This window comes from Hyphomicrobium sp. NDB2Meth4 (assembly GCF_900117445.1).
Classification (GTDB): Bacteria; Pseudomonadota; Alphaproteobacteria; order Rhizobiales; family Hyphomicrobiaceae; genus Hyphomicrobium_A.
This window is the reverse complement of the sequence record NZ_FPEJ01000013.1, coordinates 1-898750: the sequence shown is the minus strand read 5'-3', so window position 1 is coordinate 898750 and position 898750 is coordinate 1. Positions and strand designations below refer to the sequence as shown.

Below are 898750 nucleotides of genomic sequence, written 5' to 3'. Positions count from 1 at the left end.
ATGATCCAACCAATCGGCAGGAGGCCGAAGGCTGCGCCATAGGCTGCGGCCCGCCCTGCCATATCCACCGGCATACCAAAGCCGACGATGGCGACGAGCAGCGCCGCCGCAAGGCCGAGAAGCGCCGCTATGTGCGCTTTTATCTCGAATATCGCGATCGAACCGAGCAGGACGACGACAGGAATGGCCGCTGCGACGGCCGAGAGAAGCATGTTCCCGAAGGGATCATATGTTTGAGACCACACGACATTTCCACCCCGTAATGCGACGGGCTCAGCACTGAAGCACCTGCCCGTTCTGTTGGTAAGATGACTAGACCACGATTTATCTATGGCGCAATAGTTTGTTTCTATTGACAGGCCTGGGTCACCGCATACACCATTGCGACAATTGGTGTCGGCTACCTCTCCAAAGGTCAATACGGATTGCGAAATGACTGAACGAATTCGCCCGCAGAAGATCGCCGAGGCGATCGCCGACCATCTCGAGAAGCTGATCTTGCAGGGCGTTCTGAGGCCCGGCGAGCGCCTTACTCCGGAGCGCGAGCTGGCTGAAAAGCTCGACGTCTCGCGCCCTTCGCTGCGCGAGGCGATCGACATGCTCGCGGAGCGTGGCCTGTTGCGCACGACGCGCGGGGGAACGTTCGTGGCGCAGTTTCTGTCGCCGCTACTGAAGCCGTTGGCGTCGCTTCTTGAGGACAATCCGCAGGCAACCGCCGACTATTTCGAGTTCCGGCAGTCGATGGATGCGCAGGCGGCGAGGTATGCTGCCGAGCGCGCATCGGAAGTCGATCGCGATGCGATCCGCACGGCAATTAACCAAATAAAGGCGGCGCACGAGCTCGAGGATCCGACGCAGGAATCCCAAGCGGACGTCGATTTTCACCTTTCCATCTATGAAGCCGCTCATAATGCCGTTTTGCTGCATATTATGAGAGCGCTTGTGGAATTGTTGCGCAGCAACATCTTCTACAGCCGGCAGCAGCTCTACCAACGTCCGAGTGTACGCGAGAAGCTTCTGGCTCAGCACTTGGCGATTGCGGATGCGATCTTCGCAGGGAAGCCGAAGGCGGCAGAGTCCGCCGCGGCTAACCATGTCGCGTTCACGTTCGAGACTGTCGAAGAGATACGCCGCGACAGCAAGCGGCTCGAAGCATCGCTCTTGCGTGTAGGCAGGAGTGACTACTTGGCGAGATGAGAAAACTCACCGCCGATAACAAAAAAAACCAAATGCGGCTCGTCGGGAGGGACGAGATGAATGGGATGCAGCATGGAATGCCCGAGCAAGTAGGGTCTCGCGAATACGTTCACACGAAAAAGATACTCGAGGAGGTCGCGCGTGGAAGCGATCTAGCCGAAAAGGCGGACAATCTCGTTGTCTCTTCGTGGAAACGGTGCGTAACGCAGTACAAACTGGATCCGAACCGCCATAGCGGACCGGCCATCCTCACGCAGCCTGAGTTGCGAACTGCCAGCGACGCGCTCGATATGCTTACGCATGTCGCGAAACCCGACATCGTGCGGCTGATGAAGCGTCTGGCGCCGGCCAATTACGTGCTGATGCTGTCGGATGCTGATGGTGTTGCACTCGATGTTCTGAGCTCGACGCCCGCCGATCGCGCGCTGCGCCGGGTTGGTGTGTGCGCTGGCGCGGCCTGGGGCGAGGAGAACGCCGGGACGAACGGCATCGGCACGTCGATCGCTTCGGGGTGTGGCGTCACCGTCCACAGGTCACAACATTTTTTCCCGACCTATCTCGGTTTGACCTGCACGGCCGCACCCATTTTTGATGCTGCCGGCAACGTGATTGCTGCACTCGATGCGTCCGCTGTCGCCGACCTTCCAGAGGAAATGCAGTCTTTCGTGCTTGACCTCGTGCTCGAGACGACGCGGCGGATCGAGCGCAACTATTTTCTCAAGCGGAACCAGAACCGGCACATCCTGCGTATCGAGTGGGGTCTCGATGCTGCGATGGAGGGCGACGGCGCCTTGATCGCACTCGACGATAACGCCGCTCCGGTTGAAATTCTTGGCGGCGCAAAGAGTGACCGGCTTCCCGAGCGCACGTCGCTGATCGGTAAGCCGCTGTCCGGCTTCCTCGATATCAACTGGCAGGACGGCAGCCCGCAGAAAGATTTGGATCGTGTCGAGCGCATTGGCATCGCCCGCGTAAAGGGGAGCGACCGGCCGTGCTTCACGAGCCTCATCGGACCGGCTGGACGAACATCGCCCCTGCGTACCTCAAGGCCCGCCGCGCCGGCACAAGCGGCGCGGACGGCTGCGGCAGCAAATGGAAATTGGCTCGGCCTCGAGACGCTGACGGGCAGTGATCCGGTGATGCAGGAGCATCTGCGCACGATCAGGCAGCTCGTCGACAAGCGTCTCCCCATCCTTCTGCACGGCGAGACCGGCACGGGCAAGGAAGAGTTCGCGCGCGGCATCCATCTCGCGGGTGCCCGGGCGAGCGGCCCGTTCATTGCCATCGACTGCTCGTCGATTCCTGAGAGCCTGATTGAGAGCGAGCTGTTCGGTTACGAGACCGGCACGTTCACCGGTGCCCGCCGCGACGGTCGCAAGGGTCGCATCGCGGAGGCTAACGGTGGAACGCTCTTCCTCGACGAAATCGGCGATATGCCGCTGCAGCTGCAAACGCGTCTGTTGCGGGTGCTGGCGCAAAGCGAAGTCGTGCCGCTGGGCTCGACGAAGCCGACCAAGGTCGATTTCAACGTCATCTGCGCAAGCCACCAGGATTTGCCGAAGCTGATCGCAGAAGGGCGCTTCCGACAGGATCTTTATTATCGGATCGCCGGCATCAGGCTAGAGCTTCCGCCGTTGCGTGCACGGGCGGACAAAGCGGACGTCATTCTTGGCGCGCTCGCCATCGAGGCGGCGCAGATGGGGCACGATAATCCGCCGCGGCTGTCGGCAAAGGCTCTCGACATTCTCGTCGCGCAACCCTGGCCGGGTAACATGCGCGAGCTTCGGCTCGCGGTTCGCTATGCACTCGCGTGCGCCGATCGGGACGAGATCGAGCATACGCGGTTGCCGACGTGGCTGGATCTCAATGCGTCGGAAGCAGCAAGCCAAGCGGGCGCCGAAGAAGTGATCGCGCCCGATGTCGCCGACGTTCTCGAACGCAACGGTTGGTGCATCTCGGATGCGGCGAACGAGTTGAGCGTCAGTCGCCAGACGCTTTACCGCTGGATCAAGAAACTCGACATCAACCGCCCGACCTAGCGGCTGCAAAGGTTGGGTCGCATGGCGAGTTTCGGGGGTGTCGAAGGCGTGAACATCGAAGTTCCGGCGCCGAGCCGCACTGCAAGCCTGTTGGCGCATGACAGTGTGCTGCCGATCATGTGGAAATGGCGCTGCGAGGGTGCGCGTACGGCTCTCGTCACGCTTGTCGGCATCGACGGCACCTCGCCCAGGCCGCTGGGTGCGCAGATGGTGGTCGCGGAGGACGGCAGGCATTTCGGCTATCTTTCGGGCGGATGCCTGGAACGCGCAATCGTCATCGAGGCGCAGGACGTCATTCGATCCGGGGCAAACCGGATCGTGCGATATGGACGCGGCTCTAAGTACATCGATGTGCGACTGCCCTGCGATAGCGGGCTGGAGTTTCAGTTCGACTGCACGCTTGGCCCGGACGTGCTGGGCACAAGCGTTCTCCATCTCAGTGCACGGCAACGATTTGCCATGGACGCGGACCTCGAAAGTGGCGCGTGCAAGATTACGATGCTCCGCGGCGATGAGGTGCCCGAGTGTACGCGTGAGGGCAATCGCTTCAGACGCGTCTACCTCCCGCAACCACGTCTTTTGCTTCTCGGCAGCGGACCAGTGCTTTCCGGGTTGGCGGCGCTGGCGCAGGCGACCGGATTGGAGACCGACGTCTGGGCTCCGGACGAGAGCACTCGCAGCCAGGTGCGCGCCGCAGGCATAGAGACGATATCAGGGGCGGACTTGCCCGAGCGTGCCGTCGAGAGGCTCGATTCCGCGTCTGCCGCGGTGCTCGTTTTCCACGAGCATGACGCCGAGCCGACGCTGCTAGCGCGACTGTTGCAGCGCGACTGTTTCTATATCGGCGCGCTGGGCAGCCGGTCGGCGCATAAGGCGAGGCTGCGCGCACTGTTCGACCTGGGCTGGAGCGAATTGGACACCGCCCGCATCCGCGCTCCCGTCGGCGCCATACAGGGAGCCAAGAGCAAGGCAACGCTTGCAGTCGGCATCTTGGCGGAGTTGCTGGCGGCGGCGAAGGAGCGGCGCCTGGTCAGCTAGGTCTTGCGAGGGCGTGCGGGAGCTGAGGCCCCGCGCTATTGCTGTTCGATATTCGTCAATCCGCGACGATCGGTTTGGGCGGGCTGTGCTGATAGGCGTGATTTGCTCATCCAAGGTGGAAGTATGAAGCGCTCAGTATTGTAGGGCTCGGGGGCGATCATCGACAACGGCGCCCGGAAGTCCTGGATCTGGTAGAAGATGTGCGGCATTCCGAGCGAGGGATCGCGTGTCACGACGGGGTAGGGGACGACGGCCTGCCAATCGGGGTGATAGCGGATCGTGCCGTGGACGGTGCGGTAGATCATGCCCCGCAACGCAAAGGCAACTTTGCGGTTCTGCTCGAAGTCACCTGGCGGACCGGATCCGCCCGCCATAGCTGCCGCGACGGCATAGTGATGCATGTTGCTGTAGGACTGGCAGCCGATGGTTGCTGTGGAGCCAACACCAAAGCGATCGCGGTAGCGGGCCTCGAAGCGCTTACCCATTTCATCGCGGAGCAGACCGACGATCGACGATACGATGACGCCGACGCTGGCTTCCTGGGCAATGTCGATGAAGCTGCGGTGCACTGCGCCGTACTGCAGATAGACGAGACAATCCATCGGATCTTCGCCGAACTGGCGTTGGAAGTGCGCGAGGTCTCCGGCGTAGAAGTGCGTGTTGGCGAGAACAGCCGGGTTGGTGGCGCGGACCTCTTCGATGACATCGCGCCATTGGCTGGTCGGGGTCTGTACGATCTTGGGACCGAAACAGACTTTCCATCCGAAGCTCGCGGCGGCGTTAGCCATCGCGTTGGCAATCACGATGCTGTAGGGCGTTGATCCGGAAATGATGGCGATGCGATCGGAGTTGGGTACCCATTGTCCCGTATCGCGGAGCCATGAGAGGAACTTGATGAAGCCGGGGCCGTACCAATACTCGGCGGGGTCGGCCATGAAGCAGCCGAAGTAGCGCTCGGGGTCGCTCATCACCGTGTCGTGGTGCTGCAGCAGCGTGTTGGCGTGCACGTAGATAATGCCGGCGTCGGCGATGGGCTCGTACTCGGAGTTCTGCGGTCCGATATTGTAGCCGTTGATGATGGCGTGGACTTTATGCTTCTCGATGAGCCAGCGGGCCGCGGATACGACTTCCTGGGCGGTCTGGCGGCAGGTGTCGGCGAAGATAGGCCGGATGGGGCGGCCGAGCAGGCCGCCACGCGCGTTCAACTCCTCGCACGCGAGGATCATGCCATTGCGGAATTCCGCGCCGTCAGCGGCAGACGGTCCGGTGAGGGGAACCATGCTGCCGATCGGTATCGCTTGGTTGTGATCGTCCACGTGCGCTCAGTCCTTGACTGGAATTTGGCCTTCACTGAGAGGTTGGCGACGCGTCGGGTGTCTGCCTCAGGAGTTCGGGCTCGAACAGGAGGTTATGCATCATCACGCGCAGGCGCGGCGGGCTAACCGGCTTGATGAGTACTGGAATGCCGGCGGCGCGGATGCTGGCCACGACCTTGGGTTCGGCATCGGCGGTGACAACAATGGCAGGCGTATCGGCGCCGATGGCTGCGCGGATCGCCGTAATGACGTCGAGGCCGGTGCGGCTTTCCAGATTGTAGTCGGCGATGATGAGACGAGGTGAGACGGCTTCATTGGTGACGAGTTCGATGGCTTCGGTCTCGTTGGCCGCAGCGCGGACGTCTATGCCCCAGCGTAGCAGTAGCTGGGTCATGGATTCGCGCAGGAAGTCGTCATCTTCGACGAGCAGCATTGGCGTACCAGCGAACTCGCCGGCGACCGCCTCGGTGATGTTGGCCTCGGCGCTGATGTCGCTGTGCCAAATGTTTCCGAAGGGGACCCAGACTGAAAAGATCGAGCCCCTGCCGACTTCCGAACGGACGTCGATTTGCAATTCGAGCAGGTCGGCGAGACGTTTGGCGATGTTGAGCCCGAGGCCAAGACCTTTCTTCTGCGGCTGCCTGTCGTCGGTACCTCGATAAAACTCGTCGAAGATACGCACGCGATCTTCTTCCTTTACACCGCGACCGGTGTCGACAACTTCAATGCGCAGGCCGCGGCCTTCCTTGCGGCAACCGACTACGACGCCGCCGACCTCGGTGAAACGGATCGCATTGGCAACGAAGTTGCTGAGTATGCGCTCGAGCAAGGCGCGGTCGGTTGAAACTGTTTTCGCCGGAATGACGAACTTGAGCCTCAGGCCTTTCTCCTGTGCCTGGTGTGCAAACTGGATGCGCAGGCGATCAAAGAGTTCCGATAGCTGGAACGATGTAATGCGCGGCTGGACGCGCCCGGCATCGAGCTGGCCGATCTGGAGAAGGGCGCCGAGCAAATCTTCCATGATTGAGGTCGCAACGCCCATGGCGTGCAGCATCTCGGCACGCTTTTCCTCATCCTCCTCGCGCGCGCAGCTGTAGATGAGGATCTTGAGAGAGGCGAGCGGTTGTCGCAGGTCGTGATTGGCTGCGCGCAGGAAGCGCGACTTGGCTTCATCAGTGGCTTCGGCGGTCTCCTTCGCTTCGCGCAATTGGCGTTCATTGTGCTTGACGGCCGTGATGTCGGTGAAGGTGATCGCCATGCCGCCGTCGCGCGAGGGGCGTTGCGCGACGTGCATGAAATTGCCGATGGCGGACTGGTAGTCGGACTCTTTGGCGATGCCGAAGTCGTTGACGGTGCGCTGTTCCCATTCGTCAGGGTCGGGGATGATCCACTCACGGGAGTGAGCGACAGCGGCGACGTAGTCCGTGTAGTGCATGCCGAGCTTAACTGGGATATCGCAGCTGCGGCGGAAGCCGTCGTTGATATAGACGAGGACGCGATCATGGGACCAGATCAGAAGGCCGGTGTCGATGGCATCAAAGCCATTCCACGTCGCCCGCATCTGCTGGTCGGCACCCCCGTCCCGGTCTACTAAATCATCCATTGGCTGCACTGGTTGCGCGACCAAAATGTGTGACGGCGTAGTGCACGGCACTGGTCCGGTCGCGCAGATTCAGCTTTTTCATGGCATTGCCGAGGTGAATGCGTACGGTCTGGCTGCTCAGTCCCAACTCCTCGGCGATGTTCTTTACCGATGAGCCGCCTCCGAGAAGCTCCAGCACGGCGCGTTCACGCTCCGTCAGTGCATCAATGTCACGTTCAGGGTCGCGCGCGGCAACTTCGATTGCCTTGGCCGGCTTTGCGGGTGCATGCGAGCGCTCGATGATGCGGCGAGGAAATGAGACTTCGCCGGCCAAGACGCGCTCCAGCGCGCGCTCTATTTCCAGGCCGTCGGCCGATTTGGGGATGTAGCCGATCACACCCTGCTCGACGGAGCGAATGACGTGTTCGACGTCCTCGTGCACGGACACGATCACAATGGGGATGTCGGGAAATCTCGCGCGCAAGCTGCGGAGTCCGTTCAGTCCCTCAAATCCGGGCATGACCAAATCGAGCAGGATGAGGCTCGTATCGGGGTGCTCGGCAAGCAAAGCCGTCAGCTCGCCGAATGTTTCGGCCTCGTAGGTGTGGAGGGTGTGATTCAGCCTACGCATAATTTGCTTTAGAGACTGTCTGACCACCCAGTGGTCGTCGGCAATTATGACTTTCATTTCAACGACGCCAGCTCCCTTAGCGCTAGATCATTAACGTCTAGATATGACGCGTCTAGCGGTATGTTGCCGTAAACCCTTTGAACCGTGCAACTGTGCCCATATTCGCTCGATAATCCAAGCGGAGGCGTTGCCTGAGTTGGGGCTAGCGCACGCTTATTTCGTCTATGTGTTGCGCGAGGTGCAGGGCAACCACCGCCAGGCATCTAGACTGCATCATCCCGCAGCGATTGCCTAGATAAAATGCTAAGATCGCCCTCAGATTGGGCATAATTCCTCCTGTTTTGTCTAGACGCAACGTCTAGCTCTTCGTATTCATATATCGTACTGCATGTCACGGGGACATGCCTTGTTCCGCCGCCATACCGAGGGGAACCCGGACACATGGAATTTAGTCGCCGCAAGCTTCTGAAGACGTCGTTGGCTGCCTCCGCAGCCATTGGAATGCCTCACCTTTGGATCCCGGGATCGAGCGAAGCCTGGGGTGCGACGCTCAAGAAGGGGGAGCCACTGAAAGTTGGCGTCCTGTTCTCCCTCACGGGTGCTCTCGCCGTGCCGGAGGAGGACTCGACCCTCGTTCTGCAATACGCGTTCGATGAGATCAACAAGGCCGGCGGTGTCGGCGGCGTTCCCGTCGAGCCGATCATCGTGGATGCGAAATCGGATTTCAGCGTCTATTCGGAGAAGACGAAAGAGCTGATGCTGCGCGAGAAGGTGATCGCTCTGTTCGCCTGCTACACGTCGGCGAGCCGCAAAGCGATCCTGCCGACAGTGATGCAGCGCGACCATCTGCTCTACTACCCCACATGCTACGAGGGCGCCGAGTGCACGCAGAACGCCATCTGCACCGGTCCGCTCGCGAACCAGCATTCGAAGGACTTGATCCCATACATGGTCGAGAACTTCGGCAAGAAGGTTTTCTTCGTCGGCTCGAATTACGTGTGGCCGAAAGAGTCCAACAAGAACGCCAAGATCTGGCTCGAGAAAGCCGGGGGCGAACTGCTCGGCGAGGAGTACATCCCGCTGGGCAGCTCCGAATTCGGTCCGGTGCTGAACAAGATCCGCGACGCGAAGCCGAACTTCATCTTCTCGACCGTCGTCGGTGCATCGGACATCGCCTTCCACAAGCAGTTCAAGCAGGAAGGCTTCAAGGTCGACCAGATGCCGATCGCCTCGCTCACCACCGGTGAGATCGAGACGCGCGCCATGGGTCCGGAGTTCGGTGCGGGCCACTTCCTGTCGGCTCCTTACTTCCAGAGCCTCGATAACCCGACGAACCAGAAGTTCGTCGAGGGCTTCTTGAAGAGCAAGTACGGCAAGAACGGCGTCACGCACTACAACATGGAGGAGACCTATCTCTCCGCCTACGTGTTCAAGGCCGGTTTCGAGAAGGCAGCTGCGGCCGTCGGCTTCGAGAACGTTACGCCGCGCGCGATCCGAGATCACTCGGCTGGTGTTCGTATCGGGGACGATATCTCGCCCGAAGGCGAGGTGTGGATCGACGAGAACAACTTCAACACTTGGCTGAAGCCGAAGATCGGTCAATGCCAGGGTGACGGCACCTTCAAGGTGGTGAAGTCGGCGGATGCGCAGGTCGCACCCGATCCGTTCTCGATCTACCCGGACCTCGGCGTGTGCACCAAGGACGGCCTCAAGGCTCCAGACGGCAAGATCCGCAAGAGCGTCATCTGAGTGGAAGCCGCTCCGCGGTCTTCGCGGTCCTGCGGAGCGGCCGTTCCACCAGGATGTAAGCGCAGCACTCGGGATGCTGCGTCCGGGCGGGGCATTAGCCGGACGTGGGCGAGAGGGGAACAGCTATGGAATTCGGGTCGGTTCTCAACGCACTGATACTTGGGCTCAGTATCGCGAGTATCTGGCTGATCGCCGCGCTTGGGTTGACGATCATTTACGGTGCGGCGGGCGTGATCAACATGGCGCACGGCGCGTTGATCATGCTTGGTGCCTACAGCGCGTACATGCTGCAGCACTATGTGGGCGTTCCGTACCTTCTTTGCATTCCCGCATCGTTCGTCATCGTCGCCGTGGTCGGACTGATCCTCGAGCGCGGGCTGATACAATATCTCTATAACCGGCCGCTCGACACACTGCTTGCGACCTATGGCGTTGCGCTGGTGCTGGTGCAGGGTGTGCGGCTTATCTTCGGCTCGGATCCGAAGTACCTGGCGGTGCCGGAGATCTTCTCTTCCTCATTCATGATCGGCTCGGTGTCGATCTCGACCTTCCGCGTCATCGTGCTTGCCGTCACGGCGCTGCTCGTGTTCGGCATCTGGGTCCTGTTCTACAAGACGCGCTTTGGCGTGCAGGTGCGCGCGGTGATGCAGAACAAGGAGATGGCGGCTTCGTTTGGGATCAATGCGAGCCGCGTCTATATGCTCACGTTCGCGCTTGGTGCCGGGCTTGCCGGCGTCGCTGGGTCGCTTTTCGGCGTGCTCAATATCGTGCTTCCGACGATGGGCGACAGCTATGTCGTGCAGGCGTTCCTGATGGTCGTCGTGGGCGGCGGCTCGCTGGCAGGAACCATTATCGCGAGCTTTGCTTCGGGCGAGCTGCAATCGATGTTCGCGTTCTTTACGAACGACACGTTCGCTCGCTTCCTGATCTTCGTGCTGATCGTTGTCTTCCTGAGGTTCAAACCGCAGGGCCTGTTCGCAAAAGCGGGCGTGCGGCGATGAGGCAGGAGTCAATCACGGGTATGCAGCAGGGCGGGTGCTGAGACATGGGGAACCTCTACTACAACAAGACGGCGCAGTGGATTGCGTACGCGGCTTTCTTCGCCGCGCTGGCAATCATCCCGATGAGGATCGACGATGATTTCCTCCTCAATCAGCTCGCCACGTACGGCGTCTACGGGTTGCTCGCTCTGTCGATCAGCTTGTGTTGGGGCTTCGGCGGCATTCTCAACCTCGGGCAGGGAATTGCGTTCGGTCTAGGTGCCTATGGCATGGCAATGACTATGCAGATGCAGTCGCAGACCGTGGAGAACCCGATCCCGCCGATTATGCTGAACAACGGGCTCGACTATCTGCCGTATCTCTGGTGGCCGTTCCAGAACACGGCGTCGGGTTTGATTTTCGCACTGGGTATCCCGACGCTGTTCTGCGCCGTGTTCGGACGCATCATGTTCAAGGCGCGTGTGTCGGGAGCGTTCTTCGCCATCATGACACTGGCGATGCTGTCGGCGTTTTACACGATCATTCTCGACCAGCAGGCTTACACCGGGGGCGTCAATGGAATTACGCCGCCATCGCCACTGCGACTTGGTAGCTTCGAGATCGATCCCTACAGCTCGGTGGGCTACTGGGTCGTCTTCTTCGCGCTGCTGATCGCGACGGTGGTAGCCAAGTTGATCACGCAGAGTTCCTTCGGACTGGTGACGCAGGCGATCCGCGATGACGCCGAGCGCGTGCGGTTCCTGGGCTACAGCGTCTCAGGCTATGAGACGGTGATCTACAGCATCTCTGGGTTCATTGCGGCGATCGCTGGGTGCCTCTGGGTGATGTTGGTGCAGTACGTATCACCGGCGCAGCTCGATGTCGGCTTCAGTATTTCGATGGTGATCTGGGCGGCGATCGGGGGACGCATGTCGCTGATCGGATCGATCATAGGGGCCTTCGTTATTCAAGGCGGCCAGAGCTATTTGGGCGATGCCTTCCTTTCGACGTGGCTGCTGTTTCTCGGCGGGTTCTTCATCCTGGTCGTACGCTTCCTTCCAAATGGGCTCGCAAGCCTGGTCGAAGCAGGGCTCGGCCTTATCGCCACCAAGTCGAAGACAGCGACATCGCACGAGCCGAACGGCGCCAAGCCGTTCCCAGCGGAGTGATCGATATGGCCGGACTTCTGGAAATCCACCACCTCTGCAAGAGTTTCGACACGATCAAGGTGATCGACGACTTCAGTCTGGAGGTGGTCGAGGGAACGCTGTGCTGCCTTGTCGGGCCGAATGGCGCGGGCAAGACGACGACCATGGACCTCATCACGGGGCGCATCAAGCCGACTTCGGGCAAGCTGGTGTTTGCGGGTGAAGACATCACCGGGCAGGACGAGCACGTCATCGCGCGAGCGGGGATAGGCCGCAAGTTTCAGGTTCCCGCGGTCCTGCGCGACCTGACGGTGCGGCAGAATCTAACGGTTGCTTTTAGCCGGCAGACCAACCCGTTCTTTAATTTGCTGCGCTTCAATGTGCCCGGCCTGAAGGACAAGCTCGACGAGATTGCGACGCTTGCCGGCCTGACGCATCGCCTCGATGAGCGCGCCGGCATCCTCTCTCATGGTGAGACGCAGTGGCTCGAGATCGGCATGGTGCTGATGCAGTCGCCGCGGCTGATGCTCATGGATGAGCCCATCGCCGGCATGACCGAGGGCGAAATCGAGAAGACGGCTCGCATATTCAAGGAGCTGCGCAAGTCGACGACGCTGATCGTGGTCGAGCATGACATGGGTTTCGTTCGCGAGATCGCTGATGTCGTCACGGTGATGCACATGGGGTCGTTGCTGGCGCAGGGCACCATTCAGCAAATCGAGTCCGATCCGCGGGTGCGCGATGTGTACCTCGGCGAGCAGGAGGCTGCATGACTACGCTGCTCAGCTTCGACAACGTTTCATCCTACTACGGCGCGACGCAGATTCTGCGGGATTTCTCCTTCGACTTGGAGAAGGGGCAGTGTGTGTGCGTTCTGGGGCGCAATGGCGTCGGCAAGACGACGTTGATGCGCACGATCATGGGGCTGACGGATCGCTCCACGGGTGCGATCCGAATTAACGGCGAGGCGATCGAGAACAAACCTCCCTATCAGCGGGCGGGCTATGGCATCGGCTACGTGCCGCAGGGCCGCGGCATCCTTTCCGACTTTACGGTACGCGAGAACATTCTGCTTGGGACGTTCGCGCGCAAGGACAACGCGCCTGACATTCCGGAAATCTGCCTGCGCATCTTTCCTTATTTGCGTGAGAATCTCGAACGGCGGGCGGGCCTGCTTTCGGGTGGCCAGAAGCAACAGCTCGCGATCGCGCGTGCGCTAGCGGTTGGTCCGCAAGTGTTGTTGCTGGATGAGCCGACCGAAGGCATTCAGCCCAACATCGTGCACGAGATCGGCGAGATCCTGCGCATGCTGAACAAAGAATTGGGCATCAGCCTGATCCTCACCGAGCAGCACATCAAAGTCGCACGCAAGCTCGGCGATGTCTTCATGATGGTCGACAACGGCCGCGTCGTGGCTCGCGGTCCGATCTCAGAGATGACCGACGAGCTGGTGGAGCGGCACATGACGATCTGAGGTGTTCCCCCGCAACGCTTCGCCTTCCTCCCGCGATGCCCCCAACCACAACGGCCGACAGCAAGGCCAACGAACGCAAGCGCCAACCTATGGAGAGAATATGATCTCAATTCCGAAGAAAGGTACCCCAGAGCGGGAGGAGCTGATCCGTCTGCACAAAGAGTGCGTTGAATCGATGAAGGGCGTCGCCGGCTTTTCGGTACTCAAGTGCGGAGCACCCGGCGACACCACCGTGGTGTCCGGCGGGGTGCACGAGCATCCGGTGCTGCGCCGCGTGCTGCTGCGCATGCGTGGCGAATCTCCAAAGGGGAAGCTCATCGTCATCTGCACCAAGATCGACAAAGAATGGCGCATCGGTCGTCTGTCGGGCATCCGCGGCGTGCCGCCGGTGTTCGTAAACGACAAAGTCTACACGGACGAACAGGAGATCCAGCACGACATCTTCGTGATGCGCTTGGACGAGCTGCCTGAGACTGCCGGTATGCCGGAGCATTTCACGGAAGGCTGGAAGCATCGCGATGACAACTGGCCGGTAACGTAACGCGACACTGCACGCTGAGGCTTCGGCCTCGGGGATAATCATCAAAAAGCAAATTCCTGCCGCGCCCTCGCAAGGGGCGTGAACGGCGGAGCCATGCGGGAAGTCCTGACAGACTGGAGAAGACCATGTGTGCGATGAGGCTAACCGGATACGCGGACAAATTCGGAGTCCATCCGGGCGATACCATCAAGTTCTACGTCAACTGCGACGGCCCCTCGGAGTTTAAGGCCGAGGTGGTACAGATGATTCACGGCGACACCAATCCGCGCGGTCCCGGCTTCATCGAGCGCCCGATCGATACGAAGGTGACCGGTACCTACAAGGGCCGGAAGCAGATCATCCATGGCGGGTCTTACGGCTACGTCGAGAATGCGCCGCAGTTCCACGTCGATAGCTTCACGCTGCAGTGCTGGATCTGGCCAACGACGCCGAAGACCCATCCGCGTTACTGGAAGCACGGTGCGCAGGGTCTCGTGACGAAGTGGATGAACGGCCAGGGTTACGGCAAGGGCTATGGTCTGTTCATCAATGAGCAGGGCTGTCTGGAGCTGCGCATCAACGAGCACAAAGTCACGACCAATGTGCCGATCCGCGATCATGCGTGGCACTTCGTGGCGGCGAGCTACAACGCGGCGACTGGCGAAGTGGTGCTGTATCACGAGCCGCAGGTCGTCTACGCGCTAGACCCGGTGATCGAGCCAGTTAAGGCGACGATCAAAACGAAGATCATTCACACGCCGGCGCCGGTTGCGCTCGGTGCCTATATCGATCGCATGGATGATGATCCGCTGGCGAAGTCTGCGCTGCCATCGGGCGTGTGGTTCGCGGGCAAGTACAACGGCAAGATCGACAGCCCGCGCATCTGCAACAAAGCGCTGAGCCGGTTCGAAATCGAGCAGATGAAGGCTGGCGCGCAGCCGGGCCTTACCGAGCGGCGTAACTCGGGCCCGACGGGTGCCTTGTCTGAGGTGATCGTCGCTGCCTGGGATTTCTGGGACGGGATCGATACCATCGTTGCGAAGGACAACGGCCCTTATCGCTTCGATGCGAAGCTGGTGAACTGCCCCACGCGCGCGCTGACGGGTTACAACTGGTCGGGCCAGAACTTCGATTGGAAGTACGCCAAGAAGGAATACGGCGCGATCCACTTCCATGATGACGACGTCGACAATGCCCGCTGGGAAGTGGACGTCGAGTGGGACGTGCCGGCGGAAGGCGTCAAGAGCCGTTTCTATGCGCTGAAGCTCACCACCGCAGATGGCGACGAGGATTACATCCCATTCTGGGTGGTGCCGAAGATCGGCAAGGAGCAGTCGAAGATCGCGGTGATGGTGCCGACGATCAGCTACATGGCGTATGCGAACGAGCATGTGGCTTGCAACGCGGGCGGCGCGGAGCTTTTCGTTTATCGCGTGCCGATCATGCAGCACCAAAACATGTTCCTGGCCGAGCATCGCGAATACGGCGGATCAATTTACGACACGCACACCGATGGTTCGGGCATCTGCCTGTCGTCGCGGTTGCGTCCGATCCTGAGCATCCGGCCGAAGTACGATCACTTCCTGGCGCAGGCGCCTTGGCAGTATCCTGCCGATCTCCATCTGATCTACTGGCTGGAGACGATGGGTTATGAGTACGACGTCATCACCGATGAAGACGTGACCTATGACGGCGTAGCCCGTCTGGAGAACTACAACGTCGTCATCACGGGCTCGCATCCCGAGCACAACTCGGGCACGCAGCTCGACGCGCTGCATAACTACACGCAGCGTGGCGGCAGGCTGATGTATATGGGCGCCGACGCTTGGTACTGGGTGCACTCGTTCCACCCGGCTTACGATAAGCACGGTCGGGGCGTGGTCACGGAGATGCGGCGCTGCGAGTCGGGGATCCGTACTTGGCGCGCCGAGCCGGGTGAGTATTACCACCAAGGTACCGGCGAGCTTGGTGGCATGTGGCGCTTCCGCGGGCGTTCGCTTTACTCGGTTGCCGGCGTCGGCATGACGAACGAAGGCTTCGACGTCTCGACGTACTACAGCCGCACACCGGACAGCCTCGATCCGCGCGTTGCGTGGGCGTTCGAGGGCATTACCTATGATGAGCCGATCGGCAACTTCGGTCTCGTCGGTGGTGGTTGTGCGGGCCTCGAGCTCGACATCGTCGACGTCACGCTGGGCTCGCCGCCGCATACGCTGGCGGTTGCAACGTCGGCTGGCCGCCACACCGAAGCTTACCTGCTCGTCATGGAAGACTTCGGCTTCAACCAGCAGGGCCTCGATGGGACGACGCATCCGCGCGTGCGCGGCGACATCGCCTTCCACGAGACTCCGAACGGCGGCGCCTGCTTCGCGTTCTCGTCGATTGCCTTCTGCGGCTCGCTGCCATGGAACAACGGCAAGAACAACGTCTCGACGCTGGTCGGCAATGTGCTCAACCGCTTCATGATGGATGGCCCGCTGCCGCCTCCGCCGGCCGATGCCATCAAGCATCGCGGTCGTGCGGACTACGAGAGCCCTGCCGTTTCCTCTGCAACGTAAGGGTGGGTCGGCCCGGTGCCCACGCCCCGTCCGTGGGCACCGGTTTGCCTTCGATGGAATTCACAACGCAATTGGCAAGCCAGGGGATTGATCATGCTTCATCGCCCCGATCTCGGTTTTCATGACGAAGGGCAGGACTTGGCGGGCGCGGCGTTCTATGCCGACGCTCTACTACCTGTCGGCAAGGCGCGCGTGTTGCCTCCCTTGGCCTATCGTTCAATCCGATTTTCCCTGCTCGAGGATGAGACGATCTGGACGCGGGATTGGGTCTGCGTCGGTTGCTCGGACGAGATCGCTAATGAAGGCGATGTGCTTCCCTACACCGTCGGCAATCACGGCATCCACGTGCAGCGGGTGGATGGCGCCCTGAAGGGGCGGTTCAACAAGGCGCAGCATGGTGGCTGCAGGGCCATCCCACTGCAATGCCAGACGGGCAAGAAAACGAAGTGCTCGTTCACGTCGTGCGGCTACAGCCGGGATCGCGGTGTCATTCCTGCCAGCGAGATGGGGCAGGCGACACCGGAGATGGAGCAGTATCTGGGGCTTAGACCGGAGCGGCTGCTGCCCGTGCATGTGATGTCGTTCGGTCCGCTGATGTTCGTCAACCTCGATGTGGAGCCGCCGCCCATCAATGGCGCGCTCGATGCTGTCGTAGATGCGGGACAGTTCTTTCGGGATGTGACGCATCGGGCGGATGTCGGCTGGCTGGAGTTCAACGCCAATTGGAAACTGCTTGGGCAGCACCTGGCCGCGGGCGAGCCGATTGGGAAGCCGGACAGTGGGGATTGGCTCCTTTCCAGCAATTCCATCGCGGGTGAACCAGCGGTGGTGGCATGGTTGTTTCCAAATCTCGTGCTGATGCGGGCGCGTGGCGAGACCTGCGTGGTCGTCATGCAGCCGACGGCGCTGGGACAGACGCTGTGCCGCGGCGCCGTGTATGGCGCGCTGCGCGATGACGCAGCGGAGTTCTGGCGCGCGGAGATCGAATGGCGTGCGGCCAAAGCGGTCGATGAGCATCTTGCGACAGTGCGGTGGGGGACGGGGCTGCGTCCCGAAACGGTGGGAGCGGCGTTGCCGCTCCAGCTCGACGCGCAAGGTTACTGGATGCAGCGCATGGTTGCGGGTCGAGCGGCGCGCGCGATGGAGCAGCCTTCCCCGAAACCGATTTATCAGCACTTGAGAGGTTGACCAGAATGCTCTCCCTTTCGCTTCAGATAGACGAAGCTTCAGCGCTGTCCGCTGCTGTTGGCGCGTATGAGCGTGGCGACTTTCGGCAAGCATTCAGCTTGTTCGAGGAACTTGCTGGGCAGGGCGATGTCGAGGCCAAGGCGTGGCTCGCAGCGCTTTACGCCAACGGTGAAGGTGTCGACGCTTCGCTCGCATCTGCGGTTGCGCTTTACCGCGAGGCTGCTGAGGCCGGCAATGTGCAGGCGCAGACCAATCTCGGTGCGATGCTGGCTATGGGGCAAGGCGTTGCGCGCGATGAAGCGGAAGGCGTGCTGTGGCTGACCAAGGCGTCAGAGCAGGGCGATCTGTTCGCGCAATACAATTTGGCAACGCTCTACTCGAAGGGTGAGGGCATTCCAGCCGATCACGCGCTTGCCGCCAAATGGTACCGGGCGGCGGCCGAGGCGGGGCACTATCCCTCGCAAGCGCGTCTCGGGTTCTTCTATGCCAACGGGCTGGGTGTCGGGAAGGACAGGGTTGAAGCCTATCTTTGGCTGGCGCTCGCCGCACAACACGGCGTGGGTACGGCACTCAATGCGCTGGAGCAGATCGTCGAGCAAATGTCGTCGGACGAAAAGCGTCGCGGCGTAGCACTCGTCGAAGCCTGGCGTACGCGAACCTCAGAGGTTTCCCGTCATGCGCGTCTGCATCTGGCGCCGTGATGAACAACATCGTGTTCAGCCCGCAGCAGATCAAATTCGAGTTCCTGAGCTACATCAAGGAATTCGGAGGACGGCCTGAAGAGTGGCACGTCGGCTGCGCGGGCGATGCGAAAGACGCCCTGTTCGTGCAGGAGGGGGTCGACCGGGAGCAGGACATCTGGCTCTGGAAACCGGCCCTTTCTCCGGCGGCCGCACGCATCGTCTACCGCTACCTGACAGATCAATTGCACGTGCAGAGCGCGCCCGCGAATTCCACCTCGGGCGCGCACGTCTTTCTGTATAAGCGCATAGTAAATACGCTTAGCTCTACTGGCGCTTGATTAGGCATTGCGGCCCTTTATTGCATCGTAAGCATGCAGTGCGTTCGCGGGGCAACAATACTAATCACATATGACTGTTTTCTCCGTTTTTATCTAGGAATCCTGCTTAGACTCCATCTAGATGATAAATGTCAGTCGTGAACTACGGGGAAATAAAATATGTCGTCAGTAAAGCTGTCGCTCGCAGTTGGAGGTGTCCTCCTGAGCCTCGCGTCTCCTGCTTTCGCGGGTGATACGTCCCAGCCGTTGCCGTTCGATATCTTGTTCGGGACGAAGATCGCGAACGAATACAACCTGCGCAGCGTCTCGCAGACGCAGGGCGACCCTGCCGCGCAGGGCTACATCGAGGTCGACTTCAAGAACGGCCTTTATGCGGGCTTCTTCTCGTCGAACGTCAATTTCGACGGTACCAATCCCTATGCCGAGTTCGATTACTACGGCGGTATCCGTCATACGTGGGATCCGCTCAGTCTCGACGTCGGTTACGTTTACATCGACTATCAGGGCGAGGATCAGGGTCACCAGCTCGACTTCTGGAAGATCTACGGCGTCGGCAAGTATGCCTTGACGCCCGATCTCACCGTTGGTGCCAACATTTACTGGTCGAACTCGTTCGTCGGATATAACGGCATCGCGGGCTCGCACTCCTCATTCTTCGCCAAGCGCACGCTGCCGGAGCTACGGTTGCCGCACGACATCGGTTCGTATGTGTCGGGCGAGATCGGGCATCAGTGGGTCAGCGATGATTTTGCGCCTGGCTACACGTTCTGGAATGTCGGTGGTGGCTTCACCTACAAGGCTGCCACGCTCGACCTGCGCTACACGGGCTCCGATCTGTCCGACAGCGAGTGCGTTCTGTTCATCGGTCAAGCCGACTCGTGCGGCAACCGATTCTTCATGAGCCTGTCATTCGACACTTCGCTCAATCAGCTGAAATAGCGCGCGGCTGGCGCACACCGGCCGCTGTGTTGTTCGTCAACCGGGTCACGGCGTGATGCTGTGGCCCGGTTTGCGTATTGGCCCCCAGTTCCGCATTTGCACGCCCGATTCCAGCTACGGCCAAGGCGTCACGTAGCAGGTCAGCCTTTGCCAGCGCCTGTGTGAATGATGGTTCCCACATGTTCGCCGCGCAGGGCGGCGGTAAGCTTGCCGGGCACGAGGCCGTTGATGATCTGCACGTGCTCGATGTTGCGCGCATTGACCATCACATCGACCAACATGCGGTCGAACGGCAGCGTGCCAGGGTGCTTGATGAGCTTGCTGGCGTTGATCTCGCTGATGAACTGCGGCTTCTTCTTATCCGATGTCTTTGGGTCGTCGGTGTAGAGGCCGTCGACATCCTCGACGATGGTCAGCCCGGCAGCACCCAGTGCATCGGCCAGCAGGAAGGCGCCGGTGTCGGCGCGGTGCGGCGGGATCCGTGAGGTGGGGAACTCGTGATGATGGTAGGGCGGGAACGCACTGCCTACGACGGCGCGCGCGGCGGAAAGATGGATGGCGAGCTGGTTGGCCAACGTGTGGTGCTCGACGTAGGAAACGCCGTCGGGCGCGAGCATGGAAGCGAGGATATGACCGTTCTGACCGGCTTCGGTGGCTGCTAGCGAAGAAAGCGAGCCGACCGGCAAGCCGAGGTCGAGCCCCACAGTGTAAAGGTGGCGTGCGCGGATGCCGGCGCCAGTCAATAGCAACAGGCGATGCTCAGGCAGCAGCTTGCGTATTTCCTCGACGATGGGGACGATGGCGGCGCGACCTCGATCCATGATGGAGCGGCCGCCGATCTTGACCACCTGCAGCCATGGCAGAATGCGGATGGGGCGGTGCCCGGCAACCGGCGCGGTGAGCGAACCGTCGAGTAGCGTCTGGCGCGCGAGCGCGGAGTCGACGTGCTTGATGTCGTTGGACCTGTCGGACATGGGGCGCTCTTCAGCTCGCGGTGATGATGGTGCCGACATGCTCGCCGGCGAGGGCGCGGGTCAGGTTACCCGGCACGAGGCCGTTGATGACCTGCACCTCGTGAATGTGGCGTGCGGCTTTCAATAGGTCGAGCACGGGGAACTCGAGGATGGAGTCGTGCAGGCCGCGCGCTTTCATCTCGTCGACCGAAATTTTCGGGATGAAGGTGGCGTCCTTGGAGGTCTTGGGGTTCGCGGTGTAGAGGCCGTTCTCGTCCTTTACGTAGATCATCGACTTGCAGCCGAACTGCTCGGAGACGAGGAAGCAGCCGGCGTCGGTGCGATAGGGCGGAATGACACCTTCGCGCGAGGGACGCATCCAAAGCGAGTAGGGTGGCATGCCGCTGAAGACGACCGCATTCACCTCCGCCAGGAAGAGGGGAACGGACGAGAGACCAGCGGCGCTGACGGCTGAAATGCCGTGCTTGGCGAGAAGCTGACCGAGCATCGCCGCATTCTGGTCAGCGACCGCGTCGCCGAGCTGCGAGAGAATGCCGGCGGGCAGGTTGAGTTCGGAGGCAATCGAATAGAGGTGGCGAGCCCTTGTGCCGGCACCGGTTCCGATCAGCAACTTGTGCTGCTTGCGGGCTTCGACAATCTCGTCGACGAGCGGATAGACGGCGGCGCGACCGCGATCCATGACGCTTTGCCCGCCGATCTTGATGACGTTGGCGTCGGGCAGAATGCGATAGTCGGCGGCCTTCTCAGCCGCGGCCTGGAGCTGCTCATCGTTCAGCGAGCGCTGCGATAGGAGCAGGTCGAGCTGGGTCATCGTCTCAACCATGGTGGTCCTTGTCGTATCAATTCGGCGAGCATCCAACGGGGCGCTAGAGCCAGCGTCGGGTCTAAAGAGTGGGTGCTAGCGTTTGCCGGGAAGCATAAAGAGATCGCCGAAGTGGGTCGATGATTTTGCAGCTTATAGCACTTGAGTTTCGTGCCGCATGCAGCGGCTGGGTGCACAGAATCCGCGCACCGACGCCACCGCCTCAAGCCGGCGCAATAAGATTCCAAAGCAGAATGATCTCGATCAGGTAGCCTGCGACGAGTGCTGCCGGCATCGCCCACTTCCACCAGCGTGGGTAGCCTTCCGGATAGAGCCACCCGCGAAAGGCGAGGATTGCCAGCGGCATCAGCGGCCAGGTGGTGAGGCCGACGCTGATGGCGTTGCCGATGAATGTGCGGAGCGCCGGATTGAGGTGTTCGAGGTGCGGGCTCAAAAACCGCATCTCCAGCATGACAACCGGAAAGAGCGTGAGCAGTACGAGACAGGCTGTCTTCCACATGCTGGGCGGCGATCCCGTTGCCGGGTCGTTCGGGACCCAGCCCGGAAATGACGTGTCGACGCGAGAGACGTGAAAATCGCCGACGAAATCTGCGCTCTCGTTGATCATCGACGTGCGCTCGTCCGACTTGAGCCAGCGCTCCAGGTTTGCAGCAGTGTCAAAGCGGAGGACCGTGGTCCAGTCCATCTCGCCCTTGAGTGGTGGCTGAACGAATGAGCCGAGGAAGCCTGGGAACGTCGCCTGCAGCTTCTGCATGCGATTGGCCCACACGCGGTAGGCGCCTTCGCGGCCGGGCTTCAGACGCGTGGTGACGACCATGCTGACGCCGTTGACGACGGCGTATTCGGCCGCCGCTCGGCCGACGAGCTGCATGACGACGCCTGCTTCTACAAGAGGGACTACCTCGTCGACTAGCTTACGGTTGGTGTCGCCGTGACGCCATTGGCGCAGCGCGTCGAGCGAGTTGAAGCGCGCGAGGGCTACGGCTTCGAGCTGATCGGGCGGCGACGGAGGCCAGAGCTCGGCGCTTACAGCGTCTGAAGCCGTCAGCAACGCACTTTGCCAGCGTGCCTGCCACAGCGCGAAATCGGATTCGCGGCCGGGGAGGATGTGCGCACAAACGAGGAGCGTCGAAGGCGTGGGATTCACGTTCGGTCTGGCTCCCTTCGGTGAATACGCTCGTTCACGTGCAGTTCGCGGAAGGCTCGGCGAATCGCGAGGCCGTGTCGAACGTGACGCGCGGTTTGCTAGCAGGCAAGCGGCGCGAGGGAGCGCGGGAGAGGCTTGTCAGTCGTTCGACTGGGGCGGCGGGCTGCGAGGTGCCGGCAGGGGGCGTGACAGGACATAGATGCCGGAGGCAATCATGACGCTGGCGACTGTGGCAAGCAGGAGCGGGCCGGGGTGGGTGCCGATATAAAAGAGCAAGAGCCCGACAGTCATGCCCACGCAGGCCAGGAATTTTGCGCGGCGGGGTATGGCTCCTTCCTCGCGCCAGCTCCGGAGAGTGTGGCCAAAGCGCGGATGCTCGAGAAGCCAGCGTTCCCAGGCGGGTGAGGACCGCGCGAAGCAGCCAGCGGCGAGGATGAGAAATATCGTCGTGGGCATCACCGGCAGCATGGCGCCAATAATTCCCAAAGCCACAAACAAACATCCGAGACTGAAGTAGAGGTAGCGCCCCATCTGTCTCACGTTGCTCCTTTGCGACGGTCCCCTCAGGTGGCGATCTCTGGCTGCGAGGCCGGGGCTGTTGGTCCGGGGAGCGGCATCATCAACTCGACGAGGGCATGTACGCGCTCGAACGCGTTGCGGGCGGCGGCAAAGAGGCGTTCCTCGTCGGCTTTGGTCAGTGTCATCGCATCGAGCGCGGCTGTAAACTTGCGCCAGCTGATGCCACGCCCTTCTGGCGCCGCTGCGAGGTGACGCGCGCCGAAGTCCTCGCTGAGGCCCAGGCGGCTGGCGGCCTTGAGCAGAAACGCTGCACCCAGGTTGGAGCCCTCGGCGACGTAGAGCCAGCCGGCCGCGGTGGGGGCGTCGAACTTGGGCATCTCGTGCGCGGTATCGCTTTCGGCTGGGATGGGGAATCCGAGATCGGCGAGATCCTGGGCGACGGCCGTAAGGCGTGCCCGGACTGGAAGGTCATCGAATGCGCTCTGCAACTCAGGCAGATGATAGAGGTTGTTGATGTCGCGATGAAAGGCGTGCTGCACCTTGAGAAAGAGGCCATAGCGCTCGCGAGAGGCGAAAGGTGCCGCGGCCATGATGCGGGTGTCGATGCGCTGGTGCGCCGCTGCGGTCGCCTCTTTGAGGCGCTTCCAGCGCCCGGTGGGAGCGTCGGCCATAGCTTCTGCAGTCATATGACGTCCTCGTCAGATCAGCCTTGAACCTTATCGCGTTCTGCGCTCGAACGTGAATACTATACGATCTGAGTATCCTTTGTCTGGGGCGTCAATATCGCCTTTGGAGGCTCGATCAGCTTCACGGCCGCAGGGTTCGGGCAAGCCTTTGCCACCACTCTTTAATGGTTACAGTGGATGCTGGGATTTGAGACAAGGTGTGTCGCGTGTTGCTCGACGTAGCACTCGGCCTTCTTTCCCCGGGTGAGCATTGCTCCCCAACGAACGGGTGAGCAGGCAGAGATGACATAGGCATGCCTTTTGTGGGGAGAAACCACGGCAGTGCCAACCGGGTTCTCGCCACTTTCTCATTTCATTAAGGGTGCCATAGGGGGCACCTGGGAGAAGTGATGTTGCGGTGGGTCACGGTTGCGGGATTGTTGTGCAGCGTCGGCGTTGCGTCGGCTGAGCCGGTTCGCATGTCGAGCGCGGATATCAAGCACGTGATGCAGCCGGGCGCGCTGCTCGAGATCGATACCCCGCTGCGTATCTCCATTCCGGTCAAGGTCGAGTCCAACGGCATCGTTTCCGGTGAAGCTGGTGCGCTGGGTCTTACGCTTGGCGCCATGAAGGATCGTGGCCGCTGGTGGACCGAGTCCGACCAGCTTTGCGTGAAATGGTTCCGCTGGTTCGATGCCAAGGCGCGCTGCATTTCGCTGCAGCGTGACGGCAGCAAGGTCTACTGGCAAGAGAACAGCGGCGAGAGCGGCACAGCCACCATCACCGAGTCTCCGACCGCGATTGTCGCAAAGGCGAGCCCTGCAGTGGAGAAGCCGAAGAAAGTGCAGACGGCTTCTGCTGATCGGGTTGAAAAGATGCGCGTTGGTGCGGGGGATGTGGCAGACGTTTCCTTCGAGGAGCGGGCTCCTGCAGCTCAGCCCGTGGCGCCGGTCCGCACGAGGGTGGAGCCGACGAGAGAGGCCGTGGCGATTGCGCCGCCGCCTCCGAAGCTCAAGGAGGCGCCGCGGACCGTGCGCGTTGCGAAAGTTCCCAGCACGCGGAAGAAGCCTGCAACGAACATAGTCAAGCCGAGCAAATCCACTCCCGACGATTTGGCGGAAGCGTCGGCTGTGTCGACGTCGTCGATCTCGCCGGGGACGTTCCGGGTGTCGAGGGTCGTGGACGGCGACATGCTGAACGTTCGCAGTGGTCCATCAGAATATCATCAGGCAGTGGGCGCGATCCCTGCCCGCGGGCGGGGCGTGATGATCGTCGGGGCTTGCCGCGATCTATGGTGCCCAATTCGGCATGGGCGGCTCAAGGGTTGGGTCAACCGCTACTATCTCGCCGAAGATATCAGCCAGGCGGGCCCATCGCGGCATTAGCCTCTATGGCCGCGCCCACGCGCGTGCGATCAGCTTAATCGCTTGGTAAGCATGCGCGCCAAAATGGTTGGCCGCGGCTAATCCTACCCGGTCGCTTTCAGGGGCGCTCCGTGCGCTGAAAATGCCCGTAGAATATGACGTTGCGCATATATCCCGTCGTTGGGATGGGCCCAAGCGTCGTTAATTTGCGTACTCAAATTATCAAGACTTGGCGAACCACCTTTGTCTAAGTGGCGCAGTGTGCCTGGCCGTAAGGTGGTCCGGGTTATGCAGTTGCTGAGAATCGGGTGCCGAACGGCTCGTGCGTGCATGGAGACTGGGACAGGCGGCGCCCCAGTTTGAGACGTGTGCTCGCATGCGTGTGTTTAGCGCCAATTTCGGTCGGTTGTAGGCAGAGTATCAGTTCATGAGTGAGGTCATTCGCGCTGTCCGACGCGGGGATGTTCCGGCCGTGACCGAAATGTTCGCGCGTGTCTTCATGAAGGGGCGCGCGCCCTCCAAGTCTCTGCTCTCCTCCTATTTCGAGGACATCCTGTTCGATAGCGCCCGTGACGGCACGGAGCCGCGTTCGCGCGTGTTCGTCGACCGGGAGGGCGTTGTGCGCGGGTTCATCGGCGTGTGGCCGCGCCGCATGCTGCTGGGTGGCCGGATTATCGAGGCAGCGGCTGCCGGCTCGATGATGGTCGATCGGCCGGAGGATCACCCGACGGCCGGGGCGCGGCTATTGCGGGCTTATCTGGCAGGGCCGCAGGACCTTTCTTTCAGCGAAACGGCGAACGGCATTTCGCAGCGTATGTGGGAGCGCGTCGGAGGCGAACGTATTCCTGCGGCCAGTCTTGATTGGCTGAAGGTGCTGCGTCCTGCGGGTTTCTGTGTCGCGGCGGCGGGTGCTTCGTTTCGGCCTTTGCGAGCACTGCGCCCGCTGGGTTCTGTGATCGATCGTTTTGCTTCGTCTGCTGGCTTTGTCGCCCTGGAGGAGACAGAGACGCGAGGGTCGCGCGATGTTGCGGCGACGACCGGCGAAGTGCTCGACGCGATCCAGCTGCTGAGCGGCAGCTATCAATTGCGCCCGGATTGGGAGTTGCCGGCTTTGCCGCGTTTGCTCGCCCATGCCGAGAGCAAGGAGCGTTACGGCGAGCTGCATCGGCGCGTTGTTTACGGGCGCGGCGACAAGCCGGTTGCCTGCTACCTCTTTCATGCGCGGCGCGGCGACATCGCGCGCGTGCTGCAGGTCTTGGCCGAACCTAACGCCGCGGGGCTGGCGATCGACAGTCTCTTGCGTACGGCCGCCGATCTTGGCTGCGTCGGCGTGCGCGGACGCGCAGATCCTGGCCTGTTCGACGCGCTCGTGTCGCGCCGGTGTCTTCTCTATCACGGTGCCGCGACAGTCATTCATGCTCGCGACAAGTCGCTGCTCAGCGAGGTGCAGGGTGCACGTTCGCTGATGACGGGGCTTGCAGGCGAGTCATGGCTTCGTCTCATCGGTGGAAGTTTTGCGTAACGGCCGCGTGGCGCTGGAGCTCTCGGATGTGTGGAATTGCTGGATACTTCGGACTGCCGGTGGCGCCGGAGGAAGCGCGCGCGCTGCTGATGCGGATGATCGAGACGTTGCAGCATCGCGGGCCTGATGGAAACGGCACATACGTCGATGGAGATGCCGGGCTGGCACATGCGCGCCTCAGCATCATCGACGTTGGCGGCGGGCGCCAGCCGATGTGCAACGAGGACGGCTCTGTCTGGCTCTCGTTCAATGGCGAAGTATTCAATTACGTAGAGCTGCGTGAGGAACTGATTGCGCGCGGGCACGTCTTCAAGACGCGCTCCGACACCGAAGTGATCGTGCACCTTTACGAGGAGCGCGGTGCGGATTGCGTCGAAGCACTCAATGGTGATTTCGCATTCGCGATCTGGGATCAAAGACAGCAGCGCATGATGCTGGCGCGGGATCGTGTCGGTGTTAGGCCGCTCTATTATGCTCGGCTCGATCGCGGGATCGCGTTTGCGTCAGAGGTGAAGGCGCTGCTCGAGGTGCCGGGCATCGATGCCTCCCTCGACCCCATCGCGCTCGACCAGATGTTTACTTTCTGGTTCCCGCTGGCGCCGCGCACACCCTTCAAGGGGATCAGCGAGCTGCCGCCGGGACACGTAATGATCGCAACGCGCGATGGCGTTACGACGCGCCGCTACTGGCAGTTCTCCTATCCCGACGCCGCAGAGGATCGTCCGGTTTCGGAACGGGAAGAGGCGCGGTGGAGCGAAGAAGTGCGGGAGATGCTGCTCGACGCCGTGCGTATTCGCCTGCGTGCCGATGTCCCCGTTGGCGCTTATCTCAGTGGCGGGCTCGATTCATCCATTACCACCGCGGCAATTGGAAAGTTCGTGCCCGACCAGCTGCGCTCGTTCTCGGTGGCATTCGAGACGCCGGAATATGACGAGAGCGTATTCCAGGAGGAGATGGTCGCCGCGCTGGGCCTCAGGCATTCGGTGACGTACTGCCGGGACGACGATATCGCGGGAACGCTGCCTGAGCTGATCCGCCATACCGAGCGGCCGATCATGCGCACGGCGCCTGCGCCGATGCTGCTGCTGTCGCGGCTGGTGTGCGAAAACGGCGTCAAGGTTGTGATGACGGGTGAGGGCGCCGACGAAGTCTTTGCCGGGTATGACGTCTTCAAAGAGGCCAAGGTTCGGCGGTTCTGCGCGGCGCAACCGGGATCGCGCCTGCGACCGCTGCTGTTGCGCAAGCTCTATCCGTACATGCCCCGGCTGCAGGGGCAATCGCAGCGCTATCTGGAAGCGTTCTTTGGCAGCCAGGACGCGCTCAATGATCCGCTCTATTCCCATCTGCCGCGCTTCCGCACCAGCGCTGCGGCGAAGGGCTTCTTCTCGGCAGATCTACGGGCCAGCATCGGCGACTATGATGCGCTTGCCGATTTGCGTGACCAACTGCCCGCCGAATTTGGACGCTGGCATCCGCTGTCGCAGGCTCAATATCTGGAGAGTGCTTTCCTGCTTCCTGGCTACATCCTATCGTCTCAGGGCGACCGCGTGGCGATGGCGAATGGGGTCGAAGGCCGGTTTCCATTCCTTGACCATCGACTGATCGAGCTCGCCTCGCGCATCCCGCCGCGGTTGAAGCTGAAGGGCCTGACTGAGAAGCATATCCTCCGGCGCAGCGTCGCGGACATGCTGCCGGAAGGGATCGCCAAGCGCACCAAGCAGCCGTACCGCGCGCCGGAGAGCCGCGCATTTTTGCGCTCGCGCGTGTCGGCCACGGTGCTCGATCACTTGTCGCCCGCGAACCTAGATGCCGCCGGCTATTTCGACAGCAAACTGGTCGGCCGTCTCGTTGCCAAATGCGAGAAGCTGCCTTCGACGGGGTTCAGGGACAACCTGGCGTTCGTTGGCATCCTGTCGACCCAGGTCTGGCACGAGACGTTTACGAAGCCCGCGCAGGGAAGACGTGGCATGAGCGTTGCTACGTCAGCTGCTGAAGCCTTTCGGGGCGGCGCTTCAGTCGCCCAGGGCAATGCGTAATCAGTGAGTGGGCTAGGCATGAGCAACCATCTTAAGCAGGCAGTGCGCGAGTTCGTCGAAACGAGCTTTCTTTTTCGTGAAGGTCGCGATGGGCTCGGAGATGATGAATCGCTGTTGGGAGCCGGACTGATCGATTCCACCGGTATTCTGGAACTGGTGTCGTATCTCGAGAGCGAGTTCGGCATCGTCGTTAACGACGAAGAGATCGTGCCGGAGAACCTCGATTCCATCGGCCTGATCACTGCGTATGTGGCGCGCAAGCAATCGGCGCAGCCGTCGGCGCAGGTCGCGTAAAGACGACCGGGGAAACAGGGATAGGGAGTGGGCGATGCGCTTTGAGGAATTCCTGCGCGAGAGCGCAACGCGGTTCCCAGACAAGACGGCGCTGGTCGCACAGGGGCGCAGGGTCACCTACAGCCAGCTCGACGATTTGTCCGATGAGCTGGCGCAGGGCTTGGTGAATCGCGGCGTGGCTCGGGGCGACCGGGTTGTCCTCTTCCTGGACAACTGCGCCGAAGCGGTTGTCTCGATTTTTGCGGTGCTGAAGGCGGGCGCTGTGTTCTGCCCGGTTAATCCTTCGACCAAGGTCGACAAGCTCACGTTCATCCTCAACAACTGCCGCGCCAAGGCGCTGATCACGCAGCAGAGGGGCGTACAAGTAGCCGCGGACGCGGTGGTGGGAGCGCCTTCAGTCTCAGTGACGGTTGTTGCGGATGGCGATGCAGCGCCGTCGCACGCAAACTTCGTGCATTGGGGCGATACGCTGGCCGCTCCGTCGCTGGAGCTGTTGAAGGCAGCGCCCGGCATCGACATCGATTTGGCGATGCTGATCTACACGTCGGGGTCGACCGGGTTCCCCAAGGGCGTGATGATGACCCATCAGAACGTCGTGGCGGCGGCAACGTCGATCACGACGTATCTGGAGAACACCAGCGACGACATCATCCTCAACGTGCTGCCGATAGCGTTCGACTACGGCCTCTATCAGGTGCTGATGGCGGTGAAGATCGGTGCGACGCTGGTGCTGGAGAAGTCGTTCGCGTTCCCGCAGGTGATCCTGCAGCGCGTGGCCGAAGAGAAGGTGACGGGTCTGCCGCTGGTGCCGACGATGGCGGCGATCCTTATCGCTCAGCGCAACCTCGAAGCCGGCGCGCTGCCGCATCTGCGCTACATCACCAATACGGCGGCGGCGCTTCCGCCGTCGCACATCGAGCGGCTGCAGGCGCTGTTCCCGCACGTGGCGCTCTATTCGATGTACGGGCTGACGGAGTGCAAGCGCTGCACGTGGCTGCCGCCGTCCGAGCTGAAGAACCGCATCACTTCGGTCGGGATCGCCATCCCTGGGACGGAAGCCTATGTGGTGGATGACAAAGGCGAGCGCGTTGGGCCGGGCGTTGTGGGCGAACTCGTGATCCGCGGCGCACACGTGATGAAGGGCTACTGGGAGAATCCGGAGGCGACGGCGCAGGCGCTGCGCCCTGGTCCGCATGACTGGGAGCGCGTGCTGCATACGGGCGATCTGTTCCGCGCGGACAAGGAAGGCTTCCTCTATTTCGTCGGGCGCAAGGACGACATCATCAAGTCGCGCGGGGAAAAGGTAGCGCCGAAGGAAGTCGAAAACATCATCTACGCGCTAGAAGGCGTTGCCGAGGTGGCGGTGATCGGGGTGCCCGATCCGATCCTCGGCAGCGCGATCAAGGCGGTGGTGGCACCTGAGCCCGGTGCGCAGCTTGCCGAAGTCGACATCGTGCGCCACTGCGCCCGCTTCTTGGAAGATTTCATGGTGCCGAAGTTCGTCGAGTTCCGTCCCGCTCTGCCGAAGACGGAGTCGGGGAAGATCAGCCGTCGCCTTGTTGCCGAAGCTCAAGCTGGGAACGCCTAGATGCCGTTGTTCGATCCGACCAAAGCGCGCGAGTTCTCTGCCGAGGCGCTGACGCTCGATGCCGATGTCGCCATCGCGCGTATCGCGGAGGGCATTCGCGAGCAGGTGCAGCGGCGCCTGCGCCGGCGCGGGGCGATCGTTGGACTTTCGGGCGGCATCGATTCCAGCGTGACGGCAGCGTTATGCGTGGCGGCACTGGGCGCCGACAACGTGCTGGCGGTGCTGATGCCGGAAAGGGATTCCGATCCCGAGAGTTTGCGGTTGGGGCGGCTCGTTGCGGAAGCCTACGGCATTCGTCATGTGGTCGAAGACATTGCGCCGACCCTGGCAGCATCGGGTTGCTACGAGCGCCGAGATGCGGCGATCCGCGAGATCGTGCCGGAGTACGCCGCGGACTGGAGCTGCAAGGTCGTGCTGTCGAACGCGCTGCACGGAAACAGCTACAGTCTGACGAAGCTCGTGGTGCAGTCGCCATCGGGTGAGCGCCGCGAGATGCGCATGCCGCTGTCGGTGTATCAGGGCATTGTTGCGGCCACGAACATGAAGCAGCGCACACGCAAGCAGCTCGAGTACTATCACGCCGACCGGCTGAACTATGCCGTGTCGGGCACGCCGAACCGGCTGGAGTACGACCAGGGCTTTTTCGTAAAAAACGGTGATGGCGCTGCCGACTTCAAGCCGATTGCGCATCTCTACAAGACGCAAGTTTATCAGCTTGCCGAGGCACTCGGCGTGCCCGCCGAAATCTGCAGCCGCCCGCCGACAACGGACACGTGGTCGCTGGCGCAGACGCAGGAAGAGTTCTACTTCGCGCTGCCCTATCAGCAGATGGACCTTTGCCTCTTCGGCTTGGATAACGGTGTGCCCGTAGTAGATGTTGCGCGCGCAGCCTCGCTAACGGAAGCCCAGGTGTTGCTGGTATGGAAGGACATCGAGGCCAAGCGGCGTGCGACGCGCTATCTGCACGAACCGCCGTTGCTGATCGAAACGCCGGACGAAGCGCGCGCGCTCAGCGCCTAGGTGTGGCGCGCTCAATCGTCGTTGAGTAGGCTGGCAGCTCCGACGAGCGCCGCGTGCGGGCGGGTAATGACATATGTGGGGATCGCCGCGAGATAGTCGCGAAAGCGTCCCTTATCCTCGAAGCGCTCGCGGAACTGCGAGCGCGCAAAAGTGCCGCCGAGCTTCGGCACAATGCCGCCAGCGATGAATACGCCACCTCGCGCGCCCAGAGTGATGGCGAGATTGCCGGCAACGGTGCCGAGCATGGCGCAAAACATATCGACGGCGGAGCCGGCATAGTCGCAGGCGCCCAACGCCCCTGCCTTGGTGATGTCTTCGGCCGTAAGGTCGTCGGGAACTTTTGCGTCGATCTCGCAGAGAGCGCGATAGAGATTGACGAGACCGGGGCCAGAGAGAACGCGCTCGGCTGAGACGTGCCCGAAGCGTTTGCGCAGAGCGCTGAGCACAGCGCTCTCGCGATCGTCTGCGGGAGCCATGGTGACATGACCGCCCTCGCCGGGAACGGCTTTGTAGCGCCCGGCCGCGTAGACGGCCGTGCTCACGCCGAGGCCGGAACCAGGGCCGAGCACGCCCATGGGCGCGTGTTGAATGGGCTCGCCGCCACCGACTTTCAGAACATCCGCGTCCGCAAGATGGGGGAGCGCGAGTGCGTTAGCGTGAAAGTCGTTGATGACTTGCAGATCGCCGATGCCGAGGTGCGTCGCAAGTTCGGTGATCGAGAATTGCCAGGGGTTGTTGGTGAACGACACGCGGTCATCGCGCGGAGTCGTGGCAACGGCGAGAACTGCGCGCTGCGGGGCTGCGCCGTTAACTGCCGAGAGATAGCTCGTGATGGCGTCCGCCATTGTCGGATGATCACGGCAGAGCAGATCGGCGGCGCGGATCAGGCTGCCTTTGGCATCGACCAATGCAAAGCGGGCATTGGTGGCGCCGATGTCTCCGACAAGATAAACGGTCATGAACTCAAATTCGTCACCCGGATGGAGCGCCACGCTAACCTGCAGCGACGAAGGGTCAAGTAGCAAGGGCCACCGTCACGCGATGGATAACTCTTAGACGCGGAGTGGTGTTGCGACGAGGACTAGATTGCTGTGGGCGGCCATTTTGCGATGCAGCGAAAGGCCATTGTCTACGCTGGCGTGCCGCAGAAATACCTATTCAGCACGGAGATGAATTGGGGATGGCCGCCCGCGTGAGCCGTTCCGGACGGACAGATGCAATCGCCACTCGATGTCTGATCAGCTGGCGCACTAACCTTGCAGATCGGTGTTGACGCCTTGGTGGCGAGCTTCGGGAACACGGGGAGATAGTTCTCCGGATCGTCGCGGCGGTTGCGGTCGATGAGCGACTTGTTGGGATCGTCGCTGAAGTAGACCTTGAGGCCACCGGTGATGGCGTTGTAGTCGCCATCGCCATAATAGCCGCGCGCGAACAGCGAGACGGGAACCTCAAATCTACGGACGAGATATTCAGCGCTCGCAGCGCCGAAGCTCGACTCGTTCAGGTAGCGATAGCCAGCTGAGAGCTTGATGTCGTCGGTGACGTAGTAGCTGGCGTCGAATTGACCGAAGAAGTGCTTGTCGTCGGTCGTCAGCACCTCGAAGCCGTCGGAAAGGGTCGGAACGTCTACGTTCTCATAGCCCGCAAGAGCGGAGAGCGTGAAGCGGCCGAAGTACAGTTCGGCCTCGCCGGCGAGGCGCCAGATGTCGATCGAATCCCACGTATGATAACTGCCGTAGACGCCGAGCAAATAGCTCGACGGATCGCGCGTGAAGAGGTGCAGACCGCCACCGCCCAAGGTTTCGCCGTCGATGGTGCCGATGGCGCCGTCTGCCTGGAGGCCGAGGTAATGTCCGAGTGGCACGCCGAGCGTGCCGAGCGCGATGCCAGCGCCGCTGTCATCGAAGGCGCCGCCTTCAGCACTGATCTTGCCATTGATGCTGGAGACCGCAGGCAGCTCGCCCGCGAGCGCTGTGAGACTGCCGACAGCAGAGACAATTACGGCAACCAGTGTCCGGCTCGTGATCCGCATCGATGTGCCCCAGTCGGTCAGGGGACGCGAAACTCTCACCCGGGAAAAAGCCGTTAGTAATTCGTTAATAGTGTGCGAGTCGGCGGGCGCGCAACCGCAACATGAGGTTGAACCACTCGCGGCGACAAAGAAGGGCGCCGCGGCAGCACCGCGACGCCCCTTGTGTGAGTGTCGGTGGCGGACGTCAGTTGACGCGCGTCACCTCGACGAGATTGTCCGAGTAGGTCGGGGCGCGTCCGATGTTCGACCAAGCGTCGGACGAGATCGAGTTGACCGAACCGTCCGAGCGATTGAGCTGGCGCCAGTAGCCGAGCGTCGCGACGACGATGCCCGGGTTCACGTCGTCAGTGACACGGGCAACGCCTTCAAACGAGCCGCGGTCGTTTGCAACGCGCACCGGATCACCCTCGCGGATCGAGCGCGTGGCAGCGTCCGTTGGCGAGATCATTACGAACTGCTCGCCCTGGATGCGGATCTTGTGCGGCTCGTTGGCGTAGCACGAATTGAGGAACGCGTGGCTCTTGGGAGAGATGATGTTGAGCGGGAAGCGCTTGGCGAGTTCCGGATTGGTTTGCGGAGATTCGCGGACCGGCTGATAGCCGGGGAGCGGATCGAGCAGCGTTCCGTCCTGCTCGCCCTCGTACATGGCGCGGAACGGCGGGGCGACGAAGTTGCGGGCATCGTGCAGCAGCAGTTCGATCTTGCCGGACGGCGTCGGGAACTTGCCCTCCGCGTGCGGTGTGCGGGTGTCGCAAGAGCCGACGTCGATCTTGTAGTAGCCGTGCTGCTTGAAATACTCCATGTCGATGCCGCCCATCTTCGGGTCGGCCCAGTTGATGTAGGCTTCGCACAGCTCAGAGTCGGTCATTTTGAAAACGGGATCGTCGAAGCCCATCTCCGCTGCGAGCAGGCGCCACATATCGCTGGTCGGTTTGCACTCGCCGGGCGGTTCGACAGCCTTTTCGTTGTACGTGAAGTAGAAGTGCCCCCAAGACCACATCATGTCCTCGGCTTCGCCCGCCATCGCGGCGGGGAGGATGATGTCGGCATATTTTGCCGTGTCATTGATGAAGTGCTCAGCGACGACGGTGAAGAGATCCTCGCGTTTCAGCCCCTCGACGATCTTGTTCGTCTCGGGGGATTGGCTGACGGGATTGGTGCAGAAGACGAACAGGCTCTTGATGGGCGGGTCGAGTTTCATCTCGCCGGTGAGCGCTTGGCCGAGACGCAGGTTATTGACGACGCGCGTACCCGGCTTGATGAAATCGGGGCGTGCCGCCTTCACCCAATCGACGGGGAAGTCCCACAGCGGGAGCTGCAGCATGCCACCACCAACGTGACGCCAAGAACCGGCGAGCGCGGGGATGGCGTAGACAGCGCGGGCTGCCTGTGCGCCGCCGGCCGAGCGCTCGATGGCGACGCCGATGCGGATGGCGGAGGGCTGGCTGGTGACGAATTCGCGCGCGAATTTGGCGATGTCCGCAGCTTTGACGCCGGTGACCTCCTCGACGTATTCGGGCGTGAAGTCCGCGGCGCGTTCTTTCAGCTCGGGGAAGCCGTGCACGTAGCTGTCGACGTACTCCTGGTCGACGAGCCCTTGCTGGATCATCGAATTGATGATGCCCATGGCGAGGGCGCCGTCGGTGCCGGGACGCGGGCAGATGTGCCAGTCGGCCGCCTTGGCGGTGCGTGATTTATAGGCGTCGACGACGACGACCTTTGCGCCGCGCTTTTGCGCTTCGAGCACGAACGGCCAGTGGTGCAGGTTGGTCGAAATCGAGTTGCACGCCCAGATGACGATGTAGTTGCAGTGGACGAAGCTCTCGGGATCGACGCCACCTGTCGGCCCGTAAGTGAGAAGCCATGCGGAGGACGAGCCGGACGTGCAGTATGTCTTCTCGTTCACCGTCGAGCCGAGGCGATTGAAGAATGGGTCGCCCGAGTTGATGCCCTGAACGAGACCCATGTTGCCGAGATAGCTTTGCGGCATGATCGCCTGAGCGCCGTACTCGGCGATGATATCGCGCCAGCGGCGGCCGATCTCGGAAATCGCTTCGTCCCAGGTGATGCGTTCGAAGGTGTTGCCGCCGTTGGGACCGGAACCCTTCGGGCCGACGCGGCGCAGCGGATAGAGCACGCGGTCGGGGTTATGGTGGTGGTCGTGAAAGTCCTTCAGCTTCACGCACAGTGTGCCGCGGGTGATGGGGTGGTCCTTGTTGCCCTTGACGTTGACGAGCTTTCCTTCGTCAACTTCGTAGATCATGGCGCAGGTGTCGGGACAGTCGTGCGGGCAGGCGCCGAAAAAGCTTTCCCGCTTCGTCTGCTCGTTCATTCAGGCTTCCTCCCAAGGGTTCCTTTGGCGCCCCGTCTTTCCGCGGGCTATGCCGCGCGGTGACAGTGGTCAACTTTATTGCGACACTTTGGCATCGAAGGGCGCAGAGGGGCAAGGGCATGTTGCCCGGCGTCAAGGGGATGGGGATGAGCGCAGACCTATTTCGTGAGCGGCGGGTGCTTTGGATGCCGCTGGAGGTGCCGTGGCAGCCGCCCACCGCAGCGCTTCGGGTCTGCTGTGAGACGATGGGGGCGGCACTGAGGTTTAGCTGCGATCAGCACGCCGATCCGTTCGAATGCGCCGACGCCCTTATCGTCTACAACGAGATATTCGACGAATACGGGATCCCGGTGCACGACGGCGGGGCGACGTACGTGCTTATAGCGCACTGTCCGTGGTGTGCAGCGAAGCTGCCGGAGAGCCAGCGCGATCGCTGGTTCGATGAGGTCGATGCCGTGGCCGGTGACGATGACCCGACGCCTAAGAGATTTCTCAGCGCGGCGTGGCGCACCGGCGATCAAACGGGCGGGGCGCAATCGGAATAGCGGTGCTCGCCTCCGGTGCGGTCGGTGACGACGAACTCGGTGCTGTCATCTGTCTCGATGTATTGCGGGCCGATTGGGACTTTTCCGTGCGCGCCGGGAATATCGAGGACGTAGGTCGGCAGCGCCAGTCCAGACAGGCGGCCGCGCAGTTGACGCATCAGGTTCTGGCCGTGAGCGATCGTCGTGCGCAGGTGGGCGGTGCCGGGGGCCAAATCTCCGTGGTGGAGATAATAGGGCTTGATGCGCATCTCGACGAATGTGCGCATCAGGGTTTCCAGGGTGTCCACGTCGTCGTTGACGCCTTTGATGAGCACGCTCTGGCTGACGAGGGCGATGCCGCCGTCGATGAGCCGCGCGCATGCTTCGCGCGCGGCAGCTGTCAGTTCACGCGGGTGGTTGGCGTGGAGCGCAATGAAGACCGCCTTCGATGATGCGCGGAGCGCTTCGACGAGTTGCGGGGTGACGCGTTCGGGTGCCACGGCGGGAACGCGCGAGTGCCAGCGCAGAACCTTCACGTGGGAGATTTCGCCGAGCGCTGCAGTGATCTCGGCGACGCGGCGCGGCGATAAAATGAGCGGATCACCCCCGGTGAGGATCACCTCCCAGATCTCAGGGTGCGCGCGGATATAGTCGAGCGCAGATGCGATATCTGCGTCGGAAAGCGCGGTGCTTTTTCCGGGCCCCACCATCTCGCGGCGGAAGCAGAAGCGGCAATAGACCGGGCAGACGCTAACGAGCTTCAGTAGCACGCGATCAGTGTAGCGATGGACGATGCCGCGTACGGGGCTTTTCAGGTCGTCGCCGATGGGATCGTCGTTTTCGGCCGAAAGGCGATCCAGCTCCCGCGCGTCGGGGATGAACTGGCGGGCGATGGGATCGGCTGCATCGGCCGGATCGATGAGTTGCGCCATAGCGGGCGTGATGGCGACTGCGTATTGCTCGCCGACATCGGCAAGGGCTGCTGCGCGGTCCTGCGGGATCAATCCTGCGTCCGCGAGATCGTCGATGGTCGTCAAAGTTCGGCGGAATGCGGTCATGACATCTCCCCGATGTGACGTTTCGGCGTGGGCCGGATCATAGCGTGCCGAGCGGGCAACAGTGGTGGAAGTTCGTTCTGACCGCTGTTGATAGCGGGGACACACGGGGATAACGCGGCGACCGCTTCCACGTTTTCGCGTACCGATGGCGCCATCTGGTGCATGCGTTTCTTCAGTCGGTTGATTACGAGGAGGCGTTTATGCGTCGTCATCTGCTGTCAGTATTCGTTGCGTGCGTTTCTTTGGCCGGCGCTGCCGAACGGGCGCTGAGCGACGGCGCACCTTACGACTATGTTCCCACCTATAGCCCCGCGGCGATGAGCTGGACCGGCTTCTATATCGGTGCGCATTTGGGCGGTACCTGGGGCAGTTCCACCGCCACCGGCAACACCGGTGTCACGCTCGATGATTCCTGGAGCTACTCGCCCAGCGGCCTCGTCGTGGGCGGCACGCTTGGCTACAACTGGCAGCTCGGTCCGGTGATCTACGGCATTGAGGGCGACCTCGGCAATCTCGGCCTTGCCGGGACCGGCGGATATTACGTTCCGTTCGGCTATGACGCGTCGACGACGACGGACGCCGACTTCTACATGACCATCCGCGGGCGTCTCGGCGTGTTGATGAACGGCTGGATGCTCTATTTCACCGGCGGCTATCTGGGTGCCGACACGACGGTTTCGGTGCTGGAGGCGTGCGACGTCTTCTGCGCGACGCCGACGGTGAGTGCATCAAACTCTTCGTTCCGCAATGGCTGGACGATCGGAGGCGGTTTGGAGATTGCCATCGACGGCGCTTCGGCGTGGACCGCGAAAGTCGAATATCTCTACTACGACCTCGGGTCGATCTCGCTGACGACGCCGTCCGGCGGCAGCATCGGCTCCAATAGCTGGAGCGTCGACACGGACGGGAGCCTCGTGCGTGCGGGTATCAACTACCGCTTCGGCGGGGTGAAGTTCGGACAATAGATTTCGCCCTCGGCTTGTTCTTGTGAGGGCAGGCGAGCCGATCGGGAGTGTAGCAGGTGGTCCGCCATTGTGCCGGCCACCTGCTCTTCGTTGCTCAGCGATAGCCGCCGGCTGCCGCAAGGCGCTCGCCGGTCACCCAACGCGCGGCGTCGGAGGCAAGGAATACAGCGGCCTGGGCGATGTCGTCGGGCTTGCCAACGCGGTTGAGCGGCGTGCGGTCGACGATCTGCTTTTCGAAGTCGCCACCAATGGTGCCGAGCACGTGGGTGCCTTCTGTTTCGATCAGCCCGGGGCTCAGTGAGTTGACGCGGATATTGCGGCGGCCGAGCTCGACGGAAAGAACCTGGGTCAGCGTGTCGAGGGCGCCTTTGGTGGCGGAATAAACGGATGCAGTGGCGACCGGGTTAAAGGCGGCGACGGAGCTGACGTTGATGACTGATCCGCCCTCGGCCGGGAAATGCTTGAGGGCTTCGCGCGTCGTCAAGATCGGGCCGAGGACGTTGATGTTGAAGTGCCGGTGGAACGAGTCTTCGGTGACGTCCTCCAACGGTGCAAAGGCATAGACGCCGGCGTTGTTGACGAGCACGTCGATCTTGCCGAACGCCTGCTTTGCGGCATCGAACAGCGCCTTGACGTCTGCTGCCTTGGAGACGTCCCCGCCGACGGCGACTGCCTTTCCGCCATTGGCAGTGATTTCGGATACGACCTTGTCGGCGCCTTCGCGGCTGGAAGCGTAGTTGACGACTACTGATGCGCCCTCAGCGGCAAACGCTTTGGCGATGGCCGCGCCAATGCCTTTCGACGCTCCCGTTACAACCGCGACCTTGTTCTGCAGCTTGCCCATATGACATCTCCCGTTTTCCGATAGTTAGATAATCGTCTAATTTCGACGATCATCTAAGTATGGGTCCGGAGATATCAAGGGCGGGGATACCAAATCCTTCTGGCGCGCCGCTTGGGGCCGTTCAGATGCTGGACAGACGGCTGAGATAGGCACGCAGGACGGGACGGTTGACGGTCATGCTCATGCACTTGCCGGTGCGGGTGACGTCGATGAGGCCCGCGGTCTCCAGTTCCTTCAGGTGGTGGGAAAGGGTCGCGGCGGTGACGTCGTGCTTGGCATGGAGTGCCACGCACGGAAGTCCGTCCTGCGCGCCGATCTGCTCCAGGATCTGGAAGCGGCGTGGTTCGGCGAGGGCGCGGGCAATGAGCGCAAACTGTTTGTCGCTGAGGGTGATGTCGCGCGGATTGGACATGCGGCAAATATGGCGGTTCGATTGGCAATGTCCAGGAGGGCGGCCGGATCAAGGATCGCGCGGCAGCGGCGTCCAGACCACTTGGTCGATGTTGGTCGCTCCGCTGGCCAGCATAACCAGGCGCTCGAAACCGAGTGCGCATCCGGAGGCGGAGGGCATGTGCGCGAGGGCGGCGATGAAATCGTCGTCGATGGGATAGCGCTCCCCGTAGCGCTGCTGCTTGCGATCCATCTCGTCAGTGAGGCGCTGGCGCTGCAACTCAGGATCGGTCAATTCGCCGAAACCGTTGGCCAGTTCGACGCCGCAGCAATAGAGCTCGAAGCGCTCGGCAAGGCGAGGATCGGTCGACATCGGCCGGGCCAGTGCGGCTTCACTTGCGGGGTAGGCCATGAGCAAGGTTGGCCGTCCGATACCGAGTTTTGGCTCGATGAGAGCAGTCAGCACCTTGGCGAACATGTCGGCCCAGGTGTCGTCTTCGTGCGGACGAACGCCGGCCGCCTCGGCGGCGCTGGCGAGGGCATTGCGATCATTCTCGTTGGGGCAGAGCGTTGCGATGAGGTCGATGCCGGCATGACGCGAAAACGCTTCGGCGACACTCAGGCGCTCGGGTTCGGCGTGGGGATCGCAGGTAATGCCGCGCCAGGAGATGAGTCGGCTTCCGGTCACCTTGGCGGCCGTGCGCAGCAGGGCGATGGCGTCGTCCGTGACTGCGGCTAAGGGAGATCCCGCACGATACCACTCGAGCATCGTGAACTCGGGGGCATGCAGGGCGCCGCGCTCGCCATTACGAAAGACCGGCGCGAAGGCGAAGATGCGTTCCTCGCCGGCTGCGAGAAGCTTCTTGCAGGCGAACTCGGGCGAGGTGTGAAGGTAGAGGGTGCGCTGGGAGAGATCGGGCGCAAGCAACTCGGTGCGGAAGGCACGCAGATGCAGCTCGTTGCCGGGAGACACCTGTAGGCAGCCGGGCTCGATCTCGATGAAGGCCTGCCCTGCAAACCAGTCGCGGACGGCGGCCTTGATGTGGCCTCGGGCTAGGAGGAAGGGGCGGCGGTCGGCGTGGACGCTTCTGGTCCACCATGGCTGGTCGGTGCTCATTGGCCCTTTCTAGAGCAAGTCGCAGGGGTGCCATAGCCGTGGGGGTTGCGGCGGGGCAGCCTCAGGGCCTGCTTGGCCTTTCGCCCCGGAAAGGGTATGAGAGCGCCGAGCTTTCCCCTTTTCGGCCGTTCGCGAGCGCGCCAAAGCGCCGGCGCCGGTCCCCTTTCAATGGAGAAGTCAGTGGCCAAGGTCATCGCCTCATCGGTGCGCAAGGGCAATGTGCTGGATCTGGACGGCAAGCTCGCCGTCGTGATCCACGCCGAGAACATTCATCCCGGCAAGGGCACGCCCGTTACGCATCTTGAGATGCGCCGCATCGGCGACGGCGTAAAGGTGACCGAGCGTTATCGCACGACTGACCAAGTCGAGCGCGCCTACCTCGACGAGAAGGAATACAATTACCTGTTCGAGGACGATACCGGCTACACCTTCATGCATCCTGAGACCTACGATCAGATCACGGTGTCGAAGGACGTCGTCGGTGATCAGGCGCAGTGGCTTCAAGAAGGCATGACGTGCACGCTGTCGCTGCATGAGGGCGTTCCGATCGCGATCGAACTGCCGCAGCGGGTGACGCTGGAGATCGTCGAGGCTGATCCGGTTGTCAAAGGGCAGACTGCATCGTCGTCCTATAAGCCGGCGAAGCTCGCGAACGGCGCACGCATTATGGTGCCGCCGCACATCGGCACCGGCACGCGCGTCGTCATCATGACGGCCGACGGCTCGTACGTCGAACGCGCCAAAGACTAATCGAGGAGCTGGCCTTCTCCGTGTCCATCACTCTCCTTGCGCCATACGGCGCCAGGAGCGGATGAGCAGCGCGCGATCGCCGGTGTGATCGAGTTCGCAGCGCGCGCCTATGATTCCGACAATCGTGCCACCCTCATAGAAGTAGTAAGGCACGCGGCAATCGGCATCGCGCGACGTGAGCCAGATGCGCTGGGCCTTGCGGATGTCTTCCACTGCTTCGGGCTTCATCAGCTTGAGCAGGGCTGCATACTCTTCGTTCAACAACGCATCCCAAGCCTTAGTTTCCTGCTGTGCGCAGGCGACCTCTCCTTGCGTCGACTGACCATCGGGCGTGTTGGTGCAAGCGTCGGCGATGCGCCCGATGCACCCGTGGGCGTCGCGATTGGCACCGTTCTCGGTCTCCACGCAGGCGACGACCTCTTTGAGATCATCGGCGCTGGCAGCAGGGGCTGCGGCGAAGAGGCCAAGCAATACTGCTGCGGCCGAGAAGAATTTTGACGCCACGTTGCGGTCCTCGAGCGATTGACTGGTTGTCTCCAGTCTTAGCGGGCGGAGACTTCCAAATTGTTGAGCGTCGTTCATCGAATCAACTAGCGTCAGCGGCGAGCTAGCAAGATCCATAAAATTGGCGGGGTGAGCATGCCGCGTAGAGACGTCTTGAGGGCGTTGGTTGCGGTGTCGCTGCTGATTCCAGCGACGTGGGCGCAGGCCGACGGTGATCCCGCAGGTTCGGCTGCCGTGGCAGCGCCGTTCTCCTGGACCGGCTTTTATGTCGGTGCGCAACTCGGCGGCCTCGGCGCCTTCAGTGATGTCGATGACCCGCGTGGCTCGTCGATCTTCGGCAATCCCAACGTGGCGACGGGCGCGTTCGCGGGCGGGCAGGTCGGATACAACTATCAGTCGGGAATGGTGGTCTATGGCGTCGAAGCCGACGTTGCCTTTCCGCAGGTAGAAGGCACGAGCACGTGCTCGTCGCTGTCTGGCCAGTTCATCAATTCCAACTGCAAGGTTGGTATCAACGCCTTCGGCAGTCTGACTGGACGCATCGGCTTGGCGCTAGGTCCCGACGGCCAAAGCCTCATTTATGGCAAGGGCGGCGCTGCCTGGTCGTCGGGCGGTGTCAGCATGATCACCAACGACTCCGCGCGAGGTCAGTTCGGCAACCCATTCACCCGCGGGCACTCTGATCTCAACCAATGGGGCTGGACGCTCGGCGCTGGCGCGGAGCAGGCGCTGAGCGGAGGATGGTCGGTCAAGGCCGAGTACGACTATGCGAACTTCGGGAAGCAGACGATCTCGCTGCTGCCGAGCGAGTACATGAGCGGGACGGGTGCCGCCATCGAGGGGGTGCCGGCGCGTGAAGGGCATTTGTCCCAGGACATGCACCTGTTCAAGCTGGGGTTGAACTACCGATTTGGAGGGAATGCGCGGGCACCCGTGGAGCCAGAGTTCGGCTCGCTCAAGGATCAGCCCGTTGCTGCGACGACCCCCTATGGGTTCGAAGTCGGCGGCCGGTACTGGTACAGCTGGGGACGGCACAAGTACGACCTCGGCCAGTATAGGAACGAGCCGGTGCCGAGTTACACGCTGGTGTCGAGGCTCACGTATGACGATTTGACTGCCAACACGGGTGAGGTGACGGGGCGTCTTACAGCTCCATGGAACCTCTTCGCCAAGGGCTTTCTCGGCGGCGGGTCGGTGACCGGCGGTCACATGAACGACGAGGACTTCAACATAGAGGGTGACCGCGACGTATCTCCCGGCGTCAAAGAGCGCATCCCCTACACGAACACGCTGAGCCAGGTTGATGGCAGCATTCCTTGGTACGGCACCGTGGACGTCGGCTACGACTGGTGGCGGACGTCGCGGTACCGCTTCGGTACCTACGCGGGATACAACTATTACGCCGAAAGCTATGACGCTTACGGCGTGCAACAGCTCGCCAACCAGGCCGGGCCGTTCGGAGCCGATGTTGGCGGCTCCCTGCCTGCGACCGGATATCCCGTCATTACGCAGCGCGCGAAGTGGCAATCCGTGCGGCTTGGTGCGACGGCGGAGTTCTATCTCGCTCCCGGCTTGAAGCTCATTGGAGACGCGGCTTACCTGCCGTACGTCTCAGTCAACGCCGTCGATCATCACTACGCCGGTAACTCGGGCATGCTCGCCAGCACCAATCCGCTGGAGGGGCACGGTGTCGGCACGCAACTCGAGGTGATGCTGGCTTATGACGTGACCGACAGGTGGAGCGTCGGTGTCGGCGGCCGTTACTGGGCGATGTGGACGACTGACGCGCAGTCGACGCGGGTGTTCGATTCTTCGAATTCGTTCAAGACGCCGACCAATCCGGCCAACTTGAAGATGGAGACCGAGCGTCTCGGTGTCCTCGGCGAGGTCACTTACAAGTTCGACTAGTGGGATGTTCCTGGCGGGTGTGTCAGGCGCCGAGGGACTTTCGCACCTCGAAGACTTCCATGATGCGCGCGCCGCGATGGGGGCCGTCACACACGAAGGTCCAGCGGCCTTCTGTGTAGGTGTCACACATCTTGACCCCCTTCACGAGGATCCAGTGGCCTTCCTTGCCTTTGTGCACGGCGAGGATGTAGTGGGTCCAGACGTTGCGCGGCTTCTGCATCCACGTCCACAGCGTCGGCCGCTCCTTGCGCGGCTTGGCCATGAACGTCTCCTTGAGCGTCATGTCGTAGCCGAACTGGGCGAGCGCGGCGCCGACTTCATCGGCAGCGGTGCCTTTGACGACGCTTTTGCGTGGCGCGTTGCGCTCAAAGCGGATGGCGTCCTCGATCTTGGAGATCGGATAGCCGGTGATGGCGGATAAGACGTACGGACCGCAGAAGGCCGTACGGCCGGTATCGTTTCGGGCCTCCGAGAGGCTCGATGTCATGCGGTCGCAGCCAGAAAAACTGTCCATAAGCAGCCCCATGCGATGGTTAATGAAATGTCAGCGCAAGAGGTTTACGAAGGGTTAACGAGCGTCATAGGGGAATGCAAATGCTGGTGGTCGTCGTCTTCCTGGAGGCCGAGCCCGGACGCAAGGAGGAGCTGCGCGACGCCTTGCTCCGGCATGCAAGGATCTGCCGCGAGAGCGAGGAGAGCTGCCACCGGTATGACATCTCGGCGGACCCGATAGAGGGCGCAGCGTTCCTGCTGTACCAGATCTATGCCGACGAAGCGGCGTATCTGGCTCACCGCGAGCTGCCGCACTATGCCGATTTCCGCATCATCACGGACCCCTGGGTAAAATCGCGGCGCGTGCTCACCTATGAGGCTGTAAGTCTTTCCGATGACATGTGAGCGGAAAGCGCGATCCGTGCGTTAGGTGTGTGCGCACGTGTTGCAGTCTCGTTGGTTGTAATATCGGGCTATCGTCAGCTTTTCAGTCCGAGGCAGAAGGACCAGACTCTTGAACGTTTCGTTTCTCCAAGAGCTGCTGAGCTCGGTTGCCGAGCAAGGCCGATCGCTGCTGCCGAAGGCGCTGTTTGGGAACGCGGGCAGCGAAAACATCGAGGAGTTGTCGACAGCGCTGCTATCGGGGCGCGGCGAAGCATCAGGCGTTGCCATCGCGCGCGCGGTGCTGGACCGCTACGCCCAGCTCGATGCTGAGCAGCGATTGGCATTCTTCCGGTTTCTTGCGCGCGACATGCAGCCGGATCCGGCGTTGGTGGCGGAAGCTGCGCGCGAGCACCTGGAATCGTGTTCCGACGCGAGTATGGCCAAGCTGCAGAAGGCGTTGGAAAGCCCACGCATGGAGTTCTTTCGGCGGTTGCATCTGACGCCCGGCGCGACGCCCGAGATCGTCGGCATGCGGCGCGACCTTCTGCGGCTGCTGCGCGATGAACCATCGCTGGTCCCAGTCGACGCGGACTTGAGGCGCCTGTTCTATGTCTGGTTCAACCGGGGCTTTCTGGTTCTGAGGCGGATCGACTGGAACACGCCGGCGGCGATCTTGGAAAAGATCATCCACTATGAGGCGGTGCACGAGATCCAGGGCTGGGACGACCTGCGGCGCCGTCTCGATCCGACTGACCGGCGCTGCTTCGCGTTCTTCCATCCTTCACTGATCGATGAGCCCCTGGTGTTCGTCGAGGTGGCCCTGCTGCGCGACATCCCCGATGCGATCGGTGTCGTGCTAGAGGAGCCGCACGCGGAAGGGCCAGGCAAGCCGCCGACGACGGCGGTGTTCTATTCGATCTCGAATTGCCAGGAGGGGCTCAAGGGCATCTCGTTCGGCAACTTCCTGCTGAAGCAGGTGGTCGAGGAACTGATGCGGGAAACGCCAAGCCTGAAGAATTTCGTGACGCTCTCTCCGGTGCCGCAGTTCGCAGCCTGGCTCGAGAAGGCGGCCAAGCAGGAGAACCACCCGATCGCAGATGAGGCGCAGGGGCTGCTGGAAGCAATCCAGCGGTCGGACTGGCCGAACGGGACGGATGAAGCCGAGCAGACGGCGATCGAGACCTCGATGATGGCGCTGGCGGCGCATTATTTTCTTGCGGCCAAGGGCTTCGATGGACGGCCGGTCGATCCGGTGGCGCGGTTCCACCTCGGCAACGGGGCGCGGCTCGAGCGCATCAACTTCCTGGGCGATCCGTCCGAGAAGGGCCTGCGCGAAGCCTGGGGCCTGATGGTGAATTATCGCTACGATCCCAAGGAGATCGAGAGCAACCATGAGGATTACGCCAATTCCGGCTTGGTGGCGGCTTCGCGCGCGGTGCGAGCCATGTTGAAGCTCAAGCCGAAGATGCGTGCGCTCGCTGGCGATGCAGCCACGCAGGCCGCGCTGCCCCCACCCCAGCCCGAGAGAGCTGAAGGCTAGGCTCTGGCGTATTCCAGTCCCGTTCCACGACCGCCACTTGTCACTCGTCGTGCGGACCGGGCACAATGCGTATCGCGAGCGGTCTGACGGCGGCTGCCCGTAAGTTACGCAAGAACCGTTGAGACACCCGGAGATGCGCCATGCGCTATGGTGATGAGGACCGCGAAAGCAACAACGTCGAGGACCGGCGCGGGCAGCGCGGGCCTTCGTTTCGCTTTCCGGGCGGTTTTCCGGGTGGCGGGAATGGCACGCGCATCCAGATTCCGATTGGTGGCGGAGGCGGGATCAGCCTCGGGACGCTGGTGATCATCGGTGTGATCTTGCTGTTCCTTGGGATCAATCCGCTGGATCTGCTGAGAGAAGGGCAGTTCCCGGATGTTCCGCAGATGCCGCAGACTGAGGTGCCGAAGTCGCCTGGCCGGCAGGCAAGCCGCGGGCCTGACATTCCCGGCCTGCCGGGTGGCACTCAGGTCAGCACTCCTGATGACATGAAGCGGTTCGTGTCGCAGGTGCTGGCCGACACGGAAGACGTGTGGGGCAAGGTCTTCAACAGCTTCGGGCGTCGCTATAGCGAGCCGCAGATGGTGCTGTTCAGCGGCGCGACGCGCACCGCTTGTGGCACGGGCGTATCGCAGATGGGCCCGTTCTACTGTCCGCTGGATCGCAAGATCTACATCGACCTGTCCTTCTACGACATGATGAAGCGGAAGTTCGACGCGCCTGGTGATTTTGCTCAGGCATACGTAATCGCCCACGAGGTGGGCCATCACGTACAAAAGCTGCTCGGCATCGCGGACAAGGTGCAGGAGCTGAAGACGCAGTCGGGCGAGCGTGATTCAAACGCGCTGCAGGTGCGCATGGAGTTGCAGGCGGATTGCCTTGCGGGCGTCTGGGCGAACCTCAACGACCAAGTGAAGAACCGGTTGCAGCCGGGTGATGTCGAAGAGGGGCTCAACGCGGCGAGCCAGATCGGCGACGATATGATTCAGCGCCGTACTCAGGGGCAGGTTGTGCCCGATGCTTTCACGCACGGCAGCTCGGAGCAGCGGGTGCGGTGGTTCAAGAAAGGTCTCGAAGGGGGCGATATCGCTCGTTGCGATACCTTCAATACGAACGATCTTTGATGTTCGGTCGAAGAAAGTTGTCCGGCTGAATAGGGGGATCGGCAACCGTTGGGCATATATTGGAGTTACGCTGCTTAAAAGGGCTCGCTCCATGAAGCAACCGAAGCGGATAATCGCACCGTTTGCGGCCGTGCTGGCTGGGGTCAGCGGGTTGAGCATTGCCGCTCGCTCTGCTGAGGGACCGCCGCCGGGCTCGATGGAAGTCACCATCACCGACAATGCGCCTGACACCGGCGCGCCGCTCCCTGAACTCAAGCTGCGGGCGGTTGTGACCCGCGCGCTCGTCGATTCCGTCGCGACTTGGAGCCGTCTTTTGGAGGGGCGCGGGCCGGAGGTCGCGTCGGTGAACGTGCGCTTCGTTTCCCGGCTGGCCCCGAATAACTGCTACGGCCTCTATACCGGAGACGGTCCGGCCTACTGCAGCGGCAATCATACAATCTTCGTTGGCACCGCTGCCGCGCAAGGCCTGATGAGCAAGTTTGGAAAGCAGGGCGAGGCCGGGATCACGTTCCTGATCGGCCATGAAATCGGCCATCACATTCAGAATCTGGATGGGCGGTTTTTCGCATTGAGCCGCGCGATCAGGGCGGATCCGGAACAGGCGACCGAGTACGTGCGCCGGTTCGAGCTGCAGGCTGACTGCTACGCCGGCGTTTGGGTGCACGACAGTCCGGCATGGGCGGGATCGGATCAATTCCGCGCGGACCTGCTGGCGGTGCTGTTCGATATTGGTGACGACCAGCTGCTGGCCGGCCGTCCGGCTGATGCCATCCGCGAGGTGGGCCTGCACGGGACGACGGAGCAGCGGACGCGATGGTTTCTGCGTGGCGCACAGACGGGCGATATTGCGGCTTGCGATACGTTTGCAATCGCTCAGCCTTAAGCGCGCGCGACGCGGGCGAGACCGGTTCTGCACCCCTTTAAAAACGAATGACGCTCCGGACCTTTCAGATCCGGAGCGTCATGTTGTGTTTAGCCGCGGTGCGGGACGGGATCAGAAGGAGTTGCCCCGGAACTGGCTGACTTCGCACGCCATACCGCGGTCGCTCATGACTTTGCAGACGGCCTTGGCGTCGGCGATGGTCGGAAGCGGACCAGCGACGAGACCGTAGGTGCGCTCGTTGTCCTTGCCGGATACGACATAGCGCGGGTGCAGTGAGCGAACCGTGTCGGAAGCGCGGTCGTTGAGGATCGACCAGCTCAGGCGCAGGGCGTCGAGCGAGGGGCCGGTGGCGAGAAGCACTCCGACCTCCGGTGGCTTCGCGGCTGCTGCGGGCTTTTTCGTTTCAATGCTGCCGGTCTCGATGGTGGTGGCGGCGGCGGGCTTCTTGGCAGGCGCGGTAGCCGTCTTGGCAGGCTTTGCTGCGGCGGCAGCCTTTTCAGCGGCCAGACGTTCGAGCGTCTCCAGCTTTTCCATGAGGATGCGGTCGCGCTCGGCGGCTTCATCGAGGCCCGCCTTGAAGCTGGCGAGATCGGCTTTGACTTCGCCAACACCCTGCTTCAGCGGATCGATGTCGGCGAGCGCGCGCTCGACGGTTCGCTGGGTTTCGACCAGTGCCGTCTGAGTTTGGTCCGGTTTGGACTTCCACATAGCGATGAGGTCCGGGCGGACGCCCAGGAAGACAAGATAGGCACCCGCCAGCGTTGCTGCGAGCAGGTACAGCAGAACGTAGGGGGTGAATGTGCGGCGCCGCGCCGGGCCGATGGAGTCCACAGACATTCTTTCAGCTTCCACTGTTTTGAACGCGGCACAGGGCCTGAACTGGGGCCGGCCTGGCGTTGAACCGATGCGATTCTGACGCGGCCTCGCCGGGAATGACGACCGGAGAGTCGGTGAGTCGCGGGCGGGGAGCAACGCAGGGGGTTAGCAGCAGGCGGTGCTGCCTGTGGACGGAATCGATGCCCGGCACAAGCTATTGAAATTAAACCGTCTAGGAGCGGGTCTGTGCCAGCTTGGCCACAGCTCATGCACCGGGGACAGCAACACCGATGGACACATTTGCGCCGTCTTGTTGGGCGGAGCCTGCCGCTGGTATACAAGGCTGGTGATGCCTTCCCGTGCGAGTGGCGCCTTGTTGCGTAGCTGAGCCGATCCATTCCCATCATCAACAAAGTCGAGAATTCGATGAGCCCTCGCCCCTTGCTCGTTGTCGTCCTCGCGGCCGGTCAGGGCACGCGCATGAAATCGGCGCTGCCGAAGGTGCTGCACAAGATCGGCGGGCGGTCGATGCTGGGTCACGTCATAGCCGCCGCGCAGTCCTTAGAGGCCGATGCCTTGTCGGTGGTGGTCGGGCCGGGAATGGACAAGGTGCGGGCGGAGGCCGTGGCGCAAGAGCCTGCCGCCCGGGTGTTCGTGCAGGAGAAGCAGCAGGGAACTGCCGATGCCGTGCTGGCGGCGCGCGAGGCGCTGGCGGCGCATAAGGGTGACGTGCTCGTTCTTTATGCCGACACGCCGCTGCTGCCGCCTGAGACGCTTCGCGCATTGCGCGCACGCCTCGATGCCGGCGCCGGCATAGCGGTGCTGGGTTTCGAGGCGAAGGATCCGGCCGGTTACGGCCGCCTCCTGACCGATGGCGATGGCTGGCTGACAGCGATCCGCGAAGAGAAGGATGCGAGCGAAGCTGAGCGGGCTGTGCGCCTGTGCAATTCGGGCGTGATGGCATTCCGGCTCGACGATGTGCTGGGTGTGCTCACCCGTATCGGCAACAACAACGCCAAGGGCGAATACTATCTCACCGATGCCGTCGAGATCGCGCGCGCGTTCGGGGCGAAAGCCGCTGTGGTCACATGCGCAGAAGAGGATGTGCTGGGCGTCAACTCGCGCGACCAGCTCGCAGTGGCCGAAGGGATCTTCCAGAAGCGCGCGCGGCTTGCGGCCATGCGCGAGGGTGTGACGATGATTGCGCCCGAAACGGTCTGGCTGTCGTATGACACCAAACTGGGTCGAGACGTGGTGATCCAGCCGAACGTGTTTTTCGGTCCGGGTGTCAGCGTCGACGACGATGCGGAGATTCTCGCCAATTGCCATTTTGAACGCGCGCACATCGGCAAGGGTGCACGCGTGGGACCGTTCTCGCGTCTGCGCCCGGGGGCCGATATCGGGCCTGATGCGCACGTCGGCAACTTCGTGGAGTTGAAGAACGCGCAACTTGGGAAGGGCGCGAAGGCGAACCACCTGTCGTACCTGGGAGACGGCAGCATCGGTGCGGGGGCGAACATCGGGGCCGGGACTATCTTCTGCAACTACGATGGCTTCTTCAAACACCGCACCGAGATCGGCGAAGGGGCGTTCGTCGGGTCGAATACGTCGCTGGTCGCCCCTTTGAAAGTTGGGGCCGGCGCCTATATCGGCTCAGGCAGCGTCATCACGAAGGACGTGGCAGCAGATGCCCTTGCGCTAGAGCGCTCGCCGCAGGACGAGCGGCCCGGGTGGGCGGCCAAGTTCCGGGCGATGATGGCGAAGCGGAAGGCAAAGACTTGATTAAGGATAGTGCAGCGCCCGGGCGGCTGGAGTGACCGAAAATCGCAGAAACACTCTGTGATTTGAGGGGCATATTAATCAAACGCTAGCACTATTGGTGCGCGCAAGCTGAAGGATTCGGATCGCATGTGCGGCATCGTCGGAATTATCGGAAACAAAGCGGTTGCTACGGACCTCGTCGACGCCCTGCGCCGGCTCGAGTACCGGGGCTATGACTCGGCGGGCATTGCGACGGTCGAGAACGGCCACCTGGAGCGCCGCCGTGCCGAGGGTAAGCTGCGCAACCTGGAAGGCCGGCTGCTACAGGAGCCGCTGCAAGGGCATACGGGTATCGGGCACACGCGCTGGGCTACGCACGGGCGGCCGACGGAGCGCAATGCTCATCCGCACATGAATGCCAAGGTCTCTGTGGTGCACAACGGCATCATCGAGAACTATCGCGAGCTGAAGGAAGAGCTCGCGGCCAAGGGATATCAATTCGAGAGCGACACCGACACCGAGGTGATCGTCCATGTCGTCACCGACGAGCTGGCCAAGGGTGCGAGCCCTGAAGAGGCAGTGCGTCAGGCGCTGGGGCGACTGCAGGGTGCGTTTGCGCTCGCCATCATCTTTGCCGGTCACGACGACCTGATGATTGCGGCGCGGCAGGGCTCGCCGCTCGCCATCGGTCACGGCACGGGCGAGATGTATCTCGGGTCGGACGCCATCGCGCTCGCGCCGTTTACAGACGCCATCACCTATCTCGAGGAGGGTGATTGGGCGGTGCTGCGGCACTCGGGCGTCGAGATCTATGACCGCGCGGGACAGCGCGTCGATCGTCCGCTGATCAAGTCGGTTGCTTCGTCGTTGCTGGTCGACAAGGGCAATCATCGCCACTTCATGGCGAAAGAGATTCACGAGCAGCCAGAGGTCATCAGCCACACGCTGGCGAACTACATCGACATGGCCGAAGGCACGGTTCGCATTCCCGAGCTGGGTGTCGATCCGGCAGTGCTGCCGCGTGCTACTGTCTCTGCTTGCGGCACGGCGTATTACGCGGGCCTCGTCGGCAAGTACTGGATCGAGCGCTACGCGCGCCTGCCGGTCGAGATCGATGTCGCATCGGAGATGCGCTATCGCGAACCGCCGATGACGAAGGATGGCCTGGCGCTGTTCGTGTCGCAGTCGGGTGAGACGGCGGACACGCTGGCGGTGCTGCGGCACGCGAAGGCGGAGAGCCAGCGCATCGCGGCGGTGGTCAACGTACGCACGTCATCAATTGCGCGCGAGTCGGACATCGTGCTGCCGACGCTGGCCGGCCCCGAGATCGGCGTTGCCTCGACGAAGGCGTTCACCTGCCAGCTGTCGGTACTGGCGTGCCTGGCGCTGGGTTTGGCGAGAGCGCGCGGGACGATCGACCGCGAGAAGGAGCGCCAGTTGGTACAGGCGCTGATCGAGGTGCCGCGGCACATCTCGAACATCCTGCGCAACGAGGAGCAGTACGTCGCCATCGCGCAGATGCTGTCAAAGGCGCGCGACGTGCTCTATCTCGGCCGCGGGACGAGCTATCCGCTGGCGCTGGAAGGCGCGCTGAAGCTGAAAGAGATTTCCTACATTCACGCCGAGGGTTATGCCGCGGGTGAGCTGAAGCATGGCCCGATCGCGCTGATCGACGAGAACGTTCCGGTGATCGTGGTGGCGCCGAAGGACGATCTGTTCGAGAAGACGGTCTCGAACATGCAGGAAGTCGCGACGCGCGGAGGACAGATCATCCTCATTTCTGATGCTGATCCTGAAGAGGTTGGCTGCAAGATCGCGGCGCACATCGCTATGCCGAAGGCGTCTGAGTTCACCAACCCGCTGATTTATGCGGTGCCGGTGCAACTTCTGGCCTATCACACGGCTGTTCTCATGGGGACCGATGTCGATCAGCCACGCAACCTCGCAAAATCGGTCACGGTCGAATAGGGGAAAAGGCTGCCGGCCTTACGGCCCTGGATTTGCCTCGAATTTGAGCTTGGCTTAGGGTCGCCGTTGAGACGGGGCGGATCGAGCAAGCATCAAGGTTCGGATATGGGGGAAAAGTTGCGCACTCTGGCTCTCGTCGCGGGGCTGTTGGCGGTTGCGCTGCCCGCGGCCGTATTTGCTGCTCCCGCGGGTGACGGCGAGGGTGCCGACAAGACCAAGTCTGCGCAGCTCGTTCAGCAGATTTTTGATGGTGGCATCAAGGCTTACGGCGTTGGCAAGTATGAGGAGGCGATGCGCGCTTTCGAAGCTGCCATCCGCACCGGCATGCCGAGCCACCAGATGCCGAGGGTTCTCTATTACCGCGGCCTCACGTTCCGCAAGCTGGGCAAGCCCGGCTTTGCCGTTTCTGACCTCACCAGCGCGCTGTGGCTCAAGGGCGGCCTGTCCGAGGCGGAGCGCGCGGATGCGATGAAGAACCGCGCGCTCGCCTATCAAGAGTCCGGAGTGAGCGAAGTCCCGCCCCTGCCGAAATCGGCCTATGCCGAAGCGCCGGCAATGCCCGGGCAGAGCAACGGTGGCGCCCAGGTCGCCGCGTCGAGCCAGGCGGCGGCACCCGCCGCACCGTCCTCGTCGTCGGGTTCGGGCGGCGGCATCGGCGGTTTCTTCTCGAATCTCTTCGGCGGTGGCTCGTCCAGCGAAAGTGCCGAGCCTGCTCCTGCGAGCACGGCATCGATTGCCAGCACGCCGGCTAGCAGCGGCTGGGGCGCGTCGACGGAAGTCATTCCGAGCGGCGCGGCGGCAAGTGCTGGGCCTTCGGTGGGCTCCGCGTTTGTCACTCAAGTGGCGGCGGTCGAAGAGCCATCAGGGGCTTCCCGTCAGTCGTCGGTTGGGGGATCAGGCGGGATTACGCTGCAGGTGGCCTCGGTGCGGTCGCGTTCGGAGGCCGAATCTCTCGCCGGTCTGCTGGTCGGGCGGCATGGCAGCGAGCTTGGTGGTCGCAAGCCCGCCATCGACGAATCGGTGGTCGGCAGCATGGGCACGTTCTACCGGGTCAGGCTCGGGCCGTTTTCCAATAGCCAGGAGTCCGGTCGGCTGTGCAACTCGCTGCGTTCCGACGGCTTCGATTGCCTAGTCGTCACGGAATAGCGTTGTTAGAGCGCTATATAGCCCGCCATTGCCGAAGCATTAGGCGCTGATCGCTTAGGCTGTGCCCCTTACGCTGGCGGCAAATCCATGGGAAAGTCCCGGAGCCTCAGCCGGCAATACCGCTCCCAACGGATTGGGACGGATGGTGTGGCGTGGGGCGTGTGGGAATATCGATGAGTTCTGCCGATCCACCCAAGGGACCGCAGGAGACCTCGGCCGAGTTGCGCGCGGGCTTGCGCAAGCTGGTACGGGACGATTCCTCCAGCGGATGGCACTTCGGCGCGCGGCTGCGCAACTACTTCCTGACAGGTCTTGTCATCGTCGGCCCAGTGACGATCACGCTTTATTTTGCGTGGTGGTTCATCAATGTCACCGACGCATGGATCAAGCCGTTCGTTCCGGCGGCGTATCTGCCGGACACCTATCTGCCGTTTCCGATTCCGGGGTTTGGTCTGGCGGTCGGCCTCGTTGCGCTGACGCTGATCGGCGCGCTGGCTGCGAACCTCCTCGGGCGCACGCTGATTTCGTTCGGCGAGCAGATGCTGGGCGGTATGCCGATCGTGCGCAACGTCTACAGCGCGCTGAAGCAGATTTTCGAATCCGTGGTGAGCGCTACGGGGCCCGGGCAGACATTCCAGAAGGTCGGCCTCATCGAGTTTCCCAGCAAGGGGCTTTGGTCGATCGTATTCGTCACTGGAGAGACGACGGGTGAGATCGGGCGCGTGATGCCGGGCGGCGATGGCGATCTGCTGACGGTGTTCATGCCGACGGGGATCGTGCCGCCGACGGGCTTCGTGTGCTTCCTGCCGCGCAAGGACGTGGTGTTCCTCGACATGACGATCGAAGACGCGGCGAAGGTGATCATCTCGGCGGGCATGGTGACACCAGAGAGCCAGGCGAAGCTGCGCGAACTTGCCGAGCAGTCGCGGCGCGGGAAGAAAAACAAGAACAAGCCCGCTCCAGTCGCTTAGTGTCATCCGGCTAAGCAACGCGTCCCGCTCGAAAGCCTGCATCGCCCGGGATGACAGAATGAGGTGCTAGGCAGCGCGGAAGAGGCGAACGGCTTCGTCGCACTCGAAGATGTACAGCAGAGTGCGCAAGGCGTTGCCGCGCGGGCTCGACAACATCGGGTCGGAGGAGAGCACGAGGCGGGCGTCATCGCGTGCCGCTTCCAAGAGTTGCTCGAAGCCGGGAACTTCCGCGACGCGGAAGCCGGGTGTTCCGCTCTGGCGTGCTCCAAGAACCTCGCCGCCGCCGCGCAACTGCAGATCCTTCTCGGCGATGAGGAAGCCGTCCTCGGTCTCTTCCATCATTTCGAGGCGCTGGCGCGCGGTCTCTCCAAGCGGGGCCTTGTGCAGCAGCATGCAGAAGCTCTCGCGCGTGCCGCGGCCGACGCGTCCGCGCAACTGGTGAAGCTGGGCGAGGCCGAAGCGCTCGGCGTGCTCGATCACCATGATGTTGGCGTTGGGCACGTTCACCCCGACCTCGATGACCGTGGTGGCGACGAGGATTTTCAGCTGACCTGATGCGAACGCCTCCATGGTGGCGTCCTTGGCCTTGTCCTGCATCGCTCCGTGAAGAAGGCCGACGTTCTCCTTGCCGAATAGCTGCGTCAGGTGAGCATGGCGTTCCTCCGCTGCGGCAAGGTCGGACACGTCCGAGCTTTCGATCAGCGGACAGACCCAGTAGACCTGCGCCCCCTCGGCGAGCTGTGTGCGCAGGCGATCGATGAGCTTTTCCATCGAGTCGGTGGGGAGCTTCTTGGTGACGATCGGTTTGCGGCCGGGGGGTTTCTCATTGAGGCGCGAGACGTCGAGATCGCCATAGTGCGTCATGACGAGGGTGCGCGGGATCGGGGTTGCGGTCATGACCAGAACGCCGGTGCCGGCGCTGCCGCCTTTGGACTGCAGCGACAGGCGCTGATGCACGCCGAAGCGGTGCTGCTCGTCGATGACGGCGAAGGCGAGATCGCGGAAGACCACGTCCGGCTGGAACAGCGCGTGCGTGCCGATGATGATGTCGACGTCACCGGCGGCGAGGCGGGCAAGCAGCTCCTTGCGCGGGCGGCCCTTTTCGCGGCCGGTCAGAAGACCGATGGTGAGACCCGCTTTTTCTGCCAGAGGCGCGATGGTCTCCGCGTGCTGGCGCGCGAGGACTTCGGTCGGTGCCATGAGCGCGGCCTGCGCGCCAGACTCCACCGCGATGGCCATGGCGAGAAGGGCGACGACCGTCTTGCCGGAGCCGACGTCGCCTTGAAGCAGGCGCAGCATGCGGCGCGGCGCGCCCATGTCGGCTTCGATCTCGCGCATGGCTTCGCGTTGCGCGTTGGTGAGTGAGAAGGGGAGCGCGTCAGCAAGCCGGGCGCGCACGCTGCCGTCGCCTCTGACGATGCGGCCGGGGCGCGTCTTATAATTCTGGCGCACCAGGGCGAGCGCGAGCTGACCGGCGAGAAGCTCGTCATAGGCGAGGCGCTGCCATGGGGCCGAGCCGGTCGAAACATCCATAGCGTCGGTGGGTTTGTGCAGGCGCTGCAATGCCTCGCTGAAAGTCGGCCATGCGCGGGCCTGCAACCAGGCCGACTCCTGCCATTCGGGCACCTCGTGCAGGCGCTCCAATGCCTGGCGCGTTGCCTTCTGCACGATCTTGCCAGAGAGGCCGGCGGTGAGCGGATAGACCGGCTCGAGCATCGGCAGGGTGTCGCGCGCTTCCGGCGGTACAATGTAATCGGGATGCGACATCTGCAGTTTCTCGCCGTAGCGCTCGACGCGGCCGGAGACGTAGCGCTCCTCTCCGACGGGAAGCTGGCGTTCGATGAAGGTGCGCTCGGCGTGGAAGAAGACGAGGTCGAGCCTGCCGGTGTCGTCCTCGACGCGCACTTTGTAGGGGGCGCGGTTGTTGCCGCGCGGCGGGGCGAAGTGTTTGAGGATGCGCACCTTAAGGGTGGCGATGGCGCCGGGCACTGCGTCGACGATGGTTGGTTCGGCGCGGCGATCGATGACGCCGGTCGGCATGTGCCAGAGCAGGTCGAGCACGCGCGGCTCGGTGATGCCGGCGGGCAGGTTGACGCACTTGCGCATCAGCACGATCAGTCGCGGCCCGATCCCGGACAGCGACTGCAGGGAAGCGAAGAGCGGCGTCAGCTCGTTGGGCCGCATGGTAGTCAGGGCCTCGGCAAAGCAGCATAAGGGGCGGATAGCGGCCGAAGGATGCCAATCCGTTCAGCCCTTTGCGCAATCGGAAACGGGCGTTATATCAACGTCCCTATCCAGCCGGAGGGTGGCGGCGAGGCCGCGCGCCGTCAAGCCTTGGCGCAGGGTTATCCAAGAGACGGTGGCCTATTCAACAAGCGGCCGCCCATCCTAGAGACGGATACGCATGCAAGACGATCTCCAGATTCGGCGCCGCCGCGCCATCTATCGCGCGTCGCATCGCGGCACCAAGGAGATGGACATCATCCTCGGGCGCTACGCCGAGGCGCGCGTTGCCGAGATGCCCGAGGCCGAGTTGGAGGTGTTCGAGCGGTTCCTTGCGCTGCCCGATCCGATGCTGACGACGTGGTTCTCCCAAGGGGCGGCGTCAGAGGAGGGGGCGGAGTTCGCGCCGCTCGTCGAGGCGCTGCGGGATCACTTCGGGTTGCTGCCTGCAGCTGGCGATAAAGTCGTGGATCGGCAATGACGGCAGAAAAGAAGAACGTGCCGGCGCTGACGATTGCCGGCGTTCCGGAAGGCCTCGATGCGCTGGTGCTGGCGCAGCTCGTCGGCGAGGCGGCAGCAGAGAAGGCACCGGGGACGGTGCTGCACATCGCGCGCGACGATCGGCGCATCGAGGCGCTGGAGCAGGGGCTGTCATTTTTCGCGCCGCAGGTGAAGGTGATCACGTTCCCGGCGTGGGACACGGTGCCTTACGATCGCGTCGGGCCGATGGCGGACATCGTCGCCAAGCGCATGGCGACGCTCGCAAAGCTGGCGCTCGCCTCGCGCAAGCATCCGACCATAGTGCTGACGACGGTCAACGCCGTTCTGCAGCGCGTGCCGCCGCGCGCGTTTATCAAGCAGACAACGAAGGCGATGGCCGCAGGTCAGCGGGTCGACATGGCGCGGCTGACGCAGCGGCTTGCGCGCATGGGCTACACGCGTGCCAGCACGGTGATGGAAGCGGGCGAGTATGCCGTACGCGGCGGCATCCTCGATCTTTTTCCGCCGGGACGTTCCAGCCCGGTGCGGCTCGATTTCTTCGGCGACACGCTGGAGAGCATCAAGGCGTTCGACGTCACGACGCAGCGCACGACCAAGGGTGTGCAGAAGCTGGCGCTGATGCCGGTGAGCGAAGTGGCGTTCGGTGAAGAGGCCGAAAAGCTGTTCCGCACGCGCTACGTCGAGCTGTTCGGCGGTGCGACGGGCGATGATCCGCTGTATGAGGCGGTCAGCTCGGGGCATCGCTATCCAGGTCAGGAGCATTGGCTGCCGCTGTTCCATGAGCACATGGAGACGTTGCTCGACTATCTGCCGGACGTATCGATCAGCTTCGATCATCGCTTCGATGAATCGGCGACAAGCCGGTTCGAGCAGATCGACGAGCACTACGCGGCGCGCCTCGAAGCGCTGGAAGAGCAGCGGTTCGGAGGTCCGCCATACAAGCCTGTGCCGCCTGAGCGGATGTTTCTCGACAGGCATGGCTTTGCCGCATTGATCGCTTCGCGGCGGTCCTATCGGCTGACGCCGTTCGAAGAGGCGGAGGGGCCGCAGGTGCGCTCGTGGCGCGGCCGCGGCGGGCGTACGTTCGCGGCGGAACGCCAGCAGGGCGACGTCAACGTGTTCGATGCGGTGGTCGGGCACATCCGGCGCATTCAGGGTGAGCAGCGGCGCGTGATCGTGACGTCATGGACGCCTGGTGCGCGCGAGCGGCTGGTAACGCTGCTGTCGGATCACGGATTGAAGGACGTGCAGCGCGTAGAATCCTACGCCGAAGCGCTGGCGCTGCCGGGGCACATGACGGGTGTCGGCGTGCTGGGCATGGAACAAGGCTTCGAGACGCCGGAGCTGGCGATTGTCGGCGAGCAGGACATACTCGGCGACCGGCTGGTGCGGCCGCGGCGCAAGCAGCGCTCGGCGGTGGATGTTCTGACGGAAGCGACGAGCCTTTCGGTCGGCGATCTCGTGGTCCATGCCGATCATGGCATCGGGCGGTTTGCGGGACTGAAGACGATCACGGTGCTGAACGCGCCGCACGACTGTCTTGAACTGCACTACGCGGGCGGCGACAAGCTGTTCTTGCCGGTCGAGAACATTGAGCTTTTGTCGCGCTACGGTGCGGATGAATCCGACGCACAACTCGACAAGCTGGGCGGCGTCGCCTGGCAGTCGCGCAAGGCCAAGCTGAAGAAGCGGCTGCGCGAGATCGCTTCGGAGCTGATCAAGATCGCGGCGCTGCGTCAGTTGAAGGAAGCGCCCGCCGTTTCGCCGCCGGAAGGCGCCTACGACGAGTTCGTCGCGCGGTTCCCGTACGAGGAGACGGAGGACCAGGAGACGAGTATCGAGGCGGTGCTCAGCGACCTTGCGACCGGACGTCCGATGGATCGGCTCGTGTGCGGCGACGTTGGCTTCGGCAAGACGGAGGTGGCGCTGCGCGCAGCGTTCGTCGGTGCGATGAACGGTATGCAGGTTGCCGTGGTGGTGCCGACCACGCTGCTGTCGCGGCAGCACTTCAAGACCTTCACCGATCGTTTCAAGGGGTTGCCCATTCGCGTCGCGCAGGCCTCGCGCTTGGTCGGCACCAAGGAACTCGCCGACGTGAAGGAGGGGCTGAAGAACGGCACCATCGACATCGTCGTCGGCACGCACGCGCTACTCGGCAAGTCGATCGAGTTCAAGCGGCTCGGCATGCTGATCATCGACGAGGAACAGCACTTCGGCGTCGGGCATAAGGAGAGGCTGAAGAAGCTGCGTGAGGACGTGCACGTGCTGACGCTGTCGGCCACGCCGATCCCGCGCACGCTGCAGCTGGCCCTTACTGGCGTCAGGGAGCTGTCGCTGATCACGACGCCGCCGGTCGATCGTCTGGCGGTGCGCACGTATATCTCGCCGTTCGATCCGGTGATCATTCGCGACGCGCTGCGTCGTGAGCGGTATCGCGGCGGGCAGAGCTTTTATGTTGCTCCGCGCATCTCCGATCTCGACGAGATCGCCGATTTCCTGCGCGAGGCCGTGCCGGAGCTGACGTTTGCACGCGCCACGGGACAGCTTACGCCGGGCGAACTGGAAGACGTGATGACGGCGTTCTACGACGGCAAGTACGATATCCTGTTGTCGACGGCGATCGTTGAATCCGGTCTCGACCTTCCGAATGCGAACACGCTGATCGTGCACCGCGCGGACATCTTCGGCCTGGCGCAGCTCTATCAGTTGCGCGGCCGTGTCGGCCGCTCGAAGGCGCGTGCTTACGCTTACTTCACGACGCCCGTGGGCAAGGCGCTGACGGAAGCGGCGGATAAGCGACTGAAGGTGCTGCAATCGCTCGATACGCTGGGGGCCGGGTTCTCGCTCGCTTCGCACGATCTCGATATCCGCGGTGCGGGCAACCTGCTGGGCGAGGAACAGTCAGGACACATCCGCGAGGTCGGGTTCGAGCTCTATCAGTCGATGCTGGAGGAAGCCGTCGCTTCGATGAAGGGTGGCGATCTGGAAGTTGCCGACGATCAATGGAGCCCGACCATCTCGCTCGGCACATCCGTGCTCATTCCGGAGACGTACGTCGCGGATCTGCAGCTTCGACTGGGGCTTTATCGCCGGCTGTCGACGCTGGAAACGCGCGAGGAGATCGACAACTTCGCGTCCGAGCTGATCGATCGGTTCGGGCCTCTCCCTGAAGAGGTCGAGCATCTTCTCGACGTGATGGAGATCAAGGCGCTGTGCCGTCAGGCGGGCGTGGCGCAGGTCGATGCGGGTCCGCGCGGTGCAGTCGTCGGGTTCCACCGCGGGCAGTTCGCCAATCCGGAGGGGTTGGTGCAGTTCGTCACCGCGTCTCGTGGTTTGATCAAGGTGCAGCCGGACCAGAAGCTGGTGTTCCGCGCCGAGTGGGATCTGCCCAGCGACCGCCTCAAAGGCGTGCGTGGCTTCGTTGGTCAGCTGGCTGCGGTTGCCGCCAAAGCAAAGCAGGCCGCTTAGCTCGATCCGATTTACGCCGACTCGCGGTATGAGCAGTGCACTGAAGCTCATATCGGTCGGGGAGCAGCGGTGAAGGCTACTTTTCAAGTCTTGGCAACCGCATTGGTTGCCAGCGCTGCGCTTAGTGCTGCTCGCGCAGACGGGTACGAGCCAACGGTTGTCCGCACGGCAGGCGAGGCAGCTTTTTCGGGGCCGTATATTGGTCTCAATGCTGGCGCGGCCTGGGGATCCTCCAGCTACGCGACGAACCCTGGATGCCCGTTCTCCACTTTTGCTGTCTTTTGCGATTCGGGAGAGCCTTCGCGCGCGAACGGTCCCGCCGTAGCGCAGTCGGGCAGCGGCGATCTATCAAGCAGCGGTTTCACCGGCATTCAAGGCGGCTACAACTGGCAGGTCGGGCGGATCGTGTTCGGCGGTGAGGGCGATTTTGGCGCTTTCAACCTCGGCAAGTCGGTGAGCCGGAGCGGTACCTTCCCAGTTTCATTCCTCGGCAACGCCTACACGCTCGATGAGAGCATGTCGACGGACTGGCTGATTACGTTGCGCGGCCGGTTGGGTTTCACCGTTACGCCATCGTTGATGCTGTATGGCACGGTCGGCGTGGCGCTGACGGATTTCAAGTTTTCGAGCAGCTACAGCGACAACGCTATCGACAGCACTTTTCCGGGCGGTACCGGATCATTGAGTGTTTCGAATGTGCTGACGGGTTGGACGATCGGCGGCGGCGGCGAATGGCTGCTGAACGACCGGTGGTCGATCAAGGGCGAATATCTCTACGTCGATTTCGGCTCGACCAATATGCCTGTGGCTTTGAGCAACACAGAAGACTACAGGCAAACGATGTGGGTCGATGCCGATCTGTCCGCGCAAGTTGCCCGAGTGGGCATCAACTATCGTCCGTAGTTCAGGTTGCGGGCGACACCTGCGGCAGGTGCAGCGCGGAGCGCTTGATCTTGCCGTTGGCGGTCCGTGGCAGCGCGTCGACGAATACGATGGCGCGCGGACGCTTGTAGCCGGCGAGCCGTTCGGCGGCGAAGCTTTCTATTTGTGCGCTGTCCTGCGGCGCACCGGGGTGCAGCACGACGAACGCGGCAATAACGCTGACATCTGCACGGACCCGGGCTTCGGCACAGGCGACTTCGGCGATGGCCGGGTGCTGAGCCAGCACGGCTTCGACCTCGAGCGGCGAAACGCGATATCCGAGAGCCTTCATCAGGTCGTTGGCGCGGCCTTGGTGGAATACGTAGCCGTCAGCATCGATCGTTGCGAGGTCTCCGCCGATGAACCATTCGCCGCGATAGACTTGGGCTTCCTCCTCGGGGCGCTTCCAATAGCCAAGCATCAGCCCGGGATCGGAGCGGTGCACGGCGAGCATGCCTTCCTCGCCGGGGCGCAGCGGGGTGTCTCCACCTTCAATGGGCAGGATGGCGATACGTCGTCCGGGCTGGGCGCGGCCAACGGCGCCGTCTCGCCGTGGCGTCTCGGGCCCACTGGAAACGTAGGTGGAAATTTCGCTCATGCCGAGCGCTTCATAGAGGGGGCGGCCGGTGCGCTGCTCCCATTCGTCGAAGAGGCGTGACGGCGGGCTTTCGCCGGCCATCAGGCCGTGCCGCAGGGCGCCGAGATCGGACGGCGACGGGTTGGCGTATTTCAGCATCTGGCGGTAGACGCCGGGTACCCCGGCAAACAGCGTTGCGCCGGTCTCGGCGATGAGGCGCGGCCAGAGCGCGGGATCCTTCTCGCCGGTGTAGATGATCGAGGTCGCGCCATTGGCCCAAGGGTCTGTGAGGCCGGTGCCGAGCGTGAAGGTCCAATTGAAGGCGCCCGCATGCAGCATGCGGTCATCCGCTCCAATGCCGTACCAGCCGCGATACATCGGGCGGCGGCCGAAGGCGGCGCGTTGCGAGTGCAGCACGCCTTTGGGAGAGGCCGTCGTGCCGGACGTGTAGATGAGGAAGGCTGGATCATCGGCGGCAGTGTCGGCGTAGTCGGCGCGCGGCGATTCCCGCAGCATGCGAGCGATTTCATCGGCGGTGAAGACGCGCAGTCCACCGGGGAGATCGTGCAGCGGCAAGTCATCGGCAAGCGCGATGGCTTCGGCGCCGCTGTCCTGCAGCAGAAAGCGCACCTCGGGATCTGTGAGCTGCGTCGAGGTTGGAAGCGGCACGAAACCGCCTGCGATGGCACCAAAGAAGAGCAAGGCGTAGGCGCTGGTGTTGTCGAGGCGAATGAGTATGCGCGCGCCGGGGCGCAGGCCTGCCTGGCGCAGTCCACCTGCAATGCGAAGAACGGCATCTTCGATAGCGGCGAAGGTCCACAGCTCGGCCGGCTGTGCGGCGCTCACATCGTCGATGACGATCAACGCGGGCGCAGTGGCGCGTCTGCTGGCAGCGCGGCCGATGGCGTACGCGGCCATGTTGAAACGGGGTGGCAGAAGGTCGGGAGTGGTCGTCATTTCTTATCCGTCGCCCACCAGCTGTCGACGTTGTAGCCGAAGAGCGGTGTCTTCTCTGGATGGTGCAGCCGCGTCCAGAACGCAACCCATTGCTTGGGGATGTAGAACAGCGGGATAACGTAGTCGCCCGACAGAAGCGTGCGATCCAGCGCTCGGACCGCGGATACGAAATCCTGCTCACTCTTGGCGGCGAGCATGGCTTCGATCATGGCATCGACGGCCGCACTTTCGACGCCCGCAAAATTGTACGTCCCCGGAACCTTGGTAGACTGGGCCGACCAGCGGAACAGTTGCTCGTTGCCCGGTGAGAGTGACGACGACCACGTGTTCTGGATCATGTCGTAGTCGTAGTTGGTGAGGCGCTGCTGATACTGCGAGCTGTCGACGACGCGGACATCGACGGAGATGCCCAGGCGTTCGACGTCGCGCCCGAAGGAGAGCAGCAGCGCGGATTGTGCGGTCGAGACGGCGAGGATCTCAAATTCGAGCGGGCGCCCGGTGTCTTTCTGAACAAGTCTGCCGCGCTTCAGCTCGTAGCCTGCTTCCTGCAAGAGCTTGAATGCGTGCTCCTGGTTCTCACGGCTGCGGCCGGAGCCGTCGGTAGTGGGGAAGCGGTACGTTCCTTCCATGATCGCAGGCTTTACAGCGTCCGGGAATGGCGCAAGCAGCTGACGCTCGCGTGCATCGGCAGGATGTCCGGGCGAGGCCAGGATCGAACGCTCGAAGTAACTCTCGGTGCGGCGATAGAGGCCGGCAAAGAGCGTGCGGTTGATCCATTCGAAGTCGAACAAGTAGATAAGCGCCTCGCGCACTCGGGGATCGGCGAAGACGGGGCGGCGTGTATTGAAGACGAGCGCCGTCATGCCGGCTGGAATGCCGATGTCGAATTCCCGCTTTACGGCGCGGCCATCGCGGATCGCCGGGAAGTCGTAACCGTTGGCCCAGCGGCGGGGATCTTCCTCGGGCCACAGATCGATCTGCCCCGTTTTGAAGGCGTCGAACATGGCCGAGCCCTCGCGGTAGTAGTCGAAGCGGATCTCATCGAAGTTGAAGCGTCCGCGGTTCACGGGCAGGTCACGTCCCCAATAATTCGGGTCGCGCACATAGGTGAGGGAGCGGCCAGCGTCGATCTTGCCGATGCGGTATGGGCCTGATCCTACAGGTGCCGTCAGCGACGTCTCCTCGAACGAATAAGGGTTCGTGGCGTGCTTCGGGAGCACGGGCATCAGTCCGATAATGAGTGGGATTTCGCGGTCGCCGGCGGCATCGAGCGTGAAGCGGACATCGTGATCGGAGAGGCGCTCGGACTTTGCCACCTTCGAGAAGTAGGTGCGGTGGTTGGGGCGGCCCTTATCGCGGAGTAGCTCCAGTGAGAAGATTACGTCGTCCGCGGTGATCGGGTGACCGTCGGAGAATTGCGCTTTCGGATTGAGGTGGAACGTGACGGACGAGCCATCCGAGGCGACGTCGATGGTCTCGGCGATCAAGCCATAGAGGGTGAAGGGCTCGTCGAGGCCGCGGGCCATGAGGCTTTCGATGGTGAAGTCGCGAACTCCGGTGACGGGTGTTCCTTTGATGATGAGCGGGTTGACGCTATCGAACGACCCATAGGCGCCGAGCGTCAGCCGCCCGCCCTTCGGCGCTTGAGGATCGACGTAGGAGAAGTGGGTAAAGCCTGGCGCCTCCTTGGGCGTGCCGTGCAGCGCTATCGCGGTGACGGGGTCGGCGCTGACGGCGCTCAGCTGAGCGAAAAGTGCGATGAGGTAAAGCGTCAACCTGTATAGCATTCGGTCTCCGGGCCGCCGCGGTTGCCGCGTGGTGAGGCAATTCTTGGCCTAATATCACAGCTTATTCCTCAAGCTAGCGTGCATGGGGGGCGAAGCTGCGGCCACACCGCGCGTTGCGTGTATGCCACGTCGGCCACAATGCGTGGCCCGAATGCCCGATAGCCTTTTGCAGCGTCACGGGATTGCCGCAATCCGGTTCTTACTGCGGCATCAATGACAGCCGTCGGGGCGTCATAGGGCGCTCTACTGGTGGTCGCCTGCGGAGGGAGGAGCTGGGTGGGCCAGCTCTCTAAAAGAGGTTTGTATTCCATGACAAATAAGGTTGCGCACCTCGTGGACAAGGGGCGGGGCGCCCGCGGGCTGGCAGCAGTGTGCGCCGCGCTGGGTCTCGTTGCCATGGTCGCGAGCTCGCCCGCATCTGCTCAGACGCCTGCTGCCAAGCCGGCCGCGAAGGCCGCTGCTCCGGCAGCCAAGGGTGCAGCCGCTGCTGGGGCCGACAAGAAGAGCGCATGGGTGAAGCTGTGCGAGAAGGCCCCGTTCAATCACAAGGACAAGGACGGCAAGGACGTCAAGGAAGAGAAGAACATCTGCCTGACGCACCACGAGCGTCTCGATGGTTCGACGGGCATGGTGATGGTGTCCGCCGCGATCCGAGAGATCGAAGGCGCGGACAAGAAGAGCCTGATGGTCATGGTGCCGCTCGGCATGGCTCTGCCGCCGGGACTGCGCGCCGCGGTCTACACGAAGGACCAGTGGGCTAAGGCTGCCAAGAACGAGAAGATCGACGAGAAGACCCTGAAGCCGGTGGCGCTTCGCTTTTCGCTTTGCCACGCTGCGGGCTGCACCGCCGAAGTCGAGGCAACCAGCGAAATCGTCGAGCAGATGAAGACTGGTGGCGGCATCATGGTCATCGCCATGAATGCTGGTGCGCAGCCGATCGGCTTCCCGGTTCCGCTCGATGGATTTGCCGAGGCCTATGCTGGTAAGCCGGTCGACAACAAGGAATACGCGAAGGCGCGCGGTCAGCTGATGGCTCAGATCCGCGAGCGTCAGCAGGCTGCACTCGAGAAGTACAAGGCTGAGCAGATGAAGAATCTGCCGACGCCTCCGGCCGGTGCTGCCGCTGCTCCCGCCGCGAAGAAGTAAGCTTCGCCTGACAGCGAGCTGGCTGAATTGAAGAGCCGCCCGGTTGGATGACCGGGCGGCTTTTTCTACTGCGAGGCGTCGCGGCGTACGACAGGCGATTAGTGGGCCTGGAGAAACGTGGCGCGATATCCGCCGTTCTCATCCTCGGTGAACATCTCGGTCAGCTGGGGATGGCGCAACGGCTGACCGCTCTCGTCGGGCAGCAGGTTCTGTTCCGACACGTAGGCGATGTACTCGGTGTCCGCGTTCTCGGCGAGGAGATGGTAGAACGGCTGGTCCTTGTGGGGGCGGATCTTCTCGGGGATCGCAAGCCACCACTCTTCGGTGTTGTCGAACTCCGGATCGATGTCGAAGACGACGCCCCGGAAGGGGTAGAAGCGGTGGCGCACAACCTGCCCCACCGCGAATTTTGCCTGCTTTAGCGTGCCCATCTTTGCGTGCCCGTCCAATCTAATGCCATTCGACGGGAGCGCGGGGGCGATGTCAATCAGAGCGCGCAAAGTCAGTTGACCGGTGCCCGCTCCGAATCGGTGCTTAGAGGCCGTAGGCCGCGGCCTTTTCAGGGTCCTTGGCGGCAACGAGACGGGCCAGGTCGACGATGACTTTGGCCTGTTTCCAGGTGGCGTCGTCCTGCATCTTGCCGTCGATCATTACCGCGCCGGTTCCGTCGGGCATGGCTTCGAGGATGCGCTTGGCGAAGGCGACTTCCTTTTCGTCGGGCGAGAAGACGCGCTTGGCGATGTCGATCTGCGTCGGGTGCAGCGACCAGGCCCCCAGGCAACCCTGGAGGAAAGCGTTGCGGAACTGGGCCTCACAGGCAGCACCATCGGAAAAGTCGCCGAACGGGCCGTAGAACGGTTTCAGGCCATAGGCGAGACAGGCGTCGACCATCTTGCCGACGGTGTAGTGCCAGAGATCCTGCTGATAGAAGGCCCGCGCTGCGCCAGCATCGGAACCGGCGTCGGCAAGGACGCCATAGTCAGGGTGGCCGCCGCCGACGCGGGTCGTCTTCATGCCGCGGGAGGCGGCGAGATCGGCCGGGCCTAGGCTCATGCCATGCATGCGCGGTGAGGCGGCAGCGATGGCTTCGACGTTGTTGACGCCTTCGGCTGTTTCCAGAATGGCGTGGATCAGGATCGGCTTCTTCACGCCATGCCGGGCTTCGAGCTGGGCCAGCAGCTGGTCGAGATAGTGGATGTCCCACGGGCCTTCGACCTTGGGGAGCATGATGACATCGAGCTTGTCGCCGACGGCGGCGACGATCTCTGTGACGTCGTCGAGCATCCAGGGGCTGTTGAGGCAGTTGATACGCGTCCAGAGGCCGGTGGAGCCGAAGTCGTTGTCGCGCGCCATGGCAATGAAGCCGGCGCGGGCGGCCTGCTTCTGGTCGGCAGGGATCGCGTCCTCGAGATTGCCGAGAACGACGTCGACCTGCCCCGCTATGTCTTTGATCTTCGCCCGGATTTTGTCGTTGTGCGGCGGCACGAAGTGAATCATGCGCTCGAGGCGCACGGGGAGTGCGCGATATGGCTCGGGAGCGCCGATTGCTAGCGGCGAATAAAATTTGGCAGGCGTACGGCTGGAGGCCATCGCAAGAATTACTCCGAATGTTGCAGCGCGGCGCACTGTATTTGGCCGCGGGCACGAGTCAACGCCGTCCGCGGAGCGTGCTCAGCTGGGCGCGTGGGAGTTTAGCGATGGCGCGATCAACCCTCGGCGGGTTCGAAGGCAGAGACGATGGTGCGCAGGTTGGCCAGGAACGCCTTTGCCCGGGTGGCGGGGAGGGCTTCAATGAGGGCCGCCTCGATCTGCTGGACAATCGGCTGGGAGGTATCGAGAAGGCGACGGCCGGCGTCAGTTAGAGAGATGGCATAAGCTCGGGCGTCGTGACGGGTGCGACGGCGCTTCAGGAGGCCTTTGCGGGTGAGCAACTGGACCACCTGCGACACTGTGGACCGATCGATGCCGGTGGCGTTGATGATGTCCTGCTGGCTCAGGCCGTCGTTCAATGCGGCCGCGCGGAGCACGGTATATTGGGTGGTTGTGACGTCGAGTCCGGCCATGTGCTCCTGAAAGAGATCGCTGGCGCATTGCTGGACACGGTGGAGCAGATGAAGGGTGGAGGAGTTCACGGATATGCAACCATGGCGGGTGTTGTGGGCCTGACGGCTCAGAATGGGTTGTTGTAGGAGGAACCCAAAGGTCGGTAGACTGATTAAACTCCAATTCGTCGGGCCGTGCTTGACCGAGGCGGCACAATCGATTGACCAGCTGGGCACTCGCCGGCACGGATAGCATAATGGATATCGAATTCACGACGGAAAATCTGGACGACCGGGACAGAATTCCGTTTTGGGTCGACGTAGCGTCTCAAGCTTTCTACAGCCACGAATTCGAGACCTCAGGCAGTAGCTTCGAAGGGCGGCTGACATCAGGGGTGGTCGATAACATCGCGTTGACGCGGTGCGACTGCGGTCCTTGCGTAGTTACGCGCACGCGGTCGGACACATTGCGCGACGACCTCGACAACTACATCTTCTCTATCCGTCTGCAGGGGCGCTCGGCGCTGAGGCAGGACGACCGGACGATCATGTTGGAGCCGGGATCGGTGATCCTGCACAACGTGTGCAAGCCGCTCAAGATCGAGTTTTTGGAGCAGACAAGCTCGCTCCACGTGAGCGTCGGGCGTGAACTCATCCGTTCGCGCGTCGGTGACCTCGACGCAATGCAAGTGCTTTCACGCGGCGCCCCAACGACGGGGCTGGCTGTCGACTTCATCCTTTCGTTGGCCGAGCGGGTGGCAGGGGTGGACGAGACGCTGCATCCGCGGATCGCAAATCACGTCATCGATCTGATTTCGATGGCGGTTGGGGCTGACGGCTACAAGAGGGAGATCAGCGCACCGCGGGAGCTTGCGCTACGACGCCTCAAGTCCGAGATAGAGAAGTGCCTCGCCGATCCCAACCTGAAGCCGGCGCGAGCTGCTGGCCTCGCCGGCATGAGCGTGCGCTATGCCAATATGCTGCTGGCCGAAGAGGGGCTGTCGCTCGAGCGGTTCATCGTACAGCGCCGGCTTGAGCGGTGCCGGCAAGCCCTCGCCGACCCGCATCAGTCGCGGCGGATGATCGGCGACATCGCCTTTGCCTGGGGCTTTTCGGATCACTCGCACTTCACGCGGCGATTCCGGGCGGCCTTTGGGATGACGCCGGCGGAGTACAGGGCGCAGCACGGCCTCGCCAAAGCGCGGGCGTGAGGCTGTGATCCTTGAAAAGCTTACGTTTCGGTAATGTAATAGAAAGCTCGTCGCAATGCCTGCAGCTTACAGTGCCTGCAGCGCGGGATGATCTACATGCGAATTCTTGTCGTCGAAGACGATAACGACACCTCGAACTACATCTCCCAAGGTTTTTGCGAGGAGGGTCATGTCGTCGAGACCCTTACGGATGGGCGCGACGGGCTCACTCAGGCGATGGGTGAGGCTTACGATGTGCTTGTTGTCGATCGCATGCTTCCGGGTCTCGACGGGCTTTCCTTGGTGCGCGCGCTGCGCGCCGTTGGCAACAAGGTGCCGGTCATCTTTCTGACTTCGCTGGGAGGTGTCGACGACCGGGTGGACGGTCTGAACGTCGGCGGCGACGACTATCTGGTGAAGCCGTTTGCCTTCTCTGAGCTGCTCGCGCGGGTCAATGCGCTCGCTCGGCGCCCGCACCTCAAAGATACCGATACCGTGCTGCGCGTCGGCGATCTCGAAATGGACCTGATCGCGCGCAGCGTGACGCGGGCCGGCGATACGATCGAGCTGCAGCCGCGCGAATTCCGGCTGCTGGAAGTGTTGATGCGCAACAAGGGCCGCGTGCTGACGCGGACCATGCTTCTGGAACGCGTGTGGAGCTTCCATTTCGAGCCGCGCACCAGCGTCGTCGAAACGCACATTTCACGCCTGCGCACGAAGATCGACCGGCCTTATGGCAGCGAGTTGATTCACACGGTGCGCGGCTCCGGCTACACGATGCATGATCAGCCATGACGTTCTGAAGCGTACGCCGGTACGTCTGGCGGCGGCGTTTGCGAGCTTGTTTGCGCTCACAGTCGTGGCGCTGGTGGGCGTGCTCTACATCACGCTGGTTTCCGAACTCGATAACTCGATCCGCCAGCATGTCGAAGAGATCACCGACACCTTGACGGCCATCGACCGCCAGCAAGGGTTCAAGGATCTTACAGCGGTTGTGGCAGAAGAAGCGGAGTCGGTGCGTGACTTCGACAGCATCTTCCTGTTGCGAGCGGACGATGGCAGCTTCGAAGCCGGCAACGTGCGCAACGTTGCGCTTTTCGAGGGCTGGGGTGAGCTCGATCGCGCGTGGCTGCCTATGGTGGCCAGCAAAGGTAATCCCGACGACCGCTTTTTCGCCAAGTGGACACGGGTCTCGAAGGGGCATCTGTTGGTCGGCGGAAGCGACCGGGAAATTCGCGAGGTGCGGCGAATTTTGTTACACGGCCTGGGGTGGGGGCTGCTGACGACGATGCTGCTGGCTATCGGCTCGGCCGTCTATCTGGCGCGGCGTGCGCAACAAAAGATCGCCGTGTTTGCTACGACGCTATCCAAGGTGAGCAAGGGACAGATTTCCGAGCGGGTGCCGGTCACCGAGTCGCACGACGATCTCGATCATGTCGCGACGCAGATCAACGCGACGCTGGCACACCTGCAGAAGCTGATCGAGAACGTCAATCAGGCGTCTTCCGATATCGCGCATGACTTGAAGAAGCCGATTGGTCGCTTGCGCCGGAGGCTTGAGCTGGCGCTTCGCAGCGAGGATACGAAAGCGTTCAGAGGTCAGGTGGAGGAATCTCTCGGGGAGCTGGATTCCATCGTCGAGACATTCGAGGCGCTGTTGCGCATCACGCAGCTCGAGGCGGGCGCGCGGCGATCTCGCTTCGGCCCGATCGATCTTGGGAATGTGCTGGCCGACGTGGCCGACATTTACGAGCCGGTGGTCGAGGAGGCAGGTGGGCGTCTCGTCAATCACGTAGGGCTGGAGCAGAATTGCAGCGTTACGGGAGATCGGGAGCTGCTGACGCAGTTGTTCGTGAACCTCATCGAGAATGCGGTCCGACATTCTCCGCCCGGAACGCAGATCGACGTGTCGATGAAGGAGCAGGGCGAAAAGCTGATTGCTGTTGTCGCCGACAATGGGCCGGGTATCCCCGCCCATGAGCGAGATAACGTCTTCCGGCGGCTTTATCGCCTAGAGCGCGAGCGCACGACGTCCGGCAGCGGGCTCGGTCTTAGTCTTGTGGCGGCAATTGCCGAGTTGCACGGAGCCGCCGTGACGTTGAGCGACAATCATCCCGGACTGCGCGTAGAAGTGTCGTTTCCGCGCTCGTAGATGCCTGCTTAAAAAGGGGTGCAGTGCACGAGGCACTGCACCAGGCGGAGCGTCGGAGGAGCTTAGACCGATGCTTTGATTACCAACGGCAGTACCGGCGGTGGTGGTGCCACCAGCAGCGGCGATGATGATGCCATCGCCAAGCGGCCTTGGTGACGACTGACTGATGAGCCTCGGCCGGAACGGCCGCATGCAGGCCGACAACGGAAGCCTGACTGGAAACGGGAGCAAGCGTAAGCAACATGGCGCTGGCGATGATCGACAGCGGAATGGAATATCTCATCTGCGATGGTCTCCTGGGCGTAGCAACCGGCAATTGGCGGCGAGAAGAATAGGCGCGACGAGCGTGGGGTCTCGCCGCGCCTGATGCATCACTTCTTCACGCACTTGCTGGTGGCGTCGTCCCATTTCATCGTCGACACCTTCTCACAGTCGGCTTTGTTCTTCGGGGCGCTCTTGGCCATGGCAATGGTCGGAGCAACTGCGCCAACGGCGATGGCGGAAAGAATGGCGGCCGTCATCAGCTTCTTGGACATTTCAAACTCTCCATATCTTTGCTTGGGGGTGCTTCATGATCACCCGTGCGGGAAGCTGCTCCGCGATCCTTGCCGGCGTCTGGCCCGGCAAATAACTTTTTGTAAGGAGGCGATGGGCTGCTTTCGCGTGCATTTGACGCCAATTCGCCGCAATGGCGCGCAGCGAGAGAGTTCGCTTATCGAACAGCAATCAACGCAAGTGCGGAGAGTTGGCGCTATCAACCGTCTAGGAGGTCAGCTCCAGCGGCGATTGCTCCACATCCATTGCTCTGGTGCGTCGCGAATCCAGTCTTCGAACTGCTGCTGCATGTGGACCATGGCCCAGCGTATGTCTTCGGCCTGATTGTTGGTGCGCGGAACGCGTAGTTCTTTGAGCTCGATCTGAAAGCGGCTCTCTTTGCCGATGCGCTTACAGCGCGACAACCAGATGCGTGCGCCAACCCTGCGGGCGATCATCGCGCCGATGGCTTGCGTCTTTGCATCCCGGCCGAAGAAGGGCACGGGCATGCCGGTGCGATCGTAGAGATCGCACACGAGGCCGAGACGTCCGCCACGGCGGACGAAGTCCATGATCGCGCGTGCGGTGCGCTGATCATCACCATGGTCGCCGACGTTTCCGCGTCCGAACAGGCCAGCGGGATAGAGATCCTTGCGCTGCGTGCGAATGTAGTTGTCGACGTAAGGATTGGTGACGGAGCGGTAGACGGCAGCGGGGTTCGCGCCAGCCCAAGTGAAGGGAAGGATGGCCAGTTCCCAATTGCCCATGTGCAAACTGATTCCGACAGCGGGGCCGAGCTTGTCCTTGTAGCGCGTGAAGATGTTCTGACTGACGATGTCGATGCGCTCGGGCTCCTTGAGGAAGCGATCGATGCGCATCGTTTCCACCATGACGCGGCCGAGGTTTTCCCAATGCGCCAGCGCGATCTCGCGGCGTTCCTCTTCGCTCTTCTCCGGGAAGGCGATGGCGAGGTTGGCGAGGGCGCGATTGTGACGCTTGGGATTGATGATGGGCGCGAGGCGACGCCAGAACCAAGCAGACACGCCGGTTGCCAGTCCGAGGGGCAGCGCACGGAAGATGCCGGCGACGAAGCGCAGGACGGCGTACTCCAGGCGGTATCTCAGATCGCGGATGCGGTCTTCGGTGATCATCGTAGCTGGGAATTCCCGAGTTCTAGCGCCGGTATTGGCTCTTGCCGGGGCCGGTGGGGTTCGTCAAGGCGCCAGCGGGGCGTCTGCGGCGGCAGGCTGCATTAGCCGCGGGGCGACAAACGAAGGGCTGAGACCCTCGCGTATGGCCAAGCGCCGCAATGGGCCAACCGATCTGAGCGTATGCAACCCGAGACCACGCAGCGCCTGAATAGGGGCTGCCTGGGCGAGGAGCGTGCGGTTCAGCAGGTCGATGGACCAAACACGCGAGGCGATATCGGGTCGGCGCATGCGATCGTAGGCGGCAAGGACCGTTGGCGCGCCGATATCGTTGCCGACGGCCAAAGCGTCGGCGACGCAGTCCGCGAGGCAGGCGGCGTCACGCAGGCCTAGGTTGAGGCCCTGGGCCCCGATGGGCGGGATGACGTGGACCGCTTCTCCGACCAGGGCAATCCGGTGCTGGGCGGAGGGGGAGGCGGACAATCCGGTCAGTGGGAAGGTGGCGCGGGGCCCGATGTCGCCAACTGATCCCAGCAGGCCCTGGAGGCCGGCTTCGAGGGCAGACCGGAACGCGGCTTCGTCGAGCGCAGCGAGGCGGGCGGCTTCATCAGGGCGTTCAACCCAGACGAGACTGGATGTCGACCCGGGCGATGGCACAACCGTGAACGGGCCAGCCGGGCGATGAAACTCCGTAGAGATCCCGTTGTGCGGGCGCTGGTGGGAGAACGTGCAGGCGATGGCGCTTTGCTCGTAGCTCCAGGTACGAGCCTGGATGCCGGCCGCCTGACGGCATAGGGAGTTGCGGCCATCGGCGCCGACGATGAGCGTTGCCGCGATGGTCTGGCCGTCAGCGAGACGAACCTCAACGCCATTCTCGGACGGGATGACGCCAGTGACACTGGCGTCGACGATATCGAGTGTGGGGATGGCTTTGGCGGCTTCCCGCAGCGCGTCGGTCAGGGCGCTGTTGGCAATATTGTAGCCGAAGCGCGTGCGTCCGACTTCTGCGGCGGTGAACGTCACCTCGGGGGCGCGCAGCCACGATCCCATGGCATCGATGATGCGGATGCCCACGATCGGCTCGCCCAAACTGCAGCACGTCTCCCCGAGACCGAGGTTTTCCAGCAGCGTGACGGAGCCTGCAAAAAGCGCCGCCGTGCGCGTATCGCGCCGTGCGGACGGGGCGCCGATCGCGGTAACGGGGAGCCCAAGGCGCGCCAAGGCGCAGGCCGCAGCCAGTCCGGCAGGTCCGGTTCCGATGACCGCAATGGCGTTGGACGCGGCGAGTTTCATGACAACCCCTTGCTGCATTCTTGGGCACCCTGACCGGAAATCACTAGCATCTTCAAGGCTTGCGTGGCGATGACGTGACTCGCGTTTGTCACAAACTGTCACATGTGTATTTGCGATTTACGGGCGTGGAATCACTCGCGTATTCGTTGCACCAGCGAGGCCCAGCCGGCGAGTAAGCGGCGGCGACGGCTAAGCGGCGTGGTCGCGTGAATGCGTTTGAGTTGAGTGCAGTTGCGTCGATCGAAGGCCGAGTTGAGGCGTACCTTCGTGGGAGTTGCGTATATGTTCGGGGGAGTAACTAAGGCGGGGTGGGCAACCATCCTCGCGACGGGCGGCTTGATGCTGGGATCCAGCATTTCCGCTCAGGCAGCTGATCTGGGCGGCGATTGCTGCGCTGATCTGGAAGAGCGCGTTGCCGAGCTCGAGGCGACGACGGCCCGCAAGGGCAACCGGAAGGTTTCGCTCAGCGTCTACGGCAAGATCAATCAGGCCGTGATGTTCTGGGATGACGGCCAGGAGCAGAATGCTTACGTCGTGACCAACGATGCGTCGCGTTCGCGCTTCGGCTTCAAGGGCGGCGCCAAGATCAACGGCGATCTGTCGGCCAGCTTCAAGCTCGAAATCGGCGTTCGCTCGGCGAACTCCAAGCGTAACAACCAGTTCGACGCCATCAACGAGGATGAGTCGGGCTTCGATATCCGCCACGCCTGGTGGAACATCAAGAGCAAGAAGTACGGCACGATCCAGGTCGGCCACACCCCGACGGCTTCGCAGGAGATCACCGAGATCAACCTCGCGGGTACGAGTGATGTCGGCAAGTACTCGGACGTTGAAGACAGCGGCGGCGGCTTCTTCCTGCGTGCCGAGGGTGCCTCGACGTTTGCCAGCGGCCTGCAGTGGCGCCGCCTGATCGCTCGCACGGGCGCAGCTCCCGGTGAAGGCGATCGCCGTGAAGCAGTTCTTTATGAAAGCCCGGAATTTGCTGGCTTCAGCGCCTCGGCTGCTTGGGGTGGCGACGACTTCTGGGACGTCGGCCTGCGGTATGAGGGCGAGTTCGGTTCGATCAAGGTCGAGGCGGGCGTCGCTTACACCGAAATCACGGATCGCGTGGACGACAGTGCTACGCACGGCTGCCCTGCGCGTGACGCAGCATATTCCGACGCAACTTGCAGCATGTTCGGTGGCTCTATCTCGATCCTCGACACCAAGTCGGGTCTCTACGGCAACTTCGGTGCTGGCGAGATGAAGGACGACCTTGCAAACGTCGTGATGCCTGGCGTCGACAACTCCTACAAGTTCTGGGCGGTCGAGGCCGGCATCCAGCGCAAGTGGAACGAGCTCGGCAAGACCACCGTGTTCGGCCAGTACTACTCGTACAACGGCGGCGGCATCACCCAGAGCGTGAGCGGTTCGGATCCGATCAACAGCTTCGGCGGTTCCGCCAAGATTGCCAGCAGCGATGTCGATATGTGGGGCGTCGGTGTGATGCAGAAGATCGATGCGGCGGACATGAAGCTCTATGCCCTCTACCGCCACTACGAGTTCGGTCTCGACCTCTATGAGACCGGCACCGGCAACATCCAGGCATCGAACCCGCTCGACGACTACCAGGTCCTGATGACGGGCGCCGTGATCAACTTCTAAGTAACACTACGACTGACCTACGCAACTCGAGAGAGCCGCTCTGCCGGGCGGCTCTCTTTGCGTTTCGTGCCGGATTTTCGGGCGAATCTGGGGTTTGCTGGGGGCGAAAAGTGGGTAAACGCAGCTCACGGTGGATCAGTCTATTGTTGGTGCGGTTCTGCCACATGGCGCCAGGAACACACTCACTGGGACAATTGTTTACTGCGGCTTAACTCGGGGCAAAACATCCTTGTCATGGTGGGGCCGACGAAGCATTTTCCAACCGAGGCACTTTTTCACGTTGTGGGGTTTGCGATGAGCAACCGGGTCGTAGTAGCGCTGGCGTTGGTCGCGGCACTTGTTGCCGGCCACGGCGCGTTCGCGTTCCAGGAGCAGAAAGGCGCTACCCCAGTTCCAGCTGAGGCCGCTCCTGCTCCGGCAGATGCTGCGCCGGCTGACAGCAAGGCGGGCCTGAGCGATGAGGTGACGCCTAAGGCCGAGACGGGGACGGAGATCCGTATCCCTGGCTTGGGTCGTTTGGGCGTCCTGCCGAAGATGGACTTCGGGCTGGAGCTGCTCTATGGCGCGGCTGATGGTGCCGCGAGCCGCCAGCAGGAAGCGCCCAATCCGGAAGATGATTTGACTGTGCGCGGATCCGTCAAACACCGGTTCTGATGCCATCCTGGGGGGACGACGGGCGTGCTTCCCCTGCGCTTTAGCGACTTTGCGGCTGCGGCCGTTCATCTGTTTACGGCGTTGGGCGCGGTTTGCGCACTGATGGCTACCTTGGCGCTGATCGATGGTGCCTGGGAGCGAATGTTCATCTGGCTCGGGGTGGCGCTGGTCATCGACGCGGTGGACGGGACGTTCGCGCGGATGGTGAGGGTTGATCAGCGACTGCCGCGATTCTCCGGCGAGCGGCTCGATCTCGTTATCGACTATGTCACCTACGTCTTTGTGCCGGCGCTGGCGATGATCCGCGGCGGGTTTCTCGTTGGCACCAGCGGCTTGGTGATCGCCTCGCTGATCCTCGTCTCATCGCTGTACCACTTCTCGGATCTGGCGAGCAAAGGCGAGGACTATACGTTCATCGGTTTCCCGGCGATCTGGAACGTCGTGGCGCTGTACCTGTTCGCGCTCGCCCCGCCGCTGTGGTTCAACTACGCGGCTCTGCTCGTGTGCATCTTCTTCACCTTCATCCCGATCCGCTGGGTGCATCCGGTGCGCGTCGCCAAGCTTCGTGTCGTAACGCTGGTCGTGACCACGCTGTGGTCGATTGCGGCCATTGCGGCAGTCGCCTTTGGCTTTCCCTCGCCATTCTGGGTACAGGCGGTTCTGGTCGCTGCGGCGCTGTACTTCGTTGCCATGACCGTAGAGCTGTCGGTGCGCGCGCACTTCTAAGCAGGCGCACCGCGTGCGCGGCTCTAGAAGCCGTCCCAGCTTGGGGCCTCGCCGAAGCGGGTGGTGAGAAAATCAATGAAAAGGCGGGTCTTCGCGGCCAGATAACGGTTTGGCGCGTAGAGCGCGAAAATGCCGAGGCTCGGCGGCGGGTAATCAGGCAGAACAAGTTGCAGGCGTCCCGAGGCGATGTCGGGGCCAACCAGGAATGTCGGCAGGTTGGCAATGCCGTTGCCGGCGCGCGCGGCGGCGCGAAGGACTTCGCCGTTGTTCGAGCAAAGGGCGGAGATGTAGTTCACCGATATCACGGTAGCGCCATGGGTGAGCTGCCAGCGGCTATTGGCGGCCATGTGTCCGTAGGCGAGACAGCGGTGGTTTGCCAAGTCCTTCGGCTCAGCCGGAGCGCCGTGCTCCTCGATGTATTCGGGTGATGCAACCAGAGCCAGGCGTGCAGGCGCGAGGCGGCGCGCGATCAGGCTGGAATCGCTCAGCGTGCCGATGCGCACAGTGACGTCGACGCCCTCCTCCAACGGGTCGATGAAGCGATCATTGAGCAGCAGCTCGATGCGCAGCTCCGGATAGCGGCGCATGAATTCGGCGACGGCTTCTCCGAGATACAGGATGCCAAAGGACATGGGCGCGTTGATCTTGAGGATACCGCGCGGCTCGTCGTGCAATCGTGAGATCTGCAGCTCGGTTTCTTCAACGTCGGCGAGGATCGCGGTGGTGCGCTCGTAGTAGGCGAGCCCGGCTTCGGTCGGCGTGACGCGACGGGTGGTGCGGTCGAGTAATCGGGCCCCGAGAAGCTGCTCCAGTTCCATGACGGCCTTGCTCACGGCGGAACGCGTCAGTCCGAGGCGGCGGGCGGCCTCGGCATAGCTGCCGGCGGCAACCACCTTGGCGAAGGCATTCATGGCTTCGAGCTTGTCCATTGTTGCCATAATGGAACCAGACAGGTTCAAACTCAATGAATTGTGGTTTCGTTGGGGACGGTCAATATCAGGGCCAACGGACCGGTTGGGTCCCATCATGAAAACGGAGGTCCACCATGTTGACCCTACGCAGAGCAGAGGAGCGCGGACGCGCCAACTTCGGCTGGCTCGACAGCCGCCATAGCTTCTCCTTCGGGCACTACTTCGATCCCAAGCACATGGGCTTCGGGCCGCTGCGCGTGATCAACGATGATCGCGTCACCGGCGGTGGCGGTTTCCCGGCCCATCCGCACGCGGACATGGAGATCATCTCGTATGTCCTCGAAGGGGGCCTGGAGCACAAGGACAGCCTCGGCACGGGTTCGGTGGTGCGGCCCGGCGACGTGCAGCGCATGAGCGCGGGCACGGGCGTGCGCCATAGCGAGTTCAACGCCTCGAAGTCGGAGCCGGTGCACTTCCTGCAGATCTGGATTCTGCCGGAGCGCAAAGGTCTGGAGCCGAGCTATGAGCAGAAGACGTTCTCAGATGCCGACAAGCGCGGCAAGCTTCGGCTCATCGGCTCTCGCAATGGCCGCGATGGCTCGGTGACGATCCATCAGGACGTTGATCTCTATGCGACCGTGCTCGGTGACGGGGACAAGGTGGAGCACGAGCTGAAGCAGGGACGCGTCGGCTGGGTGCAGGTGGCACGCGGCACGGCAACTCTCAACGGCGAGCAGCTTTATCCGGGTGATGGCGTTGCCGTGGAAGATGCGGGCAAGCTGGAAATCGTTGGCAGCTCGGAAGCTGAGGTTCTCGTGTTCGATATGACGCCTTAACGCGCCGCAAGGCCGGCCGGCTTGATGCTGGCCGGCCGTTTTTTTGTCGTGAAGATCAACCCGGAGACGAGCAGATGACGAAGGTTCTTGTTCTCTACTATTCGAGCTACGGCCATATCGAGAAGATGGCTGCAGCAGTTGCTGATGGCGCGCGTGAAGCGGGGGCTGAAGCCGTCGTCAAGCGCGTCCCGGAACTGGTGCCTGAAGAGGTCGCCAAGAGTTCTGGATTCAAGCTCGACCAGGCTGCGCCGATTGCCGATGTCGCTGAACTCGCTGATTACGATGCAATCATCATCGGCACGCCGACGCGGTTCGGAAACATGGCCGCGCAAATGAAGAATTTCCTCGATCAGACCGGAGGTCTCTGGGCACAGGGCAAGCTGATCGGGAAGGTGGGCGGTGTATTCACATCGTCCGCGACCCAGCATGGCGGCCAGGAGAGCACGATCCTGACGACGCAGGTCGTGCTGCTGCATCAGGGCATGGTTGTCGTCGGGCTACCGTACTCGTTCCAGGGACAGATGGGCGTCAATGAGGTCACTGGTGGCTCGCCCTATGGCGCTTCAACGATTGCCGGCGGAGACGGCTCGCGTCAGCCGAGCGACAACGAGCTCGCTGGCGCGCGGTTCCAGGGCCGGCATATCGCTGAGATTGCTGCGAAGCTGTCACGCTAAGCTAAGCAGGTGGGCGGAGGCTTTAATGACGCAAGCGGTGTTGGAGGCGCGGCCGGCCGGCCGCGCCATCCTTTCGACCTCGGCGCTCGCATTCGTGGCGGGCTTCGTCGATGTGGTGGGGTTCGTTGCGCTGTTCGGGTTGTTCACCGCCCACGTGACGGGCAACTTCGTCGTCCTGGGATCGGAGATCGTTCATGCGCAGGCGGGCCTGTTCGCCAAGGTGCTGGCGTTGCCGATGTTTGCGCTCGTCGTTGGGGTGGTGCGTCTGGTCGTTCTCTATCATGAGCAGCGCTCCTGGCGGCCGGCCCGTACGCTGCTCATCGCGGAAACGGTGATCCTGATCGGCTTCATGCTGGGCGGCGCCGCGATTGTTCCAGTTAACGATCCCGACGCATGGAGCCCAGTGCTGGTCGGCATGACGGGCGTAGCGGCAATGGCGGTGCAGAACGCTGCCGGGCGGCTGGTATTCTCGGCACATGCTCCGACGACGATCATGACGGGCAACACCACTCAGGTGGTTATCGACCTCATCGACATGAACCGTGGCCCGGCGGACCTGCGAGCGAAAGCACGCCAGCGCATTTCGATGATGCTGCCGAGCATTCTTGCGTTCGCTGTGGGAGCGGTGGCAGGTGCCTACGGCTACATGTACTTCTCATTCTGGTGCCTGCTGGCGCCGGTGGCCGGGCTCGTGGCCGCGACTGTTCTCAGCGAGTAGCGGTTGGTGATAACGACTGCACTTCTTCTTGGTTTGGGTGATGTCCTGAGCTGCCTAGTGTCGGGCACATGCAGCAGAACATTATTCAGGCCGCGACCCCATCCGAACCTCGTGCCTGGCACCGCAGCTTCTTCACGGATCGCGCAGGACAAGTCTACCGCGTGTCGTTCCGCATCGGCGAGCAGGCTACCTGGGACCATCGGATGCATGGGCTCGACGGTCGCGAGCTAGCGGTGGCCGAGCTTTCACTGTCCTCGTTCCATCACTGGTTTATCCAAGTCTCATGTGATGCTGCGGTGGGCGCAAAGCGCATCTCGTTCGGTGCACCCGCCGAAGTGCATCAGGACATGGATATGGCGTGCTGAATTAAGCCTTGGCCGCAAGCAAAAACCCCGCGCCAAAGCTTGGCGCGGGGTTTTTTGTCGTTCAGGGGAGCGACGGAGTGCCGAAGCACTCCGCCTCCTGATCAAGCATACTCGAGTTCAGGGCGGCGCGCTTTGCGCGTGGCGCCGGAGCGTTGACCTGCGTGGTCGAGAGCTGCGCGGTGAGCTGCTTGTGCCGTAGCGAACTTCTTGCCGTCGAGCGCACGGTAGTCGCTGAGGGCGGAGTGAAACTGGAATGCAGCTTCGCCGGATTCGCGCACGACGATGCCGACGGCGTCACTTCCAATTTCGATGATGTAGGCCTGTGAAGTCATGAGTTCACTTTGCGCCGGGTAGGTTCCGGCACTCCCTTAGGGTGCTTTGATGACGATTTTGTGGGGTGAGGTGGCTATGCCACCGTCAGCATCAGCAACACATGCAACAGCAGCAGCGCGCACAGGAGCGGGCCGGTGTCGAAGGGGCGAGGTTTGAAAGCACAAAGCTTACCATGGTTCTTCTCCTTGGAGCCGAAGCTGTGCGTAGAAACACAGCACCTTAGCGTTTGGTTTCGCGGCGCAATCCTGCTCTGCAAATCACCGCGGTCGTTGGCGACGGCACATACATGGGGTCGGTGAGCGGCCGGGTCAAATAAGAAGAAGCGGATTTCTTATTAGGGGCGGCTGAGTGGGGGCGCGAGATGCGCCGAGAGGGCTCTCGACAGCAACTGGCTTAGAACCGTTCTCAAGAAAGCGGCCCGTAAACCCTGGAAGAGTCGCAGGAATACAACGTCGGCCCACGGATGAGCGAATCTGGATGGGGAGCGTCAAGTTTGTTTGTTGACTAGCTTGGTATGGTATTAATAATTGCCTCAAGAGGCAGGCCCGCGCCAGCGAGGCGAAAGCGTTAGTCCCAGAGCGGCCGCTCTCCAGTCAGTTACTGAATTGCCTATCCGCGTAAGTGTATTGCGTCCTTTGGGGGGCTTAGAGTCGTGTCAAAGAGTAGAGTGCCCGCCGGCGTTTCGCCGGTAGGGAAGGCGTCCGATCGCCTTAATGTATCGCGCATCTCAGTTGGTCTCGCCTCAGTGGTGGCTGCCAGCACCGCAGGTTTCAGCGCCCGCGCTCAAGAGCAGGCGCCGAACCCGGCCCAGACGGAACTGCCTCCGCTGGAAGTGACCACGCAGAAGGCAGAACCGAAAAAGGCAAAGGCCAAGAAGAAGGCGGCATCCAGCACCGCCGTCTCGCCGGCGCCGCAGGGCCCGGCAGCGGAAGCGGCGGCCGCGCCGCAGACGCCGAGCGAGCAGCTCGGCCTCACACCGCCCAGCGGAAATACGAACCAGTCGGGTACGGGTCTTGGCCGCCTTCCCGGGACGCTGCAGGACATGCCGCAGACGGTCAATGTCGTGCCGCAGAAGATCATCCAAGAGCAGAAGATATCGACGATTGATCAGGCGCTGCGTGCGGTGCCTGGCGTCACGGTCGCGATCGGTGAGGGCGGCGGTGGTCTCAACGGCGACCAGTTCCGCATCCGCGGTCTGCAGGCAAAAGGCGACATCTACGTCGATGGCTTGCGCGATTTCGGCGTCTATGTACGCGATGCGTTCGCAACCGAGCAGGTCGAAGTGTTCAAGGGGCCGTCTTCGGAAAGCTTCGGCCAGGGTACCGGCGGTGGCGTTATCAACCTCAGCCAGAAGACCGCGCATCTTGGTGATGCCGGCTCCGTCGAAGTTACTGTCGGAAACGGGCCATACGCGCGCACCGTGATCGACATCAACAAGCAGATCAATGCCACGACGGCCGCGCGCGCCGTTGCGATGTACCACGATCAGGATCTCGTAGACCGCGATCACAACTTCTCCAACCGGTGGGGCTTCCTCGGCTCGGTTGCGTTTGGCCTTGGCACCGACACGTCGCTCTCGGTGAATTACCTGCACCAGGAGGGTGATCGGACGCCGGACTACGGCGTGCCCATCCTGGCGCGCTCGGGAACTGCGACAAAGGCAAACCCCGGCACGCCTGTTACTGAATGGCTTGTCCCGAAATCGACGTACTACGGAAAGTCAGTCGATCACGATGAGACGCAGACAGACATTCTCACGGCGCGGTTCAAGTCGAAGCTGAACCAGGAAGTGTCGGTGTTCAGCGATACGCGGCTTGCGTTCTACAGCCGCGATTTTGCGAGCGGTCCGGCGGAATGCGGTACCACTGTCGTTGCCGGCTACGCGTGCGCAACGCAGTTTGCGAGCGGTGACTACGAGCATGCCACGATCAACTACGGCGGCGGCAATCCCGGCTATGAGCAGGATACGTGGGGCGCTCAGAACATCACCGGCGTGAACGCCAACTTCAATGCAGGCGGCTTCAAGCATGAAGCGGTTGCCGGCGTCGACGTCTACTATCAGTCGAACGAGCGCAGAACGTGGTTCGTCAACGGCACGAAGCAGCCGGGCACGTTCGGTTCGGACGTCGCGACAATCGTCAATCCGGTCTATGAGAACGTGACCGGATATACTCTCTATCACGACGACAGCCTGAACAACGGCCGACGCGAATCCGATGCGACCAGCTTCGCAGTGTTTGCATCCGACCGGCTATGGCTCACGAAGGAAGTGTCGTTGCTTGGCGGCATTCGCTGGGACCATTACGAAGCAGACTTCGGCTATCAGTGCGTGACTGGCGGCACGACAACGTGTACCGGCGGCGACGGCTGGAAGGAGCTGTCGAGCACGACCGAGTTCTGGAGCCCCAAGCTCAGCGTTATCTGGGAGCCGACGGCGAACCAGAACTACTACGTGTCTTGGGCACGTGCGTTCTCACCGACCGGCGGGTTCATCTCCAACGAAGTGAATTCGATCGGCACCGCCGCGGGACAGAGCGCGCTCGATCCGGAAGTGAGCGAAACGTGGGAAGCGGGCGTGAAGTACACGCTGCTTGGCGGACGTCTTGGTCTGACGGCGGCGGCGTTCCACATCATGAAGGACAATGCCAGGTACACGGACTCGGGTGGCGACTCGATTCCGAGCAGCGAAATTCAGCGCGTACAGGGTATCGAACTCGGCATCAGCGGCCAGTTGACCAAGGCGTGGTCGATGCAGGCTGCGTACGCCTACCTCGACAGCGAGATCCTTTCCAACGGCCCGCCCAACCGGAATGGTGTGGTGACACAGACGGTGGGCAACCGGGTGCAGCAAACGCCTGAGAACACTTTCTCGCTGTGGACCACTTACGATCTGTCGACTGCGTTCTATACCGGGCCGGGCAAACTGCTCGTCGGCGGCGGTGTGACCTATGCCGATGGCTACTTCACAAACAGTGCGAACACTTACTGGATCCCGCATCAGCTGACGTTCGACGGGCTGGTCTCGTACGAGATCGACTCGTGGAGGCTGGCGCTGAACGGTCTCAATCTGACGGATGAGCTGTACTACGTGGAGAGCCAGAACAATCGCGCGACGGTCGCACCGGGACGCACGGTGCTGTTCACCGTGGCGAAGACTTTTTGAGCGGCGCAACTTCCGTTCGCCGTAGTACTGCGACGACCTCGGCAGGAGGGCAAATGCCCTCCTGCCCCTTTTGCTTGAGTAGCGATAAAGAGAGCTGCAATGCTGGTTGCCATTCCTGATCTGTTGACGGTCGAAGAGGTGCGAGAAGTACGTCGCATTCTCGAAGCGTCGGCATGGGTGGACGGCAAGGCGACTGCCGGCGAGCAGGCGGCTGTGGCAAAGAAGAACTTGCAGATCGCCGAAGGCTCACCGGCAGCGATGCAGGCGGGCGACATCATCTTGCGTGCGCTCGGCCGCAATCCGATTTTTCATTCGGCGGCTCTGCCGCTACGCGTGCTGCCGCCGATGTTCAATCGCTATGACGTGGGCATGACCTTCGGTGCGCATGTGGATGGCTCGATCCGCACCATTCCCGGCGCAAACATGCGTATGCGTGCCGACGTTTCGTCTACGTTGTTTCTGAGCGCACCGGAGGAATACGACGGAGGCGAGTTGGTTATTTCCGACACCTACGGCGAGCAGCGGGTGAAGTTGCCCGCCGGGCACCTCGTTGTCTATCCGTCGACGAGCCTGCATGCGGTCACTCCAATCACGCGCGGAAGCAGGTGGTGCTCATTCTTCTGGACCCAGTCCATGGTGCGGGACGACGGTCAGCGGGCGATGCTTTATGACCTCGATGTCGCTATCCGGGAGATCCGGGCGGAATTGCCGGACGACAAGCGCGCGGTCGTGGCGATCACGAGCCATTATCACAACCTTTTGCGGCGTTGGGCAGAGCTGTGAATCGATGAGCGCGCGAAACATCTACTTCCCCATCCTGATGCAGCAGACGCCGGAAGAGTTCGGCGAGCGCTTGGCGAGCAACCCGGAGTACGCTAGCCGCTGGGCGCGTGAAGCGGCAGTGAATGGCAATCCGGAAGGGCAGCTCGCTTGGGGGCAGATGCTTTTGAACGGCTATGGCACGACGCGCGATATGGAGGCGGCGTTCCGTTGGTTTTCGCAGGCCGCCCGCGCGGGGCTTGCCAATGCGTTCAATATGGTCGGGCGATGCCATGAGCGGGGGTGGGGCGTGCCGATTGACGCCGCGGCGGCCGTTGCCTGGTATCGACGGGCTGCCGACAAGGGCCACGCCTGGGCGCAATACAACCTTGGTTGCCAGTATTTGCATGGCAGCGGGGTCGCGCAGGATTATGCGCAGGCTCTCTCTTTGTTCGTGCGTTCGGCGCGTCAGGGCAACGAAAAGGCGATGAACAAGCTCGGCCGCTTCCGCGAGGAAGGCTGGCATTGTCGCGCGAAACTTGCCGCTGCGAAGCGTTGGTATGCGCGAGCGGCAGCGCGCGGATGCTTCCGCGGGCAGTTCCATACCGGTCGCCTGATGATGAACGAAGGGAATGTCGAGGGCGCCGTGCAGTTCCTTTCCGCATCGTGCAACAACGCGCCGCTGCCGTTTTGTCGTGAAGTCGGGACGATGCTGAGCCAGCATCCCAATCAGCGGCTCGCGAGCATTGGACGCGAGGCACTGGCGCGGGCCGATCAGCTCGTGCCGGCAACCGTCGCGGCCATGGCCGCCACTGCACTCATTACTCGTGCCGACTGATGTCTGATCTTGGAACACGCGCGTTCTGGCTAAGGCACCTCCACCGCTGGCATTGGATCAGCGCGGCGGTGAGCCTCGTCGGTATGGTGCTGTTTGCGGCGACCGGCATCACGCTCAATCATGCCGGCAGCATCGAAGCCAAGCCGCAGGTGACGACGCGCACGGGGCAGCTGCCATCGGCGATGCTTGCTGAGCTTGCGGGCGGACAGAAAGATGCCCCGGTGCCGAATGAGGTGCGTGATTGGGTGGCGTCCAATATCGGCGTGTCGATCGATGGTCAGAAGGTCGAATGGCAAAAGGACGAGGTTTATATCTCGCTGCCGCGGCCGGGCGGGGATGCTTGGCTGACGATTGATCGTGCGAGCGGTGACGTCGAGTATGAGCTTACCGATCGCGGCTGGATCTCGTATCTGAACGACCTGCACAAGGGGCGCAATGCAGGCTTGTTGTGGAGCCTTTTCATCGATGCGTTCGCCGGGGTGTGTCTGATTTTCTGCATCACCGGATTTTTCTTGCTGCAGTTCCATTCGGCGCGACGGCCCGCGACGTGGCCGACCGTTGGGCTGGGTGTCGTCATCCCCGTCGTGCTCATTCTCCTGTTCGTGCACTAATAGAGGTCAACTGATGCGCAAGCTCCTAACCCTGGGCATTTCCGGCATAATTGCGGGGCCGGCTTTGTCTGGGCCGTCGCTCGCGGCGGAAATGAAAGTCAGCATCGAGGTCCCCAAGCTCGATGTCGCCGAGTACCACCGCCCGTACGTCGCAGCGTGGATCGAGAAGCCCGATGGTTCCGTCGCGGCAAATCTGAGCGTCTGGTACGACGTCAAGGCCGAGAACAAGAAGGGCAACAAGTGGCTGAAGGACCTGCGCCAGTGGTGGCGCCGGGCTGGCCGCGAATTGGACATGCCCGTCGACGGACTGTCGAGTGCAACGCGTCCGGTGGGCAAGCATCCGATCGATCTATCCTCGTCCGCGCCTGCGCTCGCCGAGTTGCAGGCCGGTGACTACGAGCTGGTGGTGGAAGCCGCGCGCGAGGTTGGCGGGCGTGAACTGCTGCGTATCCCATTCAAATGGCCGGCTGCCGCTGCCTTCTCGGGCTCCGCCCAGGGGAAGGAAGAGCTCGGTGAAGTCGCCCTCGAAATCAAACCTTAGCCGAACAGGAATGCCGCCATGAAGACGTCTCTCAAATGGATGGTGCTGCCGTTCTGCGTATGCCTTGCGGTGCCTGCGTCCGCGCACCGGGCGTGGCTGCTGCCATCGACCACCATTCTGTCCGACACCGGTTCGTGGATCACGGTCGATGCGGCCGTGTCGGATACTCTCTTCTATTTCGATCACAACGCCATGCGCCTCGAGGGCGTCGGCAGCGATGGCCCGCGCGGGGAACGTGGCGAACGTGGTCCGCGTGGCGCGGATGGTCCGCCTCCAGGAGGTCCTGGCGGTCCGCCAGGTCCGCGGGCTGAAGGGCCCGGCGGTCCTCCTGGCCAAGGTCCTGGACCCGGCGGTCCGCGCCGGCAGATGCCACGCCAGGAGATAGCCATCATCGCGCCGGATGGGTCGAGCGTGAAACCTGAGAATGGCTCCGTCGGCCGGTTTCGCAGCACCTTCGATATTCCCATCGACAAAGCGGGCACATACAAGCTCGCCGTCGTGGGCGATGGTCTCAGTGCAAGCTACATGCTCAAGGGAGAGCGCAAGCGCTGGCGTGGAACCGCCGAGAGCTACAAGAGCGAAATTCCGGCTGACGCGACCGACGTGAAGGTGACGCAGCAGCAGCGGCGGCTGGAAACGTTCGTCACTGCGGGCAAGCCGTCGAAGGAAGTCTTCAAACCGACGGGCAAAGGATTGGAGCTCGATCCCGTAACGCATCCCAATGATCTGTTCGCGGGTGAAGCGGCAAAGTTCCGTCTGCTCATCGACGGAAAGCCGGCTGCAGGTGCGCGGGTGACTGTCGTTCCCGGTGGCATCCGCTATCGCGACTCGATCAACGAGATCAAAGCGACGAGCGGCGATGACGGCATCGTCTCCATCACTTGGCCGGAGCCGGGCATGTACTGGATGGAAGCTGTGGTCGAGGACGACAAGGCCGAAGTGCCGAACGCCAAGCGGCGGGCGAGCTATTCGGCGACGCTCGAGGTGATGAAGCCTTGATGCAGGACGGGGCTCCAGCGCGACGCGTTGCGGTGCCGCTGCGGATTTCGCAGCGCGCGGCGACAGCTCGCGCCGGGGCCTCGGTCAAGACGCTCTGTGGCGAGACCATGGGGACGCGGTGGAGCGTTCGGTTGGTCGTGGCCGAGAGCCAGGACCTTGCGTCTCTAGATGCGGAGATCGCGTCGGCACTCGATGGCGTCATCGCAGAGATGAGCACGTGGGAGCCGGGGTCCGCGATCAGCCGGTTCAACGATGCGCCCGGTGGTACGTGGCACGTGCTGCCGGCGAATTTCTATCGCGTGCTGGAATATGCGCTAGCGGTTGCGCGCGACACTGAAGGCGCTTTCGATCCGACGGTGGGCCGGCTGGTTGCGCTGTGGGGCTTCGGCGTGGGCGCCCGGGGGCAGGGCGTGCCGACGCCCGATGATCTTTCAGCGGCACGCGCCGATTGCGGATGGTCGCGCATAGAGCTGGACAAAGGGCGGCGGGCTGCACTGCAACCGGGTGGCGTGCGCCTGGATCTTTCATCCGTGGCGAAGGGCTTTGCCGTCGATCGGGTGGCTGCCGTCGTGCGCGAGTCGGGGGTCGAGAGCTTCCTCGTCGAGATCGGCGGTGAGTTGCGCGGCGAAGGCGTGAAGCCGGATGGGATGCCGTGGTGGGTGGCGCTCGAGCGGCCGCGCGGATCGGTTTCAGGCCCGGCGCCGATCGCCGACATCGTGGTTGTGCTGAACGGGCTGTCGGTCGCGACGTCGGGCAGTGCCGAGCACTTCTACACGATCGACGGCAGGACGTTCTCGCACACGATCGATCCGCGCACAGGGATGCCGGTTGCGCACGATCTCGTTTCGGTGAGCGTACTGCATCGCGAGTGCATGCACGCGGACGCGCTGGCAACAGCGCTCAGCGTCCTGGGGCCCGACGAGGGCATGGCGCATGCGTTGCGGCTCGGCCTTGCAGCACGGTTTGTGAGCACAGCGTCCGGCGGTTACCGCGAGCGTCTGACGCCGCAGCTTGCTGCGATGCTGGCGTGAGGACTGGCGTGCGCAGACTTCTGGCCGCTGTAGCCTTTTTCGCGACATGGTCGTCTGGGGCGCACGCGTGGACAGTGGATGGCATCACGGCCGATCCTCAGCGTCTGGTCGCTGCTATCGGCGTGGTTCTGTTTTACGTTGCGGCCTCGGTGCTGCTGTCGATGCGCCACGCTGCAAGGAAGCGCGTCGCGGAGGGGCTTTCCGCGACCGACGGTGCCGCAGGCTCTGTGCTCGTCGCCTATGCAAGTCAGACCGGATATGCCGAGCAGATCGCCAACAGCACGCTGCGTGCTTTATCGGTGGCCAACGTGCCTTCGCGGATGGTCTCGTTTGCAGATCTCGACGACGATGTTTTGCGCAAGGCGGAAATCGCGCTGTTCGTCGTGTCGACGACAGGTGAAGGGGACCCGCCCGATCCTGCGGTGCGTTTCGTGCGTTCGGTGATGCGTTCGCCGGTGGTGGCGCCAGGCTTGCGGTATGGGGTGCTGGCGCTGGGCGATCGCAGCTTCACGCGCTTCTGCGCGTTCGGGGACGCAGTCGATAGGTGGCTGGCAGAACGGAATGCGACGCGGATGTTCGATGCCATTCGCGTCAACAACGGTGATCCTGACACGCTGGCGCTGTGGTGGCAGCGCGTCGGTGAGCTTACCGGGTCGAAAGTCGATGCCGAGCCGGCGGCAGCGACGAGCGCGTGGACGCTGGCCGCACGCACGGTGGCGAACCCGAACAATCCCGAGCACGCGGCATGCCACGTAACGTTGCGGCCGCAGGGTGCTGCGCAGGTTTGGGAGGCGGGTGACGTTGCCGTCATCGAAGTACGCAACGATCCTGCGGAGGTTGCTTCGCTGCTGGAGAAGCTTGGGTTCGAAGGGACGCTGCAACTTGAATCGGGTGGTCGCGTGCTCGCGTTATCCGAGCACCTGATGATGCGCGAGCTTCCGCAATCCGATGCGGAGATAGTTGCGCTAGCGCGGATGTCTCCCGCGCTCCTGCTGAAGTCGCTGAAGCTGCTGCGGCCGCGCGAATACTCGATTGCGTCGCTGCCGGAAGACGGTGGGATCGAGTTGCTCGTCCGCCAGGCGCGGCGTCCGAATGGGCGGCTGGGCGTCGGCTCGGGATGGCTGACGCAGTATGCGGGCGTCGGCGATACCGTCGCGCTCAGCATCCGGGCGAATTCCGCGTTCCATGCGCCGCCAGCCGACAGGCCGCTGATTCTGATTGGCAATGGGACGGGCATCGCAGGCTTGCGCGCGCATATCAAGGCGCGAGCGGAGGCTGGCGCCACCCGCAACTGGCTGTTCTTCGGGGAGCGCACCGCTGCCGGTGATTTTTTCTATCGCGACGACATTGCCAAGTGGCGCGTGGCGCGGGTTCTGGAGCGTTGCGATTTCGCGTTTTCGCGCGATGGCGAGCAGCGCAGTTACGTTCAGGACTGTGTGCGGCGACGGGCCTATGATGTGCGGGCTTGGATTGCCGATGGCGCTGCCATCTATGTGTGCGGGAGCCTGCAAGGAATGTCGGGTGCCGTAAACGATGTGCTCGGCGAGATCGTCGGCGCGCAAGTCTTGCAAGAGCTGGTCGAGACAGGCCGCTACCGGCGCGACGTCTATTAGACGAGCTTCCGGTTGCGATCAGCGCTTGATGCGGAACTGGATCGGCAGCGAGAAGCTGAACGACAGTTCAGCCATGTCGGACGGGGGGCGCGGGAAGGGGCTAGCGCGGCTCAGCACTTCGATCGCCTCTTGATCGAGTAGCGACGATCCGGAGCTCTTCTCCAGGTGCGTGGCGATGACTTTCCCGGAGCGGTCGATCGAGAACGACACGCTGGCAACGCCTTCCTCGCCGTTTTTGCGGGCGTCGTGCGGATATTTCTTGTGCTTGTTGAGATGCAGGGCGACCGACTTTTGCCAGCTCAGAGTGGCTTCGGACGGCTTGCTGGAGATGCCTTGCTTGGGCGCGACCGGCTTTTCGGCGGGCGGTGCTTCGACGGGCGGCGGAGCGCTCGTCTCCTGCGAGGCAACGGAGGCGACGGGGATTGCCTTCTGTTCGGGGCGCGGGTCCTCCTCGGCCTTCTCCTCCTCGACTTCCTCGACTGGCTTGGCCTTGTCGATCACGACCTCCGGGTTGGGCGCCAGTGGGGCCTCCTTGACCTCGGGCATCTCGATTTCGGACTTTTCCTTCACCTCCTCGGTCGGCGCGACTGCGGCCGCGGCCTCCTCGGCGCGCATGCCGATGGCGAGGTTGAGCTTCTCGGCCGGTGGCGCCATGGCGATGGGTGCGAGTTCGAGCAGGAACGCGCCTTCGGTCTCGTCGGTCGTTTCTTCCTCGGGCCAACTCACGAGGGCGAGCGCGCCAGCGGCGGCGTGCATCGAGAGCATCAGCGCGCCGGCGATGATCCAGCGACGCATGCGTGGGCCCGATCCCTCTAGGAGTTCGAGGTGTGCGCTCATGGCGTTGCGGTGTTGCCTGACGATGCTGGCGGTGGAGACGGAACTGCCGCGGGTGCGGCGGGCGCGCCGGCAGGAGCGGGCGGGCCCTCGAGGCCGACGAGCGCAACCTTCAGATAGCCGGCTGCGCGCAGGGTATCCATCAGCCGCATCAGTTCGGCGTAGGGCACAGTTTTGTCAGCGCGTAAGAACAGCCGCTTGTTGCGGTCGGAGCTCGTCTTAGCGTCGAGCGCAGGGCCGAGGTTGGTCCACAAAACCATGTCGTTGCCGACGGCAAGTGACAGGTCGGATTTCAGCGTGACGAACAGGGGTTTATCGGGCTTGGCGCTGGGCTTGGCGGCCGACACGGGAAGCTCGACGGGCACGTCGACCGTCGAGAGCGGCGCGACCACCATGAAGATGATGAGGAGCACGAGCATCACGTCGATGAACGGGGTGACGTTGATCTCGTGCGACTCCGAGAGATCGTCGCCGTCCTGGAGCTTGCCGGCCATGGGCTACTCCGCGGCTCGAAGTTCGGCCCGCACCCCACGGTCGAAGTCACGCGAGACGAGGCCGAGGACGGCAACCGATGCGTCGCCCGCAAGTGCCTTATAACCGCTGATGGCGCGCGCGAAGTGGTTGTAGACGATGACTGCAGGAATAGCGGCGACGAGGCCGAACGCGGTTGCGAGCAGCGCCTCGGCGATACCCGGAGCGACGATGGCGAGGTTGGTCGTTTGCGCTTCGGAGATGCCGATGAAGCTGTTCATGATGCCCCAGACGGTGCCGAAGAGACCGACGAACGGAGCGGTGGATCCAATAGTGGCGAGCACGCCAGTGCCGCGGTTAATGTCACGGCCAGCGGCCAACTCGACGCGGTCAAGGCGCGCTTCGATACGTTCCTTGATGGCGTATTTGTCGGCAACGTCCCAGGACGCACGCGTTTCGGCAACCGCGGCGCTGATCATGGACGGGACGACGCCACGCTTGGAATCGACCAATTGTGCAGCTTCTGCCAGCGAGTTGGCGGCGGCAAGCTTGCGAAGATGCGAGCGCAGACGGCGCTTGGCGAAGAAGAGCTCAATGGTCTTGGCGAGCCACACGGTCCAGGTCACGACGGAAGCCAGCAGCAATCCAATCATCACCGCTTTCACGATGATGTCGGCCTGCATGAACATCCCCCAGGGCGATAGATCGCGCGGGAGCTTCTCGGCATTGACGTGGCCGACGGTGGCAGGGCCGGCCTCGGTCGAAGGCGCCGCGCCGGGTGTCGCGGGTGCGTTCATCATGGCCGCGCCGCCAGCAGGATCGGCGGTTTGGGAGAGATCGTGCGTAGCGGCGGTCGTGGGATCGGATGTCGCCTCTCCGTGGGCGGACGGCGCTGCGTCCAATGCCGGCGCTGCAGGGACTTCCGGCGATGCTGACATTTGGGAAGGTGCGGACGGTTGCTGCGCGGTGGTGCTGTCGGCGGGCGGGCTCGCCATCTGCGGAGCGGAAGTAGCAGGCGCGGTTGTCTCGGAGGCGACTGGCGTCGCGGTGATGGGTTCGGGTGTCACGTTCGGCGCGGTTACCGCCGCGGCAGGCGGTGAAGTTGGCGGAGCCGCTTCCTGCGCTTGCGACGCGATTTGGGAGCAAATCAGAAGTATTCCGATTGCACCAATGAGTTTAGAGGAATTCCAAACTTTTGAGCGTCCGCTATTCATGATGCCGAATTCTGATTTGTCCGATGAAGACCGCATGCATCCATTGGCGATACCATACTTTGCATGTCAAGTTTGAATTGAATTATTTGCATAGGCGATGGCCCAATTGCGTTGGATACAACACAGGTGGGCGGGACGTCGCCGCGTTTAATTCCGACGAAATCAGAACTAGTTGGCGCAACTCGGGCAGGGGCTGGTTGCCAAGTCGCCGCAGCACTTGGCCGCGGCTATAGCTGTGCTACATATTCGCCATGACCGACAAACCGATGCCGAAGGACGAAGCTGGCTGGCGCGAGATACTGACGCCGGAGCAGTATCGTGTGCTGCGCGAGAAGGGCACGGAAGCTCCCTTCACGGGGAAACTTCTGAATGCCGAGGGTGATGGCACTTTCACCTGCTCGGCTTGCGGCAATCCCTTGTTTGCGTCCGATACGAAGTTCGATTCAGGAACAGGCTGGCCTTCGTTCGATGAGGCGCTGCCCGGTGCCGTCGAATACCATCGCGACGCCTCGCACGGCATGGTGCGGACGGAGATCACGTGTGCGCGGTGCGGCTCGCACCTCGGCCATGTGTTCGACGATGGGCCGACCGACAGCGGCAAGCGGTATTGCATCAACTCGGTGTGCCTGAATCTCGACGCCGAGCCGAAGGACTGACTTGCTGTCTTAGGTCAGATTCCGGCGTACCAGGCGTAGCCGCGGTCTTCCCAGAATCCGCCTCCACCACCCTCGATCATGGCAAAGCTCGACACCGCCTCGATGCGCTGGATGTACTTGGCGTGCTTGTAGCCAAGCTGGCGCTCTACGCGCAGGCGCAGCGGGGCGCCGTGCGGGACAGTGAGCGGGGCGTTGTTCATGTCGTAGGCAAGGATCGTCTGGGGATGGAATGCATCGATCAGGTCGATGCTCTCATAGTAGTTGCTAGTGGATCCCAGCTTGTCAGCGCAGTGGAAGACGAGGTAGCGCGCTTCGGGCTTCAGACCGATGCTTTGCAGCAGCGGCGTCATTTGTGTGCCGGTCCATTTGCCGATGGCACTCCAGCCTTCGACGCAGTCATGCCGGGTGATCTGCGTGCGCGATGGTAGCGCGCGCAGGTCAGCCAGGCTGAGTGATGCCGGACGATCTACGAGGCCGTCTATGGTCAGACGCCAATCGGAGAAGCCGTTCTGCGCCAGTGCCTGATAGCCGGGATCGGCCACGTTGGTCGATCCGTTGGCCTTGAAGTGCGTCGAGAGGTCCGCCTCGGTGTATTCGCGTGCGAGATCGCGCTCCGTGAGGATCAGGCGCTGCACGTTCTTGGTGAGCCACTCGGCCTTCGAGAGCAGATCGCGGAACGATGGCGACTGCGAAAGCTGATCGCAGCCACCGAGGAAGGCTGCGCCGCCGAGTGCTGCGCCACGGGCAAGGAAGCTGCGGCGCGAGATTTTCGACGTGCGCTTCATGCGGCTTCTCCACGTGAGGGCTGATCGTCGGGCGTGATGGCGTAGCGGCCGGTGATCATCGAGCGAATGTTGTTGAATGCGCCCGATGCGAACACCATCACGATGTGCACAATGAAGAACAGCGTCAGGCCCAGGGCGCAAAGGAAGTGGATCGTGCGCGCGGATTGCCTGCCGCCGAAAATATCGAGCAGCGCAGGGAAGGCTGCATCCATGCCTGGCGACATCGTCAATCCCGTCAGGAAGACAAGGGGGAGCAGACCGAAGATCACCGCCAGGTAGGCCAGCTTCTGGAGCACGTTATAGCGCTTGGCTTCTTCGCCTTTGGGGAAGTGAAAGCGGGCGTGTTCCGAAATCGAATGGCCGATGGTGCGGAACTCGCTTTTCGTGGGTGCGAGGTCGCGGCGCACGTGCCCGCTGAAGAATGCGTAGATTAGATACGCCAGCCCGTTGAAAACGAGCAGCCAGGCAAAGAAGAAATGCCAGCGACGACCGGTGGCGAGGTCGCGGTATGACGGGATGGTGATCCAATCGGGGAAGCCGCGCGCTTCAAGGCGGCCGCTCGGTCCGGTCGAAAGGCCGAAGACGCCGGTCGTATCGAAAGAATGCGAGCCGATCGTGGTGACGCCGGCGTAGCTGCCGTTGTCTCGTTGAACAGCATCCATGCTCAGGATCGCGGCGGAAGGTTCGGATTTGCTACCGAGGTAGAGCGTCGGATGCGCGTTGAATATCTGCAGGCCGCTCAGCAGCAGGATCAGCAGACAGAGAGCGTTGACCCAATGGGTGAGCCGCACCAGCAACGCGTGGCGATAGATAAGCTCCGTTCGCGGTATGTCGGTGGTGGCGGCGACCATTTGGTGTCCAATCATGCCGATGGTGAGCGTATCGCGTTAAGCAGGAGCTAAACTTCAAAAGCGTGTCGTTATCTCAGTAAGCCAGGCGGGAGATGCATCAATCAGCGCGGCTTCGAGCGGCTTGTCGAGACCGCCGATAATAAACCCGCCAACGAGTATGAGCAGGGTTCCAAGCACGATCTTGCCACCCTTGCCCGCATCCAGCAGCCGCCCACGCCACCGCTGCATCGTCTCGCGCGACAGAAGCCCGAGCAATAGCAGGGGAAGTGCTGCACCAAGTCCGAATGCGAGCATTGTGAGGAAAACCTGCGTGAGGTCTTCTCCTTTGGCGGCAAGAAGAGATGCCGCGCCGAGAGTCGGGCCAACGCAGGGGCTCCAGACCGCGCCGAGAAGAAGACCCAAGAAGAACTGGCCACCGAGGCCCGACGCCTCGAAGCCGCCGAAAGTGTCGTCGGTCCATGAGGCCAGTGGAGCGGCCGCGGTTGCCAACTGGGTTTGCAGGTAGGGGACGAGAAGGACGATACCGGCAAGCACCAGGAGAGACGCCGCGACGGGGCGGAAGAAGTCGGCGTCGAATCCGAGGCCATATCCGATGGTCGCGATGAACATGCCGATAGCGACGAAAGATACGGCGAGACCCGATGCCAGTGCGAAGGGGCCGAGTTTGTGCTCGCCGACTGCTGTCGCGAGGACGAGCGGCAGCAATGGCAGGACGCATGGCGAAAGCGTCGAGAGCGTACCTGCCAGGAATGCCAGAGATGTGCTGCCGGCGAGCATGGCGGCGCCTCTACTTCAGAGTCGTCGCAAGGAGCGCTTCGATGGAGGAGGCACTCGTATCACCCACCGAGCGGCCTGTTTCCTTGTCGCCCTTGAACGCGATGAGCGTGCTCTGCTTCTGCACGCCGAAAGTCTTGAGCGCGTCCTTCTGATTGTCGTAGTCGAGTTTGAAGACGGTCAACGCGTCGTATTTGGCGTCACCCTTGAGCGTGCCAAAGACCTTCTGCTGTGCGCGGCACGTCGGGCACCACGGCGCAAAGGCATCGACGAGTATAGGCTTACCGCTGGCTTGTGCGGCCTTGAAGGCGGCGTTGGTGAATGGTTGTTCGTTGAACGCGGCGGCGGCTCCCGCAGTCAGCGCCCCAATCATCAGCGTCGTGGCTATGGTCGTCAGTGTGCGTGCGCGCAGCATGGTGAACTCCGGTGTGTCGTTGCGTTCACCCAGAGTACGGTGACGATGATGCAAACGTTACAAGCGTCAGGCGGAGTTGCGCGCTGGCAGGCGGGCAAGCGGAATGCGAAGGGTGATATGGCAACCGTTCTCGGGGGAGAGGATGCTGAGGGTTGCGCCCCAGGCTTCGGCAATGTCACCGACAATGGCCAGGCCCAGGCCGGCGGAGCCTGATGAGTCAAGGCGCCCTCCCCGCTTCAGCGCCTCGGCCGCGCGCGCCGGGGGGATGCCCGGTCCGTCGTCGATGACGGAAAGGATCGCATAACCTTCCGAGACTTCTGCGCTGACGGTGACACCCGTGGTGGCATGGCGTGCAGCGTTCTCGACGAGATTGCCGAGCGCTTCAGTGAGGTCCTCGGCATCGATGCGGGCGACCAGCCCGGATGGCACATCTACGATCCACCCAAGATGACGGCCTTGTGGCGTTCGCTCCATGACGCGAACGACGCGGTTGGCTACTGCGGACACATTGGCGGAGGCGTTTGCGACGTTGAAGCCGCTGCGGGCGCGCGCCAGTTCACGGTCGACGTGGCGGCGCATTGTGCCGGCGATGCTCTCGATGTCCGCGGCCAGGTCGGCTTCACCTTTGGCGGCTAGGCGCTCGGCGTCGTCACTCAACAGCTGAAGCGGTGTCTTCAAGCCGTGGGCAAGATCGGCGGCACGCGTGCGCGCTTTTTCTATCTGGCGGTCGCGTGCGTCCAGCAGACGATCGATCTCGTGCGCGAGAGGCAAGACTTCATCGGGGAATTTTCCGCCGAGGCGAGGCGTGTCACCGGTGGCAATGTCGGCAAGCTTGCGGCGAATGGCGGTCAGTGGCTTGAGCCCGATAGCGACTTGCGCCCACGCGGCGGCCGTCAGCAGCAAAGCGAGAACTGCGAGCAGCGGCAGGATGGCATTGGCGAAGCCGCGCGATGCCGCGTTGATGGTGGCATCGTCGATCGCTACAGCGATGCGCGCTGTCGCGCGACCCAGTCTGCCAGGCAGCTCGATGCGCCGTTGCACGAGATGCAGGAATTGTTTGTCGGGTCCGGCGAGCTCGTACTCGTGCAGCTCATCTCCAACCGCGGCTTCGGGGGGGAGGGCGATTTCGAAGTCCCAGAGAGAACGCGAGCGCAGCACCGGACCATCGGGCTCGATGTTGACCTGCCAATAGAGTCCCGAGAGTGGTCGCTGGAAGCGTGGATCGCTGGGCGGGTGGAGTACCGTGAAAGCGCCATCTGGTGCTCGGTCGATACCGGCGATGACCTGGTCGATGTACGATGCGAGTTCAGCATTGATCCAGCGCTCTACGTGGCGCTCGAAGAGATACGTAAGGGCCGCTGCAGAAATCGCGAGAGCGGCGAGTACGAAGATCGCTGCACCTAAAAGGAGCCGCAGGCGTAGCGAGCCGAGGCTCATGCGGGCGCGTCCGGTATGATGTATCCGAAGCCGCGGCGTGTTTCGATGATGTCGGGCCCGAGCTTCTTGCGCAGCCGCATGATGAGGGCTTCGAGCGCGTTCGCATTGCGGGCGTCATCGTCGCCGTAAAGGTGCTCGATGAGCTCGTGCGGTGGCACGACGCGGCCTTTGTGGTGCATCAAATAGGCGATGAGGCGATATTCGAGCGGCGAAGCCTGAATGGCTTCGCCGTTGATGAGAATGCGCATCTGGCGCGTGTCGAGGACGAGGCTTCCCGCCTCGAGCACAGCGCTGGCCTGTCCGACGGAGCGGCGGATGAGTGCCCGTACGCGGGCGAGAAGCTCCTCGGTGCGGAAAGGCTTGGTGAGGTAGTCGTCGGCGCCGGCGTCGATGCCCTCGACGCGCTCCGGCCAGGCGCCGCGTGCGGTCAGGACGAGAACAGGCATCGTTCGCCCGGCGCTGCGCCAGCGCTTCAAGACGGCAAGACCATCCATGCTGGGTAGCCCAAGATCGAGCACCACGAGGTCGTAGGCTTCGGTGTCGCCGCGGAACCAAGCGTCTTCGCCGTCGCCGGAGACATCGCACGCGTAGCCCGCGGCGCTAAGGGCCGCCTGGATACTCTCACTGATGCGCGGGTCGTCCTCCACGATCAGGATGCGCATCAATCGTCGTCCTCTACCTTGAGCACCTTGCCGGTCTTGGCGTCGGTTTCAACCTCGACCACGCGGCCGTCGGCTCCGAGGATCTTTACGTCATAGACGTAGATGCCGTCCTCGATCTCCAACTCTACCTCCAGCAGTTCGCCGGGTACTTTCGCTTTGACGGAGGTGAGAATTTCCTCGAGCGGGCGAATAAGCCCTTCGCTGAGCAGGCGCTTGGCCGCGTCGGGACCGATGTCGGCGGCATGGACCGCCAGTGTCGCGCCCAGGACGAGAAGGCTGGCGGCTAGAATGCGGAAACTGGTGGAAGCGCTTTTCATGATGGGAGCTTGGGGCGGATTGGCTGACAACTCCCTGACGGCCCGGGTCAGAGCGGTGTCAGGGGGGGTGGTCCAGGTTGGATCGCAGCCGGCCTGGGAGCCGGCGAAGCGAAGCAAGGAGATACAACCATGTCATTCAAGCTGGGGGCTGCGGCTCTTACCCTCTCTATCCTCGCCGGCTCCGCCGCTTATGCCGACAATCACCAGCGGCTGAACGTGCCGCGCGATCAATGGCTGAGCCCGTCGCAGATTTCCGAGAAGCTGTCGGCCCAGGGTTACAAGGTGAGCGAGATTGAGACCGACGATGGAACGTACGAGGTCGATCTCGTCGACAAGAACGGGACGCGCATCGAGGCGCACGTGCATCCGGCAACGGGCGAGCTGCTCGTCGGCTACGACGACTGAACGGCGATAAACTCTAGGTAAGCAGGGCGGCCGGGGTTTCCCGGCCGTTCTTGCATTCAGCGGGACGCAGTCAGCGCCAGAGTCCGAGGTCTTCCCACTTCGATTCGGGAATTTCATCACCGACCTCGTAGTTGAAGGACAGCGCCTTCATTTGATCGGGGGACACGTCGCAGGTGAACTTCAATCGGTACCAATGGGACTTCGCCCGCACCGCCCCGCCGCTGGTTGAGACCTGCGTGCCGGTGAATTTGGCGCGGCCCATGATGCTGGTTTTGATGCGATCGACCTTCGCTAGCTTGCGGTCGCGCCGCATGGTGTCGACGCCCTTGATCACGCAGACTTGGTGCGCGCGCTCTTCGGGATCCAATTTCAGAAGCTGGTCGTAAATGCTAGCCGCGGTGGCCGTGACAGGGACTGCCAGCACGAGCGCCAGCGCAGCAATCGTCAATTTCATGTTTCCCCCCGAAAACAGGGCAATGAACCCTGGTCCTTATGACCGAGAAAATCGGGCAGCCATAAGGCCTTGGGTGCGGGGGAGTGCCACAGGACCGCTGCCAGCGTCGCAATCTTGCTCCGCGGTGCGCGCCTGCGATGGATGAGCTGGCGCGGATTACCGGTTCAGGGCAACGACGAGGGCACGCGGGTTGCCGCCGTTATCGCTGATGAAGCTCTGGAACAGGTTGTCGAGGAACGAGGTCATCCAGAAGCCGATCACCTGGGCGTCGCGGACTTTGAAGGTGTCGCCGCGACGGACAACGAGCCACCGGACGTCGTAGGCATCGCCGCTGGCCAGCGTGATGCGGCTGTCGACGTAGGTGCCGCGCGGGTCTTCCTTCGATTGTGCGTAGACGACGAACTTCGCGACCGGATACTTCGGGGCTTCCTTCGCCGCATAACGGGCAATGAAGTTGATCATGCCGTTGTAGTAGATCTGGCGGTCCGTTTTGGGCAGCACGCGGGCGTAATCGCCAAGCGCGCTGAGGCCGATGGAGGGAATATCGGCGTTGGAATTCAACACCATCGCCATCTGTGAGACCGAGCCGGAGCGCGAGGCGGTGAGGAGGTCGTTGCCAACGCGCTTCATGTAGCCGGCGGGAGACTCGCGGCGGGCAGGCTTTGCCAGCTCAGGCGTTGCGGTTTTGTCGATCGATGCGGTGCCGGCCGGGGGCGCGACTTGCTGGGCGGCGGCGTTGGTGGCGATGGGTAGCAGTACTAGGGCTGCCAGGGCGAGAATGCGCGAGAGGGTGCGCAGTGGCGTGGCAGACGTCATACGATTGAACTCCCTCCTAGGGGCATACTTGCGGTACGCGGCGGCCGCGCTGATGGCGCTAGCCGCCTTTGCCGTCGGCTTTATTAGCCATGTGCGGCAACTTTCAGTCAAAGGGTGGCTGAGGATAACGTCGATTTTTTGGACAGCATTGGCGTCAGGCATGTGAGGCCTCCGGCAGAGGTTGCGTCACCATTCGCGGCCATAGGCCCTTGAAGCGATAGAGTTCGCTCGGCGGCACTTGGCGTTGTCCCAAAAGGCTGGCTACGCGGTCCACTTCGCCTTGAGTTGTCTTGGGGGCAACACACAAGAGGATGGATTTCTCACGCTCGGGGTGGACGAGGATGAGCTCGTGGCGGGACGCGGAGAGAGAGGCCCGCACGTGGTGGGCTACCCCAAGGTATGAGGCGAGCGGGGCAGACCAGGTCCAGCGGTTGAAACAAGTGGCATCCGTGACCGTCACATGACCATCGGCGATGTCGACGGTGCGCGTGGCCGTCAGCCGCGCCAGGAGGCGGCGGGCCGGCACGGTGAGGAGAAAGAGAAGGAATCCTGCGGCGACAAAGATCTCGAAGGCGAGGGCAGGGCGCTGCTGCAGCAGGGCGCGAGCGCCGGGCAGCGTCAAAGCCTGGGCCAGAACGCTCGCTGCCGCGGTGATGACGATCGCCGCCGCAGGCACCACCAGGAACAAATAGAACGCGGTCGAGCGCTGTGCGCAGTCCTGATCGAGGCGGATGGGAAGGGTGGTGGGCATTGGAGGCTCGACCCGGTCGAAGATTGCGACGCGCATGAAATGCAGAATTCCGCTATGCGAAAATGGATGCCTGGAAAGGTAAATGCGTGTGCTTACCGGGTCGTTAATCGGTGTGTCGAAAATACGCGGGTGTTTGCGTGCTTGACACATAAACATATCTTTATATGATCCCCGCAAATTGGAGGCGGGATGACTGGGTCGTTTGCCAGTGGCGATATCGTGGCGGCGCTCAAGGCGGCTGCTGAGCCGACGCGCCTGCGCATCTTGCTACTTTTGGCTGGCGGCGAACTGAGCGTCAAAGATCTGACAGTGATCCTTGGGCAGAGCCAGCCGCGGATCAGCCGCCACCTCAAACTCTTGACCGAGGCCGGGCTGATCGAGCGCTTCCGGGAGGGGAGCTGGGCTTATTTTCATGTTTCGGACCGCTCGGCAGGCGGTCGGCTGGCTCTCGATATCCTTGCGCTGGTCGATCAGGACGACAGGGTTGTGGCGCGGGACCGCGAGCGCGCCGATGCACTTAAGAGTGAGCGTGAGGCTGCCGCACAGGCTTACTTTCAAGCCCATGCCGCCGACTGGGACCGCATTCGCGCCCTGCACATCGCTGAGCGTGACGTCGAGCAGGCAATTTGCGATGCGCTAGGGGCGGGACCGTTCGACCTTCTGGTCGATCTGGGGACGGGCACGGGCCGCATTCTCGAACTACTGGCGGATAGGTATGATCGGGGTCTTGGCTTCGATCTCAGCAACGCGATGCTCGCTTATGCGCGCAGCAAGCTTTCGACGTCGAAGCTAGGGCAGGCGCAGGTCCGGCACGGCGACATCTATGACCTCAGTCTGCAAGACGAAGTTGCCGATGTCGTGATTATGCACCAGGTGCTGCACTTCCTGTCGGAGCCGGCGCTGGCGATCCGCGAAGCGGCGCGCGTGCTAGCGCCGGGCGGGCGGCTGCTGATCGTCGATTTCGCGCCGCACGATCTGGAATTTCTGCGCGAAAAGCACGCGCATGACCGGCTCGGCTTTGCGCCGGCGCAGGTCGAGAATTGGATGAAAGACGCAGGGCTGGTGCCTAAGCTTCAGAGGGATCTTGCTCCCTCGCCCGGCTCCGCGCCCGAAGCATTGACCGTTTCGCTGTGGCTGGGCGAGCAGCCGCGCGAAGCCAACAATCGTGACCGATCGGCGCGGTCGCGCACTCTGCAGGAGGCCCCTTGATGGCGATGGCAAACGAGCGCAAGAGCCGCCTGCTTGGCGCAGGCGAAATCGACGTATCGTTCGAATTCTTTCCGCCGAAGACGGAGAAGATGGAGCAGGCGCTCTGGTCGTGCATCGAGCGCCTGGCGCCGTTGCATCCCGAGTTCGTGTCGGTGACGTATGGTGCCGGCGGTTCGACGCGCGAGCGTACGCACAATACTGTTGCGCGCATCGTGCGTGAGACGGATCTCAAGCCGGCGGCGCATCTCACGTGCGTGGCGGCGACGAAGGAAGAAGTCGACGCGGTGGCGCGCGCCTATTGGGATGCCGGAGTGCGCCACGTGGTGGCGTTGCGCGGCGATCCTGCTGGTGGTCCGGGAACCAAGTATGAGCCGCATCCTGGCGGATACGTAAACGCCGCAGATCTCGTTGCGGGTTTGAAGCGCATTGCGCCGTTCGAAGTTTCGGTTGCGGGCTACCCGGAGCGACATCCGGAAAGCGGTTCGCTCGAAGCGGACATGGAGAACCTGAAAGCGAAGGTCGACGCCGGCGCCGATCGCATCATCACGCAGTTCGGGTTCGACAATGCGTTTTACCTGCGCTTTTTGGAGCGGGCGCGTGCGGCGGGCATCTGGGTGCCGATCACCCCGGGTGTCGTGCCCATTCACAACTTCAAGCAAGTAGCCGGGTTTGCGGCTAAAGCGGGCGCCACTGTGCCGTCATGGCTGGCACATCGCTTCCAGGGCCTGGAGGACGATCCGACGACGAGCCATCTGGTGGCAGCGGCGGTCGCCACCGAGCAAGTGATGGACCTGGTTGATGAAGGCGTGAAGAAGTTCCACTTCTACACGCTCAACCGCGCCGATCTCGTCTACGCAATCTGCCATTTGCTGGGCCTCAGAGCACGTGCCTCGACGGTCACGCCGCGCGCTGAGACGCGGGCCGTCGGATAAGGAGTATTGTTGATGCAGAGAAGACCATCGTTCGCGGCGCTCGAAGCGGCCGCCGCCAAGCGCATCCTGATCATCGACGGCGCGATGGGCACCATGATCCAGCGCTACAAGCTGGACGAGGACGGCTATCGCGGCGTGCGCTTCAAGGATTGGACGCGCGACATCAAGGGCAACAACGACGTCCTGGTGCTGACGCAGCCGCAGATCATCGGCAAAATCCACGAGGAGTATCTGGAAGCGGGCGCCGACATTCTCGAGACCAACACGTTCAACGCGCAGCGCATCTCACTGGCCGACTACGGCATGGAGGAGCTCGCCTACGAGATCAACGTCGCGGCGACCAAGATTGCGCGTGCCGCTGCCGACAAATGGACGAAGAAGACCCCGGACAAGCCGCGTTTCGTTGCCGGTGCGGTGGGGCCGACCAATCGCACAGCGTCGATCTCGCCGGATGTCAACAATCCGGGGTATCGTAACGTCTCGTTCGATGAGCTGCGCGATGCCTATAAGGAGCAGGTGCGGGGTCTGATCGACGGTGGTGCCGACATCATTTTGATCGAGACGATCTTCGACACGCTCAACGCCAAGGCTGCGGGCGTCGCCACGCTGGAAGTGTTCGAGGAGAAAGACCTCGAGCTGCCGATCATGATTTCGGGCACGATCACCGATCGTTCGGGGCGCACGCTGTCGGGGCAGACGGCAGAGGCGTTCTGGTATTCGATGCGGCATCTGCGGCCGTTCTCGATCGGTCTCAACTGCGCGCTTGGCGCCAATCTGATGCGCCCGTACCTGGGCGAGCTGTCGGCGATCGCTGATGCGCGTATTTCCGCCTACCCGAACGCAGGCCTGCCGAACGCGATGGGCGAATACGACGAGACCCCGCACGACATGGCTTGCGATATGGAGCCGTGGGCGAAGGACGGCATCGTCAATATCGTCGGAGGTTGCTGCGGCTCGACGCCCGATCACATCCAGCACATCGCCGAGCATGTGAAGGCCTACAAGCCGCGCGCGCTTCCGCACATCGATCCGAAGATGCGCTTGTCGGGTCTCGAACCGTTCATCCATGGGTGAGGCGATGAGCGCGATGAAGTTTGAGGATCAGGATCTCAGCCGGATCAACGAGTATGTGTCCCTTGCGGAGCGCTACATTCCGGGCCGGCTGGCGATCTTCGCGATCGTCGAATCTGCTTTCCACGAATTGCTGACGGCGGAGGCGGCTAAGATTCTAGTGCTGGGCGCCGGCGGAGGCGAGGAGATTATTCGCCTCGGCGCGGATAACCCGTCCTGGTCATTCGTTGGCGTCGATACGTTCGAGCCGATGGTCGAAATGGCGAAGTCGCGGCTTGCTTCGAGTCCGGTGGGCAAGCGGTCCGTGGTGCACACTACGGCTGTGGAGCAGCTGGATGATTCCGAGTTCGACGCGGCGACTTGCATCCTGACGGCGCACTTCGTGCCCGATGATGGCTCCAAGCTCGCCTTCTTCGAAGCGATCCGCGCGCGCATGAAGCCCGGGGCGCCGCTCGCTATCATCGATGGCGTCGGTGTGGCGGGGGAGCGCGACACGGAGCTGCTGCGGCGTATTTGGGTGCGTCACGCGATGCGCAACGGCGTCCCCGAGGCCGAGGCGGCTAAGAATTCGCAGAACTTCAGCAAAATATCCGTGGTGTCGGCGGAGCGTGAAGAGGAGCTGCTGCAAGCGGCCGGCTTCAAAAATCTCGTGCCGATTTTCCAGGGGCTCGCAATTAAGGGGTGGCTCGCGTTCGCGTGAGCCCGCCGCAATCCAGAACGGAAGTCGATCGAATGACAACGGGTAACGCGGCGCAAGCCTTCATCAACGTCGGTGAGCGCACCAACGTCACAGGCTCGGCGAAGTTTCGCAAGCTGATCGAGGCGAACGACTATCCCGCTGCGCTCGCGGTCGCGCGCCAGCAGGTTGAGAGCGGCGCGCAGATCATCGACATCAACATGGATGAGGGGTTGCTCGATTCCGAGAAGGCGATGGAGACGTTCCTCAACCTCATCGCTTCAGAGCCGGACATTGCCCGCGTTCCGGTGATGATCGACTCGTCGAAATGGACCGTCATCGAGACCGGCCTCAAGTGCGTGCAGGGCAAGGCAATCGTCAACTCGATCAGCCTCAAGGAGGGCGAGGACGTGTTCCTCGACCACGCCAAGAAGGTGCTGCGCTACGGCGCGGCCGTGGTGGTGATGGCGTTCGACGAGCAAGGCCAGGCCGACACGGCGGATCGCAAGGTAGAGATCTGCGAGCGGGCCTATAAGCTGCTAACCGAGAAGGTTGGCTTTCCGCCCGAGGACATCGTTTTCGATCCCAACATTTTCGCGGTGGCGACGGGCATCGAAGAGCACAACAACTACGGGCGCGACTTCATCGAGGCGACGCGGCGCATCAAGGAGAAGATGCCGCTGGTGCACATCTCCGGCGGTGTCTCGAACCTGTCGTTCGCATTCCGCGGCAATGAGCCAGTGCGCGCGGCGATGCATTCGGTCTTCCTCTACCACGCGATCCGCGCGGGGATGGACATGGGCATCGTCAACGCCGGGCAGCTTTCTCCCTACGACGATATTCCCGCTGAGCTGCGCGACTTGTGCGAGGACGTTGTTCTCAATCGGCGCGCGGATGCGACGGACCGCCTGCTCGAGGCTGCACCGCGCTTCAAGGGTGACGGCACGACCGGTAAGCCGAAAGAGAAGGATCTTTCCTGGCGCGAGGCCCCCGTGCAGGAGCGGCTCACACACGCGCTGGTGCACGGCATCACCGATTTTATCGAAGAGGATACCGAGGAAGCGCGCCAGCAGGCCGACAAGCCGCTGCATGTGATCGAGGGCCCGCTGATGGCGGGCATGAACGTCGTCGGCGATCTGTTCGGCGCGGGCAAGATGTTCCTGCCGCAGGTGGTGAAAAGCGCGCGCGTGATGAAGCAAGCCGTCGCCTATCTGCAACCTTTCCTCGAGGAGGAGAAGCGGAAGTCGGGTCTCGACCAGAAGCCGGCGGCCGGCAAGGTCGTGATGGCGACGGTGAAGGGCGATGTGCACGACATCGGCAAGAACATCGTTGGCGTCGTGCTCCAGTGCAACAACTACGAGGTGATCGACCTCGGCGTGATGGTGTCGTCGGCGAAGATTCTGGAGACGGCGAAGAAGGAAAAAGCGGACATCATCGGTTTGTCGGGCCTCATCACGCCGTCGCTGGATGAGATGTGCTTTGTGGCCGCCGAGATGGAGCGCGAGGGGTTTGATTGTCCGCTGCTGATCGGTGGCGCAACCACGTCGCGCGTGCATACGGCGGTGAAGATCAGCCCGAATTACGAGAAGGGCCAGGCGATCTACGTGCTCGATGCTTCGCGCGCAGTAGGGGTTGTGTCCAAGCTGCTGTCTGAGACGGACCGGGGCGGCTACGTCAAAGAAATCCGCGAGGAGTACGTGAAGGTGCGTGAGAACCACGTGCGCAACGAGGCGGCCAAGCGGCGGATCTCGCTGGCGACAGCGCGGTCGAACAAGTTCGCCATCGACTGGGCGTCCTACACGCCGCCGAAGCCGAGCTTCCTGGGCGCGAAGGCGTTCAACGATTATCCGCTTGCCGAGCTGGTGCCCTACATCGACTGGACGCCCTTCTTCCAGACTTGGGAGCTGACCGGCCGCTACCCGATGATCCTCAAGGACAACAAAGTCGGAGCGGAAGCGCAGAAGCTATTCAACGATGCGCAGGACATGCTGAAGCGCATGGTGGCAGAGAAGTGGGTGCGTGCGGCGGGCGTTGTGGGGTTCTGGCCGGCCAACAGCGTTGGCGATGACATCACCCTTTTCACCGACGACACGCGCAAGCATGAGCTCGCTACGCTCTACACGCTGCGCCAGCAGATTGCGCGCGATCCGAGCCGTGACAGGGCGCACACCGCATTGGCCGATTTCATCGCGCCGAAGGAGACGGGGCTCGCCGACTACGTCGGAGGGTTCGCAGTGACCACGGGGCTCGGAGAGGAAGAGGCGATCGCTCGGCACATCAAGGTGACGGACGACTACAGCCGCATCCTGGTGAAGGCGCTGTGCGACCGGTTGGCTGAGGCATTCGCCGAGCGTATGCACGCGCGCGTGCGGCGCGAGCTGTGGGGTTATGCGGCGGGGGAGACGCTTTCGAACGACGAGTTGATCCTCGAGAAGTATCGCGGCATCCGCCCAGCGCCCGGCTATCCCGCGCAGCCCGATCATACGGAGAAGGCGACGCTGTGGCGGCTGATGGACGTGCAGAATGCAGCCGGGATCGAGCTTACCGAGAGCTATGCGATGTGGCCGGGGGCGGCGGTTTCGGGTTTCTACTTTGCCCATCCCGAGAGCCACTACTTCGGTGTCGGCAAGGTGGAGCGCGATCAGGTGGAGGACTATGCCGGGCGCAAAGGCTGGACCATTGCGGAGACCGAGCGCTGGCTGGCGCCTGTGCTGAATTACGATCCGCGAACTGTGCGCGAAGAGGCGGCCTAGAACGGCTAGAGGGCGCGAAATCCGCGCCCTCTCAATACCATGTCGGTGCGCAACGTAACGCGCGCAAGCCTTGCTAGACGACGCCAAATACGATTGCCGCAATCAAACCGAACGAGAAGAGCGCGGCGAGGAGGTTCAGTCGAGCCAGTCGTTCCATCGTCTCCTCCGTGTTGTTGATTGTTGTTTCTAGGGCCCGATTTCAGACGAGATTGAAAACTTAAGAGGCAGACAGGTTCCCTGCCAAGCGAAATTTTTTGCGCGAACACAGGAACCAATCGAGTTTGCGTAGAATGCCATTGCTCGGGCGTATGCGTCAGCGCCACACCGAATGTGTCGGTATGTGTCCGCGCCTTGATCCTCCGACATTTTTCTGGGGCTTTGGTGCATCAGTGGAGACGTCTTCCTCGGCGCGCTTGAATTGTTGCGCTGCGAGACTAGGTTGCTCGCAATTTTCGGGAGATGCGAATGAGTGGCTACAACGCGTTGCTTTTGTCGAGGAGCGAGGGCGGAGTGGGCGCAAAGTGGCAGCGTCTCGACGATGATCAGCTCGGCGATGGTGACGTCACCGTGCGCGTGACGCACTCGACGATCAACTACAAGGACGGGCTGGTGCTGACGGGGCGCTTGCCCGGGATGCGCCTGCCGATCGTTCCGGGGATCGATTTTGCGGGCAGTGTCGCGGCTTCCGCTTGTGCCGATGTCGCGGTGGGCGAGGACGTCATCCTCAACGGCTGGGGCTGTGGCGAGCGCCGGCCAGGCGGCTACGCCGAGCTGGCGCGGGTGCCGGGCGAATGGCTGATCAAGCGGCCGGCCGCGTTCTCGAATGCCGAGACGATGGCGATCGGGACGGCCGGCTATACGGCGATGCTTGCGGTGCTCGCGCTGGAGGATCACGGCGTGGCGCCAGACAAGGGCCCGGTGCTTGTGACGGGCGCTGCGGGCGGCGTCGGCAGCGTTGCGGTCGCGCTATTGTCGAAACTGGGCTTTGACGTCATGGCTTCGACGGGCCGGGCGCACGAAGCGGATTACCTCCGCGGGCTCGGCGCCAGCGAGGTGATTGCGCGCGATGAGCTGTCGGCGCCTGGGCGTCCGCTGGGCAAGGAGCGTTGGGCGGGTGCGATCGATGTTGCGGGCTCGCATACGCTGGTGAACGTGCTGGCGATGACGCAGTACGGCGGGTGCGGGGCGACCACAGGACTTGCCCAAGGTCTCGATCTACCCGGTTCAGTGGCCCCGTTCATTCTGCGCGGTGTGACGCTCGCGGGTATCGACAGCGTGATGGCGCCAAAGGAGAAGCGGGTGCGCGCGTGGGATCGGCTGGCGCGCGACCTCGACGGCGAGAAGCTGGCGGAGATGACGGTTCACCGCCCGTTGCTGGATGTGGTGGGTCTTGCGCCGGAAATACTCGCTGGAAATGTTCGCGGCCGGGTGGTGCTTGACGTCAGCTGAGCCGTTTGCGCAGAAGAAATTCGGTGCGACCGTCATAGGCGAGATCGGGGAGTTCGGCGACGCGCGTGAAGCCGTGACGCTCGTAGAAGCGCGTGGCGCCGGTGTTTATCTCGGAGACGGCGACCCAGAGGTTACGCTCGCCTGCGCCACGTGCCTCGCGCTCCATCCATTGCAGGAATGTCTGGCCCAGCGCGCGGCCCTGCGCTTCAGGCAGCAGCGCGAGGAACTGCAGGTAGGGACCGCGCAGCCAACTGGTATGAATGATCGCGGCGCCGACGACAGCGCCTTCAAGATTGAATGCAAATCTCGGTGCACCCTCGGGATGCGACGTCAGCATTCGCGTCAGTGCACTAGCGGGGTAACCGTATGCGCGCCAGGGATCCATGGCGCCGATTGCTTCTCCAAGACGCGCCGCATCGTCCGCGGCAAGCGGCCCTAACTTCAGCGCTGTGCCATCCGGCAGGCTGAGGGCATAGCTTGGTGCGCCAAAGAGGCCAGGACCCGTCATCACGGCTGCTTTTTGGCGGGTATCATCTTAGGCGTGCGGGCCAATGCGGCGCGCGCTGATGGCTTCAGCAGCACCAGATGATCGTAACGGTTGGTATCGCCGGGTCGATTGTCATAGCACTCGGATGAGACAACGGGCTCGCCAGCAGCCAGCAGCTCTGAAACGGTGACGAACTCGAAGCCCTTCTTGCGCAAGGCGGCGATGGCGAAGGGGAGGGCTGCGGCCGTGTGCCAGCCGCGCCCGTTGGCATGATTGACGATGATCGCGCCCGGCTTTGCCTGAAGCATCGCGCGGATGATGGTGGCGGAGGATTCCCGCGGGTCGGGATCGCCCGTCGCAAGGTTCCATTGGATGGCGCGCAGCCCCTGCGTTTGCAGCTCCTTCAATGCCGCGGGATTGCAGGCGCCGTATGGGAAGCGAAACAGCGACAGGCGCGGAGCGATGGTTTGCATTGTGGTGCTGCCGGCGGCCGCCGTGCACTGCTTCTCGGCGAGACGGGCGCGAATTGCTGCGTAGGCACTCTGCGGGCCGGCCACCTCGTCGTGGAGCTTCTGTCCGGAGAGAAGCCGCAGGTTGCGGTGGGCTTCGGAGTGGTTGCCAAGCTCAAACAGCGGATCCGACATGAGCTGCTGGGTGCGATCCTCGTGCGAGCGCATCCACTTTCCGCCGGCGAAGAACGTGGCCCTTATGTTTTCGCGGCGCAGGAAGTCGATGATGGCGCCGTCATAGCCGGCGATCTCTCCCGGCTGCTCGCACAGATCGAACGTCAGAGCGATGAGTTTGCGTCCGGCCGGAAGCTTGACGCTGCGGATGGCGCCGTAAGGCGTATCGGCGTCGTGAGCTTCAGGCGTGCCGAGGTCCGCGGGGGGCTTATCGAAGCTGTGATCGTGCTTGCGGGCGATGTTCTCTCCGGGCTTGCCGGCGAGAGCATCGGGCGACCAGCAGGAATTCAGCAGTGCGGTGTCGCCAGCAGGCGCAGGCTGCGACATGCAACACATGAGCGCTGCGGCGGCAAGCACGTGACGCAGGGATACGCGCGTCGACATAGAAAGTGCTCCTAGCGGCCTTTGAACTGCGGCTTGCGCTTTTCTTTGAACGCGAGCCGGCCTTCCGCGTAGTCCTCGCTGTCGAAGCAGGCCGCCACTGCCGCATCCATTGCGGCGATGTCCGGTGTCTGCGGATTGCGCGTCAGCTCATCGATGGTGCGCTTGGCGGCGCGCACAGTGAGCGGCGCGTTAGCTGCGATCTCGCCGGCGAGGGCCCGGGTCTTTTCCTCTAGCTCCCCAGTCGTCACCACGGTGTTGACGAGCCCCATGTGGAGTGCCTCTGCAACCTGGAATCGCCGTCCGGTAAACATCAGCTCCTTGGCATGGGCTGGGCGAACCGCGGCGAGCAACGGGCGGACCCAGCGGGCATTGTAGCCCAAGCCCAGCTTGGCGGCGGGAATAGCGAACTGAGCGGCCTCGTCGGCGATGCGGATGTCGGCACACAGGGCGATTGCCAGTCCACCGCCGAGGCAAAAGCCGTGGATCATCGCGAGCAGCGGCTTGCTGCACCCGCTGAGGGCGCGGAAAGCGGCGTCGTTCAGCTCGTCATAGGCGTGCGTGGCGCCGCCGGTGCGGGCGCTATCGAACTCGGAGATGTCGGCGCCGGCTGAGAAGGCCCGGGTGCCTTCGCCCCGCAACACGATGACGCGGATGGCCTCGTCGGCTTCGGCGGCGGCGATCAGACGCGGTACGGCTTCCCACATCGACGCGGTGAAGGCGTTCATGCGGGCGGGATTGCTGGCAATAATGAAGCCGATATCGCCGTCGCGCTCGAGGCGCAGCCCAGGCTGGTCGGCAGCCGCTTCTGACATCAAAATTCCCCCTTTGGGCTCGCGTCTTATACAGCAGGGAACGGCCTTCAGCTGCAAGCGGGCAGGTCGTCTCAAGTTGTCCCGGTTCGCAGTATCGAGGGGCAACTTTCGAAAAGCATGTGCCGCTCTAGGGCGTTGACGCCGCGGCGGCATGTTTGTACGCCCATCAGGAGCCGGGCGTGCGGTACCGGCGGAGTTGGCATGCGCCGAGTGCGCAAGGAGTGCGACATGGCAGCCAAGACGCGTTCGGCGGCCGACGGCAAGGTGCAGTCCTACGATCCGATCTGGTCGGAGATCCGCCGCGAGGCCGCGAGCGCGATGACTGCTGAACCCGCGCTCGGCAGTTTCATCTATGCGACTTTGTTGAGCCACGACCGGCTGGAGGAGGCGATCTGCCACCGGCTTGCACAACGCCTGGATCACTCCGAGGTCGAGGCCGTTCTCATCAACCAGACATTTCAATCACTGCTGCAAGCGCGCCCCGATCTGGGCGGAATCTTCCGTGCCGATCTGGCGGCGGTGTTCGACCGCGATCCGGCGTGCCACCGCTACATCGAGCCGCTGCTCTACTTCAAAGGATTCCACGCTCTCGCCACGCATCGGTTCGCGCATGAGCTGTGGGAAGCGGGACGGCGTGACTTCGCCCTGTTTCTTCAAAGCCAGTCATCGCGCACGTTCGGGGTCGACATCCACCCGGCGGCGCGGTTCGGCCAGGGGATCATGATCGATCACGCCACAGGTATCGTGGTCGGTGAGACGGCCGAGGTAGGCAACAACTGCTCGTTCCTGCATGGCGTGACCCTCGGCGGCAGCGGCAAGGAAATGGGCGACCGGCATCCGAAGATTGGCGAAGGTGTGCTGATCGGCGCAGGGGCGAAGGTGCTCGGCAATATCACCGTGGGCGATGGATCGCGCGTCGCCGCGGGTAGCGTCGTGCTGCATGACGTGCCCCCGCATGTGACGGTGGCCGGTGTGCCTGCCAAGGTCGTCGGCTCGTCGGGATGCGCTGAACCGGCGCTCGAGATGGAGCAGACCTGGGTTGATGATTTCGGCGGCCTGTGAATTCGCTACGATTTTAAACAGCGGTGCCCTGATGGTGCCCGAGGAGAAGCACGTGGATCCAAAAGAAATCGCTCGCCTGCAGGCCTATCTGCGCAAGACGTTCGGCACGCCTTCGCTGGAGGTCCGGGCGCGTCCGAAGAAGAAGGACTCTGCGGAGGTCTTCGTCGATGGCGAGTTCATAGCGGTCCTGTTCCGCGAAGAGGAAGAGGGTGAGGTCTCGTATCAGTTCCAGATGGCAATTCTCGACGTAGACCTGGAAGGGGTCTGATCGGGCATGGCGCTCTATGAGCTCGATGGCGTGCGCGTAGAGACGCCAGGTGAAGGACGCTACTGGGTTGCGCCGACAGCAGTCGCGATCGGCCGGGTTATTCTGGAGGAGGACGCCAGCGTCTGGTTCGGCAGCGTGCTGCGGGGCGACAATGAGCCGATCCGCATTGGCGCGCGTTCGAACGTGCAAGAGGGCTGCGTCCTGCACACCGATCCGGGCTATCCGCTGACGATCGGGGCTGACTGCACCATTGGCCATATGGTCATGCTGCACGGGTGCACGATCGGACGCGGTAGCCTGATCGGCATCGGCTCCATCATTCTCAATGGGACGAAAATCGGCGAGGAATGTCTGATCGGCGCGAATACGCTGATCCCCGAGGGTAAGGAGATTCCGCCGCGCTCGATGGTGCTGGGCTCTCCCGGCAAGATCATTCGCCAGCTCAGCGATGAAGATGTCGCGCGGTTTGGCGCGGCGGCCGGGCGCTACGTGAGCAACTGGAAGCGGTTTGCAGCTGGGATGAAGCCGCAGGTGTAAAGCGAAAGCCGCAGACATTGGATGCCTGCGGCTTCGTAGTTCATTCGATGATCGGCTGTTCTATTCGCGGCTGCGGTTCTCAGAGCTGGAAAGCGCCGTTGCCAGCGGGCCCTGGCGGGTGTCGAGGGCAACCCACACCTTAGGATTGAGGTACGACTGGCGCATCACGTACTGGTAGGGCGTCTTGCTCCAGAGGCGGATCTCTTCGATCTTGTTGTCGAGAACGAAATCGCCCTGAACGGTGCGGGCCGTGAGCACAGCGTGGCCTTCGCCCTTTTCATCGCGCACGACCGTCATCAGCAGTGCGCTGACGGGCCAGCCCTTGGCGATGAGGTTGTGGCGCTTAAGCAGAGCGTAATCCTCGCAGTCGCCGCGGGTGCGGGGCATGGTCCAGTACTCATTGACACCGTACACTTCGAGGTCGGTTGCAGGTGCGATCTCGTGGTTCACCGAGCGGTTGACCTCGTCGAGCTCCTTCAGGTGCTCGGCCGTGGCGTTGAAGCGACTTTCCTGACCGTGGTCGGGTGCGCACTCATCGGGGTTCGCCTCGCAGAAGCGGACGAAGCCGTGCGGCGGCTGGGCAGGACCAAAGATGCGCATGAACTGAACTGCGCGGTTCGAAGCGCCGGCCTCTTGATCAGGCTTTTGAATGTTCGATACGCCCTGTGCACATACGGCCGTGGTGGCGAGCATGCTCCCGATGAGGACAATGGCGCTGACGTGAACCCGCTGCATGACAGAAAACCCCGTTACTCTTCCTCTCCAAGCTACGCGACAGAACTCGAATTACGCTGAAGCCACGGCCGTGGATTTGAGATGAAAAACTCGTGCTTCGTTTACGTGGATGACTGGTGTCTTAAGGCAGTGCTGAACGCGACGGGGACGGCGTCGCCCTCGTTTACAAAATCAACCGCGATGCCGCGTTCATGGTGGCGCACGACGACTGCGCGGCGTTTGTCCACCATGATTTGCGAACCCAGAGGGGGGCGTGCCGGCGTGACAATGGCTGCGCCCGATAGCGAGATGTCGTGCAGGGGACACACCATGGTGTTGCCGTCCGGCAAGATGATCAAAGCGGCCTCATCGGCGGAGACGCGCGGATAAAGCCGTGCTTCGTCTTCGGGTGTTTCGGCTTGGGCGGCGAGGCGCGGTATCTGCATCGCGAGCTTGTCCAGCTTGCGTTGCGTGCCGCTGATCGTCATGGCGAAGCTGCCGGGAAAGAGCCGGACGACCGAGCCTTCGAGGCCCCCAAGATGGGTCAGATAGACGATGAGCTTTTCACCGACGCGCAACGGCACCGGCGTTGTCATCGCGGCGCTTTCGACCGAGATATCAATGAGGCGGCAGGGGTAGTCGAGCTTGTCCTGGCGCATGAACCGGCCCGGCAGGCTCAGGGCGTAGCGCGGATGGCGACGCTGGTCTTGCCCTGTGAACTGGGCATCGACCCCATTCATTGGCCGATATTGGTCCGCACTCGTAGACATGGCCGTTCCTGTGAGTGGATCGCTGCGCGAACCGAGTTCACTTGAGCCTGTCAAAAACGCGTACGGGGGAGGCTCGTTCCTGGCGACTATGCAGGCGAGCGGTTTAACGAACGGCTAATCGCCGCGTCATTTCTGTATGGACTAGGGTAAGTGACTGTTTGAACAGTTGGAAATTTCGGGGGTAGGGTCTTACACTTTATCGCCGTCACCGCGGCTGAGGCCGCCTTCGAAAACGCGGAACTGGCGGTGGTCGGAGCGCACGACACGTGCGTGGGTGCCGGGAAGCATCACGGGGACCGGTGTGTCGGTGGCGGGATGCTTCTGGGCGGCGTTGTCGATGCCCGCGGGCCAGGTGAGTTCCTGGGAAATAATGCGCTTTGACGTCAAAGGCAGTTCGCCGAGCCACTGCGGGGGATCGAGCGGAGCCAGCGCACCCAGTACGCGGTCGATGGTGTCGCCGGTATGGCGCAGCGGGAGGAGGATGGCTTCGAATGACGTCGAAGCGCGCGCAACGGGAGCGGCTTCCAGGTGAATGGTCTCGATCGCACCCTGTTTGCTGAGGGCTGCGAGGTGACGCACGAGGGACGTACGATCCGAGTGAGACCAGCCGGAGAGAAAGTTTGTGCCTCGCAACTCCGAGCCAAACATATCGCAGACGTGGGTGCCGGCGAGACGGAAGCGATAGGTCTCCGGGTCAAGGCGCTCCAAGATGAATGTCGATGGGAGGATGCCCGCGATCTTGCCCGGGTCGATCTCGAAGCGACGCGGAGTGGCCCGGTTTCCGCGGACCTTGTCCCAGTAGGTAAAAAGCGTCTGACTAGTCTTGTGCTTCAACTGCATACGCGAACCAGTTCTTGCTCTGTACCCCCGCAAGGGCCGGTTAACAGCCGTGCCAGATTGGGACAGTCGGTTCCAATCCTCACGTTCCCCTGGCTTCAGGAGCAGCAACCGTGCCAGCGCTTTGGGCGGGGCAAGTGCGCTGCGCTGCCCGGTTGCCCGGCATCTGCGCTACCGTTAACTCTGCGTGGGCCCGGTCCGGGCGTACCAAATTGAGAAGGAAGCCCCCGTGGAACGACACGAGCCGATGTTCAATATCCACGGGGCTGTGCTCGGGTTGCTCGGCGCAATGATTGCCGTGCATGTCGTGCGCTTGGCGCTGCCGGAGAACTGGGATGCGTGGCTGACGTGGGCACTGGCATTCGTGCCTGCGCGCTATGCGGGATATGCGGCGGAGCTGCCGGGCGGCGATGTCACTGCCGTCACTTCATTCCTGACGCACACGCTGGTGCACGGTGACTGGGTGCACCTGGGACTTAACGCAGCGTGGCTCGTCGCGTTTGGCGGTGCGGTTGCCAATCGCGTCGGTGCAGTGCGCTTTCTGGCATTGTTCGCATTCTGCTCTGTGATTGGTGCAGTTACTTTCCTCATATTCAATCCAGGGCTACTCAGTCCGATGGTTGGTGCATCGGGCGGAATTTCCGGACTGATGGGCGCGACCATGCGCTTTCTTTTTCCGGCAATCGATGGACGCGGTCTTGCCGCACTGCGGGAAGACCCGGGATCGGTGCGGGCAATGCCGCTGCTCGTGACGCTTAGCGACAAGCGCGTTGTTGCGGTGACGGCCGTGTTTCTCGCCGCAAACATCCTTGCAGTGCTTGGCATCGGCAGCGTCGGGCTCAGTGGAATTGCCTGGGAGGCCCACATCGGCGGATACTTTGCCGGACTTTTATTCTTCGGCTTCTTTGATGCACCGCAAACTGACGATTCATCGGAACAGGATATTCTGCATTGAAGTTCTTGCATCAATGACGTGATTAAAGCACCATGATCCAATACCGCGTTAGCGGTGCTAAAAAGCAGACGACACAATGCGTCGCCTGCCGGATCGAGGTGCCGGATCAGCATCCGCGAAATTTCGCGTTCCGGACTTCGGCTGTCAGAGCGCAGTGGGAGGAGATGCAATGAATATTGGGCAGATACTGAAGGCGAAGGGCCGAGCAGTGGCGACTGCACGGCCGGACGTTACGCTTCTAGAAATCGCGAACAAACTGGCTCAGAAGAAAATCGGCGCCATCGTCATCGTCGGCGATCGGGGCGACGTGGTGGGCATCGTTTCGGAGCGCGACGTGATCCGCAAGCTCGGCGAGCGTGGGCCGGAGGTGTTGAACGAGCCGGTATCGCAGACCATGACCTCGGCGGTCATCTCGTGCCAGGAATCGAGCACGCTCGACGAACTCATGGAGATCATGACGCAAGGGCGCTTCCGCCACGTGCCGGTCATCGAGGACGGTGCGCTCGTCGGCATCGTGTCGATCGGCGACATCGTGAAGAACCATATCGCCGAAGTGGAAATGGAAGTGACCGCGATGCGCGGCTACTTCGTCACCGGCTGATTATTTGGCGAGCCTGCGTTGAGCGGGCTCGCCGATTACCGCGACAATCCAAAAAATCATGCGTTGGTGTAGATGCCTGAATGGGCGCCTGGTGCGTGCTCGCGGGCATCGATCTCGCGGTGCATTTCCGCGAGGTGGCGCTTTGCTGCTTCCTCGCCGCGGCGAATGAGCTCGTCGGCTCTGTGGAAGTCGAACAGCCCGACGTCAGACAAGCGCAGGTTGATCATTGCATCAGGTGGATCGCCGGCGAGCCGCGAGCGAGCGATCCGGTCCTGCACGATGTTGAACGCTTCCACCATCACCTTGGAAATGCCCGGTGTTGCTTCGCTCTTGCCGAGCACCTGACGCTTGAGCAAGCCACGCACGGTCTTCCCATTAGTGCCGTTCGCGGTGGGTGGATCCATTTCGGCGACGAGATCGGGCTCCAAATGTGGGACGACGGTTCCGCGGCCGCAAATGTCGAAGTTGAGATTGACGGCGATGACGTAGCGCGCGCCGTGGGCACGGGCGACCGACACCGGGATCGGATTGACGAGCGCGCCGTCGAACAGCCAGCGGCCGTTGATTTTGACCGGGCGGAAGATTCCGGGGAGCGCGTAGGAAGCACGAACGGCGTCGGCGAGACGGCCGCGCGAGAGCCAGATCTCATGGCCCGTGCCGATCTCGGTTGCGACCGCAGTGAAGTGCGGCTCCAGATCTTCGATGTGCAGATTGCCGAGCTGCCGCTCAAGGCGGTCGCACAGACGCTGGCCATTGATCAGCGCGGTGCCGGCAAAATTGAAGTCGAGATAGCCGAAGATGCGGCGGCGCGTTAGCTCGCGAGCGAATTCCTCTAGCGCATCGAGATGTCCGGCGGCGTGGCATGCGCCGACGACTGCGCCAATAGAGGTGCCGACGATGATGTCAGGCTTTATTCCGGCTTCCACGAGTGCTTTGAGAACACCTATATGCGCCCAGCCGCGTGCAGCACCACCACCGAGTGCTAGACCGATCTTCGCCTTGGCCATATGTCCACCTGCTCTCGCGTTTGTGCCCGCCGTGCCCCGGTGTGATGTGCCCCTTGATCAAAGCGAGAGGCTTGTCGCCCCAAGTACGACTCAAAGAGCCGCACCTGAAATTCAGCATACGCTTTAGATATAGGGGGCCAAGATTAACCTTGCACTATGAGGCGAACCCGTCTCGCAGTGCGGCGGAGCAAACGCAGTTGCAGCAATGTTTTCCAGATCGGAAACTTACGTGTCAGCGTCGGGCGCAAAAGCCAGATGCGCCGCGGCTGGGGCATCGGCGGGCAATGGAAGCACGCGATAAAAGCAGCTTCGCCGGCCGGTGTGGCAGGTTTTGCCGTCCCCTTTGACGTCAACGCGGAGCCAGACGACGTCCTGATCGCAGTCGGTGCGCATTTCGACGACGTTAAGCATGTTTCCGCTTTCCTCGCCCTTCTTCCAGAGCTTGCCGCGCGAGCGGCTCCAGAAATGGGCAACGCCGGTCTCGATGGTGAGGGCGAGTGCGTGCGCGTTCATGAAGGCGAACATCAAAACTTCGCCCGAGTGCGCGTCGGTGACGATGGCTGGGATGAGACCATCGGCATCGAACTTCGGGGTGAAGTCGAGACCGGATTCGATTTGCGCCTTGGCGCCCCGGGGGGCGAACGCATCGGGCTTGGTCGAGGACATGCGAGACCTTGTCGGTGTGCGGGGCTTAAGCGGGCGTGGCCGAGCCAATGGCATCGAGGAAGCGGCGGCGCCAGCGATCCTCGTCGCGGAAGACGCCGGTGAAGTGCGATGTCTCCATGACGGCTCCGGGTTGGTTGACCTCCGATAGCGTCATGCATTGGTGCGTGGCGCGGATCAGCACGGCAACGCCCAGCGGCTCGAGGCCGCTCTGGATGGTTTCACCAATCTGAGCGGTGAGAGATTCCTGGACCTGCAGTCGCCGGGCAAAGATGTCGACGATGCGCGCGAGCTTCGACAGGCCTACAACGCGGCGGTTCGGCAGATATGCGACGTGCGCAACGCCGGTGAAGGGCGCGATGTGGTGCTCGCAATAACTTTCGAGCCGGATGTCGCGGAGCAAGACCATGTCGGCGTAGCCGGAGACGTCCTCGTAGGTGCGGGCGAGCTCCGCTGCCGGGTCCTCGTGGTAGCCGCGGAAGCGTTCCTCGAAGGAGGCGGCGACGCGCTTGGGGGTATTGGCGAGCCCTGGCCGGGAGGGGTCGTCGCCGAGCCAGGCCAGCAGCGTGCGCACAGCCTGTTCGGCCTCGTCGCGCGAGGGCCGGACGGGGTTGGCGCTGTGCAGCTTTGGGCCGGACGCGTTGGTCAAGGTCGTCTCCTAGAATGGCCGGTACCGGGCTGGCGAAGTGGCAGGATAGTACCGCGACGGCCTTACCGGGTGTGCTGAGGCGGCGGGCGCCTTATATTATCGGAGGTCCGCCGCCTGGATGGAAGCTGGCGGGCACTGGAAAACTGCAGGGGCGCATAGCTTAGATGGCTGACCTTGACGCGATCTACAACTCGAAGCTCCTGGAGCTGGCCGCGCACATACCCCACTGCGAGCGGCTTTCCAATCCGGATGCAACGGTGACGGCCCATTCCAAGCTGTGCGGGTCGACGGTGACGATCGACCTCAATCTGGAAAACGGTGTCGTGACCGGCTTCGGGCAGTCGGTGAAGGCGTGCCTGCTGGGGCAGGCGACGTGTTCTGTGGTCGGCAGCCATATCGTCGGGGCCCGCGTGGAGGAGGTGCGCCAAGCGGGTGGCCAGATGCGGCGCATGCTGAAGGAAAATGGCGCCACGCCGACTGGGCGGTTTGCAGATCTGGCTGTGCTCGAACCCGTTCGGCACTATAAGGCGCGGCATGGCTCGGTGCTGCTGATCTTCGACGCGCTGGAGCGCGCCATCGCGGAGATCGAAAGCAAGCAGCCGGGCGAGCGGGCGAGCGCTGAGAGCGCTTAAAGAATGCAGGTCGCAAATGGCGGTGATCCGCGATCCGATGAATCTGCCGGGCCGGCGGAGCACGATCTATCCGGCGGAATTTGCCGCGGGCTTCGATAAGCGCATCAAGCGCGCGCTCGGCGATGCTGGCGGCCTGACCCAGTTCGGCGTCAACCTAACCACGCTGGAGCCGGGCGGAGTGTCCTCGTTGCGCCATTGGCATGCAAAGGAGGACGAGTTCATCTTCATCCTGGAAGGCGAAGCGGTGCTCGTCACTGAGGCCGGCGAGGAATTGCTGGGCGCCGGTATGGCGGCGACGTTTCCTGCCGGGGTGCCGGATGCACACCAGCTCGTCAATCGTTCGAATGCGCCCGTGAGTTATCTGGAAATCGGCACGCGTGCTGAGGATGACGAGGCGAACTATCCCGATATCGATTTGCGGTTCCTCAAACGCGAGGGGCAGCGCAGTTTCGTGCGAAAGTCGGGCGAGCCCTACGAATGAGTCTCGCCGGCGCGATCTTGAAGGTTCCCATCCATGTGTACCGCTGGACTCTGAAGCCCTATGTCGGGTGGAGCTGCCGGCACGTGCCATCGTGCTCGGAGTATGCGCTGGAAGCGATTGACAAGAACGGGGCCTGGCGCGGCTTTTGGCTGACGGTGTCGCGCTTGTCGCGGTGCCATCCGTGCGGTACGCGGGGGCATGATCCGGTGCCCGATCTGAGCCACGAGCATCATGCTTTCGCTCCGTGGCGTTATGGGCGCTGGTCCTGGAAAGAGCCGAGGAAAAGCTAAGTGCAGTGGTCCGATGAGGGCATCATCCTGTCGGTGAAGGCGCACGGGGAGACGGCGGCGATCGCCGAAGTCTTCACGCGAGCGCATGGCCGCCATCTTGGGATGGTGCACGGGGGACGTTCGCGCAAACTGCGGCCCGTTCTGCAAATGGGCAATCACGTCGATGCGACGTGGAAGGCGCGGCTGGCCGAGCAGCTCGGGCATGTGGCTGTCGATCTGCGCAAAGGCTATGCGGCGCAGTCAATGGACGATCCGCTGGCACTGGCAGGTTTATCGTCGCTATGCGCGTTGGCGCGACTGCTGCCGGAGCGCGACCCGCATCCGTCACTGTTCGAGATCGCGCTATTCGTGCTGGGATATCTCGACGAGCCCGAGGTGTGGCCGGCGTTGATGGTGCGCTGGGAGCTCGCGCTGCTGGACGAGTTGGGTTTCGGCCTGGATCTATCCTCGTGCGCGGCGACAGGCAGTAACGACAACCTGATCTATGTTTCGCCGAAGTCTGGTCGCGCGGTGTCGGAGAGCGCTGGCGAGGACTACAAGGATCGTTTGTTGGCGCTGCCGCAGTTCCTCAGCAAAGCCAGACAGGGAACGACGCCGACGCTGGCCGATGTCATTGCCGGGCTGGAACTCACCGGGCATTTCCTCGAGACGCGCGTTCTGCTGCCGCGCAGTGAGGCAATGCCGTCAGCGCGCGTACGCTTCAAGGATTTGATGGGCAGGCGGGCGGCGCAGGCGGCTTAGTCGCGACCAGAGCTCTGGCCGCCGACTTCGACCGTTACGCCGGCGGATGTCGGCTTCAGAGAATAGACTTGCCCAGCGCGCGTTTCATAGCGCGCTTTGACGTTCGGGGCGGCGGCAGTCTCAAAAGCAATGGTTCCGGGCAGGCAGGAGGTGTGCGTGATGATCTGGCGCGGGGAAACGGTGTTGGCCGTTTCGTTGAAGCGATAAGCGATCGGGCGCGGCGCCTCGTTGCGGATCTTGAAGCTGTATTTTGCCGTTTCGGGCCGTGCGAACAGCTGGACGGCGATGTATTTGGGCTCGGTTGGCGAGGCGCGTACCACACCGACGCCTGTCTCGGTAACGTGGGGCAGCAGCATATTCTTCCGATGCCCGGGCGAGTTCTCCCAGCCAGTGACGGCTCGGCGGGCATATTCATCGGCGGTGAAGCCGCGCGTCGCGAGGATCGAGGCGAGGTTTTCGCCGACCTGGCAATACGTGTAGCCGGAGCTTGCGACGCGCTGCGCTGGGGTCGTTCCGTCTGCGGTGTGCGACAGTTCTTGATAGGCGGTGAGCTTTTTCGCGTAGGCGCGGGCCGCGGCAGCAAGTTTCGGGTTCTGGCGAACGGGGGCGAGCTTCTGCGTGGCGCGGAAGGCGTTCGTCATCTCGATGATCGCGCTTTCAGCAGCAGGCGGATCGGGCAACACGGGCATCAGCTGTCCTCGCGAGAGGTCTCGACGTGGAACTTGTGCAGGACGCGATGGAAAATCGGCGCGAGCACGAAGCCGGTGGCGATGACGACGATCAAGCCCGAATAGAGCGCGTAGAAGCCGGCGAAGATTTTGCCCGCCTGAGAGTGAAGCTGCGAGGCCGGGCCCATGCTCGATAATATCATCGAGGCATTGAGAAACGCATCGGTCAGCGTCATGCCTTCGAAGTACATATAGCCGGCAATCCCGATCACAAGGCTCGGGACGATCAGAACCATGGCAAGGCCGATGGCGCGGGCCATGCGCTCGGCAAAGGCGATGCGCGTCGCCACCTTCTGATGGCGCTTCTCAAACTTGGTGAGGCTCAATTCGATGGCCGGTCCTCCTGTCGGATCGCGCGGAATCTAAGCCCTTTCCAGGATGGCAACAATGTGCGCATCGCCATTATGCGCCTGTTGTTCGTGCGGCTATACTGTCTGGTTCGTGCCGCGCTTTGGCGGCCGGCAGAATTCGAGAGCTGAGAGACTGAAATGAGCCGCGCGTTTGTCAAGGAACAGGATAGCGTCGACGAGCTGCCTGACCGCTTGATTTCCGAGCATCCCAACCTTGTGACCAAGGAGGGCTTGGCGCAGATCGAGGGCGAGGTGCAGAAGCTCGATGCGGCGCACGCTGCGGCTCAAGCTGAAGGCGATCGCGAGGCAATGGCGACCACTGCGCGCGACCTGCGCTATTGGAGTTCGCGACTGGCAACTGCTGAGCTGGTGCCGCTCCCCGCGGACAACGATCAGGTGCAGTTCGGCTCGACCGTAGAGATCGCGCGTGACGACGGGCGCCGGCAGACGTACCGCATCGTGGGTGAAGACGAGGCCGATCCGGCCAAGGGCTCGATCTCGTATGTCTCGCCGCTTTCACGCCAGCTGGCGGGAAAATCCGTCGGGGACATCGTCAAGGTCGCGGGTGCGGAAGCGGAGATCGTGGCGATCAGCTAGCCGGCGGCGCGAACTTTAGCTGCCTTGGCCGATGGGGAAAACGTGGCTCCAGCTGGCGCCGTCGCTATCGCGCGCGTCGATACGCAGGGCCGTCGCGCCGTTGGTGCGATAGTCGAAGTCGATGACAGGGTCCTGGGCCAACGTCATCGAACCCTGCATGGAAAACACGCGCTCGTCGCCCTGGCGTACTTCGACATCGGTCAGGATGCGCAGCGGCACATACAGTAGCGTGAGCTGATCGAGCACCATGCCGGTATGGTTGGGGTGCATGATCTTGAGGCGTGCGCGCGGTTCGATTTGCGTGGCGGCGCCTTGCTTGGACAGCGGCTCGAGCGTCATGTTGCCCATTGTCGCCGCGATCTGCTCGGGGCTGCCGGAGGGCGGTGCCGAGCATGCTGCCTGGCCTCCGGCGAAACGCACGAAGCGCTCGGCCATATAGAGCTGGCCGTCGGAGGCCTCGACGATGGCGCGAACGTCGGTGGCGGCGTTGAGGCGCAGCTTGGTTGAGAGATGCACGTGCTCGCGGGTGCCGCCGAACTCAAAGCGCGCGGCAACTGGCGATGGGTTCTCGTCGACGATCAGCGTGACCGCGCGGATGCTGCGGCCATCGGCGAATTTCGCCTCGACGTCGATTGGGGTCGCGCGCTGATCCAGCGGGCGGAAGGGGGCTTCGAGGTGCACAAGATCGCCGGCGGGGGTGATGGTACGCTCGGCGAAGAGGCTGCTGCGGATCTCGTCCCAGGCATTGCCGGCATTTGCAGGGAGCGCCGAGCCGAGGACCAAGCTCACGGCGGCGGTGCAGGCGAGCAGCAGTCGGGCGCGGCGCATCTGGCGATTCTCTCGTTCTTCTTTGGCGAAGTGAGTATGCCCATTGCCATTCGTTCCCACAATGGCCGACGTTAATGGCTGGTCTTGGCGAGGGCGATCGTTCCTGGTATTGAGCCGCCGTCGGTGATCGGCAGCTTCGCGCTGCCAACGGCCGTAAGCGTTCACGTGAGGCAACGCATCCAACCCGGCTCTGATGCTGGAGGGATGCGATTTGACATTGCCCACCACGTCCGCGAGCCGCACCGAAAGTCTTCAAATATGTCTATCGTTCAACGCTCAACGCGCCGGCGTCTGCCCGCGCAGTACGCCTCGGTGATCATGCCGTTGGTGCTGTCACTGCTTATGACGTTCGTCGTCTCGGCCATTTCGACCTGGAAGAGCCCCGGCTTCGGGCCGTCGTTCCTTTCGACTTGGCCCGTGGCTTGGGGATTGTCCTGGCTGGTGGCTTTTCCGACCTTACTGATCGTGCTGCCGATCGTTCGGCGCATCGTCGGACTGGTCGTCGAGCCGCCTTTGGCGGGCCGGTGATCGCGACGTATAGGGCTGGAGGCGGCTTTCGGGTCGCCTCCGTCCCCTTGAGGTAATGGCGTTAGGTCGTCTTTGGCCTTGTTGCGCCCGCTCGGGCAGTCGTTCGGGAGCTGAGCCAACTAAGCCGCTCACGCGCGGCGATGCCGACGTTGACCACAAGGCATCGCAGCCAATCCTTGAGACCAAGGGTGCGGACATTCCAAAGGAATGATCGAAAGCCAATATACACGGCGGCACACATCATGGCTGAAATATACAACGATTATATCCGTTTAATGGTAATCGACAACTACTGGTTGCGACATAATCGGTTTGGATAGTTACCGGCAAGCTGGCTTGCGATGCCGAGGCAGCGGCGAAAGCCGGTCAGGTCCGACAGGGCGGAAGTGGGAGACACTTCCTGGGTTACGAATTCGCCACCGGCGTCGAGAATGGCGATCGCAATCATAAGGTTCTCGGCTAGTCCAAAATCTTCGATGTCGGCCGCGCTGCTTTGCGGGTCCCATACGTGTCCCACGGCCGCGGCCGTCGCGCGAACGCGGGTGGCGTAGTCTGCGGTGGTGTTGGAGTAGCCGAGCACCGGCTTACCGAGCGCCTGCATAAAGCCGATCTCGAATGCCGTGCCAGCGTCGATGGAAATTGATCGGAACGGCGTGCAGTTGGCGATGACGAGGTCGCACGAGCGCATCAGGCTTTCATTGCCGTGACTGATACGGCGGGCGAGTTCCTGTGGCGGCAGGTGCGCTGCGCCTTCGATGGCGTTGTCGAGCGGGTAGACACCTTCGAAGCCATACTCGGCACAGATGCGCTTTTTAGCTTCGCCCTGCTGAACAGCATCGGGGAAGAAGACCTCCGGCCCAGCGAGGTAGATGCGTAGCGGCGTATCAGGCATTTGCGGCTTGGAGTGCCTTGATCTCATGTTCGTCCTGATCGGGGTGCGGTGAAGCGACGATGCGCTCGGCCGGCTTCTTGATCAGAGCGACAAGCGTATAGCTGATGATCAGCAACAGGAACCAGGAACCGAACTTTCCTGCACTGACCATCGACCAGGCGGCGTGCTGGTTCGGATAGAGCCAGGTCTTGGTGAAGGTGCCGACATTTTCGGCCATCCAGATGAACGAGGTGACGAGCGCTAGTCCCAGCAGCAGCGGCATCCAGCGGTACTCGCGCCAGTTGACGAAATAGACGCGCGTACGGGCGAAGAGAACGGCTGCAGCCAGAAACAGTGCCCAGCGCATGTCCGGCATATAGTGGTGCGTGAAGAAGTTGACGTAGATCGCAACGCTGAGTACGACGAGCCAGCCAGTCGAAGGGTGCGCTTTGAACTCGAAGTGGAACAGCGTCCAGGCGCGGCAGATGTAACTGCCGATGCACGAGTACATGAAGCCGGAAAAAAGCGGCACGCCGGCGATGCGAAAGAAGCAGTCCTCGGGGTAGATCCATGAGCCCACCGAGGTCTTGAAGATTTCCATGATCGTGCCGACCAAGTGATAGGCAGCGATGACCTTGGCCTCTTCCATCGTCTCCAAGCGGAAGATGAGCAGCATGGCCTGCAGCGAGAGCGCGGCAAGGAAGAGAAAGTCGTAGCGCGCCAGTGCGGCGTGGGGCGGATAAAACAGGTAAGTCGCAATCAGCAACGATACCATCAGGCCGCCAAACAGGCAGGCCCAGGCTTGCTTCATGCCAAAGCGAAGGAACTCGTAGAGCGCCGCCGTTGCCCGGCGACGTCCCATGCGGGCGGCGATGAGCGCTTCGACGTCGATGAACTGGCGGAGCACTGGCCATGCCGCGGCGCCGCTGCGGCTCGTCATCTCGTCATCGCGCACGTTGGAACTCGCTGGGAAGGATGCAGACCGACCGAGTGTGGCGGCGCAGTGCGCCCAAATTTCGGCTGCGGTTCGGCCTCCGCTAGATGAGTTCGGCGGCGGCGCGGGCGACTGCGGCCAGGGCCTTCTCGCGGGCTTCCGGTGAAGCTCCAGGTGCCGTCAGGTAGGCGGCAATGATGAGCGGGGGATGGTTTGGTGGCCAGACGATGGCGACGTCGCTGGTCGTGCCTTTGCAGGTGCCCGTTTTGTCGCCGACGCGCCAGTCAGACGGCAGGCCGGCGCGGAGGCGTGCGTCGCCGGTCTTGTTGGCGATGAGCCAGTCGAGCAGCTGCTTCTCGTTTGTTTTGGACAGGACATTGCCGAGCAGGATGCGCTGCACGGTGTAGGCCATGGCGCGGGGCGTGGTGCCGTCGCGGAAATCACCCTCGGGCACGTCATTGAGGGCAGGTTCAGCGCGGTCGAGACGCGTTGCCTTATCGCCGAGTGTGCGCAGCCAGTTCGTGAGGGCTTCAGGTCCACCGAGGGTCTTGAGAAGCACGTTGGCTGCGGTGTTGTCGCTGCGGCTGATGGCGGCCTCGCAAAGTGCCGCGATGGTCATGCCTTCGCCGCCGACCTGCTTTTCCGTGACGGGCGAGTAGGGGACGATTTCGTCCTTCGCAATCACGATGTGGCGGTCGAGCTTTTCCTCGCCGTTATCGACGCGGACGAGAACCAGGGCAACGGCAAGGAGCTTGAAGGTGCTGCACAGCGGGAAGCGCTCAAACTGGTTGCGGGCGTACAACTCGCCGGTCTTGGTGTCGATGATGGCGACGCCCAGCTTGCCCTTGATGCCAGCTTCGATCTCGGCGAGCGTGGCGTCGATGTCCGACGCCGCGGCGTTGGCGGGGCTCATCGCTACATGAGCGGCGGCAATGGCAAGGGCGGCCGCGAGGGCCTCGCGGCGGCTGATCGCAGGCATATCTGTCTCCCGAACGTTTCTTGTGCAGCGGCGACGTCTGCCGCTCACCGCATCGACGGCGTTGGCCGAAGTTCAGTTATGGGAGATCGGTGCCCAGCACCAGGAAACTATTGGCCGCGCTGCTTGCCGTTTCTTCCGGTGTCGCCGCGCGCGGCACGCGACGACGAGTACTTTCTGCGTGGCGAGGCGCAGATAATCAGTTGCGAGCCGTGAGGCCGAGCCAGCCGAGCGTCGTGGCGATGATGCCGGCGACCCAGCTTACCCAAACCGGGATGGCCGTCGATGCAACTTCAACATTCCAGCCGCCGACAGCGCGGGTCAGCTGAACGAGGGCGATAGCCAAGAAGATGGCGCCGGCGATGTATGAGAATGTTCTGGCAGTCATGTCGCTTCCTCCGCAGCTAAGCGGGAAGCATGGCGCAATCGTTCTACTAGCGCGTGGACAAAGCCGATAAAATTGAAGCCCCCGAAGGATATTCTCCCGCGGGGGCTCGATGTTCGGCTGATGTCGATCAGTCTCAGTTGTCGAGGAAGGAGCGCAGCTTGCGCGAACGGCTCGGGTGCTTGAGCTTGCGCAGGGCCTTGGCCTCGATCTGACGGATGCGTTCGCGGGTGACCGAGAACTGCTGGCCGACTTCTTCCAGCGTGTGGTCGGTGTTCATGCCGATGCCGAAGCGCATACGCAACACGCGCTCTTCACGCGGGGTGAGCGACGCCAGCACGCGGGTGGTGGTCTCGCGCAGGTTAGACTGAATGGCGGCGTCGATCGGGAGCACCGCGTTGCGGTCCTCGATGAAGTCGCCCAGGTGTGAATCTTCCTCGTCGCCGATCGGCGTTTCGAGCGAGATCGGCTCCTTGGCGATCTTCAGAACCTTACGCACCTTCTCCAGCGGCATCGCCAGCTTTTCGGCCAGCTCTTCTGGGGTCGGCTCGCGGCCAATTTCGTGCAGCATCTGGCGCGAGGTGCGCACGATCTTGTTGATGGTCTCGATCATGTGCACGGGGATACGGATGGTGCGTGCCTGGTCGGCGATCGAGCGGGTGATGGCCTGACGGATCCACCACGTGGCGTAGGTCGAGAACTTGTAGCCGCGGCGGTATTCGAACTTATCGACCGCCTTCATCAGGCCGATGTTGCCTTCCTGGATGAGGTCGAGGAACTGCAGGCCGCGGTTGGTGTATTTCTTGGCGATGGAGATGACGAGGCGGAGGTTCGCTTCGACCATTTCCTTTTTGGCTTGGCGGGCTTCACGCTCGCCCTTCTGCACCGCTTTGACGATGCGGCGGAACTCGGTGATTTCGAGACCGGTTTCGGAGGCGAGCGTGTGGATGTCGCCGCGCTGCTTCTCGATGCGGGCCTTCTCGTTCTTGACGAACGTCTGCCACTTGCGACCAAGGCCGCTGACACGATCGAGCCAAGTCTGATCGAGCTCGTTGCCGAAGTACTCGTCGATGAATGCCTGGCGCGGCACGCCGCACGACTCTGCAAGGCGCATCAGCTGGCCTTCGAGACCAACGAGCTTCTTGTTGATGCCGTAGAGCTGCTCGACGAGGCTTTCGATACGGTTGTTGTTGAGCGACAGGCTCTTCACGTCCGCGATGATTTCCTCGCGGTGCTTGTCATAGGCCTTCTGCTCCTTCTTGGAGCCCTGCTCACCGGCGACCTGCTGCTCGAGCTTCTTGTCCTGCTGCTTGCGCAGCTTCTTGTAGGTGGAGGCGATGCGGTCGAACGTCTCGAGGACCTTTGGCTTCAGCTCGGCTTCCATGGCGGCGAGCGAAAGCGCGTTCTCGTAGTCGTCCTCGTCATCCATCTCGCCTTCGGCTGGCGTCTCGGATGAGCCTTCCTCGGCTTCGGCTTCTTCGCCTTCGCCCAGCGCAGGAGGCGGCTGCTTGGCCTCGGGGCCTTCGTAGGTGGCTTCGAGATCGATGATGTCGCGGAGCAGAATCTTGCCTTCGTTCAGCTCGTCGCGCCAGATGATGATGGCCTGGAAGGTCAGCGGGCTTTCGCACAGGCCAGCGATCATCGCCTCGCGGCCGGCTTCGATGCGCTTGGCGATGGCGATTTCGCCCTCGCGCGACAGAAGCTCAACGGAGCCCATCTCGCGCAGGTACATGCGCACTGGATCGTCGGTGCGCTCGGTCGGCTCGGAGCGGGTGCTGGTGGTGGCGAGGGCGGACTGAGGCGCGAGGGCACGGCCACCGCTTTCCTCATCGTCGGTGTCGTCGGCGCCGGCTGCTTCCTGGCCTTCTTCGCCTTCCTCAGTGTCGACAACGTTGATGCCCATATCGGACAGCATCGCCATCGTGTCCTCGATCTGCTCGGAGGACACTTCTTCGGAGGGGAGAACGGAATTCAGCTCGTCATAGGTGACATAACCGCGGGCCTTCGCGGTCTTCAGCAGCTTCTTGACGGCCTGATCGGAAAGGTCGAGGAGCGGGCTGTCGCGCTCGGGGGCGTCACCCTGCTTGTCCTGGTCCTCATTCTTCGGTGCCGGCGCCACTTTGGTGCGTCCGGTCGAGGCTTTCGTCTTAACGGCCTGTGCTTTCAAGGGCTCGCATCCCGCTTTGTCAGCGCCTGACGGCGTGCGACGTTACGTCGCAATGGCTTTCAGTTCCGGTGAAACACCAGGGCGTGCGCATGCCGAAGGTGTCCACCCCTTTGATCCCTGCACTACCCGCGCCGCACGCGCGGGTCACATAGCGCTCGTCTCACCCCTCGCACGCAAAGAGCACGCCAGAACAACTGGTTAATCTGCTGAGACGGGTTCGCTTGCCCTTGCAAGCAGGCCCTGGATCTCGCAGATGCGCGCAAGCGCGTCCTCGGAGCCGTCCCGGTGATAAGCCTGGACAGCGGCTTCGAGCGACTTCTGCAAGCCGACCTGCCTCTCATGCAGCGCGAGGGCGTGGCGCCAGCCAGCTTCCACCTCGGCCCGCGGGGCATCAGGCTCTGCGAAACGATCGCTTCTATGCGTAACGGAACGCTCCACAAGGTCTACGACCTTGCCGAGGCCCGCATCGCTCAATTGGGAGCGTAAGCGTGCGCTGTCAAGCTCATTTTCCACAGCTTGGCTCGCCAGGATCATATCTCGCAGCCGTGCCATGGGCTGGGAGGCCAGGGTGGCAGCGGCAATCTCTTCGGCATGCTCGTCAATCAACCAGGGGTGATTGAGCAGCGTTTTCAGTAGTAAGGCTTCGCGCGGCGGGGCCAGTTCGGCACGCGATGACAACTCGGGGCTGGCGGCAGCACGGCGTGGTGCGACGATGGGAAACGTCGCGGAGCCGAGGCGGGCACGCTCGCGCAGACGCCAATCGGGGGTGGCATTGTTGCGCCGGGCAGGGCCGTTGGCCGACTTGCGCGGCCCCTGGCCGCGAGCGATCTCGCGCACCACGGTGCGGTTAAGGGCGTAAAGCGTCTCGCGCAGCTCACGCTCGTACTGGGCACGCACGCTGCCATCGCCGATCTTGCCAACCATGGCAGCGAGTCGGCTTTCGAATGCGGCGCGCTGCTCGGGGGTGGAAAGGTCCTGGCCTTGAGCCTCGCGCTCCCACAGCACGTCAAAGAGCGCGCGCGTTTTTGCAAGTTCGTCGGCGAAGGCTTGCGGTCCGCTCTGGCGCACGAGGTCGTCCGGGTCAAGCCCGCCGGGCAGGAATGAAAAGCGGACGCTGTGGCCGGGTGTCAGCAGCGGCAGCACCGTCTCGACGGCACGGAAAGCGGCCTTACGGCCAGCCGCGTCGCCGTCGAAGCACAGGGTCGGCTCGTCGACCATGCGCCAAAGCAGCTTCACCTGATCTTCGGTGAGGGCAGTGCCGAGCGGGGCGACCGTCTCTGGGAAACCCGCTTCGCTCAGCGAGATGACGTCCATGTAGCCCTCGACGACGACGATGCGCGATTTGTCGTGTGCGGGACCGCGAGCGCGCTGAGCGTTGAAGAGGATGTGCCCCTTATGAAAGAGGGGCGTTTCCGGCGAGTTGAGGTATTTGGCCGGTGCGTCGGGGGCGAGCGCGCGACCGCCAAAGGCAATTGCGCGTCCGCGCAGGTCGGTGATGGGAAACATGACGCGATGGCGGAAGCGGTCATAGGCGACGGGGATGTCCTCGCCGCCGATGAGCATGCCAGAGGCGATCATTTCCTCGACCTTGAAGCCGGCAGCCGCCAAGTGCTGGCGCAACGCCGACTTATCGTTGGGCGCATAGCCGATCTTGAAGGCGGCGATGGTCTCGCGCTTCAGGCCGCGTTTTTCCAGGTAGCGGCGGGCTTCAGTGCCAGCGCCGGACTTCAGCGCTTCTTCAAAGAAGGCCTGAGATATCTCGATGATCCGGTAAAGGCGGTCGCGCTCGTCTTCGCGCGCTTCATCGTGTGCCGACACCTTGGGCATCGGCACACCGGCCTCGGCGGCGAGGCGCTCGATGGCCTCGGGGAACGAGAGCCCTTCCGTTTTCATCAGGAAGGTGAAGATGTCGCCGTGCTCACCAGAGGCGAAGCAGTGGTAGAAGCCCTTCTGGTCATTGACCGTGAAGGAGGGGGTTTTCTCCATTTTGAAGGGGGAGAGGCCCTTGTATTCACGCCCAGCGCGCTTCAACGCCACTTTGCGGCCGACGACCGAGCTGACGCTGATGCGCGCGCGGATCTCTTCCAGAAAGTTTGGCGGATAGCGCATTCGAATCCATTGCCAAGTGTCGGACGAGCAATAAACAACGCGGGGCGCGCTCGTTACGCGCAACGTATCGCCTGATTCGCTTGTGTCCCGGCGTGGCACAAGTGCGCTGTCACCGATGTGCACAGGCACCCATTCCGCCAAGTGCCGGTGGGGACGCACTCCAGACGACAGCCGCCCGTGACCGCAGGGTGCTACTTCAGCAGGTCTTTGGTGAGGGCCGAGGCTTTGCCGAAGTCCATCTGGCCCGCGTATTTGGCTTTGAGCGCGGCCATGACCTTGCCCATGTCCTTCGGGCCAGCGGCGCCAACTTCCTTGATAATGGCGGCGATGGCCGTCTTGGCCTCGTCTTCGCTCATCTGCTTGGGCAGGTAGGCCTCGATGACGTTGATCTCGGCCTGCTCCTTGTCGACGAGGTCCTGGCGGCCACCGGCCGTGTACTGGTCGATGGAATCGCGCCGCTGCTTCACCATCTTGGCGAGCACCGAAAGGATGTCGGTGTCGGAGATCTTGTCCTTGCCCGAGGGGCGGGCCTCGATGTCGGCTGCCTTGATCGCCGCATTGATGAGACGGAGCGTGCCGACGCGATCCTTCTCGCCGGCCTTCATCGCCGTCTTCAGGTCGTCGTTGATCTTGTCGCGCATCTTAAGCCTCCATTGCTCGTCGGCGTGTTTAGGCACGTCGCCCGCCGGGCGCAAGCGATCGTCCTGTTGGCGGCGCGTCAGGTCGCAAGGCCACGCTGTTGACCGGGCGTTGCCCTTACCATAGGTTCCGGCCGCATTCCGCCCTTTCGCCCAGCGTGTGGCCGGTGCACGGCAGCGCCCGTTGTGCCGCATCAGACGCGACTGCCGGAGCCGCCATTGACGACCCCGCAATCAGATACGCCGCTGCCCTGGGCCGATGCGCCCTTGACCGCCCGCCTCGTGCTGGCTGATGGCACCGTGATTTCCGGAACGGGACTTGGAGCCACAGGCTCGGCCGTCGGCGAGGTTTGTTTCAACACGGCGATGACGGGGTATCAGGAGATTCTGACGGATCCCTCGTACGCAGGGCAGATCATCACGTTCACGTTCCCGCACATCGGCAACGTCGGTGCCAATAACGATGACACCGAGACGTCGAACCTCGCGGCGCGCTCCGGCGTGCGGGGGGCTGTGCTTCGGGCCGACATCACCACTCCATCGAACTACCGCTCGGCGGAGCACCTCGATCGCTGGCTGAAGGCGCGCGGCATCATCGCGATCGCCGGCGTCGATACGCGAGCGCTGACGGTACTCATTCGCGAGAGGGGGATGCCGAACGGCGTCATCGCGCATGACCCTTCGGGCAACTTCGATATCGACAAGCTGAAAGCGGAAGCAGCCGCTTGGCCGGGCCTCGATGGCATGGACCTCGTGCCGGATGTCACGAGCGGTCAGAGCTACTCGTGGGACGAGACGCGCTGGGTGTGGGGCACCGGGTATGGCCGCAACGAAGATGCGCCGTTCCATGTTGTCGCCGTCGACTATGGCCTGAAGCGCAACATCCTGCGCTGCCTCGCCAGTGCTGGCTGCAAGGTGACGGTCGTGCCGGCAACGACGAGCGCCGCGGACATCCTGGAGCGCAAGCCTGACGGCGTGTTCCTGTCGAATGGCCCGGGGGATCCGGCGGCCACCGGCAAATACGCGGTTCCGGAAATTCAGAAGATCGTATCATCGGGCTTGCCGGTGTTCGGCATTTGCCTCGGACACCAGATGCTGGCGCTGGCGTTGGGCGCGAAGACGCACAAGATGGCCCAGGGCCATCACGGCGCGAACCATCCGGTGAAGGACTTCTCCACGCAGAAGGTGGAGATCACCTCGATGAACCATGGCTTTACCGTGGACCGGTCGACATTGCCCACCGACGTCGAGGAAACGCACGTGTCGCTGTTCGACGGGACCAACTGCGGTTTGCAGGTGAAGGACAAGCCTATCTTCTCGGTCCAGTACCATCCGGAGGCCTCGCCAGGGCCGCAGGACAGCCACTACCTGTTCGACCGTTTCGTCGAATTGATGCGCCGCCGCAAGGCCGGCTGAGCCGAGGCAACCCTACAAAACATTAATGCTGACGGCTCTCGCGGGCCGTTCAGGCGACGTTATAGTGTACCCTCTTCGGGAATATTGTGTCTCCTGCGTGGAAAAAGTTCCCGAGGCACAGTAATCAAGCGGCGCCGACGGCAATAAGCCCAACGGCGGACCAGGGAGGAATTCATGCAGCGGTGCGCCATTTTCTGCGCCATCACGGCCTTGCTTACGGCCTCGGCGATGGCCGATGACAAATGCCGCGGCGAGGTGGCCGATGCCTTCAACAAACAGCGTTCGTCGCGGGCGTTCACCATGGCCTCGGAGATGAAGAGCCCATCCGGCCAGGTGAAGATCAACGTCGAATACCAGCCGCCGGACCGCATGCACCAGACGATCATTGCGCCGAGCCAGGATCCGCTCGAAACGGTCCTTTACGGGACGCGCGCCTACAGCCGCCAGGGCGGCGCCTGGGAAGAGCTGATGCCGGCCGTTGCCCAGACGATCATCGCGCAGGTGCGGGCCGCAGTGATCGATCCACCCAAGGAGGTCGGCGATTTCGACTGCCTCGGCCTGGTTCAACTCGACGGCAAGGATTATCTCGCCTATCGGAGCGTCGAGAAACGCTCGGACTCAGGCGCCGGGGCTGGCGCTCCGACGCTCCACCGCACGGTTTATGTCGATCCGAAAACCGGGTTGCCGATGGTGAATATCGTCTCCGCCGAGGCGCCATCGACCGAGGTGGTGTTCAAGGGCGTCTACGACTATCCCGAACACCTCGAGATCGAAGACCATCCGAATGCACCACTGGTGAAAATGAGATAAGCGCAATAATCGCGCGCGTACCTGGTTGAGGAAACGAACGATGAAGAAGCAGATGATGTGCCGCTTGCTGACGGCCGTAACCGTGTTGATCGCCGCTGGCAGCGCCGCTCATGCAGACTGCAAGGACGAGGTGGCCGCCGCTCTGGACCGCCAGCGCAAGACCAGCGGATTCCGCATGAAGACCAAGATGCTGTCGGAGCAGGGTCTCGTGAACATGACGGTCGATTACGTGCTACCCGACCGGATGCGCCAAGTGATCACCTCGACGCTGGAGCCCAAGCCGGTGGAGACGGTCGTGATCGGACGCGACGGCTGGAGCCGAATGGAAGGCGAGGACTGGCACCCGCTGCATCCGCAGGTCGCCGATGCCATGGCGGCGCAGATGCAGGAGACGCTGGGCGAGAATCAGGAAGGCTCGCTCGGTGAGTTCGACTGCCTCGGTAAGCAGCCTGTAGACGGCCAGAGCTATCTCGCCTACCGCGGTGAGAACCAGGAGCCGGGCCCGCAGAACCTGAGCCCGGGCGCGACAGAAAAGCCCAAGCTGCCGGATCGTCCGGTGCGCGTGATCTTCGTCGATCCGACTACCGGTCTGCCGGCCCGCAGCATCTTCGGGCGGGCCGACAAGCTGGAGAAGCCGGTGTTCGAGGCGATCTACAGCTATCCTATCGATATCAAGGTCGACGCGCCAAAATTCCCTGGAGCCCCTATCGACAAGCCGGCGGAGGCCAAGCCGGAAGAGAAGAAATAAGCTTCGCGCCTCTCTGACTGACCGCTCTTCCTGCATGCACTGGTGCCGCGCCGGTGCATGCACAGTTGCGCTCGCGTGAATTGGGCTATAGCCAAAGCCGCCGACCATGACTTAAAAGGCCGCCTCATGCCCAAACGCACGGATATCAAGTCCATCCTCATCATCGGGGCGGGACCGATCGTTATCGGCCAGGCCTGCGAGTTCGACTATTCCGGCACGCAGGCGTGCAAGGCGTTGAAGGAGGAGGGTTACCGGATCATCCTCGTCAACTCCAACCCAGCGACGATCATGACTGATCCGGAGCTGGCGGACGCGACGTATATCGAGCCGATCACGCCAGAAGTCGTCGCCAAGATCATCGCGAAGGAGCGCCCGGACGCTCTGCTGCCGACGATGGGCGGCCAGACGGCGCTGAACACGGCGCTGGCGCTGGAGCAGCAGGGCGTGCTCGCCAAGTTCGGCGTTGAGATGATCGGTGCGCGCGCGGAGGCCATCGACAAGGCCGAGGACCGCAAGCTGTTCCGCGAGGCGATGGACAGGATCGGCCTGGAGAGCCCGCGCGCTGCGATCGCGTCGTCTCCGGCAATCAAGGACGCCGAGGGGCACATCGTCGGCTACGACACGGCGGCTGGCTTTGCCGAGGCGATGCGGGTGGTCGATTCGATCGGCCTGCCGGCGATCATCCGCCCGGCGTTCACGCTCGGCGGTACGGGCGGCGGTGTTGCCTACAACCGTGAGGAGTTCGAGACCATCGTTAGGTCGGGCCTCGATGCCTCGCCGGTCGGACAGATCCTGATCGACGAAAGCCTGCTCGGCTGGAAGGAGTATGAGATGGAGGTCGTCCGCGACAAGGCGGACAACTGCATCATCATCTGCTCGATCGAGAACATCGATCCGATGGGTGTGCACACGGGCGATTCCATCACCGTGGCCCCAGCGCTGACGCTGACCGACAAAGAATACCAGATCATGCGCAACGCCTCGATCGCGGTGTTGCGAGAGATCGGCGTGGAGACGGGCGGCTCGAACGTGCAGTTCGCCGTCAATCCTGCTGACGGGCGCCTTGTCGTCATCGAGATGAATCCGCGCGTGTCGCGCTCGTCGGCGCTGGCGTCGAAAGCAACCGGCTTCCCAATCGCCAAAGTGGCCGCGAAGCTGGCGGTGGGCTACACGCTGGACGAACTCGCCAACGACATCACCGAAGGGGCGACACCTGCCTCGTTCGAGCCGACGATCGATTATGTCGTCACCAAGATCCCGCGCTTCGCGTTCGAGAAGTTCGCTGGTTCCGATACGACGCTGACGACTGCCATGAAGTCGGTCGGCGAGGTGATGGCGATCGGGCGCACGTTTGCTGAAAGCGTGCAAAAGGCGCTGCGCTCGATGGAAACGGGGCTTTCCGGCTTCGATGACATCGAACTGGAAGGGCTTGGCCAGGGCGACGACAAGAACGTCATTCGCGCGGCCGTTTCAAAGCCGACGCCCGACCGCATCTTAAAGGTGGCGCAGGCGCTGCGGCTCGGCTTCGATGTCGATCAGGTCCACAACTCGTGCCGCATCGATCCGTGGTTCCTCAGTCAGATCAAGGCGATCGTCGATGAGGAAGCGCGCGTAAAGGCGCACGGGTTGCCGAAGACAGCTTCGCAGTTGCGTCGCCTCAAGGCGATGGGCTTCTCGGATGCACGCCTCGCCAAGCTCGCGGGACTTCCCGAGAAGGACGTGCGTGCGCAACGCGTGGCGCTGGGCGTGCACCCGGTGTTCAAGCGCATCGACACGTGCGCGGCCGAGTTCGCTGCGCCCACGGCGTACATGTATTCGACCTACGAGACGGGGTTGACGGGAGAGCCCGCGGACGAAGCTTATCCGTCCGACAAGCAGAAGGTGATCATCCTCGGCGGCGGTCCGAACCGCATCGGCCAGGGCATCGAGTTCGACTACTGCTGCTGTCATGCCTGCTTTGCGCTTACGGCGGCAGGCTTCGAAACGATCATGATCAACTGCAACCCGGAGACCGTGTCGACCGACTACGACACCTCAGACCGGCTCTATTTCGAGCCGCTCACCGCCGAGGACGTGCTCGAGATCGTCGAGAAGGAGAAGACGAAGGGGACGCTGAAAGGCGTCATCGTGCAGTTCGGCGGACAGACGCCGCTGAAGCTGGCGGCGGCGCTGGAAGAAGCGGGCGTGCCCATCCTCGGCACCTCACCTGATGCCATCGACCTTGCGGAAGACCGGGATCGCTTCAAGGAGCTGATCGACAAACTCGGGCTGCAGCAGCCACAGAGCGGCATTGCCCGCTCGCCGGGCGAGGCGCGCTCGGTTGCCGATAAGATCGGCTATCCGGTCGTGATCCGCCCGTCCTACGTTCTGGGCGGCCGCGCGATGGAGATCGTGCACGACGGCTTGGAGGTCGATCGCTACGTGACGCGCCTTTCGGCGACGCTGGATCGTCCGTCAGAGCTCGTCGTCTCTGACAAGCGGCCGCTGCTGATCGACCGGTATCTCACCGACGCGGTGGAAGTCGACGTCGACTGCCTCGCCGACGGCAAGGATACGTTCGTTGCCGGCATCATGGAGCACATCGAGGAAGCGGGTATTCACTCGGGGGATAGCGCTTGTTCGCTGCCACCCTATTCGCTTGGCTCGGGGATGCTGGCCGAACTCGACCGGCAGGCGCGCGAGTTGGCGCTGGCGCTGAAGGTCGTCGGCCTGATGAACGTGCAGTTCGCGATCAAGGACGGCATCGTCTACGTGCTCGAAGTCAATCCGCGCGCTTCGCGCACGGTGCCGTTCGTTGCCAAGGTTATCGGCAAGCCGATCGCGGCCATCGCTTCGGAGGTGATGGCGGGCAAGCCGCTGGCCGACTTCAAGCTCACCCAGCCGGAACTGAAGCATGTCGCGGTGAAAGAGGCGGTGTTCCCGTTTGCGCGCTTCCCGGGCGTCGATCCGATCCTCGGACCAGAGATGCGCTCGACCGGCGAGGTGATGGGCATCGATAGAGACTTCGCCATGGCGTTCCTCAAGAGCCAGCTCGGCTCCGGCCAGGTTCTGCCGATGCGCGGTACGGTGTTCATTTCCGTTAAGGACACCGACAAGGACCGGGTGGTGGCCCCAGTGCGGGAACTGGAGGGGATGGGATTCAAGATCATCGCCACCGGCGGGACCAAGCGTCACCTCGAAGCCAATGGCATCGCCTGCGAAGCTATCAACAAGGTATTGGAAGGGCGTCCGCACATCGTCGATGCGATGAAGAACGGCGACGTGCAGCTTGTTTTCAATACGACGGCAGGCGCTAAGGCATTGTCCGACAGCAAGGATATCCGCCGGACGGCCTTGCTTCACCATATACCCTATTATACAACTATTGCTGGTGCGATGGCGGTCACCCGGGCCATTAGGGCCTTAAAAGCGGGCACATTGAGCGTAGCCCCTTTGCAAAGCTTCGTGACGCGCCCATCCTAATCATCCGGGCCGCCTCAGGGCGGCCCATTTCACACGTTGGCAGCAACGAGTGTTGGTGGTCCTGGCCTGTCCGCCAGGCCGTAGGGAGATGTTAGGAATGTCGATGGAACGGGTCCCGATGACTGTCGAGGGCTTTCGCTCGCTTGAAGCGGAGCTGCATCGTCTCAAATCGGAGGAACGCCCCCGTATCATTCAGGCCATCGCCGAGGCGCGCTCGCATGGCGATCTCTCCGAGAATGCAGAGTATCACGCTGCCAAGGAACAGCAGGGCCTGAACGAGGCGCGCGTGGCCGATCTCGAGGATCGGCTGGGCCGCGCCGACGTCATCGATACGACGAAGCTGTCGGGCAATACGGTCAAGTTCGGCGCCACGGTGACGCTGGTCGACGAGGACACCGACGAGAAGGTCAAATACAAGATCGTCGGCGACTTCGAGGCGAGCGTGAAGGACGGCAAGATCTCGATCTCCTCGCCGATCGCGCGTGCGCTCATCGGCAAGTCGAAGGGTGACACCGCCGAGGTGACGACGCCCAAGGGACCGCGTTCCTACGAGGTCCTGAAGATCGAGTGGAAATAACCCTTCCGACCCGGAGACGATGCAGACCCTTGGCACGCGGGAGCCGCTGGTTTTCCGCGTGCGGGTGCATATCTAACTCCAATGTTGCCGGTTGAACGAACCGGGCCGCGCGGGTGTTCGCCCGGGCGATTGGAGTGTGAAACCATGCAGTCGATCTTGTCGCAGCGTTCCCTGCTGGCCTTGATCCTTATGGGAGCGGGTGGTTTGGCCGTGATGCCAGGCAATGCTACCGCCGGCGGACTAGTCGAAGCAGGAGAGTTGGAGCATGCGCGGGCCAACGCGCGTGCGGGCGGTCCTGTTAGCGAGCGGGATACGGAGCTGCTGGAGCGCTACGGCTGCCTCAGCGGTACCAACAGTCCGGTGTGCCACCAGGGCTACCGGGGCCAGCGGTACTATTACGCCGACCGGCGACATAAGCACCGCACTCACAAGCATCGCCGCCGGCACCGCTGAGCCGGCGAGTTCACTTCTCGGGTACGGATATAGGCACGCCGGGCTCGCGCTTGGCGCGGCGGATGGTGAGGAAGGTCTTCACGCTGGCGACGTTGGGAGCTGCCGTCAGATCGCCGAGAATGAAGTCCTGGAAGGCGGGCAGATCCTTGGCGACGCACTTGAGCATGTAGTCGCTTTCGCCTGAGAGCATGTAGGCCTCGCGCACGATGGGCCAAGCGAGGACGCGGTTCTCGAAGGCGCGCAGCTCTGCCTCGGCCTGATTATGCAACCCGACCATGGCGAAGGCAGTGAGCTCGAAGCCCAGCGCGGCTTCATCCAGCAGGACGGTATAGCCAGCGATCAGGCCAGCCTGCTCGAGGGCCCTGACGCGCCGGAGGCACGGCGGGGCCGACAGGCCGACGCGGGAGGCAAGCGCAACGTTGGTGAGGCTGCCGTCGGCCTGCAGCTCCTTGAGGATGCGCCAATCGACGAGGTCCAGGCGCACGGCCATCGCGGTCAAGTCTCCACGGATTTGCCGTCGGCGCTGGTCTCGCCCGAAATTGCAGCCGACATGGCGAGGGACGTTGCACCAAGCGGCCCAATTTGGCTAGCGCCGGAGCGGCTGACCTTGGCCTTTTACATTGCGGCTCTATTGGGGGTGGACAGCCTGCGGTCTGATGGTGCCATCCTATCCATATGATGCATGCACCGGTTGACCATTTCCGCCCTCTCGCCGGCCGCAGCGCCTGGCTGCTCACCACCGGTGCCGCGGGCATGGACGTGCAGACGCGCGGGCTGGCGGATGCGCTCGGGCTCTCCTACACGTTGAAGCCGATCGCGCCGAAGGGCATCTACAAGTTGTTGTCTCCGTGGGGACCGGTGGCCGCGAGCGAGCGGTTCGGTGAGGCGGGGGCCGAGTTCGCTCCACCGTGGCCGCAGGTTGCCATCGCCTTAGGGCGCACAAGCGTTCCCTATTTGCGCGCGCTGCGGCGGCACTCGCCGGCGACATTCACCATCCTGATGCTCGATACGCGGGCTGGCACAGGCGCGGCGGATGCAATCTGGGTACCCCAGCACGATCGTCTGCGCGGGGAGAACGTGATTGTCACGCTGACGTCGCCGCACAGTTTCACGCCCGCGCGCATCGAAGCGTTGCGGCGTACGATGCCGGACGAGATTGCAGCACTGCCGGGGCCGCGGGTGGCCGTGGTACTCGGCGGCCGCAACGGGAGCTACAAGTTTACAGCGAGCGACGATGCGCGTCTTGCTGCTTCCCTGTCCTCGTTGGGCGCGCTGGGCGTCAGCTTCATGATCACGCCGTCGCGCCGTACGCATCATCGGCTGTTCAATGTGACGGAAGCGGCGACGCGGGGGTTCCCGCGCATTCTCTGGGATGGCGACGGGCCCAATCCCTATCCGGATTTTCTCGCGCACGCGGACATGTTCGTCGTCACCGGCGACAGCGTGAACATGACCGGCGAGGCAGCGGCAACAGGGCGGCCGGTGTTGGTGTTCCATCCTTCCGGCGGGTCGGCGAAGTTCCGGCGATTCCATCGCGCGCTCGAAGCCTACGGGGCAACACGTGAGCTTCCGGAGCGGGTCGATCGCTTGCCGCCGTGGTCGTACGAGCCGCTGCACGCGGCCGAGACCATTGCGCGCGAAGTCGAGCGACGTTGGCTGGCACGCGGCTGCGTGCATCCATGAACCAAAAGGGGGCCGGGGGGCTCAACGAGGCGATGCTGTGCGCGGGCGGAACTCTTTCGCTGCCCGATCTGACGATCGGAGCGCGTTCCTGGCGCATCATCGAGATGGCGCTGCTCTACGTTGCGGCACCGTTCGCGGTCGATGCCGCCGTGCATGACGGAGGCATTCCGGTTTTCATCGCGCTCATTCCCGTTCTGGCGATCATCCTGATCGTGCTGCTGATCGACCGGACGTTCTCGCTACGGCGTGAACTGACGCGTGGGTTTTCGCTGGCTCAACTCGGGTCGATCCTTCTGGTGTTTGCGATCGGCGGGGGGATCGTCGCGACGTACGTTGCGGAATATCTGCCGTCGTTGTTTCTCGAGTTTCCGCGCAATCGCCCGGAAACCTATCAGCGCATCATGCTGCTCTATCCGCTCATGTCGGTGATCGCGCAGGAACTGGTTTACAGGACGTTCTTCTTTCATCGGTACGGGCTTCTGTTCGGGCGCGCGTGGTGGCTGGCGATTTTGCTCAACGGCGCATTGTTCGGGCTGGGGCACATCGTGATCGGCACGCCGCTCGCCATCTATGGCAGCGCGGCGATCGGCGTGCTGTTCGCTTGGCGCTATGCCATCGCGCGGTCATTCTGGGCCGTCTTCATCGAGCACACGCTGTGGGGCTGGCTGGTGTTCACAATCGGCATCGGGCGCTTCTTCTTTACAGGCGTCGGCATCCTTTCCTGGCGTTGAGCGGGATGTGCATTGACGGGCGCGCGTTCTTGGCCGCGCGGTGCGGACGCCGTAAGGAGTGTCTTCGCGGAAGGCGGAGTTATTTCGATGACGAGCCCGGTCAATCCTCTGAAAGGCCGCAGTTGCTGGATCATCAGCGACGGCAAGGCGGGCAACGATGTGCAGACGCAGGGCATCGCGAATGCGCTCGGTCTTGCCGTCACAGTGAAGCGGATAAACCCCTCGGGCATTCACAAACTGCTGTCGCCATGGATCGGCGTGCCGCGGAGTGTGCGCTTCGGCGAGCCGGGAAGCGATTTCGCACCACCGTGGCCGGATGTGGCGATGTCGATCGGGCGACTGACGACGCCGTATATTCGCGAACTGAAGCGACGCGCGGGAGCGGCTACGTTCACGGTTATTCTGCAGAACCCGAAGGTTTCACTGAAGACGGCTGATCTGTTCTGGGTTCCAGAGCACGACAAGCTGCGCGGCGACAATGTGATTACGTCGCTGACGGCTCCACACGGGTTCACTGAAGAGCGGCTGGCTAAGTTGCGCGAGACAGTTCCTCAGTTTCTCGAAGCGCTTCCCTATCCGCGTGTGGCGGTGATGCTGGGTGGCTCGAATGGCGACTACACGTATTCACCAGCCGCGTTGGATAGGCTCGAGCGCGCCATCGTTGCGTTGGGCGAAGCTGGCGCCAGCCTGCTGATCACGCCATCGCGCCGGAGCGAAGCCGCAGTGGTGGAGTGCGCGCGACGCGCAAGTTCGCGCTTCCCTGGAATGTTCTGGGACATGACCGGCGACAATCCTTATCCGCATTTTCTCGCATGCGCCGATGCATTCCTTGCGCCGGCCGACAGCATCAACATGACCGGCGAGCCGTGCGCGACGGGCAAACCCGTCTACGTGTTTCATCCTGACGGTGGCTCGGCAAAGTTTACGCGCTTTCATCAGGCGCTCGAACGGCACGGCGCTACGCGACCGTTCCCTGAACAGCTTTCCAATCTTGCAGAATGGAAATACACGCCGCTGAACTCTGGAGTGGCGATCGCGCGCCAAATTGTGGCGCATTACAAAACTATTCAAAAGTAACTACCGCAAGCTTTGAGAAGGCCGTGCATAACTGAGCTTTTCAACTGTGAACTGCGTGCATAACCGGAAATACCAATTGGTAAGGTGACGAAGCGCGGCGTAACTGGCAGCAGCATTGCGAGGTGAACTGCAGCGAACCAGGAGCGCAACTCTCATGTCCGCATCCGCTAAAGAAGTCGCCGCGTCGTTACTCAGAAGCTTCCACACGGCCACGGAAGGGCGCAGTCCTTACCGCCATTGGTTCCTCAGAGACTGTCTGCCGCAATCGACGGTCGACGAGATCTTGTCGCTTCCGATATCCGCAGCTGATCTCGGCGGTGTGTCGGGCAAGCGCGAGCTGCACAACGCCTCGCGCCATTATTTTGATGTCGCCAATCGCGCCGAGCATGCGTGCGCCGAATCGGTTTCGTCGGCTTTGCAGGATCCGCGCGTCGCAGCAGAAATCGAACGCATCTTTGGTGTGAAGCTCGGTGGCACATATCTGCGCATCGAGTTCGCGCAGGATGTCGACGGCTTCTGGCTGGAACCGCATACCGACATCGGCGTGAAGGCGTTCACGTTCCTGCTTTACCTGTCGACGGATCCGACGCATGCCGATCTCGGTACGGACATCTACGACAACGACAAGAAGTGGGTCGGCCGTTCGCCGTTCGCTTCCAACTCGGCAATGATCTTCGTTCCATCGAACATTAGCTATCATGGGTTCGAGCCGCGCAAGATCAACGGCGTGCGCAAGTCGCTGGTGATCAATTACGTGACGAACGAATGGCGGGCACGCGAGCAGCTCGCGTATCCCGAGCAACCGGTTACGGTTGCCGAGCCGGCGTTCGCCTGACGCACAGTCAGGGCCGACTTTGGAAGGGCGCATGCGGCGACGCGTGCGCCTTTTCCTTTTGAAAACAAAACCCTATGTACGGGGAGGCTGCCTGCCTGAGCTGTCGCACCCGGCGCCGGGCAGGGGAGCTGAGCATCGGCCGCGTTGAGAGGCGCGGCCTGATCGGCTAGAAGGCCGCAAAGACCAATCCCGACACCCGCGATTCAAGGAGGCCGCCCCCGTGGCGAACCCGCAGTACGTCTATCACATGCACAAGCTCTCCAAGGCCTATCCGGGGGGCAAACAGGTTCTGAAGGACATCTCGCTGTCGTTCCTGCCGGGCGCCAAGATCGGCGTCGTCGGTCTCAACGGCGCGGGCAAGTCGACGCTGCTGAAGATCATGGCTGGGCGGGTCGACGACTTCCTCGGCGAAGCCAAGGCCGCAGACGGCATCAAGGTCGGCTACCTGCCGCAGGAGCCGGAACTCGATCCGGACAAGGATGTTCTCGGAAACGCGATGGAAGGGGTGGCGGAGAAGAAGGCAATCCTCGACCGCTACAACGAGATCGCCGCCAATTACTCTGACGAGACCGCCGACGAGATGACGGCGCTGCAGGATCAGATCGACGCTCAGAATCTTTGGGATCTCGACACGCAGGTGGAGCAGGCGCTCGATGCGCTGCGCTGTCCGCCAGGCGATGCCGACGTGACCAAGCTGTCGGGCGGTGAGAAGCGCCGCGTGGCGCTGACGAAGCTTCTGCTATCGAAGCCGGACATTCTGCTGCTCGACGAGCCGACGAACCATCTCGACGCGGAAAGCGTCGCCTGGCTCGAGCGCTACCTGAAGGAGTATGCCGGCTGCGTCATTCTCGTGACGCATGATCGCTACTTCCTCGACAACATCACGGAGTGGACGCTGGAGCTCGATCGCGGGCAGGGCGTGCCGTGGAAAGGCAATTATTCGAGCTGGCTGGAGCAGAAGGCAAAGCGCGCGGAGAGCGAGAAGGCCGTCGAGGAAGGCCGCCAGAAGCAGATCTCGCGCGAGTTGGAGTGGATCCGTTCCTCGCCGAAGGCACGTCAGGCGAAGTCGAAGGCTCGTATCTCCGCTTACGACAAGCTGGTCGAAGAGGCCGGGCGCGAAGAGGTGGGCAAGGCGTCGTTCTCCATCGCCGCTGGTCCGCGTCTGGGCGACATGGTTGTCGAAGTGTCCGGCCTCAAGAAGGCTTTCGGCGACCGGCTGCTGATCGATGGTCTGGAGTTCAAGCTGCCGCCGGGCGGCATTGTCGGCGTGATCGGTCCCAACGGCGCGGGTAAGACGACGCTGTTCAAGATGATCACGGGGAAGGAAAAGCCGGACGGGGGCGAGATCAAACTCGGGCCGACGGTCAAGCTTGCTTATGTCGATCAGAGCCGTGACCACCTCGATGACAAGAAGACTGTTTGGGAGGAGATCTCCGGCGGCCTCGACATCATGAAGTTCGGCGACAAGCGTGAGATGTCTTCGCGCGCCTATTGCGGCTGGTTCAACTTCAAGGGTGCGGACCAGCAGAAGAAGGTGGGGCTTCTGTCGGGCGGTGAGCGCAACCGCGTGCATCTGGCGAAGATGCTGAAGGAGGGCGGCAACCTGTTGCTGCTCGACGAGCCGACGAACGACCTCGACACCGAAACGCTGGGTGCACTGGAAGCGGCACTGGAAGATTTCCCCGGCTGCGCCGTGGTCATCAGCCATGATCGCTTCTTCCTCGACCGTTTGGCGACACACATCCTCGCATTCGAAGGCGACAGCCACGTCGAATGGTTCGAGGGCAACTTCGCCGACTACGAAGAAGACAAGAAGCGTCGCCTGGGCGACGCCGCCACCGAGCCGCATCGCATCAAGTACAAGCGCTTCGAGCGGGCATAGGCGCGCGTGCTTGGACGGGCAATGACCACTGGGCACGTGTTCATCGCGGTCAGTCTCGACGGGTACATTGCCCGACCGGACGGCGCAATCGATTGGCTCGAAGGCTGGCCCGACGTCGGCCACGATTACGGATTTGCTGCGTTCATGGAGAGCGTCGACGGGCTCGTGATGGGCCGGTCGACGTTCGAGCAGGCGCTGCGATTCTCTGACTGGCCGTACACGAAGCCGGTTATTGTGCTGAGCCGGACGATGACCGATGCGGACGTGCCCAGCGCGCTCGCAGGCCGCGTGCGCGTGAGCGACAAAGCTCCGCGCGAGGTAATGAACGAGTTGAGCCATGACGGCTGGCAGCGGGCCTACATCGACGGCGGCCGTGTCATTCAATCATTCTTGCGTGAGGGATTGATCGACGACCTCGTCATCACACGGCTGCCAGTCGTGATCGGATCGGGGCTGCCGCTGTTCGGCGAAGTGACTGGGGACGTGCGCCTAGCGCATATATCGACGTCCGCGTTTGCTTCAGGATTTGTGCAGTCGTGCTACCGCGCATCAGCGGCGTGAGCCTTGATGCGCGGCTATAGCCCGGCGCGTCACATCCGAGCCCAAATCCCCTGCCAACTGGCCGCCAATCAGGCTGTTTAGGAGTTTCGGGGGAATTATGGGCAGGTTTTCTGACCGCGTGCGGGGTGCGGGCTCAGCGGAAAATGCCGCGCATGGCATGTCGCCTCTGGAGGGCGGCAAATTTGCTGCCGTGCTCTCGGCGATCGCGCTCGCCATCTCCGGCTACAGCCTTTGGGAGACTTCGCTCAAGCAGGCGGACGTGAGGATCTTCGTTCCGCCCGTCGTCCAATACTCGGCGCCGTATCAGAACTCGAACTTCGAAATGATCGCGGTGCCGGTGACGATGACCAACGAGGGCGCGCGCACGGCGACGATCCTGTCGATGCAACTTGCCGTCACCGATCCCCGGACTCAGGTGACGAAGCACTTCTATGCCGCCGATTTCGGGCGCTGGACCATGGAGCGTACGCGGACGGGTGCCTACGAGCCGTTCGCGCCTGTGTCTCTTGCCGGCAGGTCGAGCCGCACGGAGTCGGTGCTGTTCTATACGCGCGGCGATGGAGAGAAGCCGGCGCAGTTGATCGAGGCGCTCGGGCCATACAACTTCGAGCTTACCTTCGACGTGGCGGAGACGAAGGATAAGCCGACCGTCAAATTTGATCGCTCACTGCTCTACTACGATGCGCGTGCGTTCAACGAGCGCACCTTGCCGATGTATAGCGCAGACTGGCAATCATCGAGCAACGCCAAGGCCGACTGAGCCCGCTTAGATCGCGCTACGTGTGCTGGCGAGCTTTTGAGCTTTCTTCAAGTCGCGAACGAACTCGGCATAGGCTTCGCGTTTGGCCGAGGCGTCAGGGATGCGCAACAGGTACGAGGGGTGGACGGTGATTTAGCCTGCGCGTCCGTCGAGTTCATGCGGGCCGCGCACGCCTGTGACCGGTAATGACCTGCCAGTGAGTGCCAGGACGGCGGTGCCGCCAAGGGCGACGATCACCTTGCGACGATCAATGCCGGCATCGCGCATGGCGCGATCGAGGGGTGGGCCGGCGGGGATGCGACGATGCGCGCTTTAAAGTCGCGCAACGTTCTCGGGCCTGGCCCTTCAGCGGCAGGGCTTGGTTTCTGGGAGACGGCCACACAAAGCCAACGAGCCGGCAAGAGACTATTTGGGTTGGCGCGCGATCAATGGAATGCCGCACTGGCCGAATGAGGGCGGCTCGGGTAAGAGGCGCCGTATGGAACAGAACCTAATTCAAGAAGCGCCGAGCAAGGCGACACGCAGGGACTGGATCGGTCTGGCGGTGATCGCGATCCCGTGTCTCATCTATTCGATGGACTTGACCGTGCTGCATCTGGCGGTGCCGCAGATCAGTGCCGAGTTCAAGCCAAGCGCGGCGCAGCTTCTTTGGATCGTCGACATCTACGGCTTCATGGTCGCTGGCGCGCTGGTGACGATGGGCACGTTGGGTGACCGCATCGGGCGGCGCAAGGTACTGCTCTATGGTGCGGCGGCATTCGGCGCAGCGTCGGCACTCGCCGCTGCGGCACCGAGCGCTGAGATGCTGATCTTGGCGCGCGCTCTGCAGGGCTTGGCTGCAGCTTCTCTTGCGCCCTCTACGCTCTCGCTCATCCGCAACATGTTTCTCGATGATCGCGAGCGCACGTTTGCCATTGGTGTCTGGGTGGCGAGCTTCTCTGCCGGCGCGGTGATTGGTCCGCTTTTCGGTGGCGTCCTGCTCACGCACTTCAACTGGCATTCGGTGTTCCTGATCAACGTGCCGATTATGGCCTTGCTGCTGATCATCGGTCCGACGCTGTTGCCCGAGTTTCGCGATCCCAACGCCGGGCGCATGGACGTCGCGAGCGCGGCGCAATCGCTCGTGGCGGTGCTGTCGATCGTCTATGGGATGAAGCGGATCGCGGCTGACGGCGTCGATGTGCTCGCGGCAGGTGCGATACTCGTGGGGCTGTGCATCGGCTGGATGTTCTTCCGTCGCCAGCGGCGTCTCGCTGATCCGCTGATCGATGTACGGCTGTTCGCGGTGCCGGCGTTCAGTGCGGCGCTGATCATGAATATCCTAGGGCTGTTCATGATCATGGGGATGTTCCTGTTCATCGCCCAGTACCTGCAACTCGTTGTCGGCATGAGCCCGCTGACCGCTGGCCTCTTCACTGCGCCGGCGGGCGTCGTGTTCGCGTGCGGGTCGATGATGGCACCAGTGCTTTTGCGCTACTTCGCACCCAGAAGCGTGGTGGCGTGCGTGCTGCTGATCTCGGCGATCGGCTTTGCGCTGCTGACGCAGATTTCCGCGGCAAGCAACCCGCAGTCGCTGCTGTTCATCGGCATGCTGGTGTTCTGCACGGGCATGGCGCCCGTCGGTGCGATCACGACAGATCTCGTGATGGCCGCCGCACCCCCCGAACGTGCGGGCGCGGCTTCAGCGATATCGGAGACTAGCTTTGAGTTTGGTGGAGCGCTCGGAATAGCTGTTCTCGGCAGCATTCTGACGGTCGTCTATCGCACAAGCATGGAGGCGGCACTGTTACCGGGTGTTCCGACTGCCATGCATGAAGCGGCATCGGAAACCATCGGCGGGGCAATTGCAGCAGCGCAGTCGTTGTCAGCACCGGCGGGTCGCGAGCTGCTCGTGGTTGCGCATGCTGCGTACACGTATGCATTCGAGGTCACGGCGGCCGTTTCGACCGCTTGCGCGCTGCTGGCGGCGATCGTCGCTGGCTTAATGCTTCCTCATTTCCGGCTCGAACACATGGCCAAATAGTCGAAGCACTTGATTCGACTGCAGCAATGAGGGGGCCATTATGGGGAAGCTACAACAGCAACTCGAGGAAATGCACATCCGAATTGCGGAGATGGCAAGCCACGAGGAGACACTCGTCAAAGCCCTGAGCGATGCGCTGACGCGTCTCGACGAGCAACTGCTCGCAGACGTGCAGGCCATCGCCAGCGATCACGAGGCGCGGCGCATTTCGATCCTTGGAGAGTTGCAGGGATTGGCGTCGAGCATCGGCATGTTCCAGGTGCCGCGTGCGCCCGCAGCGCCGCAAATCGACCATGAGGCGGAAGTGGCCGCCTACATTCCAAGTGCCGGCGATTGGCGGCAAGCGACGAGCAACATCCGCGATGACCACGTGGAGGCCAATCATGCCGCGCACGTTGCGCACGCGGCTGGGGCTGCACGTCCGTTGTTCCCGCACGAGAAGCGCGGTGTGGGCGTGAGCGCGCCGCTGAGCCTGGTCGAGCGGCGCCGGCGGGCAGCTGGGGGGTAATCGGTAAGAGAAGTGTTTGTCGACCCCGGCCGCGTTGACTGACGGAGATCAACGCGGCCGCCGGAATGCCGCGTCTGTGGGGGTCGATTATATCTTGACGTTCTGAGTAATGTTTCTTAAGTGAAAAGACGGCCTTCGAGAGCTTAGGCCGGGGGGATTTTGAGCTCTCGATAAGCCAGCCAACGGCAGTTGCTTCGCGCATCAGCCGCAGCCAGCCGACTTCCAAGTAGCGTTGCGTATGAGTGGGGGCACGATGGTTGCGTGTGCGTTCGCGCGCGGTTGCGCGCGTGTGTTGGTTTGCGCGTTTGTGATGGGAGCGGCGAGTGCCGCTGCGCAAGAGACGGCGGAGCCCGACGCGGCAGCCGCGTCTGAAACATCCGGAGCTTCGGGGGCGGCCGATGCCGCCGACGGCGACAATAAGACGAAGAATTCGGCGGCACTGCCGGGGCTCGTTGTCGAGACATCACCCAAGCCTGCGGAGAAGAAGGCAGCCAAGAAGAACAAGGGCACGACCACCGCCGCGGCTCCGGCGGCGGCGGGAGAGGATACGCAGCCTGAGGTTCCCGGCATCGTCTACGGCCAGGCGCTGAGCGACACTGGTACGACGACATTCGATTCCAACAGCGTCAATCTGCGGACGGACGGTGGCGGAGATGCGAACACGTTCCTGCGCAATCTGCCGAACGTGCAGTATCAGGATCAAACTGATGATGAGCCTGGCGCAACCGCAGGCAAATCGATCGATACCAAGCCACTTCTGCTCTCGATCAGTGGCGGCCGTACATACGAAAACAATTTCATTCTCAATGGCGTTTCTATCAGCAACATCACTGGTCCGGTTGATTGGAGTGACAATCTTCCGGCCGATGATGCCTCAACACCTGTAGCAAACAACATCTACGGCCTTCATCCGCAGACCGTCTATGTACCGACGGAATTCATAGGCCAAGCCACAATCATCGACAGCAATGCCTCAGCCGAATACGGACAATTTCAGGGCGGTGTTGTCGTATATGATCGGCACCTCCGACAGACCGCTATCATGCAAGCGTCAGTGCGAGCCGTCACACCAGCGAGATGGTCAACTACATTCTAGCCACTGAGGATGGCCTCAATTCCAACCATCGCCAAGCTCCGACGTTCGAGAAGAATAATTTGGCTGTCTCGGTGGGGGCTCCGATCACGTCGGATTTTGCATTCATAGCGCAAGCGAGTCGTAAGCAGGCCGAAACAAGCAAGCAAAAGGTCTATTACATCAGCGACGACTGGGTGCACGAGAACTCAGACAACATTTTTCTGCGGTTTGCAGCAACGGCCCGTACCGACCTCGGCAAATTGACGCTCGATGTGTCGCGCACTGACTACTTCCAGCATTGGGAGAACCCACACGGGCGTGACCTCTATATCGATACGCAAACGGATAGCACGACCTCGCAGCTTAAGCTGGAGCGTGACTTAGCAGGCGTGCGCGTGGATTCTGTGGGGCTGGGCCGGGCGAAACTCGAGGCTCGCGCATTCTACAACACCAGTGAAACGCTCAACACATCTGGCGGGAACACGACCTACAATTGGCTGAACCAGCGTCGCAAAACATACAATGCTGCAACGGGGACCTGGAGCACCTGGTACGATACGACCCTCCACGACGATTGGTGTCGAGGCATGGATCTTACACAGGCCGATCAGAGCAGCGTCCAGTTCAGTTGCAGAGAGGGCGGTTACGGCAACAAGCTTCAGGGCCAGACGGATTACGGCGCGCAGGCGAAAGTCGACGGTGATCTTTTGTTAGGTAGCTTCAAGTTGGGTGCGGAGCTCAAACAGTATGAGGGGCGTCGTGCGCGTCTTGAAGACTACTATTTCGTAGGCTCGATGGCAGTTGCAAGCTACCCGTCTTCTTATCAGACGACGGGGGGCACCTCACCTGTCGTGTCGGCGATCAATTGCGATCCATCTGATACAATGTGCGATGCAGAGCAGTATGCTGGTCGCTATACGCTGTACGAAAAGTACGACGTGACCGCAAAGGTTGCCGCGGCGCACACATTTGCTGAGATCGACCAGACTTGGAGATGGTTTAATGTAAGAGCTGGTCTTCGCGTGGACTACGACGACTATTTTGAGAACATCAATCTGGCTCCGCGTCTAGCGGGAACTGTCACGCCGTTTGAGGGGCTCAGCTTTACGGGCGGCTATAACCGGTACTACCTCGGCGAAACTCTTTACTACGCTATTCGCGACAAGCAGTCGCGCGGATACACCGTGGTGCGGAAGCACGACGCGAACGGTGTGCCGTATATCTATCAAAGCTATGCGAACGAGCTAATCCGTTATCAGGCCGCGGGCCTCAATACGCCGTATGACGACGAGTACACAGGTGCAGTACGCATCAAAGATCCACTTTTGGGCGGACAGTTGCGCCTCAAATATCTGGAGCGATACTCGCGCGACCAGTTCGAAAGTGACGACTGCGAATTGGCTGGGGTCAGTCAGTGCTATCGTTTGACGAACAACGCGTGGCGGAACTACAGGTCGGCGAGCGCCGAGTATACGAAGGAGTGGCACCGGTTGAAGACGCCATTCTATCTAGATGCGGCGGCGATTACCGGCCAGGTGACGTGGTCTGAGCAGACGGCTTCGCGCGGCGCATACCTCGATGACGAGGACGATCCAACCATCAAGCCTATTTGGTACAACGATGCGAGCTATTCGCGCGCCGGCTTTCAAGCCGTCACAGGGAACCTCGACATACCCGTGCGCATAGGCTCGACGCTATCGACGGTCTGGTTCAACAACACCCTGGTGTTGAATCTTAGCGCCGGAGTGAACCTCGGCTACGAGGGTGTTTATGACACCACAAAGCAGCATGTTGACGAGTACGGGATCGACCATGATGTCTATGACGACAGGAAGTTCGGCGCGACGCTGCTACTCGATGCGTCTGGACAGATCAACGTGACCGAGCAGGCCGCCATTGAGTTCCACGTCAACAACATCACTAACAGCAAAGGCAATGCGGTCGCTTCAGATGACTTCCCGTGGGTGATCGGGCGCAGCTACTACATCGGTTCGGCACTCAGGTTTTGATGGCGTTTCGGACCATGTTCGATGGGTCGGCGGGGAGGGCGGTGGCTCTCGCCGCCGTTGCGGCTTTGGCGGTGGCCGTAGTTGGTTCGCTGATGCGTGCGGATCGGCGGCAGCTTTCCGATGTGCCGACGCCGGGCGAGCTGAAGGAGCTGCGCAAGCTCTACGCCGGTACGCCGGCGACATGGCCACGCCCGCTGCTCCTGCCCGGTGCGAACTTCACCGAGATGGCGCCGCTGCGGCTTCTCCCGCGTCCCGAGGGCAAGGAGCAGAAGCTCGTCCAACTTGGCGCCGAGCTGTTCAACGACCCGCGTCTTTCCGCGTCGGGGCACTTTGCCTGCCAGAGCTGTCACAACCGGCGGCTCGGCTGGGGCGATGGTTTGCCGACGTCGTTTGGCCATGGGCGCGCTGAAGGTCGCAGAAACGCTCCGTCGCTGTTCACGGTCGGCTACAAGGATGCGCTGTTCTGGGATGGTCGCGCGGCGACGTTGGAAGAGCAGGCGCTAGGTCCACTCGGCGATGGGCGCGAGATGGCCAACGCGGAGTTAGCGGGCGTCGCCCAGCGCGTCGCGGGTGTTACAACTTATCGCGCGCGCTTCTCGGCTATCACCGGGCGCGACGACGTCCAGCTTTCAGATGTGGTCAACGCGCTTGCAGCGTTCCAGCGAACGCTCGAGCGCCAGACGCGCTTCGATCGCTTTGCTGCTGGCGATCAGAAGGCCCTGTCCGACGAGGAAGTCTTTGGGCTGCACCTCTTCCGCACCAAGGCGGGCTGCGCCAACTGCCATAACGGGCCGCTGTTGAGCGACGGCAAGGTGCACAACATCGGCCTCAGCTTCTTTGGACGGAAAATGGAGGATCTAGGGCGCTACGGTGTGACGGGCAATCCAATCGACGCGGGGGACTTCCGCACGCCGACGCTTAGGCACGTATCTGTCACCGCACCTTACATGCACAATGGCATCATTCCCAACCTCAGAGGTGTGGTCGGATTTTACGAAGGCGGTGGTGGGCGCGTAAGAGAAGAGCGCCGTGAGGAAGGCGACAGGGCGCCTTTGTTCGAGGCGGCGCGTCAGAACTCACCTCAGCTGCGGCCGTTCAAATTGACGGCACCCGAACGAGCGGCACTGGTCGCGTTCCTCAACACGCTCTAGGCGAGAACCAAACCTCGTCGCGCTGCTCGACCCGCGACGCAGGACACAACCTCAACCCCTTTGGCCCACTCGTCGGCAAGCCGAGCATATCCTCACGATGGAACGGCTGCGGCTTGGGCGTGATGCGGTGCTTCTCCTGCGGCGCCTTCACGATTAGGCCCGGCGGCGCAGGAGTGTCCTGAGTAAAGTCATGCGGGGGCTGCTGGGCCCGCGTCTGGTTGCCCACCGCGATGAGCGCGGCAAGCGAACACGCAGCAATGGTCATCATACGCATCATGCCAACACAACGCGGCAGACGCCGTTTGCGTTGCATCAGGCGGAGAGGCGTTATTCCTTGGGCTCGACTAGGCCGCGCACGGCTGTGCCACTAGGCCCGATCTCGCGGAGCGCCTGCTGGCAACTCCAGCGTTGGGAAATCATGCAATCGACAGGCGCATTGGCGTGCTGGCAGCTCAGTGACTCCTGCCACGCCTTGAGGATCTTTCCGGCCTGGGCATCGAATTCTTCAAGGTCGGCGCCCTGGTAGCGCCCGCGCAACTCAGCGACGCGCGGAGTAATGCGCAGGCTTTGGCAAACGAGGACTGCGCCCGCCGCCTCGCCGTAGCGAATGCCGGCATCCTTGGCAGAGAGCGCTTGTGCGTTTGTGGATATGAGGCGAAGTGGTTTTGCTTCCGTCGCGCTCATCATCGCGATGGAAAGAGCAAACGCCGCGCATAGGGCCGTCGAGGTCGAGTGCATGTGCTTCCTCGCTTCTTGTTGGCGAGGACATTAGAGACCGGCTTCTCAGCCGCACGCAATCGGCATTTAGTGTCGCTCCCCGATGCGGCATTGCGCGCTGGTCAGCGGCGGGCCCATGCCAAGGCCTGCTCCAGCCGGTCGTCGCCCCAGAACAGCTCGCCGTCGCTGGTTATGAAGCTCGGTGCGCCGAAAATGCCGCGCTGCATTGCGACCTCGGTCTGGAGGCGTAGCGCCTGCTTGTTGGCATTGGAGCACGCGGCTGCCGTCGCCTCCGCGGGGTCCACGCCGAGGCCGTCGAGGATGGCGACGAGAACTTCAGGCCGGGAGATGTCCTCTCCGCGCTGGAACTGGGCTGCGAACACGGATCGGGTAAAAGCTGGGCACCATCCGGCCGCCACGCCCAAAAGCGCAAGGCGCGCGGCGTTGAGGCCGTTCACCGGAAAGGTCGGCGGCATGCGGAATGGCTGTCCGCGAGCATTGGCGATGCGCTCGATATCGCGGACCATGTAGCGGCCCTTGGCGGGGAACAGATTGAATGGCGATGTGTCCCAGCCTTGCGATTTGAAAATCGGGCCGAGAAGGAAAGGGCGCCATTCGATCTCTACGCCCGCGGCTTCCGCCTGCTCTTCGATGCGCATGACCGTGAGGTAGGAGTACGTCGAGGCGAACTCGTACCAGAATTCCAGCTTCGCCATTCCCGATTTCTCCCCTGCTGAGTGCTCGCCCGCGGGCATTTTGCTCCGCGCCGCAGCGGCCCGAACCTTGCCGCCAGACCCCATGTAAGCAATCGAGTTTTTCTCATCGCAACGATGACAAAACTCAACTGGCCAAATCTGCGCACTCGCCCCTCCTAATAGCGGCCGTCGAAGAAGCGGACGACAAAAGGGAGGATTTGATGAATCGCAGGGAAGTGGTGACGACGCTGGCGGCTCTGGTCGCTGCGGCTCCGCTGATCGAAGTGGCGAGCGGTGATGCCAGCGCGACGGAAGCGCCGACGGCAGGCGGCTGGAGTCTCTCGGGCAGCTATTTCGAGGCGTGCAGCTGCGAGACCGTTTGCCCATGCATCTTCGAAAGTGCACCCAGTCACGGCGACTGCGACGTGCTCTATGCCTGGCGCATCGACAAAGGATCGGACGGAGCAGTCAGCCTCGACGGGCTAAATGTGGCGATCGCCCCGCATGCTGGCGGACACATGCAGAAGGTGAAGTGGCTGGCCGCGCTGTATATCGACGACCGCGCGACGGCCGAGCAGCATTCCGCGCTGGAGCGCATCTACACCGGCAAGGCGGGTGGGCATCCGGCGGCGCTGGCGAGTTTCTTCGAACGCTTTCTCGGTGTGAAGTCCGTGCCGATCGACTACCAGTACGAGGGGCGCAAGCGCAGCGTCTTCATTCCGGGTGTGATGCGGGCCGCATTCGAAGCCATCAAAGGCCAGGGCGGCGCGGAGACGACCGTTACGGCGCAACCGCTGGCATTGGCACCAGGCAACCCGCTGGTTGTCGCGCGCTCCGGCGAGGTGCTGCTGACGGACTACGACTGGAACTGGAAGTTTTCGGGGCGCGCTGGCGGCTATTCGCCGTTCCAGTATCGGAGCGCTTGATGCACGCGCGCGTCGACGACGCTGCGAGGCTGGCGCCCATCATCGCCGGCCTCGTGGCTCTTTCGATCTTCGCCTGGGCGGCGATGTTTTCCCTGCACCAAGCGGATGCCTCGCGCATGGACGTCATGCTGATCTGGGTGGCGATGACTGTCGGCATGATGACGCCGTCGGCGCTGCCGATGATCGGTGCATACGACCGCATCATCGAGAGCCTGGATCAGAGCGTGCGGCCGAGCGCAGCGGTGCTGGCGTTCATCGCGGGTTATCTCGCCGTTTGGCTGTTGTTCGCGGTCGTCGCCGCAGAGACCCAGATCGTATTGCGCGATCATGCGCTGATCGGTGCGCACATGGTGCTGAGCGGATCGCGCATCAGCGGCATGTTTCTCATCGCGGCCGGGCTGTATCAGCTCACGCCGATGAAGCATGTGTGCATTTCGAAGTGTCGCTCACCACTTGGTTTCCTCTTGGCTAATTTTGCTCCGGGCTATCGCGGCGCGCTCCTTTTGGGCGTGCGGCATGGAGCGTTCTGCGTTGGCTGCTGCTGGCTGTTGATGCTGCTGGTGTGGATCGGAGGAATGTCAAATTTGATCTGGATGGCAGCGATCAGCCTGATTGTCATCGCCGAGAAGGTCGCTCCGCATGGGGACGTGTTGGCCAAAGGTACCGGCGTCGCGCTCGTCGCCTTCGGCATAGTGTGCTTAGCGGTCCCAGGCAGTGAGGTGTGGTTGTCGGATGAAGCGCTCGCCAGTATTTGTCGCGGCTCAATTTGAGCGAGATGCAACTAGAGCAACAGAACGCCCAGCATGATCCTCGACACCGCACAGCTTCGCAGTCTGGTCGCCATTGCCGAGACCGGCAGCTTCACGCGGGCGGCGGGTCATCTCAACCTTACCCAGTCGGCTATTAGCTTGCAGATCAAGCGGCTGGAGGAGCAGGTGGGTCGCAAGCTGATCGACCGCGATCCACGCAAGCTGGCGCTGACGCAGGACGGAGAACTGCTGCTCGGCTACGCGCGCCGGATTTTAGCGCTGCACAAGGAGGCCGAAGGATTGCTCGGCCAGGCGGAAATGACCGGTCAGGTGCGGTTTGGTGCGCCCGAGTATTTCGACGCGGCGGACCTGTCGATGCTGCTGGCGCACTTCCGCCGGCAGCATCCCAATGTGCAACTCGAAATCAACATCGGATTGGGGCCGGACATGCGACGCGAGTTCGAGGCGGGCCGCCTCGACGTGGCAGTCGTCAACACGGAGCTCAACGGCGCGTCGGGGACGTTGCTGGGCCGAGACGGACGCGTGTGGGTGGCGAGTGTCGAGTTTCAGCGGCAGGCAGACGAAGCGTTGCCGCTCGTGCTTTTCTCTCCCGGCTGCGACTGGCGGCGCATTGCGATCGAGGCCCTCGATCGGGCCGGCATTTCGTGGACCGCTGCATTGACGAGCAGCGGCGTGACGGGGCTCAATGCGGCGATCGTGGCGGGATTGGGCGTGTCGGTCGCACCGGCAGGCGGCGTTGGCCCCGGCATGAGGGAGGTGGGGCGTGAGCTGGGTCTGCCAGAACTGCCACCTTTCGAATATCGACTCGTGGAAAGCCGCGGTGCGCCGCCTCCAGCACGACGCCTTGCGCAGACGATCCGCGAGGTGTTCGGGCGAGAGGAAGTCGATATCTCGTTCGGCGACCACTGAATGTGGGCGCTGCCGGCAACACGCTCACAGAAGAAATCGATCAGCTGCCGGTGGACCGGCCCGCCAATCTTGTCTTCGGGCTCGACTTGGGAGCAGATAACGCCGAGTCGCAAAGGCAACTTTGGGGGATGGCGTGCGGTTCTTTTTGCTCGGCCTATCGCTGCTGATGATCACCGCCGGTCCGCTTTCGGCGCGGGAATGCAAGTACCGCGAACTGCAGGACAAGGCCGGCGAGAAGATGACTATCACGGCCAAGATCGATGCGATCGAGCCGGAGGAGGACGATCCGAAAGCCGTGTGGGTGACGCTGGACAATTCGGCGGCCGACCACTGCCTCACCTTCCTCACCGGAGTGCCCAAGCCGGCCATCGGCAAGTGCCATGCGGGTCAACAGATCACGGCCACGGGCAAGGTCTATGAGCGGATGGACGCTTGGTGGGGACTAGAAAAAGTGACTGGAATCTCTTGCAAATAGCGCTTTAGAGCGAAGTCGATGCTGCACCGCACTTGCATACGGGCTGCGAGCATGCCATATGGCTGCTATCGCCCGGGCAAATCCGGACGACCATCGGCGCTCCAGCCGCGTGAACGGACAGCTCGTCTAGGCCCACGGCCATTTGCTGATCCTCCTGTTGAGCGCCTCTGATCTTCCTTTCCATTGATAGCCCAGGCCACGCGGGGCTCTCTCGAGCACACCGCGTTGGCGCGTTACGTCCGCACTACGTGCGGTGCGTTCGCGCTCGGCAGAACCTATGAAAGATATTCTTTTGACTGACACCACTTCGACGACTTTCTCCGACCTCGGCCTCGATGCGGCGCTTCTCAAGGCGCTGACCTCAGAGGGCTACACAACTCCAACTCCTATTCAGGCGCAGGCCATTCCTGGCGTCATGGCTGGGCGCGACCTCATGGGTATCGCGCAAACCGGCACGGGCAAAACGGCCGCGTTCGCGCTGCCGATCCTGCATCGTCTGGCAAGTGATCGCCGCAAGCCGCTGCGTGCGGGAACGCGCGCGCTCATCCTGTCACCGACGCGCGAGCTTGCCTCGCAGATCGCCGATAGCTTCCGCACCTATGGCAAGCACACCGGGCTGACCGTTGCGGTGATGTTTGGCGGCATGCCTATTCGTCCGCAGATCAATGCGGTGAAGAACGGCGTCGATATTCTCGTCGCTACCCCGGGCCGCCTGCTCGATCATATCGAGCAGCGCACGGTGAACCTTTCGGGCACTGAGGTGATCGTTCTCGACGAGGCTGACCAGATGCTCGACATGGGCTTCATCCAGCCGATCAGGAAAATTCTCGGCCAGCTTTCTCAGCGCCGCCAGAGCCTCTTCTTCTCGGCAACGATGCCGCGTGAGATCGGTGCGCTCGCGTCCGAGATGCTGCGTGATCCGCTTCGCGTGCAGGTGACACCCGTTGCCAAGACGGCCGATCGCGTGCGCCAGAGCGTGATCCACGTCGAACAGCAGAAGAAGGCGTCATTGCTGGTCGAGCTTTTCTCCGATCCCGCACTGACGCGGACGCTCGTCTTCACGCGCACCAAGCGCGGCGCGGACAAGGTCGTCCGTCATCTGGAGGCCGCAGGCATCCTGGTCGCGGCGATCCATGGCAACAAGAGCCAGAGCCAGCGCGAGCGGGCTTTGCATCAGTTCCGCAATGGCCGCATCCGCGGTCTCATTGCCACTGACATCGCCGCACGCGGCATCGATATCGATGAGGTCTCGCACGTCATCAATTTCGAGCTGCCGAACATTCCGGAAAGCTACGTGCACCGCATCGGCCGCACGGCGCGCGCCGGAGCTGAAGGCATAGCCATCTCGCTGTGCGCGGGTGATGAGCGCGCGTACCTGCGCGACATCGAGCGGATTACGCGACAGTCGATTCCTGCGTCCGACCGCACGGGCGATACCTCGCTCGTTGCAGCGGCCGGGATCGGCGGCGGTGGCGAGCGCCCGCAGCAGCATCGGCGCAGCAGTCGTCCGCAGTCGGCCAGCGCGAACGGCGGGGGGCATGCTCAGTCCAATGGACAGGGCCGCGGCCATCACGTCGGTCGTCCGGCTCAGCACGCGAAGGGCGAGCGCAACGGCGACGGACACAGCCGTCCGCAAGGTCATGGCGCGGGGCGTCCCCAGCGCAATGGCGAGCAGCATGCCGCAAAAAGGGGCAACTCTGGTGGCAAGCGTCAGCGCTTCGGCGGTGGCGGTGCCCGGGCCGCACGCTAACACACGCTAGGCCTGCACAATATCGGGGCTCACGTTGCGCAAGCGACGTGAGCCTTTCGCTTTTGTTTTGCGCTCGGCGCTAACCACGGCCACACTCCTCGGCAGCAACAAGGGGAGAGTGATGGCCGGCCAGCAACCGACGACCACCGAAGCGCAACCGTCGCTGCACCGGGTCATGGGCCCGTGGCTGCTGCTGCTATTCATTGTCGGCGACATCCTGGGTACCGGGATCTATGCGCTAACGGGAAAGGTGGCGCAGCATGTCGGCGGTGCGGTTTGGGTGCCGTTTCTCGTCGCGTTCGTGGTCGCCGCTCTGACAGCATTCAGCTATCTCGAGCTGGTCACCAAGTACCCCAAGGCGGCAGGCGCAGCGCTCTATACGCATCGCGCGTTCGGCATCCACTTCGTCACGTTTCTCGTCGCGTTCGCGGTGATGTGCTCGGGCATTACGTCGGCGTCGACGGCATCGCGCGCGTTTGCGGCGAACTTCTCGGATTCGCTGGGGCTCGGCTATAAAGAGTGGGGCGTGACGCTCGTCGGCCTTGCGTTCATGGCAGGGGTGGCGGCGATCAACCTGCGCGGCGTCGGCGAGAGCGTGAAGCTCAACGTCGTGCTGACGATGGTGGAGCTGACCGGTCTTCTGATCATCATCTTTATAGGGTTCTGGGCCATCGGCTCGGGGACGGGTGACTTGTCACGTGCGCTCGAATTCAACAGCAGCGCGGACGGAAATGCGTTCTGGGCCGTCATCGCAGGCACCACGCTCGCCTTCTTCGCGATGGTGGGGTTTGAGGACTCGGTCAACATGGCCGAGGAAACGAAAGATCCGAGCCGCATCTTTCCCAAGGTGCTGCTGACGGGTCTAACCATCACCGGCGTCGTCTATGTGCTGGTGTCGATCTCGGCCATCGCGCTGGTGCCGCCAGCCGAGCTAGGGGAGGGTGAGACACCGCTGTTGCAGGTGGTGCAGGCTGGCGCACCCGGGTTCCCGCTCGGCGTGTTCGGCTTCATCACCATGTTCGCGGTGGCCAACAGTGCGCTGATCAACATGCTGATGGCGAGTCGTCTCATCTACGGTATGAGCCGCGAGCACGTGCTGCCGGCAGTGTTTGGCAAAGTGCATGCAACCCGGCGCACACCGTATATCGCCATCGGCTTTACAACGGTGCTGGCGTTCGCGCTGATCCTATTCGTAGGCCAGGTGCCGGCGCTGGGCGGGACGACGGCTCTACTGCTGCTCGCCGTCTTCACCATCGTCAACGTGGCGGTGCTGATCCTGCGCAAGGACACAGTCGAGCATCAGCACTTTCGCACACCGACGATCGTGCCGGTGTTGGGCGCGATTACGTGTGCGTTCCTCGTTGGCCCATGGACCGGACGCGATACGCAGCAATACGTTATTGCCGCCGCGCTGCTCGGATTGGGAGTGTTGCTGTGGGCTGTGACGATGGCGATCAACCGCGCCACCGGCGTCAAGGTCGAGGCGCCGCGCTCGGAAGACTTCCATCCAGAAGAGAACTGAACCTTAAACGCGTCGTCCTGCGGATCATCCGGAGCAGCGAAACGCTGCTCCGGTGAAGTTGCTTAGTTAGCAGGCGTGGTAGCGCATGCAGCGGCGATACTTCCAGCCGAAGCCCCAGCGATCGCGGCAGATCGCGTTCCAGCGCCAGCAGCGGCCGGGGGCCGTCTTGACGACGACGGACTGAGCGATCGGATCGGTGCTGCCGATGTTGCCGACAGGATTCGCCGAAGCCGGCGCCATGAGTGCAGCGGCCGACAACGCGCAGGCCGCACCAGCAAGCAAGAGGGCTCGATACATGTGGGGATGCTCCCGTTTGACAATTGAGACGTGCGCCGCTTCGTTGGTGCCGCGCACACACGATTAGAAAGCGCCGTGTAGCTGAACGCCGGATGAATTCAAACACGCATCACGCCATTGCAACATATTGATACAGAACGCTGACCCGCTGCGGCTGGTCGGTTCTGTGCTGGCCCTGGCGTTGACTTTGTCGGCGCTAGCTTTTCTCTTTTGCTTTGGCTTCATCCCACAGAGCATCCATCTCTTGGAGGTTCGATTGCGCCGGAGATGAGCCACGCTGTTCGAGCTGCTGCTCGATGTAGGCGAAGCGGCGGGTGAACTTGTCGTTGGCGGCGCGCAATGCCGTTTCCGGATCGATCTTCAGGTGCCGCGCAACGTTGGCGACGACAAACAGCAGATCGCCAAATTCCTCGACGACGGCCGGGTCGTCTGTTGCGGGGCGTCCTTCCGATTTTGCGATCTCGGCGCGCAATTCGCCGATTTCCTCCTCGAGCTTGGCGAAGACCGGTTCCAACGACGGCCAATCGAAGCCTACCTTGGCGGCTTTGTTCTGCAACTTGATGGCGCGCGTCAGGGCCGGGAGTCCGACGGGAACGTCAGCGAGAATGCTGCGGGTCGCATCGTTGCCCTTCTCGGCGGCTTTGACCTTGTCCCAGAAGCCAGGCGCTGCCCCGGCCGCGCGCTCTTCGGGCGTGCCGAAGACGTGCGGATGGCGCCGGATCATCTTCGATGTCACCGCTTCGACGACGTCACCGAACGCGAAGGCGTCGTGTTCCTCGGCCATGCGCGAATGGTAGACGACCTGCAGCAACAGATCGCCGAGCTCGTCCTTGAGGTGCGGAAGATCTCCGCGCTGGATGGCGTCGGCCACCTCGTAGGCTTCCTCAATGGTGTATGGCGCGATGGACGCGAAGTCCTGCTTCTGGTCCCACGGGCAGCCGGTGTCGGGATCGCGCAGCGCGGCCATGATCTCGATCAGGCGGGAGATGTCTTTGGATGGCTTCATGCGCGGCACCCTAATGGATGCCGCAGGCAACTTCGAGTGCCAGCGGTGCGGCGATTGTCAGCGGCGCGCGGGGGCCCAGGGTGTCGGTAGTAGCGTCACTACGGCAAGCGGGACGAGCCAGCCAAGCCAGGCGGCGCAGCCGTAAACCGGATCAAAGGGAAGATCGTAGCCGGTGGCCAGAGTCGTCGTCAGCCTCACCCAGAGAGCGCCGGATGCGACGGCTGCCATCATCAGCATGAGGCGCGCGTGATCCCCGTAACGGCGCCGGCGTATAGCAGCGATGCCCAGCGCAATGAGGACGAGCCAGACGATGCCCTGGGCCAGGAACCCCAAGCGCGCGGCGAGGACGGAGTGGCTGTAATAGGCGACGGGCAGCGAGGTCACGGCGCCGAGCAGCACCAGAGTCTCAGCTGTGTATCCGAGCGGGCGATGCCAGACGCTGGTTCGGCGTAGAGCGATGACGGCAGGAATAAGCACCAGAGCTGCCCCTGATGCCAGCATGTGCAGCTTGAAGATGCCGGGCAATCGCTCGTCGACGACGAACAGATTGTAGGGCAGCGGGACGGCGCCGATCCCCTGGGACATGGCGACGAGGCCTGTCGGCAGTGAGAGCAGCAACACGCCGCAAATGACGGCAAGACCGGGAGCGCGCGCGGCAAGGAGACGTAATCCCGACTTAATGCCGCCGGGCAGAAGTGCTGTTGTGACGTCGTTGAACATTGCGGACGTTGCGAGGCTTCAGATGTTGAAAGTGATATTGAGCGGTCTTTGTGTTCTGGCAGCGGCGGCACCGCTCGCGGCAGCGGTCAGTCCGGCAAACATCGCCGGGCGCTGGCAGGGCAAGAGCTGGGCGCAGCAGGAGCATGAAGCGTCGCTGACGCTCGATATCGTCCGTTGCGGAGAGGGATGGTGCGGGATCAAAGTCGCCAGCGACAACACTTGCGGCGCGACGGCACTCAAGATCGGTGCCGGCAAGGTGGAGCCGGATAGCGACTACATCGCGTTCGAGGGCTCGCTGCAGCTGGCGCCGAAGACGGAGCCATACGTCGTGCAGGTGTCGATCTTCGAGCCTGACGCCGACGAGGGGCCAGGCAAGCCGCTGAAACTGCAGATCACCGGCGATACCGGCGGCCAGTTCCGTGCCTATCGGCGATCGTTCCCATACGAGGCGCAACTGGTGCGCTCCGGCGATGCCGTCTGTCACGCCCCGCAAACGGTGTCGTCACTGCGATAGTCCGTGACGCCAGTGTTGTTTCGGCCCGCGGCTCCGGACTACGATGGCGCGGGCACGAGACGAAGTCGGTCGGCCGGTGCCGGCGACGTGGGGCGACATGGTCATTTTCCGCATTCTGGCGAACGCCATCATCATGGCTGCCGAGCTGGCAGCCGTGATCGCGGTGGCCGCGCTTGCGTTCTATCACCCCTTCATCTTTGCCGCCGTGACTGCGGCGCTGGCTTTCCTATTCGGGCTCAAGCTGGAGGTGGCGCGGCTGCGCTATGAGCTGCCGTTCTATTTCGGGGGGCTGGCGCGAACGGCTGGGCTGTTCACCGGCATTGTCGGCTTCGTCGAAGCGGCGTTCAAAGGAATCGTCGCTGGGTTTGCAGCGCTGTTCACGTTCTCGGGGACCAATACCGACAGGCTGTTCCTCGTCACCGTGGTGTTCGGCATTTGCGTTTATGCGGGCGCGGCGTTGCTCCGCTACCTGTCGATCAAGTCGGAGGCGCTGCCGATGCGCTGGGGCTACTTCCGGCTGGCGCCGCTATTGGGGCTGCTGTTCTCGATCGGGATGACGCTGCTCGCCGTGACGGGGCTGATGCCGCAGTCGTCGGTGAGCGACATCGGCTGGAAGATCATCTTCGAGTTGCCCGAGCGTCCGTCGATCGAGCAGGTGAGCGAGATCCTGTTCCAGGTGAAGCAGGCGTTCGACCAGTTCGTGGTGACGATGCTGAGCCAGGTGGTCGACGAAGGCGCCGCGCGTGCCATTGCGGTCGTGCTGAGCGTCAACGTTCTGTCCGGCTTCGTCAGCGCGGTCTATGCGGCGATGATCTCGCAGGGCGTGCGGCGCGCGGAGGAGACGCTGCTCTAGCGGCTGGCGCCTGCAAGCGGCGGCCCATCCTGCATTCGCATAATATATATTATGGAAAATGCATGGTAGAGACCGGCGGCTTATCAGAATGTTAAGCCGCCGGCCTGTCAGACCATCAAGGACCTACTTGTCGGCCTTCTCGTAGTTGTCGGCGATGAACCGATCGAGCAAGCGGACACCCCAGCCAGCCCCCCAGCTCGGGCTGATCTCGGACTTCGGCGCATCCATGGCGGTGCCGGCGAGGTCGATATGGGCCCAGGGGGTGTCCTTGACGAAGTACTTGATGAAGGACGCGGCGGTGCACGAGCCGGCGTATCGGCCGCCGATGTTCTTGATGTCGGCGTTCTTGGACTCGAGCATCTTGTCGTAGGCCTTGTCGAGCGGCATGCGCCAGAGCTTCTCCCCTGTCGCGGCCGAGGCGTCGAGAAGGTCGGTGGCGAGGCGGTCGTCGTTCGCGAAAAGGCCCGCGTATTCCTTGCCGAGGGCGACCATGATGGCGCCGGTGAGCGTCGCCAGGTCGATGATGAGGCGCGGCTTGAAGCGCTCCTGCACGTAGGAGATGAGGTCGGCGAGGACCAGGCGGCCTTCAGCGTCAGTGTTGAGCACCTCGACCGTCTGTCCGGAGTGGGCGCGGACGATGTCACCGGGGCGGGTCGCGGTGCCGGACGGCATGTTCTCGACGAGGCCGATGATGCCGATGACGTTGGCGTTGGCCTTGCGCTCGGCGAGGGCCTGCATGGTGCCAACCACGGCGGCGGCTCCACCCATGTCGCCCTTCATGTCCTCCATGCCGGCGGAGGGCTTGATCGAGATGCCGCCCGTGTCGAAGACGACGCCCTTTCCGACGAGGACGACAGGCTTGCCGCGCTTCGACTTGGCGCCGTTCCACTGCATGATCGCGACGCGTGCGGGACGTACGCTGCCTTGAGCGACAGCCAGCAGCGCGCCCATCTTCAGGTCGGCGAGTTGCATCTCATCCAGGATCTCGACCTCGAGGCCGATTTCCTCCAGCGCCTTGACCCGATCGGCGAATTCAACGGGACCTAGGGCATTGGCGGGCTCGTTGACGAGATCGCGGGCGGTGACGATCCCGTCAGCGAGCGCGGCGTAGCGCGCATAGGCGGTGCGGGCCTTGTCGGGATCGGCGCAATGGATGACGAGCTTCTTGAGGCCATCCGGCTCGGTCGTCTCGTCGTCGGATTGGGCGGGCTTGGTGAGGTACTTACGGAATTCGTAGTGGCGCAGCGCGGCGCCGAAAGCGATCAGGGCGGCGAGCTGGGCAGGCTTGATGCCGCCTGTTTCGGGGGCCTCGGCGATGATGCTCGCCGTCTTAGTCTTGCGGGCGCTGATAGCCCCCGAGGCCGAGCCGCCGAGGAGCACCCAGTCATTTTCCTTGAAATCGCTTCCCTTGCCGGTGCCCAGGAGAATAACGCGGTTGGCGTTGCCCAGGCGCGGGGGCGCCAGCACCTCGATGGTGGACTTCTTGCGGCCCTTGTAATGGGCTGCTTCCGCTGCCTTGGTGAGTGCGCCGCCCGACTTCTGATCGAGCTCGCGTGCGCGAGACGCTAGGGCGACGTCGTCACCAGCGAGGAGTACGACGGTCGGCTCGAGGTCTGCGGAAAGCGGCTCAAACACGATTTCAGGGCGGCTGGTCATGATGGGAAGGCTCCAAAGAAGCTTGTTGGACAGGGTGGCTTTCCGCCACGCGCGCAATCAGAGGAACGAGGCCCTGCCGCTGAATGCAGAAGGCCTCAGCCGGTGCGGCGAAGCGGGAAAAATCCGGACGTTGGAGTTTGGTGCTAAATCGTGGGACCCGCGCTGGCAAGCCGGGGGCCTCTAAAGGGGCATCACGCTCCCGTGTGAGGCTGACGTTCCCTTTGTGTTCGTGCGCTGCCGCCGGGGGTGAGGGCGAGCATGGAACACTTCAGGAAGATTGCCCGGCTCAGGTCGTCAAGCCACTGGGGAAAAGCCGAATTTCCGCCACTCTGGGATGGAACGAAGCGCTATTGGGACGGGCACGGGGGCGTCGGGGTGGCAGCCCCCCTTCCAGCACAACTTGGTCTGGCATGGGAATTTTCGAAAGGTACGTCTTTCGGCAGGCCGGTTCCGCGCTGCTCATCATCCTGTTGTCGCTGTCGAGCATCGTGTGGGTGGCGCTTGCCCTGCGTCAGCTCAACGTCGTGACCAGCCAGGGTCAGGACGTGTGGATGCTCATCAAGATGACGACCCTGGCGCTGCCCAACCTGATGGCGATCATCGCGCCCTTCTCGCTGCTGATTGCTGCGATTCATACGCTGAGCCGGCTGAATGGCGACAGCGAGCTGATCGTGCTCACAGCATCCGGTGCTACCGTCTGGAAAGCCGCGAGGCCCTTGCTGCTATTGGCTTTTCTCGTGGCGCTGGGTGTGGCATTCGTCAATCACCTGGCGATGCCGTGGAGCTTGAAAATGCTGCGCGAGTACATCGTTCAGGTACGCGCCAACATTCTCACCCAGGTCATCCAGCCCGGGGCGTTCTCCAGCCCGGAGGAAGGTCTGACCTTTCATATCCGCGAGCGGTCACAGAACGGCGAATTGCTGGGCCTCATCGTCCACGACACCCGCAACAAGGATCTCAACCAGTCCTACCTCGCAGAGCGCAGCGTCATCGTTCAGCGTGACGCGTCGAATTTCATTGTGATGAGCAACGGGCACATCATCCGCCGAACGCCCAAGGACGAACCCGCGCAGATCATCGCCTTCCAGCAGTACGCGGTCGACCTCGATCAGTTCGAGAAGAAGATGGACGACGACGACACGGAGGATCTGAAACCGCGGGAGCGCTACCTGAGCGAACTTCTCTATCCCGAGGCGACCAGCGCGAGCTTCCGCAAGGCTCCCGGCAAGTTCCGCGGCGAGTTGCATGAGCGCTTCTCCAACCCTCTCTATCCGCTGGCCTTTGCTCTCATTGCTCTGGCGGCGGTTGGACAGGCCCATTCGACGCGCCAGAACCGCGGGCAGCAGGTCGCCGTGGCGTTCATCCTGGCTGCTTCCTTGCGCCTCGGGGGTCTGGCCCTAAACAATGTCGTCGTGCTGAACGCCGCTGCAACGCCTCTTCTCTATGCGCTTCCGCTGGGGGCCATGCTGGGGGCGCTGCTCGTGATGGAGCGGGCGCGGCGGAAGCTCACCACCCCGCGGTTCCCGGGCATCATCTTCGATCCGATTGTCGAGGCCGCGGGCAAGCTGCTGAGTTTGATACCTGGACGGCGAGCGGCCGCTGGCGCTGCGGCGGGGCGGAGGTAAGCCGCCATGCTGTTCGGTCCGCGCACTTTAGGCTTCTACATCGGCAAGCGCTTCTTGCTGGCGATCTTTGCCGTCTTCCTCCTGTGCTCGGTCTTGATCTTCCTGATCGATTTCGTCGAGTTGCTGCGTCAATCCGGTAAGTACGGCGAGGTCTCGGTGGTGACGCTGGCGTTCATCGCGCTGCTACGTCTGCCGGCCTATGCGGAATTTCTCATCGCGTTTGCGGTGCTTGTCGGGTCGATCGCGGCCCTGCTGCAGCTCAGCCGCAAGAGCGAACTGACCGTCATGCGGGCGGGCGGCATGTCGGTCTGGCAGTTCCTGCGGCCGGGGATCATCGTGGGGTTCATGGTCGGGCTGCTGACGGCCATGGTGTTCAACCCATTGGCGGCCGCTGGCCGGGCGGCGGCCGAGAGTGTCTATGCCGAAGCGTTCGGCAAAGAGACCAACCTTCTTCGCTCGAAGTCGGGCGCCTCATGGCTCCGGCAGAATGGCACCGACGGCCAATCGGTGATCAACGCCGCCATTGCCACCAACCGGGGCCTCACCCTGCATGGCGTCTCGGTGTTCATCTTCGACAACGAAGGGCGGTTCGTGGAGCGCGTCGATGGCAAGCGCGCGGACCTGCACGAGGGCTATTGGGAGGTCAAGGAAGCGTGGGTCGTACGCATCGGCCGAGAGCCTGAAAAATTCGATACCTACCTCGTATCCACATACCTTACACCGGATCGCGTGTCCGACGCGCTGGGAACGGTGTTTTCTGTTTCGTTCTGGGAACTGCCGGGCCTGATCGAAGTGGCTGAAAAGGCCAAGCTTTCCGCAAGCCGCCTGCGCATCCAGTATGAAACTTTGGTGTCAAGGCCTCTTCTGTGCGCAGCAATGGTCCTTTTGGCGGCCACTGTGTCGTTGCGGTCATTCCGCGGCGGAGGCATCCAGACTATGGTCATCACAGGACTGGTGGGGGGGTTTGGCTTCTTTCTACTTTCAGAAGTCTCCCGACAAGTCGGCGTGGCTGGGTTGACGTCCCCATGGGCGGCGATCTGGTTGCCCGTGGTCCTCGTGATGATGGTCTCGGCTACGGTACTGTTACACCAGGAGGATGGCTGAGTGATGCGTTTAACGCGGGCACCGCATGAGGGTTGCGGATCGTCACGCGTCACCTGCCGGCACCGGAAGGCTGCTGGCTGGGTGCGTATGGCCGTGCTCGCGGTGGCGCTCAGTGCCTCGCTAGCGCCGGTCTCTGACGCGTACGCTCAAGACCCCTCAACGCTGGCCCCGAGTGTCCAGCGACAAAGCTCGTTTCCGAAGCAGAGCCTTGTCGGGCCCTCTCGGAACATCGACAAGTCGCAGCCGCTGTACCTGCAGGGCGACGAGCTCGTGTACGACACCGGCGGCAACAAGGTGATCGCGCGCGGCAACGTCGAAATCTATTACAACAACTACATCCTCACTGCTGACCAAGTGGTTTACGACCAGTCGGCCAACACGCTGACGGCTGTCGGCAACGTGGTGCTGAAGGAGCCGAACGGAAACATCGTTCGCGCGGATCGCTACACGCTCACCGACGACTTCCGAGACGGCTTCGTCTCGCAGCTTTCCGTGGTCGCCAGTGACGACACGCGCATTGCTGCGGAATCCGCGGAGCGCCGCGCCGGCAACACCACGGTGTTCAAGAACGGTCGCTTCACGCCTTGTAAAACGAGCGATGGCATGCCGCCGCTGTGGTGCTTGAGCGCCGCAACGGTGATCCACGATCAGCAGGCCGCGACGATCACCTATCAGGATGCGCGCTTCGAGCTGTTCGGCGTGCCGATCCTCTATACGCCCTATTTCGAGCACGCCGACCCGTCGGTGAAGCGCAAGTCGGGCTTCCTGATGCCGCAGCCGTCAATCTCGGACAACCTCGGCTATGCGACGACCATTCCCTACTATTTCGCGCTGGCGCCGAACTACGACTTCACCTTCTACCCGATGGTGAGCTCGCGACAGGGCATGCTGTGGCAGGGCGAGTGGCGCCACCGTACCGAGAACGGCCAGTATTACATCAAGGGCTCAGGCATAGATCAGGACTACGCCACCCTGCCCTCGTCGATCGAAAACCGCGAGCAGTATGACGGTTGGCGCGGCAGCCTCGATACCAAGGGCCTGTTCAACCTCGGGAGCTGGTGGAAGTTCGGCTGGGATGTAACGACGGAAACGGATGACGAATTCCGTCGTTTCTACAAGCTCGACAACATCCTGCTCACCGATCGCGTGAACAAGATCTTCTTCAACGGCTTGTCGGACCGCAACTTCTTCCAGCTCGCGGCGTACGAGTTCACCGATCTGGGTTACACCACAGCGGGAACGAGCGAGACCAAGCAGTACGCCTATCCCATCCTGGACTATAATTATGTGTTTGCTGACCCGGTCCTAGGTGGCGAGCTGTCTTGGACGACCAATGCGATGGCCCTCTCCAGCAATCAGGATGCCACGAGTTTTGCGCCGTTTGCTGACACGAACCAGCAGATGAACCGCGTGGTGACCGAGCTGAATTGGCGTCGTCGCCTGACGGATCCGATCGGCATTACCTACACGCCGTTCGCGCAGTTGCGCGGCGACGTCTATCAGATCAGCAACTATGTTGATCCGTACGACATCTCTGCGCCGCTCGACAGCACCTCACTTGCACGCGGCCTTGCGGCTGGCGGCGTCACGGTTGCTTATCCGTGGGTAGCCAATACCTCCGGCGGATCGCACGTGATCGAACCGATCGGCCAGATCATCGCTCGCCAGGCGTCGATCGATCAGAACGGTTTGCCGAACGAGGATGCGCAGAGCCTCGTGTTCGACGACACAAACCTGTTCGAAATGACGAAGTTCTCCGGCTATGACCGGATCGAGGTGGGCACACGGGCCAACGTCGGTCTGCAGTATACCTTCCAGTCCAACACTGGTGGTTATGCGCGCATCCTGGCCGGCGAAAGCTATCATCTTGCGGGTACGAACCCCTACGCCGACCCTGGTCTCGACGTAAACGGCAACCCGGTGTTCACGCCCTACAGCGGTCTGCAGAACGATCGCTCGGACTACGTGCTCGGCGCCTATTTCGCCCCGTGGAGCTTCATCAATCTGATCGCCCAGTCGCGCTTCGACCAGTCGAATTTTGCCCTCGCGCGCCTCGATACGGGTGGGCAGGTCAACTTCGGGCCCCTGTCGGCGAATGCTGTCTACGCTTACCTGAACACCGATCCGACGAACGGTATCGATACGGCCCAGGAAGACATCTATGCCAGCTTGGGCCTGCGCCTCACCGATCGCTGGAGCGTCGCGGCTGCGATGCGCTATGACATCGACGCGGACGAGCTGGCTTCAGACATGTTCCAGCTTCGCTACGCCGACGAGTGCTTCGTGCTCACCGCCACGTATACCGACAACTACTATGTCAACCCGAACCTGACCGACGGCCAGACGCTCATGCTTCGTTTCGAGCTGAAGCACCTTGGAGAGTTCGGCTATTCAACCAGCGCGCTGGACTTCAACTTCAGCGAACAGCAGTCGGGTGCCACGTCCAACTAACGGCGCCCGCTTGATCCCGCGTGCGGGCGGTGGCTGCGGCTTAACGTTGATGAGGCGACCCGACGGCGCATTGCCCGGTCGTCACGTGAGCGCCAAGGTTTGCGTCAATAAGAGGTCACATTGCCGGGCGCACGCTCATCAGGCTGCTGCGGCCGGGGCCCCAAGGATGCGAAAGACCGCAATATAAGATGTCCTGCACGATCAGACTGAAACGGCACTCGTACTCCCATTCGGACGCACCCCGTGCGCGGCCGCTGCGGACGGCTGGCGCGCTCGCCCTTGCTGCGCTCCTGGCTGTGCCCTTTACCGCGGCCTCCAGCGCAGCACAGAACAAGCGTGTGGCCGTTGCGAAGGCCGACACCACGGCTGACCGGCCGATCCAGTCGATTGTCGCTCTCGTCAACGACGAGCCGATCACCGGGTATGAGGTGGAGCAGCGCGTAGCCCTCGCCATGCTCGGCGCTCCCGAGATGCAGCAGAAGCTGCAGGCCCGCCTCAAGTCTCCGAAGATGAACGACGAGTTCAAGGCCTTCGCCATCAAGCGGCTGCAGGCCAATCCTCCCAAGTCGGAGGCAGAGCAGCAGTCCCGCGTGAAGCAGCTGCAGGGCGAGTTCGTTGCCAACATCAGGCGGCAGATCGAAAAGGACTTCGTGCCGACCGCGCGCAAGCAAGCCCTCGATGAGTTGATCGACGAGCGCTTGAAGCTTCAGGAGGCCAAGAAGCTGAGCGTCGTTGCGGCTGACGACGAAGTCGAGCGCATCCTGGCGGGCATGGCCGAGCGCAACAAAATGAACACGGCGCAGTTCGCAGAGCATCTGTCGAAGATGGGCGCGAACATTACTGTGATGCGCGAGCGCATCCGCGCCTCGCTGTCATGGACGGACGTGATCCGCCGCAAGTTCGGTCATCAGATCTCTGTTGCCAACCGCGACGTCGACAAGATGGTGGCCTCGGTGCAGGGGCAGGACGACGTTGAGTTGCGCATCCATCGCGTGCTCCTCAATCTGCCGCCCACGCCGGATCAGAAGCGCCTCGCCCAGCGCCTTAGCGATGCCGAGAACCTGCGGGGCCGCTTTACCGGCTGCAAAGGCATGGAGCAGATGGCGCGCGGCGTTCCCGGTGCCCGCTTCGACAACCTCGGCGACCGCCGGCCGAGCAGTCTGCCCGAGCCAACCCGCAGCCTGCTGCTTGCTGCCCACGACGATGAGCTGCTGCCGGCGACGATCGGCGAGAACGGCGTGGAGCTGTGGGCCGTATGTGGCCGCAAGGTCGTCAAGGCTGCGGATGCGCAGCGCGAAACAGCGCAGAATGAACTCCGGCAGAAGGAGTTCGAGATCATGTCGAAGAAGTATCTGAAGGACCTGCGTACGGACGCTCATATCGAGTACCGCTGAGATGAGCGCAGCGAGCCACGCGCGAACCCGTCGCCCCCTCGCAGTCAGCATGGGTGATCCCGCGGGCATCGGTCCAGAGATTACTCTTCGCGCCTGGCTGCAGCGGCAGGATCACGGCATCGCGCCATTCGTGCTGTTCGGCGACAAAGAGACTTTGGCTGAGCGCGCTCGGCGGTTCAGCCTGAATGTTCCCATCCGGGCGGTCTCTTCGCCCGCCGAGGCGATCGACTCGTTCGGCTCGGCGCTGCCTGTGTTGCATACACCGCTTCCTGTGCCGTCGCGTGCCGGCGTTGGCGATGTGGCCAATCGGGAGGCGATCATTGGCGCTATCGATGCGGCGACGGCGGCGGTGGTGCAGGGAGAGGCCGCTGCAATCGTCACGAACCCGATCGCCAAGCACGTGGTCCTCTCTGAAGATTTCCCATTCCCTGGTCACACCGAGTTTCTCGCCGCGCTCGCCGAGCGCCACTACGGACGAAGCTACCGCTCGGTGATGATGCTTGCGGGCGGCGGACTGCGGGTGGTGCCGCTCACCGTGCACTGTGCTCTGGCGAGCGTGCCAAAGGCCATCACGCGCTCGCTGATCTTCGAGACGGTGCGCATCACCTATGCTGCGCTGAAACGGGATTTCGGTATTGCCGCGCCGCGCATCGCCGTCACCGGGCTCAATCCACACGCGGGCGAGGAAGGCACCATGGGCCGGGAGGAAATCGAAACCATTGCTCCCGCTATCGCCGATCTGCGCGCGGAAGGGCTATCGGTCACCGGGCCACATCCGGCCGACACGCTGTTCCATGCCGCGGCGCGTCGCGGCTATGACGCCGTTGTTGCGATGTACCACGACCAGGCGCTCATTCCGCTGAAGACACTCGCGTTCGACGAAGGCGTCAACGTCACGCTGGGGCTGCCGTTCGTGCGGACGTCGCCCGACCATGGCACGGCGTTCGACATCGCCGCCGAGGGGCGTGCTTCGCCAGCCAGCCTGATTGCAGCCCTGAAGCTTGCCGCAGAGATTGCAGCGGCGCGCGCGGCCTCGCCATGACATCGGGCGAGCGTGAGATCTCGGGCGCCAGCCCAGATGGGTTACCGCCGCTGCGCGAGGTGATCCGCGCATTCGGGCTCGAGGCGAAAAAGAGCCTCGGGCAGAATTTCATTCTCGACCTCAATCTGACGCGGCGCATAGCGAGAGCGGCTGGCTCGCTCGCCGGGCGCACGGTCGTCGAGGTGGGACCGGGCCCGGGCGGGCTGACACGAGCGTTGCTGCTCGAGGGAGCCGAGCGCGTGATTGCCGTCGAGCGCGATGAGCGCGCGCGCGGCCCGCTCGATATGATTGCCCAGCGCTATCCCGGACAGCTCGATGTGCATTTCGGGGATGCGCTCGAGGCCGACTGGCCGAAGCTGGTCGGCGCTGCGCGCGGTAAGGCAGTCATCGTCGCCAACCTCCCCTATGGCGTGGCGACCCTGCTGCTGACGGGCTGGCTCGACAGCGAGCCATGGCCGCCGTGGTTCGATCGTATGGTGCTCATGTTTCAAAAAGAGGTGGCCGAGCGCATCGTTGCTGCTCCGAATAGCAAGGCCTACGGGCGGCTGTCGGTGCTGTCGCAATGGCGCAGCGCGCCGCGCATCGTGCTCAATGTCCCGCGGGAAGCCTTCACGCCGGCGCCCAAGGTTGAATCGGCCGTGGTGGAGTTCATCCCCCACAAGGAGCCGAACCCGCCATGCACGCCGCGCGTCCTGGCTCAGGTGACGGCCGCCGCGTTCGGGCAAAGACGCAAGATGCTGCGGGCGAGCCTGAAGCAGCTCACTCCGGAGGCAGAACAACTGCTCGAAGCTGCAGGTATCGCGGGCAATCTGCGCGCCGAGGACCTCACAGTGAAGGACTTCGCCCGGATGGCGCTCATCTTCGAGCGCTCAGGCCTGGGGCGTCGGTGAGGGCGGTGGCGTTGGCACGGGGACGTGTGCTCCCATCGGGCTTGCCTCGGTGCCGCTGTCGTCGTCGGTGTTGGGCTCGTTGGCAAACAGCCGCAGCGCTGCAGCCAGCATGAGTATCGATGCGGGCTTCACCAATATCTCCCAGCTCATGGCATTTCCGCGTTCGGCCCAGTCGGTTGCGAAATCGACAACGAGGTAGACGAGGATGGCGCTGATCAGCGTCGTCTTCAATTCGTGCATGCCGGTGGGGCGCATCCAGGCGCGCAGCTTCTTGCGGTCATGGCGCGCGAGCTTGAAGACGAAGCCAAAGACGATCGCGTAGGTGAAGATGACGAGCACGATGCCGAACAGGAAGATGTCTGTGGCACCCATGACTGCAGCAGTGATGAGCTTGTGATCGGCGTGCCGGTAGAGGCCTTCGGCCGCTTCAAACGTCAGCGCCAACCCCTGCCAGAACATGATGAGGGCGCCGACGAACGTCCCGAAGGCTGCTGAGAGCAACACGAGGCGTAGAGACAACGCGGTACGCAGCATGGTCGAGTCCGGCGCAGTTTCGGGACTGCACCCCTAGCACGCGAGGCGTTACGGAATTGTCCTCAACCGGCTCACTTGTTCGCACAGTCGTTGGGTGCTGGCCTTCCCTTGAAGCGATCGGTCAGCCAGAGGACAGCAGCGTATGCACTCTTCTCGGCGGCGTAGCTGTGTGACGCGTTCTTCATCAGGCGCAGCGTGACGGGCGTGCCGCTCGCGCACAGGGCCTTGGCGAATTTTTGCGTGATCTCGGGCTTCACGGTCGTGTCGCCGGTGCCCTGGGCGATAAAGACCGGCACCTTGATCGGCAACGCGCCGGGCGAATTCTGCTGCATGAGCTCGCGCCAAGCCGGCTGTTGCACCGGATCCGTTTTGAGGAACGCCTTCTTCAGCGGCTGCGCCAGCTTCAACAGTTTGAGCATCTGCGAGATGGATTGGATGCAGCTCTCGGCGACCTTTTCGAAGCGCGCCTCGGCCCCCTCGTCGAGCACGCTGTCGAGCGGCAAGTTGTATGTCCTCGACCAGGAGAGTAGGGCCATGGCGGTGAGACTGTCGCCCGCGATCGATCCCTTCTGCGCTTTGAACAGCTCAACAAGGTCGGTGGCCGGGGCGGCCGTCGCCAGTGCCACGAGCTTCAGCTCGGGCGCGTAGGATGCGGCGATCTCGCCGGTGAACAGCGCGGCGTGACCGCCTTGCGAGTGTCCCCAGACGGCGAACCGGTTGGTGGCGTGGGTGCCGTTGAGATTGCGTGCGGCCCGCACGGAATCGATGACCGAGCGGGCCTCACTGACACCGACGAGGTAGGCGTGCACACCAGGCGCGCCGAGCCCTTCGTAGTCGGTCGCGACCACGACGTAGCCGCGGGACAGCATGTCCTCTAACCCGGCTATCGTACCAGAGAGATTGGGCAGCAGAGTCGGAGCACAACGGCCGGCTACGCCTGTGGTGTAGTGCGCCCACGCAATGACGTTGCGTCCTTCCTTGGGCGCTGGGCCCGCTGGGTAGATGACCGTGCCAGACACCGCAATCGGCTCGCCCTTCAAGTTGGTCGAGCGGTAGATGATGCGGAATGCCTTTGCGTTGGCGGGTGCGCCACCGATCTGCGGATGAATGTGGAACACATACCCGGGCTTTGCCTTGCGCAGCTCAGCCTGAGAGATGTCCAGCTTGGTGAATTCAGGCGCCGCGCTGGCTGGCTTCAGCCCCAATGGCGAGAACCAAGCAAAGGCGAGTGCCAACGCTACCGCGAGCAGGGGATCGAGGTGGACGCAAATGCCAAACTGCACCGGATTACCCCTGATTGTAGAAGGGACACTACAGCTCGCCGCGTATGCTGCCTATTTTCAGGCTCAGCGCCGGGCAAACTGCCAGAACGGTAAATGACAGAAGCACTTCGCGCATGACAGCACGGTGAACGCCGGGTCAGCGCTTACAGAGCGACGGTGCAGGCAGCCCCCTGAACCGATCCGCCATCCAGGAGATGGCGTCGTTCGCTCCGTCGTACCCCGCATAAGAGTGGCCGACGCCGACGAGGTATTTCACGAATACGGGCGTGCCATTACGGCAGAGGTGGTCGGCGAACCGGCGCGTAATCGGGGGATGCACGGTTTCATCCTCAGTGCCCTGGGCAATGAAGACGGGAGCCCCGGCAGGCTTCCGTCCCGGAGAGTTCGCAAGCATGATCGCGCGCCAGGGCTCGCTCTTGGTTGGGTCGATCTTGAGGAAACGACGCTGCAGGGTGCGCGCGGACTGTTCCAGCTTCAGCATCTCGTCGATGGTCTGGATGCAACTCGATGCGGCGGCCTCGTAAGCGCGCTTGGCACCCGAGGCAAGCGCTGTCTGCGCCGGAACTTTGTAGATCGTCGACCAAGACAACAGTGCCATGGCGGTGAGGCTGTTGCCCGAGATGGAACCGCGGTCAGCCTTGAATAGTTCGACAAGGTAGGTCGCTGGCGCCGCTGCGGCGACGCCGACAAGCTTCAGCTCCGGCGCGTAAGCAGCGGCCTCCTCGCCGGTGAACAGCGCAGCGTGGCCACCCTGGGAGTGTCCCCACACCGCGAAGCGGTTGCTGGCGTTTGCATCCGGCAGCAGGCGCGCGGCGCGGACGGAATCGAGCACGCTCCGGGCTTCGCTGGCGCCGACGAGATAGGGGTGCATTCCCTCCGTGCCGAGGCCCTCGTAGTCGGTCGCAACGACGATGTATCCCCGGCGCAGCATTTCCTCCAGCCCAGCGATGGTGCCAGCAAGGTCCGGCAGCAGGGTGGGCGCACAGCGATCGACGACGCCGGTCGTCGGGTGCGCCCAGGCGATGATGTCGCGCTTGCCGTGCGGCGGCGGCGCCAGCGGAATGAAGACCGCGCCGGAGACGGCGATGGGTTCACCGTTGACGCCGGTCGAGCGGTAGAGAATGCGATAGGCCTTTGCGTTGCCGGTCGAGCCACCGAGTTGCGGCCACACGCGCAGAATTGTACCCAGGCTCGCGTTGGCGATCTCGCGCTGGCTGACGTTCCCCAGCCCCGGATCCTCCCGTGACCAAGCGCGGCCGGCAGGGAGAAGCGCCATCACTGCAGCGCACAGAAGGGCTGCGAAGGTACGCGTCATAGGTGGCTCTGCATTTCCCTGACGAAAGCAGTTAGCCCGTTGAGACGATCGCGGCGAAGGCGCTCGGCCGCAAGAATGGCCGTCAGCCCTTCCATGGAAGTCGGCAAGTCGCTGTTGACGATGACGTAGTCGTACTCCGGCCAATGACTGAGCTCATCGGCGGCCGCGTCCATGCGGCGGCGAACGACGTCGTCGGGATCTTGTGCGCGCGCGCGTAGCCGCTGCTCGAGGGAGTCAGCGGACGGAGGCAAAATAAATACACGCACGACGTCATGCTTCATTTTCTCCGAGAGCTGCTGAGCGCCCTGCCAATCGATGTCGAAGAGGATATCTTGCCCACGCTCGACGGCAGCTTCGACCGGGGCGCGTGGCGTGCCGTAGAAGTTGTCGAACACCTGCGCCCACTCGATGAGCTGGTTTGCGTCTGCCATGCGCTTGAACGCGTCGGCGTCGATGAACGTGTAGTCTCTTCCGTCCACCTCGCCGGGGCGTGGCTTGCGTGTCGTGACGGATACCGACATCGAAATATCGGGGTCGGCGTCAATGAGACGGCGGGCGATGGTCGTCTTGCCCGCTCCCGAAGGAGAGGACAGCACGAGCAGCAGCCCGCGGCGCTTTATGGTCGGCGTGTCTCCCATCAGTATTCTCGTCGCGCCGAGCGCGCCGGCCCCTTTGTTGGTTATTCGATGTTCTGGACTTGCTCACGAAGCTGGTCGATCACCTGCTTCAATGCCAAGCCAGCACGCGTAATGTCGATATCGCTCGCTTTTGAGCATAGCGTATTGGCTTCGCGGTTGAACTCCTGAGCAAGGAAATCGAGCTTGCGGCCGACGGCGCCGTCATCGGCGAGCAACTCGCGCGCGGCGCCAATGTGGGAATCGAGACGCTGCAGCTCTTCGGCGACATCGGCGCGCGTTGCCAGCAGCACAGCTTCCTGATGCAAACGGCCGGGATCGAAGCTGCCGGCGCCAGCGTCGAGGATGCGGCGAACCTGCTCCTTGAGACGCTCCTCAATGGCTTGCGGCGTGCGCGCGGGCGATGTGCGGACGACCTCTACGAGGCGCTCGATCTCGGCAAGCTGACCGGCCAGTACCGATGCTAGCCTGTTGCCTTCCGCAGTGCGCGCGGTGACGAGCGCCGCAAGGCCGCTTTCAAGCGAGACCAGCATCGCATCGGCGCGGGCAGCCTGTTGCTCGGGGTCGTCCTGCGGCTCGATGATGTCGAGAACGCCCTTGATTGCGATGAGCCCATCGACACGCGGGGGAGCTGCGTCGGTCAGGTTGCGGATACGTTCAGCCGCCTGCATCACCTGCGCGAGCGCGGTCTCGTTGAGGCGGATCTCAGCGCCGGCCCCTGCCCGGTCGACAACGAGCGTGATGTTGACGCTGCCACGCGTTACGTGACGGGCGACGGCTTCGCGTACGCGAGGCTCCACGTATTCGAGGCCGGACGGAAAGCGCAGGCGCACATCGAGGCCGCGCCCATTGACGCTGCGAATCTCCCAGTGCCAGCTCGCGCTATCCAGCGAGCCCTCGGCGCGGGCAAAGCCCGTCATGCTTCTTATCGTCATTGCGGCTCCGTTGGGCTCTGGGCGCCGGGAAGCCCAACGCGTTCCGAAATCTAGCCGCAGCCGGCGCGGGCAACAAGGCGCGGGCCGGCAGGTGAGACGCGCAATCGCGTGTTCAGGATCAGTGTTTCGGCTTGCGGACTGGTAAAGGTACAGGGGACGCAGCGGGCGTCGCCTTTACGGCTGGAGCGGCAGCGGCGCCAGCGTTGATGACCGGAATCTCGTCAGCAGACGGCGGGCCGCCAGCCTGTGTTTCCTTCTTGCGCTCGCGCTCGACCTTGCGCCAGGTCGAGACGGCGGCGTTGTGCTCCTTCAGCGTGTCGGAGAACGTGTGTCCGCCAGTGCCGTCGGCGACGAAGTAGAGGTCCTTGGTGGCAGGCGGATTGAGGGTTGCCTCGATCGCCGAGCGGCCCGGGTTGCAGATCGGCGTCGGGGGCAAGCCGGGGATCTGATAGGTATTGTGCGAGGTCTTGGTGTCGAGGTCGGTGCGGGTGATGGAGCGACCGAGCGGGCCTTGGCCGCCGGCGATGCCGTAGATCACGGTCGGATCTGACTGCAGGCGCATACCCTTGCGCAGCCTGTTCATGAACACCGCGGCGACACGTCCGCGCTCGTCGGCGCGCCCAGTCTCCTTCTCGACGATGGAGGCGAAGATGATGGCCTCCTCTGGAGTTGCAATCGGCAGGCTCGGCTGGCGGCGTTCCCAGGCCGCGGCGAGGAAGCGCTGCATTTCGCCCTGCATACGGTCGAGCAGCTCGCGCCGATCCATTCCCTTGGAGAAGCGATAGGTGTCGGGCAGCAGTGTTCCTTCGGCGGGAATATCCGTGATCTCTCCGGCGAGCTCATCCTCCTGGCGCAAGCGCTCGACGATCTGCATGCTCGTCAGGCCTTCGGGGATGGTGATCTTGGAGAGCACGCCGCGCCCTTGCGTGAGCATGTCCATGATCTCGGCCATGCTGGCGTTCTTCTTGATCTCGTAGTCGCCGGCCTTCAGCTCCATCTGCTTGCCAGCCAACTTGGCGCGCAAAAGGTAGTTGGTGATGAAAGTCCAGCTGCTTGAGATCGCACCTTCCTTCTCGAGGCGATTGGCAATCGCAAGCCGGCCCTCGCCTTTCGGCACGACGACAACGCGTGTCACCGCGAGGGGGCCGGGTTGCTCATACTGGTGATACATCAGCGCCAGCACCGCGGCGGCGCCGAGCATGGCGAACAGCGCGAGCGTGAAAAGCCCGGACAGAAAACGCATGAACCCGGCGCCACGCTTGGGCGCGTTGGGTGGGGGTGCTCCGCGCGGCGGACCTGCGGGGCGCGAGGGCTCGAGCATTTCGGCAGGCGAGCGCGGGCGGATACTTCCCCGACGAAGCGGCGGTTCGTAGCGCGAAGGGGGAATGGTGCTCAATCTGCGCTCCCGTCGAAGCCGTTCCCAACCGGCATCGGAGGTAACTCCGCCCCGATCCTCGTGTGATGATCGAGAAATCCGCCAACTTTGTGGGGCGCGTCCCGAGCGAGATTCCAGCAATCCCAATCACGCAAACGGATCAGCGATTCCAGCGCCCCGCGTATTCGAAGCCGGCTTTGCGCTCTTTGCAAGCTAAAGCAAGCTTCGAGTAGGGACACTAGAGCCAATTATGGCAAAAGCGCGAACCCTATTCCGTGACAGGAATACGGGACCGGCGCCGCGTGGCGCCAGCGCCTCAGGCAACGCGCCGCAGAATCAGCGAGGCGTTGGTGCCACCGAAGCCGAACGAGTTCGACAGCACGGTGTTGACCTCACGCTTCTTGGCGGTATGCGGCACGAGATCGATCACCGTCTCGACCTCGGGATTATCGAGGTTGAGAGTCGGCGGGACGATGTTGTCGCGAATGGCAAGGATCGAGAAGATGGCCTCGATCGCCCCTGCGGCACCAAGCAGGTGACCCGTCGCCGACTTGGTGGACGACATGGACAGTTTGCCCGACGCGTTGCCGAACAGGCGTTCGACGGCACCCAGCTCGATCGTGTCGGCCATGGTCGAGGTGCCGTGCGCGTTGACGTAGTCGATGTCGCTGACATCGATATCGGCGCGCTTCAGTGCAGCGCGCATGCAGCGATACGCGCCATCACCGTCCTCGCTGGGCGCAGTGATGTGATAGGCGTCGCCCGACATGCCGTAGCCGATGACCTCGGCATAGATCTTCGCGCCGCGGGCTTTTGCATGCTCGAATTCTTCGAGCACGACGATGCCGGAGCCCTCGCCCATGACGAAGCCATCCCGGTCCTTGTCATAGGGACGTGAGGCTACCTGCGGGCGATCATTGAACGCCGTCGCAAGTGCACGGCAAGCTGCGAAGCCGGCCATGGCGATGCGGCAGATCGGAGATTCAGTGCCGCCAGCCACCATGATATCGGCGTCGCCCAGCGCCACGATGCGGCTGGCATCGCCGATGGCATGCGCGCCGGTGGAGCAGGCCGTTACGACTGCATGGTTCGGCCCCTTCAGCTTGTGCCGGATCGACACGTAACCAGAGGCGAGATTGATGAGACGGCCGGGAATGAAGAATGGGGAAACGCGACGCGGTCCCTTTTCCTTCAACAGGATCGACGTTTCGGCGATGCCTGGGAGGCCACCGATACCCGATCCGATGAGAACGCCCGCGCGCTCCTGCTGTTCAGAAGTGCTCAGGTCGATACCGCTATCGGCAATCGCCTGATCGGCGGCTGCCATCGCGTAGACAATGAAATCGTCGACCTTGCGCTGCTCCTTGGGCTCCATCCAATCGTCAGGATTGAACTTCCCCTCGGACTTGGAGCCGCGCGGAATGAAGCAGGCGATCTGGCAGGAAATGTCGTCGACTTCGAATTCCTCGATGCGGCGTGCGCCATTGGCTCCGGCAAGCAATGCCTGCCAAGAAGCCTCGACGCCGCAACCGACGGGCGAGACGATTCCAAGACCTGTAATAACGACTCGGCGCATCCTGATCCTTCGAAGCAAGGCAAACTAACGGCGCCCCTCAGCTTGCGGACCCATTGAGCATCGAAGGCAAGCTTCGATGTCCGGTGTGCGCAAGCTTTGGGGAAGGCGCCGCTAAAAAGACCAGGCGACGGTTAGGCGGCGCTGGCGTTCTTCTCAAGAAACTTGACCGCGTCCCCAACGGTCAGAATGTGCTCGGCGGCATCGTCGGGGATTTCGCAACCGAATTCCTCCTCAAAGGCCATCACGAGCTCAACTGTGTCCAGGCTGTCGGCGCCCAGGTCGTCGATGAAGCTGGCATTCTCGGTGACCTTGTCGGCCTCCACGCCCAGATGCTCCACGACGATCTTCTTCACGCGCTCAGCGACATCGCTCATAGTCTTCCCTCGCGTCCGTTTGCTTTTGGCAGTTCGTAAATTCGGTTGTTCTGGATTAGCCCGTGCCCGGGTCGTGACCACTTGCTTCTATAAAGAAGCGCACGGCTGACCGGTATCGAAACGACGCGCTATTCCACTTTTTCGCACTCCGTGCGGCGGCCGAACATTGGCCCTTCGTTTACTCGCGCAGGAGAGGCGAGGGTCGAAAAACCGTTCGGCTCGTTAACACACTTCATTGGGCTTGGCCAGCGGTCGCAACGGCCTTTGGCTGAGGCATTTGATTTCTGATTTCGCCAGCGGGTCCAAGCAGTAGGCTCAACTGATGCACGTTTACCATGCGCCTTAGACCATGGCCATTCCGCCGTTGATGTGGAGGGTCTGCCCGGTGATGTATCCGGCCTCGTTGCTGGCGAGATAGACGACGCCCGCCGCGACCTCTTCGGGCATGCCGAAGCGCTGGGCAGGGATCATCTTGGCGATTTCCTCGGTCTGCTTCTCGTTCAGTGCGGCGGTCATCGGCGTGGTGATGAAGCCCGGCGCGATGCAGTTGGCGGTGATTCCGCGCGGAGCGACCTCGCGGGCGAGCGATTTGGTCATGCCGATCATACCGGCCTTGGAGGCAGCATAATTCCCCTGGCCGGGGTTTCCGAACACGCCCGACACCGAGGAAATGTTGATGATGCGCCCGAAATTCGGCTTGGCGCGGAGCATGGCGCGGGCGGCGGCGCGGCAAAGCATGAAGGTGGAGGTGAGGTTTACAGCGATCACCTCGTCCCACTGCTCGTCCTTCATCACCATGAAGAGATTGTCGCGCGTGAGGCCGGCGTTGTTGACCAGAATGTCGAGGCGGCCGAGCTTGCCCACCGCCTGCTCGATCAGCTTGGACACTTCATCGCGCTTGCCCAGATCGCAGGGGATAACGTGGCCACGGTCACCGAACTCCTTAGCCAGCTCCTCGAGCTTGTCCGGCTGGCGGGCCGACACCGCAACGGTGGCACCCTGCGCGTAAAGGGCGCGGGCGATGGCGCCTCCGATGCCACCGGTCGCGCCGGTGACGAGGGCGGTCTTGCCAGTCAGGTCGAACATCGTCTGGTCCTTCAGGAGTTGAGACGCGCGAGCGCGGCGTCGATGTCGGCGGGAGTGCCGACGCTCATGGCGTTGAGCGCAGAATCTATGCGCTTGGCGAGGCCGGCCAGGACCTTGCCCGAGCCGATCTCGTAGACGTCGGTGATGCCGTTGGCGGTCATGTAGGTAACACACTCGCGCCAGCGCACCGAACCGGTCACCTGTTCGACAAGGCGCTTCTTGATTTCCTCGGGATCGCTAATCGCGGACGCCACCACGTTGGCGACGACGGGAACACTCGGGGCGTTGACCGTTACCTTCGCGAGGGCCTCCCGCATAGCGTCGGCAGCAGGTTGCATCAGCGCGCAATGGAACGGTGCGGATACGGGCAGCGGGACGGCCCGGCGCACGCCCAGGCCCTTGCCGATCTCGGGCACGCGGTCGATGGCGATCTTATCGCCCGACAGCACGACCTGGGTCGGCTCGTTGTCGTTGGCGACCTGGCAGACGTCACCTTGTGCGGCAGCCTCGGCGACCTGGCGGGCAACGTCGATGCCGACGCCGAGGAGAGCGGTCATGGCACCCTTGCCCACCGGGACGGCGGCCTGCATGGCCTGCCCGCGTAGCTTAAGGAGGCGGGCGGCATCGGCGAGCGAGAATGCGCCGGCGGCGGCGAGCGCGGAGTATTCGCCCAGCGAATGGCCGGCCACGAACTTCACCTTCTCCTGCAGCTTGAAGCCGTGCTCGCGCTCCAGCACCCGCATGACTGCCATCGAGACGGCCATAAGCGCGGGCTGGGCGTTCTCGGTCAGGGTCAGCGTCTCTTTCGGGCCGTCCCACATGATCTGGGAGAGCTTTTGGCCGAGAGCGTCATCAACCTCATCGAAGACTTCGCGCGCCGAGGCGTAAGTCTGAGCGAGATCGCGGCCCATGCCGACGTCCTGGCTGCCTTGTCCGGGAAAAACGAATGCGATGGCCATGAAAGATGAGGCTTCTATGACGGTTGATGGCCGCAGAAACACGCCCCGCGTTGCGCTGTCAAGCGGGCCTATTGCGCACGGGCTGTTGCCCCTCGGACCGCCCTCATCCCCTGTAAGTGGCTGAAGCGCAGAAGAAATCCCCTGTCATGAAGTTGTGAGGCTGGCGTGGTTCCTCCGCCGACAAATGGTCAGGAGGTTTCAAATGCAGAGTTCGGCCTTCGATTCCGAGACCCTTTCGATCATGGGGCGTGCGCTCGAAGAAGCGTGGTCCGAGATCGAGAGCCGCAGCTTCGTGCGCGCCGATCCGGAAAAGGCCGGGATCCGTCGCGCCCTCGCCTTGCGAATTCTCGCCGCGGTGCGCGTCGGCCAGCGCGATCCTGAACGGCTGCGGATGGTGGCGCTGCACGTGGTGGAAGGGTGCCGCATCATCCGCGCCGATGGACATCCGTTAGCCTAGCGAAATGAGCTTGCGCGTCCCCGCCCTGCCGGTGCGCTAAGATCAGCCCGGTTTCCGGAGGATGCGATGTTGAGAAAAGCTATTGCAGTAGTCGCCCTGTCGATTTTTGGCGCACCTACACTCGGCCAGGCTTGTGAGGGCGCTACTCGATTGACATTGGACAGCCCCGCTACCCTTGAAGGCGTGCTGAAGCACGGTCAGGGGACGCACGAAGCACAAGGCGCGTTCAGCTACGTCTATCTCGCCCTGGACAAGCCTGTCTGCGTCGACGCTCCTGTAGCGGGGGCGAGCGATGAAGACCCCCAGGAGAACCTCGAAGCGCCAGTGGATCGCGTGCAGCTCGCAGGTGAAGCAGTGAATGGCGAACTGCCCATTGGCAAGCACGTATCGGTCTCGGGAACGCTCTTCGCGGCACACACAATGTGGCACGTCGAGGATGTTCTCGTCGACGCCGGCGAAGTGAGCCCGCGCTGATCAGCTACCTGCCGCTGGCCTTGCGGCGGCGATTGCCCGCACGTCTCGCGGCCGCGGCCATGGGCTTGTTAGCGCTGGCGACGCCAGCCCAGAACGCAGCATGCTGGTCGATGAGGACGTGAGCCGGCGACCAGGCCATCGCTAGACTGACGAGTGCCGCGTGACGATCCATCACCGAGCGGCGTAGCGGCTCCAATGCCTGGAGCGGGTTGGCGAGCGCCGCTCCGGGTGCCGGCCCGCGGCGCACCGTGTCGGTGATCGACAATGGCTGCGTCTTCGGCCGGCGCCGCCTTTGCGGCTTAGCCGCTTTGCCGCCGGATTGATTACGGGTTGCCGCCGACCTCTTTGCAGCAGTGGCCACTGGGCGCTTCTTCGCGGGCATGCGGGACCTTCCTCTGATGGCTGTAAGCTCAAACTGGGTGAGCAATGGCAAGCATTACAAAGGTCTAATGCTTCTCCAAGGAACGCGCGGCAGGAAGGTGGCGTTGCAACTGTCTTTAGCGGGAAAGGCCATGGCCAACGACAAGCAATGCCGGGCACTGTTAGCGATTGGTAAGCGTTTGCGCTCCGAACTCGACCAGGCACCGAAAAAGCCGGCGCCCGATATAGAGCGGGCGCTGCGGCGGTTGCTGGAGAGGGATATTGCCGAGCGATCCCGCCCCGGACGGCCTTGGTCGGGGCAGCAAAAATAATCACGATGGCTCAGTTACCGGCCCGACTAGAACCGGTATCGAAGTCCAGCGCCGCCATGTATGCGCGTGTCGACACCTTCTTGGCCGGAAACGCCGTTAACGAACACGTCGAGCGTCGTGGCGGTGGTCAGCGCGTAGCCAACGCGCGCGCCGTATTCGGCCCAGACGATATCGTCGTCGATGATGGGGGTCAGCATTCCAACGCCGGCCACTGCCACCTCGAGTTCGCTTTGCCTGTCGAACCCGTAGACACCGGCGCCCCACACCGTCGCATCAAAGCCGTAACCGAGTGACGCGGACCACTGCACGCGAGCCTTCGCCAAACTCGTGGTATCGGTCCCCGCGGAGACGGAGGCGTCAAAGGGATTGGAACTGGACGTGCCTTCGGCGTAGCCGCGAACGTCGAGACGCTCGCGGCCGACCTCGGCCGACAGCGCAAGCTGCCCGCCTTGGCCCAGCGCATAAAGTGCGCCGGCGCGCGCAAAGAGATACGAGACATCCCCTTGTGTGCTGCCGACGCCGACCGCTGTGCCGGCGCCGTTCATGTAGGTGCGCTGAAATTCGAGATCGGCATCGGGTGCAATCCAGCCGCCGGCCTCGACAAACGGCCGGAAGCTGCCGGTGCCGGGGACGATGTAGCGTAATGCGAGCGCGCCCATGAGCGCGTTATCGATGGATGCGCTGTCGTAGTTCTCGTAGCCGTAAGAGACACCGGCGAGGATTGCAAAGCCCATACGGTTGGCGATGCGTGCGTAGCCGCCGCCTTGCCCAGAACCCGCCTGGCCAAAGATGCCGATCTCGCTGCCCTCCTCTATCGGCTTGTCGTCGCCGAGTAGAGGCATCGCCATTGCGTGCTGCTGTGCCATCGCACCTGCGCGGGCGGCACCCAGGTCATTGACCGATTGCTGCACCGACTCAACGGTCGTGAGGCCACCGGTGCCGTCATTGTAGCGAACGATGTAGGCGCGGGTCTGGCCCGCGTAAGTGGCAGAACCTGCGATGAACTCGCCGCTGAGCGAGACACCTTGCGCGCCGAAGAGGTTGATCCCCGTCATGTCCACGCCGGCGGCGACGAGCAAGACGTTGAGGTCCTGCATTCCAGTCGCCGCAGTCCATCGGAAGGCCTGGCTCGAGCCACCGGCATTCGTGGACACGCCAACGACAATGGAGCCGTCGTGGTTGAGCGCATTGGCTTGTGAAATGCTGCCGCCAAGCGTGCCGAGATCTTGCATCGCGCCGGCTTCCCAGCGGTACGCATGGTACGTGCTGTCCCCTGTAGTGTACGAGTAGCCGATGACGACGCTGCCATCGCTGTCGACGGCGGCCGCGTAGGACTGCGTGCCTCCGAGCGTGCCGAGATCCTCGAGCACGTCGTTCTGCCAGCGAAACGCGTGGTACTCGAGGTTCCCCGTCGTCTGCGACTCGCCGATGACCGTCGAGCCGTCGCGGCTGACGGCGGTCGCATCGGATTGTCCGCCGCCCAGCGTGCCGAGATCTTGCATTGTGCCGCCTTCCCAGCGGTAGGCGTGGCGGGCGGCGTCCCCTGTGGTCCAAGACTCGCCGACGACGACACTTCCGTCGCCACTCATGTCGGTGGCGATCGACAGGCTACCGCCGAGCGTGCCGAGGTCCTGCGTCGTCCCGCCTTCCCAGCGGAAGGCGTGATAGACGCCGGAAGAGACGTCGGCGGTGCCGGCCACGACCGATCCGTCGATGCTGACGGCCGTCGCATCGGAAGTGGGGCCGCCGAGAGTACCCAGGTCCTGCATCCCGCCAGCCGCGTCCCAGCGAAACGCCCGGATGGTACCGTCGGAAAGGTTCGACCAGCCGACAACCACCGAGCCATTGCCGCTAATAGCGGTGGCGAAGGACTCGGCGCCGCCCAGGGTGCCTAAGTCCAGGATCGCGCCGCCATCCCAACGAAATGCGTGACGGGTATTTCCGATGACATAGGAGATGCCGGCGATCGCCGAGCCATCGTCGCTGACGCCACCTCGGGCGTTGCTCACCGTCCCGCCGAGCGTGCCGAGGATCGTCGGCGTCGTGGCGCACGGACTAGCCGTGGTGCAGGTTGCATAGGCCGACCCCGCCGAGGCGCAGAGAGCAACAACAAACAGAGACGCAAATCCGAGACGGGGCAGCACCGCGCCGTCCGACGTTGAATACACCACAAAATGACCCGTAGAACGCAACCGCAACTGTCATTAACGGCTACCAACGGCACGGGCCCTGTTCAAACCAATATGCTCTGGGCGCACCGAAGCGAAAATCGCGTGTCGCGGTCGCAACGAATGCGCGAATTTGCCCACCGTAGCGGCGGTTGGCGCCATAACTGGCACTCCGCATACTGATGGTCGGCGGCATGGCGCTGTTCACCATGTGGCTTGCCGGATGGGAAAATTCGGCTATAAGGCACGCCTTGCTCGCTTCGGCTGGAGGCTGAACGGGGAGCCGCGCCAGAGGGAAACCTTGAAGCGGTGAGGCCTTAAGGGGCCTGGTTCCCGGTGTCTTCGCTCTCATGGGTGACCTGCTTGGGCCTTTTCCGGGTCCATAAGGGGCTTTGCGCCGGAGCGGCCAAACATAAGGAAAGGTCATAGCATGCCGCTTTATGAGCATGTCTTCCTGGCGCGCCAGGACGTCTCGAACACGCAGGTCGAGACGCTTACCAAGGAATACACCGACGTTATCGAGCAGGGTGGCGGCAAGGTCACCAAGAACGAGTACTGGGGCGTGAAGTCGCTCGCGTACAAGATCAAGAAGAGCCGCAAGGCGCACTTCCAGCTGCTCAACATCGACGCCCCGCCGGCCGCTGTGGCCGAGATGGAGCGCCGCATGAGCCTGTCTCCCGAAATTCTGCGCTTCCTCACCGTGAAGGTCGAGGAGCATGAGACCGAGCCGTCCGTGATGATGCGCAAGGGCGACCGCGACGAGCGCGGCGATCGTGGTGATCGCGGTGGCTTTGGCGGCCGTGGTGGCTTCGGTGGTCGCGGCGGCGGCGGTGGTGGTTTCCGCGGCGATCGCGACGGCGACCGTCGTCCTGGTGGTGGCGGCGGTGGTTTCCGCGGCGATCGCGAGGGTGGCTCGACGTTCCGTGCCCGTCCGCCGCGCGATGGCGATCGTCCCCCGCGCCCACCGCGCGAAGGCAATGCCCCCACTACCGGCTCGGAGGAATAATCAATGGCTGAGATCGCATCCTCTGGCGCCGCTCCGCGCCGTCCCTTCCATCGTCGCCGCAAGACCTGCCCGTTCTCGGGTCAGCATGCGCCGAAGATCGACTACAAGGACGTCCGTCTGCTCGGCCGCTACGTGTCCGAGCGCGGCAAGATCGTTCCTTCGCGCATTACGGCCGTTTCGGCCAAGAAGCAGCGTGAGCTGTCTCGCGCCATCAAGCGCGCGCGCTTCCTCGGTCTGCTGCCGTACGTGCTGAAGTAAGACTTCGGGCGGGGCCAGCACGGCCCCGCTCTCACGACAAGTAAGCGCGGGCCAATGGTGGCCGGCGCGAGGTTGGGACGAGGCGGGCGACCGTTCTCGTCTCTAACCGCGACGATCGCGGGACAGCTGCTCTGATGCAATATCGCCTGCTCATAGCCTTTGGCGCCGGACTCATCTCGGCTGTCGTGTTCGCCTCGGCGACCACGGGGCCGCTGCTGATGCGCATGGTGCTGTTCCTGCTGACCCCGCTGCCGCTGTTCCTAGCCGGCTTGGGTCTGGGCCCACTCGCCGCCATCGTTGCCGGCATCGCAGGCGCAACTCTCGTCGTCATCGCCGGAACGCCAATCGGCGGGCTCGTATTCGCGGCCAGCCAGGCCGTGCCTGTGATCATTCTCACCTATCTTGCATCGCTCAACCGCGAGGCTCCGGACGGCTCGGTCGAATGGTACCCGGTCGGGCGGCTGGTGTTCGTTGCGGCGCTTCTTGCCGGCGGGTTTTCGGCGCTGACGCTTCTGCTGCTCGGAGCGGACGCGGAGGCGCTGCGGACGGCGTTGCGCGAGATGCTGCAAGCATTCGTCGACAACGAGCTGCCGAAGATGCAGGACGCTCCGACGTTCGGGCCGGCCGATATCGATGAATTGACGTCGCTTGCGCTGGCCCTTTTGCCGGCTGCGTCTGCCATCTCCTCGATGAGCAGCCTGCTGTTCAATCTCTGGCTGGCCGGCCGCATCACCATGGCGTCGGGTCGTCTTCCGCGACCGTGGCCCGACATTCCGGCCATGGTCTATCCCCCGATGACGCCGCTGCTGCTGGCCGGCGCGACGGCAGCCGGTTTTCTTGGCGGTCTGCCGGGCATGTTCGCGGCAGGCTTCGCCGGTCCGCTGTTCTTCGCCTACGTGCTGCTCGGCCTAGCGGTCGTCCACTACATCACGCGGGGGCGGCCGTGGCGCGTGTTCGCGCTATGGGCGCTCTATGGCGGTCTCTTCGTCATGAACTCGGTCGCCTCGCTGGCGATCGCACTGCTCGGTCTCGCCGAGGCCATCTGGCCGATGCGCAAACCGCCACCTCCACCTGGCGGCCAATCACCCCCCGATTAGCCGCCTTCCCAACTCTCATGCATCAGACACACGAATAGAAAGAAGAAGGAGTATTTGAAATGCAGGTCATTCTGCTTCAGCGCATTGGCCGTCTTGGACAGATGGGCGACGTCGTCAACGTGAAAGACGGCTATGCTCGCAATTTCCTTTTGCCGCAGAAGAAGGCTCTGCGCGCGACTGAAGAGAACCGCAAGCACTTCGAATCGCAGCGCGCCCAGCTCGAAGCCAACAACCTCGAGCTCAAGAAGGAAGCCGAGGCGGTTGCGGAGAAGCTTGAAGGCAAGATCTTCGTTGCCATCCGCTCGGCCGGCGACACCGGTCAGCTCTATGGCTCGGTCGCGACGCGCGATATCGCCGAGGCCGTCACGGCCGGCGGCTTCACCATTGACCGCCGCCAGGTGATTCTCGAGCGTCCGATCAAGACGCTGGGCGTGCATCCGGTCCGCGTGGCCCTGCATCCCGAAGTCATCGTGACCGTGTCGCTGAACGTTGCCCGCTCCGAGGACGAGGCCGAGCGCCAGGCGCGCGGTGAGGACGTCACGGTCGTCAAGGAAGAGAAGATGGAGCTCGAGACCTTCAATCCCGACGAAATGTTCGAGGAAGGCACTGCGCCTGCCGAAGGCGAATCGGCCAGCGAATAACGCGCGAAGCGATTCGTTCCATTGCAATCGAAATCCCGTCCCCATGTGCATAGTGGGGACGGGGTATTCGGGCCGCTCGACGATGAGCCGATTGAATCGGATACCGTCGAGCCATGGCAAACAACGCTCTCCAAATTTCCGACCGGCTCGCTTCACTCAGCAACGCCGGCGAATCCCTCCCCTTCCGTCAGGCCCCGCATAACCTCGAGGCGGAGCAAGCGCTGCTCGGCGCCATCCTGGTGAACAACGAGTCGATGGACCGTGTGTCGTCGTTCCTCGACCCGCAGCACTTCTACGATCCGCTGCACCAGCAGATCTTCGAGGTGGCGGCTAAGCTGATCCACGCGGGCAAGCAGGCGACTCCGATCACGCTGCGCACGTTCTTCGAGAACGCGGAGCCGATCTCGCCGACGCTGACGGTGCCGCAGTATCTGGGCACGCTCGCGGGCTCCGCAACCAGCATCATCAACGCGGAAGATTACGGCCGCACGATTTATGATCTCGCCACACGCCGCGCGCTGATCATCATCGGCGAGGACCTCGTCAACAACGCGTACGACAGCCCGGTCGACCTTTCGCCGCGCCAGCAGATCGAAGAAGCCGAAGGGCGCCTCTACGGTCTTGCCGAGCAGCGCAAGTATGGTTCGGGGTTCCTCGGCTTCGGCGACGCTCTGACGACGGCCATCGAGATGGCCGCTGCGGCCTACGAGCGCGACGGGCATCTGTCGGGCCTCTCAACGGGCCTTGCCGACCTCGATTCCAAAATGGGCGGTTTGCAGTCGTCGGACCTCATCATCCTCGCCGGCCGTCCGTCGATGGGTAAGACGGCGCTGGCCACCAACCTCGCTTACAACATCGCCAAGGCGTACAAGGCCGAGCAGCAGCCGGACGGCTCGATGAAGACCGTCGACGGCGCAGTCGTCGGTTTCTTCTCGCTGGAAATGTCGGCCGAGCAGCTGGCAACGCGTATCCTGTCGGAGCAATCGGAGATCGGCTCGGAGAAGATCCGCCGCGGCATGATCACCGAGCCCGAGTTCCGCAAGCTCGTTGAAGTCTCGCAAGAGATGAGCCGCATTCCGCTCTACATCGACCAGACCGGCGGCATCTCCATCGCGCAGCTTGCCGCGCGTGCACGTAAGCTGAAGCGACAGAAGGGACTGGGGCTGCTGGTCGTCGACTACTTGCAGCTGCTCACCGGCTCTTCGAAGCGCGGCGACAACCGCGTGCAGGAAATCACCGAGATCACCACCGGCCTCAAGGCGCTGGCAAAGGAACTGGCGGTGCCGATCATTGCGCTGTCGCAGCTCTCGCGTCAGGTGGAACAGCGCGAGGACAAGCGTCCGCAGCTTTCAGACCTGCGCGAATCTGGCTCGATCGAGCAGGACGCCGACGTCGTCATGTTCGTGTTCCGCGAGGAATACTACGTGGAACGTCTGAAGCCTTCAGAGGGCACGCCAGAGTTCGCCGAGTGGATGACCAAGATGCAGCAGGTGTCGGGCAAGGCAGAAGTCATCATCGGCAAGCAGCGCCACGGTCCCGTCGGCACTGTCGAACTGTCGTTCGAGAGCCATCTCACCCGCTTCGGCAATCTCGCCCGCGACTATCAGGCGCTGCCGCACGGCGGTCACTAGGCCGGCCGCGGCTCCTTGCGTCGGGCGCGGAGCCTGGATTCTGGCTGGCCTCGGGTTGTAAGCGCCTCGTTTGCGGCCCGATTCGGGGCTACAAAGAGGGCTGGAACTTGGCTTTGCGAAGGAGGCGCCCGTGACCGAGTTGGCAGCCCGCACGCACGACGTCGACGGCAGCGCGCACCAAACGGTGCGGCAGGTCGTCGAATGGGCTGCGGGCGCGGACATCCCTGCCGGGGCCACAGGCGTCGTGGCTGTCGATGTTGGGCAGATCCGCGCCAACTGGCGTGCGCTCGCCAAGAGGGTTGCGCCGGCGGGGTGCGCCGCCGTCGTGAAGGCAGACGCCTATGGGCTCGGTGCAGCGCGGATCATCCCCGCGCTCTATCAGGCGGGCTGTCGCAGCTTCTTCGTGGCTACGCTGGGCGAAGCAGTTGCCGCGCGAGCGTCGGCGCCGGGCGCCACGATTTATGTGCTCGACGGCATCCTTCCCGGTTCGGTTTCCGACCTTGCAGCGATCGGCGCGCGTCCGGTGATGACAAGCCTCGAAGAGGCGCGGGCGTGGTCAACTCTGGCGCGGGATGATGCTCCTGCTCCGCCTGCCGCGCTGCACGTGGACACCGGCCTCAATCGGCTCGGCATGAGCGAAGCGCGCCTTGACGCGCTGCTCGCCGATGGGGACCTGCTGGACCGTCTCGACATTGCGCTGGTGATGAGCCACCTCGCCTGCGCCGACGATGCCAAGCATCCTATGAACGCCGAGCAACTCGCCACGTTCAGGACGCGTTGCGCCAGGCTGCCGAAGGCGCGCGCCAGTTTGGCCGCGTCCGATGGCTTGATGCTGGGCAAGGACTACCATTTCGACTTGGTTCGTCCCGGGTATGCGCTCTATGGCGGCCAAGCGACGCCACAGCGCATTTGCCCGGTTGGGCCGGTCGTGCGTGTTTCAGCGCGCATCCTCCAGGTGGAGGACGTGCAGGCAGGCGCACGTATTGGCTATTCGGCGACGTATCGGGCACAGGCGCCGCGCCGCATCGCGACGATTGCCGCCGGTTACGCCGACGGGATCTTCCGTCACGCGAGCGCATCGGACGGTGAACAGAACGGCATGGTTTCCATCCGCGGCCGGCTGGCGCCGGTCGTCGGGCGGGTGTCGATGGACCTCATCACCGTAGACATCAGCGATCTTGGTGATCCAGCGCCCCAGCGCGGTGACTTCGTCGATCTGATCGGTCCCGATTTGCCGCTGGAAGCCGTGGGGCTCAACGCGCGCACCATCGGTTATGAAGTGTTGACGCGCATCGGCGCGCGCTTTCATCGCCACTACATCGACAGCGGCAACTGACAAACCATGGCGAAGCCCAGCAAGACCGTGTTTGTCTGCCAGAATTGCGGAGCAACCTCGCCGCGCTGGCAGGGCAAGTGCTCCTCGTGCGGGGAATGGAACACCCTGATCGAGGAGACGGAGGCTGCGGCCCCGCCTGGTACCGGGCTTTCGCGCAAGACGAGCGGTCGCGTGATCGTGCTGGAAGGCCTCAAGGGCACGACGCAGGAAGCACCGCGTTTTTCGACCGGCATCGCCGAACTCGATCGTGTTACCGGCGGCGGTGTCGTTCCGGGGTCGGCTCTGCTGATCGGCGGCGAGCCGGGCATCGGCAAGTCGACATTGTTGCTTCAACTTGCTGCGAGCCTGGCACGCGCTGGGCGCCGGGCGGTGTACTTCTCAGGCGAGGAAGCGGCAGCGCAGGTGCGCTTGCGCGCGGCGCGGCTGGGCCTCAGCGATGCGCCGGTAGCACTCGCGTGCGAGACCTCGCTGGCGCACATCCTGGCGACATTGGAAGCGGGTCCGCCGCCTGATCTGATCGTCGTCGATTCCATTCAGACGCTGTGGGCAGAGTCGATCGAGGCTGCGCCCGGAACGGTCAGCCAGGTGCGCGCCGCAGCGCAGGCGCTGATCCGCCACGCCAAGCACGTCGGTAGCGCGCTGCTGCTGGTGGGGCACGTCACCAAGGATGGCCAGATCGCCGGCCCCAAGGTGATCGAGCACATGGTCGATACCGTGTTGTACTTCGAAGGCGATCGCGGCCACACATTCCGCATCCTGCGAACGGTCAAAAACCGCTTCGGCGCCACGGACGAGATCGGGGTGTTCGAGATGGCGAGCGAGGGCCTGCGCGAAGTGCGCAACCCGTCCGAGCTGTTTCTGGGCGACCGAGAGTCTTCAAGCCCCGGGGCGGCGGTATTTGCCGGTATCGAGGGGACACGCCCGATCCTGGTCGAGATCCAGGCGCTCGTGGCCCCCTCCTCCCTTGGCACGCCGCGCCGGGCCGTGGTCGGGTGGGACAGCAGCCGACTTTCGATGCTGCTGGCTGTGCTTGAAGCGCGCGCGGGATTCTCGTTTGCCGGGCAGGACGTCTACCTCAACGTGGCCGGCGGCTTGAGGATCAACGAGCCGGCGGCAGACCTGGCTGCAGCGGCGGCACTGGTGTCTTCCCTGTCCGGTGTGGCCATTCCGCGACATCGCGTCCACTTCGGGGAAGTCTCGCTGTCGGGGGCAATCAATGCCACGCCGCTGATGGGGCCACGACTTAAAGAGGCGCAGAAGCTTGGGTTTCGCGACGCGGTTGTCCCGGCGCAGGGGGAACTGGAGACGGGCGGCCTGACGCTGAAGCCGAAACGCCTTTCGCATTTGAGGGAGCTTGCCGATGGCTTGGCTCCGTGCGACTGACATGCAGCCGACGGCGGGTTTGCGACCGCCGCGCAACGGAGTTCATTAGACCATGCTGGGGCCGATCACCTATCTCGATGCTGCGCTGCTCGCCGTGTGCTTCATCTCCGGCCTGCTCGCCATGTACCGCGGGTTCGCGCGCGAGATGCTCTCGATCATCTCCTGGGCGGTGGCGGCAGCGGCAGTCCTGTACTTCGTGATCTTCCACAAGCCGTTCGCGCAGGACATGGCGCAACAGATGGGCACCAAGGTGCCGGTGGCGCAGATCGTGGTCGGCGCGGTCATCTTCCTGATTGTGCTCATTGTCGTGCACCTCATCACCGCGCGCCTTTCCGATGCGATCCTCGACAGCCGCGTGGGCATGATTGACCGGGTGCTGGGCTTCCTGTTCGGCGTCGTGCGCGGGTTCATCCTCGTCGTCATCCCCTTCATGTTCTACGAGGCGTTCTTCCCCGACCCCAACACGCAGGTGCCGTGGGTGAAGGAATCGAAGACGCTGCCGTACATCAAGGGGGTGGGTGACTCGATCCGTTATGTCCTCGAGGCCTATATGCCATCGTCCCTAACGGCACCTCCGGGCGAGCAGCCTCCGGAAGAGCAGCCGGCCCAGCCGCAACAACAAGGCGCACTGGAAAAGCGCTGGGGCGACGAATTAGCGCTTGAAGCGCCGGGGAGATATCATATTTCTGTCACGTGGCTGGTGGCTGCGAGCTGATCCCGCGGTCACCGACAGCGTTAATGTGCGTTCACCAATTCGGGCAGCGGCACGACACCAGCGGGAGGTGGCGATGACTCAACGGCTCGACGAGGTCGCAGAGCTTCAAGGCGAGAAGCTCCGCGGGCCGGGTTATCTTCGGTACGGCGACGACAGGCTCCGCGAGGAATGCGGGGTCTTCGGTATTTTTGGGCATCGGGATGCCGCGGCCATCACCGCGCTGGGCCTGCACGCACTTCAGCATCGCGGCCAGGAAGCCTGCGGCATCGTCTCGTATGACGGCCAGCAGTTCCATTCAGAGCGCCGCATGGGGCTCGTCGGCGACAACTTCTCGCGCGCTTCGGTCATCGACCGGCTCAAAGGCCATATGGCCATCGGCCACAACCGCTACTCGACCTGCGGCGATGCCGTGCTCCGCAACGTGCAGCCGCTGTTCGCCGACATCGATACTGGCGGCTTTGCCGTCGCCCACAACGGCAACCTGACCAATGCGCTGACGCTGCGCCAGGAACTGATCTCCACCGGCGCCATCTGTCAGTCGACCTCCGACACCGAGGTCATTCTTCATCTCCTTTCCCGCTCCACCAAACGCCGCATCGTCGAGCGCTTCGTCGAAGCCATCCGCCAGATCGAAGGCGCTTACGCGCTGGTCGGCCTCACCAACGATATGATGATCGGCGCGCGCGATCCGATCGGCATCCGCCCGCTGGTGCTGGGCAAACTCGGCTCCGCTTACGTGCTCGCCTCGGAGACTTGTGCGCTGGACATGGTCGGCGCCGAGTTCATCCGTGAGGTCGAGAACGGCGAGGTCGTCGTCATCACGGAGAGCGGCGTCGAGAGCCATCGCCCGTTCCCGATGCGCCCTGCCCGCCCCTGCATCTTCGAGTACATCTATTTCGCCCGGCCAGACTCCGTCATTGCCGGGCGCACTGTTTATGACATCCGCAAGCAGATGGGCGTGCAGCTTGCGCACGAGGCCCCGGCGGATGTGGACGTCATCGTGCCGATCCCCGACTCGGGCGTGCCGGCGGCCATCGGGTTCGCGCAGGAGGCCGGCGTTCCCTTCGAACTCGGCATCATCCGCAATCACTATGTCGGTCGCACGTTCATCGCGCCGGAGCAGCAGATCCGCACCTTGGGCGTGAAGCTGAAGCATTCGGCAAATGCCAGCGTCATTCGCGGCAAGCGCATCGTGCTGGTCGACGACAGCGTCGTGCGCGGCACCACGTCGAAGAAGATCGTGCAGTTGATGTATGAGGCGGGCGCGCGCGAGGTTCACATGCGCATTGCCTCGCCGCCGATCACGCACCCGGACTACTACGGCATCGACACGCCCGATAAGGTCGATTTGCTCGCGGCCAACAAGGACCTCGAAGGTATGCGCCATTTCCTCGGCGCGGACAGCCTCGCATTCCTGTCGGTGGATGGCATCTATCGCGCCGTTGGCCTCGATGGCCGCGATGCGCGCGCGCCGCAGTTCACCGACCATTGCTTCACCGGCGAATATCCGACGCCGCTGACAGACCAGAGCGGACACGCCGTTCCGCGGCAGCTTTCGCTGCTTGCCGAGGTCGGGTAAGGCCTCGTTATGACCGTCCCCCGGTAGGGGTTGCAACGCCCGCCCGCGGCCTATAGCTGTCGGCGGGCGTTGTCGTATGATGCCGAGCTGTGATGGCCATGAAGAACAAAAAGCCCCTGAAAGATCGCCTCGCTCTCGTGACAGGCGCTTCGCGCGGGATTGGACGCGCGGTTGCCCTCGGCCTCGCCAAGGCGGGTGCGCATGTCGTCGTCGTTGCACGGACGGTGGGGGCGCTCGAAGAGCTGGACGATGAGATCCGTGCTGCCGGGGGTTCGGCGACACTGCTGCAGCTCGACATATCCAAGGGCGACAAGGTCGATCAGATCGGACCGACGCTGTTTCAGCGTTGGGGCAAGCTCGACATCCTGGTCGCCAACGCGGGCATCTTAGGTCCGCTGTCGCCGCTGCCGCATGTCACCGAAGATGCGTGGAAGCAGGTGATCGACATCAACCTATCGGCCAATTGGCGGCTGATCCGCACGCTTGACCCACTGCTGAAGCGGTCGGATGCGGGGCGCGCGGTGTTCGTCACGTCGGGCGCGGCCTCGGGTAAGTATGCTTACTGGGGACCTTACGCGGTGTCGAAGGCGGGGCTCGAATGTCTCGTCAAAACTTATGCGCACGAACTGGAGACGACCAACGTGCGCGTCAATCTTCTGAACCCCGGCCCGGTGCGCACGGGCATGCGTGCCAAGGCGTTCCCCGGTGAAGACCCCAACAAGCTGCCTTCGCCGGAAGAGCTGGTGCCGCTGTTCCTGGAGCTGGTCTCGCCTGCGTGTGATTTTTCGGGACAGGTCGTGAACTTCGCGGACTGGAAGAAGCATCACGCTGACGCGTGAGCAGAGTCAGTCGAAGTTGATGACCATGCCGTCGTAGGCAGGCTCGACACCTGCGGGCAGCTCGCGCCGCAGTGCTTCGTAATCGAGGTCGGTCGTCATGTGGGTGAGGATGGTGCGCTTCGGCTTCAGCCGCTCGACCCAGGCCAGCGCCTGCTTGACGCTGAAGTGGCTCGGATGCGCGGTGAAGCGCAACGCATCTACGATCCACACATCCAGACCTTCGAGCATCGGCACCGAGCTCTCAGGGATCTCGCTCACGTCGGGCGAATAAGCGAAGTTGCGGATGCGGAAAGCGAGCGAGCCGATGTCGCCGTGCACCTGCTGGATCGGCAGCGCTTCGATTACACCTGAAGGACCCTCAACGGCGATCGGCACTGCAGGCGCGATCGGGTGCGCGTTGAGGATCGGAGGATAGCTCGATCCTGGGGGCTTCTCGAAGCAATAGCCGAAGCGATCGACGAGGCTCTTCCGCGTGACATCGTCCGCCCAGACGTCGATGCGCCGCTTCATGGCATAGGACACCATGCGCAGATCGTCGATGCCGTGCGTGTGGTCGGCATGGTCATGCGTATAGAGCACGCCGTCGAGGGCTTCGCAGCGCACGCTCAGGAGCTGTTCGCGCACGTCGGGAGAGGAGTCGATCAACACGGTGGTGTGGCGCTGCTTACCAATGCGCTCGATCAGCGTGCTGCAGCGCCAGCGCCGGTTCTTGGGGTTGGATGGATCGCACGCGCCCCAGTTGGCACCGATGCGCGGCACGCCGCCCGATGAGCCACAGCCGAGAATGGTTGCGCGGTAGCTCATGCGGCAGAAGTCGGGCCCGATGCTGGTCGCTTGGCTTTGCGGAAGAGGCGGAAGAAATTGTCGGTTGTCGCCTGCGCGAACGCTTCCGGGGTGATGCCCTTGACCTTAGCAAGCGCGGCAGCCGTGTGCGCCACGAAAGCGGGCTCATTCGTCTTGCCGCGATAGGGCTCGGGCGCGAGAAAAGGCGCGTCTGTCTCGACCAGCATCTGATCCAGTGGCACAGCGCGGGCGATGTCGCGCAGGGCGTCATTCTTCTTGAACGTCACGACGCCAGTGAACGAAACGAAGAGGCCCAGTTCCGCAGCCCGGCGCGCCAGCTCGGGCCCGCCCGTGTAACAGTGCAGGATCGCCGGGAACGCGCCTTTTGCGTACTCGTCCTCGATGATCGCCAGCGTGTCCTGGTCGGCATCGCGCGCGTGAATTTCGAGCGGCAGGCCGGTGCGGCGCGCGGCCTCGATGTGGGCGCGGAAACCTTCCTCCTGGGCTTGCGGGGAAGCCTTCTTGTGGAAGTAGTCGAGGCCGGCCTCGCCAATGGCTACCACCTTCGGGTGCTCGGAGAGGCGCACGATCTCGTCGGCAGTGATGCCGCGCTCGCCCTCCTCGCCGGCGTTGTCGGGATGCGTGCCGACCGAGCAATAGATGCTGTCGTGCGCCTCGCAGATTTCGAGCAGCGAAGGAAGCTGGCGAATGCGGGTCGAGATCGTCACCATTGCTCCGACGCCCGCCGCCTTCGCGCGCGCCAGCAGCCCGTCACGATCGGCGGCGAGCTGGGGAAAATCCAGATGGCAGTGGTGATCGACGAGCATCAGGCCTGGCCCTTCGGCTCCTTCTGCTTCTTGGGTTGTTTGTCCTTCTTCGGCTTAAGCTCGGGCTTGTCGCCGGCTTCGGCCTCTGGCGGAACGTAACGCGGGAACACACCGGACGGCTCGAGCAGCTCCGTGCCCGGCTTCAGGCGGCCCGCTTCGCCCAGCGCCTTGAATGTGTGTGCTTCCATCGGCTGGCCCAAGTACTGGAGCAGCTTGGTCGCAGCATGGGGCGTCACCGGCAGTGCCAGGATGGCAACCTGCCGCACGACCTCGGCCGTCACATAGAGGATCGTCTCCATGCGCTTGAAGTCGGTCTTCTTCTTGGCCCAGGGCTCCTCGGCCGCGAAGTAGCGGTTGGCATCGCCGACCACGGCCCATACGGCGTCGAGATATTTCGTCACCGCTTGCCGGTCCATCGCCTCACGCGTCTTGGTGTAGAGCGCATCGGCGGCGGCGAGGATCGTCTTGTCGGCTTCCGTGAAATCACCCGGCTCGGGGACCTTCGCCTCGCAGTTCTTGTAGATCATCGACAGCGAGCGCTGGGCGAGGTTGCCGATGTCATTGGCGAGGTCGGCGTTGATGCGGTTGGCGATCGCCTCGGGGCTGTAGTTCCCGTCCTGGCCGAAGTTGACCTCGCGCAGGAAGAAGTAACGCACCTGCTCGACGCCGTAGGCGCGCACGAGGTCGAACGGATCGACGACGTTGCCGACCGACTTCGACATCTTCTCGCCCTTCGACAGCACGAAGCCGTGGCTGAAGACGCGCTTGGGCAGCTCGACGCCGGCCGACATCAGAAACGCCGGCCAATAGACAGCGTGGAAGCGCAGGATGTCCTTGCCGATGACGTGCACATCGGCGGGCCAGTAGTGCCAGAGCGGGTCTTTCTCGTCGGGGAAACCGACACCGGTGACGTAGTTTGTGAGCGCGTCCACCCACACGTACATCACGTGGCGCGCGCCGCTTCCGCCGTTGTCGCGGCCGTCGTCTGAATGCGGCACGGGGATGCCCCAATCGAGCGTCGTGCGCGAAATCGACAGATCCTCGAGCCCACCGCGGACGAAGCTCGTCACCTCGTTGCGGCGCTCGGGCGGCAGGATGAAATCGGGGTTGGCGTCGTAGTGGGCGAGCAGCTTGTCCTGGTAGGCCGAGAGGCGAAAGAAGTAGGTTTCTTCCTCAGTCCATTCGACGGGCGTGCCCTGCGGTCCGCGGCGCACACCATCCTCGCCGACAGTCGTTTCGCTTTCGTTGTAGAACGCCTCGTCGCGCACGGAGTACCAGCCGGCGTACGTCTTCAGGAAGATGTCGCCGTTCTTTTCCATGCGCCGCCAGATCTCCTCGACCGAGCGATAGTGGCGAGGCTCCGTGGTGCGGATGAAATCGTCATTCGACAGTTCGAGCGCGCCGGCCATCTCGCGGAAGCGCTTGGCGTTGCGGTCGGCAAGCTCGCGCGGCGTCAGGCCTTCCTTGGCGGCCGTCTGCTTCATCTTCAAGCCGTGCTCGTCGGTGCCGGTGAGGAAGAAGACGTCCTTGCCGTCGAGACGCTCGAAGCGTGCGATCGCGTCCGTGGCGATCGCCTCGTAGGCGTGGCCGATGTGCGGCTGGCCATTGGGATAGGAAATGGCCGTGGTGATGTAGAATTTCTGGCGCCCGCTCATGGACTTTTTGGTCCCTTGTCTCGAGATGCAGTTGTGAATGGTAACGGTGACCGGCTGTGCCGGTGCATCCGCTTCACATTCGGGCGGGACACGGAAGGTGGGTGCTGGTCCGGCGCTGCGGGTGCATCTCTCAGTCGGGCTTTCGATCCTGGGCGGCGGCGCTCAATGCCGCGACGGTTTGAATGATAAGGCTTTTGCGGTCGAGGTTGAGCGCAAGCGTATCGGCCTTTTCGCGGGCTACTCTTTCCCACAGGGCGGCGAATGAGGCAAGTCGGCCCGTGCCGATCAGCTTGGCGGCCAGGCTCTGATCCTCGGGGCTTCCCTCCCCCGTCGCGGCGAGCCTTATCAGGTGGGCCAGGGTGCCCATAAGCAGCTCAAAGTACAGCTCGAATTTGGGTTGGGCGGCGACGGGTTGTAGCTCGTCGGACAGAGCATGGACGGCTTTCCAGTCGACACGCGGAAGCAGACCCAAGAGACGGTCGATCTGGGCCTGCAGCGCGAGGCCGCCGGTGCCGAACAAGCCCAGGAGACGGGCGACGCTTCCCCCCGATAGCCGCTCGAGGGGCGCCCAGTCTGCGTCCGCCGGCGGGGGCATGTCTGCGGCAGCCAAGGCAGCGGTTGCCGCCGCCCGCAGGTCACTATCTGACAGCGGCGACAGCGACAGCATACGGCAGCGCGAGCGGATCGTCGGCACGAGATCGCCAGGGGCCGGCGACACGAGCAGGAACACCGTGCGCTCCGGCGGCTCTTCGAGCGATTTCAGCAGCGCGTTGGCGGCGTTGACGTTCAGCTCATTGGCTTCATCGACGATGACGACGCGCCATCCGTCGCCTGCGGCTCGGTGGCCGAGAAACGTGCGCAGGCGGCGCACTTCATCGACGGGGATGCTGGAGGCGAAGCGCTTGCCCTTGGTGTCGTACGGCCGGCGAACGACAAGCAGCCCCGGATGCGACAGCGCCCGCACCTGACGCGCAGCGATGGTTGCGTCATCGACGTCGAGGCTATGCCCGGTAGGGTCGCGTTCTTGTGGCTGCGCAAGCGCGGCGCGCGCAAATCGATAAGCCAGCGTCGCCTTGCCGATGCCTTTCGGGCCGGCCAAAAGCCATGCGTGATGCATGCGTCCGCTCGCCAGCGCTTCCGCGAGCGCGCGTTCGGCGTCCCCCTGACCGAAGAGGGCTCGCGTGTGACGCGGATGGGGAAAATCACCTAGCCGGTCGGCTTCGGGCAGCTCCTCGATCTCGGTGATGGCCGGTGCGCGCGCCATCAGCGGTCCGTGGATAGCAAGCGCGCTTCGACAGCACGCCAAACCTCAGCGAATACCGCCTCCGGCTCCTGCGTTGCGTCGATGAGCACGCAACGCTCCGGCTCCTGCGCGGCGATCTCGCGGAAGGCTTCGCGGAGCTTCCAATGGAATGCGAGGTCGCGCTTTTCGTAAGCGTCGGCCTCGGTGTCGGGATTGATCTTGTCGACTCTGCGGCTGTGCGCGCGACCAAGGCCCAGCTCGGCTGGGATGTCGAGTACGAACGTGAGGTCCGGGAAGGTCGGGCTGACAACCATGTGGTTCAGCACGTCGATAATCTCGCCAGGTAGACCGCCGGCCTCGCCCTGATAGACGCGCGTTGAATCGATGAAGCGGTCGCAGATGACCCACTGCCCAGCGTTAAGCGCCGGGCGCACAGTGTTGTCGAGGTGATCCGCGCGAGCCGAATAGAACAGCAGTGCTTCCGACAGCGCGGAGTGCTGCGGCATGTTTGGATCGAGGATGACGGCGCGCAGGGCTTCGGCAAATGGTGAGCCGCCCGGTTCGCGGGTGATCTCGGTGCTGATGCCGATGCGCGAGAGCTCGGCCGCGAGCAACCGCGCCTGGGTCGACTTGCCCGACCCCTCCCCGCCTTCGAACGTAATGAACCTGCCGAGCACTCTATGAAATCCCTAGCGGCTGAGCCGTTGGGCGTCGGTAACATGCCAACGGCGAGCGCGCTACAGCGGGACCCAGCTCAGTGCCAAGTGCGCCAGGGAATCGAGACCGCGGCGTACCAGGCCACCCGGCTCGACGTCCTGTGCAGCATAGAGCGGCACTTCGTTGACCTGATTGGTTTGGCTGGTCACCCTCAGCGTGGCGACGCGGTCGCCTTTTTTTACCGGTGGCTTCAGCGGTCCGTCGTAGATGATCTCCGCCTTGAGGCGGGGATTTTCCGGAACGCGCGGCAAAATCACCGAAATGGGTCCATCGCCCGTCAGCGGGACGTAGAACTGCTCGCCGCCCCACACACGCGCGCTGCCAACAGTCTCGCCGGCGTTGAACAGCTTGAAGGGAGCAAAGCTGCGATAGCCCCAGTCGAGCAGCTTCTTGGCTTCGGAGGTGCGGTCGGATTCGGTCGGCAGGCCCATGACCACGACGATCAGGCGCTTACCGTTCTGCACCGCGGAGCCAACGAGATTGTAACCCGACTCCTTGATGTAGCCGGTCTTGAGGCCATCTGCGCCAATGTCGAGTGGCAGCAACGGATTGCGGTTGTAGAACTTGTGCTTGCGATACTCGAACAGGCGCTGGGAGAAGATCGGGTAGTACTCGGGGTATTCCTTGATCAGGTGATGCGCCAACAGCGCGATCTCGCGCGCAGTCATCTGTTGTCCGGGATCGTATAGACCGCTGGGGTTGGCGAATGTCGATTTCGTCAGGCCGAGACGGCGCGCCTCAGCCGTCATGCGCTCGGCGAACTTCGCCTCCGAGCCGCTGAGCCCTTCTGCCAGGCAGATCGCGGCGTCGTTGCCCGACTGGATGAGCAGGCCCTTCAACAAATCATCGATCGTCGCCGGCGTGTTGATCGGCACGAACATCGAAGAGGTACGCGAGGGCGCGCCACCCGTGCGCCATGCGTGCTCGCTCATCGTGAATTCGTCGGTGAGCTTGAGCTTGCCCTCTTTGAGCGCCCGGAAGACGACCTCAGCGGTCATCAGCTTCGACACAGACGCGGGCGCGAGAAGCTCGTCGGCATTGTTCTGATAGAGAATGGCGCCAGTGTCGGCATCCAGAAGCACTGCCGCCTTCGCTCGCGTGTTGAAGCCGCCGCTCTGGGCCGAGGCCAATTGCGGCATAAGCGCGATGGCGAGCGCGACGAGCAGTGCGGCTGCCGCGGAGAGCGAACCGAGAGTGCTTCGATGTACGGAGAAGAGCATTGCGCCTTGGCACCTTGGGATGAAGCCGGACACCAGCAGGTTAGATCGGACTATCAATTCAGTGCGCAGCCGATGTCAACGCTTGGAAGTCCCTCTTTCGTCAAGCGATTCAGAGCTTGCGTCCGGTTCGAAGCCAGCAGCGGCGATTCGTGACATGGCGGATGCGGCGCCGGCATCGTCATAGGGACCGAGGCGCAGGCGGAAACCATCGGCCTCCGACGTGCCCACAGGCTCGACGGCTGCCGGATCTGGTCCGGCAAGCATCCAGCGAAGCCGCTCGACCTCAGTCCGGGATCGAAACGTGCCGACGCGCAGATAGGTCGCTGCTGGAGGAGATCCGAGCGCCGACGGCGCGCTGACCGTATCCGTCAACCCGCGGCGATACTGGGCGACCGACCACGTGGGCTGCTGGCCGGGAGTGCGCAGCGACCCTGTCGATATGGCTGATGTTCCGGTTTGCACCGCAGCATAGCTGTTGCCGGATTGAGATTGCGCAAGGAAGCGACGCTCGGCACTGTCATCGCCATTGAGCGGGGCGCGGCCGGCGTAGCGCACGCGTACGCGCGCCAGACCGTGCTGATGGAAACCGAGCGTGCGAGCCGACTGATACGACAGGTCGATCAGCCGATCCTTGGCGTAGGGACCGCGGTCGTTGACGCGCACCAGGATGGTGCGGCCGTTCTGCAGGTTCGTCACATAGGCATAGGACGGCAGTGGCAGCGTCGGGTGGCCGGCCGTCAGCGCGTACATGTCGTAGACCTCGCCGTTAGCGGTGCGGCGTCCGTGAAAGCCGGTGCCGTACCAGGAGGCAACGCCCGTGCGGTCGTAGTTGGGGTCCTCGTGCGGATGGTACCAGCGGCCGCCCACGCGATATGGGCGCCCAACCTTGTAGACACCACCGCCCTTCGGGATGCGCCCGCTGCTGGCAACCCGGGGGCTGGAGGTGACGCCGAGGCTGCTGTCGAAGCCGCTTCCGCCCGAGCAGGCCGCGAGCGCCAAGGGCAAAATTGACAACAGTCCCAAGGCCAGGGCGCTGGAGCAGCGGCGCGCGTGGAGGTGGCCAGAGGTGCTGCGAATGGCCGCCGGTGGCCACTGCGAACCGGGATTTGCTTTTTGAACCAACATACGCAACTGATCCGCCGATCAGGCCCGCGCAGCCTGACGCCCCTAAGCGATGCACGCCGCGACTGGCGCCCGCATGGCGCGAGGATGGCAAAACACGTTTGAGTTTGGGTAAAAGCGAGGCTCAGCTTGAGCCGTGCAGCGGAGAGCTATAGGTTCCGCGCCTCGCCGGGAGCGAAGATTGGAAGGGTGGCCGAGTGGTTTAAGGCAGCGGTCTTGAAAACCGCCGTGGGTGCAAGCCCACCGTGGGTTCGAATCCCACCCCTTCCGCCAATTCCACATCTGCCGACGTAGGCCCATGACGCTGGGCGTCGGAAAAAGCCCTGAATAACCTGAGCATTTACTGCCATCGCCATTTGTTGGTGTCTGCCCATGTCGGCTAGCATCGGGCGTCGATACATGGGCATAAACATGGGCAGGGGTGAATGTCGCGCTCGCTTCACAGGCTCTCGGCCGTCAGTGTGACGGGGCGGAAAAAGCCCGGGTACTATGCCGACGGCGGGGGGCTCTATCTGCGCGTAGCGCCGGGCGGGAGCAAGGGATGGGTCTTTCGCTTCGCTCGAGCCGGCAAGACGCGCGAAGCCGGACTCGGTGGATGTGCCAGCGTCACCTTGGCCGCAGCGCGCGAAGCGGCACAAAAGTGCCGGCAGTTAGTGGCCAGCGGCCTCGATCCCATAGATGTGCGCCGCGCCGAGGACGAGGCGCAACGGCTCGCCGCCAGTAGGGCCACGACGTTCGAGGCCTTTGCCAACTCCTACATGACTGCGCATGAGCCCGCATGGCGCAACGCCAAGCACGCCGCTCAGTGGCGGTCGACGATGAAAGCCTATGTCTATCCGGTGATGGGCGCCGTCGCCGTCGGCGATGTCACAACAGAGCACGTTTTGAAGGTGCTGAGCCCGATATGGGCGGTGAAGCCTGAGACGGCTTCTCGCGTGCGGGGAAGGATCGAGTCAATCCTAGACGCGGCCCGCGCGAGCGGCCTCCGCGGGGGCGAGAACCCAGCGCGCTGGCGAGGTCACTTGGACCACCTCCTGCCGGCGAAGAGCAAGGTTCGACGGGTCAAGCACCACCCGGCCCTCGCCTTCGCCGAGATCCCTCAGTTCATGACCAACCTGCGTCAGCTGACAGGCGTCAGCGCACGCGCACTGGAGTTTCTGATTCTCACAGCGACGCGGACGAATGAGGCGCTGGGCGCGTCGTTCGTTGAGATTGAGGCTGACTGCAGTTTATGGACGATACCAGCGGAGCGAATGAAGGGGGGGCGGGCTCATCGTGTTCCACTTTCCGAGCGTGCGGTAGCCATCGTCAGAGAGATGGCTGAGGTGAAGCAAAACGAACTGTTGTTTCCCGGGGCGAAGCCTGGCCGGCCGCTGTCGCAAATGGCGATGCTGATGCTGCTGCGACGCATGGGATGCGCTCACGTCACCGTGCACGGCTTTCGCTCGACGTTTCGCGATTGGGCAGCCGAGCACACACAGTTTCCCAACGAAGTGTGCGAGATGGCGCTTGCGCACGTCGTCGACGACGAGACCGAGGCCGCCTACCGGCGCGGCGACCTGTTCGAAAGGCGCCGAAAGCTGATGGCCGCATGGGAGAGATATTGCAGCAGCGAGATAGCGGGTTCTGCCGGCAATGGTGGTCATCAATTCCGCCAAGACCGTCAACGCCGCCAAGATTCTGCGCTGGGCGGGGTGGCGGACTTCAAGGGCAAGCCCCTGGTAGTGGGGCAACCACGATGATGTCGGCTGAGATTGATACCAGCACCCTATCGGATCGGGACAAGGCCGCCATCGAGTTGGCTAAGGGATTTCTAGCCAACCTAGCCGGGCCAAGTGACGACGAACGTCCATATGAAAATGGGTCAGAGGCTTGGCGGATGGCAGCAAGGTTCAATGCCATCTGCTTAGGATCGGAGCCATTGATCCGGCAGGCCCGGGACGGGGACGTCGACGCAGATCAAGTCGTGCGGATGATCTTGCGCGACCGGGTTGAATTGGGCGAACCGACATTGAGCAGTGCCGAGAAGGATTACCTGATCGACATCATCGAGGGGATGGCGCCGCTTGCATACGGCAAATTTGGTAACCGCCGAAGGCTCCATGATCGCGATCTTCTCATCGCAATGGCTGTCGCCCGCATCATGGAGCTTGGATACAAGGCCACCCGCAATCCAGATCGCCGCGGGACCAATGACGGCCATTCCGCGTGCTCGATAGTACACATGGCGCTCGAAGAACGCCGCCTCAAGTCGTCGGAAAGTAGCGTCAACGGGATCTGGACCAAGATGCACAAGGCGCATGGTGATCGCCTGCTATCAGGCGAGCCAATTCACTTGCCGGCGTCACGTGATGGTTGATCGTTACGAACATATGCCATGCATACGCTCGGTTTTCCGATCCAACATGACTCGCCTAACCGGATGTCATCGACAGACGCCGTCAGAGGTTGGGTATGATCGACGATAATCGACTTGCATATTCCGTTGCAGAGGCCGCGGAGCACGCCGGGGTTTGCCGCGACACGATCTATGGTGCCATCACATCGGGAGCGCTCACTGCCCGAAAGCTCGGCCGCCGCACGCTGATCTTGAAAGCAGAACTCGACGGCTACCTCAGGTCGCTGCCGTTAGTCGCCGGCAACCATCCCAACAGAGGAAACGAAAAAGCCGACCGGCGGTGACGCGCCGATCGGCTTTTGTACGTGTAGCGTCCGCGTGAACGGCGCCCTGGCAGGCGCACAATCCGTCACGCGTGGCCAGACTGCTCTCGACGGCAGCGACTATGACACAGGCTGAATCCTGCGCATAGGGCCACCCGCCAATTGGGCTCCCCATGTTGCGCACAGAAGTTGATGCCGGTGATAGCGCCGGTTCTGCCCCGCCCCCAGTCGCTCGAACTCGACGACCACGAGTTCTCAACGGTGATCGGCTCGCCGACGAATTGGCAATGTCCCGCGGCAGACCACTCAACGAGCTGCGAGCACGACTCCGAGAAGCGGGATTTGCATATGGAAGCGCTATCGCGCGGTCGCTTCCCATCACTGCTGATGAAGCGATCGGCAGCCTAAAGGCGGCAGCCTGCCGATGTGGCCTGTCCGACGAGCTCGGCGCCGACGCGGTCCAAGAGGTCATCGTCGCTAGCCTGCAAGCCGGTGAGCGTAAAGCTCGCGATGAACGCGCTGGGGACAACGACCCGTCGGCGGCAAGAGCGATCGTACGTTGCGCCGCTGAAATCGAGCCGGAGCATATCTCATGGCTGTGGCCGTTGCGCATTGCGTTGGGAAAGATCGCGCTGCTGGCCGGCCTCCCTGGCGTTGGTAAGAGCCAGTTGATGAGTTGGATGGCAGCGACGATCACAACCGGCGAACGATGGCCGGAGGGTGGGCAAGCACCCGAGGGTAGCGTGATCATGATCGGCTGCGAGGATGACGCGAGCGATACGATGGTGCCGCGATTGCAGGCCGTCGGTGCGGATCTACAACGAGTTCACATTCTGGATTGGGCTGTCGATCCAAAGAGCGGGCAGCGGCGCCATTTCGATGTGCACGGCCACATTGAGCAGCTGGCGGCACTGGTGCGACGCATCGGGGACGTCCGCCTAATCGTCATCGATCCAATCACGGCCTACATGGGGCGTGCCGACACTCACGTCACCGCTGACGTGCGCGGAGCACTGGCCCCGCTGCAAAGCATGGCGAGCGACCTGGGAGTGGCGGTGCTTCTGATAAGCCACCTCAACAAGACCGGCGACGGCAGCGCTATGGCACGCGTGACTGGCAGTGGGGCGTTTGTGGCCCTATCACGTTCGGCTTGGCTCGCTGGCTACGATCCGGACGACGAAGCCAGGCAACGCCGGATCTTTGCACCGATCCGCTGCAGTCTTGCGGCAAATCCCCCATCGTTGGCCTACATCGTCGAGCCAGTAGTCCTGCCAAGTGGCATCGTTACGTCGAGAATTGTCATCGACCCCGGCCCCGTGGCGATTACTGCCGATGAATTGGTACGGGCAGCGAGTATGCCTGCCTCGGCGCGTTCTGAGCTTGATGAAGCGAAGGGCTTCATTACGGCCGAACTAGAGGACGGGCCGAAGGAGACAAAAGCGATCGAGCGCGCGGCCAAGCAGGCCGGCATATCCAAGCGCACGCTGGAACGTGCCCGCGAAGCGCTGGGTGTCGTAGCTCGGAAGGACGGAGCAGGTGGCAGTTGGCGGCTGCGTTTGCCGACGACGGGTTGAGCGGCCATGGCAACCGAAGGATGCCAAGAACCTAATGCCCGGCTGCTCAGGTTGCCATTGACGGAGCGGCAGTCGGCCTTTTGTGAGGAGTACGCTCGCGATCTGAATGGTGGCAGAGCTTATGCAGAGGTCTATTCCCCTGACCGGCGATTAAGCTCCAACGTTTGCAGCGAGCGGGCACGACGCTTGTTGCGCACGCCGCACATACTTCGTCGCATTGCTGATATTCGACAGGAGCCGCAGGAGGCCTGGCTCAGTCGCGCCACGGTTGCACCACCGCCGTCGGCGATCCGGGATCTCGCGTCAGAGGAGCAGACGCAGTCCATCGAGGAATTGGAACGGCTTGCCCTTGTGGCCTTCGACGAAAACAAGAGTGATTTTGTTCGGCTGGCGGCGCTTCGCTGCCTAAGCGCCGGCTTGATCGCGTTGGCGCGCGCGCAGTCTAACTCGGCAAGCTCTCCGGCGATACGAATTTCGATCCATGTGGAGCACCGGCCTAGCGGCGAGGATGGCTTTGCTGCATCCACCGAGCGCTTCTTGGCGATGTTTCCCAGCGCTGATCGTGCTCCCCGCAACGGTCAGCATGTGCCAGCGCACGCTTCAAGTAAGGAACCTGAGACGAATGCGACGCCGTGATGCAACCGCCGCCCTCGATTCATCGCGGCCGGGCAGCTCGCGGGTCCCTTCCAGGCCCCCCACCCGACGTGCGGCGCAGCAGCGGCCCGGCGTCCGCCAAATTTTATGGCCGGAAAATCTTCACTTCCGCTTCCGTTCTGAGGGTGACCAATGCCTACATCACTTAAAAAGCGCGCCGTAGAAAAGGAACTGACGCTGTCGTCATCACAACTTGCATCGATCCTGGCCGATCCGCCTCTCTCCCGGACAGTCATGCGCGCGCTCGCAACCGATGGTTATCTGGTTGAGGTGAGGCATGGCACATTCGACCTAGCGGCCTCAGTGCAGGGCTATCAGCGCTTCCTGGACGGCAAACAGGCGGCACGTCTGGACGACGACACCGTTTCTGCCGTGCGCCTTGCATCGATCCTGGGCATCGGCGATCGCTGGATGCGCATCCTTGCAGATCAGGGCTTCCTGACGAAATCCGGCCGAGCGGCGTACAACCTCGCCGCATCGGTGCAAGGCTACATCCGTTTCGTCCGCGAAGCGGAGCGTCAGCGCGCCAGGCCCGGTCCCAAGCCTAGACGTGATTGACAATTTCCACGGCCAGTTTCTCCGCCGTTTGGCTGGCCTTAGCCGGGCAGAACAGTGAGAGCCTCGGTGGCCCTTCGAGGACAGTCGCGGCGATCTTGTATCGTAGGTTAGGAGCCGGTCAGTCGTTATTGAAGAGCTTGCCCAGCCGTCTCGCCAACGCTAGTCGCGGCTTTTCCGGGCCTTCGCGCAAGAAGGTGTTTACGTCAATCTCGACCGTGCCAACATTGGACGGTTGCTCTAGCTTCGAAAGCTGCACGCGGTCCCAACTATGCTCGACAAAAAAGCGGAGCTCGTCGGAATCGAACACCAGGTCCCACCAATCCTCGGATTCACCCATTGCGCCTTTAGTGTTGTACCCGAGCCGTTGTCTCTGCACCGCCACAAGTGTCTCCATCTCAGTTATCCGCGCCGAAGATGGACTGGCACCGTTGCGGAAGGGTAACCTGTGTGGCAGCCGCCCGCTCTTTAGTCCGCTTTCTTCCTCGGCTTCTTAGGCTTCGGCGCAGCTAGCTGGGCAAAGGCGGTGTTCAAGTCATCGAGGGCGAGACGCTTGCGCTCGTCGCGACGTGCTAAGTCGAAGATTTTATATTGCTCCTTGACATGCTTTTCAGCGGCGTTGTGGGATGGCTTCCCGAGCCCAGGCATCATCAGTCGCCGGTTGACGGTGAAGATCTCTTGCAGCTTTGCCTCGGCGTCTGCCATCGACACGAGAAATCCTCGCTTCACCTGATCTTCGAAGAAGTCCAATACCATTCCCACGAGGCGGTTTAGGTCCTCAAGCTCGAGGTCGCCCAGGTAGTTCTTGGCCGTCAAGACATCGGTCTGCAACGGCTCGTTACCCTTCCACGCTTTTAGACCCATGTTGGGCTGCCTCGCGTCCGCACGCGAAGTGAGGATGCCCGCTGCTGAGTGGCCGGTAATGGCGAAGAGCAGCCGATTCTGGAACAGTGCGAAGAAGTTCCTGCTCTCCTTAGAACCGGGGTCGTAATCGTTGCACATCGAGACGATGCGACGAAGCTCGGCGTAGAGGTTCGCCTCGCTGGCTCGAATATCCTGGATGAGTCGCCGGAGATCGGCGAAGTGATCCGGCTCGTTCTTAAGCTTGCGAGCGTTAATCACGAAGCCTTTGGTGGCCAGCTGTACGAGCATCGTCGTAGCCCAGCGGCGAAACAGCTTGCCTTGGCCGGAGTTGACCCGGTAACCAACGTAAAAAGCTACGTCCAATCCATAGTGCGAGATCGGGCGAGTTACACGTCGACCGCCTTCCTCGCGAACTATCCGGAAATCCCGGATAGTTGAATTATCGAGTTCGCCCTCGGCCACAAATTTTTGAATGTGCTCGTTAACCGTGCGGACGTCGACGCCGAAGATGTTCGCCAACTGTGCCTGCGTGAACCAGGGCTCCTCGTTTTCGAATCGAACGTCAAGTTCGACGCCTGCCGTCGTGGTGTAGATGACAAACTGGTCCCCGGTGTCCTCGTCTTCGACAATATGCAATTGCTTTTCGGGTTCCGACATTTTGCTCAACCCCACCAGAATTCCGAAGACGCTAGTCGCCATCGACAGTTGCAGTCAAACACCCAGCGCAACTGATTGTGGAAAGCGCAGGCGCCACCGTATGGCTGGGCCGGAGAATCGGCGACCAATCTTCATTTGTCACGAGGGAGGCGGTCATGTCCGCAGTTGACGAAGCATTTGAAGTTCAGGTCGCGACGTACGGCTCGGGCTGGAAAGGGATATCGGTCGGCGTAGCCAATGGGGTCAGACCAGCGAGTCTAGCTGACAAGCCGGGCGTCTTCTGCCTGACGTATGAGGCGATTGCACCTGACGAGTTCGAGCGGGGCATTGATGAACTGATCTCGCAACTTCAGAGGCTCAAGGCCAAGGGTCGTAAGACGTTGGAGAGGATTGCGCGAGCAGAGGCAGCTTCGCGCCTCTGAGCGGAACGCGTCGCCGCTATGCCGGCGAGCTGCCACTTCGGCAGGGGGCCTAGTCCCGATAATGAGACTTTACGGGACTAGCCGGGATCCGCGACCCGCTTAACGGGCGCCGATCTCACAGGAAGTGGCAAGCCTCAGCACCGAACAGTGCCACGACGCCCTTGTCCTTGGCGTTTGAGCGGGGCGCCAGATCGATGACGGCGAGGTTGCGCTTCGCTCGCGAGCAGCAAACGTAGAAGATATTGCGGCTGCGTCCCCAGCGTTTCTCATTCGTCGATCATTGTCATCGTCCTCCGTCCGAATACGCGCCTCTCATAGCGCTTCCCACTTGGTGGCCAGCGGCGCGGGCGGCCGCAGCAGCGGCCGAGGCACCTTCAGCTAGCCCGTTCGCGTACGTTTGCATTGCCCGTCGCCCCTCGGCCGTCAGATCAACGCCGGCGAGGATGGTGCGGACCTGCGCCATTGCACCGGCGACCGCGGCTGGAATGGCCTGCGCCTGGGTCTGAATTTCCGAGAGCCCGGCATCCTTGCCGCTCGCGACGGCGCGGCCACCAGCGACAGCGGTCTGCGCTGCGTTCGGCTCGGCGCCTTCATCGCCACTCGAATAGAACCCGAACGTGAGCGGATTGAGGATCGCGCCTTTCCACCCATCCTTCTGGTAGCCCTCATAGGCATCATAGCCGGCAAGCGCCAACGCGAGCGGCCAACCAAGAATGCGAGCGAGCGCTTTGAGGCCGAAACGCTTGGCCACTGCGGCGCCACCGACTGCGACACCAGCCGTTCCGGCGCCGGCCGCGGCGCCACCGGCCGCAGCTTCCCCTGCACCTATCGCGGCTTTGCCTACGGTGAACAGCTTGCGCAGCTTCGCAAGGAGCAGCAACGGCGCAACAATAGCCGCGGCGGCGCTCCCAATTGTGGTCATCCAGAAAAACATGCGGGACCATACGGGGTCGAGGCTTTGCAACCATTCCACTGCTCGTGCGACACCGTTCATGATCGTGGCGATGTCGGACCCGACGCCCGTGTCGGCCATCTTCTTCCAAAGATTGTCCCATGCGTTGGTGAGCCTATTGACCGCGTTCGAGTAGGAATCGGCCTTGTCGAAGAATTCCTTCCACTTGCGATCGATGGCGCCCGGCATGTCGTGAATGATCTTCTCGAGGCGATCGCGGAAGTGGCCCGCCTGGCGAAGCAGATCGAGGAACTGGGGCAGACGGTTCACACCGAACAGTGAGTCGAGCAAAGGCACATTGTTCACTTGCTTCGATAGGTCATCGAGAAACTGCGCAACGTTGAAACCCTTCATCGCGTCGCGATAGGCTTGGACGTGCTGGGCGACGGCGGCTGCAATATCCTTGGTTGTCTGGCCGTCGAGGACCTTCTTTCCTTTCCGGGTCGAGTGCCCGTAAGCGTCAGTGAGGATCGCCGTCAGTTTATCCTGCAGCGGCCCAGCGCCCTCTGAAAGGTCTGCCGTCTCAAACGCTTCATTGATCTCCCGCGCTAGTTCTGGGGAGACACGACGCCCCATGCCGCGCAGTCGCTCCGCGAAATCCAGTCCGCCCTCACGCTGCAGCTTGTCGATGTCGAAATTGAACCACTTGGTGTAGTCGATGCCGGCCGCGCGCAGCTGCGGAAGGGCTCCCGATCGTGGCCGAAGCAGTCGCACGAAGCCGGTCTTCAGCGCGTTGCCGATCTCACCTGCCTCGAACTGGCCGCCCAACGTTTGCACCAGGGCTGCGGCCTCTTCGACTGTCATTCCCGTGGCCTTGGCAACCGGCGCGAACGTCTTCATCGCCTCCTCGAAGGCGTGCGCACCGCCCACCATCCCCTTCGACGCGACGAGATAGAGTTCCTCGAAGTGGCTAACATCCTCGATGTTGTTCGGGTCCTTGCCGTAGGCGCGCAAAATTGAGTTGACGCCCGTCATCTGTTGCGCGGGAGAGACGCCGGTGATGCGCGACGTCTTCGCGGCGATCGCCGCGATCTTCTCAAACGTGTCGAGGCTATTGCCCAGCTCGAGCCAGGCCTTTGCCGCCGCCATGAGGTCCTGCGGCGGCGTCCTCGACTCCGTCGACACACGTCGGATGGCGTCTTTGAGACGCATCATTCCGTCGGCGCCGGTCTCGGATATGGCAGCGATCTGCTGAGCCAGCTGATCCCACTGGTAATAGGTTTCGTCGAGGTTGTCGGTTCCGACGTCCTTCAATGGGTTGAGCAGGTTCTTGGTGCCGAGGTTCAGCTTCGAGGAGACCCTCGCGATCGATTCCGCCGCCCTCTGAATGTTCAGGAGCGATTTCGATACGCCGCCGGCGGGGCCAGACACTTGGTCCCGCAGGCTGATCACGAGGCTCGACGTAAGGTTGGCCATTGCTTCAAGCTTCCGGTTCGTTAATGCGCCGCAGGGACCCCATCCACTCGGCAGCTTCCGTCAGCGGAAGCTTGCGGATCTGGTCCAATCCCGTGCTCAGCTCGCTTGCGAGAACTGCGGCGACGTCACGCCATCCGCGGAGCTTGGATTTGCCGACATCCCCTCCCCCGTCTCGGGCGAGAAGGCGCCAGCGAACGAGAAAAAATTGAGCCACGCATCGATGCGGCGTACGTCGCGCATCGCCATCCGGGTGATCACGGGGATAACCTGATCTGAAAGCGCCGCGATCATCGCCGCTTGCTGCTCAGCGGCTCCCTTGAACTTGTCGACCATGATGCCGCAGTCGAGGTCCGGCTCCCGAACTGTCAGCGACGTTATAGGCGCGCCGTTCGTCTGCAGTGGGACGAGTAGTTTGAACGTGCGCTGGGGCACAGCCTCCAGGGGATCATCATCGGCCACGGTGTGCTGGAGCGAGTTGAGCCACCTTTCAATGGGACGCAAATCCCTGAACTTGAGTTTGCGGACCGCGGTCTCCGGCAAATTAGAGAGCAGCGACAGCATATCTGCTGTGAACGCATTCCCTAGCGCAGTCACCTTACGCTCGACGGCAATCATGTCGGCAAGTGTCGGCTCGCGAAGAGTGATCTTCGTCCAAGCGCTGCCCACCTCGTCCGTAATCGGCACCTGCAGGTGGAAGTCCTTCGTCAGGCCATTCATTGCTGGCTTTGTCGTCATCGCTACCCTCCGTTGTCGCTGAGGGTTAAGCCTGCCGATTCGATTCGCACGGAGAAGCGCTATCCAAGTCGCCTCCGAACAATGCCGCCGCCCCCCGCCTTCTGAGCAACACACCGCCTTGGCGGTATTGGCGGCCTTGGCGTACATGGGTCATCCAACGGCGCAGACCGCCAAATGGCGCCGCGCGGATTCTTGGCGATGTTGGCGGCGTTGGCGGTGTTGGGCACAGCGCCTAATGGCCGCTCGCTACATCGGCGTCGTTGCTAGTTGTGCCAACGATGCCGAAGTGGAGGGCGTGGTGCCCTTGGTATCCCGCGGTGACGCTAGAGTCGCACCAGCATCAGCCCAAACGATGCCTACGATCACCGGCTCGCCGCTGGCCTCGCCGTAGCGAAGGCCCGCTCGGGAAATGAGCGCGGCTAGCGCCGCGCCGATTTCGTCGACTGCTAGGGGGTCTAGGCCACGGCTTGCACACCAGTTGTGATACGCGGGAAGGATGTCGCGCAGCCGAACGCGTCCACTATCGTCAGGACGAAGCACATCGCAGGCGAACCGGGCCGCCTCGTCGGCAGATCGCCTATGCCGCGCCGGCGCGATCTCCGCTGGCGCTCCATGATCGGACGTGTCGGCCGACGATGACCCGCTTTCGAGCAGTGCAACCGGCTCAGCATAAGTCGGCAGGTGTGCATGAGGTTCTGGGCGTCGGCTATGGGACGCAAATGCGATGAGGATCGCAGCAAGCCCGTTGGCTGCAATGGACGCGAGGGCCGCCGCAAGCAAGTCAATCCGCCACGCCTCAACGCCAAGGCGGTCGGCGAGCGGTGTCGCGCTGGGCGGTGCAGGATTGGCGTCGAGCTCGGCTTGCGCCGCACGCCTTTCAGCATCGATCGCCGCCGCCTCTTTCGCTTCGTGCGCGGCGATCTCGGCTCGCGCGGAGCGGACCTCAAGAGCAGCGGCGTCAACCGCCTGCTGCAGGAGAAGCCGGCAGTTCTCGCGGCATCCCGGCTTGCTCGCCTCGGAGCGCACCGCCTCCTCAGCGGCCCGTCTAGAGGCCTCTGCTGCGAGAAGACGGGGCGATGGTACCGTCGACTGGGATGCGCTGTCCCGCGCTCGATTCACGCGCGCCAAGGCTGCCTCATGCTTTGCCGCCGCCTCACGTAGCGGCGCCTGCTGACTTTCGCGATGTGCGAGCGTGCGCTCGGCCGTCATCAGCAGCGCATATGCCTCGCCCGCACCCAGCGCGAAGACCAGCAGAATGGCGAGCGTGCGACGCTGTTGCCCCCACGCGATACCTGTTACGGCAGCGCCGGTGGCGAGGCCGCAAGCGAGTGCGATGAGGAGCGGCGCAGTGGGCATTGAATATCCGCCCGTCGCAACGATCGCGGCATGCGTAACGCAGGCGAGTATGCCGATGCCGACTGCAGCAGCGGCGGGGTGAGCGAGCCGATTCATGCGGTGCGAGTCCCTTTGTAGTCGTGGCGCCGCTTCAGCAGCACCAGGGCCTCTTCAAGCACGTCAGCAACGCTGACTGGATGTCCGCGCTGCTCGGCGAGATAGCCCTTAATGTGGTGCGCGTCGGCGAAGAACTCCGGAGAACATCTGAAGTTGATTTGCGAGGTGCGCTTCGCCTGCTGCCGCTGGCGCTGGGCAGCAGTCAACTGCGAACGTCGCTCGGCCTTGGCGCGCTGCTTCCTCAAAGCGCTGCGCTCAGCCGGTAGCGTGGCGAACATCTCCATGAAGCGGTCGACGCTGTTCGACTCATCGCTCATGCTATGGCCCTCGCCTTCGCCGCCTTCCGAGCCGCCGCCTCAATTTCACGCCAAAGAGCGCCGATTTCCTCGGCCGCCTTGCGGTCCTTCTCGGGGCCAGTTTTGCCGCTCGTTACCGCATTGATGTACTGAATGCGGTGCGCGACTACTGTCTCGGCGACCGGCACACGCCACGAGGCGAGCACCTCGCGCGCCTGCTCCACGAGCTTACCGTCATGTTGCGTCTTGCCGTTGATGACCGCGACACAGGGCGTTCCGGCTTCCTGACAAAGCGAAATGCAGTCCTGGGATGCCATCAGGTCGAGTCCGCTCGCACGCACGGGGATCACGACCAGCGTCGACGACCGCACCGCGTCCTCGGTCACTATGAGCGACCCGGGCGGACCATCGAGAAACACATACTCATATGGGCTCGTGAGCCCCAGCGCTTCGACAGCCTCGCTGGCGCGGTCCTCGCCTACCAAAAGCGCTGGGTTGTCGGGCGAACCACGCCGCGTATACCAGTCCGAGTAGCTGCCTTGACTGTCGAGGTCGACAACGCACACTGAGTTGGACGCTGCCGCCTGCACGGCGCACGCGGCCGTGAGCGTCGTTTTCCCGACACCTCCCTTCGAATTCAGAATTCCAATGACGATCATTGGTTCACCTCTCCGGCTTTATGGGCCCGACTCGCTGCCCCGCCTAGTCACCGTCAGACGCCTAGGCATATGCAGGATGCCTAGGCGTGCAGTATGGGCACAGGCATAGACATCGACTGCATAGGCTTGACATGCTTAGTATGCTAGCTTACTTAGCAAGGATCGTCAACTTGTAGTGCTAGCAGAGGAGGCCTAGAACCATGTCCGTGCTGGAATTGAGCGGCGTGGAGTACGACGATATGGGGCCGAAGCCAGGTTACAAGGCGCCGAGCCGTGAGGGCAAAGTGTCGATTCTCGTGCATCTTGATGAGGACGTTCGCACTGCCTTCAAGGTTGCCACCATTGAGAACGGCACGACGATGCAAGAGGCGATCGTCGCTTTCATCACGGAATATGCGGGGCCGGTGCTCAAGCGGATGAAGCGCAAAGGCGAGCGCGAACCGAAGGAGTAAAGTGCATGTCACAGCTGCTTGTGGCCAACACTTCAGCCGTCCTCGTCCAAGCCGTGCCGACCGTTCAAGAGCGCATTGCCTATTGGCTCGCGCATGCCCGGCCGAACACCGGGGCCGCCTATGCAGGGGACCTGGGCCGGTTTGCGTCCTGGTTGGGGGAGAAGAGCCTAGGCAGCGCGTTGACGCTGCTTCTCACCATGTCCCGCTCGGTCGCCTTGCACACGCTGGAGCGCTACCAGACGCACCTTAAGGAACAAGGGCGGGCACCCGCGACGATCAACCGAGCTATTTCGGCTATCAACGCCGCGTTGAAGGAAGCTGCGAAGGCCGAGGTCGGCCCAGGTGTTCTACCGGTGAAGTCGCTGAAAGTGCGGGCCTACCGCGACACGAAAGGTCCAGGTCTGGCGAAGACTTCAAGACTGCTCCACGCGATCGAAATCAGCCGGGGGCCGACAGCCCAGCGCGACCGCGCGATTGTGCTGCTCTTAGCTCAACGTGGCCTGCGCCGAGCTGAGGTCGCCCGCCTATCTATCGGCGACATTGATCTGGCCGGCGCACGCATTCGTGTCCACAGAAAGGGCGCAGACGAAGCCGATTGGCTTGCCATCTGCTCATCTACTGTCGTTGCGCTGAGCGCCTGGCTATCCGTACGCCAAGAGTTGGCGGCACCCGGCGTCTGCGCATTATTCGTCGTTGCCACCAACCGCAAGCGTGGCGCCGCTATGACCGGGGACTCTGTGTACCGTATGCTGGCCGCACGTGGCCGCCAGATCGGCGCTCATATTCGTCCGCATGGTCTGCGGCATGGCGCCATCACCGAACTCATCCAGCGCAGCAATGGCAATGTCGCGATGGCGCAGGCCTTCGCCGGGCACGCCAACCCGAGCACGACGACGCGTTACATCGACAATCTGAACGACCTCGCAGGTCAGGGGGTGCGCCTGCTGAGCAACGTTTTCTGACCGGCACTGCTCGTAGAGCACGCGCTGGGCCGCTTCAACGTGCCGTGATCGCTGGCGCATGGCACGCAAACGTACTGCCAGCCCTTTGTATCCGAGTGGGAGTAGCGACATGAGCACAATTCAGTTGATTGCAAACCACCTCAGGCACTTGTGGAGTGCCTACGTTCGCGAGGACCGGGGCACTCTGTCCGCCCTAGAGGCGGATTTCTACACGTCGGGCGGTCACTTGGGCGCCGCCGACGGACTGATCGCTCGCATACGCGCTCTGGAGTGCGTGATGATGCACTTCCGGCCCACCAGCCCTGTCGACTATGCCATCGTTGCCACGGTGCACGCTGACCACGCTCGGGTCGCAGAGTTAAATCACTTGAACCCACCCGACGACCCGGCTTCGCCGCCATCTGCCGGCGAACTTGCACGCGGGGCGATGGCGCTGAGGGATTACACACTTGCCCAACTCGGTGGCGTCGATCTCGGCCTGCTGGGCTTTGCTTCCGATCCATCGACTCGTCGCGCCGCCGACAGGGGCGACGACGACATGCTCGCATCGCTGTCCGTCATCCTCGCCCACCTTCGCGAGCAGCGCGACCTTGCCGACGATCAACATTGCGATGCGTTGGACCGGATTGGCGCTCTAACCGGCTCTGAGCGAATGGGGGCCGAAACGCGGTCTCGCCAGATCGCCGGTTTGATTTCAGATCTCGATGAGGCGATTGCGCTGCTTGATCCGCCACCCGGCGGCGGCCTCGGCGTCCTGCACCGCGCTGGCGAACCCTCGTGGCCCAGCGGTTCTAGCGCAATCTAGCTGGCTCGAGCGGCGGGCCTATTTGGCCTGCCGCCGACGAGGGCGACGGGTCGAACGCTAGTTCTCTGCTGGAGACCGGGCGTCGTGGGCAAGAACATGGGCAGGATCTCCAAGATCGAAAAATGCCACGCGTTTTCAATGGCACTTGGATGACACCCCTTCCGCCAACGTCCGCGGAGCAGGCTTCAGGTCGATCGAGCGGCGAAGGCGTCGTGCGTGGGATCAATTGCGGACCAAGGTGTGGACTTCGCGCACCGTACCGTTCGGGTCGCGATGGAAACCTAAATGTTTGGCGCGCTCAAAAAGCCGTTCCAGGCCGCGCCGCCCATAAACATCCTTATGGACCTCGAGCACGATAGCGCGCACGTGCGGTAGTGCATCAGCCTCGAGCAGATCGAGTTCGGCACCTTCGATATCCATGACCAGGACGTCGGGTCGCGCGGTGGCCAATAGGTTTGTGAAGTTGAGGACCGGAACCTCGACGGCGCGCTCGTAATCGACCGCCGGCTCCATAGAACTGGCCCAGAAGTCCTTTCGACAATAAAATGGGATGCTGGCCGGATAGTCGGCGACTTGGGCCACGCCGTTGACGACGGCCGCATTGCTGATGCCATTCAATCGATGAACGCCCTCGATGTAGGGCACGAGATCGGGATTGGCCTCGATGCACGTGATCTGGCCGGCGTCGGTGTTGAGCCGGATATAGCTGGACACAAAACCGAGCCCTGCGCCGAGTTCCAGGACGGATTCTCCCGGTTTCAGGACGCGGGCGCTCATGCGTGCCTCGCCCCATTCGTAACGGCCCTTCGCCAGGGTCCATTCCATGCCGGGCGAGATGATGCGGTTTGAGAGCGGGAGGCGGATGTTATCGACCCGTGCCTCTTTACGCCAGCGATTGAGGTGAAACTGGGCAGTCCTCTTCCATATCATCGTCGGCTCACGCAACTACTGAAAAAAAAACATTCAGTAACCGAGATACTTCGGCCCGTAAACCCGAAATGACCCTCAGCATTTGCCGATGGGTTTATCGAGCTACCCGGCCCCATGTCATCGGCGAGAATTGTCAGGGGTTGTTCCGGCTCAATGATGGGGCCATGTGGGCGTGACAAAGGTCAGCGCTGACCTTAGCAAAGCAAGCTCCAAGTCTCGCCGTGCGAAAAATCGAAGGAAACGCGATGTCGAATACCCCCCATACGCTGGCCGAAGAGTTTCCTGGCCAGGAGGATGCAATCCATAAGCTCAAGGTCAGCAGCGCGCACTTCGCGAAGCTCCTGCAGGAGTACGACGAGGTGAACGATCAGGTTCACTTGGCAGAGACGAACGTGAAGCCGATGGACCAGTTCACAGAGGAAAACCTTCGCAAGCGCCGCCTGCAGATCAAAGACGCCATCGCCGCTGCACTCGCTGCCGGCTGAAGCAAGCTCAGTTGCCACATTTGAAATAGGCCGGGACGCCCAAAGCGCCCCGGCTTTTTTCTAACGCCGCATCAGGTCAAGCCGCTTTGCTGGCGGCGCTGACGCGCTCTCCTTTGATGAAGGCGAGCAGATCTGCGTTGATGTCGTCCTTCAACGTGGTGCACAGGCCGTGCGGGGCGCCCTTGTAGACTTTCAGTTCAGCTCCCTTGATCAGCTTTGCCTGCTGCATCGCGGCGGCGGCGATCGGCACGATCTGGTCGTCGTCGCCCTGGATGATCAGCGTGGGAATATCGAACTTCGTGAGATCCTCGAACTGGTCTGTTTCGGAGAATGCCTTGATGCACTCGTACGCAGCGGGCAGACCGGCAAGCATCCCCTGCAGCCAGAACGACTGGCGCACGCCATCCGACACTTTGGCGCCCGGGCGATTGTATCCGTAGAACGCCGTGCTGAGATCTTTGAAGAACTGCGAGCGGTCGGCTTTTACGCCAGCGCGGATGTCATCGAAGACTTTGATCGGCGTGCCTTGCGGATTGGCAGCAGTCTTGAGCATCAACGGTGGGACTGCTGAAATCAGTACCGCCTTGGCGACGCGCTTCGTGCCGTGGCGCGCGATGTACCGGGCGACCTCGCCGCCGCCGGTCGAATGGCCGACGTGGACCGCGTCTTTGAGGTTCAGCTTCTCGACGAGCTCGGCAAGATCGTCGGCGTAGGTATTCATGTCGTTGCCGGTGAAGGGCTGGCCTGAGCGCCCGTGGCCGCGCCGATCATGAGCGACGCAGCGGTAGCCCTTCGATGCGAGGAACAACATCTGGTCTTCGAAGGCATCGGATGAGAGCGGCCAACCGTGGCTGAACACTACCGGCTGTCCGGTGCCCCAATCCTTGTAGTAGATGTCGGTGCCATCTCGAGTGGTGAACATCGGCATTGCGCGATCTCCTTCGCTGCGGGTCAGAAAGCGTCGTGCCGGGATGCGGCGCGGGCTCTGTCGTCAGGCAAGATACGAGCACGTGGACGTTCGATCATCGGCTGATTGCCACCAAGGCCTTTGCGCCTGCTCGAACAATCTTGCGATCCGAAAGCGGCTCGAGGTTGCGCGCAATCTCGGCGAGAGCGCAGCGTTAAGACGGCGCGCTCATTTAAGAGGCAATCGGCGACAGCGGGCGCGCCGTTTCATGGCGAGCGGCTGTTTTGCCTGGAGAAGCGGGGACAATTTTAAGCGCGTTGGTACGACTGGCGTTTGCAATTGGACATCGGCGCATCGCCGTCTCTGGAAGCTACGCGGCAAAAAATGATGCCGAGCGGCGAGACGAATGCTCGCCGCTCGGCATCAAATCCATCGCGCGGATTAGAGTCCGAGATAGATGCCGAACCCAGGGCGACGATAGTAGTGGCGGTGGTGGCGGTGGTAACGGTGACCGCGATAGTAATGGCGGTGGCGCCAATGGCGGCGGTGATGGCGGTAACCCGCCTTCTCGACATTGCTCGTCGTCACTTGCTTGGCATCGCTCACCTGCGGCAGTGCGCTCGCGCTTTGCGGCGCGGCAAACATCGCAGCGGCACCAATTCCGGCGGCAACAAGCATGGCTGTCATACGCATTGTTCTGTCCTCCTTTTATGTGGGGTTGAACGTTGCGGTGCGTAGAAAGTTCCCAATGGACTAAACTTGCAAATACTGGGTCAGCATGTCGCGCTGACCTCTAAGTGTCGCAATAACTGCCGCCTCGCCTTATCTCACGGCCGGCACTTTTCTTCTCAAACGCGGAGCCCACGCGATGTCGACGCCCAACGCTGCGAAATCTGGAACATTCAAGATCGGCGGCGACCTTGCCGTTCACCGCCTCGGATTCGGCGCCATGCGCGTCGTCGGAAAGGGCGTATGGGGAGACCCTGAAGATCGGGATGAAGCTCTGCGCACGCTGAAGCGCGTGCCCGAACTCGGGATAAACCTGATCGACACCGCGGACAGCTATGGCCCGGAGGTCAGCGAGCGGCTGATCCGAGAGGCGCTGTACCCATACGAGGGGCTCGTCATCGCAACGAAGGGCGGTTTGTTGCGCCCGGGCCCGGACAAATGGGTCCCGTGCGGCAATCCCGATTACCTGCGCCAACAGGTGTTCGTCAGCCTGCGGCGCCTCGGCGTTGAGCGCATCGATCTGTGGCAGCTCCACCGCGTCGATCCCAAGGTGCCGCGCGAAGAGCAGTTCGATGCCATCGCCACGATGCAAAAGGAAGGGCTGATCCGTCACGTGGGGCTGAGCGAAGTCGGCGTTGACGACATCACCGCGGCGCAGAAACACTTCAAGGTGGCGAGCGTGCAGAACCTCTATAATCTCACCAATCGCTCGAGCGAGCCTGTTCTCGTCCACTGCGAAGCGAACGGCATCGGTTTCATTCCCTGGTTCCCGCTCGCCTCCGGAAGCCTGGCCAAGCCGGGATCGCCTCTCGACGCAATCGCGCACCGTCATAAGGCCAGCCCGAGCCAAATTGCGCTCGCATGGCTGCTGAAGCGGAGCCCGGTGATGCTTCCCATTCCCGGCACGGGAAAGGCGAAGCACCTGGAGGAGAATGTCGCCGCGGTCGACATCGAGCTATCCGATGAGGAGTTTGCGGAGTTGAGTGCTCTCGCGTAGCTTCGAGCGCGAGGCTGCGCATGTGGTGTGGCCGGGAGGCCGGTACATGCGCCCTCGGTTTTTGTTGCGATCCGCCATCATGTTGCCGCTCGCGCTCACCGCGAGCGGTGCGGCGGCGCAATCGACGCCACCGCCCTCCTGCCGCGACGATGCGATGATCGTGTTCGATGCGTCGGGTTCGATGTCCGGCACCGACTTCAACACGCCGCCAACCCCGCGCATCGACAAGGTGCGGCAGGCACTCGGCAAGGTGCTTCCGCAGATCGCTGCGATGCGCAATCTGGGCCTGATCGATTACGGCCCCGGCCCCTCCAACCGCTGCGACAACATCGAGTTGCTGTTGCAGCCGGCGCCGCGGTCAGCCGATCGCATCATGGCGGCCCTGGGCAAGCTCAATCCGGCAGGCCGCACGCCGCTGACGGCCGCCGTACGCGAGGCTGCGCGGGTGTTGCGGTTCCCTGAGAAGCCCGGTGTCGTGGTGTTGCTGACGGACGGCGAAGAAACTTGCGGAGGCGACCCGTGCGCGATGGCCAAGGCCCTGCGCGCCGAGGGGGATAACCTCACCATTCACGTCATCGGCTACCGCATGCGCGAGCTGGCAACGACCAATGGGTACGTGCAATCGCGCTGCATGACGGACAGCACCGGCGGGCTCTATATCTCCGTGGAGACCAGCGAGCAGCTCGTCGAAGCCCTGCAAAAGACGCTCGGGTGTCCGGCGGTGTCGGATGCATCCCCGGGCCATACCGGCCGCTAACCGTAAGCCGGTTTGTGGTGGCGCTGCATCGGGCTTTCGTTCAAAACCCTGCCGATACTAGCGGCGACACACGGTGTCGATCCGCATTTTGGGCCAGTTCTATGGGAAAGCCACATGGGCAGCTTGGCGCAGCGCTTTTTGCTTGGTCTCATCGCGATTGCGATGCTGGGGGCCGCGTCTGCGCGTGCGGAGGAGCGTCCCACTGACACGGACTGGCGCACGGGCGCCGCCGTTGCACCGGGTGCCATGACCTGGATGAGCGACAACGTCGCCAACAAGAAGCAGCTCATAGAGCAAACCGCGAAGGCCCAAGGCAAAACCTGCACGGACAAGTTTGCGTTTCTAGGCTGGGGCATCGGCAACGGCGGTCCGCCCGTCATCATGGACAAAACACGGGAAGGATATGAGAAGGCCGGCTATTCCGTGCAGCAGAAGCCGGGCAGCATCGAAACCGAACGCGTGTGGATCGTGCGCGATGCCGCGCGCGAGGCGGTGATCCTTTGGGGCGCATTCGGCGGATCGACGATCTATTTGTCCTGCATTACAGCAGGAGAGCCGGCGGCTAGCCCCGGCAGGCCGCTCTATATCGGCCTGCTAGCTGCCCTGGGTCTGGCAGGTTTCCTGGTCGGCTGGTGGGTGTTCCGCCGCGTGCGTGCGCGATCGCCAGGCCGGCCGCCGTCGGCATCGTGACGGCGAGCGACCGGTCGACTACGAAACTGGCGCCTCAGCGCGCGGCGATGTGCTGCTGGAGCATGGGCGCGAACACCATGCGCTCGACGCCGATGTTTTCGGGAATAGCGGACCGGTCGGGGATCGCAATGCGCGCACCGACGGATTGTGCGCTGACCGGCAGCGTCGGCACGGCGATGGCCGAGCTGAAGCCAACGGGCGACTGACAGACGAAAATGCCGAGGACGAGCGAGGCAACGAGCGCCATCTGTCTGAAGACCCTCGTGCGGGCTTCACGTTCGATGGTCTCGATGATGTAGACCTGCAGCGGCATGGCGAGGTCAGACGCAGAGGGTCTCGAAGCGTGCGCCGGCGTAAAGGCCGACAACGCCCTGTTGCATGCGTTCACGACGCAGTCTCCTGGATGCGGTACGAAAACCAGTGCCCTCAGGCAGACACATTACGCACCAATTTGGCGGCCTCGTGACCAGATGGTTAAGGGCTGAACTTTATTCGATGAGGGAGGCGACTGGCTCGACGCCAGAAATGGACGCGCCTTCATTGTGAGCGAAGCGGCCGTGATTGCGGCGGCGGGCCACGGCGGGTAGCGCGCGGGGCAGCGACTGGTCAAATGGTGTTCGCGCTCCCACATTAAAGCGTCCCTAGAGAGGCGTGGAATGGGCGCAGCAGGCGTCGACAAGTGGCTCTACCCGACCGATCGCGGGCTTTATTGCGAGCCCGGCGGCTTCTTCATCGATCCATCGCGTGCGGTGGACCGCGCAATCATCACGCATGGGCATAGCGATCATGCCCGGTCAGGCCACGGCGCCGTGCTGGCGACGCGCGAGACGATCGAGATCATGAAAGTGCGCATGGGACCGGAGTGCGCGGGCACTCTGGAATCGCAAGCGCTGGGCGAGAAGCGCAGCCTCAACGGCGTCGGCATCAAGCTCATGCCCGCGGGGCACATTCTGGGGGCTGCGCAGGTGGTGCTCGAATGGAACGGACAGCGTGCGGTGATTTCCGGCGACTACAAGCGCGCACGCGATCCGACGTGTCCGACGTTCGAGGTGGTGCCATGCGATGTGTTCGTCACCGAAGCGACATTCGCGCTGCCGGTGTTTCGCCACGAGCCGGCGGAGCAAGAAGTTGCGCGCCTGCTCGCGTCAATGAAGCGACAGCCGGAGCGTGCGCACCTCGTCGGCGCGTATGGCCTCGGCAAGACGCAGCGCGTGATCAAGCTTGCACGTGAGGCGGGTTACGATGCGCCGATTTACCTGCATGGCGCCCTGGTGGAGTTGTGTGCGCTCTATCAGCGGCTCGGGGTCAACCTCGGAGAGCTTCGCCCGGCGACGACGGAGAAGAGCGGTGATTTCGAGGGCGCCCTTGTTTTGTGTCCGCCGTCGGCGGTCGATGACCGCTGGTCGCGCCGTTTTCCCGATCCGGTGACCGCCTTCGCGTCTGGCTGGATGCGCATCAAGGGGCGCATTCGCCAATCGGGTGTCGAGTTGCCGCTCGTCATTTCGGATCATGCCGACTGGCCGGAACTGCTCGATACGATCGTCGAGACGGGCGCTGAGGATGTGTGGGTGACGCACGGGCGCGACGACGCACTCGTCTATCAGCTCGGCCTTATGGGCCGCAAAGCGCGCGCGCTGTCGCTGGTCGGCTTCGAGGACGAGGACGAATAGCCGTGCAGCGGTTCGCCAACCTTCTCGATTGCCTGACGACGACGCCCTCGCGTAACGGCAAGCTGGCGCTGCTGGTCGAGTATTTTCGCAGCGCGCCCGATCCCGACAGAGGATACGCACTGGCGGCATTGACGGACGGGCTATTTCCGCGTCTGCCGTTGCGGCGTGCGATTTCCGAGCTGATGACGGGCCGCATCGATCCGGTGCTGTATCAGATGTCGCGCGACTACGTCGGCGATACGGCTGAAACGGTGTCGCTGCTCTGGCCGGACAAGCGCGCGACGCGGCCCTCCCCTACCCTCGCCGAAGTGGTCGCTGCGTTGGAGATGGTTCCGGGCAATGCCGTTGCGCCGGTTCTGGGCGACTTTCTCGACCGGCTCGATGTGCGTGGGCGCTGGGCGCTGCTGAAACTGATTGGCGGGGCGCCGCGCGTCGGCGTTTCGGCGCGGCTGGCGCGCACTGCGCTGGCGCAGATGAGTGGACATGATCTTTCCGAGATCGAAGAGATATGGCATGCGCTGAAGCCCCCATATGCGGAGCTGTTCGCGTGGCTCGAGCATCGCGCGCTGCGGCCCGACGTTTCCGGAAAGCCGATTTTCCGTCCGCTCATGCTTGCCCATCCGATCGAGGAAGGCGACTGGGCGAACCTGTCTCCGAGCGACATCGTCGCCGAGTGGAAGTGGGACGGCGTTCGCGTGCAGATCGCGGCGGGCGGCGGGGACGTGCGCATCTTCTCGCGCTCGGGCGATGACATCTCCGGCAGCTTCCCCGAGGTGGTGGCGGCCTTTCAGCCCTACGACACCGTCGTCGACGGCGAGCTGCTGGTGGCGCGCGATGGCATCGTCGCGCCGTTCAACGACTTGCAGCAGCGTCTCAATCGCAAGACCGTGACGGCGAAAATGCTGCGCGAGTATCCCGCGTTCGTGCGCCTCTATGATATTCTCATCGATGATGGTGAGGACGTGCGTGCGCTTTCATTCGATGCCAGGCGCGAACGTCTCGAAGCGTGGCACGCGCGGCATCATCCGCGCGCCAGCGATGTCAGTGCGATCGTGCGGTTCGAGAGCTTCGCTGAGCTCGATGCCTTGTGGAACGGGGCGCGCGAGGCGGGCATCGAAGGCTTGATGCTGAAACGGCGCGAGAGCCCGTACCTTTCAGGCCGCCCGAAAGGGCATTGGTGGAAGTGGAAGCGTGCCGCGCTCACAATCGATTGCGTGCTGATGTACGCGCAGCGCGGCTCGGGCAAGCGTTCGTCGTACTACTCCGACTATACGTTCGGTGTCTGGCGCGAGACGGCCGGCGATGACGGGCAGATCGTGCGCGAACTCGTGCCGGTGGGCAAAGCCTATTCCGGCTTCACGGACGAAGAGCTGCTGCGGCTCGATCGCTTTATCCGCACGCACACGACCGAACAGTTCGGCCCGGTGCGCGCGGTGGAGCAAACCATGGTGCTGGAGATCGCCTTCGACGCCGTGTTTCCGTCGACGCGGCACAAGTCCGGCCTCGCCATGCGCTTTCCGCGCGTGCATCGTATCCGCTGGGACAAACCCGCCGATGAAGCCGACACGCTGGAGACAGTGCAGAAGCTGGTGGTGGCGCCAACGGATAGTGCGGGCGATGCGGCCGGCGTTGCTGCCGCATCGCGTTAACCGGCGCCGGCGCTAGTAGCGAGCGCCATCGGGGACCGTGCGGAATTCCGCCCAAACCTTCTGCGCTTCGGGCTGCATGATCTGCTGCATCACGACCTGCCGCTGACCGTAAGGGAGCAGGAGATCTCCGGCAATATTGGCGTCATCGAAGAGGTCGGCGTAGTCAGGATACCCGGCTGCATAGAAGATCTTGGAGACGCGCGCCCAATAGGCGGTTGCGTAGCACATCGGGCACGGCTCGCAGCTCGAATACATGACGGCCCCGTCGATGTGCGGGTTGCCGATCTTGCGGCAGGCTTCGCGGATCGCGTTGACCTCGGCATGCGCGGTGGGATCGCTGTCGCTCATGACGCTGTTGCCGGCGACGGCGAGGACCTTGCCATCGAGCACAATGACGGCGCCAAACGGGCCTCCGGACTTCGTCACGACGCCCGCCTCGCGCATGTGCTGCAGAGCGAGGCGCATGAAATCCTGATCCTGCGGCGTCATCGGATCCTTGGGTGTGATGAGGTTGCGATCACTTCCAGACATTGGTGCCTCCCGCGGCGGTTACAGACCGCACGGTAAGCAGTTGGGATCAATGTCCCCTAGCAAGCGGGCGCTTTTGTGCCGCCTATGGCTTCCCTCCGGTTTCGCGCAGCGTCACATTGGGATTGGGGGCTAGCCTGGGGATCAGGTGGAAGCTTCGATGATGGCGCCAGCCTGGCGCGCCTGGGCCAGCAGACGCTCCTTCTTCTCAGCCGCGACCCTAACCCGGGCGCGCGTCTCGCCACTGTCGAGCGGCTCGCGCTCGATGACGTCGGCTTCCTCGTAGAGCCAGTTGACGAGGCGGCCGCCGTGCGCGGGGATCAGCATCTCGACGACGCTGTCGCTGCGCCCGAGACGCTTGTCGATCTCGTCGAGCAGCCGGTCGATGCCCTCGCCAGACACAGCGGATACGAGCACGGGACGGCGCTCGGCAAAGCGGGCGGCGCTAATCGCCTCTTCGCGGGTTATGGCGGAGAGAAGGTCGACCTTGTTCCACACTTCGAGGATCGGCGCGTCGGCTGCCAGCGTGTCGATGCCGAGGTCCGCGAGGACTTGCTCGACGTCGTGCGCCTGGCTGTCGGTCTCCTCGTGGGAGATATCGCGCACGTGCAGGATGAGGTCGGCCTCGATCACCTCTTCGAGCGTTGCGCGGAAGGCGGCCACCAGCATCGTAGGAAGATCGGAGATGAAACCGACGGTGTCGGACAGGATGATGCGGCGGCCGCTCTTGAGGCGAACCTCGCGCATCGTAGGGTCGAGCGTGGCGAACAGCTGGTGCTTGGCGAAAACGTCGGCGCCGGTGATGCGGTTGAACAGAGTCGACTTGCCGGCGTTGGTGTATCCGACGATGGCGACGACTGGATAAGGCACGCGGCGGCGTCCCTGCCGATGCAGCTCGCGCGTGCGCACTACGACCTCGAGCTCCTTGCGGATGGCCATGATGCGTTCGTCGATCATGCGGCGGTCGAGCTCGATCTGTGCTTCGCCCGGGCCGCCCAGGAAGCCGTAGCCGCCGCGCTGGCGCTCCAAGTGAGTCCAAGTGCGGACCAGGCGGCTCTTCTGGTAGGAGAGGTGCGCAAGCTCGACCTGCAGGCGTCCTTCCCTGGTGCGCGCACGGCGGCCGAAGATTTCGAGGATGAGCCCGGTGCGGTCGAGCACCTTGGTGTTCCAGGCGCGTTCCAGGTTGCGCTGCTGAATCGGCGAGACCGGATGGTCGATGATGACCAGCGCGATCTCATGCGCGGCGATCATCGCCTTGAGGCTTTCCACCTTGCCGGTGCCGAACAGCGTAGCGGGCCGCGGCGTCGCCACCGGTACGAGCATGCTGTCGCGGACGTCGAGGTCGATCGCCTCGGAAAGCCCGATGGCTTCCTGAAGCCGGTCATGGGGGGAATGCAGCGGTGCGGTGCGGCTCGGCGCACCTGCTTCAACGCGCGGGGGGCGGGTGGCGCGTTTGAAATCCGGCACAAGCACGAGAGTGCGCGCACCTATCGCGCGCGCCTCGCCTTCGATCTGCTCTGCAATGTCTACGCGTTCGTCGATTGCCGTCGTCCGAGATTTTAGGCCTCGGTCGTTTCGGTCTCCATGAGGTGGACCGGTTGGCCGGGCATGATGGTCGATATCGCATGCTTATACACGAGCTGCGAGTGACCGTCCCGTCGCAGAAGCACGCAGAAATTGTCGAACCAGCTCACGATCCCTTGGAGCTTGACGCCATTGATGAGAAAAATCGTCAGAGGCGTCTTGTTCTTGCGCACGTGGTTCAGGAACGTGTCCTGAAGATTCTGAACTCGATCTGCGCCCATTTTTGTTGTCCGCCTGTTCTTAGGTCTGCTGGGGTAGTGAGGCCGCTCCGGTGAGCGGCGCGCAGTGGCTGTGATATAATAACATTATGCCGCACTGCACACTAAAAGGTATACCAAGTTCGTCATCAAAGAGAAGCTGTCTCAAGCGCTCGAAATGGCGGCAAAATGGTGAAATTTCTGGCGTAGTTTCGCCGCCACCGGCCCGGGTCTGCCGTCGCCCACAGGACGCCCATCGATGCGAACGACCGGCATCACCGTCTGGGTCGCAGAGGTGATGAAGGCCTCGCGGGCGGCGTAGGCTTCCGAGAGCAGGAACGGTCGCTCGATGAGTTGCATCTTCTCCTCGGCAAGGACATCAAGCAAGGTCGCGCGAGTGACGCCGGGGAGGATATCAAGCCCCAATTGCCGTGTGATGACGGCCCCGCCCTGGTCGATGATCCAGGCGTTGCTGGAGGCCCCCTCGGTGACGAAGCCCTCGGCGTCCACGAACCAGGCCTCGCGGGCCCCGTCTTTGCGGGCGGCTTCCTTGGCGAGGCAGGCAGGCAGCAGCATCACCGTCTTGATGTCGCGCCGCTGCCAACGGATATCGGGCATCGATTTGACGGCTATTCCCGACAGGGCCTTCAGATCGCGGTGAGCGGCCGAAATCGATTGTGCCAGGCAGACGACGGTCGGAGGGACGTCGGGACCAGGGAAGGAGAAGTCTCTGGGGGCGGCACCACGGCTAACCTGGAGGTAGACGAGGCCATCGCGCACGCGGTTGCGGCGGATGACCTGGCGCATGACGTGGCCCAGCGCCGCGGCGGTCATGGGGCGGCGGATCTGCAGCTCGGCCAGCGATCTCTCGAGGCGGGCCATGTGGCGCGCTTCGTCGATGAGGCTCCCGTCCCTCACCTCGCAAACCTCGTAGATGGCGTCGGCGAATTGGAAGCCGCGGTCTTCCACGTGAACGGCGGCGTCGGCATACGGCACGTAACGGCCGTTCACGTAGACAATGCGGGTCATTGGATGTCCGTCAGTGCGTGAAATCGTGAAGTTGCAAGCTCGTCGATCGTTCGGGTCGCCATCGTCCGGCTTTGCAGGCTTACGACTTCACCCACGTCAGGCCATCAGGCCTGACGTACTTCCATGCCGCGGTGCTCGGATGAGACACCGAGCGCCCTCAACTTGCGATGCAGGGCCGATCGCTCCATGCCGACGAATTCGGCCGTGCGCGAGATGTTGCCGCCGAAGCGGTTGATCTGGGCGAGCAGGTATTCGCGCTCGAAGATCTCGCGGGCCTCGCGCAGCGGCAGGCTCATCAGGTGCTCGGCGCCGCCGTTCACGGGCAGCGGCACATTGGAGCCGATCTCCTCGGGCAGCATCTCGGCGGTGATGACGGTCGAAGGATCGCCGCCGGCAAGGATCATCAGACGCTCGATGTTGTTGCGCAGCTCGCGCACGTTGCCGGGCCAGTCGTGGGCTTGCAGCACGGCGATTGCGTCTTCGCCGATGCGGCGCGGGGCGAGGCCGGAAGCGCTCGACAGCTGGCCGACGAAGAACTGGATCAGGTCGGGGATGTCCTCGCGGCGCTCAGCGAGGCTCGGCACGCGCAGCGGCACCACGTTGAGACGGTGATAGAGGTCCTCGCGGAAGCGGCCCTCGGCAATCTCGCGCTCCAGGTCACGGCTGGTGGAGGAGATGATGCGGACATCAACCGCCACCTTCTGGCTGCCGCCGATGCGCAGGAACTTCTGCTCGACGAGCACGCGCAGGATCTTGCCCTGGGTCTCGAGCGGCATGTCGGCGACCTCGTCGATGTAGAGAGTGCCGCCGTGCGCCTCTTCCAGCGCGCCGACCTTGCGCGGGCCGCCGCCGGTGCGATCCTCGGTGCCGAACAGCTCCTCCTCGACGCGATCAGGCGCCATGGCGGCGGCGTTCAGAACGACGAACGGAGCCTCGGCGCGCGCGGACTTCATATGAATAACGCGCGCGGCCAGTTCCTTGCCCGCGCCGGACGCCCCGCGAATGAGAATGCGGCTGTTGGTCGGGGCGACGCGATCGAGAGCGTTCCGCAGCTGGTTGATTGCGGGAGACTTGCCGACCATGTCGGCGCTGAACGTCGAGCGCTCGCGCAGTTCCTTGACCTCGCGCTTCAACTGCGAGGCTTCGAGTGCGCGCAGCGTGACGAGGATGAGCCGATCGGCCTTGAACGGCTTTTCGATGTAGTCATAGGCGCCGCGCTTGATGGCGGTGACAGCGGTCTCGATGTTGCCGTGACCGGAGATGATGACCACGGGCAGGTCAGGATAGGTGCGCTTGATGTAGGAGAGCACCTCCAATCCATCGAGACGGCTGCCCTGCAGCCAGATGTCGAGAATGACGAGATGGGGGCGCCGCTCCTCGATGGCTTTCAGGGCTTCGTCGCTGTCGCGCGCGAGGCGTGCGCTGTGCCCCTCGTCCTCGAGAATGCCGGCAACGAGATCGCGGATGTCGGCCTCGTCGTCGACGATCAGGATATCTGCAGCCATCTTTCAAAACTCCTTCGGTCGATGTCGCGGGCCTAGTGGGCCGCAGCTTGTTCTGTTGAGGATGGGGGAGTGGCGGGGCGCGCTGGTCCATGTCCAAAGACCAGCGGCAGCGTGATGCGGACGAGTGCGCCGTGCGGGCGGCCGGGAACCACGGGGGCGTCTTCAAGCGCGAGTGTGCCGCCGTGCTGCTCGGTGATCTTCTGCACCATGGCAAGGCCAAGCCCGGTGCCCTTGTGGCCTTTGGTGGTGACATAAGGCTCAAGCAGGCGAGCGCGGTTCTGCTTGGGCAAGCCGATGCCGTTGTCGATGACTTCGATGGTAACGCGGTCGGACTGCGGCGTGATGATGGTTTCGATCCAGCCCTTCCACTCCGGGTCTTCCTGCTGGGCGGTTTCGCGCGCGGCTTCCACGGCCTCGCTGGCGTTCTTGACGAGGTTCGTGATGGCGCGGGTGATGAGGCGCCGATCGATCGACATCAGCAGCGGCTTTTCGGGTATGCGCAGGTCGTAGCTGATTTCGGGATGGCCTTCGCGGAACAGGACGACGGGCTCCTGCACGGCATGGCGCAGGTCGCTCGACGCCATCTCTGGCTTGGGCATGCGCGCGAACTCGGCGAACTCGTCGACCATGGTCTTGAGGTCGGTCACCTGACGTTCGATCGTCATAGTGAGGCGGTCGAAGGTTTCGCGATCGTGCGTGATGCTCTTGGCGTACTTGCGACGCAGACGCTCGGCTGAAAGCTGGATCGGCGTCAGCGGGTTCTTGATCTCATGGGCGATGCGACGGGCAACGTCCGCCCAGGCCGCCGTGCGCTGGGCCGAAACAAGATCGGTCACGTCGTCGAAGGTGACGACCGAGCCGACATCGCCGCCACTGGCGCGCTCGCGCGTGACCATCACAGCGAACGTGCGCTCCTCGCCGCCGACATCGAGCGTGATCTCTTCCTGCGAGCGCTGCTTTAGCGTGTGCTCGCCAGCATGGTCGAGGACGCCGCTGAAGGCGGGGATTGCCTCGCGCAACTTCTTGCCCACGAGGTCGGCATCCTCGATGCCGAGCAGCTTGGTGGCGGCGCGGCTGACGAGCGTGATGCGATCCTGGCTGTCGAGACCGATGACACCGGCCGACACGCCCGACAGCACGGCCTCCATGAAGTGGCGGCGCTCCATTAGCTGCTCGTTGGCAGTGACGAGCGCGTCGTGCTGGTTCTTCAACTCCCGCGTCATGGTGTTGAAGGTCTGCGACAGGCGCCGCAGATCGCCCTCGCCGCGCTTCTCGGGCAGCTCGATATCGAGATTGCCTGTCGAGACCTCCTGAGCCGCACCGATGAGGCGACGGATCGGAGCAACGAAGCGTCCGGCGAACCATAGACCGACCCAGATGGCGGCGAGCACGGCCGTCATCGAGATCATCAAGTACATGAGCCCGTGCGCCACCTTGAGCCCGCCGCGCGCTTTGCGCAGGCGGTTGAACTCGTCGACGTTCTGGGCGGTAAGGCGGAGATGCTCCGTCACCTGCGGGCTGACACCACGGGCGACGTAGAGATACATGCCGGGGTAACGCTCCAGCTTGGTGACGGCGCCGACGCGGTAATTGTGCGCGTTGGGCATCATCAGGGCCACTTGCCCGGAAGCGGCCTGCTCCAAAGCACTTCGCGTTGGGCTGATGTAGGGCAGGCGATCGTCGGCACTGGTTTCGACGACTGGCTGGCCCTCGCTATTGACGATGTAGGCCGCGGGCAGATCGCGCAGACCTGCCTGGACCATCACCAAGCGCTGAAGCCGCATGGGGTCGCCAGCTATGGAGCCGGCGGCCATGTCGAGGTCACGCGCCATGTTGACGATGTCGGTGCGGATCACCTGACCGTGCTCGTCGAGGTAGGCGTTGGCGACATCGCGCGATGACAGCACGATGGCGCGCGTAGACGTGGCGAACCAGCCGTCCAGCGAGCGGGCGAAGGTGACCGTGGCGCCGACCGCGAGCAGGATGGTCGGCAGCGCAGCAATGATCGAGAACAGACCGACGATGCGGATGTGCAGCCGGGCGCCCGGCGTGCGTTTGCGCCATGCCCTGGCGAGCCCCAGCACCTGCCAGGTGAGGAGCGCGATCATCGTGACGATGAGGACGATGTTCAGGGCGAGCACGCCCAGCACCACCTCGTTTCGCGGCGGGATCGGCGTCAGACCGGTCAGGATGAGATAGGTCGCGAACGCCGAGACGAGCGACAGCAGGACCAGCACCAGTCCGATCCAAAAGGCGCGGTCGCTCGGATTGAGGGCGGAGGCCCCTTCTTCCAAGTTATGGCCTCGCTGCGGTGCGATGAGCACTGCCGGCATCGGGTCGCTTTCAGTCTTGGGCCCGGGGGAGGCCGGTTACGGAACTGCCGCCAGTTGCGGCGGCCGGGATCACAGCAACAGACTGTGACATTTTCGCGACGTGGCGAATTGGTAACGCCGGGCCGGACCGCGCGCAAGGGCGTGCGGGTAATGCTTTGGAATTTCAAGGGGACAATGGGCCGCGACTAAGCCTGAGGCGTGCGGAAAACCCGGATATCCAGCGCCCTTATTCTCGAACGCAGTGTGTTGCGGTTCAATCCCAACAACTCGGCCGCGCGGATCTGATTGCCACGCGTTGCCGCAAGGGCAGCCGTGAGCAGAGGCAGCTCAACCTGGCGGATGATGCGGTCATAGAGGCCGGGAGGCGGCAGCTCTTTGCCGAAGCCTGAGAAGTAGCCGGCGAGATAGCGTTCCACCTGCTCGCTGAGGTCCTTCGAATCAGAGGAGCCGATGTCGGTCGACTTCTCCGGCATCGCTTCGGCCAGCTCTTGCTCGATGATCTGCGCAGTGAGCGTGTCCTGGGTATAGAGCGCGGCAAGGCGACGAACGAAGTTTTCCAACTCACGCACGTTGCCGGGCCAAGGGTGCGTCTTGAGGCGGTCGATGGCAGCGGCTTCAATCGATTTTTGACCGAGGCCTTCACGCGCGGCCTGACGCAAGAAGTGGCGCACGAGATCGCCGACATCCTCCAGGCGCTCGCGCAGTGGCGGAATGCGGATCGGCACGACATTGAGTCGATAGTAGAGGTCCTCGCGGAAGAGGCCCTGCGCGATCTGCGATTTCAGATCACGGTGAGTGGCGGCGATGATGCGCACGTTGGTCTTGATCGGCGTGCGGCCGCCAACAGTGGTGTACTCCCCTTCCTGCAGAACGCGCAGAAGACGCGTTTGGGCGTCGAGCGGCATATCGCCGATCTCGTCGAGGAACAGCGTGCCGCCTTCGGCCTGCTCGAAGCGGCCTTGCGTGCGCGTCTGCGCGCCGGTGAAGGCGCCCTTCTCGTGGCCGAACAATTCGCTCTCGACCAGTTCGCGCGGGATGGCGGCCATGTTGATGGCAACGAATGGACCTTGGCGGCGGCGGCCGTAGTCGTGCAGCACGCGGGCGACCAGCTCCTTGCCGGTGCCGCTCTCGCCGTTGATCATCACGGTGAGATCGGTCTGCGTGAGGCGCGCAAGCACGCGATAGATTTCCTGCATCGCCGGCGATCGGCCGATGAGCGGAAGCTCCTCGCTTTCCATCTCCTGCGTGGGGCGCTGCAAGCGGCGGCCGGGCTGCGTCAAGGCGCGCCCGACGACGGCGACAACCTCGTTCAGATCGAAAGGCTTGGGCAGATATTCGTAGGCGCCCTTCTCGGCTGCGGTGAGCGCTGTCATCAGCGTATTTTGCGCGCTCATGACGATGATCGGCAGATCGGGCCGGATCTTCTTGATGCGCGGAATGAGATCGAACGCGTTCTCGTCGGGCATGACGACGTCAGTGAGGACGACATCGCCCTCGCCCTGACTGACCCAGCGCCAGAGTGTCGTGGCGTTGCCGGTGGCGCGCGGAGCGTATCCAGCTCGCGCAAGCGCCTGGTTCAACACCGTGCGGATTGCGGTGTCGTCGTCGGCAATAAGAACGGTACCACGGGCCATGGCCTACCTCGGGCTCGAGCGGGAGTTCGGAGTGGAAGGTTCCTGCATCGGGAGCAGGACCCGGAAGACGGTGCGCTTGGGCTCGCTATCGAGCTCGATGATCCCCCCGTGGTCGTTGATTATCTTGGCGACGAGCGCGAGCCCGAGGCCAGTGCCGTACGGCTTGGTTGTGACGAACGGATCGAACAAGTGCTCTTTAAGGTGCTCAGGGACGCCCGAGCCATTGTCCTCGATCTGGATCATCAGCGGCAGGCTGATGCGGGAATCGGATCCCTGCACCGAGAGGCGCACGCCGGGACGAAACGAGGTCTGAATGACGATGCGCCCCTGCGCCTTGTTATCGCCGATGGCCTCGACTGCGTTCTTGACGAGGTTGAGGATCGCCTGAACCAGCTTGTCGCGGTTGCCGGCGACGGGCGGCAGCGAGGGATCGTAGTCCTCGATGAAGCGGATGCCGCGGCCGAAGCCGGACTCGCACAGGCGGCGGACGTGGTCGAGCACGTCATGGATGTTGACGGGCTCTTTCTGCAGCGGGCGCTCGTCGCCGAACACTTCCATGCGGTCGACAAGATTGCGGATGCGATCTGTCTCGGAGCAGATGAGCTGCGTCAGCGCGCGGTCGGCATCGGAGAGGTTCTGCTCGAGCAGCTGGGCCGCACCGCGGATACCCGACAACGGATTTTTGATCTCGTGAGCCAGAACAGACGCCAGTCCGGAGACTGACCGGGCGGCTGCACGATGGGTGAGTTGGCGTTCGATCATCTGCGCCATGTTCCGCTGTTGCAGCATCAGGACGACGTCGGTCGGATGCTCGGGCATCGGGCCGCCGTAGACATCGACGAGCTTGGGGCTCTGAAATTTCGGGCCGGAAACCTCGACCCCGTATTCGTTGACCGTGGCGCCGGAGAGCCGCACCTGATCGACGAGCGCGAGCAGCGGGCAGCCGAACGCCACGACCTCGTCGAGCTTGATGCGCTTCAGGAGCGCGATGCCGCTGGACAGGAAGGCTTCGGCCGCCGAGTTGGCGTAGACGATGCGATTATCATCGCCGAGAACGATGATCGGATGCGGCACGGCAGCAAGGAGCAGATCGTGCTCCACTGGCTTGCGGTTCGGCAGTTGCGGACGGGTAGCGGCGGCACTTCTCGTCACGCGGCAGCCTCCAGCGGTTCGTCGGCGTAGAAGGCGGCGAGGCCGCGCATGACACGCGAAGGATCGCGTTCGGTGCACAGCACGCGGCGCCACGACTTCACGATGTCGATGGCGCGGCCGCTCTTCTCCAGATACCAGCCGATGTGCTTACGGGCGATGCGCAGCCCGTGCTCGGCGCCATAGTGGGAGAGCATGTCCTCGATGTGCGAACGGGCGATATCCGCCTGCTCGGGCAAGGACGGAGCGGAAACGGGCGCGCCGGAAAGGTGTGCAGCGACACGGCCGGGCAGCCAGGGCGCACCATAGGCGCCTCTGCCGATCATGACGCCGGCGGCGCCTGAGGCTTGCAGAGCTGCGTCGGCATCCTCCGCGGAGGCGATGTCACCGTTGACGATGACGGGGATCGAAACCGCGCTGGTGACGCTGCGTACGGCGCTCCAATCGGCGCTGCCCTTGAAGAACTGGCAGCGGGTGCGTCCGTGCACAGTTAGCATCTTGATGCCGGCAGCCTCGGCGCGGCGGGCCAGCTCGGGCGCGTTGCGGCTCTTGTCGTCCCAGCCGAGGCGCATCTTCAGCGTGACAGGTACCCGGACAGCGGCGACCACGGCTTCGATCAGCGCCAGGGCGTGGTCGAGATCGCGCATCAGGGCGCTGCCGGACAGCTTGCCCGTCACTTCGCGCGCAGGGCAGCCCATGTTAATGTCAATGATATCGGCACCGAGGTCCTCGGCGATGCGGGCGCCCTCCGCCATCCAGCTGGCCTCGCGTCCCACGAGTTGGATAGCAAACGGGGCGAGCTCGCGGCCTTCGGCACGGCGCAGAACATCGGCGCGACCACGCACAAATTCTTCGCTGGCGACCATCTCGGAGACGACCAGGCCAGCGCCTAGAGAATGAGCGAGGCGCCGGAACGGCAGGTCCGTGACGCCCGTCATTGGGGCGAGGAGGACCCGGTTCGGCACGGTGTGGCGACCAATTTCGAGGCCGCCGCTGATCGACGTCATGCCGGATGCTCAGGATTTAGGCAGTGGTGATGTGTGCCCTTCATTTGTGCACAATAGGGTCTGAGTTTCTATTTCGCAAGCGCGAACAAGCCCATCCACAATTGCCCTGAAGTCCCGTTCTGGCTAAGCAGGCCGGGGCATTTATGGCAGGTGCGACAATGGCGACAGCGGCGGCAGTGATCGTGGCGGCAGGCCGCGGGACGCGTGCGCGCGGTGTGGGGGAGTCACCCAAGCAATATCTCCCGTTGGCTAGGCTCCCGGTGCTGACGCACTCCCTGCGCCTATTTGAGGGGCACCCCGAAGTGGCTCGCAGCGTGGTCGTCTACAATCCGGAAGATGCTCAACTTTATGATAAAGCGGCGGCATCCTTTAAGTCTGCGTTGCTTCCTCCGGTGGCTGGCGGGGCAACGCGGCAGCAGTCGGTGCTTGCCGGACTGGAAGCCTTCGCGGATGCGCCGCCCGACTATGTCCTGATCCATGACGCGGCGCGGCCATTCCTAACCGGCGATCTTGTCAGCCGGCTGCTTGCCGCTCTATCCGAGCACCCCGCCGCGATTGCCGCCGAACCGGTCAGCGACACACTGAAGCAGGCGGGCGCCGACGCGGTGATCACCCGCACGGTGGATCGCGCGGGGCTGTGGCGGGCCCAGACCCCTCAGGCATTCCGCTTCGAAGCGATCTTAGAGGCGCACCGGCGCGCAGCAGCCGAGGGCCGCCACGATTTCACCGACGATGCGGGGCTTGCCGAATGGGCGGGGCTGCCCGTGAAGCTCATCGCCAGCGGAGCACTCAATATGAAGCTTACAACCGCGGCCGACATTGCGCTGGCAGAACGACTGATGGCGCCACCGAATTCCTTCGAGCCGCGCAACGGCACCGGCTTCGACGTTCACCGCTTTGCGCCCGGTGACCACGTGTGGCTGTGCGGCGTCAAGATCCCACATACGCAGAAGCTCGAGGGACATTCCGACGCCGACGTCGGGTTGCATGCACTTACCGACGCGCTGCTCGGGGCTATCGGCGATGGCGACATCGGCCAGCACTTTCCGCCGAGCGATGAGCGCTGGCGCGGCGCGGCCTCGCATATTTTCCTCACCGACGCCGCCGAGCGCGTGCGCAAACTCGGCGGTCGGGTCAGCAACGTCGACGTGACGTTCCTTTGCGAGGCACCGAAGATCGGGCCGCATCGCGATGCCATGCGTGCAGCGGTGGCCGGTATCCTCGGCATCGACGTATCGCGCATAGGTATCAAAGCGACCACGATGGAGAAGTTGGGCTTTATCGGCCGCGGCGAAGGCATTGCGGCGATGGCGAGCGCAACGGTGCTGCTGCCACTCGGCCTCGCCTAGCGCCTGCGCGGCGTAAGTACATTTGACCCCTGCGACAGAATCGCGGCATCAAGATTCAAGGTGGTTGTATGACCACGAGCCTTCGGGGGGCCGACATGAACCTGATGACCAACACGCTGGAGCGCAAGCCGGTCGAAACGGCTAGCATTTCTGATATCGCCGAAACCACCGCCAGCGCATGCCTTGCAACGCGAGTGCGTCAGCTTTCGCGCATCATTACGCGCGTTTACGACGACGCCATGCGCCCGCTTGGCATTACCGCAAGCCAGTACACGCTATTGGCACAGCTCGCGCAGCGCGATGCGATCACTGCGGTCGAGATCGGCCACGAACTCGACATCGAGAAGTCGACGCTGTCGCGCAACCTGAAGCGTCTGCTGGCGCTCGGGCACATCAACATGGATCCGCCGGCCGGCCGTCGTGGCCGCGGACTGCATCTGACGCCGAAGGGTCAGGCCATCCTCAAGGATGCGTTCCCGATCTGGCAGGATGCGCAGAAGCGGGCATTTACGGTCATGGGTGCTGAGAGCCTCAGCACGCTGGATCACCTGCTGCATCAAGCCGAGAAGCTTGCGCCGGCCTGAAGCGCCTTTCGAGGCGTTTGACCTTGCGGGCGCTCAAGGGACTATACTGAAGGGGGTGCTTATGCGCCCCCTTTCGCTTGTCCGTTGATATCCCCGTGCGAGGCGCATGAGCACGCTGTTCCCGCAGGACCTATACGATGCCGCTAAGGCGCTGCTCGCCGAGTTGCAGCGCCATTCGCTGTTGGTTGTCACGGCTGAGAGCTGCACTGGCGGGCTCGTCTCGGGACTACTTACGGAGGTGCCCGGTTCATCGGGCATGGTGGAGCGCGGGTTCGTCACCTACTCCAACGCCGCCAAGAGCGATCTGCTCGGCGTCCCCCCCGAAATGATCGAGCGCCACGGCGCGGTCAGTGAGGAGGTGGCGCGCGCAATGGCTGATGGCGCGCTCGCTCGCTCGCCCGCACACATTGCCCTATCGGTCACCGGGATTGCCGGTCCCGACGGCGGCACTGCGGCGAAGCCAGTGGGGCTGGTTTATCTCGGTGTTGCCGCACGTGGCGCGCCCACGCGGGTGATAGAGTGCCGCTTCGGAGATATCGGGCGGCGGGAGATTCGCCTCTCCAGCGTCCGCGAAGGCATCGCGTTGATGGCAGGCGCGATCACACCGGGCATGCCGCATGACTAGTCCGCTTGCAAAGGTGTCGGCGATCGCCACCTGCCTGGTGCTGGCGATCACGGCTGCATCGGCAGGCGACATCAGCGTGCGCGACCTCACGAGCCAGCTTTACAACGCCGACCGCAGCCGGCCACCGCAGCTTGCCGGGCATGACCTGCGCGAGATGGATTTGAGCGGCCTTGATTTCAAAGCGGCCAACTTGAGCAGCAGCAATCTGTTCGGTGCGGACCTCACCGGCGCAGATTTGTCGAACGCACAACTGAAGGGCTCGCGGCTCGATCGCGTGACGATCATCGGGTCGCGGTTCGATGGCGCCGATCTCTCGGATGCGAGCTTTCTGCGTCCGTCGACGTTTTCTACTCTGGCGGCACCGAGCAACGAGGCGGCGAGCTTCGTCGGCACCAAGCTCACTCGTGCGCGCCTTTTTGGGCGATTCAATCGTGCAAGCTTCCGGGGAGCCGATCTTTCCGGTGCAACGCTGGCGCCATTCAATCGCACCGGCTTCATCGAACACATCTGGCGCACGGAGCTGTCGGGTGCGGACCTGTCTGGCGCCAATCTCAGCCGGGCCAACCTCACGTACGCGCTCTTGTCGTTCGCCAATCTGCGCGGCGCCAACCTTTCGGGTGCGGTACTGCGCAAGACGGACTTGTCGCGTGCCGACCTAACGGGTGCGGATCTGACGGGCGTCGACCTTGCTGAGGCGGACCTCGACGGTGCGGTGCTAACGGGTGCGCGCGGGCTTGAAACGGCGCTGGGCCTCGACAGCGCACGGAACGTCGACAAAGCAATCCGCTAAACGCGAATTGACGGATGTCTATTCAGCTTGCCGGTGTGCTGGTCTGTGTGTTGCCGTAGATCGAACGCGCGCGGGCTTCGAAGGCGTCTGTGTATTTGCGCACGGCCTTGTCGAACACGGCCCCCATCAGCATCGAGAGCATTCGGGATGCGAACGCATAGTCGATGTGGAATTGCACTTCGCACCCGCCGGGCACGTCGCGGAAGCGCCAGCGGTTGGTGAGGCGCGCGAACGGACCGTCGATTTTCTCGACGTCGATCTCGTGACGCTGGGGGCGCAAGGTAACGCGGCTGGTGAATTTTTCGCGGATGGCGTGGTAGCCGACACTCATGGTCGCGATGAGTACCTGGTGCGTCGAACCATCCTCGCGTGACTTGACGGAAAGCGCCTCGCAAAGGGGCACGAATTCCGGATAGCGCTCGACGTCGGCAACCACGGCGAACATTTGGTCGGCGGTGAATGGCACGCGGCGCGACGTCTCGAAGGTGGGCAAGTGCGTGCTCCGTCCTGCCTCAAGCGTTGCGCGCGCGGCGCTGGGCCTGGAGCTTCGCGAAGTCCTCTCCTGCGTGGTAGGACGAGCGCGTGAAGGGGCTCGAGGCGACGAGCGCGAACCCTTTGGCGACAGCGATCTGGCGCAACTGTTCGAACTCTGCCGGCGGCATGAAGCGCTTGACGGGTGCGTGCTTCGGGCTCGGCTGCAGGTATTGGCCGATGGTGAGGAAGTCGACCCCGGCGGAGCGCATGTCGTCCATCACCTGCATGATCTCGGCGCGCTCTTCGCCCAGTCCGACCATGATGCCCGACTTGGTGAAGACGTTGGGGTCGATCTCCTTGGCGCGTTGGAGCAGGCGCAGCGAATGGAAGTAGCGCGCCCCGGGTCGGATCGACAGATAGAGGCGCGGGACAGTTTCAAGGTTGTGATTGAAGACGTCGGGCCGCGCGGCCAGCACAGTCGGGAGCGCGTCGGGACGGCGCATGAAGTCCGGCGTCAGGACTTCGACGGTCGTCCCGGGAGACTGCTCGCGGAGCGCGTAGATCACGCGCGCGAAATGGTCGGCGCCACCGTCGGCCAGGTCATCACGGTCGACCGAGGTGACGACGATGTGCGTGAGGCCCAGCTCGCTAGCAGCCTTGGCGACGCGGGCGGGCTCCGTCGGATCGAGCGGGCGCGGCATGCCGGTGCGCACGTTGCAGAAGGCGCAGGCGCGCGTGCAGGTGTCGCCCATGATCATGAAAGTGGCGTGGTGCTTCGACCAGCATTCGCCGATGTTGGGGCAGCCGGCCTCCTCACAGACCGTGTGAACGCCACTCTTGCGGACGACGCGCACCGTCTCGGCGAGACCGGGACCGCTCGGCGCCCGCACTCTGATCCACGACGGCTTGGCCGGGCGCAAGGCAGCGTCAGGCTGGTGTGGGGTCAGTTCGGTGGGCGGCGAGGTATCCAAGGGTACAATCCTGCGTGAGGTAGGGCGGTGCATTCTAGAACACCGCTAGCCCCATGCAAATCCGAGCGCTCAGCGGGCCTAGCGGCCGACAATGCGGCCGATAACGATGATGATCAATGCGCCGATGGTCGATACGGCGATGAGGTGCAACCAGGGCCAGTCATAAAGGAAGGGGAGCTTCAATAGTCCGGCCTGGACAAGAGCGCCGCCGACGAAGGCGCCGATGATGCCGATGAAGATGTCGCGAATAAACCCGCCACGCCCGCCCAGCACCATGGAGGCAATCCAGCCGGCTACCAAGCCGTTCACCGCCATGACAATCCACGGCAAGTAGGTCGAGTAGTTTTCCATTGACTGTTTCCCCCTGAGAAATCCCTTGGGCGCTTATGCGATGATACGCGCCAATATGACGACAATGACGGCACCGACAGTTGCCGTCACTACTTCGGATAGAAACTTGTTGCCGATGCCGAGATCGATCTTCAGGGCTTCGAACAGATAGCCGCCAACAAATGCACCGACGATGCCGGTGATGAGGTAGCGCAGGATTCCGCCACCGCCGCCGATGAGGATAGAGGCAAGGAAGCCGGCGAGAATGCCGATGACCGCAAAGACGACGAGAGCACGGGTTTCCACGTTCATAAGCGATCTCCTCTGCGGCCTATCAGCCGCTGGCCTTCCCGGCTGGCGGAATGTGAATGGCAAGGCCCCAAGCTGACAAGGCGCTCTCTCCCATCATCTCCGAAAGGGTCGGATGTGGGAAGACGGTGCGCATCAGGTCCTCCTCGGTCGCCTCGAGCTGCATGGCGATGACAAAGCCCTGAATCAGTTCCGTGACCTCGGCGCCGATCATGTGCGCGCCGATCAACTCGCCGGTCTTTGCGTCGAAGATTGTTTTAACAAGACCGTCGCGCTCGCCGAGGGCCAGCGCTTTGCCATTGGCGCGAAAGGGAAACCGCCCGACGCGGATCTCGCGGCCGGCTTCTTTTGCACGCTGCTCGGTGAGGCCCACCGATGCGATCTGCGGGCGCGAATAGGTGCAGCCGGGGATGCGAAGCTTGTCGAGGGCGTGAACGTCGAGGCCCTTGATGGCCTCGACACAGGCAACGCCCTCGTGCTCGGCCTTGTGGGCCAGCATCGGCGCGCCGGCCACGTCGCCAATGGCGTAAATGCCCGCGACCGAAGTGCGACCTAGCCCGTCGGTGACGATGAGACCTCGGTCGAGTTTGACACCCAGCGCATCGAGGCCGAGCCCATCGGTATTGCCGACGACACCAACAGCCGAAATCATGCGCTCGGCCGCGATCTTCTCGCTCTTGCCATCCGAGGTGACGACGTCAGCCGTGATGGAATCCTTGCCGCGCTCAACGCTTGCAACCTTGGCGCCGGTGATGATGCGGATGTCTTCCTTCTCGAAGGCCTTGCGGGCGAGAGCGGCGATCTCTGCGTCCTCGACGGGCAGGATCTGCTCCAGCAGTTCGACGACGGTCACCTCGCAGCCGAGCGCGCGATAGAAGGATGCGAACTCGATGCCGATGGCGCCCGAACCCGCGATCAGCAGCGAACGCGGCAGGGACGGCGGCAACATGGCTTCGAAGTAGGTCCAGATGCGTTCGCCGTCGGGCTCAAGTCCCGGCAGTGCACGCGGACGCGCGCCCGTCGCGATGATGATGTGCGAAGCGGTGTAGCGCCCCGGGCCGCGGGCGTCTTTGGGTGGCTCGGGATTGGGGCGGCCGGTGTCGCGCGGGGCGGCGACGTCGATCTCACCGCGGCCGCGCAGCTTTGCCTCGCCCCAGATCACGTCGACGCCGTTCTTCTTCAGCAGGAACCCGACGCCGGCGTTCAGTTCGCGCGACACGGCGCGCGAACGGGCCACCATTGCGGCGACGTCGATCTCAGGCTTGCCCGCGCGCACGCCGAAGCTTTCGCCCTCGCCTACGAGATGCACGATTTCGGCGGAGCGCAGTAGCGCTTTGGTCGGGATGCATCCCCAGTTGAGGCAGATGCCCCCGAGATGCGCGCGCTCGACCACGGCGGTGCGGAAGCCGAGCTGGGCGGCGCGAATGGCGGCCACGTAACCGCCAGGTCCAGCACCGATGACGATGACATCGTAGTCGCTGGCGCCCATCTTCTGCTCTCCCGTGCGAAGAGGCCCCGGTGTCACCCGACGCCGAGGCCTCTGCTAGCAAGTTCGATTACCGGTGCGACGCCCGCCACTACACGTGGCAGCGCGCACCCAGGTACTTATCGAGCAATTGGTTGTAGAGGTCGGCTTTGGCCTTTTGAGCTGCAGGCAGCTTTTGGCCAGAGTTCTGCCGTTCGACGAGAGAGGGCACACCCTCTTTGTCGAGCTTGTTGAGGTTGCTACGGATGCCCTGGCAGGTCTCACCGGCGCTCAGCGCCTGAGGACCGGGATCGCCGCTACCGTTGCCGGTGTTACCGGCACAGCCTGCCAGCATCACCGCCAGAGTGATCGCCAATGCTCCGCCCGAAACGCGTGCGCCCCGACCGCTACCTGTCACCGTGCCCTCCACTCGCATTGGAAGCCAGGGCGTTTTTCACCACACGCTTTGCCCTGGCGCAACCCTTCTTGCGGGGATGTGCAGAAATCACTCAGGCGCCGCCGCATCTGGATGACACAGCGACGCCTGAAAGATGAGCGGACGCAAACCCGCTTATGGGTTCGGGATGGCCGGCGTGGTTGTCGCACTCGCCGTCGTCTCCTGCGGCGCCATGGCAGCGGCGACCGGCTTTTGAGTCGGGACGGGCGGCTTAGCCTTGCTGGCCGTCTTCGTGGTGCCTGTTGCGGCAACCGAGCCCGTCGTCACGGGATCGACGGGAGCGGTGGCGGCGATGCGCGGCGGATAGCTCGAGCACTTGCTCTGGAATTCGGTGTTCGCCTTGTTGAGCTCGTCCGCCTTGGCGAGGTCGCCGGACTTCAGCTTGTATTTCTTCGCGGCAGCCTTGGCCACCTTATCGGAGACGCCTTCGTTGTTCAGCGCTTCGATCTGTGACACCAGCGTGGCGCAAAGCGCCTGCTTGGACTTCTCAGCCTGCTCGGCTGCGGCCTGCTTCTGCGGGTCGATGGAGCCCGTATTGAATGTGGAACCGAGGCTGCCTTCCGCGCAGCCTGCAAGCAGCAGACAACCAAAAGCGGCTGTTGCGATTATGGCGTTTGAGCGCGCCGTCATTGGGATTCACTCCAAGAGCTAGAGAGATCAGGTACGCCCACGCATGTGTCCCGCTTCTAGTCTCGCCCTGGGCCAACGGCAAGCAAGTGCCCTATTCTTATGCGTTCCAGCGCCGTTTGGGAGGTGCTTAGTTGGGGAAAGGTCGCAATGCGTGCCCGCTGCGCCACAGCGCAACGGCTTGGTAAACGCGTTTTTGGCCAAAGCCGATTCGCTATAGTTTTGGCGACGTTCTGGTCAGACGAGCATACGCACGGGGTCTTCAATGAAGGCCCTGAATGCACCGAGCAGCGCAGCTCCGGTTGCCCCGTCGACCACACGGTGATCGCAAGAAAGTGTCACACTCATCACGGTGGCCGCTTCCAGCGTCTCGCCCACGACCACCGGCCGCTTCTCGGCCGCGCCCACGGCGAGGATCGTCGCGTGCGGTGGATTGATCACGGCGTCGAACGATTTGATTCCGTACATGCCGAGGTTGGAGATCGATGTCGTGCCGCCTTGATACTCGTGCGGGGCGAGGCGGCGCTTGCGGGCCCGGTCGGCGAGATCGCGCATCTCGTTGGAGATTTCCGACAGCGATTTCATCTCGGCGTGGTGGATGACCGGCGTGAACAAGCCACCGTCAATAGCGACGGCCACACCGACGTCCGAATACTTGTGCTGCAGCATGCCGGCCTCGGTCCAAGTTGCATTGGCCGCCGGCACCTCCTGCAGGGCGAGCGCCATCGCCTTGATGATGAAGTCATTGACGGAGAGCTTGTAGGCGCGCGGCCCTTCTGCGGGCGAGGCCGCGTTCATGCGCCCGCGGGCGCGCAGCAACTCGTCGATACGGCAGTCCATCGACAGGTAGTAGTGGGGGATCGTCTGCTTGGCGACGGTGAGGCGCTCGGCGATGATGCGGCGCATCTTGTCGTGCGGGACGAGCTCGTAGCTGCCCTTGTCGTAGAGGGCGAGGATCTTGTCGTCGGAAAGCGCGGCGGCGGGCGGCGGTGGCGCGGTTGCGACCTCACGGTGCGAAGCCTGAGGTGCCGCGGCGCGATTGGCACCGCCATTTGCGATGGCAGCTTCGATGTCACGCTTGATGATGCGTCCGTGCGGTCCTGTGCCGGAAAGTGCTTCGAGCGCCAAACCCGCTTCGTGCGCGAGGCGTCGCGCGAGGGGCGAGATGCGAATGCGCTCGGCTGCTGCCACGTTGGCGCTCATGCTGTACCTCCCGAAGCGTGCTGCGTGGCAGCTTCCTTCGACCAGTCGTGCAGGAATGTCAGGTAGGCGAGTGCGCAATAGACACCGATGCCGATGATCCAGCCAGTCACTACCCCCAGTTCCTGCTGTGATAGGGGCAGGCCGCTCGATACCGGCATTGGATTGCGCAGGCTATCGACGGCAACAACTGGCTGCGGCAGGCGCCCCCATGCTTGCAACAACCCCTCCTGCATCGATTGGACGACGGCAGCCGTCCCGCCGAGGAAGCTCAAACCGATGGTGAGCAGGCCGAAGGCCAGGAGCCGCAGGAACAGACCGGCGCGGCCCAGAAAAAAGAACAGCGCTGCGATGTAGCCGGACACGATGGCGAAGAACAGCGACACGATGGTGAGAATGGCCTGCAGCGAGCCGAAAAGGCCGTTTAGCAGCTCCGCTTGCGTCATCGATACGTCGGTCATCTGATCCCGTTCGATTAAGACACGTACATGACCTGCTTCACCGCCGCGACGACCTGATCGACGGAAGGGAGCGCGAGTTTTTCGAGATTGGCCGCGTAGGGCATGGGGACATCGGCGCCCGATACTTTCACGGGCGGAGCGTCGAGGTCGTCGAAAGCCTGCATGGCGACTTGGGCGCAGATTTCCGAGCCTATGGAGCACACCGGCCAGGCTTCCTCGACCGTAACGAGGCGGTTCGTTTTCTTGACCGAGGCGAGCACGGTCGGCATGTCGAGCGGGCGCAATGTGCGCAAGTCGATGACCTCGACGTCGATGCCTTCCTTGGCCAGGCGCTCGGCGGCTTCGAGCGCATAGACCATCCCGCGTGCGAATGAGACGACAGTTGCATCCTTGCCAGCACGGGCGATGCGCGCCTTGCCAATGGGGATGAGGAAGTCGTCGCTCTTGGGCACGTCGCCGTGCGCGCCGTAGAGAATTTCGTTCTCAAGAACCACGACCGGGTTGGGGTCGCGGATCGCCGACTTCAAAAGGCCCTTGGCATCCGCCGGCGTCGATGGCGCGATCACCTTCAGGCCCGGGACGTGCGCATACCAGGACGAATAGCACTGGCTGTGCTGAGCGGCGACGCGGGCAGCCGCGCCGTTGGGGCCACGGAAAACGATCGGCACATGCACAGTGCCACCCGACATGTAGTGCGTCTTGCCGGCCGAGTTGACGATCTGGTCGATGGCCTGCATCGCGAAATTCCAGGTCATGAACTCGACGATTGGCTTCAAGCCCGCGAATGCGGCGCCGACGCCAACGCCGGTGAAGCCCTGTTCAGTGATGGGGGTGTCGATGACGCGCTTGTCGCCAAACTCTTCCAGCAGCCCCTGACTGACCTTGTAGGCGCCCTGGTACTGCGCGACCTCCTCGCCCATCAGGAACACGTCGGGATCGCGGCGCATCTCCTCGGCCATGGCATCGCGCAGCGCTTCGCGCATGGTCTGGTTGACCATCTCGGTGCCGGGAGCGATCTCCGGCTCGGCGGATGGCGGTTCGTAGCCGATTGAAGTTTCGGGAGTGGCGGCGGCTGCAGGGACTGTCGGCGCAGCAGATGCATGCTGGGGAGGCGCCGCTGATGTTGCGGGCTCCGGCGCCTTCTGGGCGCTCGGCGCGGGGACGCTTTCCCCCTCGCCCGCAATGATTGCGATTGGCGTGTTGACCTTGACGTTCTCGGTGCCGGCGGGGATGAGGATTTTTGACAGCGTTCCTTCGTCGACGGCCTCGACTTCCATCGTTGCCTTGTCGGTCTCGATCTCGGCGATGACGTCGCCCGATTTGACCTCCTGGCCCTCTTTGACGAGCCATTTCGACAGTGTGCCCTCTTCCATCGTGGGCGACAGCGCAGGCATGAGGACTTCAGGCATGTGGCCTCGTAACATCTTGGCTCCCGGCCAAGCGCCGGGATGAGGATTGAATTCTAGACCATTACATCGGTGGTGAGCTCGGACGGGGCGGGCTCGGGATCTGAAAGTGCAAATTCGGCAGCGGCGTTCACCTCATCGCGCACCTGCTTGTCGATGGCCTTCAGCTCGTCCTCGGTGACGCCATCGCTGATCAGCAGCTTGCGCACGTGCTCGATGGCATCATGCGTTTCGCGCACCTGCTGCACTTCCTCGCGCGTGCGATATTTGGCGGGGTCGGACATCGAGTGGCCGCGGTACCGGTAGGTCATCATCTCGAGGATCATGGGGCCTTTGCCGGAACGCGCGAATGCTATGGCGCGCTCGCCCGCGGCGCGGACGGCTTCGACGTCCATGCCGTCGACGTGCTCGCCGGGTATGTTGAACGACAAGCCGCGCTGCGAAAGGTTCGTCGTCGATGACGCTCGCTCGATCGAGGTGCCCATCGCGTACTTGTTGTTCTCGATGATGAAGATCACCGGGAGCTTCCAAAGCTCCGCCATGTTGAACGCTTCGTAGACCTGCCCCTGATTGGCAGCGCCGTCGCCGAAGTATGTGAGGCAGACGCGATCGTCGCCGCGATACTTGTTGGCGAAAGCGAGACCGGCACCGAGCGGCACCGTTGCGCCGACGATGCCGTGCCCGCCGTAAAAGCCTTTGTCTGGCGCGAACATGTGCATCGAGCCGCCCTTACCTTTGGAGCAGCCATCGCGCCGGCCCGTCAGCTCGGCCATGACGCTCTTGGCGTCCATACCGGTAGCCAGCGTGTGTCCGTGATCACGATAGGCAGTGATGACCTGATCGCCAGGCTGCAGCGCCATCTGCATCCCGACGACAACCGCCTCCTGGCCAATGTAGAGATGGCAGAAACCGCCGATGTGGCCCATGCCGTAAAGCTGGCCGGCCTTTTCCTCGAAGCGGCGGATCAGCAGCATGCGCGTATAGGCGTCGAGACGCTCGGCGCGCGTCATGCCGGCAGTGGGCTGCTTGTGACCATTGCCAGTGGCGCGCTTGGCAGTCGATGCGGCGCGAGACGGTTTTTCAGATGCCATCGGGGAGCCCTGCTGCGCGGGGTGTGATGCGTCGGCCCGCAGACTACTAGAGCCTGCTCACGAAGGCCAGAAGCGCGAGCTTCGTCCTCATCATTCCAAGCATGCAGATTTTGCATCTGCGCATGCGTGCCGCAAATGACTGACGGCAACTGGAGAGGTCACCTGAGCTAAGGCTGTGTGACAACCTGATCGTCGGGGCGCACGAAGCCAAGCACCTCGCGGGCAATTTCTTCGACGAGATCGGGATCTGGCTTTGGGGAAGAGAGAAGAGCGACGTCGCGCTCAAGCTTGGCGCGCACGGCCTCGAGGCTTTTGATCTCGAACTCTAACAGAGCTGATCTCTCGATCAGCTTGGATCGCGCCTCGAAGCCGTGCCTGCCATTGATTGCATGATGAACGAAGTAGGCCGTCAAACCCAGGCAGAGAAGCAACACCGTCGCCTGCCTTGGCCTCGAACGTCGATCATGTGTTTTTGGCTGACGCAGCACTTTGTGGGTTACGCTGCACAAATCTGTTGGACCACGTTGTTATCCCACGTGGTGCTTAACGGCGGGTAAAGCGGTGTGCGCCGGCGGCGCAAATGAAAACATCCCGGAGCGAGGCTCCGGGATGTTTGCGTCGTGCAGCAAACAGGGCGCGTGACGTCAGCTGACAGCTGCGCCGCGAATGACGCTCTTGCCGGCGTAGCGCGCGATGTCGCCCAACTCGCCCTCGATGCGGATGAGCTGATTGTATTTCGCGAGTCGATCCGAGCGGCACAGCGAGCCGGTCTTGATCTGGCCGGCGTTGGTGGCGACTGCGAGGTCGGCAATGGTTGAGTCCTCGGTCTCGCCGGAGCGATGCGAAATGACGGCGGTGTAAGCCGCACGCTGGGCCATCGACACGGCGTCGAGCGTCTCGGACAGCGAGCCGATCTGGTTGACCTTGACGAGGATCGAGTTGCCGATGCCGCGCTTGATGCCCTCGGCGAGGCGCTCGGTGTTGGTGACGAAAAGATCGTCGCCGACGAGCTGGCAGCGCTTGCCAATGGCTTCGGTGAGCGCCTTCCAGCCCTCCCAATCGTCTTCGGCCATACCATCCTCGATGGAGATGATCGGGAAGCGGTTGATGAGGTCTTCGAGGTATTTCACCATCGCGGCGGAATCGAGCGTCTTGCCCTCGCCTTCGAGGATGTACTTGCCGTCTTTGAAGTACTCGGTGGATGCGCAATCGAGCGCGAGCATGACGTCATCGCCCGGCTTGTAGCCCGCCTTCTCGATTGCCTTGATGATGTAGCCCAGCGCTTCGTCGGCAGACTTGAGGTTCGGCGCAAAGCCGCCCTCGTCGCCGACCGAGGTGGAGAGGCCAGCATCCTTCAGCGACTTCTTGAGGACGTGGAAGATTTCCGCGCCCATGCGCACGGCGTCGGCGATCGACTCGGCCGAGACGGGCATGATCATGAATTCCTGGATGTCGATCGGGTTGTCGGCATGCGCGCCGCCGTTGACGATATTCATCATCGGAACAGGGAGCACGTGAGCCGCCGCACCACCCAGATAGCGATAGAGCGGCAGGCCCGAAGAGATCGCCGCGGCCTTCGCCGTCGCCAGCGAGACGCCGAGGATGGCGTTGGCGCCGAGGCGAGACTTGTTGCGCGTACCGTCGAGCTGGATCATGGCTGCGTCGATGCCGCGCTGATCCTCGGCGTCCATGCCGGCGATGGCGTCGAAGATTTCGGTGTTGACCGCGTCGACCGCCTTTTCGACGCCCTTGCCCAGATAGCGGCCGTTGTCGCCGTCGCGCAGCTCCACCGCCTCGTGGGCGCCGGTCGAGGCGCCGGACGGCACAGCCGCGCGGCCGAGGGAGCCATCCTCCAGAACCACATCGACCTCCACCGTCGGGTTGCCGCGGCTGTCGAGGATCTCGCGGCCGATGATGTCGATGATGGCGGTCATGTCGATACCTTATGAGTTGCGAGCCGCGAACCGGCGTGGGAGGGTCCGGCGCCTTTTAGCCGCTCTTTAAGGATGCGCAAAGGGCCGAAAATCAGCCCGCCCGGAAGGGGAAACTGCCCCACCCCAAAGCACGAGGACACGAGCATGAGCGAGAGTGCGACATATACGGGCGGATGCCACTGTGGCGCTGTGCGCTACGAGGTCGAGATGAGCCTTGATGGCGTGATCTCGTGTAACTGCTCGATCTGCCGCAAGCGGGGGGCACTGCTCGCCTTCGCACCTGCGGAAAAGTTTACCCTGAGAAGCGGTGAGGATCGTCTCACAGACTATCTCTTCAATCACAAGGTGATCCACCACCTGTTCTGCGCGACATGCGGCGTCGGGTCGTTTGCGCGCGGGCGCCAGCCCGACGGTGCGGAGATGGTGGCGGTCAACGTGCGGTGCCTCGACGGGGTCGACCTTGATACGCTCAACGTTCGCAAGTTCGATGGGGCCAGCCTGTGAGGGACGCGAAGATGGAGGATGCAGCGGCGCTGATTCTGTTCTCGGGTGGGCAGGATTCGACGGTGTGCCTCGCCTGGGCACTCGACCGGTATGCGCGCGTCGAGACCGTCGGCTTCAACTATGGGCAGCGACATTCGGCCGAACTTGCACAGCGTGACAAGCTACGCGCCAGTTTGCGTGAGCTGAGGCCCGCATGGGACGAACGGCTTGGACCGGACCACATGCTCGAGCTTCCGGAGCTGGGGCGCCTCAGCGATACGGCGCTGACGCGCGATGCTGAAATTGAGATCAGCGAAGCGGGGCTCCCCTCCACGTTCGTTCCGGGGCGCAACCTGCTGTTCTTCGTTTATGCCGCTGCGCTCGCGTACCGGCGTGGGATACGCACGCTGGTGGGCGGCATGTGCGAGACTGACTTCTCGGGCTATCCCGATTGCCGCAACGATACGTTGCAGACACTAGCCAAAGCGATTTCGCTCGGAACCGACGCGAGCTTCATCATCGAGACGCCGTTGATGTGGATCGACAAGGCGGCAACTTGGGCGCTGGCCGACAGGCTCGGAGGCGACAGGCTGGTCGACCTCATCGTCGAGGAAAGCCACACCTGCTATTTGGGCATCCGCTCACGCCGGCATGATTGGGGCTATGGCTGCGGACATTGTCCGGCTTGTGACCTCAGACGTAAGGGTTGGGAAATCTGGAAGCGCGAAACTGGCCTCGCCTGACGAGGCAGCATTTTCAGTCACCTTTTATTGATCGGTCCCAACCCATGAATCACATCTGCCGCGCAGCCATCGGCCTGGCGCTTGCCGCCCTCGCTATTCCAGCCTTCGCTGAGGAGCATTCTCATGCTCATTGGGCCTACGAGGGGCCTGATGGTCCGGCGAACTGGGGCTCGCTCAACAGCGACTTTGCGGTCTGCAGCAAGGGAATACAGCAGTCGCCGGTGAACCTTACCGACGCGCATTCGGGCCAAAACGAAGCCCTGGCTCTGGAGTGGAAGCCGTTTGCGCCGGTGGTGATGAACAACGGGCATACGATCCAGGCAGCTGCTGCGAAGGGGAATGTCACGTCGTTCGACGGCAAGCCCTATGCCTTTCAGCAGGTGCACTTCCATCATCCAAGCGAGCACACCATCGACGGCAAGCACGCACCGATGGAGGCCCACTTCGTTCATAAGGGTGCCGACGGCAAGTTGCTGGTGCTCGGCGTGATGATCGAGGAAGGCCAAGCCAACGCGGAAATTGCCAAACTGTGGGAGGTTGCGCCGCAGCAGCCGGGTGAGAAGCCGTCTAAGGCGGACGTCGATTTCGCGAAGCTGGTGCCCAGCACGTCGAAATTCTATCGCTACGCCGGATCGCTTACGACGCCGCCGTGCAGCGAGATCGTCCAGTGGGTGGTGTTCGCAGAGCCGATCACGGTCTCCAAGGAACAGCTCGAGGCGTTCGCCAAGCTCTATCCGGACAACAGCCGACCTGTTCAGGCGCTGAATAAGCGCACAATCGTGTTCGGCCGCTGACGTAAAACAGTCCTGGTGGCTGCTTCGCTGCAGCCACCACAGTTGCTGCGGACAGGGACTGGCCAGCCGATAGTTTCAAGTATCTGAAAAGTTCTTTTGGCAAATGCGCGTTAAACGCCGCATCAACCTGTCATTAGTGGGGGTCGCAACCTTGTGTATGCGTTCGCATATGTAGGGGCGCATATACTCTCGTCATACGACGACCGAGGAGAACCCCTGATGAGCACCATGACCAAAGCAGCGGAGCGTCGCAAGGCGCCGCTGCAGACCCCAAGCATCTATGACAGCAATGCAATTCGCGATTTGTCGGGCGCGCTCAACGCCCTGCTGGCCGACACGTTTGCGTTGTACCTGAAGACAAAGAACTTCCACTGGCACATGAGCGGACCACACTTCCGCGATTACCACCTGCTGCTCGACGAGCACGCAGACCAGATTTTCGCCATGACTGATCCACTGGCTGAGCGCGTACGCAAGATCGGCGGGACGACGCTGCATTCCATTGGAGAGATTTCGCGCCTGCAGCGCGTCGAGGACAACGATGCTCCGTTCGTCACGCCGCAGGACATGCTTGCCGAACTGCGCGACGACAATAAAGACCTCGTCGGGCGGATGAAGGAAACGCACGATTTGTGCGACGAGAAGGGCGACGTCGCGACCGCCAGCCTTTTGGAAGTCTGGATGGACGAGGCGGAACGCCGCGTATGGTTCCTCTATGAATCAACGCGTGAGAAGCACGCGCTCTGATGCATTGAAAAGGGTTGAGAGAGGCGGCGGAAATTTCTGCCGCCTCGACGCATTTATGGATGGTCTCACGGCTTAAACCGCAACCGGGAGCTGGGCGATGAGCGAAGTGAAAAAATCCGATCTTCCCAAGCGTCGCCTCGGGCGCACCGATATGTCGATCACGCCGGTCGGGCTGGGGGCGTGGGCTATCGGTGGCGGCGACTGGGCGGTCGGCTGGGGTGATCAGGACGACAGCAAATCAATCGCGGCCATTCGCCATGCGGTCGAACGCGGGATCAACTGGATCGACACCGCAGCGATCTATGGCCTCGGCCATTCCGAAGAGGTGGTGCGCGCGGCGCTGAAGGACATACCGCACAGCGAGAGGCCGCTGATCTTCACGAAGTGTGGCTTGCGCTGGGACGAGAACAACCACATGGCGCCGCCGCAAAATGTCGGCAAGCCCGAGAGCATCCGCGCCGAATGCGAAGCTTCGCTAAAGCGGCTCGGCGTCGATCGCATCGACCTTTATCAGATGCACTGGCCCGCGAAGGACGGTACGCCGATTGCGGACTATTGGGGCGCGCTGCTCGACCTAAAAAGGCAAGGCAAGGTGCGCGCGGTCGGTCTTTCCAATCACAATGTCGGGCAGCTCGAAGCGGCGGAGAAGATCGGCCACGTCGATACGCTGCAACCGCCGTTCTCAGCGATCCGGCGTGAGTTTGCCGCCAATGAGCTGCCATGGTGCGTCGCGCATGACACCGGTGTCATCGTCTACAGCCCGATGCAATCGGGGCTGCTGACGGGTGCCTTCACCGAAGAGCGGGCGAAGAAGCTTCCGGCCAACGACTGGCGCTCGCGAAATGCCGAGTTCACGGGCGACAAGCTGAAGGCGAACCTCGCCCTTGCCGCCACCATGAAGGCTGTGGGCGAGAGGCATGGGAGCGACGCAGCGTCTGCGGCGATTGCCTGGACGCTCGCCTGGCCAGGCGTGAGCGGAGCGATCGTGGGCGCCCGCTCACCGGAGCAGGTCGATGGCTGGATCGATGCTGCCCGGCTCGATCTGACCCAGGCTGACCTCAAGGAAATCGCGGCGACCATCGAGAAGACCGGCGCCGGGTCGGGGCCCACCCTGCCCTCCTGACCGGTTGGCTGGCCACTGTGCCCCCGCTTGAATGGGCGGGCGGGGGCGATTACGGATGCCCGCATGTATGCGGTCAAAGAGATGTTCTACACGCTGCAAGGGGAAGGCGCCCACGCCGGGCGCCCGGCCGTATTCTGCCGCTTTGCCGGCTGTAATCTGTGGTCGGGCCGTGAGGTGGACCGCGCCAAGGCCACCTGTCAGTTCTGCGATACCGATTTTGTCGGCGTGGATGGCGAAGGGGGCGGGCGCTTTGCCACCGGGGCCGATCTTGCGGCCGCCTGTGTTGTAGCGGCCGATGGCTCGGGCTGCGACTTCGTGGTGCTGACAGGCGGCGAGCCGATGCTGCAGGTCGACGATGACCTCATCGATGCCCTGCACGAGAAGGGCTTTACCATCGCCATAGAGACCAACGGCACCCTGCCGGTGCCACGTTCGATCGACTGGATCTGCGTCAGTCCCAAGGCCGGGGCTGACCTCAAACAATGCTCAGGCGACGAATTGAAGCTCGTCTTTCCGCAGGCAGGGCTCGATCCGGACGACTTCTCGGGTCTAGCCTTCACGCACCGCTTCCTCCAGCCGATGGACGGGCCGGACGTGGTGGTAAACACGAAGGCAGCCATAAGCTATTGCCGCGCCCATCCAGCCTGGCGTTTGTCGCTACAGACGCACAAGCTGCTGGGCATTCCTTAAGGCCTCTGGAATTGCAGCGGAAAATCCCTTAGAGAGCCCGCATGCGCATATACAAAGAGTTTCTATTCGAGGCCGCCCACTACTTGCCGAGTGCCCCTCCTGGGCATCCGAACTCGCGCATGCATGGTCATTCGTTCCGTGCGCGCGTTTTCATCGACGGCGTGCCGGGCGACGACACTGGCTATGTGTTCCACTTCGACCAGCTGGCCGAGATGATGGCCGATGCCCAGGACGCGCTCGATCATCGGCTGCTGAACGAGATCGAGGGGCTTGAAGCACCGACGCTGGAGCGCATCGCCATTTGGCTGTGGAACCGGCTGCAGAACCGCGTCCCCGGCTTGGCGCAGATCGAGATTTCACGCGATAGCTGCCGTGAAGGGGCCATCTATTTCGGCCCGGCGCCATCCCGGCTGGCGGCGGAGTAATCGAATGGGCCAGAAAGACACCAGCGTCACCATTCTCGGTCAGGCCACGAAGCTGCCGCAGAGCCCGGAAGAGGCGGTGCTGGAGCGTGTGCCGAATCCGCATCCGGACGCACAGTATCTCGCCCGCTTCACCGCTCCCGAGTTCACCTCGCTGTGCCCGGTGACGGGGCAGCCGGACTTTGCACAGCTCGTGATCGACTATGTGCCGCGGGAGTGGCTGGTGGAGTCGAAGTCGCTGAAGCTGTACCTCGGCTCGTTCCGCAATCATGGCGCCTTCCACGAGGACTGCACCATCGCCATCGCCAAGCGACTGGTCAGCCTGCTCGATCCGCATTGGCTGCGCATCGGTGGCTACTGGTATCCGCGCGGCGGCATGCCGATCGACGTGTTCTGGCAGACGGGCCCCGTTCCGGCCGGGCTTTGGGTTCCCGATCAGGGCGTGCCTCCTTATCGCGGGCGCGGCTAAGCAGGCAGCGTCGGGCATTGTTTGGTCGCACTTCTTATCGGAAAACCGGTTCCCACTTTTCCGGAAGCGCTAGTGCGTGCACGCGCTGGTAAAGCTCCGCGATCAGGGCGCGCCGATCGCTGCGATGTTCCAGCTCATCGAATGGCACGACATCGCCGACGTGGGCGGTAAGGCGCGTGCCGACGGCGCGGCGAAACTCCCGTATCAGCAGCGATAGCCGCAGCGTCATCGAGATGCGCGATGCGAGGTGGAATAGCGGACTGCACTGCCCCTCGAAGTAAACCGGAAGCACCGCGGCGCGGGCGCCTTGCACCAGGCGCGCGGTGAAGAGCTTCCATGGCAACTCCTCGGCCCGTCCGAAGGGGCGCGCTGCGGTCGCAACGCCGCCGGCCGGGAATACGACGATCGTGGTCCCCTCCCCCAGCAGCCGGATAGCCTCGCGGCGCGTTGCGAGGTTCCGGGCGATCGCTTCCTCGGTCTCGCGGAAGTCGATGGGGAGCGAATAGGGCTCGAGCTCGGGCACCTTCAGCAGCTCGCGGTTGATCAGCACCTTGAACGGGCGGCGAAGGTCTTCCGCCAGCGCCAGGGCCGCCAACCCATCGACGATGCCGAACGGGTGATTGGCGACGATCACCAAGGGGTGGGTCGGGTCGACTTCGATGGGCCATTGCCGCGCGATGATCCGGAGATCGATGCCCAGCATATCCAGCATCGGGCGGATCACCTGGCTGCCGGTCTGGGAGAGTGTTTCGGTGCGCCAGCGCTGATAGATCGGAGCGAAGTAGTCGCGGCCGGCGACTCGCTCAAGAGTGCGGATCAGGCCCCGCTTCAGAGGGGGATCGTCGGGATTGGCGTAGGAAAGCTCGGGAAATTGCAAGGCACATAGTCCGTGAGGGGCCGGGGCCCAGATTGACGGGGCTTTCGGACAACTGTGTGAAAAGAAAATGCCCTTGGAAAGGGCCGGCCCGCGCCCTAATCGGCGCCATGCCGTACGCTGGCCAGAAAGGCGTGTCTCGGTTAGCGTGCCGGCCTTCGGAGGGGGAATGATTCGCTCAACGATATTGACGCTTGCCGCGGTCCTGTCGCTCCTCAGCGCCCGGGCTGCCGACGCCGCCGCACCGCCGGTCGCCAGTCCACCTATGGCCAGCGATCCAGCCCTCGCGCCGCCATTGGCGGCCCCGGTCGACACCAATCCGGTTGCGAGCGCGGTTCGCACGAAGCTGAACAGCCTGCCAGCCGAGGGCTCGGCACAAGAGATCAAAGAGCGCGCGGTGCTCTCCGATTTCTACGCCGCGCGGCGCGATGCGCCGATCTGGCTGAGCGAGGGTGGCCTTACTGAACGCGGCGCGGCGCTTGGCGCAGAGATTCTAAATGCTGCCGATTGGGGGCTCGATCCGAAGGACTTCGATCTGCCGATCATCCCGCCTGCCGCGCAGCTCTCCAGTGAGAAGATCGGCAAAGCCGATGTCGAGATCTCGCTCGCGCTTCTGAAGTATGCGCGCTATGCGCGCGGCGGGCGCATTACCGATCCGGCGATCCTGCTCAACTCCAACCTCGACCGCAAGCCGCAGTTGCGCGACCCCGAGGTGGTGTTCCGCGAGGCTGTCGGTTCATCCGATCCTGCCGGTTACCTGCGATCGCTGCATCCGCAGCAGCCGCAATTCGAGAAACTGCGTCAGGTGTACCTGGCCAACAAAGACAAACCGCTCGGCAAGAAGATCCAGGCCAACATGGAAGAATGGCGCTGGATGCCCGACGATATGGGGCAGGTCCACATCCTCGCCAACGTGCCGGAATATCTCGTCTACCTCTACAAAGATGGCGTGCCGATCCACTCGGAGCGCATCGTCGTGGGCGAGACCGGCAAGCAGACCACGATCTTCACGCGCAATCTGAAGACCGTCGTGTTCAAGCCGATGTGGCGCGTGCCGGATTCGATCAAGGCGCACGAGCTGGGCCCGAACCTGCGCCGCGGCGGAAGCATGTTCCGGCAATACGATCTGGAATTGCAGACGAAGGACGGACAGCCGCTCGATTACCGCAGCATCGATTGGAACCGGGCGAACATCCTGGATTACGAAGTGGTGCAGCCGCCGGGGCGCAAGAACGTGATGGGAGTCGTCAAGTTCACGTTCCCGAGCCAGCACACGATCTTCATGCACGACACGATCGACAAGTGGATGTTCGGGCAGAAGGTGCGCACTCTGAGCCACGGCTGCCTGCGCTTGCGCAATCCGATGAAGATGGCCGAACTGGTCCTGCAGGAAGACAGGGGCTGGGATGCAGCCAAGGTCGACGCGACCATGGAGACGGGGCCGCGCAACAACGAGATCGTGCTCGAGAAGAAGATCCCGATGCACCTCGTCTACTTCACGGCTTGGGTCGACGAGAAGGGCAAGCTGCAGACGTTCAACGACATCTACGGGCACGAGAAGCGGATCACGCAGGCGCTTGCCGGTGAGTGGGACAAGATCGACATCGGGCGCAATCATCTGGCGCCTGTCGCCGGCTCGGGCGCGGACGATCCGAGCAACTTCAACCCGGCTCCGGTTGCGCGTCAGCAGAAGCGTCCGAAGCAGCCATCGACGATCATCGATATGGTCGGCAACGCGCTGGGCGGCGGGTTCTGAGTGTGAGGATGATCGATGTCATTGCCATCGGGTGTTGCGCGGCTTGATCCTGCGCTCGTCTGGCGGTTCTTGAAGCAGACACTTGTCTGGACCCTGGCGCTCGCGACCGTGCTGTTCGTGTCAGCAGGTACCGTCGACTGGCCACAGGCCTGGGCGTTTTTGGCCTTGAGCGGCGTGCTTGGCGTCGCGTCCGGCCTCATCATCGCGCGCGATAACCCGAGCCTCCTGCGCGAGCGCATGCGCGGCCCGATCCAGAAAGAGCAGAAGCCCTGGGACAAGGTGCTGCTCGTGGCCATCATCGTCGTATGCACGGCATTGCCGATCGCGGCCGGTATCGATGCCAAGCGCATAGGCTTTTCGCAAATGCCGGTCTGGCTGGAGGCGCTCGGCGCATTGGGCGTCGCTTTCGGCCTCTACATGTTCCACGTCGTCATGGCGACGAATGCCTACGCGTCAACGGTGGTACGTATTCAGGGCGAGCGCGGCCACAAAGTTATTTCGACGGGGCCATACGCCTACGTGCGTCACCCGATGTATTCCGGCGTCGCCTTCTACTTCTTCGGCATCGCATTTCTGCTCGGCTCCTGGTGGGCCGTAGGCATCGCGGCGGTGATCGTTTTGATCTTTGCAGTGCGGGCCGTTTGGGAGGAAGAGACTCTGAAGGAAGAGCTGGAGGGATATTCCGATTACACCGAGCGGGTCCGTTTCCGGCTAGTCCCCTGGATCTGGTAGCGAGGTCGCAGTGCAATCTGGTGACGACCGGTTCGATCTTCAGCGCTTTTTGGCGGCGCAGGATCCGGTTTTTGATCGCGTCGTGGGCGAATTGCGCGCCGGGCGGAAGCAAAGCCATTGGATGTGGTTCATCTTTCCGCAGATATCCGGCTTGGGCTCCAGCGCGATGGCGCAGCGCTATTCGATCGGTTCGATCGACGAGGCGCACGTCTATCTCATGCATCCCGTTCTTGGTACGCGGCTGCGCGAATGCACGCGCATCGTGAACGCCGTCGAGGGGCGCCGGATCGAGGATATTTTTGGCGCGCCGGACGACATGAAGTTTCATTCGTCGATGACGCTGTTCTCCATCGTCGCGCCCGAGGCGGCAGAGTTCTCCGAAGCCTTGGCGAAATACTTCGGCTATCCGGACGCGGGAACGTTCGATCGCTTGCAGGAGATCGCTGCGCGTGGGCAATAACTTTGCGCGGACGCGTATCGGGTGCGCAGTCGCCGTCGCCCTGCTCTGCGCCTCGTTGTTATGGGCCGCGGCCGAAGAAGCGATTGCCGAGCTGGGCGATGCGCGCGTCACTTATGACGGAACGCGCTGGCACGCGGTGACGCGACCTCAGCGGATCGAGTTCGAACCCATCGGCGATGCAATGCGGCACGCAGACCCTGTTGCAATGCGGGTTCTAGACGATGGCGAGAGCTGCCACGCGCTGGCGCTGGCAGCGTTTTCGCTCGGCGTATACGAGACCGACAACATCTCGCGCGCGCCTGTGACCGTTGGCGGCGTCGCGGGTGAACGGTTCGAAGCTCATACTGGCTGCCGCAATGCCACGCCTATTGGTGTGGTGACCTGCGTTAAGTACGGCGGGTCCGCCTATCTGGTGCAGTCCCTGAACGCTGGCTGTGACGGAAGGAACTTGTTCTCTGCGTCGCATCCGCTCGACGAGATCGCCGCCGGCATCAGCTTTGCTGCTGCAGCGCGTTAGCCTCGGGGCTAACCGCGGGCCCTCGGCGTTCCCATATGACGATGAAGCCGGGATCGTCTCGGCTCGACCGGGTCGGCAATCTCGACCCTATGCCGATCCGCGCCTGATGGTTGGGCCTTTTGAAAGGAGCCCAAGTCATGGCTGCCCACTATGATGAAGCGCACCATCTCGTCATCTCCGCGGACGACGTGCGCAGCGGCGTCACCGGCCACAACGTCCGCTACGTGCTGGCGCTGAGCATGACTGGCGTGATCGCGGCATTTGCAGCGATTGCGATCTATTCCGGCTTCGACACGTTGAGTGCGCGGTTGTCGGCAGCTTTTGCCAGACATCCTCTGGATATCCTGCAAAGACTCGCGCCCTATGCGGCGATCCTGCTCGGCGGCACTATCATCGGCGGCCTGGCGCTCGGCGTCTGGAATGTCGTCGCCGGACACACCGAGGATGACAGCGAACGCTTCATGCGGGCGCGCGTCGCCACACAGTTCGCGCTGATCTGCATGATCATGGCGATGCTGTATCTGTCGACGAATTAATGCTGCGCTTTAGAGCGCTGCGGAGCCAGCGATTGCGTGAATGTATCCCGGGGACGAGCCCCGGGATGACAGTCAGGCTGCCTTCACCCCAGCCTCCAGCAAACGCTGCTGGTCCGGCGGGGTGGCTTCGGCGCGCAGTGCCGCGATGGCCTCAGTGAGCGGCATGACCTTCTGGTCCTGCGAGCCGAGGCGTCGCATCGACACCTTGCCCTCTTCCGCTTCACGCTTGCCTACGACGAGCATCACCGGAACCTTGGCCAGCGAGTGCTCGCGCACCTTGTAGTTGATCTTCTCGTTGCGAAGATCGACGTCGACCTTGATGCCCGCGGCGCGAAGCTGCTCGGCGACCTGTAGCGCGTAATCATCCGCGTCCGAAACGATGGTCGCGACGACGACCTGCAGCGGCGACAGCCACAGCGGGAAGTGCCCGGCAAAGTTTTCGATCAGGATGCCGGTGAAGCGTTCGAGCGAGCCGAACATGGCGCGGTGGATCATTACCGGCACTTTCTTCTCGGAGTTCTCGTCGATGTAGAACGCGCCGAGACGGCCGGCCAGGTTGAAGTCCACCTGCGTCGTGCCGCACTGCCACTCGCGCCCGATAGCATCCTTCAGCACGTACTCCAGCTTCGGCCCGTAGAACGCGCCCTCGCCCGGCTGCAGCGCCGTCTTCACGCGGCCGTTGGAGCGCTTCGTCACCTCGTCGAGCACATCCTGCAACGCCTTCTCGGCCTTGTCCCACAGCTCATCGGCGCCGACGCGCTTTTCGGGGCGCGTCGAGAGCTTGATGAAGATGTCCTCGAAGCCGAAGTCCTTGTAGATCGACAGCATCAGATCGTTGATCTTGAGGCATTCCTCCATGATCTGATCTTCGGTGATGAAGATGTGCGCGTCGTCCTGCGTGAAGTGGCGCACGCGCAGCATGCCGTGCAGCGCGCCGGATGGCTCGTAGCGGTGCACCTTGCCGAACTCAGCGATCTTCAGCGGCAGATCGCGATAGCTCTTGAGGCCATGCTTGAAGATCTGCACGTGCCCCGGGCAGTTCATCGGCTTGCAGCAGAACACGCGCTCGTCGGGGAGCGTCGTCGTAAACATGTTCTCGCCGTAGTTCTCCCAGTGGCCGGACAACTCCCAGAAGTGCTTCTCCATCATGTCGGGAGAGTTCACTTCCTGATAACCGGCAGCGTCGAGACGGCGGCGCATGTAGGCGATGAGCGTCTGGAACAGCGTCCAGCCCTTCGGGTGCCAGAAGACGGAGCCCGGCGCTTCCTCCTGGAAGTGGAACAGGTCCATCTCGCGGCCGAGCTTGCGGTGGTCGCGCTTCTCGGCTTCTTCCAGGCGCGTCAGGTACGCCTTCAGCTCGTCCTCGGTGGCCCAGGCCGTGCCGTAGATACGCTGAAGCATCGGACGGTTGGCGTCACCGCGCCAGTAGGCGCCGGCGATCTTCTGCAGCTTGAACGCTTTGCCGACCTGCCCCGTGGAGGCCATGTGCGGGCCGCGGCAGAGGTCGAGCCATTCGCCCTGCTTGTAGATCTTGACGTCCTGATCCTCGGGGATGGCGTCGACCAGCTCGACCTTGAAGTTCTCGCCCTTGTCGCGGAAGAACGCCTTGGCCTTGTCGCGGCTCCACACTTCCTTCGTGAAGGGCGCGTTCTTGGCGATGATCTCGCCCATCTTCTTTTCGATCTTGGCGAGATCGTCGGGGTGGAACGGCTCCTGCTTGGCGAAGTCGTAATAGAAGCCGTTCTCGATCACCGGGCCGATCGTGACCTGCGTGCCTGGCCACAACGCCTGCACGGCTTCGGCCATCACGTGCGCGGAATCGTGCCGGATCAGCTCCAGGGCTTCGGGGTCGGTGCGCGAGACGAACTTGATCGTCGCGTCTTCGGTGATGGGGTCGGCGAGGTCGGCCAGCGTGCCGTTGAGGCTCACGGCGACAGTGCGTTTCGCAAGCGAAGGCGAAATCGCCTTGGCGACGCTCATGCCGGACGTGCCGCGCTCAACCTTGCGCGTTGCACCGTCTGGGAATGTCAGGGTGATCTGGGGCGCCGCAGATGAATTGGGCGCAGAATCGTGTGCCGTGTCGGCCATGACCTCTCTCCTCTCAATCGCTGCATACCAAGCAGGTAAGATGCGGAGGCTATGTGCGGCGCGGCAGCACCGATGTCAAGCGGAGAGGTTAACCCGGCGATCCTCGCCAATCTGTCATCCCTGAAGCGGGAGCACCGCGAGCCGCTATCCGGGATCGGGCGCAAAGCGCGTCGAAGACACCATGTTAGAGCGTGAGCCGATGGCCGGTCATTATGCTGGGTCCCGGGTCTCGCTTGCTTCGCGCGCTTCGCCCGGGATGACAGCCTGCGCGCTATTTCTTCGGGAGTTCGAGGCCCATTTCGCGGTAGCGCTCGGGGTCGTCCTGCCAATTTTGGCGCACCTTGACGAACAGGAACAGGTGCACCGGGCGCTCGAGTATCTCGGTCAGCTCGCGGCGGCTATCCATCGACACCTGCTTGATGGTGGCGCCGCCCTTGCCGAGCATGATCGCCTTCTGGCCTTCGCGGGCGACGAAGATGGTCTGCTCGATGCGCACTGAGCCGTCCTTGCGCTCCGTCCACATCGTCGTCTCGACGGTGGACGAGTACGGCACCTCATCGTGCAGGCGATGGAAGATCTTCTCGCGCGTGATTTCGGAGGCGAGCAGACGCATCGGAGCGTCGGTCAGATCATCGGCGGGGTAGTGCCAAGGACCGTGCGGGACGCGGGCGGCGAGATCCTGCTTCAGCGCATCGAGACCATCGCCCTCGGTGGCCGACACCATGAAGATGCTTTCGAAATCAACGCGCGCCTGCAGATCGCCGACGAGCGCCAGAAGCTTGGCCTTGTCGTCGAGCTTGTCGACCTTGTTCAGCACGGCGATGCGCGGCAGCTTGATGTCTTTCAGCTTGTCGAGGATGCGGCCGACTTCCTCGTCGATGCCGCGCACGGCGTCGATGACGAGCAGGACGATATCGGCATCACGCGCGCCGCCCCATGCGGCTTCGACCATCGCCGTGTCGAGACGCTTCTTGGGCGCGAAGAGGCCGGGCGTATCGATGAAGACGAGCTGGCTGTCACCGACGTTGAGAATGCCGCGCACGGGCACGCGCGTCGTCTGCACCTTGTGCGAGACGATGGAGACCTTGGCGCCGACGAGCGCGTTGACGAGGGTCGACTTGCCCGCATTCGGCGCGCCGATCACGGCGATGAAGCCGCAGCGCTGGCGCTCGGGGTCGCTCAGGGCACTCTCCTGGTGAGGATCATTCATGGACTTCGGCTCCGGCAACGCCTTCGCGTTCAAGCAGGGTACGGGCGGCGGCCTGCTCGGCGGCGCGCTTGGACGATCCCTCGCCGCGGGCCGGGGCGCAACCGCTGATGCGCACCTCCGAGGTGAAACGCGGTGCATGATCGGGGCCCTTGCGGCTGACCTCGACATATTCGGGCAGAGCGAGCCCGTTACCCTGGGCCCATTCCTGCAGCGCCGACTTGGCATCGGGGCCGGCGCTGGTCGAATGCTGATCGTCGTACTGGCTGGTCCAGAGATTGCGCACAACTGCGCGGGCGGCTTCGAATCCGCCATCGAGGAAGACGGCGCCGAGGATCGCCTCCATGGCGTCGGCGAGGATCGTGCCCTTGGCCCGGCCGCCGCTGCCGGCTTCGCTTTCCGACAAGATCAGGTGGGAGCCAATGCCTAGGGCGCGGGCGACCCGGGCGCAGGCCTCGCCGCGGACGAGACGATTGAAACGGCGGGCCAGTTCGCCCTCGTTTGCCGAGGGGAAGCGCTCGATCAGCACCTGGGCGATGACCAGCCCCAGTACGCGGTCGCCGATGAACTCCAGGCGCTCGTTGTCGGCGCGCTCGGTCTTGCCACCGCGCATGCTGGCGTGAGTCAGCGCGACCTCGATGAGCTGCTGGTCCTTGAAACGGTGACCCAGCGCCTTCTCAAGCTCTTTGTATTTTCGCGGTCGCAGGATCACGAGCTGATTTTCAAATGCGGTTGCAGACGCCGAACGGTGTTGGCGTCTGCGTTGACGGGTTGGCCAAAACTAGCGGACCAGCTTGAAGAAACGGTTCCAGCGGATGTCAAAAGGCCAGGTCCAGGGAGCCCACCAGCGGAACGCGTCTGGCTCATCGACGGCGGCGGAGAAGAAAATAATCTCGGCGCGACCGATGAAGTTATCGAAGGGTACGTAGCCGACGCCCCAGGAGGCACGGCTGTCGGTGGAATTGTCGCGGTTATCGCCCATCATGAAGTAATGGCCGGCGGGCACCTTATAGGGGCCGACGTTGTCGAAAGGACCGTTCTGCTCGGCATCAAGCACAGTGTACTTAACGCCGTTAGGAAGCGTCTCCTCGTAGGCAGGGATGGGGCGCGGCGGGCCGCCGTCCTCCTGCGTGACGAAGTCACCGATGCGCTTACGCGGCACTTCCTTGCCGTTGATGAACACAACGCCGCCGCGGACGTCGATCTGGTCGCCGGGAAGGCCGATCACGCGCTTGATGTAGTCGGTGGAATTATCGCGCGGAAGCTTGAAGACGGCGACGTCACCGCGCTTGGGCTCGGCGCCGAAGATGCGGCCTTCGAACGGGACGATATTGTAGAAGGAGTAGCGGCTGTAGCCGTAGGAGAGCTTCGAGACGAAAAGGTAATCGCCGATCAGAAGCGTCTCCTTCATCGAGCCGGAAGGAATGTTGAAGGGCTGATAGAGGAATGTGCGCACGACCATGGCAATGGCGAGCGCCTCAATGACGATGAGGAATGTCTCACCCCAGCCGCCCTTTTTTGTATTTGCCGATACGGCCATGCGTCACTCCCGTTGCGTCAGCCCTCGCTGTACGCCCGGGCCGCTATAGCCATTTTGCCGTCTGGGCGCAATTCGCGCCGTTGTATCAGCGCCGTTGCGCTGCAGTGCGCAAATGCCGCCGCCCGTCAGCGCCTGTCACCTTTTTCGGGCAGCCCGGAGATAATGACGATTGCCGCGGCCAGCGGGAAATCGTCGGTCAAAGTCAGGTCGATGCGGGCTTCAAAACCCTCGGGGGTGAGCTCGGCGAGAACCCTCGCCGCCCCACCCGTTAGCCGCAAGGTTGGGCGACCAGAAGGCAGGTTGACGACGCCCATGTCACGCCAGAAGACGCCATGCCGCAGGCCTGTACCCAGCGCCTTGGCGCAGGCTTCCTTGGCGGCGAAGCGCTTGGCATAGGAGGCGGCACGCTGGGCGCGGGCGTCAGATTTGCGACGTTCAACGTCGGTGAACACTCGGGCAATGAAGCGCTCGCCGAAGCGCTCGAGCGTCTTCTCGATGCGGCGGATATCGATCAGGTCGTTGCCGACTCCGAGGATCACGCCGACCTCGCCTGCCGCGGCTCGGTGGCTGCCTCGCGACGCGCTTCGTCCATCAGCGCGCGCATGCGTTCGATGGCGCGAGCGAGGCCGCCGAAGATCGCTTCGCCGATAAGGAAATGCCCGATGTTGAGCTCGACGACCTGGGGCAGGCGTGCAACCGCGCCGACGGTGTTGAAGGTCAGGCCGTGGCCGGCGTGAACCTCGAGCCCGGCGGCGTCGGCGAGACTGGCGGCGACAGTAATGCGCTCCAGCTCGCGCGCGATGCCCGCTGCGTTGCCTTCAAGCGCGCGCTCGCAATAGGCGCCCGTGTGCAGTTCGACGATGTCGGCGCCGACGCGATGCGATGCTTCGATGACCGCGGGATCGGGCTCGACAAACAGCGATACGCGTATGCCCGCGTCCTTGAGGCTGCCAACGATGCGTTGCAGCCGCTCACCCCCGCCGACGACGTTGAGTCCACCTTCGGTGGTGCGCTCTTCGCGGCGCTCGGGGACGAGGCAGCAGGCATTGGGTACATGGCGCAGCGCGATGGTGAGCATCTCGTCGGTTGCGGCCATTTCGAGATTGAGGGGGCGCGTCAGCTCGCTCTTGAGGCGCGCAATGTCGTCATCGGATATGTGGCGGCGATCTTCGCGCAGGTGGGCGGTAATCCCGTCCGCGCCTGCTTCCACAGCGATGTGAGCTGCGCGCAAGGGGTCGGGGTGGCGTCCACCGCGCGCGTTGCGGATGGTGGCAACGTGGTCAATGTTGACGCCCAGACGTAGGTAGGCAGGGTTCTGCATCGCGGTAGCCAAATGAACTCAAGCGAGGGGCGGGTTATTCCGCTGCCGTCGGCGTCCGGTCCATAACCCGCGAGCGCCAGCCGCGAACGAGATTCCTAGAAATATAGTAGACGATCGCCGCCGTGAGCAGTCCGATCGGGATGCTGCCGGCGAGCATGGGCCATAGCAGCGGCCAGAACAGCGACACGGTGGCGTCGAGGAGCTGGGGCGAAGGGCTGAGCAGCGCCGACCATAGCAGGTTGATGTTGCGCTCGACGGCCGCTGGGTCGAACGAGCCTTCGAGGCCGACCATCTGCAGGCCCATGAAGTAGGTCGATACCCAGATGAACGGCCAGCTTATCGGGTTGCCGACAAAGGTGCCGACGATGGCCGCAGGGACGCTGGCGCGGAGCATCAGAGCCAGGATGATGGCTAGGAGCGTCTGTACCCCAAGCAGCGGGGTGATCGAGACGAAGGCGCCGAGGGCGCAGCCAAGGGCAATGTCGTGAGGGGTTGCGCGCAGGTCAACCAGGCGGCGGCCAGCAGCACGCAGCCCCGGCATCCACCCGGCAAGGCGTGGCGCCAGCTTCTTCGCCGAGCTACTCCCGACAACTGAGCTGCACTGGGACTGCCTACGAGGGTCGAGCAACATACCCTAGAGAACTCCAAATTCCCACCGTGCCTGTTCGCTCCCCCGCGTGACAGATTCTCCTATCAATCGAATACTCGCTCAACCTTATTGACCACTGCTTTCTCGCGAAGGCCCGCGATGATGTGGTTCAAATGCACCAGGTCGAGCACCTCCAATTCGATGCGCATTTCGGTAAAATCGGAGGCCCGCCGCACCATGCGGACGTTGTCGATGTTACCGCCACTCTCTCCTATCACTTTGGCGATCTGCGCCAAAGTTCCAGGCTCGTTCAGGGCGGTGACGCTGATACGGGCCGGAAAACGCTGAGGATTATCCGGATCGACGTCCCAGGTGACGTCGATCCAGCCTTCGTGCTCGTATTCGCGCAGGCGCGGTGAGTGTATCTGGAAGATGCGGATGCCCTCGCCCGGGATCATCACGCCGACAATGCGATCGCCCGGGACCGCTCCACCCGGCTCGAAGCTGACCGGCAGGTCACTGTTGATGCCGCGGATCGGCAGCCCGGCGGCCTTGACCCCCTCGGCCTCTGCACCGCGGAACTTGATGCTCATCACCCGGTCAAGGTTGAACCAGCCGTCCTGGCCCCGGGCGCGGCCAAACCCGCGTGTGCGCCGGTAAGCCGGCTGCTTCGGCGCCTGGTCGAGCGCTTCGGGAATGGTGGCCTTGAGCACATTCTCGATCGACAGCTCGTTGCGGCCGACGGCGGCGAGAGCGTCCTCCAGAGATTTATAGCCGACACGCGGCAGGGCCTTCTTCAGCTTCTCGTCGTCGAGCTCCTCGCCGAAGCGCTCGAAGTAGGACGCGATGATGCGCCGGCCCAAGGTGGTGTACTGACGGCGCACGGCGTCGCGAGCGGCGCGGCGGATGGCCGAGCGCGCGCGACCGGTGACGACGAGATTCTCCCAGGCGGCGGGCGGGGTATGATTTTTCGCCGTCTCGATCTCTACCTCGTCGCCGTTGCGCAGCTTGGTGTCGATGGGGACATGACGGCCGTTGACGAAAGCGCCGACCGCTGCGTTGCCGATATCGGTGTGCACGGCATATGCGAAATCGAGCGGTGTTGCGCCGTGCGGGAGCGCGATCAGGCGTCCTTTGGGCGTGAAGCAGAATACCTGATCCTGGAACAGCTCGAGTTTCGTGTGCTCGAGGAACTCTTCCGAGTTCGAGCCTTCCAGGAGCGTTTCGACGAGGCGACGCAGCCAAACGTAGGGCCCGCTTTCCTTCTCGTAGGTATCGGGCGAGTTGGTCGAGGCGTGGCCGTTGAGGTTGCTTTCCTTGTAGAGCGCATGGGCGGCGACGCCGTATTCGGCGACGTCGTGCATGATGCGGGTTCTGATCTGCAGCTCGACGCGCTGGTGGCGCGGACCGACAATGGTAGTGTGGATCGATTGATAATTGTTCTGCTTCGGCGTCGAGATGTAGTCCTTGAAGCGCCCCGGCACAGTGCGCCACGTGGTATGCGCGACGCCAAGCACGCGATAGCAATCATCAATCGACTTGGTGACGACGCGGAAAGCGTAGATGTCCGACAGTTGCTCGAGGCTGATCTGCTTGTTGGCCATCTTACGCCAGATCGCGTAGGGTTTTTTCTCGCGCCCCTGCACCTCGGCATCGATGCCGACCTCGGCCAGCTTTGCGGCGAGCGCAGCGCGAATTTCCTCGACTAGGCCTTCGTTGGACTTGCGCAGCTCGGCGAGCTTGGCGGTCACCGCCTTGTAGGCTTCGGGATGCAGCCAGTGGAAGGCGTGATCCTCGAGCTCCTCGCGCAGCTTCTCCATGCCCATGCGCGCTGCGAGCGGAGCATAGATGTCGAGCGTTTCCTCGGAAATGCGCTTACGTGACTCGGGCTTCATATGCTCGAGCGTGCGCATGTTGTGCAGCCGGTCCGCGAGCTTCACCAGAAGAACGCGGATGTCACTAGAGATAGCGACCAGCAGCTTGCGGAAATTCTCGGCCTGCTCGGCCTTCTTCGACACGAGGTCGAGGCGGCGGATCTTGGTGAGGCCGTCGACGAGCTTGCCGATCTCGGGGCCGAAGAGCTGGTCGATCTCGGCGCGCGTGACGGGGGTGTCCTCGATCACATCGTGCAGCAACGCCGTGACGATCGTGGCGTCATCGAGCTTGAGGTCGGTGAGGATGGCAGCGACTTCGAGCGGGTGGGAAAAGTAAGGATCACCCGAGGCGCGCTTCTGGTTGCCGTGCGCCTTCATGGCGTAGACGTAGGCGCGGTTGAGCAGCGCCTCGTCCGCTTTGGGATCGTAGCGTAGAACCCGTTCAACGAGCTCGTATTGCCGCATCATGGCCCGCCGCTCCTAGGCCGGCCGCTTCCTGGGAAGTCTGCCGAAGACGCCGCCGTCCGGCGGCGCCTCGAGCTCAACGGCCGCGGTCGCGGTCACGCTCGCGGGGACCACCATTGGGACCGCCGTTGGCGGACGGCTCGGTCGGCGTCATGCTCTCGAGGCCGCGCAGAAGCTGCTCCTCGGTCATCACGTCGACCACGCTGTCGCTCGACTGGTCGTCGCGGCCAAGAACAGGGGCGCGGCGCTCGGGCGGAAGGAGCGGAGCTGCGACAGCTTCCGGCTCGTCGACCTCGACGTTCTTCTGAATGGAGTGGATCAGCGACTCGCGCATGTCCTCCGGCGGAATGGTCCGCTCGGCGATCTCGCGCAGGGCAATGACCGGATTCTTATCGGCATTCACCGGCACAGTGACAGAGCTGCCATCGGCGATGGAGCGGGCGCGGTGCGCCGCAAGGAGAACCAGCTCGAAGCGGTTCGGGACCTTGTCTACGCAATCTTCGACAGTCACGCGTGCCATGAGAGCGACACCCCTTTGGGAAAGGACGGATCAATTCGGGAATCAGGCTAGGGCCGTGACAATGCGGCCGACGGCACCGGCTGTCTCTAGTTACATGAAAACCCGCGGGAAGCAAGCGGAGCACTCAATTGTTCGCGTGCCAATCGCCCTCGGATGTGCCTTAATCAGCCTGCTGATAGCCGACAATGCTTGCGCTCCAGGCGGCCCATCTGCTGCCATCCGAACTTGAGCGCAAGTTGCTGCGTTGTGTTAATTGAGGGTAACGGGACCGCGGCTATACTTTGGTGTGCTTCACATTGTCGCTAAAAATTGAGCAGATCTAATGGTTTGCATGGCAGTGAAATTGGATAGAGTCACATCGAACAGCCGGACGCTATCGCGCGGCGTGCCCCTCCAATCTTGAATACTGTGGCGGCCTATTTTTGCCGACACGCGTGGCCCTAGGGTGAACGAATGCATTTCTATCAGAACGAACGTATAGCCCTTTTCATCGATGGCGCTAATCTCTACGCCACGGCGAAATCACTAGGCTTCGACATCGATTACAAGCGGCTACTGGCCCTGTTCCGGCAAAAGGGACAGCTTGTCCGGGCGCTCTACTACACGGCTCTTGCCGAGGATCAGGAGTATTCCTCGATCCGTCCGCTCATCGACTGGCTCGACTACAACGGCTTCACTATGGTCACGAAGCCGACGAAGGAGTTCACGGACGCTTCGGGTCGCCGGAAGATCAAAGGCAACATGGATATCGAGCTTACGGTCGATGCCATGCGTCTTGCCGCAAACCTCGATCACATCGTGCTGTTCTCTGGCGACGGCGATTTCCGCAGCCTAGTCGCTGCACTTCAGCAGACAGGAAAGCGCGTCTCGGTCGTCTCGACGCTACAGACCCAACCGCCCATGGTCGCCGATGAGTTGCGTCGCCAAGCAGACCAGTTCATCGACCTTGCCGATCTCGAGCAGCTGATCTGCCGTGACCCTGCCACGCGCACCGGGCGCGAAGGCGGCCGTTCGTTCGGCAGCAGCGGCGCCCGAGGCGGCGCGGGATACTCCCCGCGGGAGGCGGCGCCCTTCCAGGATAACGACGACCTCTCCGAAGAGGTCTGACGGGTATCCGGCCGATGGCCGTTACGGGGGCAAAGTACCGGCCGGAGGCGCCGAAGCTGTGTGGGCTGTGCCCACGGCTGGTGGGGTTCCGCGAACTGAACCAGCAAAAGGCGCCTGACTGGTTCAACGGCGCGGTGCCTTCTTTCGGAGATGAGCGCGGGCGCCTGCTGATCGTCGGGTTGGCGCCCGGACTGAATGGCGCCAACCGCACCGGGCGCCCTTTCACCGGCGACTATGCCGGCGACCTGCTCTACGCGACGCTGCTGAAGTTTGGCTTCGCCAAGGGGCACTACGATGCGCGTCCAGACGACGGGCTGCAGCTCATCGATTGCATCATCTCCAATTCGGTGCGGTGCGTGCCGCCGCAGAACAAGCCGACACCGGGCGAAATCGCGACGTGCGGCGGCTACCTGCGCGCACGCGTGGAAGCTCTGCCAAACGTCTCGGTGATGATCGCGTTGGGCCGGATCGCGCACGATGCGGCGCTCACGGCGCTAGGAGAGCGTAAGTCGAAGTTCCCGTTTGCCCACGGGGCTCATCATATGCTGAGCAACGACCTCAGCCTCTTCGACAGCTTCCACTGCTCACGCTACAACACCAATACACGCCGCCTCACGCCAGAAATGTTTCATGCGGTATTCGCGAAGGCCCGGGCGGCGTTAGAGCAATAAATCACGGCACGCGCGGACGGGCTTCCGCCGTATCGGCGGCGATGTTATCTGAGCTGTCGCTGGTTATTGGCCGCCCGCAGCAGGAGAATAGAAATGGCGCTCGACATCGCTCCCGAAAAGGTGGCGCACGTCATTATCAAAGCCCGCGAATACGACGCGAAGGTCGGTGCGTGGGACGATTCTCCTGAGGATGGCGACGCCGAGGAAGATCCCAGCGCGATCCTGGAAGACTATGCCAACGATCCGACGCGTGCGGAGCTTGCCGGGTTCATCGAGCGTCTGAACTACGACGAGCAGGCGAACCTCGTGGCGCTGATGTGGGTCGGGCGCGGGACATACGAGAAGGAAGAGTTCGACGAAGCGGTCGACACGGCTCGGTCAGAGCGCATCAACGCAACCGCGAACTACCTTCTCGGGATTCCGCTTCTGGCAGACTACCTCGAAGAGGGCCTGGAGAAGCTGGGATACTCAGTCGACGACGTCGAAAGCGATGTTCTCTGATTTGTTGGTGACGCGAGCTGAAGCAAGCGTTGTCTGCGGATAGGTTTCACCAGCCGATAGCCGCGCCTTGGGCGCGGGACCCTTTGGGTCCTTGCCGGCTGCGGCGGCGATCTTTCTGTTGTGACGCGAGCTGAAGCAGGCTTGGTGTGGCGATGGCTGCGCCCGCTTAGGGCGATGAGGCAGCGGCGCGGCGCTTGTCGTCGAGCCAATTGAGAACCTCGCGCGCATGCGCCGCTGGCGTCGAGACCGGGTAGAACGTGTGGCTGATGCGGCCGTCGCGGATCAACATAGTGAGCCGCTTGAGATAGAGCGCCCCACCAGCTTCGAACGCGGGCAGATTGAGCGCTTCTTTCAGCTCGAATTTTTCATCGCTGAGCAAAGGGAACGGCACAGCGAGGCGCGTCGCCAGCTCGCGGTGATGGTCGGAGGACTGCGTGGAGATACCGAACACCTCGATCCGCTGAGCGCGGAACTTCAGGTAATGGTCGCGGAAGCCTTCCGTCTCTGGCGTAGAGCCATGGGCGCCGGGGATGTTATCCCAGCCGACCGGGTCATTGAATCCGGGGCGCCCTGTCCATGGATAGACGTAGACAACCGCCACGCCGCGCCTGGCGCTGAGATTGACGGTGCCACCCCGGTTCGACGGGAGCGAGATGTCGGGCAGCACAGCGCCGGGTACCAGATGGCCCGCGGCGCCATCGTCTGGCAGCGCTGCCTCCTTGGTGTCGATGGTCGTCATCCCCTCTGCGCTCTCAACCAGCTCAAAACGTCTGCCGCGTTCCGGTCGGGCGGAAACACCGGATAGAACACACGCGCAATTATGCCGGCCTCGACGATCAGCGTCATGCGTTTCAGCAGTGTCCTGCCTTCAATCAGCATGACAGGAAGACGTAACGCGGTCGTGAGGCGCAGCGCCGCATCTGAAAGAAGCGGGAACGGCAGGTGAAGCCGGGACGCCGCCTCCTGCTGGTAGGCGGTGTCCTGGACCGAGAGTCCGAAGACGGCGGAGGATCCGGCGGCCAAGAGGTCGGCATGGAGGTCGCGGAAAGCACAACTTTGGGGCGTGCAGCCGCGTGCGCCAGGGATCTCGTCCCAACCCGCAGGAAGCGGGACGTCCGGGCGGCCGGTCATCGGATAAGCGAAAACCACGACGGGGCGCGAGGGCTCAACTCGCGAGAGACGGGCCAGCGAGACCTCTGTACCGTCGGTGGCCGGCAACGGGATATCGGGAAGTGGGCAACCTGAAAGGTGGCTGGCCGCGCCGTCGTCCTCGGGTACCGGCAGGCTCGACCAGTCAACGTCGGTCAGCGTCCTCTGCCCGCTTGCCATCAGCCCTTCTCGCGCATCAGACGCGCTTTTTCGCGGTTCCAGTCGCGCTTCTTGGCGGTCTCGCGCTTGTCGTGCAGTTTCTTGCCCTGGGCCAAAGCGAGCTTCAGCTTGGCGATCCCGCGCTCGTTGAAATAGAGTTCGATCGGCACGATGGTCATGCCCTGGCGATCGATGGCGATGGCGAGCTTGTGGATCTCCTTGGCGTGCAGCAACAGGCGGCGCTTGCGGCGCGGCTCATGCTGAAAGAAGCGCCCGGCGCCCTGGTATTCGGGGATGTAAGCGTTGATCAGCCAAAGGCCGCCTTCCTCGACGGAGGCATAGCTCTCACCGATGTTCGACTGGCCACGGCGCAGCGACTTCACCTCCGTGCCCGTCAACTGGAGGCCGGCTTCGTAGGTTTCGGTGAGGAAGAATTCGTGACGGGCCTGCCGATTTTCAGCGACGATGCGGCGGCCGCCCTCATTTTTGGCCGCCATGGCCTTTCAACTCCGGATCAGCGCGCAACTACTCGGCAGCGCGCGCTTGGGTGAGGCCGACGCGCGCCATGGCGGCGTCGACGATACGTTGAGAAGCCTGGCTGATCGGAACCAACGGCAAGCGCATCTCGGCTTCGCACAGCCCCAGGAGGGAAGCTGCGTATTTCACGGGGCCAGGGTTCGCTTCGCAGAACATGGCATCGTGCAACGGCATCAGGCGATCCTGCAGCGCGAGTGCCGTCTTATAGTCGCCGGCGAGGCAGGCATTCTGAAAATCCGCGCACAGGCGCGGGGCGATGTTGGAAACCACCGAGATGCAGCCATGGCCGCCGTGAGCCATGAAGCCCAGCGCGGTCGCGTCCTCACCCGAGAGAAGCTTGAACTCGGGCCCCATGGCGAGACGCTGCTGGGAGGCGCGCGCGAGGTTGGCGGTCGCGTCCTTGACGCCGATGACATTCTTCAACTCGTAGCAGCGCGCCATGGTGTCGACATTCATGTCGACCACGGAGCGGCCCGGAATGTTGTAGATAATGATGGGAATATCAACGGCGTCATTGATCGCCTTGTAGTGCTGATAAAGCCCTTCCTGGGTCGGCTTATTGTAATAGGGGGTCACGACCAGCACAGCGTCGGCGCCGACGTTGGCGGCGTACTCGGTCAACTCGATGGCCTCGGCGGTGGAGTTGGAGCCGGTGCCGGCCATAACCGGGACGCGGCCCTTTGCGGCCTCTACCGTCAGCTCGATGACACGCTTGTGCTCGTCATAGTCCAGCGTCGGGCTTTCGCCCGTCGTTCCGGCTGGAACCAATCCGTGCGTGCCCTCACTGATTTGCCACTCGATGAAGCGACGGAATGCTTCCTCGTCCAGCTTTCCGTTCTTGAACGGAGTGATCAGTGCGGTGAGCGATCCCTTGAACATGTGCCCATTACCCTTGAGCGTTCAGCTCTTCCTAACTTTGCCCGTGCGAGGGGTTTGAACGGGAAAAGTACCCTGGCGCCTTGCTGTCGCCGCATCGGGCGGCATGCTTCAGCGCCTTGTCCCTTACGGGGCTGCTTGATAGGTATATTCCGCGCTGTGATGGTGGAGTCGCGGCGCCCTGTCGAGCGGGACATTAGGACCTTGCTTTGCGCCCCGCAACCCGCCCGGGTCCGTGGCGCCCGTGGAAGGACGGATCTTTGCCCGAGACGCAGCGCAGGCTAGCCCGGTCACTCTCCAACGGGCCGCTTCTCGCCCTTGGCGCAAGGAAGCCGGCTCGCACTGCCGCCCGCGTACCCCTGTACTCTATGAAAGTAGCGCTGCTCGCGGCTGCCGCCGCCTGCTCCAGCGCGGCTTGGGCAGAGGGCGGCCGAGACGACGCGGGGATCAAACTCGCTCAAGCACAGCTCGCGCAGGCCGGCACAGCCATCAAGAAGCCCGCGACCCGCGAGAGCGAGGCTGCGTACATGGCGCGGATGGACAAGGTCGTCGCGCCGCTGCTGAAGTATCAGCTGTCCGATGCCGATGCCGCGAAGTTCAAGGACGTCATCAAGGCGTTGCCGAAGAGCGACACGGCCAGCGTCAAAGCGATCGAGGTTACGATCAGCGATCCGCTGGCCCGCAAGCTCGTCGAATGGCTCCGCCTTCGTCGCGGACAAGGTCAGGCCGCCGACTACCTGAAATTCCTTGCGGAGAACCCGCAGTGGCCGAGCCGCGAAATCCTGCAGCGGCGGATGGAAGAGACACTCTTCGAGGAAGGCGGCGACACTGATCTCATCGCCACCTATTTCAAGGACGGCGCTGCGCGCAGCCCAGCGGGCATGGCCGTTCTCGCCTCGGTGCATCTGGCGCACGACGAGAAGGACAAAGCGAAACAACTCGCCGTCCAAATCTGGCGCGACGAGGATCTGCCGGAAACTCTGGAGAAGGGCTTTCTCCTGCGCTTTGGCCCGATGCTGAGCGAAGCTGATCACAAGTGGCGGCTCGACCGCCTACTGGTCGACGATGTGCGTTACAAAGCCAACCGCGCCGAGAGAGCCGCCCAGGCGAAGCGTGTGATCGCACTTCTGTCGCCCGCCGAGCGCAAAACGGCGCAAGCACGTCTAGCCGTCTTCCTGCGCAAGGGTGAAGACAACACCCTGACCGCATCGTCGAAGGGCGGGACGAATTGGGGCACTGTCTTCCATAAGATCCAGAAGCACCGCCGCGCCGAGCGACTGGAAGAGGCGGCCAAACTGCTGCGCACAGCGCCGCGCGATCCCGCCGTCGTCGCCAATCTCGATGCATGGTGGAAAGAGCGGCGCGGGCTCGCCTATATCGCGCTCAAGTCGAACAAGGCGAAGCTCGCTTATGAGCTGGTCGAGGATGCAGGTCCCATTACCGTCAACGAGCTCAACGAACAGAGCTTCATGGCGGGCTGGATCGCGCTGCGCTACCTGAAGGACGCCAAGAAGGCGGAAAAGCACTTCTCTACGCTGGTTTCCAACGCTGACGGACCGCTGACCCGGGCGCGGGCGAACTACTGGATGGGTCGCGCCGCAGAGGCGCTCGGCGACCAGATTCACGCGCGCCTGAGCTACGAGCAGGCAGCGCAATTCAAAGACACCTTCCACGGCTTGCTGGCGATCCAGAAGCTCTCCCCGGGGACGCGGGATTTGAGTTTCGAAGCGCCTGCTACGCCTACTCCTGCGCAAGCGAAGCGGTTTCAGGACAACGATGCGATCAAGGCTTTTGCGCTGGCGCAGCAAGTAGATCTCGGCCGGCACATCACGCGCGTTTTTCTGCTGAATGGCGCCAAGATCGAGAATGACGAGGCCTGGGCGGCCATGGCCGCGCATCTGGCGCGAGCGAGCGGCGATACTCAGACGAGCGTGCGCATCGGCAAATCGGCCATCGCAGCGGGCCATGCGCTCTACTACTACAGCTATCCCGTGCACGCGTTGCCGAAGTATTCGCCGCTGCGCAAGCCGCCGGAGACGGCCTATCTCCTCGGACTGGCGCGGCAGGAGACCGAATTCAACAGTGACACGGTATCGGGTGCGGGCGCCCGCGGCATCCTTCAGGTGATGAAGATCACGGCCAATCACGTGTGCCGCGATTACAAGATCAAATGCTCGCACAGCCGACTGCTGAGCGATGCTTCGTACAATACGATGATCGCGTCTGCCTATGTTGCGGACCGCCTCGACGAGTGGTCGGGCTCCTATGTTCTAGGCTTGCCCAGCTACAATGCTGGTCCCGGCCGCACCCGGCAGTGGGTCAAAGAGTTCGGCGATCCGCGAGAAGCCAACGTCGATCCGATCGATTGGATCGAGCGCATTCCGTTCGAGGAAACGCGCAGCTACGTCGCGAAGGTGCTGTCCAACATTCAGGTCTATCGGGCACGGCTTGGGGAAAAATCGCCGTTGCGGCTCGATAAGGATCTCAACCGGGCGAGCACGGCGGCCGGCGGGGCATCGAGCGGCGCGGTCAAGACAAACACAGCAGACTCACGCGATTGATAGCCGGCCATGTAGTCGTGGCGGCGGTATTGGGCTGGACGATGGGCCAGTTGAAGCGATGACGGCGGGCGAACCCTTCGAAGACATCTACTTCACAGCGCGAGACGGCTTGCGGCTGCATGGCCGCTGCTATCACTCGAAAAGTGCCTCCGGGGCGCGCCCCGTCCTGTGCCTTGCCGGTCTGACCCGCAACGGGCGCGACTTTCACGATCTGGCGGTGGCGCTCAGTCAGCGGCCAAGCGGTTCGCGGACCGTCTATACGCTGGACTATCGCGGGCGCGGCCTGTCCGACTTCGATCCCAACTGGCAGAACTATTCGCTCAGCGTCGAGATGCTCGATGTGCTCGATTTCATCACCCTTACGGGGCTGCACGATGCGGCGCTGATCGGCACCTCGCGGGGCGGACTGATCACAATGCTGCTCGCAGCGGCGCGGCCCACCGCCATCGGCGCGGCGGTGCTCAACGATATTGGCCCGGTCATCGAGCACGACGGACTAGCGCGTATCAGCGGATACGTCGGGCGCGTACCGCTGCCCTACTCCTGGCCCGACGCGGCGCGCATGACGCGCGAGCTCAACCGGCGGCAGTTTCCGGAGATCTCTGACCGCGTGTGGGAGGAGGTTGCCCGCCAGTGGTACAACGACAAGAATGACAAGCCCGCGCCCGGCTATGACTCAAACCTCGGCAAGGCGCTTTCGGTGCTTGATGGTCCCCTGCCCGCGCTGTGGCCGCAGTTCGAAGCGCTGAAGCGGGTGCCGTTGCTCATCCTGCGCGGCGAGAACTCCGATATCCTCACTGCGGCGACTGTGAACGAGATGCGACGGCGCCATCCTGCCTCGGTGGCTGTGACCGTGTCAGCTCAAGGGCATGCGCCGCTGCTGAAGGATGCAGCGACGATCGAGGCGATCCGCCACTTCCTCACGGCCGCGGACGCGGGACGCCAACGTACGGCAGCCGCCTCCGCTGCTGGTTAAGCCGGCCCTCTCCAATCAACCTCATGGCTTGGGCAGGATCGATTTCGATTGGCCCGTGAGCCAGCTGACGAAGAGGCCTGCCCATTCGCGCACCGCGGTGTCGAGGCGGCGCAGTCCTTCGGACGGTGAGTAGAAGGGCACGAAGATGTCGCCGCTACCGGCCGTGCGATAATCGACGGGCCAGGCTTCTACGGGAAAGCCAGCCTTGCGGAAGAGCCCGATCGCGCGCGGCATATGCCAGGCGGAGGTCACCAGCAGCCAGCGTTCGCCGGGTTTGGGGTTGGCCAGCTGTTTGGCGTAGAGCGCATTCTCGTAGGTATTGCGGGCCTGCCGGTCGACCTGCAGGCGGTCCGGCTCAAGGCCAAGATCGTGCAAGAGGCTAGCGGCGGCGTCAGCCTCCACGGCCGGGCCGAGCACGATGTTCGTCGAGCCTCCAGTGAAGATGACCTTCGCGTTGGGGAAGCGCCGCGCCAGAGCCATCGTCTCCGTCATGCGCTCGGCGGCCATGTTGAGGGCATGGACGTGGCGCCCGTTGGCGACGCGCGCCTCCTCCGCCCCGCCGAGCACGACGATGCCGTCAATCGGCCCCCCCGATAGGTCAGCACGCGGAAATCGATCCTCCAGCGGCAGGATCAGCCAGGTACTGAGGGGAAGAATGCCGCCGACCACCACCAGCGAGGCAGCCCCGATGAGGGCAGCTCGCGCCAGGCGCTGAAAGCGAGTCGCCAGCAGGATGACGCCGCCCAACAGCAGAACGATGACGAGCATGGATGGCTGGGCCAGCAGCCAGCCCAGTTTTGAGATGTAGAACAAAGCCTGTCGCCCCTCCTCGTTGCATCACCCACATTTGCGCTTCCGAAACCCTAACCTCCCACTCTGGCGGTAATGGAGCGTTGCGGGAGATAGGCCGTGTTTTCGGGGACCAACGGGCAGGCGATGCGCGATATGGCGATGTGGACCAGCGAAGTGCTGGATATCACCGCCTTTGCCGTGATCCTTATTGCCGTCGCCGTTTCGACCGCCGTGTTCCTGGTGCGGGTATCTCAATCTGGGTTTCTCGCCAATTACCGCGATTATCGCGCGAACCTTGGGCGAGGCATCTTGCTGGGTCTGGAAATCCTCATCGCGGCGGACATCCTGAAGTCGGTAGTTGTCGATCCGACCATCGATGGCATCGCTGTGCTCGGCGGCATCGTCATCATCCGCACGTTCCTGTCGATTTCGCTCGACGTCGAGATCAACGGCCACTGGCCATGGGAGACGACGCGGCTCGCCCGGGAGGCTGCGGCCGAACAAGAGGCTGGGCCCGCGTGACACACCCCGCCCACGACGAGCCTCGCTGAACGGCCTTGCCGGCTGGAAGGCACCTCGGACATGATTGGCGCGTGATCGCGCTGCCGGGGGGCTGCCATGATACTGCTGGGAATGATCGGCTACGTGCTGGCCCAATTCGCGGTCGGCATCTGGGTTTCGCGAAGGGTCAAGAGCGAGTCCGATTACATTCTGGCCGGACGAAGGCTCGGGCCCGTGCTGGTCGCCTTCTCAGTGTTCGCAACCTGGTTCGGTGCCGAGGCCATCGTCGCGACATCTGCCGAGGTGTTCGACAAGGGCATCTCCGGCGCCTTGGTCGACCCCCTCGCTTATGGCCTGGCTGTGATTGCCGCGGGCTTTCTCTATGCAGCGATGCTGTGGCGCCAAGGGGTGACGACCTTTGCCGACGTATTTCGCGCCCGCTTCTCCCCGTTCGTCGAAAAGCTCGTCGTCGTCGTGCTGCTGCCGGGGTCAGTGTTCTGGGCGGCGGCGCAGATCCGTGCCTTTGGGCAGGTGCTGAGTTCCACTTCCCACATGTCGCTGAGCGATGCGATCACGCTGGCGGCCGTGCTGGTTGCTTCCTATTCGGTGATTGGCGGATTGCTGGCTGATGCCGTCACCGACTTCTTCCAAGGCGCGGCGGTCATCATCGGCCTCGTCGTGCTGACGATCGTCGTTTCGGTCGCGGCCGGCGGCGTCGGCGCGGCTGTCGATGGGGTCCCGGCAGAGCACCTCGCCTTCTCCACAGAGGTGCACGGTACGCCGCTCGAGGCATTCGAGGCAGTTGCGGTCGCTTTCTTCGGGTCGTTCGTGGCGATCGAGCTGATCTCGCGCTTTCTCGGTGCACGGTCGGCGGTGGTGGCCCGCGGGGGCACGATGGCCGGCGGCATCATGTACATCGCCATCGGCATCCTGCCGATCTTTCTCGGCCTCGCCGCTGCGGGCCTGGTGCAATCGGATCCCGCGCTGAAGGCCAAGCTCGTCGATTCCGAGCAGGTGGTCGCGGTTTTGTCCGAGCATTACCTGCCTCGGTGGCACTACGTCGTTTTCGGCGGCGCGCTGATCTCAGCGATCCTGTCGGTGGTGCATTCGGCCCTGCATGCGTCCGGCGCGCAGGTCTCGCACAACATCGTGGTGCACGTCATTCCCGGCCTCGGTACACGCGGCAAGCTGCTCGCGGCGCGTCTCAGCGTCGTGGCGCTGACCGGGGCGGCGTTTCTTCTGGCTCTCACCTCGGACCGCATCAAGGAACTGGTCGAGATCGCATCGGCATTCGGGAGTGCCGGCGTTTTCATCTCGGCGGCGTTCGGGCTGTTCACACGGTTCGGCGGTCCGCTCAGCGCGACCGTTTCGATCCTGCTTGGAACGGCGATCTGGGCCGTCGGCCGATTCGGCCTCGAATGGGAGGCACCCTACATCGTTGCGCTTGCAGGCTCGGGCGCCGCCTATGTGATCATCGGTCTGTACGAACGAAAGCGCGCGGCCGTGGCCGTTTCAGCGGCAGCCGGCTAGCGAGCTGGCGCTCCGTCGCATCGTAAATGCCGATGGTGAAACGGGGTGCGAGCAGGCGAGAGGCGCCCGGAAAAGCAAACGGCCCCCAGATGGGGGCCGGCTGTTTCGTTCGTCCTGGTGCGGTCGAGAAGACTCGAACTTCCACGGGTTGCCCCGCTACCACCTCAAGGTAGTGCGTCTACCAATTCCGCCACGACCGCATGCCGGGAGAACGAGGACGCTCATATAGCCAAGTTGTGCCGCGGGAACAAGCGGGCCGCGGCCCTTAAAATTCGGGTCCTGCGGATAGGCGTGGCGGCATATCGCCCCGCAGCCGGCACGGGCTGCCCCATAGGCGCAAGCAGCCGGGCGTCTTAGACTGATCGCTATGGATTCTGGCGCTTTAAAAGCTGGGCCGCTCCACGCTGCAAGCCCCGTCGAGTGGGCCAAAAGCGGGACGCTGGTCGACTATTCCGAGGCCGTCCAGGCGATGCAGGAACGGGCGCGCGCGATTGCGGCCGGGAATGCGCCTGAGTTGGTATGGCTGCTGCAGCATCCGCCCATCTACACGGCCGGTACCAGCGCCAGTGCGGACGAGCTGCTCGAGCCGGAGCGATTCCCCGTGATCGCGACGGGGCGTGGCGGACGGTACACCTATCACGGGCCGGGGCAGCGGATCGTGTACGTCATGCTCGACTTGAAGCGGCGCGGCGGGGATGTGCGCGCGTTCGTCTCCAGTCTCGAAGAGTGGCTGATCGGCGCGCTGGCAGAGCTTGGTGCGATTGGCGAGGTCCGGCCGGGCCGCGTGGGCGTCTGGGTGCAGCGCCCCGACAAAGGCGATGGCGTGGAGGACAAGATTGCCGCCATCGGATTGCGGGTCTCCAAATGGGTGAGCCTGCACGGGCTGAGCCTGAACGTGGCGCCCGACCTTTCGCACTATGCCGGCATCGTGCCGTGCGGGATCACGCAACATGGCGTCACGAGCCTCGCCGATCTCGGGCTGACGGATAATATCGAAGTTGTGGATAACGTGCTGCGGGCACAGTTCGAACGTCGCTTCGGGGTCACGCAGGACGGCGCGGCACCTTTGACCGCCTCTTGCGATGCTGGCTCGATGGGCTGAAACGCGAAAGCCCGGCCCTTAAGTTGGGCCGGGCTTCCACAGCGTGGCGTCGGTTGTCCGCCTCTACTTCGGGCTGGGCTCTCGAGGCTGGTCCGCATCACCAGCCTGCGGCACCGCGGATGCGGGTGGCCCAGCGTAGTAGAGGTAGCCGCCTTCAATCGACACGACTTCCGAGCCCTTGAGCTCGTACTCGTCTTTTTGATTGCCGTTGAGGCGGATCACGCAGCCCTTGTTGCAGACCTCCTTGAGCGTCGCCGACGGCCGTAAAATATGGTCCGTTGCCGCATTTCCCTCGATAATGGTGACCTTCTGGTCAGTGTCATCTCGGTTCGTAATGGCAGAGGCGAACGCGTTTGGAGCAGTCAGGAGGGCTACGCAAAGAGATGCCGCAAGTGCCTTTAGGGTCGTCACGGCAGCCCCCGTGATCTCCTGGGGGAGATCGTTACTTCTTCTTCTTCTTGGCGGCGGCCGGCTTCTTTGCAGGAGCGGCCTTCTTCGCAGCGGGTTTCTTCGCTTTAGCAGCAGCCATGGTAGTGGTCCTTCCTCTGTGAACCCGGATGCGCGGAGTCGAATCGGATTCGATCCGGCCGGGACGAAGATCAATTTGGTGAGAATCAACCCCTTTCACAAACGGAATTTTCCGGTGATCACTATCGAAAATTTCGATAGATAGCTTTTGTCAGTGTTCAGTGCTTCGATGAGCCAATGGACGTCACGCTAGCGCGCACATTCCTGATGGTCGCCGAGATGGGCAGCTTCATCGATGCTGCCCGCAAGATGAACATCACGCAGTCCACCGTCTCGGCTCGCATCAAGGGCCTCGAGGAGATGCTCGGCAGGCCGCTGTTTGCGCGCTCCAAGTCTGGCGCCGAGCTTACGACCGCGGGGGAGCAGTTCCAGAAGCATGCCCTGGCCCTGGTGCGCGTGTGGCAGCGTGCCCAACTCGAAGTCGGCACCTCCGATCAACACAGCGACCATCTCGCCGTCGGTGCACCCGGTGTTTTCTGGGATGGATTCTTGCTGCGATGGGTGTCGTGGCTGCGGTCAAGCATTCCCGGGATCGCCGTCTCAGCAACCAGCGGCCTATCGGTTCTGCTGACGCAGCGGCTGATTGAGGGCTCTCTCGATCTGGCGGTGATGTACCGGCCCATGCAGCCGCCTGGACTGATCATCGAGCACCTGTTCGATGAGGAGTTCATCCTGGTAACGAGCGCTCCGGCCACGCAACGGCGGACGTCGGCGGACTATGTATTCGTCGATTGGGGCCCGGATTTTCAGCAAGATCATGCTGCGGCCTACCCTGAGTTTACCAATCCGGGGCTCAGCCTCGACCTCGGGCCGGTGGCGCTCGACTTCCTGTTGGCCAACGAGTGCTCCGGCTATTTTCCCTCGCGACTCGTCCGATCGCACATCGCGCGCGGACGCCTGCGGCAGCCGAAACGGGCGCGCAAGTTCGTCTATCCTGTGTACGTGGTCTATCCGGAGGCGCGCAACGAAGAGGCCTACGAGCCAATTCTCAAGGGACTGCGGCAGCACGCGACCAAGTACGCTCGCCCTGCCTGAGGCGGTGAAGTCCTAGACGGTGGGCCGGACCTCGAAGCCCGCAAAGGCGCCAACGCCCTCGCCCAGGATCTCGACGCGATCGACACGCGCGGCGGGCGGTCCGCTTCGGCAAAGTGCGAGTATCTCCTCGACCGCCGCATCTGGTCCTTGGAGCACCGCCTCGACGGAGCCATCGAGCCGGTTGCGCACCCATCCACGAAGAGCGAGGCTCACCGCGGTCCGCTCGACGAAGGCGCGGTAGCCGACGCCCTGCACCCGGCCTTCGACGCGGACGTGGACGGTGCGCGTGGCCGGGTCTGGCATTTGAGGCGCCTCCGCGAGGCGAGGATCAGTCCGCCTTGCGGGCGGTGACCTCGATCTCGATCAGCATCTTCTCGTCGACAAGGCCGGTCACCATGACGGTGCAGGCCGGGCGGACGTCGCCGAAGTACTTCTGCAGCACCGGCCAGATGGGCTCGAAATCCTCGCGCCGCGTCAGCAGGTAGTGCACCCGCACGACGTCGGAGAGCGACGACCCAGCCTTTTCGAGGGCGGCGGCGATGTTTTTGAAGCACTGGTCGGTCTGGGCAACGATGTCATCGGAGATGGTCATCGTCGCGTAATCGAAGCCGGTGGTCCCGGAAACGAACACCCACTTGCCGTCGACGACGGCGCGCGAGTAGCCGATCTTCTTCTCGAACTCGGAGCCCGAGGAAATGAGGTGGCGTTTGGACATCAGGCGAACTCGAGAATAACGGCGTCGACAGCGAGGCTGTCACCGGCCTTGGCGTTGATCTTGGTAACCTTCCCGTCGCGCTCGGCGCGAAGGATGTTCTCCATCTTCATGGCTTCGACGACGGCCAGTGCGTCGCCGGCCTGGACTTCCTGGCCTTCGGCAACATGGATCGCCTTGACGAGGCCCGGCATGGGGCAGAGCAAGAACTTCGAGGTGTCGGCCGGCACCTTTTCGGGCATCTCGGCGACGAGAGCGGCCTCTCGCTCGGTGTAGACGTACACCGGCACCTGAATGCCGCGGTAGGAGAGCTTCACACCGTTGAGGATGGCGCGCACCTGAACGGCGACCTCGTCGTCACCGACCATGCCTTTCCAGACCGGGTCTCCGGGACGCCAGTCGGACTTGAGCACCAGCTTGCCGCCGGATTCCGGGAAGTCGACGCTGTAGCTGCCCTCGGCCTCATCGACCTCAACGGCGATGTTGGTCTTGCCGACGTTTGCGATGCGACGGCGCGCGAACTGCACCGGGCGGCCGGTCATCTGCTGAGTGATTTCGCGGCGTCGGACGTTGTTCTGATAGTCGATTACAGCCGCCACGGCGGCGACGACGCGAAGCTCATCGCCGGCGGCTTCACGCGGGATGAAGCCGTCGGGGAACTCTTCCTTGATAAAGCCCGTCGACAGCGCGCCCTTGCGCCAGCGCGGATGCTGCATGAGGGCGGTCAGGAACGGAATGTTGTGCTGGATGCCGTCGATATAGAAGCTGTCGAGTGCCTCAGCCTGGGAATCGATGGCCTCGAGGCGCGTCGGGGCGTGCGTCACCAGCTTGGCGATCATCGGGTCGTAGAACATCGAAATTTCGCCGCCCTCGAACACACCGGTGTCGTTGCGGACCGTGACGCCGTCCTTGGTGCCTTCCTCGGGCGGACGGTACTTCACCAGACGACCGATGGAGGGCAGGAAGTTGCGGAATGGATCTTCGGCGTAGACACGGCTCTCGACCGCCCATCCGTTCAGCTTCACATCCGACTGCTTGAAGGGCAGCTTCTCGCCGGCGGCGGAGCGGATCATCAGCTCGACGAGATCGACGCCGGTGATGAGCTCGGTGACCGGGTGCTCAACCTGGAGGCGGGTGTTCATCTCCAGGAAGTAGAAGCTCTTGTCCTGACCGGCGACGAACTCGACGGTGCCGGCGCTGTCGTAGCCGACGGCCTTGGCGAGGGCGACGGCTTGTTCGCCCATGGCGCGGCGGGTCTTCTCGTCAAGGAGTGGTGACGGGGCTTCCTCGATGACCTTCTGGTTGCGGCGCTGGATCGAGCACTCACGCTCGGCGAGGTAGATCACGTTGCCGTGCTTATCGCCGATGAGCTGAATTTCGATGTGGCGCGGGTCGACGATGAACTTCTCGATGAACATGCGATCATCGCCGAAGGAGGCCTTAGCCTCGGACTTCGCCAGCGGGAAGCCTTCTTCGACCTCCTTGCTGTTGTAGGCGATACGCATGCCTTTGCCACCGCCACCGGCAGAGGCCTTCATCATCACGGGATAGCCGATCTCCTCGGCGATCTTTACCGCGTGCTTCTCGTCGGAGATCTCGCCCATGTAGCCGGGGACGGTCGAGACCTTGGCCGCTGCGGCGGCCTTCTTGCTCTCGATCTTGTCGCCCATTGCGGCGATGGCATGGGGATTGGGGCCGATGAAGACGATGCCCGCCTTCTCAAGCGCGATGGGGAATGCCTCGCGCTCGGACAGGAAGCCGTAACCGGGATGCACAGCTTCGGCGCCTGTCTGCTTGCAGGCTTCGACGATCTTGTCGATCAGCAGGTAGGATTGGGCTGCGGGGGGCGGTCCGAGATGGACGGCCTCGTCGGCCATTTCCACATGGAGCGCATCACGGTCGGCATCGGAATAGACGGCGACGGTCTTGATGCCCATCCTGCGCGCCGTCTTGATGACGCGGCAGGCGATCTCGCCACGGTTGGCGATCAGAATTTTCTTGAACATAACCCCTATTGGTCCACTGAGTGGGCCTGCCCGCAAGACGGGGCCGCAGCCGATTGCAGCTCTCGTTCTAGACGGCCATTTTAGTGTCGTAAACTGGCCAGCCCCGGCAAAAGCGCGCACTGAGTGGTCGCAAACCGCGTTTACGATCCGCAACCACCGATTGCCCCGTCAATTGGGCTCAGGCGGCGTGTGCGAGGCGGGCAACGGTCGCCTGCAGGGCCGGGTGAATGTGCGGGGTTTCCCGCTCCAGATAAGCCACCAGCGCGGCTTCGTTGGGGCTGAGACGCCCGTCGCGGCCGATTCGCTCGGAGAGCCAGCCAGCCTCGAGGGGTTCGATTTCCTCGTTGGTGATGATCTCCACGCGCTGCTGCTCGAGGCGCGCCAGAGCCCGTTCTTCGGAGGACTGCTCGCGGTAGGTGGGCCGGACTGCTTCCAGGCTCGAAGATACCATGGCGGAGAGCAGCGCCAGCGGAGACAGCTCACCCTTTGCTTCCATAAGCCAAGCGTCGCGGCGGAGGGCTTCCTCGCGCGTTGGGGCGGCGTGGCCTGAGACCGCCATAACGACGTTGGTCACGGCTTTAACGTAGAGATCGGTCCAGGCGGCATTGGCCTCGGGATCGGCAATCGCCTCGTTAATATCGAAAAGCTCGTCGGCTTCGGCGCGCGTGATGGCGATCGGGCGGTCACCGCCATGGGCGTAAAGAATGCGGCGGATCTGCTCGACATCGCTTTCGCGGATGGTACCGGGCTCTTGGGTTGCACCAACACGAAGCGGCCCCTTGCCTTCGGTGATCGCGAGCTTGACCTGCTGCAGGGCGAGGCGCGTGAGACTGACCGGTGACCAGCGCGCCTTGTCGATGACGCGCACCAGGAGATCGAAGTCGGTCCGGCGCGCAATGATGCCCTGGGGGGCGATGCGGTCGGTCAGGCGCTTGGCTTTCTCGACAGTGAGGTAGCCTTCGGGCTCCAACTGCGCGACGAAATAGTCGGCGAGCGTATCGACGTAGAAGCTCGGCCAGCTGCGGTGCTGCTGCTGACAGGTCTCATTGAGAGTGATCAGCGATTCTGCTTCGTCGGCGCAGATCACGTAGTCGGCGTGCAAAGCGCTCTTAAGGCGCAGCACATCGACGTCCTCGATCGCTCCCCGCTGCAACATTTCGGTAATCGATAGCGACTGCAACGCGCTCATCTCTCTCCGCCCCGCCAACATGAACTCGATGGCGGCAGAGTAGGTAAGCGGACTTACCAATTGGCTAACGGCTGCTTCGCTACGGCGCATTCATTTGTCCCTCGGCCGGGCAAAAAAGGGGGCCGCTGTGGTGTGCGGCCCCGAGGTGAAGACGGAGGGGTAGTGCCTTGCGCGTTGATCCGCCGCCTTACTTGCCCACGCGTGGCAGAAACCAAGCGCGCTCGCGGCTGTTGTACTTCTTCTCGGCGATGCTGGCGGAGGCCTCGTTCTGCATGCTGCGGAGTTCGCGGCGCTCGGACTTCGTCAGGTAGCCCTTGTCGCGGTAGGCATCTTCGGTGCGTGCGATACGCTTTTGCTCGGCGCGCAACTTCAGGCCTTCGGTCCAAGTGATGGAGCCGGTCTGACGGCCCTGCTCGATGCGGTCGGCCTGCTGGGCCTGGCGGCGGGCGATGGTGTCAGCGGAAGCCACGGCGGTCGTGGCAACGAGAGCCGTAGCAGCGGCGAGAATGATCTTCTTCATGGTGTCCACCTCTTCGGTTAGAGCCGCCCCCCTTTCGGTGCGGCGTGTTCGATGGGGTGGAGAATGGATTCTTCGCTTTGAACTCGTTCTGAATGGCGATTACAGGTGCCGTTCATGTTGCCAGCGGCCGATCTGGCGCTCGACGAAGCGCGGAACGGGCGGGCACGGCCGTGACACACGACGGAACGGGAGCGCGCGGGGAGAACGGGCGCTCATAACGCTGCCCACAGCGTTCGCGTTCACGCCGAACATGATTCTTATTCGAATTGCCCCGCAGCCCCGTCGAACGGGAACACATTCCCGGCTCTCCCGTTGCCGCTGCACCAACGCGCAACGAGCGCAATTCGAACGTCAATTGGAGAGCTTACATGAGAACGATCGCGAGTTTGCTCGCAGTGCTTTTGCTCGGCACAGCGAGTATGGCCATCGCGCAGGATGGACCGAAGGCCCGTGGCAACGATGCGGGAGGCCCAGGAGGCGGTCCAGCCGCTGAGCGCGGCGGCGGTCCCGACATGAACGTTGAGCGCGGCGCCAAAGGTGACGGCGGCGGTGCGGGGCGCGCCATGGAGCGTTCCAACGAGCAGAGCGCAGACAGTCCGCGGCAGCGTGAGCGGTCGCAAGCCAAGAGCGATGAGCCCTCCGAAAAGCGAACTTCAAAACACGAAGGACGCAACGCCGACAAGGAGCGCAGCGTAAGCAAGACAGACAAAGCTCGCCCTTCCGACGACAACGGCGACAAGTCAAAGTCGCAAGAAAAGGCGGCTGCCGCTGATAAAGCCGAGGGCAAAGAGGACAGGCAAAACGCCAAGACGGAAGACAGCGCAGCTGGTAGCAAGCAGTCCGAAGCGAAAGGCCAAGATAGCGCGGATGAGCGCGCTGAGAGCAAAGCGTCCGGCGATAGGCCAGCCAAACGCATCAACCTTACTGAGGCAAAGCGCGACGGGTTGCGCAGCGCGTTCAGCAAAGAAAAGAACCTCAAGCCGCGTGCTCATGTCGACGTCAATATCTCGGTGGGGCGTCGGTTGCCTCGCGATTGGCACTATCGGCCCGTTCCGATCGCTGTGATCGAGATCGTGCCGGAGTACCGCGATTACGTTTTCGTCTATGCCGACGACGAGTATGTCATCTGTGATCCCGAAACCTACGAGGTCGTTGCGGTGGTCCCGGCAGGCGGGGCCCGATATGCGAACAATCGGTCTGGCGGGTCGGATCGTTGCTCCGCGCGCCTCAGTCTCAGCCGGGACGAACGGGAGATGATCCTCGACGAGGTGCGCATGAATGACGAGGTCGACGTGCGTGACCTGAAGGTAGGTTGGAGCGTACCCTCGAATGTCGAGCTGAAGCGGTTTTCGGATGAAGTCACCGTGCATTCCGACGAACTGAGCGCCTGCCGCTACTTCGTTGCCAGGGACCAGCTGGCCATCGTCGATCCAGTCGAGGAGAAGGTGATCCTGGTCATCGATAAGGGTTGACCAGTGGATCGGCGGGGGCTTCCCCGCCGATCATTTCTCCCGGTCAGCAGCCGCGGCGTTTTTCGATCGATTGGATGATGCGGATATTGGCGCGCTCGTAGTCATTGAGCGGGACCTCGTTTTGATCCCCGTAGCGGCAGTTCTCGTTGCCGAACTCCTCGATGCCGCGCTTGGTAGAGAAGCAATAGCCGCGCGAGGCAAAGATGCCGTTGCGGACCGTCCAGAGCTGATCGCAGCCAAGCTTTTCTGCGTCGAGCGCACTGATGTTGCGGTCCTGGACGCAGCCAACGACCTCGTAGCAAAGGTCCCCAGCCAAGGCTGGGCTCGAAACGAGTGAGACGGCAGCGAGCACGAAAAGGCGTTTCATCGACAGCCTCCAATACGACTGCAAAGCCGCAGGCAGTCTAACCAGCTGCCGGGCTTCCACTAAGCCCAAAAAGTTCAAACCCCCGGCGTCCGGAGACGGCCGAGGGTTTGCTTGCGGGGGATGGGAGGCGCCTATTACGCAAAACTCAATCGGCGACTTTGATCGAGCTGCTACGCAACACAACTACAAGACTTGCAGCTGGCGACGTAGCGCGCTCCCCGCGCCCGAGTTCCCCGGCTCAAACATTTTTATTCGAGGAAGCTGCCAGACTATTGCGCCGCGAGATATTCCTGCCAGGTGATCAGGCCATCGCCATTGCTGTCGACTTTTGAGAAGGCGCGGCTGTAGGCGTCGTTGGCCTTGATCTTGGCCGCACGGCCAATCTGCGCGGCAGCGTTCAGATCAATGAACGTCTTGAACTCGGCGGCGCTGAGGGAGCCGTTGCCGCTGGTGTTGGCGGTCTTGAAGTTCTGCTCGGCCTGCTGCAGCGCGGCGGGTGCCAGCTCAGCATGGGCGCCGGCACTGAAGGCGGTGAGAAGGGCGACGACGGCGAGGGGGAATTTCGGCATGGTGTGGTCCTCTGAGAGAGAGCAATGCCGAAGCTGTAGCTCCCTCCTCCAAGGCGCATAACTGTAGCTTTTCACTCGGATCGCCGGGCGCCGTCCTGTCCGTCACCCGTGGGCCACAGAGACGGTCAGAGGATGGACCTGACGACACCGCCATCGACACGGAGTGCTGCGCCGCTGGTGGCCGATGCTTCCTTGGAGGCGACATAGACGACCATGTTGGCGACCTCATCGACGGTGGCGAAGCGGCCGATGATTGAGGACGGCCGGTGCTGTTTGACGAACTCTGCTGCCATCTCATCGACGGTGCGTCCGTCCTGCTTGGCCATGGATGCAAGGAAGTCCTCAACGCCTTCGGAGCGCGTCGGGCCGGGCAGCACGGCGTTGACGGTGACGCCGGTTCCGGCGGCGAGTTCGGCAAGACCGCGCGAGACGGCTAGCTGGGCGGTCTTCGTGGTTCCGTAGTGCACCATCTCGGGCGGGATCTGCACGGCCGATTCCGATGAGATGAAAACAACGCGGCCCCAGCCGCGGTCGATCATGGCCGGCATCAGCGCGCGCGAAAGGCGGATGCCCGACATGACGTTGACCTCGAAGAAGCGGGTCCATTCGGCATCGGGGATATCGAAAAAGGGCTTCGGTTCAAAGATGCCCGCGTTGTTGATGAGGATGTCGACGGTGCCGACCGCCGTGACGAGGGCGTCGCAGCCGGCAGCGGTGCCGACATCGGCAGCGATGCCGCTGATCTTGGCGGCGGGCAGTTCTGCGGCGAGCTTGATGACCGCGCCGTCGACCTTCTCCTGCTTGCGGCCATTGATGATCACCTCGGCACCTGATGCGGCGAGGCCCTTGGCGATGGCGCGACCGATACCTTCGGTCGAGCCTGTGACGAGTGCCGTCTTGCCTGAAAGGTCGATGTTCATGGGGGAGCCACCAGGGGATTGGGATGCTGCGTTCAGGTTGGCACCCACCCTCCCGATGTCAACGCCCCACCCTGCGATCGTGCGCCTGCGCCACCAACCCCACCTCCGTCATGGCCACGAAGGTGGCAAGGCGCCAAGGGCACCCGGCGCGAGCACCGATCACCGCGGGCGGAACGCGAGAAGCAAAACCATGCTTCTCGCAGATCGTGTCAGCCCCCTGATCAGAGCGGGATGTTGTCGTGCTTCTTCCAGGGGTTCTCGAGCGTCTTGTTGCGCAGCATGTTGAGAGCCCGACAAACCCGGCGGCGCGTGCCGTGCGGCAGGATCACCTCGTCGATGTAACCGCGCTCGGCGGCGACGAACGGGTTGGCGAAGCGCTTCTGGTACTCGTCGATGCGCGCCTTGATCTTGTCGGGGTCCGACAGCTCGGAGCGATAGAGAACCTCGACCGCACCCTTGGCCCCCATGACGGCGATCTCGGCGGTCGGCCAGGCATAGTTGATGTCGCCGCGAATGTGCTTGGAGCTCATCACGTCATAGGCGCCGCCGTAGGCCTTGCGCGTGATCACGGTGATCTTCGGAACAGTAGCCTCGGCGTAAGCGAACAGCAGCTTGGCGCCGTGCTTGATGAGGCCGCCATACTCCTGCGCGGTACCGGGAAGGAAGCCCGGGACGTCGACGAATGTGAGGATCGGAATCTCGAAGCAGTCGAGGAACCGCACGAAGCGGGCCGCCTTGCGCGAGGCATCTGAATCGAGCACGCCGGCCAGCACCATCGGCTGATTGGCGACGATGCCCACCGTACGGCCTTCCATGCGCGCAAAACCGGTGATGATGTTCTTGGCGTAGTTCTCCTGCACCTCGAAGAAATCCGCCTCGTCCACGACTTTGAGGATCAGCTCCTTCATGTCGTAGGGCTTGTTCGGATTGTCGGGGATCAGCGTATCGAGCGAATGGTCGAAGCGGTCGGGGCTGTCGGCGGTCGGCAGCGCCGGTACGCCCGACTTGTTGTTCGACGGCAGGAAGTCCATCAGGCGACGCATCTGCAGCAGCGCCTCGACGTCGTTCTCGTAGGCACCGTCGGCGACCGACGACTTCGACGTGTGCACCTTGGCACCGCCGAGTTCCTCGGCGGTGACGGTTTCGTTGGTGACGGTCTTCACGACGTCAGGGCCGGTGACGAACATGTAGCTCGTGTCCTTCACCATGAAGATGAAGTCGGTCATGGCCGGCGAGTAGACGTCGCCGCCAGCGCATGGGCCCATGATGACGGAGATCTGAGGGATGACGCCCGAGGCCATGACGTTGCGGGTGAACACCTCGCCATAGCCGCCCAGCGCGTCGACGCCTTCCTGAATGCGGGCGCCGCCGGCGTCGAACAGACCGATGATCGGCGCACGGTTCTTCAGCGCCATATCCTGGATCTTGGTCATCTTGCGAGCGTGGCTCTCCGAAAGCGAGCCGCCCAGGACGGTGAAGTCCTTGGCGAAGACGTAAACCACGCGACCGTTGATGGTGCCCCAGCCGGTGACGACGCCGTCGCCCGGGGTCTTGTTCTTCTCCATGCCGAATTCGGTGCAGCGGTGCTCAACGAAGGTATCGAACTCCTCGAAGGAGTTCTCGTCCATCAGGAGCTCGATGCGTTCGCGAGCGGTCAGCTTGCCGCGCTTGTGCTGCGCGTCGATGCGGGCCTGACCGCCGCCGAGACGTGCGTTTGAACGGCGCTTCTCGAGCTCTTCGATGATGTCCTTCATGAATGGTCCCTCGTGCACACGCGTCGCCTTCGGACACGCCAACAGCGCTCATAGCATGCTGTTTCGGCGGTGCAAACGCGGGCGCGAGGGACCCTAGATGCGACGTTTCGGGCAGCGGCCGACCTCCATGGGGGTCCGGCCGCGAAGGGAGCGGCGGGGTCAGCCCGAGAAGCGAGCCCGCAGGCACTGGCGCAGGAATTGGGCGCCAAACCAAATCTCGGCCACGGCGGCTACCAGGAACGGGATGCCGATGGCCAGGACGGCCCAATCGACGAAGGCCGCAGAAGCGAGGCCATAGTGACCGGCGAGCTGGACCATCGACCAGAGGCTGAGCATCGCGATGATAACCATCGAGGTGCGCATGAAATTGGTGTGGTCGCGCCAGAGAAATGCGTTGAGCGGGCTATTGCGCACTGAGGGGCGCAGGTTGGCGAGGATGATCAGAGGCATCCCGATGGCAACGAAAAAGTTGAGGTAGAGATCATAGGTTCCGAGGGGTTGCATAGGCTTATCCTTCCGGGGTCTGGCGGTATTGCTATGGCAAGAGGCAAAGGCGTTACGGTCGTCGGCCGGCCCAAAGCAGGAAGGGCACTGCGGCGATGACGATCGCTAGGATGATGAGGTCGAAAAGGCTGAGCATAGGCCGCTCCATCGGTTCTGGCTCTGTTTGGCCATAACCCTAGGCGGCATCGGGGGGCGGGGATGTTCCGCACGGAACAGCCCGGCAAATCTCTTTAAGACTTCAATCGGCTGCGAGAAGATCGAGGAATTGGCTGGCGGCCAGCATCTCGCGGCGACGGCGCTCGCGGCGCTCGGTGGCCTCGACGTCGACGCCCCAGCGCGCGATCTGCCAGTCCTCATCGATGTGGGCGGCGTCCCAAGCTTCCTCGGCGGACAGGCGATCCTTGGCGACGGCGAGCGCAAGGAATGCCGAGCCTGTGAGCGTGGTCATGACATGAAGGGCCGCGAGCTGCATGGCGTCGTAGGGGGCGACAAGGTCCTCGATACGCTCAAGCGCGAAGCGGTTCTGCGTCACCGGCATGACGCCTTCAGCCAGGAGGAAGCGAGCCCCCGATTCACCCTCGATCCAGCTCAACAGTGGATCCCATATGCGGGCCTGCTGTTCGGCGAGGGTGGCGGGCGCCTCGGCGCGGTAGCACAGTAGATCGCTGCCGGCATAGCGGACGATGTCGGAGGCGACTTCGCGCAAGCTGCCGCTGACGCCATCGATGGAAGTGATGGCGAGCTTGGACAACGGCATCCTGGATGGGTCGATGTGCGCGTCCTGGGCTGCCCATTCGGCAGCGATCGCCTCGGCCAGGGCGCGGGTCGGGACGATGAGAAGCTGCTTCTTCGGTGTGCGCACGGCCCTGCCATCAAGCAGGATCTGGAAGCCGCCGCCCGGTGCGTCGCCCACGGTCACGTCGGTATAGAAGCGCTTGGGCAGTGGCGGCGTCAGTTGGTCCTTGGGAATGTTGGGTACGTCGCGCTTTTTTTCCTCGCTCATGCTGCGTTCTCCCGCTGTGCGAAGAATGCATCGATTTCGTCAGCCAGGGAGTGGCTGAGTTCGATCACGGAATGGGCGCCTGCGCGGTGCAGGTCGGGAATTGAATGATAGCCCCAGCCGACGCCCAGTGCTCCAGTGCCGGCGGCGCGCGCCATGGCCATGTCAAAAGTTGTGTCACCCACCATCACGGTGCGTTCCGGATCGACGCCCGTTTCGGCCATGGCGGCGTGCAGCATCGATGGATGCGGCTTGGACGGGTGATCGTCGGATGTCTGCACCGTAACGAAGCGCCCTCCCCAGCCCTCGCGTTCAAAGAGGCGGTCAACGCCCTTGCGCGACTTGCCGGTGGCGATGCCGAGCATGATGTCGTCACGGCGGCCGAAGGCTTCGATGGCGGCAGCGATGCCTTCGAACAGCGGCTCATGCAGTTCGGGCTCGCGGCGGATTTCAAAGAATGCCGATTTGTAGCGCGCGACCATTTTGGCGCGCAGTTCCTCGTCGGCGTCGGGGGCCAGGGCCAGGATTGCTTCGGGCAAAGAAAGCCCGACAATGGAAAGCGTCGCTGCGCGTGCGGGCGGCGTCAGACCGAAGCCGGTGAAGGCGTAGTTCATCGCCTCGCAGATGCCATTCTGGCTATCCACCAGCGTTCCATCGCAATCGAGGACGATCAGCTTCATCACTTGTCCTCGTCGTAGCGATCGGCGTCGAGGCCAAGTATCTCCCACGTTTTCAGCATGTGCTCGGGCAGCGGCGCGGTTACATCGATCTTGCCGCCAGTGAAGGGGTGCGGCAGCACCAGACGGCGCGCATGCAGGTGCAGCTTGTTGTCCATCTGCTCGGCGGGCAGGTTTTCATCGCCGCCGTATTTGTTGTCGCCGCAGATCGGGTGGCCGATGAGTGCCATGTGGGCGCGCAACTGATGCTGGCGGCCTGTCACCGGCTTCAGCGATACCCAGGCGGCCTTGTGCGCGAGGCGATCGATGACGGAGTAGTGCGTGGTCGCGTGCATCGCTTCCTTCTGTTCGCCGGGGAGCGCTTTGCGCACGCGGTCGCCATCGGGGCCGGCGGCCTTCACCAACGCGGCTTCGACCTTGCCCTGCGGAGGCTTCGGAACACCCTTCACCAAGGCCCAATAGGTCTTAGCGGCAGAGCGGGTCTGGAACACGCGGCCGAGCTTGGCCGCGGCGTCGCGGTGCTTGGCGACGAGTAGCACGCCGGTCGTGTCGCGATCGAGGCGATGGACGAGGCGGGGGCGTTCGCCGCCGAAGCGGTCGGCCATGCCTTCCAACATGCCGTCGATGTGCTTCTTGGTGCCGGTGCCGCCCTGCACTGCGAGGCCGAACGGCTTGTTGAGCACAAGCACGTGGTCGTCCTCGAACAGGATCATCTTCTCGATGCGGTCGCGGTCGGCCTTTGAAACGCCCATTGCCGGCTTCACGCCGGTGGCAGTTGCAGCCTTGGGCGCGGCGCGCACTACGGCCGGAACACGGATCTGGGCGCCGGCTTCCAGGCGCGCGTTCGCTTCGGCGCGGCGGCTGTTCACGCGCACCTGGCCGGTACGCAGCAACTTCTGCAAGTAGGAGTAACCCACCTCGGGGAAGTGCACACGGAACCATCGATCGAGGCGCATGTCGGCCTCGCTCGCCTTTACTTCGATGGTTTCAACGCGATCGCTCATCAATGATCCTGTCCGGGCTGCCAGCCGCTTTTGTGCGATGGCCTAGGCGTACCGGGCTCTGATGTCCAGCCTCACCCAGGCCGAACCTAACCCGCGCTCGGCCCAGTGGACCAGTCTGGAGACCGTCCGCGCCGCGCGGCGAGCATGCCCCAGCGATGGTTGACAGGATTTGACCAAGGCCCGATGCGGCGCTGTTGCGCCGGTGAAAACCCGCCGCTGAGCCGGTAACGGGTTCTCGCCGCTGGTAACGTGCGGCCGCTAAGCCGCCGGCTTACTGGACCGGCCGGCACCGCCAACGATCCAACCGAGAAGCCAGCCGACAAAAAGGCCCGTGACGATGGTCCCGATGAACGAGAGCATGTGCAGGTTCTCGGCATCGTCGGAGCTGTCGAACGAGCGATGCGCAACGACCCAATCGGCCACGGACGAGCCGAGGAACACGGCGGCCAATCCGGCGCCGACGATCGCAAATAAAATGGCAACGATGTAGCGCATGCTTGTGCCCCCTCAGCGCGGCGCGCTCACTTCACTTCCCAGAACCAGATCTCGCCGGCGTTGGCGTAGTTGGAGTAGTAGCCGAGCCAGGAGAACCACTCGAGCAGCCACTTCGCCGACGAGCGGTAGCCGTTCCATACGTCGATGTGATCGCCAGTGGGGCGTCCGCTGTCGCTGCTGCGCTTCCAGTAGTCCTGGAAGTAGATGATGCCGGTGCGGCCGAAGAGCTTTGGATAATAGTGCGCGGTTTCGGTGCCGGTAATCTTCTCGACGCGGCCGATGCCGGGAATGTTGGCGTGCGCCAGCGCGTTGGCGAGCTGGTTGGCATTGATGAAGTGCATGTCGGAGCGCGGATGCACGGCGCATGAGGCGCAGCCGCCGATCTGGCTGTCGGTCACGCCGGCGCGGCGCAGCGCGACGCCCAGGCGGATCGCGCATTGATTATGGAATACGGGAAAGCCCATTGCGACGTGCTGGCCTTCCATATTGGTGAGGTCGTGCGGCGCGATACACGGCGTCGTCACGGACTCGTTGATCGGGTGTCCGCGCCAGAGATCGATGAACCGGACCGTCATTGCATCCCCCGTCTACTCTTCGATCAGTATAGGTATGAACCGTGACGGGGTGAACTCAGGAATTCGCGTGGCAGCGCCGAAGCTTAGACTGGGCGATGCCACGCTCTCGCCGCCTTATGCCTTGCCAGGTTTGCGCTTGGCGCGGAGGTCGGCCCAATAGGTGAGGCGCTTTTTGATGTCCCGTTCGAAGCCACGCTCTGGTGGATCGTAGTACTGCGGGCGCGTGCCGAACTCGTCGGGGAAATAGTTCTGACCCGAGAAGGCATTCTCGGTGTCGTGGTCGTATTCGTAGCCGCCGCCGTAGCCCTCCTCCTCCATCAGCTTGGTGGGAGCGTTGAGGATGTGCTTGGGCGGAGCGAGAGAGCCGTGCTCCTTAGCGGCACGCATGGCCGCCTTATAGGCGACGTAGACGGCATTCGATTTGGGTGCGGTGGCGAGATAGATGGTGGCCTGCGCCAGGGCCAGTTCGCCTTCCGGGCTACCGAGGAAGTCGAACGTGTCCTTGGCGGCGAGCGCCTGCACGACGGCCTGCGGATCGGCGAGGCCGATGTCCTCGACGGCCATACGCACGAGGCGGCGGGCGAGGAATAGTCTGTCCTCTCCGCCATCAAGCATGCGGGCGAGATAGTAGAGCGCTGCGTCGGGATCGGAGCCGCGCACGGACTTATGCAGCGCGCTGATCAGGTTGTAGTGCCCCTCGCGCGATTTATCGTAGAGCGGCGCGCGCCGCTGCACCAACTCGCTGAGGGCGTTGCGGTCGAGCGGCGCCTGGCCCGGCGCTACGGCAGCGAACACCTCGTCCGCGAGATTGATAGAAGCGCGGCCGTCGCCATCGGACATCGCGATGAGCGCCTCGCGCGCATCATCGTCGAGCGGCAGCTTGCGCTTTTCTTCCCTCTCGGCGCGCTGCAGCAAGTCCTCGATGGCTTCCGGTCCTAGGCGGTTGAACACCAGCACGGCGGCACGGCTGAGCACGGCGCTGTTGAGCTCGAACGACGGGTTCTCGGTGGTGGCGCCGACGAGCGTGATAGTGCCGTCCTCCATGTATGGGAGGAAGCTGTCCTGCTGGGCGCGGTTGAAGCGGTGAATCTCGTCGATGAAGAGCAGCGTGCCCTTGCCAAGTTCGCGACGCGACTTCGCACGGTCGAAGGCTTTGCGCAGATCCTGCACGCCCGAGAAAATTGCCGAGAGCTGTTCGAACTCCAGCTGCGTTTCGTGCGCAAGCAGACGGGCGACGGTCGTCTTGCCGGAGCCTGGCGGTCCCCACAGGATGAGGCTGGGCAGGCGCCCGCTTTTCAGCATGCGCGTCAGTGTGCCGGTCGGGCCGACGAGGTGATCCTGGCCGACGACCTCGGATAGTTTGGTCGGGCGCAGACGATCGGGGAGCGGCCGAGGCGCTCCCTTCTCCAATCCGGCAGCTTCGAACAGCGTTGCCACGCGTTTTAGCCTGAAATCTGCAGCTTCATGGTGCGTCCACCGCGCTTGATGGTGACGCTCCACAGACGCTGTGGTTTGCGGGTGATCTCGTCGAGCATGATCACATCGGTGATCTTGTCGGGACCGACCTGAAGGATCACGTCGCCGGGCTGGAAGTCGAGGCGCGAGGCGACACCGCCTGAGCGCACAGCCACGATGACGACGCCGTCGGTCTCGTCGAGACTGAACTCGTCGGCGACGCTCGGAAGGATATTCGACACGCGCGCTCCGTCGAAGGGATGGTTGCCCGACAAATTGCGCACATCATCCTTACCGGGCTTGGGGGCCGGCAGCAGGGGCAGGTCGACCTTGACGACGCGGCCGTTGCGGATGACTTCGAGACGGCTGGTGTTGCCGATGCCGCGCGTCGTCAGGCGGTAGTGCACGGAGTGCGCGTCGGCGACGTCGAAGCTGTCGACGGTGATGATGACGTCGCCGAGCAGGAGCCCAGCGCGCGCGGCGGGACTGTTGTTGGTGAGGCGCATCACGACCGCGCCCGAAACGCGGTCGAGCTTCAGCAACTGCGCTTTCTCGCGATCGACGGTTTCGAGCTGGGCGCCGAGCCAGGGCCGCTCGATCTTGCGTCCGGCTATGGCGTTGTCGGCGACGAGGCGCACGAGGTTCGAGGGAATGGCGAAGCCGATGCCGACCGAGCCGCCCGACTGGGAAAAGATCATCGTGTTGATGCCGACGAGTTTTCCGTTCATGTCAATGAGAGCGCCGCCGGAGTTGCCGGGGTTGATGGCCGCGTCGGTCTGCAGGAACACCTGCGTATCCGACTGCGCCATCTCGGTGCGTGCGAGCGCGGAGATGATGCCGCTGGTCACCGTCTGGCCGACGCCGAACGGGTTGCCGATGGCGAGCACGACATCACCGACCTCGAGCTTGTCGCTGTTGGCGAACTGGAGATAGGGGAAGTCGTTGCCGCCCTTCTCGATCTTGAGCACGGCGAGGTCGGTGCGTTCGTCCTGGGCGATGATGCGTGCGTCGTACTCACGCTTGTCGAACAGCGCCACGCGGATCTGCGTATCGGAGCCGCCTTTGATGACGTGGGTATTGGTGACGATGACGCCATCGGGGCTGATGATCACGCCCGAGCCGAGCGACTGCTGGATGCGCTCTTGCGGGAGGCCGAAGCCGCCACGACCACCGAAGAAGCGCTGGAAGAAGGGATCGTTAGCGAAGGGCGAGAGCGAGGTGCGCACGCGAGAGCGCACATAGACGTTCACCACTGCCGGGGTCGCCCGTTTGACGATCGGCGCGTAAGAGAACTGCAGCGCCTCACGCGAGGGCGGGACTTGGCGATCTTGCGCCTCGACTGCCGGGGCCGCGAACGGGCCGACAACGGCGCCGAGACCGAGGAGGATGGCGAGAGCGGAAAATTGGAAGCGTTTCGGCATAGTCATCCCTGGTCTTGGTCCTTTGCACGGTTTGACGGTGCGGGTCCTCTTTTGTTCCAGAAGCTGAGGCCGCGGATGACATAGCATAGCGCGGCGCTTCGTGGCGCTGACGTGACGACGCTGCCCGCGAAAGTCCATAGACCCGAAAATCGGTCAGATAACCTTCAGGGCCCGAAGGCTGGTGGCGGCGGCGGTAACCGCCTCCTGGGGGGAGCGGAACGTCTGGCCCAGGATTTCGCGTGCCTTGGCGTTGGAAACCGGCCGGGGGAAGCCCAGGTCCGGCAGCACAGCCCTCAGGCGATTATCGAATACCGCCAGAAGCCGCACCAGGAAATCCGGCATTTCCCCGCGCGGGACCTTTTTCGATATATCGGGCAGCGCCTTCGCAACCATCGCGGCCACGTCGATCAGGCGGACAAAACCGTTTGCGGTGATGAAGCGCTGGCCGGCCGCGCCCGGCGTGATCATGGCGAGGGCGTGGGTTGCCGCCACGTCGCGCACGTCGCTGACGGGGAAGGCAATCTTGGGTGCCAATGGATAGGCCCCGGTGCCGATGAGGCGGATCACTTCGACCGAGGTCGAAAGGTCGGTGTCGGGAGCGGGGCCTAGGACAAAGGCTGGATTGATCGTCACCAGCTCGGGCGCCCCTGGCGTCGATGCCACGTAGTCCCATGCGGCACGCTCGGCGAGCGTCTTCGAAATGGTATAGGGCGAGATATCCGGGCGCTCTGGATTGGTCCAATCGGTTTCGTCGAACACATGCCCGCGCTCGGCTTCCGGCCAGGGCGTGGTTATGGCAACGATGGAGGACGTCTGCACGACGCGCTTGACGCCGGCCTTGGTCGCGGCCTTCAGCACCCGCAGCGTTCCCTCACGCGCGGGCTGCACAAGCTCGTCGACGTGCTTCACGGGGCGGATCGGAAAGGGCGAGGCGACGTGCACGACGAAGGTGCAGCCGTCGATGGCATCGTCCCAATTGTCGTCGCTGATAAGATCAGCGGGGACGAGCTTGACGTTTTCGACGGGGGCACCGGCGCTGGCGATGCCGCGCAACACCTCTTGCTCGCGCGCGAAATTGCGTATCGTGCCGCGCACTTCGTATCCCTGGCGGGCGAGTTCGGCGATGACGTGCTTGGCAATGAAGCCGGAGGCGCCGGTGACCAGAACCTTCTGCGAAGCCATGTGCAATTCCTAGCTGAAGCCAACGTCGTCCGCGCCGCCCCTTATCCGGCTGGCGCCCGCCACCAATAATGGCCCCTTAAGGCCGCCGGAACTGTAATTGTGGGAACAGCGCTAATCCGTACGGGATGGGTTGCCATTATGGCGACATGGATCAGGTGAGCGACTGCCGGTAGGCACTCGGTGGCATGCCGGTCCATCGGCGGAACGCGCGGGTGAAGTGCGCTGCGTCGGAGTAGCCGAGTTCCAGGGCAATCTCAGTGATGGCGGCGCCATGATCGCCAAGGCGCACAATCGCCCTACGGCACAGCGACTGCTCGACGATTTGCCCGAACGAGGTGCCGTTGCGCTCGAGCAGCCTTTGCAGCGACCGGCGGCTCAGACCCATCTTGGCGGAGACCCAGTCGACGCGCGGGTAATCCTCGTGCAGGGCGAGATCGACGACAGCGCCGATGGTGGCGAGCGCATCTCGCTCGCGAGGTAGCTCTGCCTCGGGTGCGCCCTCGCCTTCAATATGGCCGGCAGGACTGCGCGGGCAATCCAACAAACCGGCGCTAAAGCTCACGGCGGTGACTGCGTGGCCGTGCGAGACATTGCAACGGAAAACATCTTCCAGCGGGGCGCGTCTTTCGGCTTTCGCCAGAGCTGTGAAAACGGTGTTCGGATGCCAGCTGGCACCGGCGTAAGACCGGATGACATCAATCATGTAGCTGATGCCCAAGAGCTCGTTGTGATGCCGGCCCTCACATTCGGGCTCGACGAACTCGATGGACCACAGGGCTGATTCATCCGTTTGCGTGAAGCGCAGCACAGTTGCGGTCTGAAGCATGACGCCGATGCCGGCGTGAGCGCGCCTGATGGCCTCACGCAAGGTCGGGCCGGCACACGCCCAGGCGCCGAAGCGGCTCAACTCGCGCGAGCGCACGACCTGACCCAGGCGGGCGCCGAAGAAGTCGTCGCCGGTTTCGCGGGCGGCGCGCTCAAGCAGGCGGAACTGCTCTCGCAGCGGAACGACCAGATCGCGGTGCTCAAGTAGCGCAAAAGGCAGATCAACGTCATTGAGGACGCGCGTGATCGAGCCGCCCTGCCTATCCATGAACTCGGCGATCGGTCCCAGTGCGCTGGCGCGGGTAACGCCGGATATACGGGGTGCCATGCGATAGACCCACAGCGGCCGCGATGAACGTGGCACAAAATGGCAAGCGGAAGGTCCGGCAACAATTCACGTTGGCGTCAGCGGGAGAGCAGCCCTGAGGCCACTTGGGAGGCCCCGTGGGGCGGATGCGCCGGCAAGCCAACGCAGAAAGGCACCGAAATGACGATCACCCTTCCCTTCGATACGCGCAATGTGAGATGGCATACCCTCGAAGGGTTCCCGCACATCGCCTATCACATTTGCGCCGTGGACGAGACGAAACGCATCGTCGACATCCTGTTCAAGTTCGACGCGCACGCGAAGATCACGACGCACCGGCACAAATGCGACTACGTCACGGTCATCCTGCAAGGCGAGCTGCGCATCTATCGTGCGAACGGCGAATTGAAAGAGGTGCGGCCGGTGGGGAGCTATGTTTCGACGCCGGGCGACGGCGAGCCGCATACCGAAGGGGGCGGCGATCAAGACGTCATCGCGTTCTTCAGCAACCGGAACGTCGACAACCTCGTCTACGAGATCCTCGACGACAATCTCAATGTCATCGCCACACTGGGCATGGCCGAGTTCAAGGCATTGCTCGAAGCGCAGGATGCACAGGCTTCGGCCGCGTGAGACCTGCGCCGGCCAGGAGCAGCGTCGCCCAAGCAAAGAAAAAGCCGGCGCGATTGGCGCCGGCTTTGATCGTGTGATGATCGCAGTTCTCGCATCCCAGCAGGATGCGGCGTTGCGAGATCAGCCTTCAGACTGGGCAGCGGCCAGAGCAGCCTCGTGGCGCTCCTTGTCTTCCTTGCCCTTGATCGTGGTGTCGCGGTCAACCAGCTCAATGACGGCGCGCGGGGCGCTGTCACCGTAGCGGAAGCCAGCCTTCAGAACGCGCGTGTAGCCGCCGGCGCGATTCTTGTAACGCGGGGCCAGCACGTCGAAGAGCTTCTTGACCATCTCCTCGTCGCGCATGCGCGAAGCGGCCAGACGGCGCGAGTTGAGGTCGCCGCGCTTGGCAAGCGTGATGTACTTCTCAACGACGCGCTTCAGGTCTTTCGCCTTCGGCAGCGTGGTGACGATCTGCTCGTGCTTGATGAGAGCGGCCGCCATGTTGGAGAACATGGCCTGGCGGTGGCCAACGTCGCGGCTGAAACGCCGCCCGAGCTTTTTGTGGCGCATCGTGTCTTTCCCTTACGTTGTGCAATGGGGGGTTCTTCGGCCCCTCCTTGATTGCCTTGGTCGTCAATAATGAGCGTGGCGGCAGTTGATCTCGTCCGAGATTCTGCCGCCTACGCCCGGCTTAGTACTGATCCTCGAAGCGCTTGGCCAGCTCTTCGATGTTGTCCGGCGGCCAGTTCGGCACTTCCATGCCGAGGTGCAGCCCCATGGAGGCGAGAACCTCCTTGATCTCGTTGAGCGACTTGCGGCCGAAGTTCGGCGTGCGCAGCATCTCGGCCTCGGTCTTCTGAATGAGGTCGCCGATGTAGACGATGTTGTCGTTCTTCAAGCAGTTGGCTGAGCGGACGGAAAGCTCGAGCTCGTCGACCTTCTTGAGCAGCGCGGCGTTGAACGCCAGCTCGGGATGACGCGTCTCCTCGACGGCCTTCTTCGGCTCTTCGAAGTTGATGAAGACGGCGAGCTGGTCCTGCAGGATGCGGGCGGCAAGCGCGATCGCGTCCTCCGGCTTCACCGAGCCATCCGTCTCAACGGTCATGGTCAGCTTGTCATAGTCGAGGATCTGGCCCTCGCGGGTGTTCTCGACCTTGTAAGAGACCTTCTTGACCGGCGTGTAGAGGCTGTCGACCGGGATGAGGCCGATGGGGGCGTCTTCCGGGCGGTTGCGATCGGCAGGCACGTAGCCCTTGCCCATGTCGGCCGTGAACTCCATGCGGATGGAGGCGCCCTGGTCGAGGGTGCAGATCACGTGCTCGGGGTTGAGGATCTCGACGTCGGGGCCGGCCTCGATGTCCTTGGCGCGGACGGGACCGCCGCCTTCCTTCTTGAGGACCATGCGCTTCACGCCTTCGGAGTGAATGCGCAGCGCGATTTCCTTGATGTTGAGGACGATGTTGGTGACATCCTCACGCACGGATGGGATCGAGGAGAACTCGTGCAGCACGCCGTCGATCTGGACGGTCTTGATGGCGGCGCCCTGAAGCGACGACAGCAGCACGCGGCGGAGCGCGTTACCGAGCGTCATGCCGAAGCCACGTTCTAGCGGCTCGGCGACGACCGTCGCGACACGATTGCGATCACGGCCCGACGCAACATCGAGCTTGTTCGGCTTGATAAGGTCCTGCCAGTTCTTCTGTAGAACGTTCACCACGGGGTGCCTCGCTACCTGGGTGCCTGCGCCGGGGGTGGCAGGCAAATTGAATTCAGCTTGCGGCAGCGCACGCTTCAGAGCGGCGCACGGCGGGACGGAATCCTCGTCCCGCCGGAATAGTGTTAGACGCGACGACGCTTGCGCGGGCGGCAACCGTTGTGCGGAATCGGCGTCACGTCGCGGATCGAGGTGATCTGGAAGCCAACCGACTGGAGGGCGCGAAGCGCCGACTCACGGCCGGAGCCAGGACCGCAAACCTCGACCTCGAGAATCTTCATGCCGTGCTCCTGAGCCTTGCGGCCGGCATCTTCGGCGGCGACCTGGGCAGCATACGGCGTCGACTTGCGCGAGCCCTTGAAGCCCTTGGTGCCCGACGAAGACCAGGCAATCGTGTTGCCCTGAGCGTCGGTGATGGTGATCATGGTGTTGTTGAACGACGCGTTGACGTGCGCGACGCCCGACGTGATGTTCTTCTTTTCGCGGCGACGCACCTTGGCGCGTCCTCCAGCAGCGGTTGTATCTTTGGCCATCCGTCGTCTCTCCAGAGGCCGCCGCGCGGCCCGTCATGCGAATTTCGTCAAAACCGAATAGGGACAGCCGAGGAGGCCGCCCCTGATGAACCGATTAGGCTTTCTTCTTGCCAGCGATCGGCTTGGCCGGACCCTTGCGGGTGCGCGCGTTGGTGTGCGTGCGCTGGCCGTGAACGGGCAGACCCTTACGATGACGCAGGCCGCGGTAGCAGCCGAGGTCCATAAGGCGCTTGATATTGGTGATGACTTCGCGGCGCAGGTCGCCTTCGACGAGATAATCGCGATCGATCGTCTCGCGAATCTGCAGCACTTCGGCGTCCGTCAGTTCGTTGACACGCCGCTCGGCAGGAATGCCGACCTTGGTGCAGATGTCGGTGGCGAACTTCGGACCAATGCCATGAATATACTGCAGCGCGATCACTACGCGCTTCTGCGTCGGAATGTTGACGCCTGCGATACGGGCCACACGTTTCTCCTGAGGTATCGATTGCCGCCGGCTTGAGGCTCGCCGCCCCCGACGCGGCAATCCCGCTGCTTTTAGTGGTTAGAGTTCATGCGCCAAAAACGCACCTCTCCAGCCCGACTGTTTCCAGTTCGGGCGGCTGCGAGCGTGCGTTAAGAACGCGGTGTTGTACCGAAGCACTACGTCTCCGTCAATTGGCCGATAATGGTTTTTTTAGGGTGCGACGACGCTGTTCAGAACGTCGTCCAGTTGAGCTGCGACTTCCGGGATCGGAGCCATGCCATCGACACAGCTCAGTTTTCCCTTGGCGAAATAGTAACCAATCAGCGGCGCGGTCTCGCGATAGTACGCCATCAGCCGCTTCTTCAGGGCTTCGGCGTTATCATCGCTGCGCGGCACGCCGCCGGCGGCAATCGTCTCACGCGCCCGATTCTCGATCCGGGCGGCGAGTGCGTTGTCATCGACCTTCAGCTCGACGACGGCATCGAGCTTCTTGCCTTGGAAGCCAAGCAGCTCGTCGAGCGCGGCGGCCTGCTTCAGTGTGCGCGGGAAGCCGTCGAGAATGAAGCCGTTAACGCAGTCGGGCTCCTTGATCCGCTCGGCGATGATCTTGATCACCACTTCGTCGGGCACAAGGCCGCCAGCCTCCATGATGGCGCTGGCTTCAAGGCCCACGGGCGTACCGGCTTTGACCGCCGCCCGGAGCATATCGCCCGTTGAGAGCTGAACCAGCCCCCGCCGCTTCGCTAGATTCTCGGCTTGCGTTCCTTTGCCGGCTCCTGGTGGACCCAGCAGGATCAAGTTCATCTCCGCCCTCGCCCCGTCGCGCCTCTTAGCTTGGCCTTCTTGATAAGGCCTTCGTACTGGTGCGCGAGCAGATGGCTCTGCACCTGTGCCACGGTATCCATCGTCACGCTCACCGCGATGAGCAGCGAGGTACCGCCAAAGTAGAACGGCACACCCGCATAGGAAATGAGTATTTCGGGCAATACGCAGACCGCGGCGAGGTAGAGGGCGCCAACGACGGTAATGCGCGTCAAGACGTAGTCGATGTATTCGGCCGTCTTCTCACCAGGGCGGATGCCAGGCAGGAAGCCGCCGTACTTGCGCAGGTTGTCTGCGGTCTCCTTAGGATTGAAGACGACGGCGGTGTAGAAGAAGGCGAAGAAGATGATCAGCGCCACATAGAGAAGAATGTGGAGCGGCTGACCGGTGCCGAGCGCGGCCGTAAGCTCGTTCAGCCAGCTCGGGCCCTGGCCCGCGGTGAACTGGGCCGCAGTGATCGGCAACAACAGCAGCGAGGAAGCGAAGATCGGCGGAATGACGCCAGCGGAGTTCAGCTTCAGCGGAAGATGCGAGGAATCGCCTTGGAACATGCGATTTCCGACCTGTCGCTTGGGATACTGGATCAGAAGCCGGCGCTGAGCGCGCTCCATGTAGACGATGGCGGCGACGACGGCCAGCATCAGCGCAAGGAGACCGAGCAGCAGTCCGACCGACAGCGACCCGGTGCGGGCCAGCTCGAAGAGACCGACGAGTGCCGTCGGCAATCCGGCGACGATGCCGGCGAAGATGATCAGCGAGATGCCGTTGCCAACGCCGCGCTGCGTGATCTGCTCGCCGAGCCACATCAGGAACAACGTACCGCCCACCAGCGTGATGACGGTGGTGATGCGGAAGAACCAGCCGGGCTCGATAACGACGGGGCCCGCGGCGCTGCTCGATCCCTCGAGACCGATGGCGATGCCGTAGGCCTGGAAGGCGGCCAGCACCACGGTGAGATAGCGCGTATACTGGTTGATCTGCTTGCGACCCTGCTCGCCTTCCTTTTTCAAGGCTTCGAGCTTGGGCGACATCGAGCTCATGAGCTGCATGATGATCGATGCCGAGATGTACGGCATGATGTTGAGGGCGAAGATCGCCATACGCTCGACGGCGCCACCCGCGAACATGTTGAACATGCCGAGAATGCCGCCGGCGTTCGCGTGGAAGGTCTGCGCGAATGCCGTCGGATTGATGCCGGGCAGCGGAATGAATGTTCCGAAGCGGTAGACGATGAGCGCGCCGAGCGTGAAATAGATGCGGCGCTTAAGATCCTCGGCCTTGGCGAAAGCGCCAAAGTTGAGATTGGCGGCTAGCTGCTCGGCAGCGGATACCATTGTTCGTTCTCCCGACCTTCGCGCCCCTGGCAGTGGGCCGCCCTGTGGTTTTCCCCTCGCCTAAGATGGGAGCACGCCCCAGGTGCGACAACGCCGCCTGATATACTAGCGTCGGCGGCGAGCGCTGCCGACGCCTATCTGCGCCAAGGTTTATTCCTCGCCGGCTCCGGCAGGCTTCTTGGCGCTCGAAGCGCTCTTCTTGGCCGCCGTCTTTTTGCGCTTCGCCTCGTCCGCGGGAAGCACCTTCTTTTCGATCAGCGTGATCGTGCCGCCGGCCTTCTCGATCGCCGCGCGGGCGGTCGCCGAGACATGATCGACGGTCAGAGCGACCTTCGCCGTGATCTCGCCGTCGCCGAGCAGGCGCAGGCCATCCTTGGCGCGGCGAAGAATGCCAGCCTCGATCAGGGCCTCGAGGTTCACCGGCTTGCCTGCGTCAAGACGCTTGTCAGCGATCGCCTGCTGCAGCGTGCCGACGTTGATCTCGTTGTAGTCCTTGCGGCGCCACTTGTTGAAGCCACGCTTCGGCAAGCGACGATGCAAAGGCATCTGGCCGCCTTCGAAGCCTCCGATGGCAACGCCGGTGCGAGCCGTCTGGCCCTTGCCACCCCGGCCACCCGTCTTGCCGACGCCGGAACCAATGCCGCGGCCGACGCGCAGGCGTTCCTTGCGCGAGCCGTGCTTGTCCTTGATCTCATTGAGCCGCATCGGACCCTAGCTCCTTCAGGATTTCTTGCCCGCCGGCGCATCTTCGATGATGCGCACGAGATGCGGAACCTTGTTGATCATGCCGCGGATTGCCGGAGTGTCCTCCAGCTCGCGCCGACGATGCAGCTTGTCGAGGCCGAGGCCGCGCAGCGTCTGCGTCTGGATTTCCGGGCGACGGTTGGCGCTAGCGATCTGCTCGACGGTGATGGTCTTCTTAGCCATGGCTCTCGTTCCTTGCGTATGCCGCGCGTGAAGCTTTACGCCTCGGCGGCGGCCTCGCCAGCAGCCGATCCGTCACGGCGGCGCGAGACGATCTCGCTCACCTTCTTGTTGCGACGGGCGGCAACGGCACGCGGGTTCTCCTGATGCTTCAGGGCATCAAAAGTTGCACGCACCACGTTGTAGGGGTTGGTCGAGCCGAGCGACTTGGCGACGACGTCGTGCACGCCAAGCATCTCGAACACAGCGCGCATAGCGCCACCGGCGATGATACCGGTACCAGCCGGGGCCGAGCGAACCACGACCTTACCAGAGCCGTGACGGCCCTCGCTGTCGTGATGCAGCGTGCGAGCATCGCGCAGCGGCACGCGCAGCAGCGAACGCTTGGCGGCCTCGGTGGCCTTGCGGATGGCTTCCGGCACCTCGCGGGCCTTGCCATGACCGAAGCCGACGCGACCCTTGAGGTCGCCCACGACCACAAGCGCGGCGAAGCCGAAACGCTTACCGCCCTTCACGACCTTGGCGACGCGGTTGATGTGAACGAGCTTCTCGGTGAACTCGCTATCGCGCTCTTCGCGATCGCGACCGCCGCGGTCTCTTCCTGGGGCACGTGCCACGATGCAATCCTCTTCGCTTAGAAGTTCAGGCCGCCTTCACGTGCGGCGTCGGCCAGCGCTTTCACGCGGCCATGATAGATGAAGCCGCCGCGATCAAAGACGACGTCCTTGACGCCGGCCTTGATGGCGCGCTCGGCAATGAGCTTACCAACGGCAGCCGCAGCCGCCTTGTCGGCGCCGGTCTTCAGCGACGACTTGAGATCCTTCTCAAGCGTCGATGCGGCGGCGAGCGTCTTGCCCTGGGCATCGTCGATGACCTGGACATAGATGTTCTTCGAGGAACGATGCACCGACAAGCGCGGGCGTCCCGTCGAGTTCGCCTTGAGCGTGCGACGGACGCGGGACTTGCGCCGATCAAAGAGTTTCGTGAGCGCGTTCATAGCCTGGCGTCCTTATTTCTTCTTGCCTTCCTTGCGGAAGATATATTCGCCCTGGTAGCGAATACCCTTGCCCTGGTAGGGCTCGGGCGGGCGAGAAGCGCGGATGTTGGCTGCCACCTGGCCGACGAGCTGGCGGTCGATGCCGGTCACCGTGATGATTTCCTGCTTGGCGCCGGAAACCTTCACTTCCACGCCTGAGGGGATCTGGTGGACGACATCGTGGCTGAAGCCGATGTTGAGCTGCAGCTGATCCTTGCCCTTCATCGCGGCGCGGAAACCGACGCCCTGGATTTCCAGGGTGCGCGAGTAACCGTTGGTGACGCCACCGATCAGATTGGAGATCATCGTGCGCGACATGCCCCACATGGAGCGTGCGAGCTTCGTCTCGTCGGTCGGGGTTACCTCGATGCCGGCGTCCGTCTTTTCGACCTTGATCTGGTCAGGAACCGTGAAGGCGAGCTCGCCCTTGGGTCCTTTGACCTTGACCTCTCGACCATTGACAGTCGCCGTCACATTGGACGGGACCGGGACTGGTTTTTTGCCGATACGTGACATTGTCGTTCCAAAGCCTTGAAGCGCGCCCGCTCACAGCGGGCCGCGGATTAGAAGATGCTGCAGAGAACCTCGCCACCGACGTTCTCTTCGCGCGCTTTCGAGTCCGACATCACGCCCTTGGGCGTGGAGAGGATCGCAACGCCGAGGCCGTTGGCGACAGTCGGGATGTCACGCACCGGCGAATAAACGCGGCGACCCGGCGTCGACACGCGCTGGATTTCGCGGATTGCGGGTTGGCCGTTGTAGTACTTCAGCTCGATCTCGAAGACCGGCAGAGCACCCTTCTGCTCAACGCGCGAGTAGCCGCGGATATAGCCTTCCTCTTCGAGCACGTCGAGGACGCGCGCGCGGATGTTGGAAGCCGGGGTCACGACTTTCGGGCGGCGACGCATCTGCGCATTGCGGATGCGTGTGAGCATATCGCCCAGAGGATCGTTGATCGACATTGTGCAGTCCTCCCGCTTACCAGCTCGACTTGACCATGCCGGGGATCAGACCCTGGCTCGCCAGGTCGCGCAGCTGGTTGCGGCACATCCTGAGCTTGCGGTAGTAGCCGCGCGCACGGCCGGTGAGCTCGCACCGGTTGCGGATGCGCGTGGGCGATGAGTTGCGCGGCATCTCGGCGAGCTTGATGCGCGCAGCGAAGCGCTCCTCAGCGGGACGCTTGAGGTCGTTCGCAATCGCCTTGAGGCGCTTGCGCTTCTCGGCCTTCTGGGCCGACAGGCGGCGGCGCCTGTTGTTCTTTTCTACCGAGCTCGTCTTAGCCATTTAATTCCTCCAAAGGCCTTTCGGGTCAGCCCGAGGTCCTCTAGCTGCGAAACGGGAAGTTGAAGCCGCGAAGGAGCTCGCGAGCCTCGTCGTCGGTGGTGGCCGACGTGCAAACGATGATGTCCATACCCCAGATCTGGTCAACCTTGTCGTAGTCGATCTCGGGGAACACGATGTGCTCTTTCAGACCGCAGGCATAGTTGCCACGGCCATCGAAGCTCTTCGGGTTCAGACCGCGGAAGTCCTTCACGCGCGGCAGCGCGATGGTGACCAAGCGATCAAGGAACTCGTACATGCGGTCGCCGCGCAGCGTCACCTTGGCGCCGATCGGCATGCCTTCGCGCAACTTGTAGGTTGCGATGGCCTTGCGCGACTTGGTCTGCACGGGACGCTGACCGGAAATCAGGGCGAGGTCGCCCGCTGCGCTCTCAACTTTCTTGCGGTCGTTGACAGCTTCGCCAACGCCCATGTTGAGAACGATCTTCTCGATCTTCGGCACCTGCATGACGTTCGCGTACTTGAACTTCTCCTGCAGGGCGTCGCGCACGACTTTCTCGTAGTGAGACTTCATGCGCGGCTTGTAGTCAGCAGGACGCGGCGCAGCAGGAGCGCGCGGCTCCTTGGAAGCTGCGGCCTTCTTGTCTGCCTTTGCGGCCTTGGCCGGCGCGCCACCCTTGGGGGCGCCTTGAGCCTTTGCCGGTTTGTCTTTCTCAGCCATGACTTAGTGTCTCTCCGGAATGACTTCGCCCGAACGCTTGGCGAAGCGAACCTTCTTGCCGTCGTCAAGGAGCTTGAAACCGACGCGGGTCGGCTTGCCGTCCTTGGGATCCTCGAGCGCCAGATTGGAAATGTGGATCGGCGCTTCCTTGGAAATGATGCCGCCTTCCTGCTGGGCAGTCTGGCGCTGGTGACGACGAACGACGTTGACGCCACGGACGACCGCGCGCTGCTCCTTGGGGAGCATCTCAACGACTTCGCCGTGCTTGCCCTTGTCGCGGCCGGCGATGACGATGACGTGATCGCCTTTTTTGATCTTCAACGAGGCCATTACAGCACCTCCGGCGCGAGCGATACGATCTTCATGTGGTTCTTGGAGCGCAGCTCGCGGGTGACCGGCCCGAAGATGCGGGTGCCGACCGGCTCGCCCTGTGCGTTGATCAGCACGGCGGCGTTACGGTCGAAGCGGATCAGCGATCCGTCCGGACGACGCACGCCCTTGGCAGTGCGCACGACGACGGCCTTCATCACCTGGCCCTTCTTAACGCGACCCTTCGGAATGGCTTCCTTGACCGAGACGACGATGATGTCGCCAACAGTCGCGTACTTGCGCTTCGAGCCGCCCAGCACTTTGATGCACTGAACGCGGCGCGCGCCCGAATTGTCAGCGACGTCGAGATTGGTCTCCATCTGGATCATCGCGGCTTCCCTTTCCAACTACCGCCCGCGGGCGGCGCTTCATCATCAAGCGGGCTCTCGCCCAAATTCATCAGCCAGCTTCGGTCAGAACGACCCAACGCTTGTTCTTCGAGATCGGCGCGCTCTCAACGATTTCGACGCGGTCGCCAACCTTGAAGGCGTTCGCTTCGTCATGAGCGTGATACTTTTTTGTGCGACGCACGGTCTTCTTGAACAGCGGGTGGGTGTAGCGGCGTTCGACCTCGACCACCACCGTCTTGTCGTTCTTGTCGGAGACGACCACGCCCTGCAGCACGCGTTTCGGCATCGTAATTACTCCTTGGCGCTCTTGGTGCCGCCGGCGCGCTTCTGGCGCGCGATGGTCAGCAAGCGGGCGATGTCACGGCGCACGGTGCGTACGCGCGAGGTGTTCTCAAGCTGGCCGGACGCCCGCTGAAAGCGCAGGTTGAACTGCTCCTTCTTGAGCTTCTGCAGCTGATCGTCGAGCTGATCGAGGGTCAAATCCCGAAACGCTTCCGCGCTCATCGCCTTAAATCCTTCGTCCTGTCTTTAGCCGATACGCGTCACGATACGCGTCTTGATCGGCAGCTTGGCAGCGCCAAGCACGAGAGCTTCACGTGCAATCTGGTCCGGCACGCCATCGAGTTCGAACATGATGCGGCCCGGCTTGACGCGCGCGCACCAGTATTCGATCGAGCCCTTGCCGGAGCCCATGCGAACTTCGGCCGGCTTCTTCGTCACCGGAACATCCGGGAAGATGCGGATCCAGACGCGGCCAGCACGCTTCATGTGACGCGTGATGGCGCGACGGGCAGCTTCGATCTGCCGGGCGGTGACGCGCTCGGGCTCAACGGCCTTGAGACCATGCGAGCCGAAGTTGAGCGCCGTGCCACCCTTGGCTTCACCGTGGATGCGACCCTTGAAGGTCTTACGGAATTTCGTCTTTTTGGGCTGCAGCATAACTGTCTGTCCTTGTCAGCGTACGAGACGCTGTCTCATGCCTTCTCTGCGCCTTCGCCACCGCTCGCGGCCTCAGCGGCCGGTGCGGAAGGAGGAGGTCCGCGACGGTCGCGGCGGTCACCACGATCTCCGCGGTCGCCACGATCTTCACGGCGCGGACGGCCACCACCGCCCGACTCCTGCAGCTCGGTGTTCTTCTTTTCCGAGGCCATGGGGTCGTGCTCCATGATCTCGCCTTTGAAGATCCAAACCTTGATACCGATGATGCCGTACGCAGTACGAGCAACGCCGTAACCGAAGTCGATGTCGGCGCGCAGCGTATGCAGTGGTACGCGGCCTTCGCGGTACCACTCGGTGCGGGCGATTTCAGCGCCACCAAGACGGCCGGCGACGTTGATACGAATGCCGAGTGCACCAAGACGCAGAGCCGACTGAACGGCGCGCTTCATGGCGCGGCGGAAGGCGACGCGGCGCTCGAGCTGCTGCGCGATCGTTTCGGCGACCAGCGTGGCATCGATTTCCGGCTTGCGGATCTCGACGATGTTGAGGTGCACTTCGCTATCGGTGAAGCGCGCAAGCTCGCTGCGCAGCTTCTCGATGTCGGCGCCCTTCTTGCCGATGAGAACGCCGGGGCGTGCGGTGTGAACGGTCACGCGGCACTTCTTGTGCGGACGCTCGATCACCACCTTGGCAATGCCGGCCTGCCGGCGCTGCTTCAGGATGTGCTCGCGCATGCGCATGTCTTCGTGCAGCAGGCGTCCGTACTCACCACGGCCAGCGAACCAACGGCTGTCCCAGGTGCGGTTGACGCCGACGCGCAAGCCGACCGGATTGACCTTCTGACCCATTATGCAGTCTCCTTGGCGGCCGAAGTCGCCTTGCCGCCCTTGGCGGACTTACCCTTAGATTTCTTCGCGCCCGCCTCGGCTTCCTCTTCCGCCTTCTGGCGAACGATGACGGTCAGCTGAGCGAACGGCTTCTCGATCGAGCTGGCGCGACCGCGGCCACGCGCTGCGAAGCGCTTCATGACCAAGTTCTTGCCGACGAAAGCCTCGGAGACGACCAGATCGTTGACGTCCAGCCCGTGATTGTTCTCAGCGTTGGCCACCGCGGACATGACGCACTTCTTGACGTCCTGCGCGATGCGCTTGCGCGAGAATTCGAGATCGGCCAGCGCAGTGTCGACCTTCTTGCCGCGGATAAGACCAGCAACCAGGTTCAGCTTGCGCGGAGAAACGCGCAAATTCCTGGCTACAGCCTGTGCCTCGGTTTCCGAGAGCCTGCGCTCGTGTTTCGGCTTGCCCATTTACGTTCGCCTCAGCTCTTATCTGCCCTTGGTGGCTTTCTTGTCGCCGCCGTGTCCGGGGAACGAACGCGTCGGGGCGAACTCGCCAAACTTGTGGCCGATCATGTCCTCGGTCACAGCGACCGGAACGTGCTTGTGTCCATTGTGAACGCCGAACGTCAGGCCGACAAAGTGCGGCAGGATCGTCGAACGGCGGCTCCAGATCTTGATGATCTCGTTGCGTCCAGACGAGCGCACCTTCTCAGCCTTCTTGAGAAGATAGCCGTCGACGAACGGGCCTTTCCAAATTGAACGTGACATAACGTGTCTCCTCGTCGCCGCCGGTTACTTCTTCTTCTTCGCCTGACGGCCGCGGATGATGTACTTGTCGGTCGCCTTGTTCTTGCGGGTCTTGTAACCCTTGGTCGGCTTGCCCCAGGGCGTGGCCCAGTGCTTACCGCCATTGGTACGACCGCCGTTCGGGTGATCGATCGGGTTCATGGTGATCGAGCGGACCGTCGGACGGCGACCCTTCCAGCGCGTGCGACCAGCCTTGCCGGTGACCTCGTTGGAGTGGTCGGGGTTCGACACGGCGCCGATCGTGGCCATGCACTCAGCGCGGACGCGACGCGTCTCGCCAGAGTTGAGCTTCAGAACGGCCCAGCCACTGTCGCGGCCGACGAGCTGGACGAAAGAACCAGCGGAACGGGCGATCTGGCCGCCGCGGCCGGGCTTCAGCTCGACGTTGTGAACGATGGTGCCGATCGGCATGGAGGCCAGCGGCATAGCGTTGCCGGGCTTCACGTCGACCTTCTCGCCGGCAACAACCTGATCGCCGACAGCGAGGCGCTGCGGGGCCAGGATGTAGGACAGCGTGCCGTCCTGATACTTGATCAGGGCGATGAAGGCCGTGCGGTTGGGATCGTACTCAATGCGCTCGACCTTGGCCGGCGTATCGAAGCGGCGGCGGCGGAAGTCGACGAGACGATAGGACTTCTTGTGTCCACCGCCGATGTGACGCGTGGTGATGCGCCCGTCGTTGTTGCGGCCACCCGACTTGGATTTGCCTTCGACCAACATCTTTACCGGCGCGCCCTTCCAGAGCTGCGAACGGTCGACCAGCACCAGATGGCGCAGGCCGGGAGAAGTTGGACGGAATGTCTTCAGTGCCATGGTCGTTTCCTCGGGTCCGTATCCTTAGAGGCCCGTTGCGATGTCGATGTGCTGGCCTTCGACAAGGGTCACGATCGCCTTTTTCGCGTCGCTCTGCAGCGCGCGGTGGCCCTTGAAAGTCTTCAGCTTGCCCTTGCGGACGAGCGTGTTGACAGCCTTCACCTTGACCTTGAACAGAGTCTCGATGGCCTCTTTGATCTCCTTCTTGGTCGCCTTGGGGGCGACGTTGAAGATCACCTGATTGGCTTCCGAGACGAGCGTCGACTTTTCGGTGATGACCGGAGAGACGATGACGTCGTAAGCGGTACGCTTCTTCATCAGTTGCTCTCCCCGGCGCCAGCGCCGTTGGTTGCGCCCGCGAAACGCTCTTCGAGCGCGGCGATGGCGGCCTTGGTCAACACCAGCTTGCGGCGGCGCAGGATGTCGTAAACGTTGATGCCCTGAACCGGAAGCACATCGATGTTCGGCAGGTTGCGGGCAGCACGCACGAATTCGGCCTGCAGCTCGGCGCCGTCGATGATGAGAACGTTGGTCCAGTCGAGCTTGGCGAACTGATCGCGAAGTGCGCTCGTCTTGCCGTCGTTCGATTCCGCCTTGTCCAGCACAACGACCTCACCGGCCTGGTGCTTCGCCGAGAGAGCGTGACGCAGCGCAAGCGCGCGCACCTTCTTCGGCAGCTCAATGGCGTGATCGCGCGGCTTGGGACCGAAGGCCTTGCCGCCACCACGCCACTGCGGGACCGACTTGTCGCCATGACGGGCGCCGCCGGTACCCTTCTGCTTGTACATCTTCTTGCCCGTGACGTTCACTTCGGAACGGTCCTGGGCGTGGTGCGTGCCGGCGCGCCGCTTGGCGAGCTGGTAGCGCACCATGCGCTGGATCAGGTCGGGCCGCGGCTTGAGGCCGAAAATGGCCTCCGAGAGCTCGACCGTGCCGGCCTTCGAAGCCGCCAGCGTGGTGACATCAGCTTTCATCACCCTCACTCCTTCGCCGCAGCGGCTTCAGCGGCAACGCCGCGAGCCTTGAAGGCGCCAGGACGCGGGGCGTCCTTGTGCGGCTGCTTCAGGACAGCGTCGCGTACCAGCACCCAGCCACCCTTGGAACCGGGGACGGCGCCGCGCACCATGACAAGACCACGATCCACGTCCGTCTTTACGACGACGAGGTTCTGCGTGGTCACGCGCTCGGAGCCCATGTGGCCGGCCATCTTCTTGCCTTTGAACACCTTGCCGGGGTCCTGGCGCTGACCGGTCGAACCGTGGCTACGATGGCTGAGCGACACGCCGTGCGTTGCGCGCAGACCGCCGAAGTTCCAGCGCTTCATAGCGCCCTGGAAGCCCTTGCCCTGGTTGGTGCCCGTCACGTCGACGAACTGGCCGGGGACGAAGTGGTCAGCGGTGATCTCCGCACCCACCTCGATCAGGTTCTCGGGGGTGACCCGGAACTCGACCAGCTTGCGCTTGGGCTCTACCTGAGCGACGGCGAAGTTCTGCCGATCGGCCTTCGTGAGGCGCGAGGGCTTACGCTTGCCGGCGCCGAGCTGGAGCGCGGTGTAGCCGTTCTTGTCGTTGGTGCGGTGAGCGATGACCTGCACGTTTTCCAGCTTCAACACAGTCACCGGGATGTGCTCGCCGGCGTCTGTGAAGATGCGGGTCATGCCCACCTTCTGTGCAATTACCCCGGAACGCATGAGAGCATTCCTTCCTTCTTAAATCTCGGAGCCCTGGCGACCGCCGCCTGCCCCATTTGACCTTAGAGCTTGATCTCGACGTCAACGCCTGCGGCGAGGTCGAGCTTCATAAGAGCATCGACCGTCTGCGGCGTCGGATCGACGATGTCCAAAAGGCGCTTGTGGGTGCGCATTTCGAACTGGTCGCGGCTCTTCTTGTCGATGTGGGGAGAGCGGTTGACGGTGAACCGCTCGAACCGCGTCGGCAACGGAATAGGTCCGCGCACCTCAGCGCCGGTGCGCTTCGCCGTGTTGACGATCTCCCGCGTCGAGGCATCGAGGATTCGATGATCGAATGCCTTGAGCCGGATGCGAATGTTCTGGCCGTTCATTTCCCGCACTCTTTCAAAAGGAAGAAGCGCCCGCCGGGCGGGCGCTTCCTCGCTTCATGCCCTTATTCAGTGATCTTGGCGACGACGCCGGCGCCGACCGTACGACCGCCTTCACGGATAGCGAAGCGGAGCTTCTCTTCCATGGCGATCGGGGTGATCAGCTCAACGTCCATCGTCACGTTGTCGCCCGGCATAACCATCTCGGTGCCTTCGGGAAGCGTGACGACACCGGTCACGTCCGTCGTGCGGAAATAGAACTGCGGGCGGTAGTTCGTGAAGAACGGCGTGTGGCGGCCACCCTCTTCCTTGGTGAGGATGTAGGCCTCGGCCTTGAACTTCTTGTGCGGCTTCACGGAGCCGGGCTTGCACAGCACCTGGCCGCGCTCGACAGCTTCCTTATCGATGCCGCGCAGGAGGCAGCCGACGTTGTCGCCAGCCTGGCCCTGATCGAGCAGCTTGCGGAACATCTCGACGCCGGTGACGGTCGACTTCTGCGTGTCCTTGATGCCGACGATCTCGACTTCCTCGCCGACCTTGACGATGCCGCGCTCGATACGGCCGGTGACGACGGTGCCGCGACCCGAGATCGAGAACACGTCTTCGATCGGCATCAGGAACGGCTGGTCAATCGGACGCTCCGGCTGCGGGATATATTCGTCGACGGCGTCCATCAGTTTCATGATGGCTTCCTTGCCGAGCTCGGGCTTCTTGTCCTCGAGCGCCATCAGCGCCGAGCCCCTGACGATCGGAATGTCGTCGCCGGGGAACTGGTAGGACGACAGCAGCTCACGGAGCTCCATCTCGACCAGGTCGATCAGCTCAGGGTCGTCGACCATGTCGACCTTGTTGAGGAACACGACGAGAGCGGGAACGCCAACCTGACGAGCGAGAAGGATGTGCTCGCGGGTCTGCGGCATCGGGCCGTCAGCAGCCGAGCACACGAGGATCGCGCCGTCCATCTGGGCAGCGCCGGTGATCATGTTCTTCACGTAGTCGGCGTGACCTGGGCAGTCGACGTGCGCATAGTGACGCTTGTCGGTCTCGTACTCGACGTGTGCGGTCGAGATCGTGATGCCGCGCTCACGCTCCTCGGGAGCCTTGTCGATCTGGTCGTAAGCGAAGAACTGCGCCTTGCCCTGCTCGGCGAGGACCTTCGTGATCGCGGCGGTCAGAGACGTCTTGCCGTGATCGACGTGGCCGATCGTGCCGATGTTGCAGTGCGGCTTGGTCCGCTCAAATTTTGCCTTGGCCATAGTGGCTCTCCACTTCAGTTATCGGCCTCCAGGGAGACCGGGTCTTGGTTTACTGAACCCACCGGGGCGGGTCCTATCCTGTTCTCGTTATCAGGCGTACTTGGCCTTCACCTCGTCCGCCACGTTACGCGGGACATCCGCGTAGTGCGCGAACTGCATGGTGTAGGAGGCACGACCCTGGCTCATCGACCGCAGCTGGCTGACGTAGCCAAACATGTTCGCGAGCGGCACGTAGGCCCGGATGACGGTGGCGTTACCACGCATCTCCTGGTTACGGATCTGACCGCGGCGGCTGTTGATGTCGCCGATGACGCTGCCGACGAAATCGCCCGGCGTCACCACCTCGACGTCCATCACCGGTTCCAGAAGCTTCACACCGGCCTTATCGAAACCTTCCTTCAGCGCCGAACGAGCGGCGATTTCGAAGGCGATGGCCGAAGAGTCGACCTCGTGGAACGCGCCGTCATACAGCGTGACCTTGGTGTCGACCACAGGGAAGCCGATGAGCACGCCCGAGTCCCAAACGGACTGGACGCCCTTCTCGACACCGGGGATGTACTCCTTCGGCACCGTGCCGCCCACGATTTCGGAGGCAAACTCGTTGCCCTTGCCGGTCTCGTTCGGCTCGATGCGGAACTTGACGCGGGCGAACTGACCGGTACCGCCCGTCTGCTTCTTGTGCGTGTAGTCGACCTCGGTCGGACGAACCAGCGTCTCGCGGTAGGCAACCTGCGGCGCGCCGACGTTGGCGTCGACACCGTAGGTGCGCCGAAGAATGTCGACCTTGATGTCGAGATGCAGCTCGCCCATGCCCTTGAGAATGGTCTCGCCCGACTCCTGATCGACGGAGACGCGGAACGAGGGATCCTCAAGCGCCATGGTGGAAAGCGCCATCGACATCTTCTCTTGATCGGCCTTGGTCTTCGGCTCGATCTTCATCTCGATGACGGGGTTCGGGAACTCCATCTTCTCGAGAAGAACCGGCTTGCTGGGATCGCAAAGCGTCTCACCGGTGCGGGTATCCTTGAGGCCCGACAGAGCGACGATGTCGCCGGCGTAGGCCTCTTTGATCTCCTCGCGGTCAGCTGCGTGCATGAGATACATGCGGCCGACGCGCTCCTTCTTGTCGCGCGTGGTGTTAGCCAGCGCCATGCCGCTCTGGATCTTGCCAGAGTAGATGCGGCAGAAGGTGATCGAGCCGACATGCTCGAAGCTCATGATCTTGAAAGCGAGGAGCGACAGGGGCTCTTCGTCCGTCGGCTTGCGCAGCATGGGCTCGCCCGTGCGCGGATCGGTACCCTTGAAGGCTTCACGATCGGCAGGCGAGGGCAAGAAGTCGACGACGGCGTCGAGCAGCGGCTGCACACCCTTGTTCTTGAAGGCCGAGCCGCACATCATCGGATAGAAGGCGGTGGTGATCGTCGCCTTGCGGATGAGCTTGCGCAGCGTCTCCTCGTCGGGCTCCTTGCCCTCGAGGTAGCCTTCCATGGCAGCATCGTCCATCTCGACGGCAGCTTCGATCATGGCGGCGCGGAACTCAGCGGCGCGATCCTTGAGGTCGTCAGGAATTTCCTTCACGACCATCTTGGCGTCTTTGCCGTCGCCTTCCCAGACGTAGGCCTTCATCGTGATGAGGTCGACAACGCCGGCGAAATCGCCTTCGGCGCCGATGGGAAGCTGGATCGGCACAGGACGGGCGCCGAGCTTCTCTTTGATGTCGTCGACGCACATGTAGAAGTCGGCGCCGGTCTTATCCATCTTGTTGGCGAAGATGATGCGCGGCACGCCGTACTTGTCGCCCTGGCGCCAGACGGTCTCGGTCTGCGGCTCGACGCCCTGGTTCGAGTCGAGGACGCAAACAGCGCCGTCGAGCACGCGCAGCGAACGCTCGACTTCAATGGTGAAGTCGACGTGGCCTGGGGTGTCGATGATGTTCAGACGGCGCATGTTGCCGTCGCGACCCTTCCAGAAGCAGGTCGTCGCAGCGGACGTGATGGTGATGCCACGCTCGGCTTCCTGGTCCATGAAATCCATGGTCGCAGCGCCGTCGTGCACTTCGCCGATCTTGTAGGACTTACCGGTGTAATAAAGAATACGCTCGGTCGTCGTCGTCTTGCCGGCATCAATGTGGGCCATGATGCCGAAGTTACGATAGTCCTTGATCTCGTAGTCGCGGGCCATTGTCTGTCAGCGCTCCGATCCAATCACCAGCGATAATGCGAGAAGGCGCGGTTCGCCTCTGCCATCTTGTGCGTGTCTTCGCGCTTCTTGACGGCTGTGCCACGGTTGTTTGCGGCATCCAGCAGCTCGCCAGAAAGACGATCAACCATCGTGTTCTCGTTGCGTGCGCGGGCAGCCGTGATCAGCCAACGGATGGCAAGAGCTTGGCGGCGCTCAGGACGAACCTCGACGGGAACCTGGTAGGTGGCGCCACCGACGCGGCGCGAGCGGACTTCGACAGCCGGCATGACGTTGTCGAGGGCGGTGCGGAACAGCTGCACCGGATCAGACTTCGCCTTCTGCTCCATGCGCTCGAACGCGCCATAGACGATGCGCTCGGCAACCGACTTCTTGCCCTGCTCCATCACGGCGTTCATGAACTTGGAGATGACGACGTCTCCGAACTTCGGGTCCGGATTGACGACGCGCTTCTCGGCACTGTGACGACGGGACATAGCTTCTCAGCCCTTCGCTGTAATTCTCTTGAACGACAAGCGGGCCGACCCTTCGGCCCACTATATCCGCCAACGGCGGACCTGATTGATTACTTCGGCCGCTTGGCGCCGTACTTGGAACGACGCTGACGGCGAGCGGCAACGCCCTGCGTATCGAGCACACCGCGAACGATGTGATAGCGGACGCCGGGAAGATCTTTGACGCGGCCACCGCGGATGAGCACGACAGAGTGCTCCTGCAGGTTATGGCCCTCGCCAGGAATGTAGCCGATCACCTCGAAGCCGTTGGTGAGACGGATCTTGGCGACCTTACGAAGCGCCGAGTTCGGCTTCTTCGGCGTAGTGGTGTAGACGCGCGTGCAGACGCCACGCTTCTGCGGGCACGCCTCCATGTGGCGCGACTTCTCGCGGTACGTCTTCTGAGTCCGGGGCTTCCGGATCAACTGTTGTATCGTCGGCATGCGCCTCTTCCGTCCACGATCATTCGGAATGGCGAATGCGCCAAACCGAACCTGCCAAGCGCACACCTATCAAAGGTGCGTGCCCGGCACGAAAAAACCAGAGGATCGTGCGTGCTCGGCGAGCGCCGCAGATCTTGGTCCGAATTTGTCCTCTGCTTTGCGACGGTAGCGTTTAGGTCAAGGCGCCCAGTACGAAGGGACGCGGAATTGTCCTACCACCTACCGTGAGAGTGCGTGACCTATATACACGCCGCTGAATCCGGTCAACACCGCACAGAGATTTTTTTACTTCTGCGCGGCGATCGCAGCTCAACCAGCTGGCCAATCAAACACGAGTAACGAAAAAGCGCGGCCACCTAGCGGTAGCCGCGCTCGTTAATGATCCGCAAAAGGCCTTATTCCACGGCCTCCTCGGCGGTACGGCGGCGGCGGCGTACCGGTCCGGCACCGGGTCCACCCAGCGCAGTCGGGTCGCCCTTGGCCTGCTCGCGAGCGATGAGCTCGTCGCGCTTCTGGGCGATCTTCCGCAGACGCCGCAAAGCTCCGCCAGTGCCGGCCGGAATCAGGCGGCCAACGATGACGTTCTCCTTGAGGCCCTCGAGGGTGTCGATCTTGCCGTTGACGGCGGCGTCGGTGAGGACGCGCGTCGTCTCCTGGAACGAGGCCGCCGAGATGAAGGAGCGAGTCTGCAGCGAGGCCTTGGTGATGCCGAGCAGCACCGGAGTGGCTGTCGCCTGCTTCTTGCCGGCTTCGGCCGCCTTGGCGTTGATCTCGTCGAGCTCGACGCGGTCAAGCTGCTCACCCTTGATCAGGCCAGTCTCACCCGGATCGCCCACCTCGACCTTCTGCAGCATCTGGCGAACGATCACCTCGATGTGCTTGTCGTTGATGGTCACACCCTGCAGGCGGTAGACGTCCTGGATCTCGTTGATGAGGTAGTTTGCAAGCTCCTCAACGCCCTTGATCGCCAGGATGTCGTGCGGCGCAGGGTGGCCGTCATAGACGAAGTCACCACGCTCGATGCGGTCGCCGTGTTGCACCGCCAAGCTCTTGCCGCGCGGGATGAGATATTCCACGGGCTCGGCGGACTCATCGTCCGGCTTGATGGTGATGCGCTGCTTGTTCTTGTAGTCCTTGCCGAACTCGATGGTGCCCGAGATCTCGGCAATGATGGCGTGGTCCTTGGGACGACGCGCTTCGAACAGCTCCGCAACGCGCGGCAGACCGCCGGTGATGTCACCGGAGCGGGCCGACGCAGTCGGGATACGTGCAAGCACGTCGCCCGCCTTAACGTCCTGCCCGGGCTCGACCGACAGAATGGCGTCGGGGGCGAGCAGGTAACGCGCATCGCCACCGCGGGCAACCTTGATCGGCTTGCCCTTGCTATCCTTGACGATGATAGCCGGCTTCAGGTCGGCCGAGCGCGGGGACGCACGCCAATCGACGATAACGCGATTGGTGGTGCCCTTCATCTCGTCCGTCTGTTCGCGCACCGAGGCGCCTTCGATGAGATCCTCGAAGTCCACCTTGCCTGTCACCTCGGTGAGGATCGGGCGGGTGTAGGCATCCCACTGGGCGAGCTTGGTGCCGCGCTTGACGGCGTCGCCTTCCTTCACGTGCACGCGGGCGCCGTACGGCACCTTGAGCGTTGCCAGCTCCTTGCCGCCCTGGTCGACGATGGCGAGCGACATGGTGCGCGTCATCGCAACTTCGCGACCCTGACTGTCCTTCACGATAGCCGGGTTCTTGATCTTCACCGTGCCGTTGAAGTTCGATTCGATGAAGGAGCTATCGACAAGGTTCGCGGTGCCGCCGATGTGGAACGTACGCATCGTGAGCTGCGTGCCCGGCTCGCCGATCGACTGAGCGGCGATGACGCCGACAGCCTCGCCGATGTTGACGGGCGTGCCGCGCGCAAGGTCGCGACCATAGCACTTGCCGCAGACGCCCGTGACGGTGTCGCAGGTCAGCACCGAGCGGATCTTGACTTCCTGCACCTGCGCCTTCTCGATCGCCTCGGCATGACGCTCCTCGATCAGCTCACCGTTCTTGACGAGAACGTTGCTCGGATCGTTGGGATCGACGATGTCCTCGGCTGCCGTGCGGCCGAGCACACGCGCTGCCAGCGAGACGATGACCTGACCGGCATCGACAACTGCCTGCACGCTGATGCCCTTCTCGGTGCCGCAATCCTCCTCGGAGATGATCGCGTCCTGGGCGACGTCAACGAGACGGCGCGTCAGGTAGCCCGAGTTGGCCGTCTTCAAGGCGGTGTCGGCGAGGCCCTTACGGGCGCCGTGGGTCGAGTTAAAGTACTCGAGAACCGACAAACCTTCCTTGAAGTTGGAGATGATCGGCGTCTCGATGATCTCGCCCGACGGCTTCGTCATGAGACCGCGCATACCGGCGAGCTGCTTCATCTGGGCCGGCGAACCGCGGGCACCAGAGTGGCTCATCATGTAGACCGAGTTGATCTGCTTCTCGCGACCGTTCTCGTCCTTCTCGACCGCCGAGATGCGTTCCATCATGTCCTTGGCGATCTGGTCTGTGCACTTCGACCAGGCGTCAACGACCTTGTTGTACTTCTCGAGCTGCGTGATGAGGCCGTCGTTGTACTGCTGCTCGAACTCACGCGCCATTTCGGTCGTCTGGGCGACGATCTTGGCCTTTGAGTCGGGGATGAGCATGTCGTCCTTGCCGAACGAGATGCCGGCCTTGAACGCGTGGCGGAAACCCAGTGCCATGATCTGGTCGCAGAAGATCACCGTCTCCTTCTGACCGCAGTTGCGGTAGACGGCGTCGATGAGACCGGAGATGGCCTTCTTGGTCAGCAGCTGGTTGACGAGGGTCGGCTTGATGCCCGGCTGCTTGGGAAGCAGCTCGGCGAGAATCATGCGGCCCGGGGTCGTGTCCATGACTTCGGTGACGGGGTTGCCTTCCTCGTCGAGCGAGGTGAAGCGGCCCTTCACCTTGGCGTGCAGGCTGAGCACGCCGGCTTCGAGCGCATGACGCGCTTCGGAGACGGAGCCCAGCAGCATGCCCTCACCCGGCTCGTGATCGCGGATGATCGACAAGTAGTAGAGGCCGAGCACGATGTCCTGCGAAGGCACGATGATCGGCGAGCCGTTGGCAGGATGCAGGATGTTGTTGGTCGACATCATCAGCACGCGTGCTTCGAGCTGAGCTTCCAGCGACAACGGCACGTGCACAGCCATCTGGTCGCCGTCGAAGTCGGCGTTGAAGGCGGCGCAGACGAGCGGATGCAGCTGAATGGCCTTACCCTCGATGAGGGTCGGCTCGAACGCCTGAATGCCGAGGCGATGCAGCGTCGGGGCGCGGTTGAGCATCACGGGATGCTCGCGGATGACCTCATCGAGGATATCCCAAACCTCACCCTTCTCCTTCTCGACCAACTTCTTCGCCTGCTTCACCGTCGCAGCCTGGCCCTGGGCCTGCAGCTTGGCGTAGATGAACGGCTTGAACAGCTCGAGTGCCATCTTCTTCGGCAGGCCGCACTGATGCAGCTTCAGCTCGGGACCGACGACGATGACCGAACGGCCGGAGTAGTCGACGCGCTTGCCGAGCAGGTTCTGACGGAAGCGGCCCTGCTTGCCCTTGAGCATGTCGGCGAGCGACTTCAGCGGACGCTTGTTGGCTCCGGTGATGACGCGGCCGCGGCGGCCGTTGTCGAACAGAGCGTCGACGGCCTCCTGCAACATGCGCTTCTCGTTGCGGATGATGATGTCCGGCGCGCGCAGCTCCATCAGCCGCTTCAAACGATTGTTGCGGTTGATGACGCGGCGATAGAGGTCGTTCAAGTCGGACGTGGCGAAGCGGCCGCCGTCGAGCGGCACCAGGGGGCGCAGCTCGGGCGGGATCACCGGGACGACGGTGAGAATCATCCACTCGGGGCGGTTGCCCGACTCGATGAATGCCTCGATGACCTTCAGGCGCTTGCCGAGCTTCTTCGGCTTGAGCTCGGTCGTCGCCTCGGCGATCTCCTGGCGCAGGTCGTCACGGATCTTCGGCAGGTCCATGGCCGAGAGCATGTCGCGAATGGCTTCGGCGCCAATGCCGGCGGTGAAGCTGTCGGGGCCATGCTCGTCGAGCGCGCGGTTATAATCCTCCTCCGAGAGAAGCTGTCTCTCCTTGAAGGCGGTGATGCCGGGTTCGATGACGATGTAGTTCTCGAAATAGAGAACGCGCTCGAGGTCCTTGAGCGGCATGTCGAGCAGGAGGCCGATGCGCGAGGGCAGCGACTTGAGGAACCAGATGTGCGCGACGGGAGCTGCAAGCTCGATGTGGCCCATGCGCTCGCGGCGCACTTTGGCGAGGGTTACCTCGACGCCGCACTTCTCGCAGATCAGGCCCTTGTACTTCATGCGCTTATACTTGCCGCACAAGCACTCGTAGTCCTTGATCGGTCCGAAGATGCGCGCGCAGAACAGACCGTCACGCTCGGGCTTGAACGTGCGGTAGTTGATGGTCTCGGGCTTCTTAATCTCGCCGAACGACCAGGACAGAATATCGTCAGGACTCGCGATGGAGATCTTGATCTGATCGAAGGTCGGAAGCGGCGCTTGCGTCTTGAACAGGCTGGTAATCTCGTTCATCCGTCTCTCCTTCAGGGCGTGGCGGCCGTCGCCCCGTGTCAAGCTGCAAGGATCAGGTGGCGGTGATCCTCACGGAAAATGGGCCCATGGCGTCTTGAGCCCTCGTCTCGTTCGCGCGGGTTTCACGCGCGATGTCCGGGGCCATTGCCGGCCCCGGACGAAGTCTCGTTCTGCTATTCAGCGGCCGGAGGAAGCTGCTGCTGTTTCTCCGGCGGCTGCTCCTCTTCCTCGGGCGGCGGCAAAGCGCTGAACTCGGAGTTTTCGAGTTCCACGTTGAGGCCGAGCGCGCGCATCTCCTTGACGAGCACGTTGAAGCTTTCGGGGACGCCCGCCTCGAAGGTATCGTCGCCGCGCACGATGGCCTCGTAGACCTTGGTGCGGCCGGCAACGTCGTCCGACTTGACGGTGAGCATCTCCTGCAGCGTGTAGGCGGCGCCGTAAGCTTCGAGTGCCCACACCTCCATTTCGCCGAAGCGCTGGCCACCGAACTGCGCCTTGCCACCGAGCGGCTGCTGGGTGACGAGCGAGTACGGGCCGATGGAACGGGCGTGGATCTTGTCGTCGACAAGGTGGTGCAGCTTCAGAACGTACTTGTAGCCGACGGTCACCTTGCGATCGAACGGCTCGCCGGTACGGCCGTCATAAAGACGGACCTGACCGGACGAATCGAAGCCCGCAAGTTTGAGCATGTCGACGATGTCGGCTTCCTTGGCGCCGTCGAAGACCGGCGTCGCGATCGGCACGCCTTTCGTCAGCTTCTCGGCAACCTCGACCAGCTCTTCGTCCTTCATCGAGGTCTTGAACTGCTCAGGGCCGTAAATCTCAGCCATGCGCTCACGCAGGACCTTGGCCTCGCCGCTCTCGTGCCACTGCTGAATGGCATCGTCGATGGCGCGACCCAGACCGCGACACGCCCACCCAAGGTGCGTTTCGAGAATCTGGCCAACGTTCATACGCGAAGGCACGCCAAGCGGATTGAGCACCACGTCGACGTGCGTGCCGTCCTCGAGGAACGGCATGTCCTCGCACGGCACGATCATCGACACGACACCCTTGTTGCCGTGACGGCCGGCCATCTTGTCGCCCGGCTGGATCTTGCGCTTCACGGCTACGAAGACTTTGACCATCTTCATCACGCCGGGAGGCAGCTCATCGCCGCGCTGCAGCTTGTCGACCTTGTCGACGAAGCGACGCTCGAGGCTCTTCTTGGCTTCCTCGTACTGCTTGTTGATGGCTTCGATTTCGGCCTGGGCCTTCTCGTCCTTGAGGCCGAACTCCCACCAATGGCTGCGCGGAACCTCGTCGAGGATTTCCTCGGTGATGGTCGTGCCCTTGGGCGCCGTCTTCGGACCCTTGGCCACTTCCTTGCCGAGCAGAGCTTCCTTCAGACGCGCATAGACGTTGCGGTCGAGAATCTGCATCTCGTCGTCGCGGTCCTTGGCGAGACGCTCGATCTCCTCACGCTCGATCGCCATCGCACGCTCGTCTTTCTCGACGCCGTGGCGATTGAACACGCGCACCTCAACGACCGTGCCGGACACGCCCGGCGGCAGACGCAGAGACGTATCGCGAACGTCGGAAGCCTTCTCGCCGAAGATGGCGCGCAGCAGCTTCTCTTCCGGCGTCATCGGGCTTTCGCCCTTCGGCGTGATCTTGCCGACGAGGATGTCGCCGGGGTTCACTTCGGCGCCGATGTAGACGATGCCGGCTTCGTCGAGGTTCTTCAGCGCTTCTTCCGAAACGTTCGGGATATCGCGCGTGATTTCCTCGGGCCCGAGCTTGGTGTCGCGGGCCATGACTTCGAACTCCTCGAGATGGATCGAGGTGAAGATGTCATCGGAGACGACGCGCTCGGAGAGGAGGATGGAGTCCTCGAAGTTGTAGCCCATCCACGGCATGAACGCGACGAGCACGTTCTTGCCGAGCGCCAGATCGCCAAGATCGGTCGAGGGACCGTCGGCGATGATGTCGCCCGCCTTGACGTGATCACCCACGTGAACCAGCGGACGCTGGTTGATGCAGGTGTTCTGGTTCGAGCGCTGGAACTTGCGCAGACGGTAGATGTCGACGCCGGGCTTCGAGGGATCGGTCTCTTCCGTCGCGCGGATAACGATACGCGTGGCGTCCACCTGGTCGATCACGCCGGTGCGGCGAGCCGCGATGGCAGCGCCGGAATCGCGCGCAACCACCTCTTCCATGCCGGTGCCGACGAGCGGCGCCTCGGCGCGGATCAGCGGCACGGCCTGACGCTGCATGTTCGAGCCCATGAGAGCGCGGTTGGCGTCATCGTTCTCAAGGAACGGAATGAGCGCGGCGGCGACCGACACGAGCTGCTTAGGCGACACGTCGATGTAGTCGACCTTCTCCTGCGGCACCAGGAGCACGTCGCCCTGGTAGCGGCAGGTGATGAGGTCGTCGGTCAGGTTGCCCTTCGCGTCGACCTCGGCGTTGGCCTGGGCGACGTGGTGGCGCATTTCTTCCATGGCCGACAGGTAGACGACCTCGTCGGTGAGCTTGCCGTTGACGACCTTGCGGTACGGGCTCTCGATGAAGCCGTACTTGTTGACGCGTGCAAACGTCGCCAGCGAGTTGATGAGGCCGATGTTCGGACCTTCCGGCGTCTCAATCGGGCAGATACGGCCGTAGTGCGTCGGATGCACGTCGCGCACCTCGAAGCCGGCGCGCTCGCGCGTCAGACCGCCCGGGCCAAGTGCCGACAGGCGGCGCTTGTGGGTGATCTCCGACAGCGGGTTGGTCTGGTCCATGAACTGGCTGAGCTGCGAAGACCCGAAGAACTCGCGCACGGCGGCAGCCGCCGGCTTGGCGTTGATCAGATCCTGCGGCATCACCGTGTCGATATCGACCGACGACATACGCTCCTTGATCGCGCGCTCCATACGCAGGAGGCCGACGCGATACTGGTTCTCCATCAGCTCGCCGACCGAGCGAACGCGGCGGTTGCCGAGATGGTCGATGTCGTCGATCTCGCCCTTGCCGTCGCGCAGGTCAACCAGCGTCTTGATGACCGCGAGGATGTCCTCACGGCGCAGCACGCGCATGGTGTCGGGCGCATCGAGCTCGAGGCGCATGTTCATCTTCACGCGGCCAACGGCCGAGAGGTCGTAGCGCTCAGGATCGAAGAAGAGCGAATGGAACAGATTGGTCGCCGCCTCAATGGTCGGCGGCTCACCGGGCCGCATGACCCGGTAGATGTCCATCAACGCCTCGTCCTGGTTGGCGTTCTTGTCGATGTTGAGCGTGTTACGGATGAACGGCCCGATGTTGACGTGGTCGATGTCGAGGATCGGGAACTCTTTGACCTTCTGATCCTTCAGCTCGGCCAGCAGTTCGGCGTCGAGCTCATCGCCCGCTTCCGCGTAGATCGCGCCGGTCTCCATGTCGACAACGTCAGCCGCAATGTAGCGGCCGGCGAGATCGTCGGAGGAAACGAGCACTTCCTTGAGGCCGCCTTCGGCAAGCTCACGCGCCTTGCGGGCGGTGATCTTTTCGCCGGCCTTGACCACGACCTCACCCGTCTTGGCATCGGCGAGATCGGCGGTCGGCGTCATGCCGCGCATCTTCTCGGGCACGAACGGCATCTTCCAGCCGCGCTTCGATTCCTTGATGGTGATGTGGTTGTAGAAGAAGCTCAGGATCTCTTCGTCATTGAGGCCGAGCGCATACAGCAGCGTCGTCACCGGCAGTTTGCGGCGACGGTCGATGCGCACGTAGACGATGTCCTTGGCGTCGAATTCGAAGTCGAGCCAGGAGCCGCGATAGGGGATGATGCGGGCTGCGAACAGCAGCTTGCCGGAGGCATGCGTGCGGCCGCGGTCGTGATCGAAGAACACGCCCGGAGAACGGTGCATCTGCGAGACGATGACGCGCTCGGTGCCGTTGATGATGAAGGTACCATTCGACGTCATGAGCGGCATGTCGCCCATGTAGACGTCCTGCTCCTTGACGTCCTTGATCGACTTGGAGCCGGTCTCCTCGTTCACATCGAACACGATCAGGCGCAGCTTGACCTTCAGCGGCGCGGAGAAGGTCATATCGCGCTGCATGCACTCGTCGACGTCGTACTTCGGCGGCTCGAACTCATAGCGCACGAACTCGAGCGTCGCGCGACCCGAGAAGTCGGAAATCGGGAAGACGGACTTGAACACCGCCTGCAGACCGTGATCGTCAGAACGGCCGCCGGGAGGCTCTTTGACCATCAGGAAGTCGTCGTAAGAGCTCTTCTGAACCTCGATGAGGTTCGGCATCTCTGCAACTTCGCGAATGGATCCGAATTTCTTCCGGATGCGCTTGCGGCCGTTGAACGTCTCAGCCATTTTCGCTCCTTGTCATCCGCGCAGGTGACGGCCCGCGCTACTGCTGCCTTCGTGGCGAGGGCCGCCAACCCTCGCTTTAGCCTTGAAACGGCTCACCGGAAGGCCCGTTTAGGGGTTGTAGAACCCCTAAAAAGACCCTCCGGAGAGACGTTTTGATGCCCGCGCCTTTTGGGAGCGGGCGAGGAAGGCGACCGGCACGGAATGCCGATCGCCCACCGCAATTACTTCACTTCGACCGTGGCGCCCTGGTCTTCCAGCTGCTTCTTCAGCTTGGCAGCCTCGTCCTTGGACACGCCTTCCTTGACGGCCTTGCCGCCGGCCTCGACGAGGTCCTTGGCTTCCTTGAGGCCAAGACCCGTGATGGCGCGGACTTCCTTAATGACGTTGATCTTCTTGTCGCCGCCGGCCTTCAGGATGACGGTGAACTCGGTCTGCTCCTCAGCCGGGGCTGCAGCAGCAGCGCCGGGAGCAGCGGCAACGGCGACGGCAGCAGCCGCCGACACGCCCCACTTCTCCTCGAGAAGCTTGGCAAGCTCAGCCGCCTCGAGGACGGTCAGGCTGGAAAGGTCGTCAACGATCTTGGACAGATCGGCCATGGTGTAAGTTCCTTCGGTTTGAACCTAATGACTGATGCAGTTTTTCGAACTGCGCGCTTTTGAAGTCGTGGCGCCTTGCGGCGCCGCCCGTGCCTTAGGCAGCCTCGCCTTGCGATGCCTTCGCCTGGATGACGCGTGCGAGCTTTGCACCCGGCTCCTTGACCGTGCGGGCGATCTTCGTCGCCGGCGCGTTGAGGAGACCGATGAGCTTTGCTCTCAGCTCGTCCAGTGATGGCAGATCGGCAAGTGCCTTGATGCCGTTCGCGTCAAGGACCGTCGAACCCATCGCGCCGCCGAGAATGACGAGCTTGTCATTCCCCTTGGCGTAAGTGACCGACGCCTTCGCAGCGGCGATCGGATCCTGCGAGTAGGCAACGCATGTCTGCCCCTTGAAGAGATCCGAAATCGGCTCGTACGAAGTGTCCTTCAGCGCGAGCTTTGCCAGCAGGTTCTTGGCCACCTTCACCTTACCGCCGGCCTCTTTGACCTTCTGGCGGTATTCGGTGAGCTGAGCGACCGTCATGCCGGCATAGTGGGCAACAACGACCAACCCCGAGTCTTTCAACGCGGTGTTGAGCGAAGCTACGAGCTCACGTTTCGCGGCTCTATCCACCTGCTCACTCCAGTTTACAGAACATCCTCATCGGACTGTTCCGCGGGTTGCACCTTGCCGCCGTGAGCGAGAAACCCCCGCCTTCGGGCGACGCCTTGTCTGTCCAACCGCGGCGCTCTCAGAGCGGCACGGTGCTGACCCAGGTTCAAACCGGCTCTCTGCTTCCCTGTGGAAAGCCAAAATCCGGGTTCGCTCCTGTCTCATGCGGGCCCTTTTTCGAGGCTTAAGCTGTCGTGGCCGAAGCCCTGACAGCACCCACAGTCTCGGACAGCTTCCGGAAGCAACAGCACGAGGCCGCGCCTCCGGTCGTGATCGCCCGCCGCCCGTCGCCGGGCAGCGTGCGAATTCCTTCCCTCGTTAGCCGAGGGCCTGACCGCCGCCGAGGCTGGCGGTGTCGACCTTGAGGCCGGGACCCATGGTCGAGCTGATCGAAACCTTCTTCACGTACGTGCCCTTGGCACCCGGCGGCTTCGCCTTCACCACGGCGTCGACAAACGCCTTGATGTTTTCGGCGAGCGCTGCGTCGGTGAAGCTGGCCTTGCCGACGCCGGCGTGAATGATGCCAGCCTTCTCGACGCGGAACTCGACCGAGCCGCCCTTGGCGCCCTGAACGGCGCTGGTGACGTCCATCGTCACCGTGCCGACGCGCGGGTTCGGCATCAGGCCGCGCGGGCCCAGCACCTTACCGAGGCGGCCGACGAGGCCCATCATGTCCGGCGTCGCAATGCAGCGATCGAAATTGATCGTGCCCTTGGACACCTGCTCGACGAGGTCCTCGGCACCGACGACGTCAGCGCCGGCGGCCTTTGCCTCTTCTGCCTTGGCGCCGCGCGCAAACACGGCGACGCGAGCCGTGCGGCCCGAGCCATTCGGCAGATTGCAGACGCCGCGAACGAGCTGGTCGGCGTGCTTGGGATCGACGCCGAGGTTCATGGCGACCTCGATCGTCTCGTCGAACTTGGTCTTGGACCGATCCTTGAGGATCTTCACCGCTTCCTCGACCGAATAGGCCTTGTCGCGATTGAGATCCTTGAGGACGCCCGCCATGCGCTTGCCGCCGGCAAGACGCGTCTCTTTGATTGCTTCTGCGCTGAGCTTTGCCATTGGTCTTACTCCGTCACCTGCAGGCCCATCGAGCGGGCCGAGCCGGCGAGCGTGCGCGTCGCCTGTTCGATATCGTCCGTGTTCATGTCCTTCAGCTTGACCTTCGCGATGTCGCGAAGCTGGTTCATGCTGACCTTGCCGACAACGTCACGGCCGGGGTTCTTGGAACCGGAGCCCGGCTTGCCGGTCGGCTTCATGCCGGCGGCCTTCTTGATGAGGAAGGTGGCCGGGGGCGTCTTCATCTCGAAGGTGAAGGAGCGGTCGGAATAGACCGTGATCTTCACCGGGATGGGCGTGCCCTGCTCCAGGTCCTTCGTCTTGGCGTTGAACGACTTGCAGAACTCCATGATGTTCACGCCGCGCTGACCCAGCGCGGGTCCGATGGGCGGCGATGGATTGGCCGCCCCCGCCGGCACCTGCAAGTTGATGTAGCCGTCAATTTTCTTTGCCATGGTCTCCCCTTAGCACTTGACGGGAAGGGGCTTTCCTTCCCAGGGTTAGCGGTCCAACGGGCCCAGCAGGCCCTCCCGCGGTTTAACCGCAGGGAGGCCTCGTGAGAGGCTGTCCTGCGGCGTGGACAGACAGGCGAGCTTGTGGCGCACCTGTCGGAAAACGGCAATGGCCCGGGGTTAGCCGGGCACTTTCTCCACTTGGCCGAACTCGAGTTCGACCGGCGTCGGGCGCCCGAAGATCGACACGGCAACCTTGAGCCGCGAACGCTCCTCGTCGACCTCTTCGACGTGGCCCTGGAAGGATGCGAACGGACCGTCGGCGACTTTTACCTGCTCGCCCACCTCGAAGGTGATCGAGGGCTTCGGCCGCTCCACGCCTTCCTTGACCTGGTGGAGGATGCGCATTGCTTCATCCTCCGAGATCGGCATCGGTTTATTTTCCGCGCCGAGAAACCCGGTGACCTTGGGCGTGTTCTTGATGAGAAGAAACGCCGGGTCAGTCATTTCCATCTTCACCAGCACGTAGCCAGGAAGAAACTTGCGTTCGGCCTGCACTTTGCGACCGCGCTTCACCTCGACCACTTCCTCGGTCGGGACGAGCACTTCCTCAAACAGACCCTCAAGGCCGGCGGCCTTGGCGCGCTCCTTGATGGCGTCCGCCACCTTGCGCTCGAAGTTCGTGTACGCGTGCACGATGTACCAGCGCTTCGCCATTGCTGCTCTTTCACCGCGCGATTGCGCAACTTGGGTGGACACTAGTGTTTCAGCTCCGGCTCAACGGCCCCCGCCCAGCACAAGGCGGACGAGATAACCGAGGGTTTGATCCGTGATGAGGAAGAACACCGAGGCAAGGCTGACCATGATGATGACCATGAGGGTGGTAATCCACACCTCTTTCCAGGTCGGCCAAGTAACCTTGGAGACCTCCTGGCGAACCTCCTGAATAAACTCGACCGGGTTGTATTTGGCCATTAATCTGACTTTCCCGGGCGCCATGCGACAACCTGACGCAGATCAAGCGCCGACTGTTGGCGCATCCGGCGCCCTCTGCACGGATGCATCCATACGAATTTGGCAGGGGCGGAGGGTCTCGAACCCCCGACCTTCGGTTTTGGAGACCGACGCTCTACCAATTGAGCTACACCCCTATCGTCGCGGAAAAGCGTGCGCCAGACCGCGGGGGCGGCATACTTAGCCGAACTTTTCCCCTTTGTCACTTGCTAGTGATGGAATTGTCGCGAGAGGCTCCCTTTTAGGGTGCCGGCTCGACGATCACCGCTGTTCCATAGGCCAAAACCTCAGTCACCGCCGCGGCGATTTCGTTGGCATCATAACGCATTGCGAGAACGGCATTGGCCCCCATGGCCTCAGCCTGCGCGATGAGGTGCTCGAACGCCTCCTGACGGGCCTGCTCGGCCAGCCTTGTATATAGTGTGATGTTGCCGCCGAACAAAATCTGGATCGACGCACCAATATTGCCGACCAGACTGCGAGACCTGACCGTCAGCCCGCGGGCGACGCCAAGATGCTTAACCACCCGGTAGCCCGGCAGGTCATTGGTCGTGACGATGAGCATTGGCCCCTCCCGCGCGAGACCGCCGCACGCAGCGGCAGCCTAGCCTAGATTTTGCCGTATCAAAGCAAGCCTTCGATATCCGGGCGCAGCATGTCTGGTGTGACGGCCGAGGCAAAGCGATCGACCACGTTGCCCTGACGATCGAGAAGGAATTTGGCGAAGTTCCACTTGATAGGGGCGGAGGGCGGCTCGCTCGGCGCCTCATCCTTCAGCCAGACGAACAGCGGGCTGGCATCGGGGCCGTTGACTTCCACCTTGGCGAACATCGGGAAGCTGACATCATAGGTGCGCTTACAGAAGTCCGCGATTTCTGCCTCGTTTACGGGCTCCTGGGCACCGAACTGGTTGCACGGGAAACCGAGCACCACGAGGCCACGGTCGTTCAGCTCGCGGTAGAGCGCCTCCAGACCTTCGTATTGGGGCGTGAAGCCGCATCGGCTGGCGGTGTTGACGATGAGGAGCACTTTGCCGCGGAAATCGGCGAGCGAAACCTCCTGCCCATCAATACCGCGGACGGTGAAATCGTAGACGGTTGTCATTGAGATGCGTGTCCCTCGCGCTCGGAAGAGGGGACATTACCCGCGCACGCCGCGCATGGGGAGGCCAAATGCAGCGCGCGGCACATGCGCTATCGGTAAGGGATTGGAGCGGGTGAAGGGAATCGAACCCTCGTATTCAGCTTGGAAGGCTGCTGCTCTACCATTGAGCTACACCCGCGCTGCCCTCTTCAATAGTGAGCGCCGCGGCGCAGTCAAGCACCTGGGGCTGCAACCGTGTTCAGTCGCCTTCGCGTGCCGAGGGCACGAGCACAGCGGCGCCGACGAGGTTACCCTTTCTAAGCGCAGCGATCGCCTCGTTGGCTTCGTCGAGCGGATAAGTCGTCACGTGCGGCCGGATGGGAACGCGCGGTGCGAGCTTCAGGAACTCGATAGCATCCTGCCGCGTCAGGTTGGCGACCGAGCGCACTATGCGCTCTTCCCACAACAGGTCGTAGGAGAAGGCCGGGATCTCAGACATGTGAATCCCGCCGAGAACGAGCGTTCCGCCTTTCTCCAGCGCCTTGAGAGCGAGCGGCACGAGAGGCCCAACGGAAGCAAAGATGATTGCCGCGTCGAGTAGCTTTGGCGGCATTTCCTCGGATGATCCGGCCCACACAGCACCGAGCGAGCGGGCGAGCTTCTGTGCTGCCACATCACCGCTGCGGGTGAAGGCGTAGACCTGCTGACCGTGGTGCTTGGCAATCTGCGCAACGATGTGCGCCGCGGCCCCAAAACCGTAGATGCCGAGCCGCTTTGCGGTACGCACCAGCTTCCAGCAGCGATAGCCGATGAGCCCAGCGCACATCAGCGGGGCGGCTTCCGCATCGGAATAGATCTTGGGGATGGGGAATGAATAGTGGGAATCGGCGGTGATGTATTCGGCGTAGCCGCCATCGAGTGTGTACCCGGTGAACCTCGGCTTGTCGCAAAGGTTCTCCCTGCCTGAGCGGCAGAAGTGGCAGCGCCCGCAGGTGAAACCGAGCCAGGGTACGCCGACGCGTTCGCCGATTTTGAAACCGCGCGCTTCCGGGCCCATCGCAACTACGCGGCCGACGACCTCGTGCCCCGGAATGACGTGGGCCTTTGGATGCTCCAAGTCACCGTCAATGACGTGCAGATCGGTCCGGCAGATGCCGCACGCGCCGACGCGAATGAGAAGATTGCGCCCGGTCGGCTTCCTTATGGGGCGCTCGGTTGGATGAAGCGGCTGATGGACGCCCGCAAACTCCATCGCATGCATGCGCTTGGGGATAGAATCCATTGCGATGTCCGACGTTGCCTGATGACGGCAAAGCTAGAGCAGCTTCGCAAACGAGACGTCAAAGAGCGCGTCACTCTTTGGGCGTACGCAAGCTCATGATGTAGGCGACGAGGTTGTCGATATCGTCGGGCGGAATGATGAAGTCGGGCATGTTGGGGTGCGAAGTGCGCAACCATACGGAGAGAGCGCGCGGGCTCATGCCCTCCGAGTTGGCTACCTCCTGAAAGCTTGGGACTTCCGAGAAGAGCATAGCCTCATCTTTTTCGATGGCATGGCATTCGGTGCAGAATTTCTGCGCGTAGTCGTGCCCTTCCGCCTTGTTGCCAAGCTCGACGGCACCGGCCGGTATCACCAGCACCAAAAAGCAGAGGGCGAAGAGTCCCGCGAGGCGCTGCATTGGTTTTTCTCCGCTCGGAATTGACGAGCATGACTAGCTGGTGTTGCCGCACCCGACGATGACTTAAGTCAAACCCGCGGGCGCTGCTTTTGCATCGCAGGGTTCAAAAGGCGCTGCAGTTGCTTCTCCAGCTCAAGCAAGAAGAACAGTATCGCGCCAGTCGCCAGTGTTGCTGCACCCTGAAGCAGCGTCAGCGGCTGCGTTTCAAAGATCTGGTTCATGGGCGGTAAATAGGTCAGAGCCAATTGGAGAAGCAGCACCGCCCCGACGCCGATGAGCACAGCGGGCGTGCCGACGACGCCATGCCAGCTGAGCGATGGCGCGTGCAGGTAGCGGACATTGAAAAGGTAGGCGATGCCCATGGCGACAACGGCGTTGACGACCATGGTTCGTGCTGTTTCGACGTCGGCGCCGCTATCGATCGCCCATTGGAAGACGCCAAAGGCGCCGGCCGCCATCAGCGCCGAGACGAGCAGGACGCGCCAAACGAGAAAGCGCGATAGCAGGGCCTCGCCCGTGGCGCGCGGTCTGCGCAACATGATGTCGGGCTCGGCCGGTTCGAACGCGAGGATGAGCCCCAAGATGCCGGCAGAGATGGTGTTCACCCAGAGGATCTGTACCGGCGTGATCGGCAGGGTGAGGCCGAACAGGATCGCCAGCATGATGACGAACATCTGTCCGCAGCTCGTCGGCAACGTCCAGCCGATCACCTTGGCGAGATTGTCGTAGACGGCGCGCCCTTCCTTCACCGCAGCGACGATGGAGGCAAAGTTGTCGTCAAGAAGCACCATCTCTGCCGCTTCCTTGGCGGCCTCGGTGCCGTTGCGCCCCATGGCGACCCCGACGTCGGCGCGCTTCAGTGCCGGTGCATCGTTGACGCCGTCGCCAGTCATGGCGACGACGTCACCGTCGCTTTGGAGTGCCTCGACGAGGCGCAGCTTGTGCTCTGGGGTGGTGCGGGCGAAGACGCTGGTTTTCTCGGCGAGCTGAGCGAGGGCGGCATCATCGAGCGCTTCGAGTTCGTCGCCGGAGACGGGTGGCTGCCTGGTGTCGATGCCGAGCTGTCCCGCGATTGCCGCCGCGGTGATGAGATGGTCGCCGGTGATCATCTTCACGGAGATGCCGGCGGTGCGGCACTCTGCAATGGCCGTCATTGCTTCCTCGCGCGGCGGGTCGATGAGCCCGAGCAGCCCTTCGAGGGAGAGCTGATCGATGTCCGCGAAGGCGATATGCTTGCGCGATGGCAGCTTCTTCGAGGCAAGGGCGATGATGCGGAAGCCCGATCGCGCCATCTCGTCGATGGCGGCAAGCCAGTAGGCGCGGTCGATTGGCGTCTGGCCGGACACTTCAAGCTGGTGCGCGCACATCTCGATGATCTGCTCGGGCGCACCCTTTACGCACACGAAGGCCGAGCCATCATGGTCGTGGTGCAGCGTCGCCATGTAGCGATATGCGGCGTCGAAGGGGATTTCATCGAGGCGCGGAAACTCGGCGCGCATGCGCTCGCGCTCCTCACCTGCCTTTGCCGCCGCCACGAGCAGTGCACCTTCGAGGGGGTCGCCATCGACGATCCACCCGTCGTTCGTGTGGCGCACACTGGCCTCATTGCATAGGGCCGCGCTGCGCATGAGTGCCTGCAACGGGTGGAAGTTGCGCGCGTCGATCTCAATGCCGCCCTGATGAAAGGTGCCTGCGGGCGCGTAGCCAACACCGGTGATGTCGAAGGTTCCGGCGGCGGTGACGGCGCGCTTCACGGTCATCTCGTTCTTGGTCAGCGTCCCGGTCTTGTCGGAGCAGATCGTCGAGACGCAGCCCAGCGCTTCGATGGCCGGCAGGCGGCGCAGGATGGCATTGCGACGTGCCATGCGCTGAACGCCAATGGCCATGGTGATGGTCGTTACGGCCGGCAGGCCCTCGGGAATCGCGGCTACGGCCATGCCGACGACGATCATAAAGGCGTCGGAGATCGGATAGCCACCGATGCGCCACGCATAAAGAAACGTCAGCGCCGATAGCCCCAATACAACGGCCGTCGCCTGTTGCGCGAAGACGTTCATCTGGCGCACCAGCGGGGTCTGTAATTCCTCCACGCCTTCGAGCAATGCAGTGATCTGGCCGAGGCGCGAGCGCGCTCCGGTGGCCGTCACCAGCGCTGTCGCCTGGCCGGCGACGACCAGCGTTCCGGAGAAGGCTTGCGAGCCCTCGCCCGGATCGCCGGCGGGAACGGCGGACTTGGTGACGGCGACTGATTCCCCGGTGAGGATGGATTCATCAATACGCAGGTTGCGCTCTTTGACGATGCGCGCGTCGGCGACGACGCGATCACCGGCTTCGAGAAGCAGGACGTCACCGGGCACGACATCGGCCGCAGGGATAGAGATGCGGCGACCGTTTCGACGGACGGTCGCTTGTGGGGCGAGCAGATTGCGGATGGCGTCGAGCGCCTTTTCGGCCCTGCCCTCCTGCACTATGCCGACCGCGGCATTGATCACAACGACGGCGAGAATAACCGCAGCGTCGACGAAGTGTCCCAGAGCGACGCTGATAGTCGCCGAGCCCAGCAGCACGTAGATCAGCGGATTGGTGATCTGCGCGATGACGCGCTTGATAATACCGTCCTTCCTGGCGCTCGGCAGGATGTTGGGTCCAAACGTCGCCAACGCAGCGCTCACCTCCGCGCTCGTCAGTCCGGCCGGCAAACCCTCGGTGACCTTGCCCGAAGCCTCGTGGTGATCGGGCATTCTTGTCGTGTCGGCAGGCACGGGACCTCGGCGCTAGTGGAAATGCTCGGGATGGGTCGCGAGGAAGTGGCGGAGGGCCGCAAACAGCTCGCTGGCGTGCTTGCGGTCGCCTCTTTGCAGCGCGGCACGCATGTCCTCAACGATCATGCGGTGGATCGTGTCGGTGCCGCGCCGCTGCTTCAGCAGATGCTCGGCAAGCGCTGCGGCAGCAATTTCGGGAACGTGCTCGTGCTCAGCGATGGCCAGAACCTCGGCCTCCGACAGGCCGCACAAGGCGATGCAGTCTTCGAGCGTGATCATGGTTCAACTCCTTGCCAAACAAGTTGCCCCCCGACCCTGGCCCATCGAGCCAGCCCTCTTCGACGCGCGCATTGAGCTGGCGCAAGGCGATGCTAGCACCAACCCGTGACCTGGACGGGAAAAACGTGGCCAGGTCGATCAGTCGGCAGGCGCGAGGGGCAGTGTGACGTGGAAAACATCGGCGCCGTCGTCCAGCTCGGCCTTGAACCCCAGTTCGCGGCAGAGCTTCAGCATCGTCGTATTGGCGGCCAGTACGTCCCCATAGAGCTCGCTCAGCCCTTCAGCGCGGGCATAGGCAACGAGATGCTGCATGAGCCGATAACCGAGACCCTTGCCTTTGATGTCCGAGCGCACGATGACGGCGAATTCGGCGCGGCGGTAGTCCGGGTCTGAAATCAAGCGGGCGACACCCAGGATGTCGTTGCCGGAAACGGCGGTGAACGCCATTTCGCGCGCGTAGTCGATCTGGGTCATGCGCGCGTAGAAGCGCAAGGTGCGCTCGGGCGCTGCCGTGAAGAAGCGCATGCGCAAGTCTTCCGGCGTGATGAAGGTGAAGAACTTTTCGTATTGGGGCTCGTCGTCAGGGCGGATCGGCCGAAGCGTAACCTCGCCGATGCCTTCGATTTTCTCGGTGCGCTCCCATTGCACCGGATACGGGCGGACCGACAGCGGCTTACGTGGCTTTTCTGCCGGGTCGGCGATGGCAACGCGGGCGTCGAGAGCGATCACACCGTTCTCGTCGGCGAGCAACGGGTTGATGTCGATCTCGCGGATTTCCTTGTGGCGTGCCACGAGATAGCTGAGGCGCACGAGGACCATGGCGATCGCCTCGATGTCGGCGGCGGGGCGATCGCGGTAGCCTTTGAGCAACTTAAAGACGCGCGTCTCGCGCATCATCTGGTAGGCGAGCTTCAGATCGAGTGGCGGCAAAGCGTGGGATGTATCAGCCGTCACCTCGACGGCGGTTCCGCCGGCGCCGAACATCATCAGCGGGCCGACGGTGGCATCCTCGCTGGCGCCGAGGATCAACTCGTGCGCGCCGTGGCGCTCGATCATTGCCTGAACGGTGAAGCCGCGGATGACGGCCTTGGGGCGCAGCTTGCCGATGTTGACGAGCATTTCCTCGGCAGCAACGCGCGCTTCGGTCGGTGTCGTCAAAGCAAGCCGTACGCCACCGACGTCGGATTTGTGGGTGATGTCGTCCGAAAGGATCTTGATGACGCACGCATGATGGAATTCGAGAATGTCGCGTGCTTTGCTTTCGACCTCGGCGGGGCTGGTTGCGATCTCAGTTGGAACGACGGGAATGCCGTAGCTGGCGAGAAGGTGCTTGGCCTCGATCTCCGACAGCGTATAGCGATGGGCGGCCAGCGCGCCGTGCAAGATCTTGTCGGCTTCCGCTGCATTGAAGTTGAGGGCCTCGGGAGCGGACGGCGGCACCTGCATCAGCTCGTCTTGTGCGCGGCGATAGCGCACAAGTTGCATAAACCCTTCTACGGCGGCTTCGGGGGTTTCGAATGTCGGGATGCCAGCATCGATGAAGAGGTGGCGGCTAGCTTCGGCTGCACCGTCGCCAAGCCAGTTGGTCAGCACGACCTTGCGGCGCTGCTTGGCCTTAAAGTCGGCAACCTCTTTGACGACGACTTTGGCTGCCGCCTCGCTGGAGGCCAGCGCAGTTGGGCAGTTCATGATGAGCAACGCGTCGGTTGCCCTGTCTTCCAGAAGGATGCGCGTGGCGTTGGCGTAGCGCTCTGGTGGGGCGTCACCGATGATGTCGACGGGATTGGCGCCGGACCACGTCTTCGGCAGCGCCACATCGAGCTTGGCGAGCGTCTCGGCCGGCAAATCGGTCAGTCGGCCACCAAGGTCGGCAAGCTCGTCTGCAGCCAGAACGCCTGCGCCGCCGCCGTTGGTGAGCATGGTGAGATGCTCGCCCGTCAGCGTCGGAGCCGCTGAGAGGATTTCTGCGGCATCGAACAACTGGCGCAATTCCTTGACGCGCAGCACGCCAGCGCGCCGGAACGCCGCATTATATGCAGCATCGGCACCGGCAAGCGCACCCGTATGCGACATGGCCGCCTTGGCGGCCGTCGCGTTGCGTCCCGGCTTCAATACGATGACTGGCTTGGCACGCGAGGCGCGCCGCGCGGCCGAGACGAACTTGGCCGCGTTGGTCATCTGCTCCATGTAGATGAGGATGGCGCGGCTCGTGACATCACCCGCGAGGTAGTCAAGTAGGTCGCCGAAGTCGACGTCGGCCATGTCGCCGAGCGATAGCACCTGCGACAAGCCGATGCCGCGCGACGCGGCCCAATCGATGACGGCCGTAATCAGTGCGCCCGACTGGGAAAGGAATGCCAGATCACCGGCGAGCGGCATTCGGTGCGAGAAGCTCGCGTTGAGGCCGATGTGCGGAAGGATGAGGCCGAGGCCATTCGGACCCTGAATGCGCAAGCAGTAGGGGCGCGCAGCATCGAGCGCCGCCTGGCGCAGCTCACGCGTTACACCCGCCGTGATGACGACGGCGGCACGAGCGCCTCGCGCGCCAGCCTCGGCGATTATCCTGGGCACCACAGTCGGCGGCGTCACGATGACGACGAGGTCCGGCGCCTCGGGCAGGTCCGCCAGCGAGGGAAAGCACTTCCTGCCATCAATCTGGGAGTGCCGCGGATTGACGAACCAGATCGGGCCGGAAAAGCCGCTGTTGGTCAGATTGCGGGCAACGATCGAGCCGACGGTGTGCGGCTCCGGGCTCGCCCCGACCAGTGCGACCGAGCGGGGGGACAGAAGCTTATCGAGGTTTCTGATGGTCACGGCACATGCGGGGTTGCGGGCTCGGGTGGCGCGCCGTGCGCCACCCTTAGTCTTGTCATGAGGGCAAACCTGCCTCCATGGCATTGAGGGGCGTCAACTGTAGACACACCCTTAATAGGCCACTGCCGCCGCCTCGTGACGAACTCAGTCGTCGTGCTTTTTCACGAGAGACAAATCCACCGGATTGTAGAAAAGCTCGAACTTCTTGCCGTCCTTGTCCTTGGCGTAGACCTCGTAGCAAGAGCCTTCGACTTTCGACCTAGTGACGGTGTAGCCGGCTGCGGTTGCCGTGGCCTCTGCCTCAGCCTGAGACTTCCACTTGTCCTTCGGCTCCTTGGTGCAATCGTCGAACCCATGGGCGAAAGCGGGGCTTGCCACCGCGAGGGTCAGGACGGCGATGGCGGCTCTGGTGGCTTTCGTTTGAATTGTCATGAGTGTCCTCTTTCATGGGGTGTTCGAATGCGAACTGACCTAGAGATGGGGACGATAGTTTGACGGTCAAATGACAGGGTGAAACTTTGTCGCCTTCGGCCGCGACTTGACGAATGGCGCCAATGCGGGTCTGCTAAGCGCGTGAACCGGATTGTGAAACAACTGCTGGTCGTCGTTCTGTTCGCCGTCGCCATGCTGGGTGGCGGAGAGCTGCCGATCCTGCACGCGCCGCAGTTTGCCGAGGCGCACGCGTTCGTGCACCAGCATTTGGACGCTGGCGACCATAAGCATTCCGACGTGGGTGCACTGATGGACGTCGGCGCGGCTCACGATCATAGCGACGGCGACCGGCAACCGGGTTCCGATCACGGGTGCACGCACGTCCATGCGCACTGCTGTTCCGCCACGGCCATCATTACCGCGGTCGCCTCTGCGCCACCCTACATGTCACCAGCCGCACGCTACCGTGAACTCAGCTACGCCATTCCCTACGGCCAGCTTGCTCGTCCCCCGCTCCGCCCGCCCCGCGGCTTAGCCTGATCCGACACGCGCCGCATTGCGGTGCGTTTGATGGATCGGCGCGATATGTGCGCGGGCGAATAGTCCCTCCCGATTTTTCGTCCTCGTAACGCCGACGGCTAGCGCTGGCGGCGCGCCGATCCCGATGCTTCTCAAGCTTCGGACGGCTCAAATGACACGCTTTCTCGTTACCTCGCTCAGCTTGCTGCTCCTCGCCAGTGCTGCGTTGGCGCATGGCGGAGACGATCACGCACACGAAGACGCACCGCCAGTTGCCGCGCAGCATCAGCCGCAGGTGGAACTGAGCGGCGACGGGCTGGAGCTCGTCGGCACCGTCAGCGATCGCAAGCTGACGATCTATCTCGACCGCCAAGCGACGAACGAACCTGTCGCCGGTGCCACGATCGAATTGAAGGCAGATGGCATCGCCGCCGGAACGGCGACGGGCATCGGCAATGGAATCTACTCGATCCCTGCACCGTGGGCCGACGAGGCAGGGCACAAGCCGCTGCGGTTCGTCATCACCTTAAGCGGCCAGAAGGCAGTGCTCGAGGGCGAGATGGACGTCGCCGCGGAGCAGGCACAGGCTACTGACGGTCGCGTTTCTCTGGCCGCCTTATTAGCATCACCGCTCATGTGGCTGGTGGCTGCTTTTGCTGCAGCAGCCGGCTTTGTGTTGGCATTTGCGTTCCGCCCCCTCAGGGTCCCTGACACATCGGCGGACGGCGCGCGCATCGATTCTCCGCGTGCGCCGGGCACAACCACGGCGCTTTTGTTCGCGCTGCTGACCACCACCATGCTGGTGACACAGACGGAGCCGACGAGAGCGCACGGTGGCGATGACCACGCCGACGAGGCACCTGTGGCGGCGGCTGGCGCACCCAATACACCGCGACGCTTGCCGGATGGCGACGTTCATCTCCCGAAGCCCAGTCAGCGGCTCTTGCACGTGAGGACGGTTGTCGCCGAGCTGAAAAAGGCGCTCCCCAGTCGCGAGTTGATCGGCACTGTGGTTCCCGATCCTTCCTCGTTTGGACAGGTGCAGGCGCCGATGGATGGGCGAATCGAGATCGCCGAACGCGGTGTCTCCCATGTGGGCCAGAAGGTCACAGCGGGCGAGGTATTGGCCTATCTTGCTCCGAGCATTCCGATCGCCGACCTCGGCACCATGCAGCAGCTGCGCGCCGACGTTGCGGGCAAACTGCGGATCGCCGAGCAGAAGCTGGCGCGGTTGACGCGGATTTCCAGCGTCGTCGCTCAGCGCGAAATCGACGACACGCGCGCCGAACTGGAAGCGCTGCGCGAGCAGCAACGCGTGCTGGCGCAGAAGGACGTCGAGCTGATCCCACTCAAGGCGCCGGTTGCCGGTGTCATTTCCGTCGCCAATGTGCGCGCTGGACAGGTGGTGACGACCCGGGAAACGCTGTTCGAGATCGTCGATCCGCACAGGCTATGGATCGAAGCCATCAGCGGCGCCGAGCACGCTGCTCCGCTCATTCACGGCGCCTACGCCAACGACCCGGACGGGCACTCGATCAGGCTCTCTTATATCGGACGCGCTCCAGCGCTCCGCCAGCAGACACAGCCGCTGCAGTTCAAGGTCGAAGAGCGGCATGACGGGCTCGTCATCGGCTCGGCGGTGAAAGTGCTGGTTCAACAAGGCGAGACGGTCGACGGCATCGTACTGCCCGATGCAGCCGTGGTGCGTGGACCGGATGGATTGCCAAGGGTGTGGGTGAAGGAGGGCCCGCAGCTGTTCCGACCGCAGCCGGTTCGCATTGCCCCCCTCGATGGCGACAACATTGTCGTGCTGAGCGGCATCGAAGCTGGAAGCCATGTCGTCGTTGACGGCGCCGAGTTGCTCAACCAAGTGCGCTGAGGGCTCATCATGTTCGATTGGATCATCCGCTCCAGCCTGAAGCACCGCCTGTTCGTTCTCGTGGGCGCCTTGGCGTTGTCATTCTATGGCCTGATGACGCTGCGCGAGCTTCCAGTGGACGTCTTCCCCGACCTCAACAGGCCGACCGTCACGCTCATGACGGAGGCGGAGGGCCTTGCTCCCGAGGAAGTCGAGCAGCTCGTCACCTACCCGATCGAGACGGCCATGAACGGCATGCCGGGCGTCTCACGCGTGCGCTCCGTCTCGGGCGTCGGTCTGTCCATCGTCTATGTCGAATTCGACTGGTCGGTGGAGATCTATCGCGCGCGCCAGCAGATCGCGGAACGTCTACAGCTCGTGCGTGAGCAACTGCCGCGCGGTGTCTCGGCGCAGATGGGACCGATCTCCTCGGTGATGGGTGAGATCATGCTCATCGCCATGTCGAGCGAGACGGTGAGCCCGATGGAGCTGCGCGAGCTGGCCGACTTCACCTTACGCCCGCAGATCCTCACCGTTCCGGGCGTGGCGCAGGTGATCCCAATCGGGGGAGAGGTGCGTCAGTATCGCGTGATCCCCGATCCGCGACGGATGACCAGCCTCGACGTCAGCTTCGAAGCGATCGAAAAGGCGCTGAAGGAATTCGGGTCCAACACGGGTGGCGGGTTCGTCGACCTCAAGGCGCGCGAATTCCTCATCCGCAATATCGCGCGCACGACGCGCATCGAAGACCTGCGTAATCTCGTCGTCGCCTATCGCGATGGCCACGTCGTGGCGCTGCATCAGGTAGCCGACGTCGATTTCGCGGCACGCACCAAACGCGGCGATGCCGGGCATAACGGCAAACCGGCGGTGATCCTGGCGGTGCAGAAGCAGCCGGGTGCGGATACTGTGCGCATCACCGAGCGCATCGAGACCATGCTGCCGGAGCTGCAGCGGGTGATGCCGGAAGGTGTGCGCGCGAGCGACATCCAGTTCAGGCAGGCGACGTTCATCGAGACGTCGATCTCGAACATGCTGCGGGTGCTGGTCGAGGCGCTGGTGTGCGTGGCCATCGTGCTGTTCCTGTTCCTGCTCAACTGGCAGACGACTTTCATCTCGCTGGTGGCCATCCCGCTATCGGTGCTGACCACGCTGATCGTGTTCCAGATCATGGGCATGTCCATCAACACCATGACGCTCGGCGGTATCGCCATTGCCATCGGTGCGCTGGTGGATGACGCCGTGGTGGACGTGGAGAACATTTTCCGGCGGCTTGGGCTGCACCGCGCGGCGGGCGGCAGCAAGGACGAGCGGACACTGATCGATGTGATCGCCTCGGCGGCCATGGAGGTGAGATCGGGCATTCTCTACGCGACTTTGGTGATCGTGCTGGTGTTCCTGCCAGTGTTCGCGCTCTCAGGCATCGAAGGGCGGCTGTTTACGCCGCTGGGTATCGCGTTCATCGTCTCAATCCTCGCCAGCCTCGTCGTATCTCTTACGGTGACGCCGGTGCTCAGCTTCTGGCTGCTGCCGCGGATGCGCTCGCTATCGGAGCATGATGGCGCCCTGGTTCGGGTGCTGAAGCGCTGGCAGGAAGCCGGTCTCAAATGGTGCTTTGCGAGGCCTGTGTTCGTGCTCGGCGTGCCGCTGGCGGCGGTGTTTGCCGCTGCCATTGCCGGGGTTGCGCTACCGCGCGCATTCCTTCCGACCTTCAACGAGGGCACCGTACTGGTCAGCGTCGTGCTGCAGCCGGGGATCAGCCTCGCTGAATCCGATCGTATCGGGCGCCTTGCCGAGAAAATCGTAGCGGAGGTTCCAGAGGTCCACTCGGTTGGCCGGCGAACGGGACGCGCAGAGCTCGATGAGCACGCCGAGGGCGTTCACAACAGTGAGCTCGACATCGATCTTGGCAAGTCGGCACGCAGCCGTGAGGAGGTGCTGGCCGATATCCGCAAGCGTCTGTCGGTGCTACCGGCAAGCATTACAGTGGGCCAACCGATTGCGCATAGGCTCGATCACATGCTTTCGGGCGTCAGGGCGCAGATTGCACTGAAGATATACGGCGATGACTACGACACTCTGCGTGGGCTCGCCTCGACGCTGGAACAGAAGCTCAAGACGATCCCGGGCGTGGTCGATCTGCAGACCGAGAAGCAGGTGCGCATTCCGCAGCTTCAGGTGCGCGTCGATTACGCGAAGGCAGCGCTCTATGGCCTCAATCCCAGCCAGGTGACAGAAGCACTCGGTGCGTTGTCGAACGGGCTGGTCGTATCGCAGATCGTCGATCAATCGAAGCGCTTCGACGTGGTGATCCGGCTGGCGGACGCCGACCGCAGCACACGCGCGCTCGGCGAAATGCTGATCGAGAGCCCGGCGGGGCGGATCCCGCTCGGCACCATAGCCGACGTGTTCGAGACGGATGGGCCGAACCAGATCCAGCGCGAGAATGGCAAGCGGCGTATCGCGGTGTTCGCCAACACTGATGGATCGGACATGGCGCGGATCGTCGACGACATTCGCAGAGCGATCGATACGGCCCCGTTTCCGCAAGGATATTTCGCTAGTCTCGAGGGGCAGTTCCAGGCGCAGGAAGAAGCTTCGACACTCATCGGCGCTCTTTCCGCGGCGTCGCTGCTGCTCATCTTCGTGGTGCTCTACTCGCGCTACACCTCGGCGCGGCTCGCGCTGATCATCATGGGCAACGTGCCCCTCGCGCTGATTGGAAGCGTGACGGCGCTATGGATTGCGGGGCAGCCGTTCTCGGTTGCAAGCGCCATCGGCTTCATCACGCTGGCTGGCATTGCGACTCGCAACGGCATTCTGAAGATCAGCCATTACATCAACCTGGTGCTGTTCGAGGGTGAGCATTTCGGCGCACAGATGGTTATCCGCGGTACACTGGAGCGGCTGCGGCCGGTGCTGATGACGGCGTTGTCGGCGGGAATCGCACTGGTGCCGCTGATGATCGGCGCCGACGAGCCGGGCAAGGAAATCCTGAACCCGGTAGCGGTGACGATCTTCGGTGGCCTCATTTCCGCGACGCTGCTCGATGCGTTCCTGACGCCGACGCTATTCCTGCTGTTCGGCCGCAAGCCGTTAGAGAGGCTGCAGAGCCAGCATGACGGTGCGCACGCCGAGGCGCGGGAGGCGTACTGACGAACGACTAATCGCGCACGTCGCGGAGGACGCCGGCGAGCGTGCTGATCAACTCGTCGATCTCGTTCTTCTGGATGATGAGCGGGGGCGCGAGCGCGATGACGTCGCCCGTCGCACGCACGAGGATGCCGCGCTTGAACGCTTCGAGGAAGCGCGCGTGTGCGCGCCTGCCCGCAGCATCAGGCAGAGGTGCGAGCTCGATGGCGCCGATGAGCCCGATGTTGCGCACGTCAATGACGTGAGGCAGGCCCTCGAGCGACTGCACGGCTTCCTGCCAATAGGGTGCGAGTTCGGCAGCGCGGGTCAGCAGGCCTTCGCGCTGGAGCAGGTCGATGGTGGCGATGGCGGCAGCGGACGCAAGCGGATGACCGGAATAGGTGTAGCCGTGCGCCAGCTCTATTGCAGCCTCCGGGCCGGTCATGAATGCGTCGTGTACATTGTCCTTGACGAGCACTGCGCCCATCGGCACCGCGCCGTTGGTGAGGCCCTTGGCGGTAGTGATGATGTCCGCGCTGATGCCGAAGTAATCCGCCGCGAAGGGCGTGCCGAGGCGGCCGAATGCGGTGATCACCTCGTCGAGGATCAGCAGGATGTCATTGCGTGCACATATCGACGCCAGGCGCTGGAGGTAGCCTTTGGGCGGGATGTAGACGCCGGCTGAGCAGGCCACCGGCTCGACGATGACGGCAGCGATGGTCGAAGCGTCGTGCAGGGCGACGAGCCGTTCCAGGTCGTCCGCCAGTTCCTCCCCGTGCTCCGGCTGCCCGCGTGCGAATGCGTTGCGGGCAGGATCATGCGTATGCCGGAGATGGTCGACACCGGCGACGATGGCGCCGAACATGCGGCGGTTGCCGGGGATGCCGCCGACTGCAGTCCCGCCGAGGTTGGAGCCGTGATAGCCGCGCTCGCGGCCGATCAGGCGGGTCTTGCCGCCGTTGCCGCGTGCGCGATGGTAGGCGATTGCGATCTTGAGTGCGGTGTCGACGGCTTCCGATCCGGAGTTGGTGAAGAACACGTGGTTGAAGCCGGCGGGCGCGATGCCGGCAAGTCGCGCTGCCGCCTCGAATGCCTTGGTGTGGCCCATCTGGAAAGTGCCGGCGAAGTCCAGTTCGCCAGCCTGACGGCGGATCGCCTCGACAATCGGTTCACGGCAATGTCCGGCGTTGACGCACCAGAGTCCCGAGGTTCCGTCGAGCACCTTGCGACCGTCGTCCGTCACGAAGCGCATGCCCTTGGCGCCAACGAAAAGGCGTGGGGCGCGCTTGAAGTCCCGGTTGGCGGTGAAGGGCATCCAAAAGGCGCCGAGGTCGTTCGGTCTCGGCTCGCCAGCGTGAGGAACTTCGAGCTTCGTTTCGGTCATTCGATCAATCTCTGAGGGGCGTGAGTTGAGACGACAGTGGAGTACGCGACACATGATCGCCACAAGAGCGGCCGCCAATCTGCCGCTTTTTAATCATACCCGATAGGTCGAGCGGGTTGTTTTTGGTAGTCCGGCAGCGTCACAATGACAGTCGTCGTCGCGTTCGTAAGCCGAAAAGGCGGGGTTGGTAAGTCAACGCTTGCCCGAGCCCTCGCAACCGTTGCCGCACGGCGCGGCCTCATTACCACCCTCGCCGATCTCGATGCCACGCACCAGACTTCGACGCGATGGCAGCATCTGCGTGAGCGCGAGGGCGCCTACCCTCCCCTCGCCGTGCAACGCTACGGGAACGTCGATTCCGCCATCACGCGGGAGGGCGACTGCGATCTTCTGATCGTCGATGCGCCGAGCAATACGCCTGAGCTGACGGGGGAAATTGCCAGCGTTGCCCATTTCACAGTGCAGCCCGCCGGCTCCTCGTTCGATGACCTGCAGCCCGCGATGGAGCTGTTCTACGAGCTGCGCGCAGGCGGCGTGCCCAAGTCACGGTTGCACATTGCGCTGTCGCGCCTGCTCGATCCCGCCGAGGAAGAGGCCGCCCGCGCTTACGTCGAAGTCGCCGATTTCAGTCTGTTGCCTGGTGCAGTGGTCGAACGGGCGCGCTACCGCGAAGCACACAATCAGGGCCTCGCCTTCATCGAGTGCGCAGGCGAGCCGCTGAACGGGTCCGCCGGCATCCTGTTGAGCGCGCTTCTGACGAAGATCATGCAGAAGCATCGGCTGCTGCACGAGGACAAGCTCGCGACGGCGCCCCCGGATCTTGCAACGGCTCAGTTTGCCCAGCGGCCCGTACGCGGGCTGTCGAGCTACAGCAAAGCCGCAAGCTGACCGGCGGGCACGCATCAAATTCAATCGTGTGAACTTTCGTGCTTTAGGCGCAGGAGGCCTTGCGGCCGTTCGATCCGCCGGATGCGTGCGCCAGCGATGTGCGCCCGTTACCAAAAAAGCCGCCCCCAGCCTGGGGTGCTGGGGGCGGTTTGCAACGTGCGCTAGCACGCGGTCAGTAACGTTTAGAACTTGTACTTGAAGCCGGTCCAGATGGTGCGGCCCAGACCGGGCTTCATGCCGTCCTCGCGGTCGGTGATGTAGAACTCGTTGGTCAGGTTGTCGCCGGCGACGTAGACGCTGGCACCCGTATCGCCGATGTCGAGGTTGAAGCGCGCCGACAGGAGCCAGACGCTCGGCACACCGCCGCCCTCGCCGGCTTCCTCGATCTCGCATTCGTACTCGCCGGGATCTTCTTCTTCACACTCCGCCTCGTAGGCACCGTATGGCGTATTGGCCGCATCGGTGAAGAAGGAGCCGCGATAGGTCCAGGTCGTGCTGGCGTTCCAGCGCCACCCCGTCTTGCCCTCGATACCCAGGGTCAGGGCCGCGACATGCCAGGGCACTTCCGGCACGCGATTGCCGCTGTAGTCCTCGCCGTCGGCGTAGGCCTTCTCCAGCACACTGCGGGCATAGGTGTAGTTGCCTTCAGCGAAGAAGTTGAGCGGACCGCCCGTGAACGGCTGCGAATTGATGCGACCGTAGAGTTCGACGCCACTGATGGTGACTTCCGCCGCGCGGCCGAACTCGCGGTCGCTGGTGACGGCGGAGAAGGATTCGCCGTACTGGAAATCCTTGAACAGCTGGTAGAAGCCTGCCACCTCGAAGTCGACGCCTTTGATCGCCGAGCTGCGGATGCCGATGTTGAAGTTGTCACCGATTTCGTCCGGGGCCGGGAAGTCCTCGTTGCGAAGAACGGTGGTGGTCAGACCGCGGTGGTAGCCGCCATAGAGCGTCGTGCGCTTGAAGCCGGTATAGGCGAAGGCGATACCCGGCAGGGCGTTGAAGCTGGAGTAGCTTTCACGCGACGGATCGGGGTTGAAATCGATGTTCTCGATCTCCAGTTCGCCGTCGTCATCTCCGCCCTCGGCTTCACCTTCCTCGGCAGCCACGACACGGTTGCGGCGACTGACATCGAACCACTCGAAGCGAACGCCCGGCACAACGTTGAAATTACGCGCCACCTCGATGTTGGACTGCATGAACGCTGAGACCGTATTGGCCTGAAGCGAGCGGTCGAAGAACGAAAGAACGCCTTTGTTGCCGTCCTCGAGCACCTCGCCTTCGCGACCAAGCACGTTCTTGTTGGTCATGTCCTGGTATTCATAGCGAATACCCGCCTGCAGGGTCTGGTTGAAGCCGAGGACATTGCGGTTCGCCCATTCGCCGCGCACTTCGCCGCCCAAGTGACGGAAGGTGCGAAGCCGGCCGAACATGGAGTTTTCGCTCAGCTCGATGGCACCATATTCGTCGTCATCGCCCGGGATACCATTGCCTTCCTCGTACTCCGGCGCGTCTCCGATCGAGCCGCCTACATCCGCGTCAGGCGAGATAAGCTGGTAGCGATCACGACGGTGATAGCCGGCGTAGACGCGGCTGGTGATGGTGGTGTCGTCGTCGAGGTAGGCATTGTGCACGACCTGACCACGCCAGATCTCGCCCGTGTAGGTGTTGAAGTGTGCATCTGGTGCGTAGCAGGACTTGCAGCTTCCAAGTGCCATGAAGGCCTTTTCGGCGCCGCCGCGATATTCCGCGGCCATCGCCTCGGCCGCCGCTTCGGCATCGGTAGCGTCGATCTCCTCCTCGAACTCCATGAGGAAGTTCTGCTCGTCGTATTTGTCCTTCTGGCGGGCGTGGATTGCCGACACGACGACGTCCGAACTGGAGCCTTTCCAGCCGATGGCGCCATAGAAGTCGTTTACGCGCAGGCGTTCGGTATCCCAGGCGCCTTGGATGTCTGAGCCCGTGTATGAGGCCACGATGCCGACGTTGCCCGAATGCTGGCGGGTATGGACGTGCCAGCGATAGGATTCCTCCGTCGAGTCACCTTTGCAGCGCTCCTGATCGTCGCCGTTCTCATCCTCATATTCGTAGCAGCCACCGCGCATGCTGGTGAAACCGATGGCCGAGCTGATGACGGTCTCGTCGGGTCCGAAGGGCGACAGGTTGCGCGAGTTGATGACGCCGAAGTTGTTGTTGGGGCCGTGGCTGATCACCGTGCCGCGGATCACCTCGATGCTCTCCATACGCTCCATCGGCGCCCAATAATGCACGGACGGGTCGAGCCAAAGCGCGAGGTTGACCGTGTGGCCGTCCTCCATCACCAGCATCTTGCGTGAGCGGCGGGGCGGCGAGCCGCGCAGGCCGATGCCACCGTGGTGTGCATCGGCATCGTCATTGATGACGACGACGCCAGGTATGCGGGTCAGCGCCTCGTTGACGTTGCGCGGCTGATTTTCTTCGATCTGCGCCGGCGTGATGTGCGAAGCCGAGCTCGAGTAGCCGTGCAGATTTGTCGGGATGAGCTGGCTCGGGTTGATGGGGGTCGTCGCGCTTTCATAAGCGCGTTCGGCCGCACCGCCAGCGGCGGGCGACCCATAAACGGAATTGGGGTTGATCGCGGCGGGATTGGCGGCTGCGGATGCGGGCGGCTGAGGCGCTGGCGATACCGACTTCTTCTTGGCGGCTGACTTCTTCTTGGCTGCAGGTGCCGGAGTCGGTTGCTTTTGGATAACCTCGACCGGTGGAAGCTGCTCTCCGGCGGGTGCCGGTGTTGGTGCATCTTGAGCGACTGCGGCCGTGGATAAAGCGGCAAAGAGGGCTGCAACGGAGACAGACCCCACGCGGTACATACGCATTACTTTTTACTCCCCCCTGCCGTCGGCGCCTTGGCAGGCGCCGCCAGCTACGCGTTACTCGGGAGAAAAAAGGCGCTGTACTTTATGGCAAAAACTGCCGCGTTCTACTTCTCCCGTATGACAATGAGTAATGGCGAGAGTGGCAGCCCGGAATTTCATAGATTGAGAAAAGCGCTTCCAAAATTAGTCACACGAGACACACGTTACACAGTTGTCTGTGTCAGGGAAGCAACAGGCACGGTATGCGGGCATCAGGCCTGGGCCAGCAGATTGGCCCGCTTTTCGTTGCCACCTGATACGGCGACCGGCACCCAGGCATCGAGTTGCACGCCGCCGGAAGCAGGGCTGGCGAGACGCATTTCACCGCCCGATGCCCAGACCCGCTCACTCATCCCGGCGATGCCATAGCTGGGCTTGGGAATTTCAGGCAGCCCTCGGCCATCATCGGCAACGGTAATGTGCACAATGGGCCGTTCCTTACCCCGCATCGCGATGGGAGATTCACTCGATGACGCGAGACGGATCGCGACATCAATACGACTGGCGTCCGCGTGGCGAAGCGCGTTGGTCAGACCCTCCTGCGCCAAGCGATAGATGGTCAGCGTGCTGGTCTCGTCACCCACGGGCAGGTCATCGTCAACGCTCAGCCTGATGGCGACATGCGGGTGGCTCTCGCGCAGCAACGCCAAAAGCGACGTCAGCTTTGCCTTGAGCCCGTACTCCTCCAGGCCCATGGGCCGCAGCTTATGGAGCACATTGCGGTTCATACGCTGGATCGTTTCAATGTGCGTGACGAGCGTGTCGCAACTCGCAAGCAGCTTTTGCTTGTCAGAAAGGCCGCGCTTGATGTCCGCGCTGAGCGTGCTCACGGCCGCGCGGGCTGCGAACAAATACGGACCAAATTCATCGTGCAGCTCGCGCGCGAGATCTTTGCGCTCCTCGTCCTGCACACGCACCAGCCGTTGCGCGAGGCGCTTGTTCTCGGAGACCGTTTCATCGAGGGTCGCGGCGAGGCGATTGAGCTTTCGGCAGATGCCTGAGATCTCTGGGGGGCCGCCCTCCGGGACCTTCACTGCGTAGTGCCCTTGCTCCAGCACCAGCAGCGCGTCGCCGACGTCCCCGATGGGCTTCAGCAGGCGTGCAATCGTGAGGCTGATCAGCAGCGCCGCGGCTATCGCCAGCGCGGCTGCGCCCAAAGTGAAGTTGATGATCGAGTCCCATATCTCGGCGGCCTCGTCGGCAAGACGCGGAGCGATGATGAGAGTTCCGAAGTCCCGACCGTCGACAATGACCGGCACCTCCATCGCGGCAACCGGCCGCCCCATGCGGGCCAGCCACTGCGGCACGCCCGGGACGCCCTGCGCATCCAGCTCCTCTGCCTGCACCGCGTCGGGCACTGGCTCGTCACTACGGTAAATGTGGACGTGGCGAAGCTCTTTCAGGCCGCCCAGGAGAACTTTCAGCCGCGAGCCCGGATCCTCGGTGCCCTGCAAGCTGGCGATCGTCGTCTCGACGAACTCCTTGGCCAGCCGCATCGTGCTTTCACTTTCGGCCCTGATGCGCGGGCCGGCGCTGAGCACGAGGCCGGCGACGAGAACCCCCAGTCCGAGGGCGGCGACGATGATGATCAACGCATTGAGCCGGAAGCGGATGGACATACGTTGATCCTCGTTCGTGCCGTCTGGGCATTATGCAACTGGACTTGGAGTTCACGACTTCAAGCAAAAGTCATACCGCATAGTTTGACGGTCCACTTTCCGGCCGCTATTCGTACGTTATACAATCACTTGGCATAAGCCGAGACGGACAACGTGAAAGTACTAATCGTCGACGATCACCCGATCGTGCTCTCCGGCTGCAGGGCCCTGCTGGCTGAGACCGATGACATGACCATGCTGGAGGCTCGGACCGCGGCCGCCGCGCATGACCTGTTCGTTGGCCACAAGCCGGATGTGTGCGTCATCGACATCAATCTGCCCGACGTATCTGGGTTCGAGCTCGCCCGCCGCCTTCTGGTGCGGGAGCCCCGCGCGCGCATCATCATGTTCTCCATGAACGATGACCCAATGTTCGCCGCGCAGGCGATCGAGGGCGGCGCGCACGGGTACATCAGCAAGAGCGACGACCCTAGCGCCTTTCTCACCGCCATTCGCGAGGTCTACGCCGGCGGGCATTGGCTGCCGCAGGACATGGCGCAGAAGATCGCTTTCTTGCGCAACGCGGGCGATCAGGTGGCGCTGAACTCGCGCGAGCGTGAGGTGCTGCGGCTGTTGGCGAGGGGCAAGAGCATGTCGGAGATCGCCGCCCTCATCAACGTGTCCTACAAGACGGTCGCCACGACCTGCTCAGCGCTGCGCTCCAAGTTCAACGCGCGCACGCCGATGCAGCTGATCCGTATCGCGGTGGAACAGAAGATCGTTGCCTCACCGCTGGGCTACCTGTTGTTCGCCGAACTCCCCATGTTTCTCTGATCGCTCTGCCGCAACGCCGCAGCATGTGCCGATTGTGCGGTAATGCATTCGCGCGCTATCCTTTTCTGAGGGATATCGATGGCGGAGGCCGTCATGTATCGGGCAGCGTGGCGGCAGACCGAATACCGGTTCGCAGACCTCAAAGAGGTGATGGCGAAGGCGACGCCGCCGCGTTCGGGCGACGTGCTGGCCGGCGTTGCTGCGCGTAGCGCGGAAGAGAATGTCGCCGCCAAGATGGTGCTGGCGGATCTGCCGCTTAAGCGGTTCTTGGAAGAGCTGCTGATCTCCTACGAAAGCGATGACGTTACGCGGCTGATCGTCGATACGCACGATGAGCGCGCGTTCAGCCCGATCGCGCACATGACGGTCGGGGAGTTGCGTGACTGGCTGTTGTCGGAGGCTGCGACGACCGAGGCGCTGGCCGCGCTGGCGCCCGGAATAACTCCGGAAATGGCAGCGGCCACCGCGAAGATCATGCGCAACCAGGATCTTATCTTAGCGGCGCGCAAGGCCGAGGTGGTAACCCGGTTTCGCGATACCATCGGCCTCAAAGGACGCATGTCGGTACGGCTGCAGCCGAACCACCCCACCGACGACAAGCGCGGCATTGCCGCCTCCATCGTGGACGGGCTGATGCTGGGGTGCGGCGATGCAGTCATCGGCATCAATCCGGCGAGCGACAACGTGGGGGTGATCCTCGATCTCATCGCCATGCTCGATGAAATCATTCAACGGTTCGACATTCCGACGCAGAGCTGCGTGCTGACGCACGTGACGACGTCCATCGAGGCGATATCGCGCGGCGCCCCGGTCGACCTCGTGTTCCAGTCGATCGGAGGGACGCAGGCGGTCAATGCCTCGTTCGGCGTCACCCTCGCCATGCTGAAGGAAGGGCGTGAGGCGGCGCTGTCGCTCAATCGTGGCACCGTCGGCGACAACGTCATGTATTTCGAGACAGGGCAAGGCTCGGCGCTGTCGGCGGATGCCCATCACGGCGTCGACCAGCAAACGCTGGAAGCGCGCGCTTACGCGGTGGCGCGGACGTTCAAGCCGCTGCTGGTCAATTCCGTCGTCGGCTTCATCGGGCCGGAATATCTCTACAACGGCAAGGAGATCATTCGCGCGGGCCTCGAAGACCATTTCTGCGGCAAGCTGATGGGTCTGCCGATGGGATGCGATGTCTGCTACACGAACCACGCCGAGGCCGATCAGGACGACATGGACGTGTTGCTGATGCTGCTGGGCGCGGCCGGCGTGACCTTCGTGATGGGCGTGCCGGGCGCCGACGACATCATGCTGAACTACCAGTCGACCTCGTTCCATGACGCACTCTATGTGCGCGAGGCGTTGGGGCTGCGGCGCGCGCCCGAGTTCGAAGCCTGGCTCGCGCGTATCGGGCTGGCGGACGCCGAGGGGCGCCTGCTGGCCGATCCCGCGCCGGTGCTGCTCGATCACATCAAGGGGATCGCCGCATGAGCAACGATGCGCCTTGGCCGGAGTTGCGCCGCTTTACGGACGCTCGCATTGGCCTTGGGCGTGCTGGATCGGCTCTGCCGATCCGTGAGGTGCTCAGCTTTGCCATGGCCCACGCGCAGGCGCGCGATGCCGTGACGACGCCGATGGACTGGGCGCCGATTGCCGCCGAGCTTTCCGCGATGGGTCTGGATACGCTCTCGGCTGCGAGCGCCGCGACCGACCGCGACGTCTACCTGCGCCGGCCAGACCTGGGCCGACGCCTCAGTCCGGCATCGCGGGAGTTGCTTGCCGAAAAGGCGACGGGACCGCATCCCGATCTTGCGATCGTCGTTGCGGATGGCCTTTCGTCGACGGGCGTTGCTGCAAACGCAGGAGCACTGATCGGCGCGCTGCTGCCGATGGTGCAGAAGAGCGGCTGGAGCGTCGGACCGGTGGTGCTGGCCAGTCAGGCCCGGGTGGCGATCGGCGATGAGGCTGGGGAAATCCTCAATGCGCGTGCGGTTCTGGTGTTGATCGGCGAACGGCCGGGCCTGTCATCGCCGGACAGCCTCGGCGCCTATCTCACCTTTGCACCGCGCGTCGGACGCAAGGACGGCGAGCGCAACTGCGTATCCAACATTCGCACTGGCGGGCTCAGCGCTATGGAAGGTGCGTTCAAGATTCACTGGCTGCTGCGCGAGGCGTTCCGGCGCGGGCTGACAGGGGTGACGCTGAAGGATGAGAGCGCGTTCCAGCTGGAAGGCGTCCAGCAGCCGGCGATCGAGCGCTAGCATCAGAAGGCGCGGCGCATGTCCCTCCTAACTCTTTACATGCGTGCGATCGGCATGCTGAAGGCCGAGCGTGGCATTGCTCTCCTGCTGGCGACGGCATCGGTCGCCATCGGCCTGGTGCAACTGGCCGAACCGGTGCTGTTCGGGCGCGTCGTGGACAGCCTGTCGAAGGGACAGGCCGCATTCACCTATATCGCGCTGTGGGCACTGCTCGGCCTGTTCGGCATCATCGCAGGAGCAGCGGTCGCCGTTTATGCCGACCGGCTGGCGCATCGCCGGCATCTGGCCGCGATGGCGGAAGCATTCGAACGGGCGATGACGTTGCCCGCCGGATATCACGCCGAGCGCGGCTCGGGCGCCGTGGTCCGATCCATTCTGCAAGGAACAGACGGACTGTTCTGGCTGTGGCTCGGGGCCATGCGCGAGCAGCTCACGGCCCTTGCCGGCATCGTGCTGCTGGTTCCCACTGCGATCAGCATGGACGCGCGCATGGCAGCGATCCTCGCCTTGCTGGCGGTCGCCTACGTTGTGATGAACGCGGTGGTGATCACCAAGACACGTACAGGGCAAGCCATTGTCGAACGATACAATTCCGCGGTGTTCGGACGTGTGGGCGATGTTATCTCGAACGTCACGGTGGTGCAGAGCTTCACGCGCTTGCAGGCGGAAGCGGACGCCATGCGCGGCGTGATGAGCGACCTTCTCGCCGCCCAATATCCGGTACTCACGTGGTGGGGCTTGCTGACGGTGCTGCAACGCTCGGCGGCGACGATCACCATGGTGGCCGTGCTGGCGACGGGCGCTGTGCTGGCCGGGCGCGGCGAGCTGACGGTCGGCGAAATCGTGGCGTTCGTCGCATTTGCCGGACTGCTCATCGGCAAGCTCGACCAGGTGACGAACTTCGTCGTCGCCATCCATCGCCGCGCGCCGGCGCTGCGTGGTTATTTCGAGTTGATCGATGCCGCGCAGGGCGTCGAGGAAAAGCCCGATGCGCAGGCCCTCCCCTCGATCAGCGGCGATGTGCGCTACGAGGATGTCACTTTCCACTTTCCGGGAACTGAGCAGGGCGTCTTCGATCTCAGCTTTGGTGCGGCACCGGGAGAAACAGTGGCTCTGGTCGGGGCGACTGGATCAGGCAAGACGACGACGCTGTCCTTGCTGCAACGTCTACGCGCGCCGGACCGCGGACGCATTCTCATCGACGGGCACGATATCGCGGATGTGACGCTGGCATCGCTGCGCGCCTCGATCGCGGTGGTGTTTCAGGAGGCGGGGCTGTTCAACCGATCCATTGCCGAGAACATCGCCGTGGGCCGGCCAGGAGCCACGCTGGCGGAGATCGAAGAGGCCGCGCGGCTTGCAGAGGCGTACGACTTCACCATGCGCAAGCCGGGCGGGTTCGACTTCGTCATCGGCGAGCGGGGGAATGCCCTCTCGGGGGGTGAGCGGCAGCGCATTGCCATCGCGCGCGCCATCCTAAAGGATGCACCCATCCTCATCCTCGACGAGGCGACGAGCGCGCTGGATGCCTCGACCGAGGCGCGCATCAAGCGGGCGCTCGACCGGCTGCGCAAGGGGCGCACGACCTTCATCATCGCACACCGGCTTTCAACGGTCGCCGATGCCGACGAAATCCTCGTTTTCGAGCAGGGGCGGATCGTGGAACGGGGAAGCTTCCATACCCTCGCCAGCGGCTCCGGGCCGTTCGCCCGGATGGTGGAGGAAGGCGGCTTCACGGTACCGCAACGGGACGACGACTGACGTCGCGTCAGCGAGCCGTCAGGAAGGCCCGCCTAGGCTCGCTGCTCGGCGGTAGACCCTTGCTATTTTTCGGTCCTCCGTCCTTAGATACGGGGCTTCACTAGAACACGAGGCTGCCCTCGACGGCGGCCCGCAATGGGCGTGGCATGAAGTTAATGCGTATGGGCCGCAGCCTGCTGCTGGTCCTGATCGGTGTCGCTTTGCTTGCCGGGCTCGCGGCGGTGGTCATCGTCGGCTACGTCGAGGGGCGCGAGGAAGCTGCGCTCGAGGCCAAGCGCGAGCAGCCGATCAAGCCGCCGTTGCGGGTGACGATGCCTGAACGCGGGCAACCGATCATCACCCTCGGCGACGAAGCGCAACAGGCCATCGGGCTGGAGCTCAAGAGACTCGAGCCGGCCAAGTACCAGGACCAGGTGCGCGCCTACGGGACCGTCCTCGATCTCACATCGCTGACGACCCTCAACACCAACTACATTTCCGCGGTCTCGCAGCTCAACACGGCGCGGGCGCGGATGGCCGCCTCCCTCCCCGCATTCGAACGGGCCAAGGCGCTGTACGCCAAGAGTATCGGCAATCTCGTCCAGGTGCAGAGCAGCGAGGCAACATTGATCGCGGATCGCGCTGCGGTTGAGGCGGCTGAATCGCAGGTGCGGACATTGCGGGCCACGGCCATGCAGGAGTGGGGCCCCGTCATTGGCAACGCCATGGTGGTCGATGGCGGCCTCATCACGCGGCTGATCGAGCGGGTGGAGTTCCTGTTGCAGATCACGCTGCCGCCTGGGGTGCAGCTGGAGGACGTGCCGCCGAAAGCTGCGATCGAGGTCGTGGGCAAAACCCATCGCTCTGAGGCGCGCTATATCTCGCCGGGAACGCGCACCGACTCGCGCATCCAGGGCGCAACGTACTTCTACGCCGCGCCGGCCAACAGTGGCGTGCTGCCGGGCATGAACGTGCGGGCATTCCTCGTCGACGGAAAGCCGGTGGATGGTGTCACCGTCCCTGCCTCGGCGGTGGTGTGGTGGGCAGGGCGCGGATGGGTCTATCGGCGCACCGGAGACGAGACGTTCTCGCGTCTCGAGATCCCGACCGATATGCCCGCTGAGAACAACGGCGGCTTTGTCGTTCCGACTGCTCTGCTCGCCGACGCCGGCGACGTGGTGACGACGGGTGCGCAGATGCTTTTATCGGAGGAATTCCGCTCGCAGATCCAGATTGAGGGCGATGACGACTGATGACGCCCGCGCCCACATCCGCTGAGCAACAGCGCGGGGTGCAAGCCGCGATCATCCGATTTGCGGTGCGTTTCCGCGGCATCGTCGTAGCACTTGCAATCGTGCTGCTGGGCTACGGGATCGTGTCGCTGACACAGGCGAAATACGACGTCTTCCCCGAGTTTGCGCCGCCGCAGGTGGGCATTCAGGCCGAGGCACCCGGACTTACCGCCGAGCAGGTCGAGGTGCTCGTCACCCAGCCGATCGAAAATGCTGTCAATGGCGTGCCGGGCATTCAATCGATGCGCTCGGTCTCCATTCAGGGCCTTTCGGTCATCACGGTGATCTTCGAGGCCAAGAGCGACATTTATCGCGACCGCCAGGTTGTATCGGAACGTCTGGCGGAGGCCGTGCGCGAGCTGCCGCAGAACATTCCGCAGCCGACGATTACGCCCCTCACCTCTTCGTCGAGCACCGTGCTGGTGCTTGGCCTTACCTCGAAGACGCGCTCGCTCATGGATCTGCGAACGCTTGCCGACTGGACGCTGCGGCAGCGGCTGCTGGCGGTTCCGGGCGTTTCCAAGGTGGCCGTGTTCGGGCGAGACGTACGCTCGCTGCAGGTGCAGATCCGGCCGGATGACCTGCTGCGTTACAATCTCTCGATCGACGATGTGCTGGACGCAGCGCGTCGGGCGACAGCCATCACTGGCGCCGGCTTCATCGAGACGTCGAACCAGCGCGTGGTGTTCCAGTCCGAAGGTCAGTCGATCGATCCGAGCGAGCTGGCGCGTACTGTTGTGACCAGCGTCAACGGCGCCAGCGTGCTGTTGAAGGACGTGGCCGAGGTCACGGAAGCGCCAGAGCCGGCGATAGGTGGCGCAACGATCATGGGCGAGCCGGGCGTGGTGCTGCTCGTGTCCGGCCAGCTCGGCGCCAACACTGTCGATGTCACCGAAGGGGTGGAGAAGGCACTTACGGCGCTGCGGCCGTCGATCGAGAAGGAAGGCGTGGAGCTGCGGGCGGATTTGTTCCGGCCGGCCGACTTCATCGCCATATCGACGCGCAACGTGATGCAATCGCTGGTGCTGGGCGGCATCCTGGTCATTGTCGTGCTTTACCTGTTTCTCTACGACCTGCGCACGGCGACGATCTCGTCAGTTGCCATTCCCCTGTCGCTGCTTGCGGCCGTTGTCGTCCTCAATGCACTGGGCGCGACGCTCAACGCCATGACGTTGGGTGGCCTCGCCATTGCCATCGGCGAAGTGGTCGACGACGCGGTGATCGACGTGGAGAATATCGCGCGGCGACTACGCGAGAACCGGCGCAGCGCCAACCCACTGCCCATCGGCGATGTCATCGTTAATGCCTCGCTGGAAGTGCGCGGATCGGTGGTCTACGCCACCTTTGCGGTCATTCTCGTGTTCCTGCCGGTGATCATGTTGCCAGGCCTCGCTGGCCGCTTCTTCGCACCGCTGGGCCTTTCCTACGTTCTGGCGATTCTCGCCTCGCTCGCCGTGGCGATGATCGTCACGCCGGCGCTGTGCATGCTGCTTTTTCGTGATCGCGCGGCTGCCGGCGACGAGCAGACCGCGCACGATCCACCGGTAACGCGCTGGCTTCGCCGGCATTACGACAGCATGCTGCGAGTTATCATCGCGCGTCCGCGGACGACGCTGGCGGCGGCGTTCATCTTCACTCTGGCGGGTTGTGCGGCGATACCGCTGTTCGGCATCGGCTTCCTGCCGGAGTTGAAGGAAGGCCATTTCACGCTGCACATGGCAGCTGTCCCCGGCACTTCGATCGCGGAGTCGGAGCGCATGGGTAAACGCGTCACCGAGGCGCTGCTGAAGCTGCCGTTCGTGCGCGTGGTCTCGCAACGCATCGGACGCGCAGAGCAGGCAGACGATACCTGGGGCACGCATTACAGCGAGTTCGAGGTCGATCTGCAGCCGGGCTTATCGGGCGAAGAGTCAGAGGAAGCACAAACCGAAATGCGGCGCGTTCTCGCCGAATTTCCGGGCGTGAACTTCGCGCTGAAGCCGTTCCTCACCGAGCGGGTGGAGGAATCGCTCTCGGGCTACACGGCGTCGGTGATCGTCAACATCTACGGCAACGACCTCAACGCGCTGGACGAGACCGCGCAACAGGTGGCGCAGGAGTTGAACGGGATCGAAGGCGCGGCAGAGGTGCAATTGCAGTCGCCGCCAGGACTGCCGCAGCTGACAATCCGCCCGCGCAAGTCCGATCTGGAACGCTGGGGGCTGGACACTGTCGATGTTCTCAACGCGGTGCGCACAGCCTACCAGGGCGACGTCGTCGGGCAGACGTACGAGGGAAGCCGCGTATTCAACGTGATCGCCATTCTCGACAAGTCGACGCGAGAGAACATCTCTCATGTCGCCGACCTGCCGCTGCGCACGCGTAACGGCAATTTCGTCCTGCTGAAGCAGATCGCCGACGTGTTCCAGCTCGCTGGCCGATACCAGGTCGATCACTTCGGCGGACAGCGGCTGCAGGCGGTGACGTCGAATGTGATCGGGCGCGATGTCGGGTCATTCGTTGACGAGGCCGAAGAGACGCTGGCGCGAAAGCTGAAGCTTCCGCCGGGCGTGCACATTGAATTTGCGGGCTCGGCGCAAGCGCAGGCGCAGGCCCAGCGCGATCTGATCATGAATGCGCTGGTTGCCGGGATCGGCATCTTGGTGCTGCTGTCGGTGGTAACGGGCAGCACGCGCAATGTGATCCTGGTGCTCGCCAACATGCCGTTCGCGATGGTGGGCGGCGTGCTCGCCGTGCTGGCGACGGGCGGCGTGCTGACGATCGGCTCGATGGTCGGCTTCGTGACGCTGTTCGGCATCACGCTGCGCAACTCGATCATGATGATCTCGCACTACGAGCAGATGGTCTCGATAGAGGGTGTCATCTGGGGGCGGGATGCGGCGATTGCCGGCGCGGCGGACCGCCTAGCGCCGATCCTGATGACATCGATCGTGACGGCGCTCGGGCTGCTACCGCTGGCAATCGGCATGAACGAGCCGGGGCGCGAGATCGAAGGACCGATGGCGCTGGTGATCGTCGGCGGCCTTGCCAGCTCGATGGCGCTGAACCTGATGGTGCTGCCGACACTGGCGTTGCAGCTCGGGCGCTTCGGGGCGCGCGACAAGGCGTTCGCGCCGAAGCCGGAACATGCCAGCGCCGGCTGAGCGGCGACCGTTTATTCGGCCGCCATGCGTACGACGTGCGGCTTCTGGAACAATCGCTGCCGCACCAGATTGATGTGCAAGCGCAAGTGATAGAACTGGTCGGAGAACGCCAGCGGGTAGCGGATTTTTCGAACACCGGAATCGATGCGCTCGATCTCGGCCTGATGGGCGGCAAGGTCACCCTCGACCGGGTCGTCGAGCTGCTTCTCGAGCGCCTTGAGCTGGCGATACCAGTAAAGAAGCCGGCGGCGCACAGTCCAGTTGTAGACGCTCGGCAGCACGCGCAGGATCGGCAGCAGGATCACCAGCGAGGGGATCAGCAGCAGCACGGTTTGCGCGCCGTGGTTGGAGATGAAGGCCGATACGGAGAACGGGAAGCCCGCCTCCTTCACGGCCGGCGCAATGGAGCGCAGCGCGACCGGCAACTCGCCCGACTTATAGACCTGGCGCGTTTCTTCGGGGACGCGATACTCGGGATCAGAGATATGCGGGAATGTTCCCGGCCGGTGGAACAGCACAGGGTCGCCGGCCTTGTCGAAGCCGGAGCGCGGGTTCTGCAGCACGGCGAAAGACAGCAAGCTGATGAGAGAAGGGTCGAGATCGGCGCGGACGACAAGCGCGGTGCTGGTGGCCAGCAGCGTCACGTCCTCGGGCGGCGACAGCGGCTCGAATTCGACGGCCCCGCGATTGAGCGTCACCTTGGTGAGCGCCGGGAAGCGATTGGCGTAGGCATCGGCTTCCAGCGCAAAATTGAGCAGACGGATGCCTTCAACGTGCAGAAGGCTCTGGATGAGCGGCGTGTCGGCCGGCTGTACGAGGAATGCCGCTTCGGCCTTGCCGGACAGAAGCTGGTTGCCGTCGGGCGCAATGTCCTCGGCGATCATCAGCGGATTGTCTTTGCTGAACTCGATGCCATTGGCACGCAGAAGCTGGGCGGCGATGCGGCGGCCACCACTTTCACGCGTGCCGGTTAGTACGGCCTTGCCCTTCAGATCGCGCAGGCTCTGGCCTGCGAAGTCGGAGCGGACGAAGACCCAGATTGGCTCATAGAAAAGACGGCCCAAGGAGCGCAGCTTGCCAAGCTCCTTCTGCTGCCACTCCTGCGCCTTGGCTCGCGCCAGCCTGCCCTGCATGCTGCCGACGAGACCGCCCTTGATGAAGGCGGCATCGAACTGCGGCGGGTCGGAGACGAGACCTTTGAGTGTCTGGAAGCCTTCGACGGCCGGACGGAGCTGCACATCGACGCCGTAGGGATCGAGCGCCTTCTCGTAGGCGGCAGCGAGCTCGCGGTAGTTTGCGACATCGCCGGTGGCGAGAACAATCTTGCCCTCGGCCCCGCGCTGACCGGTCGCCCAGTAGTAGCCAGCCGACAGCAGCGCAATTGCAGCAACGGCAATGAACGTGATTGCTTTGGGCAGGTTCATTGCGTCCTCCCTCACCCTAGGTCGCTTCGGAGCAGCTTTAGCAGCCCGTGGGAGCGAAATGAGCACCACTGAGTGTCAAACCGGTGGCGGGCGGGCTTTCGCGCAACACTGAGATCACGCGCCGCGTTCGCCAATCGCGCGGTTCGGGGGCACTTTCGTCAGCCCGTCTGCCATTCCTCCGGCTTCGATTGACGGGCAAAAAGTGTGGAAAACCATGTTCTGCATCAATGCCTTCGCCTGCCAGGCCATCGCAAATGGCCAATCCGAAGCTGCGGCAAAAGTATGGATTCGCCGAGGGGCCGGTTCGGTTACCATGCCGGAAGACATCCAAGCTTAAGGGGAGACCACCCATGCGGCAGAGATTGATCGTCCCAGCGCTCGCCAGCGCGGCGGCCGTAGTCATCGCGATCAGCGGCGGCCCGATGGCGATAAACACCGCTCTCGCCCACAGTGCGCATGAAGGTCACGGCGAACACGCGGGGCATGACGCTCACGCCAGCCACGATGCTTCGTTTGCGGCGGGGGAGCCGGGCGCCGCCCACGAAGCCGCGCGGACGGTCGAAATCGTGATGCGCGACGACGGCGGCGAGATGAGCTTCTCGCCCAACGCGCTCGAGGTGAAGAAGGGCGAACAGGTGCGCTTCGTGCTGACGAACGCGGGAGCCGTCGACCACGAATTCCTCATCGACAGCGTCGCCAACAATGCCGCCCACAAAGATGCGATGGCCGCCAACCCCGAGATGCAGCACGACGAGCCAAACGGCCGCCGGCTGAAGCCCGGCGAGAAGACGGAGCTTGTGTGGCGCTTTACGAAGCCCGGCACGTTTGAAATCGCATGCCTCATTCCCGGCCACTATGAATCCGGCATGAAGGGCGAAGTCTCGGTGAAGTAATGGACGCGTTGGCGGGACAAAAGCGCCGCTTCGCATCGACAGCCGGACGGTGAGCATCGAGCCCTCGCCGATCGTCTACTACGCGCGACTATCGCAAGGCTGGTGAAGAAGCGGCAGGGAGCAGACGCCATGCCCGCTCCCTGTCACTGTTGATGCCTCGCGCTACTTCTTGGTGCGGGGATCGTCTTCCGGATTGATGTAGATGAGGTCGAACGGTCCGACGGCGGCGACCTGGATGATCGTTTCCTTGTCGGTCGTCCAAACGTAGTGGGCGTGGTTGGCCGGCAGGGCGAGCATACCGCCGGCGTCGAGCATCTTGCCTTTGGTGAGATCGGCCTTCTTGCCCATGCCACTTCCCATGGAGCCGCTGAGCACCGTCACCGTCTCGAAGCCCGGATGCGTGTGCGGCGGGACAAGATAGTTGGGCGGAAACTTCAGCCTCAGAATGAAAAGGCCAGGTTTCGTTGGATCGCCGTGCAGGAGTGCGGTCTGCGCGCCCTTCGGGAATGCCGGGTCATCGCGGAAGACGATTTCGGCAGGTGCTAATTCCTTGGCGCCGTCTGCCTCGCTGGCGTCGTGCGCGAAGCCGGTGCCTGCTACCGCCATCATGGCCGCTGCGACGAGCATCTTTCTCATAGTTCCTCCTTGGACTGCCTGTTGATCGGGTTGCATCTCGGCCTGGACGGTATCGGCTGCTGGCGTGGTGCAGTTCGCTTCATCCTTTCGGAGGGTGGCGAGCAGTGAGGCGATCTCCTCGGCGCGCCGCTGCTGCACGCGGCTCGAAGCGTGAAGCTGATGGCCGATCGCGAGAAACGCGAGCGAGCCTGCAGTGGCGACGACCAGGGCGAGACCAAGGGCGTCCTTCCAGGCAACCGCGTTGCCGTGGGGGGCTGCGCACATCCCCTGCTTCGACCTTATGGTCTCCAACTGCTGCATCTGCTGCCTTCCTCCGCCTAGCCAGCGCAGGATCGACCGTTCTGTCCTCGGGTGCCTACGGAGATTGCCACGTCAGGTCTTGGGCAAATTTCCTGAGAAATGGCCTCACCCCTTCACAGGGTCCGCGGCTGTCCATAGCCTCTCGGAACCGGGTTCCGAGCGAGGTTGCCCCATGGATCTCAAATGGCTGCTGGTGCGCAGGATCACCCTGGTGGCGCTCCTGTGCTTCATCGCGGGTGCCGGGTTGGCGCTTTACCAGACAGCGCTCAGTGCGAAGCACCAGAACGACGCGCTTGCCGATCTGATCAGTCGGCAGCTCAATCTGCAGCTTTCACGCATTAAGCGAGCGACCGATATCCACGAGCGCTTTCCAGACTGGGACCTCGTCACGGGGCTGTCGCTGCAGCCGGGACAATGCGTCGAGCTGCGCGGGGCGTCGGCGCCTCAGCAACTGCGCCGATCGAGCTGCGCAGGGATCGATACGGGCGCACTCAAGGCGCCGCAGTGGTTCCGGTGGATTTACGGTGGGCTGACTGACGGGCGGCAGACAGCCACCCGCCCCATCTTCTTCCACGACGTACTGCATGCCACGGTGGTCGTCGAATACGACCTGCTTGCCACCGCCGAACGCGCATGGGCATCCATCTCGCCGCTGCTAGGCTTTTCGGCTGCGCTCGTCGCTGTTCTTTGCCTCGTCACGTACTTGGTGATCAGCCGAGCGCTCGCGCCAACCCGGGAAATTCTCGACGGCATGAACAACCTAGCGAAAGGCAACCTCGATCATCGTTTGCCATCCTTCAAGCTGGCCGAGCTCAATCGGATCAGCGAAGTGTTCAACGGGCTTTCAGCGGACCTCGGCAAGGCGACGGCGGAGCGGGCCGAACTCGCACGGCGGCTGGTCGATACGCAAGAGCAGGAGCGCCGCCACATCGCACGGGAGCTGCATGACGAGATTGCGCAGAAGCTCAGTGCTCTCAATGCGAACGCGGCATGTCTCAGGACGCGTGCGCAGCGCGAGGCGCCTGCATTCGTCGACGACGCATCGCAGCTCGAGAAGATGGCGACCGGCCTGATGGTGACGCTGCGGCGTACGCTCACGTATCTGCGGCCGCAGGAAATCGACGATCTCGGGCTCATTCAAAGCCTCGAGGCGCTGGTCGCCCAGCACAACGAAGGTGCGCACGGACAGACGCGGTACTCCATAGAGACAGCACGCGGGATGGAAGGCCTACAGGCGGAGACCAGCGCCCACGTCTACCGCATCGTTCAGGAAGCGCTGACGAACGCCTCGAAGCATGCCAACGCTCGCAACGTGAAGGTCATGCTGCGGCAAGGCAAAGAGAGCGACCGCAACTTGATTCACCTGTCCGTCGTTGACGACGGACAGGGGCCGCCCGCCGGCGACAGATCCACGCCGCCGGCCGGTGCTGGTCTGATCGGCATGCGAGAACGCGTCGTCGCCCTCAGCGGAAAAATTTCCGCCGGTAGCCTGCCTGGCGGCGGCTTCGGGCTCGAGGTGGAATTTCCGTATTCGCAGCGAGGCGCCTGATGGGAACGGCCATCCGCGTTCTGCTTGTCGATGATCATGCTATCGTGCGCCAGGGCTATCGCCGGCTGATAGAAATGCATGACGACATCGCCGTCGTCGCGGAGGCCGAGGACGCACGCAGCGGCTACCAGGCATACAAGGACGCGGCGCCGGACGTGGTCGTCGTCGACATCTCGATGCCCGGGCGCGGCGGGATCGATCTCGTGCGGCAGATACGCCAGCGCGATTCTGCTGCGCGCGTTTTGATTTTCACGATGCACGCCAGCGCAACCTATGCGCAGCAGGCATTCCGCGCCGGTGCACGCGGGTATGTTACCAAGAGCAGCCCGCCCGACATTCTCGTCAGCGCGATACGCAGCGTCTACGCGGGGCGTCCGGCGCTGTGCGCTGAGATCAACTACATCGTGGCGACCAGCCGGCTGTGCGATGACGCATCGCCCGTCGACGAGCTTTCGCCGCGCGAGTTCGAGATCCTGCGCATGATCCTGGAGGCGAAGTCGACGGAAGAGATTGCAAAGGCATTCAACCTCAGTCCGAAGACGGTGGCGAACTATCACTACGAGATCAAATCGAAGCTCGGCGTGCGCTCCGATATCGAGCTCGTATACCTGTGCATGCGCCAGGGCCTGGTCGCCCCCGTAGTGGCGCCGGGCCCGGTGTAGCGCGGAGGCAGCGTCGATCTTCAGCGTGACGTCTTGGCGGTTTTCTCGCGCTCCTCGGCGGCGACGCGGATGATGGTATCGCGGAGCCAGATGTGAGCGGGATCACTGTCGTAGGACGCGTGCCACAGCAGCGATGTCGTCAACTGCGGGAGTTCGATGGGTGGCGGGCTGAGACTCAAATCCATCTGCGCGGCGAAGTAGCGGGCCAGCCTTGCGTGCATCGTGGTTATGACCGCCGCACCGGCGACAAGAAAGGGCACGGCGACGAACCGCGGCGTTACGAGTGCGATCGTCCGGCTGAGGCCGAGCTTCTCAAGCGCGTCATCCACGACGCCGCGCTCGCCGCGACGCAAGCTGGTCAGTACCTGCGGCAGGCGGACGTAATCCTCCAGCGACATCGGCGTCGACACCGGCACTTTGCGGGCATTGAACATGACGAGGTAGCTGTCGGTCGCCAGCACGCGGCGCTTGTGATGCACCTGTCCGCCTGGAAATGCTCCGACACCAATGCCGAGGTCGAGGCGGTCAGCGTCGAGATCATCGAGTAGTCCCTGGCCCTCGGCGGCGTAGAAGCGGAAGCGGATACCAGGGGCGTGCTCGCACACGTACGCGAGCAGTGCGGGCCCAATGAGGACTTCGGTACTGTCGGGCAGGCCTATGCGAAACACGCGTTCGGCCGTGGCGGGATCGAATACCTGCTCACGCGAGACCAGCGTCTCGATCTGCCCCAGCGCGACACGCACAGGATCGGCCAACGCCATGGCGCGGGGAGTCGGCTGCATTCCCGCAGGTCCGCGCGTCATCAGCTCATCGCCGAACAGCTCGCGCAAGCGCGCAAGGTTGTGGCTCATGGCCGACTGGCCGATGCCGATCCGCGCCGCCGCCTTGGTGACGCTGCGCTCGCTGAGCAAGGCATCGAGGGCGACGAGCAGATTGAGGTCGACCCGGGCTAAATTGATATGATCGATGGGCATTATCAATCCAATCCATTGGACTAATAGACCCCTCCGTATCATCTTCCCTGGCAACAGACCAGCACATCGGTGCCTGGCCTTCACATCAGCAATTGGAGGCTGTCATGAGCATTCGGAAAATCGCCCTCGTCGCCGCGGGCATTGCAGCGGCATCGATCGGCTCGGCGAGCATGGGTTCCGCCTCGGCGGATGGCCCGCGCGCCCACTCGATCAACCTTGGGGCCATCAACGGGGTCGCCTACTACACCGAGGAAGCCGGCCGCTTCCGTGTTGTCGCTACGCTTTCCCAGCAGGAGGGTCTGCCCATCCGTGTGGAGACCCTGCTCTCCCCTGGGCAGTCAGTCGTCCTCTCCACCGCAAAGGGTGAGTCCGGGCTGGAGAGTGTCGAGCTGAGCCGGGACGACAACAACCTTACGGTTCGCCCCGTTGATCAACGGTAGAACCGATCCATCGCAGAGTTCATCGTCTTCAGGGTATCGAAGACGATGAACGGCTGCAGCCAATTGCCCGTCGGCCAGAATGGCCGACGGGAGCGCATCTGGTTCACGTTATAGGCGGGCTTCGAGCACCATGTTGAATGGGGTCTCGGCAGCCCGGCGAACTTTTGAGAAGCCTCCCTGCCGAATGACCTCTGAGAGGCGCTTCTCGCCCGCCTGGGCCCCGAGCGCAGCGCCTACTTCCTGGCCCAGCGAGCAAGGGACGCACACGCTGGTCGAGAATGCGTAATAGACGCGGCCTACCGGGTTCAGGTTCTCACTCAGCGTGTCGCCAGCCATGGGCTCAACGAGCATCAGAGTGCCGTCGCTTTTGAGCGAGTTGCGGGCGTGTCTTGCTGCGCCCTCTGGATCTCCCATGTCGTGAAAGGCATCAAAGATCGTAACGAGGTCAAATCCGGTGCCTGCGTAATTTTGCGCACTCGCCGTCTCGAAGCGCACGTTGGCAACGCCGTTTCCGTGACGGCGTGCATGATCTATCGAAGCGTCATGAAAGTCGTAGCCGACGAACTGCGAGTTTGGGAATGCTTGCGCCATTATCAAAGTTGAAGCGCCGTGGCCGCAGCCAACATCGGCAACCTTTGCGCCGCGCTCGAGCTTCTCAATCACGCCATCGAGTGCCGACAGCCAATCGCTGACCAAGTGCTGCTTGTAGCCGGGGCGAAAGAACCGCTCGACACCACAGAACAGGCAGTTGCATCGATCTCCCCAACCCAGCCCCTTCCCGCTCTTGAACGCTTCAGTGAGTCTCGGCTCATCAGCAAAGACCGCTGACAGCGAGTAGAACCCACCTGTCATGAGCACGGGACTCTCTTCGTCCGCGAAAACCGCAGTTTGCTCAGGGGAGAGCCAGAACGTACCCGCTGCTGCGTCGCACGAGACGTAGCCTGATGCAGCCTGCGCACTCAGCCACTCACGTACATAACGCTCATGCGTTGCAGTCTTCTGGGCAAGCTCGGCGGAATTGATGGGTCCGTCGGCGAGAGCGCGATAGAGACCCAGCTTATCGCCGGTAAGGACTAGGGCGGCGTTTGCTGCCGCGCCGATCTCATTCACCATCGTCCCGAGCAGGGGCTCGAGCTTTGCCATATCCAATTCCACCGCTTGTTCCTTTTTGTTTGTGACCATCTGCGGCTAGGCGCGGAGATGGCGAATGTGGAGGCGTGCTGGATGCCAAAGCTAGCATCCGCCTCGGTGCGTAGGCACGGGGCACGACTCCGTCAGTTACGCCAGGAACGCAGGTGGAATTACGCTACCTGGGGAAACCCGAATAGGCGGCGCCGTATCCATGGATGAACGCTCGGCAGCAGGGGAGCGGACTCACAGTCTGGGAGGCTGGAAGAAATATCGCGGACCAACGCGGACCCTACGGGCCGGACCAAAGGTCATGCGTGGTTGGTGGACCTAGACGCACAATGTTCGAACCAAATCTTGGATGAGTTGCGGGAGTGGAACAACGCTCTGGAAGCCGTAAACACGGCATTTTCCCCGGAACCATAAGCGCTTAGCTGAGCCTCCCTCCGTGGCTATACTGCCCTGAAAATCGAAGGGGGCGATCATGGGGCACAGTTTTGCGCGGCAGGAACTCTACAATCTGGTCTGGTCGGAGCCGATGCGGGACATCGCAGCCCGGTTCCAGATTTCGGACGTGGGCCTCGCCAAGGCTTGCCGGAACGCTGCCATCCCGGTTCCGCCACGCGGCTTTTGGAACAAGAAGAAGGCTGGGCACCGGGTCGCCCAGTTTCCTTTGCCGCCGCGCGAACCGGGCCACCGCGACGCGGTGACGATTGGGCAGGATCGGTACTGGCACTACCCGCCGGAGCCGATTGACGAGAACGAACCCGACCCTCCTGCGCCTACGTTTGCAGAGCCCATTGAGGCGGTACGCGCCCGCGTAGAGAAGCGCACTGATGCCGTTCGTGTGCGGAAAGATTTCAGCATTGCGCACCCGGCCATCCGCAAACTTCTGGAGAAGGACGAGAAGCTCCGGGAGCAGCAGCGCCAATACGCCTGGTACAAACCCGTCTTTGACACGCCGCTGCAAAGGCGGCGGCTGCGCATCTGGAATGCACTCTTGCTCGCGCTGTCGGCCCAGGGGTGCAGCGGCTCCATCAACGATGAGAAGGCACAGGAGATAACAGCCAGCATTGGCATTTCCCATCTTCGGCTCACCTTGGAGATTATTCCCCTGCGAGGGCACGCCGCTAAAGACGCTGACGCGTCAAAGCGCGAACGCCTTCGTTTGAGCCTTAAGTCCTACCGTCACGATGGTCCGCCGCAAACGCTTGCCGATGACGAGCCTGAGAAACCAATCGAGCAGCGCCTAAGAGCCATCATCGTTGATCTCATGGTCATCGGCGAGGAGCGATACCGCGCAGACCAGATTCAAAGCCACAAATGGACGGTGCAGCGCCGCCATGAGCGCATCGCGGAGGCACGAAAAGCGCGCGAGGAGGCCGTGCGCAAGGAGCGCGAGCGGATCGCCGCGTTGGAGAAAGCCCGGGTCGATCGATTGCTGGACGAAGCCCAGGCCCTTCAACGAGCCCGCGATATACGTGAGTATGTCGCGCAGGTTCGAACGCTGAACCCTACGCTTGATCCGCCCATGCCGGATGATGCCCTTGAGCAGTGGGCCCATTGGGCGCTGGCGCAGGCGGAGCGGATCGATCCTGTTCGGTCACGCCGGTTTCTGGACGTTGACGATCTCAAGTCCGGCGCAGGAGGCTCTTCTGCCTAGACCCCGGCAGCCTTCCGCCCGGCTGGTTGCAAAAGGCGTGGCATTCTCACGGGCATGATGCCCGAAGAGCGCCCGAAACAAACCAAAGCCCGGCGAATTCTCTCTGTTCCGCTCACCCCGGAGCAGGATGCCGAGCTTGAGCGCCGCGCGGGCAGACAATCCAAAAGTGCCTATGCGCGGGAGCGGCTGTTTCCCGCCAATGACAATGAGCCCGCTGCGAAGCGGCGGCCGCGCGGGGGCGCTCCCGTCAAAGATCATGCGGCTCTTGCGAAGGTGCTAGCCCTTCTCGGCAAATCGGATGCCGGAAGCAGCCTGAGGGAGATGGCCGGGCTGGCCCGCATGGGCGCATTGCCGGTCACGCCGGAGACGGAGGCTGCGCTTCTCAAAGCCTGCGCCGATATTTCCGACTTGAAGGCCCTCCTGATGAAGGGTCTCGGCATCCGGGAAAGGTAGGCCCGGATGATCCTGAAGGGTGCGCAACGCGGCGGCGGCAAACAGCTTGCGCTTCATCTTTTGAATAGCCGTGACAACGAGCATATTGAGGTTCATGAAATCCGGGGATTCGCCTCGGACGATATCGTCGGCGCGCTGAAAGAGGCTCATGGGATGAGCCGGGGCACGAAGTGCAGACAATTCCTCTTCTCGGTCTCGCTGAACCCGCCTCCCCAAGAGCGGGTGCCGGTGGAGACGTTTGAATCTGCCATCGAATGGGTTGAGGAGAAGAACGGCCTCAAGGGCCAGCCGCGCATCGTCGTCTTCCATGAGAAGGAGGGCCGCAGGCACGCGCACGCTGTCTGGAGCCGGATTGACGCCGACACCATGACGGCGAAGAACCTCCCCTTTTTCAAGACCAAGCTGCGGGACTTGAGCCGCGAGCTTTACATCGAGAATGGCTGGAAGATGCCGCGCGGCCTGATGAACAGCCGCGAGGCCGATCCCCGCAACTTCACGCTCGCCGAATGGCATCAGGCCAAGCGCGCGGGGCGCGATGCCCGCGATCTCAAATCCATGATGCAGGAATGCTGGGCGGTTTCAGACTCGATGGCTGCCTTCATGCAGGCGCTCAAAAGCCGGGGCTTTACGCTGGCCCGCGGCGACCGGCGCGGGCATGTCGCCCTCTCGCCGGAAGGCGAAGTGTTCTCTGTGGCGCGGGCCGTCGGCAAGAAGACGAAGGATATTGCCAAGCGTCTGGGGGAGCCGGACAAGTTGCCCGGCGTTGCCGAGGCCCGCGCGCAGCTGGCCAAGGATCTGGCGGGCACCTTCCAGCGCCACCGCGCCGAGGCAGAGCTTCAAAAGCGCCGCGATCTTGCGCCGCTCGACCATAAGCGCAAAGAGATGGTGCTCGCGCACCGGCAGGAACGCCAACGCCTCGATGCCGGACAGCAGCAGCGCCGTCAGGACGAGTCCAAAGCCCGCGCCGCGCGGTTTGATACCGGAGTCCGGGGCCTATGGGCCCGCGTAAGCGGCAAGCATGCTGCCGTGCAGAAGCAAAATGAGCGCGAAGCCTATCTGGCCCTCGCACGCGACCGGGACCAGCGTCAGGCCCTGATCGACGCACAGATGTCTGATCGCCAGCGGCTGCAGGCCGACATCAAAGACGTGCGTGACCGGCACGCCGCGTTGCTGCGCGAGCTTCGCACCGATCAGAGCCAGATCAAGCGCACGCTCGAAGCCCCGCCCGTGATGAAGGAGTTCGAGGCGCAGGCAAGGCCTGCATCGAAACGGGCAGAAGCGGCGCGCTCAAGCAGGCCGAAGGCGCAGCAAGAGCGGGAGATGCCCAAAGCGCCGGAACGCGCGAAAGATGGTTCGAGCACGCCCGCACGCGCGCCCCTGCAGCAGGAAGCCCCCGAGCAACCGCGTCAGCCTTCGATGGAGCAGCGCCTTGACCGGCTCCGTAATGGCGACCGTACCCCGCCGCCCGCGCGCAATCGTGACATTGATCGTGAGCGATAAGCTCAAGCCGCCATGCGCTCGTCACCCGCGGGGCCTGCGACGGCGATGCCGCGGAATCCTCCTGCCTCTTCCGGGATGCCGATGCTCGCGGCGAGACCAGTAAACGTCGCCTTGAACTGTGCGGCGTTGAGCGCGCCGAACTCTCGTTCGCGGCACCAGTCCCGGTACGCGGCGAATAGGTCTTCAACGCTGACGGCTCCGCTCTTGGCTGGCATCAGAGCCTCCAGACAAAAATCTTCGACCGATCCCGTTTGCGGGATGGAGGCCGGAGGCGCAGACGTCGGTTTGGCTACGCCATGTCCGCTCGCCAGAAACAGCCCCAGCGAAGCGCCGATCTCAACCAGCAGCGCGATGGCGATGGTGAGAGCGAGGCGCACAGGTTCGGATGCTTGGCCGAAGATGCGGCTCAAGAGCGATACTTGCGGATCTGTCACCTGTCCGGCCCCGGCATCGCGCAGGCGCGAGGCTTCACTTTTAAGCGCCGCGATCTTCCCAGTGAGGCTCTCGACTTCCGTGCCCGCCGCCAGTTCAGCGCGAAGCTTGAAATAGCGCGCGCAATAGGCGCGGCTCTCGGCTTCCGTCGCATCCGTGCAGTCTTTGGTGGCGCTCCAGCGGCGGTTCTGCTTGTGGCTTTCCAGGTCTTCGCGCACGACGGGGGCCGGGCGATGGGGAGGCAGCGCCGTGAGACGCGCCTCAAGCGCCGCTTGTTCAGCTTGCACACTCTTGTATGTAGCGGTCAGAGCCTCGCGGCCTTCCACAAGCGCGCCGCGATTGTCAGCCGCAAACCCGAGGGCGCTGAAGAACGAGAACGCGGCGAAGAACGCAAAGGCAAGCGATCCTGCGAGCGCCGCCACGAACCGCCTTGCCTGCCAGCTCCACGCGATAAAGAACGGCATCAAGTCTTTCAGGATATCTGCCGCCGCCGAGGCCGCGCCCAGCACCTGGCCTTCCAGCGCCGTCTTGCCGAGCGAGGAGAGGAACAGATAGTTCATCGCGCCCGAGACAACGCACATCACGAGCGCGGCGCACATGCCAAGGGTGGAGAGGATCGTTCGCAAAGGGCCGCGGTCCTGCCAAATATTCGGCTGAGGAAAGCACGACAGCGCGCAACGGCCGGGGGCTTGTCGCCTGTAATTGATCAGCTCTTTTGCATTGCAAGGCGTGTCAAAGATTCTGTATTGTTCATTGTAATGAATATTTTCAATGGGTTTATCATTCTCGCCGGAATGGCCGTTTTGTCTTCCACGCCTGCGCTGGCGGAGTTTCACGGCTATCGCTGCACCAAAGATTGCTCTGGCCACAAGGCCGGATACGCTTGGGCGGAGCGGAAAGCGGTGCAGGACGCGCGCGACTGCACAGCGCGTTCGCGGTCATTTCGTGAAGGGTGCCTTGCATGGGTGGAAGATGGCAAGGAAGAGCAGCCGGACCCCAAAAAGGACTATCCCGATCGGCGGACACTGGCGCTATCCGTGGACCGCGACTAGGAACTTAAGCCGCCCCAGTTGTCGGTGAGAAAACGGGCGATGCCTTTACCGGGACTATAGGGATAGAGCGCCTCAAAGGCGGAACGGGCCTCGGCGTAACTGGAGTTCGGCAGATGACCGAGCCGCTTGGCCATCAGCAACAGCGCGAGGGATGGCGCACGCGATTGTCCCTGGTTGCAGTGGATATGAAGCGGTCCGGCCTTGTAGGCGGTGTGCATGAAATCGAGGGCAATCTCGAAGCTCTCAAGCTTGAAGAGCGGCACCGGCGGGTCGATCAAATTCAGATATAAATCCGTCTTGGTGCGGTGCGCGAGGTAGTTCGGATGCGCGGGCGCGAGGCTTTTAGCGGTGTAGCCAACGGCGCTCCGGTGGCAAGGCTCCTTGCAGGCATGGACAACCGCCTGGTCAGGCGGATGGGCCTTGCAGGTGTCCTGACCTCCGTAGGATAGGCGTTCTGAAATAAACGTCTGAGTCATGGCGGCTCCAATGGCGTTTGCCGCGCAAGGCTGTGGCCTTGGCGGTGGGTTGGGATGTTCGGCTTGTGATTTTGCAGAGCGAGCCAGCGACGGACGCGTGCTGGCTATAAAAAAAAGCCCCGGTCGCGGGGCCATTTGGATAGATTCATTGCGTCTGCAATTACTTTATATCATGGGAAAATCTGAAAAACAAACTTTGGCGTCGTTATGTCGATCCATTGAATGCTCATACGCATCCAGCGCGGCTGATAGCAGCCTCGCCTGAGAAAGGCCATCGCGTTTGGCGAGCGCGGTGAGCCGCGCGGCATCGCGCTCAAGGATGGAGAGGTTTTTCTGCACGCGCTTGCCGGTCTCGGGCGGCGGCGATGGAGGCCGTGATGATGACCCAAGGCGCAGATGTTTGCGGATGGCATCCAGCTTGGTGAAGTGCGTCATGGCAAGGCCTTGGCGTTTGAGAGAACCGGGGCGGCGCTACCGCCCTCGGTCGAAATCCTGTTTGGCCCGTCCGCGCTGCAGGGCTCTGGCGCGCTGATCGCGAAGTCTATCATGCGCGCCGTTGAGGCGTTCGCGGAGATGATGGATGCGATCACGAAAGGCCCTGAACTGCTCGGTGTTGATCTCCTGCACCTCATAGCCCTGAGGCGTGAGATGCAGCTCAACCCGCGGCTTGGGTTGAGCTGCGATTTTCTGGTCGAGTTCCGCTTTGGTGACTACGCCCGAAGCGGCCCGGCCAAACTCCTTACTCACCGCTCATAACGGGGACCGTTGTCGCGGCTTTGGCGATCCTCCCTGCCGGAGCTGCGCTTGTCCTCGCGCGAGGATTCGCGTGAGGGTTCGCGGCGATCATCCTTGCGGTCTCCGTCACGTGCGTTGTCTTTGGCTTCCTGAATGCGCTCGGCCACATCTTTCAACGTGAAGCGCAGATTGACGTTGATGCCTCCGCCACTAGCGCGGTTGTCCCACGCGGCCCCGCGCATGTAGCTGACTTCGAGGTCAGGTTTGCGAGGGGGCTGTTTGTCGTCATTGGTCATGTCTGATCTCCTTTAAGTGTCAGGTTGGTTTGTAGCCTTCTACGTATGCCCAACTTCCCTCGCGATATTGGGCGAAAGATGCGAACTTCCCCGGCACGGGCTCCCGGATCACGCGCGCACGCCTGGTGCCCCACCGCGTTGCGATCTGCACGCTGTCCTGCGGCGGGTGATACGGGTTGGGCAGATACAGGCCCGCCATCTCGGGCCGCGAGAAATACGGAAGCTTCAATGCTGAGACAGGCGGCAGGTTCTTGCCCGAGATAAAAAGAATCTGCCGGTCCTCCGGCATCGATAAAATCTCATCTTCGGTCACGAGTTTCCGCGCCTGCTTGGTGCGGAGCTTTGCGGCCTGACCGTAATGCGCCACGTCGAGCAGCGCATTCAGCGGGTCATCACCCGCGATGAGGCGCTGCACGGCCTGCACCTTCTGGCGCTTTGCCGCTTCCTGCAGGCGCTTGTCGTCATATTCCAGCGTCTCGCTGCCCAGCATGTCCGAGATCAGCTTGGCGGTCTGATAATCCCGCACGCCGAAGAACTGCCGCATCTGGGAGGAGCCCAGAAACGTCTGCACGCCTGTAGGGCCGAAGTTATGAATGATCTGGCCGATATCCTGCCAGAACGTCCACGGGCGAATGCCGATGCCGCGCCCGTAGGTGTAGGCCATCTGCAGGCCGGGAAACGAGCCGAGTTGCGCGGCTTCGTCAATCAGCATCAGCACGCGGCCCGAGCCCGGCGCGCGCGATTTATAGAGCATGGATGCCATGAAGAACTGCCGGAGCACCGCGCTGCTCTGGTGCAAATACTCGGCGGGCATCATCAGGAAGACGACGACGGTTTTATCGCTCCGGCAAAGCTCCGCCAGTGAGAAGTCCGGGTACTCTAAAGACCTTTGGAGCGCGGGGTCATCGAGGAATGAAAGGCTGCCATAGATCTCGCCCATAATGGAGCCGAACTCGCGCGGGGAATCCTGTTGCTTGGTCAGCATCTCGCCCGCCGTGCGGCGCACGTCTTCAAAGGCGGATTGCACCATCCCCTCCAGAAATTCCGGCCAGCTGCGCGCGCCGGATTCAATGAGGTTCACGGTGCGCATCAGCGCAGGCAGGCTCGCCCCGCCCGTCACTTCTGCAAGGCGCTTCAAGAGAACGTCAGCCCAGCCGCTGCCCCGCTGCTCGAAATACTTTCCCTCCGCTTTGCTGGTAACGGTGATGAGCGAGCGGGCCGAGAGCTTGCAGTCCGCATGAAACGTGGGCGCGCGCGGATCAATCGGGTCGAGCGGGTTGCACGAATGAGAGGGCAGCCCGTGCAGCCCATAAGGATTCCAGAGATACCCTTGAATGCCCGCATGGGCGAGCGCGGGCAGGAACGTCGCGGCAATCTCCCCGCGCGGGTCCAGCACGATCATTGGGCCCCCGTGACCGAGGGCACCGAAGATATGGCCGATCACATCGCGCAGCTTCCCCGAGCCCGCACCGCCAATCGTCACCAGCGGCGCATCGCCCTCCAGCCGCAGATGGTGATGACCGGCAAACCCTATCGGCAGACCGCGCCCATTCAGCAGTCCTGCGGCGCGCAGCTCATAGTCATCCGCCCACCGCGCGCTGCCGTGCCGGTATTGCTCATTGAAGGAGGAGGAGGACATTGCTGCGAACTCCCAAGGCTGGACAGCAAACGGGGCCGCTGGCGATGCGGCCCCTTCAGGATTGTGATCAGACGAGCTTGTAGCCGCCTTCTTCGTAGGTCTTGACGTATTTGAACTTGATGCTATCGGCGATGAACGCCAGCACAAGGCCGGCGATCAGCAGAAGCAGGTAGGGACCTCCCTGTAAGAATGAGGCTACGCTGAGCAGCGCGCATCCGGCGCTGGCACAGCCGACCAGACGGTTAAGCAGCTTCCGGGGCTTGCTGATAATGACTTCCGGGGTACGTGACATGGCCAGTTCTCCTTTCGAGTTTTCAGATCAGACGGGTTGCCAATGCGAGCCCGGCTCCGACGATGGCCGTTGCGAGCGTGGCGCGGGCTCCGAAGAAGATCAAAAGCGCCGTCATGACGAACCAAGCGAAGCGGGTGAGGTCTTCAAAACCCGCTCCGTAGCGCGAGGCCGTGTACGCCACGATCCAGTTGACCGTGCGCGCGTAGACTTCCGGCGTGAGCAGGAACGCTGTCATGATGGCGAGCAGGATCGCCAGCCACTCGACCGCGCTCATGAATTCGCTCTGCTGTTTTCGTTGGTGTTCGTAGGGATCGAATTTCAATGAAGCACCAGCCTTTCGTCAGGGGAGCCGGTCCGAACCCATCGAACCGGCGCTTGCCTGAGCCTAGAAATAAGCGAGTGTTGAAGCTGATCTGGGGGAAACTTCCCCGCCCGCTCACTTTGCGATGAACCCGGCGCGCACAGGGTTTGAAATGCGAAACGCGAGATCGATCAGGCGCAGGCGCGATAAGATGCGCCGTTGCGGGTTTTGCTTCGGGTCAATCTCATCGAAATACAAAAAGCCCGAGAGCCAGCGGAACGAACCGTCATCGTTGAACGCCGCATCGATGTCCTCATCGTCCACTTCAAACGCCTTGCCGCCCGGCCAGACGATCTTGCCCCGAAAACCGTAGATCGTATCGGCGATCCAGTTCGGGATCTCGCGGCGGGATATTCCAAGCGCGCGCGTAGCGGTCGCCAGCCGCTGAAAATGTGAGCGGCGCAGCAGCTCATCATCGCTCGCCACCACCACAGTGCGCTTGTTGTCGTTGACGGGTTTAACGGTGCAGGGTTTGCAGACATCGCGTCCGCAGCGGTCACAGATACTCATTACTCAAGTCTCCTTTTCTTGTTGTTTTTGGCGGGGCCAAACCCCGCGCAAATCCTCGCACGCACCCGCATACGCGGGCGTGTAATGCCTTGAAATCCATGCAAGTTATGACAAATTAATCGAAGAGATCATTCCCCGCAAAATCGAAGGGAAGCATAGCCGCACACACTCAAGCGCAAAGTCGCTATGGGGGCGGATCGCGGGGAGATCAAAACACCAAAAATCGAACGCAGTGGCGCTCTCAAGAATCGCTACTGCCGGGGAGCCAAGCTCACCGAACATAAATTTCTGCGCATCCTGAGCGGTTATGCCGATGGGGTGCCTGTCAAAGTGCTGGAGCCCACCACGCATGTGAGCGGGAAGACCATCCGCATCACCTATTGCGCGCTGCGGATCAACCTGCCGAAGGCAGCACAGAACAAACTGGCGCACTTTGCCAGCGCGGGCCTCTTGCTGTTTGATAGTGAGGGTGTCTCAGCCACCGGCAGGACCATGCTTGCCGGGATTGAGAAGTCGCGGCGTTTCGCGCGCTATCTTAAACGCCACGCTCCCAGGCTCGCCTCCAGCAAGGATGGGCAGCTCTTCCTTATAGAGAAAGCCGTGCGCATTTTCTGCGCCCTGGATCTAAGGGGTGTGGACGTTGATGAGCATCTGCTGGCGCAGATTGCGGAAGCCTTCACCGCGCTGCACCCGCGCGATCCGCTGCAGAAGCTGGCCGACTTCATCCCCGGCGCAAAACCCCACGCGCATCCAGAGCTGCGGCTGTATGAGGATTATAGGCGATATCTGCTCAAGAACCCGCTGTGATCTAAGGGGATCAAGACACCGGCAACGCCGCGCCAGGAAAATCAATTCACCGCACCCTTCACATGCGTTGAGTCATTGCCCCCGAGCCAGGTGATGGTCTTGCCATTGACGGCAACGGCTTTGCCGCTGTTACCCCAACTTCCGCCGGAGGCTCCGTTATTGTTGTAAGCGGTCCAACCTGTAGCGCCTCCTATGCCGCCGCCGCCTGGCCCGGAAAATGTCCCATTGCCGCCATTGCCTGCACCTCCTTGAGGGCTGCCGCCGCCAAGTGATGTATGGTAGCTTTGACCACCACCACCGCCGCCGCCGTAATAGGAATTACTCATAAAATCAAACGTCCATCCACCGGAGCCGCCATCGCCGCCGCCGTAGATCAAGCCAGCGGAATTGTCGATTGTTACATTATTAGCGAGGGAAATGGCGGGGCCGCCAGCCTCACCCCCAGCGGCAGAATAGCCTCCACCCCCTCCCATGCCGAGGATATAACCGTTATTGGTAATCTTGACACCAGAGCCCGCCGGAAAAACCCCCGTCGTGATTGCGGCATTTCCTGTGTTGGTTGAATAGACATACACCCCGGATGCAATCACGAACTCCCAGCTTCCGGCGGCGACGGGGCTACCCGCCAGCGTGAACAAGTTCACGTTCCCCGTGTTGGCGCTGATATTGATGACCGTCACATCGGGCCGCGTCTGCACGCTCCAGCTATCGCTCGTGCCGCCGACCGTTACGGTCGCTGTCAGTGTGGTCAGATACGAACCGCTCGATGTCAGGCGCACGGCGAGCGTCTGCCCCGGGTTGATACTGCCGCCGCTGCCCCACGCCCCGCCGTTGATCGAAATTTCCGGACTGCCCTGCCCGCTCACGGAAACGCTGACAGGGCCGTCATATCCCGTGGGTGTGATGCTGGCCGAGGTCGTCAGCGTGCTGAGCTGCACATTCGTCTGGTCGGTGAAGTTGAAGGCATCGGGCGTCGTGTCCTGCACCTTGGTGCGCACATTCCATGTGTCGCTGACGCCCCCGATGCTGATCGTCGCGGCATAGGGCGTATCGTACGCGCTGGCCGAAGTGAGGCGCGCTTGCACCGTATAGCCGGGCAGTATCCAGCCCGATGTCACCCACGCCCCGCCATTGACCGATACCTGCGGGCTGCCTTGCCCTGTCACGCTCACAGGCCGCGGATCGGTGTAACCTGTGGGCGTCAGGGTATTGGAGGATATAAGGCTGGCAGTCGCCTGCCCCGTGAGATCGTTAACCGAAAACGCGGCGGGGTCGGCCGTGCAGTCATAGGTGCCCGTCACGCCCAGAATGTTCTGCCCGCAGCGGATACTGGAGGCCACCAAGTTGGGATCGCTGCTTGATCGCAACGCAGCCAGTGTGCACTCCCCAGTGTCGTCGTCCGCGCACTGGGGCAATCTAAAAGGGAGCCAGGACGTCGTACCTCCGTCGCAATACTGCCAGGGCGGGCTGGCTGAGGCGTTATATTTGACCGTCCCGTCAAGCGCCGGCGTGCACGCGCCGGTCACGTTCGTTCCCTTCATAGCGCCGCCCCCGTTGGCCGAGACCCACTGGCTGCCGTTGCAGATCAGCGTGATCTCCTTAGGGTCCTGCGTGGAACTGGCATTGCGCCTCGTATGTCCGGCTTCTCCGGCGCTACAGGCATCACCTGGCTTGCTGTCTGTCCCCTGAAGTGCGGCGTAGGCCGGGACTGCGAGAAACAGAAAAACCAGCAGGGAAAGAAGGCGCTTAGTCATGACCGGCCTCCTTCTTCATCTCGACTATGCGCTTATCGAAGGAGACGGCACCCGCATCGGTCAGCGTGCCGCCGTAAACGATGGCCTCGCGCACGTGCAGACCATTTTTGTCGAGCAGCGCGACGGGCTTATTGTCAATGATGAAGGTGAAGGTCTTGGTGGCCTGATTGATCTCGACGCGCGTTGGAAGCGGGTCTGCCGCCTCTTCGGCTAAGGCTGGATATCCGGTGAACGCCGCGGTCATCGCGGCTGCTAGAATAAAATGACGCATGAACTCCCCCACAAAATCATTGCTCGAAATGAAACGGCCACCAGAGCAAAGCTCTTGGTGACCGGGAGTTCGAAACCGTAACTTCATCAGAACGGCGCGGCAGTCTTTAGCCGCGAGCCTGTTCGCGCCGAAGCGCGAGGCCAGGCAGTGAGCCTGAACATGCACTGCCGCCTCCCGGTCTAACACCGAGAAGGCGGCATCTATGGCGCGCTTCGCCAGTATGTGAGGAAGACGCACCAATATCGGCTGATGCCTGCCGAATGAAGTTAGGGGTTTCGATGCCCCGGCTGGAAAAACTCCAGCTTTTACTATTCTATACTATTATCGTAAATAAATAAACAGATATTGCAGAACGAGCTGCAACAGCGCACTCCCGCAAGCCTATTCCTGCGGCTGGCGTAGATTGGGCTCAAAGCCGGGACAGGTTTCCTGGGGCGGCGATCCTTCGCCGTTCTCGATGCCCCGGCGACATTTGCGCGGCGCGTAAAGCCATCCGATATGCCCGCAATAAAGGCCGCAGCCCCTGTGCCGTTGCGCCCACCGACATGGGCTTTCATAAACCACATGCTTCAACTCCTCCCTGCGCAAGTAGGGGGCGATGACGTCGGGCCCGAATTCCGGTTTCCCGGTAAGCTCCTGGTATTTCTTTCGCATCTCCTCCGGAAACTCATACTCCCCGGTGGGACTATCGAAGGGGAGGGCAAACACCACCTTTCGTTCGTCAGGATCTGCGTCCTCCGTGTCCGTTTCGACGATCTGGTATTCGCTGTTTCCAGATCCGAGACTTACGGTCCAGGTCAGATGGTAGTGCTTCATATCGGTTCGCTCCTTTTTCCTCGTGTAGCAGACAGCGTCCAGCCCTTGCGGGAGCCGGGCGCTTTGGTAGCGAGGATTACTCCGCGATCAGCCGCGCCCGCTCGGGGTGCTTGATGCGGAAGTAGAGATCGATCAGGCGCAGGCGCTCAATGATCCGCGCTTGCGGGAGCTGCCGGGGCGGCTCCTCTGCGAAGCGGATGAAATCGGTGACCCAGCGGAAGCTGCCATCATTGCCGAAGGCATCGTCGATGTCCGGCACTTCGTAGGGCGCACCGTTGGGATGGAGGATGCTCCCTTGGAATTCGTAGAGGGTATCGGCCATCAACTGAATTAGCCCGCGCCGCGAGACTTCAAGGGCCGCGGTCGCGATGGCCAGCCGCTGGAAATGCGAACGGCGGCGAAGTTCTGTGTCACTGGCGACGCGGATGACCCGGTCGGCTGCTTTGATTTCACGAGACGTTGCGGGGACGATGAGGTGAAGGGGCGGCCGATCTTCTTTCATTGATCCTCCTAAACAGGATCACCAGAAGGGCGGTGGCGCGACGTGCCATCTGGTGCACTGAAGAGGATGGCCACGGGCTTCCGAAAAGTTCACAACTTGCGGCGGGGAGGAACGAATTTCATGCGTAACCAACGGAAATATATGGGCAAAAAAATTTGAAAAAAGTTCGAGAAGCTCGGCAAACACGCCAGATTTTGACTTCAATCATGCGTATACGGTACAATATCCATAAAAACGGGTGTGGGTGGGATTGGCATACGACGATAGCGATTTGCGGGACGTTTTCAGGCTGGCGGAGGTTGAGCTCAAGCGCCGGGAAGACGACGCTGATCTCAAGGCTGAGATGGCCGGGCTCCCCAACGGCAAGATGGCGCGGTTCCTGGGCGAGGATCACCGGGACGAGCGCCGTCATGGCCGCTCCAGCGGTGACGCCCGCAAGACCGAAAACCTCTCCCGCCTCCAGATGCTGCTGGCTTCCAACCCCGCTTATGCGCGGGCCTATACCCAAACCTTGGACGAATTAGGCGATGCGGAAGACGCAACCGATCGCGCCATCGCGAAAGCGCAGGCTGACCTCGAGGCGGCGCAAGCCCAGCTTCAACGGACTTTGGACAAGGCCGCCAAGCTGCCTGACGGTACACGGGTCTTCCGCGATGCACGGGGGGAAGTTTGGAACGAGCGCCGCGAGCGCGTCGGCGACGAGGCCGCTGCTGGAATCGAATGGCGCGGCGATGAGCCTGCTTACGAGCAGTTTTTAGAAGACAGTGAGTCTGCCAAAGACAGACTCACTCGCCTTGAAGGGCTTCAAGGCTTTCGCGTCGATACTCTCGGGCGCATCCGCGACCGGATGATGGACCGGGACAATCCCCTTACCGAGCACGAGCTTCATTCCGCCCAGACAGATATGCGAAACGGTCTGAAACGCTTCGAGATAGCGCCACCCGTTTCGATGAGAGCCGCGATTGAACCCGTCGCTACATCGTCGTTGCCCGTCCCGGATCTTGGCTAGTTACTTCCGCGCATACTCGAAGGAACCACACGCTTTCTGAAGCACGGCAAAGATCACTGCGGTCGGGTGGTAGTCGGGAAACTTCCGCATCGCCTCGACAATGGGCTGAAAGCCTGATGCTCCGTTCTTGACGGCCCAGTCATCAATACAGCGTGACTGGCTCAAGGCATTTTTCGATGCGATTGTCCCCGCCATCATGACCGACGAGCTGATGTAGCTCGTCTGCGCATCTGCCGGATAGGTGAGGAACTTCGAACTCTTGAAGGCGTCTTCCGCGCCTGCGCCCGCAGCAACGCTGCATACGATGGTACTCAGGCTTGCAACGGCCAGTGCTTTCCTGCTCAACATAAACGATCGTTATTGATCAGGAGGGAACACTAGCACGAAAATGATACGAGACGACTTGAAGAATGGCGGCACTCCGCCAAATTACCGCGCTAGCACTAGCGCGTCACACACCTCGGCAAAAAGGATCGATTTTGACGAGGTGACGTCATGACGGCCCTCTTTTTCCCAAGCATCGAGGTGACGGGCAAGCGCATCGGATATGCGCGGGTTTCCACCACGGACCAAAAGCTGCGCATGCAGCTCGATGCGCTCAAAGCCGCGCAGTGCGATGAGATCTTCAAGGATCACGGAATCTCGGGCGGCAAGGCGAGCCGCCCCGGCCTCGATAAAGCCTTGGGGACCTTGACGCGCGGCGATGCGCTGGTGGTCCTGAAGCTCGACCGGCTGGGCCGCTCCGTCCAGCACCTCTCCGATCTGCTGGTGCGGCTCGGGAACGAGGGCATCCATTTCTGCTCGCTGGCCGAAGGCATCAACACGACAACGCCCGGAGGGAAGCTCGTCTATCACCTCTTCGCCGCCTTCGCCGAATTCCAGCGGGACGTGATCCGCGAGAACACGGTGCTAGGACTAGCCGCCGCCAAAGCGCGCGGCGCAACGCTAGGAAGGCCGCGCCGTTTGGGTATCGAGGATATCCTCGAAGGCCACCGCCACGTCACGCAGGTCGGCATCACAATAGGCGAAGTGGCAGAGCGGCTGGAAGTCTCGCACGCCACGCTCACGCGCGGCTTCAAGTGGGCCGGGCTCGCGCTGCATCACTGAAGCTTGGGGGGAATTCGCAATGTCCAAAAAATCCGAAGAGGAGGCGCGTATGCGCGCGCTCCGCGTCATCGCCGACATGCTGATCGACAAGGACCCGCGCGTTGCCTCCGCGGGACGCCTCCTCACGATCATCACGCCGTGGCACGCCGAATGGATCGCGGAAGAACAAAAGCGCAAAACCGAAGCCGCCGATGCGCTCACCGCCTGCATCGAAGCCTATGTCAGGCTGATCCACAGTGTCATGCAGATGGCGTGCTCACCCGCAAATCTGGACAAAGTCGAAGCCCTGGTGCTGCACAAGATCACAGCGGCATGGAAACGAGCGGCAACCGATCTGAGACAGGGGATCGAATAACCTGCTCCGGCAACGATGACCGGAACTGAATTCGTCAGTTATGGTGTTCCGCCAGATGTGTGCTGTATGACAGCACATCTGGTCTCGGCGGGTTTCACCCGCCTCGGGAAGGGGGCCCGCTGCGCGCCCCCGTTCCATCCCCCCGGCCGAAGGCGCGGGTAGTTCGTATATCAACCTGGGAAACAAGCGGCCGACTGGCAACCGTTGCTTGCAGGTCTCACGTACTGCTCGTAGCCTACAAAACTCCGATTCTGTAGCGATGACGGTGCTCGCGCTCCGTTCGATTCCACGATGCTTCTAAAATTTTCTGCAGAGACATGACCGGAAGCAGGTGTGTTCTGCAATTATTGCCGGGAGGAATGAATGGACGCGGGGAAGTTTGCTCTCTTGCCAATCGATCAGGTCGAGCTGGACAGGACAAATCCTCGAATACGCCGCTACCTAGAGATTTACGAGGGAGAGCCAACTTACGAGCAGATCGCGCTCGCGCTCGACGTCACGTCGGGGTCGCAGGACGACCAAGAAGGCGGCACGACAGCGGAGAAGCTCAAGAATTCTATACTGGCGAATGGCGGCATCATGCAGCCCATCATCGTGCGTAAGGAGGCTGATGGGCGCTATCTCTGCATCGAAGGCAACACCCGCCTCTACCTCTACCGGTCTTTCGTAGCGGAAAAGGTGCCGGGGCACTGGACTGCGATCCCGGCCCTCGTGCACGAACAGCTATCGGCTGTCGATGTCGATGCGATTCGATTGCAAGCGCATCTCGTAGGCCCCAGGCAATGGGATGCCTACTCCAAGGCAAAGTATCTCTGGGAGCTCTGTCATAAGGAGAAGATGCCGCTAGATCGCGTCGTCGCTCTCTGCGGCGGAAGTCGCCGGGATGTCACCAAGGCAATCCAGGCTTACGCGGACATGGAGACGTACTTTCGCCCGCTGTTCGAGCCAGGCGAATACTATGATACCGAACGGTATTCAGGTTTTGTAGAGCTTCAAGCACAACCGGTCAAGGATGGCATCCTGCGGGCCGGATTCTCCCTTAAGGACTTCGGGCAATGGATGAAGGCCGGGAAGTTCAAGGGTCTAGCCTCGGTTCGTGTTCTGCCTCGCGTGCTTGCAGATAAAAAAGCGCGCGACGTCTTTATCAAAAAGGACATCAAGGCCGCCCAGGACGTTCTCGAGAAGCCGGAGCTTTCGGCGGGAATAAAAAACGCGACCATTGCACAGCTTGCCCGCGCCCTCGCGGAGAAGGTCGGCGCGCTTCCGTTCCAGGAACTTGTCCGGCTGCGCGAGAGTCCGAATGACGATACGGTCCGATACGTGACGGACGCTCACGAGGAGCTGAAGCGCCTCATCTCTGAACTCAACAAGGGTGACTGATGTCCGGCGAGTCCTTCCAGCACGTTTCGCTGGTCGAACGCCTCATCGATGTCATCGGTGCCCGGCACAAGACGGTGGGTAGTTTTCTAATGCTGGCAGATCACCATTCGTACGGCGCTGATCGACCGCCAAAGATTGGCGGCTACACTCCAGACGTGTTTGCATCGGACCTACCGGAAACTTTCCATGTGCTCGGCGAGGCGAAGACCCCAGAGGATTTGGAAAGCGATCGGTCTGCGAGGCAGATCGCGGCCTTTCTTGAGCATCTGAGCCTACGCCCTTCCTCTCAATTCTACCTTGCGGTGCCCTGGATTTGCCTGCCGCGCGCTCAAGGCATCATTCGAAGCCTTCAGTACGTGCCTCGCTACGAAATCCAATTTCATTTCATTACCGACATTCCGCGAGGCTAACATCCGTGCTTCGACCTCGCCCCGACATCCGGCTTGATGCCAAACATGCGGCCTTCGCGTATCAGGTTCAGGCCGTCGAGGCGGTTAAGTCGCTGCCCTACGCGGCGCTCTTTCACGAACAGGGCCTCGGAAAAACCAAGATCGGTATCGACCTCGGCTTGGAATGGCTCGCCACAAATCAAGTCGATACTGTGATGATCATCACCAAAAGGGGGCTGATCGACAACTGGTCCGAGGAAATCCGCGCGCACACCCATATCGTTGCGCGGGTAATGGATCAAAACCACGCGTCGAACTTTTTCGCACTGAACAGCCCGACACGCTTTTTGCTTGCCCACTATGAAGTCGTCAAAACCGAAGAGAAGCGGCTCGCACTGTTCCTCAGGACGCGGCGAGTAGGAGTCATTTTGGATGAATCCCATAAAATCAAGAATCCTGATGCGGATATCACCAAATCCTTCCACCGCCTCGCCTCTGGTTTCGCCCGCCGCGTGATCATGACAGGCACACCGGTCGCGAACCGGCCGTACGACCTATGGTCTCAAATCTACTTTCTCGATCATGGTAAGTCGCTCGGAGAAGATTTCTCTGATTTTAAGCGGCAACTCGATCTTCGTAACGACCTTTGGGAGGATGAATCCCGCCGCGCTGAGTTCGAGGGATCACTAGCCGCCGTTTTCGCCAAAATCCAACCATTTACAGTCCGCGAAACCAAGGACACGGCTGGAATTGAGCTGCCCCAAAAGAATATTGAGAACATCCCTGTCAAGCTGGAGGACAATCAACAGCAACTTTATAATAGCTATCAAGAAGAGTTGCGCGCCGAAATCGTACGCGATGGGGTGCTTATCGATGACGACGCCGAAGATATTCTCAAACGGCTCCTGCGCCTTGTCCAGATTGCCTCGAACCCAGGACTGGTTGACCATTCATACAGCTCTGCACCCGGTAAATTGCCTACTTTGGTCGAGCTCGTAAGGCGAGCCGTGGCTGAGAATACGAAAATAATCGTCTGGACTAACTTCATCGACAACGCGGAGTGGCTAGCCGATCAACTTTCAAGTTTCGGCTGCGTCTACGTTCATGGCTCGCGTCCCATCGCCGAAAGAAACGATGCCATACGCGCGTTTAAGATCGATCCTTCCGTTCGGGTATTGGTCGCGACACCCGGTGCCGCGAAGGAGGGGCTGACTCTTACGATGGCCAGTCATGCTGTCTTTTATGATCGGTCCTTCAGTCTCGACGACTATCTGCAGGCGCAGGACCGCATCCATCGCATTTCGCAGAAAAGCACTTGCTACATTTGGAATCTAATCGCGACGGGCACGGTCGACGAATGGGTAGACTCCCTCCTTATGGCAAAACGGCTCGCTGCGCAGCTCGCTCAATCAGACATCTCGCCGGATGAATATAAGGCCATTGCCAACTACGACTTTGGCCGCATCGTTCGCAACGTTCTAGGACTAGAGTGACCATCATGGCGACCATACAAGGATCGAACGTTTTCGTCGGGTCGCTTACGTTGCGCGGACAAACGTTCCCTACGCAGACGCTCGACCTCGACCACAAAAAGCTACGCTTCTACGTTGACAATCCGCGCATTTATTCACTTGTGCGCTCGGACGACCGGACACCGGATCAAGACGAAATATGCGAGAAGCTTCTAGACCACGAACATGTCAAGGAACTGATCGTCAGTATTGCTGAAAATGGCGGTCTCATCGATCCCATCATCGTCCGCGCAGGTGATTTTGTTGTCCTGGAAGGGAACAGCAGGCTAGCAGCCTATCGCCATCTGGCAACCAAAGATCCCGTTAAATGGGCGCAGATCCGTTGCACGGTTCTCCCTGATACCATCGATGAGAAACTCGTCTTCGCGTTGCTTGGCGAGTACCACATCAAGGGGAAGAAGGACTGGTTGCCCTATGAACGGGCCGGTTTTCTGTTCCGCCGACACAAGCAACATTCCATTCCGCTCTCAACCGTTGCTCAGGAGATCGGGATCAGTGACAAAGAAGCACGGCACATCGTCAATGTCTTTGAGTTTATGATCCTTCACGGCGAGACTGACCGCGACCGTTGGAGCTACTACGATGAGTATCTAAAATCGCAAAAAATCAGAAAGGCGCGAGAAGAACACTCAGGCTTCGACGCTCTTATCGTTCAACAGGTACAATCGAAGGCCATCCCGACAGCGATGGACCTTCGCGATAAGCTCCCTGCAATCTGTACCGCGCCCAAAAAGGTTCTGACCCGCTTCATCGACGGCCGGTACTCCCTTGAGGAAGCGTACGAGAGCGCCAAGAACGCCGGTGCCGAGAACGACGCTCTCAACAAACTGAAGCGATTTCGGGAGTGGCTTGCACGCGCCGATACCAAGGACGACATCCAGGATGCGGAAAAGCCGATCCGAGACCGTATGCTCTACGAGCTGAAGGATATCGAGCGACGGGCAGGCAAGTTCCGGGAACAGCTTGAGAAAATAAAGGCCAAGCTCGACTGACCACCCCCTGTGTCCCCAGTTCCTCTCCTCTCCAAAAAATCGATCGACATCGTGCTTGAGCTTGCCTAATCTGCAGCCAGCCTTCACTGCAATATGCAGTGGGCAGCTGCAGATTCGGAGCTCTAATGGCCTCCAAAATCGTCACACTTGATTGTTTTCTTGGTCAATCGGCCAACCGTCCGGTCTTGCTCGGCTACGCGCCCGCGTCCCTCCTCTGCTCACTGAGCTTTGCGGACGTGCTCAATGAGGATTCTGGCCGGGGATACCAGCGCCGATTCAACTCCCAGCATAGTCTGGATTTCCGCAGGTACATTCAACGGCCGACCAGCACCACCATCCCGCTCACCTTCAATCTGCGCCCCCGTGAGGATCAAGCGTGGACGCTGGTCTCGAAGTCCGGTCGCAACCGGCGTCTTAATTTAGCGACCACGGCAGGTCCGCTGCTCACACAGGTTGATTGCCAACATCGATTGGGGCACCTCGCTGACCTCGCGCTAGAACTTCCTTTTATGTGCTTTGTCGGGCTATCCGACCGCGAAGAGATGGAGGTTTTCAATACAATCAACAGCAAGGCAAAGGGGCTAAGTTCCAGCTTGCTTGATTTTCACGACGCGCAGCTTGCGACGGATCTTGCGGGCGACAGGCCTGAGCTTCTCATCGCATTATTCCTTCGCAACGAACCCTCTTCACCCTGGCATCAGCAGTTAGATATTGGCGGCGAACGCACCTCGGGGTTGATGCGGCGGGCCTCGCTGCGGACCCTCCAAAAGGCTATCAAGCTGTTCCTGTGTCGCGCCAATCTTGCGAAGGACCATACGGCTGAAGAACTCTGCCAAGTGACACTCGCTTATTGGCAAGCCGTCGCAGCGACACTGCCCCGCGAGTGGGCTCAGCCACGCAAACATTTTCTTACCAAGGGCATTGGCGTCTACGCGCTGATGGAACTGGCAGCAGATCTCTGCAACGAGGCTGACCGCAAAATGCTGCCAACGGCTCGGCACTTCTGCGCTGTCCTCGGCGATTTCATGACACAGTTCGATTGGTCGAGTAGCGGCCCATTGAAAGGGTTGGGAGGCGAAAGCGGTGTCACCACGGCCGTCTCGCTTATCCGCCAGAGCAGAGCGCGCGCGCACCTAAGGATGGTGGCCAATGGCTAACCGGAACATTCTACTCATAGAGCCTGGCTACAAGAACAAGTATCCGCCGCTTGGTCTTATGAAAATTGCTCAATACCACGGGCCAAACGGAAAAAAGGACCGCGTCAAGTTTATCAAGGGCGAGGACAAGTCCGTTCTCGGCGAGGCGTGGGATCGAATTTATGTCACCACGCTCTTCTCGTTCGAGTATCCCCGCATTGCTCAGTCTATCGACTTCGCCCTTAAGGTGGCGAACGGTCAGGCCGACAAGGTATTTGTTGGCGGCATTGCAGCTTCTCTAATGCCTGAGCGCTTTGCGGCTGAACGAAGATGGCACGGCATCAGGTTTATTAAGGGGCTCCTGAACCAGGCGCCTGCCGTCTCCCTGCAGTTGGATGATTTCTCCGATGAGCTATATGCTGACGATCAGTACGGCAAGCCGATCGAAGATCTCATCCCGGACTACGGGATTCTTGGGCAGATCGGATACCACTACCCCGTAAGCGATGCCTATTTCGCTTACACGTCTCGGGGCTGCATTAGAAAATGCTCTTTCTGCGGTGTGCCCAAGCTTGAAGGCACACAGCGGGACACGGAATCATTGACGGATGTTGTCCGCGGCATCGACGCACTCTACGGGCCGAAAAAAGACCTCGTGTTGATGGACAACAACGTAGTCGCGTCCCCGCGCTTTAAGGAAATTATCGCGGAGATCAGAGCTCTAGGCTTTACACCCGGCGCGAAGCTTCGCCGCTCGGGCGAACGAGTCGCCAGCCAGAGACGCGTGGATTTCAATCAAGGCGTCGACGCGCGCATCTTGTGTAAGGACAAGATGTACCTTCGGGAATTGTCCAGCATCTGTCTAAGGCCGTTACGCATCGCTTTTGACCACCTCGGCCTTCGCAAGCCCTATGAGCAAGCCGTGAGATATGCGCACGAGTTCGGCCTCACCGAGCTGTCCAACTACATGCTGTATAATTTTCATGATAATCCAGCGGACCTCTTCGAGCGCATGCGGTTGAACGTGACGCTGAACGAAGAGCTGGGCATACGCATCTGGTCCTTTCCGATGCGATACCAACCAACGAACCGGCCGGATCGTGGACACGTTGGCGAGCGTTGGACCCGCTATCAGCTGCGCTCGCTCCAAATCATCCTGCAGGCCACACATGGAGTGGTCAGCGGCGAGCCTGATTTCTTCAAGCGAGCTTTTGGCGATACGTTCGAGCAGTTCCAGAAACTGCTGCTTCTACCGCATGACTTTATTTTCAATAGAGATTGGTATGAACGGGACGGCGGAAAGGCCGAATTCGAGGAGTACACGATCAAGGCCTCGACGCTAACGCCCGACGATGAGAACGAGCTCTTGAGGCTGCTTTCATCATGCGATCCAAGGGACTTTGGCAGTCTTCCAAAAGCAACCAAGAACCGCGCCATTCTTGAGCTATTACCGTTTTACACGCCCAAACCGAAGCCGGAGCTGTTCAAAATCTGGGCTCGCGACAAGCAGGGTGAAATGAACGTCGATGACGGTCTTTCTGAAGAAGAACGCGTCGAGGATGCCGGGCTGGAAGCCGACGAGGTCCCAATTCCTTCCAGATCCGAAACCGCCAAGGTGCGGGGCACCAAGAAGCAGCGAGTGATTGCATGACACGGACCCACTCGATCTCTGCCAGCAGTCTTGATCGTTCTGACAAGTCCATCTCGGCCGTACAAGCAAACGATATTACAATAGGTCGAGATATTCTCGAGCTGCTGAGCAGCGCGATGTACGTCGATCCTATGACGATCTATCGCGAATATCTTCAGAATGCGGCCGACGCCATCGATGAAGCCAAACAAAAGGGCGTTCTCAGTGAGAGCGATGAAGGTGCCGTCGAACTATCTATCGACGGGGCCAACCGCACCGTGCGTATTCGCGACAATGGTATTGGCATTCCCAGTCGCCAGTTTACGCGGAAAATGACTGCGCTTGGCGCAAGCTCGAAGCGCGGAGCAGCCGCGCGGGGCTTTCGTGGTGTCGGCAGGCTGGCGGGACTTGGATATTGTCAGGAACTCATTTTTCGATCACGCGCGCGTGGAGAATCCAACATCTCAGAGCTGCGGTGGGATTGCCGTCGCTTGAAGTCGGCTCTCCGATCCACGGAGAGTGAAGCTGACTTGCGCGACGTGATCGTCGATGTGGTAACCCACCACAAGACCAACGGCGACGATTGGCCACCACATTTCTTCGAGGTGGAATTAAAGGGGATCATTCGACACAAGAACGACCGTCTCCTCAGTCCTGAAGCGGTAGCTGACTACATTAGCCAGGTCGCGCCGGTCCCCTTCGCGCCGACCTTCAAGTTCGGAGCAGAGATTGCTTCTGCGTTGAAGGCCAACGTCCCGCTTGGCGATCTGCGGGTCGTCATCAGTGGCCTTGAAGAACCAGTGTTCCGACCATTCCGAAATGAGCTTGATGTTGGCAGCGAGAGTGCCGACTCCTACACCGACGTCGAGTTCGTTCACTTGACAGGAATGGATGGTCAGCCCTCAGCCATCTGTTGGCTGCTCCACCACAGCTATGCGGGAGCGATTCCCCAGGGTAGCCTCGTCAAGGGACTAAGACTTCGTGTCGGAAACATCCAGGTCGGCGACCATTTGCTCCTGGAAGAGCTGTTTACCGAAAGTCGCTTCAGCGGCTGGGTAGTAGGCGAAGTGCACATCCTCGATGAGCGGATCGTCCCAAACGGACGGCGCGATCATTTTGAGCAGAACACTCACTTCAATAATCTCCTCAATCAAATTGCTCCCATTGCGCGGGACTTGTCGCGACGCTGCCGCACGAGTTCAATCAAACGGAAGTGGCTGCGCGACTTTGACATGCAGTCCGCGGTTGCCGAAGAAAAGATTGCTATCATCGCTCAAGGAACGCTGGCAGCCGCGAAGCGAACGGAATTTGCGCGCGGCGCTGAGCGAGCAATAGGCGCAATGGAAAAGATTGCGAAAATGGATGGCCTCGACTTAGGCCCAGAAGACGCCCTAGCGGCGCGGGTTCGGGCGACACAAAAAAAACTCGACAAAGTTCTTAGGGCCAAATTGGAAGAATCACCTCTGGCAGATCTTCCGACGGCAAAGCGAAGAATGTACGAGCAAATGTTCGCTCTGATCTACGAGTGCTCCACCAATAGGATCGCTGCTAAATCGTTGATCGACCGCATCCTTCAAAAAGTCACTTAAATCAACGTTGAGCTTGAGAATGCATTTTTGAGCGTCTCCCCGGCCCATTGGCCGGGGCCGGGCTGTAGCGCGCCGAGCCTGCGCGTCCCGCTTGTCTCGGCCCTTCGGGCTTCCATCCCTGACGCGAAGTGAAGTGCCTAAGGGGCTCCGCCCCTGCCGCGCGCAAGGCATCCAAACGTCTCCCCACTGATCCGTGGGGCCCCCTCGTTCGGAGCCTCCTTGCACTTGGCTCCCCGCTCTCGGCGAGGGCCAAGGGTTCATGCGAACCCCTCTTTTTAAGGGGTTTTGAAGAACCGACCAAGGAGCCGCCCCATGCGCGTCACTGCTGATTTTGATTACCCAACTTACTTTAAGCCGCGCGTGCCGGAGCGCCGCGCGGCCTTTGAGTTTTACCCGACACCGCCAAGCGCCATCCGCGCCCTGCTTTCGGCGGAGCGTTTTGAGGGCGACATCTGGGAACCCGCTTGCGGTGACGGCGCTATCAGCAAGGAATTGGTGCGGGCCGGTTATGATGTCATCGCCACCGACATTACCGATTGGGGCTACGGCCATCCCGGCTATGACTTCCTCAAACTAGAAAAGCCCTTTGCCCGCAACATCGTGACGAACCCGCCTTACGGCTGGGGCATGGCCGACAGGTTTGTAGAGAAGGCGTTAGCCTTCACCGCTGACAAAGGCGGGCGCGTGGCCATGCTCTTAAACATCGCCTCGCTCTGCCATCCCAAGCGGCATGATGATTTCGTGCGCCGCCCGCCGAGCGTGATTTATGCGCTGGATGAATGCGTGTGTTTCCCCTTGGGCGATCCGGCCCGCGCCACCGCCCACACATTGAAGCACCGCTATGCGTGGCTGATCTGGGATCACGCGCACGAGGGCGATTCCGTCATCCGCTGGCTCTCAACCGCGCCCTTCCAATAGGGCGCGGTCACTACCCAACGCTCAAACAAGAAGGAGAAAAAACCATGAGCACATCCGAAAACCGCACGCTGGCCGTGCTGATCAACGCTATAGACCAGCGCTTGTTATCAGCCGTACATTACAGCGCCGAAGCGCATGAGGCCATCAAGCACGAGCGCCGCAATGAGGCTATCGGCGCGCTGCTGATCATCGAGCAGGACTTGGAAACCGCCCTGCAACTGCACCGCGCCACCATTGCCCTGCACCGGACGATGAAAGGCGGCGGCGCATGACCACCAGCCCCCGCAAACGCTATCTCGTCAATCTGGTCGAGTGGAGCAGTTATGTCAGGTGGATCGAGGCCGAGAGCGCCGAAGAAGCCATAAAACGCGCCGAGACTGATTTTTGCGAATACGGCGATGAAGGATTCACCTGCAAGGACGGCAGCACCGAATGCGAGGTGTGGGAACAGCAAGAGATTCCCGCTGATCCCGCTTGAGCCATTCTCAAAAAAAAATCGCGCCCGGCCTCTTGAGCCGGGCACTTTCGCCCATCAGGGTTCCACCCGATCGCGGGCGGCGCAGCGCGCATAGTGTTTCCATAATCGCTAGTCCGCGCTGCTGTCCCAATCTGGCGGGCGCGCCGATGCGGGAAAGGGAGCAGGGATGCCGCGCGACATCGACAAGTACCGCCACTACTTCAAAGAGTATGACCTCAGCCCAGAGCAAGAGCGGGATATCATCGAGGCGCTGTATGCGATTGCCGAGACGTTCGCCGATCTCGCCTTCGGGCGGCACGCCTGCCAGCTCCTGCAGCCCGCGAACGATAATGATTCCATGAGCAACTTCAATGTAGTAGAATTCTTCGAGCAATCCGCCAACGATCCGGTGCTGGAAGACTACGCCGAGCACCTTGCCGTGCTGGAGGCGGAGCCAAAACCAAAAACAAAGACGACACGATCATGACCAAGACCACTGCACTCAATGCCTCGCCTGCCCAAGCCGTTATCTATTGCCGCGTCTCCAGCCAGCGGCAGATGAAGGAGGGCGATGGCCTTGCCTCGCAGGAAACGCGCTGCCGCGAATATGCGCGGCACAGGGGCTATGAGGTGGTGCAGGTCTTCCGTGATGAAGGCGTCTCAGGCGGCATGATCGACCGGCCCGCCGTGCAGCTGCTTCTGGGCTTCCTGCGCAAGCATCGCACCCATGCGCGCCACATCGTCATCATCGACGATATCAGCCGCCTTGCACGCGACGTGGTGGCACACAGACAGCTCAGGGATTCGATAGACGACGCAGGCGGCAAGCTGGAAAGCCCCTCCATCGAGTTCGGTGAGGATTCCGACAGCATTCTTGTCGAGAACCTTCTGGCCTCCGTTTCCCAGCATCAGCGCCAGAAGAACGCCGAGCAGGTTGTCAACCGCATGCGCGCCCGCGTCATGAGCGGGTACTGGGTTTTCGCCAACCCCGTCGGCTACCGCTACGAGCGAAAGCCCGGTCACGGGAAGATCCTTGTGCCGGATGAACCCACGGCATCAATCGTCCGCGAAGTTCTGGAAGGGTTTGCGACCGGCCGCTTTGCGAGCCAGATGGAGATCAAGCGGTTTTTGGAAGGCAAGCCGGGCTTCACGAGCCGGCACGGCAAGACCGTTCATCTGCAGAAAATCCGGGAGATGCTGGAGCGGCCCACCTATGCCGGATATATCGACGCCCCTCAGTGGGGCATCGCGCCTTTGCTTGGAAAGCACGAGCCCCTCATCACTTACGAAACGCACCTGCGCGTATTGGAACGTCTGAAGGGCCGCCCGGTAGGCGCGCTACGCAAGGACACGCGAGAAGACTTTCCCTTGCGCGGCATCGTCGCCTGCGCCTGCTGCGGGCACACAATGTCCGCTGGCTGGTCGAAGGGTCGCAACGGCCAGTATCCCTATTACTTCTGTCAGGCCAAGGGCTGCGAAGAGAGCCGCAAATCGATCCGCAAGGAGCGAATCGAGGGTGACTTCGAAACGTTGCTGGATGCCATCCGGCCCGATGCGCCTCTCATCGACGCCTTTCATGAGCTGGTCTCGGAAGTCTGGGCGGCAGGACGCAAGGGCCAAGCCGAACAGCACCAGACGCTGAAGGCCGAACTCACGGAGATCGAGCGCAAGAGCAGTCAGCTCATGGAACGTCTCATCGCCGCCGACAACGGCGTGCTGATCGCGGCCTATGAAGCGGAGGTGCGCAAGCTGCAGGAGCGCAGGATCGTTCTGCAGGAAAGACTCGCCTCACGCGGCGAGGAAGTAATCGACTTCAATCTGGGTTATCGAACCGCCCTGTCCTTCATCGCAAACCCCCGGAAAATGTGGGCTTCCGACCACCTGCCCTCGCGCAGATTGGTGCCCAAACTCCTGTTTGGCCGTGGTCTGCACTACAACCGAAAAGAGGGTTATCGAACCGGTGAAATCGCCTACCCCTTCAAGGCTTTGCAGGCGATTAGAACAGGGAAGTATGGATTGGTGGAGGGGGCTGGATTCGAACCAGCGTAGGCGAAGCCAACGGATTTACAGTCCGTCCCCTTTAGCCACTCGGGCACCCCTCCTCACACCATCCATTGAGGTGCCTTGGCACCTAAATGAAATCGCCCCGCGCTAGGGGCGGCGGGGCGGAGGCGTTTATCCGCAGGAGGCCCTTGGATGTCAAATGGAAAAGCGGCAGGATGCGCCTCCCTGCCACGAGCTGAATGATGAAGCCCACATCCCCCCGCCAAAAATACGGCCAGCGGCCGCGCAAAAACGGTCCGCGCGGCCCCCAGCGCCATCGATCCGCCGATCACGGGCCCAAAGGCGCCCCTGACGGTCACGTGCAGCTTTATGGCGTGCATGCGGTCGAGGCTGCCCTGCGCAATCCCGGGCGATCGATTCTGCGGCTGCTGATGACCGAGAATGCAGAGAATCGTCTGTCGGAGGCGGTGGCGGCGAGGCATGTCGCGCCGGAACGGGTCAGCCCGCGCGATCTCGACCGGCTGCTAGGTGCCGATACGGTGCATCAGGGCGTGATGCTCGAGACCGAACCGCTGGAAGAGCCTGACGTGTTCGAGCTCGTAGCTCGCGCCGATGCCGGCCCCCTCGTCGTCCTCGACCAAGTGACCGACCCGCACAACGTGGGCGCCATTCTGCGCTCGGCAGCGGTGTTTGGCGCAGCGGGCCTCATCATGACGCGGCGGCACAGCGCGCCGCTCGATGGCACGCTGGCCAAGTCGGCCTCGGGCGCGCTGGAGCTGGTGCCGGTGGCGCTGGTGCAGAACCTGGCGCGCACGATCGCGGAATTGAAAGAGCACGGCACGACAGTGCTGGGGCTCGAAGGCTCATCCGAACATGCGCTCGAAACCGAGCCACTGACCGGCCGGCTGGCGCTGGTGTTCGGTGCGGAAGGCAAGGGATTGCGAGAGCTGACGCGGGAGAGCTGCGACCGGCTGGTGCGGATTTCCACCAGCGGGCCAATCGGCAGCCTCAACGTGTCGAACGCGGCGGCGATCAGCCTGCACCACGCCGCATTCAAGCGGACGCATCACGCACAATAAGAACGGCGGCCGGGCGTAACCCGGCCACCATTCGCGATCTACTTGATGGGCCCTTCCGCGCAGCAGCCGGGAGGTGGAGCTGCCACTGGATATGCGACCGCAACCGGCGCAACGCGCGCACGGCGCGGTTGCCAGAAGCGGCGGGCATATTGGCCATAAGGACGGTAGTAGCGGTCGTAATAGCCGCGCGCCATGTAGGGATAGGCGCCCGGGTACGGAACGAGCGTCGCCCAATAATAGACGTTGGAATAGCGTGGATAGTAGATGAAGTGGCTGACGGGTGCTGGCCCGCAGGCCACTCCCCTGGGAGCCCGGCACCACTCTGCCTGGGCGGGCGCCGCTCCAGCAAAGCCGATGGTGCCGGCGATGCCGATGACGGCGAGCAATGAACCAAAACGCATGCGCTTACCCTCGACTTGATGAACTCGACGCAACTGCCGTCACCATGTCAGGATATGGATAATGAAGGCCTAATCGACGCACCGTGGCGGTGCATCTGGCGCATTGGCACTCGCGGCCGACGCGCTGTATAAGGCAGCCGCGTGCCCTCTCGGGCCGCGATGCCGGCTTAGCTCAGTTGGTAGAGCACCTGATTTGTAATCAGGGGGTCGGGGGTTCAAATCCCTCAGCCGGCACCATCCCAACCGACTACAGACACAGCGAAAAATTAAGGCGCGACTGGCAACCCTCAGGGCACAGCTCGAGGCGCCACACGCCCGCTGCGGCCCGCCCAGAGTTCAACTCGATGGTAGCCCTTCCGACTGCGCGCGACTTGCTGTTCGCGCTGAAAACATTCTCAGCGGCGATCATCGCGCTCTACTTGGCGATGTGGTTCGACCTCGCACGACCCTACTGGGCGTTGACCACTGTCTTCATCACCAGCCAAGTGCTCGCGGGCGCGACACGTTCAAAGGCCCTCTATCGCGTGCTCGGAACGCTGCTTGGGGCTGCAGTGAGTGTCGTCCTGGTGCCGAACCTCGTCAATTCGCCGGAGCTGCTGACGGTTGCGATTGCGGCATGGGTGGCGGGCTGCCTTTACCTGTCGCTGCTCGATCGCACACCGCGCAGCTATGTGCCAATGCTCGCCGGCTATACTGCGGCGATCGTCGGCTTTCCGACGGTGGACGCGCCGGGCACGATCTTCGACGTAGCCGTCTCTCGCGTCGAGGAGATCACGCTCGGCATCCTATGCGCCAGCGCGGTCTCGTCCATCGTGTTTCCGCAGTCAGTGCTGCCGATCATCTCGCAGCGTCTCGACAATTGGATCTTGGGCGCTCGCGCATGGGCGATCGAAGTTCTCGAGGGGCATCCCGCTAGCCTCGACACGCAAAGTCAGCGGCTGCGGCTCGCCTCCGATGCCGTCGCGCTGGACAGCCTTGCGACCTCTCTGCGTTATGAGTCGTCCAGACTGGCCAAGGCGGGCTCTGCACTGACCGCGCTACGCCAGCACATGCTGATGTTTCTGCCGATTGCGTCGTCGATGTCCGATCGCATCGGTGCCCTTCGCCGGGCAAACGCGTTACCAGACGCGGTGCAAAAGCTGCTGCACGATGCTGCAGAATGGCTGCACGGAGATGTGACTGATCCCGACGTAGCGAGGGCGCTTTCAGCCCGAGCCAGCGCGCTCGAACCTCCGCTCGCTCCTGGGTCGCGCTGGACAGATATGGTTCTGGCCAGCCTCTTGATGCGGCTGAGGGAGTTCATCAACCTGCGCCAGGATACGAGGCGTCTACAGGGCTTCCTGCGCAACGGGACACCGTTGAGCGAGCCGATGGCGTTCGAGTACAGCGCCAATGTTCAGTCTATCCGGCACCGCGATCATGGCATGGCACTGCTGTCGGGCGTCGGAGCTTTTCTTGCCATTGTCGCCACCTGTGCGATCTGGATCGGAACCGGCTGGCCGGACGGCTCGGCCGCGCCGATGATGGCAGCGATAGCGTGCTCGTTCTTCGCGACGTTCGACGATCCGGCTCCCTACATCATTAGTTTCGCCAACGCGGCCATCGTCGGCGCGATCTGCTCGGGAATCTACCTGTTCGGCGTGCTCCCTCATGCGACGACATTCGAGATGCTGATCCTGGCCCTCGCGCCCTGGCTCATAACCGTCGGCCTCTTCATGGCGCAGCCGCGGACAGCGGTGTTTGCGACTGGCGTCGCCGTCAACGGCACCAGCATGATCGCTATCCAGAACGGCGCGGTCGGCGAATTCACGCCGTTCGCGAACTCGGCCATCGCCGTGCTCGTGGGGATTTGGACGGCGGCCATCGTGATCCGGCTGGTGCGTTCGGTGGGGGCTGCGTGGAGCGCGCACCGCCTTCGCGACGTCAATCGGCGTGACCTCATTCTTTCGGCGTCGCATGGCGGCCGAAGCCATGGACTGGAACTCGCCGCGCTGATGCTCGATCGGGTCGGGCTGATGGCGCCGCGCCTTGCCGCGCTACCCCCGGAGGATGCCGAGTGGACGAAGGAGTTGCTGGCAGAGGTGCGCAGCGGCATCAATATCGTCGAACTGCGGCGGGTGCGCGCCTTGCTGCCCCCTCGCGCGGAAGCCGCAGTCGAATCCGTTCTGGTCGATGTCGCGCGTCACTTCCGCGCCAACCTCGAAGGCGGAGATGCTGCGCTTGTCACCACCATAGATGCGGCAATAGGCAGGGTCCTCGAAGAGCGACAGACACCTTCCGTGCATGAGGCACTTATGGGACTCGTCGGTCTGCGGCGCGGACTCTTCCCCGAAATAGACGGTTTCGAAACTCATCAGACGATGGTGCCGGCATGATCGAGGAAGTCGACTTTTTCGGTGTGTTCCTACCGAGCTTGTTCGTGTGGATGGTGCTCGCCTTTCTCGCGACCATGCTGCTGCGGCATCTTCTTTCCGCTGCTGGCGCTTATCGCTTCATCTGGCACAGACCGCTGTTTGATCTGGCTCTTTACGTAGTCACTCTTGGGACCGTCGTCTGGACGGCAAGCTATCTCGCATGATCAGTCTCTCCGTTGGCAACATCGCCTCAACGATCCTTCGTGTCGCCGTTACACTGCTAACGGTCGCGCTGGCGGTGGTGATCGGCATGGCGATCTGGGACTACTACCTGGAGGCGCCATGGACGCGCGATGGCCGAGTCAGGGCGGACGTCGTTGCTGTCGCGCCGGATGTGTCGGGGCTCGTAACGGAAGTCCTGGTGAAGGACAACCAGGACGTAAAGCGGGGTGATCCGTTGTTCCGCGTCGACCCTGAGCGGTATGAACTCACATTGCGACAAGCCGAGGCGGCCGTGGAGGGCAAGAAGGCAGCGGTTGCGCACCTCGACGCAGATGCACATCGTTACGCGAGCTTAAGCGCCGTGGCAGCTTCAGAGCAGAAGAAGGAAGAATCCCTGTCGGCCGCCCTGCAGGCACGGGCCGAGTTGGAGCGTGCAACAGCCGATCGGGATCTCGCCAAGCTCAATCTCGAACGCTCGACGATACATGCCTCGGTGAACGGGCGCGTGACCAACATGACGCTGCGCCCTGGCGCGTATGTGACTGTGGGCAAGGGCGTACTGGCGCTGATCGACTCCGACACGCTGCGGGTCGAGGGCTATTTCGAGGAGACGAAGCTGGACCGCATCCGCACGGGCGACCCGGTTACCGTGCACCTGATGGGCGGGAACGAGACGCTGCACGGCCGTGTCGAAAGCATCGCCGGCGGCATCGAGGATCGCGAACGCTCGGATGGCTCAAGCCTGATGGCCAACGTCAACCCGACGTTCTCATGGGTTCGGCTGGCGCAGCGCATCCCCGTCCGCGTCAAGCTCGATAAGGTGCCGTCCGACTTGAAGCTGATCGTCGGCCGGACAGCGACCGTTTCAGTGGATGAGGGTACGCGATAAAGGTGGGGTGGCTACTTCGCCGTCCCGAGCTTCTTGACGGCCTCGAGCGTGTTCTTGACGTGGTCGTGTGGGCTCAACGCCGTGTACTCGTAGGCAATCGTGCCATCCGGGGCGACCACATAAGACGTGCGGTTGGCGTAAGGCAGGATGCCGAACATGACCGCCTTGTATGCGGTCATAATCTCCTGGTCCTGGTCGGAAGCGACGGGAAACTTGCCGCCGCATTCGGACACGGAGAATTTGTCCAGCGTGTCCATGTCGTCGCCGCTAATGCCGATCACGGATGCGTTGTGCGCCTTGAAGTCGTCCATGGCCTCGGCGAACTCGTGCGCCTCGGCTGTGCAGCCGGACGTGAACGCCTTGGGGTAGAAGTAGACGACGACGGGCCCTTTCTTCAGTGCGTCGGCGAGGGAGAACGTGAATCGCTTTCCGGCCAAGGTCGCCTGCGCGGTGAACATCGGTGCCTGTGCCCCCGCCTGCAGGGCTGCAAGCGCGGGAATGCTCACGACGGCGGCGAGGAGAGCCGAGACGGCTGCGAGATAGCGCTTCGACATCAGACGAATACCCGAGATTGCCCAGTTCAGCTGAGGCCATCATAGCTGGAAGGCGCGCGGTGAGCACCCGGGTAATCCCCCCAGGCCGAGATTGCGTAATGCACGGCCTTGTGGCACTCGTCAGTCCAACGAGGCAGGAGAACCTGTAATGGACGCGAAAACAGTCATTATCGCCGTGCTGGCCGTTGCCGTCGCAGTACTCGGCTATCTCTACTACGAGCATTCACGCCACGGCATCGTCATCGACACACCCGCCGTGAAGATCGAAGCGAAGTAAGCTTCGGATTTAAGCTTCGGTGGAGCGCGCGGGAAGCGCTCTGCCGATAGCCGCCAATACCGCTTCCAGGGCGATGTAGACGGCAACAAGGCCGGCGGCATTGCCGAGCACGCGCGCGTAGCCGAGATCGGCGACGTCGAGGAATGGGTATGGGTACCACCCCGACGTGGCGCCATGGCCGAGCGTCCATGCCAGATAAATGAGCGGGTAGGCGAGACCGCGAAGCCCGACGCGCCAGTCGACCGAGCGGCGATCTACGAACGGCAGCCAGTCGACCACGAACAGAGGTGGCGTCACGGCGTGAAGAGCGTGCTCGATGAAGAGCGACGCACCCTGGCGATCGCTCAGCCCTACGAGCAGCAGGTAATACACGACGCCCACCATGATCATATAACCGGCGATAGCGGTGCGCACACCTGGGCGACCAAGAAGCCGGCCCAGCGCGGCGCCCGGGGCCATGACCGGGGCAAGCAGTGCCGCTGCTGCCAGCAGATTGGTGAGGATGGTGAAGAAGCTGAAGAACTGCAGTGAGCGGGTCAGTAGCGCACTGTCTGCGGCGTCAACGACCGATAGCCAGTACTGCGCGACAACCAGGGCTGCAGTGATGGCGCCAGCGCCGATGCGATAGACTGATTTCGGCGTGTGGTGTTTTCCCATTGACCCGTGTCTTGCCCCTGCGACCAAGTGCGAGCAACGCCATCGCGATGCATCCTAGCAGCACTTGTCGCCTTCGCAGCGGCTGAGCGTCAGAGGCCGTCGCGGATGCGGGCGTCGCGCTTGCGCTCGATCATGCGTGCGTCCGCTTCCTCATTGCCGCGCGTGGGGCGCGCCTTCTCCACGGCGGTAGTGCTCTCCTTACGCTTGCGCGGTGGTGCGCCCTCGCCCAGCGTCTCACGTGCGTCCGGCTGTCTCGGCTTGCGCTCAGTCATCGGTTTCTCCCTAGGACCATGGGTTGGCTTGGCATTTTGGCTGTCACAACGTATTGAGGCCCACCGCGGTTCAATTCCGGATCCCCCAATCGATGCCTCGCCACACTTCGCCTCCGCCTATCCTGGCCCATGCCGGGGACCTGCTCTCGCGCTATGACGTCATGTTCTGCGACGTGTGGGGCGTGCTGCACGATGGAAATCGGGCATTCGTCGAGGCGTGCGATGCTCTGCTGCGCTTTCGCGCCGGCGGGGGCACGGTGATCCTGGTTTCCAACGCGCCGGTGCCGGGTGAGCGCGTGGCCGTTATGCTGGATTCGCGCGCGGTGCCGCGCGACGCATACGACGGCATCGTGGCGTCCGGGGAAATCGCTCTGCGCCACATCGCGGAGAAGGGATACACGCAGCTCTACTGCATCGGGCCGCGCGAGCGTGACGCTGCCACCTTCTCGCGCATCGCTGCCTCGCCTGCGGAGATCGAGGAGGCAGATGCCATCTTGTGCACCGGTCTGAATGACGATCTCAACGAGACGGCCGACGACTACCGCCCCGTGCTGGAGCGCGCCAAGGCTCGCGGGCTGCCCTTCGTGTGTGCCAATCCGGATCTGGTGGTGGATGTCGGCGGGCGGCAGTACCTGTGTGCCGGTGCCATCGCCGACCTGTACGAGCGCATGGACGGGGAAGTGTTCTGGGCCGGCAAGCCGCACGCTAACGCATACGAGACGGCGCACGGCGCGGCGGAGGCTAAGCGCGGAGCGAACGTCGAGCGCGCACGGATCATTGCCGTCGGCGATAGTCTGCGCACGGACCTGAAGGGTGCGGAGGCTGCCGGCATAGACGCCATTTTCGTCGCTTCCGGCATTCATCGCGACGAGGCGATGGGCACCGACGAACTCGACGGAAGCAAGCTCGCCGTGCTTTTTGCCCCCCCTGCCCCCCGACCGATCGCGGTGATGGATCGCCTGCGCTGGTAGCCTGCGCGTTTTCTGCCAACCCCACACTGCACGGCGTTGCAGATCATCCGTGGCAGGAATAGTCTGACAGTCGTGACGACTGTGGGGACTGACCCGGGGGAAGATCATGCACCGCATTGCCATCGTGGCCGGCGTTCTGACGTCGCTGGCTTTCTGCTCCGGCGCTTGGGCCGACGACACGGGCTTTGCCTATACGCACACGCTGCGGAAAGAAGGCGGCCGACTGTGCATGGCGGATCACTATCACTCGGGTTCCGGAACCGGCCGCACCAAGGCGGCGGCGCAGGCTGCGGCTGCTCGCTCCTGGGCCGATTTCACCAACTTCGAATACGGTTCGGCGTGGGCGCGCTGGTCGCGCGCGGGCGGAAAGTCGGTCCGCTACACGAAGGAGTCGGCGGGCTGGAGCGCCGACGTGGACGCCCGTCCCTGCCGCGGGTGATCTGCGCACAAGTGGTTCCGACCGGAGCTAACACGCCGCCAGGACGCGGTGAATCGCGTTCGTTTACCTGCCGGTTACCTTAACGGTTCATGCTCATTCGCAGGACGACGAGCCAGTTTGGTCGTCAGCCAATCGCCCTGAGAGCACTTCGTCCAAGTAAACAAGGCCGCGAGCGGCAGCCCGTCTCGGCGGGAACAGCCGCACGCGTGCCTGTCGGGTATCCCTGAGCGCCGTGAGTTGTGCGCTCGCTAGAGGAATGTAGGCATGTTCGCAACGTCAACGGGTTTTGGTCTTCACGCGTACCGCGCTGCGTTCGTCGCCGCAGTTGCCCTTCTGGCCGCCATCGCGTCCGCTCCGCATGCGGGCGCCGTCAGCCCCGAGGTGCGCGCCGCCTGTGCCAACGACTATCTGTCCAACTGTGCCAAGTTCAAGCCGGAGAGCGCCGAGACCCGCAAGTGCATGCGCGCCGTCGGCTACCGGCTGTCGAAACGTTGCATCTCCGCCCTCGCCGCTGCCGGCGAAGTCTCCAAGGCAGAGATCGCCCGTCGCTCGGCCAGCAACCGCCGCTGATCCATCCCCTGCTCCCCTACAAAGGCCGCGGAAATCGCGGCCTTTTTTGTATTGGGCGGCACGTTAACCCCTGCCGGCTGCTTCGATCTCTAGCCATCTGTGATACTGCCCCTATGTCGCTGTACCGGCCAGTAGCAGTCGGCCCCCTAACCTGCTAAGAGCGCAGCGAACTTTCAATCACTGGAGCGACCATGAGCGACGCCGAAAGCCAAGCGCGGAGTGCAACCGCAGCTCTCATCCGCCGCTATTACGAGGCCTTCAACGCGGGCGACAGCGACGGGATGCTGGCCTGTCTCACCGATGACGTCATCCATGACGTCAATCAGGGCGAGCGCCGCATCGGCATCGACAAGTTCAAAGCGTTCAATGCGCGCATGGATCACCACTACAAAGAGAAGCTCGAGAACGTCGTGGTGATGGTGAGCAAGGACGGCGCGCGCGCTTCGGCTGAGTTCAACGTGCATGGCGTCTACAAAGCCACGGACAGCGGGCTGCCCGAAGCCAAGGGGCAGACTTATATCCTGCCTGCCGGCACGTTCTTCGCCATTCGCGACGGCAAGATCGCCCGCGTCACCACCTATTACAACCTGACCGACTGGATCGCGCAGGTTTCCGGCTGAGCCGCACTCGGAAGGCACGCGTAATGCTCGTCAAGATGTTGAGGTGCAAGCTGCACCGGGCCACCGTCACGGAATGCGACCTGCACTATCAGGGTTCGCTGAAGATCGACGCGGATCTCATCCGTGCCGCCGGCTTCCTGGCAAACGAGTACATCGAGATCTACAACATCGACAACGGCGAGCGCTTTGCGACGTACGTGATCGAAGGCCCGGCGGGCAGTGGCGTCATCGGCCTCAACGGCGCGGCCGCCCGGCGGGCGTGCATCGGTGACCGGATCATCATCTGCGCCTATGCGCAGATGGATCTCGAAGAAGCCAAGACGCACAAGCCGAAGATCGTGCTGCTCGGCCAATCGAACGTGATCCAGCAGGTCACCGACAAGCCGACCGTCGAATAAGCTCTGCGGGGGCCTGATGGCGATCGAAGTCAAATCTCTTACTGGCGAAGAGATTCATACGGTACTGCCGGCGCTGGCGCGGCTGCGCATCGTCGTGTTCCGCGACTGGCCGTATCTCTATGATGGCACGCTGGACTACGAAGAGAAGTACCTGGCCAAGCTCGCGGCGGCGCCCGGTGCGGTTTGCATCATCGCCAAGGATGGCGAGGAGATCGTCGGGGCCTCGACGGCCGCGCCGATGATTGAACACGCCGATGAGTTCGCCGAGCCGTTCGAGAAGGCTGGCTACGACATCAACAAGATCTTCTACTGCGGCGAGTCGGTGCTGCTGAAATCGCACCGCGGACATGGCCTCGGACATGCGTTCTTCGATGGACGCGAGGCGCACGCAAAGAAGCTCGGCGGCTTCACGCATTCGACTTTCTGCCGCGTAGTGCGTCCCGATGATCACCCGCTGAAGCCGAAGGACTACGTGCCGCTCGATGCCTTCTGGACGAAGAGGGGCTACGCGCCCGTCGAGGGGCTCGTCGCCACCTACGACTGGAAGGACATAGACCAGGCCGACGAGACCACGCACCAGATGCAGTTCTGGATGAAACCGCTCGAAGGCACTACATAACGCCGTCATGAGCCCTCGCCAGACCCTCAAAGTCGCTTCTGCGCAGTATCCCATCGATCAGCCGGCCACGCTCGATGCGTGGCGGGACAAGATCGCGCGTTGGGTTGCCGATGGCGCTGCCACGGGCGCGGAAGTGCTTGTGTTCCCCGAATACGCCGCGATCGAGCAGGCGGCGGCGCTTGGCGAGGCGGTCTATCGCGACCTCGCCGCGACCCTCGATGCCGTGGCGGAGCTGGAAGGCGCGCGCGTTCAGTTGCATCAGGAGCTGGCCGCCAAGCACGGCGTGCACATTCTGGTCGGCAGCGGCCCCTCGCGCAAAGGCCCTGGCCGCTACACCAACGCGGCTCAGCTGGTGACGCCCAAGGGCAATGTCGGCGTGCAAGAGAAGCTGGTGATGACGCCGTTCGAAGTCGACTGGGGCATCTCGGCGAGCCACGAGATGCGCGTGTTCGATACCAGCCTCGGGCTCATCGGCATCAACATCTGCTACGACAGCGAATTCCCGTTGCTGGCCCGGGCCATGGCCGAGGCCGGCGCCGAGTTGCTGCTCGTACCTTCATGCACGGAGCGCGTCTCGGGCTATCATCGTGTACGCACCGGCTCGCGGGCGCGGGCGCTGGAGAACCAGATCGCGGCCGTCGTAAGCCCGACGGTGGGCGATGCGTTGTGGTCACCGGCGGTCGATCACAATTCGGGTTCGGCGGGCATCTACGTGCCATCGGAGCATACCGTTTCCGATACCGGCATCCTCGCCCAGGGCGAGTTGAACGCGGCGCAATGGGTGGCCGCGGACATCGATCTCGGCCGTCTGCGCCACCTGCGCAACTCCGGCGAGATGCGCAATTACGTCGATTGGCTCAATCAGCCCGGCGCTGCAAAGCTCGCCGACAAGGTGGAGGTCGTCACGCTCGCATGAGCGTGACGATGGCCCCTATTTCAGCGCCCAGGTGATGGTGACGCTCGCTTCCAGGGTTTCGGTGCCGCGCTCGATGGGCACTGCCTCGGCTTTCATGGCGCGGGCAAACATCGGTCGCGGCGACATAAACGCCTCACCTTCGGTGATCGTCAGCACCTCGCCGACCTCGGCGCCAGCGGCCGACGCATAAAGCTCGGCGCGGCGGCGGGCATTAGCGACGGCCTGCTTGCGCGCCTCATCACGTGCTTCTTCGGCCTTGCTGACCTCGAAGCTCAGGCCCGACTGCTGATTGGCACCGGCGGTGACGAGCCGGTCGAGAATGTCGCCGAGCTTTTCCAGGTCGCGCACGAGGACGTGGACCTCGTTGGTAACGGAATAGCCGTCGATTTTCGGTGCCTGCCCCTCGGGAGGGCGGGTGTATCGCGGCTCGACGCGAAACGAGGATGTCTGGATGTCCTTGGGATCGATGCCGGCGGATTTCAGCTCGCCGATGACCTTCTGCATGGCGGACGTGTTGCCAGTGAGCGCCTCGCGGGCGGTCGATCCTTCGGCGGTGACGCCGGTACTGACACGCGCCTGGTCCGGCTCGATCGACACGGTGCCAGAGGCAGTCACGGTGATGGAGCGTTGCGGGCTTTCGGCAGCGCTGAGAGTGGTGGCGGCGCCGAGCATGGCAAGGCCGGCAATGGCTGGGCGGAAGACGGCTAGGGAGCGCATGCAATTACCTTTGCGTGTTGAACTTCGGATCACCCTATTGCGGCTTGGGGGATCTTTCGCGGCGAAAAGTGTAGCTTTTGGAGGCGCGGCCAAGTCTGCTATGAGGGGCGTCGCCGTGCCCGCGAATCTCTCGATCACGCAGGGTGGCACGGGCCCGTAGCTCAATGGTTAGAGCTGACGGCTCATAACCGTCTGGTTCCAGGTTCGAATCCTGGCGGGCCCACCACTACTTTATTGATAAGCACCAGTTTATAAGCTGCCTGCGGGTTCCAGCTGGGCGTTCGAGCGCCGAAATCCGGGCGCTCATGCAGGTCGTAGTGGTGCTCCGCATTACTGGAAAGGGCTGAAGGGCGACCCAGGGGAACAAGGCCGCCCTTCAGGCTTCCACCTAGCCGGGCGGAAGCTGGAAATAGTAGTTCGACGCGATAACCACAGCCGCGGCGAGCAGAAGCGTCAGATAGGGCAGGATGCCTGCCTTTCGCGCGCCGAGATCCTGGCTCTTGAGGTTGAGATCCTCGAGCATGTGATCGGGGAACTTGCCGCGGTCCTGCACATAATGGCGGAACAGGAACACGGGGATAATCAGCGCCGCGAAGGCGAGGCCGTACCAAAGCGCGTTCGGATTGCCCCACACCTTGGCGCCGGCACCCATCAGGACGAGGTTCACGAAGCCCAACAGAGCGTTGACGCCCACGAGCCAGTTCGGAGCCTTGTAGGGCCGCGGGATCTGCGGGCTGTCGATACGATGAATCCACGTCGCCTGCAGGTTCAGGAAGATGAAGATCATGTACCCGACGTTGGAGATCGACAGGATCAGATAGTACGCCGTGGCATCCGACGCGGCGAACGTCAGCAGACCCAGATTGAACACGAGGTCCGTCCACATCGCCCGCGTTGGAGCGCCGTGCTCGTTGACGTGGCCGAGATACTTCGGCAGCCAACCATCGACGCCGCCCTGGTAGAGCGTGCGCGACGATCCTGCCATGGCCATCATGATGGCGAGGATGAGCGCGAGGATCATCATCATTTCCAGAAGGTGGACGATGATGACATTGCCGCCGCCGACCATGTCGCCCATGGCCGCCGCAACGCCCGTTCCGTCGACAATGCCCGGTTGCGTCATGCCCTCGAGTCCGAGGTGGCCCTGGAAGGCCGTCGCGACCAGTGAGTAGAGGACGACGCAAAGCGCGCCCGCGGCGATGATTGCTTTCTTGGTATCGGTCTTCGGATTGCGGAATTCGCGCGTGTAGCATACCGCCGTCTCGAACGCGTACGTCGACCAACCGGCGATGAAGAGTGCGCCGAGGAAGAAGGTCCAGCCGAAATTATTCCACTCCCCGTTAGGCGGCACTAGGGGCGTGAAGTTCTGATAGTTCACGCCACCATTGAAGAACGGAACGATGCCGACGATCAGCATCGGCACGACAACGAGCAATCCAATCCACATCTGGATGCGGGCCGTGCCGAGAATGCCGCGATGCTGGATCGCGAACGCGACGAGCATGAGGATAGCGCCGATGAAGAACGTCGCGCCGACCTCGATCTTGGCGAGGCCGAAGAGGCTGAACTCGACAACCTTGAACGTGCGCAGCGCGGGGGTTGCTGAATCCGTGACAGCCGCGATTGCGATCTTCGCTGCCTCATCGCCTGATTTGCCGGCAATCGCAGCGGCGTTGGCCATGTCGTGCAGCCAGGCGACCACCTGCGGCGAATCCGGCGAGAACAACGGTATCGGCGCGATCGCATTGAGGATGTAGCCCGCAGCGATGGCGCAACCGAGTGAAAGCACCGGCGTCCACGCGAACCAGTTGCACCACACGGACAGCGGCGCGATCAGCTTGCTGTACCGCAGCCAGGCCGCAGCGCCGTACACCGCCGCGCCACCTGACTTGTTTGAAAAGAGCCCGGCGATTTCCGCGTAGCTGTACGCCTGCAGGAAACCCATCACGACGGAGATCGTCCACACCAGGAACGCCAGCTTGCCTGCAGTCGCGCCCATCCCACCGATCGAGATGAGCACCAGAGCGGGAACGCCGCTGGCGATCCAGAAAGCGCCTTTCCAGTCGATGGTCCGGTGCAAGCCTCCCGGCTCCGTATGCGCCGGCGCGCCTGCTACATCACGATTATCTGCCGCCAATGTCATTTGGGTCTCCCATCTCCCATGGGCACGTTGACGTGCCTCATCTACGCGCGACATAATTTCGCGGAGTTGCATTACACGCAAGTATTTTGCATCTCGCGAACCGCAAAAAAGTTGCAGGGTGCGCAAGCATTAGACTTTGGTAGGGGGCGCGATTGAGAATGTCGCTCTGCGCTTGCAACGTGTGGTCTACGCGGGTCGGGGCATTCAATTGACTGAGATGAGAGGGGGCGGCCGATGACGAAACCTGTGAGGAAGTCGATGCCTCGCCGTGCCAAGCCGTCGGCGTCTAAGCGGCGCGCGCCCGTCCCGGCCGAGCCCGACGTCAAGGGCGAACAGGCCAACCTTCCGCTTGAATCGCGCATCGGCGCCGCAATCAAGCGGCGCCGCCTCGAGGCCAACCTTACCCTTTCGGACCTCAGCACCGGTGCCGGTCTCTCAAGTGCCATGCTCAGCCGGATCGAGAACGGCATGGCATCGGCAAGCCTCGATGCCCTGGAACGCATCGCGGCTGCGGTGGGAGTCAACTTGTCCGAACTGTTCCGCGAGTCGGAGTCACGTCAGGGAAGCGCTCAGCTCGTCAAGAAGTCCGAGCAGATGGAGGTCGTGCGCGTCGGCACGAAGTACGGCCACACCTATCGCCTGCTTTCCTACGACCGCGGCCCGCACAAGCTCTTCGAGCCGTTCTTCATCGAGCTGGATAAGAAGAGCGAAACGTTCCCGCGCTTCTCGCACCCCGGCACCGAGTTCATCTATATGCTGCAGGGGCGCATGGAGTATCGTTTCGGCGAGCAGGTTTATCTGATCGAGCCAGGCGACGCTTTCACCTTCTCGGGCAACGTGGTCCATGGTCCCGAAAAGGTGCTCGACGAGCGCGTTCGCTTCCTCGCCATCATCGTGTACGCCGAGTAGCGCCGGCGGCAAGAAGGCCTGCAGTCGTTTTGCGCGCGCCATCACAAGCCGCCGCACCCATGCGAGCGCGGCGTGAGCCTCGCTCCACTATTGCATGCCATGCAAATTACTTGTACCAAGCGCAACAGAACAAGAAGCGTTCTGCAGGGAAAGCGTGATGAAGGCATCGATCAGCGCGAGCCAGCTCGCAGCCGGCGGCTTTCGCGGTGACACTGGGCTCCGGTATCAGCCGTATTGGTGGGACGAAGCCCCGCGCGCAAGCGAAGACATTCCCGTTCCGAAGAAGTGCGATGTGGCGATCGTCGGCTCCGGCTTTACGGGGCTGTCAGCGGCAAACACGCTCCTCGACAACGGTTCGGGCGCGGTCGTCTTCGATCGTGACGTTCCCGGCTTTGGGGCGTCGACGCGCAACGGCGGTCAGATAGGCAGCGGCAATCAGAAGTTTCGCGTCAAGACGCTGATCGCCATGCGCGGCGAGGCCAAGGCTGTCGCGATGATCCGCGAAGGCACCGCCATGCTCGATTACATCGACCGGCTCGTCGCCTCCGAGAACATTGATTGCGACTTCCGCCGCTGCGGTCGGTTTCGCGGCGCGATCAGGCCCGAGCACTACGACGCGATGGCACGCGACATGGATGATTTGAAGCGCATCGCGGGCGTCGAGAGCTTCATGGTGCCGCGCTCCGAGCAGGCGTCGGAGATCGCCTCGGACGCGTTCTGCGGCGGCTCCGTGCTCCCGCAGGATGCTTCGCTCCATCCCGGCCTTTACCACGCTGGATTGCTGGCACGGGTCAACGCCAAGGGTGGTCGCGTGATCGGCAATGCCGCTGTGCTCGAAATCGCTCGCGAACCTGGCGGCTTTCGCCTGCTCACCGCCCGCGGCGAGACGCGCGCCCGCAACGTCATCATTGCCACCAACGGCTATACGGACGCTCTCGTCCCCGAACTCAAGCGCCGCATCGTGCCCGTCGGCTCTGGACTGATTGCGACTGGTGAGATCCCGCAATCGACGCTCGATCGCCTGCTCCCAAAAAGTCGCGTCTACGGAAATACGAACCGGGTGTTCTATTACTTCCGCGTTGCGCCAGCTGCACGCCGCATCATCTGGGGTGGTCGCGTCGGCCGGCTCGCGGCGGCAAACTCTCCGCGCGCATACGGCCACCTCGCCGAGGACATGTTGCGCGTTTTTCCCGAGATCGGCGACGTCCCTGTTACCCACGCGTGGAGTGGCCTCATTGGCTACACCTACGACGAGATCCCGCACCTAGGTCGAACCGCGGCCGGCCTGCACTATGCCCTCGGCTATTGCGGCACCGGCGTGTCGCGCGCGACCTACTTCGGACACAAGATCGCTCTGCAGGTACTCGGCAGGAAAGACGGCCGTACCGCATTCGACGATCTGACGTTCCCTGCGTTCCCAGCTCATCCGATCGCCAAGCGCGCGGTGCCCTTCGTCGAGACTTGGTACCGCCTCCGCGATGCGACGAACCTCTAGGACCAAGGGAGAAAAACAATGTCGACTACAATAACGCGAAACAACATCTCGTCGGGCGGGGCGTATGAAGATATTTTCGGCTACTCCCGCGCGGTGCGCGTGGGTGCCGACATCCATGTTTCGGGCACGTGCGCGCCGGTCACGCACGAGACGAGCAACGCCTACGAGCAAGCCCGCGCCGCCCTCGATATCATCGAAAGGGCGCTGGTCGATGCCGGCGGAGCCATTCGTGATGTAGTTCGCACCGTCGTCTACGTGCGTGAGATCTCCGACGCCGACCTCGTCGCCCGTGCACATCGCGAGGTTTTTGGCGAGGTCCGTCCCGCCAGCACGCTGGTTCAGGTCACCTCGATGTTGCGCCCCTGGCAGAAGGTCGAGATCGAGGCCTACGCAAAGCTGACCTGAAGGCACTCGGCGGGGCTGGCTTGCGCACATCGCAATTGGCGTGCGCGCAAGCCAGCTGATTGATTGAGTCGTAGTGGTACAGCCGGCCAAGCTGGGCCGGCATTTGGCACCGCGGGACAGTGGAGTTTTTTTTGAAGCCGGACGCAGCGCCCCGAGGCGTCACGACCTTTTGGTGAAGGCGCTTGTCCGCCTCAAAGTGCTTGTCGCGCATGGAAGCACATCACCGCCCCAAATGGACGGGGCGCAGCTCAATGCTCAGAGCTGGCGGTCCCACCACAATTTCTTTTTAGACACAGCCCTTTTGCGATCCTGCTGCTCGGCGCGGAACAATTGAAACCGTGCACGCCTGCATTCGCCATCGAGCCGGCGCGGGACTTGGAGATCAAGCGCATTCGCCACCAGTCGAGTGGCTTCGTGACGGCGACGGATCGACGGTCGACCGACCGTGTCGTCGCCTTCGGGCCTGGCGCTGACCGGGGCTGCTGACGTGTATTTGCGTTGACCAGCCGCACCAGGGCAAATCTGACACACTCGCTGCTTTTTCTAATTTCTACCGTTGTTGGGGTATGGCGTACCCTAAATCAGTTTTGTTATACAAACTCGTTCCCTTGTTGCCCACTATTTAGCCATTCGGTTCCATAACCCCATGGACGCGCGACAGTCTTACGACCAGTTTCTCGGAGCCGCCGCATCGGTCGACGGCAGGATGAGGCAGCGAGAGTTCATCGGCCTCGTGGCCTGCATGATGGCGCTCACAGCTCTGTCGATCGGCATCATGCTGCCCGCATTGCCGGAGGTCGGCGCAGCGCTCGGCATCGCCGAAGCGAACGATCGGCAAAGCATCATCATCGTCTATTTGCTGGCGTTCGCGATCGGCCAGTTGGCGTTTGGCCGACTGTCAGATCTCTACGGCCGCAAGCCGGTGCTTCTCGCGGGCATGACCATCTTCGTTGTTGGGTCGATAGGGGCAGCCTTGTCGTTCGACGAGCAGTCCATGTTGGCGGCCCGTGCCGTACAGGGCATCGGTGCCGCCGCGCCGCGTGTGATTGCTATCGCACTGGTGCGAGACCGCTACGTTGGGCGAGAGATGGCCCGCATAATGTCGCTAGCGATGGCGGTGTTCTTTAGTATTCCAGTCCTCGCGCCAACTATTGGCCTTGGATTGCTGCATGCTGGAACGTGGCGCTGGATCTTTGACTTTTTGGTCATCGCAGGCATCGGTCTATCTCTATGGTGCTTGCGGCTGCCGGAGACGAAGCGAACCTTTGCAGCCAAACCGCTCACCCTCATGCTGGCGCTCCGTGGCGCACTCGGCACGCGTCAAACGACCGGCTATGCCGTAGCAGCCGGTTTGATGCTGGGATGCGTCTTGGCCTATATCGCAAGCGCCCAGCAGATATTCGTCGATGGCTTTGGCCTCGGGGAACTGTTCCCGCTGGCATTCGCCGCCACCGCGATCATGATTGCGGGCGCGTCCATCACCAATGCCATGCTCATTCGCCGCTTTGGCGTTCGGATGTTGTCTCACGCATCTCTAGCAAGCTTCGTCGCGATTGCCGCTGGGTTCGTGGTCGAGGCGGTTTTTGGACACGTGGGCCTCTGGCCGTTTGTGGTCGCGATGATGATCCTATCGTTGCTCTTCGGCTTCGTGGCGCCGAACTTCAATAGTTTGGCCATGGAGCCACAGGGCGACAACGCCGGCATGGCCGCGTCTGTGGTCGGATGCGTTACGACTGGGATCGCCGCTCTCGCGGGTGGTATTGTGGGTCACCTTTTCGACGGTACGGTGCTGCCGCTCGCGTTGGGCCAATTAGCGCTGAGCGTTCTCGCATTTCTCGTCGTTGTCTGGGTTGAAGGCCCACGGGGGATGGCCTTTGCGCGCGAGAGGCGGTCGCCGCAATCGGCTATCGCCGACAAACCCAGCATCGCGACCGACGCAACGGTTCATCCGACGAGCACACATGCATTGGCTGAATTTCTGGCGAGGCCAGCAGGTCGCATACCTCCACGGCCGCGGACGCCGCAGACCAAGGTTGCGCATGCGGGGCGGGTTCCGGGGGCCAACTTCGGCTTCCTCAATGCGCCCGTGTTCCGCGGTTCGACGGTGCTCTTCCCTACGGCGGAGAAATTCGTCAATGGCGATCAGCCGTACGTCTATGGGCGGAAATCGACGCCGACCGTGCGGGCACTCGAAGAAGCAATTGCCGAGCTCGAGGGCGGGGCCGCTTGCTCGCTGACAGGCTCCGGCTATCAGGCAGTGACCGCTGCAATCATGGCCTTCGTCAAGTCCGGCGACCACATCCTAATGGTCGACACGGTCTATCAGCCGACGCGCGAATTCTGCACCGGGATCCTCGCCAAATTCGGCGTCGGCACAACGTATTACGATCCGCTCATCGGCGATGGCATCGCACGGCTGGTGAAGCCGAACACGCGTCTCATCTTCGGCGAAAGTCCCGGCTCGCAGACGTTCGAGGTGCAGGATATCCGGGCCATATCGCGTGTCGCTGCGGAGCGAGGAATCTGGCTCTTAATCGACAACACCTGGGCTAGTCCGCTCTACTTCAAGCCGTTCGAGCACGGGGTCGATGTGTCGATCCAGGCAGCGACGAAGTATATCGGGGGCCATGCCGACGCTGTCCTCGGCTCCATCACCTGCACCGCTGCAGCGGCCAAGCACGTGGCAAAGACAAAGGACTTGCTCGGCATCTGTCCAGGCTCCGAGGAGGCGTACCTGGGCATGCGCGGTCTGCGCACACTCCCAATGCGGCTCGCACAGCACCACCTGTCGGCCGTGCGCGTGGCGGAATGGCTCGAGGGCCGGCCTGAAGTAGCGCGCGTGCTGCACCCTGCCCTACCCAGTCACCCCCAACACCATATCTGGAAGCGTGACTTTCTGGGGGCCAGCGGCTTGTTCTCGATCGTGCTCAAGCCTGCCAGCAAAGAGGCGGTATGGGCGATGATCGACGGGCTGACGCTCTTTGGCATCGGGTTCTCGTGGGGTGGCTATGAGAGCCTCATTATTCCGTTTGATCCCACAAGCTACCGCACCGCAACCACATGGAGTGCGGAAGGTCCAGCTCTGCGCCTTCACATTGGCTTGGAGGACGTCGAAGAACTGATCGCCGACCTCGAGGCGGGCTTTGAGCGCCTCGCTGCCGCCTCTGTGAAATCCCCACAATCCGAACTGATGAGCTTCCTTTGAGCCGCCGGAACATGACAAGTCAGCAGTTTGCAAGCGATAACTATGCAGGGATCTGTCCCGATGCATGGGCCGCGATGGAGCTCGCTAATCGCGGCTCCGCTGCGGCCTATGGCGAGGACGACTGGACACGAAGGGCAGCAGACGCGTTTAGGGAGTTGTTCCAGACGAACTGCGAGGTCTTCTTCGTTTTCAATGGTACAGCGGCAAATGCGCTAGCGCTTTCCACTCTCTGCCAGTCGTATCACAGCGTCATCTGCTCATCGTCGGCGCATGTAGAAACGGACGAGTGCGGCGCTCCCGAGTTCTTCTCCAACGGATCGAAGCTGCTCGTTGCGCAGACGGCGAACGGGAAGCTGACGCGACAGGCGATCCACACCTTGGCCAATAGCCGATCCGATATTCACTTTCCTAAGCCGCGCGTCGTGACGGTCACGCAGCCGACCGAGACCGGGCAGATCTATCGCATTGAAGAGCTGGAGGCTATTTCAGCGACCTGCCGAGCACTTGGTCTCAAGCTGCATATGGACGGCGCTCGCTTCGCGCATGCCTGCGCAAAAATCGATTGCTCCCCCGCCGAAATGACGTGGCGAGCCGGGGTCGATGTTCTCTGTTTCGGCGGCACGAAGAACGGCATGGCTGTGGGCGAAGCGGTCGTGTTTTTCGATCGGGAGCTTGCCAAAGAGTTCGGCTATCGGTGCAAGCAGGCTGGGCAGCTTGCGGCCAAGATGAGGTTCCTGTCAGCTCCTTGGGTTGGTCTGTTGGAAAGTGGCGCTTGGCTGCGGAACGCAAGGCACGCCAATTCCTGTGCGACGCGGTTGGCCTCAAGGATCGAAGGCATACCAGGCGTTGAGCTCATGTTTCCGGTGCAGGCGAATGCCGTGTTCATGAGCGCGCCCGCACCAGTTCTTGCAGCGCTGCGCGAGCGCGGTTGGAGCTTTTACACCTTTATCGGTGGCGGGGCGCGCTTCATGTTTGCGTGGGATTCAGACCCTGGGCGCGTCGACCAACTGGCTGACGACATTGCTGCTTGCGCCGCTAATGCGATGATGTGCCCGCAAAGGCTGACTGGCCCCATCATTCCGGGAGGCGAATAAAGCGCCGCTGGCGCGCCGGGCGCTCAAATCTTGCGGGCGCAGACGACGCGCTTGTCGCCGTCCTCATTGAGATGCCACTGCGGTTCCTCGAAGGCGCGCGCGCGCTTCAGTAGCGCGGCGACCTGACGGTCCTGGCCCAGACCAAACTCGAAGGCCAACCATCCGCCGGATTTGAGGAACGCGACGCCCTCGGTGATCAATCGCGAATGTAGGCTGATGCCGTAGGGGCCCCCGTCGAAAGCTTCGCGCGGCTCATTGATGAGCAGATGTGCGCGGTCTCCGCTGAGCAAGCGCGATGTCGAGATATACGGCGGGTTGGATACGATCAGATCGATCTTGCCTTCGAGACCGGCCAGGGGCTTGAACATGTCACCCTGCACCACCGCAACCTGGTCTTGGAACCCCAGCTGGACGACGTTGTGAAGCGCGTTCTGCACAGCGCCGGCGGTCAGGTCGCAAGCAATTACCTGAAGGTCAGGCGCGTGCCTTGCGAGCGCCAAGGCGAGATTTCCCGAACCGCAGCACATATCGATGCACATGGACGCTTCAGCGGTGTCGTCCAGAAGCCGCCGAGCGACGCGTCCGAGGAGTTCGGTTTCCTTGCGCGGCCGGAGGACGGAGCCGCGAATCTCGAGTTCGATCCCTAAGAACCGGACCTGACGTTTAAGTCCCGCGGTCTCTATCGAAGACAGCAGCATTAGGAAGTTTCCTCGCTGTAGGGGCCGACCAACCTGGCCACCCGCGTTGCCTCAGTTTGGAACAGTCACCTCCCGCCTGCGTGCGCCCATCGCCCAGTAGCGATACGGTGAGCCTTCAGACAGCGACGAGCATTCCTCGTACGCGGGACTTTGCAGTTAGCGTGCCGCGGGCGGGGGTACTTCCAAAGTTTGCAGGGCGGCTGCCGGCATACGTTGTATGGCCCCGCGCGATGGCCGTTCTGGGTGATCAAAGGCTGCGACGCGGGAGGCGGCTACTGCTTGGCGCGGTAGCCGAGGCCGCGCACCGTCTCGATGCGATCACGGCCGATCTTGGCGCGCAGATTGTGGATGTGGACTTCCACCGCGTTGCTATCGACCTCTTCCTGCCAGCCGTAGAGCACAGCCTCGAGGTCGGGCTTGGAATGAATGACACCGGGGCGCTCGACGAGCGCGAGAAGCAGCGCGAACTCACGCCGCGACAGGTTGATCGGTTCATCTCCGCTGCTAACCGTGCGGCGCTCCGGATCGAGCAGCAATCCCTGCCAAGTGATCGTCGCGGTGGCGCGGCCGACGGCGCGGCGACGCAATGCACGAAGGCGCGCGGCAAGCTCGTCGAGATCGAACGGCTTGCCCATGTAATCATCGGCGCCGTCGTCGAGGCCGCGCACGCGATCGCTCACGGCATCGCGCGCGGTCAGCAGCAGAACCGGCACCGGATCGTTGCGCCGGCGCAGTTCGCGCAGCACGTCGAAGCCGGAGCCATCGGGCAGCATTAGGTCGAGAACGACCGCGTCGAAGGTTGTGCTCGCGAGTGCGGAAAGGGCATCGGCACATGTTTCTACCGCTTCCGCTGTGAAGCCGTGGAGGCCAAGACCGACGGTGAGGCCGCTGCGCAGAACTGCGTCGTCCTCGACCACCAACAGTCGCATTTGCCGTGTTCCCTCGTTGGATGGATGCGTTTAGCCCGGACGGCCAAAGTGTCGCGCAGCGGCGGTCAGCGCGCCAGCCGTCACTTAAGCTTGCCTTAATGTAGGCCGCTAGGGTGCCCCATGCCGACTATTCGTGTGCGGCGAATATGGCGTGACATTCGTTGGGGGACGGGCTCGATGCCGAACTTGCGTGGGATTATCGCTGGATTGTCGCTTTTGGTATCCCTGTCAGGGTGCGCTTCAACTGAGTATTCGTGGCTGGGCCTGCCATTCGATGCGTCAGAATCGGAGCGCCGGGAATATGGCGCGCGGCCGAACGAGAAGTTCCCGCTGGCCGCAGTCGACGTCGGCCGTCTGGATCCGCGCTTCCGGCGGCAGGAAGTTGCCTACCGCGGCAGCGAGCCGAAGGGAACAATCATCGTCGATACGCCGAACCGCTATCTCTATCTTGTAACCGCCGAGGGTCGGGCGCTTCGCTACGGGATTGAAGTGGGCCGCGAAGGCTTTGGCTGGAGTGGCACCGCGACAGTCGCACGCAAGGCGCAATGGCCCACGTGGACGCCACCGGCTGAGATGGTGGCGCGTGATCCTCGAACCGCGCCGTTCGCCAAAGGCATGCCCGGAGGGCCTGAAAATCCACTCGGTGCGCGCGCACTCTATCTTTATCAGAACGGGCGCGACACGCTTTACCGCATTCACGGCGGCGGGCGTCCGGCCTCGCTCGGCAAGGCGACGTCGAGCGGGTGCATCCGGTTGCTCGACCATGACGTGATCGACCTCTTCGATCGCGTTCCGCCAGGTTCGCGCACCGTGGTGCTGCCCGATCCGCAGATCAGCCGCGCACCGGCTAACGGTCCCGGATCGCAGGCATGATGCAGCACGCGCCACGTCGTTCGCGCATTCTTAAGGCTGGCTTAAGCTGGCAGCCGTTCGGTTGGCTGCCTGCAGCGTTCTTCATCGAGAGGTGATTATGAAGTCGATGACAGCGCGTCTATTCGGCCTGTTGATGCTCGCCACGGGCATCGTGTGGCTGTGCGGTATGGCTTGGATCTATTCGGGCAACCGCAAAGAGCTCGAACGCGTTCTCGACGTTCGCCTCGAGGAAGCGACGCGAATGGTATCATCGTTGATGGACGATGCGGGCGTGCACGTCGTGGGTGCCGTTTCCGGCGTACGCGTTGCCAACCAGACGGTGCCGATCCCCACGCTCGATACGAACTTCCGCCTCGCGTGCCAGATCTGGTCGATCGACGGCCGGCTCGTCGGAAAGTCGAGTGAAGCGCCAACGACGCAGCTCACCAACGTCAGCAGCGGCTATTCCAACCAGGTCATCAACGGAACACGTTGGCGCGTTTTCGCCAGCGAGGATCGCGGCCGCGGCTTTCGCGTGCTGGTCGGTGACAGCATCGCGCATCGCGAGCGGCTGGTGCGCGAGCTGATGTGGGGACTTGCCGTTCCCGGATTGATTGTGCTCGGCGTCTTGGCAGGGCTGATCTGGCTGGCGCTGAGGCAGGGGCTCGAGCCTTTGCGGCGCCTGACAGCGGCGCTTGCCGAGCGCTCACCCGATGCCTTGGGCCCGCTTGCCCTTGCGCGCACCCCGAGTGAAATCCAGCCGGTCGTCGACGAACTCAACGAGCTGTTCGAGAAGGTTGTGGCTGCGCGAGAACACGAGCGCAGCGTGACTGCCTTTGCCGCGCACGAGTTACGTACACCGCTGGCGGGCCTGCGCACGCAGGTGCAGATCGCGCTTGCCGCGGCCGACCCCGCCATCCGTCATCATGCATTGCAGAACGCAATTACCGCGGCGGATCGCACCAACCGGATGGCGACGCAGCTCCTGGCCATGGCCAGCGCGGACGCAGAGCAACAACACGCCATACAGGAATGGATCGTGGTTGGTCCAAAGCTGAAGACGATCTGCGATGCGCTGCATGCAGGAGAGCGCGACGCTCCACCCATCATCGACGATGCCCTCTTCCGCTGCCGGATTCGCGTCAACCCGGACGCATTCCATATGGCGGTGCGCAACCTCACTGAGAACGCGTTGCAGCACACGCCTGGCAACGGAACTGTGCGCTGGTCGCTGTTGCCGACACCAAAGGGGACATTGCTGAAGCTGCAGGATTCCGGCCCCGGCATTCCTGAAGACGAATTGCTTGCCGTGACGCGGCGCTTTTACCGCGGGCGCAACAAGAGCCCGATTGGCAGCGGGCTGGGACTAGCCATCGCGCAGACGGCGCTCGACAAGGATGGGCTCGGTTTGCATCTGGAGAACAAGCCGCATGGGAGCGGCCTGTGCGTGCAGATCATGATTCCGGCCGAACGGATGTCGATCGACCCGAGCGATGAGCGGCCGCTGAGAATGCAGGACGTCGCCGATGCCGTGTGAGTGTCTCAAGGCCCGTCAGCGTAGCACGAGATAGACCAAGGGTTGGGGGCGGACCGTGTGGATCGTCAAATACGCATTGGGGCACCGCCACAGCATCGGTGTCCTCGCCATGCTGTTGTTGCTGCTTGGCGGCCTCAGCGCCAAGCGGATGTCGACGGACATCCTGCCCTCGGTGAACATTCCGGCGATCAACCTGATCTGGACGTATCAGGGGCTCAATCCGCAGGAGATGGCAAGCAAGCTGACTTCATTCAGCGAACTCGCCATCATGAACAACGTCGACAACCTCAAGGAGGTGCGTTCCGAGACGATCAACGGCGTCGGCATCGTCCGCGTCACCTTTCAGCCAGGCACGAACGTGACCGATGCATTCGCACAGGTCACTTCCGTCAGCCAGACGATCCTGCGGCGTATGCCGACCGGCACGAACCCGCCGTTGATCGTGCCCTATGTGCCTTCGAGCGTCCCGATCCTGCAGCTGGTGATGGCATCGGACTCGCTGACCGATGGTGCGCTTTATGATTACGCACGCCTGCAGCTGCGCGCACAGATTCAGTCGATCCGCGGCATCCGTCTCTCGCTACCCTATGGTGGCGCAGCACGACAGGTAATGATCGACCTGAAGCCAGAGGCGCTGCAGGCTTATGGAATTGCGGCGAGCGATATTGCAAAGGCAACCGCAACGCAGAACCTTACGCTGCCATCTGGTGCGCTGCGGGTGGGCACGCGTGAGATCACTATCACCACGAACGCCAGCCCGGAGACCGTAGCGAATTTCGCCGATCTTCCGCTGCGGTCGGTCGACGGGCGGGTTATTCGCGTCTCGGACGTGGCAAGCGTGCGTGATGGCCAGGCGGTGCAAAGCAACATCGCGCGCCTCGATGGGCAGAACGCGGTCATCGTGTCGATCCTGAAGCTCGGCAATGCCTCGACGCTCGACATCGTCAGCCAGATCAAGGCACGCATGCCGGAGCTGCAGGCGGCAGCACCGGAAGGCATCAGCATTGCGCCGGTGTTCGATCAATCGGTGTTCGTCGCCAGTGCCATCGATAACGTGATGACGGAGGCGATCGTCGTCGGCTGTCTCGTTGCGCTGGTCGTGCTGGTCTTCCTTGGCAGCTGGCGCTCCTCGCTGATCGTGCTGACGTCGATCCCGCTGGCCTTGCTGGCGTCGATCACGGGGCTCGCCTTGACCGGCAATACGTTCAACCTGATGACGCTCGGCGGCCTGATGCTGGCCATCGGCATTCTGGTCGATAACGCTCTGGTCGAGATCGAGAATATCAACCGCAACCTGGAATTGGGACTTGGGCTCAAGGAAGCGATCCTCAAGAGCGCCAGCGAGGTGGCGTTCCCGGAATTTGTGTCGACCGTGTCGATCTGCATCGTCTTCTCGCCGCTGTTCCTGCTGACCGGGACGGCGGCGTTCGTGTTCATCCCTCTCGCGCTGTCGGTGGTGTTCGCCATGGCAGCATCTTACGTGCTGTCGCGCACGTTGGTGCCGACGCTGGCGTCAATGATGCTGTCCGCCGGTCCGCACCATGCGCCGCAGGGCTTTTTCGGCTGGGTAACGGCGCGGGTCGACCAGCTTCTGTCGCTGCTCGAGCGCATCGTTGCCGGCATCGCCGCGCTGCTATTGCGGTGGAAGGCGATCCCACTGTTGGGCCTGTTTGTTGCGCTCAGTATCGGTGCGTGGTCTGGCATCCATCTAGGACGCGAGTTCTTTCCAGAGACTGACGCGGGCATGATCCGCATCTATCTGCGTGCACCAACTGGACTGCGGGTGGAAGAGACGGCGGCGCGGTTTGCCGATGTGCAGCGCGAGATCCGCCGCATTATCCCATCCGACGAGGTGGGCTTTATCGCCGAGAACATCGGCAGCCCGGAGCCGATAAACCTCGCCTGGGTCGACAGCGGCGTCATCGGTTCGTTCGATGGCGACATGCTGATTCAGCTCGCCGACAAGCACGCGCCCACGCCAATTTACGTGAGCGCAATCCGCGCGATGCTGAATTCGAAGTTCCCAGATCTCGTCACCTATTTCCGCCCTGCAGATGCCACCTCGCAGACGCTTGCCGGCTCGGCGCAGACCGCCATCGAGGTGCGGCTGATCGGTCGTGACGTGACGGGCAACGCGGAGACCGCACGCGAACTGATGATGCGCATGCATGATGTTCCCGGTGCGGTGGACATTGCACAGCGGCAGGTGCGCGACCTCACTTCCTACTACCTGGAGATCGATCGGGTCCGTGCGCTGCAGATCGGTGTGACACCGCAGGATGCGGCGACCGCGCTGCTGGCTGCGCTCGGGGCATCAGGCACGGTATCGCCCAGCTATTGGGCCGATCCGGCGCAAGGCGCTTCTTATACGGTGCAGGTGGTGGCGCCGCCGGTCAATCTGACGACGCTGGAGCAGCTTCTGAACACGCCAGTGCGGCCATCTACGGGAGGCGAGACCGTCCCGTTGCGCGCCTTCGCTTCCCTGCAAGTGCGCAAGATTGCCGCCAACATCGACCGGACGACGCTGCAGCCGACGACGACGCTGCTGGCCAACGTGGAAGGGCGCGACCTCGGTGGCGTGTATAGCGACATCCGCACGCTGGTGGACAGTGTGCGGCCGCGGCTGAAGCCGGGTAATCGCATCGAGATCGCCGGGCAGGCGCAGTCGATGGACCAAGCCTATGCGGAGATGCTGGGTGGCATGGCGATGGCGGCGGTGTTCGTCTACCTCGTCATGGTGGTGAACTTCCAGTCGTGGATCATGCCGGGGATTGCCATGGGCGGCCTGCCGATCGCGATCTCTGGCGCATTGTTCGCGCTGGTAATGACGGGCACGCCGTTGTCGGTGCCCGCCCTCACCGGCCTCATCATGGTGATCGGCGTCTCGACCGCCAACAGCGTGCTGGTCACGAGCTTCGCCCGCGACAGGCTGCTTGAAGGGGAAAGCCCCAAGCAGGCTGCAATAGACGCGGCGCGCACCCGCCTGCGTCCAGTGTTGATGACAGCGACTGCCATGATCATCGGCATCCTGCCGATGGCGATCGGACATGGCGAGGGCGGTGAGCAGAACGCCCCGCTCGGCCGCGCAGTTGTCGGCGGCCTCATATTCGGCACATGCGCGACCCTGACGTTCGTGCCGTTCCTGTTCTCGACCTTAGCGGGTCTTGGCCGGCGCCGGCGCGATGCGCGCGGTGAGACCGAGACCGTCCCAGAGCACGCCCCGGTGCCAGCCGAATGACCAAGGAGCCTCGTTCATGAACCGCAAGTTCATTGCCTTCGCTGCGGTGCTCGCTGCGTGCGGCGGCATCGCCGTGTGGGCGGCGCAAGCGGACGGCGCGACAGCGCTCGACCACGTGATGAAACTCGCGGGGCTGAGCGATGGTAGCGTGCCTCTACCGGAAAAGAAGCAGACGGGCGCGGTGGTGCGCAGTGTGCGAACCGTGATGCCCGAGGCCGTGCCAGGGACCGCGACGCTTACATTGTCCGGCCGCACCGCCCCGGCCGAGGAAGCGCTGCTTTCCTCGCGCGCCAGCGGAATCGTTTCGGAACGCCGCGTCGACATCGGCGATCAGGTGAAGACGGGCGACGTGCTCGTCATCATCGAGGCGCCGGAGATCGAACAGGAGCTGCGCCGAGCGCGGGCGGCGGCGGATCAGGTGCGGGCTCGCCTATTGCTGGCCGATGCGACGCTGCAGCGTGGCGAGAGCCTGGTCGACAAGGGTCACGTATCGGTGCAGACGGTAGATGAGCGGCGCGCGACCAAACGCGCGGCGGAAGCGGACCTTGCCGCGGCGCTTGCAGAGGTGAAGCGGCTGGAGGAAGTGCAAAGCTTCCAGACGGTGCGCGCGCCGTTCGATGGCACCATTGTCGCCCGTCACATCGAGCGCGGCGACAAGGTGCTCGCCGATTCCAGCCAGCCGGGTGGCTACCTGCTGCGCATCGCGCGGCTGAACGAGTTGCGCATCCTAATCGACATTCCGCAGTCCTCTGCCCTGGTCGTAAAGCCGGGGCAGCGGGCGAAGGTGATCTTCGCCGAACTGCCTGAGGCACTATCGGCGCGCATCGTCCGGGTTTCGGGGCAGATCGATCAGTTGTCGAGCACCATGCGTGCCGAGTTGCTGATGGAAAATCGCGACAATCGCATTCCGGCAGGCATGAACGGCCAAGTTGCCATCGAAGTGGATCAGGGCGGCGGCCTCGTCACCGTGCCAACGAATACGCTGACGACGCGCAATGGCCGGCAGATGGTGGCGATCGTCACTGGCGATAGCCGCGTGACGTTCCGGCCAGTGAGTGTGACGCGCGACCTCGGAGAGCGGGTGGTGATCGCGTTCGGGCTTACCGTCAAGGATCGGGTCATCGTCAGTCCCAACGCGCTGCTGCGGCCGGGTGACGTGGTCAAAGTGATGGAGACGCCGTTGCGCGCCGCGGCGAATTCGAAATAGAGGCGCCGCGCAACCCGCTGGTGGCGCGGCTGTCACAAAACTCCGTTCACGATGCAATTTTAGCAAAGTACGTCACAAGGCTGCATAGGCTGGGTAGTAATCCCGCTTCAACGTCGATGGCATACTGTGCGCGATATCTCCTTTGCATTCATCGTGTGCGTGCCCTCATGCTGCAGGCAAACCTACATCGTCGTGTCGTCGTGACCGGGATAGGCGCGGTGACGCCAATCGGTCAGAACGTTGCCGACTACTGGCAGTCGCTGTGCATGGGTAAATCGGGCATCGGGCCGGTTACCGGAATCGGCGAAGAGGTTCCGATCGGCATCGCCGCAAGCATCACCGGCTTCGATCCAACCAGCCGGTTCTCGAAGTGGCGGCGCGACAAGACCATCATGCATTCGAGCCGTTACTGCTGGCTCGCGGCCGCGGCCGCAGACGAGGCAATGGCGCAAGCGGGACTGTCGTTTCCGCTTGAGGCACCGGAGCGCGTTGCCTGCATCATCGGTTCGGCCGCGGGTGGTCATATCGCCGTGGAGATCGCGGGACGCGATCGCTTTCTCGCGGGCAAGCGCGCCGTGCATCCCATGCTGCTGCCGCGCATCGTGTCGTCATCGGCGGCGGCGCACATCGGCATCGAATTCGGCATCAAAGGGCCGACGTTCGCGCTGTGCAGCGCCGGGGCAAGCGCGGCGCATGCGATCGGTCTCGGCTTCGATCATGTGCGACGTGGCATAGCCGACGTTGCGATCGTTGGCGGCGCAGACAGCACCGTAACCTACAGCGCGCTGCTCGCCTGCGACGCGCTGCATTTCTTGTCGCCCGATGGCTGCTTCCCGTTCGCCAAACGGCATAACGGGACGGTTCTGGCGGAGGCCGCCGGCGTTCTCATCCTCGAGGCGGAGAGTCATGCGCGGGCGCGCGGTGCGCGGGCTCTGGTGGAGATGCGCGGCTTCGGTATGGCGACCGGGTCCGACGGCATGTTCGGCGTCGACAGGGAAGTTACCGAGCACGTGATGCGCGAGGCACTGGACGACGCAGGTCTCGATGCTGCGGACATCGCCTACGTCAATGCGCACGGGGACGGCATCGTCAGCGACGATGTCTCGGAAACCGAAGCGCTAAAGGCGGTATTCGGATCGCATGCGAACGCACTATCCATCTCGTCGACGAAATCGATGCACGGACATGCACTCGGCGGCGCCGCTGCGATCGAAGCAATTGCCTGCATCAAGAGCATCGAGGACGGCATCATTCCGCCGACGATCGCGCTCGATGATCCCGATCCGCGCTGTGATCTCGACTATACGGCGATGCAGCCGCGCAGACGACAAGTGAGCCATGCCATGTGCAACAACCTGGCGATCTGCGGAATGGCGACGTCGCTGATTTTCGAGACCGCCCAGGCCTGACGAACGCTTCAGCGCAGGAAGGCGCCGAATGAGCGCGGCCCATCACTGACTTCCGCTTTGGCATCGGCTTTGAGCGTGGTGGTATCCACCCGCTGCAGGAGGTTGTCGCCCCAACAGGCTACGTAGACTGCAGTGCCGTCGGCGGTCGCCTCGATGCCCTCCGGGTAATCGCCGACCGGAATCGTGGTGACAGGCTGAAGGTCCGACAGACGAAAAACGCTGAGCGAGCGTGCAGCCTGGTTGGTGACGAAGGCATTGCCGTTGGCAAAGGCGACACCATACGGACGTGCGCCGACCTTGACCGTTGCGGTCACCTTGCGCGTGCCGAGGTCGATAACGGACACGTCGTTGCTGACGACGTTGGCGGCAAAGGCGCGCTTGCCGCCGGGCTCGATGGCAACGCCGAACGGGTGCTCGCCGACTTTTACCTCGCCGGTGCGCGTGAAGCTCGCGGCATCGATAATGCTGATCGCGTCGCTTTCGCGGTCGGCGGAGAGGATGGTGGTGCCATCCTCCGTCACAGCGATGCCGGAGGGCGCGCGTCCGACCTTGACGCGATGCGTCACCTGCTGCGTCTTCGGGTCGACCGATACGATCTCATCGCCGTACCAATTGGCGACATAGACGGCACCCGAACGCGGGTTGACGGCGATGCCGAGCGGACCTTTACCCACGTTCAGACGCCACACCACCTTGCGCACGGACGTGTCGATGGCAACCAGCTCGTTGCCGTCGGGCGTCGTGACATAGGCGAAGTCTCTTTGCGGCGACATGGCAATGCCCGCCGGCTTGCCGGGCACGGCGATCTCGGCCACCTGCTTCATGGTGGCGAGATCGACGACGCCGACGCTGTCGGCAAGCTGGCTGGTGACGAAGGCTTCGCGCACCGCTTCACCCGCTACCGCCGGCGCAATCGCACCGGCGATGCAAAGCGCGACGGCCAGCGCCATGCGGCGCGCCAAGCCTTTTCTCGTCATGCTCACTTGCCGCCTTCGAGCTTGGCTTTCAGCGCTTCAAGGCCTTCCTTCTGGAACGCCGTCACTGCGGCGATGGCTGCCTTATCGCTGAGCTCGGGCGGGGGATCGTTGTTCATGTAGCCGCGGTAGAAGGCACCCTTCCACTCGACCTTCGATTTTCCGCCCTCGTCGGCGACGGAGATGGTCGATGAGTAGCCCTCGACGGGAAGCGTCTTCAGGTCTTCATCATTGGTGAGGAAGGCGATGGTTTTGTTCTCGGGCTCGTAGCGGGTCAGCGTGTCGGTGAAAATCGCGCCGTTCTTGAAGGTGAGCTTGCGCTTCGTCACTTCCTTCTTGTACTCGCCAGGATCGGCCTCGGTTTTGGCGATCTGCGGATGCCAGCCCATGTCTCGGTAGTTGCCGACGACCTCCCAGACCTTATCGGCCGGGGCGTCGATCTCGATGGTCGAGACTTCTTTCTTGCGGCTTGGTCCATGGGCGTTTGCCAGCATTGGCAGAGCTGCGGCCAAAGCAAGCGCAGCGATTACGATGCGGTTCAAGGTTTCCCCCAATGACTTGTGAGCGGTTTTTGTGTGCGCGGGCCTAGCATTGCCGCCAAACCGTGATCAATCGCGGCAATGCGCGCCGGGAAGTATTCCTGGCGCACATTCCAAACTCTCCAGGACGCGGAGAGACGATGTTCAGGCTGACCCTAGCCTTTGGTTGTCTCGATGCGCGGGTTCTGGCCACCGCGGAGAATGGTGTTGCCATCGTAGCGCGAGGTCTGGTCGACGGCGCGGTTGGCCCAATCTTCCTCCGCCATCTGGCCGCTCTGGCCGTAGACCGCGAGCGCATTGGCGTAGGTCACGCGACGGACGTCGGCCGCGGCGACGCCCTGCTCGGCGAGCAGCATGGCGGTCTTCGGCACCGATAGCGGATCGGAAATGCCCCAATCGCAGGCGGAGTCGACGATGAGCTGGCCAGCGCCATAGTCGCGCACGATGGCGCACATGCGCTCCGCCGTCATCTTGGAGTGCGGGTAGATCGAGAACGCCGCCCAAAAGCCGCGCTCCGTCACCTCGCGCACCGTCTCCTCGTTGACGTGGTCGATGACGACCCGCGAAGGCGAGAGCTTGTGTTCCATTATGATGTCCATTGAGCGGGTGACGCCACGCTTCTTGTCGCGATGAGGCGTATGGATCATCACAGGGAGCTCAAGCTCGCGCGCCAGATCGAGCTGCAGGCGGAAATACTTCTCTTCGAGCGCGGTCTGCTCGTCAAAGCCGATCTCGCCGATGGCGACGACACCCTCCTTGGTGGCGAACTCCGGAAGGATGGCCATCACATCCTCGGCCAAGGCCTCGTTGTTGGCTTCCTTGGAATTGAGACCGATGCAGCAATAGTGCTGAATGCCGAACTGGCTGGCGCGGAATCTCTCGAAGCCGAGAATGTGCGAGAGGTAATCTCTATAGCTGCCAACGTTGGTCCGCGCCTGGCCGATCCAGAACGCCGGCTCAATGACAGCCACGACACCTGCGGCGGCCATGGCCTCGTAGTCGTCGGTGGTGCGAGAGATCATATGCGCGTGCGGATCGATGTAGGTCATCGGCTCGCCGCCGTGCGGGGCTTTAGCGTTGGCGTTCATGCGAGCTTCTCCCAGGTGAGTTTTCCATTGCGGATGTCACGCCACAGATCGGGCGCGGATTCGAGGAGCACCAGTGCATCGGGCGTTGGGCACTCCGACAGCGCAAGGGCGGCTGCGCAGCGTTCGGTGTCGTTGCCGGAAGAGAACACGCGCAGCAGGTCGGCGAAATCGTCCTCCGATGTGGCGAACGGCCCGACGCAACGCCACAGCTCGGGTTTGACGACGCGCGACGCCGCCCAGCGCTCGTGGGCGTAGTCGATGAGCATGCGCGCGAGGTCTGCGTTACGGCGATCATCGAGGCCCTGGATGGGTGCGAGCGTCGATCCGATGAAGAGAGCCTTCACCACCATTTGGTTCCACATCGGCTCGCTGAAGTTCTCCGCCGGGTAAGGGCTGCGATGGGCAACCGCTTCATAGACGGGCTGCATCGCCGAGCGGATGCCCTCGCCTGCCAGAGGCAGCAGGCGTTGCGGGGCCGGATAGAGAGGCAGACCGCGAAGAAGCGCGATCTGCTCGCCGATCTCTCCCGATCGCACAATGGCGTCGAGGCGGGCCGCGAACTGCTCTTCTCCTGCGGCGGTACTAGCCAGGGCAAAAAGAATGCGGGCCGCCTGGTCGAGCGTCCAGTCGCTCGCATCAAGTCCCGGTCGTACAGCTTGCGCCTGCGCCATTTCGCTGCTGTCGAGTTGCAGCGGCCCGCGACCGACCCGGCGCGGCGCCAGCCCCAGCGCGCGCGCCAACGGGAGCCCCGCGGGCGCGTCGGCGATGCGTGCGGTCTGCTCGTCGACCCAGGCGAGCGCATCGGGTGCGAGACGGCGGGCGAGCCAGCTGCGCAACAGCTCCATGCGCGCCTTCATGGCGTCGTCGATCATCGCGGTGCGGGATTCAGCTTGCTGGGACATAGCGCTGGAAGACGAGGGTGAGGATGAAGCAGGCGAGACAGGCGATGGCTGCATAGTCCATTCCAGTCGTTGTGGCGAAGAGCGCGTCATTGATGGAGATCGCGGCGATCATCAGTCCGACCGCGCGGGACACGTCTCCCGCGTGGCGGCGCTTGAGAAGCTGGCCCACGCGCAGTGCGCAAACGGCCAAGGCGATGAATGAGACGGTGGCGATCAGGGAAAAGTCGGTCCCCACGAGCGACACGCCAGCGGGGGCGGCGAGCAATGGCAGCGGCCACAGGTTGGTCACCCTGTCGAGGTTCTCCTGGCGCGCGGTGTAGGTGAGGCCGGCGACATACAGCAGCATGGCGGCCGCCGGCAGAAGCACAGTTGGTGACAGCGTCGTCAGCGCTGCCGATGCGGCGGCGATGTAAACCAGGGCGCGGCACAGCCCCATGACGAAGGGCGCAAACGGATTGCCCTTGTGCTGCCAGTCGTAGAGCAAAATCGCGCCCGCGAGCGCGAGACCGACAAGGCCGGTGTGATCGTTTACGGTTGCAAGCCCGACGACACCGACGACAAGAAGCGAGGCACCGACAACGATCACCGCGTCGGCGCTGGCCTCACCCGATGGGATCGGACGCTCGGGACGCTCGCGCGCGTCGATATTGCGGTCGAAGGCATCGTTGAGGAACATCCCGGCGACGTACATCGCGGAAATGGCGACGGCCATCATCAGGAGCCAGTGGGTCGGCGCACCGCCCGCCAGCGCGCTGCCGGCAATGACGTTGCTCCAGATAGTCGGCAGATTAGAGACGCGTCCGAGCTTCAGCGCTGTGCGCCAACCGCTCATGCGCCGAGTTGCGAGCGAACCCATTTGAGCTCCCGAGCGATATCGCTGCTGACATCGATGCCGCGCATGTCTGCGGGCAGCACGTCCCAGGTATAGGTTTCGACTTCCAGATGCGGCGCGAGAGCGCTGCGTTTGCATGCGGCCAGCAGGTTTGCGAGCGGCTGCTGGGTCGACTGCAAGGCGCCGTAGTCCGCTTGAAAGAGCGGCACGTGACAGTGAACGCGCCATTCGCCACCCGCTCGTCCGCTGCGCAGCGCATCGAACGCTTCGGGCAGGTCGCGATAGCGGGTGACGCGATCGGCTTGCACTTCCACTGTCTGATGCAAGTAGACGCCATCATCGAAGCGGGCCAGAAGCTCTGCCGCGTTGGCGTTGACGACGGGAATGCGCAGAGCGGAGCTGAGCTGAATTTTCGGCACTTTGATGCCTACGGCTGCCAACCGGCCCAGGCATTCAACCGGATCCTCGAACTCGACGCTGGCGTGGCACACGTCGAGGCAGATGCCGAGATGACGCCGCAGGGCCTCACGCGCCTCTCGGCTCGATATGTCGGTCAGGCGGCGGAACGTCTCGACGGACTGGCGGGCGAAAAGGTGGTCGTTGAAAAAGTCGATGGCCTCGTCGATCGTTTCCAGGAAGCAGCATGGCTCCGGCTCGAGCGCGAGTGAGATGTGCTTTCCCGTCTCCTCGGCAAGCCTATAGAGATACGCCGCGTGGCGGATCAGGTGATAGACCATGCGGGCGATATCGATCGGCCCGTTGATGGCGTCCTTGTAGGCGCCGGGCACGGTGCTGATACTGCCTTCCACGCCCTCCGGCAGCAGCGCTTCCAAGATATCGGCGGCCTTGTTGGAGAATAGTACCCGGCGCTCATCGCGCCAGTCGGGCTCGTAGACGCGCTCCTTGACGCGCGTGCCGTGGAAGTTGCCATACGGGAACGCGTTGATGGTGAAGACGTAGAGATCGGACTGGGCGAGGAACGCCTTTAGAGCGGCGAGTGCCTCCGGCTTGGCCAGTTCGTCAGCCGCGGTTGCCGACAGGCGCAACCCGATGCCCATCGGCTGATCGGGCGACACCTCTGCCTTGATCGGCAGGACGTGCTTGCGTAGCGCGGCTTCGATCTCGGCCCAGCGCTCACCTGCATGGATATTCGTGCAGTAGGAGAGATGGGGCGAGCCAGGCAGGTGGAGACGCATTACACGCCGTCCTGCGGTCGCAACCAATCGATCGCCTGTTCGATCAGGGCCGAGTCCATCGTGTTGACGTCGACGCTGGTGCCGATCGCGGACAGAAGCGTCACCGTCAGCTCGCCGCCGAGATGCTCGCGGAACTCCTCGAGGCCCGCGAGCAGCTTCAGTTCGCCATTCTCGTTGCGCGCTTCGCAGGCCGGATGCCAGAGGGTGAAGCCGAGGCGGTGCAGCAGGGCGCGCACGCGCAAATCCTCGCCTGGCGGCAGAAGCCCGGCCAGGACCGAATAGCGCGTATCGAGCGCAACGCCGATGGCGACCGCTTCTCCGTGCCGAAGCTCGTAGCCCGAAAGGCCCTCCAGCTTGTGCGCCGACCAGTGCCCGAAATCGAGCGGTCGGCCACTGCCGCGCTCGAACGGATCGCCTCCGGTTGCGATCTGGCGCATATGCAAAAGCGCGCAATGGCGAATGAGATGATCGAGCGGCTCGGAGGCAAACAGCGAGAGTGCGCCAGCTTTTTCTTCCAGCCAGTCGAAGAACGCGCCATCGCGAATGAGCGCAACCTTGACGGCCTCGGCCATGCCAGCGCGCTTGTCGCGGCCGGGCAGGATATCGATGAAGGCAGAGTCATTGATGACGGCTACGGGCGGCACGAACGTGCCGAGCATGTTCTTGCAGCCGAACGCGTTGACGCCGTTCTTCACGCCGACGCCGGAATCGTTCTGCGCCAGAACCGTGGTCGGAACACGAATGTGCCGGATGCCACGATGCGTCGTCGCGGCGACGTAGCCGATCAGATCGAGCAGCGCCCCACCGCCGACACCGAGCACGTATGAATGACGGTCGAGCCCGGCATCGACGAGCGTCTGCTGAAGGTCGAGAACCAAGCCTGGGTCGTTCTTGCAGCCCTCGCCCCCAGCGATGATCTCGACCGGTCCGGCGAGTTCGATGCCATTTCCGGCCGACCCCAGGTAGGCCGCGATGCGGCGCGGCAGATCTGGCATTTCACGCACGACGCCCTCATCGACGAACACAGCCGTGCGCCGGCGCGTTCCCGGGGTGCGTGTCAATGCTTCGGCGAGAACAGAACTCGTTTCGGAAAAAATATCTCGGGCAAAATAGACAGGGAAATCATAGGAAACAGAAAACCGCTGTATGAAAGTTCGTTCTTCGCTGTACGATTCAATTTTCGACAGCGCGTCACCAAGTGCCTTGCCCACGCATTTCCCCTTACGACGTGCGTTTATTTGCCGATTTGCCATCAGCATTTGCCGGAAACGACCTGAGCTTTTGCCACTGCGGCCTTCCGGACCCCGGCGAACCAATCGTTTGTCAGTCGCGCCGTTGGGAGTGCGGATCATGCGCGTTTTGACGCGGCCAAGCAATGGTTTTGCTCATAACGCTCGCGCGAACAGAAACGTCGCTTTTTGGCAATGGATAATCCGGCAAAAATGATCGGGAATGCGTGGCAATTCTTTGTGCGTACACTTTCCTCTTTGCGTCAAATTCTGGAACTGCGCCCCCTATCCATTGTCTCGGGGAATTCCATTCACTAGCGTTCAAACGCCGCAGGGCAGGTGCTCCAGATCACCGGGACATCGAATTGATGCGGCTACCAGCGCAAACGCGCAACGCGAGAATAAGTCGCGACAATGGAAATGGGAGAACGTTCAATGGGAATGCGGTTGCTAAAGGCCGCGTCGATAGGGATGGCCGCGCTCGGCACTCTGGGAGTGACTGCGGTCGCTGCCCAGACAGTGCCGACCGAGGCCTCGCAGGTCGCGCGTCCCGGAGGAAAGCTGCCTGGCGATCCTAAAATCGCGCTCGTGAAGATCGCTGATGGGTTCAACGATCCAGTCGGCGTCGCTTCAGCATTTGATGGTTCTGGTCGAATCTTCGTGGTGGAGCGCGTTGGTCGCATCAAGGTCGTAAAGGACGGCAAGGTTCTGGAGAAGCCGTTCCTCGACCTCACAAAGAATACGCCGCTCGGCTCGGAAGTTCAGACCGGCTTCGTCGAGCAGGGCCTGTGGTCCGTCGTCTTCGATCCGAAGTTCAAAGAGAACGGCTACTTCTACGTCAGCTACTCGTCTCTGCCATTCAACGGCGCGCACATGATCACGCGCTATACAGTGGATTCGGGCAGCCCCGATGAAGTGACGGTCGATCAGGCGCAGAAATCCGCCAAGGTCATCACCATCATCCCGCAGCCCTATTACAACCACTACGGCGGCGGCATCGAGTTCGGGCCCGACGGCTATCTCTATGTCGGCAAGGGTGACGCCGGCTGGGAGGGTGACCCCCTCGACGCCGGTCAGCGCAAGGATGTGCTGTGGGGCAAGCTGCTCCGCATCGACGTCAATACGCCGGACAACGTCGGCTACAAGGTTCCTGACGACAATCCTTTTGCTCATGCCTACCAGGATCGCATGATGGCGCTCTTCGGCATCACCGAAGAAGGCTTCTCCAAGATCCACATGGGCACGCGTCCGGAGATCTGGGCTTACGGTCTGCGTAACCCCTACTCGTTCCGCTTCGACCGGAAGAACGGCGGTTTGTTCATCGCCGACGTCGGCCAGAACCATCTCGAAGAGATCGACTGGCAGCCGGCCAACAGCAAGGGTGGCGAGAACTACGGCTGGAAGTTCAACATGGGTACGAACTGCCATCCGATGACGGGACCCGACGACAAGTGCCCGCAGGTGGGCGTGCTTCCGGTCGCCGAGTATCCGCACCAGGAGCCCTATCCGGGTGCTGAGAAGCTCAAGGACGGCTGGGGCTGCTCGGTCATGGGCCTCGGCGTTGCCAACTACGCTGGCATGAACGGCGTGTTCCTCACCGGCGACTGGTGCTCGGGCCGCGTGTTCGGCACGGGTTGGGACGGCAAGAAGTGGCAGCTGCAGGAGCTGCTGCAGACTTCTCTGCAGTTCACCTCGGGCAACAACGACGAGGACGGCACCGTGCTCGCCGTCAACTGCGACTGCTTCTACACCGACGACAAGGGCCCGCTGGCGAACCCGCCGGGCGCGCTCTGGCGCGTGGTAGCGGCTGACAAAGTGCCGGCTGGCGCGGAAGTCGCCAAGACCCGGAAGTGATCGTCAAAACGATCCTGCATTGACCGCCAGGGCCTCTCGCTCCCGTCTGCGAGAGGCCCTGTTGGTGCCTCGAAATCCCATAGGAAAGTCTCGATGTCCCTCACACAGCGTGCGTCGCGCACTCTCGCAGTCCTGACCGTTGCCGCGGTCACGTTCGCCATCCCCGCCATCGCCATCGAGTTCCGCAACGCTCTTGATGACTCGCCGCTGGACCTCAGCCCCATCAAAGGAGAGACGTTCACCGATGCCGTGAAGTCGTTCCACGAAACGGGGACGAACCCATACGTTGGTAATGCCGACGCGATTGCCGAAGGGAAGAAGATCTTCAATGACAACTGCCAAGTCTGCCACAAGCCAGATGCGTCGGGTGGCATGGGTCCGAACCTGATCGACGACGTCGTGATCAACTCGCGCGCGAACACCGATGTCGGCAAGTTCGAGGTCATCCACTCGGGTGCCGCCGGCGCGATGCGTCCATTCTCCAAGCGTGGCATGACACAGGATCAGATCCTGAAGATCATCGCCTTCATCGACTCGCTGAAGAAGTAGCGGAGGGCGTTACGGCTCGGTCATGCATCCCCTCCTCGTTCTCAATGTCGTCGGGCTGACACCGGAGCTGATCGGGGAGCACACACCCAATCTCGCGGCGTTCGCCCAGCGTTCGGGCGTGCGTCCGCTGCAAACCGTGACGCCCGCCGTAACTTGCTCGGTGCAGGCGACGTTCCTCACAGGCACGCCGCCGACTGATCACGGTGCGGTCGGCAACGGCTGGCTGTTTCGGGATCTGGCGGAGATCTGGCTGTGGCGCCAGTCGAACAAGCTGCTCAGTGGAGAGCGGGTTTGGGACGCGGGCAAGCGGCGCGATAAGGCTTTCACGTGCGCAAACATGTTCTGGTGGTTCAACATGGCCTCCAGTGCAGATTACGCGGTGACGCCGCGACCGATCTACAAAGCGGACGGACGGAAGATCCCCGACTGCTATGCGCAGCCGTCGGAGCTTCGCGATGAGCTGACCGCGAAGCTGGGGACGTTTCCGCTGTTCTCGTTCTGGGGGCCTGCGACGAACATATCATCGACGCGGTGGATAGCGGACGCCACGTTGCACGTCATGGCGAGCCGCAATCCGACTCTGACCCTCGCCTACCTGCCGCACCTCGACTACGTGCTGCAGCGGCTGGGGCCGGACAATCCGGGCATCGCAGCCGACCTGCGCGAGATCGACGATGTCGTAGGCGATCTCGTCAAAGCTGCGGACGCGTCCGGACGCCATGTGATGATCGTGTCCGAGTACGGGATCGTGCCGGTGAAGCGGCCGGTGCACATCAACCGCGCGCTGCGCCAATCTGGCTTCCTCGCGGTCCGGGATGAGCTGGGCGGAGAATTGCTAGATGCGCCCCAGTCGCGCGCTTTCGCGCTCGCTGACCATCAGGTGGCGCATGTCTACATCGCCGATCCGGACGACATCCCGCGGGTCAGGGCCGTGCTGGAGCAAACTGGTGGTATCGACGAGATCTGGGGGGCTGAGGAAAAACGCGCGCATGGTCTCGACCACGAGCGATCGGGCGAACTTGTTGCGATCGCACGCCCAGACGCGTGGTTTACCTACTACTACTGGCTCGATGACGCCCGGGCGCCGGATTTTGCGAGGCTGGTCGAGATTCATCGCAAGCCGGGGTATGATCCGGTCGAGCTGTTTCTCGACCCTGAGATCAAGTGGCCCAAACTGGCAATCGGCTGGCGGCTGCTGAAGCGGGCGCTCGGATTGCGCGCCCTGATGGACGTCATTCCGCTCGACGCCGCGCTGGTGCGGGGTTCACATGGGCGGGCGGACAATTCGCCGGAGCGCAGCCCGCTTGTCATGTCGTCGGCGCCGGGCATGCTGCCGGGCGGCGTGATCAAAGCTAGCGAGATCAAGCAGATTATGCTGGATCACATTTTCGGGGTGGAGAGACAGCCGCAAAAGGCTGCGGAGATGGAGCACACGCGAGCATGATCGATGCTCTGGAGGAGGTCATCCTCGTCGACCGCGAAGATAATCCGCTCGGCACGGCGCCGAAGCTGCTGACGCATCAGCGCGGCGATCTGCATCGGGCGTTTTCAGTTCTCATTGACGATGGCGCGGGCAAGATGCTCCTGCAGAAGCGGCATCCGGGCAAGTATCACTCGGGCGGACTGTGGACCAATGCTTGCTGCGGCCACCCGCGTCCGGGAGAGGATACTGCGGCTGCCGCCGCGCGGCGGCTCGAGGAAGAGATGGGCTTTTCCTGCCCGCTCACGCCGCTGCACAGCCTTGTTTATCGCGCCGATGTCGGCAGCGGCCTCATTGAGCACGAGTACGTGCACATCTTCACCGGCTGCTGGGACGGGGACGTTCGGCCCGACGATGAAGAGGCCGAGGCGCATTGCTGGCGCCCGCTGGCCGACATTCAAGCCGATGCAGCGCGCAATCCGGACCGGTTCACGACCTGGTTTCGAATATATCTGGAACGAGACCTTCCCAATGCGGCCAATGTAGACCCCTAGCGCACGAGCCGCAGGTGGCAACGCTGCTCGGGACAGCGCTCCTCGTAGGCCGACAGCTGGGCCTGTTGCGGGGCGGGATCCGGGGTGATCCAGGCCGCCGCGACGCCGACAAGAAACCGCAAAACCATTTCCACTGGCGATCCTCCCCCTCGTGGCGGTCAATGCTCGTGACCAATCGAGGGGAGTTAAAGGCTAGCACAATCGCTGCGTTGCACAAGAAGGCGCTCTTGCGCGCAGAAGCGCGCCCTACGCCTCAAGGTTGGCGTCGACGATGGAGACGCCTTCGCCGGCATGCACACCCTTCAGCCGGCTGACGTCATCGAGTGCCATTGCCCAGATATTGCACGGGCTGGCCATTCGGATTTCTCCGCGCCGAGATAATGGGGTGGGTCCAAAGCCGATGGCGATGGCCTCGCCATCCGGCCAGAAGGCGATTTCCCCGGCGTTGACGACCTCGCGGGCACCCGGCTCAGTCTCGGAACTGACGGGAGCGCTGAAATAGACTTCATGTCCCCACAGGCTGGCCTCAGCATGGATGGGGAGCGCAGCCCAAATGCGTTCCGCGGTAGGCGTTTCGAGGAGGCGCGCGCGGATGGCCACCTTCCCTGCACGGATCACAATCTCGCGCATCATCCGCCTCCCAAGCCGGTCAGTCTCATGCTGCCGTTGGCGACAATCTGTCATTGCCACGGTTTGTCAGCAATACCCTGGCGTGCACCATCACCAGCGGCGCGGGGCGCCCGCAAGCTCTGCTGGACCTAAGCACTTCACGCTGCATGCTGAAAGGCTTTGGGAAACAAGATGAATCCGGAGCGAACTGGTGGATGCAAAAGCGCCACGCCCGATGAGGCGTGGCGCAAAAGACTGTCAGTGCGCGTTGTTGATCGGCCGCCTATCAGGCGGGCGGAGGACCAAAAACCAGCACGGCGTTGAGGCCGCCGAAGGCAAACGAGTTCGACATGGCGTACGTCACGTCGAGCTTGCGGCCGACATTGGGGATGTAATCGAGGTCGCATTCGGGATCGGGATCGTCCAGGCCGATGGTCGGCGGGACCCATCCCTCCCGCATCGCGCTGATGCAGGCCGCTGCTTCGATGCCGCCGCCCGCACCGAGGGGGTGGCCGGTCATCGACTTGGTCGAGGAGATGGCGAGGTTCTTGGCGTGGTTGCCAAAGACTGCCTTGATTGCGCGCGTCTCGTTGGCGTCGTTAATCGTCGTCGCGGTGCCGTGCGCGTTGAGATACTGGATGTCCGCCGGCGAAATCTGAGCATCGTCGAGCGCCATGCGCATGGCTTCGCGCGGCCCTTCGATGTCGGGGTTCACCATGTCCTTGGCGTCCGAGGTCATGCCGTAGCCGGCGATCTCGGCCAGGATGGTGGCGCCACGCGCCTTGGCATGCTCATAGGATTCCAGCACGAGGACACCTGCGCCCTCACCGAGCACGGTGCCGTTGCGCTTCTTGGCGAACGGGAAGCAGCCTTCCGGCGACAGCACGTGCAATGCCTGCCAGGCCTTCATGGTGCCGTAGTTGATGACCGACTCCGAGGCGCCGGCAATGGCGACGTCGACGACGCCGTTCTTGATGTAGTCGCGGGCGATGCCGATGGCATGGGTTGCCGTCGAGCAGGCGCTGCAGGTCGCGAAGGTCGGTCCCTTGATGCCGAACTCAATGCCGACGTGAGCGCTGGCCGAAGAGCCGATGATGCGCAGAAGCGTCAACGGATGAGTGGCGCGCTTACCTTCGAGGAACAGGGCCCGGTAGGACTGCTCGTAGGTCGTCAGACCGCCAGCGCCCGAACCGATGATGCAGGCCGAGCGATAAGGATCGGCGACAGGGAATGTGAGGCCCGATTGGCGCACGGCCTCGTCGGCGGCGGCAGCGGCGAACCAGGAATAGCGGTCGGCGTGCATAACCAGCTTATCGCGCTGGAAATGCTTGAGACGTACTTTAGGATCGAAGTCCTTGATCTGAGCGGCGATCAGGATCTTCAGATCGTCGACGGGAAAACCGCCAAGCTCGGTAACACCGCACTTGCCCTCGTGCATCGAGGCCCAGAGATCGGCCACATTGAGGCCGATCGGCGTCACGGCGCCCATTCCGGTCACCACGACGCGGCGCGCGCCGTTCGCGTTTGACATCTAGTTACCTGCTCGGTTGTGAGCGGCGCACTGGCGCCGCGAGAGTTATGATGCGAGCCGGCAAAAGCGCCTCGGGGGGGAGCTCGCTGAGAGATATGGCAAGGGCACACTTAAGTGCCCCGATGCCAGCGTTCGTATCTGTAGGTTAGGCCTTGGCGCCGGCAGCGGCTGGGCCTTTAGCAACCAGCTCCTTAACGCGATCGACAACCGAACCAACGGTCTTGAAATCCTCGACATCCTCGTTGGCGTTGTAAGGGATTTCAATGCCAAACGTATCTTCGATATCAAAAACGATCATCGCCAGATCGAGGGATTCAATCTTGAGATCCGTAAGCGGCGTCGACATCGAGATGTCGTCGCGCGGCTCCTTCATGTGCTTCTTCAGGATCTCGACGATCTTGGTGCCAACTTCGTCCATATCAGTCTCCCACCCCCGCTTTATTGAAGCCTGGGGCCCGTGTTCGTTCGTTTCTAACTAGTGCCAGCCCACTAGCACAACAAGCTGAGGCGTCACATATCCTTAAACGCCAGCCAAGTCTAGCAGAGGGCCAGCAGCCGGCCGGAGGGGCCGGGTTGGCAAACGCATAGAGCGGTTTCCATGCGCCAGCTGTCATTCAAGGTACAGCAAAACCTCTTCACAACCGTTGCTCTGCCGCCGATCGCCGTAACCTTCCGCTTGGTCCTTGCGGGCGAAACGTGTTCAATAACAAGGCGGCTTTCAAGCTCCTGTTATTGCATTTGCGGCTGAGCGACCGCAACTGTCCGGCAATAGGCCTGGCGCTATACTGCGACCAGTAGTCTAGCCCGGGAGACGCTCGAGGATGTCGACGATGGTCCGCACCCGGCCTCCGGCCAACGCGTCGCAGCCAGCCATGCCTTGGCTGGATCACTACCCGCGCGGCGTTGACTGGCATATGCCTCTAAAGGTCGCGCCACTCTATCAGTTGCTCGACGACGCAGTGGCGCGCTTCGGGTCCCTCACCTGTACCAATTTCCTAGGTCGGACACTGACTTACGCCGAGCTTGGGCGGCAAGTCGAGCAGGCGACGCTCGGGTTGCAGCAGCTAGGCGTCAAGAAAGGCACGAAAGTCGGCCTTCTGCTGCCGAACTCCCCGACGTTCATCGTCTACTTCTTCGCGATCCTCAAGGCCGGCGGCACCGTCGTTAATTTCAATCCACTCTATACTGTGGCGGAGCTGAGCCAGCAGGTGAAGGACAGCGACACCGAGCTGATGGTGACGCTCGACCTCAAAGTGCTTCTGGACAAGGTGGAGCAGCTCATCACGGGCGGTTGCCTGCAACGCGCTGTCGTCGCTTCGTTTCCTGCGTTGCTGCCATTGGCCAAGGCGACGCTGTTCCGGCTGTTCCGGGCACGTGAGTTGGGCAATCCCGCGGCCTCTCCCGTGCGCGAGAAGCTGCTTCTCGAAGCCGAAGTGATGGCTGCCAGCGGCCAGCCTGCCCCCGTCGCAATCGACCCCATCAACGATATCGCCGTGCTGCAGTACACGGGCGGGACCACCGGCACCCCCAAAGGGGCCATGTTGAGCCATGCCAACGTCTACGTGAACGTGCAGCAGGTGTCGGCGACGGCGCCGGAGCTGGAAGACGGCGTGGAGCGGGTGTTTGCGGTGCTCCCATTTTTCCACGTATTTGCGCTGACCGTCGTCATGAACCTTGGCATCGCGCACGCGGCGGAGATCATCATCATGCCGCGCTTCAACCTTGATGAGGCTTTGAAGCTGATCGACAAGACGCGGCCGACGGTGCTGCCGGGAGTGCCGACACTGTTCAACGCGCTGCTCAACCATCCGAAGATTGGCAGCCATGACCTGTCCTCGCTGAAGTTCTGCCTGTGCGGCGGCGCGGCGTTGCCCATCGAGGTGAAGCAGCGTTTCGAGAAGGTGACCGGGTGCAATGTCGTAGAGGGCTATGGGTTGTCCGAGGCTTCGCCCGTGGTGACCTGCAATCCGATCGCCGGTCCCGTTAAGCCTGGATCGATCGGCATGCCGCTGGCGGGAACCGTAGTGTCACTGCGCGACCTTGCCGATCCGACGCAGGAGGTGCCGCTCGGCGAAAAGGGCGAGATCTGCGTCAGCGGTCCGCAGGTGATGCGCGGATATTACAAGCGGCCGAAGGAGACGGCCGACCAGATGGTCGGCGAGTTCTTGCGGACGGGCGATGTGGCACGCATGGACGCGGACGGGTATTTCTTCATTGAGGACCGGATCAAGGACCTCATCATCTCGTCGGGCTTCAATGTCTATCCGCGGCGCGTCGAGGAAGCGATCTACGAGCACCCTGCCGTGGCCGAGGTGACAGTGATCGGCATCCGCGACAAGAAGCGCGGCGAGGCGCCGAAGGCGTTCGTGCGCCTGAAGGAAGGCATGAGCGCCACGGTCGAGGAGATGCTCGAGCACCTGGCCGCGCGCATCTCCAAGATCGAGATGCCCTCGCAGATCGAATTCCGCGACGAGCTGCCGAAGACGATGATCGGCAAGCTGTCGAAGAAGGAGCTCAAGGCCGAGGAAGACGCAAAGGCGCGTGCTCCGGCGTAAGCGGCCCCGCTCGGCGGTAGAGATCGGCGCGTGATGGGGGCACGGCGGGCGGGCGCTTGGCGTTCTTTGAAACCAACGTCTGGTAGATGCGCAGCGTGCCGCGCGAGAACGCGAGCGAGACGCCGGCCAGATATGCCACCCAGATGCGGTACTTTTCCTCGCTGACGTATTTCAGGGCTTCCTCGCGCCGTTCGGTCAGGCGCTCGCACCAGAGCTTGCAGGTGCGCGCGTAATGCAGACGCCATGCCTCGACATCCAGCACCTCGAAGGCGGCGCGCTCCATGGCGAAGATCGAGTGCCCGATGTCGTCCAGCTCGCCGCCGGGGAAGATGTACTTGGCGATCGCCTTCTGCTCAGGACGCATGCGGCGCTTGAACCAGCCCTGCTTGGGCGCGCGGCGAGAAATGGCGTGATTGAGGAACAGTCCGTCCTGCGCCAGCAATGACTGCATCTTGCCCATGTAGCCGGGGATGTTCTTGAGGCCGATGTGCTCGTACATGCCGATGGAGGCAATCTTGTCGAAGGTCCCCGTCATCATCGAATAGTCTTTCAGTTCGACGGTGACGCGGTCCTCAAGGCCAAGGCGCTTGATTTTCTCCTTGGCGAAGGCGAGCTGCTCTTCCGACAAGGTGATGCCGTGCGCAGTGACGCCGTAGTTTTTGGCCGCGTGGCAGATGAGGCCACCCCAGCCGCAACCGATGTCGAGGAAGCGATCGCCGGGCTTCAGCCGCAGCTTCCGGCAGATCATTTCCAGCTTGTCGCGCTGCGCCTGCGCGACGTCGTTGTTCCAGTCGGTGTAGTACGCGCACGAATAAACCATCTCGGGGTCGAGGAAGAGCGCGTAGAAATCATTCGACAGGTCGTAGTGGAACTGGATGAAATCCTTGTTGTCGGCGACCTTGCGGCGGCGGCCGGTGATCTCGCCTTCGAAGCCCTGATTGTCGGCAGCGTCGTCCGTGCGTGCAAACAGGAAGGGCGAAAGCTGGCCCAGCAGCTTCAGGGCATCGCGGCCCTTGAGCTTCACCGAGCGGCCGCCCTTGTTGAGTTGCGAGCCGAGGTCTATCAGCGTGCCGCCGGAAAAGTCGATGCCCTTGTCGACGTAGTGGCGGATGAAGTTGTCGAGCGTCGGCCAGCGCAGCAGCGAGCCGATCACGCCGGCGTCGGCGATGGAAAGCTCGAACGGGCCAGTGACGTTCTTGCCGAGCGGAGTCAGCGAACCGTCCCACAGCCGCAGCGAGGCGTTGAGGTCGAGCTTTTTGCCCAGATCGCGCGCCAGCGCCTTGGCCGCTGCAAGCTGTTTTTCGGCCTTGCCGCTCTTGTCCTTGCCCATGCCGGATGAGACCCCGCGTTGCTACCCGCCCGCGGTGCTCGCATACCTTCCCGCCTGTGTCGAGGGGCTAGCCGCCCGTGTCGAGGTACTAGGCGGCTTGGTGCAACTCGGCGGCATCCTTCGATTCGAGAATCGCCGCGACACCCATGCCGCCGGCAGTGCAAATCGAGATCAGGCCGCGGCCGTGATGCTGCGAGAGCATGTGCGCGAGGTTGCCGAGGATGCGCGCGCCGGTTGCCGCAAACGGATGGCCGACGGCGATCGAGGAGCCGTGCACATTGAGCTTGGCGCGGTCGATGCTGCCCATTGGCGCGGCGCGGCCGAGCACCTCCTGGCAATAGATCGGATCCTCGAATGCCTTGAGCGTGGCCAGCACCTGCGCGGCGAACGCCTCATGGATCTCGTAAAAGTCGAAATCCTGAAGTGTGAGGCCGGCGCGCTCCAACATGTGCGAGATGGCGATGGTTGGGGCCATCAGCAGGCCGTCCCCGCCGACGAAGTCGTTCGCGGCGGTCTGCGAATAGGTGATGTAGGCCTGGACGGGAAGGCCGTGCTTCGTCGCCCAATCCTCAGAGGCCAGCAGCACGGCGGCGGCGCCGTCGGTCAGGGGCGTCGAGTTGGCTGCCGTCAGCGTGCCTCGCTCGGTCTTGTCGAACGAGGTTTTGAGGGACGCGAGCTTTTCGGCTGTGGCATCGGCCCGGATGTTGTTGTCGCGGAAGACACCGGCGAAGGGCGTGACGAGATCGTCCATGTAGCCGGAGCGATAGGCTTCAGCCGCCTTGCGATGACTTTCGAGCGCGAACGCGTCCTGCTCGGCGCGCGAGATGTTCCATTCCTGGGCCATCAGCTCGGCGTGCTGGCCCATCGACAGGCCGGTGCGAGGCTCGGCGTTGGCCGGCGCGTTAGGCACCAGCTCCCTAGGCGAGAAGCCTTTGAACAGCTTCAGCTTGTCGAGGAACGTCTTCTGCTGACCAAGCTTGATCAGACGTTGCGCCAGTTTTTTCGAAACGGTGAGCGGCGCATCAGATGTCGTATCGGAGCCGACGGCTATGGCGCAATCGATGTCTCCCGTAGCGATCTTTGCGGCGCTGCCGAGCGCGCCCTGAAGGCTGGTGCCGCATGCCTGCATCATGGTGATGCCTGGCGTAGACGGCTTGAGACGCGTGCCGAGCACGGCTTCGCGCGTCAGGTTGAAGTCCTTCGAGTGCGTGATGACCGCGCCGCCGACGACCTCGTCGATGTGCTGGTTCTTTAGGTTGTAGCGATCAACGAGTGCATTGAGCGCGCCCGTCATCAGGTCGAGATTGGTCTGATCAGCGTAAAGCGTGTTCGAGCGGCAGAAGGGAATGCGGGCTCCGCCAATCACCGCGACGCGTCTCAAGAAACGTTGCATCGTGACTATCTCCCCTTGCCTACTCTGCAGCCGCCGCATGCGCGGGGGCTGGAGGGCTCTCTGATGCCTTGTAATGCAACGGTCCACCGCGGAACGGCGCAAAGCCGGTTCCGAAGATGACGGCCGCGTCGACCAGATCGGCGTTCTCCACGATGCCGGCGTCGAGGGACTTCTGCGCCTCGTCGATCAGCGGTTGGATCAGCTCGCGGCCGAGTTCTTCCATCTCTTCCGTATCGGTGCGGCGCGGATCCCTGATCGGCTTCCCGGCCTGCCAGACGTAGAAGCCCTCGCCTGTCTTCTTGCCGAGCTTGCCGGCAGCAGCGAGTTGCTCGAGCGCCGATCCGGCCGATGGATAATTGAGGATCTTGGCGACGTGGGCGCAGACGTCGAGGCCGACGGTGTCGGCCAGCTCGATCGGGCCCATCGGCATGCCAAAGGCGCGCGCGGCCTCGTCGATGCGCTCCTTGCTCTCGCCCTCCTGCAGCCGCTTCATGGCGCCGAACATGTATGGCGTCAGCACGCGGTTGACGAGGAAGCCAGGCACGCTCTTGGTGATGAGCGGGAATTTGTCGATGGCAGCGACGAAGGCGGCACCGCGCCTTACCTCGTCCTCGCGCGATTGCGTGCCGCGCACAACTTCGACGAGCGGCATCAGCGCCACGGGATTGAAGAAGTGCAGGCCAATCAAACGTCCGGGATCGGCGAGGCCGGCGGCGATGTCCTCGATCTGCAGCGAGGATGTGTTGGTCGCTAGAACCGAGCCGGGCTTCATACGCGCTTCGACGTCGGCGAGCACCTTGCGCTTGATGTCGAGCTTCTCGACAATTGCCTCGATAACGACATCGGCGCGCGGGATGCCATCGCCAGCCGGATCTGCGATCAGACGCGTCTTGGCGGCGTCGCGCTGCGCCTTGGTTTTGAACTTGCGGGCGATAAGCTTGCCTTGCGCGGCGATACCCTTGGCGATCTGCTCGGGCGAAACATCCTGCAGCGTCACTTCCATTCCCGCGGCAACACACCAGCCGGCGATATCGGCGCCCATGGTGCCGGCACCGATGACGTGCACGCGCTGCGGGCGCCAATCGAGCTTTTTGGGCGCTTGCCCTTTCAGCAGTTCTGAAAGCCAGAATACCCGACGCAGATTGCGCGACTGGTCGGACACCATCAGCGGTGCAAAGGCGCGCGATTCAGCGGCCTTCATCGCCTCGTCGTTGCCGCCGTAGGTCTCGTAAAGGTCGATGAGCCGGTAGGGCGCGGGATAGTGTGCTTCGCGTGCCTTCTTCGACAACTGATCGCGCATGCGGCGCGCGAGCAGATTGCGTACCGGCCATACATCGAGCATGCGCTTGGCAAAGCCCGCTGGTTTGGACTTGCGTTTTGACAGGATTGCTTTGCGCGCAGCCCAGGGGAGCGCACCACGGCTTTCGACGAGCTGATCGACGAGGCCCATGGCGCGCGCGGCTGATGCCGACATCATCTTGCCGGTCAGCATCACCGTCATGGCAGCCGGCGCACCGGCCTGGCGGATCGCCCGCACGGTTCCATTGAAGCCAGGGAAGATGCCGAGCTTGACCTCGGGAAAACCGAGCTTGGTACCGGAATCGCGCGTGGCTATGCGATAGTGACAGGCGAGGGCCAGCTCCAGCCCGCCGCCAAGGCAGAAACCGTTGATGGCGCACACCACGGGGATCGGCAGATTTTCGATGCGGTCGAAGAGGCCCGTCACGGGGCGCAGTTTGTCGACGACGTCGGTCTCTGTTCGCAGGTCGGCAAACTCGCGGATGTCGGCGCCGACGATGAAGCCACGCTCCTTGCCGGAGAGAATAACGAGGCCGACGACCTGCTTGTCGCGTCCACGCTTCTCGATCTCGGCGATGATCTCGCCCAGCTCTTCGAGCGGACGCTGGCCAAGCGCATTCTGGCTTTCGCCTTCGCGGTCGAACTCGGCCCAGGCGATGCCCCACTGATCAATGGAGAAGCGCCAGTCCTTCAAGTTCGGCAAAGGCCGGGAAACGGCTTTGAACATCGCTACTCCTCTCACGCAGGCTCGGACGGATGTGATCTAGCCGCCCAATGTGCGTGCTGTGTTACTCGGCGGCTTCGTTTCCGTACCCGCGTGCGTTGGTGTGCATCGCCGTGCCCGGGGTCGCGCGATAGTTGGGCTTCAACGTGGCAGCGTCGAAATGATCGACAGATATGGCGCGGGCAACGAGCGCTTCCAGCTCGCGCAGCTGCTGTCCCTCGCTCTCCGTTACGACGCCCTTGTCGATCGCCTCACCGATCCAATCGATGCCGTGATAGCAGCGGATCAGGCCGGAACGGATGGCGCGGTCGAGCTTCTTCTCGGCTTCCTCGGCGGCGATCGACTTCTTCATGGCAATTTCAAGCAAGCCAGTCGCGTCATCGGGATCTTTCGATACGTAGATGTAGCGCGTGAGCCGATCTCGGGCGGCAGGCGTCTCCATGATTGTCTTCACGGCGCGATGGCCGAGCCTGTCGGGCGCCGGACGGAAGCGTGCGCCCAAGGGGAAGACGACGAGGCGCATCGCCCAGCGCGCGGCGGGGATCGGGAAGTTGTCGATCACGCCGCGCATTGCCTCCTGGAAGCGATAGAGCGCGTTCATGGCGACGAGGTCGACGAAGACGCGGTCGCTGGAGAGGCGGCCGTCGTCCTCGTAGCGCTTCAGTACGCAGGCGAGGATGTAGAGCTCCGATAGCGCATCGGCGAGGCGGCCGGCGAGCTTCTGCTTGGTCTTGAGGCTGCCTCCGAGCGTTGCCACCGTCACGTCGGCGACGAAGGCGAAGCTGCGGGCGCAGCGTGCAAGCTGGCGATACCAGTTGGCGGTATCAAACGCCTTCTCGGGCGCGGATGCGAAGATGGCGCCGGTGAGATTGTGCGCGAGCGCGCCGCAAGCATTGGCGACCGAGAACGAGACGTGCTCGCCGAAGGCGCGGTCGAAATCGTCGAGCCCGCGCGTGCGATCTGGATCTTGCGCCGCCTTGATCTCGCGATAGAGATAGGGATGCGAGCGCAGCGTGCCCTGCGCGAACGTGATGAGCGTGCGCGTCAGGATGTTGGCACCTTCAACGGTGACACCGATGGGCACCATCTGATAGGGCGCTTGCAGATAATTCGAAGGACCGTCGCAGATGGCGCGGCCGCCGTGGATGTCGAAGGCGTCGTTGACCGCACGGCGCATGCGCTCGGTGGTCTGATACTTCATCAGTGCAGAGATGACCGACGGGCGCTCGCCGCGTGCGACCATGGCCGCGGTGACGGCGCGGGCGGCTTCCGTCGCATATGCGGTCTCGACCTGGCGCGCGAGCGCCTCCTCAACGCCTTCCATGCGCGAGATGGGAAGGCCGAACTGCTTGCGAATGCGCGCGTAGGCGCTGGAGAAACGCAGCATCGCCTTGGCGCCCGCCGTTGCCGTAGACGGAAGCGAAATCGCGCGGCCGGCAGCGAGGCATTCCATCAACATGCTCCAGCCGCGGCCGGCCATCTCCTGTCCGCCGATGATCCATTCCACCGGGATCGTGACATCGCGGCCTGTGGTCGGACCGTTGGGGAAGGCATTGCCTGCCGGCAAGTGGCGGCGACCGATCTGCACGCCGGGATGATGCGTCGGTATGAGCGCCAGCGTAATGCCGGGGTTCTCGCCTTCGCCGAGAATGTTCTCCGGATCGAACAGGCGGAATGCGAGGCCAAGAAGCGTCGCCTTGGGGGCGAGCGTGATGTAGCGCTTGTCCCACGACAGGCGAATAGCGGGGCTGCCGTCGGGGCCGCGGATAACCGTACCGATATCGCGCATCGTCGCTGCGTCGGAACCGGAGGTCGGGCCGGTCAACGCAAAGCACGGGATCTCCTCGCCGCGGGCGAGGCGCGGCAGGTAGTAGCGCTTCTGCTGGTCGGTGCCGTATTTCTCGATAAGCTCGCCAGGGCCGAGCGAGTTCGGCACCATCACGATGATAGCAACGTCAGGCGAGCGCGAGGCGATCTTGCCGATGATGAGAGACTGCGCCTGGGGAGAGAAGCCGAGGCCGCCGTGCTCCTTGGAGATCAGCATGCCCAGGAAGCCGTGCTTCTTGACGAAGTCCCAGATGTTGTCGGGGATCTCGCGCTGTGCGTGGCGGATCTGCCAATCGTTGGCGAGGCGACACAGCTCCTCGGTCGGTCCGTCGAGGAATGCCTGCTCGGCGGGGGTCAGCACGACCGGCGCGATAGCGCGCAGCTTGTTCCAGTCAGGTGTGCCGGAGAAAAGTTCCGCGTCGAAGCCAGTCGTGCCGGCGTCGAGTGCCTGCTGCTCGGTATCGGATACCTTCGGCAGCGTACCGCGCACGAATTTCAGCACGCGGGCGCTGACGAAGTCGCGGCGAATTGAAGGAATGGCGAGGGCGGCGAAGGCGAGCGCCATGATCCAGAGGATGGCGCCGAACAGCCCGGTCGAGCCATGCACGGCGGCAGATTGCCAAGTGAGCGCTGACAGCGCGAGCGCCGCAGCCCAGCCCCACAGCGGGGGCTTGTACATACCTAGAGCGAGCGTGCCAGCCAGAAGCGCCAGACAGAAGAAGAGCTCGATCATGTTTTTGTCTCCGCGGTTCGTAACTTGGGCAGGCCCGCTTCAGACGGCAACCTAACGCTCGGCACGTTGCATTGGCGTTAAGCTCAATGCCTGCTTGCAGTATGTGCCAATTTGTCGACGCGACCGCAAACCGGCCGCTCGGTGATCGCAGCGGCGGATTATAGCGCGTTTATGTTGCGTGTGAGACTTAAGTGTCAGCCGCTGGCTGCAGATCAGCCCTTATGCATCAAAGCGGTATTATCGTTGAAAGCATCGGCGATGATGGCGTGGTACCACGCCAGGCCCTCTTCGTAGTTCTTGCGGCGCATCGCGGCTGTTTCGTGCGCCTGAGAAACAAAAGGCCCGTGCGGGACGAGCAGCGGCTTGCCGTCTTTCTCGCCCGGCGTGTAGTCGGCGCCGATCTTTATGCTGTCGTCCGCGGCGAGAAGAGACCAGCACGTATTGCGGTAGCGCGCTGCAACCGGCTCGGCTCCGGCAAGCGCTGCCAGAATATCGGCCGCAACGACCCTGCCCTGGCTATTGGCCGAATATGCCGACTTCGGCATGTCGTTGGCGATCGCTGCATCGCCAATGACGTGGATGCCGTCGACCAGTGCCGAAGCAAAGTTCGCCGGTTTGATCGGGCACCAGCCATTGGCACCGGCGCATCCAGCGGCGATGGCGATGTCGCCAGCCGTCTGCGGGGGGATGACATTCACGACCGCGCCCTTGAGTTTCGTGCCCGACGCCGTCTCGACTTCGAGAGCCTTGGGGTCGACACGGACGACGCGGAAATCGTCGATCTCGTTGGTGAGATTGAGGTCGATGATGCCGGAATAATATTTGTCGAAAGCTTCCTCGAACGCGGCCTGCTTTGAGAACATGCGCTTGGCATCGAAGATGACCAGCTTCGACTTCGGCTTATGCGTTTTTAGGTAATGCGCGATCATGCATGCGCGCTCATAAGGTCCGGGCGGGCAGCGATAGGGGTTGTCCGGCACCGTCATGATGACGACGCCGCCGTCGTCCATGGACTCGAGCTGCTTCATCAGCAACAGCGTCTGCGGCCCGGCTTTCCATGCGTGCGGCATGATCTCGGCGGCCGTTGCGGAATAGCCTTCGATGGCGCCGTAATTGAAATCGATGCCGGGTGACAGAACGAGCTGATCGTAGGGAAGCCTCTCGCCGGCGGAGAGCTTGACGGTCTTCTTGGCGGGGTCGACGTCGGTCGCCGTTTCGTTCAGCACCTCGATGCCGAGCTTGCGTAAGCCGTCATAGCTGTGCTGCAGCGAGGCGAAGGTGCGAAAGCCGCCGAAGAAGTGGTTCGAGTTGAAGCATGAGGTGTAGATGTCGCGCTTTTCGACGATGGTGACGTGAAGGTTTGGCGCTTCCGTCTTGAGGATGCGGGCGACGGTGCCGCCCCCTGCCCCGCCGCCGACGATGACGATCCTGGCCGCGCCTTTGGCCAGAGCCGGCGCGCCGATCCAGGATGCGCCAGCTGCCGTCAGTGCCGCTCCCCCCAGGAGCCGTCCGAATTCCCTGCGATCGATCATTGCTTGGTGCCTTGTTGCCGGCCCGTCGTTGCCGGTATCGTAGCCCTCGCGCGGCGCGCCCGGCAACATAACCTTTGTTGAGCTTCGACGCGCTGATGAGACCCTGAGAGAGGCGCCAAGTGCTGGACCGTCGCACATTTCTGCTCGAAGGCAGCGCCGCTGTCGCTCTCATTGCGCTGCTGTGCAGCATCGACGGTGCGCGGGCGGAGCCGGCGGCGACGCCGTCCGCCGAGTTCAATGCCGCTTTCAACACACTGATCGGCAAGGGGGTGCCTCAGGAGGCCGGATTGACGCTCGACCTGCCCGATAGCGTTGAGAACGGCGATTATGTGCCGGTGGCGCTCGCGGTGGAGAGCCCGATGACGGCGGACGATCACGTCACAGCGGTACATCTACTCTCAACTGCGAACCCGCGCGCGGAGGTTGCGACGTTCCGCTTTACGCTCTTATCGGGGAAGGCTCAGGTGACGAGCCGGATGCGGCTGGCAAAGACGCAAGACGTCGTCGCCGTGGCTGAACTGTCAGGCGGGCGCATTCTCGTTGCGCGTCGAAAGGTCGACGTCAAAGTCGGCGGCTGTGGAATCTAGGAGGGCCGCGCGATGATGAAGAAGCCGCCACGCATCAAGGTGCCCGAGACGATCAACGCCGGTGAGATCATCGAGATCAAAACGCTGGCGACGCACATCATGGAGACCGGCAACCGGAAGGATGCCGCTGGCAACATCATCCCGCGCGACATCATTCACACGTTCACGGCGAGCTTCGAAGGCGAAGACGTTTTCTCGGCGACGCTCGGCTCGGGGATCGCGGCTAATCCATACATCGCATTCTTCATGCGCGTGCCGGGACCGGGCACTCTGACGCTCACCTGGCTCGACGATGGCGGCACGACGACGGTCGAGAAGGTGCCGCTCAACGTCAGCTAGCGAAGATCGGGCGGCGGCAGGTCGTGCCTTTCGGGCCGGCGCAGAGCAGAAATCCGCTGCATGACGTTGTTGCCGAAATCGCGCAGCCGCAACGTGAGGCGGTCGACCGTCGGCCGCATGCGGAACCAAAGCTCATCCAGACTCGGGCGGAGCTTAAGCCAAGCATCATGCATGGCATGTTTGGCGCGCCATTTGACGACGCGGCCGTAGCGCCACGCCCACGATGCACGGACGCGGGCAAAAAGCGCCTCCTGCCACGGCACGAAGATGCCATAGGCGCGGGCGAACCAACCGATCTGCATCAACGCCGGCTTCGTCAGCAAGAAGATGCGCGCGATGAGTGCGGTCGATGCGATCTTGGCTAGGAAGATGACGACAGCGGCGCTGATCAGATGGCCAGTCGTGAGAAAATAGACACCTAGCAGTTTGGCCGGAATGAGCACGGCGCTCGGGATAGCGAGAGCCAGCAGCGCTCCATACGGCGGCAGGCCGGCGATAAGCTGCTCGAGCTTGGCCCAGAGGGGATAGCGCGCGAGGCGGGCAAGCAGGTTCGAGAGCGGCTCCCACCCCCACTCCTCGAACAAGAGAATGAGCGCGAGGAGGATGTTGAGGGCGAAGACGACGGCCGGGCGGACGAACTCCCACAAAAGCAGGACAGCCCTGCCGAGATGCAGCGCCGCCTCGTTAACGAGACTGCCGATCTCGCGCGCGGCGATCTCCAGTTCGAGCCTGAGTTGCTTCCACATCGCGCCGTTCCCAACGGCATGTCCATCGCGCCGCACAGTCCAGGCTAGCCGGTAGAGACTGCCGTCGCACTAACGAAGCTGAAGGAGCCCTGTTTGCCGCAGATGGCAACGAGAACTCGTTGACGAAGCGCGTGACATTTCTATACTTCTTGTGTATAGAATAAGCGGAGGACGTAATGAGGGTCACTGGACTGGTCGCAATGGCGGCGCTGGTACTGGCATTTGCAGGCACTGCGTCATCGGCGGCCGAGCACGAGATCAAGATCAAGAACACCAATGGCAAGGGCAAGTTCATGGTGTTCGAGCCCGATTTTCTGAAAGTCGAACCGGGAGACACGGTGAAGTTCACGCTCGTCGACAAGAACCACAACGCCGAGGCGATCAAAGACGTCTGGCCCGAGGGCGTCGAGCTGCTCAAGGGCGAGATGAACCAGGACGCTGAATTCGTGGTTGAAAAGCCGGGCTACTACGGAATCAAATGCCTGCCGCATTTCACCATGGGCATGGTGGCGCTGATCGTGGCGGGCGAACCGACGAACAAGGCGCAGCTCGATGCCTTCAAGGCGCCGGGCGGCGCGAAGAAGAGATGGGACGAACTGCTGAAGAACGTGACCCAATGAGTTTCAATCGGAACTGACGACGATCCTCCCGATGGCATCCCGCATCGTCGTTCGTCCCGTGCCGGTCGCCCCGCCAGGCGGCCGGCTTTTTTTTATTCGGCACTCATGAGCTTGACGTCCTCGGCGTCGAGCGCACCAGCACGCTCGGCATCGTCGAGGACGTGAGCCAGGTTCTCGCGCGCCTTTTCGGCCTGACGCTGACGCGTCCACAGGCCTGCATAGAGCCCACCCTTGGCGATGAGCTGCTCGTGCGTTCCCTGCTCGACTACGCGTCCCTTCTCGAGAACGAGGATGTTGTCGGCGTGAATGATCGTCGACAGGCGATGGGCAATGACGAGCGAGGTGCGATTCTTCGCCACCTGATCGAGGGCGTCCTGGATCTCGCGTTCGGTGTGACTGTCGAGCGCGCTCGTCGCCTCGTCGAGAATGAGGATCGGCGGGCCCTTGAGGATCGTGCGCGCGATGGCGACGCGCTGCTTCTCGCCGCCCGATAGCTTCAACCCGCGCTCACCCACCATTGTTTTGTAGCCGTCCGGCAGCGAGCGGATGAACGCGTCGATCTGGGCGAGGCGGGCCGCGGCGTACACCTCCTCGTCGGTGGCATCAGGGCGGCCGTACTTGATGTTGTAGAAAATGGTGTCGTTGAAGAGGACGCTGTCTTGCGGGACGACGCCGATGGCGTGGCGCAGGCTCTTTTGCGTCACCTCACCGATGTCCTGGCCGTCGATTGTCACGCGGCCGCCGGAGATGTCGTAGAAGCGGAAGAGGATGCGCGCGATGGTCGACTTGCCAGCGCCAGACGGGCCGACGATGGCAACCATCTTCCCCGCGGGCACCTCGAACGTGACGTCATTCAGAACCTGCCGGCCGCCTTCGTCATAGGCGAAGTTGACGTGGTCGAAGCGAATTTCACCGTTGGGAACGCTGATCGGCTTAGCGCCAGGGCGGTCCTTGATTTCGGGACGCTCGCCAAGCAGCGAAAACATCGCTTCGAGGTCAACCAGCCCCTGTTTGATTTCGCGGTACACCATGCCCATGAAGTTCAGCGGCATGTAGAGCTGGATCAGCAGCGCGTTGACCATCACGAATTCGCCAACGCTGTGCGTGCCGGCAATGATACCGCGCGCAGCGAGCAGCATGCACGCCGTCATGCCGATGGTGAAGATCAGCATCTGCCCGGTGTTGAGCACTGCTAGCGAACGAAACGTCTTGATCGCGGCCTGTTCATAGCGCGCCGTTGAGCTGTCGAACCTTCGCGCCTCCAAATCTTCGTTGCCGAAGTACTTGACGGTCTCGAAGTTGAGCAGGCTGTCGATCGCCTTGGTATTGGCTTCGGTATCGCTGTCGTTCATCTCACGGCGAATGGCGATGCGCCTCTCGCTCGCGGCGAAGGTGAACCACATGTAGGCGGCGACCGTGACGTACATGATCGCCACGTAGCGCCAGTCGAAGTAGTAGAGCAGCATGCCGGATACGAGCAGAAGCTCGAGTGCCGTGGGCACGATATTGAGAATGCCCATACGGATGATCAACTCGACGCCGCGCGTTGCGCGTTCGATCACGCGAGAGAGGCCGCCGGTTCGCCGCTCCAAATGGAAGCGCAGGGACAGGCGATGCAAGTGCTCGAACGTGCGGTTGTTGAGCTGGCGCACCGCGTTCTGGCCGACTTCGGTGAAGATGACGTCGCGCATTTGCGTGAGCGCCATCATCAACACGCGCCCGGCGCCATAGGCGAGGATCAGCATGGCCACCCCGAGCAGAACACCACGGCCGGCGTCCGCGGTGCCCTTTCCGGCCGATGCCGTCAGCAGGTCGGTGGCATCCTTGTAGAAGATCGGTACGGCCACGGTGATGAGTTTGGCGATCAGCAAGACGCCGAAGGCAAGCACCACGCGCTGGCGCAGATCGGGGCGATTGGTGGGCCAGATAAGCGGCAGGAGTCCGAGCAACGCCTCCCAATGGCTCGGCCGCGCCACCGGATAAGCCTCCTCGCGTTCATCGCTCGGGGCAGCCGGGATTGCGGGGGGAAACGACATGCGACCTGCTTGGCTGAGGGTTGTCCGGACAAGGCAGCGGAATCACACCGCGGGTTTTGCCCGAAGTACGGATCAGCACCGGCCGTCCGCCTCAGTCAATATAGTGAAGGCGGTGGCGATGCGTAAGCCGGGCCCGGTGAGCCCCGTGCGACACGGCGCGATGGCGCCTCGTTACACGGTGCTTGGGTGCATGCATCAAGCGATGTGCATGGCGGTGCTTGCGCGGCTTGAGCAGGACACGGCCGCAGCGGCAGGCGCAATGGCGCCCGACGACGATCGATCCTGGCGACCAGTTGCGCTTGCCGAAATGCGCCTTCCTGTGCCTGCGCGGCGCTTTCTTGAAGGCGATGCGGCTCTTCGATTTCTTGGCATAGACATGCTTGCCTGCCCGTGACGACTTCGCCACGGTGACCTTGGACTTTTTCGACGGATTGGCGACCGGCTCGACGGCTTCATCAGTGAGCTCGTCGCGCGATTTGGCCACTACTTTGGCGGTCTTGTCGGGGGCGCCCGGCTTTTTCTCCGGGACCGCCGGCGCTATGGCAATGTCAGAGCTTTCTTGCGTGACGGCGGGCGGGAACGGTGGCACTGGGCCGGTAACCGGTCCTGTCCCAGTCTTGGCAGCGGGGACTTGCTCTGCCCGTGAAGAACCTTTCGCATCGGCGGCTGCCTGCATGCGCCGCGTCGCCTCCGCGTCGATCTCGGCTTGCCGCTTCGCCTGGGCTTCGGCCTCGGCTACGGCACGGCGCTCTGCAGCATCGGCTTCCGCGGCAGCGCGTTTGGCGTCCTCTTCTGCCTTGCGCTTTGCTTCCGCCTCTGTGTCGGCAACGCGCTTTGCCTCGGCTTGCTCCGCCGCGCGCTTGGCCTCGGCCGCGCGTTGCTCTGCGGCGGCCAGTCTCGCCTTTTCGGCTTCGGCCTCTGCGGCTTTGCGTTTGGCTTCGGACTCGGCGATCAGCCGGGCACGCGCCTCTTCCTGAGCCTTGCGCTTCTCTTCGGCTGAGGCGGCGATGCGCTTTTCTTCAGCCGCGCGCCGCTCCGCATCGGCTGCTTCCGCTTCACGGCGTTGCTTGTCGGCGGCTTCCGCCTCGCGCTTGATCGCTTCTTCTGCCTGCCGCTTTTCTGGCGGCTGCGTCGGGGCAGCGCCCGCACCAGAGGTTGAGGCTGTCATAGGAGACGGCACGTTCGGTGCCGGCGTCCCGAAAGGCATGCGCAGCGGGGTGACGATCTCGGTGCGATACGTGCTGTTGGCGCGGGCGAGCCAGTAGCGCACCAACTCCAGCAGGCCGTTCCAGCCGCGCAACTCCGGCACGACCTGCGGCGTTGTCTGTGGTGCTGGGGAAGACGACGACCCATCGCGCTCGACGATCGTCGTCCAGTCGTCCTTGGCTTTGAGCTGGGCGATGACGATCTCGTCATAGGATTGTGCCGATCGTGTCAGCCAATCCCAGACGGGCGCCATGCTGCCGGTGGCAGGCTGCGCGTTGTGCGCCGTCATTGCGTCGTGGGGCGGAGGCGCCGTGTGCTCAACATCGAGAATGTCGGTGAAGCGCTGAGAGGCGGCACCGGCCAAGTCTTCAGCGCGCTGTCGCAATTCCGGCGAAGTTCCCGGCGACCCGGTATCGGCCGCAATGGCCCCCTGCGCGCCGAACATCGCCAGCACGAAGAGGATACGCACACCCGTCATGACGCATTCCCCGACAATCCCACGCCGGATTAGGGCGGGGATATCCGTTGTTTATGGCGGTTTTCTAAGTTGCCGCCTGTCCTGTCAGTCTCATTAAGCACAAGTCCGGCGGGGCGCCAAACCGAGTTGGGAATTGGGGATAACGCGCGTAGCCCCCGCGCCGTTGCGGCGTCGCAATTAACGCTGATCCAGGGGGTAGGCTCCGCTGTCATACGGGCAATCGATCCCCATATTAGGCTTGCCCCCGAGGGGGCGATTTTTTGAGTAAGAACGGAAGTTTGAATGAGCAAGAAGCGTTTGAATGGAAAGAAGAAGACCGCGGATGATACGCGCAACGTGTGCGTCTACTGCGGCTCGGGGCTGGGTCTCAACCCGGCCTATAAGGAAGCAGCCCGGGAACTGGGCGCGTCACTTGCCAGCAACGACATCGGCCTCGTCTACGGCGGCGGCAGTCTCGGCCTCATGGGTGAGGTTGCGCGGTCGACGCTTGAGCATGGCGGGCGCGTCACCGGCATCATTCCCAACTTTCTCGTCGAGAAGGAAGCGATGCTGCGCGACGTCGACGAGATCATCGTCACGGAAAACATGCACCAGCGTAAGCAGCTGATGTTTGACCGGTCGAGCGCGTTCGTGGCGCTGCCGGGCGGCGTTGGTACGCTGGAGGAGCTGGTCGAGCAGCTCACGTGGGTGCAGCTGGGCCGACACGACAAGCCCGTGGTCGTTGCGAACATCGACGGGTTCTGGACGCCGTTCCTCAACCTGTTGACGCACATGAAGTCCGATACTTTCATCCGGCCCGGTCTCGATGTGCGGTTCACGGTCGTTGACGATGCAAAGAAGATCGTTCCCGCGGTGATGAATACCTGGGATCAGGAACCCACCCCCGCTGCGACTGAAGCGGTGCTGGCAAAGCTGTAGGCCAGCACTCATCCCTCCAGAAGCTGGTATTGGACGGGGTTTGCCGGACAAGCTGAGAAGCCGCATTCGAGCAGGACGCTGAGCGCGTTGAGCGCGACGAGCCCCATGACGAGCCAGACGGCGGCATGCTCGATCAGGCCGGTTGCAGGAGGCTTTCCCTCCCCAACCTTCAACGGGAAGAAGACCAGCATGATGCCGGCGGCGATGAGTGCGCCGGCGAAGGCGAGGAACGCCCACGAATAGAAGTGGAGCCCGAGTAACGTCGAGCCATAGCCCGGATCGCCCGGCAGGATGTGCAAAAGCACCTGGCGGCTGGAAATGACGGCGCCGAGGACGGCCGCGATGACCACCAAGCCAAGATGATGCGGGCTCGGCCCGTGGCGGATTGTCAGGATCGGACCGACGGCGAGAGCGACAAACGCCACCCGCTGGAGCAGGCACAACGGGCAAGGCAGTTCGTCGTAGGCAAGCTGCCAATAGAACGCCAGCAGCAGGACCGCTGAAATCGCATAGAGCGCCAAGGCGTTGAGGGCAACGGCTTGTCGGGGGCTCATTTCCACTGCTATCGGCCTTTCAGAACGATAAGGGAAGCGCGTCTGTTGCGTGACGCAGATAGAGTGCGAGCGAGTAGGCCAGCCCGACGAAGAACACGAGAACGGCAGGGCGTGGCCCGCCGCGCCATGCCAGCCACAGAGCGAGCCCAAAATTGATGAATGCGATGAAGAACTCCATGCAACATCTCGCCTTTTAGGTTCTGATGACCGGCATGACCATCGATCTGCAGCATATTGCGAGTCGGCCGCATTCGCGCGGCGCGCTGGTCGCCAATGTGATCCGGGCCGGCCTGCTGCTGGCGGCGTTCGGCGCGCTGCTGTTTCTTGTGCTGTGGCCGCAGCTGGGTTCCACGGCTTCGATAGTCGCGGTGCTGGCGATGGCGGGGATAGGTCTGCTGGCGTGGCGCGTGTCGCCGACGACGGCAATGCGTATCTATGGGGCGCGCCCCTATGAGGCCGGCGATCTGGCGCAGTTCGATCGCATCGCCGGAGACCTCTCGCGCCGGGCCGGTCTGCGTTCGCCGCCGCGGCTGTACCTCATGCCGAGCCTGCTCGTCACGGCGTTCTCGATCGGATCATCGAGGCGCTTTGCCATTGCATTGACCGAAGGGCTCCTGCGTCGGCTGACGATGCGCGAGGTGGTGGCGGTGCTGGCGCGCGAGATTGCGCACGCCCAGCGCGGCGATCTGTTTGTGTTCGGTGTCGCAGATATCATTTCGCGCTGCGCTCAAGGCCTCTACTACGGGGGACTGCTGCTCGCGGCGCTGAACCTTCTAAACAGTATGACCGGCGGCGACCGGGTCTCGTGGCTGAGCATCGTTCTCATGGTGCTGGCGCCAACGCTCATGAACGGACTGCAACTTGCGGTGTCGCGCAAGGAGGAGTTCGAGACCGATCGCGCGGCGGCTCTGCTGACAGGCGATCCACTTGGCGTCGCCTCGGCGATATCCCGGCTCGATAATACTGCTGGTGCGCCGCTCGATGATTTGATTCCGCCGGTGCCCGCGCGCAAGGTGGCGCTGCCGTCGATGCTGCGGTTGTCGACCGCCGTCGGGCCGCGGGTTGCGCGTATCAGTGCATTCGAAGCGCCGCCGATGCCGCCTCTCGACATCAGCGAGGGCCCCCGCATCTCGATGGTCGGCGTCGGCCCGATCGAGCTGCGGCCGCGCTATCGGTGGCCCGGGGTGTGGTTTTAGCCAGGGTTGCGGGACGAGGCACCAGGCCGCTCTTGCACCCCGATCGTCTTTCCGCGTATCTGCGGGACATGAGCCAAATGACGACAGGCGCGCGAGAGCGCATCGAGACGGAACCCCAAGCTGCGGCGCTCATCGAGCGGATGCGGGCTGGTGAGCGCCGTGCGACGGCCCTCGTCATCACCGAGCTCGAGCGCCTCTCGCCGGCGGCGCCGCTGCTGCTGCGGGCGATGCAGCCGCACCTGGGGCACGCGCTGGTCGTCGGGTTCACGGGACCGCCGGGCGCTGGCAAGTCGACGCTGGTCAATGCGGTGATCGCGGAGCTGCGGCGCCAGGACAAGACCGTCGGTGTCATTGCCGTCGATCCGTCTAGCCCAGTTTCGGGCGGTGCCATCCTAGGCGACCGCATTCGTATGACGGCCGCGCTCGACGATGACGGCGTGTTCGTGCGCTCGCTCGCCAGCCGCGGCTATCTGGGCGGCCTTTCACCTGCCGCCGTGCGCATCATCGATGCGCTCGATGCGGCGGGGCGCGATGTCATCCTGCTCGAGACTGTCGGTACCGGGCAGAACGAAATCGACGTTGCGGAAGTGGCGGACGTGCGCGTCGTGATCTCGGCGCCGGGTCTTGGCGATGACATCCAGGCGATGAAGTCGGGCCTACTGGAGATCGCCGACATCATGGTGGTCAACAAGGGCGACCGCCCCGGGGCCGATCAGACGCTGCACCAGCTGATGGGCGCTCTGTCGATCCGCGCCGTGCGGCGCGAGAAGCTCCCGGTGCTGAAGACGACGGCGACAACAAGCGAGGGCGTGCCGGAACTCGTCGAGGCGATGGCCGCCAGCGGTCGCGAACTGGATGCCGCCGGGCCGATCGCGCGGCGCCGACGCAGGGCACGTTACCTCATCGCGCGCGCGGCATCCGATCTCGTCGCCGAGCGGGTGCGCGCCGGTGGGCCTGCGGCGCTCGACACGCTGGCCGATCAAGTGCTCGGCGGCGCCATCGGCCCGGAAGAGGCTGCGCGCCGGCTGCTCGACAGGCAAGCGTGAGGGGGCGACAATAGCGTGAAAGGCGCCCAGGGGGACGCCTTTGCTACGCGAGCCTGACTATTTCGGATTGGCGTCGCTGGGCCCTAGCGTGGCCTCCGCCAAGGATGTGCGAGGCATGCGCCCTCGCCCAGCAAGATCGCAGCGCGTCGGAAGCGACGCGGATCAACCAGACTACGCCCGAATCAGCCGGCGCCAAGCAAAACTGCTTGTCGTGCTTACTAGCTTTAGAGAAAATTCCTGGGGAATAGACGCAGCGGGAGCGGCGATGGCACAAGGGCTTGGTGTTCCGACCTTCAAGGCGGGACCGTTCGCAGGCCAGCCGCAGGGGCTGTCGACGCTGTTCTTTGCCGAGCTGTGGGAGCGCTTCTCCTTCTACGGCATGCGCGCCCTGCTGACGCTTTTCATCGTCACGCCGATCGCGTCGGGCGGGCTCGGGCTGTCGAGCGTCGATGCGGCGCGCGTCTACGGGAACTACACGATGGCCGTCTACATGCTGTCGATCCCCGGCGGGTTCATCGCGGATCGATATCTCGGCGCGCGACAGGCGGTGATGGTCGGCGGGAGCATCATCGCGCTCGGCCACTTCACGCTGGCTGTGCCGACGCAGACGGCATTCTTCATCGGGCTGGCGCTGGTGGCGCTCGGCACCGGCCTCTTCAAGCCGAACATCAGCGCCATGGTGGGCGGGCTGTATGGGACGGGCGATGAGCGGCGCGATGCGGGCTTTTCCATCTTCTACATGGGCATCAACATCGGCGGGCTGCTGGCGCCGATTGTAACCGGGTATCTCGCGCAGTCTCCGGGCTTCCAGGAGATCCTGCTCGGCTGGGGCCTCGATCCGGCGATGAGCTGGCACTGGGGCTTTGCCGCGGCGGGCATCGGCATGACGATCGGCCTCATCGTGTTTGCGCGGCAGATGGGCCGGCTGGGCGACGTGGGCATCAAGCTGGCGGTGCAAACCGGATCCTGGCTGCCGACGGCGATGGTGCTTGCCGGGACCGGGGCGGTGCTGTTCCTCACCGTGCTGTCGGACGATCCTCGCTTTCAATGGCTGCGGGCGGCGTTCCTGCTGGTGCCGATCGCGGGCGTCGTGTGGTTCGCGATGCGCGGTGACCTGGAAGGAAAGCATCTTGCCGCCGCGTCCGTTCTCTTCATCGCCAACATGATATTCTGGGCGGTATTCGAGCAGGCGGGGATTACGATCGCGCTGTTCGGGCTCGACCTGACGCGCAACGAGGTGTTCGGCTGGCCGTTCCCGTCGGCGTGGTACCAGGTGCTCAACCCCCTGTTTGTCATCCTGCTGGCACCGCTGTTCGCACTCGCATGGGTGCGGCTCGGGACGCGGCAGCCATCCAGCCCGGTGAAGTTCGTGCTCGGACTGTTCTTCCTCGGGCTGTCGTTCCTGCTGATGGTGCCCGCTGCCATGCTGACGGCGGAAGGCCGCGTCAGTCCGCTATGGCTGGTCGGCCTGTTCTTCCTGCAAACGGTGGGCGAATTGTTCCTCAGTCCGGTGGGGCTCAGCACCATGACCAAGCTGGCGCCGCCGCGGATGGTGGGACTGGTGATGGGCGTCTGGTTTCTCGGCATGGCGTGGGGCAACAAGCTCGCTGGGATTCTGGGCAGCGGCTTTACGGCGAGCGACCCGGATGGGCTTGCGGTGTTCTTCCTGCAGCAGGCGGTGATGGTGGGCGTTGCCACGGTGGCGCTGGTCGCGCTGGTGCCGTGGCTGAAGCAGCTGATGACAGGCGTGAGGTAGCTGGTTCTATTCGCGAGCCTGCGGCGCGTACGATGCTGGGTCCCGGGTCTTCGCTCGGCGCCGCCTCGCTCGCCCGGGATGACAGACGAGACATGCATTGCGTTCTCGCGGGCGATTGCCCCGAGGCTTGGCAAAGAATGGGAACGCGGGCGCCGGAACGCTGCGTCTGTTGTTTAGTCGGCAGCCTTTCGGCGCCCGCGCCGGTGCGCTTGCCGTGCCGGAGGTGCGATACTCGTCGTCAGCGCGCTTCAGGTCCGGCCGTCGCGTGTCCCGTTTCCGAAGTTCGCCGGCGTATCGGCTGGGGAATCTGCGAACTTCGGAAACAGAGGGGACACGCGCCGTGCAAATGCCTGCTCGTGTGATTCAGATCGGCAAATTCGCTATGCATCCGGCCGCGAACGACGGCGAATTTGCCGATCATCACACGAGTGCTTCCAACAGCGGGGCCACATCGTCAGGACCTTCTGCTTCTGCGCCGCGCAATGACTGCTGCGGGCGCCGCTGCCGACGGGCGTCCGTGCGCGCCGTTGCCGGCTACGCACAGCTCCGATCGACGGCCCCGGCATCCGAGGAGAGCGATCCTCGCAGCAGGCGCTGCGACGGTGCAGCGCTGCCTCAACCAGGTCCACCGCCCCTGCCCCCGCTTCGGCCGCTCAGCTGATGCGTCCCTTGGTGCGGGCAGGGATGTGGGAAGTATGCGTGGTAGAACGAGGCGCGGGGATAAGAGTTGCCGGCGGGCCGCGGGCAGCCTCTCGACGTTGAGATGGCCATTGCTGAAGTTCAGAGGTCCTCACAATATGAGCGGCGGCACTGATCCGCTGACGGGGACACCCATGAAGTACATCGCGCTGATTGCAATTGGCACTCTTCTGCTTCTTGAATTGACGGGCTCCATTCCGCAGTCGAGCGTGGGCGGCCCGCTGACCATCGCGCTGGTGATCTTCGCCGCCGCACTTGCGGTGGGGATCCGCGATGCGTGGCTGAACAACCGGGGCGTGCTCGGCTGGATCGTCAGCATCATCGTTTCGTTCGTCGGCACGTTCGTGGCCGCCGAGATCGGCAACCTCATCTTCGAAGCGATACTGCCGATGATGCACCTCGAAGGGTCGCTCGCCGAATCGCAGCATCTGCTGCTTTACGTGGGGATGATCGGCATGGTGCTGCTGACAATGCTGGGCTCGTGGACGGCGCTGCGGATCGTCAACCGGCTGCGATAGGCGCGGCCGCGGAAGTCAGACAGGCGGCACACTGACGAAGCTGGTACGCTTCTGCACGATTCGCAGAAGCGGGGGCTTGCTGTGTGGCGGACAGCGATTCTTCTGGCATCATTGGCCTGGTGCTTTCCTGCCGCGGCGCAGGTTGCCGACTGGCGCGGTGCTTACATCGGCGGGTTCGCCGGTGCGGCCTGGATCGACAGCAAATCAACCGCGGAACTTGGTGGCGAGTGGAGCAACCCGCTCAATCCGCTCAACCAGATTGATCGCGACGCAGTCCTGCCGCTTGTCAACGGCGGGTCGTCCCGAACGGGGGCGTCCGGTGGCGCTGCCGTTGGCTACAACTGGCAGATGAACAGCCTGCTGCTCGGCGTCGACGCCGATGTCAGCGCGCTCGATGGCAAAGACAGCACGACGAGTTTCGTGACGGCTATCAGTCCTTACCGGGTGGACGAGTCCAGCGACATCGATTGGACAGCGACATTGCGCGGACGCCTCGGCTTCACCTTCGATCGCAGTCTGATCTACGTGACGGGAGGTCTCGCCCTTGGCGAGGTGAAGTACAGCCAAACGATCTCGCAGCTCAATTTTCCGTATGTCGAAACCGGGGCGGCCAGTGCCACCAAAGCGGGCTGGACGCTCGGCGCGGGGTTCGAGCATGCGCTCGATAAGGAATGGTCGCTGCGGCTGCAGTACCTGCACGTCGATCTGGGCTCTGAAAGCAGCAGCAGCGCTGGTGTCTGCCCGCCGCCGAATGTGGCTGTTTGTGCGGTCTACACCGGATCGCAAAAGGTCGAGTTCGCGCTCGACAGCGTGACGGCCGGGATCAGCTACCGGTTCGGCGGTCGGTGAGCGCGGGCGTGAGCCCTCACCATCCTTGGCCGTTCCCGCCGTGACCTTTTGCGGCTGGCCCTCACGCTCTCTTAGTGTGACTGCCCCTCACCCCGGCCTTCGCCGGCGCAGGCTCCACCCTCCCCCCGCTTGCGGGGAGAGGGGATGAAGTTACTTATTCCCTCTCCCCATCGGCTGCACTTCGATGGGGGAGAGGGTTAGGGTGAGGGGCAGAAAACTGATGCCCCTGCTTCACCAACTGCGGCGCGCAGGCGTCGTGGCCGCAATTGACCCATAGCGGACGGGGGGCTGTGCGGCAGCGCCTGAACTCACCTTAAGCCGCTTCGGCGTTGTCTTTCATGAGCTTGTAGTTGATGGAGTCGAGCAGGGCTTCGAAGCTGGCGTCGATGATGTTGGGCGAGACGCCGACGGTGAACCAGCGGTTGCCGGTCAGCGTGTCGTGGCTCTCGACGAGAACGCGGGTTACGGCCTCTGTGCCGCCCGTGAGGATACGCACCTTGTAGTCGACCAGTTCGACGCCATCGATGTGCTTCTGATAACGGCCGAGGTCTTTGCGCAGCGCGCGGTCGAGCGCGTTGACGGGACCGTTGCCCTCGCCCACCGACCATAGCGGCTCGTTATCGCCGTTGATGAAGACCTTGACGATGGCCTCGGACACGGTGACGAGCTTGCCGCGCGAGTTGTGGCGGCGCTCGACCATGACGCGGAAGCTGTCGACGGAGAAGTAGCGCGGCACGGTATCGAGCATGCGGCGGGCGAGCAGTTCGAACGAGGCTTCGGCGGCTTCGTAGGAATAGCCGCACGCTTCGCGGTTCTTGACCTCATCGAGCAGACGCGTGACGCGGGCGTCGTCCTTGTCGACGGGGATGCCGAGCTTCTCGATGGTGGCGAGGATGTTGGAGCGACCACCCTGCTTGGACACAAGCAGACGGCGCTGATTGCCGACGCTCTCGGGCGGCACATGCTCGTAGGTCTGCGGCTCCTTGACGATGGCGGAGGCGTGGATGCCGGCCTTGGTGGCGAAGGCGCTTTCGCCGACGTAGGGCGCGTGGCGGTCGGGGCTGCGGTTCAGCACTTCATCGAGCACGCGGCTGGCGTGTGTGAGCGTGCACAGGCGCTCGGGCGTGACCTGAGTCTGGAAGTGCTCGGCGAACTCGCTCTTCAGCAGCAGCGTGGGGATGATCGAGGTGAGGTTGGCGTTGCCGCAGCGCTCGCCGATGCCGTTGAGCGTGCCCTGGATCTGGCGGCAGCCGGCGCGCACGGCCATGAGCGAGTTGGCGACGGCGTTCTCGGTGTCGTTATGGGTGTGGATGCCGAGGTGCGTGCCGGGGACCACTTTCGTAACGTCGCCGACGATGCGCTCGACCTCGTGCGGGAGAGTGCCGCCGTTGGTGTCGCACAGGACGACCCAGCGGGCGCCGGCATCGTATGCGGTGCGCACGACGGCGAGCGCGTAGTCGCGGTTTCCCTTGAAGCCGTCGAAGAAGTGCTCGCAGTCAATCATCGCCTCGCGGCCGGCGTCGACGATGGCTTTCACCGACTGCTCGACAGCGGCAAGGTTTTCCTCGTTGGAGATGCCGAGGGCTACGCGGACGTGATAGTCCCACGACTTGGCGACGAGGCAGATGGCGTCGGTGCGCGAGGCGAGGACCGCCTGCAGCCCGGTGTCGTTGGAGACGGAGCGGCCGGCGCGCTTCACCATGCCGAAGGCCGTCATCCTGGCGCAGGAGAGCGCTGTCGCCTCGCCGAGGAACTGGGTGTCGGTGGTGTTGGCGCCGGGGAAGCCGCCTTCGACGTAGTCTACGCCGAGCTGATCGAGGATGGCGGCGATGCGCCGCTTGTCCTCGACGGAGAAGTCGACGCCGGTCGTCTGCGCGCCGTCGCGCAGCGTGGTGTCGAACAGATAGAGGCGGTCCTTACTCATGACACTTGCTCATGGAGCTCACAGATAGCCGAAGGTGCGCGCCGCCAGCCAGAAGGCCAGGACGACGATGCCGATCTTCACCAGCATGTAGAAGAGCCAGTGACGCGGCTCGGGGGTGTCCTTGCGCCAGTCGTCGCTCATCGCGCCAACTCCCATGTAGTGACGATCTCGCCAGTGGCGGGATCCTTGGTGTCCTTGAGCACGATGCCGGTGGCGGCAAGCTCATCGCGGATACGGTCGGCTTCCTTGAAGTCCTTGGACTTGCGGGCAGCGCCGCGCTGCGCGACGAGCGACTTCACGCGGTGGGCGAGATCGGGGTCGGTGACCTCGACCAGCTCGGCGCTTTGCACCGGGGAATGCCAGCGCGCGACATCGAAGCCGAGGAAGGCGGCTGATGCGAGCCAGGTCTCGGCGGCGCCGTCGGCGTTCGAGCGGCACTCCTTGGCAAGCTCATGCAGGCGCGTGATGGCGAGCGGGGTGTTGAGGTCGTCCTTCAAGGCTTCGATGACACCGATGTCCGGCAGCGCGTGCTTGGTGAGCGCGCCGCCGACGCGGTCGGAGATCTCGCCCCAGCGGTCGAGCGTCGCCTTCGATTCCTCGAGGCCCTTGCGCGTCCAGTCGATGGGCTGACGATAGTGCGTGCGCAGCATGTTGAAGCGCACGACGTCGCCCGGCCATTCCTTCAAGAGGTCGTGGATGGTGATGAAGTTGCCGAGCGATTTCGACATCTTCTCGCCTTCCACCTGCAGGAAGCCGTTGTGCAGCCAGTAACGCGCCATGACGTCGGTGCCGTGTGCGCAGCGCGACTGGGCGATCTCGTTCTCGTGGTGCGGGAAGACGAGGTCGATGCCGCCGCCGTGGATGTCGAACACGTCGCCGAGGTGCTTGCCGGCCATGGCCGAGCACTCGATGTGCCAGCCGGGGCGGCCGGGCTCGGCGATGCCACCGGGGGACGGCCAAGAGGGCTCGCCGGGCTTCGATGGCTTCCACAGCACGAAGTCCATCGGGTCTTTCTTGTAGGGGGCAACCTCGACGCGGGCGCCGGCGGCCATTTCGTCGAGCGATCGGTTCGACAGCTTGCCGTAGTCGGGCATGGAGGGAACGTCGAACAGCACGTGACCCTCGGCGACGTAGGCATGGCCGGAGGCGATCAGCTCCTCGATGAGGGCCTTCATCTCCTCGATGTGCTCGGTGGCGCGCGGCTCGATGGTAGGCGGCAGGACGCCCAGCGCCTTGATGTCCTCGTGGAACTGCTTGGCGGTGCGCTCGGTCAGCTCGCGGATGGAGATGCCTTCCTCGGCGGCCCGGGCGTTAATCTTGTCGTCGACGTCGGTGATGTTGCGGACATAGGTGACGTGCTTCTCGCCGTACATCTGGCGCAGCAGGCGGAAGAGCACGTCGAAGACGACGACCGGGCGGGCGTTGCCGATGTGGGCGTAGTCGTAGACGGTGGGCCCGCACACGTACATGCGCACGTTCTGCGCATCGAGGGGCACGAACTCCTCTTTGCGACGGGTCAACGTGTTGTAGAGCATCAAGGAATGCGCTTCGGCCATGACGGTCCCTAGTGTCGCCGGGAGCCGCTAACGGAGGCGATTTCTCTGTCTCAGGATTTGGGCAAAGAAGCGCGCCACGCGCCAGCGGTTTACAGCTAGCTCGTAATAATGATAATGCCGCACTGATTGACGGCGTGTGTGGGCAGCTTGCGCTTCATGGCGCCGTTATGCGCAAAACCCCCTCCCCTCGTCAAGGCGCATGGTCCGCCCGGAAGTAGAGCTTAATCTCAATTGATGGGATAGGCGCGACCAGCCGCCCCAATTGCTCCGCATTGACCCCCTAACCCCAGGAATTCATAGTTGAACGGCGCCTTACGACGGGCGGCGGACAGGCCTTGGCCAAGGGCAGGACAGATTTCAGAATGCGTAAAGCACGTGCCCGCCGGCATGCACTCGGCGCCGCGGTTCTCGCCGCGGTGACGCTGGCTGCCTATCCGGCGCTGGCGCAAGGCTGGTGGCCGTGGAGCAGCTCGGAACCCGAACGCCCGCCGATCCCTGACGAGCCAGTGTACCGCCAACCGCAGCAGAGCCAGCAGCCGATGCAGCAGCCGATGCCGGAGCCGGCACCGGGAGCGCAACTTCCGCCGCCGGCAGAGGCCCCCGCGGTAAACTGGTCGACGAAGAACCCGATCTGCCTGCAGCTCGAACAACGTCTGGTGCAGGACGGGCAACGCTCCAACGGGGGACGCGATCGCCTGCCTGCCATCGAAGCCGAGATGAGCCAAGTCGAGCGCGCCTACGAACAGGCGCAGTCGGACCTGGAACGCTCCGACTGCTATGAGTACTTCCTGTTCTCGAAGACGCTGCGGCGCTCGCGGCGGTGTCTCGATATCGCGCAGCAGCGCGATCAGGCGCAGCGGCGTCTGTCCGAACTCGAGGGGCAGCAACAGCAGATCGAGAATTCGAGCGTGCGCTCCTATCGCGAAGAGATCGTGCGCGAGCTGGCACGCAACAACTGCGGCGCCAACTACAGCCAAGAGGCTCGCCGCTATGACCGCGGCAGCGGCGGCTCGATCTGGCAGGACGAGGACGAAGGCGGCAGCTTCTCGAACCGCTGGACCGGCTATGGTTCATCAGGGGCCACATATCGCACGGTGTGCGTGCGCCTGTGCGACGGCTATTATTTTCCGGTGAGCTTCTCGACGCTGCCGAGCCATTTCGAACAGGACGCTCAGGCGTGCCAATCCAAGTGCGCGGCACCTGCAGAACTCTACTACTACCAGAACCCTGGCGCGGGCATGGACCAATCGGTCTCGTTCCAAAGCCAGCAGCCGTACACCGACCTCAAGACAGCATTCCGCTACCGCAAGGAGCTGGTGAAGGGCTGCTCGTGCAAGGAAGCCGAATACGCGGACCCCAATCAGAGCAAGCGTGCCGATGGGAGCATCGGCGCAGATTCCGTCACCGGATGGGAAGCTCGCTCAGAGGCCGACGCGCGACGACAACAGTGATGGGGGCGCAGGCAGGCCGCCCCAAAAAAGGAAATGACGGAAGGCTGTCCAATGCATATCTCCAGCGCTCCTGACAGCCTGCTTCAATTGCTCGAGATACGTCCGCTGGACGTCGATCATCTTTCCACAGCGCGCTACGTCGTAAGCTCGGCATTTCTGAGAGGCGCCAAGGGTTCGTACGGCGAAGCCGAGACGAGCGCGTTCACCGAGTTCGTGCGCAGTCCGCACTACAGCGATCTGCTGCTGGGCAACCGCGCGTATGGGGCGTGGGTCGGTTCGGAGATGGTGGGCATGGCCGCGTGGAGCCCAGGCGAGGAGAACAGCCCGACAGCTCGCGTACTGGCCATCTTCGTGCATCCGCTGTTCACCGGACAAGGCATCGGTTCGCGGCTTGGCGAATACCTCGTCGACGAGACAGCCGCTGCCGGCTTCCGCGCACTGGAGACGAACGCCACGCTCAACGCAGTGGGGTTCTTCGAGCGGCTCGACTTCCTACAGGTGCGCCAGAGCGTTTGGGCGATGCCGTCGGGACGGGAGCTGGCAATCGCGATCATGCGCCGTGCGCCCACTGGGCGTGCCGACATCATGCATTGAGCTGCGCGCGCGGCGCGACGTTTATGCCCCGCGCCCGAGCAATCGCGCTTCGGCTTTTGCATAACCGATCAACGGCAGCAGTGTCTTCAGCTCAGGGCCGTCTTCACGCCCAGTCAAAGCAAGCCGAAGGGGATGGAACAGCGCGCGGCCCTTGCGGCCGCTCGCTGTCTTCAGGGCCGCAATCCAAGTATCCCACGTGGTGTCGTCCCATGGCTCGGCCGGCAGAAGAGCGGCCGCCTTGCTCGTGAGATCGCCGTCCTCAATGGTGGGCGCGATGTCGCCGTCGACGATCCGCCACCAATCCTTGGCATCAGCCAGCACGTTCAGATTGCCGCGCACCGCATTCCAGAAGCCTGCACCGCCGCCGACGCCGAGAGTGCCGAGCCGTTCGGAGACCTCTTCGAACGGCGTATTATGAAGCAGGCGCGCGTTGAGGGCCTTCAACTCCGCGGGGTCGAAGCGCGCGGGGCCGGTCGAAATCTTCTCGAACGCGAAGTGGCGGGCGAGATCATCGAGGCTCGCGTACGGCTCGATGGCGTCGGACGTGCCGATGAGCGCCGTATAACTGGCGAGCGCCATAGGCTCTAGGCCATCTTCGCGCAGGCTTTCGATCGATAGCGCACCGAGACGCTTCGACAGTGCGTGTCCATCCGCGCCGATGAGCAAGCTGTGATGGCCGAATGCAGGCGGCTCCTTCCCCAGCGCATCGAATAATTCGATCTGCACGCCCGTGTTGGTGACGTGGTCCTCGCCACGGATGACGTGGGTGATGCCGAACTCGGCGTCATCGATGACGCTTGTGAACGTATAAAGGAACGAGCCGTCCGCGCGGATCACGACCGGATCAGACAGGGAGCCGACGTCGACAGTCTGGTCGCCGCGGATGAGATCGTTCCAGGAAACGATAGTCGGGAGCGGGGCCAGATCGGCTGTATCGGAATTGTTCAAGCGAAAACGCCAATGCGGCTTGCGTCCTTCGGCTTCGAGTGCCGCGCGGTCAGCGTCGGTGAGCTTCAGTCCGGTGCGATCGTAGATCGGCGGCAGTCCGCGCGCGAGCTGGCGCTTGCGCTTGCGGTCGAGCTCGTCCTCGCTCTCGTAGCAGGCGTAGAGCCGGCCGTTCTTTTTCAGTAGCTCGGCCGCGGCGACGTATCGGTCGGTGCGATCGGACTGACGCTCCTCGCGCGACCAGAACAAGCCGAGCCATTCGAGATCGCGGCGGATACCGTCGGCGAACTCCAGCGTGGAGCGCTGAATGTCGGTATCGTCGAGGCGCAGCAGAAAGGCACCATTCGACTTGCGCGCGAACAGCCAATTGAGCAGCGCGGTGCGAATGTTGCCGACATGAAGGCGCCCGGTCGGGCTCGGCGCGAAGCGGACGGTGACGGACATCGGGGCTGCTGCGGAGGAGTTGAGGATGCGGCAACCTATAGAGGCCGTTTGCGAGAACTCAAGGGCGAAGCTGCAACCGAACCCAGCCACAAGGGCATTTTACGGGCTTGTGGCCTTCGCTACTGGCCTCAGAAATTGATTTTCGAGCCGACGACGACGATCTGGAACGGATCGAGACTGGTCTTGCCGACCGGGGCGCCCTTGGCCTTTTCCGTCACCTCGTTGCCGAACACGTCGCCGCTGGAGTTCTGATAGACGAGGTAGACGAGCATATCCGCGGCGTCGATTTTCTGGACGACGCCCGCCTGCCAAGTGTCGACGTTGGCCGACACCGTCTTGCCGACGGCAGAACCGCTATCGTCGCGGCGGTATTCAGTGAAGATGTTGGTCTTGCCGAGGCTGTTCCACTGGCGCTCGATGCCGGGCTGCAGGAAGAACATGTTGCTGGTCGAGAGGAACTGGATTCCTGCGGGGAACACGTGCTCCGTCGTGGTGGTGAACTGGCCCCAGCCACCATAGAGGAACAAACCGGTGGGGTTGTGCATCACGGTCGAGCCGACACCGCCCCAACGGCAGTGGAAGTCCGGCTTCGAGGTAAGAGTGGTGCTGCCAGATATGCACGACGTACCGCCTACGACGAACGTGCCGTTCGGGCCGTCCATCATGGTGCCTGGATCGTTGCTCCAGCCATAGCCGCCGCGGACGATGACGGTGTAGTCGCCGATATCATTCTTGTACTGTGCCATCAGGTCGCCGATGTAGGTCTCGCCAATGGCGGCCGCGCCGCTGAAGCCGTGCCACTCGGGCGTGTCGTAGCGAATGACATCGCGGCGGAGTCCGTCGCCTGGAGTGGAGTTCGCTATTCCGCGCAGTGCGTCGGTCCAGCGCAGATTGCCGATATACTGACCATCGCTGCGCAAACGGAACGCGGCGAGGAATACGCCGGTGCCTTCGACGTCGTTCACGTTACGGGTGAGCGTTGGATCGGCGTCGTCGAGCAAGTGGTAGGTCGCCATCGCATCGAGACCAACGGCGAGCTTTCCGTATGTCTTGCTCTTGAAGTACCAGTTGCTCTTGCGCAGGTTGAGCGCGTACTCGCGATTGGCCTCGGAGGCGCTTTGCGAGGCGATGTTGTCCTGATCCCAACGGTTCGAGGGATGGCCCTGCACGCCGACTTCGATGATGTAGCCGGCGGTCCAGTCCTTGCTGATCTTCGCCTCGCCGATAAAGCGGAAGCGCGACTGCTCGACGTAGTTGGTGCCGATGTAAGCGTCGTGGTCGACACCGTCGTCCCAGATGAACATTGCCTCGTTCACCCAGCCCGAAACCGTGAGCGAAACTTTGCGGTTGCCCTTGCGCGCCGTCGTCTCTTCCAGCTCGGCGATGCGCGCTTCAAGGTCAGCGCAGCAAGTGTCGGAACCATCGGCCTTCGCCGTCGCGTGCCAAGCCGGGAGCGCGAAGATGAGGGCGCCGAGAAAGAGCGTGGCCAGCGGAGAGCGACGATGAGTGGGCATGTTGGCGTCCGAAGCTTGGGTTCGGATCGCATTAAGGGCTGATTCGTCCAACACTTGTGTGTCGGTAGAGTCGCGCGGGCCCGTTCGCTTGTCTGCTAAAGCGAACGACTTGCATCTACTGTCGATTCTGGTCGTAAAGCGACTTACAGCGGTTCGCGGAACTTATTGACGATGGGATAGCGCCGATCGCGACCGAAGTTGCGCGGTGAGATCTTCACGCCCGGAGGCGCCTGCCGGCGTTTGTACTCTGCAAGATAGAGCAGCCGCTCGATGTGCTTCACGGTTTCGGGGGGATGGCCGCGGGCGATGATGTCGGCTAGCGGCATCTCCTTCTCGACGAGACAGGAGAGGATATCGTCGAGCACCGCGTAGGCGGGTAGCGAATCCTGGTCGGTCTGGTTAGGGCGCAGCTCGGCGGTCGGCACTTTGGTGATGATGGACTGCGGAATCACCTCACCCGCTGGTCCCTTGCCACCCTTGGGAACGTGCGCGTTGCGCCAGCGCGCGAGGCGGTAGACCTCCATCTTGTAGAGGTCTTTGACCGGATTGTAGCCGCCGTTCATGTCGCCATAGAGCGTGGCATAGCCGACCGACATCTCGGACTTGTTGCCGGTGGTCAGCACCATGCCGCCGAACTTGTTGGATAGCGCCATGAGAATGATGCCGCGTGCGCGGGCCTGCAGGTTCTCTTCGGTGGTGTCGGCGTTGGTGCCTTTGAGCGCTGGCTCGAGCGCTTTGGTGAGCCCCGCGACGGCGTCCTCGATGGGCAATGTCTGGTAGGTGACGCCGAGCGCTTTGGCACAATCGGCGGCGTCGCGGATGCTGGCATCCGAGGTATAGCGGTAAGGCATCATCACGGCGCGGACGCGGGCAGGTCCCAGCGCATCGACGGCGATAGCTGCCACGAGCGCGCTGTCGATGCCGCCGGAAAGGCCGAGGATGACGCCAGGGAATCCGTTCTTGTCGACGTAGTCGCGCACGCCGAGCACGCAGGCCTGATAAGCCGCGGCGTCGCCCTGCTCGAGAACCGCGCGTTCGCCCGTCGCGCACACCCAGCCTTCATCGGTGCGCGTCCATTCGGTGAGCGCGAGCCCCTCCTCCCAGGCCGGCATCTGCACGGCGAGGCTACGGTCGGCGTTGACTACGAACGATGCGCCGTCGAACACCAGCTCGTCCTGGCCGCCGATCTGGTTGAGGTAGACGAGCGGCAGGCCGCTTTCGATGACGCGGGCGACGGCGATGTTCATGCGCACGTCGGGCTTGGTCCAATCGAAGGGCGAGCCGTTGGGCGAGATGATGATCTCAGCGCCGGTCTCGGCGAGGCATTCCACGACCTCGGTGCCCCAGACGTCCTCGCAGATGGGGACGCCGATGCGCACGCCGCGGCAGCTCACCGGGCCGGGAAGCGCGCCGGCGGCGAAGACGCGCTTTTCATCGAACACGCCGTAGTTGGGCAGGTCGACCTTGAAGCGGACGGCCTCGACGGCGCCGTTGTCGATCAGCACCGCTGCGTTGTAGACGCGTCCCTCCTCGGGCCAGACGGTGCCAGTGAGCACGGCGGGACCGGGGCCGAGATCGCGGGCGAGCGCTTCGACGGCTGCGCGAGCGGCGACGGTGAAAGCCGGCTTCAGCACCAGATCCTCGGGCGGATAGCCAGTGATGAACAGCTCGGGGAAGACGATGAGGTCAGCGCCCAGCGTGGCGGCGCGCGCGCGCAGCTCGCGCAGCTTGGCGATGTTGCCGTCGATGTCGCCGACGGTAGGGTTTGCTTGCGCGAGCGCGATCTTGAGAGAGGACGGCACGGCTTCCGCCTGAGGAGAGTTCATAGCCATGATTTAGGGCCGGTGGGCTCCGGGGTCCAGCGGCAAGCGGCCGCGCGGTGGAGGCGGCTCTGGACCGGCACGGCGTCAGGTCCTAAGCATGCCGTCGAAAGCCTTCCTCTTCTGCGGCTGATGCGCTCCAAGTATCGCCTTGCATGACGGGTGCCCAGGTGCTGTCGCTCATCACAATCGTTGCGCCGATCTTCGCGCTGATCCTGTGCGGCTACATCGCGAGGCGCGGGGACCATATCGGCGCTGCCGCCGTGTCGGAGCTCAACAAGTTCGTCGTCTATCTGGCGCTGCCTGCCCTGCTGTTCGACGTGATGGCGCACGCGAAGTGGCACGATTTGATGCAGCCGGGGTTCGTCGCCGCGTTCGGTCTCGCCTGCGGGGCGGTGTTCTTCGGCACCGTCGCGGTAAGCCTGGCGATGGGGCGCCCGCTTGCATCTGCGGGGATCGATGCCCTGCTCGGCTCTTACGCCAACACGGCGTACATGGGCTTTCCGCTGTTCCTGACGCTGTACGGGCAAGACGGCCTGGTGCCGGTGACGATCGCGTCGATCCTCACGGTGTGCGTGCTGTTCGCCTCGGCCATCGTGCTGGTGGAAGTCGGCAGCCACGATGAGGCACATCCGCTGAAGCTGGCGGCCAAGGTTGGCGGCGCGCTGGCGCGCAATCCGCTACTCGTCGCGCCGGTTCTGGGGGTCGTTTACAATCTCAGCGGATTGCCTCTCCCCGCCGCTGCGGAGACATTCCTGAAGCTGCTGGGCGGGGCGGCGAGCCCCGCCGCGCTGGTGGTGATCGGGCTGTTCCTCGCCGGACCGCGACCGGTCTCAGTGAAGGAAGCCTGGACGGCGGCGGGCGTCGCCGGGATCAAGCTCATCGTGCACCCAGCGCTGACGTGGGCACTCGCGGTCGCGCTTTCAGTGCCGCCGCGGCTGACGGTGATGGCGACGCTGCTCGCCGCACTGCCGACCGGCACGGGTCCGTTCATGCTGGCGGAGCTTTACCGCCGGCCAGCCGCGGTGACCTCGGCCGTCATTTTGATGTCGACGCTCGGGTCGCTGGCGACGCTGCCGCTGATCATGTGGCTGCTGGGGGTCGAGGCGCTGCCCCGACCCTGACAGTCTCAACCGACCGCGGTGATCGGCGCGGGCGAGTTCGCGGCTTCCTCGCGGTCGCGCTTCAGGCGCTCGGCGATGAGGAAAGCCAGCTCCAGCGCCTGGTCGGCGTTGAGGCGCGGGTCGCACAGCGTGTCGTAACGCTCATTGAGCTGGGCCTCGGAGATATTGGCCGCAGCGCCGCCGATGCACTCGGTGACGGGCGAGCCGGTCATCTCGACGTGGATGCCGCCGGCATAGGTGCCTTCCGCGCGGTGCACGTCGAAGAAGCTGTTCACCTCTTTGAGGATGCGGTCGAACGGACGCGTCTTGAAGCCATTGGCAGCGCTGATGGTGTTGCCGTGCATGGGATCGCACGACCACACGACCTCGCGGCCGTCGCGCTTCACGGCGCGGACGATGGCGGGCAGGTGCTTTTCCACCTTGTCGGAGCCGAAGCGGCAGATCAGCGTCAGGCGGCCGGGCTCGTCGGTCGGGTTCAGGATGTCGATCAGGCGCAGCAAGCCATCGGCATCGAGCGAGGGACCGACCTTGAGGCCGATCGGATTGCGGATGCCGCGACAGAATTCGACGTGCGCGTGGTCGGGCTGGCGCGTGCGGTCGCCGATCCAAAGCATGTGCCCGGACGTGGCGTAGGGCGCCTGCGTGCCGCCGGCCTCGTCGCGACGGACGAGCGCTTGCTCGTAGCCGAGCAGCAGCGCCTCGTGGCTGGTGAAGAACGTGGTGCGTCCCAGCGCCGGAACGGTTTCCTCGGTGATGCCGCACGAACGCATGAACTGCAGCGCCGTCTGGATCTGCTCGCCCATCTCGCGGTATTTCTTGCCGAACGGGCTCTTGTTCTCGAAGTCGAGCAGCCAGCGCAGCACGTTGTCGAGGCTGGCGTAGCCGCCCTCGGAGAACGCGCGCAGAAGGTTGAGCGTCGCCGCCGACTGGCGATAGGCCTGGAGCTGGCGGTTGGGATCGGGGATGCGCTCTTCGGATGTGAAGCCGCCGCCGTTGATGATGTCACCGCGGTAGCTCGGCAGCTCGACGCCATCGCGCGTCTCGGTGGGCGAGGAACGCGGCTTGGCGAACTGGCCAGCGACGCGGCCGACCTTCACCACCGGAAGGCCGCCGGCATAGGTGAGCACGACCGCCATCTGCAGGAAGACGCGGAACAGCTCGCGGATGTGGTTGGCGCTGTGCTCGGCAAAGCTTTCGGCGCAGTCGCCGCCCTGCAAGAGGAAGGCGTTGCCGGCCGCGACGTCGGCCAACGAACGCTTCAGCTTGTCCGCCTCGCCGGCGAACACCAGCGGCGGGAAGGAAGCGAGCTTCGCCTCAACCTCGTCCAGAGCCGCCTTGTCAGGATATTCCGGCACTTGAACGATCGGTTTCGACCGCCAGCTATCCGGGGACCAAGTCAATGCCATTTCCAAGCACTCCGCGCCGCCTTGCGTGGCGCCGGAATTGGCCCGGCGGGTAACGCAAGCGCATCGATTTAAGAGCATTATGCCATTTGTCGCAGCATATAAGCTACCTCGGCCAGCATGGCCAGCGGTCCTGGGCAGACGGCGCTAAACCGGCCTTCCCGACGCCATAGGGTTGCATAGACGCAAGGGCCACGCCGATGGGCATCAAGGAGCCGTCCTTCACCTTCGGGATCGAGGAGGAATACCACCTCGTCGACCTCGAAAGCCGGGGGTTTGCCGCAGCGCCGGCGGCCCTGATGAAGGCTTGCGAGGATGCGCTCGGCAAGCAGGTGGCGCCGGAGTTTTTCCGCTCGCAGATCGAGGTGGGGACGGGCGTCAACCGGGACTTCAAGGCGGCTCGGGAGGAGCTCGGCGGCCTGAGGCGGACGATTGCCGAAATCGCGGGCACCTATGCCATGGCGCCCATCGCTGCATCAACGCACCCGTTTGCCGACCGCTCCAGCCTCGAGACCACGCCGAAGGCCCGTTACCAGTCGCTGGCCAAGGACTTCGGCGGCATCGGGCGGCGGCTGGCCATCTGCGGCATGCACGTCCACGTTGCAATCGAGGACGAGGATCTGCGCATCGACCTGATGAACCAGGTGCGATACTTCCTGCCCCACTTGCTGATGCTGTCCACCTCTTCCCCGTTCTGGCAGGGCGAGGACACGGGGCTGAAGAGCTATCGGCTGGCGGTGTTTCACGAGCTGCCGCGCACCGGGCTGCCGCAGCGCTTCGAGAGCTTTTCGGAGTATCAGCGCACGGTCGACGTGCTGACTCGCAACGGGGTGATCGAGGACTCGACGAAGATCTGGTGGGACTTGCGCCCATCCGGCCGCTTCCCGACGCTGGAGATGCGCGTCACCGACATCTGCACGCGCATCGACGATGCCATCTCGATTGCCGCGCTCTATGCCTGCACGCTGCGCATGCTATGGCGACTGCGGCTGTCGAACCAGAAGTGGCGCTCGTATCCCGCGTTTTTGATCGAAGAGAACCGCTGGCGGGCGCAGCGCTATGGCGTGCGCGAGAACCTGTTCGATTTCGGCAAGGGCACGCTGGTGCCGTTCGCGGTTCTGATCGACGAGCTGATCGATCTCATCGCGGAAGATGCGGCGGTGCTGGGCTGCGAGCGCGAGGTGAAGCACGCGCTCGTCATCGCGACGGGCGGCACGAGCGCGGACCGACAGGTGGCGCGCTATCAGAGGCTGCTCGCGGACGGTGCGAGCGTCGATGACGCGCTGATCGGCGTCGTCGACATGCTGATCGCGGAGACCGTGGCGGGGACTTGAGCGGCCTCATTCTCGCTCCCCGCTCGCGGGGAGAGGGGGTCAGAGCGCGGCTTGCATGCCGCCGTCGATGGCGAGTTCGGCGCCGGTGATGTAGCCGCTTTCATCGGAAGCGAAGAACAGCGCGGCGTTGGCGACATCCTCCGACGTGCCGAAGCGGCGCATCGGCGTGCGGTCGAGCAGCGCCTTAGAGAAGGCTTCGATGCGCAGCACCCGCTCGGTCAACGCGGTCTCGATGAAGCCCGGCGCGAGCGCGTTCACGCGGATGCCGAAGGGCGCATATTCGACAGCGAGGCCGCGCGTTAGTGCCGACATAGCGCCCTTGGTGGCGCCGTATGCGGCGAGCGTGCGCATGCCGCGGTGGCCCATGATCGACGCGAGGTTGATAAGCGAGGCATTGCCCGCCGCCTTCATCAGCGGGAAGGCATCGCGCGCGATGCGGATCATGCCGTCGAGGTTCACCTCGCGCAGGCGGACCCAATCGGCGTCCGACATGTTGCGGAAGTCGGTGCGCACGTTGATGCCGGCGTTGTTGACGACGACATCAAGCTTCTGGTGCTGTTGCTCGATGGCGCGCATCAGCGCGGTGACGTCCTGGCCGCGTGAGACATCGACGGTCATGGCGGAGGCCTTGAGCCCCTTGGCGGTGAGTTCGGCGGCGGCTTTTTCGGCTGCGTCACCAACGACGTCGGTGATGTAGACGTGCGCGCCCTCTGCCGCGAAGAGCTGCGCGGTGGCGAGCCCGATACCGGCCGCCGAGCCGGTGACGAGCGCGATTTTGTCCTTGAGCCGATCCATGCCTGCCGCCTCCTTAGAAGGAGTGGCGACCTAGCATCCAGACCGGCTTCTTTCAACTAAGACGGGCGCGCCGGCCTTGCAGGCGCGCATTGACGGGGGCCGGTGAGAGGAGCATTGCTCGGCCCTCCCCGCGGCAACCGGACCGACGAGATGGCCGACGCGTTTGCGATGAATTCCTACCTCGGCAAGCAGATCCTCTCGCTGGTGCGCGGTGGCGACTACGCGCATGCGGGTGAGGAGGAAGCCATCGAGCTGGCGCTGGCGAGCCTGCCGAAGGATGCCTCGCGGCGGCTGCTGGATGCCGGGTGCGGTCGCGGCGGGACGGCGGCGTACATGCAGCGGCATGGCTGGGGTCGCGCGACCGGGGTCGATATCGAGCCGAAGTCGATCGACTATGCGCGCGACGCCTTTCCGGACGGCACGTTCGTGTGCTGCGATATCCATGATGTGGGCGCGCACGTGGGCGATGGATTTGATGCGGTCGTGATGTTCAACGTGCTCTACGCCATTGCCGATCAGGCCGGCGCGTTGCGGGCGCTGGCTGGGAGAGCCAAGCCCGGTGCCGATCTGATGGTGTTCGACTACGTGGAACTTGGCGGCTATGCGCAGGCGCCGGTCTTGGACGCGGGTCGTCCATTCCTGCCGCATCCACTGAAGATCGACCGGGTCGAGGGGCTGTTGCGCGACGGCGGCTGGCGGCTGCAATCCGTCGCCGACATCAGTGCCGACTATCGCCGGTGGTATGCGGCGCTTGTCGAGCGGATCGCGGCGAAGCGCGCGGCAATCGAAGCGCTGGCGGGCGCCGATGCCTACGAGCACGTGCACGGGCGGTACGCTGGTTTGCTAGCGGCGATCGAGAGCGGGCATCTTGGCGGCGCGGTGGTACGCGCGACGAAGGCCGGCGCGTAAGGCTCAGCCGGCGGCTTCGGTTGGAGCGATCCACTTCTCGCGCATCGTCACCAGCTCTTCGGCCATCGTTGGATGCAGGGCCATCGTGGCGTCGAAGTCGGCCTTGGTGGCGCCGAGGCGGATCGCGACGGTTGCCATTTGAACGATCTCTGCAGCGCCCTCGCCCAGCACGTGGCAGCCAATGACCTTGCCGCTGTCGCCATCGACGAGCAGCTTCATGAAGGCGCGCTCGTCGCGGCCGGAAAGCGTCGCGCGCATGGGTCGGAAGGAAGCCTTGTAGACGTCGAGCCGGGTGCAGCGCTCCTGCGCCTCGTGCTCGGGCAGGCCGATGCTGGCGAGTTCGGGCGTCGAGAACACGGCCGTTGGAATGAAGGTGTGCTCGATCATGCGCGGCTTGCCGCCGAACTCGGTGTCGGCGAAGGCGTGGCCCTCGCGGATGGCGACCGGGGTGAGCGCGGTGCGTCCGGTGACATCGCCGACGGCGAAGATGCTGTCGACGGAGGATTTCGAATATTCGTCGACGACGACATGACCGTTCCAGCCCAGCTCGACGCCGGCCTGCTGCAGACCGAGCCCCCTGGTGTTCGGCGTGCGGCCGATGGCAAACATGATCTTCTCGGCTTCGAGCGTTTGGCCGCTGGTGAGATGTCCGGCAAGCCCGGTGCCGGTCTTGTCGATGCGGTCGAAGATGTGGCCGGTGACGATGTTGATGCCGCGCTTGAGGTAGGCTTCGGTGAGGCGGTCGCGCAGGTCTTCGTCGAAGCCGCGCAGGATCTTGTCGCCGCGATAAACGAGCGTCGTGTCGACGCCGAGATTGGCGAAGATGCCGGCGAACTCGACCGCGATGTAGCCGCCGCCGGCAACGATGATGCTTTTGGGGAGCGCGGGGAGTTCGAGCGCCTCGTTGGAGGTGATGACGTGCTCGCGGCCGGGGATGTCGTCGCCCATCCAGGGTGTGCCGCCGGTGGCGATGAGGATCTTTCCGGCCGTGACCGTCTTGCCGGAGCCGGACAGCTTCACCGCGTTGGGGCCTTCGACGGTGGCGTGCTCGGGGATGATCTCGACGCCCGATCTGTCGAGGTTGGTGCGGTAGGCGGCTTCGAGGCGCGAGAGCTCTTTGTCCTTGGCGGCGATGAGTGCGGCCCAGTCGAAGCTGGTCTCGCCGACCGTCCAGCCGAAGCCGGGCGCGTCCTCGAAATCGTCGGCAAAGCGGCTGGCGTAGACGAGCAGCTTCTTGGGGACGCAGCCGCGGATGACGCACGTGCCGCCGACGCGGTATTCCTCGGCCACCGCGACCTTGGCGCCATATCCGGCGGCGATGCGCGCGGCGCGTACTCCGCCCGAGCCGGCGCCGATGACGAACAGGTCGTAGTCGAATTTGCTCATGACAGTGCTCGTGCGGCTGCGGCCTGTGCCGTCACTTCTCTGGAGATGCGGGCCCTTGCAGGGCCTTCTGGCTGTACTTCATGCCGATCTGGGCGCCGGCCTGCATAAGCTCCGGCGTGGCGGCAATGAACTTCTGGCCGGTGGGGGATTTGTAGAAGTCGATCACCGCCTGCAACTCATCGACGGTGAAGCGTTGCGCGTAGATGGTGGCGAACTCCTCCAGCATCTGGTCGCGGTATGACATCATCCGCTGCATGTGTTTGTCGAATTCGCTGCCGAGCGCGTTCGCGGCAGCGGAGCCGGCTCTATCTTGCGCGCCTTTGCGGAAGCCCTCGCCCATCACGGCGATCATGCCGTCCATCTGCTTGGTCATGCCGGTGACGGTCATCAGCTCCTTGGCGGCAGCGATGCGGGCCGGATCTGGAGCTGGGGCATCCTCGGCGTGGGCGAGTGGCGCGATAAGCACCAACGCCAGGCAGGCAATGATGCGAAGGGTAGAACATCCAAGCATGGGAATTCCCTTGGCCGCGTTGCTCAGAGAAGGTCGTCGTCCTCGGCGCCGATAAGCAGAACGCCGTCCGGCGCAGCGATGATGGCGAGGTCGGCGATGCCGATGAAAAGGCCGTTCTCGATGACACCGGGCACGAGCTTCAGCGCCTCGTCGAGCTCTTCGGGGTCTTCAATCTGACCGAAGTGGCAATCGAGGATGAGGTTGCCGCTGTCGGTGCGGAACGGGCTGCCGTCGGCCTGCATGCGGACCTTGATCTCACCTTCGCAGCCGACGTCGGCGGCAAGCGCGGAGATCATGTTGCGGGTGGCGGTGAGGCCGAAGGTGACGACTTCGAGGGGCAGCGGGAAGGCGCCGAGCGTATCGACCTTCTTGGAGGCGTCGGCGATGACGATCATGCGGCCGGAGGCGGTGGCAACGATCTTCTCGCGCAGCAGGGCGCCGCCGCCGCCCTTGATCAGGCGCAACTCGCCATCGAGTTCATCGGCGCCGTCGACAGTGAGGTCGAGGAAGGGCGTCTCATCGAGGGTCGACATGGGGATGCCGAGCTTCTCGGCCTGCATCTGGGTCGCTTCGGAGGTCGCGACGCAAAGGACGTCGAGGCCGGCGGCCACCTTGCGCCCCAGCGCGTCGACGAACTTCGCCGTCGTCGAGCCGGTGCCGAGGCCGAGCCGCATGCCAGGCTCGACGAAGGTCAGCGCGCGCTCTGCTGCTGCCACTTTCAGTGCGTCTTGGGTCATCGCTCTTCCCGCAACTTGCCGCCGTGATGCGCTGCGTTACGCGCACCTCGGGCCGGACGCAAGAGCGAGATAGCGGAGCGGCCCTCTAGAGGCCGCCCATGAGGGTGTATTTCATCTCGAGGAATTCCTCGATGCCGTGGTGCGAGCCCTCGCGGCCGATGCCGCTTTCCTTCCAGCCGCCGAAGGGGGCGATCTCGGTCGAGGTGATGCCCTCGTTGACGCCAACGATGCCGTATTCCAGCGCCTCGGCAACGCGCCAGCAGCGCCCGAGGTCGCGGGTGAAGAAATAGGCGGCGAGGCCGAACGGGGTGTCGTTGGCCATGCGGATGGCCTCTTCCTCGGTGTGGAAGCGGAACAGCGGCGCGACAGGCCCGAAGGTTTCCTCACGCGAGACTTTCATCCCGGTGGTGACGCCGGTGAGCACGGTCGGCTCGTAGAAGTTGCCGCCGAGCGGCGACGGCTTGCCGCCGGTCACCGCCTTGGCGCCATGCGACAGGGCATCGGCGACGTGCTCTTCGACCTTCTCGAGCGCCGCCTTGTTGATGAGCGGGCCGACAGTGACGCCCTTCTCGGTGCCAGGGCCGACCTTGAGCTGCTTCACCGCAGCGGTGAGCTTTTCGGCGAAGGCATCGTAGACGCCGTCCTGGACGAGGATGCGGTTGGCGCACACGCAGGTCTGGCCGGCGTTGCGGAACTTGGACGCGAGCGCGCCGGCCACGGCGCGGTCGAGATCGGCATCGTCGAAGACGATGAACGGCGCATTGCCGCCGAGTTCCATGCCGACACGCTTCACGGTGCGTGCCGCCTGCTCCATGAGGATCTTGCCGACCTCTGTCGAGCCGGTGAACGTGATCATGCGCACGAGCGGGCTCTCGGTCAGCGCACGGCCGACCGGCACCGGGTCCTTGGCGGTGACGACGTTGAAGACGCCCTTGGGGATGCCGGCTCGCTGTGCCAACTCGGCCAGGGCGAGTGCAGACAGCGGCGTATCCTCGGCCGGCTTCACCACGACCGTGCAGCCGGCGGCGAGCGCGGGCGACACCTTGCGGGTGATCATGGCCGACGGGAAGTTCCACGGCGTGATGGCGCCGACGACGCCGATGGGCTGGCGCATGACGATCACGCGGGCGTCCGCCTTGTGCGTCGGGATGGTCTCGCCGTAGACGCGCTTTGCTTCCTCGGCGAACAGCTCGACGAAGTTGGCGCCGTAGATGATTTCGCCGCGCGCTTCGGTGAGCGGCTTGCCCTGCTCCTTGGTAAGCAGCAGCGCCAGTTCGTCGGCGTGCTCGACGATCAGGTCATACCAACGGCGGATGATCTTGGAGCGCTCTTTGGCGAGGAGCTTCGACCAGGCGGGAAACGCGCGGTGTGCGGCCTCGATAGCGGTGTTGGTTTCGGCGGCGCCAAGCTCTGGAACGCGGGCGATTTCCTCGCCTGTCGCCTTGTCGAAGACGGGCGTGCGCGGCTCTCCGACCCAAGCTCCATCGATGTAGGCTTGCGTCCTGAGCAGCGTGTTGAGGCTTTTTTCCATGGCGATCACCGGACTAAAGGGGCGCTGGCAGCATTTGTCTAAGGTGCGCCCCCCACCGTTTCAAGGTACATAACCCCCACCGCGGCGCTGCGTCCGGCGCGGCCGCGACCACTGCAAGGTTCGATTTGGGGGCTCATGAGCGACTTAACCCTGGTGTTCGACCTCGACGGCACGCTCGTCGACACGGCGCCCGATCTCGTGGCGTCGACGAACCACGTTCTCGATCACCTCGGCCTGCCTCGGGTCGATGAGATAAGCCTGCGCCCTTATGTCGGGCATGGCGCCAAGCACATGATCGAGAAGGCGATCGGCCCGAGGGGAGAGGCTTTGTCGGAGGCGCAGCACGCCGACTTGCTGGCGCTCTATCTCGACTACTACGGGGCGCACATCGCCGATGCGAGCCGGCCGTTCGAGGGCATCGTGCCACTCTTGGAGAAGTTCAAGACGCGGGGTGTGAAGCTCGCTGTGTGCACCAACAAGATGGAAGGCATGTCGCGGCTGCTGCTCGATGCGCTCGATCTGTCGCGCTACTTCGATGCGGTTGCAGGACGCGATACGCTGAGCGCGTCAAAGCCGCACCCGGACGCGTTGCTCGGCACAATCTCCCTCGTGGGCGGTGACAAGACGCGCGCCATCATGATCGGTGACAGCGGCGTCGACGTTGCGACGGCGAAGGCTGCTGGCGTGCCGGTGATCGGCGTCAGCTTCGGCTATACCGACACGCCGGTGTCAGCTTACGAGCCAGACGTCGTCATCGACCACTACCGCGAGCTGGAGCCAGCTATCGCAAGGCTGGTACCCGCGGCGTAGGTGAGACCGGCGGTTCACGCTTCGGGCTGATCGAGCCCGAAGCGAGCATGGTCTAGGTTTCAAGCGCTTCCTTCTGGACGGCCTCGTCGGCGGATGCTTTTGCGCGGCGTGGCAACAGCCTGCGGCCAACCATCAGCACCGACGGCAGAATGACGAGCTGCCCGATCAGCGATGCGAAGAGGCACACGCCCGCCAGCTCGCCGAAGAGGCGCAGTGACGGCAGGTGAGACAACATCGTCACTCCGAGGCCCAGCGCCAGCACGATGGTGGTGAGCACCACGGGCGGGCCGATGTGGTGGGCCGCGCGCATCAGAGCAGCATAGGTGGTCTCCTGCGTGGCGCCGATCCGTTCCTCTTCCAGGCGGAAGCGATTGAGGAAGTGGATGGTGGAGTCGATGGCGAGCGAGAACGCAACCGTGATCGCCACGATGGATGCGAACTGCAGCCCCTCTCCTGTCGCCCACAGGATCGCGCCGGTGGCGAAGATCGGGAACAGCGACGGCATGATGCTGGCGACACCCACCAGCACCGAACGCAGCGCGATGCCGAGGAAGATGAAGATGATGAACATGTCACCGACGAGACCCCAGTTGAGGTCCCAGATCAGCTTGGCCGAGTTGCGGGCAGCGATCGCCGGAAGCCCGGTGACCGAGATCTCATAGCCCGGATTGGCCTTGCGGATGGGCTCCAGCTCTTTGTCGAGGTTGTCGACGACGGGCAGGATCTCGCTGGCATCGACGTCGGGGAGACGCGCGGTGACGAGCACGGCCTTGCCGTCCTCGGCAATGAAGCGCCGCACGAGATGCTCGGGCAGGATGCCGACGTAGTGCTTGACGTTCTCGATGCTGTCGTTACCGGCGGCGGCGAGCCAGCGGCGCAAGCTTTCCAGCGACCAGACGTTGCCGAGGCCCGCACGCTTCTCAAGCACGTCATGGGCCTGGGCGATGGCCTGCAGCGTTTCGGGATCGTAGAGCGACTGGTTGCCGGTCCAGCGGATCATCACGTGCATCGGATTGGCGCCGGTGAGCTTAGAATCGAGGCGCCCCGTGGCGGCGAGCGCCTGCTCCTTGTCGGGCACCTGATCGGCCAGGCGATAGTGTGGCTTCAACTGGCTGTAGGCGATGCCGCAGAGAACAGTGGCGATCAGCGCCAGAGTGAAGAAGACGGGGGCATTCGCAGCGACGGTGCGGACGATCGCATCGGTGATCTTCTGCAGCCTGCCGACGCCGCCCTGCTCCTGCACGTGGGGGTCGATGGCTGCCGCCTTCTCGCGACGGACGAGCAAGGCAGCGAGGGTCGGCACCACGACGGCGACGGCGGTATAGGAGATGCCGACCGCCATGAGTGCGGCAAAGCCGAAGGTGCGGATCAGGGCCGAGTCTGCGAAGGCGAACGAGACGATGGAGATCGCCTGGTTCATTGCCGTCAGAAGGCACGCCGGGGCCACGTCGAGAACGGCGTTGCGGGCGGCCTCGATGCGGCCCATGCCGGACAGGATATCGCGCCGGATCGACATCACGAGATGCATCGAATCCGAGAAGCCCGACACCAGGATCAACGGCGTGATGACGTTGATGAAGAGGTTCAGGCGGAAATCGAGCGCGCCGAGAACGCCGAGGGTCCAGAAGATGGCGATGGCGGGTCCGAGAACGGCAATGATGGTGAGCGATAGCCGCCTGAAGAACATATAGGCGATGCCCATGCCGACAACGAACCCAAGGCCGTTGTAGACGAGGCGGTCGCGCTCGACGGCGTTGCGGATCTCGAGCTGCATCACAGGCGCGCCGGTGAGCTTGGCGGTTAGCCCGCTGTCAGCCAGCTCGGTCTCGACAACGGCATTGATCTCGCCGATGACGGTGCGCGCGCTCTTCTCGTGCACGGTCTTTCGATCCAGCGCGATAACGATCAGCGCAAGCTCGCCATCGTCGGAGAGGAACTTGCCTTTGACGATGTCGTTCGACTTGAGCGCGGCCAGCATCGCGTCGTACGCGGGGCCGGCGGGCGGCAGTTCATCGGGGACAAGAGGCGGCGCGTAGCCGGTGGCGTCAGGCTTGTCGCGCGCGGACAGCATGGAGACGAGACCGGCGACCCCGTCGACCAGCTGCAGCTCAGTGGTCAGGCCGGCGAAGGTCTCAAGTTCCTTGTGCTTGAGAAGATCCTTTCCCTCGACGACGACGAGAACGTCGAACTCGCTCGAGGGGAAGCGGCGGTCGATCTCCTCGTAGCGACGGAACTCCTCGGTGTCGGTGCGGAAAAGCTCGGAAAGAGAATCATCGACCTGCAGGCGCGACAGGCCAATGCCGGCGAGGATCGTCAGGAGAATAATGACGCCGAGCGAAACAAGCGGCGCTTTGAGCGCGATGAGGCCGATGCGGTCCAGGCCGAACGAAAATAGGAACGATCGGCGCGGCTCGTCCTTGTCGGTTTCCATAGTTCCCCCAACGGCGCATCATTCGGCTTGGTTTACGGTGCCGGTGCTCAGTTGTCCCGGGCAAGTTGGCAACGCCGCTCAAGGAATCGGCGGATGCGGCGGGATCGTTGCATTTGCGGCGCTGACTGTGAAGAGCCGTGGGCGAGGCTTCTATGCAACGCCCTGTGCCCCAATATGGCCGTAAGAACCGGCTCCTTTCGCCGGCCTCGTCATATCCGCCTGGACACCCCTCATGCCGCTGCCGATTGCGCTGCCTTCGATGATCACAATTCTGGCGCGCCGGCCCAGGCAAGCGGGCGGGGCTGCCCTGGTTGCGGCGATCCTGTTCGCCTTTGCCATGGTGGCACCGGCCTCGGCGACCCCGCAGCAGGCGCCCAATAGCCGGGTGGTGCTCGACCTTCCCGCGGGCTACACGCCATCGCCGCTGTTCTCGGGGTTCCAGAACGACGCGACGGGCGTTTCGTACGTCATCTTGGAGGCGCCGGTCGGCGAGTACGACAAGATGGCGCAGGGATTTACGCCGGAAGAGCTGGCCAAGCGCGGCATCACCCACGTTGAAAAGGGCTCGCTCGACCGCAGCGACAAGCACATCTACATGCGTGCGCGGCAGAAGTCGGAGGCGGGGACCTATGCCAAGTACTTCGTGCTGTTCCAGACCGCCGATCAGACGGTGCTGGTGTCGGTCAACGTGCCGACGCTGTCGCTCGACGACGGCAGCGTGAAGCCGGAAGTCATCGAGCACGTGCTGGCGACGGCCAAGACCACCGAGAAGCCGGCGGTGCGCAACCTGTTTTCACTCACCTATCTCGGGCCGTTCAAGGAAGCGGGAACGCTGGTCGGCACGAGCAAGGTCTATACGCTCGACGGGCGCCTCGATCCTGATCGCACCGGCGAGACGCGATCAGCGTTCATGGTCGCGCCTTCGCTCGACAAGCGTCCTGTGGCGGACCCGGCCAAGCTGGCGACGGCGCTGCTGGCCAGCATGCCCGGCTATAAAGACTTCAAGATCGGCGAGCCGCGTTCGATCAACATCGGTGGGCTAGACGGCATCGAGCTGGAAGGCGAAGCGGCCGATGACGACCATGGCACACCACTTCATCTGTACCAGGCGATGTTGCTGGGCAAAGACGGCGGCTACTATCGCCTGATCGGCATCGCGACGCCGCGGGACAAGCCGCAAATCGCGGCCGAGTTCCCAAAGATCGCCCATTCGTTCGCGTTGCTGCCGTAAGCGGGCACCTTGACAGGGTGAAGGGGCGCTCGCATAAGGACGCCCCGGTCACATTTCATATTCCGGCACGGCGGGCGGTTAGCTCAGCGGTAGAGCACACGCTTCACACGCGTGGGGTCATAGGTTCAATCCCTATACCGCCCACCATTCTCCCTTACAGGTCAGCCTTCCGACGCGAGCGTTTGCGGCTGCGCGCAGGTTAGGCTGCGCGGGGACGCACGGGGGTGCGCGACGGCGCCCTCGCCTTTTCCACCTCGAAGGTGTCGAGCAGGCGATTGAGGTCGATGGTTTTCTGCGCCAGGGCGTGACTTGCCGCGGTCGCCTCCTCGGCCATGGCGGCATTCTGCTGGGTGACACGGTCGATCTCGCCGACGGCGCCATTCACTTCCTGCAAGGCTTCGACCTGCTGCACGGCGCCGTTGGCGATGTTGCCGACGACGGCGTTGAGATCTGCCACCTGCCCGACGATGCGCTCGAACGCCTGCCCGGTCTGCGAGACGAGGTCGACGCCCTCCTTCACCTGGGCGGTGGAAGTTCCGATGAGCGTCTTGATCTGCTTGGCGGCGTCGGCCGAACGCTGCGCGAGCGCGCGGACTTCCGAGGCGACGACGGCGAAGCCGCGGCCGGCTTCACCCGCGCGCGCGGCTTCGACACCGGCGTTGAGGGCGAGCAGGTTGGTCTGGAAGGCGATCTCGTCGATGACGCCGATGATGTCGGCGATCTGACCGGACGACTTGTCAATCGAGCCCATGGCCTCGATGGCGGCGCGGGCAACGGAGCCACCGCGCTCAGCATCGCCCTTGGCGTTGGCAACGACATCGCGCGCGTGAGCGGCGCCTTGGGCTGCGTTCTTGACGGTGGCGGTAATCTGCTCGAGCGCCGCGGCAGTCTCCTCGAGGCTGGCGGCTTGGCGCTCGGTGCGCGAGGAAAGATCGTCGGCGGCGGCGGAGATCTCCTGCGTGCCCGACTCGATCACCTGGGCGTCGAGGCGGATGGTCGACATGGCCTGCTGCAGGCGTTCGACCGTCGAATCGAAGTTCTCTTTGATGGCCGCGAACTCGGGTGCGAGGGACGCCTCAATCCGGGTGGTGAGGTCGCCGGCAGCGAGGCGGTGCAACCCCTCGGCCAAGGCTGCGAGAGCTGCTGTCTGGTTCTTCTCGGCTTCGAGGCGAGCCTGCTCGGCGATGGTGCGCTGCTCGTCGAGGGCTTCGAGGTAGGTGGAGATTGCCAGGTCCATGTCGAGCATGACGGCTTTGACGAGGGTCGCCAATGCGTCGGCCATGCCCTTGGCGTTGGACTTCGAAAGCCGCATCAACGTTGGCCATTGATCGTTTACCACGGCTGCGATGAGCTGCTCGGTGATCAGCGCGTATCCGCCGATGTACCAGCGCGGTTCGAGACCGAGCCGGGCATGTGTGCGGCCGATGGCGCGCACCTTTTCTGCGTACTCGTTACCGAATTCGGCCGACGCAATCGACCGCCAGTGCTCGATCTGGCGGTTCTTGGCAGCTGCCATGTGCGCCGTATCAGTGAAGTGCCTGCTCGTTGCGGGGACGCGTGACGCCTTATCGTAGAAGACATCCAGTGCGCTGCCGATGTGCTCGGAGATAACCGGTTGCAGATCGCGCAGCATGGCTCGCGTCCGCTTATCGAAGCCCATAAAGCCTAGTCTGTCGTCAATCCCGACTGCGCGCGTGCTCTTCACGACTATCCCCGGAAGCCATTGTTCGCTGGGCCGCTAGCAATCGAACCTACAGAGCCGCCCCTCGAGAGGATGTCATTCCATGCGCATGCTAATCCTCCGTAAATGGATTCGCGTGCGGATGACTTAGATCATTCGAAAGGCTGTGCGGCGGCGATCGGGCGCAGGCCGCGAAGCCCGCGCACCGATGGCGTTTGGGCAGATGCCTCTCAAGCCTAGTTGGGTGAGCCGCCCATGCGGCGTGGATGGCGGTAGTAGCGCGGTTCGGAACGCTTCAGCGGGCACAAGCTCATGGGATTATATCGGGAACAGCACTTCGGCTGTCCGGTTTGCGCATCGATCGCGGTCTGGCCCGGAAGGTTACACGGACCGCCTGCCTGCTCGGTGTTGTAGTCCCAATTTCCCGGATCGCCGTTGCCATAGCCGAGATATTCGGCGGACGCCGAGGTGGGGATTACGCATTGGAACATCATGCCGGCGCCGGCGCACAGGCCGATCATCATTGCCCTGTTCATAGTTGTTTCACTCCCTGGTTGGTGCCGCTCGCGACACCTGTCCCCTTGAGAGCGGGCAATGTTTGATCTGGTGCGGAGGAATGCCGCAGGCAAGCCTCGCCAACCTTACGGATTGGCGAGGTCGCTATGGCGACGTCAGCGGCGGGCGGCTGTCGATGCCTCGGCGGCTTCCTCGCCGTACATGGTGAGCATCGGCGGATCGAGGAGGATGACCTCGTCGTATTCGCCATAGCCGTTGAAGCGGCCGGCGATGGCGCGCGCATAGGCGCCCATGTTGCCGATCTCGATGTAGTCACCCTCGCGGATCGAGTCGGGCAAAAGGAACGGGCCCTTCATGTAATCGATGGAGTCGCACGTCGGCCCCCAGAACTGGAAGGGCACGAGCGGGTCCGACGCATCGACGCTGCGGGAGATGAGACGCGTGGGGAAGATGAAGCCGAGGTGCGCGGCGTCGAACAGCATCCCGTAGGAGCCGTCGTTGATGTAGAGGCTGTTGCCGCGTCGGGCGTCGACGCGCACGATCAGGCTCTCGGCCTCGGCGACAAGCGCGCGGCCGGGCTCGCACATCAGCTTGATGTTCTCCTTCACCGGCAGCGTCTCTACGCCGGCGGAGATGACATCCATGAAGTCCTGCAAGGGCGCGGGATCGGTGTCCGGGTAGCGCGAGGGAAAGCCGCCGCCGACGTCGAGCCGGTCGATCATGACGCCGGCTTTCACGATGAGGCGGTGCACCTCGCCCAGCGCGGTGACGTAAGCGTCGGGCGTCGATGTCTGCGAGCCGACGTGGAACGTGATGCCCAGCTCGGCGGCAGCCTGGCGCGTCTTGACCAGCAGACGCGCGGCGTCGGCGCCGGTGATGCCGAACTTGCGCTCAAGCGGGATGCGGCTGTTGATGGCGGGCACGGCCACGCGGACCCAGAGGATCAGGTCGCGGGCGCCATCGGTGCAGGCGATGATCTTGTTCAGCTCGTCCTCGCTGTCGAGGGAGAACGAGCGCACGCCAAGGTCATAGGCGCGGCGGATGGCGTGGCGAGACTTCACCGGATGCATGAAATGCAGGTGTGCGTCGGGGATCGTCGCCGCGTCCTCGATCTCGGGCAGGGAGGCGACGTCGAAGTGACGGATGCCCGCGCCGTAGAGCGCTCCGATGAGGAAAACCGAGCTGTTCGCCTTGTAGGCGTAGGCCACGTCGCCGGGGAATTTGTCGATGAACCATCGCGCCGCACGGCCCGCAGCACGCGGCCGAAGTCCTCGCACCGGCCGCTCGGGCCGGCACTTGTCGATCAGTGCAGTCGCAGAGGAGAGCTTCTCCATCGCATAGGACCTCCACCGCCCGTGGGCGCACACGAGCAATTGCTAGAAAGCAGAGACCGCCAAAAAACGAAGAGGGGTGCATTTAGGGGTCCCCTCCCCCCCTGTAAAGACCTTTCTTATGACAGGGGCGCGAAAGCCCAACCGCTAAGCTGCACGGGGGTTCCAAAGTTGTAAACGCAGTCCACGACAAGCGGCATGGCGGCGCGGTGATCCATGTGGGTTCGCAAAGGGCTCCCCGATCGGGCTACAATCGTAACCGAACCGGCGGTTAGGGCTGTCCTGCAGCGTCAAAGCCCGCCTAAAACAGCTCAAACTCAGCGAATGGCACGCGGCGGTGAAGCGTCTTTAATGCGTACAGGGGGCAAGATCCTAATCGACCAGCTCGTCGCTGAGGGCTGCCGCACGCTTTTCACAGTGCCGGGCGAGAGCTTCATCGTGGCCCTCGATGCGCTGTTCGACGAGAGCGCGATCCGCACAGTGGTTTGCCGCCACGAAGGCGGCGCGGCGATGATGGCCGAGGCGACGGGCAAGCTAACGGGGCGGCCGGGCGTCGCCTTCGTGACGCGGGCGCCGGGTGTCACCAATGCCGCCAGCGGGGTCTATGTCGCACACCAGGACGCGACGCCCATGGTGCTGCTGGTCGGCCTGATCGAGCGCGAGCACGAGGGACGCGGGGCGTTCCAGGAGATCGATCTTCAAGCGATGTTCGGCGGCGTCGCCAACTGGGTGGGCGTGGTGCGCGAGCCCGAGCGCATTCCCGAATATGTCGGCCGTGCGTTTCAGGCGGCGACCTCGGGCCGGCAGGGGCCCGCGGTCCTCGGACTGCCGACCGACGTGCTGTCGGCGATGGACGTGGAGGCGCCTGTCGTTGCGGAGGCTGCGAAGCATGCAGCGCCCGTTCCCTCATCCAGCGAGATAACGAAGCTCAAGGCCAGGCTGGAGACTGCCGAGCGACCAATCGTGTTGCTGGGCGGAGGCGGATGGAGCACGGCAACGGCAAGCGACATCGCCAAGTTCGCGGCGGCGTTCGACATGCCCGTGGCGACGGCGTTCCGGCGGCAGGATCACTTCGACAACCGGCACCCATGCTATGCGGGGCATGCGGGCATCGACATGGATCCCAAGCTCGCCTCGGCGATCCGCGGTGCGGACGTGCTGCTGGTGATCGGCGAAGCGCCGGGGGACATCACAACGGCGGACTACTCGCTGATCGAGACGCCGCGGCCGAGCCAGTTCCTCATCCACGCGCACCGCTCGCCGACCGAGATCGGCCGCCTCTACCGCGCCGATATGCCGATCATCGCGGCGCCGGAAGCGATGGCCAAAGCGCTGGCGCGCATGAAGCCGCCGGTGAAGCGCCGGTGGGCGAGACTGCGGCGTGATCTGCGGGCGAGCTATGAGCGGTCGCTGAAACCGCTGGCGACGGTGGGCAGCGTGCGGCTCGAACAGGTGATCACCACACTGTCGCGAGAGTTGCCGGACGAGGCGATCGTTACCAACGGTGCGGGCAACTACGCAGCGTTCGTTCACCGCTACTTCCGCTACAAGGGATGGCCGACGCAGCTGGCGCCAACGTCGGGGTCGATGGGTTACGGGCTGCCAGCGGCGATCGCCGCCAAGCTGCAGCATCCCGATCGCCCGGTGATTGCACTCGCCGGGGACGGCTGCCTGCAGATGACGGTGCAGGAGCTGGCGACGGCGGTGCAGTACGCGTTGCCGATCGTGGTTATCGTCGCCAACAACGGCATGTACGGCACGATCCGCATGCACCAGGAAAGCCGCTTTCCCGGACGGGTCGTGGCGACGACACTGGTGAACCCGGATTTCGTCGCCCTGGCGCGCAGCTATGGTGCCCAGGCCGTGCGCATTGAAAGCACGCAGGAGTTCCTGCCCGCACTGAAGCGGGCTCTCGTTTCCGAAGTTCCGGTGCTGATCGAGCTGTGCATCGATGCGGAAGCCATCAGTGTGAAGCGCACGCTGTCTCAGGTTCGCGGCAGCAATCGCCCGGAATAGCGCTCCGCCGCCGCAATAGTAAATACTTCGTTAAAACTCAAAGCCTTGCGTTAGCCAATGACGCGAGATCGAGTTAGACTAACGAGGCGTTATCGGTTACAAAAACCTCAACTCGATCGCAGACTCTCACCCCCCGAGGGCTCGAACATGGATCTTCAGACAGTCAAATCGCAGTACGGCGCGCACTGGGCGTGGGCGCGTACGGGCGCGCTGATCCTTTTCCTGGTGACTGCGCTGTTGCTGGCGATTTCGCTCACTAGTGCAAAGCAGACCGACACCGCTCAGGCATCACTGAAGACGAGCACGACGATCTCTTCGCTGCTCAAGTTTGCTCGTTCATCGCGGACGAGCTGATCGCCCACGCACACTACTCCCCACAAAAGCATGATCCCCTGGCCTCGGGTCCGATCGGACGCCGGGGCCGATTTTTTCCAAGTGCTGGCGGCCGGCAGCGATGCTAGAGCCCTTCACGTCAAACACAGCGGAGACTTGCGATGGCAAGGGTTGCCTGGATCGGGCTCGGGGTCATGGGATTTCCCATGGCCGGACACCTTCTCAAGAAGGGCGGGCATGACGTCACCGTTTACAATCGCAATCCCGCAAAAGCGCAGGCGTGGGTGGAGGCGTATGGCGGACGCAGCGCGCCGACACCGGCTTCAGCTGCGCTGTCGGCCGACTTCGTCTTCTCCTGCGTGGGCAATGACGATGATCTTCGCCAGGTGACGACAGGTCCGGATGGCGCATTCCGCGGCATGGGCGCAGGCTCCGTGTTCATCGACCACACCACGGCGTCGGCTGAGGTGGCGCGCGAGCTCTATGCGGCTGCGTCGGCTCGCGGCATCGCTTTCCTCGACGCGCCGGTCTCGGGCGGCCAGGCTGGTGCGGAGAATGGAGCGCTGACCGTGATGGTGGGCGGCGACGGCGAGCCGTTCGAGCGTGCCAAGCCGCTCATGTCGTCGTATGCGCGCGCTGTGAACCTCATTGGCCCGTCGGGCGCAGGACAGCTCACCAAGATGGTCAACCAGATCGCGATTGCCGGTCTGCTGCAGGGCCTCTCGGAAGCCATCGCGTTTGCCGAGGCGTCAGGGCTCGACCTCAACCTGGTGATGGAGACGATCTCCAAGGGTGCGGCCCAGTCATGGCAGATGGACAACCGCTGGCGCACAATGCACGAGGGAAAATTCGACTTCGGGTTTGCTGTCGACTGGATGCGCAAGGATCTGGCTATCTGCCTCGATGAAGCGCGTAGCAACGGCGCCAAGCTGCCGGTTACCCGCCTGGTCGACAGCTTCTATGCCGAGGTGCAGGGCATGGGTGGCGGCAGGTGGGATACGTCCAGCCTGATCGCGCGGCTGAAGAAGTCGCCTCCCAAAGCCGGCTAGGCGGAGCGGAAAAGTTCAGCGGCGCTTGCGCTTCTCATCACCGTCGGAGGTACCTGAGTCTTCTCCGGCGCGCGCGAACTGCAGCGGCAGCGCCGTGGTGTACTTGATCTGCTCCATGGCAAAGGCCGAGGACACCTTGGCGATCTCGATACGCGAGATGAGCTTCTTGTAGAAGACGTCGTATGAGCCGATGTCGGGAACGACGACGCGCAGCAGATAGTCGATCTCACCGGACATTCGATAAAATTCGACCACCTCGGGGAAGTCGGCGACGGCCGCATGGAACCGCTCCAGCCATCCGAGGCTGTGCTGGTCGGTCTTGATGGATACGATGACGGTAACGCCGGCGTTGACGCGTTCTGCGTCGAGCACGGCGACGCGGCGCATGATGACGCCAGCCTCTTCCAGCTTCTGAATGCGGCGCCAGCACGGGGTCGTCGAGAGCCCAACCTCCTTGCCGATCTCCGCGACCGGCCGGGTGCAATCCTCCTGGAGAATGCGCAGAATCTTGACGTCCATTTCGTCGAGCATTGGAGGCCTGAAATTAGGTTTCAAAAATCACTGCAAACAGGAATAAGCTGCCTTTTCATGTGCAGGTCAAGCGGCGTTTTCGTAATCAGGTTCTATGGGCAAGGATTGTTCGCTCATACGGACACGCGCAGCCCATCCTCGGCGAGCAGCACTCTGGGATCGCGCACCGCGGCGCGATTGGCGAGCATGTCGGGTCCCATGTGCGTGAGCATCAGGCGCTTGGCGGCCAACTGATCGAGGTGGCTCTCGATGTCGCGCCAGCACATGTGATGTCCAGTCGGTGTGAGGAAGCCAAAGCACTCGGCGATGAAGAGATCAGCGCCGTTGGCTGCAGGCAGAAGGTTCTCGACCCACTTGGTGTCCCCCGAGAACGTGATCACTTTACCCGCGCACTCGAGACGCAGCGCATAGGGCGTGGCTCCAGACGGATGCTGCACTTCGAAAGGCGTCACCGTTACGTCGCCGAAGGTTGCTGGGACCCCGGCCGCGTGCTCGAAAAACGTCATCTCGAAGCGGCGATCGACCTTTGTGGAGTTCGGGAACAGCGCCTCCGCAGCAGTGGCAAAGCGCTGCTCGATGCCAGCCGGTCCGACGATGGTGAGCGGAGCGGTCCTGCCGGTCACGTAGTGGGCATGCAGCAGCCACCAGATGAGGCCCGCGAAATGATCGCCATGCAGATGTGAGATGAAAATGGTGCCGACGCGATCGGGGTCGAGGCCAAGCTTCTGCATGCCGATAAGGGTGGTCGCGCCGCAGTCGATGAGGAAGTCTCCGGCTGCCCGCTGCACGTGATAGCTCGTCTGCAGGCGCCCCCCCGACCCGAACGCATCGCCCGAGCCAACCACTGTCAGCTGCATAGGTGCCTCTTCGGCAGCAGAAATCCATCAAGGCCGCGCATCGGCTCTCGTGTTGCAGCGGCACTTGCTGGTGAGGATCGGAATTGGCGCATCGGGAGGGAGCCTAATGCCCGCCGGGGCGGCCAGCAATGGAGCGATGTGTGACCTTCTGGGCCGTTCCGCACACAAATGCGCGCATCTCGTTGGCAAAAAATTCATTACTAAACACTTAGTTAGTAAATCCTGCCGAGATTTAGGAATAACATTCGAGACCGCTTGGTGCGGTCGACTTTTTCCCGTCCCGCGTGAGCCAGATGTCGATGAGCGCCATACCCGAGGATGTTGCGCGCCGCAAAAGCCGGCATGATGCCCGTGCGCGCGCTTACAGGGATCTTTCCGAGCGGCGTGCGCGGCTGGCAGCCGGCACGTCCATCAAGCCTGAGTTCGAATACGAACTGCTGACGATGTTCGCGCGCAACGAACTGGGCGCCGCCGTCACGATGCCGGTGCTCTATTCGCTGTTCGCGCTCGCCTGCATGTTCTGGGCGCCGACGGTGGACGCCATCGTGTGGCTCGTTACCGTGATCGTCGCCAAGGTGCTGCTGCTCGATCAGGCGCGCCGGTTTCTGCATCAGCCGCAGGCGCAGCTCAACATCCGCATGTGGCGGCGCCGGTTCGTACTCCTCGAGCTGTTCAACGGCCTTGCCCTCGCCGGCTTTGCCTTGGTTGGCGTGCGCGAGACGCTCGGTGCGCCAACGGACATGGTGTTCTCTTCGCACGTCTTTATTTTCGCGACGCTGATTGTCGTGCTGGCGATACGCACGATGTTCGCAGCGACGCTGCCGGCCATCTTTTATGCTGGCACGGTGCCGATGACGCTGGCCGTGGTCGGGCGGCTGTTGATGCTCGACAACTCGTTCTATCTGGCGCTGGCGACGATGGCGGTGGGCATCCACCTCTACTTCACGTTCCTGGCGCGCGGGCTACGTTCGACCGTGCTGTCGATGCTCGAATACCGCGCCGAGAAAGACGCGCTGATCGCCGAGCTCGAGGAGCAGAAATCCGTTTCCGACGAGGCGCGCCGACGGGCCGAGGCTGCAAACAGCGCCAAGTCGCGCTTCCTTGCCACCATGAGCCATGAGCTGCGCACACCGCTGAACGCGATCCTCGGTTTCTCCGAGGTCATGAAGGAAGAGATGTTCGGGCCGCTCAACAACCCGAAGTACCGCGAGTACACGGAGAACATCCTCGAAAGCGGCAAGCACCTTTTGCACCTGATCAACGAGATTCTCGACCTGACGCGCATCGAGTCGGGCCGGTATGAGCTGCACGAAGAGCCCCTGCGTCTGGCGGACGTGATCGACGAATGCCACCGGCTGTTGAAACTGCGCGCCGAGGGCAAAGGCATCGAAGTCGTCGAAGAGACCGAATCCGACCTGCCGATCGTGTGGGCGGATCAGCGAGCGATGCGCCAGATCTGCCTCAACCTGATGTCGAACGCGTTGAAGTTCACGCCGAAGGGCGGACGCATCACGCTGAGCGTCGGCAAGATGCCCGATGGCGGGCAGTACCTTGCCGTGCGCGACAATGGCCCCGGCATTCCTGAGGACGAGATCCCGAAGGTGCTGCAGGCTTTCGGCCAAGGCACGCTGGCACAGCAGACCGCCGAGGGTGGCGCGGGACTTGGCCTTGCCATCGTGCAGAACCTCATCGAGTTGCATGGTGGCAATCTCGATCTCAAGTCGGAGCTGCGCAAAGGCACGGAGGCGAAGGTCGTGTTGCCGGCTTACCGCGTGCTGCAGTCGATGGGGCCGCTACAGCCGCTGGGGCGCGAAACCCACCGCATCAAGGGGATGGCGCCGCGCCCTCCCCGCCCCGCTCGGGTGCGGGCCCGTGCCGAGGGCGGCGATACGGCCGCGTTCGGCTGACGGGGAAGCGTTGTACTTCCGTCTGGCCGGCGCTAAATACGCCCGGTGAGCACCATTCCAAATCGCCCCAATATCGAGACGCCTTGTATCAACGTGTGCGAGATCGACCGGCCGACCGGTCTTTGTCGCGGTTGCGGGCGCTCGGTCCCTGAAATCGCGCGCTGGTCGAAGCTGACAAGCATCGAGCGGCGCCAGATCATGAACGAGTTGCCCGCACGCAAGGCGGCGCGGCTAGGCGGTGCGCGATGAGAGCGTGGCTTGTCCTGGCGCTGCTGGTGGGCGCCGGCGCGTTCCTGCTGCTGAGGGCCGATGCCGATCTTTTGTCGGGGTTGGGCACGGGCGAGATCCTGAGCATCGTCGCCGGACTGCTGCTGGCGGGCCTCTATATCGTCAGCCTCATCAACGATGGGCAGACGCGGCTGATGCAGGCGCTGCGCTACGTGGTCGTATGGCTGGCGATCGGCTTCAGCCTCATTGCCGGCTATTCCTATCGCGAGGAGATTTCTGCCGTCGTCAGCCGTGTCGGCGGCGAGCTTATGCCATCGGGTCAGGTCGTCTCGGTCGATACGGGCGATGAAGGCGAAACGGCTGTGCGGGTGCGGCGGCGGCTCGATGGGCACTTCGCCGTTCGCGCATCCGTCAACGGCCAGTCGATGACGCTGATGGTCGATACCGGAGCGTCGTCGGTGGTGCTGAAGCCGGCGGATGCCGAACGCGCGGGCATCGATCTGAGCAAGTTGTCCTATACGGTTGCGGTCGATACGGCGAACGGAACGACTTACGCTGCGGCCGCGCGGATACGCACTCTGGCCGTCGGCCCGCTGATCGTGCGCAATGTCGATGCCCTGGTCGCCAAGCCCGGTACGGTTAAGGAAAACTTGCTTGGTATGAGTTTTTTAAGGCGTTTGCGATCCTATGAGTTCGCAAACGATTATCTGACGCTAAGGGGCTGATACGCGCTGCTGATCTGGCGCGGGTGGCGCCTTAGAGACGAGCATCGATCCCTCTGCATGACCATGACGCCGGGCACGAGACAATTGCTGCGGGAAGCCGTGAGCTGGGGCGTCGTCGCCGTTATCGGCGTCGCCGCGCTGTCGCACTTCGAATCTCTGAAATCGGGCGCCGAGCGCATGTTCGGGCTGCCGACGAGCGATGAGATTGCGGCTATGCAGGCGACTGGCACGCAAGCCAGCTCGGCTCACAGCGGCAACTCCGGCTCGGTCGTGGAGATCGATGCAGAGCGCAATGGCCATTTCAATACCGAAGCCGACATCAACGGCCGCCCCATCGAGGTGATGATCGACACCGGGGCCACCATGGTGGCGCTGTCCTACGAGGACGCTGAGGCCGCCGGTATCTATCTGAACGACGCTGACTTCACGCGCGCGGTATCTACGGCCAACGGCGTGGCGCGGGTGGCGCCTGTCACCCTCGATAGGGTATCCATCGGCGATATCACCGTGCGCAACGTGCCCGCTGCAGTGGCCGAACGCGGGCGCCTCAAGACCTCCCTGCTGGGCATGAGCTTCCTGTCACGGCTATCACGGTTTGACATGCGGTCCGGCCGTCTGGTGCTGCAGGAATAGCAGCTGCATTCTGCCACAATCCCGTGCGTCTTTGCCGCCGCCCGGCCGGGATCGACAGCGCACCTTCGTGCGTTTAAACCCACCCGAATAATCCGGCCGCCAGGAGATTTTCGATGCTGCCGCCGCCGCGCGCTGATTTGAAGCCCAACACCTACGACTTTGAACGTCTCCCCCTCGTCAAGCCGACCGGATTTCGCGAATACGACGCGCGCTGGCTGTTCCCGCAAGAAATCAATCTCTTGGGTCTCACGGCGGTGGGGCTTGGCATGGCGACCTTGTTCACCGAGCGGGGCGTGCCGAAGCGCCTCGTGACCGGACACGACTACCGCTCATACTCGGCGTCGGTGAAACAGGCGCTGATCAACGGACTGCTGGCTGGCGGTTGCGAAGTCTATGACATCGGCCTGGCGCTTTCGCCGATGGCCTACTTCGCTCAGTTCGATCTCGACGTCGAAGGCGTGGCGATGGTCACGGCCTCGCACAACGACAACGGCTGGACCGGCATCAAGATGGGCATGGCGCGCCCGCTGACCTTCGGTCCCGACGAGATGAGCCGTCTGAAGGAGATCGTTCTCTCCGGCGCGTACAAGACGGCCGACGGTGGCAAGCTGATTTTCGTGCCGGATATGGCCGAGCGCTACATCAAGGCCCTGGCCGACCGAGCGCCGCTGAAGCGCAAATTGAAAGTGGTCGCGGCGTGCGGCAACGGCACGGCGGGCGCGTTTGCTCCGAAGGTGCTGGAGGCGGTCGGCTGCGAGGTGATCCCGCTCGACACGAACCTCGATTACACGTTCCCGCGCTACAATCCCAACCCTGAAGACATGAAGATGCTGCACGCCATCGCCGAGGCGGTGGTGAAGCACGGCGCCGATGTCGGTCTCGGGTTCGACGGCGATGGCGACCGCTGCGGCGTGGTCGACAACGAGGGGCACGAGATTTTCGCCGATACGGTCGGCGTGATGCTGGCGCGGGATATCTCAGCCCGGCACAAGGACGCGGTGTTCGTCGCCGACGTCAAATCGACCGGTCTCTTCCTCACCGATCCGGTGCTGAAGGCGAACGGCGCCAAGGCGCTCTACTGGAAGACGGGCCACTCGTACATGAAGCGCTACACCTTCGAGCAGAAGGCGCTGGTGGGCTTCGAGAAGAGCGGGCACTTCTTCTTCCAGCCGCCGCTGGGGCGCGGCTATGACGACGGCATCGTTGCGGCGCTCGCGGTTTGCGACATGCTCGACCGCGCCGGCGGTAAGACCATGGCCGAGCTGAAGCGCGAGTTGCCGAAGACGTATCAGTCGCCGACGATGTCGCCGCACTGCGACGACGAGAAGAAGTACGGCGTCGTCGACCAGATGGTCGAGCACTACAAGAAGGTGGCTGCCGATGGTGGCACTGTCGCCGGGCAGAAGATTCGCGACCTCGTCACGGTCAACGGCGTGCGCGTGACGCTGGAAGACGGTACGTGGGGGCTGGTGCGCGCTTCGTCCAACAAGCCGGAGCTGGTGGTGGTCGTCGAAAGCCCGACGTCGGAGGCCAACATGAAGGCGATCTTTGCCGACATCGACCGCGAGCTGTCGCGCTTCCCGGAAGTCGGCGAATACAATCAGAAGATCGCCGTCTGACCTAGCGTGGATGAGCGCCCGGCGCGGCGTTCACCACAGCAGGTCGATCAGGAAGCGCGTGGAGATCGTCGCCAGGAACGCGGCGAACGCCAGCTCCAGCGTGCGGCGGGGAATGCGGTGGGCGAGGCGGACGCCGAGGGGCGCCGCCCACACGCTCAACGGCGCGACGATCACCGCGGCAAGCAGGTTGACGTAGCCGATCGAGAACGGCGGCAGGCCGGATGCGTCCCAGCCAGCCCACATGTATCCGATGACGCCGGGAATGGCGATCAGCGGCCCGACGCCCGCGGCGGTCGAGACCGCCTGCAGGATCGGCTTGCCGAACAGCGTCAGCAACGGCACCACGAATGTCGCGCCGCCGATGCTCATGAGGGTCGAGATGAATCCGACGAGCAGGCCGCCGATCTGCGGCCAGGGCGAAGGCGGCAGATGATCTGAAATGCGCCAGTCCTCGCGGCCGAGCGCCATCTTGATGGCGACGGTCGTCGCGGCGATCACCCATACCCATTTCAATGCTTCGCCGCTCGCAACCTTTGCCGTTATGGAGCCCAGGACGACTCCCGCAACGACATAGGGCGCCACGAGCTTCAAGAGCGGGATATCGACCGAGCCGCGCGCGCGATGGCCGGCGAATGATTTGAGCGAGGTGGGGACGATGATGGCGAGGCACGTGCCCAGCACGAGATGCATGCGGATGGCGGGATCGACATCGAGCGCGCGGAGCGCTTCGTAGAGAACGGGAACGATGATGCCGCCGCCGCCGATGCCGAGAAGGCCGGCAAGGAAACCCGCAACGAGGCCTGCAACGAGCAAGCCGGCGATGAGCGCAGCAAGGCCGCCCGCGGAAAGCCCGATCTCCATCTGACGGAAACTCCTATTCGGCGGCGAGCGGCTGCCAGGATGGATCGACGAGCGAAACGGCTTCCAGCAGCGTTGCGATCGTCGCATCGGCGCGCGGGGCGTTCTCGCTCAAGTGACGTCGGAAAAGGCGCGCGCGCGGCTCGCCGTGGAACAGACCGAGCATGTGGCGGACGACATTGTTGAGGCGGCCACCGCCGGCCAAGTGCCGTTCGATATGCGGGATGATGCCCTCGATGGCGTCGATGCGCGAGGGAACGGGCGCTGCCGGATCGAAGAAGCGGCGGTCGACATCTGCGAGCACGTACGGCGTCTGGTAGGCCGCGCGGCCCAGCATGACGCCATCGACGTGCTCAAGGTGCCGGGCTGCGGCGTCAAGGTCGGTGATGCCACCGTTGATGATGATGGTCAGCTCGGGATGTTGGGCCTTCAAACGATAGACGCGATCATAATCGAGCGGAGGGATTTCGCGGTTCTCTTTCGGCGACAGTCCTTTAAGCCAGGCCTTGCGGGCATGGACGATGAAAGTGCGGCAGCCGGTGCTGGCGACGATGGCGATGAAGCGCTGCAGATCGCTCTCGCTGTCCTGATCGTCGATGCCGATGCGGCATTTGACGGTGACGGGTACGTCGACTCGGCCCTGCATGGCGGCGACGCATTCGGCGACGAGGTCGGGCTCGGCCATCAGGCAGGCGCCGAAGCGGCCTTCCTGCACACGGTCGGACGGGCAGCCGACGTTGAGATTGATCTCGCAATAGCCATAGGGGGCGCTGATGGCGGCGGCTTCGGCGAGCGCCTTGGGGTCGGAGCCGCCAAGCTGAAGCGCGACCAGCCCCTCCTCGTCCGAGCGGCCAAGCAGGCGTGCGCGGTCGCCGAAGAGGATAGCCGGTGCTGTCACCATCTCGGTGTAGAGCAAGGCATGGCGCGTCAGCTGACGGTGGAAGGCGCGGCAGTGCCGATCCGTCCAATCCATCATGGGAGCGACAGAGAACCTATGCGCGCCGGTGGTCAAGCGGTTGCCTTGCGTTAAGCGCCGCGAGACGTGCGGCCCGTCCGCTTACCTAAGCCACCTCGCCGCATTTGGCGAGCGCAGGGCCGCCGCACCACCAGCGGTCCAATATCGCGGGGCGCCCCACTTAGTTCCTGGGTGCTGGCCAAGTTCACGGTCAGATGTCGGGCCGTTTTGGGACCATCAGGCAAGAATGGCGTGATCTAAACCGCCCTGTCGCGCGTTTTCCATTCATAGATGCCAGGCCGCGGAGGATGCATGCTGTACGCAATCGCATATGCACTGACGTTCGTGATCTTTGCGGCCTTCGACATGCTCTGGCTTACGACCATGGGGGCGAAGCTCTACAAGCAGACGCTCGGCGACATTCTGAGCGACGAAATCCGTATGCTGCCCGCCTTTGCCTTCTATCTGATGTACCCGGCAGGTCTCGTCATCTTTGCGATTGCGCCGGCCCTGAAGGGCGGGTCGCCCTGGATTGCGGTGTTTTACGGCGCGCTGTTCGGCCTCTTCGCGTACGGAACATACGAACTTACCAACTACGCCACGTTGCGTAACTGGACGCTGCAGATCACAGTGATCGATATGGCCTACGGGCTGATCGTCTCTGGCATGGTCGCAGGATTGGTGGCCGTGCTCGCCGCCATGATCGGTCAGCATTTCGGTATCCGCTAAAAGCCGCGCAAGCCGGGCGGCTTCAATCGGTAGTGGGCGACGCCCCATTCGCGCCCGTCCGCGTAGCCGAACAATCCTGATGTTGCGAGGAAGAAGAGCCGCCACCGGCGAACCCACATATCAGTCTCGGGGCCGTAAGTCGGCTGCAACACCTCTTTGACGCGCTGCCTGTTCGCATCGAGGTTACGCAGCCAATCGCGCGCGGTATGGGCGTAGTGTGTGCCCGGCCACCACCAGCTCTGCTCGACCTCGAATAGATCGGCGAACTCGTACATCAGCTTGCGGCTTGGCATCATGCCGCCAGTGAAGAAATGCTGGGCGATCCAGTCAGACGGATCGCCGTGGTCAAAGCGGTAGGGCGCGGCGCGATGCGCGAAGACGTGCACGAAAGCGCGCCCGCCGGGGTTCAACCACGTGCGCATGCGCGCAAGAAGTGTGCGCCAGTTTTCCATGTGTTCGAACATCTCGACCGAAACGATACGGTCGAATGTCCGCTCCGGCGCGAACGTGTTCACATCTTGCGTTCGCACCTCAAGATTCGTCAGTCCGAGCAGCGCCGCTTCGTTCTCGATAAATGCCCGCTGCGAAGCTGAATTGGAAATGGCCAGGATGCGAGACCGCGGATTTCGCGTCGCCATCCAAAGCGAAAGGGAGCCCCAGCCGCAGCCAAGTTCCAGAATGTCCTGTCCGTCGCGCAGATCGGCGTGCTCGGCGGTAAGCGCAAGGCTCGCGACCTCAGCGTTGGAAAGAGTATCGTTCGGATTGACGTAATAGCAGCAGGAGTACTTGCGCCTCGGTCCCAGGACAATGTCGAAGAATTGAGCCGGGACCTCGTAGTGCTGTGCGTTGGCGTCCTCGACGAACGAGGCGATGGGCTGGTCGCGCATGTCGGCGGCGAAGCGCCGGGTTGCCTGCGAACCGGCGCCATCGAGCGCCCGGCTGGTTCTGCCGACAAGCGCCTTGATACCGTACCGGGTCAAGGCATCGGGAAGAGACAAGCGGTCGGCGGCCGTCGTTGCCAAGGCGGCAAGGTTCATGTCGTTGCACCTCGCTTAACCGGAGGAAGTGGAAAGAACGGGCTCGTTCTTTGTTGGTAGGATTTGTACGCCGCCCCGCGCGTGCGCAGCATGTGCTCTTCGAGCGGCGGGATGCCGGAAACGTGGACGAGGATCCAGTACATGCACGCCGGCGCAACCAACGCGAGCCAGCCCCATGGGTAATCGCCCGACAGATTGATCGCCAGCAATGGGAGCGCCGTCCAACCCAGCCATTCGAAAAAGTAGTTCGGGTGCCGCGAGTACCGCCACAGACCCACGTCGCAGATGCCATGAGCCCCGTGCGAAACGGCGCGGAACTGGCGCAACTGCTCGTCAGCAACAGCCTCTCCGGCGATTGCGGTGATCATAACCAGAATGGCGATCGCGTCGCCGATGCGAAGCTGGGGATCTGGATTGTGCGCAGCGATGAACGCGGCCGTCGCCAGGGGAATGCTGATGAGCGCCTGCTTCTGCAGCAGCCAAAACATCTCTGACCGCGCCGATGCGCCCCAACCGTCGATCAGCGCCGCATAGCGGGGATCGTCGGTAATGCCCGCGGTGCGCCGGGCGATGTGCAGACCAAGCCGCAGTGCCCAGGTCGCCAAGAAGGCGGCAACGACGAACTGGCGCCAGGAATGCTCCATGTGTGCCACAGGAGCGAGGGCTGCCGCTGCGCCGACCATTCCCAAACCGAACGTCCATACTGTGTCCACCCAGCCGGAATTGCCCGTGCGCTGCTGAATGAGCCAGGCCAGGGTCATCACAGCCGAAAGAGCGAGAGAAATGAGGACGAACGCCTGAAGAAACGCGGTCACGGTCATAGCGATCACAAGCGTACTAATGGTTGGATGAGACGTCCCAAGAACCCGCGCAACCGGATGTTGCCTTCCATTGCGACGAGGCAGATGCACTCCTCGCCTTCCTCGACGGCGGGACGGTGCTCGACAGTGTCGTCAGCGTCGTCACAGTCACCGGCTCCGAAGCGCCCTCCTTCGTGGCGGAACGCGCCTTGCAGTATGACAGTCAGCTCGGTCCCATCGTGCGTGTGCTGAGGCAGCTGCGTGCCCGGCGCTGCTTTCAGCAGGAAGACACGCATAGGTCCTTGTTGTGAGAGCGTGACGCTGCGCCAATAGACGCCCGGTCCGATCCAACGCCAGCGGCCAAGCTGATGTGGCGCAAGGGCACGGATTTGCACGGGCAGGTCATTAGCTGCTTGCGCACGCGGCGCGGGCTGGCTGACTTCGCTTTCATCGAGGCGTGAGAGTACGCGTTCCAGCGCGTGTTCTCCCAGCGGCGCTGCTGGCAGACCGTCCAGGTAGGTCCCGCCCGCAATTTCGAGGCCAGCCAGCAGCCGCCGGCAGGACGGACACATTTCCAAGTGCGCCGCAACAACGAGGCGCATGCCTTCGTCGAGGGAGCCCGAAAAATATTCGAGCAGCTTCTCTTCCTTCGGATGGTGGGTCGGAGTCATGCGACCTCGTCGAGCAGCGCGCGCAGTCGAAGAAACGCCAGCCTGATACGCGACTTCACGGTTCCAAGCGGCAGCTTGAGGATTGCCGCTATTTCTGCGTGGGGGCGGCTTTCGAAGAACGACAGGGTGATAACTTTGAGTTGCTCTGGCGACAGCTGCGCCATTGCGGACCGGACTTTCTCTTCCAGCTGCACGGCGTCGACGACGGCCTCGGGAGCATCGACTTCTGCTGGCTCGACCGCGAACTCAGTGGCGATACGATCTGCTCTCTGCGCCCGCCGCGCGGCGTCGATGCGCAGGTTCTGCGCAATTCGAAAGACCCATCCGGAGGCGCTCGCACCTGCGGGATCGAACAGGTACGCCTTTCGCCACACGATGAGCATTGCTTCCTGCGCCAGCTCCTCGGCCAGTTCGGCTGGTGTTCCCCCCCGAAGGAGGAATGCCTTAATCCGCGGAGCAAAGTGATTGAACAGCTCAGCGAACGCGATCCGATCACGATTTTTCGCCACCGCGACGATCAGAGACGCATGATCGTGCGTGGCAATGGCGCTTTCGTCAGGCATGAGTTGGAGCCATGGAGCTCGTGCTGATGAATGGCGGTTCCGGATCACGATACATGATCCGGATAGCTTTGGAGTCACCCTGACTGTCAAGCCCATAGCGCGCATGCAGCATTAACGTCGAGCCTGCCCGCCTGGATCACTGGGCATGCCGCGCCTAGTGAGTGATCCAAGCCGCTGGGACGGTCGTTGCACCCCTACTGGCAGCTGAGGCTTATCAGGGGGCCGAATGTTCCGATCTACTAAAGGACGCTTGCGGATCGCGGTCGTAGGGACCGGGATTTCCGGACTTGCCGCGGCGTGGCTCCTGAGCAAGCGCCACGACGTTACCGTCTACGAGAAAGCCGGCCGGGCGGGCGGCCACAGCAATACGGTAGATGTACCGGGCGCAGGCGGAGATCTGCCGGTCGACACCGGGTTCATCGTCTATAACCCGCCCAACTATCCAAATCTCACCGCGCTGTTCGCCCATCTCGGCGTAACAACCCAACCTAGCGAGATGTCGTTTGCGGTGTCGCGCTGCGATGGCGGTTTGGAATATGCGGGCACCAGCCTGGCGACCTTATTCGCCCAGCGGACGAATGTGCTGAGGCCGCGGTTTTGGGCCATGTTGTCCGACCTGCGCCGGTTTTACCGTGATGCTCCCGGCGATCTTCGGCGTGACAGGCTTAACGGCCTAACGCTCGGAGAGTACCTGCGACAGAACAATTACCGCGATGCATTCCTGAGCGATCACCTTCTGCCGATGGCGGCCGCCATTTGGTCTGCCCCGGCGGTGTCGATGCTGGACTGCTCTGCAGCAGCTTTCGTTCGCTTTTTCGACAATCACGGTCTGCTGCTATTGCGAGACCGCCCTCAATGGCGCACCGTTAGTGGCGGCAGCAGGACATACGTCAACAAGCTGCTGGAAGAACTTCGAGGCGATGTGCGCAAGAATGCGCGCGTTGCATCGATAACTCGTTCCGACGCCGGAGTTGAGGTCTTGGAGGCGGACGGAGGCAAGGCCAGCTTTGATCACGTCGTGATCGCGACCCATTCCGATGAGGCGCTGGCTCTGCTGCGAGAGCCGAGCTTGGATGAGGAGCGGCTGCTGGGCGCTATTCGCTATCGCGAAAACGAGGCTGTTCTGCACCAAGACAGCGCTCTGATGCCGAAGCGGCGCAGTGTCTGGTCGAGCTGGAACTATGTGCAGACTGGCGGCCCGGAAGGGAGTGCGCACGTAACCTACTGGATGAATAGCCTGCAAGGCCTGCCGGAAGACCGCCCGCTGTTCGTGACCCTCGATCCCCAGCGCACGCCCCGCTCAGTCATCCGCACGGAATCCTACTCGCACCCCATCTTCGATGCAGCGGCACATCGGGCGCAACGCGAACTATGGACGCTGCAGGGGCGGCGCAACACCTGGTTCTGCGGAGCCTACTTCGGCGCGGGGTTCCACGAGGATGGTCTGCAGGCGGGTCTAGCGGTCGCCGAACAGCTCGGCGGCCTGCGTCGGCCGTGGAGCGTTCCCGAAGAATCCGCACGCATATGCCTCGTGCCGCGCGACCCGGTGTTCCCGTCAGAAGAGGCCGCCTGATGACCGCGTCCTGCATCTACAGCGGATGGGTCATGCATCGCAGACTACATCCTCGCCGCCATCACTTCCGGTATCGTGCGTGGTGGCTGTTGCTCGACCTCGCGGAGATCGACACACTCGACAAACGATTGATGATCTTCTCGCGCCGACGCGGCAATCTCATCTCGTTCCACGACGGCGACTATGGCCACGACGAGACGCCGCTTCGCGATCAGATCGTACGCCGGCTTCACGCCAAAGGAATAAGCTTCGACGATGGCCGGATCTGCCTGCTGTGCAGCCCGCGCGTGCTCGGATATCAGTTCAATCCGCTGAGCGTCTACTTCTGCTATCGCCAAAGCGGCGAGCTCGCGGCGACGGTGTATGAAGTGCACAATACCTACGGCGAGCGGCACAGCTACACGATGGCGGCTAATGCCGAGGAAGGCGGCACGATCCGCCAATCCAGCAAAAAGGCGTTCTACGTCTCCCCCTTCATGGGCATGGATATGAGCTACGATTTCCGCTTGGCCCCTCCCGGCGAAACTTTGACGCTGGGCATATCGGGCGCGGAGAAAGGAGTGGCGCTCATAAACACGGTGCTGCACGCCCAGCGTCAGGAGCTAACAGATCTGCGCTTGGCGGAACTGCTGTGCACGTATCCGCTGGTGACTTTGAAAGTCATTGCAGCGATCCACTTCGAGGCCGTGCGATTGTGGTGGAAGGGCCTTACGATCCATCCTCATGTGGCGGCCAGCGATTGCGAGCAGAAACGCGAGCGCAAGCATGTCTGAATTTGCCCATTTCGCACGCGACGAAGAGCAGCTGACGATGGCCGGTCGCATGGTGCGGCGACTGATCGGCCAACTGGATGCGGGCGGGCTGACGGTAACACTTCCTCGTGGCAGCAGGCTCACCCTCGAGGGCGACCGGCCCGGCACGCACGCATCCATCGATGTGAAGCGATGGCGCGCGCTTGCACGGCTGTTGGCGGGGGGCGACATCGGTTTCGCGTCGGCCTACCGCTGCGGCGACTGGGACGCCGCTGATCTCACCAAGTTGCTGACCTGGGCACTGGAGAACGAGGCCGCGCTGAACAATGCCACGCGGGGAAACGCCGTTCTCCGCACATTGTACCGCTTGCGCCATGACCGGCGTGAAAATTCCCGCTTCAATAGCCGCCGCAACATCTCCGCTCACTACGATTTAGGAAACGCGTTCTACGCCAAGTGGCTCGATGGGGGGATGAACTACTCGTCCGGGATCTACAGCTCGCCTCACGACACTCTCGAAAGCGCACAGGCGCGGAAGATCGACCGGGTATGCGAGCTGATGGACCTCAACGGCGGCGAGAAGGTTCTCGAAATAGGATGCGGCTGGGGCGCCGTCGCCGAGAGGCTCGCGGTGGCGCATCGCTGCGCCGTAACGGCGCTAACTCTCTCGCATGAGCAACGCGCCTACGCTTCAGACCGATTGCAGCGCGCAGGTCGCGCCGGTGGTGTCGACGTGCGCCTTCAGGACTATCGAGACGTCGAAGGGCGCTTCGAGCGCATCGTGAGCATCGAAATGCTCGAAGCGGTGGGCGAAAAGTATTGGCCGCAGTACTTCGCAAAGCTGCGCAATTGTCTCGCGCCGGCTGGCGTTGCTGTCGTGCAGGTCATCACGATCGCCGCCGACCGCTATGACGCATACCGAACCCGTCCGGACTTCATTCAGTTGGAGATATTTCCAGGGGGTGCCCTCCCTACGGGCGAAATCATCGAAGCTCAGGCGGCGGCAGCCGGGTTGAAGATCACTCGGCGAGAGCTGTTCGGAGCGAGCTACGCCCGTACGCTAGCTGAATGGTGCCGACGCTTCAATTCAAGCTGGAGCCAGATAGCGCCGTTGGGGTTCGATGAGCCATTCAGGCGACTTTGGAATTACTATCTGTGTTACTGCGAGGCCGGATTCAGCGCCGAAGCGTTGGACGTTGGGCTATACCGAATAGAACATGCATAGTTGCAGAGCCACGATGAGTTGATCACTCTCGCTGGCACGATGTGCGCGGCGGCGGCGTCACCTGGAGTGGCAAAAACTCATTTCGCAAGGAGCGGACATGGACAATTGGCTCAGCTTCCTGCCGTTCCTCGCCATTGTGGTGGCGGTCGGCCTCAGCGGCGCAATTTTTCAGCCCGGGGATTGGTATCGACGCCTCGACAGGCCTAGCTGGACGCCGCCTTCGTGGGTGTTCGGGCCGGCGTGGACTGCGCTCTACGTGATGATCGCCATCGCGGGGTGGATCGTCTGGCGCGTCGAAGGCTTCAGCTTTGCGTTTGCGATCTGGTCGCTGAACATCGTCCTCAACGCTGCCTGGTCGTGGCTCATGTTTGGCAAGAGGCGCATCGACCTCGCTCTTGCCGATGCAGCGGCGATGCTCGTCACCATCATAATATTCATTGCGTCGGCTCGGCAGAATACTCCTGCCGCCGCCCTTCTCTTCATTCCGTATATGCTTTGGGTTGCGTTCGCGACAGCGCTCACGTTCTCCATATGGCAGCGCAACCGCCATTTGCAGAGAACTTAGCGAGCCTTCCGTTGGACGGCGTCACCAAAAGCGAAACCGCGCGCGATGCGGGCGCTGCTCAATAGCTCCAAGCGTGTTGCGCGAGCACTGACCCCGGGCATCAGTCGGCAACGCCGCGGGGCCAGGCAAAGCCTACGCTTGCGGCGGCGGCAGGCGACGATGCGGCATCATTCCGAAAATGAAGAGAAACAGCACCGCTCCACCGGTCGCGATGGCGATCGTCGCGAGATTTATGCCCTCACTGTAGGACAGTCCTACGAGCCGGCCGAAGACGAAGCCGCCGACCAATGCGCCGATAATGCCGATCACGAGATTTGCGAGGAGGCCATCTTCCCTCCCGCTGATTTGCTCGGCAAGCCAGCCCGCGATAAGCCCCACGACGATCCAAGAAATTACACCCATGACACTTCTCCTCTTTTGAGCGGTAACTCCGGAGGCTGGCATCTGGTTCAATTGTCCGCGGGTCCAACGCCTGCCGTGAGCCGCCGTCTAAGCCAACTGAAAATCCAAGTTCCTGCATGTGCCAGGAACGCAAGAATGGACCTTGCGTTGTTGGATAGGCGCCCAGCCTGCGAAGGGCGGCGCCCGGATCTAGCAACACACATCCTTTATGGTGATGCTCATGGTTACGTTGATCGCTTCGCTCGTCGCGATACTCTACGTGAGCGAAATGATAGCCGCTTATCACGCCGCTGGCCGGAACTGGTCGCAAATGGCTGTCGACGTGCGCCTCGTCTACCTGGTGACTGCGCCAATATTCCAGGCAGGCGTTCGCGTGTTGCTTTTTCTGGACAGGTTGTTCTACCGACCAGATCGTGAGAACAACACGGCGCCTTCGGGGCAATTTGCGCCGCGTTGATACGACGCCTGCTGCTGCGGCATGACTATGGGGCGTTTTCCCCGGAGGCGCGCGTAACCCGCCAGATGATGCCACCAACGTCGTCGGCAACGAGTAAAGCACCCGTCTTGTCGAACGCGACACCGACGGGCCGTCCGCGGGCGTTGCCGGCCTCGTCAGCAAAGCCCGTGAGAACGTCAATAGGTTCGCCGGAGGGTCGTCCGTCCTTGAACGGAACGAAGATCACCTTGTAGCCGGCGCGATCCGACCGATTCCAAGATCCGTGCAGACCGATGAAGGCGCCCTTCTCGTATGGTGCGCCGAGATGAGAGCTGTCGCTGTCAAATGCCAAGCCGAGAGCTGCTACGTGTGCCCCAAGGCCGTAATCTGGAGGTATAGCTTTCGCGACGAGATCGGGCTTCTGCTCTTTTACGCGCGTGTCCAGATGCTGCCCCCAGTAGCTGAAGGGCCAGCCATAGAACCCGCCCTCGCGAACCGACGTCAGATAATCGGGAACGAGGTTATCACCGAGTTCATCGCGTTCATTGACGACGGTCCACAATACGCCGGTCGACGGCTCCCACGCCAAGCCGTTCGGATTACGAAGACCGGTCGCAAACACCCGCTTCTCACCAGTTTGGGTGTCGATCTCCCATATGGCCGCGCGCCCTTCCTCTTTATCGAGGCCGTTCTCGCCGACGTTCGAGTTCGATCCAACGGTCGCATACAAGCGCTTGCCGTCAGGACTGGCGATGATGTTCTTCGTCCAGTGGTGGTTCAGTGGCCCGGCCGGCAAGTCCGTGACCTTCTGGCTTTCCCCGGTAATGGCGCCGCCGGCGTATGGGAAGCGGAGCACGGGATCGGTATTTGCGACGTAAAAGTTCTGGCCGATAAGGGCCATTCCAAAAGGTGAGTAAAGCCCGTCGAGGAACACCTTGTCCGTGTCGGCCGCGCCATTGCCATCGGTGTCGCGCAGAAGCCGGATACGATTGGCGCTATGTGAAGAACCAGTGGCGCGACGCATGAAGAATTTCATGAACCAGCCCTTGATGCCCGATGAGTCTTCAGGCTTCGGCGGTGCATTCGTTTCAGCGACGAGTACATCCCCGGTGGGAAGCACGTAGAGCCAGCGGGGGTGGTCGAGGCCCGTCTTGTAACGTTCGACGGAGAGCCCTTGTCCGGGGATCGGACGGGCATCCGCACTCCAGCTTGTCGCTGGCGCCACGTTCACCGTCGGCAGAAGTGAACTCTGCGGCTCAGGAAGGTTAGGGTTTGGCCCTACTCCTGGCTGTTGCTGGGCTGCCGCGCCAATTGGGAGCAGCAACATCGATGAGATAAGGAATGTAACTCTGTGCATGGATCGCCCACTAAAGGCTGCGGAAAAGGTGATGCTATGAGCCGGCTCGCGTTCACGCTTCAGCAGGCCTTGGCGCTGCTTGCTCGCTTCACGTTCGACAACTGCAGCATGGCCCGGTCTCGGCGATCTCTGTCGTCCGCGACGAGATGCTCGCTCCTGTCGGCGGCTATGCGCATGAGCCTCAGAGCTTCTTGGCCCAGTTGCTCGCACGAGTAGCCGACGTAGTCGCCATAACCCAGCGACTGACGATCGGTGGACACGGCGCATCCGGACAAAGCGCATGCGGCTGCGAGAAATGTGAACGCGCGGCGCAAAATGCACGACCTCCCGCAGGTTTTCGATCGCAGTGCTGAAACGGCTGCAAATCGTATGGGTTCCGTCGGGAACCTCTAGGCCAGACAAGTATTTCCCTGGGTTGGTAGGCGGAGGTGCCAGTATGGCGATGCTCAACGTGTGAAGCTGCGTGGGATCGCGAAACGCACATGTCGAAGGAGACGTGGCGCGATACGTGCAGACGTACTCTTACCGATCCGCACATGTAGACTTTGCCCCGCGCGCTGTTATTCAGTCGCTGTGTTGTCGTCCATCAGCGGGTGAACAAGTCGCAAATCTAAATGCGCCGGGAAGGGGTCGGGTGAAACGCGTACCGATGCGTTGCTGCCGCAGCCAGAAACCGGGAAAATAAGCTGCGTCCACCATCTCCCTTGCGCCCGGTTGACACCCGGCGTCCGATAAAATGCAGCTGCGCCTCAGTGGTTCCTCGCTACTGGGCAGCGGCAGCAAATCGATTGGAGTCCCGGCCGGCAGCACGATCCGGGGCGAGCCAACGATATCAACGCGGAACAAGCTTTTCGTCCGAGAGTTTCACGCAAAAGAGTTTCGGAGGTTGCGATGACCGACACCAGCACCCCGTCGAAGGGCTCGGATCTGTCTGCTTTTCGCAAAGGTGCGGAAGAAGCGGCGTCCGCAGAACGCGCCATACAGCGCAAGGTCGACAACAGGAAAACGAAGCGGAGAGAAGCTAAAGGGGCGGTCCAGGCTGGTGCGCGCACCTATCCCGAGCCGCCGCTTCCCAGCCAGCATCTGAGTAAGCCGGGCGAGGAAGCCGAACTCGACTTGCAGCCGATGTACGATGCTCCGCACTACAAGGGCTCTGAAAAGCTCAAAGATAAAGTTGCTCTGATAACTGGCGGCGACTCCGGCATCGGCCGGTCAGTTGCCGTTCTCTTCGCCCGCGAAGGCGCCGACGTTGCGGTCGCTTACCTAACGGAGGACGAGGATGCGGAAAAGACTAAGCGCGCGGTCGAGAAAGAGGGACGCCGCTGCATTCTGCTATCGGGTGATGTCGCCGATCCGAAATTCTGCAAGGAAGCGGTGAAGCAGACTGTGGCCCAACTCGGCAAGCTCGACATTCTAGTCAACAATGCCGCCTTTCAGGAGCACATCCAGGATTTCGAAGATCTCACGGATGAGCATTTCGACCGCACCCTGAAGACGAACCTCTATGGCTATTTCTACATGGCGAAAGCGGCTGTGCCCGAAATGAAGAATGGGAGCGCCATCGTGATGACGGGATCGGTCACCGGCCTGCTCGGCAACAAGGATCTCCTCGACTATTCGATGACGAAGGGCGGCATTCATGCGTTCACGCGCTCGCTAGCCACGCATCTCATCGGGCGCGGCATACGCGTGAATGCGGTTGCGCCGGGCCCGGTATGGACGCCTCTCAACCCTGCCGACAAGTCAGCGGAGAAGGTTGCGAAGTTCGGCAGCGACACCCCGATGAAGCGCCCCGCGCAGCCCGAAGAGATAGCGCCAGCTTTCGTGTTTCTCGCCGCACCCAGCTGCTCGAGCTACATCACTGGTGAGGTGCTGCCTATCATCGGCGGCTACTCTGGCGGATAGCCATCGAGCATTCCCAGGGACTGCCGACATTCAGGGCGGCCGCCGTAGTCGCCGGAGACCCGCAAGAATCGCGTATTCACGAACGGGCGCAAGACCGTAGTCTTTCCGGGTTGATTCAACACAAGCCGCCCTCGTTCAAGTTCTGTCATGGCCGTCCCCATCGCGCAGCGGCAGCAAACCGTCGCTGGTTAGATATTTCCTAAGCCTAGGGCTGCAGAGCTTGTCTCAGTATCAATCAAGCAGATTAGTTGGCGCCTGGCGGTGTTCGTGCTGCCTAGTGCATTCCGACAATGCCCAACTCAGTTGGTGAACGCGGCGACGGAGCTAGGGCTTCACCACCTTGCGAGCGACATGCTTGAGCTTGTCCGGATCACGCTCACCGTCCGCGGCTGCGGCAACGAGCCGGATGACAACCATGAGCCGCGTCGCCTTATCGACCTCAAGCGCGTCGTCCCGAACCTCAGCGCATACTTCATCCATTACCCGCTTGAGCGTCTCTTGAGTATCAGGGTCAAATGACGTTTCAGAGAATGGCATGCGCCGCCCCAGTATTCAGTCTTCATCAGTGCCACTGGCATCGAATGTTCGACGAAGCTTCAGGAAAGAAAGGTGGAAAGTACAAAATTTGGACCCACGTTTACAGCAGGTCATTCAATCCGAGCAAGGGACGTCTCCGCAACGTCATTTCCACGGATCTGAGAAACGCGGTGAAGTCAGCAGCGTCGCATCGGTTAGCGTCTTGAGAAAGGCAATTAGATCAGCCTTTTCCTGCTGCGAGCGATCAATCTTTACGATCAAGTCGCTCTTTTGTGGACTTGCTGCCCCATCTCCCGCGAACGGACCGGTGTCTATGTTTCGGCCGCCACGCACGTAGATATCGCTTACCTGATGAGCCTCCCGATGACGCGAGACAACGCGCAACCGTCCGGGCGAAGCGGTGACCAGCCAATCGTCTTTTCTGTCGCTACTGGAGGTGGGAGCCGAGAATGCCGATGGAATATCAACATGCCTCCGAGGACTTTGACCGGTTTTTGCGCATGGTGATCGACGTTTCCGGCTTACCGACCCGAAATCAAGCGTGCACGATAGTGCAAGCGGTCCTCCGCCACCGCCTCGATGTAGGAAATGACTGTCGAAGTGAAGTCGCTTCGAGCCGACCACAATTTCTCGCCTGACACGGCGATCAAAGACGTCGCGCGAGCGCCGCAGCCGTTCGATGCTGGCTCGGCTTCGACGACCAGGTGGCACGGAAAATTGTGACACCACCTTTACGAGGATGCATCAACGGCAATTTAACCGCGACGCATCGTGGGACGATCTGCCCCTGTACGATGCCAGCTGCGCGACGCATATAGGTTGGCAGTTGCCCCAAAATCGGCAGGTGTTCGATGTCGTCCAGCAAGATCGAAGAGGCCCGGATGGAAGCCATCGGGATACTCGCGCTGGCGCCGGAAGAGGTCTCACGCGTGTTCTACGACGAGATGAAAAAGCGCAAGCTCGGCAAGCTTGTGCACCATCTCGATCAGCTGATGGCGCACGGTGGCGAGGATGCCAAGCTGGCGGGCCAGGCGCTCAAGCGACTGGGTTTCGGCGTCGTTTGAGAGCTGAAGCGCCGCGGGCGCAGCCCCCTAGGCTACCTGCTGAATCTCGCTGTCGATCTTCTGGTATTCCGGCTTGTAGACGTGGCCGCGGATGAACGAGACCATGTCCGTTCCGGGCCGGTCAACACGGGCAAGTCCGGAAGCAAAGATCAGCTCGGCTATGCGCGCCGCCGTCTGGATTTCCGTCTCGAGGATGTTGGCCTGGGGCGGGTAGAGCAGGCCCTGGTTCAGCAGTGACGCGGGGACCTGGTCCGCCACGGCGCGGGCGGCCTCAATAAACATTGCATCGGTCACGCGTGAAGCCTCAGTCGCGAACACGGCCATGCCGATGGCGGGGAAAATATAGAAATTGTTCGCCTGCCCCGGCAGGAACGTCGTGCCATCGTGGTGGACGGGCGGGAACTGAACGCCGGCGGCGTAGATCGCTTTGCCGTTCGACCAGGTGTAAGCCTGCTCGGCGGTGCATTCGGCGTGCTCGGTGGGATTGGAGAGCGCCAGAACGATCGGGCGCTCGTTGATGCGGGCCATTGCTTCGATCACGGGCTGGGTGAACGCGCCGCCAATGGTGCTGACGCCGATGATCGTGGTGGGCCGGATGCTCTCGATCGCGGCAAGGAAGTCTCGCGTCGGCGCATGGTCGTGCGCGTACGGCTTCTGGAAGTCGACGAGATCGGTTCTGGTGCTTTCCAATAGGCCGTTGACATCGAACATGTGGATGCGCGCGCGCGCTTCCTCGAGCGACAGGCCTTCCTCGACCATCGCCGAGCATAGGAGGCCCGATAGCCCAATGCCGGCAGAGCCCGCGCCCAGGAACAGGTACCGCTCGCTGCTGAGCTCGCTGCCTTTGATCCTCGCCGCATTGATCATGCCGGCGAGAACGATGCCCGCGGTGCCTTGAACGTCGTCGTTATAGACGCAGTACTTGTCGCGGTAGCGCTCTAGCAGATGGACGGCGTCGACGCCGGTCCAGTCCTCGAAATGGATGCAGCACTTCGGGAACACCTCCTGCACCGCTGCGACGAACTCGTCGACGAAGGAGAAGAGGTCTTCCGTGGCCGGGCGCGTCCGGCGCAAGCCGAGATAAAGCGGATCGTGCAGGAGCTGCTCGTTGTTGGTACCGGCGTCGAGATACATCGGTAGCAGGTATTGCGGCGGCACGCCCGCGCACGCCGTGTAAAGCTGCAGCTTGCCGATCGGGATGCCGACGCCGTTGGCGCCGAGATCGCCCAGGCCGAGAATGCGTCCGCCATCGGTGACGCAGATGAAACGGATGTCCTTCTGGGGCCAGTTGCTCAGAACGTCCCTCACCTTCCCGCGCCGTGACATCGATAGATACATGCCGCGCGGCTGGCGATAGATGTGGCCGAACTTGAGGCAGGCTTCGCCGATGGTGGGGTCGTAGACGATGGGAAGGAAGCGCGCAGGATCCGACATCACGGTGCGATAGAACAGCGTCTCGTTATGATCGAGCAGATTGATCAAGTAGATGTAGCGGTCGAGGTCGGTCGTCTTGTGCGCCAGCTGCATCATGACGCGCTTCAGTTGCAGATCCTCGCTCTCCGTCGTGTCAGAGACGAGGCCGACCAGACCGAGCGCGACCTTCTCCGCTTCGCTGAACGCAGTCGATTTGTTGAGGGAGGGATCGCGGAGAACTTCGATTCCGGTCTTGCTGGAGAGCATTGTCATTTCCCTTCCTGCGAGAGCGGCCCGGCGCTCTCTTTACTTAATAGTGCAATCGAACCCGGCTTCACTTATGAAACCGAGCGTCAAGACCGCCGATTTGAATGTGTGATCGATGGGGAGCGCGCGCCTGCAGCCTCAGCGCGGGAGAGTCCGGGCTTTAATCTATCGGTAACGACGGCTTGCGCTGCGGACATACCTCGAGGTGCTCCCCTGCCACTCGAGAGTCTTCTAGACTCCAGCAGCTTGAAAAAGCGTTCCCCTCGCGGCGTTAAACGGCATCGGCGCGACGATTGCAGGGTTTCGGAGAAGCGCTGCTCAGTCCGAGGCGCGGCTGACATAGGACGCAGCGAGCGGAGGCTGCTCCAGCTTTCCTTTTTCGACGATGGCCGCCAGGTCTTCCGTCATCCACGCGAACAGACGCAGCCCATCCTCGACGGTGGCCTGGCTCGGGTTTCCCGTCACGCCGTTGGCGCTGGTGCGGTTGACGGGGTGGGAGAAGACCAGACCTTGCGTGCGATCTGGATCATCCGACGTCGCGTTCAGGGGCGGCCGCGCGATCTGCGGCGCGATACCCATCATTAGAGATGTCTCGGTGGCATTGGCGTGCCAATCGTCCGCGTCTGCAAAGTGCGCGGCCCTCACCCGCTCGCTCATGTGCGCGGAGTTGATCACCGCGACCATCATGTCGTCGTGCTCGGCACGCAGCATTTCCAGAGCACAGCGCAGCGGCGCCGCATTCGTAACATGGGTGTTGACGATGATGAGGCGCCGCACGCCGCTGATATATGCCCAATCGCCGATTTCCTTCACGAGCGTGATCAGAGTGATGGGCTGGAGCGCGATCGTGCCTGGCCAGCGCTGGCTGTGGCCGAGCGAGCAGCCGTACGGCAGCGGCGGCAACATGGGCACGCCTGTGCGGTGCGCAACTTCACGGCAGAGCTTATCGGCAAGCACCCAGTCCATGCCGGTTGCGAGCTGAGGCCCGTGCTGCTCGGTCGCTCCCACGGGCAGGAGCGCCGTGAAACGTGCTGCCGCGAGGTCGTGCGGCAACTCGCACCATGTGCGCTCCGCCCACTGCATCGATGTTCTCCCTGCTGCTTCGAGGCGCTGTCCTCAGTAGAACTTGAGGTAGCGGCTCTTTTCCCAGTCGGAGACGTGGTTGATGTAGCTCGCCCACTCATCACGCTTGAAGTCGAGCCACGCCTGCTTCATCGCCGGTCCAAACGCGGTGGCGCTCAAGGGATCGGCGTCGAAGGCATCGATCGCTTCCAGCAGGGTCTTCGGCAGATGGGTGATGCCCATCGCGCGGAGTTCCTCCTCGCTCTTGAGGTACATGTTCTCGCCGTGCGGCTCGCCAGGATCGAGCTGTTGCTCGATGCCCTCGAGTCCCGCCATCAGCACCAGGGCTGCGCCGAGATAAGGATTGCACGCGCTGTCCGCCGCGCGCAGTTCCACACGGCCGCCGCCCATCGGAATGCGCAAGGTGTTGGTGCGGTTGTTGTTGCCGTAGCACGCCCAGACAGGCGCCCACGTGAAGCCCGACATAGATCCCTTGAGCACCAGCCGCTTGTAGCTGTTCACGGTCGGCGCGACGACGGCGCAGATGGCTGGCAGGTGCTTCAGGACACCGGCGAGGAACTGGTAGCCGAGCTTCGACAGGTTGCATCCGCGCGGATCAGCGGTGTCCGAGAACAGATTTTCGCCGGTGTTGATATTGGCGAGCGACATGTTGAAGTGCGCACCGCTGCCGGCCCGATCGACGAAAGGCTTGGGCATGAAGGTGGCGAAGCCGCCATGCTTGCGCGCGATCTCGTGCGCCATGAGGCGGAAGAACACGAAGCGGTCGGCCATGGACAGTGCGTCGAAGTAGTTGAAGTCGATCTCGAACTGGCCGATGCCGTCCTCGTGGTCGAAGCTGTAGACGTCCCAGCCGAGACTGTTCATTGCCTGTACGAGCTCGTCCATCCAGCCCATGTTGTCCAGCATGCGCGAGACGTCATAGGCCGGCTTGTCGAGGTGCTTGCGATCCGACAAAGGCGCGTAACCGCGCTCGGCATCATCGCGCAGGACGAAGAACTCGGCTTCCATACCGAGGTTCATGGCGTATCCCATGCTCGCTGCTTTACTGAGCGCGCGCTTCAGGATGTTGCGGCTGCAGGCATCGAACGGCTTTCCTTCGCACCACAGGTCGCTGGCGAACCAGGCGATGTCTTTGTTCCATGGGAGCACCGTGCAGGACGCGGGATCGGGATGGGCGGCGACTTCTTCGTCGCTCACGTCTTGCGGCACGCCGTCGAGCGCTGCGCCGGTGCACAGCTCCGAGCCGGACATCATGCGGTCGAAGTGCTCGACCGGGACCACCTTGCCCTTGGAGACACCGTGCATGTCGACGTAGCTCGCCAGCATGTACTTGACCCCGGAAGCGCGCAGGTTGCCGAGCACCGCGTCGTTATTGTTGACAGAGGCGTCCACCGTAATTCTCCTGTTTGCGGGACTTGTTCTGATTTTTGCGGGTGGCGGCCGCCCGGTTGCGAGCGGCCGCGCGCGGATCACTGCGATGAGGCGAGCTTCTGCACGAACTCGGTCGTGTAGGTGTCCTCGATCTTCGGAGCCGCTTTGATCTGGCCGCGCTGGACGAGGATGTCGGCGATGAGCTTGCCCGTCGTGAAGAACGACTTGGCGTCGTCGCGCGGGGTGAAGTAGCCGGCCATCTCGGGAACGGGCACGTTGTAAACGCCCTTGGCCTGCTCCTTCACATCATCGACCGTAGTGGAAAAATACTTCGCTACGATCGCGTAAGCCTCGTCGGGATGCTCCTTGAGGTACTTCATCCCATCGATGTAACCCCTGATGATTCCGTCTACCGTCTTCGGGTTCTTGGCGATGAAGTCGGCGGGGAAATAGAGGACGTCTGTGATCAGGCCCGGCGCCGTCGCGGAGGTGTAGATGGAATGGAAGCCGTCGCCGACCTCGAGCTTCAGAGCCTTGCTGACGTTGGGCTCGTAGGTGGCTCCCGCTGCGACGCCAGCGGCGAGCGCTGCAGGCACGTTCTCGGGCGTCGTGTCGAGGCCCTGCACGTCGGACTCGCTGAGGCCAACAGACTTCAGGGCGTAGGCGACCAGCAGGTTATCGCAAGTGGCGAATGGGTAGGCGACCTGCTTGCCCTTCAGATCGGCAAGCGACTTGATCGACTTGGAGGCAACGATAGCGTCGGCGCCGTTCGAGTAGTCGATCGGCATGACCACGCGGAAATCGTTACCATTGGCGACGAGATTGATGACCTGATCGTAGGTATACATGGCGCCTTGAATGCCGCCGCTGCTCAGCGCAGCGGGGATCAATGCTGGGTCGGCGAAGTCTTTCAGCTCGACCTTGACGCCGTATGGCTTGAACAGATCCTTTTCGACTGCAACGTAAAACGGCGCGTAGCCGATCCAGGCCACGGTCGCGAGGGTGACTTTCTCCTCCGCGTGCGCCTGGGGCACGATTGCGCCGATGGCCGCTGTCGCCGAGACCGCCAGGGCGAACGTGCCTTTTCGAAGTCCTTTTAGAAGTCCACTCAGCATAGTCGAAACTCCTTTGTTGCGATTTGTCAGCCGCCGGATGCGCTCACCCCGTGAGAGCCTGGTCAACGCCGTCGAACGAGTTGGCGACCGTGTCGCGCACTCGGTTCATGATGCGGCGCTTGAGATCGAGGAAGGTGGGCGCGATCCGGATGGACATGTCGCGGTTGCGCGAGAACGGCACGTCGTAGATGCAGTCGACGCGACCGGGGTAAGGCGCCATGAGCACGATGCGCGAGCCGAGATAGATGGCCTCTTCCACATCGTGGGTGACGAAGACGACGGTGGTGCCCTCGTTGCGCGCGACCTCGAGCACCAAGTCCTGCATGACTTCTCGCGTCTGGGCGTCGAGCGCACCGAAAGGCTCGTCCATCAACAGAACCGCGGGCTTCGACATCAACGCGCGGGCAATGGCGACGCGCTGGCGCATGCCGCCTGAAAGCTGTGTCGGATAGGCGTCCTTCACCTTGGACAGCCCGATGAGCGACAGCAGCAGCGCCGCCCGCTTTTCCTCGGCGTCGCGTTCGAGGGCGAGATTGTCGTGCGCGTTGGCGGCCAGCCGGCGGCTGAACAGCACGTTGCCCATGACACTGAGCCAGGGAAAAAGGCTGTAATCCTGAAAAACCATGGCGCGTTCGACGCCGGGTCCGGTGATTTCCTTGTCGCCGCACGCGATGACACCGCTATCGGCCATCTCTAGACCGGCCAGGATGCGCAGCAGCGTCGACTTCCCGCAGCCCGAGGCGCCGACAATGGTCACGAACTCGCCCGGCGCGATGCTGAGGCTGACGTCGTCGAGCACGAGTGTTGCCCCGAACGACTTCGAGAGGTCTTCGATCAAAATGCCTTTGCTCATGATCAGCGCCCCTTGAGATATGGAAAGAGCACTTTGTGCAGGCCGCGAAGCACCTGATCCTGAACGAGGCCAATCACCCCGATCACGATCAAACCAGCGAATATCTTGTCGGTCTGCAGGAAGCGCTGCGCTTTCAGGATCGCGTAGCCGAGGCCCGAATTAGCGGCGACCATCTCGGCGACGACGAGGTAGGTCCACGCCCAGCCGAGCGTGATGCGGCAGGTGGTCAACATCGCCGGGGCGGCAGAGGGAAAGATCACGCGGTAGACGACTTCCCGCCGGGTCGCGCCCATGGTTTGCGCCGCCTCGATCTGTTGCATCGGCACGCGGCGGACGTCATCGGCGAACATCAGAAGCATCTGGAAGAACGTGCCGACGAAGATGACGGCGACCTTCGAGGTCTCACCGACGCCGCACCACAAGAGCATCAGTGGCACAAATGCGACCGCCGGCATGTAGCGGACGAAGTCCATCGCCGGCTCCAGCAGTGCTTCGGCCGGCTTGAACGTGCCGCTCAACAGCCCGAGCGGAAGTGCCAGCGCGAGCGATGCGAGAAAGCCAAGACTGACGCGCGATACGCTGGTCCAGAAGTCCGCGCCGAAGCCTTCATTGCTGAGCCACGAGACGAAGCGCAGAGCGACGTCAGTGGGCGATGCCATGAAGATGCGCGGCACCGTGCCGAGGGCATTGACCGCGACCCAGGCGAGAAACGGCACGGCAATGCCGATGCATGCCATGATGACATAGGTGTGCGGCGCCACCTGCCCGCGGATGGACCAAAGCGGTGCTTTCCTGCGACGGCGCCGCGACAGTGGCGGACGCTCAGCGGGCGTGCTGCTGACCCGATCCGTCTTCATCGCAACTGCATCCATCGGAACCATCTGCCTTGTTCAACAACCGAAGCTCAGCGGCCGATCCTGTCGCGACCGTGGGGCAGCGGCGATTTAATTAAACGCTCAATTAATTTTTTCTCGCAAGCGAAAATGCTTGTCAGAGCGCCTGTCTTTTGAACAATCTCGTCACCAACCTGCTCATTCTGGCGCCATCGGCAGAATCGCTGCGGGCCTGCTACAAAGGGTGTGGGCGATAGGAGAGGACGCGCGAAGGCGGGCATGGCGAAAGAGGAAAGGTCGCTGCGCAAGACCAAAGACAAGCGCACTACATCCACACGCGTACGCCCCAAGCGCAGCGGAAGCGCCGGCAGGCCGAAGCTGAGTCTCGCCACGCCCGATGCCTCGCTGAATATCCGCGAAGCCGCGCTCGAGCTATTCTCCCGGCGCGGGTTCTCGTCGGTGACGACAAAGGACATTGCGGATGCGACCGGCTTCAATCCGGCGCTGATCTATTACTACTTCGGCAGCAAGGAAGAGCTGTTCCGCCAGGTGGTCACGCTGGCCGTCGAGCGCGCGTTCGAGCAGTTCCGCATCTCGCGGCAGGGCCGCGAGCATCCTCGCGATATCCTCTATGGCTGGCTCGACACGCACATCTTGCAGTTCGATACGATCAGCAAGCTCATCATGATCTCGATCGACTACGCGAAGACGGACAAGCGCAAGTCGCGGCTCGACGAGGCGATCCACCAATTCTACGACGAGGAGCGCGAGGTGCTGCAGCAGACGCTATCGGCGGGCATCGCGCGCGGCGATTTCCGCAAGGTGGACGTGGCCGAGACCGCGACCTTCATCTCGACCTATCTCGACGGCGTGTTCGTGCGCTCGATGATCCTGAAGAAGTTCGAGCCGACGCCGGCGATCCGCCAGCTGCGATCCTTCCTCGACGCGCATCTCAAGCCCTAGGCGTCCTTCCAAACCGAGAGGATTGGCGCCCGGTCGTCGGCATTCGCAAGCGATGGAGCCGCGCCTGCGCGGCGCGGCTCCCACTCGTCGATACGATGCCGATGCGGACTGGCGATCAGAACTTCCAGTTGAAGCGGCCGCGCAGACCGGTGTCGGTGAAGTCGCCGGAGTACTGGCCGATGTAGGAGATGCCGAGCGTGGCATCCTGCGCGACGAGCGCATCGATGCCCACTTCAACAAGCGCGCTGTTCTGTGCCAGCGGCACGCCGCCGATGCCCATGCCGATGCCCGTCGAGGCGAACGCCAAGGCCTGCTCCGGTGTCGTGTCGCCGAACGCGTACTGCCAGGCGAGCGAAGCGTGCGGGATCACAGTCGTTGCGCCCCACACCATCGTCGTGCCGGTGCGCGCACCCAGCGTGCCGTAGCCGAGGTTCATGTCGAGGCCGCCGCTCGTCAGGCCGGCGACAGGGCCGCTCTCGGTGAACCCGTCCGTGCCCACATGTACGTAGGCAAGACCTGCGAACGGCTCGACGACGCCACCATGCGTGAAGACCGGATAGGCGAACTCGGCAAACAGCTGGCCGACGTCACCGTCATAATTCGCCGCCTCCCCTTCGTAGAAGCCGGGGAAGATGACGCTGCGATTACTATCGATGCTGTTCCACGTCCACGTGCCGCCGGAGCGGAGTGCAAAGCCGCCGCCCAGCGCGCCGCCGGCATAACCGCCGAGCACGTAGGAGTTGATGTTTGCAGAGCTCCAGCGGTCGTCAACCGAAAGACCGGTGTACATGTAGCCGGTGACGAGACCTGCGCGCCAACCGCCCCCGAGGCCGCCGTCGACGCCGGTGATGAAGCCGCCGAGGTTGCGATCGGTTGTCGCCGCGTTGCCGTTGGTGTTGTATTCACCCCATGCACCGAATGCGCGGCTCCACCAGGCGAGGTCGCGACCAGCAGATGGAGCTGCATCGCGTGACGACGCATAACCTGCGCCCAGCGACATGCGCGAGGAGCTATCCATCTCGACCACGTCCGTCGGTGCGGCGGAAGCCATCACGATCGGCTGGCCGCCACCGGCACCGACGCCGCCGTAGTACGCCTGGATCAGACGGCCGGTGATCGCTTCGCGCACGTAGCGGCTGTCGTCGGCTAGCGCTGAGCCTACCGAAGCATGGATCTCGCCCGACAAGGCGTTGAAGGCCTGCTGGGCGTCCGAAACGCTGCCGGCGAGGATCGCACTATAAAGAGGGTTAGCCGACGGGAATTTATCCAGCGCGTTGGCAACCGCGTACTGGTTGGGGGTGCGCGCTGCAATCGTGAACGAATTTATACCGTCGACAACGAGGTAGACGTTGTTGGCGTCGTAATCGAGACTGTAGAGATAGAATGCCGACGCGCTCGACAGACCATCGAATGTGCCGGTCACTCCGCTTGCAGCGGTTAGGATCGTGTAGGTCATCAGCGCAGGCGAGCCGGATACGACCACTGTGCCGCCCGTGAGAGTTGCGGATCCGCCCGCATCGATCAGGTCGTGCTGAGTTCCGTTGACCTCTACGGCATACGTGGAGCCTGCCGCAAACGAGACGTTCCCCCCGACAGAGAGCGTGCCCGGCGAATTGCCCGGTGCCACCGTGCCGCCGCTGAGCACATCGAGGCTGGCAATGGTGCCCGAGCCGCCGACGATGCCGCTTCCTGAGACCGTTACGTCGCCGCCCGAATAGTCCGCGTTGAACACCACCTTGCCGCCGCTCACGTCAATAGCGCCCGAGTAGCTCGCCGAGTCCGTCGTGAAGGTTGTCGTGCCGGCCAGCACCGAGAGGACACCCGATCCGAGAAGTTCGGAAGCAAAGCTCAAGTTGCTCGTGTGATTGAAAACGATCTCGCCAGTGCCGGAGCCGAACGTCACTGTCGGCGTACTCAGCGTGCCAGTTGCTGCCGGAGCATCTCCGGAAGCCGCACCGAATATGAGCGTGCCGACGCTGCCAGCTTGATTGGCGATCGAAACGCCGGTTGTGCTGATCGTTCCGCCGTTGGCCAGCGTGACCGTGCCCGTGCCGGAATCGGCAATCGTCAAAGCGCCGGTCAGCGAGACATTCGAGCCCGCTCCAGTAACGCTAAGAGTACCGATCCCAGGGTTACCCGGATAGAGGATGTCTGTCCCCAGCGATATGTTTGCAGCCTCAATCGATCCGCCATTGGAGACTACGACATCGCCGCGCGCGTTGGGAAAGTCTGGGTCATCGCCATAGACGCCGATCTCGATGTCATTGGCGATCCAAGCCGATCCACGGCCGGTCACCGTCACGGTCGCTTGATCACCGCCGCCAAGATAGGTTGTGCCATCTACCTGAAAGAGCCCGCCGTTCGCCACACTAAGCGTACTGGGTCCATCACCGTCGTCGCTGCCGTAACTCAGATAGGCATCTCCGCTGACGAGGAACTGCGACCCGGTGCCGGAGATCAAGATTGTGGATGTATCGCCGGCGCCAGAGTAGGCGGTATAAAGGTCCTGACCGACTTCGACTTGCCCGCCGTCGAGCACGTTGATTGTGCTGTCACCACCATAATAACCGGCAGTCAAATCACCGGTCATGGTCCACATGGAGCCAGCTCCCGTCACGGTGACGTTGGTGGTAGCCCCCGCGTCCTCAGCCGTATAGGCAGAGCCATCGATTGCCAGCACGCCGCCATTGCTCACTACGACCGTCGCTGGGCCGTATAAGCCGAGATCGACATAGCCGTATGGGCCGCTGACCGTGAGCTGAGATCCCACGCCGGAAATGGTCAGCAGGCCTTCCGCTGCGAGGCCGTTGCCCATGCTCAAAAACGTGGTGTCGACCTGTGCTCCGCCGGCGATGTTCATCTCACCCGTACCGCCGTCATAGCCGATCGTCAGATCTCCCATGGACCATGTCGTGCCGGCGCCCGACACGTTCAGCGTGCCGGAACCTGTTTCCGCTGACGTCTGTGCACCGAGGTTGACGTCGCCCGAAACTACGGTGCTGCCGCCGCTGACGGTGACCACGCCGTCGCCGTCACCCATGCCGATATTTACGGCGCCGCCGACGGTGAGACTGGCGCCGGCAGTGACGCCGAGCGTGCCAGTTCCATCATTACCGACCGTCAAGCCCGCCGTGAGGTTCAACTGAGATCCTGAGCCGGTGACAGTTACAGCGCCGGTCGAGCCAGCCGCGTTGCCGAGCACGGCACTGCTGCCGCTCACTATGCCGCCGTCAGTTACGGATACGGTGCCCGACCCGTTATCGCCGATGATGGTCGCTCCAGCGCTCCACTGCGACCCGGCGCCCGTCACAGTCACGGTGCCGCTCGACCCGGCGTTCTGTCCCACGATACCAGTGTCGCTCGTATTCACGACACCGCCGTCGGTGATGCTAAGCGAGCCAGTCCCCGAAGCACCAACCGTCATGTCGACGTTGTTCCATTCAGAGCCTGTGCCAGTCACGGACACCATGCCAGAGGAGCCAGCTTCGACACCAATCGTGGCGATCCCATCGCCCAAGCCGATCTGGGCCGACGTCGTGACGACACCACCACTCGCAATAGTCAGCGTGCCGGTTCCGGAGACACCAACCTGCAGTGTGGTTGAGTCCAGCGTTCCGAGCGTTGTCACTGAAGCGGACCCCGAAGACCCCGCGCCAAATCCGAAATAGATGGAATATGGGGTCGACACCGAGCCCCCATTGCTAATGCTGAGGATACCGGTACCACTGTCTCCAACGGTGATCCCCTCGGCACTGAAGCTGCCCTCAACGTTTAATGTCCCGGTGCTGCCTGCCTGCTGGCCAAGTGTAGTTAGGCTCACCGTTTCTGAGCCCGCCGCAGTAACGTCGACAGTGCCGGCTCCGGTCGATCCGATGATCAGAGCGGCGTTCGGGATGTTGTATGGAGGAACGACGACCGTCTGATTGTTGATGACCGTCTGAGCCTGCGCGCCTGGCGCCGCTGCCAACATCGCTGCCGTGGTCAGAATGGCCCCAGCATATGTTCGTGAGTTGATCGGCCCGGGCATCTAGAGTCTCCGCTGCAATCGATTGGACTGGCAACTAACTCGACGAACTCAATGCTGAACGAACGCACGCCGTCTGGTTGGGCCGGCGGGCAAGCACCCGCCGGCCTTTTCCGAAGCCGGGAGAGACCTCAGAACTTCCAGTTGAAGCGGCCGCGCAGACCGGTGTCGGTGAAGTCGCCGGAGTACTGGCCGATGTAGGAGATGCCGAGCGTGGCATCCTGCGCGACGAGCGCATCGATACCCACTTCAACAAGCGCGCTGTTCTGTGCCAGCGGCACGCCGCCGATGCCCATGCCGATGCCCGTCGAGGCGAACGCCAAGGCCTGCTCCGGCGTCGTGTCGCCGAACGCGTACTGCCAGGCGAGCGAAGCGTGCGGGATCACCGTCGTTGCGCCCCACACCACCGTCGTACCGGTGCGTGCACCAAGCGTGCCGTAGCCAAGATCCATATCGAGACCGCTGCTCGTCAGACCCGCAACAGAGCCGCTCTCGGTGAACCCGTCCGTGCCGACGTGCACGTAGGCAAGACCTGCGAACGGCTCGACGACACCCCCGTGCGTGAACACAGGATAGGCAAGCTCCGCGAACAGCTGGCCGACGTCGCCATTGTAGTTCGCCGCCTCCCCTTCGTAGAACCCGGGGAACACGACGCTGCGGTTGCTATCGATGTCGTTCCACGTCCAGGTGCCGCCGGAGCGAAGCGCAAAGCCGCCGCCCAAGGCGCCGCCAGCATAACCGCCGAGCACATAAGAGTTGATGTTGGCAGAGCTCCAGCGATCGTCCGCCGAAAGACCGGTGTACATGTAGCCGGTGACGAGACCTGCGCGCCAACCGCCACCGAGGCCGCCGTCGACGCCGGTGATAAAGCCGCCGAGGTTGCGATCCGTCGTCGCCGCGTTGCCGTTGGTGTTGTACTCGCCCCAGGCACCGAAGGCGCGGCTCCAGTAGGCAAGATCATGACCGCTGGAGGGTGCTGCAGCGCGCGATGAGGCGTAGCCGGCGCCCAGCGACATGCGCGATGAGCTGTCCATCTCCACAACATCGGTCGGCGCGGCGGCTGCCATCACGATCGGCTGGCCGCCACCGGCACCGACGCCGCCGTAGTACGCCTGGATCAGACGGCCGGTGATCGCTTCGCGCACGTAGCGGCTGTCGTCGGCTAGCGCTGAGCCTACCGAAGCATGGATCTCGCCCGACAAGGCGTTGAAGGCCTGCTGGGCGTCCGAAACGCTGCCGGCGAGGATCGCACTATAAAGAGGGTTAGCCGACGGGAATTTATCCAGCGCGTTGGCAACCGCGTACTGGTTGGGGGTGCGCGCTGCAATCGTGAACGAGTTGTAGCCGTCGACGACGAGGTACGCGTTCAGCAGGTCGTAATCGAGGCTGTAGTTGATGAAGGCCGATGTGGTCTCGACGCCGTCGAAGGTACCCGTCAGCGCGGAGGAGGTGAGGATCGTGTAACGCATCAGCGAGGGCGACCCGGACACCTGCACCGTGCCACCGGTCAGCGTCGCAGTGCCACCCGCCGTGATCAGATCAGACACCGCGCCGTCAACCTCGACGACATAGGTGGAGCCAGAAGCAAACGCCACGTCGCCCGTGACAGTCAGCGTGCCTGGCGAGTTTCCGGGAGACACCGTGCCACCGCTCAGTGCATCGAGGCTGCCGATCGTCCCGGAGCCGCCGACGATGCCGCTTCCTGAGACCGTGACGTCGCCGCCCACGTCAGCATTGAACACGGCCTTGCCACCGGTGACTTCAATGGTACCGGAGTAGGCGCCCGTGCCGGTGGTGAACGTCGTCGTACCGGCCACAACCTGCACGTCTCCGAATCCCGCCGAGTCAGACACCAGCTCCGCGTCGAAGATCAGGTTGTTCGTATGATTGAAGACGATGGCGCCGCCCGTGAACGTCACGGTGGGCGTGGAAAGAGTTCCGCTTGCCGTCGCAGCCTCGCCTGCGGCAGCACCGAAGATCAGTGTGCCAGACCCGCCTATTTCGGTCCCCGTCGTCGCCGTCACGACCGCACCGTTACTGATCGTCATCGTACCCTCTGTGAAGGGTCCGACCTGCAATTCATCGGTGGTGAACTGCGCGTTGTTCGTTACAACCAGCGACGCAACGGCGCCATAACCGATATAGCTCGTGCCGCCGATCTCAACGATCGTCCCGGTACCGGACACAGTCATCTGAGCAAGGTCGTCGGTGTGGGAGCCGTAGCTGCCGAGGTAAAGATTATCTGTGACTGTCAGCAGGCCACTGTCGGTGACGTTGATGGTGGCGGCGCCATAGTCCTCGACGGCAGTGATGTCGCCGGTCACGTGCCATTCGGAGCCAGCCCCGGAAATGTTCATCGTTCCAGACATCGGGTAGCCGTAGCTGCCAAGCGTAACTTCGCCGCTGTAGATCTTGCCGCCATCAGTGACGTTGACGACACCGTGACCGTCGGTGCCGTAGCCGATGGTTATGTCGCCAGATGTCAACACCGCGTTGTCCGTCACGGTGACCGAAGCATCGGTGTAGTATCCGACGTAAAGATTGTTGCTAGCCAAGTTCCACTGCGACCCGCTTCCCGAGACGGTGGCGGACGAACCAGAACCGTAATAGCCGACGGTTGCCTCACCAGTTCCGTTGACGACGCCGCCATCGGTAATGATGAGCTGGCCCACCCCATACTCACCGACGATAACATCACCGGAATCCCACACCGATCCAGCGCCAGTGACTGTGACCGTGCTCGGTGCAGATGTGTCGGCACTAATTACCGTGTCTCCGGTCTGCAGATATCCGCCGTTGCTGACGACGACGATGGCTGGCCGTTCATCGCCAATAGAGGCGTTTCCAGCCACAGTGAGCTGAGAGCCCGCTCCGGAAATGAGCAGATCGCCGCGTGTAATATTCTCGTCGTAGGCTCCCATGAGCAGGTTGCCGGTAACCGAGACTTGAGCGCCGTCGGTGATATTCATCTCGCCGGCGCCGCCTTCGTCGCCCAGCGTCAGAGAGCCGTTGATCGTCCAGGTCGTGCCGAGACCGGAAATGTTCGCCGTGCCTTGGCCAGCGTCGCTGTAGTAACCAAAGTCCGCGCTTCCGCTGGTAACGGTGCTGCCGCCCGACACGTTGAAGACGCCTTGGCCTTCGGAGTAGCCAACGTAGATGCCGCCGGTGACGGTCAGTGTTGCACCATCGGTGACGTTGAACGTGCCATCTCCATCATATCCGACATAGAGACTGCTGCTGAGCGTGACCTCGGAGTCGCTGCCGGTAAGGAGGAACGTTCCTGTCGATCCCGTCTCGCTGCCGACGATGATATTGCTCGCAGTCAATTCGGCGCCGTCCGAAACCGTCATCGAGCCTGTGCCCAGCTCGCCAACCGTCACGTCGGTATTCGCAGTCCACGTTGACCCTGCCCCGCTGAGGAGTACGGTGCCGCTGCTGCCAGCAAAGCGGCCGAGGCTCGTGCCGGTAGTGGTTATTACCACCCCGCCGGCCGTAATGTTGAGTGTTCCCGAGCCGTAGAATCCCACGTCCACTTCGGCGGTGCTTTGCCAGGTTCCGCCCGTGACGTTGATCGTTCCGCTGCTACCCGCGAATTCGCCGATGTATGTGGCTGAGGTGCTGACACTGCCCGTCGACACAATATTGAGGACGCCCGTGCCCGTCGAGCCAACCGTCAGATTGTTGCCGGAAGGGATCGATGACGGCGGGACCGTCACCGTCTGGTCGTTGATGACGGTCTGGGCGTGCGCGATGGGCGCGCCCAAAGCGGCCGCGAGGGCGATCGTGCTGATGCGCAACAGCTGCGATGATCGTGGGCGCGAGATTGCCGACATGTGATGGTCCCCGGAATGTGCTGTTCGAACGCGACGTGACTGAATTGACGCGTGATACGCAGACCTGAGACTTGAAATGACTCTCGCCGATGCTGCCGTGGCGGGCATGAGGCTCGCCGCCCAGCAGAGATGGATGCGCGCAAAAGCCGTGCGCAATACGCGGCGCAACGGCCCGATCGATCGCAGCGGCAGTGACACACAGTCACCAGCGCGCGGCTCAACGGGCTCATTCGATGAGGCGGTGATTCCTGAATGCGCGATATCGAACTAGCGAAGCGACTATCAGGATCGCGCAATGTAATGCGGCGTGACCATTGATCGGCACAGCCGCCACGATCGCCGATCTCGCCGAAACGGCGACGCCAGCGCGGCCTTGCGAAGTGGAGCAAGCGAAGCGGACTATCGGAATCGCGAAATGAAAGCTCAGCTCAGAAGCCGCTCCGCAGCGTCTCCATCATCGGCCCAGCGACGAGGGAGCCGACTTAGGATCGGAAGCGCCTGGACAGGGCATTCCTCAGCGTGGCTGATGGGAGTTCCCCGTACTGCTGCCGGTACATGCGGGCGAATTCACCGAGATTTGCAAAGTATGCGCCCGCTATCGTCGTCAGTGTGTCACCTTGGCGAGCGGCAAGAATCTGCTTGCGGACGGCTTCGAGACGCCGCCGCGCCACCCATTGCATCGGAGTGCAGTCAAACTCGTCTCGAAAGGCATATTGCAGGCTTCTGCGTGATAGACCGGTGAGCGCTTCGAGATCGGTCAGCGTGATCGGGCCCGTCAGGTTGTCATCGATATACTCACACGTCAGCCTGATGATGGCTCGGTTGGCCCTCGCATCGCTGCCACCCGACGACAGCTCCTCAAAGTTGAAAAGCAGGGCAACCATCCTGAGGATGGTGTCATCAAGGCCTGCCCGCTCGATGAGACGGGTATCGCCGCCGAAATGGTCAAGCATCGACGCCGCGCTGATGAAGATGCTGCTGAAATCGAGCCTGTTGCCCCGCAGGTTCACAGCGCATGGCTCGGTGAAATCAAAAGAGTGCTGCCGTCTGGATGGCTTGCCGCCGAGCATGACTTGCGTGACGTGAGCGATGGCAGCCGGATCAATGTCTATTCCGATCACCGAGCGGGCGGAAAAGCGCGCCGTGCAGCCCCCAGGAGGAAGGAAAACACCCGCTTTGCCCTTACCCCAGTCGAGAGTTCGTCCTTCCTGCTTCGTCGTTCCCCCACCATGGAGCGCGACCATAAAAAAGGCGGTCGAAGCTCCATGCGCGTCCACTCGAATGGCCGACGACGCCGAGGCCACCAGGCGCACATTGCGCGTCTTGATGAGCGATGATTGGGCACGAAAAGCTCCGCCGGGCTCGACGGAACGGTAGTTCATGACGACCGAGGTGCCGCGTGCCAATTCGGCCGACATGCGCTCAGGGTCAGTGTAGTGGAGTGCGTGTCTCTGGCCAAAAGCAAGGGGCGGAATTGCGTCAAGTGACAGCGTCGTCATAATGACTGGTTCCGCCCGCTGGTGATGCGACGGGGCACCCCGTCTTGTGGATGGGTGCAACGGCTCCCGAAACGGGATTGCCGTTGCGATCAACGTGTTACTATGTCCGCTCCTGGCCGCTTCGACAGGTACGCCACCGATGCCGTGTGGCACGAGGTTCGGGTGATGAGAAGGTTGGCTGACTCTGGTGAGCGCTCAAATCCATATTGCTAATTCCGCGTATAAGTGAGGCTTATGTCCCTGTGTCCTTCCCCCTGCCAACGCCCGCTCGTGACCCAATAGAGTGCGCCGATGAACCTGCGCAATTTCGATCTCAACCTCCTGGTCATCGTCGACGTGGTGCTCGCCGAGCTGTCGATCACACGCGCAGCACAGCGCCTGAACCTGACCCAGCCGGCAGTTTCGCAGGCCATGGCGCGGGCGCGCGACGTGTTTGACGATGAATTGATCGTGCGCGAGGGATCGAGCATGCGGCTCACGCCTCTGGCGCGTCGCCTCGCGCCCGAGCTGAGGGATTTTTGCGCTGCCGCGGAGCGCCTGCTGTCGCCGCCGACGTTCGACCCGAGCTCAGCGGAGATGAACTTTTCGGTGCTCGCAAACGATTTGACGGAACTCCTTATTATACCGCAACTGGTTGCCGCGGTCGATCGGACGGCGCCGGGGTGCCGGCTCGTCGTCAGAACGCCGCAGCCGCATCTCATGGACGAAACGATCGACCTGGCGATCATCGGCGCGCCCGTCCCGAAGGGGCCCTTCCTGTCGCGCGATCTCTATGAGGAGCATTTCGTCGTCATCGCGCGCCCTGGTCATCCGGCGATGCGCGAGGGGATATCGGCGGAGGATTACGCAGGCATGCAGCATGCGCTGGTATCCCCGACGGGACAGGGCGTGACGGGGCCCGTGGACGGGACGCTGAAGCAGCTCGGGCTGACGCGCCGCATCGGTCTCTCCGTCACGCGCTTCACGACGCTACCATCAATCGTATCGTCGACCGATCTCATTGCGGCCATCCCCTCGCGCTTTGCGGAGCGCCCGGAGGTGCACTCGCTCTGCAACGTCTGGCCGCTGCCGTTCGAAAGCCCACGCTTCACCATGAAGCTGGTGTGGCACCGCTCGCACGACACGGATCCGGCGCACGTGTGGTTGCGCGGCCTGCTTTAGGCTTGCCGCTTCGAGGCGGGGCTCGTGCGAGCGGCGGTGAGGTGCGCGCCAGCGATCGAAGGTTCGGCGTCGTCACTTGGCGAAGCGGATTGGGACCTTGAGGTAGAGCGAGGGCCCGGCCACGTCGGCAGGCGGAGGCGGCACCGGGCTTGCTCGTTGTGTCAGGGCGACCGCTTCGGCGTCGAGCGCCTTGTTGCCCGAGCTGGTCACGACTTGGGCTGAGGTCACCTTGCCGCTGCGATCGATCTTGAAGGCAACGGTTGCCGTGCCGGAGCCGCCGCCGAAATCGCGCTTGTTGCCATTGAGGTGAGCCAGCACCTTGCCGCGCCAGGCAGCCAGAGACTTGGGCGCGGGGGCTGGCTTCTTTGCCGCCGGTGCCGCGGTTGTCGAGACTGCAGCGGTCGGCAGCGGTTCGATCACCGGCTCGACATTGGCCGCCGGTTGCTGAGCCGCGACAGACACGGGCACTAGCGCGGCAAGGCCGGCGACCGTGGCAAAGCCTGCCTTTCGTTGGATGCGGACTTTCATGACGCAATACTCCTGAATTTGATCAGCGTGAGAAGCGGATCGGAACCGTCAGCACGATGCTTCCGCCGGCGATGTTCGCTGGAGGCTTGGGCACGGGACTCGCCCGGCGGGCTAGCGCCACCGCTTCCTGGTCCAGTGTCTTGTTTCCCGATGAGCGGATGAGGCGCGCGGCGATGACACCTCCTGATCGATTGATCGTGAAGGCCACTGACGACGTCCCGCGCGCTCCGCCGCCCGGATAGCGCTTGTGCCGATTGAGATGAGCGACGACGGAGCCGCGCCAGCTTGAGATCGATGCTGCAGACGCTGTGCCCGACGATGGCGCAGCGTTCACCTTCGCGCGCGCGGACTTCATCGGCTTTGGCGCGGATGCTGCCTGCGCCACGGATTTGGGCTTCGGGGTCGACTTCTTCTTCTCGACCTCCTTCGGCTCTTCCTTGGCCTTGACCTCGTCCGGCTTCTCAGGCTCTTCCGGTTTCTCCGGCTCGACGGGCGCCATGGCACGCGGCGGCAGAACAGCTTCGGCCACCTCCATCTTCGGAAGCTCCGGCAGATCGGGCTCGGGCTCGACGACAGGCTCGATGGGATCCTGCACCGGCTCCGGCGGCGGCTCGGTCTTGACGGGCTCTACAGGATCCTTCGGGGTCTCGTCCGGCTCGTCCTTAGCTTCGGTCGGCGTGCTCTCCTCGGTCATTTCCTGTTGCGGCCCAACGGCGACATCCATCTCCGGCGCGTCGGGGGCCACGGGGATCGGAGCAAGCTCGATCATGACAGCGGCGGGCGGCTCGCCTGCCGGCTCGGGGGGACGAGGCCAGTTCACGACGGCGTAAACGGTGCCGACGTGAAGCGTTGCGACGCACATCGTTGCGCATCCCCAGCGCAACAGCACCTGGCGGGGTGTTTCGCCGTCACGCGACAGAGCTACCAACTGCCGGCTCATCAAGGCTGCCCGGGCGCTGGAGTGGCAGCCGGCTGCGGCGCAGCGCCCGGCTCGGCAGCCGCCGAGGGCGTCGCTGTTTCCAGGCCGACCAGTGCGATCTTGAGATAGCCGGCGGTGCGCAGCTCGTTCATCACCTGCATCAGGTCGCCAAAGTCGACCGTCTTGTCGGCGCGCACGAACACGCGCTCATCGCGGTTGCCTTGGGACTTGCCGTCGAGCGCGCTCTTGAGCGCACCGCGCGCAATCGGCTCGTTGCCGAATGCGAGCGACAGATCGGCCTTGACGGTAAGGAAGATCGGCTCGGACGGTCTCGGGGCGGGCTGTGCGTTGGAAACGGGAAGATCCACGTGCACGTCGACCGTCGACAGTGGCGCGGCCACCATGAAGATGATGAGCAGCACCAGCATCACGTCGATGAACGGCGTGACATTGATCTCGTGGTTGACCTCGAGTTCATCGGAATCATCGCGCGCGTTGAGACTTCCCGCCATGTGCTACTCCGCAGCCAGGGCGAGCTTCACGACCGGCGCCCCCGGCAAGCGCCGCAAGTCGATGTCGCGGCTGACGAGGCGTTCGATCGCGGCGGACGCATTGGCGAGTTGCAGGCGATAGCCTGCGATCGAGCGCGCGAATGCGTTGTAGATGATGACTGCGGGGATGGCCGCGACCAGACCGATGGCCGTGGCCAGCAGCGCTTCGGCGATGCCCGGGGCGACGACGGCGAGATTGGTAGTCTGCGTCTCGGAAATGCCGATGAATGCGTTCATGATGCCCCAGACCGTCCCGAACAGCCCCACGAACGGGGCGGTTGCACCGATGGTGGCGAGGACGCCGGTGCCGAGAGTCAGGCGACGACCAGCATCGGCCTCGGCGCGGGACAGGCGCGAGGTCACGCGCTCCTTGATGCCGCTGGCACTGCCGTGATCGAGCAAAGCTTCGGACGCTCGCATTTCATCGACCGCCTCGCGCACGAGGTGCGGCCCGGTTCCGCGCATCTTGCCGATCGCATCGAAGGCATCGTTCAATGTTGCGGCCGCGCGAAGACTGCGATCCGCGCGCCGCAGCCGGCGGCGTGCGAGGGCCAGCTCGAAGGCCTTCGCCAGCCAGACGGTCCAAGTTGCAAAGGAAGCAAAGGCCAAGCCGATCATCACGGCTTTGACGACGATGTCGGCTGCCTGGAACATGCCCCAAGGGGAAAGGTTGTGCGGCAGCGGCGTGCTGTCCTTCGGCGCTGGCGCAGCTGCCGAGCCTTCAGTGTCGCTCACTGGTGCAGCGTCGGTTGCCGACGGGGTGCCCAACGCCAACGGGGTGACATCGGCGGCCGGTCTCATGGGCGAAGACGATGGTGCCGCGGCCGTTGCCGCGTCGGTGCCCGGCGGGTTTGCCTCAGCCGGGGCCGCAACAGCGGGTGCAGACGATGCGGATGACTGCGCCTCCGGCATGGATAGCGGTTGCGTGTTTTCCGTCGCTTCGGCCGGCGGTGCAGCTTCCGGCTGGGCCGGAGCAACTGGCGTGACGACTTCGGCCGGCTTTGCCGGGGCGGCAGGAGCGCTGACCTGCGCCGCCGCCGGGAAGCAGACCACGCCGGCTACGAGCAGGAGAACTGCGAAGCGTGGCGCAGTGTCAGCTATGGATAGGTTGCGCATGAGCATCTCTGTTGGCGGTGACTGGCGTCGCTGGAGCGGTGTTCCTCGGAAGCGCGTCGCGTTGCATGCGACTGCAGCCGGTACAGGGAAGCCGTTGCGGCGCGCGCTCCGTGACGAGATCGTCGATGGTGAAGCGCTCCATAAGCTCGTGGAATCCTGACCAAGCCACTTCCACGATCGCTGAGAAGACGGCGCTGCTTGGATCGTCGGCTGGCTGGCTTTGCTCGGACGGGCTCATTTCAGGTTGCGTGTGGCAGAGAACATCGCCGATCGAAATCGTGTGCGCGGGACGGGCCAGCGCAATGCCGCCGTTGCGCCCGCGAGATGATTTGATCAGACCGGCGCACCGCATAAGGTACGCCACCTTGGCTGCGTGCTCTTTGCTTGCGCCCGTTCCTGCTGCCGCCTCGTAGGTGTGCACGTAGCGGCCATCGGCACGCGCGCATGTGACGAGCAGGTTGATTGCGATCCGGGATTGTCTTGTCAGCAGCATGAGCAATCATCTCCGGAGCGTTCGATGGTTGTTTTGCGCGGCGAGGGTCGCGAGACGACATAGACCGCGGACGCCAGCATCGACGCGGCGACGACGGCCGCCAGCCAGAGCGCTGGATGCGTGCCGATGAGGAACAGGCCGAAGCTGGCGGTCATGCCGAGGCAGGCCATCACTTTGGCGGGGCCCGGCACCGCCCCCGTTTCGTTCCACGCGCGCAGCGTGGAGCCGAAATGGGGATGATCGAGCAGCCAAGCCTCGAGGCGAGGTGACGAGCGGGCAAAGAACCAGCTCGCCAGGATGAGGAAGATCGTTGTCGGCATCAGCGGTACGAACGCACCGATGAGCCCCAGGGACACCATCAACCAGCCAAGACAAACGTAGGGTATGCGCGTCATGGGTGCCTCGAGTTCCCGCGGTGCTGCTTCATCTTGCTGGTGCTTCACCCCGGTGCGGCTAGCTGGCGGTCTCGGCCGACAGCGGCATCTGTTCTTCGACGAACTGGCGGACCAGGGCGAAGGCAGTCTCGGCGCTCTCTATGACGCGGCGGTTCTCGGCTTCGGTGAGCGGGATGCTGTCGAGCGCGGCCGTGAAGGTGCGCCAGTGCAAGCCGCGTCCTTCCGGGGCGCCGGCCAGATGACGCGCACCGCGCTCCTCCGAGAAGCCGAGCTGCGCTGCGGCCTTCAGCAGAAATGCAGCGCCGAGGTTGGAGCCTTCCGCCACGTAGAGCCATCCGAGCGCCGCCGGCAGATCGATCTCCGACCCGAACTCGGGCGTTGAATCGATAGCCGGAACGGGGATGCCGAGGTCGGCGAGGTCCGCTTTGATCTGGGGCAGGCGCCGGCGTCCGGCGAGGTCGGGGAGCAACCCATCCAGGACCGGATTGTCATAGAGCGCGTCAATCTCGCGATGGAAGGCATGCTGCACGAGAAGAAAGCGGCCGTAACGATCGGCGCTGGCGAACGGATTTGCGGCCATGATCCGCTTGTCGAGCCGTTCGTGGGCAGCGGCGGTGGCCGCTTTGAGGTCTTTGGCGCGGCTTGGTGTGTCGAGGAGTGTCGTCATCTTGAATAAGTTCCTTTGTCCCAGAGCAGCGGCCGCCAGATGCGCACCCTGCCCTCCCTAACTACTAAGACGTTCGAGCCACCGGATTTTTCACCCTCCCCTGGCTCAAAAGCGATAATTGAGGCCCAGCGTGATGCTATGCATGTCGAATGCATCGGACGCCGTGCGGCCGTTGACGTCATCGAAGCTGCTCGGGTGCACGATCGTCTCGTAGATGGGCACTTCCTGCTCGAAGCAGTTCACGCTTGGGACCGGCCGAGTGCAGAAGCGGTGATCGGGGGCGTACCGCGGGGGAATGATCTCAGTTCCGATCTGATTAGTTTCCGTGTAGGCCTGCGCAGCCCCCGCACGGGCATTTTCAAAGCTGAAGCTTTTCTCGCCGAACCGCGTGTAGGCATATTGCCCCCTGATCGACCAGTGATCGTCGATGGCATATTCGGCGCCGCCGCCGACCGTGAACCCGAACCTGTTCTTGGTTTCGGATTCGATGTTCGAAACTTGCGTGGTGGTGCCGAGTGGCTGGCTGGAATCGCCATTGGTCGATCGGTATTGCTGGCGCGACTGCGTTTCGCGCAGCATCGAGACGCCGCCCGTCGCGTAGATGAGCAAGCGATCATTCAGCGAATAACCGATGCGACCGCGCAGGCTTGCCGTCCAATCGACATCGTATCCAGTTTGGGCCTGTACTGCGGCAGCGTCGGCTAGAGTGCCCTCGGTGGACAGAGCCTTGTGCGTGCCCTGCATGTACGTCTTGCTCCAATCTGCCTCGAGGCCGACCACCACGCGGTTGCCAAGCTGCCAATTGTAGCCGGCCTGCACGCCGAACATGCCGCTGTCGAACTTCATATCGGCAGACTCGGTCGCCGCGATGGGATCTGGCGTCCCGTTGAGCGCTGTCGTTTTGCCCCAGGTGGCTGCTAGACCGGCGCCGCCATGCAAGCCGGCATAGAAGCCGCCCCAATCCACAGGACCAGAGTCGCCGGTCTCCTTGTGTGTGAACAGAGATGACAACTCGGGAAGCGTGTCATCTCCGCCGAACGTTTTGGTGAAGCAGGCGTAGAAGGTTCGCCCGGGACCGGGCTGCGCGACGAGACTGAGCGGATCAATGTAGTATTTGTCGAACACGTTCTCGACGCGCATGGACGCGGTGAGGCTGTCGGTGAGCTTGTATTCGGAGAATAGGTCGACCAGCACATAGGGTTCCCAGTTCACTGGTGCGATGAACTGCGATGCGCCCACTGCGGTTACGTCGCCATGGCCGATGGTGCGCGGTCCAACGTAGGATGCGCGGCCGCCGACCGTCAGCTTCTCCTCGAACAGCTTCTGCGCAACCGTCAAATCGACCGTGTATTTCGGCTGCACGTGGTTGGTCGCGTAGTCTCCGTACAGTGTGCTGGCGCCGCACGTGTCGGCAGTCCGGCAGTATTCGACATTGAGGAAATAATTCGCGGCGAGATCGGCAGTGAACCCGCCGTTCTCGTAGCGGCCCGAGAACTCCAAGCCTTCGAATTTTGCGCGGTCGATATTTTCAATGTTGAGGACGGTGGTGCCGTCGATGACCATGATGTTGCGCGCGAGATAGTTCTTCACGTCCCAATTGAAATAGCCAAGCTTGACCATCCCGCGATCATCGCCCGACAGAAGACCATCGCGGCGCAGATTGGTGCCGACCTCCCAATTGCTTGACCGCTCGGGTTCGACACCGTCATGCGCGACCACGCTGTTGAATGCCGAGACTGATTCAATGATGCTGGGTGCGCGCAGAGTGTTGGAGTAATTGACGTAGAGTTCCATCCCATCCAGCGGCTTCAGCGTCACGCCGGCAGACGGACTGAACCCGCCTTCGTCAGTTTTGTAGCCGAGCACGACGCGGTCGTTGGTGATCTGCGTCCGATCATAAGGGTCGGCGCGATCCTTGAGCCAGAAATGCGAATAGCGCAGGCCGCCATTCAGGGTGAGCCAATCGACGGGCGAGTAAGCGGCCTTAGTGAAGCCGGCCACCTCGTGGCGGATCGCGTCACGTGGTGTGAGCCAGCCTTCCAGCACGTCGCTGTGAGGGCTGCCGCGCGTGTCCTCGGCGCGGTACGACAGGCCATTCGTCAGATCGAGCTTGCCGAAATCGAACGCGAACTTCGACAGGTTGGTGAAATCGCCGCCCCACATATCGGAGTCAGATCCGGTGCGGAAATTCGGCGCTAGCCCTATGTCCTCCGGCTTTACGAGCGTGCTGCCGCTGCGGATCGGATTGCGTACCTCGAGGTGGCTCCAATAGAGGTTCGATTTGATGTCGAGGAGATCATTATCCGCCGGGTTCCAGCGATGCCGTGCCGTGAAGGTATCGAGGCTGGTGCCTGACGTCTGCTTCTGCTGCACAGCCTGCCCAGCGACGCTGCCAAGCGCGGAAGCCATTCTGTCTCCGGCCTCGCTGCGAAATCCCGTATAGCCAAGCTGCAAAGTCTGCTCTTCGGAGATCTTTGCATCGAGCTTGGTCAGCCAGCTCTCCGTGCGAAGCTGGGTGTTTAGCACTTCCTCGCCGCCGCGGTAGTTTGACAGCCCCTGGTTCTCGACATAGTCGCGATAAAGATATTCGGGGGGGCATACGCCGCTGCTGTAACAGAACGGACGCTCGCCAGTACCAACGGGATTGGCGACGGGTCCCTGAGTGCCGGCGTGGTAGTTGCCCTGCTCGCGGTAGGCATAGCCGGTGACGAGGTCGAAGTTCTCGCCTTTATAGGCACCAACGATGCTGCCCGAACCGCTTGTGGGTTCGAACGTGCCCGGCCGATCCATGCCGGTCGCCGATGGTGTCGCTGAGCCATATCCGGTGGTGGGGTCGCTCCATCCTAGAGGATTGCTGATCGCATATCCGGCTTTGTCGCCAGCGTGCGGCTGCGCAGTATTGGTCCCGAAGCCCCCCTTTGCGCGCACGCCCCACGTGTCGCCCGCCTTGACGATGTCATCGGCGTTGATCGTGCGCATTGCAACCGCACCGGCATTGCCCCAAGACGCAGCGTCCGCCCCCTTGGTGATATCAACGCCGCCGATGAAGTCCGGGTCGACAAACGTGCGATTGGAGAGGCCTTGGTAGCCCTGGTAGATGGTGACGGAGTTCTCCGCGCCGTCGATGGTGGTCGCCACGCGGCCGAAGCCCTGCATGCCGCGAATATTGACATCGATGCCGGCAGCGCCGTTGCGCGCCTCGCCCGACATGACGCCGGGCGTGCCGCGGAACATGTCGGCGGGACTGGAGCCGCGGAAGCGTTCGATATTCTCCGATGAAATGTGCGCAGTCGGCGCCGCGCTCTCATAGGGCGTGTAGACTGAGCTGCCTTCCGCCGCGACGCCGCCCGAGACGTCGATGGTGTCGAGGGCGATGGCGCCATCGATGGTGGCGCCGGTATCGCTCGCGGCTGCAGGATCGAAGATGCGCACCGTCTTGGCGCCGGAGAAGCTGTAGCTGAGCCCCGTGCCCGACAAGATCTGCTCGACCGCAGCTTGCGGCGATAGGCTTCCCGAAGCGCCACTCGTCTGCTTGCCCGCGGTCAGCTCACTCGCATAGACGAGCTTCAGCCCCGCCTGCTTACCCAGCGCGAGGAGACCGCTTTCCAGCGCTCCTGCTGGAACGGAAACGTTCACCGCGACCTGTTCCTGAGCATCTGCGGGCCTCGACATTGCGGCGCTCAACCCGTTTCCAATAGCAAGTGCTGACACCAGCGCTTCCGCACCCCTTCGCAGACGGCTCCGCCGTCCATTCGAAACGCAACTCACTGACATTTCGGCCCCCAAAACACTCAGTACATTCAACGCGGGGGTACGTACCCGTTACGCACCACTACAGACTAAGAGCGTCGGCAGAGGAGAATCCTGACGCTATCCGTCAACAATTTTTTAGGGTGTGCGCCGGCCGACTACAACAAGCAGACCGGTGAGATGCGTGACGGATACCGGAAGGCTCATCTCAAGGTCGCGCAGCGCGGCATCGGTGTCATTGAGGTCGAAGATGCCCGAGACCTTCTGCTCGCCCAGCGCGCGATCGAGCATGACGATTTGGCCGTGCCGGTAGCGTGCAAGAACTGCGAGCACCTCCTTTAGCGGGCGCCCCGAGAAGATCAGCCGCCCGTTGCGCCAAGCGGTCGCATCGGCGACATCGGCGCTTTGTACGATTACGGTCCCGCCGTCGCCGATGACTGCTGCGTAGCCTGCGCTGACGAGGACGCGCTGATCGGCGGTTTGAACCTCGACTTTTCCTTCCTCAACCTGAACATCAGGACGGAGCGATAGGGTTCCGGCGCGCACGGCGTATTGCGTTCCCACCGCGGTTGCGCTCAGCGTTGCATCGTCGACGATGAACGGGCGCTGCGGATCTTTGGCCACGTCGAAAAATGCTTCGCCGCGGAGAATGTGGATGCGGCGCTGGCTTTCGGTGAGATCGACTGCGATGGCCGTGTCGGTGTTCAGGTAGACGCGGGATCCGTCTGCAAGGTCGATGGTGCGGACTTCACCGACCGCTGTGTAGTAATCGGCGCGCAGGCGGTCCATGTAGCCCGCGTTGTAGAGCGAGCCGGAGATAAGCAGAATGAGGGCCACCGCCGTGGTGCGAATGACCGTGCGGCGGCGGCGCGCGCCGCGCAGCTTGTTGAGCCGATCGGCTGGAATCGGTAGGTCCTTCAGGTCGCCCCAAAGGTTGCAGAATTCATCGAACGCTGCGCGGTGGCGATCATCTCTTTCCAGCCACTCCTGGAACAGCTCGGCATCGGCTGGCGTCGCATCGCTCGATTGCAGTCGCGCCACCCAGCCGGCAGCTTCCTCGGCGATGCGATCGGCGTCGGGCTTTTCACGTTTCTCGGGCATGGCATCCGGCTGTCATGGCGCCGCTCTCAACGCCGGACAATGAGCGGCTGCCTAACTAGAGCCAAAGGCAGGGTCCCCTCCTGACGTCGCCATCAGAAAAAAATCTCGGCGCGCACGTTACGGCAGTGAATGAGAGCCTTGATGATGTGCTTCTCGACCATGTTGCGGGAGATGCCGAGACGGGCCGCGATTTCGCCATTGGCCATGCCGTGCAACCGGCTGAGAATGAACACCTCCTGACAGCGGTTGGGCAGCTTCTCGATGGCCCGGGCCAGCAGCAGCAGGCATTGTCGCGCATTGACGATGCGTTCCTGGCATGGCGCGTCGAGAGGCTGGTCGAAGCCAGCTTCCTCGGGCGCAAAGAGGCGCATGTCAGCGGCTGCGCGCGCGCTGGTCTTGCTCGCGACGGATTTGGCAATCTGAAACAGATAGGCCTGCGGGTTCTCGATGATGGTGTGCTGCGGGACGGCCAGGAGACGCAGGAATGTCTCTTGCGTGGCGTCTGCGGCATCGGCTGCGTTTCTGAAGCGCCGCAGGAAGTAACGCCGAAGACGCCCCTCCTCGGTCCGCTGTAGATCTTGCACCAATATCCCGATCACGCCGGGCCCCACCCGTAGCAAGAGACTCCGCGCCACGCCTCTCGGCGAAGCTTCAAGTCTCCTCTTCAAAACCCAGCCGCCGCGACCACGCAAGCCTAATGATTTAGAGCTTTTCTAGAGGCAAGCACAGAAACATGACTAGTTGGGTATAGTTTTGGCGGAATTTATTGGACTTAGCGTGCCGGGCTCATGCCCGCTTCACAATCGCGGACGAGAGCGCAATTCACCGCGAAAGTTGCGCAATGGCCACGGGCCCGGCACCTCGGCATCGTCCGCACGATGCCGAGGTGGATGGGCGCATCAGTATTTCAGCTGGACGCCAAAGGTGGCAGTGCGACCGGGAGCGAGGAAGAGGCCTCCGGCGGGCACATAGCGCTGATCGGTGACGTTGTTCACCGACAGTCGCAGGGTCGTGTTGTCGTTGGCCTGATACGTGCTGTAGAGGTCGTAGATTGAATAGGCTTCGGTTGCCTCGATCACCGCTAGGTCTCCGCCGATGGACGCCACTGTACGCGTCTGTGTCGGCTCGGTGTGCGTGTAGCGCGCACCGATGGTCAGGCGCTCGTCGAACAGGCGCACGCCGCCGTCGATCGTCAGTTTGAACACTGGGGGCACGTTGCCAGCTACGGCGAAGACATCGCCGTTCGTCGTGTCGGTGCCGTTGCTAAATAGCTCGGTCTTTGCGGGCCACTTGGTGTCGAGCCAAGTCGCTGCGGCGCCGATGTATGCCGTGCGCATGTCGTAGTTGGCTTCGAGTTCGACGCCGCGCATGGTTGTGGTACCGTCCATGTTGACGAAGCCCGTGTAGGTGCGGGTGGAAACCTCCTCGGTGTAGATCGTCCCCATGACGATGTAGTCGTCGATGTCGCGGTGGAAGGCAGCTGCCTTCACGCGCAGACTGTCGTCATCGCGGAACAGACCGTCCCGGATAATGTTGGCACCGACTTCGTAAGTCTCACCGGTTTCGCCCCGCAGACTGGCATTGGGAGCGAAGCTTACACCGACGCCGTCGCCCGGGGGGCCGCCTGCGAGGAAGGCCTCAAGCGTGGTTGGGGGGCGATAGCTCTGACTGTAGCTCGCGTAGGGACGAAACCAATCGACCGGCTTCAGCTCGATCATTGCCGACGGGAGCCACGCGCCGTCGGTGCGGTCGATGTCCATGGCGTACTCTGGATAGTCGGTAACGCTCGTCGTCGTCCCGTGGATCACCGATCCGGCATTATACCAGGTGCCGTTGATCACCTCGCCAACTGTTGCGAAAGTATTGCAGACACTGGTCCTCTGCGCATCAGTTACGGGCCTCCCGGACGTGGGATTGATGCCGGTGTCGCAAATGGTTCTGCGGAGGTTATAGAGGGTTACGCTATAGACCTGCGCCCACTCTCCCCACGTTGTCACCGCCTGCGCGGTTCTGTCGGGCGTCGTCGTTACGGTCGTGCGCCGATCATAATAGCTTGGATGCCCGCGCAGCCTCGACCAGTCATAGCGGATGCCGCCCGAGACCGTGATCCAGTCAGCCGGCTTCAACTCGCCATTGAGAAACGTGCTGGCCACGTCCCTTTGTCCCGGCGGGTTGAACGCGACGTAGCTCGTTTCCCACAAAGGGTTTGCCGCAATGGTCTCGCTGTTAGCCGAGGAACTGGCTTTATCCCGGAACGCCTCGGCGCCGTAGTTGAGCGTGAGCAGGCCGGCCCCCGTCTCAAGTCGGCTGGTATTTTCCAGCGTGCCGCCGAAGCTCTGATTGTCGAGGTCGAGATAGGTGTCTGGGGGTTGGCTAGATGTGGGAGTCGAACGACGCGACAGACGCAACTCGTCGTTCTGCGAGTTGTTGAACCAGAGGTTGGATTTGAAATCGATCAGGTTCGACGCGGGCTTCCAGTTGAATTTGGCGACGACGTTGTCATTGCGCACGTGCTCCAAGTTGCCGCCAACCCCCTCCATGGCGTAGGCGAACTCGATGTCCTGGTGCATCCAAGATAGCGACGCCGTAATCCCTTCGTGGTTGTCGAATTCCAGCTTCTGGAATGACGTCCAAGTCTCTCGACCGAGCGCATCGCTGAACGAACGCGCATCGCCGTTCTCGCCGGGTTCGTATTCGCCGAGCTTGAGCTTGCTGAAGCCCGCCGTCAGAGAAAGCGTATCAGTGATGCGGAATGCGGCTAGCGCCGATCCCTGAAAATCATACTCATTCGTGCCACGCAGAAGGTTGAGCTCGACGCCAGTCTTGGCACCCGAAGCGATGAGATCGTCCGCGCCGACTGTGCGGAAATCGACCTTGCCGCCAAGCGAGCCGGCGCTGCCCGCCTTTGCGTCCGTCGTCTTGGCGATGTCCACTTCGCGGATGAACGCGCTGTCGACGAAGGCCTGACCGGAATTCGATCCGTAGCTGCCCATGCCGGTGCCGAAGCCCATGCCGCGCTGTGCGTTCTGGCGCGCGCCATCGATGGAGACGACAACGCGACCGGAATCCTGCAAGCCGCGAATATTGGGCGAGACGGTCGGGAAACTGCCATTGCCCTCACCGGCATAAACGCCGGCGGCGTTGGCGAGCAAATCGCGTGTGTCGCGCGTGGGAACAGTCTTCGTCGCTTCTCGCGTTATCACGCTGACCGACGCCGGCGTTTCATAGACCCAGTCAGGTGTTCCCTGGTAGCCGGAGGAAGCCGCTCCAGCGGAAACATCGATGGTGTCGAGGGCGATGGCGCCGTCGATGGTGGCGCCGGCGTTGTTGCCTGGCGCGCTGATCGTGACGGTGCTGCCGTTGGTCGAGTGCGTCAGGCCGCTGTTGGCGAGCAGCGCATCGAGTGCCTGGTGCGGCTCGTAGGTCCCAGACAGCCCCGCCGTCGTGCGGCCTTGAAGCACGCCGCTGGCTGCAAGGAACTTCATGCCTGAGGCCTGCGCCCATTGTGTCAAGGCGCTGGACAGATTTCCGGCCGGAATATTGTAGGTGATCGTCTTTGACGATGCCGTCTGCGCTGATGCCAAAGGACCGGCGGCGATTTGACCTGCGAGCATCAGGCCGCCAAGCGCTGCCGCGCGCAAAACTCTTCGGGCTGCCGATCGCTCGGCAATACGCATACTCATACTGTCCCCCACGCGCCGGTATAATCCGGCCTACAAAGAGAAAGACGCCGTCAGGGGAAATGTTGACACCAACAATATTCAATCAGCGGAACGGCTGTGTCAGTTTGCGCGGGATATCACCGTGATCAACGGCAGGCGCGTGGCGCGCACCGGTAGCGCGCCTTCGAGAGCGGCATAGAAGGCATCGACTTCTGATGTGCTGAAAACACCAGTCACCGGAAGCTCTTTCAGGTGCGCGTCGGTGAACACGGCTGTGCCGCCGCCATACCTGTGCATGTCGTCGACGACTTCGCCCAGCGGCTTGTTGTCGAAGATGACCTCGCCGCGGCGCCATGCGCTGATCGCGTTGGCGTCTACGGCAGAAGGAACACCGAGGCCGCTCCTCCTTTCGTATCCGACACCCTGCCCCGCGGCGACGGTGACGCCGGGGTTGGCTCCGTACGACACACGGACGGCGTGCTCGGTGACGGCGACGCGTGCGCCATCATCGTTCATGCGCACGTTGAACTGGGTTCCCAGAGCGCGAACGCTCCCACCATTCGCCTCGACGACGAAGGGACGGCCGGGCTCGGGGGCAACGGTGGCGTAGATCTGGCCGTCGCGTAGCACGATGCGCCGCTCGGTCGGCGAGTAGCGCACATCAAAGCTCGTCACAGCATCGAGCACGATCTCCGTCGCGTCGGCGAGCTTCACCACGCGGCGCTCTCCGATTCCCGTTGCTTCATCGGCGAGCCACGCGTCAGCACGGCCGAAGGCTCCAGTGTAGGCGAGCGCGGCTCCAACAAGAATCGCCGCGGCCACGATGCCGGCTATGGGTGGCGTGCCCTTGCGGCGCAGCGCCGGGCCGAGTCGGCTCCACATGTCCTCGGCGCGCCGCGATGCGTCGCGGTTGGCGGGCGTCTCTGCCTTCCAGTCGTGATAGCGCTGCCAATCGTCCTCAGACTCTTCTCCCGAATGAAGCCGCACAAGCCAAGCGAGTGCCTCCTCGGTGAGAGGATCGAGCGATCGCGCGTTATCGTCTGGCATTCCCCGGAGCTGCCGCATTGCCTCACCTACCAGGTAAGACGCGCGTGCCGGCGGAGTTGACAGTCCTCGGGATCATCGTCCGGCTTCCATCAGGCGCATAACGCAATGCGTGAGCGCGCGCATGATGTACTTGTTGACCATACTGGGGGATACGCCGAGCCGGCGAGCGATCTCCGCGTGCGTCATCTGGTCGACCCGGTTCATCACCAGCGCGGCGCGTTGATTGGCGGAGAGTTCGCCCAGCGCGCGCACGAGGATGCGATATTCCTGCCGCGCAGCGAGCTGATGCTCCGGCGAGGGCGCGGGGTCGGCGATCTCGGCGACGGCTGCATCGTCGATGGCTGCTTGGTGACCCCTGCGGCGCTCTCTGCGTCCGAAGTCCAGGATGAGATTGCTAGCGATGCGCCACAGGAAGAAGCGCGGCGCCTCAGGAACGGCAGCAGCTTGCCGAGTATGCGCGATGTAGCGAACGAACGCGTCCTGCACGACATCGGATGCCGCTTCGCGGTCGCGCAGGCGCCCATAAGCAAACGAGCCAAGTTCGCGGTGATAGACGCGAAACAGGCTGTCGAAATCTGTTGCGGTGGGCTGCGAGTTCATGCGGTACGCGGTTTTCCGACACGGAGTGCAAGCGACGAGCGCCTGAGCTTCCTACGTAGCGCCCACGTTATTCTGCTGCAATCCCAGCGATTTATATCGACTCTAGGGTGTATCGACAGGCGCGCTCTAAAACCATACCTATAAAGTCATGTTTTTGCGTGGTTTTCGTCTGCGGTGGCCTTCGCCCCAGGGCCGCGGCGCCCTTCGCGTCAGGCGACAGATCGCGATCGAGCGTTGCCTTGCAGCCACAAACATCACTTCGCCGACGGCGCGACCTACGATCAGATTACGCTCAAGCAATAGCCAACCGTGACGAGGACCCGCGCCTTTCGGGTCCTTCATATAATGCTCCGAGACTACTCCGCGGCGGCGAGCGACTTGAGAGACGCGATCAGGTCGCCGAACCGTTCGCCTTGCACAACGATGTGCCTGCGCGCGCAGGCTGCGGCCTGCGCCTGATCGAATGCCAGAATCGCGTCGATGATGGACTGATGCTCTGCGAGGGACGCCGACACGCGATGCCGAACGCGCAACTGGAGGCGACGATACGCCTTGAGGCGGCGATGCAGCTGGCGACACTGCGTGATCAGGAAGGCGTGGTGGCTCGCTGCATAAAGCGCATCGTGGAAGGCTTCGTTGGCGTAGTAGTAGCGATCGACGTCGCCGGATTTTGCCGCGCGCTTGCACTCGGCATGCGCTGAGACGATCGCCTTCTTGTCCGCCTCGGTATGGCGACGGGCGGCCAGACCCACGGCCATGGCTTCGAGTTCGGCCATGACATCGAACATTTCGACGAGCGTATCGGCGTGCAGCTCGGTGACCGTGGCTCCGCGGCGCGGTTGAATCTCGACGAGACCAGCCGATGCAAGTTGGTGGAGAGCTTCGCGCACCGGTGTTCGTGACACGCCAAAGCGCTCGGCCAAGGACACCTCATCAAGGCGCGCGCCCGGCAATATCTGGCCAGTGACGATCTCCTCCTCGAGGGCATCGCGGAGTTTAGCGGCGCTGCTGAGCTCTTTTGTCATGTCGTTCGCCATGGCTTCTTGTATACAATATTATTGACTCTGGATACAGTTTAATGCTTCTGGAAATACAGAGCGGCGACGGGAGAGCCTAGGCTGCCGCCGGCCAGAAGACGTATGCGGTCTGGAGCCACGGTCATGGGGCGAAGCTATTTCCAGGATCTTCTGAGCTCCATCGCAGAACGGGGGCGTGAGTTGATCCGGGGCGAGTCTGCGGCTGCGCAGCAATCTGCCGGTGACCTTTTCACCATGACGCGGGCGCTACTGTCGGGGCGCGGAGAAGCTTCCGGCGTGGCGCTGGCGCAGGACGTCCTTGGTGCATATGCGGCTGCCGACAAGAGCACGCGCGGGGCCTTTTTGAAGTCGCTGGCGCTCGACTATGGGCCGGAGGAGGAGCGTCTGGAGAAGGCGGCGCTCGCCTATCTCGATGAACGCTCGAGCGAGGCCATTACCGAACTGACGGCGGCATCCGAGCCGCGCCGGCAGGAAGTCATTCGCCGTCTCAACCGCGCTCCAGGAGGCACGGCCGCACTGGTGCGCATGCGCGAGAACGTGCTCGAGCTATTGCGTGCCGACCCGATGCTATCGCCTCTCGATGCCGACTTCTCGCACTTGCTGTCGTCATGGTTCAACCGCGGCTTCCTGGTGCTGCGCCGTATCGACTGGACGACGCCGGCGAACATTCTGGCGAAGATCACCGAGTACGAGGCGGTTCACACCATCAAGAGCTGGGATGACCTTCGCAACCGCTTGGAGCCGCCCGACCGGCGCTGCTATGCGTTCTTCCACCCGCAGATCAACGATGATCCGCTGATCTTCGTCGAGGTAGCGCTGACGCGCGACATTCCTGGCGCCATCGCGCCGCTGCTGGACCTGAAGCGTGAACCGCTCTCCCCTGCTGAAGCATCAGTGGCGGTGTTCTATTCGATCTCGAACTGCCAGCGGGGACTGGCCGGCATCTCGTTCGGAAACTTCCTGATCAAGCAAGTGGTGGAAGAGCTGAAGCGCGAGATGCCTCGGCTATCGACCTTCGTAACGCTTTCGCCTGCTCCGGGGTTTGCGAAGTGGCTGGCAGCCGAGTGCGCCACCGTGCGATCTCCGTTCATTCATCGGGCTGGCCTCGAAGCATTGCAGCGGTTGCGCGATCCCAATTGGATGAATGCGCATCCAGATGAAGTGGAAGAGCCGATGAAGGAAGCGGCGGCTGCTTACTTCATCAAGGCGAAGACGGTGCAGGGACGCCCCATCGATCCGGTGGCCCGCTTTCATCTCGGCAACGGCGCGCGGCTCGAACGCATCAACTTCATGGGCGATGTCTCGCCCAAGGGTATCACTCAATCCTATGGGCTGATGGTGAACTACCTCTACGACCTCGGCGCCATCGAAAGGAACCACGAAGCCTATGCCGAGCAGGGAGAGATCGTGACGTCGCCGACCGTGCAACGCCTGTTGCGCAATGCATCTGCCGATCGCCTCGCCCTGCCCGTTCCACAACACTGAGCGCGCTCAAGGAGATTGTCATGTCTGGAAATCTGTTCTCCCTCATCCGGGCGCGAACCGAACGGGTGTCGGCGCCATTCATCGTGTCACCGACTGGCCAGGCGACGAGCTATGAAGCGGCGTTTGCAGAATCTGCAAAGCTCGCCAACCTGCTCGTATCAAAGGGCGTGAAGCCGGGCGACCGCGTTGCCGTGCAGGTGGAAAAGTCGGCTCGCGCGCTCATGTTGTATCTCGCCTGCCTGCGCGTCGGCGCCGTCTATCTGCCGCTGAACACCGGCTACACGCTTGCCGAGATGGAATACTTCATCGGGGATGCCGAGCCGCGCGTCGTCGTGTGCGACCCGGCAAAGCTCGCGGGCATTTCGGCGCTGGCGCGCGAGCTTGGTGTCGCGCACGTCGAGACGCTCGATCGCAATGGGATCGGGACGGTGAGCGAGGAGAGCGGCGACCTTGCCACGGAATTCTCTGACGTCGAACGCACTGGCGATGATCTCGCTGCGATCCTTTATACGTCGGGCACGACCGGCCGGTCGAAAGGCGCGATGCTCACGCACGCCAATCTCACATCGAATGCCAGCGTCCTGAAGGGATCGTGGCGCTTCACCGCTGACGATGTGCTGCTGCATGCGCTGCCGATATTCCACACGCACGGCCTGTTCGTCGCCACCAACGTCACGCTGATGGCGGGATCATCGATGGTGTTGCTGCCGAAATTCGATCCCGACGAGATCTTCCGGCTTTTGCCGGGGGCCACGACGATGATGGGCGTTCCGACGTTTTATACGCGGCTGCTGGATGACCCACGCCTCACGCGAGAGACAACGGCGAACATGCGCCTGTTCGTTTCCGGCTCGGCGCCGCTGCTGGCGGAGACGCATCGCGCGTGGGAACAGCGTACGGGCCACCGTATCCTCGAGCGCTACGGTATGACCGAGACCAATATGATCACGTCGAACCCGTACGAGGGCGAGCGCATCCCGGGATCTGTGGGGCCAGCATTGTCCGGGATCAGCGTCCGCGTTTGCGATCCCGAAACGGGGGCAGCCAAGCCCGCGGGCGAGGTCGGTATGATCCAGGTGAAGGGGCCGAACGTATTCAAGGGCTATTGGCGGATGCCGGAGAAGACGGCAGCGGAATTTACGCCCGATGGCTACTTCATCACGGGCGATCTCGGTAAGATCGACGACAACAACTACGTGTCGATCGTCGGGCGCGGCAAAGACCTCGTGATCTCGGGCGGCTACAATGTGTATCCGAAAGAGGTCGAGACGGAGATCGACGCCATGGACGGCGTGTTCGAGAGCGCGGTCATCGGCGTTCCGCACCACGACTTCGGCGAGGGTGTTACTGCCGTCGTCGTGCTGAACAAAGGCGCCAATCTCGACGAGAAGGGTGTGCTGTCGGTGCTCGAAAGCAAGCTTGCTAAGTACAAGCTGCCGAAGCGGGTACTGTTCGTAGACGCGTTACCGCGCAACACGATGGGCAAGGTGCTGAAGAACGAGTTGCGCCAGACCTACAAGGATCTCTATGCGCTGAAGCGCGCGGTGTGAAGCCGGACATCCGCTACGTCGTCGCCGACGAGAAAGGCCGGGGCATAACCCCGGCCTTGTTCATATTCAACGCAGCTGGTGCGGGACGTCCTATCGACTAGTGACGCTCCTCGCGCGTGTGGGGTTGTCCCAGGGCTTGCGGCATTGCGAAGGCGGCCCGCTCGCGTCCGCGCGTGCTCGCCCAGACCATCACCGCGAGCGTGGCGAGATACGGCGTCATCATCACGAAGTATTGGGGCACCTGCAGGCCGATGGCCGCGACGCGCGGAATAAGCGCCTCGATACCGCCGAAGAGAACTGCGCCAGCGAGTGCGCGCCATGGATGCCAGCGGGCGAAGATGACGAGCGCGATGGCGATCAGGCCGCGGCCGCCCGACATGCCATCCACCCAGAGCTTGGCGATGCCGATGGAGAGATAGGCGCCAGCCAGACCGACCAGCGCCGCGCCCGCCATGACGGCACCATAGCGAAAGAGGTTGACGCTTACGCCTGCCGCGTCGGCGGCATCGGGTCCATCCCCGACAGCGCGAAGCTTGAGCCCGATGACGGTGCGATTAAGGACGTAGACGACACCGACAAAGATCGGAACCAGCAGGTAGCAGACGAGATCCTGCTGGAACAGGATCGGTCCGACCACAGGAAGGTCCGACAGGCCCGGCACGTTGAGCTTTCCGAGACCAGCGATCGGCACATTGAGCCAACCCGCACGCGTGGCGATGAGACTGGTCAAGCCCTGCCCGAGAAAGATGATGGCGAGACTGGCGATCACCTGGTTGACGCGCAGCGTGACCGTCATTACGGCGAAAATGAGCGAGAAGAGGCTCGTTACGGCGGCGGCGATGAGCAGCGCAGCCATCGGGTATCCGCCGAGCAACAGGATGGCACCGACGCCAGACAGTGCGCCGACGAGCATGTAACCTTCGGCGCCGAGCGTCAGCACGCCGGACTTCTCCGACACGATCAAGCCGAGCGCTGCCAGCGCGAATGGTGCGGCGAAGCCCGGAATGTTCGCGACCCAGTTGATGAAGAAGTCTGTCATTGCGTCTACCTCGCCAGACGTAAGCGGAAGCGGTTGAAGAACTCGAAGCCGGCGACCGAGATGACGATGACGGCTTGGATCAACTGCACGATCGCGCCAGGCACCTGGTAGAACACCTGAAGGCTCTGGCTGGCGATGAAGAACGTCGCCACCAGAATTGAAACGAGGATGGCGCCGATCATGTTGTTGCGGGCGAGGAAGGCGATAAGGATGCCGGAGAAGCCGTAGCCGAGGAAGAAGCTCTGCGTCAGGCGGTATTCCACGCCGGAACTGATGGTGAAGCCGGCGATGCCCGCCAGTGCGCCCGACAGAAGCGCGGCGCCGAGCGTCACTGCGATCACCGGGAGACCCATCGCCAGCGCCATCTTCGGATTCGACTGCACAATGCGCGTGTAGAAGCCGAAGCGGCTGAGGCTGAACAGCCACCAGCAGAATAGCGTCAGCACCAACGCGAGGGGCAAAGCATACGTGAGGCTCTCCCATCCCAGCTGCGGGAGGCGCTCAGCTGCGGTGTACTGCTCGGAGTTCGGGAAGCTGCTCTTCGGGTCGCGCCAGCTTCCGTAAAGGAGATGCAGCAGGAAATTGACGGCGACGTAGTTAAGCAGCAGCGTCGAGATGATTTCGTTGACGCCGAAACGGATGCGCAGCAGCGCCGGGACGATGATCCATGCCATGCCACCGATGGCGGCGGCGGCCATCATCAGCGGCAACCGCAATGGCTCGGGTCCGATGTCATTGATGGCAACAAACGTCGCGGCGATCGAGCCGAATATCATTTGCCCTTCGATGCCGATGTTCCAGAACTGCACCCGGAAGGCGACGGCAGCGCTCAGGCCGACGATCAGCAACGGCGCGAGCTGGGTCAGAAGGGATGCGATATTCGTCGTGTTGGAGAAGATGCTCTTGAATTCGACGACCAGGCCATCGGCCGGGACCCCTGCCGCCAGCAGGATAAGGAACGAAAGCCCCAGGCCCGTTGCCATCCCACAAAGAAGCACGAGTGTTTGAAACCAAATCGGCGCGTGCTGGCGCACTTCGAGCAGCAAGCCGGGAATGCGCCAGCCCATCGAGGGCGGCGCGGGTGGCTGCTGCGGGCGAGCCATGCCAATGTTCAACTGCATCTCAGTCATGGTGCACCATCGCCTTGCCCAACAGTTGCCGGTCAGCGGGCGCTTCGAACTCTTGCACGATACGGCCGCGCGTCATGACGCCGATGCGGTCCGACATCAGCATGATCTCGTCGAGGTCCTCGCTGATAAGCAGAACCGCGGCGCCGGCATCGCGCGCCTCGAGCAAGCGTCGGCGCACCTCGCTGGTCGCGCGCGCATCGAGACCGCGGCTCGGGCTGTGAGCCACGACAATGCGCGGGGGCGAGGCGAGCTCGCGGGCAATGACGAGCTTCTGGGCGTTGCCGCCTGAGAGCAGCGACGCCTTCTGACGTGTGGAGCGAACGCCCAGAACTTCAAAGGCGCTGACTGCGTCCTTTGTGCTAGCCGCTCCCGAGCGCCAGTTCACGCGCGTCCAGGAGCCGAAGCGGCCGTTGCGGACGCCGGTGACGATATAGTTCTCACAGATCGACAGTTCGCCAGCCAGACCATACGTCGCCCTGTCGGCTGGAATGCATACGAGGCCCAGCTTGCGCCTCTCGGCGGGATTGCTGCGGCTGATGTCGCCTGCTCCGACGAACTCAAGCGTTCCGCCGGTCGGCCTGTTCACGCCCATCAGGATCTCAGCGAGTTCCGGCTGGCCGTTGCCACCGACGCCAGCGATGCCGTAGAGCTCGCCTGCGCGCAGCGTAAGATCGACGCCGTGCAGCGTACGGTGTCCGTCGGCTCGCGCGCCGGTGATGGCCTTGAGGTGGAGGACAGGCGCTCCGATGGCTTTTGCGGGATGGCGCGTTTCGCAAACGGCCTGCCCGATGATCTTGGCTGTCAGGTCCGCGAGTGAGCTACCCTTTGGATCAGCGGTGGTCACGGTGCGCCCGCCGCGCATGATCGTGACGCGATCTGCGAATGCCTTCACCTCGCCGAGCTTGTGCGTAATCAGCACGACCGCGGCGCCCTTGGCGGCCAGCGTGCGCATGACTTTGAGGAGGGCTGCCGCCTCGCTGTCGGTCAGCACAGCACTCGGTTCGTCGAGGATGATGATCTCGGCGCCGTTGACGAGAACCTTGAGGATCTCGACGCGCTGCTGCTCGGCAACGGACAACGCACCGACGGGGCGCTTCAGATCGACGGCGAAGCCCATCTCTTCGCAGTGCTCGCAGACCGATTTCTCCACCTCGGCCAAACCCGTGCGGTACTTATCGGCGCCGGCCGCAAGCAGGATGTTCTCGACAGCGTTGAAGGCCTTCACCAGCTTGTAATGCTGGTGCACCATGCCGATGCCGAGCTTCTTCGCGATCGAGGGGCCGTCGATATGGACGTCCTCTCCTTTGACGCGAATGCGTCCTTTGTCCGGCCGGTAGAGACCGGCCACAATATTCATCAGTGATGATTTGCCGGCGCCGTTCTCGCCTAGGAGAGCATGCAGCTCGCCGGGCACGAGGTCGAACGATGCATCCGCCACGGCCTGGAAGCCGTCGAAGGACTTCGATACGTCGTGGAGTTCGAGAATTGGCATGGCCCACCAAAAGCTAGCGGGAGCGCGACGGAGAACCGTCGCGCCCCTGTCGATTACTTCTGGCTGATCACGCCATCGACGAACCAATCCATCTTCCAAAGATCGCCGTCGCTGAGGACCTGACCCGCCGCGACGCGCTCTTTGCCTTCGCGATCCTTGAGCGGTCCGGCATAGACCTGACGCTTGCCGTCGATGATTTCCTGGCGCGCTGCCGTGATCTTGTCGGCAACTTCCTTCGGCACGGCATCGCCGCAACACTTGATGTCGGTGCCGCCGTCCTTCATGGCGATGAAGGCGCCGTACTCGCTCGGCGTCCAGCCGGTCGACAGCTTCTTGATTTCAGGTCCGAGGAAGCGGTCCCACACCCAGACCGACGAGCACTGCGTCGCCTTCGGCGCGAACTCGGAAAGGTCGCGGTGATGACCAGTGCCGTAGACGCCCTTTTCCTGCGCGACGATCTGCACAGCAGCAGTGTCGACGTGCTGGCCGACGACGTCGATGCCCTGCTCGATCAGAGCCTGCGCAGCGGCGCGCTCCTTGACGGGATCATTCCACGCGCCGGTGTAGACGACGGTGACGGTCGCGTTGGGATTGACCTGACGCGCGCCCATTGCGTAGGCGTTTACGGTCCAGTTCACCAGCCCGAACGGGTTGGCAGCGACAAAGCCGAGCTTGCCAGTCTTCGAGGCGCCGGCCGCAGCCATGCCGCACAGGTACTGGCTCTCGTACGTGCGCCCGTAGAAGCTTTCCAGGTTCGCGCCGTTGGTCGTGCCTGCCGGATTGAGGAAGGCGACTTTGGGATACTTCTCGGCAAGTTCCTTGAACGTGTCAGAGTAGCCGAAGGCCGATCCGATGATGACGTTGGTGCCGCGCTGAATGAGAAGCTCGACAGCCGGGCGAATGGCGGTCGCGTTCTCGGGTACGTTCTCGATGACAGGGATGGTGATCCCCATATCCTTCTCGAGTTTCTGGCGCGCTTCGTCGAGCGCCTGCGACCAGCCGCCATCGTTCTTCTGCGCCAGAAGGATCATGGCAATCTTCGGCGGATTCTCGAGCTTGAATTCAGCCCTGGCCGGCGCTGTAGATATGACGGCGGTGGTGGCTACCGCCGCAAGTAGCATCTTGAATTTCGCTTTCATCGCTCACTTCCCATCCTATTCGGCGAAGTCGCCGCTTCCCCAGGTCAACACTCAGTTCGGATAGCTCCGCCTGTCTCATGTCCCCCCCGAGGACTGACACCGACGTTTGCTCTTCTCGCCATCCCTGGTGACGACCGTCGCCGGTCATCACGATGTTTCCACCCGTCGACGCCGTTACCCGGCGTCATTTGTCTAGTTTGCCGGCGCTGCCTTCTTCAGGGCTGCGTGTATGGCGCTCGGCGTTATCGGTACGTGGTAGAAGTGCTCGTGTGTCAGCGGTCGCAGCGCATCTTCGACAGCAGAAGCAATGACGGCCGCTACAGGGATGCATCCAGCCTCCCCGACGCCTTTGACCCCGAGCGGGTTCAACGGCGTTGGCGTTTCGAGATGGAGGATCTCGATAGGCGGAATTTCGGTCGCGTAGGGGACTAGGAAGTCCACGAAGTTCGCGTTGATGAGGTTGCCTTCGGTGTCGTATTCGATGCGCTCATACATGGCGCCGCCGATGCCTTGCGCGATGCCGCCCATGACCTGGCCCTCGACGATCGTCGGGTTGATCATGTTTCCGCAGTCGTGGATGCAGACGTAGCGCTTGATCTTGATCGCGCAGATTTCGGGATCGACCTCGACGATGGCACCGTGCACGCCATAGGCCCATGTGGCACTCGGCGGGCTGTAGTAGTCGGTTGCTTCGAGGCCTGGATGCTGGCCCTCCGCTAGCGGCGGTCCATCGTGCTTGCTCGCGGGAGCAAACTGGGTGGCGGCTTTCGCGGACTCGTTGAAGGCGTAACGCAGCGGGTTCGTCGCAGTCGCGATGGCGGCGAGCGATACAGAGCGGTTGCTTCCTTTCACCCAAGCGGCGCCGTCACGCAGTTCCAGATCGTCGGCGCTCACCTCAAGCATGTTGGCGGCTGCCGCCAGAGTCTTCTTGCGGACGATCAGCGCCGACTTGTGAATGGCATTTCCGGAAACGACCGCCGCTCGGCTGGCAAACGTGGCGACGCCCCAGTCGAAGGCCTTGGTATCACCCTCGACGAGAATGACATCGGTGACGGCTACGCCAAGCTGGTCGGCGACGATTTGGGCGAAGACGGTGTCATGCCCCTGCCCTTGCGACGTCAGGCCGGTGTTGACGTAGACCTTACCGGTGATCGGATGAATTTTGATGTGGCCACCTTCGTATGGTCCGAGGCCGGTGCCTTCGACGTAGAACGAAAGCCCGAGCCCGAGATAGCGTCCCGCACCGCGCGCGGCTTTCTGCTGCACGGCGAACTCTTCCGGCGCAAGCTTCTCGGTCAATAGTTGCAGCGCCTTGTGATATTGGCCGCTGTCGAGGCTGACAGGGAGGCCGTCGGCAAACAGAAGCCCCTTGCGCAGATACGGGAACTCGTGGTCGGCAATCAGATTGCGGCGACGGACCTCGAAGCGATCAAGGCCGAGTTCCTCGGCAAGCTTGTCCATCGCCCGTTCGATCGCGAAGTTCGCTTGCGGGCGACCGCAGCCGCGATAGGGCGTGACGACGACGGTCGGCGTGTAGACCGCCTTGAACTCTACGCGAATGTTGGGGATGCGATATGGACCGGCGATCGATGTCGATGCGACCTGAGCAACGGCGATGCCGTAAGGAATGAAGGCGCCCGTATCGTGCAGGAAGCGGTCAACGAGGGCGATAACCTCGCCGTTCTTCTTGGCGTAAAGCTCGATCTCGTGGATCTGCGTGCGTTCCTGCGATGAGCCGATGAAGTTCTCCCGGCGGTCTTCGATGAACTTCACCGGGCGGCCGAGTTGCATCGCCGCAAATGGCACCAGAAGCTCATCGGGATAGAACAGGAGCACCTTCTGGCCGAAGCCTCCGCCGACATGCGGAGCGATCACGCGGACTTTGTCTTCGTCGATATTGAAGATCGATGCCAAGCCACCGCGAATGGCGATCGGGCCTTGCGTGCTGTCCCATACGGTCAGCTCACCCATGACCTTGTCGAAGGTCGCGGCGACCGCGCGACACTCCATCGGCGCGGCGGTCGAGCGATCGACCTGCACGCGGATCTTCGTGACATGCTCCGCGCCGGCGATTGCGCTATCGGGATCGCCGGAAATCTGCACCAGATCGGCGGCGATGTTGTTCGGGTGGGTCGGATGCACGAGCGGGGCGCCGTCGAGAATTGCCTTCTCGAGGTCGATTTCCACTGGGAGCGGGTCGTAGTCGACGTCGACCAGCGCGGCAGCATCCTCGGCCGTGTAGCGATCGACAGCCACGACCATCGCAACTGTCTGGCCGACGTAATAGACGTCGCCGCGCGCCAGCGGGCGTTGGGTGCGCGGGCTATCCATGCATGGATGGGGGATGAGTTGCGGCAGCTCCAGATCGAGCGCCCCGATGTTATCGCAGGTGTATACGGCTGCGACCCCCGGATGCTGCTCGGCAAATTCGGTCGAGATCGACTTGATCTTGGCTCGCGCAAACGGGCTGCGCACGAAGGCCACATGCAGCGCTCCGGCAAGAGGAATGTCGTCGACGAACGAGCCCTCTCCAATCAGCAGCTGCGGATCAATGTTCCGCTTGATGCGGGCACCGAACATTTTCGTCGACATCGGTGCCCCCTTAGCCCAGCGACATTGCCTTGGCCGCCTGACGTACGGCGGCGATGATGTTCTGATATCCGGTGCAGCGGCACAGATTTCCCGAGATGATGTCTCTGATGCCCTCGTCAGAGAGATCGAGCGGCGCGCTGGAATTGAAGCTGCTCAAGATGTTCATGATCATGCCGGGCGTGCAGTAGCCGCACTGCAGGCCATGACAATCTCGGAATGCTTCCTGCAGCGGATGCAGCGTGCCGTCTTTGTTGGCGACGGACTCGATGGTGCGCACCTCGCAGCCGGCGGCCTGTGCCGCGAAGGTGAGGCAGGAGCGGCCGGCAACTCCGTTGATGAGCACGGTGCAGGCACCGCACACGCCGTGCTCGCAGCCGACATGGGTTCCCGTGAGCCCGAGCTCGTGGCGCAGAAAGTCCGACAGCAGCATGCGGGTACTGACTTCTGCCGACACCCGCTCGCCGTTTACGGTCAGCTCGATGTCGACGGTAGGATCAGCCGACTTGGTTGGCAGTTTTGCTCTTATCTTTGCGCGGCTCATTTGTGCATTTCCCTCAACGCGACCTCGTAAGCGCCTTCTCGACAGCCCGGACGACAAGACTTGCGAGCAGATCGCGCCGGTAGTCGTTGGTCGCGTGGATATCGTCGGGCGCCGTCACGTATTCCTTCGCCGCCTCGCCGGCGGCTTTGAAGGAAGCATCGGTGAAGCCCTGAGCGGCGAAGATCTGCTCACATACGGTGAGGCGGATCGGGCGCGAGGCGACGCCACAAGCAGACAGCGACACGACGTCGGTTGCACCCGCCCGCGTGACGATCGCCGCAACGGCGGCAATCGCGTAGTCGCCGTGGCGCCGTGTGAATTCCTCGAATGCCCAACCCGCGCCCTGAGGCAGAACGGGGAAATGCGCTTCGACGACGATCTCGTCCGGCTCGCGGGACGTCGTCATGTGGAACTGGAAGAAGTCGGCGGCGGGAATCTCGCGGCGGCCGCGCGGGCTCTCAGTGACTACGGAGCCGTCCGTCACGAGCAGAATTGAGGGCATCTCGGCGGCTGCATCGGCGTGACACAAACTGCCGACGACCGTGCCGCGATTACGGATCGGAACATGAGCGACGTGCGCCATCGTCTCACGGATCAGCGGATTGGCACGGAAGACTTCGTCGTTGAGTTCGAGCTCGCGGTGACGCGTCATGGCCCGAACGATGATGTTGCCGCCTTCGATCACGACCCCCTTCAGTCCTTCGACATGCTGAATGTCGATGAGGCGGCTCGGCGCGGCGAAGCGCATGTTGAGCGCGGGGATGAGACTTTGACCACCGGCGAGAACCATCGCTGATGGATCGGCGGCAAGCAGTTCAACGGCATCTTTAAGCGAGCGGGGCGCGCAGTACTCGAAGGGCGGTGGTTTCATCCTACCTCGCAAGCCGATCGCTTTATTCGGTTGGGACCGGCTGGTGTTTTTGCTAGCCCCAACTCTGTCTCCACAAAATGCGGCGATGTCGCGCCCACCTGGCGGATATATCCACATATTGGATACAGCATCCTAAATTGAGATAAACAAAACTGTCAATCTCGTTATTCTGGGCGCTGATTACGCGGCCGCGTCGAATTAACGATGAAAACACCTAGCGCGGTGAGCGCGAGTGCAAGCCAGCTCCAGAGCGAGATCACCTCGCCGAAAAAAGCCACGGCAAACAGCACTCCAACGGCCATATTCACGTAGCTCAGTTGGCTGATGTAAACGGGTCCACCGACGCGCTGGAGGCGGAAGTAGAACGCGTAGCCGAAGCCGAGCGTGACGGATTGCAGTGCGATCAACTTCCAGTTCGCCGCAATATGCTGGAGCACAGTGCCGTTTGCGCCACTTGGAACGACGAGCTCCCAAAAGATGAGCAAACAGATCAAAGACTGTGCAGCCGCAGCGAGAGTCCACGTCGCCAATTGCAAGGCGGGCGGGTCGTACGAAGGCCAGTCGACGCTGCGATAAACGTTGCCAACGGCGAGCACCGCGGGGCCGATCATCGCCGCCAGATACCAGAGAATTGAAGGTGCCGTTTCCACGTCGCCGTGCCCGCGCGTGATCAGGATGATTGCAGCGCCGGCGATACCCAATGCCAAGCCAAACACGCGCGCAGGGCTCGGCTTCTCGAGACGCAACATATAGACGATCGCCAGCGTCGCGATGGGGATGAGCGTTTGCATGATGGCGGGCAGCGCCGAACCCAGATGCTGCATCACAGCAACGATTGCGGTGAACGGCACTGCGATGGTGAGTTGCCCGGAGATAAAGGCATACCGCATCGCTTCGCGATCAGGCCGCAGCGAATAGCCCTTCAGGTAATTGAGCACTGCAAGGACGACTGTGCCTCCCAACGACGCAACCGCAACATAGACGAGCGGCGATAGGCCATGGGATACGGCAATGTTGCCCAAGGGAAAGATGGTGCCGACGCCTGCACCGGTTGCGAGTAGCAACAGCAGAGGCTCTGCCCTGCGCCAGAAATTTGAGGCGCTCATGGCGATACTGCGGGATCGATGGGGACGCGCAAAGCGCTTTGGAGCACAGCCTCGCACCACGCTGCCGCCGACAGCAACTCCGCCTCGGCATAAGGCTTTGCAACGAGTTGCAGACCAACCGGCAATCCCGTGCTTGTGCGCCCACAAGGGATTGAGATCGCCGGGCAGCCGCACACGCTGATCGCATAGCCCAGAACCATCCAATCGAGGTATGTCGTCAGCTTCTTTCCCTCGATCTCGTCAACGTAGCGCTGCTCGACCGGGAACGGCTCGACGGGCGCCGTCGGCGTTATGAGGATGCCGTGGGTGTCGAGGAATGCGATCATGGCGCGGCGCAAACTCCCCCGCTCGGCCTCCGCCGAGGCAATGTCCGCTGCCGACAGGCGCAGGCCCTCTTCAATGTTCCAGACGACTTCCGGCTTCAGCTTCTGGCGGTGGGCTTCCAGAGCGTCGCGCCGCAAAGCCGCGAACTGAAAGGCGCGGAGCGTGCGGAACACGCTATCGCTCGAGCGCAGGTCCGGGTCGGCTGCGTCAACGTCGAGCCCGGCCCGGACGAGCTTATCGATCGCTTCCTCGACAACGGCGCGCACGCCGCGATCAACCTCAGCCAAGCCAAGCGTGAGACTGTAGGCGGCCGACTTGGGTGGCGTCGCACGGCGCGCCGCTTCGAGATAGCTTTGCTTGGCCGGGAGAGGGCGGCAGAGCGGGTCTCGCACGTCGAACCGTGCCATGCCATCGAGCGCCAGCGCTGCATCCTCGACCGTGCGGGCCAGCGGGCCCATGATCGAAAGCACCTGCATGGGTAAGCTGCTCGGCCCTTGGGGTATCAGTCCAGGGCTCGGACGCAATCCGACGACATTGCAGAAGGCCGCTGGAAATCGCAGCGAGCAGGCAAAATCTGACCCCTGTGACAGGAAAGCCATTCCAGTGGCGACGGCCACGGCGGCGCCACCCGAAGATCCGCCCGCGGAGCGCGTCACATCCCATGGATTGAGCGTGCGCCCGAAAACCTCGTTGAAGGTATTGGCGCCCGCTTCGAACTCGGGCGTGTTCGACTTTGCATAAACGGCCCCACCTGCCGCTTCGATAGCGTCAACAACGTAATCCGAATGGCCTGGAACATAATCAGCGTATGCGAGCGAGCCATATGTCGTCCGCACGCCGGCAACAGCGGCCGAATCCTTTATCGTCCAAGGGAGCCCGTAGAAGCGGCCGCGCTCGGCGGGTGGGCGTTTCTCGAGTTCCTCCAGATAGCGGAAGGCTCGGTCGAAGCATAAAGTGGGGAGGGCGTTGACTTGGCTATCTACGGCTTCGACGCGCCCGGCGATGCTTATGAGCACCTCACGCGCTGAGATATCGCCCGCTGCAATCCGCTCAACGACGTTGACTGCCGACCAGCGCCAAATAGGATCACTCATTATGGTTCCCCAATGGAATCAGCCGGTGTCCTCTTGCCGCAATGCATTGTCTGCTTGTGTGTCATGGCGTAAGAGTGGGCATCACGAATGTTTTTTGAGCAGCGATCGGATTCCGACGTGACGAAATCGCAAAGCGCAGTGGTGCGGGGCAACGGTTCCAAGAAAAGAAATGGCGCCGCGCAGACCACGAACAGTGCCCAAGAAGATGCCGCCGACGATCCGTTGCGCGGCATGGCGCGCTCGTTCGCGGTTCTCGATTACCTCGCCACGTCGCCGGGCCGTGTTGTCGACGTTACCCGCAGCCTCAATCTGCCGTGGGCCACCGTGCACCGCACGCTGATCCAGCTCGAGAAGGCGCAGTTTTTGCGCCGCGATCCGGAAAGCAACCGATACGAGATCGGTCCGCGCCTGTGGCACATCGGATCGGCTTACCTTGCCAATCATCGGGCGCTGAAGGCCGCAACGCCCTATCTCGCTCGTCTCGAGGACGAGGAAGGGATCGCAACGCAGGTGGTGGAGCGGATCGGCAATCAGTCGGTCGCGATCTATTCGCACCAGCGCGCGGAAGAAGACATCAGGAAAGCCGAGTACGGCTATCACTTCCCGCTGCACTGCGGCTCGAAGGGCCTGGTGTTGCTCGCGTATGAAGAACCAGAGTTCATTGAAGAGTATCTTGCACGCGACCTCGAGCGCTTGACGGCGGATACCGTTACGGATCCCAAGCGGCTGCGTGCAATCCTCAAGCAGGTCAAAGCCGACGGCAAATCTCTCACGGTTGGCGACGTGCAGCCGTTCACAGGCTCCATCGCTGCGCCGATCTACGACGCCAACGAGCGCGTCGTGGCGTGCCTCTCGTTCGTGTTCCGCAAGGCCGTCGCGAAAAACACCAAGCGCCTGGATGCGCTGACCGATCTTCTCCTCGAGACGACCCACTCGATCAGTCTCGATCTGGGCTGGCGGCCGGGTACGGCCTAGTTTCATTTTTTTCGTTCGCCGTATGAGGTTTGCAGCTCGGTGAATGTTTTCGTCAGCGCTGCGATGACGACGTTGATGAAGGCTTCGCCCGCTTCTGCGCTGGCAACCGAGGGATCGCCGAAGATCGCCGCGTGGCCGACTTGCGGACGCGGACGACGCGCATAGGTGCGTGTCGGATTGGTCGGCGCGACGAGGTCCCAGCCCACTGGGCCGTAATGCGCACCCTTTAGACGATCCATCTTCACGATGTCCGGGCGCGTGGCGAGCTGAAACGATGCTTCCATTTCGCAGCCATGCCCCATGCCACCCGGGACCGATTTGCGCATTGCGTGAATCTCGGCTGCGGCCGGCTCCCAATAGCTCACGGCGGAGACGATGAAGTCATAGTCTTCATCCAGCTCATCGATCAGGTGGCGCGCGACGGCGTCATTGGCTGTACCGCTCGGGCGATTTCCGTTGAGCAGGATGATGTGCTTGAAACCCTGGCGCACGAGCGCGGCACCGATCTCGAATACCAAAGTCTGATACGTCGGGATCGTGAGCGATATGGTGCCGGGAAACTTCTCGAAGGTTTTTGAAATTCCGTAAGCGACGGGCGGAGCGACAACCGCGTCGATCTTGTCTGCAAGCAAGGCGGCGATGTGGTCCACCTGGTGCGTGTCTGTGTCCAGCGGCATGTGCGGACCGTGCGCCTCGGTCGCCCCCGTTGGAACGATCACCGATCGTCCGGCCGCGATTGCGTCGGCGGCCTCCATCTGGGTCATGTATGACAAGCGACGTTCCACGAAGCAGCTCTCCCCTATTGCAGCTCTTGGTGCATCAAGCACCGTATTAGCGACTCCGGCTTCCGTTGCGCGCCGTGGTCGAGCGCGGGAGGTGGGAAGCCGGAGTCGCTATCAGCCCCCCTGGCGACTTTGCATTCCGAACAGTCGCCGGAGCGACGAGACAAAGACGAGCCAGAGAATCCTGAATGCGTTCACCTGATTGGCGGCTTGCACGGGTCTCGCAGCAGCCGATGATGCCGAGGCAGCAGCTTCGTTATCGTGGGACGTGCTGCTCTGCGGCTGACCTTCGGACAGCTTTGCTTCGACGTTGCGCGCAAACTGACCAATCAGAACGTTCGCCGTTTCGGTGACGACGCCGGTCCGGCCGAACTGGGCGATGGGACCTGCAAGCTGCACATCTGCCTCGATGTCGACCCGCGATCCGACGCCCGCCTGTACGACCTTGTAGTCCATGATGAGCTTGGAGCGACTGCCGCCCTTGCGGTCGAGACCTTGCCCCTCCACGTGGGCGCTGCGTGTGGCGGCATCGTTCACCACACGCGCTGCGCCTTCGAATGAAGCGCCGAACGGGCCAAGCTTGATATTCACCCGTCCGGCATAGTTTCCGTCGCCGCGGTCTTCCGTGAACTGCGCACCCGGCATGCACGTTGCTACCGTCGGAATATCCTGGAACAGTGCCCAGACTTCCGCTGGCGGCCGGTTGACCTTGAACGACTGATTGATCTTCATCCCTTTATCCTCGGGCTAGCTCACTGCGCTGCAGGTTTAGCGAACCATCCGGCGTCGGGATCAGACCAACCTTCGGGGCGCGAAATCTTGCCTGCCGCCTTCAGCTTATCGAAGTAGGCGCCGCGATCGAACATCGGCAGATTGCCGCGTGCTTTTGCCAACTCCGCCCGCTTCGCTTTGGTGGCGGCCTCATCGGCGGACCACTTGCGGCCGGATTTGATCAGCACGACGCCGTAGTCGGCGAGCGCGGATTCCGCTGAGATGTTTCCGCATTGCACGTCGGAAACGACCACGTCGACGGGACGCGCGAGAGGATCGCCCCAGCCGCCGCCGCCCGTGGTGACGATGGTGATCGATGCGCCCGCGGGCACGACGACGTTATCGCACATGCCGGGATGCTCGGCCTCCTCGCCCGCGACGCCGGTGACGGTAACCTTATAATTAGCGCCCGCCTTGCCGCCGTTCACCCCGTAGCAGCCGAGCATCGAGCGGTCGGCGTTGGAGATGAGCTTGCATTCGTCGAGCATCTTGATGCGCTTGTCGTAGCCGAGGCCGCCACGATGGAAGCCGGCTCCGCCCGAATCCTGCTTCAGTCCGAGGCGCTCAACCAGAATTGGATAGCGCGTCTCGGAGAATTCAGCGGGAAGGTTCTTCGAGTTCGGCACGATGTGCACGACGTCGGACCCGTCGGCCCATGGGCGACCAGGGCTGCCGCCGCCGAGAACTTCGCGGAACAGGTAGAAGTCGTCCTGCGTCTTGCCGCCGGTGACGCCCCAGATGCGGATCGTCTCGTGATCGGCGGGCATCTTGCCGTCGGTCGCCTTCGACAAGCATGCTGCGAAGACGCCGAGCGTGCGCAGCATGAGGAAGAAGCGCATGCCCGTCGGTTTGCCGAACGTCGGCGTTATCAGCGTGCCCTTCTCGGGAAAGACCACATCAACGACGTCGAGCACGCCTTCGTTGGAGTCGATCTCCGCGGCTCGCTCGGGCGAATTGGCGAGGGAGCGCAGCGTCGGCGCCAGCCACTTGCGGAAGTAGCGGCCTTCTACCTCGTCGAGCGACCAGTTGATCGGTCCCTTCGCTTCAGGGTCGGTGCCGGTGAAGTCGAGAATGATCTTCTCGGGCGTCTTCGTCATCTTGATGCGCAGCGCGTGCAGGCGCGGCTCGTCGACGCCATCGTTCTCGATGTAGTCCTCGAAGTTGTAGACGCCATCCTTGATGCGCGGCAGAATTTCGCGGCGGAATACCTCCGCGGTGTTGAGCAGGATCTGGTCGAACGCAGCTTCGAGCGTATCGACGCCGTAACGCTCTGCGAGGGCGATGACGCGGCGCGATCCGAGTTTGGCTGCGCCGATCTCGGCATCGAGATCGCCGGCGAGGTGCTCGGACAGGCGCGAGTTGCGCACGATGATCTTGAACGCAGCCTCGTTCAGCTTGCCGCGCTCATAGAGCTTGATCGGCGGGATGAGCACGCCTTCCATCCAGCTGTCGGTCGCATGCACCGGCAAGCTGCCCGGCACAGCGCCGCCGATATCGTCGTGATGGCCGAACACCTGGCTGAAGCCGATCAGGCGCTCGCCGAAGAAGATCGGCACGGTGGTGCACAGGTCGGGAACGTGGCCGATGCCGCCGCAGGAGTTGTAAGGGTCGTTCCAGAAGAAGACGTCGCCGGGGAAGATATTGTTTGCGCCGAAATACTCGAACACCGGCTCGACGATCGCCGAATAGGAACGACCGGTGAGCTTGCGCCCTTTCGCGTCGAACAGCGCAACGCGATAGTCGTGCTGGTCGCGGATCATCGGCGAGCGGGCAGTGCGTTCGACCGCAGCTTCGATCTCGAGCTCGGCAGCGCGGATCGTGCCGTGAATAACTTCCAGCTCGATCGGGCCGAGCTTTGTTGGTCTATCAAGCATGTCTGCTCTGTCCCCTAGTCCGTGTTCTTTTCTAGAATGAGGTTGCCGTACGCATCGGCGCGAACGGTCCAGCTGGCAGGAACCACCACTGTCGAGCCGTACTCTTCGATAATCGCAGGACCAATTACCCGCTGATCGATCGCGAGCTCAGTGCGCTTGTAGAGCGGGCAGTTGACCCAGCCGGAGCTGCGCCAGAACGCCTGGCGATGGCCGAAGGGTGTCGCTGCGTCCTTCACCGTCATGTCGGCGTTGATCTGCGGACGATGCTGCTCGCCGATTGCCTGTACGCGCAGGTTCACCAGCTCGACGTCCTGCTCGCCCTCGTAGTGGAAGCCGAATGTCTGATCGTGGACGCGGTGGAAGTCCTTGAACATGTGCTCGACAGCGGCGAGCCCAGCGACTCCGTCGGGCACGTCGACCTGCACCTCATGGCCTTCGCCGAGATAGCGCACATCTGCGACGCGGCGGACCTTGATCTTCTCGGGCGGAATACCTTCCGCGGAGATGTCCCTGACGCCTTCCTGCGCGAGATCCTCCCAGGCAGAGAGGATCTCCTGGTTGTCGACCGTCGACTGCTGACGCACCAGCGTGCGGATGTAGTCGCGGCGCACGTCGGATACGTGCAGGCCGAAGGCGCAGAGATTGCCTGGGCTCGGCGGCGAAACGATCGTGCGCACGTCGAGCAGATCGGCCACCTCGGTTGCGAACAATCCGCCGGCACCGCCGAATGCGACCATGGCATAGGCACCGGGATCGCGGCCGCGGGTTGTCGTCACCTGACGGATGCCGAACACCTGGTTGACCGCGGCGATCTCAAGCGCGCCCGCGGCCACTTCCTCGGCTGTCATGCCGAACTTGGCGCCGAGCTTGTCATAAGCAGCGCGCGCGGCATCGGCGTCGAGCTTGATGGCGCCACCGATGAGCGCCGAGGGCAGACGGCCGAGCGTGATCGCGGCATCCGTGACCGTCGGCTGCGTGCCGCCCCTGCCGTAGCAAATGGGTCCTGGATCAGCACCGGCGCTCTTCGGCCCAACCTTGAGCTGACCGTATGGATCGATCCAGGCAATCGAGCCGCCGCCCGATCCGACGGTAACGATGTCGAGCATTGGCGTCTTGACGGGATAGCTCTCGACCATCGAGGCCGACGTGTACATCGGCGCGTAGTCTTCGACGATGGCGACGTCCGTCGAAGTTCCGCCGACGTCAATCGTCAGAATGTCTTTATAGCCAGCAAGGCGCGCCATGTGGATAGAGCCGAGGATGCCCGCGGCCGGCCCCGACAGCAGCATCGTCACCGGCTTTTCGCCGGCGGAGGAATGCTTCACTACGCCACCGTTCGACTGCATGATGAGAAACGGGATGTCGCCTGACTGCGAGCGAAGCTTGTCGGCCGCGCTGTTGAGGTAAGTGCGGCAGTAGGGCTTGACGAGCACGTCGATCAGGGTGGTCATCGCGCGCTCGTACTCGCGATATTCCGGCAGGACGACGGACGAGAGCGACACGAACACGTCCGGGAAGTTTTCCCTGATCAGTTCGCCGATGCGGCGCTCGTGTGCGTCGTTGGCGTAAGAGTGCAGCAGGCACACGCCGATGCAGCTGACGCCATCCTCGACGAGTTCGCGAACCGCCTGCAGCGTTGCCGCCTCATCGAGTGGCTCCAGCTCCTGGCCGGAGAAGTTCATGCGACCGCCAACCTCGCGCACAAGGTGCAACGGCACGAGGCGCGGCGGCTTCACCCAGAAGAACGAGTTGCCGTAGCCGTCGGGAACGGACTGGCGGGCAACCTCGATCATATGACGGAAGCCGCGCGTTACGATCAGTCCCAGCCCTGAGAATTTGTGCTCGAGAACCGCATTGGTCGCGACGGTCGAGCCGTGCAGAAGCATGCTGAGGTCGCGGTCGGAGGCACCGACCTCATCGAGCACGCGACGGACGCCATTCAACAAGCCCACGCTTGGATCTGCCGGGGTCGATGGTGTCTTCACCACCGTTATGGCGCCGGTCGCGTCATTGATCGCCACAACGTCAGTGAAAGTGCCGCCGGTATCGATCGCAATACGTAGTCCCATCTGTCCCTCGCGTATCCGCATATTGGATATTGCATTCATATAATGCATGTTGGGTTGGGATAATCAAGTCGCTTTGACCGCCTCTCGAAGCTGCGCGCACGCGCCTTTTGCGAGGTGTCGCGTATCGGCCTCAGTCACGTCCAAGCCATTGCCTTTCAAGGTTGTTCTGCACGAGCGCGGGCAGTGCGCGGACGTCCCAAACAAAAAAAGGGCTGCACGAGTGCAGCCCTTGCAGTCGGGGGCTCAGGTCAGTCTCAGAAACGCCAGACGGCAAGCGCCTGGAATGCACTCTCGTCTACGTCGGTACCGAGCTTGTTGCGCCAGTACTGATATTCGGTACCGATGAAGAAGCGATCTTTGTCGCCACCGAGCGCATAACCGACGTCCCAGCGGAACTGCGGCTGCGCAAGGATCCAATCAAGCTGCTTGCCATAAATGTTGGCGGAGTTGCCGGTGTATTCGGCATGTCCTTCAAAGCTGAAGCGCTGGCCGCCGATCGTGAAGGGATAAGCCCAGGCGATATCTGCCTGCCATCCATCGTCCTGAGCGATGTCGCTCTGATCGATGACGCCAGCGATGTAAGTGCGCAGGAACATAAACCCGGGGACATTCCAGTCAGCGTATCCGCCGATCACCCAGGCGAGGTAGCCGGCATCCGCATCGAAGTCCATGCTGGCCATGAAGCCGACATCCTTCACCAGCCCCTTGCCGTAGTTGATGCCGAAGATCTTTGCGGAGCTGAAGTTCGCGTAGAACTCGCCGTAGGCGTCCTTGTCGTTGAAGCCGTCGACATCGGCGTCGTTGATGAAGTCGACGAAGAAGAACACGTCGCCGAACTTCCAGCCACTCGCGTGCTGAAGGGTGACGATCGGTGTCATCGAGTCACCGCCCGCGAACGGGCTCTTCAGGTTGCCGTACTGAAACTGAACTTCCGTGGTGCTCCAGTCCGCGGCTTCAGCCGGCGAACCCACACACGCTGCAACAGCCGCCATAGCAACACCGGCAGCACCACTGCGCCACTTACTCATTCCCTGCATCCTCATTCCCAGTCTCTCCCCGTACACAAGACACCCACATACGATCCCCTGTTTGTGGACTCGCTATCCACATAGCGGATATGTTCATTCAGCGGGCGTAAGTCCGTCAACTGGCCATCGACATGTTCGATAGGTCGCTGTCTCGCTTCTGCCACAGCGCAAGCTCGTGCTCGTTGGCCGGCAAGAAGCCTTCAGCCAGCGGCACGGCGAGCAGCTCGCGCGGCGCAACAGAGGGAGCTTTGAGGAATGGGCATGGGGCTGATCGAGGCGCGTTCGTCAGTGGTCGTCACAATCGATCATCAGGCGAAATTGATGCCTGCCATCCATCGTGCGGACGACGTCATCAGCGATGCGATCCTCCTCGCCGAGACTGCCAAACTTTTCGCCATTCCAGTGATCGGCACAGAACACAATCCCGAAAAGCTCGGGCAGTTGGACTGCCGAATTCGCAGGCATTGTGATGCAGTAGTATCCAAGAAGCATTTCGACGCTTGCGCAGACGGGCTGCTATCGACGATCGCGATGATCGCTCCAGCGACGCCGAGCGAACTGATAGTTTGCGGGTGTGAGACGCACGTCTGCCTGCTGCAGACAGCGCTCTCTTTGCTGGCGGCGGGATACCGTCTGCGCGTCGTCGCATCGGCCTGCGGATCACGCTCAACAGACGATTTTCATCTCGCCCTGAAGAGGCTCGATGCGTCTGGCGCGTCAATTGTCAACTTAGAAATGGTGCTATTTGAGTGGCTGCGGACGTGTGATCACCCGCACTTCAGACGCGTGCTCGCACGCATCAAGGCGCGCCCTGTCGACCGACGCAGCGGCGAAGATCGCCTTAGTTAGTTAAGCGATGATGTTGTGCAGCTTCGCTTCAGCGAGCATTTCAGTGAGAACGCCAAACGCAAATGTGGTCTTGCTCTTTGCGTTTGGGATCGAGCCCACGGGCGCGTGGATGCGCGCGAATTCCTGCGGGTTTACGCCCATTTTCCCCAGCGCATCAAGCCGCGCACGGTGGACGGCGCGATTGCCGAGCACCCCGATATAGAAGCAAGGGCGCTGCAGGAGCTGGCGGAGGATCTCCGGCTCGGCGTCGTGGTCATGAAAGACCAGCACGGTGGCGCTGGTATAATCCAGCGCCTCGATCATCGCGGGGAGTTCGCCGGGGGTCTTGCGCGCCTCGAGCCCGAGTTGGTCCAGCTGCGCTCGCGTTGCCTCTTCGCTCGACCAGACCATGGTTTCGACGCCGGTTGCCCGTGCGAGGGTGGCAATCCCGGTAAGCGCAGGGCCATTGCCGATGAGTGCTAGCCGCAAAGGAGCGGGGTATACGCGCGTGAACGCGTCGCCCGACCTGCCGCTGGCCGGCAAAGGTTCGTCGTCGAGCTCCTGCGCAATGCTCACGCCGCTGGAAAGCTCGGTCGTCACGGAAAAGGATTGGCGTCCCGCACGCATCAGGACCATGGCATCCAAGACATGGGCATCGAGGGCCTGGTCGAAGTACAAATCGAGGCCGCTGCCGCACGGGAGTCTAATGTCGAGGTAGGGTGATCCCTCCCCGTAGCGAACCAAGCGGTTCTCAGCCCGGGCGATCACATCCCTGGCCTCGAGCGCCACGGCCTGTTCAAGACAGCCACCCGAAAGATAGCCAACGTATGAACCATCCTCGGCAACGGCCATCTGCGCGCCGGGCTGGCGGGGTGCGCCTCCGACCACACCAACCAAGGTCACCAGTGCCACCCGCATCCCGCTGCTTTGCCAGAAGCGCAGCATCGGCAGGACGTCGTCCTGATCAATCAGATTGAGATGAGGCACCACTTGCTTGGGACTGATCGACATACGCATCCGCCCGGCTTTGCATTGATACTGTATCCATATATTGGATATGCGGCACTGAAAAGGCATCTCATGCCGTGCTGCGAGCCATCGATTTCCGAGTGCGCGAGGGCCTCGCGCCCGGGGCGGGACAGTGATCGTTGCGCTCGTGCAGCAATGGGCCGTCGTTGCGTTGCTGAGTTGATCCAAATCACCGCGCGGCGGCGAGGAATCAGGCGCTGCTGCACGCTGGGATTATTCTGAGGGGAACACGCAAATGGCCGTCAAACTGCCGCTCAGCACGGCTGCTGTCGCCGCCGCGCTTTGCTTTATAATCGCACCGCCTGCACTAGCCGACGAAACCGGGCTCGCAGACGTCCACACGATGCGGCGCGAGGGTGCGCAGCTCTGCTTCCTCGACCACTTCCACTACGGCAGCAGCGCCGGACAGGCGAGTGAGCGCGCGGCAAAGGCAGTGGCGGTCAGGTCGTGGTCAGGGTTCGTCGACCTGGAGTACGGCAGCGATTGGGCTCGCTATGGGCGTGCGCATTCCAAGTCGCTAAAGTGCGAGAAGTCCACGAGCGGCTGGGGCTGCTTTGTCGAGGCGCGCCCCTGCAAGTGAAGCGCTTCTAGCGTTAGCGGCGGGAAGGCGTGAGGCCATCCCGCCGATGCGGTGCCCCCCGTGCGCTGAAGCCGGGGGGCGTCCTGCTGAAGCAGGCATCACAGCACGTTGTGTGTCCCGTCGCAGAACGGGGGATCGCCGCTCTCCTTGCAGCCGCAAAGCATCACCGTCTCGGTTCGCTCAGCGACGAACATCATGGGCTCGATCCCGGTGCCTGCATGAGCGCCGTCGCAGAAGGGCTGGGTGCTGCTGCGTCCACAGCGGCACCAGCGATATGTCTGCCCAGCCTCGACCTCGACCTGATACGGACTGAGCTGAGCTGCGATCGCTTCTGTTGTCATTGGGTCCCTCCCCTCGCTTCGCGCGGCCTCACATCAACTCACGCAGACGGAACTGCAGCCCGCCTTTGGGTATGAGCGTCACGCTTGCGGCAACCGGCGGAGGCACGCTGCCGAGGTACTCGGGCTCGAAGCGGCGCAGCAGCTGCGTCAATGCGAGCATCACTTCGATCTGTGAAAGCTGGCCGCCGAGGCAGAAGCGCTTGCCGGCGCCGAAGGGGATGTAGCTGTACTTGACGCGCTTCTTGGCGTTGGCGGGATCGAAGCGCTCTGGCCGGAACTCTTCTGGATCGTCCCAGTATTTGGGATCGTGGTGTGCGACGTAAGGGCAAAGGACGATGCGGTCGCCGGCTTGGATTTTTTGTCCGGCAATTTCGTCGTCGGCAACGGCGGTGCGGATGAGTGCCCAGGCCGGCGGATAAAGACGTAGCGCCTCCAGCATCACGGAGCGCGTGTAGGTGAGGCGTTCGACATCGGCGGCGGTCGGCTCGCGGTCGCCGTACACTTCCCATCCCTCGCGCCGGATGCGGGCCGCGACATCGGGCCGGCGCGACAGGAGATAGAACGTCCAGGCGAGCGTGAGCGCAGTCGTCTCGGTGCCGGCCCAGAGGTACTGTTTGATCTCGTCCAGGACCTGCTGGTGGTCCCAGGCAGGTTTGCCCGCGTCGTCCTCGGCGTCGAGCATCATCTTCAGCAGTGTCTTTTCGCGGCCCTGCCACGGCTCCGCCGAGATGACCGCTTCCGGCAGCGTGAGCCACGCGCTGATCGCGCGCGCGGGCGCCTCGTCTTCGGCGACATCGGCAATGCCGTTCGCGACCTTTTTCATGCGGATGGAGCGGTGGTTCGACGTATCGGTGTACGCTTTCACGGCACCAAAGACGACCTGAGGGTTGAACGGCACCTCGCGATCGAACAGGGCGCGGCAGATCATGTCGGCCGCGAGACTCCACGTTTGCTCGAGCATCTCGAAGGCGGTACCCCGGCTGGCGAGCCGTGACCAGGCTTCTGCCTTGTTGCGCAGAGACACCATCAGGTACGGGATGTAATCGGCGTAGACCGTGGGATGGAAGTGCGCCTGCTGTGGCTGGCGAACCTTCTGCCAAAGCGCGCCATCGACGGTGATCATCGCCTTGCCGAAGATCGGCTTCAGGCCGTCAAAATACTTCTGGTAGTTATCGACGTTATCGACGAGTACGCGGCGGAAGTGATCCACCTCGCTCAAGATGAAGATGCGCTCCGAGCGAAACGAAACGGGTATGCATCCACCATGGCGCGCGGCGAGCCGCGTGAGAATGCCCATCGGGTCGTCGGTGTTTGTGAACGGAGAGATCTTGAACCAAATGCTCTGCTCGTCCCCCAGCGTTTGGGCATAGGCGGCTGCTTCGCTCGTCATGAGAGCCTCTTTTGAAGTTGATTTGGCTCCGCTAGGCGGAGGCCAGTCCCCTGTCGATTTCCGTCAGCTTCCGCAGCATGAAGTCTTTGGCTGGAGAGACGGCATTGGCGATGCGCAACAGTCCGTGGCGGAGCACCCGGGCCGGCGCCGTGTTGTCGGTGTAGAGCCGCACGATGGCGTTGGTGGCGAGGTAGAGCGGCAGCGTGGCGGCGCGATGCTCGCGGGCGTAGCTGTCCAGCACGGAAGCCGCGCCGATGTCGCAGCCGGCCTGCGCCGCCTGCCCTACCTTGGTGGCGAGCGTCTCTGCTCCACGCAAACCGAAGTTGAATCCGTGCGCGGTGACAGGATGCATGCCGACTGCCGCATCGCCGGCGAGCGCGAACCGCTTGCCGCTGAAGCGATCGGCGTAGACCGCGACGAGCGGATAGGCGTGGCGGCTACCATCGAGCACCATGCGCCCCCAGCACGCGCCAAGCCTGCGCTCAATTTCTCCGGCAAATTCCTCGGCAGGAAGTTCAAGCGTTTTTCTGCCGACGCTCGCCGGCTGCGTCAGCACGATCGATGACGTCCGGTCGTTGAGCGGCAGGACTGCAAGCGTCTGATCGATGTCGAACCACTCGTGAGCCGTCCCATCGTGCGGCTTCTCGTGGCTGAGACGGCAAACGATGCAAAGGTGCCCGAAGTCTCGGAGGTCAGCGCCGATCCCAGCCATGCGCCTCAACTCGGAAAAGCGGCTATCGGCGGCGACGAACAGCGGCGCGGAGAACGTTTCGCCTGACGCCAAGGACACTTCGGCTGCCGCGTCTTCCAACTGAATGCGACTTGCCGCTTCGTCCGTGCGAAGCGTGATGCGGGTACGCTGCTTTGCCGCGCGGTAAAGTTCCCGGCGCAGCACCGCATTGCTCACGAGGTAACCCAGTGAATCGCGTCCGGCTTTGCCAGCATCGAACCGCAGCCGCGCCGCCTGATTTGAGTTTCTGACCTCCGCGCACCGGATCGGGGCGATCTCCGCGGGCGTCAGTTCGGCCCAAACGCCGATGTCGGCGAGAATACGTATCGACCGATGTGTCAGCGCGATGTCGCGGCCGTCGGCGGCCGGCTCCGCGATGGCCTGCTCACTCTGGCGCTCTATGACAGTGACGTTCATGCCCCGGTCGGCAAGCAGGCACGCGAGGCTCAGGCCTGCGGGTCCACCACCTGCAATGATGACGTCGATAGCGCAGCTCACGGCGATGCTTGGCTCCGAGACGACTCTTTCGCAGGAGCTTGGATGAAGCCGTTGCGGCACTGCTTGATACATCTCAAGCTGGCGCTGCACGAATTGCCGCGCGGCGGCTCTGGATGGGCGCCGGCTCCTGGGGATTTGCGCGCAGGCGGGCCCGAGAAATCTGTGTCAGGCGGTCCCGGCGCGCCCGCTTTGTCGCAGTTATTTTTGATGAAGATCAAGTTTAGGGCTGCGACGCTCGGCAATGTCCAATGTCGTACGTCAGCGCTCTAGCCAGGAGGACCGAATGCAAACCGCCGCGAAGCGTATTGGGTCTGCGCACCCGCATATCGCTCTATGTGCTTTCCTCGCCATGTCGTGCCTAGTGTACGCCGGCGTCATCTGGAAGATCATTTCAATCGGCCAGTAACCTCCACATTCTGCACTTTGATCTAGATCAAAGGCCCAGGCGAAAGGCTCCAGCAAAGTGAACTCTGCTGCTCCCCCGGACGGCTCCCAAGCGATAGCAGAACTACGGCCTAAGACGGATATGCGAGGACGATATTACTGCGACCGTTGCGCCGTGCGGGAGGCATCGTTGTGCAGCGAAGTCTCTGAAACGGCTGCGCGTGAGCTGGCGCCAATTGCGCATCATCGGCGCATACCCGTGGGACAGGTCATCCATAGTGAGCACCAGGGCCTGGGCTCTCTCGCCATTATCGTCTCGGGTGTCGTCAAGCTCGTCAAGGCGCAAAGGGATGGACGGTTGCAGATCGTCGGGCTGCAGTATGCGGCAGACTTTGTCGGCCATCCCTATGCGGCGAAGAGTTCGCTAATCGCCGAAGCGACGACGCATCTGGAGCTGTGCTGCTTCTCGCGCTCGGCGTTCGAAACCCTGATGCGCAATCACCCCACCCTCGAGCAGGCTCTGTATCGGCGTGCGCTCAACGATCTAGAGACAGCACGCGAGTGGATGTTTCTTCTCGGCCGCAAGACTGCACGAGAGAAAGTGGCAAGCCTGCTGGTCTCGATTGCCACGCGGATCAACCGTCCGCTCGGCGGCGTGGGCGCAACTGCCGGCAAGATGGCGTTGCAATTCGATCTGCCGCTCTCACGTAACGAAATCGCCGATGCTCTCGGGCTGACGATCGAGACGGTGAGCCGCGAGATGCGGTCGTTGAAGCTGGCGGGGGTCGTATCCACCGCGGGCCGCCGTAGCGTAACGGTGTTGAACCCCGACTTGCTGCGGACAATTGCCGAGGGCGACCTCGACTGACATCGCGCGTGCAGGCTCACACGCGGTTTACGAGCCTGTGATCGCCCCGTTGATGTGGATCAAGAGCGCTTTGCGCAATCCTCTCTAATTGCTTCCAGAAAAGAAAAAACTCTGGAGGACGCTATGAGAGGTTGGCGCGATGCCGCGTCCGGCGTTGATGTTTGGGGCGCCGGATCATGAGGGTGCGTGTGCTCGGCTCGGGCGCCGGGGGCGGGTTCCCGCAATGGAATTGCAATTGCCGCAACTGCGCCTCTGTACGCCGCGGTGACTCAGGGTTCGTTTCCCGCACGCAGTCGTCTTTGGCAGTCAGCGCGAACGGCCATGACTGGGTGCTGCTCAACGCTTCGCCGGATCTGCGTCAGCAAATGGCCGATGCGCCCGGTCTTGCTCCAAGCAACAGCACATTGCGCGACAGCCCGATCAAGGCGGCGGTGCTGACGAATGGCGATGTCGACCACATTGCCGGTCTCATCAACCTGCGCGAGGCGCAACCGTTCACGATCTACGCAACGCTCCGCGTGCTGGGCGTGCTTGAGGCAAACTCGATCTTCCGCATCCTGGCGCCTGGCGTTGTCGACCGCGTCGCACTTTCGCTCGGCAAGCCCACGGCACTGACCGGCGCGGGGATGGATCTCGGACTTTCCGTTGAAGCGTTCGATGTGCCGGGCAAGATTGCCCTATATCTGGAAGACGCCAGTGCCGGCCCAGGGCTCGGCACTCAATCGGGCGACACGGTCGGTTTGAAGATCACCGATACGGCGACGGGCGAAGCGTTCTTCTACATCCCCGGTTGCGCCGACGTCGATGACGCGCTCGCCCAGCGCATTAAAGGCGCCTCTCTCATCTTCTTCGACGGCACGCTTTTCGATGACGACGAGATGATCGATCAGGGTCTGCTCGCGAAATCGGGCGAGCGTATGGGCCACATCTCGATCTCGGGGCCGCAGGGGTCGATCAGCGCGTTCAGCGGTCTCGACGTGACAAGAAAAATCTACGTTCACATCAACAACTCCAATCCGGTGCTCGATGGCAATTCTGCTGCGCGCAGAACGGTCGAGAACGCGGGCTGGGAAGTAGGATACGACGGTATGGAGGTGCGCCTATGAATGAATTTGTCAGGACGTTCGAAGCAATCGAGAAGCCTTGGACCCCCGAGGAGTTGGAAGCCAACATCCGCGCGGTTGGCGACGAGCGCTATCACGACAAGCACGAATTCCATAAGCTGCTGCACGGCGGCAAGCTCAACAAGGGCCAGGTGGCCGCCTGGGCGCTGAACCGCTACTGCTATCAGGAAGCCGTGCCGCGCAAGGACGCCGCACTGATGAGCCGCGTCTACGATCGCGAATTCCGGCGCGAGTGGATCCACCGCGTGCACGATCACGACGGCATGCTGCCCGACGAGCAGGGCGGCATCGAGCGCTGGCTGGTGCTGACCGACTGCCTCGGGCTCGATCGCGAGTATGTGACGAGCATGCGCGGCGCCCTGCCCGCGACGCGCTTCGCCGTAGAAGCCTACGTGCGCTTCGTTGTCGAGCAGCCGCTCGTGATTGCGGTTGCGTCCTCACTGACCGAGCTGTTCGCTCCATCCATCCATCGCGAGCGCATCGCGGGCATGCTGGCCAACTACGATTTCGTCAACGACGACGTGATGGCCTACTTCAAGCGCCGGCTGTCGCAAGCGCCGCGCGATGCAAGCTTTGCGCTGGAGTTCATCAAGACGAATGCGCGCACGCGCGAGATGCAGGAGGCATGTGTCGATGCGGTGCGCTTCAAGTGCAACGTGTTGTGGGCACAGCTCGACGCGCTTTATCTCGCCTACGTGCAGGGCATGGTCCCGCCCGGCGCTTACAAACCCGAGTGAGCGGCAATGACCGAGCTGAAGCCGCTTGACGCGCTCGATGCCTCTGCGCCCGCATATACGCGGGCGCCGATCGGCCTGTTGGCCGAACTCACCTATCGCTGCCCGTTGCAGTGTCCCTATTGCTCCAACCCCTTGGAAATGGAGCGCGGCAACGAGCTATCGGCAGAGGAGTGGTGCCAAGTGTTTCGTCAGGCGGCGGAACTCGGTGTGCTGCAGCTCCACTTATCCGGCGGCGAGCCTACACTCAGGTTGGATCTCGAGGAAATCCTCGAGGGTGCCGTCGCCGCCGGCCTTTACACCAATCTCATCACCTCTGGCGTGACGCTGACGCGCGAGCGGCTGGAGCGGCTGGCGAAGATCGGGCTGGATCATGTCCAGCTTTCGATACAGGACGTCGACCCGGACAACGCCCAGCGCATCTGCGGATACAAGGGTGGCTCTGAGAAAAAGCGCGCGTTCGCGGACTGGGTGCGCGAGCTTGGGCTTCCGCTGACGCTCAACGCCGTCATTCATCGCCAGAATATCGAGAACCTTCCGGCGATGATCGACTATGCGGTCCAGATCGGCGCCGGGCGCATCGAGGTTGCGCATACGCAGTATTATTCGTGGGCTTTGAAGAACCGGGCGGCGCTGATTCCGACGCGCGAGCAGTTTCTCAAATCGGTGGAGATCACCAACGCAGCCAAGGAGCGCCTCAAAGGCGTGCTCGTGTTCGACGTGGTTGCACACGATCACTACGCCGTTCGCCCGAAGCCGTGCATGGGCGGTTGGGGCCGCAGCCTGATCGACATTACCCCGACGGGCAAAGTGCTGCCGTGCCATGCGTGCCAGGACATCCCTGGTATTTCCGTCGACAGCGTGCGCGAGAAGGCGCTGGCGGACATATGGTTCCGTGGCGAGGCCTTTCAGAAGTTTCGGGGCACCGCCTGGATGAAGGAGCCGTGCGCCTCGTGCGACCGGCGCGAGATCGATTGGGGCGGCTGCCGCTGCCAGGCGCTGATGATGACAGGCGATGCCTGCAATGCCGATCCGGCGTGTGAGAAGTCGCCGTGGCACGAAGAGTTTGCGGCCATTGCCGAGCGGGAATCGCAGGCGCCGGCACCACCGTTCATCTACCGCCGCATCGGCGGCGTGATCGCCTAGTCGGGCGCTTCACGCGCGATTGAGCTTTGCAGGGCCACTGACGAACGGACTGCCGCGCACGAAGAAGCGCCAGGGCTTATCGGCATTGCGCGTGATGCCGATGCGGACCGAGCGGGCGATGCGCGGTGGCTTCGATCGGTCGTCGGCGAACCAGAGCGCATTGCCGGCACCATAAGCGTCGCCGTCCAACGCAAAGCCGATGTCGAACGCCTGGGCAAGGCAGCCGGGTCCGCGTGCGAGGCGGCGAATGTCGTCGGTGCCGCGCCGGGCACGCATAACATCGATGCCGGAGAGAGGCTCGGCCGCGCGGATCAGGACGCCGCCGCCCACGCCGTCGGCCTCGCTCGAAACGTTGAGCATCATCGCCGTACCGTAAGCGCGATAAACGTAGACGTGGCCATGCGCGAGAAACAGCGATGCGTTGCGTGCCGTACGTCCGCTGCGGTGATGCGCAGCGTCATCGCCTGGCGGATATGCTTCGGTTTCGACGATGCGGCCAGTGAGAAAGCTTGCGCCGTCCTCGCGCACCAGAACCTTGCCGATGAGAAAGCGCGCAAGCGCGATCGTGCCGCTAGGCAGGTCGGCGCGGTGGATCGGATGCAGATGCTCGGAGGTGGCAGCGTCTCTCGGCGTGGCGCGCATTCGGCGGGGTTCCGCGATCGGGGTCGCGGGCAGATTAGTGCATTCAGCGCTTGGCCGCACGCGCCGGGGCAATCTTCGCTTTCACGGCCTTCGCTGTTGCCGTCTTCCCTCTTGCCGTCTTGGGCTTTGTCGAAGTCGCTCGGCGGGTCGCGGTGCGGCGCGCCGGCTTTGGCTCTGATGGCGGTTCGTTGCCATCGGTGCTCCAAACCGCGTCAGGCTTGATTGCATGGTTCGCCGCCAGCATGAACGGCGTCGGCGCCTTGCCCTTGCCGGCCGCAATCTGCGCCATGGTGCGGCCGGAGGCGACGGACTTGTCCTTGCGCAGCGCCGCCTCGCCATCGTCCGAGGCCCACTCGTCCTTGTGCTTGATCAGCAGCCAGTTGTTGCGCTTGCCGCCGTACTTGTCACCCTTCATGCGCACGAGGACGTAGCTGCCCTTCAGCTTGTCGCCGGCAAGCACGAACTTCAATTCGCCCTTCTTCAGAGCATCGTCGATGTTCTCGTTGCCTTCGGGGAGCCAGTAGCCGCGATCCCACAGCATCACTGTGCCGCCGCCGTACTCGCCCTTGGGGATGGTGCCTTCGAAGTCGCCGTAGTCGAGGGGATGATCTTCCACCTCGACAGCGAGGCGTTTGTCCTTCGGGTTGAGCGATGGCCCCTTGGTGACAGCCCACGACTTAAAGACGCCGTCATGCTCGAGGCGAAGGTCGTAGTGGAGTCGCGTCGCATCATGCTTCTGGATGACGAAGCGCGGGTACTCGGCCTTGCGGACCTTCTTCGATCCGCTCGGCTCCTCGGTCTTTTCGAAGTCGCGCTTGGCGCGGTAGGTCGAAAGCTTGGCTGCCATTGTCGAAGGCTTCGCGTTGCGTCCCGTTCAGCCTAGACCGAGGAGCTTAATCTTTTCAGTCCTTGGACTTCGGGGGCTTGCCGACGACCTTCTCCTTTAGGTCCTGAGCCGCTTTCTTTCTGGGGTCGTCCGTCGGTGTCGGACCGACCTGCGGCTTCATCGCTTCGCGGTGACGCTCGGGGTTGAAGCCGCCAACCTCGCTCTTTTCATCGAAGTCTATGGTTTTTCCGGGCATTGGTTCCTCCACTGTGGAGCAACAACGGCTTTGTCGCCCCCGGCGTTCCGCGGCGCAGGGAGTTGCGGAAAACCACTTAGCCGCGTTTGTGAACAAAACGAGAATCGGCCATCAGTGCGAAAATGGCTGTCGCCCATCTCGAAAAGCTGAACCTGGAACAGCGCCGCGCCGTGGAGCATGGCGTTGGCGAGGGCGATGCGCGGCCGGCTGGGCCGCTGCTGGTGATCGCGGGTGCAGGCTCGGGCAAGACCAACACGCTGGCGCACCGAGTTGCACATCTCATTCTCAACGGTGCCGACCCGCGCCGCATTCTGCTGATGACGTTCTCGCGGCGCGCGTCGGTGGAGATGACGCGGCGCGTTGAGCGGATCACGCGCAACGTGCTGGGTGGCAGAGGTGGGGGCGCCAGCGACGCGCTGGCGTGGGCGGGAACATTTCACGGCATCGGTGCGCGGCTGCTGCGTGAATACGCCGAGCAGATCGGGCTCGATCCGGCGTTCACGATCCACGACCGCGAAGACAGCGCCGACCTGATGAACCTAGTGCGGCACAACCTCGGCCTGTCGAAAACCGAAAGCCGCTTCCCGACCAAGGGCACGTGCCTCTCCATATACTCGCGCTGCGTCAACGCGGAGATGCCAATCGACGATGTGCTCGGCACCTCGTTCAAGTGGTGCGTGGCGTGGTCGAAGGAGCTCAAGGAGCTGTTTGCGACGTATGTCGAAGAGAAGCAGCGCCAGAACGTGCTCGATTACGACGATCTGCTGCTCTACTGGGCGCAGATGGTGAGCGAGCCGGCGATTGCCGAAGACATCGGCGCGCGCTTCGATCATGTGCTCGTCGACGAGTATCAGGACACCAACCGGTTGCAGGCGTCGATCCTGCTGGGGCTGAAGCGTGACGGGCGCGGGTTGACGGTGGTCGGCGATGACGCGCAGGCGATCTATTCGTTCCGCGCTGCGAACGTGCGCAACATTCTCGACTTCCCCAAGCACTTCGATCCGCCGGCAGAGGTCGTCACGCTCGATCGCAACTATCGTTCGACGCGCCCCATCCTTGCTGCGGCAAATGCTGTGATCGAGCTGGCCTCGGAGCGGTTCACCAAGAACCTTTGGAGCGATCGCGAGGCTGCCGCGCGGCCGCGGCTCGTCGGTGTACGCGATGAGGCGGACCAAGCGCGCTACATCGTCGAGCGGGTGCTGGAGAACCGAGAGGCGGGTGCGCTGCTGAAGCATCAGGCGGTGCTGTTCCGCACCTCGCATCACTCAGGACCGCTGGAAGTGGAACTCGCCCAGCGCAACGTGCCGTTCGTGAAGTTCGGCGGGCTCAAGTTTCTCGATGCGTCGCACGTGAAGGATCTGCTGGCGCTGCTGCGGTTTGCCGAGAACCCGCGCGACCGGGTGGCCGGCTTCCGGCTGCTGCAGCTTCTGCCAGGCGTCGGGCCGACAACGGCGCAGCGCGTGCTCGATGCAATGGTGGAGACGTCGTCGCCCATCGAAGTGCTATCGCACATGCCGGCGCCTGCGCGTGTGCTCGGCAGCGACTGGACCGGCTTCGTCGAGGCAATCGTTTCGCTGGCCGGTGGCGGCGATGGATGGCCGGCCGACATCGCCAACGCACGCCACTGGTATCAGCCTCACCTTGAGCGCCTTCATGAGGACGCGCAGCCGCGACAGGCCGATTTGTTGCAACTCGAACAGATCGCGTCGGGCTACCCTTCGCGCGAGCGGTTCCTGACCGAATTGACGCTCGATCCGCCGGACGCCACCAGCGATGAATCCGGGCCTCCGATGCAGGACGAGGACTATCTCATCCTGTCAACGATCCACTCCGCCAAAGGGCAGGAGTGGAAGTCGGTGTTCGTGCTCAACGTGGTCGATGGCTGCATGCCGTCTGACCTCGGAACGGGATCGACTGCGGAAATCGAGGAAGAACGCCGGCTGCTCTATGTAGCAATGACGCGCGCGAAGGACGACCTGCACCTCGTCGTGCCGCAGCGGTTCTTCACGCACGGACAGGCGAGCAACGGCGACAGGCACGTTTACGCCTCGCGCACGCGGTTCATCCCAAATGGGTTACTCAAACATTTCGACACGCGAAGCTGGCCGGTCGTTGCGCCAGGTCAAAGCGCGCGGAGCCCGGATGCGGGAGTACGCATCAACGTCGGCGCCAAGATGCGCGAGATGTGGCGCTAGGTCGCTTGACTCAATATAAGCGACGACTACATTAGCGTTTATGAATATATCGGATCTCATGACCGACAGCGAACGCGCGGCGTCCTTTCTAAAGGCGCTCGCCAACGCAAACCGGCTCATGATCCTGTGCGAGCTGAAGGACGGCGAACGGTCGGTGTCGGCGCTGGAGGGCGTCGTGCCGCTGGCGCAGTCGGCGCTGTCGCAGCACCTCGCCAAGCTGCGCGCTGAAGGTTTGGTGAAGACGCGGCGCGAGGCACAGACGATCTACTATTCGCTGGCGGATGAGCGCATCGGCCGGCTGATCGATACGCTGGACGACTTGTTCTGCTCCTCGCGCAAGAAAAAGTCGCGCCGCTGAGCAATCACAGAGTTCGGGAGGTACCTATGTCCAATGACTGGATCGAAATGACTCGGAGCCTGAGCGGCGGTCTCAAGGAGATGCGCGGCGGGGCGCCTGACGTCATGAAGGCATTTTCGATGATTGCGCAGGCGGCCACAAAGGCGGGCGCGCTCGACACCAAGACGAAAGAGCTGATCGCGCTCGCCATCGGCGTTGCCGTGCGGTGCGATGACTGCATCGCCTTCCACGCGAAGGCGGCGTCGGACCGCGGCGCCTCGTCGGAGGAAATCCTCGAGACGCTCGGCATGGCGATATACATGGGCGCCGGACCTTCGGTGATGTACGCCGCCCATGCACTCGAAGCCTACAACCAGTTCGCCGAGAAGAAGACCGAAGTGGCTGCCGGCTAGCCGCGCCGAATAGCCGTGGGTGTCAGCTGAGGCCCCAGCCTGTCACGTCGATGAGCTGTCCGGTCACGCCAACCGACGATGGCGAAGCAAGAAACACGACGACATCGGCGATCTCGTCACGCTTGGCCCACTTGTCGGTGTCCTTGGGCTTCATCATGGCGACGTTGGAAGCCGTATCGACGAGACCAGGGCCAACCGCGTTGACGCGGATGTGTGCGTCCTTGCCTTCGAGCGCGAAGGTGCGCGTCAGGGCTACGACACCGGCCTTGGCGACGTTGTAGGGCAGCATGTTCGCCTGCGCGTTGCCGGCGCGCGCAAAATTGATGATCGACCCGCCACCGGTTTTGGCCATGTGGGGAAAGACCTCGCGGGTGAGAAGGAACGCGCTCAGCACGTTGTTGTTCACTTCGCGGGTCCATTCATCGAGCGTCACCTCGGCGGACGACTTGTAGACAGTCAGTCCGCCAGCGAGATTGACGACGATATCGACGCGGCCCAGAGCTGACACGGTTTCGGAGACCAGACGCTTCACGTCGGCTTCGTCGGTGAGAGAAGCGACCACTGGAATTACATTGGCGCCCTCCGCCTTCAGCTCAGCGGCGCGGGCGACGACGTTGTCCTTGCTGCGTGCGCAGATAGTGAGCGAGGCGCCTTCCTTGGCGAGCGCCTTGGCGACTGCCTGCCCGACCTGTCCGTCGTGACTAACTCCGGTTACGATGGCAACCTTGCCATGCAGACGTGCTGACATCCCGCTCTCCTTGTCATCGCTGGTCGGCCGCACGACGTATACCGCAACAGGAAGGACCGCAACACATGAGCTGGACACCGACCGAGGACCCGCAACCGGGCGATGCACATGCCTGCGATGCACTGGAGCAGGTTATCGTGCCGCGGGCGCGCGATCTTGGCGGTTTCTCGGTGCGCCGTGCGCTACCGGCGGCCGGGCGGCAGATGGTTGGACCTTTCATCTTTTTCGATCAGATGGGCCCGGCCGAGTTCCTCATAGGCACCGGCATCGACGTGCGCCCGCATCCTCACATCGGGCTGGCGACGGTGACGTATCTGTTCGATGGCGAGATCATGCATCGCGATAGCCTCGGAACCGCGATGGCTATCCGACCGGGCGCATTGAACCTGATGTCAGCGGGTGTAGGCATCGTTCACTCCGAGCGCACCTCGCCGGAGCAGAAGGCGTTGGGACCGCGGCTGTTCGGCATTCAGGCGTGGGCGGCGCTGCCAAAATCGCATGAGGAAAGCGCGCCGACATTCAAGCATGTGAGTGCCGATCAGATTCCGCGCATCACCGGAGAGGGCAAGACAGTTCGGCTGATCATGGGACAGATGTTCGGGCAAACCTCGCCGACCGAGTTCCCGCATCCGAGCTTCTATGCCGAAGCCGTGCTGGCGCCGGGTGCGGTCCTGCCACTCGATGCCGACTACGACGAGCGCGCGGTCTATATCGCATCGGGTGAGATCGATATCGCAGGCGACAGCTTCGGCGCGGGCCGCCTGCTGGTGTTCAAGCCTGGCGACCGAATATCAATCCTCGCGCTGTCCCAGGCCCGCCTGATGCTGCTGGGCGGCGAGCCCATGGATGGGCCGCGTCACATCTGGTGGAACTTCGTGTCGTCATCGAAGGACCGGATCGACGCGGCCAAAGCGGATTGGAAGGCTAAGCGCTTTCAGCCGGTCCCGGGCGACCTGGAGGAATTCATTCCTCTGCCCGACGGCCGCCCTTGAGATTGCGTTGACCTCGGGTCAGCGCATCTTTTCCTTCGCCTTGTCCTGGGCCTTCTGGAACCAGCCACCAAGCTTATCGACCAGGCCGTTGAGCGTGGAGCTGTCGGCACGCGAGAAAGCGTCCACCATGCGCTCCAGCGCTGGAGTTACCGGGGCGGCCGCGGCGCTGGCTGCGCGGGTTACCGACCGCTGAATGGTATCGGCGAAATCGTAGAGATCGGAACGGGTCACGTTGGGCGACCACTTCTCAAGCGATGGAAGTCGGTCCCATGCTGAACGCGGATGAGAGCGCCGGGGGACGACAGCGAGTGCAATGAGTGCGCCCGCTGCTGCTGCAACACCCATTGCGAGAACAGGCTGGCTGCGGATGCTGCGGCGAAGCTCGGTGGTGCCGGCATCGGCTGCATCGCCTATCTTGCCGGCAGCCGCGCGGGCACGACTCTCGGCAACTTCGGCCACTTCCTTGGCCAGAGCACTGACGCTCGCCCTCAGCTCCGCCAGCACAGTGTCATCGGCACCGGTTGCGGGATTCGGGGACGAACTCATTTCCTTCAAGGGGCTAACCATCGCGCCGTCTCCTCTACCTTAGGGTCTGCGACCGGGGGCGTTTAATGATTACGATCTGTGGGCATTTGAACGTTTCGATTGAATGATCGGTTCCCCATCCAAATAGTATACTGGATGCGCTCAAATGCGCGGAACTCGCGAGCCTCAGCCAACGTTTTACGCACGACATTGATTTCCGCCCAACGACGATGTCCAGGCCGTCCCCACAAAAGGAGGATCCCCAATGCAGTTCTCGTCAGCAAATCGCACCGGAGAGTCAAACCCAGGGGCGCGCCAGGCCGCCTCAGACGTGGGAGACAATGTTCAGGCTCTGCGCGAGGACATCGCCAGCTTGGCAGAGTCTGTGAAACGCCTTGCGTCCGAGCAACTCGGCTCGAGCGTGGAGGACCTCCAGGACAAAGCCAAAGAGAAGGTGAGTGACGTCGAAGCCGCCATTCGCCGTAACCCCAGCCAAGCAGCGCTGATCGCGGCCGGCATCGGCTTCGTATTCGGCCTCATTCTTTCGCGCTGACACCAGTAGGAGTGACACATGAGCTCGCAGTATACATCCGGCCGCAGCGGTACCACCCAAGGTTCCTTCGAGCGGCAGGCGCGCGACATCGCCAGCAGCGCGCAAGACAAAATCAGCGATACGGTCGAGCAGGCGCAGACGATGGCGCAGGAACAATACGACAAGCTTGCCGCCACCATTCGCCGTAACCCGCTACAGGCAGCGGGCATTGCGGCTGGCGTCGGCTTCGTTCTCGCCCTGCTTGCCAGACGCTAAGCCATTAGGAGTGGAACATGATCGGCGACGCCGTTCTCTACGCTGCAAGTAGAGCCACGCACAATGCCCTCGAGAATGTCTCGCGTCGGCTGACTTGGACGGCGATCGCGGTCGTGTTCCTGCTCGCCTCATTCATCCTGGCTATGATTGCTCTTTACATTGCCCTGGAGCCGCACTTCGGCGCGCTGCACTCCATCGGTATGATTGCTGGCGGGTGCGTCCTACTGGGAATCTTCTGCCTCTCAATGCCGTGGATGATCGAGCGGGCGGAGGCGCGCGCTCGCGACCATGGGTCTGCGACAGCCAACGCAGTCGCGGCGGTAGACCAGGAAGCCAAAGAAGTGGTGGATTACTTTGGTGCCCTGCAAGTGGTGGGCACCGCATTTCTGTTCGGCCTGGGAGCAGCCCGAAGACTGCGACGCTAGCCGCAACAGCCCTTTTATCGAGGTTAGACGTTCAACGCTGGTCGGCTGTCCGCTGACCGGGGAGAAAAGCGCATGCCTGCTGACCGCATCGCCCCACTGAAAATCCAGCCCTCCATCGCGCGCCCCGAGTTGCCGGCATCCGCATTCGAAATGACGGTGATCGCCTTTCTGATCGTCATCGTTCTGTATGTCGCCCAGGCGGTTCTCGTGCCGCTGGCTTTGGCCGTCATTTTGTCGTTCGTGCTTTCTCCGGCGGTGCGGATATTACGTCGAACTGGTCTTCCCAATACACCAGCGGTGCTTCTGGTTGCGGCCACCGCGTTTGCAATCATCTTCGGCGTGGGCACCCTGATCACGCAACAGGTGGGCAGCCTGGTGCAGGAGATGCCGCGCTATCAGACGACGCTCCGCGACAAGGTGAAGTCGCTCAAGGAAGTCGCCAAGGGCGGCAGCGGCGCGTTGAAGCAGGCGAGCGATGCGCTGAAGGACCTGCAGGACGAACTCGATAAACCGGCCGCGCAGCCCACCGGTCCGGGCGTCACGATTTCACCGATGCAGGGGGAAATGCGCTCAGGTGACCGCAGCCCCATTCCGGTGGTCGTGCGTACGCCGTCGCCGACACCGCTCGATCAGCTGCAGGGTATCATCGGGGTGATCGTGCAGCCTCTCGCTACGGCGGCGCTTGTGGTGCTGTTCGTGCTGTTTCTGCTGATGCAGCGTGAAGACGTGCGCGATAGGGCGATACGTCTGCTCGGCTCGAAGGATCTGGAAAAATCGACGACCGCGATGGACGACGCGGGTGAGCGGCTGGGGCGATATTTTCTGACTCTCACGGCGATCAACACCGGGTATGGGATGTTCGTCGCGCTCGGACTTTGGATGATCGGCGTGCCGAGCCCGATCCTATGGGGCGTGCTGGCAGCGCTCATGCGGTTCGTGCCGTTTATCGGCTCGTTCATTGCGGCCGTGTTTCCCCTTATTCTCGCGGCGGCCGTCGATCCCGGATGGACCATGTTCCTGATGACGGCGGCGTTCTACCTCGTCAGCGAACCCGTCATGGGCAACGTCATCGAGCCCGTGGTGCAAGGGCAGAAGACCGGACTGTCGCCGCTCGCCATTATCCTGTCAGCGGCGTTCTGGACGCTTCTGTGGGGGCCGATCGGACTGTTGATGGCGATCCCGCTGACGGTGGTTCTCGTGGTGCTCGGACATCATGTGGAGCGGCTCGAGTTCCTGAATGTCCTTCTGGGCGACACGCCCCCGCTCACCCCTCCCGAGCGATTCTACCAGCGCATGCTGGCGGGAGATCCAGCCGAGGCGGTCGAGCAGGCCGAGAAGTTCGTCAAGACGGCGCCCCTGGTCGATTATTACGACAACGTGATGATCGAGGGCCTGCGTTTGGCGCAGGCGGATACCGACCGCGGCACGCTAGACGCCGAAAGGTTGGCTGATATCCGCGATACGGCGGAGATCGTCGTCGAGACGCTTGCTGACTATGACCTCCAGCCCAAGCCAGACAAGGCCGCCGAAAAGGCAGCCGAGAAGGCGGCTGAGAAGGCAGCTGAGAAGGCGGCAACCGATCATGAAGCCAAGGTAAGCATCTCGGAAGTTGCCAACGACGACGTGGAAGAAGCGGAGGTCGACGAGCTGGCGCAATTGTGTGCCCGCAGCGCGGTTGAAGCCGACTGGCGTAACGAAAATGCCGTACTGTGCGTGGCGAGCCGTACGGCCCTCGACGAAACGGCGGCGCTCGCGTTCTCGCAACTCGTCGCGAAATGCGGCATCGGCGTCAAGGTCATCGATGTCGACCGGATGCGCCACGGGGTGTTGAGCGAGGAAGACGCAAAGGGCATCAAGCTCATCTGCGTTTCAGCTCTCGACGTGCGCGAGCGCAGTGCGCATGCCCGCTTCCTGGTGCGCCGATTGAAGCGCTCGGCGCCGAAAGCGCTGCTGCTCGGCTGCTTCTGGAAGCTCGATCCGCAGGATCGTCGAGACAAGACGATCATCAGCAGCATCCCGGTCGATGGGATCGCGCATTCAATGCGCGAGGCGGTGACGTTTACCCTGAAGGCCGCCAATGAACGGCCGGACGAGGCGGGAGATCAGTCCTTGGTCGATGATCGCGTCGCCTCGTGATCACCTCCTGAAAACGGAAGGCACAACGGATTTCGCCGCCGACTTAACTGCATTTCCGGCCTGTCCGAGGACGCGGCGCACGCTCCAGCGGGGAGCGGCATCCTCCATCAGGCGGAGAAGCTGGGCTTGGCGCGCATCGGGCACGCGGGCGGCAACGCGCATCGAAAGCTGCTCGATGTTGAACGGTGGACGCCCGGGCGCAAAGCTCACGGGCACGACATCGTTCTTCGGCACGCCGAGGCCTTCGGCGACCTCGCGCACCGTCTCGACGATGGCCGGGTCTTGCAGGTCGATCGTTTCGTTGCGACCGGGCGCGTGTTGCGTGACCTTATCGATGTGCGTCAGCGCGACAATGACGGTAGGCTCGCGGCGATGCGGGCGACTGGCAAAGTGCGTGCGGATCGCTGACAGGGCGGCGAGATCGACGCGGGCATCGTCGCGATTTGCGGAAAGCGCCCAGATCACAAGATCGCTGTCCCCTGCTCTCGTCGCAAACGCACGTTGCTCTTTCGTGGAAGCGCCGATGCGGGGACTGTCGATGACCATCGCACCGCTGAGGCCTTCCAGCTCGACCTCGTAGCCTTGGTAATCGCGCGTGCCGCCGGGCGCATCGACAACGGCGCGGACCTCCTTGGTCAGGGCGTTGACCACGCTCGACTTGCCGGAACCTGCCTGCCCAGCGACGAGAATGCGAACCGGCTCGGCAAGACCCGTCGCCTGTCCGCGGTCGCGCAGGGTCGAGGCGCTGACGTGCGTTGCCAGCTGCGCCTCCGAGACGCGCAAGCGGCCGCCATAGAGATCGATGGCCGCGCGTCCCACCTCGCGGACATACGCTCGCGCGAGCTGCCGGGCGAGCTGATCGCGGACGTTGGCATAAAGATGCTTGGTGATCTGCTCGCGCGCTTCCTGTGCCGCAGCGGTGACGGGATTGACCAGCCGCACAAGGCGCCAGAGGTCGTAGGCCTTTTCGGCCATGCCGATGGCCGAACGCCACCCGTATATTTTGAGAATTTGACCGATGGTGAGTTGATCGCCGAGCGGAATGTTCTCGACCACGAACGGCCGCAGGTCGGCACTGACACGCTCCACGAGAGCTAACGCTTCGGGCAACGTGAATTTCCACAGCGGGTTGTTGTCGCCCGGATGAATCTGGCGAGCGACCGCCTCGATCGTCCTTAGGCCCAAGTTGAGAAAGCGGTCGCGGTCGGTGAGCTCGGATGGCTTGACGTTAGACGCGATTGCTTCGACTGCGGTCCATGCCGCCTGCTCGCGCGCCGTCCAGGATGGATCGGGCGCGACCTTTTCATCGTCGGCGGCGATGGGCTCGGGTGTCTGGCGGAGTGTGCGCCGGAGAGCGATGGCTTGAGCGGTGTAGGCGATGATGCTCAAGGCAAAAGCAGAGGCGATCCAATAGAGCGCCCAGCCGCGCTCCCAGAGCCACAGCCAGCCCAGCGGCAATAGTGAGAGCATCGGCAGCAGCATCGCCAGGAAGATCATGGCGCCGCGCAAATAAAGGGAAGCTCGTCCTTTGGCTGCCAAGTGATCCTCTCATTCGATCGTGTGGGCTAGGAACGTAAGCACAAACCGCTGCAACGGGAATGGTTGCGCGACGCATTCAAGTTGCGTCTGCCTGCATTCGTCGCGGGGCAGCGGCGTTGGCGTGCTCGTCCTTCTTGCGACTTAGCGCCTTTTCGGCCCGGCCGCGGTCGGGTCGCAATCGTTCCGGCCTAATGTATTGTTATTACGTGTTTTTTCTTGGCTATGACTTTCGTCGTCCCGGCTAGTCATGACGTGCTAAGCCGTTGCACCTATAGTTGCCCCCTAACTTATCTCGCGACCCGCAAATCTACGGGCGCGGCGTTACGGTGGTGCAATGAAACTCGATACTGCCCGGCCAGTTCACCTCAAGAACTATCGTCCCCCCGCCTACCTGATCGACAAAGTCAGCCTCGATATCTCGCTCGAGCCGACGCAGACACGCGTGCGCTCCAAGTTGTCGATCCTACCGAACCCCAAGGCGGCGGGACGCCGGGAGCCGTTGCGCCTCGATGGCGAGCACCTGCAGTTGGAGGCGATCTCGCTCAACGGGCGCGCGCTCGGCAAGAAAGACTACAAGCTCACCGACAACTCCCTGACGCTGACGAAGACGCCGACGAAGGCGTTCACGCTCGAAATCACCACGATCGTCAATCCGGAGGCCAACAAGGCGCTGCAGGGCATTTACCGCTCGAACGGCGTCTATTGCAGCCAGTGCGAAGCGCAGGGCTTCCGCCGCATCACCTATTTCCTCGATCGGCCGGACGTGCTGGCGACCTACACGGTGCGCATCGATGCCGATCCCGCCGCGGCGCCTATCCTGCTGTCGAACGGCAACCCGGTCGAGCGCGGCATGCTGGATGGCGGCAAACGCCATTATGCAGTGTGGCACGATCCGCACCCCAAGCCGTCGTACCTGTTTGCGCTCGTCGGCGGCGATCTGGCGCCGATCAGCTCGACATTCCGCACCAAGTCGGGGCACAAGGTGGATCTCGCCATCTATGTCGAGCACGGCAAGGAGGCGCGCGCGGCCTGGGCGATGGATTCGCTGAAGCGGTCGATGCGTTGGGACGAGAAGCGCTTCGGGCGCGAATACGATCTCGACGTGTTCAACATCGTCGCTGTGTCGGACTTCAACATGGGCGCGATGGAGAACAAGGGCCTCAACATTTTCAACGACCGGCTCATCCTCGCGTCACCAGAAACGGCCACCGACGCGATTTTCGAGGAGATCGAGAGCGTCGTGGCGCACGAATACTTCCACAACTGGACCGGCAACCGCATCACCTGCCGCGACTGGTTCCAGCTCTGCCTGAAGGAAGGCCTTACGGTCTATCGCGACCAGGAGTTCTCGGCAGACGAGCGGTCGGCGACGGTGCAGCGCATCGTCGATGTGCGGCAGCTGAAGACGCATCAGTTTGCCGAGGATGCCGGCCCGCTGTCGCATCCGGTGCGGCCGGAGAGCTATATCGAGATCAACAACTTTTATACGGCGACCGTCTACGAGAAGGGCGCCGAGGTGGTCCGCATGATCGCCACCATCCTTGGGCGCGAAGCCTTCCGCAAGGGCATGGATCTCTACTTCGAGCGCCACGACGGCGAAGCAGCAACGGTCGAGGAGTTCGTCACGTGCTTTGCCGACGCGAGCGGGCTCGATCTATCGCAGTTCAAGCTTTGGTATTCGCAGGCCGGCACGCCCGAGATCATCGCGAACCTGCGTTATGACAAGGACAAGAAGACCGCCGATCTGGAGTTGGAGCAGATCGTGCCGGCAACGCCCGGGCAGCCGAACAAGAAGCCGATGCACATTCCCGTGCGGCTTGGCCTGCTCGGCGCCAACGGTCACGACCTCGATCTGAAGCTCGCCAGCGGCGAGGATGTCAGCGACGGCGTCGTCGCGCTGACCAAGTGCCGGCAGAGCTTCCGCTTCGTCGATGTGCCATCGCGCCCGGTGCCATCGCTGCTGCGCGGGTTCTCGGCGCCGGTGAACCTGACGATCGACCTGCCCGACGACGACGTCGAGTTGCTGATGGCAGGCGACAGCGACCTGTTCAATCGCTGGCAGGCGGCCAACGACTTCGCCGCGCGCACGCTGATGGAGGGCGTAGCGGGCCTTGCTTCCGGGAAGCGCTCGCAACGTCCGCTGCGCTATGCGCGCGCGCTCGGGGCCACTCTGTCGAACGACAGTCTCGAGCCGGCATATCGCGCCGAGTTGCTGAAGCTGCCGACGCAGGCGGACATTGCGCGCATGATCGGCAAGAATGTCGATCCGGCCCTGATCCATCGCGCGCAGCGCAATCTGATGAAGCTGATCGGGCGCACGCTGGGTCCGCAGCTGGAGCAGCTCTACAAGGAGATGGAAGATAAAGGGCCGTTTTCGCCGGATGCGGCGAGCGCCGGACGACGGGCTCTGCGCAACGCGGCGCTGACGATGCTGACAGCGCGCGGGACGCCCGAGGACATCAAGCGCCTGGCCAAGCACTACGCCAAGGCGAGCAACATGACCGATCGCGCTCACTCACTGTTCCTGCTGGCTGCACGCGGGGGACCGGAAGCGAAAGCGGCGCTAGCCAACTTCTATAAGACATGGAGCCGGGACCACGTCGTCATCGACACCTGGTTCGCGGCGCAGGCGCAGTCTCCGCTGACGGGCACGCTTACCCGGGTCAAGGCGCTCACCAAGCACGCGCTGTTCTCACTGACGGCGCCGAACAAGGTGCGCGCCCTGATCGGCACGTTCGCTTCGACCAACCCGGTGCAGTTCAACCGGCCGGACGGCGCCGGCTATGAATTCCTGGCGGACCAGGTGCTTGCGCTCGACCGCCTCAACCCGCAGATCGCGGCGCGAATGCTCGGCGCCATGCGGTCCTGGCGGACGCTCGAAAGCGGGCGGCGGGCCAAGGCGCGCAAGGCCCTGCAGCGGATCGTACGCGCACGTCCACTATCCGCTGACGTGCAAGAGATCGCGTCGCGCATTTTGGATGCATAAACAAAGGAAAAATATTAGCTCCGAAGGGCTTAAACGCTCTCGACAGCCGAATCGCGATGGTGTGAACTTAAGTGGTGATTCGGGGTCGCGGATCCGTTCGGGTCCGTAAGTCAATCAGAGACAATTCGGGGGAAAAGAATGGCGTGGACAACGTCCGCCTGCCTGCGCGCGCGGCCGTCTTTGACGGCTCTGACCTTCGCGGGGCTCAAGCCGGCGCGGCGGATGTGGCTCACCCTGCAGTATTCTTCCTCTCATCGCCGGCCAGCGTTGATGCTGGCCGTCGGCGCAATATGTCTTGGCGCCGCCGCGCCGGTTCTACCGTCGAGCCTGCTGGCCGCGGTGCTGCTGACTGGCGGTGTTGCGGTTGCCGTTGTCGGCGCCGGGGCGAACATTGCCGGGACGGTCAGATCGGCACGGACCAGCGGTGTGTCAGGCCCTATGCCCGAGAAGACGCCGCCTGCGGCCGCGCCTACGCCCCCTGCTCCTGAAGCGCCGCGCCACGCCATTGCAGTCAACCAGGCCGCGCCAGCCAAAAAGATTGCACGCTCCCAATACGCCCGTCCGGTCGCTGCGAACCACGACTGGGCCGAGCTGATGTCGCGCATCAACCACGAGCTCCGCACACCACTGAACGCAGTGATCGGGTTTTCCGAGGTGATGGCGCTGGAAATGTTCGGGCCGATGGGTAACGAGCGTTACCAGGAATATGTGCGCCACATCCGTGACAGCGCCGATGACCTGCTCAAATCGGCCGAGGACACGCTGGCGCTCACGGCGCTGATGCATCAGCGCTCGGGTGTCGCCCCGTCCGCCAATGCCCTGGAGGATGCCATCGAGGACGCATGGACGTTCCTGCAGCGCAAGGCGGCTGTGCGCGACGTCGGCCTAGAAATTGTCGTTCCCTCCGACATCGAAGTCATGAGCGAGCCGCGCGCGCTGCGTCAGGTGCTGGTCAACGTTCTGTCGGAAGCCATCGCGCGCACCGTGGAAGGGGCCAACGTCAAGCTGCTGGCGGTCGGAGATGGAGAACTGGTCGAGATCGTGGTCTCGGTGTCAGGCTTGCAGCACGAGGTCATGCCGCGGGCGGGCTCTCTCGCCATTTCCCTAGCTCGCACGCTGCTCGAGATGCAGGGCACATCACTGCTGGAGATCGAGTCGGCTGGCGGTGGCTGGAGCGCCGTGACGGTGCTGGACCGGGCAGCGCAGCCGGACTTTTTCGCAGCGCAGCCTAATGTTTCGACGCAGGCTTGGCGCCACGAAACCGTGGCAAGCGTCTAGCCACTTACGCCTCAGCGATTGGGGCGGCGCTTGTCGAGCCACTCGTGCAGTTGAATGCGCTCCTGAGGCGTCAGCTCATGCACAGTGTCAGCAAAGAGTGTCGCCTTGGCGCGGGCCTCTTTGGTGTCGGCCTCGACAATACCGTCTAGGGCGGCATCGAACTTCGCCTGATCGAAGGGCTCGGCACTCAGCGCCGCGCGAACGGCGGCACGCGCATCGCGAATGCCACGCCGCGCTGTTTCAAGGCCCGGTTGAGCATCGGCGACCTTCTGGCGGACGATGTCGGAGCGCTCACGCGGGAGGGTGCGGGCGAAGCCCAGAAGCGGAGGTGACTTAAAACCCTGCTGGTGCGGCGGCCCGTCAAAGTGGCTGATGCAGAACGTGCTGACCACCGCGCCGATAATCAGCACGTTGAGAGCGAGCGATCCGATCAGGACCCAACGCAGGGTACGCGGCGAGAACCGAGGGGGACGCGTAGTCTCGCTCATAGCAGGTCCTCATCGCCGGAGCCGAGCACTTCCTCGTTCGACGCCAGATTGGTTGCATCGGCGGTCGAGCTGAAGCCAGCGACACCCGCCACCTGACGCATCGTCGTGTCGAGCGTACCCGTCGTGCCAAGCATCACGCCAAGCACCAGAGAGGCTGCGAGCACCGCGGCTGCGGGCAAATCAGAGAAGCTCGACTTCCAGGACGGGCGGCGCAACTGGCCGAACCAGGCTTTGTTGGCCGGCTCGCGCTTGCCGCCCTCGACCGTGGAAAGCTGCGGGCGCTGCTGGCGCAGGGCAGCGGCGATGATGCGCTGTTTCAGCGCCTCAACATTGGCCTCGCTCGGTCGCGAGGCGCGATCGAGAAGACGGTCCAGCGCATCCGCCTCGGCGAGCATACGCGCGGATTGCTCGTCCACACCGACAAGGCCAGCAAACTTCAGTCGCTCGCGCGCGGGCCACCGCGTGCGATCGGCTCCATGGATCTCGAGCAGGCGCTCCAGCGCCTCCCGATCCTCTGCCAGTCTGTCTTTGCTCGTCATCGCGTTCGTCTCGTCATCAAAAAATTGCCGTATCAGTCGTGCTGTCCGTCGGACAAAAGCTCTTGCAGTTCGTCGCGCAAAGCAGCCTTGAGACCTCTGCGGGCCCGGGCAAGGAGCGACTCAACTGCCTCGTCCGATATTCCCATGATCTGCCCTATTTCGATCTGGCTCAGCCCCTCGTAATGGAAGAGAGTGAGAGCCATTCGTTGGCGGTCAGGCAGGGCCTTAAGCGCGGCGTCGACGCGCTGGCTGGTATCCTGCGCCTCCATCTCTGACTGTTGGGTTGCCGCCTCAGGCAATTCGGGCACCTCGTCGACGACGACCATGCGCTTTCCGGAGCGCATACGATCAACGCACAAGTTGGAAACAACCCGTCGCAGCCAGGGGCGCAAACCGTAAGTCGTAACGTCGAGGCCTTCGGCCGAGCGCCAGAGGCGCAGCAGGGCTTCCTGGGCTACGTCTTCGGCTTCGGCATCGTCGTGCAGCATCCGGCGGGCAACGGCGAGCACGCCCGACAGGTGGCGGTCCACCAGGGTGCGGAACGCGGCAGCGTCACCAGCCCCGGCGGCGGCCACCAGCGCGACTTCCTCGCCGAGCTCAGTTCCCATGGAACTGCCCCCGATCACACCGGGCCCTATTCGCTTCGCTGCCACTGCCTGCCTCGACATGGCCACCTGAAAATCCTTCTTCCAGTGTAGCGCCCGATGGGCCGGTTCTGTGACCCGACGGAGAGCCACGGTTGGGGGCCTTCGATGCTTTCTCAGTGATCATTAACGGCCTGCCTTGTGCAAATCCGTCGCTGGGAGCGTCGCGCGGTGGCTGGTCACGCGACGAGCTGCGGAAAGAGACTGGAAACACTAGCCAAATTCGCCCGCAGGTGCTCCTCCAGGGCGGCGAAGCTGTCCGCATCCGCTGCCCTCGTCAGCCGCCCTTTGAGGCCCGCCGGGGCGGTGCCGGGGTCGAATTTGCCCTCGATGCATAGGCGCAGGATTTGCGTCAGGTCGTGCAGGAGCCGCGTTGCTGGGATGAGCACCTCGGCGTGCTCGGCAGCCAGGAGGCCGGCGTCGCGGAGCTTGCGGTAGGCCTCGACCGTGTTCTGGTCGAGGACCTCCGGATGATCGTGGGCGTGCACGAGTTGCAGGTACTGAGCGATGAACTCGACATCGACGAGGCCGCCGCGCACCTGCTTCAGGTCCCAGATGTCGTCGGTCCCCTTCTCCTTGAAGATGCGCTCGCGCATATCGCGAACGTCGTGGGCGATCTTGGCACGGTCGCGCCGGAATACGAGCGAAGCACGGACGGCGGCTTCAACGCGCTCGCGCAGTTCCGGCGGTCCGGCGATGACGCGGGCTCGGGTCAGCGCCATGTGCTCCCAGGTCCAGGCCTCCCCGGTCTGGTACTCGGTGAATGTCCTCAGCTGGGTGGCGACCGGCCCCTGTTGGCCTGACGGGCGCAGGCGCATGTCGACCTCGTAGAGCGTACCTTCCGCGGTGGCGGCCGAAAGCGCGGAGATCAGGCGCTGCGTCAGACGGGCGTAGTACTGCATGGGCGAGAGAGGGCGGGCGCCGTCTGACTGTATGGCATCCTCGGCGAAGTCATAGATGAGGATGAGGTCGAGGTCGGATGATGCCGTCATCTCGCGGCCGCCGAGCTTGCCCATGGCGAGGATTGCCGCTGCCCCGCCCGGCACATTGCCGTTAGTGCGGGCCAGCTCGCGCTCGGTAGCTTTCGTCAACGCGTCGATGAGGCGTTCGGCGAGCAGCGCATAGGCGGCGCCGGCCTGGTGCGCCTTGATGGCCCCTGACAGCAAGCGCACGCCGATGAGGAACTGCTGCTCGCTGCCGATGACGCGTGCGCGGTCGAGCACGTATTGCATGTCGTGCTCATCGCCGCCGATCTCTGTGGCAATGAGCTGATCGAGTTCCTCGGCGGTTGGCATGGTGCCCAGCATGCGGGGATCGAGCACGCCATCAAGAAGGCGCCCGCGGCGCGCCAGAATTCGGGCAAGGCGCGGTGCCGTTCCCAGGATATCTGCGAGCAGACGCAGCAGGGCTGGATTGGCGCGCAGCAGCGAGAAGAGCTGTATGCCTGCAGGCAGCGCAGCGATGAAACGGTCGAAGTTCGCCAGCGCGAGTGCGGGATCGGCGGTATCGGCAAGCGCCTCGATCAGGAGCGGCTGCACCTCGGTGAGACGTTCGCGCGCCTGCGCGCTGCGCACGGCGGGATAGCGTCCGTGATGCCAGCCGCGGATCATCGCCAGCACTTCGGAGGGCTGGTTATAGCCAAGCTCCTTCAGCGCAGCGACCGTGCCAGGGTCATCCTTCTCGCCGGCGAACACCATGTTGGTGCCGGCGCCGGACGTCAGCACGGGCGCATCCTCGAACAGGGCTGCGTAGTGCTTCTGCACGGTCTCCAGGCGCGCGATCAACTCGCGCGAGAAAGTAGCCGTGTCGGGATAGCCGCAGAACTTGGCGAAGCCTTCGAGGCGCGCGGGATCGTCTGGAATTTCGTGTGTCTGCTCGTCAGCGACCATCTGCAGGCGATGCTCGATGCGGCGCAGGAAGAGATAAGCTTCGCTCAGCTCCTTGGCGACGCGGCGCTTGATCCAGCCACGCTCGACGAGACGCGCCATGGCATCGAGGGTGCGGCGTTCGCGCAGTTCGGGCTGGCGGCCGCCGGCTATGAGCTGCTGCGTCTGCACGAAGAACTCGATCTCGCGGATGCCGCCGCGTCCGAGCTTGATGTTGTGACCGGCGACGGCGATGGAGCCGAAGCCGCGGTGGGCGAAGATCTGCCGCTTCATCGCGTGCACGTCGGCGATCGCCGCATAGTCGAGATATTTGCGCCAGACGAACGGCGACAGCTCGCCAAGCAGATCGCGACCGGCAGCTATATCGCCCGCGCAGGGACGTGCCTTGATAAGTGCGGCGCGCTCCCAGTTCTGGCCGAAGCTTTCGTAATAGACGAGGGCCGCGTCGGTCGAGAGCGCAAGCTGCGTGGCACCGGCATCGGGGCGCAGGCGCAAGTCGGTGCGGAAGACATAGCCGTCGCCCGTGCGCTCCTCCATGAGCTGCACGAGATCGCGCGTGAGGCGCACGAAGAAGGCTTGCGGCTCGACATTGGGCGCGGTGCGAATGCGGTCGCGCTCGTAAAAAACAATCAGATCTATGTCGCTGGAATAATTCAGCTCGCCAGCGCCCAGCTTGCCCATTCCGAGCACGATGTAGCCGGTGGGTGAGATCGCGCCATCATCGCCAGGCAACCATTGTCCGCGCGCTGCGGCTTCGCGGAACAGGAAGCCGAGGGCGCCTTGCAGGGCCGTATCGGCGCACTCGCTGAGCGCCGCGGTCACCGTGAGCACGGGCCAGACGCCACCAAGGTCAGCGAGTGCGGTCAGCAGCGCGACTTCGGCCTTATAGAGACGCAGCGCACGCGCCACGTCGGGCCGGGCCGTTGCGGCGGCGATGCGGGCTGCGAGTTCATCGCGCACGGTGGTAAGGTGCGTTTCCGGCGGCGATGTGAGGATGCGCTGCAGGCGCTCTGGATCGCGCTCGATGAGGCTGGTGAGATAGGGCGAGCCACTGAAGACGCCGGTCAGCAGGTCTTTCGCGCGGCGATCATGAAGAAGCGCGCGCAGATGCGCGAGGGCTGGATCTGCGTCAACGCGTTCTTGAAGTGCGGCCAGTGCCCCGAGCTGGCGTGCATCGGCACGCGTGATCGGCGCCTCGTTGATGCGCTCGGAAAAGGGTCGCATACTTTCTTTATCGTTGGCCAAGCTGGTCGCCCTCGACTTGAGTTTAGGCTGGCGACCCTTCTTATCTGCCGAGAGCCCGCTTCGGAAGCTGCAACACCACGCGCAAGCCTGGCGCGTTGTCTTCGAGCCGCACGGCGCCGCCGTGCAGACGGGCCACGGCCTGAACGAGACTGAGGCCGAGGCCGGTTCCGGGTTCGGTGCGGCTCTTTTCCAAGCGGACGAAGCGCTTCAGGACGCGTTCGCGATCTTCGAGGGCGATTCCCGGTCCATTGTCGGCGACGACGATCTCGATGTCGTCGGGATTGTCGCGCAGGTCGATCGAGATGGAGAGTTCGCGTTTGGGATCGGGCTTGCCGGAGTACTTGATGGCGTTTTCGATGAGGTTGACCACAGCCTGCACGATGAGCTGGCGGTTTCCGGTGAACTCGGGTCCAGCGCCGATATTGACGTCGAGCAGCATGCCGCGCTCCTCGGCGACGGGTTCGTAAAGCTCGGCGACGTCGCGCACGGCGCTGCCGACATCGAAGCGTTCGGCGTTCCCTTCGAGGGCACCGGCTTCGAGGCGCGCGACCAGCAGCAGGCTGTTGAACGTCTTGATGAGTTCGTCGGCCTTCTCGATCGTGTGCTCGAGACCTTCGCGGTAGGCGACCTCGCCGGAATCGCGCAACGCCGCCTCGGCGGAGTTACGCAGGCGCGTGAGCGGCGTTTTCAGGTCGTGCGCGATGTTGTCGGAGACTTCGCGCAGACCGTTCATCAGCGCTTCGATACGGTCGAGCATGTCATTGAGGTTGGCGGCAAGCGCGTCGTATTCGTCGGCGGCGCCGCTGAGGGCGATGCGGCGCGTAAGATCGCCGGCCATGATCGAGCGCGCGGTGACATTTATCGTCTCGATGCGGCGCAGGGCAACGCGGCTGATGGCGAAGCCGGCAACGAGACCACCGAGGGTGAGGAAGCCGAGGGCGAGAAAATAGACCGTGCCCATCTCTCCGGCGAAGCGACGCTGATCTTCGACATCGCGGCCGACGATGAGCTGCAGGCCACCGCCGATGTCCACGGGGATGGCGACGGCGAGATTTTCAGTCGTGCTGATGGCATCGGGCGCGTAGCGGAACACGCCGCCGTTGGGGCTGCCTACGATCTCGGGCGGCAAGCGACTGAGGTTGCCGGCGAGTTTCGTGCCCGATGCATCGGCGAGATAGTAGAGACCGGGAGCACCGGACCGGCTGCGCGTTTCGACCGCGCGCACGATGGCGGGACCGCCGCCCGCTTGCGCTTCGGCCTTCAGCAGTTGCGCTTCGCCATTGAGCGTTGCCAGCACCTGGCTCGTCAGGACGCGATTGGTCTGCCAGAGGAGAACGCCAACGACCAGACCGGCAAACGCCAGGTATGCGGCAACGGTGATGGCCGCAACCCGGAACGATGTGGTCGAGAGGGCACGATGAATGCGTTCAGGCAGAGCCATCGCGGATCGTATATCCGGCCCCGCGCACGGTGTGCAGCAAAGGCTTTTCGAAGTTCTTGTCGATCTTGGCCCGAAGCCGCGAGACGTGGACGTCGATGACGTTGGTTTGCGGATCGAAGTGATAGTCCCACACGTGTTCGAGCAGCATGGTGCGCGTGACCACCTGGCCGGCGTGCTTCATCAGGTATTCGAGCAGGCGGTATTCACGCGGCTGCAATTGGATCGGCTCGCCATCACGCGTGACGCGGTGGGACAGACGGTCGAGCACGAGGCCGTCGACGACGTAGCGCGTCTCCTGTTCCTCCGGCGCGCCGCGGCGGGCCAGGGCTTCGACACGGGCGAGCAACTCGGAATAGGCATAGGGCTTGGTCAGGTAATCGTCGCCGCCGGCGCGCAATCCCTTGACGCGGTCGTCAACCTCTCCGAGGGCGGAGAGAATGAGCACTGGGGTGCGATTTCCCTTGGAGCGCAGTTCGCGGATCATGCTGAGACCGTCGAGGCGCGGCAGCATGCGGTCGACGATGAGCACGTCGTAGACGCCCTGCTCGGCCAGCGTCTGCCCCGTCTCGCCATCCTCGGCAAGGTCGGCAGCGTGGCCGCTCTCCTTCAGGGCCTTCTGCAGGAATTGGGCGGTTTCCCGGTCGTCCTCGACCACAAGCACGTGCATCGTCTCACCGCTCAGCGTTATCGAGGGGGATCCTCGATTCGTATTGTGCCTTGCCAGGCCCTGAACGTCGAGGCGGCCCGCACTCTGTCTTGAGGGTGCGGGCCGCCGTCATCGTTCAGTCGTGCCGCCCAACTCAGCTCTTGCCGAGCGGGATGGCGACGAGGACCGTCTGGTCGCCGTTCTTCTTGATGTGGAACATCACGGCGGGCAGACCATCGTCCTGGGCCTTCTTGACGGCCTTGGCCACGTCTTGCGGCGTGCTCACCGTCTCGTTGCCAGCCTTGAGGACGACGTCACCTTCCTTGATGCCCTTCATGGCGGCATCTGAGTTCGGGTCGACGTCGGAGATGACGACACCGCCATCCTTGCCGGCGCCAGCCTTGACGCTGAGGCCGAGCTGCTTCAGGTCGACGTTGCCGCCGAGATCCTTCTGCTCCTCGGGCTGCTCGGTGTCTTCGGCAGCCTCGGCGTTGGCGGGATAGGTGCCAAGCTTCACCTTGAGAACCTTCTCGCCCTTGTCGCGCCACACCTTGACGTCGACGGTCGACTTGGCCGGCAGGTCAGCAATGGTGCGGGCCAGATCGCGGCTGTCCTCGATGGCCTTGTTGTCGACCTGAAGGATCGCGTCCTCAACCTTGAGGCCGGCGCTGGCGGCAGGACCGTCAGACATCACCTCGCTGATGATCGCGCCCTTGGGCTCCTTGAGACCGAGGCTGCCGGCAAGATCCTTGTCGATGTTCTGGATCTTCACGCCAAGCCAACCGCGGCTCACCTTGCCGCCCTTCTCGAGCTGCTCGACGACGCGCTTTACAGTGTCGGCCGGGACAGCGAAGGCGATGCCGACGTTGCCGCCCGTGGGGCTGTAGATCGCCGTGTTGACGCCGACGACGTCGCCTTCGAGGTTGAAGGTCGGGCCGCCAGAGTTGCCGTGGTTCACGGCAGCGTCGATCTGCATGTAATCGTACGGGCCGCCGATGTTACGGGCGAGCGCGGACACGATACCCGCCGTCACTGTGCCACCGAGACCGAAGGGATTGCCGACGGCAAGAACCCAATCGCCAACGCGCGGGTTCTTATCGGCAAGCTTCACGACCGTGAGCGGCTTCTTCGGCTCGATCTTCAGAAGCGCGATGTCGGTGCGCGGATCGGTGCCGACGATCTTGGCGTCGATCTCTTCCTGATCGTCGAAGCTCACCTTCACTTTGGTGGCGCCGTCGATGACGTGGTTGTTAGTGACGATGTAGCCATCAGGCGAGACGACGAAGCCAGAGCCAGCGGCCTGACGCGGACGCTGCGGTGTCTGTCCGCCAGGGCCCTGCGGCATGTTCTTGAAGAACTCGTTGAGCGGGTGATCCTCGGGCAGGCCCGGGATGCCCTCGAACGGACGACCACCACCGCCGCGCTTGTCGGCGACCTTCACTTCGTTGGTCGTAGAAACCGAAACGACCGCCGGCTTAACGCGCTCGACGATCTCAGCGAACGACAGCGTCTCGGCCGGCGTGCCCGGTTTGAACTGGGCGACCGCGGGGGCCGAGTATTCGGCCATGCCGAGACCGACAAGACCGGCACCGACGACAGCCACAGCAGCCAGTCGCCGCAAGTCGCGGCCCATCGTTCTCGTTGGCCCACTCTTTGCTACCACCTCTGGCGAGCTGGGTTGGGTTGCCATGCGCACGAACCTCCATTTTGGCGAAGCAGGGGAACTCCTCAGCTAGAGGCCTAGCGAAACGGGGATTACGGCAGCCTTTCGATTGCCTTAACAGTTGGTAATAAAGGGGGCGTTCACCATGGCCAGACCGCTGGGGCGAGGCGTATGAGGCGCGTATCGAGTTTTTTTGCTTTGAAATTTCAACGTCTAGGGACTGCAGCGCGATTTGGCGGGCTCGCGATCCTGATGGCTGCCACCGCGCCGGCTGGCGCCTCGGTCTTCGGCCTCGACCAAAGGACACCGCTTCCTGAAGCACTGCTTCAAATTGGGACAAGGGTCGGCGTTTTTTTCGATACGCGGTCACAATCGATCTGCACAGCGTTCTGCGTCGCGCCTGATGTCGTGATGACGGCGGCGCACTGCCTTTACCGCACCAACGGCGAGAAGCCCCTGCAGTTGAACGACCTGTCGTTCAAACTGCACGGCACGAACCAGAGCGTGAGGATCGCGGGGGCTTCCGATGGCGGCTCGGAAGCGAACGTGAGTTCGGGTTCGTCGAGCCTCAGCGCGCGCCCGCCAATCGACGCAACGCGCGACTGGGCAATGGTGCGGCTGGCGAAGCCCGCATGCAGCGCTGGCGTGCTGAAGGTCAGCGCCAGGTCAGTGCAAGAGGTCATGAAGCTCGCGGATAAAGGGCGTGTATTCAACATCGCCTATCACCGCGATCTGCCGAAGTGGCAGCCGATGCTCGGCACCGGATGCGGGGTCAAACGCGATTACGCCGATGCCGACTGGGCAACGATCAAGCGGGACTTCAACAATCCCGATCAACTCCTCCTGCACACCTGCGATACGGGCGCGGCGTCGTCCGGCTCGCCGCTCTTGGTGGACGGCGCCGATGGCCCGGAAGTGGTCGGCATAAACGTCGGCACTTACGTGCAGTCGAAGGTCATCATGCTGAACGGCGAGGTGCTGCATCGATTCAAGTCGGACGATGTGGCCAATACGGGCGTCAACGCGCAGGCGTTCGCGCCGCGACTTGCCGATTTCCTCACTGCCGACACGATGACAAGCCGCAGACAGATCAAGGACCTGCAGGAGGCGCTGGCGGCCCGCACGCTCTATCAGGGGCCGCGCGATGGACGTTACTGCCCTGCCCTCAAGCTGGCGATCGAGGGCTATCAGCGCGCCGCGCACATGCCGGTAACGGGGCTGGCGACGATCAGCCTGCTGCAGTCGATCAACGGCGAGAGCCAGCTGGTGACGGGAAAGATCAGCGGTGCCAGAACAACGGCCGCAAGCGGTCCGCGCTAGGCTTCAGGCCGACGGCTTTTCGTCACCCGCCGAGAGGATCTCGCGCAGCTTCTTTTCTTCCTCTGGGGAGAGAGGCGCTGCCGGCGCGGTAGCGACAGCTTGAGACTGTCGGCGGCTCCATGCGCGTACGCTGATCCAAACTGCAAGGATCAGGGCGAACAGCGGCGCGGCCCACAGCAGCACGGTGCGCCAGGAGAGCGGCGGGCTGAGCAGCACGAATTCGCCGTAGCGATCCTCGACGAACTGGACGACCTGGGCATTGGTGTCGCCCGCCTGCAGGCGCTCGCGCACGAGCAGTCGCAGATCGCGTGCCAGGGGCGCGTTGCTGTCGTCGATCGACTGGTTCTGGCAGACGAGGCAGCGCAGCCCGGCGGATATCTCGCGGGCGCGAGCCTCCATCGCCGGATCGGGCAGGATCTCATCCGGCTCGACGGCGAGAGCGCTGGTTGCGCTCATCACTGCGAGCATCACGAAGGCGGTGATGGAAGCTCTCCGTCTCATTCGGCAGGCGCCACTGCGATGCGCCGCGCGCGCCCGGGAGCGCCGACACGCAAGCGACGATCCGATAGGGAGATGCCGCCGGCGATGAACATCACGAGCGCGCCGAGCCAGATGAAGCGCACGAACGGATTGAAGTAGATGCGGACCGCGTAACCGCCCGCGGTCTGCGCATCGCCGAGAACGACATAGAGATCGCCGCGCCAGCCCGGATGGATGCCGGATTCGGTGGTGGGCATGGGGGGCATGTCATAGGTACGGCGCGAGGGCTCCAGGCGCGCAACCGGCGCGCCGCCGCGGGTGACGTCGAATACGCCTACTTCCTCGCGATAGTTGGGGCCGCTTGCTGGCGCCACGCCCCGGAACGTCAGGTTGTAGCCGGCGACCCTGACCTCCTCGCCCGGCTTCATGACGAGGATACGCTCCTCGCGATAGGCACTGGTGGCGACGACGCCGATGACGAGCATGCCGACGCCGAAGTGTGCGAGCGCCGTTCCGATGGCGGAGCGCGGCAGGCCGACGAGGCGGCGCCATGCTTCGGCAAACGGCACACTGCCAAAGCGCGCGCGCCATGCGAGATCGGAGATCGAGCCGGCCATGACGAATACGCCCAGCGCCAATCCAAATGGCGCAAGCGCTGGTCCGCGATGGATGAACGCCCAGCCCATTGCCATCAGCACCAGCGCGAGCACCGCGGCAAATGCCAGCCTTTGCGCAGCGGCGTAGGCATCGCCTCGCTTCCAAGCGAGGAACGGGCCGAACGGCAGCACGATCAGCAGCGGCACCATGAGCGGGCCGAAGGTCCAGTCGAAGTAGGGCGGGCCGACGGAGATCTTATCGCCGGTCAGAGATTCCAGCACCAGCGGGTAGAGCGTGCCGACGAACACGGTGGCGCAGGCGACCGTCAACAGGATGTTGTTGAGGACGAGACTGCCTTCGCGGCTGATGGGCGCGAAGATGCCACCCTGGCGCAGATCGCGTGCGCGCAGCGCAAACAAGGCGAGCGCGCCGCCGGTGAACAGCGTCATAATGGCGAGCACGAAGACGCCGCGCTTGGGGTCGACGGCGAATGCGTGCACCGAAGTCAGAATGCCCGAGCGCACGAGGAAGGTGCCCATCAACGACAGCGAGAAGGTGAGGATCGCGAGCAGCACCGTCCAGACTTTCAGCGCATCGCGCTTTTCCATGACGAGCGCGGAATGCAGCAGCGCCGTGCCGGCGAGCCAGGGCATGAAGGAAGCATTCTCGACCGGGTCCCAGAACCACCAGCCGCCCCAGCCGAGTTCGTAGTAGGCCCACCAGGAGCCCATGGCGATGCCAATCGTCAGGCACATCCAAGCGGCCAACGTCCACGGGCGCACCCAGCGCGCCCAGGCGGCATCGATGCGTCCGTCAAGGAGCGCTGCGACGGCGAACGAGTAGGCGATCGAGAAACCGACGTAGCCGGCGTAGAGGAACGGCGGATGGAAGGCGAGCGCGGGGTCCTGCAGGATCGGGTTCAAGCCGTTGCCGTCGGCGGGCGCGGGATCGATGCGCAGGAACGGGTTCGACGTCAGCAGGATGAAGAGGATGAAGGCGACGGCGATCGACGACTGCACGGCGAGCACGTTCGCCTTCAGGGTCGCCGGAAGGTTGCGGCCGAAGGCGGCGACGGCGGCGCCGAACAGCGCGAGGATCAGCACCCACAGCACCATCGACCCTTCGTGGTTCCCCCACACGCCGGAAATGCGATAGAGCAGCGGCTTGGTCGAATGCGAATTGGCGGCGACGTTGGCGACGGAGAAGTCGGACGTCACGTAGGCTTGCATCAGCGCCAGAAACGACACGAGCAGCAGGCCGAACTGGCACATGGCTGCCGGCTCGGCGACGGCCATCATGCGGGGATCGCGCACGTGGGCGCCGTAGGCCGGGACGACCATCTGGAAGATGGCGACCAGCAGCGCCAGCACCAGCGCGAAATGACCGAGCTCGATGATCACTGCGTTGCCTCCCCAGGATGGACGGCGCCCTTGCCGAGCTTCACGCCTTTGGCTTCGAGGGCCTTGGCGACCTCGGGAGGCATGTAGTTCTCATCGTGCTTGGCGAGCACACTGTCGGCAATGAAGACGCCGCCGTCGTTGAACTTGCCTTCGGCGACGACGCCCTGCCCTTCCTTGAAGAGGTCGGGCAGCACGCCTTCGTATTCCACCGGAACGGTTTTCAATGTGTCGGTGACGACGAAGTCGACCTTGGTGCCCTGCCCGCGTTTCACAGATCCGTCAGCGACGAGGCCGCCGAGGCGGAAGCGCTGTCCGACGGCGATGGGCTTTTCGGCAAGATCGCTCGGCGTATGGAAGAAGACGATCGAGTCACGAAGCGCGAACAGGACGAGCCCGACCGCCAGCATGAGCACGCCAACGCCGACACCGATCAGAACGCCGCGCCGCTGCTTCCGCGTCATGCCGTCTCCTTCACTGTGCTCATGAGCCGAGCCCGAGGCTTTGGGCGAGTTCGTTGAGCTGGGCCAGAGAACTTTCGTTTCCGGCAAACTGCCCGCGCGCGCTGGTCAATGCAGCCAGCGCTTCGTCGCGGCGTCCCAGTACTACATATGAGCGAACGAGGCGCTTCCAACCATCCAGGTCGTCGCCGTTCTGCTTCAGGCGCGCCGCGAGCCCGTCGACCATCTGGCCGATGAACTTCTGCTGATCGTCGGGGCTCATGGCGCCAACTGCGGCCTTGGCGTCAGGGGACGGCTCCGACATCGGCGCTTCAGCGGCGGCAGGCGGTTGCGGTTGCGGCGGCGCCTTGCCGGAGAGCTGCGCCGTTACCGCACCGAGGCGGGCGGTGAGCAATCCCTTCCAGGGTTCCTCGGCGCCTTGGAGGAGACGCTGATACTCGGCCTCGGCCCCCTTCAGGTCGCCATCCTGCTCACGGGCGATCGCCAGCCAGACTTGCGGTTCGATAGACTGCGGCTCAAGCGTGCGCAGCTTCTCGTAAGCCTTGCGTGCCGGCTCGGTGACGACACCGTTCTGCAGCATGATGCTGGCGCGGGCGAACCCGGCGAGGCGCTTGGGCGACTCGCCGAGGAGACGGATCGCACGCTGGAAGGAATCGGCGGCCTGGGTGAAGTCGCCCATGCGCATGTAGACGGGGGCGAGCACATCCCAGCCGCGGCCATCCTCAGGGTGCTGGCGCAGATGGGCTTCGACGCGGGCGACGAGATCGGAGGCGGTCGCCTGCTCGAGCGGGGTGTCGAGGCGAGCAGCGTACGGCTGGCTTGGGATGAGCGGCGATCCGATCGCGAGGTAGACCGCGACCGCGATGACCGGCAGGCTGGCCGCGGCGTACAGCGCCAGCTTGCTAAATCTTTTCTCGGAGGCCGGGGTGCGCTGGCTCAGCTGCTGGCTCTCGGCGCGGCGGATGAGACGGCGGGCAAGCTCGATGCGCGCACCCTCGGCTTCGGCGCCGCCCAGAAGGCCATCGGCGCGCTCAGTCTCGATCTCGGCGAGCTGATCGCGATAAACGGCGATCTCGTTGTCCTCAGGCTGTTCGCCGGACACGGACGTCGGTGCCATCAATGGCCGCGTCACCGCCCACACGACCGCCGCCGCCAGAACTGCAAAAAGGAAAAACAACGCCATGCCGTTATCCGAACCCCGCTGGGGGCTGGAATAGGGCGCGGGAGGCGAACTGACAAGCCCGCAAGGCCGCGGCAAGATTTCTGCCGCAGTGCAAAATAATCGAGGAAAATCGCTGGGCTAGCGCGACTTAGCGGCCGACCTTATGGCGACGATCAGATTTGGTTGATCGTGGCGGGCTTCGCGCTCAGCCGACGACGTTCGACCAGGTGCCGTCGCGGTTGCGGCAGGCGGTGCCACGCATCGTGCGCGGGCGGCCGTCGATATAAACGGTGTGGGTGTAGTCGCGGCAGTCGAGTTCTGCGCGCTTATAGGGCCGTCCGGGAGTGATATCGCCGTAGCGGCCGTTGTCGGGGTTGCGCCAGCGGCGCGGACGGTCGGACTGGCCCTCCTCGAGCGCTGCATATTCGGCCTGCTCGGCGAGGCGGCGATCCTGCTCGTCCATGGAGCGGCCGATCTCGCTGCCGACGATGCCGCCGATCATGGCGCCAGCCACAGTGGCGAGCACGTTACCGGAGCCCTTGCCGACCTGATTGCCGATGATGCCGCCGGCGACGGCGCCGGTGAGAAGCCCGGCATCCTGGTGAGGCGTATCGCTGCTGCAGCCGGCGAAAAGAGCCGGAAAGCAAAGTATCGCCGCGAAACGTGCCCTGCGCATAAGTCGTCTCCCCAAAGGCGTCGGCCTCGCCTCGCCTTTCGTGCTTTTGCCCGCAGCTTAGCCGACTAGCCAACGAATGTGCACGGGCCGTGACAGAAAGCGGGCGCCATTGCGGCGGAAAGCTTGGGAAAAATCACCCCGCCGGGAGGCTGAGATGCACGGCGAGGCCGCCCTGCTTGGCGCGGGCTAGATCGCAGGTGCCGCCGTAGGAGTGGGCGAGCTCCATCACGATCGAGAGACCGAGGCCGGAGCCGGGCTTGGTCTCATCGAGGCGCAAACCGCGCTTGCCGATGCGCGCGCGCTGCTCGTCGGTGAGACCCGGGCCGTCGTCGGAGACGGTGATGGCGATGCGGCGATTGCGGGCGCGCGAGGTGGACGGGGGGACTTCGACCTTGAGATCGACTTCATGCTTGGCCCACTTGCAGGCGTTGTCGAGCAGGTTGCCGAGCATCTCCTCCAAGTCCTGCTTCTCGCCGGAGAAGCGGGCGTCGGGCGGGCAGTCGACGTGAATGACGACGCCCTTCTCCTGATGGATACGCTGGAGGGCGCGCACCAGAGGCTCCACCACCGGGCCGACAGGCGTGACGCGACCAATGACACCCACGCGGGCTGCCATGCGCGCGCGGTCAAGGTATCGGGTCACCGACTGCTTCATGATCTCGGCCTGCTCGATCACCTTGTCGCCGAGACCGGTCTTGTCGGTGCGGGCTTCGTTGGCGATGACGGCGAGCGGGGTCTTCAACGCATGCGCGAGATTGCCGACCTGCGTGCGCGCGCGGTCGACGATCGCCTGGTTGGAGCGGATGAGCGCATTCAGCTCCGACTGCAGCGGCTCGATCTCGGCGGGCAGATCGCCCTCGAGAATAGTTGCAGTACCATTGCGGATCTGCGTCAGGCCGGTGCCGATCTGGCGCAGCGGCAGCAGACCGAAACGGACCTGAAACAGCGTCACGGCTACGAGGCCGAGACCGGCCAGCGCGAGCGCGGTGGTCAGGCGATAGCGGAAGTTGGCGACGAGGTGGTCGAGCCAATCCTGCGGGCCGGCAACGACGATTGAATAAGTCGGCTTGCCGGGCTCGTGGCCGAGCGTGTCGATGACCTCGACCATGCGCAGCGGCTCGCCCTTCGGGCCTTTGACATTCATCCAGCGCGCGCCGGTCTCGTCCGGCTTTACCGACTTGGCGGCGGGCGATGGCAGAGACCATGTGGCGAGCGAGGGTGAAACGAGCTTGCGGCCATTGGCTGGAGAAAGCGGCGTGATCTGCCAATACCAGCCGGAATGCGTCACCTCGAACAGCGGCTCGTAGAGGTTGCTCGGCGGCAGCGGCTGGGTGTCGCCGGAGGAGCCCATCGAATCGACGGTGATGGCGTTGACGAGCTTCAGCAGCTGGCCGTCGAAGCTCGCCTGCACGTCGTCGCGGTAGAGGCCATAGATAATGAAGCCGGCAATCGGCAACACCAGCAGCGTCCAAGCCGCGGCGGTGGCGAACAGTCGGAAGGCGAGCGAGTTGAATCGCATGCGCTCTCTAGTGCCCCGATTCGAAGGCCCGCCCAATCGGGCCGCCGAAACCGGTCAGGGTCAATCCCCGGTAATCCGACTAGGCTTCAGGCGGCGTCTCGCTAAGGCGGTAGCCGAGTCCGCGCACAGTCTCAATGACATCGACGGGGATTTTCTTGCGCAGGCGGCCGATGAACACCTCAATCGTGTTCGAATCGCGGTCGAAGTCCTGCTCGTAGAGGTGCTCGACCAGCTCGGTGCGCGAAACGATGCGGCCGTTGTGGTGCATCATGTAGGCGAGCAGGCGGTATTCGTGCGAGGTCAGCTTGATCTGCTGGCCGTTGCAGGTGACGCGCGCGGTCTTGGTGTCGAGGCGCAGCGGACCGCACTCGATCTCGCTCTTGGCGTGGCCGGAGGCGCGGCGCACCTGCGCGCGGACGCGGGCCAGCAGCTCTTCCATGTGGAATGGCTTGGCGACGTAGTCGTCGGCGCCGGCGTCCATGCCGGCGACCTTGTCGCTCCAGCGGTCGCGCGCGGTGAGGATGATGACAGGCATCTTGCGGTCGGAGCGGCGCCACTGCTCGAGGATGGAGATGCCGTCCATCTTCGGCAGGCCGATGTCGAGGATGACGATGTCGTAGGGCTCGGTGTCGCCGAGGAAGTAACCCTCCTCGCCGTCGAATGCCGTGTCGACGGCGTAACCGGCGTCGTTCAACGCGGTGACGAGCTGCCGGTTTAGATCCTTATCGTCCTCAACGACCAGAACGCGCACGGTTCCCCCGCTCCCAGGCCAAGTTTGGCGCGACTATAGCGGGGTGGCTCGATTCATCCTAGCCCAGGAAGGCTTGGCTAGCCCGGGCCGGGGCAGCCCTATTTGAGGTCTACGAGGGTCTCGAAGCCACCGTAGATCATGCGCTTGAGGTCAAAGGGGGCGTCCTTGCCGCTCATCATCTCCGCCAGGCGCGGATCCTCGAGCACCTTCTTGTTGACCTTGTCGCGGGCGGCGCGATTGCGAAAAACGATGTAGGAGAAGATCACCACCTCGTCCGGTTTCAGCTTTACGCTGCGCGGGAACGAGGTGCGCTTGCCGACGTGCACGTCTTCGGCAACGCACTCCTTGAATTCGAGCGCGCCATGCTCGATCCAGACCTTCCCCGCCTTACGCGCCATCTTGCGATAGTCGTCGAGCTTTTTCCTGGGAACTGGGACCACAAAGCCGTCAACGTATGGCATCGCTTCCTCCTTCACTCCAGCTGCACGCAATCAGTTCGTTGGCAGCTTAGACGGGAAAGAAGCAATCGCGAACTCCCACTGTGGCCTTAGCGGGAAAACGGCGTTCGCGCGTCGACGATATGCGTCGAGAGACGCCCCTGCGCATCCCGCATGATGATACGGTAGGAGAATTCGCCCTGCTCCTCACACAAGGCCGTGCGAACGATGACGCTGCCCGACAACCTGTCCGATGCGATGCGCGAGAGCGCTTCGACTGTCGTCAGCTTTTCCTTGTGCACGATGGGCGCTGCGACCGACCAATCGGTGATGCAGGTCCGGTCTGCTGACGAGGCTAACGGGGAAATGCAGGCGAGGAGAAAAAACGACGCGATGATCCGAAGCATGTGCCTGATGAAAAAAAATGAGTGGCATCCATAAGCGGATGGTTAATCGCTCGCGGCTGAACCAGCCATGAATGCCACCCGGAGCGTCGCCGAATTAGAGTTTCAGCTGCACGTTGCGCTGCGCGAGCGGCGTCGTCGCGCGCATGCGGCCGTAGATCGTCATCAAGGTTCCGATCAAACCGCCGACAGCCTGCACGGTCAGCACGATGTTGTTGCCAAGCTCGCGCACTAGGTCACCGGTGATGTCGATACCGAGGGCCGGTCCGAGCGTCGGCAGCACCGTGGAGAGACCGGTGATGATAGCGCCCCAGATGGTGACCGACTGGCCCCACCACTTCGCGGTGACCTGCGGTTCGCTGCTCGTAGATTCGTCCGTCGCTTGGGTCATGTCAGGGGCTCCTTCAGCGATTTTGGTTTGCGGTATCGGCTGGGGTTCGATCGCGAGCGCGCGCGTCAGAGTCTTGTCGACGCGCGCGAGCCACCCGCGCCCGAAGCGCCAGAAGTGCGGCAGCGCGCGGTAGCGGGCGCGGCGAACGTCGGCGTAGCGGCGGATAAGCTCCGCCGCGGGAACAGCGGCGATGGCGGCGCGGGTGTTGGGGCCGATTTCACCGTCGGCGTCGGTGCCGGCTGCGCGCTGCAACAGGCGCATCGCTCCGGTGACGCCGTGGTTCACCGCCGCATCGAAGTGGAAGAACGCGAGCTGTGGAGGGAACTCATCGCAATGCGCGGGGAGCCAGTAGCGTTGCAAATAGATGTCGCGCACGGTTGAGTCTGGGATGTGCCGCAGCTCAGCTTTCAGGCTGCTGTCCGGTGCAACGCCTTTCCACGCGGCGAGCACGCGCAGCGTGATGCCCTTGTTGGTCGGTCCGCCGGGATCGTGCGGATCATCTGAAAATCCGCCCTCCATCTCCAAGACATGACGAAGCGCCTCATCGAATTGCGCTGTAGCTTGCGCCGTATCGGGCTGCTGCACCGGCGGCGTGATGGTCGCCGATTGCGGCCAGCGAATGCTGAGCAATCGCGTCTTCGGATATGCAGCGACGCTCACGGCATCACCCTGATTGCCGCCGAGCAGAACGACGTGCTGCGGCGTCTCGCCGACGAGGAAGCCAATGTGGCCTGCGCCAGGATCGCTGCCGCGCGATAGAACGACCAGCGCGCCGTAACGAGCGTGCTCGATCTTCTCGCCCCAGCGCAAATAGGATCGCGCCATTAAAGACCGCGTCGAGGCTTCGCCCGCGCGTTCGAGGCAGGCGCCGACGAACGCATCGCACCAGGCGGCGTCGAACTGCGGCCCGCGCAGGCTGTCGGGGTCCTCGGCAGAAAACATCTGCGCGATGGCGCCCGAGGCGAACGTGAGCTGGCCCTTGGACGGCTCGAAGTGCGGGCGCTCGTGCGGCGAGGCGCTGGCGAGTATGCCTGAGATGCCTTCGATCATGACGCGGCGGACATCGGCGAACGTCTCGCCGACGAGGGCGATGCGTCGTGCGGGAGCGGTGTCATCGTGCGTGCGGCCATGTGCTTTCGCGATGATCCATTCGGCGCCGGCGCGGGTCTTGCCGGCACCGCGGCCGCCGAGGATGAGCCAGACGCGCCAATCATCGCCCGAACTGTCCGCTGCCGGCGGCAACTGATCGGCTCTGGCCCACAGCGGCCAGTGCGCGAGGATGAGTTGGAGCTCGGCGGCGGTGAACTCACTCAGATCCTCGCTCAGCGTGCCGGCGTTTCTCGATGCGCTCAAAGCGCTCGATAATCTCGCGCTGAAGTCGCGCCACTTCATCGGCGGCGTCGGCGGGAGAGGATTGGACGCCATCAAGCTTGCTCACCTTGTCTTCGTCGGGGATGGTCGTGACCTTCTGCACGCCGGCGACCATCGAGGTGATCGTCTTGGCGTCGCGTTCGAGGTCGGCGGAGCTGAGCTCGCCGTTTTCCATGTCCTTCTCCATCTGATCGAGCTTCTTGTTGATCACACCGCAGAGGCGATGCGCGATGAGCGCGCGCCCCATATTGCTGAGTTGCGAATTGATGCGCGGCCGCCGGCCCATCCGCAGCGAGCGCAGCAGCCAGCCGCGCTCGTGCGCCATGCGCGATATCGACGAGGCGGTACGACCGAACTTCTTGCCGATCGCATCGAGCGTCAGGTCGCTTTCCTCGTAGTCGATCTTGATGAGCGCAACCGTCGCATCGTCCAACGCCGCCATGCGCTGCCCGCTACTTTCGCTGTTGTTGGGAATGCTGCGTCAGAGCCCGGCTCGCCGCCGTCGCAACTGTCGCGTTATTCCTGAACCATACGCCGGCAGCGTCACGCTGGGGATAACTTGGGCGCCGAGGCTAAGAAGCGTTACCGCGGGCTGACGCTGGATGCGTTTTTCGTCCCCCGGCTCGCGTCCTCAAGGCGCCGCAATCAGTGCTGTATCTGAGTAGAAGGGATCGGCTTCGGATGTGTCCACGGACAGGTGGCGAATGCGCATTGTGATTGGTGTGCTGCTCTTGCTTTGCGGCTATCTCGTCGGCGCAGTCGGCGGCTACACCTTGCTGCTGACCAGCACCAGCAACACACATGATGGCCCCGTCGAAGCCGCCATGACCGGAGCGTTCGTGGCCGGCCCGGCCGTTGCCCTTCTGGCCGTCGCCATCTGGCTGGTCGTCTCGCGCCCGAGGAGCCCGCGCTGAGCACTCGGCCGCGGTTGTAACGCTCGCGCTCGTTGGGCGATGCGGGGCGACGCTACACAATGTGATAATTCTGCACCAACTGGCGGTGTGGCAAATCCCCAGGAGCCGCCATTCCCGCCTTAACATCACCACCCCGGCGCAGTTATAAGCATTCGGGATTCTAGCTAAATTGCCTTGCCGGGCCGCCATGACGAGCCCGGACCTCACCAGCCCGGGACAGGACCGACGTGCAGGATTGGCTCTTCAGACGCGGGCGCCGTGAGCGGGTCATCGACTGGCTCGGCCTCGATTCAAAGATCGATTCCACTGTCGCGGAGACCTGGGCGAAGTTTTGCGACTTCTGGGACGCCGGGACGAGCTTCTTTGCCCGCTTCCGGCTGAGGGGCTGGCGGCGGCTGTTGAACGAGGCGGCCTCGGAAGGCCTCACCTTGGGCATGGGCGGGTTCGTGGTGATGTACGCACTCGCCATCCCCGCCTTCCACGAATTCAACGAGGGCAAGTTCCTCACCGGCCAGTACGCGGTGAAGTTCCTCGACCAGAACGGCAACGAGATTGGCAAGCGCGGCATCCTGCACAACGACGCCGTACCGCTGGACGAGATTCCGGACTCGCTGATCAAGGCAACGCTGGCGACAGAAGACCGTCGCTTCTTCGAGCACTGGGGCATCGACGTCTTCGGTACGTTGCGCGCCCTCGTGACCAACCTGCAGGCGAGCGACGTGGTGCAGGGCGGCTCCTCGATCACGCAGCAGGTGGCCAAAAACCTGTTCCTCTCGTCGGAACGCTCGCTACAGCGCAAGATCAAAGAAGCGTTCCTGGCACTGCTGCTGGAGAGCCGCTTCTCCAAGCGGGAAATCCTGAAGCTGTACTTCGACCGCGCCTACATGGGCGGCGGCGCGTTCGGCGCAGAAGCTGCCTCGCAGTTCTACTTCGGCAAGTCGGTGCGGCAGATCAATCTGGCTGAGTCGGCGATGCTGGCCGGTCTGTTCAAGGCGCCGACGAAATATGCGCCGCACGTCAACCTGCCGGCGTCGCGCGCACGCACGAACGTGGTGCTGAACAACCTCGTCGAGGCCGGGTTCTATACGGCGGGACAGGTGCATTGGGCGCGCGTGCATCCGGCGAAGATCGTCGAGAACCGCAATCCGTCGAGCCCCGACTGGTTCCTCGACTGGGCGTTCGAGGAAGTGCAGCGCATCGCCGCCGGCAAGGGACAGTATGTGCTGACGGCGCGCACCACGGTCGATCTCAACATCCAGAAGGCGACGGACGAGGCGCTGGCCTCGGCCCTGCGCAAGTATCGCGGCAATCGCGTCACCAGCGGCGCCATCGTGGTGCTGGAAACCGATGGAGCCGTGCGCGCTCTGACGGGTGGTCCGGACTACGGCGAGAGCCAGTTCAACCGAGCCACCCACGCGCGGCGGCAGCCGGGCTCCTCGTTCAAAATTTATGTGTACGCTACAGCCCTGGAGAACGGCTACACGCCGACGACAATGGTGCGCGATGCGTCGCGCGCGTGCGGGCGTTGGCACCCGCAGAACTATGGCGGCAGCCACGGCGGCGGCGGAAGGATGCCGCTATGGATGGCGCTCGCCAAATCGCTGAATACGGTCGCAGCCGAGCTGTCGTTTGCCGTTGGCCGCGACAAGGTCATCGACATGACGAAGCGCCTCGGGATCAGCGGTATCCGAAAGACCTGCTCGATGTCTCTGGGCGACTACGGCATCAGCCCGCTGGAGCACGCGGGCGGCGCTGCCACTTATGCGAACGGCGGACGACTGGCGAAGCCGTATGCCATCCTTGATCTCGTCAGCTCAAAGGGCGACCTCGTCTACAGCCGCGACCGCGACGAGCCGGAGGCACCGCAGGTGGTGTCGCGCAAGGTGGCCGAGGGCATCAACTGGATGATGAACAAGGTGGTCACCAGCGGTACCGGTGGCCCGGCGAACCTGCCGTTCACGAATGTTGCCGGCAAGACTGGCACTTCGACGGGCCCAAAAGACGTCTGGTTCATCGGCTTCACGGGCAAGTACGTGGGTGCCATTTGGCTCGGCAACGACGACAACCGGCCGATGGCGTCGGGTACGACGGGCGGCCATTTCGCGGCGCCTGTGTTCGGCTCGGTGATGTCGGTGATCCACACCGACATGAATATCCCGACGATCCCCGGCCTCGAGCCGCATCCCGTTCAGGTCGCAGAGCAGCAGCGGATCGCTGCGCTGCGCCCGGAAGGAGAGGCAGCGCCGACGGCGCAGCGCAACTCATCGAGCCTGATGTCCGACAAGACGCGTGATGCGTTGCGCAAGGTGGCGCAGGCTTTGCGCAAGGCAGGCGGCATAGCCGAGCCGACAACGCCGAGCAGCACTGGCAGCACGCCCGACGGGCCGCAGCCGAATGTGCCACCCGGCCGTCGTGCAGACAGCGTTGCTCCTCAAAACGAGCCGCGGCGGACAACGCTCGGCGTGGCGCAGCCACCGCTAGATGGAACATCTCCACGTGCTGTCCCATAGCGCCCTCACGCCGATTTATGTCGGCTTCCACCGAATGCAGAAGCGCCTGTCGATCCTGATCGGGATCATGGGCGACTGGGCTGCCTTCATCGGCGCGGTGCTGATCCTCGGGCTGGCGTCGAGCTGGTACATGATCGACGTCGGAACGCGCCTCACCACCGAGCAGCACGGGCCTTGGGTCGGCTGGTCGTCGGCAGGGCGTATAGATGCCGATCCCTACACGCGCGCACACTTTGCGCGCCTTGGCACGCTGCAGCTGACGAGCGAGATCGCGTTGAGCTTTCTCGCTTTCAAGGACAGCGAGGGCAACCGGCTGCACTCTTCCTGCGACTACGCTGTGGAAGGGCGTGACACCTCCAACACATGGTGGAGCCTTACCGTCTTCAATGACCGCGGCGACCTGATCGCGAACGCTGCACAGCGTTACACTTACACCAGCCAGTCCGTCGCCCTGCGGCCCGATGGGACATTTGCCGTTACGCTCGCGCGCGAGGCCAATCCGGGCAACTGGCTGCCGACAGGTGGCGCCGGCCGTCTGGCGCTGATGTACACGACGTTCGACGTGCGCGGATCCCTGCTCAACGAGGGCACTCCGGAGCCGAGGGAGCTGCCGGTCATCCGGCGGGTGCAGTGCCGATGAAGTACGCGAACCTCGTCAAGAACATAAACTGGCAGCTGCTTCTCGCTGTTCCTGTCGCGGCGGGCATTCTGCATATCTGCGCGACGCTGGACGCGCCCCATCTTACTGCGGCTTCTGCATATAGCCGGCTGGCACCGGCTCTGCCGACGAACCGCATGCAGGTGCTGAATGTGACGTCGCCGGGTGCGGAGCCGCTGCCGTTTCTCTCGCCAGATGCGCGCTATGCCATGTGCCTGTTCGACACGTCGGCTGGCCCGGTCAGCGTTGCTTCGACGCTGCCGCCGGATATCGGGTGGACGCTCACGGTGATGACACCGCAAGGCGACAACATCTATGGCGCCGCATCGGTCGCTGCCCGGCCGACACCGATCTCGCTCGTGCTGGTGCCGTCCGAGGAGGCCTTTCTCGGCGTGACACCCGAAGCGCGCGGCATCGCGCGCGATGCGCAGCAGCCGACGATCCTTGCAGCGACTAAGGGCATCATCGTTGTGCGCGGCCCAGACAAGGGCTTCTCATACCAGCGGCACGTCGAGGCCGTTTTGAAGGATGCGCACTGCACGGCGCGCTCCTTCTGATCTTCGCCAAATACGCTGTAAGCGAAGACTACTGATCCGCCAGCTCGATCACGTCGCGATGTGCGGCCTGGTCGTCACGGACTGCTGCAGCCTCGCGGCTCCAGTGCTCGTAACGAACTCCGGGAAAAACGATCACTTCTGCTGAGCGCTCATGGTGATGGCTGCTCGGCGGATTGCTGCGCAACTCTGGGGTACGGAAGCTGAGTATCTGTGCCATGTGCATCCCCCAAACATGGCTGCCCCTGTGATTCGCATCTGTGGTCAATAGGTGACAACAGATGTGACGAGAATCACAGTGTACAAGTTGGGAATGGCACGCGTTACCAAAACCTCAAGAACAAAGATCGGTTAGGCGACACCTGTGACCAGACTGTCATCAAGGAAGTGACGCCCGCGCCGGTCCTCGACTTCGACGATCCATAAGTCGGAATCGAAGTTGGCTTCGCGGCTCAGGAATGCGTCGGCAGCGCTGTGCTCTGCGCCAGCCGGATCGAGACACGGCATCCAGCGGCGATCGTTATCGGCGCCGTCGAGGCCCGCGGGCGCTGGCCCGAACACGAGGCAGGTGCCGTCAAGCCTATCAATCTTGATGAAGATGGAGCCGGCGTCATCGTCGCCGTGACGCACGACGACAGCCGAAGCGCCCTCGACGGCGCATCGGCGAATGTAAGCCTTGACCCAGAATTCCGTACGCAGCCGCATGGCGCGCACTCTAGTGATGGGCGCCCGCGTGGCAAGCCGCCATGCGATGAGCGCGCGTCCTCAAGGCGCGGCGGCGACCCGCCCCTCGCCAGCCAGACGGCCAAGTCGGGCAATCAGAGGACCGGAAACGCGCCCGCTCTCAGGGAGCGCCTGATCGGCCTCGAATGCTCGGATGGCTTTGGTCGTCTGGGCGGTGAGCGTGCCGTTCTGAGCTCCGGGCTTGTAACCAAGCTTGGCGAGCTGGCGTTGCACATCGCGCACGATATCGCGGGCCTCGGCCGTCTTTGGCGCGCCGCGGCGTGCTCCGGGCTTGCCTGCTTCGCCGAGAACGATGGCCTTCAACAGTGCATCACTGGGCTGGGCCGTCAGCGGCAGGCCATGGTCGTGCTCGAAGGCCATGATGGCGCCGCGCGTCATCTGTCCAACGATGCCGTCGCTCGTGCCGGTCTCGTAACCACGGATCTGCAGCTCGCGCTGAATGGCGCGCGTTACCTCGACCTTTTCGCCGGTGGCTGGTTTGGCATCGTCTAGGGCCAGCGCCGAGAGGTCCAGGCCATTGGCAGGGTGCGCACTGGCGGCGCTGTCGCCGATCGAGCCGGTATCGCCGCTGAATTCGGCCGCCTCGATGGCGGCGATGTTCCAGGAAGTTGCATCAACGCCCCGGGCGCTCATGGCGCCACGACCGGACGACTGAAGAAGGAAGACGTTCGCCCCGACCCCGACGGTCAAAAGAAAGAAGGCGAGCAGTGGAACCGTCACTCGCTTCGGCAGCATGACCCAAACCCCTCAACGCGCTGCTTACCATGATCGCCCACTATGCGAAGAAGAGTGTAAACGATCTCTTAACTTACGTTGACGGAACGTTGCCAAACGACGGGCTGCGGGGCGCCTTCGCGTGCCCGAGAATGTGTAAAAATTGCCTCCAATTGATCGCAATTTTTCCGATTGCATGAGGCAGTTTGTTGATACCGCTCTGTTATCAAGGGTGCAGTGAGTAGTTGGGAACAGGTTGGAGAAACCAACATGTCCATCTTGAAAATTGGCATCCTTGTCGCCGTTGTGGTGGCAGTTCTGCCGACTGACCGTGAGCAGCAGGCGGCCCTCTATGACCGGGCGGCCACGGCTGTGCATTGGACTGCGACATTCTGCGATCGCAACGGGGCGACGTGCGATCAGGCCGCGGTGATCTGGGACGGCTTCGTCGAGAAGGCCAAGTTCGGCGCGGCGATGGCCTACGAATTGGCGATGAAGAGCGCGGGTAAGGAGCAGAGCGGCGGCCTTTCGCTGATCGAGCCCACCGTCGATATGACGCCGCGCGGAACATTGCGCCCCGATGATCTCGAGCCCGCCTGGCGCGGCGCCCGCAGCGGCATCTAAGGCAGCGACATTCCGTCCTTTGCTATGCGGGCCGGTGCACTCAGCGCCGGCCCTTTCGCATTTGCAATAGGGGACCCTCTGTGGGTAGGCTACCGAAACACTTTATTCAGGGGCCGCGCGTGCCGACACTTTCGGAAATCACTTCGGATTTCGCCGTACTCGACGATTGGGAAGATCGCTATCGCTACCTCATCGAGCTTGGGCGCAGTCTTCCGCCGTTGCCCGAGGAGCTGCGCACGGACGCCAACAAGGTGCGCGGGTGCGCCAGTCAGGTTTGGCTCGCCACGGACAGCAAGACTGTCGACGGGAAGCGGGTGTTCACGTTCGTTGCAGACAGTGATGCGCACATCGTGCGCGGGCTGGTGGCGATCCTGCATGCCGTCTACGAAGGCCGCCCTCTAGAAGAGGCGATCACGCTGGATCCTGATCCGATCTTCGGGAAGTTCGGATTAAAGGAGCATCTGACGCCGCAGCGCTCCAACGGCCTTGCATCGATGGTCGCGCGCGTGCGTGCGGATGCCATGGCGATGAACGCGCAAAACGCCAGCGCGAGCTAGGTTCCTTCGGGCACGTCAAAAAGAGGGCGGTAGTCTTCACTACCCCAATGGCGCACGGCTGCTCCTGCCCTCGCGGGCGCGGCGGAGCGCTCCAGCCCGTAGTGGCGGGCAAGACTGGTCAGCGCCAGTTGCAGGACGATTTTTCCGGATCGCTGCGGCCAGCCGGCGGCACGTTCGGCCTCCTCCAGGCCGCGCAAGTGACAGCATACATCCATGAGAACTCCCGACAGCTCGGGGCCGACCGCGGCGAGCGCGCGGCGCACCCGCTCGGCAGCGGCTACAGCGTTGTCGGTCATCTCGGCGCCGGTGCGCTGAGCTGCGCCATATCGGCGGCCCGATTGCGACGGCGTCATCGACGACCAGTTCATGGTCGTGCGCGGCGTCATCTGCGCAAACCAGAAATCAGCGCGCAGTCGCTCGCCGGCATCGAACTGGGTTTGCGAGATCATCGGCTCGCCGCTGCGGTCCTTGCGGCGGCGCAGCCAGGCGATGGGGCTTTCATCGGCGTTAATTTGGGCGCGCGCGGGCGCATCGCCCGGCGAGGAGCGTCGGTGCTTCATGATGGTCTCGGCTAACTATTGAGGTTGCGGAGGGGGACGCTCGGCGAGCGCGGGAACCGCCCACTCGAGAAGATCGAGCACGCGGTCGAAGATCGGATCGTCGCGGCGATCCTCGATGACGCCGCAAGCGTGGGCGACCGTGGTGCGGTCTCGCTCGAACAGCTGGCCCGTCTGGGTGAGCGACAGGCCGCAGCCGACATGCGCCAAGTACATCGCCACCTGGCGCGCGAGGGCCACTTTGGCGCGGCCGCGCGTCGAGCGGCGCAAGTCGCTCCCGGCGATGCCGAACACCTGCGCGACGGCGATCTCGATCGCCTCGCGACGAAGGCTTGCTTCTGTGCGCGGACCGGCCGGGTTGTAGGGGGCGGCGTGCGCGAAGGCGGGATGCTGGTGCAGGTTCGGCGTCATCGAAAGTTCCGTCAGGAGCACGGGGCGTTTGTCGAGGCGCAGCATACGGTGGAAGCGCTACTTACCGATGAGCAAACTAGATCGCGGGTGAACGAGGGGGATAACTCGCGCGCTCTCAGAAGAAATCCACGCGTCGATGCGGGGTGCAAAGGTTGCTGGCTTCTTAGCGTCAGCCGGATGTGCCGCATGACATCGACCTTCCCCGCCTCTGCGCGCAATCAGAACAGCGACACTTATGAGAGGGCCCGGGATCTTCCGCGCCTGTTGCCTCTGTGGCCGCAAGAGCTGGAGACGCGCTGCCTTGATGAGCATGCGCGGCTGCTTGCGCGCATGCGCCGGGCGCTGAGGCTGGAGCGTCAACGCGGGATAGCAGGACATTGGGCGTACGATCTTGCGCGCCATGCGGCGCTGCTGAGCGCCTATCGCGCCGAGACAAGGGATTATCTGAGCAAAGCGCGCGCCGCGAGATGAGAGCTAACGCTCGCGGCGAGACGAGCGCTTATCTCTCGCGCCGCGTTCCAAGACCCATCTTCTTGGCGAGGTCGGACCGAGCCCGCGCGTAATTGGGCGCGACCATGGGATAGTCGTGGGGCAAGCCCCACTTCTCGCGGTACTCTTCCGGAGACAGGTTGTAGTGCGTGCGCAGATGGCGCTTGAGCGACTTGAACTTCTTTCCGTCTTCGAGGCAGATCAAGTAATCGGGCATTACCGATTTCTTCACCGGCACCTTCGGCTTCTGTTCTTCGCGTTCAATTGTGATCGTCCCGCCGCTGGCGCGGCTCAATGCGGCATGCGTCTCGCTAATCAGATGAGGCAGATCGCCGGCACCGACGGAGTTATTGCTCACGTACGCCGACACAATCTTGGCAGTCAGCTCAACGAGCTCAGGCCGCGTAGTTTCTTCCAAAGCCGACCTCCCACTGGTCAGTATTCTTTATGCAATGAACGTCAGTGCTGTGCGCATCTATACCTCTGGACGATTAAGCGCCGAGAGGTTTGATCTTCGGCAACGAACTGCCGTAACTTGCAACGCTGCAATTATTGCGTTTCGCTCGGCAGACTTCGCACCCGTTCCAAGTAAAGTCAACAACACTGGACCTGCATACACTTGCCGTGAAACAATGTTGCAGGCATGCTTTAGCTGCAGGTCAATTGTTAACGTCGTTTTCTGACATATTTTTTATGATCTAAGTCAGAATCTGCTGGTCAGACAAATATTAGTCCCGATGCACCCATTAGTGGTTGCATGCCTAGGCAAGATATCGTCGACGGCAGCTTGATCACTACTTGGAGTAACTGCGCCCGCCCGAAGCGCTAAGGCGCGCCAGGATGCCCCTAAAGTTGACAACCGGCGCCCCTATTCGTCAGATTCCCTCGGTATTCCCGGAGATCTTTCCCGAAAAGGCTGCCTTCGCCGTCGGCGGGTCTTCGTCGCAGCTGAGCGACACCCCATGTTTTGCCACCAAGTAGCGTGGAGAGAATGATGTCCCCCCAGAACTCCCGTCATGCCTTCGTAAAGCCGCCGCGCGCCGCGCGCCGACCGAAAGTCTCCACCTGGCATGGCGTCGAACTCGTAGACGATTACGCTTGGCTCAAGGCCGACAACTGGCAGGACGTCATGCGCGATCCTGCCGTGCTCGATCCCGAGATCCGGGCTTATCTCGACGCCGAGAATGCTTATTGCGAGGCCCAGCTCGCCGAGACGAAGCCTCTGCAGGATGAACTATTCGCCGAAATGCGCGGCCGCCTGAAGGAGGACGACAGCTCGGTTCCCACGGCCGATGGCCCTTACGCCTACTACAGCGGCTTCGTCGCCGGAGGCCAGTATCCGCTCATCTATCGCAGCAACCGAGACGGCAGCGGCGAAGTCGTAGTGCTGGACGGAAACCGCGAGGCGGAAGGCAAAGCCTATTGGGACCTCGGCGGCTTCGAACACAGCCCGGACCATCGCCTGCTTGCCTACTCGATCGATGACAAAGGCTCGGAGCTGTATTCGGTTCGCGTGCGCGACCTGACCACGGGAGAAGACCTGCCGGACATCGTCCCCGACACGCGTGGCGGTGTCGTGTGGGCAAGCGACAGCCGGACCTTCTTCTACGTCCGTCTCGATGACAACCACCGGCCGCTGCAGGTCTACCGGCATGCCGTCGGCACGCCGTCGGATGAAGACGTGCTTGTCTACGACGAAAAGGACATCGGCCTTTACGTGGCGATCAATGCTACGCAATCGGCAAAATACATCACCATCGACGCGCACGATCATCGCACGAGCGAGGTGCGCATCATCGATGCGGATGCTCCGCTTTCGGAGCCGGTGCTGATTACGCCACGCCGCGTCGGGCATGAGTATTCCGTCGAGCACAACGGCGACAAGTTCTACATCACCACGAATTCGCACGATGCCGAGGACTTCCGCATCGTCGAGGCGCCAGTGTCAGCGCCGGGCGAGGCGAACTGGCGCGAGGTAATCCCACACCGCCCCGGCTGCCTCATCCTCGATACGATCCTCTATCGCGATTACATGGTGCGCCTCGAGCGTGAGAACGGGCTGCCGCGCATCGTCGTGCGCCGCCTGTCCGATGCCGACGAGCACATCATTGCTTTCCCGGAGGAGGCCTACTCGCTGGGCGTTCACCCGGGCTATGAGTTCGACACCACGAACGTGCGCTTCGTCTATTCGTCAATGACGACACCGGCGGAGACGTGGGACTACGACATGCAGACGCGCAACCGCGTGTTGCGCAAGCGCCAGCAGGTCCCGAGCGGGCACAATCCCGCCGACTACGTCACGCGCCGCCTCTATGCACCAGCGCGCGACGGCGAGACGGTGCCGGTGTCGATCCTCTATCATAAGGACACGCCGCTCGATGGTTCGGCGCCGGTGCTGCTCTATGGCTACGGCGCGTACGGCATCTCAATCCCGGCGTCATTCTCGACGACGCGGCTATCCTTGGTGGACCGCGGCTTCATCTATGCCATCGCGCACATCCGCGGCGGCAAGGACAAGGGCTATCGCTGGTACACCAACGGCAAGCTGGCGCAGAAGGTGAATACGTTCACCGACTTCATCGACGCGGGTGAATACCTCGTCGCGCAGGGACTGACGAAGCGCGGGCACATCGTGGCCAACGGCGGATCGGCTGGCGGCATGCTGATGGGCGTCGTCACCAACATGGCGCCGGATCTGTTCCTCGGCATCATTGCGGACGTGCCATTCGTCGATGTGCTCAACACCATGCTCGACAAGGATTTGCCGCTGACGCCGCCCGAGTGGCCCGAGTGGGGCAACCCGATTGCCAGCCGCGATGAGTTCTCGATCATTCATTCGTACAGCCCGTACGAGAATGTCGAAGCGAAAACCTATCCGCACATCTTCGCCTATGGCGGCCTCACGGATCCGCGCGTTACCTATTGGGAACCTGCGAAATGGATTGCGCGACTGCGCGAGAAGAACGCGTCGGACAACCTCGTGCTCTTGAAGATCAACATGGAAGCGGGCCACGGCGGCGCGTCGGGGCGCTATGAGCAGCTGCGCGAGATGGCGGCGGACTACGCCTTTGCGCTGAAAATCGCGGGCCTTGCGGCAAAGCAAAAAGAAAAGGCGGCCTGAGCGGCCGCCTTCACAGATCCTGGAAATGAGAAAGGCCGCTTACGCGGCCTTTCGTTTGAAGCCTATCTCTAGGCGGCCTTTTCGTCGAAGACCGGCGGCTTCTTATCCTCCTCGAGAGCTTCGGCGGACTTCAGCGCAATGCCGATATACCGCACTCGTCCTGCTATCCTTGCTTTCTGGACTCCGAGCTCACCGAATTCACGTCCGAACGTTGGAAGTGCGAGTGGCTCTTTCTGCTGATCTTCACACCATGCACAGTAGTCCTCGTACAGCGAAGTTGCAGTCAAGCTTGATCCGTCTTGCGTCTCGATTCTCTCCTTGTAGAAGCGCTCCACATCCGTTTCGGGAGCGATCAGTCTTTGTGGTGCGGGCGAAGCGACTGCTTTGACTTCTGTCGCGACCTTCACTTCGGTCACAGACTTGTTGTCGTTCGCGCCGGAACGCGGCTTTGCTATCGCAACGGCCTTGGGAGCCGCCACCGCTGCCGCAGCGGTGCTGACCGGAACCATCAATGGTGCGGTCGGCGTGTGGCGATCGTAGAGGCGCCACTGACTAAAGGCGATATACATACCGAAACCCGACCCTACTTCGAGCAACAGTGCGATGAAGACCGTCAGTGCGGTCTGCACATCCTCAACTTTCACGGACGGGGCAACCAACGCAGCGAGCTTGGCAAGGACCGCAGCCTGCGGGTCACCTTCGCTCGTTACAGCGTGGCCGGCTGTCGCGGTGGCCAGCTTCGCCTTGATGTCGGCGACGCGTGCCTCGAGCGCAACGGTTTGCTTCGCAGAGGCAAGCTCAGCTGACAACGCGTGGAACTTCTGACAGAAGCCGCGCGTCTTAGGTCCATCGACCTTGCTGCACTGTTCGGTGTACGACCAGGTCTTCTCGTCCTTCAAGGCATCGATATCAGCTTGCACCGCCTGAGCAGGGCGATGCTGCGGGATCCAGGATAGTTGCTCCTGGGCCCGTGCAAGATCTGCACGCTGGTCCTTGTAGGCTTCTGCTGTGGCGGTACGCTGGCCGGCCGTATCGAGCCGGTTCAACGCCGCATGGCCGAGCGCCGAGGTCAACGAATAGGCGGTGACCACGACCCAGACGAGGGCGGAGGCTGCTGCCTGCGACCACATCCTGTTTTTGATTGCGGCAAATAGGAAGAAAGGCACGAGTGCCTTCATGCAGTCGGCGGCCGCGCTGGCCGCTCCGTAGATCTGGCCGTCCAGCTCGGTCCTTCCGAGGCTGACGCCAAATCGCCAGTTCATTGCCGCCGATACGGCTAACAGTACACCGGCAGCTAGAACCCCCAACACGCCTAGAGCATGTCTCATTGTGTGCCCTCATGGATTATGACGGCCGGCTCTCCACGCGCGCACTGCACCGGCCCTTATCTTGTCTTTGCCGAGGGCGTGGCAAAAACTCTCCATCTCCTACGCGATAATGGGCGCTACGGGCTGGCATGCTGGCTCGATCGGTCTGTTGAGCTCCGGCGCCATCCCCAATGGCATCCGGCAAACCGGCGAACAGGCACGCAGACAGAAGTGCCGAGAGCTGGAGCCTGCCCATCGGGCGCGTCGTACACAGGTCAGAAATCGCCGCTGGATTCCCCTGTGCGCAACTTTCCCCAATCGGGCGAGGCGACAAGTTTACTGACGCGGTACTGCCCCCTCAGTTGCCTTTGCTACGCGATTCGGAATGAATTGTTAAGAGAATCAGCCCTGTAGCTTTCCGGGCCAGAATCCAGCCTCAATTTCGCTCCGCAAGCGGCCACACGGCTGTCCACAGGTCGCCCACCTCCTGGACGAGAGTTTCCCCCAGCCTCCCCCCGGATGTGCACACCTGGTCCGCGCAAATTCTTCTGCTGAACGGCGCTCAACACGTTGCATCAGCACGTGTGCAGACGTATTTTGGTTAAGCTCTGGAACATATTGGCTAACCATCCATTTCAGCTGGGCGTCTTAAGCTCATTGTCATTGCTTCTATTTAGTTTGGTCCGCGAGGACTTGAGCTGGACCGCAGCACCTTAAGTTTCCTCACCGGCGTGTGCCGGACGTGCGTTAGGAGCTAACCGTTATGCGTAGCCTTGGTGCCTTCGTGCTACTGGCCGGCATCGGCGTGGGCTTGTTCGTCTATCTTCCCGCTCCGGTCGACCGCGGCACGACCCTCAAGGAAGCGAGGCGCGTGAGCGCTGAGCGCTCCGATGAGATGCTTGCGGCTCGCTTAGCCTCCGATGCGCGGCCCGGAGCGCGCGTGGCAAGCTTTTCTCCCGGCGTCGTGTTGAAGCCTCGTCAGCCTGCGGGCAACTCGCCTGCTGCGGCTGCACGCGTTGAGACCGTCTCGAATTGGCAGACCAACGTGTCCGGCGATATCGATGCGACCGACCCTGACGACCGGTATAAGCTGGTGGTCGACATCCAACAGGAATTGAAGCGCGCGGGTTGCTACTGGGGCCGCGTCAACGGCGCCTGGAACGCCAGCACGCGCCAGGCCATGCTCGACTTCAACACGCGGTCCAACGCTGCGCTTCCGGTCGACAAGCCCGACTACATGCTCCTCAGCCTGGTCAAATCGTATAGCGGGCGTTCGTGCGGCGCCGTCGAGGCGACAACGGCGGCGTCGAATGCGCCGGAGACACTGCCGTGGAAGGCCGCTTCGGCGACCGAACCCGCGGCTTCAACGCGCCTCTTCACGCCGGTGCAGAGCAGCGTCGTTACCAGTCCGCTTCCCGGCCGGATGGCCATCGGTGCTCCGCTGACGCCTGCGATGCAGGAGCCTCTCGTGCCCGGCACCGGCTCTTCGCAGCCGACCGTCGCCGCACTGGAGCCAAACGAGCGCAGCTATCAGCCACCCGCAGCGGCCGCTCCGAAACCGCGCAGCGCCAAGAAGTCGAGCCACTCGCGCCGCGCGAGCCCCGGCACGCCGCGCTATAACCTGATGCTCAGCCTCGGCGGCGTTTATTGATCCGGCGCGATCGGTGGGCGCTTAGTCCTCGCTGTCGCTAGGGTCGCCGACAGGCGCCTCGGTCTCGCTCATCAGCCAGCTCAAATAGTCGGCTGCGCCATCGACAATGGGCAGCACAATGAGCGCGGGGTTGGCGTAGGGATGGCGCGTTCTGGTTGCATCAACTACCGCCGAGGAGAGCGTCTGACGCGTCTTGATCACCATCACCACCTCGCTGTCGCGCGCTATGGCACCCTCCCAACGATAAATTGACGTCATGCCCGGCACGATGTTGATACAGGCGGCGAGTCTTCGTTCCACGAGCTCGCGGCCCACCGCTTCGGCTGTCTCCGTCGAGGGAAACGTCGAATAGATCAAAACGGGCTTGTCGTTTTCCTGCACTTGAGCGAGCCTCCACGCCCTTTCGGGTCGGCGCATCACACCATGGCAAAGCCGAAGACCAAATTCGAGAAAATTGCCTTCGTGGCAAGCGAGATGCCGGAGGCCATGGCCGCCCGCGAGCGCCTTGTCGCGCTTTATGGCGATCACGACCCGGCGGAGGCCGATGCCATCGTCGCGCTCGGCGGCGACGGGCACATGCTGCAGACGCTGCACCGCTTCATGAACGAGGGCGTGCCGATCTACGGGATGAACCGCGGGTCCGTGGGCTTCCTGATGAACGACTACAAGGAAGAGGACCTGCCCCAGCGGCTCACCGATGCCGACGTCAGCCGCATCCATCCGCTGTCGATGATCGCGTCCGACAAGTCGGGCAAGGCGCACAAGGCGCTGGCGATCAACGAGGTCTCGCTGTTCCGCGAACGCCATCAAGCGGCGAAGCTGCGCATCCTCGTGGATGACACGGTACGCATGGAGGAGCTGATCTGCGACGGCGTGCTGGTGGCAACGCCGGCCGGCTCGACCGCCTACAATCTATCGGCGCACGGCCCGATCCTGCCCATCAATGCGCCGCTGCTCGCACTGACTCCGATCAGCCCGTTTCGCCCGCGGCGCTGGCGCGGTGCGCTGCTGCCGAACAAGGTGCGCATCACGATCGAAGTGCTGGAAGCCGAGAAGCGTCCCGTGAGCGCGGTTGCCGATCACTACGAGACGCGCGGCGTGACGCGCGTCGAAATCGAGAAGGCGCGCAATATCGAACTGTTTATGATGTTCGATCCCGACCACAGTCTCGACGAGCGCGTGCTCGCAGAGCAGTTCCGCTACTGAGATCTTACTTCGCTGGGGCCCGGATTAGCCGTTCCAGCGCGTGACGATGTCGGCGAGAGCTGGACGCTCGCGCTCCTCGGGGCGATCGACCGGCGTGCCGACGTAAATGAAGCCGGCGATGCGCTCGTTTTCAGCAAGGCCCAGCGCCGCGCCGATCGTCTGGTTGTAGGCCACCCACTCGCTGATCCACGAAGTGCCATAACCCAGAGCATTCGCGGCAAGGCACAGGTTGAAACAGGCCGCGCCCGCCGACAGCACCTGCTCCCACTCGGGGGCACTGCGGTGAGGCGTGACGCGCGAGACTACCGCGATCACCATCGGGGCGCGCATGAATCGGCCGCGCTCAGTGTCGAGGCGGACGTGCGATGGCGGCTCCTTCTCGGCGGCGATGCAGGCTTCCGCCACAACCTCACCCAACCGGGCGCGCGCGTCGCCCTCGATGACGATGAACCGCCAGGGCGCGAGTTTTTTGTGGTCGGGGACGCGGGAGGCAATGGTGAGGATTGTTTCCAGCTCGGCCGCGCTCGGTGCGGGCGCTGCCAGCTTGTCCGGCTTCACCGAGCGGCGGCGGGAGAGAAAATCGATGATGGCGTTTTCCATGGGCGCAGTCCTAGCCGCTCCGGCCGGCGGCTGCCAAGGCAATTTCGCCGCAGGACTGGGCATTTACGCCGTGGCCGCAACCTGCGTCGGCGCCGGTGGAGCTAACCCCGCAGTTGGGCTATCTTCGGCTCGAATCCGAGGCTGCTGCTATGAGCACGTCGCGTGGACGGGGACCGATGAAACGCATTCTACACTTGCTGTCGTTGCTCGCCGCCTCGGTGTTGCTACCGCTTTGCGCATCCGCGCCGGCCATAGCCGAGGATGCGCCACCAACCTCCATGATCGTCCTCGACGGCTCGGGTTCGATGTGGGGCAATCTTGGTGCTGAAAAGCGCTCCAAGCTCGAGATCGCGCGCGACGCCATGCGTACGCTGCTGCCGAGCCTGAAGCCGGAAGCACGCGTCGGCATTGCCTCGTTCGGGCATCGGCGGCGCGGCAATTGCGGGGACGCGGAAGTGATCCTGCCGCCCGATGGCAATGCTCCGGAGCGGCTGGCGCTTCCCATCGACAGGATGAACGCGGTCGGCAAGGGACCGCTGGTGCTCGCGCTGCGCGAAGCGGTCAACGCAATGGCCGGGGCAACACCGGCGAGCGTCATCCTCGTTGCCGACGATATCGACAACTGCGGACAGGACGTTTGCGCCGCGTTGAGCGGTATCATGGCGTCGAGCCCCAACCTCGTCGTGCACACCGTCGCGCTCGGTCTCGATAATGCGAAGATCGCGCACATCAGCTGCATCGCGCGGATGACCGGCGGCAAGCTGTGGAATGCCGTCGATGCAGCGGGGGTCGAGTCTGCGCTCGGGCAGGCCGTCGAGCTGGCTCACCTGCAGACGGGTCCCGAGAGCGCGCCAACGGAAGCCGAAGCGGCCCCCAGCAACAAGCAGCCTGAAGGCGCGCCAGCCGGGCTCTATCTTTCTGTCGGCCTCGGCGCCAAAAGCGCAACTCTAGATACGCCTGTTCACTGGCGCATCACCAAGGCTGGCGGCGATGGCGAGGTCGTCCGCGATACGCGCGCCGCTGCACTTTATGAAAAGCTCGCGCCGGGCAGCTACGACGTGGAGGCGGAACTTGGCCTCGCTCGTACGCGCCAGACCGTCAACGTGGAAGCCGACAAGGCGACGGAGGTGCGCATAGATCTCAACGGCGGCGTCATGAAAATGCAGACGCGCGCTGCCGCCGGAGGTGCGCTGTTGGAACAGCCCGTATTCACGGTCACGGCAGCCAACGCTGAAAAAGGGGCCCCGCCGCTATGGGTGGGCCGCGACGCGCAACCCGAGATCGTACTGCCGGCCGGAGAGTATCTCGTAACCACGGAAACCAATGTTGCCCGCCAGCAAAACAAGGTGACGATCGCGCCGGCGACCGGCACGAGCGTCAACGCGGTGCTGGGAGCGGGTACGCTGGAGCTCAGCGCCATGCGCGGCACACCTTCCGCGCCCGGAGATCAGCCTGCCGGTGACGTGACGTTCATTGTCTACCAGGACGATCCGTATGCGCCACAGGGACGGCGCGAGGTCGTACGCTCTTCGGCGCCGAACCCCACATTCGTCCTGCCTGCGGGCACCTACTACATCACGGCGCGCACCCCCACCTCGGAGGTGCGCGAGCAGATCGCGATGGGGGCCGGCGATACCATCAAGCAGGTGATGCCGCTGTCCATGGCCCGCGTTCGCCTCGCCGCGTCGCTGGGCGGGCGACCAGTGACGGATGAGAACCCGGTCACGTTCCGCATCGTGCGTCTTGGCGCCGAGCCGCACGAGGTGCTGCGCACGACCCGTAAGGAGCCGGAGTTCGACCTCTCTGCGGGGCGGTACCGTATCGAGGCCTCGCTCGGCAGTGGTAATGTGATGGCTGCTTCAGAAATCAATCTTTCTGCCGGCCAAGCGCAGAAGATCACGCTGCCGCTGGCGGGCGGAAGCGTGACGTTGAAGCGGGCCAACGCGATCGGCATGGGCAAAAATGTGTTCTGGGAGGTGCGCGATGAGAAGCAGCGCATCGTGCTTCGCAGCAGCCAGTCCGAACCGACCGCGGTTCTGTCGCCCGGGCGTTATCTCGTCAGTGCCGAGACCGCGGAGCAGCCGCTGCGCAATACGATCGAGGTCAAAGCCAACGAGCACCGCACGTTCGACCTTGCTGCGCCATGACTTGGGTGGCCGCGACGATGGTGGGCGCCACAAGCCATATTTCGACCAAGCTCGTTGCTCGTTGATGTGGGCTGACGAGTCGCAACCGTAAGGTAGCCGCGGGAATGGCGGATTTTCGCACCAAGCTTGGCCGGATCCTGCGCCGCTCGGCATTGCCGACGCTGGCAGCGGTGCTGTTCGGCTTGGGCCATGCGGCGGCCCTCGCACAGGCGATGGACGGCGACGGCGGCGGGGCCCAGCTGAGGGGCGCGTTTCCTCCGGACACCGGGCGTTATACGCCATCGGCGCCGGTCCCGGGTCCCACCCTGCCTGCCAACACCACGGTCGTGCCACGCATAGCAGCCCCTGACAGCGGCAGCCCAACCAGCGGCCAGGTCAAACTGGTTGCGCTGCTTACCGTCGATGGCCAGCGGATCGATCAGGGCCTTGTTTGGCGCGTATACGAAGCGCTGCGTGATCCGCGTGCGCCGAGCAAACTGCTGATGACGAAGCGCGAACCGAGCCCGACGGTCTCGCTCGAGCCGGGCGAATACATCGTCAACGCAGCCTTCGGGCGCGCCGATATCACGCGGAAGATCGTGGTGACGCCGGGCACGGCGACGAGCGAGAAATTCGTGCTCAATGCGGGCGGGCTAAAGGTGCGGGTGCTGGTAGATGGCATCGCGCCACCAGCGAATGCTGTCAGCTACGACATCATGTCGAGCGAGCGCGACCAGTCGGACAACCGGGTGCGGGTGCTTGCGGGTGCAAAGCCGGGCGTGGTCAACCGGCTTAATGCCGGTATCTATCGCATCGTCTCGCGCTATGGCGATGCCAATGCCAAGGTCGAAGCCGACGTGACGGTGGAAGCTGGCAAGCTGACCGAAGCGACAATCTCGCACTCGGCTGCGCGCGTTACATTCAAGCTCGTCGCGCAGGCGGGCGGAGATGCGCTTCCCGATACGCAATGGACGGTGCAGGGACAGGATGGGCGCGTGGTGACGACCAGCGTGGGTGCGCTGCCTTCGCATATTCTTGCGCCGGGAACGTATTCGGTGACGGCGAAATCGACATCGGGCGTCTTCAAGCGCGACTTCACGCTTGCCAACGGCGACGTGGCGCAGGTGGAAGTGGTGATGCAGTAGATGCGGGCTCTGCGCCGTCGCCGCTAGAAATCCGTCAGCACCCAGTCGCTGGGGCAGCCGTTGCGGAGCATGCGGGCGTCGACGGCATCGAAGTCGCTGCGCTGGCCAAGCTCGTGAAATAACGTACGCGCAATCTGCCAATGCTCGCAGGCCGTGGCCGGATCCCCGGAGGCTTGGACCAGATCGCCCAGTGCCACGCGCGCCTTGGCGTGCGCGCTCTTCTGGCCAGAGGTGGTTGCCGCGCGGATGGACTTGCGCATCAGTTCGGCCGCGTCGTGCGCTTGGCCGCTGTCGAGTTGGCGTTGGGCCAGCGTGAGATAAAGCCCGGCCAGGCGAGCGTCAGCGCCTTCGGCCTCTGCCTCTTTTACGGCTGCGAGCAGGGCTGGGCCGTCATCGGCAATGAGCTGGGCGACGGGCTGAGCCCGCTCTACCGGCTCTGTGGCTTCTCGGGCTGCGAGCCCCTGCTGTGCGTGATCTGGCTGTGAGCGTTGGCGGGAAACCTGCCGACTGCGGATGACGAGCAAAACGAGCGTTAGCAGCACCGCTGCAACGGTGATGCCGACCAACGCGACGTTGGGGTCGATCGGCGGCGCAGACACGAGCATCATCACGCTGAACTCAATATGGCCGGTCTCAACGGAAGGGCATCGAATACATGAGACCGCCCTTGGTCCATGAGTTGTTGAGACCACGCGCCAACTTCAGGTCCGATTTCGTGCCCAATGACCGATCGAAGATCTCGCCGTAGTTTCCTACGTTTTTGACGATCTGGTAGGCCCAGTCGCGGGGAAGCCCGAGGGCTTGTCCGAGGTTCGCCTCGATGCCCAGAAAGCGGCGGATGCTCGGGTCGGTCGATGCGCGTTGAGCGTCGACATTGGCGCTGGTCAGCCCGAGTTCCTCGGCCTCGATCAATGCCATAAGCGTCCAGCGCACCACCGCGAACCACTGCGGATCGTCCTGGCGGACGGCCGGCCCCAGTGGCTCCTTGGTGATAAGCTCGGGCAGAATAATGTGATCGGCTGGGACCGGCAGCTTGCTTCGAGCTTCGGCGAGAAGCGAAATGTCGCCGGTCAGGACGGTGCAGTTGCCGGCCGCATATGCCTTGACCAGATCGCCCCAGTTTTCCTGGGCCACAACCTGATAGCGCATTCGCTGAGCACCGAAGAAGTTGGCGAGGCCCTGCTCTCCCATTGCGCCAGGAAGCGCGCAGACCGAGGCTCCGGACAGCTCCAGCACGCTGGCAACGGCGTTGCCGCGGCGGGTGAGGAAGCCCTGGCCGTCGTAGAATAGGACGCCGGTGAAGCGGGCGCCGAGCTCAGTGTCGCGGCTGAGGGTCCAGGTGGCGCCGCGGGCCAGCACGTCGACGTCACCCGACTGCAGCGCCTTAAATCGGTCGTTGGCGCTCAAGGGCCAGAATTTCACCGCGTCCTTGCTGCCGAAAACGGCCGCGGCGAGGGCCTGGCAGAACTCGACGTCGATTCCCGAGCGCGTGGCGTTGGGTCCGACAACAGAGAATCCCGGTTGTTCCTCGCCGATCCCGCAAAGGAGCTGACCGCGCGCCCTGATCGTATCGAGCGTGCTGGTTTCGGCTGCCTCCACGGAAGGAGCAAGCGGAATCAACGCGCTGAGCGCGAGCGCGGCGATGAGAGATCGGCGGAGATGCTGGAATATTCGCATGGCGTTGCTTCAGTGTGGGGCGACGAGAGCTATCGCGCAAGGGTCAGAGTGCACGCCCGCGCCTGCGACGTACATTTGGGTCAATCCCGCGTAACCGGAATAAGGTCAAGCCCTTGACCCGGCGTGTAACATGGGCCACACGGGCCGCAACCTCCGCGATCCAGGATCGGCCTCAATGTCATCCTCCGAGAAGAAGCCCGAGCGCCACGAGGCGCCGGCAACGCGGGTCGTCCATGCCGGGCGTGCCCCGCACGATAATTTTGGCTTCGTGAACCCGCCCGTTTATCGGGGCTCGACGGTTTTGTTTCCAACCGTCGAGAAATTGTGGAATCGGGATCAGCCCTACACCTATGGGCGCACTTGCACGCCCACGGTCAAGGCCCTGCAAGACGCAATCGCCGAAATCGAGGGCGGGGCGGCGTGCGAGTTGACCGCCTCCGGCTACCAGGCGGTCAGTACCGCGATCCTCGCTTTTGTGAAAGCGGGCGATCATATCCTGATGGTCGACAACGTCTATCAGCCGACCCGCAAGTTCTGCGACTACATGCTGGCCAAACTCGGCGTCGAGACGACGTATTACGATCCGCTGATCGGTGCGGGCATAGCTGAGCTGGTGCGGCCGAATACGCGATTGATTTTCACAGAGAGCCCGGGATCGCAGACGTTCGAGGTGCAGGACATTCCCGCCATTGCCAAGGTGGCGCGCGAACGCGACCTGTGGCTGTTGATGGACAACACCTGGGCGAGCCCGCTCTACTTCAAGCCGTTCGATCACGGCGTCGATGTCTCGATCCAAGCGGCCACGAAATATATCGTCGGGCACGCCGACGCGATGCTCGGTGCAATCACGTCGAACGCGCGCGCCGCCAAGTATGTGGCGCAGGCGAAAGATCTGCTCGGGGTCAATCCGGGATCGGAAGAGACCTACCTAGGCGGGCGTGGCCTCAGGACTTTGGCGACGCGGCTCGCGCAGCACCATCGCTCCGGGCTGGAGATCGCGCGCTGGCTGGAAGGGCGGCCGGAGGTTGCGCGCGTCCTGCATCCGGCGCTGCCGAGCCATCCGCAGCACGCGCTGTGGAAGCGCGACTTCCTTGGCGCAAGCGGTTTGTTCGGCGTGATCTTGAAGCCTGCGAGCAGGGACGCCGTCGCGGCGATGCTCAACGGGCTGAAGCTGTTCGGTATGGGCTTCTCGTGGGGCGGCTACGAAAGTCTCGTCATCCCGTTCGACGCCACGAGCTATCGCACGGCGACGAAGTGGGAGCCGGAAGGGCCAGCGCTGCGGCTGCACATTGGCCTGGAAGATGTCGATGATTTGCGCGCGGATCTGCAGGCTGGGCTCGAGCGGCTCGCAGCGACGAAATAGCCGGCGTGGCTTTCAATCTTTGCGGACGGCGGAAAGCGCCTCAGGTGTATCGATATCGATGAGCGTGCTCTCGTCGCTTATGGGCACGCCGAGGCAGTCTGCGGGGCTCAACCTGCGCAACACCTGCTTGGCACCGTTCGATGGGTCGAGCGCACGCAGGTCAGCGAAGAAGCGGCGCGGCCAGAGCACTGGATTGCGCTGCTCTCCTTGCTCGGTCACGGGATAGACGACGCGTGCCGCGCCCATTGCATCAAATTGCGCAACGAGCTGCGCGATCTCGTCGGCTTCGAGCAGCGGCATATCACCCGGCACGATCATCGCGCCTGTGGCGTCGCTTCCCAGGGCGGCAATGCCGACCCCGATCGAGCTACCCATGCCGGTCGCCCAGTCGGGATTATGGACAAAGCGCACGTCTCTGCCCGACAGAGCCAGCTCGACGCTGTCGGCGTCCCAGCCGGTGACGACAGTGACCCCGACGAGACCAGCGCGTTCGAGCACATCGAGCACGTGCACGACAATTGCCTTGCCACGCAGATCAGCGAGCAGCTTGTTGGGCGCGCCGAACCGTTGCGACGCGCCGGCTGCGAGCAGCACTGCTGCGATCTTGCTCAAGTGGCCCCGCGGCTTACTTTGACGATCTCGGCGAGGATAGAGACTGCGATTTCGGCAGGTCCCTTCGCGCCGATGTTGAGACCGATGGGCGCGTGGATGCGTTGTAGATCATCATCGCCAAAGCCCAACGCCTTCAGCCGATCGATGCGCTTGGCGTTGGTCGCACGCGAGCCCAGCGCGCCGATGTAGATGCAGGGGGCGCGCAGTGCGGCGGCGATTGCCTCGTCATCGATGTGCGAAGCGTGCGTGAGCGCGACGACGGCGGTGCGGGCATCGAGGCCAATGCGATCAAATGATGCCTGCGGCCAATCGGCGACGATGGCGCTTGCGCCGAAGCGCTCCTCGGACGCAAAGGCGGCGCGTGGATCAACGACCGTGACACCATACCCCGTCAGGCGTGCCATGTCGGCGAACACCTGACCGATGTGCGTGGCGCCGACGATGATGACGCGCAAAGGCGGCACGATCGGTTGCACGGCCGCGACACCGTCGGGCGTCTCGATGAGGCCAACGATGCCAGACGTCAAAGCCTTGGCGATATCGCCGCTCAACGCGTCGCCTTCGCGGTAGAGAGATCGTTCGCCATCGGCAACGCGCGTCACGCGGACAATGGAGCGGCGCTGCTCGCGCGCATCGATGATGGCATCGACGTGCGCCAGGTCGGCGCGAGTCAGCGGCTCGACCAGGACCTTGATGGTGCCGCCGCACGGCAGGCCGACGCGCCAGGCGGTGTCGTCGCTAATGCCGTACTCGAGCAGCTTCGGCTTGCCGGAGGCCATGATATCGACGGCTTCTGCAAGAACGTCGGCCTCGACGCAGCCGCCCGACACCGAGCCTTCGAAGCGATCGTCCGGGCCGATGACGAGATGGCCGCCGGCCGGCACCGGCGCGGAACCCCAAGTGGAGACGACCGTCGCCAATGCCGCGCGGCCATGCTCGGCGATCCAGCGCCGAGCGATGTGCCAAGCGTCGCGTCCTGCTTCGACCGGTTGCACTTGAATGTTCATCGCCGCGCCTCGCTGAGCGGTCTCATGTTGCCGGGCAAACAGCTCCGCTGTCCACCCACGCCTTTATGAGTTCGCCGAACTCCTTCTGCGTGCCGGGGGCCGGCGCGCGTCCTTTGCCGGGGTGCCATCCCCAGCCTACGAGGGAGTCTTCCGCCATATGATGAACGAGTTCTTCCATCGACTTGCCGCCGTTGCGGGCGGGGTCCTTGATCTGCTCGCAGATCTCGCCCAGCGACTTGCCGACCCATGCCATCTCGATAGGCGCCAAATGCCATTCGGGGTGGCCCGGGACGCCTGCCGGATCAAAGTTCTTCGGCCCATGGCAGGTCGTGCAGCGCATGCCGATGGCGCCGAAGTTGTCGACGCCACGCACCACCAGCGGCATGTGCGGATGGCGATCATCGCCCTGTGCGGGACGGTCTCCTGCCGGATGGCAGTTCATGCAGCGCGCATGCGTGATGACCTTGCTCGCCTCCTGAAACAACGCGAGCGAGCGCTGGCGCTGATCGGGGATTGAAGCGAAGGAATGCACCGACTTGAGCGTCATGACCTTGTCGGCCTGCTTGGCGGGCACCGCCGCGCCGACGGTCACGATGGCCGCCGCGCCGGCGAAGAGGATGAGCAGTCTACCCATGGTGACCTCCCTATGCCTTCGCGGCGGAATGTGAGAACGGCAGCGTGAAGACGTGCTGCCCCGTCAGCTTGGCCCAGGCGTTGGCGATCGCGGGTGCGATCGGTGGCGTCCCGGGCTCGCCGATGCCGGTGGGATTTTCCTTGGACGGCACGATGTGCACCTCGACGTCGGGCATCTCGTTGATGCGCAGGACGCGGTAGTCGTTGAAGTTCGACTGCACGACGCGGCCATCCTCCAGATCGACGGAGGCGAACATCGCCGCCGAGAGACCAAAGCCCATGCCGCCTTCGAGCTGTGCCGTGATCACGTCCGGGTTGATGGGGACGCCGCAGTCGGCCGCAACGACGACGCGTTCGACCTTTGGCAATCCGTCACTGCCGACCGACACCTCGACGACGTGGGCGACAAACGACTTGAAGGATTCATGCACCGCCAGCCCGCGTGCGCGGCCCTGCGGAAGAGGCGTACCCCAGCCGGCCTTCTCTGCGGCGAGGTTGAGCACGCCGAGGTGACGGGGATGCTTCGCCAGCAGCTTGCGGCGAATCTCCAGCGGGTCGACGCCAGCGACCTCGGCCAGCTGGTCGAGGAACGTCTCGGTGGAGAAGGCCGTGTGCGTCGAGCCGACAGAGCGCCACCACAGAGTTGGCACGCCGACGTCTGCCATGTGCGCCGACACCCGCAAGTTGGGGATCTGATAGGGCAGCGTGCTTGCGCCTTCGACCATGGTCTGGTCGATGCCGTCCTTGATCATTCCGGCCTCGAACGGCGATCCCTTCATGAAGGATTGGCCGACGATGACCTGATCCCATCCGCTGATGTTGCCGTCCTTGTCGACCGAACCGCGCAGCTTGTGAACAAAGATCGGGCGATAACGGCCGCCCTTGATGTCGTCCTCGCGCGACCACAGAACCTTGATGGGGCCCTGGTGCTTGGCGGACTTCAGCACCGCTGCCGCCTCCGCGGCCATGTCACCCGCCGGCGTTGCACGTCGACCGAAGCTGCCTCCGGCGAGCAGCGTCTTGATTTTCACCTGCTCGGGCTTGAGGCCAAGCACGGCTGCCGCGACTTGCTGATCGACAGTCTGGAGCTGAGAGCCAAACACGAGCTCGACGCCGCCGTCGTCCGTACGGTGGATGACGCAGTTGTTCGGCTCCATCGGCGCGTGGGCGAGGTAGGGGAAGACGTACGTTGCTTCGACGACCTTCGCGGCACCCGATATTGCGGCGTCGGCATTGCCGTCGTTGCGCGCGACGGTGCCCTGCTTGGCGGCGAGATCGACGTAATCCTTGATGATCTGCTCGGAGCTGCGCGCTTCCGTTCCAGTCTCGTCCCACTCCACCTTCAGGGCCTCGCGGCCGTTCTTGGCTGCCCAATAGCCGGTCGCGAGAACAGCGACGCCCTGCGGAACCGCGAATACCTCCTTCACGCCCGGCACCGCGAGTGCGGCGGTGGCATCGAACGATTTGACCTTGGCGTTAAAGCGCGACGGACGCTCGATCACGCACGTCAGCATGTCGGGCATCTTGACGTCGATGGTGTAGAGCGCCTTGCCGTTGGTCTTCTCGACGGTGTCGACTTTCGGCAGCTTGGCGGCGCCGATGAGCTTCCAGGCGTCCGGCTGCTTGGGCGTGAACGGGCCTTTGACCTCGGTCACCTGCGCCAGCTCTGCCAGCTCTCCGAACGTCGCCGAGTTTCCTGATGCGTCCTTGACGACGCCCTTCCCGATGGTGATCGAGGCCGGATCGACGCTCCACTTTTTCGCGGCGGCGGCGATGATGCGTGCGCGTGCCTCGGCGCCGGCAGCACGGAGCTGATCCCACGAGCTGGCCATCGCGGTAGAGCCGCCCGTGCCCTGAATGCCGAAGGCGGCATTGGCGTAAAGCTTCACATCGGCAGGGGCAGATTCAACGCGCATCTGGCCCCAGTCGGCGTCCAGTTCATCGGCGAGGATGGTGGCGACGCCGGTGTATGGCCCCTGGCCAAACTCGATATGCTTGCAGATGGCCGTGACAGTGTTGTCCGGCGCGATGCGGATGAAGGCATTCGGCGCGAAGTCGCCGCCCGGCTCCGCCGCCAGGGCGCGACCAGCGAGCGGGAGATGGAAACCGATGACGAGGCCGAGCGCTGAAGAGCTCTGAAGGAACTGGCGACGGCTTGCTTTGAGCGGAATGTTCATGATCAGCCCTCCAACCGCTGCGCCGCGTCGTGAATGGCGGTGCGGATCCGATGATATGTGCAGCAACGGCAGACGTTGCCGGTCATGGCGAGGTCGATGTCCTCGTCGGTCGGCTTGGGATTGAGGCTGAGCAGGCCGACTGCGGACATGATCTGGCCCGACTGGCAGTAACCGCACTGAGGCACATCGTGGGCGATCCATGCCGCGCGCACGGCTTCAACTTCTTTGCTGGCGGCGCCCTCGATGGTGGTGATGTCGGCGCCGTCGAGCGTCTCCATCGGCGAAACGCACGAGCGGCGCGGCTCGCCGTTGACGTGCACGGTGCAGGCGCCGCATTGGGCGATACCGCAACCGAACTTCGTGCCGGTCAGGCCCTGCTCGTCGCGCAGGAACCAGAGCAGCGGCATCGATGGATCGCCATCGAATTCAACCGGGTTGCCGTTGACTGTCAGCTTGATCATCTGGCGCCTCGCTGAGTTAGGATTTGGCTGGGTGCAGACGGATGGGGAATACCTGACCGATAACGTCGGTTCGGTGCTCGGAGGTTCCCTCGCGCTACAAAAAACACAGAACCGGCGCGCACATTGTTCGCCAAATTCGAAAGACGTATGCGCGCCGGCCTAATGCGATCATTCGGCCGGATGGATCTGTCCCGGCGTTTCGGCTTCTGCGTCACGGCGCTTGCTTGTGAGACCGGCGAGCCAGCGGCTGACCACGTAGAACACCGGCGTGAAGATGAGACCGAAGAAGGTCACGCCGATCATGCCGGCAAACACCGCCGTTCCCAGGGCCTGACGCAGCTCTGCACCGGCGCCGACCGCCCACACGAGCGGGACCACGCCGAGAATGAAGGCCAGCGACGTCATGAGGATCGGGCGCATGCGCAGCCGGGCCGCCTCGGTCGCGGCCTGCACCTTGGTGTGGCCGGACTCTTCGAGCTGAGCCGCGAACTCGACGATCAAAATCGCGTTCTTGGCGGCCAGACCTATGAGCACGATGAATCCCACCTGCGTGAGGATGTTGTTGTCCATCCCGCGCATGATGACGCCTGTGATCGAGGCGATGAGACTCATCGGCACGATGAGGATCACCGCGAGCGGCAGCGTGAGGCTCTCGAACTGGGCTGCGAGCACGAGGAACACGAACACGACGCCGAGCGCGAAGGCGAACACTGCCGTGTTGCCGGCGCGGATCTGCTGATAAGCAAGCTCGGTCCACTCGAAGCCGAAGCCCTGCGGCAACGTCTCGGCGGCCAGCTTCTCCATCATGTCGATCGCCTGGCCTTGCGAGAATCCAGGCGCGGCAGAACCATCGAGTTCGGCTGCGGGATAAAGGTTGTAGCGGGGCACGCGGGCTGGCGCGGAGATATCGTGCACGGTCGTGAAGCTGCCGAGCGGCACGGTATCGCCTGAAGAGTTGCGCACGCGCAGCTTCAGAATGTCCTTGATGTCCAAACGGTAGGGGCTATCGGCCTGCGCGGTGACGCGGAAGGTGCGCCCGAGCAGGTTGAAGTCGTTCACGTAAGCGGAGCCAAGGTAGGTCTGCAGCGCGGTGAACACATCGGAGATGTTGATGCCGAGCATCTGCGCTTTGACGCGATCGATGTCGAGATAGATCTGCGGCGTCGAGTTCTCGAACAGGGTGAACACCTGCTGCAGGCCGGGCGTCTGATTGGCCTTCACCATCATGGCCATGACGGCCTGTTGCAGGGCGGCCGGGCCATTGCCGCCGCGGTCCTGCACCATCATGCGGAAGCCGCCAGCGCTACCGATGCCACGCACGGGCGGCGGCGGCACGACGAGAACCATCGCGTCCTGAACCTGAGAGAATTTCTTCAGCAGCGCGGCGCGGATCGCCTGTGCCGACTGGTTCGGATCTTTGGCGCGCTCATCGAAGGGCTTCAAGGTGACGAAGATGGCGCCCGCGTTCGGCGCATTGGTGCGCGTCGCACCGGAGAAGCCGACGAAGTTCACCGCATGCGCAACGCCCGGCGTGTCCAGCGCCATTTCGACGAGGCGCTTGTTCACGGCGTCGGTGCGGGCCAGCGATGATGCGGGCGGAAGCTGCGTGACGGTGATGAGATAGCCGCCGTCGACCGCCGGAATGAAGCCGATCGGCGTCTTGCGGAATTCATTCATGCCATAAAAGATCACGCCCGCATAAACGATCAGCATAAGCACGGCGAAGCGCACGACCTTGCCGACCATCCAGCCGTAGCCGAACGACATCTTGTCGAACGACCAGTTGAAGGCGCGGAAGAACGTATTGATGGGCCACATGTACCAGGCGGTGCTGTGGCTCTCGGAGTGCGGCTTCAGCAGCATTGCGCAGAGCGCCGGCGACAACGTCAGCGAGACGACGAGGGAGATGAACGTTGCGCCGGCGATGGTGAGAGCGAACTGACGATAGAACTGGCCGGAGATGCCGGTGATGAATGCCGAGGGCACGAACACGGCACTGAGCACGAGCGCGATGGCGATCAGGGCCGAGCCCACCTCCTCCATGGTGCGGTAGGCGGCTTCGCGCGGACTGAGCCCGTTGGCCATGTTGCGCTCGACGTTCTCGACCACGACGATGGCGTCGTCGACAACGATACCGATGGCTAGCACCAGGCCGAACAGCGACAGGTTATTCAGCGAGAAGCCGAACAACGACATCAGGAAGAAAGTGCCGATGAGCGATACGGGGATAGCCACGATGGGAATGATCGCAGCTCGCCACGTCTGCAAGAACAGAATGACGACGAGCACGACGAGCACCACCGCCTCGAGGATGGTGTGCACAACGGCGTCGACCGACTGCTGAATGAAGTCGGTGGGGTTGTAGACGATGTCGTACTTCAGGCCCTCGGGGAAGTTCTTCGACAGGTCCGCCATCGTCGCCTTGATCTTGGCGGCGGTGTCGATGGCATTCGAGCCGGGCAACTGGAAGATGCCGAGGGCGACGGCGGGAGACTTGTCGAGATAGGAGATCACGCCGTAGTCGAGCGCGGCAAGCTCCACACGCGCCACATCCTTCAGGCGCACGACGGCGTCGTTGCTCTGCTTGACGACAATCTCGCCGAATTGTGCCGGGTCCGCGAGGCGCCCGAGGGTTTGCACCGATATCTGGAAGGCGGCAGGGTGATCCACCGGCGGCTGGTTCAGAATACCGGCGGCAACCTGCACGTTCTGGCGCTGCAATGCCGTGGTCACGTCGTTGGCGGTGAGGCCGAGCGACTGCAGCCGGTCAGGATCGAGCCAGACGCGCATGGAATAGTCGCGGCTGCCGAACACGGTGATAGAGCCGATGCCCTCGATGCGGCTCAACACGTCGACGACGTTGACGGAGGCATAGTTGGAAATGAACAGAGTGTCGCGCGAGGCATCGGGCGAATAGAGATGCACGACCATCATCAGGTCGGGCGAGGCTTTGGCCACCGTGACGCCGATGTTGCGCACGTCCGCAGGCAGACGGGGCTGGGCGATCGCAACGCGGTTCTGCACCTGAACCTGGGCGGTATCGAGATCGGTGCCGAGATCGAAGGTGACGGAGATCGTGAAGCGTCCATCAACCGTCGAGTTCGACGAGATGTAGAGCATGCGCTCGACGCCGTTGATCTGCTGCTCGAGCGGAGCAACGACGGTCGAGGCAACGACTTCGGCGCTGGCGCCCGGATACTGGCCCGTGACGTTGACGACCGGCGGAGCGATCTCGGGATACTGGGCGATCGGCAAGCGGAATACCGCCACGGCACCCAGGATGATGAACACCACCGAGATGACGCTGGCAAAGATCGGCCGGTCGATAAAAAAGTGCGAAAGTCGCATTCGCGCCTGCTCTAGTTGGTGCGGATGGAGGACGTGTTCGGCGTGGAGCCAGCATCAGCGGTGGCTTCCTGCGGTGTGACCTTGGCACCCGGGCGAACGCGCATCAGGCCATTGACGATGACCTTGTCGTTCGGCTCGATACCCTCGACCACGCGCATGCCGTCGACCAGCTGTCCGAGCGTCACGTACTTGGGCGTCGCGACGTTGTCGGGACCCAACACGTAGACGAACTTGCGGACCTGCTCGGTGGCGATGGCAGAGTCAGGCACAAGGAGCGCCGCCGTCGGCTCCGATGTCGAAACCTGAATGCGGCCGAACATGCCGGGGGTCAGCCTGCCGTCGGTGTTGGCAAATATCGCGCGACCGCGGATCGTGCCGGAGGATCGGTCGATCGCGTTGTCGACGAAGTCGATCTTGCCCTCGTGCGCGAACGTCTTCTCGTCGATGAGTTTCAGCCGCACGGGAAGCGTCATGCCGCGATCCGCCGCGCTGGAGGCTGCGGCGCCAACCATCCGCAGGTAGCGCAAGTAGGATGCCTCATCCATGGTGAACTCGAAGCGGATGGGATCGATCGAAGCGATCGTCGCCAGCAGCGTCGTGCTGCCGGAGGCACCGCCCGAAACGAGGTTGCCGACCGATACGCGGCGGTCGCCGATGCGACCGGAGACCGGGGCCTTCAACTCAGTAAAGCTGAGGTCGAGCTCGGCCTGATCGAGCGCAGCCTGCTGCGAGGTCAGCGCAGCCGCCGCGACGCGCGAGGCCTGAAGGCGCTGATCGAGCGCCTGTTGCGTGATGGTGGTGCCGGTACGCAGGCTTTCGCCACGCTTAAGGTCGCTCTCGGCATAGGCAAGGTTGGCCTTCGCCTGCTCGAGCGCCGCCCTCGCCTGCTGCACGGTCGCCTCGAATGGGCGGCGGTCGATGGTGAACAGAAGCTCACCCTCTTTCACCATCTGACCGTCGGTGAAGTGGATCTTCTCAAGGTAGCCGGACACGCGCGCGCGCACCTCGACGTAGTCGAGCGCGACGAAGCGGCCGACGTACTCGTCGTGATCCGTCACCTTCTTTTGCTGCGGCACAGCCACCGTGACCTGCGGCGGGGGCGGAGGCGCACCCTGTGCGCTGGTGTTCTGCTCGCCGCAGCCCGCCAGAGAAAGGAGCGTCATGAGCGCCAGAGGCAGGGCAAGGCGCGGGAAGACTGAGATCGCCATAGTGACCATTCGATAAGCTGAAGGGAGCGCGTCACGCGCTCCCGTGGGATGTCTTAGATTGCGCGGCCGGTTCAGGCGTGAGCCAGAACCCCGGCAACCGCTCCGGCTCGCCGCATGGCGGCATCCACCGCTCGTTCTGCAAACTCGGGACCAAGCCCCATGCCTTCGATCAAAATCGACTGCACGTCGGTTATGCCGACGAATTCGAGGACCGAGCGTAGATAGCTTTCGTCATGCTCGTGTGACCGCAGGGGACCGCCCGAGTAGATCCCGCCGCGCGCCAGAACCAGAATGGCGCGCCGCCCGCGAAGCAGGCCCTGTGACCCGTCCTTAGTGTAGCGGAAGGTGCGATCGGGGCGAACGACATGATCGATCCATGCTTTAAGCGTGGACGGGACGCCAAAATTAATCATTGAGCCGGCGATGACCACGACATCAGCCGCGAACAGCTCGTCGATCAGGGCGTCGGAACGCTCCACCTGGGCGCGCTGGCGCTCGGTGCGCGGCCCGGCGATGGAACGCGTCGCGGTGACGAAATCGTCATCGACATGCGGCAGAGGGTTGCGAGCCAGGTCACGAATCGTGACGGTGGCACCCGGGTAGACCTGCCGCAGTTCACGCAGGACGCGCATTGCGACGAGACTCGAGTAGGAGGTGTCCCGGCGAGGGCTGCTGGTGAGGCAAAGAATGTTGCCTCCTGCATCGTCCGCCACCAAACTATCGTCAACTATACTCGTTGGCTGCATGTTATGCTCGCAGTGATTTGTTGCGGCGCGAAACTTGGTACCTGACACGAGCCGCACTCTGTGTTACTGACCGGTAACTCGCACTGGTATACTGACCGGTAACACCCTATGTCAAGAGGGCCATGGTAAGCACTATTAACCGCACACCCGAGGCGTCGCCGCCTCCCCCGCGCGATCGCATTCTCAATGCCGCGCGGACGCTATTTTACCGCCACGGCATCCGCGCAGTCGGAGTCGAGGCGATCGCGGAGGCGGCCGCGACCAACAAGATGACCCTTTATCGGCACTTTGGTTCCAAGGACGAACTGATTGCTGCCTATCTCACCCAGCTCGCCCTCGAGGGCGATGGAGTCTGGGAGGATCTGGCGAGACTTCACCCGGGCGATCCGCACGCCCAGCTCGAAGGATGGGTGCGGTATGTCGAGCGCATCCTCACCGACGGCGGCGAGCGCGGATGCGCCATCGCCAATGCGGCGGTAGAGCTACGCGAGATCGATCACCCAGCACGACAGATCATCGAGGACTACAAGACCCGCAAGCGCAACCGCCTCGTCGCGCTGTTCCGCGAGGCGGGGTACGAAGAGCCCGACCAGCTCGCCGACGAGGTTTTCCTGCTATTTGAAGGGGCGCGGATTTCGCTGCAGTGCTGCTCCAACGGCCCCGCCCAGCGCGTCGTCCGCATGCTTCGCTCGCTGCTCGCCGAGCATATGCCGAAAAGCGCAATGTGACGACAATCCCGATTGAGATCAGCTTCTAAAGATCGCCTTCGAGGAATTGCGCGCGACCTAGGCCGAACGACCAGTCTTCGTCGGTGTTTTCGACAATCGAGACCATGACGTCGTTCGGCGATATTCCGCAGCTCTTTTCGAGCTCTTCTACCAGTAGACGGTAGAATTTCTGCTTCGCCTCCTTGCCCCGCGGCCGGCTGACGACCTGAACGACAACGACGTTGTCGCTGCGAGGAATGCCTAGGCCGGTATCCTCGATGATCATGCGCGAGGGCTTGTACTCATTGACGATCTGGTAGCGATCTCGCTCGGGCACCTTGAATGCCGCCAGCATGGCGCGGTGGGCGGCGTCCAGCATCGCATTCAGCTCCGCATCGGAGCGGCCTTCGAGGACGTTGAAATAAAGAAGCGGCATGGCACACCCGATCGATGGTTGGGGGCCCTGTTTATGCCGCCGCAACCGTCGAGACAACTCTACGTTTGCCTACATTGGCTGGGCTGGCGCGCAATCCTGACGCGGGGCGGGTTGCGCATTGTGATCGGCCGGCGAACGGCGGTAGTGTCACGCAAGTGGCGTATGTGAGCCCTGTCTCGAACGACGCGCGACGAGGAGCCATGGATGACGCGAGAGGAAGTTGAGAAGGCGCTGGCCGAAATGGAGCGGCTGCGAGAAGCTTCTCGTATTGCCGATGACGTCGATGAGCAGCGCCAGTACGCGAACGAATATCATCGCCTTTGGCGCCAGGTCCGGCCGTATGTCGAAGGCGAGCTGCCCTACAGCGGGGAGGAGTAGCCGCCTCGACGGGCGCTAGCGGGCCAGACCGCGGTACTGCTCGGCGAGCAGTTCACGCGCGTTGAGGACCAGGCAGCGAAGCCAGCACCCGAAGCCGAGGGTCTTTATATTCCAGATCACGGCCTGCGGCGTATAGAACAGAGCCGCTTCCTGATATGCCTTCAAAATCGCTTGCTGCATAAATTGCTCACCTCGTTGGCGTTGCAGCAAAAAGGGGTAAGCCGGGGGGCGGGGGGACGAGTGCGCAATTACCTCAATCCCCACTATGCACAGGTCAGTTCAGTTGCAGCTCCTCTAGCGGATTCACCAGATTTCTCTCGCGTCTGCCCAAGTCGAGCCCTAATATTGCGCAAAGGTATTAGTGGGTTGCGGGGGTATCGGTTGGAGTTGGCGCGTATGTCGCTGGAGGGCGCGGAGTCGGCTGATGGGGCCGCCGCCGCGAAAATCAGTAAGCTCGTTGGGTCCGCGTCGATCCCGACCTTCTTCATCAACAGAGATTGTGATGAAGAGCGGTGGAGTTCGGTCTGCGCGCATCTGTCCAACGCGAATATGACCGCCGAGCGCGTACCGGGGGTCGAAGGGCTGAATGTTCCCGACCAGTTTCGCGAATTCTTCTTCGAAGGCTCAGCGCTGCACTCGAAGCTGAAGCCTGGCGAGGTCGGTTGCTATGCAAGCCATCTCGTGGCGATGCAGCGCATGCTCGATCAGAATCTCGACTACGCGCTGATCCTCGAGGATGACGCCATCCTGCCGGCCGACACTGGGGAGATAGTGCGCGATGTCATCTCCTCGATGCCCAAGGGTTGGGATCTCGTCCACCTGTGCAAGGACAGCAACCGCGCCGTAAAAATCATCTCGGCGCTCGACGGCGACCGCCAGCTGGTGCGCTATTCGCGGGTTCCCGAGACGACGACCGGATATCTCGTCAGCCGATCGGGGGCGCGCAAGTTCCTCAAGCCGATGAAGCGCTATTGGCCAATCGACACCGACTTCCGCCAGCCTTGGCGCTTCGGGCTCGAGATCTATGGCGTGACGCCGTGCATCATCAAGCCTGAAGGCTTTGCTTCGGCGATCCACCTCATGGGCAATCACTCGCGCCTGCGCCGGGGGCTTCCTCTCCCGTCGCGCTATTGCTGGACTGGCAATCCGCTGCACACGCCGCGCGGGGTGCTGTTCAATCTGCGCACTCTCGGGCCGCTGGCGTGGGGCCGCTGCGCGCTGCGCAACGGCACGCGACGCATCGTCAAGATGCTGGGTTTGCAGCCGGTCGCAGAACGCGTGAGCATCAAGGGTGCAAACGCTATGGGCGGCGCCACGACGCCGTAGCGGGCGCGGCTTTTCCCCACTGGCTGGCTCGCGAATCCAGTGCTTTTGCCTTGCAGACCCGCCACCGCTACGCCGCGCGGGCTTCCGCGTGGCTGCAATCGCGTGCGCTTTGCGCCAGGGCAGTCATGCAGCGCTCCCACTCATCAGCGCACTGCTCCCAAGAAATGAGATCGGGATGGGACAGGCAGGCGCGATGATAGCGCTGCCACAAGGCGTCGTCGGTCAGGAGGCGGGTGATCGCGGCGCCCATTTTGCCTGTGGTCGGCTCGATGCAGCCGGTCTGATCATGGATGACACGCTCGCGTAGCGCACCAATGCCCATCGTGACGGTCGGCACGCCGCATGCCGCCGCCTCGATAGCGAGAAGGTTATAGGTCTCTTGCCAATGGCCGGGGGCGATGAACACTCGCGCAGTGCGCAGTAGGTCCATCAACTGCGTCCAAGGCACCGTTCCCCTGATCTCGATGTTGCTGTCACGCAGTTCTGCCGGCGTGCGACCGTCGAGGTGCTTGGGCTGGGCGTCAGAGGTGACAATCAGCTTTGCTTGCGGGACACGCGGATGCACGACATCGCACCATGCGCGGACGACCTTGCGGAGGTTGCGTCCGGGGTAAGACGCGAAAACAGCGATCGGCGGTGGCGGTGCGTCGCGAGCTGCACGCGCGTCCAGCAAATCTGCCGGCATACCGTGATGGATGATCGTGTCACCGGAACGCGGCAGCATCCATGATCGCTTGCGCGTATATTGCGACAGATGCACGAGATGCGGCTTGTGACGCCATTTTGCGAGAAGGTCTGCCTTGAGGTGGGTCCGAGCGAATCCCGGATTGTGGGTCCAGACCATTTTCACCGGCGCGGCGACACCATCGAAGGCTTTGGCGAAGTTGTTGCTGATGGCGACGTCGTAGGATTGCGCAAGCGCCGCGGCTGGGCTCGCAACCGTCACGTGGCCAATCCGAGTCGCGTCAGGCGCTTCGGCGCAAGTCAGCACCACCTCATGGCCGCGCGCGCCCAGCGCTTCCGCGAGATAGAGTGATGTGCGTTCGGCACCGCGAAGACCTTCGAGACTCGCGTAGTCGAAATCGCGAAACTCGTCCGCACGGGTTTTGTTGAGGAAGAGTATCCGCATGAAGTACCGGTCGTCCTGAGGGAAGGCAGCTCAGCCTCCACTAGCGGAGCGACTGGGCCGCCGCGAAGTCAATGCGGCGGCGAGACTGTCGTGAGTAAAGTCGGCAAATTGATGTGCAGAACGACGTCTCCATCGCGCAAGCATAGGCAGGCGCAACGCTTGGTTGAACGCCAGTCAGGTCGCGACGCAGGCCCGTTCCCGGGGCTGCCCCGGGGGCCTTACGCCGTTGCTGGCAGGGTTGCCTCGGCCGTCTCGATCAGCCAGTGCGCAAAGCTGTCGGCGTAGCTGCGGAACATGGCCAGCTCGAAGGTCGAAGCATCTTCCAGCTGCCACATGATCACACCGATGTGGCTTGCGTGCGTGATAGCAGCCGCGTTTGCGCCGAACGCGCGCGGGTGAAGATCGATGGGGATGCCTTTGGCCAGCACCTGGCGCGACAGTGGTCCCGACACGCGCACGACAACGCGACCATCCGATTGATCGACGACCGAGGCCATTGCGCTGAGAAGTGATTTCAGCTCGCGCTCCATATCGCGGTTGGCGCCGCGTTCAGCGACGGCCAGCCATTGATCGGGGCCTGCCCAGACAAAGGCGATACCCTTACCCGAAACGCGCGCGGGACGACGCGGCAGGTCGACGCCATAGGCGCTCTTGATAGTCGCCATGACGGCCTGCACCTGGTCCTTGCCGGCGGCAAAGCTCGCCATCGTCAGGTCCTCGCGCGGAGCCACAGAGAGGCTCGGTGTCGAGAGCGGGTCGAGGTGCGAGAACGCAGACGTTGGTTTCAGCATGTTAGCCACGGACGCGCGCTCCTTCGGGATCGACGAATACGGGTTTCACGACTTCGACGAGTGTGTCGCCGCCGCGCACGGGATCATAAGCGCGGACAATTTCGCCCACACGCTCAGGGCCATGCTTCAGGAAGCCGAGGCCGATCCAATGACCGTTGGAAGGCGAATAGGCGACCGAGGTCATATAACCTTCGTCATTGGCGGCGGTTGGGTTCGCGCCCTTGGCGAGGAAGTGAGCGCCCGAGCGCAACCTTACCGAGCGATCCACCGGCCGGAAGCCGATGAGCTGCGGGCGCTCGGGGTCAACGATGCCCGGTCTGGTGCCGAGGGTGCGACCGACGAAGTCTTTGGTCTTCGACACCATGCCGCCGAGGCCGACATCGCGCGGTGTCGTTGTTCCATTGAGTTCGGGCCCTGAGATGTGGCCTTTCTCGATGCGCATGACGCCAAGCGCCTCGGTGCCATAGGCGCAGGCGCCGAACTCGCGGCCTGCTTCCCACAGCTGGCGCATCAGTGCATCGCCGTAGCGGGCCGGAACGCCGATCTCGTAAGCGCGCTCGCCGGAGAACGAGAGGCGGAACAAGCGAGCTTTGACGCCGCCGCATACCGTGATCTCGCCCACTTGGAGATAAGGGAAGCCGGCATCGGAGATGTCGAACTCGGGGTCGACAATCTTTCGCAGTAGCTCGCGTGATTTCGGGCCGGCAACTGCATACTGTGCCCACTGCTCGGTGGCGGAGATGATCTGCACATCGAGCTCCGGCCATAGCCACTGGGCGCAGTACTCCATGTGCTGGAGTGCGCGCACGGCGTTGGCCGTGGTCGTCGTAATGAAGTATTGGTTCTCGGCAAAGCGCGCGACGGTGCCATCGTCGAACAGGATGCCGTCCTCGCGCAGCATGCCACCATAACGGGCCTTGCCGATCGCGAGACTTTTCAGGTTGTTCATGTAGACGCGTTCGAGGAACGCAGCCGCATCCTTGCCCTGCACGTCGACCTTGCCGAGCGTCGACACATCGCAGATGCCGACGGCGTTGCGCACGGTGTTCACCTCGCGCTTCACCGTATCCAGCCAGTCCTTCTCGCCCGGGCGCGGGAAATAGCTGGGACGCAGCCAAAGGCCGGTCTCGACGCATACGGCGCCCTGCTCCTTGGCCCACTTGTAGGATGGAGGCAGGCGGGTCGGCTTGAAGCTCTTGCCGCGGTGATGACCGGCAAGCGCGCCAACGGCAACCGGAACATAGGGCGGACGCGCGAGTGTCATGCCGGTCTGCGGAATGGTGCGGCCGGTGATATCCGCCATGATCGCGAGCGCGTTGACGTTGGCGGTCCGGCCCTGGTCCGTCGCCATTCCGAGCGTCGTATAGCGCTTCAAGTGCTCGACAGCGCGGAAGCCCTCGCGTTCGGCCAGCTCGACATCGGTATCGGTCACGTCGTTCTGGAAGTCGACGAAGGCCTTTCCGGAGTGATCCTCGACGCGCCATAGCGGGGCGATGCGCACGCTATCCTCGGCTGCCTTGGGAACGGGAATGCTTACGGACTTGGTTCCATTGGCAACGGCCGTGGCTCCAGCGTCGGCGCCACTGCCGAGGGCCTTGGGTAGCGAGAAATTTCCCGCTACCGCGCCGGCGAGCAACATGCCGGGCGGTAGCGAGCCTGGGAGGAAACAGAGCAGATCGTCATTCCACAGCGGCTTGCCGCCGACGTGGGTCGACAACTGTATATTGGGGTTCCATCCGCCCGAGACGGCGATGAGATCGCAGAACAGCCGGACTTCGGCTCCGCTCTGCGTACGGATGAGAGCACCGGTTACGCGCTTCTTGCCCAGGGCGCGCGTAACAACAGCACCCGATAGGAGCTTAGTGCCGGCGCTGCTGGCGATGCGCGAGATGGCTTCGGAAGGCTTGGGTCGAGAGTCGACGATTGCAACGACGTTTGCGCCGGCGTTGATGAGGTCGGTGACGGTGCTGACGGCGTAGTCGTTGTTGGCGAAGACGACGACGCGGTCGCCCGGCACAACGCCGAAGCGGTTGATGTAGGTGCGCACCGCGCCTGCGAGCATCACGCCAGGGCGATCATTGTCGCCGAACACGATCGGTCGCTCAGTCGCTCCGGTGGCCAGAACAGCGCGCTTGGCGACGATACGCCAGAGACGCTGACGCGGCTGATGCTTCTGCGGGACAGCAACGTGGTCGTTCACCCGCTCGAGGGCACCGTAAGTGCCGCCGTCGTAAGTGCCGAACACAGTCGTGCGGCGCAGAATGGTGACGTCGGGCCGGCTCGCCAGCTCGGCCTCCACGGAACGCACCCACTCGCGCGCCGGGCGGCCGTCAATGATCGAGCCATCGTCGATGGCGCGTCCGCCGAGCGCTGCCTGCTCGTCGACAAGGATGACGCGCTTGCCGGACTGCGCGGCTGCCAGGGCGGCCATGAGGCCGGCGGGGCCACCGCCAATGATGAGAACATCAGTGTGAGCCGTCGTCTTCTCGTAGACGTCTGGATCGGCGGCATCGGACGCGCGGCCAAGGCCGGCGGCGCGGCGGATCGCCGGCTCGTACAGCTTCTCCCAAAGGGCCGCAGGCCACATGAAGGTCTTGTAGTAGAAGCCGGCGACGAACACCTTCGACAGCAACGAGTTGATGCTCATGACATCGAAGTCGAGCGAGGGCCAGCGGTTCTGGCTCTTGGCTACGAGGCCGTCGAACAGCTCGGCCGTGGTGGCTTTGGTGTTGGGCTCGCGGCGAGCGCCATCACGCAGCTCGAGCAGTGCACTCGGTTCCTCGGAGCCGGCGCTCAAGATGCCGCGCGGACGGTGATACTTGAACGAGCGGCCGGCGAGCATGACGCCGTTGGCGAGCAGCGCGGAGGCTACGGTGTCGCCGGGGTGGCCTTTGTATGTCACGCCGTCGAACGTGAATTCGATGGTGCGGCGGTGATCGACGATGCCGCGGTCAACGAGGCGTTGCGGCTGGAGCGGATCGCGGCGCGGGGCTTCTTTCGTGCGGGCCATCAGGCGGACTCTTTCATTGCCTGGTTGTTGGCGAGTGCGACGTCCTTGGCCAGCTCGACGGACGAGATGGCGTGGGTAGAGATATCGCGGCTGACTACGAGCCAGGCGTGGCAGCCGGCGGCGTGGTACCAAAGCTCGCGATGCATTCCCGGCGGGTTGGTGCGCTCATAGACGTACTTTACGTAGTCCTCGCTCGCCGTCGGTGCGGAAGCATCCGGGCGCCGGACGGTGGCGTCGCCGGAGTAGATGAATTCGTCGAGGCTACGCTCGCCACAGTATGGACATGCGATGCGCATGGCTTTGCTCCCGGCACCTGTTGATCAGTGGAGGTTGGGCTGCGGGCCCATACCCTTTTCGTCGATTGCATGCCCCGTCGCGAAGCGATCGAGGCGATAAGCTTTGGCAGTCTCGTGCGGGGCATCGCGGGCGATGAGATGCGCAAAGCACACACCGGCAGCGGGGGTGGCCTTGAAGCCGCCGTAGCACCAGCCGGCATTGAGGTAGAGCCCAGGGATCGGCGTGTGATCGATGATCGGGCTGCCGTCCATGGACATGTCCATGATGCCGCCCCAGTTGCGCAACACGCGCACACGGCCGATGCGCGGCATCAGCGCCATGCCGCCTTCGCAGACATCTTCGACGACGGGCAGGTTTCCGCGCTGTGCGTAGCTGTTGTAGCCGTCGAGATCGCCACCGAATACGAGGCCGCCCTTGTCCGACTGGCTGATGTAGAAGTGGCCGGCGCCGAACGTCACCACGCCGTCAATGAATGGCTTGATAGCCTCGGTAACGAAAGCCTGGAGGACATGACTTTCGATTGGGAGCTTGAGACCTGCCATTGCAGCAACACGTGACGAGCTTCCGGCGACGGACATTCCGATCTTCTTTGCACCGATGAAGCCGCGTGACGTCTCGACGCCGACCGCCTTTCCGCCCTCGAAGCGGAATCCTTTGACCTCGCAATTCTGAATGATGTCGACGCCGAGCCGATCGGCCGCGCGCGCATAACCCCAAGCCACGGCGTCGTGCCGCACCGTTCCGGCGCGCCGCTGCAGCAGGCCGCCGTGGATGGGAAAGCGTCCGTTCTCGAAATCGAGGAACGGCACCATCTTGCGCACCGCCTGCTGATCCAACAGCTCGGCGTCGACTCCGTGCAGGCGCATGGCATTGCCGCGGCGCGCAAAGGCGTCACGCTGGGCGTCGGAGTGGTAGAGGTTGAGCACTCCGCGCTGGCTGACCATCGCGTTGTAGTTGATCTCCTGCTCGAGCTGCTCCCACAGTTTCATGGAGAGCTCGTAGAAGGGAATGTTCCCGGGAAGCAGATAGTTGGAGCGGACGATCGTGGTGTTGCGGCCGACGTTGCCGCCGCCGATCCAGCCCTTCTCCAACACCGCGACGCGCGTTATGCCGTACATCTTGGCGAGGTAGAATGCCGTCGCCAAACCGTGGCCGCCGCCGCCGATGATGACGACGTCATAGTCGGGCTGCGGGGTGGCGTTGCGCCAGGCGGGCTTCCAACCGGTATGCCCACGAAGGGCCTCGCGCAGAACCGAGAATATCGAGTAGTGATCGCTGGCCATGGGTCCAATCCATCGTGATTGGTTCACCAATACGCCGGGGCGGCGTTGTGGTGGGTATAAGAATTACTTATACTACGCCCAACCATGTCGAAAAATCCTGCCCCCCTCGCCTTCGATTTGAAGTCCCTCGAAGTATTCCTCGCGGTCTGTGACACTGGGACGATGTCGGCTGCTGCGCGTGCCCTGGGGATGACGCAACCGGCGGTTTCGCAGTCGATCGCCGAATTGGAACAGAGCTTGGGGTTCAAGCTGCTCGACCGCGACGTGCGTCCGCTGGCGGTGACCGTTCCAGGCGGGTTGCTGCGGCAGAGGGCGAGTGCGCTGATCGCGGAGGCACGGCAGATCGCGCCAATGCTGCGGCAGACCGAGCGCGGCAAGCTGCCGATCATCCGTGTCGGGCTCGTCGACTCGCTGACGCGCAGCCTGACCGTGCCGCTCGCAAATTATCTGGCTTCGATCGCCGATGAGGTTTCGATCCTGTCCGGGCTGACGGCGCTGCATGCGGGCGAACTGTTGACGCGGCGGCTCGATCTGTTCCTCGGCGTCGATGACCTCGAGACATGGACAGGCCTCGAGCGGTGGCAGTTTGCCAAGGAGCCCTACTGCCTGTTGCTGAAGGAAGGCACCAAGGCGCCGCGCACCGTGGCGGACCTGAAGAAGCTCGCCGACACGCAGCCGCTGATTCGTTTCAGCGCGCGCTCGCAGACGGGACTGCATATCGATGCACACATGCGGCGGCTCGACCTCACGCCGCCGCGCACCATGGAGTTCGACAACCCCTATTCAGTAACCGCAATGGTGGCGGAGGGGCGCGGGTTTGCGATCACGACACCGCTGTGCGTGAAGGAGTCGGCGCTGCCCGGCGCGGGCGTGGTGATGGCGAAGCTACCCGGTCCGCAAGTGTCTCGCGCACTGACGCTGGTGGCGCGCCACCGGGAGCTAGGGCGTATTCCGCGCGATCTCAGCGATCTGGCGCGGCAGACTCTGGCCGAGGTGCTCGGGCAGCCGCCAATGGCACGCAAGACCAGCGCTTGAGCATTCCTCTTACGGCAACGGCCCGGTGCGGAAGAGCGTTATGCGCAGGCCGCCGTGCAGCACGGGCTCGGCGGTGAGCGAGAAAGGCAGCCCGGTTGCCTCTGCGAGCTTTGCCTCGTTGGTGATGAGCCCGACGCGCCAACCGGAAAAACGGGTCAGCAGCGTTTGACCGAGCGAGCGGTAGAGCTGCCGTAGCGGCCCCTTCTGACCGATGCGATCGCCGTAGGGCGGATTGACAATGACAATGCCCGGCGGCCCCTCCGGTGCGGTCAGTTCCTCGACGCCGCACTGGTGGAATTCGGTGATGGCGGCGACGCCCGCGCGCTCGGCGTTGGCATTACACATGCGGATCGCGCCGGGATCCAAGTCGCTGCCGTAGAACTTGACGGACGGAGAGAGCGGGGAGGCTTCCGCGCGCATACTTTGCCAGACCTTAGGCTCGAAGCTGGCTAGATCCTCGAATGCGAATTTGCGCGACCGGCCAGGCTGCAAGCCGGAGGCGATCTCCGCTGCCTCGATCACGAATGTCCCCGAGCCGCACATGGGGTCGAGGACAGGCTGGGTGCCATCGAACCCGCATTGGCGCAGGAACATGGCGGCCATGGTTTCGCGCATCGGCGCCTTGGCGACGGCCTGCTTGTGCCCACGCTTGTGCAGGGACTCGCCCGAGGTGTCGACGGAGATCGTGCAGAGGTCGTCCTCGATCCGCACCTTGATGCAGACTGCAGCATCGTCAGCCGGCTGGGCGCCGAGTTCCTCGACGATCGCGCGCTCGATGCGCTGCGCCGCAGCCCCCGAATGATAGATCTTCGAGCTTTTGCAGGAAGCTTCGACGCGGAAAGGCTTATTGCGCTTCAGCACCTGATGCCAGGGGACGCGCCGGGCGCGCTTATCGAGTTGGGAGAGGTGTGTGACGTGGAAGCTGTCGATGCGGGCCATGATGCGCGTCGGTCCGCGCAATTGCAGGTTGGCACGCCAGACATCACTCCAGCCGCCCTTTAGCGCCACACCACCGGCAACAGTCTTTGCCTTGAAGCCGTTTGCTCTCGCCTCCGCGCACAGAGGCCCCTCGAGGCCCGGCGTTGCAACGAGGAAAATTTCGAAGTCGCTCATCGTCATCCCGCTTCAATATCGGGAACTCCAGCGCTTCGATAGCTTCATGCGTCGCCGCTGACCGCGCACCTGAGTTGCGGATACCCGCGCCCCAGGTGCGCGTAGTCGCCTATCTGGCTGGCTCTAGCGGCAGCCCCAGAGGCCGTACACCGAGTCCGAGATGCTGCGGCAATCGTTCACGTCATTGCCGGCGTATGCACTGGCTGCGCCACCAACGAGCGCGACAGCAAGGAGGGTCATTGCGATGGTTCTCATCTGTCTTCTCCTGTCGTGAGATCGTCAGGACCAATCCCGACAGCGGGGATATTGCATCGCCGAAATCGCGTACAAGCGACTGCGGCGACAAAAGACGTGTTTGCAGTTTGCGAAGAATTTGAAGGCTGCGAATTGGCGGGCTTTGCGGGCTTCAGCCCGCGAGTGCGTGTGCGAACTCGCCGCACTTGCTGACGCGCTGAACGCGCGACAATCGATAAATATTTCCGGGAAGGTGTCTCGCATTGGCCGAATTCGCCAGCCGCATTGCCTGTTCATGTGCTGCGGCAAAATCGTGCTCGAGCAAAATCTCCGGAATGTGCGTGCGAAAAAAATTCGCCCACGCGAATTCACTAAACGGCGCCGGCGTCTTTCTGAAACCACCAGCCTCACGCACCGACCATGCGAGATCGCGAAAGCGGTCCGCTTGCATAAGATCAATTCGCGATGGCAAGCGCGATGGGCAAATCCTGCGTCCGCGACCGTCATACGCGTGGAGCCAGCCGAATGTGGACATGGCTTGCAGGAATGTGCGCTTGGGCAAATCCGACAGATCGCCGACAACGCGGACGAACACTTCCTCGATCTCGCTCTGCCACAAAGCGAGGCTCAGGTGATGGTGGTCGATGATGTAGTATTCCTCGCGCGGGCCGAGGACCGCGGGGACGGGACGACGCTCAAGGTAGCGACGGAACTTGCGCGTGCTCTCTGTCAGTCGCACGATCTTGCGTCTCTTGGCCTCCACGGCGCGCATACCCACGGCCGCTTGGGTCGGGCGCAATTCGGCGAGGGGAACGGTCTCGCACCAGTCGCCATCAACCAGTCCTGGCAGCAACGCTAGCTTGGGCTTTCTAGTGGGAAGAATGGACGTGCGAGCACGGCCCCTGCGGCCGCTACCTAGGTAACTCAGCGTCGACACCACAGAACCTCGAACGGCGTGATCGTTGGAGCTTTATGATTTCGTCATGCTGGTTAACATAGCGTTTCCGACAGTCGCGAAGCGGTCAGCTGCCCGCTGACTCGCTCGACGAACTCCAGATCATCGTGCGGTTGCGGCCACTGTTTTTCGCCTCGTAGAGCATCTGATCGGCCCGCTGGATGAGAGCGCTCGGCGGCTCGCCATCGCGGATCTCGGCCACGCCGAACGATGCCGTCAGGTTGCCAAACTCCTTGACGCTGGAGTCGCGCGTGCCGCCGTGAAGCGCAAAGATGCTGCGGATACGCTCGGCAATCCCAAATGCGTCTCCCATTGGGGTCTGCGGGAGAACGACGGCAAACTCTTCACCACCGTAGCGGGCGACGAGATCGGCACCGCGAACGCTCTTCGTAAGCAAATCGGCAAACGCTTTGAGCACACGATCTCCTGCCGAGTGGCCGTGGCGGTCATTGACGTTCTTGAAGTGATCTATGTCTGTCATGATGAGGCAAAGTGGCGTCCCGTTCTCGTGCGAACGGGCAACCTCGGCAGCGATGAACTGCTCGAACCGGCGCCGGTTGGCGACTGAAGTCAATGGATCGAGGGAAGCCAGCTTCTCCGCCTGACTAAGCCGCACGCGCAATGAGGCAGTTTGATCTTGGGCTTCTTTGAGCCGCGTTTCCAGATCGCGCGTCTGGCTCTCGTTCTTTTCATTCTTGATGATCAGCGCGTGTACTACCTCGCGCAGTTCAGAAACATTGGTGACGGTAGCCAGGTGCACGTTGGTGTCGCGCAGGGAGGCAACATGATCCTTGGAATGTTCCAACTGGCCGGCGATAAGCACGATCAATCTGCCAAGTTGGCGTTCGAGCTCATCGCGGACCGCATTTACCTCGCTGTTGCCGCGCAGCTTCTGCGTCGCCGACGTCGCAGCGAGCTGAGAAGACGATCGCGAGGCCTTCGGCAACCAACCGTTGGCGAACGCCGACACGTCATTCCAATAGTAGCTGAGCAGCGCCCCACCCAGCATACCGATGATCAGCAGGGGTAGGATGATAGGCGCGAACGCCCAAATCATTTCGTCGACGCCAGGCGAAGTGCGGACACTCGCCCCGCGATGCAAGCTGCCGGAAAGAAATACAAAGCCGAATGTGACAGCTACGCCGGCGAGAAAGGAAAGCAAATAATTGATCGCGGCCTTGTTCATCGCTGCGCCCCCGCAGGAATTTTGACCTGCATCTGAGTGCGGAAGCGGTGAAATTATTAGCTCCGCCCCCTGCCTGCGCATATTGTCATCTAACATTCATCAGACAACGCGCAGATTCAGCGGGTGTATGCCGTGCACACTCGGCCGTAAAGTCCCTAATGTTCGCGGCCGTCAATTTCACTACGAAGGTCTGAAGCGCATTTGATCAAAGACAGATCACGCGCAACAATGGATCGCGCCTATAGAAAGCGTGCTCAGCTCGCCCCCCTGTGCGCAACAAAAACATATATCGTTGTAATCATGGGGTATTCACGTCGCCGCGGAATGGCGGTTGCGTTCTCGCGATAGTTACTCTCACGCTTCGAGTGCCGCACGCACGGCCGCTGGTGTGATGGGCAGATGCCTCAATCTTACTCCGACGGCCTCGAAGATCGCATTGCCGATGGCAGGTGCGATGACGGTCGTGCCCGGCTCGCCCAGCCCAGTGGGCACCTCCGTGCTGTCCACGAATTCGATCACGACTTCAGGCGTATCGATCATGCGCAGAGGGGTATAAACGTCGAGATTACGAGCGCTTGGCAGGCCATGCTCGATCTCGGTACCCTCATACAGGGCCATCGACAGGCCCCACAGTGCCGCCCCCTCGCACTGCGCATGTGCACTGTTGGGGTCGACGACCGTTCCGCAATCGATCACCAGCCAGAGCTTATCAACAGCTACTCGTCCGGTCTTGCGGTCGACGTGGACCTGAGCGGCGCCGCCTACCCAAGTCGGCATCGAGCGCGACTGCCCGTAGGTCGTGGCAATGCCAATGGCGGTGTCGGCGGGGAGCTTGGTCTTTCCGTATCCCGACAGGTCGGCCACGCGCTTGAGAACATTGGCTTGTCTCGATGCGCCGCCGACTGAATTGGGTGCCGAGCCTGCGTTGCGCCCTTCGGCCTTCAGGTGGGCCAAGCGGAAGGCGACCGGGTCCTGGCCGAGTTTGGCGGCGGCCTCGCTCATGAAGCTCTCGATCGCCCAGTTGATCCATCCCGGCGAGACCGAGCGCAGCCAGCCCGGCCGGAACGTGCTTTCGGCCAGGTCGTTGGAAATGACGCGGGCGCGCTGCGCGCCGACCGAATACCAGTGATCGATGCCGTCGGCGGCGAATGGATCGTACATCTCGCCGTTGACGCCCTTCTCCATCGCGGCGGGAATCATGGCCTTGGTCGGCCAGCCGGCGGTCGCCGCTGAATCCATCGCGATGACGTTGTTGTCAGCATCGAAGGCCATACGGATATTCTGCACTGATGGCGAGCGCGGGCTGTCGAACTCGGCATCCTGCGGACGTGTCAGGATCATCTTCACCGGCGCGCCGCCGAGCGCTTTCGAAGTGAGCGCGGCTGGCACCGCATAGTCGCCGTTCAGACGGCGGCCAAAGCCACCACCGAGCAGGTAGGTGCGCATCACCACGCCGCCCTCGCCTACGCCCAGCGCCTTCTGCAGCCAAGGAAGGGCGAGCGATTGCCACTGATTGCCAGTGTCGATCATCCAAACGCCATCGGGCGCCTGATAGGCGGTCGCGTTGACCGGCTCGAGTTGGAAATGCAGCACGGTGGCTGTGGTGTATTCAGCTTCGAGCGTGCTCGCCGCTTTAGCGAAGACAGGCGCTACATCGGTGTCACCGGTATCGAGAATGGCGCCCTTCGCTTCATCGGCAATGAGCGAGCGCCCGCGCTCCTGGATGGCGGCTTCGTCGACCTTGGCCGCGTCGCCGGCGTTCCACTCGACCTTGACGAGCCGGGCTGCCTTTTGCGCGGCCCAGAATGTGTCGGCGACGACCATGGCCCAGCCCTGCACGGTCTCAGATGGATCGTCGAGCTTGAGCGTCTGACGGTAGCCCTTAATGTTCTTTGCAGCGCTGTCTTCGATGCTGGTGATGGACGAGCCGTAGCGCGTTGGTGGCATGATCGGCGCGGCGTACACCATTCCGTCGACCTTGGCGTCGATGCCGAATATCGCGTGGCCTGTCGTTTTGGTGGCGATGTCGAGCGCCTTCACGTCGCGGCCGACGAGCGTCAAATCCGAATGCGGCTTGAGCGGGAGCTGCTTCAGCTCTTCCTCTGTGAATACACGTGTGAGGCCCATGGCGACCAGCTCGCCGAAGCTCAGCTTCTGGCCTGCGCCGGAAACCATCCCGTCCTTCACAGTGACCTGTGCCGGATCGATGCCCCATTGCTGTGCGGCTTTCTCCGACAGCGCGATACGGCCGGCGGCGCCCGCCTGGCGATAGACGGGCCAGCTCTGCCACACCGACCAGCTGCCGCCGGTGACCATCGTGCCCCACTTGGCGGCGGAATCGACGTGGTCGATGTGCACGTCATCCCAGTTGGCGCCGAGCTCGTCGGCCAGGATGCGCGCGATCGCGGTGCCGACGTGCTGGCCCATCTCGGCGCGGATGATGTTGACGTTGACGTGCCCCTCGGTGTCGATCCAGTACCAGATCGTCGGCTCGTACTTAGCGCCGACGGCTTCGATGGGGAGACCGTCCGGGGCCTCTGGGTTCATTGCCGCGTTGGCGATGCTCGGGAAGCCGAACACGGCACCTGTTGCGCACATGGAAACGAGGAAGCCACGGCGGGTGAGATCGGCCGAGCTGCGCGGGTCTTTGGGGAGCCTCAACACCTCAGCCACTGTTTTTCTCTCCTATCATTGCCTGGGAGGCCTCGTGCACCGCCTTGCGGATGCGATTGTAGGTCATGCAGCGGCACAGGTTGCCGGTCATCACGGCGTCGATGTCGTCGTCGGTCGGGATCGGTATATCCTTGAGCAGCGCGACGGCTTGCATGATCTGCCCGGACTGGCAGTAGCCGCATTGCGGGACGCTGATGTTGCGCCATGCGACCTGCACCGGATGATCCCCATTCGGGTCGAGGCCCTCGATAGTGGTGATCTCGGTGCCGGCGACATCGGAGACCGGCGTGATGCATGATCGCGTGGCGCGGCCGCCTACCAACACCGTGCAGGCACCGCACATGCCGATGCCGCAACCGAACTTTGTGCCGGTGAGGCCGACATCATCGCGGATGATCCAGAGAAGTGGCGTATCCGCGTCGGCATCGACGCTGACACCGCGTCCGTTGACGACAAACTCAATCATGTCGCGTCCTCGTCATTTTCCGGCGTGTTCGCCTCTGATGCTGGCGACCCTTTCAGTTAGGTCAGACCAGGGTTTGAGCTCGGCGCGCTTGTCGCGCAGGTAAGCGGCGATGGCGGCAATCTGCTCGTTCGACAGTGCGTGACGGAAGGCTGGCATGACGATGCCCTTGCTCCCCTCGTCGGAGCTGACGCCGTCGAGAATTACGTGGATGAGGTTGTCCGGCTTATCAAGGCGCGTTGCGGAGTTGATCGCGAGGTCGGGGCGGCCTTCCATGACCTCCTTGCTATTGTAATGGCACGCGGCGCAGGCTGTCGCGTAGAGGCGCTCTCCGAGATCCTTGCGATAGGCCGGGTCGGGCTTGCCGGCCTTAAGGCTTGCGATCACAAGCGGATTGTCCGCGGGATTTGTGTCGGGCGCACCGACGATATCGCCGAGGTAGGTGCCGATCGCCACGAGGTCGCTTTCGGGAAGCTCGCCGATCCCGGCGTGGACGACCGGCGCCATGGGGCCGGCGGCGATGCCGTGGTAGACGCCGGCACCTGTCTGCAGATAGCGGGTGAACTCGCTCGCAGTCCACGGCACCGCAGACGGATTGGCGGCCGTGAGTGCCGGCGCAATCCACTCATCGATGCTGGCGCCTGCAAACTCCCGGCTCTTCTTCTCAGCGCCGAGGATATTGCGCGGTGTGTGGCAGGCGCCGCAGTGCGTGATGCCCTCGACGAGATAAGCGCCGCGGTTCCATTGCTCGGACTTTTGCGGGTTCGGCTTGAAGCGGCCGAAGTCGACGAAGAGAAGCTGCCAGCCGGCCTGCCATATCCGCATGTTGAGCGGGAACGGGATAGTGTTCGATTTGGTGGCGAGCTTGACTGGCTTCACCTCGCTCATCAGGTAGGCATAGATGGCGTCGACGTCCTCGTCGGACATCAAGGTGAAATGATCGAATGGAAATGCCGGGAACAGATGCGAGCCATCGCGACTGACACCGTCGTGCATGGCGCGTCGGAATGCTTCGGGGGACCAATCGCCGATTCCGGTTTCAGGGTCGGGCGTAATATTCGACGCGTAGATGGTGCCGAAGCCCGTGTTCAACGGGTAGTTGCCGGCATAGGGCTTTCCGCCCTGCTCCGTATGACAGGTGGCGCAGTAGCCTGCTGATGCGAGAATTCGGCCCTTCTCGATAACCTCGGGTGAAAATTTAGGGTGCGCAGCCGCACTCAAGGGAGCGATCGGGGATCGATAAGCGTAGATTGCGAAAGCACCGAAGACCAAAACAGCCGCGATCGCGGCGACGGCCAGCGCGGATTTAAGCATCGGGCATCAATCCTGGGGTGTCAGCTTCGAGCCCACGATACTACGGCTCGCTGCGTTCCACCCACACCACGATGCACCCCCAACGTCCACGTTGGACTAAGTGCCGCGCTCGCATTTGATGCAACGTTGATCACGGTTTGTGCAATTGGGGCGTTGCAGCCCGCGGACCGCACGCCACTGCTCGCGCAGGACTGAGTTGTTTGCCCCATTATCGCGTACGCACGGGGCGACGCGGAGCCAACAGCTCAGGATGCGCGAGCCAACAGACCCGCGCGCGGCAATGGCTCGCGACCAGCTCTCACTAGAAATCCTAACCAGTGATGGATTTTCATCAGAACTTGGTCGCGGCACCGAAGCGGAAGAACTGCTCGTCGTCGTAAGATTCTTTGCTGAGGGCCTTGGCGAAGTCCATGCGGATCGGACCAACAGGCGAAGCCCACATGATACTGGCGCCGACCGACGAACGGATGGATGAGCTGTCGGCCACGCAGACCATATCGGTGTTCCCGGATTCACACCCCTGCGCTACGTTCCCTACGCTGGCTCCCCACAAAGAACCTGCGTCAGCGAAGACTGCGGCCGAGATTCCCAGGTCATCCGGAACGAGCGGGATGGGGAAGCGGACTTCCGCCGTCGTTGCCCAGTAGTACTGGCCGCCGAGGGCATCGCCGGTGTTGAGATCGCGTGGACCATAGCCGGAACGGTCGAAGCCGCGCACCGTCTCACCACCCTTGAAGAACAGGTCAATGAGGCGGACATCCTCACCGCCCCAGCCCTGGATGGAGCCGCCGATGGCGCGAGCGACGAAGGTGATGTTGTCGGTGATCGGATAGTAGCCGCGAGCTTCGGCAGCCAAGCTGACGTATTGCACGTCGCCTCCGAGACCGGCGAAGTCGGAGCCAACCTGGAACCACAGGCCCTTGGTCGGGTTCTTCGGATCGTTGCGCAGATCGTAGCTGATGGTGGAGCCGATGAGCGATGTGTAGGACGTTCCCTCTGCCTGTCTGATGGCAAGAGATGCATCGCTGTCCACATCAAAGATCTTATCCCGCGATGCAGTGTAGTTTGTCTGCATCCACAGCTTCTCGGACAGCGGGAAGCCGAGGCGCACGCTAGCGCCCGTGCGGCTGCTTGAGTATCCGGAGGTATCAGAATAATCAACCTCCTTGTGGAACACGTCGAAGCCGGCGGCGAGATTGCGATCGAGGAAGCGCGGCTCGGTGAAGCTCAGGTTGACCTGCAGGCGCTCAAGCGATCCCGACAAACCGAGGCGCAGGTACTGGCCGTTACCCATCAGGTTGCGCTCGGTGATCGACACGTCACCGATCACACCTTCAGACGTCGAGTAGCCGGCACCGAATGAAAGCTCACCCGTCGACTGCTCGACAACCTCGACATCAAGGATCACGCGGTCCTGGTTGCTGCCGGGACGACGCTTCACGTCGACGTTCTTGAACAGACCGAGGTTGGTCAGGCGCTTCTTGGCCTGGTCGACCATCAGCGGATTGTAGGCGTCGCCCTCGGCCACCTTGAACTCGCGGCGCAGCACATAATCCTTGGTGCGCGTGTTGCCGGAGATGTTGATGCGCTCGACGTAGACGCGCGGGCCTTCCTCGATCACGTAGTTGAGCGAGATCCGGCGCGCCACAGGGTCAGGCGTCGCTTGCGGACGCACGCGGGCGAACGCAAATCCGTCCTGGGACACCGCGGCGGTCACGGCTTCCACCGACTTGTCGATCAGGCCGGCATTGTAGGTGTCGCCGCTTTCGGTCAGCACCTTGCCCTTGAACTTAGCCCCATCGATCGCCGAAACCGTGCTCTCGATGTTGATGTCGCCAAAGGTGTACTGCTCGCCTTCTTCGATCGAGTAGGTGAGGAAGAAGCCCGAGCCATCGCGGTCAAGCTCGGCATTGGCTGCCGTCACCTGCACGTCGGCATAGCCGTTCTTCAGGTAGTACTGGCGCAGCAGCTCGCGATCGAGGCTCATGCGATCGGGATCGTAGATCGCAGTACCCTTGAGGAAGTCGAACCAGCCCTTTTCCGTCGTCGAGATGACGTCGCGCAGCTGAGTGTCGGAAAACGCCTTGTTGCCGACGAAGTGAATGCCTTTGACCTTCGTGGCGCTGCCTTCAGCGATTTCGAACACCAGGTTCACGCGGTCCTGCTCGAGCTCGATGATCTTCGGCTCGACGGTCGCAGCGTAGCGGCCCTGGCGGCGGTAGACGTCGAGGATGCGCTGCACGTCCTGCTGGACACGAGTACGGGTGAAGACCGAGCGTGGCTTAATCTGCACTTCGTTGCGCAGAGTGTCCGTGTCGACTTCGCTGTTACCCTCGAAGACCACCTGGTTGATGACCGGGCTTTCGACGACGGTGACGATGACGTCCGCGCCAGAGCGCTCGATGCGCACGTCGGAGAACAGACCCGTTGCGAACAGCGCCTTGATCGACCCGTCCACCTTGGCGGGATCGTAAGTGCTGCCGACCGAGAATTGCAGATACGAACGAACCGTCTCCGGTTCGACGCGTTTGTTGCCTGACACCTCAATGGCGCGAATAGGCGCGCTTTGGGCCAGGGCAGACGTAGAGGACAGCGCGCCACCGACGCAGGTGATCCCCGAGGAGACGATCGCCAGAATGAACGCGAGGCGACAGCCTCTCACTGCTATAGCCTCGATGAAGGGGCGTCGCAGGTAATCCTCGTACGCCGGACGCCCTCTCGGTGACTGTCGGCTTTGAGTTCCCCCAACGCACATGATCCTGGTCATAGCAACTCCCTGCCGATCCCCTGTGGCGGGCAAGCTAGTCGAGCTTTGTTGCCTGGATTTTTTCGAACGTGTCTGAAGGTTTCTCAAATGAGGAATTAGTGTGGAGGCCTCGATTTCGCTGCCGACCACCAAGCCCCCCAGGCTCGCAACCTGCGGCTCGGCTAGCGAACACGGATCACCTTCGATCCAACTTTGCCGACCTCGACGTGGTCAGACGCAGGGCCACCACCAGCACTGAGTCAACCAGCCATATTTGTAACCAAAGGTTGGTGACGCTGAGCTCTGGAAGCGTTTCGACAACAATCCGCTCGCTCAGGAAACATTCCGAAACAAAAATACAACGGCAGGAAACGCTGGGGACTTAAGCTCTCTAGCGGTGGTCCTCTGCGAGCGAGAAATCGCTCTCGCCTCTTTCAGCCATTCCCTTCTAGCAGGCTCGAAGGATTTTCTCGGGTTGCGATACGGCGTGTACCGCGCCGAGGGAGCGACCGAATTGAGGCCACGTGCGTACAGCGTGAACTGAGTTGCGTCATCAGTCTTCGGCTGTTCGAAAAGGTACTCGATCATGGGAACGACCCTGAAGTGGGTGCGCACGTCTGTGGCTGCAGTCTGGCTTATTGCGTCGGGCTTCGGCAACGTCGGCGCCGCGGATCTGACGGGCAACATGGGGGCGGCGACTGCGGGGCCTGCAGGGCAGGATTCCGTCCTGCGCATTCCGGCCAATGCCGCCTTTCCGATGACCAAGCGACTGGATCTCGGCATCGGGCGCTCGACTGTCGTGCAATTTCCCGTTCCGCTCAAGGATGTCCTCATCTCTGACCCGAAGATCCTCGACGCAGTCGTGCAGTCGTCCGATCGCGTGTTCCTCATCGCCAAAGGGACTGGGCAGACCAACGCCTTCTTCTTCGACGAGTACGGTCAGCAGATCCTGACGATTGATGTCGCGATAGGTGCTGACCTCTCGGCTCTCGATCAACTGCTTGCCCGGCTGATCCCCGGCTCAAACATCCGGAGCGAGATCGCAGGTCGCGCCGTCGTGCTCACCGGCAGCGTGCGCACGCCCATCGATTCGAACCGTGCGGCCCAGATCGCGGCGCAGTTTGTTCAGGCAAATGCCGAAGTGGGCAGCATCGTCAACACCAGTGCGCCGAGTGCCTCCAATAGTTCGACGACATCGAGTTCGACCACCGTCGGCGGCGGCTATCAGTCGGCGACCACCGATTCCGGTGGCGGCTCTAATTCGGATGCTGCCGACGTCTACGGTGGCAAGCCGATCATCAACCTTATCTCTGTTGAGGGTGAGGAGCAGGTCATGTTGCGCGTTTCCGTCGCGGAGGTGCAGCGCACGATCCTCAAGCAGTTCGGCGTCAATATCGGTGCTGCCGTCAACTCAGGAAACTTTAGTACGTCGGTGCTTACAGCAAACAGCCTACCTATCACCGGAGCCACGCTCGGCACCCTCCCGACGTCCGGCATAGGATCGACAGGAGCCGCGACTGGCGCTCTGCAGCTCCTCAATTCATCGAGCAGCAGTGATGCCTTCACCAACTCTGGCATCGCGATGTCCTGGCAGTCGGGCAATCAGGCGGTAAACGGGGCATTGCGGGCCATGGAACGCGACGGTCTGATGCGGATTTTGGCTGAGCCAAATCTCACGGCTGTATCCGGCGAGCCCGCCAAGTTTCTCGCTGGCGGAGAGTACCCGGTGCCCATCGTTGATAGCTTGGGGCAGGTCAGCGTCACCTATAAGGAGTACGGCATCGGCCTCGCATTCACCCCTGTGGTCCTTTCCGAAGGCCGCATCAGCCTCAAGATCGAAAGCGAGGTGAGCGAGCTCAGCAGCGACGGAGCCGTGGTGCTATCCGGCATAGAGATCCCAGCGTTGAAGAAGCGCCAAGCCAAATCAACAGTCGAGCTACCATCGGGGGGCTCCATCGCACTCGCCGGACTGCTTTCGGAGGATTCGCGGCAGAACATCGATGGCTTTCCGACCCTGAAGGATCTTCCCATTCTCGGCACTCTCTTCCGCAGCCGTGACTATCAGCGCTCGGAGACGGAGCTTGTCATTATAGTGACGCCTTACATGGTGCGCCCCGTTGCGCGGCAGGAGTTGGCGCGGCCTCTGGACGGCTTGGCAGATCCGACGGATGCAAAGGCCAACTTTCTCGGTCAGATCAACCGCATCTACGGTGGCGGACGCCCGGCGCCCGTCGGCGACCTCAAGGGTGACTACGGGTTCATCGTCGAATAGCGATCAGAACCAAAAGTGCGCGTCTCCGGAAGCCTCGCTAGTGCCCCGTGCCCACGGGCGATCCCACCGACGGCATCGCTTCCTGCCCGCGCTCCCGTCCGGCTGCCCGGCGCACAGCGACGTAGAGCAGCGGAATAAAGAAGATGCCGAGAAGCGTTGCTGCGATCATGCCGCCCATCACGCCGATGCCGATCGAGTTCTGCGCACCCGAGCCTGCTCCGCTGGCGACGGCCAGCGGCAGAACGCCCAGGATGAAGGCGAATGAGGTCATCAGGATCGGCCGCAAGCGCTGGCGTGCGGCGTTGAGCGTCGCCTCGATCAGTCCCTCGCCGGCGGTCTGCCGCTCGACGGCGAACTCGACGATCAGGATGGCGTTCTTCGCAGCAAGGCCGATCGTCGTAAGCAGGCCGACCTTGAAGTAGACGTCGTTGGTCTGGCCGAACATCAACGCTGCAGCGAGCGTGCCGAAAATGCCGATCGGCACCGACAGCATGACCGCGAATGGTATCGACCAGCTCTCGTATAGGGCGGCGAGGCAGAGGAACACCACAAGCACCGAGATGGCGTATAGTGCTGTCGCCTGGTTGCCAGATAGCTGCTCCTGGTAGGAAAGCCCCGTCCATTCGTAGCCGTAGCCTGACGGGAGTTCGCCGACGATGCGCGCGATCTCGTTCATTGCATCGCCCGAGCTTATGCCCGGTGCCGCCTCACCCTGTATCTCCACGGCGCCGGATCCGTTGTAGCGCTCAAGACGCGGCGAGCCGAAGGTCCAGCGCGAAGAGGCAAAGGACGAGAACGGTACCATCACGCCCTCGGAGTTGCGCACATGCCATTTGTCGAGATCCTCGGGCTGCATGCGCGAGGAGGCATCGCCCTGCAAGTAGACCTGCTTTACGCGCCCGCGGTCGATGAAGTCGTTGACGTAGTCGCTACCCCAGGCGGTGCTGAGCGTGGCGTTGATGTCGGAGAGACTGAGCCCCAGCGCGCTCGCCTTCTCCTGGTCGAAGTCGACGGTAAACTGCGGGGTGTCCTCCTGCCCGTTGGGACGCGTATTCCGAAGAAGAGGGCTTTGCGCCGCCTTGGCCAACAGCGTGTTGCGCGCGGCAATCAGCCGTTCGTGGCCCGCACCGTTCAGATCCTTGAGGAAGAAGTCGAAGCCGCTAGAGCTGCCCATACCCTGGATCGCCGGCGGGGCGAGGACAAACACGCGCGCATCCTTGATCTTGGAGAGGCCCGCCATGGCGCGACTGGCTACCGCGCTGGCGGCAACACCGGGTGCCTTTCGCAGGGCAAACTCCTTCAAGCGCACGAAGGCGATGCCCACGTTTTGCCCCTGGCCGCCGAAGCCGAAGCCCGATACCGTCATGATGCCTTCGACCGCATCAGGCTCCTTTTCGAGGAAGTAAGTCCGCACTTCATCGAGCACGCGTTCGGTCCGGTCCTGCGTCGCGCCGACCGGCAGCTGGATGCTTGCCATGAGCGTACCTTGATCCTCCTGCGGCAGGAACGAGGACGGGAGGCGCATGAACATGTAGCCCACGCCCGCGACGATTAGAGCGAAGACGGCGAGCGAGACCCAGCTTCTCTGGATGATGCGACCGGCACCATCGCGATAGCCGTGCGCGGTGCGATCGAAGCCACGGTTGAACCAGGCAAAGGGGCCACGCGTAGCGCTGTGTCCGGGCTTGAGGATGGTTGCGCAGAGAGCGGGCGTCAGCACCAGCGCGACCACGACTGACAGAATCATCGCAGAGACGATGGTCACCGAGAACTGCCGATAGATGACGCCTACAGAACCACCAAAGAAGGCCATGGGGACGAAAACGGCGGAGAGAACCGTAGCGATGCCAACGAGGGCACCGGAAATCTCGTTCATCGATTTCCGGGTCGCTTCCTTCGGCGAGAGCCCCTCCTCGTGCATGACGCGCTCGACGTTCTCGACAACTACGATCGCATCGTCGACGAGCAGGCCGATGGCGAGCACCATGGCAAACATAGTCAGCGTGTTAACGGAGTAGCCCAGCAGCGCCAGCACGCCGAACGTGCCGAGAAGAACCACGGGCACCGCGAGCGTCGGGATGATCGTGGCCCGGAAGCTCTGCAGAAAGACGTACATGACGATGAAGACGAGAACGATGGCCTCAAATAGCGTCTTTACGACGTCCTCGATCGACAGGCGAACGAAGGGTGTCGTGTCGTACGGATAGACGACATCGACGCCCTGCGGGAATGTCGAAGCACGCCCGGAGATAGCTGCCTGCACCGCCTCAGCAGTATCAATCGCATTGGCGCCGGTCGCGAGATTGATTCCGAGGCCTGCTGCAGGCATGCCGTTGTATTTGGCGCTAGTGGTGTACGACTTTGCGCCAAGCTCGACGCGGGCTACGTCGTTCAAGCGCACGAGGGCGCCGTCGGTCGCGCTCTTCAGAATGATGTTGCGGAACTGTTCGGGGGTTTGCAGGCGCGAGCGCGCAGTCACAGTGGCATTAAGCTGCTGGCCTTGCGTTGATGGCAAGCTGCCTAGCTGGCCACCGAAACTTGGGTGTTCTGCGCCTGCAGCGCAGCGGCAATATCGCTCGGCATCAGAGCGTATTTGGCCAGCTTGTCGGGATCGAGCCAGATGCGCATGGCATAGCCCGAACCGAGCATCTGTGTCTCACCGACGCCAGCGACGCGCTTTAGCGTGTCGTTGAGAGAGCTATCGACGTAATCGGCGATATCGGTCGAGCTCATCTTGCCGTCGGTCGAGACGAAGGCAGCGACCATCAGAAAGCTGGAGCTGGATTTAGTGACGGTCAGTCCGGTCGTTTGCACGATCTGTGGCAACTGCGAGGTGACGAGTTGCAGCTTGTTTTGCACCTGCATCTGCGCCACGTCGGGGTCTGCATCGCTCGTAAACGTGAGCGTAACCTGGGCTTGCCCGGTCGAGGTGGATGTGGCCGTCAGATAATCGAGATAATCGATGCCGGTCATCGCTTGCTCGATAATCTTGGTCACTGAGTTCTCAACCGTCTGGGCGTCTGCTCCTGGATAGGTTCCGGTTATGCGCACTGTCGTCGGCGCGATCTGCGGATACTGCGAGATAGAAAGGTTGTTCAGCGCCAGGAGGCCGCCCAGCATGATCACGAGCGCGATCACCCAAGCGAAGACTGGCCGCTCGATAAAGAAGGCTGAGATCACTGCTGCACCGCCGGCTTGATGCTACCGGTTCCGTTGGCGGCGTAGTCCGAGCCGCTGTCGCGGCTCTGCTGAGCGCCGCGCTCGCGCACTTCGCCAGTGTTGTCGTCGATGATCACCTCAACAGGTGTGGCGAGCTGACCAATGCGTACGAGCAATGTTCCTTCGACGATGACGCGATCGCCGGCAGAAACCCCGGATTCAACGAGCCAGTTGTTGCCGACACTACGTGAGACACGCAGCACGCGCTCCTCCACCTTGCCTTCGGCGTCGACGAGCATTGCGGTCGGCTCGCCCTTGGTATTGCGGCTGACTCCGCGCTGTGGAACGAGGAAGCTGTTGTCGGCAACGCCTTCCTCGACGATGGCGCGTACGTACATGCCGGGTAGCAGCAGGCGCTCGGGGTTGGGGAATTCGGCGCGCACCGTGTAAGTACCCGTCGTCTCGCTGACGTTCGATTCCGCGAACGCCAATGTGCCGAGATGCGGATAGAATGTGCCGTTCTCAAGCTTCAACCTGACGCGAACATTGTCACCGGAGAGCTTGACCCGTCCTGCCGCTATGGCCTGTCGAAGATTGAGCAGGTTGGTGCTCGACTGCGTGACATCGACGTTGATCGGATCGAGCTTGCGGATAGTCGTCAGCGCGGTGGCCTGGCTTGCCGTGACGAGTGCGCCGGGGGTCAATGTCGACTTGTCGATACGGCCGTCGATGGGGGCGAGGATCTTCGTATAGTCGAGATTGATCTGCGCGGTTTTTAGATTTGCCTGCGCGGCGGCAACCTCAGCCTCGGCCACCGCCAGCGTGGACCTTGCGTCGTCGAGATTTTGCTGACTGACGGCATTGGTCTTGATGAGAACTTCCTGGCGTTGCAGCTTGGCACGCGCGGTCGGCACCGCTGCCTCGGCCTTTTGCAATGCGGCCTTAGCGCTGTCGTAGGCCGCCTGATAGGTCGCGGGATCAATCTGATAAAGCGCTTGGCCGGCCTTGACCTCGCTGCCTTCTTCGAACAATCGCTTCTGAATGATGCCCGTCACCTGCGGGCGAACCTCGGCGACTAGCGAAGCTGTGGTACGGCCTGGAAGCTCGGCGGTGATCTGCACCGATTGAGGTTGCAGCGTCACGACGCTGACCTCAGGTCGAGGGGGTGCCCCGGCCGGAGCCTCCGATTGCTTGCACGCGCCAAGTCCAATTATGAGTAGCGAACTCATTACGAGCTTGGCGAGGCGGCCGTGCGTGGCGGTGCCTTCGAGCGCCAGCATCAGGAGTCTCCTATTTACAAAACTTACGCGTACCTTTATTTGAAGAAATGTGGCTGTCAACTAGCTTTGTCGCCCCAGCGGAGTTGCACCCGTCATGAGGAAATCAAGTGCCATTGCAGCCGCAACGGCCGAGCCTCGGCGCCCCCGCGGGCGCCCAAAAGTGCGCAGCGACGAGGATCAGCGCGCACTGATCGCCGAAAATGCTTTGGCGCTGTTCGTTGCCAAGGGGCTGTCACAGGTCACGATGGGCGACGTCGCCGCCCAGTGCCGCGTGTCGAAGCGAACGCTCTACGAGCTGTTCGCTAACAAGGCGGACCTGTTTGCCGCCATCGTTGCTGCTCACCGGTTCGAGATGCTGGCGTTGCCAGGCGACTACGACGGACTGCCGCTCACGGAGGCGCTGGCACAGATATTTCGCGTCGACCTCGATGCGGAAGCGAGTGATCGCCGCATGGCCATCATGCGCTTCATCATGGTGGAAATTCGTGCCAATCCGGAGCTCGGCCGCGTCATGCGGCAAGCGGGCCCAGAGAAGGCAATGACGTTGCTGTCAGAGTGGCTGGAACGTCAACGCAGGCGCGGACAAATCGAGGTCGACGACACCGCGTCGGCAGCCAAGATTCTAATGGACATGATCTTCGGCGCGATGGCTGCGAAAACGAGCGATGGGCTGGAGTGGCCGGGCGAGGAAGACCGAGCGACATACGTGCGCCGCTGCATCCACATTTTCGTGAATGGTGTATCGGCGAAGTCGCTGTGACCGGCGCCCAATCAAGCGTCTCGGCGACGGAAGGCGCTAGCAGGCCGCTGGATCTCGCATCATGCGAAAATAGTGGTCGGCATGCTGATACCAATACTCTGTCTGTACGGCGTCGCCGACCTGGACCGATTCACGCGCGAGAGCGCTGTAGCGCTCGTAGTTTGCACGCGCATTGCTAGCTGGCCCGGCTTGCCGCGTGGGCTGCCGCCCTTGCCGCTGTTGTCTTCGCGACGAATTGTCGGTGCTGTGGTTCATGGAATTCATTCTCGATGCTCAGACCGATATCCCCATCGATGATGAAGGGGAGATATGCTGATGCTTTTTTGGGGATCTGGTCCACATGGACCAATAATTAGATGGGTACTCTCCCCAGCATGTGCAAGACGCCATGCCATGGATTTGCGCGCTCCTTCAGGTCAAGACCCATTTGGCGGGCACCGGGATCGGTGTTATGAGTTATTGTGTGTGTTTCGCGGGCATATGCTCGTGCAGCTTGCGAGCTTTGCCCCTTCCCTCGCTCATCGAAATTTGTTGCGCGAGATGATCACTCGAAGCATCGGGGCATAAGCGGGCCATCAACGGCCGAACTGGCCGTAGCAGCTGTGCTCAGGCGCGCCATAGGAAACTGCAAGCGACGATCACCTCTCAGAGAGACCCCGCGCGCAAATCTTGCCCGCAGTCCCCAATCGAGGTGGAAGCAGCACGCATCTAGGAAGGTGACTGAAATGGAAATTGGACCGCTGCTTGTCGAGCAGCGCCGCGTCGGCGATGAGTTTCGCATTGTCGAGGCGGCAGTTCTGCAAATGCACAAGACGCTCGCAGGCAGGCACCTCGATGCCGCCACGCGATCGCAGATAGGGGCATTCGTGGTCTCGACCACATCCAAGCTTATCAAGCTAGGCCGGCGGCGGCTCGATATCGACGCAGCGGTGTCCGCGGCGAATGCGCGGGCGAAACCTAGAGCCTGCGCAAGACGTGTACTGTCGAACGCGGTGAGCGATCTCGATGGTAGAGATTGAGCGAGCCTGAAGGCACATGAATGGACCATGCCAGCGGTAGATAGAGATTAGGCAATGGTGGATAATTGGCGATCCCGGCAGGGCTCGAACCTGCGACCCTCTGCTTAGAAGGCAGATGCTCTATCCAGCTGAGCTACGGGACCGTATCTAGGACGTAAGGCCGTCTGGCCGGATAAGGCCACGACACCTATATAGCCGCAAAGGTTCGAATAGGCGGTTCGCGACGCTGCTGCAAGCTGCGCGCGGGGTGTTTGTGCGGTAAACTTGCCGCTCGGCCACCATTCGGGACCGGGGGTGGTCCAGCGGGCGCCGTTCAGCCGGGCGGGGTTTCTTGAAACGGTCATGGTTGGCTGGCACACGGCGTCCAACCATAAGCTTCTGGAAAGATTCGATGATGAAGGGCAAAGCTTCCGCGGCTGTTCACGTCTGCGCGCTGAGGCACATCCCGGACGTGCTTAGGCAGACCGGCGCGACCCATCTGGTCAGTGCCATTAATGCAGACCTTGCGCCCCAGACACCCGCCGGCTTCGCCGCCGAACGGCATCTGAGGCTCGATATGCATGACATTATAGAGCCTTGCGACGGCGCGAGCCCGCCTGGCGAAGCGCACGTGGGAGCGCTGCTGGACTTCGTGGAGCGGTGGGATCGCGAAGCGCCGCTGCTGATCCATTGCTATGCGGGTCTCAGCCGGTCGACGGCGGCAGCATTCATCACGCTATGCGCCCTCAACCCCGGCGCCTCGGAGCAGTCGATTGCACAGGCCCTGCGGCGGGCGTCCGATACTGCAGTGCCGAACAGGCGCTTCGTCGGTCTCGCCGATGCCTATCTCGGACGCGCGGGACGCATGGTGGCCGCGCTCGACAGCATGGGGCCTAACCGAATTGCCGCTGAATGCGTGCCGTTCGGGCTGTTCGGCCATGAACTCTCCAAGCACACGGACCGCGCAGCCTAGGCGACGTTCGCGCCATTCCGGACCCAGGGCGGGGCTCAAGCCCCGCTTTTTTTATTGATTTTCATCCTTCCCTGCCCTTGCCCCGCCGTTGATCGTGACGGCAAACCCATGCCAAGAAAGAGAGAAGAAGGGGGCGGCGCATGGCGCAAAGCCACCCGGATAGGGACTACGGGGAAGGGAATGCATCATGGCCACCACTGCAAGTACGGGCAATGCCGCGCCGGCGTTGCTCTCTAGAGAGCGCACCATCGCCAAACCCGGTTTCAACCGGTGGCTGGTGCCGCCTGCTGCTCTCGCCATCCATCTTTGCATCGGCATGTCGTACGGGCTCAGCGTGTTCTGGCTGCCGCTCGCGCAGGCGATCGGTATCGAGAAGCCGGTCACGTGCCCTGACATGACGATGCTGGACGCACTATTTACGACAACGTGCGACTGGCGCGTCACCGACCTTCTCGTCATCTTCACGCTCGGCATCGTCTTCCTCGGTCTTTCGGCCGCCGTATTCGGCGGCTGGCTGGAACGTGCCGGTCCGCGCAAGGCAGGCGTCGCGGCGGCGCTGTGCTGGGGCGGCGGCTTCATCATCTCGAGCTTCGGCGTCATGATCCATCAGCTCTGGGTGCTGTGGATCGGCCTCGGCGTGATCGGCGGTATCGGTCTCGGCCTCGGCTACATCTCGCCGGTGTCGACGCTGATCAAATGGTTCCCCGACCGGCGCGGCATGGCGACGGGCATGGCCATCATGGGCTTCGGCGGTGGTGCGATGATCGGCTCGCCGCTCGCGGTGCTGCTGATGAACGGCGGCGACCTCGCCAGCTTCGGCAACTGGAGCCTGCATCTCGACGGCTTCCGCACGGCAACCTCTGTGGGCGTGTGGCAGACGTTTCTGACCCTGGGCCTCATCTATCTTGTGTTCATGCTGGCCGGCGCTTTCGGCTACCGCGTGCCGCCTGATGGCTGGGCGCCGGAGGGCTGGACGCCAAAGGCGACCAACAAAAAGATGATCACCAGCGGGAACGTCGATCTCGCGCACGCGCACAGGACGCCGCAGTTCTGGTTGATCTGGATGGTGCTGTGCATGAACGTGTCGGCGGGCATCGGCGTGCTCGCCATGGCATCGCCCATGCTGCAGGAGATCTTTGCGGGTTCGCTGATCGGTCAACCGGAAATTCCGTTCAGCGCACTCAATGAAGCGCAAAAGATTGCCATCGCGGCGATCGCCGGCGGCTTCGTGAGCCTGCTGTCGCTGTTCAATAGCGGCGGAAGGTTTGCTTGGGCTTCGGCGTCGGACTTCATCGGGCGCAAGCGGACCTACTTCATCTTTTTTGCCCTCGGCATGCTGCTGTATGGCCTGGCGCCAACGCTGGCGCATATGGGCTCGCGCGCGCTTTTCGTTGCAGCCTTCTGCGTGATCCTGTCGATGTACGGCGGCGGCTTTGCAACGGTTCCTGCGTATCTCGCCGACATCTTCGGCACCAAGTACGTGGGCGCCATTCACGGCCGTTTGCTAACCGCGTGGTCGACGGCGGGCGTCGTCGGCCCGATGGTGATCGGTTACATCCGCGACGCGCAGATTGCTGCGGGCATTCCGCGGGCACTCGTCTATGACCGCACGATGTACATTCTCGTCGGTTTCCTGCTGGTCGGCCTCATCTGCAATGCGTTGGTGCGGCCGGTGCACTCGCGGTGGCTGATGAGCGATCCTGCGGCAGATGCTGGGCCGAGCAAAGTGACTCCGACCGGCTCGTTCGGAATCGGGCTCGGCGGTGTCAGCGTCGGTGCGCTGCTGGCGTGGCTTGCCGTCGGCATCCCGTTTGCCTGGGGTGTGTGGAGCACGATTGTGAAGGCCGTCGCTCTCTTCAGCTGACCATAGCGAACGCCTGTTCGCCGCAACGAACCAAACGTCGCGCCCCGTGGTTGCCCCAATGGATAGGGACGCCGCAGCGCGACGTTTGTTTTCAGCGAATTTGCATGCAGCTGCATTCACTCGCCCATTGCTTATGAATTCTTCGTATTTGCCGCCTCATTTGACTCAGCCCACTTGAATTGAAATCGCCGCGATTGGGGTCGCTGGCGGTCCGCGTCGCAGTTGGCGCGAGAGCGATCAAAGGGGGCTGATAACCAATGCCAAGAATTGCACGACTTGCGGCTGTGGGAGCCGCTGCCATGGCCGTCACGGTCGTCGGTGCAGTGCCGACCCGCGCAGGTGATTCCAACGGCAACCTTCAGGTTCGCCTTGGCCTCACGGGAGTATTGTTCGACGAAAGCGTCAAGTCGGTGAATACCGCTCTTGGCGATCTGAAGCCAGCTGGGGCAAACGCCAAGCTGGGTGACGTCGCGGTGCCGACGGCGACCATCACCTATTTCTTCACGCCGAACTGGGCGGTGGAGGCAATCTGCTGCACAGCGAAGATCACGGCCAAGGGCACAGGGCTTCTTGCGCCTTACGGAGACCTTGCCGATGCGTGGGTTCTGCCACCCATCGTAACGCTGCAGTATCGGTTCGACCGCATTCATAACTTCCAGCCGTACGTCGGGGCCGGCGTGCAGTGGATCCATTACTGGCCAGGCAAGGCGGACAATCTTCTCGGTGCGACGAGTGTCGATATCGAGGACAGCTTCGGCTTCGCCCTCCAGGCAGGCGTCGACTACGACCTCGGTGACGGCTGGTCGCTCGATCTCGACGTCAAGAAGACCTGGCTCGACACAACGGTAAAATGGTACGGCACGCCACTTGGCGACGTGCGCTCGAAGATCGATCTCGACCCTTGGTGGCTGACGGCTTCGCTCGGCTATCGCTTCAATGTCGAGGATCTCTTCGCCAGCAGGAGTGCAGCACCCATCAAGTGAACGCGGCTCGCAGCTTTCCGGAATCGAAACGGCGCCCTCCTATGGACGGCGCCGTTGTCGTATCAGGCTCAGCGTCGGGCAAATCAGCTCGCTGTAGCGGGCTGCTTGCTCGGCTTCTTGGCGTAATACGGCGATGACATGCCGCGATTGGCGTCCTCGGTGACGTCGCCGTCGAACAGCTTGACCGACAGCGTGCCGCCGAGCTGCTTGGCGGCTTCGGCCAAGTAGCCTTCGGCATAGGCGCGCGCGTTGGCGACGGAGTCGAACTCATAAAAACCGCCGATCGAGTGATTGTTCAGTCCGCTGAGCCACGTCTTGCTCTTGAGGCCAGGGTTCTTCTTCATCGCAACGTTAATCGCCGGCCAATCGATATTCGTGAATGGGATTCCCACCTGAATCTCTGCGTAGAGAAACACCTTCTTGATGCTCATTTGCGTCCACTCTCCGTTGTGCACGGCCCCGATGCCGCGCGCGTCTGGTGCTGTCTACGCTTGCGATCCGCTGCACTCAACGATCGATACCGAATAAACAATTCGGAAAAAATTGGTTCGGGTCGCCGCGGCAAGACCGTATCAACGATGCAGCCAACCGACGCGGACGCCAAACCGCTGCAGCCCGATATCGGGTTTTGCAGAACGCGGATCTGCGCCACCGACCAGACTGCCTGTTGATCGCCAGCTCCCGCTGGAAGGGTACTTGCAAATGTCAATCGAACTGACGCTGCCGCGTGCGCGCGGTCAGCGGATGAGGATGTGCGCGTGCAGCTGCGCAGCGCTGCCGAAGCCAACCGCATCGTGTCGATGCGGTGAGCGAGACAAGATTCCAACTCTACGCGTGAAGGGGAAGTCGAATGGGTATCTGGCAATCAATCTCTAGCATTCTGAAGAAGGAGAACACCGTGTCATCTGCAGCCGTCGCACAGGTCGTCGAGGAACCGCGCCCGCCGATCGATCCATATCCGCTGAGCCCGTATGTTGCATGGGCCGGGCGGAGAAACCGCGATCCGATCCTGTCGGTGTTCAAGAAGATCTTCCCCGCGTCGGGCGATATCCTCGAGTTGGCGAGCGGCAGCGGCCAACACATCAATTACTTCGCGCCGCACTTCCCGAGCATCCGCTTCCAGCCGTCGGACTACGACACCGATGTGTTTGCGACGATCAAGCAGACAAAGGCCGAGAAGGGCAACATCAACATCGTCGATCCAATCCGGATTGATCTGACCGATCCGGGCTCGTGGCCGCCTGCCAGCGAGAAGCTGTATGACGCGATCTTCGTCATCAATATCTTCCAGGTGGCACCGGTCTCCATCGCCGATGGCATCGCCCACCTCGCTTCGAAGCTTCTGAAGCCCGAAGGCTTTGTCGCGATCTATGGGCCGTTCAAGGTCGATGGCGGCTACACGACAGCCTCGAATGAGGCTTTCGACAAGGAGATCCTCGCGGCCAAAGTTCCTGAGTGGGGGCTCAAGGACGTGCGCGATCTGGAGAAGGCTGCAGCTCCGCACGGCATCGTGCTGAAGGAGACGCTGCACCTGCCCGCAAACAACTTCATTCTACTCTTCGGGCGTGCGTGAGGCATCTCCTCCGATTGACCCGCCGGATCGGAGCCGCGCTGGTTCGCGCGGCTCCGTCTGCATTTCGAAGCGTGACGGGTTCTGTGATGCCGCAACACTCCCTTCAGCCTGGCGATGCTAAGCGAGAAGCGATCATAACCAGGTGGTGAAAGTGGCTGGCAATCGAACTGCAGTCGTCGTTGGTGTCGGCGCGAGCGACGGTCTGGGTGCGGCGCTTGCGCGTCGCTTTGCGCACGAGGGCCTCGACGTCGTCATCGTCGGACGCAGCGAGGATCGGCTGAGAGCCGTGGCGGCGAACACAGGTGGGCGTGGCCGGCGCGTCCGCCCCTTCGTGGCCGACGCGACGAAGGAAGGCGACGTCACTGCACTCTTTTCTTCGATCAGGCCCGGCTCCCTGGAGCTCGTTGTCTACAACGTCGGCAGCAACGCGATGGTGCCGTCGCTCGACATCAGCAAGGCGCTGTTCTCGCGCATGTGGCGCCAGAACGCGCTTGGCGGCTTTCTTGTCGGTCGCGAGGCAATTCGCGCGATGTTGCCGCGCGGAAGCGGGACGCTGCTCTACACTGGAGCAACCGCGTCGGTGCGTGCCCGTCCACCCTTTCTCGCTTTCGCGTCAGCCAAGGCTGCGCTGCGTGCAGTCGCGCAAGGCTATGCGCGCGAGTTCGGGCCGCAGGGAATCCACGTTGCGCACGTCGTTATCGACGGCGTGATCCGGGGGGATTATGCGCAATCGAACTTTCCCGAATTCGTCGCGGCCAAGGGCGATGATGGTCTGCTGGAACTCGACGACATCGCGCAGACGTATTGGACATTGCATACGCAGCCAAGAAGTGCGTGGACCCATGAGCTGGACTTGCGGCCATTCAAGGAAGGGTTCTGACTGTAACCCTCGTCGAAGCTGGAATAGTCGGCCCAACACCCATGCGAAAGGAGAGGGAAAGTGTCACAACATCAGCGCGTATCCAGCGAATACTACTCGCAGGCTCTGCACGGCCCCTATCAAGTATACGACGCAGGCGATCTCGATCTCGAGTGCGGCGGCAAGCTGCGCAACCTGAAGATCGCCTACAGCACGCTAGGCACGCTTTCGCCGGCGAAAGACAACGCCATCCTATTCCCGAGCTGGTACTCGGGGACCTCGAAGATTCTCGAGCAAGCGTACGCAGGCGAAGGACGCGCGCTCGATCCGAACAAGTACTTCATCATTTTCGCCAACCAGATCGGCAACGGGCTGTCGACCTCGCCGAGCAATGCAACCGCGGCGTTTGCGGGCCCGCGCTTTCCGAGCATATCGATCGCCGATGACGTGCGCGCCCAGCACCGGCTCATCACAGAGCACTTGGGCATCAGCCAGTTGCAGCTCGTACTGGGCGGCTCGATGGGCGCACAGCAGACCTACGAGTGGGCGGTTCGCTTCCCCGATGTCGTCAAGCGGGCAGCGCCGATCGCCGGCACGGCCAAGGTGACGAACCACAACGCTGCCTTGGTGAGCACCTTCATCGATGCCATCAAGAGCGACGCGGGCTGGGACGGCGGCTGGTACAGAAAGGGTAGCGACGTGCAGCGCGGCCTGCGCAATCATGCACGCGTGTTTGCGGCTTCCGGCTTTACACCGATGCTGTTCAACGATGAGGGATGGCGTTCGATCGGATTTACATCGGTCGAAGACTTCCTGGTCGGATTCGTCGAGGGACACTTCATCCCGCAGGACCCAAACAATCTGCTGACGCTGCTCACAAAGTGGCGCAGCGGCGATACGGCAAAGAGCGCGGGGGCGGATCTCACTAACGTCCTTGCGACCATCAAGTCCAAGACGTTCGTCATTGCGATCGACGAGGACGCGTTCTTCCCGTTGCGCGATATCGAGCACGAGCAGCGGCTTATTCCCGGGAGTTCGCTGAAGCGCATCTCCTCGCCGTGGGGGCATCTGGCCCTGTTCGGTGTTTGCCCGAACTACAACAAGGCCATCGACAGCTATCTGAAAGAGCTGCTCGACACTCCTGTCTGATGCAGCCTGGGCTGGTCGGACCCGGCGCAGGCAGGGTCCGATCGCTCTCGAGACTTGCTCTCAATTAGCGCTGTCGGCGTAGAAGCGGCTGCGGCCGCGTCGCCAGGATCTTGTCGATGCGGCGTCCGTCGAGATCGACGACCTCGAAACGCCAACCGTATGCTGTCACAGCCTCGCCGGTCGCGGGGATACGGTGCAGCAGCGCCAGCACGAATCCGGCGACGGTGTGATAGTCGCGGTGCTCAGGCAGCGTGATTTCCAGGGTTTCCGCCATCTCGTCGGCGGGCATTTCGCCAGACAGCAACCATGAGCCGTCCTGACGCTCGACCGCATAGGGCTCACGGCCCTCGGCATCGGAATGAAACACACCGGCGATCGCCTCAAGGACATCTGCCGGCGTCACCAGTCCCTGGAAATGGCCATACTCGTCGTGGATCAGCGCCATGGGGACATCCGCGTCACGCAGAACTTGCAAGACGTCGAGTGCATCCATTGTCTCAGGAATGATCGGCGCCTGCGCCACGTGAGCGCGCACGTCGAGCGGGCGATGATCCAGCAGTGCCGCCAGCAACTCGCGAGTCTGGACCACGCCAATCATGGCATCGGGCGAGCCCTCACCGACCGGGAGACGCGAATGACCGGTTGAGAGGAGACGCGCGCGGATTTCCTCTTCGCTTTCCGTGGCATCAAGCCAATCGATATCGGTGCGAGGCGTCATGAGGCCGGGAACGGCACGATCGCCGAGCCTCAGAACGCCGGCGATCATCTCGCGTTCGCCGCTTTCTAGAACGCCCGCGCTTTCGGCTTCGGCAACAAGGGTGCGGATCTCCTCTTCGGTGATCGACGCACCGGATTGAGGCGCCTCGCCAGTCAGGCGCAGGACGATTTTCGTCGAGCTATCGAGGAACCAGACGAGCGGCGAGGCGAAGCGCGCCAGTTGCGTCATAGCGGGCGCGACAAGGCACGCGATGCCCTCGGGATTTCGCAGCGCTACGTTCTTGGGCACGAGTTCGCCGATGATCAGCGAGAGGTAGGTGATGATGATGATGACCGTGCCGAGACCCAGAATCTCGGCCGTATGACGGGGAAGGCCGCTGTCGGCGAGGTAGTTTCCGAGCTGCGCGCCGAGCGTCGCACCGGAGAATGCACCGGCAATGACACCGACGAGCGTGATGCCGATCTGCACTGTGGACAGAAAGCGTCCGGGGTCGTCAGTGAGGGCGAGCGCGCTGCGGGCCCCTTTGCGCCCGGCCTTTGCGAGAGCCTTCAGCTTTGACCGCCGCGAGGAGACGACAGCGAGCTCGGAAAGCGCGAAAAGGCCGTTCAGGACGACGAGCGCGACAACGATGAGAATTTCGAACACGGGCCTCGCAGGCTGGCTGCTGCGACGCCGAGCCTCTCCATTTGGGTAAACGAGGAGACCAGAGGAGCAGCGCGGCGTCAACAAGAGGATCAGATGCGCTCACAACCGATTGCTAAGGTGAATAGAGCAACGACGCGTCGTGCGCCCCGATGAGGCTTACGATGAATCTTAATATTACCGTGCCCTGCGATGGCGATGAGGTGGCCGCTTAAGCCGATTGGGGGAGCGGTCTGCCCCCGCCTCCGCCCAATGGCCTCTTCCATCTCCGCATAATTGCCCAGGTTGTCGCCATGCATATCCCTCTTAGTTTGGGACGGGCTTTCTCGAGAATAAGGGCCGGCAGGTTTATGAGTTTTGGGCCGAGCGCGTTCGCCAGCATCGTGATGCCGGCGCTCAACGAAGAAAAGTACATCGCCGATGCCATTCGCTCGATCACGCCGCGCGACGGCGAAGGATTCAACTATGAGATCCTCATCCTGGATGGCGGCAGCTCGGATCAAACCGTATCGATCGTAGAATCCCTCGCTGTAGACAATCCGCGCATCCGGCTGATCAAGAACGAGCGCCGCTCGCAGGCAGCGGCCATGAACATCGCTGCGCGTGCCGCCGATGCGCGCTCTGACATTCTCGTGCGCGCCGACTGCCATGCCGACTATCCGCCCGGGTTCGTCAGCAAGTGCATCGAAACGATGCGCGCGAAAGAAGTCGCTTCGGTCGTGGTGTCGATGAACACGCGCGGCAAGACATGCCTGCAAAGGGCCATCGCTGCGGCCCAGAACAGCATCATCGGAAATGGCGGCTCCGCCCACCGCATCGCAGGACGCTCGGGCTATGTCGACCATGGCCATCACGCGGCGTTCGACCGAAGCGAATTCGTCGAGCTTGGCGGGTACGATGAGAGTTTCACGCACAATGAGGACGCCGAATTCGACGTGCGGCTCGTCAGGGCGGGGCGGCGCATCTATCTCAGCGACCTCAGCATAACGTACTTTCCGCGTTCCGATTTCGTATCGCTGGCGCGGCAGTATTTCAAATTCGGCTGGGGCCGCGCGAACACGATCATCAAACATCGGGCGCGTCCGAAGTTGAGGCAGATCATGCCGCTCCTCGTCTTGCTCGGGTGCAGCGGCGCGCTGCTACTGGCGGCTTTCCATTGGCTGTTTCTGCTGCCCGTCGGCCTCTACGCTGCGCTATGCATCGGGTGGGGGCTGATGGCAGCTTACCGGCAGCGCGATCTTTGCCTTTCTGCTGCAGGACCGGCGGCAATGGTCATGCATTTGAGCTGGGGCGTCGGTGCCGCCGCTCGCATCGTACGGCTCGGCATCGACAGGTTCTTCCCAACGCGGGCATCAGTGCCGATGCGCACCCCCTCAGCCTCACAGGGGTGAGGCCTACGCCAAAAGGCGTACGCTCGAGGCGTAGGTGCCCGAACTATCTCTTTTTCCTGGGTTCCAGTGACCGCACGCGTGGCTAGAGTTAAGGCTCGCGGCACTTGCGGCTCCTCAGAGCGCGCTTCTCAACCATCGCCATGCTTGCTGGTTGCCAGAACCGATAGAGCGCGCATAACCAAGTCTGTAGCTGGCCACAGTCGTCTGAAGAGCAGGACCCCTGATTTCATGCACAGCCGTCACCTCAATTGCGCTAGCAGTCTAGAGCCTCACCGCACTGGACAGACCGCGGCACCGAGTGCTTCGACGACGGCTGCAACAACGCGCGGCATCACGCGCGGGCTGCTCGTCTCCTGCCTCAGCCTTTTCAGCATCTTCGCGCTGCCGATCTCCTCGGGAGCCGCTGCGGACACAACGCAGAAGTCCAAGCCGGCGAAGGACTGGGACAACGGCTCGACGAACACCACCGGCGCCCAGGAGCCGTACAACCTCGGCCCGCAGGATAAAGTCCGGGTTATGGTGTTCGAGTGGCGCCCTTCGCGCGATGAGATCTTTGCCTGGTCGGCGCTCAACGCCGAGTACACGGTCGGACCTTCGGGCAATCTGGCCCTGCCGCTGATTGGCGATGTGCCGGCGGCAGGCGTCACCACGGAAGAGCTTTCGAAGCGGATCGGGCAGCGCTTGCGCGATCGCATGGGGCTGGCTACGGCGCCGGATACGGCGGTGGAAGTCACCATATTCCGGCCCTTCTATGTTGCCGGCAGTGTCGAAAAGCCTGGCGAATATCCTTACCGGCCGGGCCTGACGGTGCTGCAGGCAGTGAGCATCAGTGGCGGCATGCGGCGTGTGGCCGATGCCAGCATGCTGCGGCTGCAGCGGGATTCGTTGTCTACGCGCGGCGACCTGGAACTGCTCGACAAGGAGCGCGACGCCTTGCTTGCGCGCAAGGCGCGACTGGAAGCCGAGTTCAAACGCCTGCCTGAGATCACCTTCCCGCCGGAGTTGCTAGCGCGTGCCGCTCGCGACCCTTCCACGAACAACCTTGTGGAGCAGGAGCGGATCGTCTTTGGATCGCGCAAGTCTTCGTTCGACATGCAGATGAAGACGCTGTCGCAGCTCAAGGACTTTCTGGAGAAGGAGATTGAATCGAACACCGGGCAGCTCGAAAGCCATCGCCGGCAAATCGATCTGGTGAAGCAGGAGCTAACGGGTGTCGTGAAGCTGGCCAGCAAGGGGCTTGTCACCGCCCCGCGCAAGCTGGCCCTGGAGCGCAACCTGGCGCAGCTCGAAGGAGACGGGCTGCGCATGGAAGGCAATGTCGTCAAGGTCCGGCAGGATCTGTCGCGTAACGACATCGCCATGGTCGAGCTCGAGACGAAGCGGTCGAGCGATGTCGCAGCTGAGTTGCAGACGACGCAGTTCCAACTCGAGCAGACGACGCACAAGAAGGACACGGCGCGCAAGCTGCTCTATGAGTCCGAAGTGGTGGCACCGGGCATGATGGCCGATCGCGGCAAGCAGGTCGAACCCAACTACAAGATCGTGCGTCGGACGGGCGGGGGCCACGTCCAGATCGATGCAAACGAGAACACGCTGGTGTTGCCGGGCGACACTGTGAAGGTTGAGGTTCCCTTCACCGGGGATCCCTCCGCTGACCTTCCAGCAGCGCCGGAAATGCCGGAAACACCGGTAGCCGGACGCAGCGGCAAGCTAGCGCCCATCGACACGACGAAGCCCAAGCGGGCCGCTCTGAACAGCAGCAGCAAACAGCGGATCGCAGAGTAAAGTCTGGCGGGCTTGAAAAGCGGCTTCCGGTGCACCGCCATCATCCGGCAGCGCTGGAGCCGTCTCTAACTTAAGCCGGAAGAGAACCCCCTTAGCACTACGCCATGACAGGCGGCCACGCATTGCGCTTGGCCAGTGGCGTCGTCGTGTCTAATGCGGCGAGAAGAACTTCAAGCCAACGGTGCGCGCCGCGCGCCGCAGCGTGGCTCCAAAGGGGCCATCACTCCGCCGATCAGAACTTGGCGCGGATGCGGTCTTCGAAGCTGAAGAGCAGGAAGGCTATACCGAGCCCTGCCAGCGCGCCGGCGCAGAGGCCCGCGAGCAACGACAGCGAGCCGCGCGGATACGTCTTGCGCGTCGGCGGCGAAGCCCTGGTGATAACGCGGGCATTGGTGACCGGATAGGACTGGCGCTGCATCGATTCAGCGTAGGCCTGCAGATAGCTCTCGAAGATCTTGCGATAAGTGAGCGCGCGCGACTCGAGCTCTTCCAGCGTATTGCGCTCGTCGGCTTGTGACGGCGCCGTCGGGGCCCGCGCGTCGCCGCGCGGAATGATCGTCGAATTTGGGTTCGACGGCGTGTCCGACTGGCCTGCCTCACGCTGATTGACGATGCGATAGTCGCGCTTGGCCTTGAACTGCTGCACATCGAGCGCCGCGGCGTTCATCTGCTTGCGCAGATCGTCGATACGGCCTTCCAGCCACTTGCTGCCCTGCGAAGCTGCCTGCGCACGCGTGTCGAGCTGATCGTCGACGTAAGCATCGGCGATTGCGTTGGCGACCTTCGCAGCGGTCTGCGGGTCGGTTGCCTTGTAGGTGATGTTGATCGCGTACGAGAGACCTTCGCGGCTGGCGTCGAGATTGTTGCGGATCTGAGCCGCTTCTCCCGCCATGCGATCGGCATCGGACTTCTTCGGTCGCGCACCGAAAATGGACTCGTACAAGCGATGAAGAAGGGACGGCCGCGTCTGCGCCGGTTGCGCCTTCAGCAGGCCGAGTCGGTTAACCACCTTCTCGGCGATGCGCTCGGAACGAATGATCGCGAGCTGGCTTTCGACCTGCGGCGTATCGAGAGCGACGAATGATTCCGTCGCCTGTTCGCGGAACGTATGTGGCACGTCGGCTTCGATCAGCACCTGCGTATCCGCAGTAAAGATCGGTGTGGCCGTCGCAAGATAGATGACGGAAGCCAGCAGGCCGGCGCCCGTAGAGGCTGCCAGCACCTTGCGGTATCGGTACAGAAAGCGAAAGACGTCGCCATAGGTGACGTATTCGTGCTTCCCATCGACGTCGAGATCGTCTTCGTCGGGAATGAATTCCGGTCTGTCCAGCATACCAACACCTTAGGCGGGTTGGGAGCACGCTTCCAAGTGACCGCCGATGAACTTGGTAAGCGCGGTATCCCATTGCGGCGGGTTACCAAGCTTTGCACTTCCAGTAGGCAAGGGCCGTACCACTGCGGGCGCGCCCGACTTGTAGACGCTCTTTGCGGTGCGCAGCAGGCGCGTCACGCCAGCGGACGCCTCAGCATGAAACATGATGAGCGCCTCACATGTGTCGGCTGTGCCGTTTCCGGGCCCTGCGCCGAGATGGGCGATAAGGCGTTCGGCCACGAACAGCGGCATCATGGCCCGACGGCCACTCAGCAGGTAACCAAGCCACACTCCGACGCTCAGCAGCTCATGAGCGCACTCGAGGCTCGGGTAGGCGTAGGCGGCATTAACGCCCGAATAGATGGAGGCGATCAGCGCAGAGGGAAGCTCGGCACCATCGGAGCCAGGCGCCGGCGCTGAGACAGCAACCCGCGCCGCGCGATCGAGCGATGACAGGACGGACAGCTCAAAGACCCAATAGGCGCGGCCATCCTTGCTGCTGGCGCGCGGGTCGGCGATCGCTTCGGGGGTCCTGGTTTCGCCACAAGGGCTGCCGTGCGAAGCATCCCTTTGCGCGGCAAAGGCCTCTTCGAGAGACATGCTCTGAATGAGGTTAGCTGCCTCGATGGCGGTGATGATGGCTTTAGCCGCGCCATCGCCAGTGGCCTCAGCACGGCGGACCAGAAGGTTGAGCCGTGCGGCTAGCGCGCGCTGGAAGAGACGGCTGGTCGCTGTGCTTTTGTCCGCACGCGCACGGCGCAGCGACGGCATCAGGAAAATCAGCTCGTCCTGGCTCACCGTTTCCCACGCAGCGGGATAGTAGAGCGACGAGACCGTCTGCTCGGCAATGCCGTCACCCCAGGACGGTAACCGCGCAGCCTGGCTCTCACGGCCAGACGTCCAGGCATGGCGGAAACGTTCGAGGTTAAGCATCGTGTCCCACGTTGTCCCAAGAAGGAACAAACCATAGGCCCCGATGCCGGAGCGAAGAACGCCATCAAAGGAAGTAGTGCAGATGCGCATCTGCAAGCGGCAGAAGAGCAACCCAGGCGCCGGCATTTACCTCGGCCCGTGGCCGCTGTTGCCGCGGCTGGCACGGCAATGGCATCTGGCGACTTCAGCAATGAGCCGACCCATCACCGCCTAAAGCGCGAATTGCCAAGGCCCTTGCACCTTTGAAACTCTAGGCGACACGTCGCGCCGTCATATTCCGACTTCGTCAAATGCGGGAGCACACCACATGAAGGTCTTGGTCACCGGCCATCTGGGCTACATCGGTACGGTCATGGTTCCGATGCTGCAGAAGGCCGGTCACGATGTCGTCGGCGTCGACAGCCATCTTTATGAGCGGTGCACGTATGATGCGGGCGGCAGCATCGCGCAGGTTCCTGCACTGTTGAAGGATGTGCGGGACATTACGGGCGGCGACCTGCAAGGTATCGACGCCATCATTCATCTTGCGGCGCTGTCGAACGACCCCCTGGGTGATCTGAACCCAGACATCACCTACGCCATCAATCATCGCGCCAGCGTGCGCCTCGCCGAACTTGCCAAGAAGGAAGGCGTGAAGCGCTTCCTGCTCGCGTCCTCGTGCAGCAACTATGGCCGCTCGGGCGAGAACGTGGTCGACGAGACGGGAGAGCTCAATCCCGTTACCGCCTACGGCCAGTCGAAGGTGTGGGCCGAACGCGACATCACCCAGCTTGCCGGCGATGGCTTCGTGCCGACTTTCCTGCGGCCGGCCACAGCTTATGGCCTATCGCCGCGTATTCGCTTCGACATCGTTCTCAACAATCTCGTCGCGTGGGCCGTGACCAAGAAGCTGATTTATCTGAAGTCGGACGGCTCGCCCTGGCGCCCAATCGTGCACATCGAGGACATCTCGCGCGCCTTCATCGCCGCGATGGAAGCGCCTGCCGATAAGGTCAACTGCGAAGCCTTCAACGTCGGCCAGACCGCGCACAACTATCGCATCCGCGACATCGCCGAGGTGGTGGCCAGCGTAGTACCGGATTGCCGCATCGAGTTCGCGCCGGACGCGGGCCCCGATACACGCTCCTATCGCGTGAGCTTCGAGAAGATCGCAACGGTGCTGCCCGCGTTCAAGCCGCAGTGGGACGTGCGCAAGGGTGCCGAGCAACTCTATGAAGCGTACCGGAAGTCCGACCTGACGCTCGAGGAGTTTGAGGGACCGCGCTATCAGCGCATCAGCCACATCAAAAAGCTGATGGCCGATGGCATCATCGATGGCTCGCTGCATCGGCTCGACCGCGCGGCTGCCTGAAGCGTCGGGTCCGGCCTCCAACTTTGAAAGTCATGTGCGCCAATGGAACAGCCATCAGCCGCGACCTGGCGCACCGAGGATCATGGCATCGGCGGGGAGATCTATCGCCTCGCCGGTGAAATCTATCCGATCTGCCGCAGCATTACGGGCGATGGCGTGCGCGAGACCCTGGGCGTCCTCGGGCGTCACGTTCCACTGGAGGTCCGCGAGGTTCCGACAGGCACTCAGGTATTCGACTGGACCGTTCCGCGTGAGTGGAACATCGCCGACGCCTACGTGAAAGACGCCTGCGGGCGGCGCGTCATCGATTTCAAGGCGTCGAACCTGCACGTCGTCGGCTACAGCGCTCCGGTGCACACGCGTCTTTCGCTGGCCGAGCTGAAAAAGCACATCTTCACGCTGCCCGAGCAGCCCGACCTCATTCCCTACCGCACTTCGTACTACGCCGAGACGTGGGGCTTCTGCATGGCCCACAACAAGCTCTCGGAGCTGGCCGACGGCGAATATGAGGTGTTCATTGACTCCAGCTTCGGCGATGGCGCCCTGAGTTACGGCGAATACCTGCACAGGGGCCAAACCGGCGAAGAGGTGCTGCTATCGGCACACATCTGCCATCCTTCGCTGGCGAACGACAATTGCTCGGCGCTGGCGCTCCTGACGCTGCTGGCGAAGCGCCTGCAAGGCGTGCGTACTCGCTACAGCTACCGCTTCATCTTCGCACCGGGCACGATCGGCGCCATTACCTGGCTGGCTCAGAACGAGGCCAATGTTGGTCGCATCAAGCACGGGCTTGTCGTCTCGTGTGCCGGTGACGGCGGCGGGCCGACCTACAAGCGGTCGCGGCGGGGCGATGCCGTGATCGACCGGGCCATGGCGCACGTGCTGCGCACCGAGGCGCCCGGCGCGCAGGTCATCGACTTTTCGCCCTACGGTTACGACGAGCGCCAGTACTGCTCGCCGGGCTTCGATCTGCCGGTTGGACTGTTCCAGCGCAGCCTGTTCGGCACTTTCCCCGAGTATCACACCTCGGCGGACAATATGGACTTCATCAGGCCCGAACACCTCGGCCGCTCGTATGAACTCATCACGGCGGCGCTCGACATCATCGAGAACGACCGCACTTATCTGAACCTCAATCCCAAGTGCGAGCCGCAGCTCGGGCGGCGCGGGCTTTATTCGGCGATCGGTGGCGACAAGAATGCGCCGGCAAAGAGCATGGCGATGCTGTGGGTGCTGAACCTATCGGACGGGAAGCATTCGCTGCTGGACATCGCTGAACGCTCGCAAACGCCGTTTGCCGTCATTCGTGAGACGGCGGCGCTGCTGGAGGCGCACGGTCTGCTTGCCGAGAAGGGCCAGAGTTAGATCGCAACGGCCGCGAAGTCCGGCCAGCTTTTGTCTTTCTCGGAAAGGGTGGTCACCGCCAATGGCCAACGGATGGCGAAGGCGGGATCGTCGTAGCGCACACCGCTGGCGGCATCCGGGGCGTAAAACTCCGAAATGAGGTAGCTCACCTCGACGTCGTCGGTCAGTGTCTGGAAGCCGTGCGCGAAGCCTTTGGGGATGTAGAGGCGGTTGCGATTGTCGGCTGTCAGCTCGAAGCCCTGCCAGCGACCCTGATTGCGGCCGGGACGCAGGTCGATGATCACATCGTAGATGGCGCCGCGGACGCAGCTGACCACCTTCACCTCGGCGTCGGCCCCGCGCTGGAAATGCATGCCTCGCAGAGTACCGCGCGTGGAACTGAACGAAATGCTGTGCTGGACGAACGACGTTTCGAGGCCGTGGGCGGCAAACTCGCGTTCGCAGAAGGTGCGGGCGAAGAAGCCGCGCTCATCGCCATGCGGTTCAAGCTCTATGAGCTTGGCGTCGGCCAGCTCCGTGTCGCGGATCAGCATGCCCACTGTCTATCGCCACTTTGCTCGCAGCGCAGAGACCACGTCGCCTGATGCTTAATGGCGAAGCGGTCCACCCCCTTCTGGCCCGGCGAAAGGGGTATTTCGCCCCCTGCCCTACCACCAATGATGCCGTATCCGGCCGGCGCTCCGCTCCCCGATAATCCGAGGCCGGGCGCGCTTTTTGCACCCTAGCGGATGGACACGCAAATCGAGGCGGTCAGCGTCCCAAATTACTCCGGCTGGGACATCCAACAAGGCCAGTTAGATCCCGAGGGCACAAATGAATATTGAGGCAGTTTCATACCGGGACGCGGTGAAGAGCGCGTCGGCATGCTCTTGCCGGCTGTGCGGCACGAAGACCGAGCACACATTCGTAAACCTCGGCATGTCCCCGCTGTGCGAGAGCTTCCTTCCGCACGAGCAGCTCGATGCGATGGAGCCCTATTTCCCGCTGCACGCCCTCGTTTGCCCGGAGTGCTTCCTGGTGCAGCTCAAGGAGTACGTCAGCCCCGAGCACATCTTCGAGGAATACGCCTACTTCTCATCCTATTCGACGAGCTGGGTGGCGCACGCCAAAGCCTATTGCGAGATGATCACTCAGCGTCTCGGGCTTGGCGCCGATAGCCTTGTCGTCGAGCTCGCCAGTAACGATGGCTATCTGCTGCAGCACTTCCCGCCGCTCGGCGTCAATGTGCTCGGCATCGAGCCGGCCGCCAACGTCGCCAAGGTGGCAATCGACAAGGGCATCCCTACCTGCGTCGACTTCTTCGGCACGCGCCTGGCGCGCGAGCTCGCCGCGGCGGGCAAGTCCGCCAACCTGATCGCGGGCAACAACGTCCTCGCGCAGGTGCCCGACCTCAACGACTTCGTCGCCGGCATGAAGCTGCTGCTGAAACCAGAGGGCGTGATCACGCTGGAGTTTCCGCATCTGCAGCGGCTGATGGAGGAGAACCAGTTCGATACGATCTATCACGAGCACTTCTCCTACTTCTCGCTGGTGACGATCGACGTGCTCGCAAAGCGCCACGGCCTGAAGCTGATCGACGTCGATGAGTTGAAGACGCATGGTGGCTCGCTGCGCGTTTATCTGGCGCATGACGCCTCCCAGCGCGCAGTTGGTTCACGCGTCGGCGAAATCCTCGAACGTGAGACGGCCCTGGGCTTCCGCGATCTTGCAGCCTACGCCTCGTTCGGCGCGCAGGTGACGCGCACCAAGCGGCGACTGCTCTCGTTCCTGATCGAAGCCAAGGATGCCGGCAAAACGATCTGCGGCTATGGGGCGCCGGGCAAGGGCAACACGCTGCTGAATTACTGCGGCATCGGCACCGACTTCCTCGACTTCACCGTAGACCGCAATCCCTACAAGCACGGGCGCTTCACGCCAGGCCAGCACATTCCGATCTATCCGGTCGATGCGATCGATCTCGCCAAGCCCGACTATGTGCTGATCCTGCCGTGGAACATCAAGGACGAGATCGTCCGGCAGATGCGCCACATCGGCGACTGGGGCGGAAAGTTCGTCGTGCCGATCCCGGAAGTCGCCGTCATCGATCCCAAGGAGCTGCCCCAATGAAGGTCGTTCTGTTCTGCGGCGGACTTGGCACGCGCATCCGCGAATATTCCGAGAGCGTTCCCAAGCCCATGATCCCGGTCGGTCATCAGCCGATCCTGTGGCACGTGATGAACTACTACAGCCAGTACGGGCACCGCGATTTCGTGATTTGCCTCGGCTACAAGGCCAATGTGGTCAAGGAGTTCTTCCTCAACTACAAGCCGCAGGCCTATGCCGACTGCGTGGTGTCGCGCTTCGGCTCCAAGGTCGAGCTTCTCTCGGAGATCAAGGACGACTGGCGCGTCAGCCTGATCGACACGGGCATCTGGCGCAACATCGGCCAGCGCTTGTGGGCGGTGCGTGAGCACGTCGCCGACGAGGAGATGTTTCTCGCCAACTACAGCGACGGGCTGACCGACCTCAACCTCGATGAAGCTGTCGATGCCTTCAAGAAGAGCGGCAAGGTGGGCTGCTTCGTAGCCATTCGGCCGCCTCTGACCTATCATCTTGCTGACATCGACACGGATGGACGCGTGCGCGAGTTCCGTTCATCCGACCGTTCCGACATCTGGATCAATGGCGGCTACTTCATTTTCCGCCGCGAGATCTTTGATTACATGCGGGAAGGCGAAGAGCTTGTACTCGAACCATTCAAGCGGCTGATCGAAGCCGACCAGCTGATGGCGTTCAAGCATGAGGGCTTCTGGCGCTCGATGGACACTCTGCGCGACCGGCAGATCCTCGAAGACATGGTCGAGCAAGGCAACATGCCCTGGCGGATTAGCCACGATCTCACCGACCGACCCGCCGCGGTGGTGGCCGGCGAATGAAGACACTGCGTCTGGCGCAACCGGGCGAGCCGCTGTCGATCCTTTGTCTCGGAGCCCACTCGGACGACATCGAGATCGGGCTCGGCGCGACCATCCTCGACTGGATCGCGTCCGGGGTCGATTTGCGTGTCGACTGGTGCGTGTTCTCGGCCGCGGGTTCGCGCCGCGAAGAAGCGGAGCGATCTGCCGCTGATTTCCTCTCCGGCGCAGCGGCGGCCAACGTCCACATCGGCGCTTTCCGCGACAGCTACTTCCCGTACCAAGGTGCGGAAGTGAAAGCTTGGCTCGAGGGCATCAAGGCGAAGGTTGCGCCCGATGTCGTCTTCACGCATCGCAAGGACGATGCACACCAGGACCACCGCGAAGTTGCCAATCTCACGTGGAACGCGTTTCGCGACCACACCATCCTCGAATACGAGATTCCCAAATGGGACGGCGATCTGGGCCAGCCCAACGTTTACCTGGCGGTCAGCGAGGCGGCGCTCGCACGCAAGATCGAGCTGCTCGACAAGCATTTCGGCACCCAGCGCTCGAAGGACTGGTTCGATGCGGACACGTTCCGCGGGCTGGCGCGCTTGCGCGGCATGGAGTGCCGTGCGCCTGAGCGGTCCGCCGAAGCCTTCTTCGTGCGCAAGCTGCGGCTTGGCTAGCTGGCGCTAGAACCACTGCGCGATCAGCGCAATCTCCTGTTCCGACAGCTTGCATCGAAACCCGGCGATCGTTGTAGCGATGCTGGTGGCAAGGCTGGCGCGATTTGCTAGCGCGTATTCCAATTGTTGCCAAAGGCGATCGACGCTGAATGTCTCGCAGTGCTGGTAGAGGCCCGTTAGTCCTACGCTATCGAGAAGGGCGTCATTCTTGTCCGCATAGCTCAGGGAGATAACCGGCTTGGCGACGCAGAGGGCAGCGACCACGTTGTGATATCGCGTCGTCACGACGACGTCGGTCTGCTGGATCTGGCGCATCAAATCGCGCATGTTCTGCGCTGGTTCACAGATGATTTCACGACAGTTGTAGCGCGTTGCGTCGATACGATCCACGAGACGACCCACAGCTTCGCTATCCCACCTATCTCCTACGAGGAGGCGGACGCGATATCCTTTCGTCAGCAGCCGCCCCACGAAGTCCGTCAGTTTGTTTAGATACTCGTCGTGGATGCGGGCGGCGTCAGGTGCATCGCTCTGCCAGCCCGCGTAATTCATCACTCCGACGCCCACCGTGGTTATGTTGTCGGGATGATATTCACCTTCGGGCAGCGGCGAGGCAAAGACGACATCCTGGACGACAGGATCGTTGCGCGTATCGACCCCGCAGCCTGCAAGGAACCTCGTCGACACCTCGTCACGAAAAGAGCGGTAATGGGCCATCCGTGCGGCCGCAATCATGAGCCATTTGCTCACAGGATTGTGAATCGGCCCGGCGCCGATGCTGACCAGAACAATCTTGCAGCCGGTGAGACGAGCAGCGGAAAGCCAGGTAAAGAGCGCAAATGGCATGCCGCCTGGGTGATCACAGTAGTCGTCGAGTATCCCTGTCCCTGGCACTATCAGGACATCGAGCCGACGCATCTTGTCGAGTGCGCGTATGAAATCGAGCGTACGGGACGGAATCTTAGCCAGCAATAGGTCGAGCCTAGCAAACCACCCGGTCGTTGAGCCAGCTCTCTTAATGGACACCGACGTGAGATTGCACGATAGGCGCGTTACCTCGGGGTTGGAGCAGATGCAGAGCAGCTGGGCATCCGGTCGCTCTCGGCGCACAAAGGTCACGACCGCTGCAAGAGAAGCCTCGTTACCAATGTTGCCGGTGCCAAAATGACCGAAAAGGCCGATGCGACGGGCAGGCACTTTGGTTCCATTGCGTCTCGTGCAGAAGGTCGACAACGGACTAACTCCGGTCGCCGGGCGGCGTCGGCCTATTGAAGCGCCGGTAAACGATCTCCGACGGGCGGCCAACGAGGTGGCTCTCCACGCCATCCTCCAAAGCGCGGGCATAAATGCGCAGCGCACCGTCGATGGCCTCGATGGTGCGGTCGATGTCGCTATCGGAATGCGAATAGCTGACCACCAGTGACGGCATGAGCACGCCGCGCCGGATGGTCTCCTGCAGGAACAGCGAGCGGAAGGCCTGGGAGGGCTGGCCGTTCTGGTCCAGCGTTGCGTACGCGAGGCACATGGGCTTGCCCACGATCTTGACGTGGGCGCTTAGTGCGCGCTGCGCGATCGCCTCCTCGGCGCCGCGCTTCAATCGTTCGCCCTGACGCACGAGATGCGCGATGACCGGCTCGTCGCGGTAAACGCGCATGGTGGCCATCGCGCCAGCGAGAGCGTGCGTCTCGGCGCCGTGCGTGGTCGAAAGCAGAAACACGCGCGGGCGATCGGTGTGCTCGAGCCCGCCAAGGCGCATGAACTCGCGTTTGCCAGCCAGAGCCGACACGGAGAAGCCATTCGCCAGCGCCTTGCCGAAGCAGGCAAGGTCCGGCTCGACGTCGTAGTAGGCTTGGGCGCCGCCGTTGTGCCACCGGAAGCCGGTGATCATCTCGTCGAGGATAAGCAGAGCTCCGTTGTCGTGGCAGAGCTGCTTCAGCTTGTTCAGGTAGCCGGGTTCTGGGTCCTCGGTGCGGGCGGCCTCAAGTATAAAAGCGGCGATGCGCCCGGGATGCGCAGCAAACAGAGCGCGCGCACTTTCGAGATCGTTCCAGCGGAAAGTGACCGTGAGCTGCTTGATCGCCTCGGGGATACCCGCATTCACCGCGGTGGTGCCGATGAACCAATCATCCGACGAAAAGAACGGGTGATCACCGCAAATGGCGATGAGATCGCGGCCGGTATAGGCGCGCGCCAGCTTCACTGCCCCTGATGTTGCGTCTGACCCATCCTTGCAGAACTTCACCATCTCAGCGCCGGGGATCAGCTCGAGGAACTGCTCGGCGCAGGCGACCTCGATGGCAGCAGGACGGGTGAAGTTGCAGCCGTGCTCAAGCTCGGCACGGACGGCATTGACCACCGACGGAAAGGCATGTCCCAAAGTCACGGCGCGATTGCCCATGCCGTATTCGATGAACTCGTTGCCATCAACGTCGAAGACATGGCAGCCCGCGCCGCGGGCGATGAACCCAGGCGCCAGCACGGGGTACTGGTCATCGCCCTTCGCGTAGGTGTGACAGCCGCCGGGGATGATCTGGTGGGCGCGCTGCTTCAGCTGCTCGGACTTGGCGAACTGGAGAATGCGCTCGCTTGCAATGTTCACCGTGGACCTCTGTGAGACAAACGTTCTGAAACAAATGAAGCATGCATTCTTCGGGCCGCGCCCTGCCGCGTCCCCTCGCTTGATCAATGAATCCGCCCTGCCGATGCATTTCGCAACAGCTCGATGGGCTAAGGGGCGGTAGCGCCTACGCCATTTGGACGGGCCTCTGGCCCATGCCGCACGGCCACACCGCTACCCTCCATTAAGGAACCCTAGTCATTTGGGGTATGCGAACCGATTGCAACCGTCTAAAAAAAATTGCGCTGCAACAATGTGCTATTTACCATACCGTGTACGGCGCATTAAGCTGAAGCTCCTAAGTGATTGAGCTTTTGTACATACTCAGATTGGGGACTGTCGCTCATGTCAAAAGTTTTGCGCGACATCGATAACCGCAGTGATTTCAACCAAAGCGTGCATAATTCGGCATCTGTTACCCGTTCAGATAAACAAGCTCAGCAGTCCACGACAGCCATTATCATCGAAAGGCGACCCCTCATTCGGGATCTGCTTTCTCGCTGCCTGACTTGGGCTTCCGGCTTCGATGTGGTCGCCGTCGCGACGGTTGAGGAAGGACTGAAGTACGCCCCCAGCATAGATCCGCGGGTCGTATTGCTCAGCGTCATCGGCAGCTCACAGAGCGACGACAACCAGCAACTGGTCGAACGGGCGACGCAGGCGTTCGGCGACACGGCCGTCGTCGTTCTGTCCGACGTTGAGGAGTTGCAACAGGTCGTCGATGCCCTGAAGGCCGGGTCGCGAGGCTACATCTCGACGAGCATGTCGCTGGATGTCGCCGTCGAGGCACTGCGCCTCGTGCGGGCCGGCGGTCAGTTCCTTCCGGCGAACTGCGTTGTCGGTCCCGGTTCGGCAGCACCGGTGGATGCTGCGCCGGTCGTCGAGGAACGCCGAACCACAGTGCAGGGCTTGTTCACCGCCCGGCAAGCGGCGGTTGTCGAAGCGCTGCGTCGCGGCAAGGCAAACAAGATCATCGCGTATGAGCTGAACATGCGCGAGAGCACCGTAAAGGTACACGTGCGGAACATCATGAAGCGGCTAAAGGCGCGCAACCGCACCGAGGTTGCCTACATTATCAATCAGCTCGTCAGCGGCAACAAAGTCGCCTGCGAAGCCGGTGATTTATAGGCGATAGCCAATGAATGGAGCGGGTTGTGGCTCGCTCCATTCTGCCACGTGAAGATGAGTTCAGTTCGCTCGTTCAGATCTTCCCCCACATGCTTCGTACCTCTTTTGCCCGGCTTGGCTCTCGGCTTCGCGCGCGCGAAGGTCGCAGCGCTTTCGTAATGAGCGGGACGCGAGTGCAGTAGCGCGGGGCATGGGGCAGGAGCATTCCAGCGATGGGGATGATGCGGGGTGGCACAGGCTTCTGCCGGGGGCTTGCTATGATGCCATCGACGACGGCGAACTGTGCATGGCGGTTGCCGGCCCAGGAGACGGCGCGGGCAATCTGATCGCCTACGCGGTCGGCTCCACGACCGAAGACCCGCCGGCTGCAGCAGCGCCGCCGTTCGTATGGTCGGTGATGTTGGGGCGCACGCAGAGCATTCTCAATATTGCAGACGCCATCACGGGTAATGCCGCGGACAGTCCGACGCCGGGGCCGCCCTCACGCAGTCGCATCGCTGCGCTGAGCAAGCGCGCGCTCGATGTCGCCATCGCGGTGATATCTCTCGTTCTGCTTTCGCCGCTCATGTTGGTGGTCGCGGCTGCGATCCGATTGACGATGGGCGCACCTGTTTTCTACGGCCATTCGCGCGTCGGCGAGAACGGACAGGTGTTCGCCTGCCTCAAGTTCCGCACCATGGTGAATGACTCGGCGGCAGTTTTGGAGCGGCACCTCGCATCGTGTCCGGCGAGCGCAGACGAGTGGCGTCAGACGCGCAAGCTGCGGCGCGATCCCCGCGTCACCGCGCTTGGCAACCTGTTGCGGCGTTCCAGCATCGATGAACTGCCCCAGCTCATCAATGTGCTGAAAGGGGACATGAGCTGCGTCGGGCCACGGCCGGTGGTTAAGGACGAACTCGCGCCCTACGGTGCCTATCTGAACGAATATCTTTCGGTGCGGCCGGGATTGACGGGAATTTGGCAGATCAGCGGGCGCAACACGCTTTCCTACGCCAGCCGCGTGAAGCTCGACGCCCTCTACGTGCGCCGCTGGTCGATGAAGCTGGATCTCGTGATCCTGATGCGGACAATTCCCGCCCTGTTGCGGTTCGAAGACACTGCCTAGAGCTGCGGTCCGACTCCGGGCGAAAGCATGGCACGGCACACGTCTTGCAGACCACGCCTCAATGAGAGGCGCGTCAGAACCGGAGCCGACGGTGCCAAGCTCAGCCTCCAGGTCAAAGGGTTAAGATGTCGGGCGACAGTACCTGCGTTAGCGTCATCATCGCGGCCATGAACGCCGAGGCCACTATCGGCCAGGCGGTGGCGTCGGCGCTCGGCGAGCCGGAGGTCGCGGAGGTCATCGTGGTCGACGATGCCTCCCAGGATGGGACGGTTGCAGCCGCGGGCGCGGCGGACGATGCAAGCGGCCGGCTGAAGGTGATCACGCTCGAGCGAAACCATGGCCCGGCCGGGGCGCGCAACCGCGGACTCCAGGCCGCGACCTCGCCCTGTGTCGCCGTGCTCGATGCCGATGACTTCTTCCTGCCCGGGCGCATCGGCAAGTTGCTCGCCAGTGCGGGCGATGATTGGGACATGGTTGCTGACGACATTCTCATCGTCCCCGAGGCGCTCAAGCTTCAGGACATTTCGATTGCCCCGCTGAGCGATGGCGGTGACCGGCTGATGCTGGATCTCGAAACGTTTGTGCTGGGCAACATATGCCAGCGTAGTCGGCCGCGCGGCGAACTGGGCTTCCTAAAGCCGATCTTCCGCTCCGACTTCTTGCGCGAGAACGGACTGCGTTACGATGGACAGATTCGGCTCGGTGAGGACTATGCCCTCTATTTCCGAGCACTCATGGCGGGCGCGCGCTTCTTCATTATGCCCGCCTGCGGCTATGTCGCCATTGAACGCGAGCAGTCGCTTTCGTCGTGTCATTCGGCGGACGATCTACTCAGGCTTGCTGCATTCGATGCCGAGCGCCTTGCAAGTCCGTCGCTGACAATTGGCGAGCGCCGAGCACTGAAGGCCCATCATTCTGCAACGATGAAGCGCGCGGTCTATGCCAAGGCGCTCGAAGTGAAACGCACCCACGGTTTGCTGGCGGGGCTCGGCATCATGGCGCGGCACCCGCTCTGCATTCCCTACATCTTGAGAGAGACCGTGTCGGCGAAGGTGGGAGCGCTCGTAGGGCGCCCGCGCCTTCCAGAGGTTGCGCGTGGTGTGCGTCTTCTCGGGATTCCGCAGCTCAATGCAGGCCGCGCCCGGTAGAGTCGGCGTCCAGAGCGGCTCGGATATCGGAGTGGCGCCGCAGCTTGGTGCCGCCAGCGCGGTGATAGAGGCCCGAGAGCATCAGCCCTAATAGGTAGGCGAGCTGCAAAGACAGCAACGAAACGAAGCCAACCTTAAGGGCAGCAAGGGGCTCCCAATGCCGGAGCGCGGCGATTGTGGCAACCACGATGGCGAGGCCGAGCGAGGCGGCAATGACCGAGGCGATGCGGAACTTTAGCCCGAGGAGAATGCCCACACCCCCCGCGGTGGCGATAGACCACAACATGGTTCTTCCTCACCGATGCCCGCGATCAAATCCCCGCAACGATGAGTGGTGTTTGGTAAATGCGGCGTAAAGGCGGTTGCCCGGCGGGGCGCCGTACACCTAAAGGGCAGCTTATAAAGGTGCCGGCCGCCGCCTAATTTCCCGGGCACCGAATTTGCAATGCTCATACGTGTATAGTTTTTGCACCGCCCAGTGATTCGAGGCCCAAAGATGCGGATACTTCTCGCAACCGCACATCCATATATTCCGCAAATTGCCGGCGGTGCGCAGACCAGTACGCACGAGCTCGCCTGCGCGTTCCGCGAACGCGGGCATGAAGTCGGTGTGGTCTGCGGGCTGAACGCGTCGGGCCTCCTAGCGTATCGTAATCGGGCACTGATGAAGCTTCTTCGGCGGCGTGTCATGAGCGACCACTCGCTCGGTTATCCCGTCTACCGATCCTGGTTCGCGTGGGAGACCCTGGCGGACGTGGTGGAGAGCTTCAAGCCAGACGTTCTCTTCGCGCAGTCGGGCCTGCCCGCGCGGATGGGCAAGGCCGGCCAGCAGCTCGGGCTTCCAGTAGTGGTCTATCTACACAATGTCGAAGAAGACGACTTCGGTGGCTCATTCCGCGATCTCGCCGGTGTGCGCTACATCGCGAACTCGCACTTCACCTCACGCACGTTCAGCGTGCTGCATGGTCTCAAATCAACGGTCATCCATCCGCTGGTCGATCGAAGCCGGTACAAAACACCGCTTAGGTGCCGGAATGTGACATTTGTCAATCCGCATCCGCACAAAGGGAGCGCGTTGGCGCTGGAAATAGCTCGCCAATGCTCCGAAATCCCGTTCCTATTCTCGGAATGCTGGACGCTGGGCGCCGAGATGCGCCGTGACCTTATGCAAAAGCTCGCTGATTTGCCCAACGTGACACTGAAGCCGCGCACCCAACACATGAAGAACATCTACCGCGACACGCGTGTTCTTTTGGTTCCGAGCCGTTGGGAAGAGGCCTTCGGACGCGTCGTGGCGGAAGCGCACTTCTCCGGGATACCTGTCGTTGCCAGTAATCGCGGCGGCCTGCCTGAATCGGTCGGACCGGGTGGCGTGCTGTTAGACCCGGAGGGCCCTGTGCAGGAATGGAGCGATGCGATCCGGCGCCTATGGAATGACGAGGCGTACTGGACGCGCATGTCGCAAGCGGCAATCGCGCACGCCGACCGCCCAGAATTGAACTGCAACGAGCAGGTCGATGCGGTGTTCTCGGTGCTCGAGGCTGTCGCGGGCAAGTCCAGCCAGCACCAACAGACGATACAGCAGCGGCAAAACGCGCTTGCATAGCACGATGAAGGCTGCCCCTCCCTTGCGGCCCCGTGCGACACTCCCCGGCCAGCACTAGCATCCAGAGGCATGACGAATGGCCATAAGGCGCGCGCTCTTTTTCACGACGTCCGAGCGCTACATAAACATCGTCTTGACGCTCTTGACGACGGTCATACTTTCTCGCCTGCTCGGACCGGCGGAGATGGGTGTAACCGTGCTCGGCTCATCGTTTCTGGCGATTGCCGAAATGATCCGCGAGCTCAGCGTGAACAACTATCTTGTTCAGCATAAGGAGCTGACACTCGACAAAACGCGCAGCGCATTCACCATCACGTTCCTCATCTCGCTCGTGGTGTCGCTGCTGGTGTTCGCTCTCGCCGGCGCTGTCGCCGATTTCTACGAAGTCGCGGGACTGAAGAACTACCTGCACGTCGTCGCATTCAGTTTCCTGCTAGGGCCATTCGTCGCTCCGACGAATGCGCTCTTGCGCCGTGATATGCGTTTCGGTGCCACGACATTTGCGGGCCTTGCCTCCGCCATTATCGGCGCTGTCGTTGCCGTGTGGCTCGCGTGGCAGGGCTTCAGCTACATGAGCTTTGCCTGGTCGTCGCTGGCTTCCGCCGTCTCGCTGGCTGCGCTCACGGTGTATTTTCGACCCGATTTTTCGATCTTCCGGCCGTCGCTAAGCAGCTGGCGCAGCGTGGTCGCATTCGGCGCCACGGACACCGCCTCGAACATTCTCTACGTGATCGGCCACGACCTGCCGTACTTGATATTCGGCCGGATGCTGAATGCCGAAGCCGTGGGCCTGTTTCAGCGCGCAACGATGCTTTCGTATCTGCCCTCGCGCATCCTATTCTCCGGCATTGCCCCGATCACGCTGCCACTGCTGTCGGATCTGGCGCGCAAGGGCGAGGACCTGAGAAAGACGCTCTTCAGCATCCTCGACTACGTCACAGTGCTCCAGTGGCCGGCGCTGGCCCTACTTGCACTGTTTGCCCATCCTGTCGTTCTGGTGCTGTTGGGCGAGAGGTGGATGGCCACCGTACCCATCGTGCAGATCCTGTCCGTGGCGCGGCTCGTCTCGCTGCCCACCGGGTTGGTGAATTCCGTTCTCATTGCGACAGGGAGCGTCAGGCGGTCGCTGATGGTGAATGCGGTCTCGGTGCCGATAACCGTCGCGGTGATGTCGCTGGCGGCGGCGCACGGCCTCGAGGCGGTAGCACTCAGCATGCTCATCACAATACCGTTCTATCTGGTGGTCAGCCTTTTCTACGTGCGAATGGTCATTCCCTTCGGCTGGCGCGAACTGGCCAACGCGGTGGGGGGCAACGTGATCGTCACCATGACGACCATCATCGGGCCCGTGCTGGTCATGGCGGTGGAGGGTCAGGGCTTCGCGGTTCCGGTGCCGATTGCGATCGGCTGCCTCGCGATTGCGGTTGGCGGTTGGCTGCTTGGATTGTCCCTGGTGCAGCATCCGCTGCTAGGGGAGCTGCGCCGGGCAAGCGACGCGGCTGCCGATGTCATCAGCGCATGGCGCATGAAGCGTCAGCAGAGCAAGACTTGAGGAACAAGTGTGAGCCGCGTCTTGATCGGCTGCGCGCATCGGTAGCGCGCTCAGCCCTGGGGATAGTGATCCCAGCGCGTGCGCATGCCGATCTTGCGCAGCCCGTAGTCCAGCAACGCGTCACCGAAGTCACTTAGCGTTGGCTGTGCGCCGCGCGCTTGCAGCTCGCGGATGTGCCAGTCGTAGGCGAGCGCGTTGCGGTCTGCGAAACGCCACGCCAGCATGCGACCGAAGTAGTGGCGGCGGAACGCGCGCATGTAATTGACCATCTCCTCACTCGACAGCACGCCGCCCGCATATCTTTGTACTAGCACATACCAGTCGAGGAAATTTGTGTGCTTCGCGTTCACCTCTCGCTGGGTCACGGTGTCGTCATGTTCCCGAGTGAACCCTAGTGGTTGATGCACAACGCCTAGCTTCGCGCCGGGCTCGGCGAGGAGACGAAATCCTGCGTCCGTGTCGAAGTGCAATATGCTGTCGTCAAAGAACTGCCCGTTTCTCTGGCCGCTCCGATAGAGAAAGTGTGACGCGGCCAGACCCGTGACGCCCAGAAAACACGAGCGAAGAGCCTCCCTGCCGTCGTAGACGCTGCGTTTCGGATCCCAGCCGAGAGATTCAACTCCCGCATCAGTTTGTCTCTGGCAGGCGACTACGTTGATTGCAGGATCGCTTTCGGCTAGCGCCACCATTTTTTCAATGGCGTCGGGCGGCAGCGTGTCGTCGGCACACAGGAAGCGGAAGTAGGTCGCGATTCCGACCCCTAATCGTGCCGCCTCGTTCCAGTTATCGGCGATGGGGAGTAGCACATCGTTCCGTCGAGTAATCAGCGGAACCCTTCCTAGTTCGCGCCCAGATAAGATCTGTGCCGTTCCATCGGTGCTCGCGTTATCGAGCACGAAGTGTGTCAAATTAGGATAGGTCTGCTCCTGGACCGCATCGAGCGTTTCGGCTAGGAACTCCGCCCCATTATAGACGGGTGTAATGACGACAACTGGCGCAAAGTACGGAGTATCCATAGAGAAACCCTTTAGTGGCGGTTGGGGTACACGAACGACGGCCAAGCCATGCTAGCAATAATGGTGCCCCGCTCGCGCCCGCGCATTTTACGCCTTTTGCATTATTGGCTCGCCGCTGACGACCTGCCGCGTTAGCAAGAAGTAGCGCTGGCCGCTGGGAGCAAGTTTCTGGATTATCGCGCCGCTGGTACTCGTTTTCCAGCCACTATGCTTTCCTTCTGTCGATCTGGATTCCCGCGTAGAAATGGTGTCCGCGCAAGCGATGGCCGACCACAGCAAGACGCCCGATGTGTCTGTCATCGTAGCCGCGCAAAACGTGGGGCCGTACATCGCCGCCGCGTTGCGGTCTGCTCTGGATCAGCGTGACGTGGACGTTGAGGTTATCGTCGTGGACGATGCCTCGAGCGACGATACCGCCGAAATCGTGGCTGCAATGGCGGCGACCGATCCGCGCGTCGTCCTCATTCGGCGCACAAGCGCCGGCGGACCGTCGATCGCACGCCAGGCGGCGATTGCCGTGGCCTCCGCGCCCTGGCTCGCCATCCTCGATGGCGACGACTTGATCGCTCCTGATCGCTGCCGCGCGCTTCTCGACCTTGCCGATGCGACGAGCGCCGATGTCGTTGCGGACAACTTCCAGCGCTTTCGCGTCGAGGGCGACGAGAGCGGCGCCACGATGATCCCGCGCGCCGAAGCGCCGTACACTTTCTTCGTGGATGCCCCCTCGTTCATCAGCGGCAACATTATCTACGGGCGTCCGAACCTCGACTTTCGCGCCGTGAAGCCGTTGTTTCGCACCGCCTTCATGACCGCGAACGCGATCCGCTATCGGGGCGACCTGCCCATCGGCGAGGACTACCACATATGCCTAGCCTGCCTCCAGGCCGGGGGGCGCTTCGTCGTGACGTCCGAAAGCTTCTACAAATACCGCGTGCGCGATGGCTCGCAGTCGTTCCGCCTGCGCGCCGAGCATATCGATCAGCTGCTTAAGGCACACGAGGACTGCGGTATCGAGCAAAGTGCGTTGGGCAGCAAGCAGCTGACCTCGATCTCTCAGGTTTACGTTCGGGCGTTGGAGCGGGCGCGTTCCTTCACACAATTCGTCGATCAACTGAAAAGCCACCAGGTGGGGAAAGCGATGAGCTCGATGCTGCTGACCCCGGACGCGTGGCCACTCGTCATTCGCTTCGGTTTTGAAGCGATGGCAAAGCGCGTGAGGCGGCTGGCATGAACACTCAACGGCAATTGACACCACAGGGGCCTCGGGTTGCGATCGCAATCTGCACCTACAATCGCGATGCCGGCCTCAGCGCCCTGCTCGCCGTGCTCGGCAAGCAGCGGCTGAAGGCGCTGTCAGACGTAAGTGTCTTCCTGGCCGTTATCGACAACAGCGCGACCGGCAGCGCCAAGCCCATCTGCTCGGCTTACAACGACGGGGGGCGCTTCAATCTCGTGTATCATCACGAGGCACGCAAAGGGCTGGCATTTGCCCGCAACGCTGCCGTTTCCATGGCGCGCGCACACGGGGCGACACATATCGCCTTCATCGATGACGATGAACTGCCGCATCTGGAGTGGCTGCAGAGCCTGTTCGACAGCCTGCTGTCGATGCAAGCTGCTGCAGCGATCGGCCCTGTCTATCCGCTGTTCGTCGCCCCGCCGGCCTCGTGGCTTCCGCTCACTGCTTTTGTCACGCGCCGTGCACCGACCGCCGGGCTCGTCAACGACGGCTACACCTGCAATTGCATCGTCGACATGTCGGCGATCGACCGGGGCGGGCTAGTATTCGAGACGCGCTTCAACGAGACAGGCGGCGAAGACACCGTGTTCTTCAAGAACCTGATCGCGAACGGCGGACGCATCGCGTGGGCAGAGGATGCCGTGGTGCACGAGGTCGTGCCGGGTTACCGGATGACGGCGCAGTGGCTGTGGCGCCGCTGGTATCGCACGGGCGCGATCGAGGCCGAACTGGCGCACTTCGATCCGGCGAGCACGCACGGCCGGCTGTACAATCTCGCTCGCGGATTTGCTCGCATCGGCTTTGGCGGCCTGCGCGTGGTCAAGGGTGCGGTGATGAGTGTATTGGGACGGCCCGAGGCGTTTGTTGCCAGCTTCTACACCCTATGCCGCGGCGCCGGCCTTGTCGCCAGCGTGTTCGGCTCTCGCTATCGCGAGTATGCGGTACAGACGTACCGCTGACCTGGCGGCAGATCAGCGGGCCTTCTTATCGTAGCCGCAGACGACTGAGCCTTCGAACTGGCAGGGCTCGCCGGCTGCGGTGAAGGCAATGCGATCGTAAACCGCGGTTAGCGCCGTTCCCGGGTACTTAAACGGGCCCAGCCAGTTTTCCGTCTCTGCCCCCGCACCACTCCACAAGCTTACGAAGATTTTGCCGGGGCGCTTGGGCATCGGCTTACCCGGCTCGGCTTTGACCTCGTGCACGAGCTTGCCGTTGATGAACCAGCGAATGCTGTCTGGAAGCCACTGATAGGCGTAGCTTTCGATGCGGGTGCTGGCATCGAAGCCCAACTGCTCAACCTTCGCATGATTGCCGTCACCGTTGACGAAGTAGTTCAATTGGACGGTGCTCGTATCCTTGCCGAGGAACTCGATGTCGATCTCGTCCTGCCCTTTGCCTTCTGAGTTGGCGCCGACGTAATTGAAGAACGCGCTGACCGTTCCCGAGGCCTTAGCCGGGCGCATGCGCACCTCGTAGGTGCCGTAGCCAAACTTGTCGACGGTCTGAATCTCGGCGCAGGTGTATTTGTGGTCGGCAAGCGTCTCGTCGGTGAGCGATAGCATCACCTCTTTGCTCGAAAGCAGCTTTACGTTGCGGTTGAACCAGGCGCAGCTTTGGTGCGCGCCGTTGGACCACCCGTGCGAAATGTACCAGCGCGTTCGGTCGAAGGTTTCGAACGTATCGACGAAAGATTTGCCCAACTCGGCCGCTGCGCTCGGTGCCGACAGCAGCGGCAGGCATGATCCCGCCAGAGCAAGCATCGTAACGAGATGCGAAACCCGAGGGGAGGCGAATTGGATACTCATACGCGGGGCTCCATGGCAGCTGCGGCGCGGCTGCTTACCGATTGCTTGTTATTCGATCTGGCTTGCAGAGCGCGAAGCAGATCCCGGGTGTCTGTCTCATCAACGAACATTGCGCGGGGGGCCGCACTAAGCCGCGCGCGCATGCCGGCGTAAGTTTCCAGGTCCAGCGAGCGGAAGAAGTCGACGAGGTTGTCTTCCAGCGGCTCATCGAAGGTGCGGCCCAAGCCGCGCTCCTGCATTAAACGGCCCGTTGCTGTGCCGGCGCGCCCCAATGGAACAGCGGCGAACAGGCCACCCTCGTAGAAGCGATTCAACAGGCTCCAACGCGAGTTGGACTCGGCGGCGATGTAGTCGATGGCCCATGCGAAATGGATCTGGCCGTATATGCCGGCGAGGTCGTGCGGGTTGGAGTACGGCCCGTGGAAGACGATGTTGGGATAGCGCGCAGTCAGCTCTTCGAGGCGCTTTCGCGGGATGTCGGTCTCCGAAACCTGGCCGCGCAGATGGATCACGACACTGTCCGGGAGCTTCGCGGCGAGATGCTGCAGTATCTCCAGGCTACGCACGCAGCGCAGGACACCGAAGAAGCCGATAACCCATGGTGGCGCTGCCGCCGGCTTCTGCACAATCCCGGTCGCCGGTGAAAGCGCTGGATCGTCCGCGACCTTGTTCTCCAGTAGGCGCCAGTCGCCGCGATATCCTTGGATACGCTGGAAGTACTGGGTCATGTGATCTGGTGCGCTTACGACCACCAGATTGCACGCCGCCAGCAAGCGGCGCTCGGCCCAGCGGAACAGCCGGTTGATCGGCCGGGTGCCAACGAACACAGGTTGTACGTCCAGCGCCTCATAAACGACGATGGCCGGCGACCGCGTCAGCGTCTTGGCCATCACCGCGATGAACAGCATATCGATGTTGCGCGCATAAAAGACTTGCGCGCCACGCAGTTCGGGCCAGTGGCGAACAGCTCGGACCAGACCGCGCAGCAGCCGCGGCAGTCGTTGCGCATAGCTGCGATCGTGCGTTTCGCCTAGGTCGATGTTGTTCCACTTCGGTTGTGCCGTTGCCCTGCGCCGCACCCGATGGAACATGAAGCCGGTGACTTTCGCGCCATGCGCCATGAAGGCGTTGGCGCGCTTGATCACGGTGCTTTCGTTCCAGTCATGCCCAAAGAAGGCGATGGCAAGTTGCTGCGACATTGCGTTGTTATTTTCCTCAGACGTCATTGCGTCGCCCCTGGTGCCGGCGCGTGCGCTTGCGATCGGAGAGCGCGGCGCCCGAGCTCGCTACGACGGCGACGAAGAGGAACTGATAGAGTCCGTGATTGAGGAAGAGCGGATATTCGACGAACGAGTCGATGGTGACGCAGACCATGAACAGGACATACCAAAGCGAGATGTAGTCGTGGTCGCGCAGGAAGACGCGCAGCGTGCGCCCGTACCCCTGCAGGATGCCGGCGATGAGCAGGATGGGGCCCATGAAACCGAACGCGACGGCCATCTCGATGAAGTTGTTGTGGAAGAACCACAAGTCCTGGCCGATCACATAGCGCAGGTAGAACACGGTCGACTGCGTGCTCTCCCAGTAGCCTTTGTAACCGAAGCCCAGCCATGGATGCTCGAGGAAGGCATCGGCCCCGAAGCCCCACAGGATCGTGCGCCCGGTGAGCGTGGCGTCCTTGCCGACGCTCGCCAGCGCGAGGCCGAATACATCGATCTGCGCAAAGACGATGGCGGTACACGCGAGCACCGAAATCACGATGATGGCGCCGACGCCAGCGCTGAGGGTGCGCGGCCCGCGGCGGACAAGAAACGCGAGCATGATCGGCATCAGCGTGAGCACGGCCATGATGAGCGCCGTTCCGGACTTCGACATCACGAGCACGATCGCCGCCGCCGCCGCCGCCGCTAGCGTCAGCAACGGCCGCCAATGCGCAAAGAAGAGACAGGTGCTGGTGAAGATGAGCAGCGTCATCATGCTGCCCAGCACGTTCTTGTGCGTGAACACACCCTGGAACGCGCCGTTTCCGTCATAAGCTTGGTGCGGATTCACAAACTTGAACGCGACTGAGCTGAGCAGGCACACCAGCAGCCCAAGGAACAAGATGCGCGGAATGCGTTTGCGGTCGATCTGGCTGCAAAACAGGAAGCCGACCATCGTCGTCATGAACAGCTGCAGGCCGTGATAAAGGCTAATGCCGGGATTGTACGACCATAACGCAGACAACGTCGCGATGGCCGGCCATGTCATCAGCAGCTTGTTCTTGAGCGACATCGTCAGCAGCGGACGGTAGTCGTGCAAGAGAAACAGCACGACGATGAGGTCGGCTGCGAGCCAGAAGTAGCGCTCGACGTTCTGCACGCCCAAGGGCCTCGCGGCCGAACCTGCGCCAATAATGAACAGAATCCACGCGAGGTCGGTGATCGTGCCCTTCGTGATGCGCAACGTGGACAACGGCAACGGTTTGCCGAGCACGGCAGCAGGTGCCGGGAAGATCGGGTAGGACGCCACGCTGCCGCGCATTTGCTTTCCTTTGCCCTCCTTGCGCGCGGCCGGGGGCCACCGCTTCGATCGGATCAAACCTGGATCCATCCTGGGGTGTTTCAGGGAATGCAAATTGTAGGCCTGGAAGCCAGGCGTAGGCACCTCGCCGTTGTCGGTAGTCGAGCGTGTCTCCGATTTACCTTACCGGGGGTGCCTATGCCGCGGCGCCGCGCTTCGCGGCTAAGCCTTTCGATCCACCGGCTCGTGATCAGTTAACCTTGAAGTGCGGCGGCTGGAGGAACGCTCGATGTGCCGGTGCTAGGACCGGCGTTACCTCACAGCTCCACCTTCGGTGTTCATGAATACGTCCAACGCCGCGCAGCAACCGTTAGTGCTGCTCTTTTATCGCGAATACGAAGCCGACAAGTTCATTCCCGGAGACCGATACCTGAAGCGGTTGCTGAGGCCCGCGTACAATCTGCTGCATGCGCGACAGAAGAAGACCGGCTTTGCGGTCTCATTCGAGTTGCTGTGCCGGGCTCTCAAGGCGTCGGGCTGCCGCGTGCGAGTCAACGACTACCGCTTCGCGAAGGCGAACCCCGACTACCCGGTGGGCGTTGTCGGATGCTTGCAGATCCTCAACGATTGGGAGCTGCGCAATCCCGCTTTACTTGGCCCCTCGCTGTACGATCACCCGGGGCTCGCGCCGAAGCTTCTCGATGACCCACGCTTCAGGAAATATCTCGTCCTCGCCGATTGGACCTACGACGTGTTTTTTCCCTACTACGGCGAGCGTTGCGTCAAGTGGTTCGCGGGGATCGACGTAGCCGAGTGGCCCGACCTCAGCAAGCGCGAGAAGCAGTTCGACTTTCTCATCTACGACAAGATCCGCTGGGATCACGACGAGCTGCAGTCGTCCCTGATCGAACCGATCTGCCGGACGCTCGACGCGCGCCAACTCACCTACAAAGTTCTGCGTTATAAGTTCCACGATCACGAGACCTACCGGCAGATGCTGGCTGAGGCGCGCGGCATGATCTTCCTGTGTGAGCACGAGACGCAGGGGCTCGCCTATCAGGAGGCATTGGCGTCAGGGGTGCCGATCCTCGCGTGGGACAACGGCTATTGGCTCGATCCCTTGTGGCAACGGTTCGGGGACCGGCCACCTGCTGCATCGTCCGTCCCGTTCTTCTCGCCTGAGTGTGGGGAGCGCTTTGCCCGAACTGAGGACTTCACCCCAGCACTGGACCGCTTCCTGGCACGATTCCAGTCGCTCGACCCGCGCGGCTTCGTGCGCCGGCGGCTGTCGCTCGAGGACTCTGCAAAGATTTACCGTGAGGCCTATTTCTCCATGCTGCAGTCTTAACGTCCGCTACGCCTTTGGAAGTAGGCCACCGGGTGCTCGCTATATGGAGCGGCGAAGCTCGCAAAGTCATGTATTGGTGCGAGCCGCCAGGGCCGTAGCAGGCGTCACCACGCAAGAATACTGCAGTTACGTAGGGCCCGTTCTACCTCATTGTCCGGACTTGTCTGTCTGCCGGCGCAATGAGATCGTTTGCTGACCTTTGCTTCTATGCGTTGCTGTTGCCCCTCCCGCCACTGAACATGGAAGGCATGTTTTCGTGACGCTTAATATTGCCCCGCTACAAGCCCGCCCCCTCGCTTTGCCCATTGTCGATCGTGTCCGCCGGATTGCTTCCCGGGCGAAACGCGCGGTCGGCATCGCGTACAACCGCACCGAGGCACTGCTGTTCGACCTGCGACATGGGACCGACACGCGCGGCAAGAGGACCTGCTTCTGGCAAGCCGGCACAAGCCCATCAGCTGCGTTGTCGGCGTTGAGATCTCAGCGCCGCTGTCGGCGATTGCCGAGCGCAACGTCGCCGCCTTCGAACGTGCGCACGGCCGCGCCGCGGAGATCAGCGTTGTAGCGGCGGATGCAATAGAAGCTCCGATCGAGTCCGACCAGAACATCATTTTCCTCAACAACCCGTTCGATGAAGCATTCCTGAAACTGTTTCTCGACAAGCTCGACAAATCGCTCAGCGAGCATCCGCGCCGGCTCTGGCTCCTTTATGCCAACCCGCAAGCATGGCGATTGCTCACCGACGTCTTCCATTACTCATTGATCAAAGAGCACGCATTCTTCGGGCCTGGGCGCAACATCGCCGTCTACAGCAAAGGCGCCTGACATTTTTTTCGGGAGCGCGTTACACGGTGCTGAACGCTTATGCCGTTTCTTGGCACGACGAATGGTCACCTCAGTTGGATGAATGCCTCGCCGCGTTGCCCGAGCGCGAGTGCATGCCGCACGCTCTATATCGACAATTGCTCAAACGACCCGGCGACGGACGCCGCCGCATCGCCCTTGTAAGGCACCGCGGCGTTCCTGTGATGCTGGCGGGCCTTCGGCGACGCAGCCGGTATGTCTGGGAGCCGATCGCGAATTGGCACGCTCCCGGCCCTGCCTTCCCCGTCGCGCCTGGGCACATCGGTCCTGCTCTGAGAAGCATTTCGCTCGAGATACCGATCGCGTGGTGGCGCACAGGGATGGAGCCGCCTGCCGGCTGGGGCGTACGCTCCGTCGAGACGAGCCCGACCTACCGCTTGCGTCTTGACGGCGATCCCGAAAAGTTCTGGCGCGAAACCGGCTACCTGCGAACGATCCGCAACATGCGCAATCGCTGCAAGGGCTTTACGGTTGCCATCAATCATCCTGGGGCGGCGGCGTGGACCATTCGGCAGTGGAGCCAGAAGTGGAGCGGCGATGGTGATGGAGCGGGCCGGACCGAGCTCGACGAGCGGATCGAAATTGCCGAAGACTTAGAGAAGCGCGGCAAGCACATTTCCATCAGCGTGTTCGATAATGGCCAGCTGGTGGGCGGCTCATCCAATTTCGTGCACGAGGGAGATCTCGTTGCCGGCGTCATCTATCATGAGCCCCAGTATCGCGCGAATGGGCTCGGCGTGCGGATCATCAATCTTGCATTCGAGGTCGGGGCAAAGCGCGCCCTCAAAGCCTTCGATCTGGGGGGGAAGGCCGACTACAAAAAGAAATGGGCGCCGGAAGATGGGACGCGCAGCCGCGTCGTCGTTGCGCCGCTGCGCGTTCAGTATATGCGCAAGGTTGCTTCGACCGTGCGCGCGCTCGCGGGCCGTTCGTGCACCTGGATGCTGCTCTCTGCGATCCATATTGCGGACTATGGCGCTATCGGCCGCTTTGCTGGAACCGCGCTCTAGGTGATCACGGAGCCCATGAAGGGCGCGCATCACTTTTGCACAATCTGGAAGGTTCGTATCCGGCACGCTTCCCGCGCGCTGCAGATCGCGCCGTCCATCTACCGCTACAAGTCCCGTCGCAGTGAACGCCAAGCTGCGCGAAGCTCGCTCAGCGCCCGCCGGCGCCAACGACCGTGTGGGCGATGGAGTTCATGCACGATCGAACCCACAACGGCCGCAAGCTTCGCCGCCTCAGCACTACACCGAAGCCTGCGCAGCGCTCACGCCTTGCGAGCTTTGCGAGCCGCATAACGCATATCACGAGCGATCTTGCGCTCCGCCTCCAGTGCGACCTGCTCCTCGCTCTCACGTTGCTGGCGCGCTTCGCGTTCCCGGATCTCCGACTCGCGCGCCGCTGAAGCAGCAGCTCGGGCGCTCTCTTCATCGCGGAGCGCCTGCGCGCGGCGCTCATCGGCGCGCAATTGGCGGGCTGCGGCAGCCGCTTGGCGTGCCGCCCTCTTCTCCAAAATGGCTGGATCGTCTGCCGCCGGCTGAGCCCGGAATCGCTCCAACGCGGCTTTCTTTGCCTTGGCGGAAGCGGCCAGACGATCGCTCAAGGATGGGGTCTTCGAAGACTTCATCTCACTCCAATCATACGCGTATGCTTAGGGTTGCTATTGCAGATAGGCATCTAACCTGCGTCGCACACCGGCTCTTCCGTCAACGACGGCTCTTGCGCCTCACCGCTTCGGGCGCTGAGAGCTAGTCCAAAATTTCGCTGGGCTCAAGCGCAATGGGCAGGCCAATGCCCGTTCCAGCACCGCTAATGCGTTCAGCCCGCATGGCCTCAGTACGTCCGCGCCGGCGACACATAATCACCGGGCCGCAACTCGTGTAGGTCTAGGAGGAGGCTATCCAAGCCTGCTCGTCTCGCCTGATACACCCGCTCGTCCTTTACAGAAGCCGCATGGGTGGGGGAAGAGCTCGCGAGATCAAACGTATTGGCGCAACGGTCGGGTGCCGGCGTCACTGTGATGTCGGAGACCGGTGGTCGCAAGACGGTGATCACCGATCTCGCGTCATTCGACAGCATGATGACGCACGCCGCGGATCCAGAACACATGCTGGAGCTTCTCGTGATGCGCGAGCGGATGAAGTCCTGGCGCTTCTACGATCACTTCCGCACCGATGCCGATGCTCCTGCGCGACGGCCGCAAATTGGGACGCGTACGCCCACTCTGGCCTCCGACGGTCGCGACTTGCCGTCAGCAATCCAAACCATTCTTGAGATTGGAGACAGTGCGGAACTCAGCGCAAGGATAGACGACGCGTTTCCCGGAAGCCGGGTGGCTATATCTCAGGTCGACGGAGTATTTGAGCTAAGCGTTGAGCAACGAGGGCTCCTCAGAGCACTTAAAACTGCCGAGCTTTCGGACGGCACACTTAGATATCTGTTGTTGGTAGCAGCGCTCTTGAGCCCCCGGCCACCGCCGCTGTTGGTTCTGAATGAGCCGGAGACGAGTCTCCATCCCGACCTGCTTCCCGCATTGGGCCGCCTAATCACGTCCGCGTCCACGCGCTCGCAGGTGCTTGTTGTGTCTCATGCGCAGCTGCTCGTTGACGAGCTTTCCAAGGTGAAGGGTTGTTCAGTGTTGAGGCTTCACAAGGTGCTCGGGGAGACAAAGATAGATGGGATATCGGCCCCGAAATGGGCTTGGCCAAAGCGATGAATAGGACGCGCTCCATCATCGAATGAAAGTCGCATCGCCGCCCACCCAAAGCACAGTCATTTGCTCGCGCAATTGGCGATGGGCTGCCCGACCCTTGATCTGGAGGTCAACCGAGGCGGAGCAAGCGACGATGATCCGTCATCGCCACAGCGCGAAGCGAGCCCGTTGGCCGCGCAATTGAAGCGAACGGGCCCGTCCGAGATTGGATCGCTTTGAGCCCGAGCGGTCCATGCGGGGGGCGCATAGCGATTCTTCGTGAGAGGACGTCGATCAGCGCCACATCACCGCCTTTGGCCGCATTCCCTTGATCGCGCGTATCGAGCAAAGGACACTAAGCTACCAAACTTCAATGATGCAGCGCTATCGCACTGCTGGCAGCGTCGTTATTGGTATGATATGCTCAATTATGCGCCTTTCCAACAAATCTATACCGACCCAACCAACCGGGAAACAAAGACCGAGCTCATCATGACACGATCTCGCTTTGCGCTGCTGCCACGCAATAGCGTCTTGGAACCGGGCCCGGCGCCGAACGGGCGTGAATCCATCGTTACCCTGCCTCGGTTACTCCCGACAGGGCTTCAGCGAAGGGCATCGACGTGAACCTTCAACAGCTCCGCATCGTACGGGAGGCCGTGCAGCAAGACTTCAACCTCACTGAAGTTGCCAACGCCCTCTACACATCGCAGTCCGGCATCAGCAAAAGCATACGTGACCTTGAGGATGAACTTGGTCTCGAGCTGTTTGTGCGACGTGGTAAGCGGCTAATTGGGCTGACAGACCCGGGCAAGGAACTCCTCACCATCGTCGAGCGCGTCCTACTCGATACTAAAAGCATCAAGCAGCTGGCCCAGCAGTTCTCAAGCAGCGATCAGGGCGAACTGAGGTTGGCAATCACGAATGGGCATGCCGGCCATGTCCCGGAGGCGGTGAGAAACTTCAAGAAGTTGTTCCCAAAGGTCCGCTTGCTAGTGCACCAGGCGAGTCCAAAGCAGACAGCCGCCATGCTGCTCGATGGCACTGCCGACATCGGCATATCGATGGAAGCCTTGGAGGAGAACCCCGATCTGGTGGCCTTTCCCTACTACTCATGGGATCACGTGGTAATCGCGCAGCGCGGTCATGACCTGGAGAAGGTTACCCCTCTCACGTTGCCCGATGTCGCTAGCTACACGATCATCACTTACGAACGGGGGCTCACGGGGCGTCCGCGGATCGATGAGGCTTTTGCCAATGCGGCAATTGAACCCGACATCGTCATGACAGCGCTAGATTCCACCGTAATCAAGACGTTCGTAGAGGCAGGGCTCGGCATCGGCATCGTTGCCTCAATGGCGTATGACGCAAACCGCGATGCCGGATTGACGCTCTTGCCGACCGCCGGGCTATTCGCAGGCAACCGCGCACGCATCGTCGTACGCAAGGACCGATATCTGCGCGGCTTTGCCTGCCGCTTTATCGAGCTATGCGCGCCCGCTCTCACTGAATCGGTCGTTCGTCACGCAGCCACCGTCAAAGGCGAATCCGAGCTTGCTGATTGATTGCATTTCGTCCCAATGCCTCTCGTTCAGACGTGCAGAGCGTCCTCAGCGGTTGGGCGCGCAATACGGCTCGTACATGCCCTAGCAAACCAAAAACCAAATCTCAGATTGGCACCACTTCCTGATCGGGTTGCGGCAGATGACACTCCTGCCGGTCGTGCGCAGACCTCCTAACGGCAGGGTGGAAGGAAAAAAAGCCGGCGCGTGCGCGAGGGCGTGCTGCTGCGACCCAGCACCACCGGTCCGAACGTTTTGTCGGATACGGACGCAGCTGCCATCGCGCACGCGCCGGCTGGAGGCCAAATTCTCGGAGACGAACGCCAGCCGCCATTGCCAAGCGCGATAGCATCCTCGTCTCGGTCGCTACCAACTCGTACGCCGCTAAGACAAAAGCCCTCACCGTTGCCGAGGCGGTGGAACACTGGCTCGACAATCGCAAGGGCGAGGTGAAGCCGGTGACGCTCAAGACCTACGCCATGATCGCCCGCAGGTGCATCGTCGGGCCGCTTGCAATCCCCGATATTCATATCCCGCTCGGGAAGACCGGTGCACAGCCTGGTCAACCCGCCACGAAGCTCTTGGAGACACTCGGCCCGCTCAAGATCGCCGACCTCAGCACCGCAGAAATCCGGCGCTGGCATCGCATGATCATGACGAACATCGGTGCTCGCACTGCCTCGGTTGCTCGAACGATCTTGCAGCGCGCTCGCGTTGTCGGCTGAGGACTTCGGCGTCAGGCCGCCGCCGATGCCGACCAAGCTCGGCAAGGGCAAGCCGGAGACGAAGCGCAAGCTGTTGACCCCAGCGCGGCCTCTTCGAGCCTCAAGCCGTCTCGACCTTCGTCTCGGACTGGCGCCTCATAGCCGGGCGTGTAACCCGGCTGTACCCGCGCCGCGGTTCAGTGGGTCCAGCGTCCGATGCGGCCGAACTTGAAGTTGTCGGCGTAGGACTTGCGGATCATCTTGCGGGGCGACGGCTCGTACACCCGATAAGGAATGCCCTCGCGCTCGGCGTAGGCAATGGCTTCTTCCTTGGTGTCGAACGTGAGGTGGACCTCGGCCTTCATATCGCGCGTGCCGGTCCAGCCCATCAGCGGCTCGATCTCGCGCGGGCTAGCGGGCGCGAACTCCAGCACCCATTCTTGCGTGCGGCCTTCGCCAGACTGCATGGCCGTCTTCGCAGGCTTGAAGATGCGCGCAACCATGATCCTCTCGCTCCCAATCGGGGGATGCCTTGCTTCGTATCGTCTTGGTCGGGGCGGCGGGATTCGAACTCGCGACCCCCTGCTCCCAAAGCAGGTGCTCTACCAGGCTGAGCTACGCCCCGAACGACGATCCGCGGTTTCTACGCGATGATGGGCCGCGAGTAAACGCGTCCTATCCAACATAGGCGGCGGTGGTGAACGCTAATGCTTATCTGCCGCAAAGAGCCTGTGGCGAACACGATCACCCGGCTTGATCCCGAGGCGGGCGGCCGCTCCACCGGGTAGCTCCAAGACGGCCGATACAGGCCCCTCGGAATTGATGACGCGGTCGGAAAGCGGTTCGGCCTGGATTTCGATCCGGTGAATCACCCCGTCCGGACGGATGAAGAGCATATCGAGCGGGATGTACGTGTTGTGCATCCACATGCTCAGTTCCTTCGACTCCTCGTAGGGGAACAGCATGCCCTGATGGTCCGCGAGTTCGGTGCGGAACATAAGACCCATGGCCTTTTCCTTGGGGTCGATAGCGATCTCGGCATCGATCGGCACTTCGTGACCGTCGGCGGTGACGATGGCCAGTTGCTCGATGCGCATCTTCGCTTCGACCGCGACAGCCGAAAGCATCAGCATGCCGACAAAGAGCAGGGCCGCCCATTGGGCAGCCCCGCCAAGAATTCGTATTTCTGCCATTGCGCCTATCAGTGCGTTGGCGGCAGCCCCGGCTGTCCATCCGGTCTCAGTTCGGCGGCCATGCAGCCCTTACAGCCGTGACCCCAGCGAACCATTACCATCTGCCCGGGACGCAGCTCGGTGAAACCGAAGCGCCGCAGCGTCTCCATGTGCACGAATATGTCAGGCGTTCCCTCACCGCGCGTCAAGAAGCCGAAGCCGCGCACCCGGTTGAACCATTTCACCATGGCCCGCTCCCAGTCGCTCTCCGGCGTAACGATGACGTGCGTCCGCTGCGGAAGCTGAGAAGGATGGATCGCAGTGCTTTCATCCATGCTGAGAATGCGGAAAGCCTGCATTCCCTTGGGGCGGCGCAGCACCTCGGCGTGGACACGGGCTCCCTCGTAGGCCGTCTGATAACCGCCTGCCCTGAGACAGGTGACGTGCAGGAGGATATCGGCCAGTCCATTGTCGGGGACGATGAAGCCGTAACCCTTTGATGCGTCAAACCATTTAATCGAACCGACGACCTCGAAAACCTCGATGCCGGCTTCCTCGGCCCGTTCCCGCGTCATGTCCAGGGACGGATCGAACTGCGGAAAATCCGGACGCTTTGAGGAATCCCCCATTGTGGTACCCCGCTACTTGCTCAACGTTTGCTTTTTGCTGCCTCAGAGCGGTGCCGGACCGACGTAAGAGCCCTCTTCGTCGGCGGCCCCATCTCGAAGCTGGGCGGAGAATACCATTTGTTAACCACGCTACCAGTGGCAACGTTTCGAGAAGCCGTCAGAGGCGGGAATGTCACGCAGATGTCCACATGAAAACACACAAATTAACGCATTGAATATGCTCGATTTTTTCAGGTTCTATTTCATCCCCACATTTTCATCTGGAACAATGCGACCACGGCCACTGCGATAAATCTGCGACGCCAATTTGAGGCACTCGAGATTCGTATTGCCTACACACTGATTCGCGCGAGCGCTTGCCCCTGCTAGGTGTGCCAGGGCCTTATGGAGGCCCTCGGGACTAATGCCCGACTAGCGTTCAAGCGCTGCAGACACTAGAGTTGCTACGGGTTGCCCTCCCCGTTGTCGCCAAGACGTTCCATGAAGGCGTGGATTGGGAAAAATTTCCCCCACGAGCCGACCTCTGGAATGTGATCCTATTTTTATTTCCCGTATATGCTTTAAGTAGAATTCGGTTTCGCCTATTTTCAGGGCCTCACCGAAGGGATCTCTGATGCCTACGAACTCCCATGCGCGCGGCGGCGCACAGTCTGCGACCGGCGCCAGGGGCGCTCAAGCCTCTGCTGCAGCCGTGCAAAATGACCCGATTGCCGAGGCAATGGCGCTCGACAGACGGCTTGGTGCGCTCGATTCGCTGGAGGAACGCCTCATCGAGATCGCACGCTCCGTGGCCGGGCGAACGACGTTCTCGACCAGCCTGGGGATCGAGGATCAGGCGGTTCTCCACGGCATTGCGACGAGCGGAGCCCCGATCGATGTATTTACGCTTGATACGGGCAGGCACTTCCCGGAGACTCTAGAGACACTTGAGGCAAGCGAGAATCGCTACGGGATCAAGGTGCGCGTCATGTTCCCGGACGCGCGCGAGGTGGAGGAGCTGGTGGCGCGGGACGGCATCTATGGCTTCCGCCTCGATGTTGCCAACCGCAAGTCTTGCTGCGACATCCGCAAGGTGCGTCCCTTGAAACGCGCTCTCGCGGGGGCCGCCGGCTGGGTGACCGGCCTGCGTCGCGAACAGTCCGCCGGGCGTGCACATGTTCCATTTGCCGCATGGGACAGCGACGACGGGCTCGTCAAGCTGAACCCCTTGGCAGACTGGAGCCTCGATAGGCTCGAGGCTTATATCGCCGCCAACGACGTGCCGGTGAACCCGCTGCACGCTCGCGGTTTTCCGTCCATAGGCTGCCAGCCGTGCACACGCGCTGTGAAGCCGGGCGAGGATATCCGCGCGGGACGTTGGTGGTGGGAAAACGAAGACGGTAAGGAGTGCGGCCTGCACAACAGGCCCCACCAAAAGGAGGCCGCTGCGTGACAGCTCCGTTCTCGCATCTCGACCTGCTGGAAGCAGAGGCGATCCATATTTTCCGCGAGGCTGCCGCACAGTTTCGCCGTCCGGTGCTGATGTACTCCATCGGCAAGGATTCGACGGTCCTGCTGCATCTGGCACGCAAGGCGTTCTGGCCGCAGAAGCCGCCCTTCCCGCTGCTGCACATCGATACGACGTGGAAGTTCCGCGACATGATCGAATTCCGCAACAAGACGGTGCGCGAGTTCGGTCTCGACCTCATCGTTCATACGAACGAAGACGGCATCAAGCGCGGAATCAATCCGTACGACTATTCGCCGTCCGTCTACACGGACGTGATGAAGACGCAGCCCTTGAAGCAGGCGCTGGACAAGTACGGCTTCGATGCAGCGTTCGGCGGCGCGCGTCGCGATGAAGAAAGCTCGCGCGCCAAAGAGCGCGTGTTTTCGTTCCGCTCGCCAGGCCACCGCTGGGATCCGCGTCGGCAGCGGCCGGAAATGTGGAACCTGCTGAATGGGCGTCTGGGTCCGGGCGAGACAGTGCGCGTGTTCCCGCTCTCCAATTGGACCGAGCGCGACGTGTGGCGCTACATCCTGCGCGAGAACCTCGACGTGGTACCGCTGTACTTCGCTGCAAAGCGGCCGACGATCGTGCGCAACGGGCAGCTTCTCGTAATCGACGACGATCGTCTGCCGCTGCAGCCGGGCGAGACTCCGCAGATGAAGAGCGTACGTTTCCGTACGCTGGGGTGCTGGCCGCTGACTGCGGCCGTTCCTTCGACCGCGGACGACATCGAGGCGGTCGTTGAGGAAACGCTTGGCGCGCGCACGTCGGAGCGGCAGGGGCGTCTCATCGATCACGACCAGGTTGGCGCCATGGAGCGCAAGAAGCAGGAAGGTTACTTCTGATGACGGCGGTAACGGCAATCCGGCGCGAAGATCTGGCGCCCGCTTTCAACCAGGAGCTTAACGGCATCCTGCATCTGCTGACGTGCGGATCGGTCGACGACGGTAAGTCGACGCTGATCGGCCGCTTACTCTGGGACGCGTCAGACCTCTATGACGACCAGCGCGAGACGATCAACAAATCGTCGAACGCGGCGACGGGCGGTGCGCATCCAGACTTCTCGCTGCTGCTCGACGGTCTCGTTGCCGAGCGCGAGCAAGGCATCACCATCGACATCGCCTGGCGCTACTTCGACACGTCGACGCGGCGCTTCGTCGTCATCGACAGCCCAGGGCACGAGCAGTACACGCGCAATATGGCCTCGGGCGCCTCGCACGCGGACGTCGCGATCATGCTGGTCGATGCTCGCCACGGCGTGAAGCGGCAGACGCGCCGTCACGCGGCGATCCTCGATATCGTCGGCGTGAAGCGCGTAATCCTCGCCGTCAACAAGATGGATCTCGTCGACTGGTCGCAGGACAAGTTTCGTTCCATTGAGAACGACTTCCGCGAGCTGACGCTGCGTTTCGGCTTCCGCGAGGCCATTGCAATCCCGGTCTCCGCTGTTGGTGGCGACAACGTTGCGCGCACGTCCGAGCACATGCCCTGGTACACCGGGCCGCACTTGCTCGAACACCTGGAGCGCATCCCTTCGCGCGACGTCACCGTGCGCGGTGCCTTCCGCATGCCGGTGCAGACTGTTTTGCGCGATGGCGTTGACTTCCGCGGTCTCGCCGGCACCGTTGCCTCCGGCTTCATCAGCGTGGGCGACCGCATCACCGATGCACTGAGCGGACAGAGTGCGCATGTGCTGCGCATCGCCACCATGGGGCGCGACCTGGAAGTGGCGAAGCAGGGGCAGGCCGTCGCACTGCAGCTCGACACTGACATCGATGTGGCGCGCGGAGCCGTGCTTTCAGCCGCCGACAAACTGCCGACCGTTGCCGCGCATATCGATGCGCGGATCGTGTGGCTGTGGGAGACGCCGTTCGATCCCGGCAACGGCTATTTCCTGCGCACATCGACGGACCTCGCGCCGATATCGACCATAGCGATCAACTCGCTGCTGGACCTCGAGACATTGGCCGTGCTTCCGTCCGAGAAGTGCGGCGTCAACGATATCGCCAATACGACCATCACGCTCGGGCGTCCTGTTGCGGTGGACACCTTCGCGGACAATCAGGCCACAGGCATCTTCCTCATCGTCGATGCGCTGACGGGCGCATCGGTGGCGGGCGGAGTGATCACTTCGGCCAGCCGCGGAGAAGCCGACAACGCAACTGCGTTCCGGTTGACGCGCGAATTGCTCGAACGTGGCCTGTGCCGCGACTTGGGCAATAGCGACGATGATCGCCGGGAGTTTCAGCGGCGCGCCAACGAAACAGCGCTGCTGCTGCACGCTGCCGGCATTCCGGTGAAGATCGAGATCTAACCTCATCGCGGCGAGCCAGGGGATGATAGGCCCCCTGGCTCGACTTGCGTGTCCGCTATTGCGGAGCCCAGAGCGGAGCAAGCGAACCGACACGATGTGGGAAGAGCTTCTGCTATTTGTTGCGATCGGCTTTGCCGCGCAGATGGTCGATGGCGCCATCGGCATGGCATACGGCGTGACGTCGTCGTCGGTTCTGCTGAGCGTCGGGGTTCCGCCAGCAACGACGAGCGCGTGCGTCCACGCAGCGGAGACCTTCACGACGTTCGTCTCGGGCGTCTCGCACTGGAAGCTCGGCAACGTCGATCGGAAGCTGTTGGTGCGACTTGCGGTGCCGGGCATGGTCGGCGGCGCGATCGGCGCCTATCTCCTCACTAATCTCGACGGCGAGAAGGTGAAGCCATTCATCAGCGCTTACCTGCTGCTGATGGGCATTTATATCGTCTGGTGCGCGATCAATAAGCGACAGTCTGACGGCGCGCCGCCTTCGCGCGTGGCACCGCTGGGCTTCATCGGCGGCCTGCTCGACTCGCTCGGTGGCGGCGGCTGGGGGCCAATCGTCACCACGACCTTGATCGGTCAGGGGACGACACCGCGCTACGCCATTGGCTCAGTCAATCTCGCGGAGTTCTTCGTCACCCTCACGATCTCGGCTACTTTCGTCTTCACCATCGGCCTCGAGCTTTGGCCGATCATCGCGGGCTTGATCATAGGCGGGATCATTGCTGCGCCGTTCGCCGCCCTGGCGACGAAGAAGCTGCCTGACAAAGTGCTGATGGCGCTCGTCGGAAGTGTCATCGTGATCCTGAGCCTCAGAACCATCGTCATGTCCCTCACCTGAGGCTCCCCGCCTCACATCCCTGGTTGAACCATCCAAGATAACGGATAAGGTCGCCCGACGCGCCCTCGAACGTTACGCGAGCCTGGCATATGGAATTTCTACACGTGGGCGCCTGGCCCCTGGTCATCATTGGCGGCTTTACAGTTGGCTTTCTCGTCGGTCTTACCGGCGTTGGAGCTGGCTCGCTGATGACGCCCTTCCTCATCTCCGGAATCGGAATTTCGCCGGTGCTCGCCGTCGGAACGGACCTGCTGTTCGCCTCGATCACCAAGGCGAGCGCAGCGTGGCGGCATCATGCGCTCGGCAATGTACATTGGCCGATCGTGCGATGGCTGGCGACGGGCAGCCTGCCGGGCGCCGCGATCATTCTGGCGTGGATCTACCTCGTCGAGCCGGACATCCACATCCTCGCGGCAGTGATCCGGAAGGTGCTGGCCTTCGCCCTGGTCATAAGCGCGCTGTGCGTCGCGGCATATCCGGCGCTGAAGCGCTATGCGATGCGCACGCCCGACCTCGATGAAACCGGACGCGTGCGCAAGCTTCCCACATTGGTGCTGGGCTTCGTCCTCGGAGTGCTGGTGGCGCTGACCTCGGTCGGTGCGGGTGCGATCGGCGTCGTGGCGCTGACGATGCTTTATCACTCGCTCTCGGCGCGGCGCCTCATCGGCACGGACATCGTGCATGCGATCCCGCTCACGTTCCTCGCGGGTGCAAGCCACTTCGGCATGGGCAACGTCGATCTACCGATCTTGGGGCTGCTGCTGGTTGGATCGGTGCCCGGCATCGCGCTCGGCTCGCGCATTACAGGCATGGTGCCAGACTGGGTCTTGCGCGTGACGCTGGCGCTGGTGCTGTTCTGGGCGGCGTTCGCGCTGATCAATCCGCTCAAGCATTAGATTCAGGCAATGGGCAGCAGGCAATAGAGGGAGGTTTCTATTGCCCAATGCCCAGTGCCTAATGCCTAGACTCGGCTCACGGTCTTCACGAGGTCGAGGTCGGCGTGGAAGCGGTTGCCCGCCGTCGTTGCCTTCACGTAGCCGGCACGAATGGCGAAGTCGCCGAAGTGCTCGCCTTCCTCGCGCTCTTTGGCGTAGCGCGCGAAGATTGGATCGAGCAGACCGATGATGCGGTCCTTGTCGATGTCCTCGGCGTAGAGCTTGTTCAGGCGGTCGCCGTTGAACGCTGCTCCCAGATACAGGTTGTAGAGCCCTGGGTTGCGCCCGACGAGGCCGATCTCGGCAAGGTATGGCCGCGCGCAGCCGTTGGGGCAGCCCGTCATGCGGATGACGATGTCGTCGTCGCGCAGACCGGCCTTCTCGAGCGACTCTTCGAGCGCTGTGACGAGTTCCGGGAGAAAGCGCTCGCTCTCGGCCAGCGCCAGGCCGCACGTCGGCAGCGCGACGCAAGCCATGCTGTTGCGGCGCAGACCTGAAAAGTCGGAACCGATGACGATGCCGTGCTCGGCGAGCAGAGCTTCGATCTTCGGTTTGGTCTTGGCCGTGATGTTGGAAATGATGACGTTCTGATTGGCAGTGACGAGGAAACCGCCAGGGTGAATCTCCGCGATCTCGCGCAGCGCTGTGCGCAGGCGCCAGCCGGGCTTGTCCTTGATGCGGCCGTTCTCGACGAACAGCGTCAGGTGCCACTTTTTGTCGGCGCCCTGCTGCCAGCCGATCACATCACCGGTCGAGGTGAATTCGAACGGGCGCGGCTCGCCGAGCTTGTAGCCGAGGCGCTTCTCAACCTCGTTGCGGAAATTGTCGAGGCCACGATCTTCGATCGTGTACTTGAGACGCGCGCGCTTGCGGTTCTCGCGGTTGCCCCAGTCACGTTGCACGGTGACGATCTTCTCCGCCACGTCGACGGCCTGCTCAGTGGTGCAGAATCCAAAGAGATCAGCGGTGCGCGGGAAGGTGTCGGGGTCGCCGTGGGTCATGCCCATGCCGCCGCCGATGGTGACATTCCAGCCGACGAGCTTGCCCTTATCGTCGGTGATGGCGATGTAGCCGAGATCGTGCGCGTAGATGTCGACGTCGTTGGACGGCGGCACGGCGATCACGGTCTTGAACTTGCGCGGCAGATAGTGCTTGCCGTAGATCGGCTCCTCGTCCGTCTTCGCGGGGCGCGAAGCGTCGGAGACCTGCTCACCGTCGAGCCATATCTCGTGGTAGGCGCCGGTTCTGGGCAGCAAGTGCTCGCTGATGTCTACGGCGAGCTGATGCGCGGCGGCATGCACCTTCGACAGGTTCGGGTTGCCGGTCGCCAGCACATTGCGGTTGACGTCACCGCAGGCGGCGAGCGTGTCGAGCACGGCGGCATTGATCGCCTGCATCGTGCGCTTCATGTTCGTCTTGATCACGCCGTGGAACTGGAACGTCTGACGCGTCGTCAGGCGCAGTGCGTGGTTTGCGTAGGTGCCGGCAATGGCGTCGAGCTGCAGCCACTGCTTCGACGTGGTGACGCCGCCCGGCAGGCGCACGCGGATCATGAAGCTGTAAGCCTTTTCCAGCTTCTTCTTGGCGCGCTCGCCGCGCACGTCGCGGTCGTCCTGCAGGTAGGTGCCGTGGAACTTGGTGAGCTGGCTGTCATCCTCGGAGATGGCACCGGTGGAGACGTCGGCCAGTCCCTGCGCGATGGTGCCGCGCAGCTGGTGGCTGCTCTCCTTGATGAGTTCGTTCTTGGCGCGCTTGTCTTCGCTCATTGTCGTGTCCTGGTCCGGCGCTAGCGCCGCCTTCAATCAATATACGTCGCGCTGGTAGCGGCCGGCCTTGGCCAGCTCTTTCAGCTTCGCCTTGCCGGCTTCGTCGTCCCCGCGTGCCGCGTCGGCGAGAATGCGGGCGAGCGTCACGTCGACATCGCGTCCCATGCCCTTCTCGTCACCGCACACGTAGATGTGGGCGCCATCTTCGACCCAGCGCAGAACATCCTCGCGCGCTTCCCATAGGCGCTGCTGGACGTAGATCTTCTCCGGTTGATCACGTGAGAAGGCGACGTCGATGCGCGACAGCGAACCCGACGCCAGGTGATCCTGCCATTCGAGCTGGTAGAGGAAGTCGTTGGTGTAGTTGCGCTCGCCGAATACGAGCCAGCTCTTACCCTTCGCGCCCAATTCCGCGCGCTCTTCCACGAAGGCGCGGAAGGGTGCGACGCCGGTGCCAGCGCCAATCATGATGATCGGGCGGTTGCCGTCCTCGGGGAGGCGGAAGTGGCGGTTGGGCTTGACGTAGACGCGCACCGGATCACCGACCTTGCGGCGGTCGGCGAAGTAGGTGGAGGCGACGCCGCCACGTTTGCGACCGTGCGATTCCCAACGCACAGCGCCAATCAGCAGATGTGCTTCGCCGGGGTGTGCTTTGGGGCTTGAGGCCACCGAGTAGAGCCGGCCCGGCAGTGGGCGCAGAACGGAGAATAGCTGCTCTGCGTTGAGTTTTTCCGGATAGGTTTGCAGGAAGTCTACAAGCTGGCGATCGGCTGAGAAATCGCCAAAGGCCTTCTGATCGGTGAGCGCGGCCGCGTCGGTGCGGCCGGTCAGCTTGGCGTAGGATTCAACGAACGCGCGCGACAGCGTCGTCACGTCGTAGCGCTCGCGCAGTTTGCGCACGACGTCGCCGTCTGCGCCGAGGCCGACAGCTTCGGCAACGTCGAGCGCGAGCTGCGGATCGTTCTCGGGGACGACGCCGATGGCATCGCCGGGAAGGTAGGAGAAGCCCGGAGCGTCGGCCGCGATCTCGATATGCCAGGTCTCGCGGGTCGAACCCGAACCGTTGAGATTGACCCGTGCATTGATCTCGCCGGTCAGCGGATTTTCGGCAGTAAACTGGGGCTCGTCATCGTCAGCGGGATGCGAGCCGCCCTTGAAGTCGACATGCACGACAGTGGTCGCCGCGGCATCGTCCGCTGGACCCAACTCCGCAAGTGCTTTTTCGGTCCAGTCGGCGGCCTGCTTGGCATAGTCGAGGTCGAGATCGATGCGGTCGAATGCGCGCGTGCCACCCAGCGCTTCGAGGCGGGCATCGATTGCTTTGCCGGTGGCGCAGAACTGCGCGTAGGCCGTGTCACCGAGGGCCAACACGGCAAAGCGAACACCCTCGATGCGCGGGGCATCGTCGCTCATCAGGGCCGTGTAAAAGTCGACAGCGCGGCCGGGCGGATCGCCCTCGCCCCAGGTGGCAGCGAACACGAGGATGTTCTTGGCTTTGCTGAGCACGCCAAAATCCGCATCGGCGAAGTCGAACACGCGCGCATCGAGGCCATGCTTCTGGGCGGTCTTCTTCGCGCGCATTGCCAGCGCCTCGGCGTTGCCGCTCTCACTAGCATAGAGGATCAGCAGCGGCTGGCGCGATTTCGACTGCGCGACGGGCTGGGGCTGGCCGCCTGCCTGCGCGGCTTCGAAACCGGCAAAAAATCCGGCGAGCCAAGCACGCTGCTGCGGCGTCGTACGCGCGACGACACTGTTGAGTGCATCGATTTCTTCCGGGGTGAACGGCGCGTTCTTCGGAAGCAGCGGTTGGGCAGTCACGGATGTCTCCTCGACATATATCGTCTTGGCGCCATCAGGCGGTGCTGTGCGTCTGGCTTATCATGGACTGCGTCGCCGCGTCCTGAGCCGCCGGCTCGTAGACTTCGACGCGCTCGGGAGGTGTGAGCCCAGCGCTCGCCCAATCCAGACCGACGAAAATGATTGCGGGTCCAACTATCCCTTTGTCGGCGATAGCGCGAGCAAGAAGTGACAGTCGCGTCGACACGACACGCTCGCTCGACAGCGTGCCGTTCTCGACGATGACGATGGGCGTGTCGGGCTGCGCCCCTGCCGCCAGCAGGCGCCCGCGGAAATGCTCGGCGGTGCGGACACCCATGTAAATGGCAAAAGCCTGCCCGGGGGCCACGAGTGAGGACCAATCGACCTCAACCGGGCCCTCCGCAGAGGCTCCGGTGATGACGGTGAACTGGCGCACCTTGGTTCGCAGCGTGACAGGCAGGCCGACGCTGGCTGCGCAGGCGTGCGCGGCTGTTATGCCGGGCACGACAGTCACGGGAATACCAGCGGCGCGAACGGCCGACATCTCTTCGGCGGCTCGGCCGAATACGAATGCGTCGCCGCCTTTCAGGCGGGCAACCCGGTGCCCCTTCAAGGCTTCGCGTACGAGCGTGCGGTTGATCTCGTCTTGCAGGGCTGCATCGCCCTCGCGCTCCTTGCCAACGTAGATGCGGATGGCATCGCGGCGCGCATATTCCATGATGGCCGGATTAACGAGGCGGTCGACGACCAGAACATCGGCCGACTGCAGATACTGCTGCGCCTTGAGCGTGATCAGATCGGGCTCGCCCGGTCCGCAGCCTATCAGCGCAACGCTGCCGACAGGCGTTGCCTCGTTGCGCGCTGCATCGAGCTGACGCGTCAGCTCACGGTCTGCACCGGAAGGGTCGCCGTTGAGAACGAATTGGCGCCAGAGCCCTTGCAGCAACGTTTCCCACGTGCGGCGGCGAAGAACCGGATCGACGATTGCCTCGCCAATCTTCTGGCGGATCGCGCCGGCGCTCTGCGCCACGCGCCCGAAATGCGCCGGCAGCCAGCTTTCCAGCTTGGCTTTAATCTCGCGGGCAAGAATGGGCGCTGTGCCTTCGGTGCCGATGGCGACGACGACGGGGTCGCGATCGACGATGGCGGGCATAATGAAGTTGCTGTCGGCCGGCACGTCGACGACGTTTACGGGAATGCCCTTCGCACGCGCGGCCGCGGCTACACGGCCGTCGAGCTCTGAATCATCGCTGGCGGCAAAGACAAGCGACGCTCCGGCGAGATCGGATTCGCTGAAGCTGCGGCGGAGAATGTTGAACGGCCGTTGGACTTGCAGGTCCGCTACGCCGTCGTCCACCTCTTCGGCAACAACCGTCAGACGCGCCGTGGTCTTGGTCAGCAGGCGCAGCTTCTGCAACGCCTTCTCACCGCCGCCGACGATAAGGACATGGCGATCCTCAAGATCGAGAAATATGGGGAAGTAGCGCAACGCCCGTGCCTTTCGCTGCCTGCGATCCAACGTCGTCCAATCGATAGGATGGTGCCGGTGCTTCGGGGCACACTCCCCCCTGACGCGCCAGCCCCATTCTTATAGTTGACCGAAGTAGAATTTTCTATTGTTGCCAGCCGCGGCGGCGTAAATAAGCAACCATTTTTCCTTTTTCACCGGCCTGAGGCAAATTATTCCTTCGCCGACAGCAGCGCCACGCGCGCCTTCTCGTTAGGTCCGCAACCCAATAGCTGGTGTCGCCAACCTTGCGCCTGATGGTGGTCAGCAGCTGGCCCGGGCGGGAGCCCACCGCTGTTCCCAGGGCTGCCAGATGACGGAAATCACACGCGTTTGTGAGTGTGATTTACTTTCGTCGGATCAGGCCCTGTGGTTTATAGCCGCTATAGCGGTTCGGACTTGCGTGATCCGGATCCGCGGGACTGAAGCGGCCCTCCCAGGAAGGTCAGCTTCAGTGGGTGGGCCCTCGGCGGGGCCATCCAATTTTGGACGGCATCTTGCCGAATAGGAGGAAGACATGAAGGTTTGGTCGAAGCCCGCAGTTCGCGAGCAGGAAGTTGGCCTCGAGGTTACCTCGTACATGCCGGCTGAGATCGACATCATCTAACGACTGTCGATCCACTCACGAACCATGTGAGTTTCCGACAACGGCGGTCGAGACCTCGGCCGCCGTTGTTTTATTCGGGCGCTGGTGCTCTTTTGAGCACGTGCGGCCCGCAACCAGCGATATTCGATGATCATCAAAGTTTTGGGGTCTGCTGCGGGAGGCGGTTTTCCGCAGTGGAACTGTAATTGCCGCAATTGCGTCTCCGTGCGCGCCGGAGCCGAGGGCTTCCGGGCCAGAACGCAGTCCTCTCTGGCGGTGAGCCGCGACGGGGTGAATTGGGCGTTGCTCAATGCCTCGCCCGATCTTCGCGAGCAGATCGCCAACACGCCGGCGCTACATGCCGATCCGCGCGTCGGCCTGCGCCACAGCCCGATCAAGGCGGCTGTGCTGACCAACGGCGATGTCGACCACATCATCGGGCTGATCAACCTGCGCGAAGCGCAGCCGGTCTCGGTGTTTGCTTCCGACCGCGTGCTGGCGACCGTCAACGCCAACTCGGTATTCCAGGTGCTAGCGCCAGCGCTCGTGCCACGCATCGAAATGAAGCTCGATACGCCGTTTAACCTGGAAGGCGGCGGCGTAGATCTCGGCCTCACTGTCGAGGCGTTCGCCGTGCCGGGCAAAGTCGCGCTCTATCTCGAGGACGCGTCGGCAGGTGGTAACTACGGCAGCCGCGAGGGCGACACCATCGGCCTCAAAGTTACTGATCCGAGCGAAAAGAAGTCCTTCTTTTACATTCCCGGTTGTGCCGAGATAGATGATGAGCTGGCGGAACGACTGAAGGGCGCGTCGACCGTTTTCTTCGATGGGACGCTCTTCACCGACAACGAAATGATCGAGCAAGGGCTGCTCAATAAGACGGGCGCCCGGATGGGGCACATCAGTATGTCTGGCCCCGCAGGGTCTATCGCCGCCTTTAAGAAACTTGGTGTCGGCAGGCTCGTATATGTTCATATAAACAACTCGAACCCGGCACTGGACGAGAACTCCGACGCCCTAAAAGCCATAGATGCTGCGGGTTGGGAGGTCGGGTACGATGGGATGGAGGTACGCCTATGAGCGAAGCTGTGAGCCTGGAGCGGAAAAACAGCGAGCGTAAGCCGCTTGACCCGATGCCGGTCGCTGAGTTCGAAGCCGCGATCCGGGCAGTCGGCGCGGAGCGCTATCACGACAAGCACCCGTTTCATCACATGCTGCATGGCGGCAAATTGAAGAAACCGCAGGTGCAGGCGTGGGCGCTCAACCGCTACTGCTATCAGTCGGCGGTGCCGCGTAAGGATGCCGCCCTCATCAGCCGCCTGCATGATCGCGAGCTGCGCCGCGAATGGGTGCACCGCATTTTGGATCACGATGGCTTCGGCGAAGAGGAAGGCGGCATCGAGCGCTGGCTGGTCCTGACCACCGGCCTCGGACTCGACCGCGACTACGTGACCTCGATGAAGGGCGCGCTGCCGGCGACGAAGTTTGCCGTCGAATCCTACGTTACCTTCGTGCGCGAGCAGCCGATCACGGTTGCGATCGCCTCGTCGCTCACCGAGCTGTTCGCCCCCAAGATCCACAAGGAGCGGATCGCGGGCATGCTGGAGAACTACCCCGACTTCATCGACGACAAGGTGATGGCCTACTTCAAGCGCCGTCTGACGCAAGCGCCGCGCGATGCCGACTTCGCACTCGGCTATGTGCTGGAAAACGCTAAGACGCGCGATGAACAGGAGGCGTGCGTCGACGCCGTCCGCTTCAAATGCAACGTGCTGTGGTCGCAGCTTGATGCGCTGCAGCATGCGTACGTGGAAGGAAACATTCCTCCCGGCGCATTCCGGCCGGAGGGTGCGTAAATGAACGAGACGGCGCCACGCCAGCGAACGGTCATTTCGGCCGAGAGCAAGCCAGCCATGCCGCGTTACATCAAGATGCGCCACGACGCCGGACGTGATCGTTGGATCATCCTGGCGCCGGAGCGCCTGTTCGACCCCGATCCGATCGCTGTCGAGGTTTTGAAGCTTTGTGATGGGGCGCGCACTGTTGGTGAGATCGCCGAGCACCTAGCTAAGGAATACAACGCGCCGAGGGAGGATATCGAGGCCGACATCGTAACGATGCTTCAGGACCTCGCGGACAAGGGAGTGGTGAAGGCATGAACGAAACTGCCCCTGAGAAGCATGTGAAGGAATCGACCGTGACGATGGACGCGGGCGAAATGCGCTGCGATGCGTCCTCCGCCCCGTCGCCCGATCCGTCATGCGTGATCCGCGCTCCGATCGGCCTCCTCGCCGAGCTGACTCACCGCTGTCCGCTGCAGTGCCCTTACTGCTCCAATCCACTCGAGCTCGAGAAGGTCAACACCGAGCTGACGACGGAGGAGTGGCAGAAGGTGATGCGCCAGGCGGCGCAGCTCGGCATCCTGCAGGTTCACCTTTCGGGTGGCGAGCCGACGGCACGCCGCGACCTGGAAGAGATCATTACGACTGCGTCGGAGGCAGGTCTCTACACCAACCTCATCACCGCGGCCGTGCTGCTGAAGCGCGACCGGCTGGAGAAGCTGAAGGAGTGCGGCCTCGACCACGTGCAGATTTCCATTCAGGACATCGATACGGCGGCAGAGAATGCAGACCGCATTGGCGGCTACAAAGGCGGCAGCGCCAAGAAGAAGGAAGTAGCGGGCTGGGTGCGTGAACTCGGCATGCCGCTGACCATCAACGCGCCGATCCATCGCCACAACATTCACAACGTCGAAGCGATCATCGACTATGCGGTCTCGCTTGGTGCCGGCCGCGTCGAGGTTGCGCACGTTCAGTACTACGCATGGGCGCTCAAGAACCGCGCCTCGCTGATGCCGACGCGCGAGGCCTTCATGGAAGCAGCGCGCATCGTCGAGCGAAAGCGCGAAGAGCTGAAGGGCATCATCGTCATCGATGCCGTGGTGCCGGATTACTACGCAAAGTTCCCGAAGCCCTGCATGGGCGGCTGGGGCAAGGGCATTATCAACATTACGCCGTCAGGCCGCGTACTGCCCTGCCATGCCGCGGAATCCATCACGCAGCTCGAGTTCGACAACGTGAAGGATCGCCCGCTCGCCGACATCTGGCTCAATGGCGATGCATTCAACAAGTATCGCGGCACGAGCTGGATGAAGGAGCCGTGCCGCACGTGTCCGCGCCGCGAGGTCGACTACGGCGGATGCCGTTGTCAGGCGTTCGCTCTCACAGGTGACGCGGCGAATACTGACCCTGCATGCTCGCTTTCACCGATGCACGAGGAGTGGGCAAAGGTGGCAGATGTGGAGTCTCATTTGGCCTCGCCGGCGTTTATCTATCGGCGACCAGGTGGCGCTTCGCCTAAGCCTGCACCAGCAAAAACGCCCGAGCCGAGCGACGCTTAAGTCCGCTCGCTGCATCGCAACAAAAAATTCCGACTCGCACCCTCGGGGAACTTGGGGTGCGGCATCGTGTTCAGCCCAAGTTCACAAAAGACTTGGCAGATTTACGATGAGTATTGGAATATGCGCGCGCCATCAAACGACGTGTGCACGTCGAAAAGGGAGAAACGGGATGCTCAAGTGGGTTGTCGCTGCGGGTTGCTTGCTCGCGATGCCAGCTGTTGCCTCGGCACAGGACGCCGAAGCCGGCAAGAAGCTCTGGAACAAGTGCGCGCCGTGCCACGCCATTGGCCCGGGTGCGAAGAACAAGGTTGGTCCTGAGCTGAATGGCTTGCTGGGTCGCCCCGCTGCTTCGGTCGAGGGCTTTGCTTACTCGGACGCTCTGAAGAAGTCCGGCATCACCTGGGACGACGAGAAGCTGCACAAGTGGCTCGAGAACCCGAAGGCTCTGGTACCCGGCACGAAGATGCTGTTCCCGGGCGTGAAGGACGAGACGCAGCGCGACGACATCATCGCCTACATCGAGTCGTTCAAGGCTGACGGCTCGAACTAAGCGACGTCACTTCTAAGAATTCTGCAACGCCGCGGCCCCGTGCTGCGGCGTTTGCTTTTGCGGGTGTGATCATGACCATCGCATATGCAGCAGAGCCGCATCTCTCAGCACATGAGTTTCAGTCGATACTCGTCGCATCGACGCTTGCCGCGCGGCGGCCGGCAGATGATCTGTCGCGTCTCGATCAAATGCTGCGCGGGGCCGACATCATCGTGACGGCGCGCGATGGCGAGCGGCTGATCGGCGTATCGCGGGCGATCACTGACTTTTCCTATTGCTGCTATCTGTCCGATCTCGCTGTGGACGCTGCCTATCAGCACCAGGGCATCGGAAAGCGCCTGATCGCGGAGACACATCGCGCAGCCGGCGAAGGAGCGACGCTGATCCTGCTCGCTGCTCCGGCGGCCGAAGGCTATTACGAAAAGATCGGTATGACGCACATGCCGAAGTGCTGGGCTCTGCCGAGAAAGGCGTAAGCCGAGCAGGTGGGCCTCAGTCGATCACGCGCACGCTGGCGGTATCGATATCCGCATACATCTCGCGCACGCTTTTTCCGGCGATGACAAGATCCGGCGCGATGTCCATCAGCGGCGCGAGTACGAAGGCGCGCGCGCCGATGTGCGGGTGCGGCAGAATGAGATCGGGTTCGTCGATGGAAATGCCGCGGTAAACCAGAAGATCGAGGTCGATAATGCGCGGTCCCCAGCGCTCCGTCTCGACGCGGCCCATATCCTTCTCGATCGACTTGCAGCGCGCCAGAAGCTCGCGCGGCGATAGCTGCGTCTTAACCGCAACGGCAGCGTTGACGAACCAATCCTGATCCGTTTTGCCCCAAGGATCGGTGGCGTAGTTGCGCGAGCGCGCGATGACCACGACATCGCCGATTTCGGTCAGCAAGGTGACGGCGCGGTCGATGTTCGCGGCCTTATCGCCCAGGTTGGACCCGAGGGCGATAATGCAATCAAACGCAGCAAGAACGTCTAGAGAAGGGTTCGGGCGGTCAGACATTGAAGCTCGCAGGCGAGACGGGGGAAGGCGTGCTCGTTATCGCGCCAAGCGGCCGGACGCAAGCAAACCTCGATCCCCTCGAGCCGGCCGCTGCACCCATGAAAAAGGCGGCGACCGGCGTCTTGGAGATCAATCGTATTTTATGTAAGCGAAGCGCTGGTCGGAGGCCGGCGTTCCCTCCAGGGCGCCACCCGACTTACCCGGCTGCCAGTGGACGACTTCCTCGATCTTCTGGGCCAGCTCCAGATCCTTGGGCGTGATGCCCTTGGCGGTGTGCGTCATAAGGCGCACCTCCACCCAGGCATAGGAGGCCGTGATATCAGGATGGTGCCATGCCGCTTCAGCCAGATGTCCGACGGTATTAATTACCATCAAAGTTCCCTTCCAGCCGCTCGTCTTGTATGTCCGCCGTATCCAGCCATCCTCAAGATGCCACTTCGGCAGGTTTTTTTGCAGCCATGCATTGACTTCGGCATCCGGCATGGGCTTTTCGCGCTCAGCCGCCATATTGTCTGTCTCCTCCGGTCGGGGGCACCGCACCAACAGGTTGAACCGTAATGCCACTGGCTGACGCAAAGCAATCCGATGCACCCGCCAAGCGCGAACGAGCGCACGTGGGGGCGGTGCGCGTTATTGCGCCAGCGCGGCTGCATCTGGGCTTTCTGGATCTGAACGGCGATCTGGGTCGCATGTTCGGCAGCATCGGCCTCGCCGTTGACGTGCCGCGCACCGAACTCGTCCTGAAGCGCAGCCAGACATTCAAGGGTGAAGGCCCCGATCATGCGCGCGCGCTCGCAACGCTGCGCAAGCTTGCGGATGCCTACAATCTGCCAGCCGGGTACGAGGTGAAAGTCACCTCGGCCATTCCGGCGCACGCCGGGCTCGGCTCGGGCACACAGATGGCGCTGGCAGCTGGTGCTGCGCTGATGACGCTCGAAGGCATCGACCACATTCCCTCGCGGCTCGGCGAGATGGTCAATCGCGGTGCGCGCTCGGCGATCGGCATGGCCGCATTCGAGCAAGGCGGGTTCATCGTCGATGGCGGACGCGGTGAGCTCGACCGTGCGCCCCCGATCCTGGTTCGGGCCAACTTTCCGGTGGCGTGGCGTGCCCTGCTGGTGATGGATCCCGGCACCGCAGGCGTGCATGGCGACGATGAAACGAATGCATTCGCCGCGCTGCCTCCACTGCCCGCCGATGCCGCAGCACACGTTTGCAGGCTCGTCCTCATGCAGCTCGTACCCGGGCTGATGGAAGAGGACATCGCGGCCTTCGGCGATGCGCTGACCGAGATTCAGAAGGTTGTCGGCAACCATTTTGCGAGTGCACAGGGCGGCAGTCCGTGGACGAGCCCGGGTGTCGGGCGCGTGGTCGACGCTTTGCGTGCGGCCGGCGGTGTAGGCATCGGCCAGAGCTCCTGGGGCCCGACCGGGTTCGCATTCGCACCCTCGCAGGAAATTGCCCGTCGCCTCTATGATTCCGCCATCGAAGTCGCTAGACGCGAGGGACTTGAAATCCTCATCGCCGAAGGGCGCAACAGGGGCGCCAGCGTCGAAAAGATCGCCAACACATAAGTTCAGAAGCCAAGGAAGACCGATTATGAGCGAAGCCACTCCGATTTTGCACATGCTCTCGCCGCAGAAGCATATGTCCCCGTTCGACGTGAACATGGCGGCGGATGCCGGCTGGAAGGTCATCGTCCCGTACATCAACGTGACGCTCGAGGAAGTGACCGCGCTCACCCAGGACGCGATCTTCTCGCGCCCGCCGAACTATGGCACGCGCACGGGCTTTTTCATCGGCGGTAAGGACGCGATCCTCGCTCTCGACATGCTCGAGGCGGTGCAGAAGGCGCTGGTGCCGCCGTTCGGTCTGTCCGCTCTGGCTGACCCGGCCGGCTCGTTCACCACGGCTGCCGCGATGGTCGCCTGCGTCGAGCGCGTGCTGCGCACGAAGTTCAATCGCGGCTGGAAAGGCACGCGCGTTGCCGTGTTCGGCGCTACCGGCGTCGTCGGCTTCGCCTCCTCGATCATTGCCGCGCTGGAAGGCGCCGAGGTGACGCTGGTTGCGCACCGCGGTGTCGATCGCGTGATCAAGTCGGCGGAAGTGTCGAAGCAGCGCTTCGGCGTCGACCTGATCGCCAAGTCGGGTGAGACGCTGGAGCAGAAGCAGGCGATCATCGCCGACACTGAAGTCGTGTTCGCAGCGGCTGCTGCCGGCGTTCGCGTTCTTTCCGCCGACGATCTCGCCAAGGCGAAGAACTTGCTCGTCGCTGCCGACGTAAACGCAGTTCCGCCCGCGGGCATCGAAGGCATGGAGCTGTTCATGGACGGCGCTGCCCTGCCCGGCTCCAACGCGCTCGGCGTTGGCCCGCTCGCCATAGGCGACATCAAGTACAAGACGGAGTCCGGCCTCTTCAAGCGCATGCTCGAGTCCGACAAGCCCGTGCACTATGACTTCCGCGCCGCGTTCGACCTGGCGCGGACGCTGACCGCTTGAGCAGCGGAAGCGTCCTTATTGCAGCATTGGCCGGGCGTGGGCTGGCAGCCTCCGCCCGGCGCGCTGGATACGAACCGCTTGTCGCCGACGCGTTCGGCGACAGCGACACTGCCGAGTACGCAGCACATGCTTTGTGCGTCAAAGATGCGGCTCGCATAGGCTTTCGCACCAAGCAGACGCTCGCGGCGCTGAGCGAGCTAACCCACCGCGCAACGAGCCCTCCGGTGGGACTCGTGCTCGGCTCGGGTTTCGAAGACCGCCCGAAGCTCATCGAAGTGCTGGCGCGTCGCTATCGTATTCTCGGCAATGACGCAGTGACAATCGCGCGCTGCAAAGACCCGGTGGCGCTGGCGGCGCTGCTCGACAAGCTCTCAATCGAACATCCTGAAACGCAACTTCGCGTGCCCGGCGACCCGGCCGGATGGCTGTCGAAGCGCATCGGAGGCAGCGGGGGAACGCACGTTGCTTCAGCGGAGGCTGAGCAAGGCGCGCGGCGATATTACCAGCGCCGTCTCGATGGCATCCCGCACTCGGTGCTCGCGGTCGCCAGCGGCGGGCGCATGCAGATGATCGGCATCAGCCGGCAATGGTCTGTCGGAAGCGGGCCGCGCCCCTATCGCTACGGCGGTGCGGCCGGGCCGGTCGAGGTAGCGGCGGATGTTGCCGCGTCGATGCAGGCCGCCGCCGAAAAGCTATGTGCCGAACTCAAACTTGCCGGTCTCGTCTCGTTCGATTTCCTGCTCGCAGGCGAGACCCCTTATCTGCTCGAGATCAATCCGCGCCCCGGCGCGACACTCGATGTGTTCGACGATGAGCGCGGCAGTCTCTTTCGCGCGCACCTCGCGGCAGCGATGGGTCAGACGCCTCAAGTGAACGTTTCAATGGACGTTCGCGCTGCAGCAATTCTTTACGCCGATCCCGGATCGCTCGACATCGGAGACGAGCCGTTGCCGCCCTGGACGGCGGACCGCCCGGCCCCTGGAACCCACATTCCCCGCTATAGGCCGATAGCCACGGTTTATGGCTCCGGGGCGAGCCAGGATGCGGCATTAGGGAGTTGTCGTCAGCGCTTGGACGAACTGGGTCAGATGCTGTATGGACAGCCCCGAAACAGGGAGCGCAACGACAATGCAGAAGTACAACGGCCCGGCCCCAAGCGTCTCTTCGCGCGCAGCCAAGCTCGTTGAAGGAATCGTGGCCGACGCCGACGCACTGCGTTGCTCGGTTACGACCGGGGAAGCCGGCGAGCGGCTCATCGACATGGGCGCGAAGGCCCCCGGCGGATTGGAAGCTGGGCGCCGACTGGCTGAGGTCTGCCTCGGTGGGCTCGGCACTGTCACGGTGCACAATGATTCCGGCCTGAAGCGCTGGCCGCTCGGCATCACCGTCCACGCTGCGAACCCGGTCGTCGCCTGTCTCGGCAGCCAGTACGCAGGCTGGCAGATCACCGAGCAGGAGAGCGGCTTCTTTGCGCTCGGCTCGGGACCGGCGCGTGCCCTTTCGCGCGTCGAGGCGCTCTACAAAGACCTCAACTACGTCGACCATTACAGCAAGGCGGCTCTCGTCATCGAGGGCGACAAGGCCCCGCCTGCTTCGGTCGCGCGTTCTATCGCGGCAGCGTGCGGCGTGCAGCCGAGCAACCTGACGATCCTTTTCGCACCGACCGGCTGCATCGCGGGCAGCGTGCAGATCGCGGCGCGCGTGCTGGAAGTCGCGCTGCACAAGGCGCACGAATTGCACTTCCCGCTGGAGCACATCGAGGATGGCATCGGCACGGCCCCGATCGCGCCGCCGGTCCCCGATTTCATGCGTGCAATGGGCCGCACAAACGACGCTGTGATCTACGGTGGGCGCGTGCAGCTGTTCGTACGCGGCAGCAACGATGCGGCCGAGCAGCTTGCTAAGCAGCTTCCGTCGAGCACGTGCGCGGCATACGGCGAGCCATTTGCCGATATCTTCGCGGCTGCTGGCGGCGACTTCTACAAAATCGATCCGATGTTGTTCAGCCCGGCTCAGGTCATCGTTTCGAACCTCGACACCGGCACCTCATTCCATGCGGGCGAACTTGCTCCAGACGTCGTCGACAAAAGCTTCCGCTGAGCAAAGCGCAAGCGGCCTGAAGATCGCTCTCTTCCTCGAGGAAGAGAGCGGCAACTGGCACGTGCGCCGCCTCGCCGAGGCGTTGCGCGCGCGCGGCGCCTATGTTGTCATCACGTCGCTGCCGCGGTGCGCGTTCGATACCGGGCTGGAAAGCGGCATCGACATACCGGGCTTTAGCGGCGCGCTGCCGGATGCCGTATTCGTGCGGTCCATTTCGGCGGGCACTCTGGAGCAGATCACCTTCCGCCTCGGCATCCTGCATGCGCTGCGCGAAAGCGGCGTGCGCGTGTGGAACGATGCACGTGCCATCGAGCGCTGCGTCGACAAGTCGGCGACGACGTTCTTGCTGCACAAGGCCGGTATTCCGACGCCGCGTACGCGCACAGTCGAGACGCTGCCACCCGCGGATGCTTACGTGAGCGCGGCCGGGCGCCCACTGATCTACAAGCCTTTGTTCGGATCACAGGGCAAAGGGCTTCTGCGCGTCGACAGCGTGAGCGAGCTGCCGGCGCCCGAGGCAGCCGACAACATCTATTATCTGCAGGACTACGTGCCCTCTTCCAACGCGACGTTCGAAGACTGGCGGGTTCTGGTAACGCGCCGTCGCGTCGTCGCTGCCATGGCACGGCGCGCGGGCAGCTGGATCACCAACGTTCACCAGGGCGCAGCGCCGGTTGCACATCTGGCTGACGCAGAAATGGCCTCGCTGGCGCAAGGCGCGCTGGCTGCCGTCGGCGGCGACTATGCCGGCGTCGATCTGATCCGCGGAGCTGACGGGCGCCTCATGGTTCTTGAAGTGAACAGCAATCCGTCCTGGCGCGGTTTGCAGAGCGTATCGGATATCAACATCGCCGAGACCATCGTCGAAGATTTCCTCTACGCGGTTGCCGAACACCGGCGGGCGCACACGGCTGCGCAACCATGCCCCGCCTGAGCGAAGACCAGATCGGCGAGCTGTTCATCGCCGCCTGTCACGCAGAGCTTTCTGCGCTCAAGCCGGGCAATGTTCACGTCCATTCCAGCGGCCACGGCATGGAGGTCGCGCAATTCGAGGCCAGCGCCGAAGCGGCAGCGCCATGGATCGCGGCCAGCGGGGAGAAAGTCGGCACCCGAATTTTGCGCGCGGTCGAAGCGTCATTCGCAGCGGCGGGCTGCAATACGAACCTTGGCATTCTGCTGCTGTGCGCGCCGGTTGCGGCCGCTGCGGCAATGAACCTGGAGCTTGGCCTGCGCGGCCGGCTGAATGCGGTGTTAGCCAATCTCGATGCAGGCGATGCCGCCTCGGTGTACGCGGCGATCCGGCGAGCACATCCCGGCGGGCTTGGCTCGGCACCGGAGCAGGATGTGGCCGTGCCGCCGACAATTGGCCTGCTCGAGGCGATGGAGCTGGCGGCCGAACGCGACCGTATCGCGCTCAACTATACGACTGGCTTTGAAGACATTTTCGAGTTTGGGTTGCCGGAGCTGCGGCGCGCTCAATCCTTGAGCGATGATCCGTCACTGGCGGTCACGACGCTGCACATGGCCTATCTTGCACAATTTGCAGACAGCCACATTGTTCGAAAACATGGTGAAGCAGTTGCCAATGATGTCCGTCAGCGGGCAATTGCGCTCGAAAAGCTCTGGCAGCCCGTCGCGGCAGCCAAAGCATTGCCCGCATTGCTCGAATTCGATGCCGATCTGAAGCGCCAGGGCATCAATCCGGGTACGACTGCCGACCTCGTTGTAGCAACCGTTTTTGTCGCTTCTGTGTGCGACGCAATGGGGCTTAACGGCTCGTCTTAGCCCCTTGTCTCGATATTGCCCTCAGGCTATCTAGGGGCGGCGTTTATGGCGCGCCGCTATCCGGCAAACCGGTTCGTCGACTTCGTCGCCGGACGCAGAAACGAAGGATGGCTTTTCGATTGGGCAGAAACTGGTGCGCCCGGCCTTTCGGCAGGGTGGCGTTGGTGCTCGTGGTGCTTATAGCTTGGGAGAAACCCCGAAATGGCCAAGATCAACAAGGTGCTTGTCGGCGAATCGCTCGTCGGCGACGGTAACGAAGTCGCACACATCGACCTTCTCATGGGTCCGCGCGGCTCGGCCGCTGAAGTCGCGTTCTGCAACGCGCTGACGAACAACAAGGACGGTTTCACGACCCTCCTCGCTGTTATCGCTCCCAACCTGCCCTGCAAGCCGAACACGATCCTGTACAACAAGGTCACCATCAAGGACGCCCGTCAGGCCGTTCAGATGTTCGGACCTGCTCAGTACGGCGTCGCCAAGGCCGTTCAGGACTCGGTTGCCGAGGGCGTGATCCCGGCTGCTGAAGCTGACGACATCTTCATCTGCGTCGGCGTGTTCATCCACTGGGAAGCTGCCGACGACGCGAAGATCCAGGACTACAACTATCGCGCCGTTAAGGAGTCGATCGCTCGTGCAGTCGCCGGCAAGCCGACCGCTGCCGAAGTGACCGCTCAGCGCAACTCGGCTCAGCATCCGTTCGGTGCGAAGGCTTGAAGCGGAAACCGTCCACAGCAGGATGATGCCCCGCCTATGAAGAGGGGCCTGCTGCAGCGATTGGGTAGACTGCTTTCTGGCCGTTGGAACGGGTAGAACACCCCCGGCGCGCGTTCTGCTCTCCCCTTCGTGCTACGACATCAAAGGCCGGCGATCTCATCGAGATCGCCGGCTTTTATTTTGCCCGCGTGCAGCGCAGTGGCGACGAGCACGCCTGCCGCGCCTGCCTTGTGCAACGCTTCGATATCGGCGCGATTGCGCACGCCACCCGCGGCGTAGACACGCCGCCCGTTTGCTCGCGCGATGATATCGGCAATGCGCGTGAGGTCAGGCCCCTCGCCCGACCCGACGCGCGCGAGCGTCATGACGATCAGCCGGTCTGGCCAGAGTTCCGGAGTGTCGAAGATGCGCGGCGGTCCGATGAACTGATCGCCTTTGAAATCGAGCGAGAGGACGAAGCGATCGCGCGGGAGAGCTTCGATTGTCGCGATGTCCTGTTCGCCGACGATGCTCTCGGTGCCGATGACCGGCGTCGCTGCGTCAGAAACCGCGAGCATTTCAGCGGCCTCGTGCGGGCGCAGGCCGGCGTCGACCCAGAGCGCAATCCCCGGGATTGCGCTGGCTAATCCTTCGGGCAGGGCGGCGTTTGCCCCGCGCCCCTCGATGGCATCGAGGTCGGCGACGTAGAGAACGGGAAAGTTAAAGAGGCGCGCGTAACCTTTAGCGACTCCGATGGGATCGCTGCCATCGGCAAGCGGCGTTGTGAGCGGGCGATAAGCCGCCCGGTCGCCGCGGACCGCCGCAACCGCCACGCCGTGCCGCACATCGATAACCGGGATCACGTCCATTTGTTTGCCTCCGCGGTCCCCTCGTGTAACACGGCACTGCGTGCGAAGGAGCATCGTGCGCGCGGAGATCGCATGTCCATTACAGCCGGTTACGACGTGGGCGGGGCGCACCTCAAAGTAGCGCTGGCCGAGAATGGCCGCACAATCGCAGTGCGCCAGATCGCGTGCCCGCTGTGGAAGGGGCTCGACCAGATCGATGCGGCCTTGGCCGCGGCGGGCGATCTCGTCGCGCGCGCCGATCGTCATGCCGCGACGATGACGGGCGAGTTGTGCGAAGTGTTTCCCGACCGCGCAAGCGGCGTCCGGGCGATCGTCGACCGGCTGCAGACGTTGCTGGGCCCCGATGCGCGCATCTGGATGGGATTGCGCGGGATCGGGAGCGTCGATGATGCTCGCGCCGATCCGATCAGCGTTGCCTCGACGAACTTTCTGGCCAGTGCAGCGCTTGTCGCGCGTGCACTGCCCAATGCGTTGCTCGCCGACATGGGGTCGACGACCACGGATATCATCGCCGTGCGCGATGGTGCCATCGTTGCTCGGGGTCTCACCGATGGCGAGCGCTTAGCAACGGGCGAGCTCGTCTACAGCGGATTAACGCGGACCGACGTGAGCAGCGTGGCGCAACGCGGTGTGCTGCGCGGGCGCGCGCAGCGGCTCGCCGCCGGTGTCTTCGCTAACATGGCCGACGTGCGACGCGTGCTCGGTGTGCTTCCCGATGACGTCGACCAGCACGCGACGCTCGACGGGCGAGGAAAGTCTGCGACGGAAAGCGTGGCTCGTTTCGCGCGATGCTTCGGCTGGGATGCGGGCGATGCTGCGCTCGATGATTGGCAGGCCGCTGCGCGCGAGATTGCTGATCAACAACAGCGCGAGATCGCGGCGGCTATCGGCGAAGTGCTCGCGAATGCAGAGATGCCAGCGCGAGCACCAATCGTAGCCGCCGGGGTTGGCGCAGACGTGATCGCACAGATTGCCGAGGCCCAGGGACGCGAGGCCATCCCCTTCGCTGAGATCGCGCAGGCGACGGATGACTGCCGCACTTGGGCGAGCCGCTGCGCCCCTGCCGTCGCCGTCGCGCTGCTTGCATAGCGGTGTCGATCGTTCAGACTTGCGCTGCGCGCCAGGCGTCGATCTTTTCCATCAGCCAGCCCCAGGCTTCTTCCTCGCGCGGGCCGGCGGTCTTGGAGATAGCGATCTCGAGGTATTTCAGCTCGTTTTCGATCTTCTCCGGCGGGAGCATGGAAAGGCGCGTCACCAGCACTGCACATTCCAGCACAGCTGCTTGGGCGCGGTTGAAGCCTTCCCACGGACGGTGGCTCGCCTCGTACTCCAACCGGCATGAAAAGCGCGGTCGCTGCTGATCATTGGTGATCCTTTCGACGGCCATCTCCCAGTGCGAGACGGCATCGATGAGGCGCATACCGGGCACGCGCTCCGCAGTGCAGGTCGGCCATGACTTGCGCCCCGTGACGCAGCCGGCGAACACGCGCACGTCGTCGGTGTGGCTGGCGATTGCGAACGGCACCTCGTTGAGGTTGTCGAGCGTGCGCGAAGGCCGGAACGGCGCGATGATCCAGTTGTCGCCGTCAGCGATCAAACCGAGGGGGGCGATATGCGCCTCACCCTTCGCGTTTGTCGTCGTCACGATCGTTTCGACGATGCGCGGCATCCTGCTTCTCCTTGCGGGCGGCTTTGAGCGTGGCCCCTTCGGGTGCATGCTGGGTCAGGTCTTCGGACTTGCGATCGGCGGCGACGCCCCAATCGAGCGCGCTGTCCTGCGCATATCTCTTGCCGAGGGCGCGGGCAATCTCGGCCTTGGCCAGCTCATAGCCGAGATAGAATGCGTGAGCGCCGTCGTGCTCAACGCCGAGCTTGTCGAACAGCGCGAAGGGATCGGCGGCGACGTGATGGCCGTCGCGATTATAAATATGCAGCCCGTCGGTGGCGGCCTCGATGCGATAGTTCGAATCGCGCACCTCCTTGGCATTGGCGGCGATCTGCTCGGGCGTATCCTGAAAGGGACGCAACTCGTGCAGTGAGAGCAGTCCGGCGTTGTAGCCCTTCGGGAGGTTGCCGTCTTCGCGGGCGCGATACATGAGGCGGCGGGCGGCGTCGTGCTCTTCGACGGTTCGGCGGGTATGCGGCGACACCTGTACGATCAGCACGTTGTGAATCTGCAGCTCGGCGCAGATGCCGATGAGAAGCGCCGTGACACCCTGACTGTCAGCGTCGGTCAACTCGGTCAGGTTGCCGGTACCCATGAGGATCTCGACATCGGGGCAGCGGCGGCGCAATTCGGCGTAGCGCTCGAGCGAGGTCATGAAGCCAAAGTTGATGGGATCGAGCACAGGATCGGCGATGTGCGGGATGCCCTTCGCCTTGCACAGCTCGATGGCGCGTACGAGAGAATCCAAATCGCCGTGGGGCCTGGGCAGCAGCACTGGAACGCAGTCTGTTCCGTCGATGGCGTCGAGGTTGGACTCATCGAGGCTCAAGACGAAGTCGGCGCCGGCGCGCGCACCGCGGCGGAGTTCTTCAGTGTCGCCGGAATCGACGCTGACCTTGAAGCCTGCCTGCTTCAGCGCGATGACGGTCTCTTCCAGGTGCGGGAACGGGACGCCTGGCTGGCAGCCGATATCGACGACATCGGCGCCCTTTTCGATAAGCTCTCGCCCTCGGGCGACAAGTGCCTCGGTCGAAAAGGCCGGCGCATCGACGATCTCGGCGAAGATACGGATATCATTCTTCGACAGATCGGGCGGCTCGCCGCCCTGGCCGAAGAATTGGGGAAGGTCGATGATCTCGTCCGGGCCGCGCTCGAAGGGCACGCCATAGTGCTCGGCGAGGTGAGACAGGTCCATGCGCACGCGACCGGGGACGATGACGCGATCGGCATCGAGCGGCTCTTTCAAGCGATTGCGGACGATGTTCTCGGTCATCAGCGCCGCGACCTTGATGCCGAGGTTGGCGATGCGCCAGGAGCCGTTGGGCAGGCCCATAGCCGCCACCGTCTCGGCGAGACGGGGCTCGGCGAGTCGCCCGGTCAGGAACAGCAGCTTTTTTTCGCCGTCAGAACTAGTCATTGGAGCTGGGCCTCGCCCGCACTTCTGGCCCAAGGGCCGGCGGTCATCTGCCTCGGGCGATAGCACGCTTAGAGGGTTTCAGTCGACCGGCTCGATAAGGTGCGGAGAGCCTCTGAGCAAGCTCGGCCTCATCGCCAGCGCCGAGAACGCGCCAGGGTATTGCTGAGCGCGCGACGATCTCGTCAAAGGCGGGGTCGACAATGCCCTGGCGGACGAGTTGTGCGGGCGTTGCTTCAGAGTCGACGCGGCAGGACTTCACCAGCACGACGCTGGCGCCAAGGCGCTCGGCGAGGCGGGCGGCTAGGGCGTCGGACGTCGTGCGCCAGTCGGCAGAAACACGCGTATCGGCGTCGATGAGCTTCAGCGGCAGCCAGACCGGGATGCGGCTTTCAGCCATTGCGCGGCGAATGGCACTGAGCGTTTCCGCCGGTACAAGGCGTGGGTGCATGGCACTCAGCATCATGCCGGTCTGATGCATCGCCAGCAGCGCCATGCGATGTGAAACCGTCTCGGGGAGGCGATGCTTCTTATGTGCGGCGCGCACGGCATCGGCGAAGGTGCCCCCGCCGGGGACGACGACGCAAGACTGGCGGGCGGCGCCGACGATCTTCAGGGTAGACGCAAGGCGCCGACTTTCGGCGAGGCTGCCACCCAGCTTGACGACGACGGGAGAGCGCCCGGCGGTCACGTGGCGCGCGGGCGCACGATCTCGACGCCGACGGCGTCGGGGCCGCGCTCCAGCTTCTCGACGCGGACGAGCACCTCGACGATGCGCTTGTCGGCGAGGCAACGCTCGGCGATCTGAGCCGCCATAGTTTCGACCAGGCCGACATGCCCGGCGGCAATCACCGCCTTCACGGCGTTGACCAGGTCATCGTAGGACGGCACCTCATCGATGCTGTCGCCTTTCGGAGAAACGCCGGCAGCGACCGAGGCTTCGATAGTGAACGAAACCTTCTGCGTGATGCCCTGCTCTTCGTCGTAGACGCCGATGGCGACGGGCAGCACGAGGCCGCGCACGAAGATGCGATCGAGGATTGCGCCGTCACGGCGGGCGGAAATGCTGTGTTTGCTGCTCATGCCACGTCTTTCGCTTGCCGAGGCGCCATAGCACCCGGCAGCAGCGGACGGCAAGCTTGACCCTGTGCTGCATCGCAAACAGGGATAATGCGGCGAACGGCGCGAACGGCTTCGGCATCGATCTCCGAAGTGCGTTCGCCCTGGCGGCAGAGGCCTCCGCGGAAGCCGAGGATGTCGGGGGAAAGCGCCAGAAGCTGAGGCACGTGTGCGGCGCGCAACGAGCCTGCGAGACCGGCGAACATGCCGGCGGCTTTGGTTGCTGCCACAAAGCGGCGCAGCACATCAATTGAGGTGACGTCGGGAAGCGCGCCACGGCGCTTATCTGCTGTGTCGAGCATCAGGCCGACGAAGCCAGCATCGCGTGCTACCGGAATGAGATCGAAGTCGACCCCCTTGTCGGCGAGCATGACGCCGACGAGGCGCGCCGATCCTAGATCGAGCTTGGCCACGGCCTGGAGCATCGTCGCGGTGGTCGCATTTGCTTGAAGGCCGATCTTGACGATATCCGCGCCCGTTGCGGCCATGCGCGCTATGGCGTCCGTCGTCGCGGCGATGTCGTCGGTCGGATCGCCGATGGTGGCGCTGACTGGGATGTGTGCAGGCACAGCGGCGCGAATGGCCGTCACCGTCGCGGCCGGAAGCGCGCCCAGCGCACCGGTCGAGGGATTCTTGGCATCGATGACGTCAGCGCCCAGAGAGGCGACAAGCCGCGCCTCGCGGTCGTTCGTCACGCTGGCAAGCAGCCTTGCCGATCCGCGCACGTGTTCCATTAATCTTGATGAGATCTATGCTTCGCCGAAGATGCGGCGCTGTTCCGCCCGCACCTTTTCACGGTCGCCCCGGTCGGCCACAGAGAGCTGTACCGGCACGTCCTCGGCAATAGTTGCAGGTCCGGCAGACAGACGCAAGATGCGGGTCCCGAGCATCACGGCCTCGGCCCGGTCGTGGGTAACGAACAGGACGGTCGTCGGGCGGCGAGACCAGAGTTCCACCAAAAGCTCGCGCAGGGCGTATGCGGTGGGGTCGTCAAGCGAGACGAACGGCTCGTCCATCAGCAGAATGTCGGGCTCCAGCACGAACGCGCGCGCCAGGGCGACGCGGCGCTGCATGCCGAGCGAGATCATCTCCGGATAGGCATTGGCTGCCTCGGTGAGACCGACGCGCTTCAGAAGCTCGGGGATATTGGCGAGGCGCGGATCATCGGGCGGCAGTGCCAGCGCAATGTTCTCGTAAACGGTGCGCCAAGGCAGCAACCGCGGCGACTGAAATACGAACGCGATGTTGGGGCCTTGGCTGCCGAACTCAACCTGGCCGTCATAGTCGTCATCGAGGCCGGCGATGATGTTCAGCATCGTCGACTTGCCGCCGCCGGATGGCCCGGTGATGATGACAAACGATCCCGGATCGACGTCGAAGGAGATGTTCTCGAGGACATGGTTCGAGGGACGCTCCCCGACGGAGGGGAACTCCTTCTTGTCGATCCGAACCGACAGCGGCCGCGTCACCGACGCCATTTGGTGGCCCTCGCGATGAGCGGCTGAATGATCGCCATCTCGATGATCTGCACGACGATGATGAAAGCAAGAGCGTAAGACAGGATCATCGGCACGTCGAAAAGCTGGAAGGCGATATTGAGCTGATGCCCGACGCCGTCGGAGCGCCCAAAGGCTTCGACCACGAGCACGATTTTCCATACCAGCGCGAGGCCGGAGCGAGCTGCGGCGGCGAAGAACGGCACGAGCTGCGGCAAGGTCACGTGGCGCAGCGTCTTCCACCAGCCGAAGCGGTACACGTGCGCCATCTCATTTAGATCTTTGGAGAGGCTGCGGGCGCCCTCGCGCATGGTCACAGCAACGTTGGGGATCTTGTTGACCGCAACGGCGGTGATCGCCGCGACCTCCGTCAGGCCGAACCAGATGTAGCAAAGTACGATGATGACCAGGGCCGGCAGGTTGAGGAAGAAGATCAACCAGGTGTCAAAGAAACGATCGGCCATCGGATAGCGGCCGAGCGCCAGGCCGATTGCCGAGCCGATGAACATCGCGACGACGAAACTGAACGCGACGCGGATGAGCGTTGCGGCGATGTTGCCCCACAGCTCGCCCGCCTCCGCCTCGCGGATCATCACCTGCACCACTTCGGTTGGGCCAGGCATGTAGCGGCTCTGCGCGATGAGAGCGATAAGCTCCCATAGCCCGACGAGCGCCAGCAGTGAGATCAGCGACCAGCCGAGGCGCCCTAATCTGGGGCCGCGCGCCTGCGCGTTATGAGCCTGCCGCATGGAACAGCTTGGGGTCGAACTGCGTGCTACTGCCGAGAATATTCGGTCCTCCGATATCGACGAGGATCTGTGTCAATTTTTCAGCCGATCGGGTCTCTGCGCCGGTCCACGGCTTGGGAATGCCTGCGCGATAGTCCGCCTTGATCTGCTGGAATTCAGCTTCGCTCTCGGGCCGTATGAAATCTCGCAGGCGCTCCCAGGCGGCGTCGGATTTGGCGAGGATTGCGTTCGCGTCCTCCACAACGGAGAGAAATGCGGCGATCTCTTTCGCCTTCTTCTCCTCCGTCTCCTCCGTCCAAATGAAACCGACCAATGAAGGTACTGGCGTGATGTCGAGAGACTTCAGGACTTCGTCCATCGTCAGGATGGAGCGGAAGCCCTCGCCGTGCAGGCGGGCGGCGTAGGTCCAGAAGTTAAGCACGGCATCGAGGCGTCCGGAAATCGTTTCGGCAGTAAGGAGCGGGGCCGAACCAAAGGACGGACTTGCATAGTTGGCGATGTCGGTTCCCAACTCCTTCTTCGAATAGGCGCGGAGCATCAGCCAGCTCTTGTCGATGGCGCCACCCGCGACGCCGAGCTTCTTGTCCTTGAGATCGGAAAGCGACTTGATGGGAGAGTCGCCCGCCACCATGACGGCGCCGAGGGCGGACGAGTACGGCGCGAACTTCACGCGCTCTCCGAGGGCGCGCTGACGCAGTGCCCACGGCCAATCGCTGACGATGATCTCGACGTTGCCGGAAAGAAGAGCGACAGGGCCCGCCTGGTTGGTTGCAACCTCGACGACGATGATCTGTAGACCAACTTTATTTGCCAATCCCTCGGCGCGCACTGTTTCCAACAGCCAGCTCAAGGTGCCGAACTTGAGAGAAGCGATCCGCAGGGACCCGGCGGCGCTTGCCGTTGGAGCGCCGGCAGCCAGACCTGCCAAAGCCGAACCGCCGGCGAGCAGCAACTGGCGGCGATCGATCATTTCGCGGCCCCCTTCTGCGCGAACAGCCGTCTCTCGACGATGTAGTTCACGGCGCGCAGCCACATTTTGTCGGTGTTGCCGTAGATCTCACTCGATCCCTGCTTGACGACCTTCTCTGCGGCCACGTCACGAATGTAGATGCTGACAGTGAACAGCACGTCGGACGCCTTGCGCACGGTACCGATAAATGCGTACGCAGCGCCTGCCTTTTTAGCGAGGTCATCCTCGCAGCCGTTACACTTGTACATCGGAGATTTCTCTTCGATGTCCTTTGCGATCGGCGTGCTATCGACCACTTCATACTGCCCGCCTTCCTTGATAAGGCGGGTCAATTCGTCGGTAATCAGCTGCAGCCGGCGCTTGTCCTCAGGGTCGAGCCCCTTGGGCATTACGCCGATCTCGAACTGCTGCTGCTGATCTATGAGATCGAAGGGAAAGATAACCGCCTTCGGCGCCGCCGATGCGATGGCGGGCAGCAGCATCGAGGCGAGCGCGAAGATGACAATCCGTTTAGCAAACAAAGCGCTTCCCCTGCTCTAAGCCGCGCCGACGGCTGCTTAGACTGTTATACTGTTAAGGGGTAGGTGTGCCGAACAGGTGGCTAATTGCAAGGGGGTTATTGCCACGTAGTGGCATACCAAAGGTCACAAGTCCGCGAGTGAAATCGGGAGACCTTGACAACGGTGGTCCCCAGCACCCTTTTAATGCAACAAAGTAACAGTAGCCCGCACAATAAGCTCTCGCACTGCAGCGAGACGGAAGAATTCAGGAGGAACCGGCTCGATGGCGAATGGCAATGCCAAGCGCGCGCATAGCGGCGGAGTGTTCGCGTGTCTGCGGCGCGGCGCGTTGTTCGCAGCTGCGCTGACGATAATTGCTCCAGTGAGCGTGCTTGCCCAAGACGCCTCCCCTGCTGCTGCGCCCTCTCCCGAAGCTGCGGCCCCCGCAAAGACTGACGAAGCCGCGCCCAAAGTCGCGGTGATCCCCATTCTGCTCGCGCGCGAGCTACGCGAGGAGCCGCTGCCGCTCTCTCTGCTCGATCTGCCGCCGAAGGATCTCGGGCTGGCCGGCGCAAAGCTGGCAATTACCGACAATAACACCACCGGCCGCTTCATGAACCAAGAGTTCACGCTCGAAGCGATCGAGGACGCCGACCCAGCTAAGCTGATCGCCGACGTGGTGCAGAAGGTCGACGCGGGAATGCACTTCGTACTCGTCGACGCCTCGCCCGCGACGCTGCTCAAGCTTTCGGATGCCCTGAAGGGCAAGGAAGCGCTGCTGATCAACTATGCGCTGCCAGATGACAGCCTGCGTGAGGAAGATTGCCGCGCCGACGTGCTGCACACCGCACCCACGCGCTCGATGCTGGCGGACGCTCTGGCGCAGTATCTCGTATGGAAGAAGTGGAACCGCTGGCTGCTGGTGCTGGGGCCGTCAGAGAAAGACAAGCTCTACGCCGATGCGATCCGGCGGGCCGCCAAACGATTTGGTGCGAAAATCGTCGAGGAGCGCACGTTCACTTACGATTCCGGCAACCGCCGTTCGGATGGCGGTTTCGAGCAGGTACAGCAGCAAATCCCGACTTTCACCCAAAGTGCTCCCGACTATGACGTGGTCGTCGTTGCCGACGAGAGCAGCTTATTCGGTGATTATCTGCCCTACCGCACATGGGACGCACGCCCGGTCGCAGGCACCGCGGGCCTCGTCGCCGAGAGCTGGCATCCGGCTATCGAGCTTTGGGGCGGAACCCAGTTCCAGAACCGCTTCAAGCGGCTTGCCGACCGCAACATGCGCCCGATCGACTACAACGCCTGGCTCGGCGTGCGCATGATCGGTGAAGCCGCGGCGCGCACGAAGTCTACGAATTTCAAGGAGCTCGTCGACTACATCAAAGGGCCGAGCTTCGAGGTTGCGGGCTTCAAGGGCGTCGGGCTGTCGGTGCGCAACTGGAATGGTCAGTTGCGCCAGCCGATCCTCGTCGACACGCCGAAGATGCTGGTCACCGTCTCACCGCAGCAGGGCTTCCTACACCAGACGAGCGTGCTCGATACCCTGGGGGTCGATAAGCCCGAAACCAAATGCAAAGCCTATACGCAATGAACGCCAGACTGCCGGCTAAGAAAAGTATCTCAGGAGGAAGCTTCGTGAAGCGCATCAAGGTTGGCGCCCTGTTACTCGGCACCCTCTCGGCCCTCGCCCTGCCGATGCCAGCGGCCAATGCCTACACCGCGTTCGTCACCAACGAGAAAGACAACTCCGTGTCGGTGATCGACACAGAGAAGCTCGAGGTGATCAAAACATTCCCCGTTGGCCAGCGCCCGCGCGGTGTCATTCTGTCGAATGATGCCAAGTGGCTGATCGTCTGCACCAGCGACGACAACATCATCCAAGTCTATGACACGAAGACCTATCAGCTCATCAAGACATTACCTTCTGGTCCCGACCCCGAGTTGCTGATCCTGCATCCGTCGGGCAATCCGCTGTATGTCGCGAACGAGGACGACAACCTCGTCACCGTCGTCGATATCCAGAGCGGCAAGATCATCGGTGACATTCCCGTCGGCGTCGAGCCGGAAGGCATGGGCATGAGCCCCGACGGCAAAGTGCTGGTCAACACGTCGGAAACGACGAATATGGCCCACTTCATCGACACCACCACACACAAGACGTTCGACAACGTTCTGGTCGACAGCCGTCCGCGCGTGGCGATCTTCAATCCCGCTGGCACGCAGCTGTGGGTGAGTTCGGAAATCGGCGGTACCGTCACGGTGATCAATCCAGCCGACCGCAAGGTGATCGGCAAGGTTCGCTTCGAGATTCCGGGCGTTACGAAGGAAGCCATTCAGCCGGTGGGCGTGCGCATCACGCAGGACGGCAAGACGGCGTTCGTCGCGCTCGGACCTGCCAACCGAGTAGCGGTGATCGATACCGAAACGCTGCAGGTGAAAAAGTATCTGCTCGTCGGCCAGCGCGTCTGGCAGATGGCCTTCACGCCCGATGGCAAGCAGCTGCTCACCACCAATGGTGCGTCTAACGACGTTTCGGTGATAGATGTTGCGGCGCTCAAGGTGATCAAATCGATCCGCACCGGGCGCTACCCCTGGGGCATCGTCGTTGCTCCGTTCTAGTCGTTTGAATTTTCGCCGTTCTATCGAGGCTTTCGGCGGCCTCCAGGACAAGGACAAACCCGCTCGACAACGAGAGAAGGCGAACGGCCGCAACGCTCCGCGTGGCCAAGCCGAAGAGAAACGATCAACGTTTCCAATGGCTTGAAATAGGAGGCTTGCGGTGCAATCGTCACATCAACATGGCAGATGACCCCAACCCGACCGAGGCAAGCGCGCCTGCGCTGGTCGTCAACAACGTCAGCCACAGCTTTGGCGACAACGCTGCGCTGAAGGACGTGTCGTTAGAGATCCCGCGCGGGCGCTTCGTCGTGCTGCTCGGTCTCAACGGCGCGGGCAAGTCGACGCTGTTCGCGCTGATCACGCGTTTGTACGACAACGTCACCGGCGAAATCCGCATCTTCGGGCACAACATCCGTCGGCGCGCGATGGCGGCGCTGCAGCGGCTCGGCGTGGTGTTCCAGAGCCGTACACTCGATCTGGACCTGTCGCTGAAGCAGAACCTTCTTTATCACTGCGCCCTGCACGGCATTCACGGCAGCGAGGCGCGCCGGCGCACCGAACGCGCGCTGCAAATCGTCGGTCTTGCAGATCGCGCGAAAGAAAAAGTGCGCAACCTTTCGGGCGGTCAGTCGCGGCGGGTCGAAATCGCACGTTCGCTGCTACATCAGCCTTCCCTGTTGCTGCTGGACGAACCGACGGTCGGGCTCGACATCGGCTCGCGCGAGAGCGTCGTCAATATCGTGCGCTCGCTGGTGGAAAAGGAAGGTTTGAGCGTTCTGTGGGCGACGCACCTTTTCGACGAAGTGCGGCCGACCGATCTCGTCGTGGTGCTGCACAAGGGCAGGGTTCTGTTTACGGGCACAGTGCCGGAAATGCTCGCCAAGACTGAAACAAAGACCGTCAGCGACGCGTTCCGCAAGTTGACCGGCTCGGCAACCGAGGAACTCGCTGCATGACCGCCATGAGCTCCACCATCCAGCATGGCTCGGCGGCGACCACGTCGATAAGCGAACAGGCGTGGGGCGCCGAGCCACCGCGGCTTGGCCTGCGCGCTTACTTCACCTGCTTCAAGGGCATCGTCTGGCGCGAAGTGCTGCGCTACCTGCATCAGCGCGAGCGTTTCATGTCCGCACTGGTGCGGCCGCTGATCTGGCTGTTCATTTTCGCTGCCGGTTTCCGGCAGACGCTAGGCGTATCGATCATTCCTCCGTACGAGACGTATGTCCTCTATGAGGTGTACGTGGTGCCGGGCCTGCTGGGCATGATCCTGCTGTTCAACGCGATGCAATCGTCGCTGTCGATGGTCTACGACCGCGAAACAGGCGCGATGCGCACGCTGCTCGTCAGCCCGTTTCCGCGCTCGTTCCTGCTGGTCTCCAAGCTGATCGGCGGCGTCGCGGTGGCGGCGATCCAGGCTTATGTGTTCCTTGCCATCTTCTATTTCTGGGAGGGAGAGCTCACAGGCTGGGGCTATCCCCTTCTGCTGGCTGCGCCCGCCGGCATATTCGCGCTTCACATCTTCAACTCGGCGACGGAGATGTTCTCGGAGCGGTTCATGCAGAGAGCGCTCATGGTTGCGGGGGCGTTCGAGATCGGCGCCATAATCGCCGTGATCTACTACTGGAACCTCGGGCCGCCATCGATGAACTACATCGCAGTTGCGCCGGCCCTGGTGGTTGCCGGACTGATGCTCGGCTCGCTGGCACTGTTCATGTCGTCGGTAATCAAGCAGCTGGAGAACTTCGCGGGCGTGATGAACTTCGTCATCTTCCCGATGTTCTTCGCCTCGTCCGCGCTCTATCCGCTGTGGCGCGTGAAGGAGTCGAGCATGCTCCTTTACGAGCTCTGCCAGCTCAACCCATTCACTCACGCGGTCGAGGTTATCCGCTTTGCCCTCTACGGGCAGGTCGATTGGCCGTCGCTGGGGATCGTTCTCGCCTGCACGGCCGTTTTCCTCGGCGCGGCGATCTATGCATACAACCCCTCGAAAGGCCTGATCGCCCGTCGCGGCGGTCCGGGCGCTGGAGCATGAGCGATGAAAGCCAACAACAAGCAGGATAGCGCCATGACGCGGATGATGAGATGTGCAGCGATGGCCAGCGCCCTCGCGATCCTCGCAAGCACAGCCACCTTTGCCGAGGACAAGGCAGCCGGCAAAGACGCGCCGGCGAAGGTCGAAGCGGCTCCAGATCTCGCACCTGGGCTGGCTCCGGGCGTCGTTCCTGGCGCGCATCCCGGCGGTCTCGAGCCTCAGCCTGGCATCGCCCCAGGCGTCGTCCCTGGCGCGCGCGCCGGTGGCATGGAAGCCGAGCCACTAGGAGCCAGCCAGCATCCAGCCTTTGCGCCGTCGCCGGTCACGCCCGAAAGCAATGCAGCCGTCGACTTCTCGCCATCCGCGGTGCTCGGGAGTCCGGACTGGCCATGCGTGCAGCGGAAGGTGCCGATCATATCAGCCGGGCAGATCTGGGACGGCCCATCGATTGAGAACATCAAAGACTTCGATCCGGCTGTTCGCAACCTGACTGACATTCTAGAGAGCCGGCGCGTTTCAACAGAGGATGCAGAGAAGGCGATCAAGGAATACGCCGCATCCATCCCCGAAGCGGAGCGCGACCAGAAACTAACCGAGCTGTTTGCCAGCTTCCTGCATGACATCAATACCGACCGCCAATTCGTGATGGGGAAGGTGGAAGAGTTTCAGCGCCGGCAAAAAGCGCGCGCTGCCGAGCTAGAGCGCGAGGGGCAGAAGCTTGCAGAGAAGGGCCTTGCAGCCACCGACGAGCTGCTGCCGACGGAGACCCAGCTCTCTCCGGAGCAGCAGGAATACAATTGGAACGCGCGCATCTTCCAGGAGCGGCAGCAGAATCTCACGCTGGCGTGCGAAGTGCCGACGCTGATCGAGCAGCGCGCATTCGAGATCTCGCGCCTGATCCGCGCCGAAATGAAGAGCTGAGGCTGAAGCAGGCAGAAATCTGGCGGATCGGCGCGGCGTGCAACGGTGGGCACGCGCCGCCGCCGGTAGCCACAGGCTAGGCGCTGTGCCGCGAGCTAGGAGCCGGCGTACTTCTTCAGCTCCACGAGCGGATAGCCCAACTCCTGCCAGCCATCGGCGCCGTCTCGGTACCACATGACGTTGGTGTAGCCGTACTCGATGGCCCGCTTGGCGGCGTTCCACGACATCCAGCAGTCCTTGAGACAGAAGAAGACCAGCGGGGCATCTGACTTGCCCATCGACAGCGTCTTCAGCGCGTCGCGGAAGTGCGCGTCCATTTCATCCGACAGAGCGCCATAGCCGACGTTTGGCAGCCATACCGCACCCTCTATGCTGCGGTGGCTAGGATCGCGCCAGAAGGTACCAGCGGGCAGATTTGGCGGTTTGGGCGCCTGTGGGTAGACGTCGATGAAGATGGCGCCGCTCTTGTTCCAGAGGTCCGCCGCCGCATCGTTGGTGAGGACGTGCGCGCCCTTGAGCGTTGCCGGCACGGGAGAGCGGAATTGGTCCATGCGGTAGCCCTCGGGCTCCGCTGCGGGCTCGGTGTCTGCGGCCGCATCGTCGGCGGCGGGTGGCACGTCAGGATGGGGAGCGGCCCCGGAAGTCGAGGCCGCGGAGGCAGCTGGCTCCGCCGCCCACGTTGCGGTCGCTCCTAGGTCGGCTAGAACCAGTAGGCCGACTGCAAGCAGGCTCAGGCAGCATCCTGCACGCGCACTTCGCGCCCAAACGCTTCCATACGTGATGGCAGACGTCATTGGGGCACTCGACTAGCTGCGCGGCGACGTGATCGGCTTGTTGTCCTCATCGATCATCGGCACGCCGTAGTCGAGCAGCACCTTGTCTATGTCTGCCTGACGCTTGCGGATGACGTCGTTGAGCTTGCGCTTCCACAGATCATCGCCCTGGCGAACTCCCATGGTGATGCGGAAGTCGACGCGGCCGGCCTTGCCTGCATCCTGAACGAGAGGCACGACGGTCAGCTTGTCGCCGTTGCGCGATGCGTAGTAGCCGGCGATCGGGCCCCACATGACGCCAGCCTCGATCTTCCCGTCGCGAATGTCCTTCACCATCTCGGCGGAAGGGTCGTCGTAGCGGCGATCGACCATCAGACGATAGGGGCGCGCATAGCCCATCAGGCCAGCTTTGGCGACCAGCGTCGCTGACGGCGTGCCCTGAACGACACCGATGTGTTTGTCCTTCAGGCGCGGATCGAAAATGCTCTCGACACCATCGAGTCCGGTACCAGGTTTGTAAACGAGCGCATATGCCGAGCGATAAAGCGCGTTGGTGTTGAGCACCAAATCATCGCCCTGCCCGGTGCCGATGATTACATCGCAGCGTTTGGCGAGCAGCGTGTTGCGCGTAAAGCCTACGGCTTGCGGGAACCACGTGTATTCCACGGGCACGCCGAGCTCATCGCCAATAATGTCAGCAATCTTGTTTTCAAAGCCTTCTTTTTTCTCATCCGAGAAAGGAAGGTTTGCAGGATCTGCGCATACGCGCAGAACCTTGCGATTTACAAGATCAGATCGGTGGCCTTCGACAGCGTGGGCCGAGCCAATCATTGCTGAAAACAAGACGAGGCCGCCCAGGGCGGCCCCGACTAATGCGTCTAGCTTCGTATGCTTCCTATGATCCAAGGCAAGCCTTCTCTTCGTCTCTGGCCTGTTGCGGCTTCTCATCGCGATTGCGACCGCCGAGCTGTCCAGCCGGCAGCGCCTCGAAGGAACGTGCCTTCAGATATACGTAGAGGTCGTTGATGAAGCACATCACGTTTTTGTTGTCGCCGAACGCGGGCATGACGAACTTTGTGCCGGCTTCATCGCGCGTACGACCGCTGGCGACGGTGCCGAGGAACGTCCCGTAATCCATCGTCTGCAGCGAGTGCGCGAGCGCGGGCGCATACGTGGAGCCGAGACCATTCGGGCCGTGGCACACGTGGCACTCACCGTGATAGCGGCGGTAGCCGTTATACGTTGCCCAGTCGACGACGTACTTGTCGTCCTTGTGGCAGACATGGAACGTCGGCGTGCCGTCGGGCAGAACCCACTTGCCGTCTTTGAACTCTGCGCCTTCCTGGCTGAGACAGCCGTCGGCGAGGGTCACTTCTTTCTGCAAACCCGGCTGCACATCTTCAGCCATGGCCGAACCCCATACGCCCCCAAGCGCAATGGCGGCAGCAATGGCAAAACTAATCCTTCTCACGCGTTTCCCCTATCTGCTCGGACTACGATAGATGGTTTTACATTTGGGTTGCCAATTAGCACGGTGCAACAGGCAAAATGTCATACCATTTTGCAATGTTGCGCTGCGAATTGGCGACCTTCGTGGATGAACCGCTAATTCAATTCAGCGTGTTCCATTCATACGGAAGACCGGCGCGGGAAACCCGCGCCGGTCCATTGTCCGTATGTCGTCGACTTATGGCAGCGACCAGACCGTCAGCGAACCACCGAGAGCGGTGTAGCTGTTCAGACCAGCGTAGCCACCCACAGCACCCAGACCATCGGTCGGGTTCGTCAGGCCAGCTGCCAGACCGATACCGGCCCAACCACCGACGCCCGAGAAGACGCCGACGTACTGCTTGCCCTTGTGTCCGTAGGTGAACACGTTGCCGATGATGCCCGACGGCGTGCGGTTCTTATAGAGCTCCTTGCCGTCCTTCTGATCGACGCACTTGAAGTAGCCCTCGAGGGTGCCGACGCAGGCGATGCCGCCAGCGGTGGTGAGAACACCCGACCACACCGAGAACTGCTCCTTGTTCGACCAGACGATCTTACCCTTGGAGGCATCCCACGCGATGAAGTTACCCATGTGGCTCTCGCCCTTCGGCGGATACATGGAGAGCGTGGCACCAACGTAGGGCTGACCGGCCGTGTACTCGACCTTGAAGGGCTCGTAGTCCATGCAGACGTGGTTCGTCGGCACGTAGAAGAGACCCGTCAGAGGAGAGTAAGCAGCAGGCTGCTGGTCCTTCGTTCCGAGAGCGGCCGGGCAGACGTCGGTGGTGTTGACGTCGGGACCGTTCAGGAACGTCGACTTAGAGGCGACAACAGCCGGGCGGCCATAGGTCGGGCTCTTGGGGTCGAGATCGACGCCAGTCGTCCAGTTGACGACGGGGTCATACTTCTCAGCAACGAGCGGAATGCCCGACTCACGGTCAACCGTGTAGCCAAGACCGTTGCGGTCGAAGTGCACGAGCACGTTATGCTTCTTGCCCTTCACTTCCATGTTGTCGACGAGGATCATCTCGTTGACGCCGTCGTAGTCCCACTCGTCGAACGGGGTCATCTGGTAGGCCCAGGCTGCCTCGCCGGTCTGCGGGTTACGAGCGATGATGGACATCGACCACTTCTGATCGATCTGCTTGCCATCGGGTCCAGCGCGCTGAGCCGGGTTCCACGTCGACGGGTTGCCCGTGCCGTAGTAGACGAGGTTCAGCTTGGGATCCCAGGCGTACCAGCCCCAGATCGAGCCGCCGCCCAGCTTCCACTGGTCGCCGGTCCAGGTCTTGAGCGAGGAGTCCTTACCAACCGGCTTGCCGAGAGACATCGTCTTCTCGGGGTTGAACAGGATCTCGTCATCCGGACCCATCGAGTAGCCGCGCCACAGACGCTTGCCGGAGTTGATGTCGTAGCCGGTGAAGAAGCAGCGGACGCCGAACTCGGCACCCGACACACCGATCATCACGACATCGCCGACGACGAGCGCAGCGCCCGTGCCGGTTTCGCCGCGCTTCGGATCGCCGTTGACGGCTTTCCAAACTTCTTTGCCGGTCTTGGCATCGAGAGCGACGAGCGTGGTGTCAGCCTGATGCAGGAAGAGCTTGCCATCGGCGTACTGCAGACCGCGGTTGACGGTGTCGCAGCACATCACAGGGATGACGGACGGATCCTGCTTGGGCTCGTACTTCCAGATGATCCGGTTCTCGTCGTCGAGGTTGAGAGCGTAGACGATGTTCGGGAACGGGGTGTGGAGGTACATCGTGTTGCCGACAACGAGGGGCGAACCCTCATGGCCGCGCAGCACGCCGGTCGAGAACGTCCAAGCAACTTTCAGGTTGCCGACGTTCTTGGTGTTGATCTGGTCTAGGCTGGAATAACGGGTAGCAGAGTAGTCATGCTGCTGCATGCACCAGTTATTTTCGTCAGCGATACACTTGATAACGCTGTCATTGGCCGACGCCGGTGCCGAAAAGGCAGCCGCCGCAACCAATGCACCTGCGAATACGCTTTTGCGCATTGCGCTTCCTCCATTTTAAGGTTCTTGCCACGCAAGTCGGTGGTGAACGGCGTCGCCTCACACCCTAGTTTCTTGGGATGGGGGTTATTTCCCTCTTGTCCCTTATTCAGCGTTCGACGGGGCCGATCTGGGGATGCCAGTCAGCCCTGGTTGCCGTGTCACACCGCGGCACATCTACGCACTTTTTTTTCCCGGGTGCAAGACGATCAGGTAACGAAAATTCACGCGTCCGTGAAAAGGACAAGATGGCTGACGCATTTTACTCCGTATTCCACCGCACTTTGCTGCGCTGCGTCTGTGTTTTGTGCAGCGCACGACAACCTTCCAAACTACGCGTGAAATCTCTGAATATCTGCGTTTTCCTCACGAGCGAGGGAGCCCGCGCAGCGTCACTCTCAGGTGCGGCGAGTGACCGATCGCGAATCCTCCGCAGCACGGCGCAGTTCACGCGCTGCTCTCGTTTCCGTGAACGCATTTGGGCACTTTTCGTGATCACCTGAAGGGATCAGAGCATGGATCTGCGTTCGATGCTGAGAAGCAAAAATCGGGAAGTTTTCCCTAACGTTACATCGTTGCTTGTTGGGGCCATTTTGCTCGCCGCCGGCATCACGTTGGCGGTGCCGGCGCGCGCAGTCGACGCTCTGGCGGTCGAAGAAGTGGCTCCCGGCGTGTTCGTGCATCAAGGGCGCTACGAGGTATTCAACCCGCAGAATGCTGGTGACACCTCGAACTCGGGCTTCATCATCGGCAACGACGGCGTGGCGGTGGTGGACACGGGCGGCAGCGCCAAGGTCGGCGCGGCGCTTCTGGCCGCCATCCGGGCGCGGACGCAGCTTCCGATCAAGTACGTCATCAACACGCACATGCACCCAGACCATGTGTTTGGGAATGCTGCGTTTTTAGGTGAGAAGCCGACGTTCGTCGGCCATGCCAAACTGCCTCGCGCCCTCGCGGCCCGTCGCGATCGCTATCTCGCAATCAACGAGGAGCTGTTGGGGGATTCGTTTGCGGGCACGCAGATCGTCGGTCCGACCCTGCTGGTCAACGGAGAGCTCGAACTGGACCTCGGCGATCGCAAATTGCAGCTCGAGGCCGAACCGACGGCGCACACCGATAACGATCTGACAGTTCTCGATGAAAAGACCGGCACGCTGTTCCTCGGCGACCTTCTCTTCTCGCACCACATCCCTGCCCTCGACGGGTCGATACGGGGCTGGCTGGCGCTGCTCGACAAGCTTGGGGAGCGCCAGGACGTAAAGCTCGCCGTGCCGGGGCATGGGCCTGCTGCAATGCCTTGGCCGCAGGCAATGGCGGACGAAAAGCGCTACCTCAGCAAGATTGCCGATGAAGTGCGCACGATGATCAAACAGGGAAAAACGCTTTCCGAGGCGGCCGAGACGGCGGGACTTTCAGAAAAAGATGCTTGGCTGCTGTTCAAGGAGTACAATGCACGCAACGTTTCTGCTGCCTTTGCCGAACTAGAATGGGAATAACTGGCAAGGCTTGCCCGGAGGAAACCCAAGATGGCTATGCAGGTAACTCGAAGAAGCGCTCTTGGCATTGCTGCCACTGGCGCGATGCTGCTCGGATTTGCAGGCGCCGCGAGTGCGGATGACGTGTGGTCCGATCTGCGCCGGGACGTGTTCGACAATCGCGAGGTCGTCGAGGACGGTCTGGTCGAACTCGATGCACCCTATCGTGCAGAAGATGCCGCTGTCGTTCCGGTGACGATGCGCCTCCCTGCGGCCGCCGGCGAGGTGAAGACGCTAACGCTGATCGTCGACAAGAACCCAGCGCCCGTCGTTGCCACGTTCCATTTGGGCGAGGCAGCAGGCAAAGGCGACCGCATGCTGTCGACCCGCGTGCGCATCGACATGTACTCCAATGTGCGCGCCATCGCGGAGACCGCAGACGGCAAGCTGCACATGGCAACGAAATTCGTAAAAGCGTCCGGTGGATGCTCCGCAGCCGCATCGAAGGATGCCGACGAGGCACTCGCCAGCCTCGGCAAGATGCAGATCCGTACGTTCGATGCAGCCGACGCCAAGGATCGCACGCCGCCTACCCGCGAAGCGCAGGTGATGATCCGCCATCCGAACTTCACCGGCATGCAGATGGATCAGGTGTCGCGTCAGTACACGCCGATGCGCATCGTCAGCGAAATGGACGTGAAGCGGGACGGCGAGCGCGTGTTCAAGATGGAAGGTGGCATCTCGATTTCAGAGAATCCGAACTTCCGCTTCACCTTCGTCCCCGGCAAGGAAAACGTCATCGACGTGACGGCCAAGGACACCGAAGGCAAAGTGTTCACCGCGACATCGGCTGGCAAGGGCGCTTAGCTTATAACGGCGACGCGAGCTGAGAGGGCTTTGCGTGCTGCGAGGCGGGTGCCGGCTAATGGCTGGCGCTCGCGCCGGGCGCCTTTGGCGCCTTCCGCTGCGCGGGCCCAATCGGTGGAGCGATGCAAGCCAACATAGATGCGGTGCGACCTGCGCAGCCGGCATGCATGGGCCAAACAAAGCTGGCCCATGCTGATTGTCGCTAGAAACAGCGCAGTTCGGCTTCGACCTGAGCGCGCTTCAGGTTCTTCACCTTCTCCAGAAACGGGGGGAAGCTGTTGAACATGGCGACGCTCTCGCCGCCCTTCTGGCGAACGGACATGATCGTCTCGGCCGCTTCATACTCATCGTACGGAAGCAGCGAGGCGATGGTGTCGATCGAGCAAGAGCACTTTTCCAGAACGATGCGGTTCTGACCGTTCGTCTGCATGCAGGCGAAGACATAGTCAGCGCGCGCCGAGGTCGGGTAATCGTTCTTCGGCAGCTCTACGGCAAAGCTCGCCGTTGCGGTCAATGCGGCGGCCAATGCGCTGCAAGCGGCGGCAGCGATGCTCTTTCTCATTGCGTCCCCTCCAGTCCGGTGACGCCGGCAAGGGTGATGCGCTCGGAGAGCTTCAGCTTCGCCGGCGGATAGCGATTGTGGTACTTGGCGAGGAGATCGACGATCTGGCCAGGGACGTCCTTGCTGACGATGACATCGTACTTGGCGCCCTCCCACCCCTGCATCTTGGACTCATACTTATCGCCGGCAAACGGCGTCATCGAGATGCGGTACGCGTCAACTTCCTTGCCGTTGTAGGTGACCTTGATGGGCTCAACCTTGGCCTTCAGCCAACCGTTGGAGAAAACGCTCTGCAGGTAGTTCACCTGTCCGCCGGCAAGCTGGTTGAAGGTGCTGACGGCCTGCGAGAAGAAGACGGCGAACACCGGATTGATGGAAAATTTCTCCAGCTTCTGGAGATCGCGGGCACGGTCGCCGGTATAAATCTGCAGCTCGAGGTCCTTCTTGCCGTCCGCCTGGTCGGCGGCGACCTTCAAAGTGATGTCGTCGGTGAAGGACTGCCCCAGGATCTGGGGGTCGGAGACGGTGCGCTCGAATTTGTAGTCGATCGTCTTGCCCGGCTCGACATTGGAAAGGTGTCGCTGCTCGAAAATAAGATCTGTCGCCTTAGGCTGGGCCGAGGCCGCATCGCCTGCTGGCTTTGCTTCGTCAGCAGCCATGACTGCTACCGCGCTCGATCCCAGCGCAAGGGCAGCGACGAGGACGAGGCCGCCCAAACCATTGAACCGCATAGTAACGCTTCCTTCCCAGTGACGTTGCCACGTTGTGTAACGTTGTTGCTCTTTTTGCCCGTTCTACTCTTGCCGACGCACCGCCGTAAACAGGCCTGACCTTAACGTTTCGTCATTCGGTTGACGGAAGCGTGAGTGCTGCACTGCAAGATGAGGGGGTGCAAGTAGCCTCTTGGGGCTGGCTCAGCGCAAAAACAGCCCGAAGGCTCTCGGGCCGTCCCCGACGGCTGCTTCCCCTGTGACGGTGAGCTTATCGGTGTCGATCCGCATCAGGACGTTATCGAACCAGCAGGCCACGTAGACATTGGCGCCGGTCGCGTCGGCCATGATGCCTTCGGGGTGATCGCCAATTTCAATGGTTTTGACTGGCGCGAGGCTGTCCAGATCGAAAACGCTGAGGCTGCTGCCATATTGATTAGTGACGAAGGCGCGGCCTCGGGCCAGGGCAACCGCATAGGGACGATGGCCGACCGGCACGGTGCCGACCACGGTGCCGGTCGCAATATCGATGATGCTGACGTCGTCGCTGGCGACGTTGGCCGTGTAGGCCCGCCGGCCCTCTGCATCGATGGTGATGCCGAACGGGCGCTTGCCGACGGGAATGCTCTTCACGCGCGCATTGGTAGCGGTGTCGATGATCGAGACGGCATCGCTGTCACGGTCGGCGCTGAGCAGAGATTTGCCATCGGGCGTCACTGCGAGTCCGGAGGGCGAGTCGCCGACCGCGATCTGAGCGACAACTTTGCCGGCGAGCGGATCGACGACAGAGATTTTGTGCACGTACCAGTCGGCCACGTAGACCAAACCGTTGGAGGGGTGAGCGGCGACGCCGAGCGGACCCTCGCCCACATTGAACCGCTTGGCCACCTGACGCGTGTCAGCGTCGAAGACGACGAGCTCTTTGCTCTCGGGTGAAGTGATGAAGGCGTACTTGCGGTCCGGCGACATGGCGATGCCGGCCGGATTGCCGCTGATGGCGATCTCGGCGACGGACTTCATGTCGGCGAGCGAGACGATGGAGAGCGAATCACCGGTCTGGTTGGTCACCAGCGCTTCGCTGAAGGGATGCGTCGCTATCGGCTCCGCGGCGGCCGGCCAGCATCCCAAAACGACGGCGGCGCTGAGCGCCGCCGCCAGAATCACAAGACCGTTGTGCGAGCGCTGACGCATCGCACCCGCGCTTAGCCGCCCGTCTCGAGCTTCTTCTTCAGAGCGTCGAGGCCGGAGCGGTAGACGCCCTGGACGGCCTTCTTGGCGGCCTCGTCGTTCAGCTCCGGCGGCGGGTCATTGTTCATGAAGCCGCGATAGAAGGCGCCTTTCCACTCGACGGTCGACTTGTCGCCCTCACCCTTGACCGAGATATTGGACGAGTAGTTGTTCACCGGCAGAACCTTCGGGTCGACCTTGGTGATCTCATACTTGTAGATTTTCTTGGCTGGATCGTTGGAGATGAGCTTCTCGTCGATGGTACCGCCCGAGGTCAGCGTCAGCGTCCGGGTTGCATTGGCGTCGTTGCCGCCCGTCCCCTCCGTCTTGGCAACCGCAGGATGCCAGCTCATGTCCTGGAAGTTGCCGATGACGCCCCAAACCTTGTCGGCGGGGGCGTTGATCTCGACGGTCTCCGTCACCTTCTGACGCGACGGCCCGTGGGCAGACGCGAAGGTCGGAAACAGGGCCAGCGTAGCCAACGCCAGCGCAACAGCTTTCACCATGGGATTTTCCTCCGAGTATCGGTTCTTTTACCCGCCTCTGGCGCGACCATAGTCGCGGCCCGGCGGCATCGCAATCGGCCGACGCCCCGGCAAACCGCCGCATTCGCTACGCTGTTGTTTTGCGGGGGCGTCCGTGCTTACTTGCGCCGCGCGCGAAGGAGACTGCACTAAATGACAGCACACGCTGATGGTGACGCTACCCACACCTACGAGAACGTCACCTGTCCGTTCTGCGGACTCCTATGTGACGACCTCACCGTTACTCGCACAGGGTCCACGCTGAAGGTCAGCAATGGCTGCCCTCGCGCGACGGCCGGGTTCCAGCGGCCGTTGCCGCCCGCCAAGCCGATGGTCCGGGATGCCGAAGTCACCCTGGAAGAGGCCATCAAGGCCGCTGCAGATCTCGTTCGTCAGGCGAAATTGCCGCTTTACGGCGGCATGGCCACCGATGTCGCGGGACAGCGCGCGATCATGGCGATCGCCGACCAGACGTGCGGCGTTGTCGATCACGCGCTCAGCGACGGTCAGTATCGCAACTTGCGCGTCGTACAGACGAGCGGCTGGATCATGTCCACGCTGACGGAGGTGCGCAATCGCGCAGACCTCATCATCATCGTCGGCTCCGACATTCACAAACTGCACGGGCGTTTCTTCGACCGAATCGTCAACCCCGAGCACACGATGTTCGATGGCGTTGGCACGAAGCGCACCGTCATTTTCCTCGGCGAGGGACTGGATACGTCCGGTGCTGTCGGCCCTCGCGTCGACGAAGTCATCAGCCTGCCAGTTGCAAAGGACCGCATCCCCGAGGTGCTGTCCGCCATTTCGGCGCGCGTGCGCGGCTTCAACATTCCCGCCCCGCAGGCAACAGCGCCTTCGACGTCGAAGATCGGCAGCATGTTCGCTGGATTGGTACCCGGTTCCAAGCTTGCGACTGCGGAGGCGCCGGCTCATGAGATCGCCGGCATACCGTTCGCCGACATCGATGCCGTCGCCGAGAAGTGCAAGAAGGCGCACTATGGCGTTCTCGTGTGGGCACCGCCGGCGCTGAGCATGCCGCAAGCCGATATGACCGTGCACATGATGACGGAGATCGTGCGCGAGCTCAATCAGACGACGCGGTTCGCCGGATTGTCCCTGGGCGGCAACGAGGGCGCGCCGAGCGCGGCTTCGACCTGCACCTGGCAGACGGGCTATCCGCTTCGCGTAAGCTTCGCGAACGGCAAGCCCGAGTATGATTCCGTTCGCTACAATATCGGACGCATGCTGACCGAGGGCGAAGGCGATATTCTGGTGTGGGTGGCTTCCATCGGCACTGATATCGGCCTGCCGCAAACGAAGGTGCCGACGATCGTGTTGGGTACGCCGGGCGTGCGTCTGGCGCAGTCGCCAACAGTTTTCATCCCGGTAGGAACGCCCGGCATCGATCATGCAGGCCAGATGGTCCGATGCGATAACGTCGTCTCGCTGCCGATGAAGAACCTGCATCGGTCTCAGTTGCCGAGTTCGGCCGACGTTCTCGCCGCCATCCAAGCTGCCCTCTGAAGTGAGCACCGCGCAATGTTGATCAAACTGACCGGTGGCAAGGTTTACGACCCCACCAACAACATCAATGGCGAGGTGCGTGACATCTACTTCGCCGATGGTCGTGTCGTGCCGCCCCCGGCCGACGCACGCGTCGACAAGGAATATGACGTGCGCGGCCGCGTGGTGATGGCCGGCGCCATCGACCCGCACACGCACATCGGCGGCGGCAAGGTGACGATCGCGCGCACGCTGCTGCCCGAGGACCACTACAAGGACGAGGTGGCGCACACCTCGATCACGCGCGCGGGCACCGGCCATGCCACGCCGTCGACGATGATCACCGGCTATCGCTACGCCGAGATGGGCTATACGGCCGCATTCGAGCCGGCGATGCTTCCGGCGAACGCGCGTCAGGCGCACATGGAGATGGGCGACACGCCGCTGCTCGACAAGGGCGCGTTCGTGATGCTCGGCAGCGACGATTACCTGCTGCGCCTGATGGCCGGCAAGGCGAGCTTCGAGCAGATCAAAGACTATATCGCCTGGACGATGCACGCCGCGCAGGCGATCGCCGTCAAGGTGGTGAACCCGGGCGGCATCAGCGCCTTCAAGTTCAATCAGCGCAAGCTCGATCTGGACGAGAAGCACGTCTATTACGGCATCACGCCGCGCGACATCATCCAGACTCTGGCGCGCGGGTTGCTGGAATTGGGCGTCACGCACCCGCTGCACGTGCATGGCTGCAACCTCGGCATTCCGGGCAACGTGGAGACGACGCTGGCGACGATCCGGGCCACCGAAGGCCTGCCGCTGCATCTGACGCACATCCAGTTCCACAGCTACGCAACCGAAGGCGACCGCCACTTCTCGTCGGGCGCGGTCCAGGTCGCGGAGCTGCTGAAGAAGTACCCGCACATCTCTATCGACGTCGGTCAGGTGATGTTCGGGGCCACCTGCACGGCCTCGGGCGACTCGATGCGCCAGTACAATGGCGCGAAGAATGCCGATCCGAAGCGTTGGGTGGTGATGGACATCGAGTGCGACGCCGGCTGCGGTGTCGTGCCGTTCCGCTATCGCGACAAGAGCTTCGTGCACGCGCTGCAGTGGGCGATCGGTCTCGAGACGTTCCTGCTGTGCGACGATCCCTGGCGCATCTTCCTCACCACGGACCATCCGAACGGCGCGCCGTTCTACACGTATCCGCACCTTATTCGCCTGCTGATGGACCGCGACTTCCGTCGCGAGACGATGCTGCACGTCAATCCGGAAGCGCTGCAGTATTCGACGCTACCTTCGCTCGAGCGCGAATATTCGATGTACGACGTCGCGATTCTCACGCGAGCGGGACCTGCGCGTAGCCTCGGCCTCAAGGACATGGGCCACGTCGGCCCCGGTGCACGCGCCGACATCACCGTTTACAAGGACGACGCAAACCGCGAGCGCATGTTCACGACACCGGAGTTGGTGTTCAAGAACGGCGAACTGATCGTGCGCGACGGAAAGGTCATCAAGGTCGTCAACGGCGCGACGCACGTTGCGCGCCCGGAATACGACCGCGCCATCGAGAAGCCTCTCAAGGAATACTTCGACCGCTACCACACGGTGCGCATGGAGAACTTCCGCCTGAGCGACGATGAGATCACCGATGGCGGTCGTGGAGAGATCATCGTGCAACCGACGAGGGCCAGGACGTCGTCATGAAGATCAACGGAATTGAGATCGACGACACGTTCGCCGAAGCCTTCGGCATGGCCGGCACGGGCGTCATCGTCACCGCCGACACCATGAAGTGGGCGCGCATCGCCGCCGTCACCATGAGCGGCTTTGGCACTTCGGTCATCGGCTGCGGCGCGGAAGTTGGCATCGATTGCGAGCTGAAGCCAGAGGAGACGCCGGACGGGCGTCCGGGCGTGCGCGTACTGCTGTTCGGGTTCTCGCCTGACTCCGCAGCCCAGCAGCTCAAGACGCGCGTCGGCCAGTGCATCCTCACGAGCCCGGGATCTGCCTGCTATGCAGGCGTGCAGGCCGAGAAGCGCATCGGCCTCGGCCAGGGGCCGCGCTACTTCGGCGACGGTTTCCAGACCGCCAAGCGGCTCGACAAGACGCGCTATTGGCGCGTTCCGGTGATGGACGGCGAGTTCGTGATCGAGGAGACGACGGGTATCGTCACCGACGCTGTCGGCGGCGGCAATCTGCTCATTCTCGGCAACGAGCGCGCGGGCCTTCTAGAGGCGACCGAGGCAGTCGTGGATGCAATCGCCAAGGTGCCTGACACGATCACCCCCTTCCCTGGCGGCATCGTCCGTTCCGGTTCGAAGGTCGGTTCCAAATACAAGGGCGCCATCGCGTCGACCAACGACGCGTTCTGCCCGACACTGCGCGGGCGGGTGAAATCAGAGGTCGGCCCGGACACGATCGCGGTGCTCGAAGTCGTCATCGACGGATTGTCGTCGAAGGCCGTCGCCGATGCGATGCGCGCTGGCCTCAAGACCATCCTCGAGGTCGGTGCATCGAAGGGCGTCACGCGCGTCACCGCCGGCAACTACGGCGGCAAACTCGGTCAACATCACTACAAGCTCCGGGAGCTGCTGCCATGAGCGGTCTTACCTTCCGCCTGACCTCGGCCCCGGTCGAGCGTCTCGATCTTTCGCAGCTTACGCCCAAGCACGTGGCGTCCATTCCGCTTGCCGAAGTGCTGAAGCTGAACGTCGGCACCACCAAGAGTGCGCTCAAGGTAGGTGATGTTTTCGCGGTGTCGGGCAAGCCTGGCGACGTGATCACCATCGAGGGTTCGACGGACAAACTCGACTTCATCGGTGCGCATCTCGATGAAGGCACGGTGATCGTCGAAGGCGACGCGGGTGTGGGCGCCGGACGTGCCATGCGCGGTGGCCGGGTCGATATCCGCGGCGATGCCGGCGCGCTGCTCGGATCTGCCATCAGCGGCGGCGAGATTTTCGTGAAGGGCTCCGCAGGTGCTCAGGTTGGCGGTCTCACCCCGGGCGACAAGTTCGGCATGACCGGCGGCCTAATCGTGATCGATGGCCACGCGGGCGATCGTGCCGGTGACCGCATGCGCCGCGGCACCATTTACATCCGTGGCAAGTGCGGCAGCTACGCCGGCTCGCGCATGGTTGGCGGAACGATCTGGACGGAGCTCGGTTTCGGTGCCGATCCCGGCATGTTGCTGCGCCGCGGCACGCTGATCGGGCCGTCGGTCGAACGCCTTCCGCCGACATTCGCGGACTCTGGGCGTCACGACCTCGTCGTGCTTCGCATCCTGTCGCGCTACATGCAGCAGAAGCTTGGCGCCCGGGCGCCGAAGCCGCTGCCGGGCATCGTGCGCAAGTATGCCGGCGATCTGGCGACTGTCGGTAAGGGCGAAATCCTCCTTACCTCCTGAACGCGGTCCAGTACTCTCCCTTGTAACTATTCAGCCTCGATGAACGTATAGGTTCATCGGACGGGTAGTTATGCCGTTCCAACAAGGCGTTCGGCAGGCCACCATGGAGCCTGATCCGGGTCGGGAGATGCGCATGATCGCGATCGTCATTTCTGCATGCCTCGTCAGCAACCCAAGCGTCTGCAAAGACCATCGAGTTCCGCTGGCGAACGACGTCGATTCACAGCGTTGTCTTTTCGAGGCGCAGCCGCATCTGCCGCGTTGGGCGGAGGCGCACCCGACCTGGCAGATCAAGAAATGGCGTTGCGCCGCGGCCGATCACCAAGACCTCTGACAGCGGAGGACATCATGGTCTGGCTCAGGAGCGCCGCTGTAGTTCTGGCTGCTGCAATTTCGCTCGTTGATTGGGCCCCGGCCCGAGCGGACATGGTCGATCATCTCGACTTGAAGTCCGACGAGTTCACCAAGGCCGATGTCACTCGATCCCAGGTGATGGAGGCGCTGGCCAAGGCGGGCGACGGCGGAACAGCGGATTTCTCCGGTAAGCGGCTCAACGGCCTCGACCTGTCGGGCCTCGATCTCCGGCACATCAAACTGCAGGCTGCGCGCATCAATGGTGCGAATTTCGCCGGCTCCAACCTCGGCGGGGTGGTGCTCGATCAGGCATGGGGCTTGAAGTCGGATTTCACCGGCGCCAACCTGAAGGGCGCCAGCCTGTTCGCCACGCAGCTCATGGATGCAAAGCTCGCTGGGGCGGATTTTTCGGGTGCGCGGATTGCTGCCGACTTTTCGCGGGCGGATCTCAAGGGAGCCAATTTCACTGGCGCTGATCTTTCCGCCGACATGAAAAATCAGTCGATGGGATTGATGCGCGGAGTGTTCCGCTCCAGCAAGCTGGAGGGGGCGTCATTCAAGGACGCCAACATGGCGCGCGTTCTGATGGAATACGCGTCTCTGCGGGGGGCTGACCTCAGCGGTGCTGACCTGTCCGGCAGCGAGCTCGCCGGCGCTGATCTTACCGACGCGAACGTTGCCGGTGCCAATCTCGATGGTGCGGACGTAAACTCTGCGCGTCTGGGGTCATTGCGCGGGAAGGATAGCGCGCAGCACTTCGATCGAATGAAGAACCTCGATCGCGCCTATCTCGACTAGCGGCTAAGGCGTGAAAAAGAGCGGCCACTGGGCGGCAAAGTCGCGCCGGGCACGGCTGCCCCTATCGCTAACCTCAAGCACGAACTTCTGGCGGATGGCGCGACCAAAGTCGGCATAGCCGTTGGCCGGAAGGACGAAAGAACCAGGTCCGCCCTTCACGTTCTCGGTGAACCACCTCTCGAGCGGGTTTACGTTTTGATGAGTGGGCAGATACGACTGAGTGGACGGCGCACCGGGCGTCACCATCTCTGGGCCTTCGGCGTCGAGGATCGGCAAGCCATTGACGGTCACGCCATAGCTCACGAGTTCGTCCCGGACCTTTTGGACCGGCTCGGAGCTGTTGCAGTTGTCCTGGCCATCGCCTGAAATGTCGAGCACGACCTTGGCGGCTTTGGCGGGGATCTGCGGGACGATTTTATCGGAGACGACGCGCATCATACGCGACATGCAGGTGAACTCGCCGCCGCGGCGTTTCAATCCCCGCACCTTCCGGGCTGCAGCCTTGGCATCGGCCTCGCTGGCGATATGGGTCCAGGGCAGGCCGACAGTCGGCTGGTCGGACCAGGTGACGAGCGAGAACAAGATACCGCGCTTGGCGCCGCCGACGATAGCCTGAATGACTCCCGGATCCTCCAGCGCCTGGGCTATGCCTTCCATCTGCAGTTTGTAGCGCTGTTCGTCGACAGAGTTCGACACGTCGATGGCGACGATCAACGCCGTGTCGACTTCCTCGCCCCCCACGGCATTGGCGAAGCTGGCGACCAGGCTAGCGCAGAGCGCTGCGCATATTGCGGCAAGCCCCAAGCGCCGCGCGCGTTGCCAAATCAATGCAATCGAGTTGCGTTCCTCGCCCAGCCGCATGCCGCTCATGACCCTCTTTTGTTTGCCTAGAGTTTTGGAGCTTTTGGACGGGTTGGGCAACCCCGCAGACCGAGATCAGCCGGCGGCGGCCAGCGATGATCCCAAATCGAAGGCCGCGACGACCGGCGCGTGATACGAGGCGGCGGAATGCATGGCCTTGCCATAGCCCAATGCCTCGTCACCCAGTCCTTCGTTGTGGACCTCGATGCCGCGGAAGTGGCCGTAGAGGGTGTGGCTGGCGAGGATATGGTCGAGCATCTGCGGTCGGCCATGATGCAGAACGCTCCAGCGGCGGTCGGCCGGCAATGCCCGATCCAGCACGATGAGGGAATGCGCGGCGAGATCGGAGGCGCCGAGATCCTCTTCCGCGGCGACGGCGAGGCGAAGTGTTGCGCTCCAATCCTCGGCATTGAAATCACCGGCAACGGCGATGAGCGCGGCTGGATCCGTCGCCATGAGCTCTTCAAGCAGGAGGCGAAGTTCGAGGGCTTGGGCTTCGCGTTTCAGGGCCGAGAGATAAAAGCCTTCCGCCCACCCCCCGACCGATCGCCATGCGAACGGTCCGCGCTTTTGGCCTGCTACAGGGCTGGCGAGCGGAGCGCGCAAGTGCACGTTGACGACGGCAAGCATCTTGCCGCCGGGTAATTGATGGCGCGTCAAAAGCAGTGGCCGGTCGAACGAAACCGGCGTTGCCTGCTCAGCGGGCGCGCGCCCCGGCGCACGGTGCATGGGGGGCGCCAGCAAGGTGTTCTGAATCTCGGTGCAACCAGTGACGGGATATGCCGAGAGCGTCACAAGATTGTGCACGTCGGCGAGCGCGCGGCCGTTGCTGCCCGATGTCGTCGCTCGAAAGTAGCCGGCGTAGCGCGTGCCCTGAAGCAGCCGGTCGAGCGCGCGCAGCTTGCGTTCGTGCTCGCCGGCAATGTGCTGCGCATTTACCTCCTGCAGACATATGATGTCCGCGTCGATGCGTTCGAGAGCCGGGCGCAGCACGTCAACACGCGTCGAGAAGTCGACATCGGACTTTGCGCTGTCATCCAAGCTTTCGAGATTGAACGTGGCGAGGCGCATCGAACAAACCATACGGCGCGGCCGGAACTGCGGTTTGACGCGTATCAACCTGTGTGCGCGCCGTGTGTAAGCATACTGTGCGCGTCGCAATCGGTTAAGAGGTTGTTGCCATGATCAACGGCAGGCCGACTGGAGAAGCGAAATGTATAAGCACATCTTGATCGCCACGGATGGTTCGGATCTGGCTGAGCGGGCTGTCGAGCAAGGACTGTCGCTCGCCAAGCTGACAAATGCGAAGGCGACGGTAATGACCGTCACGGAGCCCTGGACGGCGGCTGTCTCAGGCGAATGGGCGGTGGCGTTCCCCGTGGAGGAATACGAGAAGGCCTCGGAGGCCAACGCGAAGAAGATTCTCGACGGCGCAAAGAAGATGGCGGCGCGGATCGGCGTTGCTTGCGACGCCGTTCACGTGAAGGATCAGTATCCGGCGGAAGGCATCGTCGAAGAGGCGAAGGCCCTCGGGTGCGATTTGATCGTCATGTCCTCGCACGGACGGCGCGGCATCGCGAAGTTCGTTCTGGGCAGTCAGGCGACGCGCGTGCTCGCGCATACCACGGTGCCGCTGCTGATCTGCCGCTAAGAATTTGGCGGCGAGACGCGGTCGATGCGTCTGCCGCCTATGCCGTCTATGTGTCGAAAGTCAGTGGTGGTGGTGCATGTGCTCGTGATCGCCGCTTGCACCGGGCGGGCTCGTCTTGACGGCGAACTCCACATCAACAGAGCCAGCCTTCTTGAAGTTGAGCTTGGCCTTCACCGGGCTGCCCTCCTCGATCGGCTCCTTGAGTCCGATGAGCATCAAATGCATGCCGCCCGGCTTCAGCTCGACGCTCTTGCCCGGCGCCAGTTCGACTTCGCCAACGGGCTTCATCCTGGCGACGCCCTGGTCATCGATCGTGGTCTCGTGCAGTTCCACGCGCTCGGCGATGTCAGATGTGGCACCGAGAAGCGTATCAGCCTCGGCGCCACCGTTGGTGATCTTGCCGTAACCAACGCCCATGCCGCCAGCGCTCGCGGGACGCGTCCATGCACCTGACACGTCGATGCCGGCGGAGGCAGCAGCGGCGTGATGATGGTGATGGTCGTCGCCATCGCCGGCTACAAGCTGCAACACGGGGGCTGGGTATTTCAGCGTGTGCGAATCCTGTCCTGCGGCGGCAACCTCATTCCAATGCAACTCGCCCTTGGCGCATTTCTGCGTAACGGGGAATGTGACGGCGCCCGGCGCCAACTCGGCGGCGATGAACGTCGATAGAACGAACTGGTCGAAGTAGTCGTCAGGAAGAGGACCGCCGGTCCAGGTCACCTTTTTCACGCCCTCGCTTTTCGTCTCGCCGTGATAGAATGCGTAGCTGCGCGAATAAGGCCCCTTCTCAAGGGCCAAAGTCCAACCGGCTTTGGGCATCGGCTTCACGGCGATGACGCCGTCCGGGATATCGATCTGGACCGCCGTCGTTTCTGATCCCTCACAGCCGTGCGGCACGCTGAAGACCGCCTTGTAGCCTGACCCAAGTTTCGCGCTCTTGGCCTCGAGCGTTACATGTGCGAGGGCCGCCGTGCTCAAACTCATGGCGGCGGCACCTGCCAGTGCAAGCATGCTTGTGCGTTTCATTCGTTCGCCCTCTCAATGATGTCCGCCGTTGTGGTGGTGGCCGGCATGACTTTCGTTTTCGTTGACTTTCATCAGGCCTTCGAACGTCGAGAACAACGCGACCTGATCGGGGGGTAATCGGCTTTCTTCCGCGGCTAGGTTGCGCGCCAAACGTTCGGCGGCGTCTGCAGGGATTCCGGCTTCGACGAGAACCGAAACATGCTTCAGCGGATCGCCACTACAAAGCATGACGGCCCATTTACCTGAACTTTTATGCAATAGCGCGCGCCCACCGCGATTGCCTTGCACCCATCCGGTGACCGCATAGTCACCGTCGACGACGATCGGGGCCACGCTCAACTTCGCGTCGGGCTTGTCCCATTCGACCAGCATGATTGCGCGAATGGCGGAACCATCGTCAGAGGCTCGCACAGCGTGGATGGCGCCCGAGAGCGCCATCCAGCCGAGCAACGCTAGAGCCACGTACGGGAGTGCTAGGTTCCGGTGCTGCATCTTGATCACCACTTGTATTGAACGCCGGCGTAGAACGCGCGGCCGTTGCCAGGTTCGAACACTGCGGAATCGACGCCCTTGAGGTCGCCCGCAATGCTTGCCGAGGCGATATAGTGTTCATCGGACAGGTTGCGCCCTTCGATGTAGGCGGTGATGGGTCCGCCGTTGTCGAAGCCGAGCTTCGTGCCCCAGATTGCGTATGCTTCTGTCTTCAAGGTGTTGGCGTTGTCGACGTAGTACGCCTCCGGCACCCATTCGATGTTGGGTCCGAAATAGACGCCGGAGGGATGCTTGTAGAGGAGTTCAGTTCGGACCATGTGGCGCGGCGCGCCTGGCAATGTGTTGTCGCCCCATTTGGAATCGCCATCGAAGAAGAAGTCGTTGAAGGTGTAGGCCGTGCGCAGCCACAGCTCGTCGGGCTTGCGCCCGCCGACGAGCAATGCTTTGGCGATCACAGCACCGAAGCCTGCCTCGACGCCCTGGTGCACAGTGCTGTCGGCATTGGTTACCGAGCACGCGTTGTACATCACGGTGATACACTGCAGCTCGTTGTCGATCTCAGCGCGATAGATGGAGAGATCCCAGTTGTAGTCGCGGCGGTCACCGCGGGTGCCGATCTCGTAGGTCGTGGCGCGCTGCGCCTCGGCCAAGAAGGGCGAGCCGACGGTATTCTCGCCGAAGCTCGGAATTTCGGCGCTGCGCGAGATGTTGGCAAACACCTGCCAGCTCCGGTCGACATCCCAGAGGAGGCCGACTTTCGGGCTCCACAGGTTGAAGTCGCTCTCGCCGCTCTGATCGCCGACGGTCGTGTAACGCACCGTCGCCTCGCGGCTGGCGTTTAAGTATTGCGTGCCCGCGACGAGTGCCACGTCCCGCATGAAGTAGAACGAATTCTCGGCGTAGAAGGAGAAATTGGTAGAGTCGTTGTCGACGTCAGAGAGTAAGTTACCCTTTTTTGCGCCGGCTAAATCCGTGTACTGCTTGGCGGCCACCGTGCCGTTTTGAATGTTGGCGCCCACGATCATGCGGTTGCGGTAGCCCCCGATCTGCGATTCATCGGTAAGGCGCGCAAAGCCGCCGTAGTCGTTGTACTTGTAGTCGAGCCAGCGATAGATCGGGTGCATCAGGTGGCGGTCGGAGGTGAAAGCGCCGACTTCCAGCAGTGTTCCGGGCGCCAGGCGTATGGTCGTCTTGTTGGCGAAGTGAAGCGTGTCGATGTTGCGCTGCTGATCGAGCAGCACGTTGCTTGCCGCGGCGGTCTCAGGCGAGGTCAGGGCGCTCTGCTTGGTCACGGATCCGGGGATGCGTTGGCGCACCCAGTTGCCGTTGACGTAGAAGCGTGTCTCCACATCTTCGGAGAGCCGATAGCCGACATTCATGCTGCCGCGCGCGCTCTCACCCCAGCTATGGTCGCGGAAGCCATCAACCTCCTGCCAAGTGCCGGTGATGAAGTAATCCGCCGGACCCGACACGCCGCCGGAGCTGACTGCCATCTTGTGGAAGCCGAAGCTGCCAACATCGATGCGTGTACCGAAGACGTCGGCGTCGTAGCCCGTCGGCATGACGAAATTGATGGCGCCGCCGAGCGAGTTGGCGCCGTAACGGAGGGCGTTGGCACCCTTGTAGACCTCGACATAGCGGTAGGCGGTCGGGTCGATTTCCTGGAAGTCGCCGAAGCCGTCGGCGGTGTTGATGGGAATGCCATCCATGTAGAGCTGCAGGCCGCGCAAGTGATAGTTGCGCGACAGGCTGGAGCCGCGGATGGAAAGACGCGTATCGTCACCCCACTTGGGCTGCACGAACACCCCCGGCACGTAGTCGAGCACGTCCTTGATCGTGGTCGCGGGCGTCGATGTCTTGTAAGCCGATGCCGGCACCAGCTCTACGCCACCCGGTGTCTGCTGGATGATGTCGCGAGCCTCGCCCGTGTTCGGCACCGAGAGGCTGCCGGCGCGCGCAGTGGTCCCGACACCCTGGCTTGCGGCTGCCCCGGCCGATGGCGCGGTGGCGACGTTTGAAGGCGCGCTCGACTTCTTGGCGGCGCTCTTCTTCTTGGTCTTCGCCTTGGCCGGAACGGCGGTCTGCTCGACCACCACCGGTGGCAATGGCGTCGCCTCGCTCGAGGCTGACTGGGCCGACGCGACGTCGGTCATAGTGACCACGGCAATGGCGGTCGCAATGCCGCTGCGCAGCGACACCTTCTTCAACTGGAACACGATACTCAACTCCCCCAAACGCTACGCGGGCGGGCCTGCGCATTCTCTGGCGCAAGGCTACGCTGTTACACACGCGAGACAGGTGCGCCGGTGCCGGCATCGCCATCCACGGCGATCCGGCATCAGCGGCACGACACACTCAGGCGGTGCTGGGGGGGCCGCGGTTGCGTTGGGAAGGGACAGAGGCGCTGACCGCATCCTCGCGCAGAGCAAGGCGCAGGTGTGCCGGCTCGAACGGAGGAGGCGGAAGGAGCGCCTCAGGGCTCGCGATCGCAAGCTGGAAAGCTGCGAGGCCTTTGCAGATCGGGCAGCTCGTGGCCGGCATCGCCGGGGACGAGCCGTCCGAAAGGCAGATCGATCCAGCGAGCTCGCTGATCTCGAGCTTGTTAAGCCCGGCGCTGTATTGCGAGGTCAGATGCCAGGGAAGCAGAAGCGCATAGAATGCCACGCCCAGCAGCGCCAAGGCTGCCGGTACGCTTCTACGCTGACGCTGTACTCCCCACACCATGCGGTGAACGTACTGACCTAAGTCGTGCCACTCAAGCGCAATCGCACTGCAACAAGGGAGCGCAGCGGCGGTGGGCGCGGTCGTACGTGCTGCAGCGCGGAATTCTACCTAGGGGTATCTAGATCGGCATCACCGCGCCGAGGTGCTGGGGCAGTTCCGCAGTCGGCGTCTTGACCAGATCCTTATCGAGCTCGGCGTAGATATGCGGCTTCAAGTGGTCGGAGATAGCTGCCCGCAAATCACCGAGCGCGGTCGGTGGGGCGACGATGACGAGGCGGTCGAAAGCCTTCTCGGCATAGCGGCGATCGAGAAGGTCAGCCAGCTGCTTGGCGAAGTCGCGCTTAAGCTCGCGGTGGGGATCGGTCTTGGGCGTGATGGCGTGGCGCGTATCGCCCACTGACTCGAACGTACGCGTGGCGCTGTCGCGGAACAGCTCGCTGTCGGGGCGGTGATCCCCGTTGATGACGCCGCCCTCGATCGCCTCAATGCCTTTGCCTGGCCCCTTATTCGAGAAGAGGCGGGCGTGGGCGCCATCGGCGATCAGTACCCATGTGGTGGTCGGCTTCATACGCGATCCTCCCGTTGCTTGCTTGGCGGTTTTCCGCATTGATCAGTGTCGTCGCTAACCCTCACCAGGACATTGACGACCATCAACCAATGGCTGTGCGTGCATGTTACTTAAGACGCCGGCCAAAAATGAGGATGGCCGCGATGGGCACGATGAAGCCGGCGACCAGGGAAATGCCGACTAGGTACGGCACGTTCTCGTAGTGCCCGCGGCTAACGACGAAAACTTCGTTCAAATACTTTGTTTGCAAGGCCCCCGCGACGAGAGCCATGTTCATCAGCGATGCCATGAGCGCGAACCAGGTAGCGCGATGGCCCTCTGGGGCGTAGATGGCGATGAGCGTCAGCAAGGGGATCATGCTGAGCTGCGCGAACGGGGACGTGGTCGCGGTGTCAATGATGGCGATGGTGCGCGCTCCAAAGCCGAATACCTGCTCGGTCCAATCGGCGAGGCCGAGCGTTAGGCCGAAGGCAGGCAGCGACAGGATCGTCGTGACAATGGTGAGCCATAGCAGCACCTGGGGAACAGGACGGCGCGTGATGGCATCGGAGAAAAACCACATCCCCAGCAGAGCAAGCCCAGCGCCGATCTGGTTGAGGGTGCCCTGGAATGCTTCGTCGAAGCCCAGCACGTCGATGACGAACCAGGTGTACCCCTGCCCCGCAAGCGGCATGGCGCGATAGATGAAAATGATGAGCGCGGCGTAGAAGATCGTGCGCTGCGTTTCTGGGGCGAGCTGACTGACGACGCGCCACAGCATACCGCAGATCACCGACATCGATACGATGAAGACGATCTCCTGATTGAAGGGTGCGTTGGTCGACGCCAGCGTCAGCACGAAGAAGCCGAAGATCAGTCCGCCGCCGAGGATGCGCCAATCGATAGCGCGCTTCTCGACAGGACGTAAGCTGATGAGAAGGGCGCCGCTGATGGAGATGAGCGGGATGATCAGCCCGACGAGGAAGACCGTCTCGTACGTGTAGATGCTGGCGATCCAGCCAGCGACGCCGGCGACGCAGAACATGCCGAGCGAGAGCGCAAGACGACCGAGCACCTGCACCATGCCCAGCTCGCGATCCACCTCCTCCTTGGCGCGCGGTGTACCATCCGGTTTCTCGCGGTCGACGACCTCGGTGCTCATCGCGTCGGCGACGACATCCTGAATGACGACGCCGAGGACGCTGATGAAAGCGCCGAGACGGTAGAGGTTCTCGGGACTGGCGAACGTGAGCCATCCACCCGCGGCGCCCGCCAGCAGAAGCATGCCCGCGGCGATGAATGCTGCGCCGATGAAGACGTAAGCTCGGCGCTGCGATCCGAGGATCGGTACGCTGTCGACCAGTTCGCCGAAGACCATTTTGACGGTCCACGGCAGGGTGATCCAGACATTGAGAGCGGCCAGCTCAGCGGGGCTGAGGGTCAGCGCCTTCTTCACCCAGAAGCTTTCGGCCACGGCGATAAGGCCGAGCGCGCCGTAAGCGAAGTAGACCATCAGCAACGGCAGATAGCGCGGCCGGAAGGCGCGGACGGGGTTGAGCAGCGCAGCTTCGAAGCGGCGCCACAAATATCCCTCGCCGGACGCCTCAGTCGCCGCCGTCATCGGTGTTGCAACTCCCGCTCATGCAGACGCCATAGTCGCCTAGCCCGGTGAACAAACAAGCCGAAAGCGGCATCGGCTGCGCTGACCGGTGTCAGCTGGCACGCCATGCAAAAAGGCCCCAGTCCGGGACCGGGGCCTTTTAGGCAGGGTTTATTTGGAGCTTGGATCAGTCGCGGCCGGCGGGGCGCCGGGGGGCAACCCAGGGGCGCTCGTCGTATCCCATGGACGAAGTATTGGCCGCGCCGGTGAAGATGCCGCCGCTGCCAAATTTCATTCCAGAGCCAAGCGAAGTTTTGCTCGGAGTGTCGGACAGCCCGAGCTGGGCTTTGAGGTCCATGTCGAGGCTGACCCCAGACGAGGCATCTGGCGCAAGGTTGGCGGATCCGCCACTTGCCGGGGCGCCGCCGCCATTCTGTACGTCAAAGGCCAGCGCAGGCGTCGCCAGGGCGGCAATTGCGATCATCAGTGCGGCGCAACTCGCAGCAGAGCGCATTATGGATACCTCCAGCAAATCAATGCCGTGATTTTCTCCCCTATATTGGGCGCGTCCATGGCTCGGCGAGGGGGATACCCTATTTACCTGAGCTGTGTGTCGCAGAAGCCACGCCGCGCCCTGGGAGGTATGCTTCAGGTCGAGGCTACGACATCGGACCCTCGGGGGAAAGTTGCATGTCCGCACATTTCCACGCGCTTTTTGCCGCCGCGCTACTTGGTTTGCTTCTGCAGCCGGGCTCCGCGCATGCGGCTCCCTACGTGTTCGACAGCAAACGCGGCGAGGTTCTGTTTGCCTACAGCCTACCCTTCTCCAGCGGAAAGGGTCGCTTCACGGGGGTCACCGGCAAAGCGGAGGTGAATGACGCTGCGCCCGAAAAAGGCAACGTCGATGTCGTGATCGATGCGCGCACGCTGAGGGCTAGCGATTCTCTTTCCCAGAGCGAGTTGCGCGGCAGCTCGTTCTTTGCCGTCGCCAAGTACCCGACGATGCACTTCAAGAGCCGCAGCATCCGTGCGAAGTCGACGAGCAGCTACGAGATCGCCGGCGACATGACCGTAAAGGGCATAACGCGGCCGATCGTGCTGCATGCCGAGTTGCAGCCACCGAACGGTGGCGCGCGCCAGATGCGGGCGACGACCCGCATCCGGCGCAGCGACTTCGGGATGACGGCGTATGGCTTCCTGGTCGGCGAAACGGTGGATATCGAAATCAGGGCTCCGCTGATACCAGCCCGGTAGGCGATGCAAAATCCGACAGTGGCTGACCGCTCGGTAACTTTTGCCCGTTAGTCTGCCCGAAGACTTATTGCGGGATGAATCATGTCTGCCACAGGTTGCCAAGGCTGCCATACCCCGCTCGACTTCGACGTCTCGATGGCATTCCAGCCCATCGTCGATGTGGAGTCGCGCACCGTCTATGCCTACGAAGCGCTGGTCCGCGGCACTGATGGGGCCGGCGCCGCGAGCGTTCTTTCGCGCGTGAATGACCAGAACCGCTACGCATTCGATCAGCGGTGCCGCGTTCGCGCGGTTGAGCTCGCCGCGGCCCTTCACATGGACGCGATGCTGAGCATCAACTTCATGCCGAATGCCGTCTACGAGCCGCACCGGTGTCTGCAGACTACGATTGCGGCGGCGCGTCGTACGGGGTTCCCCGTCGAGCGGATCATTTTCGAGACCGTCGAAAATGAGCGCGTGCCGGACCCCTCCTACCTGAAGCAAATTTTCGCGACCTACCACGACGAAGGGTTCAAGACGGCGATCGACGATTTCGGCGCTGGCTATGCGGGCCTCAGTCTCCTGGCAGACTTCCAGCCGGATATCGTCAAGATCGACATGGGCCTCATCAACAATGTCGCCGGGGATCGCGCGCGACAGACCATCGTGGGTGCGCTAGCTGCGGTTGGCAATCTGCTCGGGATCGATGTGATCGCGGAAGGTGTCGAACGCAAGAGCGATGCGGTTGTGCTGCGCCATCTCGGGATAAGGCTGATGCAGGGGTACTTGTTCGCCAAGCCTGCTTTTGAGGCGTTGCCCGAGGTCGACTTCGACGTGCTGCTGCCGTTGGCTGACCAGGCTCGCGGCGCGGCGTAAAAGAGGCGCGGGGATCAATCGCAACATGACCTTCGCTCGTATTATGGAGCGAGGTCCGTCGCTCAGTCTAAACGATATTCAGAAAGCAGCTTGCTCGACAGCGACGGCATTTGTCACTTGGGTAACAGCGTAGACTTGTTCAGGGGGATAGGTCTCACAGGGGGGCGGGAGCTAACCGTTTCACCGGTCTAATGCCGGGCGTGCCATAGCGTCGTCATCGTCGGCACCTAAGGAAACGGGAATTATTGGAGACGTCCGGACGCTGGGTTAATATTGGAGGGCGTCATAAGGAGATTTCAATGGCAGCCGCTCCGCTGCGCGCGTTGCGTTTTTTTGTAGTTGCCTCAGTTTTGAACGCTCCCCTCGCCGCTCAAGCTGGCGCCGGAGCGGAAATCGGCGATGCGCGTACCATCGTCAGTCTCGTGAAAGCGGATTTCGAGAAGGAAGAGCGCGACCTCGAGGTGGGTGACGTTGTCCGCCAGGACGAGGTCATCGAGGTCAGCAACGACGGACGCGGCGAGTTCCGTCTCAACGACGATACCAAGCTGGCGCTTGGTCCCGGCGCGCGCATGGTGCTGGATAAGTTCGTCTACGACAGCGACAAGAAATCCGGCTCCATCATCGTCGACCTCACGAAGGGTGCGTTCCGTTTCATCACCGGCGTAGCGTCGAAGAAGACCTATGAAATCCGTACCCCGAATGCATCAATCACGGTGCGGGGAACGATCTTCGATGTCTACGTGCTGCCCGACAAGAGCGCGTGGCTACTGCTGCACGAGGGCGCAATCGAGGTGACATCGCCGAAGAAGGACGTCTGCCGTGTGCTCGATCAGGCTGGTCAGCTCATTCGCATCGACAGCAAGGCCAATGTCAGCGATCCGCTGAACTGGAAGGACATGCCGGGGCGGGATGACGCGACATTCGAAGATGCCTTTCCGTTCGTTGTTTCCGCTCCGCAAATCGAGCCTCTGCCGCCGACGTCGCGTGATGGTATCCTTGAAGCCGCGTTTCCGAAGGCAGACAACAAGAAGTGCATCAACGGCCTGAAGGCGAAGCCGATCAAGGCTGACGACGACGACAAGCCGACGAAAAAGAAGAAGCCCAAGACGCGCCAAGCGACGAACGACGACGCTCCGAAAAAGCGCCGCCCGAAGCCAGTCGATGATGACGACTACGGCGGCGGCGCGCGCGGCATCGACATCATCATCAAGGGCGGTGGCATCGGTGGCTTTGGTGGTGGCCGCCCCGGCGGAAACAATGGCGGGGGATACGATGGTGGCGGGTACGGTGGGCGCGGCCGCTAGAGCCTAAAGCGGTACCGGCCGCGGGCCGCTCGCTAATCCCCGGGAAATGCGAAGGGGTGGGAGTTTCCGACGGGCTCGACGTACGTCAGAACGACGTGCAGCACCACCTCGCGGCCATCGGGATTGCGATAGCTGTGGGGAACGTCGGCTTGAAACTGGATGGCATCGCCTTGCGGCACCATCACGGGGGGATCGTTGCCGACGGCAAGCTCGATACGCCCGTCGACAACAAGGATATTCGCCTTGGTGCCGGCTGTGTGTGGCGAGAAATTCTCGCGGTGCTGGCTGGCGATGCTCACCTCGTAGAACTCGGCGCGCCGTACGCTTTCGACGGAGAACAACGCCCTGCAGATGAAGCGCCCATTGCTGGCGCTGACGATTCGTGCGCGCGCCTTCGGCAGCACCACGGTGGCGCGCGAGAGCGGTGCGACGAGCAAGTTGGCGATGGGAACGCCCAGCGCGTCGGCCACCTTCAACAGCAGACTGATTGTGGGAACGCTTTTGCCGGTCTCGATCTGACTGAGCATGGCGCGGCTCACACCAGAACGCTTGGCCAAACGCTCGAGCGAATAACCCTGACGCGTGCGGAGGCGCTTCAGGTTGGTGCTTATTGTGGTCAGTAGCGCTTCGGAATGGCCGGTGCGCGGTCTCCTCTTGAGGGAGGCCTTCGCGCCTGCCGACCTTCCTGACGTAGCCACTCCGATGTCTGCCGTTCGTTCCATAGCTGCCCCCAAGGCGACAGCACCACGGTGCGCACCTGTCGATGCGCGTGACGTTAGCGGCGCCGGCAGGGGATATGGAACGCAGAAAAGCTGCTAAGCTTAGAAGCGCGCGTTCTGCCTTGAGCGGCGGCGGCTTCTCATCGCGCGGCGTAGCTACTTCTTCTCGAGCAGCAGCTTCGCACGCCCGATCATCGTCTCCTTGAGCGGACCCCAAAGCTTCTTCAACAGCGCTGGCAGCACGACCTCCAGACGCACAACGTCTTCGCCGACTTCGAGCGATCCGGGAATCGATTGTCCCATTGCGCGGACCGTGAACGGCATCTTGTTCTCGATCCACGGCTGTTGCTCGAGGGTCAGCAGGCTGCTGGAAGGCACGCCCTGCAGACCGGACTGTAGACGGCGCATCGCTTCCGTCTTGCCAAGGGAGTGCGGTATCGACACGACCAGGGGCTCAGCCATTTTCTGTTTCCTCTTTATCAGAACCGCGCCGGAGCCCGGCCGGCCGTTAGGCTCAAACTGCAATAACGCGATATACCATCGGCCGGGGCAATTCACTCGCCGACGACAGCGGATGCGGGATAAGGTGGCGGCCGCCGATAGCCGATTCCAGAGGTTCAACGTGGCCGGTAACGAAACCGTCGATCAGAAGACTGCTGAAGTTGGCGAGGGCCTGAGCCGGGCTGAGGTCAAGCATGTGAAGGAGTCGCGACGTCCGCGCGCGGCCGTCGTCTATGAGATCGTGCGCACGGAGGGCGAGGCGGAGCTGATCCGGCCGTTTTCCGCCCTCTGGTGGTCGGGCGTTGCTGCTGGCATATCGATCGGCTTTTCGTTCCTCACCGAGGCCGCGCTTGCTGCGCATCTTCCCCTTTCGGAATGGCGTCCGATTATCGCAAAGCTCGGATACGCGGTGGGCTTTCTCATCGTCATTCTTGGCCGCCAGCAGCTTTTTACTGAGAACGTGCTGACGGCCGTGCTTCCCGTCATCTCGCGACGCAAGCTCGATTGGCTGATTTCTATGATCCGCCTCTGGGGCATCGTGCTGGCAGCCAACGTCGTCGGCTGCTTCGTCTTTGCGTTGGCGATGGCATCGCTGCCCATTGTCGGGAGCGACGTCAGCAAAGAAATGCACGAGATCGTCGTGCACCTGATGGCCAACTCGCCGTGGGAGATGTTTGCAAAGGGTATCGGCGCTGGATGGGTCATCGCCGCACTGGTGTGGATACTCGCCTCCAACGACGATCTGCAGTTTTTTGTCATCGGCCTGCTCACATACCTGATCGCGCTGTTCGGTTTTACGCATATCGTCGCTGGCTCGGCTGAGGCGATCTACGGCGTGCTGACTGGTGCGACGTCCGTCACGCAAGCGTTCTTCGGATTCTTTCTTCCGACGCTCGCCGGCAACATCTTCGGTGGCACGATACTCTTCTCGGTGCTGAGCTACGCGCAGGTCCGCGAGGAGATCTCGGCCAGCAGGCGCGCGCGCCGCTGAGCGTCAACTGGCGCGACGGTTGCGGGTTGCAGCCGCTTTCTTGGCTGACGCCGATCGCGCTGCGGCCGGGCGGGCGGCCGATGTCCTGCCTCCGATGCGCCCACCCTTGTGCGCTGCCGGATGGCCGGTGCTCTTGCCGCGGCCCGATCCGCCGCGCTTCTTTCCGCCGCCGTCGTCCTTGTTGACAGTGGCCCAAGCGCGGCGCTCGGCCTCCTTCTTGCCGACGCCACGCTTCTCGTAGCCTTCGGCAATGTGGTCGGCCTTGCGCTCCTGTTTTTCTGTGTACTTGGATTTGTCGCCACGCGGCATGGGATCTCTCCTTCATCGATCGCTGGATGTGCCGGATGCCCCTCTAACCCATTGCAGCCAGTCGAGGTTCCGGTCCTCCTCTCTGTGGCGCATGAGCGGTTCTGCTAGTATGGCCAGCGAATCGAGGTGAGCGATGGCACGCAGATCCGGCAGCGCCGACCTTCCCCTGCACAGCGGGCGCGTGCCCGCTTGGCTCGGGCAGCGCATGACCACGCTTGGCGCCATCATTGCGCAAGCCATCGTCCACCATTATGGGCGCGATGAGTTTTTGCGCCGCCTCTCGCATCCATTCTGGTTCCAGTCGTTCGGCTCCGTCATGGGCATGGACTGGCATTCGTCCGGCATCACGACGAGCGTCATTGGTGCGCTGAAGCGCGGACTGGCGCCGCTCAGCGGCGAGCTTGGCATTCACGTCTGTGGCGGTCGCGGCAAGCATTCGCGCCGGACACCGGACGAACTGATGGCAGTGGGCGAGCGCGTGGGGCTGGATGCAGGCGCGCTGACGCGGGCGAGCCGCCTCGTTGCCAAAGTGGACAGCGCGGCAGTGCAAGATGGGTTCGACCTCTACCTGCACGGCTTCTTCGTGACCGACGACGGCAAATGGACGGTCGTTCAGCAGGGCATGAACGGCAACGCGCGGCAGGCGCGGCGGTATCACTGGCACTCGGGTGCTGTGCAGGACTTCGTCGATGCGCCGCATAGTGCCATCGATGGTCCGCGGCAGGGAGATATCGTCAACCTGACCGACAAGCGCGCGGCGCCGTCACGTGGAGGGCAGCTCAGCCTGTTGGCCGAGCTTGGGCCGGATCGGGTTGTCCATGAGTACGCGGCGCTGGTGAGCGAGCCATCAGCGCAACCGACGCTGCCGCATCTCATCATGCCCGCACATCACGACGTGCGCTCGTCGGACGTCTTCATTCGCCGCTTGCACGGCACGCTGGCAGCGGTTGCAGAGCGCGGCCCTGTCGATTTTCCCGAGCTGCTGCTGACACCGGGAGTTGGCGCTCGCACCGTGCGTTCTTTGGCGATGGTGGCGGAGGTGGTGCATGGCGCACCCTACCGGTTTGATGATCCTGCGCGTTTCTCGCTGGCGCATGGCGGCAAGGACCGCCATCCATACCCGGTGCCGATCAAGGTCTACGACGAGACCATTCGTGTGTTGAAATCGGCTGTCGAGAGCGCCCGGCTCGGGCGCGACGAAACGTTGGAGACCTTGCGCCGACTGGATGCGCAAGCGCGCCGACTGGAAGGCAAAGTCAGCGGCCCTTCGCTGGAGGCGGTGATCGCGGGCGAGCGCGCAGCCTCGCCAGATCTCGATGGACGTTCTGTGTTCGGTTGGGAACGGGACGTTGAGGCCCGCACCAAGTCGCGCTCGGCGTGAGCGAGGCACGCTTCTAGCTGGCCGTATCAATAGCGGGGCTTAGCGTCCGCTGCCTCGCCCGCAACCCAAGTTTCGAGCACGTTGACGCTTTCGGGTTCGAACGCCACGAGATCCGCGCGGAAGGCCGGGGCCAAGCGGCCGAGGATAGTGCCCAACCCTAAGAACTCCGCCGGCTCGGTCGAAGCGTATTGCAGCGCCACAGGCAGCGGAACGCCAAGCTTCTGCACCGTGTTGCGCACGCAGCTCGCCATATCGATCGCAGCGCCAGCCAGCGTTCCGTCGGCGCGCGTGCAGCGGCCATCGTGCGTGGTGATGTCCTGGCCGTATAGCTGGAACGTTTGCCGCTTGCCACCCACGGGCGGCATTGCGTCGGTGACCAGCATCGGGCGCGACTGACCGCGGACGGCGAGCCGCAGCATGGTGGGAGCCACGTGCTCGCCGTCGACGATCATGCCGAACCAAGTGGCGGGGCTTTCGAGCGCGGCGGCGATCGGTCCGGGTGCGCGGCTCGATAGCTGCGGCATGGCGTTGAAGAGATGCGTGAAGCCGGTGAGACCATTGTCGAGCGCAGATCGTGTCTGCTCATAAGTCGCCGTGGAGTGACCGAGCGACACGCGCACGCCTGCTTCGGCGAGCGCCTTGATGAACTCGGCTGGCACGCGTTCGGGAGCCAGCGTTACCAGCACGGCGCCTTCGCTCCACGATGTCAGAAGCTTGAGGTCGTCGGCGTCCGGCGCACGAAACATCGCCTTGTCGTGTACGCCCGGCTTCTCCGGCGACAGGAACGGGCCCTCGAAATGAATACCGAGTACGGCGGGGTTCGTCGCTGCTGCTTCGCGCGCGGCGATTAGCGCTGCGGCCATCTTCTCGGGCGTGTCGCTGATCAGAGTCGGCAGCAGAGCTGTCGTTCCGAACCGGCGATGTGCGGCAGCAATCGTGTGAATACCGGCTGCGGTCGGCGTGTCATTGAACAGAATATCGCCGCCGCCATTCACCTGAACATCGATGAAGCCAGGCGCCAGCCACGCATTGCCGGGCAGATGCACTACCGGTATCGACGCCGGAAGGTCAGCAACCGGGCAGACCTCGGCTATGTGTGCGCCTTCGATGATCACGGCGCTGTCGTTGAGGACGGCGACGCCATCAAAGACGTGGCTGGCGGCTACGGCGTGTATGGCTCTAGCGCTCATAGCGTGTTGGTGACCTTGCTGAGATGGCGGGGGCGATCGACATCGACTTTGAGCGTGTGCGCGAGCTCGACCGCCATGGCGTAGAAACTCTGTATCAGGCAGATGGCGTCGGCTTCCGGCTGATCGGGCGTCAGCGCCTGCAGTTTTTTACCCGTTGGCGCGCCCTGCTCGGTGAAGAAGAGATTGGAGCCGAGCGCACGAAGCTCACCGGCGAGCTGACGCATGCCGGGGGCAGCGGCGTCTGTCGGCGTCAGCATCAGGATCGGGTAGCGACCGGAGACGAGCGAGACGGGCCCGTGCATGAACTCAGCGCCGCTGAAGGCTTCGGCGTGGCGGTGGCAGGTCTCTTTCAACTTCAGGGCGGCTTCACGCGCGATGGCGAGTGTAGAGCCGCGGCCGATGATGACGAGGCTGGGCGCCTCGGCGAGAGCGGGTACGACGGCACTCCAATCGAGTGTTGCCGCTTCAGCTAGCCGATCTGGCAGGCGATCGATGGCCCGCGCCATATAGTCATTGCCCGACCAAACGGCAGTCATGCGCGCCAGCGCCGTGGCGGTGGCAATGAATGTCTTGGTGGCGGCGACGCTGAGCTCGGGGCCAGCACAGATCGGCAGGACGATGTCGCACATGTCGGCAAGCGGCGAAGCTTCTGCGTTGGTGACCGCAACGGTGAGCGCGCCCGATCTGCGCGCGCTGTGCGTCATCGCCAGCAGATCCTCGCTGCGGCCCGATTGCGAGATGGCAAGGAATAGCTGGTCTTTCAGGTGAAGGTCCGAGGCATAGATACTGGCGATGCTGGGGGCAGCAGGTGCCACGGGCAGGCCGATATAGCGCTCGATCAGATGCTTGCCGAACGCGCCCGCGTGGGCAGAGCTGCCGCGCGCGCAAGTGACGACGACGTACGGCGGGCGGCGTTTCAGGCGTTCGGACAGTTCGGCAAGCGGGCGAGCGAGCGCATCGGTTTGACGCCGCACGGCGGACGGCGCCTCGCGCAACTCCTCGGCCATCTTCGACTTCGCGTTGGAAAATTCGAGCACTGTCACCTGTGTCCGGCCACTTGTTGAGATCTTGCGAACGCCTCCGCCTCGGTTCGCGCCAGCCAAAGTGCGCCGCTCAGCGCATCACCCTGCGGGGCGACGAGCAATGCTTGTGTCTTCTGTGCCAACCACGGCTCGACATGCGGCGCAAGACCGCCGGCGAGGGAAAGCTGCGGGACGCCAAGGGCCGCGAGTCGATCGGCGATGACATCGACATGATGGGCCGCGCCACGCATCAGTTCGGCGGCGACGCTATCCTGGCGCGCAGCATACTCGATGATGAGCGGTGCCAGAACAGCGAAGTCGCGCGGGCGTGCCTGCCCCATCCAACGCACGATGGCGTGCGGGTCGCCCTCGAAGCGCTCCAGTATCTTTTTCGTGAGGTCAGTCCACTGCGCGCGGCCGTCATAAGCCCACAGCACGCGGCGGACAGCCTCGCAGCCGAGCCAGGCGCCGCTGCCCTCGTCGGATACCGGGAAGCCCCAGCCGCCGACGCGATAGTCGCGTCCGGAAACGATGCCCCATCCCACACTGCCGGTGCCGACGACGATGATGCCGCCGCTTTTGCCACCGTGGGCGCCGATGCACGCGGCATGCGCATCGGTGGTCAGGTGGGTGTGCAAGAATGGGAGGTTGTATGTGCGCGCCGCCGCAAGATGGGTCGGCTCGCTCGCGCCCGCCAGCGCCAAGCAGGCGACGATGTGGGCTTCCTCCAACGAAAGGCCCGCCTGCTCCAGACATTCATCTGTTGCCTGGAGCACCGCAGCGAAGCTTTCCTTGATGCCGAAACGGATGTTCGCAGGGCCTGCAGTACCCTCTCCGAGCACATTACCGTTGACGTCGGTCAGCCGTGCGCGACAGCTGGTTCCGCCGCCATCGACACCAAGAAGTAACGCCGTTCCGGCCATTGGATGCACGCGCCCCAACATCTACGTTATGAGAGTGGCGCCACTATAAGCGTGGCGCATGATACCCGGGGTTCACGCTGTCCGCATGAATACGGAAGAGTTAAGTCCTCGCTACGCCGATATCGACCTGTGGCAACCGGCCGATATCCTTGATGCGATGATCGAAGGCCAGCTGGCCTCGGTCGCAGCCGTGCGTGCGGCGCGTGCGCAAATCGAGCACGCAGCGCTCGCCATAGAAGGTCGCCTGCGCAAACAGGGGCGTCTTGTCTATGCAGGTGCAGGTACGTCCGGCCGGCTTGCGGTTCAAGACGGCGCGGAGCTGATGCCGACATTCAGCTGGCCTCAAGAACGCCTGTTGCTGCTGCTGGCGGGTGGTGAAGCTGCCATGACGCAAGCGATCGAAGGTGCCGAGGACGACACCGAGCGCGCGGCTGCAACCATCGCCGAGCACAACATCGGTCCGGACGACGTGCTCATTGGCGTGGCAGCGAGTGGATCGACCCCGTTCACCCTCACGTGCCTGCGAGAGGCCAAGCGCCGCGGTGCGCTTACCGTCGGCATAGCCAACAACCCTGGCGCACCATTGCTGACGGATGCCGAGTATCCGATTTTCCTCGCAACCGGCCCTGAGCCAATTGCCGGCTCTACGCGCATGAATGCTGGCACGGCGCAGCGGATCACGCTCAATCTGCTGTCAACGCTCATCATGATCCGGCTCGGGCGGATCTATCGCGGCATGATGGTTGAAGTGCAGGCGTGCAATGCCAAATTGGCGAAACGGCGCGAGCGTATGGTGGCGCATCTCACGGGACAGAGCGGCGCGCCCGTGCGCGAGGCTCTCGATCTGGCGCGCGGGAGCGTGAAGCTCGCGGTTCTGCTGCTGCAGGGCTACGATCTAACCGAAGCCGAGGCGGTGCTCGATCGCGTGGACGGACGACTGCGTGCTGCACTCGATCATCTGGCCAAGATGCGCTCACCTTCGCTCGATGATAGCGGCGAGAATACAGAACGCGGATCGTGAAATTCAAAAGCCGCAAAGCAAACGTTATTCCTCTGCACGACACCGCGCCCCAATTGCACACACCCATTTACCACGGACAACTGCGCGTAATTATGCGCAAAACACTCTGAATTCGCGAAGTATCAAATCGCGATTACCGCGTTCGGACACCATAAACGCGCTTCACCTCTTTTGCTTGAGATCGCTCGGAGCCTGACGATCTATGCGTCGGGCCTGCATTATTTTGCGGGCATCCGACGGGGCACTTTCGCCTCACGATCGAAGTCCACGACGAGGACGCGATGTCTAGTCCTGAAGGCGGGTTGGCTGCTCGCGCGCCATCTCCAGCATCGCGGCGGGAATTGGGGGTACTCAGATCAAGCCGATGATCAGACGACCGATGCGAGCAACGATCAGCGCTCGTCGCGCCGGCCGCTACGCCGCTGCTGCAGGTATTGGTGCGCTTGCCGTCACAGTTACCGCCTACTGCGCTCTGCAAATCGCCATGCAGCGGCTTGGCCCACTTCCGACCAAGACGATCGGAGCGTTACTGCCTGCGTCTGCCGAACCGACACCGCCTGACATCGTTGCCACCAAGCTGCCCGCCGATCCGCAAAGCGTCGATCCGCGGTACCTGCAAATGCTCTTCACATTCGAGGATCGCCGCTTCTATTCGCATTTTGGGATCGACCCGGTCGGCGTCATTCGCGCCGTCCGCGATATCGCCAGCAATCAACGCATCGTCACCGGCGGCTCTACCCTGACGATGCAAGTGGCGCGCCTTCTCGACAATCAGTATCGGCGCACGCCTGCGGTGAAGTTGCGGCAGATCGTGCGTGCGATCCAGCTCGAGCGTCAGTTCTCGAAGAACGAAATTCTCAGCATCTATCTCGCGCTGGCGCCGTTCGGCGGGCGCACAAAAGGCGTCCGCGCAGCCTCATTGAAGTATTTCGGCAAAGAGCCCCAACATCTGTCGATCGCCGAGGCAGCATTGCTGGTTGCTCTGCCGCAGGCTCCAGAAGCACGCCGTCTCGATCGCCACGCTAACGCGGCACGGCGCGCGCGCAACTTCGTACTCGATACCGTCGCGGCGGCAGGCGTCATCACCGAACGTGAAGCCGAGCTGGCCAAACTTCAACCCCTCACTCCAGAGAGCCCGACGATGCCTCCAGCTCCCATGCCCAAGCCGTCCTCCATGAAGATCGCATCCTATATCGCAGGCCTTACTCTCGGAATGAACCTCTTCACGGGCGCCACGACGGCGGCTCCGGTTGAGCCCGCGGGTGCGCCTCCTCTAGTGCAATCATCACCCCCGGAAGCTCAGCTGCAGTCGTTGCCGCCCGATGTGCAGCCTGAAGCACTACCGGATGAAGCATCGCTACAGTCGAGAGACGAGCAAGCTGCCGCGGCCGACGCGCCGCGTTTCATAGGGACGGGCGTGCAGATCGTGCTCGACGTGCGCAACAAGTTGCTCAAACCGCAGCCCGCGGGAACGCATCAGGACGACCGCGATGCCCTGTGGATGTTCTACGCTTCGCGCAACGAGCCGGTCTGGGTATCCAAAGCGGGATGGAACTCCAAGGCCCAGGCGACAATCGACGAGATCACGCGCGCCGGGGATTGGGGTCTCAATGCGGACGATTTCGAGATACCCGAGTTGCCCAGTCCCGCCTATGGGCAGGCGCTAACGCCGGATCAGCTCGCGGCAGCGGAAGCGAGTTTGTCGCGCGCGGTATTAAAGTACGCGCGCGAAGCGCGTGGCGGGCGCATTGAAGATCCTGCCACACAGCTGAGCTCCTATCTCGATCGCAAGCCTCAGGTGCGACCGCCCTTCCTCGTGATCGCAGAAATGGCTGCTTCCGACGCGCCTGATGCCGTGCTTCGCAAACTGCAGCCGCAGAACGAACAGTTCGCGCGGCTACGCGAGGTTTATCTCGCCCAGCGTGATGGAGCCACTGCCGAGCCGGTCGAAATCCCTTCGGGGCCCAAGCTGCGACCGGGCGCCAAACACGACGACATCGCGCTTATCCGTGAACGCCTCCACGTACCCGCGAACGGTGTGGAAGATGCCGTCTACGATGATGCGCTCGTAGATGCCGTGAAAGCATTCCAGGAGAAGCGGGGCATCGAGCCAGCCAATGGAACGATTAACTCGAAGACCCGCCGCGCGATGAACGAGAACCAGAAGGTTGACGTCAAGACGCTGCTCGCAAACATGGAAGAGTGGCGATGGATGCCCGACAATCTTGGGGAGACATACGTCTGGGTCAATATTCCCGAGTTCAAGGTGCGTGTGATCAAGGATGGGAAGGTCATCCACACCGAACGCGTCATCACCGGTGAGACGGATAAACAGACTCCGATCTTCTCGGAAGACCTGAAGACCATCTACTTCAATCCCCGCTGGAACGTTCCCGATAGCATCAAGGTCAACGAGATCGGCCCCGCGCTCGCGCGCGGACGGCGCAGAGACATGGTGGTGATGCGCAATGGCAAGCGCATCAAGCCAGGCAGCGTCAACTGGTACAAGGCGGACATTAGAAACTACGATGTCTACCAGCCATCGGGACCGGGCAATGCCTTGGGCGTCGTCAAATTCACGTTCCCCAACAAGCACGCCGTCTATCTGCACGACACGCCGAACAAGGGCCTCTTTTCTTCGAGCGAACGTGCGTTCAGCCACGGGTGCGTGCGTGTGCGCAATCCGCAGCGACTCGCAGAGGTGCTGCTTGAACTCGATAAAGGCTGGACGTCGTCCGATGTTGCCAAGCTGATCAAGGTGAAGGGCGAGCCGGAGGAAACGGCTGTCGATCTCAACGAGCACATTCCCGTGCACCTCACGTACTTCACGGCACAGGTGGACGAGAACGGCGATGTGACCACGCAAAAGGACATCTACGGGCACGAGAAGCGCATCACGCAGGCTCTCGAGGGCAAATGGCAATCGATAGACAAGGGTGATGACCATCTCGCCCAGGTCGAACTGTCCAAGCGCCTCGACCAATCCGACGAGACAAAGCCGCGTAAGACTGCGCGGCGGTCGGGAGGCGGTGGCAACCGCGTCGTCACGCGTAGCCGCGGCGGTGGCGGTGGTGGCGGTTACGGCGGCGGGTCTACTCGCGTCAGCAGCAGCGGCTCGTCAGCGAACGATATTTTCCGGCGCAGCTTCGGGAATTAATCCCGCCGAAAAATGCGCGGTGCCGGAGGAATGCGCCGGCACACCTTGCGCGTAACGGCTAGGCAAAACTGATCGCTAAAAGGTCTGAGTTTCATTCGCCAATGATAAAGTCTGTCCACTGCTGACCGTTGATTATCTCGGCTGCCTCGTCATCAGTGGACAATGTGGGGCGAGCGAACAGTCAACGAGGACGCAATGTCGACGAGTTCATCAGCAGCACTTTCAACAGCAGCCATCGCTGGCTTGGTCGCACTTTCGGTGCTGTGTTTCACTGACCCTGCGAGTGCATTGTCGATGCAGGAGTGCAGCGAGAAATACAAGGCGGCCAGCAAGGGCAAATCCAGCGATTTGAGCTGGAACGAGTTCCGCAAGGAAGAATGCGGACCGGGCGCAACAATGGCTTTGAAGAAGGTCAAAGCTCCAGAGAAGAAGGAGCAGGCCAAAGCATCGACGACAATGGAAGAGTGCAGCGCGCGCTATCAGAGCGCGAAGAAGGACGGAACGCTCGGCGGCATGAGCTGGAATGAATTCCGCTCCGCGGGCTGCGTTGCAAAGACTGCAGAAGCACCAAAGACACCACCTGCCAAGGCAGCGCAGAAGAAGTCCACCGAGCAGACGAAGGTGAGCGAGAAAGAGTGCAGCGCGCGCTATCAGGCGGCCAAGTCCGCCGGCACGCTCGGGAACATGACGTGGAACGCATTTCGTTCCGCCGGATGCCCTGCGACGATCGCCAAGAGAAGCGGCAGCATGAGTCCGACGATGGGCTCGATCTTTCCGACAACGGTGTCGCGCAAGTATTCGGGCGAAAGTGCCGGGCGCGCACGTCTGCTGACCTGCAGAGATCAATACGAGGCAAACAAAGCAGCGGGCATCACAGAGCCGAAATGGACGGAGGAAGGCGGCGGCTACTACAGCGAGTGCAACAAACGTCTGAGCCAGCAATAGGACGCGGCTCACATCAAGAGGCAACAGGAGACGATCATGGGACTGCTTGACGATACTCTGAAACAGCTCTCACAGGGCGGCAACGTCTCGCAACCGCTGCTCGTGGTGTTCCAGGAACTGCTCATGGGCGGGCAACAGGACGGCCAGCAGGCTGCCGCTCCGCGCCAACAGCAGGCGGAAGCTGTGCAGCCGAAGCCCAATGCCGCACAACAGGGTGGCGGGGCTGGCGCGGGCGAACTCGGTGGACTTGGCGGCCTCCTCGCTCAGCTGCAGCAGGCAGGCCTGGACGATGCCGTCCGCTCATGGATTGGGCGTGGGGAGAACAAGCCGGTTCAGCCGGATGCTCTGGGTAAGGCGCTCGGCAAAGAGAACATTGAGCAGATGGCGGACAAGGCCGGCTTCAACGTCAATGATCTGTTGGCACAGCTATCGAAAGCGCTGCCCGGCATCATCGACCAGCTGACGCATGATGGGCGCATCCCCAGCCAGCAGGAAGTCAGGCAGCGGCTCAAGGGTCAGTAACGATCAACGCAGCGGAGTCTGGGCCGGCGCGGGAAACTGCGCCGGCCTTGGTGTGTCCGGGGGGGCGCGTCGATGGGGGAGCTGCCATGATCGCGTGAAATCGCCCTTTGATTGCGCGTATCACATCTACAGGTTGCATTAATCAATCTTAGATTGTATTCATCCAGAGATATTCAATTGGTTTCATCCGTAAAGGTCCATGGAAGATCCAGATATCATCCGGATCGCCCGGCTGCTGAAGCGCATGGTGCGCGTAGTCGTCCCAAGAGGCTCATGGCGCGAGCACCTGCTGCGATCCAAACTCCTTCCGGCTCTGCGCAACGGGAGGCGACATAGGGCGTTTGATAGCAGGGTGTTAGATAGCGGCGAATTTTCAGTAGACACTGCGCTCGTCACCGATCCAGCTTTGCCTCGTCGCGACGGGCGGATTGTTCTGCTTTCACTGGCACACATAGGCGATTTCGTCCTGACGCTTCGCGCAATTAGCGCACTGCGATCATCGTTTCCGGATGCCAGCTTCAGCCTTGTCTGCGGGTCGTGGAACATAGGGTGGGCGAGAACGCTCGGCTGGTTCGATGAAGTGATACCCTTCAACTTCTTCACCGAGTTGAACCGGAACTGGACCGGTCCTGCGTCCAACGCCCTCTCAAGCTTCGCGCAACTGATGCATGGGAAGAGCTACGACATTGCCGTAGACCTTCGACATGACGTCGACACCCGGCCCCTGCTCTATCGAATCGACGCGGATTTTCGGGCTGGATTCTATGCTCCCTCCGAACCCGGCATGCCTGGTCTGGATATGATGCTTCCGTCATTTGAAAACATCGACGGCAATGGGAGATCCATACACGCCGAAGCGCGATTGATGGCGCTCAGCGAAGCAGTCATTGCCGCGTTTTCTTCTTGCGGCGAACACCCCATCCAGGGTTTGCTGAATGCCTCCACCTCTCGCAGCATCCCGCCCTACGCTGTGCTCAGCATCGGGGCTGGTGATCCGATACGGCAGTGGCCCATCGATTATTTTCGCGAACTTGCCTCGGGAATTGCAGAATCCCTCGCTCTCGACATTCTAATTCTCGGTGGTCAGGCCGAAGAGTCGCTTGCGCGCGAGCTTGCGCAACTTCTCCCCGCAGCGACTACGCACATGGCCATAGGCGTGCCTCTGGAACGGCTCCCAGACATCGTGTCCAGGAGTACCGTTTTCGTCGGGCACGGCTCAGGGACCACGCATCTGGCCGCTGCACTCGGCGTGCCGACGGTCGCGATCCTCTCAGGCGTATCGCGGATCGACATCTGGCGCCCGGTGGGCCGACGCGCTGTTGCCCTAACGGGTCAGACGAAGTGCGCGCCGTGCGGATTGCGGCAACCCGGAGATTGTCCATTTGGCGTCGGCTGCATGTCCGCCATCACCCCAGCGCACGTTCTGGAGCAGATCGAGGCGATGCTGCGGACGCAGCCGCGGGACGTGAGTCAGACCTGCACAGACATTCCCCGCCTTGTGGAGACCTTTGCTCAGTAGCTTCATCAAGTCTTGCGCCATGTGCTGGTTGGTCTAACGACGCCGTATTTGCTGGCAAAGCGCGATCATTCATTAATCAGATCGCCACAAATTCGAACGGCAAATTTGCTTTTAATACATAGCGTTGGGACAGAGTGACGCGTATGGCGCGTGTCATGTTGCTCTGCAGCGCAACGCAACCTAGCTTCGGATGCATGTGTAGAAGCACGACCAAATCGTTCGGCTTTATGCTCCTGCTCTGGATCGGAGCTTTCCTGCCCATCTCAGAGTATCAAGCCTCTCACCTCGCGGATCTGGGCGGGCTAATCAGCACTGCTTTTGCAGGCGAGCCCGCTGATCATGACGAGGTGGCAGCAGCTGACACTGACGAGCAGTCATATCGTTTCAACGCCACCAGCGCCGACCTTTCGGACTTCACGCTGGCGATTGGCCCTGCGGAACTGGGCGTCCCCTTTGCATATGTCGTAGAGCGACATGGGCCCGAGCGCCTGACGTCGCGCGATATGCCCCCGCGACACAGACCACCCATAAACGCAGCCGCTTGAGATCGGGCGGCCGATAAAGCTGCTTTTCATCTGCGCCTTGATCGTCGCTGACCTACGGGTCCTGGCGCAGCCCCCACGCATTTGCATGCATTCACGAGGCTTCCATGCTTCCCGGATTCCCGCGAGCTTCTATTCTCAATCGCAGCGCGTCGGCGCTGTTTTGGCTGTCGCCGATGGCCCTCACCGGCTGCGATGAGCCAACAGCGAAGGCGCAGCAGCACACGCCGCCGCCCGAGGTCGCCTACGTGACGGTTCGGCCGCAGCCGATCCCATACACGCGCGATCTGCCGGGACGCGTTGCGCCGATGCGAATGGCCGAGGTCAGGGCGCGCGTGAGCGGTCTCGTGACCGAGCGGACTTTCCAGCAGGGCAGCAAAGTCCAAGAGGGCAGCATCCTCTACAAGATCGACCCCGCTCTCTATGAAGTTGAACTCGCCACGGCCGCAGCGACGCTCGCGCGTGCGGAGGCCAACCTCGTTCTGACGCAGCAGCAGGCCGAGCGTGTCGGTGCGTTGTTGAAGAAGCAGGCGGCCAGTCAGGCGCAATACGACATCGCTGTCGCCGCGCATCAGCAGGCAATTGCCGAGGTCGCTGGGGCAAAGGCCGCGCGCGATCGCGCACAGCTGAACCTCGACTATACCAACGTGCGTGCGCCGATCGGCGGCCGGATAGGCCGTGCCCTGCTCACCGAGGGCACGCTGCTCGATTCCAACACCAGTGGCGTGCTGGCGACCATCCAGCAGCTCGATCCCATCTACGTCGACATCACCCAATCGGTGGGTGAGTTGAACAAGCTGCGGCGCGATCTTGCCAGCGGCGAGCTTTCTCATACCGACGACAAGGCAGCCAATGTGCAGCTCATCATGGAGGATGGCAGCACCTATGCGCACGCCGGCCGATTGCTGTTCTCGGACGTCTCGGCGGACCCGAGCACGGGCCAGGTGACGCTGCGCGTGCAGATCCCCAATCCGACGAATGAGCTCCTGCCCGGCATGTACGTACGTGCGCGTATCACGCAGGCGGTCGACGCGGACGCCATCGCGCTGCCGCAGCAGGCGGTGCAGCGGACCAACGACGGCAAGGCGGAGGTGTGGGTCATCAAGGAGGATGACAGAGTCGCGTTGCAGCCCGTCGAGGTGGGGCCGGTGGTCGATTCCAGCTGGCTGATCCGCGAAGGCCTCGAGGCCGGAGAGCGCGTCGTCGTCGAAGGCTTCCAGAAGATTTCCGCTGGCATGCGCGTCAAGCCGGTCGACCGGCTCGGCCCCGAGCAGCAAGCACAGGCCATGCCGAGCGCGCCGCAGGCCGTCATAAAGGAGGCACGCGTACACTGACCCAGGGTCGAGGCTGACGCGCTTCCTACATGGCTAGCTTTTTCATAGACAGGCCCATCTTCGCGTGGGTCATCGCATTATTCATTTGCTTGGGAGGGCTTCTGGCCATCCCGAGCTTGCCGGTTGCGCAGTACCCGATCATTGCGCCGCCTTCGATTGCGCTGTCGACGCAGTTTCCGGGTGCATCGGTAGAGGATCTTTACACCGGCACGACGCGACTGATCGAGGACGAACTCAATGGCGCGGCCAACATCCTCAGCTTTGAATCGGCGAGCGACTCGTTTGGCGTCATCGAGATCGTCGCCAACTTCCAGCCGGGCACGGACCCCGGATACGCCGGTGTCGAGGTGCAGAACCGGCTGAAGCGCGTCGAGGCTCGGTTGCCGGCGGAGGTGCGCCAGCAGGGCATTCTCGTCGAAGAAGCGTCGGCGGCAACGCTGCAGATCATCACTCTCGTCTCGACCGATGGATCGGTGGACGAGGTGGGACTGGGCGATTTTCTCATCCGCAATGTCATCAACGAGATCCGGCGCATTCCCGGCGTCGGGCGCGCGACGCTCTATTCCACGGAGCGGGCGCTGCGCATCTGGATCGACCCCGACAAGCTGCGCGGCCTGTCGCTCAATGCCTCGGATGTAGCCGAAGCGATCCAGAAGCAGAACGCGCAGATTGCCTCCGGTGCGGTCGGTGCGCAGCCGAGTCCGTCCGTGCATCCGGTCAACTTCCCGATCATCGTCAAAGGACAGATGCGGGCGCCGGAAGAGTTCGGCTCGATCCTGCTGCGCGCCAACCCGGACGGCTCGACGGTGCGGCTCAGGGATGTCGCCCGGATCGAGCTTGGCGGCGATGACTATAAATTCTCGACGCGCCTCAACGGCGAGCAGGCGGCCGGCATTTCAGTGACGCTGGCGCCAGACGGGAACGCACTTGAGACGGCGAAGGCGATCCGCGCCAAGATGGAAGAGCTTTCGCAGTTCTTCCCAGCCAATCTCAAGTGGGACATCCCCTACGATATCACGCCGGCGGTCGAGGCATCGATCGAGAAGGTGATGCACACGCTGATCGAAGCGGTGGTGCTGGTGTTCATCGTGATGTTCCTGTTCCTGCAGAACATCCGTTACACGCTGATCCCCACCATCGTGGTGCCGATCGCGCTGCTGGGCACGTGCATGGTGATGCTGCTGGCCGGCTTCTCAATCAATGTGCTGACGATGTTCGGCATGGTGCTGGCGATCGGCATCCTGGTCGACGATGCCATCGTTGTTGTCGAGAACGTCGAGCGCATCATGAGCCGCGAGGGCTTGTCGCCGAAGGAGGCGACCCGCAAGGCGATGGGACAGATCACCGGCGCCATCGTCGGTATCACGCTGGTGCTCGTCGCCGTATTCATCCCGATGGCGTTCTTCCCTGGTTCTGTCGGCATCATTTACCAGCAGTTCTCAGTCGCCATGGTGGCGTCGATCGCGTTCTCCGCCTTCCTGGCGCTGTCGCTGACGCCGGCGCTGTGCGCGACGCTGCTGAAGCCCGTGGAAAAGGGCCACGTGCACGCGCAGGGCGGCTTGTTCGGGATGTTCAACCGCTTCGTTGCGCGCGAGACGGCGCGATATGGGCGCGGGGTATCCGCGTTCATCGCGCGCTCGGGCCGGGTGATGATGGTCTACATCGCGCTGCTCATCGGCCTCGGATACGCATATGTGCGACTGCCCGAGGGCTTCCTCCCGCTGGAGGATCAGGGCTTCTTCACTGTCGATATCCAGACGCCGCCGGGTTCGTCGTTCAACCGCACGCTGGCGGCAGTGAAAAAGGTCGAGCAGCATCTGATGGCACAGCCGGGCGTCGACACTGTTACGATGATCAACGGCTATTCGTACTCGGGTCAGGGGCAGATGACGTCGCAGGCGTTCGTCACCCTGAAACCTTGGGGCGAGCGGGATGAAGCGAACTCGGTCTCCAATCTCGTCAACGGCACCAACGCAGCGATGGCGAACTACCGCGACGCCATCATTCAGGCGCTGGAGCCGCCGCCGATCGACAATTTGGGTAATGCGTCGGGCTTCAGCCTGAGGCTGCAGGACCGTGCACAGAAGGGCTATTCGGCGCTGATGGCAGCGCAGGAGCAGTTGCTGAAGCTAGCGCGGCAAAGTCCCGTGCTGCAGAACGTCTATGTCGAAGGTCTGCCGCCGGCGCCGCAGGCGGAACTCGTTATCGATCGTGAGAAGGCGATGGCGCTCGGCGTCGACTTCGAGGACATCAACAAAACGATCCAGGTCAATCTCGGATCGGTCTACGCAAACGACTTTCCCAACCGCGGAAAGATGCAGCGGGTGATCGTACAGGCCGACGACTTGCAGCGCCTCAATGCGGCGGACCTGCTCAACTACGCGATCAAGAACGCGCAGGGCACGATGGTGCCGATGTCGTCATTCGCGGAGTTGAAGTGGAGCGTCGGGCCGGCACAGATCATCGGCTTCAACGGCTATCAGTCGGTGCGGTTCACCGGCGAGCCCGCGCCGGGGTACACATCAGGACAGGCCATCGCCGAAATGGAACGGCTGATGGAGCAGCTGCCCAAAGGCTTCGGGTACACGTGGACGGGACAGTCGGAGCAGGAAAAGGCGGCCGGTTCGCAGGCGAGCCTGCTTCTAGCGCTTTCCGTCCTGATCGTGTTCCTTTGCCTCGCCGCGCTCTACGAGAGCTGGTCGATCCCGTTCTCGGTGCTGTTGGTGATCCCGCTCGGGGTCGTCGGTGCGCTGGCCGCGGTCCATCTGCGCGACATGCCGAACGATGTGTATTTCAAGATCGCGCTGATCACCATCATCGGTCTATCGGCGAAGAACGCGATCCTGATCGTCGAGTTCGCCAAGGAGCTGTGGAAGCCAGGCACGTCGCTTAAGGACGCAACGGTGATGGCGGCGCAGCAGCGCTTCCGCCCGATCGTGATGACGTCGCTGGCGTTCATCTGCGGTGTCATTCCGCTGGCGGTGGCGGTGGGCGCGGCGTCGCAGAGCCAGCAGGCGATCGGCACCGGCGTGATGGGCGGCATGATCGCGGCGACAGTGCTGGCGATCTTCTTCGTGCCGGTATTCTTCGTCGTCGTGATGCGCTTCTTCCAGCGCAAGCGCCTGACCGCCGAAGAACTGGCAGAGCAACGCCCCGCGCGGGAAAGCGAGGCGCCGGCCGGAGGCGCGGCAGAACCGCGGACCTGACGGCGCCATTTGCGACTTCCCGGCATCAGGGGGCGATGAATGTGCGCCCGTTTTGATCTGCATCACGGGGCGATGTGACTGAATCTGGCGGATTTATTGCGGGTGCCTTGGAGGCATCCGCAACCGCCTGCGAATATCCGATGTCGCCAGCCCGCGTCGCAATCGCTTCTTCCCTTCTGGCGCTGCTCGCGGGGTGCAGCGGAGCGTACCTAACGCCCGTGCAGACCGCGTCGGCCCGGACAGCGCTTTCGCTGTCTCCCGGCGAACGGGCGCACATGCGCGCCGGCATGCGCGCGTTCCTCGAAAGTGTCGAAGGCATTACGCAGGGCATCGCCGAAGGCAGCATGCAGCGCGTTGCGGCAAGCGCGCGGAGATCCGGCTGGGCCATGATGGATGATGCGGCAACCGCGATGGCGCTGAAGCTGCCGCCGGAGTTCGTTGCCGTCAGCATCGACACACATCAGAAATTCGATGACCTCGCAGCAGCGGCGGAAGCGGGGGCTGCGAAGGGCAAGCTGCTCGGCGACCTCGGGCAGATCCTCACCAACTGCACCGCGTGCCACGCCTCCTATCGCCTGTCGCCGCAGTAGCGGTGCTGTTCAGCCCAGCTCTGGCGGGACAATAGTAGGCAGCTGGGCGCCTTTGCCGAGCGCGGCGGCGGCGACGTCGCCATCGGTGATGTAGTGATTGACACGCTTGCCGACGGGCGCACCGGCCTGCTCCCAGACAACGGGGCCGATCGCTTCCGCGGCCTGCAGCTCGCCAATGATGAAATCGCGCTCTGCGTTGGTGTCAGAGTCGGTCGCGTGCGTAATTTGGAAGGTCATCTTTGTGAGACCGAAGCCGGTGTCGCGCGTTCCCGCGCCTGCCCACGGCACGCGGGCACCGGGCTGCGGTGCGTCGGTGTTGAGCCAGAAGCTCGCCGTGTCGATGTCCTGAACGTTCTCCAGCCGCCGGCCCCAGAAGCGCACGTGGTGGCGCTTGCGCGGGCTGTCGCCGATGGGCTTCTGAAAGCCGATGTCCTGCGGGCGCCCAAACAGGTATAGCGTCGAGAACGGTGCTGCGGGATAAGGTTTGTTGAGGACGAACGCCTTCACCATGCGCCACGAACTGGCGAGGGTGAGCTTATCGGCCTCGACCCAGCCGATGGCTTTGAACGCTGCGCGCAACTCGTCGAGCGTGCCGTAGAGCGCAATGTTCACCGGATCGGCGGCAAGTCCGTCGGCGGAAACCGTGAAGCTCGGTACGCGGCGACGCTGCAGTATCTTCAGTCCCATGCGCACGGCGTAGGGAAGGATGAGATAGGCTCCGACCGCATACGTCAGCGCAAAGGCGACCGCGGCAGGGAAGCGCTTGTCGGCGAAATCAAAGACGACGAAGACTATAAGCCAAACGCTGACGGCCCCGATGCCGAAGATGGCGAGGCGCTGCAGCATGCGGATGATGAATCTCGTCATTCTCCCCTGCCCTAGTAGCCGCTCTGGCGGATGAAGCTCTCTGGCGTTCCATCGGCGGGGTCGACGAAGATCACGTCCTTCGGATCACGGCGCGGCGTATCGATGGACAGGAACACGAGGGGTTCTTCCAGGATATCGGGCAGCGCGTGAACGACGCCGCGATGGAAGTGCAGCAGCTCACCGGGCCCGAACTCGGCCTTGGTGGAGGCATCGCCCATCCAGAAGGTGCCGCGGCCGGAGAACACGTACAGGAACTCATCGCATTGTTCGTGATAGTGCGCCGGGGTGGGTCTGTAGACGCGAAAAACCCGGGCGCTGGATGACGGGCGATCTGTCAGGTATCGGTCGACGAGCATGGTGTCGGCACACGCCGGCAGCGACGCGGCGATGGCGCCGATATCGAAGCGGCCCATGGCGGAAGCCTTGTCGTCGTTCATACCCTCGCTCCATGCGGCAAACTGGAACGGCAATGCCGTAAACAGGTTTTAGCCGATGTCCGTTAATGTCCAGCGGCCAATGTCGCGGCGCTTCGGCATCGCATTCAGGGGAACAGTTGCATGGCGGACGTGGATCAAGTCGAACGCAGCGGCGGGCCGTCGATGGCCAACGTATCGCTGGCGGCGCTCATTCTGCTGGGTACGCGGTTCGTGCAAGGCTTCATCTTCTGGGGTGGGGCGAGCCGGCGGCTGTTTTACGACTTCCACGAGACAGCGGGTGTCGACCAGGCGGTGAAGCTCGACTTTTCGGCACCAGGATTTGTCGCTGCGAAGCTGACGCATGCGCTTCCCGGGGCTTTGTGGTTGCAGGCGCCGATCGAATGGACGCTGCGCCATCCCGATCTCATCGTCGCGTCGGTGTGGCTGTGGACGCTTGCCGAGCTTGCCGTCGGCGTTGGCCTGATGTTTGGCATCGCCACGCGGGCAAGCGCGTTCGTTTCGATATGGCTCAATGTGGCACTGATGTTCATCTTCGGGTGGATGGGCTCCACCTGCCTTGATGAATGGACCATGGCGGTGTCGGGCGTTGCCATGAGCTCGGCCCTGTTCCTCGCCGGGGCGGGCGCGTACTCGCTCGACAATCGCCTGTTCGTCGGCTCTGGCTTTGCGCACAAGCGGCCGTGGTCCACGTGGATCTTCAGCGGACCGGTGCCCGATGCCGCCGTGCGGAAGCTCGCGGTTTGGCTGGGAGTTGCCTGCATCGCATTCACGGTCATTACCTATCAGATCCTATTCGGCGCCGTCGTCAGCTCGCTGCATTCGCGCGTGAACTTTCACCGTCACAACATCGCGGTGACGGCGCTCAAGGTGGCGTCGGACGGCAGCGCAATCTTCGATGCCTATGTGAATGCGGGACCGGATACTGGGGCGGCTTACATCGTCTCGGCCAAGCTGCTCGATGGTTCGGGCGATGTTCTCGCCAGCTGGGACGGCAAGACGCTCGCCGAACTGCCGGCGACGGCGATCCGCAACGCGTACCCCTATGAATGGGCGTCGCACTTCGAAACGCAGTTGATCGGCTTCAGCGGCCAGACCGGCGCCAAGGCGACGATCACGTTGCCGCCGCCGCCCGCTCTTAAGCCATCGGAAAGCAGCGCCCGCGTGCTGTTGCTTGAATCCATCGACGGAACCGTCTGGCGCGGCGTCGGAGGTGCGGGCTAGGCGATGGGGAAGGCCGCGCACCCTATTCGCATCGGCTGCGCGGGCTGGGCGCTTCGCAAAGACGATGCAGATGAGTGCCCGCCGCCCGGTTCGCACCTTGAACGCTACGCGCGCACGTTCAATGCCGTCGAAATCAACTCCTCGTTCTACCGGCCACACCGGCGCTCGACCTACGAACGCTGGGCGGAAAGCGTGCCTGAGGGTTTCAAGTTCTCGGTGAAGGTGCCGAGAGACATCACGCACAAATCGGGGCTCGTCGACACAGACGCGCGCCTGGGCTCGTTTCTGGACGAGGTGTATGGGCTCGGTGACAGGCTCGGTCCGGTACTGGTGCAGCTTCCTCCCAGCCTTGCTTTTGAGAAGGATACCGCCAGTACGTTCTTCGGCGGCCTTAGAGAGCAGTTTTCCGGCATTGTCGTCTGTGAGGCACGGCACGCGACATGGTTCGAGCGATCAGCCACGGCGATGCTCAAGAAATTCGCGATCGGGCGCGTTGCCGCCGATCCAGCGAAGGTCGCAGCGGGGGCAAAGCCCGCCGGGTATGGCGGACTTTGCTATTACCGGCTGCACGGTTCGCCGCGTGTCTATTATTCCTCGTACGACCGCGCGGCCTTAGACAGGCTCGCCGTCCGCATGCGCCGCGAGGCATCGACCGGCTTTGAAGCCTGGTGCATCTTCGACAATACGGCCGCCGGCGCCGCGCTCGCCAACGCACGCGAGCTTCAATTGCTACTCGATGCCTAAGTCAGCCTTCGCGGTTGGGCGTGCCGAGGATGTGCGACTTCGGCGGTAGCATGACGTTGTCGAAGTCCTGCGTGAACATGGCGGCGGCAAAGAACGCAACCGCGCGCAGCGGCTCCTTACCGGTATTGACGAGGTCGTGGCGCACGTTGGTCGGCAACACGAACACGCTGCCCGGGCCGACGGCGTACTTGCCGTCCTCCATTTGCAGTTCTCCGGTGCCGTCGATGATGTACTGCGTCTCCTCGGTGGCGTCGGTGTGCCAGCCGAGATGGCCGCCGGGCGCGATCTCGTAGACGATGGTGGACGATTGTTCTGAGTGATTGCCGCCACAGGTGGCAAACGAGGCGTGCCAGTCGACGGCGGGATCGTCGATGCTGGTCACGCGGATGCGGTCGAGACTGGTTGAATCGACCACGGGACTTGACGGGTTGTGCCGGGGCTTGGCCGAACGTTTGCTTGAAGTGTGCTTTGCGGTTGTGTCTTGGGTCGGGATCATTTTCGCCTCCATGCGCGTCAGGGATGCAGCGTATGAGGGTGGCGACGCGCTTCAACGTTGCCGCTAATATGTGGTTGGGTTGCTGTTGCGTGACGCTCGCGTATTCGCGTCGAAATGCGCCGATCACGATTACTCGGCCGACCAAAGACAAAGCCAACCAAGGACCTGGGCGAGGCGGACAATGGCAAAGCGCGGGAAGATCCGGGCGGGCATGGGCGGCTGGACGTTCGAGCCTTGGCGCGGGACGTTCTATCCGGACAAGCTGCCTCACGCGAAAGAGCTCACCTATGCGGCGGAACACGTGCCGACAATCGAGGTGAACGGAACGTTTTACCGGACGCAGACTCCCGCCACCTTCGCGAAGTGGGCCAGCGAAACGCCCGACGGCTTCGTGTTCGCGCTGAAGGGGCCGCGCTACGCCGTAAACCGGCGCGTACTCGCCGAGGCAGGCGACAGCATCAAGCGCTTCATCGATTCGGGCCCGCTGGAGCTGGGCGATAAGCTCGGACCGATTCTATGGCAGTTTGCGCCGACGAAGAAGTTCGACGCCGCCGACTTTGGCGCGTTCTTGGACCTGCTGCCGCACAAGGTAGGGAGCGCTGCGCTGCGCCATGTGGTCGAGGTTCGGCACGACAGCTTCTGCACGCCGGAGTTCGTGGCCATGGCGCGCGCACACCAAGTTCCGATCGTCTATGCCGAGCATGCGACCTACCCTGCCATCGCCGATGTGACGGGCGATTTCATCTACGCCCGGCTGCAGAAGGGTAAGGATGAGGTGAAGACAGGTTATCCGGCAAAGGCGCTGGATGCCTGGGCGAAGCGCTTCCTCACCTGGTCAGAGGGCGGTTATCCGGCGGATGTACCGTTAATCGACGCCAAGTCGAAACCGGCCAAGAAGCCGAGGGACGCGTTCGTCTATTTCATCCATGAGGGCAAGGTGCGCGCGCCGCACGCGGCCATGGCACTGATGGAGCGCGTTGGCGATTAAGAGAACCTACACGCCCTGCGGCCGTTAGTTCTACGTCCGCCGCTCTAGTGGAGGGTCTTATGGCTACGGCCCAGCGCAAATCGAAGCCCGCCTCGTCACACAAGTCGTCCGACAAGTGGTCTCAGCACGTCACAGAGACCAGCAATGCGATGACGCTGCAAAAGAACGTCTTCACGTTCGATGATCCGAAGAAGATTGCACTGTCGCTGAAGCGCTCCGCGGAGCGGAGCAACCGGCGCAAGTCGGATCCCTACCGCTCGGCGATGTCGATGCTCACCTTTTACATCAACCGCGCAGGCAGCAATTTGCCCGAGGAGCGCCGACGCATACTCGAGAAGGCGAAGGACGAGTTGCGCGAAGCTTTCGGCAAAGCGGACTGAGTGCTGCGCGCGCGCAACGTCGTGCGACTGCGTAGCGACGCGAGGCGTCCGTTGCGCAAATGACTCTTTTTCAACGCACGCGACTCTGATCTAAGAGTCGTACCGGTCCAGCCGGTCAGACGGCCGCAAGCGCCGCAAACGGTGTCAGACCTTCACGGTCTGACACCATTCTTTTTTCCCTCACGCGCGAAAGATCAGAGCTTTTCGAGGAACGGTACGGGATCGACAGGCTTCGATCCCTGGCGCAGCTCGAAGTGCACCTGCGGCTGGTCTACAGAGCCAGTGCGGCCTGCGGTGGCGATCACTTGCCCGCGCTGCACCTTGTCGCCGCGCTTCACCATGAGCTGATCGTTGTGGGCATAGGCAGTGACCCAGCCGTTGTCGTGACGCAGCAGGATCAAGTTGCCGTAGCCCTTCAGCTCGGAGCCAGCGTAGGCAACGGTACCGCCTTCGGCTGCGTGCACCGACGTACCCATCGGCACCGACATGTTGATGCCGTCGTTGTGGGTGCCGTCAGAGCGCTGACCGAAGCCGCTGATGATGCGGCCGCTGACCGGCCAGCGCAGCTTATCGTTCGAGGCAACCGACTGACGCGGCGGCGCAACGTTGGTGTTCACGTTGCGCGTTGCGACCTGCGTGTAGTTGGTGCTCGGCTGCGCACCGTTGAGCATCGTCGGCTGCTGGGCCGTGGAGGGTCCGGCGTTCTGGTAGTCGGCCCGCGACTGGGATGCCGGCGGCGGGGTGACGGCGACGTGCTGCACCGGCTGCTGGGCGGTGTCGTAGCCGCCGCTGGAACTTCCGGCGCCGGGCACTCGGAGAACCGTTCCGGCTTTCACGCTGCGCACATCGGTAATGCCGTTGGCCTGCTGCAGCTCGGCCGCAGAAACGCCGAGCGAGCGGGAGATGCCGTAGATCGAGTCACCCGGGCGCACGGTGTAAGTGCCGCCGCCGTAGTTGCCGGCGTGGCTGGAGGGCGGCGATGGGGGTGGCGGGGGCTGAATGCTAGCCGTCTGCGTCACGGGCGCAGGCGAGTGACGCGCCGACACGCCCTGCGGCAGATACAGCTTCTGCCCCAGCTTGATGTTCGGGCTCGTCATGTTGTTGAGCTGCATGAGCTCGGCGACGGACACATTATGGCGGCGCGAGATGCCATACAGCGTGTCGCCGGACTGCACCTCGACAGTGTCGCCGGGATTGGCGAGCGAGGGAGTCGGCTGCGGGTCATAGCGATTGGTCGATGCGGTCGACGACGGCGCCACGGTGCCGTAACGGCCGTTCGCGGTGTACGAGTTGTATTTGGACGAGCTGTCGCCGGACGAGCCGTAGTTGGACTGACCCGAGTAGCTCGTCTGGTCGTAGCGCGAATTGTTCGAAGCGTACTTGGTGCCCGTGCGGCCGCCTGAGTATGCCGACGGCGAAGCATCCGGCAGGTCCTGCGAGGCAACTGAGCTTTCACGGTTGCTGCGGGGTGCGCTGTAGGGAGCCCCACCGCTGCCGTAGCTGTCGTTACCGAGGTTGCTGCGCCCGTAGCCCGAAGCAGTCTGCTGCGCCGGCTTATCGTCGTTCAAGCTGAAGCTCGGGAAGTCGAAGCCCGACACAGAGGCGGTGCATCCGCCGCTCATGGCCGCCACGATAATTGTGGCGGCGCGCGCCGCTGGCTGGAGAAGCGAGGTTTCGCGAAGGAAACGCTTAAAACGCATCATGATACGCACCTTTACTGCCAACCTCCCATTAATCCTTAAGGAGTTAATGGACCCTTAACGGTGGCAGCAGGGTTGCTGAAATTCAGTGCAATCTCGTCGTAAGGGGGGCAACGGTCGCTCTGCTGGTTCGTTAAAGCTAAGCAGGCTTTGTGCTTAGTTAACGACGCAGCGGCGACGACTTCGCGGCATGGCGATGGCAAACGCAGGACGCACAAGCGGCGACGTGCGGTCTCTAGAGGTCGCCGCCTGCTGCCCGCTTGCGCGGGAAACCGGGCTCGAAAAACCGCTCTAGGTTTTTGCGCGTCTCCTCGCTGGTGAGGTCGAGGCAGAGCGGCGTCACGGAGATGCGGCGCGCGTCGACGGCGGCAAGATCGGTACCTGGCACGAGCGTCGACGGCGGGCGTTCAAAGTTGAACCAGAAGTACGGCATGCCCCAAGGGTCGTTGCGCTGGTCGATGCGCAGCGAGGCCTGATCGCGGCGGCCCTGGCGCGTCATCTCAACGCCGGTGACGGCGTCGGGCGGACAGGCGGGGAAGTTGACGTTGAGAACGATGTTCTTGGGCCATTCGCTTTCGAGCAGGCGTGCGATCAGGCCGGGGCCGTGCGTCAGCGGCGTTTCCCAGTGGATCTTTCCTTCCTCCAGCGAACCGCCGACCTGGCTCAGGGCGATGGCGCGCACGCCGAGCATAGTGCCTTCGATGGCAGCTGCGATGGTGCCCGAGTAAGTCACATCCTCAGCGAGGTTGGAGCCGTGGTTGATGCCCGACAGAACGAGATCTGGCGGATGATCGATGAGGAAGTGGCGCACTGCCATGATCACGCAATCGGTGGGCGTGCCGCGCAGCACGAAGGTGCGGGCGTTAGTCTGGCGCACGCGCAGCGGCTCATGCAGCGTCATCGAGTGCGAGGCGCCCGACTGGTTCTTTTCCGGCGCGACGACCCACACGTCGGAGGAGATTTCCTCGGCGATGCGGCGCAGGTTCTCGATGCCCTCGGAGCCTATGCCGTCATCGTTGGTGACGAGGATGCGCATGGTGCTATCCAGCCTTCTCGATGACGGCGAGGCCGCCCATGTAGGGGCGCAGCGCCTCGGGGATGACGACTGTGCCGTCGGCCTGCTGGTAGTTTTCGAGCACGGCGATAAGCGTGCGGCCGACCGCGAGGCCGGAGCCGTTCAGCGTGTGCACGAAGCGCGTTTCCTTGGCACCCTTCGGCTTGTAGCGCGCGTTCATACGGCGGGCCTGGAAGTCCCCGCACACCGAGCAGGACGAGATTTCGCGATAGGTGTTCTCGCCCGGCAGCCAGACCTCGATGTCGTAGGTCTTGCGCGAAGCAAAGCCCATGTCGCCGGTGCAGAGCATAATCGTGCGGAACGGCAGACCGAGGCGCTTCAGCACTTCCTCGGCGCAGCCGGTCATGCGCTCGTGCTCGGCGAGGCTCTCCTCGGGCGTCGTGATGGAGACGAGTTCGACCTTGGTGAACTGGTGCTGACGGATCATGCCGCGCGTGTCGCGGCCGGCCGAGCCTGCCTCAGAGCGGAAGCACGGCGTCTGCGCGGTGAGGCGCATCGGCAGCGCGGCTTCCTCGAGGATTTCATCGCGCACGAAGTTGGTGAGCGAGACTTCGGCGGTCGGGATGAGCCAGAAGCCGTTGACGGTCTGGAACAGGTCCTCCGCGAACTTCGGCAGGTTGCCGGTGCCGTAAGCGGCGTGATCCTTCACCAGCAGCGGGACGATGTTTTCGGTGTAACCAAACTCGCTGGTGTGCAGGTCGAGCATGAAGGCGCCGATGGCGCGCTCAAGTCGCGCGAGCGCACCCTTCAGCACGACGAAGCGCGCGCCGGAAATCTTCGCCGCGGTGGCGAAGTCCATGAGGCCTAGGCCCTCGCCGATCTCGAAGTGCTGCTTTGGTGCGAAGTCGAACTTCGTCGGTGCGCCGACCTTGCGCACCTCGACGTTGTCGTGCTCGTCCTTGCCGAGCGGAACTTCATCGAGCGGAAGATTCGGAATACCAGACAACGCATCACGCAGCTTGGCGTCGAGCACACGCTCCTCGTCCTCGCCCTTCGCCAACTCGTCCTTGAGTGTGGCAACCTCGGCCATCAGCTCAGCGGCCTTCGCTTCGTCCTTGGCGGCCTTGGCCTTGCCGATCTCCTTCGAGGCGGCGTTGCGGCGCGACTGGGCTTCCTGCAGCTTGGTGACATGGGCGCGGCGCGCCTCATCGAGCGCGATCAGCTCGGACGAGAGAGGCGCAAGGCCGCGCTTCTTCAAACCGGCGTCGAACGCCTCGGGGTTCTCTCTGATCCACTTGATGTCAAACACGTCAGCCTCTGCTCGCTAAGATGCGCAGTCGGGGGACGGTATAGTAGCCGGACGAAGGATGGTCCAGACGCGATCAATCGGCGGAGGATGCGGCTTTCTTGGCAGCTTCCTTTGCGGCTTCCTGGCGCGACACGCGGTCCACCATCCAGATCGACAGCTCATAGAGGCCCGCCGTCGGCAGCATCATCGCGAGCATACTGAAGGGGTCGGGCGGCGAGAGAACCGCAGCAACCGCGGTGATGCCGAGCAGCGCGTAGCGCCGGCCCTTCCTTAGGGTATCGGCGGTCAGCAGTCCGGCGCGGGCAAGCAATGTCAGCACCACGGGAAGCTGGAAGCAGATGCCGAAGCCGATGATCAAAGTCATGATCAGGGCGAGATATTCCGACACGCGCGCCTGCAGATGGATCTCTACCGGGCCGCCCGACTGCTGCATCGAGAGGAAGAAGCGCATCGCCATTGGCATGACGAGGAAATAGACGAGCAGCGCGCCGAGCAGGAACAGGACGGGCGTGGCGATGAGATAGGGCAGGAAGGCACGGCGCTCATTCTTGTAGAGGCCGGGCGCGACGAACTTATAGATCTGGCTGGCAACTATGGGGAACGAGATGCAGGCCGCACCGAACAGCGCCAGCTTCATCTGCGTGAACAGGAACTCCTGCGGCGCCGTGTAGATCATCTCGATCGGATCGGTGCCGCCGTGCGCCCACTGATAGGGCAGCACGAGAATGTTGTAGATCTGCTTGGCGAACATGAAGCAGACCGCGAACGCGATACCCAGCGCGATGATGGAATAGATCAGCCGCTGGCGCAGTTCGACGAGATGGTCGAGAAGCGGAGCCTTGGAGGCGTCGATGTCCTCCTGACCGGGCCTTGGCGCAAGTTCGGTCATGCCGCTCCCCTGCCCGGCTCCGGCTTTGTCTCAGCTTCCTGGCTTGCTGGTGCCGGATCGACGGGCGCAAGTTGGGGTGCCGGCTCTGCGGCAGGCTGCGAAGCGAGAGCTTCTGGCGCGGCCAGCGGCGTGCCGAATTTCGGTGGTTCTTTCGGCGTTTCGGACTTCGTGCTTGGTGCGTCGACCGGCTGCTGCAGACTGCGGGCGCCCGACTCGACCGTGGCATGCACCTCGCGGGCGGCCGCCTCGAATTCCTTCTTGAGCTGGTCGAGTTCGGCCTCGCGCATCGCCTCGTCGAACTGGCCTCGGAACTCGGCCGCCTGCCGGCGGATCATGCCGAGATACTTGCCAACGGTGCGCAGAAGGATCGGCAGATCCTTCGGCCCAACGACGATCAACGCCACGATGGCGAGGATCAACAGCTTGCTGGAAGTGATGTCGAACATGCGTCGTCCCGGTTGCCGACGCGCTCAATACCGTGCGCACCAAAAGGGTGGCGCGCGCCGCGATCGCCGCTTCAGCCCGTCGTCTTGCTTCTATCGCGCTCGGAGGTCTCAACCGGGCGCTGCTCGATAATCTTGGGATCGGCACCACGCGCCGGAGGATTTTCCCCCTCCTCGTCGTCAGAAAGCCCCTTCTTGAAGCTTTTGATACCTTTTGCCATGTCACCCATGATGGATGAAATACGCCCGCTGCCGCCGAAGACGAGAAGCGCGACAAGCGCAAGGATGAGCAAATGCCAGGTGCTCAGGCCCATCGTCATACGCTCCTTATGAGTTGCTACAGCCGCAACCGCTGATGTTACGGCAGCAATCGTTGCCGCCGGGACAACACTTGCGTCAAACGATATTGCAGAAAGCATATGGCCCTGCAAGGGCGGGCCGCCTAGAGCGTAAAGCCAAGTTATTACCGTGGCTTCATTTTCGCGGGGCTATGCGGGAAATACGAGGACGCGTGCGGGATTTATCGTGGCGCGGACCTCGGCTCCGCTTCTCCAGCCCTCACTCTCGCCAACCCGCACCTTAATTGGCCTTTCGAAGCCTTCGAGGGCCACTTCGAGGCGCGAGACGTCGCCGAGGAACTTAACGTCGAGCACGCGGCCGGGGATCCCCTCTCCGCCGCTGGAAAGGACAACTCCGCGCTCGCGGATACAAACTGTCGCGCTCTCGCCGGGGTTGAGGCCGGGGGCGGGCAGCACGCCGATGGGCGTTTCTACCCCGCTCGCGCCGACCTTGTAGGCGAGTTCGTTGATCTCGGAGAACAGCCGGGCGACGAAAAGATCGGATGGCTGGTGATAGAGCGTCTCGGCGGTGCCGGCCTGGATCAGACGGCCGGCGCGCATGACCGCGATGCGGTCGCCGATGCGCATGGCCTCTTCGGGATGGTGCGTGACGATCACCGATGTAGCGCGTGCCTCGCGCAGAAGAGAGAGCGTCTCCTCCTGCATGGCATCACGCAATTGCACGTCGAGACCGGAAAACGGCTCGTCCATGAGCATGACCGCGGGGCGCGGCACGATTGCGCGCGCAAGCGCGACACGCTGCTGCTGACCGCCGGATAATATGTGCGGATATTCATCGGCGAGGTGGGCGAGCCCGACGCGCTTCAATGCGGCCAGCGCTTCCCGATGCGCGGCCGCCTTGGTCAGAGCCTTCAAGCCGAAGGCGACATTGGCGACGATGGTCAGATGCGGAAAGAGAGCGAAGTCCTGAAACATCAGCCCGACGCTGCGCTCTTCCGGGGCGACGAAGCGCGATGGGCCGGCGACCTCCCGTCCGTTGATCAGGACGCGCCCGCCGGTCGGCTTTTCGATGCCAGCCGCGATGCGCAGGAGTGTCGACTTCCCGCACCCGGACGGGCCGAGCAGGCAAACAATCTCCGCTGGCTTTACGTCGAGGTCGAAACCGGCAAGCGCCTGGGTCGTGTCGAACTCGCGTGCGAGATTCTCGAAGGTCAGCTGGGCCGCGATGGTCGCGGCGGCGCGCCCCCGGTCCTCCCCGGATAGCGGGCGATTTGCGGCTGAGTGGGCCGACTTCTCAGCGAGCGATGACACGAGGGATACCTTCTTTACGCACTTTGAGACGCTGGATCAGGACTTATCGGCGTCCTCGTCGCCGGGCAAGGTCTCCTCGGCCGCAGCTTCCGCTTCGGCGGCCTCGACTGCTTCCGCCTCGCGTTCCTCAGCTTCGTCTGCCTCCTCAGCCTCGCGCTGCTCTTCTTCCTCGATTTCATCAAGGGGAACTTCGTCGGGCATCAGCGCGGCGACGTCGGTCGGCTCGGGCACGGTGAAGTCAGGCGGCAGGTTGCCATCGAGCAAGCCTGACGCGCGCAGCTCGGCGAGGCCCGGAAGGTCCTTGATGCTCTCGAGGCCGAAATGGACGAGGAAGGCATCGCTGGTGCCGTACGTGACGGGCCGTCCCGGGGCGCGGCGGCGTCCGCGCAGGCGCACCCAACCCGTTTCCAGCAGGATGTCGAGCGTGCCCGCAGATGTCGTGACACCACGGATGTCCTCGATCTCGGCGCGCGTCACCGGCTGGTGATACGCGATGATCGACAGGGTTTCGAGAGCTGCCTTCGACAGGCGCTTTTCCTGCGTCGCGTAGCGGTCGAGCAAGTAGGCGAGGTCTTCGGCGGTGCGGAACGCCCACTTGCCCGCGACCTTGACCAGATTAACGCCGCGGCCGGCGTAGAAAGCGCGCAGCTCCTCGATCAGGGCGGCGATGTTCTCGCCGTCTGCGAAATTAGCCGCCAGCTTGGCTTCGTCCAAGGGCTCGGATGCCGCGAACAGCAAGGCTTCGAGGATGCGCAGCTTCTCGCGGTGATCGGCAAAGGGAAGTGCGGCGACGTTGCGCGGAAGCGAACCGGGCGCGTGTGCGTCGTCGGACGCGCTATCGCTATCCTCCCGGCTATTGGGCACCAGGCTCAAGCGTGGCGGTTCCATGCGCTTCTCTTTCGTCATCGGATGTCCGGAACGCACACGGGGTTCATTTTGATCAGGCTATCCGCTGCCATTCTGCCTCGGCGTGCCCGCTGCCGTCCTTGCGCGAACGCATGTAAATCGGCTCGAATGGGCCATCCTGGCGCAGCTCCAGCTGGCCCTCGCGCGCCAGCTCCAGCGTTGCGCCGAACGCGCTGGCAACGACCGTCCTGCCGTTCTCGTGCTCCTTGGCCATCTGCAGCATGCAGCGCTCGAAGGCGAGCCAATCGCCAGGCGATGGCGCATTGCCGAGCATCCGCTCCAGCCGCACTCGCGCATCCTTGATCGACCAGACGGGCCGGACCTTGACGACGTGGCCCACCTTGATGGTGCGTCGGCGCTGATCGGCGTAGGCGTGCAGCAAGTCGTAGATCTTGGCGGTGAATTCGGTCTCGCGGATGGTGCGCGTGCCTTCAGGCATGCCGCGCGGGAAGACATCGCGGCCAAGGCGCATGCGCGTCATCAACTGGGCGCCGGCTTCGCGCATGGCATCAAGGCGCAGCAGGCGGAACGACAGGCGGCGGGCCAGTTCCTCGGCGCTGGTTTCCTCGCCCTGCGGGGTCTCTCGCGGAAGCAGCAGTCGCGATTTGAGGAAGGTCAGCCAAGCGGCCATGACGAGATAGTCAGCGGCAAGCTCAAGGCGCACTTTCTGGGCTTCGGCGATGAACAAGAGATACTGGTTGGCTAGGGCCAGGACGGAGATCTTCGCGAGATCGACCTTCTGGGTGCGGGCGAGCGCCAACAGGAGGTCGAGCGGGCCTTCGTACCCGCCCACGTCGACGATAAGAGCGTCTTCATCGTCGACGCGTGCGTCAACAGCCGGCTCATCCCAGGCCGAGGTAGCTTCGTTCTCTTCGTTTTGCGGCTCGGTGCTCATCGCTTCCCGGTGGCCCTCAATCAGCCGCTCGCGGGCGGCCGCGTCAGATCCCCAACAATATAGTGTTGAGCTTACACTGATTCAGCAGAACCGGCCGCAAACGCAAGGACCTTGGCCAGTTGCGCCTCGGCCGCAGCGGAATCAAACGGCTGCGTGGCTTTAGTAATGTTAAGGGCTGTATCAAAGCGCTCCTTGGCGCGCCCTTCGAGGCGGCCGGAACCCTCTGCGGCGTCTACCATTTCGGCCATATCGCCGTTGCAGTGAAGCGCGAGATCGGAGCCGGCGGCAATGACCGCCTCGGCGCGCTGACGCATCGGACCGGAAAGCGCCTTCATGCTGAGGTCATCGCTCATAAGGAGGCCGTCGAAGCCGATCAGGCCGCGGATGACGTCCTGGATGACAACGGACGAGGTGCTGGCCGGCGCATCCGGATCGATGGCGCGGAACACGACGTGCGCGGACATCGCCGCCGGCAAATGGCTCAGGGCCTTGAAGGGGGCGAAATCCGAGGCGATCAGTTCCTCGCGGGTCTCGGTGACGACCGGCAGCGCCAAGTGGCTATCAGCGGTGGCGCGGCCGTGACCGGGAATGTGCTTGATCACCGGCACGACGCCACCGGCCATGAAGCCATCTGCTACCGCTTTGGCGAGCGCCACGACCTGCTCGACGGTGCGCCCATAAGCGCGGTCGCCGATGATGTCATGCGAGCCCGGGACGGGCAGGTCGAGCACAGGCGCGCAATCGGTATTGATGCCGAGGTCGACGAGATCGGCAGCAAGCAGGCGAGTAGCCTCGAAGGCGGCTGCGAGAGCTGCTTCGCGATCGCCTGCGTATAGGGCGCCGTAGGCCGCTGCGGGCGGCAACGCGCGGCCAAGCGGCGGGCGCAGGCGCTGCACGCGTCCGCCCTCCTGATCGATGAGAACCAGAACGTCGTCCGCGCCGACGGCCGCGCGCACATCGGAGATCAGCGCGCGTATCTGCGCGTGATCCTTCAAATTTCGGGCAAAGAGGATAAACCCCGCCGGGCGGGCGTCCTTGAGGAACCGGACTTCGTCGGGCGACAGCTCGGTGCCGGCGGCTCCGACGATAAGGGCGGTGCGCATCACCTATCCAATGGCTGCTTCAGATGCGCGGGACCTAGCATCGCGTGGCGCACCCGTCGAGCGCGCCAGCGCCATGGTCCTTAGTAAGCGGTAACCCAGCAGTCCTTGTAACCATAGGCCTTGAGCTGCGTGCACAGCTCGTTTGCCTGGGTCCGGGAGCCTGGTGGTCCGACGAGGAGCCTGTGATACGGCCCCTTTCCAGCCAAGGTCGTCTCACGGACGTCCGGGGTCTTGTTGCCGAGAACGGGCCCGTACTGCTGCTGCATGTCAGCGAACTTGCGAAGTGCATCAAGCCGGCTGGTGCTGGAAGCCGGCACCGAGGCAAGCACCACGACGTAGCCATTGGCACCAGTGGCTGCGCTGCTGCTCGACGATGCATCCGTCGCGGCAACCTTCTGTTTCTTGGGCGGCGCGGCGGCTGGGGCCTCATCGTCGCGCAGGCTGGCGGTCGAGGAAGGGATGACCCGCGTGGTCTTCACATTGACGCCCGAGCGCGGCGGTGGAGGGGCGGCGGCGGGCTCTGGATCGGGCTGGCGAACAGGCTCGGTCGCCGCGACCCGCTGCGGGGCCGGACGGGAGTCAGTGCCGAAGGCGTCGACGACGGTGAGGCCCGGCACGGAAACGGGGGTGTCCGGTTCAGCAGGGGCGGACGGCGGCGCGATCGAACCATCGCGACCGACGACCAGCGTTTTTACCTGGCGAGCGCCATTGGCGCTGCTGTCCTCGGTCTCAGAGAGAGCAAGACCGCCGGCGTGGCTCTCCTCTTCGCCGAGACGCCCCAGGACCTTGCTGTCGGTGTGCGAGAACTGGCGGCCGCCCGGGTCGAGCGGCTTCTCCTTGGCGGGAGAAGCGTCGCTGGCAATGACCGGTGGTGCTCCATCTGGGGCCGGCCCGACGAGCGATTTATAGGCCTGGGCCAATCCGTAGCCGAGGCCGATAGCGACGACCACTGCGCCAGCAATGCGCATTGTCCAGCTGGCTCGGCGAGGCTCTTCGACCTCGTATCCCGCGTCGTTTTGGTTGTATGTCGGCTCAAGCGCGTTGCCGTGAGACTGATCGTAACCCAGTTGCGCGTGGCCATAGCCCTGCGGGTCGCTGAGCGGATCATCGTAGCCCGCGCCTGGCATTGACCAGTCGGCCTGCTGCAGCGTGTCGAACGGTGACTGGTTGCTGTTGGCAGCGTAGCCTGCGTCGGCCTGAAAATAGTCCGCTGCCGGCTGGGCATAGGGATCATGCTCGGCGTGCTGCGCGGGCCAAGCGTCGTAGCCTTGCACCGGTGCTTGAGCGGGCGCGCGGGGAGCGGCGTACTGGGGTGCCGCCTGAGGCGCCGCATACTGGGCGCGCTGTACCGGAGCGGGCGCCGGCTGCTGCTGCTGCGCACGGGCGTACTGCGGCGGCTGCGTGCGCGGGAACCCTTCGATCTCGTGCGTCGGCTGGGCATTGCGCGCGCTGTCGAGGCTGCTCAGCGCTTGGCGGCTGGGCTGCGTCGGCGGAGCGGTGCGCGGCACCGCGGACTGGGGCACATGCTGCTGCGGCGCGTACTGCGGCTGCGGGGCCGCCTGCTGGGCAGGGTAGTGGTAGGCCGGCTGCTGCTGCTGCGGATGGGCCTGCGGCTGACGCACCTGCTGCTGATGCGATGCTTGCGGCTGAGGCGCGTATGCGGGCTGCTGGCGACCCTGCGGGTCAGCGTATGCCTGCTGCGGATAGCCTTGCTGCGGCGGATACGATGGTGCCGACGGCTGCTGCGGCGCCGCGTACTGCGGCGCCTGCTGGGCGGCCTGCGGGCGCTGCGCCGGGTGTCCACCCGTGCGGGGATCGGGCTCAGCCGCCGGGTAGCGCTGTGGTGGCCACCCGCTATTTGCGGCACCTTGAGAGCGAGACATCTGTGAACCCCTCGAAGCGCTGTTTCAGTCGTTAAGCGTCGAATCGGAGTCTAGCGCATTGACTCCGGTGCCTCGACGCCGAGGACTGAAAGACCCGAGGATATCACCTGTTGAACGGCAGCGATCAGCGCCAGCCGTGCGGCGGTCATAACCCCGTCATCCGCCTGAATAAATCGCAAATGTGGCGAATCATTGCCTCGGCTCCACTGGCCATGCAGCGCGGAAGACAACTCATAGAGGTAGAATGCGAGCCTGTGCGGCTCTTCCGCCTTCGCCGCGCCTTCGATGAGCCGAGGGAAGAAAGCGATCTTCTTGATGAGGTCGATCTCGCCGGCATCGTCTAGTCGTGACAAGTCGGCGCCGAGCACCGCGGGACTGTCGGGCGACAGCTCGGGGAACACCTCCTGGGCGTTGCGGAAGACCGACGCGGCGCGCGCGTGCGCATACTGCACATAGAAGACCGGGTTGTCCTTCGACTGCTCCGTCACTTTGGCGAAGTCGAAGTCGAGCGGCTCGAGCTCCTTGCGGTAGAGCATCATGAAACGGACGGGGTCACGGCCGACCTCGTCGACGACATCGCGCAGCGTCACGAACGTGCCGGCGCGCTTCGACATCTTGTAGGGCTCGCCGTTCTTGAACAGCTTGACGAGGTTGACGACCTTGATCGCGAGATCGGCCGAGCCGCCGCTCGTCGCCCAGGATTTCAACTTGCCCTTGGCATCGCGCTCGACAGTGCCGCCGGTGAAGGCAGCTACCACCGCCAGCATGCGCGGGATGTAGCCGATGTGGTCGGCGCCGAAGACATTGACCAGGTGGCGATAGCCGCGCTGCAGTTTGTCATAGTGATAGGCGACGTCGCCGGCGAAGTAGGTGTAGCTGCCGTCCGACTTCATCAGGGCCCGGTCGGCTTCGTCACCGAACTCGGTGGATTTGAACAGCGTTTGCTCGCGGTCCTCCCACTCTTCGTCGTCGTGGCCCTTGGGCTTCTCGAGCCGGCCCTCGTAGATCAGGCCCTTGGCGCGCAGAGCATCGATGGCAGCCTTCACCTTGTCGCTGCCACCCCGGGTCAGCGAAGCTTCAGAGAAGAAGACGTCGTGCTTGATGTTGAGGGCGGCGAGATCGTCGCGGATCATCGGCATGATGGCGTCGATGGCGAACGCGCGCACCGTCGGCAGCCAGCGTTCCTCGGGCATTTCGAGAAGAGCGGCCCCGTGCTCCTTGGCCAGCGCCTCGCCAACGGGCTTCAGGTAATCGCCAGGATAGAGCCCTTCGGGAATTGCGCCGATGTCCTCGCCCAGCGCCTCGCGGTAGCGCAGGAAGACCGAGCGCGCGAGAACGTCAACCTGTCCGCCGGCATCGTTGACGTAGTATTCCCGCGTGACGTCGAAGCCGGCGAATGCGAGCAGATTGGCGAGAACATCGCCGAACACAGCGCCGCGACAATGGCCGACGTGCATCGGCCCGGTCGGATTGGCGGAGACGTACTCGATGTCGACCGTCTTGCCCTGGCCGAGCGTCGAGCGACCGTAGCCGCCCCCCTCCTTCAAGATGGCCTGCACCAGCCGGTGCCAGAATGCCGGCTTCAAAGTGATGTTGAGAAAGCCCGGGCCAGCGACACTGACGGACGCCACGTCCGCATCGGCGGAAAGCCTGGCCTGCAACTTCTCGGCAATGTCGCGCGGCTTCATGCGCGCGGGTTTGGCGAGAACCATGGCGACGTTGGATGCGAGGTCGCCGTGCGTCGGATCGCGCGGGGTCTCGACGTCGAAACCGCTGGTCGGCAGATCGGCCGGCAGATCGCCTTCCGATTTGAGCGCTTCGAGGGCCGCCGAAATGCGGCTTTCGATCTCGGCGAACACGTCCACGAGGGCGATCCTAATGCTGTGAGATTGGGCGAGAAAGTTGCGGCCCGCCTAACGCAAATCGGGGGTGTCGTCAAACAGCCGGTGGTGCTCGGCTATGGCATAGCGGTCGGTCATCCCGGCGACGAAGTCAGCGACAAGGCGGGCGCGGCGGCGCGCGTCGAGGCCTTGCGAAGCCTCGTGCCAGGCGGGCGCCATCGCGGCAGGATGGGCCAGGTAGTGTTGGAACAGGTCGGCGACGATGCGCTCGGCGTTACGCATGATGTGCATGACGTGCTCGTGCCGGTAGACGCGCGCGAACAGGAAGGATTTGAGCTGGACCACGCTGTCAGCGAGCTGCCCGGAGAAGCCGACGATGGGACCGCCGGCGCTGCGAATGTCATCGGGGCTGGCCGGGGTCAGATCCGCGAGGCGGCGCCGCGTCTCAGTGACGAGGTCGGCGACCATGATCGTGATCAGGCGGCGTGTCAGCTCGTAGATGCTGCGCGCTTCGTCCTCGGCATGAAGCGCGCGGACGCTGCCCATGAGGGGCCCCGATAACGGCTGCTGCTCCAGGTCAGCGACAGTGATGAGATGGGCGCGCAGCCCATCGTCGATGTCGTGGGTGACGTAGGCGATATCGTCGGCGAGGGCGGCGACCTGCGCTTCTGCCGACGGCCACGATGCAAGGTCGAGCGGTTTCCAGCGCTCGATGCGACCGGCCGCCTTGGCGACAGCACCGTTCGGGGCGACGGGGCCGTTGTGCTTGGCGAGTCCTTCGAGCGTTTCCCAGGTGAAATTCAGGCCATCGAACTGTGCGTACTTGCGCTCCAGCACAGTTACGACGCGCAAGCTCTGTGCGTTGTGGTCGAACCCGCCGAAGTCGTGCATGACCTTGTCGAGCGCGCGCTCTCCGGCGTGGCCGAATGGGGAATGGCCAAGGTCGTGCGCGAGGGCGATCGCCTCGGCGAGGTCTTCATCGAGCCGAAGCTGACGGGCGACGGTGCGGGCGATCTGTGCCACCTCCAGCGAGTGTGTCAGTCGCGTTCGATAGTGATCTCCCTCGTGGTAGAGGAACACCTGCGTCTTATGCGTCAGGCGGCGGAATGCGGTTGAATGCAGAATGCGGTCACGGTCGCGCTGAAAGGGGCTGCGGGTGGTGCATTCGGGCTCGGGTGTCAGACGACCGCGGCTGGGGACTGCGCTGGCGGCATAGCTGGCTGGCGCACGTTCCCCTGGGGCCAAAGCCTCGCCGTAATCGTTGGATCCGCCTTTGACGGCTGTTTTTGTCACGTTGGCTGCCCGTTTACCGCAGGTGTGCAGGCTTTGATTTGGCCGCCCGCAGCGCCTATCTTGCATAGAGACAGAATCCGCCCGACTGCAACCCCGGCGGTTTCATGCACCTTATCCGAGGTCACACCTATGAGCACTTCCGTCACCGTCACAGAACGCGCCGCCAAGCGAATCGCAGAGATCGTTGCTGGTGAGGCAGCGGCTGAAGCGTTGCGTGTGAGCGTCGAAGGCGGCGGTTGCTCGGGCTTTCAGTACAAATTCGATCTGGTGCCCGAGGCGGAAAAGGATGATCTGGTGCTCGAGCGTTCCGGCGCCAAGGTGGTGATCGACCAGGTATCGCTCGGGTATCTCGCGGGGTCGGAGATCGACTTCGTCGACGATCTCATCGGCTCTTCGTTCAAGATCAACAATCCCCAGGCGACCGCCTCATGCGGTTGCGGCACGAGCTTCTCTCTCTGAGCGGCCGGCGGTCGCGCTGGTCACGGCTTCGATTCTCGACTACGCCTTGCCGCCATGAAGGTGACCACCTGGAACATCAATGGCGTCAAGGCGCGGCTTGAATCGGCCCTTGCTTACCTGAAGCAGGAGCAGCCAGACGTTATCTGCCTGCAGGAGATCAAGAGCGTCACAGAGGGCTTCCCTTCAGAGGCGTTCGAGGAACTCGGCTACCATTGCGCGGTGCACGGCCAGAAGGGGTTCAACGGCGTCGCCATTCTCTCCAAGCTGCCACTGGAAGAGGCCAAGACCGGGCTTCCGGGCAATGATGCGGATGATCAATCGCGCTTCATCGAGGCGGTGATCTCGGTTCCTTCGGGGATCGTGAAGGTGGCGTCGATCTACGCGCCCAATGGCAATCCGATCGGGACGGAAAAATTTCCCTACAAGCTCGGCTGGCTCCAGCGCTTGCGCGCGCACTTCAAGACGCTGCTTGCCGAAGAAGTGCCGTTCGTGATGGCCGGCGATTACAACATCATTCCCGAGCCGATTGATGCCAAGCGGCCGGCGGCGTGGACGGGGGACGCGCTGTTCCAGCCGGAGACGCGCGCTGCTTATCGCACAATGCTCAACGACGGGCTGACCGACGCTATCCGCCTCTGCCATCCCGAGCCCGGCGTCTACACGTTTTGGGACTATCAGGCTGGCGCGTTCCAAAAGGACGACGGCATACGCATCGACCACCTGCTCTTGTCACCTCAGGCGAGCGACCGGCTCGTTTCTGCGGGTGTCGACCGGTTCACGCGCGCGTGGGAAAAGCCTTCGGACCACGTACCGGCGTGGGTGGAGCTCGATCTCTAAGCTACTCGCTACATTTGGCGGTGACGACGCTACCGGTTGCAGGGAGGAAGACCTTGCAGTCGACCGGCTTTGAATCGAGCTTGGCCTGCGCGAGATTGCTCTTGGTGTTCGATGCCAGCGCTCCACCTAGAGAGACAAGACGCTCCTCGGCGAGGCGGCGCATCATGCGCGCATTGAAGCTGTCGCGACTATCGGCGAGTGCCTTCTCGTAGCTTGCGCGCGCTGACGTCACGTCTGCGCGCTTTTCATAGATGCGGCCTTTGAGGGTGCGCGCGGCGGCAAAATCCTTCTGCAACGCCAATGCACGGTCGACGTCGGCCTCGGCTGCGTCTGTGCGTCCTTCGCGGAAGGCGACGTCGGCTCGGGCGTAGTGGGCGAGTGCATCGTCCCGCCCCTTGGCCAGCACGGCGTTGATCTCAGAGCGCGCGTGCGCCAGATCGCCCTCCTCTGCACGGATCAGAGCGCGCAGCAAAGTCGCCATAGCCGCATCAGGCTTGGCTGCCAGTGCGGCGTTCAAATCTCGAAGAGCTGCATCGCGGTCACCGATGCTGCGGTAGATCACAGCGCGGTGGTAGAGAAACCTCCAGTCGCCATCGCCGCGCTTCACGGCCTCATCCAGGTCTGCGATTGCGGCAGTATCATCACCCAGGTCCGCTTTGGCGGACGCGCGGGCTGCAATGGCGCGAGCAAAGCCCGGCTTCAGCTTCAGCACCTGGGAGAAGTCAGCGACCGCCTTGTGTGCCTCGCCGGCACGCCGCCAAGCGGTGCCGCGGTTGAAATAGCCGATATACATTTGCGCGTCGGGAAGCCGGCCGCTGTTCATGATGCGCGTGCACGCCGCCGCTGCGGCGGCGTCCCGGGCTGCTGTGCAACGGGACAGATCCTGGTGCATCCCTGCGGAGGCCGAGGTCACGAAGAGAGCTGCGGCCAGGAAGATGCCGGAGAGGAAACCTCCAACCAAAACGAAATAAGCGCGCTGCATTTTCGCCTCCCCTGGAGCGAGATCATTAGCCAATCGACGCGGATCGCATCCGACATTGGCGACCCGCCCAATTTGTTAACTGACCTGCGGGTCGCGCACTGTTCCGCGAGGAACAGCGGGCCGCGTCCGGGTTAACGAGGATGCTCGGAGCGGTGTCTCGAGGGCGCAATTGGGGCTCGCGGCGTTCAGCGACTTCTTACGTTTCTGGGCCAAAGTGCGCCCCGGAATGCAGCGGTTCCCGCCGCGGGTGGGAGCTAGTTTGTCCGCTTTGGACACAGTTGATTGCGCAGGGATCCGATTATGACGAATGAGATGATCAACCGTTGGGCGCGCCGGTCCGCCGTTCTGGCTGCAGCCGCGATTCCTTTCGCGGCTTTCGTCGGCTCGAGCGAGGCTGATCCGGCCGCAGGCTTGGCCGGCTCGTGGAACGGTGGCGGCTGGGTTTCATTCTCCAACGGGAAGAAGGAGAAGGCGCGTTGCCGGGCGCATTACACCGGCGGCGGCAATGCTTATACCGTCACCGCAACGTGCGCGACCTCGGCCGGAAAGGCCTCGCAGACAGCGAAGGTCTACAAGGTGAGCGGCACGCACTATAAGGGCAGCTTCTTCAACAGCGAGTACAACGTGCGCGGCAGCATCCGCGTGACGGTGAACGGGACGAGCCAGAATGTGAGCCTGTCAGGCGATGGTACGTCCGCACAGCTCAATCTCTCGCGCCACTGAGAAGTTCGGCTAAATCAAAAAGGGCCGATGCGCGCTAGCGCCTCGGCCTTTCGTTTGCTCGGCATTGCAGCGGCGGCTCAGATCTCAGACGTCGTGCTTGGCACTCGGCGATGGCTGCAGGGAGCCCAGCACCGAGCCGCTCCAGCGCTCCACTTTCTCCGGCAAGAACATGTAGCTGTGGAGCTTGAAGACAAGCCCGTCCTGCATGACCGTGTGCTCGCCGGTGTAGATCGCGTCGGCCGGGAGGTAATAAGCGCAGGAGAACTTGGCGATCGCCTTATTCACGGCGTTCGCAGCCATCTCCTCGTTCTCGCCCTGGGCCTGATACATCAGGAAATTGATCGAGTCGGTCTTGGCGTTGCAGAAGAAGCCGCGCACGCGCTCTGGCGGCTGAACAGTCTCGGCGTTAGTCGCCCGAGGCGCCAGGAAGGCGGCGGTGGCGACAAGGCAGAGAGCTAGGATGGCAAATCTTGCCGACAGATCCTGCCGAGAGCGGCAGAGCAGAGCAACGAGGCCGGTCATGCACACCTCCAAGGTCTAAGCGAACGCACCCGCTGTGCGCCTCACTCCGCCTTGGACGTGACCCCCATCGCCCGTTTCTTATGGGTCTTAACAGCGATGATATGAGCGAATCTGATGTTGCTCAAGCAATGGTCACCAGCCTTTGCTGCCCAAAATTGTCTCAGTGCAGCGCAGGCTCCGCCTTGGCGGGCCCCTACTCTAGCCCGCCATTGCCACTTGTGAATTGAAAAATTGCCGCCGCTCGGCGTCTTTTCCAGGAAACTGTGGCAACACGAGTTGGCGCTGGCCTAGTGCGGGGGAGGCGGAACGTTGCTGGCGCTCTGGCCAACGTCTCCGCGAAGTCCGACTTCCGACGCTGCGCCCTTGATCAAGGTGGCCGCATCAGGAAGCGCCGTCGCCTGCGCAGGAATAGCAGGGGATGCGGGGGGTGCGGGAGGCGGCGATGCGGCTTCAGCTGTCGCGGCGCCCATATCGTAAAGGACCGGCTCCCCGTTGCCGCACGTGCGGGTTGCCTGCACGGTCAGCGGGCCAAGACCGATGTCGTCGCGCGGCTCGGGTTTGCGGCCGTAGCGCGTGCGCCAGTCGGCGACGATGCCGGTGGCCTGCTTGCGAACGCCCTGCGCCGCTCCACAGTAAATGTTCTGGTAGATGTCCTCGATCCAGACGCGCTCGTAGCTGAAGGAACTTCCGACGGCGACCGAGATCAGCGCCAGTGCGCGGACCGGGTCTGCCTTCATGTATTTGCCGCGCCACAGCAGATCGGCGAGGAACGCCTGGGCACCGGGATGGCCTTTCTGGCTCAGCACCGACAGCCAATGCTTGGCATAGGGAACGTCGCTGGCGACGCCGTCGCCCCGCAAATAGAGCTTGGCCAGCTCGAATTGTGCATCCTCATCGCGGAAGAACTGCGCGGCCTCGCGCAGATACTCCATGGCGATATTCGGATTGGGCTTGAGGTTCACTTCCGGCAACCCGTTCAGCAGATAACCGGCAATGCGCGTCATCGACTTGGCGACGTAGGGGGCGCGCTGGTCATCGTCGGGATCGACGTCGGTGTGCTCCTCAGCGATTTGGAGATATAGCTCGTAAGCCTTTGCGTGATCGGTATGGGCGCCGTTGTTGTCGGAATAGATGCGGGCGAGATAGTACGGCGCTAGGAAGAGATGCGCGTCGGCTGCGTAATCCAGCGCCGGGATCGCGATTTCGTAATAACCGCCGTTGAAGGCTCCGATGCCCTGCTCGAGCGCATCCTGCGCCGAACGATACTTTGCCGCTGATGCTCCAAGGGTGCCAAAGCACACCAGCAAGCAAGCCAGCGCTACGCAAACCAATCGATCAAATAACCGCATCGCAGATCGCTTCCGCTTTGCCCCGGCAATAGGGCGCCGCCCGCAATTTGTCTGCCCCGCACAATCACCGAAATCCGTTTTGGACTGGCTGGCGATCGAGGGACCCTCAGTCTGGTGACGTGAAGGCAGCTTCAGATTGTCGAAGGTTGTGGCGGCCATTCTTCTGCTTTTTATCCGTGAAACCCGGAGACGACGCTCGAAAGCGGAGCGCCTACAAAACCGAACCAGGACTGCCTGTACCGACGTCTCTGAGAAGCTCGCGTCGCTGGCGACCACCCCGTCACCCGCAGCGCTTTCCTTGCACTCTCTCTAACGTGACGCTGGCGCCGTATTGTGGCCCGACAGAGGCAGTGTTCGCCCAAATCGTGGCTCGTTCGCCACAGATGCCGGAGGAGTTCTAATTTATTCCCAGATCGCGCCCGAGCTCCGGGGCGCGGCCGCCGAAATGGGGGCAACCGGTGGCTCTGGTGAGCTGGAAATACGGGCTCTGGAATCGGCAGGCAGGCATGCGTCTCGCTGGCGCTTCAGCGTGCGGCTGCCCTCACCCCGGCCCCCCTCACTGCATGCGGAAGGGGGGCGAGGCATTAGGCTTCGATGCGCTTCAGGGCTGCGGAGAGACGCGCGATGCGTTCTGCGTTCTCGACGACGCGCTCGCGGTTCAGCTCGACGACGTGCTCGGGCGACTTGGCGACGTTCGCCGTATTGGCAAGCCATGCCTCGGCCTTGGAGCGATCCGACTCGGCCTTCTCGATTTCCTTTTGCAGCCGCTTGCGCTCGGCATTCATGTCGATGATGCCTTCGAGCGGCAGCGCCACAGTCGCCTCGCCGACAACGATCAGCGCGGCGCCCTTGGGCGCTGAATCCTCGAAGGCAATGTCTTCGAGGCGAGCGAGACGACGGATGGTCTCATCGTTGCGTTTGGCGCGTTCGATCGTCTCGTCGCTGGCGCCAGTGATGACGAGCGGAATCTTCGCGCCCGCGGGCACGTTCATCTCGGTGCGCACCGAGCGGATTTCTGAGATCAGCTGGACGACCCAACCGATTTCCGCCTCTACCTCGGCGTCGACAAGCCCATTGAGTTTCGGCCACTGGCTGAGCGCGAGGATGTTGTCGCGCTTCTCGCCATGCTCGACGGCATGCGCCCACAGCTCTTCGGTGATGTAGGGCATGAAGGGATGCAGAAGCTTCAGGATCTGGTCGAGCGTCCAGGCAACGGTGGCGCGCGTTTCCGACTTTGCCGCCTCGTCATCGCCCGCGAGGATCGGCTTGATCAGCTCGAGGTACCAGTCGCAGAAGACGCCCCACACGAACTCGTACACGGTGGCAGCGGCTTCATTGAACTTATAGGCTTCGAGGCTTTCGGTGAGGGTGCGGGCCGCGCGCTCCGTCTCGCCGGTGATCCAGCGGTTGACCGGTTCCTTCACCGAGGCCGGATCGAAGCCGCGCTGGCGAACGCACTCGTTCATCTCAGCGAAGCGCGCCGCGTTCCAGAGCTTGGTCGCGAAGTTGCGATAGCCTTCCACGCGCTGCGTCGACAGCTTGATGTCGCGGCCCTGCGCTGCCATCGCGGCAAGCGTGAAGCGGAGCGCGTCGGCGCCATAGGCATCGATGATGCCCAGCGGGTCCATGACGTTGCCCTTCGACTTCGACATCTTCTGCCCCTTCTCGTCGCGGACGAGGGCGTGGATGTAGACGTCGCGGAAGGGCACCTCTTCCATGAAGTGCATGCCCATCATCATCATCCGGGCGACCCAGAAGAAGATGATGTCGAAGCCGGTGACAAGAACGCTGGTCGGGTAGAAGCGCTCGAGCTCGGGTGTCTTGTCGGGCCAGCCGAGCGTCGAGAACGGCCAAAGCGCGGATGAGAACCACGTGTCGAGCACGTCCTCGTCGCGCTTCAGGTCGACGGGCTTGCCGAAGTGCTGTGTCGCGGCGGCCTGCGCCTTGGTTGCGTCCTCGGCGACGAACACCTTGCCGTCGGGCGCGTACCAAGCCGGGATCTGATGACCCCACCATAGCTGGCGCGAGATGCACCACGGCTGGATGTTGCGCATCCACTCGAAGTAGGTCTTCTCCCAGTTCTTGGGGACGAAAACCATCTTGCCGCGTTCGACCATTTCGATCGCGGGCTTCGCCAGCTCGGCAGCGTTGACGTACCACTGATCCGTCAGCCACGGCTCGATGACGACGCCGGAGCGATCGCCGTGCGGGACGGTGTGCGTGGTCGGCTCGATCTTTTCCAAGAGCCCGAGGGCGGCGAGATCGGAGACAACGCGCTTGCGCGCCTCGAAGCGATCGAGACCGCGATACTCGGGCGGCGGCACATCGTTGATGCGCGCCTGATCGTCGAGCACGTTGATCTGCTCCAGCGCGTGGCGCTTGCCGACCTCGAAGTCGTTGAAGTCGTGCGCAGGCGTGATCTTCACCGCGCCGGTGCCCTTCTCGGGATCGGAATGCTCGTCGGCGACGATGGGAATCTCGCGTCCGACCAGCGGAAGCCTCACCTTCGCACCGGCTTTGATCAGCGCGGCGTAGCGCTCATCCTCGGGGTGCACGGCAACGCCGGTGTCGCCCAACATCGTCTCGGGTCGCGTCGTGGCAACGACGATGTAGTCCTTGTCGTAGCCCTTGATCTTCTTCGCGAGCGGATAGCGGAAGTGATACATGTGGCCGGACGGGTTCTTCGCCAGCGCCTTGGCGAGCGCTTCGGCGTCGAACGGCTTTTCCGGATCGCCATCAGCCCACGTAAATGTGCCGCGCGCCTCGACCGGCACCACTTCGAGATCGGAGATGGCGGTCTGGAACTTCGGGTCCCAGTTGACGAGGCGCTTGTCCTTATAGATGAGGCCCGCTTCGTGCAGCGCGACGAACACCTTCACCACGGCCTTCGACAGGCCCTCGTCCATGGTGAAGCGCTCGCGGCTCCAATCGCATGAGGCGCCGAGACGCTTCAGCTGATTGAGGATGGTGGAGCCGCTCTCTTCTTTCCAGGCCCACACCTTCTCGAGGAACTTCTCGCGGCCGATGGTGCGACGGTCGGGCTCCTGGCGCTCCATCATCTGGCGCTCGACGACCATCTGCGTGGCGATGCCGGCGTGATCGGTGCCGGGCTGCCAGAGCACGTCCTTGCCGCGCAAGCGCTCGAAGCGGCAGAGGATGTCCTGCAGCGTGTTATTGAGGGCGTGGCCCATATGGAGGGAGCCCGTCACGTTCGGCGGCGGGATCACGATGCTGTAGGGCTGAGCCCCGGCGCGCTCGGCGCGGCCTGCTTTGAACGCTTCGGCGCGCTCCCATTCCGCGCGAATGCGCGGCTCGATCTCGGCGGGCTGGTAGATTTTATCGAGCATGGATGGGATTTGGGCAGCAGTTTGGGGGGAGAAACGGAGCTGCGGTCCTACGCTCTCCGTTCCCGCGCTGTCAACGGTGGACGCAGCGCCGGGGACGCCGAGAGCCGCCGGTGCGGGCTATTTCATAGAACTGACATGCATCAAGGCATGCATGGAACCAGGTGACAGCAGGCCCTGCCATCAAGATTTACCTGTCCCCTTGCCCGATTCGATCTGCGCGGTGAGTTCGCTGCGGAGGGCATCTTCGAGGATGCGCTCCATGTTCTCGGCAAGCCATTGACGCAGCATCGGCCGCAGCAGTTCTGCAGCGGCACGATCGAGTTTGGCGGGCTGCGCGGGGGCCTCATCCGAGGCGACCTCGTGCTTCTGTGCGAGAACGGGAAGCGTCTGTCCGCCCTGCTCCTTCTTTTCGCTGACGCCCGTGATGAAAGAGCTTCCGGAGGCGAAAACGGACAGCGCTCCCGGTTGCTGTTGCACGAGATCAACGACGGCATCCAACAGCGCCTCACCGCCGGCAGGGAGCGGCTCGGAGACGAGCGGCTTGCTGGTGGTAACGGGCTTGCTGTCGTATGTCGCAGCCGGTGCAGCCGACATTGGCTTCGGCTTGGGCTGTGCCTCGGGCTCCATCGCGCCGGGTTTGGCCGCGGTCGACAATTCGACAGTCAAATCCGGCTTGGGTGGCGTCTCGATCCTAGCAGGTGCCTCGGGCTTAGAAGGTGTCTCGGGCCTGGCCTGCTGCTGCGGTGCTTCGACATTCTCTGCCGATGCCGGAGCGGCGGATGCGCCGGGTTTGGCGGCCTCTTTTGTCGTGCGCGGAAACGGAGCAACGTTGGGACCGGAACCATTGAACCCGGTGATGCCGGTGCGCAGCGGAAGAACGCGCGGTTCAGTCGCCGGCCCCGTATCAATCTCGGATCCCCGCAGCGCAGCTGCCGGCGATGGACTTGTCGCCGTCGGTGAGGAACTGGGCGTCGCCTGCAACGAGATGGGCTTTGGATCAGCAGACTGCGGCTTGGGCTGGTGTTTGCCCTCATTGCGCTGAGGCACCAATGTGCCGAAGTCGAATGAGAGAAGATCGGGTTTAGGTTCAGATGACTGAGGCGCGCCCGTGGATTCCTCATCGCGGAGTCCGAACGGCAGCGACACTTCAGCGGTAGGACGGCCGCTGCGGGGCTCGGTGATCGAGCCGTTGCGCGCTGTTTCGCTGCGCGAGGAGGTCAGTTCGGTGAGCGCTTCCAGGTTGTTGCGAGGCGTCTTGTCGGAGACCGTAGAAAGGTCTTGCTGCAACGACCGGCGCTCGCCGGAAAGAGCGGTCGCGACCTTCAGAGCGTCGGTCAGGCTATTGCTCGTGCGTGCCGGCGTCTGCGGATCGGCGCCATTGAGATTGCCCGTGTCAGGCGCGGATGCCTGGCGCGTGTCGACGAACGGCGTGCGGCCCATCGTGTCCGGCATTGGACTCGGACCGGGCTTGTCGTCGGCGATCATCTTGCGGATGGAAGCGAGTATCTCCTCCATGGAGGGCTCGGAGGCCATCTGCGGCTTACTCATGAGGCGCAATCCTCTACACGACGCGCAGTCGAGCCGCCCACCTGCGGCACTCGCGCGGTTCCCCGGTCGTACAACGGCGATGCCCGCCCATCAATAAGGCTACGCAACCCAGCGCTGCTGTGAGGACCAGCCACCACCCCTTGGTGCCTCAGACCACCCGTCCCAGCCGGCATGCCGTCACGCCAGTACCGTTGCTAGCCACGATCCTTGGCAGCTCTATGGCGCAAGCGGGAGCGCCCCGCATTTTCACGTGCGGGGGTGCATTTGCGGTGGGTAATGGTGGGCGGCGCGGTCCTACTTAACCGGGTCCCAGCCCTGCTCGACGGCCTGCGGCTGCGCCTCGAAGGTCTCCGTGCGGCCATCACCATAAGTGATGCTGAGGCCGATCCATTTACGGCGGACCTCCTGGTAGTGGACCTTCGGATCGTAAACGTAGGCCGCAGCGCCGATCCAAGCGGCATCGAGGCGTCCCATGGCGCTCAGCACGCTGTAAGCGGCAACCACGAGATTGCGGCGCGTCGTTTCCAGGTTCACCTGCGAGTTCAGGTACTCGAGCTCGGCGTTCAACACGTCGAGCAGCGTACGCTGGCCGACTTTCTCTTCCTCTCGAACACCCTGCAGAGCCACCTTGTTCGATTCAACCGCCACGCGGTCGGATTCGAGCTGCGCGCGGGCCGCCTCGAGCTGCGACCATGCTGCCACCAGATTCTGCGTCTGCTCGGTGCGGACTTGCTCGATCTGCTGCAGCAGGCCGATGTGATTCTGCTTGGCCTGTCGAACGCGAGAGTAGACGTCGCCGGCCTCGTAGATCGGGATCACGGCGCGACCGACGAGTGTGGAACTTTCCACTTCGTCGGTGAGCTTCGATGATCCGAAGCGATCGTTGTAGGCCGCTTCGAGTTGTACCGTCGGCAGCAACTCGCCGCGGATGCGCTCCACCGTGTACTTGGCAGCCTGCTCGCGGAACAGCTGAGCGACGACGAGCGGATCCTCGTTGTTGCTGACGCCGATGGCCTCCTGAAGCTGATGCGGCAGCAAGCGCTCCGGCGGACCGGGCCAAATCAGATTGCTCGGCGGATGGCCGATGACCTGCTGATAGCTGCCGCGGCTGGTGCGCAGGTTGGCGCGCGCCGCGTCCAGGCGTGAAACAGCGTCGGCGCGGCGAGCTTCGGCCTGAGCAACGTCCGTGCGCGTCACCTCGCCAACGGCGAATCGATCCTGCGCGGCCTTGAGCTCGCGAGAGAGCACGTTGACGTTATTCTCGTTGAGGCGAACCAGCTCCTGGTCGCGCACGACGTCCATGTAGGCTGTGACCGCCTGCAGCAGAACGGTGCGCTCCACGTCGCGCAGCACCTCGCGCTCCGCACGGACGTTGGCTTCCGCTTCGTTCACCGCGTTGTAGGTGCGGAAGCCGTTGAATATCGGCTGCACGGCTTCCACGCCGAAGCCGCGAGGCTTGGTCACGCCATCCAGGTAATTCGATGGGCGCTGATCGGAGCGCTCGATGCCAATGTCTGCATTGCCGGTAATCGTGGGACGATACCCCGACATGGCCTGCGACACGTCTTCGTCGGTCGCACGCTGGAATGCGCGCTGCGCGTCAAGACGCGGGTTGTAGCCATAAGCAGCGGAGAGTGCCTCTTGCAGCGTTTCCGCCGCTGCGGGAAGCGCAACGGCGTGCGCCATCGCAAGACACAACGCGAGCCGCACGCACTTACGCAGCGCGCTTGGCCTCTCGTGCCCCCGACGTTCCGAGCTCATACCCAAGTGGCGTCCCTGCTTATGTTGACGCTGATTTTTAATGGCCGTGCGCATTACTTCCCCTCGACCACACCGCCCGAGGCCTTATCGCGGCCCAGCATTTTGAGTCGTCAGTGCGTCGCTGAGTCTGGGGTGCCGGCGCTGATTTGTGTAGTGCCGGTGGACAGTTGGTGGAAAAGGGCTGTGGTGGCGTTGCTCCAATCCCACACCCCGTCGCGGCACGGAGCCGCATCATTCCTGTCCAACCCTACGGGATTGCGGGTAGATCGGCTCTCTTTAGGCACTTGGCTTTGCGCGAGTCCGATAATTCGTTCACAGGACGAATGCCGGAGCCTTGGCGAAGCCGGGAAGCTCGGGTGCAGCAGCATCGAATGCGACGCGCGCATCCATGGAGCGTCCGAGGCGACGCCAGATGGTCGCCTTGCCGATACCATTGTCGTTGACGATGGCGACCATCCGGCCGCCGTCCTTCAACTGATCGAGGATATCGTCCGGCGTTATGCTGATGGAGCCCTGCAGAAGGATCACGTCATAGGGGGCCTTGCTCGGCCAGCCGGCGCTTAGACGTCCCGAAACAACGCTGGCGTTGGTAACGGCCAACTCCGCAAGATTACGGCGCGCTCCAGCCACCAACTCCTCATTATTCTCTAGTGCGATTACAGAGCGCGCGAGGCGAGCCAGAATTGCTGCCGCATAGCCCGTGCCGCAGCCGATGTTGAGCACGTGGTCCTCTGCCCCGACATCGGCAAGCTGAAGCAGCTTGCCTTCAGTACGTGCTGGCAGCAGCCAGCGCCGATCGGGGCCGGGAGGAGTGAGCGCAATCGCCTCGTCCATGTAGGCCAGTTCCGCCATCGCCCCGGGAACAAATCGCTCACGCGGGAGCTCTCTCATGGCGCGCACGACGCGTTGGTCGGTGACATCGCTGGTCAGCACCTGGCTTTCGACCATGTTCATGCGCTGTGTGGCGGCATCAACCATCAGTTTTCCCTTCGGCATCAGATGTGCGTATCGACTAACCTAACATGAGCGGGCGGCAAAGCGCGACGGGACGTGCGGTCTCGGGGCGAGGTTTCCCGGCTGCCTCGGGCGCCCGGCTTGCGCTCCCTCACGCGCGCACTTTCCAGGCACCAATCCTTGTGATACACGGCGCACTCTTCACGGCTCCGGTAAGATGGAGCCGAAGGCCACGTGGCGGAGTGGTGACGCAACGGACTGCAAATCCGTGCACCCCGGTTCGATTCCGGGCGTGGCCTCCAATACACTCCCACTAATTTTCTGGAGTAGTTGCGTCTGTCCTCGGCGGGCAGCGCGCCCGATGGCATGTGGGAACTCTTTATTAGGGTTGCTGCGCCTAGCTCCAAAACCATGGTGCAAAGCCGATCGGGCAGCCGGATTTCCGAGGCGGAGCGCGACCGGCGCCACGTGCGCGCCAAGCGCGCCCGCCGTGACCGCTATTGGCGCTACCGGCATCGGTTCGGCCGCCGCGGGAGCCCCCGTCAACTCGCAATCAGCCTGGGCCTTGCGGTGGCGGCGGTCGTGCTGGCGGGCCTTTGGCAGTGGTGGACGAGCCCGGTCGGAGAGGACCGTCATGGCCCGGTGGAACTTTGCAATGGTCGGGCATTGCGCAGTTGCATCATCGACGGCGACACCGGGCGCGACAACGGAAAGAAATGGCGGCTCATCTCAGTCGATGCCCCCGAGCTCGAAGAGCCGGCATGTGATAACGAAAGGCAGCTTGCGCTTGCCGCACGTTCCCGCCTGCAGGAGCTGCTAGCCGGTCCCTATAAAATCCGCCCCAATGGGCGGGACGATCCGAACGGGCGTGCTTTGGTCGATCTCCAACTGCCGGACGGCCGGGATGTGGGGAAAATACTAATGGCTGAGGGCCTGGCCCAGCGCTGGCCGAACCGCGGCAATGTGTGGTGTGCGCGGTAATTGGCCGGCCGCTTGGCCCAACGGCACATAAGCAGTCGCAGGCCCCTTGATTATCGAGCGCGATTATGAGAGTTGAGGGTCGCCCTCGAGGGGCGGCTGCCTTGCCACAAGGCGCTAGCCGGGCCCTGAGCATTCTGCTAAGAGGCGCGACGCCCAAGAGGCTAGGTATTCCGCGGTAGCTCAGTGGTAGAGCATCCGACTGTTAATCGGACGGTCGTAGGTTCGAGCCCTACCCGCGGAGCCAATTCCCCCGCCAAAAGCGCCCGAATTACGGGCTTTTCCTTTCACGCCACCATCCTCCTCACCAGTTTGACCCAACAGATGACCCAACATCGCGTCGGGACGGGCCACGAGGATGAGGTTGCGGCACCTGCACAAGCGCCGCGGCTACTGGTACTACATCCGTCGCGTCCCTGACCGCGCCCGGCCCGTCGATCCGCGCAAGTGGATCAACAAGACGACCGGCATCAGGATCGCCGATGATCCGCGCGGCATCTGCGCCGGCGCCAGAGCGGCGCAGCTCGAGACCTTGCTCATCACGCAATGGGAAGACCGCCTCGCAGGCCGCAACCCGGCGCCTGCCATAGCGTTTGCGCGAAACGTCGATATCGCCAAGCGTTACGCAGTCGCCTACCTCGCGCACGACGAGGTGCGGCAGCTGCCGGCTGAGCGCTTCTACGACCGGCTGGACGTCATCGCGGCAGAACCAACGCCTCAAGTCGCCTCCGCCATGATGGGCACCGTGGCCAAGCCCGCCGTCATGCTCTCGCAGCTGGTCGACGAGTTTGAACGGATCAACGCCGCCTCGCTGAAGGCCAAATCCGACAACCAGAGGAAAAAGTGGCGCGTCGCTCGCGACGCCTACGTCGAAAAGTTCATCGAGGTCATCGGTCGAGACATCGAGCTCGCCAACATCGACCGCAACCACGTGCTCGATCTGCGCGACCACCTCTGCGACCTCGCAATGGCAGACCCAGATCAAGATTTCAACCGCCAACTCGTACATTGGCCGGATCGCATCCATGTTCAGATCCGTGACCAAAGTCCACCGGCTGACATGCAAGGAAGACTTCAGCGGCCTCAGGATCGCCGGCGGCGAAGACGGTGTCCGCCTGGCATTCCCCAAGGAATGGGTGCAAGACACGCTGCTCGCCGAGGGAGCGCTCGACAGCCTGAACGACGAGGCCCGCGCCATCGTCTATCTCATCGCCGAATGCGGTCTCCGTCTCTCCGAAGCCTGCAATCTGAAACGGCACACCATCGTGCTGGACCATGAGATCCCGCATATTCGCATCCGGCCGGAAGGCTGCGTCCTCAAGACGGCTCCTTCCATCCGCGACATCCCTCTTGTCGGTGTCGCGCTGATGGTCATGCGGGCCCACCCCGTCGGCTTTCCGCGTTACTTCCATAAGAATGCGCAAGCTTCCGCGGTGATCAACAAGTCGCTGGCGAACAACCTGAGCCTGCCAGAGAATAGGACGCTCTATTCGCTGCGCCATACGTTCAAGGACCGGCTCACTGACGTTGCTTGCCTGGATAACGTGTCCCACCGCCTGATGGGTCACAAGCTACCGACGCCCCGCTATGGCGAGCCCAGTCTGGAGACAAAATTGTTCTGGCTGCAGAAGACTGCCTTCGTTCCACCGGGGAGGATTTAAAAACCAAGAGAGGGCCGCGCATGCGCCGGCCCTCCACTTCCTCAATCTCGGCGGTCCCATCGACTGGCAAGGTTCCTCAAGGCCGGCTTTGCGCCGGCTCGCTTTCGCCTCAACTCTTCCATGACCTTCAGCGCTTTTGCCTGCGGATCATCCTGCCCAGCCCTTCCGAGATCGCTCTCCACGCGCTCTAGTACGAAACCGTATTCGTCACCGAACTTGAGGATCAGATAGGCCGCCAGCACGCGGTATCTCTCCAATTCTTCGATCGAATATTTTCTGCTCATTGCGGTCAGCGGTCCATTCCTGCTGACCTGTTTCTGGGACCAAACGCCGAGCAAGAAAGGCGGCCCCAGAGCATTTTATCAAACCGTGCGCTCCCATTGCGCGCAGCGGTGTGCGTTGCCGGGACACGAGCCGCTTCTTTAAGCTCCGTAGCGCTGCCTATCCGTGCGGCCCGCAAATGAGATCCGAAGCTGGGCATCAGCACCGACGCCGGGCGGATACGATCGACGTTCGCGATGGTCGAGGCGACTTCGCGATCGTCAACCCTGCCACGGCACATACCGGCGCTCGTCGCTTCGCTCTGAGCTGCGGCGGGTAAGGGTCTTACCCTTCGCACCGAAGCCGATCCTCGCTTTGATCGTGACGTGTCCGCCGAGTGGTCAAACCGGCTGTGGAGCGCAAAATCAAAGCGGCCTCTCCTGCCGTCGAAAAAAATCAATCCTCACCACTTCACGGACGCATTGGTTGACCCAGTTCATTTGTAGAAGGAGATTTTAAATGAACCCAAAGCACACACCCAAACCAACGACCATCAAGGAAGGCCCTGCGCTTATCTCGAACAGTGAGATCGGCGTCCCCTACAGCCTGGCGGAATCCGTCGCCATGTATTTTGTCGTCTGCGCCGAGCAGACCAAGTACTGGCAGGAGAAGAGGCGCAGCTTTGACCGGCATATTCTCCCGGCCCTCGGCGAAGCGACGCTCGTCGGCGCCATCACCAGCGAACAGCTGGCAGACGTGATCAGCAGCAGGCGCGTCCAGGGTCACGCCGACGCCGCCCGTGTCTTGCACATCACTCTCAACCAGTACTCTGTTGTCAGGGGATGTCGATGCGGTGAGCGGGCATGGCTGGACTGCGACGCAAACAAAGCTTTGTCCGATCTGTGGGTTCGACTTGTCGGAGCTTCGATGGCCGATGCGCGAGGAGTGTGACCACGCGACCGAGCCCCCGCTCGATGTACCGCCGTTTGAAACGTGCGGGGGATGTGGCACGACGTTCGGCGTCGACTGGATCGGCGCCACCTACGGCGAGATGCGCCAATGGTGGCTCGAAAGGGTGTGCCCATCGTGGGCATCGGGCGGCATTGCTGGCGAGAACTGCGCAGATCCCGATGTTTTGCAGGCGTTCGCGCGTCTCAGTCGCGACCTTCTCCGGACGCCTAACGACTATCCCCTTTCGGCCGCGGTAGAGTAGGAACGGGCACTTGCCCCTTTGCGGCACCGCTACACTTGGTGGTGTTTTCGCTAGCAGCGTCTAGAGGCACGCAAACTCACCCTCGAGGGGCGAGCTGCGCGACGTGCTTTGGTGCGCAAGCCGGCGCGTATTTCTAACCGGATCTGCGAAGTTCAGTGTGTCGTGCACGCGTCTTAACGAGGGCCGCTGCTATCAGGCGCTTGCCGCTTGATCCTGCTTTAGGCCCGTAAAGCTCAGCTGCGAGCGCCTCACATGGAAATGTTCTTCCAGAGCGCTGTTCGGCACCGCCCGACCATACAGCCAGCCCTGCGCCAAATCGCAACCGAGCGTGGTCAGGATACGTCCCTGTTCCGCCGTTTCTACGCCCTCGGCCAACAGAGGAATCCCAAGGACATGCGCGAAATTGACGATCGCCTGCACCATGCGTCGCGATGCTTCGCAAGTCTCGATTTTGGCGACGTAGCTGCGATCGATCTTGATCTTGTCGAAAGGAAGCGTGCGCAAGTGATGCAGTGAAGAATAGCCGGTGCCGAAGTCATCGAGTGCCAGCGTGATGCCCTGATCCTTAAGCACATCGACATCAAAGGCAGTCTTTTGGTCGCTGGCGAGCAGTGCCTCCTCGGTCAGCTCGATCTCAAGGCGTTTGGGCGCGAGCCCAGTCTGAGACAGGATGGCAAGGAGTTGCAGTGGCAGGAGAGGATCGCACAGCTGCGTCGGAGCGATGTTGAACGATATCGGCAGATGCTGCGGCCATGCCACTGCCTCAGTGCAGGCGCGTTCGAGGACCTTTTGGGAAAGGGGGCCAATGAGGCCTGTTTCAATGGCAATTGGGATGAATTCGCTCGGCGTCACCGTGCCAAGGACCGGGCTCTCCCATCGTGCGAGCACCTCAAATCCGACCACTTTCCCCGTCGCAAGCTCGACCAGCGGCTGGTAGTGCGGGACGATTTCCCCACGCGGGATGGCCTCGCGCAACGCATCCGCCACGGCAGCCCGACGACGCTCTTTTTCCTCCATATCCGCAGTGAAGGCCCGAGCAAGCCCTCGCCCGGAATCCTTGGCGCGATAGAGCGCGATATCAGCCTTGCGCAGGATGGCATCGGCACGTTCGGCATCGTAAGGATAGCGCGCTATTCCCGCCGACAGATCAACCTGCACCACGCGACCTTCGATCAGCATCGGCTCACGAACGCGCAGGGCGATGAGATGCGCGAGTTCCATGGCGCGGTCCGGCATGTGGGAGGTGAGGAGCACGGCGAACTCATCCCCGCCAATGCGCGCAAGCAAGATATCAGGGGCCATGAAGCCACGCAGCCGCTCAGCGACTACTTGCAGAAGCTGATCGCCCACGAGATGGCCCCGTAAATCGTTGACTTGCTTGAAGTTGTCGAGATCGAACAGCAGGCAGGCGAATGGCTCTTTGCGCCGAGCGCCGCGCTCCAGCGCCTCCATGAACGCCCTGCGATTGGGAAGCTCCGTCAGGGAGTCGTTATAGGCAAGGCGATTGGAGAAGCGCTCGGCGCGCCGCGATTCCCTCCACCGCCGCACTGCGAACACCAGGAGCCCCACGGCCGAGAAAATTCCCGCGAGGATGACCGAGTCGAGCTCTTGGTCCGGATGGGCGGCGACATAGGCGAAAAAGCGGGTGCACACATCTGTGCGTTCGATGACAATCCACGCCGTTACGCAGGCCAGGGCGAGGAAGATCGCATCTACGATTGCGCGTCTGTTGCTGTTCTGCTCCGCGCGCACGCCGCCTTGCGCGTTTTTCGTTTCACCATCCGACATTCAGAAGCGTACCTGGATCCTGCACTCCTTGCTGATTTGTGAGTTCAATTCTTAAAAATTTGTCAGTGGCCGCCGTAGTTTATCTTGATCTTTGGTGCAGCCCCCGCGCCCGGTGCGCATTTAACGAGCGCTCGGGCGCGACTGTCCCATTTCGCAGCAGACGAAAATAAGCCCGCGTCCGTCGATATCCAGCAAGTCGAACGCGCAATGGATAGGACGCGCCTCGACCCGCGTGGGCTTGGCGGTGATGGCCGACGGCAGCTCGTAGAACACTGCCTGCTTTGCAGCGCGCGCGGTCGACGCAAGTCGAGTTCTTTACGTAGCAAACGTGGCTGTGCCGCGCGGTGCGGATCGCCGGCGTCGCCGCATCAAGCTCCGAGTGCTTGGGTGCTGCTCCGAGGTTAAGTTGCAGCTAACGGCGGGACGGTGCGGCGCTGCTCCGGGGCAAGGGCGATGCATCGAGCCTCTTAAGTGCCTCCTCGACGTCTCGTCGGGTGGTCTCCGACGGTCCTGACGCCAATGACGACTCATAGTCGTGCCGCGCGTCGTCGACTTGACCGAGGCGCTGGCGCACGGCGCCGCGATGGAACAGCGCCTCCGCATCGTTGGGCGTTGTCAAAAGCGCGCTGTCGAGTTCCTGCAAGGCGAGCTTGAAATCACCCGCCCCTTCCAAGGCCATCCCCAGGTGCTTGTGACCATCGGCATACGTCCCGAGCTCCACCGACCTTGTGAGATCCGTGATGGCGGCGGGGTAATCTCTGCGGAGCAAGCTGACGTAACCGCGCAATCCGTAGGCCAGGCCGTACCCAGGATTGAGAGCGAGTGCAGCCGCATAATCCTCGCGGGCATGCTGCAAGTCGTTGGCATCCAGGTAATGAGACGCCCGCGTCATCAGGGCGGCGACGCGCATTTGGGATGAAAGAGCCTTGTTGGAGATAATCTTCGAGCAGCCGCGCGCAAATCGTTGAGGGTCGGCGCTCGCGCAATCCTCGGCCTCCTCGTCGCCGACGCGCTTGGCCGTATCGATGAGCCTCTGGCGGCCCTCGGTGGCGAGGGACGCGGCCACGGGACCCGGCTTCAGCGACAGTGCCTTTTCATAGTCTGCGTTGGCCGCGTCACGGTCGCCGCGCCGCTCAAAAATCCCTCCGCGGCCGGCATATGCAAATGCGGCGCTTTTCTCGTCGAGCGCTATTGCCTTCTGAAAATCGGCGAGTGCTCTCTCATCGTCCTTCTGATTGACGTACATGGCACCGCGGTTCGTATAGGCTAAGGCAAATCCCGGATCCAACTCGATCGCGTGAGAGTAGTCCTCGATGGCCTTGGCGAGATCGCCCTTATTATTCCAAGCCGTTCCTCGATTGAGGTACGCCCCGGCCCGGTCTTTCGCGGGATAGGCTGTGTTGCCTATGACAAGCGCGCAATTGGAGATCACGAGGTCCGGATCCGATCCCGAGCAAAGCTCCGCTTCATTGAAAAAGCTTGGACCGCTTTTGGATGGGGTGGTCGCGGCGAGCCGCTTTACGCCTTGCGATGCCGTGGCCGCCAGACTGGATGGTGGCGATAGCTCGAGCGCGCGCTGGAAGTCGCTGAGCGCTTCCTGGGTGCGGCCCACGTTCTCGAGCGCGAGAGCGCGGTTGACGTGATTGCCCGCATCTTCCGGCGAAAGGCGGATAGCCTCGTCAAAATCCTTGATCGCCGCGTCGAACTGCTTGATCTCTGCGTAGGTGGACCCACGATCTGAATAAGCTGCCGCGAGGTTGACGCCTCCCGCCTTGATCGCTTCTGTGAAATCGGCGATGGCGCGCGCAAACTCATCCAGCCGTGCGTACAGCAGGCCTCGGATGATGAGCGCTCGCGCGCGGTTGTCTGGGGGTGCAGCCTCGTCTTCGGCAATATTGGAACAGCCATGGAAGATGAAGTCGACGTTGCCACTGTCGCAATCCTTCATCGCCTTCTTGTCGGCCTGGGGTCGCGCACCCTTTATGCGCGCGAGACCTTCATAGGCACGCTGTTCCGTCAGCTTTGAAGGATTGAGTGCCAGCGTCTGCTTGTAGTCGATGGCGGCTTTCCCCCTGTCGCCGCGCATCTCCTGGGCGTAGCCACGATAGCGCATCGCCACCGCATCCTTCGGGTCTAGAGCGAGCGCCTTATCGAAATCGTCGACGGCGAGATTATATTTCCTTTCCTCGGTGCGGATCTGCCCGCGGCCGAAGTAGGCGAGTGCATAGTCGGGGGCCAGGAATATCGCGCCTTCGAAATCGTCGATTGCCTGCTTCGCTCGCCCGAGTTCATGCAACGTCAGAGCGCGCCCCGCGTAACCCTTCGCATCTTTCGGGGCCAGGGCGACGTACTTGTCGTAGTCGCGCAAGGCCTTCTCGTTCTGATCGAGCTGGTAGTATGCGTTGCCGCGGGCGTAGTAGGGCAGGGCGAAGTCCGGACTGAGGGTTATGGCCTTGGTGAAATCGTCGATAGCCGTCGGTGTCCTTCCGAGGTCCAAATAGGCCATCCCGCGATTGTGGTGGGCCTTTGCGATCTGCTCTGCCGATTCATTTGCTGCATTGATCGTCTGTGTACAGGCGGCGATGGCGGTCGCCGGGTCATCGCTGAGGCAATAGTTTCGTTCTTGCGCTTTTGCGGGTTGGCTCGCTGGTGTGGCCACGGACGCAGCGCCCTTGTTCGCTGAGGGCGCCCCAGGCGTCAGACGCGAGAGTGCTTCGCGAGCAAAGTCGGCAAGCTGCTTGGGTGGGTTCAGCTTTAGCAGGGCTTCGAGGTCAGCCGCCGCCTTTTCATTGTCGCCGCGGTCGGCGTAGGCGCCAGCGCGATTTGCGTAGGCCTCAGGTATACGTGGATCGAGTTCTATGGCCGACGCATAATCTGCAATCGCCTGGTCGAACGCCTTGTTGCGCCGATAGATGTTGCCGCGATTGACATAGGCGTCGGCATAAGCGCGGTTCAGCGAAAGCGCCTTGTCGTAGTCCGTGAGAGCGCCGGCATCGTCCTTGAGGTCAGCGCGCGCGACACCGCGATTGAAATAGCCCTCAGCGTCCTGGGCATTGCTTTTCAGGTGGGCGTCGTAGTCCGCGATCGCGCCGGCAAAGTCGCCGCGACCGTGGTCCGCGAGGCCGCGGTAAAAATGGGCTCCCGCATAATCGGGTGTCAGCTTGAGAACGGCATCGAAGTCGGCGTACGCCCGATCGAATGCGCCCTGCTTGACCAGAAGGAGGCCGCGATTGAAGAGCGCGTCGGCATCCTTGTCGTTGAGGCCAATCGATTTATCGAAGTCGGGCAACGCCAAACCGGCCTGGCCCTGCTTGAAGTACGCGGTTGCCCGATTGTAATACGCGACCGCCATTCTGGTGGCCGGTTCGCCGCCCGCGTCGATGATGCGGGAACAAGAAGGGATCACGATGGCCAGATCGGCCGCGGCACAGCCGCTCCATTCATCCGCACGAGCTGCTGCAGGCGCCACCACGAAGCCGACAACAAGGAGTGTGGAAATCCTTGAGGGAGACATTGCGGGCGCTCGCAATCCGACGTTCTCAAAGTAGCCGCTCGACGAGGCGACACTACGTCAGCGTGCGGTTATACGCAACGGCGGCCGCAGCTGTCGACAGGCGGCTCAGCGGCGGTACTGGACGAACGGCGTGAGCTCGCCGACGCGGTCGCAGACGCGGCGCGCGGTGCTGTTGTCGTGCTTCGTCGTCCAGTAGGTGCGTGCTGCCACGCTTGTGGGCGGACACCGCGTACCTTACGGGTGGCGGTGCCGTACGGTCGGTGCAGAAGGGAACGTGCTCAGCCGTCGCGACATCAGTGCTGGCCTGATGCCTGCTGCATGAGCGTACGGGCTCCAGCCTCTTGACATATGCGTGGACGGGACAGAGCACGCGCGAAGTGGGTATGATGGAGCGACCGGCACGATTAATGTCGGTGGACCGGCACAACAATGAGTCCCATGCACTTGGTCATACGAGCAAAGACCGACGCATCACATGTTATCGTCGCGGGCGGTCGCCAGGTGGGGCAGAGGTCGCGTCAGCTTTGCCGAGAGGCTGTGTGAAAACGCGCCCCGTCCCGACGAACCATTGTACGATTCTCACAAGCAAATGCGGGAGGATCGAATGGGTCGGTTCATCGAGGGTGCTGATCGGACGCAGGCAACGCTTCTCCCAGAAACAATTGACGACTACGTCGGCGATGAAAACCCCGTGCGCGTGGTCGATGCCTTCGTCGACGCGCTTGATTTGGCGGTACTCGGCTTCGACGGCGTCATCCCAGAAGAGACCGGCCGCCCGAGCTACCATCCGGCAACGATCCTCAAGATCTACATCTACGGGTATCTCAATCAGGTGCAGTCCTCGCGCGGCCTCGAGCGCGAGTGCCATCGGAACCTCGAACTGATCTGGCTCACGGGCCGCCTGGCACCAGACTTCAAGACGATCGCCGACTTTCGGCGCAACAACGGTCCCGCCATTCGCAAGGTGTGCCAGCAGTTCGTCGCCCTTTGCCGCGGCCTGGATCTCCTGGACGCCCGCATTGTCGCGATCGACGGCAGCAAGTTCAAAGCCGTCAACGCGAAGACGAAGAGCTTCACGCGCGAGAAGCTTAAGCGACGTCTCGGCGAGATCGATGCGGCAATCGAAAAATACCTCGTCGAGCTCGATCGTGCCGATGAGGTGGTGAGCAAGACCGGCATGTCGGTGCCCGAAGCGCGATTGGCGCGAGCGGTGAAGAAGCTGGCCTACTGCAGACGGGAGGCCAATGCCTTGAAAGCGATCGAGCGGCGCATGGACAGCAGCGGAGAGATGCAGGTCTCGCTGACCGATCCTGACGCCCGCGCCATGGCGACGACGAGCAGAAAGCCCCGTGTGGTCGGCTACAATGTGCAAAGTGCCGTCGAGACGAAGCATCACCTGATCGTCGCGCACGAGGTGACGAACCTCGGCTACGATCGCGACGCTTTAGCAATGATGGCGCATGCGGCGCGGGAGGTAATGCCCAGCGACGAGATCGAGGCTGTTGCCGACAAGGGCTATTACAAGGGCGAAGAGATCGTCGCGTGCGAAGAGGCCGGGATCCCGGTAACCGTGCCCAAGCCGCACACCTCTAATGCAGCCGCCCACGGACGCTTCGATCGCGCCGACTTCACCTACATCGCCCGCGATGATGCCTATGTCTGTCCCGCTGGCGCGCGACTGACGTATCGCTTCACGAACGTCGAGGCCGGAAAGACGCTGCACTCATACTGGACAGACGCCTGCGGAAGCTGCGCCATCAAAGGCCGGTGCACCACCAGCAAGGAGCGCCGCGTCCGCCGCTGGGAGCACGAGGGCATCCTCGAGCGCGTCCAGAAGCGGCTCGACGATGATCCCAACAAGATGTCGCTGCGGTGCCAGACCGTCGAGCACCCGTTCGGAACGATAAAGGCGTGGATGGGTGCCACTCACTTCAAGATGAAGACACTGGAGCACGTTGCCACCGAGATGGCGCTGCACGTCCTGGCCTACAATCTGAAGCGGGTGACGGCGGTCCTGGGCGTGCCAAAGCTGCTCGGCGCGATCTGAGGGTCAGCAGCCCGCCCCCCCGTTGATTCAGTAGGTGGGCCGCTCTTTCGTTCTCACACAGCCTCCCGAGAAAGCGGAAGTGCTCCGATCCGACGTGCACTAGGGCGCCATGAGACTATGAACTTCTGCACTTCCCCACATAGGCGACCATCGGTTCTCAGTTGCCCACGCCTTTGAATCTCATCGGTTCGCAAACGCAGCGGATCGGGCAAAATCGAGGTGAGATCTCTGCTTCGGCCTGCTCTTGAGTTTCAGTTTCACTGCCATGCATCAGCCGTTTCTGAACAACATGCACCAAGTCTAAGTCATCGGTGAAGACTGGTCCGTCCGCACCGCACCCCAATCGGCAACAAGGGCACAATTGCCTCGCATTTGAAGCAGTCGCCAGCAAGGAACAGGTATGAGCTGAGTTCAATCAGGTCACAGGCTTGTTCAAAAGTCGAAGCTGGCTGACGAGGACGCCTTCATGCGTCCTTAAGTTCGTTTGTGCACAGAGGGTATGCGTAGACCGAGTGCGAGTGAGGCGTACCCCGAATGGCGCGGCTTCTTGTCGTCGAGGACGACGATGTCCAGCAGCATATTTTGAAATCGGCCCTTGAGAACAAGGGACACGTCGTTGACGGTGCGAGCGATGGACTGGCTGCGCTCCGCAAATTGCGTTCCGGGCATTACGATCTGGTGCTTCTCGATTACCGGATTCCGGAGGTCGACGGCCTAGCGTCCGCCAAGATCCTTCACGAGACGATGGACAATGGCGTCCGTCCGAAGATTGTTGCGATAACGGCAAACTCGAGCGAACTCGAAGCCCGGGTTGGCGCGGACGGCGTCTTCGATGCCATCGTGCCGAAGCCGTTCAACCTCAACGACATCCTCGCGCTGGTAGACAGGGAACTGAAAAGCGGGGTCGTCGCCATACGCGCCGCAGCTGCCGAGTCGACTTGGCGGCAGCATGGGTTGGCCCGTACCCCCGCAGCTTACATCGTCCCCGACCCCATTCCCTCTCAGCGAGAGCTCCTGCAATCGCTTTTTGATGTAAGCGGCGCGCGTATACCGGACGTGATTGCCATAGTGCATGAGAGCGGCTGGTCGGAAATCGTCAACCTGCGAGAGAACTCCGATCTGTTTCTCTGTCCAGTCGTCGATCTCACGGGGCACTTTGATGGCATCGCGGACGGATGTCTTCCGAACTTCGATCCAGACAGGATCGCCGCGTTAGCTGCAACGCTTCGCCGTTTCGCCGAACGCCGACGCCAGTTGTCGCTCGCTTATGTCAACGCCAACGACATCGAGCATCGACTGCTTGCCTACTTGTTCTTGTCGGGCCAGACGCTTCATCCTGTGCGGTATGCCCAATCGAAGGACTGCGTGCGCTACGTTGGCTTCTTCTCGGCACCGGAGGCTGGCCGCATCGCGGTACGGCTCGATAAACGCGGCTTGCTGTCGAAAGCGTTCGTCGATCGGATCCACGTATGCTCGCGATGCGAATCTGCTCGCCTTAATGCGCGCGAGGAATGTCCCGAGTGCCGTTCTTCGCACTTGCGCGAGGAGGCCGTAATCCATCATTTCCGTTGCGCGTGTCAGGCGCCGGAGGGGGAGTTCATTTCCGGCCGGGACCTCGTTTGTCCTAAATGCCGCCAGCATCTGCGCCACTACGGCAGCGACTATGACAAGCCGGGGAGAGTTCATGTTTGCGCCGATTGCGGTCATAAGTCGACGGAGGCAGCAATCGGATTCGTCTGCTACGACTGTGGGAGCCACGTCGACGGAGACGTGGTCGCGCGTCGCGATATTTACAGCTACCGCCTTACCGAGGAAGGGCTACGGGTTCTGACGAACCGGTCAGTGGTCCTGCCGGACAGCGGCACCGATCAGTCATTCCTAGCGGCCGATTGTGCGCCCGCCATTGCTGAGATCACCTATGCGGCGAAAGCCCGGCTCGTCGAGGAGCATGGCAAGTCCGGGTTCGAGAAACTACGCGAGATGTTTATCGAGAACCTCCGCACGGCGCTTTCGGATTCGGCCGTCTTCTACAGCAGGGACGATCGGGACTTTCTCCTGGCTCACGCGGGACTCGAGGACGTCACGACAGCACTGCTTGAGCGCTGCCAGCGACCTTTGCCTCAGGCCCTCGGGGCGAGTCTCCAACCCCTCGATCGTCCGAGCAGGAACGGTGTGCATGAGCGATCTGCAGTCGGCTCTTGAGTTCCTGACAAGTCAAAGCGAGGTCAGTCTGGCGGTACTGTTCTGGTACACGCTCATATTCGACGTGCCTCGATACGTGGCCGTATTCGCTTCGTTGGCTTTGGCAGAGTTCTTTGTCGACCCCCGTGCGAGAGGAAGTAGCCCGGCCCCAGACTACTCGCGCGTAAGCGTCATCATAGCGGGCCTCAACGAGGCCGATACGATTGAGCGCTGCGTTCGATCGCTGCGGGAACAGTCGGTCCAAGGCTTCGAGATCGTCATTGTAAGTGACGGCTCCACAGATGCCATGCCCGAGAATATACGCAATCTGGCGCGCGAGGGTGTCGTCGATAGCGTGTTCGATATGGATTTGCGAGGGGGGAAACCGGCGGCGCTAAATCTTGCCGCTGGCGCAGCCAAGGGCGACGTCATCATAGTCGCAGATAGCGACTGCTCATTCGACAGGTTCGCCATAGAGCGAATTCTGGAACCGTTTTGCGACGCTGGAATCGGTGCGGTCTCTGGAGACGTTGTCGTCCGCAATGCGCGACAGAGCCTGATCGCAAGGTTCCAGTTCATCGAATATCTGTTCTCCATATCTGTCGGAAAGCGGTTTGACGATGCTCTCGGCCTGGTCAAGTGCATATCCGGTGCCTTTGGAGCGTTTCGCCGGTCAGCTATCGAGCAGATTGCTGGGTTCGATGCGGGCAGCGGGGAGGACCTTGATCTCACCCTGAGATTGAGAGCGGCGGGGTGGCGTATCGCATTTGCTCCGGAGGCAGTCGTCTACACCGCCGTCCCAACCTCGCTTTGGCGCTTGTTTCGTCAACGCCTGCGGTGGGAGGGAGATGCCATGGGCCTTCGCTTCCGCAAGCACCGCTCGTTGATGCAGGGCACGACTTCACGATTCAATATCGTGGAGGCGATCCACCAGTGGGAGTTCTTGTTCTTCAGTGTGGTCGGCGCTCTGATGCTGCCGGTCTACGTCGCTTGGCTGCTATCGCTCTACGGCAGCTTCGCGCTCATCGTCCTGATGTCCATGGAAATTGGCCTTATGGGATTGAACGTGATCATGCTGCTGCTTGCGGGCGTGATCACTGGTCGACCGATCGTGAGCGAGAACATTCTCTATGTTCCCGGATACACGCTCTTCAACAGCCTCATCATGCGCAACATCCGGCTGATTGCGTATGTCGAGGAATGGTTCCGTTTTCGCTCCCTGCGCGACAACTATGCGCCGCGCAAGGTCCGCGAAGTGCTGCGCTGGTAGGACTTTATGAAGCGACTCCGTTCCAAAGCGAATTCAAAGCCGGTCAACCTAGGCGGAGATTGGCGATCCGGCCAGTGGACGCGCCGGATATACCTCGCAATCCTTGCTGCGATCGGGCTGGTCGCGCTCAATTATTTTGTGGGCGACGCCGTCATCCTGCATGCCGACGGGATGGTCGTCCGGGATCGCTACGAAGTTGCTGCGACGTTCCCGGCAAAGGTTTCCTCCGTTTATGTGCAGCAAGGCGACATCGTTCGTGAAGGTCAGGTGCTGGCAAAACTCGAGTCGGCGGAAATCCTGAAGGATATCGCCCAATTGTCGGTACAGTTCGCCGATGTTTCGACACGTGATGCGCAGTTGGAAATCCGGGCTGCAACCACACAGGCTTTGATGCCGCTGGCTGCGCGGCACGCTGAAGAATCTGCAAACGCCGTAAAGCGCTACGACACGATGAAGGCGCTGATCCCCACCAATCGGAAGGACGAGGCTCTGGGCTCCGAGTACCTGACGGCAGAAAGGCTGGCGGGGCTGCAGAACGAAAGCCGGATCATCACGCAGCAGCTTCCGCTGATTGCAGCCGCGCAGGAACGCGCGAAGACGGCGCTTTCGCAACTCGATGCCTTCTACGACGGGGGAAATATCAAGGCGCCGGTCGAAGGTGTCCTCGGCTCAAAGGTTCCGGTCCCAGGGCAAGTGGTGAAATTCGGCGACGCGCTTTTCGATCTCTACGGCACGCACGCAGAGGTGCTTGCCTACCTTCCCGACATGTACCTCTTTCCGATCGAGGTCGGAGACAAGGTTCAGGTCACGGGAGGCAGGACGAGCACAATTGGTGAAATCTCAGCGATCCTACCGGTTACGGAGGCGCTTCCCCCGGAGTTTCAGAACACCTTCCGGCCCCGCGATCGGGGCCAGCTCGTGCGCATCGAACTGCCTGCGCAGAACAACTTTGCCATCGCCCAGAAGATCGACGTGAGCGGCTGCATCGCTGGATGGTGCTGGGCTTCCGACGGCGAGAAGCAGCAATCCCTCTTCAGCCGCTTGTGGTCGACCTTCAGTTCATAGGAGCGCGGGACATGTCACTGCCCGAAAACCGCATGAAAACCAGTGCTCCAGTCCTCGATCGGGGCAAACTAGCCGAGCTGTCGGCACTTCTGGGCAAAGATAAGTTCGAAATTACCATCCAGAAGTTCGAAACAGACCTGGAGATGCGTGCTGCCAAGGTCATAGCAGCTGCTACCAGCCAATCCGACAGGATCTCGCACGCCCATAAGCTGGTTGGGACCGCTGGTGCGATCGGATTCGTCGAGTTGAGCGAGGAAAGCCGCCGTCTTGAGGAAGCACTGAAGCTGGGTGTGGGGGACGTCGATCGGCTGATCGAAGAATTCGCCGACGCTGCTGCGCGCGCAAGAGCAGCCTTAAATGGATTGAGATGATGCCGCGGGCCGACCAGTTCGCCGCTGGCTATACCGTTGCGGAACGGCATACGGTTGTGGTCATTGCGACCGTGTTAGCGTTCTGTGCGGCCGTCGTATTCAGCCTGGCTCTGACGCGAAACGACTTGGCGCTCGCAGCATTCTGGCCAGCCAACGGTGTTCTCTGCGTAGGCCTGCTAAACTTACGAAACAAATCCAGCCAGATCGTTTTGGCGACGCTCTGCGGCGGCGCCAACGCTCTTATCGGCGCCTACTTCGGCGATCCGTGGGGCATCAGCGTGATGTTTGCGAGCTTAAACGTAACGGAGGCACTGCTCGCTTATTGGGTCCTTCTTTTCGTAGAGCAACGTCAATTTCCCCTTCCGGTAACTCATCGTCTCGTTCCGTTCACGCTTGCAACCGCGTTGGCGGCCCCGCTGGTGCCGGCGGTCGTTGGCGCGCTCGCACTCCACTTCGCGCGAAATGTCCCGTTCTGGGAGACGGCACTCAACTGGTTTGCTTCCGATGCGTTGGGTCTGACGATTACAGTGCCGACCTTGCTTTTGTTCACTAGAGATGCCCAACAAATGGACGGCGGGCATTCGAAGTTCGAGATTGCCGCGCTATTCGCGTTGCTAGTCGCCAGCACGCTCTTTGTGTTCCTTCAACACCAGTACCCATTCCTCTTTATCGTGTTTCCAATCCTCACGCTCATGGCCTTCCGGGTCGGTCCGGCGCTCTCGGCTCTCGCTGCCGTCGCTGTGTCTGTCATCGCGGCTTTGGCAACGGTATCGGGCACAGGGCCAATCGGCCTCATGACAGCAAGCACGTGGGTGACAAAACTTCATGTGCTGCAGATCTTCATTGTCTTTGTCTTCCTTACCACGCTTCCGGTAGCTAACGCACTCAGCGAGAGGACCAAACTCATTGCTCTTTCGGAAGCTGCGGTGCGCTCGAAGTCCCAGTTTCTGGCAAACATGAGTCATGAGCTGCGCACTCCACTCAACAGCATCGCCGGCTTCACGCAACTTCTGCTCACTAGCCCAGATATCAGCCAAGGTGTGGCGCGAGACGTCGCAAAGATACGCAATGCAAGCACTGCGCTGCTAACGATCGTCGACGACATTCTCGACTACACGAAGCTTGAGGAAGGCCGTGTCGTTATTCAGCGTCGGCCATTTCGCCTCGGCCGGCTGCTCGAGAATTGCGTCGTCATCATGAGCAGTCTATCCGACGCGCGCGGCATACCCATTGTTCCGGATATCGACGATGCTCTTGAAGGACGGTGGTTTGTCGGCGACGAAGCCCGCGTTCAGCAGATCCTGCTTAACTTTTTGAGCAATGCGCTGAAATTCACAGATCGCGGAGCCATAACGATCTTCGTGGAAGTGGCGAGTAGCCTAAACGGCATATCAAGGCTCCGCTTTCGCGTGCGCGATACCGGTGTTGGCATAGACGCGTGTCAGCGCGACAACCTCTTTGAGCGCTTTAGCCAGATCGATGGATCCGCCACCCGCAAGCACGGCGGTTCGGGGCTCGGTCTTGCCATCTGCAAGCAATTGGTGGGAGTGCTTGGTGGGACGATAGGCATGGACAGCGACCTAGGGGAAGGCTCGGAATTCTGGTTCGAGGTGCCCCTGGAACCAATCGCTCCGGTGGGGGCAAACGACGTTGCAGGGCCGCAGGGTTCAGCGCAGAGCCCCCGCTCCATTTTGCTCGTCGAGGACTTGGAGCTCAACCGCGAGATAGCGATCGCGATGCTCAAACTAGGCGGGCACCACGTCGATGTGGCCGAGAATGGTATCGAGGCCGTCAATGCTGCGCGCTCGAAAACCTACGACGTTATCCTGATGGACATCCACATGCCGGTCATGGATGGCATTTCCGCCACGCACCAGATACGCTCGCTCGCCCGACCCAAAGGAGATGTTCCGATCATTGCTCTGACGGCTAGCGTTCTCCCTGACGAGGTGGCGCGATTTTATGCGGCGGGAATGGACGGCCACATCCGTAAGCCGATCGAACTGAGCGACATGCTCAACGAGATCAACCGGTGCACAGTTGCCTCGGATAGCGCGCAGCAATCGCAAGCGGACGGCCGGAGGAGCGCGTAAGTGCACGCGGACCGACAAATCGTTGTCTGGGATGTGAGCCGCATCGCTGCGATGGGTGTACTCATTCTCGGAATCGCCGTCCTCATCGGTTGGCAGTTGAATATCGATGTCCTGAAGCGCGTCGTGCCGGGCTTTCCAACGATGAACCCGTTAACGGCTCTCTGCTTCGTTGTGTCGGCATGGGCGCTGTGGCTCTCACTCTCGCGCTCGAACTTCTCTCATTACCTTTCTCTAGCTCTCTCCTTGCTGGTGTTGTCGGTAGCGGCGTGGGACTTGCTCTCAATTCTCATGAAGCACCAATTCGCTCCCGACGAGATACTGTTCGCTCAGTCTATCAATGCCACGATCCCGCAAAGCCGGATGGCGGCAAGCACAGCAGCGGGCTTTATGTTGACGACCGCGGCCCTTTTCTTGTCTACGTCCAAGCAGACCAACAGGCGCGTTGCGGGCCAATACGCTGCGTTTGCGCAGGCATTCATCGCCATCTTTGCGATCATCGGGTACGTTTACGGTGCCGGAACAGTACGCACCCTCGCGCCCTTCTCGCTGATGGCACTGCATACCTCATGGGGACTGCTCGTCCTCTCGGTGGGTGTGCTTTTTATAGATCCGAGCACGGGACCAATGTCGCTCGTGCTGTCAAGCGGTCTTGCCGGGCGCCTGCTTCGGATGATGACCCCCGCCGTTATCTTGGTTCCCATGATTACAGGCTGGGCATGCATACACGGGCTTCGGAGTGGGTCGTACGGTCCAGAGCTTGCGCTCACCTTGCTTGCGGGTGTGAGCATGATGTTGCTGTTCGGAGCAGCATTGCTTACGGGATCAACGGTTCAGGACAACGACCTGCAGCGGAAACGCCGACTCGAAGTGCTTCGCGCTTCGGAAGCGCGCATTTCCGGCATCCTTGCGATTGCGGCCGATGCGATCATCTCGGTCGACAGTAATCAACGGATAACGTTGTTCAATGCTTGGGCTGAAAAGATCTTTGGCTACAGCAGGGATGAAGCGATGGGGCAACCACTCGAATTTTTGCTACCAGAGCGCCTCCGCGAAGAACACATCCAGCAGGTCAAAAAATTCGGCGCAGGTCGCGTAGACGCCCGACGAATGGGCGAGAGACGAGAAATATTCGCTCGCAAGAAGGATGGCAGCGAATTCCCTGCCGAAGCCTCGATCTCTAAATTTATCGACGATGGTCAGACCGTCTTCACGGTCGTCTTGCGCGATATGACTGAAAGCCGTAGGGCGGCTGACGCCCTTTTGGACGCCAAGGAGAGGGCCGAGGTGGCCGCGCGCTCAGAGTCTGAGTTCCTCGCGAATATGAGTCACGAGATCCGCACGCCACTCAATAGCATCTCTGGCTTCACGCAGATCTTGCTGGGGCGGCAGAATCTTCTTCCCGAGGTGCGCGCGATAGTCGCCAAGATCAAACACTCGACAGCAGCTCTGACCACGATCGTAAACGACATCCTCGATTACGCGCGCCTTGAAAAAGGAAAGGTGGTGCTTTCTCCGACCCCCTTCTCGATCGCCGGTCTCGTGAACAACTGCATGTCGATTATCAGCAGCACTCAGATGCGGCAAGATTTGCACATCGAAGCATCAGTAGCACCGGAGCTTGAGGATCGGTATTATCTGAGTGATCCTGATCGCCTGCAGCAGATCCTCCTCAATCTCCTCAGCAACGCTGTCAAATTCACGCTCGACGGAAGCATTGTCTTGACCGTGACCGAGGACCGCAATGAGGCCGGCGAACAGTGCGTGCACTTCTGCGTGGCGGACACGGGGATCGGCATTCCTGCCGAGCACATCGATCGCCTCTTCCAACGTTTCAGTCAGGTGGATGCCTCCGTAAGCCGCAACTACGGGGGGACCGGTCTCGGGCTAGCGATTTGCAAACGGCTTGTCGAAATTTTGGGCGGAGAGATCGGCGTAAGAAGCGAGCCCGGGAAGGGCTCGACCTTCTGGTTCCGACTTCCCATGCATCAGACAACGGCACCAATTGAGGTGAGAAGGGAGATTGGTGGTCTCAAGCGACGCTCTGCAGTGCGACGCTCGATACTTCTCGTCGAGGACGTAGATCTCAATCGAGAGATAGCCGTCGCCATGCTCGAGGGGGCCGGACACCGGGTCGATGTCGCAACGAACGGAACCGAGGCAGTCAGCAAGGCGGCATCCAACGGTTATGATCTAGTCCTCATGGACATCCAGATGCCCGTAATGGATGGAATCTCCGCCACGGAGCGGATACGCGCCTTGAAGGAGAATAGCGCAGTCCCAATCGTGGCGATGACGGCTAACGTGCTACCGGACGAGGTGGCTCGGTTCTACGCTGCCGGCATGAACGGGCACATTCGAAAGCCCGTTGATCTTGACGAGTTGATCGCCGGCGTCGAACGCTGGGCCCGCGGCGGCGATGCCGCCATCGGCGGACCGGGTTGAGATGTGGTGGGGACGCCTGAGTTCGCGGAGAAGCCTGTTTGAGATTGAGCCCGGATGGTGCTCACAGGGCTCGTCGGAGACCGAGTTCACCGCCGGCCGCGCCCTCAGCGCTGCGCGGTCAAGCCAAGCGCTACCATCGGGAGATGTTTAGAACCGGCAAATGACGGGACGTTCCATTGAACTCAGCCCGGACCCGTAACCGGAAGCGCTTCCGCGGTCGACGAAGATCATACCGCGCCTGGAACTGAAGGCTGCCGCGGTTGCCGGGTGGTTGCCCGACTACTAGTCGTTAGCGGCGCTGTCGTTCTTAAGTCATTGAAAAGAATGGTGGGTGATGAAGGATTCGAACCTTCGACCCGCTGATTAAGAGGCAAGTAAAACGGCTCGTATTTTCAACCCCATTCTGACTTTGTCGCGGACTTTGGTTCATCAGCCATCAATGACTCACCACCGGAGTCAGAATGATCTTCAGGCGCCACTCTGTTGGCGGCCGAACGGGCCGCGGGGTCCTTACCTCTAGTCTCCACATGGTTCGCGTTCGAGACCTGCTCGTTCACCGGCCCTTTCCCCACCCTTCGCAACAGGCGGAAGCTTACTTCGGCTAGCTACGCCCCGCGCTTCTCCGCACACCATGAGCGGTTCGTCGCAGAAGCGGAAATCGGGCACCTCCAGGATGTCTAAGCTCATGCAGTTGCCTGCTACGTCCGCTGTCTGTGGGAGGTCGGTCGAACGCGTAGATGGCGTCGCGAGTGCTCGTGATCCAGGTCCCGCCGATCAGCTCCTGGCTGGATCGATTTGGCTCAAATGCATTGCAATCGCGCCAGCAGCGGGCGAGCGCTGCGAGGCATTAATTAATCGCTCAGGACAGAGAGCATTTGGCGACTGATCGCCAGATCGGTTGTGTATTCTCAACGCCAGGACAGATGCCGACGCAAGCAGGAGGTCCCAGGCGATGTCGCGCCTGCAGATACTCGCGCAAAGCGAGATGGTCCGCATACCCGGCGGCACTTTCGCGATGGGATCGGATCGCCACTATCCGGAAGAAGCACCCGTCCATCGCGTGACCGTCAGCCCGTTCTGGATGGATATGGCTCCGGTGACCAATCGGCAGTTCGCTACCTTCGTCGCAGCGACTGGCTACGTCACGTTCGCAGAGATCGCCCCCACGGCTGAGGACTATCCCGATGCGCTGCCGCACATGCTGCAGCCCGGCTCGATGGTGTTCAGGCCGCCGGTTGGCCCTGTCGACCTGCGCGACTTCAGCCAGTGGTGGGAGTTCTGCCTCGGCGCCGACTGGCACCACCCCTGCGGGCCGGAAAGTTCCACTGAAGGGCTCGACGAGCATCCGGTCGTGCACATCGCCCTTCAGGACGCGCTGGCCTATGCGCAATGGGCCGGCAAGTCGCTGCCGACCGAAGCCGAATGGGAGTTTGCCGCCCGCGGAGGACTGGAAGGCGCGGAGTTCGCCTGGGGCGATGAGCTCAATCCCGGCGGGCGGCAGATGGCCAACACCTGGCAGGGCACGTTCCCGCATGAGAACCTGCAGCTCGACGGCTACGAGCGCACCTCGCCCGTCAGCGCGTTTCCGGCCAACGGCTACGGCCTTTCGGACATGATCGGCAACGTCTGGGAATGGACCGAGGACTGGTATGCGCCCAAGCATTCCGGAGACGCGATCAAATCATGCTGCATTCCGAAGAACCCGCGCGGGGCCGCGGTTGAGCAGAGCTTCGACCCCTCCCAGCCGCGAGTACGCATCCCACGCAAAGTGCTGAAGGGCGGCTCGCATCTGTGCGCGCCGAACTACTGCCGACGCTATCGGCCTGCTGCGCGCCACGCCCAGCCGATAGACACGTCCATGAGTCACGTCGGCTTCCGCTGCATCCGTCGCGACAAAAGCCGGAGGGAAACCGAAACGGGGACCGTACGCAGATGAGCTAGAAGGACTGCTCCATGAAAAACGCCAAAAGACATCCGACCGGGCAGCAATACACCGCACTGGAGCCCAACCGCCGAAACATTCTCCTGAGCGGTGCTTCACTTCTGGCACTCGCGGCAGCGCGACCGGACACCGCGCAAGCGCAGGAGCCGAAACCGGCTCCGACTGGCGCAAATGACGGCAGCAAGCCCAACGTGCTCGTCATCTGGGGCGATGATGTCGGGATCTGGAACATCTCCCACAACAGCAAGGGCATGATGGGCTATATGACGCCCAACATCGACCGCATCGCCAACGAGGGTCTCTCGTTCACAGATTACTACGGCCAGCAGTCGTGCACGGCGGGGCGTGCGGCGTTCCTTGGCGGCAACGTGCCGGTGCGCACCGGCATGACGAAGGTCGGGCTGCCGGGCGCCAAGGAGGGATGGCAGAAGACCGACGTCACCATCCCCACCGTGATGAAGAGCCTCGGCTACGCAACGGGTCAGTTCGGCAAGAACCATCAAGGCGACCGCGACGAGCACCTGCCGACTATGCACGGCTTCGATGAGTTCTTCGGCAACCTCTACCACCTTAACGCGGAGGAGGAGCCGGAGGACCCCGACTACCCGAAAGACCCAGAGTTCCGCAAGAAATTCGGGCCGCGCGGCGTGATGCATTCCTGGGCCAACGCCGACGGCACACAGAAAGTCGAGGACACCGGCCCGCTGACGAAGAAGCGCATGGAGACAGTGGACGAGGAGACGCTTGCGGCCGCCAAGGACTTCATCCGGCGCACGCAGAAAGAAGGCCTGCCGTGGTTCGTGTGGTGGAACGGTACGCGCATGCACTTCCGCACGCATGTCAAAGCGGAGCATCGCGGGATCTCCGGTCCCACGGGCGATGAGTACCAGGACGGCATGGTCGAGCACGACATGCACGTCGGCCAGCTATTGAAGCTGCTCGACGACCTCGGTATCGCCGACAGCACGCTGGTGTTCTACTCCACCGACAACGGGCCTCATTTCAATACCTGGCCGGACGCTGCTACGACGCCATTCCGCAGCGAGAAGAATTCTAACTGGGAAGGCGCCTATCGCGTTCCCGCGTTCGTGCGCTGGCCCGGCAAGTTCCCGGCCGGCGTGACGCTCAACGGCATCGTCTCGCACGAGGATTGGCTACCGACGTTAGCGGCGGTCGGCGGTGACCCGAATATCAAGGAGAAGCTGCTGCAGGGCGTGGACCTCAACGGCCGGCATTACCGCAACTACATCGACGGCCAAAACATGCTGGACTACTTCTCCGGCAAGGCGAAGGAGTCGCCGCGCAACGAGTTCATCTACGTCAACGACGACGGCCAGGTCGTGGCCATACGCTACGAACCATGGAAGGCAGTCTTCCTCGAGAACCGCGCGCATGCGCTCGAGGTGTGGCGGGAGCCGTTCGTCGAATTGCGTTTGCCGCTGCTCTTCAATCTGCGCCGCGATCCCTTCGAGCGGGCCCAGCACAACTCCAACACCTACAATGACTGGTTCCTGGCGCACGCCTTCGTTGCGGTTCCGATGCAGGCGTTGGCGGCCAAGTTCCTGCAGACGATGGCGGAGTATCCGCCGAGTCAAACGCCGGGATCGTTCAACCTGGAGAAGGTGCAGAAGCAGATCGAGGCGGCGGCGAGCGGTCGATAGGCCGCGCGGGAGTTGTTTGAGATGCGTTGCTCATTCTCGAAGACCTTCATTGTCGCGGTGGCGGTTGCCGTTCTTCCGCATCTCCCTGCGCGCGCCGCCGACGCGCTGCCGTCATGGAACGATGGCGCGGCGAAGAGAGCCATCGTTGCGTTCGTCGAGAAAGTCGCCAAGCCCGGCACACCGGATTTCGTCGAACCCGCGAAGCGCATTGCCGTGTTCGACAACGACGGGACGCTGTGGAGCGAGCAGCCCATGTACGTTCAGCTCGCTTTCCTGTTCGACCGCGTCAGGGCCTTGGCGCCGCAGCACCCCGAATGGAAGGACAAGCAGCCTTACAAGGCCGCGCTCGAAGGCGATCTCAAAGCACTCGGTGAAACCGGAATGCGCGGACTGACCGAGCTCACGGCAGCGACACACGCTGGCATGTCCGCGGAGGAATTCGAGGAGATCGTCACGCAATGGCTCGCCACCGCGCGCCACCCGAAGTTCGACCGCCCCTACACCGAGCTTGTCTACCAGCCGATGCTCGAGCTGATGAGCTATCTGCGTTACAACGGCTTCAAGACCTTCATCGTGTCGGGCGGCGGCATCGACTTCATCCGGCCGTGGGCGGAGAAGACCTACGGCATCCCTCCAGAGCAGGTCGTGGGCAGCAGCATCGAGGTGAAATATGAGACGAAAGATGGCGAGTCGACCCTCGTCCGTCTGCCGGAGCTACGCTTCGTCGATGACAAGGCCGGAAAGCCCGTGGGTATCCACTTCCACATTGGCCGACGACCCATCGCCGCTTTCGGCAATTCCGACGGCGATCTGGAGATGCTGGCCTACACGACCGCAGGGAGCGGCCTGCGTTTCGGTCTGCTCGTGCGCCACGACGATTCAGAGCGCGAGTATGCCTACGATCGCGACAGCCTGTTTGGAAAGCTCGACAAGGCGCTCGACGAGGCCAAGGCACGCGGCTGGACCGTCGTCGACATGAAGAGAGACTGGAAGACGGTGTTCCCACCCGAGCAGGGAGCGCTGCGATGACGCTCGACTACGTCGCTCTCTTCTTGCTCATCGCCATCATATCCCTCGTAATCTACGGGACAGTGGCGGTCTACGGAATTCCGCATGAGATTGCCAAGGCGCGCAATCATCCGCACCAGGATGCCATCGGTGCGGCAACATGGGTCAGCCTGCTCACTCTTGGCGCACTGTGGCCGTTTCTGTGGATTTGGGCGCTCGCCTACCGGCCCGATCGCGGCTGGGGCTTTGCCAAAGCTGATCCGGGCGCCGACATGACCTCTGCATTGGCGGAGCTTAAGTATCGCGTCGCCTCGCTCGAGCAGCGGGCCAAAAAGCCGGTGCTGTGATGGCGATACTGCTGCTGCTCGCTTACACTGCCATCCTCGTCGTAGTCTTCAAGCTCATCAACGTGCCGGTCAACAAATGGTCGATCACCACCGCAGCGATCGGCGGCGTGGCTATCGTCGGCGGACTGCTGTTGGCGATGAACTACAATCACCCTTACGCTACGGACGGTCGCCTCTACTTCTATACAACCCCCATCGTCCCCACGGTGAAAGGCCGGGTGACTAATGTGGACGTGCAGCCCAACGTGCCGTTGCACCAGGGCGACGTGCTGTTCCGCATCGATCCGCGGCCCTATCAGTACGTCGTCGACCAGAAGAAGGCGCTGCTGGCGGAGGCGAAGCAGAGTGTCAAACAGCTCAAAAGCTCCCTCGACCAAGCGACCGCCGGAGTGCAAAAGGCCGAAGCGCAGCTCGATCTGGCGCAGCAGACCTACGATCGCAAGTCATCACTGCTGGCCAAGGATGTCGTCTCACAGGCGGCGGTCGACACCGCTTCGCGCAATCTCGAGGCAGCACGCCAACAGTTGCTCGCGAACCAAGCCGCGGAGGAGCGCGCCCGGCTTGGCTTCGCCTCCGAGATCGACGGCGTCAACACGGCCGTCGCTCGATTGCAGGCGGATCTGCACAACGCCGAGTACGACCTGGCCGAGACGACCATCGTCGCTCCCACGGACGGCTACGTCACGCAGCTCTTTCTGCGCCCCGGCATGACGGCAAACCCATCGACGCCGGCGTTGGTGTTCATTCACAGCGCCGACAACCCGTTCGCGGCTTCCTTCCCGCAGTACGCGCTGCAAAACGTGCGCGTCGGCGACGAGGCGGAGATCGCCTTTGATGGCATTCCGGGAAGCGTGTTCAAAGCGAGGGTCAAGCTGCCCGCCGACGCCATGGCACAGGGCCAAGTGCAGGCCGGCGGCGCGCTCCTGGATCCGGCCGAGCGCGCGCAGCCTGGCCGCGTCTTGACGAGCTTTGAGATCACCGACGACCTGTCGGGCTACCAGCTTCCCCCCGGCGCCACTGCGCAGGTCGCCATCTACACCGATCACTGGACGCAGATCGCCATCATCCGTCGCGTCATGCTGCGCATGCGGTCCTGGCTCAACTACGTGCTTTGAGGCACCGCGGCTCCTTCTGCCCCTGAGCAGGCTTCCGACCGACTTCGGCTTCTGAGCCGATTGCGGACTCGGTGGAGATCGGTCTAGACACTGCCCACAGACAGCCCCCCGACGTCCGCAAACTCGGCATTGCAGTCCTGTGTCGAACGTCGGATATCCCGTTTGCGGACTACGCAGCAGCCGCTTTCAACCGTTAAAAGAAGATCCGCCAGCGCGTCCGGTATTCCGCTGCGAGCGGACACGGGCGCCCGCGGCTATCAAATTGCTGGCTCCGCGCCTGCGCCATGGCTCTTGCGCCGCCACTTTTTGATCTCTGCGAGCATCTCTTTAGGCTTCGTGCGCTTCACCTCAAGGGCGCCTGCATAAATGAGGCCCGTGGCCGCGTCGACGGACAGCGTATCGCCCTCTGCAATTTCAACACCGCCGAACCGGGCCGCACGGCCTGACGGCTCGATCGAAAGCGCATCGCAGGCGACGAGACAGGCTTTTCCAAGTTGACGGGCCACGACCGCCGCGTGGGACGTACGGGCGCCCCGTGCGGTCACAAGTGCATCCGCTTCCGCGACCGCGGCGATATCCTGTGTTTCCGCATGCTCTCGCAGCAGGATGACGCCTTTCCCGCTCTTTTTTAGCTCTGACACGCGAGCGGGATCGATAGCAGCCAGACCAACTGCCACGCCAGCGCTTGCCGCGGTTGCGTGCGCAATGGGCTCCACGCCCTGCGGAACAATCAGCTCTTGGTACTCGACCCCATCGACGTCGATCGAGCTGAGCCTTTTGAGGGCCGTGTCCGCAGTAACGAGGCCAGCTGCGACGAGATCGTGGGCGATCTGCAATGCGGCAAGGGGTGTACGCTTTCCAGAGCGGGCCTGGAGCATGTACAGCTGGCCATCCTCGATCGTGAACTCGAAGTCCTGCATGTCACCAAAGGTCTTCTCGAGTATCTCCTTGTTGGCGACAAGATCGCGATATGCGCGCGGCGCACGACGTTTAAGTTCGTCGGCTCCGAGCGCATTGCGCCGTCCGGCAACGACATCCTCGCCTTGGGCGTTTGCCAGATAGTCAACATAGAGCGCATCTGCGCCGTCGGCCGGGTTCCGAGTGAATCCAACCCCGGATCCGGACGTCGGTCCTCCATTGCCGAAAACCATGGCTTGGATCAAGATTGCTGTGCCGGCATCATCTGGTATGCCGTTCAACGCGCGATAAGATTTAGCACGGCTGCTCATCCAGGATTTGAGCACGGCCTCTATTGTCGCCACGAGCTGGTCAATTGGCTTCTCTGGCAACATACGTCCAAGCTTCTGATCGCAGACAGATTGATGCTCGGCAATGATGGACTTGAGCTGCTCCGTATCAAACTCATGACGGTCAGCGAGCCCGGATTCTGCGATTTCCTTTTCGATGATCTCCTCGAATATGCGCGGGTCGGCCCCGTCTACGACCTCTGCATATTGCTCTATGAGGCGCCGGTAGCAATCAAGAGCTAGGCGCGGGTTGCCCGTGAGGCGTACGAGCCCACGTAGTGTCCCCTCGGTAAGTCCGACGTTGAGCACCGTCTCCATCATGCCTGGCATCGATACAGCAGCCCCCGACCGCACCGAAACTGGGAGCGGGCGCTTTGTATCGCCGAAGCGCCGCCCCGTCTGGCGCTCGAGCTCCTTGAGTTCTGATGCGAGGACCGTCTCAAGATTGTTAAGACTCGCAGCACCAAACTTCATATAGGCCCGACAGAGATCGGTCGTGAGAACGAAACCCGGCGGCACCGGGAGCCCAGCTCTGGCCATGATCATAAGGTTCAGAGCTTTGGACCCGACGATCTCGCGCGCTGGCAGCTCGGCGGTTGTACCGGCTGACAGAAGGCGGAACATCTGGAACGGCCGCGCGACCGCAGAAAAGTGGGCAGCCGTCCTATTCATGCGAGCACCTCGTCAAGCAGATAGGCCCTGAGCGCCTGAGCCGCGTGGGAATAAGCGTCGGTTGCCTGTTCAAGAGCGCTTGCGATGAGATCGACAAGATAAATTGTGCGCGCACTCTCCGCGCGTGACGCAAGTGCACTCCGGATCGAACGAAGAAGACGGTCAGCCTCGTGCTCAAGTTCCATCACTCGGCCCGCCGCCTTCAAGAAGTCGTCGAAGTCGTCCCGCAATTCTATGCTTGAGATCGTTGCAGCGCACTCGATGCACTTGATCAGCTCCTGCGATGCCGCAAGCACGGCATCCGCGAGCAGACAGAGCTCATCAAACGGAGCATCGATCCGCGGCGTAAGCGGTATGAGCACGACGAGACTGGCTGCCTCCTCAAGCTCGTCCACGGCATCGTCAGCACTTTCGAAGAACATCAAGAGCGCGGCGGGGTGGCGATGGCGTTTGATATCGTCGCGCGCCTCGTTCAAAAGCTGATCGGCGCGATGCTCCCAAGCAGCGGCACGTTTGGCCAGGGAGTCAGGCGCACGCATTGTGCTGGCAATGCCATCCAGCGCCTCGCGGACTGTGACCGCAAGATCAAAACCCGTCGCCGCGTGTCGAGCGGCGATGTTGAAGACCTGGAGCCCTTTATCCTCGAAGTAGCGCCGCAGCTCGGCCTTAATCTCGTCGGCAATAAAGCGGCGTGACCGGCCCTCTCGCAGTCCGATCGACGCGACCTTCATGGCGTGCTGGAGAAACTTCTCGGCATTCTCCTCACCAATTAGTCGATCCAGACGATCGCCATAGCGCAGCTGCTCGCCTGCAGCATACTCGACTGCCTCGGCCAAAAGCTGCTCTCCTCCGGCCTCCAGTAGTCCCCGATGACCAAAATCGTGATGCGCGGCCCACCTCAGAACATCGATCGCGTATCTATTCGGGACGAAGGCGCGCAAGCGCTTTCGCATCTTGTTCCAATCGATGAGAAACACGATCCGGGAGCCGAGGTGTTCCAGGTACCGCGCAAGCGCTGTCTCGTCGGCGGCGAGGTAGGTGGCCGTAGTGAGCATGTAGTCGCGGTTCTCGAGTGTGTCGCTCGTGCGTGAATTTGCTTGCTGCCAATCCACCTGAAAGTCTGAGAAGAGGCTCACGAAGAACTCGAGCCGCTTCTTGTGAATGTCGGTATATGTGAGCGTCGCCTCGAGCTCACTCACTCTAAGTACGAGCACGTGCGCGTCCGTCGTGCCAATATCATTTTGAATGAGCAGGCGCCCTGCGTGCTCCGTCGCCGTCGTGGCGAGACCAGGATGGTCGAACTTCAAGACTGCGGTTCGATTCAGGCCTGACATGAAGCTCTCGACGAGTCGCCTCGAGCGCTCCGGCAAGCGGTAGACGCTAGCGCCGAGGATGTTGTCGGTGGCCGTCGCAGCCTGAAGCGCGTTGATCGCGCGATGTGCATCCATGACGAGCAGGTGCGGGCTATCGCCTCTCTCGCGATCGCCGGACGTCATGGCATCGATGTCAGCGCCTGGGACAATGCCATCCGCGGCAAATTTGAAATCAAACTTCGCGGCGCGAGTGCGCAGCGGCTGCGCCTGTTCCTCGGGAAGACACGCGATCATGGCGCTGATTGCAGCATCAATCCGCGCTAGAAGCTCCCCGATGTGTGGAACTGCGTAGTGGCCGCGGCTGGGGCTGCGCGTATCAGCCACCACCGCATCGAGCCATGAGTCCGGGATATGGCTTGCGAGCCTTTCGGACTTGAGGTCGGGTGTAGGTGCGATGGGCCGATCAGCGTTGGCTCTGGCTGTCTGCAGCAGCGCAAAATAGTACTTTACGTGATCGTTCGCCATCAGCGATGCAGCTATCCGATCCGGTAACACAAGATCTGTGTCGCCGAGCTCGGCTACGATCTTGGCTTTAGCAACCATGGCTCTCCCTTCTCAACGGCTGGCAGTCATGATGGCCGAGGTCTGGAACGCCTTGGAGGCGAGATCTGTCTGCCTGTCAGGAGATCGGGAAGGGTGGGAGGCCCAGCAGGACCAGGCGGCAGCCATGGCATGCGGTGAGGTATAAGCCGAGAGATGCCCAGTTGTCGGCCGGAGAATTCGATCTACGCGAAAATGCTCGGGTTCTTGTGGCGTCTTCTCAATGGGTGAGTCGACGGCGGGTGTGTCTAATGCAGAGACGCTCTCGTCGACGACACTGTTCTTCTCAGACGCCAAGCGCACCTGAAGCTCGCGGTCACCACGCAGATCTCGAAGCACTATTTTCCCCTCAGCCGCCGCGCACTCACAAGAGGAGTAAAGTGCCTTTATGACAGATTAATCTCGCTGATGTTCTATCTCAGATTATGCCCAAGCTCGGATGCATCAGCCCGCAGGCGGCAAAGTCCAGTTTTGCGACGCGTGCGCGCTTCCCTGCCTTCGGTAACTTGGCTGGTCTTCCCCTGTCAGCGGACGCGATCAGCGTAGGCGGCCGCGTCGGCGATCATCGGGCCAGCGACTTCCGCAATTGAGACGCAACAGCCGTGTCGCATCGTAGCAATGCCGAGAAAGCCGCCATCTCCTGTCTGATCAGTCCGTCGAAGACTGCGCGCGCTAACGCGGCCGCAATAGGTCGGCAAGCTGACATCGGGGCGGTCGGGCTGCACGCATGATGGTGCGCCGAGCGGAGAGGAGGAAAGTGCCGGTGCCATCGGCGGGTCTCGCGACATTTTCGCGCGTGCCGAGATGCATTTCGGCAACGAGTGCCGCGGAACCAGAATGATGACTATTTTGGTAAACATTTTGGCTGGTTCGCGCAACGCACCTGCCAGCCCCGTTTGCTTTAGTCGTCCATGCAGTCCTCCTAGCCGCCGCGTCGGAGAAACTGCAGGGGGTGGGTGAGTCAGCGGCTGTTTTCGACGCACACATCTCCTTTGGCCAAGTTCCAGCGTTTGTAGGCCGCGTAAAGGAGAGGTAGATGAGTTCAAAAGTACTGCGTCCGTTGCTATCGGGAGCAACGGCGACCGCGAGTGTAGCGGCCAGTCTTGTCGGCTTCTTCCCGGGTCATGCGGCCGGGCAGGAACCCCAATCGAAACCAGCCGATGCGGCGGTGCCGCTGCCCCCGCTCACGGTGGAAGCCACCGAAAAACCAAAGGCTAAGAGCAAGAAGAAGAAAGCCTCTTCATCCGCCGGAACGTCTGCGGCGACCGCAGCGCCGCAACCCTTGCAACCCACCTCTCAAAGCGACGGTACAGGGGCCGAGAGCGCCAACGCGCTCAACAGCGGCACGGGCTTAGGACGACTGCCGGGAACCCTGCAAAGCACGCCGCAGACGGTGACCGTCGTGCAGCAGAAGGTTCTCCAGCAGCAGCAGGTTACGACCATCAATCAAGCGCTGCAGAACGTCCCCGGCATCACGCTGGCGACCGGCGAAGGCGGCGGAGGGATGAACGGAGACCAGTTCCGTATTCGCGGCTTCGACGCCAAAGGCGACGTCTATGTGGACGGCCTGCGCGATTTCGGCGCCTATACCCGCGACAGCTTTGCAACGGAAAGCGTCGCCGTCTTCAAAGGACCGTCCTCGGAAAGCTTCGGCAATGGATCGACCGGCGGCATCATCGAATTGCAGAGCAAGACCGCGCATCTGGGCGACGCCAACTCGATCGAAGGCAGCATCGGCACGGGACCGTTGGAGCGCTCGGTCATCGATGTGAACAAGCAGATCGGCGACACCACAGCCGTGCGGGTCGTCGGCATGCTGCACGACCAGGATATCGTAGATCGCGATCATGTGTACTCCGATCGGTGGGGTGTACTCGGCTCCATCGGATTTGGACTGGGCACCGATCAGACGCTGACGGTGAACTATCTGCACCAGGATGGCGACCGCAGACCCGACATGGGGGTACCTATTCCATATTTACCCGGCGTCGTTACTTCTCCCGTCACCGAGTACGGCGTCCCACGCTCGAACTACTTTGGCAAGGAAAGCGATCGCGACGAAACGCAAGTCGACATGCTTACGGTTCGCTACCGCGGCAAGGTCAATGATTGGCTCACCATATCGAACGACAGCCGCTACGCCGAGTATTCGCGGAAACTGTCCATGACGACCACAATGTGCGCCTTCGCCTTTCCGCCATTTGGTTTATACTCAAATTGCGGGGCTAATGTTCTCGCCGGGAACCTGGGCACGCCCTACGATATATGGCTGGTGGGCGGTCCCCGCCAGGATACATCCGGCGGCCAGAACATCACGACAGCGCTCGCCAATTTCCACACCGGGGCGTTCCGCCACCAGGCGGTATTTGGTATCGATACCTGGTATCAGAAAAACGATCGCGATTATCTTTCTGCGCCGCAAGGTGCGACGCCCGGCGGGACACTCCTCGATCCCAACTTCGAAAATCCTCCCGGTTTTCAGCTTACGAACTCGTCGCGCTCCAAGTCCGAAGCGTGGGACGTCGGGCTGTTCGCCAGTGACAGGCTCTGGCTGACGCCGGAGTTGTCTGTCCTGGGTGGCGTACGCTGGGATAGCTACCATGCCGAGATTGCCTCGACGAACGCGGCGGGACAGCTGGGCGAGTCCTTGGGAAGTGAGACGCAGTTTACCAGTCCGAAGCTCTCGGTCATCTGGGAGCCTACCCATGCTGAGACATACTATGTCAGCTACGCCAAATCATTCACGCCGCAGGGCGCGGATGTCGCCACCTCGTTCTCCTTCAGTCCTGCCACGCAACCAAACCTCAAGCCCGATGATAACGAAAGCTACGAGGTCGGCGCCAAGTGGAGTCTTCTCGATGGCAGGCTCGGCGCCACTGCGGCCCTGTTCCAGGTGGAAAAGAACAATGCGAGGTACGCGGACCCGCTCACTGGTGATTCGGTGACGACGGGCGAAACGCAGCGCGTCCGCGGCCTCGAGCTGGGCCTGACGGGCCAGATCACGAAGGCTTGGACGGTGCAGGCCGCCTATACCTACATGGACAGCGAAATCCTAACGTCGGGGCCCCTAACTACCTTCGACCCTCTGCCGACCGTAGGCAATCGCGTGCCGTACGTTTCCGAGCACGGAGCCTCGCTGTGGACGACCTACGACATCGCCACACTGGTGGCCGGGATGCCGGGCGCCCTGCTGGTCGGCGCAGGCGTGAACTACCGGTCAGACTACTTCGCCGATTCGAGCAACATGTATCTGATCCCCGCCGCGACAACGATCGACGGCTTGGTATCCTACGAAATAGGCGACTACCGCATCGCCCTCAACGGCTACAACCTCACCGATGAACTCGCCTACACCTCGGCGTTCTACTATCGGGCCGAGGTTGCGCCGGGCCGCGCCTTCACGCTCACGGCCAGCAAAAAGTTCTGAAAAAGAAATCCAGCGATGACGGCTCGTGCCGTCATCGCTCATTTCCCATGCCGCCGCTGCCGGTGACCAATTCTAAATGTCGATTGTCCGTCCCGCGCAATGACGCGTCGACGTTCGTCGCTACAGTATTTTTCGACCGGTTTGGATCGATCCCGCTTCTCCCTCCCCGAGTCGTGGCCCCCCGACCCTGGCCCTTCCCCGCGGAAATTGCTCTAGAAAGATAGCGCCATGAAAATCATTCTCGTCGGAGCCAGCGGCACCATCGGCAGGGCCGTTGCGGCGGAGCTGGGCCAGCGGCACGAGATCGTAGCGGCCAATCGGAACAGCGGCGGCATTCGCGTCGATATCTGCGACCCGATGTCGATCCAGCGCCTCTATGCCGAAACTGGCGCGTTCGACGCCGTGGTCTGCACGGCGGGGGATGCCTACTTCGGGCCCTTCGATCAATTCACCGACGCGCAGTTCGACTTCGGGCTACGAAGCAAGCTGATGGGCCAGGTCAACCTCGTGATGCTCGGCCACAAGCACATCCGCGACAGCGGCTCGTTCACCCTCACCAGCGGCCTACTGAGCGACGATCCGATCCGCGAAGGGGTTTCCGCCGCCATGGTGAGCAGCGGCATCGACGGGTTCGTGCGCGGCGCCGCGATCGAGCTGCCGCGCGGCATCCGCATCAATGTCGTTAGTCCAACCGTGATCGAGGAATCGCTGCCGGCCTATGGCCCTTATTTCCGCGGCTTCAAAGGCGTTCCGGCGCGCGAGGCAGCGCTAGGCTACGCCAGAAGTGTCGAGGGGGCGCAGACCGGACGCGTCTACCGCATCGGCTGGACGCGCGAAGACTGAGCGAGCGATAATCCATTACAGCTGCGCGTCGTCGGCAGTGCGCACCACCTTGACGATGAGCGCCGCGTAGACGGCGCTGATGAAGCCCGACAGCACGTTGAAAGCTGACGATAACGCCGATAAGGCGCGCCCACTCCTCGCCCACGACCACCGACAGCGCCTTTACGATGGACTCGTCGAACTCCTGCATCAGTTGGAAGAACAGCTCGCTCACCTGCTCGATCGACGGCTGCGCCGGGGTGTTGAGGATGATGTGCCAGCCGATGCCCGTGACGTTCGTGGCCGGCAGAATATCATCCCCCGCTCGCCCTCGTGCCGACGCAAGCACCAAGGGCAATGTCTGCAGCACAGGGGGTGGGGTCAATTCACACTCGTGCCCTCACCGCTCATTTCCGATGCCGCCGCTGCCGGCGGCCGATTCAAAATGCAGATTGTCCGTCTCGCGCAATGACACGTCGACGTTCGTCGCTACAGTTTGAGTCCGGGCATCAACTGTGGGCGCAGGCGGATGGAAAAGCTGGCGATCGAATCGTGGGGCGACTTTACCGACCTCGCCCCCGGCACGAACTGGCGAACGGTGCACGGATTGGTGCAGGTGAAGATTGCTCTTTATCTCGGATTGCTCTTGACCATGACTGGGCCGGCGCTGGCGAATGACACCGGCCTGGCGACCACACTTCATGACATCCGGCGCGAAGGCGGCCGCAACTGCTTCGCGACGCATTATCACTACGGCAGCAGCTCCGGCCTGAGCTCTGCCGCCGCAGCCAAACGAGAAGCCATCAAATCCTGGGCCGACTTTGCGGATCTCGAGTATGGCTCCGATTGGGCTAAGTACGGCAAGGCCGCAGGCAAATCCGTGAGCTGCAATCAATCAGGTAGTGGTTGGGGCTGCGACGTCGCTGCGCGCCCCTGCAAATGAATGCGATGCAGAGCACCTATCTACCGCGCGGCTGGGAAGGCTGAGCCAACTGTTCGTGAGGCACGGACTCTCCAAACCTCTCGGAGAGGCTTTCAACATATCACGCTGAAAAGTCGCCAATTCCAAACCGTCGACTAGGCACCGGAGCGCATCTCGCTCAAGCCGTTTTCTGCTTCTCCAGGAGATAGCGACTTGGCGGCTTGCCAACCATTTTTCGAAACATGGTCACAAAACTGCTGGCGCTCTCATAACCGAGATCGAGCGCGACGGTCTGGACCGTCTGGCCGGCGCTAAGGCGCTGCAGCGCAAGGATGACATGCAGCTGCCGTCGCCAGCGACCAAAACTCATGCCGATCTCCTCGGTCAACATGCGACTGAGACTGCGCTCGCTGACGGCGATGCGGGATGCCCATTCGGCGACGGTCGCCTGATCCGCCGGCGCTGAGACCAACAGTTGGGCGAGCTTCTGCAGCCGTGGATCGGCAGGGATCGGAAGGCGGAGATCTTCGACCGATGCTGCTGCCAGCTCATCGAGGATGACCGAGACAATACGGCCGTCCGGGCCATCGATAGCGTAGCGCTCCGGAAGCTCGTTGGCACGGAGCAGCAGATGCCGCAACAGAGCCGATACCGTGATCGTGCAGCATTTGGTGGGCAGGTTCGCGGCCGCATCAGGTTCTATGAAGAGACAGATGCACTCCACTTCGCCCGAGCCGAACGCGGCATGAGGCAACCCGCCTGGAATCCAGACGGCGCATTGCGGCGGCACGATCCAGACGCCGTCGTCCACCTCGCAGTTAATGATGCCACGGACCGTATAGAGCAGTTGCGCCTTCCGATGATGATGCCGGCGCGATTGCTCCATACTCTCGAGGCTGCCGACGGCGGCTGCTGCGACGAGAACGCGGGGGACATTGTCGACATAGGAAGACCAACCGGCGCGGACGTCCAAATACATCGGTGGGCTCAGCACTGTTCAAACATGGCCAGAATAAAACACATATCGGCCGGATTACGCAATGACGCCATGTCCAGCTCAGCTCTATCGTGATCGACGACGCGCGCGCCCGCTTCGACGGAAGCCCCGCTCCCGTTGGAGCTCGCGTTCGGAAGGGAGTGTAGCCGTGAACGACAAAGCACAAGGCCGGCTCGTTCTGGCGTGGCTCATCACGGCTGTCGGCGCTGTGATCTTCCTCACGATCCAGTCCTTCTCCTTCGTGAACGAGTACGTCAGGGCGGGCGGGACGACACCAGCAATCACCTTCGACCCGAGTCAGATGTGGGTGGTGTCAGCCTTCTACGGCGCCTGGGTCGTCCCCGCATTGCTGGCTCTGGTCGGAGGGTCTCCCGCCAACTGGGCCATGCTCATCCTGGGCACGGTCCTCGTGCTCCTGAATGCGCTCGGCGGGGCGTTCGACGGCCTTCGAGATGGCGGCCATCTCGTCTTCCTGGCGTTGCTGGCCATCGCGCTTCCGGGGTCATTCGCCATCGCCATGTCCTGGCGGCACGTACGGGCCGCGCCGCATGATCAGCATTGATCACCGATAGGAACGCAACCCATGTCCATGGACAGCTCGAATTTTCCCTACGTCTGGATCAGTTTCGCACAAAGCCCCGACCACGACCCCGTCAGGGACTTCGAAGAGTTGGAGGCGAACCTGAAGCGCGGGGAGCCATTCGTGCTCCTGAGCGATTCGGTGCCAGCCGAGGATCATGAGCACTCACCGGAAGAAAAGAAACGCACCTCATTGTGGATGAAGGAGAACAAGGCCGAACTACACAAGCTCGTGCTGGCGATGATCGTGATCGAGCCGAGCGCCGCAAAGCGTCTAGCATTCGCGGCCTTCTCTATGCTCTTTGCGAAATTCTGGGGCTATCCGCTGATGCTTGCCTCGTCCCGCGAGGAGGGCATGGAGATCGCCGGAAAGCTTCTGGCGGAGCATGCAGGATCAACAGCCGCCTAGGCGCTCCTGCCCGAAGAACCTGCGTAGCACACCATGGCGTCTTCCGCGTCACCGGATCCGCGGCTGCCTCGGGCTGGCACAGGCCCACAGAGACACACACAGAAGAGCGGCCCGACAAAGATATCTCGCCACGGACGAGCGGCCGCGTAAGAACGGTAGGCGGTCCCGGCAACCACGCCACACGCTTTGGCGTAGCGAGAACGCTTCATTTGGCTGGCCACTTCGTATGGCACGAGCGCGGCTTCAAATGATCCTCGGGTACCCACCCACGCTGGCCATTGGCAACTTTTCTGAGCAGACACCAGTCGTCCTGATTGCTCTCTAACCAGTTTGCCTTGGTTCCGGCGGCCATCGATGACATTGAATTGGCTGCCCGGCCCATCATAGCCAGTACTTTTTTGCGGGTCGAGGTGAGGCACGGTGCGCGCTACCTCGGCAGCGAAGTGGATGTTGCCATAGAAATTGCTGAGAAGATCGACATCCGAGGACTGCTTTCGCCCCATGTGTGGACGGCACCCCGTTGGCAAGGACTTTCTGGCTTGTCTCGCAGTGCTGGTCGGTAGCGCCCATGTGTCCGGCCTTTCTGCTCGGCGCGAACACCGATGGCCTTCATGCTATCCGCAAGATCAGCTCCCGATCAAAAGCACGCGCTCGTGGCGCCATGGGACGGATGGGTTTTGCTGATCCCGGTGGTCGACCGCTTACTGCATGACTTACCTTTTGCCCTCTCCAACCTCGTGAAGCGCGCCCCGTTGGGGCTCGCTCGTTCCTTATGCTGCGTG

The 898750-nt window shown here is 62.7% G+C and carries 862 protein-coding genes, 12 tRNA genes and 6 pseudogenes (1 of these 880 cut by a window edge); 405 read left to right on the top strand and 475 right to left on the bottom strand.

Annotated elements, in window-relative coordinates; translation table 11 throughout:
* On the bottom strand, nt 1-245 hold the start of the coding sequence (locus NDB2M4_RS19370; RefSeq protein ID WP_072378001.1) for an L-lactate permease. The gene continues 1402 nt to the left of window position 1, outside the view; only the first 245 of its 1647 coding nucleotides appear in the window; it begins with the start codon at nt 243-245; the stop codon falls past the left edge of the window.
* A gap of 187 nt (nt 246-432) precedes the next feature.
* Between NDB2M4_RS19370 and NDB2M4_RS19365 the strand changes: the two genes are divergently transcribed.
* The 3 genes from NDB2M4_RS19365 (at nt 433) to NDB2M4_RS19355 (ending at nt 4274) form a co-directional block, all read left to right on the top strand.
* The gene (locus NDB2M4_RS19365) at nt 433-1197 is read left to right on the top strand and encodes an FCD domain-containing protein (RefSeq protein WP_139247386.1); all 765 of its coding nucleotides are present in this window, start codon (nt 433-435) and stop codon (nt 1195-1197) included.
* A 77-nt stretch (nt 1198-1274) separates the two neighbouring features.
* Nucleotides 1275-3236: a sigma-54-dependent Fis family transcriptional regulator gene (locus NDB2M4_RS19360; protein WP_072378368.1), complete on the top strand. Its 1962-nt coding sequence runs from the start codon at nt 1275-1277 to the stop codon at nt 3234-3236.
* Between the two features lie 21 nt (nt 3237-3257).
* Complete coding sequence (locus NDB2M4_RS19355) at nt 3258-4274, top strand: XdhC family protein (RefSeq protein WP_083556611.1); 1017 nt, start codon at nt 3258-3260, stop codon at nt 4272-4274.
* Nucleotides 4275-4309: 35 nt separating this feature from the next.
* Here NDB2M4_RS19355 and NDB2M4_RS19350 read toward each other — a convergent pair whose 3' ends face one another.
* From NDB2M4_RS19350 to NDB2M4_RS19340, 3 genes are read right to left on the bottom strand one after another with little or no spacing between them, the layout of a single operon-like run.
* The gene (locus NDB2M4_RS19350) at nt 4310-5590 is read right to left on the bottom strand and encodes an ABC transporter substrate-binding protein (protein ID WP_244536235.1); all 1281 of its coding nucleotides are present in this window, start codon (nt 5588-5590) and stop codon (nt 4310-4312) included.
* A 31-nt stretch (nt 5591-5621) separates the two neighbouring features.
* Nucleotides 5622-7193, bottom strand: a complete 1572-nt coding sequence (locus NDB2M4_RS19345; protein WP_072377999.1) for a hybrid sensor histidine kinase/response regulator — start codon at nt 7191-7193, stop codon at nt 5622-5624.
* On the bottom strand, nt 7186-7860 hold the full coding sequence (locus tag NDB2M4_RS19340; RefSeq protein ID WP_072377997.1) for a response regulator: 675 nt from the start codon (nt 7858-7860) through the stop codon (nt 7186-7188). Before NDB2M4_RS19340 ends, NDB2M4_RS19345 begins: the two co-directional genes overlap by 8 nt.
* A 384-nt stretch (nt 7861-8244) precedes the next feature.
* Between NDB2M4_RS19340 and NDB2M4_RS19335 the strand changes: the two genes are divergently transcribed.
* From NDB2M4_RS19335 to NDB2M4_RS19285, 11 genes are all read left to right on the top strand, one after another.
* On the top strand, nt 8245-9552 hold the full coding sequence (locus tag NDB2M4_RS19335) for a transporter substrate-binding domain-containing protein (protein ID WP_072377995.1): 1308 nt from the start codon (nt 8245-8247) through the stop codon (nt 9550-9552).
* Between the two features lie 125 nt (nt 9553-9677).
* Entirely contained in the window at nt 9678-10553 is an 876-nt protein-coding gene (urtB, locus tag NDB2M4_RS19330) for an urea ABC transporter permease subunit UrtB (RefSeq protein ID WP_072377993.1), read from the top strand.
* Nucleotides 10554-10597: 44 nt separating this feature from the next.
* Nucleotides 10598-11701, top strand: coding sequence for an urea ABC transporter permease subunit UrtC (urtC, locus tag NDB2M4_RS19325; protein WP_072377991.1), 1104 nt, complete (start codon nt 10598-10600; stop codon nt 11699-11701).
* Nucleotides 11702-11706: 5 nt separating this feature from the next.
* On the top strand, nt 11707-12453 hold the full coding sequence (gene urtD, locus NDB2M4_RS19320; protein WP_072378362.1) for an urea ABC transporter ATP-binding protein UrtD: 747 nt from the start codon (nt 11707-11709) through the stop codon (nt 12451-12453).
* Nucleotides 12450-13154, top strand: coding sequence for an urea ABC transporter ATP-binding subunit UrtE (gene urtE, locus NDB2M4_RS19315; RefSeq protein WP_072377989.1), 705 nt, complete (start codon nt 12450-12452; stop codon nt 13152-13154). The genes urtD and urtE overlap by 4 nt, the downstream gene beginning before the upstream one ends.
* A 100-nt stretch (nt 13155-13254) precedes the next feature.
* On the top strand, nt 13255-13695 hold the full coding sequence (locus NDB2M4_RS19310; protein WP_072377987.1) for a N,N-dimethylformamidase, small subunit: 441 nt from the start codon (nt 13255-13257) through the stop codon (nt 13693-13695).
* Between the two features lie 125 nt (nt 13696-13820).
* Nucleotides 13821-16232 (top strand): N,N-dimethylformamidase beta subunit family domain-containing protein, encoded by a 2412-nt coding sequence (locus NDB2M4_RS19305; RefSeq protein WP_072377985.1) that lies wholly within the window; start codon nt 13821-13823, stop codon nt 16230-16232.
* 93 nt (nt 16233-16325) lie between these two features.
* Nucleotides 16326-17420 carry a Rieske (2Fe-2S) protein gene (locus NDB2M4_RS19300; protein WP_072378360.1) on the top strand — a complete coding sequence of 365 codons (1095 nt, stop codon included), beginning with the start codon at nt 16326-16328 and terminating at the stop codon, nt 17418-17420.
* Between the two features lie 5 nt (nt 17421-17425).
* A complete protein-coding gene (locus NDB2M4_RS19295; RefSeq protein WP_072377983.1) occupies nt 17426-18121 on the top strand; it encodes a tetratricopeptide repeat protein in 696 nt (231 codons plus the stop codon).
* On the top strand, nt 18121-18441 hold the full coding sequence (locus NDB2M4_RS19290) for a hypothetical protein (RefSeq protein WP_072377981.1): 321 nt from the start codon (nt 18121-18123) through the stop codon (nt 18439-18441). Before NDB2M4_RS19295 ends, NDB2M4_RS19290 begins: the two co-directional genes overlap by 1 nt.
* 159 nt (nt 18442-18600) lie before the next feature.
* The gene (locus NDB2M4_RS19285) at nt 18601-19380 is read left to right on the top strand and encodes a TorF family putative porin (protein WP_072377979.1); all 780 of its coding nucleotides are present in this window, start codon (nt 18601-18603) and stop codon (nt 19378-19380) included.
* Nucleotides 19381-19520: 140 nt separating this feature from the next.
* Here NDB2M4_RS19285 and NDB2M4_RS19280 read toward each other — a convergent pair whose 3' ends face one another.
* The 5 genes from NDB2M4_RS19280 to NDB2M4_RS19260 form a co-directional block, all read right to left on the bottom strand.
* Nucleotides 19521-20354: an amino acid kinase family protein gene (locus NDB2M4_RS19280; protein WP_072377977.1), complete on the bottom strand. Its 834-nt coding sequence runs from the start codon at nt 20352-20354 to the stop codon at nt 19521-19523.
* A 10-nt stretch (nt 20355-20364) separates the two neighbouring features.
* On the bottom strand, nt 20365-21177 hold the full coding sequence (locus NDB2M4_RS19275) for an amino acid kinase family protein (RefSeq protein ID WP_072377975.1): 813 nt from the start codon (nt 21175-21177) through the stop codon (nt 20365-20367).
* A 202-nt stretch (nt 21178-21379) separates the two neighbouring features.
* Nucleotides 21380-22324, bottom strand: a complete 945-nt coding sequence (locus tag NDB2M4_RS19270) for an antibiotic biosynthesis monooxygenase (protein ID WP_072377973.1) — start codon at nt 22322-22324, stop codon at nt 21380-21382.
* A gap of 138 nt (nt 22325-22462) precedes the next feature.
* On the bottom strand, nt 22463-22855 hold the full coding sequence (locus NDB2M4_RS19265; protein WP_072377971.1) for a YbaN family protein: 393 nt from the start codon (nt 22853-22855) through the stop codon (nt 22463-22465).
* Nucleotides 22856-22887: 32 nt separating this feature from the next.
* Complete coding sequence (locus tag NDB2M4_RS19260; protein ID WP_072377969.1) at nt 22888-23529, bottom strand: biliverdin-producing heme oxygenase; 642 nt, start codon at nt 23527-23529, stop codon at nt 22888-22890.
* 389 nt (nt 23530-23918) lie between these two features.
* Between NDB2M4_RS19260 and NDB2M4_RS19255 the strand changes: the two genes are divergently transcribed.
* The 6 genes from NDB2M4_RS19255 (at nt 23919) to nadE (ending at nt 31332) form a co-directional block, all read left to right on the top strand.
* Complete coding sequence (locus tag NDB2M4_RS19255) at nt 23919-24893, top strand: SH3 domain-containing protein (protein WP_072377967.1); 975 nt, start codon at nt 23919-23921, stop codon at nt 24891-24893.
* 451 nt (nt 24894-25344) lie between these two features.
* Nucleotides 25345-26394, top strand: coding sequence for a hypothetical protein (locus NDB2M4_RS19250; RefSeq protein ID WP_139247385.1), 1050 nt, complete (start codon nt 25345-25347; stop codon nt 26392-26394).
* A 26-nt stretch (nt 26395-26420) separates the two neighbouring features.
* Nucleotides 26421-28430 carry an asparagine synthase (glutamine-hydrolyzing) gene (asnB, locus tag NDB2M4_RS19245; protein WP_072377963.1) on the top strand — a complete coding sequence of 670 codons (2010 nt, stop codon included), beginning with the start codon at nt 26421-26423 and terminating at the stop codon, nt 28428-28430.
* Nucleotides 28431-28448: 18 nt separating this feature from the next.
* Nucleotides 28449-28724, top strand: a complete 276-nt coding sequence (locus tag NDB2M4_RS19240) for an acyl carrier protein (RefSeq protein ID WP_072377961.1) — start codon at nt 28449-28451, stop codon at nt 28722-28724.
* 34 nt (nt 28725-28758) lie between these two features.
* Complete coding sequence (locus NDB2M4_RS19235) at nt 28759-30312, top strand: class I adenylate-forming enzyme family protein (RefSeq protein ID WP_072377958.1); 1554 nt, start codon at nt 28759-28761, stop codon at nt 30310-30312.
* Nucleotides 30313-31332 (top strand): NAD(+) synthase, encoded by a 1020-nt coding sequence (nadE, locus tag NDB2M4_RS19230; RefSeq protein ID WP_072377956.1) that lies wholly within the window; start codon nt 30313-30315, stop codon nt 31330-31332.
* A gap of 11 nt (nt 31333-31343) precedes the next feature.
* Here nadE and glk read toward each other — a convergent pair whose 3' ends face one another.
* The 3 genes from glk to NDB2M4_RS19215 all read right to left on the bottom strand — a co-directional run bounded on the left by glk (nt 31344) and on the right by NDB2M4_RS19215 (nt 35696).
* Nucleotides 31344-32291, bottom strand: coding sequence for a glucokinase (gene glk / locus NDB2M4_RS19225; protein ID WP_072378358.1), 948 nt, complete (start codon nt 32289-32291; stop codon nt 31344-31346).
* A gap of 170 nt (nt 32292-32461) precedes the next feature.
* Nucleotides 32462-33364, bottom strand: coding sequence for a hypothetical protein (locus NDB2M4_RS19220; RefSeq protein ID WP_072377954.1), 903 nt, complete (start codon nt 33362-33364; stop codon nt 32462-32464).
* 184 nt (nt 33365-33548) lie between these two features.
* A complete protein-coding gene (locus NDB2M4_RS19215) occupies nt 33549-35696 on the bottom strand; it encodes a molybdopterin-containing oxidoreductase family protein (protein WP_072377952.1) in 2148 nt (715 codons plus the stop codon).
* A 146-nt stretch (nt 35697-35842) separates the two neighbouring features.
* Between NDB2M4_RS19215 and NDB2M4_RS19210 the strand changes: the two genes are divergently transcribed.
* Entirely contained in the window at nt 35843-36241 is a 399-nt protein-coding gene (locus NDB2M4_RS19210; protein ID WP_072378356.1) for a DUF6980 family protein, read from the top strand.
* Here the strand turns inward: NDB2M4_RS19210 and NDB2M4_RS19205 are convergent.
* The gene (locus tag NDB2M4_RS19205; protein WP_072377950.1) at nt 36214-37278 is read right to left on the bottom strand and encodes a lysine-2,3-aminomutase-like protein; all 1065 of its coding nucleotides are present in this window, start codon (nt 37276-37278) and stop codon (nt 36214-36216) included. The two genes, NDB2M4_RS19210 and NDB2M4_RS19205, sit on opposite strands and share 28 nt — an antisense overlap.
* Nucleotides 37279-37478: 200 nt before the next feature.
* On the opposite strand from NDB2M4_RS19205, the gene NDB2M4_RS19200 reads away from it, so the two are divergent.
* The gene (locus tag NDB2M4_RS19200; protein WP_139247384.1) at nt 37479-38243 is read left to right on the top strand and encodes an outer membrane protein; all 765 of its coding nucleotides are present in this window, start codon (nt 37479-37481) and stop codon (nt 38241-38243) included.
* Nucleotides 38244-38337: 94 nt separating this feature from the next.
* Here NDB2M4_RS19200 and NDB2M4_RS19195 read toward each other — a convergent pair whose 3' ends face one another.
* From NDB2M4_RS19195 to epmA, 3 genes are all read right to left on the bottom strand, one after another.
* Entirely contained in the window at nt 38338-39087 is a 750-nt protein-coding gene (locus NDB2M4_RS19195) for an SDR family NAD(P)-dependent oxidoreductase (RefSeq protein WP_072377947.1), read from the bottom strand.
* A 121-nt stretch (nt 39088-39208) separates the two neighbouring features.
* Entirely contained in the window at nt 39209-39499 is a 291-nt protein-coding gene (locus NDB2M4_RS19190) for an ArsR/SmtB family transcription factor (protein WP_171988149.1), read from the bottom strand.
* 48 nt (nt 39500-39547) lie between these two features.
* Nucleotides 39548-40594, bottom strand: coding sequence for an EF-P lysine aminoacylase EpmA (epmA, locus tag NDB2M4_RS19185; RefSeq protein ID WP_072377943.1), 1047 nt, complete (start codon nt 40592-40594; stop codon nt 39548-39550).
* Between the two features lie 180 nt (nt 40595-40774).
* Between epmA and efp the strand changes: the two genes are divergently transcribed.
* Entirely contained in the window at nt 40775-41344 is a 570-nt protein-coding gene (gene efp / locus NDB2M4_RS19180) for an elongation factor P (protein WP_072378354.1), read from the top strand.
* Nucleotides 41345-41371: 27 nt separating this feature from the next.
* On the opposite strand, the gene NDB2M4_RS19175 is transcribed toward efp, so the two are convergent.
* Nucleotides 41372-41848 carry a lysozyme inhibitor LprI family protein gene (locus tag NDB2M4_RS19175; RefSeq protein ID WP_171988147.1) on the bottom strand — a complete coding sequence of 159 codons (477 nt, stop codon included), beginning with the start codon at nt 41846-41848 and terminating at the stop codon, nt 41372-41374.
* 135 nt (nt 41849-41983) lie between these two features.
* On the opposite strand from NDB2M4_RS19175, the gene NDB2M4_RS19170 reads away from it, so the two are divergent.
* On the top strand, nt 41984-43756 hold the full coding sequence (locus NDB2M4_RS19170; protein WP_072377939.1) for an outer membrane beta-barrel protein: 1773 nt from the start codon (nt 41984-41986) through the stop codon (nt 43754-43756).
* A gap of 22 nt (nt 43757-43778) precedes the next feature.
* Here NDB2M4_RS19170 and NDB2M4_RS19165 read toward each other — a convergent pair whose 3' ends face one another.
* Complete coding sequence (locus tag NDB2M4_RS19165) at nt 43779-44270, bottom strand: hypothetical protein (RefSeq protein ID WP_072377936.1); 492 nt, start codon at nt 44268-44270, stop codon at nt 43779-43781.
* 80 nt (nt 44271-44350) lie between these two features.
* On the opposite strand from NDB2M4_RS19165, the gene NDB2M4_RS19160 reads away from it, so the two are divergent.
* The 4 genes from NDB2M4_RS19160 to NDB2M4_RS19145 all read left to right on the top strand — a co-directional run bounded on the left by NDB2M4_RS19160 (nt 44351) and on the right by NDB2M4_RS19145 (nt 48179).
* Entirely contained in the window at nt 44351-44653 is a 303-nt protein-coding gene (locus tag NDB2M4_RS19160) for a putative quinol monooxygenase (RefSeq protein WP_072377934.1), read from the top strand.
* 109 nt (nt 44654-44762) lie between these two features.
* Nucleotides 44763-46172 (top strand): malonyl-CoA decarboxylase domain-containing protein, encoded by a 1410-nt coding sequence (locus tag NDB2M4_RS19155; protein WP_072377931.1) that lies wholly within the window; start codon nt 44763-44765, stop codon nt 46170-46172.
* Nucleotides 46173-46312: 140 nt separating this feature from the next.
* Entirely contained in the window at nt 46313-47296 is a 984-nt protein-coding gene (locus tag NDB2M4_RS19150) for a KPN_02809 family neutral zinc metallopeptidase (RefSeq protein ID WP_072377929.1), read from the top strand.
* 91 nt (nt 47297-47387) lie between these two features.
* Nucleotides 47388-48179 carry a neutral zinc metallopeptidase gene (locus tag NDB2M4_RS19145; protein WP_072377927.1) on the top strand — a complete coding sequence of 264 codons (792 nt, stop codon included), beginning with the start codon at nt 47388-47390 and terminating at the stop codon, nt 48177-48179.
* A gap of 111 nt (nt 48180-48290) precedes the next feature.
* Here the strand turns inward: NDB2M4_RS19145 and NDB2M4_RS19140 are convergent, their stop codons facing one another.
* Nucleotides 48291-49016 (bottom strand): hypothetical protein, encoded by a 726-nt coding sequence (locus tag NDB2M4_RS19140; protein ID WP_072377925.1) that lies wholly within the window; start codon nt 49014-49016, stop codon nt 48291-48293.
* Between the two features lie 405 nt (nt 49017-49421).
* Between NDB2M4_RS19140 and glmU the strand changes: the two genes are divergently transcribed.
* The 4 genes from glmU to NDB2M4_RS19120 all read left to right on the top strand — a co-directional run bounded on the left by glmU (nt 49422) and on the right by NDB2M4_RS19120 (nt 54841).
* Nucleotides 49422-50777 (top strand): bifunctional UDP-N-acetylglucosamine diphosphorylase/glucosamine-1-phosphate N-acetyltransferase GlmU, encoded by a 1356-nt coding sequence (gene glmU, locus NDB2M4_RS19135; protein WP_072377923.1) that lies wholly within the window; start codon nt 49422-49424, stop codon nt 50775-50777.
* Between the two features lie 126 nt (nt 50778-50903).
* On the top strand, nt 50904-52724 hold the full coding sequence (glmS, locus tag NDB2M4_RS19130; RefSeq protein WP_072377921.1) for a glutamine--fructose-6-phosphate transaminase (isomerizing): 1821 nt from the start codon (nt 50904-50906) through the stop codon (nt 52722-52724).
* Between the two features lie 105 nt (nt 52725-52829).
* Nucleotides 52830-53870, top strand: coding sequence for an SPOR domain-containing protein (locus NDB2M4_RS19125; protein WP_072377919.1), 1041 nt, complete (start codon nt 52830-52832; stop codon nt 53868-53870).
* 173 nt (nt 53871-54043) lie between these two features.
* Nucleotides 54044-54841: a DUF502 domain-containing protein gene (locus tag NDB2M4_RS19120; protein WP_083556605.1), complete on the top strand. Its 798-nt coding sequence runs from the start codon at nt 54044-54046 to the stop codon at nt 54839-54841.
* Nucleotides 54842-54907: 66 nt separating this feature from the next.
* Here the strand turns inward: NDB2M4_RS19120 and recG are convergent, their stop codons facing one another.
* Nucleotides 54908-57025: an ATP-dependent DNA helicase RecG gene (gene recG / locus NDB2M4_RS19115; protein ID WP_072377917.1), complete on the bottom strand. Its 2118-nt coding sequence runs from the start codon at nt 57023-57025 to the stop codon at nt 54908-54910.
* 220 nt (nt 57026-57245) lie between these two features.
* Between recG and NDB2M4_RS19110 the strand changes: the two genes are divergently transcribed.
* The 3 genes from NDB2M4_RS19110 (at nt 57246) to NDB2M4_RS19100 (ending at nt 61936) form a co-directional block, all read left to right on the top strand.
* Complete coding sequence (locus NDB2M4_RS19110; protein ID WP_072377915.1) at nt 57246-57545, top strand: FAD assembly factor SdhE; 300 nt, start codon at nt 57246-57248, stop codon at nt 57543-57545.
* Nucleotides 57542-61033, top strand: a complete 3492-nt coding sequence (mfd, locus tag NDB2M4_RS19105) for a transcription-repair coupling factor (RefSeq protein ID WP_072377913.1) — start codon at nt 57542-57544, stop codon at nt 61031-61033. The genes NDB2M4_RS19110 and mfd overlap by 4 nt, the downstream gene beginning before the upstream one ends.
* 102 nt (nt 61034-61135) lie before the next feature.
* On the top strand, nt 61136-61936 hold the full coding sequence (locus tag NDB2M4_RS19100; protein WP_072377911.1) for an outer membrane protein: 801 nt from the start codon (nt 61136-61138) through the stop codon (nt 61934-61936).
* 1 nt (nt 61937) lies between these two features.
* On the opposite strand, the gene NDB2M4_RS19095 is transcribed toward NDB2M4_RS19100, so the two are convergent.
* Nucleotides 61938-63488 carry a class I adenylate-forming enzyme family protein gene (locus NDB2M4_RS19095; RefSeq protein WP_072377909.1) on the bottom strand — a complete coding sequence of 517 codons (1551 nt, stop codon included), beginning with the start codon at nt 63486-63488 and terminating at the stop codon, nt 61938-61940.
* Complete coding sequence (locus NDB2M4_RS19090) at nt 63485-65275, bottom strand: extracellular solute-binding protein (protein WP_072377907.1); 1791 nt, start codon at nt 65273-65275, stop codon at nt 63485-63487. Before NDB2M4_RS19090 ends, NDB2M4_RS19095 begins: the two co-directional genes overlap by 4 nt.
* A gap of 309 nt (nt 65276-65584) precedes the next feature.
* Between NDB2M4_RS19090 and NDB2M4_RS19085 the strand changes: the two genes are divergently transcribed.
* Nucleotides 65585-66421, top strand: a complete 837-nt coding sequence (locus tag NDB2M4_RS19085; RefSeq protein ID WP_083556601.1) for an invasion associated locus B family protein — start codon at nt 65585-65587, stop codon at nt 66419-66421.
* Between the two features lie 98 nt (nt 66422-66519).
* On the opposite strand, the gene hspQ is transcribed toward NDB2M4_RS19085, so the two are convergent.
* From hspQ to NDB2M4_RS19070, 3 genes are all read right to left on the bottom strand, one after another.
* Nucleotides 66520-66852: a heat shock protein HspQ gene (gene hspQ, locus NDB2M4_RS19080; RefSeq protein WP_072378349.1), complete on the bottom strand. Its 333-nt coding sequence runs from the start codon at nt 66850-66852 to the stop codon at nt 66520-66522.
* Nucleotides 66853-66955: 103 nt separating this feature from the next.
* Nucleotides 66956-68011 (bottom strand): HpcH/HpaI aldolase/citrate lyase family protein, encoded by a 1056-nt coding sequence (locus NDB2M4_RS19075; RefSeq protein WP_072377905.1) that lies wholly within the window; start codon nt 68009-68011, stop codon nt 66956-66958.
* A gap of 116 nt (nt 68012-68127) precedes the next feature.
* Nucleotides 68128-68484, bottom strand: a complete 357-nt coding sequence (locus NDB2M4_RS19070; RefSeq protein WP_083556599.1) for a MarR family winged helix-turn-helix transcriptional regulator — start codon at nt 68482-68484, stop codon at nt 68128-68130.
* Between the two features lie 236 nt (nt 68485-68720).
* Between NDB2M4_RS19070 and NDB2M4_RS19065 the strand changes: the two genes are divergently transcribed.
* From NDB2M4_RS19065 to NDB2M4_RS19055, 3 genes are all read left to right on the top strand, one after another.
* Complete coding sequence (locus tag NDB2M4_RS19065) at nt 68721-69674, top strand: helix-turn-helix domain-containing protein (protein ID WP_072377903.1); 954 nt, start codon at nt 68721-68723, stop codon at nt 69672-69674.
* 96 nt (nt 69675-69770) lie between these two features.
* Complete coding sequence (locus tag NDB2M4_RS19060; protein ID WP_072378345.1) at nt 69771-70448, top strand: winged helix-turn-helix domain-containing protein; 678 nt, start codon at nt 69771-69773, stop codon at nt 70446-70448.
* On the top strand, nt 70435-71805 hold the full coding sequence (locus NDB2M4_RS19055; RefSeq protein ID WP_072377901.1) for a HAMP domain-containing sensor histidine kinase: 1371 nt from the start codon (nt 70435-70437) through the stop codon (nt 71803-71805). The genes NDB2M4_RS19060 and NDB2M4_RS19055 overlap by 14 nt, the downstream gene beginning before the upstream one ends.
* 79 nt (nt 71806-71884) lie before the next feature.
* On the opposite strand, the gene NDB2M4_RS20105 is transcribed toward NDB2M4_RS19055, so the two are convergent.
* From NDB2M4_RS20105 to NDB2M4_RS19045, 4 genes are all read right to left on the bottom strand, one after another.
* Nucleotides 71885-72088 (bottom strand): hypothetical protein, encoded by a 204-nt coding sequence (locus NDB2M4_RS20105; protein ID WP_139247383.1) that lies wholly within the window; start codon nt 72086-72088, stop codon nt 71885-71887.
* 88 nt (nt 72089-72176) lie between these two features.
* Nucleotides 72177-72341, bottom strand: a complete 165-nt coding sequence (locus NDB2M4_RS20315) for a hypothetical protein (protein WP_171988146.1) — start codon at nt 72339-72341, stop codon at nt 72177-72179.
* A 234-nt stretch (nt 72342-72575) separates the two neighbouring features.
* Nucleotides 72576-73490, bottom strand: coding sequence for a lysophospholipid acyltransferase family protein (locus NDB2M4_RS19050; RefSeq protein WP_072377899.1), 915 nt, complete (start codon nt 73488-73490; stop codon nt 72576-72578).
* A 63-nt stretch (nt 73491-73553) separates the two neighbouring features.
* Nucleotides 73554-74798, bottom strand: a complete 1245-nt coding sequence (locus NDB2M4_RS19045) for a UbiH/UbiF family hydroxylase (RefSeq protein WP_244536233.1) — start codon at nt 74796-74798, stop codon at nt 73554-73556.
* Between the two features lie 264 nt (nt 74799-75062).
* On the opposite strand from NDB2M4_RS19045, the gene NDB2M4_RS19040 reads away from it, so the two are divergent.
* From NDB2M4_RS19040 to NDB2M4_RS19030, 3 genes are all read left to right on the top strand, one after another.
* Nucleotides 75063-76424 (top strand): porin, encoded by a 1362-nt coding sequence (locus NDB2M4_RS19040; RefSeq protein WP_072377896.1) that lies wholly within the window; start codon nt 75063-75065, stop codon nt 76422-76424.
* Between the two features lie 294 nt (nt 76425-76718).
* Nucleotides 76719-77078 (top strand): hypothetical protein, encoded by a 360-nt coding sequence (locus NDB2M4_RS19035; protein ID WP_072378343.1) that lies wholly within the window; start codon nt 76719-76721, stop codon nt 77076-77078.
* Between the two features lie 102 nt (nt 77079-77180).
* On the top strand, nt 77181-77804 hold the full coding sequence (locus NDB2M4_RS19030) for a CDP-alcohol phosphatidyltransferase family protein (RefSeq protein WP_139247382.1): 624 nt from the start codon (nt 77181-77183) through the stop codon (nt 77802-77804).
* A gap of 23 nt (nt 77805-77827) precedes the next feature.
* Here the strand turns inward: NDB2M4_RS19030 and NDB2M4_RS19025 are convergent, their stop codons facing one another.
* Nucleotides 77828-78742 (bottom strand): LysR family transcriptional regulator, encoded by a 915-nt coding sequence (locus NDB2M4_RS19025; protein WP_244536232.1) that lies wholly within the window; start codon nt 78740-78742, stop codon nt 77828-77830.
* A 107-nt stretch (nt 78743-78849) separates the two neighbouring features.
* Between NDB2M4_RS19025 and NDB2M4_RS19020 the strand changes: the two genes are divergently transcribed.
* The 4 genes from NDB2M4_RS19020 to NDB2M4_RS19005 all read left to right on the top strand — a co-directional run bounded on the left by NDB2M4_RS19020 (nt 78850) and on the right by NDB2M4_RS19005 (nt 81308).
* The gene (locus NDB2M4_RS19020; RefSeq protein ID WP_072377892.1) at nt 78850-79551 is read left to right on the top strand and encodes a pirin family protein; all 702 of its coding nucleotides are present in this window, start codon (nt 78850-78852) and stop codon (nt 79549-79551) included.
* Between the two features lie 74 nt (nt 79552-79625).
* Nucleotides 79626-80225, top strand: coding sequence for an NAD(P)H:quinone oxidoreductase (gene wrbA / locus NDB2M4_RS19015; RefSeq protein ID WP_072377890.1), 600 nt, complete (start codon nt 79626-79628; stop codon nt 80223-80225).
* A 25-nt stretch (nt 80226-80250) separates the two neighbouring features.
* A complete protein-coding gene (locus NDB2M4_RS19010; protein ID WP_072377888.1) occupies nt 80251-80943 on the top strand; it encodes a YoaK family protein in 693 nt (230 codons plus the stop codon).
* Between the two features lie 68 nt (nt 80944-81011).
* Entirely contained in the window at nt 81012-81308 is a 297-nt protein-coding gene (locus NDB2M4_RS19005; protein WP_072377886.1) for a hypothetical protein, read from the top strand.
* A gap of 101 nt (nt 81309-81409) precedes the next feature.
* On the opposite strand, the gene NDB2M4_RS19000 is transcribed toward NDB2M4_RS19005, so the two are convergent.
* Nucleotides 81410-81640, bottom strand: a complete 231-nt coding sequence (locus tag NDB2M4_RS19000; RefSeq protein ID WP_072377884.1) for a hypothetical protein — start codon at nt 81638-81640, stop codon at nt 81410-81412.
* A 653-nt stretch (nt 81641-82293) separates the two neighbouring features.
* On the opposite strand from NDB2M4_RS19000, the gene NDB2M4_RS18995 reads away from it, so the two are divergent.
* The 8 genes from NDB2M4_RS18995 to NDB2M4_RS18960 all read left to right on the top strand — a co-directional run bounded on the left by NDB2M4_RS18995 (nt 82294) and on the right by NDB2M4_RS18960 (nt 91196).
* Nucleotides 82294-84804 (top strand): TonB-dependent receptor, encoded by a 2511-nt coding sequence (locus tag NDB2M4_RS18995; RefSeq protein ID WP_139247381.1) that lies wholly within the window; start codon nt 82294-82296, stop codon nt 84802-84804.
* A 99-nt stretch (nt 84805-84903) separates the two neighbouring features.
* Entirely contained in the window at nt 84904-85587 is a 684-nt protein-coding gene (locus NDB2M4_RS18990; RefSeq protein WP_072377882.1) for a Fe2+-dependent dioxygenase, read from the top strand.
* 4 nt (nt 85588-85591) lie between these two features.
* Nucleotides 85592-86401: a tetratricopeptide repeat protein gene (locus tag NDB2M4_RS18985; RefSeq protein ID WP_072377880.1), complete on the top strand. Its 810-nt coding sequence runs from the start codon at nt 85592-85594 to the stop codon at nt 86399-86401.
* Nucleotides 86401-87012 (top strand): PepSY-associated TM helix domain-containing protein, encoded by a 612-nt coding sequence (locus NDB2M4_RS18980; protein ID WP_072377878.1) that lies wholly within the window; start codon nt 86401-86403, stop codon nt 87010-87012. The genes NDB2M4_RS18985 and NDB2M4_RS18980 overlap by 1 nt, the downstream gene beginning before the upstream one ends.
* Nucleotides 87013-87025: 13 nt before the next feature.
* On the top strand, nt 87026-87553 hold the full coding sequence (locus NDB2M4_RS18975; RefSeq protein ID WP_072377877.1) for a DUF2271 domain-containing protein: 528 nt from the start codon (nt 87026-87028) through the stop codon (nt 87551-87553).
* Nucleotides 87554-87571: 18 nt separating this feature from the next.
* Nucleotides 87572-88552, top strand: a complete 981-nt coding sequence (locus NDB2M4_RS18970; protein ID WP_072377875.1) for a DUF4198 domain-containing protein — start codon at nt 87572-87574, stop codon at nt 88550-88552.
* Nucleotides 88552-89583, top strand: coding sequence for an FAD:protein FMN transferase (locus NDB2M4_RS18965; protein WP_072377873.1), 1032 nt, complete (start codon nt 88552-88554; stop codon nt 89581-89583). The genes NDB2M4_RS18970 and NDB2M4_RS18965 overlap by 1 nt, the downstream gene beginning before the upstream one ends.
* Nucleotides 89584-89591: 8 nt before the next feature.
* A complete protein-coding gene (locus tag NDB2M4_RS18960) occupies nt 89592-91196 on the top strand; it encodes a sulfite reductase subunit alpha (protein ID WP_072377871.1) in 1605 nt (534 codons plus the stop codon).
* A gap of 18 nt (nt 91197-91214) precedes the next feature.
* Here NDB2M4_RS18960 and NDB2M4_RS18955 read toward each other — a convergent pair whose 3' ends face one another.
* From NDB2M4_RS18955 to exbB (NDB2M4_RS18945), 3 genes are read right to left on the bottom strand one after another with little or no spacing between them, the layout of a single operon-like run.
* Entirely contained in the window at nt 91215-91991 is a 777-nt protein-coding gene (locus NDB2M4_RS18955; protein ID WP_171988145.1) for an energy transducer TonB, read from the bottom strand.
* Between the two features lie 38 nt (nt 91992-92029).
* The gene (gene exbD, locus NDB2M4_RS18950; RefSeq protein WP_072377867.1) at nt 92030-92524 is read right to left on the bottom strand and encodes a TonB system transport protein ExbD; all 495 of its coding nucleotides are present in this window, start codon (nt 92522-92524) and stop codon (nt 92030-92032) included.
* Between the two features lie 3 nt (nt 92525-92527).
* Entirely contained in the window at nt 92528-93568 is a 1041-nt protein-coding gene (exbB, locus tag NDB2M4_RS18945; protein WP_244536230.1) for a tonB-system energizer ExbB, read from the bottom strand.
* 398 nt (nt 93569-93966) lie between these two features.
* Between exbB (NDB2M4_RS18945) and msrB the strand changes: the two genes are divergently transcribed.
* The gene (gene msrB / locus NDB2M4_RS18940; RefSeq protein WP_072377865.1) at nt 93967-94371 is read left to right on the top strand and encodes a peptide-methionine (R)-S-oxide reductase MsrB; all 405 of its coding nucleotides are present in this window, start codon (nt 93967-93969) and stop codon (nt 94369-94371) included.
* Nucleotides 94372-94385: 14 nt separating this feature from the next.
* Here msrB and NDB2M4_RS18935 read toward each other — a convergent pair whose 3' ends face one another.
* From NDB2M4_RS18935 to NDB2M4_RS18905, 7 genes are all read right to left on the bottom strand, one after another.
* The gene (locus tag NDB2M4_RS18935) at nt 94386-95156 is read right to left on the bottom strand and encodes a molybdopterin-binding protein (RefSeq protein WP_072377863.1); all 771 of its coding nucleotides are present in this window, start codon (nt 95154-95156) and stop codon (nt 94386-94388) included.
* Nucleotides 95153-96007 (bottom strand): cytochrome b/b6 domain-containing protein, encoded by an 855-nt coding sequence (locus NDB2M4_RS18930; RefSeq protein WP_072377862.1) that lies wholly within the window; start codon nt 96005-96007, stop codon nt 95153-95155. Before NDB2M4_RS18930 ends, NDB2M4_RS18935 begins: the two co-directional genes overlap by 4 nt.
* Nucleotides 96008-96061: 54 nt before the next feature.
* The gene (locus NDB2M4_RS18925; protein ID WP_072377860.1) at nt 96062-96784 is read right to left on the bottom strand and encodes a cytochrome c biogenesis CcdA family protein; all 723 of its coding nucleotides are present in this window, start codon (nt 96782-96784) and stop codon (nt 96062-96064) included.
* Nucleotides 96785-96794: 10 nt separating this feature from the next.
* A complete protein-coding gene (locus NDB2M4_RS18920; RefSeq protein ID WP_072377858.1) occupies nt 96795-97196 on the bottom strand; it encodes a thioredoxin family protein in 402 nt (133 codons plus the stop codon).
* Between the two features lie 66 nt (nt 97197-97262).
* Entirely contained in the window at nt 97263-98633 is a 1371-nt protein-coding gene (locus NDB2M4_RS18915; protein ID WP_072377856.1) for a sensor histidine kinase, read from the bottom strand.
* Nucleotides 98630-99295 carry a response regulator transcription factor gene (locus NDB2M4_RS18910; protein WP_072377854.1) on the bottom strand — a complete coding sequence of 222 codons (666 nt, stop codon included), beginning with the start codon at nt 99293-99295 and terminating at the stop codon, nt 98630-98632. The genes NDB2M4_RS18915 and NDB2M4_RS18910 overlap by 4 nt, the downstream gene beginning before the upstream one ends.
* Nucleotides 99295-99612, bottom strand: coding sequence for a PepSY domain-containing protein (locus NDB2M4_RS18905; RefSeq protein WP_072377852.1), 318 nt, complete (start codon nt 99610-99612; stop codon nt 99295-99297). The genes NDB2M4_RS18910 and NDB2M4_RS18905 overlap by 1 nt, the downstream gene beginning before the upstream one ends.
* A gap of 129 nt (nt 99613-99741) precedes the next feature.
* Here NDB2M4_RS18905 and NDB2M4_RS18900 point away from each other — a divergent pair, with 129 nt between their 5' ends.
* Complete coding sequence (locus NDB2M4_RS18900) at nt 99742-100017, top strand: PepSY domain-containing protein (protein WP_072377850.1); 276 nt, start codon at nt 99742-99744, stop codon at nt 100015-100017.
* Between the two features lie 70 nt (nt 100018-100087).
* Here NDB2M4_RS18900 and NDB2M4_RS18895 read toward each other — a convergent pair whose 3' ends face one another.
* The 3 genes from NDB2M4_RS18895 to NDB2M4_RS18885 form a co-directional block, all read right to left on the bottom strand.
* Nucleotides 100088-100471 carry a DUF930 domain-containing protein gene (locus NDB2M4_RS18895; RefSeq protein WP_072377848.1) on the bottom strand — a complete coding sequence of 128 codons (384 nt, stop codon included), beginning with the start codon at nt 100469-100471 and terminating at the stop codon, nt 100088-100090.
* A gap of 156 nt (nt 100472-100627) precedes the next feature.
* On the bottom strand, nt 100628-101287 hold the full coding sequence (locus tag NDB2M4_RS18890; protein ID WP_072377846.1) for an ABC transporter substrate-binding protein: 660 nt from the start codon (nt 101285-101287) through the stop codon (nt 100628-100630).
* 154 nt (nt 101288-101441) lie between these two features.
* On the bottom strand, nt 101442-102038 hold the full coding sequence (locus NDB2M4_RS18885; RefSeq protein ID WP_139247380.1) for a hypothetical protein: 597 nt from the start codon (nt 102036-102038) through the stop codon (nt 101442-101444).
* 189 nt (nt 102039-102227) lie between these two features.
* Between NDB2M4_RS18885 and NDB2M4_RS18880 the strand changes: the two genes are divergently transcribed.
* The 6 genes and pseudogenes from NDB2M4_RS18880 (at nt 102228) to NDB2M4_RS18855 (ending at nt 110128) form a co-directional block, all read left to right on the top strand.
* A complete protein-coding gene (locus NDB2M4_RS18880; protein WP_072377842.1) occupies nt 102228-103247 on the top strand; it encodes a metalloregulator ArsR/SmtB family transcription factor in 1020 nt (339 codons plus the stop codon).
* A complete protein-coding gene (gene metF / locus NDB2M4_RS18875) occupies nt 103247-104179 on the top strand; it encodes a methylenetetrahydrofolate reductase [NAD(P)H] (RefSeq protein ID WP_072377840.1) in 933 nt (310 codons plus the stop codon). The genes NDB2M4_RS18880 and metF overlap by 1 nt, the downstream gene beginning before the upstream one ends.
* 12 nt (nt 104180-104191) lie before the next feature.
* Nucleotides 104192-105241 (top strand): annotated as a pseudogene (locus NDB2M4_RS18870) (homocysteine S-methyltransferase family protein); the annotation flags it as partial.
* A gap of 16 nt (nt 105242-105257) precedes the next feature.
* Nucleotides 105258-105950, top strand: a complete 693-nt coding sequence (locus NDB2M4_RS18865) for a class I SAM-dependent methyltransferase (RefSeq protein ID WP_171988144.1) — start codon at nt 105258-105260, stop codon at nt 105948-105950.
* A complete protein-coding gene (gene metH / locus NDB2M4_RS18860; protein WP_348533047.1) occupies nt 105932-108679 on the top strand; it encodes a methionine synthase in 2748 nt (915 codons plus the stop codon). The genes NDB2M4_RS18865 and metH overlap by 19 nt, the downstream gene beginning before the upstream one ends.
* A 465-nt stretch (nt 108680-109144) precedes the next feature.
* The gene (locus NDB2M4_RS18855) at nt 109145-110128 is read left to right on the top strand and encodes an acrylyl-CoA reductase (NADPH) (protein ID WP_072377832.1); all 984 of its coding nucleotides are present in this window, start codon (nt 109145-109147) and stop codon (nt 110126-110128) included.
* Here the strand turns inward: NDB2M4_RS18855 and NDB2M4_RS18850 are convergent.
* From NDB2M4_RS18850 to NDB2M4_RS18840, 3 genes are read right to left on the bottom strand one after another with little or no spacing between them, the layout of a single operon-like run.
* Nucleotides 110121-110636 (bottom strand): GNAT family N-acetyltransferase, encoded by a 516-nt coding sequence (locus NDB2M4_RS18850; protein WP_072377830.1) that lies wholly within the window; start codon nt 110634-110636, stop codon nt 110121-110123. The two genes, NDB2M4_RS18855 and NDB2M4_RS18850, sit on opposite strands and share 8 nt — an antisense overlap.
* The gene (locus tag NDB2M4_RS18845; RefSeq protein ID WP_072377828.1) at nt 110636-111682 is read right to left on the bottom strand and encodes a polysaccharide deacetylase family protein; all 1047 of its coding nucleotides are present in this window, start codon (nt 111680-111682) and stop codon (nt 110636-110638) included. Before NDB2M4_RS18845 ends, NDB2M4_RS18850 begins: the two co-directional genes overlap by 1 nt.
* An 11-nt stretch (nt 111683-111693) precedes the next feature.
* Complete coding sequence (locus tag NDB2M4_RS18840) at nt 111694-112494, bottom strand: enoyl-CoA hydratase (RefSeq protein WP_072377826.1); 801 nt, start codon at nt 112492-112494, stop codon at nt 111694-111696.
* 228 nt (nt 112495-112722) lie between these two features.
* On the opposite strand from NDB2M4_RS18840, the gene cysE reads away from it, so the two are divergent.
* The 3 genes from cysE to NDB2M4_RS18825 are packed head-to-tail and all read left to right on the top strand — an operon-like array spanning nt 112723 to nt 114361.
* On the top strand, nt 112723-113556 hold the full coding sequence (gene cysE / locus NDB2M4_RS18835) for a serine O-acetyltransferase (RefSeq protein WP_072377824.1): 834 nt from the start codon (nt 112723-112725) through the stop codon (nt 113554-113556).
* A 52-nt stretch (nt 113557-113608) separates the two neighbouring features.
* Complete coding sequence (locus tag NDB2M4_RS18830) at nt 113609-113824, top strand: DUF3126 family protein (protein ID WP_072378335.1); 216 nt, start codon at nt 113609-113611, stop codon at nt 113822-113824.
* 6 nt (nt 113825-113830) lie between these two features.
* Nucleotides 113831-114361, top strand: coding sequence for a gamma carbonic anhydrase family protein (locus tag NDB2M4_RS18825; RefSeq protein WP_072377822.1), 531 nt, complete (start codon nt 113831-113833; stop codon nt 114359-114361).
* A gap of 60 nt (nt 114362-114421) precedes the next feature.
* Here the strand turns inward: NDB2M4_RS18825 and NDB2M4_RS18820 are convergent, their stop codons facing one another.
* The 3 genes from NDB2M4_RS18820 to NDB2M4_RS18810 form a co-directional block, all read right to left on the bottom strand.
* A complete protein-coding gene (locus NDB2M4_RS18820; RefSeq protein WP_244536229.1) occupies nt 114422-115096 on the bottom strand; it encodes a transglutaminase-like cysteine peptidase in 675 nt (224 codons plus the stop codon).
* Nucleotides 115097-115197: 101 nt separating this feature from the next.
* Complete coding sequence (locus NDB2M4_RS18815; RefSeq protein ID WP_171988143.1) at nt 115198-115815, bottom strand: PilZ domain-containing protein; 618 nt, start codon at nt 115813-115815, stop codon at nt 115198-115200.
* A 219-nt stretch (nt 115816-116034) separates the two neighbouring features.
* Nucleotides 116035-116685 carry a PAS domain-containing protein gene (locus NDB2M4_RS18810; RefSeq protein WP_072377819.1) on the bottom strand — a complete coding sequence of 217 codons (651 nt, stop codon included), beginning with the start codon at nt 116683-116685 and terminating at the stop codon, nt 116035-116037.
* A gap of 226 nt (nt 116686-116911) precedes the next feature.
* Here NDB2M4_RS18810 and NDB2M4_RS18805 point away from each other — a divergent pair, with 226 nt between their 5' ends.
* Both NDB2M4_RS18805 and NDB2M4_RS18800 read left to right on the top strand, forming a co-directional pair.
* On the top strand, nt 116912-117637 hold the full coding sequence (locus tag NDB2M4_RS18805) for a rhomboid family intramembrane serine protease (RefSeq protein ID WP_072377817.1): 726 nt from the start codon (nt 116912-116914) through the stop codon (nt 117635-117637).
* Nucleotides 117638-117806: 169 nt separating this feature from the next.
* Nucleotides 117807-118238, top strand: coding sequence for a CBS domain-containing protein (locus tag NDB2M4_RS18800; protein WP_072377816.1), 432 nt, complete (start codon nt 117807-117809; stop codon nt 118236-118238).
* A gap of 56 nt (nt 118239-118294) precedes the next feature.
* Here the strand turns inward: NDB2M4_RS18800 and NDB2M4_RS18795 are convergent, their stop codons facing one another.
* From NDB2M4_RS18795 to folE, 3 genes are all read right to left on the bottom strand, one after another.
* Entirely contained in the window at nt 118295-119245 is a 951-nt protein-coding gene (locus NDB2M4_RS18795) for a patatin-like phospholipase family protein (RefSeq protein ID WP_072377814.1), read from the bottom strand.
* Nucleotides 119246-119470: 225 nt separating this feature from the next.
* Nucleotides 119471-119911, bottom strand: coding sequence for a phosphoribosyl-AMP cyclohydrolase (gene hisI, locus NDB2M4_RS18790; protein WP_072377812.1), 441 nt, complete (start codon nt 119909-119911; stop codon nt 119471-119473).
* A 25-nt stretch (nt 119912-119936) separates the two neighbouring features.
* Nucleotides 119937-120557, bottom strand: a complete 621-nt coding sequence (gene folE, locus NDB2M4_RS18785) for a GTP cyclohydrolase I FolE (protein ID WP_139247379.1) — start codon at nt 120555-120557, stop codon at nt 119937-119939.
* A gap of 164 nt (nt 120558-120721) precedes the next feature.
* Here folE and NDB2M4_RS18780 point away from each other — a divergent pair, with 164 nt between their 5' ends.
* The 4 genes from NDB2M4_RS18780 to recO are packed head-to-tail and all read left to right on the top strand — an operon-like array spanning nt 120722 to nt 122701.
* Complete coding sequence (locus NDB2M4_RS18780; protein WP_072377810.1) at nt 120722-121189, top strand: iron-sulfur cluster assembly scaffold protein; 468 nt, start codon at nt 120722-120724, stop codon at nt 121187-121189.
* 16 nt (nt 121190-121205) lie between these two features.
* A complete protein-coding gene (locus tag NDB2M4_RS18775; RefSeq protein WP_083556591.1) occupies nt 121206-121670 on the top strand; it encodes a cupin domain-containing protein in 465 nt (154 codons plus the stop codon).
* Nucleotides 121667-121960 (top strand): membrane protein insertion efficiency factor YidD, encoded by a 294-nt coding sequence (yidD, locus tag NDB2M4_RS18770; protein ID WP_072377808.1) that lies wholly within the window; start codon nt 121667-121669, stop codon nt 121958-121960. Before NDB2M4_RS18775 ends, yidD begins: the two co-directional genes overlap by 4 nt.
* The gene (recO, locus tag NDB2M4_RS18765; protein WP_072377806.1) at nt 121961-122701 is read left to right on the top strand and encodes a DNA repair protein RecO; all 741 of its coding nucleotides are present in this window, start codon (nt 121961-121963) and stop codon (nt 122699-122701) included. It begins immediately after the preceding gene.
* Here recO and NDB2M4_RS18760 read toward each other — a convergent pair.
* Together NDB2M4_RS18760 and NDB2M4_RS18755 are read right to left on the bottom strand one after the other, a co-directional pair.
* Nucleotides 122698-123390 (bottom strand): CAP domain-containing protein, encoded by a 693-nt coding sequence (locus NDB2M4_RS18760; RefSeq protein ID WP_072377804.1) that lies wholly within the window; start codon nt 123388-123390, stop codon nt 122698-122700. The genes recO and NDB2M4_RS18760 overlap by 4 nt on opposite strands.
* Nucleotides 123390-123755, bottom strand: coding sequence for a hypothetical protein (locus NDB2M4_RS18755; RefSeq protein ID WP_083556589.1), 366 nt, complete (start codon nt 123753-123755; stop codon nt 123390-123392). Before NDB2M4_RS18755 ends, NDB2M4_RS18760 begins: the two co-directional genes overlap by 1 nt.
* 162 nt (nt 123756-123917) lie before the next feature.
* On the opposite strand from NDB2M4_RS18755, the gene greA (NDB2M4_RS18750) reads away from it, so the two are divergent.
* Entirely contained in the window at nt 123918-124376 is a 459-nt protein-coding gene (gene greA, locus NDB2M4_RS18750) for a transcription elongation factor GreA (RefSeq protein WP_072377800.1), read from the top strand.
* A gap of 15 nt (nt 124377-124391) precedes the next feature.
* Here the strand turns inward: greA (NDB2M4_RS18750) and NDB2M4_RS18745 are convergent, their stop codons facing one another.
* Nucleotides 124392-125204 (bottom strand): quinoprotein dehydrogenase-associated SoxYZ-like carrier, encoded by an 813-nt coding sequence (locus tag NDB2M4_RS18745; RefSeq protein WP_072377798.1) that lies wholly within the window; start codon nt 125202-125204, stop codon nt 124392-124394.
* A gap of 258 nt (nt 125205-125462) precedes the next feature.
* Between NDB2M4_RS18745 and NDB2M4_RS18740 the strand changes: the two genes are divergently transcribed.
* Nucleotides 125463-125732 carry a DUF2798 domain-containing protein gene (locus NDB2M4_RS18740; protein ID WP_072377796.1) on the top strand — a complete coding sequence of 90 codons (270 nt, stop codon included), beginning with the start codon at nt 125463-125465 and terminating at the stop codon, nt 125730-125732.
* A gap of 289 nt (nt 125733-126021) precedes the next feature.
* On the opposite strand, the gene NDB2M4_RS18735 is transcribed toward NDB2M4_RS18740, so the two are convergent.
* The 7 genes from NDB2M4_RS18735 to NDB2M4_RS18705 all read right to left on the bottom strand — a co-directional run bounded on the left by NDB2M4_RS18735 (nt 126022) and on the right by NDB2M4_RS18705 (nt 133815).
* Nucleotides 126022-126624: a nucleoside 2-deoxyribosyltransferase gene (locus NDB2M4_RS18735; protein ID WP_072377794.1), complete on the bottom strand. Its 603-nt coding sequence runs from the start codon at nt 126622-126624 to the stop codon at nt 126022-126024.
* Nucleotides 126617-127558, bottom strand: a complete 942-nt coding sequence (locus tag NDB2M4_RS18730) for a DUF817 domain-containing protein (protein WP_244536228.1) — start codon at nt 127556-127558, stop codon at nt 126617-126619. The genes NDB2M4_RS18735 and NDB2M4_RS18730 overlap by 8 nt, the downstream gene beginning before the upstream one ends.
* 82 nt (nt 127559-127640) lie before the next feature.
* Nucleotides 127641-128516, bottom strand: a complete 876-nt coding sequence (gene bla / locus NDB2M4_RS18725; RefSeq protein WP_072377792.1) for a class A beta-lactamase — start codon at nt 128514-128516, stop codon at nt 127641-127643.
* Between the two features lie 196 nt (nt 128517-128712).
* Complete coding sequence (locus NDB2M4_RS18720; RefSeq protein ID WP_072377790.1) at nt 128713-128901, bottom strand: hypothetical protein; 189 nt, start codon at nt 128899-128901, stop codon at nt 128713-128715.
* A gap of 133 nt (nt 128902-129034) precedes the next feature.
* Nucleotides 129035-131017 carry an RNA polymerase sigma factor RpoD gene (gene rpoD, locus NDB2M4_RS18715; protein WP_072378326.1) on the bottom strand — a complete coding sequence of 661 codons (1983 nt, stop codon included), beginning with the start codon at nt 131015-131017 and terminating at the stop codon, nt 129035-129037.
* Between the two features lie 246 nt (nt 131018-131263).
* Nucleotides 131264-133174, bottom strand: a complete 1911-nt coding sequence (gene dnaG / locus NDB2M4_RS18710; protein ID WP_072377788.1) for a DNA primase — start codon at nt 133172-133174, stop codon at nt 131264-131266.
* A gap of 191 nt (nt 133175-133365) precedes the next feature.
* Complete coding sequence (locus tag NDB2M4_RS18705; protein ID WP_072377786.1) at nt 133366-133815, bottom strand: GatB/YqeY domain-containing protein; 450 nt, start codon at nt 133813-133815, stop codon at nt 133366-133368.
* 216 nt (nt 133816-134031) lie between these two features.
* Here NDB2M4_RS18705 and carA point away from each other — a divergent pair, with 216 nt between their 5' ends.
* From carA to NDB2M4_RS18675, 6 genes are all read left to right on the top strand, one after another.
* Nucleotides 134032-135228: a glutamine-hydrolyzing carbamoyl-phosphate synthase small subunit gene (gene carA / locus NDB2M4_RS18700; protein WP_072378324.1), complete on the top strand. Its 1197-nt coding sequence runs from the start codon at nt 134032-134034 to the stop codon at nt 135226-135228.
* A 174-nt stretch (nt 135229-135402) separates the two neighbouring features.
* Nucleotides 135403-136038 (top strand): hypothetical protein, encoded by a 636-nt coding sequence (locus NDB2M4_RS18695; protein WP_072377784.1) that lies wholly within the window; start codon nt 135403-135405, stop codon nt 136036-136038.
* 40 nt (nt 136039-136078) lie between these two features.
* The gene (locus tag NDB2M4_RS18690; RefSeq protein ID WP_072377782.1) at nt 136079-136786 is read left to right on the top strand and encodes a hypothetical protein; all 708 of its coding nucleotides are present in this window, start codon (nt 136079-136081) and stop codon (nt 136784-136786) included.
* A 126-nt stretch (nt 136787-136912) separates the two neighbouring features.
* On the top strand, nt 136913-140248 hold the full coding sequence (gene carB, locus NDB2M4_RS18685) for a carbamoyl-phosphate synthase large subunit (protein WP_072377780.1): 3336 nt from the start codon (nt 136913-136915) through the stop codon (nt 140246-140248).
* A gap of 103 nt (nt 140249-140351) precedes the next feature.
* Nucleotides 140352-140825 (top strand): transcription elongation factor GreA, encoded by a 474-nt coding sequence (greA, locus tag NDB2M4_RS18680; protein WP_072377778.1) that lies wholly within the window; start codon nt 140352-140354, stop codon nt 140823-140825.
* Nucleotides 140826-140969: 144 nt separating this feature from the next.
* A complete protein-coding gene (locus tag NDB2M4_RS18675; protein ID WP_072377776.1) occupies nt 140970-141278 on the top strand; it encodes a hypothetical protein in 309 nt (102 codons plus the stop codon).
* A gap of 10 nt (nt 141279-141288) precedes the next feature.
* Here the strand turns inward: NDB2M4_RS18675 and NDB2M4_RS18670 are convergent, their stop codons facing one another.
* Nucleotides 141289-141768, bottom strand: a complete 480-nt coding sequence (locus NDB2M4_RS18670; RefSeq protein WP_072377774.1) for an Lrp/AsnC family transcriptional regulator — start codon at nt 141766-141768, stop codon at nt 141289-141291.
* A gap of 185 nt (nt 141769-141953) precedes the next feature.
* On the opposite strand from NDB2M4_RS18670, the gene NDB2M4_RS18665 reads away from it, so the two are divergent.
* The 7 genes from NDB2M4_RS18665 (at nt 141954) to NDB2M4_RS18635 (ending at nt 148807) form a co-directional block, all read left to right on the top strand.
* Nucleotides 141954-142961: a mitochondrial fission ELM1 family protein gene (locus tag NDB2M4_RS18665; protein WP_072377772.1), complete on the top strand. Its 1008-nt coding sequence runs from the start codon at nt 141954-141956 to the stop codon at nt 142959-142961.
* Nucleotides 142958-143692: a CPBP family intramembrane glutamic endopeptidase gene (locus NDB2M4_RS18660; RefSeq protein ID WP_139247377.1), complete on the top strand. Its 735-nt coding sequence runs from the start codon at nt 142958-142960 to the stop codon at nt 143690-143692. Before NDB2M4_RS18665 ends, NDB2M4_RS18660 begins: the two co-directional genes overlap by 4 nt.
* Nucleotides 143693-143779: 87 nt before the next feature.
* Nucleotides 143780-144769: a mitochondrial fission ELM1 family protein gene (locus NDB2M4_RS18655; RefSeq protein WP_072377768.1), complete on the top strand. Its 990-nt coding sequence runs from the start codon at nt 143780-143782 to the stop codon at nt 144767-144769.
* A 154-nt stretch (nt 144770-144923) separates the two neighbouring features.
* Nucleotides 144924-145604, top strand: a complete 681-nt coding sequence (locus NDB2M4_RS18650; RefSeq protein WP_072377766.1) for a 2OG-Fe(II) oxygenase — start codon at nt 144924-144926, stop codon at nt 145602-145604.
* A 220-nt stretch (nt 145605-145824) separates the two neighbouring features.
* Nucleotides 145825-147486, top strand: coding sequence for an energy-dependent translational throttle protein EttA (gene ettA, locus NDB2M4_RS18645; protein ID WP_072377764.1), 1662 nt, complete (start codon nt 145825-145827; stop codon nt 147484-147486).
* Nucleotides 147487-147507: 21 nt separating this feature from the next.
* Nucleotides 147508-148047: a dihydrofolate reductase family protein gene (locus NDB2M4_RS18640; protein ID WP_072377762.1), complete on the top strand. Its 540-nt coding sequence runs from the start codon at nt 147508-147510 to the stop codon at nt 148045-148047.
* A gap of 97 nt (nt 148048-148144) precedes the next feature.
* Complete coding sequence (locus NDB2M4_RS18635) at nt 148145-148807, top strand: hypothetical protein (RefSeq protein WP_072377760.1); 663 nt, start codon at nt 148145-148147, stop codon at nt 148805-148807.
* Nucleotides 148808-148813: 6 nt separating this feature from the next.
* Here NDB2M4_RS18635 and NDB2M4_RS20540 read toward each other — a convergent pair.
* Nucleotides 148814-149047 (bottom strand): annotated as a pseudogene (locus NDB2M4_RS20540) (uracil-DNA glycosylase); the annotation flags it as partial.
* A 238-nt stretch (nt 149048-149285) separates the two neighbouring features.
* On the opposite strand from NDB2M4_RS20540, the gene NDB2M4_RS18630 reads away from it, so the two are divergent.
* From NDB2M4_RS18630 to NDB2M4_RS18610, 5 genes are all read left to right on the top strand, one after another.
* A complete protein-coding gene (locus NDB2M4_RS18630; RefSeq protein WP_072377758.1) occupies nt 149286-150830 on the top strand; it encodes an MFS transporter in 1545 nt (514 codons plus the stop codon).
* Nucleotides 150831-150870: 40 nt separating this feature from the next.
* Nucleotides 150871-151338 carry a hypothetical protein gene (locus NDB2M4_RS18625; RefSeq protein WP_072377756.1) on the top strand — a complete coding sequence of 156 codons (468 nt, stop codon included), beginning with the start codon at nt 150871-150873 and terminating at the stop codon, nt 151336-151338.
* A 310-nt stretch (nt 151339-151648) separates the two neighbouring features.
* Complete coding sequence (locus NDB2M4_RS18620) at nt 151649-152434, top strand: TonB-dependent receptor plug domain-containing protein (protein WP_072377754.1); 786 nt, start codon at nt 151649-151651, stop codon at nt 152432-152434.
* Nucleotides 152416-154422, top strand: a complete 2007-nt coding sequence (locus tag NDB2M4_RS18615) for a TonB-dependent receptor (protein WP_072377752.1) — start codon at nt 152416-152418, stop codon at nt 154420-154422. Before NDB2M4_RS18620 ends, NDB2M4_RS18615 begins: the two co-directional genes overlap by 19 nt.
* Before the next feature lie 14 nt (nt 154423-154436).
* Nucleotides 154437-155573 (top strand): cytochrome-c peroxidase, encoded by a 1137-nt coding sequence (locus tag NDB2M4_RS18610; RefSeq protein ID WP_072377750.1) that lies wholly within the window; start codon nt 154437-154439, stop codon nt 155571-155573.
* 327 nt (nt 155574-155900) lie between these two features.
* Here NDB2M4_RS18610 and NDB2M4_RS18600 read toward each other — a convergent pair whose 3' ends face one another.
* Together NDB2M4_RS18600 and NDB2M4_RS18595 are read right to left on the bottom strand one after the other, a co-directional pair.
* Nucleotides 155901-156311, bottom strand: a complete 411-nt coding sequence (locus NDB2M4_RS18600) for a hypothetical protein (protein WP_072377746.1) — start codon at nt 156309-156311, stop codon at nt 155901-155903.
* 101 nt (nt 156312-156412) lie between these two features.
* Nucleotides 156413-157006: a 2-hydroxychromene-2-carboxylate isomerase gene (locus tag NDB2M4_RS18595; protein WP_072377744.1), complete on the bottom strand. Its 594-nt coding sequence runs from the start codon at nt 157004-157006 to the stop codon at nt 156413-156415.
* 200 nt (nt 157007-157206) lie between these two features.
* Here NDB2M4_RS18595 and NDB2M4_RS18590 point away from each other — a divergent pair, with 200 nt between their 5' ends.
* From NDB2M4_RS18590 to NDB2M4_RS18565, 6 genes are all read left to right on the top strand, one after another.
* A complete protein-coding gene (locus NDB2M4_RS18590; protein WP_083556585.1) occupies nt 157207-157911 on the top strand; it encodes a DUF1326 domain-containing protein in 705 nt (234 codons plus the stop codon).
* Complete coding sequence (locus NDB2M4_RS18585) at nt 157911-158681, top strand: DUF2182 domain-containing protein (protein ID WP_072377742.1); 771 nt, start codon at nt 157911-157913, stop codon at nt 158679-158681. The genes NDB2M4_RS18590 and NDB2M4_RS18585 overlap by 1 nt, the downstream gene beginning before the upstream one ends.
* 33 nt (nt 158682-158714) lie before the next feature.
* Nucleotides 158715-159590: a LysR substrate-binding domain-containing protein gene (locus tag NDB2M4_RS18580; RefSeq protein ID WP_072377740.1), complete on the top strand. Its 876-nt coding sequence runs from the start codon at nt 158715-158717 to the stop codon at nt 159588-159590.
* A gap of 133 nt (nt 159591-159723) precedes the next feature.
* Nucleotides 159724-160065, top strand: coding sequence for a hypothetical protein (locus tag NDB2M4_RS18575; RefSeq protein ID WP_139247376.1), 342 nt, complete (start codon nt 159724-159726; stop codon nt 160063-160065).
* Nucleotides 160066-160342: 277 nt separating this feature from the next.
* Nucleotides 160343-161815 (top strand): DEAD/DEAH box helicase, encoded by a 1473-nt coding sequence (locus tag NDB2M4_RS18570; protein WP_072377736.1) that lies wholly within the window; start codon nt 160343-160345, stop codon nt 161813-161815.
* A 121-nt stretch (nt 161816-161936) separates the two neighbouring features.
* Complete coding sequence (locus tag NDB2M4_RS18565) at nt 161937-163337, top strand: APC family permease (RefSeq protein ID WP_072378320.1); 1401 nt, start codon at nt 161937-161939, stop codon at nt 163335-163337.
* A gap of 66 nt (nt 163338-163403) precedes the next feature.
* Here NDB2M4_RS18565 and NDB2M4_RS18560 read toward each other — a convergent pair whose 3' ends face one another.
* The 3 genes from NDB2M4_RS18560 to NDB2M4_RS18550 form a co-directional block, all read right to left on the bottom strand.
* Nucleotides 163404-163634: a hypothetical protein gene (locus NDB2M4_RS18560; protein ID WP_072377734.1), complete on the bottom strand. Its 231-nt coding sequence runs from the start codon at nt 163632-163634 to the stop codon at nt 163404-163406.
* Nucleotides 163635-163830: 196 nt separating this feature from the next.
* Nucleotides 163831-164640 (bottom strand): nucleoside triphosphate pyrophosphohydrolase, encoded by an 810-nt coding sequence (mazG, locus tag NDB2M4_RS18555; protein WP_072377732.1) that lies wholly within the window; start codon nt 164638-164640, stop codon nt 163831-163833.
* 57 nt (nt 164641-164697) lie between these two features.
* Nucleotides 164698-165360: a DUF2306 domain-containing protein gene (locus NDB2M4_RS18550; protein WP_072377730.1), complete on the bottom strand. Its 663-nt coding sequence runs from the start codon at nt 165358-165360 to the stop codon at nt 164698-164700.
* Between the two features lie 22 nt (nt 165361-165382).
* Between NDB2M4_RS18550 and NDB2M4_RS18545 the strand changes: the two genes are divergently transcribed.
* Nucleotides 165383-165874, top strand: a complete 492-nt coding sequence (locus NDB2M4_RS18545; RefSeq protein WP_083556583.1) for a hypothetical protein — start codon at nt 165383-165385, stop codon at nt 165872-165874.
* A 43-nt stretch (nt 165875-165917) separates the two neighbouring features.
* Entirely contained in the window at nt 165918-166727 is an 810-nt protein-coding gene (locus tag NDB2M4_RS18540) for a hypothetical protein (RefSeq protein ID WP_083556581.1), read from the top strand.
* 123 nt (nt 166728-166850) lie between these two features.
* Here NDB2M4_RS18540 and NDB2M4_RS18535 read toward each other — a convergent pair whose 3' ends face one another.
* Nucleotides 166851-168383 (bottom strand): leucyl aminopeptidase, encoded by a 1533-nt coding sequence (locus tag NDB2M4_RS18535; protein ID WP_072377728.1) that lies wholly within the window; start codon nt 168381-168383, stop codon nt 166851-166853.
* Nucleotides 168384-168793: 410 nt separating this feature from the next.
* Between NDB2M4_RS18535 and lptF the strand changes: the two genes are divergently transcribed.
* The 6 genes from lptF (at nt 168794) to rsmA (ending at nt 176889) form a co-directional block, all read left to right on the top strand.
* On the top strand, nt 168794-170008 hold the full coding sequence (gene lptF, locus NDB2M4_RS18525; protein WP_072377723.1) for an LPS export ABC transporter permease LptF: 1215 nt from the start codon (nt 168794-168796) through the stop codon (nt 170006-170008).
* Nucleotides 170009-170014: 6 nt separating this feature from the next.
* Nucleotides 170015-171112, top strand: coding sequence for an LPS export ABC transporter permease LptG (gene lptG, locus NDB2M4_RS18520; protein ID WP_072377721.1), 1098 nt, complete (start codon nt 170015-170017; stop codon nt 171110-171112).
* Between the two features lie 3 nt (nt 171113-171115).
* A complete protein-coding gene (locus tag NDB2M4_RS18515; RefSeq protein ID WP_072377719.1) occupies nt 171116-173563 on the top strand; it encodes an LPS-assembly protein LptD in 2448 nt (815 codons plus the stop codon).
* Nucleotides 173564-173901: 338 nt separating this feature from the next.
* Nucleotides 173902-174957 carry a SurA N-terminal domain-containing protein gene (locus NDB2M4_RS18510; RefSeq protein ID WP_171988142.1) on the top strand — a complete coding sequence of 352 codons (1056 nt, stop codon included), beginning with the start codon at nt 173902-173904 and terminating at the stop codon, nt 174955-174957.
* A 1-nt stretch (nt 174958) separates the two neighbouring features.
* A complete protein-coding gene (pdxA, locus tag NDB2M4_RS18505; RefSeq protein WP_072377715.1) occupies nt 174959-175999 on the top strand; it encodes a 4-hydroxythreonine-4-phosphate dehydrogenase PdxA in 1041 nt (346 codons plus the stop codon).
* Nucleotides 175996-176889: a 16S rRNA (adenine(1518)-N(6)/adenine(1519)-N(6))-dimethyltransferase RsmA gene (rsmA, locus tag NDB2M4_RS18500; RefSeq protein ID WP_072377713.1), complete on the top strand. Its 894-nt coding sequence runs from the start codon at nt 175996-175998 to the stop codon at nt 176887-176889. The genes pdxA and rsmA overlap by 4 nt, the downstream gene beginning before the upstream one ends.
* On the opposite strand, the gene NDB2M4_RS18495 is transcribed toward rsmA, so the two are convergent.
* The 10 genes from NDB2M4_RS18495 to fabD all read right to left on the bottom strand — a co-directional run bounded on the left by NDB2M4_RS18495 (nt 176869) and on the right by fabD (nt 186961).
* Nucleotides 176869-177423: a YqhA family protein gene (locus NDB2M4_RS18495; RefSeq protein ID WP_072377711.1), complete on the bottom strand. Its 555-nt coding sequence runs from the start codon at nt 177421-177423 to the stop codon at nt 176869-176871. The genes rsmA and NDB2M4_RS18495 overlap by 21 nt on opposite strands.
* Before the next feature lie 71 nt (nt 177424-177494).
* Nucleotides 177495-178706: an alpha/beta fold hydrolase gene (locus tag NDB2M4_RS18490; protein WP_083556579.1), complete on the bottom strand. Its 1212-nt coding sequence runs from the start codon at nt 178704-178706 to the stop codon at nt 177495-177497.
* 136 nt (nt 178707-178842) lie between these two features.
* Nucleotides 178843-180021, bottom strand: coding sequence for an alpha/beta fold hydrolase (locus tag NDB2M4_RS18485; RefSeq protein WP_072377709.1), 1179 nt, complete (start codon nt 180019-180021; stop codon nt 178843-178845).
* Nucleotides 180018-180659: a guanylate kinase gene (gmk, locus tag NDB2M4_RS18480; RefSeq protein ID WP_072377707.1), complete on the bottom strand. Its 642-nt coding sequence runs from the start codon at nt 180657-180659 to the stop codon at nt 180018-180020. The genes NDB2M4_RS18485 and gmk overlap by 4 nt, the downstream gene beginning before the upstream one ends.
* A 41-nt stretch (nt 180660-180700) precedes the next feature.
* A complete protein-coding gene (locus tag NDB2M4_RS18475; RefSeq protein ID WP_072377705.1) occupies nt 180701-181591 on the bottom strand; it encodes a YicC/YloC family endoribonuclease in 891 nt (296 codons plus the stop codon).
* 118 nt (nt 181592-181709) lie between these two features.
* On the bottom strand, nt 181710-182834 hold the full coding sequence (gene mltG / locus NDB2M4_RS18470) for an endolytic transglycosylase MltG (RefSeq protein WP_244536227.1): 1125 nt from the start codon (nt 182832-182834) through the stop codon (nt 181710-181712).
* A 448-nt stretch (nt 182835-183282) separates the two neighbouring features.
* Nucleotides 183283-184542: a beta-ketoacyl-ACP synthase II gene (fabF, locus tag NDB2M4_RS18465; RefSeq protein WP_072377701.1), complete on the bottom strand. Its 1260-nt coding sequence runs from the start codon at nt 184540-184542 to the stop codon at nt 183283-183285.
* Nucleotides 184543-184673: 131 nt separating this feature from the next.
* Complete coding sequence (locus tag NDB2M4_RS18460; RefSeq protein ID WP_046478571.1) at nt 184674-184916, bottom strand: acyl carrier protein; 243 nt, start codon at nt 184914-184916, stop codon at nt 184674-184676.
* A gap of 342 nt (nt 184917-185258) precedes the next feature.
* The gene (fabG, locus tag NDB2M4_RS18455) at nt 185259-186002 is read right to left on the bottom strand and encodes a 3-oxoacyl-[acyl-carrier-protein] reductase (protein ID WP_072377699.1); all 744 of its coding nucleotides are present in this window, start codon (nt 186000-186002) and stop codon (nt 185259-185261) included.
* Between the two features lie 11 nt (nt 186003-186013).
* A complete protein-coding gene (gene fabD, locus NDB2M4_RS18450) occupies nt 186014-186961 on the bottom strand; it encodes an ACP S-malonyltransferase (RefSeq protein WP_072377697.1) in 948 nt (315 codons plus the stop codon).
* A gap of 202 nt (nt 186962-187163) precedes the next feature.
* Here fabD and NDB2M4_RS18445 point away from each other — a divergent pair, with 202 nt between their 5' ends.
* Complete coding sequence (locus tag NDB2M4_RS18445; protein ID WP_072377695.1) at nt 187164-187418, top strand: hypothetical protein; 255 nt, start codon at nt 187164-187166, stop codon at nt 187416-187418.
* Nucleotides 187419-187484: 66 nt separating this feature from the next.
* Nucleotides 187485-187892, top strand: a complete 408-nt coding sequence (locus tag NDB2M4_RS18440; RefSeq protein ID WP_139247375.1) for a DUF4431 domain-containing protein — start codon at nt 187485-187487, stop codon at nt 187890-187892.
* Between the two features lie 4 nt (nt 187893-187896).
* Here the strand turns inward: NDB2M4_RS18440 and NDB2M4_RS18435 are convergent, their stop codons facing one another.
* Nucleotides 187897-188274 (bottom strand): hypothetical protein, encoded by a 378-nt coding sequence (locus tag NDB2M4_RS18435; protein WP_072377691.1) that lies wholly within the window; start codon nt 188272-188274, stop codon nt 187897-187899.
* Nucleotides 188275-188404: 130 nt separating this feature from the next.
* Between NDB2M4_RS18435 and NDB2M4_RS20100 the strand changes: the two genes are divergently transcribed.
* Complete coding sequence (locus NDB2M4_RS20100) at nt 188405-188584, top strand: hypothetical protein (protein ID WP_139247374.1); 180 nt, start codon at nt 188405-188407, stop codon at nt 188582-188584.
* Nucleotides 188585-188610: 26 nt separating this feature from the next.
* Here the strand turns inward: NDB2M4_RS20100 and NDB2M4_RS18425 are convergent, their stop codons facing one another.
* Nucleotides 188611-190728: a hypothetical protein gene (locus tag NDB2M4_RS18425; RefSeq protein WP_171988141.1), complete on the bottom strand. Its 2118-nt coding sequence runs from the start codon at nt 190726-190728 to the stop codon at nt 188611-188613.
* Between the two features lie 454 nt (nt 190729-191182).
* Between NDB2M4_RS18425 and rpsF the strand changes: the two genes are divergently transcribed.
* The 10 genes from rpsF (at nt 191183) to NDB2M4_RS18375 (ending at nt 201237) form a co-directional block, all read left to right on the top strand.
* Entirely contained in the window at nt 191183-191758 is a 576-nt protein-coding gene (gene rpsF, locus NDB2M4_RS18420) for a 30S ribosomal protein S6 (RefSeq protein ID WP_072377685.1), read from the top strand.
* A gap of 3 nt (nt 191759-191761) precedes the next feature.
* A complete protein-coding gene (rpsR, locus tag NDB2M4_RS18415; RefSeq protein WP_072377683.1) occupies nt 191762-192016 on the top strand; it encodes a 30S ribosomal protein S18 in 255 nt (84 codons plus the stop codon).
* Nucleotides 192017-192150: 134 nt separating this feature from the next.
* Nucleotides 192151-193113 carry a DUF2232 domain-containing protein gene (locus NDB2M4_RS18410; RefSeq protein ID WP_072377681.1) on the top strand — a complete coding sequence of 321 codons (963 nt, stop codon included), beginning with the start codon at nt 192151-192153 and terminating at the stop codon, nt 193111-193113.
* Nucleotides 193114-193172: 59 nt separating this feature from the next.
* A complete protein-coding gene (rplI, locus tag NDB2M4_RS18405; RefSeq protein WP_072377680.1) occupies nt 193173-193754 on the top strand; it encodes a 50S ribosomal protein L9 in 582 nt (193 codons plus the stop codon).
* 113 nt (nt 193755-193867) lie between these two features.
* Complete coding sequence (locus NDB2M4_RS18400; protein ID WP_072377678.1) at nt 193868-195385, top strand: replicative DNA helicase; 1518 nt, start codon at nt 193868-193870, stop codon at nt 195383-195385.
* A 130-nt stretch (nt 195386-195515) separates the two neighbouring features.
* Nucleotides 195516-196721, top strand: coding sequence for an alanine racemase (gene alr, locus NDB2M4_RS18395; protein ID WP_244536226.1), 1206 nt, complete (start codon nt 195516-195518; stop codon nt 196719-196721).
* 6 nt (nt 196722-196727) lie between these two features.
* A complete protein-coding gene (radA, locus tag NDB2M4_RS18390; protein ID WP_072377676.1) occupies nt 196728-198104 on the top strand; it encodes a DNA repair protein RadA in 1377 nt (458 codons plus the stop codon).
* Nucleotides 198105-198156: 52 nt separating this feature from the next.
* A complete protein-coding gene (locus NDB2M4_RS18385; RefSeq protein WP_072377674.1) occupies nt 198157-198819 on the top strand; it encodes a CvpA family protein in 663 nt (220 codons plus the stop codon).
* A 73-nt stretch (nt 198820-198892) separates the two neighbouring features.
* A complete protein-coding gene (gene purF, locus NDB2M4_RS18380; RefSeq protein ID WP_072377672.1) occupies nt 198893-200398 on the top strand; it encodes an amidophosphoribosyltransferase in 1506 nt (501 codons plus the stop codon).
* A gap of 92 nt (nt 200399-200490) precedes the next feature.
* On the top strand, nt 200491-201237 hold the full coding sequence (locus NDB2M4_RS18375; RefSeq protein WP_139247373.1) for an SDR family NAD(P)-dependent oxidoreductase: 747 nt from the start codon (nt 200491-200493) through the stop codon (nt 201235-201237).
* A gap of 6 nt (nt 201238-201243) precedes the next feature.
* Here NDB2M4_RS18375 and NDB2M4_RS18370 read toward each other — a convergent pair whose 3' ends face one another.
* The 7 genes from NDB2M4_RS18370 to NDB2M4_RS19870 form a co-directional block, all read right to left on the bottom strand.
* Nucleotides 201244-202041 carry an MBL fold metallo-hydrolase gene (locus NDB2M4_RS18370; RefSeq protein ID WP_072377670.1) on the bottom strand — a complete coding sequence of 266 codons (798 nt, stop codon included), beginning with the start codon at nt 202039-202041 and terminating at the stop codon, nt 201244-201246.
* Nucleotides 202038-202847 (bottom strand): TatD family hydrolase, encoded by an 810-nt coding sequence (locus tag NDB2M4_RS18365; protein WP_072377668.1) that lies wholly within the window; start codon nt 202845-202847, stop codon nt 202038-202040. The genes NDB2M4_RS18370 and NDB2M4_RS18365 overlap by 4 nt, the downstream gene beginning before the upstream one ends.
* Entirely contained in the window at nt 202847-204502 is a 1656-nt protein-coding gene (metG, locus tag NDB2M4_RS18360) for a methionine--tRNA ligase (RefSeq protein WP_072377666.1), read from the bottom strand. Before metG ends, NDB2M4_RS18365 begins: the two co-directional genes overlap by 1 nt.
* A gap of 130 nt (nt 204503-204632) precedes the next feature.
* Complete coding sequence (locus tag NDB2M4_RS18355) at nt 204633-205766, bottom strand: DNA polymerase III subunit delta' (RefSeq protein WP_072377664.1); 1134 nt, start codon at nt 205764-205766, stop codon at nt 204633-204635.
* Nucleotides 205766-206422 (bottom strand): dTMP kinase, encoded by a 657-nt coding sequence (gene tmk / locus NDB2M4_RS18350; protein WP_072377662.1) that lies wholly within the window; start codon nt 206420-206422, stop codon nt 205766-205768. The genes NDB2M4_RS18355 and tmk overlap by 1 nt, the downstream gene beginning before the upstream one ends.
* 60 nt (nt 206423-206482) lie before the next feature.
* Nucleotides 206483-207682: a D-alanyl-D-alanine carboxypeptidase family protein gene (locus NDB2M4_RS18345; protein ID WP_072377660.1), complete on the bottom strand. Its 1200-nt coding sequence runs from the start codon at nt 207680-207682 to the stop codon at nt 206483-206485.
* A 75-nt stretch (nt 207683-207757) separates the two neighbouring features.
* Nucleotides 207758-208807 (bottom strand): septal ring lytic transglycosylase RlpA family protein, encoded by a 1050-nt coding sequence (locus tag NDB2M4_RS19870; protein ID WP_083556575.1) that lies wholly within the window; start codon nt 208805-208807, stop codon nt 207758-207760.
* A gap of 180 nt (nt 208808-208987) precedes the next feature.
* On the opposite strand from NDB2M4_RS19870, the gene NDB2M4_RS18335 reads away from it, so the two are divergent.
* The 7 genes from NDB2M4_RS18335 (at nt 208988) to NDB2M4_RS18305 (ending at nt 214251) form a co-directional block, all read left to right on the top strand.
* Nucleotides 208988-209077: transfer RNA gene (locus tag NDB2M4_RS18335), tRNA-Ser, on the top strand.
* A 152-nt stretch (nt 209078-209229) separates the two neighbouring features.
* On the top strand, nt 209230-210546 hold the full coding sequence (locus NDB2M4_RS18330) for a tyrosine-type recombinase/integrase (protein ID WP_072377658.1): 1317 nt from the start codon (nt 209230-209232) through the stop codon (nt 210544-210546).
* Nucleotides 210543-211163: a hypothetical protein gene (locus tag NDB2M4_RS18325; protein ID WP_072377656.1), complete on the top strand. Its 621-nt coding sequence runs from the start codon at nt 210543-210545 to the stop codon at nt 211161-211163. Before NDB2M4_RS18330 ends, NDB2M4_RS18325 begins: the two co-directional genes overlap by 4 nt.
* A 95-nt stretch (nt 211164-211258) precedes the next feature.
* Nucleotides 211259-211486, top strand: coding sequence for a helix-turn-helix domain-containing protein (locus NDB2M4_RS18320; protein ID WP_072377654.1), 228 nt, complete (start codon nt 211259-211261; stop codon nt 211484-211486).
* 152 nt (nt 211487-211638) lie between these two features.
* The gene (locus NDB2M4_RS18315; protein WP_083556573.1) at nt 211639-213039 is read left to right on the top strand and encodes an AAA family ATPase; all 1401 of its coding nucleotides are present in this window, start codon (nt 211639-211641) and stop codon (nt 213037-213039) included.
* A 6-nt stretch (nt 213040-213045) separates the two neighbouring features.
* Nucleotides 213046-213675, top strand: a complete 630-nt coding sequence (locus tag NDB2M4_RS18310) for a terminase small subunit (RefSeq protein WP_083556571.1) — start codon at nt 213046-213048, stop codon at nt 213673-213675.
* 150 nt (nt 213676-213825) lie between these two features.
* Nucleotides 213826-214251 carry a hypothetical protein gene (locus tag NDB2M4_RS18305; protein WP_072377648.1) on the top strand — a complete coding sequence of 142 codons (426 nt, stop codon included), beginning with the start codon at nt 213826-213828 and terminating at the stop codon, nt 214249-214251.
* Between the two features lie 118 nt (nt 214252-214369).
* Here the strand turns inward: NDB2M4_RS18305 and NDB2M4_RS18300 are convergent, their stop codons facing one another.
* Both NDB2M4_RS18300 and rhuM read right to left on the bottom strand, forming a co-directional pair.
* Nucleotides 214370-214645 (bottom strand): hypothetical protein, encoded by a 276-nt coding sequence (locus tag NDB2M4_RS18300; RefSeq protein ID WP_072377647.1) that lies wholly within the window; start codon nt 214643-214645, stop codon nt 214370-214372.
* Between the two features lie 71 nt (nt 214646-214716).
* On the bottom strand, nt 214717-215811 hold the full coding sequence (gene rhuM / locus NDB2M4_RS18295) for a RhuM family protein (protein WP_083556569.1): 1095 nt from the start codon (nt 215809-215811) through the stop codon (nt 214717-214719).
* A gap of 113 nt (nt 215812-215924) precedes the next feature.
* Here rhuM and NDB2M4_RS18290 point away from each other — a divergent pair, with 113 nt between their 5' ends.
* Nucleotides 215925-216191, top strand: a complete 267-nt coding sequence (locus tag NDB2M4_RS18290; protein WP_139247372.1) for a hypothetical protein — start codon at nt 215925-215927, stop codon at nt 216189-216191.
* Nucleotides 216192-216474: 283 nt separating this feature from the next.
* Here NDB2M4_RS18290 and NDB2M4_RS18285 read toward each other — a convergent pair whose 3' ends face one another.
* The 5 genes from NDB2M4_RS18285 to NDB2M4_RS18265 all read right to left on the bottom strand — a co-directional run bounded on the left by NDB2M4_RS18285 (nt 216475) and on the right by NDB2M4_RS18265 (nt 221701).
* On the bottom strand, nt 216475-218559 hold the full coding sequence (locus tag NDB2M4_RS18285) for a phage tail tape measure protein (RefSeq protein WP_072377643.1): 2085 nt from the start codon (nt 218557-218559) through the stop codon (nt 216475-216477).
* 96 nt (nt 218560-218655) lie between these two features.
* Nucleotides 218656-219294, bottom strand: a complete 639-nt coding sequence (locus NDB2M4_RS18280) for a phage tail assembly protein (protein ID WP_171988140.1) — start codon at nt 219292-219294, stop codon at nt 218656-218658.
* Between the two features lie 246 nt (nt 219295-219540).
* Nucleotides 219541-220746 (bottom strand): hypothetical protein, encoded by a 1206-nt coding sequence (locus NDB2M4_RS18275; RefSeq protein ID WP_072377639.1) that lies wholly within the window; start codon nt 220744-220746, stop codon nt 219541-219543.
* Nucleotides 220743-221063: a hypothetical protein gene (locus NDB2M4_RS18270; RefSeq protein WP_072377637.1), complete on the bottom strand. Its 321-nt coding sequence runs from the start codon at nt 221061-221063 to the stop codon at nt 220743-220745. Before NDB2M4_RS18270 ends, NDB2M4_RS18275 begins: the two co-directional genes overlap by 4 nt.
* Nucleotides 221060-221701, bottom strand: coding sequence for an AAA family ATPase (locus tag NDB2M4_RS18265; RefSeq protein WP_072377635.1), 642 nt, complete (start codon nt 221699-221701; stop codon nt 221060-221062). The genes NDB2M4_RS18270 and NDB2M4_RS18265 overlap by 4 nt, the downstream gene beginning before the upstream one ends.
* A 200-nt stretch (nt 221702-221901) precedes the next feature.
* On the opposite strand from NDB2M4_RS18265, the gene NDB2M4_RS18260 reads away from it, so the two are divergent.
* The 3 genes from NDB2M4_RS18260 to NDB2M4_RS18250 all read left to right on the top strand — a co-directional run bounded on the left by NDB2M4_RS18260 (nt 221902) and on the right by NDB2M4_RS18250 (nt 223920).
* Nucleotides 221902-222153, top strand: coding sequence for a hypothetical protein (locus NDB2M4_RS18260; protein WP_244536225.1), 252 nt, complete (start codon nt 221902-221904; stop codon nt 222151-222153).
* A gap of 5 nt (nt 222154-222158) precedes the next feature.
* Nucleotides 222159-223115 (top strand): tyrosine-type recombinase/integrase, encoded by a 957-nt coding sequence (locus NDB2M4_RS18255; RefSeq protein WP_072377633.1) that lies wholly within the window; start codon nt 222159-222161, stop codon nt 223113-223115.
* Nucleotides 223116-223224: 109 nt separating this feature from the next.
* A complete protein-coding gene (locus tag NDB2M4_RS18250) occupies nt 223225-223920 on the top strand; it encodes a hypothetical protein (protein WP_139247370.1) in 696 nt (231 codons plus the stop codon).
* A 222-nt stretch (nt 223921-224142) separates the two neighbouring features.
* Here the strand turns inward: NDB2M4_RS18250 and NDB2M4_RS18245 are convergent, their stop codons facing one another.
* Complete coding sequence (locus NDB2M4_RS18245; RefSeq protein ID WP_139247369.1) at nt 224143-224865, bottom strand: FkbM family methyltransferase; 723 nt, start codon at nt 224863-224865, stop codon at nt 224143-224145.
* 230 nt (nt 224866-225095) lie between these two features.
* Here NDB2M4_RS18245 and NDB2M4_RS18240 point away from each other — a divergent pair, with 230 nt between their 5' ends.
* Nucleotides 225096-225335, top strand: coding sequence for a YdcH family protein (locus NDB2M4_RS18240; protein WP_072377627.1), 240 nt, complete (start codon nt 225096-225098; stop codon nt 225333-225335).
* A gap of 76 nt (nt 225336-225411) precedes the next feature.
* On the opposite strand, the gene NDB2M4_RS18235 is transcribed toward NDB2M4_RS18240, so the two are convergent.
* Entirely contained in the window at nt 225412-226263 is an 852-nt protein-coding gene (locus NDB2M4_RS18235) for an alpha/beta fold hydrolase (protein ID WP_072377625.1), read from the bottom strand.
* 420 nt (nt 226264-226683) lie between these two features.
* Nucleotides 226684-226935 carry a hypothetical protein gene (locus NDB2M4_RS18230; protein WP_072377623.1) on the bottom strand — a complete coding sequence of 84 codons (252 nt, stop codon included), beginning with the start codon at nt 226933-226935 and terminating at the stop codon, nt 226684-226686.
* Between the two features lie 175 nt (nt 226936-227110).
* Here NDB2M4_RS18230 and NDB2M4_RS18225 point away from each other — a divergent pair, with 175 nt between their 5' ends.
* From NDB2M4_RS18225 to NDB2M4_RS18215, 3 genes are all read left to right on the top strand, one after another.
* Nucleotides 227111-227968, top strand: a complete 858-nt coding sequence (locus NDB2M4_RS18225; RefSeq protein ID WP_072377621.1) for an aldo/keto reductase — start codon at nt 227111-227113, stop codon at nt 227966-227968.
* 46 nt (nt 227969-228014) lie between these two features.
* Nucleotides 228015-228725, top strand: coding sequence for a vWA domain-containing protein (locus NDB2M4_RS18220; protein WP_072378305.1), 711 nt, complete (start codon nt 228015-228017; stop codon nt 228723-228725).
* Nucleotides 228726-228839: 114 nt separating this feature from the next.
* Complete coding sequence (locus NDB2M4_RS18215) at nt 228840-229415, top strand: hypothetical protein (protein ID WP_072377619.1); 576 nt, start codon at nt 228840-228842, stop codon at nt 229413-229415.
* A gap of 34 nt (nt 229416-229449) precedes the next feature.
* Here the strand turns inward: NDB2M4_RS18215 and NDB2M4_RS18210 are convergent, their stop codons facing one another.
* Entirely contained in the window at nt 229450-229803 is a 354-nt protein-coding gene (locus tag NDB2M4_RS18210) for a hypothetical protein (RefSeq protein ID WP_139247368.1), read from the bottom strand.
* A gap of 268 nt (nt 229804-230071) precedes the next feature.
* On the opposite strand from NDB2M4_RS18210, the gene NDB2M4_RS18205 reads away from it, so the two are divergent.
* Nucleotides 230072-231085 carry a ligase-associated DNA damage response exonuclease gene (locus NDB2M4_RS18205; protein WP_072377615.1) on the top strand — a complete coding sequence of 338 codons (1014 nt, stop codon included), beginning with the start codon at nt 230072-230074 and terminating at the stop codon, nt 231083-231085.
* A 2-nt stretch (nt 231086-231087) separates the two neighbouring features.
* Nucleotides 231088-232734: a cisplatin damage response ATP-dependent DNA ligase gene (locus tag NDB2M4_RS18200; protein WP_072377613.1), complete on the top strand. Its 1647-nt coding sequence runs from the start codon at nt 231088-231090 to the stop codon at nt 232732-232734.
* Between the two features lie 12 nt (nt 232735-232746).
* On the opposite strand, the gene NDB2M4_RS18195 is transcribed toward NDB2M4_RS18200, so the two are convergent.
* The 9 genes from NDB2M4_RS18195 to dusB all read right to left on the bottom strand — a co-directional run bounded on the left by NDB2M4_RS18195 (nt 232747) and on the right by dusB (nt 243700).
* Complete coding sequence (locus NDB2M4_RS18195) at nt 232747-233265, bottom strand: nucleoside deaminase (RefSeq protein ID WP_083556567.1); 519 nt, start codon at nt 233263-233265, stop codon at nt 232747-232749.
* Nucleotides 233266-233406: 141 nt separating this feature from the next.
* Entirely contained in the window at nt 233407-234735 is a 1329-nt protein-coding gene (gene hflX, locus NDB2M4_RS18190) for a GTPase HflX (RefSeq protein WP_072377611.1), read from the bottom strand.
* Nucleotides 234736-234821: 86 nt separating this feature from the next.
* A complete protein-coding gene (gene hfq, locus NDB2M4_RS18185; protein WP_072377609.1) occupies nt 234822-235067 on the bottom strand; it encodes an RNA chaperone Hfq in 246 nt (81 codons plus the stop codon).
* A gap of 141 nt (nt 235068-235208) precedes the next feature.
* On the bottom strand, nt 235209-236072 hold the full coding sequence (locus NDB2M4_RS18180) for a D-amino-acid transaminase (RefSeq protein WP_072377607.1): 864 nt from the start codon (nt 236070-236072) through the stop codon (nt 235209-235211).
* Nucleotides 236073-236176: 104 nt separating this feature from the next.
* Nucleotides 236177-237577, bottom strand: a complete 1401-nt coding sequence (locus NDB2M4_RS18175) for a nitrogen assimilation response regulator NtrX (protein ID WP_072377605.1) — start codon at nt 237575-237577, stop codon at nt 236177-236179.
* 32 nt (nt 237578-237609) lie between these two features.
* Nucleotides 237610-239871 carry a sensor histidine kinase NtrY-like gene (locus tag NDB2M4_RS18170; RefSeq protein WP_072378301.1) on the bottom strand — a complete coding sequence of 754 codons (2262 nt, stop codon included), beginning with the start codon at nt 239869-239871 and terminating at the stop codon, nt 237610-237612.
* A gap of 224 nt (nt 239872-240095) precedes the next feature.
* On the bottom strand, nt 240096-241544 hold the full coding sequence (gene ntrC / locus NDB2M4_RS18165) for a nitrogen regulation protein NR(I) (RefSeq protein WP_072377603.1): 1449 nt from the start codon (nt 241542-241544) through the stop codon (nt 240096-240098).
* A gap of 3 nt (nt 241545-241547) precedes the next feature.
* On the bottom strand, nt 241548-242696 hold the full coding sequence (locus NDB2M4_RS18160; protein WP_072377601.1) for a two-component system sensor histidine kinase NtrB: 1149 nt from the start codon (nt 242694-242696) through the stop codon (nt 241548-241550).
* Entirely contained in the window at nt 242693-243700 is a 1008-nt protein-coding gene (dusB, locus tag NDB2M4_RS18155; protein WP_072377599.1) for a tRNA dihydrouridine synthase DusB, read from the bottom strand. Before dusB ends, NDB2M4_RS18160 begins: the two co-directional genes overlap by 4 nt.
* Nucleotides 243701-243858: 158 nt before the next feature.
* Between dusB and NDB2M4_RS18150 the strand changes: the two genes are divergently transcribed.
* The 4 genes from NDB2M4_RS18150 to NDB2M4_RS18135 all read left to right on the top strand — a co-directional run bounded on the left by NDB2M4_RS18150 (nt 243859) and on the right by NDB2M4_RS18135 (nt 247048).
* Entirely contained in the window at nt 243859-245049 is a 1191-nt protein-coding gene (locus NDB2M4_RS18150) for a bifunctional 2-C-methyl-D-erythritol 4-phosphate cytidylyltransferase/2-C-methyl-D-erythritol 2,4-cyclodiphosphate synthase (protein WP_072377597.1), read from the top strand.
* A gap of 95 nt (nt 245050-245144) precedes the next feature.
* Nucleotides 245145-245633 carry a MarR family winged helix-turn-helix transcriptional regulator gene (locus NDB2M4_RS18145; RefSeq protein WP_072378299.1) on the top strand — a complete coding sequence of 163 codons (489 nt, stop codon included), beginning with the start codon at nt 245145-245147 and terminating at the stop codon, nt 245631-245633.
* Between the two features lie 106 nt (nt 245634-245739).
* Nucleotides 245740-246258: a CinA family protein gene (locus NDB2M4_RS18140; RefSeq protein WP_072377595.1), complete on the top strand. Its 519-nt coding sequence runs from the start codon at nt 245740-245742 to the stop codon at nt 246256-246258.
* Nucleotides 246251-247048 carry a pentapeptide repeat-containing protein gene (locus NDB2M4_RS18135; protein WP_072377593.1) on the top strand — a complete coding sequence of 266 codons (798 nt, stop codon included), beginning with the start codon at nt 246251-246253 and terminating at the stop codon, nt 247046-247048. Before NDB2M4_RS18140 ends, NDB2M4_RS18135 begins: the two co-directional genes overlap by 8 nt.
* 22 nt (nt 247049-247070) lie before the next feature.
* Here the strand turns inward: NDB2M4_RS18135 and NDB2M4_RS18130 are convergent, their stop codons facing one another.
* The 13 genes and pseudogenes from NDB2M4_RS18130 to eno form a co-directional block, all read right to left on the bottom strand.
* Nucleotides 247071-247541: a type II toxin-antitoxin system RatA family toxin gene (locus NDB2M4_RS18130; protein ID WP_072377591.1), complete on the bottom strand. Its 471-nt coding sequence runs from the start codon at nt 247539-247541 to the stop codon at nt 247071-247073.
* Nucleotides 247542-247560: 19 nt separating this feature from the next.
* Nucleotides 247561-248526: a lipoyl synthase gene (lipA, locus tag NDB2M4_RS18125; RefSeq protein ID WP_072377584.1), complete on the bottom strand. Its 966-nt coding sequence runs from the start codon at nt 248524-248526 to the stop codon at nt 247561-247563.
* Nucleotides 248527-248571: 45 nt separating this feature from the next.
* Nucleotides 248572-248844 carry a GlsB/YeaQ/YmgE family stress response membrane protein gene (locus tag NDB2M4_RS18120; RefSeq protein ID WP_072377582.1) on the bottom strand — a complete coding sequence of 91 codons (273 nt, stop codon included), beginning with the start codon at nt 248842-248844 and terminating at the stop codon, nt 248572-248574.
* A 33-nt stretch (nt 248845-248877) separates the two neighbouring features.
* Nucleotides 248878-249135 (bottom strand): GlsB/YeaQ/YmgE family stress response membrane protein, encoded by a 258-nt coding sequence (locus NDB2M4_RS18115; protein WP_072377580.1) that lies wholly within the window; start codon nt 249133-249135, stop codon nt 248878-248880.
* 22 nt (nt 249136-249157) lie between these two features.
* Nucleotides 249158-250621, bottom strand: a complete 1464-nt coding sequence (gene lpdA, locus NDB2M4_RS18110; RefSeq protein ID WP_072377579.1) for a dihydrolipoyl dehydrogenase — start codon at nt 250619-250621, stop codon at nt 249158-249160.
* Nucleotides 250622-250709: 88 nt separating this feature from the next.
* Nucleotides 250710-251015, bottom strand: coding sequence for a hypothetical protein (locus NDB2M4_RS18105; RefSeq protein ID WP_244536224.1), 306 nt, complete (start codon nt 251013-251015; stop codon nt 250710-250712).
* Between the two features lie 153 nt (nt 251016-251168).
* Nucleotides 251169-251684, bottom strand: coding sequence for a hypothetical protein (locus tag NDB2M4_RS18100; protein WP_072377575.1), 516 nt, complete (start codon nt 251682-251684; stop codon nt 251169-251171).
* A 234-nt stretch (nt 251685-251918) separates the two neighbouring features.
* A pseudogene (locus NDB2M4_RS18095) lies at nt 251919-252845 on the bottom strand (2-oxo acid dehydrogenase subunit E2); the annotation flags it as partial.
* A gap of 35 nt (nt 252846-252880) precedes the next feature.
* Nucleotides 252881-253342, bottom strand: a complete 462-nt coding sequence (locus NDB2M4_RS18090; RefSeq protein ID WP_072377571.1) for a hypothetical protein — start codon at nt 253340-253342, stop codon at nt 252881-252883.
* Nucleotides 253343-253356: 14 nt separating this feature from the next.
* Nucleotides 253357-254751: a pyruvate dehydrogenase complex E1 component subunit beta gene (locus tag NDB2M4_RS18085; protein ID WP_072377569.1), complete on the bottom strand. Its 1395-nt coding sequence runs from the start codon at nt 254749-254751 to the stop codon at nt 253357-253359.
* A 53-nt stretch (nt 254752-254804) separates the two neighbouring features.
* Nucleotides 254805-255839, bottom strand: coding sequence for a pyruvate dehydrogenase (acetyl-transferring) E1 component subunit alpha (gene pdhA / locus NDB2M4_RS18080; RefSeq protein WP_072377567.1), 1035 nt, complete (start codon nt 255837-255839; stop codon nt 254805-254807).
* 167 nt (nt 255840-256006) lie between these two features.
* On the bottom strand, nt 256007-256273 hold the full coding sequence (locus tag NDB2M4_RS18075; protein ID WP_244536223.1) for an FtsB family cell division protein: 267 nt from the start codon (nt 256271-256273) through the stop codon (nt 256007-256009).
* A 210-nt stretch (nt 256274-256483) separates the two neighbouring features.
* Nucleotides 256484-257773 carry a phosphopyruvate hydratase gene (eno, locus tag NDB2M4_RS18070; protein ID WP_072377563.1) on the bottom strand — a complete coding sequence of 430 codons (1290 nt, stop codon included), beginning with the start codon at nt 257771-257773 and terminating at the stop codon, nt 256484-256486.
* Between the two features lie 144 nt (nt 257774-257917).
* Here eno and NDB2M4_RS18065 point away from each other — a divergent pair, with 144 nt between their 5' ends.
* From NDB2M4_RS18065 to queF, 8 genes are all read left to right on the top strand, one after another.
* Complete coding sequence (locus NDB2M4_RS18065; RefSeq protein WP_072377561.1) at nt 257918-258277, top strand: GFA family protein; 360 nt, start codon at nt 257918-257920, stop codon at nt 258275-258277.
* A gap of 11 nt (nt 258278-258288) precedes the next feature.
* Nucleotides 258289-258999 carry a 7-cyano-7-deazaguanine synthase QueC gene (gene queC / locus NDB2M4_RS18060; RefSeq protein WP_072377559.1) on the top strand — a complete coding sequence of 237 codons (711 nt, stop codon included), beginning with the start codon at nt 258289-258291 and terminating at the stop codon, nt 258997-258999.
* Nucleotides 259000-259043: 44 nt separating this feature from the next.
* The gene (locus NDB2M4_RS18055) at nt 259044-259793 is read left to right on the top strand and encodes a carbonic anhydrase (protein ID WP_072377557.1); all 750 of its coding nucleotides are present in this window, start codon (nt 259044-259046) and stop codon (nt 259791-259793) included.
* 219 nt (nt 259794-260012) lie between these two features.
* Nucleotides 260013-260540 (top strand): Dps family protein, encoded by a 528-nt coding sequence (locus tag NDB2M4_RS18050; protein WP_072377555.1) that lies wholly within the window; start codon nt 260013-260015, stop codon nt 260538-260540.
* Nucleotides 260541-260637: 97 nt separating this feature from the next.
* The gene (locus NDB2M4_RS18045) at nt 260638-261663 is read left to right on the top strand and encodes an aldo/keto reductase (protein WP_072377553.1); all 1026 of its coding nucleotides are present in this window, start codon (nt 260638-260640) and stop codon (nt 261661-261663) included.
* A 63-nt stretch (nt 261664-261726) separates the two neighbouring features.
* On the top strand, nt 261727-262353 hold the full coding sequence (gene queE, locus NDB2M4_RS18040) for a 7-carboxy-7-deazaguanine synthase (protein ID WP_072377552.1): 627 nt from the start codon (nt 261727-261729) through the stop codon (nt 262351-262353).
* A 41-nt stretch (nt 262354-262394) separates the two neighbouring features.
* Complete coding sequence (locus NDB2M4_RS18035; RefSeq protein ID WP_072377550.1) at nt 262395-262778, top strand: 6-pyruvoyl trahydropterin synthase family protein; 384 nt, start codon at nt 262395-262397, stop codon at nt 262776-262778.
* 4 nt (nt 262779-262782) lie between these two features.
* Nucleotides 262783-263244, top strand: coding sequence for a preQ(1) synthase (queF, locus tag NDB2M4_RS18030; RefSeq protein WP_072377548.1), 462 nt, complete (start codon nt 262783-262785; stop codon nt 263242-263244).
* A 34-nt stretch (nt 263245-263278) separates the two neighbouring features.
* Here the strand turns inward: queF and NDB2M4_RS18025 are convergent, their stop codons facing one another.
* Nucleotides 263279-264121, bottom strand: coding sequence for a 1-acyl-sn-glycerol-3-phosphate acyltransferase (locus NDB2M4_RS18025; protein ID WP_072377546.1), 843 nt, complete (start codon nt 264119-264121; stop codon nt 263279-263281).
* 166 nt (nt 264122-264287) lie between these two features.
* On the opposite strand from NDB2M4_RS18025, the gene NDB2M4_RS18020 reads away from it, so the two are divergent.
* From NDB2M4_RS18020 to NDB2M4_RS18000, 5 genes are all read left to right on the top strand, one after another.
* Nucleotides 264288-265874: a L,D-transpeptidase scaffold domain-containing protein gene (locus NDB2M4_RS18020; protein ID WP_072377544.1), complete on the top strand. Its 1587-nt coding sequence runs from the start codon at nt 264288-264290 to the stop codon at nt 265872-265874.
* A 15-nt stretch (nt 265875-265889) separates the two neighbouring features.
* On the top strand, nt 265890-266606 hold the full coding sequence (locus tag NDB2M4_RS18015) for a methyltransferase family protein (RefSeq protein WP_072377542.1): 717 nt from the start codon (nt 265890-265892) through the stop codon (nt 266604-266606).
* A gap of 10 nt (nt 266607-266616) precedes the next feature.
* Nucleotides 266617-267066: a DUF1810 domain-containing protein gene (locus NDB2M4_RS18010; RefSeq protein WP_072377540.1), complete on the top strand. Its 450-nt coding sequence runs from the start codon at nt 266617-266619 to the stop codon at nt 267064-267066.
* Complete coding sequence (locus NDB2M4_RS18005) at nt 267056-267583, top strand: hypothetical protein (RefSeq protein ID WP_072377538.1); 528 nt, start codon at nt 267056-267058, stop codon at nt 267581-267583. Before NDB2M4_RS18010 ends, NDB2M4_RS18005 begins: the two co-directional genes overlap by 11 nt.
* 137 nt (nt 267584-267720) lie before the next feature.
* Complete coding sequence (locus NDB2M4_RS18000; RefSeq protein ID WP_072377536.1) at nt 267721-268119, top strand: hypothetical protein; 399 nt, start codon at nt 267721-267723, stop codon at nt 268117-268119.
* A 72-nt stretch (nt 268120-268191) separates the two neighbouring features.
* Here the strand turns inward: NDB2M4_RS18000 and thrS are convergent, their stop codons facing one another.
* The 9 genes from thrS to rpoZ all read right to left on the bottom strand — a co-directional run bounded on the left by thrS (nt 268192) and on the right by rpoZ (nt 277723).
* On the bottom strand, nt 268192-270207 hold the full coding sequence (gene thrS, locus NDB2M4_RS17995) for a threonine--tRNA ligase (RefSeq protein ID WP_072377534.1): 2016 nt from the start codon (nt 270205-270207) through the stop codon (nt 268192-268194).
* A 271-nt stretch (nt 270208-270478) separates the two neighbouring features.
* A complete protein-coding gene (gene era / locus NDB2M4_RS17990) occupies nt 270479-271417 on the bottom strand; it encodes a GTPase Era (protein WP_072377532.1) in 939 nt (312 codons plus the stop codon).
* A complete protein-coding gene (gene rnc / locus NDB2M4_RS17985) occupies nt 271410-272126 on the bottom strand; it encodes a ribonuclease III (protein WP_244536222.1) in 717 nt (238 codons plus the stop codon). The genes era and rnc overlap by 8 nt, the downstream gene beginning before the upstream one ends.
* A gap of 69 nt (nt 272127-272195) precedes the next feature.
* Nucleotides 272196-272954 carry a signal peptidase I gene (lepB, locus tag NDB2M4_RS17980; protein ID WP_072377530.1) on the bottom strand — a complete coding sequence of 253 codons (759 nt, stop codon included), beginning with the start codon at nt 272952-272954 and terminating at the stop codon, nt 272196-272198.
* Nucleotides 272955-273079: 125 nt separating this feature from the next.
* Entirely contained in the window at nt 273080-273493 is a 414-nt protein-coding gene (acpS, locus tag NDB2M4_RS17975; protein WP_072377529.1) for a holo-ACP synthase, read from the bottom strand.
* Entirely contained in the window at nt 273490-274275 is a 786-nt protein-coding gene (locus NDB2M4_RS17970; RefSeq protein WP_072377527.1) for a pyridoxine 5'-phosphate synthase, read from the bottom strand. Before NDB2M4_RS17970 ends, acpS begins: the two co-directional genes overlap by 4 nt.
* A gap of 34 nt (nt 274276-274309) precedes the next feature.
* Nucleotides 274310-274906, bottom strand: coding sequence for a DUF2062 domain-containing protein (locus NDB2M4_RS17965; protein WP_083556559.1), 597 nt, complete (start codon nt 274904-274906; stop codon nt 274310-274312).
* Between the two features lie 62 nt (nt 274907-274968).
* Nucleotides 274969-277206 (bottom strand): RelA/SpoT family protein, encoded by a 2238-nt coding sequence (locus NDB2M4_RS17960; protein ID WP_072377523.1) that lies wholly within the window; start codon nt 277204-277206, stop codon nt 274969-274971.
* A gap of 73 nt (nt 277207-277279) precedes the next feature.
* Complete coding sequence (rpoZ, locus tag NDB2M4_RS17955; protein ID WP_072377521.1) at nt 277280-277723, bottom strand: DNA-directed RNA polymerase subunit omega; 444 nt, start codon at nt 277721-277723, stop codon at nt 277280-277282.
* 453 nt (nt 277724-278176) lie between these two features.
* Here rpoZ and NDB2M4_RS17950 point away from each other — a divergent pair, with 453 nt between their 5' ends.
* The 3 genes from NDB2M4_RS17950 to NDB2M4_RS17940 all read left to right on the top strand — a co-directional run bounded on the left by NDB2M4_RS17950 (nt 278177) and on the right by NDB2M4_RS17940 (nt 280002).
* Complete coding sequence (locus tag NDB2M4_RS17950; protein WP_072377519.1) at nt 278177-278830, top strand: LabA-like NYN domain-containing protein; 654 nt, start codon at nt 278177-278179, stop codon at nt 278828-278830.
* A gap of 14 nt (nt 278831-278844) precedes the next feature.
* Entirely contained in the window at nt 278845-279501 is a 657-nt protein-coding gene (locus tag NDB2M4_RS17945; RefSeq protein ID WP_072377517.1) for a uracil-DNA glycosylase, read from the top strand.
* Nucleotides 279502-279594: 93 nt separating this feature from the next.
* Nucleotides 279595-280002, top strand: a complete 408-nt coding sequence (locus NDB2M4_RS17940) for a DUF3775 domain-containing protein (protein WP_072377515.1) — start codon at nt 279595-279597, stop codon at nt 280000-280002.
* Between the two features lie 166 nt (nt 280003-280168).
* Here the strand turns inward: NDB2M4_RS17940 and NDB2M4_RS17935 are convergent, their stop codons facing one another.
* Genes NDB2M4_RS17935 through dapA form a run of 4 tightly spaced genes read right to left on the bottom strand, consistent with a single transcriptional unit; the run spans nt 280169 to nt 282726 of the window.
* Nucleotides 280169-280741 (bottom strand): peroxiredoxin, encoded by a 573-nt coding sequence (locus NDB2M4_RS17935; protein ID WP_072377513.1) that lies wholly within the window; start codon nt 280739-280741, stop codon nt 280169-280171.
* Nucleotides 280738-281331, bottom strand: coding sequence for a peroxiredoxin (locus tag NDB2M4_RS17930; protein ID WP_072377511.1), 594 nt, complete (start codon nt 281329-281331; stop codon nt 280738-280740). The genes NDB2M4_RS17935 and NDB2M4_RS17930 overlap by 4 nt, the downstream gene beginning before the upstream one ends.
* The gene (gene smpB / locus NDB2M4_RS17925; protein WP_072377509.1) at nt 281331-281807 is read right to left on the bottom strand and encodes an SsrA-binding protein SmpB; all 477 of its coding nucleotides are present in this window, start codon (nt 281805-281807) and stop codon (nt 281331-281333) included. Before smpB ends, NDB2M4_RS17930 begins: the two co-directional genes overlap by 1 nt.
* Before the next feature lie 28 nt (nt 281808-281835).
* Nucleotides 281836-282726, bottom strand: a complete 891-nt coding sequence (dapA, locus tag NDB2M4_RS17920; protein WP_072377507.1) for a 4-hydroxy-tetrahydrodipicolinate synthase — start codon at nt 282724-282726, stop codon at nt 281836-281838.
* A gap of 365 nt (nt 282727-283091) precedes the next feature.
* Between dapA and NDB2M4_RS17915 the strand changes: the two genes are divergently transcribed.
* A complete protein-coding gene (locus tag NDB2M4_RS17915) occupies nt 283092-285284 on the top strand; it encodes a lytic transglycosylase domain-containing protein (protein WP_072377505.1) in 2193 nt (730 codons plus the stop codon).
* Between the two features lie 58 nt (nt 285285-285342).
* Nucleotides 285343-286260, top strand: coding sequence for an alpha/beta fold hydrolase (locus NDB2M4_RS17910; RefSeq protein WP_072377503.1), 918 nt, complete (start codon nt 285343-285345; stop codon nt 286258-286260).
* 21 nt (nt 286261-286281) lie between these two features.
* Here the strand turns inward: NDB2M4_RS17910 and NDB2M4_RS17905 are convergent, their stop codons facing one another.
* Nucleotides 286282-287073, bottom strand: coding sequence for a YdcF family protein (locus NDB2M4_RS17905; RefSeq protein ID WP_244536221.1), 792 nt, complete (start codon nt 287071-287073; stop codon nt 286282-286284).
* A gap of 96 nt (nt 287074-287169) precedes the next feature.
* On the opposite strand from NDB2M4_RS17905, the gene NDB2M4_RS17900 reads away from it, so the two are divergent.
* Both NDB2M4_RS17900 and NDB2M4_RS17895 read left to right on the top strand, forming a co-directional pair.
* A complete protein-coding gene (locus NDB2M4_RS17900; RefSeq protein WP_244536220.1) occupies nt 287170-287574 on the top strand; it encodes a DUF1622 domain-containing protein in 405 nt (134 codons plus the stop codon).
* Between the two features lie 96 nt (nt 287575-287670).
* Nucleotides 287671-289083, top strand: a complete 1413-nt coding sequence (locus tag NDB2M4_RS17895) for a sodium:solute symporter family transporter (protein WP_072377499.1) — start codon at nt 287671-287673, stop codon at nt 289081-289083.
* A gap of 115 nt (nt 289084-289198) precedes the next feature.
* On the opposite strand, the gene NDB2M4_RS17890 is transcribed toward NDB2M4_RS17895, so the two are convergent.
* Nucleotides 289199-289283 (bottom strand) — tRNA-Leu (locus tag NDB2M4_RS17890).
* 167 nt (nt 289284-289450) lie between these two features.
* Here NDB2M4_RS17890 and lipB point away from each other — a divergent pair.
* Nucleotides 289451-290185, top strand: a complete 735-nt coding sequence (gene lipB, locus NDB2M4_RS17885; RefSeq protein WP_072377498.1) for a lipoyl(octanoyl) transferase LipB — start codon at nt 289451-289453, stop codon at nt 290183-290185.
* Nucleotides 290186-290248: 63 nt separating this feature from the next.
* Here the strand turns inward: lipB and NDB2M4_RS17880 are convergent, their stop codons facing one another.
* Entirely contained in the window at nt 290249-290596 is a 348-nt protein-coding gene (locus NDB2M4_RS17880) for a hypothetical protein (RefSeq protein WP_072377496.1), read from the bottom strand.
* Between the two features lie 294 nt (nt 290597-290890).
* On the opposite strand from NDB2M4_RS17880, the gene NDB2M4_RS17875 reads away from it, so the two are divergent.
* On the top strand, nt 290891-291748 hold the full coding sequence (locus NDB2M4_RS17875; RefSeq protein ID WP_072377494.1) for a LysR family transcriptional regulator: 858 nt from the start codon (nt 290891-290893) through the stop codon (nt 291746-291748).
* Nucleotides 291749-291760: 12 nt separating this feature from the next.
* Here the strand turns inward: NDB2M4_RS17875 and NDB2M4_RS17870 are convergent, their stop codons facing one another.
* From NDB2M4_RS17870 to NDB2M4_RS17850, 5 genes are all read right to left on the bottom strand, one after another.
* The gene (locus NDB2M4_RS17870; protein ID WP_072377492.1) at nt 291761-292051 is read right to left on the bottom strand and encodes an acylphosphatase; all 291 of its coding nucleotides are present in this window, start codon (nt 292049-292051) and stop codon (nt 291761-291763) included.
* Nucleotides 292052-292076: 25 nt separating this feature from the next.
* Nucleotides 292077-292463 carry a RidA family protein gene (locus tag NDB2M4_RS17865; RefSeq protein WP_072377490.1) on the bottom strand — a complete coding sequence of 129 codons (387 nt, stop codon included), beginning with the start codon at nt 292461-292463 and terminating at the stop codon, nt 292077-292079.
* Entirely contained in the window at nt 292463-294466 is a 2004-nt protein-coding gene (locus tag NDB2M4_RS17860) for an acetyl-CoA carboxylase biotin carboxylase subunit (RefSeq protein ID WP_072377488.1), read from the bottom strand. The genes NDB2M4_RS17865 and NDB2M4_RS17860 overlap by 1 nt, the downstream gene beginning before the upstream one ends.
* Nucleotides 294467-294644: 178 nt before the next feature.
* Nucleotides 294645-295745, bottom strand: a complete 1101-nt coding sequence (locus NDB2M4_RS17855) for a hypothetical protein (RefSeq protein WP_244536219.1) — start codon at nt 295743-295745, stop codon at nt 294645-294647.
* Nucleotides 295746-295842: 97 nt separating this feature from the next.
* Complete coding sequence (locus tag NDB2M4_RS17850; protein ID WP_072377486.1) at nt 295843-296175, bottom strand: hypothetical protein; 333 nt, start codon at nt 296173-296175, stop codon at nt 295843-295845.
* 368 nt (nt 296176-296543) lie between these two features.
* On the opposite strand from NDB2M4_RS17850, the gene NDB2M4_RS17845 reads away from it, so the two are divergent.
* Nucleotides 296544-297647, top strand: a complete 1104-nt coding sequence (locus NDB2M4_RS17845; RefSeq protein WP_072377484.1) for a DUF1236 domain-containing protein — start codon at nt 296544-296546, stop codon at nt 297645-297647.
* 43 nt (nt 297648-297690) lie between these two features.
* Here NDB2M4_RS17845 and NDB2M4_RS17840 read toward each other — a convergent pair whose 3' ends face one another.
* The 14 genes from NDB2M4_RS17840 to NDB2M4_RS17775 all read right to left on the bottom strand — a co-directional run bounded on the left by NDB2M4_RS17840 (nt 297691) and on the right by NDB2M4_RS17775 (nt 310723).
* Nucleotides 297691-298014 (bottom strand): YARHG domain-containing protein, encoded by a 324-nt coding sequence (locus NDB2M4_RS17840; RefSeq protein ID WP_072377482.1) that lies wholly within the window; start codon nt 298012-298014, stop codon nt 297691-297693.
* A gap of 269 nt (nt 298015-298283) precedes the next feature.
* Nucleotides 298284-298583: an EF-hand domain-containing protein gene (locus NDB2M4_RS17835; protein ID WP_072377480.1), complete on the bottom strand. Its 300-nt coding sequence runs from the start codon at nt 298581-298583 to the stop codon at nt 298284-298286.
* 125 nt (nt 298584-298708) lie between these two features.
* Nucleotides 298709-299503 (bottom strand): SDR family NAD(P)-dependent oxidoreductase, encoded by a 795-nt coding sequence (locus tag NDB2M4_RS17830; RefSeq protein WP_072377478.1) that lies wholly within the window; start codon nt 299501-299503, stop codon nt 298709-298711.
* 221 nt (nt 299504-299724) lie between these two features.
* Complete coding sequence (locus NDB2M4_RS17825; protein WP_072378291.1) at nt 299725-301257, bottom strand: acyl-CoA carboxylase subunit beta; 1533 nt, start codon at nt 301255-301257, stop codon at nt 299725-299727.
* Between the two features lie 159 nt (nt 301258-301416).
* Nucleotides 301417-301761, bottom strand: coding sequence for a hypothetical protein (locus NDB2M4_RS17820; RefSeq protein WP_072377476.1), 345 nt, complete (start codon nt 301759-301761; stop codon nt 301417-301419).
* A 238-nt stretch (nt 301762-301999) separates the two neighbouring features.
* On the bottom strand, nt 302000-302764 hold the full coding sequence (locus NDB2M4_RS17815; protein ID WP_072377474.1) for an ATP12 family chaperone protein: 765 nt from the start codon (nt 302762-302764) through the stop codon (nt 302000-302002).
* The gene (locus tag NDB2M4_RS17810; protein ID WP_210186568.1) at nt 302761-303441 is read right to left on the bottom strand and encodes an HAD-IA family hydrolase; all 681 of its coding nucleotides are present in this window, start codon (nt 303439-303441) and stop codon (nt 302761-302763) included. The genes NDB2M4_RS17815 and NDB2M4_RS17810 overlap by 4 nt, the downstream gene beginning before the upstream one ends.
* Entirely contained in the window at nt 303441-304442 is a 1002-nt protein-coding gene (locus tag NDB2M4_RS17805) for an RluA family pseudouridine synthase (RefSeq protein ID WP_072377470.1), read from the bottom strand. Before NDB2M4_RS17805 ends, NDB2M4_RS17810 begins: the two co-directional genes overlap by 1 nt.
* 258 nt (nt 304443-304700) lie before the next feature.
* Nucleotides 304701-304937: a hypothetical protein gene (locus NDB2M4_RS17800; RefSeq protein ID WP_072377469.1), complete on the bottom strand. Its 237-nt coding sequence runs from the start codon at nt 304935-304937 to the stop codon at nt 304701-304703.
* A gap of 26 nt (nt 304938-304963) precedes the next feature.
* Nucleotides 304964-305512, bottom strand: a complete 549-nt coding sequence (locus NDB2M4_RS17795; protein ID WP_072377466.1) for a type VI secretion system amidase effector protein Tae4 — start codon at nt 305510-305512, stop codon at nt 304964-304966.
* Between the two features lie 114 nt (nt 305513-305626).
* Nucleotides 305627-306949, bottom strand: a complete 1323-nt coding sequence (locus NDB2M4_RS17790; protein WP_072377464.1) for a replication-associated recombination protein A — start codon at nt 306947-306949, stop codon at nt 305627-305629.
* Between the two features lie 5 nt (nt 306950-306954).
* The gene (locus NDB2M4_RS17785) at nt 306955-308394 is read right to left on the bottom strand and encodes a Do family serine endopeptidase (RefSeq protein ID WP_072377462.1); all 1440 of its coding nucleotides are present in this window, start codon (nt 308392-308394) and stop codon (nt 306955-306957) included.
* 147 nt (nt 308395-308541) lie between these two features.
* Nucleotides 308542-309570 (bottom strand): NAD-dependent epimerase/dehydratase family protein, encoded by a 1029-nt coding sequence (locus NDB2M4_RS17780; RefSeq protein WP_072377461.1) that lies wholly within the window; start codon nt 309568-309570, stop codon nt 308542-308544.
* A 151-nt stretch (nt 309571-309721) separates the two neighbouring features.
* Nucleotides 309722-310723, bottom strand: coding sequence for a helix-turn-helix transcriptional regulator (locus tag NDB2M4_RS17775; RefSeq protein WP_072377459.1), 1002 nt, complete (start codon nt 310721-310723; stop codon nt 309722-309724).
* A 159-nt stretch (nt 310724-310882) separates the two neighbouring features.
* On the opposite strand from NDB2M4_RS17775, the gene NDB2M4_RS17770 reads away from it, so the two are divergent.
* Nucleotides 310883-311335 carry a cupin domain-containing protein gene (locus NDB2M4_RS17770; RefSeq protein WP_072377457.1) on the top strand — a complete coding sequence of 151 codons (453 nt, stop codon included), beginning with the start codon at nt 310883-310885 and terminating at the stop codon, nt 311333-311335.
* A 120-nt stretch (nt 311336-311455) separates the two neighbouring features.
* Here NDB2M4_RS17770 and rplQ read toward each other — a convergent pair whose 3' ends face one another.
* The 49 genes from rplQ to NDB2M4_RS17525 all read right to left on the bottom strand — a co-directional run bounded on the left by rplQ (nt 311456) and on the right by NDB2M4_RS17525 (nt 352483).
* Nucleotides 311456-311884 carry a 50S ribosomal protein L17 gene (rplQ, locus tag NDB2M4_RS17765; protein ID WP_072377455.1) on the bottom strand — a complete coding sequence of 143 codons (429 nt, stop codon included), beginning with the start codon at nt 311882-311884 and terminating at the stop codon, nt 311456-311458.
* 121 nt (nt 311885-312005) lie between these two features.
* Nucleotides 312006-313028 (bottom strand): DNA-directed RNA polymerase subunit alpha, encoded by a 1023-nt coding sequence (locus NDB2M4_RS17760; protein WP_072378289.1) that lies wholly within the window; start codon nt 313026-313028, stop codon nt 312006-312008.
* Nucleotides 313029-313153: 125 nt separating this feature from the next.
* Complete coding sequence (gene rpsK / locus NDB2M4_RS17755; RefSeq protein ID WP_072377453.1) at nt 313154-313561, bottom strand: 30S ribosomal protein S11; 408 nt, start codon at nt 313559-313561, stop codon at nt 313154-313156.
* Between the two features lie 94 nt (nt 313562-313655).
* Nucleotides 313656-314027 carry a 30S ribosomal protein S13 gene (rpsM, locus tag NDB2M4_RS17750; protein ID WP_072377451.1) on the bottom strand — a complete coding sequence of 124 codons (372 nt, stop codon included), beginning with the start codon at nt 314025-314027 and terminating at the stop codon, nt 313656-313658.
* 210 nt (nt 314028-314237) lie between these two features.
* Nucleotides 314238-314831, bottom strand: a complete 594-nt coding sequence (locus tag NDB2M4_RS17745) for an adenylate kinase (RefSeq protein WP_072377449.1) — start codon at nt 314829-314831, stop codon at nt 314238-314240.
* Nucleotides 314828-316183 (bottom strand): preprotein translocase subunit SecY, encoded by a 1356-nt coding sequence (gene secY, locus NDB2M4_RS17740; RefSeq protein ID WP_072377447.1) that lies wholly within the window; start codon nt 316181-316183, stop codon nt 314828-314830. Before secY ends, NDB2M4_RS17745 begins: the two co-directional genes overlap by 4 nt.
* Before the next feature lie 150 nt (nt 316184-316333).
* Nucleotides 316334-316888, bottom strand: coding sequence for a 50S ribosomal protein L15 (gene rplO, locus NDB2M4_RS17735; protein ID WP_072377445.1), 555 nt, complete (start codon nt 316886-316888; stop codon nt 316334-316336).
* Between the two features lie 15 nt (nt 316889-316903).
* A complete protein-coding gene (gene rpmD / locus NDB2M4_RS17730) occupies nt 316904-317110 on the bottom strand; it encodes a 50S ribosomal protein L30 (protein ID WP_072377443.1) in 207 nt (68 codons plus the stop codon).
* 35 nt (nt 317111-317145) lie between these two features.
* Entirely contained in the window at nt 317146-317724 is a 579-nt protein-coding gene (rpsE, locus tag NDB2M4_RS17725) for a 30S ribosomal protein S5 (RefSeq protein WP_072377442.1), read from the bottom strand.
* A gap of 17 nt (nt 317725-317741) precedes the next feature.
* Complete coding sequence (gene rplR / locus NDB2M4_RS17720; RefSeq protein ID WP_072377440.1) at nt 317742-318104, bottom strand: 50S ribosomal protein L18; 363 nt, start codon at nt 318102-318104, stop codon at nt 317742-317744.
* 12 nt (nt 318105-318116) lie between these two features.
* A complete protein-coding gene (rplF, locus tag NDB2M4_RS17715) occupies nt 318117-318659 on the bottom strand; it encodes a 50S ribosomal protein L6 (protein ID WP_072377438.1) in 543 nt (180 codons plus the stop codon).
* Nucleotides 318660-318706: 47 nt separating this feature from the next.
* Nucleotides 318707-319105 carry a 30S ribosomal protein S8 gene (rpsH, locus tag NDB2M4_RS17710; protein WP_072377436.1) on the bottom strand — a complete coding sequence of 133 codons (399 nt, stop codon included), beginning with the start codon at nt 319103-319105 and terminating at the stop codon, nt 318707-318709.
* 16 nt (nt 319106-319121) lie between these two features.
* Entirely contained in the window at nt 319122-319427 is a 306-nt protein-coding gene (gene rpsN, locus NDB2M4_RS17705; protein ID WP_072377434.1) for a 30S ribosomal protein S14, read from the bottom strand.
* Between the two features lie 40 nt (nt 319428-319467).
* Nucleotides 319468-320145, bottom strand: coding sequence for a 50S ribosomal protein L5 (rplE, locus tag NDB2M4_RS17700; protein WP_072377432.1), 678 nt, complete (start codon nt 320143-320145; stop codon nt 319468-319470).
* 3 nt (nt 320146-320148) lie between these two features.
* On the bottom strand, nt 320149-320475 hold the full coding sequence (gene rplX / locus NDB2M4_RS17695) for a 50S ribosomal protein L24 (protein WP_072377430.1): 327 nt from the start codon (nt 320473-320475) through the stop codon (nt 320149-320151).
* Nucleotides 320475-320843 (bottom strand): 50S ribosomal protein L14, encoded by a 369-nt coding sequence (gene rplN / locus NDB2M4_RS17690; RefSeq protein WP_072377428.1) that lies wholly within the window; start codon nt 320841-320843, stop codon nt 320475-320477. Before rplN ends, rplX begins: the two co-directional genes overlap by 1 nt.
* Nucleotides 320844-320913: 70 nt before the next feature.
* Nucleotides 320914-321150 carry a 30S ribosomal protein S17 gene (rpsQ, locus tag NDB2M4_RS17685; RefSeq protein ID WP_072377426.1) on the bottom strand — a complete coding sequence of 79 codons (237 nt, stop codon included), beginning with the start codon at nt 321148-321150 and terminating at the stop codon, nt 320914-320916.
* Nucleotides 321151-321155: 5 nt separating this feature from the next.
* The gene (gene rpmC, locus NDB2M4_RS17680; protein ID WP_072377424.1) at nt 321156-321368 is read right to left on the bottom strand and encodes a 50S ribosomal protein L29; all 213 of its coding nucleotides are present in this window, start codon (nt 321366-321368) and stop codon (nt 321156-321158) included.
* Between the two features lie 24 nt (nt 321369-321392).
* The gene (gene rplP, locus NDB2M4_RS17675; protein WP_072377422.1) at nt 321393-321803 is read right to left on the bottom strand and encodes a 50S ribosomal protein L16; all 411 of its coding nucleotides are present in this window, start codon (nt 321801-321803) and stop codon (nt 321393-321395) included.
* A 35-nt stretch (nt 321804-321838) separates the two neighbouring features.
* Nucleotides 321839-322651 (bottom strand): 30S ribosomal protein S3, encoded by an 813-nt coding sequence (gene rpsC, locus NDB2M4_RS17670; RefSeq protein WP_072377420.1) that lies wholly within the window; start codon nt 322649-322651, stop codon nt 321839-321841.
* Nucleotides 322651-323109 carry a 50S ribosomal protein L22 gene (gene rplV / locus NDB2M4_RS17665; protein WP_072377418.1) on the bottom strand — a complete coding sequence of 153 codons (459 nt, stop codon included), beginning with the start codon at nt 323107-323109 and terminating at the stop codon, nt 322651-322653. The genes rpsC and rplV overlap by 1 nt, the downstream gene beginning before the upstream one ends.
* Before the next feature lie 18 nt (nt 323110-323127).
* Nucleotides 323128-323409: a 30S ribosomal protein S19 gene (gene rpsS / locus NDB2M4_RS17660; protein WP_072377416.1), complete on the bottom strand. Its 282-nt coding sequence runs from the start codon at nt 323407-323409 to the stop codon at nt 323128-323130.
* A 24-nt stretch (nt 323410-323433) separates the two neighbouring features.
* Nucleotides 323434-324261, bottom strand: coding sequence for a 50S ribosomal protein L2 (gene rplB, locus NDB2M4_RS17655; protein ID WP_072377414.1), 828 nt, complete (start codon nt 324259-324261; stop codon nt 323434-323436).
* 24 nt (nt 324262-324285) lie between these two features.
* Nucleotides 324286-324579, bottom strand: a complete 294-nt coding sequence (locus tag NDB2M4_RS17650) for a 50S ribosomal protein L23 (RefSeq protein WP_072377412.1) — start codon at nt 324577-324579, stop codon at nt 324286-324288.
* Nucleotides 324579-325235 (bottom strand): 50S ribosomal protein L4, encoded by a 657-nt coding sequence (gene rplD / locus NDB2M4_RS17645; protein WP_072377410.1) that lies wholly within the window; start codon nt 325233-325235, stop codon nt 324579-324581. Before rplD ends, NDB2M4_RS17650 begins: the two co-directional genes overlap by 1 nt.
* Before the next feature lie 5 nt (nt 325236-325240).
* Nucleotides 325241-325951, bottom strand: a complete 711-nt coding sequence (gene rplC, locus NDB2M4_RS17640; protein WP_072377408.1) for a 50S ribosomal protein L3 — start codon at nt 325949-325951, stop codon at nt 325241-325243.
* A gap of 62 nt (nt 325952-326013) precedes the next feature.
* A complete protein-coding gene (rpsJ, locus tag NDB2M4_RS17635) occupies nt 326014-326322 on the bottom strand; it encodes a 30S ribosomal protein S10 (protein ID WP_072377406.1) in 309 nt (102 codons plus the stop codon).
* A gap of 62 nt (nt 326323-326384) precedes the next feature.
* Nucleotides 326385-327575 (bottom strand): elongation factor Tu, encoded by a 1191-nt coding sequence (tuf, locus tag NDB2M4_RS17630; RefSeq protein ID WP_072377404.1) that lies wholly within the window; start codon nt 327573-327575, stop codon nt 326385-326387.
* Between the two features lie 90 nt (nt 327576-327665).
* On the bottom strand, nt 327666-329756 hold the full coding sequence (gene fusA / locus NDB2M4_RS17625) for an elongation factor G (protein WP_072377403.1): 2091 nt from the start codon (nt 329754-329756) through the stop codon (nt 327666-327668).
* 23 nt (nt 329757-329779) lie between these two features.
* Nucleotides 329780-330250 carry a 30S ribosomal protein S7 gene (gene rpsG / locus NDB2M4_RS17620; RefSeq protein WP_072377401.1) on the bottom strand — a complete coding sequence of 157 codons (471 nt, stop codon included), beginning with the start codon at nt 330248-330250 and terminating at the stop codon, nt 329780-329782.
* Nucleotides 330251-330339: 89 nt separating this feature from the next.
* Nucleotides 330340-330711: a 30S ribosomal protein S12 gene (gene rpsL, locus NDB2M4_RS17615; protein ID WP_072377399.1), complete on the bottom strand. Its 372-nt coding sequence runs from the start codon at nt 330709-330711 to the stop codon at nt 330340-330342.
* Between the two features lie 395 nt (nt 330712-331106).
* On the bottom strand, nt 331107-335324 hold the full coding sequence (rpoC, locus tag NDB2M4_RS17610) for a DNA-directed RNA polymerase subunit beta' (RefSeq protein ID WP_072377397.1): 4218 nt from the start codon (nt 335322-335324) through the stop codon (nt 331107-331109).
* A gap of 173 nt (nt 335325-335497) precedes the next feature.
* Entirely contained in the window at nt 335498-339658 is a 4161-nt protein-coding gene (rpoB, locus tag NDB2M4_RS17605; RefSeq protein ID WP_072377395.1) for a DNA-directed RNA polymerase subunit beta, read from the bottom strand.
* Nucleotides 339659-339879: 221 nt separating this feature from the next.
* Entirely contained in the window at nt 339880-340254 is a 375-nt protein-coding gene (gene rplL, locus NDB2M4_RS17600) for a 50S ribosomal protein L7/L12 (protein WP_072377393.1), read from the bottom strand.
* Nucleotides 340255-340348: 94 nt separating this feature from the next.
* Nucleotides 340349-340867 carry a 50S ribosomal protein L10 gene (rplJ, locus tag NDB2M4_RS17595; RefSeq protein WP_072377391.1) on the bottom strand — a complete coding sequence of 173 codons (519 nt, stop codon included), beginning with the start codon at nt 340865-340867 and terminating at the stop codon, nt 340349-340351.
* A 357-nt stretch (nt 340868-341224) separates the two neighbouring features.
* On the bottom strand, nt 341225-341971 hold the full coding sequence (gene rplA, locus NDB2M4_RS17590; protein WP_072377389.1) for a 50S ribosomal protein L1: 747 nt from the start codon (nt 341969-341971) through the stop codon (nt 341225-341227).
* Nucleotides 341972-341976: 5 nt separating this feature from the next.
* Complete coding sequence (gene rplK / locus NDB2M4_RS17585; RefSeq protein ID WP_072377387.1) at nt 341977-342423, bottom strand: 50S ribosomal protein L11; 447 nt, start codon at nt 342421-342423, stop codon at nt 341977-341979.
* 177 nt (nt 342424-342600) lie between these two features.
* On the bottom strand, nt 342601-343137 hold the full coding sequence (gene nusG / locus NDB2M4_RS17580) for a transcription termination/antitermination protein NusG (protein WP_072377385.1): 537 nt from the start codon (nt 343135-343137) through the stop codon (nt 342601-342603).
* A gap of 60 nt (nt 343138-343197) precedes the next feature.
* The gene (gene secE / locus NDB2M4_RS17575) at nt 343198-343395 is read right to left on the bottom strand and encodes a preprotein translocase subunit SecE (protein ID WP_072378287.1); all 198 of its coding nucleotides are present in this window, start codon (nt 343393-343395) and stop codon (nt 343198-343200) included.
* 100 nt (nt 343396-343495) lie between these two features.
* Nucleotides 343496-343571, bottom strand: a tRNA-Trp gene (locus NDB2M4_RS17570).
* 104 nt (nt 343572-343675) lie between these two features.
* Nucleotides 343676-343999 (bottom strand): YbjQ family protein, encoded by a 324-nt coding sequence (locus tag NDB2M4_RS17565; protein ID WP_072377383.1) that lies wholly within the window; start codon nt 343997-343999, stop codon nt 343676-343678.
* Between the two features lie 59 nt (nt 344000-344058).
* Nucleotides 344059-344538: a glutathione peroxidase gene (locus NDB2M4_RS17560; RefSeq protein WP_072377381.1), complete on the bottom strand. Its 480-nt coding sequence runs from the start codon at nt 344536-344538 to the stop codon at nt 344059-344061.
* 104 nt (nt 344539-344642) lie between these two features.
* Nucleotides 344643-344716, bottom strand: a tRNA-Gly gene (locus NDB2M4_RS17555).
* A 60-nt stretch (nt 344717-344776) separates the two neighbouring features.
* The gene (locus tag NDB2M4_RS17550; protein ID WP_244536218.1) at nt 344777-345799 is read right to left on the bottom strand and encodes a zinc-dependent alcohol dehydrogenase family protein; all 1023 of its coding nucleotides are present in this window, start codon (nt 345797-345799) and stop codon (nt 344777-344779) included.
* Nucleotides 345800-345869: 70 nt separating this feature from the next.
* Nucleotides 345870-346196 carry a c-type cytochrome gene (locus NDB2M4_RS17545; RefSeq protein ID WP_072377379.1) on the bottom strand — a complete coding sequence of 109 codons (327 nt, stop codon included), beginning with the start codon at nt 346194-346196 and terminating at the stop codon, nt 345870-345872.
* 68 nt (nt 346197-346264) lie between these two features.
* Nucleotides 346265-348937 (bottom strand): cation-translocating P-type ATPase, encoded by a 2673-nt coding sequence (locus NDB2M4_RS17540; protein ID WP_072377377.1) that lies wholly within the window; start codon nt 348935-348937, stop codon nt 346265-346267.
* 33 nt (nt 348938-348970) lie between these two features.
* Nucleotides 348971-349237, bottom strand: a complete 267-nt coding sequence (locus NDB2M4_RS17535; protein WP_072377375.1) for a hypothetical protein — start codon at nt 349235-349237, stop codon at nt 348971-348973.
* 138 nt (nt 349238-349375) lie between these two features.
* Nucleotides 349376-352051, bottom strand: coding sequence for a bifunctional acetate--CoA ligase family protein/GNAT family N-acetyltransferase (locus NDB2M4_RS17530; protein WP_072377373.1), 2676 nt, complete (start codon nt 352049-352051; stop codon nt 349376-349378).
* A 144-nt stretch (nt 352052-352195) separates the two neighbouring features.
* Complete coding sequence (locus NDB2M4_RS17525; RefSeq protein WP_072377371.1) at nt 352196-352483, bottom strand: PepSY domain-containing protein; 288 nt, start codon at nt 352481-352483, stop codon at nt 352196-352198.
* A gap of 153 nt (nt 352484-352636) precedes the next feature.
* Here NDB2M4_RS17525 and NDB2M4_RS20090 point away from each other — a divergent pair, with 153 nt between their 5' ends.
* From NDB2M4_RS20090 to NDB2M4_RS17510, 3 genes are all read left to right on the top strand, one after another.
* Nucleotides 352637-353023: a hypothetical protein gene (locus NDB2M4_RS20090; RefSeq protein ID WP_139247367.1), complete on the top strand. Its 387-nt coding sequence runs from the start codon at nt 352637-352639 to the stop codon at nt 353021-353023.
* A gap of 151 nt (nt 353024-353174) precedes the next feature.
* Nucleotides 353175-354881, top strand: a complete 1707-nt coding sequence (locus NDB2M4_RS17515) for an efflux RND transporter periplasmic adaptor subunit (protein WP_072377367.1) — start codon at nt 353175-353177, stop codon at nt 354879-354881.
* A gap of 9 nt (nt 354882-354890) precedes the next feature.
* Complete coding sequence (locus tag NDB2M4_RS17510; protein ID WP_072377365.1) at nt 354891-358016, top strand: efflux RND transporter permease subunit; 3126 nt, start codon at nt 354891-354893, stop codon at nt 358014-358016.
* Nucleotides 358017-358023: 7 nt separating this feature from the next.
* Here the strand turns inward: NDB2M4_RS17510 and NDB2M4_RS17505 are convergent, their stop codons facing one another.
* Nucleotides 358024-359376: an omega-aminotransferase AptA gene (locus NDB2M4_RS17505; RefSeq protein WP_072377363.1), complete on the bottom strand. Its 1353-nt coding sequence runs from the start codon at nt 359374-359376 to the stop codon at nt 358024-358026.
* 144 nt (nt 359377-359520) lie between these two features.
* Between NDB2M4_RS17505 and NDB2M4_RS17500 the strand changes: the two genes are divergently transcribed.
* Nucleotides 359521-360264: a ParA family protein gene (locus NDB2M4_RS17500; RefSeq protein ID WP_072377361.1), complete on the top strand. Its 744-nt coding sequence runs from the start codon at nt 359521-359523 to the stop codon at nt 360262-360264.
* Nucleotides 360265-360446: 182 nt separating this feature from the next.
* On the opposite strand, the gene NDB2M4_RS17495 is transcribed toward NDB2M4_RS17500, so the two are convergent.
* Nucleotides 360447-363119 carry a TonB-dependent receptor family protein gene (locus NDB2M4_RS17495; protein WP_072377359.1) on the bottom strand — a complete coding sequence of 891 codons (2673 nt, stop codon included), beginning with the start codon at nt 363117-363119 and terminating at the stop codon, nt 360447-360449.
* Between the two features lie 251 nt (nt 363120-363370).
* Complete coding sequence (locus NDB2M4_RS17490; protein WP_072377357.1) at nt 363371-364777, bottom strand: histidine kinase; 1407 nt, start codon at nt 364775-364777, stop codon at nt 363371-363373.
* Nucleotides 364778-364930: 153 nt separating this feature from the next.
* On the opposite strand from NDB2M4_RS17490, the gene NDB2M4_RS17485 reads away from it, so the two are divergent.
* The 6 genes from NDB2M4_RS17485 (at nt 364931) to NDB2M4_RS17460 (ending at nt 374011) form a co-directional block, all read left to right on the top strand.
* Nucleotides 364931-365590, top strand: coding sequence for a response regulator transcription factor (locus NDB2M4_RS17485; protein ID WP_072377355.1), 660 nt, complete (start codon nt 364931-364933; stop codon nt 365588-365590).
* Between the two features lie 93 nt (nt 365591-365683).
* Nucleotides 365684-367066 (top strand): ethanolamine ammonia-lyase subunit EutB, encoded by a 1383-nt coding sequence (locus NDB2M4_RS17480; RefSeq protein WP_072378283.1) that lies wholly within the window; start codon nt 365684-365686, stop codon nt 367064-367066.
* Entirely contained in the window at nt 367063-367836 is a 774-nt protein-coding gene (eutC, locus tag NDB2M4_RS17475; protein ID WP_072377353.1) for an ethanolamine ammonia-lyase subunit EutC, read from the top strand. The genes NDB2M4_RS17480 and eutC overlap by 4 nt, the downstream gene beginning before the upstream one ends.
* An 18-nt stretch (nt 367837-367854) precedes the next feature.
* Nucleotides 367855-369597: a glucan ABC transporter ATP-binding protein/ permease gene (locus tag NDB2M4_RS17470; RefSeq protein ID WP_072377351.1), complete on the top strand. Its 1743-nt coding sequence runs from the start codon at nt 367855-367857 to the stop codon at nt 369595-369597.
* Nucleotides 369598-369743: 146 nt separating this feature from the next.
* A complete protein-coding gene (locus tag NDB2M4_RS17465) occupies nt 369744-370829 on the top strand; it encodes an efflux RND transporter periplasmic adaptor subunit (protein ID WP_139247366.1) in 1086 nt (361 codons plus the stop codon).
* On the top strand, nt 370829-374011 hold the full coding sequence (locus tag NDB2M4_RS17460; RefSeq protein ID WP_072377347.1) for an efflux RND transporter permease subunit: 3183 nt from the start codon (nt 370829-370831) through the stop codon (nt 374009-374011). The genes NDB2M4_RS17465 and NDB2M4_RS17460 overlap by 1 nt, the downstream gene beginning before the upstream one ends.
* An 11-nt stretch (nt 374012-374022) precedes the next feature.
* Here the strand turns inward: NDB2M4_RS17460 and NDB2M4_RS17455 are convergent, their stop codons facing one another.
* A complete protein-coding gene (locus NDB2M4_RS17455) occupies nt 374023-375435 on the bottom strand; it encodes a TAXI family TRAP transporter solute-binding subunit (protein WP_072377345.1) in 1413 nt (470 codons plus the stop codon).
* A gap of 114 nt (nt 375436-375549) precedes the next feature.
* Nucleotides 375550-375750 carry a hypothetical protein gene (locus tag NDB2M4_RS20085; RefSeq protein ID WP_139247365.1) on the bottom strand — a complete coding sequence of 67 codons (201 nt, stop codon included), beginning with the start codon at nt 375748-375750 and terminating at the stop codon, nt 375550-375552.
* Between the two features lie 35 nt (nt 375751-375785).
* Between NDB2M4_RS20085 and NDB2M4_RS17450 the strand changes: the two genes are divergently transcribed.
* Nucleotides 375786-376328, top strand: a complete 543-nt coding sequence (locus NDB2M4_RS17450; RefSeq protein WP_139247364.1) for a cupredoxin domain-containing protein — start codon at nt 375786-375788, stop codon at nt 376326-376328.
* 162 nt (nt 376329-376490) lie between these two features.
* Here NDB2M4_RS17450 and NDB2M4_RS20535 read toward each other — a convergent pair whose 3' ends face one another.
* Nucleotides 376491-377264, bottom strand: a complete 774-nt coding sequence (locus NDB2M4_RS20535) for a cupin domain-containing protein (protein ID WP_244536217.1) — start codon at nt 377262-377264, stop codon at nt 376491-376493.
* A gap of 172 nt (nt 377265-377436) precedes the next feature.
* Here NDB2M4_RS20535 and NDB2M4_RS17440 point away from each other — a divergent pair, with 172 nt between their 5' ends.
* Nucleotides 377437-378813, top strand: a complete 1377-nt coding sequence (locus NDB2M4_RS17440; RefSeq protein WP_072377343.1) for a sensor histidine kinase — start codon at nt 377437-377439, stop codon at nt 378811-378813.
* On the top strand, nt 378813-379475 hold the full coding sequence (locus tag NDB2M4_RS17435) for a response regulator (protein WP_072377341.1): 663 nt from the start codon (nt 378813-378815) through the stop codon (nt 379473-379475). The genes NDB2M4_RS17440 and NDB2M4_RS17435 overlap by 1 nt, the downstream gene beginning before the upstream one ends.
* Before the next feature lie 20 nt (nt 379476-379495).
* Here NDB2M4_RS17435 and NDB2M4_RS17430 read toward each other — a convergent pair whose 3' ends face one another.
* On the bottom strand, nt 379496-380449 hold the full coding sequence (locus tag NDB2M4_RS17430; protein ID WP_072377339.1) for a LysR family transcriptional regulator: 954 nt from the start codon (nt 380447-380449) through the stop codon (nt 379496-379498).
* A gap of 104 nt (nt 380450-380553) precedes the next feature.
* On the opposite strand from NDB2M4_RS17430, the gene NDB2M4_RS17425 reads away from it, so the two are divergent.
* Complete coding sequence (locus tag NDB2M4_RS17425; RefSeq protein WP_072377337.1) at nt 380554-380889, top strand: hypothetical protein; 336 nt, start codon at nt 380554-380556, stop codon at nt 380887-380889.
* 108 nt (nt 380890-380997) lie between these two features.
* On the opposite strand, the gene NDB2M4_RS17420 is transcribed toward NDB2M4_RS17425, so the two are convergent.
* A complete protein-coding gene (locus tag NDB2M4_RS17420; RefSeq protein ID WP_072378276.1) occupies nt 380998-382044 on the bottom strand; it encodes a class I SAM-dependent methyltransferase in 1047 nt (348 codons plus the stop codon).
* A 457-nt stretch (nt 382045-382501) separates the two neighbouring features.
* Here NDB2M4_RS17420 and NDB2M4_RS17415 point away from each other — a divergent pair, with 457 nt between their 5' ends.
* The 3 genes from NDB2M4_RS17415 to NDB2M4_RS17405 are packed head-to-tail and all read left to right on the top strand — an operon-like array spanning nt 382502 to nt 385633.
* Nucleotides 382502-383680, top strand: coding sequence for a hypothetical protein (locus NDB2M4_RS17415; protein WP_072377335.1), 1179 nt, complete (start codon nt 382502-382504; stop codon nt 383678-383680).
* A 54-nt stretch (nt 383681-383734) separates the two neighbouring features.
* Nucleotides 383735-384133: a hypothetical protein gene (locus NDB2M4_RS17410; protein WP_083556553.1), complete on the top strand. Its 399-nt coding sequence runs from the start codon at nt 383735-383737 to the stop codon at nt 384131-384133.
* Between the two features lie 6 nt (nt 384134-384139).
* The gene (locus tag NDB2M4_RS17405) at nt 384140-385633 is read left to right on the top strand and encodes a relaxase/mobilization nuclease domain-containing protein (protein ID WP_072377333.1); all 1494 of its coding nucleotides are present in this window, start codon (nt 384140-384142) and stop codon (nt 385631-385633) included.
* Nucleotides 385634-385635: 2 nt separating this feature from the next.
* On the opposite strand, the gene NDB2M4_RS17400 is transcribed toward NDB2M4_RS17405, so the two are convergent.
* Complete coding sequence (locus NDB2M4_RS17400; protein ID WP_139247363.1) at nt 385636-386691, bottom strand: hypothetical protein; 1056 nt, start codon at nt 386689-386691, stop codon at nt 385636-385638.
* A gap of 63 nt (nt 386692-386754) precedes the next feature.
* Between NDB2M4_RS17400 and NDB2M4_RS20395 the strand changes: the two genes are divergently transcribed.
* Nucleotides 386755-387117 carry a hypothetical protein gene (locus NDB2M4_RS20395; protein WP_210186566.1) on the top strand — a complete coding sequence of 121 codons (363 nt, stop codon included), beginning with the start codon at nt 386755-386757 and terminating at the stop codon, nt 387115-387117.
* Here the strand turns inward: NDB2M4_RS20395 and NDB2M4_RS17390 are convergent.
* Nucleotides 387114-387593 carry a protein-tyrosine phosphatase family protein gene (locus NDB2M4_RS17390; RefSeq protein WP_072377327.1) on the bottom strand — a complete coding sequence of 160 codons (480 nt, stop codon included), beginning with the start codon at nt 387591-387593 and terminating at the stop codon, nt 387114-387116. The two genes, NDB2M4_RS20395 and NDB2M4_RS17390, sit on opposite strands and share 4 nt — an antisense overlap.
* Nucleotides 387594-387758: 165 nt before the next feature.
* Nucleotides 387759-388028, bottom strand: coding sequence for a hypothetical protein (locus tag NDB2M4_RS17385; protein WP_072377325.1), 270 nt, complete (start codon nt 388026-388028; stop codon nt 387759-387761).
* A gap of 9 nt (nt 388029-388037) precedes the next feature.
* On the opposite strand from NDB2M4_RS17385, the gene NDB2M4_RS17380 reads away from it, so the two are divergent.
* The gene (locus NDB2M4_RS17380) at nt 388038-388349 is read left to right on the top strand and encodes a hypothetical protein (RefSeq protein WP_139247362.1); all 312 of its coding nucleotides are present in this window, start codon (nt 388038-388040) and stop codon (nt 388347-388349) included.
* Here NDB2M4_RS17380 and NDB2M4_RS17375 read toward each other — a convergent pair.
* From NDB2M4_RS17375 to NDB2M4_RS17355, 5 genes are all read right to left on the bottom strand, one after another.
* Nucleotides 388337-388624 carry a hypothetical protein gene (locus tag NDB2M4_RS17375; protein ID WP_072377321.1) on the bottom strand — a complete coding sequence of 96 codons (288 nt, stop codon included), beginning with the start codon at nt 388622-388624 and terminating at the stop codon, nt 388337-388339. The genes NDB2M4_RS17380 and NDB2M4_RS17375 overlap by 13 nt on opposite strands.
* A 19-nt stretch (nt 388625-388643) precedes the next feature.
* Nucleotides 388644-390263, bottom strand: coding sequence for a type IV secretory system conjugative DNA transfer family protein (locus NDB2M4_RS17370; RefSeq protein WP_072377319.1), 1620 nt, complete (start codon nt 390261-390263; stop codon nt 388644-388646).
* A gap of 67 nt (nt 390264-390330) precedes the next feature.
* Nucleotides 390331-390555: a hypothetical protein gene (locus tag NDB2M4_RS17365; protein ID WP_072377317.1), complete on the bottom strand. Its 225-nt coding sequence runs from the start codon at nt 390553-390555 to the stop codon at nt 390331-390333.
* Nucleotides 390556-390577: 22 nt separating this feature from the next.
* Entirely contained in the window at nt 390578-390829 is a 252-nt protein-coding gene (locus NDB2M4_RS17360) for a hypothetical protein (RefSeq protein ID WP_072378272.1), read from the bottom strand.
* 162 nt (nt 390830-390991) lie between these two features.
* Nucleotides 390992-391426 carry a hypothetical protein gene (locus NDB2M4_RS17355; protein WP_072377315.1) on the bottom strand — a complete coding sequence of 145 codons (435 nt, stop codon included), beginning with the start codon at nt 391424-391426 and terminating at the stop codon, nt 390992-390994.
* A 186-nt stretch (nt 391427-391612) separates the two neighbouring features.
* On the opposite strand from NDB2M4_RS17355, the gene NDB2M4_RS17350 reads away from it, so the two are divergent.
* Complete coding sequence (locus NDB2M4_RS17350; protein WP_072377313.1) at nt 391613-392233, top strand: hypothetical protein; 621 nt, start codon at nt 391613-391615, stop codon at nt 392231-392233.
* Nucleotides 392234-392274: 41 nt separating this feature from the next.
* On the opposite strand, the gene NDB2M4_RS17345 is transcribed toward NDB2M4_RS17350, so the two are convergent.
* The 4 genes from NDB2M4_RS17345 to NDB2M4_RS17330 form a co-directional block, all read right to left on the bottom strand.
* Complete coding sequence (locus NDB2M4_RS17345) at nt 392275-393987, bottom strand: hypothetical protein (protein WP_139247361.1); 1713 nt, start codon at nt 393985-393987, stop codon at nt 392275-392277.
* A complete protein-coding gene (locus NDB2M4_RS20080; RefSeq protein WP_139247360.1) occupies nt 393980-394498 on the bottom strand; it encodes a hypothetical protein in 519 nt (172 codons plus the stop codon). Before NDB2M4_RS20080 ends, NDB2M4_RS17345 begins: the two co-directional genes overlap by 8 nt.
* Nucleotides 394499-394639: 141 nt before the next feature.
* Nucleotides 394640-395074, bottom strand: a complete 435-nt coding sequence (locus tag NDB2M4_RS17335) for a hypothetical protein (protein ID WP_072377308.1) — start codon at nt 395072-395074, stop codon at nt 394640-394642.
* A gap of 76 nt (nt 395075-395150) precedes the next feature.
* Entirely contained in the window at nt 395151-395576 is a 426-nt protein-coding gene (locus NDB2M4_RS17330; protein ID WP_072377306.1) for a hypothetical protein, read from the bottom strand.
* Nucleotides 395577-395826: 250 nt separating this feature from the next.
* On the opposite strand from NDB2M4_RS17330, the gene NDB2M4_RS17325 reads away from it, so the two are divergent.
* Nucleotides 395827-396585: a hypothetical protein gene (locus NDB2M4_RS17325; RefSeq protein WP_072377304.1), complete on the top strand. Its 759-nt coding sequence runs from the start codon at nt 395827-395829 to the stop codon at nt 396583-396585.
* On the opposite strand, the gene NDB2M4_RS17320 is transcribed toward NDB2M4_RS17325, so the two are convergent.
* The gene (locus tag NDB2M4_RS17320) at nt 396586-396933 is read right to left on the bottom strand and encodes a hypothetical protein (protein WP_072377302.1); all 348 of its coding nucleotides are present in this window, start codon (nt 396931-396933) and stop codon (nt 396586-396588) included. It lies immediately after the preceding gene.
* Nucleotides 396934-397080: 147 nt separating this feature from the next.
* On the opposite strand from NDB2M4_RS17320, the gene NDB2M4_RS17315 reads away from it, so the two are divergent.
* From NDB2M4_RS17315 to NDB2M4_RS17250, 14 genes are all read left to right on the top strand, one after another.
* A complete protein-coding gene (locus NDB2M4_RS17315; RefSeq protein ID WP_072377301.1) occupies nt 397081-397692 on the top strand; it encodes a recombinase family protein in 612 nt (203 codons plus the stop codon).
* Between the two features lie 19 nt (nt 397693-397711).
* Complete coding sequence (locus tag NDB2M4_RS17310) at nt 397712-398047, top strand: hypothetical protein (protein WP_072377299.1); 336 nt, start codon at nt 397712-397714, stop codon at nt 398045-398047.
* A 363-nt stretch (nt 398048-398410) separates the two neighbouring features.
* Entirely contained in the window at nt 398411-399427 is a 1017-nt protein-coding gene (locus NDB2M4_RS17305) for a ParB N-terminal domain-containing protein (RefSeq protein WP_072377297.1), read from the top strand.
* Nucleotides 399427-399837 (top strand): hypothetical protein, encoded by a 411-nt coding sequence (locus tag NDB2M4_RS17300; protein WP_072377295.1) that lies wholly within the window; start codon nt 399427-399429, stop codon nt 399835-399837. Before NDB2M4_RS17305 ends, NDB2M4_RS17300 begins: the two co-directional genes overlap by 1 nt.
* A 5-nt stretch (nt 399838-399842) precedes the next feature.
* Nucleotides 399843-401309 carry a DEAD/DEAH box helicase gene (locus NDB2M4_RS17295; protein ID WP_072377293.1) on the top strand — a complete coding sequence of 489 codons (1467 nt, stop codon included), beginning with the start codon at nt 399843-399845 and terminating at the stop codon, nt 401307-401309.
* 5 nt (nt 401310-401314) lie between these two features.
* On the top strand, nt 401315-402340 hold the full coding sequence (locus NDB2M4_RS17290) for a ParB N-terminal domain-containing protein (RefSeq protein ID WP_139247359.1): 1026 nt from the start codon (nt 401315-401317) through the stop codon (nt 402338-402340).
* Nucleotides 402341-402465: 125 nt separating this feature from the next.
* A complete protein-coding gene (locus tag NDB2M4_RS17285) occupies nt 402466-403497 on the top strand; it encodes a DGQHR domain-containing protein (protein WP_072377289.1) in 1032 nt (343 codons plus the stop codon).
* On the top strand, nt 403490-405127 hold the full coding sequence (locus NDB2M4_RS17280) for a radical SAM protein (protein ID WP_072377287.1): 1638 nt from the start codon (nt 403490-403492) through the stop codon (nt 405125-405127). Before NDB2M4_RS17285 ends, NDB2M4_RS17280 begins: the two co-directional genes overlap by 8 nt.
* Entirely contained in the window at nt 405124-406695 is a 1572-nt protein-coding gene (locus tag NDB2M4_RS17275; RefSeq protein WP_072377285.1) for an ATP-binding protein, read from the top strand. Before NDB2M4_RS17280 ends, NDB2M4_RS17275 begins: the two co-directional genes overlap by 4 nt.
* A gap of 312 nt (nt 406696-407007) precedes the next feature.
* Entirely contained in the window at nt 407008-407613 is a 606-nt protein-coding gene (locus NDB2M4_RS17270; RefSeq protein ID WP_139247358.1) for a TRM11 family methyltransferase, read from the top strand.
* Nucleotides 407614-407657: 44 nt separating this feature from the next.
* Nucleotides 407658-407885 (top strand): hypothetical protein, encoded by a 228-nt coding sequence (locus NDB2M4_RS17265; protein ID WP_072377283.1) that lies wholly within the window; start codon nt 407658-407660, stop codon nt 407883-407885.
* Nucleotides 407882-408091: a hypothetical protein gene (locus tag NDB2M4_RS17260; protein WP_072377281.1), complete on the top strand. Its 210-nt coding sequence runs from the start codon at nt 407882-407884 to the stop codon at nt 408089-408091. The genes NDB2M4_RS17265 and NDB2M4_RS17260 overlap by 4 nt, the downstream gene beginning before the upstream one ends.
* 166 nt (nt 408092-408257) lie before the next feature.
* Nucleotides 408258-408557, top strand: a complete 300-nt coding sequence (locus NDB2M4_RS17255; RefSeq protein ID WP_072377279.1) for a hypothetical protein — start codon at nt 408258-408260, stop codon at nt 408555-408557.
* Nucleotides 408554-410119: a recombinase family protein gene (locus tag NDB2M4_RS17250; protein WP_072377277.1), complete on the top strand. Its 1566-nt coding sequence runs from the start codon at nt 408554-408556 to the stop codon at nt 410117-410119. The genes NDB2M4_RS17255 and NDB2M4_RS17250 overlap by 4 nt, the downstream gene beginning before the upstream one ends.
* Here NDB2M4_RS17250 and NDB2M4_RS17245 read toward each other — a convergent pair.
* Nucleotides 410088-410172, bottom strand: a tRNA-Tyr gene (locus NDB2M4_RS17245). The two genes, NDB2M4_RS17250 and NDB2M4_RS17245, sit on opposite strands and share 32 nt — an antisense overlap.
* A 144-nt stretch (nt 410173-410316) precedes the next feature.
* Here NDB2M4_RS17245 and rlmB point away from each other — a divergent pair.
* Nucleotides 410317-411153, top strand: a complete 837-nt coding sequence (gene rlmB / locus NDB2M4_RS17240; RefSeq protein WP_072378268.1) for a 23S rRNA (guanosine(2251)-2'-O)-methyltransferase RlmB — start codon at nt 410317-410319, stop codon at nt 411151-411153.
* Between the two features lie 38 nt (nt 411154-411191).
* Here rlmB and NDB2M4_RS17235 read toward each other — a convergent pair whose 3' ends face one another.
* The gene (locus NDB2M4_RS17235) at nt 411192-411554 is read right to left on the bottom strand and encodes a hypothetical protein (RefSeq protein ID WP_072377275.1); all 363 of its coding nucleotides are present in this window, start codon (nt 411552-411554) and stop codon (nt 411192-411194) included.
* Nucleotides 411555-411715: 161 nt separating this feature from the next.
* On the opposite strand from NDB2M4_RS17235, the gene NDB2M4_RS17230 reads away from it, so the two are divergent.
* The 4 genes from NDB2M4_RS17230 (at nt 411716) to NDB2M4_RS17215 (ending at nt 415019) form a co-directional block, all read left to right on the top strand.
* Nucleotides 411716-411791 (top strand) — tRNA-Thr (locus tag NDB2M4_RS17230).
* 107 nt (nt 411792-411898) lie between these two features.
* On the top strand, nt 411899-413929 hold the full coding sequence (locus NDB2M4_RS17225; RefSeq protein WP_072377273.1) for an FUSC family protein: 2031 nt from the start codon (nt 411899-411901) through the stop codon (nt 413927-413929).
* Entirely contained in the window at nt 413926-414132 is a 207-nt protein-coding gene (locus NDB2M4_RS17220) for a DUF1656 domain-containing protein (RefSeq protein ID WP_072377271.1), read from the top strand. The genes NDB2M4_RS17225 and NDB2M4_RS17220 overlap by 4 nt, the downstream gene beginning before the upstream one ends.
* Nucleotides 414129-415019 (top strand): efflux RND transporter periplasmic adaptor subunit, encoded by an 891-nt coding sequence (locus NDB2M4_RS17215; RefSeq protein WP_072377269.1) that lies wholly within the window; start codon nt 414129-414131, stop codon nt 415017-415019. Before NDB2M4_RS17220 ends, NDB2M4_RS17215 begins: the two co-directional genes overlap by 4 nt.
* An 11-nt stretch (nt 415020-415030) precedes the next feature.
* Here NDB2M4_RS17215 and NDB2M4_RS17210 read toward each other — a convergent pair whose 3' ends face one another.
* Nucleotides 415031-415573 (bottom strand): peroxiredoxin, encoded by a 543-nt coding sequence (locus NDB2M4_RS17210; protein ID WP_072377267.1) that lies wholly within the window; start codon nt 415571-415573, stop codon nt 415031-415033.
* 148 nt (nt 415574-415721) lie between these two features.
* Between NDB2M4_RS17210 and NDB2M4_RS20630 the strand changes: the two genes are divergently transcribed.
* Nucleotides 415722-415850 (top strand): hypothetical protein, encoded by a 129-nt coding sequence (locus tag NDB2M4_RS20630; RefSeq protein ID WP_280173548.1) that lies wholly within the window; start codon nt 415722-415724, stop codon nt 415848-415850.
* Between the two features lie 9 nt (nt 415851-415859).
* Here NDB2M4_RS20630 and NDB2M4_RS17205 read toward each other — a convergent pair whose 3' ends face one another.
* Nucleotides 415860-416507, bottom strand: a complete 648-nt coding sequence (locus NDB2M4_RS17205) for a Pr6Pr family membrane protein (RefSeq protein WP_072377265.1) — start codon at nt 416505-416507, stop codon at nt 415860-415862.
* An 89-nt stretch (nt 416508-416596) separates the two neighbouring features.
* Nucleotides 416597-416779 carry a hypothetical protein gene (locus NDB2M4_RS17200; protein WP_072377263.1) on the bottom strand — a complete coding sequence of 61 codons (183 nt, stop codon included), beginning with the start codon at nt 416777-416779 and terminating at the stop codon, nt 416597-416599.
* A gap of 92 nt (nt 416780-416871) precedes the next feature.
* Here NDB2M4_RS17200 and NDB2M4_RS17195 point away from each other — a divergent pair, with 92 nt between their 5' ends.
* The 7 genes from NDB2M4_RS17195 (at nt 416872) to NDB2M4_RS17165 (ending at nt 421312) form a co-directional block, all read left to right on the top strand.
* Nucleotides 416872-417750 (top strand): TIGR01459 family HAD-type hydrolase, encoded by an 879-nt coding sequence (locus NDB2M4_RS17195; protein WP_072377261.1) that lies wholly within the window; start codon nt 416872-416874, stop codon nt 417748-417750.
* A gap of 106 nt (nt 417751-417856) precedes the next feature.
* Nucleotides 417857-418189 carry a hypothetical protein gene (locus NDB2M4_RS17190; RefSeq protein WP_072377259.1) on the top strand — a complete coding sequence of 111 codons (333 nt, stop codon included), beginning with the start codon at nt 417857-417859 and terminating at the stop codon, nt 418187-418189.
* 264 nt (nt 418190-418453) lie between these two features.
* Nucleotides 418454-418759, top strand: a complete 306-nt coding sequence (locus tag NDB2M4_RS17185; protein WP_072377257.1) for a hypothetical protein — start codon at nt 418454-418456, stop codon at nt 418757-418759.
* Nucleotides 418760-418950: 191 nt separating this feature from the next.
* Complete coding sequence (locus tag NDB2M4_RS17180; RefSeq protein ID WP_072377255.1) at nt 418951-419379, top strand: ketosteroid isomerase-related protein; 429 nt, start codon at nt 418951-418953, stop codon at nt 419377-419379.
* Nucleotides 419380-419402: 23 nt separating this feature from the next.
* Nucleotides 419403-419777 (top strand): aspartate 1-decarboxylase, encoded by a 375-nt coding sequence (gene panD, locus NDB2M4_RS17175; RefSeq protein ID WP_072377253.1) that lies wholly within the window; start codon nt 419403-419405, stop codon nt 419775-419777.
* A gap of 16 nt (nt 419778-419793) precedes the next feature.
* Entirely contained in the window at nt 419794-420396 is a 603-nt protein-coding gene (locus NDB2M4_RS17170; RefSeq protein WP_072377251.1) for a GNAT family N-acetyltransferase, read from the top strand.
* 7 nt (nt 420397-420403) lie between these two features.
* A complete protein-coding gene (locus NDB2M4_RS17165) occupies nt 420404-421312 on the top strand; it encodes a carbon-nitrogen hydrolase family protein (protein WP_072377249.1) in 909 nt (302 codons plus the stop codon).
* A gap of 15 nt (nt 421313-421327) precedes the next feature.
* Here the strand turns inward: NDB2M4_RS17165 and NDB2M4_RS17160 are convergent, their stop codons facing one another.
* Nucleotides 421328-422029, bottom strand: a complete 702-nt coding sequence (locus NDB2M4_RS17160; protein WP_072377247.1) for an SIMPL domain-containing protein — start codon at nt 422027-422029, stop codon at nt 421328-421330.
* 150 nt (nt 422030-422179) lie between these two features.
* On the opposite strand from NDB2M4_RS17160, the gene NDB2M4_RS17155 reads away from it, so the two are divergent.
* Nucleotides 422180-422255 (top strand) — tRNA-Ile (locus tag NDB2M4_RS17155).
* A 162-nt stretch (nt 422256-422417) separates the two neighbouring features.
* On the opposite strand, the gene NDB2M4_RS17150 is transcribed toward NDB2M4_RS17155, so the two are convergent.
* Entirely contained in the window at nt 422418-424172 is a 1755-nt protein-coding gene (locus tag NDB2M4_RS17150) for an APC family permease (protein WP_083556547.1), read from the bottom strand.
* A gap of 234 nt (nt 424173-424406) precedes the next feature.
* On the opposite strand from NDB2M4_RS17150, the gene NDB2M4_RS17145 reads away from it, so the two are divergent.
* The 5 genes from NDB2M4_RS17145 to NDB2M4_RS17120 all read left to right on the top strand — a co-directional run bounded on the left by NDB2M4_RS17145 (nt 424407) and on the right by NDB2M4_RS17120 (nt 431280).
* Nucleotides 424407-425081: a helix-turn-helix domain-containing protein gene (locus tag NDB2M4_RS17145; RefSeq protein ID WP_083556545.1), complete on the top strand. Its 675-nt coding sequence runs from the start codon at nt 424407-424409 to the stop codon at nt 425079-425081.
* 157 nt (nt 425082-425238) lie between these two features.
* Entirely contained in the window at nt 425239-426576 is a 1338-nt protein-coding gene (locus NDB2M4_RS17140) for an NAD(P)/FAD-dependent oxidoreductase (protein WP_072377243.1), read from the top strand.
* A gap of 18 nt (nt 426577-426594) precedes the next feature.
* Nucleotides 426595-426981, top strand: a complete 387-nt coding sequence (locus NDB2M4_RS17135) for a RidA family protein (RefSeq protein ID WP_083556543.1) — start codon at nt 426595-426597, stop codon at nt 426979-426981.
* Nucleotides 426982-427627: 646 nt separating this feature from the next.
* Nucleotides 427628-430186, top strand: a complete 2559-nt coding sequence (gene metC, locus NDB2M4_RS20645; RefSeq protein WP_083556541.1) for a cystathionine beta-lyase — start codon at nt 427628-427630, stop codon at nt 430184-430186.
* An 11-nt stretch (nt 430187-430197) separates the two neighbouring features.
* Nucleotides 430198-431280: a threonine aldolase family protein gene (locus tag NDB2M4_RS17120; RefSeq protein WP_072377241.1), complete on the top strand. Its 1083-nt coding sequence runs from the start codon at nt 430198-430200 to the stop codon at nt 431278-431280.
* Nucleotides 431281-431303: 23 nt separating this feature from the next.
* On the opposite strand, the gene NDB2M4_RS17115 is transcribed toward NDB2M4_RS17120, so the two are convergent.
* Together NDB2M4_RS17115 and NDB2M4_RS17110 are read right to left on the bottom strand one after the other, a co-directional pair.
* Complete coding sequence (locus NDB2M4_RS17115) at nt 431304-431978, bottom strand: N5-glutamine methyltransferase family protein (RefSeq protein ID WP_072377239.1); 675 nt, start codon at nt 431976-431978, stop codon at nt 431304-431306.
* A gap of 272 nt (nt 431979-432250) precedes the next feature.
* Nucleotides 432251-432907 carry a response regulator gene (locus NDB2M4_RS17110; protein ID WP_072377237.1) on the bottom strand — a complete coding sequence of 219 codons (657 nt, stop codon included), beginning with the start codon at nt 432905-432907 and terminating at the stop codon, nt 432251-432253.
* Between the two features lie 177 nt (nt 432908-433084).
* On the opposite strand from NDB2M4_RS17110, the gene NDB2M4_RS17105 reads away from it, so the two are divergent.
* The 5 genes from NDB2M4_RS17105 to NDB2M4_RS17085 all read left to right on the top strand — a co-directional run bounded on the left by NDB2M4_RS17105 (nt 433085) and on the right by NDB2M4_RS17085 (nt 441150).
* Nucleotides 433085-433780, top strand: a complete 696-nt coding sequence (locus NDB2M4_RS17105; RefSeq protein WP_072377235.1) for a L,D-transpeptidase — start codon at nt 433085-433087, stop codon at nt 433778-433780.
* A 97-nt stretch (nt 433781-433877) separates the two neighbouring features.
* Nucleotides 433878-435296: a sensor histidine kinase gene (locus NDB2M4_RS17100; RefSeq protein ID WP_072377233.1), complete on the top strand. Its 1419-nt coding sequence runs from the start codon at nt 433878-433880 to the stop codon at nt 435294-435296.
* Nucleotides 435297-435351: 55 nt separating this feature from the next.
* Entirely contained in the window at nt 435352-438534 is a 3183-nt protein-coding gene (locus NDB2M4_RS17095; protein ID WP_072377231.1) for an efflux RND transporter permease subunit, read from the top strand.
* 16 nt (nt 438535-438550) lie between these two features.
* Nucleotides 438551-439741: an efflux RND transporter periplasmic adaptor subunit gene (locus NDB2M4_RS17090; RefSeq protein WP_171988139.1), complete on the top strand. Its 1191-nt coding sequence runs from the start codon at nt 438551-438553 to the stop codon at nt 439739-439741.
* 167 nt (nt 439742-439908) lie between these two features.
* The gene (locus NDB2M4_RS17085; protein WP_072377229.1) at nt 439909-441150 is read left to right on the top strand and encodes a beta-ketoacyl-[acyl-carrier-protein] synthase family protein; all 1242 of its coding nucleotides are present in this window, start codon (nt 439909-439911) and stop codon (nt 441148-441150) included.
* A gap of 8 nt (nt 441151-441158) precedes the next feature.
* Here the strand turns inward: NDB2M4_RS17085 and NDB2M4_RS17080 are convergent, their stop codons facing one another.
* The 7 genes from NDB2M4_RS17080 to NDB2M4_RS17050 all read right to left on the bottom strand — a co-directional run bounded on the left by NDB2M4_RS17080 (nt 441159) and on the right by NDB2M4_RS17050 (nt 447892).
* Nucleotides 441159-442127 carry a YncE family protein gene (locus tag NDB2M4_RS17080; protein ID WP_072377227.1) on the bottom strand — a complete coding sequence of 323 codons (969 nt, stop codon included), beginning with the start codon at nt 442125-442127 and terminating at the stop codon, nt 441159-441161.
* Nucleotides 442128-442129: 2 nt separating this feature from the next.
* Complete coding sequence (locus tag NDB2M4_RS17075; protein ID WP_072378259.1) at nt 442130-442618, bottom strand: SRPBCC family protein; 489 nt, start codon at nt 442616-442618, stop codon at nt 442130-442132.
* Between the two features lie 200 nt (nt 442619-442818).
* Nucleotides 442819-443751, bottom strand: coding sequence for a TatD family hydrolase (locus NDB2M4_RS17070; RefSeq protein ID WP_244536216.1), 933 nt, complete (start codon nt 443749-443751; stop codon nt 442819-442821).
* Complete coding sequence (locus tag NDB2M4_RS17065) at nt 443748-444623, bottom strand: EboA domain-containing protein (RefSeq protein WP_072377225.1); 876 nt, start codon at nt 444621-444623, stop codon at nt 443748-443750. Before NDB2M4_RS17065 ends, NDB2M4_RS17070 begins: the two co-directional genes overlap by 4 nt.
* Before the next feature lie 13 nt (nt 444624-444636).
* On the bottom strand, nt 444637-445509 hold the full coding sequence (locus NDB2M4_RS17060; RefSeq protein ID WP_072377223.1) for a UbiA family prenyltransferase: 873 nt from the start codon (nt 445507-445509) through the stop codon (nt 444637-444639).
* Complete coding sequence (gene eboE / locus NDB2M4_RS17055) at nt 445482-446681, bottom strand: metabolite traffic protein EboE (protein WP_072377221.1); 1200 nt, start codon at nt 446679-446681, stop codon at nt 445482-445484. Before eboE ends, NDB2M4_RS17060 begins: the two co-directional genes overlap by 28 nt.
* Nucleotides 446681-447892 carry a 3-dehydroquinate synthase gene (locus tag NDB2M4_RS17050; RefSeq protein WP_244536215.1) on the bottom strand — a complete coding sequence of 404 codons (1212 nt, stop codon included), beginning with the start codon at nt 447890-447892 and terminating at the stop codon, nt 446681-446683. The genes eboE and NDB2M4_RS17050 overlap by 1 nt, the downstream gene beginning before the upstream one ends.
* A gap of 459 nt (nt 447893-448351) precedes the next feature.
* On the opposite strand from NDB2M4_RS17050, the gene NDB2M4_RS17045 reads away from it, so the two are divergent.
* The 4 genes from NDB2M4_RS17045 to idi all read left to right on the top strand — a co-directional run bounded on the left by NDB2M4_RS17045 (nt 448352) and on the right by idi (nt 452287).
* The gene (locus tag NDB2M4_RS17045) at nt 448352-449764 is read left to right on the top strand and encodes a PQQ-dependent sugar dehydrogenase (protein WP_072377219.1); all 1413 of its coding nucleotides are present in this window, start codon (nt 448352-448354) and stop codon (nt 449762-449764) included.
* Between the two features lie 93 nt (nt 449765-449857).
* Nucleotides 449858-450313 carry a c-type cytochrome gene (locus NDB2M4_RS17040; protein WP_072377217.1) on the top strand — a complete coding sequence of 152 codons (456 nt, stop codon included), beginning with the start codon at nt 449858-449860 and terminating at the stop codon, nt 450311-450313.
* A 22-nt stretch (nt 450314-450335) separates the two neighbouring features.
* Nucleotides 450336-451757, top strand: coding sequence for a nucleotide pyrophosphatase/phosphodiesterase family protein (locus tag NDB2M4_RS17035; protein ID WP_072377215.1), 1422 nt, complete (start codon nt 450336-450338; stop codon nt 451755-451757).
* Nucleotides 451754-452287, top strand: a complete 534-nt coding sequence (gene idi, locus NDB2M4_RS17030; RefSeq protein WP_072377212.1) for an isopentenyl-diphosphate Delta-isomerase — start codon at nt 451754-451756, stop codon at nt 452285-452287. The genes NDB2M4_RS17035 and idi overlap by 4 nt, the downstream gene beginning before the upstream one ends.
* Here idi and NDB2M4_RS20310 read toward each other — a convergent pair.
* From NDB2M4_RS20310 to NDB2M4_RS17015, 4 genes are all read right to left on the bottom strand, one after another.
* Complete coding sequence (locus tag NDB2M4_RS20310; protein WP_171988138.1) at nt 452284-452421, bottom strand: hypothetical protein; 138 nt, start codon at nt 452419-452421, stop codon at nt 452284-452286. The genes idi and NDB2M4_RS20310 overlap by 4 nt on opposite strands.
* A gap of 112 nt (nt 452422-452533) precedes the next feature.
* The gene (locus NDB2M4_RS17025) at nt 452534-452917 is read right to left on the bottom strand and encodes a cyclophilin-like fold protein (RefSeq protein ID WP_072378253.1); all 384 of its coding nucleotides are present in this window, start codon (nt 452915-452917) and stop codon (nt 452534-452536) included.
* 265 nt (nt 452918-453182) lie between these two features.
* Nucleotides 453183-454427 carry a beta-ketoacyl-[acyl-carrier-protein] synthase family protein gene (locus tag NDB2M4_RS17020; RefSeq protein ID WP_072377210.1) on the bottom strand — a complete coding sequence of 415 codons (1245 nt, stop codon included), beginning with the start codon at nt 454425-454427 and terminating at the stop codon, nt 453183-453185.
* 145 nt (nt 454428-454572) lie between these two features.
* A complete protein-coding gene (locus NDB2M4_RS17015) occupies nt 454573-454845 on the bottom strand; it encodes an acyl carrier protein (protein WP_072377208.1) in 273 nt (90 codons plus the stop codon).
* 403 nt (nt 454846-455248) lie between these two features.
* Between NDB2M4_RS17015 and NDB2M4_RS17010 the strand changes: the two genes are divergently transcribed.
* The gene (locus NDB2M4_RS17010; RefSeq protein ID WP_083556537.1) at nt 455249-456982 is read left to right on the top strand and encodes a long-chain-fatty-acid--CoA ligase; all 1734 of its coding nucleotides are present in this window, start codon (nt 455249-455251) and stop codon (nt 456980-456982) included.
* Here NDB2M4_RS17010 and NDB2M4_RS17005 read toward each other — a convergent pair.
* The 5 genes from NDB2M4_RS17005 to NDB2M4_RS16985 form a co-directional block, all read right to left on the bottom strand.
* Nucleotides 456942-458312 (bottom strand): SAM-dependent methyltransferase, encoded by a 1371-nt coding sequence (locus NDB2M4_RS17005; protein ID WP_072377206.1) that lies wholly within the window; start codon nt 458310-458312, stop codon nt 456942-456944. The genes NDB2M4_RS17010 and NDB2M4_RS17005 overlap by 41 nt on opposite strands.
* 88 nt (nt 458313-458400) lie before the next feature.
* Nucleotides 458401-459705, bottom strand: a complete 1305-nt coding sequence (locus tag NDB2M4_RS17000) for an acetyl-CoA C-acetyltransferase (RefSeq protein WP_072377204.1) — start codon at nt 459703-459705, stop codon at nt 458401-458403.
* Between the two features lie 19 nt (nt 459706-459724).
* Nucleotides 459725-461731, bottom strand: coding sequence for a 3-hydroxyacyl-CoA dehydrogenase NAD-binding domain-containing protein (locus tag NDB2M4_RS16995; RefSeq protein ID WP_072377202.1), 2007 nt, complete (start codon nt 461729-461731; stop codon nt 459725-459727).
* Between the two features lie 61 nt (nt 461732-461792).
* Nucleotides 461793-464288 (bottom strand): acyl-CoA dehydrogenase, encoded by a 2496-nt coding sequence (locus tag NDB2M4_RS16990; RefSeq protein ID WP_072377200.1) that lies wholly within the window; start codon nt 464286-464288, stop codon nt 461793-461795.
* Nucleotides 464289-464500: 212 nt separating this feature from the next.
* Entirely contained in the window at nt 464501-465820 is a 1320-nt protein-coding gene (locus NDB2M4_RS16985; protein WP_072378248.1) for an NAD(P)/FAD-dependent oxidoreductase, read from the bottom strand.
* Nucleotides 465821-465939: 119 nt separating this feature from the next.
* Here NDB2M4_RS16985 and NDB2M4_RS16980 point away from each other — a divergent pair, with 119 nt between their 5' ends.
* Complete coding sequence (locus tag NDB2M4_RS16980; RefSeq protein WP_072377198.1) at nt 465940-466407, top strand: thiosulfate oxidation carrier protein SoxY; 468 nt, start codon at nt 465940-465942, stop codon at nt 466405-466407.
* 12 nt (nt 466408-466419) lie between these two features.
* Nucleotides 466420-466746, top strand: a complete 327-nt coding sequence (gene soxZ, locus NDB2M4_RS16975; protein ID WP_072377196.1) for a thiosulfate oxidation carrier complex protein SoxZ — start codon at nt 466420-466422, stop codon at nt 466744-466746.
* On the opposite strand, the gene NDB2M4_RS20390 is transcribed toward soxZ, so the two are convergent.
* Entirely contained in the window at nt 466743-467492 is a 750-nt protein-coding gene (locus tag NDB2M4_RS20390; RefSeq protein ID WP_072377194.1) for a hypothetical protein, read from the bottom strand. The two genes, soxZ and NDB2M4_RS20390, sit on opposite strands and share 4 nt — an antisense overlap.
* 176 nt (nt 467493-467668) lie before the next feature.
* On the opposite strand from NDB2M4_RS20390, the gene NDB2M4_RS16965 reads away from it, so the two are divergent.
* Complete coding sequence (locus tag NDB2M4_RS16965) at nt 467669-468112, top strand: pseudoazurin (RefSeq protein ID WP_072377192.1); 444 nt, start codon at nt 467669-467671, stop codon at nt 468110-468112.
* 92 nt (nt 468113-468204) lie between these two features.
* Here the strand turns inward: NDB2M4_RS16965 and NDB2M4_RS16960 are convergent, their stop codons facing one another.
* A complete protein-coding gene (locus tag NDB2M4_RS16960) occupies nt 468205-470148 on the bottom strand; it encodes an ABCB family ABC transporter ATP-binding protein/permease (protein WP_083556535.1) in 1944 nt (647 codons plus the stop codon).
* A 91-nt stretch (nt 470149-470239) separates the two neighbouring features.
* Nucleotides 470240-471832: a hypothetical protein gene (locus tag NDB2M4_RS16955; protein WP_072377190.1), complete on the bottom strand. Its 1593-nt coding sequence runs from the start codon at nt 471830-471832 to the stop codon at nt 470240-470242.
* A 282-nt stretch (nt 471833-472114) separates the two neighbouring features.
* Between NDB2M4_RS16955 and NDB2M4_RS16950 the strand changes: the two genes are divergently transcribed.
* Entirely contained in the window at nt 472115-472750 is a 636-nt protein-coding gene (locus NDB2M4_RS16950; protein WP_072377187.1) for an LOG family protein, read from the top strand.
* A gap of 8 nt (nt 472751-472758) precedes the next feature.
* Here NDB2M4_RS16950 and NDB2M4_RS16945 read toward each other — a convergent pair whose 3' ends face one another.
* Entirely contained in the window at nt 472759-473304 is a 546-nt protein-coding gene (locus NDB2M4_RS16945) for a disulfide bond formation protein B (RefSeq protein WP_072377185.1), read from the bottom strand.
* A 19-nt stretch (nt 473305-473323) separates the two neighbouring features.
* Nucleotides 473324-473482 carry a DUF5993 family protein gene (locus tag NDB2M4_RS20305; RefSeq protein WP_171988137.1) on the bottom strand — a complete coding sequence of 53 codons (159 nt, stop codon included), beginning with the start codon at nt 473480-473482 and terminating at the stop codon, nt 473324-473326.
* 34 nt (nt 473483-473516) lie between these two features.
* Between NDB2M4_RS20305 and NDB2M4_RS16940 the strand changes: the two genes are divergently transcribed.
* The 5 genes from NDB2M4_RS16940 (at nt 473517) to NDB2M4_RS16920 (ending at nt 479368) form a co-directional block, all read left to right on the top strand.
* Nucleotides 473517-474500: a zinc metalloprotease HtpX gene (locus tag NDB2M4_RS16940; RefSeq protein WP_171988136.1), complete on the top strand. Its 984-nt coding sequence runs from the start codon at nt 473517-473519 to the stop codon at nt 474498-474500.
* Between the two features lie 77 nt (nt 474501-474577).
* Nucleotides 474578-475546 (top strand): methylmalonyl Co-A mutase-associated GTPase MeaB, encoded by a 969-nt coding sequence (meaB, locus tag NDB2M4_RS16935; RefSeq protein WP_072377181.1) that lies wholly within the window; start codon nt 474578-474580, stop codon nt 475544-475546.
* Between the two features lie 265 nt (nt 475547-475811).
* Nucleotides 475812-477302 (top strand): peptide MFS transporter, encoded by a 1491-nt coding sequence (locus NDB2M4_RS16930; RefSeq protein ID WP_072377179.1) that lies wholly within the window; start codon nt 475812-475814, stop codon nt 477300-477302.
* Between the two features lie 770 nt (nt 477303-478072).
* Nucleotides 478073-478519, top strand: a complete 447-nt coding sequence (locus tag NDB2M4_RS16925; protein ID WP_139247354.1) for a hypothetical protein — start codon at nt 478073-478075, stop codon at nt 478517-478519.
* An 81-nt stretch (nt 478520-478600) separates the two neighbouring features.
* Nucleotides 478601-479368: an outer membrane protein gene (locus tag NDB2M4_RS16920; RefSeq protein ID WP_072377177.1), complete on the top strand. Its 768-nt coding sequence runs from the start codon at nt 478601-478603 to the stop codon at nt 479366-479368.
* A gap of 313 nt (nt 479369-479681) precedes the next feature.
* Here NDB2M4_RS16920 and cimA read toward each other — a convergent pair whose 3' ends face one another.
* From cimA to cysS, 3 genes are read right to left on the bottom strand one after another with little or no spacing between them, the layout of a single operon-like run.
* On the bottom strand, nt 479682-481292 hold the full coding sequence (cimA, locus tag NDB2M4_RS16915) for a citramalate synthase (protein ID WP_072377175.1): 1611 nt from the start codon (nt 481290-481292) through the stop codon (nt 479682-479684).
* Nucleotides 481293-481310: 18 nt separating this feature from the next.
* A complete protein-coding gene (locus tag NDB2M4_RS20625) occupies nt 481311-481433 on the bottom strand; it encodes a hypothetical protein (RefSeq protein ID WP_280173547.1) in 123 nt (40 codons plus the stop codon).
* Complete coding sequence (cysS, locus tag NDB2M4_RS16910; RefSeq protein ID WP_072377173.1) at nt 481430-482848, bottom strand: cysteine--tRNA ligase; 1419 nt, start codon at nt 482846-482848, stop codon at nt 481430-481432. Before cysS ends, NDB2M4_RS20625 begins: the two co-directional genes overlap by 4 nt.
* Nucleotides 482849-483210: 362 nt before the next feature.
* Here cysS and NDB2M4_RS16905 point away from each other — a divergent pair, with 362 nt between their 5' ends.
* Together NDB2M4_RS16905 and NDB2M4_RS16900 are read left to right on the top strand one after the other, a co-directional pair.
* Nucleotides 483211-484299 (top strand): DUF2865 domain-containing protein, encoded by a 1089-nt coding sequence (locus NDB2M4_RS16905; protein WP_072377171.1) that lies wholly within the window; start codon nt 483211-483213, stop codon nt 484297-484299.
* A 51-nt stretch (nt 484300-484350) separates the two neighbouring features.
* Complete coding sequence (locus tag NDB2M4_RS16900; RefSeq protein WP_171988135.1) at nt 484351-484893, top strand: GNAT family N-acetyltransferase; 543 nt, start codon at nt 484351-484353, stop codon at nt 484891-484893.
* Nucleotides 484894-484914: 21 nt separating this feature from the next.
* On the opposite strand, the gene gltX is transcribed toward NDB2M4_RS16900, so the two are convergent.
* The 3 genes from gltX to NDB2M4_RS16885 form a co-directional block, all read right to left on the bottom strand.
* Nucleotides 484915-486282 carry a glutamate--tRNA ligase gene (gene gltX, locus NDB2M4_RS16895; RefSeq protein WP_072377167.1) on the bottom strand — a complete coding sequence of 456 codons (1368 nt, stop codon included), beginning with the start codon at nt 486280-486282 and terminating at the stop codon, nt 484915-484917.
* A 128-nt stretch (nt 486283-486410) separates the two neighbouring features.
* A complete protein-coding gene (locus NDB2M4_RS16890; protein WP_072377165.1) occupies nt 486411-487796 on the bottom strand; it encodes a hypothetical protein in 1386 nt (461 codons plus the stop codon).
* A 143-nt stretch (nt 487797-487939) separates the two neighbouring features.
* Nucleotides 487940-489622: an NAD+ synthase gene (locus NDB2M4_RS16885; protein ID WP_139247399.1), complete on the bottom strand. Its 1683-nt coding sequence runs from the start codon at nt 489620-489622 to the stop codon at nt 487940-487942.
* A 149-nt stretch (nt 489623-489771) separates the two neighbouring features.
* Between NDB2M4_RS16885 and NDB2M4_RS16880 the strand changes: the two genes are divergently transcribed.
* Nucleotides 489772-490740: an AEC family transporter gene (locus NDB2M4_RS16880; RefSeq protein ID WP_348533046.1), complete on the top strand. Its 969-nt coding sequence runs from the start codon at nt 489772-489774 to the stop codon at nt 490738-490740.
* A gap of 5 nt (nt 490741-490745) precedes the next feature.
* Here the strand turns inward: NDB2M4_RS16880 and NDB2M4_RS16875 are convergent, their stop codons facing one another.
* Nucleotides 490746-492146: a class II 3-deoxy-7-phosphoheptulonate synthase gene (locus tag NDB2M4_RS16875; protein ID WP_072377161.1), complete on the bottom strand. Its 1401-nt coding sequence runs from the start codon at nt 492144-492146 to the stop codon at nt 490746-490748.
* A gap of 197 nt (nt 492147-492343) precedes the next feature.
* Here NDB2M4_RS16875 and NDB2M4_RS16870 point away from each other — a divergent pair, with 197 nt between their 5' ends.
* Nucleotides 492344-493477: a carboxylate-amine ligase gene (locus NDB2M4_RS16870; RefSeq protein ID WP_139247353.1), complete on the top strand. Its 1134-nt coding sequence runs from the start codon at nt 492344-492346 to the stop codon at nt 493475-493477.
* A gap of 39 nt (nt 493478-493516) precedes the next feature.
* Here the strand turns inward: NDB2M4_RS16870 and NDB2M4_RS16865 are convergent, their stop codons facing one another.
* Nucleotides 493517-494272: an SDR family NAD(P)-dependent oxidoreductase gene (locus NDB2M4_RS16865; RefSeq protein WP_072377159.1), complete on the bottom strand. Its 756-nt coding sequence runs from the start codon at nt 494270-494272 to the stop codon at nt 493517-493519.
* A gap of 150 nt (nt 494273-494422) precedes the next feature.
* On the opposite strand from NDB2M4_RS16865, the gene NDB2M4_RS16860 reads away from it, so the two are divergent.
* A complete protein-coding gene (locus tag NDB2M4_RS16860; RefSeq protein WP_072377157.1) occupies nt 494423-495181 on the top strand; it encodes a class I SAM-dependent methyltransferase in 759 nt (252 codons plus the stop codon).
* 3 nt (nt 495182-495184) lie between these two features.
* On the opposite strand, the gene gor is transcribed toward NDB2M4_RS16860, so the two are convergent.
* The 4 genes from gor to NDB2M4_RS16840 all read right to left on the bottom strand — a co-directional run bounded on the left by gor (nt 495185) and on the right by NDB2M4_RS16840 (nt 499346).
* Nucleotides 495185-496567 carry a glutathione-disulfide reductase gene (gene gor, locus NDB2M4_RS16855; RefSeq protein WP_072377155.1) on the bottom strand — a complete coding sequence of 461 codons (1383 nt, stop codon included), beginning with the start codon at nt 496565-496567 and terminating at the stop codon, nt 495185-495187.
* A 31-nt stretch (nt 496568-496598) separates the two neighbouring features.
* On the bottom strand, nt 496599-497078 hold the full coding sequence (locus NDB2M4_RS16850; protein ID WP_072377153.1) for a DUF2059 domain-containing protein: 480 nt from the start codon (nt 497076-497078) through the stop codon (nt 496599-496601).
* Between the two features lie 23 nt (nt 497079-497101).
* Nucleotides 497102-497815: a ribose-5-phosphate isomerase RpiA gene (gene rpiA / locus NDB2M4_RS16845; RefSeq protein ID WP_072377151.1), complete on the bottom strand. Its 714-nt coding sequence runs from the start codon at nt 497813-497815 to the stop codon at nt 497102-497104.
* Between the two features lie 85 nt (nt 497816-497900).
* Entirely contained in the window at nt 497901-499346 is a 1446-nt protein-coding gene (locus NDB2M4_RS16840; protein ID WP_072377149.1) for an NAD-dependent succinate-semialdehyde dehydrogenase, read from the bottom strand.
* Nucleotides 499347-499481: 135 nt separating this feature from the next.
* Here NDB2M4_RS16840 and gph point away from each other — a divergent pair, with 135 nt between their 5' ends.
* The gene (gene gph / locus NDB2M4_RS16835) at nt 499482-500156 is read left to right on the top strand and encodes a phosphoglycolate phosphatase (protein WP_072377147.1); all 675 of its coding nucleotides are present in this window, start codon (nt 499482-499484) and stop codon (nt 500154-500156) included.
* Nucleotides 500157-500208: 52 nt separating this feature from the next.
* On the opposite strand, the gene NDB2M4_RS16830 is transcribed toward gph, so the two are convergent.
* A complete protein-coding gene (locus tag NDB2M4_RS16830) occupies nt 500209-502587 on the bottom strand; it encodes an efflux RND transporter permease subunit (protein ID WP_072377145.1) in 2379 nt (792 codons plus the stop codon).
* A 232-nt stretch (nt 502588-502819) separates the two neighbouring features.
* Here NDB2M4_RS16830 and NDB2M4_RS16825 point away from each other — a divergent pair, with 232 nt between their 5' ends.
* A complete protein-coding gene (locus NDB2M4_RS16825) occupies nt 502820-503818 on the top strand; it encodes a hypothetical protein (protein ID WP_072377143.1) in 999 nt (332 codons plus the stop codon).
* A gap of 72 nt (nt 503819-503890) precedes the next feature.
* Nucleotides 503891-503965, top strand: a tRNA-Val gene (locus tag NDB2M4_RS16820).
* A 52-nt stretch (nt 503966-504017) separates the two neighbouring features.
* Here the strand turns inward: NDB2M4_RS16820 and NDB2M4_RS16815 are convergent.
* From NDB2M4_RS16815 to NDB2M4_RS16805, 3 genes are all read right to left on the bottom strand, one after another.
* A complete protein-coding gene (locus tag NDB2M4_RS16815; RefSeq protein WP_139247352.1) occupies nt 504018-505523 on the bottom strand; it encodes a globin-coupled sensor protein in 1506 nt (501 codons plus the stop codon).
* A 212-nt stretch (nt 505524-505735) separates the two neighbouring features.
* Nucleotides 505736-506035 carry a hypothetical protein gene (locus NDB2M4_RS16810; protein WP_139247351.1) on the bottom strand — a complete coding sequence of 100 codons (300 nt, stop codon included), beginning with the start codon at nt 506033-506035 and terminating at the stop codon, nt 505736-505738.
* A gap of 135 nt (nt 506036-506170) precedes the next feature.
* Nucleotides 506171-507349 carry a type III PLP-dependent enzyme domain-containing protein gene (locus NDB2M4_RS16805; RefSeq protein WP_072377138.1) on the bottom strand — a complete coding sequence of 393 codons (1179 nt, stop codon included), beginning with the start codon at nt 507347-507349 and terminating at the stop codon, nt 506171-506173.
* A gap of 348 nt (nt 507350-507697) precedes the next feature.
* Here NDB2M4_RS16805 and NDB2M4_RS16800 point away from each other — a divergent pair, with 348 nt between their 5' ends.
* The 3 genes and pseudogenes from NDB2M4_RS16800 to NDB2M4_RS16790 form a co-directional block, all read left to right on the top strand.
* Nucleotides 507698-509362, top strand: coding sequence for a thiamine pyrophosphate-binding protein (locus tag NDB2M4_RS16800; RefSeq protein ID WP_072377136.1), 1665 nt, complete (start codon nt 507698-507700; stop codon nt 509360-509362).
* A gap of 147 nt (nt 509363-509509) precedes the next feature.
* Nucleotides 509510-509716: a hypothetical protein gene (locus tag NDB2M4_RS16795; RefSeq protein WP_072377134.1), complete on the top strand. Its 207-nt coding sequence runs from the start codon at nt 509510-509512 to the stop codon at nt 509714-509716.
* A gap of 137 nt (nt 509717-509853) precedes the next feature.
* Nucleotides 509854-510744, top strand: a pseudogene (locus NDB2M4_RS16790) (NAD(P)-dependent oxidoreductase); the annotation flags it as partial.
* 15 nt (nt 510745-510759) lie between these two features.
* Here NDB2M4_RS16790 and NDB2M4_RS16785 read toward each other — a convergent pair.
* A complete protein-coding gene (locus tag NDB2M4_RS16785) occupies nt 510760-511275 on the bottom strand; it encodes an Lrp/AsnC family transcriptional regulator (protein WP_072377131.1) in 516 nt (171 codons plus the stop codon).
* Nucleotides 511276-511388: 113 nt separating this feature from the next.
* Complete coding sequence (locus tag NDB2M4_RS16780) at nt 511389-512132, bottom strand: MBL fold metallo-hydrolase (RefSeq protein WP_072377130.1); 744 nt, start codon at nt 512130-512132, stop codon at nt 511389-511391.
* A gap of 299 nt (nt 512133-512431) precedes the next feature.
* Here NDB2M4_RS16780 and NDB2M4_RS16775 point away from each other — a divergent pair, with 299 nt between their 5' ends.
* The 5 genes from NDB2M4_RS16775 to NDB2M4_RS16755 all read left to right on the top strand — a co-directional run bounded on the left by NDB2M4_RS16775 (nt 512432) and on the right by NDB2M4_RS16755 (nt 517244).
* Nucleotides 512432-514039, top strand: coding sequence for a sensor histidine kinase (locus NDB2M4_RS16775; RefSeq protein ID WP_244536214.1), 1608 nt, complete (start codon nt 512432-512434; stop codon nt 514037-514039).
* Between the two features lie 45 nt (nt 514040-514084).
* Nucleotides 514085-514288, top strand: a complete 204-nt coding sequence (locus NDB2M4_RS16770) for a DUF1289 domain-containing protein (protein WP_348533045.1) — start codon at nt 514085-514087, stop codon at nt 514286-514288.
* Nucleotides 514285-514992: a retropepsin-like aspartic protease family protein gene (locus NDB2M4_RS16765; protein WP_072377126.1), complete on the top strand. Its 708-nt coding sequence runs from the start codon at nt 514285-514287 to the stop codon at nt 514990-514992. Before NDB2M4_RS16770 ends, NDB2M4_RS16765 begins: the two co-directional genes overlap by 4 nt.
* A gap of 57 nt (nt 514993-515049) precedes the next feature.
* Complete coding sequence (locus tag NDB2M4_RS16760; RefSeq protein ID WP_244536213.1) at nt 515050-515625, top strand: TIGR02281 family clan AA aspartic protease; 576 nt, start codon at nt 515050-515052, stop codon at nt 515623-515625.
* A 113-nt stretch (nt 515626-515738) separates the two neighbouring features.
* A complete protein-coding gene (locus tag NDB2M4_RS16755; RefSeq protein WP_072377124.1) occupies nt 515739-517244 on the top strand; it encodes a phosphomannomutase/phosphoglucomutase in 1506 nt (501 codons plus the stop codon).
* A 30-nt stretch (nt 517245-517274) separates the two neighbouring features.
* Here NDB2M4_RS16755 and NDB2M4_RS16750 read toward each other — a convergent pair whose 3' ends face one another.
* Nucleotides 517275-518105 (bottom strand): sulfite exporter TauE/SafE family protein, encoded by an 831-nt coding sequence (locus NDB2M4_RS16750; protein WP_072377122.1) that lies wholly within the window; start codon nt 518103-518105, stop codon nt 517275-517277.
* Nucleotides 518106-518118: 13 nt separating this feature from the next.
* A complete protein-coding gene (gene dusA, locus NDB2M4_RS16745) occupies nt 518119-519114 on the bottom strand; it encodes a tRNA dihydrouridine(20/20a) synthase DusA (RefSeq protein WP_072377120.1) in 996 nt (331 codons plus the stop codon).
* A 255-nt stretch (nt 519115-519369) separates the two neighbouring features.
* Here dusA and NDB2M4_RS16740 point away from each other — a divergent pair, with 255 nt between their 5' ends.
* Nucleotides 519370-519786, top strand: coding sequence for a DUF2177 family protein (locus NDB2M4_RS16740; protein WP_072377118.1), 417 nt, complete (start codon nt 519370-519372; stop codon nt 519784-519786).
* Here NDB2M4_RS16740 and NDB2M4_RS16735 read toward each other — a convergent pair.
* Genes NDB2M4_RS16735 through NDB2M4_RS16720 form a run of 4 tightly spaced genes read right to left on the bottom strand, consistent with a single transcriptional unit; the run spans nt 519783 to nt 522953 of the window.
* A complete protein-coding gene (locus NDB2M4_RS16735; protein WP_072377116.1) occupies nt 519783-520823 on the bottom strand; it encodes an SAM-dependent methyltransferase in 1041 nt (346 codons plus the stop codon). The two genes, NDB2M4_RS16740 and NDB2M4_RS16735, sit on opposite strands and share 4 nt — an antisense overlap.
* Complete coding sequence (locus tag NDB2M4_RS16730) at nt 520820-521644, bottom strand: DUF1295 domain-containing protein (RefSeq protein WP_072377114.1); 825 nt, start codon at nt 521642-521644, stop codon at nt 520820-520822. The genes NDB2M4_RS16735 and NDB2M4_RS16730 overlap by 4 nt, the downstream gene beginning before the upstream one ends.
* A 5-nt stretch (nt 521645-521649) precedes the next feature.
* Nucleotides 521650-522294 carry a ChrR family anti-sigma-E factor gene (locus NDB2M4_RS16725; protein WP_072377107.1) on the bottom strand — a complete coding sequence of 215 codons (645 nt, stop codon included), beginning with the start codon at nt 522292-522294 and terminating at the stop codon, nt 521650-521652.
* Nucleotides 522291-522953 (bottom strand): sigma-70 family RNA polymerase sigma factor, encoded by a 663-nt coding sequence (locus tag NDB2M4_RS16720; RefSeq protein WP_244536211.1) that lies wholly within the window; start codon nt 522951-522953, stop codon nt 522291-522293. The genes NDB2M4_RS16725 and NDB2M4_RS16720 overlap by 4 nt, the downstream gene beginning before the upstream one ends.
* A gap of 130 nt (nt 522954-523083) precedes the next feature.
* Here NDB2M4_RS16720 and NDB2M4_RS16715 point away from each other — a divergent pair, with 130 nt between their 5' ends.
* The 4 genes from NDB2M4_RS16715 (at nt 523084) to NDB2M4_RS16700 (ending at nt 526972) form a co-directional block, all read left to right on the top strand.
* On the top strand, nt 523084-524430 hold the full coding sequence (locus tag NDB2M4_RS16715; protein ID WP_072377103.1) for an NAD(P)/FAD-dependent oxidoreductase: 1347 nt from the start codon (nt 523084-523086) through the stop codon (nt 524428-524430).
* Nucleotides 524382-525203, top strand: coding sequence for a DUF1365 domain-containing protein (locus tag NDB2M4_RS16710; protein ID WP_280173546.1), 822 nt, complete (start codon nt 524382-524384; stop codon nt 525201-525203). Before NDB2M4_RS16715 ends, NDB2M4_RS16710 begins: the two co-directional genes overlap by 49 nt.
* Nucleotides 525196-526407: an SAM-dependent methyltransferase gene (locus NDB2M4_RS16705; RefSeq protein WP_072377099.1), complete on the top strand. Its 1212-nt coding sequence runs from the start codon at nt 525196-525198 to the stop codon at nt 526405-526407. Before NDB2M4_RS16710 ends, NDB2M4_RS16705 begins: the two co-directional genes overlap by 8 nt.
* Before the next feature lie 97 nt (nt 526408-526504).
* On the top strand, nt 526505-526972 hold the full coding sequence (locus NDB2M4_RS16700) for a TspO/MBR family protein (protein WP_072377097.1): 468 nt from the start codon (nt 526505-526507) through the stop codon (nt 526970-526972).
* Nucleotides 526973-527104: 132 nt separating this feature from the next.
* On the opposite strand, the gene NDB2M4_RS16695 is transcribed toward NDB2M4_RS16700, so the two are convergent.
* The gene (locus NDB2M4_RS16695) at nt 527105-527374 is read right to left on the bottom strand and encodes a GlsB/YeaQ/YmgE family stress response membrane protein (RefSeq protein WP_072377095.1); all 270 of its coding nucleotides are present in this window, start codon (nt 527372-527374) and stop codon (nt 527105-527107) included.
* A gap of 220 nt (nt 527375-527594) precedes the next feature.
* Here NDB2M4_RS16695 and NDB2M4_RS16690 point away from each other — a divergent pair, with 220 nt between their 5' ends.
* On the top strand, nt 527595-527831 hold the full coding sequence (locus NDB2M4_RS16690) for a hypothetical protein (protein ID WP_139247350.1): 237 nt from the start codon (nt 527595-527597) through the stop codon (nt 527829-527831).
* Between the two features lie 25 nt (nt 527832-527856).
* Here the strand turns inward: NDB2M4_RS16690 and NDB2M4_RS16685 are convergent, their stop codons facing one another.
* Both NDB2M4_RS16685 and NDB2M4_RS16680 read right to left on the bottom strand, forming a co-directional pair.
* Nucleotides 527857-529137, bottom strand: coding sequence for a PQQ-dependent sugar dehydrogenase (locus NDB2M4_RS16685; RefSeq protein ID WP_244536243.1), 1281 nt, complete (start codon nt 529135-529137; stop codon nt 527857-527859).
* 89 nt (nt 529138-529226) lie between these two features.
* Nucleotides 529227-529427 (bottom strand): hypothetical protein, encoded by a 201-nt coding sequence (locus tag NDB2M4_RS16680; protein WP_072377089.1) that lies wholly within the window; start codon nt 529425-529427, stop codon nt 529227-529229.
* Nucleotides 529428-530058: 631 nt separating this feature from the next.
* Between NDB2M4_RS16680 and NDB2M4_RS16675 the strand changes: the two genes are divergently transcribed.
* Nucleotides 530059-531072, top strand: a complete 1014-nt coding sequence (locus NDB2M4_RS16675; protein WP_083556527.1) for an SDR family oxidoreductase — start codon at nt 530059-530061, stop codon at nt 531070-531072.
* A 324-nt stretch (nt 531073-531396) separates the two neighbouring features.
* On the opposite strand, the gene NDB2M4_RS20075 is transcribed toward NDB2M4_RS16675, so the two are convergent.
* Nucleotides 531397-531609 (bottom strand): hypothetical protein, encoded by a 213-nt coding sequence (locus NDB2M4_RS20075; protein WP_139247349.1) that lies wholly within the window; start codon nt 531607-531609, stop codon nt 531397-531399.
* Between the two features lie 851 nt (nt 531610-532460).
* Here NDB2M4_RS20075 and NDB2M4_RS16665 point away from each other — a divergent pair.
* Nucleotides 532461-532673: a hypothetical protein gene (locus NDB2M4_RS16665; protein WP_072377087.1), complete on the top strand. Its 213-nt coding sequence runs from the start codon at nt 532461-532463 to the stop codon at nt 532671-532673.
* 27 nt (nt 532674-532700) lie between these two features.
* Here NDB2M4_RS16665 and NDB2M4_RS16660 read toward each other — a convergent pair whose 3' ends face one another.
* The 6 genes from NDB2M4_RS16660 to NDB2M4_RS16635 form a co-directional block, all read right to left on the bottom strand.
* Nucleotides 532701-534359 (bottom strand): oxaloacetate-decarboxylating malate dehydrogenase, encoded by a 1659-nt coding sequence (locus NDB2M4_RS16660; RefSeq protein WP_072377085.1) that lies wholly within the window; start codon nt 534357-534359, stop codon nt 532701-532703.
* A 312-nt stretch (nt 534360-534671) separates the two neighbouring features.
* On the bottom strand, nt 534672-535436 hold the full coding sequence (locus tag NDB2M4_RS16655) for a creatininase family protein (RefSeq protein ID WP_072377083.1): 765 nt from the start codon (nt 535434-535436) through the stop codon (nt 534672-534674).
* Nucleotides 535437-535469: 33 nt separating this feature from the next.
* Nucleotides 535470-536828, bottom strand: coding sequence for a type III glutamate--ammonia ligase (gene glnT / locus NDB2M4_RS16650; protein ID WP_072377080.1), 1359 nt, complete (start codon nt 536826-536828; stop codon nt 535470-535472).
* A gap of 77 nt (nt 536829-536905) precedes the next feature.
* Nucleotides 536906-537922 (bottom strand): ABC transporter substrate-binding protein, encoded by a 1017-nt coding sequence (locus NDB2M4_RS16645; protein ID WP_072377078.1) that lies wholly within the window; start codon nt 537920-537922, stop codon nt 536906-536908.
* Nucleotides 537923-537965: 43 nt separating this feature from the next.
* A complete protein-coding gene (locus tag NDB2M4_RS16640; protein ID WP_072377076.1) occupies nt 537966-538775 on the bottom strand; it encodes an ABC transporter ATP-binding protein in 810 nt (269 codons plus the stop codon).
* Between the two features lie 2 nt (nt 538776-538777).
* Complete coding sequence (locus NDB2M4_RS16635; RefSeq protein ID WP_139247348.1) at nt 538778-539632, bottom strand: ABC transporter permease; 855 nt, start codon at nt 539630-539632, stop codon at nt 538778-538780.
* Between the two features lie 255 nt (nt 539633-539887).
* On the opposite strand from NDB2M4_RS16635, the gene NDB2M4_RS16630 reads away from it, so the two are divergent.
* A complete protein-coding gene (locus NDB2M4_RS16630) occupies nt 539888-540571 on the top strand; it encodes a TetR/AcrR family transcriptional regulator (protein ID WP_083556525.1) in 684 nt (227 codons plus the stop codon).
* Nucleotides 540572-540686: 115 nt separating this feature from the next.
* On the opposite strand, the gene NDB2M4_RS16625 is transcribed toward NDB2M4_RS16630, so the two are convergent.
* From NDB2M4_RS16625 to NDB2M4_RS20520, 3 genes are all read right to left on the bottom strand, one after another.
* The gene (locus NDB2M4_RS16625) at nt 540687-544598 is read right to left on the bottom strand and encodes an autotransporter outer membrane beta-barrel domain-containing protein (RefSeq protein WP_072377072.1); all 3912 of its coding nucleotides are present in this window, start codon (nt 544596-544598) and stop codon (nt 540687-540689) included.
* Between the two features lie 128 nt (nt 544599-544726).
* Entirely contained in the window at nt 544727-548428 is a 3702-nt protein-coding gene (locus tag NDB2M4_RS16620) for an autotransporter domain-containing protein (protein ID WP_072377070.1), read from the bottom strand.
* 482 nt (nt 548429-548910) lie between these two features.
* Nucleotides 548911-549927 carry an AraC family transcriptional regulator gene (locus NDB2M4_RS20520; RefSeq protein WP_244536209.1) on the bottom strand — a complete coding sequence of 339 codons (1017 nt, stop codon included), beginning with the start codon at nt 549925-549927 and terminating at the stop codon, nt 548911-548913.
* Nucleotides 549928-550218: 291 nt separating this feature from the next.
* On the opposite strand from NDB2M4_RS20520, the gene NDB2M4_RS16605 reads away from it, so the two are divergent.
* On the top strand, nt 550219-551088 hold the full coding sequence (locus NDB2M4_RS16605; RefSeq protein WP_072377066.1) for a LysR family transcriptional regulator: 870 nt from the start codon (nt 550219-550221) through the stop codon (nt 551086-551088).
* A 72-nt stretch (nt 551089-551160) separates the two neighbouring features.
* On the opposite strand, the gene NDB2M4_RS16600 is transcribed toward NDB2M4_RS16605, so the two are convergent.
* The 14 genes from NDB2M4_RS16600 to NDB2M4_RS16535 form a co-directional block, all read right to left on the bottom strand.
* Nucleotides 551161-551616 (bottom strand): energy transducer TonB family protein, encoded by a 456-nt coding sequence (locus NDB2M4_RS16600; RefSeq protein ID WP_072377064.1) that lies wholly within the window; start codon nt 551614-551616, stop codon nt 551161-551163.
* Nucleotides 551617-551638: 22 nt separating this feature from the next.
* Nucleotides 551639-552556: an energy transducer TonB family protein gene (locus tag NDB2M4_RS16595; protein ID WP_072377062.1), complete on the bottom strand. Its 918-nt coding sequence runs from the start codon at nt 552554-552556 to the stop codon at nt 551639-551641.
* Complete coding sequence (gene exbD / locus NDB2M4_RS16590; protein WP_072377060.1) at nt 552556-553047, bottom strand: TonB system transport protein ExbD; 492 nt, start codon at nt 553045-553047, stop codon at nt 552556-552558. The genes NDB2M4_RS16595 and exbD (NDB2M4_RS16590) overlap by 1 nt, the downstream gene beginning before the upstream one ends.
* Nucleotides 553048-553050: 3 nt before the next feature.
* The gene (gene exbB / locus NDB2M4_RS16585) at nt 553051-554202 is read right to left on the bottom strand and encodes a tonB-system energizer ExbB (protein ID WP_083556521.1); all 1152 of its coding nucleotides are present in this window, start codon (nt 554200-554202) and stop codon (nt 553051-553053) included.
* Entirely contained in the window at nt 554180-554695 is a 516-nt protein-coding gene (locus NDB2M4_RS19860; protein WP_083556647.1) for an RrF2 family transcriptional regulator, read from the bottom strand. Before NDB2M4_RS19860 ends, exbB (NDB2M4_RS16585) begins: the two co-directional genes overlap by 23 nt.
* On the bottom strand, nt 554686-555090 hold the full coding sequence (locus NDB2M4_RS16575) for a YbaN family protein (protein ID WP_083556519.1): 405 nt from the start codon (nt 555088-555090) through the stop codon (nt 554686-554688). Before NDB2M4_RS16575 ends, NDB2M4_RS19860 begins: the two co-directional genes overlap by 10 nt.
* Nucleotides 555091-555148: 58 nt before the next feature.
* On the bottom strand, nt 555149-555757 hold the full coding sequence (locus tag NDB2M4_RS16570) for a biliverdin-producing heme oxygenase (RefSeq protein ID WP_072377054.1): 609 nt from the start codon (nt 555755-555757) through the stop codon (nt 555149-555151).
* A gap of 105 nt (nt 555758-555862) precedes the next feature.
* Nucleotides 555863-559429, bottom strand: a complete 3567-nt coding sequence (locus tag NDB2M4_RS16565) for a TonB-dependent receptor domain-containing protein (protein WP_244536208.1) — start codon at nt 559427-559429, stop codon at nt 555863-555865.
* Nucleotides 559430-559645: 216 nt separating this feature from the next.
* Complete coding sequence (locus NDB2M4_RS16560) at nt 559646-560608, bottom strand: FecR family protein (protein ID WP_072377050.1); 963 nt, start codon at nt 560606-560608, stop codon at nt 559646-559648.
* A 92-nt stretch (nt 560609-560700) separates the two neighbouring features.
* A complete protein-coding gene (locus NDB2M4_RS16555; RefSeq protein ID WP_072377048.1) occupies nt 560701-561207 on the bottom strand; it encodes an RNA polymerase sigma factor in 507 nt (168 codons plus the stop codon).
* Nucleotides 561208-561507: 300 nt separating this feature from the next.
* Nucleotides 561508-564291, bottom strand: a complete 2784-nt coding sequence (locus tag NDB2M4_RS16550; protein ID WP_139247347.1) for a TonB-dependent receptor — start codon at nt 564289-564291, stop codon at nt 561508-561510.
* A 99-nt stretch (nt 564292-564390) separates the two neighbouring features.
* Entirely contained in the window at nt 564391-565317 is a 927-nt protein-coding gene (locus tag NDB2M4_RS16545; protein ID WP_072377044.1) for a FecR family protein, read from the bottom strand.
* A gap of 72 nt (nt 565318-565389) precedes the next feature.
* On the bottom strand, nt 565390-565917 hold the full coding sequence (locus NDB2M4_RS16540; RefSeq protein ID WP_072377042.1) for an RNA polymerase sigma factor: 528 nt from the start codon (nt 565915-565917) through the stop codon (nt 565390-565392).
* Between the two features lie 356 nt (nt 565918-566273).
* Nucleotides 566274-566942, bottom strand: coding sequence for a GntR family transcriptional regulator (locus NDB2M4_RS16535; RefSeq protein ID WP_072378227.1), 669 nt, complete (start codon nt 566940-566942; stop codon nt 566274-566276).
* A gap of 135 nt (nt 566943-567077) precedes the next feature.
* Here NDB2M4_RS16535 and NDB2M4_RS16530 point away from each other — a divergent pair, with 135 nt between their 5' ends.
* Nucleotides 567078-568439, top strand: coding sequence for a malonyl-CoA decarboxylase (locus NDB2M4_RS16530; protein WP_072377041.1), 1362 nt, complete (start codon nt 567078-567080; stop codon nt 568437-568439).
* A gap of 20 nt (nt 568440-568459) precedes the next feature.
* A complete protein-coding gene (locus NDB2M4_RS16525) occupies nt 568460-569989 on the top strand; it encodes a malonate--CoA ligase (RefSeq protein WP_072377039.1) in 1530 nt (509 codons plus the stop codon).
* 97 nt (nt 569990-570086) lie between these two features.
* Here the strand turns inward: NDB2M4_RS16525 and NDB2M4_RS16520 are convergent, their stop codons facing one another.
* The 9 genes from NDB2M4_RS16520 to NDB2M4_RS16480 form a co-directional block, all read right to left on the bottom strand.
* Nucleotides 570087-571028 (bottom strand): ABC transporter permease, encoded by a 942-nt coding sequence (locus NDB2M4_RS16520; protein WP_072377037.1) that lies wholly within the window; start codon nt 571026-571028, stop codon nt 570087-570089.
* Nucleotides 571029-571033: 5 nt separating this feature from the next.
* A complete protein-coding gene (locus NDB2M4_RS16515; RefSeq protein ID WP_083556515.1) occupies nt 571034-572158 on the bottom strand; it encodes an ABC transporter permease in 1125 nt (374 codons plus the stop codon).
* Nucleotides 572151-573650, bottom strand: a complete 1500-nt coding sequence (locus NDB2M4_RS16510; protein WP_072377035.1) for an ABC transporter ATP-binding protein — start codon at nt 573648-573650, stop codon at nt 572151-572153. The genes NDB2M4_RS16515 and NDB2M4_RS16510 overlap by 8 nt, the downstream gene beginning before the upstream one ends.
* Nucleotides 573651-573703: 53 nt before the next feature.
* Nucleotides 573704-574789 (bottom strand): BMP family ABC transporter substrate-binding protein, encoded by a 1086-nt coding sequence (locus NDB2M4_RS16505; RefSeq protein ID WP_072377033.1) that lies wholly within the window; start codon nt 574787-574789, stop codon nt 573704-573706.
* Nucleotides 574790-574981: 192 nt separating this feature from the next.
* Nucleotides 574982-577381, bottom strand: coding sequence for an aerobic carbon-monoxide dehydrogenase large subunit (gene cutA, locus NDB2M4_RS16500; protein WP_072377030.1), 2400 nt, complete (start codon nt 577379-577381; stop codon nt 574982-574984).
* A 10-nt stretch (nt 577382-577391) separates the two neighbouring features.
* Complete coding sequence (locus NDB2M4_RS16495; protein ID WP_072377029.1) at nt 577392-577922, bottom strand: (2Fe-2S)-binding protein; 531 nt, start codon at nt 577920-577922, stop codon at nt 577392-577394.
* Between the two features lie 13 nt (nt 577923-577935).
* Complete coding sequence (locus NDB2M4_RS16490; protein WP_072377027.1) at nt 577936-578793, bottom strand: FAD binding domain-containing protein; 858 nt, start codon at nt 578791-578793, stop codon at nt 577936-577938.
* 164 nt (nt 578794-578957) lie between these two features.
* The gene (locus NDB2M4_RS16485) at nt 578958-579899 is read right to left on the bottom strand and encodes a DMT family transporter (protein ID WP_072377025.1); all 942 of its coding nucleotides are present in this window, start codon (nt 579897-579899) and stop codon (nt 578958-578960) included.
* The gene (locus NDB2M4_RS16480; RefSeq protein ID WP_072377024.1) at nt 579896-581317 is read right to left on the bottom strand and encodes an amidase; all 1422 of its coding nucleotides are present in this window, start codon (nt 581315-581317) and stop codon (nt 579896-579898) included. Before NDB2M4_RS16480 ends, NDB2M4_RS16485 begins: the two co-directional genes overlap by 4 nt.
* 117 nt (nt 581318-581434) lie before the next feature.
* Between NDB2M4_RS16480 and NDB2M4_RS16475 the strand changes: the two genes are divergently transcribed.
* Nucleotides 581435-582292, top strand: a complete 858-nt coding sequence (locus NDB2M4_RS16475; protein ID WP_171988134.1) for an IclR family transcriptional regulator — start codon at nt 581435-581437, stop codon at nt 582290-582292.
* 2 nt (nt 582293-582294) lie between these two features.
* Here NDB2M4_RS16475 and NDB2M4_RS16470 read toward each other — a convergent pair whose 3' ends face one another.
* The 5 genes from NDB2M4_RS16470 to NDB2M4_RS16450 all read right to left on the bottom strand — a co-directional run bounded on the left by NDB2M4_RS16470 (nt 582295) and on the right by NDB2M4_RS16450 (nt 588816).
* Nucleotides 582295-583077: a creatininase family protein gene (locus NDB2M4_RS16470; protein ID WP_139247346.1), complete on the bottom strand. Its 783-nt coding sequence runs from the start codon at nt 583075-583077 to the stop codon at nt 582295-582297.
* Between the two features lie 111 nt (nt 583078-583188).
* A complete protein-coding gene (locus NDB2M4_RS16465) occupies nt 583189-583806 on the bottom strand; it encodes an SRPBCC family protein (RefSeq protein WP_072377017.1) in 618 nt (205 codons plus the stop codon).
* Between the two features lie 20 nt (nt 583807-583826).
* Nucleotides 583827-585719 carry a hydantoinase B/oxoprolinase family protein gene (locus tag NDB2M4_RS16460; protein ID WP_072377015.1) on the bottom strand — a complete coding sequence of 631 codons (1893 nt, stop codon included), beginning with the start codon at nt 585717-585719 and terminating at the stop codon, nt 583827-583829.
* 14 nt (nt 585720-585733) lie between these two features.
* Nucleotides 585734-587788, bottom strand: coding sequence for a hydantoinase/oxoprolinase family protein (locus NDB2M4_RS16455; RefSeq protein WP_171988133.1), 2055 nt, complete (start codon nt 587786-587788; stop codon nt 585734-585736).
* Nucleotides 587789-588042: 254 nt separating this feature from the next.
* On the bottom strand, nt 588043-588816 hold the full coding sequence (locus tag NDB2M4_RS16450; RefSeq protein WP_210186564.1) for a hypothetical protein: 774 nt from the start codon (nt 588814-588816) through the stop codon (nt 588043-588045).
* Between the two features lie 255 nt (nt 588817-589071).
* On the opposite strand from NDB2M4_RS16450, the gene NDB2M4_RS16445 reads away from it, so the two are divergent.
* Complete coding sequence (locus NDB2M4_RS16445) at nt 589072-589665, top strand: isochorismatase family protein (protein ID WP_210186563.1); 594 nt, start codon at nt 589072-589074, stop codon at nt 589663-589665.
* Here the strand turns inward: NDB2M4_RS16445 and NDB2M4_RS16440 are convergent, their stop codons facing one another.
* On the bottom strand, nt 589666-590655 hold the full coding sequence (locus tag NDB2M4_RS16440; RefSeq protein WP_171988132.1) for an XdhC family protein: 990 nt from the start codon (nt 590653-590655) through the stop codon (nt 589666-589668).
* Between the two features lie 253 nt (nt 590656-590908).
* On the opposite strand from NDB2M4_RS16440, the gene NDB2M4_RS16435 reads away from it, so the two are divergent.
* Nucleotides 590909-591253: a hypothetical protein gene (locus NDB2M4_RS16435; protein ID WP_072377006.1), complete on the top strand. Its 345-nt coding sequence runs from the start codon at nt 590909-590911 to the stop codon at nt 591251-591253.
* A gap of 98 nt (nt 591254-591351) precedes the next feature.
* Here NDB2M4_RS16435 and NDB2M4_RS16430 read toward each other — a convergent pair whose 3' ends face one another.
* The 3 genes from NDB2M4_RS16430 to ubiM are packed head-to-tail and all read right to left on the bottom strand — an operon-like array spanning nt 591352 to nt 594212.
* Complete coding sequence (locus tag NDB2M4_RS16430) at nt 591352-591594, bottom strand: CDGSH iron-sulfur domain-containing protein (protein ID WP_072377003.1); 243 nt, start codon at nt 591592-591594, stop codon at nt 591352-591354.
* A 28-nt stretch (nt 591595-591622) separates the two neighbouring features.
* A complete protein-coding gene (locus tag NDB2M4_RS16425; RefSeq protein ID WP_072377001.1) occupies nt 591623-592984 on the bottom strand; it encodes a cytochrome P450 in 1362 nt (453 codons plus the stop codon).
* Between the two features lie 31 nt (nt 592985-593015).
* The gene (gene ubiM, locus NDB2M4_RS16420; RefSeq protein WP_072378223.1) at nt 593016-594212 is read right to left on the bottom strand and encodes a 5-demethoxyubiquinol-8 5-hydroxylase UbiM; all 1197 of its coding nucleotides are present in this window, start codon (nt 594210-594212) and stop codon (nt 593016-593018) included.
* Between the two features lie 574 nt (nt 594213-594786).
* Here ubiM and NDB2M4_RS16415 point away from each other — a divergent pair.
* The 4 genes from NDB2M4_RS16415 to pqqE (NDB2M4_RS16400) all read left to right on the top strand — a co-directional run bounded on the left by NDB2M4_RS16415 (nt 594787) and on the right by pqqE (NDB2M4_RS16400) (nt 598468).
* Nucleotides 594787-595464 (top strand): Crp/Fnr family transcriptional regulator, encoded by a 678-nt coding sequence (locus NDB2M4_RS16415; protein WP_171988131.1) that lies wholly within the window; start codon nt 594787-594789, stop codon nt 595462-595464.
* A gap of 176 nt (nt 595465-595640) precedes the next feature.
* Complete coding sequence (gene pqqB, locus NDB2M4_RS16410) at nt 595641-596570, top strand: pyrroloquinoline quinone biosynthesis protein PqqB (protein ID WP_072376997.1); 930 nt, start codon at nt 595641-595643, stop codon at nt 596568-596570.
* Nucleotides 596567-597325, top strand: coding sequence for a pyrroloquinoline-quinone synthase PqqC (gene pqqC / locus NDB2M4_RS16405; RefSeq protein WP_072376995.1), 759 nt, complete (start codon nt 596567-596569; stop codon nt 597323-597325). Before pqqB (NDB2M4_RS16410) ends, pqqC (NDB2M4_RS16405) begins: the two co-directional genes overlap by 4 nt.
* Before the next feature lie 6 nt (nt 597326-597331).
* Nucleotides 597332-598468 carry a pyrroloquinoline quinone biosynthesis protein PqqE gene (gene pqqE / locus NDB2M4_RS16400; RefSeq protein WP_072376993.1) on the top strand — a complete coding sequence of 379 codons (1137 nt, stop codon included), beginning with the start codon at nt 597332-597334 and terminating at the stop codon, nt 598466-598468.
* 9 nt (nt 598469-598477) lie between these two features.
* On the opposite strand, the gene NDB2M4_RS16395 is transcribed toward pqqE (NDB2M4_RS16400), so the two are convergent.
* The 3 genes and pseudogenes from NDB2M4_RS16395 to NDB2M4_RS16385 all read right to left on the bottom strand — a co-directional run bounded on the left by NDB2M4_RS16395 (nt 598478) and on the right by NDB2M4_RS16385 (nt 600192).
* Entirely contained in the window at nt 598478-599110 is a 633-nt protein-coding gene (locus NDB2M4_RS16395; protein ID WP_072376990.1) for a DNA-3-methyladenine glycosylase, read from the bottom strand.
* 193 nt (nt 599111-599303) lie between these two features.
* A pseudogene (locus NDB2M4_RS16390) lies at nt 599304-599957 on the bottom strand (DNA polymerase ligase N-terminal domain-containing protein); the annotation flags it as partial.
* A 55-nt stretch (nt 599958-600012) separates the two neighbouring features.
* Nucleotides 600013-600192, bottom strand: a complete 180-nt coding sequence (locus NDB2M4_RS16385) for a hypothetical protein (protein WP_072376988.1) — start codon at nt 600190-600192, stop codon at nt 600013-600015.
* Between the two features lie 122 nt (nt 600193-600314).
* Here NDB2M4_RS16385 and NDB2M4_RS16380 point away from each other — a divergent pair, with 122 nt between their 5' ends.
* From NDB2M4_RS16380 to NDB2M4_RS16370, 3 genes are read left to right on the top strand one after another with little or no spacing between them, the layout of a single operon-like run.
* On the top strand, nt 600315-602387 hold the full coding sequence (locus NDB2M4_RS16380) for an ATP-dependent helicase (protein ID WP_072376986.1): 2073 nt from the start codon (nt 600315-600317) through the stop codon (nt 602385-602387).
* A 58-nt stretch (nt 602388-602445) separates the two neighbouring features.
* The gene (locus NDB2M4_RS16375; RefSeq protein ID WP_244536207.1) at nt 602446-602745 is read left to right on the top strand and encodes an ArsR/SmtB family transcription factor; all 300 of its coding nucleotides are present in this window, start codon (nt 602446-602448) and stop codon (nt 602743-602745) included.
* A gap of 26 nt (nt 602746-602771) precedes the next feature.
* Nucleotides 602772-603137, top strand: coding sequence for a carboxymuconolactone decarboxylase family protein (locus NDB2M4_RS16370; RefSeq protein ID WP_072376982.1), 366 nt, complete (start codon nt 602772-602774; stop codon nt 603135-603137).
* Between the two features lie 22 nt (nt 603138-603159).
* Here NDB2M4_RS16370 and NDB2M4_RS16365 read toward each other — a convergent pair whose 3' ends face one another.
* Complete coding sequence (locus tag NDB2M4_RS16365; protein WP_139247345.1) at nt 603160-603885, bottom strand: SDR family NAD(P)-dependent oxidoreductase; 726 nt, start codon at nt 603883-603885, stop codon at nt 603160-603162.
* Between the two features lie 65 nt (nt 603886-603950).
* Here NDB2M4_RS16365 and NDB2M4_RS16360 point away from each other — a divergent pair, with 65 nt between their 5' ends.
* On the top strand, nt 603951-604877 hold the full coding sequence (locus tag NDB2M4_RS16360; protein ID WP_072376978.1) for a pirin family protein: 927 nt from the start codon (nt 603951-603953) through the stop codon (nt 604875-604877).
* Between the two features lie 18 nt (nt 604878-604895).
* Here the strand turns inward: NDB2M4_RS16360 and NDB2M4_RS16355 are convergent, their stop codons facing one another.
* A complete protein-coding gene (locus tag NDB2M4_RS16355; RefSeq protein WP_139247344.1) occupies nt 604896-605444 on the bottom strand; it encodes a hypothetical protein in 549 nt (182 codons plus the stop codon).
* 223 nt (nt 605445-605667) lie between these two features.
* Here NDB2M4_RS16355 and NDB2M4_RS16350 point away from each other — a divergent pair, with 223 nt between their 5' ends.
* The 4 genes from NDB2M4_RS16350 (at nt 605668) to NDB2M4_RS16335 (ending at nt 608771) form a co-directional block, all read left to right on the top strand.
* On the top strand, nt 605668-605955 hold the full coding sequence (locus NDB2M4_RS16350; RefSeq protein ID WP_072376974.1) for an ElaB/YgaM/YqjD family protein: 288 nt from the start codon (nt 605668-605670) through the stop codon (nt 605953-605955).
* Nucleotides 605956-605973: 18 nt separating this feature from the next.
* The gene (locus tag NDB2M4_RS16345; RefSeq protein WP_072376972.1) at nt 605974-606210 is read left to right on the top strand and encodes an ElaB/YgaM/YqjD family protein; all 237 of its coding nucleotides are present in this window, start codon (nt 605974-605976) and stop codon (nt 606208-606210) included.
* Nucleotides 606211-606227: 17 nt separating this feature from the next.
* Nucleotides 606228-606635 (top strand): hypothetical protein, encoded by a 408-nt coding sequence (locus NDB2M4_RS16340; protein WP_072376970.1) that lies wholly within the window; start codon nt 606228-606230, stop codon nt 606633-606635.
* Between the two features lie 72 nt (nt 606636-606707).
* Complete coding sequence (locus tag NDB2M4_RS16335; protein WP_083556503.1) at nt 606708-608771, top strand: AI-2E family transporter; 2064 nt, start codon at nt 606708-606710, stop codon at nt 608769-608771.
* On the opposite strand, the gene NDB2M4_RS16330 is transcribed toward NDB2M4_RS16335, so the two are convergent.
* Nucleotides 608772-610310, bottom strand: coding sequence for a GTPase family protein (locus tag NDB2M4_RS16330; RefSeq protein ID WP_139247343.1), 1539 nt, complete (start codon nt 610308-610310; stop codon nt 608772-608774).
* Between the two features lie 334 nt (nt 610311-610644).
* On the opposite strand from NDB2M4_RS16330, the gene pepN reads away from it, so the two are divergent.
* On the top strand, nt 610645-613296 hold the full coding sequence (pepN, locus tag NDB2M4_RS16325; protein ID WP_072376966.1) for an aminopeptidase N: 2652 nt from the start codon (nt 610645-610647) through the stop codon (nt 613294-613296).
* A gap of 138 nt (nt 613297-613434) precedes the next feature.
* On the top strand, nt 613435-614574 hold the full coding sequence (locus tag NDB2M4_RS16320; RefSeq protein ID WP_072376964.1) for a sensor histidine kinase: 1140 nt from the start codon (nt 613435-613437) through the stop codon (nt 614572-614574).
* A gap of 11 nt (nt 614575-614585) precedes the next feature.
* Here the strand turns inward: NDB2M4_RS16320 and NDB2M4_RS16315 are convergent, their stop codons facing one another.
* From NDB2M4_RS16315 to NDB2M4_RS16285, 7 genes are all read right to left on the bottom strand, one after another.
* The gene (locus NDB2M4_RS16315; protein ID WP_072376962.1) at nt 614586-615062 is read right to left on the bottom strand and encodes a periplasmic heavy metal sensor; all 477 of its coding nucleotides are present in this window, start codon (nt 615060-615062) and stop codon (nt 614586-614588) included.
* Nucleotides 615059-615601 carry a hypothetical protein gene (locus NDB2M4_RS16310; RefSeq protein WP_072376960.1) on the bottom strand — a complete coding sequence of 181 codons (543 nt, stop codon included), beginning with the start codon at nt 615599-615601 and terminating at the stop codon, nt 615059-615061. The genes NDB2M4_RS16315 and NDB2M4_RS16310 overlap by 4 nt, the downstream gene beginning before the upstream one ends.
* Nucleotides 615602-615633: 32 nt before the next feature.
* Nucleotides 615634-616209 (bottom strand): sigma-70 family RNA polymerase sigma factor, encoded by a 576-nt coding sequence (locus NDB2M4_RS16305; protein WP_072378219.1) that lies wholly within the window; start codon nt 616207-616209, stop codon nt 615634-615636.
* 215 nt (nt 616210-616424) lie between these two features.
* The gene (locus NDB2M4_RS16300) at nt 616425-619355 is read right to left on the bottom strand and encodes a bifunctional [glutamine synthetase] adenylyltransferase/[glutamine synthetase]-adenylyl-L-tyrosine phosphorylase (protein WP_072376958.1); all 2931 of its coding nucleotides are present in this window, start codon (nt 619353-619355) and stop codon (nt 616425-616427) included.
* Between the two features lie 61 nt (nt 619356-619416).
* Nucleotides 619417-620817, bottom strand: a complete 1401-nt coding sequence (locus NDB2M4_RS16295; protein WP_072376956.1) for a sensor histidine kinase — start codon at nt 620815-620817, stop codon at nt 619417-619419.
* Nucleotides 620804-621484: a response regulator transcription factor gene (locus NDB2M4_RS16290; RefSeq protein ID WP_072376954.1), complete on the bottom strand. Its 681-nt coding sequence runs from the start codon at nt 621482-621484 to the stop codon at nt 620804-620806. Before NDB2M4_RS16290 ends, NDB2M4_RS16295 begins: the two co-directional genes overlap by 14 nt.
* A 133-nt stretch (nt 621485-621617) precedes the next feature.
* Nucleotides 621618-623096, bottom strand: coding sequence for a Do family serine endopeptidase (locus NDB2M4_RS16285; RefSeq protein WP_083556501.1), 1479 nt, complete (start codon nt 623094-623096; stop codon nt 621618-621620).
* A 282-nt stretch (nt 623097-623378) separates the two neighbouring features.
* Between NDB2M4_RS16285 and NDB2M4_RS16280 the strand changes: the two genes are divergently transcribed.
* Nucleotides 623379-624446, top strand: coding sequence for a trypsin-like peptidase domain-containing protein (locus NDB2M4_RS16280; RefSeq protein WP_072376950.1), 1068 nt, complete (start codon nt 623379-623381; stop codon nt 624444-624446).
* Nucleotides 624447-624449: 3 nt separating this feature from the next.
* On the opposite strand, the gene NDB2M4_RS16275 is transcribed toward NDB2M4_RS16280, so the two are convergent.
* From NDB2M4_RS16275 to NDB2M4_RS16225, 11 genes are all read right to left on the bottom strand, one after another.
* Nucleotides 624450-624947, bottom strand: a complete 498-nt coding sequence (locus NDB2M4_RS16275; RefSeq protein WP_072376948.1) for a cytochrome c-type biogenesis protein — start codon at nt 624945-624947, stop codon at nt 624450-624452.
* On the bottom strand, nt 624944-626923 hold the full coding sequence (locus tag NDB2M4_RS16270) for a heme lyase CcmF/NrfE family subunit (protein ID WP_072376946.1): 1980 nt from the start codon (nt 626921-626923) through the stop codon (nt 624944-624946). Before NDB2M4_RS16270 ends, NDB2M4_RS16275 begins: the two co-directional genes overlap by 4 nt.
* Nucleotides 626920-627384, bottom strand: coding sequence for a cytochrome c maturation protein CcmE (ccmE, locus tag NDB2M4_RS16265; RefSeq protein ID WP_072376944.1), 465 nt, complete (start codon nt 627382-627384; stop codon nt 626920-626922). The genes NDB2M4_RS16270 and ccmE overlap by 4 nt, the downstream gene beginning before the upstream one ends.
* A gap of 19 nt (nt 627385-627403) precedes the next feature.
* Nucleotides 627404-628564 carry a c-type cytochrome biogenesis protein CcmI gene (gene ccmI, locus NDB2M4_RS16260; protein ID WP_072376942.1) on the bottom strand — a complete coding sequence of 387 codons (1161 nt, stop codon included), beginning with the start codon at nt 628562-628564 and terminating at the stop codon, nt 627404-627406.
* A 184-nt stretch (nt 628565-628748) separates the two neighbouring features.
* Complete coding sequence (locus tag NDB2M4_RS16255) at nt 628749-629219, bottom strand: RT0821/Lpp0805 family surface protein (RefSeq protein ID WP_072376940.1); 471 nt, start codon at nt 629217-629219, stop codon at nt 628749-628751.
* A gap of 133 nt (nt 629220-629352) precedes the next feature.
* Nucleotides 629353-630738: an ATP-binding protein gene (locus tag NDB2M4_RS16250; RefSeq protein WP_072376938.1), complete on the bottom strand. Its 1386-nt coding sequence runs from the start codon at nt 630736-630738 to the stop codon at nt 629353-629355.
* Nucleotides 630739-630817: 79 nt separating this feature from the next.
* Nucleotides 630818-631489, bottom strand: coding sequence for a response regulator transcription factor (locus NDB2M4_RS16245; protein ID WP_072376936.1), 672 nt, complete (start codon nt 631487-631489; stop codon nt 630818-630820).
* Between the two features lie 98 nt (nt 631490-631587).
* Entirely contained in the window at nt 631588-631950 is a 363-nt protein-coding gene (locus tag NDB2M4_RS16240; protein WP_072378217.1) for a DUF1428 domain-containing protein, read from the bottom strand.
* Between the two features lie 86 nt (nt 631951-632036).
* Nucleotides 632037-632333 (bottom strand): PepSY domain-containing protein, encoded by a 297-nt coding sequence (locus NDB2M4_RS16235; protein ID WP_072376934.1) that lies wholly within the window; start codon nt 632331-632333, stop codon nt 632037-632039.
* 94 nt (nt 632334-632427) lie between these two features.
* Nucleotides 632428-634074 carry a TIGR02594 family protein gene (locus NDB2M4_RS16230; RefSeq protein WP_072376932.1) on the bottom strand — a complete coding sequence of 549 codons (1647 nt, stop codon included), beginning with the start codon at nt 634072-634074 and terminating at the stop codon, nt 632428-632430.
* Nucleotides 634028-634534 carry a hypothetical protein gene (locus NDB2M4_RS16225; protein ID WP_072376930.1) on the bottom strand — a complete coding sequence of 169 codons (507 nt, stop codon included), beginning with the start codon at nt 634532-634534 and terminating at the stop codon, nt 634028-634030. The genes NDB2M4_RS16230 and NDB2M4_RS16225 overlap by 47 nt, the downstream gene beginning before the upstream one ends.
* 262 nt (nt 634535-634796) lie before the next feature.
* On the opposite strand from NDB2M4_RS16225, the gene NDB2M4_RS16220 reads away from it, so the two are divergent.
* From NDB2M4_RS16220 to NDB2M4_RS16205, 4 genes are all read left to right on the top strand, one after another.
* Nucleotides 634797-635006, top strand: coding sequence for a hypothetical protein (locus NDB2M4_RS16220; protein ID WP_072376928.1), 210 nt, complete (start codon nt 634797-634799; stop codon nt 635004-635006).
* A gap of 227 nt (nt 635007-635233) precedes the next feature.
* Nucleotides 635234-637516 (top strand): transglycosylase domain-containing protein, encoded by a 2283-nt coding sequence (locus tag NDB2M4_RS16215; RefSeq protein WP_083556495.1) that lies wholly within the window; start codon nt 635234-635236, stop codon nt 637514-637516.
* Entirely contained in the window at nt 637488-638156 is a 669-nt protein-coding gene (locus tag NDB2M4_RS16210; RefSeq protein WP_083556493.1) for a DUF1214 domain-containing protein, read from the top strand. Before NDB2M4_RS16215 ends, NDB2M4_RS16210 begins: the two co-directional genes overlap by 29 nt.
* A complete protein-coding gene (locus NDB2M4_RS16205; protein ID WP_072376924.1) occupies nt 638153-638731 on the top strand; it encodes a hypothetical protein in 579 nt (192 codons plus the stop codon). Before NDB2M4_RS16210 ends, NDB2M4_RS16205 begins: the two co-directional genes overlap by 4 nt.
* A 28-nt stretch (nt 638732-638759) precedes the next feature.
* Here NDB2M4_RS16205 and NDB2M4_RS16200 read toward each other — a convergent pair whose 3' ends face one another.
* The 3 genes from NDB2M4_RS16200 to NDB2M4_RS16190 form a co-directional block, all read right to left on the bottom strand.
* On the bottom strand, nt 638760-638948 hold the full coding sequence (locus NDB2M4_RS16200; RefSeq protein ID WP_139247341.1) for a hypothetical protein: 189 nt from the start codon (nt 638946-638948) through the stop codon (nt 638760-638762).
* Between the two features lie 131 nt (nt 638949-639079).
* The gene (locus NDB2M4_RS16195) at nt 639080-639433 is read right to left on the bottom strand and encodes a DUF1491 family protein (RefSeq protein ID WP_072376920.1); all 354 of its coding nucleotides are present in this window, start codon (nt 639431-639433) and stop codon (nt 639080-639082) included.
* 60 nt (nt 639434-639493) lie between these two features.
* Nucleotides 639494-640207, bottom strand: coding sequence for a peptidoglycan-binding domain-containing protein (locus tag NDB2M4_RS16190; RefSeq protein WP_072376918.1), 714 nt, complete (start codon nt 640205-640207; stop codon nt 639494-639496).
* A gap of 249 nt (nt 640208-640456) precedes the next feature.
* On the opposite strand from NDB2M4_RS16190, the gene NDB2M4_RS16185 reads away from it, so the two are divergent.
* Nucleotides 640457-640810 carry a hypothetical protein gene (locus tag NDB2M4_RS16185; protein WP_072376916.1) on the top strand — a complete coding sequence of 118 codons (354 nt, stop codon included), beginning with the start codon at nt 640457-640459 and terminating at the stop codon, nt 640808-640810.
* 119 nt (nt 640811-640929) lie between these two features.
* The gene (locus NDB2M4_RS16180; RefSeq protein WP_072376914.1) at nt 640930-641367 is read left to right on the top strand and encodes a SufE family protein; all 438 of its coding nucleotides are present in this window, start codon (nt 640930-640932) and stop codon (nt 641365-641367) included.
* Here the strand turns inward: NDB2M4_RS16180 and NDB2M4_RS16175 are convergent.
* Both NDB2M4_RS16175 and NDB2M4_RS16170 read right to left on the bottom strand, forming a co-directional pair.
* Nucleotides 641364-641927, bottom strand: coding sequence for a DUF6456 domain-containing protein (locus NDB2M4_RS16175; RefSeq protein WP_072376912.1), 564 nt, complete (start codon nt 641925-641927; stop codon nt 641364-641366). The genes NDB2M4_RS16180 and NDB2M4_RS16175 overlap by 4 nt on opposite strands.
* Before the next feature lie 15 nt (nt 641928-641942).
* The gene (locus tag NDB2M4_RS16170) at nt 641943-642380 is read right to left on the bottom strand and encodes a helix-turn-helix domain-containing protein (protein ID WP_244536206.1); all 438 of its coding nucleotides are present in this window, start codon (nt 642378-642380) and stop codon (nt 641943-641945) included.
* 141 nt (nt 642381-642521) lie between these two features.
* Between NDB2M4_RS16170 and NDB2M4_RS20300 the strand changes: the two genes are divergently transcribed.
* Nucleotides 642522-642806 (top strand): DUF6477 family protein, encoded by a 285-nt coding sequence (locus tag NDB2M4_RS20300; protein WP_171988130.1) that lies wholly within the window; start codon nt 642522-642524, stop codon nt 642804-642806.
* A gap of 28 nt (nt 642807-642834) precedes the next feature.
* On the opposite strand, the gene NDB2M4_RS16160 is transcribed toward NDB2M4_RS20300, so the two are convergent.
* Nucleotides 642835-643242, bottom strand: coding sequence for a Ros/MucR family transcriptional regulator (locus NDB2M4_RS16160; protein WP_072376910.1), 408 nt, complete (start codon nt 643240-643242; stop codon nt 642835-642837).
* Nucleotides 643243-643818: 576 nt separating this feature from the next.
* Between NDB2M4_RS16160 and NDB2M4_RS16155 the strand changes: the two genes are divergently transcribed.
* Entirely contained in the window at nt 643819-645945 is a 2127-nt protein-coding gene (locus NDB2M4_RS16155) for a S9 family peptidase (protein ID WP_072378211.1), read from the top strand.
* Between the two features lie 68 nt (nt 645946-646013).
* On the opposite strand, the gene NDB2M4_RS16150 is transcribed toward NDB2M4_RS16155, so the two are convergent.
* Complete coding sequence (locus NDB2M4_RS16150; protein WP_072376908.1) at nt 646014-647273, bottom strand: hypothetical protein; 1260 nt, start codon at nt 647271-647273, stop codon at nt 646014-646016.
* Between the two features lie 742 nt (nt 647274-648015).
* Between NDB2M4_RS16150 and NDB2M4_RS16145 the strand changes: the two genes are divergently transcribed.
* Nucleotides 648016-648903, top strand: coding sequence for a peptidoglycan-binding domain-containing protein (locus NDB2M4_RS16145; protein ID WP_072376906.1), 888 nt, complete (start codon nt 648016-648018; stop codon nt 648901-648903).
* A gap of 21 nt (nt 648904-648924) precedes the next feature.
* Here the strand turns inward: NDB2M4_RS16145 and cutA (NDB2M4_RS16140) are convergent, their stop codons facing one another.
* Nucleotides 648925-649284, bottom strand: coding sequence for a divalent-cation tolerance protein CutA (gene cutA, locus NDB2M4_RS16140; protein WP_083556491.1), 360 nt, complete (start codon nt 649282-649284; stop codon nt 648925-648927).
* Nucleotides 649285-649326: 42 nt separating this feature from the next.
* Here cutA (NDB2M4_RS16140) and NDB2M4_RS16135 point away from each other — a divergent pair, with 42 nt between their 5' ends.
* Nucleotides 649327-650109: an NAD kinase gene (locus NDB2M4_RS16135; RefSeq protein ID WP_072376902.1), complete on the top strand. Its 783-nt coding sequence runs from the start codon at nt 649327-649329 to the stop codon at nt 650107-650109.
* Between the two features lie 24 nt (nt 650110-650133).
* Here the strand turns inward: NDB2M4_RS16135 and NDB2M4_RS16130 are convergent, their stop codons facing one another.
* Nucleotides 650134-650709, bottom strand: coding sequence for a nitroreductase family protein (locus NDB2M4_RS16130; RefSeq protein ID WP_072376900.1), 576 nt, complete (start codon nt 650707-650709; stop codon nt 650134-650136).
* A gap of 176 nt (nt 650710-650885) precedes the next feature.
* Here NDB2M4_RS16130 and NDB2M4_RS16125 point away from each other — a divergent pair, with 176 nt between their 5' ends.
* Nucleotides 650886-652856, top strand: coding sequence for a vWA domain-containing protein (locus tag NDB2M4_RS16125; protein WP_171988129.1), 1971 nt, complete (start codon nt 650886-650888; stop codon nt 652854-652856).
* A 104-nt stretch (nt 652857-652960) separates the two neighbouring features.
* Nucleotides 652961-653980: a hypothetical protein gene (locus NDB2M4_RS16120; RefSeq protein ID WP_072376896.1), complete on the top strand. Its 1020-nt coding sequence runs from the start codon at nt 652961-652963 to the stop codon at nt 653978-653980.
* A gap of 23 nt (nt 653981-654003) precedes the next feature.
* Here the strand turns inward: NDB2M4_RS16120 and NDB2M4_RS16115 are convergent, their stop codons facing one another.
* Both NDB2M4_RS16115 and NDB2M4_RS16110 read right to left on the bottom strand, forming a co-directional pair.
* A complete protein-coding gene (locus tag NDB2M4_RS16115; RefSeq protein ID WP_072376894.1) occupies nt 654004-654588 on the bottom strand; it encodes a hypothetical protein in 585 nt (194 codons plus the stop codon).
* A 25-nt stretch (nt 654589-654613) separates the two neighbouring features.
* On the bottom strand, nt 654614-655657 hold the full coding sequence (locus NDB2M4_RS16110) for an amino acid ABC transporter substrate-binding protein (RefSeq protein ID WP_072376892.1): 1044 nt from the start codon (nt 655655-655657) through the stop codon (nt 654614-654616).
* 175 nt (nt 655658-655832) lie between these two features.
* On the opposite strand from NDB2M4_RS16110, the gene metC (NDB2M4_RS16105) reads away from it, so the two are divergent.
* The gene (metC, locus tag NDB2M4_RS16105; RefSeq protein ID WP_072378209.1) at nt 655833-657020 is read left to right on the top strand and encodes a cystathionine beta-lyase; all 1188 of its coding nucleotides are present in this window, start codon (nt 655833-655835) and stop codon (nt 657018-657020) included.
* A gap of 12 nt (nt 657021-657032) precedes the next feature.
* On the opposite strand, the gene NDB2M4_RS16100 is transcribed toward metC (NDB2M4_RS16105), so the two are convergent.
* The 8 genes from NDB2M4_RS16100 to NDB2M4_RS16065 all read right to left on the bottom strand — a co-directional run bounded on the left by NDB2M4_RS16100 (nt 657033) and on the right by NDB2M4_RS16065 (nt 667212).
* On the bottom strand, nt 657033-657632 hold the full coding sequence (locus NDB2M4_RS16100; protein ID WP_139247338.1) for a nucleotidyltransferase family protein: 600 nt from the start codon (nt 657630-657632) through the stop codon (nt 657033-657035).
* On the bottom strand, nt 657629-658639 hold the full coding sequence (locus tag NDB2M4_RS16095) for an XdhC family protein (protein ID WP_072376890.1): 1011 nt from the start codon (nt 658637-658639) through the stop codon (nt 657629-657631). The genes NDB2M4_RS16100 and NDB2M4_RS16095 overlap by 4 nt, the downstream gene beginning before the upstream one ends.
* Before the next feature lie 22 nt (nt 658640-658661).
* On the bottom strand, nt 658662-659273 hold the full coding sequence (locus NDB2M4_RS16090; RefSeq protein WP_072376888.1) for an Isoquinoline 1-oxidoreductase subunit: 612 nt from the start codon (nt 659271-659273) through the stop codon (nt 658662-658664).
* A 10-nt stretch (nt 659274-659283) separates the two neighbouring features.
* On the bottom strand, nt 659284-661449 hold the full coding sequence (locus tag NDB2M4_RS16085) for a xanthine dehydrogenase family protein molybdopterin-binding subunit (protein ID WP_072376886.1): 2166 nt from the start codon (nt 661447-661449) through the stop codon (nt 659284-659286).
* Between the two features lie 2 nt (nt 661450-661451).
* Nucleotides 661452-661910: a (2Fe-2S)-binding protein gene (locus tag NDB2M4_RS16080; RefSeq protein WP_072376884.1), complete on the bottom strand. Its 459-nt coding sequence runs from the start codon at nt 661908-661910 to the stop codon at nt 661452-661454.
* Nucleotides 661911-662078: 168 nt separating this feature from the next.
* Entirely contained in the window at nt 662079-665258 is a 3180-nt protein-coding gene (locus NDB2M4_RS16075; protein ID WP_072376882.1) for an efflux RND transporter permease subunit, read from the bottom strand.
* Between the two features lie 11 nt (nt 665259-665269).
* Nucleotides 665270-666466, bottom strand: coding sequence for an efflux RND transporter periplasmic adaptor subunit (locus NDB2M4_RS16070; protein ID WP_072376880.1), 1197 nt, complete (start codon nt 666464-666466; stop codon nt 665270-665272).
* 71 nt (nt 666467-666537) lie between these two features.
* Nucleotides 666538-667212 carry an FMN-dependent NADH-azoreductase gene (locus NDB2M4_RS16065; protein ID WP_072376878.1) on the bottom strand — a complete coding sequence of 225 codons (675 nt, stop codon included), beginning with the start codon at nt 667210-667212 and terminating at the stop codon, nt 666538-666540.
* Between the two features lie 122 nt (nt 667213-667334).
* Between NDB2M4_RS16065 and NDB2M4_RS16060 the strand changes: the two genes are divergently transcribed.
* Entirely contained in the window at nt 667335-667940 is a 606-nt protein-coding gene (locus NDB2M4_RS16060; RefSeq protein WP_072376876.1) for a TetR/AcrR family transcriptional regulator, read from the top strand.
* Nucleotides 667941-667965: 25 nt separating this feature from the next.
* Here NDB2M4_RS16060 and NDB2M4_RS16055 read toward each other — a convergent pair whose 3' ends face one another.
* Nucleotides 667966-668355 carry a tautomerase family protein gene (locus tag NDB2M4_RS16055; RefSeq protein ID WP_072376874.1) on the bottom strand — a complete coding sequence of 130 codons (390 nt, stop codon included), beginning with the start codon at nt 668353-668355 and terminating at the stop codon, nt 667966-667968.
* A gap of 204 nt (nt 668356-668559) precedes the next feature.
* Here NDB2M4_RS16055 and NDB2M4_RS20295 point away from each other — a divergent pair, with 204 nt between their 5' ends.
* Nucleotides 668560-668733 (top strand): hypothetical protein, encoded by a 174-nt coding sequence (locus tag NDB2M4_RS20295; protein ID WP_171988128.1) that lies wholly within the window; start codon nt 668560-668562, stop codon nt 668731-668733.
* A 15-nt stretch (nt 668734-668748) separates the two neighbouring features.
* Here the strand turns inward: NDB2M4_RS20295 and NDB2M4_RS20290 are convergent, their stop codons facing one another.
* Nucleotides 668749-668913, bottom strand: a complete 165-nt coding sequence (locus NDB2M4_RS20290) for a hypothetical protein (protein WP_171988127.1) — start codon at nt 668911-668913, stop codon at nt 668749-668751.
* 216 nt (nt 668914-669129) lie between these two features.
* On the opposite strand from NDB2M4_RS20290, the gene NDB2M4_RS16050 reads away from it, so the two are divergent.
* Nucleotides 669130-670059 (top strand): glycosyltransferase family 25 protein, encoded by a 930-nt coding sequence (locus NDB2M4_RS16050; RefSeq protein ID WP_072376872.1) that lies wholly within the window; start codon nt 669130-669132, stop codon nt 670057-670059.
* 67 nt (nt 670060-670126) lie between these two features.
* On the opposite strand, the gene NDB2M4_RS16045 is transcribed toward NDB2M4_RS16050, so the two are convergent.
* From NDB2M4_RS16045 to NDB2M4_RS16025, 5 genes are all read right to left on the bottom strand, one after another.
* Nucleotides 670127-671188: a glycosyltransferase family 4 protein gene (locus NDB2M4_RS16045; RefSeq protein WP_072376870.1), complete on the bottom strand. Its 1062-nt coding sequence runs from the start codon at nt 671186-671188 to the stop codon at nt 670127-670129.
* A gap of 218 nt (nt 671189-671406) precedes the next feature.
* A complete protein-coding gene (locus NDB2M4_RS16040; RefSeq protein WP_072376868.1) occupies nt 671407-671979 on the bottom strand; it encodes a sarcosine oxidase subunit gamma in 573 nt (190 codons plus the stop codon).
* Between the two features lies 1 nt (nt 671980).
* Nucleotides 671981-674989 carry a sarcosine oxidase subunit alpha family protein gene (locus NDB2M4_RS16035; protein WP_072376866.1) on the bottom strand — a complete coding sequence of 1003 codons (3009 nt, stop codon included), beginning with the start codon at nt 674987-674989 and terminating at the stop codon, nt 671981-671983.
* Nucleotides 674989-675285, bottom strand: coding sequence for a sarcosine oxidase subunit delta (locus NDB2M4_RS16030; RefSeq protein ID WP_072376864.1), 297 nt, complete (start codon nt 675283-675285; stop codon nt 674989-674991). Before NDB2M4_RS16030 ends, NDB2M4_RS16035 begins: the two co-directional genes overlap by 1 nt.
* A gap of 24 nt (nt 675286-675309) precedes the next feature.
* Nucleotides 675310-676569, bottom strand: a complete 1260-nt coding sequence (locus NDB2M4_RS16025) for a sarcosine oxidase subunit beta family protein (protein ID WP_072376862.1) — start codon at nt 676567-676569, stop codon at nt 675310-675312.
* An 84-nt stretch (nt 676570-676653) separates the two neighbouring features.
* Between NDB2M4_RS16025 and NDB2M4_RS16020 the strand changes: the two genes are divergently transcribed.
* On the top strand, nt 676654-677604 hold the full coding sequence (locus NDB2M4_RS16020) for a LysR family transcriptional regulator (protein ID WP_072376860.1): 951 nt from the start codon (nt 676654-676656) through the stop codon (nt 677602-677604).
* A gap of 9 nt (nt 677605-677613) precedes the next feature.
* Here the strand turns inward: NDB2M4_RS16020 and NDB2M4_RS16015 are convergent, their stop codons facing one another.
* The 8 genes from NDB2M4_RS16015 to bamA all read right to left on the bottom strand — a co-directional run bounded on the left by NDB2M4_RS16015 (nt 677614) and on the right by bamA (nt 688204).
* The gene (locus NDB2M4_RS16015; RefSeq protein ID WP_244536204.1) at nt 677614-678717 is read right to left on the bottom strand and encodes a THUMP domain-containing class I SAM-dependent RNA methyltransferase; all 1104 of its coding nucleotides are present in this window, start codon (nt 678715-678717) and stop codon (nt 677614-677616) included.
* A gap of 123 nt (nt 678718-678840) precedes the next feature.
* Complete coding sequence (locus tag NDB2M4_RS20620) at nt 678841-678972, bottom strand: hypothetical protein (RefSeq protein ID WP_280173544.1); 132 nt, start codon at nt 678970-678972, stop codon at nt 678841-678843.
* A gap of 151 nt (nt 678973-679123) precedes the next feature.
* Nucleotides 679124-679891, bottom strand: coding sequence for a ParB-like protein (locus NDB2M4_RS16010; RefSeq protein ID WP_244536203.1), 768 nt, complete (start codon nt 679889-679891; stop codon nt 679124-679126).
* Between the two features lie 82 nt (nt 679892-679973).
* Nucleotides 679974-681092 carry a GGDEF domain-containing protein gene (locus NDB2M4_RS16005; protein ID WP_072376856.1) on the bottom strand — a complete coding sequence of 373 codons (1119 nt, stop codon included), beginning with the start codon at nt 681090-681092 and terminating at the stop codon, nt 679974-679976.
* Nucleotides 681093-681446: 354 nt separating this feature from the next.
* Nucleotides 681447-683765 carry a xanthine dehydrogenase family protein molybdopterin-binding subunit gene (locus NDB2M4_RS16000; RefSeq protein ID WP_244536202.1) on the bottom strand — a complete coding sequence of 773 codons (2319 nt, stop codon included), beginning with the start codon at nt 683763-683765 and terminating at the stop codon, nt 681447-681449.
* Complete coding sequence (locus NDB2M4_RS15995; RefSeq protein WP_072376854.1) at nt 683758-684231, bottom strand: (2Fe-2S)-binding protein; 474 nt, start codon at nt 684229-684231, stop codon at nt 683758-683760. Before NDB2M4_RS15995 ends, NDB2M4_RS16000 begins: the two co-directional genes overlap by 8 nt.
* A gap of 12 nt (nt 684232-684243) precedes the next feature.
* On the bottom strand, nt 684244-685542 hold the full coding sequence (locus NDB2M4_RS15990) for a cytochrome c (protein ID WP_072376852.1): 1299 nt from the start codon (nt 685540-685542) through the stop codon (nt 684244-684246).
* 331 nt (nt 685543-685873) lie between these two features.
* Entirely contained in the window at nt 685874-688204 is a 2331-nt protein-coding gene (bamA, locus tag NDB2M4_RS15985; protein ID WP_072376850.1) for an outer membrane protein assembly factor BamA, read from the bottom strand.
* A 670-nt stretch (nt 688205-688874) separates the two neighbouring features.
* Here bamA and NDB2M4_RS15980 point away from each other — a divergent pair.
* Nucleotides 688875-690560, top strand: coding sequence for a type II and III secretion system protein family protein (locus tag NDB2M4_RS15980; protein ID WP_244536201.1), 1686 nt, complete (start codon nt 688875-688877; stop codon nt 690558-690560).
* Nucleotides 690561-690597: 37 nt separating this feature from the next.
* Here the strand turns inward: NDB2M4_RS15980 and NDB2M4_RS15975 are convergent.
* Nucleotides 690598-693737: pseudogene (locus NDB2M4_RS15975) on the bottom strand (efflux RND transporter permease subunit).
* On the bottom strand, nt 693737-694999 hold the full coding sequence (locus NDB2M4_RS15970) for an efflux RND transporter periplasmic adaptor subunit (protein WP_083556483.1): 1263 nt from the start codon (nt 694997-694999) through the stop codon (nt 693737-693739). The pseudogene NDB2M4_RS15975 and the gene NDB2M4_RS15970 overlap by 1 nt, the downstream one beginning before the upstream one ends.
* Before the next feature lie 160 nt (nt 695000-695159).
* On the opposite strand from NDB2M4_RS15970, the gene NDB2M4_RS15965 reads away from it, so the two are divergent.
* A complete protein-coding gene (locus NDB2M4_RS15965; RefSeq protein WP_244536200.1) occupies nt 695160-695759 on the top strand; it encodes a TetR/AcrR family transcriptional regulator in 600 nt (199 codons plus the stop codon).
* Between the two features lie 725 nt (nt 695760-696484).
* Nucleotides 696485-696778, top strand: coding sequence for a hypothetical protein (locus tag NDB2M4_RS15955; protein WP_072376844.1), 294 nt, complete (start codon nt 696485-696487; stop codon nt 696776-696778).
* 66 nt (nt 696779-696844) lie between these two features.
* On the opposite strand, the gene NDB2M4_RS15950 is transcribed toward NDB2M4_RS15955, so the two are convergent.
* Nucleotides 696845-696921, bottom strand: a tRNA-Arg gene (locus NDB2M4_RS15950).
* A gap of 248 nt (nt 696922-697169) precedes the next feature.
* Here NDB2M4_RS15950 and NDB2M4_RS15945 point away from each other — a divergent pair.
* From NDB2M4_RS15945 to NDB2M4_RS15935, 3 genes are all read left to right on the top strand, one after another.
* Nucleotides 697170-697730: a tyrosine phosphatase family protein gene (locus NDB2M4_RS15945; RefSeq protein WP_348533044.1), complete on the top strand. Its 561-nt coding sequence runs from the start codon at nt 697170-697172 to the stop codon at nt 697728-697730.
* A gap of 187 nt (nt 697731-697917) precedes the next feature.
* Nucleotides 697918-699594 carry an OFA family MFS transporter gene (locus NDB2M4_RS15940; protein ID WP_072376842.1) on the top strand — a complete coding sequence of 559 codons (1677 nt, stop codon included), beginning with the start codon at nt 697918-697920 and terminating at the stop codon, nt 699592-699594.
* Between the two features lie 299 nt (nt 699595-699893).
* The gene (locus NDB2M4_RS15935) at nt 699894-700577 is read left to right on the top strand and encodes an OmpW/AlkL family protein (protein ID WP_072376840.1); all 684 of its coding nucleotides are present in this window, start codon (nt 699894-699896) and stop codon (nt 700575-700577) included.
* An 83-nt stretch (nt 700578-700660) separates the two neighbouring features.
* On the opposite strand, the gene NDB2M4_RS15930 is transcribed toward NDB2M4_RS15935, so the two are convergent.
* The gene (locus NDB2M4_RS15930; protein ID WP_072376838.1) at nt 700661-701008 is read right to left on the bottom strand and encodes a YdhR family protein; all 348 of its coding nucleotides are present in this window, start codon (nt 701006-701008) and stop codon (nt 700661-700663) included.
* Between the two features lie 419 nt (nt 701009-701427).
* Between NDB2M4_RS15930 and NDB2M4_RS15925 the strand changes: the two genes are divergently transcribed.
* The 3 genes from NDB2M4_RS15925 to NDB2M4_RS15915 all read left to right on the top strand — a co-directional run bounded on the left by NDB2M4_RS15925 (nt 701428) and on the right by NDB2M4_RS15915 (nt 704158).
* Nucleotides 701428-702150, top strand: a complete 723-nt coding sequence (locus tag NDB2M4_RS15925) for a DUF938 domain-containing protein (RefSeq protein ID WP_083556481.1) — start codon at nt 701428-701430, stop codon at nt 702148-702150.
* A gap of 151 nt (nt 702151-702301) precedes the next feature.
* A complete protein-coding gene (locus NDB2M4_RS15920; protein ID WP_139247335.1) occupies nt 702302-703030 on the top strand; it encodes an SDR family NAD(P)-dependent oxidoreductase in 729 nt (242 codons plus the stop codon).
* 60 nt (nt 703031-703090) lie between these two features.
* Complete coding sequence (locus NDB2M4_RS15915) at nt 703091-704158, top strand: alpha/beta fold hydrolase (protein ID WP_072376834.1); 1068 nt, start codon at nt 703091-703093, stop codon at nt 704156-704158.
* Between the two features lie 64 nt (nt 704159-704222).
* Here the strand turns inward: NDB2M4_RS15915 and NDB2M4_RS15910 are convergent, their stop codons facing one another.
* Nucleotides 704223-705521: a hemolysin family protein gene (locus NDB2M4_RS15910; RefSeq protein ID WP_072376832.1), complete on the bottom strand. Its 1299-nt coding sequence runs from the start codon at nt 705519-705521 to the stop codon at nt 704223-704225.
* 347 nt (nt 705522-705868) lie between these two features.
* On the opposite strand from NDB2M4_RS15910, the gene NDB2M4_RS15905 reads away from it, so the two are divergent.
* Nucleotides 705869-706909: a glycosyltransferase family 2 protein gene (locus tag NDB2M4_RS15905; protein WP_072376830.1), complete on the top strand. Its 1041-nt coding sequence runs from the start codon at nt 705869-705871 to the stop codon at nt 706907-706909.
* A gap of 228 nt (nt 706910-707137) precedes the next feature.
* The gene (locus tag NDB2M4_RS15900) at nt 707138-708694 is read left to right on the top strand and encodes a polysaccharide biosynthesis/export family protein (RefSeq protein WP_072376828.1); all 1557 of its coding nucleotides are present in this window, start codon (nt 707138-707140) and stop codon (nt 708692-708694) included.
* Nucleotides 708695-708926: 232 nt separating this feature from the next.
* Here NDB2M4_RS15900 and NDB2M4_RS15895 read toward each other — a convergent pair whose 3' ends face one another.
* Nucleotides 708927-710027, bottom strand: coding sequence for a GumC family protein (locus NDB2M4_RS15895; protein WP_072376826.1), 1101 nt, complete (start codon nt 710025-710027; stop codon nt 708927-708929).
* A 9-nt stretch (nt 710028-710036) separates the two neighbouring features.
* A complete protein-coding gene (locus NDB2M4_RS15890; RefSeq protein ID WP_139247334.1) occupies nt 710037-710999 on the bottom strand; it encodes a hypothetical protein in 963 nt (320 codons plus the stop codon).
* 307 nt (nt 711000-711306) lie between these two features.
* On the opposite strand from NDB2M4_RS15890, the gene NDB2M4_RS15885 reads away from it, so the two are divergent.
* Nucleotides 711307-712350, top strand: a complete 1044-nt coding sequence (locus NDB2M4_RS15885; protein WP_072376822.1) for an NAD-dependent epimerase/dehydratase family protein — start codon at nt 711307-711309, stop codon at nt 712348-712350.
* A 42-nt stretch (nt 712351-712392) separates the two neighbouring features.
* A complete protein-coding gene (locus tag NDB2M4_RS15880) occupies nt 712393-713715 on the top strand; it encodes a DUF4910 domain-containing protein (protein ID WP_072376820.1) in 1323 nt (440 codons plus the stop codon).
* On the opposite strand, the gene rfbC is transcribed toward NDB2M4_RS15880, so the two are convergent.
* Nucleotides 713712-714248: a dTDP-4-dehydrorhamnose 3,5-epimerase gene (gene rfbC, locus NDB2M4_RS15875; protein ID WP_072376818.1), complete on the bottom strand. Its 537-nt coding sequence runs from the start codon at nt 714246-714248 to the stop codon at nt 713712-713714. The genes NDB2M4_RS15880 and rfbC overlap by 4 nt on opposite strands.
* 280 nt (nt 714249-714528) lie before the next feature.
* Between rfbC and NDB2M4_RS15870 the strand changes: the two genes are divergently transcribed.
* Genes NDB2M4_RS15870 through NDB2M4_RS15860 form a run of 3 tightly spaced genes read left to right on the top strand, consistent with a single transcriptional unit; the run spans nt 714529 to nt 717280 of the window.
* The gene (locus NDB2M4_RS15870) at nt 714529-715821 is read left to right on the top strand and encodes a class I SAM-dependent methyltransferase (protein ID WP_072376816.1); all 1293 of its coding nucleotides are present in this window, start codon (nt 714529-714531) and stop codon (nt 715819-715821) included.
* Complete coding sequence (locus NDB2M4_RS15865; protein ID WP_072376814.1) at nt 715818-716630, top strand: glucose-1-phosphate cytidylyltransferase; 813 nt, start codon at nt 715818-715820, stop codon at nt 716628-716630. The genes NDB2M4_RS15870 and NDB2M4_RS15865 overlap by 4 nt, the downstream gene beginning before the upstream one ends.
* The gene (locus NDB2M4_RS15860) at nt 716627-717280 is read left to right on the top strand and encodes a PIG-L deacetylase family protein (RefSeq protein WP_072376812.1); all 654 of its coding nucleotides are present in this window, start codon (nt 716627-716629) and stop codon (nt 717278-717280) included. The genes NDB2M4_RS15865 and NDB2M4_RS15860 overlap by 4 nt, the downstream gene beginning before the upstream one ends.
* A 6-nt stretch (nt 717281-717286) precedes the next feature.
* Here NDB2M4_RS15860 and NDB2M4_RS15855 read toward each other — a convergent pair whose 3' ends face one another.
* Nucleotides 717287-718513 carry a polysaccharide pyruvyl transferase family protein gene (locus NDB2M4_RS15855; protein WP_171988125.1) on the bottom strand — a complete coding sequence of 409 codons (1227 nt, stop codon included), beginning with the start codon at nt 718511-718513 and terminating at the stop codon, nt 717287-717289.
* A gap of 4 nt (nt 718514-718517) precedes the next feature.
* The gene (locus NDB2M4_RS15850) at nt 718518-719873 is read right to left on the bottom strand and encodes a glutamate-1-semialdehyde 2,1-aminomutase (RefSeq protein WP_139247394.1); all 1356 of its coding nucleotides are present in this window, start codon (nt 719871-719873) and stop codon (nt 718518-718520) included.
* A 381-nt stretch (nt 719874-720254) separates the two neighbouring features.
* Here NDB2M4_RS15850 and NDB2M4_RS15845 point away from each other — a divergent pair, with 381 nt between their 5' ends.
* From NDB2M4_RS15845 to NDB2M4_RS15835, 3 genes are all read left to right on the top strand, one after another.
* A complete protein-coding gene (locus NDB2M4_RS15845; protein ID WP_171988124.1) occupies nt 720255-721025 on the top strand; it encodes a LuxR C-terminal-related transcriptional regulator in 771 nt (256 codons plus the stop codon).
* Nucleotides 721026-721215: 190 nt separating this feature from the next.
* A complete protein-coding gene (locus NDB2M4_RS15840) occupies nt 721216-722130 on the top strand; it encodes a sugar transferase (RefSeq protein ID WP_244536199.1) in 915 nt (304 codons plus the stop codon).
* A gap of 125 nt (nt 722131-722255) precedes the next feature.
* On the top strand, nt 722256-723278 hold the full coding sequence (locus tag NDB2M4_RS15835) for a glycosyltransferase family 2 protein (RefSeq protein ID WP_072376806.1): 1023 nt from the start codon (nt 722256-722258) through the stop codon (nt 723276-723278).
* On the opposite strand, the gene NDB2M4_RS15830 is transcribed toward NDB2M4_RS15835, so the two are convergent.
* Complete coding sequence (locus NDB2M4_RS15830) at nt 723256-723564, bottom strand: hypothetical protein (RefSeq protein WP_072376804.1); 309 nt, start codon at nt 723562-723564, stop codon at nt 723256-723258. The genes NDB2M4_RS15835 and NDB2M4_RS15830 overlap by 23 nt on opposite strands.
* A 210-nt stretch (nt 723565-723774) precedes the next feature.
* Between NDB2M4_RS15830 and NDB2M4_RS15825 the strand changes: the two genes are divergently transcribed.
* Both NDB2M4_RS15825 and NDB2M4_RS15820 read left to right on the top strand, forming a co-directional pair.
* Nucleotides 723775-724884 carry a glycosyltransferase gene (locus tag NDB2M4_RS15825; protein ID WP_072376803.1) on the top strand — a complete coding sequence of 370 codons (1110 nt, stop codon included), beginning with the start codon at nt 723775-723777 and terminating at the stop codon, nt 724882-724884.
* Nucleotides 724885-724960: 76 nt separating this feature from the next.
* Complete coding sequence (locus NDB2M4_RS15820; protein WP_072376801.1) at nt 724961-726436, top strand: lipopolysaccharide biosynthesis protein; 1476 nt, start codon at nt 724961-724963, stop codon at nt 726434-726436.
* A 50-nt stretch (nt 726437-726486) separates the two neighbouring features.
* On the opposite strand, the gene NDB2M4_RS15815 is transcribed toward NDB2M4_RS15820, so the two are convergent.
* Entirely contained in the window at nt 726487-727452 is a 966-nt protein-coding gene (locus NDB2M4_RS15815) for a glycosyltransferase family 2 protein (RefSeq protein WP_072376799.1), read from the bottom strand.
* 262 nt (nt 727453-727714) lie between these two features.
* On the opposite strand from NDB2M4_RS15815, the gene NDB2M4_RS15810 reads away from it, so the two are divergent.
* Both NDB2M4_RS15810 and NDB2M4_RS15805 read left to right on the top strand, forming a co-directional pair.
* On the top strand, nt 727715-728683 hold the full coding sequence (locus NDB2M4_RS15810; protein WP_171988123.1) for a glycosyltransferase family 2 protein: 969 nt from the start codon (nt 727715-727717) through the stop codon (nt 728681-728683).
* Complete coding sequence (locus tag NDB2M4_RS15805; protein ID WP_072376795.1) at nt 728680-729651, top strand: glycosyltransferase family 2 protein; 972 nt, start codon at nt 728680-728682, stop codon at nt 729649-729651. The genes NDB2M4_RS15810 and NDB2M4_RS15805 overlap by 4 nt, the downstream gene beginning before the upstream one ends.
* Before the next feature lie 12 nt (nt 729652-729663).
* Here the strand turns inward: NDB2M4_RS15805 and NDB2M4_RS15800 are convergent, their stop codons facing one another.
* The 3 genes from NDB2M4_RS15800 to NDB2M4_RS15790 are packed head-to-tail and all read right to left on the bottom strand — an operon-like array spanning nt 729664 to nt 733020.
* Nucleotides 729664-730497: a family 16 glycosylhydrolase gene (locus NDB2M4_RS15800; protein WP_072376793.1), complete on the bottom strand. Its 834-nt coding sequence runs from the start codon at nt 730495-730497 to the stop codon at nt 729664-729666.
* Nucleotides 730494-731723, bottom strand: a complete 1230-nt coding sequence (locus NDB2M4_RS15795) for a glycosyltransferase family protein (RefSeq protein ID WP_072376791.1) — start codon at nt 731721-731723, stop codon at nt 730494-730496. Before NDB2M4_RS15795 ends, NDB2M4_RS15800 begins: the two co-directional genes overlap by 4 nt.
* Complete coding sequence (locus NDB2M4_RS15790; RefSeq protein WP_171988122.1) at nt 731713-733020, bottom strand: O-antigen ligase family protein; 1308 nt, start codon at nt 733018-733020, stop codon at nt 731713-731715. Before NDB2M4_RS15790 ends, NDB2M4_RS15795 begins: the two co-directional genes overlap by 11 nt.
* Before the next feature lie 352 nt (nt 733021-733372).
* Between NDB2M4_RS15790 and NDB2M4_RS15785 the strand changes: the two genes are divergently transcribed.
* A complete protein-coding gene (locus NDB2M4_RS15785) occupies nt 733373-734347 on the top strand; it encodes a glycosyltransferase (protein WP_139247333.1) in 975 nt (324 codons plus the stop codon).
* 480 nt (nt 734348-734827) lie between these two features.
* On the opposite strand, the gene NDB2M4_RS15780 is transcribed toward NDB2M4_RS15785, so the two are convergent.
* Entirely contained in the window at nt 734828-735034 is a 207-nt protein-coding gene (locus NDB2M4_RS15780; RefSeq protein WP_139247332.1) for a hypothetical protein, read from the bottom strand.
* Between the two features lie 341 nt (nt 735035-735375).
* Between NDB2M4_RS15780 and NDB2M4_RS20065 the strand changes: the two genes are divergently transcribed.
* A complete protein-coding gene (locus NDB2M4_RS20065; protein WP_171988121.1) occupies nt 735376-736221 on the top strand; it encodes a GNAT family N-acetyltransferase in 846 nt (281 codons plus the stop codon).
* 260 nt (nt 736222-736481) lie between these two features.
* Here NDB2M4_RS20065 and NDB2M4_RS15770 read toward each other — a convergent pair whose 3' ends face one another.
* Nucleotides 736482-736841, bottom strand: coding sequence for a DUF6481 family protein (locus NDB2M4_RS15770; RefSeq protein WP_072376781.1), 360 nt, complete (start codon nt 736839-736841; stop codon nt 736482-736484).
* A 393-nt stretch (nt 736842-737234) separates the two neighbouring features.
* On the opposite strand from NDB2M4_RS15770, the gene NDB2M4_RS15765 reads away from it, so the two are divergent.
* The 3 genes from NDB2M4_RS15765 (at nt 737235) to NDB2M4_RS15750 (ending at nt 740193) form a co-directional block, all read left to right on the top strand.
* A complete protein-coding gene (locus NDB2M4_RS15765; protein ID WP_072376778.1) occupies nt 737235-737930 on the top strand; it encodes an AAA family ATPase in 696 nt (231 codons plus the stop codon).
* Nucleotides 737931-738529: 599 nt separating this feature from the next.
* Nucleotides 738530-739471 (top strand): LysR substrate-binding domain-containing protein, encoded by a 942-nt coding sequence (locus NDB2M4_RS15755; protein WP_072376774.1) that lies wholly within the window; start codon nt 738530-738532, stop codon nt 739469-739471.
* 413 nt (nt 739472-739884) lie between these two features.
* Nucleotides 739885-740193 (top strand): hypothetical protein, encoded by a 309-nt coding sequence (locus NDB2M4_RS15750; protein WP_072376772.1) that lies wholly within the window; start codon nt 739885-739887, stop codon nt 740191-740193.
* Nucleotides 740194-740369: 176 nt separating this feature from the next.
* Here NDB2M4_RS15750 and NDB2M4_RS15745 read toward each other — a convergent pair whose 3' ends face one another.
* The 4 genes from NDB2M4_RS15745 to NDB2M4_RS15730 form a co-directional block, all read right to left on the bottom strand.
* Complete coding sequence (locus NDB2M4_RS15745; RefSeq protein ID WP_072376770.1) at nt 740370-740675, bottom strand: ETC complex I subunit; 306 nt, start codon at nt 740673-740675, stop codon at nt 740370-740372.
* Between the two features lie 45 nt (nt 740676-740720).
* Nucleotides 740721-740797: transfer RNA gene (locus NDB2M4_RS15740), tRNA-Pro, on the bottom strand.
* Nucleotides 740798-740876: 79 nt separating this feature from the next.
* Complete coding sequence (locus NDB2M4_RS15735) at nt 740877-741365, bottom strand: DUF192 domain-containing protein (RefSeq protein WP_072376768.1); 489 nt, start codon at nt 741363-741365, stop codon at nt 740877-740879.
* Nucleotides 741366-741373: 8 nt separating this feature from the next.
* Nucleotides 741374-741919 (bottom strand): cold-shock protein, encoded by a 546-nt coding sequence (locus NDB2M4_RS15730; protein ID WP_139247393.1) that lies wholly within the window; start codon nt 741917-741919, stop codon nt 741374-741376.
* Between the two features lie 667 nt (nt 741920-742586).
* Here NDB2M4_RS15730 and NDB2M4_RS15725 point away from each other — a divergent pair.
* From NDB2M4_RS15725 to NDB2M4_RS15705, 5 genes are all read left to right on the top strand, one after another.
* Nucleotides 742587-743405 carry a phosphoadenylyl-sulfate reductase gene (locus NDB2M4_RS15725; RefSeq protein ID WP_083556477.1) on the top strand — a complete coding sequence of 273 codons (819 nt, stop codon included), beginning with the start codon at nt 742587-742589 and terminating at the stop codon, nt 743403-743405.
* On the top strand, nt 743402-744307 hold the full coding sequence (cysD, locus tag NDB2M4_RS15720) for a sulfate adenylyltransferase subunit CysD (RefSeq protein WP_072376764.1): 906 nt from the start codon (nt 743402-743404) through the stop codon (nt 744305-744307). The genes NDB2M4_RS15725 and cysD overlap by 4 nt, the downstream gene beginning before the upstream one ends.
* Nucleotides 744307-745776, top strand: a complete 1470-nt coding sequence (locus NDB2M4_RS15715; protein WP_072376762.1) for a sulfate adenylyltransferase subunit 1 — start codon at nt 744307-744309, stop codon at nt 745774-745776. The genes cysD and NDB2M4_RS15715 overlap by 1 nt, the downstream gene beginning before the upstream one ends.
* A gap of 94 nt (nt 745777-745870) precedes the next feature.
* Nucleotides 745871-746614: a sulfite exporter TauE/SafE family protein gene (locus NDB2M4_RS15710; RefSeq protein ID WP_072376760.1), complete on the top strand. Its 744-nt coding sequence runs from the start codon at nt 745871-745873 to the stop codon at nt 746612-746614.
* Between the two features lie 89 nt (nt 746615-746703).
* The gene (locus NDB2M4_RS15705; RefSeq protein WP_072376758.1) at nt 746704-747510 is read left to right on the top strand and encodes a sulfite exporter TauE/SafE family protein; all 807 of its coding nucleotides are present in this window, start codon (nt 746704-746706) and stop codon (nt 747508-747510) included.
* A gap of 65 nt (nt 747511-747575) precedes the next feature.
* On the opposite strand, the gene NDB2M4_RS15700 is transcribed toward NDB2M4_RS15705, so the two are convergent.
* The 3 genes from NDB2M4_RS15700 to cysG are packed head-to-tail and all read right to left on the bottom strand — an operon-like array spanning nt 747576 to nt 752622.
* The gene (locus tag NDB2M4_RS15700; protein ID WP_072378187.1) at nt 747576-749315 is read right to left on the bottom strand and encodes an NADPH-dependent assimilatory sulfite reductase hemoprotein subunit; all 1740 of its coding nucleotides are present in this window, start codon (nt 749313-749315) and stop codon (nt 747576-747578) included.
* A gap of 36 nt (nt 749316-749351) precedes the next feature.
* Nucleotides 749352-751133 carry a diflavin oxidoreductase gene (locus NDB2M4_RS15695; RefSeq protein ID WP_072376756.1) on the bottom strand — a complete coding sequence of 594 codons (1782 nt, stop codon included), beginning with the start codon at nt 751131-751133 and terminating at the stop codon, nt 749352-749354.
* A gap of 34 nt (nt 751134-751167) precedes the next feature.
* Complete coding sequence (cysG, locus tag NDB2M4_RS15690; protein WP_072376754.1) at nt 751168-752622, bottom strand: siroheme synthase CysG; 1455 nt, start codon at nt 752620-752622, stop codon at nt 751168-751170.
* Between the two features lie 535 nt (nt 752623-753157).
* On the opposite strand from cysG, the gene pqqA reads away from it, so the two are divergent.
* The 7 genes from pqqA (at nt 753158) to NDB2M4_RS15655 (ending at nt 757652) form a co-directional block, all read left to right on the top strand.
* Nucleotides 753158-753247 carry a pyrroloquinoline quinone precursor peptide PqqA gene (pqqA, locus tag NDB2M4_RS15685; protein WP_068459738.1) on the top strand — a complete coding sequence of 30 codons (90 nt, stop codon included), beginning with the start codon at nt 753158-753160 and terminating at the stop codon, nt 753245-753247.
* Between the two features lie 126 nt (nt 753248-753373).
* Complete coding sequence (gene pqqB / locus NDB2M4_RS15680) at nt 753374-754306, top strand: pyrroloquinoline quinone biosynthesis protein PqqB (protein WP_072376752.1); 933 nt, start codon at nt 753374-753376, stop codon at nt 754304-754306.
* Nucleotides 754303-755082, top strand: coding sequence for a pyrroloquinoline-quinone synthase PqqC (gene pqqC / locus NDB2M4_RS15675; protein ID WP_083556473.1), 780 nt, complete (start codon nt 754303-754305; stop codon nt 755080-755082). Before pqqB (NDB2M4_RS15680) ends, pqqC (NDB2M4_RS15675) begins: the two co-directional genes overlap by 4 nt.
* The gene (pqqD, locus tag NDB2M4_RS15670; protein WP_072376750.1) at nt 755083-755385 is read left to right on the top strand and encodes a pyrroloquinoline quinone biosynthesis peptide chaperone PqqD; all 303 of its coding nucleotides are present in this window, start codon (nt 755083-755085) and stop codon (nt 755383-755385) included. It begins immediately after the preceding gene.
* A gap of 59 nt (nt 755386-755444) precedes the next feature.
* Nucleotides 755445-756626 carry a pyrroloquinoline quinone biosynthesis protein PqqE gene (pqqE, locus tag NDB2M4_RS15665; protein WP_072378183.1) on the top strand — a complete coding sequence of 394 codons (1182 nt, stop codon included), beginning with the start codon at nt 755445-755447 and terminating at the stop codon, nt 756624-756626.
* A gap of 169 nt (nt 756627-756795) precedes the next feature.
* Complete coding sequence (locus NDB2M4_RS15660) at nt 756796-757176, top strand: c-type cytochrome (RefSeq protein ID WP_072376748.1); 381 nt, start codon at nt 756796-756798, stop codon at nt 757174-757176.
* A gap of 71 nt (nt 757177-757247) precedes the next feature.
* Nucleotides 757248-757652 carry a GNAT family N-acetyltransferase gene (locus tag NDB2M4_RS15655; protein WP_072376746.1) on the top strand — a complete coding sequence of 135 codons (405 nt, stop codon included), beginning with the start codon at nt 757248-757250 and terminating at the stop codon, nt 757650-757652.
* Nucleotides 757653-757668: 16 nt separating this feature from the next.
* Here NDB2M4_RS15655 and folK read toward each other — a convergent pair whose 3' ends face one another.
* Nucleotides 757669-758184: a 2-amino-4-hydroxy-6-hydroxymethyldihydropteridine diphosphokinase gene (gene folK, locus NDB2M4_RS15650; RefSeq protein WP_072376744.1), complete on the bottom strand. Its 516-nt coding sequence runs from the start codon at nt 758182-758184 to the stop codon at nt 757669-757671.
* Between the two features lie 129 nt (nt 758185-758313).
* On the bottom strand, nt 758314-758691 hold the full coding sequence (locus NDB2M4_RS15645; protein WP_072376742.1) for a 4a-hydroxytetrahydrobiopterin dehydratase: 378 nt from the start codon (nt 758689-758691) through the stop codon (nt 758314-758316).
* 50 nt (nt 758692-758741) lie between these two features.
* Between NDB2M4_RS15645 and NDB2M4_RS15640 the strand changes: the two genes are divergently transcribed.
* The 7 genes from NDB2M4_RS15640 (at nt 758742) to fae (ending at nt 765282) form a co-directional block, all read left to right on the top strand.
* A complete protein-coding gene (locus NDB2M4_RS15640; RefSeq protein ID WP_083556469.1) occupies nt 758742-759758 on the top strand; it encodes a beta-ribofuranosylaminobenzene 5'-phosphate synthase family protein in 1017 nt (338 codons plus the stop codon).
* Nucleotides 759759-759783: 25 nt separating this feature from the next.
* The gene (locus NDB2M4_RS15635; protein WP_072376740.1) at nt 759784-760683 is read left to right on the top strand and encodes an NAD(P)-dependent methylenetetrahydromethanopterin dehydrogenase; all 900 of its coding nucleotides are present in this window, start codon (nt 759784-759786) and stop codon (nt 760681-760683) included.
* A complete protein-coding gene (locus NDB2M4_RS15630; RefSeq protein ID WP_083556467.1) occupies nt 760680-761870 on the top strand; it encodes an ATP-grasp domain-containing protein in 1191 nt (396 codons plus the stop codon). The genes NDB2M4_RS15635 and NDB2M4_RS15630 overlap by 4 nt, the downstream gene beginning before the upstream one ends.
* Entirely contained in the window at nt 761812-762783 is a 972-nt protein-coding gene (gene mch, locus NDB2M4_RS15625) for a methenyltetrahydromethanopterin cyclohydrolase (protein ID WP_072376736.1), read from the top strand. The genes NDB2M4_RS15630 and mch overlap by 59 nt, the downstream gene beginning before the upstream one ends.
* Entirely contained in the window at nt 762749-763717 is a 969-nt protein-coding gene (locus tag NDB2M4_RS15620) for an ATP-grasp domain-containing protein (protein ID WP_348533043.1), read from the top strand. The genes mch and NDB2M4_RS15620 overlap by 35 nt, the downstream gene beginning before the upstream one ends.
* Nucleotides 763705-764568 carry a triphosphoribosyl-dephospho-CoA synthase gene (locus NDB2M4_RS15615; protein WP_072376732.1) on the top strand — a complete coding sequence of 288 codons (864 nt, stop codon included), beginning with the start codon at nt 763705-763707 and terminating at the stop codon, nt 764566-764568. The genes NDB2M4_RS15620 and NDB2M4_RS15615 overlap by 13 nt, the downstream gene beginning before the upstream one ends.
* A gap of 201 nt (nt 764569-764769) precedes the next feature.
* Nucleotides 764770-765282, top strand: a complete 513-nt coding sequence (fae, locus tag NDB2M4_RS15610) for a formaldehyde-activating enzyme (RefSeq protein WP_072376730.1) — start codon at nt 764770-764772, stop codon at nt 765280-765282.
* A 140-nt stretch (nt 765283-765422) separates the two neighbouring features.
* Here fae and NDB2M4_RS15605 read toward each other — a convergent pair whose 3' ends face one another.
* On the bottom strand, nt 765423-766130 hold the full coding sequence (locus tag NDB2M4_RS15605; protein ID WP_072376728.1) for a HisA/HisF-related TIM barrel protein: 708 nt from the start codon (nt 766128-766130) through the stop codon (nt 765423-765425).
* Between the two features lie 72 nt (nt 766131-766202).
* On the opposite strand from NDB2M4_RS15605, the gene NDB2M4_RS15600 reads away from it, so the two are divergent.
* Nucleotides 766203-767219 carry a hydantoinase/oxoprolinase family protein gene (locus tag NDB2M4_RS15600; protein WP_072376726.1) on the top strand — a complete coding sequence of 339 codons (1017 nt, stop codon included), beginning with the start codon at nt 766203-766205 and terminating at the stop codon, nt 767217-767219.
* Between the two features lie 13 nt (nt 767220-767232).
* Here NDB2M4_RS15600 and NDB2M4_RS15595 read toward each other — a convergent pair whose 3' ends face one another.
* The 9 genes from NDB2M4_RS15595 to NDB2M4_RS15555 are packed head-to-tail and all read right to left on the bottom strand — an operon-like array spanning nt 767233 to nt 774065.
* Nucleotides 767233-767799 carry a DUF447 domain-containing protein gene (locus NDB2M4_RS15595; protein ID WP_072378180.1) on the bottom strand — a complete coding sequence of 189 codons (567 nt, stop codon included), beginning with the start codon at nt 767797-767799 and terminating at the stop codon, nt 767233-767235.
* Nucleotides 767750-769213 (bottom strand): DUF6513 domain-containing protein, encoded by a 1464-nt coding sequence (locus NDB2M4_RS15590; protein ID WP_072376724.1) that lies wholly within the window; start codon nt 769211-769213, stop codon nt 767750-767752. Before NDB2M4_RS15590 ends, NDB2M4_RS15595 begins: the two co-directional genes overlap by 50 nt.
* A 43-nt stretch (nt 769214-769256) precedes the next feature.
* Nucleotides 769257-769901 (bottom strand): amino acid kinase family protein, encoded by a 645-nt coding sequence (locus tag NDB2M4_RS15585; RefSeq protein WP_072376722.1) that lies wholly within the window; start codon nt 769899-769901, stop codon nt 769257-769259.
* Entirely contained in the window at nt 769898-770293 is a 396-nt protein-coding gene (locus NDB2M4_RS15580; protein WP_072376720.1) for a dihydroneopterin aldolase, read from the bottom strand. The genes NDB2M4_RS15585 and NDB2M4_RS15580 overlap by 4 nt, the downstream gene beginning before the upstream one ends.
* Nucleotides 770290-771063, bottom strand: a complete 774-nt coding sequence (locus NDB2M4_RS15575) for a (5-formylfuran-3-yl)methyl phosphate synthase (RefSeq protein ID WP_072376719.1) — start codon at nt 771061-771063, stop codon at nt 770290-770292. The genes NDB2M4_RS15580 and NDB2M4_RS15575 overlap by 4 nt, the downstream gene beginning before the upstream one ends.
* Before the next feature lie 15 nt (nt 771064-771078).
* Nucleotides 771079-771807 carry an ABC transporter ATP-binding protein gene (locus tag NDB2M4_RS15570; RefSeq protein WP_072376718.1) on the bottom strand — a complete coding sequence of 243 codons (729 nt, stop codon included), beginning with the start codon at nt 771805-771807 and terminating at the stop codon, nt 771079-771081.
* The gene (locus NDB2M4_RS15565; RefSeq protein ID WP_072376716.1) at nt 771795-772574 is read right to left on the bottom strand and encodes an ABC transporter permease; all 780 of its coding nucleotides are present in this window, start codon (nt 772572-772574) and stop codon (nt 771795-771797) included. Before NDB2M4_RS15565 ends, NDB2M4_RS15570 begins: the two co-directional genes overlap by 13 nt.
* Nucleotides 772558-773544, bottom strand: a complete 987-nt coding sequence (locus NDB2M4_RS15560) for an ABC transporter substrate-binding protein (RefSeq protein WP_072376714.1) — start codon at nt 773542-773544, stop codon at nt 772558-772560. The genes NDB2M4_RS15565 and NDB2M4_RS15560 overlap by 17 nt, the downstream gene beginning before the upstream one ends.
* On the bottom strand, nt 773541-774065 hold the full coding sequence (locus tag NDB2M4_RS15555; protein ID WP_083556465.1) for a DUF3280 domain-containing protein: 525 nt from the start codon (nt 774063-774065) through the stop codon (nt 773541-773543). The genes NDB2M4_RS15560 and NDB2M4_RS15555 overlap by 4 nt, the downstream gene beginning before the upstream one ends.
* 262 nt (nt 774066-774327) lie before the next feature.
* Between NDB2M4_RS15555 and NDB2M4_RS15550 the strand changes: the two genes are divergently transcribed.
* The 5 genes from NDB2M4_RS15550 (at nt 774328) to NDB2M4_RS15530 (ending at nt 779625) form a co-directional block, all read left to right on the top strand.
* Nucleotides 774328-775644: an ABC transporter substrate-binding protein gene (locus NDB2M4_RS15550; RefSeq protein ID WP_083556463.1), complete on the top strand. Its 1317-nt coding sequence runs from the start codon at nt 774328-774330 to the stop codon at nt 775642-775644.
* Between the two features lie 104 nt (nt 775645-775748).
* Nucleotides 775749-776672: a YVTN family beta-propeller repeat protein gene (locus NDB2M4_RS15545; RefSeq protein WP_072378174.1), complete on the top strand. Its 924-nt coding sequence runs from the start codon at nt 775749-775751 to the stop codon at nt 776670-776672.
* A 179-nt stretch (nt 776673-776851) separates the two neighbouring features.
* A complete protein-coding gene (locus NDB2M4_RS15540; protein WP_072376712.1) occupies nt 776852-777628 on the top strand; it encodes an ATP-binding cassette domain-containing protein in 777 nt (258 codons plus the stop codon).
* 5 nt (nt 777629-777633) lie between these two features.
* A complete protein-coding gene (locus NDB2M4_RS15535) occupies nt 777634-778704 on the top strand; it encodes an ABC transporter permease (RefSeq protein WP_083556633.1) in 1071 nt (356 codons plus the stop codon).
* 3 nt (nt 778705-778707) lie between these two features.
* Nucleotides 778708-779625: a hypothetical protein gene (locus NDB2M4_RS15530; protein ID WP_072376710.1), complete on the top strand. Its 918-nt coding sequence runs from the start codon at nt 778708-778710 to the stop codon at nt 779623-779625.
* A 95-nt stretch (nt 779626-779720) separates the two neighbouring features.
* Here NDB2M4_RS15530 and NDB2M4_RS15525 read toward each other — a convergent pair whose 3' ends face one another.
* From NDB2M4_RS15525 to NDB2M4_RS15510, 4 genes are all read right to left on the bottom strand, one after another.
* On the bottom strand, nt 779721-780419 hold the full coding sequence (locus NDB2M4_RS15525) for a PQQ-dependent catabolism-associated CXXCW motif protein (RefSeq protein WP_083556459.1): 699 nt from the start codon (nt 780417-780419) through the stop codon (nt 779721-779723).
* A gap of 12 nt (nt 780420-780431) precedes the next feature.
* Nucleotides 780432-781229 carry a substrate-binding domain-containing protein gene (locus NDB2M4_RS15520; protein WP_072376707.1) on the bottom strand — a complete coding sequence of 266 codons (798 nt, stop codon included), beginning with the start codon at nt 781227-781229 and terminating at the stop codon, nt 780432-780434.
* 64 nt (nt 781230-781293) lie between these two features.
* Nucleotides 781294-781806 carry a c-type cytochrome, methanol metabolism-related gene (locus tag NDB2M4_RS15515; RefSeq protein ID WP_139247330.1) on the bottom strand — a complete coding sequence of 171 codons (513 nt, stop codon included), beginning with the start codon at nt 781804-781806 and terminating at the stop codon, nt 781294-781296.
* A 279-nt stretch (nt 781807-782085) separates the two neighbouring features.
* Entirely contained in the window at nt 782086-783906 is a 1821-nt protein-coding gene (locus tag NDB2M4_RS15510) for a methanol/ethanol family PQQ-dependent dehydrogenase (RefSeq protein ID WP_072376703.1), read from the bottom strand.
* Nucleotides 783907-784478: 572 nt separating this feature from the next.
* Here NDB2M4_RS15510 and NDB2M4_RS15505 point away from each other — a divergent pair.
* Complete coding sequence (locus tag NDB2M4_RS15505; RefSeq protein ID WP_244536198.1) at nt 784479-785399, top strand: quinoprotein relay system zinc metallohydrolase 2; 921 nt, start codon at nt 784479-784481, stop codon at nt 785397-785399.
* A 30-nt stretch (nt 785400-785429) separates the two neighbouring features.
* Nucleotides 785430-786245 carry a quinoprotein dehydrogenase-associated SoxYZ-like carrier gene (locus NDB2M4_RS15500; protein ID WP_072376701.1) on the top strand — a complete coding sequence of 272 codons (816 nt, stop codon included), beginning with the start codon at nt 785430-785432 and terminating at the stop codon, nt 786243-786245.
* Nucleotides 786246-786447: 202 nt separating this feature from the next.
* On the opposite strand, the gene NDB2M4_RS15495 is transcribed toward NDB2M4_RS15500, so the two are convergent.
* From NDB2M4_RS15495 to NDB2M4_RS15480, 4 genes are all read right to left on the bottom strand, one after another.
* Nucleotides 786448-786795 (bottom strand): hypothetical protein, encoded by a 348-nt coding sequence (locus NDB2M4_RS15495; protein ID WP_139247391.1) that lies wholly within the window; start codon nt 786793-786795, stop codon nt 786448-786450.
* 8 nt (nt 786796-786803) lie between these two features.
* Nucleotides 786804-787538, bottom strand: coding sequence for a hypothetical protein (locus tag NDB2M4_RS15490; protein ID WP_083556455.1), 735 nt, complete (start codon nt 787536-787538; stop codon nt 786804-786806).
* 183 nt (nt 787539-787721) lie between these two features.
* Nucleotides 787722-788708 carry a YncE family protein gene (locus NDB2M4_RS15485; protein ID WP_139247329.1) on the bottom strand — a complete coding sequence of 329 codons (987 nt, stop codon included), beginning with the start codon at nt 788706-788708 and terminating at the stop codon, nt 787722-787724.
* Between the two features lie 11 nt (nt 788709-788719).
* Nucleotides 788720-789250, bottom strand: a complete 531-nt coding sequence (locus NDB2M4_RS15480; RefSeq protein WP_072376697.1) for an SRPBCC family protein — start codon at nt 789248-789250, stop codon at nt 788720-788722.
* A gap of 171 nt (nt 789251-789421) precedes the next feature.
* On the opposite strand from NDB2M4_RS15480, the gene NDB2M4_RS15475 reads away from it, so the two are divergent.
* From NDB2M4_RS15475 to NDB2M4_RS15450, 6 genes are all read left to right on the top strand, one after another.
* A complete protein-coding gene (locus NDB2M4_RS15475; protein ID WP_072376695.1) occupies nt 789422-790795 on the top strand; it encodes a formylmethanofuran dehydrogenase in 1374 nt (457 codons plus the stop codon).
* Nucleotides 790796-790810: 15 nt separating this feature from the next.
* Complete coding sequence (locus NDB2M4_RS15470) at nt 790811-792478, top strand: formylmethanofuran dehydrogenase subunit A (protein WP_072376693.1); 1668 nt, start codon at nt 790811-790813, stop codon at nt 792476-792478.
* The gene (gene fhcD / locus NDB2M4_RS15465; protein WP_072376691.1) at nt 792475-793374 is read left to right on the top strand and encodes a formylmethanofuran--tetrahydromethanopterin N-formyltransferase; all 900 of its coding nucleotides are present in this window, start codon (nt 792475-792477) and stop codon (nt 793372-793374) included. Before NDB2M4_RS15470 ends, fhcD begins: the two co-directional genes overlap by 4 nt.
* Nucleotides 793371-794180: a formylmethanofuran dehydrogenase subunit C gene (locus tag NDB2M4_RS15460; RefSeq protein ID WP_072376689.1), complete on the top strand. Its 810-nt coding sequence runs from the start codon at nt 793371-793373 to the stop codon at nt 794178-794180. Before fhcD ends, NDB2M4_RS15460 begins: the two co-directional genes overlap by 4 nt.
* A gap of 133 nt (nt 794181-794313) precedes the next feature.
* Nucleotides 794314-794514 (top strand): hypothetical protein, encoded by a 201-nt coding sequence (locus tag NDB2M4_RS15455; protein ID WP_072378164.1) that lies wholly within the window; start codon nt 794314-794316, stop codon nt 794512-794514.
* Between the two features lie 14 nt (nt 794515-794528).
* Complete coding sequence (locus tag NDB2M4_RS15450) at nt 794529-795332, top strand: pentapeptide repeat-containing protein (protein WP_072376687.1); 804 nt, start codon at nt 794529-794531, stop codon at nt 795330-795332.
* A 3-nt stretch (nt 795333-795335) separates the two neighbouring features.
* On the opposite strand, the gene NDB2M4_RS15445 is transcribed toward NDB2M4_RS15450, so the two are convergent.
* Together NDB2M4_RS15445 and NDB2M4_RS15440 are read right to left on the bottom strand one after the other, a co-directional pair.
* Entirely contained in the window at nt 795336-796202 is an 867-nt protein-coding gene (locus NDB2M4_RS15445; RefSeq protein ID WP_072376685.1) for a DUF1194 domain-containing protein, read from the bottom strand.
* A gap of 66 nt (nt 796203-796268) precedes the next feature.
* Complete coding sequence (locus NDB2M4_RS15440; protein WP_210186562.1) at nt 796269-797264, bottom strand: endonuclease/exonuclease/phosphatase family protein; 996 nt, start codon at nt 797262-797264, stop codon at nt 796269-796271.
* Between the two features lie 142 nt (nt 797265-797406).
* On the opposite strand from NDB2M4_RS15440, the gene NDB2M4_RS15435 reads away from it, so the two are divergent.
* A complete protein-coding gene (locus NDB2M4_RS15435) occupies nt 797407-797844 on the top strand; it encodes a universal stress protein (RefSeq protein ID WP_072376681.1) in 438 nt (145 codons plus the stop codon).
* A 60-nt stretch (nt 797845-797904) separates the two neighbouring features.
* On the opposite strand, the gene NDB2M4_RS15430 is transcribed toward NDB2M4_RS15435, so the two are convergent.
* The 7 genes from NDB2M4_RS15430 to NDB2M4_RS15400 form a co-directional block, all read right to left on the bottom strand.
* Nucleotides 797905-798873, bottom strand: a complete 969-nt coding sequence (locus tag NDB2M4_RS15430) for a DUF1775 domain-containing protein (RefSeq protein WP_072376679.1) — start codon at nt 798871-798873, stop codon at nt 797905-797907.
* A 12-nt stretch (nt 798874-798885) separates the two neighbouring features.
* Nucleotides 798886-799377, bottom strand: a complete 492-nt coding sequence (locus NDB2M4_RS15425; RefSeq protein ID WP_139247328.1) for a copper uptake system-associated protein — start codon at nt 799375-799377, stop codon at nt 798886-798888.
* Nucleotides 799371-801518, bottom strand: a complete 2148-nt coding sequence (locus tag NDB2M4_RS15420) for a TonB-dependent receptor family protein (RefSeq protein WP_072378160.1) — start codon at nt 801516-801518, stop codon at nt 799371-799373. Before NDB2M4_RS15420 ends, NDB2M4_RS15425 begins: the two co-directional genes overlap by 7 nt.
* A gap of 202 nt (nt 801519-801720) precedes the next feature.
* Nucleotides 801721-802089, bottom strand: coding sequence for a hypothetical protein (locus tag NDB2M4_RS15415; RefSeq protein WP_139247327.1), 369 nt, complete (start codon nt 802087-802089; stop codon nt 801721-801723).
* A 118-nt stretch (nt 802090-802207) separates the two neighbouring features.
* Nucleotides 802208-802657 carry a host attachment protein gene (locus NDB2M4_RS15410; RefSeq protein WP_072376675.1) on the bottom strand — a complete coding sequence of 150 codons (450 nt, stop codon included), beginning with the start codon at nt 802655-802657 and terminating at the stop codon, nt 802208-802210.
* A gap of 106 nt (nt 802658-802763) precedes the next feature.
* Entirely contained in the window at nt 802764-804257 is a 1494-nt protein-coding gene (locus tag NDB2M4_RS15405) for an MFS transporter (protein WP_072376673.1), read from the bottom strand.
* 166 nt (nt 804258-804423) lie between these two features.
* Nucleotides 804424-804750 (bottom strand): hypothetical protein, encoded by a 327-nt coding sequence (locus tag NDB2M4_RS15400; RefSeq protein WP_139247326.1) that lies wholly within the window; start codon nt 804748-804750, stop codon nt 804424-804426.
* Nucleotides 804751-804926: 176 nt separating this feature from the next.
* Here NDB2M4_RS15400 and NDB2M4_RS15395 point away from each other — a divergent pair, with 176 nt between their 5' ends.
* The 3 genes from NDB2M4_RS15395 to NDB2M4_RS15385 all read left to right on the top strand — a co-directional run bounded on the left by NDB2M4_RS15395 (nt 804927) and on the right by NDB2M4_RS15385 (nt 807649).
* Nucleotides 804927-805490, top strand: a complete 564-nt coding sequence (locus NDB2M4_RS15395) for a YceI family protein (RefSeq protein WP_083556447.1) — start codon at nt 804927-804929, stop codon at nt 805488-805490.
* Between the two features lie 81 nt (nt 805491-805571).
* Complete coding sequence (locus tag NDB2M4_RS15390; RefSeq protein ID WP_072376667.1) at nt 805572-806345, top strand: EAL domain-containing protein; 774 nt, start codon at nt 805572-805574, stop codon at nt 806343-806345.
* Nucleotides 806346-806644: 299 nt separating this feature from the next.
* A complete protein-coding gene (locus NDB2M4_RS15385) occupies nt 806645-807649 on the top strand; it encodes a FecR family protein (RefSeq protein ID WP_072376665.1) in 1005 nt (334 codons plus the stop codon).
* A gap of 32 nt (nt 807650-807681) precedes the next feature.
* On the opposite strand, the gene NDB2M4_RS15380 is transcribed toward NDB2M4_RS15385, so the two are convergent.
* Nucleotides 807682-808371, bottom strand: coding sequence for a helix-turn-helix domain-containing protein (locus NDB2M4_RS15380; RefSeq protein ID WP_072376663.1), 690 nt, complete (start codon nt 808369-808371; stop codon nt 807682-807684).
* Nucleotides 808372-808524: 153 nt separating this feature from the next.
* Nucleotides 808525-808830 carry a polyhydroxyalkanoic acid system family protein gene (locus NDB2M4_RS15375; RefSeq protein WP_072376661.1) on the bottom strand — a complete coding sequence of 102 codons (306 nt, stop codon included), beginning with the start codon at nt 808828-808830 and terminating at the stop codon, nt 808525-808527.
* Nucleotides 808831-808990: 160 nt separating this feature from the next.
* Here NDB2M4_RS15375 and NDB2M4_RS15370 point away from each other — a divergent pair, with 160 nt between their 5' ends.
* Entirely contained in the window at nt 808991-809860 is an 870-nt protein-coding gene (locus tag NDB2M4_RS15370) for a formate/nitrite transporter family protein (RefSeq protein WP_072378158.1), read from the top strand.
* A 3-nt stretch (nt 809861-809863) separates the two neighbouring features.
* Here the strand turns inward: NDB2M4_RS15370 and NDB2M4_RS15365 are convergent, their stop codons facing one another.
* On the bottom strand, nt 809864-810169 hold the full coding sequence (locus NDB2M4_RS15365) for a plasmid stabilization protein (protein WP_072376659.1): 306 nt from the start codon (nt 810167-810169) through the stop codon (nt 809864-809866).
* Nucleotides 810170-810302: 133 nt separating this feature from the next.
* On the opposite strand from NDB2M4_RS15365, the gene NDB2M4_RS15360 reads away from it, so the two are divergent.
* On the top strand, nt 810303-811550 hold the full coding sequence (locus NDB2M4_RS15360; RefSeq protein WP_072376657.1) for a DUF763 domain-containing protein: 1248 nt from the start codon (nt 810303-810305) through the stop codon (nt 811548-811550).
* Between the two features lie 26 nt (nt 811551-811576).
* Here the strand turns inward: NDB2M4_RS15360 and nagA are convergent, their stop codons facing one another.
* Genes nagA through NDB2M4_RS15345 form a run of 3 tightly spaced genes read right to left on the bottom strand, consistent with a single transcriptional unit; the run spans nt 811577 to nt 814685 of the window.
* The gene (gene nagA, locus NDB2M4_RS15355; protein WP_083556443.1) at nt 811577-812740 is read right to left on the bottom strand and encodes an N-acetylglucosamine-6-phosphate deacetylase; all 1164 of its coding nucleotides are present in this window, start codon (nt 812738-812740) and stop codon (nt 811577-811579) included.
* Entirely contained in the window at nt 812737-813783 is a 1047-nt protein-coding gene (locus NDB2M4_RS15350) for an SIS domain-containing protein (RefSeq protein ID WP_072376655.1), read from the bottom strand. The genes nagA and NDB2M4_RS15350 overlap by 4 nt, the downstream gene beginning before the upstream one ends.
* Nucleotides 813780-814685 carry a glucosamine kinase nucleotide-binding domain-containing protein gene (locus tag NDB2M4_RS15345; protein ID WP_072378154.1) on the bottom strand — a complete coding sequence of 302 codons (906 nt, stop codon included), beginning with the start codon at nt 814683-814685 and terminating at the stop codon, nt 813780-813782. Before NDB2M4_RS15345 ends, NDB2M4_RS15350 begins: the two co-directional genes overlap by 4 nt.
* A gap of 85 nt (nt 814686-814770) precedes the next feature.
* Between NDB2M4_RS15345 and NDB2M4_RS15340 the strand changes: the two genes are divergently transcribed.
* The 8 genes from NDB2M4_RS15340 to NDB2M4_RS15300 all read left to right on the top strand — a co-directional run bounded on the left by NDB2M4_RS15340 (nt 814771) and on the right by NDB2M4_RS15300 (nt 827521).
* Nucleotides 814771-815706, top strand: coding sequence for an N-acetylmuramic acid 6-phosphate etherase (locus NDB2M4_RS15340; RefSeq protein ID WP_083556439.1), 936 nt, complete (start codon nt 814771-814773; stop codon nt 815704-815706).
* 364 nt (nt 815707-816070) lie between these two features.
* A complete protein-coding gene (locus NDB2M4_RS15335; protein WP_083556437.1) occupies nt 816071-818863 on the top strand; it encodes a transglycosylase domain-containing protein in 2793 nt (930 codons plus the stop codon).
* Nucleotides 818864-819058: 195 nt separating this feature from the next.
* Nucleotides 819059-819808 (top strand): hypothetical protein, encoded by a 750-nt coding sequence (locus tag NDB2M4_RS15330; protein WP_072378152.1) that lies wholly within the window; start codon nt 819059-819061, stop codon nt 819806-819808.
* 36 nt (nt 819809-819844) lie between these two features.
* Nucleotides 819845-820330 (top strand): YidB family protein, encoded by a 486-nt coding sequence (locus NDB2M4_RS15325; protein WP_072376649.1) that lies wholly within the window; start codon nt 819845-819847, stop codon nt 820328-820330.
* A 199-nt stretch (nt 820331-820529) separates the two neighbouring features.
* A complete protein-coding gene (locus NDB2M4_RS15320) occupies nt 820530-821849 on the top strand; it encodes a glycosyltransferase family 9 protein (protein ID WP_072376647.1) in 1320 nt (439 codons plus the stop codon).
* Between the two features lie 718 nt (nt 821850-822567).
* Entirely contained in the window at nt 822568-823725 is a 1158-nt protein-coding gene (locus tag NDB2M4_RS15310; RefSeq protein ID WP_072378150.1) for an efflux RND transporter periplasmic adaptor subunit, read from the top strand.
* Nucleotides 823726-823754: 29 nt separating this feature from the next.
* Nucleotides 823755-826931: a multidrug efflux RND transporter permease subunit gene (locus NDB2M4_RS15305; protein ID WP_072376642.1), complete on the top strand. Its 3177-nt coding sequence runs from the start codon at nt 823755-823757 to the stop codon at nt 826929-826931.
* Nucleotides 826932-827071: 140 nt separating this feature from the next.
* Nucleotides 827072-827521 (top strand): hypothetical protein, encoded by a 450-nt coding sequence (locus NDB2M4_RS15300; RefSeq protein ID WP_072378148.1) that lies wholly within the window; start codon nt 827072-827074, stop codon nt 827519-827521.
* 9 nt (nt 827522-827530) lie between these two features.
* On the opposite strand, the gene NDB2M4_RS15295 is transcribed toward NDB2M4_RS15300, so the two are convergent.
* Nucleotides 827531-828388, bottom strand: a complete 858-nt coding sequence (locus NDB2M4_RS15295; protein WP_072376640.1) for an LssY C-terminal domain-containing protein — start codon at nt 828386-828388, stop codon at nt 827531-827533.
* An 11-nt stretch (nt 828389-828399) separates the two neighbouring features.
* Nucleotides 828400-828825: a cupin domain-containing protein gene (locus NDB2M4_RS15290; RefSeq protein ID WP_072376638.1), complete on the bottom strand. Its 426-nt coding sequence runs from the start codon at nt 828823-828825 to the stop codon at nt 828400-828402.
* A 120-nt stretch (nt 828826-828945) separates the two neighbouring features.
* Here NDB2M4_RS15290 and NDB2M4_RS15285 point away from each other — a divergent pair, with 120 nt between their 5' ends.
* A complete protein-coding gene (locus NDB2M4_RS15285; protein ID WP_072376636.1) occupies nt 828946-830046 on the top strand; it encodes a TQO small subunit DoxD in 1101 nt (366 codons plus the stop codon).
* 3 nt (nt 830047-830049) lie between these two features.
* A complete protein-coding gene (locus NDB2M4_RS15280; protein ID WP_072376628.1) occupies nt 830050-830790 on the top strand; it encodes a DUF72 domain-containing protein in 741 nt (246 codons plus the stop codon).
* Between the two features lies 1 nt (nt 830791).
* Here NDB2M4_RS15280 and NDB2M4_RS15275 read toward each other — a convergent pair whose 3' ends face one another.
* Nucleotides 830792-831286: a cupin domain-containing protein gene (locus NDB2M4_RS15275; protein ID WP_083556627.1), complete on the bottom strand. Its 495-nt coding sequence runs from the start codon at nt 831284-831286 to the stop codon at nt 830792-830794.
* A 181-nt stretch (nt 831287-831467) separates the two neighbouring features.
* Here NDB2M4_RS15275 and NDB2M4_RS15270 point away from each other — a divergent pair, with 181 nt between their 5' ends.
* Nucleotides 831468-832274, top strand: coding sequence for a DUF72 domain-containing protein (locus NDB2M4_RS15270; protein ID WP_072376624.1), 807 nt, complete (start codon nt 831468-831470; stop codon nt 832272-832274).
* 59 nt (nt 832275-832333) lie between these two features.
* Nucleotides 832334-832654, top strand: coding sequence for a DUF3175 domain-containing protein (locus NDB2M4_RS15265; protein ID WP_072376622.1), 321 nt, complete (start codon nt 832334-832336; stop codon nt 832652-832654).
* A 194-nt stretch (nt 832655-832848) separates the two neighbouring features.
* Here the strand turns inward: NDB2M4_RS15265 and NDB2M4_RS15260 are convergent, their stop codons facing one another.
* The 13 genes from NDB2M4_RS15260 to NDB2M4_RS15200 all read right to left on the bottom strand — a co-directional run bounded on the left by NDB2M4_RS15260 (nt 832849) and on the right by NDB2M4_RS15200 (nt 847541).
* Entirely contained in the window at nt 832849-834357 is a 1509-nt protein-coding gene (locus NDB2M4_RS15260; RefSeq protein WP_072376620.1) for a LysM peptidoglycan-binding domain-containing protein, read from the bottom strand.
* A gap of 232 nt (nt 834358-834589) precedes the next feature.
* Nucleotides 834590-835390 carry a 5'/3'-nucleotidase SurE gene (gene surE / locus NDB2M4_RS15255; protein ID WP_072376618.1) on the bottom strand — a complete coding sequence of 267 codons (801 nt, stop codon included), beginning with the start codon at nt 835388-835390 and terminating at the stop codon, nt 834590-834592.
* Nucleotides 835391-835394: 4 nt separating this feature from the next.
* On the bottom strand, nt 835395-836678 hold the full coding sequence (serS, locus tag NDB2M4_RS15250) for a serine--tRNA ligase (protein ID WP_072376616.1): 1284 nt from the start codon (nt 836676-836678) through the stop codon (nt 835395-835397).
* A 73-nt stretch (nt 836679-836751) separates the two neighbouring features.
* Nucleotides 836752-837567, bottom strand: coding sequence for a twin-arginine translocase subunit TatC (gene tatC / locus NDB2M4_RS15245; protein ID WP_072376614.1), 816 nt, complete (start codon nt 837565-837567; stop codon nt 836752-836754).
* A complete protein-coding gene (tatB, locus tag NDB2M4_RS15240; RefSeq protein WP_072376612.1) occupies nt 837564-838013 on the bottom strand; it encodes a Sec-independent protein translocase protein TatB in 450 nt (149 codons plus the stop codon). The genes tatC and tatB overlap by 4 nt, the downstream gene beginning before the upstream one ends.
* A 71-nt stretch (nt 838014-838084) precedes the next feature.
* Nucleotides 838085-838324, bottom strand: coding sequence for a twin-arginine translocase TatA/TatE family subunit (gene tatA / locus NDB2M4_RS15235; RefSeq protein ID WP_072378146.1), 240 nt, complete (start codon nt 838322-838324; stop codon nt 838085-838087).
* A 174-nt stretch (nt 838325-838498) separates the two neighbouring features.
* A complete protein-coding gene (locus tag NDB2M4_RS15230) occupies nt 838499-839620 on the bottom strand; it encodes an ABC transporter ATP-binding protein (RefSeq protein WP_083556431.1) in 1122 nt (373 codons plus the stop codon).
* 36 nt (nt 839621-839656) lie between these two features.
* Entirely contained in the window at nt 839657-840508 is an 852-nt protein-coding gene (gene scpB, locus NDB2M4_RS15225; protein WP_072378141.1) for an SMC-Scp complex subunit ScpB, read from the bottom strand.
* 52 nt (nt 840509-840560) lie between these two features.
* The gene (locus NDB2M4_RS15220; protein WP_072376610.1) at nt 840561-841421 is read right to left on the bottom strand and encodes a segregation and condensation protein A; all 861 of its coding nucleotides are present in this window, start codon (nt 841419-841421) and stop codon (nt 840561-840563) included.
* A 71-nt stretch (nt 841422-841492) separates the two neighbouring features.
* A complete protein-coding gene (gene nagZ, locus NDB2M4_RS15215; RefSeq protein WP_072376609.1) occupies nt 841493-842524 on the bottom strand; it encodes a beta-N-acetylhexosaminidase in 1032 nt (343 codons plus the stop codon).
* Nucleotides 842525-842604: 80 nt separating this feature from the next.
* Complete coding sequence (locus NDB2M4_RS15210) at nt 842605-844407, bottom strand: SPOR domain-containing protein (protein ID WP_072376607.1); 1803 nt, start codon at nt 844405-844407, stop codon at nt 842605-842607.
* A gap of 50 nt (nt 844408-844457) precedes the next feature.
* Nucleotides 844458-846272, bottom strand: a complete 1815-nt coding sequence (argS, locus tag NDB2M4_RS15205) for an arginine--tRNA ligase (protein WP_072376605.1) — start codon at nt 846270-846272, stop codon at nt 844458-844460.
* A 48-nt stretch (nt 846273-846320) separates the two neighbouring features.
* Nucleotides 846321-847541 carry a deoxyguanosinetriphosphate triphosphohydrolase gene (locus tag NDB2M4_RS15200; RefSeq protein WP_072376603.1) on the bottom strand — a complete coding sequence of 407 codons (1221 nt, stop codon included), beginning with the start codon at nt 847539-847541 and terminating at the stop codon, nt 846321-846323.
* Between the two features lie 129 nt (nt 847542-847670).
* Between NDB2M4_RS15200 and erpA the strand changes: the two genes are divergently transcribed.
* Together erpA and xth are read left to right on the top strand one after the other, a co-directional pair.
* Nucleotides 847671-848000, top strand: coding sequence for an iron-sulfur cluster insertion protein ErpA (gene erpA, locus NDB2M4_RS15195; protein ID WP_072376601.1), 330 nt, complete (start codon nt 847671-847673; stop codon nt 847998-848000).
* 54 nt (nt 848001-848054) lie between these two features.
* Nucleotides 848055-848837, top strand: coding sequence for an exodeoxyribonuclease III (gene xth / locus NDB2M4_RS15190; RefSeq protein ID WP_072376599.1), 783 nt, complete (start codon nt 848055-848057; stop codon nt 848835-848837).
* A gap of 1 nt (nt 848838) precedes the next feature.
* Here xth and NDB2M4_RS15185 read toward each other — a convergent pair whose 3' ends face one another.
* Nucleotides 848839-849819 (bottom strand): tetratricopeptide repeat protein, encoded by a 981-nt coding sequence (locus tag NDB2M4_RS15185; RefSeq protein ID WP_072376597.1) that lies wholly within the window; start codon nt 849817-849819, stop codon nt 848839-848841.
* A 300-nt stretch (nt 849820-850119) separates the two neighbouring features.
* Between NDB2M4_RS15185 and NDB2M4_RS15180 the strand changes: the two genes are divergently transcribed.
* Nucleotides 850120-850542, top strand: coding sequence for a hypothetical protein (locus tag NDB2M4_RS15180; protein ID WP_072376595.1), 423 nt, complete (start codon nt 850120-850122; stop codon nt 850540-850542).
* Nucleotides 850543-850626: 84 nt separating this feature from the next.
* Here NDB2M4_RS15180 and NDB2M4_RS15175 read toward each other — a convergent pair whose 3' ends face one another.
* From NDB2M4_RS15175 to NDB2M4_RS15150, 6 genes are all read right to left on the bottom strand, one after another.
* Nucleotides 850627-851064, bottom strand: a complete 438-nt coding sequence (locus tag NDB2M4_RS15175) for a hypothetical protein (protein WP_072376593.1) — start codon at nt 851062-851064, stop codon at nt 850627-850629.
* Nucleotides 851065-851351: 287 nt separating this feature from the next.
* Nucleotides 851352-852413, bottom strand: coding sequence for a tetratricopeptide repeat protein (locus NDB2M4_RS15170; RefSeq protein ID WP_171988118.1), 1062 nt, complete (start codon nt 852411-852413; stop codon nt 851352-851354).
* 584 nt (nt 852414-852997) lie between these two features.
* Entirely contained in the window at nt 852998-855760 is a 2763-nt protein-coding gene (locus NDB2M4_RS15165; RefSeq protein WP_072376589.1) for a valine--tRNA ligase, read from the bottom strand.
* A 180-nt stretch (nt 855761-855940) separates the two neighbouring features.
* Nucleotides 855941-857308 (bottom strand): DUF2497 domain-containing protein, encoded by a 1368-nt coding sequence (locus NDB2M4_RS15160; protein ID WP_083556427.1) that lies wholly within the window; start codon nt 857306-857308, stop codon nt 855941-855943.
* 294 nt (nt 857309-857602) lie between these two features.
* Nucleotides 857603-859069, bottom strand: a complete 1467-nt coding sequence (locus tag NDB2M4_RS15155) for a TolC family outer membrane protein (protein WP_072376585.1) — start codon at nt 859067-859069, stop codon at nt 857603-857605.
* Nucleotides 859070-859381: 312 nt separating this feature from the next.
* Nucleotides 859382-860065, bottom strand: a complete 684-nt coding sequence (locus NDB2M4_RS15150) for a protein-L-isoaspartate O-methyltransferase family protein (protein WP_083556425.1) — start codon at nt 860063-860065, stop codon at nt 859382-859384.
* 186 nt (nt 860066-860251) lie between these two features.
* Between NDB2M4_RS15150 and NDB2M4_RS15145 the strand changes: the two genes are divergently transcribed.
* The 3 genes from NDB2M4_RS15145 (at nt 860252) to NDB2M4_RS15135 (ending at nt 861248) form a co-directional block, all read left to right on the top strand.
* Nucleotides 860252-860325 (top strand) — tRNA-Cys (locus NDB2M4_RS15145).
* Nucleotides 860326-860389: 64 nt separating this feature from the next.
* Nucleotides 860390-861004: a thermonuclease family protein gene (locus NDB2M4_RS15140; protein ID WP_139247324.1), complete on the top strand. Its 615-nt coding sequence runs from the start codon at nt 860390-860392 to the stop codon at nt 861002-861004.
* A gap of 169 nt (nt 861005-861173) precedes the next feature.
* Nucleotides 861174-861248: transfer RNA gene (locus tag NDB2M4_RS15135), tRNA-Asn, on the top strand.
* A 57-nt stretch (nt 861249-861305) separates the two neighbouring features.
* Here NDB2M4_RS15135 and NDB2M4_RS15130 read toward each other — a convergent pair.
* Complete coding sequence (locus NDB2M4_RS15130; protein WP_139247323.1) at nt 861306-862028, bottom strand: hypothetical protein; 723 nt, start codon at nt 862026-862028, stop codon at nt 861306-861308.
* On the opposite strand from NDB2M4_RS15130, the gene NDB2M4_RS15125 reads away from it, so the two are divergent.
* Nucleotides 862027-862662 carry a site-specific integrase gene (locus NDB2M4_RS15125; protein WP_072376577.1) on the top strand — a complete coding sequence of 212 codons (636 nt, stop codon included), beginning with the start codon at nt 862027-862029 and terminating at the stop codon, nt 862660-862662. The two genes, NDB2M4_RS15130 and NDB2M4_RS15125, sit on opposite strands and share 2 nt — an antisense overlap.
* Before the next feature lie 41 nt (nt 862663-862703).
* Here the strand turns inward: NDB2M4_RS15125 and NDB2M4_RS15120 are convergent, their stop codons facing one another.
* Nucleotides 862704-862946 carry a hypothetical protein gene (locus NDB2M4_RS15120; protein WP_139247322.1) on the bottom strand — a complete coding sequence of 81 codons (243 nt, stop codon included), beginning with the start codon at nt 862944-862946 and terminating at the stop codon, nt 862704-862706.
* A gap of 496 nt (nt 862947-863442) precedes the next feature.
* Here NDB2M4_RS15120 and NDB2M4_RS15115 point away from each other — a divergent pair, with 496 nt between their 5' ends.
* Complete coding sequence (locus tag NDB2M4_RS15115) at nt 863443-863874, top strand: hypothetical protein (RefSeq protein WP_072376574.1); 432 nt, start codon at nt 863443-863445, stop codon at nt 863872-863874.
* Nucleotides 863858-864136 (top strand): hypothetical protein, encoded by a 279-nt coding sequence (locus tag NDB2M4_RS15110; protein ID WP_072376573.1) that lies wholly within the window; start codon nt 863858-863860, stop codon nt 864134-864136. The genes NDB2M4_RS15115 and NDB2M4_RS15110 overlap by 17 nt, the downstream gene beginning before the upstream one ends.
* Before the next feature lie 192 nt (nt 864137-864328).
* Here the strand turns inward: NDB2M4_RS15110 and NDB2M4_RS15105 are convergent, their stop codons facing one another.
* Nucleotides 864329-865924, bottom strand: a complete 1596-nt coding sequence (locus NDB2M4_RS15105; RefSeq protein WP_072376572.1) for a putative bifunctional diguanylate cyclase/phosphodiesterase — start codon at nt 865922-865924, stop codon at nt 864329-864331.
* Nucleotides 865925-866336: 412 nt separating this feature from the next.
* Complete coding sequence (locus NDB2M4_RS15100; protein WP_083556423.1) at nt 866337-869438, bottom strand: tetratricopeptide repeat protein; 3102 nt, start codon at nt 869436-869438, stop codon at nt 866337-866339.
* 604 nt (nt 869439-870042) lie between these two features.
* Here NDB2M4_RS15100 and NDB2M4_RS15095 point away from each other — a divergent pair.
* The 12 genes from NDB2M4_RS15095 to NDB2M4_RS15040 all read left to right on the top strand — a co-directional run bounded on the left by NDB2M4_RS15095 (nt 870043) and on the right by NDB2M4_RS15040 (nt 886980).
* On the top strand, nt 870043-871485 hold the full coding sequence (locus NDB2M4_RS15095; protein WP_072376570.1) for an IS1182 family transposase: 1443 nt from the start codon (nt 870043-870045) through the stop codon (nt 871483-871485).
* A 534-nt stretch (nt 871486-872019) separates the two neighbouring features.
* On the top strand, nt 872020-873687 hold the full coding sequence (locus NDB2M4_RS15090) for a TackOD1 domain-containing metal-binding protein (protein WP_072376569.1): 1668 nt from the start codon (nt 872020-872022) through the stop codon (nt 873685-873687).
* Nucleotides 873662-874936, top strand: a complete 1275-nt coding sequence (locus NDB2M4_RS15085) for a glycosyltransferase family 2 protein (protein ID WP_072376567.1) — start codon at nt 873662-873664, stop codon at nt 874934-874936. Before NDB2M4_RS15090 ends, NDB2M4_RS15085 begins: the two co-directional genes overlap by 26 nt.
* A 6-nt stretch (nt 874937-874942) precedes the next feature.
* Nucleotides 874943-876001, top strand: a complete 1059-nt coding sequence (locus NDB2M4_RS15080; protein ID WP_072376565.1) for an HlyD family secretion protein — start codon at nt 874943-874945, stop codon at nt 875999-876001.
* Nucleotides 876002-876012: 11 nt separating this feature from the next.
* A complete protein-coding gene (locus NDB2M4_RS15075) occupies nt 876013-876372 on the top strand; it encodes an Hpt domain-containing protein (protein ID WP_072376563.1) in 360 nt (119 codons plus the stop codon).
* Nucleotides 876372-878465, top strand: a complete 2094-nt coding sequence (locus NDB2M4_RS15070) for a hybrid sensor histidine kinase/response regulator (protein ID WP_171988117.1) — start codon at nt 876372-876374, stop codon at nt 878463-878465. Before NDB2M4_RS15075 ends, NDB2M4_RS15070 begins: the two co-directional genes overlap by 1 nt.
* Nucleotides 878466-880907: a PAS domain-containing hybrid sensor histidine kinase/response regulator gene (locus tag NDB2M4_RS15065; protein ID WP_072376559.1), complete on the top strand. Its 2442-nt coding sequence runs from the start codon at nt 878466-878468 to the stop codon at nt 880905-880907.
* A gap of 952 nt (nt 880908-881859) precedes the next feature.
* A complete protein-coding gene (locus tag NDB2M4_RS15060; protein ID WP_072376557.1) occupies nt 881860-882843 on the top strand; it encodes a formylglycine-generating enzyme family protein in 984 nt (327 codons plus the stop codon).
* 17 nt (nt 882844-882860) lie between these two features.
* On the top strand, nt 882861-884510 hold the full coding sequence (locus NDB2M4_RS15055; protein ID WP_072376555.1) for an arylsulfatase: 1650 nt from the start codon (nt 882861-882863) through the stop codon (nt 884508-884510).
* Between the two features lie 21 nt (nt 884511-884531).
* The gene (locus tag NDB2M4_RS15050; protein WP_072376553.1) at nt 884532-885539 is read left to right on the top strand and encodes an HAD family hydrolase; all 1008 of its coding nucleotides are present in this window, start codon (nt 884532-884534) and stop codon (nt 885537-885539) included.
* Nucleotides 885536-885865: a DUF3302 domain-containing protein gene (locus NDB2M4_RS15045; protein WP_072376551.1), complete on the top strand. Its 330-nt coding sequence runs from the start codon at nt 885536-885538 to the stop codon at nt 885863-885865. The genes NDB2M4_RS15050 and NDB2M4_RS15045 overlap by 4 nt, the downstream gene beginning before the upstream one ends.
* Nucleotides 885865-886980 (top strand): HlyD family secretion protein, encoded by a 1116-nt coding sequence (locus NDB2M4_RS15040; protein WP_072376549.1) that lies wholly within the window; start codon nt 885865-885867, stop codon nt 886978-886980. Before NDB2M4_RS15045 ends, NDB2M4_RS15040 begins: the two co-directional genes overlap by 1 nt.
* Before the next feature lie 257 nt (nt 886981-887237).
* Here NDB2M4_RS15040 and NDB2M4_RS15035 read toward each other — a convergent pair whose 3' ends face one another.
* Nucleotides 887238-888701, bottom strand: coding sequence for a PEP/pyruvate-binding domain-containing protein (locus NDB2M4_RS15035; protein ID WP_348533049.1), 1464 nt, complete (start codon nt 888699-888701; stop codon nt 887238-887240).
* A gap of 194 nt (nt 888702-888895) precedes the next feature.
* Nucleotides 888896-890815 (bottom strand): DUF47 family protein, encoded by a 1920-nt coding sequence (locus NDB2M4_RS15030; protein WP_072376546.1) that lies wholly within the window; start codon nt 890813-890815, stop codon nt 888896-888898.
* 1033 nt (nt 890816-891848) lie between these two features.
* Between NDB2M4_RS15030 and NDB2M4_RS15025 the strand changes: the two genes are divergently transcribed.
* The 4 genes from NDB2M4_RS15025 (at nt 891849) to NDB2M4_RS15010 (ending at nt 896004) form a co-directional block, all read left to right on the top strand.
* Nucleotides 891849-894239 (top strand): TonB-dependent receptor, encoded by a 2391-nt coding sequence (locus NDB2M4_RS15025; protein ID WP_083556421.1) that lies wholly within the window; start codon nt 891849-891851, stop codon nt 894237-894239.
* 228 nt (nt 894240-894467) lie between these two features.
* A complete protein-coding gene (locus tag NDB2M4_RS15020) occupies nt 894468-895082 on the top strand; it encodes a short chain dehydrogenase (protein WP_072376542.1) in 615 nt (204 codons plus the stop codon).
* A gap of 79 nt (nt 895083-895161) precedes the next feature.
* Nucleotides 895162-895533, top strand: a complete 372-nt coding sequence (locus NDB2M4_RS15015) for a hypothetical protein (protein WP_139247320.1) — start codon at nt 895162-895164, stop codon at nt 895531-895533.
* A 57-nt stretch (nt 895534-895590) separates the two neighbouring features.
* Nucleotides 895591-896004 carry a hypothetical protein gene (locus NDB2M4_RS15010; protein WP_244536197.1) on the top strand — a complete coding sequence of 138 codons (414 nt, stop codon included), beginning with the start codon at nt 895591-895593 and terminating at the stop codon, nt 896002-896004.
* 157 nt (nt 896005-896161) lie between these two features.
* On the opposite strand, the gene NDB2M4_RS15005 is transcribed toward NDB2M4_RS15010, so the two are convergent.
* The gene (locus NDB2M4_RS15005) at nt 896162-896962 is read right to left on the bottom strand and encodes an AraC family transcriptional regulator (RefSeq protein ID WP_072376538.1); all 801 of its coding nucleotides are present in this window, start codon (nt 896960-896962) and stop codon (nt 896162-896164) included.
* A gap of 166 nt (nt 896963-897128) precedes the next feature.
* Between NDB2M4_RS15005 and NDB2M4_RS15000 the strand changes: the two genes are divergently transcribed.
* Together NDB2M4_RS15000 and NDB2M4_RS14995 are read left to right on the top strand one after the other, a co-directional pair.
* On the top strand, nt 897129-897542 hold the full coding sequence (locus NDB2M4_RS15000; RefSeq protein ID WP_072376536.1) for a hypothetical protein: 414 nt from the start codon (nt 897129-897131) through the stop codon (nt 897540-897542).
* 21 nt (nt 897543-897563) lie between these two features.
* Complete coding sequence (locus NDB2M4_RS14995) at nt 897564-897968, top strand: hypothetical protein (protein WP_072376534.1); 405 nt, start codon at nt 897564-897566, stop codon at nt 897966-897968.
* Nucleotides 897969-898750: the final 782 nt, after the last annotated feature.

Bases quoted from the DNA above. Each gene is read 5' to 3' on its own strand.
- NDB2M4_RS16830 (WP_072377145.1), bottom strand. From the start codon at position 502,587: ATGGAAACCGACAAGGACGAGCCGCGCCGATCGTTCCTATTTTCGTTC.
- dnaG (WP_072377788.1), bottom strand. From the start codon at position 133,174: ATGCGCTATCCGCCAAACTTTCTGGAAGAGATCCGCGCGCGCATCAGC.
- NDB2M4_RS18935 (WP_072377863.1), bottom strand. From the start codon at position 95,156: ATGAAGCGCACGTCGAAAATCTCGCGCCGCAGCTTCCTTGCCCGTGGC.
- NDB2M4_RS17355 (WP_072377315.1), bottom strand. From the start codon at position 391,426: ATGAGTATCTGTGACCGCTGCGGACGCGATGTCTGCAAACCCTGCACC.
- NDB2M4_RS18900 (WP_072377850.1), top strand. From the start codon at position 99,742: ATGTCATTCAAGCTGGGGGCTGCGGCTCTTACCCTCTCTATCCTCGCC.
- NDB2M4_RS17085 (WP_072377229.1), top strand. From the start codon at position 439,909: ATGCTGCAGGCAAACCTACATCGTCGTGTCGTCGTGACCGGGATAGGC.
- NDB2M4_RS15575 (WP_072376719.1), bottom strand. From the start codon at position 771,063: ATGGAACACGTGCGCGGATCGGCAAGGCTGCTTGCCAGCGTGACGAAC.
- NDB2M4_RS18260 (WP_244536225.1), top strand. From the start codon at position 221,902: ATGTCCGTGCTGGAATTGAGCGGCGTGGAGTACGACGATATGGGGCCG.
- NDB2M4_RS15300 (WP_072378148.1), top strand. From the start codon at position 827,072: ATGTCGCCAGCCCGCGTCGCAATCGCTTCTTCCCTTCTGGCGCTGCTC.
- NDB2M4_RS15110 (WP_072376573.1), top strand. From the start codon at position 863,858: ATGCGCGAGGAGTGTGACCACGCGACCGAGCCCCCGCTCGATGTACCG.
- NDB2M4_RS16480 (WP_072377024.1), bottom strand. From the start codon at position 581,317: ATGAGTGATCCTATTTGGCGCTGGTCGGCAGTCAACGTCGTTGAGCGG.
- NDB2M4_RS15980 (WP_244536201.1), top strand. From the start codon at position 688,875: ATGGGAACGACCCTGAAGTGGGTGCGCACGTCTGTGGCTGCAGTCTGG.
- NDB2M4_RS16030 (WP_072376864.1), bottom strand. From the start codon at position 675,285: ATGCGCATCGCATGTCCATACTGTGGCGAGCGTAGCCTCGACGAATTC.
- NDB2M4_RS18930 (WP_072377862.1), bottom strand. From the start codon at position 96,007: ATGGTCGCCGCCACCACCGACATACCGCGAACGGAGCTTATCTATCGC.
- NDB2M4_RS15955 (WP_072376844.1), top strand. From the start codon at position 696,485: ATGGAAATTGGACCGCTGCTTGTCGAGCAGCGCCGCGTCGGCGATGAG.
- NDB2M4_RS15605 (WP_072376728.1), bottom strand. From the start codon at position 766,130: ATGGACGTGATCCCGGTTATCGATGTGCGGCACGGCGTGGCGGTTGCG.
- NDB2M4_RS19170 (WP_072377939.1), top strand. From the start codon at position 41,984: ATGCCGCGTAGAGACGTCTTGAGGGCGTTGGTTGCGGTGTCGCTGCTG.
- lipA (WP_072377584.1), bottom strand. From the start codon at position 248,526: ATGCACCGCCCTACCTCACGCAGGATTGTACCCTTGGATACCTCGCCG.
- NDB2M4_RS16120 (WP_072376896.1), top strand. From the start codon at position 652,961: ATGGCGGATTTTCGCACCAAGCTTGGCCGGATCCTGCGCCGCTCGGCA.
- NDB2M4_RS15435 (WP_072376681.1), top strand. From the start codon at position 797,407: ATGTATAAGCACATCTTGATCGCCACGGATGGTTCGGATCTGGCTGAG.
- NDB2M4_RS17190 (WP_072377259.1), top strand. From the start codon at position 417,857: ATGCACCGCATTGCCATCGTGGCCGGCGTTCTGACGTCGCTGGCTTTC.
- folK (WP_072376744.1), bottom strand. From the start codon at position 758,184: ATGTCTGACCGCCCGAACCCTTCTCTAGACGTTCTTGCTGCGTTTGAT.
- NDB2M4_RS20620 (WP_280173544.1), bottom strand. From the start codon at position 678,972: ATGAGAACCATCGCAATGACCCTCCTTGCTGTCGCGCTCGTTGGTGGC.
- NDB2M4_RS16300 (WP_072376958.1), bottom strand. From the start codon at position 619,355: ATGCGACCCTTTTCCGAGCGCATCAACGAGGCGCCGATCACGCGTGCC.
- NDB2M4_RS16515 (WP_083556515.1), bottom strand. From the start codon at position 572,158: ATGACTGAGATGCAGTTGAACATTGGCATGGCTCGCCCGCAGCAGCCA.
- NDB2M4_RS16760 (WP_244536213.1), top strand. From the start codon at position 515,050: ATGACCATGACGCCGGGCACGAGACAATTGCTGCGGGAAGCCGTGAGC.
- NDB2M4_RS18065 (WP_072377561.1), top strand. From the start codon at position 257,918: ATGAGCGAGAGTGCGACATATACGGGCGGATGCCACTGTGGCGCTGTG.
- NDB2M4_RS15365 (WP_072376659.1), bottom strand. From the start codon at position 810,169: ATGCCGCGTGGCGACAAATCCAAGTACACAGAAAAACAGGAGCGCAAG.
- NDB2M4_RS15865 (WP_072376814.1), top strand. From the start codon at position 715,818: ATGAAGGTCGTTCTGTTCTGCGGCGGACTTGGCACGCGCATCCGCGAA.
- fae (WP_072376730.1), top strand. From the start codon at position 764,770: ATGGCCAAGATCAACAAGGTGCTTGTCGGCGAATCGCTCGTCGGCGAC.
- NDB2M4_RS15995 (WP_072376854.1), bottom strand. From the start codon at position 684,231: ATGATTGAGTTTGTCGTCAACGGACGCGGTGTCAGCGTCGATGCCGAC.
- NDB2M4_RS18055 (WP_072377557.1), top strand. From the start codon at position 259,044: ATGAATCACATCTGCCGCGCAGCCATCGGCCTGGCGCTTGCCGCCCTC.
- cysS (WP_072377173.1), bottom strand. From the start codon at position 482,848: ATGGCCGAAGCGCATTCCTTGATGCTCTACAACACGTTGACCCGTCGC.
- NDB2M4_RS15325 (WP_072376649.1), top strand. From the start codon at position 819,845: ATGGGACTGCTTGACGATACTCTGAAACAGCTCTCACAGGGCGGCAAC.
- NDB2M4_RS18320 (WP_072377654.1), top strand. From the start codon at position 211,259: ATGATCGACGATAATCGACTTGCATATTCCGTTGCAGAGGCCGCGGAG.
- NDB2M4_RS20290 (WP_171988127.1), bottom strand. From the start codon at position 668,913: ATGCAGCAAGCGATTTTGAAGGCATATCAGGAAGCGGCTCTGTTCTAT.
- urtE (WP_072377989.1), top strand. From the start codon at position 12,450: ATGACTACGCTGCTCAGCTTCGACAACGTTTCATCCTACTACGGCGCG.
- dapA (WP_072377507.1), bottom strand. From the start codon at position 282,726: ATGTTCAAGGGATCGCTCACCGCACTGATCACTCCGTTCAAGAACGGA.
- eutC (WP_072377353.1), top strand. From the start codon at position 367,063: ATGAGCAACGATGCGCCTTGGCCGGAGTTGCGCCGCTTTACGGACGCT.
- NDB2M4_RS17025 (WP_072378253.1), bottom strand. From the start codon at position 452,917: ATGCGCGAGATTGTGATCCGTGCAGGGAAGGTGGCCATCCGCGCGCGC.
- NDB2M4_RS18345 (WP_072377660.1), bottom strand. From the start codon at position 207,682: ATGCTCTTCTCCGTACATCGAAGCACTCTCGGTTCGCTCTCCGCGGCA.
- NDB2M4_RS17080 (WP_072377227.1), bottom strand. From the start codon at position 442,127: ATGACGAGAAAAGGCTTGGCGCGCCGCATGGCGCTGGCCGTCGCGCTT.
- NDB2M4_RS15825 (WP_072376803.1), top strand. From the start codon at position 723,775: ATGCGGATACTTCTCGCAACCGCACATCCATATATTCCGCAAATTGCC.
- NDB2M4_RS20630 (WP_280173548.1), top strand. From the start codon at position 415,722: ATGGACGCGAAAACAGTCATTATCGCCGTGCTGGCCGTTGCCGTCGCA.
- NDB2M4_RS17945 (WP_072377517.1), top strand. From the start codon at position 278,845: ATGGCCGTTACGGGGGCAAAGTACCGGCCGGAGGCGCCGAAGCTGTGT.
- NDB2M4_RS16705 (WP_072377099.1), top strand. From the start codon at position 525,196: ATGTCTGAATTTGCCCATTTCGCACGCGACGAAGAGCAGCTGACGATG.
- NDB2M4_RS17115 (WP_072377239.1), bottom strand. From the start codon at position 431,978: ATGCTGCTGTCTTCGATAGAGACCGCGGGACTTAAACGTCAGGTCCGG.
- NDB2M4_RS17160 (WP_072377247.1), bottom strand. From the start codon at position 422,029: ATGCGCTCCCTAGCCGTCTTCCGCCCAGCCATTGCCGGCCTTGCCATG.
- rpmC (WP_072377424.1), bottom strand. From the start codon at position 321,368: ATGAGCGCGGAAGCGTTTCGGGATTTGACCCTCGATCAGCTCGACGAT.
- ntrC (WP_072377603.1), bottom strand. From the start codon at position 241,544: ATGGCCCGTGGTACCGTTCTTATTGCCGACGACGACACCGCAATCCGC.
- NDB2M4_RS15090 (WP_072376569.1), top strand. From the start codon at position 872,020: ATGGCGCGGCTTCTTGTCGTCGAGGACGACGATGTCCAGCAGCATATT.
- NDB2M4_RS17310 (WP_072377299.1), top strand. From the start codon at position 397,712: ATGTCCAAAAAATCCGAAGAGGAGGCGCGTATGCGCGCGCTCCGCGTC.
- NDB2M4_RS17015 (WP_072377208.1), bottom strand. From the start codon at position 454,845: ATGGACGAAGTTGGCACCAAGATCGTCGAGATCCTGAAGAAGCACATG.
- NDB2M4_RS16395 (WP_072376990.1), bottom strand. From the start codon at position 599,110: ATGCGCGCCACGCCGAGAGACGCTGCCACCTCCGAGCATCTGCATCCG.
- NDB2M4_RS18590 (WP_083556585.1), top strand. From the start codon at position 157,207: ATGAATCGCAGGGAAGTGGTGACGACGCTGGCGGCTCTGGTCGCTGCG.
- NDB2M4_RS18230 (WP_072377623.1), bottom strand. From the start codon at position 226,935: ATGCGTATGACAGCCATGCTTGTTGCCGCCGGAATTGGTGCCGCTGCG.
- NDB2M4_RS16440 (WP_171988132.1), bottom strand. From the start codon at position 590,655: ATGTCGATCAGTCCCAAGCAAGTGGTGCCTCATCTCAATCTGATTGAT.
- NDB2M4_RS18865 (WP_171988144.1), top strand. From the start codon at position 105,258: ATGAGCGCGATGAAGTTTGAGGATCAGGATCTCAGCCGGATCAACGAG.
- NDB2M4_RS15745 (WP_072376770.1), bottom strand. From the start codon at position 740,675: ATGGTTGCGCGCATCTTCAAGCCTGCGAAGACGGCCATGCAGTCTGGC.
- NDB2M4_RS18145 (WP_072378299.1), top strand. From the start codon at position 245,145: ATGAACCTGATGACCAACACGCTGGAGCGCAAGCCGGTCGAAACGGCT.
- NDB2M4_RS16545 (WP_072377044.1), bottom strand. From the start codon at position 565,317: ATGCCAGACGATAACGCGCGATCGCTCGATCCTCTCACCGAGGAGGCA.
- NDB2M4_RS15125 (WP_072376577.1), top strand. From the start codon at position 862,027: ATGTTCAGATCCGTGACCAAAGTCCACCGGCTGACATGCAAGGAAGAC.
- greA (WP_072377778.1), top strand. From the start codon at position 140,352: ATGGAACGGGTCCCGATGACTGTCGAGGGCTTTCGCTCGCTTGAAGCG.
- NDB2M4_RS16205 (WP_072376924.1), top strand. From the start codon at position 638,153: ATGAAGTACGCGAACCTCGTCAAGAACATAAACTGGCAGCTGCTTCTC.
- NDB2M4_RS15070 (WP_171988117.1), top strand. From the start codon at position 876,372: ATGCCGCGGGCCGACCAGTTCGCCGCTGGCTATACCGTTGCGGAACGG.
- NDB2M4_RS15045 (WP_072376551.1), top strand. From the start codon at position 885,536: ATGACGCTCGACTACGTCGCTCTCTTCTTGCTCATCGCCATCATATCC.
- lepB (WP_072377530.1), bottom strand. From the start codon at position 272,954: ATGGCCGTATCGGCAAATACAAAAAAGGGCGGCTGGGGTGAGACATTC.
- NDB2M4_RS15160 (WP_083556427.1), bottom strand. From the start codon at position 857,308: ATGAGTAAGCCGCAGATGGCCTCCGAGCCCTCCATGGAGGAGATACTC.
- NDB2M4_RS16840 (WP_072377149.1), bottom strand. From the start codon at position 499,346: ATGGAAAAAAGCCTCAACACGCTGCTCAGGACGCAAGCCTACATCGAT.
- NDB2M4_RS19365 (WP_139247386.1), top strand. From the start codon at position 433: ATGACTGAACGAATTCGCCCGCAGAAGATCGCCGAGGCGATCGCCGAC.
- fhcD (WP_072376691.1), top strand. From the start codon at position 792,475: ATGAAGATCAACGGAATTGAGATCGACGACACGTTCGCCGAAGCCTTC.
- NDB2M4_RS18620 (WP_072377754.1), top strand. From the start codon at position 151,649: ATGGGAGCGGCGAGTGCCGCTGCGCAAGAGACGGCGGAGCCCGACGCG.
- NDB2M4_RS19050 (WP_072377899.1), bottom strand. From the start codon at position 73,490: ATGATCACCGAAGACCGCATCCGCGATCTGAGATACCGCCTGGAGTAC.
- NDB2M4_RS16655 (WP_072377083.1), bottom strand. From the start codon at position 535,436: ATGCAGTGGGCGGAGCGCACATGGTGCGAGTTGCCGCACGACCTCGCG.
- NDB2M4_RS16665 (WP_072377087.1), top strand. From the start codon at position 532,461: ATGTCGTCCAGCAAGATCGAAGAGGCCCGGATGGAAGCCATCGGGATA.
- NDB2M4_RS17545 (WP_072377379.1), bottom strand. From the start codon at position 346,196: ATGCAGCGCCTCGCGGGACTCTTCGCCCTCTGCTTTTTGGTGCTGGTG.
- NDB2M4_RS16015 (WP_244536204.1), bottom strand. From the start codon at position 678,717: ATGAGCGACTTCGAAATTTTCCTCGTTGCAACGCCGGGCCTCGAGGGG.
- pepN (WP_072376966.1), top strand. From the start codon at position 610,645: ATGAAACTCGATACTGCCCGGCCAGTTCACCTCAAGAACTATCGTCCC.
- idi (WP_072377212.1), top strand. From the start codon at position 451,754: ATGATCGATGCTCTGGAGGAGGTCATCCTCGTCGACCGCGAAGATAAT.
- NDB2M4_RS18385 (WP_072377674.1), top strand. From the start codon at position 198,157: ATGCTGGGGCCGATCACCTATCTCGATGCTGCGCTGCTCGCCGTGTGC.
- NDB2M4_RS16380 (WP_072376986.1), top strand. From the start codon at position 600,315: ATGGCTGTCGCCCATCTCGAAAAGCTGAACCTGGAACAGCGCCGCGCC.
- NDB2M4_RS15805 (WP_072376795.1), top strand. From the start codon at position 728,680: ATGAACACTCAACGGCAATTGACACCACAGGGGCCTCGGGTTGCGATC.
- NDB2M4_RS18925 (WP_072377860.1), bottom strand. From the start codon at position 96,784: ATGCTCGCCGGCAGCACATCTCTGGCATTCCTGGCAGGTACGCTCTCG.
- rpsN (WP_072377434.1), bottom strand. From the start codon at position 319,427: ATGGCTAAGACGAGCTCGGTAGAAAAGAACAACAGGCGCCGCCGCCTG.
- NDB2M4_RS17535 (WP_072377375.1), bottom strand. From the start codon at position 349,237: ATGATCACGCTCGAAGACTGCATCGCCTTGTGCGGCCTGTCGGAGGCC.
- NDB2M4_RS15015 (WP_139247320.1), top strand. From the start codon at position 895,162: ATGAAGCCCGACAGCACGTTGAAAGCTGACGATAACGCCGATAAGGCG.
- NDB2M4_RS15175 (WP_072376593.1), bottom strand. From the start codon at position 851,064: ATGACCGGCCTCGTTGCTCTGCTCTGCCGCTCTCGGCAGGATCTGTCG.
- NDB2M4_RS18120 (WP_072377582.1), bottom strand. From the start codon at position 248,844: ATGGAAAACTACTCGACCTACTTGCCGTGGATTGTCATGGCGGTGAAC.
- NDB2M4_RS16060 (WP_072376876.1), top strand. From the start codon at position 667,335: ATGGTAAGCACTATTAACCGCACACCCGAGGCGTCGCCGCCTCCCCCG.
- NDB2M4_RS17525 (WP_072377371.1), bottom strand. From the start codon at position 352,483: ATGACAATTCAAACGAAAGCCACCAGAGCCGCCATCGCCGTCCTGACC.
- NDB2M4_RS18615 (WP_072377752.1), top strand. From the start codon at position 152,416: ATGGTCAACTACATTCTAGCCACTGAGGATGGCCTCAATTCCAACCAT.
- NDB2M4_RS15525 (WP_083556459.1), bottom strand. From the start codon at position 780,419: ATGACGTCTGCCATCACGTATGGAAGCGTTTGGGCGCGAAGTGCGCGT.
- rpsL (WP_072377399.1), bottom strand. From the start codon at position 330,711: ATGCCGACGATACAACAGTTGATCCGGAAGCCCCGGACTCAGAAGACG.
- metC (WP_083556541.1), top strand. From the start codon at position 427,628: ATGGACGCGCGACAGTCTTACGACCAGTTTCTCGGAGCCGCCGCATCG.
- NDB2M4_RS17220 (WP_072377271.1), top strand. From the start codon at position 413,926: ATGATCGAGGAAGTCGACTTTTTCGGTGTGTTCCTACCGAGCTTGTTC.
- NDB2M4_RS15445 (WP_072376685.1), bottom strand. From the start codon at position 796,202: ATGAGCGGCATGCGGCTGGGCGAGGAACGCAACTCGATTGCATTGATT.
- NDB2M4_RS20315 (WP_171988146.1), bottom strand. From the start codon at position 72,341: ATGTCCAAGAAGCTGATGACGGCCGCCATTCTTTCCGCCATCGCCGTT.
- NDB2M4_RS17650 (WP_072377412.1), bottom strand. From the start codon at position 324,579: ATGAAGAAGCGTACCGCTTACGACGTCATCGTCTCTCCGGTCATCACC.
- NDB2M4_RS15395 (WP_083556447.1), top strand. From the start codon at position 804,927: ATGTCCGCACATTTCCACGCGCTTTTTGCCGCCGCGCTACTTGGTTTG.
- NDB2M4_RS15565 (WP_072376716.1), bottom strand. From the start codon at position 772,574: ATGCGGCAGGCTCATAACGCGCAGGCGCGCGGCCCCAGATTAGGGCGC.
- NDB2M4_RS16525 (WP_072377039.1), top strand. From the start codon at position 568,460: ATGTCTGGAAATCTGTTCTCCCTCATCCGGGCGCGAACCGAACGGGTG.
- NDB2M4_RS18660 (WP_139247377.1), top strand. From the start codon at position 142,958: ATGAACCAAAAGGGGGCCGGGGGGCTCAACGAGGCGATGCTGTGCGCG.
- urtD (WP_072378362.1), top strand. From the start codon at position 11,707: ATGGCCGGACTTCTGGAAATCCACCACCTCTGCAAGAGTTTCGACACG.
- hisI (WP_072377812.1), bottom strand. From the start codon at position 119,911: ATGTCCTCGACCAAGCCCGATGCGTTCGCCCCCCGGGGCGCCAAGGCG.
- rplV (WP_072377418.1), bottom strand. From the start codon at position 323,109: ATGGGCAAGCCGAAACACGAGCGCAGGCTCTCGGAAACCGAGGCACAG.
- NDB2M4_RS15460 (WP_072376689.1), top strand. From the start codon at position 793,371: ATGAGCGGTCTTACCTTCCGCCTGACCTCGGCCCCGGTCGAGCGTCTC.
- exbD (WP_072377060.1), bottom strand. From the start codon at position 553,047: ATGGCGGGAAGTCTCAACGCGCGCGATGATTCCGATGAACTCGAGGTC.
- NDB2M4_RS18640 (WP_072377762.1), top strand. From the start codon at position 147,508: ATGACCACTGGGCACGTGTTCATCGCGGTCAGTCTCGACGGGTACATT.
- ccmE (WP_072376944.1), bottom strand. From the start codon at position 627,384: ATGACGCGGAAGCAGCGGCGCGGCGTTCTGATCGGTGTCGGCGTTGGC.
- NDB2M4_RS16940 (WP_171988136.1), top strand. From the start codon at position 473,517: ATGACCATCGATCTGCAGCATATTGCGAGTCGGCCGCATTCGCGCGGC.
- rplK (WP_072377387.1), bottom strand. From the start codon at position 342,423: ATGGCAAAGAAAATTGACGGCTACATCAACTTGCAGGTGCCGGCGGGG.
- NDB2M4_RS17315 (WP_072377301.1), top strand. From the start codon at position 397,081: ATGACGGCCCTCTTTTTCCCAAGCATCGAGGTGACGGGCAAGCGCATC.
- NDB2M4_RS15545 (WP_072378174.1), top strand. From the start codon at position 775,749: ATGCCAGCGGCCAATGCCTACACCGCGTTCGTCACCAACGAGAAAGAC.
- NDB2M4_RS17845 (WP_072377484.1), top strand. From the start codon at position 296,544: ATGAGAACGATCGCGAGTTTGCTCGCAGTGCTTTTGCTCGGCACAGCG.
- NDB2M4_RS19110 (WP_072377915.1), top strand. From the start codon at position 57,246: ATGCAAGACGATCTCCAGATTCGGCGCCGCCGCGCCATCTATCGCGCG.
- NDB2M4_RS18270 (WP_072377637.1), bottom strand. From the start codon at position 221,063: ATGAGCGATGAGTCGAACAGCGTCGACCGCTTCATGGAGATGTTCGCC.
- NDB2M4_RS15900 (WP_072376828.1), top strand. From the start codon at position 707,138: ATGCACAGCCGTCACCTCAATTGCGCTAGCAGTCTAGAGCCTCACCGC.
- NDB2M4_RS20625 (WP_280173547.1), bottom strand. From the start codon at position 481,433: ATGAGCGACGACTGGCGCAAGGACACCCCCGAGCCGCGTCACTGGCTC.
- pqqC (WP_072376995.1), top strand. From the start codon at position 596,567: ATGAATGAATTTGTCAGGACGTTCGAAGCAATCGAGAAGCCTTGGACC.
- NDB2M4_RS15860 (WP_072376812.1), top strand. From the start codon at position 716,627: ATGAAGACACTGCGTCTGGCGCAACCGGGCGAGCCGCTGTCGATCCTT.
- NDB2M4_RS17005 (WP_072377206.1), bottom strand. From the start codon at position 458,312: ATGGGCAAGGACAAGAGCGGCAAGGCCGAAAAACAGCTTGCAGCGGCC.
- NDB2M4_RS16530 (WP_072377041.1), top strand. From the start codon at position 567,078: ATGGGGCGAAGCTATTTCCAGGATCTTCTGAGCTCCATCGCAGAACGG.
- pdxA (WP_072377715.1), top strand. From the start codon at position 174,959: ATGAGCGCAGCGAGCCACGCGCGAACCCGTCGCCCCCTCGCAGTCAGC.
- NDB2M4_RS18375 (WP_139247373.1), top strand. From the start codon at position 200,491: ATGGCCATGAAGAACAAAAAGCCCCTGAAAGATCGCCTCGCTCTCGTG.
- pqqE (WP_072376993.1), top strand. From the start codon at position 597,332: ATGACCGAGCTGAAGCCGCTTGACGCGCTCGATGCCTCTGCGCCCGCA.
- NDB2M4_RS19025 (WP_244536232.1), bottom strand. From the start codon at position 78,742: ATGGCAACAATGGACAAGCTCGAAGCCATGAATGCCTTCGCCAAGGTG.
- NDB2M4_RS19120 (WP_083556605.1), top strand. From the start codon at position 54,044: ATGAGTTCTGCCGATCCACCCAAGGGACCGCAGGAGACCTCGGCCGAG.
- NDB2M4_RS20295 (WP_171988128.1), top strand. From the start codon at position 668,560: ATGACGCGAGAGGAAGTTGAGAAGGCGCTGGCCGAAATGGAGCGGCTG.
- gmk (WP_072377707.1), bottom strand. From the start codon at position 180,659: ATGGGAGACACGCCGACCATAAAGCGCCGCGGGCTGCTGCTCGTGCTG.
- NDB2M4_RS15895 (WP_072376826.1), bottom strand. From the start codon at position 710,027: ATGCTGGACAGACCGGAATTCATTCCCGACGAAGACGATCTCGACGTC.
- NDB2M4_RS17960 (WP_072377523.1), bottom strand. From the start codon at position 277,206: ATGATGCGGCAATACGAGCTCGTTGAACGGGTTCTACGCTACGATCCC.
- NDB2M4_RS15640 (WP_083556469.1), top strand. From the start codon at position 758,742: ATGCCACTGGCTGACGCAAAGCAATCCGATGCACCCGCCAAGCGCGAA.
- NDB2M4_RS18675 (WP_072377776.1), top strand. From the start codon at position 140,970: ATGCAGTCGATCTTGTCGCAGCGTTCCCTGCTGGCCTTGATCCTTATG.
- soxZ (WP_072377196.1), top strand. From the start codon at position 466,420: ATGATGAAGAAGCCGCCACGCATCAAGGTGCCCGAGACGATCAACGCC.
- NDB2M4_RS17860 (WP_072377488.1), bottom strand. From the start codon at position 294,466: ATGTTCAAGAAAATTCTGATCGCCAACCGTGGCGAGATCGCCTGCCGC.
- NDB2M4_RS18820 (WP_244536229.1), bottom strand. From the start codon at position 115,096: ATGCAGCGGGTTCACGTCAGCGCCATTGTCCTCATCGGGAGCATGCTC.
- NDB2M4_RS15030 (WP_072376546.1), bottom strand. From the start codon at position 890,815: ATGGTTGCTAAAGCCAAGATCGTAGCCGAGCTCGGCGACACAGATCTT.
- NDB2M4_RS17785 (WP_072377462.1), bottom strand. From the start codon at position 308,394: ATGACTATGCCGAAACGCTTCCAATTTTCCGCTCTCGCCATCCTCCTC.
- NDB2M4_RS15715 (WP_072376762.1), top strand. From the start codon at position 744,307: ATGACGGCGGTAACGGCAATCCGGCGCGAAGATCTGGCGCCCGCTTTC.
- NDB2M4_RS15120 (WP_139247322.1), bottom strand. From the start codon at position 862,946: ATGAGCAGAAAATATTCGATCGAAGAATTGGAGAGATACCGCGTGCTG.
- NDB2M4_RS16640 (WP_072377076.1), bottom strand. From the start codon at position 538,775: ATGAGCAAAGGCATTTTGATCGAAGACCTCTCGAAGTCGTTCGGGGCA.
- exbB (WP_083556521.1), bottom strand. From the start codon at position 554,202: ATGCGCAACCTATCCATAGCTGACACTGCGCCACGCTTCGCAGTTCTC.
- NDB2M4_RS17560 (WP_072377381.1), bottom strand. From the start codon at position 344,538: ATGACAACCGTCTACGATTTCACCGTCCGCGGTATTGATGGGCAGGAG.
- NDB2M4_RS19355 (WP_083556611.1), top strand. From the start codon at position 3,258: ATGGCGAGTTTCGGGGGTGTCGAAGGCGTGAACATCGAAGTTCCGGCG.
- NDB2M4_RS16355 (WP_139247344.1), bottom strand. From the start codon at position 605,444: ATGGTTAGCCCCTTGAAGGAAATGAGTTCGTCCCCGAATCCCGCAACC.
- NDB2M4_RS18410 (WP_072377681.1), top strand. From the start codon at position 192,151: ATGCAATATCGCCTGCTCATAGCCTTTGGCGCCGGACTCATCTCGGCT.
- NDB2M4_RS17500 (WP_072377361.1), top strand. From the start codon at position 359,521: ATGACAGTCGTCGTCGCGTTCGTAAGCCGAAAAGGCGGGGTTGGTAAG.
- NDB2M4_RS19220 (WP_072377954.1), bottom strand. From the start codon at position 33,364: ATGCGGATCACGAGCCGGACACTGGTTGCCGTAATTGTCTCTGCTGTC.
- NDB2M4_RS15380 (WP_072376663.1), bottom strand. From the start codon at position 808,371: ATGGAACGAACGGCAGACATCGGAGTGGCTACGTCAGGAAGGTCGGCA.
- rsmA (WP_072377713.1), top strand. From the start codon at position 175,996: ATGACATCGGGCGAGCGTGAGATCTCGGGCGCCAGCCCAGATGGGTTA.
- NDB2M4_RS15295 (WP_072376640.1), bottom strand. From the start codon at position 828,388: ATGACGAGATTCATCATCCGCATGCTGCAGCGCCTCGCCATCTTCGGC.
- NDB2M4_RS15210 (WP_072376607.1), bottom strand. From the start codon at position 844,407: ATGTCTCGCTCTCAAGGTGCCGCAAATAGCGGGTGGCCACCACAGCGC.
- NDB2M4_RS18780 (WP_072377810.1), top strand. From the start codon at position 120,722: ATGGCTGACCTTGACGCGATCTACAACTCGAAGCTCCTGGAGCTGGCC.
- NDB2M4_RS15010 (WP_244536197.1), top strand. From the start codon at position 895,591: ATGGAAAAGCTGGCGATCGAATCGTGGGGCGACTTTACCGACCTCGCC.
- NDB2M4_RS16065 (WP_072376878.1), bottom strand. From the start codon at position 667,212: ATGCAGCCAACGAGTATAGTTGACGATAGTTTGGTGGCGGACGATGCA.
- NDB2M4_RS19200 (WP_139247384.1), top strand. From the start codon at position 37,479: ATGCGTCGTCATCTGCTGTCAGTATTCGTTGCGTGCGTTTCTTTGGCC.
- NDB2M4_RS16865 (WP_072377159.1), bottom strand. From the start codon at position 494,272: ATGGATCGGCTCAAGGACAAAATCGCGCTCGTCACCGGCTCGGCGGCC.
- NDB2M4_RS14995 (WP_072376534.1), top strand. From the start codon at position 897,564: ATGTCCATGGACAGCTCGAATTTTCCCTACGTCTGGATCAGTTTCGCA.
- NDB2M4_RS17810 (WP_210186568.1), bottom strand. From the start codon at position 303,441: ATGAAGCTGATCGTCCTCGATTGCGATGGAACGCTGGTGGATAGCCAG.
- NDB2M4_RS15345 (WP_072378154.1), bottom strand. From the start codon at position 814,685: ATGGCCGGAACGGCGTTACTTCTTGGTGTCGATGGCGGCGGAACCAGC.
- NDB2M4_RS18970 (WP_072377875.1), top strand. From the start codon at position 87,572: ATGAAGACGTCTCTCAAATGGATGGTGCTGCCGTTCTGCGTATGCCTT.
- NDB2M4_RS20535 (WP_244536217.1), bottom strand. From the start codon at position 377,264: ATGCAGCAGTTGGAGACCATAAGGTCGAAGCAGGGGATGTGCGCAGCC.
- NDB2M4_RS16240 (WP_072378217.1), bottom strand. From the start codon at position 631,950: ATGCCATACGTTGACGGCTTTGTGGTCCCAGTTCCCAGGAAAAAGCTC.
- NDB2M4_RS16335 (WP_083556503.1), top strand. From the start codon at position 606,708: ATGCCTGCTGACCGCATCGCCCCACTGAAAATCCAGCCCTCCATCGCG.
- NDB2M4_RS18325 (WP_072377656.1), top strand. From the start codon at position 210,543: ATGATGTCGGCTGAGATTGATACCAGCACCCTATCGGATCGGGACAAG.
- NDB2M4_RS16135 (WP_072376902.1), top strand. From the start codon at position 649,327: ATGGCAAAGCCGAAGACCAAATTCGAGAAAATTGCCTTCGTGGCAAGC.
- NDB2M4_RS20085 (WP_139247365.1), bottom strand. From the start codon at position 375,750: ATGGTAACCGAACCGGCCCCTCGGCGAATCCATACTTTTGCCGCAGCT.
- NDB2M4_RS18085 (WP_072377569.1), bottom strand. From the start codon at position 254,751: ATGCCTGAAGTCCTCATGCCTGCGCTGTCGCCCACGATGGAAGAGGGC.
- NDB2M4_RS15510 (WP_072376703.1), bottom strand. From the start codon at position 783,906: ATGCGCAAAAGCGTATTCGCAGGTGCATTGGTTGCGGCGGCTGCCTTT.
- NDB2M4_RS18225 (WP_072377621.1), top strand. From the start codon at position 227,111: ATGTCGACGCCCAACGCTGCGAAATCTGGAACATTCAAGATCGGCGGC.
- NDB2M4_RS16350 (WP_072376974.1), top strand. From the start codon at position 605,668: ATGCAGTTCTCGTCAGCAAATCGCACCGGAGAGTCAAACCCAGGGGCG.
- NDB2M4_RS18355 (WP_072377664.1), bottom strand. From the start codon at position 205,766: ATGGCGCGCGCACCGGCCATCACCGAGATCGAGGAGCTGCCCGAAGCC.
- NDB2M4_RS16850 (WP_072377153.1), bottom strand. From the start codon at position 497,078: ATGCTTGGATGTTCTACCCTTCGCATCATTGCCTGCCTGGCGTTGGTG.
- NDB2M4_RS17965 (WP_083556559.1), bottom strand. From the start codon at position 274,906: ATGTTGCTCGACCCTCGTAGGCAGTCCCAGTGCAGCTCAGTTGTCGGG.
- NDB2M4_RS17225 (WP_072377273.1), top strand. From the start codon at position 411,899: ATGGTAGCCCTTCCGACTGCGCGCGACTTGCTGTTCGCGCTGAAAACA.
- NDB2M4_RS20105 (WP_139247383.1), bottom strand. From the start codon at position 72,088: ATGAGATATTCCATTCCGCTGTCGATCATCGCCAGCGCCATGTTGCTT.
- NDB2M4_RS16535 (WP_072378227.1), bottom strand. From the start codon at position 566,942: ATGACAAAAGAGCTCAGCAGCGCCGCTAAACTCCGCGATGCCCTCGAG.
- NDB2M4_RS15795 (WP_072376791.1), bottom strand. From the start codon at position 731,723: ATGACGTCTGAGGAAAATAACAACGCAATGTCGCAGCAACTTGCCATC.
- NDB2M4_RS15595 (WP_072378180.1), bottom strand. From the start codon at position 767,799: ATGCCGCGCATCGTCGAAACGATCGTGACGACGACAAACGCGAAGGGT.
- NDB2M4_RS18705 (WP_072377786.1), bottom strand. From the start codon at position 133,815: ATGCGCGACAAGATCAACGACGACCTGAAGACGGCGATGAAGGCCGGC.
- NDB2M4_RS19305 (WP_072377985.1), top strand. From the start codon at position 13,821: ATGTGTGCGATGAGGCTAACCGGATACGCGGACAAATTCGGAGTCCAT.
- NDB2M4_RS15075 (WP_072376563.1), top strand. From the start codon at position 876,013: ATGTCACTGCCCGAAAACCGCATGAAAACCAGTGCTCCAGTCCTCGAT.
- NDB2M4_RS16425 (WP_072377001.1), bottom strand. From the start codon at position 592,984: ATGACGAGCGAAGCAGCCGCCTATGCCCAAACGCTGGGGGACGAGCAG.
- NDB2M4_RS16520 (WP_072377037.1), bottom strand. From the start codon at position 571,028: ATGACAGACTTCTTCATCAACTGGGTCGCGAACATTCCGGGCTTCGCC.
- NDB2M4_RS15835 (WP_072376806.1), top strand. From the start codon at position 722,256: ATGTCGGGCGACAGTACCTGCGTTAGCGTCATCATCGCGGCCATGAAC.
- NDB2M4_RS18285 (WP_072377643.1), bottom strand. From the start codon at position 218,559: ATGGCCAACCTTACGTCGAGCCTCGTGATCAGCCTGCGGGACCAAGTG.
- NDB2M4_RS16765 (WP_072377126.1), top strand. From the start codon at position 514,285: ATGAGAGCGTGGCTTGTCCTGGCGCTGCTGGTGGGCGCCGGCGCGTTC.
- NDB2M4_RS16780 (WP_072377130.1), bottom strand. From the start codon at position 512,132: ATGCAGCTGACAGTGGTTGGCTCGGGCGATGCGTTCGGGTCGGGGGGG.
- NDB2M4_RS18560 (WP_072377734.1), bottom strand. From the start codon at position 163,634: ATGTATCGAGCCCTCTTGCTTGCTGGTGCGGCCTGCGCGTTGTCGGCC.
- NDB2M4_RS17895 (WP_072377499.1), top strand. From the start codon at position 287,671: ATGATACTGCTGGGAATGATCGGCTACGTGCTGGCCCAATTCGCGGTC.
- NDB2M4_RS18745 (WP_072377798.1), bottom strand. From the start codon at position 125,204: ATGCGCCGCGCCCGACTGCTGCTCGCCTGCACCGCCGCCGTGAGCTTG.
- NDB2M4_RS20390 (WP_072377194.1), bottom strand. From the start codon at position 467,492: ATGTGGAAGCAACTCAGGCTCGAACTGGAGATCGCCGCGCGCGAGATC.
- rpoZ (WP_072377521.1), bottom strand. From the start codon at position 277,723: ATGGCACGCGTGACTGTCGAAGATTGCGTAGACAAGGTCCCGAACCGC.
- NDB2M4_RS19035 (WP_072378343.1), top strand. From the start codon at position 76,719: ATGAGCAACCGGGTCGTAGTAGCGCTGGCGTTGGTCGCGGCACTTGTT.
- rplE (WP_072377432.1), bottom strand. From the start codon at position 320,145: ATGGCTGAGAAAGACAAACCGGCAAAGGCTCAAGGCGCCCCCAAGGGT.
- NDB2M4_RS16945 (WP_072377185.1), bottom strand. From the start codon at position 473,304: ATGAGCCCCCGACAAGCCGTTGCCCTCAACGCCTTGGCGCTCTATGCG.
- NDB2M4_RS15410 (WP_072376675.1), bottom strand. From the start codon at position 802,657: ATGAAGCCGACCACCACATGGGTACTGATCGCCGATGGCGCCCACGCC.
- NDB2M4_RS18240 (WP_072377627.1), top strand. From the start codon at position 225,096: ATGTCGAATACCCCCCATACGCTGGCCGAAGAGTTTCCTGGCCAGGAG.
- NDB2M4_RS19345 (WP_072377999.1), bottom strand. From the start codon at position 7,193: ATGGATGATTTAGTAGACCGGGACGGGGGTGCCGACCAGCAGATGCGG.
- NDB2M4_RS17075 (WP_072378259.1), bottom strand. From the start codon at position 442,618: ATGCTGGCAAACGCCCATGGACCAAGCCGCAAGAAAGAAGTCTCGACC.
- NDB2M4_RS16235 (WP_072376934.1), bottom strand. From the start codon at position 632,333: ATGCTTCGGATCATCGCGTCGTTTTTTCTCCTCGCCTGCATTTCCCCG.
- queC (WP_072377559.1), top strand. From the start codon at position 258,289: ATGGAGGATGCAGCGGCGCTGATTCTGTTCTCGGGTGGGCAGGATTCG.
- NDB2M4_RS16085 (WP_072376886.1), bottom strand. From the start codon at position 661,449: ATGAACATTCCGCTCAAAGCAAGCCGTCGCCAGTTCCTTCAGAGCTCT.
- NDB2M4_RS18400 (WP_072377678.1), top strand. From the start codon at position 193,868: ATGGCAAACAACGCTCTCCAAATTTCCGACCGGCTCGCTTCACTCAGC.
- NDB2M4_RS18580 (WP_072377740.1), top strand. From the start codon at position 158,715: ATGATCCTCGACACCGCACAGCTTCGCAGTCTGGTCGCCATTGCCGAG.
- NDB2M4_RS18370 (WP_072377670.1), bottom strand. From the start codon at position 202,041: ATGAGCTACCGCGCAACCATTCTCGGCTGTGGCTCATCGGGCGGCGTG.
- NDB2M4_RS15400 (WP_139247326.1), bottom strand. From the start codon at position 804,750: ATGCGCTCTGCTGCGAGTTGCGCCGCACTGATGATCGCAATTGCCGCC.
- NDB2M4_RS15765 (WP_072376778.1), top strand. From the start codon at position 737,235: ATGTCGGAGACCGGTGGTCGCAAGACGGTGATCACCGATCTCGCGTCA.
- NDB2M4_RS16630 (WP_083556525.1), top strand. From the start codon at position 539,888: ATGGCGAAAGAGGAAAGGTCGCTGCGCAAGACCAAAGACAAGCGCACT.
- NDB2M4_RS16635 (WP_139247348.1), bottom strand. From the start codon at position 539,632: ATGAAGACGGATCGGGTCAGCAGCACGCCCGCTGAGCGTCCGCCACTG.
- NDB2M4_RS16560 (WP_072377050.1), bottom strand. From the start codon at position 560,608: ATGCCCGAGAAACGTGAAAAGCCCGACGCCGATCGCATCGCCGAGGAA.
- NDB2M4_RS16280 (WP_072376950.1), top strand. From the start codon at position 623,379: ATGGCTGCCACCGCGCCGGCTGGCGCCTCGGTCTTCGGCCTCGACCAA.
- NDB2M4_RS16750 (WP_072377122.1), bottom strand. From the start codon at position 518,105: ATGGAGATCGGGCTTTCCGCGGGCGGCCTTGCTGCGCTCATCGCCGGC.
- NDB2M4_RS15005 (WP_072376538.1), bottom strand. From the start codon at position 896,962: ATGTATTTGGACGTCCGCGCCGGTTGGTCTTCCTATGTCGACAATGTC.
- NDB2M4_RS19240 (WP_072377961.1), top strand. From the start codon at position 28,449: ATGAGCAACCATCTTAAGCAGGCAGTGCGCGAGTTCGTCGAAACGAGC.
- NDB2M4_RS16495 (WP_072377029.1), bottom strand. From the start codon at position 577,922: ATGAGCCGCGCAAAGATAAGAGCAAAACTGCCAACCAAGTCGGCTGAT.
- NDB2M4_RS19125 (WP_072377919.1), top strand. From the start codon at position 52,830: ATGGGGGAAAAGTTGCGCACTCTGGCTCTCGTCGCGGGGCTGTTGGCG.
- surE (WP_072376618.1), bottom strand. From the start codon at position 835,390: ATGCGCATCCTCGTCACCAACGATGACGGCATAGGCTCCGAGGGCATC.
- NDB2M4_RS17795 (WP_072377466.1), bottom strand. From the start codon at position 305,512: ATGACGGTCCGGTTCATCGATCTCTGGCGCGGACACCCGATCAACGAG.
- NDB2M4_RS17390 (WP_072377327.1), bottom strand. From the start codon at position 387,593: ATGACTCAGACGTTTATTTCAGAACGCCTATCCTACGGAGGTCAGGAC.
- NDB2M4_RS20300 (WP_171988130.1), top strand. From the start codon at position 642,522: ATGACATCGACCTTCCCCGCCTCTGCGCGCAATCAGAACAGCGACACT.
- NDB2M4_RS16710 (WP_280173546.1), top strand. From the start codon at position 524,382: ATGCCTCGTGCCGCGCGACCCGGTGTTCCCGTCAGAAGAGGCCGCCTG.
- NDB2M4_RS15700 (WP_072378187.1), bottom strand. From the start codon at position 749,315: ATGAGCGAAGACAAGCGCGCCAAGAACGAACTCATCAAGGAGAGCAGC.
- NDB2M4_RS16445 (WP_210186563.1), top strand. From the start codon at position 589,072: ATGGGCATGGGGCTGATCGAGGCGCGTTCGTCAGTGGTCGTCACAATC.
- secY (WP_072377447.1), bottom strand. From the start codon at position 316,183: ATGGTATCCGCTGCCGAGCAGCTAGCCGCCAATCTCAACTTTGGCGCT.
- NDB2M4_RS17290 (WP_139247359.1), top strand. From the start codon at position 401,315: ATGGCGACCATACAAGGATCGAACGTTTTCGTCGGGTCGCTTACGTTG.
- NDB2M4_RS18545 (WP_083556583.1), top strand. From the start codon at position 165,383: ATGTTGAAAGTGATATTGAGCGGTCTTTGTGTTCTGGCAGCGGCGGCA.
- NDB2M4_RS18955 (WP_171988145.1), bottom strand. From the start codon at position 91,991: ATGCGTCGCTGGATCATCGCCGGCGCGCTGATGCTCTCGATGCACGCC.
- NDB2M4_RS16220 (WP_072376928.1), top strand. From the start codon at position 634,797: ATGCGCATTGTGATTGGTGTGCTGCTCTTGCTTTGCGGCTATCTCGTC.
- NDB2M4_RS17045 (WP_072377219.1), top strand. From the start codon at position 448,352: ATGCGGTTGCTAAAGGCCGCGTCGATAGGGATGGCCGCGCTCGGCACT.
- NDB2M4_RS16950 (WP_072377187.1), top strand. From the start codon at position 472,115: ATGAGCAAGAAGCGTTTGAATGGAAAGAAGAAGACCGCGGATGATACG.
- NDB2M4_RS17830 (WP_072377478.1), bottom strand. From the start codon at position 299,503: ATGAACATCGACCTTTCAGGCAAGACGGCACTCGTCACAGGCTCGACC.
- NDB2M4_RS15840 (WP_244536199.1), top strand. From the start codon at position 721,216: ATGGGGCAGGAGCATTCCAGCGATGGGGATGATGCGGGGTGGCACAGG.
- NDB2M4_RS18045 (WP_072377553.1), top strand. From the start codon at position 260,638: ATGAGCGAAGTGAAAAAATCCGATCTTCCCAAGCGTCGCCTCGGGCGC.
- NDB2M4_RS19075 (WP_072377905.1), bottom strand. From the start codon at position 68,011: ATGGCCTCCAGCCGTACGCCTGCCAAATTTTATTCGCCGCTAGCAATC.
- NDB2M4_RS16575 (WP_083556519.1), bottom strand. From the start codon at position 555,090: ATGACGCGCATACCCTACGTTTGTCTTGGCTGGTTGATGGTGTCCCTG.
- NDB2M4_RS17950 (WP_072377519.1), top strand. From the start codon at position 278,177: ATGCATTTCTATCAGAACGAACGTATAGCCCTTTTCATCGATGGCGCT.
- NDB2M4_RS17205 (WP_072377265.1), bottom strand. From the start codon at position 416,507: ATGGGAAAACACCACACGCCGAAATCAGTCTATCGCATCGGCGCTGGC.
- NDB2M4_RS18435 (WP_072377691.1), bottom strand. From the start codon at position 188,274: ATGCCCGCGAAGAAGCGCCCAGTGGCCACTGCTGCAAAGAGGTCGGCG.
- NDB2M4_RS15535 (WP_083556633.1), top strand. From the start codon at position 777,634: ATGAGCTCCACCATCCAGCATGGCTCGGCGGCGACCACGTCGATAAGC.
- NDB2M4_RS16955 (WP_072377190.1), bottom strand. From the start codon at position 471,832: ATGACGGGTGTGCGTATCCTCTTCGTGCTGGCGATGTTCGGCGCGCAG.
- pqqC (WP_083556473.1), top strand. From the start codon at position 754,303: ATGAGCGAAGCTGTGAGCCTGGAGCGGAAAAACAGCGAGCGTAAGCCG.
- NDB2M4_RS15290 (WP_072376638.1), bottom strand. From the start codon at position 828,825: ATGAACGACGACAAGGCTTCCGCCATGGGCCGCTTCGATATCGGCGCC.
- recG (WP_072377917.1), bottom strand. From the start codon at position 57,025: ATGCGGCCCAACGAGCTGACGCCGCTCTTCGCTTCCCTGCAGTCGCTG.
- NDB2M4_RS16720 (WP_244536211.1), bottom strand. From the start codon at position 522,953: ATGGGCTTGACAGTCAGGGTGACTCCAAAGCTATCCGGATCATGTATC.
- NDB2M4_RS15375 (WP_072376661.1), bottom strand. From the start codon at position 808,830: ATGGCTGAGCCCCTGGTCGTGTCGATACCGCACTCCCTTGGCAAGACG.
- rpsJ (WP_072377406.1), bottom strand. From the start codon at position 326,322: ATGAACGGCCAGAACATTCGCATCCGGCTCAAGGCATTCGATCATCGA.
- NDB2M4_RS16375 (WP_244536207.1), top strand. From the start codon at position 602,446: ATGACCGACAGCGAACGCGCGGCGTCCTTTCTAAAGGCGCTCGCCAAC.
- NDB2M4_RS19295 (WP_072377983.1), top strand. From the start codon at position 17,426: ATGCTCTCCCTTTCGCTTCAGATAGACGAAGCTTCAGCGCTGTCCGCT.
- NDB2M4_RS16255 (WP_072376940.1), bottom strand. From the start codon at position 629,219: ATGCGCAGGGCACGTTTCGCGGCGATACTTTGCTTTCCGGCTCTTTTC.
- NDB2M4_RS19010 (WP_072377888.1), top strand. From the start codon at position 80,251: ATGACGCAAGCGGTGTTGGAGGCGCGGCCGGCCGGCCGCGCCATCCTT.
- rpmD (WP_072377443.1), bottom strand. From the start codon at position 317,110: ATGGCTAAGAAGACCATCACCGTCGAGCAGATCGCTAGCGCCAACCGT.
- NDB2M4_RS15540 (WP_072376712.1), top strand. From the start codon at position 776,852: ATGGCAGATGACCCCAACCCGACCGAGGCAAGCGCGCCTGCGCTGGTC.
- NDB2M4_RS16275 (WP_072376948.1), bottom strand. From the start codon at position 624,947: ATGAGACGGAGAGCTTCCATCACCGCCTTCGTGATGCTCGCAGTGATG.
- NDB2M4_RS17275 (WP_072377285.1), top strand. From the start codon at position 405,124: ATGACACGGACCCACTCGATCTCTGCCAGCAGTCTTGATCGTTCTGAC.
- NDB2M4_RS18305 (WP_072377648.1), top strand. From the start codon at position 213,826: ATGCCTACATCACTTAAAAAGCGCGCCGTAGAAAAGGAACTGACGCTG.
- NDB2M4_RS18485 (WP_072377709.1), bottom strand. From the start codon at position 180,021: ATGACGCGTACCTTCGCAGCCCTTCTGTGCGCTGCAGTGATGGCGCTT.
- rplR (WP_072377440.1), bottom strand. From the start codon at position 318,104: ATGAACGCGCTCACGAAACTCTTTGATCGGCGCAAGTCCCGCGTCCGT.
- NDB2M4_RS19030 (WP_139247382.1), top strand. From the start codon at position 77,181: ATGGCTACCTTGGCGCTGATCGATGGTGCCTGGGAGCGAATGTTCATC.
- NDB2M4_RS18275 (WP_072377639.1), bottom strand. From the start codon at position 220,746: ATGAATCGGCTCGCTCACCCCGCCGCTGCTGCAGTCGGCATCGGCATA.
- NDB2M4_RS18795 (WP_072377814.1), bottom strand. From the start codon at position 119,245: ATGGCCAAGGCGAAGATCGGTCTAGCACTCGGTGGTGGTGCTGCACGC.
- NDB2M4_RS16885 (WP_139247399.1), bottom strand. From the start codon at position 489,622: ATGAACTCTCCTCAGGCGGAAGCCGTGCCGTCCTCTCTCAAGATCGCG.
- NDB2M4_RS16960 (WP_083556535.1), bottom strand. From the start codon at position 470,148: ATGTCGTTTCCCCCCGCAATCCCGGCTGCCCCGAGCGATGAACGCGAG.
- NDB2M4_RS15600 (WP_072376726.1), top strand. From the start codon at position 766,203: ATGTCCATTACAGCCGGTTACGACGTGGGCGGGGCGCACCTCAAAGTA.
- NDB2M4_RS17825 (WP_072378291.1), bottom strand. From the start codon at position 301,257: ATGAAGGACATCATCGAAGAGCTCGAGAAGCGCCGTTCAAACGCACGT.
- NDB2M4_RS15155 (WP_072376585.1), bottom strand. From the start codon at position 859,069: ATGAGCTCGGAACGTCGGGGGCACGAGAGGCCAAGCGCGCTGCGTAAG.
- tatA (WP_072378146.1), bottom strand. From the start codon at position 838,324: ATGGGCCTGAGCACCTGGCATTTGCTCATCCTTGCGCTTGTCGCGCTT.
- NDB2M4_RS15560 (WP_072376714.1), bottom strand. From the start codon at position 773,544: ATGATCGATCGCCGCCAGTTGCTGCTCGCCGGCGGTTCGGCTTTGGCA.
- NDB2M4_RS16985 (WP_072378248.1), bottom strand. From the start codon at position 465,820: ATGATCGATCGCAGGGAATTCGGACGGCTCCTGGGGGGAGCGGCACTG.
- NDB2M4_RS15320 (WP_072376647.1), top strand. From the start codon at position 820,530: ATGGAAGATCCAGATATCATCCGGATCGCCCGGCTGCTGAAGCGCATG.
- rpsS (WP_072377416.1), bottom strand. From the start codon at position 323,409: ATGTCACGTTCAATTTGGAAAGGCCCGTTCGTCGACGGCTATCTTCTC.
- NDB2M4_RS15725 (WP_083556477.1), top strand. From the start codon at position 742,587: ATGCCTACGAACTCCCATGCGCGCGGCGGCGCACAGTCTGCGACCGGC.
- NDB2M4_RS18910 (WP_072377854.1), bottom strand. From the start codon at position 99,295: ATGCGCATCCTGATCGTGGAGGACGACCCGCGCATCAGTGAGAGTATC.
- NDB2M4_RS17335 (WP_072377308.1), bottom strand. From the start codon at position 395,074: ATGAAGCACTACCATCTGACCTGGACCGTAAGTCTCGGATCTGGAAAC.
- NDB2M4_RS15085 (WP_072376567.1), top strand. From the start codon at position 873,662: ATGAGCGATCTGCAGTCGGCTCTTGAGTTCCTGACAAGTCAAAGCGAG.
- NDB2M4_RS19055 (WP_072377901.1), top strand. From the start codon at position 70,435: ATGATCAGCCATGACGTTCTGAAGCGTACGCCGGTACGTCTGGCGGCG.
- NDB2M4_RS15820 (WP_072376801.1), top strand. From the start codon at position 724,961: ATGGCCATAAGGCGCGCGCTCTTTTTCACGACGTCCGAGCGCTACATA.
- NDB2M4_RS19045 (WP_244536233.1), bottom strand. From the start codon at position 74,798: ATGCAGCAAGGGGTTGTCATGAAACTCGCCGCGTCCAACGCCATTGCG.
- urtC (WP_072377991.1), top strand. From the start codon at position 10,598: ATGGGGAACCTCTACTACAACAAGACGGCGCAGTGGATTGCGTACGCG.
- mfd (WP_072377913.1), top strand. From the start codon at position 57,542: ATGACGGCAGAAAAGAAGAACGTGCCGGCGCTGACGATTGCCGGCGTT.
- NDB2M4_RS17565 (WP_072377383.1), bottom strand. From the start codon at position 343,999: ATGCTCATCGTCACGACCAATGACCTGCCGGGCTACCGGGTGGTTAAG.
- NDB2M4_RS15990 (WP_072376852.1), bottom strand. From the start codon at position 685,542: ATGCTTAAATCCGCGCTGGCCGTCGCCGCGATCGCGGCTGTTTTGGTC.
- dusB (WP_072377599.1), bottom strand. From the start codon at position 243,700: ATGACGTCGATCAGCGGCGGCCTCGAAATTGGTCGCCACACCGTGCCG.
- rplI (WP_072377680.1), top strand. From the start codon at position 193,173: ATGCAGGTCATTCTGCTTCAGCGCATTGGCCGTCTTGGACAGATGGGC.
- NDB2M4_RS17435 (WP_072377341.1), top strand. From the start codon at position 378,813: ATGGGAACGGCCATCCGCGTTCTGCTTGTCGATGATCATGCTATCGTG.
- NDB2M4_RS16725 (WP_072377107.1), bottom strand. From the start codon at position 522,294: ATGACTCCGACCCACCATCCGAAGGAAGAGAAGCTGCTCGAATATTTT.
- NDB2M4_RS15040 (WP_072376549.1), top strand. From the start codon at position 885,865: ATGGCGATACTGCTGCTGCTCGCTTACACTGCCATCCTCGTCGTAGTC.
- NDB2M4_RS17365 (WP_072377317.1), bottom strand. From the start codon at position 390,555: ATGTCACGTACCCCGGAAGTCATTATCAGCAAGCCCCGGAAGCTGCTT.
- NDB2M4_RS18050 (WP_072377555.1), top strand. From the start codon at position 260,013: ATGAGCACCATGACCAAAGCAGCGGAGCGTCGCAAGGCGCCGCTGCAG.
- NDB2M4_RS16175 (WP_072376912.1), bottom strand. From the start codon at position 641,927: ATGAAGCACCGACGCTCCTCGCCGGGCGATGCGCCCGCGCGCGCCCAA.
- nusG (WP_072377385.1), bottom strand. From the start codon at position 343,137: ATGGCGAAGCGCTGGTACATCGTGCACGCGTACACGAACTTCGAGCGC.
- NDB2M4_RS18090 (WP_072377571.1), bottom strand. From the start codon at position 253,342: ATGACCGACGTATCGATGACGCAAGCGGAGCTGCTAAACGGCCTTTTC.
- rpsR (WP_072377683.1), top strand. From the start codon at position 191,762: ATGGCTGAGATCGCATCCTCTGGCGCCGCTCCGCGCCGTCCCTTCCAT.
- NDB2M4_RS15055 (WP_072376555.1), top strand. From the start codon at position 882,861: ATGAAAAACGCCAAAAGACATCCGACCGGGCAGCAATACACCGCACTG.
- NDB2M4_RS17770 (WP_072377457.1), top strand. From the start codon at position 310,883: ATGACGATCACCCTTCCCTTCGATACGCGCAATGTGAGATGGCATACC.
- NDB2M4_RS18280 (WP_171988140.1), bottom strand. From the start codon at position 219,294: ATGACGACAAAGCCAGCAATGAATGGCCTGACGAAGGACTTCCACCTG.
- era (WP_072377532.1), bottom strand. From the start codon at position 271,417: ATGAATGATCCTCACCAGGAGAGTGCCCTGAGCGACCCCGAGCGCCAG.
- NDB2M4_RS16605 (WP_072377066.1), top strand. From the start codon at position 550,219: ATGAACCTGCGCAATTTCGATCTCAACCTCCTGGTCATCGTCGACGTG.
- NDB2M4_RS16075 (WP_072376882.1), bottom strand. From the start codon at position 665,258: ATGCGACTTTCGCACTTTTTTATCGACCGGCCGATCTTTGCCAGCGTC.
- glmU (WP_072377923.1), top strand. From the start codon at position 49,422: ATGAGCCCTCGCCCCTTGCTCGTTGTCGTCCTCGCGGCCGGTCAGGGC.
- NDB2M4_RS16695 (WP_072377095.1), bottom strand. From the start codon at position 527,374: ATGGGTGTAATTTCTTGGATCGTCGTGGGGCTTATCGCGGGCTGGCTT.
- NDB2M4_RS18215 (WP_072377619.1), top strand. From the start codon at position 228,840: ATGGGCAGCTTGGCGCAGCGCTTTTTGCTTGGTCTCATCGCGATTGCG.
- lptG (WP_072377721.1), top strand. From the start codon at position 170,015: ATGCTGTTCGGTCCGCGCACTTTAGGCTTCTACATCGGCAAGCGCTTC.
- wrbA (WP_072377890.1), top strand. From the start codon at position 79,626: ATGACGAAGGTTCTTGTTCTCTACTATTCGAGCTACGGCCATATCGAG.
- NDB2M4_RS19165 (WP_072377936.1), bottom strand. From the start codon at position 44,270: ATGGACAGTTTTTCTGGCTGCGACCGCATGACATCGAGCCTCTCGGAG.
- NDB2M4_RS16795 (WP_072377134.1), top strand. From the start codon at position 509,510: ATGGATCTTCAGACAGTCAAATCGCAGTACGGCGCGCACTGGGCGTGG.
- NDB2M4_RS15150 (WP_083556425.1), bottom strand. From the start codon at position 860,065: ATGCCGAAGGGAAAACTGATGGTTGATGCCGCCACACAGCGCATGAAC.
- NDB2M4_RS15475 (WP_072376695.1), top strand. From the start codon at position 789,422: ATGACAGCACACGCTGATGGTGACGCTACCCACACCTACGAGAACGTC.
- NDB2M4_RS16340 (WP_072376970.1), top strand. From the start codon at position 606,228: ATGATCGGCGACGCCGTTCTCTACGCTGCAAGTAGAGCCACGCACAAT.
- NDB2M4_RS18115 (WP_072377580.1), bottom strand. From the start codon at position 249,135: ATGAACGTGGAAACCCGTGCTCTCGTCGTCTTTGCGGTCATCGGCATT.
- NDB2M4_RS16095 (WP_072376890.1), bottom strand. From the start codon at position 658,639: ATGAACATTCAAGTGCAACCGGTCGAAGCAGGACGCGACGCTTGGCAC.
- NDB2M4_RS15310 (WP_072378150.1), top strand. From the start codon at position 822,568: ATGGCCCTCACCGGCTGCGATGAGCCAACAGCGAAGGCGCAGCAGCAC.
- NDB2M4_RS16195 (WP_072376920.1), bottom strand. From the start codon at position 639,433: ATGCGGCTGCGTACGGAATTCTGGGTCAAGGCTTACATTCGCCGATGC.
- NDB2M4_RS17385 (WP_072377325.1), bottom strand. From the start codon at position 388,028: ATGACGCACTTCACCAAGCTGGATGCCATCCGCAAACATCTGCGCCTT.
- NDB2M4_RS18255 (WP_072377633.1), top strand. From the start codon at position 222,159: ATGTCACAGCTGCTTGTGGCCAACACTTCAGCCGTCCTCGTCCAAGCC.
- NDB2M4_RS19160 (WP_072377934.1), top strand. From the start codon at position 44,351: ATGCTGGTGGTCGTCGTCTTCCTGGAGGCCGAGCCCGGACGCAAGGAG.
- hspQ (WP_072378349.1), bottom strand. From the start codon at position 66,852: ATGGGCACGCTAAAGCAGGCAAAATTCGCGGTGGGGCAGGTTGTGCGC.
- rhuM (WP_083556569.1), bottom strand. From the start codon at position 215,811: ATGGCGACTAGCGTCTTCGGAATTCTGGTGGGGTTGAGCAAAATGTCG.
- NDB2M4_RS19095 (WP_072377909.1), bottom strand. From the start codon at position 63,488: ATGACGACCACTCCCGACCTTCTGCCACCCCGTTTCAACATGGCCGCG.
- NDB2M4_RS17745 (WP_072377449.1), bottom strand. From the start codon at position 314,831: ATGAACTTGATCCTGCTGGGTCCACCAGGAGCCGGCAAAGGAACGCAA.
- eno (WP_072377563.1), bottom strand. From the start codon at position 257,773: ATGACCGCCATCATCGACATCATCGGCCGCGAGATCCTCGACAGCCGC.
- NDB2M4_RS16715 (WP_072377103.1), top strand. From the start codon at position 523,084: ATGTTCCGATCTACTAAAGGACGCTTGCGGATCGCGGTCGTAGGGACC.
- xth (WP_072376599.1), top strand. From the start codon at position 848,055: ATGAAGGTGACCACCTGGAACATCAATGGCGTCAAGGCGCGGCTTGAA.
- tuf (WP_072377404.1), bottom strand. From the start codon at position 327,575: ATGGCCAAGGCAAAATTTGAGCGGACCAAGCCGCACTGCAACATCGGC.
- NDB2M4_RS17470 (WP_072377351.1), top strand. From the start codon at position 367,855: ATGTCCCTCCTAACTCTTTACATGCGTGCGATCGGCATGCTGAAGGCC.
- NDB2M4_RS16620 (WP_072377070.1), bottom strand. From the start codon at position 548,428: ATGTCGGCAATCTCGCGCCCACGATCATCGCAGCTGTTGCGCATCAGC.
- glk (WP_072378358.1), bottom strand. From the start codon at position 32,291: ATGACCGTTTATCTTGTCGGAGACATCGGCGCCACCAATGCCCGCTTT.
- NDB2M4_RS16825 (WP_072377143.1), top strand. From the start codon at position 502,820: ATGCCGCTGCCGATTGCGCTGCCTTCGATGATCACAATTCTGGCGCGC.
- NDB2M4_RS17405 (WP_072377333.1), top strand. From the start codon at position 384,140: ATGATCCTGAAGGGTGCGCAACGCGGCGGCGGCAAACAGCTTGCGCTT.
- NDB2M4_RS16700 (WP_072377097.1), top strand. From the start codon at position 526,505: ATGGACAATTGGCTCAGCTTCCTGCCGTTCCTCGCCATTGTGGTGGCG.
- NDB2M4_RS16875 (WP_072377161.1), bottom strand. From the start codon at position 492,146: ATGGCATTGACTTGGTCCCCGGATAGCTGGCGGTCGAAACCGATCGTT.
- NDB2M4_RS18015 (WP_072377542.1), top strand. From the start codon at position 265,890: ATGTCATTGCCATCGGGTGTTGCGCGGCTTGATCCTGCGCTCGTCTGG.
- NDB2M4_RS17940 (WP_072377515.1), top strand. From the start codon at position 279,595: ATGGCGCTCGACATCGCTCCCGAAAAGGTGGCGCACGTCATTATCAAA.
- NDB2M4_RS16990 (WP_072377200.1), bottom strand. From the start codon at position 464,288: ATGATCGAGCTCTTCTTCTGTCTGGCGCTTCTGGCTGGCACGCTCGCT.
- rplF (WP_072377438.1), bottom strand. From the start codon at position 318,659: ATGTCACGTATCGGCAAAAAACCAGTCCCGGTCCCGTCCAATGTGACG.
- NDB2M4_RS17260 (WP_072377281.1), top strand. From the start codon at position 407,882: ATGACCACCAGCCCCCGCAAACGCTATCTCGTCAATCTGGTCGAGTGG.
- NDB2M4_RS17300 (WP_072377295.1), top strand. From the start codon at position 399,427: ATGTCCGGCGAGTCCTTCCAGCACGTTTCGCTGGTCGAACGCCTCATC.
- NDB2M4_RS15925 (WP_083556481.1), top strand. From the start codon at position 701,428: ATGGGTATCTGGCAATCAATCTCTAGCATTCTGAAGAAGGAGAACACC.
- NDB2M4_RS16290 (WP_072376954.1), bottom strand. From the start codon at position 621,484: ATGCACGTGCTTGTGGTCGAGGACGACCGGGAAACCGCCCAATTCCTG.
- rpiA (WP_072377151.1), bottom strand. From the start codon at position 497,815: ATGACCCAAGACGCACTGAAAGTGGCAGCAGCAGAGCGCGCGCTGACC.
- rpsG (WP_072377401.1), bottom strand. From the start codon at position 330,250: ATGTCCCGTCGTCACAGTGCCGAGAAGCGCGTCGTCAATCCGGACCCG.
- metG (WP_072377666.1), bottom strand. From the start codon at position 204,502: ATGAGCGGGCGCCAGAAATTCTACATCACCACGGCCATTTCCTATCCC.
- NDB2M4_RS20305 (WP_171988137.1), bottom strand. From the start codon at position 473,482: ATGGAGTTCTTCATCGCATTCATCAATTTTGGGCTCGCTCTGTGGCTG.
- NDB2M4_RS15645 (WP_072376742.1), bottom strand. From the start codon at position 758,691: ATGGCGGCTGAGCGCGAAAAGCCCATGCCGGATGCCGAAGTCAATGCA.
- erpA (WP_072376601.1), top strand. From the start codon at position 847,671: ATGAGCACTTCCGTCACCGTCACAGAACGCGCCGCCAAGCGAATCGCA.
- NDB2M4_RS15450 (WP_072376687.1), top strand. From the start codon at position 794,529: ATGGTCTGGCTCAGGAGCGCCGCTGTAGTTCTGGCTGCTGCAATTTCG.
- NDB2M4_RS19005 (WP_072377886.1), top strand. From the start codon at position 81,012: ATGCAGCAGAACATTATTCAGGCCGCGACCCCATCCGAACCTCGTGCC.
- NDB2M4_RS17195 (WP_072377261.1), top strand. From the start codon at position 416,872: ATGCCTCGCCACACTTCGCCTCCGCCTATCCTGGCCCATGCCGGGGAC.
- NDB2M4_RS16040 (WP_072376868.1), bottom strand. From the start codon at position 671,979: ATGCTGAAACCAACGTCTGCGTTCTCGCACCTCGACCCGCTCTCGACA.
- NDB2M4_RS16125 (WP_171988129.1), top strand. From the start codon at position 650,886: ATGAAACGCATTCTACACTTGCTGTCGTTGCTCGCCGCCTCGGTGTTG.
- rplL (WP_072377393.1), bottom strand. From the start codon at position 340,254: ATGGCCGATCTGTCCAAGATCGTTGACGACCTTTCCAGCCTGACCGTC.
- gph (WP_072377147.1), top strand. From the start codon at position 499,482: ATGAGCGACTTAACCCTGGTGTTCGACCTCGACGGCACGCTCGTCGAC.
- yidD (WP_072377808.1), top strand. From the start codon at position 121,667: ATGAGTCTCGCCGGCGCGATCTTGAAGGTTCCCATCCATGTGTACCGC.
- pdhA (WP_072377567.1), bottom strand. From the start codon at position 255,839: ATGGCATCTGAAAAACCGTCTCGCGCCGCATCGACTGCCAAGCGCGCC.
- NDB2M4_RS15220 (WP_072376610.1), bottom strand. From the start codon at position 841,421: ATGAGCACCGAGCCGCAAAACGAAGAGAACGAAGCTACCTCGGCCTGG.
- NDB2M4_RS18595 (WP_072377744.1), bottom strand. From the start codon at position 157,006: ATGGCGAAGCTGGAATTCTGGTACGAGTTCGCCTCGACGTACTCCTAC.
- NDB2M4_RS18840 (WP_072377826.1), bottom strand. From the start codon at position 112,494: ATGTCAGAAGCGGCTGCCGACCAGCCTGGGCTGCGCCTCGAGCGCGAC.
- panD (WP_072377253.1), top strand. From the start codon at position 419,403: ATGCTCGTCAAGATGTTGAGGTGCAAGCTGCACCGGGCCACCGTCACG.
- NDB2M4_RS18495 (WP_072377711.1), bottom strand. From the start codon at position 177,423: ATGCTGCGTACCGCGTTGTCTCTACGCCTCGTGTTGCTCTCAGCAGCC.
- NDB2M4_RS17460 (WP_072377347.1), top strand. From the start codon at position 370,829: ATGACGCCCGCGCCCACATCCGCTGAGCAACAGCGCGGGGTGCAAGCC.
- NDB2M4_RS19275 (WP_072377975.1), bottom strand. From the start codon at position 21,177: ATGGTTGAGACGATGACCCAGCTCGACCTGCTCCTATCGCAGCGCTCG.
- NDB2M4_RS17875 (WP_072377494.1), top strand. From the start codon at position 290,891: ATGGACGTCACGCTAGCGCGCACATTCCTGATGGTCGCCGAGATGGGC.
- NDB2M4_RS17935 (WP_072377513.1), bottom strand. From the start codon at position 280,741: ATGACGACCATCGACACCAAGGAGGCAGCGCTGCCAGACGATGGCGCC.
- NDB2M4_RS17210 (WP_072377267.1), bottom strand. From the start codon at position 415,573: ATGTCGAAGCGCTATCTCGCAGCCGTCTCGGCTCTCCTCGCCGCCGTC.
- NDB2M4_RS18600 (WP_072377746.1), bottom strand. From the start codon at position 156,311: ATGCACTCGACCTCGACGGCCCTATGCGCGGCGTTTGCTCTTTCCATC.
- NDB2M4_RS16570 (WP_072377054.1), bottom strand. From the start codon at position 555,757: ATGACGACACTCCTCGACACACCAAGCCGCGCCAAAGACCTCAAAGCG.
- NDB2M4_RS15025 (WP_083556421.1), top strand. From the start codon at position 891,849: ATGAGTTCAAAAGTACTGCGTCCGTTGCTATCGGGAGCAACGGCGACC.
- msrB (WP_072377865.1), top strand. From the start codon at position 93,967: ATGACCGACAAACCGATGCCGAAGGACGAAGCTGGCTGGCGCGAGATA.
- NDB2M4_RS16055 (WP_072376874.1), bottom strand. From the start codon at position 668,355: ATGCCGCTTCTTTATTTCAACGTCCTCGAAGGCCGCTCCGATGCGGAG.
- NDB2M4_RS15735 (WP_072376768.1), bottom strand. From the start codon at position 741,365: ATGGCAGAAATACGAATTCTTGGCGGGGCTGCCCAATGGGCGGCCCTG.
- NDB2M4_RS17850 (WP_072377486.1), bottom strand. From the start codon at position 296,175: ATGAAGAAGATCATTCTCGCCGCTGCTACGGCTCTCGTTGCCACGACC.
- thrS (WP_072377534.1), bottom strand. From the start codon at position 270,207: ATGGCCGACACGGCACACGATTCTGCGCCCAATTCATCTGCGGCGCCC.
- NDB2M4_RS18635 (WP_072377760.1), top strand. From the start codon at position 148,145: ATGGGCAGGTTTTCTGACCGCGTGCGGGGTGCGGGCTCAGCGGAAAAT.
- exbD (WP_072377867.1), bottom strand. From the start codon at position 92,524: ATGGCCGGCAAGCTCCAGGACGGCGACGATCTCTCGGAGTCGCACGAG.
- NDB2M4_RS16690 (WP_139247350.1), top strand. From the start codon at position 527,595: ATGGTTACGTTGATCGCTTCGCTCGTCGCGATACTCTACGTGAGCGAA.
- NDB2M4_RS17285 (WP_072377289.1), top strand. From the start codon at position 402,466: ATGGCCTCCAAAATCGTCACACTTGATTGTTTTCTTGGTCAATCGGCC.
- NDB2M4_RS15420 (WP_072378160.1), bottom strand. From the start codon at position 801,518: ATGACCGACGTCGCGTCGGCCCAGTCAGCCTCGAGCGAGGCGACGCCA.
- NDB2M4_RS19285 (WP_072377979.1), top strand. From the start codon at position 18,601: ATGTCGTCAGTAAAGCTGTCGCTCGCAGTTGGAGGTGTCCTCCTGAGC.
- NDB2M4_RS15635 (WP_072376740.1), top strand. From the start codon at position 759,784: ATGAGCGAAGCCACTCCGATTTTGCACATGCTCTCGCCGCAGAAGCAT.
- NDB2M4_RS16200 (WP_139247341.1), bottom strand. From the start codon at position 638,948: ATGGCACAGATACTCAGCTTCCGTACCCCAGAGTTGCGCAGCAATCCG.
- rplA (WP_072377389.1), bottom strand. From the start codon at position 341,971: ATGGCAAAGCTCAGCGCAGAAGCAATCAAAGAGACGCGTCTTGCCGGC.
- NDB2M4_RS16775 (WP_244536214.1), top strand. From the start codon at position 512,432: ATGAGCGCCATACCCGAGGATGTTGCGCGCCGCAAAAGCCGGCATGAT.
- glmS (WP_072377921.1), top strand. From the start codon at position 50,904: ATGTGCGGCATCGTCGGAATTATCGGAAACAAAGCGGTTGCTACGGAC.
- asnB (WP_072377963.1), top strand. From the start codon at position 26,421: ATGTGTGGAATTGCTGGATACTTCGGACTGCCGGTGGCGCCGGAGGAA.
- NDB2M4_RS18000 (WP_072377536.1), top strand. From the start codon at position 267,721: ATGGCTGCCCACTATGATGAAGCGCACCATCTCGTCATCTCCGCGGAC.
- NDB2M4_RS16675 (WP_083556527.1), top strand. From the start codon at position 530,059: ATGACCGACACCAGCACCCCGTCGAAGGGCTCGGATCTGTCTGCTTTT.
- NDB2M4_RS18885 (WP_139247380.1), bottom strand. From the start codon at position 102,038: ATGCCCACCACCCTTCCCATCCGCCTCGATCAGGACTGCGCACAGCGC.
- NDB2M4_RS17835 (WP_072377480.1), bottom strand. From the start codon at position 298,583: ATGCCGAAATTCCCCCTCGCCGTCGTCGCCCTTCTCACCGCCTTCAGT.
- nagA (WP_083556443.1), bottom strand. From the start codon at position 812,740: ATGAGCGCTAGAGCCATACACGCCGTAGCCGCCAGCCACGTCTTTGAT.
- NDB2M4_RS16385 (WP_072376988.1), bottom strand. From the start codon at position 600,192: ATGCCCGGAAAAACCATAGACTTCGATGAAAAGAGCGAGGTTGGCGGC.
- epmA (WP_072377943.1), bottom strand. From the start codon at position 40,594: ATGAGCACCGACCAGCCATGGTGGACCAGAAGCGTCCACGCCGACCGC.
- pqqD (WP_072376750.1), top strand. From the start codon at position 755,083: ATGAACGAGACGGCGCCACGCCAGCGAACGGTCATTTCGGCCGAGAGC.
- rplQ (WP_072377455.1), bottom strand. From the start codon at position 311,884: ATGCGCCACAAAAAGCTCGGGCGGCGTTTCAGCCGCGACGTTGGCCAC.
- NDB2M4_RS19310 (WP_072377987.1), top strand. From the start codon at position 13,255: ATGATCTCAATTCCGAAGAAAGGTACCCCAGAGCGGGAGGAGCTGATC.
- NDB2M4_RS18735 (WP_072377794.1), bottom strand. From the start codon at position 126,624: ATGCCTGATACGCCGCTACGCATCTACCTCGCTGGGCCGGAGGTCTTC.
- NDB2M4_RS18365 (WP_072377668.1), bottom strand. From the start codon at position 202,847: ATGCTCGTCGATCACCACTGCCATCTGGATTTTCCCCAGCTCGCCGCC.
- NDB2M4_RS15500 (WP_072376701.1), top strand. From the start codon at position 785,430: ATGGCTATGCAGGTAACTCGAAGAAGCGCTCTTGGCATTGCTGCCACT.
- NDB2M4_RS18235 (WP_072377625.1), bottom strand. From the start codon at position 226,263: ATGCCGATGTTCACCACTCGAGATGGCACCGACATCTACTACAAGGAT.
- NDB2M4_RS18290 (WP_139247372.1), top strand. From the start codon at position 215,925: ATGTCCGCAGTTGACGAAGCATTTGAAGTTCAGGTCGCGACGTACGGC.
- meaB (WP_072377181.1), top strand. From the start codon at position 474,578: ATGACGACAGGCGCGCGAGAGCGCATCGAGACGGAACCCCAAGCTGCG.
- NDB2M4_RS17105 (WP_072377235.1), top strand. From the start codon at position 433,085: ATGCCGAACTTGCGTGGGATTATCGCTGGATTGTCGCTTTTGGTATCC.
- NDB2M4_RS19070 (WP_083556599.1), bottom strand. From the start codon at position 68,484: ATGGCCGGACTCGACGTCACAACCACCCAATATACCGTGCTCCGCGCG.
- NDB2M4_RS15530 (WP_072376710.1), top strand. From the start codon at position 778,708: ATGAAAGCCAACAACAAGCAGGATAGCGCCATGACGCGGATGATGAGA.
- NDB2M4_RS18475 (WP_072377705.1), bottom strand. From the start codon at position 181,591: ATGACGATAAGAAGCATGACGGGCTTTGCCCGCGCCGAGGGCTCGCTG.
- NDB2M4_RS17780 (WP_072377461.1), bottom strand. From the start codon at position 309,570: ATGGCTTCGCAGAAGGTTCTGGTCACCGGCGCCTCCGGCTTCATTGCC.
- NDB2M4_RS16880 (WP_348533046.1), top strand. From the start codon at position 489,772: ATGACGGGTGCCCAGGTGCTGTCGCTCATCACAATCGTTGCGCCGATC.
- NDB2M4_RS15490 (WP_083556455.1), bottom strand. From the start codon at position 787,538: ATGCGGTTCAATGGTTTGGGCGGCCTCGTCCTCGTCGCTGCCCTTGCG.
- NDB2M4_RS17235 (WP_072377275.1), bottom strand. From the start codon at position 411,554: ATGCGTTTTGGTTCATTGCTCGCCGTCATCGGCATCGCCGGCACCATC.
- NDB2M4_RS18135 (WP_072377593.1), top strand. From the start codon at position 246,251: ATGACTAGTCCGCTTGCAAAGGTGTCGGCGATCGCCACCTGCCTGGTG.
- NDB2M4_RS19085 (WP_083556601.1), top strand. From the start codon at position 65,585: ATGACAAATAAGGTTGCGCACCTCGTGGACAAGGGGCGGGGCGCCCGC.
- NDB2M4_RS16115 (WP_072376894.1), bottom strand. From the start codon at position 654,588: ATGATGCTCGTGTCTGCGCCGCCGATCGACCCCAACGTCGCGTTGGTC.
- NDB2M4_RS18720 (WP_072377790.1), bottom strand. From the start codon at position 128,901: ATGACTGCCAGAACATTCTCATACATCGCCGGCGCCATCTTCTTGGCT.
- NDB2M4_RS19360 (WP_072378368.1), top strand. From the start codon at position 1,275: ATGCCCGAGCAAGTAGGGTCTCGCGAATACGTTCACACGAAAAAGATA.
- NDB2M4_RS17350 (WP_072377313.1), top strand. From the start codon at position 391,613: ATGGGGGCGGATCGCGGGGAGATCAAAACACCAAAAATCGAACGCAGT.
- lipB (WP_072377498.1), top strand. From the start codon at position 289,451: ATGGATTCTGGCGCTTTAAAAGCTGGGCCGCTCCACGCTGCAAGCCCC.
- NDB2M4_RS16455 (WP_171988133.1), bottom strand. From the start codon at position 587,788: ATGGGACTACGTATTGCGATCGATACCGGCGGCACTTTCACTGACGTT.
- cysE (WP_072377824.1), top strand. From the start codon at position 112,723: ATGGCAGCCAAGACGCGTTCGGCGGCCGACGGCAAGGTGCAGTCCTAC.
- NDB2M4_RS17330 (WP_072377306.1), bottom strand. From the start codon at position 395,576: ATGAAAGAAGATCGGCCGCCCCTTCACCTCATCGTCCCCGCAACGTCT.
- NDB2M4_RS15170 (WP_171988118.1), bottom strand. From the start codon at position 852,413: ATGCGGTTATTTGATCGATTGGTTTGCGTAGCGCTGGCTTGCTTGCTG.
- rfbC (WP_072376818.1), bottom strand. From the start codon at position 714,248: ATGCTGATCCGCGACACGGAGCTGGCCGACGCCAAGCTCATAGAGCTT.
- NDB2M4_RS17970 (WP_072377527.1), bottom strand. From the start codon at position 274,275: ATGCAGAACCCTGCCTACCTACGTCTGGGCGTCAACATTGACCACGTT.
- NDB2M4_RS17800 (WP_072377469.1), bottom strand. From the start codon at position 304,937: ATGCGCTACATCGTTGCCATTTTATTTGCGATCGTCGGCGCCGGATTG.
- NDB2M4_RS15710 (WP_072376760.1), top strand. From the start codon at position 745,871: ATGTGGGAAGAGCTTCTGCTATTTGTTGCGATCGGCTTTGCCGCGCAG.
- NDB2M4_RS18020 (WP_072377544.1), top strand. From the start codon at position 264,288: ATGATTCGCTCAACGATATTGACGCTTGCCGCGGTCCTGTCGCTCCTC.
- NDB2M4_RS16565 (WP_244536208.1), bottom strand. From the start codon at position 559,429: ATGTCGAGGCCCGCAGATGCTCAGGAACAGGTCGCGGTGAACGTTTCC.
- NDB2M4_RS17805 (WP_072377470.1), bottom strand. From the start codon at position 304,442: ATGAGCGATCGCGTTGAAACCATCGAAGTAAAGGCGAGCGAGGCCGAC.
- NDB2M4_RS18100 (WP_072377575.1), bottom strand. From the start codon at position 251,684: ATGACGGCGCGCTCAAACGCCATAATCGCAACAGCCGCTTTTGGTTGT.
- NDB2M4_RS18965 (WP_072377873.1), top strand. From the start codon at position 88,552: ATGCAGGACGGGGCTCCAGCGCGACGCGTTGCGGTGCCGCTGCGGATT.
- NDB2M4_RS18570 (WP_072377736.1), top strand. From the start codon at position 160,343: ATGAAAGATATTCTTTTGACTGACACCACTTCGACGACTTTCTCCGAC.
- NDB2M4_RS17110 (WP_072377237.1), bottom strand. From the start codon at position 432,907: ATGCGACTGTTGGTGGTCGAGGACGACGCAGTTCTGCGCAGCGGCCTC.
- NDB2M4_RS18800 (WP_072377816.1), top strand. From the start codon at position 117,807: ATGAATATTGGGCAGATACTGAAGGCGAAGGGCCGAGCAGTGGCGACT.
- gltX (WP_072377167.1), bottom strand. From the start codon at position 486,282: ATGTCCGTCACCGTCCGCTTCGCGCCGAGCCCGACCGGGCGCCTTCAT.
- NDB2M4_RS18515 (WP_072377719.1), top strand. From the start codon at position 171,116: ATGCGTTTAACGCGGGCACCGCATGAGGGTTGCGGATCGTCACGCGTC.
- NDB2M4_RS17145 (WP_083556545.1), top strand. From the start codon at position 424,407: ATGACGAAACCTGTGAGGAAGTCGATGCCTCGCCGTGCCAAGCCGTCG.
- NDB2M4_RS18150 (WP_072377597.1), top strand. From the start codon at position 243,859: ATGGCGACAGCGGCGGCAGTGATCGTGGCGGCAGGCCGCGGGACGCGT.
- NDB2M4_RS18690 (WP_072377782.1), top strand. From the start codon at position 136,079: ATGAAGAAGCAGATGATGTGCCGCTTGCTGACGGCCGTAACCGTGTTG.
- NDB2M4_RS15770 (WP_072376781.1), bottom strand. From the start codon at position 736,841: ATGAAGTCTTCGAAGACCCCATCCTTGAGCGATCGTCTGGCCGCTTCC.
- NDB2M4_RS17065 (WP_072377225.1), bottom strand. From the start codon at position 444,623: ATGATCGACGACGCCATGAAGGCGCGCATGGAGCTGTTGCGCAGCTGG.
- rpsC (WP_072377420.1), bottom strand. From the start codon at position 322,651: ATGGGTCAGAAGGTCAATCCGGTCGGCTTGCGCGTCGGCGTCAACCGC.
- NDB2M4_RS18810 (WP_072377819.1), bottom strand. From the start codon at position 116,685: ATGCAGTTGAAGCACAAGACTAGTCAGACGCTTTTTACCTACTGGGAC.
- NDB2M4_RS15570 (WP_072376718.1), bottom strand. From the start codon at position 771,807: ATGGCGTCGGTGACGCGGCCGCTGTCGGTTCGGATCGACAAGAAGGAG.
- NDB2M4_RS17120 (WP_072377241.1), top strand. From the start codon at position 430,198: ATGACAAGTCAGCAGTTTGCAAGCGATAACTATGCAGGGATCTGTCCC.
- NDB2M4_RS18985 (WP_072377880.1), top strand. From the start codon at position 85,592: ATGAGCGCGCGAAACATCTACTTCCCCATCCTGATGCAGCAGACGCCG.
- rplO (WP_072377445.1), bottom strand. From the start codon at position 316,888: ATGCGGCTCAATGAGATCAAGGACAAGCACGGCTCGCGCAAGGAACGC.
- NDB2M4_RS16730 (WP_072377114.1), bottom strand. From the start codon at position 521,644: ATGACCGTGACCGCGTTTCTTCAGGCGTTCGTCCTCATTTCTCTCGCT.
- metC (WP_072378209.1), top strand. From the start codon at position 655,833: ATGTCATCCTCCGAGAAGAAGCCCGAGCGCCACGAGGCGCCGGCAACG.
- NDB2M4_RS18180 (WP_072377607.1), bottom strand. From the start codon at position 236,072: ATGACCCGCATTGTCTACGTGAACGGCCGTTACGTGCCGTATGCCGAC.
- NDB2M4_RS16485 (WP_072377025.1), bottom strand. From the start codon at position 579,899: ATGAGCGCCTCAAATTTCTGGCGCAGGGCAGAGCCTCTGCTGTTGCTA.
- NDB2M4_RS16080 (WP_072376884.1), bottom strand. From the start codon at position 661,910: ATGATCAAGCTGACAGTCAACGGCAACCCGGTTGAATTCGATGGCGAT.
- NDB2M4_RS19215 (WP_072377952.1), bottom strand. From the start codon at position 35,696: ATGAACGAGCAGACGAAGCGGGAAAGCTTTTTCGGCGCCTGCCCGCAC.
- NDB2M4_RS16550 (WP_139247347.1), bottom strand. From the start codon at position 564,291: ATGAGTATGCGTATTGCCGAGCGATCGGCAGCCCGAAGAGTTTTGCGC.
- NDB2M4_RS18535 (WP_072377728.1), bottom strand. From the start codon at position 168,383: ATGACCAGCCGCCCTGAAATCGTGTTTGAGCCGCTTTCCGCAGACCTC.
- NDB2M4_RS17510 (WP_072377365.1), top strand. From the start codon at position 354,891: ATGTTCGATTGGATCATCCGCTCCAGCCTGAAGCACCGCCTGTTCGTT.
- NDB2M4_RS15130 (WP_139247323.1), bottom strand. From the start codon at position 862,028: ATGGATGCGATCCGGCCAATGTACGAGTTGGCGGTTGAAATCTTGATC.
- NDB2M4_RS19065 (WP_072377903.1), top strand. From the start codon at position 68,721: ATGGATATCGAATTCACGACGGAAAATCTGGACGACCGGGACAGAATT.
- NDB2M4_RS18975 (WP_072377877.1), top strand. From the start codon at position 87,026: ATGCGCAAGCTCCTAACCCTGGGCATTTCCGGCATAATTGCGGGGCCG.
- NDB2M4_RS16805 (WP_072377138.1), bottom strand. From the start codon at position 507,349: ATGGAGAAGCTCTCCTCTGCGACTGCACTGATCGACAAGTGCCGGCCC.
- NDB2M4_RS15800 (WP_072376793.1), bottom strand. From the start codon at position 730,497: ATGAGTATCCAATTCGCCTCCCCTCGGGTTTCGCATCTCGTTACGATG.
- NDB2M4_RS17270 (WP_139247358.1), top strand. From the start codon at position 407,008: ATGCGCGTCACTGCTGATTTTGATTACCCAACTTACTTTAAGCCGCGC.
- NDB2M4_RS17870 (WP_072377492.1), bottom strand. From the start codon at position 292,051: ATGCCAGACCCGGCCACGCGCACCGTCCACGTCCGCGTCGAAGGCCGG.
- NDB2M4_RS16625 (WP_072377072.1), bottom strand. From the start codon at position 544,598: ATGCCCGGGCCGATCAACTCACGAACATATGCTGGGGCCATTCTGACC.
- NDB2M4_RS17410 (WP_083556553.1), top strand. From the start codon at position 383,735: ATGATGCCCGAAGAGCGCCCGAAACAAACCAAAGCCCGGCGAATTCTC.
- NDB2M4_RS16995 (WP_072377202.1), bottom strand. From the start codon at position 461,731: ATGTTCAAAGCCGTTTCCCGGCCTTTGCCGAACTTGAAGGACTGGCGC.
- NDB2M4_RS17135 (WP_083556543.1), top strand. From the start codon at position 426,595: ATGTCGACTACAATAACGCGAAACAACATCTCGTCGGGCGGGGCGTAT.
- NDB2M4_RS15265 (WP_072376622.1), top strand. From the start codon at position 832,334: ATGGCTACGGCCCAGCGCAAATCGAAGCCCGCCTCGTCACACAAGTCG.
- NDB2M4_RS18610 (WP_072377750.1), top strand. From the start codon at position 154,437: ATGTTCGATGGGTCGGCGGGGAGGGCGGTGGCTCTCGCCGCCGTTGCG.
- NDB2M4_RS19145 (WP_072377927.1), top strand. From the start codon at position 47,388: ATGAAGCAACCGAAGCGGATAATCGCACCGTTTGCGGCCGTGCTGGCT.
- pqqB (WP_072376997.1), top strand. From the start codon at position 595,641: ATGAGGGTGCGTGTGCTCGGCTCGGGCGCCGGGGGCGGGTTCCCGCAA.
- lptF (WP_072377723.1), top strand. From the start codon at position 168,794: ATGGGAATTTTCGAAAGGTACGTCTTTCGGCAGGCCGGTTCCGCGCTG.
- greA (WP_072377800.1), top strand. From the start codon at position 123,918: ATGAGCCGCGCGTTTGTCAAGGAACAGGATAGCGTCGACGAGCTGCCT.
- NDB2M4_RS18980 (WP_072377878.1), top strand. From the start codon at position 86,401: ATGTCTGATCTTGGAACACGCGCGTTCTGGCTAAGGCACCTCCACCGC.
- NDB2M4_RS17010 (WP_083556537.1), top strand. From the start codon at position 455,249: ATGTCGACGATGGTCCGCACCCGGCCTCCGGCCAACGCGTCGCAGCCA.
- pqqA (WP_068459738.1), top strand. From the start codon at position 753,158: ATGAAGGTTTGGTCGAAGCCCGCAGTTCGCGAGCAGGAAGTTGGCCTC.
- NDB2M4_RS16210 (WP_083556493.1), top strand. From the start codon at position 637,488: ATGGAACATCTCCACGTGCTGTCCCATAGCGCCCTCACGCCGATTTAT.
- NDB2M4_RS16190 (WP_072376918.1), bottom strand. From the start codon at position 640,207: ATGCTGCCGAAGCGAGTGACGGTTCCACTGCTCGCCTTCTTTCTTTTG.
- NDB2M4_RS19290 (WP_072377981.1), top strand. From the start codon at position 18,121: ATGAACAACATCGTGTTCAGCCCGCAGCAGATCAAATTCGAGTTCCTG.
- NDB2M4_RS17150 (WP_083556547.1), bottom strand. From the start codon at position 424,172: ATGACATTGGCGGCAGATAATCGTGATGTAGCAGGCGCGCCGGCGCAT.
- NDB2M4_RS19140 (WP_072377925.1), bottom strand. From the start codon at position 49,016: ATGTCTGTGGACTCCATCGGCCCGGCGCGGCGCCGCACATTCACCCCC.
- pqqE (WP_072378183.1), top strand. From the start codon at position 755,445: ATGCGCTGCGATGCGTCCTCCGCCCCGTCGCCCGATCCGTCATGCGTG.
- rpsQ (WP_072377426.1), bottom strand. From the start codon at position 321,150: ATGCCGAAACGCGTGCTGCAGGGCGTGGTCGTCTCCGACAAGAACGAC.
- NDB2M4_RS15730 (WP_139247393.1), bottom strand. From the start codon at position 741,919: ATGACGCGGGAACGGGCCGAGGAAGCCGGCATCGAGGTTTTCGAGGTC.
- NDB2M4_RS15050 (WP_072376553.1), top strand. From the start codon at position 884,532: ATGCGTTGCTCATTCTCGAAGACCTTCATTGTCGCGGTGGCGGTTGCC.
- NDB2M4_RS15270 (WP_072376624.1), top strand. From the start codon at position 831,468: ATGGCAAAGCGCGGGAAGATCCGGGCGGGCATGGGCGGCTGGACGTTC.
- NDB2M4_RS17265 (WP_072377283.1), top strand. From the start codon at position 407,658: ATGAGCACATCCGAAAACCGCACGCTGGCCGTGCTGATCAACGCTATA.
- NDB2M4_RS16035 (WP_072376866.1), bottom strand. From the start codon at position 674,989: ATGGCCCGCACGAAAGAAGCCCCGCGCCGCGATCCGCTCCAGCCGCAA.
- NDB2M4_RS19235 (WP_072377958.1), top strand. From the start codon at position 28,759: ATGCGCTTTGAGGAATTCCTGCGCGAGAGCGCAACGCGGTTCCCAGAC.
- NDB2M4_RS15140 (WP_139247324.1), top strand. From the start codon at position 860,390: ATGTGGGAACTCTTTATTAGGGTTGCTGCGCCTAGCTCCAAAACCATG.
- NDB2M4_RS15060 (WP_072376557.1), top strand. From the start codon at position 881,860: ATGTCGCGCCTGCAGATACTCGCGCAAAGCGAGATGGTCCGCATACCC.
- metF (WP_072377840.1), top strand. From the start codon at position 103,247: ATGGCGATGGCAAACGAGCGCAAGAGCCGCCTGCTTGGCGCAGGCGAA.
- NDB2M4_RS20100 (WP_139247374.1), top strand. From the start codon at position 188,405: ATGGCCAACGACAAGCAATGCCGGGCACTGTTAGCGATTGGTAAGCGT.
- NDB2M4_RS16810 (WP_139247351.1), bottom strand. From the start codon at position 506,035: ATGAACAGGGCAATGATGATCGGCCTGTGCGCCGGCGCCGGCATGATG.
- nagZ (WP_072376609.1), bottom strand. From the start codon at position 842,524: ATGCGCACCGCCCTTATCGTCGGAGCCGCCGGCACCGAGCTGTCGCCC.
- NDB2M4_RS15830 (WP_072376804.1), bottom strand. From the start codon at position 723,564: ATGTTGTGGTCTATCGCCACCGCGGGGGGTGTGGGCATTCTCCTCGGG.
- NDB2M4_RS15870 (WP_072376816.1), top strand. From the start codon at position 714,529: ATGAATATTGAGGCAGTTTCATACCGGGACGCGGTGAAGAGCGCGTCG.
- NDB2M4_RS16295 (WP_072376956.1), bottom strand. From the start codon at position 620,817: ATGGCTCTGCCTGAACGCATTCATCGTGCCCTCTCGACCACATCGTTC.
- NDB2M4_RS15880 (WP_072376820.1), top strand. From the start codon at position 712,393: ATGGAACAGCCATCAGCCGCGACCTGGCGCACCGAGGATCATGGCATC.
- NDB2M4_RS17100 (WP_072377233.1), top strand. From the start codon at position 433,878: ATGAAGTCGATGACAGCGCGTCTATTCGGCCTGTTGATGCTCGCCACG.
- NDB2M4_RS18740 (WP_072377796.1), top strand. From the start codon at position 125,463: ATGTCTATCGTTCAACGCTCAACGCGCCGGCGTCTGCCCGCGCAGTAC.
- NDB2M4_RS15660 (WP_072376748.1), top strand. From the start codon at position 756,796: ATGCTCAAGTGGGTTGTCGCTGCGGGTTGCTTGCTCGCGATGCCAGCT.
- NDB2M4_RS19870 (WP_083556575.1), bottom strand. From the start codon at position 208,807: ATGTTGGTTCAAAAAGCAAATCCCGGTTCGCAGTGGCCACCGGCGGCC.
- NDB2M4_RS19335 (WP_072377995.1), top strand. From the start codon at position 8,245: ATGGAATTTAGTCGCCGCAAGCTTCTGAAGACGTCGTTGGCTGCCTCC.
- NDB2M4_RS19000 (WP_072377884.1), bottom strand. From the start codon at position 81,640: ATGACTTCACAGGCCTACATCATCGAAATTGGAAGTGACGCCGTCGGC.
- queF (WP_072377548.1), top strand. From the start codon at position 262,783: ATGGGCCAGAAAGACACCAGCGTCACCATTCTCGGTCAGGCCACGAAG.
- NDB2M4_RS18330 (WP_072377658.1), top strand. From the start codon at position 209,230: ATGTCGCGCTCGCTTCACAGGCTCTCGGCCGTCAGTGTGACGGGGCGG.
- NDB2M4_RS19190 (WP_171988149.1), bottom strand. From the start codon at position 39,499: ATGTCCAATCCGCGCGACATCACCCTCAGCGACAAACAGTTTGCGCTC.
- NDB2M4_RS17170 (WP_072377251.1), top strand. From the start codon at position 419,794: ATGGCGATCGAAGTCAAATCTCTTACTGGCGAAGAGATTCATACGGTA.
- NDB2M4_RS16740 (WP_072377118.1), top strand. From the start codon at position 519,370: ATGCTGTACGCAATCGCATATGCACTGACGTTCGTGATCTTTGCGGCC.
- rlmB (WP_072378268.1), top strand. From the start codon at position 410,317: ATGAAGCCCACATCCCCCCGCCAAAAATACGGCCAGCGGCCGCGCAAA.
- fabD (WP_072377697.1), bottom strand. From the start codon at position 186,961: ATGGCCATCGCATTCGTTTTTCCCGGACAAGGCAGCCAGGACGTCGGC.
- mch (WP_072376736.1), top strand. From the start codon at position 761,812: ATGCAGAAGTACAACGGCCCGGCCCCAAGCGTCTCTTCGCGCGCAGCC.
- NDB2M4_RS16365 (WP_139247345.1), bottom strand. From the start codon at position 603,885: ATGTCAGCACGTCTGCATGGCAAGGTTGCCATCGTAACCGGAGTTAGT.
- NDB2M4_RS17060 (WP_072377223.1), bottom strand. From the start codon at position 445,509: ATGGGTTCGCTCGCAACTCGGCGCATGAGCGGTTGGCGCACAGCGCTG.
- rpoB (WP_072377395.1), bottom strand. From the start codon at position 339,658: ATGGCTGAGACGTTCAACGGCCGCAAGCGCATCCGGAAGAAATTCGGA.
- NDB2M4_RS18760 (WP_072377804.1), bottom strand. From the start codon at position 123,390: ATGCCCGTGTTGCCCGATCCGCCTGCTGCTGAAAGCGCGATCATCGAG.
- NDB2M4_RS16090 (WP_072376888.1), bottom strand. From the start codon at position 659,273: ATGGGTAGACTGCTCATCCTCTTCGCCGGCGCGGCGGCCATCGTGACC.
- NDB2M4_RS15790 (WP_171988122.1), bottom strand. From the start codon at position 733,020: ATGCGCGGCAGCGTGGCGTCCTACCCGATCTTCCCGGCACCTGCTGCC.
- hfq (WP_072377609.1), bottom strand. From the start codon at position 235,067: ATGGGCGCAGATCGAGTTCAGAATCTTCAGGACACGTTCCTGAACCAC.
- NDB2M4_RS19340 (WP_072377997.1), bottom strand. From the start codon at position 7,860: ATGAAAGTCATAATTGCCGACGACCACTGGGTGGTCAGACAGTCTCTA.
- NDB2M4_RS19300 (WP_072378360.1), top strand. From the start codon at position 16,326: ATGCTTCATCGCCCCGATCTCGGTTTTCATGACGAAGGGCAGGACTTG.
- NDB2M4_RS19150 (WP_072377929.1), top strand. From the start codon at position 46,313: ATGCGCTATGGTGATGAGGACCGCGAAAGCAACAACGTCGAGGACCGG.
- NDB2M4_RS15260 (WP_072376620.1), bottom strand. From the start codon at position 834,357: ATGATGCGTTTTAAGCGTTTCCTTCGCGAAACCTCGCTTCTCCAGCCA.
- NDB2M4_RS16250 (WP_072376938.1), bottom strand. From the start codon at position 630,738: ATGCGATTCAACTCGCTCGCCTTCCGACTGTTCGCCACCGCCGCGGCT.
- NDB2M4_RS18310 (WP_083556571.1), top strand. From the start codon at position 213,046: ATGGCAACCGAAGGATGCCAAGAACCTAATGCCCGGCTGCTCAGGTTG.
- NDB2M4_RS16020 (WP_072376860.1), top strand. From the start codon at position 676,654: ATGTCGAAAAATCCTGCCCCCCTCGCCTTCGATTTGAAGTCCCTCGAA.
- NDB2M4_RS16360 (WP_072376978.1), top strand. From the start codon at position 603,951: ATGAGCTGGACACCGACCGAGGACCCGCAACCGGGCGATGCACATGCC.
- NDB2M4_RS18905 (WP_072377852.1), bottom strand. From the start codon at position 99,612: ATGAAAAGCGCTTCCACCAGTTTCCGCATTCTAGCCGCCAGCCTTCTC.
- NDB2M4_RS17090 (WP_171988139.1), top strand. From the start codon at position 438,551: ATGAACCGCAAGTTCATTGCCTTCGCTGCGGTGCTCGCTGCGTGCGGC.
- NDB2M4_RS16025 (WP_072376862.1), bottom strand. From the start codon at position 676,569: ATGGCCAGCGATCACTACTCGATATTCTCGGTTCTGCGCGAGGCCCTT.
- lpdA (WP_072377579.1), bottom strand. From the start codon at position 250,621: ATGGGCGCCAGCGACTACGATGTCATCGTCATCGGTGCTGGACCTGGC.
- NDB2M4_RS16890 (WP_072377165.1), bottom strand. From the start codon at position 487,796: ATGCCCACTCATCGTCGCTCTCCGCTGGCCACGCTCTTTCTCGGCGCC.
- NDB2M4_RS16185 (WP_072376916.1), top strand. From the start codon at position 640,457: ATGTCCATCTTGAAAATTGGCATCCTTGTCGCCGTTGTGGTGGCAGTT.
- NDB2M4_RS19195 (WP_072377947.1), bottom strand. From the start codon at position 39,087: ATGGGCAAGCTGCAGAACAAGGTCGCGGTTGTAACGGGAGCGTCGAAA.
- NDB2M4_RS15945 (WP_348533044.1), top strand. From the start codon at position 697,170: ATGATGAAGGGCAAAGCTTCCGCGGCTGTTCACGTCTGCGCGCTGAGG.
- NDB2M4_RS15480 (WP_072376697.1), bottom strand. From the start codon at position 789,250: ATGGTGAAAGCTGTTGCGCTGGCGTTGGCTACGCTGGCCCTGTTTCCG.
- NDB2M4_RS15275 (WP_083556627.1), bottom strand. From the start codon at position 831,286: ATGATCCCGACCCAAGACACAACCGCAAAGCACACTTCAAGCAAACGT.
- bla (WP_072377792.1), bottom strand. From the start codon at position 128,516: ATGCCTGCGATCAGCCGCCGCGAGGCCCTCGCGGCCGCCCTTGCCATT.
- NDB2M4_RS17185 (WP_072377257.1), top strand. From the start codon at position 418,454: ATGTTCGCAACGTCAACGGGTTTTGGTCTTCACGCGTACCGCGCTGCG.
- carB (WP_072377780.1), top strand. From the start codon at position 136,913: ATGCCCAAACGCACGGATATCAAGTCCATCCTCATCATCGGGGCGGGA.
- NDB2M4_RS15550 (WP_083556463.1), top strand. From the start codon at position 774,328: ATGGCGAATGGCAATGCCAAGCGCGCGCATAGCGGCGGAGTGTTCGCG.
- NDB2M4_RS18815 (WP_171988143.1), bottom strand. From the start codon at position 115,815: ATGAATGGGGTCGATGCCCAGTTCACAGGGCAAGACCAGCGTCGCCAT.
- NDB2M4_RS17930 (WP_072377511.1), bottom strand. From the start codon at position 281,331: ATGGCAAGCGGGCAGAGGACGCTGACCGACGTTGACTGGTCGAGCCTG.
- NDB2M4_RS20075 (WP_139247349.1), bottom strand. From the start codon at position 531,609: ATGCCATTCTCTGAAACGTCATTTGACCCTGATACTCAAGAGACGCTC.
- rplX (WP_072377430.1), bottom strand. From the start codon at position 320,475: ATGGCCTCGTTGAAGATCAAAAAAGGCGATCACGTCATCGTCATCGCC.
- NDB2M4_RS15935 (WP_072376840.1), top strand. From the start codon at position 699,894: ATGGCCGTCACGGTCGTCGGTGCAGTGCCGACCCGCGCAGGTGATTCC.
- NDB2M4_RS18630 (WP_072377758.1), top strand. From the start codon at position 149,286: ATGGAACAGAACCTAATTCAAGAAGCGCCGAGCAAGGCGACACGCAGG.
- NDB2M4_RS16310 (WP_072376960.1), bottom strand. From the start codon at position 615,601: ATGACGAGCAAAGACAGACTGGCAGAGGATCGGGAGGCGCTGGAGCGC.
- NDB2M4_RS15285 (WP_072376636.1), top strand. From the start codon at position 828,946: ATGGCGGACGTGGATCAAGTCGAACGCAGCGGCGGGCCGTCGATGGCC.
- NDB2M4_RS17070 (WP_244536216.1), bottom strand. From the start codon at position 443,751: ATGAACGCCAACGCTAAAGCCCCGCACGGCGGCGAGCCGATGACCTAC.
- NDB2M4_RS15520 (WP_072376707.1), bottom strand. From the start codon at position 781,229: ATGATTGGCTCGGCCCACGCTGTCGAAGGCCACCGATCTGATCTTGTA.
- NDB2M4_RS18990 (WP_072377882.1), top strand. From the start codon at position 84,904: ATGCTGGTTGCCATTCCTGATCTGTTGACGGTCGAAGAGGTGCGAGAA.
- NDB2M4_RS18460 (WP_046478571.1), bottom strand. From the start codon at position 184,916: ATGAGCGATGTCGCTGAGCGCGTGAAGAAGATCGTCGTGGAGCATCTG.
- NDB2M4_RS16430 (WP_072377003.1), bottom strand. From the start codon at position 591,594: ATGACAACAGAAGCGATCGCAGCTCAGCTCAGTCCGTATCAGGTCGAG.
- NDB2M4_RS18895 (WP_072377848.1), bottom strand. From the start codon at position 100,471: ATGAAATTGACGATTGCTGCGCTGGCGCTCGTGCTGGCAGTCCCTGTC.
- pqqB (WP_072376752.1), top strand. From the start codon at position 753,374: ATGATCATCAAAGTTTTGGGGTCTGCTGCGGGAGGCGGTTTTCCGCAG.
- NDB2M4_RS17540 (WP_072377377.1), bottom strand. From the start codon at position 348,937: ATGCCCGATCACCACGAGGCTTCGGGCAAGGTCACCGAGGGTTTGCCG.
- NDB2M4_RS18845 (WP_072377828.1), bottom strand. From the start codon at position 111,682: ATGTCGACGCGCGTATCCCTGCGTCACGTGCTTGCCGCCGCAGCGCTC.
- NDB2M4_RS17480 (WP_072378283.1), top strand. From the start codon at position 365,684: ATGTATCGGGCAGCGTGGCGGCAGACCGAATACCGGTTCGCAGACCTC.
- NDB2M4_RS17180 (WP_072377255.1), top strand. From the start codon at position 418,951: ATGAGCGACGCCGAAAGCCAAGCGCGGAGTGCAACCGCAGCTCTCATC.
- NDB2M4_RS18175 (WP_072377605.1), bottom strand. From the start codon at position 237,577: ATGGCTGCAGATATCCTGATCGTCGACGACGAGGCCGACATCCGCGAT.
- NDB2M4_RS17840 (WP_072377482.1), bottom strand. From the start codon at position 298,014: ATGAAACGCCTTTTCGTGCTCGCTGCCGTCTCACTCGTTTCGAGCCCA.
- cutA (WP_072377030.1), bottom strand. From the start codon at position 577,381: ATGTCGACGAAAATGTTCGGTGCCCGCATCAAGCGGAACATTGATCCG.
- NDB2M4_RS15115 (WP_072376574.1), top strand. From the start codon at position 863,443: ATGAACCCAAAGCACACACCCAAACCAACGACCATCAAGGAAGGCCCT.
- NDB2M4_RS15185 (WP_072376597.1), bottom strand. From the start codon at position 849,819: ATGCAGCGCGCTTATTTCGTTTTGGTTGGAGGTTTCCTCTCCGGCATC.
- NDB2M4_RS15020 (WP_072376542.1), top strand. From the start codon at position 894,468: ATGAAAATCATTCTCGTCGGAGCCAGCGGCACCATCGGCAGGGCCGTT.
- NDB2M4_RS16755 (WP_072377124.1), top strand. From the start codon at position 515,739: ATGCTGCCGCCGCCGCGCGCTGATTTGAAGCCCAACACCTACGACTTT.
- NDB2M4_RS15335 (WP_083556437.1), top strand. From the start codon at position 816,071: ATGATCAGACGACCGATGCGAGCAACGATCAGCGCTCGTCGCGCCGGC.
- NDB2M4_RS17775 (WP_072377459.1), bottom strand. From the start codon at position 310,723: ATGGCACCCCGTATATCCGGCGTTACCCGCGCCAGCGCACTGGGACCG.
- fabF (WP_072377701.1), bottom strand. From the start codon at position 184,542: ATGCGCCGAGTCGTTATTACAGGTCTTGGAATCGTCTCGCCCGTCGGT.
- rplP (WP_072377422.1), bottom strand. From the start codon at position 321,803: ATGCTGCAGCCCAAAAAGACGAAATTCCGTAAGACCTTCAAGGGTCGC.
- smpB (WP_072377509.1), bottom strand. From the start codon at position 281,807: ATGGCGGCCAAAAATGAGGGCGGCCGCCGCATCGTCGCTGAAAATCGG.
- rpoC (WP_072377397.1), bottom strand. From the start codon at position 335,324: ATGAACGAGATTACCAGCCTGTTCAAGACGCAAGCGCCGCTTCCGACC.
- NDB2M4_RS18650 (WP_072377766.1), top strand. From the start codon at position 144,924: ATGTCCGCATCCGCTAAAGAAGTCGCCGCGTCGTTACTCAGAAGCTTC.
- NDB2M4_RS17425 (WP_072377337.1), top strand. From the start codon at position 380,554: ATGAGCATTCGGAAAATCGCCCTCGTCGCCGCGGGCATTGCAGCGGCA.
- NDB2M4_RS16930 (WP_072377179.1), top strand. From the start codon at position 475,812: ATGGCACAAGGGCTTGGTGTTCCGACCTTCAAGGCGGGACCGTTCGCA.
- NDB2M4_RS18855 (WP_072377832.1), top strand. From the start codon at position 109,145: ATGAGTGGCTACAACGCGTTGCTTTTGTCGAGGAGCGAGGGCGGAGTG.
- NDB2M4_RS15970 (WP_083556483.1), bottom strand. From the start codon at position 694,999: ATGCTGGCGCTCGAAGGCACCGCCACGCACGGCCGCCTCGCCAAGCTC.
- NDB2M4_RS15105 (WP_072376572.1), bottom strand. From the start codon at position 865,924: ATGTCGGATGGTGAAACGAAAAACGCGCAAGGCGGCGTGCGCGCGGAG.
- NDB2M4_RS17000 (WP_072377204.1), bottom strand. From the start codon at position 459,705: ATGCAACGTTTCTTGAGACGCGTCGCGGTGATTGGCGGAGCCCGCATT.
- NDB2M4_RS15885 (WP_072376822.1), top strand. From the start codon at position 711,307: ATGAAGGTCTTGGTCACCGGCCATCTGGGCTACATCGGTACGGTCATG.
- gor (WP_072377155.1), bottom strand. From the start codon at position 496,567: ATGAGCAAATTCGACTACGACCTGTTCGTCATCGGCGCCGGCTCGGGC.
- scpB (WP_072378141.1), bottom strand. From the start codon at position 840,508: ATGGAACCGCCACGCTTGAGCCTGGTGCCCAATAGCCGGGAGGATAGC.
- rplB (WP_072377414.1), bottom strand. From the start codon at position 324,261: ATGGCACTGAAGACATTCCGTCCAACTTCTCCCGGCCTGCGCCATCTG.
- mltG (WP_244536227.1), bottom strand. From the start codon at position 182,834: ATGCGTTTTCTGTCCGGGCTTTTCACGCTCGCGCTGTTCGCCATGCTC.
- NDB2M4_RS18550 (WP_072377730.1), bottom strand. From the start codon at position 165,360: ATGTTCAACGACGTCACAACAGCACTTCTGCCCGGCGGCATTAAGTCG.
- NDB2M4_RS16045 (WP_072376870.1), bottom strand. From the start codon at position 671,188: ATGCGGATACTCTTCCTCAACAAAACCCGTGCGGACGAGTTTCGCGAT.
- NDB2M4_RS15340 (WP_083556439.1), top strand. From the start codon at position 814,771: ATGAATACGGAAGAGTTAAGTCCTCGCTACGCCGATATCGACCTGTGG.
- NDB2M4_RS16870 (WP_139247353.1), top strand. From the start codon at position 492,344: ATGGGCATCAAGGAGCCGTCCTTCACCTTCGGGATCGAGGAGGAATAC.
- NDB2M4_RS18625 (WP_072377756.1), top strand. From the start codon at position 150,871: ATGGGGAAGCTACAACAGCAACTCGAGGAAATGCACATCCGAATTGCG.
- NDB2M4_RS16320 (WP_072376964.1), top strand. From the start codon at position 613,435: ATGGCGTGGACAACGTCCGCCTGCCTGCGCGCGCGGCCGTCTTTGACG.
- NDB2M4_RS18695 (WP_072377784.1), top strand. From the start codon at position 135,403: ATGCAGCGGTGCGCCATTTTCTGCGCCATCACGGCCTTGCTTACGGCC.
- NDB2M4_RS16905 (WP_072377171.1), top strand. From the start codon at position 483,211: ATGCGTAAAGCACGTGCCCGCCGGCATGCACTCGGCGCCGCGGTTCTC.
- NDB2M4_RS17020 (WP_072377210.1), bottom strand. From the start codon at position 454,427: ATGTCAAACGCGAACGGCGCGCGCCGCGTCGTGGTGACCGGAATGGGC.
- urtB (WP_072377993.1), top strand. From the start codon at position 9,678: ATGGAATTCGGGTCGGTTCTCAACGCACTGATACTTGGGCTCAGTATC.
- NDB2M4_RS16685 (WP_244536243.1), bottom strand. From the start codon at position 529,137: ATGTTGCTGCTCCCAATTGGCGCGGCAGCCCAGCAACAGCCAGGAGTA.
- rpsH (WP_072377436.1), bottom strand. From the start codon at position 319,105: ATGTCGATCAACGATCCTCTGGGCGATATGCTCACACGCATCCGCAAT.
- NDB2M4_RS15485 (WP_139247329.1), bottom strand. From the start codon at position 788,708: ATGCGTCAGCGCTCGCACAACGGTCTTGTGATTCTGGCGGCGGCGCTC.
- NDB2M4_RS18670 (WP_072377774.1), bottom strand. From the start codon at position 141,768: ATGGCCGTGCGCCTGGACCTCGTCGATTGGCGCATCCTCAAGGAGCTG.
- NDB2M4_RS18220 (WP_072378305.1), top strand. From the start codon at position 228,015: ATGCGCCCTCGGTTTTTGTTGCGATCCGCCATCATGTTGCCGCTCGCG.
- NDB2M4_RS19255 (WP_072377967.1), top strand. From the start codon at position 23,919: ATGTTGCGGTGGGTCACGGTTGCGGGATTGTTGTGCAGCGTCGGCGTT.
- NDB2M4_RS15165 (WP_072376589.1), bottom strand. From the start codon at position 855,760: ATGCTCGATAAAATCTACCAGCCCGCCGAGATCGAGCCGCGCATTCGC.
- NDB2M4_RS17215 (WP_072377269.1), top strand. From the start codon at position 414,129: ATGATCAGTCTCTCCGTTGGCAACATCGCCTCAACGATCCTTCGTGTC.
- queE (WP_072377552.1), top strand. From the start codon at position 261,727: ATGTATGCGGTCAAAGAGATGTTCTACACGCTGCAAGGGGAAGGCGCC.
- NDB2M4_RS17280 (WP_072377287.1), top strand. From the start codon at position 403,490: ATGGCTAACCGGAACATTCTACTCATAGAGCCTGGCTACAAGAACAAG.
- NDB2M4_RS17250 (WP_072377277.1), top strand. From the start codon at position 408,554: ATGACCAAGACCACTGCACTCAATGCCTCGCCTGCCCAAGCCGTTATC.
- NDB2M4_RS19090 (WP_072377907.1), bottom strand. From the start codon at position 65,275: ATGCTATACAGGTTGACGCTTTACCTCATCGCACTTTTCGCTCAGCTG.
- NDB2M4_RS16170 (WP_244536206.1), bottom strand. From the start codon at position 642,380: ATGCTGCGCCTCGACAAACGCCCCGTGCTCCTGACGGAACTTTCGATG.
- NDB2M4_RS19210 (WP_072378356.1), top strand. From the start codon at position 35,843: ATGAGCGCAGACCTATTTCGTGAGCGGCGGGTGCTTTGGATGCCGCTG.
- NDB2M4_RS16860 (WP_072377157.1), top strand. From the start codon at position 494,423: ATGGCCGACGCGTTTGCGATGAATTCCTACCTCGGCAAGCAGATCCTC.
- NDB2M4_RS15815 (WP_072376799.1), bottom strand. From the start codon at position 727,452: ATGGATACTCCGTACTTTGCGCCAGTTGTCGTCATTACACCCGTCTAT.
- NDB2M4_RS16510 (WP_072377035.1), bottom strand. From the start codon at position 573,650: ATGCCAATTCTCGAACTCCACGACGTATCGAAGTCCTTCGACGGCTTC.
- NDB2M4_RS17440 (WP_072377343.1), top strand. From the start codon at position 377,437: ATGGATCTCAAATGGCTGCTGGTGCGCAGGATCACCCTGGTGGCGCTC.
- NDB2M4_RS16050 (WP_072376872.1), top strand. From the start codon at position 669,130: ATGTCGCTGGAGGGCGCGGAGTCGGCTGATGGGGCCGCCGCCGCGAAA.
- NDB2M4_RS16435 (WP_072377006.1), top strand. From the start codon at position 590,909: ATGGCCGTCAAACTGCCGCTCAGCACGGCTGCTGTCGCCGCCGCGCTT.
- NDB2M4_RS17490 (WP_072377357.1), bottom strand. From the start codon at position 364,777: ATGTCCATCCGCTTCCGGCTCAATGCGTTGATCATCATCGTCGCCGCC.
- NDB2M4_RS16155 (WP_072378211.1), top strand. From the start codon at position 643,819: ATGTCCCCCCAGAACTCCCGTCATGCCTTCGTAAAGCCGCCGCGCGCC.
- NDB2M4_RS16645 (WP_072377078.1), bottom strand. From the start codon at position 537,922: ATGCTGAGTGGACTTCTAAAAGGACTTCGAAAAGGCACGTTCGCCCTG.
- rpsK (WP_072377453.1), bottom strand. From the start codon at position 313,561: ATGGCCAAAGATACAACCGCTGCTGGAGGACGCGCCAAGGTGCGTCGC.
- NDB2M4_RS15100 (WP_083556423.1), bottom strand. From the start codon at position 869,438: ATGTCTCCCTCAAGGATTTCCACACTCCTTGTTGTCGGCTTCGTGGTG.
- NDB2M4_RS15930 (WP_072376838.1), bottom strand. From the start codon at position 701,008: ATGAGCATCAAGAAGGTGTTTCTCTACGCAGAGATTCAGGTGGGAATC.
- NDB2M4_RS18920 (WP_072377858.1), bottom strand. From the start codon at position 97,196: ATGCTGCGCGCACGCACACTGACGACCATAGCCACGACGCTGATGATT.
- NDB2M4_RS19060 (WP_072378345.1), top strand. From the start codon at position 69,771: ATGCGAATTCTTGTCGTCGAAGACGATAACGACACCTCGAACTACATC.
- NDB2M4_RS15470 (WP_072376693.1), top strand. From the start codon at position 790,811: ATGTTGATCAAACTGACCGGTGGCAAGGTTTACGACCCCACCAACAAC.
- NDB2M4_RS18140 (WP_072377595.1), top strand. From the start codon at position 245,740: ATGAGCACGCTGTTCCCGCAGGACCTATACGATGCCGCTAAGGCGCTG.
- NDB2M4_RS18440 (WP_139247375.1), top strand. From the start codon at position 187,485: ATGTTGAGAAAAGCTATTGCAGTAGTCGCCCTGTCGATTTTTGGCGCA.
- NDB2M4_RS15580 (WP_072376720.1), bottom strand. From the start codon at position 770,293: ATGAGCAGCAAACACAGCATTTCCGCCCGCCGTGACGGCGCAATCCTC.
- NDB2M4_RS17815 (WP_072377474.1), bottom strand. From the start codon at position 302,764: ATGAGCGAGGAAAAAAAGCGCGACGTACCCAACATTCCCAAGGACCAA.
- NDB2M4_RS17910 (WP_072377503.1), top strand. From the start codon at position 285,343: ATGACGGCGGGCGAACCCTTCGAAGACATCTACTTCACAGCGCGAGAC.
- NDB2M4_RS16110 (WP_072376892.1), bottom strand. From the start codon at position 655,657: ATGCGAATATTCCAGCATCTCCGCCGATCTCTCATCGCCGCGCTCGCG.
- NDB2M4_RS16540 (WP_072377042.1), bottom strand. From the start codon at position 565,917: ATGAACTCGCAGCCCACCGCAACAGATTTCGACAGCCTGTTTCGCGTC.
- NDB2M4_RS15415 (WP_139247327.1), bottom strand. From the start codon at position 802,089: ATGGTGTGGGGAGTACAGCGTCAGCGTAGAAGCGTACCGGCAGCCTTG.
- NDB2M4_RS19260 (WP_072377969.1), bottom strand. From the start codon at position 23,529: ATGACTGCAGAAGCTATGGCCGACGCTCCCACCGGGCGCTGGAAGCGC.
- NDB2M4_RS17515 (WP_072377367.1), top strand. From the start codon at position 353,175: ATGACACGCTTTCTCGTTACCTCGCTCAGCTTGCTGCTCCTCGCCAGT.
- NDB2M4_RS16150 (WP_072376908.1), bottom strand. From the start codon at position 647,273: ATGAGACATGCTCTAGGCGTGTTGGGGGTTCTAGCTGCCGGTGTACTG.
- NDB2M4_RS18890 (WP_072377846.1), bottom strand. From the start codon at position 101,287: ATGACGTCTGCCACGCCACTGCGCACCCTCTCGCGCATTCTCGCCCTG.
- NDB2M4_RS18880 (WP_072377842.1), top strand. From the start codon at position 102,228: ATGACTGGGTCGTTTGCCAGTGGCGATATCGTGGCGGCGCTCAAGGCG.
- NDB2M4_RS17455 (WP_072377345.1), bottom strand. From the start codon at position 375,435: ATGAACCTGCCCAAAGCAATCACGTTCATTGCCGTTGCTGCAATTGCG.
- NDB2M4_RS18195 (WP_083556567.1), bottom strand. From the start codon at position 233,265: ATGTCTGGAAGTGATCGCAACCTCATCACACCCAAGGATCCGATGACG.
- NDB2M4_RS17200 (WP_072377263.1), bottom strand. From the start codon at position 416,779: ATGACTGAGCGCAAGCCGAGACAGCCGGACGCACGTGAGACGCTGGGC.
- NDB2M4_RS20520 (WP_244536209.1), bottom strand. From the start codon at position 549,927: ATGACGACGCTGTCACTTGACGCAATTCCGCCCCTTGCTTTTGGCCAG.
- NDB2M4_RS16005 (WP_072376856.1), bottom strand. From the start codon at position 681,092: ATGAACAAGGCCGCGATCAATTATTTGCTTTCCTTTCTCGCCGGCGTA.
- NDB2M4_RS18300 (WP_072377647.1), bottom strand. From the start codon at position 214,645: ATGGAGACACTTGTGGCGGTGCAGAGACAACGGCTCGGGTACAACACT.
- NDB2M4_RS16345 (WP_072376972.1), top strand. From the start codon at position 605,974: ATGAGCTCGCAGTATACATCCGGCCGCAGCGGTACCACCCAAGGTTCC.
- NDB2M4_RS16595 (WP_072377062.1), bottom strand. From the start codon at position 552,556: ATGAGCCGGCAGTTGGTAGCTCTGTCGCGTGACGGCGAAACACCCCGC.
- NDB2M4_RS17550 (WP_244536218.1), bottom strand. From the start codon at position 345,799: ATGGATTCTATCCCCAAGCGCATGCATGCGATGGAGTTTGCGGGCGTC.
- NDB2M4_RS16465 (WP_072377017.1), bottom strand. From the start codon at position 583,806: ATGAAGATCAATCAGTCGTTCAAGGTCAACCGGCCGCCAGCGGAAGTC.
- radA (WP_072377676.1), top strand. From the start codon at position 196,728: ATGGCGAAGCCCAGCAAGACCGTGTTTGTCTGCCAGAATTGCGGAGCA.
- NDB2M4_RS18665 (WP_072377772.1), top strand. From the start codon at position 141,954: ATGATGCATGCACCGGTTGACCATTTCCGCCCTCTCGCCGGCCGCAGC.
- tatB (WP_072376612.1), bottom strand. From the start codon at position 838,013: ATGTTCGACATCACTTCCAGCAAGCTGTTGATCCTCGCCATCGTGGCG.
- NDB2M4_RS16285 (WP_083556501.1), bottom strand. From the start codon at position 623,096: ATGGGCCGCGACTTGCGGCGACTGGCTGCTGTGGCTGTCGTCGGTGCC.
- NDB2M4_RS15655 (WP_072376746.1), top strand. From the start codon at position 757,248: ATGACCATCGCATATGCAGCAGAGCCGCATCTCTCAGCACATGAGTTT.
- NDB2M4_RS15705 (WP_072376758.1), top strand. From the start codon at position 746,704: ATGGAATTTCTACACGTGGGCGCCTGGCCCCTGGTCATCATTGGCGGC.
- NDB2M4_RS15360 (WP_072376657.1), top strand. From the start codon at position 810,303: ATGGCACGCAGATCCGGCAGCGCCGACCTTCCCCTGCACAGCGGGCGC.
- NDB2M4_RS15940 (WP_072376842.1), top strand. From the start codon at position 697,918: ATGGCCACCACTGCAAGTACGGGCAATGCCGCGCCGGCGTTGCTCTCT.
- NDB2M4_RS19265 (WP_072377971.1), bottom strand. From the start codon at position 22,855: ATGGGGCGCTACCTCTACTTCAGTCTCGGATGTTTGTTTGTGGCTTTG.
- NDB2M4_RS16660 (WP_072377085.1), bottom strand. From the start codon at position 534,359: ATGACAATGCTCTCCAGCAAGACCGGAATCGAAGTTCTCCGCGATCCC.
- purF (WP_072377672.1), top strand. From the start codon at position 198,893: ATGACTCAACGGCTCGACGAGGTCGCAGAGCTTCAAGGCGAGAAGCTC.
- NDB2M4_RS18825 (WP_072377822.1), top strand. From the start codon at position 113,831: ATGGCGCTCTATGAGCTCGATGGCGTGCGCGTAGAGACGCCAGGTGAA.
- NDB2M4_RS15405 (WP_072376673.1), bottom strand. From the start codon at position 804,257: ATGACGGCGGCGACTGAGGCGTCCGGCGAGGGATATTTGTGGCGCCGC.
- NDB2M4_RS18655 (WP_072377768.1), top strand. From the start codon at position 143,780: ATGACGAGCCCGGTCAATCCTCTGAAAGGCCGCAGTTGCTGGATCATC.
- NDB2M4_RS16965 (WP_072377192.1), top strand. From the start codon at position 467,669: ATGAGGGTCACTGGACTGGTCGCAATGGCGGCGCTGGTACTGGCATTT.
- NDB2M4_RS16490 (WP_072377027.1), bottom strand. From the start codon at position 578,793: ATGAAACCACCGCCCTTCGAGTACTGCGCGCCCCGCTCGCTTAAAGAT.
- NDB2M4_RS18445 (WP_072377695.1), top strand. From the start codon at position 187,164: ATGCAGAGTTCGGCCTTCGATTCCGAGACCCTTTCGATCATGGGGCGT.
- NDB2M4_RS15385 (WP_072376665.1), top strand. From the start codon at position 806,645: ATGGCAGCCGCTCCGCTGCGCGCGTTGCGTTTTTTTGTAGTTGCCTCA.
- NDB2M4_RS16785 (WP_072377131.1), bottom strand. From the start codon at position 511,275: ATGCTCGACGAAATGGACGTCAAGATTCTGCGCATTCTCCAGGAGGAT.
- NDB2M4_RS15080 (WP_072376565.1), top strand. From the start codon at position 874,943: ATGAAGCGACTCCGTTCCAAAGCGAATTCAAAGCCGGTCAACCTAGGC.
- NDB2M4_RS19860 (WP_083556647.1), bottom strand. From the start codon at position 554,695: ATGCTGCTGACAAGACAATCCCGGATCGCAATCAACCTGCTCGTCACA.
- NDB2M4_RS17345 (WP_139247361.1), bottom strand. From the start codon at position 393,987: ATGACTAAGCGCCTTCTTTCCCTGCTGGTTTTTCTGTTTCTCGCAGTC.
- NDB2M4_RS15440 (WP_210186562.1), bottom strand. From the start codon at position 797,264: ATGCGCCTCGCCACGTTCAATCTCGAAAGCTTGGATGACAGCGCAAAG.
- NDB2M4_RS17505 (WP_072377363.1), bottom strand. From the start codon at position 359,376: ATGACCGAAACGAAGCTCGAAGTTCCTCACGCTGGCGAGCCGAGACCG.
- NDB2M4_RS15330 (WP_072378152.1), top strand. From the start codon at position 819,059: ATGTCGACGAGTTCATCAGCAGCACTTTCAACAGCAGCCATCGCTGGC.
- NDB2M4_RS17465 (WP_139247366.1), top strand. From the start codon at position 369,744: ATGAAGTTAATGCGTATGGGCCGCAGCCTGCTGCTGGTCCTGATCGGT.
- rplD (WP_072377410.1), bottom strand. From the start codon at position 325,235: ATGAAAGCTGATGTCACCACGCTGGCGGCTTCGAAGGCCGGCACGGTC.
- NDB2M4_RS16460 (WP_072377015.1), bottom strand. From the start codon at position 585,719: ATGCTTGATAGACCAACAAAGCTCGGCCCGATCGAGCTGGAAGTTATT.
- NDB2M4_RS16225 (WP_072376930.1), bottom strand. From the start codon at position 634,534: ATGGCGGCGTTGGACGATGCGACGGTTGCGCTCATCAAGATCGACTAC.
- cimA (WP_072377175.1), bottom strand. From the start codon at position 481,292: ATGAGTAAGGACCGCCTCTATCTGTTCGACACCACGCTGCGCGACGGC.
- NDB2M4_RS17360 (WP_072378272.1), bottom strand. From the start codon at position 390,829: ATGAGCGCGGTCGAGTGGCTGGCGATCCTGCTCGCCATCATGACAGCG.
- NDB2M4_RS15780 (WP_139247332.1), bottom strand. From the start codon at position 735,034: ATGCTCGCTGAGCGATTTGTCGAGCTTGTCGAGAAACAGTTTCAGGAA.
- NDB2M4_RS16130 (WP_072376900.1), bottom strand. From the start codon at position 650,709: ATGGAAAACGCCATCATCGATTTTCTCTCCCGCCGCCGCTCGGTGAAG.
- NDB2M4_RS18265 (WP_072377635.1), bottom strand. From the start codon at position 221,701: ATGATCGTCATTGGAATTCTGAATTCGAAGGGAGGTGTCGGGAAAACG.
- NDB2M4_RS16370 (WP_072376982.1), top strand. From the start codon at position 602,772: ATGTCCAATGACTGGATCGAAATGACTCGGAGCCTGAGCGGCGGTCTC.
- secE (WP_072378287.1), bottom strand. From the start codon at position 343,395: ATGGCCAAATACAACCCGGTCGAGTTTATTCAGGAGGTTCGCCAGGAG.
- NDB2M4_RS15095 (WP_072376570.1), top strand. From the start codon at position 870,043: ATGGGTCGGTTCATCGAGGGTGCTGATCGGACGCAGGCAACGCTTCTC.
- NDB2M4_RS15905 (WP_072376830.1), top strand. From the start codon at position 705,869: ATGAGTTTTGGGCCGAGCGCGTTCGCCAGCATCGTGATGCCGGCGCTC.
- NDB2M4_RS18565 (WP_072378320.1), top strand. From the start codon at position 161,937: ATGGCCGGCCAGCAACCGACGACCACCGAAGCGCAACCGTCGCTGCAC.
- NDB2M4_RS16505 (WP_072377033.1), bottom strand. From the start codon at position 574,789: ATGAAAGCGAAATTCAAGATGCTACTTGCGGCGGTAGCCACCACCGCC.
- NDB2M4_RS19040 (WP_072377896.1), top strand. From the start codon at position 75,063: ATGTTCGGGGGAGTAACTAAGGCGGGGTGGGCAACCATCCTCGCGACG.
- NDB2M4_RS15455 (WP_072378164.1), top strand. From the start codon at position 794,314: ATGATCGCGATCGTCATTTCTGCATGCCTCGTCAGCAACCCAAGCGTC.
- fabG (WP_072377699.1), bottom strand. From the start codon at position 186,002: ATGTTCGACCTGACTGGCAAGACCGCCCTCGTCACCGGCGCGACCGGT.
- NDB2M4_RS20065 (WP_171988121.1), top strand. From the start codon at position 735,376: ATGCTGGCGGGCCTTCGGCGACGCAGCCGGTATGTCTGGGAGCCGATC.
- NDB2M4_RS17820 (WP_072377476.1), bottom strand. From the start codon at position 301,761: ATGCAACCCCTCGGAACCTATGATCTCTACCTCAACTTTTTCGTTGCC.
- NDB2M4_RS17035 (WP_072377215.1), top strand. From the start codon at position 450,336: ATGCATCCCCTCCTCGTTCTCAATGTCGTCGGGCTGACACCGGAGCTG.
- NDB2M4_RS17320 (WP_072377302.1), bottom strand. From the start codon at position 396,933: ATGTTGAGCAGGAAAGCACTGGCCGTTGCAAGCCTGAGTACCATCGTA.
- NDB2M4_RS18850 (WP_072377830.1), bottom strand. From the start codon at position 110,636: ATGACGGGTCCTGGCCTCTTTGGCGCACCAAGCTATGCCCTCAGCCTG.
- mazG (WP_072377732.1), bottom strand. From the start codon at position 164,640: ATGAAGCCATCCAAAGACATCTCCCGCCTGATCGAGATCATGGCCGCG.
- NDB2M4_RS17855 (WP_244536219.1), bottom strand. From the start codon at position 295,745: ATGCGCCGTAGCGAAGCAGCCGTTAGCCAATTGGTAAGTCCGCTTACC.
- NDB2M4_RS17165 (WP_072377249.1), top strand. From the start codon at position 420,404: ATGAGCCCTCGCCAGACCCTCAAAGTCGCTTCTGCGCAGTATCCCATC.
- NDB2M4_RS15305 (WP_072376642.1), top strand. From the start codon at position 823,755: ATGGCTAGCTTTTTCATAGACAGGCCCATCTTCGCGTGGGTCATCGCA.
- tatC (WP_072376614.1), bottom strand. From the start codon at position 837,567: ATGACCGAACTTGCGCCAAGGCCCGGTCAGGAGGACATCGACGCCTCC.
- NDB2M4_RS15390 (WP_072376667.1), top strand. From the start codon at position 805,572: ATGTCTGCCACAGGTTGCCAAGGCTGCCATACCCCGCTCGACTTCGAC.
- fusA (WP_072377403.1), bottom strand. From the start codon at position 329,756: ATGGCCCGCGACTACGAGATCAAGGACTATCGTAACTTCGGCATCATG.
- NDB2M4_RS15615 (WP_072376732.1), top strand. From the start codon at position 763,705: ATGCCCCGCCTGAGCGAAGACCAGATCGGCGAGCTGTTCATCGCCGCC.
- NDB2M4_RS17305 (WP_072377297.1), top strand. From the start codon at position 398,411: ATGGACGCGGGGAAGTTTGCTCTCTTGCCAATCGATCAGGTCGAGCTG.
- rpsF (WP_072377685.1), top strand. From the start codon at position 191,183: ATGCCGCTTTATGAGCATGTCTTCCTGGCGCGCCAGGACGTCTCGAAC.
- NDB2M4_RS18250 (WP_139247370.1), top strand. From the start codon at position 223,225: ATGAGCACAATTCAGTTGATTGCAAACCACCTCAGGCACTTGTGGAGT.
- NDB2M4_RS16315 (WP_072376962.1), bottom strand. From the start codon at position 615,062: ATGAGCGAGACTACGCGTCCCCCTCGGTTCTCGCCGCGTACCCTGCGT.
- NDB2M4_RS18205 (WP_072377615.1), top strand. From the start codon at position 230,072: ATGGGCGCAGCAGGCGTCGACAAGTGGCTCTACCCGACCGATCGCGGG.
- rplC (WP_072377408.1), bottom strand. From the start codon at position 325,951: ATGCGTTCCGGGGTAATTGCACAGAAGGTGGGCATGACCCGCATCTTC.
- ccmI (WP_072376942.1), bottom strand. From the start codon at position 628,564: ATGGCGTTGTTTTTCCTTTTTGCAGTTCTGGCGGCGGCGGTCGTGTGG.
- eboE (WP_072377221.1), bottom strand. From the start codon at position 446,681: ATGCGTCTCCACCTGCCTGGCTCGCCCCATCTCTCCTACTGCACGAAT.
- NDB2M4_RS15180 (WP_072376595.1), top strand. From the start codon at position 850,120: ATGACGAATGAGATGATCAACCGTTGGGCGCGCCGGTCCGCCGTTCTG.
- NDB2M4_RS16145 (WP_072376906.1), top strand. From the start codon at position 648,016: ATGCGTAGCCTTGGTGCCTTCGTGCTACTGGCCGGCATCGGCGTGGGC.
- NDB2M4_RS18540 (WP_083556581.1), top strand. From the start codon at position 165,918: ATGGCGCGGGCACGAGACGAAGTCGGTCGGCCGGTGCCGGCGACGTGG.
- NDB2M4_RS16800 (WP_072377136.1), top strand. From the start codon at position 507,698: ATGCGTACAGGGGGCAAGATCCTAATCGACCAGCTCGTCGCTGAGGGC.
- NDB2M4_RS17865 (WP_072377490.1), bottom strand. From the start codon at position 292,463: ATGTCCAAACGCCACCTCATTTCCTCGGGCTCCGAGTTCGAGAAGAAG.
- rplN (WP_072377428.1), bottom strand. From the start codon at position 320,843: ATGATCCAGATGGAGACCAATCTCGACGTCGCTGACAATTCGGGCGCG.
- NDB2M4_RS19020 (WP_072377892.1), top strand. From the start codon at position 78,850: ATGTTGACCCTACGCAGAGCAGAGGAGCGCGGACGCGCCAACTTCGGC.
- NDB2M4_RS17450 (WP_139247364.1), top strand. From the start codon at position 375,786: ATGCGGCAGAGATTGATCGTCCCAGCGCTCGCCAGCGCGGCGGCCGTA.
- NDB2M4_RS19205 (WP_072377950.1), bottom strand. From the start codon at position 37,278: ATGACCGCATTCCGCCGAACTTTGACGACCATCGACGATCTCGCGGAC.
- NDB2M4_RS17375 (WP_072377321.1), bottom strand. From the start codon at position 388,624: ATGACCAATGACGACAAACAGCCCCCTCGCAAACCTGACCTCGAAGTC.
- NDB2M4_RS17370 (WP_072377319.1), bottom strand. From the start codon at position 390,263: ATGTCCTCCTCCTCCTTCAATGAGCAATACCGGCACGGCAGCGCGCGG.
- NDB2M4_RS17255 (WP_072377279.1), top strand. From the start codon at position 408,258: ATGCCGCGCGACATCGACAAGTACCGCCACTACTTCAAAGAGTATGAC.
- NDB2M4_RS19280 (WP_072377977.1), bottom strand. From the start codon at position 20,354: ATGTCCGACAGGTCCAACGACATCAAGCACGTCGACTCCGCGCTCGCG.
- NDB2M4_RS17040 (WP_072377217.1), top strand. From the start codon at position 449,858: ATGTCCCTCACACAGCGTGCGTCGCGCACTCTCGCAGTCCTGACCGTT.
- NDB2M4_RS17430 (WP_072377339.1), bottom strand. From the start codon at position 380,449: ATGCCCATCGATCATATCAATTTAGCCCGGGTCGACCTCAATCTGCTC.
- NDB2M4_RS17140 (WP_072377243.1), top strand. From the start codon at position 425,239: ATGAAGGCATCGATCAGCGCGAGCCAGCTCGCAGCCGGCGGCTTTCGC.
- nadE (WP_072377956.1), top strand. From the start codon at position 30,313: ATGCCGTTGTTCGATCCGACCAAAGCGCGCGAGTTCTCTGCCGAGGCG.
- NDB2M4_RS17495 (WP_072377359.1), bottom strand. From the start codon at position 363,119: ATGCGTATGTACCGCGTGGGGTCTGTCTCCGTTGCAGCCCTCTTTGCC.
- NDB2M4_RS15035 (WP_348533049.1), bottom strand. From the start codon at position 888,701: ATGAAGTTTGGTGCTGCGAGTCTTAACAATCTTGAGACGGTCCTCGCA.
- NDB2M4_RS16305 (WP_072378219.1), bottom strand. From the start codon at position 616,209: ATGGGAACTGAGCTCGGCGAGGAAGTCGCGCTGGTGGCCGCCGCCGGG.
- NDB2M4_RS16600 (WP_072377064.1), bottom strand. From the start codon at position 551,616: ATGAAAGTCCGCATCCAACGAAAGGCAGGCTTTGCCACGGTCGCCGGC.
- NDB2M4_RS17915 (WP_072377505.1), top strand. From the start codon at position 283,092: ATGAAAGTAGCGCTGCTCGCGGCTGCCGCCGCCTGCTCCAGCGCGGCT.
- NDB2M4_RS18035 (WP_072377550.1), top strand. From the start codon at position 262,395: ATGCGCATATACAAAGAGTTTCTATTCGAGGCCGCCCACTACTTGCCG.
- NDB2M4_RS18585 (WP_072377742.1), top strand. From the start codon at position 157,911: ATGCACGCGCGCGTCGACGACGCTGCGAGGCTGGCGCCCATCATCGCC.
- NDB2M4_RS15280 (WP_072376628.1), top strand. From the start codon at position 830,050: ATGGGGAAGGCCGCGCACCCTATTCGCATCGGCTGCGCGGGCTGGGCG.
- NDB2M4_RS18915 (WP_072377856.1), bottom strand. From the start codon at position 98,633: ATGAGCCTCGGCTCGCTACGCCTGCGGCTCCTTTTAGGTGCAGCGATC.
- NDB2M4_RS15515 (WP_139247330.1), bottom strand. From the start codon at position 781,806: ATGGCTGAAGATGTGCAGCCGGGTTTGCAGAAAGAAGTGACCCTCGCC.
- NDB2M4_RS17415 (WP_072377335.1), top strand. From the start codon at position 382,502: ATGGGGCACAGTTTTGCGCGGCAGGAACTCTACAATCTGGTCTGGTCG.
- NDB2M4_RS18315 (WP_083556573.1), top strand. From the start codon at position 211,639: ATGTTGCGCACAGAAGTTGATGCCGGTGATAGCGCCGGTTCTGCCCCG.
- NDB2M4_RS16735 (WP_072377116.1), bottom strand. From the start codon at position 520,823: ATGAACCTTGCCGCCTTGGCAACGACGGCCGCCGACCGCTTGTCTCTT.
- NDB2M4_RS16450 (WP_210186564.1), bottom strand. From the start codon at position 588,816: ATGAGTAAGTGGCGCAGTGGTGCTGCCGGTGTTGCTATGGCGGCTGTT.
- NDB2M4_RS16900 (WP_171988135.1), top strand. From the start codon at position 484,351: ATGCATATCTCCAGCGCTCCTGACAGCCTGCTTCAATTGCTCGAGATA.
- NDB2M4_RS16070 (WP_072376880.1), bottom strand. From the start codon at position 666,466: ATGGCGATCTCAGTCTTCCCGCGCCTTGCCCTGCCTCTGGCGCTCATG.
- NDB2M4_RS15810 (WP_171988123.1), top strand. From the start codon at position 727,715: ATGGCCGACCACAGCAAGACGCCCGATGTGTCTGTCATCGTAGCCGCG.
- NDB2M4_RS18775 (WP_083556591.1), top strand. From the start codon at position 121,206: ATGGCGGTGATCCGCGATCCGATGAATCTGCCGGGCCGGCGGAGCACG.
- NDB2M4_RS15590 (WP_072376724.1), bottom strand. From the start codon at position 769,213: ATGACTAGTTCTGACGGCGAAAAAAAGCTGCTGTTCCTGACCGGGCGA.
- NDB2M4_RS15890 (WP_139247334.1), bottom strand. From the start codon at position 710,999: ATGCTTAACCTCGAACGTTTCCGCCATGCCTGGACGTCTGGCCGTGAG.
- NDB2M4_RS15430 (WP_072376679.1), bottom strand. From the start codon at position 798,873: ATGAAACGCACAAGCATGCTTGCACTGGCAGGTGCCGCCGCCATGAGT.